This is a genomic window from Paenibacillus sp. FSL W8-0439, assembly GCF_038008995.1.
GTDB classification, from domain to species: domain Bacteria; phylum Bacillota; class Bacilli; order Paenibacillales; family Paenibacillaceae; genus Paenibacillus; species Paenibacillus polymyxa.
Genome location: NZ_JBBPAK010000001.1, coordinates 3,429,897 through 4,352,642 on the forward strand (window position 1 = coordinate 3,429,897; position 922,746 = coordinate 4,352,642).

The window sequence follows — 922,746 nt, forward strand, 5'->3', positions numbered from 1 at the left end:
TATTTTTGCTTCACAATTCAAGATGGTAGTAAAACGTAGCCGGTCCACCCAATAAGGCACCACAAACACCTTTGGGGTACATTCCATGCGCACAATGCTGGAGGCAAAACCGATCAAGGTCGTTTTTAATCCCCACAACATACCAGTTGAGGTCGCTGTATAAGCTGCGTCAGCCAGACTAATATTGGTAGACCACTCCATTTTCGACACTGTTACATGGGCCAATGTATGTCTCAGCCATCGCTGTAAGGATTGTGTACCCTTGAGCAAAACCCGTATATCATGTATAAATTGCTTGATTTTTTCGGTATCAATATTTCCGCTATCCACAGAAGCATCCGTTTTATGTATATTTTTATTGCGGTCAAGCCGATAGAGAAGCCCTTTTTTCAAACCTGTGATGAGAATGGCTGGAATATCGTAATCCATTTTGATCAACCCGTATAGAAATCTGATCTCTAGATGCGCCCGATCATCATTGTCATGCTTGGCAATTTCCAGCTTCAATCGAATACGAGAGAGCAGAATAGCCAGTACAATGAATATAACGATGATGATGGCGATACTGATCCATTTCCACACTGGCGAGTCCTCCCTACCCTTTTGCTATAGAATATCATGGCAAAAATAGTATGACCTTTCAGCGGAAAATCATGCATCTTAAAATGCTAAACAGCCAGCCCTCAATGACGTAAGGACTGGCTGGCTTTTGAATTTTTTTGTTTTTTTTGAATTTAAGATTCCGGATCCGAATCGTTCTCCGCAGGCTGGCTACTCTCCAGACGCTCGAACAATAGCTGTGTCTCTTCTTCTAAATTGTCTGAATCCTCGAACTGCTCCGGTTGCGGTAGATCTTCAAGAGATCCTAGACCGAAATAATCCAAAAATGATTTCGTTGTTCCGTACAATATTGGTCGTCCGATGGCCTCAGCTCGACCTTTCTCTTCAATGAGCTCCTTGTTGACCAGTGTATGTATGGCCCGCTCGGATTTGACACCTCGAATCTCTTCGATTTCAACTCTTGTAATGGGCTGGCGGTAGGCCACAATGGCCAGTGTCTCCAAAGCAGCTTGAGACAATGAGGCACGTGCCGGAGAGTAGGCGAGCTTTTCAAAATAAGGTGCATGTTCGGATAAAGTTGCAAGCTGATAATGACCAGCAATACGGACAAGCTGCAGGCCTCTTCCTCCTTGCTCCATATCCTGTTTCATATCCTCCAGACACTTTTCAACCAGCTCTTGCTGCTGTTCTACAATGTCGGCGATCTGCTTGGTGGACAACCCTTCCTCTCCCGCGAGAAACAGCAGCCCCTCAATAATTGATTTCAGCTTCAGATAATCCATTAACCCGTAAATCCCCTCTCCACTCCATTACAATATCATCGAAAAGCTTCTCCTGATAACAGAAGATTTGCTTCATTTTCATCAATTCAAGTATAGCCAAAAAGGTTACAACCACCTCATGCCGATACATATCCTCATGCATCAGCTTGGAGAACAGCAGCCGTCCTCCATTCCCCACCTTCTCTAACGCCCCGATAACTTGCCGGATACGGTCCTTGACTGAAATTTCGTCCCGATGAACACGGGTTACCGTCGTACGTCGTTCAGCTTTGCGCAATGCACGCTGAAAGGCCGCGACCAAATCGCTCGCATGCAGCCCATGCACCGGATTTGCGGGTTCGGTTGGCAGGAATGCGCTCAAATCTTCCGGCTCCTTGCCATAAATCAGACTACGTTCCCACTCCCGTTCGCTCAGATGGCGAGCAATCCCTTTGTATTTACGATACTCCACCAGCTTGCGAACCAGTTCCTCGCGTGGATCATAGTCTTCTTCTTCATAAAAATCCAAATCGTCATATTCCATCACAGGTGGCTTGGGAAGCAACAATTTACTCTTAATGGACAAGAGCGTCGCCGCCATCACTAGAAACTCGCTTGTAATGTCCAGCTCCAGCTCCTGCATACTGTGCAAAAAAGCCATGTACTGATCAGTAATATCGCTAATCGGGATATCCTGAATGTCGATCTCGGCTTTATCAATCAGATGCAACAGTAGATCCAGTGGACCCTCGAATGTTTCCAGCTTGTAATTTACGACTGTCAATGTGCTTCCCCCTGCCTTACTCCAATCATCATTCAACAATACCTTTCCCCATTAGCACTTATGCTCTACGTTATCAATCCCTCTTTCTGTAGTATATACGTCATCGCCTTGCTTAACAATCTAATCCCTTTTCCACTTTGCAGTTTATGCCGTTCTTTCAGCCATTTATATCATTAGAACTGCTTACCGAGATTGGCCATTTCAATCGCAGCCAGCGCAGAATCCCAACCTTTATTACCAGCCTTTGTACCTGCCCGTTCTATGGCCTGCTCAATATTTTCCGTAGTCACTACACCAAAAATAATAGGGATACCCGTTTTCAGACTGCTTGCCGCCACACCCTTGGCAACTTCATTGCAGACGATATCATAGTGTGAAGTAGAACCACGGATAACCGTGCCAAGCGTAATGACAGCATCATACTTTCCACTTGCGGCCATTTTTTGTGCAATAAGCGAAATTTCAAATGCACCCGGCACCCACGCTACATCAATTTCATCTTCCTGTGCACCATGTCGTTGAAGTGCATCAAGTGCACCGCTCAACAATTTGCTTGTAATAAATTCATTAAATCTGCCCACCACAATACCATACTTCAAACCATTCGATACGAGATTACCTTCCAGAAAACGTGCCATGCTTATCAACCTCTCTTTTTTAAAATTATTTACAATGACAAACGACGACGGTAGTCGATTAAATGCTGAATGCTAATCAGCTTCAATTGATGTCGCTTGGCGATCACGACCAAATCAGGTAAGCGGGCCATCGAACCATCTTCCTTTATAATTTCGCAAATGACCCCGGCAGGCTTAAAGCCGCTGAGTCGGGCCAGATCGACAGCCGCTTCAGTATGACCGGCACGCTGCAAGACCCCACCATCGCGAGCAATTAGCGGGAACATGTGACCAGGTTTGCGAAAATCGCTTCCCATGATTGCTTCGTCGGCTAAGGCACGAACAGTCAAAGAGCGCTCGGCCGCTGAAATCCCCGTTGTTGTCTTCATATGATCTACCGATACCGTAAAGGCGGTACCGTGAAAATCTGTGTTTTGCTCTACCATAGGATGCAATTCCAATGCCTTGGCTCGGTGCTGTGTGATCGGCACACAGACCAATCCGCGACCTTCTGTAATCATGAAATTGATCACCTCGGGCGATGCTTTTTCAGCCAAAGCGATAAAGTCGCCTTCATTTTCCCGCTGTTCATCATCCACTACAATAACGACTTTGCCGTTCTTTAAATCCTCCAATGCTTCTTCGATGGAATCCAATCGAATCTCTTCGTCGTGGTGCAACTCATCCTGCTCCATGATGTTTGTCGTTGCACTTGTTTGGATGCCTCTATCCATAACCCTCTCCTCCTTATGTCTTGTGTCACGAATGCTCCTGAACCAATTTTTCTATTATTCTGTAACAGGCTGTATCAGGCAAAGCCGTGTTTCGCCAAATAGTCCAAACTAAGTGGGGCTTGATCGGCTCTCTCCATCGACGCTGAACCTCTGTAATGTAAAAGTTGCTCCACATATTTGCCCAATATATCGCATTCAATATTCACGGTATCTCCCTCACGTTTGGCTTTTAAGGCCGTTTCGGCTAAGGTGTGGGGTATAATAGATACAGCAAAGCTATTTCTCGTCCGCTGCGCGACTGTGAGGCTGATACCATCAATTGTAATTGACCCTTTGAGAAGAACATATTTAAATAATGCTTGATCAGAAGGCTCAACTTCGAACACTACCGCATTCTGCTCTGATGTCACTCCGCGAATCGTACCCGTCCCGTCCACATGTCCCTGTACGATATGTCCTCCGAATCTTCCACTCGCCGCCATCGCCCGCTCCAAATTGACTCGACTGCCGGATCTGAGTTCCCTTAGATTACTGCTGCGAAAAGTCTCAGGCATCACATCAACCTTAAAATCTTTAGTACCAATCTGTATTGCCGTCAGGCAAACACCATTCACCGAGACACTGTCGCCTATTTTCAAATCGTCCAATACCACAGAACCCGAAATACCCAGCACCATCGCTTCACCACTTTTGGATATACTTTGAATGCGACCCACTTCCTCGACCAATCCGGTAAACATACTTTCACTCCTTTCCACTACATTTCAGTTTATCCCTAATTCATCAGCTGTAAGCGCAAATAACCCCCAGTCAGGATTCAATCCGTCATGGGGGTGATGAGAGTCACATATGTAGTATACAAGCGCAGTTCATACATGTATTAAAATGACATGAAATCATAGGTCTGCCAAAAGAAAGCATGATGACAATACAGCCAATTACGCTCAGAACACTATCGAAAAGAAAGCTTAATAAAAGCTGTCGTCCGATGCTGTCCTACAACGAAATAAGCCGTACTTACTTTTACGTATGCTAAAAATTGGCACATGTCACGTCATGCACATGCGCTTCGTATCCTTCTCCCATCCAGACTATACTGTCGGTCCCGGAATTGCACCAGGTCCACCTTCTGCTGATTGTTCAGCATCCGGGTCACGGACTAAGCCATGCTGTGTTCTCAGAAGCGATTCACAAACATGTCATCACCGCCGGTGGGGAATTTCGCCCCGCCCCGAAGGATCTTGCTCTTATTTAATTGAATTAACATTAAACTTGTTACGTATATTAGCACCGACTTCTAAAAAAAGCAAATTATCTAATCGAAGCTCCTGCTTTGCTTTTGACATATTGAGTGGAGAGTTCCTCAAACCAGGTTTTATCATTCATATGAAGCGCCAGGTCAATCAGATCGGCCAGTTCGTCGACTCCAAGCTGCGTATCATGATCAAAGGTAATGACAGCTGAAGCAACAGGTCCTCGCTCTCCCTCAGAACATGCTTCATAATCCAGTCTTACATCCACATGCCCATCAATAAACTCGCATTTTAGAAAATAAATAATTTCACACATTAAAATAGGGCGCACTTGTGTTTCTAACACGCAATCCATCACCTTGGCAGAATAATGCTGGTTCGTCAGCGTGAATTTGTGTTCTGTTGCCGCCAGCGATGCCCGTCCAAAATCATCCGTAAACTTGAGTTCCACTGGCGTGATGTTCATAACCTTGGGGATTTGCTTCTTTATAATTTCAATTATTTCAACTGTGTTCAGCTTAATCATTACCTGCACCTCATTGCATCTTAAAATTCAGAAGAAGACTTTATAACATACCTTCTATAGGCCTCCACTCCTATATCGGAAATCATTACCTGTTTTTTTATGCTTCAACCCATAAACGCAAAAAAAGATTCCTGGCGCAGCAAGCGCTAGGAATCTCAATCGAACCGGTGCCGAAACAGCGGCTAACAATGTTACACGATTATTATGCAAAAAACAGAATTATAACTCCGAAATTTCATGTTTCTTTTTCAGGATAGTCCAGCGACGCTCAATCTCCTGCTCAAAGGTAGCCAGCGTTGCTTCCTCTTTGAGAAGATGCTTCGTTTTACCCATTAATTTTAGCCATTCTGCGGCTGGAACCCGTTTTCCCTTGTCTTCCGGATTGTACGTAATCGTCGTGCTCCCTTGCTCGATTTCGTACAAAGGAAAGAAGCAAGACTCGACTGCGGCGCCCACGATGCTAGTACCCAATCTGTCTTCGGATTTCCAGTTGAGTGGGCAGGCGCACAGAATTTTACCATATGCCGTACCCACGTTGTTGGCGTACCATTGAGCCTTGGCGGCTTTGCGCAGCATATCCTGCGGATGACTTTCGGCTGCTGTAAAGGCATACGGGATGTTACAGGCGGCCATAATTTGCACAGTATCCTTATGATGCCCTTGTTTCCCTTTTTGCATTTTCCCTACACCCGACGTACTCGTCATATGCCCCATTGGAGTGGAGTACGATTGCTGAGAGCCTGTATTCATGTATCCCTCGTTATCATATTCCAGCATGATCAGTTTATGGTTACGCAGAGCCGCACCAATCGCAGAACCCATACCAATATCCATCCCGCCGTCACCACTGATCATGATAAAGGTCGGATCATCCGACATCTCAATTTCATTACGTCGCTTCATCTCCATGTAAGCTTCCAGCGCTCCTGAAAGGGTAGCGGCCCCGTTTTGAAAAAGATTATGGATCATCGGTTGCTTGTGTGATGTGTATGGGTACCCTGTCGTCACCACATATACGCAGCCAGTCTGGAACAGTACAACAATGTCGCCTTCAATCCCTTTAAAAAACAGTTCTAGTGCAGACAAGGCTCCACAACCAGGACAAGCCCCATGACCCGGAGTAAGACGGCGTGGTTTGGTTGTTAACGAACGCAGAGGTGGTACCTTGACTTTGAGCTTCCCGGTTGCCTCGTCCGGCGTAACCTGAATCAGACCCGTACGGTATGCATTGCCACGTGGTGGCTGCATGACTTGCGGCATCACCTTGTCCGCTGAACCCGGATTAATCCCGTAATAATCAAAGGGCTTCTCCGCTCGTCCAGCCTCTGCCGCCTCAATCGCAAGCTGGAAGAACGCCTCTGCATCTTCCGCATAAAAATCCTTTCCTCCCAAGCCAAAGATACGGCTCAATACGAGGGTTTGATTCAGTGGGTCCTCCTGCAACGCCGCCTTAATTTCGTGCGTCAAATTACCGCCATCTGATCCGTACGAATCTGCACGTTCACCCACCAACAACGCCTTGACATGGCGCAACGCCTCCCGCAGTTGTGCGGCTGGAAACGGCCGGATAATATTCGGACGAATCACACCAGCTTTAATGCCACGCGCACGGAGTTGATCCGCCACATCCTTGGCCGATTCAGCCGCCGAATTCAGCAGAAATACCGCAACCTCAGCATCCTCCATATGATACAGGTCCAAAATCGGATATTCCCGACCGGATAAAGCAGCATATTCTGCTGCTACCTGCTCATATACTCCTTCTGAAAGCCTCAACGCTTCGGACAGTTGAACGTGATTATTCGTCAGGTCATCACCGTTCATATGCGCACCCACAGTGACAGGATGATCAAAATCCGTAATATTCGGATAATTCAGGTTCGGATTGGGGCCTACAAAATCGCGCACGGTCTCTGCATCGGCAAAATATTGCACTTTACGTTTTTGATGAGATGTATAAAAACCGTCGTATGCGACCATTACAGGCAACCGTACATCGCTATGCTCTGCGATTTTCAGGGCTATGATGTTCATATCATACACAGCCTGCGGCGTACTTGCCGTCAAAATGACCCAGCCTGTATTCAAACCATAATACAGGTCCGAATGATCCCCCCGAATATCCAAGGGACCACTGACAGCTCTTGTCACCAGGTTCATAACCATAGGGAAACGGGTACCTGACTGAACAGGCAACTGCTCCAGCATGTACAGGAAACCTTGCGAACTGGTGGCGTTCACAACCCGCGCTCCAGCTGCCGCAGCTCCATAACAAATCCCTGCCGATCCGTGTTCTCCATCGGCTGCAACCAGTTTAATATTATGCTGACCACGCGTTTTCATTTGATCCAGATACTGCGCTACCTCGGTCGATGGAGTGATCGGGAAATATCCCATCATATGATAATTGATCTGCGCAGCCGCCGTAGCTGCCATTTCATTACCGGATTCGAACGTTGTCACTTGTGCGGCGCCCGTCTGTTTGAGTTCCTCCTCCAGTTTTGCCATTACGCACGCCCTCCTTCATATACCGGAAATTGGTGGGCAACACGATGCTGCTCCGCCCAGCCCCATTGCTCGCGACGCGAGCTTAACGCCCCCGATGGGCAAATATCTACACATTTCAGACATCCTTTGCAATACTGGTAATCAATCCCTTGCAAAAACGGCATCATTCTTCCGCGTTTGTCTGCTTGCTCTTCCCATACAAAACAGTAATCCGGGCAGATCGAATCACACTTGGCACAATGGGTACATTTATCAGCTTCATATTCAGGCACATAACCCTGACGTGAACCACTAACATCTCTCGTCATACTGTTTCCCTGAGTCGCAATAACGCCTCCCAGTAATTGCGTTTCGTACCCCAGCAAAGGCTGCGGACGTTCAAAAACCCGATCCTGCGCGTCATCCGTAACCGGATATACGTGTAGTTCCATTTCCTCAAATCCACGGTTAAACGTACGCAGATTAGGTTCTACCAACTGTGGATTTTTCTTTTCAAAGGTACTGCGTATAACCGATCTCATTGCTTCCGGATCTAAGAAATCACAGACACGGAACAAGGCCCCCAGCATGGACGTATTCAATTTGGTTCGCTCTTCCAGTGCGATCCCCATTGCATCGACCACTGCTAATGTACCGGATACCAGTCCCAAATCAGCCCGTATTTCTTCTGCCGGACGTGTGGAATTGACCACTACAATCCCATCCGCTGGCAGTCCGCTGATCACATTTACCGTTTTGTATAATGTTTCATGGAAAATGCCTACCACATGCGGTTGCTCAATCGGACTGTGATCCCGAATATCCACCTCCGGCTCACAAAAGCGAACAAAGCTTTTAACCGGACTTCCCTTCTTTTCCGAACCATAGGATGAGAAATTTGAAGCATTCAGCCCTAGACCAAGCACCCCGGTTTCGGCTAACATTTTGCCAGCCAGATTAGCGCCGAGTCCACCAATGGATTCCAGCCGGATTTCAAAAAATCCGAGTCGATTTGTGCGCGTTAAAATAGACAATGTGATAAGCCCCCTTCTTTTCCAACTCTTACTGAGCTTGAATACTCATATAAAATAAATGGAAAATGCATTCTTATGAAAAGGCTATCACAACACTTACTTTTCGAATGTGATCTTACGCACTGTAATACCTACGTGATTGTAAAAATCAGCAAACCGTCAAACAAAAGACAACAAAAGCCGCTCTGTCCAAAGACAGAACGGCTTAGATGCAACGCTATTTAAAGGAATTCATATCATACATGTAATCGTAAATTACACGTCAAATACTTTAACCTCTTTCATTTTGTCGCCTTGTTTTACAGCATCAATGAATTCCATACCTTTGGTTACTTTACCAAATACAGTATGTACTCCATCTAAATGCGGCTGTGGAGCGTAGCAAATAAAGAATTGGCTACCACCTGTGTTGCGACCTGCATGAGCCATGGACAGAACGCCTTTGGCATGCTTGGTTGTATTCGTAGCTGTTTCACAGTCAATGGTGTAGCCAGGACCGCCTGTACCATTACCGATCGGACAACCACCTTGAGCAACAAAGCCCGGGATGACGCGGTGGAAGCTCAATCCGTTATAGTAACCGCTGTTTGCCAGCTTTTCAAAGTTAGCAACGGTGTTTGGAGCTTCTTCTGGGAAAAAGTCAATTTCGACGATACCGCCGTTTTCAAGATCTATTCTACCTTTTTTCATTGTTTGTATCTCCTTTTCAACCTGTTTTGAGAACTAAATAACATCAAGTTCCAGTTTACTATGAATTGGCGCGCTTAGCAAAGCCTTGTCCAAAAAAAGGGGCCATTGTCCCCGGTCTATGATTACCGACGCAATGGCCTGCTTGATTTTAGAATTCCACAATCAGGACGAAACCGTAATCTTGGCATTGGGCTGAACCACTGAGCTGGCTTGATCACGAACCAAGCGCTGTGGCAAAACATCGTTGCGAACAATATCCTCGTAGGTTTCCCGACGCACTACCAGCTCAGCCTCACCGTTGTTGACAAATACAACTGCTGGTCGGCGTATCCGGTTATAATTGCTCGCCATGGAGTAATTATAAGCTCCGGTTGAGGCTACAGCGAGCAAGTCTCCGCTATTCGGGCGAGGCAGTTCTACATCCCAAATAAGCATATCGCCGCTCTCACAGCATTTGCCTGCAATAGACACTGTTTCTTCGTTCGCATCTTGTGCTCGATTAGCCAGCATCGCTTCATACTTGGCCTGATACAGTGCAGGACGTGGATTATCTGTCATTCCGCCGTCTACAGAAACATATTTACGAACCTGCGGAATATCCTTGATGCTTCCTACCGTATACAAGGTTGTACCTGAATCACCTACAATACTTCGTCCCGGCTCTATCCAAATTTCTGGAAGCTCATCGTAAAGTCCTGAAAAATGAGTTTTCACCGCTTCGCCGATAGCCTGTACATAGGTGGATAGTTTCAGCGGTGTGTCCTCCTCTGTATAACGGATGCCAAATCCACCACCAAGATTAATCACCTTGAAGGAAAACTGAAGCTGCTCCTTAATCTCTCTGCAAAAAGCTGCGACCCGCTCGGCAGCCATTTGGAAGCCATTGACTTCGAAGATTTGCGAACCGATATGAGAATGTACTCCCAGCAGATTAAGATGATCCAGCTTGATAGCCTGTTCCACCGCTTGACGGGCTGTACCATTCGCAATGTCAAAGCCAAATTTTGAATCTTCTTGACCTGTGGCCATATATTCATGCGTATGCGCTTCAACCCCCGGCGTAACCCGCAGTAAAATATTGACCTGTTGTCCTTTTTCAGAGGCGAGAGCCTGTAACAAATGCAATTCCATCTTGCTATCAACGACGAAGCACCCAATGTGCGCCTCTAACGCCATTTCAATTTCTTCCGGCGTCTTGTTATTGCCATGAAAATGGATTCGTTCTGCCGGGAATCCTGCTTGCAGCGCTGTGAACAGCTCTCCGCTGGAAACAACGTCAAGCGACATTCCTTCTTCAGCAGCTAAAGCGCACATGGCCATAACACAAAATGCTTTGCTTGCATAAGCCACTTGAAACTTTAAACCGGTCTCACGAAATGCTTCTATAAATTCCCGGCAACGCCGGCGGACTAACTGTTCGTCTACAATATATAGCGGCGTGCCAAAACGCTCTTTCAAAAGCGTGGTATCACATCCACCAATCTCCAAATGTCCATTGCTGTTAATTTTACTGCTTCCATGCAAATACATGTTCTGGCGCCTCTCTTTCTGGAACAAGCTAGTCATATTCCATCGAATGTTTACACCAGTATAGCAAAAAAAACATCAAGAACAATGGATTTTTATGCAGATCATTTATATTAATGCTCCTGTCCATTGCCTGAGTTCGAATCTGTGTTGGCATCCGTATGGGGCATACGCGTATTGTCCCTCGTTTTATTAAATGACGGGCGGTTAGGCGCATCAAGTACAGGCATACGGAACAAGATGGAAGCTAACGCTTTAGCATTAAAAGGAATAAACGGCCACAAATACGAAGAATTATATGACCGATGCAGCGTCAGCATCAAAATGATCAGTGTCGTGCCGGCGACAAAGCCTGGTACGTGAAAAATAGCAACAGCAACCAGCAGGAATAGTCGAATCAGTCTATTCGCCAGTCCCAACTCATAGCTCGGTGTTGCGAACATCCCTATGGCAGCAACAGCCATGTACAAGACGACCTCATTTACGAATAGTCCCGTTTGAACTGCTATATCGCCAACCAGAATGGCTGCGATCAAACCCATAGCGGAAGCCAGTGGTGTCGGGGTATGCACAGCTGCCATTCGCATAAGATCGACCCCTAGTTCCACAATGATAAATTGGGCAATCAGCGGAAGATGAGCTTCCTTCTGAGGACCAATAAAATCGAGAAACGCCGGTTTTAACTCGGGATTGATGACCATTAGCAGCCACATCGGAAGCAGAAACATTGAGGCGAATATGCCTAAAAAACGCACCCAGCGTAAATAGCTACCCATAAAAGCGGTTTGCCGATTCTCTTCTGCATGCTGGCACAGGTCAAAAAAAGTGGTAGGCAAAATCATTACGCTAGGTGAGGTATCAACGAAAATAACGAGCCTTCCTTCCATAATATGCGAAGCCACAACATCTGGTCGCTCTGAATATCGTACTAATGGATATGGATTCCAACCTTTATTGATAATTGTCTCCTCTAATTGCTTATCGGCCAGAGGAATACCATCCAGATTAACATTTTTAATTTTGTCTCGTACCGTATCCACCATGACCTTATCCACAATATCATCAATGTAGCCCAAGCATACATCTGTTCGGGTTCGGCGTCCGACCTGCATAGCCTCAAATTTAAGTCCGGGGTCTCGCAAACGCCGACGCACTAAACCTACATTCGTAAGCATCGTTTCCGTAAAACCATCGCGTGCACCGCGCACGACTCTCTCCAAGGAAGGTTCTTCTGGACTCCGTACCGGGTAATTACGAGTATCCAGAATAACAGAAAAACGCTCGCCTTCCATGAAGAGAGCACTCATTCCCGTCAACACCTTGTTTATGACGACGGACATCTTATCCGTCTTCTCCACCTGTATATGTGGAATAAAATTTTCAAAATACGCTTGGAGTCCAGCTGAAGTCATGTCATCCGGCGTCAGATAGGTAAGCCGCTTTAGCACCTCAAGCATGATCTGATCCTTGGCAAAGGTATTCAGGAACAGATACCCAATATGGCGGCCACCTGTTGTCATTTCCCTGAACACAACATCAAAGGTCTCTCCCAAACCCAATACCATTTTAAGAGTTTCACGATTTTCCTTCATCTTTGGCGAAATATCATCCTCAACCTGCCAATAACGAATGGATTCCTCTACATTATCAGAACGCTCGCTTTCTTTTTTGTGCTTAAGACGAGCGGCTTCCTGCTCCTGCTTTTGCTTCCAGGAGCCCGAACTTTCCCCATCAGTCTTATTTTCCCTTCCTATTGCTCCGTCTCCATGATAATGCTCCTGCTGATCCTGATCCGTTCTGTGATCCATATCTCTTGCCCCCTTCTTCTTCGCTATTAACGGTTGTATACAAACCAATCAAATAAGGAACCCGTTACCTTGCCAAGCACCATTGCCATTAACAGACCGAACATGTATACAGTCATATGGAGTCGCTTGGCCAGTATGGGCAGGAGATTCAGCACCTCTGTCAGAGCCGCGGCGAGCAAGCCAATAAACACTCCGCAAAATAGCCCGGGTATCCATGTAAACATGCCCGGTAATGGCAAGCAAATGTTCCAAAAATCGGCCACGGTTCCCACCACTGAACCTAAAATCATCGCCTTTTCGTATGCACGTGATTTTTTATACGTCCGGGTGAGTTGTGCTAATCGCGGCATGATATCCAGCACAATAAAAAAAGCAATCACACCGCTACCTACCGCCAGCCCCCCAGCGATACCCAAAATAATCTGAAGTGCAGCCTGTACAAATATCATGGTTTCTTATCCTTTGTCTGCAAACGAGCCATCTTTTCATACTCCTCTGCCACAACATACTGATCCACATTTTCCTGATACAGATACATTTCCACCTCCAGGGGGGTCGGCTCCTCATTCCATTTTTTCTTGAACAAGTGATTAAAAAATACGATCATGCCAAAGCCGATGCCGATCGAGTAAGCAATTTGGAACAAGTACGGATGCTCATCCTTTTGTCCCGTAATCATCTCCACAATCCGAACCTGTACCTCCATCATGCTAACGTCAGCATGAAAGTTCATAATCGTCAGCGCAGAGCCAAAAAACAGCAGCAACCATACTAACACGAACAGTATTTTGGATGGCTTACGGGGTCTTTCCACGAGTTCCACAAGTACATGCGGTTTCCCGAGAGATTCAACTACGACTCCCGGAATATGATCTCTAATTTTTGATATGATTTGTAGCATGTCCACCAGTATCAGGTTACCGTCCTGCTTCTGCGGCCGCTTGAGAACAAGCTCAAGCAGATCCTTTTCCCATTCGGGCTCCGTCAGCAGGTGGGCTACATCGCCCAAATGTAAATCCTGCCCTTGGATCATACGCACACGGCTGCGGAGCCGCAAGTAGACAATAGGAGCCGGACTATGATTCATCCGATTCCCTCCTTATCCTCGTAATTACCGATTAGTATGGGGCGAAGCAAGCAAACCTATTCTGTGTATTGTCTTTTGTCACACGCAAAAAAGAGTACTCCTGGCCATTAAAATGGCTTTGGAATACTCTTTAGAATGCGTAAGCATAAGGATTTGACTCACTAAAATCCTGTCTTCATTATTGGGCAATCTGATCGCGGATCAGTTGTAAAATCTTTTTTTCCAATCGTGATACCTGCACTTGAGAAATGCCAAGACGACTTGCAACCTCTGACTGAGTCTGATCCCGGTAATAACGCAGGTACACAATCAATCGCTCCCGTTCAGATAATCCGTCAATGGCCTCATTCAGCGCCAGCTTGTCGAACCATCTTTCCTGCGATTCGTCGGCAATCTGATCCATAAGTGTAATCGGGTCTCCGTCATTTTCAAACACTGTTTCGTGAATAGAGGTAGGTGGCTTATTGGCCTCCTGCGCAAAAACAACATCCTCCGGTGTCACTCCCAGCTCATCAGCAACCTCCTTGACTGTAGGCAGGCGATTGAGCCGTTTGGACAGCTCGTCCTTCATTTTGCGGACCTTATTGGCTGTTTCCTTCAAGGAACGGCTAACCTTGAGTGTACCATCGTCTCGAAGGAAGCGTTGAATCTCACCAATAATCATTGGTACTGCATATGTTGAAAATTTGACTTCGTAGCTGAGATCGAATTTATCCACCGATTTTAACAATCCGATGCAACCAATTTGAAAAAGATCGTCAGGTTCATACCCACGGTTCATAAAGCGCTGCACGACAGACCAGACGAGCCGGATATTACTATTGACCAGTGTCTCACGAGCATCATTATCACCAGATTGACTCAGTGCAATAAGCCGCTTGACTTCTGTATCCTCCAAATAGCTGTGCGAAGTTTTTTTTCCTCCTGCTTCCATAGGATCAACTCCTAATTATATAAAGCTTTCTTGGATTCAATCCTTTTCTTCATCCGGACCGACGTGCCTCCGCCCGGCTCACTGACTGCTTCGAACTCATCCATGAAATTTTCCATAATCGTAAAGCCCATGCCAGAACGTTCCAATTCAGGCTTGGACGTATAGAGAGGCTGCTTGGCCAGCTCCAGATCCTCAATTCCCCGTCCTGCGTCCTCAACGACCAACGTGATCACGTCCGCTTCAATTCCGACTTTAATCGTTACGACACCTGACGGATCACTGTCATAGCCGTGAATAATACTGTTTGTCACCGCTTCAGACACAACGGTCTTCAAATCGCTAAGCTCATCCATTGTGGGATCAAGCCTGGAAATGAAGGCTGCCACAGCCACGCGGGCAAATGCTTCATTTTCCGATTTTGCGGCAAACTGCAAGCTCATGAAATTGTTCCCCGTGCCTTCTCTCATGACACAACCTCCAGTTCCGTGAGCGCATTTACCTCGTTGTCATAAATGGGCATGATTTTAAACAAGCCTGACATATCCAGCAGTCGATGTACCGGCGGATTGACATCACAGACTGCCATTTTCCCGCCCTTTTGCTTGATCAGTTTGTATCGTCCCAAGATAACGCCAAGGCCGGAACTATCCATAAACTGAAGATTCTTCAGACTGAGCACGATATGCTCGCATTGCCGGCGCTGAATCGCCTCATCCATTTGCATACGGACCATATCCGACGTATGGTGATCAAGTTCACCAGACAGCCTTACAATAAGTACTCCCCGGTGATGCTCCATTTCAATTTGCAGGTTCATGCTTACTCACTCTCCTCCCGGTCTTGGACAAGGATTTCTACGTAGTCGCAGACGATTCCTGCCCTCCGACAAAACTAGAAGAAAACCCCGTTAAATCTACAAAGAAAATAGGTTCGACATGGTACGTTTAAACAATTTCCACCAGCCGGCCTTCTCGATAGCCACAGGCGAAGTGATATTAAACTCCTTAAGACGTTGTCCATTCTGATAGACGACCAGCTTACCAACGGGGTCACCCACCCGGACAGGAGCTTTAAGGCTTGGGGTCAACTGTAGCTCGTGACGCAGCGTTTGTTTGTTGCCGCCTTTTTTCACCAGCACACTGTAAGAACGGTCAGCCTGAATTTCCAGCTCTGGCAATACACCTTTTTCAACTTTTACACTGCCCAGCTTTTCGCCTGGCTTATATATGGATTTCATTGTATATTGAGAAAATGCATAGTCGAACATGGAAGAAACCTCATTATTGCGTATCTTCGTGTTCGGCTCACCAAGTACGACAGCTACGACACGTAAGCCATCACGCTTCGCCGTAGCGGAAAGACAGAACTTTGCTTCTGACGTATAGCCCGTTTTCAGACCATCTGCTCCGGTATAGAAGCGAACAAGCTTATTCGTATTCACCAGCCAAAAGGGCTTGACCGAGGATTTGCGCAAATAGTCCTGATAGGCTCCCGTATATTTCGTAATGTGCGGATATTTCAACAGTTCCCGGCTCATAACCGCAATATCATGCGCAGAGGAATAGTGATTTTCTACGGGTAAACCGTTACAATTGGCAAAATGCGTATCTTTGAGTCCAAGCTGCTGCACCTTGGCGTTCATCATCTCGACAAAAGCCTGTTCAGAACCTGCAATTTTCTCAGCCATCGCTACAGAGGCGTCGTTGCCCGAAGCCATCGCAATTCCCTTCAGCATCTCATCAACCGTCATTTCTTCTCCCGGCTCTAAGAAAATTTGCGAGCCTCCCATTGAAGACGCATACTCACTGGCCCGTACTTTATCGGTCAGCTTAAGCTTGCCATCATGAATGGCCTCCATTGTTAGCAGCATCGTCATGATCTTAGTGATGCTTGCTGGAGGAAGCTTTTCACGACTGTTTTTTTCATAGATGACTGTGCCTGTATCTGCATCCATCAAGATCGCCGAAAGGGCCTCGGGAGCCAGCTCAGCTGCTGATCCTACTTTGGTTTTGCTTTCAGGTCTGCTTTCTTCGGCCCAACCGCCGACAGGGACGGCAGTCAAGGCTACCAGACAAGCCAGGATGAACGCCACCACTTTTTTCTTCACAATCGGTCCCCTCCTCAACATATTGGCGTAAAGAGCCGGAGCCCATTTACTGATCTCTCCGGTCTATTCGCGTGCTGCTAACCATTGTCGTCAGAATGAAAGAAAAATATTCCATATGAATAAAAACATCAAATAGCACCAAGCTGAGTCAGCATGGTGCGTATTTCCCGATATATATACGACACAACATCTATCGTCTGTAAAAATGACCTATAAAAATCGTCTAAATCCGGCTAACGGTAAGATATGTAATACCCCCACCCGGTAAAATATCCACTGCATTTTGACTAAACACCCGTATATCAATAAAAGAATTCGCTTCGAGTCTAAGTTCCATTGCTCCACTCAATGCACCATAGTTCAGTCCGCCAATCACCCTGTCATCGAGATAAGCATAGGCAGAACTTCCGGTAAGCTGCTCATCATTCAAGTGAAGTGCCAGCCGTGTCCGGTTACCATCTACTTGGGGATCGGTCGAAATGTAGACTTGTATTCTGTATTTCCCAGCTCGCTTGGCTCGCCATCGGCTATTCGAACCATCGAATTCGGTCAACTCATCATGATTGATTTGATTAAACCTTACTTTCTGCCAGCTACCTGCAGGGATATTTTGCCTTGAACCAAGATAGGCTTTGACAAAGGTTTCATTCAAATGTTCTATACCGTTACTCGAATATTTTTCTACGAGCAACAAAGCTTGCCCTGTCCCATGATTCTCGTCATAACGATTATTGCTATAGCTAAAATCCAAATGTGAGCGAAGTGTCACCTGTTGTGTGGAGGAGCTGCCAGAGAAACAAATAAGCTGTTTGAGATTACGAGGATATCCGCCCACCTCGTCCACCAAAACTTTTTTGCCAATGACCACATCCACAAAATAATTGCACACCGATTGGGTGTCATCGTATTTGTCTGCTATCGCCAAAATAGAGTCGCGCAGGGCAACATTTTTGGTTTCTTTCGTAGCACCAATTTGAATAAAAGAAGGTACTGTCATCTTGTGTTCTCTGCTTAGTCCTTCGAACCAGCAGCCTAAAAATTCTGCATTCATAAAATCATTTATTAAAATGGGAATATCACTGGAGCTCCCATCCTTAATGTGCTGACTAGCCATGAATCTCGCCCCGTTAGAACTATTCAGATCCAGCGCCGTATCGTTCCCGAGCGTAAAAAGCGCAATGCTTGTAAACTGTGAACTTCTGTTCTGCAAGTGAATCCCTATTTTATTGTAATTTATCTCCGTGCATTTAAATAAGTTCACATCACTTTCATAGCCCCAAAAAGCCGTTTCAAAATGCTCAATCAACACGTTATCCAGGACAACGCCGCCGCCCTTCCAGTCCTGAATGCCCATAGTCCCTTTGCCATAATACCCGCGCTTCACTGACTGCGAAAACGGATTATTTAAGGTGGCTCTGTCGGTCCCTTCGTACCGGATCGATAAGTCATGGAACTGCACATTTTGAAAGCCACTAAACGATGGCAGACTTTCGTCTCCAATTTGGAAACAAGGACCCGTACCATAATATTCAATCGAAGTAACTCCCTTACCCTGTCGGTATCTGCCCTTATGAATCCCAAAAATGCGCACACCCTGCTTGCGAATCTGAAGGGTAGATGTTATTTTGTATCGACCACTGGGGATGTGAAGAATGGAGTAATCGGGAGTCTTGTTAATCAATTCTTGCAAAGCTGCCGTGTCGTCCTGAATACCATCACCAGCAGCTCCAAACCAGCTTACGTTTACACTGCGTTCCATGAATTCTTTTTCAATGGCTTTAAAATTGTCATTTAATTGCTGAGGCGTTAACTCTTTGCCCGTACCACTCAAATTCAACTTCAAACGGTCTGTAAAATCCGCCACCCAAACACCCCCATTGTTAAAAACGTGAAAATACTTTCAGACTATACCGAAGAATTCTTCATTTTCTTAGCATGGACTGAGTATATGCACAATAAGGCTTGCTCTAGGTCGCGAAAAATGAAAATAAATATTTTATTATGATTGTACAAGAAGATACATTTTGTATATTATAGATACATAACGTATCTAGGCGGTGAAACCGTGAAACACATACTCACAGTAGCCGGTTTACTGGCTTTCTCGATTCCCTTTGCCTGTCAGGGTTTGTCTCCCAGAGTGATCACGATTTCCCTGCTTATCTTGTTGTTCAGCTACACCATGCTTCTGCCTTCACTCAAGTCATTAATCGCAATCCTAGTTGATAATCCGTTGCTGACCTTACTTATGATGTACATCGCCGCTTCCTGTTTATGGGCTGAACAAGAGCAGACTTCTTCTGTACTAATGGTTGTTAAATTTCTTGCCTTCTCTACCTTTGGATTCTATCTGGTCACCCATTATACAGCACAGGGCTGCATACGCCTCTTAGTCGTTACATTAAGTATTCTGAGCGTACTCAATCTACTTGCCGTCGTACTCGTTCCTTCCTTTGCCATTCATGGCGGTGTAGAGCATACTGGACTGTGGAAGGGAATCTCCGGTCATAAAAATACACTTGGAACCCTCTCGCTGTTAAGTTTTGTTTCACATGTCATATATTTTTTCAGGGGCACACGCAAAGCCTTACATATTGGCTTCATCTTACTCAATGCCTTATTGCTCATCGAATGCCAGTCTACCACCTCATTGGTGCTGACATCTTCACTCTTCGTATTTATTTTATTTATATTGTTATTTAAAAGAATTCGAAGCATCGCGTTGCGGGGGTTCTTTGTTAGCTGTTCCTGCTTACTTGTTCTGTTGGGTTTGGCACTTACCTTTACCTATGGAGATGCGATTGCCTCGGAATTCGGAAAAACAACAACCTTAACCGGAAGAACGGAAATCTGGCAAGGAATTGATGGTGCTATTCAGAGCCACTACTGGTTCGGACATGGTTACGGCTCCTTCTGGGCAGCCCGGCCCAGCATTTATGCGAACGGCATCCGTTTTGATCTGACGAGCAGCCATAGCGGCTTTCGAGATCTATGGATCGACGTGGGCCTTATAGGACTACTTGCAACGGTTATACTCGTCGTAACTACCTTATTTAAAATCAGAATCGGCAAAACAGATATGTATACATGGCTGACGGCAGCTGTTTTTTTCCTGTTCATCGTATTGAACAATATAACGGATAGCCGTTTTCTAAACTCATTAGCCATTTACTGGATTATTTTCATGGTCATTGTGATCAAGGTGCAAGAGCGACATAGACTAACTGTAGCAGAAAAAGCGAATACAGCTACTTGGAGCACACGCCCTCTTCACTAGGCGATCATACTCAGTTCAACCGCAGAATGTAAAAAGAACCCCGTATCCCACGCCATTAAAAGGCGCTCGGATATGGGGTTCTTTGGAGATGCCCACCGTTTCGAATGGAAAATTATACTCCATCTACATTTGTGGAATAATCGCCAGTACCAATTTCAAAAATTGTTCACGTACCTTCTCTGCCGTCTCCATCACTTCACCATGAGACAAAGGCTGGTCGAGAATGCCTGCAGCCATATTGGTGATACAGGAGAAGCCTAGTACCTCAATCCCCGCATGACGAGCTACAATAACTTCAGACACGGTCGACATCCCTACTGCGTCTGCTCCCAGTGTACGCAGCATAACGATTTCAGCAGGCGTCTCATAGTTGGGTCCCAGCAATCCGGCATATACACCTTCCTGCAGGCTGAAGCCTTGTTGGGTAGCCGTTTGTTTGGCAATTTCACGTAAGCGGCGGCTGTACGCCTCCGACATATCTGGGAAACGAACACCCAGAGCAGCATCGTTCGGGCCAATCAACGGATTTTGTCCGGTTAAATTCAGATGATCCGAGATGACCATCAGATCGCCTGCTTTGTAGGAAGTATTTACACCACCTGCGGCATTCGTCACCAGCAGGCTTTGAATCCCCAACTGCTTCATTACCCGAACAGGGAAAGCTGTCAGCTGTGGACCATAGCCCTCATACATATGAAAGCGCCCCTTCATCATGACAACGGCGCGACCTTCAATTGTGCCTAACAGTAACTCCCCCTCGTGGCCTTCTACCGTTGATACGGGAAAATGGGGAATATCCTGATAAGGAATACTAACTCCATCTTGAATCAAATCGGCCAAAATACCGAGGCCCGATCCCAGAATAAGACCAATCTCTGGGCTTATTCCGCTCTTAGCACGGATATAGTCTGCTGCTTCCTGAATTGTAGCTTGGTTGGCTGTTGACATTCATATCTCTCCTGACTTGTACAATCGTAAAGTTATAGTCATTATCACATTTTCTATGACAGCAAAGCGACGTTACGTTTAATCATTGCTTTCATGAGAAGTGCGGTTACCGCCGTGCGGGTGATGCAATTCATATACTTCCTTCATGTTCCGTCTAGCTGTCTGCGCATATACCTGCGTCGTTGACAGATCAGCATGACCCAGCATTTCCTGTACAGAGCGTAAGTCCGCTCCGCCCTCCAGCATATGTACCGCAAAGGAGTGTCGCAGCGTATGGGGCGTGATATCCTTGCTTATGCCTGCTTCCTGAGCGTACTTCTTAATTATTTTCCAAAAGCCCTGTCTACTGAGCCGCTGACCCGATACATTCAAGAACAAGGCTTCCTGCTCTGCTTGAGCCTCTTCACCCTGCCCGGGTCGCAGCAACGCTGGACGCTGCTCGTCCAAGTAGGCTTGTGCCCACTGTGATGCCTCACGACTGATCGGTACAACACGCTCCTTGCCCGCCTCGCCGCCACAGTGCACAAAGCGCAAATCGATGCGCACATCACAGACGTTCAGGGCAATCAGTTCTGATACGCGGATGCCCGTCGCGTACAGCAACTCTAGCATCGCCTTATCTCGTCCCCCTTGCGGGGCACTCACATCCGGCGCTGCCAGCAAACGATCTATTTCATCCTGCGATAACACCGAGGGCTTCTTTTTAGCGGCTTTGGGCAGTTCCACCAGAACGGAAGGATCATGGATCGCGATTCCCTCCCGAATGAGAAAATGAAAAAAGGAGCGTATAGAGGCGACGCTACGTGAAATTGTCGCCGCGGCTTTTCCCTGTTCCTTCAGACGCCCCAAATACAGCACTAGATGTGACCGCTGTACATTATCCGGCTGCTCAAGACCACAGCTTTCTGCAAACTCAGTAAACTGCTGTACGTCCCGTTGATACGCTTCCAATGTGCTGCGCGACAAACCCTTTTCCTCTTCCATATATTGAACGAAAGGTTGAATATACATTTTCATGAGTTCCAAAACTCTCCTTGTCCTGCATACAGCGATTCCGTTGTTGCGCCTGCTTCTTCATGTGCGACCTTCATATCATCATCTCATTAAGATGATTACATAAACTACTCACCATACCAATAAAAGAAACGTAAACGTTCCAACACCGCTACTCGTTGCTCGGACCCATCATTCACTGTTTGTCCGCCAAATACCTTAACTGCATGTCCTTCCGGTATTCGGTAATGATCTACAGGTGATATCCAATCTGTAAACAGCCTGAGGCTATAAAAGAACATACATGCCAACACCCCAAACAAGATCAGCAAGCGCAGCCATTGTAGTCCTCTCCGCAATGATAGTACCATGTGGATCAGCCGCCTTTTCCCAAAATGTAGTCCCTATTTAGGGCTCTCTATGGAAGGGTATGACAAGCTATTCTGTTTTATACCACATGATCCCATACAGCAAATTCCGAACCAAAAAAGCTCTCCCGAACGCATCTTCGTCGGTGAGAGCTTGGGTAGTCAGCTTATTAATCCTGTGATTTGTTTTTCTTGGTTTTACCCAAGGATTTTTGGGCGGTCGTATCGTTCTTCGCCTTACAACGATAACAAATACCGTGGAAGTCCAAACGATGGTCCACTACAGTAAAATTATATTCCCGTTCCAAACGCTCCTCTAACGGTCCAAGCCAATCTTCCAGTATTTCATCTACACTGCCGCACTGCACACATATCAAATGGTGGTGGTGATGTTTGGCTGTATCGCCGCGCAAATCATACCGCGCAACGCCATCACCAAAATTAATTTTCTCCACGACATGCAGTTCACTTAGCAGTTCTAGGGTACGGTATACGGTTGCCAGACCGATTTCGGGAGCTTTCTCTTTGACGAGCATAAATACATCTTCCGCACTCAGATGATCATCTTCGTTCTCAAGTAAAACTCTGACGGTGGCTTCCCGCTGAGGCGTTAGTTTGTAGCCCTGGGATTGCAGCTGCTGCTTAATTTTTTCGATCCGTGCTTCCATGTGTCTCCCTCCCCCTGCAAAGCTACTGCCTACTGCACTTTTTTTCACTCCTATTATTATAGGGGGTCTATACAAATAAAGTCAAACATTTTGAAATGAGATCAAGATGTCACGGAAGCCGTCAGCATAGGAGTGACCCATTGCATCATAACCGGGGTGACCCAAGTTTCAAAGGACGCGCTGCCGATAAGCAGCACCATCATCACAGCAGTCAATCCTGCGTAAGAAAGCAACGGACGCAACATCCCGTCTGATGGCCGAGTAGCAAGTATTTTGGTTTTGATCATATGGATGGAAAAAGTCATCGCAGCCACACTACAGACGAGCAGTATCGGAATCACGAGCAGGTTATGTGGGGCAACGGAAACCAATGAGAATAATAGTCCTTTCCACGAATATTGCCCTACCATATAACCTACAGAAAATCCGATCAGCACACCCTTGAGAAAATTCAGCACAAGAATACCTGGGAGTCCAATGACCGAAAGCCCGCATACCCAAATGAGGCCCACCCATTTAAGATGTAGAGATACGCTGTCCCAAAAGGTTGAGGCCGCCTGCGAATCAGCAAAGCCCTGCTTGTTTTGGTTGACCGTCACAAAAAAATCCTTCAGGTAACGGGACAAATCCTGTAACTGTTCTAGGGAGAGTGCATTTACCATGAGTGCGCCAAAGACAACTCCTACAAGAAACAGCACAGCCAAGAAAACGTAATATGACGTCTGATCCTTTAACGTATGACGAAACCATTGCATCGAGTCCTGCCCCTTTCATCTGCTTGTTTGTCCAAAAAACAACCGTAATCCGACGGCTGATGGCTAGAATGGGGCAGCTTCCGCTGCAAATCTAACATCACGAATGATGCACCAAGCCAACGGCAGAGATATTTTATGGTTATGAACAAGCAGACGCTGATATGCCTTTTACGGAGACAAGACTTGACTAGGACACTTTACTAGGATTTTGCTATTTTTCCGTATGTTCCACCACCACCGGATACAAGCGCCAGGCGTCCTTCGCGTGAAAGCACAATCTGCTCTGCCAACACTTTACCGACGACCCCTGACAGTTCCTCCTGCGTAACCTCATGTAAAATATTCATTTCTGTTCCGAAGGCTGCTAACAGCTGGTTCAGCTTGGCTTTACCCAAGCCTGGAATAAATTCCAGCGGAATCTGGTAAATGTACGGAGGACGGTGGGAGGGAATTACGGGCTGTTCACGGTCGGCGATGCTCCAGATTCGATCAAGCACACCCCGCACCAGCTTGGTATGGCCACAGTTAGGGCAGCGTTCGTCCGCCATCTGTTGCTCATCAATAATCGTACCGCAGCTCTGACAGTAAGAGCGATGGTATTTTCCAAGTTTGGGATTCAAACCGTAGTTGGCACACACCCGTCGTCCTTCACGTCGCTCCAAAGCCATCCTGAATTCATCAAAACTCGGCTTCGCCAGTGATAATTTGTTGTATTCTCGTCCAATTTTCCCAAGTGAATGGGCATCTGAATTCGTTAGGAAGCTGAAGCGATCCAGTTCCGAAATCAAGCCTGCCATAGATGAATCTGCGCTCAGCCCCAGTTCCACCCCACTAATGAACTCCATATCCAGCAGTTCCTCCATACGGGCTGCAGAACTGCCATAAATGCCCTTATGCGGAGTGAACACGTGCGCAGGCACCATAATGCCTCCACGTCCGTAAATTTGCTGCTGCAACTCACGTGGCGGTGCGTAGATCCGTTGTGAGCTGAGATTGACATTTTTCATATGCTTCGTCAGCCATTGGGTAAAATCCTCCATCGCCGCCAGATCAGGAAAATAGGCCAGTACGTGTGCTTCGGGACGACCTTCAGCCCGTATTTCCAGCTCCGTGCCAAGTAGAATCACTGTATCCCTGTATGCGATACCACCACCGCTGATTTCTTCCATTTCACCTGTATGCAAATAGCGACGAATATCCTCCTGTACATTAGGCGCATGGCAGTCAATAATCCCAATGAGCCCAATCCCTTTGCGACCGGAGGCTTCCTTGGCTATATTGGCAAACGTTAGGTCACGGCTACCACTAATTTTGACTGGAGCTCCTTTCTCCGTTCTGCCAATATGAATATGCAGGTCTGCAAAGTAGTTGTTAAGTTCTATTATATTGGTGTCCATCCGCTTAGAAGCTCCCTGTTTGTTGGTGAAGTTGCCACGCATAGACGGCCAGAATCGTTTTGGCATCACTAATGCGCCCTTCACGAATAAGTGTGTGTGCTTCTTCCAGCGTCACCTCAAATAGCTCCAGAAATTCATCCTCATCTGGTTCCATCTCACCTCGCTCCAGTTCTTCGGCCACATACAAATGTATGATTTCATCCGCAAAGCCAGGAGAAGTATAAAAAGAGTGAAGCAACTTCAACGATTTGGCTGTATAGCCTGTTTCTTCTCTCAATTCACGTCCCGCTGCTTCCATCGGGTCTTCACCTCGCTCCAGCTTGCCTGCGGGGATTTCAACCTCACAGCGCCCCATAGCTTGTCTGTACTGGTCCACCACCAGCATTTTCCCCTCGTGCAGAGCCAAAATTGCCACTGCACCTGGATGCTTGACGATTTCACGCTTTCCAGTTGAGCCGTCGGGAAGCTCTACCGTGTCTACCTGTACCGTAATGACCTTTCCTTCAAAGATAGGCTGTGTGGATACGGTCTTTTCCTCCAGCGCAGGATTGGAATAAGGCTTGCGAAGTGCATGGCTTGTTGGATTGTTCACTTGTTCGTTCGTTTGGTCGTTCATCAGGCATGTTTCCTCCTTCGTCTTCTATCTTTCTTTCATTATTAATTATCTCCAACATTAGTCTAACTTGTCCACTTGGAACATATGCTGGGGGTAGTATATCAAAACTTCTGTTATAAGGAGATTTCAGAACATGAAAAGCTACCGGACTGAAACCACTCTCCATATCGTCGGCAAAGCCTGGCAGATTCAAGCCCTCCTGCGTCAATGGCAAAAGGAATATGGACCTACAGCTACTATTGCTTCGCTAATTGTTCCAAAAAAGGTTCAGATCTAAAGGAGGAACACCGTTCCTTTCTTTAGCCTGAACCCTTTTTCGTATATTGTAAATGTAAAAAGTAAGTCTTACTTTGTAGTTTCTTGGATCAGAGCTACGACTACTTCAGCAACCTTCACTAGATCATCGGCCTTGATTTTTTCCTCTGTTGTGTGGATGTTCTTGTAGCCCACCGCCAAATTCACAGTTGGAATTCCAAGCCCGTTGAATACATTGGCATCTGAGCCCCCACCGGAATGGAAGGTTGATGTTGCCAGTCCCAGCCCTTGAATAGCACGCTGAGCAACCTGTACAACTTCATCATGCTCCGTAAAGCTGAATGCTGGATAGATGACTTCACTACGGAACTCTCCCTGGGCACCAAATTCACGCGTAGTGGTTTCGAGCGCTTCACGCATATGCTGAATTTGATGATTAACCTTTTCCTGTACAATACTGCGAGCCTCCGCACGGATCAATACAAAATCGCAGACCACATTCGTCGCGCCGCCGCCTTCGAAACTGCCGATGTTAGCGGTCGTCTCCTTGTCAATGCGTCCCAATTTCATTTTAGAAATTGCTTTAGAAGCGACTTGAATGGCACTGATGCCGTCTTCAGGATTGACTCCCGCATGTGCAGACTTCCCAGTAATTCTCATCTCAATACGTGCCTGTGTGGGAGCAGCTATACAAATAGAACCCACCTCACCGTTCGAATCCAAAGCGTATCCGAAGTCAGAATCCAGCACTTCCGGCTTCATCGCCCGTGCACCCATCAAACCAGATTCCTCTCCAGCCGTAATCACGAACTGAATTTGACCATGGGGAATGTTCTGCTCGCGCACGACACGAATCGCCTCGAACAAAGCAGCAATCCCAGCCTTGTCGTCCGAACCCAAAATTGTTGAACCATCACTGCGAATCCAGCCATCCTCACCCAACTGCGGCTTGATACCCTTACCTGGAGTTACGGTATCCATGTGACAGGTAAAAAATATTTTGGGTGCTTGCTCCACACCTTCCGCTTTCCAGGTAACAATCAAATTACCCGAACCATGTCCCGTTCTTTCGCGGGAATCGTCTTCTACGACTTCCAGTCCAAGTGCATTAAACTTTTCTTTCAGAACACGTGATATTTCTTGTTCATGCTTTGTTTCACTGTCCACCTGTACGAGTTCCATAAATTCCTGTACGATTCGATCTTTTACTATCTCTACTGTCATTAAACTTTCCTCTCTTTCCCGATTACGTTACAATACGGATAGATGTTCTTATCTATGACTTAAACCTATCCTAAAGGAGTTACACATGTCTAACAAAAAATGGGTTCGTTTTTTCGTCTACGTTATGCTCGCAGCTATGATTGGTTCTACGCTGTTCATGGTGATTGAGCCGTTTATTATGCCACTATAACAACTACACCGCTCAAGTTTGGGCTACCCAAGATCCGTTACAAGCTATGTGTGGACGAGCTGCTGCACAAGCAAACAAACAGGCGGGCTCCCGTGTCAATCACACAATTGCCCGCCTGACCTTTTATTGGAAGGAATGCGTCTGCCATTGCGCAGCAAATGAAAATTGCTGTTCAAAGTACGGCACAATTTCCCTCGCAATCTGCTCTACCGAAAAAGACTGCTGTGTACAGTCCTCTAATGATGTCACACCGTATTCCTGAATTCCGCATGGAACAATGCCTTCAAAACCTTCATGCTGTATTCCTGACTTGATGTTAAAGGCAAAGCCATGGCTGGTTACGAAGCCCCGACGGTGCTTACACTTGTTAAATTTGACACCAATGGCCGCAATTTTAAGATTCCCGATCCATACCCCCGTATATTCAGGCTTACGACTCCCTTCAATCCCATAAGATGCCAGCAACTGAATGATCACTTCTTCCAAACTTCGAAGGTATCCGTGCAGATTTAACGCCTCTCGGTTGCCAAGCACAAGTAAGGGATATCCGACAAGTTGCCCTGGTCCATGATATGTAATGTCTCCCCCACGATCAATCTGAAAGACGCTGATGCCCTGCTCTTTCAGCTGCTCTGGTGTGAGGAGCAGATGCTCAGGATGCCTCTGGGAACCAATGGTGTAGGTTGGCGGATGCTGGAGAAGCATAAGCGTTTCTCTCGCCTCCCCCGCATCCAGCTTTCCCACAATCTCCTTCTGAACATCCCAAGCATGGGCATATTCCATCCTATTCGTATAGGTTACATCAAGCGGTCGTCTGTTCACGGCCTGTCACTTCCTCTCCGTCCATTTACCTAACTGTTCGGATGATTAGTACAGCTTCGTATCTAAGGTGTAGCCTTCTAGATTTTCTTTAACCCGTTGCAGGAATCGTCCGCAAATCACTCCGTCTAAAATACGATGATCCAGCGACAGACACAGATTAGCCATCGAGCGCACCGCAATCATATCATCAATAACCACTGGTCTTTTGACAATGGATTCAAAGGTAAGAATTGCAGCCTGCGGATAGTTAATCACCGGATAAGATAAAATGGAACCAAAGGAACCGGTGTTGTTGACGGTGAACGTTCCACCCTGCATGTCGTCCAGTTTGAGTGTACCTTCGCGAGTTTTACGTGCCAAATCGTCAATTTCACGAGCTAAACCAGCAATATTTTTTTGGTCGGCTTTTTTAATAACAGGAGTAAGAACGGAGTCTTCCGTGCCTACGGCCAACGAAATATTGATGTCTCTTTTGATGATAATTTTATCGACTGCCCACACCGAATTCATGATCGGATATTCTTTGATTGCATTCACGACTGCTTTCATGAGAAAAGCCAGATACGTAATATTGATGCCTTCTTTTTGCTTGAACTCGTTTTTGATCTTGTTGCGGAGCATCACCAGATTGGTCACATCCACTTCAATCGTCGTCCAGGCATGAGGAATCTCCGAAACACTTTGCCGCATATTACGGGCAATTGCACTACGAATAGGTGTAACATCAATAAAATACTCGGATCTGTTATTGTTCCCACCCTCAACTTCAATCATAGGAACTTTCGGTGCTTCCGTTAAATGAATGCCGCTGTTGCGCACCGGAATTGTAGGGTCCATATTTTGAACTGGTGCACTATGCTGAGCGGCGGACTGCTGTATTCCTGCAAAAGGAGATCCTTGACCTTGGGTCGTCCCAGTCGTTTGGTCAGTCACTCCAGTTGGAGCTGAGCCGCCCTGCTGAACAAAATTCAGCACGTCTTTGCGAGTAATTCTTCCCCCCATGCCTGTGCCTGGCACCCTGCTTAGGTCCACATTGTGCTCAGCAGCCAGAGTTTGAACTGCTGGAGAAAAACGTCCGCGCATGGACTGATCCGATCCAGCACTCTGCTGGGATTGTGCTTGTACGTTGCCTTGAGATGCTGATGCCGCTGGTGCCGCTCCTCCTGTTGATGCTGTAGGTGCAGCCGACTTCGTCTGGATACGGCAAATCAACTCGCCTACCGCTACCGTCTGACCTTCCTCCGCCAACAGGTCACCCATAATGCCATCCAATGTGGATGGGATTTCAGCGTTCACTTTATCTGTAATGACCTCGCAAATTGGCTCAAATTGCTCTACTGTGTCACCAGGTTGTTTGAGCCATTTGGCAATTGTTGCCGATACGAGTGATTCAGCCAATTGCGGCATGGTCACGTCGTTCCATTGTGTTTGGTCTGACATTTTTTTCAACTCCTTAACATCATAGAAGGGCGCGTTTTATCGCTGCCCCACTACTCTTTTGGAATACTTTCGCCCGAATCTGCTCTATATTAATACATGGCGAGACGGCGCATGGCTTCCTTCACTTTATCCTTGTTTAACATATAAAACTTCTCCATTGGTGGACTGATCGGCATGGCTGGCACATCAGGAGCGCACAGACGCTCAATCGGTGCATCCAGTTCGAACAGACACTCTTCATTAATAATAGCTGATACCTCGGCACCGATACCGCCCGTTTTGTTGTCCTCATGAACGATTAAGACCTTACCTGTATGTCGTGCAGCCTCGATAATGGCTTCGCGATCCAATGGCTGGAGTGTGCGCAAATCCACAACATGTGCGGTAATGCCCTCTTCCTTCTCCAATTCCTCAGCTGCCTGCATAACAAAATGCAATGGCTGGCTATAACCGATGACCGTAATATCGTCACCCTCACGCAGTAGATTAGCCTTGCCGATTGGAACGATATAATCATCCTCAGGCACTTCACCCTTAATCAGCTTGTAGGATTTTTTATTTTCAAAAAACAGCACTGGGTCAGGGTCACGAATGGCTGCTTTCAGCAATCCTTTGGCGTCATAAGGTGTAAATGGAGCAACAATTTTTAGACCCGGTGTACCAAAAAAGATAGATTCCGGACACTGAGAGTGATACAAACCACCAAAAATACCGCCACCGATAGGTGCGCGGATCACCACAGGGCAATTCCAATCGTTGTTGGAGCGGTAGCGGATTTTAGCCGCTTCACTAATAATCTGATTCGTCGCTGGCAGCATGAAGTCCGAATATTGCATTTCGGCAATCGGCTTCATTCCGTACATTGCTGCACCAATTGCAACCCCTGCAATCGCCGACTCTGCCAATGGTGTATCCATGACACGTTGCTCACCGAATTGGTCCATGAGCCCCTTAGTCGTTGTAAAAACACCGCCTTTTACGCCGACGTCCTCACCTAATACAAAAACCGTTTCATCCTGCTCCATTTCTTCCTTCATAGCAAGACGTATCGCATCAATATATTCCATCATCGCCATAATTACCGACCCTCCCCATCGCTATCAGCATACACATGCAGTAGCGTATCTTCGGGCTTAGGAAAAGGCGCATTATCTGCATATTCAATGGCTTCCTTGACTTCGAGCAGCAGTTCGGCCGACAGATCTGCATCTTTGGCCTCATCCCAAATGCCGCATTCAATCAAGTAACTCTTCATGCGGGCTACGCCGTCCTTGGCCCAGTTCTCATCCACTTCCTCCTTGGTCCGGTAAGCCAGATCATTATCCGAAGTGGAGTGAGGGGACAGACGGTACATCATGGCTTCGATTAGCGTAGGACCTTCACCGCGGACAGCACGTTCACGTGCTTCCTTCACTGCGGCATATACGGCTAGCGCATCATTACCATCGACACGAATACCAGGGAATCCGTAACCCAATGCTCGGTCACTTACCTTGCCTGCCAACTGCTTATGAATCGGAACCGATATCGCATATTGATTGTTCTCGCACATAATGATGACTGGCAGCTTCTGTACACCCGCAAAGTTACAGCCTTCGTGAAAATCCCCCTGATTGCTGGAGCCTTCCCCAAACGTAACAAACGATACAAAATCCTTTTTCTGCATCTTGGCGGCCAGCGCTACACCGACTGCATGTGGAACCTGTGTGGTCACTGGGCTGGAGCCTGTCACAATACGCAGTCGTTTACTACCAAAATGCCCCGGCATCTGGCGACCGCCGCTATTAGGGTCATCTGCCTTGGCAAATGCCGACAACATCAATTCGCGCGGTGTCATGCCGACTGCAAGCACGAATCCGTAATCCCGGTAATAGGGAAGGAAATAGTCCTTTTCCCGATCTAAAGCGAAAGCTGCACCAACTTGTGCCGCCTCCTGGCCAATGCCGGAAACGTGGAAGTTAATTTTTCCTGCCCGTTGCAGGAGCATGTTGCGCTCGTCAAATCTTCTTGCGAGCAACATATATCTGTACATATCAATTACTTGTCCGTGAGTAAGTCCCAGCTGTTCATGTCTGAAGCCAGCGTCTACAGCGCCTTTAGAACTCATTGAGGCACCTCCTTAAATGTCAAACATCCTACTTTCAGCACCTAGTACCATCTTGTCTTAAAACCTGGTACTAAACTCTGACTAACCCCATTATAATCCTTTTCGCCCCAAAAAGAAAAGTACCGATTTATTTGAAACGTTTATATGCCTATCGCTTGTCCATCAACAGCCAGCATCGCTTCTCCCAAAATCTCCGACAACGTTGGATGCGGATGAATAAGCTGTCCGACTTCCCACGGCGTAGCATCCAGCAATTGCGCAAGAGCGGCCTCGCTGATCAGATCCGTTACATGCGTACCGATCATATGTACACCGAGAATATCATTAGTTGTCTGGTCCGCCACCACTTTAACGAAGCCGTCCCGACTACCGTATACTAGCGATTTCCCGATCGCTTGGAAAGGGAACTTCCCTGTTTTCACCTGGTGTCCACGTTCACGGGCTTCTTGCTCCGTCAAGCCGACGTTTGCGGCTTCAGGACGTGTGTAAATACATCGCGGAATCATATAGTTGGGTACGCTGTGAAACTCTTCGCCCGCCAAATGATGAACTGCCTGCAAACCTTCATGACTTGCTGCATGGGCCAGTTGTAAGCCGCCGATGCAATCCCCGATGGCGTAGATATGTGGCTCATTTGTCTGCAAATGCTCATTAACCGAGATAAAGCCACGCTCCACGCGGATATCTGTATTTTCCAGCCCGATATTCTCCACATTCGCCTGACGACCTACAGAAATGAGCAGTTTGGAAGCACTGAGAGTTTCGGTTTCCTCTCCTTTTTGCACGTCAATCTGTACGCCTTCCTCATCCTTGCCATAGGTTTCGGCCAACACTTGTGCCCCCGTCAGCACCTTGACACCACGCTTGGTTAACAAGCGCTGCATTTCACGCGAAACGTCCTCGTCCTCCGTAGGAATAAGTCGATTTGCGGCCTCAACCACTGTAACCTCCACGCCAAAATCATTCAGCATGGAAGCCCATTCCACGCCAATGACACCACCACCTACGATAATCAGAGATGCTGGTAGCTTCTCCATAGTCAATGCTTCGTCACTGCTCAGAATAAATTCGCCATCTGGCTCCAATCCAGGCAGCACACGCGGACGTGATCCTGTTGCAATAATGAGATGTGTAGGAACAATCGTCTCCATCTCACCATCTTCTAGCTCCACAGCCACTGCTCCGCTTTTAGGAGAAAATATAGACGGTCCAATCACGCGTCCCTTACCGCTCAGCACCGTAATTTTATTTTTACGCATCAAAAATTGAACGCCCTGGTGTAGCTGCTCCACAACGGCTTCCTTACGTTCCTGAACCTTGGGAAATACAAGCTGTGCTCCCGATGTCTCGATACCATATTGCGCACTTTCTTTAATCGTTGCATATACTTCCGCACTGCGCAGCAAAGCCTTGCTTGGTATACAACCTCGGTGCAGACAGGTTCCGCCAAGCTTGTCCTTTTCGATGATAACCACTTCCTTGCCGAGCTGAGCTGCGCGAATTGCTGCTACATACCCTCCGGTTCCTCCACCCAAAATAGCGACATCACAATGTATAGTCATGTTTCTCCTCCATTAACATTGATTATATATAGCTTATTGTACTCTCTTTATTTCACTGTACAAAATATAGCGTTTAGGCATAGGCTGCAAATCATCTACCTAATCTAGATATCTCTCCATATCATTCATACAGCGCATCTCGTAATTTGGTAGACATTCTTGGACTTTGTGCTGATTTGGCTCGTAACGCCTTGCGGAACGATTCATTTTGCTTGTTCAGAAGATCTAGCTCTGTCTCCAGCTCAATGATTAGCTCCAGAGCTTGCGGGCTAATCAGTCCTTGTTCCAGTAATGCTCTTCTTTTGGCACTATAATCCGTGTTTTTTTCGTCCATGCCTTCCACTCTTCCCTTCATTCCACTACGCTTCACCATATCATGCCCGCGGCGGCAGAGCAATGACGACCACATTTACGTTTTAAGAATAGACATACAAAAACATGTCGAAAAACAATATATTTTCTCTAGTCTGTATGTGGCTCGTTATGGTAATCTATAATGGCGTTTTCTTTCGGAGATGAAGATTTACAGCATAATGTACATGTTAAGAGAGGGGAATTCGCTTTGCCTACAGGACGAATTACGATAATTACAGGCCCCATGTTCAGTGAAAAATCCGGCGAATTAATTCGCCGTTGTCAGAAACTAATCCAATACGGGCATCGCAAGGTGGTCGCTTACAAACCAGCTGAAGATAACCGTTATGCCGAGGACGAAATTGTAAGTCGGATCGGATATCGGCTACCCGCTATCTCTATTCCAAGAAAACTTACGGATGAGCTCGTTCAGCATATTTTGCAAGAAACGAAAGATGCCGATGTGGTTGCCTTTGACGAAGTCCAGTTTTTCAGTCGACATATTATGTCGCTCATACAAGAGTTAGCTTATTGCGGAAAGCATGTCATTGCCGATGGGCTGAATCTGGATTACCGAGGCAAGGAGTTTGGCTATGTCGGTGGTCTGCTCGCTATGGCGGATGACATCGAAAAGCTGACTTCCTTCTGCGCTGTATGCGGCAGTTCGGAAGCAGTATTTACACAGCGTATGGTCAATGGGAAACCTTCCACTGTAGGACCTATCGTGATGATCGGTGACTCTGAGGCTTATGAGCCTCGTTGTCGTAAATGTTTTATACCTCCCCATAAAGTGAACTGCGATTAGTAAGCTACATGGGTCAGCAAACTCTATGCGCCTACTTGTTTTCCATTACTTTTTTCTTGCATTTTTTTGGAACGGTTTAAGCTATTTCCCCGTATATCCGGTTAAGCTGTACAGGTTTTTAGTTTTCGTGTGTTTACCATAACCATAAGATTATCGGGGGGACGGAATGATGAGTTTCTTTAACAAGATCTTAGCAAGTGCAGGAATCGGTTCAGCCAAAGTCGATACGTTAGTGGATCAAACTGTATATGTGCCTGGAGAAGAACTTAGCGGCATCATACGTATCAAGGGCGGTAAAATTGATCAGGAAATCGGCAAAATTGATATTGAGCTCAAGACTGAATATATCGTAGAGCACGATGATAAAAAAACCGTCACCACCTGCTGCATTGCGCGGATCAAGGTATCTGATGGCTTTCATCTAAAGCAAGGACAGGAGCTTGAAATCCCCTTTTCCTTCAGATTGCCTTTGGAAACCCCTGTTACTCATGCCAAACAGCCTGTCTGGCTGGAAACAGCATTGGATATTGGCATGGCTTTGGACCCGACCGATCGTGATTCACTTAAAATCGAGCCGCATCCTTATATGAGTACGGTGTTTGAGGCGGTTCACCTGTTAGGCTTCCGATTCCGTTCCTCCACCTGCGAACGTCACCCCAAGCTTGGACGCGGTGTTCCATTTGTGCAGGAGTTTGAGTTTACGCCTGGCTCGGAGTATGCACGGGATATCGAGGAGCTAGAGCTGATTATGCAGTTGGAACCCGAGGGAGTACATGTGCTTGTAGAAGTAGATCGTAGAGGCAGAGGCTTGTCCGGTTGGCTTGAGACTGCCTTCGATATGGATGAGCGTCATGCCTGGTTGAGCTTAAGCAGGGAAGAACTATCCTATGGACCAGATCATATAGCTGATGCGCTAGAGGAATTGATTGACAGGCAACTTCGCTAACAATGTAGTAAATATAGCAAAATACTAACAAAAAACTCCTAACCAATTTATTTACATATGGTTGGGAGTTTTTATGAATTATAAGAATTCTTTAATGATGGTCCTCAATAGTTTGCATAGACTAAAGTGGCAGCATATCCTGTCTTTCCGCCTTATGCTTACACTCTTTACATACTCCATATAGCGAACCATTATCATCAGCATAAAAGGTTAATTTTTCTTCTTTTTTACAAAAGGAGCATTTTTGCTTGCCTGTGCTCTGGATTGAGTCAGACAGTCCAAACCCAGCTTGAGTCTTAATATCTGCCACTTTTGTATTTGTGCGTGTCCCAGAAGACATTTTAGACTTCATTTCATTTGTGGTGCGGGATTGTCGGGCAGGCTTACGAGGACGAAATTCAATGACATTATTGCCCCGATGTTCATTCGCTTGTTTATTGCTGCTACGTCCACGCCATGCCATAACAATCCAACCCAACGCCACTAACAACACGCCGACGATCACCCAAGTCAGACTATTCCACATGCTCTCATCCCCGCCTTTGCTTTAGAATCTTTTGCATCCATACCACTAGCCCGTTCAATACGATGACTTAGCCTATAACATATGATTGTATATATCCGTGTATACAGCCTCTATGTTGGTCATTCGATTGCTACCCATGTAAAAATCTACCCTCCAGTGAAACATCCGACTCGCCTCTTAACGAGACATTGATCATGTTAGGTAAAACATGTTATGCCGAGGAGTAGTTTGAGCCTTTTTACAAATTGTACATCATCCTTTTGAAAAACGATAATATCCACTCTATGGACATCGTGCTCCTTATCATAATGCTTATCTACTTCCCGATGATGAGCACAAAAATGTCTCAGATGGCTACATTACTCCCCTTGATAATAAAAATCAATGAATCTTTTCGTCAACGGATTAAATTTATCAAAACGTTTGCGATGTGGTAAAAAGCCTGACTTATGTACTTGTTCTGCTAGTGTTTCTACATGTTCAAATCGCTTGAAAAAGGGCAGCGCAAAAGTGTAGATATCTTCAGTAATCTCTTGGATCACTCGTTCTCTTTCTGCTTCTGTGGACACAAGGTAATCCCTGTTGCCCGTATATTTCTTGGTTAAAGCGATCAACTCACTGTGAAAACAAGCCCCTGTACTATACTTCTTTTTTATACTTTTAGATTCCACGTTAATGTAAACTTTTAATGCACTATATTTGGTCGCGCCAAAACAAATTTCAAATAAAAATTCCTTGTTTTCTTTTTTCAAAACTTTTCTGCTTTTCAGATATTTAAAATCATTCAAAAATGGTACAGCTATGATTTTGTCTATCGCTAACTGACGCAGGTCACTTGCTTTAAGTTCAGTCTTATTGTCCATGATATCACTCCAACTCAAAGAATTTCCCACCATTATATCATATCTTTCCAATTACAGACCCCGCATATCTCCACGGTAAAATCGCAATATATTAATTAAAAATGAATAGGAAAAAAGCCCCTCACAATAGAGCGGCTTTTTCCCCTGAAATATAGAAACGGTATACGATTTATACCTTGAATTTACCAATTTGTCCTTGTAGATCTTCTGCCATTTTGGACAGATTTCTTGCAGAGGAAGCAATTTCCTCCATCGATGCCAGTTGTTCTTGAGTCGCGGCAGATACGTGCTGTGTCCCGGCTGCAGCCTCTTCAGCAATCGCTGAAATTTGTTTAACAAAGCCAACAATCTCATCGGTACTTGCAGACATTTGCTCCGATCCAGCAGAGACCTCTTCAATTTCACTGGCCACTTTATTAACAGTTTCCTGAATAAGCTCAAAGGATGCACCTGCATTTTGCACGACTTCCCGACCTGTCATGACATCTCGCCCATTGGATGCTACCGCCTCAATAGCATGCGAGGTGTCCTTCTGTATCAATCCCACCAGCTCCGTAATTTGTTGAGCAGAATGAGCCGATTGTTCAGCCAGCTTACGCACTTCACCTGCAACTACAGCAAAGCCGCTACCGTGGTCTCCTGCGCGGGCTGCTTCAATGGCAGCGTTCAGGGCAAGAAGATTGGTCTGACTTGAAATATTGGTGATGACATCAATAATCTTCCCAATTTCATCTGAACGCTCTCCCAATCCAGCCATAAGATCAGCCAAGCTATTCATAGAGTCATTCACGCTATTCATCTGGACAACAGCCTGCTGGATCAACTGATTGCCTTCAGCTGATTTGTGAGCTGCATCCTGAGCTGATGCAAAAACATTTTGCGCACGGATTGCAATTTGTTCCACACCAATGGACATTTCCTCAATAGCCTGGGATGACTTGGTCACCATATCTACTTGATCGCCCGTCCCTGTAGCTACTTCTTGCACTGTTTCGGTGATTTGTGCAGTTGCTTGGCTATTTTGCTCTGCGCTGGCCGTCAATTCTTCCGAGGAAGTGGTAACCAACTCAGTCGTATTACTTACAGACTGAATCAGTTGACGAAGGTTTTCAACCATAGTATTAAAGGAATGCGTCAGCGTGCTAATCTCATCCTTGCCCTTCACGACAATAGCTTCCCCAGTAAGGTCACCGGACGCAATGCTTTCAGCAGCACGACTGATGCGCAAAATAGGCTTAGAAATAATTTGGGCTATAATGATCGCCATGATCAATGCTAGGATAACGGCTGCAATGCTCAAAACAATTACTAATTGTCTACCTAAAATAAAGTTATCAACAGCTTCTTTTGTAGTCAGTTTTGATCCATCTGCATTCAACTTAATAAGCTGAGCGATCATATCGTTTGAACTATACCATAACTTATAGGATTCCTGGTGAAGGATGCTTGACTGAGTGTAATCATTAGCTCTCCCGGCTGCAATCACTTCTGGCAACTTATCCAAATACTCTGTATACGCTTTGGAGAATTTTTCATACATTTCACGTTCCTTAGGGGTAGCAATTAATTTTTCGTAAGTTTTTCGGCCTTCTTCAACTTTTTTCAAAACCTTATCATATTCGGCCTGAACCTTCTCCATTTCCTCCGGGTCACGTTCTACAATAATATTTAATGAAAGCCGCTCTACATCAGATACATCACCATTTAGTGTTCCGAGGATGGTCACACTTGGCATCCAATGGCTATCAATTTCCATTGAAGTATCGCCTAATTTTTTCATTCTCGAGATCGATACTGTACTAATCACAACCAACAGGATTATTACCGCAAGGAAACCCAATAACAATTTTGTTCGAATGTTAAATTTCATATATTCGCTCCTTAGTTCTCTATATAATAGATATTATATCGACAAGAATCGACACATTGTTTATATCAAAATTAAAGAGAATTTCAGAACTGTTTACAAAAGGAAAACTTTTCTTCGTGATTGTTATATAACTGATTGAGGCATATTATAAGCCGCGTGAGAGTATTATTTTTCAACCATCTAATTCATCTGTTGAAGCATTGCAAGCAAAAAAGAGATACCCCAAAGCGGGTATCCCTTTATGTTTTACTTCCTAGCCACAATCATAAATCGCTCTGCATTTGTCCTAATTCCTTTTGGAGTTTGGTTGTCCAGAATGAATTGTTGGAGTATTTCAAAATCATTTTGTTTTTGTCCAAAGTCAGGAATAATGGGAGTGTATTTTAAAAGGAAAACTAAGTCTGCAGGAGTCTGATAATATTCGGTTGCATTAAATTCGAATGACTGAATGTCGTTAAAGCCCGCTTCATTTAGTTCTGTAATACATTGAGTTTTCAACGAATCTTTCTTATTACCCAATGCCTGCCCTCTTCCAAACGCTTCTTTAATGTTTAATTTGTCATTTTCGCTTACTTGCTGTGTTAAAAATATACCACCCTTAACTAACACCTTAACTATTTCTTTTGCACAGAAACACGAATGTCGAGAAGAGACTACATTAAAGAATTCCTTGGGAAAATTCAGATTTTCAGCATCCATCTGAAGAAAACGAACATTCGCTATATCAGATTTGATAGAGTTCTTTGTTGCCGTTTCAATCATTCCAGTAGATTGGTCAATCCCGACTAAAAGTAATGCAGAATTTGCTATTGCTAAAATAGCTTCCCCACCACCCGTGCCGATATCAAGCAATATGTCCGACTTCTCGCACGTCTTTGATACTTCATTGTAGAAGTCCCATTTTACTCCTTCCGAGATACATTTCACATTACTGAAATTCCATCCGTTAGTTTTTCCAACCTTATCATAAAACTCTTTATATTCAATTGATTTCATTTTTATCCACCTTCAAATAAGATAATAAACTACAGAATGGCAAACCGAATTTATTCAAAATTTTAGTTTTGTAGTCAACAGGGTAGACTCCCCCCTTAACAGCTGGTACGCGTTTTTTTCCAGCCCGGAAACTAAATACTTCGAACAATATGGAAAGACATCCGATTCACCTCATTTGAATGTTTGCTTTAATTATATTTCTAATCAGGCATACCAATCAAGAATGATTCGTCGCTAAACTTCTTTGCCCCTTCTCCTATATGGAGTAGCGTATATCCACTAGAATTAAAGCCCTGCTTAGTGTTAGAGATTTAGTTTAAGGGTAGCAGACAGCAGCACATGTAGAGGCAAAAGATTGTTAGGTTAAAATTCAAAATTGTTCGTAAAAAATACCGCTTATTTATCGGTCATGGATGAGCCAATAAATAAGCGGTATTTGCTGATTTTACAATTCAAAAGCTTATTCGTATAAGGACGGTTGTTGGGGACATTATTAGCCATCCCTTCATTCTAACACTGACAAATATCAAAGTCGGAATCCATTAATCATCCTGATCCTTTCAGGACACCTTATTCTCAATCCGCAATTTGTCTGCGACCATCGCTATAAATTCTGAGTTCGTTGGTTTGGACTTGCTGATATTAATAGTGTAGCCGAACAGGTGAGAGATGCTGTCGATATTTCCACGGGTCCATGCTACCTCAATAGCATGACGAATGGCGCGTTCTACGCGGGATGCCGTCGTTTTGAACTTTTCGGCAATTGCCGGATATAGAGTTTTAGTGATGGCTCCCAAAATTTCGATATTATTGTACACCATCGTAATGGCTTCACGTAGATATTGATAACCCTTGATGTGAGCTGGTACACCAATCTCATGGATGATAGCAGTGATGCTGGCATCCAGGTTTTTCGTCTTACCCATAGGCACAACGTTGGACCGCATAGATGAAACGGTTACCGGGCTGTTGCTGACTAATTGCGGTCCTACCAATTGGCGTATACGGTTCGCAAGCACTTCCATATCAAACGGCTTCAAAATATAATAAGATGCCCCGAGTTGAACGGCCCTTTGTGTAATATTTTCTTGACCGAATGCAGTCAGCATAATGATTTTCGGTTGTGGAGTCAGGTTCATTTCTCTCAAACGCTCCAATACACCGAGACCATCCAGATGAGGCATAATAATATCTAAAATAAGTACATCAGGTATGTTGCGGGATTCTGCGATGCGTTGGAGTACTTCTTCACCATTGAAGGCGATTCCTGTAACTTCCATATCCTCCTGATCGGAAATATATTCAGCAAGCAAATTCGTAAATTCCCGGTTGTCATCAGCCAACAATACCTCAATTTTTTGCAATGTACTTCCTCCTTAGTGAGTGTTATTCCATTGGGACATCTGTTTGCATTAAATAAATATTTCTTGTCGGAGTATATGATTTCGACATCGAATTATGAATTCCTTCTGTCGAAAATTATTTTTATTTATTTTTTTTATAAATTCAATTATAATTGAATTTTTATCTTGCAAATCTGAGTTATTCCTCTCCTTTTCGACAAAAAAATCTTAAGGCCACTAGCTCGCCTTAAGATTAGAGGATGACTTCAAGCTCAGTTTATTATGCATGATTCCTGCGTCACGCAACATCCATTCGATAAAACATCCGTAACCTGATTTAGGATCATTAACAAATACATGCGTTACAGCTCCGATCAGCTTACCATTTTGGATAATCGGACTACCACTCATTCCTTGCACGATTCCGCCGGTCTTATCTAATAGCTTTGGATCTACAACCCGAATCACAAGCCCTTTGGTTGCTGGTTTATCCTGCTGAGAAATGTGTACAATTTCTGCCTGAAAACGCTGAATTTGTTGACCTTCCAGTACAGTCAAAATTTCTGCTGGTCCTTCTTTTACTTCATTCGCAAGTCCCACCGGAATGGGCGTCGAATACAATCCATTTTGCGGCTCATCTGACATTTTCCCAAATATTCCAAAGCTCGTATTTCGTTCAATATTTCCTAAGATCCGATGATCCTTGAGAAAATGAGCACGTTTCTCTCCGGGTTCCCCACTCTGGCTTTTCGCAATTGACGTCACATTGGATTGCACAATCTCTCCGCTGCCCACGACAATGGGAGTTTGAGTATTCATATCAGTAATTACATGACCCAAGGCCCCGTAAACCCCCTGATCCGGTGCATAAAACGTTAATGTACCTACGCCTGCAGCCGAGTCTCTAATATATAACCCGAGCCGCCACGCTTTATCCTCTTGATCATATGCTGGGGTTAACTTGGTGGAGATCGTCTGTTCGCCTCGACAAAGCGTGATGTCAAGCGGCTTTTTGTTTTTACCTGCCTCGTCCACGGCTTCCGCTACCCTGGCGAGACTATTGAGGGGTTTGCCGTTCATGTGTGTAATACGGTCCCCTAGGCGAATACCAGCTGTCTCACCAGGTGACACCTTACGATCATTGCTTTCCTGAATGATATGGTGACCAACGACAAGCACTCCTGAAGATTTTACTTTGACCCCGATCGTCTGGCCCCCTGGGTATACTTTCAAATCGGGAACCACGCTCTCCTGGGTTGTTTTCATGCTTTTAGAGCCGAACAAATCCAAAGAAGCTTGTAGAGGCAGCGCTGCTTGCACATGCTGAGCGTTACCGAGAGAACACATAAGAAAAACAAGCAAAAGACCGAGCAATTTGATCCTGGAGAAAAAATTCAATGGCTGTCACGCTCCCTTTGCTTCTTTCGCTTGACGAGTAAAGGTGGTCGCCAATTGCGTACCTATAAGGTAACCTTGCCCCCAGGCTTTTATAACTGTTAATCATTACGCCAGCCGCTCTTTTCAGGCTTTCTTTCCTTCCGCCAAATTCAGCATTTCCTGTGCGTGATGCAATGTTTTTTCGGTAATTTCTACGCCGCCCAGCATCCGTGCCAATTCCTTAACCCGGCCTTCCTCCGTTAGTCCCTCAATTTGAGTCATGGTTCGTCCGTCATGCACATTTTTTTCAATCAGGTACTGATGATCTGCCATACACGCCACCTGCGGCAAATGAGTAATGGAAAACACCTGACAAACGGAAGACAAACGATACAGCTTCTCGGCTATAGACTGAGCTGCACGACCACTTACCCCGGTATCCACCTCGTCAAAAATGAGCACCGGTATTTGATCATGACGCGCAAAAATACTTTTCATTGCCAACATAATACGTGATAACTCACCACCAGAAGCGATTTTACCGAGTGGGCGAAGTGGCTCACCTGGATTGGGCGAAATCAGAAATTCCGCATTATCTATCCCTTGCTTGGTAGGTCGTACCTTTAGACCCTTATATTCATATCCCCGTGGATCTTCAATTGGATCAATGCGTACCTTGAGTGACGTTCTTTCCATTTGAAGATCTTTTAATTCCTGCTCTACTTGCTCTGCAAGCTCTTCGGCACAAATTTCACGCGCTTCTGTAAGCTCTTCAGCAATCTCCAGCAAATCCGAAAGCAACTCATCCCGCTTTGCAATGAGCTGCTCCAGCCGCTCATCTTTATTTTCCAACAGATCGGTTTCCTGCTCAATACGGCTATAGTATTCCAAAATCTGTTCTATACTATCACCATATTTTCGCTGTAGTCCGGTAATTTGATTCAAACGTTGCTCCACCTCATGCAGCTTGCCCGGATTAAATTCAATATCCTCACGATAAGAACGTAATTGAAACGCTGCATCTTCCAACTGATAGAAAGCAGACTGAATCTGCTCCGCAATGGGCTGAAGACTTTTACTATCATAGCTCTGAACATCATTTAATCTGGACAACACGTTATTGACCGTATCCAGCCCGCCTCTGCCACTTAACAGCTCATATGCTCCTGATATTCCATCCATCATTTTCTCACTATGGGATAGCTTGACCCGTTCCTCTGCCAATAATTCATCTTCACCCAATTTTAACTCTGCCGCAGCGATCTCTTCCAATTGGAAACGATACATGTCCAATAGCTGATAAGCCTTTTGACTGGAGCTTTGCAATTCCCTTACTTCTTTTTCCGCTTTGACAAAAGCATTGTAGCGCTCCCTGTAAAGCGCTTTGACTGGACCGATGACTGAATCACCGAACGTATCCAGCAGCGCCAGATGTCGATCTGCACGCAGCAAGCTTTGATGCTCATGCTGCCCATGAATATTAACGAGTTGCTCACCTACCTCACGCAACATCGTTAAATTAACCATCTGACCGTTAATTCGAGATGAACTTTTCCCTTGAACCGTAAGTTCTCGACGAATCAGTAAATGCTCTTCTGGGTTAGCCTTAATCCCTTGTTCCTCCAACGTATTCCAAACGGGATGTTTGATCGGCAATTCAAATAAGGCTTCCATTTCTGCTTTATCACAACCGTAACGCACAAGGTCAGCAGAGCCCCTGCCGCCCGCAATCAGCCCAAGTGCGTCAATAATAATGGATTTACCAGCACCAGTTTCCCCGCTCAATACATGAAATCCTTTATAAAAATGAACATCGACAGCCTCTACGACTGCCAAATTCCGTATAGACAAAGTGACCAGCATCGTTCTTTCACCTCTATGATGTACAAATTAAAACGCCTAATATGCGTAGCCTTTATAATTAGGAAATGTAGCCCATAAGACGATTCACGATAGTTTCACTGTTTTCTTCCGATCGGCAAATAATCAAAATGGTGTCATCCCCGCTAATCGTACCCATGACCTCAGACCATTCGATATTGTCTAATAAAGCAGCAATCGAGTTAGCTGTTCCTGGCAGGCACTTCATCACAATCAGATTGGTTGTGTAGTCAATATGCAAAAAGTTGTCAACCAATGTACGTTTCAGTTTCTGCGTCGGATTGTAACGCTGGTCTGAAGGCATCGAATATTTATATCTGCCGTCGTCCATTGGAACCTTTATGAGCAGCAGTTCTTTGATATCCCGGGATACAGTGGCCTGGGTGACCTGAAAACCAGCCTCACGCAATGCTTCAACTAGATCATCCTGCGTTTCAATCTCATGTTGTGAAATAATTTCCCTGATTTTAATATGTCGTTGACCCTTCATATAATCCTCCTATGGATTAACCTTCATATTCCTCTTCTTCGAGGTCTTCCACTATTGTAATAAGGCGAATACTTTTCTCGTCCGTATCAACGTACAATACCCCCGCACAGCCTGGATAGAGCAGCAAATAAGGCATAAGCCTGTCCCGTAAATCAGGACCGTTCCACTCCATAGGTTTCTTGCGGCGTGACGTTTTGACCATATATGTCGAACCGTTACGTACAGCTACGTAGTCAATAAACAAACGGCTATACACGGTATGTCCATTCACTTTAAAAGCAAGCGGTATTTTCATTTTCCCGCCCACCACCTCATATCCTGCTTCCTCCAGTTGGTCCACAGCAGGTCCTTCGTTCAAATCCTCATTAATCGGTATCGTTTTTAGCACAAGCGGTCCCGGCTCCTTTAACCAGGCACGCAGGCTATAAAAAGCCCATATCCCTAATATCACCCCGATCACAGTGATGATAACCGTATCGTATCGCGTGTCCATGAACCGATCACCTCATGGACATATTCTAGGACATGACGCAAAATTCCTTTTCATCTGTACATCCATTATAGGCGAACGTGAGTTCTACAAGCAATCCCTCACACCAAAAAGAGGTTCTCTTAAGTTCACAGAACTCATGGAGAACCCCTGAATGTCACTTACGCGATGGGCCATTATTAAAAGTCTGACCTGCTTCCTGAACAGTTCGTTCAATCAGTGGACTGTAATCCATCTTTTCCAGCTGCGATTCTGCGGCCGGGAGCCCATCCAAACGCCAATGCGCTAAAAATTCAATATTTCCTTCGCCGCCTGTAATCGGGGAAAAGGCCAAGCCTTGCAACGTAAGTCCAAGCTCATGTGCAAACATCAAGATGGTCTGCAACACTTCTTTATGCGTAGCAGGTTCTCGAACCACGCCAGATTTCCCAACCTTTTCGCGACCAGCTTCGAATTGAGGCTTGATTAGAGCTACAATATCAGCAGGTTGATGCAGCAATGCAAGCAATGGCGGCAAAATAATTCGTAACGAAATAAAAGAAACATCAATACTTGCGAAATTAGGCACAGGACCGCTCAAATCCGCAGGTGTCATATATCTGAAATTCGTTTTCTCCATAACGCATACACGCTCATCATTACGAAGTGACCAATCCAGCTGATTATACCCCACATCAATGGCATACACGTACTGAGCTCCATGTTGAAGCGCACAATCCGTAAAGCCTCCGGTTGATGAACCGATATCTAGCATCGTCCTGCCCTTCATGTCCAGCTCGAATTGACGGATGGCCTTTTCGAGCTTCAACCCTCCACGGCTTACATACGGATGCACCGAACCTTTAACTTTAAGCTCACTGGAACGGGGTACCTTCATTCCCGCTTTCTCGATCCGTTCACTGTCCGCCAACACTAAACCTGCCATGATCGCGGCTTTAGCTTTTTCGCGGCTTTCAAAAAAACCTTGTTCTACAAGCAATACATCAATGCGTTCCTTCGGAACAGACATATTAATCTCCCTTTAGGCAGCCAGGCTGCTCTTGTCATACTTTTTATAAAAACATGTTGTTTATTTTAATTACCTATACAGATTGCCCCATGCCATATGCTGGCTCAGCGGACCACTTACGCAGCTTTAAGCACACAGCTTCAACGGTAAGTCCCACTTCAGCACGCTGCTCTTTGATGGAGCCGTGCTCCACAAACAGATCGGGAATCCCCATTAAGCGCACCTGTGCATCTTGTATTTCTTCTTTGGCGTAAAATTCCAGTACAGCACTACCCAAACTTCCTGCTTCAGAAGCTTCTTCCAATACGATCAGCTTCGTATGCTGGCGGGCCAGCTCACGCAACATCTCCTCATCCAAAGGCTTGAGGAAGCGAGCATTCACAACGCCCACTTGCATACCCTCACGTTTCATCGCCTCCGCAGCCTCTGTCGCCACTTGGAGCATCGGTCCTGAAGCGATTACAGCGAAGCCCTCACCTTTACGCAGAAGCTCCCAACTGCCGATAGGAATAACCCGCAATTCTTTATCCAACGGCACGCCAACCACATTAACACGTGGGTAACGATAAGCAATTGGACCATCTTCGTAGTCAAGTGCTGTTTTCATCATATGGCGGAGCTCATTTTCATCCTTTGGCATCATAAGCACAAGATTCGGGATATGACGCAAGAATGCTACATCAAACACGCCATGATGAGTTTCACCGTCTGCACCAACAAAACCAGCACGATCAATCGCGAACATCACATTGGCATTATGACGACAAATATCGTGCACAATTTGGTCATATGCACGCTGCATAAAAGTGGAATACACCGCAAATACCGGCTTCATCCCTTCCATTGCTAACGCTGCACACATGGTTGCAGCATGCTGCTCAGCAATGCCGACGTCGATCATACGTGTAGGAAACTCTTTACTAAAAGGTACTAGTCCTGATCCACCAGGCATTGCAGGGGTGACCGCAATGATGCGCTCATCCTGTTCAGCCAGCTCAATCAGCGTTCTACCGAAAATTTCCGTATACATCGGATTGCCTACAGCTTTGAGTACCTGACCTGATTCAATTTTGTATGGACTGATGCCGTGCCACTTGTGTGAATCGGCCTCCGCAGGCTTATAGCCTTTACCCTTGGTGGTTACGACATGCACTAATACAGGGCCAGTCACGTTATCAGCCTGCTGAAAAGTCTCAATTAGCTTGGACAAATCATGTCCGTCCACCGGACCAAGATACGTAAATCCCAGCTCTTCAAACAGCACACCTGGAACCATCATATATTTAAGACTGTCCTTGACGCGGCCAGCCGATTTGGCAAGTTTACCGCCTATAGCGGGTATTTTTTTCAGCAAAACTTCCAGCTCATCCTTTGCCCGCAAATAGTGACGGTCCGAGCGAATTTTGCTCAAATAATTATGCATGGCCCCTACATTCGGGGCGATGGACATTTCATTATCATTCAGAATGACCATTAAATTTTTACGTTCATGACCAATATGGTTTAATGCTTCGAAGGCCATGCCCCCAGTCAACGCGCCGTCCCCGATCATTGCAATAACTTTATTGTCCTCGCCCTTCAAATCACGTGCCAAGGCCATCCCCATTGCAGCCGAAAGGGAAGTGCTGCTATGTCCAGCTTCCCAAACATCATGCTCGCTCTCGCTTCTTTTTACAAAACCACAAAGTCCATCACGCTGACGAAGTGTATCAAAACGATCCATTCGCCCTGTCAATATTTTGTGCACGTAGGCTTGGTGCCCAACGTCATAAATCATCTTGTCCTTTGGACTGTTATAGCAATAATGCAGGGCGATCGTGAGCTCAACCACTCCCAGATTCGATGCCAGATGCCCCCCAGTCACGGACAGCTTCTCAATCAAAAAGCTCCTGATTTCCTCGGCTAGAGAAGCCAACTCCTCAACCGACAGTGATTTCAGATCGCCTGGTTGCTTTATGTGTGGAAGCAGCACGCATATCTCCCCGCTTTCCTTCAAGTTTGTGTGTAAAGTTAACAAGTATTATATCACACTTTTGGACTGTGCTTAAACGCAGACAAGTCAAACCAGTTTTAACACTACTAATGATCACGCTTCATCAGGTAATCCGCTATCTCCAGTAAGCGTGAATAATCGGGAATACCACCTTCTGCAATCACTTTTTTGGCAGATGCTGTGAGCTCCTCCACTTGTCGTAGAGATGCGTCCATACCGATGAAATACGGATAGGTAACCTTCTCCTGTTCAACATCACTCTGCGTTTTTTTTCCCATTTTGCTTTCATCGCCTACAAGATCCAATATATCGTCCTGAATTTGAAAAGCCAGGCCCAAATCTCGTCCAAAACGACGAAGTGCTTCTAGTTGATCCTTGTCCGCTCCACCAATCCGTCCACCTGCTAAGAGTGAGAAAATGATCAAATCAGCCGTTTTATGAAGGTGGATATATTCCAATTCCTCGATCCCCGTCATTCCCTGCTCGCCCGACATATCTGCGACCTGTCCACCTACCATGCCTCTGGCACCGCTCATTTCGGATAAATCCTCAACTATGGACAATAGCGCATCGGAAGAAACCCCGTGACGACGACCCGCCTGCACGATGCTATAAAATGCATGGGTCAGCAAAGCATCGCCCGCAAGAACAGCAACCGCCTCGCCGTATACCTTATGATTCGTCAGCTTTCCTCGCCGATAATCATCATCATCCATCGCCGGCAAGTCGTCGTGAATGAGGGAATACGTATGTACCATTTCTACCGCACATGCTACTGGCAACGCCGCTTCCCTGCTTCCACCAAATGCTTCCGCAGCGGCGATCACAAGCAGAGGCCGCAGCCGTTTACCGCCTGCGGTCAGTGAATAGTTCATAGATTCTCGAAGAACATCTGGAATGTCCCAATGCGCCGGAAACTGCTCGGTCAATGCAGACGAAACTGCATCCGCCGTCACAGTCAAATATTCCTTGAACGACAGTCTATTCAAGCCCTTCACCGCCGTTTTCATCCAATCCGCCGCCGAAAGGCTTCTTGCGCAAATCTCCATCCTCTTCCACGATCATTTCAATTTTACGTTCGACCTGTTCCAGCTTCTGACTGCAAAGCTGAGACAGCTTCATCCCCCGCTGGAACAAATCAATGGCTTGCTCCAGAGGAACGTCTCCATGCTCCAGTTGTCCGACAATTTCTTCAAGAGCGGCCATGGCCGCTTCAAAATTCAATTCCGCTTCATTCGCCACCGTGCTTCGCGTCCTCCTTCATTCCCCATACTTGACAGTCTAACTGTCCGTCACTCACTTTTATCTTGATAGAATCTCCCGGTTGTACATCTTTGAGCGACTTGATTAGCCGTTTCTCCTGCTCATCGTATACCAAGCTGTAGCCTCGGGCCATGACTTTGAGCGGACTCAGCGCGTCCAGCTGACGAATTCCGGTATGCAGCTGCTGCCGCCCCGTTTTTGTGATCGCACGCATCGCAGACTCCAGCTGACGTTGTGCCATATCCGTCTGCTTGCGCGCCGAACGAATTTGTTCACGCGGATTAAACCGCTCTAGTACCTGACGCATACGCGCGTTTTTCTCTGCGTTTAAGCGTGAACGGTTAGCCGCTGCGCGGATCAGACGCTGATGCAGCATGTCCATCCGCTCTGCATGCTGGAGCATGTAGCGGCGCGGATGCAGCAACACTGGCGAACGCCGAAGCCTCATCAAGCGTTCACGACTGGCTTCCAACCGCTGCCTAAGGGCATTACGCAACCGCTGCTCCCGCTGAAGCAGCTGATCCCGAAGCTCTCCCTGATGAGGCACAGCCAGCTCAGCTGCTGCGGTCGGCGTCGCTGCGCGTAAGTCAGCCACAAAATCGGCAATGGTAAAATCCGTTTCGTGTCCAACGGCCGAAATCACAGGAATGACCGATGCGTAAATGGCACGCGCAACCGCTTCCTCATTAAACGCCCACAGTTCTTCTAAGGAGCCACCACCCCGTCCGACGATCATCACCTGAACCTCCTGCATACGATTCATGGCTTCAATTGCCTTAACGATCGAGGGGGCAGCACCTTTTCCTTGCACAAGAACTGGATACAACACGATTCCAGCCTGCGGGTATCGCCGTTGAAGTGTAGTGATAATATCACGCACAGCCGCTCCGGTCGGTGACGTAATTACGCCAATGGTCGCAGGGTGAGCAGGGAGATTCCGTTTGCGAGTGGTATCAAACAGCCCTTCTGCATCAAGCTTTTGTTTGAGTTGTTCATAAGCCAAATAAAGGCTGCCTATACCGTCAGGCTGCATTTGAGTCGCATAAAATTGATATTGACCATCCCGTTCATACACGGATACGTTTCCCCGGGCGATAACACGCGTACCTTCTTTCGGTACGAAAGGGAGCCGTCTATTATGAGTTGCAAACATAATCGAACGTATGCGGCTCCCCTCATCCTTGAGCGTAAAATACATGTGACCACTCGAATGATGCGTAAAGTTAGAAATTTCCCCGCGTATCCATACATCAGACAGCACCTGATCGGATTCCAGTTTCATCCGGATATAGCGATTCAGGTCCTGTATAGAATAAATACGTTGTTGTTCAGCCACAGGCAGCTGCCTTTATACCAAACCGTGCGACCGCTTGGCCGCTACGAGCGTATTTTGCATCAGCATTGTAATCGTCATTGGGCCTACTCCGCCGGGAACAGGCGTAATCGGACCGGACACTTGCTTTACGCTCTCAAAATCAACGTCACCCGCCAGCTTTCCGTTCTCCAGACGATTCATTCCCACATCGATAACTACTGCACCCGGCTTTACATACGAAGCATCGATGAAATTGGCTTTGCCGATGGCAACGACCAAAATATCCGCTTGTTTACTGAGCTCGGCAATATTCGCTGTACGAGAGTGACACATCGTAACCGTAGCATTTTCACGCTGCAGCAATAATGATACCGGCTTGCCAACGATATTACTGCGACCAATAACAACTGCATGTTTACCAGCTATTTCTACTCCAGCGCGTTTGATTAACTCAATGACTCCAGCGGGAGTGCAAGGCAATAGGCTATCATCGCCGATGACCAGATTCCCTACGTTTACCGGATGAAATCCGTCAACATCTTTCTCCACTGCAATCGCGTCAATGACAGCTTTTTCCTGAATATGCTTTGGTAATGGCAGTTGCACCAAAATCCCATGGATATTACTTTGATGATTCAGCTTATCCACCAGTTTCAGTAATGCTTCTTGCGAAGTATCTGCCGCCAATCGATGAACCTCAGAGTAATAGCCGAGATCATGACACGCCTTTTCCTTATTTTTAACATACACCTGAGAAGCAGGATCTTCGCCTACCAGTACAACAGCCAGTCCGGGTTGAAAGCTGTGTTCTTTCAAACGAATAACCTCTTGCTGAATGCTTGCCCGAATATCCTGAGAGATTTGTTTACCATCAATGATCGGTGCTGACATGTTTAACCACTCCCCAACCTGATTCAGTAGTCTCTAATTAAAAACGTGCTTTCAATTGCTCCAGCTCTTGTATCACTCGTCCCAGCACACCATTAACAAATTTACCCGATTCCTCGGTACCAAAGTGCTTCGACAACTCAATGGCTTCATTGACTGCTACCTTGGCTGGAACATCCTCGCGGAAAATCATTTCATATACCGCAAGCCTCAAAATTTGACGATCTACACGCGAAAGTCGGCTGATCTGCCAGCCTTTCAGGTAATCCGCCAACAGCCCGTCAATCGCTTCCTTGTGCTCCCATGTGCCACGCACATGCTCCAAAACATACGCTCTTAACACTGCCGCGTTTTTAATTACGACTTCGGCTTCGTTTTCCTCGGCCGCTTCCTGAAGCAGCATGTCCACAGCTGCCGCCGCTTCCACTTCATTCATTTCCATATGGTACATACTCTGTACCGCTAATTCCCTCGCCAGACGTCTTTTCATGCCCTGCCTCCTACGCTTGCCTATATCTATTTTTCATTCTAACCAATTTCCACAAAAAAACCTGTGAACGCATCCTCCAAAACCGTTGGGCGCAAATAAGCTACAGCTGTATTTTGGAGAACACGTATCACAGGGTTCATTTAAAAGGACGCCAACGCTGCGACAACCATTCGCTCCATTCTTTCCAAGGTAAGAATGGACCAAGCGCTGAATCGCTACGTCTTCCTAGCGTATATCCGATGAACACCATCAATGCAAAGAACAACATATTCCAAAAGCCTGCCCACAAGTAAATAAAACCGAAAAAAATACCAGCCGTGATCCCCATGATCCGGCCCTTGTAACTTCCCCATATTTCTTTCCAGGGCATCAGGGAAAATCACCTCTATTCCACACGACTCTTAAAGCTTGGTGACTGAGAAACATTAGCGATGTACACCGACACATTGGATACTGGAATTCCTGTAATCTCTTCCACATGGTCGTGTACCCCCTTTTGTACCTCGGAGGTTAACACCGGAATGGAGCTTTCCCCGTCAACAATCGCCCGAATCGTAATATCAAGTCCCGATTCCAACACACGAACGCGTGCTTTCAGATCCTGCATCCCGCGAAATCGGGAAGCCGCTTTGAGGCACAGATTTTCGATGGTATCCACCGAAATCTGAATATCACCGTATTCGGTTCGCTGATCAATAGAATGCTGTACGGTTTGGTTCCGTCGAATAGAGATATAAAAAAACCGAAGACTCAATAACAACAGAACTCCTGCAATAATCAAGCTGGTAAACCACACCACTCGCTCATCCTCAATACTTAAAACATACGGAATGGCCCCGCTCAGGAGGAGGATGGCGAGAATGGAGATAATTCCGATACTTAAGCTGTACAAAAACAGCAGAAGTCTGTCCATAACTTTAGCCACGAAACGCACAGCCTCCTTAAATTAGAGTAAACCCTCGACCCATAAGGGTCGGGGGTTTGTACAAAGTATCGCTCTATTTAACCCGTCCGGCGCCCAGCACTTCCGGCTCTTCTACTTTTTCAGCATTTTTGAATTGAACATCGTGAATTTGCACGTTCACTTCTACCACGTTAAGACCTGTCATGTTTTCAATGGAACGCTTAACATTATGCTGAATAGCAGCAGCCACCTCGGGCAGACGGTTACCATACTCAATAATGACGGAGACGTCTACAGCAGCTTCACGCTGTCCGACTTCCACTTTTACACCTTTAGATAAATTTTTGCGGCCTAGCAGTTCGGCAAATCCGCCAGCAAATCCGCCACTCATTCCCGCAACGCCCGGCACCTCAACGGTAGCCAGTCCGGCAATGACTTCAATAACTTCCGGGGCAATTTGAATCTCCCCAATTTCTGTACGTTCGAATTCGGTTGGCACTGTGCTCATACCTTCAACACCTTTCGGTCAAAATAAGTTTCATTCCAGCTTTGGATATCAAAGCAGACATGCTCACTTATTATCCATACTATATCATTTGGCGTTCATTATGACAAACTGAGGAAATATACCGATTAAACTTCGTTTTCCTCCAAAAATTTAATATCAAAATCGCCTTCAATAAAGGTCGGATGCTCTAGCAAGCGCTGGTGAAAAGAAATCGTTGTGGGTATGCCCTCAATAGCAAACTCAGCTAAAGCCCGCTTCATTTTGGCAATCGCCTCCTGCCGTGTAGGCGCCCATACAATCAGCTTGGCAATCATAGAGTCATAATAAGGAGGAATGCTATAACCTGGATAAGCAGCGCTGTCTACCCGCACTCCAGGACCGCCTGGAGGCAGATAAAATCCGATTTTACCCGGTGCAGGCATAAAATTACGATCCGGGTCCTCAGCGTTAATGCGGCATTCGATTGCCCAGCCATTAATCGTGACTTCTTCCTGCGTAAAGGAAAGCGGATGCCCTTCAGCGACCGAAATCATTTCTTTAATCAGGTCTACACCGGTAATCATTTCTGTTACTGGATGTTCCACCTGAATACGTGTGTTCATTTCCATGAAATAGAATTTATTGTCCGGACCAAGCAAAAATTCAAGCGTACCTGCGCCAGAGTATTGAACGGCCAAAGCTGCACGAACAGCTGCCTGTCCCATTTCTTCACGAACATCCTGCGAAAGTACTGGACATGGTGCTTCCTCCAACAACTTCTGACGACGACGCTGAACAGAGCAGTCCCGTTCACCCAAGTAGGCAACATTACCATGCTTGTCCGCTATGATCTGTATTTCCACGTGTTTCATACCAGTCAGATATTTTTCCAGATACACGCCCGCATTACCAAAGGCCTTCTGCGCTTCCTGCTGAGCAGTCGTGATTTGCTGGATAAGATTATCCTCATCTTCAGCGATACGAATACCTTTACCACCACCACCTGCTGTGGCCTTGATAATGACCGGATATCCGATATCACGTGCGATACTGATTGCATCCTGTACATCCTCAACCAGTCCGTCTGAACCTGGAATAACCGGAACCCCGGCATCCTTCATGGTCTGCTTGGCTACAGCCTTATCTCCCATTTTGTTAATTGCTTCAGGAGAAGGTCCAATAAACGTAATATTGCATGATTCGCAAATTTCAGCGAAGTCTGCATTTTCCGCCAAAAATCCGTAACCTGGATGAATGGCATCACATTCAGTCAATGTAGCAACACTCATCAGGTTCGTAAAATTAAGATAGCTGTCCTTAGACAACGTCGGTCCGATACAGTAAGCCTCATCTGCGAGACGCACATGTAACGAATCCTTGTCAGCTTCCGAATAGACGGCAACTGTCGAAATATTCATTTCGCGGCAAGCGCGAATGATACGAACTGCAATTTCTCCACGGTTCGCGATTAATACTTTTTGAAATGTCATGACTTTATCCTCCCTGGGAGCAGTCTTGCCGAACCCTCAAAAAGGGGTCAAACAAGCTTTTTACTCCGGTTTCACAAGGAACAATGGCTGGCCATACTCAACCAACTGTCCGTTTTCGGCCAAAATTTCCACAATTTCGCCCTTCACTTCAGCTTCCAACTCGTTCATCAACTTCATCGCTTCAATGATACATACCGTTGTTTTATCGCCTACTTTACTGCCGATACTCACATACGGAGCCGTATCCGGGGATGAAGAACTATAGAAAGTGCCTACCATCGGAGATACGATTTTATGTAGATTGCTTGCATATTCCTTCGGTTCCCCAGCAGTTGCATGTCCAACATCGGACTGTACTTGTGGATTCGGAATTGCAGCTTGTGGCGCCACTGTATAAGCAGGTGCTGTTACAGGAGCCTGTACCGTAACGATCTCGCTTTTACCCGGTTTACGGATCATGAGGCGAGTTCCTTCATTTTCAATTTCAAGCTCATGCACAGACGTTTCATCCACCAGCTTGATCAATTCCTTAATCTCGCTTAATTTAAACATCTCTATTAATCACTCCTTCAGCATTTTGCCGGTTGCTGATAACATTTTTGAAACAGCTTTATGTATTATATCACAATCATTAAAAATAGAAAGAGCCCGGGATTGTGCAGAAATCCGGGCTTTTTCGCGTTTTTTGTCTTATTGTGTAACATACTGGACACTGATCTTGTCCTGCGTTACGTTTAATTCCTTCATGACTTTATCGACAATCGTTACCGCTTGCTTAGCATCCAATTTTTCACTCAGAACCACTACTTTGTATTTATCAGCATCTTCCTCGCGGACAACTGCATTGGCGAATTGCTGCTGCAGTTCTTCTTCGATGCCAGTAATTTTGGCCTGTTTATCTTCAAGTACATGCAATTCCTTTTGTGCCTCTGCAGCTTTCTGCGGTGTACTATCATTCATTGCCGTAGTCAGCTCGTCATTTTTCTTTTGATTTTCCACATCCCGCTCCAGTAAATAGTTGTCAATCACAGCTGCCGCTGTTGGTTGGGCTGCTTGTTCGTTTGCTACTTGATCAAGTACCTGCTTGTCGGTTTTGGCGCTAGAAGCTGCTTTGTCATCACTTTTAGCTGTCGTGCCTGTCTTAGCTGTAGTTGTGTTTTGATTGGATGCAGTCGATTCAGTAGCAGGGGCGGCGGCTGTGTCTTTATCACCTTTTGATGGTTCTGTTGCTGGTTCAGTTGTAGAAGCTGTGTCCTTTGTGGAAGTCTCTGCCGTTCCGTCAGTTACTTCTCCATTGGTTACTACTTCATTTACTTTCAGTTCGTTCATTTGTTCTTCTGCCTTTGTCGTTGCTTCCTGTGCAGCATCCTGTTTAACCTTGCTCACCTGCTCGCTGTCCGCTACTGGCGGATTCGCCGGACTTGAGTCCTCCGTAAACAAATAATATGCAGACAGTACCACCATTAAACTCAGCATGGACACCAGCCAAACGGTTTGTCTTTTATTATTCATGTTCTGTCCTCCATATTCATAAGTGGTTTGCAATATTAACTTCTTTGTTCCCCAATTCCATATTATCCCTGCTTACGCGGAACGACTGATATTTTGTATGAAGGTACGTTTAGTCCCTTCTGCACAGCATCCACAATGAGCTGCTTCACCGTAGGGTTTTCTGCCCCCATAGCCACAACAAGCACTCCCCTTACCTGTGGTTTTACTTTTTTGGTAACAATCGGGGTGTGCTGACCGCCCGATGATTCATAGGTGACAATCTCACCATCGCGTGTATATTGAGTAGTGTGCCTTTGTCCACCATTGGCGTCCGACTCGTTATTTTCTTCCTGCATGTCTTTCACATTCCGTTGAACGATCACTTCTTCGGTAGAATCTACCGTAACCATGACATCGACGGTTCCTACGCCAACAATCTGCTCCAGCATCTGTTTCATATTGTCCTCAAAAGCCTTCTCGATTCCGGCAAAGGAACTGTCCTCACCTACCGTTGTTTCTAACGCAGGCTCATTTTTCATTACGCCAGGCGGTTCTCTCCCTACGTTTTCCGGGTCGACTTTTTTCACATTAACGAATGAATTAAAGAGCATAATCGCTACACCGATAAGGCCAAGAATAAGTAGCCAACGAAATGAATTGAACCTTTTCGCTCCGTCCCCCCCTCCACCCATCCATTGCTCCAGCTTTTTCCTCCATTTGCCCATTTCGGTTCACCTCCTGTTACCATTCATGTGTTCCATCCTGCGAATTAATCACCTGAACATGTGTGCTGTCGATCCCCCATTTTTCACGTAGAATTCCTGTGATTAAATCAAAAGCTTTCTGATCCGCAGGTTTGCCATCCTCTGGGGTTTCGTCAGGACTACGATCATCTTCTCGCGTTCCTTCATTATGATTAGAGGGTTTTGACTGTGTCGGCTCCACACGAATATTCACTGTCTTTTCAGCTACAGGCTCCACCATAATCGGCTTGACATCTGTACCCAGCGGGACGTTTGTGTTTTTTTCTTTTTCTGCCTTCTGCTCCGCCAATTTGACCACTACTGACTGAACGCCCGTTCCTGCCTCTAGCCCCGATTCTTTCTGCTGAATCTGCGCAAGGGTCACCTGGACCGACTGAATTGCTAACCCAGTGTACTGCTCCAATTGCCCTTTCATTTCCTTAGCTACCTCTTTGCCTGCCCATTGCATGGAGCTTTGTTCCTGCTGTTGCTTTAGCTGTTTGCCTTTGGCTAAGATCTCTTCCAATGTCGGTTCCCTATTACCTGTCTCTGCCTGGCGTTGCAGATCCAATGCTCGCCCCAGAACCTCTGAGGGACTACTGCTCAGCAAGCGCACAATCGGAGACAGCAATGTCAGCAAAACAAGCAGGCTGAGTACGAGTTTGACATACCTTTCCATAGATCGGCTCGGTAAGATCATATCGACAAAAGAAGCCAGCAGCACGATTAGCACTAGTTCCTTGAGCCAGCCTCCCAGCCAGGTCACGTCACTCGCCTCCCTCTCGTTGGATTATGTGCATGTATTCACCTCATCATGACTGTCATGTTGCCTGCTGCGAGCATGACGGTAATCGCAAGGAAGGACATTAATCCCACTGCCGCCAGTGCCGCAAAAACATAAATCATACTCTTGCCGATGGCATCCAAACATTCCACAATAGGCGTATCTCCCAAAGGCTGCATGATTGCTGCGGTCACTTTATAAATGAGGGCTAGTGTCAGAATTTTGAGAGCAGGAAAAGCACACAGGAACAAAATAATGATGACTCCCACAAGGCCGATGGCATTTTTAACGAGCAGTGATGCCGAAATGACCGTATCCGTCGCATCTGCCAGCGCCTTGCCTACCACCGGAACAAAGCTACCTGTAATATATTTAGCTGTACGGATTGTTAATCCGTCAGTAACCGAAGAGGTTAATCCCTGTACCGAAATGACTCCTAGAAAAATAGTCAGAAGCACTCCCAGCACGGCAACACCCGCGTTCCGCAGTAGATCAGCTAACTGGGTCAGCTTGTATTTGCCCGTGAGCGAGTTGACCAAGTACAGCACAGCCGAGAAGAACAGCAGCGGGAAAACAAGCGTATGAATGACTGTTCCGACCGTGTTGATCATAAATACAATCAGCGGGTGGGTCACCGAAACGGTGACAACGTTACCCATCGAGGCCAACATGGTAAACAGCAAGGGCAACATCGCCATCATGAAATGAATCATGCTGTCAATTGCTTCTTTGGCATAACCAATCGCTACACTAAAGCTATTAATCGCCAAAATGATAATGACCATGTACACGATAGCGTAGGCAACTTTGCTGACCTGCTTGCTTTCAAAAGCGCTTTGCAGCGTTTCCAGCACCATACTCATAATGCTGAGCATGACGATGGTGACGAGCAGCTTGGCATTCACCCGGATTTCATGGATGAAAAAATCAGCTATGGCCATCAACACACCTTTTATACTGAATCCTTCACCACCCGGAAGCAGCATGTCCATGAAAGAAGGCTTTTTCTGGTCAGGGAAAAATCCGCCGTATTGCTTCATGAGTCCGTCCCAATAATGTTCAACATCATCTTTGGGCATTTGCTCCGCCTGTTGTCTGATCCATTCGTTTGTAGGTGTATCTGCGAAGAGGACCGCAGCCGAGGCGCACCAGAGACATAGCAGCAAAATCACAATAACTTTGAGATTCGGCATGCCCCCCAGCCTTTTCATGGCATCACCCCCTCAGGCGGGCATCAGCTTCAGAATGGTATCAATAATAATGCTGATAATCGGGATTGCGAGTACCATGATGAGTACCTTTCCAGTAAGCTCTATTTTGGAAGCTATGCCGTCTTGTCCCGCATCCCGTACGATCTGTGCTCCAAATTCAGCAATATAAGCGATACCGATTATTTTTAATACGGTTTTAAAATAAATCATGTCCATCCCTGAAGACCTGGCCAGTCGCTCCAGCACGGCAACCACAGATCCGATCTTGCCAATCAGCAGCAAAAAAATGACGATTCCCGCAGCTGTTGCAATCAAAAAGGCAAACATCGGCTTCTGTTCCTTGATAACTAAGATGAGGACTGTGGCAACGAGGGCGAAGCCCACCACTTGAATGATTTCCATGTGTTCACCTACTGAAAAAGAAAAATAGATTTGATCTCTTGCAGAAGGTTATCCAGCATTCGTACCACCATGAACAGCACGACAACGAAACCGATGACCGTCACCCAGTGTGCCATGTCTTCCTTGCCCATTTGCTTTAGTACGGTATGAATCATAGCGATAATAATGCCAATTCCGGCAATCTGAAAAATTGCGTTCACTTCTAAATTCATTCGAGCACCCCGCTAATAGATCAAAATGACGATCAATGCTCCGATCAGCAGTCCCAGGCTTCTGCTCATACGCTCGTATCTCACCTGATCTGCCTGCGCCTGCGCTTCTTCATGGGATAACTGCTGGATGGTCAGCGCAATGTGCTTGATCTGGTCTTCACGGTCGCTGGTTCCAAGGCTGTAAGCAAGCTGACGCATCGCTTCCTTCTCGGCCTGCTTCATAGAGGAACGGCTCCACGAGACTTCAATCGCTTTATGCAAGCTTTCTCTGGCGGTCAGGCCAAAAGAGGGGTGCATCCAGCGTGAGGCTTGCTGAAACAGAGAGCGCAGCGGCTCTCGCAAGGGCTCTCCAGTCTTGGCGAAAGCATCTGGTAACGGAGACACCCCGTAAGAAACCTCGGTGGTCAGTCTTTGCAGTGCGAGAATTAACTCTCTGATTTGCCGCGGCCTCATGGCAAATTGTCTTGCCCGCTGCCAGCCTGCCAGTGTGGTGGCTAGTATAACCAAGACAGCTCCCAGCAGCTTAAGCATAGGAGATGCCCCCGTTCTGCCCTTCCCCAGGCAGTGTCAGCCTGCGCTGCTTGGCATCTGCCAGCCGAAAAGAGACGCCCCGGCTCGTCCGCTCCAGCATGACATAGAGCTGGAACAGCTCCTGTCCTGTAGCTAATCCGGCAAAGGCAGATCGGCTCGCCATTTCAGCCACATCACGACCATGTGCGGAAGCAATGACTGCGATGCCTGCATGAAGCGCTTCACGTACCGCTTCCGCATCTTCTGGCCGCCCGATTTCATCCACAATCAGGACATCCGGTGACATCGAGCGAATCATCATCATCATACCCTCCGCTTTCGGACATCCGTCCAATACATCGGTGCGAGGTCCGACATCAAAGCCGGGGATGCCCTTATGACTACCGGCGATCTCAGAACGTTCATCTATAATGCCCACCTTAAGTCCATTTCGTCGCCCTCCGTTGCTTTGCGTCCCTCCGTAACTCAGTTGTCGAGCCAAGTCCCTAAGCAACGTCGTCTTGCCATGCTGAGGCGGTGACAAGATGAGCGTATGCCGTATCGTCCCGGATTTTCGATCCGCTACATAAGGTAATATCCGATCAGCTATGCCAGGAATGGCCCGAGCAATTCGTACATTAAAGCTGCTTATATCCCTCAAATGCTCTACTCGCCCTCGGTTAAGCACAGTTCTCCCTGCCAAGCCAACACGATGACCGCCAGGGATGGTAATAAACCCTTTGCGAAGCTCCTCTTCCATGGTGTACAGAGAATGATTACTGATAAAATCCAGCAATCGGTGGGCATCCTCGCGGTTAGGCTTATAGGCTTCAACAGGATTCAAAGTCAGCCGACCAGCAGTCGTTACAAAATGATGATCACCATTCGCATTAACTTCCAGCGGCCTTCCTTCCCGAACCCGAATTTCTTCCAGTTGCTTAAATACCTTTTCTGGAAGCCTTCCGAGTATACCGTGCAACGGTTCCGGAAATAACTCCAGCCATTCCATACCAATGCCGCCTCCTCACAGTTGTCCTTTTCTTTAAGACAAGTCTATGGCTGACTCTCGCTTTTTATGCCGAAAATATATTGAAAATCCAGTCGAACCTTTGATCACTCCTATCCATGCTCAGCGGACCTTTCCCCGCTCATTCAAGCACCTTTCCCTGCTTTGTATAATAAAAAAAGGCTCCCTCGAAGCCTTGGTGGCTAAGGGATACCCTTAAATAAAAAAGCTAGATTTACAGCAAAAAGAGGCTGTTCCACAGTCTGTCTCTCACTGATGGAACAACCTCTTAACCTACTGCTGTATTCTATGATTTATCAATCTATAAATAGGGAACGTATAATTTATCGACCCTTCCCCGTCATAGCATTTCTCTATATCAATTGATGTTATTAACGACGGTCTTTAGGGCCGCCTACAAACGCTTGCTCCTCGGTATCCAGATTATAAGCTGTATGCAACGCTTGGATAACCTCATGAAGCTTTCCAGCTTCAATTACACACGATACCTTGATTTCGGATGTGCTTACCATTTTAATGCTAACGCCTTGCTCGGCCAGCACGGCAAACATTTGTGCTGCAACACCCGGGTGGCTAACCATTCCTGCACCTACAATGGAGACCTTCACCAAATTTTCCTCAGACGTTACTTCACGGTATGGAAGCTCTCCGCGAATACCTTCCAGCGTCTTAAGTGCAGCTTCACGATCCGTTAGAGCTACCGTAAAGGAGAAATCTGCTTTTCCTGCCTCAACCCCGCTCTGTACAATAATGTCTACATCAATTTTGGCTGCTGCCAGTGTTCCGAAAACTTTCGCCAGTACACCAGGGATATCTGCAACGCCCAAAATACTGATTCTTGCTACATTTTTATCATATGCAATTCCACTGACTACAACGCCTTGCTCCATTACTGCATCCTCCTTTACGACTGTTCCTTCATTATGGTTAAAACTAGACCGTACAATCAACGGTACCCGGTTATGTTTGGCATACTCTACCGCACGGGGATGTAAAACAGCCGCACCTAAATTGGCTAATTCCAGCATCTCATCATAAGAAATTTCTTTTAGCTTACGTGCCACTTTCACAATCCGTGGATCTGTTGAATATATGCCGTCCACATCCGTGTAAATTTCACAGGCATCCGCTTGAATTGCCGCCGCCAGCGCAACGGCCGTCGTATCAGAACCACCACGTCCCAGCGTCGTAATATCTCCATCTGCAGACATCCCCTGGAAACCTGCTACAACAACAATCTTGTTACTACTCAGTGCATCCAGCACACGCTGAGGTTGAATATCCGTAATCCGAGCCCGACCAAAGTCAGATTCAGTACGGAAGCCTGCCTGCCATCCCGTAAACGATACCGCTTCATGACCCAGCTGCTGAATAGCCATCGACAACAATGCGATTGAAATTTGCTCGCCTGTCGTCATCAACATATCCAACTCACGTGCAGGCAACTGCTCATTTAATAATTTGGCCTGGTCAATCAATTCGTCTGTCGTGTCTCCCATTGCGGAAACGACCACTACACATTGATGCCCTTCACTCTGTTTCTCAACGACGCGTTTTGCCACGCGTTTCATGCGCTCCGTGTCACCGACGGAACTGCCTCCGAATTTCATGACATACAAAGACAACGATATTCACTCCCTCAGACTCGACAGTATGTAACCTTGAGATGGCACCAAACGATTTGAACGTGACATCCTGCGGCATAACTTTAGTACAGTATAATACGAAAGTGCTGTGTGGAGCCAATGTTTTTTAATATTCGTACATATAAAAATATCCTCTGCCCTTAATAAGGACAGAGGATACCGGAAAATGTAAATTCTATGCGCGAGACATGTATTTGCCGTCACGAGTATCAATTAACAATACGTCATCTTGGTTAATAAACAGAGGAACTTGAACATTCAAGCCTGTTTCCAGTTTGGCATTTTTGGTTGCACCTGTAGCTGTATTCCCTTTAATACCTGGTTCTGTTTCAATTACTTTGAGTTCCACGCTAGTAGGCAGGTTGATACCCAGGATTTCTCCGTTGTAGCTTATGATATTTACATTCATGTTTTCTTTCAGGAAGTTAAGCTCCCATTTCAGCTGATCGCTGGACAATGTAAATTGATCATATGTTTCGTTGTCCATGAATGTATGATCGTCTGCACTAGCATACAGATAAGATACACCACGATTTTCGATTTGCGCCCGGCCGATTGTTTCACCCGCACGGAATGTACGTTCAACCGTATTACCATTACGCAGGTTTTTCAACTTGGAGCGTACGAATGCTGCGCCTTTACCTGGTTTTACGTGTTGAAAATCCAGAACTGTAAAAATATCTCCGTCTACCTCGACGGTCAAACCTGTTTTAAAATCATTAACGTTAATCACTAAAATACCCCTCCTACAGGACTGTTATCGTTATTAAACGACTGTAAATTCTTTGCTCGAATGCGTTAATACTTTGATGCCGCTATCTGTAATAACGATATCATCCTCGATCCGTACACCGCCCAATCCAGGCACATAGATACCTGGTTCGACCGTTACAACCATACCCGGCTCCAGAATATCATCACTTGCCTTCGACAGACGTGTAGATTCATGCACTTCAAGACCCAGACCATGACCTGTACTGTGTCCGAAATTGTCTCCATACCCATGGCTAGCAATAATATCCCGGGTCAGCGCATCCGCTTCACGGCCTGTCATGCCCGGCTTAATATGTTCGAGTGCGTGAAGCTGCGCCTTAAGTACAATATCGTAGATCTCGCGCAACTGAGGCGCCAAATCCCCTTGTGTAGCCACTGTACGGGTCAAATCGGAGCAGTAGCCATCCAGCAACGCACCAAAATCAAACGTAATCAGCTCACCTGCTTGTACTAACTTTGCACTAGCTACTCCATGAGGCAATGCCGAACGAACTCCGGATGCCACAATCGTGTCAAATGAAGAAGAAGTAGCTCCCTGCTTGCGCATGAAGAATTCCATTTCCAGATCCAGCTCACGCTCGCTGACTCCTGGTTTGATGTAAGGTAAAATGTGTGCAAATGTAGCATCTGCCAAATCCGCTGCCCGTTGCATCACTTCGAGCTCTTCCGCATCCTTGTACACCCGCAGCTTTTCCACAATGCCCGATACCGGAACCAGCTTAATAGGTGACAGATCTTCGCTATAAGCTTTATGTGTCGCAACAGTTACATCATCCTGCTCAAAGCCTGTTTCGCTAATCTGATGGGAAGACAGCAATTCTCTTACTGTTTCCATGACCTGCGCAGCGTGCTGCACTACCGTAAAGCCTTGGGCTTGTTCGGTCGCTTGTGTCATATAACGAAAGTCAGTCAGCAAATAGCTATGGGATTCTGTAATCAGCACATAGCCCGCTGAACCTGTGAAGCCTGTCAAATATCGACGATTGACAGGGCTGGTAATCAGCATAGCCCGCAGGTTATGCTCGCCCAGCGCCTGCCGCAACTTTAGCACCCGGTCATTCTTCATCTTCATTCCGCTCCCCTCTGTCAAATAACCAAATGCTATTTTAACACAGGGGATAGGCGCTTGAGAAGTTTTTGTTACGTTCTGTCCCCAGCCTTCTCAGGCTCGCGCATTCTTTCATCCGTATACTCGACAGCAACGGTATATCCGATAAATAGTCCCCACAGTATAAATACGCAAACTTCCGTATATATGGAATTCCATGTTAATCGATAAGGAGGGTTCATCATCCCTAACTTAGGGCCTGTTAACACAAATAAAATAACCCACCAAATCAGACCGTATATAATACCGGGGATTGGGCCATTAAACCTGCGCAAAATCAGGGTGTACACCAATGACGCTACCACGGACAATCCAATAAAAAACAGCAACCCCACCAAATGCCCTGCCATGGTGTTCATGAACGAATGCTTGAAAAACGGCTCTGCCAGAAAGCCAGGCGCCACTACTGTAAAGTGCAGCGTATAAAACAGCCAGCGCAGCAACCCCCAGAGCAAACCCGCAAAAAAACCCAGCTCAAGTGCAAAGGGAATGAGCGGTGTATGTAATTTGCCTGACTGTTGTCTGCCTCTGTTACTGTTGTCATTATGATTACGTTGATTTTGAGATTCACGGGACTGTTCCTGATCACGACCTATTTTCGGTATAGAGTAAGTTTCACTCATGTGCTTGGATCTCCTTTCAAAATGAATAAATTTTCTCATGGTGAGGACTCATTGTTATAAGGAAAAGCATGTGTACTTCCACCAAATTCGTGCCTATCCATTTTGAGAGGTAGTATGCTCCAATGGGGAGCAGTTTAACAATGAAATCGAAGAGTGGATTTAATAATCTTTGCATTGACAAAATTTCAATCCTGTTTCATAATATATTGATGAAAATGATAATCATTATCATTTTATAATACGTTTATACAGGAGAACGCAATCTATGAAAAAGGGATTTATCGGATTCTTATTGTTACTGACTTTTATGCTCACACTGGCAGGTTGTGGAGCAACTGACAATGCAGCAGATAAAGGTCAGACAACTACGTCGGGCAGCAAACCCACTGAAGCAGCGACCGGTCCTGTGACAGTAAAGCATAATCGTGGTGAACTCACGCTTGACAAGCCCGCGCAGCGTGTCGTGGTGCTTGAATGGACATTTACGGAGGATTTGATTGCATTGGGCGTTCAGCCAGTTGGTAATGCGGACAATGCCAACTATAAGGTGTATGTGACTCCAGAGGCGGCTCTGGACAGTAACGTGGTCGATGTCGGTACACGCAACGAGCCTAATTTGGAGGCGATTGCTTCATTAAAGCCGGATCTCATCATATCCAATTTTGATGGGAATGAAGCAATCTATGAGCAGCTCAAGGCCATCGCACCGACGATTGAATATAATCTGAACGATGGTAACGGCTACGACTATGATAAGATGGTGAAGATTTTTAATAGTATCGCAGTCGCTCTTGGAAAAGAGGATAAAGCTAAGCAGGTGCTTGCCGATCTGGACCAGCATTATGCCGAAGCCAAACAAAAGCTCGCCGCTGCAAACAAATCGGATTTCCATTTTATACTGACACAGGCTTTTACTTCGCAAAATGCAGCCAGTCTGCGTATGTTTTCAGATAATTCAGTCGTTGTGGGAACACTGGCGAAGATCGGTTTGGTTAACGATTGGAAACCGAGCAAGGTTGAATCGTATGGCTTTTCAACGGTTGGCATTGAAGCTCTGTCAGCCGTTCAGGATAGTAACTTTATCTATATTGTACAGCCAGACGATAATGTTTTCGGCTCATCTATGAAAAATAATTCTGTTTGGAACGGTTTGAAATTCGTCAAAGAAAAACGTACTTATCCGTTGGCCAGTACAACATGGACGTTTGGCGGCCCGGTCTCGTCAAAGGGACTGGTGGATGAGACTGTCGGGGCAATTACGCAATGAATTTGATCCGGCGATTCCGTCTGATTTTATAACTGGCGATAATAAGCATTTATGGGGGCAGTCTGACCGCTCTCATAAATGCTTTTTTAAACCTATGGCATGATATCTCCCCACACTACAAGGATTTCCATCTTCTCCGTTATGATTAAATTTCCTTTTCGGATGATAAAATTAGCAGGTCACTACATCCCATTTTCGTCTAACTAGATATTCCCTTCCAAATTCGATACAATATACAAAAAAGCATGTATTAAGAGAGGTGAGACGGTTGTCACAAGCATCCAAGCCTGTGAGCTACGGCGGTCAGGCAGTCATTGAAGGTGTCATGTTCGGCGGCAAGCGTGTCAATGTCACGGCAGTTCGCCGCAAATCTGGCGAAATCACATATTTGGAAGTACCACGTAAGGAGCAATCTTGGGTGTCCAAATTCCGCAGAATTCCGTTATTGCGGGGGATTGTCAGCATCATCGACTCCAGTGCCAAGGGTACCAAGCATTTGAACTATTCAGCCGATGCGTATGCTGATGATGAAGTAGATCCGGAAGAACGCGCTGAACATAAGAAAAAAGAGGAATCCCGTTGGAGCCTGAGCATGATGATCGGCGTGGCTGCGGTCGGTATATTGTCCTTCCTCTTTGGCAAAATTGTATTAACCCTCGTTCCGGTTGTTGTGGAGAGTTTCCTGTTTGGCGGCTTGTTTCACAACCAGATTTTGCATAATCTCGCTGAAGGAGCTATTAAGCTGATTTTGCTGCTGGCTTATTTATGGGGTATTTCCCAAACTCCGTTAATTAAGCGACTGTTTCAATATCACGGCGCGGAGCATAAAGTGATTACTGCATTTGAAGCAGGGGAAGAACTAACTCCAGCCAACGTACAAAAATATAGCCGACTGCATTATCGCTGCGGTAGCAGCTTTATTATGCTCACCGTGATTATCGGGGTACTCGTCTATTCCCTGTTTACCTACGATAATCTGTGGGAGCGCATGGGGCAACGTCTTTTACTACTTCCGATCGTATTGGGTCTTTCTTTTGAATTTCTCAAGCTGACCAATGCACTTCGGGAAATTCCAGTGCTTCGTTATCTAGGTTACCCCGGCCTATGGCTGCAGTTGCTTACCACCAAAGAACCGACCGACGATCAAGTGGAGGTATCGATTGCCTCATTTAAGCGTATGCTTGAATTGGATGCTGAGTTAGAAAATGTACCTGTAAAGGAGACTCTCAACAGTCCGGTCCTTGATCCTGTGAAAGGATGAGTGAATGATGTACAGACATGCCGTTATTTTCTGGCTTACCCTTGCTTTGGGCGCATATGGTATTGTAGATATGCTATGGAAAGGTAGCTGGGGCTTTCTCATTAGTTTACTAATCCCCGTCTTTATTTTTGCAGTTATATTTCTGCTGTACAAATACCAGCCAGGACAACGCAAGCGAACTCCCAAAGTTAAGCCCTCTGTGCGCACCATGGCCAAAACAGCCAGTGTACGTAAACAGCAGACTACAAGCAAACGCAAAACGTATCCTTTTCATGTCATTGAGGGTTCCAAGGGCAAAAATGAAGAGGAACAACCTAAATATCATTAATCATTATCAACCTTTAAAATGTAACACAAAGGAGCCATCACCCGTGTTTTGCAATATGACCGGGAAGAGGCTCCTTTTTTACTTTCTTTAAAATTACTTCAGCTGCCAGTAAGTGGTGCTTATTTCATGGCGTACATGGTATCTTTCATCAATTGATACTTACTATACTGCTGCTGGTAAGAAGTGATGCTCCATTTGTGGAAAAAAGCTTCTCCTGCCTGCACACCGGAAGCATACAACAAATCACTTTGCTCTGGTGAAATGCTGAATTGGGCAGTGCGGATACCCAAAGTTGGAATTTTAATGGTCCGATACCGATTCTCCTGCTCAATATACCGTTCATCATGTGCCGATAGCATGGTATCAAAAATAGCCTGCAGCATGGTCAATGGGCCTCGTATATAAGAAACCTTGGTCTCCGTCCCTGTTTTGCCCACCATTTGAAATCCTACCGTTGGAATCGTTTTGGCCTCACGTTCATTGACAGGCTCATCAAAAAGCCATAGAGGCAGATTGCTGAGTAAGGCTCCATCAACAACAAATACAAATTGCTGGGAAAAGGTTTTTCCCTTGGCAAGTGCAGAATCAAGTCTTAACATAACAGGATCAAAAAAATAAGGGATACTCGTGCTCATCCGAATGGCCTTAGCTACCTCTAGTGAAGAGGGGTTTATACCAAAACGTTTGATATCCTCAGGAAGCACCAAAATGCGTCCATTCGTAATATCTGATGCAATAATGCGCAGCTTGCCAGGAGGTAGATCCGCGAATGTACGCACTCCTTTAGCTAGTAACAGCTCGCGTACCCAATGCTCCAGTGCCTCCCCTGAGTAGAGCCCTTTTTTAAGAAAGATACGTGCTGCTGGCCCAACCCACTTAATATTGAACACTGGAGAACGTCTTAACAACTTGACCAAGGGAGTTTTCTCAATTACGGCTTTCATTTCATCCGCCGTATATCCCGCAGCCAATAAAGCAGCTACAATAGCCCCTGATGATGTACCAGCCAAACGATTGAATACAATATCATGCTCCTCCGCAGCCTTAACTGCACCCGCCAGCGATATTCCCTTAACCCCTCCACCCTGGAACACAGCATTGATCAGCATAGATCAAAAAACCTCCGTTCTCTTGGGAGTAAGCAGTTCTACTGCTTATGTATGAGAACGGAGGTCCATATAGAACCTAAATGATCCAATTTATATCATAATTGATAATAATTTTGAAGAAGTTGAATGAGTCCGTATGGATTTTTCCGCAAATGCTGTGCACTAAAATAAATATCCCCTTTGACCTGCTTATAATTCTCGTTCAGTTCAAGCTGCTTAATTAACTCTTGAGCGGATTGCCATCCTTTTTCAGGGGTGCCGATTTTATAAGGGGAATGGCCAATATACAGCTTAACATCTGAATTTTTGACCTCATTGGACCACCATGCGACAAGCTTGTCATATCCAGCCGCTGGGAAACCGATACTCCAGTAAATTTGTGGAGCTACATAATCAATCCATTCTTTGTTAATCCAGGTTCTTACATCTGCAAATGTCGTGTCATACGCAGTAACGCCTGCCTTGGTGTCTGAACCCGTTAAGTCCTGAGACTTGTTGCGCCACACGCCAAAAGGACTAATCCCGAATTGAACTTTCGACTTGCTGGCATGAATGCTTTTGCCCAAATCGCGAACAAAACTATTTACATTATCTCTCCGCCAGTCACCTTTGTTAGAGATTTTGTTGGCGTTATATGCTTTGAATGTCGCGTCATCATCAAAAGTCCCGCTGTAAGGATAAAAATAATCATCCAAATGGACACCGTCAATATCGTATCCGTTTACGACCTCCATAATCGCAGCAATGACATGCTGACGTGCAGCTGGAATTCCTGGATTGATGTACAACTGGCTACCATTCTTAACAATCCAATCCGGATGTTGATTAGCCACATGGTTTGCTGCCAAACCGCTAGTTGTTCCTGTAGAATTAGCACGGAACGGATTAAACCAGGCATGGAATTCCATCCCCCGCTTATGTGATTCACTAATCATAAATTTCAACGGATCATAGCCTGGATTTTTACCCTGGGTATTCGTTAAATACTTGCTCCATGGCACAAGATCAGACGGATAAAGCGCATCTCCGCTGGCACGAACCTGAACAAATACCGCGTTAATGCCCATACCCTGCAAATCATCGAGCATTTTTGTAAACTCCTGCTTTTGCTTCTCGGAACTGCTTCGTGCAGATGAAGAAGGCCAGTCTCCATTAATGGTGGAAATCCATGCTCCACGCATAGAGGTTGTAGCCTTCACCTGAGCCACATTTCCCTGTGAGGAACCTGAACCTTCCTCATTAGTAGAGGTTGACGGTGAGGTAACAGCGTCCTGTCCATCCTCCTTGGCTCCCTGATCGGTACTAACACTCTCCTGATTGCCAGATGCTGAGTTATTTGATGTTGAGCTGCTGTCTCCCACAGAAGTACTCCCAGCAGTAGAGGTACCTTCTTTACCACTGCTTAACGTAATGACCCGCTCTGAGGCTTGCCAGTCTACTTTTAACCCCAACTCTTCCCCAACAAAACGCAGTGGTACCATGACTCTCCCACTTGACATACGCGCAGATGCGTCCAATCGAACCGACTTGCCATTCACAGTAGCGCTTTGTGCACCATTATCCATAGATATATTTTTGTTCTGTGCTGTAATCGTTACCGTACCAGACGATGCCGACCAGTTGACCTGTGCGCCTAATCCCTCACTAATCACTCGCAAAGGAACCATCGTGACATTCGCGCCCTGTACAATGTACGGTGACGCATCACTTTGCAGGGACTGTCCGTCCAATATAATCTCAATCTCAACAGTTGATGCCGCTTGAACTCCAGGCACAATGGCAGTCTGTACTGCTAAGAGTAGACCCGCAGCCATGAGCCCTATTTTCTTCCAATTCATATCTTTATAATCCTCCGCTACCCCTGTTAATTTTAACCCCTATCTTGTCCTGCTATATAATGGATAGACGCTAATAACCAGATATTTGTTGCGGTCAGGAAAATAAAAAAAAGCATTGTCCGTAAGGACAGATGCTTTTAGGAATCCCCACTCAATTCCTTGTGTATGTCATGAAGCTGGCGCAAGCGATCTTCATCTCGGCGGAAATATTCAACCAATGTCTCGATACGTGTGATGGAATCCCAGCTCAAATGGTGTTCAATACCTTCCACATCTTTATATATTAGGTCCTTGTCAACCCCAATCATATCCAGAAATTGCTCTAGTAACTGGTGGCGGTCAACCAACCGTTTGCCGACCTTTTTCCCTTTCGGTGTCAAAATCAGTCCCCGATACTTCTCATATACAAGATAATCGTCCTTATCCAACTTCTGAATCATCTTGGTGACGGACGAAGGATGCACCTCCAAACCCTCTGCGATATCCGAGACACGAGCATATCCCTTCTCATCGATCAGTTGGTAAATGCGCTCCAAATAATCTTCCATGCTTGGCGTTGGCACTTGTTTCCCTCTTTTCTGTTATTGAACGGGCGCTTACCGCCTTCATTTCCTGCATTAAACCTACTATGTAATGATACATGTTATCATCGCTCATTGGCAAGTCTCGTCCCTCCACTCACATCTATTGCCACGATTTGTTCAATTTAAGCAGGGTACACTAATGTTGTCGCCCCTGTATCGTTACTTTCTGCGGAGATGCTTTAGAGTTGGACACCAGAGCACAGAGGATTTATTTCGAAAGGAGCGTTAGCCATGTCTACGCTTGAGCGTACTCCTGTCCAAATCAGAGGAACCAAGCCATTCATGCCTGATCTGGTGTTTTTTGAACCAGACGCACTAAATTATCCCAAAGGCCAGCGTATTATGGATTGGGTCAAAGCCAAGGATATTCCGTATCGTATGACGACCTCTCACAACCGAATTACCAATTTACCAGGTGAAACTGAAGTTGAAAAATACCGAATGGCAAAAAAGACACTGGTTGTCGGCATCCGTAAAACATTAACTTTTGACCAATCCAAGCCCTCTGCCGAATATGCCATCCCTATTTCGACTGGTTGCATGGGGCACTGTCACTACTGTTATTTACAAACAACCTTAGGAGCAAAGCCGTATATTCGGATCTATGTCAATACTGACGATATCATATCAGCAGCTAAAGCCTATATCGAGGAGCGGGCGCCTGAAATTACTCGTTTTGAAGCAGCTTGTACCTCTGATCCGGTTGGTTTGGAGCATATCACTGGATCACTTGGAGACTTGATTCGTTTCATGGCAGATGAGGAATTTGGCCGACTTCGTTTTGTTACAAAATATCATCATGTTGATCCATTGCTGGATATTAAACATAATGGCCATACTCGCATCCGCTTTAGCATTAATTCCGATTATGTTATTAAACAGTTTGAACCTGCAACTTCGCGCTTTGAGGAACGTATTGAAGCAGCGGGCAAAATCGCACGGGCCGGTTATCCGCTGGGGTTCATCATCGCACCCATCATTTGGTATGACGGCTGGGAAGAAGGATACGGAGAGCTGCTGCGTAGATTGGGAGAAACCTTGCCCCAGCATGCTACGAAGGATCTGACATTCGAATTAATTCAGCATCGCTTTACCAAAACATCCAAAGCTGTTATCGAGAAACGTTACCCGAAAACCAAACTGGAAATGGACATAGAAAAACGTAAGAAAAAATGGGGCCGCTGGGGCCAGAATAAATATGTTTATCCCGATGAACAGCAAAATGCACTACGGGAGTTTATCACAGAACGCATTTTTGAACATTTTCCTTTAAGTCGTATCGAATATTTCACATAACCAGCATCCAATCCGGGGTAATCCGTTGTAAAAAAAGCGTAACATCTGTCATATGATCCGTTACCAGCAGACCGCCAGTGATCACAAGCAGCATGCCACCTATTTGGATAAGGATGGAAGTATAACGGGACGATAACTTAACAGAGCCTGCCAGCAAAGCCAATACAAAAAACGGAATCGCAAAACCAAGTGCGTAGCCAGTAATCAGCTTGAACCAAATGTGATGCTCTACTGCCGCCAAAGCGATAATAGCTGTTAGCATAGGACCGATACAGGGTGACCAGCCTGCCGCAAACCCAATTCCGATTACAAAGGAACCGGCGTAACCGGCAGGCTTCCATGTCCAGCGCAGCTTATGCTCTCTCATTAGAAATAATGGACGCACGAAACCAAGAGATACCAGACCCATGAGTATAATAAGTAGCCCCGCTACGACTCTTAGCGTATCCCCATAATTGGCAAACCATTCTCCAAGCAACCCGACACTTGCCCCCAGTGAATAAAAAACAACCGAAAAGCCTAATACAAAAGCAAGCGTGTGTCCCATCGTACGATAGCGAACCTCTGCCCTGTGCCGTCCTTCAGCCAGTTCACGTGCCGACATTCCTGTTATATACGATAAATAGGATGGATATAGTGGCAAGCAGCACGGTGAAAAAAAAGAAACCAGTCCAGCAACGATGGCCAACCCGGCGTTGACATCTGACATCATCATTTCCTCCCACCTGTCTTAGTGAACACGCAGAGCAAATACAAGCCCTACCTACTAAAACATACGTATAGACAGAGAAAAATATGATGCAAGCCAAAAAGCGTATGCCTGGGAGAATAATATCCAAGCATACGCTTTTTACGTTCTTTTATTTTATATAGCCTCTTATTTTACAATCGCACCATTTGGCATACCATCCGGTACAGTGGCCAATGTAAGCTGATCCCCATGTGATGCTGCCAAAATCATACCCTGCGACAGCTCACCCCGAAGTTTTACTGGCTTAAGATTGGTCACACAGATCACCTTACGCCCAATGATATCCTCAGGTGTATAAAACTTCGCAATTCCTGATACCACCTGTCGCTGCTCATAACCAAGATCGAGCTGAAGCTTCAATAGTTTATCGGCCTTCTTCACAGGCTCACAGGCGACAACCTGAGCAACGCGCAGTTCTACCTTGGCAAAATCCTCAATGCCAATCTCTTCTTTCGACTCTGGTGCTTCCTGGCTCGCCTCAGATGCATTCTGCGGTTGAGCTTGTGTCGCAGCTTTCTCCGGTTTCTTACCTCCAGTCATTGCTTCTACGATAAAAGCAACCTCTTGCTCAGAGTCCAGACGAGGGAAGATCGGATTACCTTTGACCAACTGCGTTCCTTCTGGAATACGTCCAAATTGCTTGCCGCTATCCCATGTAGTCAGCTCCCCTTGACGAATACCGAGTTGTTCCCAAATTTGATGAGGTGCACGCGTCAAGAAAGGCTGAAGTAAAATGGAAGCAATACGTAAGCTTTCTACCAAATGCACCATAACAGATGCCAATTCGCGACGTTTTGCCTCATCCTTAGCCAGATTCCAAGGTTGCGTCTCGTCAATATACTTGTTGCTACGGCTAATAAATTGGCTAATCGCCGTTAAAGCCACGGAAAATTCCATGTTTTCCATAGCTTCTTCAACTTTACTATAAGTCGATGTTGCCATATCTACCAAAGCTGCGTCGAATGAGGTTACATTGGCTTCATAAGCGGGAACTTTGCCGTCAAAATATTTGTCTACCATCGCTACCGTACGATTCAACAAGTTGCCCAGATCATTGGCTAAATCCGAATTTACACGATCTACAAAACTTTCAGGTGTGAATGTTCCATCCGCTCCAAATGGCACCTCGCGCAGCAAGTAGTATCGAAGTTGATCCAGACCATAACGGTCAATCAACGTTACCGGGTCTACCACATTGCCTTTAGATTTCGACATTTTGCCATCTTTCATGAGTAACCAACCATGTGCAAATACTTTTTTAGGCAACGGAAGGTCCAGTGCCATCAGCATGATTGGCCAATATATCGTGTGGAATCGTACAATCTCTTTACCTACGATATGCACATTTGCTGGCCAAAATTTATCGTACAGCTCAGTATTAGAAGAGCCATACCCCAAGGCAGTGATGTAGTTAGAAAGTGCGTCAATCCACACGTATACGACATGCTTCGGGTCCCCCTTGACCTTAACACCCCAGTCAAAAGTTGTACGGGAAACAGCCAGATCTTCTAACCCCGGCTTGATGAAGTTGTTAATCATTTCTTTTTTCCGGGATTCCGGTTGGATAAACTGCGGGTTCTCTTCATAAAATTGCAGCAACCGATCAGCATACTTGCTCATGCGGAAAAAGTAACTCTCTTCCTTGACCAGTTCTACAGGGTGTCCACTATCCGGGCTCTTACCTCCAGTTACATTACCTTCAGCGTCCTTCACGACATCAACGAGCTGAGTTTCTGTGTAGTAAGTCTCGTCAGGAATGCTGTACCAACCTTCGTATTCTCCCTTATAAATATCGCCTTGTTTTAATAAACGATCAAAGATTTCCTGTACGACAGCCTTATGACGTTCCTCCGTAGTACGGATAAAATCGTCATTGGAAATGTCGAGCTTCCGCCACAGGTCTTGAATACCTGCCACAATGTCATCTACGAAACGTTGCGGCGTTTTGCCAGCTGCACTTGCCTTTTGCTCAATCTTCTGGCCATGCTCATCCGTTCCTGTCAAATAACGAACCTCATAGCCCCGTAGCCTCTTGTAGCGAGCCATCGCATCACCCGCTACCGTCGTGTAGGCATGTCCTATATGGAGCTTGTCACTGGGATAATAGATCGGTGTTGTAATGTAAAATGTGTTCTCACTAGACATGTATGTTCCTCCTGTTTTGTTCACGACAGCAAAAGATTTGCTACCATGATAGGTACTCCAATTCATGAATTCGACACAAATTGGGCACAAAAAAGACCCCCGTCCCTATGGGACGAGAGTCACCTCACGCGTTACCACCCAAATTCCCTGTACCCTCGCAGAATACAGGCTTCACCGGTCACATCTGACCGCCCATTAACGCTGGATCACGCCTCCTCCTTACGATTGCCTCTTGAACATAGCTTCTTCACTGTGGCAAATACGCTCGAAAAAGGTTCCTCCAGGACCATATTCAGGCTTCACTCCAGACCGGTTTTCAGCTAACTCCGGCTCTCTGTACTGGACGACTTACCTTACTCATCCCTTCACAGGAAAACAATATTAACCAAAATATAACCAAATCGGCATGGCGCTGTCAAGTCAGACCCTTCTCAGTATGGGTAGCCAAACGATCTTTGTCAGACTGATCTAACCCCTTTTTTGCAGGAGGGACCAAATCTACACCGCCGGGATGAAATGGATGGCATTTAGCTATACGCTTTGCAGCTAGCCATGAGCCTCTGAGCGCACCATGCACTTCTACCGCTTCCAGCGCATACGCCGAACACGTCGGATAGAACCTGCAGGTAGCCGGCTTTAATGGTGAAATGTAAGCACGATAAAACTGAATCGGAGCCTGTACCACTCTGCGTGTGGTGATTTTCATTTCAGTAGCCCCCGTGGCTGTGAGTGTGACTGCTCGTCTGTTTGAAACCCCCATCCGAATTACTCTCAGTATGCCCATTCTTCTGCTGACAGTCTTTGCAATAACCAAAAATTTCAAACTTATGCTCGACGATTTGGAATTGATCTGTTGTATCTGTCATTTGCATTGGACAAAAAGAAATCGGCAATGTTTTCTGACAGCTCAAGCAAATCATATGGTGGTGGTGATGATGTTCATTACAGCTCACCTTGAACTTCATCCCATCCTCAAAAGATACCTGCTCCAGTACACCCAATTCCTGCATTACACGCAGATTGCGATATACTGTATCAAAGCTAAGTCCGCTGTACTTCTTACCCATATATTCATAAACGTCTTTAGGGGACAGATACCCTTCATTCTCGGAAAATAACGTGGCCAACGTCTTGCGTTGATCTGTAATACGCAGCCCCTGAGCGGACATCGTTGCGATAATCTCATCCTTTGTCAGCATGCGTTTCACCCTCCCCTGTCTATAGTTTCAGGTTTTCTGATGCAGGCTTAGGCTTGCATCTATTCATTATACCACGATTAAAGTCAATATTATAAGAGATATTCGCGCTACTCATAAGAAAAAGACGTTCTCCAGTGCTGCAACCAAGTTCGCAACGGGAGAACGCCTATATCCTGCAAGTAACATCGACTTTTAAAACGGTGAATGATGAGACTCAAGTGGTCTATACCGGTAAACAGCACCGATTATTTAAATTAGTTTTTAATAGCTGGTAAAGGCATAACTACTACGGAAACCGGCAGATTACTACCAGCAGCTGCAGTGAAATACATCTCTACACTTTCTTCGATATGACCTGTGCGATACAGCACACTCATCTCATTCGGAGCTTGCACAGAACCATTTGTTGGTATACCCACAACCTGATTGTTCACCATCGCATAGCCGGCGTATTCGCCTCCACGTGGGTTAAACGTAATCAGTGAATACGGCGCTACATGATCCAACTTAACCTTATATACAACACCAAAGTTGCCGGCATTGGAAGCAGAAGAGCCATCCAGACCGTCGGTACCAATCAGATTCGGGTCCACCTTATTATCACCAAGAACGATACGTTGAGCTGTTTTACCAACCTCTTCGGTATAATTGAGTGAAATATCCGAATTTGCGTACGTTCCACGGTTATGAATGCCGTCCTTAGGCAGTTTTGCCAGAGTAGGCAACGCAGTCAACGGATCTACATTAGCATCTAGCACAACTACCGTGTATTGAATAGGTTGATCCGTGTACAGATCGGATAACAAAGAAATAACTTGTTTTTGCTTGATTTTTTGCGCGTTCAAATCTTGTAAAATAACACGGCTCTCACCCGGATTTAGAACTGTGCTGGAATGCTTGCTTCCATCCAACATAGATTGAAAGTACCTTTGAATCGAAACTTTACCCGCAGCTGTGGCAAATTCAGATGGTCCAGCAAAACCGGAATTTTCGACATTTATATTGGTTGGAGTGATATTGTTGTTGGTCGCAATCACGTACATCTTCACATCTCGACCCGTTTCATTGACATGATGGACAAGAATACGCGTACTGCCTGATCCGGTTTCCTGATACACGATACCATCCTGGAACACACGCTCTGGGCTGTTAGCACGGATCAATAGACGTGGGGAAGAAGTACTTGTCACTGGAATAGTAGCCATAGCAGGCACCTGACTGCCATCTACACTGTATTTATCACCATATGGCGTGAAAATTTTATTGAAATCATCTTCGTTGTACAGCAGTTCATTCGTAATTTTAATCGTTTCACTTTTGGTACCTGTTGCGCCATGCTTATCAGTCACGGTCAGGGTAATGGTTACATCACCTGGCTGGAAGAAGGCAAGTTTCTTGTTCTCCCAATCACGCTTAGTGATAGCATTTTCGTCGTCAGTACTCAGGTCGGTAATGGTAATTTTTTCACCCATCTTGTACTCTTTTTTATCCGTTGTAAACAGAGCTACCGGCGGCTGGTTTGGCGGTCTTACTGTAATTGTTACTGAGTAAGGATCACTCCAGTTCCCAGCAGAGTCAAGAACGGAATAGGTAACTACATATGTACCCGGCTCCTGAAATACGTCCTGCTTACCTTCCCAACGTTGGTTCACAATCGGAAGACCTGTAGGAGAAGATTCCTTGGTCAAATACGTAACTTGAGTTTCACCCGCATAGATATCCTTTTGTTGAACCGTGAAAGAAGCTTTTGGCTTCTGATTCAAATCCATGATAACTTGTTTAGTTGTATTATTCACAGTATAAGGAATATTTAGGGCCTGTGTAATCGAAGTCAACGGTACCATAAATACGTTCTTTTGTTGGAAAGCCGGTCCCTTCATTTGTCTAGCTTCACCGTTAACCGTATAAACTTTGCTGTCTGTTTTGAAGCGCAGGACATTTGTTCCTTGGGTGATTACGGTTTCTTTGGTGGTAGTGTCATAACTAAACTGCAATCCGACACGGCTGACAAGAGAACGGATAGCTACATAGGAAACTCCGTCTTTGACTGTCATCGGCTGAGTTGCCGTATATACCTGTCCGTTTTGTTCCATTTTAGCACTGTTCAAATACAAAATCAGTTGATTCGCATTCATGGATGTTGGAGCTCCACCAGGATTGGTGATCGTTCCGTCTCCACCGTATACATCATTGGTTACGTTCGATCCGTTAGTGGTATCTGTAGGCAGCCCAGTCAATGGATCATTGGATACACCCGTGTTATCAGGTGTTACCGTATTAGCTGGTGTGCTTGTTCCATTTTGATCTCCGATACTATTCTGAACGCCGGAATCAGCAACATTGGTCGTCTGCTGGGCGCTAACCGAATCGGTGGATTGAACGCTTGTTGATGCTGCTTCTGCTCCTACAGGGGCTACTGCAGCCACCTGAGCTACCGCCAAGGCGGTGAGCATGGTCCATTTCTTGAAATTCATTGTCTGTCTCCTTCTATCCCCAAATTATTATCATTCCCGTGAAAAGTCATACTATTAGACGCGACAGTTGTCAAAAAGTTTCTGGAAATTTTGACGATCATGAAAAAAAGGTAACTTTCTCCTGTGACTGCAAAAATTCAACAACAAAAAAACCGCCGTCCATCTGATCTGATGTGACGGCGGCTTTATAACCTGAAAGTAGTTCTGATCCATTTACATTATGATGGACGGCAAGCAGTATTCGTTCCTGCAGTCTCCAGACGACCCTCTTCAATGAGTCGGTAAGCACGTTGAACTTCTTCATCTGTAGGAGACGGAACTCCCTCCAGCGGATATGCCTTACCGAGCATTTCCCATTTGTAAACACCCATTTGATGGTAAGGTAAAATTTCGAATTTCTCGACTCCGTTCAACGTTCCAATGAACCGTCCCAAATTGAGTAGATCTTGCTCGTCGTCATGGATACCCGGTACAAATACGTGTCTAATCCACATTTTTCGCCCTTGCTCAGACAACCAGCGGGCCGTACTTAGCATACGATCGTTGGATTTGCCTGTAAGCTTAATATGCTTGTCGTTATCAATGTGTTTAATATCTAGTAGTACCAAATCCGTTACGTCCAGTAGATCATGGATACGACCTGCATCATTAAAGCCGTTACTGTCCAATGTCGTGTGCAAATTCCAGCGACGTTTCACTTCTTTAAACAGCTCTGCTACAAAATGAGCTTGTAATGTCGGTTCTCCACCGGAAACTGTTAATCCGCCTCCCGAAGAACGGTAATAGGCTAAATATGGTTCAATCTCAGCCAATACTTCTTCTAACGTCATCGGATTACCTTCATTCAAGGCCCAAGTGTCCGGATTATGGCAATATTGACATTTCAACAAGCATCCTTGCATAAAGAGCACGAAGCGGATGCCGGGACCATCGACGGTCCCGAAGGTTTCCAATGAGTGTATGTGACCTTTCAACATGTTGCATCATCCTTCCCGCATCCGCTATGCGTGCGTCAGTGTATTATTTGATACGTAAAACTTATTTACATTGTACCGTGGAAAGTACGGTTAATAACATCCAATTGTTGCTCACGAGTCAGCTTGATAAAGTTAACGGCATAACCGGAAACACGAATCGTAAGTTGTGGATAGTTTTCTGGGTGTTCCATTGCATCCAACAGTTGTTCACGAGCAAACACATTGACATTCAGATGATGTGCGTGGCTTCCAAAGTAGCCATCCATCATCGAAACAAGGTTTGTTTTGCGTGTTTCTTCTTCTTTACCCAGTGCTTTAGGCACGATGGAGAAGGTGTTCGAGATACCATCTAAGCTGTGTTCATAAGGCAATTTGGCTACAGAACTCAGAGATGCCAGAGCACCTTTTTTATCACGACCATGCATTGGGTTTGCACCTGGTGCGAACGGTTCGCCTGCTTTACGTCCATCAGGTGTTGTACCTGTTTTCTTACCGTATACCACGTTGGAAGTAATGGTCAGTACAGATTGAGTAGGAACCGCATTACGATAAGCTTTATGTTTGCGGATCATGCTCATGAAGCTTTCTACCAGTTCTACAGCGATAGTATCTACGCGGTCATCATTGTTACCGTAGCAAGGATATTCGCCTTCGATTTCAAAGTCAACAGCAATTCCTTTTTCGTTGCGAATTGGTTTAACTTTTGCATATTTAATGGCGCTCAAGGAGTCGGTAGCAACTGACAGACCCGCAATACCACAAGCCATGGTACGAAGAATATCACGGTCATGCAACGCCATTTCAATGCGTTCGTAGCTATATTTATCATGCATATAGTGAATAACATTCAAAGTGTTCATGTACAGTTTTGCCAGCCATTCCATCATAGGTTTGAAACGGCTTAACACTTCTTCGTAATCCAGCACTTCACTTGTAATAGCTGGGAACTCAGGTCCTACTTGAACGCCGGATTTTTCATCCTTACCGCCGTTAATGGCATACAGTAGAGCTTTTGCCAAGTTGGCACGAGCGCCAAAGAATTGCATTTGTTTACCGATTCTCATAGCGGATACACAACAAGCAATACCATAATCATCGCCGTAGATTGGACGCATCAAATCGTCATTTTCATATTGAATGGAGCTAGTTTCAATAGAAACTTTTGCACAATATTTTTTAAAGCCCTCAGGCAGTTTTTCTGACCACAGTACAGTCAAGTTAGGTTCTGGAGCAGGTCCTAAGTTGTACAGTGTGTGCAAGAAGCGGAAGCTGTTTTTGGTAACACGAGTTTCTCCAGTGACAGACATACCACCAATGGATTCTGTTACCCAAGTTGGGTCACCACTGAACAGTTCGTTGTAGTCAGGTGTACGCAGGAACTTAACAATACGCAGTTTCATAACAAAATGATCGACCAGTTCCTGAGCTTGTTCTTCGTTCATCGCACCTTCCTCAAGGTCACGTTGAGTATAAATATCAAGGAATGAAGATACACGTCCCAAGGACATTGCTGCACCATTTTGTTCTTTAATCGCTGCAAGATATCCAAAATATACCCATTGGAAAGCTTCTTTTGCATTGTTAGCTGGTTTAGAAATATCAAAACCGTGCTCAGCAGCCATTTGTTTCAATTCATTCAAAGCACGAATTTGTTCAGAAATTTCTTCACGCAGACGGATTACGTCTTCTTCCATGGAATCAACTTCAAGGCTTTTCAATTGAAGTTTTTTATCTTGGATCAAGAAGTCTGCACCATACAGAGCTACGCGACGATAGTCACCGATTATACGACCACGACCGTATGCATCTGGCAGACCAGTAATGATCCCAGCTTTACGAGCTGCTCTCATTTCATCTGTATAAGCATCAAATACACCTTGGTTGTGTGTTTTACGAATATGAGTGAAAATGTCAACAATGCTTTGTGGCACTTCAAAACCATAGGCTTTACAAGCATCGATCATCATTCGAATTCCACCAAACGGCTGCAAAGAACGTTTGAATGGAGCATCTGTTTGTACGCCGACAACTTGTTCTTTGTCCTTGTCCAAATAGCCTGGTTTATGTGAAATAATGGTGGATGGCGTATTTACGTCTACATCAAGAACGCCGCCGTTTGCCAACTCTTTTTTAGTAAGATCAGATACAATTTCCCACAATGCAGTTGTATTGGCGGTAGGACCAACCAAAAATTCTTCATTGCCAACATAAGGTGAGATATTTGTTTCAATAAAATCGTTGACGTTAACTTCTTTAGTCCATTTTCCTTTTTTAAAACCTCTCCAGCCAGATTGTTGCTCTTGTAATTCTCTCTCAATCACCGACATGTAAATCCCTCCAAATTGTTTGGTCTTCCGGACTTGTGATTTTTTTCACGTTTAAACTATTTCTTGAGCCCGGCCTTTTCACCGATGCCTTACGCTCAGTGTCGGGACCTTTCTTACACTCTTATTGTAGAATAATGATAGAGTGTAGTATGTGACAAAAATCACAATATGAGTGATTTTTGTCACTTTATTTTCCCTAGCTTCACGCGTATACCTCTAGCCTTGCCGTTCACCTCCCTTCCCAAACCAAGAGGCCCTCTATATAGAGAGCCTGCATTGGTATTGTATAGGAAAATGCTTAGTTACAAGCCTCTTCATACTATTATATTATTGATCAAAGCGTCCGTAGAAGGCATTACGGTATACATCAGCCAATTCAGTAACCAGCGGCAGCTTTGGATTTGCAGTTGTACATTGATCCTCAAAAGCGCGGTCAGCCAAATAATCTACACGTGATTCAAAGTCTTTTGGATCGAAACCAAGTTGTTGGAACGATTCCTCGATACCGAGTGTTTTGTTCAACTTACGGATCGCGTCAATTAAGCTGTTAACCCCTTCTTCAGTGGTACGTGCAGGCAGTCCCAGTATGCGTGCGATTTCTGCATAGCGCTCATCTGCAACAAAGTGCGAATATTTAGGGAACGATGCAAATTTTGTCGGTTTTTTCGCATTGTAGCGAATAACGTGCGGCAGCAAGATAGCATTCGTGCGGCCATGCGCTGTATGGTATTGTCCGCCCCATTTATGTGCGAGACTATGGTTAATCCCCAAGAATGCATTAGCAAACGCCATACCTGCAAGTGTAGAAGCATTATGCATTTTTTCGCGAGCCAGCTTATCACCAGTCAGAGCCGATTGCTCCAGGTATTGGAATACCAGTTGAATAGCTTTAATTGCCAGACCATCTGTATAATCATTGGCCATTACAGACACATAAGCCTCGATAGCATGGGTCAGAACGTCCATACCTGTATCGGCTACAGCAGTTTTAGGCAGCGAATATACAAACACAGGGTCAATAATTGCCACATCAGGAGTCAACTCATAGTCAGCCAGCGGGTACTTCGTGTTGCCCAGGTTTTTGTCCGTAATAACTGCAAACGATGTAACTTCCGAACCTGTACCCGAAGTTGTAGGGATAGCCACAAATTGTGCTTTTTGACCCAGACGTGGGTACTTGTAAATCCGTTTACGGATATCCATGAATTTTTGTTTCAAGTTATTGAAATCAGTATCCGGATATTCATAGAACATCCACATGCCTTTAGCAGCATCCATTGGCGAACCGCCGCCGAGTGCGATGATGCAATCCGGTTGGAAACGTCTCATCATTTCAGTACCGCGCTCTACCGTAACTGTCGATGGATCTGGCTCTACTTCGGAGAACACTTCAATAGCAACCGGTGTTTGACGCTGGTGTAAATAATGGATGACACGGTCCACATATCCGAGTTTCACCATCATAGGGTCAGTGATAATGGCTACACGTGTGATATCAGGCATTTTAGCAAGATACTGTGTCGAATTTTTTTCAAAATAGATTTTGGAAGGTACTTTGAACCATTGCATATTCACCGTCCGTTTCGCCACCCTTTTCACATTAATCAAGTTAACTGCAGATACGTTCGACGAAGTCGAGTTACGACCGTACGAACCGCAACCAAGTGTCAACGAAGGAAGGTTGGTATTGTAAATATCACCGATTGCGCCATGTGTGGAAGGTGCATTTACAATGATACGTCCTGTTTGCAAACGGTCTGCGAAGCGAGCAATAACATCCTCATCTTGCGAATGGATAGCTGACGAGTGACCCATACCGCCGAACTCTACGACTTCAGCAGCACGTTGGATACCTTGCTCTGCATTTTTTACTTTGTAGCAAGCCAATACCGGACTCAATTTTTCCGCAGATAATGGGAATTTGGTTCCTACTCCTTCAATTTCAGCGACCAAAATTTTGGTTCCTGCTGGTACTGTAATACCGCTCATTTCAGCGATTTTTACAGCAGACTGGCCGACAATGGCCGGGTTCACTGCACATTTTTCTACATTCATAGCTCCTTGAGTGAGCTTAGCTGCCTCTTCTTTATTTACAAAGTAGCAACCATTAGCAATCATCAATTTCTTCACTTGCTCGAAGATAGGCTCTTCAATAATTACAGCTTGTTCCGAAGCACAAATCATACCGTTATCAAAAGATTTAGAAAGGATAAGGTCGTTCACGGCCTGTTTGATATCGGCTGTTTTCTCAATAAAGCAAGGTACGTTACCAGGACCTACGCCAAGTGCAGGTTTACCACAGCTATAAGCTGCCTTAACCATGCCTGATCCACCAGTTGCCAAAATCAACGCTACATCAGAGTGGTTCATCAGTACATTTGTTTTATCCATCGAAGGTGCTTCAATCCATTGAATACAATCCGCTGGAGCACCATGTTTAACAGCTGCTTCAAGCAAGACGCGGGCTGCTTCCGCACTACACGATTGAGCAGATGGATGGAAGCCGAAAATGATTGGGTTACGTGTTTTAATGGCAATTAACGCTTTGAACATCGTAGTCGAAGTTGGGTTTGTTACTGGAGTAATCCCCATGATAATACCGACTGGTTCAGCTATCTTTTGAAAACTATCAAAGTCATTGTCTTCAATGACACCGACGGTTTTCTCATTTTTGATGCTATGGTAGACATATTCTGTTGCAAACATGTTTTTGGTGATTTTGTCCTCGTACACACCGCGTCCTGTTTCTTCAACAGCCAACTTCGCGAGGTGCATGTGCTTATCCATCCCTGCGAGTGCCATAGCTTGTACGATTTCGTCAATCTGCTCCTGATTCATACTCATGAAAGCTTGCTGTGCCCGGTTCGCCCGGTCAATCAGCGTTTGAATATACTGCTCTGCGCTTTGCTCTTTTTGGATAACCTCGTTTTTAACAGCCATTTCCCTCATCCTCCTGTTATCTCGTGTACTATCTCTTGTTCACGCACTGATCGTAACACAGCTTTCTAAGATATTTTGTGATTTTTTTCACAATCTATTTAAAATTTTATTTTATGAAGTGAATTAAATCACAAAGTTTGGAATTCTGCCACTTTTACCCCCTCATCTTGCCCCAAAAACGCATTGCACAGGTATATAATGAATTTGAATTGATCAAGTTGCAGATAAAATAACATAGGATACAAAGGGGAAATGGACGATGAGAAACCCTACAAATGTAATGGAAGCCCGCGGCAACACCTGTTGCTTCTCGGAGGCCAGCTTCAACCGGCTGCAAGTGATGATGAAAGATCGAGTTATGCCAGAAAGTTCGCATCTGTTCTGGGAAGGAGATACAGCGGATAAGCTGTTTTATATTAAGCGCGGACGCGTAAAAGTGACCAAAACAACGGATGAGGGTAAGGAACTTATTCTATATATGTATCAAAGCGGCGATCTTGTTGGTCAAGCTGATCCTTTCTTCGGCACTAAGCATTCCTTTTCTGCTGAGGTTCTGGAGGACAGTGATATTGGCGTAATCGATCATACAGATTTGGAGTTGCTTATTTGTCAGCATTGTGATTTTGCGATTGACTTTATGAAATGGATGGGATCGCATCACCGCATTACCCAGACCAAGTTCCGCGATTTGATGATGTACGGCAAGCCTGGCGCTCTATGTTCCACACTCATCCGACTATGCAACACCTATGGTGAGCCTCACGGCGACTATATTCTGATTCATAAAAAAATTACTCATACTGACTTATCAAATATGATCGGTGCTACCCGGGAAAGTGTAAATCGGATGCTCAGTGATCTGCGTAAGAAAAATGCAGTCGAATACGATAATGGTATGATTGTTGTCAAGGATTTGGAAATGCTGCAAGGTGTATGTCATTGTGAATTGTGCCCACGTGAGATTTGCCGGATATAATAAATTTTTTTAATGTAAAAGGGAGTGCTGTAAGCCATTATTAGCTTATAACACTCCCTAATTTTATTCCACTCCCCATTTTTTAGAGAACGGATGGGACATTAACAAAGCACATAACTCGACCTTCTTCTGCCTACCCACTTTAAAACTGCAAACATAGATAACTTAAATTTCCCATCTCATAGCTTCTATGGATGACCTTAGCTTTGTTTGCAGGGTCGCCACTACCCATTGCAATAAACAACGGTACAAAGTGTTCTGCTCTAGGTACAGCCTGACGAGCATACGGCGCTTCGCTTTCATAGTGATCTAAAGCTTCTATATCTCCGCTTTGCACTTTTTCGATAATCCAGTCATCAAAATCAATTGCCCAACGTTCCGTTTTCGTTTCTCCCCATTTGACAATACGTAGATTATGGACAGTCACGCCACTGCCAATGACCAGAATATCTTGTTCTCCCAACTCACGCAGCACTTCACCAATGGCAAATTGTGCTTTGGGCAAGAGGTACGGATTTACGGAAATCTGAACTACCGGAATGTCTGCCTCAGGATACATACGATGCAACAATGTCCAGGAACCATGATCCAGTCCTCTCACATGATCAGTTTGTACCTCGATGCCGTTTTGTTCATATAACTTTTTCAACTTATTAGCTAGTTCAACAGAACCATGTGCTGGATATTTCACTTCGTACAGTTCCGGTGGGAAACCTCCAAAATCATAAATTGTATCGTATATGTCATCCATTGAACTAATCGTTAACATTTGTGTCTCCCAGTGAGCTGTAAAGATAACAATCGCCTTAGGATGAATGCTTTTCCCCAACTCCTCTAAAAATGCAGTATAGTCCGTCTGTTCAATAGCAAGCATAGGTGATCCGTGAGCTAAAAATAAAGATGGTATCATTAAAATCTCCTTATCGTATACAGTTTATTTTATTCATATAGTAACTTTATGTAAGTTATAATACATAAGTAATAGAGTAATGTCAATCTCGATGCCAGCATATACTCAAAGATCAGCAATTTCTTTAAATAAAGATTGATATAGGTATAAAGTCATAGTAATATGTAACTAATAAATTTTAAAATACTACTATATTCCGATACAAAGGACTGGTTTCTATGGAGATACATACTTCGAATTGCCCAAAATGCGGTTCCATTTTCCGTCAAAATCTTAGAAACCTGTGTAGCACTTGTATTCAAGAAGAAAATATATTCTTTGACCGCTGTTCTAACTATCTATGGAGGCATCCTTCTACTCATACCCGCCAACTCAGTGATGTGACTGGCACACCTATGGATTTGCTCACAGATTGGGTAAGAGCAGGCAAATTTCCCTCCACATACAGTCAGCTTGATTATCCTTGCGAGTCCTGCCGTTCTCCCATTTATGCAGGAAGACTTTGCCACTCGTGCTTAGGCACATTTCGTACAGCCGCACTGGATATTCAATCCCGTGTCCCCCGCCGTACAACAGCCGGAGTATTCTCAGTAGCAGGCCGTGCTAAAAGCTATTAAGCCGTACTGCCTATCACAAAATAAAAAAACAGCCTTTTTCCTAGGAAAAGGCTGTTTTGCTATGAAAAACACTTAATGAGTTTGGTGATCATCTAATCCATTCCTCAGCCCAAAATTGAATCTGCTCCATAACCGGCTGAAGTGCACGACCTTTGGTGGTTAGCTCATATTCAATGCGGACAGGAGTTTCCGGATATACATGGCGTGTAAGAATCCCTTCATTTTCCAGATCCTTCATCCGCTCTGATAACATTTTGTCACTCATTGTGGGAATCAGATTGGAAATATCCTTAAACCGCTTGGGACCGCTCATCATGGATTGAATAATCAATCCATTCCAGCGCTTACCCAGACATGAAAAGGCGGTTTCAAAACGCGGACACATTTTTGTAAATTGCGGTTGACTCTCCAAATTTTTCACCTTCTTTTGCATTTCGGTTTGATAAAGCTTTCCTTTTGTTAGTATATATCATTTTAGCATACTTTATCCCGAAAGAAAACACTTTCTTAAATTTAATTACCTGTGATGATAAAGTTGCCATGACCAAAACTGATTATACAACAAACCAATGCGGCAGGTATATGTCTAATTCGTTAAATACAAAAAGGCGGAATCCCAGAGGTTCCGCCTGTAAATCTGTTCTTTATAGAATTTATCATAATGTGATAATTGTAACTATACCAACACTCCACCAAGAGGCCTTACTGGTTCACTCCTACCATATATTGGTTTTTTATTACTTGTCAGAGAAGCCCAACGGATGCTGTTAGCAATGACCTTCAAAATATCAGGTTGGTAATAAGTTGGATAGGTTTCATGCCCTGGTCTGAAATAAAATATTTTACCACTGCCTCGATGGAAGGTGCATCCAGTTCTAAATACTTCGCCGCCTTCAAAGTTACTGATAAAGACCAGTTCATCCGGCGCAGGAATATCAAAGAACTCTCCATACATCTCTTCCTGCTCTAAGAGAATTTTGGCGTCTATCCCTTCTGCAATGGGATGTGACGGATTTACTGACCAAATAATCTCCTGCTCTCCTGCAACTCTCCATTTTAAATCACAACTGGTGCCCATCAGAGCTTTAAATGGCTTAGAAAAATGGCCTGAGTGCAGTACGATGAGGCCCATCCCTTCCTGCACACGCTTGATGACACGCGCTGTAACTTCATCGCTCACCTGATCGTGGGCTTTATGTCCCCACCACAGCAGCACATCTGTGGAATTGAGGATTTCTTCTCCCAAACCATGCTCGGCATTATCACACAGAGTAGCTGTTCGAATGGCAAAACCTTCATCTGCCAAGCCGTCAGCCAATGCTTGGTGTATGCCGTTAGGATAAATCCGTTTGGCTTCTTCATTTAACTTCTCGTTCAGAAATTCATTCCAAATGGTGACGTTAATCATCACAGTTCCCCCTATTAGGTTAGACCCACCACATCTCGCTAAGCGGTTCTTCAATCAGGACCTGGCGAAGATTATGGACAGCCTTAGTAAAGCCTTCTTCTACAGACATCAGACCGTCTTCATGCTCAATACTCACTACATAATCGTATCCCACCAGACGCAGAGCACTGATAATGTCTGCCCAGGTTTTTACATCATGACCATAGCCCACAGTACGGAACTGCCATGCACGATCTAACATATTCGTATACTCCTGCATATCAGTAAGTCCGTATTTATTAACATTGATCGGATCAATCGTCGTATCCTTGGCATGGAAATGGTGGATGGCTCCCTCTCGGCCCAAAATTTGAACCGCCTGTACGGGATCAATTCCCTGCCACCACATATGGCTCGGGTCCAAATTAGCACCAATGACCTCTCCTGCCGCTTCACGCAAACGAAGTAAGGTTGCTGGTGTATGCACGGAGAAGCCCCCGTGTAACTCCAGCCCTATTTTAACATGGTGATCTGCTGCAAATTTACCTGTCTCGGTCCAGTAAGGAATAATTTTATTTTCCCATTGCCACTTCAATACTTCTTGAAAATCATTAGGCCACGGAGCCACGGGCCAGTTTGGATACTTCGCGTCCTCGTGATCCCCCGGACAGCCTGAGAAAGTGTTCACAACAGGAACTTCCAGCTTTTCCGCCAAGCGGACTGTTTTCAAAAATGCATCATGATCTGCCTGTGCCAAATGCTTTTGCGGGTGAAGAGGATTGCCATGACAGCTAAGCGCGCTAATCGTTAGTCCGCGAGATTCTACTGCCTTTTTAAAATTTTTGAGCGCCGTATCGTTCTCCAGCAGCTCATCAGGCTTGCAATGCTTATCTCCCGGGTTGCCACCTGTTCCAATTTCTACAGCATCCAATCCCTGAGAAGCCACATAATCCAGCGCCTCCTCCAGCGAACGTCCACCAAACAGCACCATAAATACTCCAAGTTTCAAAAGAAATCCCTCCCTGTATCATATGTGAAAAAAGCTGCTTTCATTATAGTGATTGTCTATTCGGGATAATTACAGGCTTAGTCAAAGTAAACTGCTTTTCCCGTGCGGGCCGATTCATAGATGGCTTCCAAAATTTCAGTAACAACCAGTGCCTGCTCCGGCTTCACAAGAAGTTCTTTGTCGTCCAGAATAGATTCGATCCACAGACGGGCTTCACGGTCTGCTTCATTTTCCGTTTCACCGGAGTAAAAGGCAACTCCTCCTGCATTCAGATCTATTTTTGTATCAAACAAACGGCTATTTTTTTCTCCGTTAATGCGCAATCCATCCTGCATATCTGCTCCGCCTTCGGTACCGCATAACAACGTCTTGGCTTCACCAAACTCTACAACATTTAATGCCCAGCTGGATTCCAATACAATTGTAGCTCCATTTTGCATGGTGATGAATCCAAAAGCTGAGTCCTCTACTTTAAATTCATCAGGATTCCACGGTCCAAAAGCGTTTGCTGCATTTTTTCGGTCTCCCAGCTTATGGAAGGTTGAACCTAGTACGCTTTTAGGCTTGTAATTATCCATCAGCCAAAGTGTCAGGTCGAGTGCGTGTGTGCCGATATCAATAAGCGGGCCACCCCCCTGTTTCTCTTCATCCAAGAACACTCCCCAGGTTGGAACCGCACGGCGGCGTAGAGCAATGGCTTTACCCAGATAAATCTCACCAAGCTCTCCTTGCTCGACCAATTGCTTCAGATACAGACTGTCATCACGATAACGATTTTGATAAGCAATGGACAGCTTTTTGCCTGTACGGTTGGCCGCATCAAGCATTTCCCGTGCCTGCTCAGCAGTTTTAGCCATCGGCTTTTCACATAGCACATGCTTACCTGCCTCCAGCGCCGCTACTGTAATTTCTGAGTGCGAGTCGTTAGGGGTACATACATGTACAACTTCAATGTCTTTATTTTCTAGCAACTGACGGTAATCACTATAAACTTGCGATCCTTCTGCACCATACTTTTCAGCTGCCTCTTCAGCACGTTCTGGTATAATGTCACAGAAAGCAATGATTTCTGCTCTCTTTTGCTTGGCAAGACTCGGCAAGTGTTTGCCGTTGGCAATGCCCCCACAACCGATAATCCCGATCTTGAGTGTTTTAGACATGAATATTTCCCCCTTGAGCTGCGTATTGTTGGAGCCACTTCATACTGGTTTCAATGCTTTCGATTGGAGGATTTGAGCTGAAATCCTGTTCCACGACAACCCAATCCACACCTGCTTCAATAGCGGCGTCTGTAATAGCCTGAAGCTGCACTTCTCCTTTGCCTAACTCTACAGTAATTGCTTTCTGCTGCTCGTCACGTGCCATATCCTTTAAGTGAATGATAGGTAGGCGTCCACGATATCGTCCGATGTATTCCACTGGATCATAGCCTCCATAGTATACCCAACAAGTATCCATTTCGACCTGTAACAAATCATCGGGAACCGCATCATATAGAGCATCGAATACCGGGCGATCATTGATTTTCTCTGTTAGTTCAAAATCATGATTGTGATAGGCGAGTATCAACCCATGCTCCTTTACTTTTTCACCAATACGATTCAGATTAACAAAAAGGTCATCCCACTCCCGCTCTTCTTCGGTTAAATAAGGAACAATGAGGTATTTATTGCCCAATTCTTTGTGATATGCACTTTCCTCATCCAAATGATGCAGCAAGCGGCTGTATTGTATATGGGTTCCGACAACCTCCAGATTCAGCTCATCCAAAAGCGCTCTGACATCCTTGGCACTACGTCCGAAAAAGTTATGAAACTCAACCCCTTTGTAGCCCAGCTCAGCTACCTTGCGCAATGTACCTTCAAAATCCTGTTCAAGCTCTTCCCTAACTGTGTATAATTGCAATCCTACTTTAGTCATTCTCCTTCACCTCTTTGTCAGGATGAATTTCCGTTATATCTGTTCCATTACACCTGCTTGCCCGCCTCTGGTATCGCACATCTGCAGTGCCTGGCAGCCAGGTACCGGCAGTAAATGCAAGCTCCATCTCAGGTCGAAGCATCAATCCATTCGTTTTGTATACGTTTTCAACACTCAATTTATCGACCTCTCCTTGGCCCTTCCATTCAATAGATCACCAAAGGTCACTACTTCAAAGGGCGGGTTGGTTTGGAGAATTTTAAGATATACCGAGCTAGTGTTACCACAGCTGATAATCCCGGCCTTGATTCGTTTTACGTCTTCACACTCCTTGGCCTCTAACATGTACTTTCTCATCTAACATGTAAGCTTTACAGTTCACATGGTATTCTATTTTGCTTTCGTTTAAAATGAATAATATGATTAAAACATGAACAATCTGGTCAATATTTGAAACAGCCATATGCCCAAAGGAGTCATCATCATGTCTATCATTGAGCCTTGCCAGGTTCTTACCGCAGGCTATTCCTTCCACCGTAAGCCCTTTTATTCGAACCAGCCTGATGGAATCAAAAATTATTTATTCCGTCTGCAAACAGATGGACGCTGTCAAGCACGCATTGACGGGAAAATGACACGGATTGAGGCAGGTGATCTGCTGCTGTTCAATCCAACCGAGCCTTATGAACTGGATATTCACAGTGAGTTGAATCCCATGGGAGAACAGGTTGTTGAAAGTGGGGATTATCACATTTTTTTCGGTGGTCCGTGGGTAGATGAGTGGTGGAATCATCACAAACGTCCCAACCGAATTAAGGTTCAACTCACAGAAGCCCTGCTTGGTCTATTTCGTCAGCTCGTGTTGGAGCAGCGACGTATTTCTAATCCTTACCCGGAAATATCAAGCTATTACATACGCATTTTATGTTTGGAGTTTGACCGTATACTATCCGAGCAACCCATTGCTACTCATCATAACTATCTTGCTTATCAGATAAAAAATTATATTGAAGAAAATGCATCATCTAATTTTAAGCTGGATGATGTCTCTTCACACGTCGGGATCAGTGTATCCCGAGCGGTACACCTGTTTAAGGAAACGTTCGATACGAGCATTATGCAGTACACACTGGATATCAGGCTCAACATGGCAAGGGAGCGTATCATTTTCAGTCCCATGTCACTGGAACAAGCCGCCGAATCATCAGGATTTGCGAACTACACATACTTTCACCGTGTATTTCGTTCCCGCTTTGGCATGTCACCCAAGGAATTCAGATTGATTCACCGCGAGCAATTGTAGGAAAAAGAGAGCGTTCCGGAGGACGCTCTCTTTTTTTATAACAATATACCGATACTACTCACATACCACAATCTGTTTTTACGGAGCAATTGTCAGCATCACTACCGACATCGGCGGCAGCGTAACATCCAAATGCTGATCTTGCAGCTGATAAGATGTAAAAGCTTCCTTTTTCACCCGCTCTGGCTGATCAAATGTATTATGTGCCTGCATATCGTCACTGGCTAAGACAACACCATTGATCTCCTTAACCTCTTCGAGCCCTCTTAGCTCAAGGCTCAAATTTGCTGATTCACCTGGATGGACGTTGCATAAGCTTATATGAATAAAGCCATCTTGTGCCTTAGAGGCGGACACACTTACTTGTGGGATGGAATCTCCATCATACTCATAATTGCCTACCTTCGCATAAATTGCCAGTGCTTGTGCATCCTGATGCACTTTGAACATTTCAAATACATGGTATGTCGGGGTCAACAGCATAGCAGGGCCTTCTGTCAAAACCATCGCTTGCAAAACGTTGACCATTTGAGCAATGTTGGTCATTTGCACACGATCATGATGATTATGGAATATGTGCAGGTGTAGTCCGGCTACCAGCGCATCCCGCATCGTATTTTGCTGATAAAGGAAGCCAGGATTGGTACCCGGCTCGGTCAGGAACCAAGTTCCCCATTCATCGACGATCAGCCCGACCCGTTTGTCAGGATCATATTGGTCCATAATGGCAGAGTGACGAGTAATCAGTTCATCCATATGCAGTGATTTTTTCATCGTCTCAAACCATTCCGCTTCATCAAAACCAACTGCGTGCCGTTTCCCTTCCCAGCTCCCCGGGATTGTATAGTTATGCAGACTCAAACCGTCCATAAGGTGTCCGGCTTCGCGCATCAGCACTTCGGTCCAACGGTAATCATCCACATTCGCCCCGCCTGCTATACGATAAATGCGATTCTCTCCATAGTTACGTACATATGTCTGATAGCGGCGATACAAGTCGGCATAATATTCAGGGCGCATGTTACCGCCACAGCCCCAGTTTTCGTTACCTACTCCAAAATATTTGAGCTTCCAAGGTTTTTCACGACCGTTTTCCTGACGCCATGCAGCCATAGGGGACTCCCCGTCAAAGGTCATGTACTCTACCCACTCCGACATTTCCTGCACTGTACCACTGCCTACATTCCCACAAATATACGGCTCTGCATTCAATAGTTCACACAGCTGGAAAAACTCATGTGTACCAAAATGGTTATTTTCAACCACACCGCCCCAGTGCGTATTTACCATTCTTTTGCGGTTTTCTTTCGGTCCAATCCCATCTTTCCAATGATATTCATCCGCAAAACAGCCCCCAGGCCAGCGCAGCACAGGAATGTTCAGCTGTTTCAGCGCTTCCACCACATCATTTCGAATTCCGTCAGTGTTAGGGATTGGAGAGTCCTGTCCCACCCATAAGCCTTCATAAATGCATCGTCCAAGATGCTCAGCAAATTGCCCATAAATATTTTTATTAATAACACCCTGTTCCCAATCGGTATTTACAATAACAGAACCCTTCACAACAAACCCTCCCAGAACATTAAGATTGTTGGAACATCACACAAATGATTACGCTTTCATAATTGCGTGAACTTCACTTACACTTCTGTTCTTTTTCGAACTCTACTGTACACATTGTCACATCTAGTAATCCTTTAATTAATATAAATATTAATAATTAAACAAAAACATTTTACGTGTTTAATATATTTTATTGTCTACAATTTGTCAATTGCTAACAGCAAAGTCCAAGCAAACTAAAAAGGTCTGCCATTAAGGCAGACCAGGGGATGACTACTTTAGCCTGTAATCTCAGGTTTAACTGAGTCTGGGCTTTACATTTCAAGCTGTTCCCTGCCAACGTGAACCATGGTAGCTGGGACAATTTTGAGCTGCTGCCAAGGCACGTATACGAACAATACTTCCGCTAATGCCACATGTATGCCCCGACATTAACTCCTCGCATTGTGCGCAGGCCAACAGTCTGGCTTCGTACACTTCATCGTTTACACATTCCATTTTGGGTCTCATATTGTTTAGAATTCTGGCAATTTGCTCTTCCGATAAAGCGATATCTCTTTCACAGCCTTTACAAGTACTTGGCATAGGTATATCTTCCATTATCAGCGCATCCTCCCGATCAACAATATACTCTAATAAAAACGGTTATTTCCACGATGCCCTAAATGATTTTACCAGATGCTTGGACTTATTTCCGTTCCGACGGGAGCTGAGCGGCCGCCTCGGATACAACCATTGCCAAGTCCTCATTTCCGAACATAGACAGCACTCCTAATACTGTATCCAGCGGAATATCACCTGCTTCTTCGCGTGATACAGTCAGCTTGCGTATTCGTAGCAGACGCTCGTTGCTATCCTGCTGTGGATACGCTACACGATATAATTCCTCTGGCTCCAAGCCGTTATTAATGCACCATTGAGCAAACACAAGGATCATCATATCTTCTTCTTGCTTATAATTTTCAATGATGGCTTCTTCTAACTGTTTTCCGCGGTTGTCTTCCATTGATACATTTCTCCTTCAACCTATAACTCTTGATGTCTCGATCGTCATGGTTCCTTATTAATTACGCAAACGACTAATCAGTTCTTCTGCCAGCATATGGCTTTCCAGGACTTTTCCAGCTTGTATAGCGCATTCCTCCGGACGATGAATATGCTCCAGAAAATGATTCACCACCCCGGTAAATCCCCGTCTTTCTAATATTGTATCCCAACTTCCAAAAGTTTGAGTTTGTGATAAATTATTTTTTTGCATGAAAACAGCCTGTTCCATATTCGTTACCTCAACAGACCGTCCTGCCCCGTGAAGCTCCAGCTTCTCTATGTCAGCCCCTGCCTGTCTGCTCATACTGTATGTACCGGCAGCATCCCCCAAACGCAAAGTCCCAAATGCAGCGTCCATGTAACCTTCACTCGTTGTATGCAGACTACTATGCAGTAGCTCATAATTATCACCACCCAGCCACAATAGCAAATCAAGCATATGAATTAAATCATCATAAACCGTCTGTGCCGCCGGTCTACGATCATATCCAGTTCGGTGTTTAATCGCCGCACATTGACTGAAACCGCCCACTTCCTCTAGCCAAGCTTTTGCAGCCACATAGTGCGGAGCAAAACGTCGATTAAAACCTACCGCCAGCAGTACAGCCTGTGCCTCCGCGAAAGCAGTCATTTCCAGATTCTGACGAACATCATAGGACAATGGTTTATCCACGTACACCGCTATCCCTTTTTCAATACACGCCATGACTAGGTCAAAATGAGCTTCGGTGGCCGCATGTATAAATACAGCTTCCGGCTCCCATGCCAGCATTTCCTTCACATCCGTCGTTCCTCTAGGTAGTCTATACTGCTCCATAGTAGAACTAACCGGCTCCTGTGAACGGTTCATGACACCTACGATGTCTACGCCTTGGTGTGCAGACAGTAACGGCAGGTACACTTTACGAGCGATTCCACCCAATCCTGCAATCGCTACTCTTGTCTTAATTTGCTTGCCCATATCGTTCCACCTCTAATCACTCATTTCATCTGTTGTCTAGTTTACATGGAAGTCCGCTGACAAGCAAAGAAAAGAGGCTACTCCCGATCCAGATGGACCTGACGGAACAGCCTCTAAGACTTGAGTATCCAGCTTCAACCAGATTACTTCAATATAAGTCAGCTTATGCGTGCAATGCTTCCTTTTTTGTTTTCTCACTTTTTATTTTTTTAACACGCATCCCAATGGCTACAACCAAAACTACAACCAAGGCTTCGAAACCATATTTAACGACTCCATTTGCGAACCAGTGTGCAATTAATGGCTCAGCCACCACCATTTTAGCAGCGGTATACGCTAATACTGCGGCTCCAATCGTAATCACTACCGGGTAACGTTCTGTCAGTTTCAGAATAATCGTGCTTCCCCACACCATGATCGGAACGGAAATTGCCAGACCGAGAATAACAAGTAGCATATCTCCATGAGCGGCTCCCGCAACAGCAAGCACATTATCGAGTCCCATCATTGTATCCGCAATAATAATGGTGCGAATCGCTGCCCACATCTGATTTGTAGCTGAAATTTCATGTTTTTTCTCTTCGACCAACAACTTATAGGCGATATAGATAAGGGCGAGACCCCCAACCAAACGCAATCCATATATTTGCAGTAAGTATGTGACCAGCACGGTAGCAATCACACGAATGATGACTGCTCCCACCGTCCCCCAGATAATGACCTTCTTTTGATTGGCCTTATCAACATTCCGCGCTGCCAAGCCGATTACGATCGCATTATCACCAGCTAGTACCAGATCAATGATAATGATGGACAATAATGCGGTTAAAAACTCAATTGACAAAAAATCCATACGTTTCTCCCACCTTCTTTATTTATTTGTTATACTGTACATAGTTCAGCGCTTTATACTAAAAAAGCGCCATTTCGCAGAATCCGGAAACGGCGCTTGACCCCATTTTGGCATCAAAAAAAGACCATTTACCCGGATTCCTAAAATCCTGGCAAAGGTCTCGCTTACAACATTACGTTGCCAATAAAGCCGGGGATTAAGAATCCCGTAATGACGACTTTACTCGCTGAGCTACTCCCCTTTGGGAACTATTCTGTTAGTGGCAGTATAGCATACATTTTTGGGAATGTGAACCCTATTTTTTTCTGTATAAGCAATAAGCCGAACAGGGATATTGAAAGAGGTATGTAAATGAAAAAATGGTTACTCCCCGCAGCTTATGTTTCGCTGCTCTGCATCGCGTTTATCTACAGATATGATTGGCTCGCATGGGCAGACAAGCAAACCTCCTTTCCAGTTCTGCTGCTGCTCGCATTTTTATTCGCGTTAATTCCGTTTATCCCTTACAAGCTGATTATCGCTTCCATTGCTTATGCAGCAGGCGCCTGGCAAGGTGCTCTGATTTGCTGGCTTGGCACTACTTTCGCTGCGTTGGTCGTTTACAGTGCCGTATGTACCCTGTTCCGTGACAAAGGACGTGCCTATTTGGAGCGTGTTCCCGCACTGGAGCGTTTCAATCAGGTCATGGAGAAAGAGCCTTTTACTGCTGTGCTACTGGCTCGCCTGATTCCAGTCATTCCTCAGGCAGCTGTAAATGTATATGCCGGAGTAGCAGGGTTTCCGTTCTGGAGCTTTATGCTAGGCACAGCGATCGGCAAGCTTCCCGCAATTGCAGTGTATGCTTATGCAGGCGGTACCTTTGCGGAACATCCAATCACGGGTTTACTTATTTTGCTGCTATATACTGCACTGGTAGGTGGCGGATTTGTACTTTACCGAAAAAGAGTTAGGCGCGGCAATAAAACATGATGGCAATGAGTTTGTACCGGTTCTGTAGTATGTTTGATTGCTTTTTTTGGGACACACTACAGCTACGCAGCTGAGTACTTTCTGATGTTTCGTTGGATTTTGCAAAAATCCCGTATATAATTTAATTGTAAGCTATTTAAATAACAACTAATTAAACATTCTCAGATTGGAGTGATAAAATATGAGCACCAACAATCCAAACACGGTAGAAAAGGCAACTTTTGCGGGCGGCTGCTTCTGGTGCATGGTCTCCCCTTTTGAGGAAATGCCCGGTATTTTGAAGGTTAGATCTGGATATACAGGGGGACATACCGAAAATCCTACCTATGAAGAGGTATGCTCTGAAACAACGGGACATGTGGAAGCCGTGCAGATTACATTCGACCCCCAAGTGTTCCCGTATGAAAAACTGTTGGAGTTATTTTGGCAACAGATTGATCCAACGGATGAAGGTGGACAATTTCACGATAGAGGTTCATCCTACCAAACGGCTATTTTCTATCATAATGATGAACAACGCATCAAGGCAGAGGCTTCCAAAGAAGCTCTCGCTCAAAGTGGCCGTTTTGACAAGCCCATTGCAACATCTATTCTGCCTGCCGCAACTTTTTATGAAGCAGAAGAATATCATCAGGACTATCATAAGAAAAACCCCGCTCACTACAAACGCTACCGCAAAGGGTCGGGACGTGAAGATTTTATTGAGCAAAATTGGGCTGCCAAGATTGATAAGTCCGGGCTCAAAGATCGGCTGACGCCTATTCAATACGAAGTAACACAAAAAAACGCGACCGAGCGCCCATTTCAAAATGAGTTTTGGGATCATGAAGCTGAAGGCATTTACGTGGATATCGTATCAGGAGAGCCTTTGTTTAGTTCACTGGACAAATATGATGCGGGTTGCGGCTGGCCTAGCTTTACCCGTCCGTTGCGCAGTTACAATGTCAAAGAAAAGACCGATCTCAGCCATTTCATGATTCGTACCGAGGTGCGAAGTCGCGAAGCAGACTCCCATTTAGGGCACGTATTCGATGATGGTCCAGGTCCAGAGGGTTTGCGTTATTGTATCAATTCTGCCGCGCTCCGCTTTGTGCCTCAGGAAGACTTGGAGCGTGAAGGATATGGAGCATATAAGTCATTATTTGAAAAGTAAGCAGCCGTAAAATCATTAAGGCTGACCCGGAATCATCTTTATTAGATGGTCACGGGTCAGCCTTTTTTGGATATGGCAGCACATCTTTACGATCTAGCTCATCACCCACCCAAGCCAAATGGCTAGCGGTACCAGCAATAGCTGAGCTAATAAAGTTCCTGCCAAACGCGAGATGATCATCCAACCGTACACACTATTCATCCGAATTAGGGGTAGCTCCCCTCGTAGCGTTTTTTCTGACAACACCGCCAATCTTGGATCAATTAACAAGGTCAACAATACCGTTGCGACGCCATTGATTAAGCCTGACGACATTGACATTGCCGTACCTTGGGCGGGCCATAGAAATGACGCATACAAGGCAGATACCACTCCAGTTGTATAAATTGCGGTAACGGCAATATTTAAAATAATTAGACGCTTGGGGATCACTCCACTGATCAGGGAGGTAAGCATGGACCAGCTAGGGCGCTTTATGTAGTAGCCTGCATGCTTCCAGCGATTTCGACTCATTAAATGACGTATTAAAGCTGGAATAGATCCAGTATGCTCCAAATGCACAATCCATCTGGCTGACATGCGCACCACTGTTGGATACAGTAATATAGCAAACATAGTTCCAACGGTGGCGGCCAGCAGTACCCCGTGCATATACAGTTCCAGTCTCGTATCCGTTCCGCCCAATTGTGCTGACTCTTTAGCCTGATCGACCATCCCTCCAAGTAAAGGCCCCTGCGCCATATTGGAGGTGCGTGAAACCAACAGCAGCATTCCGGCCACGGTTAAGGCCAATCCAATCCGACGTGCTCGCAAACCACCAAGCCGAAGAGCATAAGACAAGCTATCGGTAGTATGAATGATGATGGTTAGTAAAAAAACGAAACCCCAGGCAAGCAAATGTTCCACTCCTTTTTCTGGTATTCTGCACACCATTATACGCCTTTTCTCAAGATATATTTTACAATACATTCATTACTTTAATTTTTGTTTGTCTAAGCCAACAACGGGTAATACATAGTACAACACCTGCTAAAAAGGAGTGTGCAACAATGCCTTGGAACAAACATGATTACCCGCCATCCATGAAAAATCTGGAACCCCGGGTGCGAGAAAAAGCCGTTGATATCGCTAACGCTCTACTCCGCGAGGGCTATGAAGAAGGGCGTGCTATTGCGATTGCCACTGCTCAAGCTGAGGAATGGAACGATAATCATCCTGTAGAAGAAAATAAGAAGCAGTAGAAAAAATACAAAAACAGCATTCAAGTTACAATGGGTATGACCAAAATTTTGCTTTTTCTAATTCTAAAGAGTCCTTCATGTGTTGCTGAACGTGAATTGCCGAGCGATCAAAGAAGAGGGAGATGAAGCTGAATACAGCGAAAGGGTGTTACGTAAGAAGATTTCTCTCCTGACGTAACACCCTTTCCTTATTGACGAAGGCTGTGGACGACCGGCACTGTTTTGGTAACTACCTTTTTAGCGGGAATAGCCGCTGGCAGTACCTTTTTCACAGGTCGGTGCAATTGGAACGTGGTCGTCCATGTAATTATTTTTCCGGCAAGCCACACAGCCAGTATTGTAAACATTGTTTCCTTTACAGGCAGATACAACAGCGATAATCCTAGCACGATGATGTCACTGACAATAAACACGTTGCCGATTTTCCATCCGCGCCACTCGCTCACCAGCAGAGACAAAATATCATCGCCCCCGGTTGCTCCACCGAATCGCAGTACGATTCCGGCTCCTAAACCTGTGAGCACCCCACAAAGTAGAGCTGCTATTAGCAGATTTCCATGCAGGTCTATAACCAGAGTCGAGTATTTCTCAAATCCTGCATAAAACAGTGAAAAGGCGACGGCTCCGATTAATGCTAGCATCATAAATCTTTTGCCCTTCAGTACCCATGCCAGCAATATGACAGGAACATCAAGCATCAGCATACTCCATGCTGGAGATATGCCAAACGCATAATGCCCCAGCAGAGCTAAGCCTGCAAATCCGCCCTCTGACAAATGATTCTGGGCGTTAATGTGATAGTACGTAAAAGCTAAAATGCATGTTCCGAGCAACATGACAGCAATCTGTCTCAGTGCTCCATTGTTCACGATAGATTCGTAAGTTTTCCTCATACAGGCTCCCTCGGTTTCTCGTAAGTTTGATGTGGATGAACCCACTCTTACGGAAGCAACCTGGTAAGATGTGCCTGGAGGACTTGGTCCTTCGCATGTACAATCCCCTCTTCCGCAGAGTTGGCTTTCGCAACTTGACGTTACTCCGCGGAAAAGCTAAGTATAAGACAGATCAAATCGTTTCCAAATCGTCCTTTGGGGAAGTATCCTTCGGGGACACATGGTATCCTGATCCTTTCTTTTGTGGAATAAAACTCCGACATTTCTGTGGTGCATATAATTCTATAATTTATTATACCACACCTTGTCACCTGCTAAACAGCTTGCTTTTTTGCTGCACCATATTTTATTTTATGTGTGAGCATGCTTTATTGTATGTGCGAGTTGACGCATTATACCAAAGGTTTGGCGAGTACACATTCAATGACCTGAGTGTGTTTTATTTTCACTTGGAGTTATTACCCTTAGTTTGGCTGTTCTGCGCTGATTGGCCATAAATACGCCCCCGAGTATAAGAACCAGACCGGTCAGCACGTTCCAGCCGATATGCTCATTCAGAAGTAAAAAGCCCCATACGATGGCACTCACGGGTACAAAATACGTTACCGAAGAAGCGAATTCCGCACTCCCCCGCAAAATCATATAGTTGAACAAGATATATGCTACCCCTGAACCCAAAACTCCTAGTCCTATTAGGGAACCTAATACTCCTGGAACAGAAACGATCGACAAATCTGGTCTCTCTACAATTACCATCATAATACCACCCCCTGCTGCCGCACCAAACAGTGTCGCAAAAGTAGCCTGATACATGGAAAGATTGGAGAGAAAACGTTTGGAGAGCTGTGTTCCAAATCCGTAGCAGAGAGTCGCAAGCAGCATACATCCAAAACCTACCGGATCAACAGAAATAATAGAGGCAGGATTAATACCCAATAAAATAATAATTCCTATAAAAGCGAGCCCCATTCCTAACCACTGCAGGCGATGAAATATAGCTCCGAAGAAGACAAGACCCACCAACATAGTCCATATTGGCGTGGTGGCATTCAATACAGAAGCCATGCTGCTAGCTATTCTGGTCTCACTAAAACCAATCAATGTCCATGGTAAAACCATGTTGACGCATGCTACCAGAATAACCGATTTCCACGGGATGCTTTTGATTTTAAACGGCTTGCGTATAAGAAGCATTAATAAGATGATAAAAATAAGACCAAAACTGGATCGCAGAAATACAATAGTCCACGGTCCTACTTGATGTAGCAATAACACCTTAATAAACATAAAGGAACCGCCCCAAATAAGGCTCAACAATAATAAAGCTGCATATAACGAACGTGACAATATGTAAACCTTCTTTCTTGACTCTCTTATGTTAAATAGTAAAAAACGTCGCTATCAGAACGCTATCCCCTTCTATGTAAGTTTTTTATCCATTAGCTTAACATAAACTCTGTTTGGCTGTCATCGGCCCTATACGCAAGAATCTTTACACAATGGCACATGGAAGTAGCTCTCCCCGCACTTTTCCAATAATTGATGATTGCTTTAGCAACAGAAAAATTCCTATGATGAAGTATATTCAGAACATATGTTCTATATACTTATTATATATTGTTATTTCACTCCGCGTAAAGGAGATATTTATGACAAACAGAAAGGTACTTGATAACAAGCATAAAGCTCCTTTGCCTTCTGAAGAAGACGCAGGACTGATCAAGATGTGTGTACTTCTAACACTTGTACTGGATGTGCTGGAACGAGACATTCGCATTATGAATATCTCTCCTCTAAAAATGCCCGATTTGTATATTCGTAGCCTGACTGGAGTACAACAGCGCGTAACTGTTCAATTAGCAGACACAAAAGCACGAATGAAAAGACAGGGAGTGAAAATATACAGCGAAATCCGAAATCATGAAGGCGTAGAGGTTTTGTATGTATGCCGCGGTTACCAAAGACGATTTTTCATGCTTTCATCCTTTGCCCGCAGTGAGGTTCGGCGTAAACTCGGATACTACCTGGGAATTGATCTGACCCAAGACTATGCCCCCTTATAATCTCGCCTTGCCTACTTGCCTGAACAAAGAGAAAATTTTAAAGCCCATTGGTTACATGCAAATAATTTGGCTCGTATTTTCAAAAAGGAGAAATCTAAAATATGAAAAAAGAGCAGAGCCGCATAAAATGCTGGCTCTACTCATAATTACAACAGGCTGCTGGGATCAGGACAGCTTAAAGGATGCCAGATTGGCAAATGCATCGATTTATGATCTTACTCCTAAGGGCCTACTCCAGCAAACACTAGAAGTTGTAGATGAATCTCAAACCAATGAAGGTAAAGTACCAATGAAGTTTATTCAGGCACCGAGAATTCTGTCCGACAGATGTACCGGAGCCTGACTATCCAACTTCCCATTCAAGGTAGCCATTGTAATGGAATAGCGTTGGAATGAGGAGTATCCTAATGTCCGTTTTCATCCGCAGGTCACTGTCAATATTGTTGGAAACGGTGTTCTAAACTAGATCGTCCAGGTTGCTTAGTTGTTGGATTGATCAGTCGTTGGTTCAGGATAGATAACCTCATCAGGCTGAGTTTTTGGAGCACCATTCTGGTTTTCTGATTCAGGTGGTGTCTGCGGCTCGTTTTCAACAGAAGGTTGCGAAGTATCCGTTGATGGCACATCGTTATTCTCATCAGGCGGTTCGATCTCTGCGTCTGTGTCAGGAACAGAAGGAACTGTTTCCTCTGGTGGAACCTCCTCTTGATCTGTTGCTGGTACCTTGATCTCAGGGACATCTTCTTTCTTGATATCTGGTTTGGACGGAACTACTGGCCTAGCAGAACGTGGAAGCTGTTCTCTTCCGACTTCAGTCGGCACGTACTTTTGGTTAAACCAGTCAGTCACGAGATGACCCGATTGGCGGGAATAGCGCCCTGGCAGCTTACCTGTAAGACTAGATACCGTAACTTTCACAACGCCTTCCGGCTGTATAAAATGCTTATTCTTAAAAAGCTCAGGCTGGTCTTTGACCGCCTCATTCATGATCAACGCCCACACCGACTGTGCTCTGGTGTGACCTTCTTGAGATAATGTATTAACTTGTTGACGATAACCAGCCCATACGCCTAGCGTAATGTCAGGCGTGTATCCCATAAACCACACATCACCAAAGTTCTGTGTCGTACCCGTTTTACCCGCAATATCAATGGTACCGTAGTTTTTAAATGCTTTTTGTAGGCGTTTGCCAGTTCCTCTCGGATCTGATATAACGGTTCTGAGCATATCCGTCATCAAAAATGCGGTTTGCTGCGAATACACACGCTTCGTCTGTGGTTTAAATTCATATACAATCTTACCGTTGGCATCTGTAATTTTACTGATCAAGTGAGGGGCATTATACACGCCCATATTGGGAATTGTTCCGTATGCTGCGGTCAGTTCCTCGACAGATATCCCCTTACTAAGTCCACCTAGAACTCCTGTTTGAGCATGTTCATCCTGCGGCTGAATCGTCGTAATTCCAAGGGAACGCACAAAATTCCAAGCGTTTGGAATTTTAACTTCATATAAAAACAGCCTCAGTGCAGGGATGTTAATTGACCGATTGAGTGCTTCACGGGCTGTCATAAGCCCCTCATATCTTCTGTTATAATTTTTAGGAATATGATAACCCTTTCGTCCGTCTTTCAATATGATTTGTGAATCATCAATAAGACCGGCGGGCTGAGTGTAGCCCTTCTCCAAAGCAGGTAAGTAAGCAGCAATAGGCTTCATGGCAGAACCGGGCTGACGTGTCATTTGAGTTGCATAGTTCATTTGCTCGGTATTAAAATCCCGGCCCTCGATCATACCGAGGATAGCCCCTGTTTTATGATCAATCATGATTGCCGCAATCTGTTCTAGTCCCTTCTTCTTACTGTATGGAGAAAAATTTTGTGGATTAGCTGCAATCTGTCGCATATTGCTATAAATTTTTTTATTTATCGTTGTATAAATTCGATAGCCGGACCGTTGCAACTCTTCTCGCGTATTTTGAAGAAGTTCAGCATGCTCAGGCTTAGAAATCTCAGCTGCTGTGAGATTCGGATTTTGCTGGAGTGCTAACAGCTGTGCGGCCTCCCGCTCTGTTTCCAGCATCAAATAAGGGAATGTGTTATAGCTTTTTTCGCGATGGGGTGCAAGAGTCGCTCTCACATCAAATTGAAGCGCATCATTATATTCGGACAGTGTGAGCTTGCCTGTTTCCAGCATTCTTCCCAACACAACACGTTGGCGCTCCATCGCTTTGTTGAAACCTTCTTCATCAAAATTCCCTTTACCATCAAAAGCGGAATAAACAGATGGCAGCTGTGGAAGACCTGCCAAATAAGCCGCTTGAGCAATATGAAGCTTATGTAGATCACTTACATTAAAAATTCCTAACGAAGCAGACTTGATTCCATACAAATTGTAACCAGCGGAACCATTACCAAAAGGCATTTTATTTAAGTAAGCCGTTAATATTTTGTCTTTGCCCATAAAACGCTCCATACGTAGTGCCAGCAGCATTTCCTTCACCTTTCGGCTGTCCGTTTTATCCAGACTGAGGAAAACTCTTCGGGCTACCTGCTGCGTCAGTGTACTGCCGCCAGTTTGGCGGTTTTCATTCAAAAGTTTCTGTTTGACAGCACGAGCCGTCCCCTTTAAATCTACACCATGGTGCTCATAAAATTGGCTATCTTCTGTTGAAATGAGGGCATCCACAATGGACTGAGGGACATCCTTCAAGTCAACGAGCTGTCGGTCCTCTTCCATGCGCATTCTTCCAACCGGAGTTACCTGATCATTAAAAAATACAAAACTGGTCAGAGCATTCTCATTTACCTTTTCATATATCAATTGACGTGATCGTACAGGTTCATCATGAACCAGTGCCGCCACATAACCGGATATAAGACCTCCGGCAAACAGCACTCCAAGTACACCCGCAAGCGAGAACCACTTGATATTAATCAGCAAAACTCTGCCAAAAATGCGCCACCTACTGCGTTTTTGAGATGATGGTCGACGTTTTGGGTTCATAAAAATGGTTTTCTCCCCTCAATATTCATTCATTTCCACTTGTTTTTGTTCAAGATAATATGATACGCCATGCTAGGTTTCCCGTAAACTGTAATGTTCCAAAAAATACATTTGTATTAGGAACACTTGTTCTATATATAATACTACTATAAGGGTATATGTTCAAGAATATTCTGGAATATGATTAATCACATGCCAGGAGAGGAGGTCAACATTGTGAAGGAGCGTGGAAGTAGAACCATATTTCTAGCGGACTGCCAAAGCTTTTACACCAGCGTCGAAAAAGCGGATAATCCCGCATACCAACATAAGTCGCTCGTTGTGGCCGGTGACCCTGCACTTCGTTCAGGCATTATTTTAGCCACGTGTCCGCTGGCCAAAAAACATGGTATATCCACTGCAGTACGTCTGGGGGAAGCTGTAAAAAATGTCCTGACCTTATCATTGTACGCCTGCGCATGCAGCATTATATCGATGTCTCATTAAAAATAACAGAAATCTATAATGAGTATACGGATTTGGTTGAGGTTTTCAGCATTGATGAACAATTTCTGGATATGAGCGGAAGTCTCTCCCTGTTCGGAGATCCGTTGAGTATTGCAAGTGAAATTCAGCGGAAAGTGCTGGGACAAACAGGAGTATGGATTCGAACCGAAGGAAAAGTATAAAACACAGCTAAAATACCAAATAGCATTGTAGTATTAACAAAGTCCAGCAATAATTTTCTAGACTTTAATTCAAAGATTAACAGTCTTTAGTTTTACCTGTTTCCCAAGAACCCTTCAGACCAATATGTAGTGGGATCTGACCTTGCTCTAGTAATTCTAAATTACATCAGTATATCCCTTCATTTATTTATAATGCCCCCCGATTTTTAGGGATCTCTCCAGTGCCTGACCAGCTTGGGTCAAAGAGGACGCTCTTACGATAGCTGCGCTACCATAGCGTTCTTTAATTTTATCTGTTGCTTCTTCCAAGGAGCGGATACGCTCATGATCCTCAAAGAAGGAAAGTTGATAAGTTTGGTCGTCAACCAACCCACTTAAAGTGACACCTAAGCGTCGTATCGGCATACCGTTCCAAAAATTATAAAATATTTTTTTTGCTGCGTTGTACACTTTATTCGTATTGTTAGTCGGATCTGTAAGCTTCATTTGCCTGGAAAATCCGGTGGGAGCCTCATATGGGCTACATGTACAACTAACGGTCACGACAGAGCCCATGCACCCCTTACGACGACTGTCTCGACAAACTTCTTCCGAGAGTTCAAGCAGGATGGTCTCTACTTCATTTGGTTCCAGATAATCTTGGGGTAGGGTCATCATATGGCTTACCGACTTTTGTGGAGAACTGAAGGTATACGGAGCTACAGGACTCTCATCTAGACCATTGGCTGTTTTCCACATGACCTCCGCCTGTATATCCGACTGTTTTCCCAAACGAGCGCGAAATTTAGACTTAAGATCTGGTAGAGACGTTCTAGCGATATCTCCAATGGTTGTCATACCAAGCCGCTCAAAATGGGACGACATCCGCGAACCTACCCCAAACATTTTATTAACTGGCTGTGGCCAGAGCAGCTGCTCTAATTCTGTCTTGGGCAACGTGAATATACCGCTTTTAATTTTTTTAGCCCAAATATCGGTTGCGCTTTTGGCAAGAACCTTATTGGAACTGATTCCTATTCGTACCCAAACCCCGGTTTGTAAAAGAACCTTCTTTTGAATTTCTCTTGCAACGGTTAAAGAATCTCCAAAAATTTTAAAACTACCCGAAATGTCCAGAAACTGCTCATCGATACTAAACACCTCTACCAGGTCGGTGTATTCCTTGTATATATCCGTAATTGCTAAAGAGACATCGATATAGTGTTTCATACGGGGACGGACGATCACAAGCTCAGGACACTTCTTGAGGGCTTCACCGAGCCGTTCTGCTGTAGACACCCCGAAACTTTTGGCCATAGGACATGCTGCTAAAATAATTCCAGACCTGCGTGCAGGATCGCCTGCTACCGCAAGCGGTTTATTTTTATACTCTGGGTAGGAAGCTTTTTCTACACTCGCATAAAAACTCTGGCAATCCGCCAAAAGAATTGTCCGCTCAGTTGTTTTAGTCATGCTGCACCCTCCAAAAAAACGATCATATACGTACGAACATGTATTCTTATTTATTATAATACCAAACATTAGTTCTGTATTCAGGTAATTTATAGGATTATGTAAATCAATCATCAAAGATTGGGTATCTGGTACGAGCGTGGATCATCACATTATTTCTGTGATCATAAAGGCCAAGAAAGCTTAATGTGCTCGTGGGGGATGAGGATCGGAACGGAATTCTGGTTGGCTGGGCTTCATCTTTTAAATGTCAACAAAAATAAAGAACCAATGTATAACATTTTATCTTGTCTTGAAAAAGCGGAAACTTGGTATACACATTTGAATTCAATTAAAAAAAGGCTTTCTTCAACGATGTCGTAGGTACATTTCCGCTGTATGGACTGAATTCCATGACATTTATAGTTCCCAATGTACTTTTAATTTCTTGAAAAGCTCTAGTAAGCTGTGCTTTGTTAGTAATATCCACAGCAAAACCTTGAGCCTCAATTTAGTTAATTGCTCAGTATACTGTCTAGTTTCTCTTATGTTCTTGAAATCATAGCGATACGAAATCCGTGTTTACCAAACGTCTTAGCCAGTGAAAAGTCCAATCCGGGATCTGCTCCAACTATGACCAATGTTATCAATGCAAATTCACTTCTTCTCTTTTTAAATTCTTATGAGTTAATTTACTAGCGTATTTATAAATTAGAAAAGCGGACGAGCAGCAATTCGTCCGCTCTATTGTAAGTCCTGTCTTTCAGATAAGTGCTTTTGATGATGTTTGTGTCTATTGAGTTATCCTCGAAAATACGACTTAAAAGGTAAATGTATCAATAACAAATCGATATCGTACATCATTTCGGATAAGTCGCTCAAAAGCTTCGTTGATTTGATTGGTGTGAATTACCTCAATTTCAGGGACGATACCATGCTCTGCGGAGAAATCAAGCATTTCTTGGGTTTCAAGAAGATCGCCTCCAGGCGTTGCTGCAATTCTGCGACGACCCATAAGCAAACTGAGCGTATTAAATTGGTTCGGCTTACCGGAATCACCGATGATAACAAACGTACCATTTATATTAAGCATGGATACGTAAGCATCTAAATTAAGACTTGCAGAGGTCGTGTTGAAAATCACATCAAATTGACTAGCTAGCGTCGAGAATGTGTCAGGATCGTTCGTTGCATAGTAATGATCGGCGCCAAAACTTAGCGCATCGCTTTTCTTATCCATTGTCTGACTCAAGGCCGTAACTTCAGCTCCTAATGCATGGGCATATTTGATAGCTAGGTGGCCGATACCTCCAATACCGACGATAGCGACTTTTTTGCCTGGACCTACTCCCCAATGTTTCAAAGGATAGTAAGCCGTAGCTCCTGCACAGAGTAGTGGACTGGCAACATCTAAGCCCAAACTATCTGGGATCTGAAGTACGTAATTTTGCTTCACTACAATTTTTTGACTGTAACTACCGTAAGTAATATTTCCATCGTAGTCTACGGAATTATACATCATGACCATGCCCTTTTTACAGAACATATTCTCACCACGTAGGCAATTCTCGCACTCTCCACAAGAGTTCACGAGAGGCCCTACTCCAACCCGGTCACCCACTACAAACTTAGTTACTTCCGTTCCAACCGCTTCTACAATTCCTGTCATTTCATGACCGGGAACCATTGGGAATTGAGAGTAACCTCCATCATTATGGACCATATGAACATCGGTGTGGCATACACCACTATACTTAATATCGATTAGAACATCATCTGGGCGCAATTCCCTCCGTTCAATCATCGTCCGTTCAAATGGCGCATTCGCACTGGGAACACTCAATGCATGAACTTTACACATACTTGTTATACCCCTTTCATTTTTCATATTATATATTTCAGATATCAGCTAAATTGTTGTATTTGAATTGTATTCGTATCCCTATCTCATCCCCCTTCATACACTATTTACAGCCTACACTTAGGTACAGCGTGATAACGCATCTAAGGTTGTCTTAATGGATACTTATAGTTTAAAACTCCAGATCTATGGTTAACATAGCCTGATTACAGACAAAGTTGTCCCTATTACTGATTATTAGGAAAGAAAATGAATACAAAAAGCCCCTCAACTTCAGGAAAGCAGAGGGGCCATCGTAAACCTTATTATTGCTCCGTACTTATTTATTCATATAAGGGCTAATAACCTTTTGGCAGTAATCCCAAACTTTTATTTCGTTTTCTACAGAATAATATCGATCCCGTGGTTTTTCCTCCCTCATGTTACCAAAGAATTTCCCATTGACCTTTTCTACTTCTTGTGATGTGGCCAAATATACGGTTGTAGCAGCTCCTTTTTCTGGCGTATTCATGAATGGAAGTGCCAACTTAAACACTATATTATTAATAAAACCTTTATCGTTGTCTTGTCCAAATCTAGTCGCAACAGCACCAGGATGTAACACGTTCGCAGTTATATTTTTCAGTCCCCTTCTCATTAGTTCAGCTGACCAGTGTCTTGTGATCCAAATCGTATACAATTTGGAGGATGCATACGCACCGGACGAGGTGTAGTCCTTTTCCAACTGTAAATCGCTGAAATCTGGTTTTTTGGCAATCCTATGTGTTGCGGAAGAGGTATTAATGATCCTTGCTGAGGGGCTTTTTGAAAGAACATCTAATAATAACTCTGTTAAGAGCAATGGTGAAAATACATTAAGGGTCTCTGTGCTTTGTTTTGATTCCGTCCATGAATGATCACAGTGTGTCCCTGCTTTGCCATGGTTTTCGCCGCAACTTTTCCGATTCCATCAGTAGCTCCAGTAATAAGGATGATTTTTGTAATCATCGTAATTCTCCTTTTCATTTAAGTAATATATTTATACTGCAACCCATTCGATTAGGTACATATCCAGGTTACTGATGATATTGTCCAGATTACTGATAAATAGTTCTGTAATTCAAACAAGTTTATCGTGGATTAGACTATGTCTTACTTGAAATTCAAAGGATATGATAAGAAGAGCTTTCTATTTGCGAGGAATTGTTTTGTTCATAAGGAGGGCAAATCATGTTAACGGTTGAATCAATATCTGACTTACATGAATTACTCGGATACAATAAACCTAAACATCCATTAATTACTGCGATGAATTTTGAAAATGCTAATCCATCGGAAACCATGTTTAACACTGACGTCATGTTGAATTTTTATGTGATATCTCTAAAAAGTGGTACTCAATGTGATTTTAAATACGGCAGAAAAAACTATGATTTTCGTGAAGGCAGCCTTGTTTTCACAGCTCCTGGTCAAATCATGATTTCTGAGGGCAATTATACACCTGAATATTCGGATGGCTGGATGCTTTGTGTTCATCCTGACATGATCAGAGGAACCACACTATGGTCAAAAATATCCGAGTACAGCTTTTTTGAATACGAAGCAAATGAAGCCTTGCAGCTCTCTGAACAAGAAAGAGAGACGATTGAACGTATAGTGAAGAACATTGAGAATGAATACAGTAAAAATATAGACCTTTACACGAAAGAACTCGTTGTGTCCAATTTGGAATTACTCTTAAACTACGCTAAACGCTTTTATGGCAGGCAATTTATCACTAGAGCAGTGGTTTATAAAGACGCCGTCACCAAGTTCGAAGAGCTTTTAAATGAACTGTGTACTGTGGATATTATTGAAAGATCAGGTACACCAAGTGTAAAAGGTCTTGCTCAAGCAATGGGGTATTCACCTAATTATCTTTCGGACATGCTAAAAAAAGAAACCGGTAGAACAGCTCAGGATTTTATCAAATCCAGGGTGCTGGAACTTGCAGAAAACTTGCTTTTAACGACTAAAGAGCCTATTCATCAAATTGCTGAGAAGCTTGGATTTGAACAGCCTTCTAGCTTCACAAAATTTATAAAAACGCACTTAGGTTTGAGTCCAATGGATTTCAGAAGGCAGCATTTGGTATGAATAAAATTAAAAAAAGGTTTGTCTCTATGTTTATTTTGAGACAAGCCTTTTTCCTAATGTTCATCCTATCCATCGAAATAGAATAAAAACATTATATTGACACTTTTTGAGCCTCTCAAAACTGTAAAACATCATTGCATTTATTAATTATTATAAAATACAACTAAATAAGCTTGTCCGAATAACACACCTATCTTAAACACCTGTAATCAGGAAGTATGCGCAACGAAATTTCTGCCATGTACAAAGCTGGTCTGTCACATATATTAATGCACCACATTTATGACTGTAGTAAAGTACAGCAAACGGATAATCTTTCTATTATTTATAAAAATACTTTTACAGCGGGAGATGTTATTTCAATCTCAATAGCTACTCACCTGAAAACTACTTCCTTTAACAGTGATTGCGCGTCCTATGACCGCTGTTAAACACAAAATTCCAAAAAAACCCTATGCAATGGTTAAACCATTCACATAGAGTTTTCTCATTATCCGTTTACTTGCGAAAGCTAATATTTTTAATATTTCTCAATATTTCCGCCTCGGTCAGCCGCAATCTGTAGCTTGCAGCGCTGGACGAGAACGGGTACGCTACAGCTATCTCAAAAGGTACGGGTGTGTAATCAGCGCATTCCGCTAAATTCAATTGCTAAATCTCAGAGCTTGACCAGACTAATCAATCCCACTCCGACCATGATTACCGTAATGCCGGCCAGTAGACGAAGCCATTCCCCGGGACTCTTCTTTTCCCTGAAAATCAGAATACTGCCAACGCAGGAGATGGCGATACTCGCCTGAGAGATCGGAAAACTGGCAGCGACTCCAATAAGCCCATTCGAAATGAATAGCGCCAAATTTGCCACGCTCCACGACAAACCCGTAGACAAATTGCGCAGCACCTGAACCAGATGAAGCTTCTGCCCTCCCTTACAGTTCATTAAAAGCGCAGAACACAGCATGCCAAGTGATTGCGGTAAGATGACCGACAGACCGGAAACATGAAAGATTTGATTAATAATAACATACAAGGTTAAGGCTATACCCGAACAAACCAACATGACAAGAATTTGAAGGGGTAAAGGCTTGGACAAACCACTTGATTTGCCCTGATAGCTCGTCAGCAAGATGCCAGACAAAATAAATATAAGCGCTGCTAATCCAATACCAAATTGGTACCCAGTCGTCCATTCGCCCAAGATTAGTGCTGCAAAAAGCGTCGTTCCCATAAGTTGTAGCCCACAAATGATGGGAATGGCCGTTGAAACGCTTACTTTCTGGAAAGCTTGAAATTGAATCAACTGTCCTACGGACCAAAACACACCTGAGACAAAGCTCACAATAAATGGTGTGATTTGAAAGTTAACAGGTGAGTACGAATACAGGCACAGTGCGAACAATACGGCACCGATGACCGTCCCCGTCAGTTGCTCGCGAGGACTGGCTTTTGTCATTTGCGCCAGTATGGGCATGAATCCCCAGCCTATGGCTGGAATAAAGGCAATGAGTGTATCCACATGCAGTTCCCCTCTCGTAAAGTGAGTTCTTCCGTGCAATCCTTTAAAATACCATGCAGGAAAAACCAACAGCTTTACGATATCAAAATACACCCACCTCAATCACCAGTATTTTTAGAAGATATATATAGCAAAATCAAAGAATATTTTCACGATAAGCGCTGGGAGAAATGCCCATCATTTTTTTAAACGCCCGTGAAAAGGTCAGTTGATCCGAGTAACCGACCGAATTGGAGATTACTTGAATAGAGTAACTGGTATCCTGTAACAGCTCGCATGCCTTTTTAATCCGAATGTTCATTAAATATTGCTTTGGTGTTTCGCCTATTTCCTGCTTAAAAACAGAGGTTAAGTAATTTGGGTGAAGGCCGAGATACTCTGCCACCTCATTGATTTGAATGCCACCGTTGTAGTTTTTCTCCATATAGTTGATAGCTTGAACTGAATAGGGAAGCTCTTGTTTCACAGGCATCGTTTCACCCGATTCATGCACCAGCTTGGCGAGAATATGGCACAAATACCCCTGAATAGCCAAGGATGAAGAAAGCGTATTATTCCCTATACGAAGCATTTCAAGAATGGTCGAATGAAAAAAAGTGATGTCTCCGATACTTACCACATACGGATTATCCTGAACAAGAGAGATGTTCTGCAAGTACATTTCGGATTTGATCCCCATAAACCCCACCCAGCTGTACTCCCATGGCTCGTACTCATCAGCTTGATAATAAGCGGCCTTATTGGCAGGGATTAAAAAAGCCTGTCCTTTCTCTATGTTATATGTTTCCTTATCTAATACCAGTTTGCCTCTCCCCTTTAATACGAAGTGGATAAGATTGAAATCCCTGGCGATAGGCCCAAAGTCCTGGTTGGGAGAACAAGGCTCGGAACCACAATTATATAGGATTAAATCTGTAATATTTTTATGTTTTGAACTGGTACGTGTATCTACAAATTGAATCATATTCTCACTCATTCCTAACCTCCACGTTTCAGAATTTAAAAGTTAACCAAGGGCGGTGTTCCCGTAACAAATATAGCATAAATTAAGAATTATGTTATAAGAGCTAAAAAGAAACCTCAACCTGTGAATGTTTGCGACAATCTTTGTTTTTGCTATCATCTGCTTTAGAAAAATCATGTACTCCTCCTGCAGCTTTTGTTATTCTGTAATTCAAGATAACGCTTACAAGTTTGCGTTAAACGTATCATTACAGTCTGTTATGATCGTCAATTTTTGAAAGGGGTTAAAACATGCTTACTTCTGCATCTGCAAAAAATAATGACAAAGTCAGTTTAAAAACACTGATCTCTTACTCACTGAGTAGTTATGGGATGAATGTTATTTACAATTTAACCGCCGTTTATCTTATGTTCTTCTATACTGACAGCTTTGGATTGAATGCGCTTGCAGTCGGGACATTACTGATGGTGGCACGGGTGATTGACGCGGTAGTTGATATCTTTATCGGCATTGCAGTCGACAACACGAATACGCGTTGGGGGAAGTTTAGGCCTTACATGTTCATCGGGGCTTTCTTGGTAACACTCACCACCTTCGCACTCTTCCTCAGTCCGGACCTTTCTTCCGCCGGGAAGCTGGTTTATGCCTATGTTACCTATATCGCTTGGAGCATTAGCTATTCCATATTGGATATTCCGTATTGGTCACTGTCCGCCGCTATAACCAAAGATGCTGCAGAACGAACCAAGGTCGTGACTGTTCCTCGTACGGTTGCAAGTGCCGGCTTGTGGACGGTCAATGTCGTAGCGCTTCCCCTCGTCCATTTCTTCAACGGCTGGGCTGGAGCGGTTGCTGTACTTTGTGGCCTGTTCTTCGTCTGCATGATGTTTACGGTGTTTGGCGTAAAAGAAAAACACGTAGTGCCTCGCCATGAAAAACAAACGTTAAAAGGAGTACTCCGCCTATTCTTCATTGAAAACCGACCTTTACGGCTGTTGATCATCTCGTTTTTTATTATCGAAATGACTGCCAACATTCGTAATGCCTTTACTTTGTATTATTTCAAATACAACCTAGGTGCCGAAGCATTCATTCCACTGTTTATGGGACTAACCGTGGGATTTCAAATCGCAGGTAACGTCGCAGTTCCGTTCATTGCCAAGTGGATCGGCAAAAAAGGCACTAGCATAGCAGGGGTGCTAATCACCTCCATATCCATGATAGCTCTTTTCTTCTGCGGCAACTCTATTGTACTTGTCTTTATTCTCAGCTGTATCATTTCTTTCGGTGTGGGGCTGAACTATGTTGTCATGTCCACAATGCTAGCAGATTGCGTCGATTATGGAGAGTGGAAAACTGGAAACAGATCAGAGGGGATGGTTTTCTCAGCTAACGTTTTCCGGGCCAAATTGGCGGCCGCAATCGGCAGCGCCGTGGGTGGTTATGCGCTGGCGTTAGCGGGTTATCAGCCTAATATCGTCCAAACAAATACAACCCTTATTTGGCTCACACTACTATTTACAATTATTCCGGGGGTTCTGACATTTCTCTCCGTATTTCCAATGAAGAATTATGAGCTGACGGAAACAATGAACAGAAAAATTGTCCAGGAGGTTCGGGCAAGACGGGAACAAGGTGAACCATCCGTACAGTAACCGGATTCTGGTCCTTCGCGTGATGCGCTTACTGGAGCAGTCACCGTGCTAACCTTTACAATTTTCTGGGCTAGGGAGCGTTCTCTGCACCGAACAACGGTACGTCCAGGTGTACAGGCCATGGAACGGTCTATCAAGATTGGTGGTTATTACGAATAGAATTTCACACTAAAAGACTACTGCCTATTGCCCGGGGAATGAAATACAAAAGCCTTAAATAAAGCCAAAAAGGATCGCCTAACATCAGGCAATCCTTTTTTTATCTATGCTTCACATAAAACATGGAAAGTGCTTTGAAGCACCCGTTCGAACAGCATCAACGGAACATTCCCCATAGCTTGATCAGATGGAACGTATTAGACGGATCAATTTTTTGTGCCAATACGAAGGCAGTCAGTTGCTCCTCCTGTGTAGCCGTCAATCGCTCGTTTAAAATAGCAGAAGTGGTCTTCACAAGATGACGCACCTTAGCTTTGTTTTGCAGATCTGCTTTGGTCACGCCCTCGATCTGCTGCTTGACCCGCTCCTTGAGCGCACGATTTTTCATTTTTAACTTAATCCGCTCCACCAATTGCGGACTAATTCCATATTGCTGATAGCTCAATGTTGCCACACCTCCCATATCATTCGGTCATTCCCAAATATATGACGGTCAGCCTGTCCATTGTACCTATCTGTTAGAAACGTTTAGAACATCCTCATCATTCATGGTGGGTCAGTCGATAAGATCCCCTTGGAAAATCTGCTCTTTTTGCAAATAACCGCGAAGTGCTTCATACTGCGGAGATGTCCAAAAAGAGGAGTCCTTGATTAGATCAGTTGCATCCTCACGTGCCTTTTCCAGCACCTCAAAGTCCGCTACCATATCTGCTAACCGAAACTCGGGCAACCCGCTCTGCTTGGTGCCAAAGAAATCCCCCGGCCCTCTCAAATCCAGATCGCGTCTAGCAACCTCAAAACCATCGTCCGTATCGGTCATTACCTTCATCCGCTCTTGACCAACCTCCGACTTAGGATCCGCGATCAGTACACAGTATGAGGCATGTGCGCCCCTTCCAACACGTCCACGTAACTGATGTAGCTGGGACAATCCAAAGCGATCTGCATCCATAATAATCATTAGCGTCGCATTGGGCACATCTACCCCCACCTCTACAACCGTGGTTGAAACGAGTAGCTGAACCTCATTTGCATAGAAGGAACGCATAACTTCTTCCTTTTCTGCAGGAGTCATTCGTCCGTGCAACAGCCCAACGCGATAATGTGGAAAAGCCTGCTGCATTTGGATATGCAGATCGATGGCATTCTGTACATCCAGCTTCTCTGACTCTTCAATCAACGGGCAGATTAGATAAGCCTGCCGTCCCTGATCTACCTCACGAGAAATAAAACCGAGCACTCGATCCATCAGTTCGTGCTTCACCCAATACGTAGAAATTGGAATCCGTCCCTTTGGCCGCTCTGATATTGTAGAAACATCCATATCACCAAAAGCAGTAATCGCCAGCGTACGCGGGATCGGTGTGGCGGTCATGGTCAGCACATCGGGGTTGTAGCCCTTGCGGCGCAGTACACTACGCTGGTTGACTCCGAACCTGTGCTGCTCATCCGTTACAACTAGTCCAAGCTGGCGGAAATACACATCCTCCTGAATAAGGGCATGCGTGCCCACCACAATATCCAGCAGACCCATTTGAAGAGCGGCAAGCAAATCCTTTCGCTTCTTCCCAGTTGTACTTCCTGTCAGTAACCCCACACTGATTCCAAAGGGTTCAAACAGCTTGTGAAGCGACCGCATATGCTGCTCGGCCAATATTTCGGTTGGCACCATCAGTGCTCCCTGAAAACCGGAACGTACTGTTGCGAATAAACCGATGGCGGCAACCACAGTTTTCCCCGACCCAACATCCCCTTGGAGCAGACGGTTCATACAATAAGGTGAGCGTAGATCATGCAGTATTTCAAGCTCAACCTTCTTCTGTGCATCCGTTAATTCAAAAGGCAAAGCCCTCACAAATTCACGGATCGTGGCGTTATCCACCGTATGCACCACCCCGTCCGCTCGACCACGATTTAACGCTCGGAATGCCTGCATTTTCAGCTGGAATAAAAAGAGTTCCTCATACACCATCCGTCGCCGAGCCTCTTGTCCCTCTCGATTGTCCTGAGGTTGGTGTATACCTGCAATGGCCTGCTTGCGCGGCATCATACTATACTTGCGTACCAGCAGATCTGGCAATATCTCGGGAATCATTTCACCAAACTGCTGGAGCGTCTGATTCATTATTTTTCGCATCCAGCTCTGCGTAATCTTGCCACCTATAGAGTACACCGGTTGAAGTGTCCCCGAACGAGCCACTCCTTTATCAGGGAACTCAGAGTCTGCAACAGTCATCTGCATTCGCTTAAGATCCCATTTCCCAGTCACCACAATTTCACGACCTGATGTTAGCTGATCCTTCAAAAAATGCCGATTAAACCATGTTGCAGTAAACATCCAATCCTCAGCCATCAATTTACAAGTTAACCTTGATTTGCGTCCGTAACGCTGAAGCACCGGAATGCCCATAATTTTCGCCTGTACTGTAATCTTATCTCCGTCCTTCACTTCGCTTAGCGATCGCAGTCGGTAATCTTCATACCGAAACGGATAATATTCCAGCATATCTTGCACGTTAGAAATGCCAAAAGCGTGAAGCTCTCCTTCTTTGAGAGCACTCACGCCGTGTATTTGTTTTAATGGTATTTGATCCAATTGCAGCATATTACCTCTCATCTCCGCCCGGCCATGCAAAAATACCAATCGTTCCTGGTCCCACATGAGTTCCGATCACAGCGCCAAGTTCAGTATATATTTGATCGCCCAGTTCAAAATGCTCTGCCAGCTGAGCCACAAACGCTTCTGCCGCCGAGCGATCTGCCGTATGACCCACAGCAATATTAATTTTTTGGCCTTTTAAATCCCGCTCCAGCAGTTCAATAATTCGTGCTGTCGCTTTTTTATGCCCTCTCGCCTTATCAGCCGAATAAATAATACCTTCTTTGTCAATCGAAAGAATTGGCTTAATGTTAAGCAACGTACCAACCATAGCCGCTGCCTTGCCAATTCGTCCGCCTTTTTGCAAGTATTCCAGTGTATCCACCAGGAAATACAAACAACGACGTTCTCCAAGACGTTCCACACCCTGAATAATTTCAGCCGGGGATTGCCCGGCAGCTGCCAGCTCTGCGGCGTAAACCACGAGCATACCGTATCCGTACGAGGCCGACTTGGAATCCATAACGGTCACTCTATCTTCATGCTTCTCCAACATGGATTTACCCAGCAGAGCGGACTGGTACGTTCCGCTCACACCGGAGGATAAATGGATAGAGATAACCTGGCTCTCGGGGTATTGCTCCAACAGCTCCGTGTACGTCTCCAAAAAACGGGCTGGTGATGGCTGTGACGTTGTAGGTAGTTCATCAGCCCGTACCAGTTCGCTGTAAAACTGAGCAGCTGACATCTCAATACCGTCCAGGTAAGCTGTGCTGCCGAACATCACCGTCAATGGTACAATGACTATGCCGAGACGATCTGCTATTTCCTGTGGAATATCAGCCGTGCTATCTGTCAAAATGATAGTTCTCATCAGTCAGACCTCCTTTGTAGTGGACTACCATGGGTGTGCCAAAGCACATCAGGTTTCCACTGAGAACAGATAAGGATAAATCGGCTGACCACCTTCATGAACTTCCACTTCAACATCCGAATAATTTTCTTCAAGCCACGCAACAAGCTGATCTGTCTCTTCTTGTTTTGCGTCCGAACCTGTAAGAATCGTAACAATTTCATCGCCATTCACCAGCATTTTCGCCAGCAAAAGACGGGATGTTGCCATTAATTGCTCCTCAGTCGCCACGATCTTAGAATCCTGAATACCAATGTAGTGGCCCGCTGTAATATGCAGATCATCAAGTGTCGTATCCCGAACCGCATAGGTCACTTGTCCAGACTTCACACGGGTAACTGCGTCCCGCATATTATCTTGGTTTACCTCAAAGGCTTCTTCCTCTTGGTAAGCAAATGCTGCTGCAATGCCCTGAGGAATTGTTTTGCTTGGAATCACCGACACCAAACGTTCCACCTCTAGCAATTCACGCGCTTGTTCAGCAGCCAAGATTATATTGGAATTATTCGGCAGAATAAAAATATGTTGAGCCGCAATCGAGCGAGCCGCATTCACGAAGTCTTCTGTGCTCGGATTCATCGTCTGACCACCCGAAAGGACAACATCAACACCCAAGCTTCTGAAAATATCAGCAATCCCTTCACCAGAAGCCACAGCTATAAAGCCAAAAGGTGCTAGCTCATGAGCTGGAGGCTCAGATGGCTCCTCCTCACGTGCAGGCTCTGTTGGTATTTCTGCAAACCATTCAGGCTCAGGAGCACCATCCATACCTGCTGACAGCAAATCACGATGCTGCTCGCGCATATTCAAAATTCGAATCTGTGTAATTTCCCCGTAACGCAGCGCAAGATTCAAGACTTCACCTGGAGCCTTCGAATGCACATGAACCTTGATGACATCATCATCCGAAATAACGATAATCGAATCACCATCTACTGACAACGCTTTCCGGAAAGCTTCCTCATCAAAATTTGTACCTTGCGCTTCGCCCAATTGTCGATTAATAAAAAACTCCATATCATACAAAAATTCAATATTCTCCGTTTCGAGCTTCGCCTGCGCAGAAATCGGCGCATCTGGGGAAGGAGCAACAGGCGCAGCTGTAGGTCTCTCCGATACATAAGGAGCAAAAACCGGGCGTACACTATCGCCTTTTGAAGTTGGAGATGTCACCAATCCGCTTCCAAGATGCTGCATAAATCCTTCATAAATATACACAAGTCCTTGTCCACCCGAGTCTACAACCCCTACTTGCTTCAGTACAGGGAGCATGTCCTGCGTCATGGCAAGCGTTTCCTTTGCTTTGGCAAGCACTTCTTCCATCAGTTCTGTGATGTCGTTCGTCCGGCGCGAGAAAAACACAGCATGTCTGGCCGCTTCCTTCGCCACGGTAAGAATTGTACCCTCCACCGGCTTAACCACCGCCTTGTAGGCCGCATCCACCCCGCTCTGCAATGCCGATGCGAACTGAAGGGTATTCAATTCCTCGTATGGGGCAGCGTAACGGCTGAAGCCACGGAACAACTGAGACAGGATAACCCCTGAATTGCCGCGGGCCCCCATCAGCAAGCCTTTGGATAAGATGCCGGACATGACACCGATGGAGGAAGAATCTCCCCTCTTCAATTCCGTTACGCCCGCGCTCATCGTCAGATTCATATTGGTTCCCGTATCACCATCTGGCACCGGGAATACATTTAGTGAATTGACATGCTCCGCATGCTGCTGTAATTGTTCCGCCCCGGCTAAAACCATCGCGGTAAAGTCTGTTCCATTCAAAGAACGATTACTCAAGAGAATTCCCCTTCCTAGCTTAATACAATTGTTTTACAATCCATCTTCACAACACATGTTCAAGGTTCAATTGAATTATACTAAAGCCAGACGACGAATACGAATGTCACCCTTTCGTAAGCTTCCGTAACCATCCTCTGGTTTCTTTCCACAGCTCATATAATATGAAAAACCAGTCAACTGCCCAACAAAAAATCATTGGCCGGAATGATGATTATGGTCCCGCCTCTGAACTGCCCGGCATGACTGGAATAAGAATTCACATTCCATTAAAAAACAAAATAGTCGCAGCAATAGCTATCCCATATTGTACTATAATGCGAAAGAGAAATAAATAAAGTTTTTGAATCAGTTGACGGAGCTTTTTTGACTATGATATTATATTTAAGTATTGTTTTGTTCAGGTTAGTGACTTATAAAGTCCGGCTGACCCAGTCGGCCTGAAGAGCGACCCATTCCATATGGAGTTTGGTTATTTTCAGAATAGGAGGTGGAATCATGTCTCGTAAATGTTCTGTAACAGGCAAAAAGCCTGGCAGCGGTAACCACGTATCTCACGCTAACAACCGTAATCGCCGTACTTGGGGCGTCAACGTACAAAAAGTTCGCATTCTCGTTAACGGTAAACCGAAACGCGTTTATGTCAGCACTCGTGCATTGAAAGCCGGTAAAGTGACTCGCGTGTAGTCGTAAAAAAATATCGTTATAAACAAAAGGCACCTCGTTTTAAACGGGTGCTTTTTTGATTATTCGAATAATATCCCACTGATTCAGGAGGACAAAATGTCAGGCAACTTCCCGCGCATTCTTGTCTTTTATTGCCGAGCTATCAATCTGCTGTGCCCGGGAAGCGTGCCTCCTGTGTACCTTTCGCCTTCATCCTACATCCTGTGTCAACGTTACTTTGATTTCAGTTCTTCTGGAATGTATTCAAAATGGCTTTGACGAATCCACCCAGAAATTTTGGCAGCTTGATTGTGTAAAACTTCATGCCTCACCCTCCCCATCATCCTCCTGCATCCGTTCTCTGTAGTTTATGCAACCTGTCAAGGGTTGTTGCCCCACAAAAAAAGGCTACATGAGAATCCCGCTCATGTAACCATATTTATGCACAACCATCCCAGGCTATACCATCAGACAAGTCCGCGAACATAGAGATATGCTGAGAGTATAAAAATAAACAGAATATAATAAAGCACACTGCTCACCACAAAACCGATACGCAAACCACGCCGTTCATTTTTACGAAAATAAAACAGGACAATAAGAACAGCCAAAAGTGAAAGTATAGCATTCCAAGGCGTCTTCACTAGCGAGAAACAACTGAGTGTCAAACCGGTCAGCATGCTCGCTAAGGTCATCCACAGTGCTTCAGTTAGCTTCACTTGGACAAATGAACGACACTATCCCGAATAGCAGCAATAGCCGCTGCACGGTCTGCTCTGCCGTACACTGCACTGCCTGCCACTAACACGTTAGCACCCGCTTCAAATACGGCTGGTGCCGTCTCCTCCGCAATACCTCCGTCCACCTCGATATGTACGTCTGAACGACCCAATTCGTTCAACCAAGCACGGATTTGTCTGATCTTATTCAACGTCTCTGGAATGAAGGACTGGCCCCCAAAACCAGGGTTAACCGTCATCACAAGAATCATATCTACATTGGGCAGCACTTCCTTGATCGCGTATGGTGAAGTCCCCGGATTGAGAGCCACTCCCGCCAGAGCGCCTTGCTGCTTGATCATGTGAAGGACACCATGCAAATGAACACAGGCCTCCGCATGGACCGTGATGATATTAGCTCCTGCCTTTACAAAATCACTAATATAACGTTCAGGCTGCTCAATCATCAGATGAACGTCCAGTGGGAGAGTTGTATGCGGCCGAATAGCCTGAACGATAGGGGGGCCTAGTGTAATATTGGATACAAAATGACCATCCATAACATCCACATGAATCCAGTCTGCTCCTGCTGCTTGGGCTTCCGCAACTTCACTGCCCAGACGAGCAAAATCAGCGGATAAAATCGACGGTGCTATTTTTAACATATGCTCAATACCTCCGCTTTTTTTCTTTTAATTCCTGATAAAATTGCAGATAGCTATTATATCGTCCCTGTGAGATATGTGCTTCTTCCAAGGCCTCTCTTACTTTACAGCCAGGTTCGTGAATATGCGTGCACCCCCGAAATTTGCATCCTTCCGCATATTGTTGGAATTCTCGAAAACAAGGCGATAACTCATCCACACCCAGCTCTAAAAAATCTAGTTGGCTAAACCCCGGTGTATCTGCTACAAACCCGCCGTTGTCTAAAGGAATTAGCTCCACATGGCGAGTCGTATGTCTTCCTCGTCCCAGCTTATTGCTTATAGCGCTCGTCTCCAGCGTTAAGCCAGGCTCCAAAGCATTAAGCATGGAGGACTTCCCTACACCTGACTGACCGGAAAACACGCTGATTTGGCCGGCCAGCAGCTTCTTGAGCTCAGCCGTACCCTCTCCAGTACGGGCGCTGGTTACCAACACCTCATAACCGATCTTCCGATACATTTCCTGCACCATCTGCACCGTATCATCCTCTGAAGGGCTACCTTCATACAAATCGCGCTTGGTCAGACAGATAATCGTATCCAGTCCGGCGTGCTCTATATGGACTAAAAATTTGTCCAGTAAAGGCAGGTTTAAATCCGGCTCACGCAGGGAAAACAGAAGCACGGCCAGCGTGGTATTAGCCACTGGAGGGCGAATTAGCTCTGTCGTACGCTGTCTAATCTCCTTGACCATACCTTCCCCGTTTTCAGTCAGTTCGTAAACGACCCGATCACCGACAAGGGGCGTAATCTCTTTTTTCTTGAAAAGGCCACGTGCTCTGCATTGTACCGTAGCTTCGCCGGATACCGGACGCCCATCCTGATCCAGGCTGGAGACATAATAATATCCGCTAAGCGCCTTGACGATCAGACCTTCAGGCATGTGTAAGATGTCCTCCTTCATAATGTTCAAGTTTCATTGTGTGGAACAGGTTAAGCTTCTTTTTCTAGTAAGTTTACTGATGCTGCACAGCCTCGATCACTTTGTCCTTCTTTTTATAGGAACCGTGACCGGGGTTGTTTTTTTTGCTGACCGCTAACTCACTACGCGTAACTCCTGCGGAATCAGTTCCTGGGGCAAAGGCAGAAGGATCACCATCACCTTCTGTGCCCTCCTGGTTGTTAGAGTCGCCTCCACCATTACCGCTATCATTAGAAGATTCCCCGTTGTTTCCTTCCTCACCGTTTCCACTTCCATTCTGCGAGGAAGTACCACCAGATGTATCAGTCGATGATGTTCCCGCAGGTGGAGCAATTTGAGGCATCGTCACCGTTCCATTTTTTGCATCAATATAAGAAACAGGATACGTGTCAACAAAAGCACCATCTCTAAATACAGAGACGACACTGTCTTTGTTAGGGGCCATCAGCAGGTTGATCGTAAACACCTGTGTCGTATTAATCGTACGGCTGCCCCACTCCTGATTTTCTCCACGTGCATCTGTATAAGTGATACGAATTTTACTGTTTTTGCCCTCTTCCTTCGGCGCCACAGGTACATTAAACGGTAACGTAATCGCTTCTGGCGGGTAACCCGTACTTACATAAAACGTAATTTCCGTATTTGGGGGCAGATCACTGCCCGCCTCTGAAGGCCATTGTTTGGTTACTTTTCCTTTATCCTGCTCATAGCTAAATTCCTCTTTAATTGAGCCAACCTTCAGCCCCGCCTTTTTGACCTCATTTTCCGCCTGGCTCTGCGTCATCCCTACAAGATTCGGCATTTTAACAGTGGCAGCGCCTTTGCTGACGGTGAGCACTACCTGAACCGAATCCTTATCAAATGGCTCATTTGCAGCAGGTGTCTGACTAATGACGGTTCCTTCAGCCTGATCACTGAACTGCTCATTTTGCTGAATCTGTGTTTCCTTAATCTGCTGGGCGGTCAGTAGCTTGACAGCATTCTCGTAGCTTTGTCCTTTGACATCTGGCATCGGGGTGAGCGGCTTGGCAATCCCGACTTTCAGACTAATCTCCGTTCCTTCCTTGACTAAAGAACCTTCAGGGTAGCTTTGATAAAAAACAACTCCCGGTGCAATCCCCTCTTTATATTCATGCTGGATTGGATCATTAATGACTAGTCCTGCTTTACTTAGAGTGACCTTCGCTTGGTCTTCTGTTTGTGTCAGTACACTTGGTACTTTCACCTCAGGTACGACAAGCACACTTTGCACATAGTACACCACGCCGCCCATGCACAAAAGTAGTACCAACACTAGTGTTACCCAGAAGATCGTTTTTTTTCTATTTTTCTTGGACGTTTGCTTGTTCGGAAGCTGTTCAGACTCCCGAGGTTGGACAGGCACATCGTCACCACTGGAAGACACACCTAATTGTTGAGGCTTAATAGCTGGGATAACCCGCGTTTGGTCCTCATCATCCAAATGTGTAAACTCCAGCTTGGATTCATTGCGCCGCCCCGGTAGCAGACAAGTCTCCAAATCCCTTAGCATTTCGTCTGCTGATTGGTAACGTTCCTCCGGATTTTTACGCATCGATTTTAGAATGACATTTTCTACACTTTGCGGAATCAACGGATTAATTTTACGCGGTTCCTCAAATTCCTCTTGCAAATGCTTGAGTGCCACACTAATTGGGCTTTCTCCCAGAAAAGGAAGCTGTGCCGTTAGCATTTGATATAAGACAATACCTAAAGAATATAAGTCCGATTTTTCGCCGGTAATGACACCCTTTGCATGCTCAGGTGAAAAATAATGAACAGAACCCACAACAGAACCTGTCTGAGTAATTGTCGTTGACGTAACAGCTCGAGCAATCCCAAAATCGGTTACCTTAACCCGTCCATTACGTCCAATTAAGATATTATGAGGCTTAATGTCCCGGTGAATAATCTGATTTTGGTGGGCATGTTCCAGCGCATCACAAATCTGGGAAGCAATCCGCACTGCTTCATCCACTTGTAATGGCGCACGTTCTTTAATAATCTCATTCAAATTTTTGCCTTCAACGCACTCCATTACAATATAATGGATTTCATCCTCTTGGCCGACATCATAAATACTGACCACGTTCGAATGAGAAAGCGAGGCCGCTGACTGTGCCTCACGCCGAAACCGGCGAATAAATTCCTCATCATGAACAAATTGCTGACGCAACACTTTTACCGCGACATTGCGATTCAGCAAAATGTCTTGAGCCTTATACACCAGCGCCATACCGCCGCCACCGATGCGCTCAATAATTTCGTACCTTCCCCCAAGCAGGTGCCCGATCATGCTTCACACCCCTTTTCACTCAATGAAACCGTGTTGTCGGGCAATTCAAACAAAGCTACAGTAATGTTATCGTCTCCACCGGCAAGCAGCGCCAGATGTAGCAAACGATCCGCACGTTCCTCCAAAGGATTTTCTGCGGCACCTACTACCTTACTGATCTGTTCTTCTGTTACCAAATTGCTTAATCCGTCACTGCATAGTAATAGTACATCGCCTTTTTCCAGCGTAATGGTGTCAATGTCTACCTTTACCTCGGAATCAGTGCCCAATGCCCGTGTCAGCACATTGCGACGGGGATGGTTCTCCCGCTCTTCCTTACTGATCTGACCGTTTTTGAACAACTCATTAACCAAAGTATGGTCTTCTGTAAGCTGACGTACCGTTCCTTTGGATATGACATAGGCGCGACTGTCACCAATATGTCCGATAATTCCAGATGCATCATTGAGCAACACGGCAACAACCGTCGTTCCCATATTATGATACTGGTCATCGCGCGCAGCCGTTTGGAAGATGACTTCATTGGCATGCAAAATAGCGTCGCTGAGCGCCGCCGTCAAAGAATGTGCGGATAATCCGCTCTCCAGCGTCGCCAAATCAGCGGCAAGTGTCTCTACCGCAAGGCGGCTGGCCGTATCACCGGCCAGATGCCCTCCCATACCATCGGCAACAATTCCAAGAATATAGCCTTGCTCCAAGTGCCTGATCCAGGCAGAATCCTCATTTACCGAACGCACACGTCCGACATGGCTGACATGAACTGTTTTGATCAAATGGTTTCACCCCAACTCCATATGCTTTGCACGCAACTGACCGCAGGCAGCGGCAATATCGTGACCCTGTTCACGCCGGATCGTCACATTGACGCCTTTTTCGGCAAGAATACGTTGAAAATTAAAAATATCGCTGCGCGATGTACGCACATACTTGCGCTCAGGCACATGGTTGACTGGAATCAAATTGACGTGACACAGCATGTCCTTCAACACATCCGCAAGCTCTTCAGCATGTTCTGCCTGGTCGTTTACTCCGCCGATCAAGGCATATTCGAACGAAATTCTCCGCCCCGTCTTAGCAAGATAATAACGAAGAGAATCCATAACATCCTTAAAAGGATAACGTCGATTTACAGGCATCAGCTTCGAACGCAGCGCATCATTGGGCGCATGGATAGATATTGCCAGATTAATCTGTGTATCCTCGTCAGCAAATTTATAAATATTGGGCACAATGCCGCTGGTTGACACCGTAATATGACGTTGACCAATATTCAGGCCCTTTTCATGAATCATTGTACGCAAAAACGTCATTGTCGCTTCATAGTTCTCAAAAGGCTCACCCGAGCCCATAATCACGATACTGCTCACTCGTTCATTCGTTTTATCCAGAATTTTCTGAGCCTGCACCACCTGTGCCGTAATTTCGCCAGCCGTCAGGTTTCTTTTGAGACCCCCAAGCGTCGAGGCACAAAAAGTACAGCCAATCCGGCAACCCACTTGAGTCGTTACACAAATACTGTTTCCGTAATTATGTCTCATGATAACCGTCTCAATAGCATGGTCATCGTGTAAACCAAACAGAAATTTAACAGTCCCATCTTTCGATTCCAACTTTGTAATTTCGTGAAGCGTCACAAAACTGAATTGCTCCTCCAGCTTTTCTCTCAGCCCCTTGGACAAATTCGTCATCTCACTGAAATTATTGACCCGCTTTACATACAGCCAGTCAAAAATTTGTCCTCCCCGAAAGGCAGGCTCACCATTGTTTTTGGCCCAGTCCTGAAGCTCTTCCAGTGTTAAATCATATATAAAAGGTTTCATCAATATTTGCACCCGTTCCTTCTTCATTAAGTTCTGTTTAATCGCAGACAGTGTTTTTCATTCTTCCTATTTTAGCACAAATCCCTGAGGGGGTAAAAATTTTTCATCTTCATGCAAAAAACCGCCGGAAGTGTCCGGCGGATTGTGGAAATACTGGTGGGCAGCTACCTGGAATTCCCTTCCGATCTACTTTACCCGGCGCAGACGCGCAATATAAAATCCGTCACTGTGAAAATGCTGCGGTAACAGCTGTACCGAGCCTTTCTGTATACCGTCCATTTCATGACTCACGGCTGGAAAAGAATGATCCTTTGCCAACTCATACTCTGGATGTTCGCTTAAAAACCGGGCCAATTGTCCTTCATTTTCGTCAGGCTCAATCGTGCAAGTGCTGTATACCAGAATACCACCCGGCTTCAACAGTCCGGCCACGCTATCCAGCAACTCGTGCTGCAGTTGAGTAATGTCGCGAACATCCTGCGCAGTTTTGCTCCAACGCAGATCAGGTTTACGGCGAATCACCCCAAAGCCCGAGCATGGCGCATCCAGCAAAATACGGTCAAAAGAAGCCGGAGCATATCGTTCTTTTAAGTCCAACGCATCACCAGTAACCGTCTCAACAGCATCCAGACCAAGCCGATTCGCTTGCTCACGGATTAGTTGATGCTTATGGGCATGCAGATCGTTTGCAACGATCCTGCCGCGATCCTTCATCAACTCAGCCATATGAGCTGTTTTGCCGCCTGGAGCTGCGCAGCAATCCAGCACCGCCATGCCAGGCTCAGGAGCGACCGCTTCAGCAACAAGCATGGAGCTTTCATCCTGTACAGACAACAATCCGTCCGTATACCACGAGGTAAGCGCCATATTTCCGCCGCTACGAACAACAATCCCATAGGGGCTAACGGCCGAAGGAACGGCATCAATCCCTTTTGCAATCATCTCGTCCAGCAGCTGATCACGACTGGTCATCGTCGTATTCACTCGCACGCTGACTGCAGGGGGCTCGTTATTAGCCTTGCAGATAGCCTCAGCTGTATCGGTACCGTATTGCTTGATCCAGCGCTTAACTAGCCACTGTGGATGGGAATGTTCTAACGAAATCCGTTCCTCTGCTGACAAACCGTCAGGAATACGCAGCTTGTCCGACTCACGCAGCATGCTGCGAAGCACGCCATTGACCATACCGGAAATCCCCTGATGCCCGCGCCGCTTGGCAATGGTCACTGCTTCACTAACAACTGCATGATCCGGAACTCGATCCAGATACACCAGCTGATATACGCTCATCCGCAGCAACGAACGTACCCAAGGCTGAAGCTTGGCCGTTCCTTTTTGAACAAATTTATTCAAAAAATAATCCAGTGTATTTCGGCGTGCCACTGTACCGTATACAAGTTCCGTCGTCAAACCAACATCACTTGCAGATAAACCTGCCTGCTGAAGCCGGCGATTGAGCTCAAGATTGCTATACGCGCCCTCTTGCTCCACACCGGTCAGCACGTCAAGTGCAACTTCCCGCGCCGTCTGTTTGCGAGTTTTGTCGGATCTGGTCCCCACTCCCTTGCGTTGGTCTCCCTGACGGGAGTGTCCCCCGCTCATCCGAGCACCGTGCCGGGCTTCATCTGTCCGCCGCGTGCAAAGGTTCCGGCTTCCATAACCTTCTTGCCTGCCGGTTGAACCTGGGTCAGCCAGAGAGTGCCTTCGCCTGTCTGCACCTCAATGCCACGGGCGGTTAATTGAAGAACCGTGCCGGGTGCTGGAGCATTTGAGCCACTCGCTTCATTATTTATGGAAGGCTGCTCCGCAGCCCATATTTTAAAAACATTGTTCTCCCAAAGTGTAAACGCGCCAGAAAAAGGAACCAGACCGCGAATCCGGTTGTATATTTGCTCTGCATTATCACTCCATGTAATGCGCTCATCATCACGGTTCAGGTTCGGGGCATAGGTCGCCTCGTCCTCATTTTGCGGCGTACGGTCTGATTGCCCTGCCAGCAACTTGGGCAGCTCGTCCTGCAAAAGTCTAGCTCCGGCTACACTTAGCTTTTCAAAAATTGTGCCCGATGTATCCTCCGGCTCTATAGCCACCTCAACCCGCGATATCATATCGCCGGTGTCCAGCCCTTCCGCCATATACATTAGCGTCACACCTGTCACAGTTTCACCGTTAATAATCGCACGCTGGATCGGTGCACCTCCCCGATATCGGGGAAGTAACGAACCATGCACATTCAGACAGCCGAAACGAGGCAGGTCTAATACGGACTTAGGCAAAATTTGGCCATAAGCTGCGGTTACAATCAGGTCGGGACGCAACTCTGCCACCTGAGCCACTGCTTCCGGCTGCCGTAGGCGGGTCGGTTGCAGCACAGGTAATCCGCGCTTTTCAGCCGCTTCCTTGACTGGTGTTGGCGTCAATATTTTTTTTCGTCCCTGTGGTTTATCTGGCTGAGTAATTACACCGACCACGTTATATCCGTTGTCCAGCAACATGTTCAGCGATGGGACTGCAAATTCAGGTGTACCCATAAAGATAATACGAATGTCTTGGCTCATCGAACCTCACTCCCCTGTCTGACGGTTCGGTCCTGGCTGTTCCAGAGCAACCTCATATACTTTTTCTGCAATATCCGTGAACAATACTCCATTTAGATGATCAATTTCATGCTGAAAAGCACGAGAAAGCAACCCTGTCGCTGTAACGGTAATAGCCTTGCCCTCGCGATCCAGTCCCTTGACTGTAACCTTCTCGGCACGACGTACATCCCCGTTCAACCCTGGAATACTTAGGCAGCCTTCAGGTCCCAATTGCTCTCCTTCTTCGGCCACAATTTCTGGATTGATCATTTTTATCAAGCCATGCTCATCTCCAGCATCTACGACGATGAGCCGCTTCAAAATACCTACTTGTGGAGCAGCTAGACCTACTCCTTCCGCTTCATACATCGTATCTGCCATATCGTCCAGCAGCTTTTGCACATTAGGCGTAACTTTAGTAACTTCCTTTGCTACTTTGTGCAATACGTCATCCGGCTCCAACACTATAATTCTAATTGACATGACAACAGAACACCTTCCTCTTTTTCCTTCATTTAGGCTTTACTGTATTCATCACAAAAGCGACTGCTACATTATCCTATGTACGGACGGCTTGTCCGCATCAATTGTGCGAATAACTTTAGTGTTAACACTCTACATCAGCATCTGCGGATCAACATCCAGACTAATCAGCAACTTTTGTGCCTGCGCAGATTCGGCCATTTCATCAGCCACTTGCTGAGCCAAACCAATCGCGTCAATATTTCCACGCCATTTTATCATACATTGAAATCGGTATCTATTCTTGATTCTCGAAATGGGTGAAGCTACTGGCCCCAAAATGTCCAATACATCCGATGTAAGCCGGTCCATATTCCCGAACCAGCCCCGTTGTCTGGCTCGTCCCTGTAGTGTCGCTGAATAATTTTCAGCCAATCGGACTAGCACTGGAAGCTGTTCATGAGAAAAGGTCACCAAAATAAGTCGGCAATATGGCGGGTAGTGCAAATTACGGCGGTGTTTCAACTCTTCCCTCACAAAAGATGAATAATCATGACGGCTTGCATGAACCACCGAATAATGCTCTGGAGTGTAGGATTGTACGAATACTTCCCCCGGCAATTGATGCCTTCCAGCACGCCCGGCTACTTGTGTTAACAGCTGAAAGGTCTTTTCCGCAGCCCGAAAATCCGGTAAATTAAGAGCAGAATCCGCAGTAATGACACCTACCAGCGTTACATCGGGAAAATCCAGCCCTTTGGCTACCATTTGAGTACCCAGTAGTACGTCTGCTTTTTTATCACGAAATTGCTTAAGCAGCTTTTCATGAGCGTTTTTTTCAGTCGTTGTATCAACATCCATTCGGACAACACGTATACCAGGGAATAGCTTAGCCAACTCTTCTTCCACTCGCTGAGTACCTGTACCGAAGTAACGAATATGCTCACTACCGCATTCCGGGCAAGTCTGAGGTACAGGCTCGGAATATCCGCAATAATGACAACGTAAATTGTTCGACCGCTGATGATAGGTAAGCGAAATATCACAATCCGGACATCCCGCCACATAACCGCAGCTCCGGCACATGACGAACGTGGAGTGACCACGCCGGTTCAACAGTAATACCGTCTGCTCGTTACGCTCTAATCGCTCTGCGATTCCATTATGCAACGCACGGCTGAACATGGAGCGGTTGCCGGCCCGTAGCTCCTCACGCATGTCCATGATATGGACTTCGGGTAACGTGTTCCCCAATGCGCGGGTCGGCATTTCAAGCAGTAGCGGCGCAAACTCGTCGTTGCTTTGGGAGCGAGCAGCGTAATAGCTTTCCAGTGATGGTGTAGCTGAACCGAGTATAACGACAGCCCCGTGCTGGTGCGCTCTGCGAATGGCTACATCACGCGCATGGTATTTGGGCGTCTCTTCCTGCTTATAGGACGTTTCGTGCTCCTCATCCATAATAATGAGCCCTAGCTCACGAAAAGGGGCAAATACCGCTGAACGAGCGCCAATCGCTACTTTTACACGGCCTTCGCGTATTTTGCGCCACTCATCGTACCGTTCTCCCCCGGACAATCTACTGTGCATCACTGCGACCTGGTCGCCAAAACGTCCTTTGAAACGTTCGACCATTTGTGGAGTTAATGATATTTCAGGTACGAGCACAATCGCCTGGCGATTCTGCTCGATACAGCGCTGAATGGTCTGCAGATAGATTTCCGTCTTACCGCTTCCTGTGACTCCATGCAGCAAATAAGCTCCTTGCTCACGCATGTCCAGCTGACGAACAATCCGTTCATACACCGACTGCTGCTCTGCCGTAAGAGGGAGTGGGTCTGTAGGCTTGAAGTTTCTGCCCCGGTAGGGATCGCGGAACACTTCAACATCTTCCTGTAACACATAGCCCTTATCTTCCAGTGCCTTAACCGTCGCAGCTGATACACCTAACGAGGTCATAACTTCCTTCAGCGGCAGAGGCAGAAACTCGCTACGTTCCAGCAAAAAAGCAAGTACCTCCCGCTGACGCTGCGCCTTGGCAGAAAATTGCTCCAGTGCCATGGATGCTTCATCTATGCTGATAGCCAGATCAACAGCTTTCATCGTCTTTTTGCCAAGCTTGTCTTTAATAACCTGGCTTTCCTGAAGCACTCCGCGGCGTAACAGCGATTTAATAACCTCCGCCTCCTCGGGGAAACGTCTACTAAGTTGCTGCAACGGGACTTGCTCCTTATTCTGAATGAAGCTGACAATCTGACGCTCCGCCGGGTCGCTCATACCGTCGTCAGTCAGAAGGGCCCATTCGATCTCATCCCCCTGATTAGACAGCATAGACCGCTGTGGATTCGTAGACTCTTGCTGTTCGGCAATGGAGATATAACGTTCCGCCTTGCCCTTAAGCGCGGTAGGAATCATCACTTGCAGTGCCATAATTTGATTACAAGCATAACGCTCGCTCATCCATTTGCCCAGTTCAACCAAATCGGGAGATAAGGGCGGTACCAGATCCAGCAACTCCTGAATCGCCCTCATCCTATATTTCGGCGGCTCTTCAGCTGGAACTACCGAGATAACAAAAGCCTGCACCGTCCGTTTGCCAAATGGCACAGCTACCCGACTACCTGGCTCAATCCAAGGTCTCATGGAATCTGGTATCAGATAATCGAAGGTACGATCTGTATCCTTGGCAGGTACATCGACAATGACCTTGGCAACTAAATTGCCTGTCTCCATTAATGCAGCACCCCACCCATGCGTCCCGCGGCTAGAGTAAGCAATTTACGCGCAACCTCTTCCTTTGACTGTACAGGAATCTGCTCCACCATCCCGCTTCGGTCATATATTTGAACAGCATTTGTATCGACGCCAAAACCTGCACCATCCACAGTTACATCGTTTGCCGCAAGCAAATCACAATTTTTACGTTCTAATTTACCTATTGCATACGTCTCCAAATTTCCCGTTTCTGCTGCAAAGCCAATTAAAAATTGATGTTTCTTGCTGCGTCCGAGTGATTCCAGAATATCAACGTTCTTCACTAACTCCAGTGTAAATACACTATCATTTTTCTTAATCTTGGTCTGTGCCACCTCACGTGGTCGATAATCTGCAACGGCAGCAGCCATAACGACCATATCACTCGTTTCCCATTGTTTTAGCACAGCCTGGTACATGTCTTCAGCTGACTGGACTCTTTCAAGCGAAATACCTGAAGGCGGTTCCGCACTGGTATTGGCAGCAATCAAATGCACCTCTGCCCCCATCTCCTGAGCGACTTTCGCAATGGCAAAGCCCATTTTACCAGATGAATCATTCGTAATATAACGGACAGGATCAATTCGCTCAATCGTGCCTCCAGCCGTGACAATGACTTTTTTTCCCGAAAGCGCTAATTCATTCTTATCTACAAGTCGCTCGGTTACTTGTTTCTCCGTAGATTCTTCTCCAAACCACCGTGCTTCAGACTTGATTGTGGCTTCAGGCTCCTGAGCTTGCTGATCAAAAAAGCGCTCTATCGTTTGCACAATAGTTTCTGGCTCTTCCAAACGTCCTTTGCCAACATAACCACAAGCCAGTAATCCTTCACCAGGCTCAATCATCCTCACACCACGGGATACCAGTGTCTCCATATTTTGCATGACTGCAGGATGAGTGTACATATGTACATTCATCGCAGGGGCCAACATAATAGGCGCTGTCGTAGCCAGCAACGTTGTCGATAACATATCATCAGCAAGACCATGCGCCATTTTCCCGATGATATTCGCCGTTGCAGGAGCAACTAGCACCAGATCAGCCGCATCCGCCAGATGAATATGGGATACGATAGACGGCTCTCTTTCATCAAATGTATCACTGTACACCGGATTGCGAGAGAGTGACTGCAGCGTAAGTTCGGTAATAAACTCCTTGGCAGAAGCCGTCATAATCACATGTACATCGGCTCCCTTTTGCGTCAACTTACTGCAGAGCGCAGCCCCTTTATAGGCAGCAATTCCGCCGGTTATACCAAGAATAATAACTTTCCCCTTCAACATCGTTAACTCCCCCTGACCGAAAAAAATAACAACCTTGCGGTTGTCAAAGGAATTGGCATTGCGCCTGGTTATAATGATTGTCTATAATTCTTATTCTTCTTCGCCGCTTTCAAGCAAAAGATGATCTGCATAGATCTCTTCCAGAGCTACTCCAACCTGTTTGTGAGATTTAGGACTCTTCAAGCTCGTCTTCTCGCCCTCACGCAACTGTCTAGCACGGCGTGATGCCGCTACAACCAGCGAATATTTACTATCTACCTTTTTCATCATTTCATCAATGGAAGGATACAGCACGAATAGACACCTCTTCATGTAGTTTTAAGCTGTATAAGCTGAACTCCAGTGTACACCTTCAAGCTCAGCTTATACAGTATTATTTCTCTTTTGGTACGCTTGGCATATGTAAAGCCCTCGCTTAAGGTCGAACCTTACAATGTTCGGCGATAATAATGGATTCTATTCGTTTACAAGCGAAATCAATCTCATCATTGACAACCGCATAATCATAGTGACGCAACAGGTTCATCTCGTCCAAAGCTACCGACATACGGTGATCAATGGTTGCTTGAGTTTCTGTGCCACGTCCCCGAATTCTATCCTTCAACTCATCCAGCGAAGGTGGAAGCAAGAATATAAATATGCCTTCTGGAAATTTTTCTTTAACCTTTAGCGCGCCCTGAACTTCAATTTCCAAAAAGATATCTTTACCCTGCGCAAGCGTCTGGTCTACAAAATCACGTGGAGTGCCATAGTAGTTACCTACATACTCTGCGTACTCCAGCAATTCATCCCGTTCAATCATCCCTAAAAATTCTTCACGCGTTTTGAAAAAATAGGTCACTCCATCTTGCTCGCCCGAACGAGGTGTTCGAGTTGTAGCAGAAACAGAATACGTTATCTCAGGTAGCTTTTCGCGCAATGCATTGCCTACCGTTCCTTTACCGACCCCCGAAGGTCCGGATATTACAAATAATAATCCCTTAGCCATAGTACACTCCATTTTTATTCGTCATTGTCATCATCTTTAGTGGATAGGCGATGAGCGACCGTCTCCGGCTGCACCGCAGACAGGATTACATGATCACTGTCTGTAATAATAACAGCCCGTGTCCGGCGGCCATAGGTAGCATCAATTAGCATATGACGGTCCCTGGCTTCCTGTATAATCCGCTTGATCGGAGCAGACTCCGGACTGACGATGGAGATTATTCGGTTGGCCGACACGATATTGCCAAAGCCAATATTGATCAATTTGATTGCCATATTCAGGTCTTTCCCCCTATACATGTGACTATTGCAGCCGTGCCGCTACCAGGTAGCTACTCAATATTTGCAGCCTGCTCACGAATTTTTTCGAGCTCTGCTTTCATCTCAACGACCAAGTTAACTAATGTGAGATGATTAGCCTTAGAGCCGATCGTGTTGACTTCCCTGTTCATTTCCTGGATTAAAAAATCTAATTTGCGACCGGCCGGCTCGTCCGACAGCAGCAATCTTTTGCACTGTCCAAAATGACTTTGAAGCCGGGTAAGCTCCTCATCAATATTGCTGCGATCCGCGAATAACGCAATCTCCATTCCGAACTTATGTTCATCAAGCGTAAATGAACCGTCCTGAAGCTCTTTAAGCCTGTTCTTCAGCCTGTTACGGTAGTCGCTCACAACATGAGGAGCCAACACCGCCATTTCATGATGAAAGGATTCCAAACGTAAAATGCGGGATTCCACATCTTGTACCAAATGCCCGCCTTCTCGCCTTCTCATCTCCAGCAAACCTTGCAAAGCTTCGTTCAAAGCTCGCTGTAGCTGCTCTTCCCAGTCATCTTCGTCTCCATTGCAAGCCTCTCCAGGCTCACCCAGAACATCAGGCAAAGCAAGGATATCACTTATACCTAACGTTCCTTTCACGCCATAACGATCCGCCAGCTGCTCCGCTGCACGCAGGTAAGCCTGCACCACAGTGTCATTCAACCGTGCGGCGGGTATCTGTTCTTCATCACGTTCCCTGTGGATGAAAACATCGATACGACCGCGTTTAATCTGCTGTTGAACCGTTCTTCTCAAGCCATCTTCATAACGAGTCCATTCACGTGGAATTCTCATCATCACTTCGCAATAGCGGTGATTGACCGATTTCAATTCCAAGCGCACTTTATACCCCTCATGATGAAGGATGGCTTGACCGTATCCGGTCATACTCAATGACATCGGCATCACATCCATTATACTATTGTAATTGATTATTATAGTCGAAACAAGGGGGCCTGTACTCGGCCTGATTTTTCCCATACATATGAAGTCAGCTCAGCTGTCATTTCATAGAACATAAAAGGAGTCATGAAATAGATCCCATTAAAATGTTCCATGGCCGTATCAAGCAGCTCCTTGGCAATAGACACGCCCATTGCTCGTCCTTCCGGGCCCTCTAGTCCCGACATACGTGCACGCACCTCATCGGATAACTGAATGCCTGGCACTTCATTGTGCAAGTATTCTGCATTGCGGCCACTAGCCAGCGGCATAATACCGATAAAAATCGGTATTTCCAAATGCCGTGTCTCTTCTGCAATGGCTATAATCAGCTCAGGATCGTAAACAGGCTGGGTCATAATATAATCGGCCCCGGAGGCAATTTTCTTTTCCAACCGCTGTACGGCTTTACCCAAATGCTTAACATTCGGATTAAAAGCAGCTCCCACCACAAAATTAGCTTTCTGCTTGAGTGGTTTACCGGAAAATGCGACGCCATCATTTAGCTGCTTGATCATGCGTATGATTTCAAAAGATGTCATATCATACACCGAACTGGCGCCTGGTAAATCACCAAACCGCGCCGGATCACCAGTAACCGCCAGTACATGGTCAATACCCAGTGCGTCAAAACCCATCATGTGGGATTGAGTACCAATCAGATTACGGTCACGACATGCGATATGAATTAATGGACGCAAGCCTGTTTCAATACTAACCAGATGCCCAAGCGCCATGTTGCTCATACGAGTGACTGCGAGCGAATTGTCAGCAAGTGTAAGTGCATCGGCTCCGGCTTTCTTCAAGGCATGCGCACCTTGCATAAACCGGGTAATGTCCAGATCTCGCGGAGGATCCAGTTCTACAATGACAGTATGCCGTTCCTTAACCAGATCCACAATGTTGGGTTCGCCGGCATGTCTGCCATTGCCTCGTCCCCCTTCATTTGCTGTCTGCTCCACCACATGAATGGACTCTGTCGACAAAGCTTCTTTTGGAGCCAACGGGGGCGGTTGCAAATTTTTTAAAGCTTTGGAAATAGCAGCAATATGGTCTGGCGTAGTTCCGCAACAACCACCAATCAGCCTGGTCCCGAGATCTACAAAGGACGTGGCACATTCTCCGAAATATTCAGGTGATGCACCGTATACATAGTGACCGTCCACATAATCTGCCAGTCCCGCATTTGGATATACAGACAGCGGTACAGACAAAGGACCATCCAGCTGCTCCATTACACTCATAATTCCCTGCGGACCGGAGTGACAGTTAAACCCGAGGATGTCAGCTCCTTCACTACGCAGTGTTGAAAAAGCTTCTGACACTAGAAAACCATCTTGGGTACGACCAACCTGATCGACTGCAAATTGACAAATTACCGGAATGTCACTGTATTTACGTACACTGTGAAGCGCAATGCGCATTTCGTCCAGTGAATAAAACGTTTCGCATAAAATGCCGTCAACCCCTTCGGAAAGAAGGGCATCGATCTGCTGCTCGTAGTTTCTTGACAGCTCCAGCTTGGATATGTTAAGACGTTTGCCTCCGCATATGGAACCGACCGCACCTACTACATAATGTTCAGGTCCGGCAGCAGCCTTGGCAATTCGCACACCAGCACGATTAATCTCTTCCACCTTAGATTCCAGTCCAAAGCGGGCTAACTTATAATCATTTGCAGAGAATGTATTCGTCTCCAGCAATCGTGCTCCTGCATTTAAATACTGACCATGTACGTCTGATATAACATCAGGCGAAGTAATGTTCAGTTCTTCGTAAGACGTATTTACTGGAAATCCTAGCTGGTACAAAAAAGTCCCCATAGCGCCGTCTCCGACAATAATTTCACGATTCAGCACAGTACGCAAATCCGGTTTCATGTCCTCTGCTCCACCCCGCTCTTTATTTTCATACTAATGTAACATAAAGAGACTACAAACATAAGCCAAAAACAAAAAAAGCCGCCTCACGTCCCGACAAAATGATACCAGGAGTAAGGCAGCTTAATTGATCATTTTCTATTTACCACTACATTTTCATAGCATTTTCCCATCAGAAGAATGGAGAGAAAACTCGTAAAAAGTCCCTTTTTTATTTACTTTAGCCACAATAGAATCCGTCCCCTTTTGCTGCTTGGAGAACGTATATTGATTTCCTTGAACATTCACTTTATAGCCGGACACATTGATATTGAACAATAGTTGAACCTTAGGCTTGACCAGCTTCAATGCTTCGGCGGCGGTATATTTTGGACTTGCAAAAGATTTTTTGAAATCTGCGTTATCATTCCAGTCCATCCCAGAGGTGGATACAGCCAGCACTTTTCCAGTTACCGCTCCAATTTTGACCTCATTCGCCTCGCTTGCATCCTCGAACGACCAATAAGAAAGCCCATTTTTCTCATCCTTGTAGCGTGAGGCATGCTGCACTGTGATTCGCTGTCCACTCACTCGCTTAAATGTGTTCATTGCACGGTTCAATAATACTGGGTCCACCTGTCTCAGCGCATAGTCCGCATTGACGGTAATAGCATTACCTTGATCCACATCAACATACAATGAGGAAGCTTTTTCTCCTGCCCCCCAGAATACCCAGTAATTCGAAGGCTTGTTGGACTGATAGGGGGATTTGACCCGCCAGAATGCTTCAAATTGTAAGGGACGCTTGCTGTCAAACGCTTTGGCGCTGTTTAATACTTTTGCCTTGAGTGGCGCGTTCATCGCCTTTCCCAAACTACTTATTTTATATCGTATAGTTGTAGAATCTACTCTGTTTTTCTCTTTATTATATTCTGTCTGCAACGTAGCTGTTCCGTCTTCCAATTCACCCTCGACAATCCAGGTTTTCCCCATATCCGTTACATCGTCAAATTGAAATGCAGCTTTTGAACCGATAAGTTCTTGTACTGCTTTTTCTAAACGGCTTACGACTGTCGGAGTTAGCGAGCCCACCTGCTTGTCCGTCGTTCCCGTGGCAGCAGGAATAGTCGCCGCTTGAACCGGAAGCGCGGTGGCTACAAGTATGAGGACTGCAACTGCTGAAATCCAACGAAATTTCCGCACTATGAACGGCCTCCTTATCGTTTTCTCATTTTCTATATTATACATTGTTCAGACGTCAAAAAAAGACAGAATATCGCTTGGTTCACCATTTCCCCAGTAAACAGCGGCATAAAAGGACAAAAAAAGAAGACCTACTCAGGTCTTCTTCCCCTTCACTTCTATATATTCTTAGGTCATTTACGGGCTATTCTTATCATTCACATCAATTCAGAATAGACGACCTTCGAATACAATCTCAGCCGGACCTGTCATATAAATGTGGTTATCATCCTCGCTCCATTCAATATCCAGATCGCCGCCCTCTAGGCTTACCATGGCGCGGCGGTCGCTGTATCCATTTAGTACAGAAGCAACAAGCGTAGCACAGGCTCCGGTTCCACAGGCTAGCGTAGGTCCTGCTCCCCTCTCCCATACCCTCATATCTATACGCTTCCGACTCCGTACCGTGGCGAACTCAACATTTGTTTTTTTAGGGAACAATGGATGACACTCCAGCTTTGGCCCCCAGGCCTCCAGATCAAAGCTAGGCGCATCCTCAACATAAATGACACAGTGCGGATTTCCCATAGAAACAGCCGTAAAGCGAAAACCACTTCCTCCAGCTTCAATGGGCTCATCTATTACGTTAGTCAAATCGAGTGTAGTTGGAATTTTCAATCCTTCCAGAATCGGCTCTCCCATATCTACCTTTACCATTCGTACAGTTCCGTTTTCCACAGTCAGTTCAACCTGTTGCACACCTGCACCCAGCGTCTCAATCGTGATCTGTTCACGGTTGATATGCTTACGGTCATACACATATTTGGCAGCACAACGAATAGCGTTACCGCATTGCTCGGCCTCCGAGCCGTCTGAGTTAATGATGCGCATGCGAAAATCTGCTTTTTCAGACGGCAATATATATACCAATCCATCGGCGCCAATACCAAAATGTCGATCACATAGCCGAACAGCTAATTCCGAGGCGTCAGACGGCAATTCCTGATGCCCGTACCAAACGATAAAATCATTACCCAGACCATTCATTTTAGTGAATTCCATAGCTTCCCCCCGCCGTTGCTGCTGATGTCATGCTCCTCTTGAAGCTTTGATCCCATAATATCATACAGGGCAAAAGCGGGAAAGCGATGCGATATGCAAGACCCGAATTCTAGGCTGAGAACTTTGTACGTCCCGCTGAAAATCGTGTATTTCCGCCGTGACGACGGTTACGTCGACCGCCCCATACACTTCCCGCTCCCATCAGGAACGTAGGAATTCCAGCTGCGACAATAGATAGTGCCCATTCACGTAAACCAAGGGGTACCGTTTTGAAAATAGGTTGCAGCACAGGCACATACATTACAACCAGCATCAGTACAATGGAGGACAGTACGGCAAGCACGAGATAACTATTTTGAAACGGATTACGATGGAAAACGGAGCGGGAGCTACGGCAATCAAATACATGAATTAACTGCGCCAGCACTAACGTAGCAAATGCAACCGACTGCGCTTTGATCAATTGCCCTGCATCATTCGGAGCAATCCGTAATGTCAACCAAAAGGCCGCAAGTGTACATAAGCCAATCAACAGACCGCGACTAATAATTTTCCAGCCAAGTCGACGTGCAAAAATATTTTCCTTTGCGCCACGAGGCCTATGTTCCATAAGATCCTTTTCCGGCTGATCCACACCCAGAGCCATCGCTGGCAAACCGTCAGTTACCAGGTTCACCCACAAAATCTGAATGGGTAACAAAGGTAGCGGCAGCCCAGCCATCATGGCAAAGAACATCGTCAAAATTTCGCCAACATTGGAGGCGAGTAGATAACGAATGAATTTACGGATGTTCTCGTAAATATTTCGTCCTTCCTCAATTGCCGCTACAATCGTTGAGAAATTATCGTCACTCAGTACAAGTGCAGCTGCTTCTTTGGTCACGTCTGTTCCTGTAATGCCCATGGCAATACCGATATCCGATGCCTTGATCGCAGGTGCGTCATTGACGCCATCTCCGGTCATAGCTACGACATGTCCGCGTCTTTGCAGCGACTTGACAATTCTCAGCTTGTGTTCCGGCGACACCCGCGCATACACAGAGACGGTATCAACAACGTTATCCAACGCCGCATCATCCATGAGAGACAGTTGCTGTCCTGTCAATACATTTGAGCCGCGTTGGAGAATGCCCAGCTGCTGTGCAATGGCCTCCGCAGTTGTACCATGATCGCCCGTAATCATCACCGTGCGAATGCCGGCACGACGGCACTTGCCAATGGCCTCGCGAACCTCGCGGCGTGGCGGATCAATCATGCCGGTCAGGCCGATAAAAATCAGCTGTGTTTCAGCCTCCTCAACCGTAGAGACACGCTCATGCGAGCGGATATCACGGTAAGCGACGCCAAGTACACGCAGCGCCTCCGATGCCATACCTTCATTGGCTGCCAATACCTTTTGGCGCAGCGTACCCGTTAACGGAACGACATTCCCTTCCCATAAAATGTAAGAGCACTGACCCAGTAGCACGTCTGGCGCTCCTTTGGCAAATACAATATGTCCTCCCTGGTGGCGTACGAGTACCGACATCCGCTTCCGATCTGAGTCAAAAGGAAATTCTCGCTCCCGTGTGTACAGTTCGTATAGCCCTTGTCGCGTGACTCCGCCTTTGGCAGCTAACGTGACCAGCGCTCCTTCTGTCGGATCACCTTTCAGCTCCCAAACAGCGGAAGGCATCGGCTCTTTGGTTTTCTTTTTTGAACGCAGCTCATCTATGTCAGCTTGAACAATCTCCGCATTATTACAAAGTACACTAGCTTGCAGCAATCTACGCAAGGATTGTCCGTTTTTTAGGTCGGCCGGAAGATCCCTGTCCATAATATGACCGTGTGGATCATAACCTTCCCCGGTAACTCCCCAGAAACGACCATCCAGCCACAGCTTGGTGACTGTCATTTTATTTTGGGTCAGTGTGCCCGTTTTGTCAGAGCAAATGACAGACGCACAGCCGAGCGTCTCAACGGAAGGCAGCTTGCGCACAATGGCCTTGCGTTTGATCATACGCTGTACACCCAAAGCGAGTGCAATGGTTACAATCGCGGGCAATCCTTCTGGTATGGCTGCCACAGCCAAGCTCACGCCGGCCAAAAACATGCTCATGGCTGGCTGACCATGCAAAATACCCGCTATGACCACGAGCACGGTTAGCGCTAACGCCACAATAATCAAAATTTTGCCCAATTGTTCCAGTCTGTGCTGTAACGGTGTCTCCTGCGACTCCGTATTTTCGATCAAGTCTGCGATCTTTCCCATTTCGGTACTCATGCCTGTGCGAATGACCACGCCTTGTGCGGTGCCTCTGGTCATCATGGTGCCCATAAAACCGATGTTCTTTTGGTCCCCAAGAGGTACTTCGGCGGCATGAATAGGACGGGAATGCTTACTCACAGGAACCGATTCACCTGTCAGGGCAGACTCCTCAACATCACAGCCATTTGTACTCAACCACCTTACATCTGCAGGGATACGATCACCACTTTCCAGCAGCACGATATCGCCCGGCACCAGCTCTCTGGCCTGAACATGTATTCGTTTTCCGCCTCGCAGCACCTTGGCGGTTGGAGCCGAAAGCTGTCTTAAAGCTCGCAATGAACGTTCAGCTCTGAATTCCTGCACAAAGCCGAGAATTCCATTTAGCACAACGATAGCAATAATGGTAATCGCATCCAGATACTCGCCGAGTAGGCCAGAGATCAGGGTCGCTCCCATCAATACAAGCATCATAAAATCCTTGAACTGGTTGAGCAGCAGCAAAATTGCCGAAACACGCTTGCCCTCGCTCAGCTCATTCCAACCCGTCCTTTCTCTTCGTTCCGCAATCTGTTCCTCCGAAAGACCCTGCTTCGGGTCGACTTCCAGACTAGTTGAAAGCTGTTCATTGCTTAATTGGTGCCAGTGTGCTTGTTCCATTCTCCCCAATTCCCTCCCGGTCAGATAGTCCGTTTCCGTCGGTTGTGCGTAGGATGGCTGCCCGTTATTCTATTTTTGTGCCACGATTGCTGATATGCTGGACAGACTTTCTTGATTCAATCTATTCGGACAGGACTCGAAATATCACAAAGCCGCTTAAGTTTTGTCCCAAAGTTATGTATCATAGAAGGAAGGCGAAAATACATTTGCTTCAAAGGAGAACATACATTATGGCATTGGACGGAATCGTAACCCGCGCTATCGTACACGAACTGCAAGCCATCCGGGGCGGGCGCATTAATAAAATACATCAGCCAAACGAACGCGATATCGTGCTGAACCTGCGGGCACAAGGCGGGAGTGTAAAGCTGTTGCTGTCGGCTAATCCGACATTTCCGCGCGTACATTTTACAGAGCAAAGCTTTCTCAATCCGACAGAAGCTCCCATGTTTTGTATGCTTCTTCGCAAACATTGCGAAGGAGGCATTATTGAGAACATCACGCAGGTGGGCATGGAGCGCATTATTCATATGGATATACGTCAGCGTGATGAGCTGGGGGATATTTCATTGAAGCGCATTATTATTGAAGTGATGGGTAGACATAGCAATATTATTTTGCTTGACCCGGAAACAGGTATGATGCTGGATGGCATTCATCATGTCACACCCTCTATCAGCAGCTATCGGGTCGTTATGCCAGGCTTTCAATACACAGAGCCTCCTGAACAAAATAAGCTGAATCCACTAGAAGTCGAAGAAGCAGCCTTCATCTCCTCGTATCAAGCAGCCCTTGAGGCCGAAGAAGCTCCCAAACGCTGGCTCGTGAACACTTTTACCGGACTTAGTCCCCTTATTGCTGAAGAGATACTAATCCGAGCATCTAACGAAGAAGCATCTGGTGACAAGGATCGTCGACTGTGGAGGACATTCAGTGACATTATGGATGACGTGCGGAATCATCGTTTTCAGCCAGTATCTGGACTGAACGCACAAGATAAAGTAATATTTTCAGCCATTCCACTGACGCTGATCGAAGGAGAACGTAAGGAATACGCTACCATCAGTGAGTGTATGGAGGACTTTTTCGGTGAAAAAGCAGAAAGGGACACGGTTAAGCAAAAGGTTAGCGACCTACTGCGGTTTCTACAAAACGAGCGGAGCAAAAACGTAAAAAAACTCGATCATCTCCATCAAGATTTGGCCGAAGCGGAAGATGCCGATCAATTTCGGATTTACGGAGAGCTCCTGTTCGCTTCACTGCATGAGGTAAAAAAGGGAGACAAGGAAGTAACACTCACTAACTTTTATGACGAGGAACAGGGTGCGATCAGCATTCCATTGGACCCGCTACTCAACCCTTCAGATAATGCACAACGTTATTTTAAAAAGTACAACAAATATAAAAACAGCCTGGCTGTCATTGACGAACAACTAGCAAAAACACACGAAGAAATTCGTTATATGGACAATCTTCTTCAGCAGCTAGCCCATGCCTCTATTAACGACATTGAGGAAATACGTGAAGAGCTGGTTCAGCAGGGCTATCTCAGAGATCGGGTTAAAAAAGGAAAGAAAAAGAAGAAAAATGACCGCCCGACCTTGCACGTATATACATCATCCGAAGGCATCGAGCTGCTGGTCGGCAAAAATAACTTGCAGAATGAATATGTGACCAACCGACTGGCCGGACCCAATGACACGTGGCTGCATACAAAGGATATTCCAGGGTCACACGTCGTTATTCGTGCCGAGAAATTCGGAGACGCAACGTTGGAGGAAGCCGCTCAACTGGCTGCCTATTTCAGCCAAGCCAAGCAGTCTAGCAGCGTACCCGTAGATGCCACCTTGATTCGGCATGTACGCAAACCAAGCGGTGCGAAGCCCGGCTTTGTCATCTACGATCATCAGCGTACGCTCTTTATCACACCTAATGAGGAACTGGTCAAAAAGCTGCCGAACCGCATCAAAAACGGCTAGGTTCCACCAGCATATGGAATCAACAAAAAAAGCCCTTTGCCCGTTGCACGTACACTTCTAGTGTTCCATGCGGTAGGCAAGGGGCTTTTTCTCATTTACTTTTGTCCAACAGCAGCCTTTCTCAATTCCTCGACAACCTGACCTTCCACACTACGGCTACCCAGATCACCGTGGAAAATCACACCTTGGCGTGCACCGTGAAAATCCGAGCCGCCTGTTGCGATAAGCCCATAGTGCAGCGCCATTGCAGTATATCGGCTCTCAGCCTCAGCATCATGGTCTGAATGGCTCACCTCCAACCCTACAGGCTTCGCTGCCTCTATAATGGAGCGCACCAGTTCATCATTTCCATACAAGCCAGGGTGGGCCACTACAGGCACTCCTCCTGCTTCACGAATCCAGCTTATAGCCTCCGCAGGCTCTACACGGGGTACAGATACGTATCCGGGCGCACCTTCTGCCAAGTAACGGTCAAACGCATCACGCATGTCCTTCGCGTAACCTTTTTGAACCAGGGTATCTGCCATATGCGGACGTCCAATGCTTTCATCTGGCGCTAGTGGTCTGCCCATTGTAGCCACCACCTCATCTAGCGTGATTTCCACGCCCAAGCTACGCAATCGACTCAAAATCAAATCATTACGGGTATCCCGCGCCTGTCTCAGCTTTTCCAACCGTTCCAAAAATATTTTATTACGGTAATCCATAAAATAACCTAGTATATGAATATCTTTGCCACCAGCACGTGTACTGATTTCCACACCCGGCACCACGGTCATTCCAATGCGTCTTCCCTCCTCCAAGGCTTCCTCCAAACCGGCCACCGTATCATGATCTGTAATAGCCACACCGGCCAACCCTTTTTCCTTCGCCCAGCGCACATTATCAGCAGGTGATTGCATACCGTCAGATGCTTGGGTGTGTGTATGTAGATCATATCGTTGTGAATTAATCTGTTCCTTCATTACGCAATTGCTCCTCCTCTTTCATCACTACAAGTTTGTCCTGCGAGTCCTCGAATACGTCCAATCCCTGATCATGACGACGCAAGTAAGATAAAAAAGTTACTACCGGGATTGGCAACAAAGCTGATTTCAGATGAATCGCATAAAACTCTCGTTTGAAGGTAATATCTGAAATATTTACAATTTTCAACAACCCGAGCGCAACCTCATGTTTGACTGAAGAAGGTGACAGCATAGTAATCCCCAGTCCTGCCTCTACCGCTGATTTGACCGCTCCAGTGCTGCCCATCTCCATTACAATATCAAGTCGAGAGGCATCCGCACCACGATTTTTGAGCCCGTCTTCTATGACTTGTCGTGTACCAGAACCTTTTTCTCTAGCTACAAAAGGATGCTTGAATACATCTTCTAAAACTACTTTTTTGGCCTTGGCTAACACATGCCCCGAAGGAACAATCAGCTTCAGTTCGTCCTGCATCACAGATTCCACCACAATATCCGGGTGTTGTACCGGGGCCTCAATCAGCCCTAAATTCAACTGATGCTTTAGTATATCATCCATAATTTGAGTCGTATTCATTACATTCATTGCCATGCGTATGTGAGGGTACTCCTGACCAAACGGGCCCAACATTCTTGGCACAATATATTCACCAATCGTTAGGCTAGCGCCAATATGCAATCTTCCCTCCAGCATGTGAGTAAAAGCAGACATTGCCTCGTCAGCTTCCCTGATCAGTTGCATACTTCTTTTTGCAAAAGGAAGTAATGTCGCTCCTGCCTCCGAAAGCTCAATTTTTTTAGTCGATCGGTGCAGTAGCTTCGTGCCAAAGTAATCTTCCAAAGATTGAATTTGCATCGTCACCGCAGGTTGCGTCATATGCAGCGCTTGCGCCGCCGCCGAGAAGCTTCCGCGCTCCGCTACGGTATAAAAAATGTGCAGCTGATGAAAGTTCATATTGACAGCCCTCTCCCCTCTGATCTCCTTATTTTAGCATAAGAAAAACGTCTGCGAACAATTTCCGAGTAAACTTACCGAAATGAGGAGTATATGCTTGCAAAATAAAAAAGCATGCAGCTGATAACTGCATACTTCTACTCAAACTCGACGGTGTCAATGAGCGCGGTTTTAATGGAACCGTTCGCCAAATCACCGTCTATTTTTGCTTACGAGTGCTTTTCATCAGTGTCATGCGCCGCGAATGGCGCAGCCATGAATAGTAAGATTTTAAGTCCCTCAATTCGATAGTCTCTGACATCCGACCCAAAAAGGTAATGATAATCATCTTATGAAGCGGATTTCCCGCAATGTCCATCTCACCTGGCAACTCACCAAATTCGGCGACAACGACCAGATCACCATCAATTAAATATACATCCTCTTCATTATGATAGTAGGACTCCATCCTGTTTTGCTTCAGGCACTCCCAAAGCCAGGCGGCGATATGATTCGTCTCGGACTGTTTCTGCTCTACCCGATCTAAATAACGTGTTTTCGCATGATTTGTAATCACGATATCGGCGACTTTCTTATCGCCCATCTCCACGTAGAACGGTTCGTATGTACTCCATCGCTGCATTGCCTTGTCACGCACGGGATCACTCTCCCCACCAGATAGGTCTTTATATCTACCAATATATTCATATGTTACCTCAACAGACCCGGGACTACAAGTTACAAAATTGAAGTTTATGGGTGTTTTTTAAAGATTTTTTAGGTCTAACAGCATTAAGATTAGTATGCAAAAGTCCTGGCTTCACAAAAAAAAGCCAGCCCGTAGGCTGACCTTTTTTTAAGAATGCTGAATGTATAGACAATCAAAGCTTATATTTCATATTCTTTCATCTTTTCCTTATCGTCGTTGTACTCCGTCCTAATCTCATTTCGGAAAGAGCGCTCAACCTTACGTACATAGGAAAGTCTGCGAATATTTTTAACGGTGTCCTCTGCCCGATCCGCATTCATATAAATAACTACATAATGCATACGCTTTGAAATATAGTGGACATTTCCGTATTTCTCCAGATTGCGGGCAGCCTTGATATCGCTTACCCAAATGATGTACCCTGTCCGCTCGGCAAACATTCGCTTCATCTCCCCTCCGTATCATTCCTATGGCCTATCCGCAGGAGCATTTTCCTCCGCTGCCGCATCCGCCCTTTTTCACATTCGGATCGTTGCTCGGCACCTTAATGGTCTCGGACACGGAATATGCAATCGTTTCAGACATGGCATGAAGCATATCATCCAGCGCCTTTTCGGCCCGTTTGAACTCCTTAACAGCCTCAAATTGTTCTAGCTCCAGTTCAACGACCTGCACTGCGTCCTTCGCTTCATGATAGTTGGGATGAAAATGCCCAAAACGCTCCGTTTCAGCGAAAAGCTCCTTTTTGGCATCCAGCTTGCGTACACACGCCTGAATAGACGGATTCAATTCCACACGCTGCTTCCAATATAAATAATCCGATACCTCAAAGGACCGGTTGACCATATCGCCCAATTCATAGGCGTTAATAAGCACTTCTGCCATATTGACCGTGTTCAATTCGGCTACGCTCATGAATGTCATCTCACTTTATATAAAGTTCTACCCAATAAAAGTAGACTCATTTATCATACCACATCCTTCTTTTGAGAAGAAGGAGTTTCATGCACTTCCTGACACGACTATGTAAAAGGAACCAACAACCTCATCTCGGACCAATCCCTTGGCTGCAAGGTTGCATGAGAAGATGTTTTCTCATCCATTCCTGAGGCGTACCAGCCTGTGACACTCCAGGGATCGCCCGAAACCACCGATTCCGGTATCCATTTAACCTCTTTCCCACTAATGCGCAATCCCACCGCCGCCTGCCAACGGATCGCTTGCTCCATCAACTGCCTGGAAGTGGACGTATGGTAACTCCTCCATTCTTTTGTCCATGAAGAGGGTACTGTAGATCTTTCTGGAAAATAGTCAGACGGATCAGGCAGGGTGTGCTCTTGTTCATAAAAATGCAACGTACGCCCTGTGTAAACCAGACCAGCTCTTCCCTCTTGTGAAAATAGGGGACGGCCTGCTTCTAGGTTCTCTGTCTCCGTCAAAAGTGGATAATGATGAGCTGGCTCATCCGCACCTTTTGGCTCAAGACGCGGACTTAATCCAATTGCAGCGAGCGCTTTTCTTATTTTGTCAGCAGAGCGCACCGGGATAATAAAATCTTTGTCGCCGAGTCGCTCCAGTAATCCTTCTAATGCAGGATGACGCGCAACCATGTCCGCATCCTCCTGAGTACCGCATCGCAAAAGTGTTACCGTCGCAAAAGTTGTTCGTCCGACATCGCCTGCCCACTGCTCTACTGCCAGCCGTACATGTTCTGGCACCCCTGTCCGACTGTACTTGTCCAAAAGAGCAGGAATCGTCTTAGCCTCCATGCCCAGCTCGATTGCCTCTGTAATACTCTCTCTGGTAATCCGATATACTACCATCCGGTCTCCTGTCACACGTTCACAGCAGCATTCCAATCGCCAGCGCACATCATATGCGACATCTGGCGGCACTAATATTTCAAAATCAGGCTGCACATAAAAGGCACCTTGCTCTTGATGTATATCCTCGTCATGATAGGGACGAAGCAGATCTGTCACAGAGACATTCCAGCGAAAACACAATTCACCTGATGTGGTCTGACCCCAATCCCCCATTCCAAAAGCCGTCAGGGCCTTCAACCAACCCTTTATATCTTCCATAAAAGGTCCATTGAAATTACAATCAGATACCGTTTCCTCCGCAGGCCCTTCGAGATTTGCGATTGTAGGAACAATGTCTATAAGGGTACCGTTCGTAGAATCATTTCCCTTTAGACGATTCTGCGGCATTAAGCCTACCTGAAGCATCCATTGCAGCAGACATTGAATAGATACCCATCCATCCGTACCTACATACTGCGAGACGGCACACAGCATATAGCGAAAATGCTGTATGGGCGCTTCAGCCTTGCCGTACCTTTCCATGAGGGTGGCAAAAATATGCTTGCGCATTTGCCCAGCAGACAAGCGAATCCATGTCGCCAGTTCCGCTTCCTGAATGCGGAAAGACACAGTTTCTTTCACTAGCAGGCCCAAACTAAGTAGTAAATCGATCATGACCACCGTTTGTACTGGATACAGCTCGGCATGTGCATAATGCAACCCAAGTCCTTCCAGGTCCTCTGGACGAAAGGGGGTCAGTTCATTTAATTTTTGCAATGACCGCTTATGTATGGTTCCTTTGGCCGTCAAAGGAACCCCCTGTATTGCAATACGTGACAACACATGCAGCAACTCCGACTCCAGTCCTGTCATTGCTTCATGTACTGTTATCGGATGATCCGTATGTATCCCGTTCATTGGAGTTTGCTTTAACAGCATATCGTACAGAGCGGGTAGTCGATCAATCGGAATATATAAAATCCGCTCACCCCACGATTTGGTGACTGCCTCCAGCCACCCCCGGGTGCGAAGCCCATGCAGTGCCAGTTTTGTTTCGACTCCGCTTAAAGCACCTTGGGTAAGCTGCACAGGCTCCTCTTCCCTCATAGGTTGTGCAGCATGCCGGATAAAGCATCGTTTAAGCACCAGCAGTTCATCCGCTGAAAGCTCATTCCAGCTGCCTTGCGTATTCGTTACGCCCATCCTTGATTAGGCCTCCTTTTTCTTTCCGCCATCTTCTGTCTCATCCTCCTGGCTTCTGCTAGCCATTGTCCTATCAAACCTGCGAACCGCATATTCATAGCCCTGCTCAATCAGAAACAGCTGACGACGTGCTGCAAAATCCGTCTCCTTACTGTTCTCTGTCACTAATGCATAAAAATAAGCTTTATTCTCGCCTGGCTTTGGTCGTAAAATGCGGCCAAGTCGCTGCGCTTCTTCCTGACGTGAGCCAAAGCTACCCGATACTTCTATGGCCACCGCTGCATCCGGCAAATCCACCGCAAAGTTCGCCACCTTGGATACCAACAGGGTTTGAATACTGCTCTTTCGAAACGCATCGAACCAACGCACCCGCTCACTCTGAGTCATGGATCCCGTAATCAGTGGAACGTCCAGCTCCTGAGCTAATTTACGTAACTGGTCTAAATATTGACCAATAATAAGCGTGGGTAGACCCTTGTGTTTCTCCATTAGACTGCGTACTGCCTCCAGCTTAGCTGGATTTTCGGCTGCAATTCGGTATTGCTGTCTGCCTTCAGCGCGCATACTTCGCTCCAAAAGGTCAGCGGTCATGGGCAAACGCAGCTCTACACAATCGACCTGAGCAATCCAGCCCTGTCGTTCCAGTTCCTTCCACGGCATATCGTACCGTTTGGGTCCAATTAAAGAGAACACATCCCGCTCACACCCGTCCTCTCGAACTAACGTAGCTGTTAATCCCAAACGACGGGTAGCCTGAATATCAGCCGTCGCTCGAAATACTGGCGCAGGCAGCAAATGTACCTCATCATATATAATGAGTCCCCACTTCCGCTCACTCAGTAGCTTCATATGTTCAAACTCTCCGTCTTTGGTGCGACGATGCGTCAAAATCTGGTAGGTTGCCACCGTTATCGGTCGGACCTCCTTTTTCTGACCACTGTATTCCCCGATAGAATCGACAGGAATATTCGTCTTTTGCTTCAATTCTTCGATCCATTGCCGCACGGAGATAGTATTAGAAGTTAAAATGAGCACCTCACACTGAAGGCGATTCATCACTGCCATACCGATCACTGTTTTTCCGGCTCCACATGGGAGCACTAGTACACCACTCCCCCCTAAGCCGTCTGCACCTTCAAATGCATCAGCGGCTTTCACCTGGTAATCACGAAGCTGCAACTCCGTTTGTCCCTTTCCCAAGGTAAAACGAAGCAGATTACCCTCAAGATAACCTGCCGTATCCACAACAGGATATCCCAAGCGAGTTAATTCCTGCTTGAGCAAGCCACGATTTTCGGGCGGTACGGATGCACTTGTCTCATTGGTGCGAAGCAAACCAAGCTGTTTTAGCTCTTTCTTGTTTAATAGCTCATCCAGTAAAGCTGGGGTCTCTGCCGTCAAGATCAAGTGATCCCCTATTGTGTATGTGTTGGTTTTACTCGCCTTTGTATCTCTGTCTGACTCTTGCTCATCACGATTCGCGTCAATCGTATCAGTGCCGTAAATTTGTTCTTCTTTTGCACTTGCCCGTGACAGCGTCAACGTCCCGTAACGAGATACAAGCTGTTCAATATCTCTCAACAAATCACGCGGAATATCCCAACGAGACATAGAGTGCAAACTATTTTGAATGTCCTCAGCACTCCACCCGAGAGCGGCCGCATTCCAGAGCGACAATGGAGTGATGTGATATGTATGAAAAGCGGACGGACTTTTTACCAGCTCTGCATAAACCTGCAACTGTGAACGGGCCCATTCCGAATCGGGCAAACCCATTTCCAGCAGAACGGTAAAATCACGTTGTACAATACAAGGATGATCTGGGTTCATGACTACCTCCTGACACTCAAAAGTTCTATAATAAATAGCTTATCCGTTTATTCGCATATCAACCGGAATAGCAAGGAGTCCAACCCACATTCGGGTTGAACTCCTGATCAGAAGCTCGGGATAATGACCGTCCCAAACTGGTACCTGCTATATTATCCTTCTAGTGAACCTGCTCGGAAATTTGGCTAAGCGCCTCTCCAGCGTTGTCTGCAAAAATATTACGAACCGCTAAATCCCCAATCGAAACAATCCCGATCAGACGGTCTCCTTCTGTCACGGGCAAACGACGAATTTGCTGCTCTGCCATCAGTTCAGCTGCCTGATCCACCGACATGTCCACACTAGCTGTACGAATACCTGTCGTCATTACCGCATCAACTGAGCTGGAACCGGAATGCTTGTCCGCATAACCACGAACGACAAGGTCACGGTCCGTTATTACACCGATCAACTTGTCACTGCCTTCTCTTTCCACAACTGGGATAAAACCAGTATCATTGTCCTTCATTTTGACTGCAACCTCATAAATATTGTCTTGTGGGGTCACCGTTACACATTTTTTAGTCATAACTTCCTGAACCTTTTTCATGGGTACTCCCTCCTTTTCAAGAGTAGGTTACCCCATTTCATTCAGCTCATACTCCAGATTGGACCCTTCCCAATTTAGCTCGTATTAGCCGTTAATTGCCCCTTCTTTTCGTCCAGCAACATATCCGGTAGACATAGCAATAAACAGACGAACTGCGTTGATCATGGCATCCTCATCAAAATCAAATTTTGGATGGTGATGCGGATAAATTGCTCCTTTGGCCGGATTACCCGCCCCGACGAACATAAAACAACCTGGCACACGTTCCAAATAATACGCAAAATCTTCGGCAGGCATCAACTTTGGCGCTTCCTGTACATTCCCCTCGCCGAACACAGGCTTTGCTTCCTTAAAAAAGCGGGATGCTTCCTGGGCATCGTTAACAACTGGCGGGTATCCCATAATGTAACGAATTTTTGCTGATGTCCCATATGTTGCTGCTGTAAGCTCAGTTACCTCATGCAATCGCTCTTTCATGACCGTCCGGGTCTGCTCATCAAACGTACGAATGGTTCCACTCAAGCGGCAGGTTTCTGCAATTATATTTTGCGCAGAGCCCCCTTGGATCGTTCCCACCGTCAACACAGCAGGCTTTAACGGGTCGACTGAACGGCTTACGATACTCTGCAGTTGCATAACAAGAGCTGAGCCTGCCACCACACTATCATTAGTGGACTGGGGCATACCGCCATGCCCCCCCTTACCTACAATTTCAATATAAAAATCGTCGGCAGCCGCCATCAACGGCCCTGCACAACTCGCAGCGGTCCCGACCGAGAAGGGTGTCCATAAATGGATGCCATAAATCACATCCACACCTTCCAGTACGCCATCTTTGATGACATTAACCGCACCCCCAGGCAGCAATTCCTCCGCAGGCTGGAACAAAAACCGGATTTCTCCCTCCAGCTCATCACGGTTCAGACTGTAATAGTATGCTGTTCCAAGCAAAACAGACGTATGTCCGTCATGTCCGCAAGCATGCATGGCCCCATCCACACTGGAGCGATATTCACATTCCTTTTCATCCTGAATAGGAAGAGCGTCCATATCGGCGCGTAACATAACCACAGGTCCAGGTTTGGCACCACGAATGGTACCTACAACACCGTGTCCCCCTACCTGTCGGCGAACATCTAATCCCCAGCTCTCTAGCTTATCCGCTACAAAAGCGGCAGTTTTACTTTCCTGAAAAGAAATTTCGGGATTCTTATGTAAATGTCTACGCCACTCCACCATGTTTTGTTGTAATTGATTAAACCAGGTTTGGTCCATCGCCTGTTGTGTCATTATGTTCCACCTCTCCTTTTAAAACATCGGGACAGCTTCCGATAAATCATGCAGCTTTACCCCATACGCGCCGTTTCTCTCAAGTCTTTATTTTTATCCTATTGTAGCAGATATGGAATTGTTGTGATATCTGTTGCTCCAGATGGTTGCAGAAGCCTATCAAACATACTATGATAAAATGGATAAACGATAAAATGATAAACGTCTGCGAGGAATATACCTTGCGGCGAATACCGGGGGAAGCTGATATGAGAAATACGAAGCCGGAGACTCGAAGAAGAGGGACACCGGATTTCCAATTGCTGATCCTCACTTTGTTGCTGGTTGGATTCGGTGTAATCATGGTATTTAGCTCCAGCTCCAGCGTAGCTCTGCTGAATAAAGAATACAATTTTGACTCTTTATATTTTGTAAAGCGCCAGTCCGCATTTGCTATACTTGGACTTTTTATTATGCTGGTAGCTATGAATATTAAGATGGAAAAATATAAAAAACTTTTTGTACCTTTATTTTTCATAACCATATTACTGCTAATCATCGTACTTTTTACAGGCTCTCTGAATGGTGCAAAAAGCTGGCTCAGATTTGGTAGTATTGGCTTCCAGCCAACAGAACTCGCAAAGATATCCATCATCCTTTACTTATCCGCACTGATTGTCAAAAAAGGAGATCGATTTAGAGATTTACGGACTGGCTACATACCTGTAACTGTCATTGTAGGCTCTGTCGCAGGACTCATCATGCTTCAACCGGATTTAGGCTCCTGCTTTATTTTGGTAGCCACCAGCGGCCTGATCATTTATGCCGGGGGAGCCAGCGTCAAACACATTACAGCATCAATCATCCTGCTCGTGCTAGGCGCTTCCATCGTATTTGGTATTGGATCGTTGTTTGGAGGAGATTCCGACAGCGCAAATGGACAAGCTACTGCTGCCAAGCAAGATTATAAAATCGGACGCTTTCAAGCCTTTCTTAATCCCGAGAAGTATAGACAAGGCACAGGATACAATCTGGTGCAGTCCCTCCAAGCAATTGGCGAAGGCGGCTTAAACGGATCGGGATTTGGTAAAGGCATTATCAAGCTTCATTATCTGCCCAATTCGTTTAATGATTTTATCTTTTCAGTTATTGGTGAAGAATTCGGATTTATCGGAACAGCCATTTTCCTAATGCTATATTTGTATTTCATTTGGCGAGGCATGATCATTGCTCTGCGTTGCCATGATCCGTTCGGAACGTTGGTGGGCACTGGCATCATGGGTTTGATCGCCATTCAGGCCTTCATTAATATCGGCGGGGTAACCCAAACGATTCCAATCACTGGCGTAACTCTTCCGTTTATTAGCTTTGGTGGTTCCTCCCTGCTTGTCATGATGTTTTCTATGGGCATCATGCTCAGTATTTCTCGTGAGAACACCAAACAAGCAGTGCAAGAACGCACCACAGGGGTGACGGTCCGTAATGAAGTTCCCACTCGCTTTCAAACTCGTAGAACCAACCGTTACCGCTAAAAAAAGAACTTCCATATGACCACTAATCACGGTGGCATTGGAAGTTCTTTTTTTGTATATGTATATAACTACAGGTCCGTCTGCAAAATGTTAACAGCAGATTCACAAAACGAAAACTGGCGTTTTATAACCACCAGTTTTCGTGTTCTTATGCGGATTATCGCACGGAATTCCCGGCATCTATACCATTGGTGAAAAAATGTCCATTAGCATGCAGTGGTTCTATTACACTGCGTCGTCCTTGAACGCGACACCTTCCACTTTTACGTTCACTTCCACGACCCGCAACCCCGTCATGCTTTCGACGGCTTCTCGCACATTTTGCTGAAGAATTCGGGACACCTCATGAATAGGTGTTTCGTAGAGCACGATAATACGTAGATCAATGGCAGCTTCCAGTTGTCCAACCTCCACTGATACGCCCTTTTGCACATTTTTACCGCTCAGCCTTTTGGCCCAGCCTTCCGATAAGCCGCCTGACATTGCAGCAATGCCTGGTGTCTCTAATGCGGCCATCCCGGCAATTTTTCCTACGACATCGTTGGAAATCTTGATGTTTCCTGCTTCCAGTTGTTGAATTTGCTCTGCCATGACCTATGTCCCCCTTCATCCATCCTTTATTTGTATTGTAAAGCCTCAGCCACTCCAAATGCAAACCTTACGTATAAAAACATCGTTCGTTTACAACCTATATCATTTTGGGTATATTAATTTAGAAAAATCCATACAAGTGACAGTATTCACCAAACTTGTACACATCTATTGATATCGAGGTGCTCTTCATTGAAAAAATGGTTATCTCCCGCTTTGCTTATAGCGACATTTGCTCTTAGTGCAGTCGCTCATTACACACATTGGAATGCCATAGCCCAATTTGTCATTTGTGCGATTTCTGTTGTATTCGTAGCCGGTTTTCTCGGTAGGGCGACTGAAAGTGTTGCTCATTATGCTGGTCAACGTTTAGGTGGATTCTTAAATGCCACCTTTGGTAACGCAGCCGAGCTGATCATCGCCATTTTTCTCGTCAAAGAAGGTCTTTACGATATGGTAAAGGCCAGTCTTACGGGTTCGATCATCGGCAATCTGCTGCTGGTGCTCGGAGCGAGTCTGTTCGCTGGCGGATTGAAATATAAAGTGCAAAATTTCAATATATCGCTGGCTGGATTAAGCGGCTCCCTGATGATTGTGGCTGTTATTGCCTTGTTCGTTCCAGCTGTCTTTCTGAACACACATGTGATCACGGATAGCGAGTCAGATACACTCAGTCTCATTGTTGCAGGCACGCTCATTGTCGCGTATATTGCGTGGCTTATTTTTTCTATGATTACGCATAAGGACTATTTAGCTGACGTGACCGAACAAAAAGATGAAGAATTGCCGCATGAGCATGCCCCTGTATGGTCTAGAAATAAATCCATTGCCTATTTGGTACTCGCTACCGTTATGGTCGCTTTTGTCAGCGAATGGCTGGTAGGTACACTGGAAGTATTTACGACTCAATTTGGACTCAGCGAATTGTTTGTGGGTGCATTTCTTGTCGCTATTATTGGTAATGCGGCCGAACATAGCGCTGCCATTTTACTAGCCATGAAGAACAAAATCGGTGCATCTGTTGAAATTGCTGTCGGCAGCAGTTTGCAAATTGCCCTATTCGTTGCCCCTGTGCTGATTTTTGTCAGTTACTTTATGGGAAACACGATGAATATCGTTTTCACCACCATTGAATTGGTAGCCATTGCCGTCGCTGTATTTATCGCCAAATCCATCACTCAGGACGGCTCAACCAACTGGTATGAGGGACTCATGCTACTGGTAGTGTATGTATTGTTGGGTGTATCCTTCTTCCTGGTGTAGCTTCCAAAGTTTAAAATGTAGATTACATTGTAGTGACTTCTTCGTGTTTCATTTATTCTTCTGATCACTAATGCCCTTGAATTTTTAAGACGATATAACCCCTTAAACTGTAAAATTCAAGGGCAAAGGTGAACGCTATAAGCAACCTCTCGTCCCCTTTTTAAAAAATGGCATCAAAAAAAGCATGCTCTCAAACTTCGCATGCTCTCATCAATTCAACCGTCTTCCTAATTAGCCTTATTATTCATGGCCTCATATAGAATAGCCAGATTGCGTTCCAGCTCACTGACCAGCTGTTTACCTACCATTTCCGGAAGAAGTCCGGCGCGAACCGCAAAATCCACTTCCTTGGAAAATCCGTACATCTGAGTATCCAGCACTTCCTCATAGAGAGGGCAATAACGGGTTGCCAGATTCTCCATCTGTACTTCAATAAGCTTCTTTATTTTATCTGCATCTTCCTGAAGCAGATTAATGGCCTTGATATTCAATTGTTCCTGCAAATCAGATGAAGTCATGGATTCTTCCCCCCTATGTCTCAATGTCGCACAAGACGTCCTAACCTTAATATTAGACCAAATTGCAGGCTAATACAAGAACCTGACAAAAAAAGCATCCCTACAGTTACAGGTAGGGATGCTTTTGCTTCCTCAATAAGTTAGGTGGCTACTGAAATGTGCAGCCCGTGCTTCTGGAACACCTCAATAATCGCTTTTTTGGCTTCCTCGGCGTCAGGTCCGTGAACATGCAGCTCATAACTGTGACTGCTGACCAACGTCGTAAACAAGCCCAGTATACTTTTCACATCAATATACTTATTTTCGGAATGAAGGACGATGGAAGAAGTGAATTTGCTCGCCGTCTGTGCAATTTCAACAACCGCCGCATTATTGTTGGACATAGTAAGATCCCTCGCTTTACTGGATTGTCGTGTATCAATGCTCATTCATTATGATACATTGAAATCGCTTTCTCAGCAAGAACAGATATCGTTATTTCAAGTTTTCAGGATTTAAAGGCTCCAGCTCAGGTAGCACAAATATGCCGTCCTTACGGATTAAAACATCATCAAAATAAATTTCACCGCCACCATATTCCGGACGCTGAATCAATACCAAATCCCAATGAATCGAAGAACGGTTACCATTATCCGCCGTTTCATAAGCTTGACCTGGTGTAAAGTGCAAGCTGCCTGCAATCTTCTCGTCAAACAGAATATCCTTCATTGGGTGTAAAATGTGTGGGTTAAACCCGATGGCAAACTCGCCAATATAGCGTGCTCCCTCATCGGAATCGAGAATATCATTTAACCGCTTTGTATCGTTGCTTGTCGCTTCCACGATTTTACCATTTTCAAAACGGAATTTAACATTCTCAAAGGTAATTCCATTATACAGGGTTTGTGCATTATAGCTAATAGTTCCGTTAACTGAATCACGTACAGGCGCGCTGTATACTTCGCCATCAGGAATATTGCATTGACCCGAACACTTAATGGCTCCGATTTGCTTGATAGAGAAGCTCAAGTCAGTACCTGGACCGCTGATCCGTACTTTGTCTGTCCGGTTCATCAAGTCTGCCAATGCATCTTGAGCCTTGTCCATTTTCGCGTAATCCAGGTTACATACATCGAAATAAAAATCTTCGAATGCTTCGGTGCTGATATTGGCCAATTGAGCCATGCTGTCATTCGGATAACGCAGCACTACCCATTTTGTGTGTTTCACTCGTTGTTCGCTATGTACCGCATGCTGATAAATTGAATTATACATTTTCATTTTATCTTCCGGTACATCTGACAGATCATTTACATTTTCGCCTGCACGAATTCCGATGTAACAGTGCATTTGTTTCATCCGGTTGAGGTCAATTTCAGCCCAAGTTTCCAGCATTTCCTTTGTCGCATTGCGAAGCATAGCGCTCTGCACCTTACGATCTGTAAGCTGAACAAAAACATTTCCGCCTTTTTTACCAACTTCATGAATGATGGCGTTAAGCAAGTCACGCTCTGTACCAATCATTTCGATCAATACATTTTCTCCAGGCTGCACTTCAACAGAGTAACCTACCAGATTTTCCGCCAGCTTAAGTATTCTAGGATCTTTCATGTAGTGTCTCTCCTTCTTTATTTCACTCTTTTTGAACAACGGTTAATTCAAATTCCATTGTATCATGCCCGCTCCGTTACTTGTAGTCCTCAAAAGCAACTCGGGTGATCAGAACCTCTTGATGCAGCTCTTCATTCGCAACCTGTCGGGAAATTCGGCATTCTGATGACAGCTTTAAGGGTAAACCCGTTTGGCGATCTATAGTTAAATGGTACACAGTCTGCACACTGGAATGCTCCAGCTGGTTGTTCATATCCTCACAACTCTGCTTCCATACTTGGCTCAGCTTTTGTTGCAGCTCTTGGTTCGTTTCTGTATGCTGCGTTTTTAATATCCTGATTTGAGGATTTAACGTATTCATCTCTTCCATTAAACGTTCTTTTAACCAACGCTTTGCCGAGGCAGGCTCTGGTTCAATCCTCACCACCCAAGTTCCCCGGGCAGCTCCCTTTTCCATACGAATGCTCTTATTCAGTGTATTTAATTCCTCGAGCTCCTGAATCGGATTGAAGCGATTTAACATGCCATTTTGAACCATAGAAGTATCCCCAGATGTCAGCGCAATCCATCTCCCATTTTGACGAAGAAATCGTTCATGTGTAACACCAGGCTCGGACTTATCTTCTTTTAGTGCTACATAGTCGCCTTGCTTACGGAAAGCCTCTGTAGATCCCCAGTGCATGATTAATTCATCGTGATTTCTTAGCTTCCCGCGATATTCAAACTGTTTAGCCGTAGGCAGACCGCCGTCAGTTCTGATTCCAGTCTGTCCGCTAAATGTTATCCTCTCTCTGCCAGCCATTCCTGCAACAGCTCTTCTAAAAATCTGCTCAGGAGTATATTGTCGATCCAGTACACAACCGCTTAACACACATATAATTAGAAACACACAGCCCCGCATTACCCATTGCTTTCTCCAATGCATACCATCATCCGTCCTATCCTAAACATGACTATAAATCATGATAAAAATTCTGTTTCAGAACATTCATGTTATAGCTACGCTTAGGATTACCTGTCTACAAATGGTTATGCAAAACAAAAAGAGAACATTCCCTAAGGAATATTCTCTACACATCGCCTATATGATCAATAACTATACGATTACGGCCTTCATTTTTTGCTTCATACAAGGCCATATCAGCCCTATAAAATAAAGATTCGATACTGATCTGCTCGTCCAGCCAGTTCCATTCAGCAATCCCGCAAGAAACAGTCACCTGAGGATTAGTTTCATATTGTACACGGCTACGTATTTTTTCTGCATACCCCAGTGCCTGCTGCACCCCCAGCTGCGGCAAATAAATGGCAAGCTCCTCTCCGCCCCATCTGGCACATACATCCTCATCACGGGTCGCCGAGCGAACAATATTGCTGACGCTTTTCAGAATTTCGTCCCCCGTCTGGTGGCCATACGTATCATTCACCTGCTTGAATTGGTCAATATCGACCAAAATAAGAGAGCCACAGAAATCCTTTTCCTGATGCTCCTGAATGATTCGGTCTACATAATGACGCACATATAAACCTGTTAGCATGTCCATATTAGCGAGACGCCGCACCTCGGCATGCAGCATAGCATTAGTTACGGCCAGTCCGATATGAGGAGCCAGCATTTGCAGCATCTTGTAATTATCGTAAGAAAAAAAGTGTGGAAGCTTGCTCGATAATAATATAACCCCTCTAGGAGTCCCCCTGTTCTTCATAGGCACAGCCATCAAAGACTGAGAGTCCGTCGCATCCATAAACCGAGAGGATATCTTTCCATCCTTCCTATAGTCAGACACAATCACAGGCTCTCCTGTTTTGCATATCAGTCCAGCAAATCCGCCTTCACGAGGGTAACTCTCCAGCTTTAAACTTTCCACATTGCTTGACATCACCCTAAAGCAACTTCCATCCTGATCCAGCTGCACAATACAACAAAAGTCGGCCATGAACATTTTTAATAACTCCTGCACGGCAAACTCAAATATTTCATTTAATTTCAGGCTCTGATTCAAACGCTGAACCAACTCATTAATGAGCCGCAATTCATGGATAAGTACATTTGATTGCTCCAGCAGCTTCGCATTTTCAAATGCGGTGCCAGCTGTATCTGCCATCATCGCAATCAGCTCTACGTCCACTTTTTCCATACTATCCGCACCTGCCGGAAGAATCATATGGAAAACACCATATACGCCCTGCTTACCACGTAACGGGATACCGATTTCAGTTATTTCATCTTGTGGACCAGCAGGCTCATTCACAGCCATTTGCCCTTTCATAAATGCACGGACACATACATCCTCGTCCCGTTCATGCAGCAACAAAGGCTTGACCTGAGGATTTCGACTGTGCCGATCCTGACTCATATACAACGTGATATCCACATGGGGAAACAAATAGGCGATACTTCCAAATACTTCATCCAGCACGCCTTCCACATCAATCTTGTCATGCATCCGTTTTACAATCTGAAATAAAATAGAGCGGCGTCTGCCCTCACGTTCGCTCCGATTCTGCATCCCTAGGATATCTTCCATAAATATATACTCAAACTTCGAGTAAAAGCAGGATCTAAAATGCAAAGAAGCCACTAACAATGCGTCCTGATTCGAGACAGAATGTTGAGCAGGCCGTGTAAAACGAAGAGCGGCGAAAGGCTCTCTCTTGTAATTGCGGCATAATATGGGGACCATGTATACAAATGCAAGGCTCCCATCTCGAAGTTTACGCTGGCTCACTTCCATCTCTCTAGATATGCAACAACGCTCGACCAACTCTAAATCCTCGTCATCATCCTCTTCCCTACCAGCAACCCGAACACCTGTAAAATTAAAGACAGCAGTATACTCTTCACTGATCCAGGATATACCATTGCTCTGCTGTAACCAATTCCGATATCCTTGGACGAGAAGCTGATTAATATAGGGGTAATCATAGGGTGTCATATCCATGTTCTGGAGCCAGGCAAAAGACGTATATCCTTTATCATCAAACAGCGGAGCACCGCTAGCCTGCACTGTTTTACTGTCAAGCGTTTGCTGATCCGTTGTTGAAAATTCCGACATATTAAGGCGCTCCTTCACAGCAAAATTAGCTGTACCAAGACAGCGGCTATACACCACTATAGCTCATAATATGATCTATTTTACTCTCAACTTTAGAAATTTGCATCCATTTTTCAGAAATTCGTCCCATTTTTTTAGTTCTAAAGCCCTATCGACAAATTTTGACGTTTTCATTCTTTTTCTCTTCTTGACATTGACCCACTATACCATATAATATATATTATTGAAAAAGACTGTACGGCAGAACTATCTACTGTGCGGATCTTAAATTTTGGGCGTAACAGTTTGTGTCACCCTCATCTTATTTGTTGCTGACAGGACAGCGGCTGAACTTTTCTGTCAGTAGTGCGTCTCACCTTACTAGGTAACGCCGAACAAATTGGAGCGCAAAGAGAGCCCCAACTCAAATTTTAATTATGAAGGAGTTAACTCTATAATGGCACGTTACACTGGTCCTAAATTTAAATTGAGCCGTCGTCTCGGTATTTCCCTGAGCGGCACAGGTAAAGAATTGAAACGCCCTTTCCCTCCGGGACAACATGGTGCAAACCAACGGAGAAAAATCAGTAACTACGGTATGCAGCTTCAAGAAAAACAAAAGCTGCGCCACATGTACGGTTTGGGTGAAAAACAATTCCGTACCCTGTTCAACAAAGCTCAACACATGCACGGTATCGCTGGTGAGAACTTCATGTTCTTGCTGGAAAGCCGCCTGGACAACCTTGTATTCCGTCTTGGCTTTGCTAATTCCCGTGCAGGCGCACGTCAATTGGTAGCTCATGGTCACGTTACTGTGAACGGCAAAAAAGTTGACATCGCTTCTTACCAAGTAAGCCTTGGCGACGTGATCGGTCTTCGTGAAAGAAGTCGTTCCCTGTCTTCCATCAAAGAAGCTTTGGAAAACCGTAACCACTTGGCAGCTTACCTGGAGTACAATGACGCAGCTCTGGAAGGTAAATACATTCGTTTGCCTGAACGTGCTGAATTGTCCCAAGATATCGATGAAAAACAAATCGTCGAATTCTACAACCGCTAATCCTTGCATTAGCACCAAAAAGCACCCGAATTCATTCGGGTGCTTTTTATATTCCCCACACATTAAGCCTGAGAGTTTTATTCAATGGGGATGTACACTTTCATATTCAAATGATCAGGATAGGAATTCATCACGTCCGTAATTTCAAAATCAGGTCCCTCCCTCCGTTCAAAATTAGAATTAGGAAGCCATGTGCCGTAGATAAAATCTCGTATACTCTGAACTCGTCCATTTGAACCTGAAGCGTCAAACTCAGCATACTTGCCTGCTGGAATCTCCATATATATGAAACCCTCAGCCAGTTCTTTTGATTCTTCTTCAACGGCCTCACCCACCACAAATGAAAATGCACCGTTGTCTTCAAATCGACAGGCAATGCCATATGACATTCCCGGTGCGATTTTATTTGGAATACACATAAAATATTCATGTGCGCCAAAGTGTTCATAAAATCCTGGGATTTCTTTATAATGCTGCTCATTATTGAGATTTGTTTTATATTCATATCCTACAATTTTGGTCGTTTCGAGTTTCAGTATCACAGGCTTGTTCACCTCTAATTCCTCCGTTGCGTTTTTTTTGTAATCCAGAAAATTGATTTTACTTTGATCAGAAAGCTCAATATCACAGTTACGATATTTCCCAGGGGTGATCCCAAAACTTTTTTCAAAAGCGCGAGTAAAAGCTTCTTGCGAGTTGTACTGATACTCAATAGCTATGTCCAATACCTTTTGGTTGGATTGCTTTAGCCGTTTTGCCGCCTCGGACAATCTTCTCCTTCTTATATATTGTTGAACTGTAAAACCCGAAATGGCCTGAAAAACCCGCTGGAAATGAAAAGCTGAAAAGTATGCCTGTGAAGCAATCTCGGCAATTTTTAAATCTTCCCGGAGATTCAATTCAATAAACTCAATCGCACACTGAATTCGTTTAAAGTAGTCCATATAATCCTTCCCCACACTTGTTATTTATCTAGACTTCACCCACATTGGGCAACCCACGTATTCATTATGTAAAACTCTGTATCTATTTGTTTGATTATTTGTGCTAAGTTTACCACGGCTTTTCGCTTGGTAGAAATAAAAAAAGCAGCACTGAGATACGAGATCAATCTCAACGCTGCTTTTAAATGTATTTTAATTATCCAAGCTTGATTTTAGCAAATTTCCGTTTACCTACCTGTACAATGTCGCCTTCCTGCGGCTTGTATGCTTCGTTCACATCGGTCCACTTCTCTTCATTAATTTTGACCGACCCCTGCTGAATACTACGCTTGGCCTCACCGTTAGATGCTGCAAAGCCTAGATGAGTCAGCAACTGGATCACACGAATGCCACCTTCTTCTAACTGATCTGCTGTTAAGGTGAATTCTTCAATGTCATCAGGAAGCGCGCGTTGTTGGAATACAGTCACAAAATGCTGCTTGGCCGCTTCTGCCGCCTCTTCACCGTGGTACATGCGCACTAATGTTCCGGCCAGTTTCATTTTGGCATCACGTGGATGCACCGAACCCTCCTTAACGCCTTTCGCCAGCTCTGCCAGCTCCTCATTGGTAATATCCGTTGCAAGCTCAAAATATTTCAGCATCAACTCATCAGGAACGGACATCGATTTACCATAAATTTCATTTGGCTCCTCATCCACACCAATGTAGTTACCCAAACTTTTACTCATCTTTTGAACGCCATCAAGCCCCTCAAGCAGTGGCAATGTAATGGTTGCCTGCGGTTCTACTCCGTATTCCTTTTGCAGGGTTCTGCCCATCAGCAGATTAAACTTTTGATCTGTTCCTCCCAATTCTATATCGCTTTGGAGAGCCACAGAGTCCATGCCCTGCATCAGCGGATAAAAGAACTCATGGATGCTAATCGGCAAGCCGTTTTGGTACCTTTTTGTAAAATCATCCCGCTCCAACATACGGGCAACCGTTACTTTGGCAGACAGAGTTACCACATCTGCAAAAGACATCGGTCCTAACCATTCGGAATTGTAGTATACCTTTGTCTTTTCAGGATCGAGAATCTTAAAAATTTGTTCCTTGTATGTTTGTGCATTACGCTGTACATCTTCCTCAGTCAGTTGCTTGCGGGTCTCCGATTTACCTGTCGGATCACCAATTCTGCCTGTAAAATCTCCGATAATCAGTTGCACTTGATGCCCTAATTCCTGGAACTGGCGCAGTTTGTGCATAACAACCGTATGTCCGATATGAATATCGGGTGCAGACGGATCTAGACCCAGCTTAATTTTAAGTGGCTCGCCGCTAACAACCGATTTAATAACCTTACGCTTCAGCTCATCCTCAGGTACAATTTCCGCTACTCCACGACGGATCACTTCTAGTTGTCGTTCTACCTCTGCCTGTTGCTCAGGCTTCAATTCTTCCCACTTCATCCTGAATCCCTCCTATTTTCCATCCAATAATTACCATTTAAACAAACCAAAAAGCCCCTTTCATCCCAAGGGACGAGAAGGAGCTACTCGCGTTACCACCCTAATTAAAGAAACGTATGCAAAAAACCAACGTTTCTTTCACTTCATTCCTATAACGAGTTTACACCCGGTACCGGATTACTATGGAGAGCTTCGCAAACCTGCAAAAGCTTCCATTCATCCAGACAGCTCCAGACGGTAATTCAAAGGAGGGACGCTACCGATTCACACCACCCATCGGCTCTCTGCACAACGTGATTCCGCCTTCTACTGAAGTCTTTCTCCGCTTTTCACGATATTTACTTTGACCTATTTATAACACACTGTTTTTATGTAGTCAACGACACCAAAAGACAGGCTTTTTAGCATATGGGTTCATTTTGTAATTTTATGCTATAATAATGGCTGTTATAAAGGAGGAAGACTTAATGGTTGAAGAAAAAAACAATGTATCAGAGCCTAAGCCTTCCCGCTTACGGAGAACCATGCGAAGGCTCGGCCGTGTCATAAAGTGGGTCGTCATCATCGGTTTTATGGGGGCACTATTCGCAGGGGGAACCGCCGCTGGCTATGTTGCTTCTATTGTAAAAAACGAGCCCGTGCGTTCCAGATCTACGATTCTACAGGAAGTGGATAAGAATGCAATTACAGGCTTCGCTTATTTCAATGATGGCTCTCCCATTGGGCAGCTTCGGACCGAGGAAGATCGAAGACCTGTTACGTTTAAGGAGATTCCTCAGCTCGTCATTGACGCAGTTATTGCCATTGAAGATAATCATTTTTACGAGCATAAAGGTGTCGATTTGTCGGGAACGCTGCGTGCTGTGAAGCAAAAGGCACTACATGAATCCGTACAAACTGGAGGGAGTACGCTTACCCAGCAGCTTGCACGTCGTGTCTTTTTAAATCTTGATCGTACGGATGACCGCAAGGTCAAAGAAATTTTGCTATCTCTGCGCCTTGAGCGCTTCCTGAGCAAGCAACAAATAATTACAGCCTATCTCAATAAGGTACCTTTCGGTAACGGATCAAGCGGTTACAACGTCTTTGGTATTAAAGCAGCAGCCAAAGGTATTTTTAATGAAAATGATTTGGGCAAGCTTAATGTAGCCCAAGCTGCCTATCTGGCAGGTCTGCCGCAACTCCCTTCTTCTTATTCTGCTTACAACGGTAAAGGTGAGTTTAATGAAGCCGGATTTAAAAGAGCGATTAACCGCCAGCACCTGGTGCTCAGCCGAATGCTGGAGGAGAACAAAATCAATACAGCACAATATGATGAAGCGATGGCTTTTGATATCAAAAAATCTCTAGCACCACGCACTGTTAAGGCTTATAACACCTATCCATATCTTATGATGGAAACAGAGCGGCAAGCTGCTCAGGCACTCATGTCTGTCACCAATCCGAGTCAAGCAGCTAATGCCAGTGCAGATACCAAAACCAAGGATGATAACGACATGCTCAAAGAAGCTGAACAGCAGCTTCGCACAGGCGGCTATATGGTATATACCACCATTGATAAGAGCGTGTACAAATCCATGCGTCAAATTGCAGAAAATAATGACAACTTCTCTGCTACAAGTAAAACCAAGGGTGACGAGCAAGCGGCGGCCATTCTGATTCAGCATAAAACCGGCGCCATTCTCGGTATGATGGAAGGTCGGGACTTCCAAAAAGAGCAAATGAACTATGCTACCCAGATGGTACGCCAGCCGGGTTCAGCCATGAAACCGATTGCTGCTTATCTGCCTGCTTTGGACAGCGGTCTTGTACAACCTGGCACGATTGTGGATGATGCTCCTATTATTTTGAAAGATGGCAGTAATGGATATCACATCCCGAAAAATGCCAACAACCGCTACCAAGGATTAGTCACAGCGCGTTATGCACTGAATCAATCGCTAAATACGATAGCACTCAAGCTGTTTAACGAAAAGGTAGGGATCAATAAGGCTTGGGCTTTTGCTAAAAAACTGGGTATTACCACCTTGGAACCAAGTGATAACAACGCCCAAACTGGTGTACTCGGCGGCTTGGCCCACGGGGTAACCGTTGAGGAACTAACCAATGCATATGGAGCCATCCCAAATGGCGGTGTGTTTAATGATGCCTACATGATCGAAAAGATCGTGGATTCGCAAGGCAATATTGTATACAAGCATCAGCCTAATCCTGTACAGGCCTTCACACCACAAACCGCCTACCTGATGACAGATATGTTACGTACAGCCGTATCGGAAGGCACAGGCAGACTGGTGAAGCGTAACTTTAATCAATCCGGCAAGATTCCGATCGCCGGCAAGACAGGTACTACGCAATCCTACACCGATGTGTGGTTTGAGGGTTTTACGCCTGACGTGACGCTGGGAGTGTGGGTTGGTTACAAGCAACCTGTCAATAAGCTTGAAACGAAAGCACAAAAAGAGCGGGCTCGTCGTCTATGGGCTCTAATCATGAATGAAGTAACGGCTAAAGATTCTCAGTTATTCCAAACGGACAGTTTCAAGAGACCTGACGGTATTGTAAGCCGGACAGCGTCCGCCTATGGTTCAGATATTTATAACAGTAAATATTTACCCAAAAACAGTGAAAATGGTGTTACCCGTGCGAAATACATTACCTATCAGGGTGTAAATTACATTCCACGTGATGGTACGCCAGATGATATGTTGTATGAACGGACCGTTAGAAAACGGGAAAAGCCAATCTCAGAATTGATTAAAGAGCTTCAGCAAGCCTTTAGAGTGATGAGACGGCATAATTCGTTGTCCTACTATCTGCCTCAAGATGCAGATAAAGAAGCACCTACTCAGATTGATCCACGCAAGGACGATGGGGCAGCTCCTAACGCTCCATCTAGCGTCAGCGTAAGCTATAGTGATGGCAAAGCCATAATTAGCTTTAGCCCAAGCGGAAACAGTGATGTTGTAGGTTACCGTCTATATCGTTCTACAGATGGAGGCAGCTTCCAACGGCTTGGTAAGGTTGTCATGGCTGATGGCTCCAAGGTATTCTCTGATAGCCCTGGTGGAAGCAGCGCAAGTTACTATGTGACCGCCGTTGATGTGGGAGGACATGAATCTGGGCCAAGTACCCAAGCAAGTGCAGCGCCTGTAGTGCCACCTGCAGATTCTGAGTCACCAGATATTCCGGGCGAGGGAGATGGAACAGGTGCACAGCCTACAGAAGTTCCTACTGCTCCTGGGCAGCCCCAAGCTAAAGCTGCAGGCACGTCCGTAGTCCTCCAATGGAGTGCAGGAAAGCCTGCGGACGCTATAACAGCCTATAACGTATATTACAGTGAAAGCGGTGCGGAGCCTTTTAAAAACATAGGCTCTACCGCAAACACCAGCTTTGAGTATAAACCAGGCCGCAAGCCCAAAGGCTGGTTCCGTGTTACTTCCATGAATACCATGGGGGAATCAGCTCCTTCTGGAGCCGTTCGTCCATAGTTCAAAACAAAAACAAGAAGCGATAGTTTGGGTGAGATGCATGAGTTCACCCTAATAAAAAAGGGAGTCTCCATAGCTATAATAGCTATGGAGACTCCCTTTTTGGTGCAAACATACATCAATTCAATCCTCAATAGTAGACAAGTCACCTGTAGGAAGGTTAAGCTCCCAAGCTTTCAGCACACGTCTCATAATTTTGCCGGAACGGGTTTTGGGTAACCTTTCCTTAAATTCAATTTCACGCGGAGCAGCATGAGCAGACAGCCCTTCCTTGACGAAGCGGTAAATGTCCTGTTGTAACGCTTCCGACGCGGTATAGCCATCACGCAGGGCGACAAAAGCTTTAATGATCTCTCCTCGTACAGTATCTGGTTTGCCAATGACTCCTGCTTCCGCTACGGCAGGATGCTCCAGAAGCTTGCTCTCCACCTCAAAAGGACCGATGCGCTCTCCAGAGGAGTTAATAACATCATCAATTCTTCCCTGAAACCAGAAATATCCGTCCTCATCCATGTAAGCTGAATCACCGGATACATACCAACCGGAAAAGCGGAAATATTCCTGAAACTTATTGGGATTGTTCCATATGCGGCTCATCATGGATGGCCATGGTGTACGAATCGCCAAATGTCCCATCCTATTAGGAGGCAACACCTGGCCTCTGTCGTCCAAAATAGCAGCCCGAATACCTGGAAGTGGCTTTCCCATCGAACCCGGCTTAATCGGTAGCTCTGGGTAATTACAGATCAACTGTCCTCCTGTTTCCGTCATCCACCAAGTATCATGAATACGCTGTGTGTATACTTGCCAACCCCATCTCACTACCTCGGGATTCAGTGGCTCCCCAACGGATAATACATGCCGCAAGCTGCTTAGATCATAATTGGCAACTACCTGCTCCCCTGCGCTCATCAACATCCGAAACGCCGTAGGAGCACTATACCAAATAGTCACTTCGTGACGTTCAATCGTGCGGTACCAATCCTCTGGGCTGAAACGTCCTCCACGGATGACATTCGTGGCTCCATTTAGCCAAGGAGCAAAAATACCATATGATGTTCCCGTAACCCAACCAGGGTCCGCAGTACACCAATACACATCATCTTCCCGCAGATCCAGTACCACTTTCCCCGTATAGTAATGCTGAATCATTGCATTTTGCACATGATACACGCCTTTGGGCTTGCCCGTTGAGCCTGACGTATAGTGAATAATTAATCCATCTTCACGCCCCAGCCATTCGGGCTCAAGATCTTCTGAGGACGTGAGCATTTCCGTTTCGAAATCAATAATTCCCTGCTCCCGTTCGTCCATATCACCAACCACAAAAATATGACGCAACGCAGGAAGCTCCTCACGTTTCACCCGTGAAAGAAGCGCAGGTGTGGTTACTAGTGCCACCGCCCCGCTATCCTCCAAGCGATCTTTAACCGCCGTTTCCATAAACGCCTCAAATAGTGGACCGACAACAGCCCCTACCTTTAAAACCCCAAGCATGCTAATGACCAGTTCAGGTGAACGCGGCATGAATATAAACACCCGCTCCCCTTTACCAATACCGTATTTGCGCAGCACATTTCCGAACCTGTTGGAGCTGGCACGGAGCTGAGAAAAAGTGTAGGTTTCATGACGGTTTGCGTCGCAATACAAAAGTGCTGCTTTCTCCCCCCGGCCTTCCTCTACATGTCGATCAATCGCCTCATGTGCCATATTCACTTTGCCTGTTTCATACCACGTAAAATGACGTTCTACATCTTCCCACTGAAAGTTGTTGTAAGCTTGTTCATAAGGGCCCATGTTGGATGTGGGAACTACAGCTTGGAGTTCTTCAATCTTCATGCGTTCAGCCTCCTCACAATGGAATAATGAGAATTACACAGAACAAAATAGCGCTTACAAAATTAATGATGCAAATCAAGTCTTTTGATTTGTGGTTTGATTTAAAGCATTTAATTGTGAACAATTCGTGTCTAAATCAGTATATCATAGGTGAGGATGTGACGACCATCCTTTTCATTTATTTGTTTTTTTGTTATAAGTAGGGGATATGAAGAGGTACTGATGGCAAACAAGGAGGTCGCACCCATGCAGCATTTAAAATTGTACCACTTGGACACACTGGATCATAACGGACAAACCATCCATGTAGAAGGACCGGTATCCGCTGATCGATTGCGTTCATTTCAAATGCATACGCAATTGGACGCCTTTCGTAAACCAAAGGAGCAATTCGACGCGCTGGTGGAAATTTCAGAACTGCCTGAAGGCAGAATCATCATTGCCCATGATGGAGAAACCCTTCTGGGATATGTCACTTTTCACTATCCAGATGAGATGGAACGCTGGTCGGAAGCTGGCATGAAGGATTTACTGGAACTCGGAGCTGTCGAGGTAGCCGATGACTATCGCGGACTGGGCCTGGGTAGCCGAATGATTCGGATTGCCTTTGAAGACGGACAGCTCGAATCCTATATTATTTTTACAACTGAATATTACTGGCACTGGGATTTAAAAGGCAGCGGTCTTTCCGTATGGGAATACCGCCGCATGATGGAACGTCTGATGAAAACCGTAAATATGGTATGGTACGCCACGGATGATCCTGAAATATGCTCACACCCTGCGAACTGTCTGATGGTACGAATGGGAGATGATGTGCCCCTCGAATCACGAGAACAGTTTGACCGTATCCGGTTTGTTCGAAGATTCATGTATTAAAAATATTACACTCTTATCCCAAATGCTTGAGCATGAACTCCACAATACGGTGCGAACGATGTGAGGCTTCTACCGTAAACTCAGCATAATTCACGTGAGCCGATCCATCAGCCTTATCTGACATAGATCGTAGGACAACATAAGGCACAGCGTTCATATGAGCTGTCTGAGCCACTGCGGCGCCTTCCATCTCGGTACAAGCACCGTCCATTTCTTGATGCAATGCTGTCACTATCTCACGATTTGCGACAAATTGATCGCCGGAAAGTACTTTCCCGACAATGTATCGATCGCCAAACGATTTGCAGGCTTGTTCAGCCAGACGGACAAGCTCGGGATCGGCCGCGAACTCTGAGGTGTCCTGATAAGGAATGACCCCTCTGGCATAACCCAAAGGCGTTACATCCATGTCATGCTGCATACATGTTGATGAGATGACAATGTCCCCAATGTTTAAATCCGGGTGTACCGCCCCTGCCACTCCCGTGAATATAATTTGTTCGACGCCAAAATGATCAATCAAGATTTGTGTTGTTACCGCAGCATTGACTTTGCCTACACCGGACTTGCAGACGACTACCCTTTGCCCGTGAATCATTCCGGTAGTGTATGTGATTCCCGTCTTGGTCGTCTTGCTTGCTTCCGTCATTGCCGAGAGCAGCAATTCAATTTCTTCATCCATCGCACCCATTAATCCATAAAGTCGGCTCATTACGCATCCCTCGTTTCTTAGTTTGATGATGATGTCACAAGAAGCTATGTATCTACGAAAAAAGCTCCGTCAAAGGAGCTTTCATCGAAGGTGTATCCTATTCGGCACTGTGCCTAGTCTAAATAATTAACTGATAACCGCAAAATAGTCTCATGCGGCAAAATAACGCGAGAGTTCTCCACGTTTTCCTTCTTCATCAGCTTGGTCAGCAAACGCATGGCTACCGCACCCAAATCGTACATTGGTTGTGCGACGGTTGTCAGCTGAGGACGAACCATGGAGGCCATACGAATGTTGTCAACACTGATTACCGAAAAATCATCAGGTACTTTCAATCCCTCATCCTGAATACTATGAATCGCACCAATTGCCATTTCATCCGTAGCGGCAAAAATAGCACTTGGTTTCTTCTTCAGACCAAGGAAGTATTTCATGGCTTCAACACCGGATTCATAGCGGTAGTTCCCGATTCTCACGAGATCCTCCTGATAATCAATTCCAGCTGTTTCCAATGCTCTCTTGTAACCTTGGAAACGTGCATAGCCGTTTGCAGGGTCTTGAAGCGTACCACTGATCATTGCGATTTGACGGTGTCCATGACGGATCAACGTGTTAACTGCATCAAAAGCAGCGGCTTCATGGTCAATATCAACTGAAGGATAGCTACCTTTTTCATCACTCGTTGCACATAAAACAATAGGAACTGCAGCTGTATGGAAGGCCTGAATATGCTCGTCCGTTACTGTGCCGCCCATGAACAGCAGTCCATCCACTTGCTTTTCAAGTAATGTGTTGATAACGCGGATCTCTTTTTCTTTACGCTTGTCGGCATTACATAAAATGATGTTATAGTGATACATATTTGCAATATCCTCAATACCGCGTGCAATTTCTGCAAAAATTGAGTTCGATATATCCGGAATAACCACGCCAACAGTCGTTGTCTTCTTGCTGGCCAGACCTCTAGCTACCGCATTCGGGCGATATCCCAATTGTTCAATCGCTTCGTACACCTTCTTGCGGGTCTGAGGTTTTACATTAGGATTATTGTTAACTACGCGGGACACCGTGGCCATTGAGACACCAGCTTCGCGAGCTACATCATAGATCGTTACCGTCACATTCCTTCTCTCCATTGCCAATAAATTTTCAACCGAATCCTAGATCAACTAATTAGAACCATGATACGACAAAATACTACTTTATGCAACGACAGCACTCATTCTATCTATGTGAGATGATCGTGAAGCGCACGGGCTGTAATATTCGAATGGGATGTATGCCAGACAGCCTCCCCGTCCTTGATTAAAATGGCCTGCGGCGATTCATGTTTCACCTGAAGCATGTCCGCAGCCGCATTGGACACCGGCCGATCCTCTACTACATAAATGATACCGTATTCAATATTTTCGTCGGGAGCACCTTCCAAATAAGACTCCACTTCCTGATATGCACCTGCACTTATCGGACAACGTGTACTGTGCTTAAAGAGGAGTAACGGCTTGTCTGATGACGCTTCCAGAGCCGTATTTAATTGTTGAATAGTAGTCATTTTCGTCATCGTCGCCATTGGATATACATTCCTTTCTGTGTCTTGTCGTATGGCCTATTCTCATCGTAACAAAAAGAACATGTAAAATCCAATGGTGACCATGAAAATTTTCATATTTTTTAGTTTTTTGTATTCGTAAACACCGATTTACTGGTAAAACCGGATAATTGAACCAATCTTTTCTCTACATCATTCATCCAATCTTCATCTCCTAGGCTTCTCGCATAGCGATAAAGATCCAGTAAGAGATTAATTCGAAGCTCCATTCGCTCCTCCAAAGCGGATTGCCAATCCACATTGGGATTATCCGCTTCCTCCAGTACAAGCTTACGAATAATTTCTGCCAGTTCATTGTTGCGTGCAAAAGATATTCGCCGGGGTGCAGGTTTGCTCCCTAGACTTTGTAATAGTTCCTTAATGTCCTTCGTCACATGCTGCAAAACCTCACTGGAAAAGCATGACGGACATGAGAATACAGGGACATGCAAAATTTCAACCTTACTCGCGTATATTACCTTTCGCAATTCCAGCCCCATCGGTTCACCACATTGGCATTGCTTATGCATTTTACCACCTCATTACGTAGGATCAAACTTATATGAGGATCTCATCAGAATCCAGATATATCTATTTACTAGTCTATAAAATATTTGTTAACTCAATAAAATCTATCATACCTTTTTTTATTTCGACTTTGGGGCCTCAAATCCTTCCACAGATTGCAGCAATGAACAAATTACCAAAGCTTTGGGGGTCAAAAAATGACGACGATTGTTGTTAAAGAGCGACTCCTAACCCGAGAATCTGCGGAGGAATGGACTTCGGGCGTACTTTTTCTTAAGATGTAAAAGTACAGATTACAAAACAAAGGTGTCATCATGTGACGCACGAAAGGATGGTTGGATGTCAAGACTTACCGGAAAAAAGGTAATTGCCCTGGTAGATGAGGAATTCGAGGATCTGGAATTATGGTACCCGGTGTATCGCGTTCGTGAAGAAGGCGCGGAAGTACATTTAGCCGGTGCTGAAAAGGGTAAAAAGTATATTGGAAAATACGGCGTACCTGCTGAAGCAGAATATGCCTTTGAAGAACTGAATAGCAGCGATTATGACGGAATTCTCGTTCCTGGCGGATGGGCGCCCGATAAACTGCGCCGCTATCCCAAGGTCATTCAACTCGTACAGGAATTTCATGCCGCACATAAACCCATCGGACAAATCTGCCATGCAGGCTGGGTACTGATTTCTGCAAAAATATTGGATGGTGTTACGGTCACCTCCACACCAGGTATTCGTGATGATATGGAAAACGCAGGAGCCATCTGGAAGGATGAAGCTGTGGTGACAGACGGACATATTGTATCCGCTCGTCGACCGCCTGATCTTCCCCCTTACGGAAAAGCGTTCTGCGATGTATTAGCTAATAACGCTCAGAAATAAGATATCCAGTCCGCACATTCAGGACTTGAGTAACCCTTATTTATAGCTATATCGAAAAAGCACCTTCAAAACCACTTTATTCATGGTTTTGAAGGTGCTTTTTTGTACGAGCCAAGGTAAGCTTTCAGATTTTAAAGCATTACTGCCGCCCAGGTCCGGCCGGGGTGCAGCTGATACTAGCTGCAGTCAGCTTGTCTTCGATCGCTGCACCAGTAGACATGCCAAAGCAAGCACGAGCAACTGTCATTGCTTCAGATGCGGTCGTATTCAGCACACGATGCTTGACCCGCAATAAAGATTGGGGGGACATACTGAGCTGATGTATTCCCAGTTCCAGCCAAAGTGGAACCGATCGTTCATCTCCAGCCATCTCACCGCAGACACTCACATCAATTCCGGCTTGATGTGCCGCCTGTGCAGTCATGCGCAGCATTCGAAGTACAGCCGGGTGGTATGGATGGTACATATGCGCAATCTGCTCATTCATACGGTCCACAGCCAGCACATACTGAACTAGATCATTTGTTCCGATACTAAAAAAATCGGTTTCAGCTGCTAATAGATCCGCAATCATCGCTGCGGCCGGAACCTCAATCATAATTCCTCGCTGTATTTTGGGATTATAGGCAAGCCCTCTTGCATCCAGATCCGCCATAGCCTCCTTCAAAAGAACATCTGCCTGACGGACTTCCTCCACGGATGAGATCATCGGGTACATGACCTTGATATTCCCCGTTGCACTGGCTCGCAAAATTGCAGTCAACTGAGTTTTAAACATTTCCTTCCAATCCAAACTAATCCGTATAGCACGATAACCTAGAAAAGGATTTTCTTCCTCTGGGAGTTCAAGATAATCCAACGGCTTGTCGCCGCCGATATCCAATGTACGGATGACTACGGAGTGATTGCCTGCCTTTTCCGCTATTAGCCGATATACTTCATACTGTTCCTCTTCATCAGGAGCAGATTTGCGATCCATATATAAAAATTCCGTGCGGAACAGCCCCACACCTTGAGCTCCATGCTTCAAAGCGGCCTCCAGCTCTTTAACGGAGCTAATATTGGCCGCCAGCCTCAGCGTGGTTCCATCCTTGGTCACAGCTTCTACCGAAGCGAGTACCTGAAGCTGCTCTTTTCTGCGTCGCTGCTCGTCACGCAAAACGATATAGTGGTCTGTTACTGATTTTTCCGGATTTACATACACCCTGCCCAGGTCTCCGTCCACAACCATCATATCTCCGGTTTGAACGGGCAAATTCAAATTGCTCTCCAATCCTGAAACGAGTGGGATACCAAGCGCACGGGCCATAATCGCGGAATGCGATGTTTTACCACCATTCATAGTCACAATCCCCAACACGTAGCTGGGATTCAGGTGTGCCGATTGGGATGGCGAAAGCTCCTTGGCTACCAGAATATAAGGCTGTGTGTCGTTGGGAAGAGTCACTTCCGGTGCGCCCAGCAAATGCTTGAGCAGTCGGTTCCCCACATCCTTAATGTCGATTGCCCGCTCCTTCATATATTCATCATCCAGCAAATCAAACATGGTCACAAAATGATCAATAGCTTCCTTCACAGCCACCTCGGCCGCCTTATACTGACGCTGAATAATTCCGCTAATTTCATTCATGAATTCCGGATCTTCTAATATCGCAAGATGAGCATCAAAAATGCTGGATTCCTCCGGTCCCACCATCTCTCGAAACTCATCCTTAATAAACTGGATTTCACTTTTGGATGTACGTATCCCTTCATACAATCGTTCAAATTCCTTCGCTAGATCTACCGTATCCATTTTTTGATCTGGTAAATCCCATTCCCAGCTCGGCAGGACAAATGCCTTCCCGATGGCCACACCTGCTGCGGCGCCGATGCCTTCTATCATGTTTCTACCCCTCCAACATTCCTGTCATGCAGCACAACGGACATTACCGAGGCCTGACCTTTTTTCACTGTTTTAAACGGAGCAAAGCTCCACGACTTGACGCGATCCGGATTCGTGATGACCATAGGAGTCACCAGCGATGGAGCTTGCTCTCGTAGCGCCTGCAAATCAAATTTGATCAGCAATTGCCCCGGTTCCACCGTATCGCCTGCTTCTACCATAGCAGTAAAATTCCCTTTTAGCTGTGAAGTATCAATCCCGATGTGAAGCAGAACCTCAAGTCCTTCTCGTGTGGAGATGCCTAAAGCGTGCATGGTCGGATACAAATGCATCACAGTACCATACACCGGAGACACAAGTTCACCGCGTTCAGGAACAAAAGCAACACCGTCCCCAACCAGCTTCGTTGCAAAAATTTTGTCAGGCACTTCATGAATCGGTAGCATTTTTCCATGTACAGGAGCATTGAACAAAATTTGAGGAAGATCACGTTCCATCAACTTCGCAATTTCCTCACGGATCAGTTCTGAATATGTTCCAAATACGACTTGTAAATTACCCCCGCCCAGATTAATAAGCCCGGCCGATCCCAAAGCCTTCATTGCTCCGGTATCAATCAGCCTGTCATTGTGAACGGTCAGCCGTAAACGGGTAATGCAGGCCTCTACCTGCACAATATTCTCCTTCCCACCGAGTGCTTCCAAAATAAGTGGAGCACTGTAAGGAATATTACCGGCCCAATCCTCCAGAACCGAGCCTTCCTCACGGCCAGGAGTTGGAATCCGGAACCGACGGATCGCCCATCGAAACAGTACATAATACACAAGCCCATATGCCACTCCGACTGGAATTAACAACCAGGCGTTATGTGACAGGTGGAAATTAAGGACATAATCTATAAAACCCGCCGAATATGAAAAGCCATGATGAATGTCCAGCTCAAAGGTAAGCCACATGGCCAGACCGGACATAACCGCATGAACGAGGAACAAATAAGGAGCAGCAAACAAAAAGGCAAACTCAATCTGTTCCGACACTCCGGTAAAAAAGCAGACCAATGCGGCCGTCAGAAACGTTTTCTGCACCTTTGGTTTCAAATCTTCACGAGCTTCCTGAATGATCGCTAACGCAATCGCAGGGATCGCAAACATCATAATGGGAAACAACCCGGACATGAAATAGCCCGCTGTCGGATCGCCAGCAAAAAAACGGGGTAAATCCCCCTGCACAACGTTGCCAGACGGCGTTTTATATGTACCCAGTTGAAACCAAAATATATTATTAAGCAGATGATGAAGACCAAAAGCTGCCAATAATCGGTATAGAATACCGTAAATAAGCAGTCCAAAACCGCCCAAGCTCGATTCCAGGCCTACTATAAATTCCAGGCCTCGCTGGATCAGCGGAGCAATAATCAACATAAGACCTGCAAATACAGCAGAGAACAGGCCAATAAGCAGCAGAACAAATCGGGTTCCCCCAAAAAACTGAAGCACTTCGGGCAACTTAATGCTTTTGAAGCGATTATAAGCCAACCCTGAAATAATCCCCAAAATGATACCTATGAGCGTCGCTGGCTGAATGAGTCCGTTTCCAAATCTCAATGTGACCTGATCATATATAGCCATACCAGCCAATGCAGCCAGTCCCGCCTGACCTGCTTGATTCGACATACCCAGTGCAACACCCACCGCAAACAAATACGGCAAAAAATAAAAAATCCCGTGTCCCGCCGCATTTGCCATATCAGACACCATAGGAAATCCCCACGTGGCCCAAGGAAGGCTGCCGAGACTTAGCAATATTGCAGCTGCTGGTAGCACCATCGTCGGGAGCATGACAGCACGACCAAGCTGTTGTAAGGATCCGAGCCAATTCATGGCATTCCTCTCCCTTCTATCCCTGATGGTAAGCCGAATAAATACTTTTGTCAAAGCAATGGTTCCGTCAGCCAAAAATATTTATTTACGCTTTTACAGGTCATATAACTTATTACTCAGCGATAACCCTATGAATTTAACTAGACCCTATCATATTCCAAGCATACATACATTATATGGATTCCTGAAAGTATAATATACTGTATCATAGTTCTGATTTCACACCAAAAACCTTCAACCCTATGAAATAAGGGAAGAAGGTTTTTTTCATGCTCATATAGCATGATTCAGCGATGTGATTATCCTTTACGTACAGCTTGGGTCACTGAATCCTCCACCTTAATGCAACGATCCATAATAACCGTCATTCCATGCTCCTGCGCAATGTCAGCGGCTTCCTGGCTTATAATTCCCTGTTGCAGCCACAATATCTTAGCTCCAATAGCAGCGGCTTCACGCGCAACCTCTGCGCAGTATTCGCTACGCCGGAATACATTAACCAATTCAACGGGCTCTGGTACTTCAGCAAGACTGGCATAGCAAGTCTCTCCAAGAATCGTTTGTCCTGCGGCCGCAGGATTTACCGGAATAATCCGGTATCCCCGCTGTTGCATAGCATAAGAAACCATGTATGAGGTGCGGTCTGATTTATCAGACAAACCAACAACCGCAATATTGCCTACTTGTTCCAAAATATTCTTAATCTCTTCTCTGGACGGATTTTCAAAAGCCATTTTTTCTCCTCCTGTCTGCATCTTAACTTACCTTTATTTTACCCATTCTACAGAAGCACCAAGCGTCGTCAGATGGTCGAAATACTGTGGATACGATTTGGCGACATGATGCGCATCCTTGATCACTAGCGGCTTCTGCGCACGCAAACCTACAACCGTCAATGCCATAATGACACGGTGATCAAAATGCGCGTTGATTTCCACACCACCTTCGACACCCTCCGGTCTACCATGCACAATGATTTCCGCTTGACGTTCTTCTACCCGAGCTCCAGCCTTGCTCAATTCATTCAAATAATCGGTAATACGGTCACATTCCTTATACCGTAAATTTTCCACGTTATAGAAACGGGACGTACCTTCGGCAAATACAGCCGCAGCTACCATGGCAAGCACAGCGTCTGTCGCAGCATCACCGTCAAACTCGATGGCTTTCAATCGACCGTTCCCCTTTACGACAACGGTATCGTTCTCATGTGTCAGTGGCACTTCCATCATACGCAGCACGTCTACAATAGCACGTTCTCCCTGTTTGCTCTGTTCTTTAAGACGATGGATGGTTACATCGGAATTCGTTACTGCAGCCGCCGCCAGCACCGCAGCACTCCCTGGATAATCCCCCTGTACAGTATACGTACGTGGCTGATAGGATTGCCGACCCGGTACACGGAAAGACATGTAGTCATCACTTGCATGAATGGTAATACCAGCCTCTTGCAATACCTCCAGCGTCTGCCCAATGACCACTTTGGATTTCAAATCATGCAGCACTTCAATTTCACTGTCTTTCTCCAGAAGAGGTGTAAGGAACAACAGAGCGCTTAAATACTGTGAGCTAACCGAGCCGGACACCTGGATTTTACCGCCCTTCGCCTGACCACCCTGAATACGTATTGGCAACTTGCCTTCACGATGCTCTACTTTAATCCCCAGTTGGCCCAGTGCATCAATTAGATCATCATGGGGTCTTTTCCCCAAGGAGTCGGGATATGTATTCACAAATGTAACATCCGGACATAGGGACGCAATTCCCATCAAAAAACGGAGCACCGCTCCTGCATTGCCCACGTTCAGCTCCTTCACAGCTTGAGGATGGCTACCAAAACCTGTAATCACGATTTTTTCATCATCCTCTTCCAGCACTGCTCCCAGATCGGTGATACAACGACGCATAGCATCACTGTCTTCACTATGAGCTGGATAGTAAATAGTACTTTGCCCATCAGCTAGTGCAGCCGTTAGCAGATAACGAGTAGTGTAGTTTTTGGAGGACAAAGCCCCAATCTCTCCTTGCAGGGAAGGGGTAGGTCTAACGATAACATCCATATTATACATGCTCCTTTTCGATTCAAACCATCCTAGTTTACGTTAATTATACAAGTTGTAACGTTCATTTCTCCACCTAAAAAATAAGGAATATTCATCTAGGTCTGTCGAGGTTTAGCAACCTGGTTGACCAATCTTTATTTGATTTTTAGATTCAGGCTAATTGACAGCTTAGAGATCGCTTCGCTATCATACATAGAGAGTGTGACGTTTCTCACACGTCAACAATACAAATAGTACCCATTTACATTAGAAAAGAGGTCCAGCCATGACGCAAATCGCTCTGATTGAACCTTCTGAGCTTCGCGCACGCCTGCAAGCAGGAGAGCAATTGCAATTGATCGACGTCCGTGAAGCGGAAGAAGTAGCGGAAGGTATGATTGAAGGTGCCAAGCACATTCCGCTCGGACAGATTCCGGGCCGCCTTGAGGAAATTGAACGCACCGGTGAAATCATCTTTATTTGCCGGAGCGGTTATCGCAGTGAACGTGCCTGCGAATATTTGCAGCAGTTAGGTTACGAGGGTTGCACCAATATGATTGGTGGCATGCTGCAATGGTCACAGGAGCAGTAAAACAGCTAGTCTATAAAAGAGACGGGAATCTTCCGTCTCTTTTATTTAAGCTCAAAGCTTAGACGCGGTAAAGCATTAAAATTTTGTGTTTCTATCATACCATAGCGTCAAAAGATTATACAATCCTTTAGCGAATTCAACATTGTATCTAAAATACCAAATCAAAAACGGAAGCTTTTTCTACCCAGAGGGCAAAAAAGCTTCCGTTGTGTTACATACTGCATTCTTACATATTCGTCAGTTCATTAAAACCATTGATGATGGAATACGCCTTCTTTGTCCACACGCTTGAACGTGTGTGCACCAAAGTAGTCACGTTGCGCTTGCAGCAGGTTTGCTGGCAAACGCTCCGTGCGATAGCTGTCATAGTAAGCAAGCGCGCTGGAGAAGCCAGGCACTGGAATACCTTGAGATACAGCCACGGAAATCACTTGACGCCATGCATCTTGATACGTTTCTACTACATTTTTGAAATAAGAGTCCAGCAATAGGTTTTTCAGAGCAGGATCACGGTCATACGCATCCTTGATGTTTTGCAGGAATTGCGAACGGATAATGCAACCACCGCGGAAGATCATTGCAATTTTTCCGTATTTCAAATCCCAATCATATTCATCGGAAGCTGCACGCATTTGAGCGAAACCTTGAGCATAAGACACAATTTTACTTGCGAACAGGGCTTTACGTACACTTTCGATAAATTCTTTTTTGTCGCCGCTGAAGGATTCAGCTTTAGGACCGCTCAGCACTTTGCTTGCCGCAATACGCTCATCTTTCATAGCAGACAAGAAACGGGAGAATACGGACTCGGTAATCATGGACAATGGCACACCCAGATCCAGCGCGCTTTGGCTTGTCCATTTACCAGTACCTTTTTGACCTGCAGCATCCAAGATCACATCTACCATAGGCTTGCCTGTTTCAGCATCATACTGGGAGAAGATGTCAGCTGTAATTTCGATCAGATAGCTGTCCAGTTCACCTTTATTCCATTCTGTAAAGATTTCATGAAGTTCTTCCGCACTCACATTCAGGACTGATTTCAGCAAGTGATATGCTTCACCAATCAATTGCATGTCGCCGTACTCGATACCATTATGCACCATTTTTACATAGTGACCAGCACCGTCGGGACCGATATATGTACAGCATGGGTCGCCGTCCACTTTTGCAGAGATTGCAGTCAGAATCGGCTCTACGAGTTTGTAGGCACTTTCTTGTCCACCCGGCATAATGGCAGGACCATTCAAGGCACCTTCTTCACCACCGGATACGCCTGTACCAATAAAGCGAAGTCCTTTTTCCTCCAGCTCCTTGCTGCGGCGCTGTGTATCAGGGAAGTAGGCATTGCCTCCGTCTATAATAATGTCGCCCTTGTCCAGATGAGGCACAAGCTGTTCAATCGTGGCATCTGTAGCTTTACCAGCTTGAACCATGATCAGGATTTTACGGGGTGATTCCAGTGAGTTCACAAATTCTTCAATGGAGAAAGTACCCGTCAGTTTCTTACCTTCTGCTTCTTTGATAAGATCGTGCGTTTTTTCTGGAGAGCGGTTAAAAACCGAAACGGTGAAGCCTCTGCTCTCAATATTAAGGGCCAAGTTTTTACCCATTACCGCCAGGCCGATCACACCAATTTGCTGTTTTGCCATCTGGTTCCTCATCCTTTGCAACATATTTTGTATTCTATATCGCCGCTTTACCGCATTACACTTTATGTGAATCGGAACACGTGCACTTCTATTTTAACGTTTTTAGTGTCAGAAGTGAACCCCTGTCTAATCACAGATCAAAACACCCCATTTGCATGAGGTGTTCCGATGTACTACGCTTCCATCATCAGCAGTTGGTGAGATAGCGTTTGCAGGCGTTTGTGGCAATTCTCGATTTTAATCGTATCTTCCTCGGTCATGGCTGTGAACAGCTTCTCCAATTCATCATCCACTTCCATTTTGAGCAGCAGCAGCCGGGTTTCCCCTTCATTGGAAGCGTACATATCTTCCATTTCCTGAGCGGACAGCACGGGTCCTTTCTGATAAATAACACGCTGCTTAAAGCCAGTAACCTCGACCAGACGAATGACCTCGCCGAACAAAATATTTTCTACCAAGATATGATGATCCTTGACTCTTTTGACAATGGCATGACCTCGAGTACTTCCAATTAGCTTCTCCAACCACTCAGCCAGCTTGGCATCGCGGATTACATAATCTCCAGCCAGCTTATAGTGTCCTGTGCGCAATTGCTGAAAACGGAGCTTCACCAGCTTGCGCCCGGTTCTCACCGACAAAACCAGATACGACTCATCCTCGCTCCAGTACAGCGAATACCCTTCCGATATCAAATCCTTGATCAGATTATGGATATGCCGACGGCTAAACCGGAGCTCTAGATTGCAATATTCTACCTCACAGCCCTTGTTCACGGCATTCCCTCCTTTTTCAAGTCCGATTCAAGAAGTCCGGCTACAGCAAGCCTGCGGCTTTCCCGCTTGATCTTCCCTTGCTCTATTTTATACTTCATTTTATGTAAGGGTACTTGGTTATTTGACCTATTTTTATGAGTAACAGCGCACAATCCTACTTTTGCCTTATGTGCTTGTACCGAGCCTGGTCTAAAGACGGTCAAGCCCGCTGACATTATGCTATAATCGGACATAATACGCCACACGATATGGCTTAGCCTAGTTACAGGAGGAATAGGAATGACATTTAGTGGATTTACTGCAAAGGACTTTGATGTTTTTGAGATACCAGGATTGGAACCTCGCATGGAGGTGCTGATTCAACAGGTTCGGCCCAAGTTGGAGGCGATTGGCGAGGAGTTAGCCCCCTTCCTGACGGACTTATGCGGGGAGCCTATGCACGTTCACGTTGCCAAGCATGCACGACGCAAGGTCAACCCCCCGATCGATACATGGGTAGCCTGGGCGGCAAATAAACGCGGGTATAAGGCGTTGCCGCATTTTGAGGTAGGTATGTTCGCTTCCCATATATTCGTCATATTCGCAGTCATTTATGAAAGTCCGAATAAAATCACATTTGCCCAGGCGCTTGAAACCAACCTGAGCGATGTGCGATCTAACATACCAGGTCACTTTTACTGGTCCATGGATCATATGGCTCCACAAGGTACAGAACAGCAGCAAATGGACACTGAAGAGTTTCAAACCATCATTAACAAGCTGCAGCAGGTGAAAAAAGCCGAGGTCATGTGCGGGCTCCGCATTGATCGTAATGATCCTCTCGCTAGTGACGGAGCTGCGCTACTGCAGACAGTGCGTTCCACTTTTGAGCATTTGCTGCCACTGTACCGGATGTCTTTTCCAAAGGAATAGCTTCAGAATAAATGCGGCCCTGACCCGCTTCTAAAAGCACCGTTCAAGCCTTAACAACGGTTTTTCTCCGTGGATTGCGCGCCAAAGCCAGATGGCAGCCAAACATGAGCAGCATCACGATCCCACTGATGATAAATGGAGCTGTGTGTCCAGCGCGGTCCCATAGCACTCCTGAAACGAGCGGACCGATAACCATGCCAGAGCCTTGGAGTGTTAAAAAAAAGCCCCATACTGTTGCACGCTCGCTTTCCGGAATCAGTTGGGCAAGAAACGTGTTCCATGCAGGCAAAATGAGCGCATATCCCAAGCCAATAATTGCTACGGATACAAACACAAGCGGGATGGTCTGTACTGTTGAAAAGAAAAATAGCGTGGTCCCGGCAAGCAAAAATCCGATGTGCAAAAAGTACTTGGTTCCAAGGCGATCCACCAGCTTGCCACAAGGGATCAATGCCAGCACAGTCACCCCACCGCCGGCAATCAGAAGCACGCTATACAAGTTCGGTGAAATTCCGAGATCCGTCCGCGCGTACAGCGTTAGCACAGGGCTGATCAAACCGATGACAAAGGACTGCAAAAACAGCGCAGGGTAAATTAACGGATTCACATTAAGCTTGGTTTTGAGCGTGTTGATCGTCTCCTGGATACCACTCAGCACTTGCCGCTTCTGCTTGGACTTCCCATCAGAAGATATGAGAGCGCTCTGTTCGAGGTCACCTTTGCCAGCAGACCTGTTCGTTCCAGGCAGCATAAGAGCAACCAGTAGTAATACAATACTGCATCCTATCAAAATCATGAACACCATACCGTAAGAGTGTCCGTAGTGGGATATGGCGAAGTTCATAACGAGTGGACCCAAGCCCGTTCCGCCCATGGACGCAATTTCCAGTGTTCCCATCGCTGCACCATTATTGTTATTAGGTCCGGACATTTCGGTCGTTCCAGTCATCACACAAGGCCAGAGCGGAGATGTCCCCAGTCCTAGTAACAGACACGCGATGACGAGCCACACAGGTTCCGTCAGTGCGCTTAGCATAATGATCGCTACAAGTGTAAACAACAACGCGGTTGACATCGTGCCACGGTAACCGAGCCGTTCAGCCATCCAGCCCGCCGGTGCCCGGAATGCATTGTCTCCGAAATACTGAAGCGAAAAGGCTAAACCGATAATTCCGGCCGACAGCCCCAACGTTTCTCCCATATATACCGGCAGGATCGATACCAGAAGAGATCCCTTCATAAATTCGACCAGAAACACCAGTATCCATAATTTGGCGAAAAAAGGAGTCCACAGCCGCTGCGAAGCTTTTTTTCGTCTAATTTGCTTCATCTATCCCACATCCTCCGCCTTTGTTTTTTGTCTATACTTTCGGGGTTCTCCGCCTACTCCACTCTTTCGCAAATAAATGCGCCCTCAATCGCTTGCATTCCTACTTCAAACTGCTATACTCAATTTTGTTCTATTATCAATTGCACAGGATTGTCGAAATCCTGCATGAAAGGTTGTGACAACACTAATGAATCAAAGCAACACCCCGCTTTTTACTGCTTTGAAAAAGCATGCTCAGAGCAACCCGGTTCAATTTCACATCCCAGGTCATAAAAAGGGAGTGGGGGCAGATCGGGAATTTCGCGAATTTATGGGGGATAATGCTTTTTCCATAGATATGATCAATATCGCTCCATTGGACGATCTGCATCAGCCATCAGGCGTCATTGAAGAAGCTCAAAAGCTTGCAGCAGAAGCCTTCGGAGCTGATTATACTTATTACAGTGTACAGGGGACAAGCGGAGCCATTATCACCATGATTATGTCCATTTGTATGCCAGGTGATAAAATTATTGTACCCCGAAATATACACAAATCCATAATGTCAGCCATCATCTTCGCTGGTGCGAAGCCGGTATTCATTTCTCCGGTCAGTGATGAGAATCTCGGTATTCACCACGGGGTTACAACCAAGTCCGTACGCCGGGCATTGGAACGTCACCCTGACGCCAAGGGCGTCCTTGTCATCAACCCGACATATTACGGTGTGTGCGCCGATTTGAAGGAAATTGTAGATCTCGCTCACAGCTATAATGTGCCGGTCCTGGTCGATGAGGCTCACGGAGTACTGATTCATTTTCACGCTGATTTGCCGATGTCCGCCATGGAGGCGGGGGCAGACATGTCAGCTACAAGCGTTCACAAGCTGGGTGGTTCTTTGACTCAAAGCTCGATACTAAATGTAAATACAAAAAACGGATTCGTTAATCCGCAGCGTGTACAAACTATTTTCAGTATGCTGACAACGACGTCCACTTCGTATATTCTGCTGGCTTCGTTGGACACATCCCGACGCAATTTGGCCCTTAATGGCCATGAAATCGCACAACGTGCTCTGGAATTAGCTGAATATTGCCGCGCAGAGGTCAACAAAATCGAAGGGCTATATTGCTTTGGCAGTGAAATTCTTGGCACGGAAGCTACCTATGATTATGATCCGACCAAAGTGACGGTTCATATTCGCCATTTAGGCCTTACCGGATATGATGTGGAAAATTGGCTGAGAGATCACTACAATATCGAAGTTGAGCTTAGCGATATGTATAATATTCTCTGTTTGGTGACTCCTGGTGATACCAAAGAGGAAATTGACATTTTATTAAAAGCTTTGCGCGAGCTGGCTTCACTGCACTATTCCACAGGTCAGCAGCATGAGCTGGTTGTAAAGATACCGGATATACCGCAGCTCTCCCTCATTCCGAGAGACGCTTTTTACGGAGATACGGAAATCGTACCCTTCAAGGAATCTGCTGGCCGTATCATTGCAGAATTCATTTATGTATATCCACCAGGCATCCCAATCCTATTGCCGGGCGAAGTTATTTCGCAGGACAATATTGATTATATTGTAGATCATGTGGAAGTAGGCCTGCCTGTTAAAGGACCTGAGGATCGAACGGTACATCAGGTGAAGGTTATCGTTGAAACTGACGCTATTTCTTAAACAATGATCTGTTAGCATCTGCATGCAAAAAAATGTTGATGGTCAACAAAAAAAGCCCCCATTCGGGGGCTTTTCTAGTGTTTTGAAGAGCAAGAGCAGTTGCTGTATCCAATCTTATTCGTATTGGGCAACAAGCTCGCTATAAGCTGCTTCTACACGCTTCCACTCATCTTCGTCCTCAATATTGTAAAGCACCATTTCTTCGTTTTCTTCTTCCATACGAAGAATGATACCATCCGCTTCGGGATTGCCACGCTCAAGCAACAGAGCATACACGTGATCTTCTACGTCAAAGGTCTCTACCAGCACCATTTCTACATCTTTGCCATTTTCATCAGTTAGCGTAAGAACCATTTCTTCATGTTCGTGGTCATGATCGTGGTTGCAGGCTTCACCGTGTTCATGTTTGTGATCACTCATGGAAATACCTACCTTCAAATTGTTTTATTTTCCCTCGTATCGTAACATGATCAAGAGTGCAGGTCAATTTGTGGTATGCCTAATTTATCGCTGTAATGACTTTTTCGGATACCAGTGTATAACTACCGTCTTTACTTTCTTTAATGTAGAAACCGACTCGATAGTTCCCTGCTGTTTTGAAATCATACGTAAAGTCGTTCGTACGGAACCAGAAGTTATCCTTTTGCGCTCCTTTGATATCTTGGGACTGAATATCCTTTACATTGCCCGAAGGGTCGGTAATCGCTACTTTCACTCCGGAGATATCTGTTTTCAGGGTATCAATTTGGCTGAAAACATTAAACTTCACTTTGTTACCTTTATTCACGTTACCAAACACAGTATCTCCCTTGAACAGGAACATATGCACGTTTGGCTGGTCGAAGACAACTTTTCCACCAGAGGGATCAAAATTTACAAGCCCGTTAAAGTCACGGATAGGCACATAAGTTTTCCCATCAATGACAACTGCGCCATCTTTTGACACTTCTCCGTTAATAATCAACTGCACTTGGTCCTTGGCGGACTCCGCCGAAATGACGGTCCCTCCCATTATTGAAAAGGCCATCACTAGGGCCATCACTTTTCTCCATTTCATACTACATATCCCTCCATCGTTATCTGTTAAAAACCATCTGTCGTACATTTATACCTAGCTCAGCCGCACAAGTTGCGCTGTGTTTCACAAATTGTCCAAAGTTTTTACATAAGGAGCCAAATCTTTAGTTCCTGCAGCCTAGATGTTAAAATACGATTGTAGAGTGTCTTATAACACATCGTCTGGAGGGTGAATCCATAATGGGCCTAACGATACAGATGCTTGGTACAGGTAGCGCCTTTGCCAAGCATTATTACAACAACAACGCGCTGCTGGATAGCGGGGAAGGCAAGCTGCTGATCGATTGCGGTACAACCGCATCTCTAGCATTACACCAGATGGGTGTCCCTTTGCCTGATATTGACGCTATTTTAATCACACATATTCACGCAGATCATGTCGGAGGCCTAGAGGAATTTGGTTTTCAAATGAATATCCTCCATCGTCGCAAACCTCTGCTTTATATCGCCGAACCATTAATCCACCCTTTATGGGAGCATACGCTCAAGGGCGGCATGTCACAGCAAGGTATGATTGACAAGCTTGAGGATGTATTCGAGGTAAATGTCATAACCCCTGGCGTACCCACCACCTTAGTACCGGGTATCCAGGTAGAGCTGATCCCTACACGGCATATTCCTGGTAAAAACAGTTACTCTTTGTTCATTAATGATCGTCTTTTTTATAGTGCGGACATGGTTTTTGATCCCGATTTACTTCATCATCTGGTGCATGAACGGGGATGTCGAAGCATTTTACATGAGGTTCAATTACAAGGTGCCGGAGAAGTCCATACAACGTTAGATGAGCTGCTAAGCTTGCCAACACCTCTTCAAGAGCAAATTCATCTGATGCACTATAGTGACGATATGGAACAATTTAGAGATAAGGCAGGGATTATGTCCTTTCTGGAGCAGCAACGAGTATATCCGCTAGTAGAATTGGAACGTGCAGAGTAACCGAGCTAAAGGGAGTATTAACAATTAACAAAAAGCCGCCCGACTTTCCTACAAAGGATAGCTAGGCGGCTTGCTGCATATTTTTTGTATACAATGATAAGCTTGGACGTTAATGTTGCGAGTCAAGGTCAGAACAACGGCAGTTGATCCAGGTTATTAGAAGGATCTCCATCGGCATCCCCTCGAATTCGTTTGCTTCCATCCTTGGCCTTGAACACGTTGACGCCTGCAATTGAACCTGCTTCAATCTCGTTCAACGCTTGGCTATAATCCAAAATCCGTCCAGTAGACGTCTGAAATGACGCAAGATCGCCATCCCCGTTTTTACGTACTGCCGTAATTTGTTCTCGTTCTGTATTAGCCATGCTGCATCGCTCCTTATCCATAGTATAGTGGAGGAACTTTTACTAGCATGCGCATTGTACAGCTTTGTATACACCCTGTGCCTCGACTACAACTTTTTACGCATACGTACATGCGGTATTCCCGCATCGTCAAAAGGTTCATCGGAGATCGTTTCATAGCCAAGCTTTTCGTAAAACTTCTCAGCTTGACATTGAGCATCTAACAACGAGTATCTCAGCCCAAGTTCACGTGCACGTTCCTCCAGTGCTAGCAGTAATACACGTCCATAACCTGCTGCACGATGCTCCTTGAGAACGGCAATACGTTGCATTTTAGCTGTCTCTTCATCGTAATATGTCAGCCGACCAGTAGCCACCATTTCCCCATGCTCACAAATTAGCAAATGATGGGCGGTATCTCCCAGCTTGTCATAATGATCAATTTCAAGATCCAGAGGAACCTTCTGCTCATCGACAAACACTTTGGTACGGATCAATATTGCCTTCTGCAGTTGCTCTTCTGTTGTTACAGTTATAATTTCTGCGGCCATCATCTGTTCCTCCTATCCTTAATTTCAAATGTAAACTCACTAAATTTGAATTATATATATAAATAGTCATGAAGTACAGGCTGATTTCTATTTTTTCACTTTACATATATGGTTAATACATGATATTATCTAGTAACTACAGGACGGTAGCTCAGCGGGAGAGCATTATCTTGACAGGGTAAGGGTCATGGGTTCGATCCCCATCCGTCCTATTCGTCAGAAGCCTTGATTTTCAAGGCTTTTTTTGTTTGTTTGAAGATAAAGCAAATGGTGCCGAGACGAGAAACTGGCCGTCGTTCAAGATTTAGGCGAAAAAAAAGCCAACCAGAAGTAAGGTTGACTTTTTATATACACCACGCTTAAGCAGCAATGTCTCTTTTTTCAGCAAGATTGAATTCTAGAGAATTGTTCGGCAATACGTATCTCTTCTATTATATAGAAGAACAACTAAGCCCAGCACCCCAAGCAAATAAACCTAATGCCCCTAGATTACGATGTAAACTGCTCCACTCTCACTGTCAATCTCCGTCGGGTAAGTGGTCACACATCCAGTATCCGGCTCTTGCACCTGACCAGTGGACAGGTCGACTTTCCAATCATGAAGCGGACAATGGACCACCGATCCGCATATCATTCCTTCAGATAGCCGTCCCCCTTTGTGTGGACAACGGTTCTCAAGCGCACGCACGCTGCCGTCACTAAGGCGAAATACGGCTATCTCTGCATTATGAATGTGAACTGTTCTTGCTCCACGTCGGTCAATTTCGTTCAGATCTGCTATCCTGATTCTACTGGTTGTCGTATTGCTCTCCATTTAGTCCGCCCCCTATTCCATTACTGCCTTAAGCTCAGGCAACTGTACAAAGTTTTTGCGCAGCTCTTCGTCATGAATGATTTCGTGCCAAGGATCAGTCGTTGTGCTTAACGTCTCCTCAATTCTGCTTACCAGTTGCTGCCTCGTCTCCGCATTTACCAATACCTGTTTGATCGACTCTACGCCTACCCGCTCTACCCAATGAGCTGTTCGCTCGTTCCAATTCGCCTGCTCACGGTAATACTGTAAATAGGCACCAGTCCATTCCATCACTTCATCCTCGGTTTTTACAGTACACAGCAGTTCTGCTGCCCGCACTTTAATCCCGCCGTTACCTCCAATATAGATCCCCCAGCCACCGTCAATAGCGACAACACCCAAGTCCTTGATCGTTGCTTCTGCGCAGTTACGCGGACAGCCCGACACAGCCAGTTTGACTTTGGATGGCGCATTCAGACGTTCGAATGCCTTTTCCAACCGGATGCCCATGCCCATAGCGTCCTGTGTGCCGAAGCGACAAAAAGTGTTACCGACACACGTCTTGACGGTTCGCAATGTCTTTCCATATGCATATCCCGATGGCATATCTAATTCGGACCAGATTCCCGGTAGATCTTCTTTTTTTACACCAAGCAGGTCAAGACGTTGGCCACCCGTAAATTTAACCAAAGGCACATTGTATTTCTCCGCGACAGCAGCAATCTTCTTCAGGTCGGCAGGTGAAGTAACTCCTCCATAAATGCGGGGCACCACAGAGTAGGTGCCATCTTTCTGAATATTGGCATGGTACCTTTCATTCGTAAATCTGGATTCCTTCTCATCCTCATAATCCAGTGGCCACAGCATACCTAGATAATAATTGAGGGCCGGCCGACATTTGGTGCATCCTTCAGCTTCGTTCCAGCCCAGCACGTTCATCACTTCTTTGACGCTCTTCAACCCCATTTCTCGGATACCATCAATAATCGCTTCCCGATCAAGTGTCGTACAGCCACATATCCCCTCTTTAATCGCTTCTCCGGCTTCTGCACCTGCGTACAGCTGTAAGAGCCCCTCCACTAATGGCTTGCAGCCGCCGCATGATGCCGATGCCTTCGTGCAGGCCTTAATTTCCCCAAGACTCTTACAGCCAGCCGCAACCGCCTCTCCAATGTCACCCTTGGATACACCATTACATCCGCATACAATTTCGTCTTCAGGCATCTGCTCCAGCATCATGGTGCCACTACCTTCTGATTGACCAGGGTTAAAGCCAAGTAACAACTCTTTCTCTCGACCAACCACCGACTCCCCACTTTTAATCAGAGAAAACAACTTGGCTCCATCAGACGTATCCCCAAACAGAACGGCACCGATCAGTTTTTCTTCCTTAATGACGATTTTTTTGTAGACGCCACCAATATCATCCTGATACCGCAGTGATCGCGTTCCCGGCTCATCCTTGTAATTTCCTGCTGAAAATACATCGACGCCCGATACCTTCAATCTTGTAGAAGTAACGGAACCACTGTAGCCGGGAGTCTCCATTCCCGCGAGTCGCTGAGCCAGGACGCCCCCCTGCTCATATAATGGGGCAACCAGACCGTAAGTGATTCCCCGGTGTTCTGCACATTCTCCAACGGCATATATGCCAGGAATATTCGTTTCCATGTGATCATTTACGATGACACCGCGGTTTACGGGGATTCCCGCTGACACCGCCAGTTCAATGTCTGGTTTGATACCTACCGCCATAACGATCAAATCCGCTTCCAGTTCGCTGCCATCAGCAAACTTTAGCCCTTCCACGCGACGACGCCCGGTGATAGCCGCCGTCCGCTTATTGACCAGAAAAGTCATTCCCTGTTCCTCCAGCTCGCGCCGTAACATAAGGGAAGCAGCCTCATCCAGCTGCCGATCCATAATATAACCGTTAATATGAATAACTGTAACGTCCATCCCCAAATTGAGCAGCCCCCTGGCTGCCTCTAGCCCAAGCAATCCGCCGCCGATAACAGCCGCTTTTTTGTGCGTCTTCGCCGTCTCCATCATCGTCTCGCAGTCACGAATATCCCGGAATCCAATCACACCATCCTTGTCGGCTCCTGGAAGCGGCAAGATGAAGGCTTTAGAACCTGTTGCCAACAACAGTAAATCATAAGAGACGCATACACCGGATCGTGAAGTCACCTGCCGCTTTTCCGTATCGATCTCTGTGACAGGATCATCGGTATACAATCGGATATTATTGTCTTCATACCAATTCCAATCGTTGATGATAATATCCTGCAAACCTGCTCCACCGGCCAGAACAGAGGACAGCATGATCCGATTATAGTTTGGATGGGGCTCGGCCCCAAATACCGTAATCTCATAGGCACCTGGTGCGATCTTCAGCAAATGTTCGAGAGTGCGTATCCCCGCCATTCCGTTGCCGACCAGCACTAATTTTTGGATGTAGTTCATTAGGTCACTCCCTCTCCATTTCTATCCTTAAAACATAAAAAGCCTGCTTCACATACGGGGATGCAAAACATCCCTCCACATGTGAAAACAGGCTCCATTGCCGTTTCATCGAATACGCCGTTGTATCCATCAGAGTATGAATTTAAAGTACTGTAGCCAATATATAACGATTCAAATCACATGTCAATATTCCTTACGCAAAATCTCGTAAAAATAATATTTTATCACTAAGTAACATATTGATGACGTATAAAATATCACTCTTCTACAAAATTAGGATTGATTTTCAGTCCAAAACACGCCAAAATGGTTTAAAAGTCCGTTTCCACTTCATTATGATGGAAAAGCAAACCCATCTCATCAAGTTATATGTCACATTTCTTATCAAGACATACAATCCTCATGCTTATTTACCCTTCATGTTAAAGAGAGGAGGAGCCCGCTTGCGTTCCTTGTTGGTAATTCACTCACATGCTGACCCTGCATCCGAGCAGGCAGACACCATTCCCTCATGGCAGGCAGAACCTGAGCACCTTTTAGAATCCAATGGATACCTGCCTTTGCCCTGCCGCCATGAATCTGAAATCAAACAGCTCATCCATAATGCAGATGCGGCCGTACTAAACATACCTGTCGGCACAATCAGTATGTGGAGTAGCAGGTTGGAGCAAACCAAAGCAATTCCGTTGCTCTGGTGGTGCAGCGCGACATCAGCGCTGTCATCGACGGAGGCTTGTGAAGCAGACGTGACTGTCGACGGTATTCTAACCCCTTCCATGGCAGCCCATGAGCTGAATTGGGCCCTTCATTTTAGCGCCAAACGCTTTTTTGAACGCCAGCATTGGCAAAGTGAACGCAAACAACTGACCGCTCGGCTGGAAGAACGCAAATGGATTGATATGGCGAAGGGGATACTTGGCGAAGTAAACGGCATCCCGGAAGCGGAGGCATATGACCTACTGCGTAAAAAAGCGATGAATGAGCGCAAACGAATCGTTGATGTGGCCATCTCCATTGTGAAAGCACAGCAAATGCTAAAAGCATAAATCTGAAAGGGGCCTTGAACATGAATATCATTGAAATATTAAAAGAAGTTGGGCGCGGCAAAAGAGGCGCTCGTGATCTGAACTATGCCGAAGCCGAAGCTGCCGCCGAACTGATTATGACCCGGTCAGCAACCCCAGCTCAAATCGGTGCCTTCTTTGCCGCGGAACGCATCAAAATGGAGAGTGTTGCCGAGCTGGAAGCATTCGTTAATGTCTGTCGCAAATATTCCCACCGTTTTCCCATGCAGGAAGGCATTGATTTCGCCGGTCCGTACGACGGTAGGAAGTCATCATTTATTGCTACCTTCGCAACTGCCTTTCTACTTGCCTCATACGGATTACCTGTAACGATGCATGGGAGTGCACCCCTCCCTCCCAAATGGGGGGTTACACTCCCACTTTTGTTGCAGGAGATGGGGGTAGCGACTGCGGACATGTCACACGAAACCGTCATTCATGCTGCGAAGCAGACAGGCGTGCTTTTCGTTGTTTCCGAACAATGGTGCACGCCCCTGCGGGATCTGCGGTCTATTCGCGAAGAGTTGGGGCTTCGCACAGTACTGAACACAGCCGAGAAACTGGTTGATTACGGTTCCTCCCCGTACATTGTATTTGGTGTTTTCCACAACACCGTATTCGACAAGACGGCGAAGGTCATGCAAAATCTGAGTTATCGCAGGGCTTTGATCGTCCAGGGGAGCGAAGGATCGGAGGACCTATTCATCGATCGACCGACCCGGACTTACCTGTTTGCTAATGGTAAGGTGTCCCTCCAGGTTATAGATCCCGAAATGTACGGGCTGGATTCGGTAGTACCAGAACACCACTGGACCCCTGCTGAACAGCTGCTCATATCAGAGGAAGTGCTGCAAGGCACAGCTCCTACTGCCTTCTCGAATCAAGTGTTGCTCAACGGCGCGGTACGACTGTTCATTGCAGGGCGGGTCGACTCCATTGAGGAAGGCTTGTACACCTGCAAGCCGCTGCTTGAAAACGGGAACGCTTGGGAGTTGTACTGCCGCTGGCGTGAAGCTATGTTGAGAAAAGAAATAAAAACGGGTGCCAACACATCCGAACCCCATTTTCATTTATAAAACTCGTCTCCTACAGTCCAGCATTTATCGGGACATAAACTGAACTACTCAAAAAGGTCCGCCCCCATGCTCATGCAAAGGGGGCGGGCCTTTTATGCAAGGAAAAAGAAATGCACTCACACCTTCCTGTTCTAGAACTGTGACCACTCCCAGTTATGTCCACTGGTTGCAGCTACAGCTAGGCGGAGGGGACGGATGCATACAGCTGCCGTCTTGAAGCCGGGCATCCGGCAGAACGGATCAAGGTCTGGTCGGGTCGCCCGATTTACATTTTGCGTCCCGCCCCAATGCATGGGCACGAAAAGCGTGTCTTCGCGAATATGTGGCCTGATCCGGCTGCGGACGGTGAAGCTGCCGCGCTGGGATGTTATTTCCACCCACTCCCCGTCCCTGATATACCAGCGCTGCGCAGTACGCGGATGAATTTCTACATAATTCTCAATCTCACGCGCGGCCAGCGAAGGACTTCTGCGTGTTTGCGCGCCAGTCAAATAGTGAACCAGCACGCGGCCATTCGTCAAAGTAAGCGGATATTCCTCGGATATTTCCTCTCCTGCTCCACAGCTTTCAACCACTGTAAAAACAGCCCTTCGGTCGGAAAGAGCAAAGCTTTCCCGAAACATCGTATCCGTACCAGCTTCATCCATAGATGGGCATGGCCAATACACCCCTTCCTCGCGACGCAGCCTATCATAAGTGATACCGTAATAATCAGCAAGTCCCCCTCGGCTAGCGAGACGCAGTTCTTCAAAGATATCCTCTGCATCCTTATATGCGAAGTACCTCCCCTTGTTCAACCTTGCAGCTATTTGGCATAAAATGCTCCAGTCATCTCTAGCTTCGCCCGGTGCAAGGCGCACCGCTTCCCGCAGCAAAACGCGGCCTTCCAGATTAGTCATCGTTCCCGTATTCTCCAAATAAGACGTCACAGGCAAAACAACGTCGGCCATTCGTGCCGTTTCAGTGAGAAACATATCCGCCACAATCAACAAATCCAGCTTTTCCAGCGCGTCCTCGACCAACCGTGCATTCGGGTTAGACACAACAGGATTAGAGCCCATCACGAACAGCGCTTGAATTTCTCCCTGATTCACAAGCTCCATCATTTCATAGGCCGATACTCCTTTTCCCGGCAAGCTGCTTGGTTCAACTCCCCACACGGACGCAACATAGGCTCGGTCTGCTTCATTCTCAATCGATCTGTAACCAGGAAGCTGATCAGCCTTTTGACCGTGCTCTCGCCCCCCTTGCCCGTTCCCCTGACCTGTGATGGCACCATACCCACACCCTTCTCTTCCAATCTTTCCGGTGGCCAGCACGAGATTAAGAAATGCACGCACCGCCATATGCCCATCTGTCTGCTGTTCGACACCCCTGGCTGTAAAAACGATGCCAGTCTCCACGCCACCGAAGGCACGTGCTGCCTGCCGGATCATTTCTGCCTCAATTCCGCACAACGCAGCCGATTCGTTCAGATCCACCCCATTCAAATGAGTCAACAACTGGTCATACCCGTTGGTCCGCTTGCGGATAAATTCTTCATTTATCAATCCCTCATCCACGACGACCTTTAGCATGGCATTGGCCAGCACAGCATCCGTACCTGGTCTGATTTGCAGGTGCAGATCGGCTATTGCCGCTGTGGGAGTCGTGCGCGGGTCAATTACGATGATAAACGCGCCATTTTCCTTCGCTTGGTGAAAATAAGGCATTAACGTCGGCTGACACTCAGCGATATTCGTGCCTGCAAGCACAATACAACGAGCCAACGGAATATCAGCCAGCCTACAGGTCAGTCCGCGGTCAACACCAAACACTTTGCTGCCAGCAGATGCTGCCGCCGACATGCAGAAGCGCCCGTTATAATCAATATAGCGCGTACCTATAGCCACTCTGGCAAATTTCCCAAGTAAATAAGCCGTTTCATTCGATAACGAGCCTCCGCCGTAAATGCCGATTCCATCAGGACCCTGCGTGGACAGTAGCAAAGAGAAACTGCTAGTTACAGCATCCATCGCCTCTCCCCATGGGACAGGAACGAGCCTGCCCTCTTTGCGCAGGAGAGGCTGTGTCAGCCTTTCTGCATGAGTTGCATGCTGATGCGCATTCATTCCCTTGATGCACAACCTGCCTTGTGAGGCTGCATTAGGTTTCCCTTCCGCTTTATACACAGTTCGAACGATACCCGCGAGTGCTTCCGTTTCCGTACTAACAGTCATCTTACACTGCACGCTGCAAAATGGGCACTGTGTCTCCACCACAGGGAGGACGTATTGACCGGCTTCCAGTTTGTTTTCTCCTGACTGACACATAAAAGTCACCTTCCCTCTCCATTCACTACAACTCCCACAATCTGTTAACCTGTCAGCATGGTGGACCGCAGGCTACCGGTCAGCTCACTTCGCAGAGTAACGTCGAGCACACTTTCCCGCAGCGCTAGAACGCCAGTCCGTTCAATCCATTCCCACATTTTCTCCCCATACCTAGCACTATGCCTGTATATTTGCAAGCAGGTTACAACCATCAGCACCACTTCTTCCGGATTCTCCTCCAATCCAAGCAGCAACCCCTGACGAACCGGATGTCCTGCATGGCCACCAGCATAAACCTCCCAACCTGCTGGAGATCGGGAGATTCCAATGTCATGGACAAGCACGCCATCGGGATACTCTGAACCCGGACTAACAGCAACCGCAACTGGTGACGGTAATGAAAGACTGCCCCATACTGCTGCCAGCCGCTCTCTCAACCAGATCACTCCACCAGAAGCCTGATCGATCGGGGCAGGATCAACAAAATCCCTACGTTCAACATCCAAATTTGTAAAACTCAGGCCCACAGAACCCGCTTCCCCTTCGTATGGTACGGTGGGCTGAAGCGCAACGCCTATTCCCAGTTGATTTGTTGCAGATCCGTTCCGCAAACCTAGAGATTCCAGATAATAAAGTACAGCAGGACGACATAATTCACAGCCCTGCTGCCTGGTCCAACCGAGACGAGATACCACTTCCTCTAGAGTTCGACAAACTGCCTCCACCATCGCTGTCTTAAGCGAATCATGATCATAATGCGTACAACCACACACAGGAACAACTTCTTGAGCAGTCGGAGTAACCACAGGTCCAGAAGCTGTCGCTCGGGACAAACCATTTTTGACCAGTGCAGCCACTAGCGGCCGGCAACCACCGCAGGAACCGGACGCTTTGGTCCGGCTCTTCACCTCTTCGACTGTTTTCAGCTTATCTGTGGCAATCACTCGCAAGATATCCCCCTTGCTCACACCGTTACATGCGCATACCGTCTCTCCTTCGGGCAATGCTTCCGCAGCATCCTCTGCTTTGCTTTTGCTGTTATTCTGAGGTGTAAGCTCTGTAGTTGGCGCGCCGCGCCGTACCATTCCAAGCAGCGAGGTGCTTTCCGCCGTATCGCCGAATAAAATCGCTCCAGTAATAGCTCCAGCGCGCATCATCACTTTTTTGTACATCTCCTGCATACCGTTATATTCCATGATCGCAATCTCGTTTCCCTCTTCACGAATGTCTCCTGCCGAAAACACATGAATTCCCGCAACCTTGAGCTGCGCATAGGGAACCGTCCCTTCATAAGGAGCCGTTTCACGACCACAAATCACCTTTGCCAGCACTTTGCCCTGCTCATATAGCGGCGCCACCAGCCCATATGAAATTCCACGGTGCTCAGCACATTCGCCAACTGCGTAAATACCAGGAATACTCGTGCGCATATAATCATCCACGACAATGGCACGGTTTACTGTCAGACCACTGTCCTGAGCCAAAGCGATATTGGGCCGGATACCAACCGCCAGCACGACCAAGTCTGTTTCCAATCTGTTCCCGTCCGCAAACATCAATCCTTGTGCCCGGTTGCGGCCTATAATATTGACCGTATCCTTCGCCAAATGAAACCGCATGCCCTGCTGCTCCAACCGCCGTTGTAAAAGCACAGCCGCAGTACGGTCAAGCTGACGATTCATCAGATACTGCGCATTATGAACAACGTCAGTTTCCATCCCTAGATTCAGCAAGCCTTGAGCAGCCTCAAGCCCCAATAGCCCTCCTCCGATGACGGTGGCCTTGCGATACGTTTTGGCATATCTGGCCATGGTTTCACAGTCATTTACATCACGAAAAGCGATTACTCCCTCTTTTCGGACTCCGGGAATGGGAGGTATGAAAGGCAAAGAGCCAGTTGCCAGTATGAGAATGTCATAGGGCTCTTGAATGCCGGATTCCGTTTCCACCATACCGGTTGCTACATCAATACGACACACACGTTCACCGGCTTGCAACTTTACCCCATTTTCTTCGTACCAGTCCCAGCTATGGGTAACAATATGTTGGAACGTGCTCTCCTCCTGAAGCATTTTGGACAGGAGCACACGATTGTACCCGGGACGTGGCTCTGCACCAAATATTGTGATTTGGAACCGCTCCGGCTCCAGACTGAGAATTTCCTCCACACATTTGATGCCTGCCATACCATTACCGATGACGACCAGTCTTTTTATCATAATTAATCCAGCCCCATTCTCTGAACCTAAAATAAGACAGAAAAAGCCCTTCTCCATTCGATGGAAAAGGGCACCGTTGCCGTAAATGTCGGCACATCGTTGTACCGATATGTACTTAAGATTACTGAATTGTGAGTATGATGTCAATATTCAATACATGAAACCTGTATTTAAACCTATTTTTTTAATTTATTATAATTTTAATGTTATGTATATTGACACAAGTAGAATGTCTTTTTATAATTTGAATTAAAATCACTACCATGTGATCATACCAAAGCGATGCACAATGAAGTGTGTCAAACACGGCAATGAAGCCGCAAAACGTTCCCAATATCAATGACGGGACGATTTGCGGCTTTTTATGTTCAGCAGAGGGCTGAAGTCTAAGGCCTGAGCTCTACAAACCCCAATAAGAACAGGAGAGATGGAGAATGAAGAAAAAAAGTTTCTGGCACAGCGGACACAAGCCCACCCTTTTTGGCTCTTTTTTGTATTTTGATATTAGCTTTATGATATGGGGGATGATTGGACCGTTGGTCGTTGTCATTGCTAATGATTATCCAATGGACCCTGTACAAAAAGCCAACCTTGTCGCTCTCCCGATACTCAGCGGCTCTCTGTTGCGACTTGTGCTTGGATTCATGTCAGATTATATCGGTCCGAAGCTCACAGGACAGATCGGTATGCTTGTCACGATCATTCCTCTCCTGCTCGGCTGGCTGTGGGTTGATTCGCTGGAGCAGTTGTACACTGTCGCCCTGCTTCTGGGTGTGGCCGGCGCCTCATTTGCAGCTGCACTACCATTGGCTGGCCAATGGTACCCCAAAGAGCATCAAGGTCTGGCCATGGGAATTGCCGGTGCCGGCAACAGCGGGACCGTCCTCGCAACTTTGTTTGCTAACCGTATTGCCCAACATTTTGGCAGTTGGGAGGTCGTGTTTGGATTGGCCATTATCCCAATTTTCATCGTCTTTGTTCTGTTCAGTATTTTTGCCCGCAACAGCCCTCATCGCCCAGCACCAAAAAGTCTGGCGCAATATGCTTCAGTGCTCAAACAGAGGGATGCCTGGGTGTTCTGTGCCTTTTATTGCGTGACGTTCGGTGGGTTCGTCGGCCTTTCTAATTATTTGACCATTTTCTTCAATACCCAATACGGCCTCTCTGCGGTGCATGCCGCTGATTTTGCAACCGTTTGTGTGATTGCCGGAAGCTTCTTTCGTCCTGTAGGCGGCTTTTTGTCTGACCGGATTGGTGGTTCTCGCATGTTAATGTATTTGTATGCCGGGGCCGGGATGATGCTCGCCAGCATTGCATTTTTGCCACCACTTGCCGTAGTCGTAGTTCTGCTGTTCGTAGGCATGATGTGCCTTGGGGCTGGCAACGGCTCCGTATTCCAGCTTGTGCCGCAGCGATTCGGCAACGAAATCGGGCTTATGACCGGCATCGTCGGGGCTGCTGGTGGCATAGGCGGATACTGTCTTCCTCTTATTCTGGGCCATCTGTACAAATTAACGGGTTCTTACATGCCTGGCTTCATCTGTCTAAGTCTGATCACATTCTGTGCTTTTGTCCTCGTCATTATCATGCAATTGAAATGGCGCAACAGCTGGATGCAACGCTCTGCTCCAGGCGCTAATGAAGCCGTTAACCGAATCGGAGAATTAAATATCTGACTATCCACTAAATAGACAGCCACCAAACGTTTAGATTTTAAGCCTCAATTATCCCTTATAATAAAAAATAGCTTAACTTCATTTATAGAAAAATGAAGTTAAGCTATTCCTCTATACATATTCAATCAAATTATAAGAGCTATGAAAAAAGTCACATTTATTGAATATTTACCGAAAATATTATGAAAATTCAATGAATTTTTCATTTGAAAATCATTGAAAACCGCTTTCATTTTCATATTTTTTCTTATGTAAACACTTATATAACCATTTTTCACACAACATACTTGTTCACTTGGTTTAAAATAAGGCGTATACTTGTTCACGAATTGTTCAAGGATTAACCGAATGTATTTTTTTAGAAAGAAGGAATTGGAAATGCGTGCTTTTCATGTTACGGAAAATGGAACTATCGAAACCAAATTAACCGGAAAAGATCTTCTTGCCAACCCACTGCTGAACAAAGGAGTGGCTTTTACGCTAGAAGAACGTCAGCAACTTGGACTTGACGGCCTCCTTCCTCCTACCATATTAACGATTGAGGAACAGGTTCAACGGGTGTATGAGCAATTTCAAAGCCAACCGGATAATTTACGTAAAAACGTTGCATTAAATGATCTTTTTAATCGGAATACTGTCCTTTATTATCGTTTGCTTTCCGAGCACTTGAGCGAGATGCTTCCGATTGTCTATACACCAACAGTCGGTCAGGCTATTCAGGAATACAGTCATGAATATCATAAACCGGGCGGTATGTATCTATCTATTGATAATCTTGCTGGCATCAAAGAAGCTTTTAAAAATTTGAACTTGGGTCCTGATGATATCGATCTGATCGTAGCCACAGATTCCGAAAGTATTTTGGGAATTGGGGACTGGGGAGTTGGCGGTATTAACATCTCTATTGGTAAGCTTGCTGTATATACAGCCGCTGCTGGTATTGATCCTAGCCGGGTACTAGCCGTTGTGCTGGATGCAGGTACAAACAATGAAAAGCTGTTAGAAGATCCTTTATACATGGGGAATCGTCATAAGCGTGTACGTGGAGAACAATATGATCAATTTATTGATACTTATGTTCAAGCGGCACTTTCTTCCTTCCCGAACGCACTGCTGCACTGGGAAGATCTAGGTAACGTCAATGCTCGGAATATTATTAATAAGTACGGAAATAATATCTTAACGTTTAATGATGACATTCAAGGTACCGGTGCAGTTACACTTGCAGGTGTGATGTCTGGTGTCCAATTGTCCGGAATCCCTCTGAGCAAGCATCGTGTTCTAGTGTTTGGTCCAGGAGCTGCCGGAATCGGCAATGCCGACCAAATTAGTGCGGCCATGATGCTGGAAGGATTGTCAGAAGCTGAAGCAAGACGTAACTTCTGGGCATATGATTACCGTGGCCTGCTTACCAATGAAACGGAAGGACTTTTGCCATTCCAGGTTCCTTATGTGCGTGATGCTGCCGAATGCCGTGACTGGGAGCATGCTGAAGATGGCAAAATCCCTCTGCTTGAAGTTATTCGCCGCGTGAAACCGACGATTATGATCGGAACTTCCGGTGTTGCTGGAGCATTTGGTGAGGAAATCGTGAAAGAGATGGCTAAGCATACAGAACGTCCTATTATTATGCCAATGTCCAATCCGACTCCTCTGGCGGAGGCAACTCCTGAAGACCTGATCCACTGGACGGATGGAAAAGCCCTTATTGCAACAGGAAGCCCTTTTGAGCCAGTAATCTACAACAATATTACGTTTGAAATTGGACAATCCAACAATGCTTTTGTATTCCCGGGTCTTGGTCTTGGAGCAATCGTAGTAAAATCCAAAATTATAACAGATAGTATGTTTGCAGCAGCTGCCCATGCAGTAGCTCAAATGGTTGATTTGTCACAGCCTGGTGCTTCCCTGCTGCCAAAAATCAACGAACTGCGAGAAGTATCTGAAGCTGTAGCAGTGGCTGTCGCCAAGGCAGCCGTTCAAGATGGAGTAGCGCGTCATCAGCCGGATGATATCGTACAAGCGGTTCGGGAATCCATGTGGGAATGCAAATATAAACCCATCAAACAGTATGGACAGGAAGCCGTTCTGGTTTAAAAATAGCGAACAACATCAAAATTTATACTTGCTGTAAGCAAAGTGATTATTTAACTGATGTCCGCCATTTTTGGCGGACATCTTTATTGGAGGCGACATCATGGCTACAGGTCATATCTTTATTATTTTAATTCCTATTTTCTTTGTCATTTTAATTGGTTATTTTGCAGGTTTTTTTAAGGCCTTTAACCCAGCTTCTTCTAAGGGACTAAATACACTGGTAACCAAATTTGCTTTACCTGCACACTTGTTTATTGGTATTACGACGACACCAAGAGAGACATTAATCCAAAAGTGGCCCTTTCTTGTTGCTTTGCTGCTTGGCGTGATTGGCTTTTATATTGTATTGCTCATCTTATATCGCTTAATCGCAAAAAAAGGTCTGACAGAATCCTCCATGTTCGCATTGAATTCGACACAGCCCTCTTTTGCATTCATGGGGATTCCCGTTTTGGGAAGCTTGTTCGGAAGTGCGGCAGTCGCCATTCCTATTGCGATTACCGGCATCGTTGTTAATGCGATTCTTGATCCGCTTGCAAGTATTTTGGGAACGGTCGGCCAGCGCAAATCAACACAATCTGACGACACAAAAGGCAATTTATTTAAAGTCACTATAAAATCAGTCCTTCATGGACTCAGTGAACCGCTGGCTTGCGTACCCTTGATTGGTGTTGTATTGACTTTATGCGGATTCCAAGCTCCAAAACTTTTGCAATCTATGTTTGACCAAATCGGCAATATTACTGCGGGTACGGCTCTATTTGCTATTGGGGTAACTATTGGGATTAAAAAGATTACGTTCAGTCCAAAAGCACTTAGTATCGCTGTGCTGAAAGCGATCGTAATGCCTATGGTTATGCTCGGTATTGCTGTTCTGATCGGACTGTCCCCTGAGGATGTAACCAAAGCCGTACTGCTTGTCGCATTTCCCGGCTCTGCTGTAGCCGCTATGATCGCGACCCGCTATGAATCACTGGAAACAGAAGCGGCATCTGCATTTGTTATAAGCTCAGTATTATCGCTTATTTCGCTCCCTCTGCTCATTTCACTACTTGTATAATGACAGAAAGCTTTCAACGTTCAGCGAAAGACTGTTATATATAATGATGAAGGGCATTCGTTCGCCCGCATTTATCTTATTTTTAAAATATTGTTCAAACAATAAAGTAATTTAGTTGTATTTGAGTTGAAACCAGCTATCCTGTCTTGCTAGCAAGCGGCGACCTACATTTATTGCATGTGGGTTGCCGCTTTTTATTTTTGGTAAGCTTCCATACAATTTGTTGGTTCTCATCATTATTTTCATTATCCATCAGTAAGTATATCCCAATTGTAATAATTCGCTAACATTTATAAAGGAAATTGACGAAATATATAAGGGATAGCTGTACTGTAGCATTAAATTAAAATTTAAAGGAGAAGAAACTTGTGAAAAACTTGAAGTGGAGCACTATGTCCTTTTTTGGTAAAAATCTATTAATATCTTTTCTTAACATCGTATTAATAGGTGCTATTCTTATCACATCTAGCTATATACTTCAAAAGAACATTCTCACCACGCAGCTGCAAGATCAGGTTAAAGTGCTGACCAAAAAATGGGCAGAAGATGTTGACAAAACAAAAGTACAACAAGCATTAAGCGAAAAAGATTATAACGGTTCTGTTCAACAGGAATTACGTAAATTTCTAGATTCTATTCACACATTTTATCCTAATGTCGCCCAAGCTTACATATTTGGGACAGAACTAAAAGAAGGAAATCAAACCTCCATTATTGGCGTTCCCACTAATTTGGTGCAAGCTTTCCAAGACTCGAAGATGAATATTGGGGATATGTACACTCTGCCTGACGAAAATGCAGAAGCCGTAAATAAGGTGCTTCAATCCAATGAATCAGCATTGAGCAGCTTTTATACGGACGAATATGGCACATGGACTACGATTGTTTACCCGATTACAGACGCAAGTGGTAAAGTCACAAGTGCAATTTACTTTGACGTAGATGCGAGCTCTGTACCTACGGGTCTTCATAAGCTGCTTGTATATGGTGTTTCACTACTCATTCTGTTTCTTGCTATCTTCTTGACGATTCAATACTTGCTGGTAAAACGCACGCTCTCCCCAATTCGTTCCTTGATGAAGGGAATTGAAGAAGTCAGCGAGGGTAATCTGAATGTGAAAATTAAGACAGGACTAGACGACCTTGGTATTATCAATCAAAAATTTAATTCTATGATCAAGCGCCTTAACGATACAATGGTGAAAGTACAGGATACGACGCAAGAAGTAACGGGATCAGCCCAGGAATTGTTAAGCATCAGCGAGAAAAACAGTACGAATACAAACGTCATTAACAGCAATATCCGGGAAATAACCCAGGGGCTTGAGGCTCAGGATCACGCAGCACTTGAAAGCTCCAGGGCTATGAATGAAATGTCTACAGTGATCCAAACCATCGCTGAAAGCTCCTCTTCTGTTGCGGATCAAGCTTATTCCATGGAAAAGCGCTCCGTTGAAGGCAATCAGGTAGCTCAAAAGCTATCCACTCAGATGGACTCTATCTCCACTACAATGGAAAGTACAGTTGATTCCGTTAATGCATTGCAGAACCGTTCTAACGAAATCAGTAATATTGTAAGCATCATTACCGGTATTGCCAGCCAAACGAATCTGCTTGCCCTCAACGCTTCGATTGAAGCTGCCAGAGTCGGCGAAGAAGGCAAAGGTTTTGCAGTAGTAGCTGGAGAAGTGCGTAATTTGGCTGAACAGTCTCAAGAATCCGCCAAACAAATTGCAGAGCTTATTGAAGAAATTCAAAAAGAGATTGAACAAACTGTAAAAGGCATTAGCCTGGGTACAAAAGAAGTTCACGTCGGACTGGAAGTTACGAAGCAGACAGGCGAAATGTTCTCTGAAATTTTAAAAGCGTCCAACAAAGTGTCGTCACAAATCCAGGAGGTATCCAGTGCAACTGAGCAAATCTCGGCCAGCACGCAGGAAATGTCAGCTACCTCTGACGAGCTGTCTTCCACAGTTAGCAAAACAGTCAATAGCAGCAAACAAATTGAACAAACCATTGGGGAACAGGCTGAGTCTATGGCTTCGATTGTCCAAGCTTCAGACAAGCTTACATTGATGTCTGGGGAGCTGGAAGAGCTTATTTCATTCTTCAAGGTAAACCGGGAAGTCTAAACATTATAACTACCCAATCATCATAAAACAAAGAACCTCTAATCTGCATAGAATGCGCATTAGAGGTTCTTTGATATGCTCTTACATCGTTCTTTAGTTTAAAAAGCCTTCCAACGCTGAGGTTGGCTTACCATCAGCTTGCCAAGCACCTTTGTTATAGCCTTGATTATAACCTGGGGTTGCAGCTGGCTCCCAATAAAATACGCCCACGCCTTTACCGCCTCCGATACTCCGAACCTTCGTTTTGATTGCAGAAATAAATGCCTTGGAAGCAACAGGTTCATTATATTCCATCCCGATTTCACTGATAACAATGCCTTTACCATATTTCGCAATGAGGCTATTGGCATTGGTAATCGTCTGATCCACCTTACCCTGCCAGTCAGAGGAAGACGGATATAGAGACAGTCCAATAAGGTCAAACTGAGCTCCATTATCAATCAGTCCACCAATGTTCCAGTTTAAAACGGAACTGTTATCCCCGTTAGCTAAATGTACGATCGTCTTGGTGCTGCTGCTTACGGATTTAACAGCGTTATTCCCTGTATTGACGAGCCACGCATAGTTTTTCATATTCACTGAGGCTTTGCCGTCATCCCAGAGCATGCCATTGTTCGTTTCATTGCCGATTTGCACCCAATCCGGTGTCACACCCTTGCTCTTCATCGTGTTCATAACATAGACGGTATGGGACCAGACCGCATCCATAAGTTGTGTAAATGTAAAATTGCGCCATGCGTAAGGCTTATTCTGCTGTCCTGGGTCAGCCCATGAATCGCTATAATGCAGGGTCAGCATAACGCTCATGCCTAACTTTTGAGCTCGCTGCGCAAGTTCTGCTGCCTTCTCGGCATTCATGTATCCGCTTGCATAATCCTTCATGTCAGGATTTACCCACACTCGAATACGAACCGAATTGATCTGATAATCGTCCCGTAAAATTTGCAGCACATCCCGGCGAACCCCTTTTTTATCCTTCCAGGTCATACCTTGGGCTTCCATCCCTGCGACCCAGCTTATATCTGCTCCTTTGGCGAAAGCAGGGGCGGCCGAAGCCGCACCCACTCCCACAGAGCCCAATGGGTACAAAAAGCTGGATAACAAGATCAACATCGCAAATACCATAGTACGTTTACCTGTTTTCATAAGTCATCCCCAATCTAAATTGTATACTCACATTGCCTCTGGCCAATCCACCTGCTCCCTCACTCGGGAATCGGCGGCGATCACATGTATAACGTGTTCTAATTATTGCGCTCTGTCTTTAGAACCTTAACAGCATAGGCACCCAATTGAACGCTGGTGTCTGCTATCACAAGATTTTCAAGCATATCCGTATAAGTTCGTCCATCCAGTGTAATCTCTTGCGGCTCATACGTAAAATTCATTACAAAAATATAATCATGAACTCCATCGGTACGAATTGCTGTGTTCACTCCATGTGGCAACTGCACATCGAGTGCTTTACTGAGACCTGCCTCATCAATTAAACTCTTGTAAAAATGACTATGGAATAGTCCGGTGTTGCGTGATGCGATGTAATAAGCTTTTCCCTGTCCCAAACGATTCACCGTCAAAGCCGGACGTCCTGCATAAAAGTCTGTCCCATACTCAGCCAGTACCTCTGCACCCTCCGTATGAATGAGATCACACAATTCAACAGCTTCATATTCCCCTTGTAGATCCAGCTCATTGCCTTCAATCGGTATAATGTAGTTACGATCGTGATCATGTAATCCATCAATTTCTTCCGACCAGATGCCCAGCGTCTTACGAAGCGGTCCTGGAAAGCCTCCAAGGAAGCACAAATCATGTTCATCCACAATGCCGGACCAATAGGTTGCTACGAATGTGCCCCCGTTTTCAACAAACTTCTGTATGCGCTCCCCTACACCGCTGCGGACCATATACAACATCGGAGCGACCAAAAGTTTATATTTGGAGAAATCTGCATCCATATGAATGACATCTACTGGCACTCCCTGCTCCCACAATGCCAAATAATGTGCTTCAGCTGTCTCCTCATATTTCACCCCTTTGTTCCGCGGTCCCTGTGAATCGTTGATTCCCCAACGGTTCTCCCAGTCAAAAATGACTGCGGCCTCAGCCGGTACGGATGTACCGACCACCTCTTCCAGTTTTTCCAGCGCATGACCGACATCTGTCACATCCCCGAATACCCGAGTATGCTCGTGTCCTACATGATCGACGACTGCACCATGCAGCTTTTCACTCGAACCGCGACTTTTCCGCCACTGAAAATATTGAACGGTGTCTGAGCCGTGCGCCACAGCCTGTAAAGACGATAGCAGATGCATACCCGGTCGCTTCAGCTTGCTAACGTCTTGCCAGTTCGTCAAACTTGGCGTACTTTCCATGAGCATCCAAGGTTTCCCACCTTTAATGGAGCGAATAATATCGTGCATCATAGCCACTCTCGCAGCCTGCCGGCTATCATCTCCTTCACGGTCATGCCAGGTCGGATAACTATCCCAGGATATAATATCGAGCAGATCAGCAAACTTCCAGTAATTCAATCCTTCAAAGAACTCCATCAAATTGGTTGTAACTGGAATGTCTGGATTCGCAGCCTTGAGCGGCACAATCTCATGTTTGATAAAATCTGCGGTCTGTTCGGTTACAAACCGTCTCCAGTCCAAATTCATGGCATGAACCTGCGTTTCACCATGAGGTGCTGGAGATTCGACTTGGCTCCAATCTGTAACTGTATGACTCCAAAATGTTGTCCACCATGAATGATTAAGCTGATCCAGCGTACCATATTTATCCTGCACCCAAGTGCGAAACGCCTCCTGACAATAATCACAGTGACAGTCTCCACCAAATTCATTGGAAATGTGCCAGCCAATAACAGCAGGATGATTAGCATATCGCTCAGCCAGCTTCGTATTCATGATACGTACTTTTTCCCGGTATACAGGCGACGTATAACAGTGGTTATGTCGAAACCCGTGCAAGTTACGGACACGGTTAACCCCTACACGCAGCACCTCGGGATATTTTTGGGACATCCAGGCTGGTCTTGCTCCGCTCGGAGTGGCCAAAAACGCATAGATTCCGTTCTCAGCAAACGAATCCAGAATACGATCCAGCCATTCAAACGTAAATACACCTTCCTCAGGCTCCAAGGATACCCATGAGAAAATGCCGACAGACATTACGTTGCATTTGGCTAGTTTCATCAAGCGGATATCCTCCGCTAACACCTCGGGATATTGCTGCCATTGCTCCGGGTTATAGTCTGCTCCATGCAGCATACGCGGAACTCGCTCACTAATGGGAGGGTACTTGGTTATGTTTGGATATGTCACTGTAAATCATCTCCTTGTATTAGTTCTGTTACTCTTTGACGGAACCTAACGTCATACCTTTAACAAAATACTTTTGTAAAAATGGATATACAATAAGAATAGGCGCTGCACCAATGAAAATTTGTGCTGCATTAACCGTCGTCTGAGACAGTAATTCCATCTCTTTGGGACTCATGCTCATGGAACTCATATCCTTCTGTATAATTACAGTTTGCAGGAACGTCGCCAGCGGATAATCCTTTGCATTGCTCAAATAGAGCAGACCATCAAACCATGAGTTCCAATGAAATACCATACTGAACAGCGCAATCGTCGCAATGGAAGGCATGGATATCGGTAAGAAAATACTAAACAATGTCCGAAAATGCCCTGCTCCGTCGATCAATGCCGCCTCTTCCATCTCTTTGGGGATACCTCTGAAAAAGTTCAGCATAAGAATGACCAGAAATGTATTGACCGCTCCTGGCAATACAAGTACCCAGAAGCTGTCCATAAGATGGATCTTTTGAATAACCATATAGAATGGAACCAGACCACCGTTAAAAATCATACTAAATACAAACAGCCATGAATAAATGTTGCGACTGCGGAACACCGTTGTTTCCTTCGAAAGCGGATAAGCAGCTAAAAAGGTAATCAGCAGCATCAAGCCGGTTCCCAAGACAGTTCGGCAGACGGAAATCCAGATGGAGTGCAGAAAAATTGGGTTATTCATCGTCTTCTTATAGGCTTCTAAAGAAAATTGCACTGGCCACAGTCCAACCAGATTAGCATCTGCTGCTGATTTAGCACTAAACGATACCGCCAATACATGAATCAGTGGAACAATACACATGATAGACAATATCACAAGCAAGCAAATGTTGAACACATTAAAAATGCGGTATGGCGTTGTTTTATGATACATGACTCTCCCTCTTTCAGCCTCGTGGAATCAGAATATGCGGTAACCTGCCCATTTGTAAGCAAGCCGATAAGATATCAGAATGAGAATCATACTGATAACGGATTTGAACAATCCAATGGCGGTAGCAAAGCCCATCTCCCCATTGATCAATGCTGTCCGGTAGACGAATGTGTCAATAATATCGCCTTTTTGGTATACCAGCGGATTATAAAGGTTGAAAATCTGGTCAAAACCAGCATTCAGAACATTACCAAGGGCAAGCGTCCCAACAACGACCACCATCGGAATCAATGATGGTACAGTAATGTGCAGCGTCTGTCTCCATCGGCTCGCTCCATCCATTTCAGAAGCCTCATACAACGAAGGATTGATACCCGCCAGTGCAGCGAGGAATACGATGGTATTGTAGCCAAACTCTTTCCATATGTCCGATACAATGACGGTAAAACGAAACCAGTTGTTATCTCCCAGAAAGAAGATAGGCTGGATTCCTATACTTCCAAGAATCCGGTTCATAAATCCGTCAGTAGCCAACAGATCAATCAGTATTCCACCCAAGATTACCCAGGACAGAAAGTGTGGCAGATACACCAATGTCTGAATGGAACGCTGAAGTCCGACCTTGCGAATTTCATTCAGCAGGATAGCAAAAACAAACGGAACCAGCAGATTGAAAAACATCTTTAACACAGCAATAATCAGCGTATTCCATACGACCTGAAGACTGTCCTCCCGTTGGAACAAAAAGCGGAAATTATCCAGTCCAACCCATTCAGAACCAGTTATGCCTAGCCAAGGTTTGTAATTTTGAAAGGCCATCACGATGCCGCCCATTGGAATGTAGCTGAATACAATTAAGAAAATGATGGCTGGCAGCAGCATGATATGAAATGGCCACGTACGTTGCAGACTTCTCATTGCAGTTCCTCCTGTAACTCTCATGGTATACCTCAATTATAAAAGCGTTTTCGCAGTCCCAACAGTTCAAAAAACCAACATACATGGCACAAAAGCAATCATTTTTATTTAATCCATATGAAGCTGAAGTAAAAAGGCTGTCCACCTTGGGACAGCCTTTTTCAATCTGTTTTACACCATCGAAAACTTTTACTTTTCGACGCTCTTATACCATTCGTTTACTTCCTTTGTAATTTGTTCGCCACCAGCGGCTTTCCACGTCTGTACAAAGGTATCAAAAGCGGAAATCGGCTGTTTGCCATAAATAATTTCATTGAACGTCTGGCTTTCAATCTTATCCAGATAATCCTTTTTAGCCTTCATCGTTGGCGTAGTTGGTCCCGTGAACTGATCCTTCATGGAGATATCTTTCTGTTCCATAAGCACTTTGGCCGCTGCAGGAGTGTCTTTCCCGTAATTCACCATCACATCTTTCTCCAGTCTGGTTTTCGGTTCTGCACCGTCAGCCAAGCTTAACAAAGCCTTCATTTGGGCATCAGGGATACGTGCACCATCACGAACCAGCAAATAACGAATAGAGTTTACATAACCACCCGGTATTTTATCAATAGACACCAGCTTTCCATTGGCATCTAAATCATAATCGTAGCCCTTAAACAGCCCATTCGACAAATCACCGTCCGGTTTGGCATTTGCATAATGATCAAACAAGTAATTTTGATATGTGAAGAAGGCTTCAGGATGCTGCATTTGTTTGTTGATGAGTACAACACCATTGGTGTACTGCGTTCCATGGCGCATAGCTTTGTTGTCAGGTCCAGCTGGAATCTTGATCGGCTTCCATACAGCACTCGGCGCATTTTTAACCGTATCTTGAAGCGGCCAGCCGCTCATCCAATATGGCCCAGGAATCATCCCGGCTGTCCCTGCAACTGTAGGTTCTGTCGTTTTATTTTCATCCCATAATGCTGCTTCCTGAGGGATATATCCTTTTTTGAGCCACTCGCTCAGTTTTTGCAGACCCGGCTTCATGCCAGGCTGGACAGAGCCATATTCCAAGCTGCCGTTTGCACCTTTGTTCCACTGCTGGGGTAGTGTGCCATAAGCGCCGAAAATCCAGGATGGGTCACCCATCCAAGTGTTCATGGATGTTTTGAAACCGATGCTGAGCGGGGTCACTTTGTCCGGAGCCAATCCGTCCGGATTTTTATTTTTAAAGGCATCCATCACTTTTTCCAGATCATCCATCGTCTCAGGAGCCTTCATCCCCAGCTTATCCAACCAATCTTGTCGTACCCACAATACATAATCATGGTTATAGGCGAAATCAAGCACAGGGATACCCATTTTTTTACCATCCCGGCTATACTGATTCCATACATTCGTATCCTGACTCATGGCCTGCTTCCAAGAATCCGAAGCATATTTATCAAACAACGGGCCAACTTCAGCGAACATACCGGAATCGATCATATCCTGGGCCAGCTGCTCATTCTCCGTTCCCAGTACAACGACATCAGGCATCTCCTGACCAGAGGACATCGCCAACCGCAGCTTGGTAGCAAACGCACCGTTAGTATCCGTAACAGACCAAAGTGATTTTATATTAATACCAAATTTCTCTTTGGCCCATTTCGTCGCAACGTTATTTTCGATAGATTCGCCATTTTTAAATTTTAAGGCGGGATCTACCCCCCATACCGTGGATATTGTAACTTCTGGGTTGTATTTTTCTTTGTATACGTTTTCAGTTTTAGCTGTGCTGTCCGCATTCCCATCATTTCCTGCACCTGAGCAGCCCACAAGGCCAACCCCTAATACCATAGTTGCGGCGAGCAACGACAATAGCTTTTTCTTTGAATGAACTCGCATCTTGTTCCCCCTCTAAAAATCATTTTCTACTCTTTTATTATAAGAGGGCTTTTCTTAGCAGCCTATGTCACAAAATAAATATTTCTGCACCTTTCCCAACTGATCTTTATTCATTCGTCTTTACTGGTCCCGAAATTCATGCGGAGTCATTCCATAATGTTTTTTGAACATCTTGCTGAAATATTGGGGATTCTGATAGCCGAGTTCAGTTGTTATTTCATATATTTTTTTGTTGGAATATTTGAGCAAATAAAGAGCCCGTTCCATTCTCATTCGGATAATATAATCTCCCAGGCCTTCCCCAGTTTCGGCTTTATAGATTTTGGACAAATAGACGGGATGAAGATAGACCTGATCGGCAATCGTCTTAACAGACAGCTCCTGTCCTTTATCTTGAGCGATCAACTCCTGAACCTGCTTGACCACATAGCTTTTGGCGCTTTGCTCGCTTGCGGACCACTCCGCTTTAAGCTTGTTCATCATGGAAAATATCCACTCTTTGAGGTGGGGAAACGAATGAACCAATTTCTGCGCATGTAACGGATCGAAGCCTACTTGGTCCATCTGTGTAATAAAGCGTCCTTGTTTGTGAGCTGTATACATAAAGGCGCTCGTTACTGAAATAAACAGTTCATACAAATGCTCGCGTGTATAACCTGCCTCTTCCATTTTGCCAAATACACGGCTTACTTTTGCTTCGGCCTCTTCCCATTGCCTGGACTCTAGCAGATGAGTAAGCGTTGGATGCGTATAAAGACCCTCCAGCGACTTCACTGAGCTATGTGACTGTTCTGTCTGCTCTTCTATGAATAGCAGTGGATTCGTTTCCTCCTGTTGGTTCCAATATAAGGATCTGATTGCTGTCTGATATAGCTTAGGCAGCTCATCCGGGAAATGAAACCAATTCGTTAATGTGACGTAAATTTCACCTTTCAAGTAATTGCTCACATTTTTTCGAAAGGTCTCAATCGCTGCACGCAAAAAATGATTCTGTTCATCCACAGTCCTTTCAGCAAATAAATCCCAATTTCCTTCTATTAACACGATTAGGCAATCATGTGGCGCTTTGCAATGCCAAACATGAAAATCAGGAGCAAACACTTCTTCTGCAATATTTCCAATCGCATACTCAATTAAGGACACTGAGTGATAATCCATATCGGAAAAATGCTTGCCCAGCTGAATAAGCAGCATACTGGCAGGATGTTCTGTACGTAGCTTGATTTCATATTCGGACATTTTGTCCGTTATTTTCTGTACAGTCAAATCACGCCCGAGTAACAAATCGTGCATCAAATGAGTGCGCAGCACACCGAAATCGTTCCTGCGACTGTATTGTAATTGATGAACCTTGTCGAATGCTTCCCATTCTTCCTTTAGCGAATCCATAGCAGCTGACACACATTTGATAAACTCATCATCATCCACCGGCTTTAATATGTAATCAAAAGCCTTAAGCTGGAGCGCTTTTTTAGCGTATTCAAAATCAGCATAGCCTGTCAGTAATAAACTTCGGATGTGCGGCCAACGTTCGTTTACTTCAACAATCAGCTCTAATCCCGTCATGCCAGGCATACGAATGTCCGTAACCAGAATATCAATATCATGCGCTTCCAGCACATCTACTGCTGCCAAGGCTGAAGCTGCTTGATGTACCCTCTCAATTCCCAATGACTCCCACGGTATGGTAGCCGCCAGGCTTTCAGTAACATAACTCTCATCATCGACTAGTAATATCTGAACCATCAGTATCCTCCAATTTAACTATTTCTCGAATTTGATGAAGAATGGATCAACCCGTCTTCCTGCCCTTCTTCAATTGACAGTGGCCATTTTAAAATCACTCTCAATCCTCCCAACGGAGACAACGAGAATTCCAGCCCGGCGTTTTCGCCAAAATGTAATCGCATTCGTTGATGCACATTCCATAAACCATAGCCACTTTTCTCCTCTACAGGCTTCTCAAGTGCTAATGTCAGGGATGTTATATCCTCTTCACTCAAACCGAGTCCGTTATCGTCTACAATCAAGTACATGGATGAGCCGATGCACTCAGTCATAATACGGATGATCCCCTCCTCCGCCTGAGGTTCTATTCCGTGCAGCACTGCATTTTCCACCAGGGGTTGCAATACAAGCGGTGGAACCAGCAGACTATGGGCCTGTGAAGAAATGTCAATAGTGAACGTTAACCGTGGCATACGCATCTGCTGAATTTTCAAATAATATTGCACAAACTCGACTTCATCCGATAAAGGAACCAAATCTCTTTCCTGTCTTGTCGTATAGCGATAATATTTGGACAAATTATGAGCCATAGCCACGACCGCCTCATGATTGCGCAGCTTTGCCATACTCGTAATAAAGGAAAAACAATTATAAAAAAAATGGGGATTGATTTGAGACTGGAGCTGCTTTAGACGAGCTTCCTTTACATGCAGCTTCTCAACGTAAACCTTCTCAAACAGCTCTTGAATCTGTTCGACCATCAGGTTGAATTGACGTGACAGAAATGCAAATTCATGACTACCCTTAGGACTCAACCGAACAGCATAGTCTCCATCCTTTAATCTCCTAAACGCCCGCACAAGCTGGAGAATCGGAACTTGTACCTGTGAGTGAAGAAGATAAGCACCAATGATCCCCACCAGTAGCGAGCCAACAACGGTTAGATAAAATAGTCGGTTAGATGAATAAATCGGAGACATCATATCGGACAAAGGCATGTAGTCAATCAAATACCAACCTGTTGTTTGCGAAAGAACGGCGTGAACAAGGTAACTCTCTTCTCCAATTTTCACGGTCAAATTATCAACTTCATGTAATCCCAATTTCTCCAGTTTCGCAATCAGCTGGCTTGACAATTCTTCGTTTGCAGAGCGATTGTAAATCACGCCTACACCTTTTTTATAATAAAAAGGCTCCTTTCGCCCATCGCCTTTAAAGCGGTCAAGCATGTCCTGAATGTTGCTGCTATCGAATTCCACTTTAATAATTGTGTTAGCGGTTTCCGGATTGGCTAGTGAGGAAAACGGGGATAAGGTATACAATGAAAATATAAATTGATCCTTACCGTACACTCTTTTTTTAGATACCTGCCAGCCGTTTGTAATCGATTGTCTTAATTTCTTCTGATCATAATAACTGGCTCCATTCTCCGATACAACTCGTCCAAGCGAAGGAGAATATATACTCAGCCCTGTTCTCCAGTTCGAAGAGCTTTCCTGAAGCCCAAGCTTGGTTTGAATCCGCTTGACAAGGTTAATTCCATCCAGGTTGAGAGTCTTATCCTTTAAAAAAATTGCTTGGAAACTGGCTACATCAGGATCATGAATCAGCAGATGCGGCCAGGAGGAAATCATTTCAATATTCGTATTCACCTGGTTTTGAAAAAAAGTCAGCTGGTTATAATTGGATTGATTCAGTTCTTCACGTAATACGCCTGTCGTTGTCTGATTAGAGTAGACATACAGAAGCAGCACAGGTATCAGCAATACGATAACGATGGAAACGATTTTAGTATAAAAATTAAATTTAAACATGAGTTTTACACATCCTCTGCACAAAAAACAGGCATACTTAAAAGGTATGCCAGAGCCCTGACCTTCGTTGCCGCCACTACATACTATACATTATTAAGGGTTGGCGGTGATAATATGTTTGACGCTAAGCAAATGGAATGGTTAGATCAACTATCTGCTGAAGACCTGGCCATATTAGGTGCCGGCTTCAATACACTAGGTGATTTTTTTGATTTTTTGGCGCTGATTAAAGCCAAACAGGAAACATCTAAGGAGCTAAAAGGTAAAAACACTAAATCAAAAACTATTTAATAACGAATTTTACACGAGTCCCATCCTCGTACTGATCTAGCTGGTGACTGACCCATGATCCTGCCCCACGATTATCCTTAGGAGCTATGTATTTGATATTTGCACCCTTACCCCCTTCTGAGCACATAGCCATCGGCCATTCATCACGATCAAACCCTTTACGAGTAGGAACACCCGCAAGTGAATGCTGACGATTTTGCTCGGCTCCTTCCCGGTCAATTGTGCATACTGGTGATTTTCCCGCTTGAATGGCTTCCTTAATATGCTGCGCCGTTTCAGGATAACGACCTGACGGAAATTGCAGCGTTACCTGAGCTGATGAAGGCGGGTTCTCTCCTGTTATTTTCGTAAAAAGATTGTCTCCTTCAAACCAGTACGCTCCCACAGCTAGCAACACTAAGGCTATAAAACTTAGCAACTTTTTCTTCAATTTCCCTCTTCCTTTCAAGCTATTCCAGTAAATGACCTTCAGCTAAGGTAATCCCCAGATTTTATTTTTTGTAACCCCTTACTGACTATAAAAAAAGGTTAAATATCCGACGACAAATAGTATAGAGAGGAGGTTGTACGAATGAACGATGAGATCAAACTGGCCGTGAGCCAAATGCAAGCTGTTGTAATCCGGTTACTGAATGGAAATACCGTAATTGGCTGGCCTAAGCTCCTATCTGACCAAGAAACTCAGCAATTCAAGCTCTACGATGACGAACACGTATATACGATTTCCGTTAATGACGTGGATACAGTCGCAAGAGTTATTGTATAAGATACAGAGAACGACTTAATGAGTCATCCAGCGGACAAGCCCAAACAAGGCGCACCACAGGAGAAGACTAATCAGAATTCCCCAAAATAAACCTTTAAAAAGCTTCATACCATACTGACAACCTTTCCGACTGGGCTTTTTCCCCATTATAGCATGTCAGAAAGACAGCTGTCGCAGCTTGCTCTTACATTGTCTTTGTATCATATATTTTAAATTTTGAAATCACGATACCAAGAAAAAGGCACAAAATTCCGAGATTAGGACTGCTCACCATTGAAAATGCAATCATGACATAATAAAAGTCACAATTTAACCGAAATTTAATGAAATTTTTCCGAAAATGATGTATAATTATTGACATAACAAAACGCACGAGGTGATCATCATGGCATTATTAAACAGAGTTAAGGAATTAAAATTACAACTGCCTAACGAGCATCATAGCATTTCACAATACGTGGAGCATGCATTGCATTCGATTGACAGTTTTGTAGAACAACATCGTCAATTTGTAGCTGCTCAAGCTTTATATGGTGAAAAAATCAACGGTACGGAAGAAAGATTATTTCGTGACACAATCGCTGAGATTAAAGCCCAACTAGTAGCTACTCTGGAGAAAACAGTTGAAGATTTCGCGCACAAAGGCGATAAGCACTGGAAAAATCATTATCAGGACGGCGTAGAATAAGCTGAAAATAAAACCCCCGGTCTTTGGACCGGGGGTTTATTTGTTTGGTATACGCCAGATTTGACAATGTACGTAGACTATTTTAACACTTTGGCAGACGTCGTTACCTTCTTACCACCATAGACTACTTTAATACTGGAGCTTCCGCTATCCAAGGCCTTCACCTGACCAGCTGTAACCTGTACGATCGACGGTTTGGAGGATGTCCATACCGCTGAATTGGTCACATTCGCAGTCGCGCCTGAATCATAAACTGCACTCACGCTAAGCACTTGAGATGAGCCCTTAGGCAGCTTCAGGTTTTTATTGCTCAATACCAGCTTAAGCAACTTAGGCGTAACCTTAATCTCCACGTTAAACGACTTATCCTGGTACGTACCCGTAATGGTTGCTGTTCCAATTCCAACAGCTTTAATGGAAGACCCCTTTACGACCACTACAGAAGCATTCGATGTTGTCCATTTCACTTTACTGCTCAGGGTAACTTTTTTACCATCTGTATAATTGCCGACGACTTTGATGGACTTACTTCCCTTCAAATTCATCTCAGCATTCGAAAAACTTGGTGTCAATGTAGAAATGGCTCCCTCCACAATGACAGGCACTTTCACGTATTTATTCATATACATTGCCTTGATTCCCGAGTTTCCACCACTCACCGCTTTTACTTTGCCATTTCCCACTGTAACTGCGGCTGTTGTAGCTACCCAGCTTACCTGGTTGGTCACATCCAGTACTCCGCCACCAGCCATGTGTGCTTTTACAGTCGGAATACTCGTTTCTTGGCCTGCAACCAATACATATTTTTTCTCAGAAGCCGTCAGCTTAAGAACCTTATATTGTACGGTCACTGGAATATCCAGCTTGAGCGCACCTACTGTCGCTGTCAATGTTGCACTACCTGGGTTTACTGCTACCAGTTTACCATTTGCAATTTTGACTGCACTCTCACTGCTTAAGCTCCATTTTACATCGGATTGAACTGCTTTTTTGGCTCCATTGACCAAATAAGCAGATATACTCGGAAGAGATGTTTTGCTGCCAGTTTCAAGAGCCAGACTGGCTTTGCTTGAGACCAGTTTTTCGACAGTTGGAAGTACATTAATCTTCAGAGTCTTACTCAAACCATGATAGGAAGCTGTAATCGTCGAATTCCCTACATCCATCGGTGTGATTTTCCCTTGCTCTACAGTGGCAACCAGCGAATTAGAGGAAGTCCATTCTGCTGTGTTGGTCACATCTGTTTTGCCGCCAGTCAGGTTCACATCGGTTGCAGTAACCTGAATGGGGGAGCTACCCATATAGACCGATTTGGAGCCAGTCTCACTCAGTACCAGTGCCTGGGATGAAGAACGAACATACACGATCAATTGTGCATTCAGTCCATCTTTGGCGGCTTTAATGTAAGTCACGCCTTTGGCAAGAGGACGTACAAGTCCATTCTCTACGGTAGCCACAGCCTCATTCGTGGATGTCCATTCCACACCGGACACATTTTCCGTGCCGCCTCCGCTAAGCACACCTTGAGCAGTCAGCTGCTTCGATTCTCCGCCAATAGTCAGATTCAGAGGACCCGTCGGATTGAATTGCAGCTTGCTGTAAGGCGATTTTACCGTAATCGTCGTACTTACTGTTTTCTGATCATATGTGGCAACAATCTTAATCTGCCCTTTGGACACTGGAGTAATGAGTCCCTTTTCTACCTTTAAAATACTTGAATCTCCGGAGATCCATTCAGCTCTTTCGGTTACATCCGTTTTACCAGTCTGTGTCACAGACCACACTTTTAATTGAGCGGGGCTCCCACCCAGATTAACTGTGGTTGGATTTTGACTGTCCCACTGTACTGTGGAGGTCGTTTTCTCCTCAGCCCGGATCAAACCTGCTGGCCATGCTGCGAATACAAACATCAGCAAAGCAAGTAAGAAGGTACTCCGTTTGCTCATACGTTTCATACGCTCCATTCGTTTCTCTCCCTTGGTTTCATTCTATAAAACAGGATATTATTAACAATCCCATTATCTTTTATCGGTAAGCAGCTAACTAAATTGAACCCTTCATCAAAAAAAGGTGAATTATAACAGTTAAAGTTCGCCACGCAGTGATCTCACTACAAATAAATGCTCTGCCTTGGATAAGGTTTGTCCATCCTCAAGAGTCACATGGTCTGCCGAGTGACTAACCAGCTTTACATTATAAGCAATCAGTTGATCATCTCTCCAAATCGTCACCGCCGACTGAAAATGAATGGCATTATCAAACTGTAACGGAACATTCATTACATAACCGAAAGCGTTCAGCCTCGCTGGCTGGCGGCTTTTACGCTCACGTCCCGGAGGAAGCATGGTAATATGCGTAATATTTTCAAAAGGAATAGCCAGCATTTTCGGGCCCAAAATAACGCATTTTCGTATATCATCCCATTTTTCAAGTGTGCCGCGCACCTTCTGGGTATGACCGTTGTTGCCGTGATATAAAATGACCTGACGTCCCTTCCATTGACGCATGTCCTCACCTCCCGTGCTAGCGGTTAGGAATCTCCCACCGAATCGGTTCCATTCCATGCTCTTGCAAAAATGCATTGGTACGTGAAAAAGGCTTGCTACCAAAAAAACCTCTATGAGCCGCCAATGGACTCGGATGAGCAGATTTCAGCACCAAGTGCTTACTGGTATTCACGAAGCTTGCTTTTTTCTGAGCATGGCTCCCCCACAAAATGAACACTGCCGGCTGTTCACGTTCATTAATCGCTTCAATGACAGCATCCGTGAAACGTTCCCAACCTATTCCCTGATGAGATTGAGGTTGTCCTTCGCGCACGGTCAGCACGTTGTTCAGCAGCAGCACACCTTGCTCAGCCCAAGGAACGAGGTATCCCTGATTCGGAATGGGAGTGCCGACATCATCGCGCAGCTCCTTGTATATATTTTGTAGAGACGGCGGTGTACGCACACCGGGTCTAACCGAAAAGCTCAAGCCGTGAGCTTGTCCCTCTCCATGGTATGGGTCCTGCCCTAATATAACCGCTTTGGTCAGATGATATGGCGTTAATTTGAGTGCTGAAAACAAATCTTCCTTTGGAGGATATACCTTATGTAACTTGTACTCTCGAGCTAACGTATACCTTAATTCATTAAAGTAAGGCTTTTCGACCTCTTCCCGTAGTACATCATCCCAGTCATTCCCAAACATACCGCTGTCTCCTCTCAATATGTAAATCTGTGAAAGCTGTTAACTTTTGTACAAACAAATAAAGCTGACCCCTCATCCGGAGCCAGCTTATTTATTCGTTACTTGTGTTTCTATGCCGAAGGACCAGAAAAGTATTCTTACGATAGTCAACTACCGCGGGGTCTAAATTCGATTTCCTTATTATAGCATTCACGGTATTGATGTCAAGTAACTGAATGCTTAAATTCCTCAGAAGTAAAGCTCTTTATTGCTGTATTGGTTACGACTTTGGATGAGCATTCAGGTATTCCAATGCATTGTATAACATAACAGCAGCTTCGGCACGTGTAATCGCACTTTTGGGATGAAAATTTCCCTTCCCATCCAGGACATTGACCTTGTACACTAGCGAGCGTTGAATGCTGCCTTGGTAAGAAGGCTCCAGCTCGCTGTCATCCGCAATATTTGCAGGTGCGATTTTAATCATGGGAAGAGCACCTGCTTTTTCCATGCCCTGAATCAACATGTGAGTGAACTCTTCTTCGGTTAGTGCTTTGGCAGGATTGATTTCTTTTGGAATGTCTACACCGTTATAATACGCGTTAATAAAAGCTTCGGCGTACCAGGCGGTATCCCTAACCTGGGTAAACAGTCCACTCGCCTGCGGCGCCTGATTCAAATCAATGGCGGCCAAACTAAGCTGAAGTCCGCCCGAGATCAACTGAATGCCTTGGGCAGCGGTTACTTTAGATGAGGGGAGAAACTGCGTGTCAGAGGCACCTTTAAGTAACCCCCGCTCTTTAAGGGATATGATTTTTTCTTTGCCATTTACATGGCCCAAATCCTTGAATTGACTGTCTGCCGCAGACAAATGACCTCCAATCGAGAAGGACAGCAGAGCTATAGTCGTAAGGGCTGCGATTGCACTATTTCTCATGCTCATGTTAAGTTCCACCTTGAGTTGAATTAGGCCGCTTGGCCGTTAACAACTTCTTGACGTGGTTCACGATAGAAAGGTTGCAGCAGTTGCTACTAACCTAAATTGAACAATCTAAGCTACATAAAAAAACTCTCCTCTGCTTCTAGCAGGGAGAGTTTTTAGCTCACTCAATCGGATTTAATTGCGTGCTGGATTCAGCTTTGCTTGCAGTATCTTGTTGAATCCGTTCATTCTGTTTGTGGCTTGGCATTTGCCAATTTTATATGAACATCTCTCAATTGTTTGTCAGTAACCTCTGAAGGGGCTCCCATTAATACATCCTGTGCTTTACTGTTCATTGGAAAAGCAATAACCTCTCGAATATTCGATTCATTTGCAAGGATCATTACAATCCTATCAATTCCAGGTGCTATACCTGCGTGAGGGGGTGCCCCAAATTGAAAAGCATTAAAGAGTGCAGGAAATTTACTCTTGATCTCTTCATATGTATAACCTGCAATCTCAAAGGCTTTTACCATAATCTCTGTATCGTGGTTACGGACAGCCCCCGAGGACAATTCAATTCCATTACATACAATATCATATTGGTACGCCAGGATATCCAGAGGGTTCATATTTAGCAGCGCCTCCATACCGCCTTGCGGCATCGAAAACGGATTATGGCTAAACTCTATTTTTTGAGTATCAGGGTCCAATTCAAACATGGGGAAATCAACGATCCAGCAAAACCTAAACGTATCCTTTTCCAATAAATCCAGCCTTTTGCCTAATTGATTTCGGACAGCACCGGCTATTTTTTCGACATTTTTAAGCTCATCAGCAGCAAAAAACAGTGCATATCCCGGACCAGCTTGCGTTACATTGATTAATTCGTTTTTTATCTTCTCCGATATAAATTTTGCAATCGAGCCGCCAATAGACATATCATTATTGAACTTAATCCATGAAAGGCCTTTCGCTCCAGCTTCAGCAGCAAAGTTTACCATGTCGTCGTAAAAGCTTCTTGGCTGCCCTCCACAATCAGGAACAGCAATAACCCTTATCGTCTTATTGTTAAACACTTTAAAATCACTCTCTGCAAAAAGCTCTGTAACATCATGGACAATTAATGGATTCCTTAAATCAGGTTTATCGCTCCCATATTTAAGCATAGCTTCTTGATATGGAATTCTACTAAAAGGCTTTGAGATTTTATTATTTGTAAATTCAGAAAAAACTTCATACAGCATGTTTTCAACGACATTAAAAACATCTTCCTGTGTTGCAAAAGCCATTTCCAAATCCAACTGATAAAATTCGCCGGGTGATCTGTCTGCCCTTGCATCCTCATCTCTAAAGCACGGGGCTATTTGAAAATATTTATCAAAGCCGGAAACCATTAATAGCTGTTTAAATTGTTGAGGTGCCTGGGGCAAGGCATAAAATTGGCCTGGATGCACTCTACTAGGAACCAAATAGTCTCTGGCACCCTCTGGAGATGAACTTGTCAGAATCGGTGTCTGAATCTCTAAAAAATCCAGGCCGATCATCTTTTTTCGTATACTTTGGATTACTTTAGAGCGTAGTACAATATTATCATGCAGTTTTTCATTACGCAGATCCAGGAAACGATACTTTAATCTTAAATCTTCCCGGGCTTCATGTGCTGAAGATACTTCAAAAGGCAACGGATTCATGACTTTCCCTAGCACTTCTATCTCATTGGCAATGACCTCAATATAACCAGTTTTCATATGAGGACTGATCGTACTTTCGGACCTGTGACATACAGCTCCTATAACAGAGATGGTTGATTCCCTATTGATCTTGGATACAAAATCCTTTAATTCATTAGGATCAGAGACAACGATTTGCGTAACCCCATAATGATCCCTAAGATCAATAAAAACAATCCCACCGAGGTTACGAATATTTTTAACCCAGCCTGCAATTCTCACGATTTCCCCGACATGCGTCTGATTCAGCTCTCCACAGTTATGAGTTCTATATCTATGCACGAAAACACCCTCTTTCTTTTACCCTAATATCTAAATGGTTTCAATGATGTAACCCATGGTCTGTTGCAGGTATTGTCATTCAATTTTGTATGAATCCCGCCATGGGCTTATTCGGTTAGAACATGCTAACTTTATTATTAGCTTCCCGCCATTACTTGATTTCAACTAGACTGTAAGGAGACTAGCAGTTAATGCTGTAAATCTTTCATTCAGGTGCTCTGCAGTCCCAGTCATTATTTTTTGTCCTATATCGTCAACATGTCTATTCTTCCAATCCTCCAGGGCTGTCCCCTTAACCCATTGATTAAAAGCACCAAGGGCTGGCCCGCAGTGTACTTGATAATCGACCCTATTATTTTTGTCCCCATTCAGGGCAAGTCGGGTAGAATAAGTAAAGTACCATCTAAATATCAAAGCCATTTTACGTTTTGGAATTCTTTCAGCTTTTTCAATGACTTCAGGCGGGTAATAAGCTTTAATATCTTCGTAGACTTGTTCAATACTCTTCTTAAAATACTTTTCTTCAATATAGTGTTTTGTTTCTCTATCCATTTCATCTATGGAATTATAATTACGGTAAAGGTCATATAATTTATTCGCCCTGGCCGGGAAAAACACTCCTTTTTTCATAACCTGAACCTTTGCACCCATTTCAAACATATCCCCTGCTGGAGCGTAGTCTGTATCCTGAATGTTTAACTGCTGAAGCAAATCCTTTACTTCATCACTCGTCCCTGCTTCAACTGTGCACTGATTGATTGAACCCGTCATGATAAAATCAGCACCCAGTATAAACGCCGCCGCTGCAGCTTGTGGAGTCCCTATTCCCCCGGCTGCCCCTACCCTTATACTTTTATTGTATTTATACTTTCGAATCGCTTCATCCCTCATCTGAAGCATCAGCGGGACCAATACATAAGCAACTGCATGGTCAGTATGCCCACCTGAGTCAGCCTCGACGCACAAATCATCTACCATGGGAATTTCCATCCCCATCATCGCTTCTTCCCGGCTGATCCTATTTTCCGCCAGCAGCTTATTGATAATATTCTGAGGCGCAGGACTCAGGAAGGCTTCAACAACCTCTGGCCTGGATACTTTCGCAATAATTCTGTTCTGTGGCGTAACATTTCCCTGTGCATTCCGTCTCAGCCCCTTCAGCCTGTACCTAACCAAAGAAGGCGTGATACTCATAAACGCAGAGGCTTCAATATTTCTAACACCGTATTTTATGTACAAATCAACGATGTTATTTTCTATGTCTGGGTGGTCCGGCACATGAATCAGATTCATTCCATAGGCTTCGCCATGGTTTAATTGCTTCTGAATATACTTTATGGTTTCCTCCAGAGCATCCATCTTCACTCCCCCAGCTCCAAAAAATGCCATCATTCCTGCCTTTCCTGCTGTTACGACCATCTCTTTTGAAGAGATTCCCTTGTACATTGAGCCTATAAGATACGCATACTTAATTCCGTAATCTTGTTTAAATTCGCTATGCCCAAGAGACTCTGCCGTAAATCGTTTGCTGGATTCCAGTACGTCATGACCGGATTTTGTTCTGGGAGCCTGTCGCTTTTCGAATATCGATTCATCATTTCTCAACGTATCCTTCGACATCCTCTTCTGTACCTGTTCGTTTCGGTCTTCAACCTCTGTCACGATCAATGGCTCGGCTTCTCGTTGTATGGCATTAACCAATCCTGCCACGACATTACCAGGCCCGATTTGGATAAACTGGGTTACACTTTTACCCATCAGATACCGTATACTCTCCGACCACTTGACCGGGCTTACAATCTGGTTGATCAGCGTGCTTCTTAAGTCCTGCTGCTTGTAGGGTCTGGCATGGACATTGGAAATAACGGGTATTTTGATGTTCGAGAATTCAAATGGCGCCGCATAGGCCTCAAATTTCTGTTTGGCATTTTCCATATACCTGGAGTGAAATGCTCCACTTACATTCAAAACCACATAATTTCTGGCTCCTGCATCTTCAAAAATCGGTTTCGCCCGCTCAATCAGTTCCTTTGGCCCTGAAATGACAATCTGGCTGGGCGAATTATAGTTGGCAACATCGAGCTCTATTAATTTATTTTTCTCCATTACTTCCCGAAACACTTCTTCTTTCAAGTCTAAAACTGCCGCCATTCCGCCACCAGTAGCCCGAGCCATCAGCTCTCCTCTTTTTTGGACCAGCTTCAAGCCGGTTTCAAAATCAAACGCTTCCGCGGCAAATAAAGCATTATATTCACCCAAGCTATGTCCTGCAACATAATCGGGTTTTCTTCCGGTCTCTCTTATTTTTTTCAGATAGCTTAAAGCGTTTACGACGAATAGGGCTGGCTGGGTAAAATCCGTTTGCCCGAGCTGGTTGGCAGGGTCTTCAAGGCACAGCTTCTGAATAGAATAACCAAGAACTGCATCCGCTTTGGCAACCAATTCTGGAAATTCATCAAACAGTCCTTCGCCCATACCTTTTACTTGAGCTCCTTGTCCAGGGAACAGATATGCGATCATTGATTTCCTCCTTGTTAGTAATGGATGCATATTAGGCAAATATTTCGAACAGACGATCCAAATTTTTTATGTCCTGTTGAAAAGGGGAGAGAATAGAACAGACGCTTGCCTTTTTCTTGGGGCCAAAATTATACTTTACAAAATTAGCAAGCGTGCCCGAGGGACCGAGATCAATATAGACAACCCCGTCCCTGTCTCCCAGACACTTTAGAGCGCTCTGAAATTGCATAGGCTTTCTAGTAACATCCCAAAGAAAACGGTTGTCAAGCCATGTCATCTTCCCGCCGTACATAGATGAAACCATATTTATTTTAGGGCTTCTTATGGTCTTAAGCTTCAAGAACGCCATATATTCCAATGCAATTGGATCCATTAAAGAAGCGTGAAAAGCATAGTGAACTGGCAACCTTTGATAGATCGTTCCATTTGCTTTCAAATAATGTTCAATCTCTGTCAGACCCTCGCAACTGCCTGAAATAACAAAATGCGAGTCAAAGTTGATGGCTGCCAGTTCTGAGTTGGTATTCAATACGGGCGCTTCGTCATACAGACCGGGATCGCCAATGACGGCCATCATGCCCCCTTTCGGACAGTACGCCTCCACCAGCTGTGCTTGCTTGATAATGCATTGAAGTGTGTCCTCATAGCTCATGCAGTCAGCCACAGCAACAGAAACAGACTCACCCAGGCTAGAGCCTAAAACATAATCAGGATAAATTCCCTTTTCCAATAACACCTGTGTGAGCGCATATTCAACCATGAAAATTGCAGGATGAGTATCTAGCAGGGTGTCAAACTCTTCTCCCCTGCGACGCGTGTCATCGTACAGCGTTTTTAATACAGACCTGCCTGTAATATCCGTATGAATCTCATCCAACCTGGTCATCCATGTTCGGAAAACCGGGTTGGACATATATAATTCCTTTCCCATGCCGTAGTATTGCGAACCTTGACCTGAAAACATAAAAACCACTGATCTGTCCATCCGAGTAACCCCCACAACGTATTGATCAGACTCGCCTAAGCAGTTCCTCTATCATTCACAGTTCATAACAAATTGCGCACTAATTGCATTTGGGATGCCGTAGGATTACTTTCATTAAGGACATTCTCCATATGCTGCCTGATTGCAGGTTTGAATTTCGGTTCTGTGATGATATATAGCTGCCCTTTTCGGATGCCCTCAAAAATTTGATGGGCCACATCCTCTGGAAGTATGCCATTTTGGACAGCCTTGCGAGCCAATTCGGTAATGACTTGTCTTTCGGGCGGAAGATTTCCACTCCCATCTGGCTTACGCAGCTCTGTCGGACGGTTTCGCTCTGCATCCATAATTTGAGTACGGACGAATCCCGGACACACAACCGACACTCCCACATTAGAACCGATCAATCTGAGCTCTTGATATAGCGTTTCAGACAGGCTTAAAACGGCATGCTTTGACGCGCTGTATATTCCATTTCCAGGACCGGACAGCAGACCAGCAATCGATGCTGTATTTACAATATGGCATGGAGTTTTTTGTTTCACCATAATAGGAACAAAAATTTCGGTAGCAAACAGAATTCCCCAAATGTTTACGTTAATTACCCACTGCCAATCTGCCACAGTATTCTCCCACAATAAGCGGCCTGTGCCGGCATCCACACCTGCATTATTGAACAAAAGATGCACAGCACCAAAGGTCTGAACTGTTTTTTGCGCTAATAAACGAATATCAGCTTCTTTGGAAATATCGGTCACAACAGATAGTGTAGCTGCGCCCATTTCTTGCAATTCTCGTTCAGTCCTTAGAAGAGCCCCCTCCTCAATATCCGCCAGAACAACCTTCATCCCTTCATTGACACATCGGTCTGCAATAGCTCGGCCAATTCCGCTGGCAGCTCCCGTAATCACAGCTACCTTATCTTTAAACTCCCTCATGTTTACCTCCGGAATATTCGTATTTTTCGTTAGACAGGGTTTTGTTCCCCAATGTGTGCTCAGAAAGGAGAAGTCGGTAAGGGAATTCTACGAACAGTGTGTCCCTCATGGAGCGCCTCCCACGTAATCCTGCCTCCCTGGGTCCAATACATCGCAATATTTTCCAGATTTCTCTCCTCTAGAAGTATTTGAGAAACTTTCTCGCCTACTTTTCCTGACAGAAGTGCACTTTTATTTGAATCTTCTCCGCCTTCTCCGATAAATACTGGAATAGATGCTCTCTCCGGCTCGTTGCCCTGGCCGACTGACTCGATAAGCTCTCTAAGACCAGTTCGCAATTCCTCCCGTGAGCTCGCTACGATTGCCGCCCGGCACTTCATCGCTTCACGGCCTGTCTGAAGGGTGAAAGCAATATCATGTAAGGAAAGCTCGTGCTGCTGCTCTACATATTCAAGTAATTGACTCGCAAGCGCATTTAGTCGCTCCCAGTTTATGTCTGAGAGAATCACTACTTCTGTCTGATCTGCCCCTTGCAACTGGACAGCTTCTTTTGGCGAAGGGATGTATTCTTCCAGAATAAAATGAACATTCGATCCCCCGGCACCGAAGGAGCTTACTGTTGCCCGTAGCGGAAATTCCCGCTCTTCTCCCTCCAGCTCTATTACAGGTCGCTTCCATTCCTGAAGCTCCCGCTGCAAATAAAATGGAGTATTGCTGAACGTAAGATTGGGATTCAGCTTTTCCGCTTTAATGGTGGGAACCAGCTTTCGATGCCACAATTGCAATATGGTCTTGGTAAGCTGCGATATTCCCGAGGCTGCTTCTGCATGGCCTATATTGGATTTAACCGAACCCATGGCACAAAAGTGCTGCTCATCCGTAAATTTCTGGAAAGATTTTTTCAAGGCGACTAGCTCAATCGGGTCTCCTAATGTAGATCCATTGGCTGCTGCCTCTACATAGCTGACTGTCCGAGGGTGAATGCCGGCTTTCAAAAAGTTCTCTTCAACAAGTTGTGCCTGTGCATTGGGATTGGGGACCGTGTACCCGTTACTGTGTCCTCCATGATTAGTGGCCGTAGATTTGATGACTGCTAAAATGCAGTCTCCATCCTCCTCTGCCTTATGAAGGGGCTTTAAGAGAACTGCCCCAACACCTTCAGCAGGAAGATATCCGTCTCCATCCGCAAAGCTTCGACTTTCTTCATGGCTTCCGATCAATTGGTTCTGGCTGGATTCAATATACTTTTTGGGGCTTGTCAACAGATTCCCACCGCCAGCTACTGCGATTTGACACTCACCTCTGATCAGGCTTTCACATGCCATATGGACAGCCACAGCAGAGGAAGAGCTCATCGTATCAATGGATATGCTCGGTCCCTGGAAATTGAAATAATGCGACATGGGGTTGGCGACGGCAACAGAACCAAAGGATGTGATCCGAGGGGCATCCGTATTTGTATCACAGGTGCAGTATTTATGATACGTAGCACCAACGTAGACCCCAACCTTGGATTGGTGTTTTTTCTGTAGCATCTCTCGCGTATATCCCGCACTTTCCAGCAGGCTCCATATCATTTCCAGGAAAAGCTGTTCCATAGGGTCCATCAAACTCACCTCATAAGGAGTGAGGTGAAAGAAAGAAGAATCCAACGGATTTATTCTGTTTAGGAAGCCCCCCCACTTGCAGTAGGTTTTTCCCGGTTTATTTCTTTCTTTATCAAAGTAAAGATCGTGATCCCAGCGATCTTTGGGAACTTCGGTAATGCAGTCCTTGCCCTCTTGGAGATTTCTCCAGAATTCTTGAATATTTTCCGCTCCAGGATATTTTCCAGACATCCCGATGACAGCAATGTCCATCGCTCCTGTTTCTGTTTTTGTTTCTGTTTTTGTTTCTATTTTTGTCTTCGTTTCTTTTGCCTCCTCCTTAGGCTCTACTCGCACTGACGAAATAGGTGAGTGCCGAAATAAAGGAGAGGGCGCTTTTGCATGCTCTACGATGCCCATGGATTTCGTGCTGGCTGCCGCGACTAGCTCTTGTTCAGCACCAAACAAAGCGTTCAATTCGTCCCGATGAGATTCCAGGAAGTAATCCGTTAAACTCTGGATATTCGGATATTCAAACAGTAAGGTTCTGGACAGTGATCCAAACGTTTCTTCCAACTGATCGGTTATTTCCATAGACTTTATGGAGTCAACCCCATAGTTTTCTAAGTTTTTATCCTCTTCAATGCGCTGTTCCGGCAGTCCAGTGGATGAGGAAAGTAAGCCCTTTAGATAACCCGTTATCTGATCACGCAACCGCTCTTCTCCAGCCAGGGATTTTGTCTCATTGGCTACGGAAGCCGTGTCAGCTATTGCACTTACAGTCGCTACCTGATCCAGACCAAACAAAGTGCTTAATTCGTCTCGGTGAGATTCCAGAAAATATTCGGTTAAGCTTCGGATATTCGGATATTCAAACAGTAAGGTTCTGGACAGCGATCCAAACGTTTCTTCCAGCTGATCGGTTATTTCCATAGACTTTATGGAGTCAACTCCATAGTTCTCCAGGTTTTTATCCTCTTCAATGCGCTGTTCCGGCAGTCCGGTAGACGAAGAAAGCAAGCCTTTTAGATAACTTGTCACCTGATCACGCAACTGTTCTTCTCCTGGTCGAAGTTCTGTATCCATTGCTGTCGTAGCGGTGGTGGCTTTTACACCTACAGTTACTGCCTGCTCCAGACCAAACAGAGCGATTAATTCGTCTCGATGAAATTCCAGAAAATACTCGGTTAAGCTCCGGATATTCGGATATTCAAAAAATATCGTCTTCGACACCTGATCGAACGTTTTCTCCAACTGGTCAGTCAGTTCCATGGACTTGATAGAATCCACCCCGTAATTTTCCAACGGCGCATCCTCTTCAATTCGATATGCAGGCAGTTCGATTGACGAAGACAACAAAGTCTTCAAGTAATGGGCCGTCTTTTCACGCAGCAGATGTTCATCTTGGACGGACACTGTCTTATTTTCTGAGAAAGGAGCGATGTTGTCTTCTGATCCGAGTCTCTGATCCCCGGCTGCTTCTCCGCTGTCTTCAAGCTGTCCTTCCATAATCATCATTCTGCTGATCAGCTCAATGTCTCCTTCTACCACCATCGCTTGATTCGATATGCAGGCTATACTTTGATACAACGCACGAATACCAGTCTCTGTCCTCATCGCATACATGCCTACATTCTGCAAAGCTTTTTCCGTCTCCTGGTCAGGTCGCATTCCGCCGTCTTTCCATAACGGCCAATTGATCGACAGCGTTTTGCCCATACGCTCCCAGGAGGATACCAAAGTATTACGATACCAAGCATAGGCATCCATGAACGCATTCGCGGTGGCATAGTCAGACTGACCCGCATTTCCGCCCACTCCGGCAGCTGATGAGAAAAGAATAAAGAAATCTAGGGGCATGTCCTTACTGGCCTGATCCAAATTGGCTAGTCCGACCACCTTCGGTGCCAGAACTTCCCTGAATTCTGCGCTCGTCTTTTTGATAATATAGTTATCTTTAATGATTCCAGCACTGTGCAGAATGCCGTTAATTCCGCCGTATGCCATTTGGATGTCCTCAATCAGGCCAACCACCGCTGCCCTCTGCGTGACATCCACCTGTCTGTATTCCACCTTGGCGCCCAAAGCCTTCAATTCTTCCAATTGGGCCAGCTTGTCCTCGGTCAGCAGGGACCGCCCAGTCAGAATCAAGGTTGCTTCCCTGGTCTGGCGCGCAATTTCTTTGGCAAAAATTAGACCCAGGCCCTTGGCACCTCCAGTAAGCAGGTAAACCCCATGATCTTTCCATGGAATTTGTGGTGTCGCTGGCATTTCAACCTTGTTCCAGGCAGGAATCCAACGTTTACCTTCTACAAAACGGATGCGGCTGTCCTCTGGACGCTGACTGCTCGACCTTAATATTTCAATGAGTCCTTCATTTTTTTCCGTTTCCCCTACTTCAATTAGTTGCCCGTAGAACTTTGGATTTTCCTTATGAGCCGTTTTGAGTATGCCACACAGCCCGGAGAAAAGTAGTTTCTCATTTCCAGACATCGTTACCATTTGTACCAGCACTTTGCCTTTAGGCTTGTCAATTAGGATGCCTTGTATTTTCTCAAAAACCTGAACGGCATATGTTTCAAAGCGTCGGTCGACCTCTTCCATGCGGGCTTGTAGGGTGATGCATTCCACGCCTGTCAAGGAGGCCTCGACATGTACTGCAGCTATGGCATCTGTCTCACAAAGTATGACCACATGCCGTTCGTAGTCGGTTGCTATGGTTTCCTTATTAGCCGCCTGTTCTTTCCAGAATGGCTGTAGCATCATTGCACCGAGCGGTTGCTCACAAGTCTCCGCTTCCTTATAGGAGACCCCTTTTATGCGCACACAGATTCTGCCTGCCTCGTCGCACAAATCAATATCATACTTGTGCATCTTATGATTAATCTGATTTCCTCTTCCATGCCGTACTAACGCCCACATTTTGCTCGGACATTCCTGAAATATTTGAAGCTTATCTATCGCAGTCGGCAGTATTTTTTCCCGAGAATCAATGCCATTGAACTGCATAACATTTTCATTATTCGAAAGCAGGTATAACGGCAATTGCAGGGCAGCACTTGTCATGAAGGGATGCACAACAAATAGGCCCCCAGTATTCGCAATACCGGAAGGCAGTGATAGCTTGGCCAACACCAAACCCTGACCTATATAAACTTGCTCAGCGGACTGGAATTCCGAATCGTAGTTGGCTCCAGTCGTGCGCAGTGCTTCATCGTCTCCCCTAGGTAAAATATGATCAATGCACTCCATCTGCAAAGCCTGAATATCTAATGTTTCCGTTCTATTTAAAGCCTCCAGCTCGGCACTTCCCTCGCTGTGTAAGACAGGATCTCCTGCTTCGGTTCGTGTGCTGTAAATTTTGAAGCCAATTCCACCTTGATCTTCCGGAAAGAGTCCTATATGTATTTCCGGCTGATCTCCTATGACAGGAGCATGTGTCCATACCATGTCTGTGAGTGTGATGCCTGCCTGACCCTTCTCCTGAACTGTTAACGATTGTTCAACCGCTGCCCGCGCCATTTCAAGACATGCTCCATCCGACAGGACAAGTCTTCCATCAACGACGGAGTTATTCAGATAAAACTCCTGACCGTTGAAGATTGAGCTGAATCTTTGCTCAGAAAGAACGGAGGTATTGTGATGCAGCAAGGGGTGCAGATATGCCGGAGTGACGCCAGCGGGCTTTTCTTCATCTACTGATATCCAGTAGCGTTCCCTAGCAAAGGGATAGGTAGGCAAACTGATGCGGAAAGGCTGGACATTACTGTAAAGTCTGTTCCAGTCAACGTGCATACCCTTGACCCACAATTCCGCTAGCCTACCGTATTTCTCTGCTAGATTCCAGACATCAGAGGATTCATCCAGCGCTTCCTCCCGCGAAACTATATCCAAGCTCTCCTGATTCCGCTTGACCTGTCCCCGATATAGCTGCGCAATATTCTGTCTTCCTCCAATAAATTCCCACAGCTTGTTCCCAAGTTCCTCCACTGTCTGAACGACCACGGCAAGGCGCTCTTCCATCGCCTCACGCCCTGTCTGCAAGGTGTAAGCCACATTTATCAGGTCATTATCCGAGAAGTCATTTTTATCCATTGCAGCAGTCAATTGAACAGCCTGCTCTTTCAATGCTTCATCACTTTTGGCCGACAATGCGATGACAACTGGCTTTTGCGGAGTAGAGGCAGCCTGTTCTGCTGGAATGTATTCTTCAAGAACGATATGGGCATTAGATCCTCCAGCTCCAAAGGAAGATATTCCTGCAATTCTCGGGTATTCCCGTTGCTCGCCATTTTCCTCCAGAATCGGACGTTTCCATTCAGCAAGTCCCTGCTGAACTGTAAATGGCGTTTTGGCAAAATTTATAATGGGATTCAATACTTTGGCATGCAGACTTGGGACAATTTTCTGGTTTTTCATTTGCAGTATAATCTTAGCGACACCCGCAATCCCTGCGGCCGCCTCCAAATGGCCTATGTTTGATTTTACCGAGCCAATCGCACAGAACCCTGTATCCTGTGTATCCTTCTTGAAAGCCTGGGTAAGTCCGGTAATTTCAATAGGATCACCGAGCTCTGTCCCTGTTCCGTGGGCTTCAATATAACTGACTGTTCGAGCATTGACGCCTGCTTTATCCAAAGCCTCTCGGATCAATTCTCCTTGTGCTACCGGATTAGGAACGGTATATCCGTTCGTTTTTCCACCATGATTGATACTAGTAGCCCGAATAACCGCATAAATGTGATCCTTGTCAGCAATGGCCTGAGATAAAGGTTTGAGCAGTACAACGCCCGCACCTTCACCAGGGACAAATCCATTCCCCCCTTCGCCAAAACTCTTGCAACGTCCCTCTGGCGATAGCATTCGCATTGTGCTTAGAAAAACATAGTTGGAAGGATGAAGATATAAGTTGACTCCACCTGCAATGGCAATCTCGCATTCTCCGTTATGAATATGCTCACAAGCCTCATGGATTGCAGTTAATGACGAAGAGCACATGGTATCGACCGAAAAGCTCGGCCCCTTCAAATTCAAGAGATACGATATTCGATTGGCTACCGAACTGAACGATGTGCGAGGAAAGATCGGTTTGCCTTGCTCCCACAGCTTGGGACCGTATAAATTGAAGCCTGTTGCGGTAATGCCTGCAAAGACGCCGATTCGCCCATTGTATTGCACTGCAAGCTGATCTCTGCTATATCCAGCATCCTCGAAGGCCTTCCAGCATTCCTCCAGAAATATCCGCTCCTGAGGGTCGATACTCATCGCTTCCCGGGGCGATATGTTGAAGAAAAGAGGATCAAAATCTGCAAAATCCTCCACAAATCCCCCAGATTGGCTATAGCTTTTGCCCTTCTCGATAGCTTCCTTTATGTTAGGAGAGTAGAATCCTTCCTTCTTCCAGCGATCCGCGGGAATTTCTGTAATACAATCTTTGCCCTCTTGTAAATTATTCCAGTATTCTTCCATATTTTTCGCTTGTGGAAATCGTCCGCTCATGCCTATAATAGCTATTTGCTCGTGTTTCACACTGCCTGTGTCTATAGCTGCGCTGCTGATACGTTGGTTTTCTTCCTTTGGCAGAGTCGGCAATGATAATTCGCGATCAACATGCAAAGATGCAGGGACGAAGTTTTCTTCCGGCTCCAGCCGTCTGCCAAGTCCTGTCCACTGTACGCATTCCTCATAGTAGTCAGCAATAAAATATTCCGCTACCGCTTCCAACGTCTGATATTCAAAAAACAGGGTCATCGAGATTTCACCAAAAACTCCCTGAAGCTTTTGATTGAGCCTTGTAATCATGATGGAGTCTATGCCGTAGCTCTCCAAAGGCTCACTGACATCAATCTTTTCAACGCTCAGCTTAGTCACTTCTCCAAACAACACTTTAAGCTGGTGCAAGGTTTTTTCCAGAAGCAGCTCAGGATTTATCGGTGAAGAAGCTGTCTCTTCAACGTACATGTTCTCCTGTGGCTTAGGCTCCAATAGATGCTTCCGCAACCTGGACAAATCCCCCTCTATCACCAGCACCTGCTTCTGGCCAGAGGCCAGGCTATCATATAAAGCCTTAACGCCGTTTGAAGTTTGCATGGCCACCATGCCAATACTTTGCCAAACCCTCTCCGTTTCAGCATCCGCATGCATGCCTCCATCCTTCCAGAGAGGCCAATTGACAGACAGCGTCTGCCCTTTGCGCTCCTTGCAAGAGACGAGGCTGTTTCGATAAAAGGCATAGGCATCCATAAACGCATTCGCTGCGGCATAGTCGGCCTGACCAGGATTGCCCATAATCCCTGCGATGGAAGAGAAGAAAATGAAGAAATCAAGATCTAGCTCCTTCGTCGCCTGATCCAAGTTGACCACCCCGGCTACTTTGGGCGCCATTACTTCCTTGAACTCTTCCTGTGTCTTATGAATCATAAAACGATCCTGTATCACCCCTGCGCTATGGAGGATGCCATCAAGCCCCCCGTGCTCCTCTCGGATCTTTAGGACCAGTTGCGAGACCTCTTCCTTTCGGGATACATCCGCTCGTTTGTACTCTACGCGGGCTCCCAGCGCCTTCAACTCCTCCAGTATGACCTGCTTGCCTTCATCAAGCATGGAACGTCCTACAAGGACTAGCGTAGCTTCTCGGACTCGCCGGGCGATATCTCTCGCCAAAACAAGCCCTAAACCTCCTGCACCGCCCGTAATCAAATAAATCCCCTGATCCTTCCAGGGCACTCTTCCCGGAGTTTCAGGGGCTTTCATTTCATTCCAGCTGAGAATCAGACGTTTACCGTTCTCATACCGTATCCTTTTGTCTTTGGGGTATTGACTGTTCTCTTTCAATTTCTCAACGATCTCTTCCAAACCTGTAGCTTCCAATTCAACAAATTGCCCTACGATTTTTGGATTTTCTTTTTCGGCTGTTTGCAGCAATCCCAAAAGCCCAGCAAAGAGCTGCTGCCCGGTTTGTGAAGAAGCAGCAATCTGTACCAACACGCTGCCCCTCAAGTTCTCTTTGAGGAGCATTTGCACTTCTGCAAGCAGTTGAAGGGCATAGCGCTGAAAGCGTTCATCCATGCCGGTCAAACCGGCATGGAGCTTGATGCATCGGGTTCCTTTCATGAGCGCTTCAATACTTCGCTCTGAGATATGATCAAGTTCACAAAGCACCACCAGATGCTGGCTACATTCATGAAGAGTCGCTTTTTGGAGCGCAGCTTGCTCTTTCCATGAAGGCTCAAGCATAAGGACTCCTGTATCCGCCAGAGCCCCCTCCGTGTTCCCTGCTCTGCTGTGCAGAGTTCCATCTGAAGCCATTTGAGCTTGAATTTGGCGTATTCTGAGGAGAGCCTCCTCTTTCTGCATCCGTCCGCTTTTTACCTCACCCAGAATAGTTTGAAAAAAGTCCTTCATCTTAGATTGCCTCCCAGCATGTAGAAACTTCTCATTTACGTATGAATATATTGAAGATTTCATTGGCGGCCTCATCAACAGACATGGCGTCGTTCATCATTTCATCCAAGAGTCTGCCGCACAATTGATCATCAAAATCTACATTGCTTTCATTTTGCGACAGTAATGCGTGGGCTTTTAATTGATCCTTGCTATCCGAAGTCCAATAATGCTCTTTTGCAAATGGGTAGGTTGGCAGGCTGATACGGTGAGGTACCTTCCCCGTATAAACTTTTTCCCAATCCAAATTTAGCCCTTTGGCCCACAGCTCCAGAAGCTTTGTATATTTCCTTTTGGAAATCCAATGTTCAATCAGTTGTTGCAGGTCTTCGTCCCCCGTAAAAATGGACAACGCTTCTTTGTTGCGTTTTACTTGACCTCTATACAGGTTGAGCATGCTGTGGCGTCCGTCCACAAATTCCTTTAATTTCTCCTCAAGATCTGTGATCGAATCCACGAGCATGGCTAGACGCTCCTCCATCGGTTCGCGTCCCACCTGGAGCGTATAGGCAATATCCAATATGCTGGCCGAGGATAGCTGACCCTGAAGAGCCTCAAGCAGCTGTCGTCCTTTTTCCTTAAGCTGCTCCTCACTCTTGGCTGATAGCACGATCATCGCAGGTCCCTGAGAAGCAGGTTCTATTCCTGATGGCTCCTGAACCTCGGGAATATACTCTTCAATCACGATATGAGCGTTGGCCCCACCTGCACCGAAAGACGATATTCCAGCCCGTCTCGGACACTCCTGAGTGATTCCATCGGTTGTAATTACCGGTCTCTTCCATTCTTCTAGATTCTGCTGAACGACAAAAGGAGTATTGCTGAAATGAATTTCAGGATTCAACTTCCTAGAATGTAAGGACGGTACTAACTGGCGATGCTTAAGCTGCAGCAATATTTTAGTTACTCCTGCAATGCCTGCTGCGCTCTCGGTGTGACCAATATTGGATTTGACCGAACCTATGGCGCAGAACTGCTTGTCTTGTGTGAATTTCTCAAAAGCCCTGGTCAATCCGGCAATTTCAATAGGGTCTCCCAAAGCCGTGCCGGTTCCATGGGCTTCAATATAACTGATGGTTCTTGCATCAACATTCGAACGCCGTAGCGCATCCTCAATCAGTTGAGATTGAGCTTGAGGGCTAGGCACGGTATAACCACTGGTTTTACCTGAAGCATTGAGCATGCTCCCTTTGATGACACCATAAATATGGTCACCGTCTGCAATAGCCTTCTCCAGCGGCTTTAACACGATAGCGCCGACGCCTTCCCCATCAACGAATCCATCCGCTTGGTCTCCAAACGACTTACATTCGCCAGTTTTCGAAAGCATCGTCATCGCTGACAGCTTGATATAGTGGATTGGGTCTACGATCAAATTGACCCCTCCGACAATAGCGCACTCGCTGATACCGCTATACAGACTTTCCAAAGCTAGATGGATAGCCGTCAATGAGGAGGAACAAGCGGTATCGATGGTCATACTTGGACCTTGGAAATCCAAATGATAGGATATCCGATTGGAAATGGAATTGTATTGAGGTCCCAAACCGTAATTTCCATTCATCACGCCTGCGAATACGCCCACTTTACGACTCTCACAAAGATTGGCAGGGGTATATCCGGCATCCTCTATACTTGCGTATGCAGCTTCCAGAAAGAGCCGTTCCTGCGGGTCCATAGTTTCGGCTTCTGCAGGAGAAATCTTGAAAAATAGTGGATCAAATAAATCGATTCCCTCGATAAAGCCGCCTGATTTCGTATAGATGGTACCTCGTTTTCCTTTTTCTTCGTCAAAGTAGGTCTTCCAATCCCAACGATCTTTCGGAATTTCAGTGATGCAGTTTTTACCCTCTTTTAGGTTGTTCCAATATTCCTCTACATTACGAGCTCCTGGATAGCGCCCGGACAAGCCCACAATCGCAATATCTCTGATATTAGAGGAGTGCTCCTTCGGCTTCTCACCTTTGCTGACAGACGGCTTAAGGAAGCGTCCTTCCTGTGCAAATCTCATCGGGGCAATATCGACTACCTGTGGAGCAGGGACTTCTTCCACTCTGGAAGTTTCTTCGCTCATCTCTGTCTCCTTCATACCTACCAGCTTCTTCAACGAATCCTTTTGCGTTTGAAGCAGGTACGCTACCAGATCATCTATGGTGTTGTACTCAAAAAACAGGGTGCTGGCAAAATCCTCGATCACTTCACGCAGCACATTGGTGATTTGCACAACCAATATCGAGTCGATCCCGTACTCTTCCAGGGCAATCGTAGAGTCGATGCTTCCCGGTTCCATTTTTAGGGTTTCGCCAAGTAAATTTTTAAAGTAGGCCGTACTTTTGCTGCGCAGCACATTTTCTGATTCCGCTGATTCCGCCTGTACTGCCTCTCTTTTGGGCTGAGCTGATTGTTTTATTGATCCTGCTTCAACGGTTCTATTCTCTACCGATAGGGATTTTTGCTTTGGCTGTCGCTTTTGCCGAACCAAGCCATCGCTTTGGGCTGCAACGATCTGCTGGCCCCAATCATGCGCCTCCTGTGCCGGGAAAAACGCTGTGTGAAAGCCTTCTTTGGCCAATACGCTTTTCCATACGTGAGGATAAAGTCCAGGGCAGCCGGGAATACGTAATTCCGAATCCTCATAAGCCCACCAGCCATCCAGCAAGCCGAAGGTAAGATGGGTAAACACGCTGCTGCCCATGAGTTCATTTAATAGAAGCAGGCCGTTGCTTTTTAAAACCGCTTTCGCATTGCGCAATGCCTGGCGAATATCTTTGGCCGTATGAAGTACATTGGCAGCAATGACAATGTCATATTTACCCGCATCAATACCTTGTCCAGCAATAGGTTCTTCCACATTAAAGATTCGATAACTAAGATACGGATTGTCTGGCCCATACTCTTTCTCCGCATGCATCAAAAAAGCCTTCGAAATATCGGTATAACAATATTCCTGAATGTGTTTGCGGTATGGCCGTAATTTGAGGAATACGGTGTTGCTGGTTCCTCCGGTGCCTGCTCCGATTTCGAGAATTCTGATTTCTGCAGCAGAGTTGCTCATAATTCTCTGCTGAACATAGGCGGCGATCGTATCGGAAAGAACTTCATTAAAATAGTCAGCTACCAGACTGTCTTTATAAATCCCTTCCACTAATTCCATCGAGGAATTGGGGAACATGATTTCCGTTGCAGGACATTGGCCGGTAATAATTTCAGGCAAGGCCCGCAGCGTTGTCTCAGCCAAATGTACCCTCGCCCGCATCTGCGGATATTTTTGCCATGTATGCTTGTGCTCTTCCCATTCCTGCCAGACATCCTCTCGGTAAGCCGGGCTGGAAGCATTTCCATCTGTAAGAGCATCATTCAGCCGTGCCAAAATCTTTACACTCTCACCTAGCCATTTGCCGTATAACTCTGACAGTCCATGCTTATGTTTGAACTCGTCAACAGACTGACGATCTGTCCCTGACAACCCCATGGACCAAAGCTGCTCCTGCAACAGCTTGCCTAGGAGATGCTCCAATTCCCTTTCCTGCAGGCTGCCAGCATCCTCTGCCGCATATTCCTCGGCAAACTGGGCTTTTGATTTGATCACTGCAGCCATACTTTCTTGTATATCCCGAAGATCGGGATCCGTGTTGTGCGGGTATAGATTGATGGCTTCTGCCGGATTAGTCCCTTCCAACTCCAAATGTTTTGTTGTTTTCATCAGTCCCATTTGACCCAGCGGTGAGGCAAGCAACGTCTCAAGTGCCTCCATCCCCTCGTGAGGCTCAATAAGTCCGACGCCGATCTGCGCTAGTTTTGAGTAATTATCGACTTCTTGCTGCCTGTCTTGGGAGGTATTGTTTGCGTCGTTCCCCCAGTATCCCCAGTTCATGACTTTCACCGGGCAATGCCATTCCTGTGAAAGCCGCTGCGCAAACGCATCCTTAAAGGTACATCCGGCAGCATAGCTGCTTTGTCCCGGATTTTTTACATAGGCAATAATAGAAGAGAAAAACAACACGAAATCCAGCGGTTCATTTTGAAAAACCTGAGCCATACGCACACTGACATTGACCTTTGCTGAAAGCCCGGACCGGAGCCCTTCCTCCGTCAAATCTTCCAACCCCTTCTCCAAAAAGGCAATGGCAGAGTGGACTACGCCGTTGATCTTGGAGTACCGCTGCTTTATCTCCTCATATGCCCCCTGCAGCGACCTTTCATCTGCTGCATCTGCCGTAATATAGTATGGAACAGGTCCGTGGCCTTTAAATTCGTCCAATTTAGCCTGGATGGACGCGTCCTTTGGCCTTCTGCCTATCCACACCATCTGGGCCTGATAGGTCGAAGCCATATACTTGCTCCACGCCACTCCGATGTTGCCTGCACCACCGATAACCACATAGATGCCTCCGGTTTTGTACAGCGTCTGTCCTTTTGAGCCTGGAGTCTGCTTAAACGGAATCAGCTGCTGGCGATACCACTGACCGCCTCTGAAAACCCACATCCGTCCCTGACGGTCTGAAGGCAGCGTAAATAGTTCGGATAACGGCCAGTCATAATCGGATTGCAGGTCTATGATACGAACCTTCCAGTTCGGATATTCTTTGGCCATCGTGCCTACCAACCCATGCAAACTTGCGTGGGCCGGGTGGACTGTATCGTCCTGATCGATCGACTGAGCCTGGGTGGTTATGGTTGTCCAGCCTAGCTTTTTCGTCCCATACCCCAGCAGGAGCAGCGCCTTGACCATTCTAAAGAAGAGCAAGACTCCGGGCTCCTGTTCCTCAATCAAGGATTCAGCAGTGACCGATCCGACAGAAATCGTAGGTGCAATCCACAGTATATGGTCAACGGCTCCATATTCTTCAACCTTTGAGGCAACCGTTTCTATGGAATCCTGCGCCTGCATCTCCAAAAAATGCGCCTTCGGATAATATTCCCAGATGGCCTGTCTATCTTTGTCCGTACCACCTGCAATGACCATTCGGTCTGTCGACGATGGGAAAGCTGATTCTTTTTTAAGCGCAACGGGGTCCCATTTTGGGATGAGCATGACAGCTCCTACAAGCGGATCGGCGGCATGATCTCCTGCAACTACGCCTTGTGCATGCTCAGTGCGGATATCTCCGTCCAGCGCTCGGGTGGATAGTCCCGTTATTCTGACACAAACGTTCCCTTCCTCATCACATAAGTCGATATTGAGCTTTTGTACCTTGTCCTCTCTCTTGCTGCCCTCGCTGTATTGAATCAACGACCACATATTCTGGGTGCATGCCCCATGGATTTCGATCTCTTGAAGGGCGAATGGCATAGAAGGCGTATTGGGTACTGTGCTGTCCGGCAGCTCTCCATCTTGACCCATGATTAATCCAATGGATGCATGCAAGGCCGCATCCATTAGGCTAGGGTGAAGAACAAAGCTGTCAGCCGAATCGGAGAGCACGGAGGGCAATGCCAGCTTGGCCAGTACCTTGCCCGGATGTGTATACACTTTCTCCACACACCTGAAGGCTGGGCCGTAATCCATCCCGATTTTTTGGAAGATATCGTAGCAGCGCGCTCCCTCAAATCCATGTGGATCAAATTCTGCCTGTAATGCCTCTAGGTTAAGCACTGGCTTTTGTTCCACGTTAAACTGCACCGCATTGCCCTGGCTGTGCACGGTATGTCCGATATCGCTTCCTGCTTGCTTACTATATACCTCAAAGCTGATTTTTCCCGCGTCTTCCAAAAATAGGCCTGTGTGTACTGGGAATGGCTGATCTTCGACCACAATTGGCCGAATCCAGTTTACATTTTTTAACCGGATTCCTGTTGTGCAGTTGTCCTCATCTCCTATAGAGCGTTCCACAGCCGCCCGCACCATCTCAAGATAAGCGACGCCTGGTAGAATCCGTTGGCCTTTTACCGTATGATCTCTGAGGAAAAATTCCTCGCCTGTAAACGTTGAGCTGAACCGCTGCTTCAAGAAGTTTGAAGTGTTGTGGTGCAGTAAAGGCGACAAAAATGCAGACTGGCCTAGGGTGGCTGTCATACCATCGTTCTTTACCTGGTTTACGGGCACCCAATAGCTTTCTCTGGCAAAAGGATAGGTTGGCAAACTAATCCTGCGAGGCTTCTTTTCCCCATAAAGCCTATTCCAGTCCAACAGCAGTCCTGTCACCCAAAGCTCGGCGAGCTTTCCATGTCTACCTTTACTCACCCATGCACCCACCATTTTAGCCATATCCTCATCGATTTCCTGAGTGACCAATACTCCTTTGTTGCGCTTTACCTGTCCTCTATACAGTTCTTTTATACCTTCCTTCTCCAGCAGGAAGCTTTCCAATTTCCAATCCAGCTCTTGGATGGATGTGGCGATGATCGCAAGCCGTTCTTCCATCGCTTCTCGTCCGATCTGCAGCGTGTAGGCGATATCTGCGAGACCTATACGCGGGTCATTCAGCTCTCTAATGGCAGATAGCAATCTTTGCGCCTGCTCGTTCAGCCTTTCCCTGTTCTTGGCCGATAGCACAATCATGGCAGGATGAAGAGACGCAGGAGCAACTTGCAGCTGACCAGTCTCTGCTGGAATGTACTCTTCAATTACCACATGCGCGTTAGACCCACCTGCCCCGAAGGCCGAGACTCCTGCCAACCTTGGATACTCCTTGATTTCACCATCCATGGATACGACAGGTCTTTTCCATTCCTCTAATGTCTGCTGTACTTTAAAAGGACTATCACTAAAATCGATGTTGGTATTTAACTTGCTTGAATGCAGTGAAGGCACCAATTGTTTATATTTCAACTGCAACAGCACCTTTGTCACTGCGGCAATACCGGCTGCGCTCTCACAATGTCCGATATTAGACTTGGCAGACCCGATTGAACAGAACTGCTTGTCTCTGGTATATTCCCGGAACACCTTTTGTAAGCCCGCAATTTCAATCGGATCACCCAGAGGAGTTCCTGTCCCATGCGCCTCTATATAGCTAATGGTTCTAGGGTTGATTCCCGCCTCCTGAATAGCCTGCCCAATCACGCTAGCCTGTGCGTTGGGGTTGGGTACAGTATATCCATTGGTTTTTCCTCCGTGATTCACTGCAGTACCTTTTATGACGCCATATATGCGGTCTCCATCTGCTATAGCTTTGGCCAGCGGCTTGAGCAGCAAAGCCCCGACTCCTTCTCCTGGCACATATCCGTCACCCTGTCCGAAGCTTTCACACCGCCCATTGCTTGATGCAAAGCTTCCCTGTCCGAGTAATAGATATTTGTTAGGATGGACGGAAACGTTGACTCCCCCTGCAACCGCCAGTTCACATTCTCCATGCTGCAGTCCGTGACAGGCCATATGGATTGCTGTCAGTGACGAAGAGCACATCGTATCCACAGCGATACTTGGTCCATGAAAATTACAAAAATACGATACACGGTTGGCAACCGCCGAAGCATTCCCGAGAAGCCCGAGCATATTCCCTTTGGCTTGTTCCTGGGCTCCATAAAGCTGATATTCGTGATACATTACTCCGACATAAACGCCAACATTGCCTTCCATGCCGCCAAGTCCCCGGTCTGCACCAAGAGTTTCGCGCGTATAGCCCGCATCCTCTATGGTTTCATACACACATTCCAGGAAAAGGCGCTCTTGAGGGTCCATCGTTTCCGCTTCTCTTGGCGAAATGTTGAAAAACAACGGGTCAAACCAGTCCACCCCATCGATGAACCCTCCCCACTTGCTGTAGGTTTTCCCGGGCTTCCCTTTAGTTTCATTAAAGTACAGGCTGTGGTCCCAACGCTCCTTGGGAATCTCAGTGATGGAGTCCTTCCCATCCCTTAGATTTTTCCAGAACTCCTGGATACCTGCTGCCCCCGGATATCTTCCCGATATCCCTATAATGGCAATGTCCAAGCCCTTCTCTTCCTGATGGGGCTGCGTACCTGTCGGGAAAGGCCATGGACGTCTGCGACTCGCAGCGATCGGAGCCAAAGGCTCTATTGCTGCTTTTGCAGGTTCGTTCGCCACTTTATGAGGAGCCGCATTCTTCTCCTGCGCTTTTAAAACGTCTACCAGCCGGCCATGGTGCGATTCAAGGAAATATCCAGTTAATGAGCGGAGATTATGATATTCAAAAAATAATGTCTTCGGCAGTGAGCCAAACGTTTTTTCCAATTCATTTGTGAGCTGCATGACCAATATGGAATCAATCCCATACCTGTCCATAGGCGCATTTACATTTATACTTTCAGCTGGCAGCTTGATTACAGCCGAAAGCAATATTTTCAAATAGTCTTCAGCTTTTTCTCTTAGCCATTCTTCGCCGATAATCGAGGCTTCCCCATCTTCCATTCTGGAACGGCCTGAAATCTCTGTTCCTGAAGGCTGTCCCAGAATGGCCGTCTTAATCGTTTGAGGATACCCTTCGATAACCATAACCTGGCTTTTACCGGAAGATAAGCTTTGATACAAAGCCTTTATTCCACTCTCTGTTTCCATGGCAATCATGCCCAGACCTTGCATTGCCTTTTCCGTTTCCCCATCGACATGCATCCCACCGTCCTTCCACAACGGCCAGTTGATCGACAGCGTGTGCCCCTGGCGTTGCTTGCCTGCCGCCAAAGCATTTCGATAAGAAGCATAAGCATCCATAAAGCCATTGGCAGCAGAGTAGTCAACCTGTCCTACATTGCCAACACTTCCAGCGCCGGAAGAAAACAGGATAAAGAAATCCAGAGGCAGGGAGTTGCTGGCCTGATCCAGATGGATCAACCCTGAGACTTTGGGAGTCAGCACTTCTCTAACTTCTTCTATCGTCTTTTTGATGATGAAGTTGTCCCGTATCACTCCTGCTGTGTGTAAAATACCGTTAAGACCGCCATATTGCTCGACGATGCCATGAATTAACTCGGTGACCGCTTCCTTTTGACCCACGTCCACCTGTCTGTACTCTATATGACCTTCCAGCGCTTCCAATTCGCTTAACAAGGTCTGTTTATCCGCTGACAGAGGTGATCGTCCTACCAGTACGACGGTGGAGTTTTTCACATTGCACAGGATGTCTCTGGCAAAAATCAGTCCCAGGCCACCTAGACCGCCAGTGATGAGATAGGTCCCTCCATCTTTCCATGGCTGGGCTGCATCTTCATGCAAGGTTTCAATTTCTTGCCACTTTAAAGCCTGTCGCTTGTCGCCATGATATCGTATTCGTTCGCCGTACTGGCCGTAACGGTTCTCTTGTAATTTTGCAATAATCCCCTCAGGGCCATCCTTGGCATCAAGCTCTAGCAGTTGACCCATGACATTCGGGTTTTCTTTTTGGGCGGTTTGCAGCATGGCAAAGAACCCGGAATAAACCTGTTGGTCATTTCGGGCAGGGACTGCAATTTGCAGCAAAGTTTTTTGTTTGTGTATATCCAGCATTATATTTTGCAATTCTTCAAATATCTGAATAGTGTAGTCTTCAAACCGCGCATCCAAGTCATTACTCGATGACTGTAAAACAATGCAGCGAGTACCATCCATACGAGCTGCAATATCCTTTCTGGAAATACCTTCAAATTCGCACAGGATCACAATATGCCGTATATCGTTGAACGCGTTCTCTCCTGCAAGGACTGCCTCCTCCTCCCAGACCGGCTCCAGCATGAGTGTGCCCACATTCTCGACGAAATCTGCTTGCCCTGCTCCTTTTTCCAGTTCTCTGGATGAGAGCCCTTTGAGCTGCACACAAATCTTTCCGGTCTCGTCGCAGAGATCGATATGTACTATGCTCAATCCAATTAGTGTCTCCTCACTCGCTTGTCTGGAAATCCGTGCCCACATCACAGAAGTGCATTTTTCGAATATTTTCAGTTCCTGCAAGGCAAAGGGTACCGAGAGGTTGCCTTCAGACACATGTTCTTCTCGATCCATCACCAACCCGATTGTGGCCTGCAAGGCTGAATCCATTACAGCCGGATGCAATACAAATTCACTTTGGGTATGAGATACATTGGATGGAAGGGACAGCTTTGCCAGCACGAAATCCTTTCCCCGTAAGATGGTCTCGATCCCCCGGTGTCCCGGGCCATAGTCTATTCCCATAGCTCTGAAAGCTTCATAGCATTGGCTTGAAGATAGTGAACTGTGAATACATTCTGCCTGTAAAACATTCAGGTCCAGGTACTGCGGCTCACCGCTTCTCTCCAACACAGCTATCCCCTGGCTGTGTATAATATCTTCGGCGTTTTCTTCCACGCCGCTGTATATTTCAAACGCAATCGCTCCATCGTCCTGAGGATATAGGCTGGTGTGTACCCTGATCGGTTTGTTAGCTACAACGATGGGCTGAGCCCATACTACATTTCTCAGTTGAATACGGGTCTCACCCTCCATGACATCCCCTGCTGCTTCTTCGACGGCCGCTCGCACCATTTCAAGGTAAGCCACCCCAGGTAATGTCGGTTGGCCCATGACTCGGTGATCTGCTAGGAAAAATTCCCGGCCTGTAAAGGTGGAGTCGTAGCGCTGCCCGGAGAGATCGGAAGTATTTTGATGCAGCAAAGGGTGAATTTGGGCGGTCATAGCCGGGTTTATATTCTCCTGGCCCATGTCTGTCTCAGACAACCAATAGTGTTCCCTCTCGAAAGGATAGGTCGGCAGACTGATTCGCTGGGGCTTGGTTGCTCCATAAAGTGCATCCCATTCAATAGTTGCGCCATTAGTCCATAATTTGGCTATTTTATCAATTCTTTTATTCTGAAGCCAGGTCCGAACGAGGGTTCCAGTATCTTCGTCAGAATCAAAAAGTTCAATTTCGCCTCTAGCATCGTCCACTTGTCCAGTTAACACCTTGTCCGACGAGTTGCCATTCACAAAATGTTCCAGCTCATCGACCAGATTTTCTCTTGAATCCGCCAAAAACGCGAGGCGCCAGTTCATAGCCTCTCTGCCCACTTGCAGGGTATAAGTCAGGTCTGACAGCTTAGTGCTTTCGTGCAATTTAACAAATTCCATCATGTCGGCGGCATAGGATTTCAGGGCTTGTTCGCTTTTGGCAGAAAGTACAAATAGCACTGGGTTGTCTTGATCGACTGGGTTCAGCTGCACCTCAGAGGTTACAGGCACATATTCTTCAATAACCATATGCGCATTAGTACCGCTAAACCCGAAAGCACTGACGCTTGCACGTCGAGGTATCCCCGGTTTGGACTCCCACTTTTGTAGCCCAGTGTTAATGTAAAACGGGCTTTCCTCTAAAGAAATATGTTCATTTAGGGATTCAAAATTGATGGTTGGCGGCAATTGCCGATGTTTCATGGCGAGGAGCACTTTCATTATGCCAGCTACTCCGGCCGCTGTTAGCATATGTCCCATATTGCTTTTCAGCGATCCCAGCGCGCAATAGCCCTTTTTGTTCGTATAGGATCGGAAAGCTTCGGTAAGCCCTTCCACTTCGATCGGATCGCCCAGTTTGGTACCTGTCCCATGGGCCTCTACCATAGAGATCGTTTCAGGATTAATATTGAACCGCTGGTAAACCTCACTTTCAAGCGAAATCTGTGAATTTACACTTGGAGCAGTAATGCCGTTGGTTTTCCCATCCTGGTTCATTCCCCATCCCCGGATAACCCCATAGATGGAGTCCTTGTCCCTGATTGCATCAGAGAGCCGTTTTAATAAAATAACGCCAACCCCTTCTCCAGGGACAAACCCGTTTGCACGGGCGTCAAAAGTAAAGCATCGTCCATCCTTGGACAGCATTCCTGCTTTGCTGGTCATGACATGCATCCCTGGCCCTGCCATGATCATTACTCCGCCCGCCAAAGCAAGATCGCTTGTTTCTAAAACAAGGCTGTTGCAAGCTTCAGCTATAGCTACCAGAGAGGAAGAGCATGCGGTATCAATCGCCAGAGAAGGGCCCTTCAAATTCAGCAAATACGAAATCCGGGCCGATAAAATGGAAGGAGCTCCTCCCATAAGAACCTGCGCATTCAACCCCTGTCCGCTCATAGACCTTCCATAATCACTAGCTGCACAACCTACAAAAACACCGCAACGGCTCCCTGACAGTGAGGCTGGATTCAATCCGGCATCTTCAATGCATTTCCAGCTACTTTCCAGAAATAGACGCTGTTGAGGGTCCATCATCTCTGCTTCCGCAGGAGATATATTAAAGAACAACGGGTCAAATCGATCTATATCCTCTAGCACACCCATCCACTTGCTATAGGTTTTCCCCTCAGCCTTGGGATCAGTATCATAATATTCATCAATGGACCAGCGTGTTGAAGGAATTTCCGATATACAATCCCTGCCCTGAGCCAGGTTATCCCAGAACTCAGTCAATGTCTTGGATTTGGGGAACTGACCCGCCATGCCAATAATTGCGATAGAATCCTTCTCCTGACCATGCGGCATACTGGGCACAGATTTTTTCATATCCGCCTGCTTGAGCAGTTTATGCGTACCATCGCTATTCGGAAGTTGTCCATAGGCCGTCTGAATCCGTTCCTTGACCTCTTGCTGATTCACAAACGTTTTGTCCTGCATTTTTATTTCTTTCTCAATCGTTGCCGCCAGCTTTTCTCTAATCGGCTGAGCCATATGGTTTTTCAGCTCAATCAATGACTCTCTTGGCGACTCGGACAGTTTCCTTGCCAGCTGCATTGCGTACGGCACCACTTCATTTCTCGGCAGAACAGGAAAAGGAGTCCCTTTGGACTCCAGCTCTGAACCGCTATATCTAGTACCAGTGAATAAAATTTCCTGCGCCATGCTAACTCCGAATTTTTCAGGAAAAATGAGGGTTGAGCCCGCACCGGGAGTAAAGCCGTATTTCATAAAATTAGTGGTGTAGATGCTTTCTCTACTCATCACGATAAAATCGCAAAACATCCCCATGCACCAGCCTGCGCCAATTCCATGTCCCTGCATAGCAGCAATGACTGGCAGCTTGCAATCCAGTGCAATCTTGTAAACATTGGTATCGCTATATTTCGCCTTTCCCTCATGAATGGCTAGCAATCCCTCCTGCGTACCCCCTGTGGCAAAATAGGTGTCATATCCCGTCAGAATCACGACTTTATAGTTCTCGTTAGCCTGCACCGTAGCGAACGCCTGGTTCAGGCCCACAATCAGTTCATCGGAAAATGTATTTTTGTGCACGGTATCCTTCATTGTTAACAGGACAATGCCATGCTCAAATTCCTGCAATTGAACCACAGGCGGCACTTCCGTTTCGCCATTGCTCTCCTTCTCCGGTCCGTGAAAGCTGTCCAATGGCTGTAGCGAAAGAGACAATTCCTCTGAAGTTGATTCCTGTGACCGGACTTCCAATGATTCTTCCAAAGATTCATCCGAAAGCCCGCCCATCAATTGGCGCAATCGTGCTTCGGCATCTTCAGAATTTATTTCCCCTGTTTGTACCGCACGAAAAATATCTTTTGGATCCATAAAAATGCCCTCCTAGCCGTATGAAATAGGACGAATATCGTGTCGGCAATTTACGAGTGTAATTGCTTGAACAACTGATCAGCCTGCTCAACATTTAATTCACCTTGCAGCACCTTCTGGATCAACGCTTGCATGGGCTGCGTAGAAGTTGACTCTACAGGTACTTGGTTTGAGGCTCCCGCCGATTTGCTTAATTCCTTTGCTAAATATTTGGAAAATTCTTTGATGTTAGGATAGTCATATACTCTGGTTGCTGAAATAGCCGTTCCAAACCGTTTATTCACGTCCTGTACCCACTCTACGCCTATAATAGAATCCAGTCCCATATCGATAAATTTATCGTCCCGGCCAATATCCTTTTCATCCATACTCAAGGATTTAGCGAGACTTTTAATTAGTTCCTTCTCCAATGCATCCACCCGTACAGCCGTAGGCCCGTTAGCAGGTCGCTTGGCCTCATCCCTGACAGCGGGCTGCGGTGTAGAATTGATAGGTTTAGGCTGCGGGGGAGCAGGCTTCAATTCTGCAGGCTTAGCTGCCTTTTTGGGTGCGTCGGCTACCTTCTCGATATTAGAGACTGAGCGCAGCAAAATACCCTGCGGCTTTTCAGGTACCTTTGCCAATGTCTGTACCTGCACATTAGCGTTGGCAGTAGGAGGGCTGAAAACAACGGGCTCTTGCTTTTGTGCTGGAATATCAACTACAGGGAGCTCCGTCTTGACTTCCTTGGACTGGCTTCCAAACGTAGAGATCCAATAGCTTTCCTTGGCAAATGGATAGGTTGGCAGACTCATCCGATGAGGTCTAACCTTTCCGTAAAGCCTGTTCCAATCGAATAGTAGTCCCTGAACCCACAGCTCTGCCAGCTTTGTATACTTGCTCTTGCTTATCCAGATATCCACCAATTGTTCCATGTCCTCGTCTGCTTCAAGAACCGTCAGAATATCTTTATTTTTCTTTGCCTGACCCGAATAGAGTCCGTCGATTTCCTCATTCCCCGCTAGGAAGCTCTCCAGCTTTCCTTCAAGCTCCGTCGTAGACTTAGCTATGACTGCTAACCGTTCCTCCATAGCTTCCCGTCCCACCTGAAGGGTAAATGCTATATCCCCCAAACTGGCATCCGCGTATTCCGTCGCTCTGAGTGCAGAAAGCAATCTTTGCACCTGCTCGTACAATCGCTCCTGATTTTTGGCTGACAGCACGACTATGGCCGGACTTTGCAATATCATAGGAGCTTGTCTAGTCTCCTGCACCTCAGGGACATATTCTTCAATGAGCACATGTGCGTTGGAGCCTCCAGCACCGAAAGAAGAAATACCTGCAATTCTTGGGTATTCAGCGGTCTTCCCATTTATCGTGACGACCGGTCTTTTCCACTCTTCAAGCTCCTGCTGAACTATAAAAGGGCTATTGCTAAAGTCGATGTTCGGGTTGAGTATGCTGGAATGCAACGAAGGTGCGATCTGTCCGTATTTGAGCTGAAGGAGCACCTTAGTCACTCCTGCAATCCCTGCTGCACTCTCGCAATGCCCTATATTGGATTTTGCCGAACCAATGGCGCAGAACTGGGTGTCTTCCGTGTATTCCTGGAAAACCTTTTGCAATCCAGCGATTTCAATGGGATCACCTAAAGATGTCCCGGTGCCGTGTGCTTCAATGTAACTGATTGTTCTGGGGTTTATACCAGCTTTCTTAAAGACCCTTCTAATTACACTAGCCTGCGCCTTAGGATTTGGAACTGAAAAGCCATTGGTCTTCCCGCCGTGATTCACAGCGGTTCCCTTGATGACCCCGTATATGTGATCGCCGTCTGCTATTGCTTTGGTCAGCGGTTTGAGCAACACGGCCCCTACGCCTTCACCCGGCACATACCCATCTCCGCCTTCTCCGAAGCTTTCGCATCGTCCCTTGCTTGATACGAATCTTCCCTGCCCAAGCATCAGGTATTTGTTCGGATGAATGGAGACATTGACACCGCCAGCAACGGCAAGCTCACACTCGTCTTGCTGTAAGCTCTGGCAGGCAAGATGTATGGTCGTCAATGAGGATGAGCACATCGTATCCACAGCCATGCTTGGTCCGTGGAAATTACAGAAATAAGAAACACGGTTTGCAATGGAGGCCGGATTCCCCGGAACGGCAATCATTTTGCCTCTAGCCTGCTCCTGCGCCCCGTAAAGCTGATATTCTTCGTACATAACGCCGACAAAAACGCCTACATTCCTTTCCAGTCCAAGCCCTTCCCGTGTATAACCTGCATCCTCGATCGTTTCATAGACGCATTTCAGAAACAAGCGCTCCTGTGGATCGATGATTTCTGCTTCCCTAGGAGAAATGTTGAAAAACTTCGGATCAAATTGATCCACGCCTTTGATAAAGCCTCCCCACTTGCTGTAAGCTTTTCCAGACTTGTTCCCTTCCTCGTCAAAGTATATGCTGTGATCCCAGCGCTCTTTAGGAATTTCTGTAATACAATCCTTCCCATCACGCAAATTACTCCAGAATTCTCTAACATTCTCGGCCTCAGGATACATGCCCGACAAGCCGATAATGGCAATATCCCCCGTACCACCTGCTGCTTCCGGCTGCGGTTGGAGTTTTTTCTGATCCAGCAATTTTGCCTGAGCCGGCATTTCACGAGCTTGTCTTCGGCTGCTGGAAAGCGGCCTTTCCGGGTTCTCTTTCACAGTGGAAGACGTAAACGCTTGGACGGCGTTGACCTCTTCCTCCATTCCAAGCAGTTGAATCAGCTGCTTCTGGTGAACTTCAAGAAAATATTGGGTCAGCTCCCGGATACTCTGGTATTCAAAAAACAACGTTTTGGGTAATGTACCGAATGTTTTCTCCAATTCACGTGTCAGCTGTCTGATCATAATAGAGTCAATTCCATACTTCTCCATAGGGGCATCGGCTTCAATCTGCCTTGCTGGCAGTCTGATGGATGTTGCGAGCAATTGCTTTAAATAATTTGCTGCTTTTTCGACAAGCAGGTCTTGACCGATTCCAGGCTCCTTTCTGCTCTCCATGATCATAGAGGAGGCATCTTCAACCTGATTCAGGGATGGCTGCTGCAGGAGCGTTTCTCTGAGCTGGCTGGCATGCCCTTCTAATACCATGACTTGATCTTTTCCAGAAGCCAGACTCTGGTACAAAGCCCGCATTCCTGTGTCGGTCCCCATAGCGAACATCCCCATTTCCTCCATGATTTGTTCCGTTTCACTATCAATACGCATTCCGCCTTCCTTCCAGAGCGGCCAGTTGATTGAAAGCGTCTGCCCATAACGTTGTTTCTGTTCTACAAGTGTATTGCGATATCTGGCATAGGCATCCATAAAGGCATTGGCAGCAGCATAGTCAGCCTGTCCTATATTCCCAAGACTGCCTGCAACAGATGAAAATAGAATGAAAAAGTCCAGCGGAATATCCTTGCAGGCCTGGTCCAGATTCGTTAATCCTGTAACCTTTGGCGCCAATACTTTCTGCAATTCCTCTTCTGTTTTTTTAATCATAAAATTATCGCTGGTTACTCCTGCACCGTGAATAATCCCGTCCAGTTTCCCAAACTCTTCCCGAATATCCCGAACCAAATCCTCAACCGCTCTGTTATCGTCGACATCGGCCTGCCGAAATACGACTCTTGCTCCTAGAGCCTCTATTTCCTCAATCCTTGCTTTGATGTGACCACGGAGCATAGATCGTCCGACGAGAATTAACGCGACATCTTTAGCCTGTCGTGCCATTTCTTCAGCCAGAATCAAACCAAGGCTGCCGGTTCCGCCAGTAATCAAATAAACCCCTTTGTCCTTCCAAGGAATACGGTTCACTTCCTGCGAGGATTTGATTTCCGTCCATGCGGCAGCATATCGTCTGCCCCACTGGTAGCGGATATGTGAACTCATGAAGTTGCGGCTATTTTCTTGCAGGATATTTATAATACCTGCTGCATCTTCCTCCATATCCACTTCGATCAGTTGGCCCACTAGTGTGGGATTCTCAAGCTGTGCTGTTTGTAAGAGTCCGTAAAGTCCAGAGAATACCTGTCTGTGATCCTGTACCGGAATGATAAGTTGAATCAATGTTTTGTGTTTGGATTGGGTTTTAAGCACCTGTTGAATTTGCTCAAACACTTGTGCTGCATAAGTTCTAAAGCGTGCATCCATGCTTTCCTCGTCGGATTGCAGGATAAGACAATGCACCCCGTTCATCTGTGATTCAATCATTTCCCCGGAAATATGAGCTGGTTCACATAAAATGACCAAATGCTGCCGATATTCAGGTGCTGTTCCTCCCGGGACAAGGGCTTGTTCCTCCCATACAGGCTCAAGCATCAAAGTCTCAGGTATCGTCCATTCATCTGATCCCCCTGTTCCTCCTTCTGCAATTCGTGATGAGAAGCCCTTCATGCTTACACAAACATTCCCCTGCATGTCGCACAAATCAATATCCAGCTTTTGCACTGGACCATCCTGTCTGCTGCCTTCACGATTACGGACCCAAGCCCACATCTCTGATGTGCAGCCACTAAACACCTCAAGCTCTTCCACAGCAAACGGTAAAGCCGGCTTTGACTTTATAGAAGCTTTACCGTCAGACATGGCAGCGCCGTATGTGTCCATCATCAGGCCTATGGACGCCTGCAAAGCGGAATCCATCAAGCTAGGATGCATCACAAACTGTCCCATGGTCTGGTAAACAGAGGTAGGCAAGGACAATTTGGCAAGTACCTGATCCACGCCAGTGTAGATCTTTTCAATTCCTTGATGCCCTGGCCCATAGGAAACCTGCATGGCTGCAAACGCCTCATAACACTGCTGGGATGAATAGGTACCCAGATTGCACTGCTCCAGCAGAGCTTCAATATCTATGGCAGGAATCTCAGCCAACGGAGCAATTGCTGCGCTGCCTTCGCTATGCACAACTAACTCTGTATCCACTGATTCAGACTTGCTGTAGATTTCATAGGCAATTTCTCCGCCGTCTTGCAGGTAGAGCCCGATATTTATAGCAATCGGCCGCTCCCCAGCTACCACAGGCCGGAGCCATAATACATCTTTTAAACGAACACAAATCCCATTTACTTCCGAAGGTGTAGCGACTTCCTCTACTGCTGCTCGCGCCATTTCAAGATAGGCCACTCCAGGCAAAAGCTTCTGTCCCTTGATCACATGGTCAGCGAGGAAAAATTCTCTTCCCGTAAATGTGGAGCTGAACTGAAGTCCATAAATATCGGACGTATTGCGCTGAAGCAAAGGATGAATGATGGCTGACTTCTCCTGCTTTGGCCCAATATCGTTTGCTCCACTCAGGTTATTGGTATCGGTTACGCAATATCGTTCTTTGGCAAAAGGATAGGTAGGCAGGCTGATACGGATTGGTTTATGCTTTTCGTACAGCACGTCCCAGTCAAAAAATGCGCCTTTTACCCAAAGATGTGCGATTTGGGCGTAGTCGCTTTCACTAGCCAGCGACTCAATCGTCTCGGCCGCGCCCGCTCTTGTTTCCTGTTCTCTATAGCGTTTTGCCTGCCCTACATATAAGCTAGGGATGCCTTCTCGCCCTTCAACAAATCCCTTTAGCTTCTCCTCTAACTCAGAGAGAGACACCGCAGTGAAGGCCAAACGTTCTTCCATCGCTTCGCGCCCCATCTGCAGGGTATATGCTATATCTCCCAGACTGCCGTCTGTGAACTGGCGCTCCCGGATTGCAGCCAGCAATTGCCGTGCCTGATCTTGCAGCTGTCCTTCAGTCTTGGCTGACAGTACAACAATAGCCGGCTTTTGGGCACTGAAGGTAACTGGCTCTTTCTCCTGATTTTTCGGAACATATTCCTCGATGATCAAATGAGCATTGACGCCGCCGAATCCAAAAGAGCTGACACCTGCTCTCCGAGGAATATTGTGCCCAGAAGCATCTTGCTGCTGCTTCCATTCACTCGTCTCCTGGACGATATAGAAAGGACTGTCTTCAAGTTTGATATAGGGATTAATGGCATCGCAATGAAGGTTTTTAACAAGCTTTTTATGCTTCAACTGAAGCAGAACTTTGATGACACCAGCGATTCCGGCAGCCAGCTCCAGATGTCCAACATTGGTCTTCACCGAACCTAGGCCACAATGGGGCTCTTTGATCCCGGGTCCCTTTGTACTCTCATATAGCTCTTTAAAGGCTGCTTTCAGTCCGTTGATTTCAATAGGATCACCCAACTCGGTGCCTGTCCCATGGGCCTCAATGTAAGAGACTGTTCTTGGGTCGATACCAGCCTTTGTATATGCATTTACCAGTAAATCCGCCTGTGCCCTCGGATTAGGTGCTGTCAGGGAATTAGCCCGGCCACCATGATTGACAGCTGTGCCTCGGATTACGCCGTAAATATGGTCTCCAGCCTTTTCTGCGTCCTTCAGCTTTTTCAGGAAAACCATGCCTGCCCCTTCACCACGCACATAACCGTTGGCTTGATCAGAGAAGGTTTTGCACCGGCCATCCTCACACAGCATCCCTGCTTTATTGAAGCTGATATGAAGCTCAGGTGTGATAATTGCATTGACACCACCTGCAATTGCCATTTCACAGCTTCCATCCTCTATAGCCTTTACTGCCCGGTGAATGGCCACCAGCGAACTGGAGCAGGCAGTTTCGACAGGCTCGCTCGGACCATGAATATTAAGGAAATAGCTCATACGATTGGGTCCTACCGACGGCGCCATTCCGCTAGAGGAATACGCCTCCACACCCACATCTCCCTGATAGATCATTCCGCTGTAGCCGCTGTTCGCAGTTCCTGCAAAGATACCTGTACGACTTCCCGACAGTCCCGCTGCCTGAATGCCTGCATCTTCAATCGCCTTCCAAATATAGGTCATTAACAGACGCTGCTGCGGGTCCATGAGTGCAGCTTCCCTCGGTGAAATTCCAAAAAATAAAGGGTCAAACTCATAGATCCCGTCAATAAACCCGCCCCACTTGATGTTTGTTTTATTGGTCTCTTCCGCAGGGTCACCGTAATACGCCTTCCAATCCCAGCGATCTTCAGGTATTTCAGTGATACAATCCCTGCCTTCCTCAAGATTTTTCCAAAACTCATCTACATCCCGGGCCATGGGAAAGACACCGCTTATGCCTACGATTGCAATAGGTTCAGAACCAGCCTGGGTCTGTTGCGGCATAGCTAGCACATTCTCGTTTGCAAATCGGGAACGCTGGCGTCTACTGCGGATGCTGTCTTCCCTATCATCCTCTTCATTCTGCACGGCAGGCTCAGTCCGGGTCTGGACGACAAACTGCTCACCAAGCAAGGTGGCATATTCGTCCACTAAATACCTGCAGAAGTCATGAAGTGTAGTGTATTCAAAGAATACGGCAGGAGTCAGCTCAAGCCGATACAAGTGATTGATGTTGTTGGCAAATTGCGTGAGCAAGATCGAATCGAAGCCATACTCACTCAGTTCTACATAGGCATCAATATCTTCAAGCTTGACTTTCAGCAATTTCGATACCGCCTGCATCATGGCGATTTGCACCTTGTCCTGCAGGTCCGGCGCGGCATTTCCGTCAGTCGTGGAAATGGCTGAAATAATTGCTGAAGCACCCGTCGCCTTTTCAAACTGTCCGGTTTCCGGAATATCTAAGCCTATTGTTCTTTTCATTTTCTCGAGATTGCCTTCCAGCACCATAACCTGATCAGCACCCGTAAGCATGGCACGGTACAAGGCCTGAATGCCGGAAGAAGTTGAAATACTGCCCATGCCTGTGTGCTGCTTTACCAGCTTCTCTGTCTCCTCATCAATATGCATCCCGCCTTCTTTCCATAGTGGCCAATTGATAGATATCGTTTGCCCCTGGCGCTGTTGCGATCCTGTCAATGTGTTCCGGTATCTGGCGTAAGCATCCATAAACGCGTTAGCGGTAGAATAGTCCGCCTGTCCCTGATTGCCCAGCCCTCCAGCAACCGACGAAAACAGAATGAAGAAGTCAAGAGGCAGGTGCTTGCTCGCCTGATCCAAATTCACTACCCCTAGAACTTTGGGTGCAAGAACCTCCAGCATTTCCCCGCTATTTTTTTGAAGTATGCGGTTGTCACGAATGACTCCTGCACTATGAATGATGCCATTCAGGCTTCCGAATTCTGCCCCTATTTCCCGAATTAAATCAGCCACCGCCTGCTCCCGGGTCACATCGGCCTGCTTATATGCTATTCGTGCTCCTAATGACTCCAATTTCTTTATCTCTGCCCGCTTGCCCTCATCCAGCGCGGAACGGCCCGTTAAAATCAACGCGACATTTTGTACTTTATTTACAATCTCTTTGGCAAAAATAAGTCCCAAGCCACCGGCACCGCCGGTAATGAGATATACTCCGTTCTCCTTCCACGGAATGTCCACCGTTTCCGGAGAAAATGGAATCTCATTCCAGCTGAAAATCCACCGTTTACCTTTCCCATACCGGATCTGGATGTCTCCAGGACTCCAGCTGTTTTCTTTTAAAATATCTATGATTGTATTCGGGGCCTTATCCTGTTCAAGTTCTATCAACTGCCCCACCAGTTTTGGATGTTCTATTCTGGAGGTTTTTAAAAGACCTGAGAGCCCTGATACAAGCTGCTGCTCCTCCTGGTCGTTAGTAACAATCTGGATTAACACCTTGCCATGGTTTTTTTCTCTAAAAATTCTTTGTATTAGCTCAAGTATCTGAACGGCGTAATACTGAAACTGTTCCCCGATTCCGTTTTGATCAGGTTGCAATATTATGCACTTTACGCCGCTTATTTGAGCTTCTACTTGTTCACGAGAAATCTGGGACGGCTGGCAAAGGATCACGACATGGCGATCATATACAGGTAAATCGCCCTCTATGCTAACTCCCTGCTCTTTCCACACGGGTTCAAGCATCAAGGTACCAGAATTGGACTGCGCGTCTGTGGGAATAGAGTCTATATCCAGAATTCTTGATGAATAACCCTTTATCCTCACGCAGATCTCTCCGGTTTCGTCGCTCAGGTCAATATCTAGTTTCTGTGCCTTATCTCCTGCTGTACCATCTGCACTGTATCGAATCAGCGCCCACATGGTGGAGCTGCAATGTTTTATAATTTCAACTTCCTGAATGGCATACGGCAGAGCAGGCTTAATCTCGCGAGAGCCCAGCGTCAAGCCTATGGATGCCTGGAAAGCTGAATCAATCATGCTTGGATGCAGGACAAATTGACCGTGATTGTCAGAGACTGAGGAGGGCAAGGATAGCTTCGCCAGCACTTGACCCTCTCCGGCATATACCATCTCAATCCCCTGATGCCCAGGACCATAATCAATCCCCAGCTCTCTGAAAAGGTTATACAATGCTGCCGGATGGAAGCTTCTGCTGCATGTATCCTGCAAATCTTTAATATTCATTGCAGGAACCTCCACCGCTGATCTCCGAACCGCATTGCCGAAGCTATATACCATAAGTTCTGTATCATCGGCTCCGTTATTTCCATAAATCTCATATGAAATTTCTTGATCTTCATTCTGGAAAAGCCCGATATGCAGCTGTATTGGGCCATCCTCTACGGCAATAGGCCGTGCCCAAACCACGTTTTTAAGGCACATTCCGACCAGGTCGCCCTCATCCGTCCCTAGTGATTGCTCCACTGCCGCCCGCGCCATTTCAAGGGATGCGGCCCCAGACAGCACCTTGCGCCCATTCACCACATGATCCTTCAGGAAAAACTCCTGGCCTGTAAAGCTAGAACTGAATCGCTGCTCCGAAAAATCGGAAGTGTTTTGGTGCAGCAAAGGATGAAGCGTTGCAGCCATGACAGAAGTTGTACCTTTACCAGCCTTACTGTCTAGCTCGGGCGCCCAGCACCGTTCTTTTGCAAAAGGATAGGTGGGCAGACTAATCCGACGAGGCTTGATGTTCCCATACAGCTTGTTCCAGTCCATCGTTAGCCCCTGTACCCACAGCTCTGCAATTTTCCCCAATTTTCTCTTCTTGATCCAGGTTTCAAGCAAGGATTTGGCATCTTCATCTGCCTCAAAGAGCACGATCCCGTCCTTGCCCTTTTTCACCTGAGCCGTCAGGACTCCAGCTGGCCGTTGGTGATGAACCAAGCCATCCAGCGCTTGTAGTAGATTCTCTTTTGAATCTGCCACAAAAGCCAGACGGTGGTTCATCGGCTCACGGCTTACTTGCAGCGTATACCCCATATCTGTCAAGTTAAGGTTGGGCTGAGTGGCAATAAAGTTTCTCATGTTTTCGGCATAAGTTACTAGTTGCTGCTCATTTTTGGCAGACAATACGAAAAGAACGGGTCTATGTGACTCGTCGTCTGCTGGTGAAATTGCAGCCTCTGGACGATATTCTTCAATAATAAGATGGGCATTGGTACCGCTAAAACCAAAAGAGCTCACAGCGGCCCGCCTTTTGTTACCTTGAGAAGGTTGCCAGTCCTTTAATTGTGTATTTACATAAAATGGAGAATCATCGAAATCAAAATGTTCATTCGGGTTCTTGAAATTCAGTGTCGGTACCAGTTTCTTATGCTTCATGCATAACAGCACCTTTTGCATGCTTGCTACGCCTGCTGCTGCCGAAGTATGCCCGATATTACTCTTTACCGAGCCTATGGCACAGAACTTCTTCTGATCTGTTTTTTCTTTGAAAGCTGTGCATAAAGCCTCCAATTCAATAGGATCGCCCAGCTTGGTGCCTGTCCCATGCATTTCAACATAGCTAATACTTTCGGGTTCAATCTGATACTTATTGTATATCTCCTGCTCAAGCTCTATTTGGCTGTTCGTGCTTGGAGCGGTAATTCCGTTGGTTTTTCCATCCTGATTAATCCCAGTTCCGATAATAACCCCATAGATGTGATCCCGGTCAGCTTCCGCATCCTTTAGCCGCTTCAGAACCAGCACCCCTGCTCCTTCGCCTGGAACAAAGCCGTTGGCACTATTGTCAAATGTCTTACACTGACCATCTGGTGACAACATTCCGGATGCAGACATACCTATATAGGATTCAGGAGTCAGGTATAAGGACACACCGCCGACCAGCGCCATTTCAATCTCTTTATTTGATAAAGCCTGGCAAGCAAGGTGAGTTGCCACCAGCGATGAGGAGCATGCCGTATCTACGGATATGGCGGGTCCTTTCAAATTAAGGAAATAGGAAATACGAGCCGCTGCAATAGCGTTGCTGTTCCCGGTAGTATTGCTGAACTGTGCTTCATTTTTGTAGCGCATCATACTGTACTCATTATTTAAAATGCCAAGATAAACACCGCATTTTTTATTTCCCAACTGTGAGCCGCTATAACCTGCATCCTCAAAGGCTTTATAGGCTTCCTGCAAAAAGATGCGCTGCTGCGGGTCCATCCCTTCCGCCTCGGTAGGAGATATATTAAAAAATAACGGATCAAAATATTCTATATCCTTCAAGGCACCCAGCCACTTGCAATTTACTTTCCCCTCTTGTGCCGGACGCGGATCATACAACGGGTCTACGTCCCAGCGGTTCTTCGGGATTTCAACAATGGAGTTTTGACCTTGAGCGAGATTTTTCCAATATTGCTGTACATCTTCGGCACCAGGATATCTTCCCGAAATCCCAACAATTGCAATTGCATCTTGATTTTCCGAAGTTGCTGGCACTGATTCCTCTTCTGCTTTTACCCGACGCAATGGCACCGTTTCCTCCTTAGGGAGCTGCGCTGGAGAGCATTGGATCGTCTCTGGTCGCGGTAAATGGACTTCTGCTATAGGTTTGACCGTGTCCGAGACTGTGTTCAAGGGCTGCTGAACGAAGCTTTTCTTGCCCCCGTGCTTATTGATTTCTTGTGCCAAAAACTCGGTAAATTGCAGAATAGTCGGATAGTCGTAGACCTTGGTAGCTGCAATGGATGTGCCGTAGCGCTTATTCAAATTTCGAATCCATTCTACGCCTATAATCGAATCCAAACCGATATCTATAAAGTTTCTATCTGCCTCAATCTCGCTTTGCTCCATGTACAAGGCTTCAGCTAGGCTTGCCGTCAGTTCTTTCCTTAATTGCTCTGTAGAGACACCAGACGGAATCGTGCCGAATTGCGGCTGCTTTTCAGGCGATATCGGCATTAAATTAATCTGAAGTGAGGCCTCTGTCTGCTTATCCGTTTCCAATGATACGAGCGGCGGTAAATGCTTTGCAGGCGCCTGATCCAGAATAGACGCAGCAGAAGACGGCATGATTAATTGGGCTACACGATTGCCCAATTCCTTTTCTAAAAATTTGCTAAACTCCCGTATGGTTGGATAATCGTAGACTTTTGTCGCTGTTATGGATGTGTCGTAATGTTTATTAATGTTTCGAATCCACTCTACGCCTATTATGGAATCCAATCCAAGATCAACAAAGTTTTTATCCTCATCGATCTCGTCCCGATCTATATATAAAGCTTGCGCCAGACTTGTTGTCAGCTCCTCCTGCAATATTTCTGACGATATGGATAGGGCAGGAGCCACAGGCGTCTGTTCTTCCGTCTCGTTGTCATTATCTGACGTGTGCATTACCCCTTCCGGGGAAGTTAAAATAATCGGTGCTGTCTGCTGATTGGCAGACTTGCTAAGCTGCGACTGACTGTCTGACAAATTCCGTAAAGAAATCCCGCTTGGTTTTTCAGAACTACTCGAAAAACTGGATGGCATTAAAGCTTCAGGAAGAGCAGACTGCATTACTTGAGACTGAACAAGAACTGCTTTTTCCTGAGATTCCATTGGAATTTTTTCTACAGATGGGATCGTAATATCTGTGACCCAATACCGCTCCTTTGCAAAAGGATAGGCTGGCAGGCTCATTCGCTGCGGCTTGGCATCTCCGTAAAGCATGCTCCAGTCCATCGCCAGTCCCTTCACCCACAGATCCACTATCTTCGCGTATTTCCGTTTCCCGATCCAGGCAGCGATTGTTTTCCCCATGTCTTCATCTTCTACCAGTGCGGATAGCGCATCTTTGTTTCGCTTGACCTGTCCTCGATACAGCTCGGAGATCCCCGTCTGGTCTTTCATGAATCCTTCCAGCTTTTCCACCAGCGCTGGCATCGATTCGGCAATGACTGCCAGGCGTTCTTCCATCGCTTCGCGCCCAACCTGAAGCGTGTAGGCTGCATCCGCCAGATTGCTTTCTGTGACCTCTCCTTTCTCGATCACGGACAGCAATCTCTCGACCTGCTGCTTCAGCCGTTCCTCATTTTTGGCTGACAATACGATAATCACAGGATGGTGAGCTGTCACACAGATTGGCGACTGCTCTTCCGGAACGTACTCTTCGATGATGACATGAGCATTGGCGCCTCCTGCTCCAAACGATGAAATCCCCGCCATTCTTGGGTATTCCCGTGTCTCTCCATCGAGCTCAACCACTGGCCGCTTCCATTCCTCCAGCTCCTGCTGGACGACAAACGGCGTCTGCTCAAAAGGAATGTTCGGATTCAGTTCCTGGGCATGCAGACTGGGAACCAGCGTCCGGTTTTTCATCTGCAGGACAATTTTCCCAATCCCTGCGATGCCCGCTGCCGCCTCCAAATGTCCGATGTTGGACTTCACAGAGCCCACGGCGCAAAATCCCTTGTCTGCCGTGTCCTTTCTGAAGGCCTGGGTCAAACCGGTCACTTCAATGGGATCTCCCAATTCTGTGCCAGTTCCGTGAGCTTCGATATAGCTGATGGTCCGGGCATGTACCCCGGCTCGTTCCAGAGCCGACCGGATCAGCTCCCCTTGAGCAATCGGGTTAGGCACGGTATACCCGTTGGTCTTGCCTCCATGGTTGATGCTCGTTCCCCGGATGACCGCATGGATCGGGTCCCCATCTGCTATCGCCTTCGACAACGGCTTCAATAGCACGACCCCCACACCTTCTCCTGGGACAAAGCCGTTGCCTCCCTTTCCGAAGCTCTTGCACTGTCCGTCTACGGACAGCATCTGATTCGCACAAAGTCCGACATAACTCAGCGGATGCAGATACAGGTTCACTCCTCCTGCCATGGCCAACTCGCATTCTCCGCGGTACAGATGCTCACACGCTTCATGAATCGCGGTCAATGAGGATGAACACATCGTATCCACTGGCATGCTCGGCCCCTGCAAATTAAACAGGTACGAAATCCGGTTGGCTACTGAGCTAAAGGAAGTGTGAGGGAATATTTGCGCTCCCTTCCTCCACAGATCAAGACCATATAAATCAAATCCTGTTTTGGTAATTCCCGCAAACACACCTACACAGCTGTTATGTCGTACCGCAAGCTGTTCTCTGGTGTAGCCCGCGTCCTCCATCGCTTCCCAGCAGGCTTCAATAAACAGCCGTTCCTGAGGGTCCATGCTAAGTGCTTCCCGCGGTGCAATATTGAAAAACAATGGGTCGAATTCAGCAAATCCCTCGATAAAGCCACCCCACTTGCTATAGCTTTTGCCATGTGAAGCCGCTTCCTCTTTATCAGGATGGAAGAATCCTTCTAGTTTCCAGCGTTCCTGCGGGATTTCGCTGACACAATCCTTCCCTGCCTTGAGATTTTCCCAATATTCATTCATATCCCTCGAACCTGGATACTTTCCTGCCATACCAATGATGGCGATCGGCTCTCGTGTTTCCTCTGCGACAGACTCCGCGCAGCTTCGAACAGGCTTCACATAGCTACGGCTGGACTTCGTTGTCACCGTCTCCGCAATCGTTTGCTCCGCAACTGGCGTGCTTTCTTCTTCAGCGTACCGGCCTGTCGCAGCCGTTTCCTCTACCTGTTCCTTGTCCAGACTCATTCCAACCCACTGCATGCACTCCGGTGCGTATTCCGACACCAAATATTCCGCCAAGGCACGCAAGGTCTGATACTCATAAAACAGCGTCTTGGATAGCTCGCCAAAGGATTCTGCCAGCTTGGCATTGAGCTGGGTAATCATAATCGAATCAATCCCATAACGCTCTAGCGGTTCTTGGGCTTCAATGCTACCGACGCTCAGACGGGTCACCTCTCCCAATAGCGCCTTGAGATGATACAAGGTTTTATCGTACAGTAAACCCGCATCCAGCTTCGGCGCAGATGCCTGTATCGCACGGATACCGGCCTGCGAGACGGCTTTCGCCAGATAGGCCTCGATTTTCTCAGGCTCTCCTTCCAAGACCATCACCTGATCCTTGCTTGAGGTCAGGCATTGGTACAACGCCTGAATGCCCGACTCGGTCTGTAGAGGCGTAATGCCCATGTTCTGTCTCATGAGCTTTTCCGTATCCGCGTCAATCCTCATCCCGCCTTCTTTCCACAGCGGCCAGCGGATGGATAGCGTCCGGCCCCGCCGTTGCTGGGCTTCCACCAGGGTATTCCGGTATGCTGCGTACGCATCCATAAAGGCGTTGGCGGTGGCATAATCGGCCTGTCCCGGATTGCCCATACTGCCCGAGATGGAGGAAAAGAGCACGAAGAAGTCCAAATCCTGACCGCTGCTCGCCTCATCTAGATGAACCAGCCCTTTAACCTTCGGACCCAGCACCTCGATAAATTCTTCCCTGCTTTTCTTGAGAATGAAGTTATCGTGAATGACCCCAGCGCAGTGGATAATCCCATGAACACGCCCGAATTCTTCCTGAATGCTTTCCAACAAGCTGGTAACCGTGTTCCTGTCGGTGATATCCCCCTGCTTGTATACTACTCTGGCTCCTGAGGACTCCAGCTCCTTCAGCCGGGTTTGTCTGTTGCCGTCCAGTGGCGAGCGGCCTGTCAGGATTAAGGTTGCTGCTTGGGTGCGCCGAACCAGTTCTTCGGCAACAAGCAGCCCCAGGCCGCCAGAGCCGCCGGTAATGAGATACACGCCACCGTCTCTCCATGGCAGCTTCTCTTCTGACCGAGATGGCTCCAACCTGTTCCAGCAAGCGGTTTTGCGTTGACCGCCCTCATAGCGAATCCATCCATCCACCGGACTGCGGCTGTTTTCCTCCAGCTTCGCCAGCAGGAGTTCCGCAGATTCTCCCTGTTCCACTTCGATCAATTGGCCGATGAGTTTTGGATTTTCCAGTCGGGCGGTCTTCAGCAGACCCGAAAGTCCTGAAAAGAGCCGCCCTTCTCCAGCCGCCGTCACGACAAGCTGAACCAGCACCCTTCCAGCAGGCTTGTCTTTGAGCAGGCCCTGGATGCTCTCAAAGGCCTGAACGGCATAGGCCTGAAACCGCTCATCCACCCGGCTCTTCCCGGATGAGAAGGCCAAGATCTGCGCTGCTCCGTTCAATCGCGCTTCGAGCCGTTCAGGTAAAGCCTTGTCCGGCTCACACAGCAAGATGATACGGCGGTCGTAGGTAGGTGCTTCCACCTCTGGCGATACGTCCTGCTCCTTCCAAACTGGCTCCAGCAGCAGGGTATGGGTAGCTGTAGCCACAGGTTTTGCCTCTGCTCTGGAAATCGTTGATTTGGTTTCACTTTCTATACTTATGCTTTTAGCCATTTGGGTTTCATTCCCAGGCGCCCAATACCGCTCTTTTGCAAAAGGATAAGTCGGTAGTGGGATTCTGCAATACGGTTCATTTGAAAACAAACGTTCAAAGTCTAACGGATATCCCTGAACATATAAATCCGCAATCGTAGTTAAAAGCTCCAAATACTCGCGGGCTTCACCTGCATTTTGACAGTTTTGAATACATTCATTTCCATATCTCTTCAATGACGTTTGAATGCGTTGGTCTTTTTCGTGTAGTTCAGAATAATAAACTTGAGAAGAATTGCCTTTTTCCAGCCACCTTTTAAGGGACATGACAAGCTCACCTTGATTGCGGGCAACACATGCAAGCCGATGATTGCAGTGCTTTCTCCCAAGCAATAATGTATAGCTCATGTTACCGCAGTCTGCCTCAGGCTCCTGTTCGCAATAGGCAATCAGTTGCTCCACCTGACGGCGTAATTGTTGTGAAGTCCGGGCGGACAGCGGAATGAAATAAGCCGGCTTTTCGCAATGTCTTCGTTTCGTATGTGGAGCCTCTCCGATGACCAGGTGGGCATTAGTACCACTGGCACCAAAGGAGCTGACCGCAGCACAGCGTCTGGCTTCAGGCTCAATCAGCCAATTCTGCAACTGCGTATTGACATAAAAAGGGCTGTCCGCAAACTGAATATTAGAATTGCCTGATTGGAAATGAAGTGAAGGCGGAATCTGCTCATGCTTTAATGACAATAACAGCTTAATTACTCCTGTGATTCCTGCCGCAATTTGCGTATGACCGATATTCGTTTTAATGGACCCGATCGCGCAAAATCCCTTCTTGTCCGTATACTTTCTAAATGTTCGCGTCAATGCCTGATATTCAATTGGATCACCCAATTTGGTACCTGTCCCATGTGCTTCCACCAATTGGATTTGCTCTGGATGAATATGAAAAGTATCGTACACATATTGCTCCAGCCGCTCCTGAGACTTCTGGCTTGGTGCAGTAAGTCCATTCGTGGTACCGTCCTGATTGATTCCTGAGCCTAAAATTACCCCATAGATGTGGTCACCATCGGCAACTGCTTCCTCAAGCCGTTTGAGTACAACCGCGCCAACAGCCTCTCCTGGAACCATTCCGTCCGCCCTGTCATCAAAGGTATAACAGTGCCCTGTGTGAGACAGCATTCCTGCTCTGTCACCGTATAAATAGCAACGAGGGGTTGTATGAATATACACCCCGCCAGCTAAAGCCATATCCGTTTCTCCAGACCATAAGCTTTGGCAAGCAAGATGGGTGGCAACTAGCGAACTCGAACAAGCTGTATCTACAGCTATTGCCGGTCCGTGAAGATTCAAGTAGTAGGAAATTCTGGCGGGTATCACGGAGCCCATATGGCCCCACAGTGCTTGCGGAGGCAGGTCTTCACCCAGCAATCGCTGGTAATCGCCTTCGGCACAGCCTACATAAACTCCGCACCGACGCCCATCCATCCCTGCACCCGCATAGCCCGCATCCTCTAGAGCATGCCATGCTTCCTCGAGAAACAACCGCTGCTGCGGATCCATGTAAGTTGCTTCCAGTCCGGAAATATTGAAAAAAAGCGGATCGAACTTATCAATATCCTCCAAAAAGCTTCCATAATTGCAGTAACTCGTATTTTTTTCCTGGTATTTTGAAAGATCCCACCGAGTTACCTCTTTTACTAAATCGTCGCCATTCTTAAGGTGATTCCAAAGCTCATCTACATTGTCAGACCCGGCAAACCGCCCGCTCATTCCAATAATCGCAATCGGCTCTCTTTGCGCCAAGCTTTTTCCTGTATTCTCCTGTTTAGGTCTTTCTGGCTCAATCGATGCACTTGCCGTTTGAACCGGATTAAACATATATTCCTTTTCCTTAGGCGCTTGGGTTTCACGGCTTGTATCTTTCCCATCCTCTATTGGATCAGCATAGTGTCCCAAAACTGGTAAAACGATGTCGCCGAATTGGCCTAAAATGTATAACGTCAGTTGTTTGACCGAACTGTAATCAAAGATGTCTGTAGTCTGCAAATGAATGCCCAGCCCCTGATTAACATCCTGTACAAAGTTGACGCCAAGAATAGAGTCCAGGCCATAATCTGCGAATGACTCATGGACATCAATCATTGAAATGTCCACATTCAAGGCCTCTGCCAACTTCTCTACAATAAGTTCCCTGACATGCTCTTCAGCCATCTCATCGGTTACATCAGCAGCTGATTGAGTCCCTGTGTCACGCTGTTCTAATGGAGGCTTGCCCTGTTCAAGCTTCTGTTGGTCCCGAAGCATCCCATCGCTAAGCTTACCATCGCTTTCAGCCACAATAATTTGCTGGCCTATTTCATGCGCTTCCTGAGCGGGGAAGAAGACCGACCGGAACCCCTCGCTTTCCAATACCTCCTGCCAACGTTCAGGGTATAAACCGGGAGAGCCTGGAATACGCAGCTCGGGGTCATTATAAAGCCACCATCCCTCCAGCAGGCCAAAGGTTAGGTGGTTTAACAGCGAGTTTCCACTGATTTCATTGATAAGAATCAGGCCGTTTTTTCGCAGCGATGCTTTGACATTGCCTAATGTCTGCCGAATGTTCCTCGTAGCGTGCAGGACATTGGTGGCAATTGCAATATCATATCCGCCCGTGTCGATATCTTGTCCCACAGCCGACTCTTCCACATTAAAAATTTTATAAGTCAAGTAAGGATTTTGCGGGCCGTACTCTTTTTGCGCATGCAATAAAAATGCTCTGGATTTATCGGTATAACAGTATTCACGAATATGCTCCTGATAAGGTCGAAGCTTCCGGAAGAGCATAGCGCTGGTTCCTCCAGTGCCTGCACCAATTTCAATAATTCGAATCGACCCTGACGGGTCATGCTTAAGCCGTTCATTCAAGTAGGAAACTACAATATCCCCCAGCACTTCATTAAAGTAATCTGCTGCAGGACTATTTTTATATATACCTTCTACCAGCTTCATAGAGGACTGAGGAAAAACAATGTCAGTGGCAGGTATGTTTCCGGTTAAAATTTCCGGCAGCTTGCGCAATGTTGATTCTACGAGTACAACCCAGGCCGAGAGATCCGGATTTTTCAGCCATTCCCCTTTCTTCAATTCCCATTCCTTCCATACAGCCTGCAGATCAACCAAAGCTGTATCCGTTACGCTATAAGAGTCTCCTTTACGGTAAAAATAATGATTCCGCGCCAATACCTCTATGCTTTCTTCAAGCCAGCGATCATATAAATTCAGCAATGCTGTTTTGGTTTTAAAATCATTAATCATAGCTTTCTTGTCCATATGTGCATAGGGGCATAATCCCATCAATTGCAAATAACCCCATAGCAATTTGCATAAGACATCATTCATTTCCTTCATCTGTAAGCCTCCTCATCCGATTAGTCCCTCGCGTCGTCCCATCCTGTTCCGAGTAAGCTTGGTTGTCGACCATAGTCGAAGGAATTCTTTCGTATTCAGCCGCTAGATAAGAAATATCTGGCATCTTCTTCATTTTGACACTGGTGGAAATATGGCTCTGAATATTCTGGATATACGAAGGAATAGCTTCGGAATTTGGATCTTCGCTTTCTTTTTCATACTTTTGCGAAATATTTGCCGCTGTCTCAGGTGTTTTTTGATCAACAAATATATCTGTTGGCTGTACAGATTTGGTAGATTCAATGGAAGCCTGCTTGGTTTTAATATCCGTGATCCAATACCGCTCCTTTGCAAAAGGATAGGCTGGCAGACTTATTCGCTGCGGCTTGGCATCTCCATAAAGCATGCTCCAGTCCATCGCCAGTCCCTTTACCCAAAGATTCACTATCTTCGCGTATTTCCGTTTCCCGATCCAGGCAGCGATTGTTTTTTCCATATCTTCATCTTCTAACAGTGCGGACAGTGCCTCTTTGTTTCGCTTGACCTGTCCTCGATACAGCTCGGAAATCCCGTCGTGGCCTTCCAAGAATCTTTGCAGCTTTTCCACCAGTTTCGGTAGCGATTCAGCAATGACCGCCAGGCGTTCTTCCATCGCTTCACGTCCTACCTGGAGCGTGTAGGCTGCATCCGCCAGATTGCCCTCTGTGACCTCTCCTTTCCCGATCACGGACAGCAATCTCTCGACCTGCTGCTTCAGCCGTTCCTCATTTTTGGCCGACAATACGATAATCACAGGATGGTGAGCTGTTACACGAATGGGCATCTTCTCTTCTGGAACGTACTCCTCGATGATGACATGGGCATTGGCGCCTCCTGCTCCAAACGATGAAATCCCTGCCATTCTCGGGTATTCCCGTGTCTCTCCATCGAGCTCAACCACCGGCCGCTTCCATTCTTCCAGCTCCTGCTGGACGACAAACGGCGTCTGCTCAAAAGCAATGTTCGGATTTAATTCCTGGGCATGCAGGCTGGGAACCAGCGTCCGGTTTTTCATCTGCAGGACAATTTTCCCAATCCCTGCGATGCCCGCCGCCGCCTCCAAATGTCCGATGTTGGACTTCACAGAACCCACAGCACAAAATCCCTTATCTGCCGTATCCTTTCTGAAGGCTTGGGTCAGACCGGTCACTTCAATCGGATCTCCCAGTTCTGTGCCAGTTCCGTGAGCTTCGATATAGCTGATGGTCCGGGCATGTACCCCGGCTCGTTCCAGGGCCGACCGGATCAGCTCCCCTTGAGCAGTCGGGTTAGGCACGGTATACCCGTTGGTCTTGCCTCCATGGTTGATGCTCGTTCCCCGGATGACCGCATGGATCGGGTCTCCATCTGCTATCGCCTTCGACAGCGGCTTCAATAGCACGACCCCCACGCCTTCTCCTGGGACAAAGCCGTTGCCTCCCTTTCCGAAGCTCTTGCACTGTCCGTCTACGGACAGCATCTGATTCGCACAAAGTCCGACATAGCTCAGCGGATGCAGATACAGGTTCACTCCTCCTGCCATAGCCAGCTCGCATTCTCCGCGGTACAGATGCTCACACGCTTCATGAATCGCAGTCAACGAGGACGAACACATCGTATCCACCGGCATGCTCGGCCCTTGCAAATTAAACAGGTACGAAATCCGGTTGGCTACCGAGCTAAAGGATATTTGGGGAAATATTTTGGCCCCCATCTTCCATAATTCCGGCCCATAAAGCTCGTAGCCCGTTTTGGTAATTCCCGCAAACACACCTACACGGCTGTTATGTCGTACCGCAAGCTGTTCTCTGGTGTAGCCTGCGTCCTCCATCGCTTCCCAGCAAGCTTCAATAAACAGCCTTTCCTGAGGATCCATGCTGAGGGCTTCTCGCGGTGCAATATTGAAAAACAATGGGTCGAATTCCGCAAAGCCTTCGATAAAGCCGCCCCACTTGCTGTAGCTTTTGCCATCAGCTACCGCTTCCTGTTTGTCAGGCTGGAAGAATCCTTCCAGTTTCCAGCGTTCCTGCGGGATTTCGCTGACACAATCCTTTCCTGCCTTGAGATTTTCCCAATATTCGTTCATGTCCCTCGAACCTGGATACTTTCCTGCCATGCCAATGATGGCGATCGGTTCTCGTGTTTCCTCTGCGCCAAGTTCCGCGTAACTTCGAATCGGCTCCACGTAGCTTCTGGACTTCGCTGCCGCCTCTTCCGCTATCGTCTGCCCCGCAATTTGCGTGCTTTCTTCTTCAGCGTACCGGGCTGTCGCAGCCGTTTCCTCTACCCGTTCCTTGTCCGTGCTCATTCCAACCCATTGCATGCACTCCGGTGCATATTCCGCCACTAAATGTTCTGCCAGGGCACGCAGGGTCTGGTACTCATAAAATAGCGTCTTGGATAGCTCCCCAAAAGACTCTGCCAGCTTGGCATTGAGCTGGGTAATCATAATCGAATCGATGCCATAGCGCTCTAGCGGTTCTTGGGCTTCAATGCTACCGATGCTCAGCCGGGTCACCTCTCCCAATAGCGCCTTGAGATGATACAAGGTTTTATCGTACAGTAAACCCGCATCCAGCTTCGATCCAGCTGCCTCTACCGCACAGATGCCGGCCTGCGAGACGGCTTTCGCCAGATAGGCCTCGATTTTCTCTGGCTCTCCTTCCATGACCATCACCTGATCCTTGCTTGAGGTCAGGCATTGGTACAACGCCTGAATGCCCGACTCGGTCTGTAGAGGCGTAATGCCCATGTTCTGTCTCATGAGTTTTTCTGTGTCCGCGTCAATCCTCATCCCGCCTTCTTTCCACAGCGGCCAGCGGATGGATAGCGTCCGGCCCCGCCGTTGCTGGGCTTCCACCAGGGTATTCCGGTATGCTGCGTACGCATCCATAAAGGCGTTGGCGGTGGCATAATCGGCCTGTCCCGGATTGCCCATACTGCCCGAGATGGAGGAAAAGAGCACGAAGAAGTCCAAATCCTGACCGCTGCTCGCCTCATCTAGATGAACCAGCCCTTTAACCTTCGGACCCAGCACCTCGATAAATTCTTCCCTGCTTTTCTTGAGAATGAAGTTATCGTGAATGACCCCAGCGCAGTGAATAATCCCGTGAACACACCCGAATTCTTCCTGAATGCTTTCCAACAAGCTGGTAACCGTGTTCCTGTCGGTGATATCCCCCTGCTTGTACACTACTCTGGCTCCTAAGGACTCCAGCTCCTTCAGCCGGGTTTGTCTGTTGCCGTCCAGTGGCGAGCGGCCTGTCAGGATTAAGGTTGCTTTTCGGGCGTGCCGAACCAGTTCTTCGGCAACAAGCAGCCCCAGGCCGCCAGAGCCGCCGGTAATGAGATACACGCCACCGTCTCTCCATGGCAGCTTCTCTTCTGGCCGAGACGACTCGAACCTGCTCCAGCAAGCGGTTTTGCGTTGACCACCCTCATAGCGAATCCATCCATCCACCGGACTGCGGCTGTTTTCTTCCAGCTTCGCCAGCATGCTTTCCGCAGATTCTCCCTGTTCCACTTCGATCAATTGGCCGATGAGTTTTGGATTTTCCAGTCGGGCGGTCTTCAGCAGACCCGAAAGTCCTGAAAAGAGCCGCCCTTCTCCAGCCGCCATCACGACAAGCTGAACCAGCACCCTTCCGGCAGGCTTGTCTTTGAGCAGGCCCTGGATGCTCTCAAAGGCCTGAACTGCATAGGCCTGAAACCGCTCATCCACCCGGCTCTTCCCAGATGAGAAGGCCAAGACCTGTGCCGCTCCGTTCACTTGCGCTTCAAGCCGTTCAGGTAAAGCCTCGTCCGGCTCACACAGTAAGATGATACGGCGGTCGTAGGCAGGGGCTTCGACCTCTGGAGGTACGTCCTGCTCCTTCCAGACTGGCTCAAACATCAGAGTTTGGCTGGCTGCAGTCGCAGGTGCTTCCGCCACTGCTCTGACCCTTGCTGCTCCAGCCTCAACCTCAGGAGCCCAGCAGCGTTGCTGAGCAAAAGGATACGTAGGCAGACTGATTCTTTTCGGTCGCATATCGTAATATAGTGATTTCCAATCGATATGGAAGCCTTTGGCCCATAGCTCTGCCAGCTTGTTCATTTCACGATTTGAGATCCATTTGCTCACTAATTCCTTGAACACTTCTTCCTGTTCAAACCATTGCATTGAATCTTGCTGGTTATTTTCTCCCCTCCAGCAATTCTCGATATGTTCTTGTCCATTCGCGAACGAATCCAATTTTTGCACCAGCTCGCTCGTATTCTTGACGATAAACGCTACCCGACATTTCATTGCCATTCGTCCTGTTTGAAGCGTAAAAGATACATCCGACAAATTGATTTCTTGAGAAGCTGTCAAGAAAGCCGAGAGGTCCCCAGCATATGCCTTAAGGCGCTGATCATTTTTGGCAGACAAAGGAACAAGATACTTAGCAGCATCGTTCACCAAACTGGATTTAGAACGTTCGGGTTCATCATTAGCTACAAATTGTTCGAAAATGGCATGAGCATTCGTTCCGCCTATGCCAAAGGAGCTTAGCGCCGCTCGATGGGGAACTGACGCTTGTTCCCATTTCCGCAGTTTATCAACAACATAAAAAGGCGATTCAGACAAATGGATATCGGTATTGGGTGTATCATAATTAAGCGTAGGAGGAATCTCATTATGGTATAAGCTTAAAGCGACTTTAATACACCCCGCCAAACCTGCTGCAGTGTCCAAATGTCCGATATTGGTTTTGACCGATCCAATACCACAAAATTGTTTTTTGGCCGTGTACTGCCTGAATGTATCATTCAGGGCAGCAAATTCAACCGGATCGCCCAATTTGGTTCCGGTTCCATGTGTCTCAATATAACTGATCGTTTCGGGATGAATTCCGGTTGATTCGATCGTCTTCTGAATAACTTCAGACTGACCCTTAACACTTGGAGCATAAAACCCTAGTTTGTCAGTCCCATCGTTGTTCACGCTAACCCCTCGTAAAATCGTATAAATATGGTCACCGTCTCTAATGGCATCCAGCGTTTTTTTCAGTAGAACAACTCCAACCCCTTCTCCGCCAATCATTCCGTCTGCCGAATCGTCAAAAGCTCTAATATGGCCATCACTAGAAAAGTTCAAGCCAGGCTGATACACATAACCTAAGCTGTTGAAAGGAAAGATTGTTGACGCTCCAACCAAGGCGTATTTTGCTTCACCAGACAACAGGCTTTGCGAAGCTAGACGAAGTCCGACTAACGAAGAAGAACAGTTGGAATGCACAAATAAGCTGGGACCTTTAAATCCTAATTTATGAGAGATCATAGTAGGAATGGTCCCGCCTTGTGCCAAAATCCAGGTTACATATTCATCCGCATTCCTCAGGACATTAGGTGATTGCGATGCCAAATTAGGAATAAAGGCTTGATAAAAGCTGCTGCTCGCCGACATATACACGCTGGTTTCAGGAATCTCTTTGGAAACATAGCCAGCATCTTCAACGGCCTTCCATGCATGCTGTAGCAGCAATTTCATCTGAGGATCCATAAATTCTGCATTTTTCTGGGACAAATTAAAAAACTCAGGGTCGAAATACTCTTTTCCCTCAATCGTGCATTGTCCGGGCACATAGTTTGGATGCTCGACAATCTCTCTCTCCAGCCCTAACTGGGCTAGTTCTTCCTCAGAAAAGTACCGGACACTTTCCACCCCTGCCCTCAAATTGCTCCAAAACTCAATGTGGTTTTTTGCACCCGGGAAATGGGACGAAATTCCTATAATTGCGATACTATCCTCATAATAATCAGGGTAGGATGGTTTATGTTCATCTTCCTCCGAGTCTAATCCCTGTGAAATGGTATTTTTAGCGGTATCTGTTTGTTCTGTTGCAGAAGCTGGGGCCTCGCCTTTTACTTTCGTAATATAGGCACTAAGTTCCCTAACCGTTGGATACTTGAACAATGCTGTCACCGAAATATCACATTCCAGCTTGTCCTTGATCCTTCTAATCATCTCTGCGGCTGAAAAAGAATTTCCGCCCACGTCGAAAAAAGCATCATCCGTACTTAGATGATCGATATCCAGAAGCTTTTTCCATATTGTTAAAACTTGTTGTTCAACATCCGATTGCGGCAAATGGATTTTTCTTGTTGCTGTCGCCAGCTCGACCCTACGACCCATTAATTCCTTCCGATCTATTTTGCCATTCGGGGTCAATGGCAGCTTGTCCAGTTCGATAAAGAATGCTGGAATCATATAATAAGGCAAGAATGCTTTTAAATAATTTCGTACTTCTTTCGGATCAAGTGAGGATTCCCCGAACTGAGAGTTGTTGCGTAAATAGTAGGCGACAAGCTGCTTATCCCCTCCTTGTTCCTTGGCAATCACGACACATTCATCAATTCCCGGATATGTTCTGGCCTGACCTTCAACTTCACTTAGCTCAATTCGAAACCCGCGGATTTTCACTTGATAATCCATCCGACCCAAATATTCAATGGAACCGTCAGAAAGCCACTTGCATAAATCTCCGGTTCTATAGAGCTTAGTTCCGGGCTTGAATGGGTTGTCAATAAACTTTTCATCCGTAAGCACCGGCTGATTCAGATAGCCTCTGGCCAAGCCATTGCCCGAAATGAAAAGCTCACCCGGAAATCCGACAGGCACAGGTCGAAGGTGCTGATCCAAAATATAAATCTGGGTGTTGGCAATAGGCTTACCGATCGAAATCGGCTTGTCGGCGGTAATCGTTTGAATTGTAGACCAAATCGTCGTCTCAGTCGGACCGAACATATTCCATGCGTCACCGTTGTTATGCACAAAATAAGATTTCAATGTTTCCGAAAGTGCTTCTCCGCCACAGAGCATTTTCATGTTCTCTTCGTTCTTCCAGCCAGCTTGAAAAAGCATGGTCCAGGTCACAGGCGTTGCCTGCATCATTGTCGGTTTTATTTTTTGAATCTCCTGCTTGAGTCTTTCGGCATCCTTAGCCTTTTCAGAACTGCAAACATAGCATTGAGCGCCTTTAATCAAAGGCAGATATAATTCCAGGCCCGCGATGTCAAAGCAATACGTTGTCACTGCAAGCAATTTATCCTGCTCTGTTATGCCTGGCTTTTCTCCCATGGAAAGAAGAAAGTTGGTCAACGCTTTGTGCGGGATCATGACCCCTTTGGGTTTCCCTGTACTTCCAGAGGTATATATCACATATGCCAAATGGCTAGGCTGCACTTCCCGTTTGAGTGTCTTTCTCCCCTTTATACTACTTGTCAGAAGATCCCATTCGTTATCAAGAACAATGCAGTTCACACGACTCTCTGCCAGCCGAGATACTTTTTCCAGCAATCCCGATTGCGTAATGACAAGGGATGCATTGGAATCCTGCAGCATATACTCCAATCGATCCTCTGGATAGTCCGGATCAAGCGGCACATAGGCTCCTCCCGCCAGAAGGATTCCCAACAGCCCAATGACCATTTCTAAAGACCGTTCCATGCAAATTCCTACCAGCGTATCAGGGGTAACGCCCTGATTTTGCAAATATAGAGCGAGTAAAGTGCTCTTTTCTTTTAATTCCCGATAGGTAAGCGATTGTTCTTCATACACGACTGCAATAGCGTCAGGCGTTTTCCTTGCCTGTTTTATGAATAATTCAGGGAAGCATTTATCTGGATAACTTATTTCGGTTGCATTCCAGTCATAAAGGACGCTGTTCTTTTCCTCTTGCAAAAGTAATGAATAGTCCTGCAGGGCAGCCGTAGGATTGCTCATAAGTGCTTCTGCTAATGCGGTGTAACGCTCAGCCATCTGTACGATGGTTGATTCATCGAACAAACCGGAACGGTATTTGATATTTAATGTCAGCTCTTCTTCCTGCTCCAGCAGCTCCAATACCAGCTCATATTCACCTTCCTGGTGAATTTCCTCTACCAACTCAACGGTAAAGCTATCGCTATACGGCGCACAAAGCTGCTGCAAGCTTGAAGTTTGCAGAAAATTTTGGTAAGAAAAAACTGCCTGAAAAACAGGCGAGCTCGCCTGCAAACGTGGCACATTTAATGCTCGAACCAGAGCCGGAAAAGGATAAGGAGCATGATCCATCCCATTGACTACGGTGATTTGCAATTTTTTCATAAAATCCAGGAATGTCTCTGTTTCGGACACTTGGCTGCGTATTGGAAGCATATTGACAAAATATCCGATTAATTGGTCAAAACGCTCCTCTGGTCGTATCATAACTGGCATTCCAACGATGATGTCTTCCTGTTTCGAATACTGGTTAAGCAATATCACATACATACCTAACAAGACGGTAGACAAGCTCATATATTGCGTACGGGCGAAAGATTTTACCCGATTGACCCAATCAACTGGAAGCCGCTTGGTGTATGTTTGTCCTTCCATGCTCGGAGTCAGAAAACCTGAGCGGTTATATGGAAGCTCTAGAGTCGGTAAAGCATCCGACAGTTGTTGCTTCCAATAGGAAAAATGCTTTTCCCCTTCTGCACTCGCCAGCATCGTTTGTTCCCATTCCACAAAATCGCTATAGCTCGCGGCAGGTGGTAAAACGACTGGTCTCTTTCCTTGTCCCAAGTCCTTATATGCATCTAAAAAGCTTTGAATAAAAAGGATGAAAGAACTACCATCAAAAATAATATGATGGATGACCACCAGTATGAAATGTTCTTGTTCGGACCTGGACATCAGATAAACACGCATCAAAGGGTCCTGTTCCAGCGCGAATGGCTGCTTTGCCTTGCTCCGAATAAAGGGAATGATTTCATCCGCTTTCAAGCTTGAAATATCCTCTATCTGCATATTGAACGGCTGAGCAGACTCCAGCTTTTGATAAGGTGTCCCGTTATCCTCTTCAATCACACTTTTTAGAATAGGATATTGCTCTAAAACGGTGTGGAAAGCCTGTTTAACGTTCTCTATCTCAACTTTCGTATTAAATCGGAGACATATTGGTACATTGTAAGCATTTATTTCAGGAGACATTTTATGTAATAGCCACAACCCTTTTTGAACTTCAGAAAGTGGAGTCCGTTGCAAACCATGCAGGATTGTTTCGGTCTTGATCTCTACAACCGGTTTATCTTTTTCAATCTTTTTGGCTAAATAAGCCGATAGTAGTTGAATCGTTGGGTACTCTAGAATTTCTCTTGCATTAACCTTGATCGGATAAGATTTTTCAATGCCGCGTATGAGCTTCATGATAAGAATGGAATCGATGCCATAAACGTGAATATTTTTATTCAAATCCATTGCCTCGGACTCCAAATTCAGTTCCTGTTGCAAAAATTGCACCATATATTCCTGAATCTTCAGCTGTATCAACGAAACAGCGTCTACAGTAGCATCCGTTTCTCCAATACCCGAATGCGCTGTTGAGAGTGCACTCCGATATTGATAAAGTGCCCTAAGCTCTTGTTTGATATAAGCATTACGGCAAACCTTTCTTTGGATTTTCCCGCTCCCCGTTTTGGGAATACTACCTTTTGGCAGCAAATATATATCATAAATCTCAAGTTGATGTGTCCCAGATACGGCATTTAACATCTTTTCGACCAGTCGTTTATATTCCTGCTCATGAAGGGACGTTTCAATCTCTTGTACGACGATTACCTTTTCCTGGCCTTTGACTTCAGAGGCAAATACAGCGATAGGCAAGGTCAACTCCGGCATATTCTTTTGGATGGTCCATTCAATATCGACAGGATGATGATTTTTGCCGTGAACGATAATGACTTCCTTCTCTCTGCCGATGACATAAATATGATTGTCTGCAATAAAGCCAAGGTCACCTGTACGGAAAAAACCGCCTTCTTGTGTACTGGAAAGTACCGCCTCAAAAGTGCTGTCCGTTTCTTGCTTCCTATTTAAATAACCCTCTGCCATCCGATCGGATTTAATCCAAATCTCGCCGATTTCCTCTGGCAGGCATAGCATATGACTTTCAGGATGAACAATCCGTATTTCTGTCGGAGCTTCGATCTCCCCGCAACTGACAACGGACTTCGATGGGTTCTTCTCATCTGTGTATTGGACTCTTCTTTGCTCCAAGCTAGGAATATCCAAATTAAGAAATCTCATCGACTGGCCCGGTTTTACACTGGTAACAGGACACAGCTCAGATAAGCCAAGAAGAGGACAAAATATATCTTCTTTAAGCCCCAATGCCCGGAAATGATGGACAAAATTTTCGTAACTTTCCTTCCGAATGGGCTCACCTGCACATATAATAGCTTGAAGATGGTGCAAAGAATATTCCTGTAGTGAAGCTACGTCCAAGGTGGAGCAGCAGTAATCGAATGCAAAGTTTGGCGCAGCCGTATGGGTAGCTTGATACTTGTCAATCATCTGAATCCAGTGCTCCGGATTTTTAGCAAAGCTTTCTGGTGGGAGAATAATGCTTGAGGCGCCATTCAATAGCGGTACCAAAATATTGTTTTGCAGTCCAAAAGCATGGAATTGCGGCATCCAGGAAACGATACGGCTATTTTGGTCAATTCTCCATTGCTCAGCCTTAACCTGATTCATTAAACATCTATGGCTGAGAATTACGCCTTTAGGCAGAGATGTAGAGCCTGATGTGTACAGCAAAAGGGCCATATCTTCAGGTGCTGGCATTCTCATCTTTATATCTACGTGGGCGGCGCTCTCTTGAAGAATCTCATCAATATTTAGGATACGAAACGTTCTATACTCCGGTTGTGTTTGGAGAAAAGCTTTGAAGGCAGTATTTGTTATGATACATACAGCCCCGGAATCCGTTTGAATAGGCTTTATTTTCTCAAGTATTTTTTCATCTGGCTCTGCTGCTGTAATGGGTGTAGGGATGGCTACGATGTTTGCATAAAAACATGCCAGCATGCTGCTGATATATCCCAGACCCTGAGGAAATACAAGGAGCGCTCTTTCCTGCGCAGCCAGTTCTTTCATTAGAATGTTGCCCAAAGTTTGCACTTGCAGCAAAAGCGTGGTCCCCGTAAGCACGTGAGGATGCTCTCCTTCATTCTCAAAAGTAAACAACTCTGTTTCAGGAAATTGCCGGCAAGTTTCCATAAAAGAAAGGATCGGGATATTAAAGTCTGATCTTTGATCATGTTTACGTGTCATTCATCCACCAACTCCTCAAACACAAAATTTAAATACAACATGAGCCAAATGCTTATCACGATGTCTATTTTGAGCTGCTGTTTCACGCTTGAAGCGTTGCCTAATCGGAAGTAGCAAAGAAAAAACGAGTGATGAGAAAGGCTATGCGCCCCTTTCACACTCGTTTCCAGATTCCCATGAAAAACCGTAAAAGCGTCCAACAAATATAAATAAGGATGTGAAAAAGTTATTATTTTCCAAACAGGTTGATGATTCGTTCTTTAACCTCGGCTTGGTGAAAGGTCTTCTCATGCATAATCAGCTCTTGTTCTACGATTTTGGGAAGCTGAGCGCGGAGTGGAGCAACCAGATGATCCTTTAATGTGATTAATGAAAATCTGGGTTTCTCGGCCAGCTGTCTAGCAAGATCCAATCCATAGCTCATCACTTCTTTGCGAGGCAAAACTGGAAATGGCACTCCCCGCTTCTCCAGTTCTGCGCCTCGGTAATTCCCCCCATTTAACAATAATTCTTCTCCCAGGCTGAACCCGAGTTTTTGGGGAAGAATGAACGTCGCGCCCATTCCTGGTGTGAATCCATATCTCATAAAATTAGTCGTATACATACTTTCCTTACTCAGGATTACGAAATCAGAAAATAGCCCCATGACAAAGCCCCCACCAACCGCATGGCCCTGCATAGCAGCTATCACTGGAACTTTGCAGTTCAATGCTAGAGAGTAAATATTTTCATCAGTAAACTTTGATGTTCCTTCATGTATAGCCAATAGTCCTTCTTGCGTTCCACCAGTGGCGAAGTAGTTGTCATACCCTGTTAGAATTACGACTTTGCAGGTCGAGTCATCCTGGATCGTACGGAACGCTTCTCTAAGTCCATGAGTCATTTCAAGTGTAAATGTATTTTTATGAACTCTATCTTGCATTGTTACTTGAATAATCCCTCGCTCGATCTCAAGTAACTCAACCACAGATTGTGACATGATGATCTACTTCCCCCTCAGCATCCCGTCTTGTGGCAAACGCCCATCAGTCCATCCACGGAAATTGACCTGTTTCGACATATCGGAAAATGCCCTTCAGATTTTGAGCGTCTGAAAACACCTCTTGATTGGACGCCAGCGCCAGTGATTTATACTGACGCAAATCGCTGAGTTCGTCCATAAAGCGTTTGTAGCGTAAAATACCCGTTTTGGACAATCGTCTGAGGCGTAATAAATGCTTGCGCAGTACCGTATCACTCTGGGCATCATATGCATCGACTAATCCCCATGTAAGAGCCTGCTCAACCATAATCGGCTGTGTCATTAATGTCAAATAATTCGCTTTTTGGAATCCAATTCTGCGTACTAAAAAGGGCAGAACACAAGCAGGGAAAAGCCCAAATAACAATTCCGACAGACTGAACTGTGCTGTCTGATCTGCTATCACAATGTCGCTGGCAGCAATAAATCCAATGCCGCCAGCGTTTGCCTTTCCTCGCACATGAGAAATCGTGATATAGGGCCCTGTCGCCAGTTTTAACCACAGATCATATAGAGGTTCTGGATTCTGTGCATGCTCATGTTCATTTGCCATTTTTTCGTACATTCCTTGAAAATCCGCTCCAAGACAAAACACCTCCGGCAGGCCTTCCAAAACAACGATCGTAACCGACTCCTCACACAGTGCAAGCACATGCATGCATTCCTCAATGAGGGTGTTATTAATCGTGTTATTTGCCTCTGGTCGGTAAAACCGTAAATAACAAATCGATTCTTGAAACCGAACCTGAATTGTTTGATAATTCATGATTCCCACCGATATTTGCGGTGGAATTCATAGATTTCCTCCAGATATAATCGCTGTCTCCCTTTCCCGGAATCGATCACTCCAGGAACCAATTGAAAATCAAGTTTGGTGTTGCGGGTTCCAAAACGTACAGCGCCACTGCCTTTCAGCAGGGATTCATATTCATCCATGGATAATTGATACCGATCATTCAAATTACGCTCGATCTCAAAACGACGCAGATATTCCTGGCTTTGCGGCATCACTACCCCGCTATAAAATTCCGAGCAGCAGCCTGATCCATAGGAAAAGCAACCAATCCGCTTCGGAGAATCAAATGTGCCCTTATCAATCGTGCCTGCCAAGGACAGGTACAAGGTCGCACCCATAATATTGCCGACTCGTTGGCAATACTCCAATCCTGGCTTGACACGTTGTACATAATCCGCCTCAATCTCATTGGGCTTGGCCTGAGTAATCCTTCGCATCATCGTGCGATGCGCTCCTTTTACCATTCCACCGAATGGAGTATGGAAGGAAAGATACTGGAAGGTATCTTTATAGTCCACTCCTTGTACCCGTTTCTGGTATTCCAAAAATGCTTGCTCGCAGCAGTCCAGATAGGACATTAAAGACAAGTCCGCATCTCCGGCCTCGCTATCTGGTATCGGCCGGCAAGTATCCATCACCTCATAGCCATAATATCCATTAGCGCCCGCATCGACTTGGAATATATGAGGATTTTCACTAATGAGCATGGCCACAGCCCCTGCCCCTCCGCTTGGTTCAGCGTAAGACCAATCCTCACTCAAAACATCCCCGCCTTCAGCGGCAATAAATCGTGAGATATCACTGGCAATAACAAGCGCTTTGGCCCCTGGCGAGACTTGGGATAAAATAAAATTCACCGCCATTTGGAGTCCGGCAGTACCTGAATAGCAGGCTTGCTTGAGTTCAAATAGCCTGCAATTCCGATTCAGTCCCAAATAGTGGTGAATATATGTACTGATTGATTTTCCAAAATCAATTCCTGATTCTGTACAGGTGATGAGCATTTCGATGCGGTTTTTTTCCGCTTCAGAGAGGGCGTCCACCAGCGGTTTTGCCGCATTGACTCCAAAGGTAACCGGATCTTCATAGGGCAGGGCAACAGCCTTTTCTTTCATTAATAAATTTTCAAATCTCGCAGGGTCCAACTGTCTGTGCTGCGCTAATTGCATGACATCTAGATAGGCTGAGCCCCCAAAAACATTCATTGCTTCTATTCCTACCAATACCATAATGCTCCCCCTTTCTTAAATGCCCGACTCATACTTTTGCATACAGATGGCCGTATTGATCCCGCCAAATCCCATGCTCAAATTCATAGTATTGTGAATAACCGCTGGGATGGACTCATTTTTCACCCAGTTGCAATCCACTCTGATCGGCTCCTCCAAATTGCGGGTAGGATGAAGTTTCGACTCTTTCATTTGTAGAAGAGTAGCAATAATTTCAACCGTCCCAGCTGCGCTCAGACCATGCCCGATAATGGATTTGGTTGCATTGATGTAAGCATGTGATAATTGGCAATTCTGTATTGCCTTTATTTCGATCTCGTCCCCAATTACAGAGCCTGTCCCATGGGGATTAATATAATCAATTTTTTCCGGCGACAGTTTCGCTTTCTCCAAGGCCCTTTTAATCACTCGAACCTCGCCTTCATAAGAAGGATTGGGGTTCCGGTTCCGATCCATCCCCATATCCCAGCCTGAAAGCTTTCCATAAGGTTTCCCCTGCCGCTTCATTGCAAAATCCGACCGCTCTATGACGATAACTCCGCAAGATTCCCCGTATATAAATCCATCGTGCATCTTATCAAAGGGGCGACACGCCATTGCTGGTTGGTCGGCATATCGGTCGCTTCCCATGGCTCCCAAGGATCGCAATGCCTGGCATTCCAAATACGAAATATCCATCAACGCCCCCATCGCAATGCACACATCAACCCGATTTGCTTGAATTGCCTCAATCGCTTGAATGATGGCGACTTGTCCGCTCGCGGAAGCCCCGCCGACAGTATACGCTAACCCTTGAATACCGAATTGCTCAGTGCATAATCCGCACAAATCAGTATCCATAAAGGACAGCCCATAGGTCGGAGATACAAAGTGCATTTTTTCCCGATAAGCCTCATAGGTTTGAAATAATTCCCGTTGCTGAAAATTGGAGCCTCCAATCACCAATCCTATGCGGCTAGGGTCGACGTCATCCAATTGAGCATCATCCCAGGCCTCTTGAAGGGTAACCATTGCCACCTGTCCTGAAAATGATGCGGTTCGTAACATTCGTTTGGAAATGGTCTCCGGATAAGACAGAGATGGCAGCTCCGCACCTATAAATGAAGCTTCTCCCTTTCTGCCTGGACGTTGCATAACTCCAAATGCATGTTGCCCTTTGAACAGCGCCGAAGCAAAGGCAGTCTTCCCTTGCCCAATCGACGAAGTAACACCAACTCCCGTAATAACTAACTCAGGCTCTTTATAATTTGGCATAAAGCGCATCTGCCAACTCTCCTACATTTTTAACGCCAGATAACTCAACGCGCGGAATATTAAGAGATAATGCTTCCATAGACTTCATTACAATATCGGCTCGATCTACCGAATCCGCACCCAAATCTACCAAGCGATCGTCATACTGAAACTGGTGATCGTTTAATTCCGGTAGAACTTCACAAATACAACCTTTAACGATTTCGAATACTTCTTCTTTACGCATGTATATCCTCCTAAAATTGGGTTATTTACAAACAGCTTGGATGGAAAATCGGATTAAATTGCTCATACAATTGAGACATATTGATACTCCATTCCGTCTTCCTTGGCGCTGCAATAGTAAAGATGTAGTTACCCAACCGATACGACTGGGCGGCATATTGCGGAAAATGCGAAAATGTACTCCGAAAGCATCCACTATTAAATCTGATCTCGTTAATTTCAAGCACTTGCAATGATGCGGTAAAGCCTGTGCGCAATATTTTCGAAATCGCCTCCTTTACCGTCCAAGAAACCGTCAATAAAACAGAGTATTCCTCTACTCCTCGCACGGCTGCGATTCTTTCCCTTTCTTCCGTCGTCAATTGGCTTTCCATGGTCTTATTTCGGTTAGGACTTATCCTCTCAATATCAATCCCCATAGGATGCGCTTCTGGAAAAACAACAGCGGTCCCGATATCATCACAGTGGGCAATGCTCACTTGGTAACCAGGGACTCCGGTAGTTCGAAGCAAGGGCTGGCCGAAAACACCTGTCTCCACGCTTATGTTGCGTAGGTTCTGCTCCCTTAACAGCACGGATGCTGCTTGTTTTGCACTTAGCCTGCCAAGCAGAAAGTTGGATTTTCGGCGCTGGAATAGCAGGCTCTCAAAGTAGCTACACTCATCTGAATGAAAAATCTCCGGATCGAGAGCAGCATCGTCACGGCATACTGCATGTACAAAACTAACAGCCGCCTTCATCACGATATCTTCCCGCTTCAACATGAGCTGTTCCGTATACATGGTCACATGCATATCCCCCTATGAATAGGCAAGCACAAACCAAAAAAAACCTTCAAATGCCTTAAGGGCTCTGAAAGCTTCCAAATGGAGAAGATATCCCCACGATTATTCTATTTAAACTTTACTAATAATTTCTAAAGCTACGTTCACTAGTCTGATATCACCCATAAATTCTAGCTGAATAACCGCCTGTCTTTTATGTCTGTCTATCTTCTTAACTATGCTGCTTCTTCCTTTAAGCGGCCCTTCTATGATACGTATATTGTCTCCTTCAATAATTCCAGTTGAGCATTCTATACAATATCTATCATTGCATAAACTCTCTAAAACTTGTCTCTCGCAATCTCGCATAGAAGCTTCTAACTTCGAATATCTCAATAAACGAATGATATCGCTGGAAGTATAAATCATTGAATTTGTACTTGTTACGAACTGCAAGTCAGGTAAGTTGGACTCAATAAACACATAACTGGGGAACAAAGGCGCTAATTCTTTTTTGACTGTTCCTGCTACTTTAAAAAGCCTCTCTTGGAGCGGTATAAATGGTTTGTAAACTTCAGAATCAAACCACTTATTAAAAAGTTGTTTAACCCTTTCTTCCCTACCCGTTCGCACAAAAAGCACGTACCAATTCACTCCGCTCATCTCCTAACAAAACATACTGCCAAAATCAACCCCTATAATGTCTGCTGCCAGTGTATGCATAGCTTCGCCCTTTCACTTATCCTGCTTGATAAGCTACAATCTCTCACGATATGTCCCTCATCAGTGGTTAACGTGACCCGCCAGCGATTAACCGCAAACAAGTTCCTTTATTTTTCATATAATCATATAATTGGAATAGTATATTTCCATTATAATCCTCTGCTCAAACAGTGTCAATTGCCATTTTGGCAACAACCCGGTCTATATTTAAGGGGGTAGAGGCCCCATCACCCTTTAGAACTGCCCCCTTTTTACCAACTCATTTAAAATTGAATAAACCTTTTTGGTTGGGGCGCATTCTGAAATTAATAAACGGCTTCATGCTCGTAAATTGAAAATAAATATTTTCATCCATAAGGTGACTGAGTGGGAACCCAGGTGCTTTACCATATGAATGAGCAGGATAAATTTGAATGGAGCTATCAACCTCTCGCTTTATTTTTTGAACGCTATGATATAAGTCTTTCGGATCTCCTCCATTCGGATCACAAAAGCCACAACCTTCAATGAAAATGGTATCCCCCGTAAACAAGTGATTGGATAAAAGATAGCATACACTTCCCACGGTATGTCCTGGGGTCAAAAGACTTCTAATTTCTGTTTCTCCAAGTTTGATAATATCCCCATCTTTAACGGGATGTAAATTTTCACATCTAAAATGGTAATAATCGATTTCTTGTATTGACATGAATACGTGCGGTCTATACTTTTCCAGGAGCGGATTTACCAAATTAACATGATCTAAATGTGAATGGGTTAATAGTATGGCTCTGAGATTACCATTCAACTGTCGAAGATATGACTCTATTTTCGATAAATCCCATGACGGATCGACAATAGCAATGTCTCCTGTTTTCTTATCCATTACAATATATACATAGTTAATAAAATTCATAAAACAGACTCTTAACTGTTCCATATGGTATGTCAGACTCATATCAGCTTCACTGAACCCACCTTCCCATGGCCAAATCCAAATTTGTGCGTCAAATTCACAGTTCAAATGCGGCTGAATTGATCTACATCACTATGCGTTTGCTATGTTGTAGTCTTTGCTAAGAGTTCCTGAATAACAAGCATTTCTGCGCTTTTCGGGATAATTCTCGTCTCCGATGTCTTTCTGTCAAAAGTTGCTGTACCAATGATTATACCAACTTATGCAATAGAAAGGCTTCGGCCCTCTGTTACAAGATTTTGCTCTATAAAGTCGTAAAACTCTTTCTCGCTGTAATTACGTAACTAAAAAAAATACCGCCATACGGCGGTATTTTTGGTTTCTCTTAATATGAACACTATTATTCACACTTTCATAAACTACTAATACAAAATACATTTTTTACTGAAAGAGAGTTGGCTGAGATGAAACCTAAAAAAACTGGAAAAAGTACAGCTACTGTCCGTAGAGGGATGAATAGATCCCCTATACAATCTCAACCTCACGCATTGAAGAAGAAAAGAATATTGCCTACTCAGGCTGTTGTTAGAAACGGCGGCTTTGAAGATCAGGATTTGACACCTTGGATTGCAAACGTCAGCAACGTGACAGGTCAAATCTTTATTACCAGAACCAACCCGCACAGTGGCAATCAAGCCGTCAGAATCTCAGCTAACCCGGGGCACAGCGTCTCGCTTAGACAAACGATTTCCGATCTGAGAAGAGGAAGAAGATACCGTGTGACCTTCTGGGTACGTAATTTGATCAGTCCTTTCGGTGGTCGGCTTCAAATTAGTTTAGGAGAGCAAACCTACACGATCCAGCTTAACTCGCTACCTTCATCACAATATGAGAGAGTCTCCCGTACCTTCTCAATCTCAGGGAATTCGGGGACAGTCTCCAGAGATTTAGTGTTTCGCGTTACAGCACAGGATGCTTTTGCAACCATTCTTTTGGATGATGTATCTATATCCAGATTAAGATAATAAATCATTTGGTAGCAGAATTATCATTACAAAACACAAAACTAAACTGAATTTTATAGCATGTAATTTTCCCAAAATTAAAGCGCCTCCTCCGCATATTAACGGTGAGGCGCTTCGTTGGTCCTGTGTACCTGCAGATACTGTAATCTATATAAAATACCAGAGTCTGTCCCCAATTCGTCTTTGTTCTCCTAACTAAAAGTGAAAATCTTAAAAAGATAATTATACTTTCACGTCAAAAGTAAAATTCTCCACCTCTTCTTCGGCTTCACGCATTAAATCCAACAAACGATCGGCGTATTCTCCAAGGGATTTCCTGCTTGCGTGAAAATCAAGCCATTGAATTGTAAGTGGCATCGGGATGGAGCCAGTTAAGCAATCCCATAATGCATCCAAATTTCGACCGTAAGTTTGGTCTAATCCAAGCTGGGCTTGAAGTGTGTCATGTAATTCTTCTTTTCCATGAATGTTATTTCCATTTATAATTACAACCATCATAAAGCCTCCTTCATTCTTTTAGTTGCTCAAACGTACGGTAATGATCAGTTGTTTTATAGATTAAGCCATCATTGGAGTAGAGAATTCGATCGCTCCCCCTAGTTCCGCCTGAGTAATTAATGTCTGCTTCGTACCAAATTCTCCCTTTTTTCTCGGGCAACAAGCCTTCTCGATTTCGAAATACATCACCGCCTATGCTTTTGCCTGGGGCTACTTTTTCCAAATTTCCTTCACTAGGCTCCCAGCCTAATTTTCTGGCCTCTTTCTTGGTTATATAATTCCCGGGAAGATCAGTATGCTCCGAAATATATTTAGCGACTTCATCAAATTGCGTTAAAACAGAACTGCTGTGTGTCGAGTCCTTTAATGAGACCGTTTGGAGCGAACAGCCTGTAAACAGGATGGTCACTAAAATAAAAAGCAAGACACCTAAATATTTTTTAACATTCATTACATTTAATCTCCTTTGATAGTTACATCCTATGTTCAAAACTTATCAATCTCATTGATTTCTTTTATTCATTATTTTTTCTTTTGGTGTATAATAGTCACCTGTGAAAGTAAATCCAAATTGTTTATATAATTGAATTGCATGGATATTATTTTCATAAACACTTAAATAAATATGGTGGCCAGGGTACTCATTTTCTAAAAATGAAATAAGCTTTTCCATAAAATATTTGCCCAAGCCCATTCCCTGAAATCGCTCATCTATTAGAAACCGATCGAACCAGACTTCGTCTTCAAATTTACCGTACATAGCAAAACCCACTGGTATAGCATTTTTATACAGACCTACTGGTACAAAACGAGTATCCTCCCTAGCCTCTTGTAAACACTGTGAGATGGATTCTACAAACTGTCGCTGATCCTTAGCTATGCTTAAGGAAAGTACTTCTTTTTCATTCGAGCTCGTTACAACCCGAATTTCGCTAAACATAATAACAAAACCTTTCCATTTAGTTTGTCTACAAAACGATCATATGGTATATAGTAACTATATAGTCAAGGGAGGCACTCAAAAATGAATGAAAAATACTTTACTCCGAGGGAATTTTCCGATCTATGTAAAGTTAATAAGCAGACATTACTCTATTACGATCAAATTGGCCTTTTTTCTCCGATTTACAAAAACGATAAAGGATATCGTTTTTATTCTATTCGTCAATTAGAATGGTTCAACGTTATTGAATTGTTAAAAGATCTTGGAATGTCACTCAAAGAAATCCAGCAGTATATGAAACACAAATCACCTGCCAGCTTTTTATCTTTAATGCACCAACAGAAAGAGAACATTGTTAAAAAAAGAAAAGAAATTGAAATGACGGAAAGAATCATCGACGCAAAAATAGAACTCATGGAAGAGGCATCACGGTTAGATTTTCACCAGATTTCTCTTGAACAACACACAGAAGCAACACTTTATCTTAGTAAAAATATAAAAAATATTTCGGAAGAAGATTTTGTGAGAGTGGTTTCAGAATTTGTTGACGAATTATATGTATCATTTCTCGATACAGGATATCCTATTGGGGGTATTACAAAAAAAGAGCAAGTATTGAAGGGTGAATATACGAACTACAGTTATCTGTACATAAAGCAACCTAATCCTCGGGAGGACTATCCTTATTTGAAAACTAAGAAAGGATATTTTCTAACGGGCTACCATATTGGTGAAGAAAAGAGCATTCATGAAACCTATGATCGACTTTTTTCGGAAATGGATCGACTAAACTTATCTTTAGGAGATTATGTTTATGAAGAATATATATATGATGCCGTGGTAAAATACCGGGAAAAAGATTATATTACCAAAATTATGATGGAAGTCATATTAGAATAAGGGTAGGCTCCTACTTTACCTCAATCTCTCCTTCATCAGGCTACGAAAAATAATCCTCTAGCGGATATTAGTAACGAGGATAAGAAAGGCGTAAAGAGAACAGAAAAACTATTTTGAGGAAGAAGCAACCAAAGTTATTGATGCGTTAATCAAGAGCGACTCAGTCTGAAGACTTTACCTTTCCATAAAAAATGAAGCCTATGAGGTATGCAGATATGCATATAGAGGAAGTATCCACTCATGTCAAAGCTATGCGTAAATCCAAAAATTTGTCCCCAATCCGTCCCCAAAAGTGAAAATGGCACTCGCCCCTTATGATATGGGTTTTAGATCTCAACCCCTAAAAAAAGCAAAAAGCCCCTGATTATCAAGGGCTTCATGCAATAAACTAGGATGCCGAGGACCGGGATCGAACCGGTACGGTAGTCACCTACCGCAGGATTTTAAGTCCTGTGCGTCTGCCAATTCCGCCACCCCGGCAAGCATTTAGGAACGCTATTTTACACTTACTTGTTCTTGTCTTACAAGTATCTGAGAAGCTTACTTACTAAGAAGTGTTCTCGTTATGTAAATGTCGTTCATCTGGGCACCAACTTATAATACGATATTTTTATCAAATTGTAAAGTGTTTTTTTAAAAAATAATAAAATTTCTCTTTTTGTATAACTTGTGCACATTTGAACTACACTAATAAACGTCTTTCCAAACCACCAGAAGGGGTGTTACGAATGCGTGAAGGTATGATTCCAGCTGTTCTTGGGACGGTAGTATCGGCTTCAGGCGCTGTGTTGCTGAGCAGTAAGTACAAACTTGCAGCTACAGGCATTCTCGGTTTCGGACTGGCTCATGTTGTTCTGGGAGCGATTGATTTGATTGAGCATCGCTAGTTGTTTGGAAAGTACCGGGCGGGATTTATCCTTCCCGGTTTATTTTATAAGCGTTTAATATGGAGCATAAGCGTTTATGTAAAGTGTAGAACTGACCATGCCTAAGAAGGAGCGTGTAATGTGCTATGAAAAAACATAATTCAAAAAAAAAGAGTCTTACTGACGATCAAATCGAATATAAACAATCTCTGGATAAGCGTGAACCAGGATTTGATCGGATTCCTGACCCTGGTGCCGATTCACCTGCAGCTACCGATATGATTGATGAAGCCGTAGGCCGTGGAATAGACAAACTACGTAATGATTTTACAAAATAAAGCATGAATTATAAGTCACAGGTTTTTGTTAAGCATCACTTGAAGATAAGCATGATCCAACCAATAATTGAGATCCACAGCACAATGCTGATGGAGAGTCCACACAAGAGACCAAAAGAGAAATTACCTTCACTCTTCGGCATAGCACTGCCAAATTTCAATCTAAGCTTCATTTGATTCCAGTTCATAGAACCCCCTCCTTAAGTTCTATTTCGGAATATGAAGCTTATTTTTGTAGACCTATAGTCATGTTTTTAAAAATAAAAAAGGGGTTTTTGTCCTATCAACCTGAGCGCGGCAACAGAATTACAGCTATGCCTACTAAACAAATCAATCCACCAATGAAATCGTACAAGTCAGGTGTCTTTTTATCAATCCACCAGCCCCATGCAATGGAAAGAACAATAAAGACACCTCCGTATGCTGCATATACACGCCCAAAGGAGGAGAAAACCTGGAAGGTGGCAATGACTCCATAGACAGCTAAAATCACTCCGCCGCAAAGTCCGACATACCATGTCTTGCCTTCTCGCAGCCACTGCCAGATCAAATATCCACCTCCGATTTCGGCGATGCCAGCCAAAATAAAAAGTAAAGCTGCCTTTAACACTCCATTTCACATCCCTAATCTTTTTGACTTTTCAGTCATCTCATTAAAGTAATCGGCCTATAATAATAATCAATGCAATTACGCCAACCAGAATAAGCAGATTACTGACCTGACGCCAAAGGCTTGAAGCTCCCTCGGAGTGAAGCTTCCGCTGATTGGCATCAAAGTTTGCTTTGGTTCCCTCAGCATCTGCTGGACTAGAAAATGGTCTGTTTTCTTCATTCATATGAAAACCTCCTTTGCAATCCACTTTAATCATACCAAACTTTTCCGTCGATTTCGCGTTGCATTTATGCTTATACTTTACCGCCATTTCCAAACGGAGCTTCATATGTACGTAGTGTACAAACCATATGTCGATATTTCACTGAATATAAAGTATGATGGCGAATCAAGGTAGAGTGGGTATTTAGACGCCTTTCATTGCAGGACGGTAGTTATGGTATAATTTAGTCAACTTGTTCAAGATCATAACCAGAGCACAACAGTTACTCACCCTGTCCTAAAACTTGCATCTAAGAATCCACATCTGCGGTTACAACCTGCATATTCTGTTTGTAGACCTAGGAGGAGGATACGGATGTCCCCTATTTTTATAGCTAGTTTAATGATAATGGGTATATTTTTATTTCAGGCAGCCATCATTTTGGGCATCATACATTGGGTTTCTAAACGTACCAAGCGTCCAGCACAAACCAAAATGTACCTTATAGTGGGTTTGCTTGTTTTTATATCAGGCTTCCTTGTGTGGGACAATTGGATACAATCGCAGGAACTCAATGGGTGGACTATGATTAGTCTGATAATGATCATGATTAGCGCCTACATACAACTTAGAAAACACAAAGAAAAACACTAATCCCATTACCAGCATCAAAGGAGGAGCGCCATGAAATCTCACTCAACACGCTTTTGGTTACAGAGGGTGCTACTGCTAATGCTTGTTTTACTCTTTAGCGGCTCTCAACAATCGTTCATTGTTGCCGATGCCGCCCCGCCAATTAATGCTCATGCCTCTGCCAAAGCCAGGCAATTACTTGCCTATTTAACTAATGTACCGGATGGTATGCTAATTTCTGGACAGCATGATTATTTAGAGGCACCGGATGAACAAAATAACAAGCTGCAACAAATCAGCGGACAATTCGCAGGACTTCACGGCTATGAGTTTGGTGGGTTGGCTAATCAGTCCCGTACTGCTTTACGAGAGCAACGTCAGCGCGTTGTGAATAGTGCTATTGAATGGAGCCAGGACGGCGGAATCGTAGCTATCACCTTTCATCAGGCGTTACCGGGCAAGCCAAAAACGTGGAAAAACGTACAAGCAAAAATTACTCAAGCTGAATTTAATCGTTACATCACGCCGGGTACCCCGCAATATAAGCAGCTCATCGCTGATTTGGACGAGGCGGCTCTGTCCCTTAAGACCTTACGGGATGCGGATGTACCAGTTTTATGGAGACCCTATCATGAAATGAACGGCAACTGGTTTTGGTGGGGGAACAAACAAAATTACGCTAAGCTGTGGGATCTAATGTATGATCGGTTCGTACATGTCCATCATTTAGATAACCTATTGTGGGTCTGGAGTCCCAATGCCCCGAACGCATACAGCACGCCCTATAATCTGTCCTTTCCAGGCATTAACCGGGTAGATGTGCTTGCAGCCGATATCTATAATAATGATTACAAATCCTCCTACTACACTGAATTGCTAAAGCTTGCACAAGGCAAGCCTATGGGAATCGGAGAAAGCGATATTCTGCCAAGTGCGAAGGTGCTACAGAATCAGCCAGCCTGGGCTTATGCTATGACATGGGGAAAGGAACTGTCGGCAACTAATTCGCAGGCAACCATTAGACATTTTATGAACCAAAATAATATTATCACACGAGATCTTCTCCATGAGTCCCTCCGCTGAAAGAAAAAAGCTTGTACTTTGCTCCTAGAGCGAAATACAAGCTTTTTTCATACCCAGTCAAAAGAAACTCTCTAACTATTTCTGATTACCTCTTCAAGATCAAGATCGGCATACGCCTCTTCACCAAGATGTACGGATACAATGGTGTAGATCCGCTTGGTTAATCTAGACATCAGCCGATCACCTGGTGCTACGGAATATTCTTCCCGAAAATCCCCAATCTTGTGAAAACCGCTGGACATGTGGATGTACAAGTTGCCCCTACGTGTTTTACCATGTACCAACATCAAATCTCCTCCTGCTGTGTGACCAACCTAATTTCCCTGTTATATCTATATCGGTCAGAACAAGATAGGATATAAGTCCCTGGTCCCTTCTTTCGTTTCACTCGTTAGTGCACATAAACGAAACGGGCCTGTCAGTGTTATGACAGACCCGTCTTTGTAAAGTTCACTTTTCTAATTAGAAAGAAACTATTATTGATAGGATTCTGCAATCGCATTGGCTGCGATGATTGCATTATACACATCATCAGGACTAACCGGGAACGGCATGTTGATCATCGTATCATTTGCCGCACAAGCAGCTTCAGCCACCTGGCGCCATTCAGCCTCAACAAATTCCTCTACACCCAGGTCACGAAGAGTTAATGGAAGCCCTACATCCTTAACCAGCTTAATCACAGTCTCCAGCTCTTCTTTTGGCGCGTTTTCCAGCACCAGCTGAGTTAACAAGCCAAAAGTAACTTTCTCACCATGCTGTGCTTTGTGGAGCGAAGGAACAGCCGTCATACCATTATGAATAGCATGTGCCGCTGCCAATCCACCTGATTCTGCTCCCACACCACTCAGATAAATAGTCGCTTCAATCGTATCCTCAACCGCACGAGTATACACTTTACGATCCACTGCGCGTTTGGCCTTCACAGCATTTTCCAGCAATGTATCATAACAAAGGCGAGCAAGTCCCAGACCTGTAGTGGAAGGCTTGTTCAGCACCAGATTGTCCCCGTTGGCCTGATAGCAGGCACGAGCTTCAAAATAAGTTGCCAGTGCATCACCAATTCCTGCTGCAAAGAAACGTGCAGGCGCCGCTGCCAAAATACCTGTATCCGCAAGTACTACATCTGGATTCGTAGGCAGGAACAAATATTCATCAAAAGAGCCATCCTTCTTGTAAATAACCGCAAGCGCGGTACAAGGAGCATCTGTAGAAGCAATCGTTGGAAAAATAACAACAGGCAGCTTTTCATAATATGCTGTTGCCTTGGCGGTATCCAGCGTTTTTCCCCCGCCAATCCCTATAATGATGTTCGAACCATGTTTACGTACTAATTCACGGTTACGATCAATCTCTTCTTTTGTACATTCATATTGGAATTTCTCGAAGACCACTTGGTTACCAGCTGCTTCAATCGAAGCACCTGCCTCCTTTTGGGCTCTTTCAAGTATAAACTCATCGCAAATAACATAGGCTTTATCGCCATAATCCTTGATGTAGTCATTTAACGACGAGAGCAGATTTTGTCCAGAAATAAATTTCTTGGGTGAAGTGACGGACCTTACAACATTTGTCATGTAAATTCCTCCTCAGCTTTGACTCATACTCAAATTAATAATGATTTGGGCATGTGACCCCTTAACTATAAACCTCTTTCCACATTATTAAAAGGCTTATTATGGAATATTTTATGAACAAATTGTGTATCTATTATTCTTGAAGAGTCGAAATCCATTCAGAGTACAGGATGCCCATCATAATACGATCATAGCTGTTGCCATCACGGAGAACAGCGGAACGAACTCTACCCTCCAGCTGGAACCCTGCCTTTTCATAGGTACGGATCGCTTGTGTATTGTACTCAATCACATCCAAGCCGACCCGATTAAGATTCAGCTCATAAAACGCATAACGAAGAATGAGACGTATAGCTTCCGCTCCAAACCCCTTGCCACGGTAGTCTGTATTACCTATACCTACTGCCAGCTGCCCGCAGCGATTATTCCACTCAATCCCATGAATAGCAACAAATCCGATCAAGACATCGTCTGCCAATGTTCTTAACCGAAAATAGATCTCGTTAGAGCTAGGAGATCCTTCCGATTCCATCTGTTTCAACGTGTAGGGGAGTGCCAAATCCGTATCTACATTTCGCAAATACTTCGCATCCTCGCCCCATTTGAACATCAGTTCAGCATCTTCTTCCCTAACTGCCGCCAGTTTTATTCGTTCCCCGTAAAACAAATTTTCGATTTTAATAACCCTTCAGCTCCTATTATGAATTGTGTACGATGTTTTCCGTCATCATTGTCATGTTATCCAATGTCCGCAATATGAGCTCTCCCTTATGAATTCAATGTTTAAATTTTACAAAATAATCACCCCTAACACAACCAAATCATTACAATTATCATGGTGGGAAATACAAAAAGACCTTGCAGCTGCAAGGTCTTCGTATTCCTAATATTTGAACAACATAGCAACCAGTTGATATCCAGCTCCGATCGTCCAGAATAGCACATGATCGCCACGCCGGATACGACCTGATCCAATACCTTCATATAGAGCAATGAACGGGCTGCTGGTACCTGTATAACCATAACGATCACCCACATAAATCATCTGATCATCCTCTAGCTCCAAATGATCCTGGATCTTCAACACATTGGCCAATGAAAACTGCGACAGACAATAAGCCCGCACATCCTGAGGCGTCAGCCCATTCTTTTTTATAATGCGTTCAAGCAGCTCAAATGTTGGAGGCAGGGCCATATTGGCGTCGAACGGAAGCCATTGAATATATTTTCCGGGCGCGTTCCTTTGAAGTGTCGCCGCTAACCCCTGAGCTGGGTACAAAATTTTATCTATATTGACGGGGTCCGTAAAATACAGGGAATCTATGAATCCAGTTTCCTCTTCAGTACGCTCCAAAATAACTGCGCACGCAGCATCCCCATAGTTCGCATAAGTAATCTCATCCGCAGGATCGGAAATGAGCGAATTATAATCTGAGCCGATAATAAGCGCTGTCCGTACATCGGGATTAGATAACATCGACCGACTGGCTTGATCGACAGCTACTGTCATCCCTGCACAATTCGCATTGGAATCCATCACTGCCACATCATGTCTGGCCCCAATCGCCTGGTGAACAAACAAGGCATTCATCGGAAACAGCGACTCAGGAACTTGAGTGGAGAACACGATCATATCCACATCACGACCTGTCATACCAGCTTGCTCCAATGCTTTTTGCGCAGCTGCTATCCCCATAGTTAGACCGTTTTCGTTGGGGTCATCAATGATATAGCGGTGTTTTCTTCCCATATGCTCCATGAAGCGCCGGATATCTTTTCCCCGCTCGTCAAAATGGCGAATATAATATTCGTTATTCAACGAGTGGGACGGATGATACGCTCCCAGTGCTTTTATTCTGATATGGCTCATCAGGTTTCCCCCTTACTCATACGTCAGCGCATTATTGTACTACAATATCTACGTTGTTTAATCCTGCTTCACGTGCTACGCGACCAAGCTGCATTTTAATAATCGTTTGCTGGAGGCTGATAACAAAAATTATTTTGGCAAATCCAGTTTCTTTATAACGTGCAAAAGAACCCTTCAGTTTCTCTACTTCACCTGGTCCCAAAAGTGCCATTTGGGTGCAGTCTACCTTGAGTGTAAAGCTCGATGCCTGAATAGATGAAGTTTTGGCGATATAATCCTTTACAAAGCTGTCGTACTCCTCTTGGCTAAAAACTCCATTCACTGCCATATGTACCGTTTTAATGACTTGATCCACTTCGATGGTATAAGGATGTTGACTCATTTTAGAAAGACTCCTTTGATTTCATTTTTTGTCTATTAAGAGTATCGGAATAATAGGTAGAATTTTTAATATAAAACGAGATACATCACCCCTAATATATTACAAAATTGTGAATACACAAAAAGCCGTCACCACTTCTAGAAGAAGCTACTGACGGCTGAAAAAATTACAAATGCTCATATGGAATTAATTCGTAAATGTATGACGACCAAGTGAGATGACAGCCGGACGGCTTTTACTCCATTTGGCTGTGGCAATCGCTGGGTTGTAATAAAACAAGGACCCATTGGTCGGATCAGCCCCATTAAGTGCCTGTCTGGCTGCTCGGTACGCAGTCTTGTTGGGCTTCAGGCGGTATTGACCATCCTGTACAGCGGTGAATTGACCCGGCTGTAAAATAACGTCGGGAATCGAGCTTGGAAACTCGCCGGACTGCACACGGTTTAATACGACAGCGCCAACAGCTACTTGTCCTTCAAACGATTCCCCACGCGCCTCGGAATAAATGATCCGTGCCAGTTGATCCAACGCGGTTACGCGGACCTTTCCGAACGAATCCAGCTTGGCCTGTGTTGCCGCTCCCGCTATACCATCAGGCGTCAGACCGTTATCCCGCTGAAAACGAGCCACCGCTTTGCTGGTCAAAGAGCCATAGTATCCCGTAAAACCAGCTTTGAAGTAACCGAGTGAATGAAGCTGCTGTTGAAGCTCCAGCACCCGTTCGCTTTGAATCCCTTTCTTTAAAGCTGACGATTGTGCCTGTGCTTGTCCTGGTGCGACTGATAATACTGTACCTAACATGCATGCGCAGGACAGGATTAAAATAGATAATTTTTTCATATTCCAGACAACCTCCTCTTTCATGTTCTGTCCGGTGCAACCATTCCGGCCTGTACAACTCAGGGACGTTTATCCGATGATGCTTCTTTTGCCATAACTTATGACTAGCTGCGGAAATGACGCGTGGCTATATATGGAATCGGATATTGATGCATTCACACGTCCGTTGCAGTATACCACAAGCCGCATTTACGTATCATCCGGCTCTGGTCCTAAGAATAACTAAGCTAATAAAACACCATTCCTAAGGGGCTGACGTGTATGAGAGGGCAATAGACCACATTTCGACTACACTTGAATACGTGACTTTTTTCGCTATTTTTCGATTCAATCTACCCAGGACCTGAATCTGACATTTGCTTTTTCAAACCACATTTTGTGCACATAAATATAGGCGAATGCATAGGGTAGCGTACGATCATTCATTTCGAGTAACAGAAAGGCAGGAAAGGACACGTGAATTCATATATGGATTACACCTCTCCCACTGTACAGTTCACCTATGATTTAAGCGACAATATTTTGTTTCAGAAAGATGCTCAGAACTCAATCAACGAGCTGTCGATCCAGCAGCTGAATACATTAGCAAATGTATCGCTACTGGATATCCGTCTCAGCACTGCTAATGTTGTAGAGCCTCACTACCATCAAAATGCCACAGAACTAATATACTGTATTTCTGGAGCAGTGACCGTGTCACTGATTAATCCCTTTACTCGCGAGTTACGACATTTTCCGATTACACCTGGACAGGTGGCTAACGTCCCTCAGGGATGGTGGCATTATCTAGTCGCCACGGTGGACAACACTCACTTGTTGGCGATTTTTAACGCTCCAGTCCCTGAATTCATTTTAGGCTCCGATGTTTTGCGGCTAACGCCGAGTAACATTATGGCTCATACTTACTGCCTGGATGAGAAAAAGGTTCAGGAAGCGCTCGCCCCTATTAAAAAACCTGTCATCATCGGTCCTCCCAATGACTGCAAGCAGCAGCCACCTCGAAAACCAGGGATTCATGTAAGGCTAAACGATACTTCATCACATCGTCAGATCGCCCCCCAAAGAGGTTACACCTATACTCATGGATACCCTGGCTTTTCCTTTAATCCCTATCAAGAGCAAGATTAACCCTAGTCAGACCTGAAGTACGCCGGAATCCCCCTTCCCTGTATGTTCGCCGTTACCATAAGACTTTCCCTCTCATAAAATGCCAATGTGTATAAGAGGGGGTGATTGAATGGACGCTTACTACAACTGTTTGAACTGTATGAATAAAAAGGTGCGTATTCTCACCATTGACGGAAAACAGTACGAAGGAACCATTACGGATGTGGATCGTAAAAATGTGTACTTAAAAACCGAGCGGAACGGACGTGTACAAACGTCTGCCTTTTATCCTTACGGGTATGGTGATCAAATCTTAACTTTGAGCCTATTTACCCTATTAGCGATTGCTTTAATTTAATCCTCATCCATCTCCCGTTTCGGCTTATTGATGCCAAAACACCCCATTTGACAGCTCCCCAGCCCTGCACAGTTGTGTTGGGCTTGTGCGCTGTTATTTGGGGTGTTTTATCATACAATCCATTCTCTAAAGCACTTAACCCCCCACCGGTAATATACCAATGAGGGGTTAAGCTACTCAATTGAATTTAGATCCAGAAAGACTTTGTAATGATAACGAGCAGAATGAACAATACCAGAATAGCTCCTGTCGATGTCCAAACGCCTGGGTAGCCCCCTACCGAACCGCCACCGCAACCTCTTTCACATTCACTCATGGATCATTGCCTCCTTTAATTCAAGGTACAACATAGCTTATGTATGGAGCTTTCCTATGGACCGGGCTTTTTGGCAATGTTATGAATATTTTCACGGATGGGCATTAGCCTACACCTTTCCTAGGCAGGAGCATAGGATATCACAACTAATCCTGAAGGAGTGAAGCAATTGAATTCAAATCAAATGTTTAATTATAACGTTAACCAACCTTTTCCTCACCATCCTACCTCCCACCATGTCGTGGTACACCCCGTAGATCCATATGTCGTAGAGACATTAAAATCAATGATCGGCAAGTACGTTGTACTTGAAACAACACGTGGCAGAATTGATGGATGTGTAGTAGATAGTAAGCCTGACCATGTCATCTTGGATGTATACGGAAAAAAATTCTTTGTTCGAATCAGCGAAATCGTATGGATCATGCCCAGCTAAACAAATCAGACATTAAAAATCCTCGCAGATCCTATCCGGATTCGCGAGGATTAATCATGACATGAACCTTCTAATCAAGCGAGCCTGCCAATGAAGCACGAAGTTCATCTATCGTTCCATTGTACTCATCTAGATCGACTTGGCCGCTAATACCTGGAACACTGCCTGTGCTACTGTATTGCCAAGCCCACCAGCTATTCCAAGCTGGAACTGCGGTCGGCTTTTGCGTAGTGCTGTATCGCGCTACCCACAATTTATACATAGAAAACGTAGGATCAAACTTGGAAGCAAAGACATTTCCCGTGTATACGATCGGCTCACGTCCGGTAAGCTTCTCCATTTCATCCAAAAATGCATGAGCCACTTCACTGATCTGTGCGGAAGTAAGACCTTTAGGATTATTTTCGTAATCCATCACAGGGGGCAGATCCAGCCTTCCTCCTGCTGAATCTAGAGCCCTGGCGAAATTAGCTGCTTCCTGGCGAGCTCCATCTACGGTAGTTGCGTTTAAAAAGTGATAAGCGCCAACCAGGATGTTAGCATCTCTGGCCCCCTGAACATTTGCTAAAAATTGATTATCTTGATACTTGGTGCCCTCTGTAGCTTTAATAAAAGCAAATGTCTTGCCTGCTGCCGCCACCTGCTGCCAATCAATATTGCCATTATGGTGCGAGACGTCAATCCCCTGCGCGTGTCCGTCAGAAGAAATCGTAGGCTCAACAGGTATAGTAGATATAACAGTATCGGTAGATGCTGACTCCTCCGAAGCCTGATCCAACGCTATGACAACTTTACCATCATCTGCATTAATAAGATGAAAGGGTGTGCTGTGATCAAGATCAACCACAATACGTGCCGAGGCTGGGTTTGTGCTAAACATGGAGTATCTTACCTTGGAAGCATCTAGATCTTCTGTGACTAGAAAGCTTCCTTGTCCACCATTGTTAATAGATTGCGAAGCTGGAAATTCCTCGCCAAACTTCGAATCAGGTATATCTATAACAATACGATCTGGTTGAGTCAATGTGGTTACTTTGGGGCTTACCTTTCCATCCACCGTTATCATCAATTCGTGATTGTTGAAGTTAATTTGGTGTATAGCTGTACGCTCACTCTCTGTAGCATCACTTGCAGCTTGAGTAGCAGAGTGATCATGGGTGGTCACGCTGTTTTCGCTTGAAGCAGACGGAGTCGTCAAAAATACGGTTTTAAGTTCGTTGTTCCATACCACTTCAACTCCTGTCTGTTCAGATACAAAACGAAGTGGAACATAAGTCGTCCCCCCGTTCAGCAAAGGAGCTACAGCCAGCCCCATCGGTTGATCATTAACTGAGGCAATGGGATTGTTGACCTGAAGGCTCAGGTTGAGATTTTGTTTATGTATAGTTATGGTACCTGTCTTGGATTCCCAATTCACACGATAACCCAATTCCTCTACAATAAGACGGAGTGGAACCAGCACATTGCCCTTTACTTCCTGAATCTGCGCACCCTTGCTGACACTTATATCTTTACCGTCCAGCTGAATATGTGAATTTGAAGACGCAGCGTGACTTTCTCCTGGAAATGCTAATAGAAACAGAAACAAAAAAGCAAATAAACTAATTTTCTTCATATGTACCCTACCAATCTCTAATTTTTCACTATGTAAATTTTACATTCTATGCACCTCTGAAGCCTCCATTTTGATAGACGCGACTCCTATGTAAAAAGTTACGATTCATTCATTATATATTTCAGCCTTGTAATACGAAAGCACTAAAAAGCTCCGCCAGCTATACGCAAGCAGAGCTCTTTCCAGTTTTACTAATCTCATTTGCTACAATCTCATCACAAGCACATACTTCCAATTTATACAGTTACAAACGTTAGCCCTACAAGAATAATCGAAGTAACAGACAGTACAAGTAAGGGCAGCATTGCTTTCTCTCTTAAAGTCTTAAAGCTCACATTCAGCCCCATGCCTACCATAGCCATCGTTAACATAAAGGTAGTAAGCTGAGAAAGTTCGTTCATTAGATTAGGTGGAACTACAATATATTTTCCAAAAACATAACTTCCCAAAATACTTGCCGCAATAAAGCCAATGAGGAACCAGGGGAACTCCACTTTAGTACCTGTACGAATCTTTCCGGTTCGTTTCATCCAATACATTAAAATAAAGCTAAGCGGTATGAGTAAGAAGACACGCCCCAGTTTGGCTAATAAACCCATGGCAAGAGCATCCTGTCCGGCAGGCGCTGCTGCTAAGGCCACATGTGCAATTTCATGTAAGCTGATGCCCGACCAGATTCCATATTGCATATCCGTCAGAGGAAGCCAAGGTCGAAGCACTGTAAACAAAATAGCAAATACCGTTCCGACCAAGGCAATGAGTCCAACTCCTATGGCTGTATCCTCATCGTCCGACTTTAACAAGGGAGATACAGCTGCTATTGCTGCTGCACCGCAAACTCCTGTTCCAATCCCTAGAAGTAGAGAAAGCGAAGCATCTGCCTTACATCGTTTGGCCAGCCAAACCGTAAAAAAAATGGCGAACACCACAGTGCCTACATCACGTAAAAGCAACCCCAGCCCCTGATGAATAACAACATCCATATTCAGCTTCAGTCCATACAACACAATAGCTCCGCGCAGTATTTTCTTAGCTGAAAATTCAATTCCTGAGCGTACAGCTTCAGGATATCCCCACAACTGTCGGTATAGTATAGCGAGAAACATCGCACATGCCAATGGACCTACATAATGAAAGCCTGGTACTTCATTCAGGACGTATCCCGCCAGTGCGAAGATCATCGTTAGCACAATGCCGAATAAAAACCGAAACAATCGACCTTTGTTCAATAAAAGTTTGCTGTGTTGAATATGACTTTTCATGCTGATTCCCTCCAATTCTACATGCATACAGCTTAATATGTATTTTGTCATAAGAAAAATAAATCATTACAATAATGATAATAAGTAAATAGCATGATTAAATTGGAGGAATAAGCTTTGGATCAATCTTTAGTCGTTTTTGTTAGGGTTGCGGAAAAACAAAACTTCACACGAGCTGCTGAGGCACTACATATGACCCAACCTGCGGTAAGTCAATATATTCAAACATTGGAACGCAGTGTAGGAACCCGGCTTTTGGAGCGAAGTAATAAATATGTGCGCTTAACTAAAGCAGGTGAAATTGTGTATCATCATGCCCAGGAGATTATCCGACTCCATACACGTATGCAGTACTTGGTGGATGAGCTAATGCATACGGCAAAGGGTAACCTGTCTATTGGTGCAAGCTACACGTATGGTGAATATGTATTACCACATGTAATTGCGCAAATGAGAATTCAGTACCCACTCATTCAGCCCTCCATTACCATCGGCAATACATTGGAAATTGAAAAGCTCGTGATCCATAATCAACTGGATGTGGGCATTATCGAAGGAGAATTTCAGCATGACCATTTGCACATTGAATCCTTCGCCGATGATGAAATGGTTATTGTCGTTCCGCAAAATCATCGTTTGGCCGGTAAATCTCAAGTGGATATAAATGAGCTGCATGAGGACATCTGGATTCTGCGGGAAGAAGGCTCTGGAACCCGGGAGGCGGCTGAAAAGATGTTTGCACAGCTTCGATTTTATCCTTCTCATATGATGAATTTTGGCAGTACACAGATCATCAAAGAGTCGGTAGAAGCAGGCTTGGGGATTTCTTTGCTGTCCCAATGGGTAATTCAAAAGGAACTTGCTTTGGGAACATTAGAAGTATTGGATATTCTCAATCTCCCGTTCATTCGGAAATTTTCTTTTCTGACCCCTTCTGCGATATTTGAGACGAAAGCAACCACTGCTTTTTTGGAGATTTTGCGAGATTATAATGTGAAAAGGTAATCTGCGAAAGAAAAAAAGCACCCATTAAGGTGCTTGCAGTATAGTCAGTATTATATTTTTATGAGGAGAGATGGTCCTTACCATGGTATAAGAAGTGGGAGAAATCAGCATGGCTTCCTTGGAATTGTTGCATATCATGAGCTGCAATACCTACAAAATTCCCTGTAAATCCTCCAGACAAAAAGCTGATATCCTGTATTTCAAAAAGTCGCGTCCAGGAAGGTTCATCTCCGACTCCATAATAAAATTGTGCATGGGATGCATGAACCTCTACAGCCAAATGTACAGGAAGATCATTCTGAAGGGCAATCACTTGCGGAATTAGCGTAAATGAATTAGCTTCACAGCGCATCATGCGCAGCACTTTTCCCACTCCCTCTTCATAGCTAACATACGCATACAAATAGTCTTCTTCATTGAGATACAGCAAAAGTCCCGCCATTTGCAAATAGCTGGTTGGCTGATACTCCAGTGCTGTTTCTACCCGGAAATGATGATCCGTTTGCCGAATGGCAAGCACGTGATGCTGGAACAGACTTTGTATGGATTCTCCAGCATGGATTCGAAGATAGCCTGGGCGTTGACTTAATGAACACCAGCTATCGTCCGCCAGGATACGCAATGTGTTCCACGTTTTGTCAAGTGTGGGGCCCTCGAAAAAGTCTTCGAAAATATACTTCTGCTGCTCTTGCTGACCCAAGATTGTCCCTTGAGGCGCAGGCACCTCCAATTGGGGTGTATGGCCCCCGGCGGTTAATCGCAGCCAGCCTTCATCATTCCAATATACTTGCTGCAACGCTGTCTCGCGCCCTAAAATAGCGTATTTCCCCTCCACTGGACGTGTACATAAATGAGCCATATACCATTCTCCGTCCGGTGTTTCCACAAGACTGCCATGTCCTGCGCATTGTAAAGGGAAATTCAGCAGATCACGAGACGTAAGCATCGGGTTATGCGGGTCTACTTCATACGGGCCGGTTATCTGCTTGGAGCGTGCTACGGTAACTGCATGCCCCGTACCCGTTCCACCTTCCGCTGTAACAAGATAATAATAACCGTTCTGCCTGTAGATGTGGGGCGCTTCTGTCTTCTTCAATGGAGTGCAATCAAAAATTTTAATAGGCTCACCAACAAGCCGCTGTTGACTGCTGTCATACTCCTGCATGACAATACCCGATGACTTATTGCTTTCCAACATGCGGTAATCCCACAACGCGTTCAGCAGCCATTTGCGTCCATCCTCATCATGAAATAAAGATGGATCAAATCCACTACTATTCAGATAAACGGGTTCCGACCACGGTCCGTTGATCGTGGGTGCCGTTATCACAAAATTATGAACGTCCTTGAACGGACGCTTGGTGCTTTTCACATCCGTATAGAGCAGATAAAAAAGGTTATCCGCATAGCTTAATTGCGGTGCCCAAATGCTGCAATTTTTCGGGTTCCCTCTCAAATCAACCTGGTCAGTCAAAATATCCGTGCAGTGCTCCCAATGAGCCAAATCTTTGGACTGATACACCCGTACTCCAGGCAGCCACTCAAATGATGACACTACAATATAGTAAGTATCTTCGACTCGCGTAATACACGGATCGGGATTAAAGCCTTTTAATATAGGGTTTTGGATCAACATGAGACATCACTTCTCCTTACTTTCCAAAATGTGACTCCCTCAAAAACCTGCTCCTTGCTCCATGCTTTTGTCCTCGCTTCAAAGCAATCCGCCCACGGAACACGCTGCTTACGTAATAAAGCTATTTCATCAGATCCGCCATATTCCTGATAGCAGACGGTTTTCTCATTCGCGACATTGTCCCAATTGTCCCAGCCGCGCGGGTCGATATGGTCGCCCATTTTACAATCGACAAATACGGTTTTGGCATATTCCCGCCATGGACGGCCCAAAAAAACAGGAGTAATATCAGGCTCTGCGGTTAAATAGCAATGATCGAATACATAGCCGTACGTTTGTCCTTGCGGTGTAGAGGCGGCTGTAACGTAGCTTGTATGGTTCTTATGATGACGCAAACTACGAATCTCGCAATCTTCAAAGTAAGCGGTAGCCCCGCCAAAAATGAAATCTATCGTACCCTCGATGTAACAATGCTGATAAAGCTGGCGATAGTGTGCATGGTGTTCTTTCAAAGGAATTCCACCAAACTTTAATCGTTCTTTGGGTGCAGGAGGCAGAGGGCCTGTAAATAACGTGTCCTGGTACCCTTTAAAGGTGCAGTTTCTAAAGACGGTTTGATCACAATGAGCGTATACCGCAACGGCCTGCCCAATGTGTTCTCCCTGTCCGGCCGTGTTGGAAATGAAGAGATTTTCCAAGATCAGATGGCTGCCGCCTATAAATAAAGTCGGTGTCGCAAAGGTTCCTATTTCCTCACCTGCTTCATTCCGCTCCTTGGCATACCGGTCCATACGAATCTCTACCTGCCCGATGCCTATGATATGTAGATTTGAACGGTAAATCCGCACTTCTTCCTCATAGGTACCCGATAAAATAGTTAACGTTTCCATTTCGTTGGAAGGCGATTGCTCCAATACATGAATCGCCTCCTGAATGGTGTGGAAATCACAAAAGGATTCTTTTCCGACTAGCATGGTTACCCCAATCCTTTCATTTGATTTACAAGTGTTCAGCTAAAAATGACTGCCAAGCCGTTCGCATTTCCAATGTCTCCATATGGCCACCGCCCGCAATCACAGGCTGCCAATGCTCAGGGTGACCTGCTTTCTGATAAGCTTCCAACAACCCCTTGGCCAAATGCTCGACTCCTTCTATAGGACACATCCGATCATTTTGACCTGTTATACTCATCCGTGGACGAGGTGCGATCCGCTTTTGAATATCCAGCGTGGTGAAATGCTTCAACAAGCCGGGGACATAGGAATAGAAGCCATGATGATCCAATCCCCTTTTAGCGATCAGCGTATGGGCATCTACCTGTCCGCAGATATCCACCGTGACCTGTATTCGTTCATCTAAAGCAGCCATCCACCATGCCATAAGTCCACCCATCGACATACCGATCGTTGCGATACGGGAAGCATCAATGTCCTCACGCTGACACATATAATCTACCAAACGACGGTTATCATACAGCATCATGCCCCACAGCACCTGACCCTGCCAGAGCATTTCTTTTACCAGCTCGCTCTCGGTTTTGCCTCCACGCTCATTGAAGCCCCACATGTCGATACAGCACACGCAATACCCCATGTCTGTCAGAGCTGTAGCAAACGAGGGCTGCTGTAGGTAAGAACTGCTATGAAGCAGTTCCTTACGTCCATTCGTATAGTTGCCTCCATGCGAATGGTTAAATACGACCAATGGGAACGGACCGCCCCCTTGTAAGGGTGTAGCTACATAAGCGGGTACAGACTCAATCCCATTCAAGTCCAGCAGGAGACACTCCAGTCGATAACCCTCCCGCTCTTCTTGATTGAGTAGAGTCGCCGTTATAGGGCGATCTGCCGGAAGGTCTCCCAACAATGCTTGCAACTTATCCACGTTTTATGCTCCTTTCATCCCCTCCTATTTCACAACATTTTGTTCAGAAGGTTGTATCGTTACTTGTTCTATCAGCTTTTCAGGCTGAGCTGTATTCTTCGAATGACAACGATTGATTTCAACATCTTCCCCATTTTCAATGTAAAAGGCAGGACCTTCATGATTTTCAATCGTAACCTGTTGAAAACGAATATCCCTCACATTACCTAGATAAAAACCACGGTTATTCATATCTTCAATCCCTGTCATCATGGCCGGACGACCGGGGATCGCATTTTTAGCCATAGATATATCAATATTGGAAAATGTAATTTCAGCAATATATTGTTCTGCAAGTCCGTATAAGAAACCAGCCGCCGCATGAACCTGACGTGCCGTGATATTGGAAAAATGGATTCTTCTAAAGCACGGAGTTTCATCAGTAATTGGATAGGGATTTTTATCCCACACATATTTGTCCTTGCCCCGAGGTCCGCAGAAATAATACAGGTTTAGAATAAATGGACAAATGACCTCCTCCATCACAATGTTGCTGATACGAATATCCTCGATGATTCCACCGCGTCCCCGTCTTGATTTCAGACGTATGCCCCGATCCGTTTGCTTGAACACGCAATTGCTGATCGTAACATTACGAATATCTCCGCTCATTTCGCTTCCCAGTACGACAGCACCATGACCATGCACCATTGTACAGTTGGTAATCGTAATATTTTCACAAGGAATCCGCTCATGGGTATCTTCGGTTCCTGCTTTGATCGCAATACAATCATCGCCTACATCAATATTGCAGTTGCTAATACGAACATTGGAACAGGATTCGGGATTAATACCATCCGTATTGGGAGAGTCGGCCGGGTTAAGAATGGACAAATTGTCAATCGTAACGTTATAGCAAGCAATGGGGTTTACAGTCCAACTGGGGGAATTTTTTAACATGAGATCTTTAATGGTCACCCGTTGACAGCGGTCAAAGCTGATTAATTTGGGTCTTGGATACTGCAGCTCTTCAGGGTGATTCCGATGCTTTTCCCACCACGGTTGACCATTTCCGTCCAGTGTTCCGCTGCCTGTAATCGAAATATTCTCAAGATTCTCTCCATAAATGCACGATGCATGTACTTCCCGCTGAACGCCTTCCCATCTGGATTCTACTACAGGGTAATCTGCCAGTTCCGTACTGAAGGAAAGAATTGCGCCGGGGCTTAAATGTAGCTCAATGTTACTTTTCAGAATAATAGCACCCGTCAGGTATGTTCCAGACGGAACAAAAACGGTGCCTCCACCAGCATTACTTGCTGCTTCAATGGCAGCTGCAATCGCCTCTGTCGCCATCGTCGTACCATCCTGAACTGCTCCATAATCTACAATGTTATACAATTGCATTTCGTTCTCTCCTGTCTTTATTTTTTGTGAATAAAACGCAGTAGGCGGAATGGTGCTGGACAAGTGTCAGCGATGTTAAGCACCATCCGCCTGCGTAGTGACAATTCATGTACACTAATGTTCAGCCTATATCTTTATTTTTTCGTTTTCTTATACGCTTCTTCATACTCAGTGGTAATTCGTGCTCCGCCTGACTTTTTCCAGTTTTCTACAGCTGCTTTAAATCCGGCTTCATCAATTTCACCCATAATAAATTTGAAGGAGGCGTCGGTAATGATTTTCTCCAGCTCTGTTCCTTGTTCATTAGCGGTGGCTGAATCCAGTGGCACTGTCGGGTCCAGAACAGCAAATTTATTATTTTCTCGCACTAATTCATTAGCCATTTCCTTTTCCGGATTGGCATCCTTTAAGTTATAGGTCACTTCACTTGGTCTGGAGCTTGAAAATGGCTGAACGTCTGCTTGCCACAAATCTGTATTCGTAATTTTAAAGGAACCATCCTTTTCGATTTTATAATGAGTACCTTCAATACCACCGGTCATGTACATATATACATCTTTGTCAATTAAATCATCTACAAATTGCAGCAGTCTCTTCAACTCAGCTTCTGTCTTTACTTCAGATTTCGGAAATGCCAGCAAGCCTCCTACCCCGCTTCCTTCAGACCATACGTGATATTGGCCATCTCCATTCGAAATCTTGTTAACAGGTACCAGCTTCAGCCCTTTTTGTAAGCCTTGAGACAAGGTTCTAAGGTTAGAGATATCAATCATGCCTGTATAAATCCCTGCTTTACCTTGTGCAAATTGTTGTTGCTGGTCCGTTTTAGCGGTTACGGCAAAGTCTTTGGAGAGGTATCCGTTTTTGTATAATTTATTGGAATACTTTAAGGTCTCCAAATATTGAGGAGTATCAAATTCCGGCGTAAACTTGCCGTTTTCATCTACTTTCCAGCCATTAGGTGTCCCAAAGTAGGAGCTTAATGTTTTGAAGCTGCTGTAACGCAGATCCGATCTGTCAACAAACCCAGTCGTATCATTTTTTCCATTGCCATCTGGATCATCTTCTGTAAACGCTCTTGCAACTTCATACAACTCATCCAGTGTGGTCGGCACTTTCAGTCCTAAGCGATCGAGCCAATCCTGACGAATGACCAGACCCGCCCGAGCCAGATTTTTCTGGAACGGAACACCATACAGTACCCCTTCAATAGAAGCAGCTTCGCGCACTTCAGGCGGGATCTTCTTCAAATTTTCATAATCATCCAAGTATTTGCCTACATCCCAGAATAGTCCTGATTTCAATGAACTACGCACTGATGAATTTGTCATCATCGTCAAAGTCACCATGTCTGCCAATTCACCAGAAGCCAGTGCGGTGGTAATTCTCTCTTCCTTGGAAGCATCCGGCACCCAGTTGAACGTAATTTTGGAATTGGTGTATTCTTCGATTTTGCTTTTAATCGTTTCTGTAGGCGGAGAGGCTGTATGCAATACGTTTAGCCAGGTAAATTCCAGTTTGGATTTGGGATCATAGGTTTGGCTGGCTTGATCCTCAGTCCCCTTGTCACCACAAGCAGTTAGAAAAACACTCATGACCATAAGTCCGGCAAGAAGACCCGATACTCCCTTTTTCATCGCGGTTCTTTTTTTCATCGTGTTTGCTCCTTTTTCGTTTGTATATTCATGCCATATCTTCCTCTTTCACCAGAACATCTCGCTCTATTTTGCTGAATACCTGATGCGTCATCCACATCACGAGATAACCGATGATGCTCGCTCCGGCAAAAGTTAGAATTCCTGGGTACAAGCCTAGAATCAATGCATAAAGCACGACAATAGCTACAAAAAGAACAAGCGTATATTGTAAATACGAAAATCCAATGACGATCGACATCTTGATCTTCAGCTTGATGCCTTTCCAATCATAGTGAGCCAGTAACGGAAAAATGTATGCCAAAGAGATCAGATACAAAAAGGCACCCATCAGTGTCACCACACGAACATACCAGGATGAGACGTTGACGATATCCACGTAGAGCACGTAACCCACAAGGCTGTATAGCCCGCCAATGATGGCTGCTTCCTTAAAGCTTTCTTTAAAGTAACGTACAAACGTCGAGAAAATGGCGACTTCCTCATTGCCCCGAATCCACTGCCTTAAAATACTAAGCATAGCAACGGTTGCAGGCCCTACACCTATAAAACCCAAGCCCAGGATTGTCGCAAACGTCCACAGCAAGTTAAGATAGACCAGGCGTAGCAGGCGCATGCACCATTTGTTCATGTTTTCTACAAACCGTACCATTTTGCATCCTTCCCGTCGTCATTAGTAAACGCCGTCCTCACCAAATTTCTTAGCGAGTCGATTGGAGAACATAATCAGAATTAAACCTACTACACCTTTGAAAAGTCCTACCGTCGTACTGAAACTTAATTGTCCATTCTTTAAGCCCGCAGTATAAATATAGGTGTCAAAGATTTCGGCAACCTCGCGGTTTAATGAGTTCAATAGCAGATACATATGTTCAAAGCCCAAATCCAGCGTGCTACCGATTTTCAAAATTAACAAAGTAATAATAACCGGGCGGATCGCTGGCAACGTCACGTGCCATGTCTTTCTCAAACGTCCAGCACCGTCCATTTCTGCTGCCTCATACAATTGTGTATCCACCACTGTAATTGCAGATAAATAAATGATGGTAGACCAGCCAAGTTCCTTCCAAATCACTTGCCCGATATAGACCGTTCGCAGCCACTGCGGTGATGTTAAGAAGCTGATCTTCTCACCACCCAGCGCGGCAATCAGTTCATTCAGCACACCGCCGTCCACCGTCAGGAATACATAAGAAATCGAAACGATGATAACCCATGACATAAAGTGCGGAATGTAGATGATGGTTTGAATTATATTTTTGAAAAACATCTTCCTAACCTCGTTCAGCATGAGCGCCAATATAATGGGCAATGGAAAAAAGATTACAATATTCAGTGCAAATAAAACCAGCGTATTGCGAAGCAACATAAAAAACGTAGGCTCTGTAAACAAACGAATAAAATGCTTCATTCCTACCCATGGACTGCCTGTAATTCCCTGAAAGGCTTGATAATCCTGAAATGCAATTACCAATCCTCCCATAGGGAAGTACTTGAAAATAATGAAGTACACCAACCCGGGTAAAACCATCAGATAGAGCAGCTTGTGTTTCTGCATTCGTAAAAGGCTTTCCGTCGTTCTTTTGTTCTTTTTCATTTTCATCTTCATGTTTGGTGCGGGGACACTTGAAACTTTCATTAGTTCGACCTCCTTCAAACGTTCCTGTATACGCTTTCAAGAGTACGTTATTTTCGTCATTCCGCATATAATCATCAAATGATAGCGTTTACAAAAGTAGGCGAACAGCCTACTTTACAGCCTTTTCACCTTAGCTAATGATTACTACACAACTTAATGATCATCCTCTTTTTTCCACGCTTAGAGAACACCTCAAGATTTGATTATATACGGAATTCTTTCCTCTTGATAAGGTTTACATGTAAACGATTACAAGGAGGTCACCCACATTGGAACAACCATTAATCAGACCAAAATCACGAAAAAAAGAATCACTGGGCAGTCGTATTTTCAACATTGTAAACAGTACACTTTTGATTCTCATTGCCCTCACTTGTCTCTTACCTTTTTTGAATATCATCGCCAGCTCATTTGCTTCAACTGAGGAAGTAGTGGCCAAGAAGTTCATTTTATTCCCTGTAACTTTTTCACTGGATGCTTATCGCTATATCCTATCCACTCCAACGATTTTTAGAGGACTTGGGGTTTCGGTCGGAGTAACGATCGTGGGTACAGTTGTAAGTATGATTTTTACCGCTTTTATGGCTTATGGATTATCCCGAAAATATCTGCTTGGCCGCAATACGATTAACTTCATTGTCGTGTTTTCTATGTTGTTTAGCGGGGGGATGATTCCGACATTCCTCGTTGTCAAAAGCATGGGACTGATCAATTCGTATTGGTCCTTGATTCTGCCCGTAGCTATTAATGCATTTAACCTGATTATCATGCGTAACTTTTTTCAGGCATTGCCGGATGATTTGGAGGAATCGGCCAAGATGGACGGGTGCAACGATTTTGGTATCTTCTTTAAAATTATGTTGCCATTAGCCCTGCCTTCTATTGCAACCATTTCTTTATTCTACGCTGTTGCCTACTGGAATACGTATATGCACGCCATTCTCTATATCAATGACTCTGCCAAATGGCCAATTCAAGTCTTACTTCGCCAAATTGTTATCGTCTCCAGCGGTATGCAGGCAGAAGGAACTGCGGTAGATGTCATCCCGCCTGCGCAGACGATTAAGATGGCGGTCATTGTTATAGCGACCGTTCCGATGTTAATCGTGTATCCATTTGTGCAAAAGCACTTTGTCAAAGGAGCCTTGCTGGGGGCGGTTAAAGGTTAATTGGCTTGCTTCATCTTTCGATAAGCCCCTGGTGTAACCTGTTCTTTTTTTCGAAAAGAGCGGATAAAGTTTTGCGAATTATGATATTGAAGCCGCTCGGCGATTTCTTTAATCGTCATATCTGTCTCAACGAGCCATTTCTTGCTCATTTGCAGGCGATAGCCCATCAGATATTCACTAAACGTCGTTCCGTATTCTTTTTTGAAAATACTGCTTAAATAATTTGGATTGTAATGCAGTCGATCTCCAATGAGTTCTAATGATAATTCCTGGTCATATTCAGCACGGATAATCGCGGCAATTTTCTCAGAGAGACAGCGGAATTGCTGGTTGGTCTTCTCCTTCATGCTTTTTACCATGGGGAAAATAACCTGTTCCAGCAGCATGCGTTCTATCTCCTCCGGGTTACGGATATCCAGCAAACGGTGATACAAGGCATGATTGTCTTGCGTTAGCAGTACTTCAATCCCTAATAGCTGCTCTAATTGGATGAGGTTATTGACAAAGCGTACCAGCAGCACTTCAAAGTTCATGGAATGGTTGTTCTTTGTCATCATTTCCGCCAACAAAGAGTGCACGGTATGATATACCTGCTCTTCATCTCCTATGCGGATGGCATCAAACAGTTTGGATTCCAATTCCGCAGGATAATGCAGCAGCACCGGACCTGAAATGACCATGGAAATATCCTCATAAAAAATAATCGACTCTTTACCTAGGTTTAAACGGTGATGCAATGCTTGCTTGCTCATCTCACAAGCTTCTTTACTTTCTAATAAGTTATCATACGCTGTGCTAATACCGATGCTGATGGATACATTCAAATACTCTTTTACATTCTGAATCAAAAGGGTCGCATGATCCAGCACTTGCTTTCTCATTTCCTGTGCACTCTTACCTGCCAAAATTAATATGGTAGCCTGGGTGTTATCGTTCAAAATGATGGGAAGCATACGCTGCTGCTCAGGAATCGTTTCTTCTACGATTTTGTTAATAGCCAGCAGTAAAACATCTTTATCCGAAGGTTCTCGATCTCCCAGATTATCCAGTTGAACCAGCAAGGTAATATACATTTGATTCTCGATCTGCGGGTAGCCCAAGCGTGGCATTTTTCGTGCCAATTCCTCTGCGGAAACACGTTTGCGAAACAGGTTGAGAATCAATTGCGTTTCCAACTGTGGCATTTCGGACTGAATGAGACTTTCCAAGCTTTCCTTCTCTGTTACAATGTTGTCGATGGAATTAATAATCCACTCAATTTCATTTTTAGAAGGTTCATTTTTGAAAGCGAAGTTAGGATTTTTCGGTAAGCTGCGTTTTATTTGCTGGAATGGCTTGGTAAAGTAAATGGCAATGATGTATGCCACCACCACCATTAAAAGCGTTAATACAAGGCCCATCATGATAATCCCAAATTTGGTCGTTTGAAACGCGTTTGCAATCTCTTTTTTATCTAATACCGTTAAGTAAGTCCAATTGTTGTAGGCAGATTTAGCATAAATGATTTGCCGTGCTGGTTGATGCTCCGTCTTCTCCAATGTCAGCATGCCCGTGTTGTTTGACTTAGCAGTAACCTCTGAAATGTGCTGAAGCTGCTGAGTAGACAATAAGGGAGTAGCAGGCTCAGTTTCGTACATTAAGTCGCCTTTGTTATTCAAAATAAACACAGGCATATGATCCTCTGTTTGAATGGTATGACTTAACGTCTGCGATGAAATATCAGACAGTGCAATGGCCTGCTTCTTTTTGGAAAACACAGGCAAGGTATTCACAAAACGGATTCCTTTATCTGTTTTAATCCAGAATAGTCCCTTATCCTGGTGGTCGATATAGGTACTAATCAGCTTTTCTCGTTCCGATTTCGTTAAATAAGACAAGCTTCCATTGGAAATTCTCCAATTCTGATTTAGACTGATCAGTGAATATTCCGTTCCTTCTAATCCCATCGTAGCAATATAGTTGAGCTGGGTATTCACATTCCGATACGCTACAAAATCTTTTTCTGTAATGGGATTTTTGACAACTTCATTAAAGGAACTGGTCGTGCTATACGTATTAAAAGCGTATTCAATCGTTTGGATTTTCTGTTCCAGGCTATTTCTGATCTGCGCCATGTAGCTTTGCTTGGTATTGGAAACTCTCTCCACAACGGAGCTAATTGTTGTAAAATAGATATAGCTGCCAAAGCTGGCCACCAATCCTATTCCCAAAACCAGAATCGTAATAAAAATAGTGTAGAACATTCTTCCTTTTTTCATTGCGCTCCCCCTTTGGTTCTTGGTATCACACCAAATTATAGCGCTTTCATAACAAGGTTTAAATCATTTTTTTCACGTGTGCATTATTTTTTACATCCGTATCATTCCAATTTAAGTTGATTTTATTGGGTTTGCGGCAGTTAAAAAGAAATTTGGAGGTCTCTTATGTTACATGTCGTTAGTTCTAAAGAACAGATTGTAAAAGAAGAATTTCCGTTAGACACTTCCTTTCTCTCCCTCTATCCCATAGCGGTCCGAGAAGCTCGTCCTTTTGTATTGGTGTTACCTGGCGGTGGCTACGAGCATTTGGCCTCACATGAAGGAGAGCCGATCGCCCGGTGGTTAAATGATCTAGGTATTCATGCGGGTGTGCTGGAGTATCAGGTCGGGGATTTCGAGATTACCTCCTTGCTGGAGGATGTAGAACATGCCCTGCAATGGATTCGCCAAACACCGCATGACTGGCTAGTGATCCCTGATCAAGTGGGTCTCATCGGTTTTTCAGCAGGCGGTCACCTGGCCTCCATTGTCTCCACGATCGGAGCGGAAAAACCAAATCTTCTAATGTTGGGATACCCTGTCATTTCATTTCATGATCCTTATACGCATCTTGGAAGCCGTACGCACTTTTTAGGGGAACAGCCGACCCTGGAGCAGCTTCAAGCCTTTTCATCCGATCGGCAAGTGACTGCACAGACACCTCCGACTTTTATGTGGACAACAGCCAATGATGGCGCTGTACCGGTAGAAAATAGCCTGTTGTTCGCTTTCTCATTATCCAGAGAGCGTATTCCGTTTGAACTGCATGTATTTGAGGAAGGACGACACGGCTTGGGACTATCCGAGGACAACCTTGAATGCAGACAATGGCTTGACCTGGCGGAAAAATGGCTACAAAAACATGGATATGCGCAGGCAAGACAACAGATGACAACTCGACTGTTTATCGCAGGGGACTCTACTGCAGCTCAAAAAGGAGCAACCGAAAAACCGATGACAGGCTGGGGCGAACATTTGCAAGCTCATTTGGACTCTACTGTTCATGTGGACAATCGTGCCGTCAATGGACGAAGCACCAAATCTTTTATAGCAGAAGGGCGATTAACTGATATTGAAAAAGATATTCAAGCTGGCGATTATCTGTTTATTCAATTTGGACACAATGATGAGAAAAAAGAAGACCCTGCACGCTACACCGATCCTGATGGAGAGTACCGTCTAAACTTAATTCAATACATTCAGTCCGCTCGGGAACGTGGCGGCATTCCAGTGCTGTTAACCTCTGTAAGCCGCCGTCGCTTTACTGCAAACGGTGAACCTGACCCGCTGGCTGTAGGGGCTTATCCCGCTGCCATGAGGCAAGTAGCCAAGGAAACCCAGACACCGCTGCTCGATATTTTCGAAGCATCACAGCAGCTTTATCGTTCCATGGGTGAAAAAGAGTCCGAACTTCTATTTATGCATTTGCCCGAAAAAGTACACCCTAATTACCCAGCTGGTGTAGCAGATAATACCCATTTTTCTGACGAAGGAGCAAGGCAAATTGCCCAGCTGGTAGCAGAAGCGATTCGTCAAAATACGGAGCTGTCTGCATTAAAACAACGCATGGTCGAAAGAAATCTAGATAGTAGCAAGAAGCTTGCACATCAACTTGTCAACTGATATCAAGTGCCATACATGCACATACGAAAAACGGATCTCGGACGAATCACTCCGACGTCCGTTTTTAATTTGTTATGCAAAGATGGCCCAGCTATAGAGAATAGCTCAAAAATACAGTATATTAAATGAGTTTCTTTAATTGTCATATTTTAATTATTTTGTATCTTATAAGACTATAGAATCGTTTCATTGTATTATTTTTACAATATTTATCGAATGAAGTGAAAGCAACCATTTTACACGGTATATTTTAGGAGTTCATATCATACATAAGGAGGATTTTTTTATGAATACTAAGAAAATATTATTATCAACAGCTATGTCTTTGGGACTCATTGGGGGTATTATTATCCCTAGCGCGTCCGCAGCAGTAGGCCCTTCTCCAGAAATTACACCTGTTGTACAAGTAAACGGAGTATACTATAGAACGGCTACGTTGCCACGTAATTATTCTTATGCGTTGTCAAATTACCCTGGAGATACTTATAAGTGGCGAGCGGAAATGTCACCGTCTCCTCTTCCGGCGTAGTAACCACCACTACTGCAACGAATGCAAGAGTTGAAATTTACGCCGGTAACGGTAAATTGAGAATGGTATATACCGTTAAGGTAAACTAACTATTTAGCTGACAAAGGCCTTGGCACACTTGGTCAATGATTAGCAAGAATATCATTGCATTTTCTGAAAAATCCCCTGCCATTATTGCAGGGGATTTCAATTTATTTAGAGTATTCACTTACTTCAAATGTGAGAATCTTATCAAAGATTACATAATCCTTTCGACTGCTGAATGGACCTTTGTTGTTATTGTGTTTATCGATTTTATAATATGATTGACCACGGCCGGCATCTTTTGCATCATACCACGCTATAAAGTTGTTAACTTCTTTCATACTTAAATCAAATTCCTTCTCAAAGCCATTGGTCATAGTTACTACAAGAATTGCTCGATCACCTGTCGGTTGAGCTGGCTCAGATGGTTCAGGATTAGGTTGAGATGGATTTTCGGTATCGGAATCTGTTTGCTTTTCTCCTTGTGGAGTAGCTGAAACCTCTTTAGAAAATTCACTTTCGCCATTATTACTTACTGCTGTAACTACGTAATAGTATGTTGTTCCATTGACCACAGATGTATCAGAATACGATGGAGTTTTGACGTTGGAAGCAATTGTATCATACGGTCCTGCAGAAGTAGTGCTTCGTTTTATAGTATATTCTGTTTTATCGGGGCTTGCTGTCCAGCTTAAATCTACCTTGGCGTCTCCTGCCTTTGCAGATAGATTTGAAGGAGCACTGATTTTAGGATTTACTAAATATCCAGTCTCGTTGATATCTAAAGCATCAAATTCGAACAGATTATAAACGTTTGAGTTGCTTGCACTTACTTCTACGGAATGTAATTTATTTTCTAAGTTCCTTTTTTCAAATAAAAGGGTAGTCACTTGTGCTTGACCATTTGCTGAGTAACTATAATTCACACCATCAATATTTACTTGAATAGATGTTTGTCTATCTCCGCCTCTATAACTAATTAATCTTAGATCCGTACCCCAAAATTGAAATTTAACAGTATGTAGAGATGAATTAAGTGTAAACTTTTCACTTCCTCCAGAATAGCTTCCCGCAGTTGGCGTTTGCCATCCATTTCCTTCAAAGATGAAACCAGGTGCAAGTTCTTCATATCGTTGCCACCCACTCTCTGGAGTAGGTAATGCCTGACCAACTGATGCTGCTGCATACGTTCTTAAATTTGAAAATACGATTAGTAAAAACAATGATGCGCCGAACAATATAAAAGTTTTCTTAATGAGATTCTTTTTCATAAATATTCCCCCAGTAATCTATCTCTTGTACAGACACTAAGGTAACATGTTCTTCAAAAATTATCTAAACATAAACTTACTGACTTATAAATATTATCTATATATTAGAATAAATATTTTTTATTGGATACTAATAACGATAAGACTCAGTAAAATAGGAAACAGTTTTAATAACCTACATAAGCTAGAACGAGGTTACATAAGGTCTAGGTCCCATTAAAGAAAGGTGTAAATTTTTAGAGTACTTATCTATTTAAAATGACAGAATCCGATAAAGAAAGCACCATGACCAAAAGGTAAGCAATTAAGTTTAAGCAACTACTCTCCATTCTCTTATAGCACAGAAAAAAAGACGACAAAAAAACCCTTGCTAAGCAAGGGTTTTTGAGGAAATGGGCCCTGAGGGACTCGAACCCCCGACCAATCGGTTATGAGCCGACCGCTCTAACCAACTGAGCTAAGGGCCCTCAAAAAAATATGTATATTCACGCTACATATTCGTAACAGCAACGTTAATTAATATACAACATTTTCTTGTGTTTCGTCAATAGTTTTTAGAAATTTTCTTTTTAAAAATTATTTTTGTAAACCTATGGAATAAATCGGACACCATAACGACCTTTGCGCGAGCGGTACACCTCCACTGCGCGGGGATCATTGTAGCCATACATCCAGCCATCATGCTCCAGCCTTTTTGCCAAACATCCTGCCTGAAATTTAGTCGTGTACAGTCTGCCATAGTAAACCCAATACATCCGAACTCCCTCTTTTCACATGTATAGTAGGAGTTAGTGTAACCGGATCGAATTCGATTTACACAGCTTGATTACTAACAATCTGCACTGGATGGCAATGAGTCTGTGGCGCACTACTTATTAGCTCCGTTGTCTCTCTAATACTCAGCCTTATTTGCCAAAAGAAGCCGGATCCTGACGCCAGGAACGCAGCAGTTCCATCTCTTCCTGCTGAATGGTTCCTTCACGCAAGGCAACCTCCATCAAGGCGGTGTAATTGGACAAGGTTTGCAGCTTCACACCTGCTTCTTCAAAAGCTTGAGTGGCTTTGTCCAGCTGGTAGCTGAAAATAGCCAATACAGCTAACGGCTGAGCTCCTGCTTGCTCTACGGCCTGTGCTGCTTTAATGGAGCTTCCCCCGGTAGAGATGAGGTCTTCGATAACCACAACCTTTTGTCCGGCGCTGATGCGGCCTTCGATTTGATTCTCTTTCCCGTGTCCTTTAGCTTTGTCTCTGACATAAGCCATTGGCAGATTTAGCTTTTGTGCCACCCAGGCGGCATGAGGAATTCCTGCTGTGGCTGTACCAGCAATGACCTCGGTTTCAGGGTATTGTTCACGGATGAGAGCCGCAAAAGAATCTGCGATTAGTTCACGCACCTCTGGGTAAGACATGGTCAGGCGATTGTCACAGTAGATAGGGGATTTAATACCGGATGTCCATGTGAAAGGCTGCTGTGGACGCAATGCCACTGCCTGAATGCGTAACAGATGGGATGCAATTTGCTCTGGGATATTGTTTAATGTAGTCATACTTGTATCATCTCCTCAATAATATGTTTCGCTGCGGCGCGTGGGTCTGGTGCCGCCGTGATCGGCCGTCCAACGACGATATAGCTGCTGCCCTGGGCAATGGCTTGTCCGGGTGTAAGCACACGCGACTGATCACCTGTAGCACTGCCTGCCGGGCGTATGCCAGGGGTTATGGTTTTAAAGTCCGCTCCGCATACCGCACGAATTGCAGGCACTTCTAATGGGGATGCGACCACACCGTCCAGCCCAGCCTCACGTGTCAATTGTGCATAACGAACGACAGCATCCTGCACCGTGCCCGGAATGCCCAACTCTGTATTCATGGTCGTCTGATCCGTGCTGGTCAGCTGTGTGACTGCAATAATGAGCGGCATGGTAAGTGAGCTGTCTGCGGAAATCGCTGCTTCGGCTCCGGATCTGGCGGCCGACATCATACTGCGGCCTCCAGCAGCGTGTACGTTAAACATATCCACCCCTAGACGGGTAATACTCTCTGCCCCTCCCCGTACCGTGTTAGGGATATCATGCATTTTCAAATCCAGAAATACGGAGTATCCTCTTGATTTTAATTGTTCTACAAAAGCTGGCCCTGCGCTATAAAACAGCTGCATACCCACTTTTATATAACAAGGAATTCCCTCCAGCTGCCGAATTAACTGCTCTGCTTGTTGTGCATCCGGGTAATCTAGCGCAACCATCAGCCGTCCTGCCATCTGCTGAAATGCTTCGTTCACCGTTCTACCGCCCCTTTTCACATCAATTCGGGTATATTTGCCCGTGATAAAGGACATCCGTCAGCAAATGCTGATGAATGTCCTTCCCATTACCACTTATTTTGCTTATCTATTCATAACGCGTTAGTTGCTCAGAACTGGCATCGATTCGGATGTGAAGTTAATCGTCTCCAGCATTTTTAACAGAGCGCGCACTGTATCCAGCGAGGTCATGCAGACAATGCCGTTTTCAACTGCTTCACGGCGGATGCGGAATCCATCACGCTCTGGCGTTTTGCCTTTGGTGAGCGTGTTGAAGACAAAGTTGGCTTCACCTGTACGGATCATATCCAGAATATTCGGATTGCCCTCACTTAGCTTGTTAACAGTGTTCACTGGAATGTGGGCCTGTTCCAAGGCTGCTGCCGTTCCACCTGTAGCAATAATTTTGTAGCCCAGTCTATAAAAGCCCTGCATCAGCTCGACCGCTTCTTCCTTATCCTTATCCGCCACTGTGATGATAATCGCCCCAGTAGATGGAATTTTCATACCTGCGCCTACGAGTCCTTTGTACAATGCTTTCGCATACTGGATATCGCGTCCCATAACTTCACCTGTAGATTTCATTTCAGGCCCCAGTGTCGGCTCTACACGACGCAGCTTGGCAAAGGAGAATACAGGAACCTTAACCGAGACATAATTACTTTCAGGCCATATCCCTTCTGTGTAGCCTGCATCTTTGAGCTTCCCGCCCAAAATGGCCTGTGTCGCCAGGTTAGCCATCGGAATATTCGTTACTTTGCTTAGGAAAGGAACCGTCCGTGAGGAACGAGGGTTAACCTCGATGACATACACCTCATCCTGATGAATGACGAACTGAATGTTTACCAGACCAATCGTTTTCAATTCCTTGGCGATGCTGATCGTAATGTCCACGACTTTTTGCTTCAGCTCGTCAGACAAGTGTTGTGGCGGATACACTGCGATCGAGTCACCCGAGTGAACCCCTGCCCGTTCCACATGTTCCATAATCCCAGGTACCAAGACCGTTTCACCGTCACAGATGGCGTCAACCTCAACTTCTTTGCCCAGCATATAACGGTCGATGAGCACAGGGTGTTCTGGATTGATTTTAACCGCTTCTTCCATGTACCGCAGCAATTCCGTATCTGAGTACACAATTTCCATAGCGCGTCCGCCCAGGACGTAGGATGGGCGTACCAGAACCGGATACCCCAATGCTTGGGCAGTTCCTACCGCTTCATCTACCGACGTGACCGTATTGCCTTTAGGCTGGGCGATAGCAAGGCGAGACAGCAGCTGTTCGAACTTTTTCCGGTCTTCTGCTTCATCGATACTTTCCAAACTCGTACCCAAAATATTCACGCCTGCCGCACTAAGTGGAGCTGCGAGGTTAATCGCCGTTTGACCGCCGAACTGGACGATGACACCAATCGGTTTTTCCTGCTCGATGACATTCATTACATCTTCGAAGAAAAGTGGCTCAAAGTAGAGACGGTCAGATGTGTTGAAGTCTGTAGAGACGGTCTCCGGATTGTTATTAATAATTACCGCTTCGTAACCTGCTTTTTGAATAGCCCACACCGCATGCACAGTGGAGTAGTCAAATTCAATCCCTTGCCCGATCCGAATCGGTCCTGAGCCGAGTACGATGACTTTCTCTTTGTTGGATGGAATCACTTCGTTTTCCACCTCATAAGAGGAGTAGTAGTACGGAGTTGTGGCTTCAAACTCGGCCGCACACGTATCTACCATTTTGTAGACAGGGCGCAGGTTTTGATTTAGACGGAATTCACGGACCGCGGGTTCGGTTGTCATACTCTTGCGTTGACCCATACTGCGAATCTCAGCAATGGAGCGGTCAGTAAATCCTTTTCGTTTGGCCTGATAGAGTGTTTCATAAGTCAACTCAGACTCTTCTGCGATAGTGGATTCAAATTTGACAATTCCCTCTACCTTGTCGAGGAACCACCAATCAATTTTAGTTATATCCTGAATATCTTGTTGCTTCCAGCCGCGACGGAATGCCTCGGCTACCAAGAACAAGCGTTCATCATCTGCTTTACTCAGACGATCCTTAAGCACCTCATCAGATAGTTGATCGGCACCCTTTAGATGCAAGCGATGTACACCAATTTCCAGAGAACGAACCGCTTTATGGATTGACTCTTCAAATGTACGTCCGATGGCCATGACTTCACCGGTTGCTTTCATTTGTGTGCCAAGTTTGCGGTTGGCAGAAATGAACTTGTCAAATGGCCAGCGTGGTATTTTACTCACGATGTAATCCAATGTCGGCTCAAAGCAAGCATACGTTTGTCCCGTTACCGGATTCACAATTTCATCCAGTGTGTAGCCTAGTGCAATTTTGGCCGCCATTTTGGCAATCGGATATCCGGTCGCCTTGGAAGCCAGTGCCGAGGAACGACTCACCCGTGGGTTGACCTCAATCACGTAGTATTGATAGCTGTGCGGATCCAGTGCAAACTGTACATTACAGCCGCCTTCGATATTGAGGGCGCGGATAATTTTGAGAGAAGCGGAGCGCAGCATCTGATACTCACGATCCGAGAGCGTCTGGCTCGGCGCTACGACGATACTGTCACCAGTGTGCACGCCGACCGGATCGAAGTTTTCCATATTGCAGACCACGATACAGTTGTCATTACCGTCGCGCATAACTTCATACTCAACTTCCTTCATACCTGCGATACTTTTTTCAACCAAGCATTGTCCGATTGGACTGTAACGCAAGCCAGAGCTTACGGTTTCACGCAATTCTTCTTCTGTGGCGCAGATCCCACCGCCTGTACCTCCCAGCGTATAAGCCGGGCGAACGATAATGGGATAACCGATTTCGTTAGCAAATTCCAGCGATTCTTCCAATGTCGTTACAATTACACTCTCCGGCACGGGCTGTTCCAACTCACGCATCAGGTCGCGGAACAAGTCCCGGTCTTCGGCTTTTTCAATTGAATTCAGTTGAGTTCCCAGCAGCTTAACGTTTTCGCGCTCCAACACCCCTGCGCGAGCCAGTTCCACTGCCATATTCAGACCTGTCTGTCCTCCCAGTGTAGGAAGTAGACCATCTGGACGCTCCTGACGGATAATCTGTGTTACAAAATCCAGTGTAATCGGCTCGATATATACTTTGTCTGCCATATTGGTGTCTGTCATGATGGTTGCCGGGTTACTGTTAATCAGTACTACCTCGACGCCTTCTTCTTTGAGCGCTTGACAAGCTTGTGTACCAGCGTAATCGAATTCTGCTGCCTGACCAATAACGATAGGACCGGAACCGATCACGAGTATTTTTTTAAGTTCTGTATTTTTCGGCATATTAGCGCTCTCCTCTCACTGCGGCGGCGATAGCAGCCTGACGCGGTTGCTTTGGTTGATTTCTTTTGTGTTCACGAATCATATCCAGAAAGCGGTCAAACAGGTAGCCATTGTCGTAAGGGCCAGGTGCAGCCTCTGGGTGATATTGCACCGAAAACGCAGGATATTTAGTATGTTTAAGACCCTCGATCGTTTTATCGTTGTTATTAATATGCGTCACTTCAAGCTCAGTTCCTTGGATCGAATCCTCATTCACTGTGTACCCGTGATTTTGTGATGTAATGAAGCAACGGCCGCTCTCCAGTTCTTTCACCGGATGGTTACCACCGCGATGTCCAAATTTCAGCTTTTCCGTATCTGCTCCCGAAGCTAAGGCAAACAACTGGTGTCCCAAGCAAATCCCGAAAATAGGGTATTCTCCTAGCAGTTCAGCCACCGTACGGACAGCATGTGGTACGTCTTTCGGATCTCCAGGACCGTTGGACAGCTGTATACCGTCTGGATCTAAGCGACGAATTTCTTCGGCCGTCGTATCATGCGGAACGACAACCACATCGCAGTCCCGTTTATTCAGTTCGCGCAGGATGCCGCTCTTGGCACCATAGTCAATCAATACAATCCGTTCTCCGTTGCCAGGGCTGCTGTACGGATGAGGTGTAGAAGTCAAAGGAACCTGATTGCGCAGTTCTTCTATGGTCATATCGGACATCATTTCTTTTAGTTCTTCCACCGGCTGGGAACCAGTCGTCAAAATGCCCTTCATTGTGCCGTGATGGCGAATAATCCGGGTGAGCATGCGGGTGTCGATGTCGCTAATGCCAATGATGCCATATTCCTTCAGCAAATCGCCCACGCTGTATTGAGCACGCCAGTTACTTGGCGCCGGCTCGTAATGTCGAACAGCAAAGCCATGAACATAAGGCCGTACCGATTCAAAATCATCACGAGTAATTCCATAATTACCAATCAGCGGGTAAGTCATGGTTACGATTTGTCCGCAATAAGAGGGATCCGTCAGCACCTCTTGATAGCCTGTAATCCCTGTGTTGAAAACGACCTCGCCTGTTTTTTCACCTTCTGCACCAAATGATGTGCCTGTAAACAGCGTGCCGTCCTGAAGTAACAATCTTGCCTGCATCCCGTCTCACTCCTCTATTTTGTTTCCTGCTATAAGGTTCTATTTTTTAAGTAGTTGTGTATTATTTTGCTTCGTCAGCAGACCATACCAGTTTGCCGTCTACCCAAGTTTTTACCGGCCAGCCTTTGAGCTTCCAGCCTGTAAAAGGAGTGTTGCGTCCTTTGCTGGCAAACGTTTGTGGATCAACTGCCTGCTCCTGCTCCAGATCAATCATGGTCAGGTCAGCGGGTGCTCCCTCTTCCAGACGTCCTGTATCAAGGCGGAAGACACGCGCTGGGTCAGTCGTCATACGGCGCACCAGAAAGTCCAGCGTCCATTTCCCGGTAGCTACGAATTTGGTGTACAGCAGTGGAAAGGCCGTTTCAAATCCGACGATTCCAAATGGCGCCAGCTCCAACCCTTTTGCCTTCTCTTCCTCACTGTGTGCTGCATGGTCAGTTACGATGATATCAATCGTTCCGTCCTCCAGCCCCTCGATGCATGCCTGTACATCACGCGGGGAACGTAGTGGAGGATTCATTTTCCAGTTGGCATCCAGCCCAGGAATGTCCTCATCGGACAGTACCAAGTGATGCGGGCATACCTCAGCAGTGACTTTGATGCCAAAAGATTTTGCATGGCGAATCAACCGCACCGATTGCTCTGTGCTGACATGGCATACATGATAATGTGCCCCGGTTGCCTCGGATAGCAGGATGTCACGCCCAACATGGATCGCCTCGGATTCATTGGGGATACCTTTAAGTCCGTGACGCTTGGCAAATTCACCGTCCGTCACCGCTGCTCCTACAACAAGTGTGTTATCTTCACAATGTGCAATGACTGGCATATCCAGCGCTTTGGCTCGTGACATGGCATCTTTCATCATTTGCGCACTCTGCACTCCGACTCCGTCATCAGTAAAGCCGATTGCACCTGCTGCTTTGAGCGCTTCAAAATCCGTCAGTTCTCGTCCCAGTTCGTTTTTCGTGATGGCTGCGTAAGGAAGTACCTTGGCCAGCCCAGCCTCTTGCCCCTTTTTCAGCACCAGCTGAACCGTGTCTACATTGTCAGTAACCGGACGTGTGTTCGGCATGCAGGCAATCGTGGTAAATCCACCTTTCACCGCAGCGCGGCTACCTGTTTCAATGGTTTCTTTATATTCAAAGCCAGGTTCTCTCAGATGCACATGCATGTCGATTAGACCGGGGATGACCAGTTTTCCCTGGGCGTCGATTTTTTCGACTTCGAGCTCTTCCCCAGATGCCCCTTCTTCCACAAGTAGGCTAACTCCGGCATCCGCATTGGCGATAGCTAAAATTTTTCCGTCGGCAATTAGGATGGATTTCAATTCAGCCTCGCCCTGCTCGTTCAATACGCTTGCATTCATAATTAATTGTTTCATCTGAAATATTCCTCCGCTCAGGTTTTTTGCAACTTTTTCCTACGATCCTGCTGACAGCTTCTACAGCTTCATTGCCCGTTCCATAACCGCCATGCGGATCGGAACCCCGTTGGCCATTTGCGGAAAAATTCGCGATTGCTCGCTTTCCACAACTGCACTGTCGATCTCCACGTTTCGATTCACTGGAGCCGGGTGCATGATAATTGTTCCGGACTTAAGGCTTGCTGCTCTTTCTTCTGTCAAACCGTACTGCTCTCGGTACTCATCCGCTGAGCGCAACATTCCTTCGGCATGCCGTTCCAGCTGGACCCGCAGCATCATGACTACGTCTCCCTGCAATGCTTCTTGCATCGGCACATAAGGCGCGTACGTTGCAAGATCAGATGCCTGCATATTGTCTGGTGCACAGAAGCTAACCTCGGCTCCGAATTTTTGCAAGGCCCACAGATTCGAGCGAGCTACACGGCTGTGCAAAATGTCTCCTATGATGGATACTCTCAAGCCTTTAAGCTCACCGAAAGTTTTGCGCATGGTGTAGAGGTCCAGCAAAGCCTGCGTTGGATGCTCATTGTTGCCGTCTCCCGCATTAACCAGCGGAACACTGACCTTCTCAGCAAGCTCTTGCAGCACTCCTGCTGGCTTTAAGCGAATGACTCCAGCATCAATGCCCATGGATTCAAGCGTACGCACAGTATCGTAAATGGACTCTCCTTTTTCCACACTGGAAGCCGCAGCGGAAAAGTTCAAAACCTGAGCGCCGAGCCGCTTCTCCGCCATTTCAAAAGAAAAGCGTGTGCGTGTACTATTTTCAAAAAACATGTTGGCCGCGAAGCGTGACTGTAGGACTGGAATCAGTTTTTGCGGCTGTGATTCCCAATACTGAGCACGATCCAGAATCGACTCAATTTCATTTCGGCTAAGTTCTTTTAATCCGAGCAGGCTACGTTCTCTAAGTTGACTGGCTGTTGTGATCATACCTATTCCCCCCGGTTCTGAATGATCGTCACTTCGTCCTTACCGTCCGTCTCCTGAAGTGCAACTACGATTTCCTCAGATTTGGAGGTCGGGATGTTCTTGCCGATGTAATCCGGACGAATCGGAAGCTCACGGTGTCCGCGATCTGCTAGCACAGCCAGCTGGATCATTTGCGGTCGTCCGCAGTCCATCAATGCATCCATCGCCGCGCGAATAGTACGGCCTGTGTACAGCACATCGTCAAAGAGAATGACTTTCTTATCATGAACCGATACGTCAGCGGGATTCATCAAAAGCTCTTTTCCATTTCCTTTAGCCTCGGCAACGCTGCTCCGGTCATCCCGGTAGGCTGTGACATCTAGCTCTCCCCATGGAATTGGTGCGCCTTCAATTTCAGCAATTTTTTCAGCCAAGCGCTGCGCCAGATGAACTCCGCGTGTTCGAATACCTACGAGTACGCAATCGTCAATACCCTTGTTTTTCTCCAAAATTTCATGTGCAATCCGCGTTAATGCCCGACGAATCGCAATTTCATCCATCAGTACATGTGTTTCAATACTCATGCTTCCAGCCTCCTCAGGTGATGTTCCCTTCAGACCTGGTCCCGTGTTCGGATACAAAAAAGACTCCTTGCCCAAGTTTGGCAAGGAGTCTCGTATGAACAGTCTTCCACTGTTCTCCGATCTGTCGGACACACTGAAGACATACCGCCGCAGCGGATGCACTGATCAGTGATCCATTCACGTTACCTTGCCAGCCTCACGGGACTGATTTAAAGGTGCTATTCAGGATTTCCTTTGTCCTGTTTCTCATAGTGTGAGATGGTTAACCATCTCTCGGACAAAGTCCATCGCAACTACAAGAAGTATGACAGATTGAAAATCTCGTGTCAACACCCGTTCAACCGGAACCACCGGAAGCACTTTAATAATTATACATCCTAATTGTATAATTATCCATAGTTGTTTTTACCCATTCCTATTCAGACAATAAAAAAAACCGCCATTTAGGCGGTTATACTTAATAATTTATTCAAGTTTTTGAATAGGAAAGCAGAGCAAATCATCATTATTTTAGCGACTACGCAAGGACGTTAATACGTCCTCCATATCAGGAGGGATCGGTCTGCTAAATTCTAAGTACTCTCCAGTAGTTGGATGCTTAAATCCCAGAACCGCTGCATGCAGCGCTTGGCCATCCATACGAACCCCTTTACTGCGTCCATACATAGGGTCGCCAACCAATGGATGTCCAATGAATTTCATGTGAACACGAATTTGGTGTGTCCGTCCTGTCTCCAATTGAAGTTCAAGCAGGGTATAATCACCTAACCGTTCAATGACGAGAAAATGGGTAACTGCATGCTTGCTGTTGCGTTCCGTAACCGTGAACAATTTACGGTCACCTGAATCACGACCAATCGGAGCATCTACGGTTCCCTGATCGTGACTCAAATGACCGTGGACCAATGCTATATATTTCCGAGTCACGCTATGATCCTTCAGCTGTGCTGCAAGTGATGCGTGGGCCTGATCATTTTTAGCTGCCATCAGCAGTCCTGATGTATCCTTATCAATACGGTGAACAATACCGGGACGTAATTCCCCGTTAATGCCGGAAAGGTCATGGCAGTGGTACATCAGTGCGTTGACCAGTGTTCCCGAGGAGTGTCCTGGTGCAGGATGCACAACTAGACCACGTTGCTTGTTAATGACAATAACGTCCGAATCCTCGTATACGACATCTAGCGGAATATTTTCCGGCAAAATATCTACACTTTCTGGTTCAGGTACTGATAGTACGATATGATCTTCTTCAGCCAGCTTGTAGTTCGCTTTGACCGCCGCACCGTTCACCAGTACGCGGCCATTCCCGATCCACAGCTGGATCTGGGAACGAGACACTTCCTTCATTTCTTCGGCGATGTATTTGTCTATACGTGTTTTGACATCCCCTGAATCCGCTGTCCATTCCAGAGATTCACCCTCCAGTTCGTCCTCATAAGACAGACCTATGGCTTCGCCGTTTTCATTCACTTCGTTCATGCTATGACTTCCCTTCAACGCTATCATTGCCATTCCCTTTTTCCCGACGCGATTCCAGCAATGTATCCAAAATAATCAGTGCAACACCGACGACAATTGCCGAGTCTGCCACATTAAAAATCGGGAATGTGTAGCTTCCAAAATTGAACTGTGCAAAATCAACTACTTCTCCAGAAATAGCTCGATCCAAAAAATTACCAACCGCTCCCCCAAGCACCAAACTTAGCGCAACAGGAAGTAGTTTTTGCCCAGCTCTGACCGTTTTTCTCAGGTACCATACGATACCGATCACAACTACAATTGTAATCACGATAAAAAGCCAGCGTTGCCCTTCCAAAATCCCAAAAGCGGCTCCGCGATTACGATGAGAGGTGATTAAAAAGAAATTGCCGATGACTGGTATTTGCTCGTACAATTCCATCCGCGTAGCCACCAAATATTTGACACCCTGATCAATCAAAAAAATAATTAGCGCAATACCAAAATAAATCACAGTCCTTCGTCACTCCGATCCGCTTATATCCGTTGTCGAACCCATTTATTGTAGCATAAGCCTTCTCAGATCGTCCACGAGTCCTGCAGGCTATCGAGCATAGTCCTTAAATGGAATGAACTCAATCACATTTGATTAGAATTTCCTATGTAAAAGAGGTCTTCCCGGTGCACACTACAAGGAGCATACCTGACACATTGCATGCATGTAAATCTAGAACAAGGAGAGGATTCCATGTCCCCATTGACGGAGCAACAATTGCAGGGCTTGCGTAACGAACTGCTGGAACGCAAAAAGGAAATTGAGCATCGTTTGCAAAACAACGACCATTATGGACTCGGCGATTCTCAACGCGACCAAACCGGTGAGCTTTCTCCCATCGATAACCATCCAGGCGATCTAGCTACCGAAACCTATGAGCGAGCCAAAGATATTTCCTTACTGGAGCATGACGAGTTTCAATTGGAACGTATCAAATCAGCCTTGATGGCTATGGATAAGGGAACCTATGGCATTTGCGCCGCCAGCGGCAAACCCATCCCCTATGAACGCCTGTTGGCTGTTCCCTATACCATTTATTGCAAAGAATACAGTCCTGAAACAGAAGTATCCAACAACCGTCCGGTGGAGGAAGAATTTCTCGCTCCCGCGTTCGGTAGAACAAGCCTGGATGAGCGTGAAGAACAAAACGGCTTTGACGGTGAAGATGCTTGGCAGATCGTTGAAAATTGGGGAACCTCTAACACCCCGGCCATGGCGGAAAGTGGTGAAATCCACCGCTATGATGATATGGAAATTGAAGCTGGCGATGATAATATGGGCTTCGTAGAGCCATATGAAAGCTTTGTCGCTACTGACATTTATGGCAGAAATGTATCCATTGTCCGCAGTTCTATTTATCAGCGTTATATAGAAGATGGCGAGGGTGAAGGTCTGCTGGAGCCAGATTTGCACGAGGACGAATCGTAAGAAGCTTTAAAGTGAAACACCTAGTAGGTAGTTAGCTCTAATTGTCGCTGTACGATCCGTACAATATCAGCGATATAATCACCGATAATCGGCAAATTCAACGCTCCGAGCACTTGCAGCACATAAATTATGGTAGCGGCAAAAAAAGTAAACCCTAGCGCAATGCCGATTCCACGGGAAACACCTGATATTAGATTTAGCCAAAGTAATCGCCAAGGCTTATTCAGCAGCAAAGCGTAATCTGCAATACGTGTTCGTTCCATCTGCTCTGATACAGCTTGCACCAGCTTTTCCACACGACTTAGTTTCTCTGCCTGGTCACCTGCTATTCCCTTATCTGAGGCTATGGCGGCCCCTTCTCCGTTCATCCCTCGGAGACTCCTTCCCAGTCTGCGCCTTGACCGTGCTGTCATATGCACAATCCCCCTTTTCCCATGGCTGCCCCGAAAGCAGCAAACGAGCCGAAGCACGTAACGGAGGAAACCCGTTTCCGATGCTTAGGCTCGTTTTTATATGCTGCCTGTTATTGTATTATGGGACAGGGGGCTTGTAATTATTCTCCAATATGAACGCCGATCGTTTTGCCATTCACTTCTACATGTTCCGCTGGTTCGGCTTGACCAAATGTCACCGTGGTTACCAATACGTTCTCACGCAACACAGAGTCGAAGCTTTCGATCGCCTGACGCAAATCGTTGTCTACATCCAATGTCAATGCTACATACTTTTCAATCGGCAGATCCAGCTTTTTGCGGTAGTCTTGTACCGCACGAACCACTTCACGTACCCAGCCCTCTTGCTCAAGCTCCGGTGTAATGTCTGTGTTCAACGCTACCGTTAAGCCATAGCCAGAAGCAGAAGCGAAGCCTTCTTTCGCTTTTTTCTCCACCAGCAATTCCTCAGCTGTAACTTGCAACTCTTCTCCTTCTGGAGAAGCCACGTTCAGTACCCCTTTTTCTACAACAGAACGAGTTTCTTCAGCAGACATTCCCTTGAAAAGATTTTGTAGGAATCCGACATTTTTGCCGTATTTCTTGCCTGCCACTTTCAAATTCAGCTTCAATGTAAAATCTACAAATCCGCTATCGTCCGTCTCAACATGAATATGCTTCACATTGATCTCATCTTTGATGATTTCCTCATAGCCACCCAGGTCAAAATCCTGATCCATAGACAGAATCAACTCAGACAACGGTTGACGTGTTTTCAAACCCGTTTCGTTACGGACATTACGTGCTAATTCAACGACACGACGTGCCGTTTCCATATCTCGCTCCAGTTCCAGATCAATTAAGGATTCATTGGCAGACGGATAGTCATCCAGATGAACACTTTCCCCATTGCTCAGGTTGAGGTAAATATCCTCAGCAAGCAGCGGTGTGAACGGTGCAAGCAGCTTCGCCGTCGTTAACAGCACCTCCGTCAGTGTGCGGTACGCATCCAGCTTATCTTCTGTAAGCCCGTTACCCCAGAATCGATCACGTGAACGACGGATATACCAGTTACTCAGTTCATCCACAAACGACTCAATCGCTTTGGCAGAGTTCAGGAAGTCATTGACAGACAATGCTTTGTCCACAACCAAAATTAAGCTGTTCAGACGGGACAAAATCCAGCGATCCAATTTGTGTGCCGATGGCTTGAACGGATGCTGTGCCGGATCAAATCCGTCAATATCTGCATACAAGGTCAGAAATGCGTGTGTATTGACAAGCGTATCTACCAGCTTCGATTTAGCTTCGCCTACGATGCCTTTGGAAAAACGTTTGCTATTCCATGGTGCGCTATCGGAGAGCAATGCCCAGCGGAAAGCGTCTGTACCGTACTCGTCAATTACTTCCCACGGATCGATAACATTGCCCTTCGATTTGGACATTTTCTGACCCTGCTCATCCAGTACATGGCCTGTTGCCATGACAGCTTTGTAAGGAGCTTTGCCAGTCAGCATAGTCGAAACCGCAAGCAAGCTATAGAACCAGCCACGAGTCTGGTCAATCCCTTCACAGATCATATCTGCTGGAAATTGCTGCTCGAACGTTTCATTATTCTCAAAAGGATAATGATGCTGTGCAAACGGCATAGAACCGCTATCGAACCATACGTCGATGACTTCCGGTGTGCGAGTCATTTCGTATTTACCGCATTGGCTACGAACCTTGATATCATCTACATATGGTTTGTGTAGCTCGATATCCGCCGGCACGTCCCCAATCGCACGTTCTCTCAACTCAGCAATACTGTGGGGTGCGAACTGTTCTCCAGTTTCCTCACAAACCCAGATATTAAGCGGTGTACCCCAATAGCGATCACGACTGATGTTCCAGTCCACCAGTTCCTCCAAAAACTTGCCAAAGCGTCCTTCGCGTACATGACCTGGGTACCATTCAACTTCGCTGTTGTTGGCAATCAGTTGATCCTTGATCGCAGTTGTTTTGATAAACCAGCTGTCCATAGCATAGTACAGTAATGGAGTATCGCAGCGCCAGCAGAACGGATAGCTATGCTCGTATTTTTCCTTGCTGTACAGCAAACCTTTTTCGGATAGCATTTTCACAATATCTACATCGCAATCTTTCACAAAACGGCCTGCAAAATCAGTGATTTCAGCTACATAGTTACCTTGAAGATCCACTACGTTGATAAACCCAACACCATTTTCACGACATACGCGATAGTCATCCTCACCATGTGCCGGAGCCATATGAACGATACCTGTACCGCTGGAGTCTGTTACGAACTTCGCACCCAGAATTTGGTTACCCTTTTCCACCTGAAAATAAGTAAATGGCGGGGTATAGGTTTGGCCTACCAGTTCAGAACCCGATAGTGTGCCAATCACTTCATGATCACCTTTAATTACGGTCTCAACCAGATTTTTAGCAACGATGTATACACCATCTTCTTGCTTCACACGTGCGTATTCCAGCTCAGGGTTGACAGCGAGCGCCACGTGGCTCGGCAAGGTCCAAGGTGTTGTCGTCCAGGCCAGTACATATTCACCACTGCTATGCAGCTTGAATTTGGCCGTGGCACTCAGATCCTTTACATCTTTGTAGCCCTGTGCTACTTCATGGGAACTTAGCGTCGTCTGACAATCCGGGCAATACGGACTCACACGATGACCACGATACAGCAGGTCTTTCTCATGAATCGTCGCCAAAATGTTCCATACGCTCTCGATATAGTTATTGTCCAAGGTAATGTACGGGTGATCAAGGTCTGTCCAGTATCCGATCGCTTCGGTTAAATCGCGCCATTGCTGCTCGTATTCAAACACGCTCGCTTTACATTTTTTAATAAATTTCTCAACACCATATTCTTCAATTTCAGGTTTGTGGGAGATCCCCAGTTGCTTTTGCACACCCAGTTCCACCGGCAGGCCATGCGTATCCCAACCCGCCTTTCGTACGACACGATATCCCTTCATAGTCTGATAGCGGCCGACGAAATCCTTAATTACGCGACCCAGCACATGACCGATGTGTGGTTTGCCGTTAGCTGTTGGTGGGCCCTCATAAAACACAAAATTGGGCTTTCCTTCACGATTGGTAATGGATTTACGGAATGTGTCCTCCTGTTTCCATTTGCTCAGGATGCGTAGGTCACGTGACCGTGCTTTTTCTTTAACATCCACTCTGTTCATAACGTTATACTTCCTCTCTGCTCATCATTGATTGTTCTAGCGCACTTAAAAAAGCAACAAAAAAAGCCCCATCCCTGTAAAAGGGACGAGACTGTGCTCGCGTTACCACCCTGATTCCGTAAATAGACCAATCTAAAAAGACGATCTTGTCACGACTCTCTGAGCCCTACTCTACTTCAGCAGGGCGCCATTATAACGCATGGCAAACGGTGATCGCTTACACACGCCCCAAGTTTAAGCGCTTCAGCTCACTTCTCCGGGAGGATCTTCAGTCATGTTCTGAACGTTGGCTTGCACCGGTAGGCCAACTCTCTGAGGGACAAATCATGACGTACTCGTTCCCATCAACGAATTAAACATGTTAAATTCATCGAAATCTTAAATCAGCAACATCATTGCCATGAATAACAACCATCAACCAATAGACGGATAATCGTTGAATTCAGTATAGTATTTACAGTTATAGCCTGTTTAAAGATAAAAGTCAACCCTAACAAGACCTAATAAAAGCTTGTCAGAAATCAAAATTAGTAAATTTCTTTCATTTCACGCTCGCGCTCCAGCACTTCGCGTTCCCGGTTTTCAAGTGCTTCCCAGCCATCTTGGCTTAACAAGTCGAGCTGCGCTTCCACCAATGTACGAAACCGTGCTCGGTAAATTGAAGCCTGTTTCTTCAGCTCTTCAACCTCCAACGCGATTTTACGGGATTTGGACAATGCTTCGTTCACAATACGATCCGCATTTTTTTCCGCTTCCTTCACGATCAGTTGAGATTCTTTCTTGGCGTTGTTGCGAACTTCATCAGCTGCTTCCTGCGCGACAATAATTGTCTTACTCAGTGTATCCTCAATCGTCGCGAAATGATCGAGCTTCTCCTGTACGTTCAACAACTGGGTGCTCAATTCTTTATTTTCACGGATAACGCCCTCGTAGTCCTTGATCACCTGATCCAAAAATTCATTAACCTGATCCTCGTCATAACCGCGAAGCCGGCGGGCAAATTCCTTATTATGTATATCCAATGGCGTTAATGGCATGCCGTCCACCTCCTATAAGATTGACAAAAAATTCATTTTCCGCGTCACGACGCTCAATATCATCTATCGGTCATCATACCCCGTTTTGTGAATACTGTACAGAGCAAAATCGTTCCAGTTCAACGCTATAGGTTAATTCTTTCGACAGAAATCTCATGAATCCTGCCTTCAGCTATACAAACTTACCAATTTTGACACGGAATCTACCCTTTTTTGTCATCCCGTCTGTTTCAAGCACTTTAAAACGCCCAAATCCCTGCATGGAAATAACATCTCCAACTTTAAGTGAAGTCGATGGATTCTCCTCCACCTTCCAGTTTACCCGACATCGTCCCGCTCGAATCGGTGTTAATATTTTACTGCGGCTCAATTTGTAGACGTCACTAGCAATCCCGTCCAGGCGCAAAGAAGCCACCGTCAGATCCATCGCCTCTAATGCGACTTCCTTCGTTCGGAGACTTGCTACTGGCAACAGTTCTGTCCATACATGAACACGATGTACCTGCTGCAAATGCATGGTCATAAAATCTCCGATCTCTGACGCCACCAATACATGACACCCATCATCCAGCACGTGAATGTCGCCGATTTTGCCACGCTTGATTCCAAGCCCCAAAATGGCACCTAGATAATCACCGTGCTCAAGGGTATTGATTTTATGATCATCAGAAGTGATGGAAAGGACCTGAATTCCCATTTCCTCATCGTCCAAATACGAATAATCGGGCGCAATCAGCGCCCGCTTTCGTTCCGAAGCCATGTATCCGCCATCTACCCTAATCGTGACCTTGTCTTCCTTCGAAGCAAGTGTCTCCAATATGTACTGTTGCCGCGGATCCAAAAAATCAGTCAGCTTCTGCTCATGATAAGCTCCCGCATGACTGATCCATTCGGAAGCACGATCCACATAATCCCGTTCATCCGGGTGAAAATGCTCATAAATCTCAGTCCGCATAAATCCTCCTAGACGAAATTGCCGATTAAAGAAATCAAACCGTACGATGCAAAACGCAGAGCAATCAACGCTACGATAGGTGAAATATCAATCATCCCGAAGATTGGCGGTATAAACCTGCGGAAAGGAGACAAATATGGCTCCACAAACCTGGCAAGTAAATCACCGATCACACTCTCTCTGGCATTAGGAAGCCATGACAGCAGGACATATGCAATGATCATGTACGAATAAATCTGAAATAGCCAGTAAATTACCTCGATCAAGAAAAGCTCACCTCATTCTGTTAAGTTCTTGTTCAGTGTCAGCCAGTATCTCCGTAATGGAGCCTTGAATTTCAACCGTATCCGGTGTGCACAGAAAAATATTGTTACCGACCTTCGAAATGCCGCCACTCAGTGCATACACAGTTCCACTCAAAAAATCAATGATGCGTAGCGCCTGATCCTTGCGAATTCGTTGCAAGTTAACCACGACGGTGCGGTGGGAACGGATATGGTCGGCGATTTCCTGTGCTTCATCGTAAGAACGCGGCTCATAGAGAACAACTTTCACATTTTTTTGTGAATGGATGCTGACAACATTCGTGCCCTTCTGGTTCTTACGTTTATCAAAGCTTGGGGTTTCAATTTCTTGATCTTCCGGCGTATTCATAACCTCTCGCTCTATAACTTCCTCTTCTTCCTGAAGGCCCAGAAAGTTCATGAACTTATTCATTACGCCCACTGAAAATCCTCCTCTCGTCCGACCAGTACGGAACCAAGCCGCAACCAAGTCGCTCCTTCTTCAACCGCCACTTCAAAATCATTGGACATCCCCATAGACAAGTGAACGATAGGTTCTCTAGTCAAAGCTTGTCCATTTAACCGATCACGCAGTTCACGTAATCCCCGAAACACAGGTCGAGTATGTTCTGGGTTTTCCTCATGAGGAGCCATGGTCATCAGGCCGATTACATCCACATGTTCCAACTCGCGAATTTGTTCTAGGAAAGGGGCAACTGCCTCGGAGGATAAGCCGTATTTTGAAATTTCCCCAGAAATATTGACTTGCACAAAAGCTTTGACTCGCAGTCCCAAAGCGGCTGCCTTCTTGTCCAATTCCTGAGCAAGCGATAAGCGATCAAGCGAATGTATAAATTTAAATTTTCCAATTACATCTTTAACCTTATTCGTTTGGAGATGACCAATAAAATGCCACGTTCCCCGATCACCCAACTTGCTCCATTTATCCGCAGCATCCTGCCAGCGATTTTCGCCCACATGCTCCAAGTCGTTATCCAATACGGATGCCATTGCCGCCGCCGAAACATATTTCGTGACAGCGATCACATTTACTTCATCACGCGAACGTCCGCTACGGGCACATGCCGCTTCGATACGGGCGTTAACTTCTTTAATTCGTTCCTCCAAAGACACGGGAGGACTCACCTCTCTTCCAGACCAATCCAACTCGCCATTCTTCCTGTAACGCCGCCTTCCTTGCGATATGAAAAAAATAAATCGCTGCGGCTACTCGTGCACAAGGTAGTACATTCGATATGGCTCGGCAATATTCCTGCTTTCATCATAATGTGTCGATTGCATTGTTTCAAGTCGAGTAGTGTTTTTCCACCAGTTAAGGGGAAATAAACAGAACCTTCCCATTTATCATTACCCGGGCAATCATGCTCTAAAACCCGGATTTGATTCATCACATGCTCATCTACCTCATAGGATTCAGGACCAATAGAAGGACCAATAGCTGCTAGTATATCGGACGGCTGAGATCCATATTCAGTTTGCATGGTCTGTACCATTTTCAACACAATCTCCGCAACTGTTCCCTTCCAGCCTGCATGCGCCAATCCAATCACACGATGCACGGGATCACAAAAATATAAGGGTACACAGTCCGCATAAAAGGACGTCAGCAAAATGCCTGGTATATTCGTCACAAGTCCATCTGTGTCCTGAAAAGCTGAGGCACGATCCATAAAGCCTCGCCCACGATCGGTAGCCTGGACAGCAGCAACATGATTACCGTGGACCTGCTCGCCGCACGTCCACGCTTCAGCAGCAAAACCAAGCTGCTCAGCAATCAGTCGGCGATTGCGAATGACTTTCACGGGGTCATCGCCTACATGAAACGCACAGTTCAAACTGTCGTATGGCGCTTCGCTGACACCGCCATGACGCCCTGTAAACCCCACTGTTAATCCCTGAACCTGCCGCTCCCAAGATTGGATATATAACAACTCTGGCACGGGACGTCCGCCATCTTGCATGGGCGTAGTCCCTCTAGCCTCGGTATTCACTATAAACGGTTCCATTTCGTTCTCACCTCTACTGCCCAGTGTACCAAAAAGCCGCCGCTGTGTCTTCACAACATACTAAATTACGTGTACCTGCTGTTCAAAAGCCCCGTCGGTCATTCCGCTCCTGACGTTCGATATAAGACTTTTCCTCCCTCTCATCCGGCGGCTCATGCAATCCCTCCAGTCGAACAAGCACAACATCCGAACCAATTTTCACAATGTTGCGCCACGGAATAACCAATTCGCTTCCCCCTCCAAACCAACCCATGAATCGGCTGCTGCCCGGAACCACAATAGCTTCAATTTTCCCTTGTCGTACGTCAATCTCCAGATCACTGATTTGTCCTAGACGTCGTCCATCTACAATGTTAATGACATCCTTGGTTTGAAACTCGGAAATTTTCATGGCTCTTACTGACGTTTCCGGTGCATTCACACGCATCACATCCTTTATTTCACTATATGAGTGGGAGAGCCCAAAAAATGTCCTGCAAACGCAAAAACGATCCGCACGGGATCGTTTTTATCACTGAATCATTCAAGCATTCATTTCATTAGGACTTTACATGTTTTTGCATTTGCTGTATAGCCGACTTCTCTAATCTCGAAACCTGGGCTTGAGAGATACCGATTTCGTCGGCAACCTCCATTTGCGTCTTTCCTTCATAAAAACGCATAGACAATATCATCTTTTCACGCTGGCCCAGGCGATGCATCGCTTCCCGGAGAGCGATTTCCTCAATCCATGAGACGTCTTTATTTCTGTCATCACTGATCTGATCCATCACATAGATTGGGTCGCCCCCGTCGTGATATATCGGCTCGAACAGCGAAACTGGATCCTGAATCGCATCCAATGCGAACACAACATCTTCTTTAGGCACGTTCAGCACCTCTGATATTTCAAAAATCGTTGGTTCCCGCGAGTTCAGATTTGTCAGACTGTCCCGCACCTGAAGCGCCTTATATGCAATATCCCGCAACGAACGGGACACACGGATCGGATTGTTATCCCGCAAATAACGGCGGATCTCTCCGATGATCATCGGCACCGCATAAGTGGAGAACTTTACGTTTTGCGAAAGGTCAAAATTATCAATCGCCTTCATCAGGCCGATGCATCCTACCTGGAACAAATCGTCCACAAACTCCCCCCGATTGTTAAAACGCTGAATCACACTCAGGACGAGCCGGAGATTGCCGTTGACCAATTTTTCTCTGGCTGATCGTTCATTATTTTGCTGAAGTGATGTGAACAGCTCGCGCATCTCTGCATTGGTTAATACCGGCAGTTTGGCGGTATCCACACCGCAAATTTCCACTTTGTTTCGGGTCATCGTGTCTTACCTCCCAAGGAGCAACATTAATGTACATTATCTCCTGAGGGCATTTTTTTATTCGCCGTTTCCATCGCTTCCGGATATCCCCAAGCATTATACCATTTTATTGAATTCTTTTCGTAAGCGCTTTATAATTCGTTTTTCCAGACGCGAAATATACGATTGCGATATACCCAGCAGGTCAGCAACATCCTTCTGTGTCTTTTCTTCTCCGTCTTGTAAGCCGAAGCGCAGTTCCATAATCAAACGCTCTCGATCCGTCAACTTATCCAGTGCCTTATGCAATAATTTACGATCTACTTGCTCCTCAATATTACGGTAAATGGTATCATTTTCCGTGCCCATCACATCGGAAAGCAACAACTCATTACCATCCCAATCGATATTCAGAGGCTCATCAAAAGAAACTTCCGTTCTCGTTTTGCTATTACGACGCAAATACATTAAAATCTCATTTTCAATGCATCGAGATGCATAGGTGGCAAGTTTGATTTTCTTCTCTGGATCAAAAGTGTTCACCGCTTTAATCAGCCCAATAGCACCGATGGATACGAGATCCTCAATGTTGATTCCCGTATTTTCAAATTTACGGGCGATATACACGACTAACCGCAAGTTTCTCTCAATTAGCATCGACCTTACTGCCGCATCTCCAGAAGAAAGCTTTCCAAGCAAATACTCTTCCTCGTCTCTTGTTAATGGAGGGGGGAGCGCCTCGCTACCGCCAATATAATAAATTTCTTCACTTTTCAGCCCGAATAAAAATAAAATACGATAATATTGCAGTTGCCATGCTAGCCTAAATTTCATCTTTAAATTCATTTGTTTCCTCATATCATTCTCCCCCTTTTGGAAATAGTACAAGTCTTACTGGCTCCGTCCAATTTCAGCATCGAATGTTTCTCCTCGTCTTTAAACCTTGTCCTGTACTCTTCTCCATTATCCTGATTCTGTAAAATGATCACTAGCATATGCTTCTCGTTTCAAGCTTGAATCAGCACCCCCCTCTTCGTGTGCCGTCACATCTGGATGGATGATGGCACGGTATTTGCCCTCTGCCGACAACTTTCCCCCGTCCAAGCCAATCAGCACTCGATGATGTACAAAATGAATCCCATTCATCACCACCTCTACTCGATCTGGTTTGAGTGCGAGCATAAAGGAATGACTTTTGTTAATTCCACGATAGGGAACGAGACGAACACGATCCTGCCAGTTGAACGGTTCCTCCCCCAGATCCATCACTAGTTGATCAGCATTACCCTCAGAACATTTTTGGAGCCAGGAAGCGGGTAAATACGATTCCCACAAAGCCGCCTCCATCACCATTACTGGGGTTCGGGTCAAAGGATCATGCAGTTGGTTACCTGTATCCAACAAGCCTGTACACTCAATATGATCCTGCCCAATCCACACCTGTACTTGCCCCAAAAAGCCACTCATCCTTTCTGTGCGCTGCTTCGAGGACTGCACAATACGAAAGAAAAGCATCACTCCGCCAAATGCGCATAAAATAAACCAGAATGCGATTTTCAATTCAAAAGACATTCCACCTGTTGCGGTATACCAGATGCCATTAAACAATTCCCCCGTATTTTGGAGAAAATAATGCATCCCCAAAATGCCACCTGCTGCTACAAAATTGATCATGTAAAAGGCACCCATTGTACGAAGATACTTTTGCATGCTGCCAAAACCAAAGGCCACCAGCAGCATGATGACCGATAAGGCCAGCTTAATTAGAAACGTAAATAAAAATGACAGTTCCGGCACAAACATCATGACTACGTACATTGCGCCAATTCCAGCTGAAGTCATCAATCGCCACCACACTGGACGAATCTTTCTCATCCAGGCGGTGGCCATTAGCAACACAGCATCAATGAACAAATTGGCCAAGAAAATTAAATCGATATAAACAACCAAGGATTCACCCGCCCAGCATTTTGCAGGATAGGCTTAAGTATAGTAGTCATATGGTTCAAAGTCTGTCTAACGGTGGGGACGGTGTCCGACTAATTTTGTCGGAAAGAGGAGAAGCACTGGCCGTGCGGGATGCGGAGAAAACAGAAAGAAGCCCGCATCTCCAAGGAGGATGCGGGCTGTCTAGATATAAACTAGTTATCGTTATTATTATTGCGTGAACGGTTACGTAAGAATGTCGGAATATCCAATTGGTCACTGCTTTGAGAGTTACCGAATGGACGCAAGTTAGGAGAGGACTTTTCCGTTGCTTCGGAAGCCGCTGGGTTAGCTGCTGGTCTACGTCCCGGTGCTGGTTGGCTCGGCTTACCTTCAAAACCAGTGGCGATCACGGTAACCTTAATCTCTTCTTTCAAGTCTTCATCAATGATAGCACCGAAAATCATGTTCACTTCCGGATCGGAAGCTGATGTTACAATTTCAGCCGCCTCATTGACTTCGTATAGAGACAAATTGGTGCCGCCAGTGATGTTCATAATGACACCACGCGCACCTTCTATGGATGTCTCTAGCAACGGACTCATGATAGCCTTGCGCGCTGCTTCAGCCGCACGATTTTCACCCGTCGCTTCGCCAATCCCCATCAACGCGGAACCACGCTCCGTCATGATCGTTTTTACGTCAGCGAAGTCAAGATTGATCAGACCCGGTACAGCGATCAAATCCGAAATACCTTGTACGGCCTGACGTAGAACATTATCTGCTTCACGGAATGCTTCCAGCATTGGGGTTTTCTTATCCACAATCTCAAGCAAGCGATCATTCGGGATTACAATCAAGGTATCTACTTTTTCTTTCAATCCCTCAATGCCAAGTTCAGCTTGATTGGAGCGTTTACGCCCTTCAAATGTGAATGGTCGGGTTACCACGCCTACAGTCAGCGCACCGCACTCCTTAGCAATTTCAGCAATGACAGGGGCCGCTCCGGTTCCTGTACCGCCACCCATTCCCGCAGTTACGAATACCATATCCGCGCCTTTGAGCGTATTCATAATGAGCTCACGCGACTCTTCAGCCGCTTTTTTACCCACGTCAGGGTTAGCCCCGGCACCCAAACCACGAGTCAGCTTATCGCCAATTTGAAGCTTATGCTCAGACTTCGCCAAGTGAAGCGCCTGGGCATCTGTATTGACAGTAATGAACTCTACACCCTGAACTCCATTTTCGATCATTCGGTTAACTGCATTGCTGCCGCCGCCTCCGACGCCGATCACTTTAATTTGAGCCAAGCTCTCCATTTCAAAATCAAATTCCAACATACTATTCCATCTCCCCCTCAATGTGCATGGATGGCCCGTCCATGATTGGCATAATTAGCAATGAACGTTATATAAATTCACTGAACATATTTTTTAAGCGTTCAATCAACCCCTGCTTCTGCTCGCCTTCCGCAACGGGACTGCTGCTCTTGGTTCGGTTAGTCGGCTTCTTGGTACTACCGCCACTGTTGCTAACACTAGTCGATCTCCCGCGATAGTAACGAATAGCATTATGCAAGATACCAACTCCGCTCGTGTATCCCGGATCCCTTACACCGATAAAATCAGGTACAGCGATCCTTACGGAAGCGGCCAGTTCGCTTTGTGCCACCTGAAGTACACCAGGCATGGAGACGGTGCCTCCGGTAAGTATATAACCCCCCGGAAGCTCTGTGTAACCCAAGCGCTTAACTTCCGCCTGAATGAGTTGAAAAATTTCCTGTACTCTCGGCTCAATAATAGCAGCCAAATCCTGTTGGTTGAACTCCTTATCTACATTACTGCCGATACGGGTCACTTTAAAGACGACATCGGCTGCTGCATCATCATACCAAGCGCAGCCGTATTTGAGTTTAACTTTTTCGGCTTGATCGGTAAGGGTTCTCAGTCCGTAGGCAATATCATTGGTTACAAATTCTCCGCCGATTGGGAGTGTTGATGTGGCAACAATCGTTCCTTCCTGGAAAATGGCCACATTCGTAGAACCTGCACCAATATCCACCAGCACGGAACCCATCACCTTTTCATCCTTCGAAAGAGACAACTGTCCAGCTCCGAGAGGCAACAAGACGAGATCTTTAATCCTCAGGCCAGCTTTCTCAACGCAGCGCAACAGATTATGTATTGGGGTTTTGCCTCCAGTAACAATCGTAGCCTCTACTTCGAGACGAACACCGATCATACCACGAGGGTCCTGAATTCCTTCAAGGCCATCCACGACATACTGCTTGGCTACCACGTCAATGATTTCTCTCTCCGGTGGTACGGCAATTACTTCTGCTGCCTTCAGTACACGTTCAATGTCCTCCTCACCGATTTCACGGTCCTCGTTGGACACGGCTACTACGCCATGACTATTTTGCAGACCAATATGGTTGCCTGAGATCCCCACATACACTTCTGTTATTTGAATACCAACCATGCGTTCTGCGTGATCCACGGCGTTACGGATTGATTGCACGGTTTGATCAATGTCTACAATTGCACCTTTGCGAATCCCTTCCGAGTCGGCAGATCCAACTCCAATAATATTAAAGGTTCCATTATTCATTTCCCCAATAATAGCCCGAACTTTGGATGTACCGATGTCCAAACTAACAATGATGTCATTGTTGCTCAAGTCTGTGGCACCTCCTGACTCCAAAATGAATTTCGTTCTTTAAACACACTCTGTACATATTCAACATACTCCATGCTTTCCCTCTTTTTTCTACAAATTTTTTAGAAGCCAATTTATGGTTGCAGTCACATAAAAATTTGAAGAAAAAAGAAGGAGGCAAGTCTATTACCCATAAAATCAATTCTAGCATTTTTTCACATCACTGAGTAGTATCTTTTTCTTGGCCCTCTTCGCTCGTATCGGGTTTGAATGGAACGTAGGAATCCGCCTCCAGCATTGTGATCACACCAGGCTCTTCTGTTTCTAGCACTTGGTTCAGATAGCTGATTTTAGAGTTCAACAGTGAAACAGTTGTAATAACCTCAAACTGGGAACGCGTGTACATTTTTATACGGTCTGGAAAAGAAGGAATCGGCGCCGGAATGATTTCCGAAATATCAGCTGTCCATTCTCCCGGAATGCGTGATAAAGCATCACACAGCTTCGCTTTGTAGGGATCATCTGATTTCCATTTAGTCAAAATAGGCTTTTCAACCGCTATCCCACTGCTTCCTACGCCCACGCTTGTCCCATTTGCTAGAATAGCACGCAGGCTACCGTCACTTTGCAACTCGTAAGCTACTGTAGCAAACTCCTTAATGTGAATCGTAATGATGCCCGGAAACTGCTTGTCCACTGTGACTTGCTGAATCGACTGAATTTCCCGCAGCTTCTCAGAGACGTCGGAAGCACTGACTCCGAAATATTGATCTCCGACAGCGAGACCACTTCGATTGAGAAGTTGCTCCCGGGTCGAAAATACATTACCATCAAAACGAATTTCAGAAACCTGACTCAACGAAGAACGGAAAAAGAGAACAGCGAGCAGTACAATAAACAACAAAATGAGAAGAATAGCAATCTTCCGGCTTGTTCTTTTTTTCGTTCTGTTCTTTTTAAGAACAGGTATTTGAGCATTTGGCATAGCTTCTCTCCACAAAAGCCCTTTGTCCCCCCGTTAACGGAGGGACATTATAGGCATTAATTTACGAAATCCAGCTGCTCGGGCACCGGAGACTGACGGCTCATTCGGGCACCCAATCCCTGGAAAAGACGTTCGATCCGGTCATACCCTCTGTCAATGTGATGAACCTGCTCGACAATGGTACGTCCTTGAGCGGCTAGACCGGCTATAACCAGTGCAGCTCCTGCCCGCAGATCGGTAGCCTCTACTGTAGCCCCGTACAGACGAGAAACCCCTCTTATAAAAGCAGCATTCGCATCGACCGTAATATCAGCACCCATTACATTCAGTTCATCAACATGCTTAAATCGGCTTTCGAAGACAGTCTCTTTCATCACACTGAAGCCGTCCGCCAAAGAAAGCAAAACCATGACCTGAGATTGCAAATCCGTCGGAAATGACGGATAAGGTGAGGTAACGATCCTCTCCACTGCTTTGGGACGACTCATACAACTTACGGTCATTATATCATTCAAGATGCCAATTTGAACACCAGCCCGCCTGAGGACGTGAATCAGAGCAGACAAGTGGGAAGGATTGCAGTGTGTCAACGACACACTACCTCGTGTAGCTGCCGCTGCAATCATAACCGTTCCAGCTACTATGCGGTCAGGAATGACCTCATACGTACAAGGATTGAGTTGACTGACCCCCGTGATTGTAATTGTGTCTGTTCCAGCACCGATAATATGGGCTCCCATGGCATTCAGAAAGTTTTGAAGATCCTGAATCTCTGGTTCCCTCGCTGCATTGGTAATCGTTGTTCGTCCTTCGGCCAGCGCGGCAGCCATCATAATATTTTCTGTTGCGCCTACGCTCGGAAAATCCATGTGGATGTCCGAGCCGATCAGCTTACGGGCTCGAAACGTAATTTGCTCGTCTTTCTCCTCGATCTCTGCGCCAAGAGCTTTTAAGCCCTCCAGGTGAAGATCAATTTTGCGCTCGCCTATGGCGCAGCCTCCGGGCTGATAAATGGAAACTTCTCCGTATCTAGCGAGCAACGGTCCCATTAGAAAGATAGATGACCGCATTTGCTTCATCAAATCCTCAGGAATTTGGAACGTTCGGACGGACGATGTATCCACATATACCGTTTCCTCTTCATGTCGGCATGTGCAACCAAGTCTTTCTAGGATGTGCAGCATGACCTTAATGTCTAAAAGATGGGGGACATTCCGAATTTCCACCTTACCTTGTGCAAGCAAACTTGCTGCAAGAATAGGTAGTGCCGCATTTTTTGCCCCATGGATACGTATGGTGCCTGACAGGGGACGGCCTCCCTCAATCACCAATTTGTCCAATGTATCACCTCCGAGTTTACCGCTCACCCACTACGAAAACCTCCGGAATTAGCTTGATGCCGGTTTGAGATGATATTGTACTTTGAATATGCTTCATTAGGGTAAGCACGTCCTCTGCTGTTGCTTGACCGGTATTTACAATGAAATTAGCATGCTGTACTGATACCTCAGCGCCTCCCGCCTTCAAACCTTTGAGACCTGCGCTTTCAATAAGCCGGGCAGCATAGTCTCCTGGTGGATTACGGAACACGCTTCCTGCACAAGCTAACTGTAGCGGCTGGGTCAACCTACGGCGGTCTTTAAAAGCCGCAAGCGCTGTTGAGATTTCCTCTCGGTCCCCCCGCTTCATCTGGAACACTGCCTCTGTCACCATTCCACGTTGCTCATGCAGCACGGAGTGACGATAGCTAAAGTGCATATCCTCGGCATTGTACACAGCCAATTCCCCTGTATCCAGCACAATCTCAGCGGACTGGAATATTCGTGACACATCAGACCCGTGGGCACCGGCGTTCATGTAGACAGCCCCACCGACCGATCCTGGAATACCACCAGCAAACTCAAGGCCTGACAGCCCCTGCTTGCTAGCCATAACACATAGTTTAACCAGTGAAACGCCTCCACCAGCAACGATCTGTTCATCCTCAAAACGAACATAATCAAATCCTGGTCCAAGCTTGATCACCAGTCCCCGAATCCCTTTGTCAGAGACGAGCATGTTGGAGCCCCGCCCCAACTGCATCCAGGGAATTCCGTGCTCGCTAGCCAGCTTCAAAATCCTTGCCAACTGCTCTTTGGTATCCGGGATCACAAGAGCATCGGCAGGGCCTCCGATCTTCCAGGTCGTATATTTGGACAGCGGCTCATGCTCCAGCACTTTTCCGATATCATGCTCCGCTAATAATGGCATCCATTGCTGCATTGTACTGAAACCTCCTTGTTGCTTGCCCCGCATCGTTATAAGGCTCTCACCTAACAACCGGCAGCCTGGGTGATGGTCACAATCTATAGGGTATCCTATGTAAATACCGTCCAGTGTGTGACAACCGCCCAAATCTGCGCTGCGGACTACCTATTATGGGCAAGACGCTCCATTTCTTTTACTAAAATATCTGCTGAGTCAGGCTTGCCAAGCGCAGATGCCAGCTCCGCCATTTGGCTCCGCCTTGCCTCATCCTTCATAATTTCTGCTATAGATTGAAACAGAGCCGGGCCACTTAATTCCTTTTCTGTGATCATGACAGAAGCCCCTGCCTTTTCAAGTGTACGAGCATTAGCCTCCTGATGGTTATTCGTCACATTCGGTGATGGAATCAGAATGGACGGAATGCCGAGCGATGTAATCTCTGCCAAGAAGGACGCACCTGCACGATTAACAATTAAAGAGGTACAAGCCAGCACCTCAGGCATATTGTGAATATAGGGAAGCACATGTAGATGATTGGGCAATGAGCCGATCTGATTTCGTATGCTGTCCAGCGTTTGCTCATAATAAGATTCGCCGGTTACATATACAAAATGGACGTCTTTCAGTTGCGAAAGTTGCGGAACCATTGCAATCATGGCATCGTTAATGGCCTTTGCCCCTCTGCTGCCGCCAACCACCAGGACCACAGAGCTGTTCATAGGAACCCCTATAGTTGCAAATCCCCGATCCCGGTTAGCCAGACGAACTGTTGTAGCACGCGGGTTCCCAGTGTATAGTACATTTTTAGCTTTGGGAAAAGCTCCTTCCGAGCCTTCAAAGCTAACAGCCACTGTATCCACATAGCGACTCAGAAATGCATTGGTCAATCCAGGAATTGCATTTTGTTCATGAATAATGCTGGGGATTCCCAACTTGGAAGCTGCATAAACGACAGGGCCGCATACATATCCTCCAGTGCCAATAACGATATCTGGCTTAAATTTCTTTAATAATGCTTTGGACCTACGAACTCCTTTGAAAAAGCGCATGATCGTCTTTATATTTTCCACAGACAAGCTGCGACGAAATCCTGTAATATCAATAGCCTCAAATGGAATTTTTTCCTGAGGAACCAATTTACTTTCAAGTCCTCGTTGACCGCCAATGTATAAAAATTCAGCGTCCGGATCTATTTCTTCGCACTGTCTGGCTACGGCCAGTGCTGGATATATATGTCCTCCAGTACCGCCGCCGCTCAACACGACGCGCATAAACGTTCACCTCGCATAACGTGATAAATTTAATAAAATACCCAGAGCAGTTAACATTAAGGTCAGTGAAGAACCTCCATAGCTGATTAAGGGCAGTGTTATTCCTGTCACTGGCATTAAACCGATAACAACACCAATATTAATAACGACCTGTACCGCCACCATTCCGACAATACCGACTGCAAGCAAACTGCCATAGGTATCCGGGATGGTAATAGCGACACGCATCCCTCTCCAAACAAGGACCAAAAAAAGCCCCAGTACCGTCATTCCACCGATAAAACCAAGCTCCTCCGCCAGTATAGAGAAGATAAAGTCCGTCTGTGGCTCAGGAACGTAGCTATATTTTTGCCGACTCATGCCAAGCCCCAAGCCCGCCAATCCGCCAGGACCAATCGCATATAGCGATTGAATAATTTGATAACCCGCACCAAGCGGATCAGACCATGGGTCCAGAAACGCGGTAATACGCTGGAGTCGATAGGGAGCAGCCGCAATGAGTGCAGCAAACCCCGCTGCCCCCGACAAGGCCAGTAGACCAAGATGCTTCATACGCGCGCCTGCCGTAAATACGATCAGCATGGATGCTCCCATCATTACCGTGCCTGTGCCCAAATCGGGCTGGAGCATGATGAGCCCAAAGGCCAGTCCCATGAGCCCAAGCGGAGGCAACAGCCCGCGCGTAAAAGAGCTAATATCATAGTCAGGACGACTGAGCCATTGAGAGAGAAAAAGAATCATGCCCAGCTTCATAAACTCGGAAGGCTGAATGCCAAAAGAGCTAATACCGAGCCAGCTTCGTGCTCCTCCTCTTACTACACCAATGCCAGGAATTAAAACGGCAACCAGTAGAGCCAGACAGATCAACAATACGACCTTGGCATATTTCCGCCAAATCCGATAGTCCGTTCTGGCCGTAAAGTACATGGCTACAAGGCCGAGCCCCGCAAACAGCAATTGTCGTTTAACAAAATAGTAGGAGTCCCCGTACTCGTGAAAAGCGAGGACGGCGCCCGCGCTGTATACCATAACCATGCCGATGGCTAACAAGCTTACAATACAGACGAAAAGCCATATATCTGGCGCCGGACGAGATTGCTTCATCAGGAGGCCACCCCTTGCATAAAAGTAGGGGCTTATCCAACCCCCCTACTTACAATTTATGCGCCGCCTCTTTAAAAATACGTCCACGCTCTTCATAGGATTGGAACATATCCCAACTTGCACAGGCGGGTGAGAGTAATACCACATCTCCCGTCTCAGCAAATTCAGCTGCCTTGTTTACAGCCTCCACGAGCGTAGCGGCGGCATCCTCCCCATTATCGACGACCTTGACATGCTCTATTCCAGCCTGACGAGCCCGATCTGCCAGCTTATGCCGTGTCTCACCCAAGAGCACAACGGCTTTCACACCATCCTGCAAGGACGGTACAAGCTCCGCATAATCAGAGCCACGATCCAATCCTCCGGCAATGAGTACGATGGGTTGCTTAAAGGAAGATAAGGCCATCATGGTCGCTTTGGAGTTGGTTGCTTTGGAATTGTTGTAATAAGCTACTCCACCGTGTTCTAAAACATATTCAAGCCGATGTTCTACACCGCGAAAAGAGCTTAATGGTTCCACCAATTTTGCTGGTTCTGCGCCTGCGGCTATGGCGATTGCGCAAGCAGCTAGAGCATTTTCTACGTTAAAACGACCTGGAAGCCCAATATCGGTCACGCCTATAATGGGTTGCAGTACCCCATTTCCATCACGGTATACGATGTTTCTTTCAATATCATCCGTTACATCCGGTATGTATGGCGGGTCAGCGAACACCCCTTCCTGCAAACGTTCCGTCATTGAGAAAGGAAGCAGCTTCGCTTGAATATAGGGCACAAGCTCCCGGCAGACGGGATCATCCCAGTTCACCACCGCGGTATCCGACGCTGTTTGATTGGCAAATAGACGTGCCTTGGATGCAACATAGTCCTCCATGCCTCCGTGGTAGTCCAAATGGGTCTCAGCTACATTGAGCAAGCAGGCTACAGCGGGCTTGAAATCCTTTGTTCCTTTTAACTGAAAGCTGCTCAGCTCCACAACCATCCACTCGTCCGACTTGGCGTCCACAGCCGCCTCGCATAACGGCGTACCGATATTACCAGCCACGATCGGATTCATGCCGGATGCCTCCAACAACTTGCCCACCCAAGTGGTCGTGGTCGTCTTTCCGTTGGAGCCAGTAATTCCGATAATCGGAGCTTTACATAGATGGTAGGCGACCTCAACCTCGGTCACGACCTCAATGCCGAGCTCGACAGCTTTCTGTACGGGAGGGGCCGCGTAAGGAATTCCTGGATTTTTGACAACCAGTTTCACTCCAGGATGAATCAGTCCTTCCGGGTGACCCCCGCATAAAACGGAAATTCCCAAAGCCTCTAATTCAGAAGCTTCGGGACATTGTTCCCTATCTTTTTTATCATTGACTGTGAGCTTTGCCCCGGCCTGATGTAGCACCTTGGCCACTTGTACGCCGCTTTTGGCCAGACCGATAATGACGACTTCCTGATCTCGGTATGCGTCTGGATGATTCATTTGTCTACAACCCCTTGTTGAGATAAAGTCCGAGTCCTGCCAACAGCAGTCCTACAGCCCAGAATGTGATAACTACGCGCCATTCGGACCAGCCGGACAGCTCGAAATGATGATGAATCGGGCTCATTTTGAAAATACGCTTGCCACGGGTTTTAAAGGAAGCTACCTGCAAGACCACGGACAGCATTTCAATCACGAATACACCACCGATGATGAGAAACAAAATTTCGCTTTTCGTAACAATGGCAATGGCACCAATGGCTCCGCCGATTCCCAGCGAGCCTGTGTCTCCCATAAATACCTTGGCAGGATGAGCATTATATACGAGAAAACCAAGTACAGCACCAATCATGGCCGCTGCGCAAACGGCAGCCGGAAGCGAGGTTGCTTGAATCGCCACAATGGCATAAGCAGCAAATGCAATCGCACTTGTACCGGACAGCAGCCCGTCCAGCCCATCTGTAAAATTGACAGCGTTGCTGATCGCCAACATCATGATAATAATGAACGGATAATAGAACCAGCCGCCCCAATCAAATGACCATGAGGTGCCTGGGATACCGATCGCCGTGCTGTGATCATTGCTAATCAGAAGCCAGCACATAATCGCGCCAAACAATAACTGCCCGAACAGCTTTTGACGCGCCGTCAGACCGAGCGAGCGTTTGAATACGATTTTAATATAGTCGTCCAAAAAGCCGATCAGCCCAAAACCGAGCGTAGCAACCAGTAGAACGTAAAAGTCCGTATTTTTGATAGCTGAAAACTTAAGAAAGGTCAGCGTAAAAGCCAGCAAGATTACGATACCGCCCATTGTAGGCGTACCAATCTTTTTAAGATGGCTTTGTGGCCCGTCATCCCGGACCTGCTGGCCGAATTTCATTCGCCGCAGCAGCGGAATGAGCAGTGGAGCGGCAATGACCGCCAGTATAAACGATACGACGATCGTCAGCAGCAATAATTGAATATCCATGGGAGTCTCCCTCTCGTCAACATCAGTTCTGTAGCGGACCGTTTTTCAGCGCATCCACAATTTCTTCTAATCGCATCCCTCTGGATGCCTTAACCAGCACAATATCATCGGCATGGAGATAAGACCTCAAATGCTGGATCAGCTTTTGCTTATCAGTATAAGCGTGTACGTTAGCAGTTGGCATTGTTCCTTGCGCACCCTGCGCAATCGAAGCGCCTAACGCACCATAGGTAAACAGTGCCTCTATGTTATGCTTTGCAGCAAAACGCCCAATTTCCTCATGAAATTGCTTTTCCTCAGCGCCCAGCTCCAGCATATCCCCAAGCACGGCAATTTTACGTCCACCCGTTTGATATGCAGACAACGTCTGAATAGCAGCCTTCATTGAAGCAGGACTGGCATTGTAAGCGTCATTTAGCACGGTAAGTCCATCCGAACACTTCACGACCTCAATGCGCATGCCCGTCAGCTTTAAAGACGACAATCCTTTACGTATATGGTCTGCATCCACATTGAAATGACGTGCTACCGCCAGCGCTGCCAATCCGTTTACAACATTGTGCTGTCCGAGCAAGGGAAGCCGGAAAGCCTCTTGGCCGGATTGGGCTGTTATGAATGAGCTACCTTCTTCATCCGAAGTGATTTCAATTGGATAATCATCATTGTCCGCAGCTAACCCGAACGTGAATAATTTTAATCCTTCAGGCTTGACCGTTTCAGGTTCTGCCAACACTTGTGGTAGTAGTGGTTCATCCCCATTATAAATAAGCAATCCACCAGGTTTAATCCCACTTGCAATTTCCAGCTTTGCACGAGCAATTTCAGCGCGAGAACCAAGCTGAAGTAAATGCGATTCGCCAATGTTAGTTATGACAGCTACATCTGGTTGGGCAATATTAGCCAACAGACGGATTTCCCCGCGTCCACTCATGCCCATCTCCAGAATCAGGATATCTGTATCCTGCGGCATGGACAGTACTGTTAAAGGCAACCCGATATGATTGTTATAATTTCCTTCGGTTTTGTGTACTTTAAAAGTCGTGCCCAATAGAGCATTTACAATATCTTTCGTCGTCGTCTTACCGTTGCTTCCCGTGATTCCGACGACAGAAACGTCAGTTTCGCGCAAGTATGCGGCCGCTAGATGCTGAAGGGCTTCTAACGTATCCTCGACCTCAATAGCATTTACGGACGGAGGTGTTCCATGATCCTTTTGCCATAAATATGCTGTTGCCCCTCCCTCGCTTACGATCTGCTGAACATAATGATGTCCATCAAATCGTTCACCCGCGAGTGGAACGAACAGTCCCAGACTCTGCGGCCTGCGTGAGTCTGTAAAAACGCCCTCAACCATCCGTTCAGCGTCCGCCTCTGCGTGAAGTGTTCCTCCACACATGGATGCAATCTGACCGATTGTTCTTTTCATCACTTGGATAAACCCCTTATCGCTTCTTTGGCTACGATGCGATCATCGAATTCATGCACCGTTTTTCCGATTAACTGGTAAGTCTCGTGACCTTTTCCCGCAATCAATACTACATCGTCAGGGCTTGCCATTTCAACAGCTTTATGAATTGCAGTTCTGCGATCCACGATCAGTTCGTAACGTTCGGCAGGCACACCTTCATCAATCAACCCTTGTTCGATGTCTTTCAAAATCAATATCGGGTCTTCTGTTCGCGGGTTGTCGGAAGTAATAAACGAATGATCGCTGTATCGTGCAGCAATTTTCCCCATCAACGGACGTTTCGTACGATCCCGATCTCCGCCGCATCCAAATACACACCATACTTTACCAATCGCAAATTCCTTTACGGTACGAAGGACATTTTCCAATCCGTCTGGCGTATGGGCATAATCAACGATTACAGCAAAGGGTTGACCCGCATCAACAGGCTCTACGCGCCCATCTACGCCTGCGATGGATTCCAGACTCCGCTTGATATCCACCAACGAGATTCCTTCCAGCAGAGCAGCTGAAATGGCTGCTAGTGCGTTGTACACATTAAACTTGCCTACCATCCGAAGCTCAATATCGGTATCTCCTTTAAAAGTGGAGACATGGAAGGAGGTTCCCTTGGCACTTATAGTGATACGAGACGCTTGCACATCCGAATCCTTTTCCACGCCGTAGGTAATCACTTGGGCCGCAGTTTGAGCCTGCAAATAGGAAGAGGCCGGATCGTCTGCATTCAGAACAGCATATTTACTATTGGATGCATCACGCGAGAAGGCATTTCCCAATCTGGAAAATAAAAGTCCCTTGGCAGCGCGGTACTCCTCCATCGTGTTGTGATAGTCCAAATGGTCCTGCGTTAGGTTTGTAAATATAGCGGTACGAAAATCTGTTCCTTTGACACGGCCCTGCTCCAAAGCATGTGAGGATACCTCCATGACACAGCATTGAACCCCTTGCTCTGCCATATTCCCGAGATAACGTTGCAGTTCTACTGCTTCAGGCGTAGTGCCGGACATAGGATAAGACTGGCCATTGTAACGCATTTGGATGGTACCAATCAGCCCGGTGTTCACCCCGGCGTCCTTCATAATTTTTTCAATCAGGTATGTTATCGTTGTTTTCCCGTTCGTTCCGGTTATGCCGATCATACGCATACGGCGGCTTGGCGAATCAAACATATAATCCGCCAAAACCGCCATGGCATGTCGCGCATCCTTAACGACAAGCTGCGGGACAGGCACATCCAGTTCTCTCTCTACGACCAAAGCCGCCGCCCCAGACGCAACGGCCTGCCCAGCATAATCATGTCCGTCCACTGTAAAACCAGGCAAGCATAGAAATAAGTCTCCTGGCTGGACACGACGTGAATCCGCCCCGATTCCTCGGCAATCCACTGTACCGTCACCCACCACTCGGGAAACGGCCAGCAGTGAAGCCAATTGTTGAAGCTGCATCTTACATTCCTCCATTGCTCTCTCGTTATTCATAGTATGGTATAAAAAGAACCTATCAATCCCCCATATATATACGGATCGTTGATCCTCGTTCCAATCGAGAGCCTGGCTTCGGTGCCTGACTTACGACCGTCTTGCCTGACCCAGATTTCACGAGCATAAAGTTCATATTCATATCTTCATATAAATCAGCTGCAGTGGCACCTACCAGATCAGGTACCGTTTCAATCGGATTTTCGCCATACTTGTACTCTTTGGCAATTTGATTGGTACGAGGTGGTATTTTCAAGGCAATCAGTGCATCCTTTAAAATATTTTGCACGATTGGAGCAGCAACCACACCGCCGAATTGAATCCCTTTCGGATTATCGACAGCAGTATAGACAACGATTTGCGGATCATCCGCCGGAGCAAAACCAATAAAGGATACAATATGCTCCGAGGAAGAATAACGTCCGTTAATTACCTTTTGTGCTGTCCCCGTTTTACCTCCAACCCGGTAACCCTCAATAAAGGCAGGGCGACCTGTACCTTTAGCGACGACACTTTCCAGCGCTTCCCTTACCTGTCGAGAGGTATCCTCTGAAACAACTCTACGTACCAGTTCCGGCTCCACTTTTTCGAGAACCTTTCCAGTTCCGGGCTGAATCCAGCCTTTTGTAATGTGAGGCTTATAAAGATTGCCACCATTGATTGCTGCCGATACAGCCGTAACCTGCTGAATCGGAGTGACAGATACCCCTTGACCAAAGGCCGTAGTAGCCAGCTCTACAGGTCCGACCTGAGGTAGCTTGAACAAAATGCCATTGCCCTCACCAATCATGTCAATTCCTGTTTTGCTGCCAAAGCCGAAATTGCGAATGTACTTGAACAGTGTTTCTTTGCCCAGACGTTGTCCCAATGTTACAAAACCGGGATTGCATGAATTTTCCACCACTTGAAGAAAGGTTTGGCTGCCATGCCCGCCTTTTTTCCAACAACGCAGACGTGCTCCACCAACTTCAATATATCCCGGATCAAAGAAACGGTCATTTTTGAGATTGACCTTCTTTTCTTCCAAGGCAGCGGCAAGTGTAATAATTTTAAAAGTAGACCCAGGTTCATATGTCATCCAAATCGGCAGATTGCGATTATAAATTTCAGGCGCATATTGCTTGTAAAGCGCTGGCTCATAGCTTGGCCGTCCAGCCATGCCTAATATTTCACCCGTTTTGGGGTTCATTGCAATAGACAACGCGGACTTCGCCTGAAATTTGACCATGGCTTGGTCAAGCTCTCGTTCCATAATGGATTGCACCGATTTATCAATGGTTAATTGTAAATTTAGTCCATCCTTCGGTTCAATGTACTTTTCAGAAGAACCAGGCATCAGACGGCCACCTGCGTCTGATAAATACGCGATGCTTCCATCGATTCCCCGAAGCTTACTGTTTTGCTGCTTCTCTACGCCTGTCAGCCCTTGATTATCAATTCCGGTAAATCCAAGAATATGAGCCGCGAGATCACCATAAGGATAATAACGTTTGTTGTCTTCAGCAACAACGATACCCGGCAGCTTCAAATCACGAATTTTCTGGGCTTTCTCCATCGTAATTTTTCGTCCACCGGGCTGAAGTTTTTGGCTTGCTGTTCGTTTGGTAATCAGCTTGAGCACTTTATCCTCACTCATATCTAGCAACGGCGCCAGCCTGCGAGCCGTTTCTTCCGGCTCCTTAATCTGTACTGGTATCGCCATGACAGTCGGCGAACTGACATTATAGGTCAGCGCAGTACCCTGTCGATCCAAAATTTCGCCACGCTTGGCGGCAAAAGGAATATTGCGGCGCCACGAATCCTCAGCCTTGGCTGAGAGCTCGCCTCCTTTACCCAATTGAACATAGGCGAGCCGGATCGACAAGGCCGCAAACAGTACAAACAATCCCAGTAGCCCCCATACCAGCCTACGCCGCATGGTCACGTTAGATTTTTTCAAACGCGCCCCCTCCGTTCCTCAAATACTCATGACATGTCTTACCTCATGAATATTCAAAAGAACGGACATTAGAACAAGCTATCAGTTATCTTCGCCTTTAATCGCGGCAGCACTTTTCTCATCTGCTACAGCAGATATTCCTCCCTTTGGAGTTCCCGCATTTGTTTCAGTATTCGCAGTAGTATCGGCTTTGGTTTTAGTATCGGCTTCCGTTTTCGTTGCATTGCCTGTCTCGTTAGCTGCAACTCCAGTAGTCGAGTCCTGTGTTTCCTCCGGCTTCACTCCGGTCACTGTTTCTTTGGCCGGCTGAAGCGTCACACTGACGACCCGCTTGCCATTTACCATTTGTGCCTTTTGAGAGACAACATACCCTTCCCCGCTTACCTGAACACCAACCTTCATAAGCGTCAGAACTTGAAGTGTGTCACGCAACGAGACACCTGTAAAATCGGGAATCGTCATGTTGGCACTATCCTCAGTCAGCAAATAGATGCGCTGTCCCGGTTTCATTTTGACGCCTGCTTCAGGATACTGACGAACAATTTTGGAGCCTTTACCTACCGTTTCGTAAGCAATCCCCTGTTTGAGCAATGCGTTTTGCGCATCCTTCTTCACTTGGCCTGTTAATTGTGGTACCGTTGGCAAATTCACCGTTTTCGCTGCAGCCCCACCTGATTTATTCGTTTTGGTTCCCGTTTTGGGAACCCCCATATATTGCAGCGATTGGGACACGATTTTTTTAAACACAGGTGCTGCTGCTGTACCGCCGCCTACCGATTTGTTAGGTTCATCCATAACTACCAAGACAGCTATTTTCGGATCATTTACTGGTGCAAAACCAATAAATGACACGACATCCTTCGAATGATCGTATACTTTTCCAACGACTTTCGTCGCTGTCCCTGTTTTACCAGCAACACGATATCCGTCGATGTAAGCTAGACGTCCCGTACCAATTTCCTGGTCAGACACGACCTGCTCCAGATAGCTGCTTGTCTGAGTTGCAGATTCCTGAGTAATCACTTGGCGGACTTCCTTCGGTTGAATCGTCTGCACTTCGCCTGTATCTGGGTTTATAATTTCCTTCACCAGATGAGGCTGCATCAACTTCCCACCGTTAGCAATCGCCGAGATCGCTGCCACCTGCTGAATTGGCGTTACCTGAACCCGTCCGTGTCCATATGAAGCCGTTGCGACTTCGGATTTGTACTGGGTATGGAATGTGATAGCACCGGTAGACTCACTCGGAAGATCAATGCCTGTTTTGACACCAAACCCAAAGTTATTGATATACTTCTTCAGCCTCTCGCCACCCAGCTTATCCAGCCCCAAATGGACAAAACCGACGTTACTTGAACGCTTGACCCCTTGAAGATAGGTTAATGTTCCCCAGCTACGGCTTACGTCACGAATATCCCAGCCTCCGACACGAATCATACCAGATTGGTAGGTCTCATTCGGATTAAATACCTTTTCTTGAACCGCAGCAGCCAAGGTTACTATCTTAAACGTGGAGCCTGGTTCGTAGATAGACTGAGTAGCATTATTACGGAAATTTTCCAAAGGAGTACTCCCATATGTATTGGGATTAAAATTCGGATAAGTCGCCAAACCGAGAACATCCATCGTTTTGGGATCAGCTGCTACGACAGTCATCGTTTTGGGATTATACTTTGCGATAGCTTCCTGCATGGCATCCTCTATATAATACTGAATCGTATCATCAATCGTCAGCTTTAAATTTTTACCATTTTGTGCCGGCTCATAGACACTTTCCGATCCCTGAAGAGGAACTCCCTTTCGGTCCCGCTGATATAGAAGCTTTCCAGCCGTGCCGGAGAGCTCTTTATTGTAATAAGCTTCCAACCCCATACCTGCTGTACCATCTTTTCGCAAATAGCCAAGGACATGAGAAGCCAGCTTATTTTCTGGATAATAGCGTTTGGATTCCTGAACAGTGTCCACAGCTCCAACTACCTCATACTTATCCTTCAAATACTCTTTGAATGTATCCACCTGTGCCTTCACCTCAGGGTCTACCTTCCAGCCTCCATTACGAATCTCACGGTTTTTTAAATAGTTACCCTTTTTATCCTTTGCAGATAGATGTCTTCTCAGTTCATCCTCAGGCGTTTTGAGAAGCTGATGCAGCTTGGCTACAACCTCATTCTCCAGATCATACTCCTGAATGATGCTAGGGTTGACAACCACCGTGTAAGCCGGTGCATCCGTAGCTAGTACATTCCCTTTACGGTCCATTATAGTTCCACGCTTGGGCTGAATCACCTGGTCTCTTTCTATCTGTGCAACTACCTGATTATGCCAGTATTCCCCACTCACAACTTGAATCCAAAATACTTTAAGTAGCAGAACAAGAAAAAAGAGGGTAATACATCCCCCTATCAGCAGTGTGCGAAGCTTTATTCTTTTGACCATAGCTCAAACCTCTCTGCAAAAAAATATACGTCAGAGCATAGCTTGATGCTATGCTCTTAACTATTTGGCAGCCTGCTTTTCCACACGAATGGGCTCTCTTGTTGGTTCGATATATCCCTGTTCCTTTGCAGTAGGCACAATCTGATTCTCCAGACGTTCCTTCTGAATCTTCAATTGGGCGATATTGGTCTGTAATTTGGAAATGTCCTTGCTGGCTGTATTAATCGCATAATTAATTTGATAAATGTGCGCATATCTGCCAGTCAACGTCCCCGCAATGACAATGCATGCTACAAGTGTCAATAGATACAGCAGCTTTTCTCGAATCGGCAGCTCTCTGCGGCGTGTAACGACTTTAGTGGTCTCACGATACCGTTGTTGCTGAACCTGTTCCTGACGGGCTCTTTCTTTTACAGCCAAATTACCGCGTGTATAAGCCATGTCGCCTCTCCTTCTCCATTAAATTTACAATTTTTCGGCAACTCTCAGCTTGGCTGACCGGGATCGTGGATTAAGCTCTAACTCTTCTTCTGATGCCACAATCGGCTTACGATTCACCAGCTTTAGATCGCCTACCATTTTGTCATCCAGAATCGGCAAGTCAGACGGATAGATGCTTTTCGCCAAATACTCCTTGAAAATATGCTTGCATATCCGATCCTCCAAGGAATGAAACGTAATAACCGAAATTCTGCCCCCTGGAGCCAGACATCTTACTGCCTGATGCAAAGTATCTTCCAGTGCACCCAACTCATCATTCACAGCAATCCGCAAAGCCTGAAAACTGCGTTTAGCCGGATGTCCCCCGGTTCTGCGTGCCGCAGCCGGAATTCCTTCTTTGATAATATCGACAAGTTCCCCCGTTGTGTGAATAGGCTTGTTCATTCTACGTTCAACCATGATCTTCGCGATCCGCCTGGAGAACTTCTCTTCTCCATATTGAAACAGGATACGCGCAATCTCCGCTTCCGGCCATTCATTAACAATTTCATATGCCGTAAGCGAACTGCTCTGATCCATCCGCATATCTAGCGGTGCATCATGATTGTAACTGAATCCCCGCTCCCCCTCATCGAACTGGGGCGAGGATACACCCAGGTCGAACAAAATACCCTGGACCTGCGGGACGCCGTCTTTTTCGGGCAATCCCAGTTCGGCCAGCTTGTCCTGCAAGTGGCGGAAGTTGGATTTCACTAATGAAATCTTTCCTTCATAGGCTGACAGCTTCTCTCGTGCATTGTTCAATGCCCAGTCGTCCTGATCAAAGGCAATAAGCCTCCCCTCAGGGCCAAGCTGTGATGCAATGACGGAACTGTGTCCTGCCCCTCCCAACGTGCAGTCCACATAAATCCCGTCCTGCCTGATGTTTAGTGCCTGTGTTGCTTCTTCCTTGAGTACGGTAATGTGGTGAAACAAACGGCTGACCTCCTAAATTACAATTCAAAGTTGAAATCAACCAATTTCTCAGCAATGTCGTTAAATGCTTCTTCTGATTGGTTGAAATATTGCTCCCAAGTGTGCTTACTCCAAATCTCTACCCGGGTGGACACTCCCAATACGACGCACTCTTTTGTAAGCTTGGCGTATTCGCACAAATTCCCCGGTAAATTTACCCTGCCCTGTTTGTCCAATTCGCATTCAGTCGCTCCCGAGAAAAAAAACCGGGTAAACGCACGCGCATCAGCCTTCATCAAAGGCAGTGCTTTAAGTTTTTTCTCCATGACAGCCCACTCATCCATAGGATACACGAAGAGGCATTGGTCCAGCCCGCGGGTAACCACGAACGAGGCACCGAGAAGTTCACGAAACTTGGCCGGGACAGTAAGCCGACCCTTCTCATCAATGCTATGTTGGAACTCCCCCATAAACATTGGTTTCGTCACCCCTTACCCCATTCTCCCACTTTGGCCCACTTTCCACCACCTAAGCATAATAGATTCGCTTTAAAAAATCAAAGACCTCTTTTTCATTACGAAAAAGTGATAAACCTAGAATTCGGGCATAATGTCTGTTATTGTTGCCCCGCGTCATAAGATGCCAAAAAGCCCCTTATCCCATGAAGTCGAACCCCCGACAATATGCATCAGGTTTCGAAACAACACGGAATAAAGGGCTTATTCTCTATCCATCATGTCAACCTATACAAGTACTTGCTTAAAAATGCAACATTTCTGCAGCGGACATCGTGACCGAAAATAGATTAGGCGTTCCAGCTGTCCAGATAGACCTTTTGGTCTTCAGTTAATGTATCAATCTTAATTCCCAGACTATCAAGCTTGAATCGAGCCACTTGCTCATCAATTTCATAAGGTACATTAATCACAGCTTTACCCAGCTCGTTGTAACGATCATTCACATATTTCAAGCCAAGTGCCTGAAGAGCAAATGTCGTATCCATAATCTCTGCTGGATGACCGTCAGCGGCAGCTAGATTCACGAGGCGCCCTTCTGCGAGCAAATACATTTTACGTCCATCTTTAAAGCGGTATTCTTCGATATTGCGACGCACTGTGCGAATGGATTCGGAGCGTTTAGCGAGCTCAGGCTTGCTAAACTCCACATCAAAATGCCCTGCGTTACACAGCACAGCTCCATCCTTCATAACATCAAAGTGTTCCCCTGTAATTACAGCTTTATTTCCAGTTACTGTAATGAAGAAGTCGCCCAGTTTGGCAGCTTCCACCATTGGCAATACATGAAAACCATCCATATGGGCTTCTACAGCCTTGATTGGATCAACTTCCGTTACAACCACGTTGGCTCCCAGCCCTTTCGCACGCATTGCAACCCCCTTGCCACACCATCCATAACCCACCACAACCACTGTACTTCCTGCCACAACCAGATTAGTCGTACGAATAATACCGTCGAAAGCTGACTGGCCTGTACCATAGCGATTGTCGAACAAATATTTACAGTAAGCATCATTTACAGCTACCATCGGAAAGTGAAGCTGCCCTTCTTTTTCCAAGGCCTTCAAACGAATAATCCCTGTAGTGGTCTCCTCTGCTCCTCCACGGATCGTAGAAATCAGATCAGGCCGTTCAGATTGCAACAGAGTAACCAGGTCACCACCGTCATCTATAATGAGATCTGGCTTAGTTTCCAGAGCCTTGATTTGCAAATCCTTGAATTCCTCTGGAGCTGGATTGTATTTAGCTAATACCGTAACGCCATCTTCTACTAATGCGGCGCAAACATCATCTTGTGTCGACAAAGGATTACTACCCGTAATGGTGACCTGTGCTCCACCTGCTTGTACCACTTTAGCCAGGTAAGCCGTTTTGGCCTCCAGATGTAAACAAATCGTTACCTTCAGACCAGCAAAAGGCTGCTCTTGCTCGAATTGTTGACGTATACGGTTCAATACCGGCATATGGGCTTCTACCCAATCAATTTTCAAATGACCTTCAGGGGCCAAGTTAAGATCGTGAATAATGCTATTTTGCAGGGAATGGGAAGTCATATGTTATTTCCTCCTAAATATTAGTTAAATTCGTTTATGATCATTATACATAAATCACACGATGCGTTCCCGACAAATCCAATGGTACGTTCATAATCATATTCATCAGGTCGAGACCATAACGATTCAGAAAATGATAGATCGTATATGCACGCTCCTGCGGCTGTCCAAATGGGAAAAGCGACCATTCGATATGATCCCAGTGGCGAAGTGCTGTTCCATTTTGCCGAAGCAGCGCTTCCTCCACCTTTGCCTCCAGATAGGCAATCTGCCCCAGAATTTTCTCGCAGTTGGTTTCTCCGAGCTGTAGTAAACCTTTCTCTATCATCCCTGTCTGCTGTATAAGCGGTTTATACATGCGGACAAAAGCATCCTTAGCCTCGGAAAACTGATCCTGCATTCCAAGCTGATCTTGAGTGGCAATCCATTGCTTTTTCCGTTCCTCAAGCCCGTCTCTAACTTGACCAAAAGTTAGCTCGTACTTAAGCATATGCTTCTCCACACCTGGCTCCATCAATGTAAAAGACATACGCGGCAGCAGTATTGGCATCTGCATCCCGAGCACTTCGAAAGCGTCCCGCGTAATTGCCCAGTAGGCAATTTCTCCTAGACCCAGCACAGATGCCAGTACGGGGAACAGTGAATCCTGCATGAGAGGACGGGTTAGTACATTGTTACTAAAACGTTCGGGGTGTCTATCTATCTCTTCAAGCAGTTCATCCGCTGTAAACGCCACTAAACCGCGTCGATCTGTGAATAATCCAGCTTTTTTAAAAAGCAGCAGGCGTTCCTCTTCATGAATGTAAAAAAGGTTCGCACCACCTTCATGCACATCCGCTTGTAAATGATAACCATAGTCCACGATCCGCGTAGCGGTTGTCCTATACGCTGTCTCCAACTCATCATTGTGCTGAACCAACTGTCTAAAAACGGATGTCTCTAGCTTGCGCAGCAAAGGATCTGCAGAATCCATGAGCACCAATCCATAGGTACCAAACAAACGACCCATCAGCTTGGCAAAGGCATCACTTAGTCCATATGACTCTGTCAAACCCTGCTCAATCATGTGCATAATATCGGTCTTATGTTCTGAATCTGGCAAGCATTGCTCTATATCCGCCATAGCTTGCTTCCACTCAACCGTATCGACTTTAATAGCACTAACTGAAGAACGACGTTCAGGCTGCTTATTCAGCTTGATTTTAACTGCTTGCGGGTCTTTTGCCATTACGTATGTATGATTGACCTCGTCCCAGTCATGATCTTCACCAGCAATCCAGAAAATTGGAATAACCGGACGTCCAAGCCGTTCTTCAGCTTCTCTAGCTGCTTTAATAATCGTAGCGGCTTTATAAATGACCAGCATCGGGCCTGTGAACAGTCCACTTTGCTGTCCGCCAACTACTACTAAAGCATCTGGGCTTTCCAAACGGTCCAATGAAGTATGAACCGCCTCATGCGAATTGTGTTGCTCATTGTATATACGAAGACATGCTACGACATCCTTACGGTTTAATCGCAGATGCTCCGTCTTATCCAGCCACTTCGCCCGTTGGGCATAAGCATCGGCGTGCAGAATATCATATTCATACAAATCGCTTGCGCGTCCTGTACCCTGTATATAGTCTTCTGCCAAAGCCGACCCTCCGCGAAGCGTTTCCGGAACTATTTTCATGGGTCTGCCTCCTGTCTCCACCAAAACCTTACTGCTTGATTGTACCGAAAGCCCATGTCCACGTCAAAGCTTCCTACAAAAAAAACCGCCGAATAACTCGGCGGTTGGTATATAGAACAAGATCAAGCGTAAGGTTCAGCTACAAAATGTCCTTTAGACACTTCGATAAGCGTGGCATTTTCCAGATTATAAGCCCCTGCCTTATTATCGGACGCGTTATGAATCGGTCCGCCTTGATCATCAGGCATAATAATTCGCTTTTTGTTGGCTTCAACTTCCGGATCAGGAAGTGGAATCGCCGACAAAAGCATTTTCGTATACGGATGAATCGGATTGGCATATAATTCAGAGCTTTCAGCAAGCTCCACCATTCTGCCTCTATACATTACAGCTACCCGATCACTGATGTGCTTGACCATCGACAGATCATGTGCAATGAACAGGTACGTCAGACCAAGACGTTCTTGAAGCTCTTTCAACAGGTTGACAACTTGAGCCTGAATAGATACGTCAAGCGCTGAAATCGGCTCATCACAAATGATGAACTTAGGATTAACAGCCAATGCACGGGCAATACCGATCCGCTGACGTTGACCACCAGAAAACTCATGCGGATAGCGTGTTGCATGGTCAGGGTTCAAACCAACCAGATCGAGTAATTCCTCAATCCGTTTCTTACGTTCTGCACGGCTACCTGCCATATTGTGAATATCCAGTGCCTCACCAATAATATCAGACACGGTAAAACGTGGGTTCAATGATGCATACGGATCTTGAAAGATCATCTGCATATCACGACGCATTGCTTTCATTTTCCCCGGTGATAATTTGTAAATATCTGTGCCGTTAAAACGTACGCTACCTGCTGTAGGCTCATACAAGCGCAAAATAGTACGACCCGCTGTAGACTTACCACAACCGGATTCGCCAACCATACCCAGCGTTTCACCCTCACGAATATAGAAATTCAGGTTATCCACCGCTTTGAGCACACGGTTTTTGCCAACATTAAAATACTTTTTAAGGCCTTCAACTTCAATTAAATTGTTGCTACTCACCATGATCTCACCTCCTATTTCTTCAACTTCGGATCAAGCGCATCACGCAAGCCGTCGCCAAAAAGGTTGAACGCAAGCATAATCAAACTGATCAAACCTGCTGGGAAAAGCATCCGCCAAGGGTAATACATCCACCCTGTCAGAGCTGATTCAATCATTGAACCCAGCGATGCCTGAGGAGCCTGTACCCCTAATCCAAGGAAGCTCAGGAATGCCTCGGAGAAAATAGCACTTGGAACCGTCAAGGTCAATGTGACAATGATTGGTCCTACCGCGTTAGGCAACAAGTGACGGAACAACAAACGACCTGCACCAGCACCCATTGAACGGGAAGCAAGTACGAATTCTCGGTTTTTAAGTTGCAGCATTTCACCACGTACAATCCACGACATGTTAATCCACCCTGTTACACAGAGCGCAATAATAATGGTGGTGATACTTGGCTCCAGTACAACCAGCAACAGAATTGTAACAAGCAAGTAAGGAATGGAATACAAGATTTCAGAAAATTTATTCATGATTTCATCAACGCGGCCACCAAAGTAACCCATAATTCCACCATAAATCACACCAATCATCAAGTCAATCATTGCAGCAGCCAAACCAATAATCAATGAAATCCGAGCGCCCATCCAAGTACGTACAAACATATCACGCCCCAGATCATCTGTTCCGAACCAATGTTCCGCCGATGGAGGAAGATTGGTGCTCAACAAATCATTCGTGCGGTCATCGTATGGCGACAGCATCGGACCAATAATTGAAGCAAGCACTATGAGAACCAAAACGCTTAAGCTCGTCATAGCCAATTTATTTTTACGAAGACGCTCCCAAGCATCTCGCCAAGCGGATAAGCTTTCACGCTGAATAACTTCAGACTGCTTTTCATCCGCTCCGACCCTCTGGAAATCTTCCGGTTTCACCTGAAGTTTATCCAAGTTCACAGCATTATCTTTAACAGACATAAAGTTATCCCTCCTTCCCGCCAGTAAGCTTAATCCGCGGATCAATAAATCCATATGCAATATCCGTAATAAAACGTGCCACCATCAACAAAATACCGTAAAAAATAGTAACTCCCATAATCATCGTATAATCACGGGTTGTAATACTATCTACGAACACCTTACCGATACCGCCAATCCCGAAGATTCGTTCAATAACAACCGAACCCGTAATAATATTGGCTGTCATTGGTCCTACATAGGTAACAACTGGAAGAATGGCATTACGTATAACGTGTTTGAACATAATTGTAATGGATTTCAAACCTTTAGCCTTGGCAGTCTTAATGTAATCTGCATGGAGTACTTCCAGCATGCTGGAACGCGTTAGTCGAGCGATAAACGCAATCGGTGAAGCAGATAGAGCCGCAACTGGCAAGAAGTAATCCATCGGGCCTTCAAAGCCCATAACATTAAACCAGCCTAACTGTTGAGCAAAGAAAAATTGAATTAACGATGCCAGAACGAAGCTGGGAACCGCAATCCCCATGATAGCTAATACCATAGCGACGTTATCTATGAGCCTACGATGATACAAAGCTGCTAGCATTCCTAGCAAGATACCGACAATTATCGACACGATTATGGCAACAAAACCGAGTTTGAGGGAAACCGTAAACGTTTGTCCGATAATGTCAGTTACACTTTGATTCAGCTTTTTCATAGAAATACCAAAATCACCTGAAGCAATATCACCTAAGTATTTAAAATATTGGACATATACAGGCTTATCCAGCCCATATTGCTCCATTAACCGGGCTTGAATCTCAGGAGAAGTCGCTTTTTCACTCATGAAGGGGTTACCCGGAATTGCTTTCATGAGAAAAAACGTCGCAGAGATCAGAATGAACAAAGACAGCAACATATAGAAAAATTTACTGATCAAATAACGCGTCATTGCCCGTTTACACCCCCCATAAATTATTTTCGACACCATTCGATTTTATCGAAATAGAATTGGACTGTCCAATCTACTTATTTGCATGGTTACATGATGATGGAAAAGACTAGGACACACAAAAAAAACGGGATATATATGGTTCAATCCACATATATATCCCGAAGTAACTATCAAACTTCAGAATTAAGCTTCAGTTACTGTGTAATATACGCTCTTGTGAAATCAATTGCTCCACTAAAGTCAAGTCCAATGTCTTTAACATTCGGTTTCGTTAAAGAAACATTTGAATAGTAATAGATCGGAAGCATTACCATATCATCTTGAACCAAAATTTTCTCTGCTTTCGCAAAATCTTCCATGCGTTTAGCTGGATCAGTTTCTGTTTTAGCAGCTTTAATCAATTCATCATACGCAGGGTTAGCATAACCTGAGTTGTTGTTACCATTGCCTGTTGTCCACATATCCAGGAATGTCATTGGATCATTATAGTCAGCAGACCAACCACCACGAGCGATTTGGAAATTCAGCTTGTTACGTGTTTGGATAAATACGCCCCACTCTTGGTTTTGAGTTTTAACATCTACACCAAGATTTTTCTTCCACATATCAGCTACTGCCAAAGCAATCTTTTGGTGACTTTCACTGGAGTTGTACAGCATAGTTATTGTAGGAAGCGTAGTCATGCCTTCTTCTTTCATACCTTCTTGAAGCAATTTTTTCGCTTCAGTGAAGTCTTCTTTGAAGAAATCGTCTTTATGCTCGCTACGGAATTCTTGAGAAACTCCTTTTATGCCTGGAGGTACAAAGCCGTAAGCAGGAATTTGACCGCCCATTGTTACACGTTCAACGATCGGTTGGCGTTGAATAGCCATCGCAAACGCTTTACGGATTTTAGCATTGTTAAATGGTTTTTCTGTTACATTAAACAGATAGTAGTACGTACTTGCAATTCCTTTAGCCTTAAATTCATTAGGCAATTCGTTTTTCACAGCCGTAATTTGGTCAGTAGGAATTTCACCTGTTGGCATACCTGAATAATCAAGTTGTCCACTTCTGTACGAAGCCAGTTCAGTTGCACCACTGTTTACAAGGGACATAGTGATTTTGCTCAACTTGATTTCGTCTTTACCCCAATAGTTTTCGTTCTTGGAAACTTCGATCTTTTGACCGCTATCCCAAGCCGTTAATGTGAAAGGTCCGTTAGTAATCATGCTATCTTTCTGAACTGCCCACTTATCATTACCTTTAATAGAAGGGTTTACAGGATAGAAAGTGTAGAAAGAAGTCAATCCCAAGAAGTAAGGAGTTGGGTGTTCCAGCTCTACTTGCAATGTATGGTCATCAACAGCTTTGACACCTACATCTTTAAAGTCTGTAACTTTTGTTCCTTTATAAGATTTCGAAGTGCTCAGGTTGTAGCCCTCAGCATTCTTGATATAGTACAATTGGTAAGCATATGGAGGTGCAGGAGCCGTTGAAGGATCCAATACCCGTTGCCAAGCGAATACGAAGTCGCTTGCTTTGACTGGGTCGCCATTACTCCATTTTGCAGTATCACGAAGTTTGAACGTGTAGGTTTTGCCGTCATCGGAGATTTTCCAAGATTCAGCAACGCCAGGGATTTCTTTGCCGTCAGGACCCATACGTACGAGACCTTCATACAAAGTTTTCAGAACCGCGTTGGTTTGACTATCCTGAGCTTGTGCCGGATCGAAGGTTGGCGGCTCGGAAGAAAGGTTAACGCGCAAAATTTGCTTGTCGGCCGGGGCCGGCGTAGTCGAGGTGTTTTCTTGTGCGCCCTTACCATTGGTATCATTCTTGCCGCCGCAACCTGCGAGCAGTGCGCCAACTGCAAGAACGAGTGTCAAAAGGACTAAAAAGCTTTTCCTTTTCATCTAGCGTTTTCCCCCTAGTTCTAAAGTGGTATATGTTTATAGATTATACAACCAGCGGTCAAAAAAATCTACATTACATTTCTTCAAATTGAGCTTTTTTTTCAAAAAAACATGATTAATTCATATTTTTTCATCATTTCATGTCATATTTCATCACATAGAGTTGAATATATTTTTAAATATACCAACAACAGTCAACAAAGTATACGCCAATGTCATCGCCATAAAAGTTAATCTCCAGACCGCTCTACATAATCTTTTACCATCAACCTTTCCTTTTATTCGGTTTTGAGCTCCTCCAATTAAACCCAATGCCAGTAACAAGAGCAGTAGAATCAAATAAAAACCGAATCGGGATGTAAATAGGACATTAAAGAGTGCTGCGACGGAAAATATCAGAAAAAAAGTGGTAATATCCATAGAAGTAAGCAATGATTTCTTCTTTTCCATTTTAAGAATGTAGCGACAAACCGCAAACACGATCAAAAACGGAAAAAAGGGAAGAATACTGAAAGTGATAATAGTACCTTGTATAAGACTCAACTGATCACCCCTCTTTTAGCCGCATTCCTTCAATTAATTGCCACAATACCTCATGAGTTGGCGCACTAATCCCAGCTCGCTTTGCCATCTGCACCAGTTGCCCGTTAATGGAAGCAACTTCGGTCATGGAATGTGCAAGTACATCAGCTAGCATAGACGAGTGATTCTCTGCCGTTGCCCGGCAAACATCCATAATTTGATCCCACCATGCGCTTTCCCAGCGGATACCATGAGCTTCATATACTTGAATGCCTTCATCATACAGCTTACGCATCATATGTATTCGAACAGGCTCCGATAGCAGCTCGCCATTCCGAACTCGCCATACGGCTGTCAGTGGATTGATCACAGCGTTAATCAACAACTTGCGATAAATCCCTTTCTCGATTTCTTTCGACAAGCAAACGTCAAATCCTGCTGCAAGCAGCCGATTTAGCACATATTGTTTGAAATCAGTGTTGTGCTCTCCCTCTACTTCCTCCGAATATCCAATTTCAGTCACGCCCGATCCTGCATGCACAATGGATGCTGCGCCTTGTTTCTTGGCTCCTTCGGTTGTCACAGCAGGATATACTACAGCTTTAGGCCACGCCTGCCTGATGCGTTCTATATGACCGATTCCATTCTGCAAACAAATAATCCCTGTACCTGTTTCCGTTTGAGCTACAGGCTGGATCTGCTCCAATACTTCTTCTATCGCCCCCTGTTTGGTCAAAAACATGATCCACCGTGCCGAAGTCTGTGAATTTAACCGTTGCCAATCTGCCAATGGCGCTACCTTTAATTGGTCCCCCGATACATGAACAGCCACCTGTCCCTCCTTATCAAGCACAGTAATCCCTTCACGAGCAATGATGTGTGCCTGTTCAAGTGTTCGTGTCCACAGCCTTACTGTAGCACCCGAGGCCGATAATCTCCCGGCAAACAGTAATCCCAGCGAACCCGCTCCAATAATATCAATCACTTTGTATCGTCTCGCTTCCATCTTTTTTTCTACTATATCATATGCACTCCAATGTAATAACAAAAAACGCCAACTACGGCCAAGCGATAGTTGACGTTTTATTTAGATAGCTATTGTAATCTTGCTACTCAATGCGCTCCAGATTCCCATTAGCGTCCATTTTGAACCTGGATTTAAGCTCTTCCTCATCTTCAGTGATTAAAGCCAATCGCCGGGCACGGTCCATAATCTGAATCAGAGCTTTATAATCATCATTTACAACACGATAGTCGGTCTGCACATCATTCACTTCTTTGGACAGCCGGTCATTAATGGAGCGAAGCTGATTTAATTCTTCTTCCTTTTCCCGCAAATCTTTCTCCAGCATCTTAATCTGCCGATTAGTCTCCTGCACAGATCCCTTCCATTGACGCAAGAAGCGAATTACGGCATCAATAGATAACGTATCTTCACTCGTGCCATCGGTTCTGTATCCCCCTTCGACTGTATCGAGCGTGGCAAAGGCTGCTACCTGCGATACACCTACTGGGCTCTGCTTGCGAATATAACTGCGCTTCTGGCGCTGCGCTTTGGCAATGCTAATCGCTTCATCGTAACGTTTGCGCACGCAGCTATTCCAACGAAAGCCGCATGCCGCAGAGGTTCTACCTATTTTTTGTCCAACCTCCTCAAACGCAGCGAGCTGTGTTCCACCTTCCCGGATATGCCGCAATGTCACCTCCGCCAATATCAAGTCATCTTCCGCACTCCATGCATCTTGTCTTATTGCAGTCATGCCTCTAGCCCTCCTAACAACATCCTGAAATAACCGTCTTCATGAACCGATCTTGCCGGTATTTGAATAGGGTATAAAAGCTGTTTATTCATTCCTATGCCTCTCGTAGAGTTCATAGAATCTATTTGATACTAAATTGTATTTCCATTTCTGCCAGAACTCATACGTGAAGTAAACAGTTTCGGGTTTCAAGCATGCTCTGACTGCTGTACAATAAAATGAATGGTTAAAGAATAAAAAAGGATCATATACATTACCATAAGTCTTTTTCTGGAATACATAAAAGGGGAAACTAAATGAATAAACGAATAAAAATCGCGATCTGCACCCTGCTGGTCCTCATGATGATGCTGACTTCCATATATGTACGTCCTACTTTGGCCGCTCCCTCTCCTGAAGAAAATCAGATTTTACAAGATAGCCTGTCTATCGTGGAGATCGACCATGAAATCGAGCGGATTAGTCAGGAACAGCAGGCTCTTTTACAGCGTCAGCAGGAACTGCGTAGTAGTCTAGCTGATCAACAGGAGCAAATAAACCTACAACGTAAGCGTGCAGGTTCTGTGCTGCGATCTTACTATATGGGAGAAAGGGACAAGCTGCTGAGTGTAGTGCTAGGGGCTAAAAGTATAAAGCAACTTCTCTCTTTGTACGATTATTACTTATTATTGATCAGTCACGATCAGGATGTGCTTCAGGAATACGAAGCCAATTATCAATTTATGCGAAAAACAGAGCAGCAAGTCGCCCAAGCCACGACGGAATTGGAGACGGTTAAAACAAACCTACTGGCACAACGTAAACGGATTCTCCAACTCCAGTCGCGTGTAGATGACGGCGTTAACGCCAGCGATAACCCTGATACTCTACGCAAGTTAATTGGCGAAATGACAGCTTATTGGGAGAATGTAGGGGTATACGAGGTAAATAAACACTTTAAAGCATTAGCTCAAGCAATGCAGGATTTACCCCAATTCATTCAACAACAGCAAGGTGCCATGATTACAAATGGAAAAATCATTACGATAAGCATTCGTGAAGAAGAATTTAATCGTTTTTTAAAATCAGAGAATGAATTGTTTAATCACTTCAACTTTTCCTTCGTGCAGGATCAGATTGTGGTAGAAGGTCAGCAAGGAACGATGAAATTGAGGGTAGAAGGTCACTATACAGTAGAGAATGAACCCAAAAATGCCATTCTATTTCATGTAGATCGACTGGTATTTAACGGACTGGAATTGCCGGACACGACTCGCAACAAACTGGAAGAAGATTTTGATCTTGGCTTCTATCCACAGCAGCTTATATCATACGTCAAAGCTACAGAAGTACATGCTTTAAAAGGTATTCTTGAAGTTAAGCTCGAATTAAGTTTTAAGTAAGTTTTTGCTCACCTACATTGTTCTGATTTTTGATATGAACAAAACAAAAGACCCCGGGATGTTCCCGAGGTCTTCATTATTTGTAATAACGATCAGGGGTTATAACAGATCAGCTGCCAACTGCGCGAGCTTGGAGCGTTCTCCTTTTTCCAACATAATATGTCCGCTAATCCCTTCTTGCTTAAACCGCTCCACCACATAGGTCAAGCCATTACTGGCTGCATCTAGGTAAGGATGATCAATTTGCTCCGGATCTCCCATCAGAATGATTTTACTTCCCTCACCTACCCGAGACACAATCGTTTTGATCTCATGTCGGGATAAATTTTGCGCCTCATCGATAATAATAAATTGCCCAGGTATCGAACGTCCGCGAATATAAGTGAGCGCCTCAACCTGAATACTGCCCAAGCCCATCAAAATTTTGTCGATATCCCCAGATTTTTTGGCATCAAACAGATACTCCAGATTGTCGTAGATTGGCTGCATCCAGGGGCGAAGCTTTTCTTCCTTTTCTCCCGGTAAATAACCGATATCCTTGCCCATAGGAACAACAGGCCGAGCAATTAACAGTTTCTTGAAGCGATGCTCATCCTCTACTTTAAGCAACCCCGCCGCCAGTGCCAGTAGCGTTTTGCCTGTACCTGCTTTTCCAGTAATCGTCACAAGAGGGATATCATCATTAAGCAAAAGCTCCAATGCCATCCGTTGTTGAGCATTACGCGCACTGATTCCCCACACCGATTCGTTACTTAAGTACAAAGGTTCTAATCGCTCTGCCTCCTGGTTTACTTTCAGCAATGCTGATTTTCCAGTGCCCATTTCATCTTTCAAAATAACAAATTCATGTGGATACAGTGTATAAGGTAGTTTCAGTGGTTTGATTGGTAAGAAACGGTTAGAGTAAAATTCATCTATGATGGACGGATGCACCTGTATCGCTGAGTATCCGGGGTACAACTCACTTGGATCGCCCGTTCTATCGGATAGGTAGTCTTCAGTCAGCAGCCCCAATACATCTGCCTTGATTCTGACTAATACGTCTTTACTAACCAACACCACCGAACGCGGATCAGATTGCTCCTGTTCTTCCAAATGATAATTTAAGGCAACTGCCAAAATCCGGTTATCGTTCGAAACCTCCCCGAACATCTCCTGAACTTTCAAAAAACTCCGGTGGTTTAACTCAACCTTAAGCCTTCCCCCTTGGGGAAGTGGAACTCCACTGTGAAGATGCCCCACTTCTCTCAACCCGTCCAACAATCGCGATACATTACGGGCATTCCGTCCAATCTCATCCGCGTTGCGTTTTTTGGAGTCGATTTCTTCCAGAACAACAGCTGGAATAACAACTTCATGTTCTTTGAAGGTAAAAATGGCTTTCGGATCATGCAGTAGCACATTCGTATCCAGCACAAAAATTTTCTTCATTAAATCCCCTCCAAAGCGGCGTGGACAATCTCATGTTTCATACCTATACCTATTCACTGGCTACCCAATACTTGCTGATTCCCTGAAAAAAGAACCCCAAAACAGCATAATGCAACGAAAAGTGTAGCTGAAGATAGCCTCAGAGCCTGTACATTTTTAAAATTAGACACAAAAGGCCCAGTGATTGCTCACTGGACCTAGACTGGGTTCACTTTAAATTTAGACATACCTCAACCCCCTTATGCTATATAAGAGCTTTACTCGCTGCGAGTATAACATAAGCGGGGAAAAAGATACATACTCAGGAATTGGAAGTAGCTTCAGTGCTGTCGCTTGCTTTTTTGGCTAATTCCTCTTGTAGCGCTTGTTTGGCCAAATCGAGCTGTTGCTCATCAATGTACACATAAGGGCTACGCCACGTTCCTGATACAGGATTGTATTTTACATTTTGCTTGGAAATATTCCAATAGGTTTGTACGATATTTTTCATTTGCTGTGACTCGATATCAGTCATCATATTCTTATCAACCGATTTAATAATTGCACTAAACTTGGTCAAAGCATTAAAGGATTGCATTTGGTCAATTAGGGAATGAAGCACCTGATTTTGTCGACGATTGCGATCAAAGTCGTCAGATTCAGCCGTTCTCGGACGACAATTCGACTTGCGGTAGCGAACAAAATCAAGAGCTTGGTCACCGTTCAAATGCTTGGCCCCAGCTGTCAAGTTAATATCGGTGCCATCAGCACGGTCTCGATAACACATATTTTTGTCAACCGTTACATCTACGCCACCTAGATTATCTACAACATCTCTAAAGCCCTGGAAGTTAATAACCGTTACATAATCAATATTAATGTTTAAATATTTGCCGATCATCTTCTTCATTTGCTCTTCAGCAACTTCACCAGAGTCTTTCTCTCTAGCCTTAAACACCGGATAATACTCATTCAGCTTGCGTGGTTTATACCCATCCATTTCTAGACGCGTATCACGAGGCAAGGACACAATGGTAGACGATTTTGTACTAGGGTTCAGTGTAGCTACCATAATAACATCTGACAAATACGTCGGATGGTCAGGGCGATAGTCGGTTCCAAGCAATAAAATAGTCAAAGGCTTAGCCTCAGCCAGTTGCGTTTTGGGCACTTCCTTGTTGATTCCAGTATCCAAAACTTCCTCTACCTGATTGTAAATATAGTAGGTATAACCACCTGCTGCCAAGATACCTATAATGAGTAGAAATAAGACAAACTTCATAAACGATCTGAAAAAGCTTTTTTTCTTTTTCGTTTTTTTCGGTTTGGCTGATTTTTTCCCGCTTTGTGTCCGGGGAGGCAATCCATTCGAAAGATTACTCATGCTTCAACACCTTTTCCTGCGTTTTGAGAAATATAGCTTTCTCCAAGTTTACAATCCTAAAACACATACAGCGGCGCATCCCATTTCCGGGCGTCGCCGCTGTGGCCAAAGACCAATCCTATGAATTAACTATTTGCTTGTGCTGTTTTACGTTGTTTCTCCGCACGCTCGCGCTCACCTTTGTTCAAGATCTTTTTACGCAAACGAATGGATTTAGGAGTGATTTCACAATACTCATCATCATTCAGGTATTCAAGCGCCTGCTCCAGAGAGAAGATAACAGGTGTTTTTAATTTAACTGTATCATCTTTTGTTGCGGAGCGAACGTTTGTCAATTGTTTTTCCTTACAGATGTTAACGACAATGTCGTTATCACGGGTGTGCTCACCAACAATCATACCCTCATAAATTTCAGTCCCTGGCTCCAAGAACAAAATACCACGATCTTCTACGCCCAGCATACCATAAAATGTAGAGGTGCCGTTTTCCGTGGATACGAGTACACCTTGATGACGTCCACCTACTTGACCGCCAACAAATGGTCCATAGCTGTCAAATGCATGGTTCATTACACCGTAGCCACGAGTCAAAGTCAGGAAGTTTGTAGTGTAACCGATCAAACCACGTGCAGGGATCAGGAATTCCAAGCGAACCTGTCCAGTACCATTATTAATCATGTTGACCATTTCGGCTTTACGGGAGCCCAGGCTTTCCATAACTGCACCCATGCTTTCTTCCGGAATATCAATGAGGAGACGTTCGATTGGCTCCATTTTTTTACCGTCAATTTCCTTAACGATAACTTCCGGTTTGGACACTTGCAGTTCGTAACCTTCACGACGCATGTTTTCAATCAGGATTCCCAAATGCAATTCACCACGTCCAGATACAATAAAGGCATCCGGGCTATCGGTTTCATCAACACGCAAGCTGACATCTGTTTCGAGTTCTTTCAGAAGACGCTCACGCAATTTACGAGATGTTACCCACTTACCATCGCGACCTGCGAATGGACTGTTGTTAACCAAGAAGGTCATTTGCAGTGTAGGTTCATCAATTTTCAGTACAGGCAACGCTTCAGGATGATTTGGATCGGCAATGGTTTCACCAATGTTGATGTCCTTAATCCCCGCGATCGCCACAATGTCACCAGCGCCTGCTTGATCGGTTTCAATCCGTTTCAGTCCTTGGAAGCCGAACAACTTCTCAATACGCGCTGATTTACTGCTGCCATCACGTTGGATAACTGTGACCGCTTGTCCCTGCTTGATGATACCGCGGTTCACCCGACCTACTGCAATTCGGCCCAGGTATTCGTTATAGTCCATCAGTGTTACGAGGAATTGAAGAGGCTCATCTACTTTCTCAGTTGGAGATGGAATATGCTCTACCACTGTTTCGTACAATGCTTGCATGTTGTCATCTTGCTTTTCAGCATCCAAGCTGGAGGTTCCGTTCAGTGCCGAAGCGTACACAACAGGGAATTCTAATTGATCATCATTTGCACCCAGCTCGATGAACAGATCCAGTACTTCGTCAATGACTTCTGCTGGACGAGCTGCCGGACGGTCAATTTTATTGACTACAACGATAGGCGTCAGATTTTGTTCCAGCGCTTTACGCAGTACGAATTTCGTTTGCGGCATGCAGCCTTCGTAAGCATCAACGACGAGCAAAACGCCGTCAACCATTTTCATGATCCGTTCCACTTCACCACCAAAGTCGGCGTGTCCCGGTGTATCTACAATGTTAATCAGGTAATCTTTGTAAGTGATAGCTGTATTTTTAGCCAAAATCGTAATACCGCGTTCACGTTCCAGATCGTTGGAGTCCATGGCGCGCTCCTGAACAGCCTCGTGTTCTCTAAATGTTCCAGACTGTTGAAGCAACTTATCGACAAGTGTCGTTTTTCCGTGGTCGACGTGGGCAATAATCGCAATATTGCGAATGTTCTCTCTTGCATGCATGGTTTGTATCCATATCCTTTCCGTATATCAAAATAGTGTCTCTATCCTGAAGCAATGCTCATTCAAGGCTAACAATCGTTCTTTAGGCCCACTCCCTGCCAGCCTTCTATAATGTTTCAGGCTTTATACAGACAGCTTCTCTCTCCGATTCGCGTGAAAACCTTAAAATAAGCGTCAGAAATCATTCCGACGCTCTTTTCATATCCATTATATTATAGTAGAAATATGTCATAAAGCAAGACATTATTGCCTGTTCCGTAATTTACCGCCATGAAATCTGCACAGCTTGTCGGTTTACCAGTTGCGTTTGCTACGGTTGTTTATGACCAACCAGATTCCAGCTCCAATCAGCAAAACGGCAATAATATACATGATGCCTGTACTTAGCAAGGTAATAATTAATAATAGCACCGATATCAAGCCTAATAGCACGCTCCCTGTGTATACATTGCGAGATAGCGAAATATCATTAATGGCATACTCCCATAATCCAATCGCCACACCTAGAAGGAACATAGGCCATAAGTAGACCATTAAATGCCATCCCCAAGTATTGCAGAGAAAAAAGAGGAAGCCGTATACCGACAAAATCCCTGCCGGCAGCAACATAAAGGGTGATACCTTGCGCATCATATACATTGCATGCAGCACGATTCCAGGTATTAAAATCAGCAAGGGCCAAAGGTTGCGTCCCAAGAAGGAGAACGTCCCCAATTTCCCCAACAAAATAATCAGTCCTACGGCAACAATGCCTACTCCGATCATACGCTCTTTTCCGGAATTCATCGTGGTCTCCTTTGTTTGCTGGATTTGTTTTTGAGTCATTAAATGTAGTTATTTTTAAGTACACTTTTATGAATATAGAGTTTTTACAAAAACCGAGCAAACTCCCCGGCATCTGCAAAACCCTATGTCTAGTTTAGCCGATGTTTTCCAAAAAAACCACGTTCAAATATGACGGGTCCGTAGCTGTCGATATATTCCTGCAATGACAACCGCTACGGCCAGCAAGAGCGGTAACCACGCATGTATAACCTCACCCATGACTGCTAACCATATGCCCAATTTGGGATCACGCAGTAGCATTTCTCCTGCCGTAAAGGCCAGAATGGCAGATCCCAGCAGAACAAGGATCGGGAATCGATGAAGCCAGATTGCTATCACATTGCTGCCCCAGACGACAATCGGAATACTAATTGCGATACCAATGACTATAATAGCAATGTCCCCATTGGCTAGAGCTGCAATAGCTAATACGTTATCTAGACTCATTACAAAGTCTGCTACTAATATCACTTGTATTGCCTTCCAAATGGTTGTTTCCGCTCTTACTCCTACATGATCATCATTCTCATACAGCAACTTGAATGCAATCCATAACAGAAGTAAGCCGCCCGCCGCCTGAATAAAAGGTATGCCCAGCAAAATAACAGCTACAAAAGTCAACACACAGCGCAGAAGGACCGCACCGACTGCCCCCCACCATATCGCTTGACTTCGCTGCCTTGCAGGCAAGTTTTTGCTCGCCATGGCTATAACAACTGCATTATCACCGCTTAGCACCAAATTAATCATTAATATTTTCAATAGCAAAATGATATGCTCCATATGTACAAACACCCCCATCCTACATGTATGCGAAATCGGACGAGGCTATGCTTGCAGGCATTTCAAATAAGTCATCATTTATTAATAACTGATATCCAATTTGTTGAGTATATACCTTGAATTCAATAACAAACAGCAATATAATGAATCGTATTTCCGAAAAACGGGTATTAACATAAACAACATGCAATGTTTTTGATGATGTTTAATCAGGGAGATGAGAACGATTGACATGTCTGTACTTCAGTTCTTTTGGCTATTGCTTAATGTAATATTTATTGACCTTCTACTCGCAGGAGATAATGCGATTGTAATTGGGCTTGCCGCCAGAAAGCTGCCTCCTGCAATGCAAAAAAAGGCGATTCTATACGGCACCGGGGGTGCCCTGCTCATCCGCATAGCAGCCACTATTGTGGTACTCTGGTTGCTCCAAGTACCGTGGTTGTTACTCATTGGGGGTATGATGCTAGTCTGGATCGCGTATAAGTTGCTCGTGGACCAAGAGGATCATGCTGAAGTTAAAGCAGGCACAACGCTATGGGGTGCTATCCGCACCATTATTATCGCCGATGCGGCAATGGGTCTGGACAACGTGATTGCTGTTGCTGGCGCGGCCCAGCAGCATTTGATACTTGTAGTGCTGGGCCTGTTAATCAGTGTGCCGATCGTTGTATGGGGAAGCACTCTTTTTATCAAGCTGATCAACAAATTCCCCTGGATCATCTATTTAGGATCGGCTGTGCTTGGTTATACGGCCTCTAATATGATCACTGAAGAACGTAAGCTGGCACCATACTTTACGGAGCATCCGGCACTGCGTATCTTGTTTATTGCCACCGTTATGGCTGGCATTTTGCTCACAGGGTATCTTCAAAATCGCAGAGCAGTAGCCCGTCGAGAAAAAGCCATCTGAAAGAGGTTCAAAAGGACCTCACCCAAATAAAAGCAGACCCCAACATTGTTGCGGGTCTGCCTTTTTTATTAAAACCAATCTTCCTGTATAACTTCCTCTTTACGCCCCTCTATAGCTCCGCCTGCCTCAAGGACAACCGTCTCCGTTGTAGCTACAGCCTGATCGATCAAAGCATTTAAATCCCGAATAGAAGCTTCAATCTTCTGCACTACCCACAAATTCGGATTGGTCGTGGGAGATTTGGGAACAAACAATGTACAGCAATCCTCATACGGGAGAATGGATAAATCGTAGGTGCCAATTTGCTTAGCGATTTCTGTGATCTCCTGCTTATCCATCATGACGAGAGGTCGCAGCAAGGGGAGTTCCGTCGAACGACCAATCACATTCATGCTGGATAGCGTTTGACTAGCAACTTGACCCAGACTGTCGCCTGTCACGAGTGCCAATGCTCCTTCACGCTCTGCCAGCATTGTTGCAATTCGCAGCATAGACCGCCTCATTAGCGTAATAATCAAATTATCCTGCCCAGTGCGAGTAAAGGCCGTCTGCACCTCTGTAAACGGCACAAGGTGGATTTTGATTCGGCCCGCGTATCCTGCTAATACTTTTGCCAAATCAATAACCTTTTCTTTCGCACGCTCACTTGTAAATGGATAGCTATAAAAATGTACACATTCGATTTCCAAGCCTCTACGCATGGATGACCATCCTGCTACCGGACTGTCAATTCCACCGGACAGCAGCAGCATAGCTTTGCCGTTCGTCCCTAACGGAAAGCCCCCTACAGCCATAATAACATCACTAAAAATATATGCCGCCTGCTCTCTTACCTCCACACGCAGCTCAATATTAGGTTGACGTACATCGACCCTCAGCGCCGGAAAATTCCGCAATATAGGAGAACCAATTAAATGATTCATCTCTTGTGAAGAATGGGGAAACTCCTTCCATACTCTGCGGGCATTTACCTTGAATGTCGTTCCCTCGTCTACGTTCAGCTCATGCATTAAAGCTACAGCCGTCTCAATGATAGCATCCAACTCAACAGGAGCCATTTTGACAGGACTAATCGTCGTGATGCCAAACACCTTTTGCAATACTTGAATGATCTGTTCATAAGGCTCTCCCCCGAGAACCACATAAATCCGTCCAAATTCCTTGCGCAAAGAGGCACCTGGAAAGGGCTTAAGCAGCAGTTTTACGTGTTTCAGTACAGCCTTTTCAAAACGAGCACGATTCTTCCCTTTTAATGTAAATTCACCGAAGCGAAGTAACAGCATATCATAGTGCATTTTAACGTTTCCACCTTTCAAGGGATTCCAGCTTGGCTACAGCCTGTCGAAGTGCGAGTATGAGCTCGTCGATATCCTGTTCCGTATGTTCATCACCAAAGCTGATACGAATGCCGCCGGCTGCTTCTGCCTCATTGCGGCCCATCGCCAGCAGTACCCGGCTGGGCTCGGCTAATTTTGAAGAGCAAGCCGATTTGGTGGACACTGCCACACCCAATTGCTCCAGCGTATGCAGCAGTACCTCGGCCTTCATGCCCGGATACGAAAAGTGGACAATATGCGGCGCTTCTTTCCCACTGTTCAGCCGCAGTTGTGGGATTGTTTTCAATTCTGCAGCCACTCGTTCTCTCCACTCAATCATGCGCTGTGCTGTCTCTGCTTGTCGTTCGCCCGCCAGCCGTACCGCCTTGGACATACCGACAAGCGATGGTACATTTTCGGTACCCGCACGAACCCCTTGCTCCTGAGAGCCGCCACTAAGCAGTGGGAAAAGCTCTACACCTTCTCGAACGAATAGCAACCCCACACCTTTGGGTCCACGTAGCTTATGCGCTGAAAGGCTATACAGATCAGCTTGCCACCCCCGGATATCAACCGGCAGCTTTCCAAACCCCTGTACACCGTCAATATGAAATAGGACACGAGGGAACTGTTTCTTCAGCGCAGCTCCGATATCATGCAACGGTTGCACTCTTCCCGTCTCATTATTGACATGCATGATACTAACTAAAATCGTATCTTTACGAACAGCTGCACAAACCTGTTCGGCAGTCACATGACCTTCCTCATCCACAGGTAAAAAAGTAACCTCAAAACCCAAATTTGTTAGCTGTTTGCATGCTTCATACACAGACGGATGCTCTGTCGATACAGTAACGATATGTTTGCCTCTAGTCTGATACTGCAAAGCTGCTCCCTTAACGGCAAGATTATTACTTTCCGTTGCCCCGGATGTGAAGACAATCTCTGAAGGAGATACTCCCAAAGCTGCAGCGCATACTTCGCGCGAGCGCTTAATCAACTTATCCGCGTCCTCTCCATACCGATGCATGGAAGATGGATTGCCATAATGGCGTCTCATTACCTCGGCAACGGTTGTAATCACCTCTTCAAAAGGCGGAGTTGTCGCGGCATAATCAAAATATTTCATCAAACTCCCCTTTCTGCCCCACAACTGCTACAACAAAAAAAGACCAAAACAGGGAAAGGCCGCTTCATTACAGCGACACCCTTTCCCCATATTGATCCTGTCTGCGGACCTAATCGAATTGAAATTACGCACTTTTATGCTATAAGCTATAGGGCTTAGATGGTATATTTTTCACGTGCATTCTGAATTTTGGAAATATATCTTTGCGTTTCTACCGGAAGCTTGTCCAGTACAGACATCAACTGCTCATCACTACTTACTCCAAGCCGCTGCACCCGTCCGGGACCTGCATTGTACGCAGCCAGCGCCATATTTTCCTGTCCGTTAAAACGTTTAATCTGGTAAGACAAATAGCGTACGCCAGCATCAATATTTTGTGCAGGATCATAGGGGTCACTAACTCCCAGACCTTGAGCTGTAGCATCCATCAACTGCATAAGTCCTTTGGCTCCGGCCGAAGAAGTAACCGATGGATTAAATGAAGATTCCGTATCAATAACTGCTTTAATCAAAGCTACCGGAACGCCGTATTTCTGACTTGCCTCATTAATCAAACTATCATACGCTGTAGCTTTTGTAGGTCCGTCCGTTGCCGCATTGGAAGAAGCCGGATAGACTGCCAATGGCGAAGCCGTTCCCCTCGAAGGTCCCAGTTGTAGCCAGAGCAAGCCGTTTTCATCTCTGGTAACATCGCCTGAATTTTCTTGGGTGACAGCATCATCTGTTTCCAGCTGACCTACTTGTTCCAGCAATCCAGAAAAAGCATCCGCTGTACCCGTCTGGGTCGTAGCACTCATATTATTTAACAGCTGCATGTCTAACATAGATTTGGACACGCGCGGATCAATTTGCATGTGGTGTTCCCAACTTTCTATAGTTGTTATATCCCAAATAGCTTGTCGTTATTGCTATGATACAACTTTTTACTATGTACTTCCATACTTTTTAATGAAAAAAAGCTCCGTTTCTGTCGAAAAGACAGCGGAGCTAAGATATCGGAACCTTTACCCAACAGGGTTAGCGCACAAACGGGATAAAAGCAAAATAACTCAAGGTTGCCAATGCGCCAAGACCAATCGACCAAATACCGGTTGTTTTACTGCCATTTACATAAGCAAAAAATCCTAAAACTGCCGCAATGGGTCCCAGCACAATAGACCACATAAACAATGATGCGATACCAGCAGCCAGCCCAATATAGCCGGAAATACGACCACTATTGTTTATAACCTGCTCTTCACCCTTGTTCTCATGTTTGGTCACAACTGGCGAGCCAGGAGCAACCTCTGCGGCATATTCCTCACGATGATGGCGGCGCTTGGCAGAGCGCTCCTGAACGTGACGAGGATAATCTACACGTTCACGGCTAACATGCTCTTCATTCTTATGCTTATCGTTTTCATGATCTTCCATAATTCCTGCACCTCCAAATGGAAATGAATCGCGTAATAAATCTAGAGAGACTTCGGCTTAAAGGTGTGGCAACAGGTTGCAGCAGACGTTGCAGCCTTATCACGTTCTTCTGAACTAAAGCTTTCCCCCGCATATTCTTCTTTAAATTTTTTCCCGGCATGACCATCTACTTCAATCATGATCAAATCTGCCTTGCAAAAGTTGTTTTCTCCCCAATAATGGCAATTGGCTACACTGCACTTTACGATTGGCTTGGCCTCTTGGCTCATGATCATCACCTCGGATTCATTGTCCCCCCGCTCGTCTGCACCTATGCGTTCATGGCATATGGCAGTTGGTGACATACGAAAAAAGCCGCTTCCCTTCGTCTCCTCCAAACTGGCAGGAAACAAGTAGAAAACGGCTTGCTTGTCTTGTTTTAGTTTTTGATTAGAAATGAATTTCTGGATTGAATGCTTTAGGCATGAGTACGACGAGTCTGCATCCGGCGCTGTGTCAAATAATCACTTTCATAATATGTCAGATCATCACGCAATTCTTCAAAGTTTTTCGTAATGTCCATGATCACTTCGCGTGCGGCTGGCACTGGCGTTTTACGGAAGCGGATAGCATCTTGTCCCGTATAAGCATAGCGTCCGTCCTCTGCGTAAGATTCATTTTTGGGATAAAAAAAGCTGTTCACGCAGTCATGGTATACGTTATACAATGCCTTTTCCGCAAAATCGACGTCAAAGTTGGCACGGCGCAAAGCCACACCCAACTTTTCATAGGATACTTCGGAAAAAACAAGGACATGGCGGAGATCCGACAAAAAACCTTTGTAAAAAAGTACGGACTCCTCATTGCCATCCACAGCCAGTTGCGGCAGAGCATGCTCATTGAGGAATGTTTCCACACGTTTTACGGCAGTTTTCAGTCTCTCCTGCGCCGACTCACATAATTTTTGTACGTTGACTGCTGACATCAAGGCAGCTCCCCCTTATTTGTTGCTTGTTCATCAATTTGGTTACCCGAAAATAGTCCCTTCTAACCGAAAGAGCTGTAATTTTCAGTATTTATCCTACCACAAATAAGCATTGAAAGGTATAAAAACATGCCAACCTCCTCACGCTAAACCATAAATTTATGAATACTTAAGGAGGACGGTTTCATGTCTCGGCGAAAATGGTTAAAACCCCTGCTCGGAGCAGCTGCCGGGGTGCTTCTGATCACACTGATGCTGCCTTCACGCGATCACCGCCACACACCACAACCCGAATATACGACCAAGATGGTACCACAGCAGGAGAAGCAGCTTAAAAAAGGAATGTTGGCTTTGGACCTGTCCGCTACAGATACCCTCACACGGATGGACGCAAGACAGGATATTCAATACGTAATGCGGGAGCTGAATGGTAAAACTGCCGATCAGAAAAGACAGTTCACCCACACATTGCAGCAATCACACAGTCATCTTCATACGCTCCAGTGGATTCACATTAGGGACGGAAAGACTAACACCTATACAGGTAGCAAAGCACAGACAAGTCTGCTGAGCCATCCTCAAATTCAAAGCAGCTTGGCTGCAGCTCGTCGTTCTGTCATGCAAAATAAATCCTATGAATCCGCTGCTTTTCAGGTGGAGGACGGTAAATATTTCGTCATGGCTGAACCATCGGCTGATGGAACATGCGGCGTTGCTGCTCTAGTCAGTCAGCAAGTATTGCGTGATGTGGAGAAGCATCAGCGCAAAAATTTGCGTTTGATTCCCTATCCAAAAGAAGGTAGCTACAAAATCGAATCCGTACACCCTGACACACTGCACGATATCACGGTCAAAACGGGACACGACAACGAAAATGCAAGCCATTATTTTGAAAACGAAATTGTCGTTCGCTTCCGTCACAATCCCGATTCACGACAACTGCAGGAAATTGCAGCAGACTTACACTGTGAGCCAGGTCGTAAGCTTGGTTATACTTATGTATTTCATTCGGATAAGATGAACTTTAAAGAGCTAAAGCAATACTTTTCACGAAAGTGGAATCCACTTTATGCTGAGCCTCACTATATGTATCTGACTAATGAGAAAGCACCTATCAAAGCGGACAGCTCTATTCCTAATGATCTGCTTTTTTCTCGCTATCAATGGAACCTGCCTGCTACCGAAACCAACAGAGGTTGGAAACTAAGCAAAGGCAGCAAGGATGTAATTGTCGCGGTTATAGATACAGGAGTGGATTTGGATCATCCTGATCTAAAAGGTCAAATTCTTTCAGGGCATAACGTGGTCAACCCGTCTGAAAAGCCTTATGATGACGTCGGTCATGGAACGCATGTCGCTGGCATCATTTCTGCGCTCGTAAATAACGGTGAGGGAGTCGCCGGTATGACGTGGTACAACAAGGTCATGCCGATCAAGGTACTTGACCAATCTGGCTCCGGTACGACTTACTCGGTTGCAGAAGGTATTATATGGGCAGCTGATCACGGGGCCAAGGTCATCAATTTGAGTCTCGGCAACTATGCACAAGCTTCATTTTTGCATGATGCAATCAAATACGCTTATGACAAAGATGTTGTATTAGTTGCAGCCACAGGCAATGATAATACGGAGCGACCTGGTTATCCAGCAGCATACCCTGAAGTATTTGCCGTTTCTGCTACAGATTCTTCTATGCACCGCGCATCCTTTTCTAACTACGGCGATTACGTGGACGTCATGGCTCCAGGTGCAAGTATTGCCAGTACGTATCCAGGGAATCAATATGCTGCGCTGTCGGGTACTTCAATGGCCAGTCCACATGTATCAGCGCTAGCTGCCCTGATTCGATCCATTAACCCTGATCTAACCAATAAAGAGGTAATGGATTTAATGAGAGACAGCGTAATTGATTTGGGCACACCAGGACATGACAAATATTTTGGGTATGGTCAAATCGACGTGTATAAAGCATTGAAAGCAGCACAACGTCCGTATGTTCCCCTGCAATTCTATCCACAGCATTTCAGTGACAAGTTAAAATCCCTATTGAGGAAACTGGAAGCCTAGGATACCCCAGAAAAAGCAGCCATGTTGCTCCATGGCTGCCTTTTTAGGCTTTCTTAACGCTTAGAACTGGTACGGACAGGCCGCTTTCCATGACTGCGAGTATGACAGCATGGGTCACCAGGATCCTTGACAACCACCGGAAATACGTGGTGGGGCACAGGTATAACATGCGCCTGATTGATAATTTCAATCGGATGAACAACAGGCACCACCTGTGGGTAAAATTGATGATTTACAAATTGGATAGGCGGGCACACAACCGGGTCGTAATGGCAATGACTCATAATGTGCAACTCCTTTCGGTGAATTAGTACAGCATATTAAGAAGGCGTATGCTGTGCTTGGATGTTTACCCCCTAATACATTTATCCCTTATAAAATAGGCTTTCGTTCCACAATGACCGAATGATTAAGAATTTCGCCTAACAAAGTACATAGCTTGCGCAGACCTGATTTAAGTGTTTCCTTGTCCGCATACGAAAAAGAAATACGGATATGATTACTATCCATACCACCTGCATAGCACACCGCACCAGGCAAAAAGGAAATGCCTTCACGGTCAGCTACCCGCTCCAATTCTGGAATATCCACCATAGAGGGAAGTTTAATCCATAGATTGAGACCACCTTCAGGAGCATACCAGGCAACCTCTGGCGGAGCATAGCGCTGGAGCGTATTCAATGCGACAGTTAGACGATCACGAATTTGTTCTCGCAATGAAACAAAATGCTGATCAAGTCGATTTCTGATAAAGGGTAGCAGTGCTTTTTGCGTTAATAGAGGGCTCCCCAAATCTGTAGTTGACTTGGCAGCCACCAAACGATCCATTACACTCCCAGTTGCCGCTACACAAGCTATGCGGCAGCCGGGAGCAACGGTTTTGCTGAAGCTTTTGATATAGACAACATGTCCGGACTGATCATGCGCCTTGATAGAAAGCGGTGGTTTTGCTTTGTAATACAGGTCGGAAAATGGATCATCCTCAACAATGAGGCAGTGATAACTTTGAGCCAGATCTAGTAATTGTGTGCGTCTGGCCATCGTCAAAGTTACACCGGTAGGATTATGAAAGGTAGGTATCGTATAGATCAATTTTGGGGGATGGGTATCACAGAGACGTGTCAAAATATCAATCCGCATCCCCTCCTCGTCCATCGGAATCATAATTACTTTAGCACCACGACTAGTGAACACATCAATGGCCCCAGTGTAGGTAGGAGCTTCCATGTAGACCACATCTCCCGGGCCAACAAACGTACGCGCCACCAGGTCAATCCCCTGTTGAGCTCCGCTGGTCACAAGCAGTTGCTCTGCCACTGTAGGTATACCACGTTCACTCAAGTGGTCTGCGAACACTTCTCTTAGTTCTAAATCACCTTCAAAAGTCCCATATGCAGCCATTACATCGGAATGTTCAGAGGATAAACGTTGAGTATCTGCGATGATTTCGCGCGTGGGAAGAAGCTCCGGTTGTATTGCGGCTATATGAAAAGAATAGGTAGCCTTTCGGCTATGATTAAAGTTTCTCCATAACTGCGCGCGCGGCAAATAATCGATGAGCGACATCTGCCAAGACAAATCCTGCGTCCGCTCACGATAAATCGGTACTGAAGCTTCCGCCACATAGCAACCTTTTCCCTGTGTACACGTAACCAGATTCATGGACTCCAGCTCGGCATACGCTTTGCTTACAGTTACAGGACTCACCGCAAGCAGACTGGACAGATGACGGATAGAGGGAAGCTTGGTACCTTGAGGTAGGAGCCCTGACTGAATGCGATCCGCTAATGTTTTGGTAATCTGTAAATATAATTTGACACTGCTGTTGCGGCTGAGATCAATATGCATCGGAACCCTTCCCTCCAAAAATCAACTGTTACATTTAGACGTTTACTGTTATACTTCATTATCGATATAATACAACAAATTTCTTAGCACAGTATAGAACACAGGAGATGATTGGATTGGAATACAAATTTTCGGGTATGGCTCGTACTCAGGGCTCGTCCATGGTAAGGGACATTTTGAAGCTGACACAGGGAACAGATGTATTATCTCTCGCAGGTGGCCTTCCGGCCGATGCCTTCTTTCCCGTCGAAGCGGTTGCTAAAGCCTATGAGCGGGTATTCCGCCTCGGCGGTACTACCGCACTTCAATACGGCCTAACCGAGGGATACATTCCTCTACGGGAACGTCTGGCAGCAATCATGTCATCCCAAGGCATCTCCGTCACCAGAGATAACATCCTCATGACAACAGGCTCGCAGCAGACCATTGATCTAGTTTCACGTGTGTTGCTTGATCCGCAGGATACTGTATTGGTGGAGTCCCCTACTTATTTGGCAGCTCTTCAGGTATTCAATTCCTATGGCGCTAACATTGTAAGTGTAAATACAGACGCTAACGGTATGCAATTAGATGATCTTGAGTCCAAAATCAAACTGCATCAGCCAAAATTTGTGTATGTCATCCCTACCTTCTCCAACCCAGCAGGAAGTGTATGGAGTATGGAACGCAGAACAGGCGTTGTTGAGCTATGCCGTAAATACGGAACTTTAATTTTTGAAGACGATCCTTACGGGCGACTCAAATTTGATGAGAACCTTAACTTCCCATCCCTATTTTCTATTGATCAACAGCTAGGTGGCGACGGTCATGTAATGTACACTTCTACATTCTCTAAAACTGTCGCTCCAGGTGTTCGCTCTGGATGGTTGGTAGCTGATCAAGCGATCGTCGTTAAGACCGCGAATGCCAAACAATCTGCTGATTTGCACTCCAGCAGTATTGACCAGCGTGCTTTGAATGAACTGTTGGACTTCTTTGATTTGGAGGGGCATATACGTACCGTGTCCGCTGAGTATCACACTCGTATGCTGCGTCTTACATCGTTAATGAAAGAACGCCAATGGGAAGGAATCACTTGGAATGATGCACTTGGTGGCATGTTTATGTGGGTTACCTTACCTGAAGGCTTCCGTTCTGAGCAGTTGCTGCAACTCGCGATTCAGGAAGGAGTCGCATTTGTGCCTGGACAAGTTTTCTATGCTGACCTGAGCGGCAGCAACCACATGCGAATCAACTTCACGCATACCGATCCAAGCCTGCTTCCAAAAGCAGTTGACCGATTGGATCGGGCGTTGAAGATGTATATGGAGGAAAATGTAGTAAGAAACGCGCGTTAATAGAGTGCTGATTGCACACCTCATCCTCGCACGTTTTTACGACAGAGAAATTATAAGTCAAAAAAAAACAGAATGAAGCCTCCAGTGCTATGCTGGGGGCTTCATTCTATAAATGTACGGATTTTGCGCAATCCGGCTGTACATTAAAAAGGGTGCTTCATCATTCCCACAGGAATATGACGCACCCTTTTTAATGCAATAAATACATTTGGATTAAAGATTTCTCATGCAAACAGGTCATTAATAAAATAGATTCATACATTTTAAGGTGTTGCAGTGGGGAAAGTTTTCCGTAAGCCGGGTTCTGTGCTATTCGTGGTACAGACGGGAACTACCCTCCCACTAAAAGCGACAATCATCTATCTAGGCCGAACATTGCTATCCAGCTCCAGCGACCAACCTAGACACACCTCGGGCTAAGGCTGCTTCGCGAAGAAGCTGTGTCCCTTTAGGTCTTGCTCCAGATGGGGTTTACCAGGAACGAAGTCACCAGCGTTCCTCGGGGTCTCTTACACCTCGGTTCCATCCTTGCCTGTGCCGCAAGCGGCCATCGGCGGTCCATTTCTGTGGCACTATCCTTCAACTCGCGCTGACTGGACGTTATCCAGCATCCTGCCCTATGGAGCCCGGACTTTCCTCTCGTGGCTTACGCCACCAGCGATTGTCTGTTAAACTTTCCGAACAACATTACATAGTATACAGGGAACGCGTGCATGATACAACCCTGAAAATATTGTAAATTATAGAGCACTCTTTTTACTTGCTCAAATAAAACGGATGTACCTTTCTCTGTAATGAATCATCTGCCACGTAATAAGCAGACCTTCCCACGTATAACGGAATTGAAAGCTTACTAAAATCAGGAACGTCCTCATCTAGGAATAGTTCATCATCCCGGTAGGTCTGCTGTATTTCGCCGACAATCCAGTCATGATCTCCGTAGGTATGAATATCCACTACTTTACACTCATAAGCGAGATACGCTTCCAGCAATATAGGCACATCCACTGAAATTCCGTCTTCATATGCAATCCCAAACTGCTGAAACTTATCTACATCTCTACCACTAAAGGTACCTACAGCCTGAATCCATTCCGATCTGTGCGCAGGCAGAAACTGAACACCAAAGCCTCCGCTTTTCTTAATCAGTCCGTAAGAATACGTTTCCTTCCTCAATGAAATGCCATACATGCCCGGTGATGATCCGATATATGTATGCCAGCCTGAGGCCATTACATTATTTACTCCCTCATAACGGGAAGTAACAATTGCAACCATGCCTGGATAGGCATGAATCGCAGAATCGGCTATCATCGTTCGCATACAACCTCTCCCTACGAAAAAATGTAATAGTACGCCTTTATTTTCTCATAGATGTGAAGGTTTTACAAAAATTGAAAAGGATCGGTGTCTACTTCAGATACATATACTTCCGTTGAGTATCGACCTTCTGCCAAGCGTTTGCGCATCCATTCTGCGGTTTTAGGCTTCATAATCTTTTCTGCGTTATGTCCAGGGTCAATAATAGCAATGCCGGCCATCAGGGCATCGTGAGCCGTGTGATAGTCGATATCCCCCGTCACTAATACGTCAGCGCCTTTAAAAAGCGACTTATTTACATAGCGACTGCCAGAGCCTCCAAGCACGGCTGCTTTTTTGATCCTACGGTCCAAGTCACCCACCACACGTACATGCTCAACGTTGAGACCGTTTTTCACAACATCTACAAACTCCCGCAACGTGCGGGCTTCCTTGAGCTTGCCCACTCGTCCCAATCCAAAGGTACGGCCTTTCAAATCCATAGAGTAAAGGTCATAAGCCACCTCTTCATAAGGATGAGCCTTCAGCATCGCTTGGACAACTTTATTGCGTACACCCTGCGGTACAATAGTCTCAATACGAACCTCTTCACTACGTTCCATTTTACCTGGTTCACCCAAAAACGGCTGTGTGCCTTTACCCGGTACAAAAGTTCCATAACCATCGATGTTAAAGCTGCAATGGCTGTAGTTACCGATATGTCCAGCTCCCGCATTCAGTACGGCATCCAGTACACGTTGATGATGTGTTTTGGGTACGAAAACGACAAGCTTAAATAATTGCTCGGTGTGAACATCCTCCAGCGTACCTTCACTTTGAATACCCAGTGCTTCTGCCATCCAATCATTCATGCCATCCTCTGCCGTATCCAGATTCGTATGACTGATGTAGACAGCAATATCATTCTTGATCAGCTTTTCATACAATCTGCCTGCAGGCTGGTCCGTGTTCAAAGCTTTAAGCGGGCGAAATATAATCGCATGATGCGCAATAATGAGGTCAGCTTTTATGCGGATCGCTTCTTCAACAACCTCATCATTGACATCCAGGGCTACTAATATGCTTTTGATTTCCTTTTGCAGGCTACCCAGTTGAAGACCAATTCTATCGTCTGGAACTGCCAAGTATTTCGGGGCCAGCTGCTCCATATAGCTAATTACTGTCTGTCCTTTGGCAAACATGCAAGTACCTCCTCCAGCTGCTCAATTTGCTTGCGCAATTGCTCCTGCTTATGCTGCGCGGATTCCTGATCTGACCGCGCCACTTGCGCCAGTACATCCTGAAGCTTGCGAATCTCCAATTGCCATTTCGAAAAAAAGGTTTCATTGGGTGCTTTGACCAATAACGGTCCGAGTTGCATTAACAAGTCCTCTGTCAGTACCAGCGAACTACCAGGAAGTTCCCATGCCCGATACAGCTCATCCTGTTTCAGTGAGCTTTCGGAAGCAGGTACTGCCGTCAGAACTTCATATATTTTACCGTCTTCCTCCATAATATGTTCATTTATTAATACCCATTGATGCTTAATTAGCCAGCGTCGTAAAATATCCTCGCCCACGTTGGGCTGTAAAACAAGCTGTTTCACTGAAGCAAGCTTGTCTTTCCCTTGTTCCAAAATGGAAGCAATCAAGGCACCACCCATACCCGCTATCGTAATAACATCTACCTCATTGACCTTAACTACAGCCAAGCCATCCCCTTTTCTAACCGCAATGCGATCTGTAAGGCCTGCTTCAGCCACCTGCTTTTGAGCCGCACGCAATGGTCCATCGTTGACCTCACCCGCTACGGCTTGTGATACTCTGCCAGAGCGCACTGCAGCCACAGGGAGTAATCCGTGATCCGAGCCAATATCAGCCAGTCTGCTACCGGCAGGAATTTGTTCCAAAATATATTGTAATCGCTGAGAAAGTTTCATGACGTCACCCACGTAATCCATTTTTTTCGAGTCCAAAATAAAATCCCTACGACAAAAGCCAACTTCAGTATGCTAAAAAACATCACTTCGCCTGCTGCTTGATGGCGCAGGACGACCGTGTCTGCTTCCGCCATAAACACAAGGGTCAGTCCTATAGTAAAATAAACCAACGCGAGACGGGGAAAGCGGCGATGTACCCACCAGCTTAATCCAATCAACAATACTGCGTGTAAAATCCAAAATACCTCAAGCATCACTAAAGTAGCTGTAGGCCAATAGCGGCCTATAAGCACCGCATACACTAAAAGCAGCCCAGCAAGACCACAGTAATGAAGCAAGCTGATGCGCAAAGTTAATCCTACGAGACACCATATCAAACCGCACAGGCCCACCAGCACTAGAAACCAAACCTTAGCTTCACCCTGATGAAGCTGAATGATCCATACACCTGAACCCAGCATAATTGCACTGCCTAAAGTGCTCAACATTGCACTCATACTCTTTTCGGAAGACCGCCAAACCGCGGCCATTCCATAGCAAATGGCAGTAACTGCACTTGCCGAGCATATTTGCATTGCCAACGGAAAAGCGGTAAAATAAAAACCGATCAAACAAATGCAGGAAATAATGACAAAACCAAGAAGCCAGGCGATCCCATGCCCGTGTCTAAGATATGTAAGCAGCCCAGTGTTGTTACGGTTTTGGCTTTGTGCCGGATTTTCATCGTCCCGATACAGGTTGGATAGAAAATCGCAATATTGCTCAGGGAGCAGTCGACTTTGCCGCCAATGCTCAATTTCATGTAACAGTATTGTCCGTTTTTTCTCCTGGTCCAAGCTTCTTCCCCTCCACCAAGGCTGCCATGAGATAAAAAAAGACCTTCTGCGCGCTTCAAGCCGCAGAAGGTCCGCAATGTTACGCTTCTATTCGAGGAAATCCTTCAGTCGCTTACTGCGGCTTGGATGGCGCAACTTACGCAGCGCTTTGGCCTCAATCTGACGAATACGTTCACGTGTAACACCGAACACTTTACCCACTTCTTCAAGAGTTCTGGTTCTTCCGTCGTCCAAACCAAAACGGAGACGCAAAACATTCTCTTCCCGTTCGGTCAACGTATCCAGTACATCCTCGAGTTGTTCCTTCAGAAGCTCATAGGCAGCTGCATCTGCAGGCGCCAATGCTTCCTGATCCTCAATGAAATCCCCCAGATGTGAGTCATCCTCTTCACCAATTGGTGTTTCCAATGAAACCGGTTCTTGGGCAATTTTCATAATTTCCCGTACTTTTTCCACGCTCAGCTCCATCTCGGCAGCCACTTCTTCCGGCGTAGGTTCACGCCCCAGCTCTTGCAACAGTTGACGCGATACGCGAATCAGCTTGTTGATCGTTTCCACCATATGCACTGGAATACGGATCGTTCTCGCCTGATCGGCAATTGCGCGTGTAATCGCCTGACGAATCCACCAGGTTGCATAGGTACTGAATTTAAACCCTTTTTCGTAATCAAATTTTTCTACTGCCTTAATCAAACCCATATTACCTTCTTGAATTAGATCGAGGAAAAGCATGCCACGACCAACATAACGTTTGGCAATACTTACAACCAGGCGCAAGTTAGCTTCAGCCAACCGACGCTTAGCTTCTTCATCGCCGTTATTGATCCGTTTGGCAAGCTCCACCTCATCATCAGCAGAAAGCAGCGGTACACGACCGATTTCCTTCAAGTACATCCGGACTGGGTCATTAATTTTAATACCGGGAGGCAGGCTCAGATCGTCATCGAAATTAAAATCATCCCCGTCATTGTTTTCCGGGTCGTCATTTTGACGCAATCTGGTAACTTCTTCGTCGTTGTCATTTACAACCTCAATCCCCAAGTCACCCAGCTGCTCATAAAACTCATCCATTTGCTCGGGGTCCTGATCAAACGGCGACAGTTTTTCCATGATATCTTTGTAGTTCAGAGAGGAACTTTTTTTACCCAACTCAATCAGTTGATCTTTGACCTGATCCAGTGTTAATTCCGTCTCCAGTTCAGTATGCTGATCATTCGCCATCTTTCGACTCCCTCCTCCTAGAAACATCCGACCTCTGTGTGTTCATTGTCTCTCTAGGGCTATAATCTCACTTGCAATTTGTGCTGCACGCAAAAAATCACCTAAGCGCTCAGCGGTTCTCATTTCTTCCCTTTTCAAATCCAGTTGCTCCTGCAATGGAAATTTTCGCACTTGACGAATATAATCATCCAAAATGTGCGGTGCCCATACGCCTGGAGCATCCATCATCATGATCGAACTTACGTTCTTCTCCAGTCGGTCGTCTTGCAAAGATGAAATAAAACGGCTTGTATCCGGTAACTTCCCTTGCGCGTAATAGGCATATAGATAAGCAGCAATTGCTGCATGATCCTCAATATTAAAGGCGTCCCCCAGATGCTTCTCTACATACTCTGCAGCTTCTAAATCCTGCATCATCCAGTGAAGCAGCCTACGTTCAGCCACATGGTAAGCCGGCAACAGATTGGGCGTAGAAACCTGCCCTTTTTTATGCCTACCATTATTCCACCCATTTTCGTTATTATCCCCAAAGTTCTGTTTTTTTTGCAGGGTTTGGCGGAGTAAATTGCATTCTTGCTTTAAGGTTTCAAAATCAACCTTGACTTCGGCTGAAACTTCGCGCAGATACACTTCCCGCTCAGTCGGGGATGACAGAGGTGCAATGACATTTAATGCTTCGCGGGAATACGCGATTCTTCCTTCTTCCTCTTGCAGTATATGGTTTTTTTTCAGATATATAAGCTTAAATTTCACCGTTGAAACAGCACTTTCGATAATTTGGCGCTGAAATCGTTCGGCGCCGTATTGCCGGATAAAATCATCCGGGTCCATACCGTCGCTGACCAACGCTACTTTTACGTGAAGTCCCGCATTTTCCAACAGCGGAAAATTTTTAAGCGCTGCCGCTTGTCCTGCCCGGTCACCATCATAACAAATAATAACCTCGTCGCACAGTCCCTTTAACATCGTAGCATGATGCTCCGTTAGAGCAGTCCCCATGGCGGCCACTCCATTTTGTACGCCAGCTTCCCATGCCGAGATGACATCGCCATAACCTTCAAAAAGAACACTTTGACGAAGCTTGCGAATTGAGGTTTTAGCATGATGGAGATTGTACAGCGTTCGGCTTTTGTTAAATAGCTTGGTCTCCGGTGAGTTCAAATACTTCGGCTGCCCCTCGCCAAGTATACGGCCCGCAAAGGCAATAACTTTTCCGTTTCGATTCCAAATGGGAAACATGATACGATCTCTGAATCGATCTACATATCCGTCACCCTCATGTCGGGGAGAAATAAGCCCTCCCTTCTCCATCTCGACAGGATCAAAAGAACGCTTCTCAAGAAACTGAACGATCGTATCCCATCGGTTGGGTGCATAGCCAATTTGGAATTGGTCAATGATCTTGTCACTGAATCCCCGTGAACGCAAATATTCCATGGCTGGTTTGCCGTGCTCCGTATTTTTAAGCAAAAAATGGTACATCTTAGATGTTAGTTCATACGCTTGCAACAGCCTGTCCAACTCAGGATGCTGATGCGATGAATCACGTCCCTGCCATTCGCCGAGCGGAATATGACTTTCTTCTGCCATTGTCCTGACAGCTTCGGGAAAGGATAGTCCTTCGATTTCCATCATGAACTTGATGGCATTGCCTCCCGCGCCGCAGCCGTAGCAGTAAAAAATCTGACGATCCGGTGTCACGGTGAATGAAGGGGTTTTTTCGGAATGAAAAGGACAGAGGCCTTTCATATATTTCCCCTGTTTGGTCAAATGCACGTACTTGCTTACCGTATCTACAATATCATGATGTTGTAAAACTGACTCGATGATATCGTCCGGTATGTTACCTTGTCCGGCACTCATATTAACCACCTTCATCTCTTTAGCACGTAAATATAATTCGATACCGTTATTCATTCTCCTGCAAGCGAAGTAAAAGTTTTGTCAGTTTATGTTGAAAAACTTCACGATCCTCTAATGTAAACGGTTTAGGACCTTTTCCATAACGTCCTTTTTTCCGTTCTTTGGCAGAAGTGTGGCGTCGGTCCAGCATGAAGTCTATCGAATCGTTTCGATACATCGTTCCGCGAAAAGACATCACTTCACACCCTTTTGCCAAGGCAAGTGCAGCAAGACCATAGTCGTTGGTTGTTACAATATCTCCGCAGCGGATATGATTGGCAATATAGAGATCGGCACTCTGGTCGCTTCGGTCTACTTTAACAACGCTTACGCCTTTGCTGCCCTGAATGAGATGATCATATGAAGATACCATAATAACGTCAATATGAAAACGGGAAGCTGTCTCTGCTATTTCACTTTTAACCGGACAAGCGTCCCCGTCAACAACGATCCGTATATCCGGGAAATTTCCGGACCCTCCCATGAACATCCCCCATCTCGCATCCGCATTCGAGTAAAATACGGAACGGCTGCAAGATCACTCTTACACCGTTCCGTATATTTATACCCATTTTTTCAAGTTGTTCATACTACCACAACCGACGTTTAAACTACAAGCTTGGAAAAATCAGCAAAACGCTTCAATTCTGAGTCAATAGCAGCCAGCAATGCCAAACGATTATTACGTACAGCATCATCCTCAGCCATAACCATAACGGAATCAAAGAACGCCGTCACCGCAGGAGTAATGGATGAAGCAAGCGTCAATGCTTGTGTCGCATCACCTTCCTGTAAAGCTGTACAATAAGACTCATAGGCGCCATACCATGCTTCATATAGGTTTTTCTCGCCCTGTTCCGTAAATTCACCCGTATTCACTGACTTATGAACTGCTTTAGCAGCCAAATTACCTACGCGATTAAAAGACTCGACTGTTGCCTTGAAGGCATCCCCTGTTTGTACAGCAGTCATTAACGCAGCTCCGCGGTTAACAACGGAAGCAACATCGTCATATCCAGCTGAAAGCACAGCATCCACAACGTCATAACGAAGTGTCTCGGACAATAGTTTCTTCACGCGTAATCCGAAAAACTCATGTAATTCTTTACGTATTTCATCTGCGGAACGTTTCATATTTCCAAAGTTGCTGTGCACATCAAGCGCGATATTGAACACATCAGACAACGTAGCCGAAAGCTTACGATCTAACAGGATCTGCACGATACCCGCTGCCTGGCGACGAAGCGCGTAAGGGTCCTGTGAACCTGTCGGAATAATGCCGATGGAGAAGCAGCCTGTAATGGTATCTATCTTGTCTGCGATACTTACAATCGCTCCAGCGTTCGTTGAAGGAACCGTTTCACCTGCGAATCGCGGCTGGTAATGCTCAAACACCGCTCTTGCCACTTCTTCCTTCTCTCCAGCCTTACGAGCATAATCTTCGCCCATAACCCCTTGCAGTTCCGGAAATTCATAGACCATTTGTGTTACAAGGTCAAATTTACAAATATCTGCTGCTCGGCTAACCGATTCCTGTGTATCTTGGGAAACACGTAGCTTCTCTGCCAGAGCATCGGCAATGCGGCGAATCCGGCGCACTTTGTCTCCAACCGTTCCCAGCTCTTCGTGGAAAACGATGCTTTCCAGCTTGGAGAGTGCATCCTTAATTTCCAGCTTCTGATCTTCTTCATAGAAGAATTTGGCATCAGACAGCCGCGCACGCAATACTTTTTCGTTTCCTTTTGCAATGACTTCCAGCGATTGACTGCCACCATTACGTACCGTAACAAAGTATGGCAGCAGCTTTCCTGTGCGATCCAGCACTGGGAAATAGCGTTGATGTTCACGCATGGAAGTAATCAATACATCCTTCGGAATGTTCAGGAACGCAGGGTCAAAGCCTCCGAACAGCACTGTTGGAGTTTCCACCAGATACAGCACTTCTTCCAGCAAATCGTCCTTGACCGCAATCGTCCAGTCTTTTTCGGCTGCAAGTGCTTCAATCTGCTTCACAATAAGCGACTGACGTTCCTCAATGTCCACAATGACATGCTGCTTGCGAAGTACTTCGACATAGTCCGCCGGGCTTTCTACAACGGCCTCCTGTCCAAGGAAACGATGTCCTCTTGTCACATTCCCTGACTGTACGCCAGCAATCTCCAAATTAACAATATCGTTGCCAAACAAGGCTACCAACCAGCGGATTGGACGAACAAATTTAAAGTCATAACTCGCCCAGCGCATAAATTTAGGGAATGTCATGGCATGTAAAATGTGTAGTAAACCTTCGGACAGCACATCTGCCGTTGGTACACCTATGCTGCTCTTGGTCGCGTAAATATATTCCACGCCTCCAAGTTCTTTGAACGTAAACTGTTCAGGATCAACACCTTGGCTACGAGCAAAGCCTAGAGCAGCCTTACTCCAGTTACCGGCTTCATCAAGTGCGATTTTGCGGGAAGGTCCTTTAACTTCTTCGTTAATATCTTCTTGCTTCTCTGCCACTTCCTTAACAAGTACTGCCAAACGACGAGGTGTAGCATAAGCCTCTACAGCACTGTAAGCAATACGCGAGCTGTCGAGCCACGCTGTCATACGTTCCTTCAACTGCTGAATCGCATTCGGGATAAACCGTGCAGGCACTTCTTCCAGCCCGATTTCAAACAATAAATCCTTAGACATTTGCCGCACCTCCTTTCTTCAACAGCGGGAAGCCCAGCTTCTCGCGCTCCTCTAGATAGGTCGCAGCGACCTGGCGCGCCAAATTGCGTACTCGTATAATAAAGCCAGTCCGTTCCGTTACACTGATTGCTCCGCGAGCGTCCAGCAAGTTGAACGTGTGAGAACATTTCAGCACATAATCATAGGCTGGGAATACAAGATGCTGCGCCATCGCTTTATTCGCCTCTTCTTCATACATATTAAAAAGAGTAAATAGCATTTTGACATCAGATACTTCAAACGTATACTTGGAATGTTCGAATTCTGGTTGATGGAAAACATCACCGTACGAGATTCCATTGACCCATTCCAAATCGAACACATTTTCCTTGTCCTGGATGTAGGAAGCAAGACGCTCCATACCGTAGGTAATTTCAACCGCAACCGGACTGGCATCAATACCACCCACTTGCTGGAAGTAGGTGAATTGGGTAATTTCCATACCGTCCAGCCATACTTCCCAACCTAACCCCCAGGCTCCCAGCGTCGGTGCTTCCCAGTTGTCTTCCACGAAACGAATATCATGCTCCAGTGGGTTAATCCCCAAACGGTTCAAACTCTCCAAATACAATTCCTGAATATTATCAGGTGAAGGCTTCAAAACCACTTGAAACTGATGATGCTGATACAGGCGGTTCGGGTTCTCACCATAACGTCCGTCAGACGGACGGCGAGAAGGCTCAACGTAAGCTACGTTCCACGGCTCAGGTCCAATTGAACGTAAATACGTCATCGGGTTCATCGTACCTGCCCCTTTTTCCGTATCATAAGGCTGTACAATAATACAGTTGTGTTCAGACCAAAATTGTTGCAGCGTTAAAATCATCTGCTGAAAATTCATGGGCACACGCTTCCTTTCCAATTCCCTAAAATGTTGGTGATTTCTAAACATTAAGCTCATATGTACAGGGCTAATTTATCCCATAAGCCTTGCTAGAGACAGCAAAAAGCCCCCGCCTCTACGCCTGTACAGACGTAGGGACGAGAGCTGACTCCCGCGGTTCCACCCTACTTGATTGCGATCCTACATCACCAGTCAGATCGTAATCCTCTTTTCCGTGTCCATTCAGACGCTCCAGAGTGCCATGTTCACGAACAATTCCCACTGGGCTTACACCGTCCCCAACTCGCTAACTACAGAGAATACGTCTCGTTACTTTCTCGTTCAATGCATCTGCTCCCAAAGGAGATATATAGTAGGATATTACACGTTTTCAGGGATACAGTCAAGAGAACACCGTATTTCACATATCGTACTTATCAAGCTGATCCAGGAAATTACGGGATTTCAGCTTAACCTCCAACTGCATATCCATGAACTGACGCATGACATGTTTGATCTCCAGCTTGGTGGAGTCCTTCACGTCGATATTGCCGAGTCGATTTAGATCCATTTGAGCGAACAAGCGCAGCAACTTCAACGTACGTGGAGCAACACTCAACGCAGCTGGATCAAAATGCTTGTAGCCCCGACACAAAACCCCACCTAACCTCGGACTGATAAACATATCCTCATCAGCACATTGTTGACCGCTTGAAATACAAGCATCAAGCTGAGGTGCATATCCGGCCGCCTGCAATATTTTAAATTCATAAATACTCATGACGATCAGCGGATCTTTGCCACTCTCCAGTGCCTCCAAACAGGCTTTAAGCTGCTTAAACCAAAATGCACCTGTTTCCTCATCCTGTAATACCCGATCAAGCAGTTCACAAGCATAGGAAGCGTAAGCAGCCTTTGTAATATCCTCGCGCAGTGTATGGTGGGATTGGATAATTTCACCGGCATTCAGTGTGCCTAAGCCTGTGTTACGAAAAAAAACAAATTCACCGTACGTAAACGGCTGCGTTAAAGCAGCATGACGGCTTTTGGATTTTTTCGCGCCTCTGACCAGCACACCTACTTTGCCTCCGCTTTCGGTGCAAAGCGTAATAATTTTGTTCCCCTCACCGTAATCCATGCTGCGGATGACGATTCCTTCCATCCTGTAAAGCATGCTTCTTCCCCCAAACATTCGCGAAGAAGCCAGTGGTTCGCTCTATTCACGGGCTTCTTCATGCTCGTCCGACTCTCCTTCATCCGTGTCTTGCTCCCTTGTCACGGCGCTCTCCCTGTATAACAGATACGCACCGACATCTCCAGTCATCGCAAAATACTTCCACGAAAAATCTCGCATTCGTATTCATCCTTTCTTCGGAAATGACGTCAGCATCTCAAAAATAGGATGATGCGAAGAGGGAAGAAGTATGCGATGAAATTAATGGATTACGTTGAAAAAGGCTACTGTGTACGGTCTGGACACCGCTTCGCGAATGATTTGATCTTACGAACGCTGACGCTTCTTCAGATTCAAATTCTTCGCTCCGCTACAACGTGCATACAGTTACAATAACTCTTTTAAAAAGCACTCCTTATTTCATCGCTGGAAGAAAGGGTAAGAGCAAGAAGTTAAGCGCCGCTTATGCGCGGCGCTCGTAGAGGTCGAGACGGCTTTTTTATGATACTTACAACAACTATACATATTATTTAACATCAATCTTAGCCTCAATAGACCTTTGATGACCAAAGTGATGGTAGATATCGATATCTGCTTTTAAGCGTCGCGATGGAAGCCCAGGTCACGAAGGACACGTTCCTGATTACGCCAGTCTTTTTTGACTTTAACCCAAAGTTCCAAGAAAATTTTGGAACCTAGCAAATTTTGGATATCTTGGCGAGCTTGTTTGCCCACCTCTTTGAGCATGGCTCCCTGTTTGCCGATAATGATCCCCTTCTGGGAATCACGCTCTACAAAAATAACCGCCATAATATGCACTACACCATTATCCTGTACTTTCATGTCTTCAATCATAACCGCAATAGAATGGGGTACTTCCTCACGTGTCATGTGCAAAATCTTTTCCCGAACCAGCTCGGCAATGACAAACTGCTCTGGATGGTCGGTAATTTGGTCATCAGGGTAATATTGCGGACCTTCTGGCAAATATTTTTGAATCTGATCCAATAGGGTGTTTACATTATTGCCCATTTTGGCCGAGATCGGCACAATTTCCGCAAAGTCATACAACTTGCGATACTGCTCAATCAGGGGCAACAATGCCTCCGGCTCAATGCGGTCAATTTTATTCAACACCAATATAACTGGTGTTTTGACTTGTTTAAGCTGTTCCGCAATAAAACGGTCGCCTCCGCCCAAACCTTCAGCAGCGTCAATCAAAAAAAGTACCGCTTCTACCTCACCCAATGTATTAAAAGCGGTCTGATTCATATAATCGCCCAGTTTTGACTGGCGCTTGTGAATCCCCGGTGTATCCAAAAATACAATTTGTGTGTCCTCTGTGGTGTATACACCGTGAATTTTATTCCGTGTCGTTTGGGGTTTGTCTGACATGATGGCAATCTTCTGCCCAATGACATGGTTCATCAATGTTGATTTTCCGACATTGGGTCTGCCAACAATTGCGACAAAGCCGGATTTAAACTGTTTCTTAGCCATTTTTTTTATTTCCTCCAGCGCGATTAAGCACCTAATTTTTATTTTTGTTTTTTTCATTAAAGCAGCTGACTCATTAACGTCAACAAAGGTCTATAAAATACAAATATGCCAATAATTACAGCAAAAACCGCTGCCAGGAGCACGGCTCCGGCGGCGGTGTCTTTAGCCGCTTTGGCCAGCGGATGAATATCAGGTGAGATCAGATCCACCGCTGCTTCAACAGCGGTGTTGATCAGTTCGGCTACCATGACTATGGCAATGGCCATGCACACGAATAACCAGTCCAGCCGGGAGATGCGCAGAGTTAACCCTGCCACAATGACAAGGAGCGCCACGACCGCATGTATCCGCATATTTATTTGCGTACGCAGAGCGTATATCACGCCTTCTGCGGCATAGCGAAAGGTCATTCTCCAAGGCTGACGTCTCATTACCGTGTCAACCCCACTTGAGCCAGCACAGCTTCCTGCTTACCCATCATTTCCGCTTCGCTTGCATCGTCTTGATGATCATAGCCTAACAGATGCAGAAAACCGTGAACAAACAAAAAACCGATTTCACGCTCAATCGAATGTCCATATTCTTCGCTTTGAGCTTGGGCTGTCTGTACAGAAATAATAATATCTCCTAGAACATCTGGTACATCGTTTAAAGGATTTTCTTCCGTCGGTTCGTAAATTATTTCAAGCTCTTCATCTAGTGTTTCCTTCATAGCAAAAGACAACACATCAGTAGGACGATCAATTCCGCGATAATCCCTGTTCAACTCATGTATTTGATCATCATTCACGAAAGTAAGGGCAACCTCACCGTCCATAACCCCTTCCGCTTTGCCAGCCTCCTCTAATAAGGTGTTCAGCAGCGTGATCAACGATTCGTTAATTACCATATCGTTTTGTTCATTATTCCAAGCTAATTGAAGGCCCATGCCAACCGCTCCTTTTAATTCTAATGCTTTAGCTGTGCTTCATGCACAAGTAATATTAAGCTTTTCCACTTTCGGGCTTAGGTCTTTCCTCTGGATATTCAATACGGGAATGAAAAATTCCCATTACTGTTTCCTTGAGCGTTTGGGCCACGATATCAAGCTCCCTCATGGTCAGTTCACAGTCGTTAAACTGGTGATCATCAAGACGGCTCTTAATTATTTTTTCAATCATGGATTCTACCTGCTCCACCGTAGGTTTTCGCAAGGATCGAACTGCTGCTTCCACACTATCAGCAATTCCTACTACAGCAGCCTCTTTCGACTGAGCCTTCGGTCCCGGATAACGGAAATCATCCTCTGTGAAGTCAGGCTCCACCCCCCGTTCTTCCGCCTCACGCAATGCCTTGTGGTAAAAATAGTGCAGGAATGTCGTTCCGTGGTGTTGTTCGGCTATATCACGAATCGGCTTGGGTAGCTTGTAATCCAATTGCATTTCCACACCATCACGGGCATGGGCTATAATGATGGATTTACTTAGCTTGGGCTCTATTGTATCATGCGGATTTTCCATCCCATTTTGATTTTCAATGAAGTACGAAGGCCTTTTGGTTTTACCAATGTCATGATAATACGAACCAACCCGGCACAACAATCCATTTGCTCCTATAGCCTCCGCTGCGGCCTCCGACAGATTACCTACCATTACACTATGATGATATGTTCCGGGAGTCTCGGTAAGTAGCTTGCGGAGCAATGGATGATTAGGATTTGACAATTCGACAAGCTTCAGTGCCGACAAGATGCCAAAGGTGGATTCAAAAAATGGCATTAGCCCTATAACAAGGATCGCTGTAACCAGACCGCCTGCAAAAGCAAAGGCTACCCCATAGAGTGTCGTTGTTTGAGTCCAGTTTCCTTGGTCAATCAGCGCCAAAGAAAAAACAGCCAGAGCCCCGAACAGGCATACCATAATAGATCCCTTGAACAGCGTTGAACGCTGGCTGGCCCGGTGGGTAGAAAAAATCGACGCCAGACAGACCACAAGGGCAAAAAAACCAAAATTAAAATCAAAAATTTGTCCCTGACGAACATTCAAAATAACACTTGCCAATATACTGAATATAACGGCACATACGAATGCCAGCGACATATCAAGCAACAGCGTTACAAGCATAGCTCCAAGTGCGATAGGTGCCAGATAGCCGAGGTAGGATCGTTCACTAGTCTGCAGTATAGAAATTAACAGCATAGCTCCCACTGTAATCACAAAGATTAACACCAGCATGAGCAACTGTGCATTATTATACTTGAAGTTTCGTGTTCGTGATTGAAATTGACGAATATACATAAACAGACCCAATGCCAGCATCATAGACAGCATCAGCAAGCCAAATTGTGGCCAATAGTTGATCTTATCCTTGAGCAGCTCATTCTCATCAAGCAGTGTATAGATTTCCTGGGTAATAATCTCACCCTTTTTAACAAGTACTTCACCCTGTTTAATGTAAACTGTCGGTGTATCTTCACGAGCCTGTACTTTAGCGTCCTTCGTAGCTGTATCATCATAAAACTTGTTGGCTGTAATCACAAGCCTTGCAAGTTCCTGAACAACCTCCCGGGAGGTACGTTTAGTAAGAGAGCTTGTACTCACCCGTTCAGCTACCTTGGCTCGAGCCGTCTGGGCATCCGTAATTTGATCATTCATCAATCCTGTTACAATCTCACGGGCTACGGGCCGCATTTCGGCAATATCCTCAGATGTAAGTCGCGGAATTTTGATGTATGTCTCCTCTGGAATTCGGTACGTTTGCTCTTTCGTTTTTTCCAGCACCTCATCCAGCAATTTATCTGGGTAGGCATCCGCATTACGGCTGTTGTTCACAAAATTTTGCACGAATTCCCGTGCACGTTGAGGAATCTCATCCTTATAAATCGAAATCTTGTCTGCTCTGGAGACCTGATCATCCTGATTGAGCCGTTCAATTCGATCCAAAATACCGGTAATCAGGTTATCGTTGCGGATCGGTACAATGGTATACATGGGCTGCACGCGCTCAGCAGATTCCTCTTGGGCCTTCAAAGTCGCCTTACTGTTAGGAAGCTGCATTGGAGCGACAATTTCCTTTTCACTCGGTTGATTCACCCGGATGTCATAGCGTTCGGGAAGCAGCTTGGACGCAAAACCCACATAAAAAAGAACCACCAAAAATAAAAACAGAAGATAGCGTGTCGCCACGCTATACTTCCATCCATTCATTCTATGCTGGAACGTTTTTCCTTTAGATAATTCCTTCGAGGTCATCTAAAACAATCCCTCTCCATCATCTTTTTCAAGGCAGCTATGCTGCTCATTTTGTTCGTTTTCTGATCATACCCACTATACTCGTGCTCAAGGGCTTATGCTTGATTTTCAGCAACACGGTCATAAGCGACGATGATTTTTTGAACCAGGGAATGACGGACAACATCCTCTTCCGCAAACTGGACAAAGCCTATTTCCTCAATCCCTTTTAAAATCGCATTTGCTTCAATTAGACCGGATTTTTTGCCACGAGGTAAATCAATTTGTGTAACATCGCCGGTAATAACCATTTTGGAACCGAAGCCAAGTCGAGTCAAAAACATTTTCATTTGTTCTGGTGTGGTATTTTGGGCTTCATCCAAAATAATAAATGAGTCATCCAGCGTACGACCCCGCATATAAGCCAGTGGCGCAATTTCTATCAACCCGCGCTCCAACGCTTTTGCCGTCTGCTCAGGACCCATCACATCGTATAGGGCATCATACAACGGGCGTAAATACGGATCAACCTTTTCCTGTAAATCCCCGGGCAAAAAGCCCAAGTTCTCACCAGCTTCTACCGCAGGACGAGTCAGTACAATACGCTTGACTGAACCTTCCTTTAGAGCAGCTACGGCCAGCACTACAGCCAGATAGGTTTTACCAGTACCCGCTGGGCCAATCCCAAATACAATATCGCGTTTTTTAATCGTGGTTACATAGTGCTTCTGTCCAATCGTTTTGACACGAATCGGTTTGCCCCGAAACGTTGTCGTAATTTCTCCCTTGAACAAATCAAGCAACTGATCGGCGCGCAGATCTTTTGCCAGCTCAATCGCATAATGGACATCCCTTTCGGTCAGTATATACCCATTACGAATTAACTGGAGCAAAACATCGAACAATTGTTCGAGCACTTCCACTTCGTGAGCATCTCCAAAAACATTAATTTCCGCCTCACGAGATGCTATTTTTGCAGGAATAGCTGCTTCGATCAATTTTAAAAAGGAATCCTGCGGGCCGAATAACGCCTGACCTTCTCCCGCACTGTTCAATGCAATTTGTATGCTGCGTTGTTGTTCTGCCAAATAGCCTCATTCTCCTTGGTTATGAACTAACGGAAGTTCTTCCGCAATATCCTGTTCCACTTCAAAAAGTACTTTCATATAAACTTTACCATTCTCTCTCTTCTCATGCAAAATTTTTTGGCTCATTATTTTCGTTCCTTTGCCGTATTTAGCTAAAATATCCGCGCGTGCGCCTTCTATTCCTGACATTTTGGCTTCTGTTTCCGTTAACTTCTGCTCTTGTATCTTGGTCTCCCTCACACTTTCATTCATCCAACCCATCGGAAGTTTGTAAGAACGCCATGTTAGCGGATCATGTTCAACGGTTGTTTTATGTGTAGAATAAGGTATTTTCCCATATCCCCACAATTGTATCGCACGGTTGCCTAGCACCAGATACAAGCGATCGTGGCTATTCCCCGTATATGTGCTGCTGCGTCGTACCATGGGACTACTAATTTCATATTCATGCCACACAAGCCCCTTAATCTCTCCTTTGGCTACGACCTGTTGCTGATTCTCCTCATCTCCAAGCGTTCCTGAAATGAGAATAGCTCCTTTTTTGACCCGTGTATTTTTATGCACAAGAGGACGTCCCTGCTCGGCAAAAATTTCAGTGACTACCGCGTCCGCCTTACTGATGAGATGACGTGGACTGTAGAGCGGCGGGGGAGTAGGCTGTGAAGCTTCAACGACCTGAATTGTCACCAAGGTTCCCTGCCTTTCCACACCGATCCAGGACGCCTCTGGAAGCTTCTGCATGAGTGCGCGCGAAAGCTTGTCCTGGCTGGAAAGGCGAAAACTCCATTGAAACGGATAAAGCCCCTCCTGTCGGGCTGCTTTGAGAACAGCTTCCGTTGGGAGCTTGTCATTCCCCTTCACTTGAATGTCCCAGATGAGCGATGACATCAGCAGGAGTCCTATCCAGAACAAGGCCAGTCCTGCGAGAAAAAATTTACGTTTGGCGAGTCGTACAGCAGTAAAGGGAAGTCCTTGACGTTTGAGAACATGCATTTTGCAGCCTGTCCTTCTCAAAAGCGGACGCAACAGGAAGACGTGCGGCAGCAGAAGGTTCATTTCTGCAAGTCTAGTACCCATCGGCCGCACGTTCCAAACAGGTATATGGTGATCAGTGAGTAAATTAATGAAAGCTTCCACACTTTCGCCCTCGACAGCTAGGGTAACCGTGCCACGCAGCTTTGCTAAAGCGGGATGTTTCACGAGCCTTCCTCCGTTCCTTCCAATTGAATATCCGTAATATGTCCCTCTACACTTACCTGGTCTGGCAGGATAGACGTAATGATTAGATCATGGCCTGACACTCTTAGCCTGCCTTGTGCAAGTGCAAGTACGAGCTGGTCTGGTGTAAAATCCACCACACCCCGGTGATTTTCTACATAAAGCTGGCGGCTGCCGATGAGGGTTAACCGCGGCAGATCAAATAGAATATCCTGCGGAAGCTCCAACGTCTCGCTGGCCCACTTTCGCAGTTTGCGGCTCATCCGGCTCATACGGCGAAATCTCCTTTCCTGTCATCAGAACAACTGTTATCCAACGGCTAATAGTTGTTTTGATGGCAGCTATGCTGCTTTTTTTATAATCTTCTGTTATTACCATTAGCACTCCATCGTTGTTACGACAGCAGCTATGCTGCTTTTTTAATCGCTTGTTATGACTATTCGGTTTATCCTATGTCTCGATCATCACTGGACGACGCTGTTACACCAGCGTCACAGATATCTGTACTGTACATTTTATGATCCAGTCATCGCATTTATGAGGCTAAACTTACAATTCGTAGCAACTGCAATATTAAAGAGAAAAAGACCATGCTCTATAAAAATTCACATAAAAAAAGACAACCTCGTTTTCATATCAAAACAAGGCTGTCTTTTTAGTTTCACAGTATGAAATGGTTAGTTTTCGGAATCCTGATTCAAAAGAGAGTTTTTTCGGGAGTATAAAAAGTAAATAACCATACCAATAACAAGCCAAATGATAAAACGAATAAACGTTTGACCATTCAGATTAAGAATAAGCACCCCACATGAAATGATAGCTAGGATGGGAATAAATGGAACACCAGGACATCGAAAGGCTCTTGGCAAATCAGGTTGTGTTTTTCTCATCACTATGACAGCGACTGAAATCAGAATAAATGCTGATAAGGTTCCAATGTTCACCAAGCTTGCTAACTCATCCAGCGGGATCAACCCACCCATTAATGCAGATAAAGTACCAAAAAACAACGTGTTAATATAGGGTGTTTTATATTTGGAATGAACCTTTGACAATACTTTAGGTACTAAGCCATCACGTGACATCGCAAACATAATACGGGTTTGACCATATAACATTACCAGCATGACCGTTGTCATCCCCAAGATGGCTCCGATATCCACAATACCCGCCACCCAATTCTGACCGGCAACCTGCAAAACTAATGACACCGGATGGGAGATACCTTCAAATTGCATAAACGGCACAATACCTGTCATAATCGCGCTAACGATCACATACAAAAGCGTACAAATAGCAAGCGAGAAAATAATGCCACGTGGTAAATCACGAGCTGGATTTTTGGTTTCTTCAGCAGCTGATGAAACAGCATCAAAGCCAATGAAAGCAAAAAACACAAGGGCTGCGGCTCCAAACACCCCACTGAACCCAAACGGCATAAATGGTGTCCAGTTGTCTGGCTTCACATATTTAATAGCAACAATAATAAACAATAAAACGACAACAATTTTTACAATAACCATGATGTTGTTAATTCGTTTGGATTCTTTTATTCCAAAATAAAGCAAGAATGTGATAGCCATCAAAATTAAAAAAGCTGGAAGGTTAAAATAAGTAGTTTGGTCTTTTAAAGCTCCTGGCGCAGCAGTGAATTCAACCGGGATATGAAGACCAATTCCTTTCAAAAAGGATACAAAATAACCCGACCAACCTGCTGAAACAGCGCTGGCAGCCAACATATATTCCAAAATTAAATCCCATCCGATAATAAAAGCCAATAGCTCTCCCATCGTAGCATATGTAAAAGTGTAAACAGAACCGGATACTGGAACGGTGGAAGCAAACTCAGCATAAGCCAATGCTGCGAACAAACAAGCGAGCCCCGCAATCACAAAAGACATTACCAAACCCGGACCAGCCGTAACTGCTCCCGTACCTGTCAAAACAAAAATTCCCGTTCCGATAATGGCTCCAATCCCAAGCATTGTTAAATCAAACGCACCCAATTCCCTTTTAAGTGCTTTTTCCCCACGTGTAGCAGCGATCAGTTGATCAATGTTCTTCTTTCTGAACAAGCTATTCCCCATCCATCCCATCCTCCTAAACATAAATTTTTACTTTTTGTATAACCCTGTGACATCACCTCGATATAAATCAAATTTTAGCTAAATATGGGGTAAATTTTCATAAGTTCTATCGTTGAGAACATTATATATAAAAAAGAAAAAATGAAAACGACTTTTGGAAGGCTTCGTTCATATTGTTACATTTGATCATTTTTTACATAAGTATTTTCACAAATGAGATTCTAAATTAGACAAAATGCCGTCTTTTTAGATGACGGTAAATGTGAGAAGAATGTAGCATATATGAGATCATCACATTCGTTGTTAGGTAATTTGAGCATTTGTCGTTAGGTCTTTTTTTATTCCAGCAAGTTTATGTATTGCTAAAAACATCGCAAAAAAAAAGATCCGCCACAGCCAAAGCCGTGACGGATCACTATCATTTTAACGTCTTCCTCCACCCATGTAACGCTTGGAACGCGGAGGGCCTAATATCTCTGCCCAAATTACACCTCTGCGTAGGTCAGCTGCATTCACGGTACCCCGCTCTTGAGAAGTTTGCTCTAGCCCATCTGTAATTTCCTCCGAATCACTCGCATTGGATATACGATCGAGTCGGGCTAAAACCATCCTTCGCTCTTCTTCCATAATACGAATCCGATCCTCTAAAGTCGTACCGTTATCTAATGAATCTTGGTCCATCTGTTCTTCCTTTTTCAGCCCGTCTCCCACTTCTTCTATACGACGAGCTTCCATCACCGCCCGTCGCTCATTAGGAAATTGACGTTGCAGCTCTCCAGTAACATCTTGCTGACGTCGCTCTATCTCAGGTTCCGTTGTGAAAGGTCTGGACGACGTCGAGGACCCGCGCGAACCATGATCACCACCAAAGGTAGGCATACCTTGCCGTGGGGGAGATTTCCGATCTCCACCTTGAATGCTTTTCCCCAAAAAGGACACCAGTGCAAAGCCAATCACGATCAAGATATACAAATGGTCAAAGATCCAACTGATAAAATTCATTACTCACCGCCTAACTGCTATAGTTCATCGGCCCGTCCGTTAGTTAATCCCGGTTCTTGTTATCATTCCCCGAGTTCTCATTCGGTTTGCCTAAGGAACTACGCATTTGCGTATCTGCCTCAATATTTTTTAAATTCATATAGTCCATGACGCCAAGTTTACCGCTACGTAGCGCTTCAGCCATTGCCAGAGGCACTTCGGATTCGGATTCCACCACGCGTGCTCTCATTTCTACAACACGCGCCTTCATTTCCTGCTCCTGCGCTACAGCCATCGCACGCCGCTCTTCGGCTTTTGCCTGCGCAATACGTTTGTCGGCTTCCGCCTGCTCTGTTTGCAGGAAGGCACCGATATTTTTACCTACATCAACGTCTGCAATATCAATCGATAGAATCTCAAATGCTGTCCCTGCATCCAAACCTTTGGATAATACGGTTCTCGAAATGGAATCTGGATTTTCCAGCACGTCTTTATGCGAGTTACTGGAACCAACCGTTGTTACGATACCTTCACCAACCCGAGCAATAATCGTTTCTTCTCCGGCACCGCCGACGAGTCGATCAATGTTGGCACGCACCGTAACACGAGCTTTAACCTTCACTTCGATACCATCCTTGGCGACCGCAGCAACAATAGGCGTCTCAATAACACGCGGATTAACGCTCATTTGGACCGCTTGCAGAACATCCCGTCCCGCAAGATCAATCGCAGCCGCACGTTCAAATTCAAGCGGAATGTTAGCGCGCTGCGCGGCAATCAACGCATTGATCACTCGGTCTACATTCCCCCCTGCGAGAAAATGACTTTCCAGCTGATTGATATTCAAGCCCAGACCAGCTTTGGTAGCCTTAATGAGGGGATTGACAATTCGGCTTGGCGTGACGCGCCGCAACCGCATAGCTACTAGCGTAATGATACCGATCCGCACACCCGAAGCCAGCGCCGAAATCCACAGCATCACCGGGAAGAAACTAAAAAACACACTCAATATAATAATCACTACTACGGCAATCAGCAAAATACTGACAATACCCGATTCGAACACTCGCATCATCCTCCATTAATCTAATTCTTCGTTGTTAGCTTGCTAGACGCTCGCGTCTGCCTTGACTACAATTCGCCCGCCTTCTACTTTGGATACGATAATCGGCATATTCGGGGCGATAAACTCCCCATTCGTTACGACATCCACTCGCTCGTCAGCGATTAGCACCGTTCCAGCTGGACGTAATGGGGTCAGACTGACCCCCCTCTGACCTAGTAACGTTTCCCGATTCACAACCGAAGAAAACCCTTGGTCAGCCGTTAAACGTTCCTGAAGTATAAAACGGTTCCATATCCCTCGGTCCTTAAAGACAACCGCGATAATCGCCACTACGGCAACAGCCGCTGCAAAAGCAATCCCCAACGATATAAACGCATGCTGCATGTTGTATGCAGCACGGACTACACCCGCGACAAGGCTGATGGAACCCAAAATACCCAGAATGCCAAAGCTTGGAATAAACATTTCAAGTATAAGCAGTGCCAGACCGATAATGAACAACAGCCACGTCTCCGAACCTGCAAAGCCAGCGATATAATTACCAAAGAAATACAAACCAAATCCAAGTACACCTAAAATTCCCGGTACACCAAAGCCAGGTACAAGCAGTTCAATAACTACACCCGCGATACCAACAAATAAAAGCAATGTCTGCACGATCGGGTTGGTCAATATCTCGGCTGCTTTTTCAGCCCATGTGCGCTCCACATGGATTACATCATCTGTACTGTAGCCCATCCACTGGATAACTTCTTGTTCCGAAGACGCGATGTAATCCGCGTACCCCAATTTCAGCGCTTCCTCACTGGTTAAAGAAATGATCTGGCCATTTTCCTTATTAAAGTTCATCTCCGGGATAGATACAGTCGATTTGGAGTCGACCATGCCTCTAGCAATATCGGGATTGCGCCCGCCAGCTTCTGCGGCAGATGCCATGCTGCTCTTCCACCAAGCTATCGTTTTTGGGTCTGTAATAGTATTCCCCCTGCCGTCTACTAACGCTGCTGCTCCGATAATACTCCCCGGTTTCATAGCAATCTTGTTAGCACTCAACGCAATATAGCTACCCGCTGAGGCCGCTTCGCCCTTTATATAGGCTACGGTCGGAATGGGACTGTCTTTAATCAGTTTGCCCAGCTTCTCCGCTGTATCTACCCGTCCGCCGGGAGTGTTAATATCCAGTAAAATCAGACCTGCTTTGGAATCAACTGCTTCTGAAAATCCACGCTCCATAAATTTGCCCAGACCCTGTTCAATTTCCTGATCAACTGGTATAACAAACACAGCTCCACCCTTTGTTTGAGCCGCCGCTGATCCAGAATGAACTAAGGGTAACAACAGAACGGATATCATAATCCACAACGTTAAAAAGACCAATTTGCGGCTGGAGTGGTGATGTTCTCTATGCATTTCTTTCCCCCCTTTCGATCTTTCCTTGTTACAGCATACCAAACTTTGTTAGACAAACTATACAGTTTTCAGGATTTAATGTGAAATTATTGGGTATATTGCTAATCCTGACGCCTGTCAAATACTTTACGCCCCTAATGGACATCACGTTTCACACAATTACAGGAAGCGCTTTCATGAAGGCGTTTTCCACCATTCTCTTTTATGGCAGGCATCACACATATAGAAATAACACCCTCTGTAAACAGAGGGTGTTGTGTTTTCCTGTTTGTCGCAGGGTTTATTGCAGAAATTGCTGAACCGCCTGGTTCACGAGCTTACCGTCAGCACGACCTTTTACCTTAGGCATTAAGGCCGTCATTACTTTCCCCATCTCGGCTTTCGAAGAAGCACCGGTTTCCTGGATGGTCTGCTGTACAATAACTTTAATTTCTTCTTCAGAAAGTTGTTCAGGAAGGTACTGAGCGATGATCTCTATTTCTGCTTTAGTGCTTGTCGCAAGTTCATCACGACCGGCTTTTTCAAACTCATGGAGGGCATCTTTTCGCTGTTTGATCTCACGACTCAGAATATCAAGCACTTCGTTGTCGTCCAAATTCCGTTTCAAATCTATTTCAAGATTTTTAATCGTAGAACGAACCATTCGAATGGTGGAGAGTTTGAACTTGTCCTTACTCTTCATTGCTTGCTTCATATCTTCGTTCAATCGTTCGCTCAAATTCATGATTACTTAGATCCTCCTAGAACTTTCTCTTACGAGCAGCCTCGGACTTTTTCTTGCGCTTTACGCTTGGCTTTTCATAATGCTTGCGTTTCTTCACCTCAGCCAATACGCCATCCTTAGCAATGGAGCGTTTAAAGCGACGAAGTGCAGCATCAATTGTCTCGTTTTTGCGAACTTTAGTTTCAGACACCAGTTTTCCCTCCCTCCGACCAGACCGTCCAAGAGCAATAACACGGTTCATCAAATTTTATTATAGGTGAAACGGAAACCAGGTGTCAACCTATAAGAAAAAATGAGTACATAGAAGGAACTTTTTTTCCCGTCACTTCCGCATTACTGAAAAGACTAGCTCTGTCATTTTTAAGAATGTGAGTCCGAAATACCTGTCAGGGCACCTAATTTGGCGCCGCCCAGCAAGTGATAATGCAGGTGCCCTACCGTTTGTCCACTATCCGGACCACAGTTGTTAATCAACCGATAACCAGACTCAGCGATTCCCAACTTTTTCGCAACCTCAACCGCAACACGATGAATCTCCGCGATAAGAGGAAGATCCTCCTCCGTTACAGCATTCATTGAAGGAATGTATTTTTTTGGAATAATGATCACGTGTACTGGCACCGCAGGCTGGATGTCATGAAATGCGAGCACATTGTCGGTTTCCAACACCTTTTTGCTGGGAATGCTTCCATCCACAATTTTCAAAAACAGATCGTCCATTCAAAACCCTCCTTTGGCAGTGAGCCGATCATAAGCAATTAAACATCAGCAGTCCTTGCTCTCGGCATTCAAAGTTATGTATTTTCCACACCAAACAGAAACATAACCAATCATGATTGGTTATGCCTATGTTTCTATATGTATCATAACGGAAAATGGGGCTTAATACCAGTTTCCCTTACTAACTTCCTCTATTATAGATTTAACTCCTTTATCAATTAGATCCGGCTGTGCACGCGAAATACTTATACGCAAAAATTTTTCTTGTTCCCTGTAGCTTGATAAATAAAAGCCTTTTCCAGCTACAACTTGGATGCTTCTCGCGTTAAGACTGTGTACCAAACGTTCCAAATTCACCGTCCTCGGCAGCTTAAACTGCGTATAAACACCTGAGGTTACAGCTGGAGTTTGAATGTACCCGGACTGATTGTATCGTTCCACCGCCTTGTTCAGAATACGAACGCGCTCCGAATACAGTTTGGATATCGTGTGTTTATGGCGTTCATACATTCCATTTTTAATATAGATATCAAGTGCTGCCTGAGACAAAATGGATGTGTCAACATATCTTTTATAGGTACTGAACGTCTTTAATAAGTTTTCTGGCAGTACCGCAACCCCTAATCGCAAGCCAGGGAAAATGATTTTTGAGAAGCTTTTCAAGTAAATAGTGTGTTCTGTCTGATCGTATGCATAAATGGGATCAACAAGATGATCAACTCCCAAATCAGCCATATAGTCATCTTCTACGATGTACACATCATATTTCGCAGCCAAGGCAGCTATCGTTTTTCGTTCCTCCGTGTTATATGAGATACCGAGAGGATTATGATGCCTTGACATGGTATAAAAAAATTTGATGTTACCCTGCTTAAATTGGTTCTCCAACTCATAAAAATCCAGACCTTCCGCTGTCCGCGCAATCGTATTGACGGGTATGCTCTCTTCCTCCAAAAAACGCAAATATATATCGTAGCTGGGCTGCTCGACCAAAATCTTTTCTTTGCCATTGGGAAACGGCATTTTCGCGAGTATTTCTAATGCTTGTTGAACACCTGAAGTAACGATAATCCGATCTGTTTTTGCAAACACCTGAGTATCAGCCAAATGAGAGACGAGCGTATGTCGCAATGTTTCCAATCCTTGCGAATCCCCATATGTGAACAGATGATATTTGTAAGTGTCAATAGCCTGATTTAGACAATGCTGAAAATCTAGATATGGAAATACATTCAAATCCGGGGATGCTGAAGCAAAATCAACGTAGTCGGAAATATGGCTATGGTGTACGTCACTGGGGTTTTCCACTACATAGTATCCGCTTTGCGGTATGGAATAAATGGTATGCTTCCTTTCAAGTTCAGCATAGGCTCGCAGAATTGTGCTTTTGCTGCACTTGTATAGCTCCGAAGCATCACGGACCGATGGCAGCTTGTAACCAGATCTATATTGTCCCTCGCGAATTTTAAGCTCTATATCTAATAAAACCGAAACATATTTTTTCACGATATCCTCCTGCCTGTTCAGTACATCCTCTTTATATGCTTATTCCTTCTTATGTTTCTGTACATGCTTGATGTTAACATGGTTTTTAGATAAACAGGATACCTCTTTTCACTAAACTGTACCCATACAGTTTCCATTCATAAATCATTGTAACCTCGCTAAAGGCTGTAAGCGTTATAGCTCATTAACATATTGAGACGGTAGATGTGAAAAAGAGGCTGTTTCTTCATGCTGGAAGAAACAGCCTTACTTAGTGATGATGTATGGATACACCTATATAGCCACTTGTACTGTACAAGGGCTGTAGGCGGGAGAGAGTAGAACGATGGTCAGGCAACGAAGAAGATCAGATTAGTAGTAAGGCAGTAAACTAATCGCTGTCAACGCAGCAAGTGGCAGAATCAAACGATTAAAGCGGCGACGTCCGTATGGGAATCCATACGCATAGGCGGGCACTGGGACCGGGTAAGGGTACGGATAAGGGTACGGAGGATAAGATGCATAGCCACCATAAGCACGGGAGCCGCATCCACAATTGTTGGGCGGATAGGGGAGATTAACATTCTCCATTTCTTCTCCACCCATAGGAACGGCTAAGTATATCTTTTCATCATCCACATGCTCTACAATTCCGTCATACATTGTCCCGTCCTTCACCCATACGCATACATAACGATGCATATGCTGTTGACATAGTGTTTTAGCATCCATCTGTTGCGATGCTGTAACATTTTCGGTTATCATGCTTTTTTCCATGGTTGTTTCCTCCTAGACTCTTGCATGTATACCGTATGTTATTCAAAAACGGGCTATGTGCTACATCAAATTGGGCGAATTCCGGCTACAAAAAAAAGAAGCACCCCGGGAGCTCTTGGCAGAGCCCCTCTGAACGGACGTATGACGGGAAGACTCCTTCCGCAGCATACGTCCGCCGGGGTGCTGTATGATTAACTTGTCGGCTTAGCTGTATTATAACAACAGTTTGAAACTGTATCTGTGATCCGTATCACATTGTTTCAAAATGTTTCCATAACTACACGAGAGCCTCCACCAGCCTGCTCTGCGGGAAGAACAACCAGCTTGCGTGGGAGCCGGGCCCGCAATTCAGGCACATGGCTAATCACACCAACAGATAATTGATCGTGATGCAGCTTTTCTAGCGAGGTAATTACTGTGTCAAGCAGTTCGGGGTCCAACGTTCCAAATCCTTCATCCAGAAAGAAAAATTGTAGAGGGTATTGGCCCCGCAATTGAATTTGAGCCGACAGCGCAAGCGCAAGCGACAAAGAGGTCAGGAACGTTTCGCCGCCGGACAAGGTCGATACCGGACGTTTGACCCCACCGTTGGCATCATCACTAATAACAAAACCACCGCTGGAATCTACTTCTAGCGCATAACGCTGCTTAGTCAGAAAACGCAGGCGGCGTGAAGCGGATTGGCTGACCTGCATGAGCTGCTCTTCGGCAATATATTCAACGAAAGCATTGCCTCGAAAAACAGACTGGAGCTTGGACATTTTTTCCGCCTCGCTACGCAGATGTAAACGATTGGACTCCAGCTCCATCCAGCGGACGTGCCGACGCTGCAAGTCCTCTAAATCACGTTCGGCCTTGGCGCGATTCTGAAGCGCCTCTTCGTCGCGTGCACGGCAATCACGCAGCCTCGCAGTGGTCGTTTCCCACTGTTCCTCTGTTACTGTTGCTCCATTCAACTGCTCTTCGACATGTTTTAAGCGGGAAGACAGCTCCTTCTCCCGTTCTCGGTGCAAATTCACTTCACGCTCATAGCGTGTGGCTTCTTCCGGTCCCAAGCAGCATTCCAAGACCTCTGCTTCCGTAGCAAAAGAGGAAGCTTCCAGACGGATGCCCCAACGGGATGCTGCCGTCTGCCGTCTTTCTTCTGCCGAGTCGGAGGCCTGCCGCGCTATCAGTGAAGCATGAACAGCCTGCTGCTTGCGTTCTTCCGCTTCGGTACGGCGGCGGGCAGCGGCTTCGGCTCCGTTTTTCAGTCCCAACAAGCGTGAGGTCGCTTCTTCCAGCAATGAGGCTGCTTGGCCTTCTCCAACCCACTTTCGGAGCTGTTCTTGCTTTTCACGCAGCAAATCATCTTTACTTTGCAGCCCTGTACGACGGGCAATAATGATTTTGTCCTCCTCGATGATGCTTTGCTGTATCTGCTGTACACGCGCTGCCTTTTCTTCGAGGAAAGTCACGCTCGTCTCCAGTCGGGATCGCAGCTCCTCCGCACGCCGGTCGCGCTCCTGCATGGCGCGATAACGCTCCGCAGCTTGGTCGGGGCCGACATCCGGCAGCTGCGCTGCCCATTCGGCGCGCAGCCCCTCGCTGCGCGTGGTACATGCCTCGCGCTTGCTCCGCGCCTGCGCCAGGGCTGCAACCGCCGCTTCCTGCTCGGCGGCTGCACGGATACGCCGCTGCTGTCCGGCGGCGTCCGCCTCACGCAGTGCCTGTGCCTCGGCAGGCAGCGTATGCGCACGCGCTGCCAGCTCAGCCGCTGTACGCTCCAGCGCTGCACAGCGCTCCGCCCATACGGCGACACCACGAGGCACAGCAGCCGCAGGCGTAAAAGGCTCGCCCGTGGCGGCAGCGCCGCTGTCTGCGGCGGGCTGCGCCAACAGGCTGCGCTGCTCGTGCAACTGCTGGCGCAGTGTGAGACGCAGCTCCTGCAAGCCGAGCCGCAGGCGGTGCAGCTCATCCGGCGCAGCGGAATCCGCGCCATGGGCCGCAACAGCGGCAGGCGCGGGATGATGCAGAGAGCCACACACTGCGCATGGCTCTCCTTCGCGCAGCTCGGTAGCGAGATGTTGCGCGAGACGCGCTAGCTCCTCGGCACGGAGCTCGTGACGCAGTTGCTCCTCCTCGGCAGCCAGTGCCGACACGTCGGCTGTAATTTCCGCCTCTAGCGCCAGCAATGCCTCGATGCCTTCAGCCGCCTGTGCAGCAAGGACAGAACGTCGTGTCTCGGTCTCCTGTGTCTCCTGCTCCATTAGCTTTAGACGTTCGTCTGCTAGTGCAAGCCGTTTCTCCTGAGCTAAATACTCCTGTTCAGCTTCACTCCATTGCTCATGCGCTGTCTCCAGCTGTTGTAGCCGCTGCACAGCCTCTTGCAGCATACGCCGCTCATCTGCCCGCACTTCATTTTGCTTCAACTCCTGCTGAAGCTCCTGCTGCCGCTTTAAACCTCGTGTCTGTAACTCTTGTTCCTTTGCGAGACCTGCGGCATGCTCTGCAAGGGTTTGTTCGCTATGCGCCAGTTCGGCCGCCAAACGTTCTCTTTCGGTCCACAGCACTTCCGTATCACGTTCCAGTTGAAGTGCCTGCTCCAGTTGGTCGATCCGAAGCAATAGCTTTGGTTCTTCGGCACTGAGTGCTTGCCGCGCCTGCTCATCTGCTTGCACAGATACAAGCGCCGCCTCCGCTGCGGAGGCAGCCTGGACTGCCATCTGTTCAGCATTCTTTTGCCGTTTTTCTGCTTCGGCAACGGCTTCCTTCCAATCTGTCAGTGCAGGCAGCAACGCCTCCGCTGCAGATGCTTGTCGCAGCTTGCGCTCCAGCAAAGCAATGCCTGGTTCCTGTCTTGCCATATCCTCCAGCTCACTCACTCTTTGGCTAAGCTCGATGACCAGTTCCCGTGTTTTGTTCAGCGCCTCCGTTTCCCGTGAAACACGCTCTAGTTCGCGGCGTGAAGCCTCTGCATGGTCCATCGCTTCTTTGAGGCGCAGCTTTACAAGCTCAAGCGCTTCAGCACTCGCATCCCCCAGCCCTTGCTGCTCCGCTTCCAACGACTTAAGGGCGATGTCGTTATCCTTCACACGACGGCTCAGCTTCTGAGCAAGTTGATCTCCGTACTTCTCCAGATGGAACAAACGCTGAAGCATCTGTCTACGTTCACTGCCCTTTAAGGATAAAAATTCCGCAAACTTCCCCTGCGGTAATACGACAGCGCGCGTAAAATCGTCCATTTTCAGGCCGATGTACTCCTCCACACAGCGTGTCACATCCTGTACTTTGTCAGCAAGTACTTCCTCGCCGTCTTCTGTATATGCAATAAAACGGCTAAGCGTATTATTAACCGATACGCTTCCTGCACGTTTGAAACGTCGTTCTACACGGTAACGGCGAGGTCCTTGAGCTGACATTAATTCAAATGTAAATGCTACAGACAGCGTATCCTCGGCATGATTCATGATGCCTTGTGTACCATTCACCGCCCGCTCCACTTTACCGTACATGGCCAACGTAATAGCATCTAGCAATGTTGATTTACCACTACCCGTTGGACCAAAAATTCCGAACAGCCCCGTTTCGGTCAAATCGTCAAAGCGAATTTCCTGCGACTCCCGGTAGCTTTGCAATCCCGCCAGTTTCAGAAGGATCGGCTTCATACCTCATCCTCCTCAGCGTGGTCTCTTGCATCATCCTGTTCTACCAATTCTAGAAACAACTGTACTAATCCTTCATCCGGCTGTGCTCCGCCCGTCTGTCGCTGGTAAAACGCCCGGAACAGCTCATGAACCGGCAGTTCTGAACGTTGCTGTTCCAACTGTGCCGCAGCCATTTCTGGGTACACGGGGCGAATATGAATGATGCCTTCACGGCTTTTGCGCAACCGTTGAATATCTCCCATTGACATTGCTTCATCCAGCGTAATTTCCAGGTCAATAAAGGCATCAGCATCCAGTCCTTCATCCAGCCAGCGATATACTTCCTCCAGACCTCCCCGTGCTCGCCACCTCACTAATGGGCGTCCACTGGTAATATACAGTTCCTCAACCTGTGCCGGCTTGCCGGCAATCACGTCAATTAACGTAACTGATTTGGCTTGTCCAGCTTCGGAAAAGCTATAAGCCAGCGGAGAACCACTATAACGCATCAGTCCATCGCCCTTCACATATTGGGGACGATGCAAATGCCCCAGAGCCGTATACTGCGCTCCAATGCTCAAAGCAGACGGATCTACGGTATAGGCTCCCCCGACCTGAATCGGACGTTCCGAATCCGACTCCAGCCCGCCAAGCACATAAATATGGCTCATCGACAAATTAACGGTGTCGGGTCGAAACGCTGTACCCAGCTGCGACATCAGCATCCCTACACGGCGGCTATATGCCTCACGTAATATGGTTTCGTCCCCGTCTTCAGACAATAACTCATTCAGACGAGACTCAGAGGGATATGGCAAGGCCGCAATACATGCCATTTCGCCCGTTCGCGGTGTATGGACGCGCACTGCTTCCCCATGAGGCAGTCCCAGCAATGTAATTCCACGCCCGCTCACCAGCGGGGTGACCGAGGATACTCTTTCCGGCTGATCATGGTTGCCAGCAATGACGACTAGCGGTCTTCCTCCAGCCGTAAGACGAGCAGATGCTTCATAAAACAATTGCTCTGCGGCGGCCGAAGGATTGACTGAGTCGTACACATCCCCAGCCATCATAATCAAATCAGCCTGCTGGTCGTCAGCCATTTTCACCAATTCTTCCAAAAACGCCTCCTGCTCCTTCAGACGGCTTCGACCTTCCAACGTGCGACCCAAATGCCAATCCCCTGTATGCAAAATCCGCATGCTTTTCCCCCTCTCCCTATCTATATCACTACAGCTGCACACTCTCTCCAGCTTCTATAAAATACAACCATTTCTCAGCTACCTTTTTGCCTGTAATCTCTTCAATCACACGGGCATACAGCTCCAATTGAAAACGATATTGGTCTGTTAAATGTGACAGCGTACGATATTCAGAGATCCGGTCTGTTTTATAATCCAGCAGCACAAGCCCTTCGGGAGTTTCAAACAAACAGTCAATGATCCCGTTCATCAGCACTTTATCGTCCTGCCCGCTTTCGGTAACTGTCTTCTGTTCTGGCAACACCGCAGGTAAACTGTGGTTCCAGTAATCGGTTGCCCGCATAGTATAAGTAAACGGAAGCTCACGCTGAATACGGGATGAACCCAGCATTCTCTTCCCTAGCTCACTAGAGAAAAACCGTAATATTTTATTCGTATCCAGCGCCTTTGCATGAACATCCAGTAAGATACGTTGATTCAGCAAACGAGCTTTGGTTTCCTCAATAACCTCAGCGCTCATGACTCCATCTAGGGGCACATGCAGCATCAACGTATGATAGATCGTCCCTCGTTCTGTAGGAGTCAGTCGCTGATTTCCCATAAACTTAGGTCTGCGCAAGTGTAATTGACTGCCCCTAGTGTCAGAATCTTCGCGATCCTCTGGTAAGTCTGCTTGTTGGGAGATAGAAGATAGATTCAGCCAATCATCAGATCCTATCTCCTGCATCTCCAGCCATCTTTTCATCTCTGTGACCGATGTATTGGCTGCTGTCTTGCCCGCCCGTTCATACGGATAGGTCCAGGAAAGAGCCGCAGCAATATCCGTTTCACTTTCTTCGTCTAATTCGATTAGCTCAACATTTCTCAGTGCTTCTGTTTTCTTTTGGCGTTCTTCGGCCGATACCTCTTCTCCACGATCCGAGTTCACACGAGAGCCAGAAAGTGTTTCTGAGGCTACGATTTTAAATAACCAGTCTGCCCCCGGCATGTGTTCCAGTCTGTGATAGTACCCCTCCTGATCCCCTGCCGCTTCCCTCAGCGAAGTTGCAGAAGGATGCCGAATCAATGCAGGACCTACCCAGTCCAGATAGCTGCGACCTGCCGCCAGCATATAGTCTGGCAGTACTGTTTCCGCATGTTCCTTGGCACGTGCCCAACCTGCTGCGCGGGAAGCGAGATCCTTCACGGTTCCGGTCATAATCAGCTTTTCACGCGGACGCGTAAGCGCTACGTATAGCACACGCATTTCTTCAGCCAAAAGCTCCAGCTGTGAGCGTCGACGGATCGCTAAATTAGGCAGCGTAGGGTAGCTAACGCGGTTTTGTTCCTCCACATATTTAGGACCAAATCCCAACTCCTTGTGCATAAGAAACGGCGCATTCAGATCCTGCTGATTGAACATTTTTGCCGTCCCGGCAATAAACACGACAGGAAATTCAAGTCCTTTACTTTTATGAATGGTCATAATGCGGACAGCTTGATCGGGTTCAGTCCCCCCGCTGATGGATCCTAAATCACCGCCTCGCTCCCGCAGACGGGAAATAAAGGTTAGGAATCGAAACAAGCCTCGGTTGGACGTAGAAGTCTCATACTGTCTCGCTCGGTCATATAAAGCCCGTAGGTTGCTTTGACGCTGTGAGCCGCCAGGGAGTCCACCCACCCAATCCAGATATCCTGTTTCCTCCAGCACATTCCAAATCAATACACTTAAGCTGCCTTGTCTGGCTTCCTGCCGCCATGCGTCCAAATTACGCAAAAATGAACGTAGTCGGGTAGACAACGTATTCCCGTCATTCCTATGGACTGGGTCAGGTGAAGATAGCGGGTCCTCAGTGAAAAGATCCATCTCCATAACATCAGCAGAGGTCTCTTTTAAACTCTCCTCAACTTGTTCAGTCTGTGCCGCCGCCAGCAATGCATCATAAAACATTCCATCCGGCTTCTCTAGACGAATTTGTGCCAGTTCATCTTCGGTCAAGCCGACAATTGGCGAACGAAGCACGGATGCAAGCGGGATGTCCTGCTGCGGATTATCAATAATGTGCAGCAGGGACAACATTACCTCAACTTCCGTTGCTTTAAAAAAGCCTGTCGTCTGCTCTCCAGAGGCTGGGATGCCCTCAAGCCGCAATTCTTCCACAATTAAGGGAGCCCATACGCTTGCTGAACGAAGCAATATGACAATATCACCGTAGACTGCTGGACGCATCGCTTTTAATCCCCTGTCATAAATCAACAGTGGCTGTCCAGTATCTCCAGTCAGCTCCTTAATCCGTTGAGCGATTGCACGAGCCTCCAACTGAGCCGTTTCAAGCTCCGCAAGCTCGGCCAGCTCACTTTCCTGTAAAGCCGATTCGTCCCCCGTTTCAGACAACTCCGAAACCTCAGAAAGACCACGCCCGCCTTTATCAACTAACAGCAGCTCAGGTGCGTATGCAGATGTAGCGTCCTGCTCTGTCTTTTCGGGATAGGACGCGCCATGTACAAGCCACGCTCGCTCATCGTACTCAATTTCCGCCACATCCACACTCATAATCTGGCGGAACACCAAATTAACCGCATCGACAACTTCCTCTCGACTGCGGAAATTACGCGCCAGATCAATCAAAAAGCCATCTTCCTGCTCCTGTATACCGTACCGTTGATACTTATTCAAAAACAGCCCTGGCTCTGCCAGCCGAAACCGATAAATACTCTGTTTCACGTCTCCCACCATAAAACGGTTACCCGGTTCCTCGCGCGATACCAGTCTAACGATATCTTCCTGTACGGTATTCGTATCTTGATACTCATCCAGCAGTACCTCGTCGAACTGCGCCTTGTATTCAAGTGCAGCATCGGAAGGTAACAGCTTGTACGGAGTAGATTCGGGGTGTCTTAATATTTTCAAACAATAATGCTCCAAATCCCCGAAATCCACCAGTCCTTTTGACTGCTTGTGCTGTTGAAATCGTTCCCCGAAAGCAATCACAGTCTCCACCAGTTCGTCCATCAGAGGAGCGGTCGCATGCAGTTCCTCCAAATAAGCTTCTGCTCTCCGACCGAACAGGGAAGCCTTCATATCTGTAATCATTTTTTTGGCAGCCTCGCGCAGCGTCTTAACCCGTTCCTGCAATGCAGGCTCGGTTTGATCTTTTTTAACTGGCTTGAGCTTGCCAAAGGATGCTGCTTGAAATTGATCATACAAGGATGCCCACGGCTGTGTCTCGAGCTCTTGCAGTAATTCCTTCACCATCGCCGTATCCTCTTGCAATGTCATGGCATAGGGTGCAGGACCGCCAGGCTGCATAGCTGTTTCATGCGCCTGTTCCAGCAAACTCGCTGCTCCGCGCAACGAAAGGGCAGCATCCGTCAAAATACTACGAACCCAAGGAGTCTCCCCCAAAGCTGCTACATCCTGTACACGAAATGCTGCTGCCGTCTCGCGCAGCCAATGCTCCGGCCAAGGATGACTTTGAGAAAAATCATACAAACGCTGAACAAGCACATACATGGCATCATCGGTGCGTTCTCCACTAAACCAGTCGACCAGTCTGCGGAATGTGCTGCCTTCATCATGAAGCTCATATTTCTCCTCAAACAGTTCTTCTAAAAGCTCTTGGCGCAGCAATTCTGTTTCATGCTCATTCATAATCCGAAAGCCGGGATCAAGAGGAATGGCCTGATAATGCCTGCGGATGACCTCCATACAAAAAGAGTGAAGCGTCGTAATCGAGGCTCGATTCAACAACGATAGCTGGCGACGTACATGTTCACTTTCCGGTTCCTGTTCCAGCACACGTTCCAGCGCTTCGCGTATCCGTTGACGCATTTCTGCGGCTGCAGCCTTCGTAAAGGTCGCCACCAGTAACCGATCTACACTGAAGCCGAGCTGAGGATCAACAATTTTGCGAATAATACGCTCTACGAGCACCGCTGTTTTACCAGACCCTGCCGCTGCCGCAACCAGCATGTTGTTACCGGATTCCGAAATGGCACGCCACTGATCATCGCTCCACATGCTTCCTTCCGGCTTCGGCAAGCCTTTAGCATTTGACGTGCTTATCATTGCTTCATTCCTCCTTTCCCTTCCTGTGTATGACTCAGCAGATCCCAGACCTGATCCTTACCCGGTTTCCCCCATTGGTTGTAACCACTGCCTTCCAGACTGTCGTCAAATTGACAAACAGGCTTAAAAGAACAGAAGGTACATGCCGTTTCTTGCTGGATGCGATAAGGTTCAATGGCAACATCGCCTTCCGTCATCCGTGTGCCAATCGTCCGAATATTGTTGCGCACCGACGCTAACAGGCTATCCCACTGTTCAGGCGAAGCAACGGAAGCACTGCTATAAAAACTGCCGTCTGCTTTCACTGCAACAGGTAAAATAGAGGAATATCCTTTGTCCAATGCTGTATCCATTTGCCCAACTACATCCCGATCCGCGAGCAATAATCCCTTCATCTTAAAACGTTTCAATAGCTCCTGACGCGCCTGTTCTGTGCTAAGACCGTTAGGCGATTGCAGCATCGGATTGTGGACGTGAAAATACAGTGTACCCGCCGGATAAGCAGTCTCGCCCAACCATTCCTCCGCCGCATTCAGCAGCACATCCAGGTAGGTGATCATTTGCAAAGACAAGCCATAATACACCTCATGCAGTTTAAGATCCTTTTGACTGGACTTATAATCAATGACACGCAAAAGTAATCCTTTTTCTCCTTCTGCCACATCGACACGGTCAATCCGTCCGACGATTTCCATCACCACGCCGTTATCTAACCGGAAGCTTAAGGGAGGAAGCGGCTGACCTGGTCCGAAGTCCAACTCCAGCCCAATCGGCTCAAAGCTACCTCTCCGTGCATGTTCACCCAAAATTAACGAAGCACGGCTCACAATGTCTTTTAACTTGCGCAAAATATAGCCATACCGCTTGGAGCTCATTAAAATCTCGCCTTGCAGGCGAGGAGCAAGACGCTCCACCGTACTTTCCGCCTCTTGGCGACATTCCTCGGTAGTGAGGCTTCCCCAACTGACATTACGTTCACGCAGATTGATCGCCATCTCACCAAGCGCTGCATGGAATAATTGTCCGATATCCGGAGCCTTCAGACGATACATTTGACGTTCCTTCAAACGAAGACCATGAGAGGCAAAGTGAGAAAATGGACATGCGACAAAACGTTCCATCCGAGATACGCTGGTACGCAGCTTGCTGCCATACAGACGGCGGCTCGTTTCCTTCTGCATTTCGGCATGATTCTCGTAAAAAAGTGAGGTCAACAGCTGACGCAACTTGTCCTTCTCACCTCCCTGCTGGCTGGCATACCAGTTATATACCTCCCACCAGGGAGATAAAATATCACCGCCACGCCGCCAATGCCGTAATTGCGCAATGAGCTGCGGCAATGCCTCAGACGGATGGGAAGCATACTCCCATTGCGTCGTCCAAGCGTCTTCAGGCAGAGGGTATCCAGCCAGTGGACGTTCGTTCAGGCCAGGAAACAGTTGCCGCACATGTCGCACTAACTCTGACGGCAGCAATGGCTTGCCTTCTTCATCAGTCACTGCATAGCTCATCCACAGGCTTTTACCAGCAGAGGTAAGGGCCGTATAAGCGAGAAATCGTTCGTCCAACAGACGTCTTGTCATATCTGGCGCCAGGTCTACGCCTTGTTCATTTAATGCCGTACGTTCCTGCTCATTGAGCACCCCATCCTCATGGAACACAGCCGGCATTACACCTTCGTTCATCCCTATCACAAAGGCATGTTGAATACCGGATACACGCGTACGGTCCGTGTTTCCGACCAGTACCTGATCCAGAGCCGGTGGAACAAGCCCCATACGGAACTCAGCTAATCCCGTTTCCAGCACTCCCGCAAACAAAGCAGTATCCAGTCTCTCATCACCCATCATTTCGACGATTTGATCCAGCAGTTCAAGCACCGCATCCCATACCTGACGGTGCTCCTTCGCCTGCTCGGGATTTCCAGCTTCTTCTGCCTGATGAATGAAGGCGTCCAGCTTGTGACCGATTTCTGCATCCTCCAGCAACAGATATATGGCTTCACACTTCTCAAGCGCCGTTCGTGCCTTACCTATACGCTTCTCAAACGCATGTAAAGGCGTCACAATCACATCTCGGCACAACTCCATCAAATCCAGCGTTTCATCCCGTTGACGGTTACGTTCCTGTTCCTCCAGCTCCAGCGACAAACTGGGCACAGCCTGCCACGCCCGGCCATCTGTCCAGCGACTGCCTTGTATTCCGCAGGCCAGCACATAGTTTTCCAGACGGTCCATCTGCTCGCGGCTCACTCGACCGTCCAGCGGCAATAGAAGGTCTGTTTTGACCGCACGAAATACATCCTCATATCGCCAGCGTCGCTGCACAATATCCAGTGAAGCCCGAATCAATTCCACCAAGGGATGATGAAGTATACTTCTCCGCTGATCCAAAAATACTGGAACCTGATATTGCTTGAATATCGGTTCCACCCATGGCTCATAATCTTCAATATGACGCACAAACAGGGCCATTTCCCGATAACGCGCACCTTCATCGCGGGCCAGGCGGCGCATTTCGCGTACGGCTCCTTCCAGCTCGGCACGACGACTTGCCGCAGCATGCAGTTTTATGCCCTCAGGTTGTGTACCTGTCCATTGCTCTCGTAGCTGCTGTAGCCGCAGCCGCTGTTCCTGATTCCGCAGCCCTGTACGATGTTCGAAACTAGCCTCCAAATACGCCAACGCTGGACGTTCCTTAAACCTCGGCATCAGATCGGGGCGTAATAACTGTGTCTGCGTTTCAATCATCAGCTCCTCTGCCATTCCTTTAAGCTTGACGTAGGTAGCCGCTGAAGGATGAAACAAATCCAGCTCATGCGGAAGCTGTCCACTTTCGTAGCTTCGGTTACAGGTCAGCGCCACTGTCAGCGAAGAGGCGTGCAGCATAAGCTGCTCCACCACCTTGTATTCATGTGGTGTAAACCTCCGGTAGCCATCCATCCAAATGTCTGCTCCGCGCACGAGGGAAGACTGTGCAATCTGTTCTGTCAGCATGCGAAGCGTATCTTCACCATCGATATATTTAAGCGTCAGCTCCCGTTCAAAATCCTCATAGATTAGACTGATATCCTTGAGCTTGCCTCTTAATATCGGAGTGGACTCCCCCGCAGCATGCATTCTATCCAGTTGCTCCGGTACAGACCGAGCATCATTTCCGTACTGCTTTAGCTCTGTGAACAACGTATTCAACCGATCCACAAAACCGAGTTGGTCTCCCGAATCTTTAAATAAACTCAGTTCATCCTTGCGACGACGAATAATTTTATATAAAAGCATCTTCTTGCCTTCTTCTGTTACAGGCACCAGTGCTGAACCCCCTGTTTCCTGCATGACTAAATAGGCAAGACGATGGAATCCCATCACTTGGGCGCGCACCGACCCCTGAATACCGTTTCCGACTTCGGTGAGCAACGCATGCTCTGAAGCAAATGACGATTGCTCAGGCACAAGTAACAGCATAGGCTTACCTAGCGGCTCCTCGCGTAACATAGAGGTCATTTCATTACGGATTAACGTGCTTTTACCACTACCAGAGCGGCCAATCAATAAGCGGACCGACATGATGCCGCCTCCTTTCTAACCAACAACATTCTATTAAACAGTATAGCATATCAGGCAAAGGAGAAAAGAACGTACGTTTGCCATGTTGTAGCAATTGGGCTCTTCTCAAAAACAAACAGTCCCGCAGGATGGCTTGGTGCAAGCCTTCTCTACAGGACTGATTTATACTAAAAATGAGTTTGTTTTCACCTATTTATCTTTATCGCCTAATAGTAGATTAACTTTGACAAGGGTATGAAATCTACAGCTGTGTCCGGCTGCGCACCTCAAAGATGGCAAATTTCAAATAATGACCTTCCTCCACACCTAAAATTTGGGGATGGTCCTTCCCTGCCGCTCTCCAATCTACCAGTCGGAGGATTTTGCCAGCATCTGCAGCCGCTTCCTTAATCGTGTCCAAAAACAGCTCCGGCCGCATATGGAACGAACAACTCGCCGTTACCAAATAACCGCCCTCATTGACGAGCTTCATTCCGTGAAGGTTGATATCTTTATATCCACGTGTAGCTCCTTTGACAGCACTCTTCGTTTTGGCAAAAGCCGGCGGATCCAGAATAACGACGTCAAAGGTACGTCCGCCACCCGCAGTCAGCGGCTTAGATGTATCTCCTTTGCCGCCCGCTCGCGCGGTGCGTTCCTCTACACCTTTAACCTGATTACGTAAATATTGAAAAGCATCGTCGACGACAAACTCGACGCGATCCTCAAAACCGTTCAGCTTCACATTATCCCGAGCACTTTCAATCGCATGTTCAGAAATATCAAGACAAGTTACTTTTTTCGCACCATGTTTACACGCATTGAGCGTAAAGCTACCTGTATGTGAAAAACATTCCAATACAGTTGCACCGTCCCAGAATGGGAATTCAACAACCTTACCACTTTTATTCACAGGCTTTATGACCGTTGTGCCGTCATCCCCTGGGTTTGCAGCTACTTCTTGCAACGTAATTCCGCTACGCGCTCCCCAACCTGTCATCAACGGCGCGATGGCCGCACGATTTTCACGCTGGTCAAAGAAATACCCCGTCTTTTGTCCCTCTTCGATATCGACCTTGATTTGTAAGCCATTTTCCGTCACCACCACATGGCGCGGGCAATCGCCGTACAAAGGACCCTTCGTCTGTTCCAACCCTTCCAGCTCACGGATGGATACATCACTACGCTCATATATACCAACTGGCCCCATTACTTCAACAAGTGCATCTCTGATTTCTTCCCTGCGCCGATCCATGCCAAGCGTTAACAGCTGAACGACCAATACATCACCAAAACGGTCTACAATCAGCCCAGGCAAAAAATCAGCCTCGCCGTACACCAAACGATAAGCGTTTCCTCCGGTCACAAAGCGTTCGCGGTGCTCCAAGCAATTGCGGAAACGTTGGGCAAAGAAGCTTTGGTCCATCACTTCTAGCGGCTCATAGGACATCACACGCACTGTAATTTGTGAAGCAGGATTATAGTAACCTGTCGCCAAATAACGCCCCTGATGGTTCAGGATGCTGACCAAATCACCGGCTTCTGGATCACCCTCAATCTTGGCTATTTCATTTTTAAACACCCAAGGGTGTGCTTGCTCCAGCCTTTTTTTACGGCTACGCTCTAATATTACTGAAGGCAAAATCCTTCACTCCTATTCTTGGATTACTCAAAGTGTTAAAACATTTTGTTCGATAGGGGCGCGGCTCCGCCGATTCATTTGGTCTTACGATCGCTGGCGCTTCTCCAGCTTCAAATGAGCCGCTTCGCTACTGCCCGCCTGTATGTCGACGTCACGCTTTAAAAGCTTGTGAAGATACTACAAAATGTTCGTTCCATAAAAAAACTGCTCGGCCATGCTTGTCATGGCTGTCCTAGGTAGATCATAGGCTGTTACATAAGTATTCTCATTTTCGCCTAGAAAAGGGGGGGCTAAAGCCGTGTTTATACATGTTATATTGCCGCTGTGCGGTGGGCTGCTTATTTTTTTAGGTGGAATGAAGCTGATGGAAGCTGCCCTCCGGCATTTGGCCGGCCCCTTCCTTACTCGCTGGCTAAACCGGGCTACGGTTTCCCCTTGGCGGGGTATGTTGTTTAGCTCAGGCATTACCGCCCTACTGCAAAGCAGCACCGCCGTAACGGTGCTGACGATCGGACTGGTCAATGCCGGGCTGTTGACCTACGGCCGCACGCTCGGCATCATTCTTGGTACCAATATTGGTACCTGCCTGACGACCGAGCTGATGGGCCTCCAGCTCGGCAAGCTGGCTGCTCCACTGCTATGTGGATCACTGCTATGCTGGGGCACTGCTGTTCTGCGGGGGGAAACGGTCACTGGCCGTCAGTATGCAGCTGCCGGAGCTTCAGCCACCTCCAATGGGCTTAGCCGCCCACAGGCTGTACAATTTATCAGCCTCGTCTTTGCCGGATTTTCGCTGATTCTCGCAGGTATCCGCGTGATGCAAGCCGTTGGCCCCTGGATTGAGCAGGCCGGACTATTCCGCTGGTTTCTTGATCATGCTGCAGCCAACATGTGGTGGGCCTTCGCTGCTGGAGCCTGCCTAACCGCGCTGGTTCACAGCAGCGCAGCTGTCATTGGTATGGCGATTAGCCTGGCTGCTGCGGGTGCCTTGCCAGTTGATGTAGGAATCGCCATCGTCATCGGCTCCAATGTGGGCACCTGCGTGACTGCCCTGATTGCCGCTGTTGGCGGCAGCGTGTCTGGCAAATTTGTGGCCTGGTCCCACGTGCTGCTGAACGTAGGCGGGGCATTGCTCTTTATGCCGTTAATCCCCGGGCTGGATATGGCCGCTTCTTGGATATCTACTGAGCCCGGAGCCAAGGTAGCGCATGCCCAAACCCTGTTTAACGTCATCAGTTCTCTGCTTGCCTTGCCCCTCTGCTATTTACCTGTATGGACTCGTATAGAGGAGCAAGTGTCTTCCCATAGGATTAAACGTTAATTCCTAGCATAGACAGCGCCTTGCTCAGAATGACATCATTGTTGTCATATCCACCCTGACGCTGGAGACGCCATGCTTCTTCGGGCGTATGCCACGCGACGCCTTTGATTTCTTCTATCTGTGCCTGCAAATTCCCATCCAGTGCCTCTACGAGATAATAATGAACTTCCTTGTCCACTTCCCCATATTCAGGGTGCTGGTACGTATAAGCAATCATATCCACATGCTGAATAATCCGCCCGTTCAGCCCTGTTTCCTCACGAATTTCACGTAGAGCGGTTTGTTCGATTGTTTCACCTGGCTCCATTTTGCCTTTAGCCAGAGATGTCTTGCCATATCGGTCGGTAATCAGCTGAATTTCAAGCTGCTCCCCCTGTTTGCGAAACACTACGCCACCTGCGGAAATTTCCTTTTTTGCTGCCATCCTGTAATCTCCTTTCCTTGCGCAACAAGGATTCCGTCCTCTCTGTAGGGAAAGGCGAAATCCTTGTTGGCCATCGCTATTGCCTGTTCAGGCTCTTTTTATTTTACAAAGCTGTTTGCAGCCCGTTCTCCAATACGCGGACCAATTGGCCTTCACTTTCATTAACGCCCGCCTTCGTCAGCTTCACGCGGCACACCTTGCCAACTAGATCCTTATTACCTTCAAACACCAGTTGAATGTAATTGTCACTATAACCATAAAGTATACCGCTATCTTCCGTCCCTTTAGGGGCTACTTCAGGAATAACCTCCAGCACCTGACCAACAAACTTTTCAGCATATGCCAGCTGCATTTGCTCTGACAATGCAATCAGGTCACGCACACGCGCATTTTTCACGTCCTCGTCCACCTGATCCTCCATACGTGCCGCAGGCGTGCCAGTACGCTTGGAATACGGAAACACGTGCATTTCCGAGAAGCCGATTTTTTTCATCAGCTCATAGCCATTACGGAACATTTCGTCCGTTTCTCCAGGGAAGCCGACAATTACGTCTGTTGTAATTGCTACATCTGGCATCGCTTTACGAATCATGAGCATTTTGTTATAAAACTCTTCTGTCGTGTACTTGCGGCGCATCCGTTTCAGCACGGTATCGTCCCCTGCTTGAAGCGGTATGTGGAAATGGCGAACCAGCTTATTGGAGCGTTTCAGTACATCCAGCATTTTTTCATCAATCTGACTGGCTTCAATCGAGCTGATACGGATACGTTCCAGCCCTTCCACTTTCTCCAGATCCCACAGCAGATCGGACAGGTCATAATTATCCATATCGTCGCCATAACCACCAGTATGGATACCCGTGAGTACGATTTCCTTGTAGCCTGCGTGCACCAGTTGACGCGCCTGTGTAATAATGCTCGCGGCATCACGGCTGCGGGATAAGCCCCGCGACCACGGGATAATGCAGAAGGTACAGAAGTTATTGCAGCCATCCTGAATTTTTAGAAACGCACGGGTATGATGAGCAAAATCAGGCACATCCATTTCCTCAAACACACGGGTCTTCATTATATTACGCACAGCGTTTACAGGTTGACGCGACTCTTGGATCTCCTTCACAAACGGAATAATCTTATCTCGATCCTGCGTACCAATAACAAGATCAACACCTGGAATATCCATAATTTCGGCCGGAGAAGTTTGAGCGTAACAGCCCGTCACTGCCACAATGGCATCTGGATTTCGGCGAATCGCACGACGAATGATCTGACGGCTCTTCTTATCACCGGTATTCGTAACCGTACATGTATTAATTAAATAGACATCAGCAGTCTGCTCGTCAAAATCCACCTGCTCATAACCTTCTTTTTTGAACAGCTGCCAGATCGCTTCTGTATCATAAAAGTTTACTTTACAACCTAATGTGTAAAATGCCACTGATGGCATATTAAACCCCTCCCATTTCTCCTGTCTCATATAAAATGCATGCCAATGCAACCATACCTGCGGTTTCCGCACGTAAAATACGTCTTCCCAGTCCTGTAGACTGTGCCCCGGCCTGCTCAGCCTCTAGGCTTTCCGCTTCAGTAAAGCCGCCTTCCGGGCCCACCACCACCAGCACACGCGGCTTGTCTGTGGACACCCATTGTCCTGCGAAAGGCTGGATTACATTCCGTAGCTGCCGCCCCTGCTCTTTTTCATAACAATAACATATCAAATCATACCCAGCAAAAGAAGCCAGAAGTTCTTTCCACGTCAGGGGTGCGCTAATTTCCGGAATCCGGTTACGATGGCTTTGCTCAGCCGCTTCCTTTACAATCTTGCGCCAACGCTCCAGTCGCTTGCCTTCCTTTTTGGCATCATACTGTACGACCGTACGCTCGGATAAAAACGGTACGAACCCGGTGGCTCCGATTTCCGTACATTTTTGCATCACCGTCTCCATCTTGTCCCCTTTAGGAAGACTCTGCGCGATGGTGATCTGAACATGCGGTTCAGAGGTCATCTCCAGCGGTTCGATAATCGTCGCCTTCACATGGTCCTGCTCAATCGTATCCAATGCAGCCAGCGCTTCCCTGGATGCCCCGTCACTGACTATAATTTTGTCACCACTACGACCTCGCATGACTTTGGCGATATGTCGCGCGTCCTCACCCGTAACAATTACGTGATCTTCTAGAAATTGCTCTGCCGGAATAAAATAACGCTGCATTCTCTCACACCTATTCTAAAAATAACTATTATCCACTAACGTTCCGTACAAAATCCGATGAAATCACCAAGCACCATCATATCATCTTTTGCGCCTGTATGACCAGTCTGTTCCCTTTTCCGTTTATGTTATACCAATTCTCGTAAAAAAAAGGAGCCCTTAGGCTCCGAACAATCCGGTAATGTAAAAAGAGAACTGTAAAAACTGTATATAAATCATCTGAGACAGCGTGTAAAGAGGTTCAATCGTTACAGCTCGTACCTGCGGAATAACCAGTATAAGCAGAAAAATAAAGATCGACCATTGCTCAAAGTGCTGAAGCTTGCGGCGCACAGGAGTAGGGGCCACATCCTCCACAATCCGATAGCCATCGAGTGGAGGCAGTGGGATCAGATTAAAGATAAACAAAAACAAATTTAAATTGATTAGCGCATTGATAAACAAATAGATTGCCTGAGCCACCCGCTGGTTCTCCATTCCCGGCAATACCTGAAAATGAAGAAGCACAGCATAGATCAGTGTAGTCACAAATGCAAGCAGCAGATTGCTCAGCGGACCAGCAGCCGATACAATAATGCCCATAAGGCGTGGGCGGCTAAAATTGTCACGATTGACCGGGACTGGCTTGGCCCAACCAAAGCCTCCGATCAACAGTAACAGCGTACCCAGCAGATCAATATGCACTGCCGGATTTAAAGTCACGCGCCCCAGTAGCTTGGCCGTAGGGTCGCCAAATTTATTGGCATAATACGCATGCGCAAATTCATGCACCGTAAACGATATGATCACAGCCAACAAGTAAAATGGAAGGACATTTAAATTTACACGAAAAATACTTTGTAAAAAATCCATGCTTACCTCTTTCTCGCCACAAACGCCAGCCAATCTTCATCCCGGTTGATTTCGGTAATCTCAAAGCCAGCAGCTTTCAATGCGGTTTCGACAGCCTCTTCTTTGTTCTTCCAAATTCCTGATGCAATATAAATACCGCCTGGCTGTAGGGCATTATATACATCATCAATGAACAACAAAATGATCTCGGCTAAAATATTAGCTACCACCAGCTTGACTGGCAGTTGAATACCCAGCGTTGGATCGCTTGCATTAAGCACGGAGAGCAAATCGCTTTCTTTAATGGTGATGCGCTCCTCCAGTTCGTTCAAACGCGTATTTTCACGCGCACTGGATACCGCTACCGGGTCAAGATCCAAGGCAAGTACATGCTTTGCTCCCAGCTTGACCGCTCCAATCGCTAAGATACCGGAGCCCGTACCAACATCAATCACTTCTTCTCCACCCTGAATCACGGATTCCAGCGTTCTCAGACAAAGGGACGTCGTCGGATGTGTTCCAGTGCCGAAGGCCATACCCGGATCAAGCTCAATAATTTTTTCATCTTCACTCGCAGGCTCATACTCTTCCCAAGTCGGTTTGATGGTCAAACGATCCGATACACGTAAAGGCTTAAAATATTGCTTCCAGGCATTAGCCCAGTCATCCTCGTGGACCGTTTTCAGCTCATACCGAACCTCGCCAGGGTCAATATCAAAAGTTCTCAATTGTTCAACCCGCGGCTCAATTTGTGCACGCACGCTGTCCATGTCTACTTCTTCGGCAAAATAGCCCTTGATGATCGCTTGTCCTTCAGGGATGTCGTTCAAAGGACGATCGTACCATTGTCCATAAGACGTGTCCCGGGGCTTATTAAGCGAACCGGATTCTTCAATGGAAACCCCTCCCGCACCTGCTTCGTGCAGAAAATTCGAAATCATTTCGACGGCTTCTTCACTTGTATGTATTGTAATTTCATTCCACAACATGGTTTACATTTCCTCCTCATTTCACATGCATACATTACATTGTACTATATACTCGCATAGGAGTTCAAAAAAGCCAGTATGACAAAGACAATATTAGATTATAATGCTAGTTATTGTTACGGCTATCATCTGGTATAAATCTACTAATGAATAGAACAAAGGAGAAACATAAATAAGACGGGCTATCCCACAAATCACCTTTTTAGGTGGGATACCCGCCTTATTGTATTCTACTCGTTGTCGTTTATGATCCGTTGCTGACGGCGGTCAGCTACTTCACTACGTCGGATCGCTTCCAGATCCTCAGCATCTGCCTGCTCTGCGGAGAACTCAACATCTTCGTTTTTGGCAGATTGCATGCGTTTGATTTTCTCGGTTTTGGTCAGCACTTTATCGAACCGTTTGTTTTTAGACATCGGCCACTGCTCCTTCCAAACTTGTCACAGCATTCCACCCGCTTGTTCCACAATCGACATCGCCTGATGATGAATGGATTCGTCCACCACCGCAGTCAACAAAATATCGCGGCCTGTCGGTCCACCTTGTCCTCCATCACTCATGCCACTGGCAGCAGGATCAGCCGCAGCCAATATCGCTGGAGAAGCATCTGTAAAATCCACGCCCTGTGTGAGTGAGGACAAGCTGCTAATCTGTCCCGAAAACACAGGCAATCCGGCGTTGCCTGTAGACTGCCGCGGATACCGGCTAAAACGATCTATCGACATATCCGTTACCCGGAGAGCCTCCAGTTTTCTCGCGGCTCCCTGTGCTTCCTCAGGACTTTTGAAATACGCCAAAATATTTTTTTCGCCCATCCCAAAATCTCCCTGTGTAGTATTGAGCGCAACTCGTGTTTGAGAACATAGATCGTTACGCTTTGTTATATCCTGCTCATTGGCAAGACTTTATATTCTCCACGAAAGCTTAACGGATACAGACATTGCATTGTCATGAACAGCAGGGCAAGACGGTGAACTAAAGTTTGTGAAGAACATAACTTTTACGGACGTAATTAGCAGCCGGAGCTTCACCTGACATGGCTACTCCTGTCTCCCAGGCTGCGTGAATAACAGCATCCCGTACCTTTTGCACCACCTTTGGATTAAAAACATCCGGTATGATATAAGTTTCACTTAGCTCCTCAGGGCAAATTGCATCAGCGATGGCAAGCCCGGCAGCCAGTTTCATCTCCTCGTTAATCGTCTTCGCATGGCAATCCAGAGCGCCCCGGAAAATTCCCGGAAAGCACAACACGTTATTAATCTGATTAGGAAAATCGGAGCGACCGGTAGCAAGCACACGAACATAAGGTGAAGCTATTGCCGGATCAATTTCTGGCTTCGGATTCGCCATGGCGAACACTATAGGATCAGTTGCCATGCTCTGTATGTCTTCCACAGTCAGTATATCTGGACCCGACACACCGATGAACACATCAGCTCCCACAATTACCTCAGATAAGCTTCCACTTAGATTATGCGGGTTAGTCATGTTCGCATACTCTGTCCAATGCGGGTTACTGTATTCCACATCGCGGTGAATGGCTCCTTGCCGATCGACCCCAATCAGATTGCGTACTCCTGCCTTGAGCAGCATGCGCGAGCAAGCCATACCCGCCGCACCGATACCAGCAAAAACTACTTTGACATCTTCCATTTTTTTGCCGCATACCTTTAATGCATTGACCAAACCCGCTAATACCACGACTGCCGTACCATGCTGATCATCATGAAATACTGGAATGTCGAGTTCCTGCTTCAACCGTCTCTCGATCTCAAAACAGCGTGGTGAAGATATATCTTCCAAGTTAATGCCGCCAAAGGCAGGAGCGATCATTTTGACAATTTGAACAATCTCATCAGGGTCCTTCGTATTGAGACAGATTGGGAATGCGTCGACACCTGCAAATTGTTTGAACAGTACTGCCTTCCCCTCCATCACAGGCATAGCTGCCTCCGGCCCGATATCTCCTAATCCAAGTACCGCTGTTCCATCTGAAACGACTGCTACTGTATTTTTTTTGATCGTTAATTGAAACGCTTTGGCTGGATCATTGGCAATTTCCATGCAAATTTGAGCCACACCTGGCGTATAAACTTTGGACAACCCCTCCATCGTTTCAATTCGCTTCTTGGGTAAGGTCTCCATTTTGCCACCTTCGTGTAATTCTCTGATTTCATCTCTTAAACTGCCCATATATTTCTCCATCCTTTCATGACTGTATATGATATGAATTTTATAGCTTGGTCTAAAACTCATCAGCTCCATAATTGTAGTAACAAGGTTGCTAAAATGACGGTGCCTGCTCCACCAATCCGTGTTGCAATTTGGGCAAAAGGCATCAGTTCCATCCGATTGGATGCAGACAGAATGGCTACATCGCCCGTGCCCCCCAATCCGCCGCGACAACTGGTCACCAAGGCAGCTTCTACGGGATACATATGAATCCATTTTCCTGTGAAGTATCCAGTAACAATCAATGCAACCACTACAGATGCACAGGTGATCGCATAAGGAACCGTTAGAATCCCAACTACACTATCTAATGGCACATACAAAATGCCTAACCCCACCATCAAGGGCCACGTCAAACTAGCGGTTATACATTTGTACAAATGAAAAGCTCCCTGCTCCAATGTGTTCGGCATGATCTGAATACACTTTATTAATGCGGCCGCCAGAATCATGAGAATCGGCCCTGGAATATGGAGGTACGGCTCTAGCAGCTTACCCACAATAAAGAAAGTACAGGCCAACAGCAGACCACCACCCATTAATGGAAAAGAAACGGATTGCCCCAAATTTACCGGAGCTAACTTGTCTTCGTCCTTTTCTAGTTTTAACAACCTTCCGTTACCAGAAGTTTTTGGTTTTTTCTCCGCTAATCTCTTCAAGACGCCTGCACCTATAATTGCAACAATGTTACCGATAATGGCAGCCGGGATAAACTGGGATACGAATTCCGCAGAATCCTTGCCCAGTACCATTCCATACGAAATGGACAACGGTAAAATACCTTCTCCAATCCCACCGGAAATAATCGGAATGATGATGAAAAAAAATGTATGATAAGCACTGTAGCCAAAAGCCATACCCACCACCATACCGACAGCAACAGCAGCAATAGATCCTATGATAATGGGGGCAAAAATTTTGACAATTCCATTCATCAGCATTTTGCGATCCATGCCAAGAATGCTTCCTGTTACTAGACATGCGATGTAAAAATAAAGGAAATTTGAGGTTTTCATAAGCGTGTGCACAGCCCCCATTGCAGATGGACTGAACATATTCCAAAATACCATTAACGATGGAACCATAAGGGATAAAATGGCTGGCCCGCCTATATGTTTGAGCAGTGGAAGTTTGGCCCCTAGATCACTGAGCAGTATACCTAAAATCATGATGACGGCAAACCCGCCCAATAGATCGTTCGGAAGTCTTTCTGTAATTGCAGCCGCATAAACAATTAGCGCAATCACGGCATATAGTGGAAGAGGAATAACTCCCACCTTTATCCTGCCCAGCATCCTAAACCCATCTACAGTATTTTTACTCCATCTTTGCCCCTTTTGAATGACAGGCTGGTTCGTAGCATTTTCCATAAATCTCCCTCCATAAAGTGAAGAATGATGATCATGTTCCCATTCTACACCTTGGAAAACGCTTTATTTGGTTTTAAAACTAAGAACTAACTTTAGTAACTAAAGTAATCAGAAATAGGGCTAAATATAACTATTCATGATTCCTTCTGCCTGCGGCAACACCCGGTATTGGTAAACAGGACGTCCAATGGTACCATATATAGTTTCCATAGAAAGCACTTCAATCTCTGTCATAAAAGCCAGATACTTGCGCATAGACACCCTGGAGATCCCTGCACTCTCCGCAATATCCTCGGTGGAAAACAGAACCTTATGATGCTGCTGGATACAATTCCATATCATAGCCAGCGTGGATTTCGTTATCCCCTTAGGCAACCGTGCCAAGTCTTTAGTCAAGCTTTTATGATAAATCAGTCGGTCCAGCTCCTCCTGCGACAGTAGACTACGCTCACGAACAATACTAATGTGTTCTCGGTACCCGGTAAGGGCCTCTAAAAAACGGTTAAAGTGGAAAGGCTTGATTAAATAATCCACCGCGCCAAAGTTCATCGCTTTTTTGATGCTACTCATGTCACTTGCAGCTGAGATGACAATAACGTCCACATTCACTCCAGCCTCCCGTATAAATGACAGTAAATCGAGGCCATTACTTTCTTGCATATACACATCCAGCAATATCAGATCAATGGCTTGTTCAGCTATATATTTCTTAGCCTCTTCCACCGAAGAAGCCCAACCACCACATTGGAAACCCTCTACCTGCTCCGTATATTTGCGGTTGAATTCCGCAACCATCGGATCATCTTCTACAATCAGGACATTAATCATGTTCATCATTCCCCGCTATAATGTATGGAATCTTAATCTGAAAACAGCACCCCTGCTCGACTGGGATCAACTTTACACTACCTTGTAGCCTTTTCACGCTTTGCGACACTAGGTAAAGTCCCATCCCTCGCGACTCTCCCTTGGTCGAAAAACCTTTTTCAAAAATGGCCTTCCCAAGGCCCTCCGGTATACCTGGACCATTGTCGCACATGATACAGGTCAGACAGCCATTTTTCTGGTTTTCTTCATAATAAAGTGAAAGGGTAATCCGCTTGTGCTCCAGAGATTCCATCGCCTCCACTGCATTATCAAACAGATTGCCAAGAATAGTAATCAGTTCATGAGTCGTTTGAGTTTGACTGGATTCAGGCAAGTAACTACCCGGAGTCAGTTCAAAATTTACCCCTGCCTCTCTGGCCCGGCTTAATTTCCCTAACACAAACCCCGCCATCACTGGGTCCTTAAGCTGCCGAGTAATGGAGCCAATCTCTACTTGATGATGCTCGACAGCATCCATAATATAGTGCTCCAGTTTATCATACATTCGCAAATGCACCATCCCCATAATGACATGCAACTTGTTCATAAATTCATGAGCCTGCGCGCGTAGTGCTTCCGTGTACAGAGAAACTCCTGTCAAACGTTCAGCAAGCTGTTTCATCTCCGTCTTATCCCGAAAGGTTACAATGGCTCCGACAATTTTTCCTTTGACCCGTATCGGAACACTGGTGGTCAGCAAGGTGATCCCACCCAGCTCCATTTCCTCATCCATCAGTGGAGTGCTTACTTCCAAGACCTCTTGTAATCGGAAAGCAGATAAATACACAGTAATTTCCTGTCCAGAGAATGAGAAATCTTCAATCCCCGCTTGCCTCAGTAGACGGATCGCTTCTGCATTCATCAGCATGATACGACCGCATTCATCCACCGCAATGACGCCTTCCTTGATGGACTGTAACATCGCGCTGCGTTCCTCCAGCAAACGTGCGATTTCCGGCGGCTCCAGACCGACCAGCATATTTTTGATTTTACGAGCCAGCACAACCGCTCCTCCTGTGCCAATCAACATTCCGATCCCAATGGCGATAGCAATAAGACGGGTGTTGCCTTCCTGGGCCCGCTGTACATCCTGCATGGATATACCGACAACAATCGCACCTACCTGTTTTCCCGTCACACTAAACACGGGGGAGAAGGCCCGCATGGACATGCCCAATGTCCCCTTTGCAACGGACACGCTCTCCTGACCATGAAGTGCAGTATACTCGTCCCCTCCGACAAAGGCTTTGCCGATCCTCCTAGCATCCGGGTGCGTTTTACGAATTCCCTTCATATCCATAACCACGACAAATTGGATATGATTCGCCGTTGAGACCTTCTTCACATACTCCTGCATGGAAGGAGAAGAACCTGTCTGTTGCAATTGCTCAATAATAAGCGGTGTATGGGCGAGTGTACGCGCAATGGACATTGCCTTTTCCTCGAGTCCCTTCTCCGTTTCATGCTCAACTCTCTCGGCAAATAACAGTGTTACTGGCAGGAGCACAAGTGCCATAACCAGACATACGAGCAGCGTTATTAGACCTCTAAGCTTTAATAGCGGCTTACCTCGACGCAGACTTGCCCGTATTTTTTCGATGGAACTCACCCCTTTCTAGTTGATAGAAGCTCAATTGTTAACTCTGGTTATACAAAAATGGCTATGTATGTGTTTACGTGAATATAAAAAAAGGGACTATCCCGCAATTGCGGAATAGTCCCTCGGATTCATAATTGAAGCTCCGCGATTTCGACTTTGGCTTAGTCGCCTCGGAAAGCCCGCTTCACACGGTCAAAAAAGGACTGCTCATTCTCATGTGTCTGCTCTCCACTAAGCGAAGAGAACTGACGCAGCAAATCCTTCTGTTCCTCACTCAGCTTGCTAGGCGTTACCACGACTACTTTAATATGCTGGTCACCTTGACCTACGCCGCGCAGTTTTGGCACACCCTTTCCTTTAAGACGGAAATAAGTCCCTGTTTGCGTGCCTGCTGGAACTTTCAGCTTCACTTTCTCGGTCAACGTCGGGATCTCCACCTCATCTCCCAACGCTGCCTGTGAGAACGTAAGCGGAATTTCACAGTAGATATCGTCTCCTTCACGCTCAAAGAAGTCGTGCGTCTTCACGCGGAATACGACGTACAGGTCACCTGCCGGTCCTCCGTTGACACCGCCTTCGCCTTCACCGTTGATACGCATTTGTGCACCGTCATCCACACCCGCCGGAATGCGAATATGAATTTTACGTTTCTTGCGGACACGGCCTGATCCGCTACAAGTCGTACATTTTTCTTTGATGATTTTACCGGAACCGCCGCAATTGGAGCAGGCGCGTCGATTAACCATGCGGCCAAACGGTGTATTCTGCACCACTTCTTCCTGTCCACTGCCGTGGCAGACGGAACAGGTCTGTGGTTGAGTGCCCGCTTTGGCTCCTGTACCATGACACGTATCACATGTTTCCGTACGTTCAATTTGAATGTCGGTTTCTTTACCAAACACCGCTTCTTTGAATTCAATCGTCATCGTATATTGAAGATCGTTCCCTCGTTGCGGTGCATTCGGGTCACGTCGACCATTACCGCCACCAAAGAACATATCAAAAATATCACCAAATCCGCCACCGAAGTCGGCACCACCGAAGCCGCCTCCCATGCCCTGATTCGGGTCTACATGACCGTATTGGTCATATCTTGCCCGCTTCTGACCATCACTGAGGACATCGTAAGCTTCTTTAACTTCTTTGAATTTAGTTTCTGCGTCCGCAGCCTTGTTCACGTCCGGATGATACTGACGCGCAAGCTTACGGTAAGCCTTTTTGACTTCTTCATCCGAAGCGCCTTTTGCGACACCCAGCACCTCATAATAATCACGCTTATCAGCCAATGTTCCACCCCCATGCCTACAACGTGTCTGCACTACATATAAAAGGAAAGCCAAAGGCGCGGGATGACCCGGCTTTGACCTTCCCATCATTTCAAGGCAGTACAACCCGTAATATGCTTATTTATCTTGGAAATAACAGTTACCCTTAGGCTAATTGTTATTTATCAAGGCAGCTACGCTGCTAATTATTGTTCAGTATATCATAACGTACCGGTATACCGTAAAGTTGCCACTATCCGATCCGTTGCTTAGTCTTTCTTCTGGTCTTCATCAACAACTTCATAGTCCGCATCAACTACATTGTCACGGCCTTTGCTGTCTGCTGCTCCGTCTTGAGCTTGTGCTGCTTGAGCAGCTTGCTCATACAATTTCACAGACAATTGCTGAACAATCTCAGTCAGCTCTTCAGTAGCTTTTTTGATGTCTTCCAGGTTATCGGATTCCAGTGTTTTTTGCAGATTTTCTTTAGCTGCATTTGCTTTTTCGACTTCACCTGCATCCGCTTTTTCGCCCAGATCTTTAATCGTTTTGTCTACGGAGTAGATCAGTTGGTCTGCAGCGTTTTTCGCTTCTACCAACTCTTTACGTTTCTTATCTTCTTCCGCATGCAACTCGGCATCCTTCATCATACGTTCTACTTCTTCGTCACTCAAGCCGCTAGAAGAAGTGATCGTAATTTTTTGGCTTTTACCTGTGCCTTTATCTGTAGCAGATACGTTCACGATACCGTTCGCATCCAGATCGAAAGTAACTTCGATTTGCGGTACACCACGTGGTGCTGGAGGGATATCTCCCAATTGGAAACGGCCCAGTGTTTTGTTGCCTGCTGCCATTTCGCGTTCACCTTGCAGCACGTGAATTTCTACGCTAGGCTGATTGTCGGCATACGTCGAGAATACCTGCGATTTGCTCGTAGGGATTGTCGTGTTACGATCAATCATTTTAGTGAATACGCCACCTGCGGTTTCAATACCGAGGGACAGTGGAGTTACGTCAAGGAGAACGACGTCTTTCACATCACCTGTCAATACACCTGCTTGAACTGCCGCGCCCAAAGCTACCACTTCATCAGGGTTTACGCCTTTGTGAGGCTCTTTACCTGTCAGTTTTTTGATTGCTTCTTGTACAGCTGGAATACGTGTGGAGCCGCCGACCAGAACGATTTTATCGATGTCGCTAGCACTCATGCCTGCATCTTTCATCGCTTGACGAGTAGGTCCCAAAGTACGTTCTACGAGACCTGCGGACAATTCTTCAAACTTCGCACGAGTCAGGTTCAACTCCAAATGCTGTGGAACGCCATCAGCTACTGTGATAAACGGCAAGGAAATTGTCGTTGTCAGCACGCCGGACAGTTCTTTTTTCGCTTTTTCTGCTGCATCTTTCAGACGTTGTACAGCTGCTTTATCTTTGCTCAGGTCAATACCTTGATCTTTCTTGAACTCATTTACGAGGTAATCAATAATCACTTGGTCAAAGTCATCGCCACCCAGCTTGTTGTCGCCGCTTGTTGCTTTAACTTCGAAGAAACCATCGCCCAGTTCCAAAATGGATACGTCGAATGTACCGCCGCCCAAGTCATATACGAGGATGGTTTGGTCTTCGGATTTTTCCATACCATATGCTAATGCAGCTGCTGTTGGCTCATTGACAATCCGCAGAACTTCCAGACCGGCAATTTTACCTGCGTCCTTAGTTGCTTGACGTTGACCATCATTGAAGTATGCTGGAACAGTGATAACCGCTTGAGAAACCGTTTGGCCCAGGTAAGCTTCAGCGTCAGCTTTCAGCTTTTGCAAAATCATAGCGGAAATTTCCTGTGCGGAATATTCCTTACCGTCAATGTTTTCTTTATGATTAGTACCCATGTGGCGCTTGATGGACATGATTGTACGATCCGGGTTCGTAATTGCTTGGCGTTTTGCCGTTTCCCCTACAGTACGCTCCCCATCTTTTTTGAAACCGACAACGGAAGGGGTTGTGCGCGCGCCTTCCGGATTTGGAATAACGACGGCTTCGCCGCCCTCCATAACAGCCACACAAGAGTTGGTTGTACCTAAGTCAATACCGATTACTTTGCTCATCGGACAATTCCTCCTTCTGTATATACGAGGCCCTCAGGCCAGAATGGTTGAATCAAAATGATGTAATTCTAATGTATATAGAAAAAGTTACATGCTAACTTTTACCATCGCTGGACGAAGCACCTTGTCCTTCAGCATGTATCCTTTTTGTACCTCTTCAACGACGATGCCTTCATCATGCTCTTCGCTCTCCACCTGCATAATAGCCTGATGGAAATCAGGATTAAACGGTTGTCCCACTGCATTCATGGCCGTCACTCCCTCTGCCTGAAGCACACTCTCAAACTGGCGGAAAATCATTTCCACGCCTTTGGTGAATGACTCAGACTCCGCTCCTTGCGATGCTGTTGCCAGCGCTCGCTCGAAGTTATCCAGAACAGGCACCAACTCGGTAACAAGCTTCATAGACGCATATTTAGCAAGGTCTTCCTTTTCTTTCAGCGTACGGCGGCGAAAATTATCAAAATCCGCCTGTGCGCGCAAAAACCGTTGCTGATGCTCCTCAGCCTCTGCACGAAGTTTTGCCACCTCTGTGTTTTCTTCCTCGGCTTCCAGTGCTGCCGCTTCATTCACCAGCTCGTCCTGCTGGCTCGTTTCGGCGGCTTCCTCTGTGCTTACATTTTGTTGTTTGTCATCTTGGAACGCTTGTTCTTCCTTCAAAATGTTTCACCTCCTTCAAGTTGTAACTCCCCTATAAAAGCACGCAACAATGCACCCGCGCAGGATACAAACCGTATCCCAGCGCGGAACATGTAGGACCGCAACCTATGCGATCTTATTTTATTTAAACCGTTGCGTTAGCATTGCGGTCAAATCCTTAGACAGGATACCCAAAATATTAATAACTCTCGCATACTCCATCCGCGTCGGACCCAATATACCTATAGTACCCAACGCTTCTCCGTCTACTGCATATGTAGCAGTAATCAGGCTGCAATTGGCAAATGCTTCATGATCATTTTCTGTGCCGATGCGGACTTGAATTTCAGGTGCTCCGGCTACAGGAGTCATCAGTTTAAGTAGCGTTGGTGTTTCCTCCAGCAGATCGAGAATATGTTTAACCTTTTCTACATCTTTAAATTCAGGCTGATTCAGCATGTTCGTCGCACCGCTTAAATATAGGCGCTGATCTGATTCATTATCGAGTGCTTTATCCAGCACCTTCATAGCGTCCTCAAAATGAGATACATGCTTCTCCATTTCCTGACCTAGCGCGGTGTAAAGGCGTGATTTAAGCTGATAAATCGGTACACCGACCAGCTTGCTGTTCAGTAAATTCACAACCTTTTCCATCTCGGAGATTGAAATTCCAGGCGGAATATCCACCGTTTTATTCTCCACCTGACCGGTATTGGTCACGATAATCGCCACAGCCGTCGTTTCGTTGAGCGGCAACAGCTGAAAATGACGCAACGAAGTATGAAAAACCTCCGGCCCAAGCAGGATGGAAGTATAATTGGTCATATGGGACAAAATGCCTGATGCATGCTGGATCACTTGCTCCATTACATTCAGCTTTTCGGCGTAAAAGGCTTTTAGTTCCCGCATTTCCATAGGCTTCAGTGTATTTAGCGGCACCAAATGGTCCACATAATAACGATAGCCTTTATGAGACGGGATGCGTCCCGCAGAAGTATGGGGTTGCTCCAGATAGCCCTGTTCCTCCAAATCCGACATTTCATTACGGATTGTGGCTGGGCTGAATCCGACATCCTGCCTTTTGGATATGCTGCGGGAACCCACTGGCTCAGCCGAACGAATGTAGTCATCAATAATCGCATTCAAAATGAGTCTCTGACGTTCGGTTAACAAGCGAATCCCCCCTTGTCATTTATCCATAATAGCATGATTGTTAAATGGAATCATTAGCACTCGTTCGCGATGAGTGCTAACTGATAATACAAAAATACCAAACCGACCTGATCATTGTCAAGTCAGATCAGTATTTTCAATAAACGATATTTATTATATCCATTTTAAATACTATGGCAAAACAGAGGGTTTGCATTTTTTCACGGAAAACCTCATTATTTACCATATCCAAACCATATTTATGTATAAGGATGCAGAAAACTGAAAAATTTGAGACTGTGTCTACAAACTGTATAACTTTATTGCCTTTAAGGAGGAATGGGATCTGAGAAGCAAGCGCCGCAACCTTTTATACGCATTAATCGCTCTTTTACCTACAATTTGTATGTTTTACATTTTAATCGAATTGTTTCCGTACACAGGACTAGGAAGAATACTTGCTTTGCCACTAGTTTTTATTCTGAACGCTGCCCTTATCATTTCGGTGATCCACTTAATTCATAAATTAAGCCCCCTATGGTGTGCCTTAATTTTGGTCCCTACAATTCTGTTAAGCATGTGGAATACCATTTTATTTTACCCACAAGAATTCAGTCCAAGCATTCCCAAGCAAATCAAATATAGTGTGGCAGCTATACTGCATTATGATGATGTAACACCAGCCGACTGGGAAGGGTACACATATCATCCAAGCCGAACCGGAGAGTCTGAAAAATATGTTGTCTCCTTGTATAAATACAAGCGTCAGGTCCCGTTAGATGGCACTACATACTTTTATAATGATACGGATTACCATAAGGACCATCCCATAAGAAGCTTGAGTGATATACCTTCGGAACTGGAGCCTCATCATCAATTCATTTGGTGGTTACTCCAAACATTTGAGAAATAAACAGGGGCACAATAATGTAAGCCGTAACACATACACACGGCTACGTCCTGATAAAAAAACACTGAACTGACCTCATTATTGACAGGTCAGTTCAGTACTTTCAACACTGCGATTTCATCACAATTGTTTTGCTTACTGCAGTGAATGCAGTCGGTCCATACCTTCTCGGGGAAAATCTCTTTGCTAACTACATCAAAACCGTTTTTTATAAAAAAGGATACCTCGTAGGTCAGTGCCATAATTTTAGGAATACGTTGCCGCCGTGCTTCTATAATAAGGCCTTCCACAAGCTTGGAGCCTATCCCCATTCCTTTATGCCCCTCAGAGATGCCAAGGGAGCGAATCTCTACCAAATCAGCCCCCAATTTGCATAAAGAACCACAGCCAACGACTTGGCCGTCCACCTCTGCAACAATAAACAGCTCCAGTTGGCGCGTAAGCACTTCCCTTGAACGTGGCAGCATAATCCCCCGCTCTGCATAGCCACTAATCATTTGATATAAAGGCTCCACATCCTCAGGAACCGCACTTCTGCACAATACATCTTTACACACTGAAGCCATCTTGCTCTCCTCCTGCCGCTTGCCGCATATAATGAATAAATATACAACATAACGCATAGAATCGCAATACTCCATTTACCCTGCTGTGGCAGAATGGTGTAATAAAATGATAGCCCAGCTTACGATGTCAAAATGTATTGTATTGAAACCTGCAACTTATGAATTTACCGTGATAGAACCGATGAACTCTGCAAATACGTCATTTCCGAATAAAATACCGCGTTCGCTCAAACGATAGCCATCCTCGATTGATTCAATTAATCCCGCATTCAGCATTTTTCTGAGAGGAACTGTAAACGTGTCTTCCAATGTCTGACCAAATTGAGCTTCAAAGCGGGATTTAGACACACCTTCCAGCATTCTCAAACCGACCATGAGGAAATCCTCCATGGCTTCCGCCGTCGGCACCTCAAAACTGTCCAAACGTGGTAAACCATTCCGAGTAGCCTCCACATAAGGGTTAATGCCCTTAATGTTCATATGACGCTCTCTGCCAACATAACCATGTGCCCCAGCGCCAAGACCGTAATAATCCTCATTACGCCAATAAGTCATATTGTGCTTACTTCCCAAACCTGGTTTTGCGAAATTGCTAATTTCATACTGTTCATAACCCGCTTCTTTCATGCGACGCATGAGGAGCAAATACATTTCCAGCTCGTCATCTTCATGTGGAAGCGGCAGCTGATTTTTCTGGTACAACGTGTGGAAGAGCGTATTCTCTTCAACCTTCAAACTGTAGATAGAGTAATGAGGAAGTCCCAACTCTAGGGCTCTACTGACGCTTTCATCCAGCATGTCCACCGTTTGGTTCGGCAAACCGAACATCAGGTCAATCGACAGATTGTCCAAGCCGGCCTTACGTGCGTTTTCCAAACTACGATAGACGTCATCTGTACTATGAATACGACCTATGCCTGTAAGCAGCTCATTCTGGAAAGCCTGCACACCAAAGCTGAGTCGATTGACGCCGCCTTCTTTCATCACAGAAAGTTTTTCAAAATCAGTTGTGCCTGGATTGGCTTCCATGGAAAACTCAATATCTTCCGCCCAATTTGGAAAATAGGTACGAACGCTCTTTAGAAAGTATTCCATTTCCTTCGGATTGAGGGTTGTTGGTGTTCCGCCCCCGACAAAAATGGTCTTTATCTGTCCTGGCGGGTGAAGTTTGACCGTATGTTCCATCTCCCGTTCCAAGGCATACAGATATTCCATAACAGGCTGATCCTTGAGCACATAAGAGTTAAAGTCACAGTAAAAGCATTTATTCGTGCAAAAAGGTATATGCAGATAAACCGCTTGAGGCGCGGATGAATATTCATGTTTTTGTATGGATGCGGTCATACCGATCCTCCTTGTCGATTCAGGGTTTAGTGAGAAAATGAGCCGAGGTCGAGACCAACCGCTTCGTGTTCCATTTGATCTTCTGATCGCTGTTACTCCCCAATTTCCCATTATATAAGCACTCTTAGGGATAAAATTGGGGAGTAAAGGCGAACGCTACGCTTCTCCAGATTCAAATGGCCCCCTCCGCTGCTGCCCACCACGAGTCGGCCCATTTTTGTGGTGTAGGTGTTGCAGTAAAAGAGACACTGCTTTAAGAATTACTCTAAAGTTTTAATGATACTATGCTTTGTTACGCTGATTGTAACTTGAACGAGCTCTCTGTCCTGAATAGCTTGCTCAAATAAAGAACGTCCATTCTCCATGCATGGCAAATGCCCCATGAAAGAATGGACGAATACTTCAAACTGCTTTACTCATCTATCTTCAGTACCGCCATAAATGCTTCCTGTGGTACTTCTACGTTACCGACCTGCTTCATACGCTTCTTGCCTTCTTTTTGCTTCTCAAGCAGCTTCCGTTTACGGGAAATATCGCCGCCATAACATTTGGCCAAGACGTTTTTACGCATAGCCTTAACGGTTTCACGCGCAACAACCTTTGTTCCTACAGATGCCTGGATTGGCACCTCGAACATTTGCCGCGGGATCAACTCGCGCAGCTTCTCACAAATGATACGGCCGCGGTGGTAAGCTCGATCTCTATGCACGATGAACGATAGCGCATCGACCTGCTCACCATTCAACAGAATATCCATCTTCACCAGATTAGATTGGCGATAGCCTGAAATCTCATAGTCAAAGGAAGCATAGCCTTTGGTGCTGGATTTTAGCTGATCAAAGAAATCATATACGATTTCAGACAAAGGAATCTGGTACGTAATTGTTACCCGTGTTGTATCTAGGTACTCCATGTTCACGTACTCACCACGCTTGTTCTGACAAAGCTCCATAACCGTACCTACGTAATCATTGGGCACGATGATGCCTGCCTTAACATATGGCTCTTGTACATGTTCAATACGTCCCACTTCCGGGTAGTTGGACGGGTTATCGATTTCGATCGTTTCCCCATTAGTCAATTGTACACGGTAAATTACGCTTGGTGCCGTTGTAATCAACGGAATATTGAATTCACGTTCAATACGTTCCTGAATAACGTCCATATGCAGCAGACCAAGGAAACCGCAACGGAAACCGAAGCCCAGCGCACTGGATGTTTCCGGTTCAAAGCTGAGCGAAGCATCGTTCAGCTGCAGCTTTTCAAGCGCCTCACGCAGATCGTTGTATTCCGATGTTTCAATCGGATACAGACCGCAATACACCATCGGATTAATTTTCCGATAGCCTGGCATCGGTTCTGGTGTTGGATTTTTGGCATCCGTTACCGTATCCCCGACACGAGTGTCGCCCACATGCTTGATTCCGGCCACGATAAAACCAACATCACCGATATTTAGCTCATCCACGATCGTCATACGTGGCATGAAAGCTCCAACCTCGATAACCTCAAACGTTTTGTCAGTCGCCATCATTTTAATTTTCGAACCCGCACGGATACTGCCGTCCACAACACGTACATATACGATTACGCCTTTATAAGGATCATAATGCGAATCGAAAATAAGCGCCTTAAGCGGATTATCCGGATTTCCTTGCGGAGCAGGCACACTTCTGACCACCTGTTCCAAAATTTCCTTGATACCGATTCCAGCTTTGGCTGAAGCATGTACAGTTTCACTCGTGTCCAAACCGATAACATCCTCGATTTCCTGCTTTACCCGTTCAGGATCAGCACTTGGCAAATCAATCTTGTTAAGCACTGGCAAAATCTCCAGATTGTTGTCGAGCGCCAAATAAACATTAGCCAATGTCTGCGCCTCAATCCCCTGCGCTGCGTCTACTACCAGCAAAGCACCTTCGCAGGCTGCCAAACTACGAGATACCTCATAGGTAAAATCGACGTGTCCCGGTGTATCAATCAAATTCAAAATGTACTCTTCGCCGTCATCGGCCTTATAGGTAAGTCGCACTGCCTGGAGCTTAATTGTAATCCCGCGCTCCCGCTCCAGTTCCATCTGGTCAAGCACTTGCTCCTGCATTTCGCGGGAAGTGAGTGCACCGGTGTACTCCAAGATCCGGTCAGCCAGCGTGGATTTACCATGGTCTATATGTGCAATGATACTAAAGTTCCGAATTTTACGTTGTCTTGCCAAAATGTCAGTCATGCCTTACCCCCACACAATGCCTAGTATCAATCAGCTTATTATAGCAGTTGTAAGGGGGGGCAGCAATATTTCTATTCTGTTACCCCGTCAAATACAGATACAACCCAGCGAATACCTTGTCTTGACAGGTTTTGAAGCAGCCCAGCCGTTTTATCGGCCATGGTATCCACCGAAGCCTGCTGCGCCTTTACGGCTAGCAGCTCACGAGGCGTCTCTAGGCCCTGCCGAATATTGTCATTCTGAGCAGTCTTCGTATCCCATTCATGTGTCCAGCGTGCGGTCTGCTCCTCACTTCGTTCGTTTGTTTTTCCTTCATTCGTGTCCGTTTGTGGCTCAAACTCGACCTTTCCACTTGTATTATACGTACGATTATACGCTCGGGCATTAGCTGCCGGGGTATCTTCAATCACCGTCTGCTCATAATCAACTTTCTGTTGATTCACCGATGAAACTGGATTCTCGTCCCATTCCGGGCCATAGACTGAGCGCAGGCCAGAGCCTGCCAGCTGCATGCCAAGTAATACGCCTGCTCCGATCAGAAGCACAAATCCAAGCGCTTTTTTACGAAAATGTCCGGTCATTATATCCCCCCCTAACTGCTACCTTATTTAATTACCGCTGTTGTTCTTTTTGGTGTCAGATACGTTGGTACCCGCCTTCTGTGCTTTCTGATCCTCCCAATACACTTCACTGATCATGTCCGCCAGAACGTCAGAAGTTCGTTTTAACTCCTCCTCGGTGTTGTCAATCCCTCCGATTTCGATCAAAATGCTATGAGAAGACAAGCTTTGATTGTATTCACCATTGTTTCCTTTGCCGCCATCTTTTCCCCATACACCGCGCGATACGCCGTGATATGATTTTTCCAGCTTTTCATGAATGCGAGCAGCAAAAGCTTCATTTTTGCGCCAATTTTTGTTGTCATGTCCGATAATAAAATACACTTTGGCATAAGAAAGTCCATTAATCGTGGCTGTTGTTTTTCCATGACGTTGGGAATCACGATGAATATCGAGCAGATAAGTTAAACCTTTATTTTGAGCCAAAGCCTCCTTGACTGTTGTGCGTGAATATTTATAGGAGTAGTTCCAATTGTAATTTTGAACTGTGGTGGCATAATCCTTGTTTACATGCAGTGTAGATATCCCTTGCTTTTCCAGTCTCTTCTTTACAAAGTCTCCTACCCTTGATACATTAGCTGACTTAGAGCCTGAATTGGGGTTGGAACTGGTTTTGCTCAGTAATGGATTATATGCTTCTCTGGGATGAGAATGGTAGATTAATATACGCTTCTCCCCTTTGGCGGCATCACCTGGATCATCCTCACGTGCAGGGTCTGTTTCCGGTGTTGTCGGAATATCCGGCGTAGTAGACGGCGGGTTCTCAGCTGCGTTTGAGCTCCCAGGGGTATCTGTCGTTCCCTGATCAGGCTGATAATCCGTAGGACCCTCTACCTTGATGTTCCCCGAACCCTTGCGCAGCAAGACAGGCGCTCCAGCAGCCATGCCAGGAATTTCACGAGAAATGAGACTTTTGGGATCTTGCGGATTAATACCTGTAAGCATCTGAAAAACAAATGGCGACCATTGTTCACCCGACAACGAAGAATGCTGTTTTTTTTGTGCCAAATGAGGTACCTCCATACCTAGCATATCCGCGAAAAAACCGCTGGACACCGAGCCTGCCAATCCTTTCATCGAAGAAACAGGAGAAGTTTGCAAACGATTTTCTGCCAGCCCTCCTAGTCCCAAAACGACAAATAAAAGCGCCGAGCCCATGATGAGCAGCACAAGCGTATGTCCCATTGCCAAAATTTCGATACCTTTTCTTCTCCATCTTCCGACGTTCCAGGTCTGAATTTTTTTCATGTGAGCCTTGTCCTCCTTCGTCCCGTCGAAACCCGCTTATTACATTCAGAACACAGGGTTCCTATCTGTTTCGGAAATCTCTTATACTTCAACTCTATGAACGGAGAACAATTACTAGAACACAAAAATCTCTATCTACAGGACAAGCCCATCCCTTTTTGAAAGAGATAGGCTACCTGTTAAATAGAGATTTTCTGTCGTGTCTTAGAAAGATGGTTTTGCTAGCCTTTCATTAATGCGTATAAGCGGCGACATTGTCGGGATCAACAGCCTCATGTAGAGCTGCGTTCAAACCGGTCGCAATGATATTCGCGATATCTTCAATAAATTCATCGATCTCTTTTGGAGTCACAATCAAATCATGCCCCAGCGGTTGAAGTACCTCTCTCACCAGCCCGAGTCTCTCAGGTTCTGAAATATCATCCAACATTCCCAGAATTACTTTGGTAGAAGCCTTTTCTTTGGTAAAATGCGTTTTCATCAGTTCGATTACATTATTGACGATGGTCGAAGCATAGCATACCGTTGGAACGCCGATAGCAATACACGGAACCCCCATAATATCCTTGGTGATACCGCGGCGCTTGTTGCCAATACCTGAACCCGGATGTATTCCGATATCCGCCACCTGGATGGTCGTATTGACACGCTCCAGTGAACGTGACGCCAAAGCATCAATAGCAATAATCAGCTCTGGTTTTGTGCGGTCCACAATACCTTGAACGATCTCACTGGATTCGATTCCCGTGATACCAAGAACACCCGGCGCAATCGCACTCACATCCCGATATCCAGGGTTGATCTGATCAGGTGTCAGTTCAAAATATTGACGGGTGACCATTAAATTTTCAACGACAAGCGGACCCAGCGAATCAGGAGTAACGTTCCAATTCCCCAGCCCTACCACCAGCACCCTTGCCACCTTAGAGATCCCTATTTTTTGTATAAAATGCTCCATTTCTTTTGCAAAGGCAATGGCTACCCGTTGTTGGAGTCCAGTGTCGCCTTCACGCAAGCCAGGTACTTCGAGCGTAACGTAATGCCCTTGTACCCGCCCAATACGGTTGGCTCCTTCCTCATTTAATACATCCAGCCGCGTAATTTTAATCCCGTTATCTTCCTCCACATTCTCATTTATACCCGTCAGCGGGACAGTCTGATTCCGTTCTGCCAGCTCTCTTGCCTCTAATGCCAAATCCGTGCGTACCGCATACTTCTGCAAATCCAGATCCATCTGTTAAACCTCCTTATATACCATCTCTGGCTATAGTGTGCGAGACACCCAACAGGTTTATGCACATCCATTTTCATCCTGTAATTTGCATCGTCTTAGAATGTTTTCTTATTGCAATTTGGGGTGTGGCATGCTAAAATATTTTAAGTTGTGAAACGTTTGTGTTCATAAGTAATGCCTTTACAGGAGGTGAATGTAATGCCAAACATCAAATCCGCTATCAAACGCGTTAAAACTAGCGACAAACGCCGTGCGTTGAACGCTTCCCAAAAATCCGCGCTTCGTACAGCAGTTAAAGCTGCCGATACAGCGTTGGTAGGTAACGAAGCTGAAGCTGCTGCTGCTGCTTTCAAAGTGGCTTCCCAAAAGCTGGACAAGGCTGTAACTAAAGGTCTGATCCACAAAAATGCAGCTGCTCGCAAGAAATCTCGCTTGGCGAAAAAACTTAACGCTCTTACAGCTCAAGCGTAAGCACGAGCTACTTTTATACGTTAATGAAAAAATCCTGACCAGCCTTGGCTGATCAGGATTTTTTAGTTTATAACTTTATGAGATTAGATTGAAGCGCCTGCCCCCATTTTCATTAAAAACAGTTCCAGTCCCAGCACCTTGTCAACGACACCTGTCTTCATATGATAGTCCAGTTCGCCCAGTTCATAGAGAAGCTGGCGCAGCTGCTCAGAACGGAAGCGTCGTGCTTGATCCCCTGCAACTTTCACCCCATAAGGATGCAAGCTGAGCTGACTCGCAATTTGTTGCTGAGAATAGCTTTGACCTGCCAGCTCTTTGACCTGCAACATAATACGAAACTGCCGTGTGATCAAAGCTGCTATCTTGATGGGTTCTTCTTTTTGCTTAAGCAATTCATAAAAAATACTGAGCGCCTTATCCAGCCGCAAATTAGCCAGATCCTCGACCATCGCAAATACGTTCTGCTCTGTATTACGAGGCACAAGGGATTCAATGTCAGCGGATGAGATCGTTCCCTGCGCTCCTGCGTACAAGCACAGCTTATCTATCTCGGCTGCCAAGGATTGAAGCCCGACACCCGTGTATTGAATGAGTCTCTCAGCCGCTCCTGCTGCCAACTGCACTTCTCTTTCTGCTGCACGCTTATGGACCCAACCCACAAGATCATCTCCACCCATAGGGGCGAAAGCAATAACTGAGGCATCACTTTTCAGTTTCTTGACGATCTTTTTCCGTTCATCCAACTTTTCAGCCTGAACCGTAAAAACGATGACGCTATAGTCAGTCGGGTTATCCATGTAAGTCAACAGCGTCTCAAGACGGTGCTCTATTTTGCCGTTATCTTTGCCTGCTGCAAATACACTGGTATCCCGTACAATAATTAGCTTCTTTGGCACCAGAAAAGGCGCTGTTTCTGCGTCCTCTACAACCACCTCAATTGGCGTCTCGGTTAAATCATAAGAACTAATGGCGAAGTCACGATGCTCCTCCTCCACCACCTTCTCTTTTAGCATCTCAACAAACTGCTTCATTTGATATTTTTCATTGCCATATAACAGATACACTGGCGAAATATCACCTTTACGAATAGCCTTAGAGGCTGTTTTTACATCCATTTTCCGTTCCCCCCACCCACTGATCGTACCTGACATCTGACCGGAAGGCAAGTCATGACACAAACAAAGGGATCCCACCTTTAGGCAGAATCCCTTCACCACCATCTATATCAACACGGCAGCAGAAAGCTCTAGAAACTTTCGGCCGTCGGGATACGACGTCGGTTCATATAGTTTATTCTCTGTTTCTAAAAAGTGTGCAACTTACGGAAACTATTTTCCAGTGCTACGCGGAACGGTGTACGTATATTTACTTGCAGTCCCATCCTGCTCTGTCTCATACATAAAGGTCTGGCTGTCATCTGACCAGCTTCCTTTGACCCAGGCACCCTTCAGAGTACGGACTTCCAGTGTTGTTCGGTCTACACCGTTATCGGAAAGCTTATACACTTTCAGCTTTTTGCCCTCAATAGCCACCGCATAGCTACCATCAGGCGAGTTGAACTGATCTGTAGAGGCCGACTGGGCACTATAGGTGGAAGTATTATTACTGTCCGGAGAGACCAGCGAATTAGATACAAAGCCTTCTCTACGAACCGGGTCTTGTGACACAGATGATTGCTGATCATTAGAATCGGCATTGCTGCTATCCGCCCCTAAAGAGTTCCCCGCATCCTTGGTGACACTTTTGGATGTCGCATCTTTCGAAGTTTCATTTGAGGCAATTCGACTCTGTACCTTTAATTCCTGACTAAGCGACGAAGATGCATCATTTGTACTTGTATCATCGCTATTATCCTCCTGAGCGGTACTCGTACCCGCTAAAGGTGCCTTTTCCATTTTCGGATCCAGCTGTTCATCAGGAGCAATCGTGGGTTGATCAGATTTTTTCTGTTTTAGCTGTTTGTCATCGGATGTAGGAGCATCTGCAGGCGAGTCATCCTTTGTCGCCTGACGATCGACGTTCGGCTGTCCCTGCTTTTCATCCTGATGGGATGAATGCTTAGTCGGTGCAGACTTTGTTGAAGGTTCCTCGCCAGCTTGCTGGTCATCAACCTTCCCAGCATCCTGTTTGGAAGGATTCTTTTCGCTATCTGAACTGTCTGTTCCCTGGTTGCCCAGGTCAGGTTCCTTATCTGCAGGTGTCAGTGAGGAATCAGCACCTTGTCCCTGTTCAGATGGCTGCTTGGTCGATTCCGCTCCAATGGCTGCATCACGTCCTCCACTCCCATTGGTCGTACCTGGAATTTCCGTCTGAGTCTGCTGGCTTGTCACCTCGGGTGACTGGGATGTAAGTATACCTTCCGCATCCTGCACGGTTTTAGGCTCGAAGTTGAATACTACAATCCCCAGTACAACAGCAGCGGCAGCCACGCCCATGGCAGCACGCCCTCCCACCCGGTTCCACCAAGGTACAGGCTTAGTACGTTGTCTAGGCCCTGCTCCAGACTCTGGATCAGCAGCCACAGGCTGCATTTCCTGAAGCGCGCTTCCCTGCTCTTCACGTGCGCGGTCAATGGCATCAAGCTGAGGCATGATGGAATCCACCAGGCTGAACGCCGGGGAAACCGCAGGCAATTCCTCCAGCTCGCGAGAGAGTGTCTGAAGAATATGAAATTTTTCCGCACAGTCCGGGCAAGTCGCAATATGGTTCATTAATTGGGACGTCTCTTCTTCGCCCAGTTCATGATCCACATAACGCTGCATCCAATCCATCACCTCTTCTCCACACTTCATCCTGATACACCACCTTTCTGATATTCCTGAAGTAGCCCTTGCAATTGCTGTCTTGCACGATACAAGTATGACTTGACCGTATTTAGCGGCAAATCCAGAGAATCGGCAATCTCGTTATAAGAGAAATCCTGCAAATATCTCAGGACAATTACCGTCCGGTGGTGTTCCGGGAGCTGTTGTATAGCCTCACGAACATCCTGTGCCATATAAGAGGTTAACACCTCAACCTCCACGTTTTGGGGGTCGTTAAATATCATGTCATGCTCGTCAATGGAAACCGAAGGCTTTGTTCTTCTGAATTTGTCGATGCATATGTTCGTTACAATGCGCTGGACCCAGGTTTTAAACTGTGCTTTTTCCTCATAAGAATTAATTTTGGAATATATTCGTATGAGGGCTTCTTGTGAAGCATCCATGGCGTCCTGCTCATTATTTAGAATGTAATATGCCGTACGGTACACATGCTGTTCTATCTCTCTTAATAGGGTAATGAGAGCGTCGCGATCGCCCGATTGAGCGGCTCGGATGAGTCCCTGCTCTACCACAAAGGATCCCCCTCTCCCTGCAATATTACAGACGTATCCCTTTTGCAAATTGTTGCAGGATAGACGTCTGACGCTAATTTTATTTTTTCAATAAAAAAAATTATAACAAAATGCCCAGAATCCCCATTGTATCCTCCCTTAGAATAACAGAAAAAGGGAAGGTAGTCACCTTCCCTCAGCCCCTACATACATCTAAATACTAGACCTATTAAACTGCATGAAACATTTTGTCACTTCTTAGAAATCAGAAAATCAGATATGAGTTGTAATCGATAAGATAGAGCAATCGGATCTTGAAAATAAAAATCGTCGATTAAGAATTGATATACCTTATCTGATTTAACGGCAGGCAGGTTCTTGGCTGTTACAAGCCTGCTTTTTTGTAGTTGAAGATGATTTTAACAAAATCATTTTGAATTCGTCTGTTCACGTCTGCGTTGATACCGAACACTCAGCTTCCCTTGCTGCGCACGAATCTGTACCTCTCCCATTGTATCTGTTCGATATATGGCAGAATCAACCTCCGCCAAACGTTCCAATACTGCTTGATTCGGATGTCCATAAGTGTTGCTTGCACCAACTGAAATGACGGATACTTTCGGCTGCCAATAGGACAACCACTCTTCCGAGGTGGAATACTTACTTCCGTGATGTGCCACTTTCATAACGTCTACAGCTTTCCTTGCAGCTCCTATTGCTCCCTGAGCTTTCACATGGGATGAAGAATGGGTTAATTCAGAAAGCAACAGCGACTCTGCGGCATCATCCATATCTCCTGTGAATAAAAACGAGACCCCCTCCATCTCTAAAATCATGGCAACGGAATAATGATTCTGTTCCTTCATAACAGGCAACTGCCCAGATTCGTTCTCCTCCAGCTTAAACGGATAGAGAAAGCGAATTGTCGTATCCCGGTCTGGTTCCCACTCCATACTATGATGTGCACCGTACAGCTTGATCTGCTTGTTCAAAGCCGTGTTTAACAACTTTCGAAATGGAGCTTTGTCTGTTAGGGTACCATTAAAAAACAAGGTGGTTACGGGAATCTGGTCAAATATAGCCTGTAGTCCTCCGGCATGATCATGGTCTCCATGCGTTAAAATGACAGCGTCCAGCCGATGCACCCCACGTTGCTTTAGCAAAGGGACAATCGTATCCGCGCCAACCTCGTAGGGATCTGTACGCTTGCGCCAAGCATTTTTCCCTGTTGCAAAGTCCATCGTACCCCCGCCATCTACCAAAATATGTTTTCCTCCCGGCGTTGTAATTAAAATGCTATCACCTTGACCCACATCCAGATATTGAACAACTCCCGTGTTTCTTTCACTAGGAGATTGGTACCCTATACATAGTATGCCAAGCCAGGCAATACCACTTAAAGCGAGTGCCGCATGACAATATCCATCCCACTGTCGATGCGCAAATTTCCCTGCACCCTTCGGTTCATGATCCGTTTGCAAAATAGCCGCCCACTCGGCAGAAGCCGCTAGTCCTGTATGCACAGGTGAAGCTATGGGATTAGATTTCACATCGGAAATGTCGCCTGTTTGCCTTCGAGATATCAACCATGTTTTGAGCCAGTACAGAACGCTGTACAAAGCTGCATAATACGCCAGAACCCACAGAATAGAAGAAGACGGCCAAATACTCACATAAGCATCATCCACATTCATCCATTTCACAAGCGAAAAGGTTAGATCGTTTAATTGCTCCGCTGGCCACGCAAGGATGCGAGCCCCCTCCCCCCATAAAAAGGCCATTCCCATTGCCACCGTACCTAGTGGAAGCACGATATATGTAATTAGGGGGACAAGTAAAAAATTAGCCGCAAATGATAATATCGAAAATTGATTAAAGTAGAACACCGTCATTGGAAACGAAACAAGCTGTGCCGTGATTGTGATCGCAACTTCACCACCGATCAGGAGGGGCCATTTGGCGAAAAACGGCTTCATAAGCGGCATATATATGAGCAACCCACCTGTCACCAAAAAGGAAAGCTGAAAGCTGACGCTAAGCAGGTAGTATGGATTCCATAGCAGCATAAGCAACGCAGATATACTTAAAATATTAAGTCCGTCTTTGAGCAACCCTCGCCGAGCTGCAAACAAGCCGATCATCGCCATAATCCCTGCTCTTACAACAGAGGGAGAAGCACCTGTCAGCAGCACATAATCCGGAATCAGTACCATCACAATCGTAAGGGAGGTTTCACGGCTAACTCGTAACAGCTTGAGTAAATATAATAATGTGGCCGCATATACCGCCACATGCATACCTGATATCGCCAAGATATGCGTTAAACCAAGCTGCGTAAATTCATTATACGTTGCTGGGTCCAGCTCATCTGTAACCCCAAGTATCAGACCTTTCATATATCCTGCGTGAAGAAGTGATGTAAAAGCAGATTCCATTTTTTGACCTAGCTGCTCTCTAAGCTGATCATTCCATCTCAATAATGTGTAGCGGTTCCACAGTGAAGCCTTCTGCCTCTGTAACGAGGCGACTCCAGCCCCCTTGATAAGCCAGTGAATTTCCTGCGTGTGCAGGTACTCACTGTAATCAAAGCTACCAAAGTTCCCCGCTTTTGCTGGTGCCTTTAAGCTGCCACGCAGCAGGATTGCATCCCCACGCTGCCATGCTGCCGCAAGTTGCTGTTCCTGCTTCGCAGCCAACTTGATATGAACAATGACCTGTTCAGAAATAGACCCCCGATGTTCATCCTTATTGGAATGACTAGCAAAGTGATGAATTGAAGTAACTCTCATCTCAAACTGCGCACGATCACCATCAATCTCAACTTCTGAAGCAATAAACCCTGCTGCTTGAACAGGCATGTCTTCTATGACAGAAGAAGATACATGAAGTGCACCAGGAATACTGCTCACGTTATGCGTATCATGCCAAAACCAATGAAATCCACCACCACTCAATGCAATCCATAGCAATACCATATGTCGGATAGGAATTTTCATCAATAAAGCTATAAGCGGGAAACCCAGAGTAATTCCCGCCCACAGCACCAAAAGTATACGTCCCGAATACAGACACGCTCCCGCACTTCCTATAATCCAACAAACAGTGAGGCTTAATATAGGCCTAGTAAACACAAGTTGGGCTTGAATACAATCACCTTCCCATTAGCAAACATTGCTTTCTGTCAACACACAAAACAAAAAAAGAACCCCTGACAAAATAACATTGTCAGAGGTTCTTCCTCGTTATTATTTAATCCTTAACATCCATCAGCGTTTCCTGCGGTGGATGATAAGTCTCCAGCATGCGAAAGGCGATTCCCTTTTCCTCCATCATAGCTCGAACCTTGTCGGCATCTTTTGGATAAGGTCGGTGATATACAATCTCCACAATGCCGCTGTTCGCCAGCATATTGGCACACGTCCAGCACGGCTGGTCGGTGACATATACTGAGGAGCCTTCACGGTCAATCCGGTCAGTAAACAGCAGCAGGTTCTGCTCCGCATGAATAGTGCGAATACAACGCTGCTTCTTAACCATTTCCTCCCGTCCATCACGGTGAACGACCTCATATTCCTCCGAGATCATACAGCCTGCCTCAGAACAGTCAGGTACCCCGGATGGTGCTCCATTATAGGCCGTCCCCAATAGCTTCTTACCTTGCACAAGTACGGCTCCAACATGACGCCGCGAGCAGCGCGAGCGGGTGGATACCATATAAGCGATATCCATGAAATAGGTGTCCCAGTCCTTGCGTACATCTGCACTCATTTCCATCTCTCCCGTATAAACAAGTTAAACGTAAAACATATCCGTTACAGCCACTCTCAAAGCCTACACCGTAAACTTAAATAAGTTATAAGCTAACATACGGCTTCATTTTCGCTAACATTTTAGCTCCGATTCCCTTTACATGATCCAAATCGTTCACACGTTTGAACAGCCCGTGCTGATTACGATAGTTCAAAATAGCCTCGGCCTTTTTAGCCCCAACTCCCGGCAGCTCCATTAACTCGGCAGCAGTCGCTGTGTTAATGTTCACCTTTTTTTCACCGGAAACGGATGGAGTAGCCGAATCATTCACCGTATTTGTCCTACTCGTCGTTGCAGCATTCGAACTGGCAACATCTGTGTCTGATCTCGAGTCCGCAACATCTGACTGCTTTACGGTACTTGAATTCCCCGCCATGGAGTGTTCAGAGTTTTCACTCATATCAGCAGATACACCCGTAGAACTCTGCTTAGTATTATGCTTCACATTGTCAACAGCTTCGTCATTCGCACTGCGTTCAGCTTGGTCTGAAGCCTCTTTTACAGCATGATTTCCTTGGGCATACTCACTGCTGCGCTGTGACTCAATTGGCTGCGACTCTATCGCCAAAGCCTGCTCCACCTTATGGTTAAGCAAACTCCACTTTTCTTGTGGCTCAGTTCGCTGCCCTCCAGCAAACAAAATAAGTCCACTCCCGATTACAGCAAGCGTTATTGCCGTTCCTGTCCATACGCGTTTCATTTTTCGTATCGTCCCCTACTCCACATGGATTTCGAGAATTTTGAGCCGACTGAAAACACCGTCTCAATTAAACAGAGCAAGTCTGTTCAATTCCCGTCAAACCGGAGGTTGTAAACACCTCCATACGGTATCGCTGTGAGTATTTATACACAAGGGTGGTACGACCCCAGGCACGATCTAATGTGCTCAGACATAAAATTCGTCATGTCGGCCAAGACCAAGTGCATACACTAAGAAGAATGACAGCACAGCGTCTATACCGCAAAGTATGAAAGGAGGACGTTGAACAATGAAAGTTGGATTTATCGGGACTGGCAGCATGGGAAGTCTGCTAATTGAATCTTTTATTCATTCGGACGCACTCAAACCGCAGCAAATATTAGCAAGCAACCGAACGTATTCCAAGGTAGCCGAGCTAGCCCGTCGTTATCCAGGTTTGCATGCAGCCCAAAGCAACCGTGAGACGGCAGCGGAAAGCGATATTCTATTTATCTGCGTGAAGCCGCTGGAATCAAAAACCGTAACGGATGAAATACGCAACGTCATTACAGAAGAGCAGATCGTCGTTTCTATCACAAGTCCAGTACAGATCCGTATTTTAGAGCATGCACTGAAAGCCAAGGTGTCCAAAATTATTCCGAGTATCACTCACCAGATTGGAAGCGGAGCCTCACTGTGCATCCATGGAAACCGGATTACAGAGGAGGATCGCTCCCTTCTGGAAGAGCTTATGTCCCACATCAGCAGGCCAATTCGGGTTAAAGAGTCTCATACACGGATCACATCGGATTTTTCGAGCTGCGGCCCTGCTTTCTTGGCCTTTTTTATGGACCAGTGGATTCAAGCCGCAGTTCAAGCTACGGGTATAGACCGTACAGAACTATGCGCATTGGCCGGTGAAATGATCATCGGCACTGGAAAGCTGCTCACGGAAGGCGGGATGACACCAGCCGAGTTACAAGCAAGAGTAGCGGTTCCCGGAGGTATAACCGCTGAAGCTCTTGCGTTGTTAGACATCAGCCTGCATAGTGTCTTCCCTGAGCTAATACGGGTCACGCACAACAAGTATGAAGAGGACATGCAAAAGATAGATGCCTCCTTCGGCTTAAAGCCGATTAACCGGCAACAATATTAACCAGCTTACCCGGAACAGCAATTACCTTGCGAACCGTTTTACCAGCCAGTGCTTCCTGAACGCTGTCCAGCGACAATGCAAAAGTTTCCATCGCTTTGGCATCAAGATCTTTGGCAATCGTTGCACGCTGTACGATTTTACCATTCATCTGAATGACAATTTCCACTTCAGCGTCTACCGTCCATGCTTCATCATAGGCAGGCCAAGCCGCGTAGGTAATGCTCTCGTTGTGTCCCAGCAGCTGCCACAGTTCCTCGGCTAGATGCGGTGCAAGCGGCGACAACATTTGCACGAAGTTTTCCATCGCTGCACGCGGCAGAAGGTCTGCTTTGTATGCATCATTGGTGAAGATCATCAGCTGGCTGATCGCTGTATTGAAACGCAATGCATCCAGGTCCTCGGTTACCTTTTTCAGCGTTTTATGCCAGGTCCGTTTGAACTCGTCGCTACCGCCGTCATTTTTAATTTTTTCGTTCAGGCTACCATCCTCGGAAACAAACAGGCGCCATACGCGGGACAGAAAACGATGCGCTCCCTCTACCCCATTCTCATTCCATGGCTTGGTCGCTTCCAGCGGCCCCATAAACATCTCATAAATACGCAGCGTATCGGCGCCAAACGTATTAACAATATCATCTGGATTGATGACATTACCGCGTGATTTACTCATTTTTTCATTATTGTTGCCTAGAATCATACCCTGGTTGACCAGCTTATAGAAAGGCTCTTTCGTTTCCACTACGCCGATATCATACAGCACCTTGTGCCAGAAACGGGCATACAGCAAGTGAAGAACCGCATGTTCCGCTCCGCCAATATACAGGTCAACAGGCATCCATTCGCGCTGTTTCTCTTTGGACACAAGCTCTTTATCATTTTTTGGATCAATAAAGCGCAGGTAGTACCAGCAGCTTCCTGCCCATTGCGGCATCGTATTTGTCTCGCGACGTGCTTTCATACCTGTTTCAGGATCAACGGTTTCTACCCAATCTGTCGCATTCGCCAGTGGGGATTCACCTGTACCTGAAGGCTTGATATTGTCCATCTCTGGCAGTACGAGCGGCAGTTGATCCTCAGGAACTGTTTTAATCGTTCCATCTTCTAGATGAATTACTGGAATCGGCTCGCCCCAATAGCGTTGGCGGCTGAACAGCCAGTCACGCAGACGATAGGTTACTTTGCCCTGCCCCTTACCCTCAGCTTCGAGCCATTCAATCATTTTCGGAATAGCTTCCTCATTGGTCAGTCCATTCAGCAGGCCTGAATTGACATGCGGACCATCCTCGGTGTATGGCTCTTTGTCCACGTCTCCACCTTGAACGACCTCAGTGATTTTCAATCCGAACTTCTTGGCAAATTCCCAGTCACGTGTATCATGGCCCGGTACTGCCATAATTGCACCTGTTCCATAGCCTGCCAGTACATAGTCGGCAATCCAGATTGGCAGCTTTTCGCCGTTCACCGGGTTCACTGCATAAGCTCCTGTGAATACGCCTGTTTTATCTTTGGCCAGATCCGTACGCTCCAGGTCACTTTTCCGAGCAGCTTGTTCACGATACTGTTGTACAGCGTCCTTTTGCTCAGGTGTAGTGATCATATCCACCAATTCCTGCTCTGGGGCCAGCACACAGTAGCTTGCACCGAACAATGTATCTGGACGGGTTGTAAATACTGTGAGTTGTTCGTCATAGCCTTCAATTGGAAAATGAACCTCTGCTCCGGTAGACTTACCAATCCAGTTCCGCTGCATATCCTTAATGCTTTCGGACCAGTCCAGTTCCTCCAGATCGTCAAGCAAACGATCGGCGTATTCCGTAATTTTCAGCATCCATTGACGCATGGGTTTGCGGATAACCGGATGGCCGCCACGCTCACTCTTACCATCAATTACTTCTTCATTCGCCAGTACCGTTCCCAGTGCTGGGCACCAGTTCACGGGCACTTCAGCTACATAAGCGAGGCCACGCTTGTACAGCTGGATGAAAATCCACTGTGTCCATTTGTAATAATCAGGATCAGTTGTGCTGATTTCACGATCCCAGTCATATGAAAAGCCAAGTGATTTGATTTGACGGCGGAAGTTATTTACGTTCTTCACCGTAATTTCGCGTGGGTGCTCGCCTGTATCCAGCGCATGCTGTTCGGCAGGCAGACCAAAGGCGTCCCAACCCATCGGATGCAGTACGTTGTAGCCACGCATTCTTTTATAACGTGAAACAATATCTGTAGCTGTATATCCCTCCGGGTGGCCTACATGCAGACCAGCTCCAGACGGATACGGAAACATATCCAAAGCATAAAACTTCGGTTTACCCGGTTCTTCCCCAGTGCGGAACGTTTTGTTCTCATCCCAATATTTCTGCCATTTTGGTTCAATACTTTGCGGTTGATAGCCGTGCTTCGGCTGTGTGTCTGTCATTGTCTTTTCCTCCTCAAACGGTATGCAACAAAAAAACCTCTGCATCCCGTAGCGTGTCAGCGCTAGGGACGAGAGGTTATATTCCCGTGGTACCACCCTAGTTAGCAGAAAGCGTTCTTCGCATTCTACTCCCTTTGCACCTGATAACGGAGGTGATCCGATACGTATTAATAACAGGATACTGACACCTATATAGGTGCTTTCCTGCGTTGGACGCATATCTCCGAGGTGAGTTCGCTTTGCACTGTCAACCGGCTTGCACCACCCGCCGGCTCTCTACATGTCCAGACAAAACTACTATTCCTCATCAGCGACTATTTAACCGTTAATAATGGCACTATTATATTGAAAACCGCGAAAAAAGTCAAATAAGGACTACATTTGATACGAAGCGCCATCTTCATACTAGTTGTCCATGACACATGAATACGAATGTTTTATAATAACTCCAAGTTGCAATGGTTCAAGTTGAGATGAGATAAGAAAGGTGAGTGGAGACATGGCACAGATTAAAATTTTCGGGACAAAAGAGAAGCTAAATCCGATCAAAAAGCAACTTTCAGAGGTGATTCACTCTGCCGTGGTGGATGCGTTCAATTATCCTCCAGACAAGAGGTTTCATCGTTTTTTCCCTATGAATCATGAAGATTTTATATATGCAGATTGTCGCTCCGACGCATACACCATTATTGAAATCAGTATCTTCGAAGGCAGAACGACAGAAGCTAAGAAGCAACTCATCAATCTGTTATTTCAAAGAATTAACGATCTTTTGGGTATTTCTCCACAGGATCTTGAAATTACTATATTTGAAACCCCGAAACAGAATTGGGGCATTCGGGGTGTACCGGGTGATGAACTTCAGCTGAACTATAAAGTGAATATATGAGAGCAAAAAGACGCCCTTCATGACTTCATGAAAAGCGTCTTTCTTTTTCTATATTAGCTCAATGAATCCTAGCTATTTTACAGCGACATAAAAAAGTCTCGCCGCGTCATCTGCTGCTTCTACCCATTCAAAATCTGCATATACCTTCACATCACGAAAACCCGCTTTGGACAATTCTGCCTTCATCCAGGCTGGATCATAAGCACGCTGTACATGAATTTCCTCAAAACGCTGGTACAGATCGCGTCCTTCATGTTCTGCTTTCGCAAAGATACTGAGATGATGCTCAATTTCACAACGGGGAGTGTCTAATGCGCATGTCCAGATATACGAAATAGAGCGTTCATCCAGTACGAATGGTTGTTCTTCATCATAACGCAAAAATGTCTGGGGATGATGTACATCAAACAGAAAGGTTCCACCAGGCTTCAGACCAGCATACGTTCTGCGAAAAGTAGAAATGATATCTTCTTCCTCAAGTAAATAATTCAGGCAATCGCAAAAAGAAATGACAGAATCCACGGGCTCCGGTAAAATCCATTCTCGCATATCCTGCTGTATCCAGCGAACGCTCCCCTCACGAAACAATCGCTGCCCTTGAGGAGTAGTTTCCATTTTGCGACGGGCTACTGCCAGCATGTCAGAGGACAAATCGATGCCAGCCACCTCGAAGCCTGAGTTAACCAGTGGAATCGTAATTGAGCCCGTTCCGCAGCCCAGCTCGGCCACTGTATGTGGCATACCGTATCGATCCCAAGCTTGCCGTGCAAAGCGCAACCAGTCCGGGTACGGCATGTCCTGCATTAGCTCATCATACACATAGGCAAACTTGCGGTAAGAAGCCATCTTTATTCCCCATTCCCGTCCTTCGGTTTAGGCATCTTCTCCACCAGGTAGGTCCAGTTTTCTTTTTGTGTAACCAGCCCTTCCTTCATCAGCTTGCCCATCGCACGCTTGAAGGCGGATTTACTGATACCAAACCGTTGCTTGATAATATCCGGCGGCGTTGCGTCAGAATATGGCATACCGCCACCCGGACGTTCCTTCAGAAATGCAATCAACCGATCCGCATCCTCATCACGGCCTACTTCCTTGCGTGGCGACATCGCCAGATTGACCCGACCGTCTTCACGAACAAGCGTGACCCGTACCTTAACCTCCTCGCCCAAGCGAAGCATGCGGTTACGTTCCGACGAATGAATCATTCCTATTGCACCAAAACCAAGCACCCCCCCGTCCACCAGGACGAATGTGCCCATCTGAAGCGGCTTGTACACCGTCGCCTGCACCCATGTATTAAGCCACGAACTAGGAGCATGGAAACACAATGGAGCCAGTTCCTGCTCCCCTGCCAGCTTAGCTCGCAGTCTGCCTTGTTTGTCATGCTCCATAATGGCATACACGTAGTCACCCACCCGAGGATGCAGATCACGGTTTTCTGGCAACTCACGAATCGGCAGCAAAAGTTGGCGCCCCAATCCCATCTCCAGGAAGCATCCCAACCGCGGATGCACATCGGCCACCTCAAGCTTGGCCATTTCTCCCAGAGACAAGAACGGCCTTTTCATAGTTGCAGCCAAACGGTCCTCTGTATCGTGGAAGATAAATACCTCCAGCCGTTCACCCACCTCGATTTCACGAGTCAGCTCCGTATAATGCAGCAGAACATCCTGCTCACCGACGGTAAGAAAGTAGCCGAAAGGAGATACCTCACGATCCACCATAATGGTGACATAAGTACCAGCGATCAAACTCATACCTTCTCCACAACCTTAGCATCCGACCAAAGCCGTTCAATGTTATAATATTCGCGTTCGTCGCGATGGAAGACATGCACTACAACATCTCCCAAATCCATTAGAACCCAGCGAGCAGAATCCATTCCTTCGATTCCTTTGATGGTTACACCTTCATCATGAGCGCGTTTGCGAATTTCTGTTACAATCGCCTGTACTTGTGTATCCGAATTACCGTGACAGATTACAAAATAATCCGCAACTAGCGATACTCCACGCAAATCCAGTGCGACAATATTCATTGCCTTTTTATCATTAGCGGCCTCAACCGCCGTTTGCATTAATTTCTCATTCGTTAGGGTCATTCATGAACCTCCGTTTTTTTCTGTTTTAGCTGTCGAATCAAGTCATTGCGCGACAAGACCGTCAGCGGAAAAATAACCTTTTGCTTTTCCAGCAACAAAGAAATCGTAGAATCAAATCCAGCGATAAGGCCCTGCTCCAAACTTTTCTTTGCCTGTTTACGAATATGTTCAACCCCGGGAAAATCCCGCCCCGGTTCGATGTAATCAGCCAGACACACGACTTTATCCAGCAGGCTCATACCTACGCGGCCTGACGTATGCCAGCGGATCGCATTCCTTATTTCCGGATCATCCACTCCGTAATCTCTTGCCGCAACGCAGTACCCTACCTCTGAATGCCAGAGCTGCTTGTCATGCTCCAATAGCGCCTGATCACATTCGGGATAGTTACGAATCACTTCCTCCATCTGCTGAACAGGCCAATATTTCGCTACATCATGCAAAATAGCCGCCAGTTCTGCCTTATCCGGGTCTGCTCCATAACGCTTCGCAAGCTCAACAGAGGTATGCATAACACCCAGCGTGTGCTTCCAGCGTTTTTCAGGCATCTGGCCAGATACGACTTCCATTAGCTGCTCACGGCTGTACTTCATACAAACCGCCCCTTGTAATATAGTCATGAACACGATCAGGCACAAGATAACGAATAGTGCGGCCTTCTGCCACACGCTCTCGTATATCCGTCGAAGAAATGTCCACCACTGGCATATCCGCCAGCAGTACCTTGTCCTGCAAATAATATGGCAACTCATCCAGCGCAAGCTCGAAGCCCGGTCGCCGCACCCCAATAAAACAAATCCGCTGCGCCAATTCCTCAATCCCCTGCCAATGAGGCAAGTAGTTCACCATATCTGCACCAATAATAAAATAAAAATCTACAGCAGGATGCAGTTCCTGAAGCTTCTTGATCGTGTCAATGGTATAGGATACCCCCCCGCGAAGCACTTCAATATCCAGCACTTCAAAAGCAGGATGACCCGCCACCGCTTCACTCGTCATCTCCAGACGCTCCTTGCCGCTTGCCCCCGCTTGATGCTTGTGCGGAGGAATATGAGAAGGCATAAACCATACTTGATCCAGCCCATAGGCATCTCTTGCCGCTTCTCCAGCCAGCAGATGTCCAATATGAATGGGATCAAATGTACCACCCATAATACCGATTTTCATAATTTTCTCCCCGCGTATTATCCTCTAGGCAACTCGATTTGCTTATGATCACGAGATTCCTTGTACAAAATAATGGTGCTCCCAATAAGCTGTACAAGCTCGGAACCCGTCTCTGCTGCCAGTTCTTCCGCAATTTCATGTTTGTCGTCTAAACAGTTGTTCAAAATTTGTACTTTCATCAGCTCACGCTTTTCAATCGCATCATTGATGTGACGCATAAGATGCTCATTCGTACCGTTTTTACCTACTTGAAAAACTGGGTCCAAATGATGCGCCATGGAGCGCAGATATCTTTTTTGTTTACCTGTTAACATGTATATTTAACCCCTTCGTCGCCACATATACAATGCGGCATTTCCATAATTTTAATGTATATCCGACTTACGTTAGGCTTCTCAGCACAGCCGCTCTCATTTGGTCTACTGCAGGGGCCACTCCCGTAAAATACTCAAAAGCCACTGCCCCTTGGTACACAAACATGCCTAAACCTCCATGTACAGTGCAGCCACGCTGTTCACGACTTTCGCGTAAAAGCCTCGTTTCCAGCGGGTTGTAGATCAAATCGCTCACAATGATTCCCTGCGGAATCAGATTCGTTTCCAGTGGAAGCTCATCAGATAAAGGAGACATTCCCACCGAGGTTGTATTAATCAATACATCCACTGTCGTGAGTACATTCTTGGCTTCCTCGTTGGAATAGCCCATTACTGGAATTGCTTCTGTCGTCCACTCCAATGCCAGTTGTTCAGCTTTGTCACGTGTTCGGTTCAGAATAATGACCGATTCAGGTCGCTCCTCCAACAAAGCATGAATCACGCCCCGAGCAGCCCCACCGGCTCCTAGAACAGCAATTCTTGCACCCTTTAACTCAACTGAAGTCTCTTCTTTAAGGGAACGCACATAGCCAATTCCGTCCGTATTATAGCCCTTGAGCCGTCCATTGTCATTCACTATCGTATTGACAGCGCCGATGAGCCGGGCCCCTTCATCAATCTCATCCAGATATTTCATAACCTCAACCTTATGGGGAATCGTCACATTGACTCCGCGGAAATGCAAAGCCCGAATCCCCTTCACAGCATCCTCCAGCTGATCCGGTGTGACATGAAGAGGTACAAAATCTCCCTCAATCCCCGCTGCCTGTAAAGCTATTTTATGCATAAGAGGCGATTTGGAGTGCTTGATCGGATCACCCAATACGCCCAATAGTACAAGATCTCGTTCGGTCGCTCCAGACTCCCCGCTGTTCATCGTTGCTCTCCCCCATATTGCAAAATATTAGGCCGCTCAAATACATGAATGGCGGCAGGAACCCGTATGTGTTCCTTGCCGCCCTTTAGCTTGGTTACAGCATTGTTAAATCAACGCAGGCCGCAAAAGCACACGGACTCCCCGAGGAGCATGAACCGCTACCAGAGCTCCGTTCTCACTATTCACCCTAATCCATCCCAAACCGGATATATAGATGTCCGATGGAGATTTGCGTGGAACACGGAACTCATGTCTGGTCCATTCTGGCATCTCTGCCAATTGATCGCGTGTTGGTGGAGACAATAGCTCCCCGGCATGATCAGCGAACAACTGATCAGCTCGCTCCAGCTTCGTGCGATGTATTTTAAGACCACCGTTAATGTAGCAGGTAAAAGATTGGTGCTGACCGTCTACAAAATCAAATCGGGCCATACCGCCGAAAAACAATGTTTGTCCGGCATCAAGCTGATATGCAGCAGGCTTCAGCGGCTTGTCCGGCATAATAGCACTCAAGTCCTGACGGGAGACAATTTCACTGAACCGCCAAGGGTACACAATACCCGGAGTATCAATAATGTGCTTGCCGTCGTCGAGTGGAATATTCACCATATCGAGTGTAGTTCCTGGGTAACGGGATGTTGTGAGTTCCTGCTCCATATCGCTATAATCACGAATCAAGCGGTTAATGAGCGTGGATTTACCCACATTTGTGGCTCCGACTACATATACATCACGGTTACCACGCAGTTCAGATACCACATCCAGCAGACGGTCAAAGCCCTGATTTTTTTTAGCAGAGCACAGTACGATTTCTTCCGTGCGTAGCCCTTGCTCCTTCGCTTGCTTTTGTACCCAGTTACGTACCTTGTTCCAGTTTGTGACCTTAGGCAACAAATCAGTCTTATTGACTGCCAGTACAACCGGATTCGAACCTACAAAACGCTGTAGGCCGGAAATCAAGCTACCTTCAAAATCAAAAATATCTACAATGTGGATGACGAGCGCATCCTTGTCCCCAATCTGACTAAGCAGCTTCAAGAATTCATCTTGATCTACCGTCACCGAAGAGGTTTCATTATAGTTTTTGATCCGGAAGCAACGCTGACAGATGACCGGTTCACGAGTTAATAATTTTTCCGGAATATATCCCGGAAGGTCCGGGCTAGTGGTCTGCATGGCGATACCGCAACCACTACATTTGACGGCAGTTCCACCGTCAGGTCTTTCAGTCATTCTTCTTTTCCTCCTCAAGCCATAAGCCTTTCTTACGTAACCTTGTGAGCGCGATTCGCTCCAACCGTCGATTAAATCGGGTCATGACTCCTTCATCATGAATGGATATCGGCAGCACCAAAACGGTATGCAAACCCATTCGGTTGCCTCCCAATACGTCCGTCAACATTTGATCCCCGACCATAATAGTCTCTTCCGGAGTAAGCCCCATCATACGAATGGCTCTACGAAAGGACGAGTTGGATGGCTTCCGGGCGGCATGTATAAATTCAATGTCCAAAGGCGTAGCAAACACGGATACACGGTCCATATTGTTATTAGACACGATGACAAGCTTAAAACCCGCCTGTTTGACCTTTTCAAACCAGGCCACCAGCTCGGGAGTTGCGTTCGGCGCTTTTGCACCGACCAGCGTGTTATCCAGATCCGTAATAATGCCGCGATATCCTTGAGCATACAAGCCTTCAAGATCAATATCAAAGACGGTATTCACCCGTAATTTGGGCATCAGCATTTCAAACAACGTCGGTCACCTCAGTTTCATACGACAAACTATACCATATTACTATGGCTTAGTAAAAAGCTATCCGCAACAAACGGACAGCTTTTTACTAAACATATTGATTAAGATTAAAAATTGCGACACCAAACCTAGTAAAAATGACTAGCCTTCATCCTTCTGGTCAGACTTGGCTCTTCGCCCAGCCCATCGTTTTATCCATGGTTCCTTTTGCAACAGGGAAGCTTGCTGGCGAACACTGCGCCAATCCTCGGCGGTTACCGACGAAGGACTATAACGCGCTTGTTCAAAGCGTCCTAGCAACTGATGTAAAATCACAGCGCGCTCCGGTGCTTCTTGTGACCATCTGTCGACTGATTCCCTCAGTGTCTCATGGCTTGCGCGGACAAAGCCTTTCCTTCGCATGTACCGTAACCAGTGTTCCGTTTCGACGACCACTTTTTCATCTGGGGTCAGCGGTTTACCTGTGCGTAAACGCAGCAGGTAAAAGTGAATATCTGCTCGGTTACGCCAGATGATATAAGCAGCCCACAATAGGATAATGGCAGCAGCAGAGCCTATAATTACAGGATGAATCTCTAAGCCTTCCCCTGAATCTATCTGCGGAGTCTGCTCAGGCTGCTCTGATTCTGGCTGATCCTTGACCTCTGGGGCGTCTGGAGTCTTTGAATCCTCCTGCTCTGTAAGTAACGGCATATCAAAGCCAGGCGTAGCTTCTACCGGAACCCAGCCATATTCGCCTAAATATACCTCTGCCCAGGAATGAGCGTCCGCGTTTGTCACGGAATAAGAGGACATGTTTTCGTCACCATCGCCCGTGGTTGCATCATCTGAAAACGTCTGCTGGCCAGGAGCATACCCTTTGACCCAACGGGCTGGAACCCCAACGGAGCGAGCCATCATGACTAATGAAGTGGAATAATAATCGCAATAGCCCTCCCGAATCTCAAACAGAAAGGCATCCACGAAATCCCTGCTTCTTTTCCGTGAGAGATCCGGATTGTTCGTATATGCATAATTTTGCTGTAGATACTGCTGTAGCAATCCGACTTTTTCATACGGCGTTTTGGCCTTCGCCGTTACATTGCGAGCCAAATCCCGAACCCGCTGCGGCAATTCCTTTGGAATTTGTAAGTAGGCTTCCTGTTTATTTTTTCCATACAACTCATTAAAACTTTTTCTACGCAGTTCTTTCTCAGGGATCACTGGAACATGCGATACCAAAGTATACGTTTTAGGATAAGCAGTTCTTCGAGAGGATGGATTCCAAAGCAGCTCTGCCTGTTCCGGATTCCAACGCAACCCGTTTGCCCGTGAATCTCTGTCCACCGATTGAACACGATGCACCGAATAGGCGCCAAACAGAACGGGATAGCTCTGATCATTTTGCATGGTAACGGTCTGCACGACCTGCTCTGTAGAGTGCCTCGTTTCTTGTGCGTTTTCAAGCTCTGCGGTCATCGACACCTCATTTGATGCTGGATCATCGTTGCCCACGTCAACCCAGCCTGTACCGGAATAGGTTCGTTTCGTTTCTCCTCGCCAATAGCTTCGCTGATTAGTTGTGATGGTCATGACAGGCGAATAATCAAAATTAAAACCTCCACCCAATCGATTATCCTGGCGACTATAACCAGATGCGGTGTTCATGCGCTGATTCAGTGCCCCAGATCCATTGGTGGTTCCAGCGGTGGTTGAGCTAATGCGCTGGGTCCACGCTGTATAGGGGTCCGTCAAAGCTGGCTGTACCTCGGGCATATTCACACCCGCCATAATAATAAGCGCAAAAATGACAGCAATATTGGCCGCAATTTTATACGGATAACGCCGAATATGCTTCCATCCTTGAGGATAATGCTGACGAAAATACTGCAGATGCTGTGTCACTAGCCATCCCATACCAGCAAAGACGATCCAGGCAACCTCCTCCCACAGCACAGTTGGTGTGAAGGAATCAAGCACCGCCAGAGCTGCAACGTTGATGCCCACAAAAACTAGAATCCGCTGCTTCGTGGTAACGATGAGCGGCACCATTTCAATGACTAGCCAAGCAATGAGGGAAAACCAAACATAAGGAGACATATTAGATATAAACTGATCCAGACGATTGGCTGCCCCGCCAAAGGGGATAATGATGGAGTAAGACACTAATGTCCGATACAAAATAAAGAACAGCGTTACCGCCTTAACGACAAATTCAATCCATGGACGGAATGGTAGTAAAATCTTCACCAGCGCCAGCATTGTAATGGTCATCAGTACAAGTGCCCTCGTCTCTTCCAGCCATAATTCAGAAGCAAAAGACACCCATTGCATAGCAATAATAATAATCCACAAGAACGTAAAGGCGGGAGCCCAGGAGCTCTTTAACGATTGTAACCAGCTTTTCATTGTGTCCCTCCCCCCATTACAGCCGGGAGCTCTTCGAGGCTCTCAACATCGTAGCCCTTAATTCCCCTTGCACGAAGCATACTCATCCACTTTTCAGCTTCTCCCTCGGCAGAGCCTTCGCCGATATAGACATGGCACGGAGTCATCCCCCGGGTATCGGCCCAGCGAAGAAGTTCCAGCGCCTGATGATCCTTCAGCGGACTAATCAGTATAAAATAACAGCCTTGCGGAAACTGGCGCACACAGCTTTCTACAGCAGTCATCAAGCTGCCTTGCGAAGTGGTGTGGATGTCTACCAAGTGATGCATCATTCGTTGTCGTTCCATCATCTGCTCACTTGGCTGAAAAACAGTCCCCTTCCCTCCAGCTGTACACAGTCCGACTCCCATCCGCTCCCGTCCACCATATTCCAGCAATGAAGCGGTAGAAGATACAGCTAGCTCAAACTGGTCGGCGTTTACATAATGCTTTGTTTGTACGTCGAGCACAAGCATCGTTTTGGGAACCGTCTCATGCTCAAATTCCTTGGATTTCCAACTACCTGTACGAGCCGTCGCATTCCAGTGGATGCGTGAAAACCGATCTCCATATACATAATCCCGTACACCGTTAATTTGTGTCGTTTCACGACGCGTTCGAGTTTGAACGGTCTGCGGTCCAGACATCCTTGAGCGGCGATCATTGATCTGCCAATATGGAATGAATGCCGTGCGAGGAAGCACCCGAAATTCACCGCGTGCATTCAACCTGCCCTTGTGCTCCAACAGGCCAAAGATGTCCTCACTCACACATTCGGTTTCCTCAAAATAGTAGCTTCCTCGTTCTAAAGCAGGGGTTTGAAATGTAAGCTGGCCGCCACCTTTCATACTAGGGATAACACTGTCTTCAAACGACCAGGATTCCCCCGTATGTCGCTTGAGCACCTCGCGAACAATGACATAGGGTAACGGAAGAAAGCCAGGAATGCTCAGACTGAGCTTTACGTGTACCTGATCTCCCGCATGCAGCAGCTCGCCAAACTCCGAGCCTTGCGAAAGCTGACGATGGCCCTGGACGCGACGAACTCCACTCAGACCAACCATCCATAAATAAACGATTAACAACGTAACCATAGAAAACAGCATGACCGATGTCTTTCCACCCTGAAACAACAAATAAAGCAGGCACACTACCCATATACATAGCATAAGCCAGATGCGACTTGATAGCCGGGGAAGCCTGCGCTTCCTTTTGACCATGTTCATTCCTTAAGAACGCTCCATTCGTACGGGTACATGAACCTGTCGGAGCACGGACTGCAGCACGGACTGGGCGTTGGAGCTATCGAGGCGTGCTTCGGGACGCAGCAGCAAACGGTGCGTCAGTACATAAGGTGCCAGCGCCTTCACATCATCAGGCAACACATAGTCACGGTTATCCTGAAAAGCGAATGCCTTGGCAGCCATGACAAAAGCAAGTGCGGCCCGTGGACTAGCTCCCAGTAGCACAGATGGATGTTCTCTTGTCGCACGCACGATATCGAGTAAATAGGACGTCACCGCTTCGTCCATATAGATATCTCTGATTTCCTGCTGGATGCCAGCAATCTGTTCCATATGCGCTACAGCCTCCAGACGATCTGCTGGCTGGCCCGTCTGATGATGAAGCAGCATGTTGCGCTCTGTCTCCAAATCAGGATAGCCCAGGCTGATTTTGAGCATAAAACGATCTAATTGTGCTTCCGGCAGCATATAAGTACCTTCAAAATCAATCGGGTTTTGAGTGGCACACAACATAAAAGGATGAGGCAACATATGAGTGTCCCCATCCACCGTCACACTTCGTTCCTCCATAACCTCCAGCAGAGCTGACTGGGTTTTCGTCGTCGCTCGGTTAATTTCGTCTGCCAGTAAAATGTTAGTCATAACCGGACCCGGACGGAAATAAAAACGCTCATCCCGTGGATGAAATATAGATACCCCTGTAATATCACTCGGTAGAATATCAGGATTACATTGAACACGGCGATAATCACCACGCATGGATTTTGCAAGAGCCTTGATCATTTGCGTTTTCCCCGTACCCGGAACGTCTTCGATCAGAATGTGTCCACCCGCCAGCATAGCCGTAAGCAATAATTTTATTTCAAAGGATTTCCCTAATATGCAGGATTCCAGATTAGAACGGATTGCAGATACAATCTGCACAGATTCTTGACGCACGGGCATAACTCTGTAAACCTCCTAGATAGCAACATGTTTCCTATTATTGTACATGAAGGTGGACATAGAGTACACTTAACTCCTTGCCCATATTATTCAAGCTCCATCTTCTCTTATAGGTACATGTTTTTCGGGACAGTCAAAAACCCTTCGGTTATCAAATCCGAAGGGTTCACGTATACAATTTATTTTACTTTTTATCCTATTTAAAGCACCCTGCTTTATATGCTTCCTTTTGGACGAACAAACAAGCATGCCAGAAAAGAGAAAATAATCGCCGAGGAAATCCCTGCGCTTGTCAGACTAAAGATCCCTGTAATAACACCAAGCCATCCGTCCTTTTCCAATTCGGTTAGTGCACCATGTACGAGTGAGTTACCAAAGCTGGTAATTGGAATCGTCGCACCCGCTCCAGCAAATTTGATAAGGGGATCATATATTCCGACAGCGTCGGCAATTGCACCTGCTACGACCAACGTACTCATTGTGTGTGCCGGGGTCAATTTGATTACATCCATCATCAACTGACCCACGACACAAATGGCACCGCCCACTAAAAAAGCCCATAGAAATATCATACTTTTCCTCCCGCTTCAAAAGCTACAGCATGTGCAACACATGGAATGCTTTCACCCTGCTGTGTAGTCAAAGGAGACAATAACGCCCCGGTCGCCACGACCAGCACCTTTTGTAGTTCTCCCTTTTCGATCCGCTTTAACAGATGTCCATAGGTTACAACAGCTGAGCATCCGCAACCACTTCCACCTGCAATGACCTTCTTTTGCTTATTGATGTCGTAAATCAGTAAACCGCAATCATTAAATTCCGTTTGATTCATATCGAATCCATCTTTTTTAAGCAGTTCCTTGGCAATCGGCAGCCCTACGGAGGCTAAATCCCCTGTTACAATAAGATCATAGTAGCCTGGGTCCCTGCCTGTATCTCGGAAATGAGATAAAAGCGTATCCGTCGCCGCTGGAGCCATGGCTCCGCCCATATTAAAGGGGTCTTTAATGCCCATATCCATTACACGCCCAATAGTAGCACAATCTACCACCGTCCCTGACTTCGCATGTCCCACAATGGCCGCACCGGAACCGGTAACCGTATACTGAGCTGTGGGGGGCTTCTGTGCTCCGTATTCATTAGGATAGCGGAATTGTTTTTCCACAGTACAGTTATGGCTGGTTGTACCCGCCATCACGTAGTCGCCCGCCTCTGAATCCACAATAAGTGCTGCTAAAGCCAAGCTTTCCATCGACGTTGAGCAGGCTCCGAAAACACCTAAATAGGGAATAGCAAGCTTGCTAGCCGAAAATGAGCTGCTGATAATCTGATTCATCAGATCACCACTTATGAAAAATTGCACTTCCTCTTTGTTTAAATTTGAATTAATTAACGCAAGCTCTGTAGAATGCTCAATTAATCTTCGTTCCGCTTTTTCCCATGTTTTCTCGTTTATTTCGATATTGTCATAAATATAATCGAAATCTGTGGACAACGGTCCCTCTCCTTCATCCGGGCCTACAACAGTTGCACTCCCAATGATGCGCGGTCTCGACTCGAACTTCCAGGTTTGTCCTCCCTGTCTTCTCATAAGTGATTGCCCCCCACACCGAGGATTGCGTATATAACGCCCACGATAAATGCGGCCACAACACCAAATACAACAACGGAGCCTGCCAGTTTGAACATATTTGCACCCACTCCAAGTACCAATCCCTCGGAACGATACTCCAATGCAGCTGAACACATTGAGTTCGCAAAACCTGTGATGGGTACAGCGGTTCCCGCTCCTGCCCATTGGGCAATCTTATCGTAGACCCCGATGCAGGTTAATATAACAGACAAGAGGATCATCATGGATGCAGTTGGTGCCGCAGCTTCTTTGGCTGGAATATGCATCCCTGCCATAAAGGCTTCCTGAATCGCCTGCCCAATCACACAGATGACGCCACCAACCAGAAAAGCACGCACACAATTGGCAAATACTTTTCTGGAAGGTTCATGCTTTTGGGAAACACTTTGATAGTCTTTCTCATTTATGGACAACGGCGACGAATTAGTACGAAAACCGCGCTGTCCTGACTTAGCTGGCATCATTCACCACCCCTTATTCAAAAGTTCCGCGCTTGGCGGTTCAGATTGCTTGGCTCCTTAACATTATGAGCTTTTTGGGGAAATGTTATGTCAGGAAAATGATATCGTGGACATTCCGTACAAATCCATTCATACTGAATACATGACGACCACTGGTTAATTAATAAGGAGTGAGGTATACATCATGGAAGCAAAAACATTGGAATTGTTTAAAACCTTAACAGAGTTCCCTTCCATTCCTGGACATGAGCGAGAGCTGCGGGCATGGGTTAAAGAACGAATATCCGGTTATACGGATGAAATCGTGCAGGACCGTTTGGGCAGTCTTTTTGGTGTACTGCGCGGGCAAGAAAGTGGCCCACGTGTAATGGTGGCAGGACATCTGGATGAAGTTGGTTTTATTGTGAATGGCATTACGGAAAATGGAATGATTCGTTTTCAGCCGGTTGGAGGCTGGTGGAGCCAAGCCATCATGTCACAACGTCTTCAAGTATTGACCCCAAATGGCCCAATCATTGGTGTAGTTGGCTCTGTCTCACCACATTTGCTCGATGAAGCGCAACGCAGCAAGCCGATGGACATCAAGCATATGTACCTGGATATCGGCGTAGACAGCAAACAGGAGGCGCAAGATCTGGGAATTGTACCCGGAACGGCTATCGCTCCGATCTGTGATTTCACTCCACTTGCGAATCCCAAAAAAATCATGGCTAAAGCATGGGACAATCGATATGGTGTAGGCCTGGCGCTTGAGCTGTTGGAGGCATTACATAAGGAAAAAGACCAGCTTCCAAATACATTGTATGCAGGAGCTACGGTCCAGGAGGAAGTGGGACTGCGCGGTGCACGCACAGCTGCCAATCTGATTCAGCCGGATATTTTCTTTGCACTGGATTGCAGTGCTGCCAACGATATGGGTGGAGATCCGAACGCATACGGACAGCTTGGTAAAGGCGCACTGTTGCGGGTTTTTGATCCAGGTATGATTACACACCGCGGAATTGTGGAGTATGTGCAGGACATGGCGGAAACTCACAAAATCAAGTACCAATATTTTATCTCCACTGGGGGAACGGATGCTGGTCAAGTGCACTTGAGCGGAATTGGTGTGCCATCTACCGTCATCGGCATATGTGGACGATACATCCACACTTCCTCGTCCATTATTCACACCGATGATTATGATGCGGCCAAGGAACTGATCATTAAGTTGGTTCAAAATCTGGATCGCACAACACTGAATACCATTATTGAACGAGCTTAAGAAGTAACAGAGAATAAGAATCTATAAAAAACAGTCAAGACACATACGTGTGCTTGACTGTTTTTTAATTTAATAGAAAAAAATAGAAGTTCTCAAATTAAATGCTTGTACCGAAGCAAAGCAATCACTACAAGTACAGCTGTTAAGGTAATACAGATATTTTCTACCTTTGCTCCCTTCCGGGTTCCGGTGCTCATTAATCTAAATCTTAGCTTCCATTTGAATGGCGGCAAAGGCTTAATTCCGTTATTCGTCAAGGAATCTGCCAATAAATGTAGCAAGTACGCTATACCTCCAGCCAGCCATATGCTGTCGCCATGCAAACGTGTCGTGCCGTAAAGCAGCGCGGTCCATGCTACTGTCCCATATACCGTATGCGTCAATCCTCGGTGCGGAACAAGCGTACATATGATCAGCAGACACCCGGCGATATAATTCCACGGTGCATATGATTCCCCATACCAGGCAAGGCCGATACCAATTAGAAAAATGATAACTTTACGCATAGACCGTGACGGCATAAAAGAAGCGCTGATCATCAGCAAAGCCAAAACAAGATTCCAGGGTGGCGGAGCCAAACGGGTGAAAAACACCCAACCCGCAGCCCCAATCATTAGAAGCTGTATGAGCCTAAGCATTTTGTTCGGTAACGCACGGCTCACAAGCATGGAGTTAGGCTCGTCAATATCCGGCAGCAATGAACCAACCACAGCGGCTGCCACGGCAGCCGGAGTCACTTCGAATCCACTTAAGGCTAATACCGATAGGGAGACCCCGGTTCCAATAATTAAATGGGCTCTTCCCATCATGATGCATAACATCCTTTCTTGCAGTATACACAGAGTCGACATTACTCTATTTGAATCAGCATGATTCGATTGTATACGACAATCAAAACGAGAACAATAGTTCGCTTATTCTATTTAAAAGACTTCATCCAAAAGTCCTAGTTTCGCCCCCCATTACTTGATCCTCCCCTTATTCTTTATCTGTACAGCCATTTCTCAAAAAACACGCCATATGACCTATGGGTATGTTGACAAATATCTTCAACATTTTCTTTTTGCCTCAAAGTCCTATTGTACAATTTGGAATATTAGGTAATATAGTGTTTATATTTACTATATAAATCTATTAAATGAACAAGGAGGAAATGATTATGCAAGAAAAATCTCTGTTCCGAAAGTTCAAAACGATTGGTCTGACGTCGTTGCTAAGTGTCGTATTGCTCGCACTTCCCGCTTCAGCTGCTTGGAATGATACATACACGGGGTACGCCACATATACAGGATCAGGTTACTCTGGAGGAGCATTACTGCTTGATCCTATCCCTTCTGATGCCAAAATTACAGCGCTTAACCCCACACAATTGAATTATAACGGAATTAAAGCCGCATTAGCTGGAGCCTATTTGGAGGTTCAAGGCCCCAAAGGAAAAACAACCGTCTATGTAACAGATTTATACCCTGAGGGTCCGAGTGGCGCACTTGATCTGTCTCCGAATGCCTTCAACCTGATTGGCAATCAAAAGGATGGAAAAATCAATATTTCATGGAAAGTTGTCAAAGCTCCGGTTAGTGGTAATGTCTCCTACCGCATTAAAGAAGGCAGCAGCCAATGGTGGGCAGCCATTCAAGTACGCAATCATAAATATCCAGTCTTAAAAATGGAGGTCCAACAAAACGGGCAATGGCTCAATCTCGAAAAACAGGATTACAACCATTTTCTGGGTACTAACTTAGGAAAACAGCCTCTGAAAATACGGATTACGGACATTCGCGGTGTCGTACTGAATGATACCATCCCAGCTCTAGCGGAAAATGGCACGGGCCAAGCCTATATCGTTAAAGGTAATGTTCAATTTCCTGACTAATTGAAATGCCGCCTCATCTTTGCTTCTTTCATTTGAACCAATAAAACAGGCCGGGAACCGACGCAATCTAGTTTGCGTATCCGTGTTCCCGGTCTTTTTACGAAAAGATCATTATTTTTCACAAAGAATCGGTTTGTTCACTGTCCTGTTCATAAAATCATACGTATAATGAATACATAAATAGGGTGTACTTTACAGCTACGTTCACACAGACAGGAGGCCTGTTCATATGAGCAATTTCAAAAAGCATCACAAGCTACACAGCAAATTGCTGGTCAGCATTACGTTATGTATAACACTAACGTTGCTGGTATCCACCACTGTATATTATTTCTACTATATTCGCGTGGAAAAGGAGCAGGCGTTCGAAGCCAATCACAATAGCTTAACGTTGAGAAGCAAAGAGGTCATCAACATGACATCTATTGCTCAATCGTTGGCATTTCAAATGTATCGCAGCAGTACCCTATCCAAGCTGTTGTATTATCCCAAGCCCAATGTATATGATGTAACCGCTGCCATGACCGAATTAAATAATTATCTTAACTCCATGCCTTATATTGAATCCATCTACGTGTATAACCCTAAAAGTGACACCTTCTACATTGCGTCCTCACAAGGCCAAAACGGGTTATTCAGCAAGCATGAACTGGCTGATACAGACATCATTCGCGTGCTGGATCATTATCAGGACTACAAACCCTTTACGCCTATTCCACGCACGTATCCGTTGCTGTCTGCCTCAGACCCCGAAGCTGGCGTAGAGCAAGCAAGCCCAGACATCGCAGCCTATACGTATTTATGTTATGACGCAATCAACTCGAACGAAGCGATAAATTCGGCTGTGATTGTGAACGTGTCAGCGGCCTGGATGAACAAGGAAATGGCGTCGACCCCCATCTCAGGTGGGACTGCTTATATTTTAGACGATCAAGGCAGATTGTTATCTGGTACAACGTTGACAGACGAAGCTTTGAACGAAAAAGAACAGCTATGGCTGCACACTAGAGTCAAAAAACAGGAAACAGGCTATTTTGTAGAAGACTTTCATGGTAAAAGATCACTGATTTCCTATACTTCCCCGGATGGACTAGGTTGGCAGTATATTAGTGTCACACCTTATGAAAGCGTTATCAAAATGGCGAGTGTTATTCGTAATGCCATGGTACTGATCGCGGCCATCATCGGAATGGCAGGATTTGTAGCTTCCTGGCTGCTGTCCAAAATGCTGTATACGCCTATTGGTCAAATTGTTGTGCATATGAATTCACTGGAATCGGAGAAACGCAACAGTATGTACACGATTCGGCAAAACATTTTACGGAATGTGATTCGGGGAATCCGAAATCTTCCTGCTGGTGAAGAACCGGAACGACTGCGCGAGCTTGGGATTACATTTCAGTTCGACAAAGACTATCGCCTTGTACTCCTGCGCATAGATGAATATGCCCGCTGGCAAAGCGAGCGTGGACCTGATCTGCTACCTTACAAGTTTGCCATCATGAATATCGCTTCTGAAATATGCGGGCAAACATATCGGGTGGAGACCGTTGATATGGATGAGGATAGCGTCCTGCTGATGCTCAACATTTTAGACCCTGCGGAACATACAGACACGGTACTACTGGAAACCCTATTACGCCAAATACGCGAAGCCTGTCTCGAATATTTGAAGCTAAGTGTATCACTAACCTACAGCGTAATTACAAGTCAACCAGAACAGTTGCATCTGCTATACCGCCAGGTAGAGAACGCATCTATGCACCGTTTTTTTCAGGGACATGGCTGTATTATTAATGCGCGAAACACTACAGATGAAGATGTCCAAAATACTTATGTATTTCCATCGGATAAAGAAAAAAAATTGCTGGATACGCTGCTATCTGGTCATACGGAGGATGCACACCGGATGTTCCAAGATCTGTTGATGCATATGGAGCAATATCCGTTTTCCTCTGTGCGGGTGGCAATATCTCGGCTTATCATGAGTGTGAATAATGCCGTTCGGCATATAAGTGAGCTCAATGGATTTGCTATCGAATCTAAATCTGAATTACCATCCGCAGATCGATTAGAGACCGCCGAGGATCTTATTGCTCATTACCAATTGGTCTTTGAACAGGTTCGCTCCAATCTGGCGGAAAAACGAAATACAAAGCAAGAACGATTGGTAAAACAAATCAACGAACGAATGGAGCAAGCTTATACGGACCCTAATTTCTGTCTCAATCAGATTGCGGAAGAGCTGGATATGTCGCCAATCTATGTCAGCAGGCTTTATAAGCAACAAACCATGTCCACCATCGTAGACGTCATCCAGCAGCTTCGTATTCGCAAGGCCTGTGAGCTACTGGAACAGACCGACTGGTCGGTGGCTGACGTGGCAGAACAAACCGGGTTTGCGAGTAGCTCTTATTTCCACCGTATGTTTAAACGCAGTTTGGGCGTGACACCCACAGATTTCCGCCGTTCTAAAGCGAATGCGCAATAGGAGATATCAAAAAAGCAAGCCTCCAACTTTCTGGAGACTTGCTTTTACTTTAGATCACAGCTCTTAACGTTTTACTTGATCCCCTTCTCCTTCACATAGGCTTCCCATTGTTTTGTATATTCGGTTTGAATCTTCTCCAAACCAGCTTGGTTCGCCTTTTGCATGAAAGTCTCAAGACCTTGATCAACGTTGTCGATCAGCCCAGCTTGAAGTGGATACAGATACTGCTTCTCGACCTGTTCTAATGCTGCTTTTTCTGCTTGGTAGATCGTATAGTCCTCTGCAAAGCCAGTAAACAGATCAGGCTTCTGGATTTTATCCAGCTCCGCAAAAATCTTCTTCACACGGTCGAAGCCTGAATCAAACAGCATGTATTCCGGGTTACGCCAAGCCCAGCTGTTCATGCCTTCCCGTGAAAATCCATTCGTACTACCGCTACCTATCATTTGATAGTAACCATCTTTGACTTCGTAGTTTTTGCCTTCGATACCATATTGCGTAAGCAGGTTATAGCGTTTGTCCGTTACAAGCTTTTCATAAAAGGCCAGCGCGCGGGCTGGGTTCGGGCTGCTTTTTGGAATTGCAAAGCCATTATGAATCGGATGCACCGGAGTTGCATAGCCCGTTGTCAGCGGGAATGGATAGTACTCAAGCTTCCAGTCCGGGTGGGATGCTTTGAGCTTAATGACCATATCATTAAACCGGGTTGGGTTGTCGCCAAAAATACTCGCTGCTTTACCAGAAGTGACTTGATCCTGAAGCGTATCTTTTACGTTTAATACGTTTTTGGGAATAAACCCTTTATCAGCCCAGCGTTTGTAAGTATTCAGCTCTTCTTTTTGTTCATCTGAGCCCCAATACTTATATACCTCTGTTGGTTTTTCATATTTGATGCCAATGCCATAAGGCAAAGCACCTACACTCTTCGTTACTAATTCGGTATAACGATCATGCAGATTTCCCTTGATATCACTGTTCAAAGATACCGTTTTCATACTAGGCTCATGCTGACGTATCCCGTCCATGTAAGCCTCGTAACTTTTGATGTCTGTCGGTTTAGGCAAATTGTACTTTTCGCGTAAATCCTCACGCCATACAAAACCGTTTGTGACATATTCTTTATACGTGCCAGGAACGGTATAAATTTTGCCTCCGATTTTAACCCCATCCCACATGTCCTGAGGCACGAATTTTTGCAAGGCAGGTGCGGCCTTAGGCAGCAGATCGTCTAGCGGCAGGAATGCCCCCTTCTTGGCATAGGCCTGATACTGCGTCCAATCTGCAGTGAAGATCAGGTCGATAGGCTGACCCGAAGACAATAACAGCTTATATTTTTGATCCCAGTCTGTCCACGTCGTATAGTTAAATTTGACGGTGGCATTCAGATCTTTTTCTGCCAACTTATTAATCTCTGCCTCAATGGTAGACAGATCCTTAGGAGCATCACCCAGCATATAAAATTGCAGCTGTACTTTCTGGGCTTTATCATCCTCTCCATTTGCTTTTTGTGCGCTGTTTCCGCTACCGCCCCCACATCCGGCTAAGAGCGCCATGATAACCATTACTGCAATCAGGATGGACATGCGTTGTTTTCTTTTCTTTGTGAATGTCATGTGAATCCTCCCTTTGAAATGGTAGTCCGTTTAAATAAAACGCTTACAAAAAGTGCTGCTTGGATGGCACAATGTCAGCACATCATGCCATCTCAGCCTTTAGTGCCGCTTATCCTTTTACCGCACCAATCGTCAGCCCCTTGACAAAGTAACGCTGAATGAACGGGTACAGTAGTAAAATGGGACCCGTAACCACGATCGCCATTGCCATTTTGGTCGACTCTGTCGGCATATCGTTGGAAAGGGACACGCCGGTGCCTGCACCCATTTGAGCAATAAATTGCATGGAGTTAATGACATTATACAGATAGTATTGCAACTGGTATTTATGCGGGTCATTAATAAAGAGTGAGGATGAAAACCAGTCATTCCAGTAAGCCAAAGCCAGAAATAGCCCCACAGTGGCAATACCCGGTGTAGATAAAGGCAGTACAATTCGATAGTAAATTTTAAAATCACCCGCACCGTCTATTTTAGCGGACTCGAACAGTTCTTCCGGCATGGAGGAACGAATGAAGTTTTTCATCAAAATGATTAGAAATGGAGTCATTAATCCCGGGAAAATAAGCACTGTATACGTATCTAGCAGCCCCAAATACTTCGTGAGCATAATGTACCAAGGTACTAATCCGCCTCCAAACAACGTCGTAAAGTAAATATAGAATGAAAACGCGTTGCGGTATTTAAAATCTTTGCGTGCCAGCACATATCCGGCCATCGTCATCAGGAACAGGCCCAGCGTCGTACCTACAACCGTGGTAAAAATCGTCACCCCATATGCCCGCAACACCTCTTCAGGAAAGGTGAACACCGTCCGGTATCCTTCCAGCGAGAATTGCTGTGGAATGAAGTGATAGCCATCCCTGATAATCGATTCATTACTGGTTAGTGAAGCTGAAATAATAAGTAGGAACGGGAGTAAACAAGCAATGGATGCCACAATGATAATCACATAAGAGATAATTTTAAAAAGTCGAGTGTATACATCCTCTTTGATCGCCATCCGTTTCGGTCCTCCTTTCTAGAATAAGGCATATTCGTCGTTCAGCTTGCGAATGATATAGTTCACGGTCATGATCAGTACAAATCCGAACAGGGATTGATACACGCCTGCGGCCGAAGCCATACCCACATCAAAAGTTACTTTCAAGGAACGATACACATAAGTGTCCAAAATATCCGTCGTATTGTACAGCACACCGTTGTTACCGATTAACTGATAGAACAGATCAAATTGTCCTTTCATAATACTACCCAGTGCAAATAACAGCAGCACAACGAATGTTGACTTGAGCATAGGAACGGTAATGTACCAAATTCGTTGAAAAATGTTGGCTCCGTCTATTTTAGCTGCCTCATAATACTCGTCACTGATCCCTGTGATCGCTGCCAGGTAGATCACCATACTGTAGCCGAGATTTTTCCACAAATAGAACAGGATAATCAGGAAAATCCACACCCATGGTTTGTTATACACATCCACGCGTTCACCACCGAATTGCACCAGCAACGTGTTCAGAAAACCATTATCATAATTAAATATGTTGTACACGATGACACTTAGAATAACGAAGGAAACAAAATATGGAAGAAACATCACAGATTGAGTGATCTTTTTAAAGTAGCGACCTCGCAACTCATTCAGCAAAATAGCGAGGACAATCGCTAACACGTTGCCGAGTAAAATAAACGCTGCATTATATCCAACTGTATTCAATGTCAATTTGGTCAGCGTGCCGGATTGCCATAGAAAGCGAAAATTCTGGAGTCCGACAAACTGGGCCTCAAATAGGCTGGTATTAAAGTCGAACTGGGTAAATGCGTAATAAATGCCAACCATAGGAATGTACGAATTTATGAAGAAAAAGATTAAAGTAGGTAACAACATCAGAAACAATACTCGATTGCGGATCAGTTCATAGAAAAAACCGTGTTTCTTGCCTGTTCCCAGCCTACCGTTCAAGCGGGAATCCGTCGTAAGCATTGCAGAATTTTTGGGCATAGGCTGATTCAATGTGAGTCACTCCCCCTCTATATACATTACCGACTGCAAGGTTTGTAGCATTGCCGCCGTATAACTATATATTATGTAAGCGCATTCAAAATGAAAAGTGAAGCCTCTCATGCTTCATGAACAAAGGAGTGTCCAGAGGAGTGAACAATTCTGATATTTGTGAAGTTTTATGTGATATGAGGCGCCTGATCGACGCCTTCAGCCCATTCGTCAAGCATATTTGGACGATCTGCTCTATTCCTTTTGCCCACCCTGAAAAATGGTTTCATCCTGTTTTACTCGAAATCCGTTTTTCTTGGCCTGCTCCAGCAGCTCAGCGGCATTATCCTGCGGCTTATATCCGATTAGTTCTTCCAAGTAACCAATGTCATAATAATTATCCGTATTGGCTGACGTACCGTACAAATTAAGATAACTCATCTCCGAAGGGGCCTCGATACAGCAGACGGTCAGATGAATCATATCGCGCTCGGAGATCCCTATATGAGCAGCACGCTCCGAATGCGGTCGATCATCCCCAGGAAAATTACCGATGCGGATATTCATTGAAGATATTTTGCCCTGATCGGCATACAGCCGTCCCAACAGTTCAATATAGCACTTACTCAATCCATAAAAGCTATCCGGTCGGTAGGGATCTTCTACATCTATGGTTTCGCCAACCTTATAAAACCCCGTGGCATGATTGGAACTGGCAAAAATAATGCGTTTCACCCCATTTTTAACCGCAGCTTCATACAGCTTATAAGCTCCGCTTACATTGCCAGACAGCACTTTGCCGAGAAAGTCCCCTTCATCCTTAATCCATGCAAAATGTAGTACCGTATCCACTCCGTGTGTAAGCTCAGCCAATCTTGCAGCATCATGTATATCCAGTTCGACAATCCCTGCTTCTTCATCCCTCCTTACATCGGCGGCGGTTATTTCATATTTCCCTTCCGCTTTTAGCCCTTCATAGAGTACTTTCCCAATTGTGCCCGCCGCTCCTGTAATCAACAATTTCCGTGCCATCGTCCGCATCTCCCTTCTTCTTTGACAGTGTACCGTCATCCATAGCTTAACCAACTACCTAGAGAGGGAACCTTGTTACTATCATTCACTGCATTCTGTCACCTATAAAAAAGGACCCTGCTACCTGAGCAGAGTCCTTACTTGTTGCTTTTTTAAGATATTAATTTCAAGCTTGCCGCACTACCCTCACTCTGCGATTAACCAGATAAATGCTAAAGCCGATTAATACCAGACCGATCAGCAGAAAAGCCGTAATCGATTCGTGAAGCAGCATAGAACTGACAAATACTGAAATCACAGGCACCAAAAACGTATAGGAAGCGACCTTACTGGCATCCCCCGAATTGACCAACGTGAAATACAGCAGCCAGGATAGTGAAATTCCCAGCACAGTTCCGAATACCAGCCCTGACACATACGGAACATTCCACACGATGTCCGACCAGCTTTCCGTAACCGATCCAGCTCCTGTTAACACGATGCCTCCAAGCGTACATTGAAATGCGACCAGCCACAACGAATCCACACGCTGGTTGACCTTTTTCACATATACGGTTCCCAACGCCCAGCTCACTGCTGTAATAATGGCGATGATTACACCTGCGATAGCCACATGTCCTGAAAAGCCTCCGATACTGACAGCTGCCACGCCCAGAAATCCAATGATCAATCCAATCACTTTGAGCTTGGACATTGCTTCCCCCAGCCACATCCATGCAAAAATGCCAACCAGCACAGGCTGAAGATATACCAGCACAGAGAACAGACCTGATGGAACGTACATGAGCCCCACGGTTTGCAAGCCATAAAACAGAACTACGTTAAAAATACCTGAAATAGCATACACCCGCCAATTTTCTTTCCAGCGAATGCGATTCCATCTCGGTGCTAAAATCGCTCCCAATAGCAGGCCACCCAACAGTGTGCGTAGTCCTGCAAACAAAAGGGGAGGCGTGAATTCCAGTGCAACTTTATAGATGGGCCAAGAAATGCCCCACAATACGACCAGTAGCGCGATCATCATTATCCGCTTGGCTGTCGTCAACTCTCCCATGATGCTCTCGCTCCTCTATGAAAAAAATCACTAGACTTTATATATTACGCCTATGGGACAACTTTATCAAACAAAAATATATAGGTAAAAGCTCCGCTTCTCCAGTGCGTTTGTTCATAGGATAGGTTTTCGAACAGAGGAATCCAGTCTTTGGCCTATGTTACAATGTACCCAATAGATAAAGCTTATTAGGATAGGAGGTTGTCTGCACTTGATTTATTTCATCAAATTTCTATACAGCTTTGTGCTTCCTCCCGGTTTGTTCATCCTCGTGATGGCAGGGCTTGTAATCTGGCTATGGAAACGGGCGCGTAAACCTGCTGTCGTACTGCTCCTTGTTACATTGCTGCTGTATGTTTCATCGACTAATTTGGCTGGAGATTTGTTAATCCGTAGTCTGGAAAAGCAGTACCCGCAGCCCCGTACTGTTCAAGGCGATGTTATTGTCGTACTTGGGGGCGGAGCTACAGAGGGAACTCCCGACATCAACGGGCAAGGTAATCTGCTAGGGTCTGCAGCCAACCGACTGCTCACTGCGGCCAGACTGCATGAAGCAACAGGTCTACCTATCCTTTTTTCCGGTGGACAAGTGTTTAGAGACAGCGGTAATGAAGCGAATATTGCGCAGAGGCAGCTAGTAGGACTCGGTATTCCGGCAAAGGACATCTTCATCGAAAACCGTTCCTTAAATACACAGCAAAATGCCGTATATACCTCCCAAATTTTAAAACAGCACCAGCTCACAAAACCTATTCTGGTGACCTCCGCATTCCATATGCCCCGTGCTGCACTGGAATTTCAGCGTGCAGGTATGCAAGCCACAGCTTATCCAACCGACTATCTGGCAAGTGAAAAGCTGTCACTATATGCTGCCAAGCTCTCACCATCGGCTGGGGCTATTTCTACAACCGGGACAGCCCTCAAGGAGTATTTGGGGATTTTGGCATTAAAGCTCAAATAATGTGATACACAGGTGTAAAACGAACACAGCACAAACAAGCGTCTTGCGCTTACCGCTATAAGCCAGTAAGCGATTAAGACGCTTGTTTTATCATTACATATTCTCATGCAAGAAAATTTCCGATATTTGTTCTTCTGATATGACCTTAAAGCCCTCCCTTTTTAACAAGGCTGAGGTTACCCCATTGCCTGCAATTTTACGGTTTTCGAATGCCCCACTATAGATCGCTGCCGATCCGCAGGACGGACTGTTTTCTTTTAAAACAATAAGTGACGCGTTAACCTCTCTGGCTATATGTAAAGCTTCGTGCGCACCTCTAATGTACATATCACTGACATCATTGCCTGAATACTCGATCACCTTGGCGGTGCCAGTCAGCACATCCTCCCCTGTCCCTCCAACAATCTCAGCAGGCTCTCTCGGCGTCATAAAGCCCCCCAGTAGCTCAGGACAGATCGTCATTGCCTTCTTTTCCTCTACCAACTTCTGAATATGTACATCCAGGCTATCCGTCCCGTTATATCGCACCTTCATGCCTGCCAAACATGAACTTACCAGAATCATTAGTTCACCTCATATCCATTGCTTTCATATTAAGTAATTAAAGTATAAACAAATTTTCTCGTAGAGTCATCGTACGAAAATTTAGACTCGCCACTACGTCCGCGCTCCGTCAGGATATTCGTCCAGCTGATGACATAATCATAATCCTGTATTCAAATCTCGTTGCCTTCCTTTCAGTCCCTATAGGATCATGGAGTGATACGTCTTTGCGTGTTTTTTTCAGAGATTGCAAATGCATCAGGATCTCATTTTCTATACAACGAACTGCAAATATTGCTAACTTGGTGCCTTTCCCATTCTGAAAGCTTTTAATGACCTTGATCAGTCCGATGGTACCGATGGATATAAGATCCTTCAAATCTTCGCCGGTGTTATCGAATTTAAGGAAGGCGGAACGTTTAACTCATCCAAAATAATCTGATAAAAACAAGCCTGAGGCGCATATTGGGCAGCACTCCGGCTTATTTTTATATGTTGAGGTTCATCCTGCTCGTAAGTAAAATAAATTAACTCTTGCTATAAGTCATAATTTTAGATATATTATTAATTAAATAATCAATCATTTAATTAATGAAAGTTTAGTTTAAAGAAAGGGGAATACATTTGGCAAGACCCATCAATGAAGAAAAAAGACTGGAGCGGCGTAAACGTATCCTAGAAGAAGCTGTTGTCCTGTTCGCAGAAAGTGGATATTCTAATACCACAATGGCTATCATTGCGCAGAGTGTGGGAGTGACTCCTGGAACCATTTTTCAATATTTTCCTAGCAAAGAAGCTTTATTCTACGCCGCAGTCCTTGAGCCGCTTGCTGATATTCAGGTGAAATCGCTTGCTTGTCTAAAAAAAGAAGGGACACCAGGCGTATTGATTAAGAGCATGGTGGCAGAACAATTCAACCATATCTACTCCTATATAAATGAATTGCGGCTTGTTCAATCTGTCTTAGGACAACGAATAAGATTCCCTGAACTTACACAGAAGGTCCTTGAAAGTGTAAAGGTAATGACAGATGCGATCGAATGCATCTATGCTAAGGGACAGTTAATGGGGGAATTCAACAAATGCTTTTCTCCAGCAATGATCTCTCGTGCCTATATCTCTTTCTTAAATGGAGTGGGCTTAACTCTTGGAGAAAGTATTATTCAGCATCCGGAGTGGGAAAATCTGAAGGAGCATGCCTTTTATTTGTTCGCACCCATACAACCTGAAGAAAACCGGAGGAGTCTGAATGAGTCAAACATCATTACAACCCGATCTGACATTTAACGTTCGTGTGAAAAAACGGAAGAAAATTTTATGGAGCCTAGGAATCGTGCTTCTGCTTGTAATGGCTCTTGTATTTTTTATATCTTATAAAGTAGTAGACACCTTGTTGCACCATCCTAGAGACACTAATGTCAGCTACGAATTGAATATCGATAAAACACCCTACGAAGAGATCGAGTTCAAGAGTTTGAAAAATGATAATACGATTAGAGGTACATTCTTTCCTGCAAGTGGTCTTTCTGGTAAACCAAGTGATAAGACGATTGTTGTCGTCCATGGATATACGAGCAATCGTTTAGTCAAAGGGCGGACCCAAAAGTTAGTAGAGCATTTCGTTCCGAAAGGCTACAATGTATTGGCATTTGACCTCAGCTCGCAAGGTAAATCCGATGGTGACTTGATTACACTGGGCCTCAATGAAAAATACGATTTGCTAGGAGCTGTAAGCTACTTAAAATCCAGAGACCATACGGGTGATAACATTGGAGTTATCGGCTTTTCAATGGGTGCTGCTACTTCTCTGCTAGCCGCAAGTGAAAGTGATGACATCAAAGCCGTAATTGCGGATAGTCCTTTTCGTAATGCTGGTCTATTTCTGAGAGAGGGTTTGCCCTACTTTTCAGGTCTACCTGCACTTCCATTCAGTTATACATCGACATGGATGGCAAATTGGGTCTTTAAGGTTGATCTTGATTCCATATCTCCTATGAATGCGGTAAAAAAGATGCAAGACAAGCCAGTTATGCTCATTCATGGTACTGGAGATCAGCAAATCAGTTATAAAAATACAGAAATTATTTACGAGTCCTTAAAAGATAACCCAAAAGCAGAAGTATGGTACCCGCAAAATACGGAGCACATCGATGCCATCAACCATTACCCCACTGAATATTTCAAAACAGTAGATCGCTTTTTGGATGAGTATGTAGGAAAATAAATTCACTCCAAGAGAGCCGACTAGCGAAAAAGCTTGTCCTGACGAAGTAAAAATACCCAATAATATCAAGCATTTTTAGCCTGTAGTGCAGAAAACCACTACAGGCTTTTATTTGCGTTTTAAATGAAAATACATAGCAAAATAGCTATTATTTAAGCGAAAAAAACGGTAGTACGAGTACAGAGCATGTTGATAAAGACAAAAGACAAGTGTATGCTGTTTGCTGGTCAGGAGAAGATCCTTTTTGGAGATCATTTGAATAAAGACTCGGAATTGAATAAATGAACTAGAAAACAACGCGTTCTCTACAAGAGCAACGCGGCTTCAAATATCTCCTTATCCATTATCCCTTCTGCTTGTAAAATTCATGGTACAACTTCATCAGCGCGCGCTTTTCAATTCGTGACACATACGAGCGTGAAATTCCCAGTTCTCGTGCAATTTCCCTCTGTGTTCGTTCTTCTCCTCCAGCTTCCAGACCAAATCGGCCAATCACCACTTCTTTTTCACGGTCATCTAAAATATCCAGATTGCGATAGATTTTGCTCTTCTCGATTTTGAGCTGTACCTTATCTACAATATCGTCCGCCTCGGAACCAAGGATATCAATTAAAGTAATCTCGTTTCCTTCCTTGTCAGTCCCTATAGGATCGTGGAGAGATACGTCTTTGCGTGTCTTTTTCAGGGACCTTAAATGCATCAGAATCTCATTTTCTATACAACGGGCTGCAAATGTTGCCAGTTTTGTTCCTTTTCCGGTCTGAAAGCTTTCAATAGCTTTGATCAGTCCAATGGTGCCGATGGATATAAGATCCTCCAAATCTTCGCCGGTGTTATCGAATTTTTTTACAATATGGGCCACCAGCCTTAGGTTATGTTCAATAAGTGTGTTACGGGAATGTGCGTTGCCTTCGGCAAACAGCTTTAGGTGTCGAGCTTCCTCTTTCTCAGTCAATGGCTGCGGAAAGGCGTTGTTTTTCACATAGGAAACGAGTAGCGTCAATTCCTTGATGAACAGAGCGATAGCACTAAATAGTCCGGGCACGGATGACACCTCCTGAGGTAGTTGCGAACTTACCGGCCTTTGTTACTTACCGGGCTTGCGGTCTGTTTATTGTATGTAGGCAGGTGCCCATCCGTGCCTGTACTCCGAAAACTGCTCCGTAACAATTTGCCGGATATCTTTCTGGAGCAATCTCCAATACTTAATTTGAAACTTAGAGATCTCTTCGACAAATCAACGCACTCCTATAGCCAGAGGGAAACACGGGATAGCTTTACATTATTCATCACTTGATTTCCCCATTTTCTTTCAGTAGAGTATTAACTTTTTTCTAAATATGACATCGGAAGTGGGGAATAGACTATCGTATCTCCATCTTCATCTCGTTTTAAAATAATAGCGAACTCAGCACCATTACTCTCATCGCCTCTTGGCAACGGGAAGATCATTGCGGGACAACGCAACTCATAATTATGAGGAAATTCTTTTTGAAAATCCTCTAAAGCATAATTCAGAATTGCATCTATTTTATCGGTAAGCACATGAAATCCACCTATTACAAAATCATTGGACTCTTGGGAAGCGGTATACTTCTCAAATAATTTGGTTTTGTATTCCTCAACAGTATTAAAACAAACTTCCCAATCCAAAGGGAATACGCCATCTGCTAAATAATAAGAGTATATTTTCATATTCCATACATTCTCCTTCTCGCACCTAAAATAGTTTTTATATTGTTTCTCTCAATCTTTTTCGATATAAATTAGCCTAGCCTTTAGAATGAGCTTGTTAAAGACCCGAAAATAGCACCCTTTTCTTATTTCCTCCTATATCGTTTGAATTTTTTAATTACGTAGGTTCTTATCCCGTCCATTGCTAGTATAGTCATGAAATAACTGGTTGCTATTATAATGCTTGGCCACTCATTTATGATTATGCCTTTTTTAATTAAGGAATACATTCATTGAGAGTTTCATATAGATCATATACAACAACATATTTAGCAAATTAGAAATAATAACTAAGGGAGGTAGTTCAACATGACAAAATTCAGTCAAAATCCAGATAGTTATTCGTTTTCCATGGAACCTGTCGTTATAGCTGAAGATAACGTTTCAACGAATGGAGATACCAAAAATACTTTTCCGAAAAATGTTTTGATCGATAATAATCTCTATTGGGAGAGCAGCTTAAGTGGTAAAGGTGGGGAAATCATCTTCAAATTAGATACGGGAAAAACGATCAATGATATCCTCTTAGCCCAGCCACCTTCTCGCGCTTTTATACTTTCGTTTTCGTTTCATGGCTCGAGTGACGGAGAAAACTGGTATAGGTTAGGACAAGTCGAGGCTGTACCAAGCACTGCAAAAATAACCTATCAGTTTAGTAATGAAATTCCTTTTTCATATTATAAAATAGCTGTACTTTCCTCTGGATTGAATAATACAACCACCTATTATGGTATCCGATACATTCAACTAAGAACCGCGCTAATCAATGGCGTTCCTGCCTACAGAGCGTCCAATATAAATCCCGCTATTGCGGAATAAGCCAGTACAAAATACAAAAAGGGGGCTGGACAACGCCTCTATGAGTAATGGCTATACTTGAGACAAAAGTTATTCTTACATTCCTAAAATTTCTAGTTATAAGTGATACTTTCTTGCTTTATAACTGAGACTTATCCTCCAACAATAACATAATCACACCCTAATATGATCACTCGTCATTCTATAACTGTGAAGAGAAATGAGAACCAGTAGATTCCTTTTAGCTACTGGTTCTACTGAACCGCAACAGCGACACAACATCCGTTTGAGTAAACTGTAGGCGATCTGCCCGGCTAATAAAGTCTCAGACATATACCAAAAAAAGTATAGCCAAATTCGTCTCATGTATTACCGTAACTCATACCTGCGTCAATATGCCGGAAGTGTATTCAATAAGATATCCTTTTTCACGAGCATATTTGATTGTGTTTCTAATCCGACGCTGAAACTCCATTGGTGATTTAACCTTTCCGATATGAATTTCTATCGTATTATCCCACCGAAAATAGCCGTAAATATTCGTCCCTTTACCAGGAACTCGTAGCCACCAGACTATTCGTGTTAAAGCCAAGCAATCCAAGAAGAATGCCATAATGTCGATTGACAACCATGAAACCGGTGCATGACCTAAATACAAGAATAATCCAACGAGAAAACTAAATATAAAACTTATGCAAACAGTTTCAAGCGAACGCCCTTGATAAAGCCTGAAGCAAAATTTGAATAAAATCCCCCTTTTCAAGTCCTCAATTATTGGCATACATATCGACCTGCACCCAGCTGCAGGCTGGCCACTTCTCCAATCGATCTGATTGACTCCGCAGCCGCTTCCAGGTCCTCAATCAATTGAACTCAATAGGTTTCAATATATTTGATTACTTGATCTACAGTCGAAAAAGGTTCTTTATCTAACTTTACCAATCGATCAAAAACCTTAATTTCAAATCCCGATTCATTTCTCCATACTTCAAACCGGATGTTCTCCTCTACCGCCGGCCCTCCAATTGTAACTTGATCTCCTATCAGCATACCTTCAAGATTAGCTTTTCGACTTAGGCTTAGTTTCATAAAACTCATCCTTTCCTTATTAATTAAGTCCAACTGATCGACTCCACAGCCCGTAGCAGTTATTCAATCAATCTTTACCTCTAAAAATTTTCTCCCGCTGGATTGATGGCTGAACCGAAACATTGTTATCTCCTGACTACAATCAATCATTTTAAGCCCATTATCTTCAAACAGGCATTCGCATAATCCTTGTTTTTATAGATTACAACAGTAATCTCCTGTCGTGCTCTCGTTAGCATTTGGTACAGCATTTTGTCCATACGATAGGGAGGTGCCCCCGCTTCTCTAGTAGACAAAAGCTGCCCAGAATCGTTGTAATAAAAACGCTCGTTTATTACAACGGCAACTTTATCAAATTCTTGTCCAATAACATGATGAGCGTTTCGATTTCCCACTGAGTACTTATCAATTGCGATCCCCATGGTTTTTGTACACTGCGGCTTTAACGCAGCCCCGTTGTTTATTTGCACTCCACCTAGGCGACATTCTTTAGCTTAGCGTATTGTTGCAGGTGTAAGGCTTTTGCCGAAGCCCAACCGCCGATGACAAATTGACATCGGACAATTTGTCCGATATAATCAAAACAAAACGGACAAACTGTCCGAATTTATAATATGAAGGGTGAAACTGGGATGTATATTGAAAAGTTGTATTTTTTACCTGTAGGTGAATGTTTCCTAGATCAATCGGCAGTTAATCGAACCCTTGCCCCCGGGAAATTAGTCGGAATGCCTGTGTGGTCTTTTCTATTGGAAACGACCAGCGGGCCGATACTCATCGATACGGGAATGCCCGACGCTTTTATCAACAATCCCGATTACTACAAGGGGACTAGACGTGAAGGGCGCGTCGTCCCCAGCATGTCTGACGGCGACTCGATCGTAAATGTGTTAAAGCGTGTCGGTTATCGACCTGACGATATTCAAATGGTCATTAGCTCCCATTTACACTTGGATCATTCTGGGGGAAACGGGCATTTCCGCAATACGCCGATCCTTATTCAAAGGGCAGAGTATGATGCGGCCATAAACAATGAGGATTACTCTCCATTAGAGTGCAGGCTGCCCGATTTACAATATCAAATCATTGAGGGTGACCATGAATTAATTCCGGGGGTTCAAATTTTATTCACTCCGGGTCATTCCCCTGGCCATCAATCAGTCCTTGTCACAACGGAAAAGTCGGGCCCAGTGCTACTGACAATTGATGTTGCTTATACTAGGGAGAACTTTGAGAATAGCGTACCGTTCTTGACATTCGATCAAGAGATGGCTGCTAAATCGATTACTCGCATGCAGGAGTTAATTCAGGATGTTCGGCCGTCCTATGTTTTCTTGGGACACGATAGAGATCAGGCGCAAAAATGCCGCACCTTTCCTGACTTCCTGTAATGGAGGGACAGGCTATGGATACTCAATCAATGGCTTTATCCGGCAATGAGCGGAAATTAATGGGGACACTTTGCTTGCTCATTATTTTCGGAAACATCAATATGACCATGTTTAATTTGTCTATACCTTCGATTTCCGCTGACTTTGCCCTGACCTCCTCGCAGGTGAGCTGGGTTATGGTCGGTTACAGCATTTTGATGGCTATCGGCGCCGGTACTTACGGCAAGTTAACGGAGTCCTTTTCCTTTCGCCAGCTGTATGTCATTGGTTTAATCCTTTTAGCTTTCGGCTCTATGATCGGCTTTTTTGCAGCTTCATACTTGCAAGTCATCATTGGAAGACTGCTGCAGGCAGCAGGGGCCTCATCCATCTCTCCCCTGTCTTATGCGGCAGTAACCCTGTATTTTAAGCCTACAGTCAAGGGACGGGTGCTGGGAACCTTATCCGCCACAATTGCCTTTGCTTCCGGCTTCGGGCCTGTGTTCGGCGGTTTCGTGGAGCAATACTTTGGCTGGCGTGCTTTGTTCATCGTGTCCAGTCTGAGCCTATTTGTTATCCCTTTGATATTCAAGTATGTTCCTGACAAGAAACACGACCTCGGTTCATTCGATTTTCTCGGAGCTGTTTTGTTCTCCGCGGGACTGGCGTTGGTGTTGCTAGGGGTTACGAACTATTGGTTTATGCTCATTGCAGGAGCAGCAGTTCTTCTATGGTTCGGTACTCATATTCAGAAAAAAGAACATCCATTTATCGATGCATCTTTCATGAAAAATGCTCCTTACCGACGAATTCTAGGGATTGGATTCCTTACCTTCGTATGCAACACGGGGTTAACCTTTACTCTTCCTGTCATGATGAAGAATTCCTTTCATTTACCAACTAGTAAAATCGGTCTGCTGATGCTTCCCGGTGCCGCCTGTGCAGCCTTGCTCGGATCCCGGATCGGAGGTTGGACAGATCGTTTCGGAAGCTCCCGCGTGCTTGTCATATCGCAAAGTCTCGTCATCAGCGGATTTATACTACTGGGGGTATCCGTACATTTGCCGCCATGGATCGACGCTATATTGATCATTATCCTTATGATTGGATTCAACGGTGTCCTCACCTCTAGCAGCAATTTAGTTTCGACGACACTCCGTTCGGCTGAGCTGGGTGTGGGGATGGGTATTTTCACACTGGCCTATCTCCTAGGCGGAGCATTCGGCCCTGCGCTGGTCGGCCGACTGATTGATCTAAAGATGCCTTTTTTTGTTGTTTATTTTACCATTTCCCTGTTGGCAATCCTGACATACTTATTCGCAAGAAAAGCAAATCCTAGCGGAAGCTATGGTAATTAGTTTGGTAGACTTACGACATGTCCGAAAGATATGGAGGATGAATAGATGAGTAAATTAAATTTCCAACTGTCCTTTGCTGCTATTCATGAGCTGGCCGAGGGGATCCGAACAAGGAAAATATCCCCGGTAGAGATTACAGAACATGCGCTTCACCGCATCGAACGTTTGAATCCGAAACTGAACGTTTTCGTTACCCAAACGTCCGAACTGGCGATTGAACAAGCGAAGCAATCGGAACGCAATATTATGCATGGTCGGTACAAAGGGCCCCTTCACGGGATCCCCATCGTTCATAAGGATCTATATTACACTAAAGGGATCCGAACAACTGCCGGTTCAAAAATATTGAACAGCTTCGTCCCCGATTACGATTCGACGGTTGCAGCTAAGCTACATGAGGCTGGAACAGTTCTGCTAGGCAAAGTACAGACTCACGAGTTCGCTGCGGGATTGACAACAACTAGCCCGCACTTCGGTCCTTGCCTCAATCCGTGGAACACTGAACTTGTAACGGGAGGTTCAAGCGGCGGTTCGGCTTCTGCTTTAGCGGCTGGACTTACTTATCTGGGCACAGGCTCGGATACCGGAGGTTCGATCCGCATACCCGCTGCTTTGTGCGGTGTCGTAGGGATGAAGCCGACGTACGGTCGGGTCAGTCGGTATGGTATCATTCCAATGGCTTGGTCATTGGACCACCCGGGTCCGTTGACCCGCTGTGTCATGGATGCGTCCCTGTGCTTGGATGTGATGTCTGGCTTCGATCCAAAGGATGAATCGACTGTCGATCTGCCTGCGCCAGGTATCAAGATGTATCCGAATGGTCTCAGGGGTGTGCGTATCGGATTGCCGACAAGCTACTATTACGAGGATTTGATGCCGGAAGTGGAAGCTGCGATGAAGGCCGCTATCAATAAATTCCGAGAACTGGGAGCAGAAATCATCGAAGTTAGCCTGCCCCTGATCAAACATGTTAGAAGTGCGACGATGGCCATTATGATGACGGAAATGTACTCGTACCACGAGAAGTGGCTTGAGACAGAATTGGAACAGTATGGACCGGACGTCCGAATGTTTCTTGAAAGCAGTAGAGATATTCCGGCTTCCATTTACCTTCAGTCTCAGCGGGCCCGGCAACTAATTGTCAATGATTTTTTGAATGCATTGTCCGGAATCGACATCTTGTTGACGCCGGCAACACCGATCACTGCGCCGCGTGCAGATGATGATGCTAGTGTATTCAGATTGAACTCATTTACGCTTCCGACCAATTTGACTGGCTTGCCTAGCCTGAGCATGCCTTGCGGCTTCTCACCTTCCGGTCTGCCGATTAATATGCAATTGATTGGCCGCCCCTTCGAAGAAGCGACAGTACTAGGTATCGGCAATACTTATGAAATGAATACAGACTGGCACAAGAGACATCCGGATTTGTAAGCCTGACTATATTTGATGGAGGGTAATCTATGGATCAAAAGCAACTTAACTCTGAAGTTAGCAGGAAAGCATCAACCGTAACCGGAACAGATACGACGAGCGACAAGAAAAAAGCATACGAGCAGTTTATTCATACGATCGCAAGTTTAAAGGAACTGGACCTATCGGGCATTGAACCGCATTTGCCTCCAATTTACAAAAAGCACTATACCAAGAAATTAAAAAAAGCTCATCGGTCACCCAAATGAATGTATTTTTAATTTTTCACGAAATGTATTATAATTATGAAGACGGACAACATGTCCTATACACGAAAAACGGACATATTGTCCGTTTTTCGTGTTAAATAACAGTTAAATTAATGATGAGGGGAGATATTTATGGTAAATTCAGAATCGCAATCTGTCTCTCTGAAAATTCCCAGAGAGGAGTTAAACCGAAGACGAATTTTGGCGGCGGCTAGAGAACTTTTCATCAAAAACGGTGTTTACAATGTCAATATGCATCAGATTGCGAAGACTGCTGGAGTAGGACAAGCAAGCCTATACCGCCGCTACTCGGATAAGGGCGACATATGTCAGGAGATCGCGTATGAAGAATACCAACCTTTGTTTGATGAAGTTCAAGCATTTCTTGATCAATCCCCAGAAACCGCTGCCTTGGACCGGCTTTACCATGTAATCGTAAGATATGTCTCTTTTTTAGAGGCGAAAGTTCCTTGGCTCTGTGAGGTCAGCCGGGCCTCAACCGGGCATCGTCCGTTACAATCTCCGTTATGTCAATGGATGCGCAATATAAGCAGAAATCTGCTAAATGAGGCCGTTGAACAGGGAGACGTATCCGGGGTGGACATTTCATATACTATTGAAGCCCTGCTGGCCGTGCTTCACAATATCGATTACCCTCTCCAAGATGAAGGCTTTACAAGCCAACGAGTTCTTGATGGATTACACCGCATATTTATTGAAGGTTTAAGAGCTAATAGACATTAATTGAGGGGCTGGCCACAAAGCCACATAACATGGATGAGGGATAGTCCTGCGTAACTCCTCTTTTTATCTCATAATGGTATATTGAATGTACAAAGAAACCATATCCTTTCAAATGGTCGGGTGGTACCTCCATTTTACCCAGGAACGGTTTCTTATTGTTTTACAATTGGAGAATAGGACGTCCCTAGTCATTTTTATGACTTATGGGACAACCCTTTTTTTCTGCCAATGGCTGCTATGCGAGTTGAAGAGATTTGTACAGCACTTGGGGATTTTATTAAAATTTAGTCTATCTTTCTCCTTACGGATATACAGTAATACTTCGTGCATAGATTTATATAAAGTATGGTAAGATACCCCCGTGTATTCTAATACTGTACAAACTGTTATCCGGCCGGCTTTTTGGAGCAAATCGGAAATCACGAAGTCTACATCAGCCTTATATTTATTGATTCTTTCCTGTCTTAGTTTCTCTTTAGTTTCTTCTATTTTTGAAGTTATTTTATTGTTTAATTCGTTATAATTCGTGATTATATTGCTATAAGACATCCCTAAAAATGTGACTACATCCCTTAATGTAATTTGTTCATGATCGTGTGTTTTGATGTACTCATTTGCAAGTGACCAAAGGTATTTTTCCTTTAACTTTTTCTTGTTGTGGTTTTGCTTTCTAATTGCTTTAGAGATTCTATTACCCAGTCCGTGCTCCCAAGGCAGAAAATGGAATTTTTAGATATCGAGCAATTGCCTTATGAGATATTTTAAGATTTTCATACACAAATGTTTGAAGAGCTTTCTCCAATTGATCTACAAGTTCAGCACTGTTATAATTCTGACGTTCTATTGTTTTCCTTTGATAATGTTCTTTATCAAATAGGGCATTAAATATAAAATACCGTTGCACAGCAGGATCAAATAAATAATAGTAGAACGTTAATATTCCAACCTAAAATCGCTCTTGAGTTCTGAAGTAATCCGAGTTTACCCTCCCAATTTAAAAGCCCTCTAAAAATCTGTACCAAATCACTACTACATGTTCTGGTTGGACCGAATTTTTTAGATAACTCCCTTGACAAAAGCTTATTTTTATTTAAATATCCCATGATCTTGTACACAGTATTATTGGACCTTTCTAGTCGACGTGCTATTTCACTCACCGATTGTGTATTCTTTAGAATCTCCCGTGTTCTCTCAATCATACCAACCCAGTCATTAATTGATTTCCACATGTTATCTGAGGTATCAATCCCGTATTCCATCCAACATACTGTACAGATGGAATGCCTATTATATTTCTGACCTTGTACCATATGTTAGCATATATAGAATATATATAGTAAATAGAAACACAAAAAAACCAATAGAAACAAGGGGTTTTGTTTCTATTGGTTTAAAAATGTCTCAAACATATACCCAAAAATGTCTCAGTTATCAACCATATCAGTCTCAATTATTACCGTTACTCACAGCCCCCCTCCCTAATTTTGGTTATTTCATTTGAAGCATATTATAAATCATCTCAGCAGCTTCCGCACGCGTAACTTTCTGTTTGGCACGGAAGCTGCCATCTGGATATCCTTGCACTAAATTAATCTCGGTTAGGCCAAGTACATCCTTTCTGGCCCACTCTACAATTTGAGAGGAATCTGAGTATACACTGCTTTCTTGCTGTGGTGTAGCCTTGATAATGTTATTCACCATTTTAGCGGCCTGCTCCCGATTTATGACCCGATCTGGACCGAAGGCTTTGCTACTAAAACCTCGAGCAACTTGATCCTTAATTGCTGTTTTGAGCAGATCAACATACCATGCAGATAGATCAATATCCTCGAAGTCTAGAGTCACATCTGTTTCGAGCGGTAATTTAAGAGAACGAACAAGCATCGAAGTAAATTCCATACGTGTTACGGGTCTATTCGGTTCAAAAAGTGTGCTGGATGTTCCTTTAACTATACCCAAATTAGCAAGCGTATTTATCTTCTCTCTATTAAATACCCGATCAATGTCACTAAAATGATTTGGCTTCGTCTCGATTGTTGAGCCTTGAAAGAACTCTGTTTTTGTTTCTATCGGTTCCTCGACAACAGGCTGAATCGGTTTTACACCCCCCGCGCCTCCTGCTCCAACACCTGTGTCCACAGCATTCCCTGTAGTTTTACCACTCGCTTCTTTTGCCTCTGTGCGTTTTCCTTGACTATTTTCTGCCCAAAGTTGAACGGTATACAATTGCTTTTCTCTCAGCTGTCTCCAGATAAAAGCTCGATCCTTACCACGATATAGGACTACTCCTTCACTAGCGAGAACAAAAATATCATTTTCATGCTCTGACTCCCAATGGATGATAAATTCACTATTGGTTGTTTCTGTCTTCGAAAACGCAAATGCTGAAGACGGTAACGTCTCGACCTGACCTTCTGATTGCTTACCTTCACCGCTTGTGTTCACTGGCTTAACAGTAATACGATACAATGTAGAACTATCTAATCCGTCTACTTTAAACTCTTGAGTAGTCGTATGGCCGATAAGCATCTCGTTTTTGTAGACATTGTAAGCATCCGTACCCGGAGCTTCTGGCCATGTAATAAGCAAATCGGTATCCGTTACGCTTTTCACAACCAACCTATGATTTGGTATTTGACCTGGCAATGTACGATACGTAAAGGGAGCAACGTCGCCTTCTCCCGTAGTATTCATCGCCTGTATACCAAACGAGTAAATTATACCAGGCTGGATATCTGAAAGTATGATGCAAGCTTCTCTAGTGTCAAAAACTTCCCCTGTATCTTTGCGGATTACTGCATATTGGGAAGCACTCTTGATTTCATTCCATGTCAGCGAAATCTGTCCATTCCCAAGTTCCGTAACTTTTACATTTTGTACTTGAGGCGGGAGTGTCAGCAGTTCACCCAACGCTGGCGGGCTGTAACCACTGCTGTTCCCACTACTCACTTGAAAAGTGTAGTTTTTCCCACCTGTTAAACCAGATACAACTACCCGTGGTTCCGTACTATAATAATTTTGACCGTTGATCGTTACCTTATATTGAGTTACCCCGTCAACCGGAGCCCATATCAATGTGGCATCGTGCTCGCGAACATCTACAGCTGCAAGTTGTAAGGCCGAATTAGGTAGCGTTAATGCATTGATAGAAGCATCCAAACCTGTACCACTTCGATTGTAAGCCCGAATTTTTATATTGGCAGATCTACCTGCTGGCAAACCTTCAAAAGTATAAGAATGGATACCACGCGGAATTTGCACCTTTGGTTCATCGTTAACATTCAAAATGTACCCTTCAGCCCCCTGCACATCTTGCCACGCTACACCAACAGAATATACATCCTTCGTTACACTTGAAAGTGTAGTTACCCGTTCTGGTAATGTCATAACGCCGAGATGAGCATAGTCTCCAAATCCTGTTTCATTTTCAGCAGATATACGATAGTTATACTCCGTTCCCGCCTGAAGCTCAGTATCGGTGAATTCTGTATACACATCGTTATAAACCGAGACCTTATCTCGCTCTAGAGCATAGTAGGTGGCAGTGATTACAGAATTCCACTTCAAGTCGATTCCATCTTCTCTTACGGTTACATTCCGGAATCCGCTTGGGCTGTCTGGTAGACTTAAAAAAGATACATGTTTTGCTGCCCCCTCTCCCATGGCGTTTATAGCGGATACAGAAACTTCATAATACTTACCTGGCTCCATCCCCTTAATCGGATTATACACATCCTGTGTAACCGTATCCTTAAATATGATTTCTCCCGTACTTGCGTCCGCTGCTGTAATAATATATTTATTAGCTGAAAAAACTGGCGTAAAGTCGGCCATGATTTCTGCTGAATGACGAGAGACCGGTCGCAACTGAACATGCTCAGGGGCATCAGGTAACGTTAATACACGGACTCGATTAGAATATGCATTGCCTCCTACATGATTACTGCAACGCAGTTCATACTCATATTCATGTCCTCCTAATAGCCCTGTATCTGTAAAAGAATTTGTCGGATGGTTAACATCCCAAACCTCATTTGTTGTTAGATTTCGGACTGTATAGACATAACCATCATCAAGACCGGAGGGGAGAGTCCATTGCAAATCAACCCCTGTGTTGCGTACAGATGTTGCCGAAAGCTCAACCGGCTGCGGTTGCTTTTGAATGCGAAGTGCACTGCTGACCGTTTCATACATGTTTCCTGCCTGGTCTTTCACCTTCGCATGGACATACCATTCGCCTTCATTTGAGAGATCCAACTGGACTATGGGATCGGCTGCAGCCTCCCAGTTTTCAGGTGAATCGGAGCTGTTCGTGACTTTGTACTGCCTTGACGATGGTTCAATCCCTGAGTACTGGTCAGCATATCGCATGTTCACATGAATATTAGTATCTTTCCATTCACGCATATTGGGTGTCAGTTGAATGCTCGGCGGCTCCAAATCGATATAAGACATTGCGTTCACCGGAACGCTTCGATTTCCAGCTGCATCTACAGCTTGAGCAGTCACTTTTACAATTCCCGAACTATTTAATATTCCCGATGAACCAGGCACATAAGCGCCAGAACCCAATTGATATTCATAATGCACTGCTGTAGTATCCGTTGCACCCGAGAGTGTAAACTGTACTGGTTTATTGATATATCGGTTAGGATTCGTTACCTCAGAAAACATAACTTTCGGAGGGGTGGGTTTGGTACGATCAATCATGACCGATTGAGTCACAATGGGACTAGACACATCAAGATTATTGATCGTCCGCGCTGATAGTTCGTAACTCCCTTCTGCATTTAATGTAAAAGTGCCGTTATATGTCAGCCACTCCCCAGTTGGACTCAAACGATACTGTGTCTTCTTAATTCCATTTGTAGAGTCACTTCCTGACTCAATGGCAATGTCCACATCACGGTTCGTTGGACCCGTTTCGCTAGCCCGTATAACAGGAGCCGTTGGCCCTTTTTTATCAACGGTGACTTCTTTGGTTACCTCCCGGCTTACATTACCGACGTTATCAATGGAACGAGCATAAATCGTGCTTTTGCCATCTTGATTGACATGAAATACTCCACCATAATCCTGCCAATCCTGATTCACAACGCCGGTCAACCGAAATTGAGTATGAGCTATTCCAGAATAATCGTCTGCACCCGGTTTTAATGAAATGGTATATTCATTACTGTTTCCTGTTGCATCTATAATGGGGGGAGTTGGTGGCATCCTGTCTATTCGGACATTGGCGGAAGAAAGACCACTATACTGGTTATTGACGTCCACTGTTCGGGCATAGATTGTATTTACACCATGATCATTGACAGTGAAGGGACCAATATATTGCTGAAATGCTCCTCCATTCAGGCTATATTCATAGTACTTTAATCCTTCAGGAGCCACATCCCCATCAATCCACACGGTTACAGGCTCTTTGGTCCACCCTGTAACAGCCTGTCCCTCTGCACCAGCATGAATCTGGGGTGGTTTAGGCATCAAGTCTGATTTGGGAATAATACGAATTCCAAACTTGGATATTTCATCACTTGTCTGTTGACTAGTTCCCATCGCTCTGAAATATCGTACATCCCTTAATGTAATAGAGTCGGTGATATCTATCCATTTTCCCTGGTAATCGCTATTGGCATAGAATTTCGTTACATTGGTCCATGTATATAAATTCGTTCCGTTGGGTCTCCAGCTGTCGCCTGCGGCGGCATTAGATGTATATATATCTGTATGATAAGACCCCTCAATGTAAACAAAAATCCTGTAATCCGAAGTCTTAATAGATCTTCCAATATCAATAAAACGATTTGTCGGCTGTTTAGTTCCATCACATGTATACCTTGCCGACCCCATGCCAGTGTATACTTCCGTTGCTCCTACTCCACTTCCTGACCAAGAGCCCCAACTGTCGCCACCACCTGGCAAATTATTTTGGCAAAAAGGACCTCCGATGATTTCCTGGGTAGCAGCTGATACCCTTTCCGGAAATATGGGAATGGCCATTAATAAGAGGAGTAAAGCCAGTACTCCATACACCCATTTATTGTGCTTCCTAACCTTTCGTTTATTTTTTCGATACATACACTTCTCCTTACTTTATTTTATTTTCAAAGAGTTCTACGTACTCGCTTTGGCTAAAATAGAAAAAGCACCTCAAACGAAGGCAGTAATGCCTAAGTTTGAGGTGCTTCCTCAATTTCACGAGTATGTTTTGAAGTTATTATACTTCGTTCCAAACAGGATGTAAACAGAACAGCAAAATGAACTGAAATAAATTTTCGAAACACTCATCCCAGAGACCCTTTTGAAACTTTAATTGGCCTGAACACCCAAGTTCCGAAAAAATCCCCGCATATTCTGCATGTAAGAATCCTCAGGAGCAGAAGATTCCTTAAGAAGATTTTGCATACTATTCATAAACGCGGAAGCTGAGGATGTATCCGCTTTGTCAAACCGATTCGTTAACTGTGGTTTATTTAACAGCTCTTCAGTCTGTTCTGTACGTTCCTTGTATTTATTAATCCAATCGGGGTTTTGAGGAACCTTTTGTGCAAAACTCAACAGCTGGCTTAATCCATTTCCTCCACCCTTAATGTCATTCATGAACGCAGTATATTTTTGAGGATCGACCTGTTTCATCACTTCCGACAGCTTGACGTAGTCCTCAGGGGCACCTATCGGACGATCTGTAGGAGTCGTGTAGCTAATATCTCCGGTCTCTGAATCAATGGTTCGTGTCAAGGCAATACCAGCTATCTGGTTCATGGTTTGCATAAATTCCTTGGCTTTATCGCCTTCCATGTAATGATCCGCAATATACTTGGACTGGGAAACTCCCATCTCCAGCAATACCGCGCGCTGCTTCTCATCCGTTACCGTTCCATCGACGATAAAATTGGATTGAATCATATTGTACACAGCATCGGATACTTCTTCCGGTTGGCCCTCCAAAACCCGGTTTAATGCATCGTTGATCTGAGTTGTGCCAAAATACTTGGCAGCATGTGACACGATATCCCCCTCAGCCAGCTTTCTGCCAGCTTCACTAATCTCCACGGTGTCCTGAACGACGAACCTGGACACTTTTTCTTCATGTAGCTGGGGGGACGGAACTTGCTTGCTTGTCGGATTGATCCGTAAGCTACCAGAGCTAAGAACCGCTTGTTGTGCTTTAAGAGGTTCAAAATTCATTCTACTTCCTCCTGTCATGTTTGTAACAGGCAATCTAAGGCGTATGTACGATGTAATGTAACCCTGTTGCTATATATATCGGACAAAGCATATATGGAATGAATATATGCTTTGTCCTAAAAATGAACAATTTTTGAAGCAAGATCCTGACTCTGAATATAAATTGTTAAAATAAACAATCTGACGTTGTCATTGCTTTATAGACAGTACATCAACCACCATAAATGCTATAAGCAAAGTGATATACAATATCTGTAGCTGTAAGTGAAGTACCTGACACCTGGGCAGCTACACCTGAAAGATCATAGTAATGTGTAAAGCTTATGGGACCAGACAAGTATTCTGCAATACTTCCCGTAGAATGCGGCAGGGAAAGGGTCACACTAAAGGCTCCATTTTGATCCGTATAACCAGTACCTGTACGAGTTCGATTCCCGCTGCTTTCAGTCCAGTTCTGGTTCAACCATGTCACATTAACTGGTGCATTTGCTACTGGATAATTATCCGTTGTAGTAACAACACCCTTTACAGTCAGGCTGGTGTTTCCATTAACCCGATAATGGCGACCGTAAGAGTAGGATGGATAGTCATTCGGACCGTTTTTAGAGTCATAACCGTTAATTACAATTTTTCCAGCCCGAAGTACTGGTTTAAGTGTGAGTGCATATAAATGGTCGGGTGAATACTGGTTTGTGGTGTACACTCGCACATAGTAGGTTCCCGTATTCAAAGTGACATTATGATTGGTTTGCGGCAGAAGCGCCATTTGGTTGCCACTAAGAGCCCCATAAACTTCCGCTTTGTAACCGTAGCTTTCCGAAGTGCTGTCCAGTTTGACATTCAAACCATCATAATTTCGATTCACAGGAATTGTGATTTGATACCAATCATTGTCAATCCCTGAATGAATGGAGCGTGAATTCAGGGTAGATCCCCCTGTACTAAATGTAAAGTTATAGGCATGAAAAGCACTCTCATCCGGTTCATAGGCATCATATTGGGAGTTTACATCCACGGTTAAATAGAAAGGATCATTTATGCTCGATCCCTTTTTGGAATGGACTGCAACTGCGTAAGCTTTCTCAGATCCGGTAGCATTGCGGCTTCCTACGTTTTCAGGAAGTGATGCCGATCCCTGTTCATACTTGTTAAAATAGGTTCCATAGGTGGAGGCGTCAATAGCATTGGGGTTGATATCCCCTGTTGTCATATCAAATTCGTACAAGTATAAGTCATAGTCAAGCTGCTCTGAAAATGGACCATCCAACTGTGCCTGCAACAATTCACCTGGCTTCACATAAATCGGATATAAAAACTGTGTGCCTCCCTCTTCCGTAATTGTACCTGAATACGTAGCAGAAGAAGCTGTGGCTGCCGTTGGACTAGCTTTCAGGGAAGGAAGGGTCTCCCTTTTCAAAGAGAATGTCTCTGGTGCTTTAAAATTGATATTTTCCTGCATGTTATAAACGGAGGATGTAATACCTTTAGGCTTGTCCACCCGGGTTAAATGCTCAATAACATCCTCGTTGTTCGTTGTTAGCTGAAAACTAGAATCAGCTTCAATAGCTTGTTTTTCCTTGTTCATCTCTGTGCCTTGACTCGCGTTTGCAGTCATCCCAAAAGCAAACAGGAGCATCATGCTTAGCATAACTGAAATAGCCTTTCTGAACCTCTTCATACTGAAATCCCCTCTCAAATGGTTTAAGGAATTCCCGCTATTCCCTGGAGAATCAGGGTATCTTCTAGGCTGTTGTCTCTATCATAAAACATTCTTGGTTCTAATGGAATATATTGTAGCAAATATTTTTAGTCGTCATTTCCTAAAATAGAAAGCTCTAGAATCCATAGATTAAATGATAATACTAGGATAATAGACTTACTTTAGACACCTTTTTACCATAAAAACCCTACCATTCTCTTATTCATACGATATAATAAACTGATATGGGTAGTTCTTTTAGACTAAGTAATATATCTAATTACCCATAAACATACATAGAAAAAGGGGAATACAGATGAAAAAACTTAGTATATTTATGTTAGTATTGTGTTGCTTTTCAATTTTGGCAGCTTGCTCTACCGATCCGGTAAAAAAAGATTTAATTACCTATGTGAATGATGGAATGCTTCCGTTAACACAAGATGAAAAAGCAGTAACTGAAAAATATGAATCTGTGACCGGGGATAACTTCACAGATGATGAAACACTATATAATACGTTACGAGATGATATTATCCCAGAATACACCAAATACCTCGATAAAGTTGAAGCAGTAAAGACGGAAACTCCTGAGGTACGGGCCGTCCACGAAACCTACATCAAGGCGGTTAGCACTCAAAAAGAAGCACTCATTACGATGATCGATGCGTTGGAAAAAGGAGATCTAAACTTAATTAATGAAAGTAACACCAAGCTTAGCGAGGGTAAAAAGCTCTTCAGAGATTTTGGTGAACAGGTTAACACACTGGCTAAAGAGCACGATGTGAAGATCAATAAGAAATAAATTTTAAAGCTCCCATCTCGGGAGCTTTTTCTATATCCTAGGAATACTCGAAGCAAATTATCGCTTTCCTTAATTCTCTATCATAAAATAAGTAAACCTTATCGGCTCCAAACGCTTGAAAATAATATCCGGTGAAAGAACCGATATAGGTAAATGTCTCACCATTGGCACGTTTAGGCACATGAAGCAGATTGGTTTGCTCGAACTGGAGCATCTCTTCCAAGGATTCGTCATATTCCTTGATGTAGCTTTGGGCCTCATCAGACTGAAATGCGATATCATCCAGAATACCGTTGACTTCGGGAAAGCTTAGCCCCCAGCCACTGGATTGTTTTTCCTCAAAATCGTGAGTGAGCTCTTCCACAGACTTTTTGGCCTCTCCAAAGGAGGAATATGGATAAATTTTATGGTTTTCCAGGAAAAATGCTTTGCGAGCTTCGTAGTCTTGTTCATTAGCTATGTACACCTGTTCCAGTCCGTCCAGTGCCATGACTTCTCTCTTCATACGTAGGTACGCTTTATCTCCGGTAGATTTCAGCGCTTCATAGGTAGCCTCCAACTGCGCTTTCTGATGAAGACTAAAATAATTCCAGTCTGCTTCGAATTTGTATTTGCCGTCAATTACATCGAATCCCAGCATATCTTCCTTGGTATATAAGGTATGAAATTGCTGAGTATTTTCACCCACACAGCCTTCGTGGATTTCTTTTACGGAAACAAAATGAAGCCACTCGTCCTGCTCTGGAAATAAAAATTGGAGATTAATCGAGCAAATTGGCAGAAAGTGCTTGCGGTGATGTTCAAGATCGCTGGCAAATACGTCCTCGTATGCTGGAAAACGTTTGATAAATCTCTCTGGTATGTTCATGGATGCTCCTCCTAAATTGTACGGTTCTATGGTTGCTTTTCGATCCGAAACGTCCCTTCACTCGAAATCACGCTGTAAATTTCATCAAATCCTTCTTCGTAACTTGGGACCTCTAGTTTACTCATTACACTTTTAATACCGATTTCAGGAATATACTCTTTGCCTGTGCGCTGCTCATTACGCTTAATAGATTCAGCATAATCAGGTTCAAAGTAGTAGCCAATGATTTTAAATCCCTTGTTTTTACAAGCATCTATATATTTCTTTCGTTCTTCGACTGTGGGATTGGTATTGTCCACTACAAAACGCTGCATCGTTTCGATGGAGGTCTGAAGGTACATATTTTCCCTATTCCGTGTTTTAAGCATATCAAGATTTATCCGCATATGTGTTTTGAAGAATCGTTCTTTATAAAAAGTCGACTTGCCCGAAGCCTGAATTCCTATAAAAATGACACACTCCAAACCTCACACATCCTTGTCCAGGTATACATATTGGTTAATATAATCTCTATTTTGTGAAAAGATTGGTGTGTCATGATCAACATCCCACTTGCTTCTGACGGCTTCTCCTTTGTTATACTGTTGTTTGGTAATGCAGACTCCCCGCTTTTGCCAGACCGGAAGGTCATTCCAGTTCAGCCCTTTTTCCACAAAAAGCTTGTCTTGAAGCTGATTTCCGTTCAATCCTTGTAGTTCTGAATGCCTGAAATGAGCTTGAGCTACCATAGAAATGCTGTTTTTAGTAGCGTCTTGTTGTCTCCATAGAAAGTAGTTTGCAACCTCATCGTGAGGCAAAACCCATGCTCTTGCATCAAAAGTGGCTAGAGGCTTATCCGGATAAACTTTCTGGATTTCCTCATTAAATTTGGCAGTAGCCAAAGAAGCAGATATAGACACCATCTTTTGAAGATTATTTTCAAACCATGATTGTGTCGTTAATTTGTCATAATTCGTAAGAAGCAGAGAGATTTCATCACTCTGATGGTACACCAGTTTACAGCCCATAATATTATAGGCCAAATATTTGCATGTCTCCCATAATGCAAAGATTAGCTTTTCATCAAAAGGTTTCGTCATCTCACGTGTAAAAGTATGAAAATGAGCACCATCGATTCTGATAATTACGGGTAAACGGCGGGGCAGATTTAATCTATAAGCATTTTCATATTCCTTCATTCTATTTCCAAAATCATCTTTTTTCATAAACTATGTAGCTCCTTCGCTTTTCATAGTATCTATTAATCAAAGGTGCTGCTGAACTCTCCAACAATCTACAATCCAATGTCGGTTTCACCTTCTCTTTTTATTTCACAGCAATATTATCCTCAAATACAAAAACGGAGATGGCTATATCTTCTTCCACTTTAATATCTGAAAATAAATGCAGTAAGCGGGAATCCATATAATCCTCCAGTTCTTTATTGAACTGTACAGGATAGATTTTTTGTACCATTTTGGTTCGAGCTGCATGCACCATCTCTCTTCCTGCATCCTCTTGTGCAAGAAACTTTTCGGATGGAGTTAAATTACCGTATAGCATTGTGATGGCCATATTATCTACAAAGGTTGTATGTATGCGTTCCGGGCCTTTTCCAAATAGCTCTTTACGTACTTTTCGAATAATTTCGTTAAAACCCGTTTCCTTTCTCATATCGCACCGCTCTCCTAAATCTACTAAAATCCTTGTTACTATTTCCATCATAACCGATTCCTATCATATAAAACAGAGATGAAGCGAAAGTGATTCTTGGAACATGCTTACCATTGAACGTCATAGAAAAGAAAACGCAGCCCGCCCGATCGGACAGACTGCGTATATTACTGAATCCAAACGGACTAGTCCTTCACCAGTCGATTCGATAGCATCAACATGATAAAAGAGAATAGGATAATGACGGCTACCCAGCTCCAGGAGAGTGTCATATTTCCGACCTCGGACGCGGTGTAAATCGCCGTAGGCAGGGTTTGAGTCTGTTCAGGAATATTACCCGCAAGCATCAGTGTAGCACCAAATTCCCCTAACCCTCGGGCAAATCCGAGAATGTACCCTGAAATGAGCGGTCGGTAGGCAAGGGGCATCGTAATATGGCGAAACACTTGCCATTCGTTGGCACCTTGCGCACGTGCAGCCTGCTCTACTTCGGGTTCTACAGCTTCAAAACCTGCTTTGATCGTCCGATAAGCCAGTGGAAAAGCAACAACTACCGCCGCCACCACTGCGGCTCCCCATGTAAATACAATCGTCTGCTGGAACAGGCTTTCAAAGGCAGCGCCAATCCAACTTTTCCTTCCCAGCAAGATGAGCAATATAAAGCCGACAACAGTAGGAGGCAAAACAAGTGGAAGAAGTAGAACGGTCTCAATCACACTGATTCCTCTCCGCAGCTTGCAGTTCGCCATCATCCGAGCTACCACAGTTGCTAATAAAAAGACAATGATACTGGCAACGACAGCGACTTTAACAGATACGATAACCGGAGGAAGAAAAGCCGACCAATCCAACGGGACCCCCTCCTTTATCTGTGAATTCTATTTCCCGGTTGTTTCTGCTGGAGCTGAAAATCCATCTTTACTAAATACGCTCATGGCTTCATCTGTACGCAGAAAATCAACAAACTCGCCTGCTTCCTTGCTGTGCTTGGTTGCCTTTACGATGCCTTCTGGATACAGGATAGGTGCGTGCAATTCCTCAGGTACTTCTAGCGCTACGACCGTTTTATCGGATGATTTGGCATCTGTCAAATAAACGAGTCCAGCATCGGCATTGCCTGTTTCAACATAATTTAATACCTGTCTTACGTCTTTGGCGAATACCATTTTCGGTTCCAGCTTGTCCCATAATCCGGCCTTTGTCAGCGATTCTTTGGAATACTGTCCGGCCGGAACGGTAGTAGGCTCCCCAACGGCAAGCTTCATATAAGAAGGACTTGTCAGATCATTGAGTGTAATACCCTTGTTGTCTGTGCTCTTGGCTTTATCTTGCGGAACAACCACAACCAGTTTATTTTGAAGCAGTACGCTATTTTTTTCCACTAATGATGCATCGGTTAAAGCCTTCATTTGCTTCATACCTGCCGAAATAAATACGTCAGCGGGTGCACCCTGCTCAATTTGTTTCTGTAAAGTACCGGATGACGCATAGTTAAAGGTAAGCTTGATATCTGGGTGCTGCTTTTCATACTGTTCCTTGAGCGTATTCAGACTATCTTGAAGACTCGCAGCGGCAGATACGATCAACTCTGTTTTAGGCGCAGACGCTGTCGACTGTACAGCAGCCGGAGACGAGCATCCAGCCAGAACCCATGCCAACAATCCAACGAATGTGAATATGTACCCGAATTTCTTTTTCAACTTGTTCTTCCCCTGTCCTCTAAATTCCGTAATGAGGTGACAGTGCGCAGCTCATTAAGGTCTGAATCTATTGGGTTAACCCAAATATTTGTGATAAATAGATCTCGCCTCGGCGATATCCTTGGTGCCATGGATCAGAACGCGTCCATCCTGAAAAAGAACCAACCGATGCGCTCCAATGACAACGGACACTAGATATGGATTATGCTCCACTTGGCCCCCCTGACGGGATAGCAGACGGGCCGCTTCGTTCAGATTGCGTACAGCGCCCGTGACCGGTCGGATCTGAACCGTATCACGTCCGCACAGTACAGCCGTTTTAGCCTGATGCTCCAATTGTAGAAATGGATACACCGGATGCTCTCCACACGTCGGGCAATCCGTTTTTTTCATGGCGCTGATTTGGATCGCCTGATGTTGATTATTCCATAGATCGAAGGAAATCAGCTTGCCCTGCAAGGCTGAATTGTCCCCAGTGAGCAGCTTCAATGCTTCGGCACTTTGGTAAGCTGCCACCATCTGTACAGCCGGGCTGATCACACCGACCGTATCACAGGTTGCGCCGCCGAGCGGTACGGTTCCGAGCAGGCAATGCAGACAGGGTGTCTGTCCTGGAACGATCGTAAAGGTTGTTCCGTAACTACCTACACACGCTCCATATATCCAGGGGATTTGGTGCTTGACGGCGTAATCGTTAATAAGCAGACGTGTATCGAAATTGTCAGTGGCATCTACGATGAGGTCCACTCCTGCTGCAATGTCGCCGATTTCCTCTAGTGATACGTCTTGGACTAGCGCACGGATGTCCACGTCCGAATTGATTTGCTGCAATCGCCTCTGGGCGGCCACTGCCTTGGGTATCTGTTCACGAGCATCTGCTTCGTCGTAGAGCTGCTGGCGTTGTAGGTTACTCCAGTCTACATAATCTCGATCTACCAGCGTCAACCGTCCGATGCCCGCTCGCACCAGCATGTCCGCGTTGGCCGTTCCTAGTGCTCCAGCACCTACCATTAACACATGCTTGCTGCGGATATTTTGTTGTCCTGTCAGCCCGATCTTTCCGAATAATTCTTGTCTTGAATATCTGGCGTGGGACGCCTGCATGTGTGCTTCTGCATCCGCATCCGTTGTTGGGTCCTTTTTCATTTCAGACATCGTTATTTACGCCCCCATACTTCTAATCCATTAATTGCTGCAAGTCGATCAGACAAGATAAAAGTTCAGATGTCCCGCCTAACTCAAAAGTTATGGGGTGTTATGAGGATTCCAGCCACCCAGCTGGTGCCCCTTCCACTCGGAGCCATCCTCCCACACTTCCTTTTTCCAAATTGGTACGATTTGCTTCAAGCGTTCAATAGCATGGCGACTGGCCTCGTAGCAAGTATCACGGTGTGCAGCAGAAACAGCAATCACGACACTGGTTTCTCCAATCCTTACCGTACCAAGCCGATGTGTAATGGCAGTGCGCGTTGACGGCCAGCGATCAGCAATTTCGTCACCAATTCGCTTCATCGTGTTCATCGCCATCGGCACATATGCTTCATATTCAAGCAGCACCGTTCGCTGACCTTGTGTAAATTCCCGGGTCGTACCCTTAAAGGTTAATGAAGCCCCATGCGAAGGGTCGTGTACCTTAGAGGTTACCTCATCGGCATCAATCGGGTCGTAGGTAATAGCATATAATCCGCATTTAGAAACGACCGTCTCCATTCCGGGAGCTGACTGATGAAGAGCAATTGCGTCTGTTGGAAGCACAAGTTCATCTGGAGAAGCCAACTTTTGATGATGGGTAAAAAAACAACTAGACAGTTGTGAAGCTATCTCCGGGTACAACTCATTCAGCCTTGTTCGAATGTCTGCAATGGTCACCGTTTCCTGTGAAAGTTCCACAGTGAGCACGTCACCAAATTGCTCCGCCATACCTGCGAATAATTGAATATGGTATTGCATATGCATCTGACCCCCTTTGTTCCCTTATCTATCGAATTCACCTAGCCTGTTACTGGAGCTTATCCTCCTGAAACCGGAGGAATAATCGCAATTTCATCATGTATACTAACCAGATCCTCAGGAGCGGCATAGGCTTGATTTCTGGCAACAAAAGCTCCCTGCAACTGGGCCGCTGCTTCAGGGAAATATTTGGACAGCAAGTCTTTTAATGCGTTGACGGTCATCGTCTCCTGATCAGCAGGCACCGTAATCATAGGCCTTCCCATCAGTTCTGCAAGTCCGGCAAATACTTGAATATGATAGTTCATTAAGTAGGTTCCCCCCTTTCAGTACAAGGACTAACCATCGCATATACACCAAGAAAAACCAACATGAACTAATACCTCGAAAGGTTTTATTCCATGCTGGTTAACTATGATGGTCTACATTGATATTTTTATATTATATTTTAGATTCAACCAGTTCATCAATCCGCTCCGTGTGCGTATACACATTCAAAGAACGACTTCGTATAAAACCGATGGTAGTAATCCCCAGATCCTCTGCCAATTCAAGTGCAAGCTCTGTGGGAGCTGACTTGGACAAAACAACCTCACAACCAATTTTCGCAACCTTCAACAAGATTTCAGACGAGATGCGCCCACTGAATACGATGATTTTATCTTGTAATATAATATCATGCTTTAGGCAGTGCCCATAGATTTTATCAAGCGCATTGTGGCGGCCGATATCCATTCTGGACAGGATTATTCCGTCTTTGTCACACAGCGCAGCATTGTGAACGCCACCCGTCTCCTGAAACGTATGTGCCGAGGTTTGCATCAAATTCATCAGGCGGAAACAGTCATCAAAAGACACCGTAACATGGGCATCATTCATTCTTTTTGCCACTTTAGCATCATTTATAAAGTAAAATCCCTGTCTACTTTTTCCGCAGCAGGAGGTAATGTATCGTTTGGAATGAAAGTTTTGATAAAACTCATTCATCCGACGGGTTTTAATATGAACAAAACCTTCTTTTTCCTGAACCCAAATATCTTCGATATCATCATACCGTTGAATGACGCCTTCAGAGGCCAAAAAGCCTACTACCATATCCTCTACATACTCTGGTGTACAAACCATGGTGGCAAATTCCTGCTGATTGATTTTAATGGTCACTGGATACTCCGTCACCACTGTGTCTTCAAAACGCTTGATCTGACCGTCCCGATAACGTAGGATCTCGCGTTTTACCTCAGCCGGCTTTTCCATGTGCTCAACTCCCTTGTTTCTGACAGGCTGGCTCTTCGGTCACCCGCCGATATGTGACATTTCAATTTTGGACGATGCTTGCTTCGTATGAGTCAATCGTTCCTCTGAATAGCGGTCGGTACGTCCTCTCCAAACACGCTCAATGTAAGATCTAATCTCATCATCGGATTGCTCGGACCGCAGCATCGTGCGAAGCTTGTACCCTTTAGACGCAAACAGGCATGTGTACAAGGAGCCCTCAGCAGAAATTCTCGCCCGTGTACATGTGGAGCAGAAAGCATCCGTAACGGATGAAATGATGCCGATTTCCCCGTCTCTGTCCAGATACCTGTAGCGCGTCGCCACCTCACCTTTGTATTGGGGTGGAACAGGTTCTAACGGCATGTGCTCATGGATGGTTTCGATGATTTGCTGCTTGGAAACAACCTGATCCAATTTCCAGCCATTGGTGTTACCTACATCCATAAACTCAACAAAGCGCAAAATATGCTTTTTCTTTTGAAAATAGTCGGCCATAGGCACAATATCCTGATCGTTAAAGCCCTTTTGCACGACCATATTTATTTTTACCTGCATTCCCGCTTGAGCTGCAGCTTCAATACCTTCCAGCACTGCCTTTACACTGCTTCTCCCCCCGTTCATGCGGCGGAATCGACCGTCATCCAGCGAATCCAGACTAACCGTCACTCTCTTCAGCCCCGCCTCCCGTAGTGACGCTGCATATTTAGGCAAAAATACACCGTTCGTCGTCATAGCAATATCTTCAACCCCATCGAGTTGAGTTAGCGAATGAATGAGCGAGGACAAATCTTTCCTCAGCAACGGCTCACCCCCAGTAATACGCAGCTTTGTAACGCCGAGCGAGACAAAGATACGAGAGAGGCGGGTAATTTCCGCAAAAGTCAATATTTTTTCTTTTGGCAAAAACGGATAGTCATGGCCAAATATTTCTTCAGGCATACAATATCGGCACCGAAAATTACATCGGTCTATGACGGATATTCTCAAGTCCCGTAACGGACGATTCCATTGATCGTCGCTGCGGTTCGCCATCCCGTTCACCTCAATCCGTCTTCATTAATAAATCTCTTTTAACTGTAAACTGAACCAAAAAACCGGCATCACAACAACTTCTTCGCTTATGAATATCGAAGAATCTGCTAAATGCCGGTTAATTTATCTACATCAGGATTTTACGAATCCTCACATCATGTGATATAGAAAAATCAAACTAACAAGCGCTGCGCCAAATAAAATATACGCGATTCCCACGTACACTCCATTCACGAATGCTCTCAAATAGATACATTCCTATTGTTAGCAATCCTGGAACGTTTGTCAATGATTTTTCGCTTTCTCAATTGATAATCATTATCGATTAAAAATTTTAATAAATCACCGTTGAACTATCTTAAATTTTACGCTATAGTTACACCAGATGACATGCAGAAAATGACATATTCAATTTATTGATATACAGGCGGTGCGTACTGTCTGATATTAATACATACTCCAATGGCGGATTGGCCTCCAGGACCTAGAGCTTGGTCACTACTCCACCATAAACACAAGTGCTTAAACACGAGCACTTGTGTTTATGGTGGAGTTTTTTTGTTCCCAATTTTAAAATTCAAAATCTGAAAGGAGCCTGAACCGTGGCGGATAATACGATCAAAATTACATTAAACGGACAGGAACTGAAAACGAATAGCAGCGCAACCATTCTTGAAGTGATCAACGAAAACAATATTGCCCACCCCCAACTGTGTTACGTTCCCGAAGTGGATCCAATCCGCACCTGTGACACATGTATTGTGGAAGTGGACGGAAAGCTTATGCGTTCCTGCTCAACGCTTGCTACAAATGGAATGGATATTCATTTACATTCAGATCGCGCAAAAGCGGCACAAACCGAGGCTATGGACCGTTTGCTGGAGAATCACCTCCTCTACTGCACGGTGTGCGATAACAACAACGGTAATTGTAAACTGCATAACACCGCAGAGCTTATGGAAATTGAACATCAAAAATATCCATATCGACCGAAGGTTGATCCCACAGAAGTGGATATGTCCCACCCTTTTTACCGCTATGACCCCAATCAATGTATTGCATGCGGCCAATGCGTAGAGGTATGTCAGAACCTGCAGGTCAATGAAACACTGTCCCTCGACTGGGAGGCTGAACGCCCTCGCGTGATCTGGGACGATGGAGTTGCAATTAACGATTCCTCCTGCGTCAGCTGCGGTCAGTGTGTAACGGTTTGCCCATGTAACGCCTTGATGGAAAAGTCCATGCTGGGAGAGGCCGGCTTCATGAGCGGCATAAATAAGGATTTATTAAATCCAATGGTTGATCTAATTAAGGAAGTGGAGCCAGGCTACAGCGGTATTTTTGCAATTTCGGAAGCTGAAGCAGCGATGCGTGAAACACGTACGAAAAAAACTAAAACCGTCTGCACGTTTTGCGGTGTAGGTTGCAGCTTTGAGGTTTGGACCAAAGGCCGCAAAATTTTGAAGGTACAGCCTACCTCTGAGGGGCCTGTTAACGGCATTTCGACATGCGTCAAAGGGAAATTCGGCTGGGATTTTGTGAATAGCGATCAACGTTTGACCTCGCCTTTAATTCGTCAAGGAGACGAATTCGTGGAAGCAACCTGGGAAGAAGCCTTGAGCCTGATGGCCAGCAAAATGGGAGCTATTAAAGAAACCTACGGAGGCGAGGCACTCGGTTTTATTTCTTCATCCAAATTTACCAACGAAGAAAATTATCTGATGCAAAAGCTGGCTCGTCAGGTGTTCCAAACGAATAACGTTGATAACTGCTCACGGTATTGCCAATCTCCTGCATCATGGGGGCTACAATATACCGGAGGCATCGGCGGCGACAGTGGCACGATTAAAGACATTGCCTCCGCAGGTTTGGTCATACTAGTCGGCTGTGCGCCGGGAGAAGGACATCCCGTGCTGGCTACCCGCATCAAACGTGCGCATAAGCTGCATGGTCAAAAGTTGATCTCCGTCGACCTGCGCAAGCATGAAATGGCAGAACGCGCAGATTTGTTCATGCGTCCGAAGCAAGGTACTGATTATGTATGGTTATCCGCTGTAGCCAAATACATCATTGAGCAAAACTGGCATGATGCTAAATTCATTGAGAAACATGTAAATTTCTATCCTGAATATTTGAAATTACTGGAGAACTTCACCCTGGAATTCGCTGAGCAGGAAACTGGTATTTCCCAAGAGACGCTCATTCAGGTAGCGACCATGATTCACGAAGCGGATGGCACGGCCATTTGCTGGGGCATGGGCGTGACGCAAAACATCGCAGGCTCTTACACTTCGATCGCGATTGCCAACCTGCTGCTGGTGACTGGCAACTTTATGCGTCCAGGTGCAGGCGCATATCCGCTTCGAGGACATAACAATGTTCAGGGTGCTGCCGATATGGGTACCATGCCAGATATTTTTCCTGGCTATCAGCCCGTAACGAACGATGCCATTCGGTCCAAGTTCGAAGCGGCCTACGGCGTACAAATTCCAAGCCAGCGCGGACTGGACAACATTCAAATGCTGGAAGCCATTGAGACGGGTAAGCTCAAAGGTATGTATATCGCTGGAGAAGAAATGGCATGGGTGGATGCAGACTCCAATCATACCCAAGAAATGCTGGCGAATTTGGATTTCCTTGTCGTTCAGGATGTATTTCTGAGCAAGACAGCTGAATTCGCTGATGTCATTTTGCCAGCTGTACCTTCACTCGAAAAGGACGGTACCTTTACGAACACCGAACGTCGTGTACAGCGTTTATATGAGGCCCTCCGCCCTGTAGGAGACAGCAAACCGGATTGGTGGATTTTCAGCCAATTTGCCAAGCACATGGGATTTGATTGGGATTACAGTCATCCGAGTGAAATTTTTGAGGAAATGGCGACGCTCACTCCATTTTTCTCCCAATGTAATTATGACGTATTGGAAGGCTGGAACAGCTTCCATTGGGGATCGCCGGATGGTAGCAACACTCCGCTTCTGCATACCAACGGCTTTAACTTTCCAGATAAAAAAGCACGCTTGGGACTCTTCGAATATGTACCACCAAAAGAGTATCCCGCTGAATTCGATCTGACCTTAAATAATGGCCGACTGCTCGAACAGTTTCACGAAGGGAATATGACGACAAAGTCAACAGGCCTTCAGCTCAAACTCCCAAAAGTATTTGTGGAAGTGTCCCCTGAGTTGGCAGAGGAGCGCGGAGTTACAGACGGATCGCTGGTTCGACTGGAATCTCCCTATGGGGCGGTCAAGCTGCATGTTCTGGTGACGGACCGGGTACAAGGAACAGAAATTTATGTACCGATGCACTCTACCAGTCATGAGGGTGCTGTCAATCTATTAACTGGTGGAGCATTTGATGTAGTCACCCGTACACCTGCCTATAAACAAACCAAAGTACGGATGCAGGTTTTGGAATTCGATGGTCAAAATCCACTCCCACATATCAATCCACGTTATAAAAAGCGGCATCCGCAAAATGGGGTTGAAGTGAACCGTAAGTGGAATCGTCCCGGTTACATCGATTTGGTAGATCAAAAATAAGGAGGTCGAACCATGGCTAAGCCTATTTCAATTGTGAGAAAACGTATATTGACAGCAGAAGAACGGCAAAAACAATCGCTGGATCAACTTACTGCCGACCTGGCAGACAATGGGGCAGCATTGCAGAAGACGCTTGAAATTGTACGTGAACTGCATAACAGTGGTCTTCTCGAAGCAGCTCAGTCTATGCTAAAAGCCAAAGAAACCATTGCCAAAATCGCTGTAGGACAAGCGACGCGCAAGCCTGTGACGAACATCATCAATAATCTAATGGGTGCAGCAGGGATGCTGTCCGAGGTAGACCCTGAGCTGATGAAAAAACTGGCAAGCAGCGTCACTACGGGCCTGAATGAAGCCGAAGAGCACCTAAAGCAGAATAAAAAGACGCGGCTGCGTGATCTTATGAAGGCAATGAATGATCCAGATGTAAACCGGGCAATGGGGTTCGGTATTCATTTTCTTAAGGGCGTGGGAAAAGGTTTGTCTGATAAATAGCTTAATAGATATGAAAGTGGAAGGCTACTAACCACAGATAATAAAAAGAGCTGGCTCCGAAAAAAACGGGGCAGCTCTTTTTATTTATTTTTTATCTACCTGCAACAAGGTCACTGTTTTAAGAGAAACGGCATCTTTTATTTGCTCCTCCGCGATAACCTTAAGTTTTAGCAAGCTGGAAATTTTTGAAGTGTCCGGCTTGGAAAACAAACGCCATAATTGAGGATCAGGCAATGAATCATACAATTTCGCATGATCGTATTCCTTGCGGTGCTGCTGTACAATCCTGACTCGGTAGTTGCCAATTTCCCAATCGGATACTTCCTGCTCTGCACAATGAGCGGTAATGTCATTGCGCAAATCAGCCAGTTCACCTTCAATTTCCTTTTGCTTTTGCTTTAACTGGTAATAGCGACGCACCTTGTCTTCCAATTCCATCACGCTCCTCTGCTTACATATGTATGTTGGCAGATGCGTTTTAGGACAAGTTTTATCATGTTAGGATGGAAGGTGTATCTATAACTGTAACAGCATTTCCCGGGTAATGGTAACGTCGACCAATTGAGTCCTCATTACTTAAATTTTATTTCAGGATTTTTGCAAAATCCTCATTTAGGTACATTCGCCCCTGGAGTTACAGGCCCCGCTCCTTTGGACTTCCCCTTGCGCTTCATATAATTGGCCCAGTATGCCGTCAAAATAGGCACCAAAATGGAGGTCACTATGACCGAAGCGGCTACTAATGCCGTTGCAGATTGGGCAACAGGTAAAAATTCAGGCTTGATATTGGCAACAATGACTGGATTCGCTACTGCTGCACCTGCGGTGCTGGAAGCTGCAATCCCTGCCGTACCGTTGCCACCCCCAATATATTTGTCCGCCAGAATCAATGGAATACCTGTAAAGATAATTACAAAAACACCCAACAAAATACCTAACACACCTGTCTGGACAATAACACTCAGGTCAATGGAACACCCCAACGCAAATCCAAAAAATGGAATAAGAGCTTGTGTCGCGTTTCCAAAATATTTACGGAAATCATGATCCAGATTGCCCAACATAAAGCCGACCAAAAACGGTAATACGGCCCCGACAAATGTTTGCGGTTCAAAAACGGCCAGCCCGGTACTCCCTAGAATAAGCATAGTCACCAGTGGACCTGATTCCAGTGACATCAGCACGAATGCTCCTGCCTCTTCCTTGGAGCCATACTGCTGCATAATGGAGGCGTAGAGACCGCCGTTCGTCATATCCATAGCCGAGATCAGCGCCAGCACCGACAAACCTGCAAATAGCCCACTTTCCACGCCGCCAACAGGCAGCAATCTAGACGCAATGATCGCCACGACCCAAGCGACCGCGATTTTAGTCAATACGAGCGTTCCTGATTTACGCAATACGGTGCCTGTCGCTCGCACATCTATGGAAGCACCCATACAAAAAAACCACACTGCCAAAATGGGCACCGTACCGGTCATCAATCCCTTGGTAAAAGATCCAAAATAGTCGCCTGCCCATGGAGTAAATGTATGAAAAAGTGCGCCGATAAACAGCGGCACCAGCATAATGCCCCCTGGAATTTTATCGATGTTTTGTTTGATTTTCATAACTTCATTCAACCCTTTCGTTTTTGCCAATGCAAAAACAAGGCCGTTTTACTTGCGGCTTAAGCCGAGCTCAGGAATCAGTTTTGCGAAAGTATCATGACTATCCTTCAGTAGACGCGCGAACGCCTCTGCATCCTGGACACGCAATCCCAATCCATGTTTTCGCATTTCCTCCCTGAATTCCTCGTCTTTCGTCCCCTTGATCAGTGCATCCGCCAGCGTTTGAGCCACTTCATTGGGTGTATCCTTAGGTACAGCCAGCCCTCTCCAGGTACCTATAAAATGGACACGCAGCCCAGTCGCCTGCTGAAGTGTCGGCACTTTTGGAAACGCTTCCGAAATGGTGTCTGCCTGGATCGCTAGTATGCGAAGTTTTCCTTCGTCCACGTATTTCTTCACCTCTGCGGGACTGACAGGTACAGCGTCCACGAATCCGCTCATTAAAGCAGAAACTGCTGGGCCTGCTCCCTCATAAGGGATATGGGTGAAGCGGACTCCGCTTTTCTGCTCCAGCATCGCGGCAGCGAGGTGCCATATACTTCCTGTGCCTGCATTCCCCATTTTCAGCTTGCCTGGATGGGCCCTAGCATCCTCTAGAAATGCCTCCGCTGTCTTCCACGGCGCATCCGCCCGAACCGTAATGGCAGAAGGGTCCATATTGGTTTGAAGTAGCGGCTTAAAACGCTCATAGGTGATGGGTAGCAGTCCCAAATGTGGTAATGTAGTCAGTTCAGCGACCAGATACGTTACGGTGTAACCGTCTGCCTGCGCCTCAGCTCCCTCCATCAGCCCGACAGAACCGCCGCCACCTGTTCGATTAACGACGATGATCGGCTGCCCGAGATGCTTTTCGGCGGCTTTTGCCAACGCTCTTGCGGTAATATCTGTACCGCCCCCCGCCGCATACGGAACGACAAGCGTTACTGGCTTCGCAGGAAATATACGACTGTGATCCTGCAGGGCGCGGTGATCCACATATTCACTGATACTCAAGGCAGAAAGCATAGCCACTCCTGCCGCAACCAGCACATATTTTTGCCATGGCTTTTTCTTCATTACGCTTCCTCTTCTCTACAAATAAACTGGGCCTATTACGCCCGCCGTCACCTCCAACGTTTTCGGTCATTTGTTCGCGCTTACATGAAGTCAATGTACCGCAACGTGGAGGCCCACATCTATCGTCTAATCTTCGTGTTTATCTTCTATTTCACCAAAGCGCCGATCTTTTGACCGATTTGCATATTCATTAGAAGATTTGTTGATTTGTCTGAATTTCCCTGGGGTCACTTGCTTATACTTGCGGAATACACGAATAAAACTGTTCTCGTTTCGGTACCCGACCTGCTCTGCAATTTCACCAATTTTCAAATGCGTTTCACACAGCAATATGCATGCCTTTTTGACACGTAATCCAGTCAAATAATCATATACGGTAGTCCCCGTTTCCTCTTTGAACATACTACTCACCGAAGACACGCTCATGTGAACATGATCCGCAATTTCCTGAAGCCCGATGTTCAAATGCAAGTGATGTTCCATATAGTCGATCATCTCTTGTACACGTACAAAATCTTTGGACTGTTGGCGTCCATGCCATTTCTCTTCAATATCAGTCAACATGATGGCCAGCAGCGCCTCAATGTCTTGAAGGTCTAGCGTCAGAATCTGATTCCAATGATAATCAGCGAGCTGATCTGGCGGAGTCACGCTTTGAGTGGTACACCATTTTAACAAATCTTCCAGTAGTTCATGAACAAATAGGTAGACCTGGTTTGGAGATGTCCTAAAGAGTCGAAGTTCTTCTACCCACTGGCTGACTAGCTTTGCACTTGCACCAGGTTCCTGTGACTCCACAGCACGAATCAGATCCACACGCCGATGGTCCAATAATCTTGCATCTTGAGACTGATCCTGTGGCTGCATATCCACTATGCAATCCTGTTTCACATTTATGTTGCTGCTCAAATTCATATGTGAACGTCCATACCCCTCATACAAACGCAAATTAAGCGCCTCTTTTCCTTTTATAAAAGACGCCCGTGCCTCTTGAATATCTGTGACCCTATGCCCAATCCCTACCGAAATCGTCATAGGAAGATATTCCCCAACAACCTGAATTAGCCTGTCAACGCTGTTGCGAAGCCATGCTCTCTCTTTAGCAGCTCCCTCCGCTTCAACTTCATATGTGCTTTCCCTGAACTGCAGCAGTACAACCAAACCACTCTCTTCCTCCGGCGCACTAACTGCTTTCCAACGAGGCTCAAGCATCTCCAGCAAAATATTGTTCAGCGCATATTTAAGTAGCATTTTATCCTCTTCCGGAAAGCTTGCGCTCCACGTAGAATACCGATCAATCGACACGATCATAACAACCAAAGAATTATGGTCCCAATCGGAAAAATACTGTTCCCATTTCGTACGCATTTCCTGTACACCCATTCTACGCTGGAAGACATCTTCTATATATTTGGAACGCAGCTCCGGCAAGCTTCGCTCTACCACCAATGATTTGCGGTGAAATTCTCCAACCAACTTGCTAATCACGGGTTCCAGATCATACAATCCTCCCTGACGCGTTCCCTTGTTGCCTGAATTCAAGAGACTATTAATTTTTTTCATAGGGCGAAAAGCGGCATAACTGTAATAGTATACCGCCGAGCACCCAGCCAGGATAGAGATCAAGGCCAGCCACAACATCATATTGCGCGCAAGTTTTACATTTTTCAGTAGCTTGTCCATCGGTACGAGGGAGACTAGACGCCAGCCTGTAACATCGGAGAAGGTCTGGTTCGCCATATATTCCATATCTCCAATTTCTACATAAGCATAAGGATTCACATCCAACTCTTTCAAAACCCTGCCCATATCATTTAAGGGTATGGACGATCTCAGTTTGGGATAGATCAGCTCGCCCTCCAGATCATAGACGTATTGCGAGTTGGATAAATGAATATACAGTTTGGAGAAAAAACGGTCGTAATCCAGATTGATTAACACCGCACCCCTGACCTGTCCATTCTCTACTATAGGTCTAGCCAGCGAGAGCAGCTCTATCGTGCCATGCTGTTGATCAGTACCATACCATCTCCGCTTAATCAATAGCGGCTTTTTTTGAATGTCCTGAATCCAGGGAACCCAGGTTGTATCCGGTGCTTGATTCCAATCGGGCAAATAACCATAATTGCTGGACACGAGAGCATGATTATCCAAAGAAATGACTTCAATTGAATAAATTTCTTCGTGTGAAGAAAGGGTTTTCAAATATTTCTGAAGTCGTTCGATAACGGAGGCTTTGTTGGATACCGATTTTCTATCCGCATAAATACGTATAAAAGACTCTACATCCGGATAATAAGCCGCATCCAGTGCCTTGTTATCCGACTCACGAAAAGCCCGATTAGTCACATCCAGATTGATTTGCAACAATTCTATATTAGGTGTATTCAGCTCGGTATCCAAACCTTCACGGTATCTTGAATACGATAGCAAGCCGATCACGCTGATCACGAGCGACACGCACAGCGTGAGCAGCAGAATCAGTCTTGTCTGCTTATTTTTCAGTATCAATCGAAGCTTAAGTCGCAACATTCCTGTAACTTCATCCTTCCGGACTAGGTTGTCCATCTTCCTCTTACTCAATATTAGATGACATATTACCTTTACATCTATTTGACACATGAAGTGGAATTTCCTGCCTTTACAAATCAAACTTAACAGGAGTCATATCATTAATAATAAAAAAGAAGAAGTCTCCCTGTACAAGGTAGAACTTCTTCTTACGTGCTGCTTGCATCCATTGTTCAGCAGCATAGATATTCGTATTACAGTGTTTGGCTCGTCTTTTCCACCTGAAAACGATTCAGTTCTCGCTGCATCTCCTCACGAATCTGGCGAAGCTCCTTTACCTTCTCAGCCGATTCCTCGAAGGAACGCTTCTGCTCCACCGTGGAAGCCGTAATCTCTTCACTGCCTGCGGCGGACTGCTGAGTGATTGCACTAATATTCTCAATAGCTTGCTGCACCTGTACACTCAGTTCTCGTGATACATTCATGTCTATGGATAACTTGCTGACTTGGCCGGCAATTTGCTGCACTTTGCCACTAATCTCTCTAAACGATTCTCCGGTGGAGGAGGTTGCCTTCTCCTGCTCGCGGAACAACTCCTGACTTTGCGCCACAGAAGTCTTCACCTTATCCATAGCCTGCGTGATCCCCTCAACAGCGGTATAAATTTTCTTTACAGCAGATTCAGATTGACTCGCCAGCTTTTTCACTTCATTGGCAACAACAGCAAAGCCTTTTCCCGCTTCACCCGCACGTGCAGCCTCAATCGAGGCATTCAAGGACAACAGCGACGTTTGGCTGGCAATTTCAGATACATAACCGGTCATAGTTGTGATCTCAGCTGCATTAGATTCCAGATCTCTAACGGTTTGTTCCACTTCGGACATTGCCGAACGGTTCTCTGCAACAATTCGCATTTGATCACTCATGACACCCGCACCCTGCTCAATGACACGCAAAGCATCCTCACTATACGTGGTTGATTGCGTAGTCTCCAGCAAATTAGATTCAAACTTCTGCTGCATATCATCCACCACGCTAACTGTCGATGACAGGTCCTCAGCAATTTTCTGACTGCCTATCGCAAGTTCCTCTGTTGATGTGCTGACTTGTGTCACAATTTCCTTCATGGCCTCATTGTGCTGATCAATATCCCGAGCCATCAGATCGACACGATTACCCGCCTGATCAATGGAAAGTACAATGCTGCGCAAGTTCCCGATCATAACACGGAAAGATTCATTGAGCTCGTCCAGCTCGTCTCGGCCCTTTGTTTGAGGAAGTTGAACAGTTAAATTCCCCTCGGCAATTTGCTTCGCTGCATCCGTTAACTTGCGGGTTCTAAGGGCAAGCTGCCTGGAGGTATATGTATTATATAGCCCAACCGCCACCAGAAGTAGAACTGCACCTGCCAAGGCTAATTGCCAAGTAAAACGAATACTTTTGGTCAAGTCTTCTGTGTATTGGTCGTAACGCGCCTTGGTCAGCAGATCCAGCATAAATACATCGTTCTGAATCCCCTGGGCACGCATGGCCTCTCGTTTGGATTCTGGGCTGTTCTGAGCACTCATCGCTTTTTCCGTTGCTACTTTCAATTGGCTGAATTTTATTTTAATCGAATCCAGTCGCTTTTGCTGTGCTTCGGTCTGCATCATGCCCTGTGAAAGTAAAGTAATCGTTTTTTCAGACTGAGTTAGCTGATTTTGCACATCGGCTTTGTTGCTCTCCGTCATGGAAGTAGAATAATTTTGCAGTGCCTGCCCCGACTGAATCAAATAGGCATTAAGCTGCTGTACATTCAACATAGCTGGAACAAGATTACTACTTTGAGCGTTAATACGTAACAATTCAAAAATGATATAAGCTACTAAAGCCAGGCAAGCGATCAGGGAAATCATCGCGTTAAGCACCAGTTTACCTTGCAGTTTCATCAGCATTCATCCTCCGTTTGCGAAAATTTATTGGGTGGGTACAGTAAGTGTGCCGGATTTGATTTTTTCCATTAAATCATCCATTACCTTTTGCTGATCCGGATTCAGTGTCACGACACGAATAGGCGCCAAACCTATACCTTCTTCCGCAAGTCCAAACACCATATCCTTCTCCGTAAATTTTCTTTGATGGTCTGCAAAGCCTTTGACTACTGTATAAATTGCACTGTCTACGTTTTTAATCATTGAGGTCACCACCGCTTTTTCTGCAATAAAAAACTGGTCGCTATCGACCCCGATGGCGAATTTGTGCTGCTTCTGCGCTTCCTGTAGCGCACCTACACCGGTTAGCCCTGCTGCTGCAAAAATGACATCAATCTGGTCCTGATTGATCATGTCATCCGCAATTTTCGTACCCAGCTCCGGTTTGCCAAAATCTCCTGCATACGTTGCCGTAACTTTGGCATTAGGCTTGACTGATTGCACCCCTGCACGATATCCAATTTCAAACTTTTTCAACAGAGGAGATTCCGCACCTCCGAGAAAACCCACCTGTTCCGTACGACTCGTCAAACCGGCAACAACCCCGGCCATAAAACTGCCCTCTTCTGCTTTGAAGGTAATGGAGGCCACATTCGGCAATTCCGATGTTTCATCCACGATTAAAAATTTACGGTCTGGATTCTTTTTGGCAACGGCCTCCAAACTGTCCTTCACCATGTAACCCAATCCAATGATTAAATCTGCTTTTTCTTGAACAAGCTGATTAAAAGCAGCATCATACGTCTTGGTCTCAGTTATTTCCCGGTATTCAAAAACAATCTTCCCCTCATCCCGTGCCTTGACCAAACCTCGAAAAGCCGCATCGCTGTAAGATTGATCACCCAGACCAATATCTGACAGCACGATTCCCACCTTAATGGGTTCGGCCTTGGTTTGTACGTCTGATTGCCCACATGCACTTAGCAATAATGCAAAGATCGTGACAATGGGAATCCACCTAAAAATTAATAATACAGCTCGTTTTTTCATGACATATCACCTCAACATAAAATGCAAATCCCCAACATCTTTATATCGGTTATAGAGGTGAATTTGTTCATAAATTTTTCTGTAAATTCATTGTAAATGGATAATGACAATGGGTTCATCTTCTTCTACATGTAATAAGCGTCTCTTTTCGTACTGCTTTTATTGTACGAACTGTCTAAAATTATTTATTTCGTTTATCCGGAAAGAATAAAGTGTAATTTTTATGGTAAACGTAGGAACCCCCTTCAAACCATCACTCTATGTTGAAACTGAAAGGAGCTACATTTATAATGACTTCAACAAATTCAATTCCGCAGCCTAAAACATACGGTCCCTTAGGAAATCTGCCCTTGATCGATACCCATGCCCCTGTCCAGTCGCTGGTTAAGCTTGCCAATGAGTACGGTCCCATCTTTCGCATGGATCTGCCTGAAGGAACGAACATTTATATTTCCGGTCATAAGCTGGTCGCAGATGCTTGTGATGAATCCCGTTTCGACAAACAGGTGTGGGCTCCCTTACAAAAAGTACGAGCTTTTGCCGGAGATGGACTATTCACAAGCTGGACTGAGGAGCCGAACTGGCGCAAGGCCCATCAAATATTGCTGCCAAGCTTTAGTCAGCGGGCCATGAAGGGTTACCACAATATGATGCTTGATCTTGCTGTTCAGCTGGTGCAGAAATGGTCTCGGCTCAATCCAGATGAAAGTGTAGAGGTACCAGAAGATATGACCCGCCTGACTTTAGATACTATCGGGTTATGCGGCTTTAATTATCGTTTTAACAGCTTTTACCGCGACCAGCCCCATCCGTTCGTGACCAGTATGACACGCGCTCTGGATGAAGCAATGGGTCAGTTGCAACGTCTCAATTTGCAAAACAAGCTGATGTTATCGAAGAAAAAACAGTTTAAACACGACATCGAAACGATGTTCTCTCTGGTGGACAGCATTATTCAAGAACGCAAAACCACGGGCAACCAAGGTGAAGAGGATTTACTGGCACGTATGCTGGAAGGCAAGGACCCGGAAACAGGTGAAACGCTGGATGATGAAAATATCCGCTATCAGATCATTACCTTTCTCATCGCCGGTCATGAAACGACCAGTGGGCTTTTATCCTTTGCCATTTACTATTTGCTTAAAAATCCACGAACACTAACCAAAGCCTATGAAGAAGTAGATCGCGTGCTCACCGATTCGCTGCCTTCCTATACTCAGGTGCGTGAACTCAAGTACATAAGGATGATACTGAATGAAGCCCTGCGGCTATGGCCGACAGCGCCCGCCTTCTCTCTCTTGGCCAAAGAAGATACGCTGCTCAACGGAACCTATCCGCTTAAAAAAGGCGACAGTGTCAATGTACTCATCCCGAAATTGCACCGTGATACCGAGGCTTGGGGTGAAGATGTTGAGGAATTTAGACCCGAACGCTTTGAGGACCCATCCGCCATTCCGCAAGATGCCTACAAACCGTTTGGCAACGGTCAACGGGCCTGTATCGGACAACAGTTTGCCTTACAGGAGGCCACCCTTGTGCTGGGTATGGTACTGAAACATTTTGAGCTGATTGACCATACTCATTATGAGTTGAAAGTCAAAGAAACGCTCACACTCAAGCCTGAGGGCTTCACCATTCAAGTACGTCCGCGCAGCACACAGACTACCGTCATGCTGCCAGGTGCCGCTCAAGAACTTCATGAAAAAGAGGAACAAAAAGTTGCAGCCCCCCATGCCGAAAAGCATGATACATCTTTGCTATCTTTGTACGGCTCGAATCTGGGTACAGCTGAGGGACTTGCAGGTGAACTAGCCGATTTAGGCCGGAGTTGGGGTTTCAACAGTAGCATTGCAACTCTAAATGATCGTGTGGACCATTTGCCTAAAGAAGGTGTGGTACTTATTACGACCGCATCTTATAACGGGCATCCGCCAGATAATGCAGATGCCTTCGTAGCCTGGTTGAAGCAGGTAGACGAGGGACAATTGGCAGGCATAAGGTACGCTGTCTTTGGTTGCGGTGACCGGAATTGGGCCAGCACGTATCAACGCATTCCAAGGATGATTGATGAGCTAATGGCTGCCAAAGGGGCAGAGCGACTGTATGACCGGGGTGAAGGCGACGCCAGTGGTGACTTCGAGAAGGATTGGGAAGACTGGAACCATGGCTTATGGCCGGAATTGCTAAATGCCTTCGGAATAGAGCACAGTGATACAGAACCGCAGGACACCAGCAGTCTGAGCATAGAGTTTGTAAGCGATGTACTAAGCGCTCCGCTGGCGGCCAACTATGAGGCAGCTACTGCCGTTGTTACCGCGAATCGTGAACTGCACGCTGCTGAAAGTGAACGCAGTACACGACATCTGGAGATCCAATTACCAACCGGATTGTCCTATCGCGAGGGTGATCATCTTGGTGTTTTGCCGCGTAACCCTGCTTCGCTGGTTAATAGGGTGATGCAACGCTTTAAGTTACAGGATCAGGACTACATTGTATTAAAAGGCAGTGACCGGGATGCGGCGCATCTCCCCTTGGATCGGCCTGTCAGCGTAGGAGATTTGCTCACTCTCAGTGTGGAACTGCAAGAATCGGCAACCAGAGCCCAGCTAAGGCAACTGGCATCCTTTACAGTGTGTCCACCGCATAAGAAAGAAATCGAAGCTTTGCTCGAGGATACTACTTTCGATCAAGAGATACGAAAGAAGCGCGTCACGATGCTGGATATTCTGGAGAAGTATCCAGCCTGCGAGCTGCCATTTGAAAACTTCATCTCGCTGTTACCACCACTCAAGCCTAGATACTACTCCATCTCCAGTTCTCCGCTTGAGTCGGAGAATTCAGCGAGTATAACCGTGAGCGTCGTGCGTGGACCAGCCCGTAGCGGAAAGGGCGAATATCTCGGTATCGCCTCCAATTATTTAGCACAGCTCCAACCAGATGATCCGGTTGTCATTTTTGTGCGAAAGCCTCAGTCTGGCTTCCGTTTGCCGGAAGACCCGACCGTGCCTGTGATCATGGTCGGTCCAGGGACTGGTATTGCCCCATTCCGCGGATTTCTCCAAACACGCCATGTGCTTAAGGAGAGAGGAGAACAGCTCGGCGAGGCGCATCTATACTACGGGTGCCGTGATCCAAAGCTCGATTATCTATACAAGCAAGAGCTGGAGGCCTGGGGGCAGGAAGGAATCGTTACGGTTCATACAGCCTTTTCACGTCTGCCTGGTCAACCCAAAAGGTATGTACAGCATGTCATGAATGAAGATGCAGACACTCTGATTCACTTGCTTGATGAAGGAGCGCATCTGTATGTATGCGGCGACGGTAGCCGGATGGCCCCCGACGTTGAAGACACGCTCTGTGCGGCCTATGCGGATGTACACCATACAAGTAAAGAAGAAGCGCAGCAATGGTTGGAGCAGCTCCAACAGGATAAACGCTATGCCAAGGATGTCTGGACAGGCATCTAATGATAACGGTATAAGAGCAGCATCATATTCAATAATAAAAGGGACTGATTACTAGGCTTCAAGCTTGCCGCCAGTAGTTCAGTCCCTTTTATAATTATTTTTTACTCCATTTGGAAGCGATCACCTCTGCCCTACTTTCTATTACATCCATAACCTCCTCGCGGCGCTTTGACTTGAACAAATCAATCATGTCTTCCAGATCATTGCGATCCAATAATTTAACCCCGTTGACAGCAGCAAGTGTTTTACAGGATTCTGTATAACGACCGGAGGTGATAACGATGGACTTGTCGGCCGCGTAATAACGCATAGAGGTGTAAATTTCCTGCACCGCGCCCAAGCCGACCGGATGTTGTATAGCATAACGCTTGGCCTGAATTACGACTCTGACGCCTTCACGATCTGTAAATACCAGGTCGGCTCCAAAATCCCGACTGCTGGTTGTTTTATAAATGTCCTTATAGCCTAATGCGGATAACAACCGCTGTAAGTAAAGCTCAAATTCCGAGCCATCTTCCATAAGATCTATATCCTGAATTCCAATTTTGCGTGGGTCTAGCTCACGTAAAATCCGATTGCGGCGACCACGCATCAGCCCCCTGATGATGAGCACAAGCAACAATAGTAATACAATAAGTCCTATTCCTAATTCCTTATATGCCGATAATTGCTCCAGCAGCATTCCTCTTCCCCTTTTCTACAGTAGGCTGCAAGCGGTATATTCCTTAGTAGGGTTACCGTTACCACCTATCACACTGACACGGTTTTACACAAAAGCAACCCCGCCGAATTCGACGGGGCTGCCTTCATTTTATCTCAAAGTTGCCTACATTCTAAACTCCGCAATATTATTCACGATTCAGCAAAGATTCTCCGGCAATACCAGGCTGAGTCATTTGGTACGGGTCCAATATAATGTCCAATTCTTCCTCAGTCAGTACATTATATAGCAGACACAGCTCACGTACCGATTTGCCAGTCGTAATTGCTTCGCGGGCAATGCGTGATACGACCTCATATCCGAGGTGCGGATTGAGCGCTGTAATAATACCTACACTGTTCTCCACATATTCACGGCACCGCTCCACATTTGCTTCAATTCCTTCCACACAATGAACACGGAAAACGTGGAAGCCCTGCTTCATAATTTCCAGCGATTGCAGCAAATTGTAGACAAGTACAGGCTCCATCACGTTCAGCTCCAGTTGGCCTGCCTCCGAAGCCAAGCAGATTGTATGATCATTACCAATGACCTGAAAGGCAATTTGATTAATGACTTCACACATCACTGGATTTACCTTGCCCGGCATAATGGATGATCCTGGCTGACGAGCAGGCAGACTCAGTTCTCCCAGACCAGCGCGTGGTCCAGAAGCCATCAAACGGATGTCATTGGCCACCTTGGACATATTCATCATACAAATTTTCAAGGCAGCGGACACTTCAGTATAGGCATCCGTATTTTGTGTGGCATCTACGAGGTTTTCGTCTGCTTCCACAGGAAAGCCACTAACCTCAGCCAGTACCTCAGCGACACGCTGAATATAACGACGGTCTGCATTCAGGCCGGTACCCACTGCAGTTGCACCCATATTAATGGTTAGCAGGTGATCTTTGGTTGCACGAACGCGTCCGATATCACGGCCCAGCACACGAGCATAAGCCTGAAACTCCTGCCCTAATCGGATCGGCACTGCATCCTGCAAGTGGGTTCTACCCATTTTGATCACACTATCAAACTCAGTGGCCTTGCGGGAAAAAGCTTCCTGAAGCTCACTCATGGTGACTAACAGCTTATCAATCATACTTAATACAGCCAAATGTACGGCCGTAGGAAAAGCATCGTTCGTCGATTGCGCCATATTAACGTGATTATTAGGACTGATCTCCTGATAGTCTCCTCGCTGCTTACCGATCAGCTCCAGCGCCCTGTTTGCAATCACTTCATTTGTATTCATATTAATGGACGTGCCTGCGCCGCCCTGAATCGGATCGACGATAAAATGATCATGCAACTGTCCTTGAATAATCTCGTCAGCAGCCTGAATAATGGCCTCTGCTTTGGGGCGATGTAAACGGGTTAGTTCCATGTTTACCGTCGCTGCTCCCTTTTTTACGATCGCCATGGCTTTAATCAACTCAGGATGCAATCGTTGGCCTGTAATTGGAAAATTTTCTTTTGCTCTTAGAGTTTGTACACCGTAATAAGCATCTGACGGCACTTCCTTGGTTCCTAAAAAATCATGCTCCAGCCTCATATTCTTTGATTCCTCCGCTGTGTTTGCTACGTTCTTCAATTCAGTACAGTCAAATGACATAAAAAGATCTTTTCTGATTTCCTCTTCATTATACGTTCCGATTCCCGTGCTTTACCAGTCGAATAAACGCGGAAAAAGGTTATGTAATCCTATGACAAGTTATGATTACCCGCAAATACCACGGTTATTCGGCAAATGCTCAGCTATGACTGGAATACGGATTTAATGGCTTATAATAATATCGAGTGGCGTGCAGCTGACCATCGGCTGATTGAGCGTAGTTCGGAATAACACCAGCTTCCACAAACCCGATCGACTCATATAATCTATTAGAAGGATCTCCCACCCGCGTATCCAGCACCAGTAGGGTTCTGTTATGACGCACTGCCTCTTCTTCGGCTGCCTTCATTAACTGTCGTGCGATCCCAAGCCTGCGTCCGGACGGATGCACCATAAGCTTTGCAATTTCTGCACGATGTGTAGCGTTCGCTTTTTGAGCCAACTGAAGCTGAACCGTCCCAACAGGTATTCCGTCCTTCTCGGCAATCCACAGAACTACACCGTCCTCAAGCACACTGTTCCAATAAGCTGCTGCCTCCTGATACCCCAGTGGCGGTAAGAAACCTATAGATGCACCATCAGCAACCACGTCGATCAACAGCCGGCTTAGTGAATCTGACAATACTTCGCTGAGCACTTGAACAGAGTATATTCTCACTTCGTTAGACATTGTAATTCCTCCTGATAAGTTCAATCACATGCAAGAAAGAAAGTAAACTATCCTTTTAGGATAGATTACTTTCCATGATACTTCGTTTGCTTAATCACCCTTACTTCTATGACTGCTCTGCCATATAAAAGAACTCCCATAGATGACCATCCAAATCCTGAAAACTCCAGCCATACATAAAACCATGATCTTGAGGCTCATTGGAGGGTTTGCCGCCTGCTTTCAAAGCTTTGTGGACGATCTCATCCACCTTTTCTCGGCTCTCCACCGATAGGGCAACAATCGCTTCTGTGCTTTTCGTGGCATCTGAAATTTCCTTGGAAGTGAACGCTTTAAAACGTTCTTCAACCAACAGCATGACAAAAATATGTTCACTAACAACCATGCAGGTTGCATGTTCATCCGTGAACTGAGCATTGAATTCAAATCCGATGGAAGTGAAAAAATCAATGGAGTGTTGCAGGTTTTTAACTGGTAAATTCACAAAAATTTGTTTAGCTGTTACTCCCACGACATCTCACCTCTTCATTCTATTATTCATTCTACTTTATCATACTACTTCCCCACAAAAGATAACTTAACTATCCTATAAAGTCAATCAATCTGACATTTATCTAGTTCTGTGATCGTTAAGTCAATTGGCTTTGATCACTCCCATTTCCCTTATGATTACGCTTACAAACATACCCTATATTTAAGATACCACAAATTAGCCAATTTAGTACCTGAATTATGTAAAATGAATTCTTCTTGCCGTAGCATAATCAGATCATATTATTGTAAACTTGTTCTAATACAGAAAAAGGTGGCATTACACACTATGGAGCATTTGCTTAACGATCAGGTTAAAAATATTCAAATCAGCGGCATCCGTAAAATCGCCAACAAAGTTGCCGCATTACCCGGAACGCTATCCTTAACGATTGGACAACCGGATTTCCCTACCCCTGCGCATATTATGGAAGCTGCCCATCGGGCGATTGATGAAGGTCGGACCACGTATACACCTAATCCGGGACTACCGGAATTACGCGAAGCCGCAGCAGCGTTTGTAGATCGCAAATACGGCCTGAATTACCGAGGACAGGATGAGGTTATCGTGACGAACGGAGCCAGTGAAGCGCTGGATATTACCCTGCGCACAATTTTGTCACCCGGAGACGAAGTCATTCTACCTGTGCCGATCTACCCAGGATATGAGCCATTGATCCGTTTGTCAGGTGGCATTCCCGTGTTGGCTGACACCCGCAACAGCGGCTTCAAGCTAACGGCCGAGGTACTAGAGCCTTATCTGACTGAGCGGACAAAAGCAGTCATTCTCGGGTATCCTTCGAATCCAACCGGACGAGTAATGAGCCGCGAAGAGCTGGAAGCAGTCGCAGATTTGCTCAAGGAACGCGATCTGTTTATCATTTCGGATGAAATATACAGCGAACTGATCTATGATACATCGCACGTATCTATTGCGACTCTTCCAGGTTTGCGGGAGCGCACCATCGTCATTAACGGACTGTCCAAATCACATTCCATGACAGGATGGCGCATTGGTTTTACACTTGCACCTGCTGAAATCACACAGCACATGGTCAAAGTGCATCAATACAACGTGACCTGTGCTAGCTCAATTAGCCAATATGCAGCACTAGAAGCCCTGACCGCTGGGGTGGATGATGCACTTCCGATGCGCGATGAGTACCGCAAACGTCGTGACTATGTACACGGAAGACTGGCTGATATGGGAATTCCACTGGAGAAGCCCGAAGGAGCCTTCTATCTCTTCCCTTCCATCGCCCATTTTGGATTAAGCTCGATGGACTTCACCTTGAAGCTGCTGGAAGAGCAAGGAGTGGCTGTCGTGCCGGGAGATGCCTTTTCTTCCTATGGGGAAGGCTACATTCGCTTATCTTACGCCTACGGACAGGATGTACTGGAGCAAGGGTTGAATAAAGTAGAGAGGTTTGTTAGAGGAATTGTGAGAGGTTAAGGTGGTTAGGGGCGCTACGCAGTCCATTTTATCTTCCAATCGCTGTTGCTGGGGGATTCTTTAATTGTATAAAGCATTTATAGGTAAGAATCCCTCAGCAAAGGCGAACGCTGCCGCTTCTCCAGATTCAATTGGCCCGCTTCGCGCGGTGAGTACACAAAAAAGGCCCTTGAACCACCTACGTTGGTGGTTCAAGGGCCTTTTCACTCTTCCCCTACTCCCTCACCGTCGGCGTGGGGGATTCATAGGTACGTGGCTTTAAGCACGGCGCAGCGGAGGGGGCGGAATGGTGCTGGACAAGCGAAGCGGTCGCCTTTAAATTCCGATTTTCACCTTTACATATTCAATCATAAAAATCGGAATTTAACAGCGATGGTAAGCACCATCCGCCTCCGCAGTGGCCTCTAAAGCACCATTCCCTGATCCACAACGCCACTCCCCTACTTTAAATGCATTTTGAATTGCAGGAACAATTCATTATAGTGAGCGAGCATTCGCTTACCCAGATTGTTGTATACTTCCAGCTTATCTGTAATTTCAGATGGAGGATAGAAACGCTCATCGCCAGAAATATCCTCAGGCAGCAATTTCTTTGCATCCTTGTTTGGCGTGGAGTAACCTACAAACTCGGCATTTTGAGCGGCTACATCGGGCTGCATCATAAAATTGATAAATTTATGAGCCGCGTCCACATGGGTGGCCGTTTTTGGAATAACTATATTATCGAACCACAGGTTGGACCCTTCATCTGGCACGACGTAATCCAGCTTATCATTCTGATCCATGATTTCGGAAGCATCACCGGACCATACAACTCCAGCAGCAGCTTCCTCGTTGGCCAGCAGCATTTTAATCTCATCGCCAACCACTGCCTTGACATTGGGTGCTAGCTTCTCCAGCTTCGTCAAAGCTTGCTGCAAATGCGCCTGGTTCGTATCATTCAAGGAATAGTGGAGACTGTTCAGCGACATGCCCATAATCTCCCTAGCTCCATCAACTAGCAACAGGTTATTACGCAGCTTCGGATCCCATAGGCCATCCCAGCTATGAAAATCAATGCCTTTCGTCAGCTCCGGGTTAAATACAATCCCGACTGTACCCCAAAAATACGGAACCGAATATTGGTTATTCGGATCAAACGAAAGGTTTAGATAATGAGCATCTACATGCTTCAAATTCGGCAGTTTGCTGTGGTCCAATGGGAGCAACAGATGCTCCTGCTTCATTTTAGCCAACGCATATTCCGAGGGAACCGCTACATCAAATGAAGTTCCCCCCTGCTCGATTTTCGTCAGCATCGCTTCATTGGAATCAAATGTTTGATAAATGACGGTAATGCCCGTCTCCTTCTGAAACCGTTCCAGCAGCTCAGGATCAATGTAGTCTCCCCAGTTGTACACCGTCAGTGTGTTACCACCGGAGTAGCCTTGGCTGGAGTTCAGCCACGCTGCCACGCCCATCAGGCCAAACGAGATAATGAAAATGGACAGAAACACGCGCACAAGCGACTTCATCTAGGCACCCCCATTTCCGCCGCAGGCTCTTTTTTACCATTACGATTCGCCTTGCGCATGATAAAGTAGTAGCCCACCACCAGCAGCACAGTAAACAGGAATATGAGCGTGGACAGCGCATTGATGGACAAGGAAACCCCTTGACGGGCACGTGAGTATATTTCCACTGATAAGGTCGAATAGCCACTGCCAGTCACAAAAAAGGTCACCGCAAAATCATCCAGCGAGTACGTTAACGCCATAAAAAAGCCTGCATAAATTCCTGGCTTAATAAAGGGCAAAATCACCTTGGTTAGCACATCCAGCCGGCTGGCACCCAAATCACGCGCGGCATCGACCAGAGATGGACTCATTTCCTGAAGCCGTGGCAAAATCATAATGACCGCAATCGGCACACTAAACGCAACATGGGATAACAAAACGGAGTAAAAACCCAGCTTAATTCCAACCATCGTGAACAAAATGAGAAAGGAAGCGCCAATAATGACGTCCGGGTTCACGATTAGTACATTGTTGAGCGACAGCAGCGTATTTTTGACTCGACGGTTCTGCATCTGATGAATAGCCAGCGCACCCATGATACCAATTATCGTAGCCAACGCAGACGACAGCAAAGCAATCACCAAAGTGTTAATGACAATAATGATCAACCGGGTGTCTGCGAACACCTCTTTGTAATATTGAAGTGTAAAGCCTTCAAACTCGTGCATGGTACCGCCGCTGTTGAAGGAATAGTACATCAAATACAAGATAGGTGCATACAACACGAGAAAAACAATCACCAAATAAATATTTCCGAATCGGTTTTTATTTGCCATGCCGCACCCTCCGTTTCGTTCGCGAGGTGAGCAGCATAATGATCGCCATCGCCAAAATCAGGAACACAGCAACTGTAGAGCCCATACCCCAGTCCTGAGTAACTAGAAAATGCTGCTCTATCGCCGTTCCCAGCGTAATCACACGGTTACCCGCAATCAGACGGGTAATCATAAACAGCGACAGCGCTGGAATAAACACAGCCATGCAACCGGATCGCACACCCGAAAGTGTTAACGGGAAAATAACCCTGCGAAACGCGGTCCATTTGGAGGCTCCCAAATCACGGGCTGCGTCCAGCAGTGAAGGATTCAAGCCTTCCAACGCATTATAGATGGGTAAAATCATAAAAGGCACAAAAATATAAACAGATACAAACACAAAGCTGGAGCTGGTAAACAATATTTGCTGACCACCCAACCCAACCATTCCTAGCACCGCATTCACCGGACCATAGGTTCCGAAAATGCCAATAAAAGCATACGTTTTGAGCAACAAGTTAATCCAGGTTGGCAAAATAATGAGCAACAGCCACAGCTGCTTATGCTTGGTGCGAGTAAGTAAATAGGCCGCCGGATACGCCACGAGCAGTGAACATACCGTAATCAGAAATGCATACCAAAACGAGCTAAGCGTCATGCTTAAGTAAACAGGTGTCAGAAACTGAGCGTAGTTGCTGAATGTGAGATGACCATCCACATCAAACAGTGAATAGTAAAATACAAGGACAACTGGCGCCGCCACGAACAGCACAATCCATAAATAGTAAGGCAGCAGATACGCTGCTCTTGTATTACCGGACATGCTGATCCACCTCTTCATAGGCTTCCAGACGTCGATCAAATTCTTCCTCTGTCTCCCCAAAGCGCATGACATGAATGGCTTCCGGGTCAAATTTCAGGCCGATTTCACTTCCCAGCTCCGCCTTTTTGGTAGAATGCACGAGCCATTCCTGTCCTGAATCATCATAGCAGCTTATTTCATAGTGAACACCACGGAACAATTGAGTATCCACCTTTACCCGCAGCTTGCCTTCAGCAACACTCGTAATCTCCAAATCCTCGGGCCGGATCACAATTTCAATCGGTTCGTTCGGACGCAATCCTCCGTCAACACATTCAAACTGTCGACCGTTAAATTCCACTTGATAATCCGCGATCATACGTCCAGGAACAATATTCGATTCGCCGATAAAGTCAGCCACAAATCGATTAATCGGCTCATCATAGATATCATTTGGCGTGCCGCTCTGCTCAATCTTGCCTTTGTTCATGACAAAAATTTCGTCTGACATGGCCAGCGCTTCCTCCTGATCATGCGTAACGAATATAAAAGTGATTCCCAGGCGCTGCTGCATTTCACGCAAAATATACTGCATTTCTGTCCGCAGCTTTAAATCCAGTGCCGACAAAGGTTCATCCAGTAAGAGAACATCAGGCTCATTGACGATAGCCCGTGCAATCGCTACACGCTGACGCTGCCCCCCGGACATCTCGGAAATTTCCCGTTCACCGTAGCCTTCCAGATTGACAAAGGACAACGCCTGTGTCACCTTTTCCTGAATGTCCTTTTTGTTCATCTTTTTGATTCGCAGACCAAAGGCGACATTTTCAAACACGTTCAGATGTGGAAATAGCGCATAATCCTGAAAAACCGTATTGACCTGCCGCTCATTGGCCGGAACACGATTAATGAGTTTATCATTCAAATAAATAGAGCCTTCTGTCGGCTCTGCAAAACCTGCAATCATACGCAAAATTGTCGTTTTACCACAACCGGAAGGGCCCAGCAGTGTATAAAACTTACCACGCTCAATCTCAAAGCTGACATCCGCCAGCACTGGGGGATCGTTGTCATATTGTTTGGTCACCCGCTCAAATCGGATGATGGTTTGCTCTCCCATAACACCCTCCTTCAAAAATTCGACTTCATTCCATTACATTCTCTTCATTAAACATAATTATTCAGACCGTATCATTCACCCTTGAGACTTCCATGTAAAATAGTCTGTCAGCACGCGGATGGCTACCTCAATGGCTTCCTCTGCAGGCTCCAGCTTGGCATGATGCAAGCCATAAGGCGTATCCACGCCAAGCCAGAACATCAGACCGGGAATTCGCTCCAGGAAATACCCGAAGTCCTCTCCCGTCATCGCTTCTCCGCATTCAACAAGCTGCACATCCTGCCGATTACTAACCCATTTCATGAATTCCTCAGTCACCTTGGCTTCATTGTACACTTGCAAATAATTGGAGCCATAATGAATCTCCGCTTGACATTCAAACCCAGCTTCCACACCGCGCACCAGCGCCTCAATCCGCGATTTAACCAGCGTCATCGTATCGGCAGACAGCGTACGGATTGTACCTTCCAAACGAGCGGTTTCCGCAATAATGTTCTGCTTCGTGCCTCCACTAACCTTGCCAACGGTAATGACTGCTGCATCCAGTGGGTTCACGTTACGGGCTACCACCGTCTGTAATTGCCCTACCAGCTGGCAAGCAGCTACTACCATATCATTCGCCTTGTGTGGATAAGCAGCATGTCCGCCCGTACCCTTGAGATCGATGAAAAGCTCTGATGTATTGGCAAACAGGATACCCGGGCGAGTAGCAATTGTGCCTACAGGATATTCTGGTGCAACATGCAATGCGACAATTTCATCCGGCATCCAGTCGGCCAGCTCCGTGCTGTCCCGCATAGGCAAGGCTCCACCAGGTCCTTCCTCCGCAGGTTGAAACAACACGACCAGATCATCCTTCATCGGATGACTCGCAAAGTGAGTCACAATTCCCAATCCAATCGTCATATGTAAGTCGTGTCCACAAGCATGCATGTAGCCGGGATGAGTCGAACGGAAATCGTAACCCGTCTCTTCCTCGATGGGTAAACCATCCATATCACAACGATATCCATAGCGGCGCTTAGGAGCCGTTCCATGAATGAATACTAACACGCCCGTACGCCATGTACGAATCTCCAGCCGCTCCTGAGGGAGCGTTTCCAAGTAGTTCAGCAAGTATCGTTGTGTTTTATATTCCTCAAATCCTGGTTCGGGAATTTGATGCAGATCCCTTCGTATTTGAACAAAAGAACGATAATCGGCCGTACTCATTTTACGCCTCCTCTTTATAGCTCATCAGCTCTTACCTGGCAAAAGAACAAAAGGACAAAAGCCCGGCGCAGCCGCCGAGCCTTGTCCGTTGTGCTTCGTCCCTAAGTTATGCTGTCAGTGCATCATGCTCCTGACAAGGAATCGTTCACCTTTGGTACATAAAAAACTTTGCCTTCTTACAGAACGCGCAGTTCTTTCAAAATCTCAGTTTTGGATTTGGTCTTGTCATCGACCTGTTTGATTACACGTGCAGGTGTACCCGCTACTACGGAGTATGGAGGCACATCTTCAGTTACAACCGCTCCGGCTGCGACAACTGCACCTTTACCAATGCGTACGCCTTCCAGTACAACCGAGTTCGCACCGATCAATACTTCGTCTTCTACGATTACAGGCTGTGCGGATGGTGGCTCAATGACACCTGCAAGGACAACGCCTGCACCGATGTGGCACATGTTGCCTACTTTAACACGACCGCCAAGTACAGCATTCATATCAATCATGGTGCCTTCACCAATCGTAACGCCAATGTTAATCACTGCACCCATCATAATGACTGCGTTGTTACCGATGCCTACCATATCGCGGATATAGGCGCCTGGCTCAATGCGTGCATTAATGCCTTTCAGATCCAGCATAGGAACAGCGGAGTTACGGCGGTCATTTTCCACCACATAATCTTCTTCTTTCGCGTTTGCGCTATCCAGTACCGGCTTGATATCGGCCCAATCACCAAATACCACACCGCTGTCTCCAGAAATAAAAGCTTGAACGTTCTCGCCAAAAGATGCGGAAGCCAAAACCCCTTTTACATATACTTTAACAGGCGTCTTTTTCTTGCTGTTTTTAATCACGTTGATGACTTCTTGTGTATTCATTTCGATGGACATATTAAATCTAACAACTCCTTCATCGCTTCATACGACTTCGCAAGCCGGAATGATCTTATTCTCTCATCCTTTATAGCACAAAAGTGCAGGTCTCGCAATTACAGATTAGACCCTCGAAGCGCTAACCTAGTACCTGAAACAACAAATTTCAGCAGTTTAACTGCCTTAAATTCATAATTATAGGCCAGCGTCCATCTGACTTTATATTAGGATTATTTATTAGCTTGCAGGCTCTCCAGCGATGTATAAATGAAGGATTCAAATCCTTCAGCAGGCTCCCCTTGTGGAATATTCACTTTCACGCTGAAAGCGCCCGTAGTATTTTCCACAACAATATACTGTTGTGTAATCTTCGAACCGTTCGCTTGCAAGAACAGACGGCTGCTGGTCAGCGCTTTAGGCACGTCTGCTTTGTCCAGCTTTTGCACCTTGCCAATGGAAGCCAACTCCTTCTCGCCTTCTTTTTGAAGCTCATCTAAATTAAAGTTGGAGGGCAACTTCGTAATTTCGGCGTAGTAGTTATCATCCACCGCTAAGGCGACACGGTTTTGATCTGGGAACAGGGACATCGGATCAAACACATACAGCGAATAGCCCTCTCCCTTTGCCAAGGTTGCTGTCTGCTTTTCCTTTTTCCCTTCAAGGGTAAGCTCAAAAGTTTGAGTTTTCGCGCGTTCCCCGCCTACTTGTTGACCAGAACTTCCGTTTTGATTGCCATCTGTTGCAGCCTCTGTCTTTTGTATTTTCGTTAAAGTCAGTTGCTTCGCTGTCGCGTCGCCCTCTACTGTTTTTTCGTTATATTCAAACGCTACTGGATCACCTTCTTTAAGTCCAGCTATTACCGTATCCATCCCCTCCCCTAATTGGAAGGATTGGGCTTCGCCGTTGGTTTCAATCTCTACCGTATGTGGGTCAGCAGCTCCGTTGTATACGCCTGTGCCTTTTTTAACCTGCGGTTCAGCAACCGGCTCTGGTGCGACTTGCGGCTGTTGCGTTTGCGGTTGGTCTGCCCCTGAAGGTGCATTGTTATTGGTTTGCGGTTTCGTACCACAGGCTGATAGAGCCAGCACTGCCACGACAGTCAGTAGTATGATTGAAAATGTGTTATGTTTCTTCATAAAATCCACCTCCACTATGTTAGACGAGCTTGTGCAGCAAAAGTTCTATGCAGCATCTCACTTAAAATCCTCCCTCTCGCTCCCGTTGATTATATTCTCAGTATTTTGCAAAATCCTAATACCATGGGAATGCCAGGTACGGTATAATGAGCTATATTAAACCTCATTTTCGAGATACCGTTAGAAAGAATTTTAACGTATTTATTTTCTTTCATACGGATGGAGCTGCCACATGAATCAAGCACACAAACCGTCGTTTTCCTTTGAATTATTGTACATCATAGGTATTATCGCTATTTCGTTCTCCTCGATATTCGTCAGATGGTCTGAAGCCGAGGTGTCCGTCATCGCTATGTACCGTCTGTACCTGACCAATCTTCTGATGCTGCCATTGGTCTGGAAATACCGCACCGAGCTATTCAGCCTCACTCGCAAGCAATGGATGCTGATCCTCTGGTCCGGAATCGCGCTAGGGCTGCATTTCTTGCTGTGGATGGGCTCGCTGCGACTGACCACCGTTGCAAGCTCTACTGTTATTATGACATTGGAACCGATCCTTGTCATGCTCGGTTCTTTTTTGTTTTTCCGGACAGGCACGAATCGCGCTATGCTCTTCGGAATGGGTATGGCCTTTGTCGGCTCACTGGCCATCGGCGCAGGGGATTTTCATGTCTCAGGACAAGCTCTGCTCGGAGATGCACTGTCCTTCTTGGGCATGATCGCCGTGTCCATCCACATGCTATTGGGCAAGCATCTACGCGAGCATTTGAGCGCTTTTGTCTATAACTTTTGGGTTTTTATCATCGCAGCCACATCGCTTGCGCTGTATAATGTGGTCAATGCTATACCTTTTACTGGATATGCGCCACGGGAATGGGGGCTGTTCCTGCTGCTTGCCATAGTGCCTACGCTGTTCGGACATTACCTGTTTAACTGGCTGCTCAAATACATAAACGCCACCGCGGTGTCGATGGCGGTACTCGGTGAGCCTGTTATTTCTTCCCTGCTGGCATGGGTGCTGCTCGGGGAAAGGCTGTCTGCCTTGCAGTTTGGTGCAGGCTTTTTCATTCTGTTTGGAGTATGGGTTTTCATCCGATACGGAACGGATTTTAAAAAGCAAGTTGTCCACCAAAGTGAAATGCCTGACAATGAGCACCCCCTGAAGGTTAGCTCTTAGCTTATTACCCCATTTTCATAAACCATACTCAATGGATTAAATTTGCTGTTAAAAAAAGGAAGGCGGAATCCTCTATGAAATCCATCGTATCTAAGCGCTGGCTGTTGGCCCGATTGTATGAACCCGACATAATCATTGCCGACTGCCGTTCCGTGCTCGGACAAGCCGGGGCTGGACGGACCAAATTTAATGAAGACCACATTCCTGGGGCGATTCACTTCGATTTGGAAGAAGACCTTACCGCTCCTCTAGGCGAGCATGGTGGTCGCCATCCACTACCTGATGTAGATACACTTGCTGCACGTCTGAGCCGTGCCGGGATCAATGCAGGTTCACGCATCGTCGCTTATGATGACCAAGGGGGGATGATGGCCTCCCGCTTCTGGTGGCTGCTGCGCTACCTTGGTCATGAGCAGGTATACGTGCTGGAAGAAAGCTACAGCGCTTGGAAGGAAGCAAAATTCCCCGTTACGGCAGACCAGCCGATTCGCATTCCCTCGACCTTTGTGGCAAATATTCAGCCACAAATGCTCACAAGTATGAAAGAAGTACAACGTATATCCGAAGCTTCTGTTCCTGTTGGCTCCTATATCGGGTTTTCACCTATATTGATCGACTCCAGAGAGCGGCCACGCTACCTGGGACTGGAAGAGCCTATAGATCAAGCAGCGGGGCATATCCCCGGTGCGGTGAATTTCTTCTGGAAAGAGGTCTTGGACGAAAAGGGTGCATTTAAAAATGCAGAGCAGTTGAAACAGCATTTTTCTGATCTTGATCAGGACGCTGAGATCATCGTATATTGCGGATCAGGCGTATCCGCCTGCCCGAATGTTCTGGCCTTGAATGAGGCAGGATTTAGTAATGTGAGACTCTATCCAGGAAGCTGGAGCGATTGGATCAGCTATGAGGAAAATCCGGTGGCGACCGGGGAGGAATAATCCGTTTTTAACGGATATAAAGGTTTTAAAGACAAACCCACTGCCTTAAGCGGTTAGACTCATGGCAGTGGGTTTGCTTTATTTATGTAAAGGATCTCTAGGTTTTTTTCGGAATATAGTTATCATTAGCTTTGCATACTAATTAAAATATAGGGTTTAATTCCAACCACTTTTGAAGCAGTTTAATATCTTCATCTACATTTCTGATGACAGCAGAGTCTCCCCAAGTATTTGGAAGATAAGAAATGTATAGAGTGCCAATATTAAAAATTCTTCTGAAGGGAATAAAGAGGGTAATAGAATCTACTTCACTTTGGCTCATAGCTCTAACCTTGTTATATCCATTTAAGAATTGATATTTTCGTTCTTCTCTCTTTTTTAATTTCGTTTCGTCACATCCCATGCCAAATGGGAAAGCATACATAGATATGTCATATGCTCTCCATCCATTTCCACAGAAATCAAAATCAAAAAGGATAGGATTGCTGTTAGCGTCAACTCGGATATTCCCACTATATATGTCGCCGTGACATATACCATATTGCGGTCTTTCAACAGTTAAATACTCTAGTTTATCGCTCACATTCTTTGCAACTTCCTCTAAAAAATGCAGGTCAAAATCATGAATGGTTGAGAACTGTCTGATAGCATCCATAGAATTATCTATAAATGAGGCAGCATCTAGATTCCATCGTTTTTTTCCAAGCTCACATTTGTCCCAAGCATTATGAATTGTAGCGATATAACTACCTAATCTCTCGTTTAATTCAGCCGTTTCCGCAATTTGATTAAACTCAAGTTTTCCAACAGACGTATATAGCACTCCATACCTTATCCCATTTGCAGTGTTGAACTGTGAAATAAATTTTCCATCATGTCTTGTAACTGGTGTAGTGATTTTAATGTCTGATAATTTTAGGTGATTGAGCAAATCTACCTCTGCTTGTATTTCTTCCATGCTTCTGATCCCTTGACGGTATACCTTAAAGAAATACTCTTTTTCGTCTGCATTAACTCTATATATGTCATGTATGCCTCTATAAAATAACCGGCATTTAAGTAAGCCATAAGAAAAATATTCTCTTGAAATGTACTCACGAAGTGCATCGGCAGATAGTACAGATACCTCCAACGGAAAAAAATCCAAATGAATATCTCCCTTCAATTTTATTTCTCATCGAATTTATCGATCATTTAATCCCTTTCCATTGAGAATGTCCTGCATACATTTTTCAACCCTCGACTCCCGAGTTTTAGATTGTTTGGGCGCAGAAAAATGCATAATGTATGCTCTTTGTCGTCCCGGCGTCAATGCAGCAAAAGCAGTTTTCAAAGCAGGATTTTCATCTAATTTAGCTTGGAATTCTTCAGGAAAAATAAGTTCTGTATTCTTTTTAAAATCCACTTTCAAACCGGCTTTTTCCACTTCAACGGCTTCAATAATATAGGCTTTCAAGATGGTTTCCATCTCAACAATTTCTTCAACATTCGTGAACCGAATCTGGCGCCCTGCCTGCGTATCCTCCCCAGGTTTGATTAGAATACCATTGGGGTCTTTTAACAAAGCACCTTTGAAAAACATAAGCGCACAGTGTTCTTTAAAGCCTTGTATTATAGCTATGTTACTATTCTGAAACATGTAACAAGGTTTACCCCACTTCAGTTCTTCAGTGAGCTGGCAGTCAAGCATGATTGCTCTCAACTTCTCCATTTCCGCCTTCCATTTGTTCACTTTTCCTAAATACACATCAACCTTAGGATTCATTTCTTCTCTATTTGTCATGTTAGCTCCCCATTTATTTGTTTTTGCTCATCATGTTTATGTATATATATTTACAGAAAATCGATTTTCGATACGAATACAGAAGAAATCACGATATCAAGGGCAAAGCCGTAGCGTATATTTTTTATTATACGAATTCAGTCAATCGAAGAATAGCCGTCACATTGCTATATTTATTATATGTTCACCTCATCCCACCTATAAATTACATAACCCAAACTTCTTCGTTCACTTCTCTTGTCTTTATTTTCTCACTCCAACTCATTATTCTTGAGAATTCTACCGCACCCAATACTCCCCATAGCAATGGAAAGACTAGAAATATGGCATTTACTAGAGACAACAATATTCCCATCCCTACATCATCCATTGTTCTTATTGATTTAAAACAAATGTGCACCACTAGTGTCAGACTAAATAATCCCAAGCCTATAATACTTACTATTGGTTTGTCTTGCATTCTCATTTTTTTATTCCCTTCGGTTCCAATTACATATAACGATCTGTATGCACGATGTCCTAGCGTTTAAGGACTAACAGTCCGGCTGCCACTTGCGGCAGTTAAGCGGTAGGGTGTGTCTGTTGAATTACTTCCCCGAAATGGCTAATCAATATTTTGAACAACTATATATCTTAATTTATATTCTTGTTGTTTTTCTGCATGTGTCAGATATTCTTTTATGGAACCAGTTTCTAATATATTCAAATCATTAAAATGTTCAATTAAATTTTTTTCAGTAAAGAAGTGAGCATATTTCCCTTTCTTGTATTCATATGTTCCTTCCTCAACTTTTCTACCCACGCCATTATTAAAATCGCGATCAGAAAAACACGTAAAAAACATCACCCCCTGTTCCTTCAAATGCATCACACAATTCTGTATCAGTTTTTTTCGGTCTTCCAACAAAAATAAATGTAATAAATCATAACAATATATGCCGTCATACCTTTTGCTTGTACGAAACTCTAACACCGATTCTCGAATAAAATTCGTTTTTAAATCCCATTCTTTTGCTAGATCTATAGCTGAACTAGATATCTCAATTCCATCAACCTGAAAACAAGAAGAGAGCATCTTAGTATTTCTCCCATATCCAGCACCAGGAACCAATATATGATGTGCATTATTCTTTTTGAACAAATCTATAGCTTGCGTTACAGTTTGACTTGGTTCACAACCCCAAATCATTCCTTCTTCAGCAAACCTTTTGTTCCAATAATCTCTCATATTATTCACCTGCCTATATACTCACATAGCTCTTCTTTTAAGCTCATCAATCTGTCTTATATGATGTTGATCATGCCAGATAAAATCTCTTAGATAAGATATTACAGTAAACTTCCCGTCAGCATATTCTTTAGTAAACTTATCATCTTCCAAACTCTCTATGCTCTGCAATATCATGTTACGGTACTGAATAGTCATTTCAATTAATTCTTCCTTCGTTTTTGTTTTCCCATATTCAACAGCATCCTGATTAAATTGATTAAAATCAATATGTGTTAATGTCAAAGGCGTATTGTTTAATATCGGATGTATGGCTGCTTCATAAAAGTATTTATCCCACAGCAGTATATGACTTACGATATCGTGAACTGACCATTTATCTTCGGCAATCTTTATTTGCCAATCCATTTCACGAATCTCAGAAACAAAACATATCCATTCCTTGAACTCCTCTAGTAACTGCGACTTTTCATTCATGGTTTCCACACCCCCTCTTTTCAGATTTGCGTTAGTTAGAATAACGTATTTGTATTCATGAACCCCAAAAGTGGGGTTTGCTAAAAATCTTTTTTATGAATTCTATAATGATTATATCTTCCAGCATCTATTTCTATCTCGCCTACAAACTTAAAATTACTTTTTTTGAATAACTCTATCGCCTTTTATGCCCGAAGGATAATAGGCTATACGTGTGCATAGCGCTTCACCTTTGATTGTATTGGTATTATAATGATTTGCACTAATTTCATTTAACTGTACCAAAAGAAATCTTCATATTAGGCGCATATACTAACCAAGATTTATCACTGAACTCTTTAGAAAAAGTTGCTTCTGCTTCATATTGTTTTTGAGCTTCCATTTCGTTTAATCCTCTGGCCAATAAATTTTTGAGTACCTCTGAAATATCATTAGGTTCTTGTCCCAAGCCTTCTTCTTTCAAAGAACTATAAAGCATGTTTTTACTTTCCGTGTCCATGTTCTGATCAAGAAAGTTCACCTTATCGCTAACCCTACACCCTACATTTCTTAAGCCTAGCTGGCTTAGCATGATCGGTATTTGGATGCCTATATTTCCGTCCTTAGCCGTACGCTTATGATCTCTCTCATATAACTCCTGTAGAATCCCTAACCGGATGACATCGCTTTGTTCAATTCCGTCTAGATAATAATTCGCCATATTACCAATCCAATGTGGTTCAAAACAGATAACCATTCCATTATCCTGAACACAATCAAGCATCTTTTGTAGAATACTCTTTGGATTTGGCATATGTAATAAAAAAGCATGACTGACTGCTATGTCATACTTCTTTTCTAATTCCACTTTTTCAATAGCACACTCTATAAATTCAGCATTATAAGAGAGTTTCGAAAATATTTCATTGGCTTGCTTTATTAATTCCATGCCTTTGTCAATGCCAGTATATGTTGATCCATTTGGTAGCAATGGAAGAAGCTTTAGTCCCAAATATCCAAATCCGCATCCATAATCTACGATCTTTACAGGTTTATTTATCTTCCACACCTTTTGTATAAGAAATTCCAAATAATCATCGTTATAGTACAACCAGCGGGTACTTCTTAGGTAATCAATTTTATTGTCCCAGTAGTATTCAGACATAAAAATCCCCCTTGTTATTTAATTACGTCGCTTCTCCCATAACTTGCTCTAATGACTAAATTCCTTTCTAATCATGTCCTTCTTCTCATCTATTATTTCCTTTAACTTAATAGCCTCTTTTTCTGTTATTTCTCCATTTATTCTTTCAGCTTCTATTTCTTCTTTAATATCCTCTAATAAGGCTCTTGTCTGATATAACCTCAATCCAGTCCATTCAGAAATAAAAAAATCATCCTCTACCGTACCATCTAGATTGAAGATCAGCCTGTAATAACCTATATGATTTGTTCGATACTCGATTCTAATTTTCACTTCAACATACTCAAGATCTCTATTAATTGGGTCTAAATATTCCAAGCTCTTGATATGTAAGGAAACATCCTCTATTAAGATCTTTAAATAATCTTTATCATAATCCCAAAATAACTCATCAAATTGCTCAGGCTCCTCGAGCCTATAGTTATTTAAATTAAGCCAAAAAGCCTCTAATGCCCGACTTCTTATATTGTGTTTGTCTACCCAATCTCTTAGCTTTTTTACATCCATAAGATCCATCACTCCATAAAGTATTTTGCTGTATTTCAGATAATGTTTCGTGGCCAAGGAAGCAAAAGCGACCACAGTGTGAATTACTTAATTCAATTTCCCTTTAGGCTCTACTCGAACTAGCACCTCTTCCATAGTCATCTCTAGGGTAATAATTATTGTTTTGTTTAGTTTCCGACTTAGGCTTTTTAGGAAGTTCATGAGTATATCTATTTTTTTCTCTGAGTCTATCTGTATTGGTGAAATATCAAATTCAATAACGTTTCCTTCATAAAAATGCCCACAAATATCAATTTCACTATATTCAATAGTTATCCCAATACTTGCTTCTTTTTTAATTCTTAACAATTCAGCAATATCCCTAATTCTTGTAATTAGCCCATCTATAGTCACTCGATAATTAATTTCGTTACTTTCCAAATACTCAAAAATTATAGCCCATATTTGGATGTCTGTATCCAATATATAAATGTCCCTTAGACTTCCATCTTTAAAGAATACTTCATTCGCTACTTCATCGTAATTCATGCAAACCTCCTAACACTCCGCGTTTCACCTAACGTGCTTATATTTCACGAGTCCTCACTATCTATTTGCTTCTAATCTTCGTTCATTCTATCTGCTCGTATCCAACTCATTTCCTCAATGTTTAATAATTCTTTAAACTCTTCTACTAATTCATGCTCAGATTCTAATTGTGTATAGTAACTATTATTTAAAATATCCTCTAATTGTTTTATTTGTTCATTATCCAGTTCAAAAAATCTAAATGTTTCTAAATTGCAATTTGTAAACTGTTTTGCTATTTTCTCATTGTATTCATTAGATCTCAGAACTTCTTCAATTAATTCAATTCTGATTTTGTCCCCTCTAGGGTCGACATATAAAAATTCAATGTGATCTTCCTCTGGATATCTTTCTTCTGCAAGCTTAATAATTGAAGTATCTAATAAAACATATGATATATGAAGACTTGCTATCTCTTGTGAATTGTAAACTACACGGTATCCCCAACAGTGATCTTCAAAATTATAAAAATATAACACTGGGATTTTTTCTGAAATTTGAAATAGGCTTTCCGGAATTTCTTCACTTTCTTCTGTGTCTTTGGTTATAAAAACAAACCATTTGTCATTTAAATCCTCCGCGTATACAGGATCATGCTTAAGAATTGCCTCTTTATATTTCAATAGTGATAAACTTCCTGAAGTCAATTCACTCATTGTTTTGGCTCCTTTTTAGTCATATTTCACTAATACTCTTCAAATTTATATTTTGTTAATTTATTTAATTCAAATACTTGTTCTTTATTAAAATAGCCCACTAGGCAACCTTGATCTAAAATTGAAATATACAATTTCATGGATTGTTCAGTCTGTGTTAACTCATTAAATTTCTTGAATATCTCCATATCAAACCAATCATCATCTACTTTCATTTCCCATCTTATAAGTTCATTCTTATACTCGAAAGAGACCCATGCAGTACTATTCTGAATATCTACGTAATCCGTTTCTTATTTAAATTAAGTTTTGTCATATTCTCTAATCGCAGTATTACTCTTACATAATCTCTATGATCCTCAATACATTCCGTATCCAGATACCAAATTTTATCAGATACATTTATAAATTCATCATTTACTACAACTTCTCCACCTAAAGTAAGTAGTAGCAAGTTGTAGGGATCTTCTTCATATTCACTTTTTGAAGTTTCTTCTAAAAGTAATTCTTTCTTTAAACCTGCCCTCATAAAAATACCCAATTCAGAAAGTTGGTTTAGTTGTTCTTCAAATATTGTCTTCTTTTTCTTAAATAAACCAAACAGCTTGAACACCTTCTTTTTATGGTTTGCGTCCCTTTTGTATAACGTTCTTGTATTCATGAATCTTGCTAGGGGTTGTTTGCTAAAATACCTCCTCGAAAGCCATCCCGCAGACCAAGGTATCATAGGAGATGCTGCTTGAATATGATGTTAAGTGATGTCTTTGCTTCTTCGAATCAATGTACATTATTGTGTATCTATTATTCCAAAAGTATCATGAATGACTCTTTCATAGTTTGCCCATTCAAAATAAAAGGGACCTATATTTATTGGTTTGTTCTCATGCTCCAATTTGAAATCCTTCCATATTACAATTTCTTCTTCCCTGTCAATTTTCACTGAAATATAACCACACTCTTCATCTCCACACCAAGGACACACAAGTATTGGATATCTATAGTACATATGCTCATGTGGTTTCTTTAGTAAAAAGTATTGAATCATTTCCTTTTGTTGATCTTCGCTTCCCCATCCTAAGGATGGAACCAGATCGTGTTTCTTGAGCATTTGGTAAAGTGATCTTCCATCAATAATTAAATCTGCAAATTTTGTGTTCTTATTTCCATCTTGTTCCGGGTCAAATTCATCATATCGGCTGGAAAGTTTAGTTTGTAGAGTATTTATCGTTGTCATTGGTTTCTCTCCTTGTTGATTATCTAGATTTCACTTAGCCTTCTTATATTCACGAACCCGCACCACTGGAGTAGTCGGCGCGATGTGGCAAGTTAGGACAAGGTTGTTCGTCTGAGCCGCACAGCAGCGTGCATATTATGTTCTGTGCTTTCATTACCATCTACAATTAAACTAATAAACCTTCAATTGTTGCTCATACTTATAATTATTAATTGAAATTTGCTTTGGATACATTGTCGGTGCACAAAGGTTATTCAAAATTCCCTGTCCTTCATGGTAATTAATAAAAATACTAGACTTATCATAAAGTTGTCTGAATAGTACTCTGATTTTATCAATATCATTTGAAGTAATTTGAACTCCAATTCTAATCAAATCTAATTGATCATATGGATCTTTAAATGTATCTATCAGTATAAAATGGCTTGAATCCTTTTTTGAATTAAATAAAAGCACATCACCAGTATTAACTGAATCATTAAAATATCTCTCGTAAATTTGTTTTATTGGAAAATCAATTTTCAAAATACTTACTATTTCTCTAATTAAAAAATGTTCTTCAAAATAGTCGTTATCATCATCAGGATAATTAATCATCTCTGTTATGGAAAGGCTAGCAAAAAAATGGTATTTCATTTCTGTCACTCCTTTTAGCAATAATTGTACATAGCGTTTTCATATTCATAAACATCACTAACTTAAAGGTAGAAAACTAGCGCGAGCACTTAATCGGTGCAGGAGTGTCCGACAGTCACTTCATCGCCTGATGCTCCCAAAACCAAGGATCGACTTGCCTTATCCTTAGCATAGAATATTTGTTAGACGAAGCATTGCAACTTCTTCGAACCTAATTTAATCATTGTTCTAATGTGCTCGCTCTTTTATCTCTTTAATTACTCTTCTATATTTTTCTACATCATATTGAAAATTCAAGCCATGCGTATTCATTATGCTCTTTAGACCATCAAATTTATGTATTAATTCTTCTAAAAAATCGATTATTTGTATCCAAGTGAAAGCAAATTTATTAGAAGTCTTAACGAATTGTTCCTGAAAAGGCGATTGCTCAGTTACCCAAAACAATCTATCATCCTCATGACTGACTTCAACATAGTATCCGCCACAACCAAATATACCGCAAGTACAAGTGAACATAGGATACTTTCCTAGACAAATTAATGATTTTAAAAATTCGTCTTCAACAAACACTTCATCTTCGTCCAATTTATTTCCGTTTATATATAAAGCTATCCTCCAATCAATAATATGGACCATTCGCCCAGAATGTCTTGTTATATTTTTGTATTCTTTTCTTATGTCAATTTCCATATCTACTAACAGTACATCAAGTCTATTTTCATCTGCTTTTTTTTAAGAAAATCGTCTTCATCGCTCTCCCCGAACTTCATTGTATGATCACAATATTTCGCCTAACGTTTCTATATTTCGCTGTCTGCTCTGGCTTCTTCAAAATCTCTCTGGCAGACAAGAGCTCTGCATGACCTGAAGCATAAATATTGTGTTATATGATTTTTCACCGTCTCTATAAAACACTTGCAATTCTTAATTCAGCCTCCATTATTGCAAAGTATACATCCATGGCAATTTAAATAGATATCATGTTTTTCGCATTTAGGGTATCCTCTTGGGATTGTAGGATTATCATCACACTCTTCAATTTCTGTCCATTCTATATAATTATTCATGTCAACATCTTCTTTATTAAATGCTTTAATCATTAAGCCAAATTGATTCAAACAATTAACAACCCAATCTTGTCGTGGTTTATAGCTTAATTTCTCCCACCCTAAGCCATCTGCTGCATTTGAAATGGTATCTAGTATAAAATCTTTCTCACTTTTAAAAGAGTCTATAGTCCAAGGCATTTCATCAATATCAAAACCAACTGTTCCTATTCCAACTGCAGGCTGATCCCTTTGTGCTAGCCAAATAATTAACTCTTTTTCTCGATTCGTTTTAGCTAGTACTGATCCGCTAATAGCTAGAACTTCAATAAAGACTGATGTTAATCCATTTGACATACCTATGGGTTCAACTAAATCATTTAATTCTTTTGGTAATGAAATGGTGTTCGCCATACTATCCTCCAACACTTTTCAACTTGCTTTATATGGTGATTTAACACCTCTGTATTCATGAACCCCAAAGGGGTTATCTGCGAAATTCCTCTTCGATATCCATCTCGCAGACCAAGGCTCCATTCGGGAGCCGCAACTTGAATATTATGTGATTCGATGTTTTTCCTTCGAAAACCTTATTGAACCGATATCTACAATTCTCTGTTTAAAATAAACTCAAAATCTTCATCAGATACTAAATGATTATCTTTTATAAATGTCTCTAACTCATTTAAATAATTATTACAGAGTTTGATATATCTATCTCCATATTGATCTTGAATCTTATTTGAATTGGTTTCTATATTAATGATTTCTTTACGTGCTCTTCTTAAAAACAAGATTGAACTTGTATAATTGTCACTTAGACATAAAGAAATTGAATTATTAATATAGCAAACCAAGCCATAGAATACAGAATTTCTTCTTAAGCCTGTCCATTGCTTGTGAATCTCTTCTGTATTTAGTTTTTTGGCTAACTCAAAGACATGAGAATTTAAAAACATCTGATATTCCTCCATCTTTAAGCAGTTTTGCATAACTTTTCTGTATTCATGAACCCTGTCAGGGGTTGTCTGCTGAAATTCCTCTTCGATATCCAGCTCGCAGACCAAGGTTCCATAGGAGCTAACGAAACATAACTTCTTCGATTCACTTACAAAATCAGCCCTTTATGATCCTCGCCTTGGAGCTGTTTAAAATTCTCAATCAACTATCTATAAGTAATTCTCTTAATCGTAGACAAAATTGCTTCGCATGAAAATGCCAACATTTATTTGTAATCATAATCCCTTAATGATAGTTCTTGAACAATTTTTCTACTGTCCTTTATTCTTAGAATTTGCTTCGGTTTATCATATATCCGACCAAGCTTTATACAATATTCAATTAATATGGATTTTATTAAAGGTCTATATAAGTTAATGTAATAACATTCTTTCCAGTCGAATGAAATTTCAATAAAAGAAGTTTTATACTTCCTTGAATAAGCTCTAAATAGTACCTCATAAGGTTTCTCGTCAACAATACAAATGAATTGATAATGTCTAACAATGATTAGGATTGCTTTTTTTCGAAATACTTTCATCATTCACCTCAACATTACTTTATCAGCAATTATGTCTAATAGCGTTCTTGTGTTGCTAAACTCGAGAAGCTTAAAGAAGCGTAGCGACTGGCTAGCTTCGGTTCTTAGCCTCGCAGGATTGTTCACCTGACTTTCACTTTCAGGAAAACGATGTTATGTGATACCTCTAGTTCTTATTTAATATATTCTTCAATCCTTGTTTAATACTATTTGATCTCGTCTATTCTGGATTACTCTATTAAAAAATTTCTGTAGTCTTTTAAAGTCAATGCCTTTTTTAGTTCTATATTGGAAGAAATACACCACATATATTAGCACTCTCTTCTTAAAATGCTTTTTACATTGATTTCCTCAACGTTAATTTTTGTTCAACTCCTTTGTCAGTATTATTTCCAGAGGCTCGTTCTCAAGCATTAAACATCCAGCATCTCTATATCCAAGCTTCCTATAAAAATGTTGAGCTCCTTCATTCGACTGTGTTGAGGTCATGACCATCTCAAATCCCTTTTGTTTCATTAATTCCTCCCAATACTGGACAACTTTTTTACCAATGCCTGTTCCTCTGTACTCCTCATCTATCCATATCATATTCATAAATGGTGTGTTGTCCCAAAAAAATCCGTATCTCATCCAACCTATTTCTTGATTGGATTCTCTAATTATTAGAATTTCATTTTCTTTTATTTTTGGTCTTATCAGTGTTTTATGTATGTGCTTGTCTCTTAACGAGATATACTCATAATCTGATTCAATGGCAAAATCAATCTTCATTGTAAATCCTCCCTTTCATGCTTTTCATTAAATATCTTCTTGGTAACACTTAGCACTGATGTATCATAACGTTTGTACATTACATAAGTTTATAAAGTCTTTTTAAAAATGTATAAGTCACCTTCTTCTCTAACCTTAGTAAACCCACACTTTGAATAAAAGTGATGATTCTTCACACTCCAGCTAGGAGTATCCAGCCACCATTCAGTGCTATATGGAAATTCACTTTCAATTTTCTCCATCACCTTCGTTCCGATTCCTTGATTTTTAAAATTTGGATCAATAAAGATTCTTCCTAGATTATGCACTCGATTACACTCTACAAATATCATAGCTCCCCCGATTATTTCTCCATTAAAGAGTACCTTGAAATATTCGCAATTCTGCATCATTTCTTCTTGCCAACTTATGGAATCATATCCTATGGGCCCAACGGTTCCATTAATATTAAAATGCTTTGATTCATCCTCAAAACTGGCCTTTTGTATTTCAACAAGTTTTTGTGCATCATTTTTTCTAGCTTTTTCTAATGTCAGCACCCAACATACCTCCATTATTTTCTATTTTTTATTTTTTCTTGCACAGGTTTCGTCTAACCTCCTCATATTCATGACCCCCAAAGGGGTTGTCTGCTGAAATCCTCCTCGAACTCCATCCCAGCAGGTCAAGGCTCTGTGAGAATTCTTAAGCTTGAATATTATGTTATCAGAAGTTACCGAACTTCTTCATTATGCATTCAAAATCAATCTGCAATTTTTTGACTCCAAACTGAAATCAGTGCTTAACGTAAAGGATAAGGATGAAAATGGAATAACTTCGTCAAATACTAACTTTTAAGTCGAGCTTTTTTATTTTAAAACTTTTACATATTGGAATTATCTCAAGAATATAATCGTATCGATTAGAACAATCAAAAGAGTGTAATTATGGCATATATGATTAGATATAGAAATTTTTCCTTTGAAACAGTAGCCTTTCGGTAGCAAAAAATTTAGTCCATGGTCGATTTTGTGGCAGGAAATAAGTCATAAGGAGATGTAGAAATGGCTGTGATGCTTGAAGTAACATTAATCGGAATTTCTTATGGGCACAACTTGGATGGAGGGTCATTAGAAATATCCGGTGATCTTTATGTGAAAACAATAAATCAAAACCAGACGGAAAAAGAATCTTTTGTTATGTTTTCTACAAATACACCTGTGACAATAGGCGTTGGAGAGATGTATAGAATTGGTACAGCGGTGAGAATTGCTATTTCTTATGATCAACCCACAATATTTGCTAGGTATATAAGACTTGGTGGTTTCTTAAGCATCGGAAGTCCTAAGTATATAGATATAGACTATGTTTATTCTGCAGCTACTCAATATTATAGGGTTATTTTTCCTAATCAAGATGTTAGTAAATCTGCTGTAGCTCAATATTCGATTAGATGGTTACATTATATTTGACACTATTGCTCTAATATTAGTATAAAATGGAAACATTCCTTTTTATTATCTTCATTATGGGTGTCAGTCTCAAACAAGCCTCTACATTAGAGGCTCATCTGGACGATATTCGTTCGTGTCCCTCGACACCACAGTTCAGCAAATTCCAAAATTGTTCAACCATGACCGCTGACGGATATGGCATTGAACGGGTAATCCACCATTCCAATACCCCCACTGCTGCTGAAATTAAAAATTGCACCGTAATGTCCCTGTTCATTTCCTGATCAAGGTTGATCGAATCCAGATGCGCGCTCAGACTTTGCCGAAACATTGTCTCCATTTGGTTCCGAAAAACCGTACTTCCCTTGTTCGTCAGCATTCTTGAATAGAATGAAGCATGCTGCTCCAAATATTCAAACGTGCGCAGTAGTGCGGTTTTGGAAGGGAGATGAAAGAAATTATCTTCAGATATACAATTGCGTAGTAACTCGTTAATTTGAGCTTCCATACATTGATCGCGCAGATCGTACTTGTCAGTGAAATGCAAATAAACCGTTCCACGATTGACATTCGCTTCCTCCGCAATTTGATTGATCGTAATTCTCTCGAATTCCTTTTCTGACATCAGCCTCATAAAAGCATCAATAATGGCTTGCCTCGATTTTTGAATACGCCTGTCCATATCCTTCTCCCCTTTGTTCCATCCAAAAAATGAACACTTCGAAGTTCTCTGTTGAAAAATCAACACCCAAGCTTGTTTTAACCATTGAACCCCATGTATCGCTCTGATACATTCACTTTATAAAATTTATGTTGATGATTCAACATATGTTCAATTTTAGAGGAGCTGTAATCATGAAATTCATTATTTTACAATCTTTGGAATGATTTAAATCATATTGAATTAGGAGGGTTTAAAAATTGAAACTTACAGGAAACACGATTTTTATTACAGGCGGTGGTTCAGGGATTGGACGTGCGTTAGCAATAGCTCTCCACAATCTTGGAAACAAAGTTATTATCTCCGGTCGACGTAAAGAGCGTCTGGAGGAGACGATCAAAGCGAATCATGGCATGTCCGCAGTAGAATTGAATGTACAAGATCCTGCCAGCATAAAGGCGGCCGCCAAGCAGTTAATCGAAGAATACCCGGATGTTAATGTCTTGATTAACAACGCCGGCATCATACAGTCTGATGACGCGGCGGGCGTGATTGATGAGGATGTTTTGATTTCGACTGTCACGACAAACTTGCTAGGTCCCATTCGGTTGACTTCTGCATTCATCGAGCATTTGAAGTCCAAAGAAGATGCGATTGTCATCAACACGACTTCAATACTTGGATTTGTACCATTAGCGACAACTGCTGTATATTCCGCGACGAAGGCAGCACTTCATACCTATACGCTGTCCCAAAGGTACATGCTTAAAGACACATCGGTAAAAGTAATAGAAATTGTACCCCCATGGGTTCAAAGCAACAACGATGAACCACGGGCGATGCCGCTTGCTTCATTCATTGATGCAACAATAAAGATACTCGGCACGGATACAGACGAAATTTTGGTGGATGAAGCGAAAATGTTTCGAAATAACCCTGGCCCGAACGAAAATGTTTTTGTGACCCAGCTTAACGATACGATGAATTCTGAACCTCCAAAGATCCATTGATCCATCTGTAATTTAATTTTCAAAAATTTAAGTGAACATGAAGTAAACACTCATCTCCGTCTACTTCATGTTCATTTTACTGCAACTTGTACGTGGAATAAGAAAAAGCGCCAAGCGGTCACACCCATGTTTATTTCTTAAATAATTTTGTTGATTTCACATAACGTTGGGTATTCCCGAAGTTCAAACAGCTTAAGGCACGTAATGCCGGGTGGCTCTGCCACTTAGCCGGTTGAATTTGTCCGGTGAGTTTGCTCTTCCGAAATGCCTCTTCTGGACCAAGGGTCGGGCTTGTCTCGGCCCAATGCTTGAATGTAATGTTATGCAAAGTACCATGACTTCATTGAATCTACTTAGAAATCCTGTTTAATTCAACATCACCATTCTCTCCATTCTTCTGTAATATCTTGATCCTCCTCAATTTCTAATCCAGCTAATCTTGCTGCCTTGTCTATAAATTCAGCCAATTCTTCACGTTCCATCGTTTCAATAAAATAATCGTTCGATTCATTCAATTCATTAAAAGAAATTACAATTTCTTCTACAGCCTTCATAATACTTTCAGGATATTTAGTTTCTTGTAATAATATTAATTGGTTTAGATAGTTATTCAGGACTTTATCAGACATTAATAATCTCTCTTCCGTAAAAAGGTCATCTCCGTATTCAACCTTTCTTTTGTTCCACAATTGAGTTGGTTTTTCATTAAATAGGTCCTGTAATGTCATTGGGTATATCCCTCATTTTCTTGTTTTTGTTTTAATAGATTTTTAAAATTGTTGCATAGTATTTCGCATATGAGTTTGCTTACTAACTTGCTTTTCACTTCACTTATCTAATTTTTTCTTTAATTCATCTTTTTTCATCTGTTAGCACACTTAAAGAAAGACCAATTACGGTCAACATCTGGTCATTACAATTGGCTTGGAGGGTTTATTCCCTTCTAAGTCTCAGGTAATAAAAACCCACCTTCGGCTCTCAACCTTTAGGTGGTTTTTTACTTTCTCTTGTTGTTATTGATGCATGTTAAAAGTGCAAGAATAGATGTTCAAAATAGTACATTTTTACATCCATGGTCTCACTTTTCGAAGGAAAACCATACCCACCCAAGAGCCAATTGTATCTATATTTTACCTGTGTTTACTTCTGCGAACCAAGTGTTCCCATCTATTTTCTTGCATTTTTCTTTTATTCTATTTGTTGTCCATCATTTCTAGCACATAACGTTTCTGTGTTCACGATGTCCCTCTGACTTATGCGAATGAAATGAGCGGCCGCGGTGCGTATGTGTCCGCCTGTCCCTCCCTGGCATTCCTTTTTTGCCGGACCAAGGAACCGCAGGCTCCGATGCGTGGATATGATGTTATCTGATGGATTGGCCATAAAAAAACAGTTCAATTTCCCTCTATGACATAAGGCAAAGATGAACTGTCTTTAGTTCCTGTTAAAATCTCTATGAGCACAAGTAGCAACTTCTTCCCCCATCAAGCCAACAAAGCCTGAGCGATCTGATCCACAATGCCATTGATACCTGTGGGTCCATAACAGCCGATCCATGTCGCGGCATCGACCGCGTGTATGTGCTGGCGCTCAACGGTATCAAGCATTCCCCAGACACGTTGCTCTGTCGCCGATATTTCCTCCTGCATGAGTTCATGGCTAAGCAAGAAGTAATGGCTAGCATGTACAGCCGGTAGTCTGTCCACTGAGATGTGATAGGCCGTGTCGGAGGTATCTGCCACAAATAACGGAACAGGCAGACCTAGATCATGGTACAGCACAGCCCCTGTACGATGAGAGGCAGAATGCACGCGAACCAGAGAATCCAGCGGACGGATCAGTGCCACGCTCTTGCCTGCCAGTACGGGAGCAAGTTCTTCGGACAGCAATGTGGTTCGTCGGTGATAATCCGCTATAATACGCTTTGCCTCTTCTCGTTTGTCTGTCAGTTCACCGAACAGAGTCAGAATAGTCTGCCAGTTTTCATTGCGCTTAAACATGAGAACTGGAGCGATCCGGCTTAACTGTTCATAGTGCTGATCATGCACCTCGGTGCAAATAATCAGATCTGGAGACAGTCGTTCCAATGCAAGCAGGTCGGGATACTCATATGTTCCGAGTAATTCGGTATTCTGAAGTCCTGCCCTGATCATTTGAGGGAAATGTAACACTGCACTTCCTAGTCCTACGCTACCTGCTGGAGAGAGCCCCAGCGCAAGCAAATGATCGGCATATTGCACATCGAGTACAGCGATACGCTTCGGAGATCCGATAACATAGTATTCCCCTCGCATATGGCATATCACCGAGCCTTGAGCCGACTCATATGAAGAAGCTGTGTGGTTCCGCTGCAAGGAATGGGCATAGTCTATATCTGCTTTCGAAGCGGCATCAAGCCTATAACGCAGCGGAGGGACGCCATAATATTTCTTAAACGCCCTACTGAAATAATACATGTCGCGATAGCCCATTCTGTCAGCAATTTCACCGATGGGAGCATCCGTATGACGCAGCATCCGCGATGCACTCTCCATGCGCAACTGAATGACATACTCAGTCAGTCCGAGCTGCTTCTCTTGTTTGAATCGTCGCTGCAGCTGTCTTAAGCTGCATCCAGCAAGGGCTGCCAGCTCTTTAAGCTTCAGATTCCGGCGATAATGCGACGCTATATATGAAGCGACAACATCCACCATGTCAGACGCTTCTCCTCCATGACCACGTTCGTAATCCATGATTAGTTCGTAGATCATACCCTGAAGCAACGCATTGGCATGAAAACGTTCCATCCCTTCGCCACGACGCCATTTGGCAACGATTTTTTCTGCATTCTCAATCCATACTGCTTGGGTTACCGAATTTTGCACAAATGAAGTGCGCAACGGGTGTTTGCGATATGAAGGCAAAACAAGAGAGGCTCCCTCCATGGAAGAAGCCTTGTACATGATCACGATATAATAAATGTCGTCTGATCTGGCCGTCAGCGTTAAGGATGTCCCCTTAACAACATGACCAGCAAAAGAAGCTCCAATGTGGCAAACCTCACCATTCATTGCAAGCTCCCCTTCCCCTCCGTATGCCAGCAACAACACATTCGAAGTTAATTCCGTTTCGCGAAGAACACTGCCTGTCTGCAAAGTACCGCTATACTCGTCAAGCATCTTGATCGTTGTATCACTCCATAGACTTGTCTGTTCTTGTAGCGGCATTTCTCTCATCTCCTGACAATAGCATCCTTTGCTAGAGTGACTCACATGACTAGGCTTAACCAATTAACTACAACCAGGCCTGTTAGCAAAAGTAAAATTGTTGCTGTTGTCATTTTAATTGAGATTTATTCTCATTGTCAATTTTCGGACATTTTCTGCAATATTCCCCTGACATCTGGTAATAAAAACAACAGGTGGTACGCTTGCTTTTCACGGCTGGAATGCTGTCCTTATTTTTTGTGAACCGAGTGAACGGATTTCTTTTTACACCGAACAAATGCCCGGGCGCTCCTTGCGTCAGATATGAAAAATCTGCCTGGATGTGCTGACTTTCTTGCTCAGCATTGTCTACTTCAGGAGTATATAATGGGACAATGCGTATCATGATATTCTCCCAAAGGATACTCATCGAAAGAGGAGCAATCGCAGCAAGCGTCTTTAACAGCGGTGCAAGGTGTAACGCAAACATCTCCTTTACCACCTTTTCCCGCCACAATTCCCTGTCTCCCGTTAGTGCTTCTGCCCGAAGCCCGTTCATAGCCAGAAAAGGAAAACGCGTCTCCCCCTCATTAGCTGTGAGCATCGGATGATAGAGAAAGCTGTTGTCTAGCCGAAAAGAAACATGCTGATGATGAACGCTCATCGCGGTCAGTAACGGAGCAATCCACAGGTAGCCGATTCGCTTAGCTAACATCGAAGCAGCTACCCTCATGTCAGGCGCACCAATATACTCTTGAAGCCAGCTTAAATACTCTCGGCATGCAGCTTCTTCATGTAGTTGACTCAAAGCAATAATACGGACATTATCTTCAGACGGCTCACCAAGCCGAATCGAGTGTTCATCCGCCGTTTGCTGCCATAAGTCAGTCGATAGATAATGGTCCATTTTAATTCGATCCCAACAGTGCTTCCGATGCCTGATCTACAATAATATTAATTGCAAGTGGGCCATAATAAGCGATCCAAAGTGTAGAATTAACATCATATGCACGGTTATTTTTGACTGCATCAAGGGATTTCCATACTGAACTGCTATCCAAAGCCTCTGCCTCTGCCGCAAACAACTCATCAGACAGAACAAAATAATGATTTGCTCCAATCTCAGGAACTTTCTCCATCGAGATTTCAACGGAGGTATCATCTTTGATCTTCTGGACTAATGCAGGCATTTTTAGGCCTAAATCCTCATACAGAATGCCGCCTGTTCGATGCTCAAGACCATGAACACGAATGCCTTCTTTTCTCGGACGAATAAGTGCTACCGTTTCCTCTCCCAATTTCTCCGACAGCTTCTCCTTCAGTCCTGCAATTTTGTCCTCATAAGCCTTACGCACAGTTTCTGCCTCTGCCTGCTTACCTGTGATCGCAGCCACCGTAGCTAACGTATCTCGCCAGTCCTCGTAGAAGTCAAGTACGATTGTGGGCGCTATTTTGCTTACTCTCTCATACTCTTTCTCTTGAAAATCAGTCATTAAAATAAGATCCGGGTCCAATGCTACAATCGCTTCCAGATTGGGCTTGTCCCGTGTACCTAAAACCTGTACGTCACCCGGCTTATCGCCTAAATATTCTGGAAATGTGGTATTGCCTTCAGCGATAACACTGCCTGCCGGCTGCTCGCCAATGGCTAGCAATTGATCCAGAAATTTGACATCAAGCACAGCAATTTTCTTTGGTTTCTCGTTAAGCGTATACTCACCCTTCATATGCGAGATCGTAACCGGGAAGGCTCCGGCAGTCTGAGACGCTCCATTCGAAGGCGTGTCCGTTGGAGTTGTAGCAGACTCATTGCCGCCATTTGTACCTGCTCCGGCACCGCAAGCCGTCAGTACAAGAACAAGGGCCAGCATCCAGCCCATTAAAAATCGTGATTTATGGTCACCATGTGCCATGCTTCCGGCAGCTTGCCTCTTTGTTCTTTTATTCATGGTGAAGCCTCCTTATGTATGATAATGATTTTCATTATCGAAATATAAGGCGAGTATAATATATCTCCACATCGCGTTACCATGTACTTTTGCGACATTTCAGCCGGACTAATGCGACATGTAAACCGCTTACCCAGCTTTTAATTATCGTCTAATGTATCAAGCCAACAAAACCAAGAATCTCCCATTTTTTCTTTTCATTGATTTCTACCTCTTGCATCAATGTACATTCCATATCCATTTGTTCCATTGAAACTACAACAGAGGTTTGTATGATAAATTTGTGGGTACTCTTCATTAAATTCTGAATGTGGAAACTCATAAAATGTTCCTTTGGATTCATAAGCCATATTCGGTGAAACATATATCTTTAATACCCTTTCGTCCGCAGATATTTCTAAAACATTTTGCTTTCTCCTTTTATCAAGTATCTCCTATAACGTTCTTGTATTTATGAACCCGTTAGGGGGTGTCTGCTGAAATTCCTCTCCGAAATTCATCCCGCAGACCAAGGTTCCATCGGAAACATAGTGTGAATATTATGTTAAGTGAAGTTCAACTTTTTTTGAATAACCTTTTTAAATTTAATGGCTTTATGAACGAGAGAGTTTAAAGTTCTCTAGATCTACATTGAATTTGCCTTTTACCAATATGTCTAATCCCAATAATCTGTTGATATTGTGATATTTAAATGAAGTAAAATCTATGAGTACATCTCTTAAAATAAAATCTCCTACCTGTATTCCCTTGATCCGTTTGGAAAATGCGTGTTCTTTCCCTCCAATTCCGTAACTTGTTATGATTTCGTCATCCATCCCGACCTGAATCCCAATATCATCTACTTCATCCTGTGAAATCAATGTATGGCTTGCTCCTGTGTCAATAACTATGTTATTTATGACTTTCTTTTCTCCATTAAAATGGACTGTTATTTCGGTGAACAACAGCCCATCCCTATACTCAATTTTCATTTATAGATTTCTCCTTAAACCAACATTCTTCCGAACCTTCACAATGACCTGGTCCTTAGAAGTATGATAAACCAAGGTTTTGTCTCGGCTATTCAACAACTCTCTTGTTGCTTCTTCGTCACTTACAGGACCAATCACAGCGACGTCATCTATGATTTCTTTATTTTCTGTCTCTTCGAAATGAAGAATTTCAAACTTTACAAATTGATTCGGGAAGATTTGTTGTACTTCTTGCCACTTCACATTAATCCCTCCTGTCCTTTTTATGGTTACATTATATCATTTAATTAGAATTTCACTTAACGTTCCTGTATTCACGACCCTAGCGAATGCTGGGATGTCTGGCCTCTGCCGGAACGAGGGTACATGCCCAGTGCGTGAGTATATTGTTTAAGTAAAGTCACTTATCTTCGAGTTATATTCGTCACGATTTAGAAAAATTCTCAATATAATGTTTCATAAAAATTATATAATTATCATGACTTGAATCAATATTAAATATCTGTCTATCTGTTACACCTTTCTCTCTTACTTCTATTTTTATGTTTCTTTGGTTACGTTTAAACTTGATATCTAGAAAAACTTCTTTTATTAAATCGTGTTCTATTTGACTATCTCCCGGGAAATTAAAAATATGTTTTTCTGTACTTGCATTGAATAGTGCAACAATATCTATAAAGTCTGACACTTGTTCTTTATTTGGAACAACAAATTCATGTTCAACTAAATTCCTTACAGAATTTATTTTATTTAATATTCTAGGAGCAATAATTCCTAAGTTTTTTAAAGTCTCTATCTTCTTAGGTACATTCCATTTTTTTGAATTTCCAAAAAAACCAAATGCAATCATCAAACAATCAATTTGGCAGTCAAGAGATCTCTTTGCATTTGAGAGAGCATTTATTAAACTGTGTTTTTCAGTTCCCGATTCTAAATCAAATTCAGCAAAGGACAAGTATTCTGAAGGCGTAACATCAAATGGTATATCTATTTCTTCATGTCCACGAGAACTCCAATAACTATTATCATTACTTAGAAAATCAATCACCTCAGAAAATTCCATAAGATCAACTCCAATTTAGTATTTAGGTGATTTCACTTAACGTTTTTGTATTCATGAACCCCGAAGGGGTTGTCTGCTGAAATGCCTCTCCGAAATCCTTCTCACAGACCTAGGCTCCAACGGGGCCGCAGCTTGAATATTATGTTATGTGTAGTTATCACTCCATTGATTGACATTTTAATTTACGCCTTCCAACCCATCTCTTTATACAATCTTCTAATCTGTTTTATAAAACTATCATCTTCTCTTCTCTTATTTATAATCTCTTCATCTGTGGTTACAGCCCATCTAAAAATTTGTTCAATGCTCCCGCAGCTACGTTTAAATCCTTTGGCCAACTTCAGTATGTTTTCTTTAGTTGGTGCAAATGATAATACTACCCTTAACTCTTCATCTGTCTAAGGTCTCCCCTTATTTTCTGCGCTATACGCTTGTTTTTTCTCATATTCAAAAATTAATAATTTCGTTTTTTGGATTACTTGGTCTGTTGTTAGTTCTTCAATTCCTTCATTAAGTAATTCAATTAATCTATCTTTATATTCTTTCTTTTTCATAGATTTCCCCTCCATGATCTTTTCAATAATTACACATAACGTTCTTGTATTCTCGAACCCGAGAACCTTAAGACCGGCTTGACCGGCCGGGTTCGCTTGCAGACTTAGGTTCGCAGGGTTATCTGCCTGACTTCACTTCCTCGAAATGCCTCGGACAGATCAAGGCTCCGCCAGGAGCCGCAGCGTGAATATGTTGTTATCTGATGGATCTGCCCCACATCTCCGAATTAAGACAGGACGTCGACCCACATTTAATTACTAATGTTATAATATATTTCAACTGAATATCTATTTACTCGTCAATTACATTTAATAATTCTTTTTAAATTTCCTTTTCAAGCAAAAAATATCTTCTAATTTCATCCCAGCAATCCGAAAAGATTTCTTGAATCTCTACTTCCTCTACATTGTAATCACTAGAATCTGTATATATTTTAAGTTCATCATTAGCAACGTCGAATTCAGAATTAAATATTGTATCACCCATTAGGTGTAGGCCTGAAATTTTCAAGGATAGCCCCAGAGAAACAGTTATTTCTCTCGTTTTGTCATCTTCGTAAAGAAATCCACTAATGTTGAATTTATCATCACTTCTCTCAAATATAACTTCTTCCTCCCACTCGTACTCCATTAGAAAATCCATAATTTCTTCTAATATCTTTCTTATTTCATTCTTAACCTTACTAATCCTTATACAATACGCCTCTACATCTATTTCTTTCAATCCTTCATAATCATACATTGGAAAATGTCTTCCATCATTCTCGAGACCTCTAAGATGAGCAATTATCAAGTCATTTTCAAAATCAATAATAAGCCTTTCAGGAATAAATATAAAATCAATATAATTATTACTTCCTTCAGAATTAGCTCCTGAAACTTCATAAATAATAAATGTATTTGAGCTAGAGACTTCGGCCCATGGTTTTTGAGTTCCTCTTATGTCTGTACTAGATTTAATATAATCCGGAACTATTTTGCCTAAATAATTCTGCAATGATGTACTAGTAATAAATCGTTCACGTTCAACTGCTTCGGGGGCTTCTCCATTTAATGCCTTTATCAGAAAATGTGTCCATATTCCATGTTCTAGTTCTGGACTACCGTATGATTTCTCTCCACGTGAACATGACAGAAACATAGCTCTATAATTGCTTGATCGCACAAAATCGCTAAACTCTTTGGTATTCATATCAGCAATAAAATCTCTGCTAACTAATTGCTCATCAATATAACTCGCACATGCATCTATAAATATCAAACATTGATTACATCTTGAGTTTCTTAGTGGCTCCATTAATATTCGGTTTAGTGAAACAGTAGTTTCTTGTATATTATTTGGGTGAGTGTCCCACGTTGTTATTTTGTTATATCCTCCATCATAAAATCCATGACCAGCATAATAGAAAATAAATCGATCACTTTCAGTAAGATTTGATATCTCATATTGAAGTTCTTCATTAAGCGCGGATTTTGTCGCATCAACATCAAGCCAAAGCTTAATATTTTCTTGAGGTACTTTAAGATTATTTATAAGCCATTGTTGAAATGCTATTGCATCATTCCTCGCATAATCAACTGTCTTGATTCTAAATTGATAATTTTCCACTGCTATTATTACTGCGAATGTATTCCCATGAAATCCTGAATTCATAAAACACCACCCATGAATCTGTATAATTTCTTCGAGCAACAGGACGTTGCGAATATAATACTTTCACTCTCTCTGGGGCAGATCTTTCAGATAACGTTCTTGTATTCACGAACCCTCACTGGCTTAAGGAGCGAACGCGCCGGGTCCGACGGACTTAGCCAGTGCAGGGTTGTCCGGCTGCTTCCACTCCCCCAAAATGTCTCTGCCGGACCGAGGGCCGAATGGCCCGATGCGTGAATATTTTGTTATCTGATGCCAATGCCTTCTTGATTAACTTTCAAATGTTGCTTTGACTCGTTTTGAGTTTTTAAAATACAAAATCCATATTGATCCAAAAATAATTGTAGAGATTAAACTTGGGAGTTCATCTATTTTGTTAATTGTGAGAATGAAGTTTAAAAATCCAAATATTATAGTGATTATTTCAATTTGAATTATTATATTTGGTCCTTTCCTTTTCTTCTTCAATATAAGCACTAGAGAAACAATAATTAAGACTTCAGAAAATAAATATATTCCGACAGAAATAGTTCTAGCAAGATTCCAACCAATTGTTCCAACTAACATATAAATATAAAATTCGAAATAAAGACCTATTAAATTACTTATAAGTAGATAAAAAGAATAGATCACAAAGAAAAGCAGCCAGCCTTTAATTCCACTCATACTATTCTGAGATAATTGCATTATTGGCTCCTTAATTTTTATCTTTTATTTGCATTGAGCATTGGTTTCAGATAACGTTGTTGTATTCACGACGCCCCACCACCTTAAAGGAACGAGGTGACTGGCCGCAGCGCGGTTTGGTGGTGGGGGTGTGTTCGCCTGAATCCACTTTCAGCTTTGCCTCATCGGGCGAACCGAGGGCCGAAGGGCCCGAAGCGTGAATATTTTGTTATCTGAAGGATCGGTCTGCTTGAACTATTATCAATAACTATTCAACCTTTACTTCAGCAATAAAGAAATTCTCTCCAGGTATTGAATCTCCAGCCATTCTTCTTATCATTGACAATTGACCAACATGTGTCATTGCATCTGATAATGGTCCTTGAATCAGTTTTTCGATAATTCTATCTTTGTTTGGTATTCCATTTGATTTCATTAAATTGTCTAAGTTATGCAGCTCATTAAAAAATGTCTGTACTTCGTCATTCCAGTTTCCTGATTCTTTCTTAAGTTGTACTTGGTTATCAAAAACGGATTGGGCATATCTTATGACATCAGACATGTGTGCCAAAATTTCAATTGGAGTTCTTACACCGTTACCGAGCTCATAATTCGGGTAATTACTTGGAGCATTTAGAATTGCTTTTGAACATCGATACCTGAGAGACGAGAGGTAATGTCTCAAAAAGTAAATTTCATCCATTTTTATTATCCCCCTTTTCTAATTCTTCTCTTTTTAAAGGTCTACCGATCTTTCATATAACGTTTCTGTATTCATGAACCCCGAAGGGGTTGTCTGCTGAAATGCTTCTCCGAATTCCTTCCCGCAGACCCAGGCTCCAACGGAGCCGCTGCTTGAACATAATGTTAGATGAAGTATCTGATTTCTTTGATTTGCTATAAAAACTTATAAAATGATGCTTTTGAAATTTCATTATTTATTAAATTGTCAGCGTCAATGATGGGAATTCCATTAGAATAGAACTTTAATTCTATTGCGGCTAATGATTGACCATTAATTTTAGCGATCAATGCTGGGTTGGCACCATTTCTTAGTAGTTCAAACAATGCTGAATCCATAATTATTTCTACAGGATATGTATCAACATTATCTGGAATTTCGATAACCTTTGTAGTTTTAAGAAACGAGCAAAAGTATTCATTTAGCCTTTCTACTTTAAAATTTTCATTATAGATAAACTCGAATAGATTATCATCTTTCGTTATTTTTTTATTTCGATTTTTTTCTGCGATAGATATCGAAAATATAATATCTCTTCTAAGTCCATTAGGAATATTAATTCTGGTTTCATTAATTTGAAGAACTCTATATTGCTCCATGAAATTCTCTATTGTCAATGAGCAAATTACAGACTTTTTAGTAGGTGCTATAAGAGTAAATTTTATAAACAATCTTAGAACTAGAAACTTGAAATATTTCTTTCTTGCATTTGCTTTTGTGATATCTGATAAGTCATTATTATCAAAGTAATCATCCAAAGCCTCAACTATATCGCTAAGTTCGCTATCTTCCCAATACCCTCTATTTCTAGGTTCATGTAGTTGATAGCGCTGAATAATCAATTCTTTAAAATCTTGATACGACGGAATATCATTAAAAATATTATTCGTTTTATTCCTAGCAAATAGATATTTATAAAATGATTTGATGGATTCAAGATGGCTCTCCATTGTACTAATGGTATTAATTTTCTTCATATTGTTATAATGCCCAACACAATTTACGATATCATCTTTATTAATACTAATAGGTTGATTTGACTTACCAATTGATACAATGTAATTTACAAATTTATTCACATGATTACGATAGGTATCATCTTGAGCTAGATATTCTTGTTTCCATATTTCTAGTAAATTGTCTTCCAACTATATTCAACTCCTTCGAACTTTGCAGATATTTCATCTAACGTTCCAGTATTCATGACGTCCGACAAAGTCGGATGTATCTGTCTGAAATGCCTCCTCGAAATCCATCCAGCAGACCAAGGCTCCGAAGGAGCCGTAGCTTGAATATTATGTTATAGGATGTCAGCGACTTCACTGAAATACTTGATTCATCACTTTATATCTTCTTTGTTTTAATCATCTTATATAAAATGTGAACTTTATTGGTTTCTACAGATAAAATTTCTAGATCCTCTTCTTTTCGATAATTAAAAAGTACAAAATTATTATATTTTCCTTCCTTTACACTTCTATATTTAACTCCATTGAAGCCAATATCAATACAGCATGCAGAAATATAATTCGTTAATAAATATTCAAATTTCAACAAATTCAAATCATTTGTAGTTTGTGACAAATATCTACCGAAATCGCCTAATAAGTCACTCAAATCAAGAATCTTCAACGGTTTCTTAACATTAAATAATGCAATATCTAATTCTTGATCACTTCTATAATTAACTTCATATGGTATTATTTCTTTATTATCAGTTAAGTATAGAACTGATGTTCCAACAATATTGTATCTACCATGAGAAGATACCCCAAACGGGGGTTCCCACATATTTGATGCTTTAAATTGCTCTCCTCCTATCTGCCTAGTTCTTCCTCTAAACAATTGAACTTTCGGAGCTAAGGTAATGTAGTCTCCTTCATTAAACATTTTTTCAAACAACTCATAAAATCTAGCACCAATAGAATGCTTGAATCCTAGCATAGGATTCTTCTTTAAAAAAGACACAAAACTCATTACTTCGACTTTTCGCAAGAATATACTATACTTTTCCGCATATTGTCCCCAATCATCTAGATCAATTTCTAAAAAGCTATGAATATCTTCATTCGTAAAAATTTTAGTAGAATAATCAAAGCGGCCTTTTGGATAAGTCTTTGTTTCAGTACTAATCCCAAATCCACAACAGCTACAATTTAAGAAAGGAGTTACATATTCAACATATTCACTAGGAACAAAATGCTCTTCTAAAAACTTATCTATCGGTACTCCTTCGTTGTACATTTTTTTTCCAATCTCAGAAACACTCATATCATTGGCTTGATATAACTCTCTAACTATTTCACACTCAGAACAATAGTGAATGAATCGAGATATTTGTTCACCGATGAATTCACTAACTTTTTTAGCGAGTTTTTCTTTGTTTTCTTCTGTAATGTAGTAATCCTGAAATGAAATTTTAGAGTTGCATCTTGAGCAATATAACTTCATATATAATTTATCTTCATCATATATTTCAACATATTGTTGTAATTCATCAACGTAAGATATGATACTAATTAATGGATTCATATCCAATTGAGTAAAAGTTGAAGAAAGTTCGAAGCAATCTATGCATGTTATTTTATTCATATAAATCCTTTCCACTCTAAATTTCTTTGCTCATTTTACTGATTTCCTATAACGTTCGCGCATTTCTAACGTTTCAAGCGGCTTAAGGCACGAAATGCCTGGTCGCCAGACTTAGCCGATTGGATGTGTTGCTTGAATAAACTTCTCTGATATCCCTCTTGGTAACCAAGGAGCGCCAGCGACGACACAGAAATGTAATGTTAACGACGTGTGCGTTTCTTCGAATCTGCTTACTGATCTCAACTAATTCTTATCATAATTCTATTTGCTCTACTTCTTTTGTGTTGCAATTTCCTTCGACACAATATATCCTTCAACTTCCACTACATGCTTATCATAGAAATCTAATGAATTGAAATACTTCGAAAAAATATTAGGCGTGATTGGACCCATCTTTAGAAATTGGTTAACCAAATCCTTTCTATTAAGTTTTAAAATATACCCCCATACAGCTACCCAATTAATACAAATAGTTTTATAAGTAGGATAGCCTTTGATTTTAACATCGTCATATACAAGAGTAGGAGGAACAAAGATAATTTCATTTAAATCCGTTTGTAATAAAGCAGAAGGAGTTAAAAATACACCTATAGTATCTGACATCTCATACCAAGAAGCCACTTCATCTACAGCTGGTCCAACCATAATATTATTACTTATTCTTAATTCACCGTACGATGTGGCTCCTCTTAATGGGATTTGTGCCTGTATAGATAGTGAAACAAGGTAGCTATTAATCAGGGATTGATAAGCTATGGCTTTGTTTATTTCTCCATATGTAACTAAAGCAATAGTATCTGAAATACTTCTAAATTCTACTTTTAATCCATCAACAGTTTTTAGGTGGTTTTCTTTACCTGAATTGAAATGTTCTTTTACTTTTGATTCGGCTTTGTTCAGTAGCCCCTCAAGAGCGTCAATTGCATCTATCCGGCGTTGCCATATTCCCTTCCATCCTAAAACATCAAGTAATGTGATAGCTCCAATATCCATTTGATTTGCCATAAGTGCACCGCTTTCAAGTTTAATTTAATATTTATATCCGTACCTCTCCGAAATCCATCCGCAGACCAAGGCTCCGAAGGAGCCCACTGCTTGAATATTATGTTATACGACGGATTCACTTCTTGAATCTGCCCTCACTATTGATTATCTCCAGGTAGATATTCAATCAAATCAGATAATTTACAGTTAAATGTATCGCAAAGCTTGAATAAAGTCTCCAGCTTTGTTGTTTCTATATTCGTTTCCCTATATAGCTTATTAATTGAATTCCGACTCAATCCCGATTTCGCCATCAATTCTGTTATATCATCTATTCGATGTTCTGCCATGAGTTCCCTTATATTGCACTTGATTACGGTCATCTTTTCCCCTCCATAATTCTATCTTATCTCCCATATCAGTAATCATCAACGAAAAGCAAAGATTTAACTCTACAAAGTTAAATATTCACCTTGCAATTAACTCTATAAGGTTATTTAATAACTCTACGAAGTTAATTAAAGGAGGAACAACATATGATTAATGCATTAGAATCATTGACAGAGCCACTTATAAGAATACGTTTAGAATTACTCTTTGCTGAGCTTCTGGAGTACCATACGGAGTACAATCAGCTTTCTTCGGAGACAGATCGATACTTTAGAACGCTTCGCGAAGCGTTACCCGATCAACTTCAACATACGGTTTTTCTGTACGAAGATGCTCAAATTTCTCTCCAATCCATCTTAGAAAGAAGCATCTACATACAAGGTTTCAAAGACGCTCTACAACTCTTTAGTGAATCGAAAAACTCTAGCATTTAGAGGATCATATGATCCTCTTTTTCTATTTCTATTACTTCTGACTCTGTCGTATAACGTTTCTTTATTCACGACCACAGCGTATGCTGAGGTGTCCGGCTCCTGCCGTACCAAGGACGAATGTCCGCAGCGTGAATATTATGTTAAGTGATGTTTCTCTGAATTACCTATCAAATACGTCTTGAAAATATTTATCCATTAATCCTTTATTCTTAAATCTGTCTTTAATATGTTCTTTTGCTCTTAAACAAGCATTTTTATAACCTTCACTTCTCATACTGTCCGCAAGAAAAACCATTTCAATTATTGGATCACTTGGTTCCAACTCGTATGCTTTTGACAGCATGTTTTTCCCTATGCTTTCCCAATGCTCATAGTCTCCAAAATGATGAGGAAACAAAGTGATCATATAACCGAAAATCAATAAAAACTGCGTCTCTTTCGAGAAATTATGTATCCCTTCTTCTGTAATTTCGTTTAATGTCAATTCAATCATTTCATAATCGTTATCATCAAGCCCCTGAGTAACAAACGTATTTCCAGATTCGACACTCAAATACCAGGATATAAAACCTAAATTCAAGCATATACTCAAGTCACGCTTCCCTTTGTCCCACTCTCTTTTCGTTGACAGAAAGGCTTCTTGATAATTTTTTGCAGTCTCAAATTGATTTAATTGATCTCCATTAATCATCCTCTAGCTTCCTTTCAATTTTGCCTCGGAATTTCACTTGACGTTTCTGTATTCATGAACCCCGTCAGGGGTTGTCTGCTGAATTCCCTCTTCGATATCCTTCCTGCAGACCTAGGCTCCATCAGGAGCCGCAGCTTGAATATTATGTTATCTGATTCCATTGTTTCTTTGCGCTTACTTTCATTATCCTCTGTAGTTTTCTTCCATCGCCTTCTTAAACACCTCGATGGGATACTCATATTTTATTGCTTTATAGATGAATCGGTTATTCCATTGATTTCTTTCTATTCCTTCAACAAATTCTCGCTCTATGATTTTCATCGTATAGATAATTTCATTTAATGTTCCTATCACACTTCGATTATTAGTAGTTGTGATAATCATACCTTCATTTTCTTCGATATACCTGCTGATTACTTTTTCCTCGATTTCCTCACTCATTAAATAATTTCTTAGTTCATTAACAAATAACTCTTCTACACTTTTTAATTGTGCCTTTTTAAATCCTACGATCGTTAAACTTAATCTTGATAAGTCATTCATAAATACGATTGTTTTTCTTCTATTCAAAGTGAACATATTGGCATGCCATGTATTTAACGGAACAGATATATCTGTTTTTTGTACTTTACAATCCATTTCTTTTAGCAGTTTTTGTGTCGCTCTTATAACGTACATTATTGTTCTCCTTGTTATTGATTTACAGGTTTGCAATGGTTTCAGATAACGTTTGTGTGTTCACGAACCTGGAGAGGCTTAAGACAGCTTGCTGTCGGGTGGCTCCGCCACTTAGTCTCGCAGGGTTGTCTGCTGATTATGCCTCCACGAAATCCCTCTAGCAGACTAGGGGCCTTAGACCCGTTACGTGAAAACGATGTTATATGATGGGATGACCTCTTTGAAATACAAACAAAAAAGATAAGAACCAGTATTAGAGCTGGTTCTTAATACTACTTAATTCAGTTCTTTTTTCCACCTTTCAATATCCTCTATACTGAAAGGTACCAACTCTATCATTAATAAATCATTTGAAATTGCAGGTTGGAAAGCTTCAATGATTCTTTCTGGTCGGAAAGGTTGACGAACAGAAGTACTATCTAACTCATTGGGAAATTCTACAATCAATACTATCAATTGTCCTTTTACGTGCTTTGCTTGATTGTAAAAATTTATTTTTGATAGCTGTACATATAAGCGATCTAAAGTCATTGGATTAATAGATAAAAGAACTTCGAAGAAATATTCTTTAAATTCAGTCTTGAGGTACGCATCAAAAATTATTCTCCGTTCCATTATTGGATCTAAACCCTGAAAAGCCGGAGTGAATTGTGCATCTCGGATAATGTTTCCTTCGGGAATCAGGTGCTTTTCTAGGTAATTGTCTATAGACTCTTTCTCAGCAAATCTAAAAAAATCACGTTTATTGTATTGTGGCATCTTTGGATCACTCACTGTTATCGAACTTAGCATATCAGTATTAGTAGGTGTTTCACTAATAGAGATGTTACCAATATCGATTTCGTCGTCTTTATTATCTTTTGCTTTTATTACTCCAAGCATATGTAATAGTTCAGGTGTTAGACCATTAATTGTAGTATTGGATTGATGTTGATTCTGATTAATAAGGGTTGTCATCTTTATAATATGTTCCCTGAGGTCAGTATTCTCCTGTTTGATTTCATTTACCTCTTCTTTCTTCTTCTTAATCTCTCTAGAAAGAGATAAGTATTTACCCATACTTAAATTATCAAATGACTCTGATAGGATCAAAATTGTAATTAATATAAACAAAGTAATATATTCAGGAGTCAAGCTATAGGAGGGATTCCCTATTAAAAATCCAGTTGTAATTATCCCTAATAGATATAAGATGAAGACAATAAGTAACCCTCTCACAAACCAATTAACTTTTCTTGCATTGCTTTCATCCATCTGTGTCATTCCTTTATTGAAATATTTTACTTTACAGAATAAAGTACTTTCTGGAAATTGTATAGTCCTCTTTGTTTTATAACACTTGCAGCCCTTCATATAACGTTCCCGTATTCACGACCCAGCGTATGCTGGGTGTCTGGCTCCTGCCGGACCGAGGACGAATGTCCGATGCGTGAATATTATGTTATTCGAAGGAGCTGGCGTCTTTGAGGCAGCTACAAATATTTGTGTTTAGGGTTTAAATCCAACTCTTGTCCAATGATGTTTTAAATGATCAACATTAATTGGTGTTTGTGCCTGCTTAATAGGATATCCGTTAAATTCCTTAATTCGTTTTATTGGATCACTGTAATTTGCTAAACGCTCATTATTTACTGACACTAACAAATTATTATCCAAAGTAAATAGACCGATCTCAAAAGCTTTATCATGCATTAAACAAAGACTTAAGCCATTATCTACTTCTCCTCTTAATTCTGGCCTATCTGACCATCGTGCTATATGTGCCCCTATCAAAAAACTTTTATCACTAACATCACAATTCGGAAAACAACACATGTATTTAAAGTTCTCTTTAACATTGCTCGAAAAATCACTTTGTCCAACTCGAATTGCTAAAGTTGCCTGACTTTCGTATGCTTTTATATGATTTCTGATATTATTTTCTTTAACAGCAGTATAGATTGTACTTTCATCAAATAGAATCTTACTTAATGTCTTATCTAGCTCTGATAGGTAAGCGCCATTTTGCCTACGTAAACTATCGTTTTGAACTACATAAAATAAAAGCTTCTTTTCAGGACCTTTCTTAATTTGATTTATACTGAAGTAATATCTAAGCTGACTTTCTTTTTCACTAAACATTTTGCTTAACAAAATTTCTTCATTGAATAACTCAAAGTTTTTTAAATTAACTCTGTTAAATTTTTGTGCATAATTCCATTTAGGTCCGGGATTCGGAGGTCTGAGATCTGTAACAAAACCATCAGTTTCAGCAATGGAATATCCTACGAGTCGAGGATTTGTGTTTCCTTTCAGATGTAAAACAACGTCTCCTTCTTTTACACGCATTAAGCTGCTCCAATAAGCCCAAGATCTTCTGGAATTATTCACTAATTTATACGCTGGAGACCAAAGACATCTTGTAAATTCCCATCCTTCTCCTCCATGCGTTTCATCCGTTGACATCTCAATCCACATCACAAATCTTCACTCCCTACTAAGAGTTACCTCAATTTTCGACTTTTATTTCTTTTTTAGTTTGTAGTATAGCATTCCAGTTCTTTCGGATAACGTTCCTGTATTCACGACCCAGCGCATGCTGGGTGTCCGACGACTGCCAGCGCAGTGTGAATATTATGTTAGGCGATGCTGTCCTATGACACCCTCAAAATCTTATTCTTCTTATTCGTCTTTTTCTTACTACTTCTTTTTGTAATTTTTCAGTCTCACTCTTCTCTTTTTTAAATTTTTCTACGTCTGAAACAATTTCTTTGAGTAATCTATCAACTGCTATATAAACAATCACAGCTGAATACACAAATAAATATTCGAAAGATAAAATATTTTTATTAGAGAGATACTGAGAAAACTTACTGTATGATTCCATTATTGAGTAACCAATTATTAGTGTGTAAATAATTAATCTTCTCATAAATAAAGTCTCATAGCTATTGAAATTAACTATGTACATCTTTTTACTAAATCTTAAATACACCCATGCGTTAGCGTAAATCGGTAAGAATAAAAGAGAATAAAAATAATCTTGATCACTCCATTTTAATTCGGACATGATTAGCAAAGATAAATAAAAAGGGATAAATAAATAAAAAGTATGAACCAATTGCTCGATAAAAAGTAATATACGTTTTGCAATATACGTTTTCCATACTGCTCTATGAACAATCCAACCAAGAATCCCACTCGTTTTGCTAATATTATTTCGATTTCTAAATTCAGTATAAGCGCTTGTTTCTATAACGATTAAGATTGTAAATATAATTAGAACGATAATAAATATTAAGGATTGATATTCTGAGAAAGAAACTAGATATAAACCAATAGTTGCAAATGAAACAATCAAAATCAAGAATGAAATCTCAAAAAAATAGATCCAATACTTCGAAAATAATTTCTTAGCCAACTTCTTACCTACAAATTCACAAAATGGAACAATACCCTTCATAAAAATCAAACCAGATATTATTGCTAAGATAATTAATACAACAATAAAAATTCCTATTATCAAAAAATTATTTAACACCCATGTTCCTCCCCTTATCTTCTATGACAGTTTCGCCTAACGTTTCTGTATTCATGAACCCGTCAGGGTTGTCTGCTGAAGTGCCTCTCCGAAACCCTTCCCGCAGACCAAGGCTCCAAAGAGCCGCTGCTTGAATATTATGTTATGCGTTGCAATTGCCATCCCTGAGAATACCATGAAGATTATCCTTGTATGTAATTCTTCTTATAGACTGCCTTTACAACATCCATTTGATGATTGTGTGATATTCCACTATTATTAGTAACCTTGTTCCATAGTTCTTTAATGTCTTCTAATAGATTTGGTTGTACCTTTATTAATTTAACAGCCTTAATTGCATAATCCTTGTTTTTTGATTTTCTTCTTGTGTTATAAAGACCTTTTGGAATCCCTTCAATACATCCCTCTTCGCATAATCCTAGAAAAGCGTTCTTTGGACACCCCTTCTTTTGCCCCCATGTTCCTTTACCAAACAATTCAGACGTAGCAATATCCCAGGCTTCGACTGGTGAATTAGTTACTCCTTGATAAATTAGCTCTACTGCTTTATTAGCTGCTTGGTCATACTTGCTCATTTAAATCCCCCTTGAGTTAACTTCAAATAATATGCAAGTGTTTCGCATAACGTTTCTGTATTCATGAACCCGTCAGGGTTGTCTGCTGAAATGCCTCTCCGAAATCCTTCTCACAGACCTAGGCTCCAACTGAGCCGCAGCTCGAATATTATGTTATGTGTAGTTATCACTCCATTGATTGACATTCTAATTTACGCCTTCCAACCCATCTCTTTATACAATCTTCTAATCTGTTTTATAAAACTATCATCTTTTCTTCCCTTATTTATAATCTCTTCATCTGTGGTCACAGCCCATCTAAAAATTTGTTCAATGCTCCCGTAGCTACGTTTAAATCCTTTGGCCAACTTCAGTATGTTTTCTTTAGTTGGTGCAAATGATAATACTACTCTTAACTCTTCATCTATCCAAGGTCTCCCCTTATTTTCTGTGCTATACACTTGTTTTTTCTCATATTCAAAAATCAATAATTTCGTTTTTTGGATTACTTGGTCTGCTGTTAGTTCTTCAATTCCTTCATTAAGTAATTCAATTAATCTATCTTTATATTCTTTCTTTTTCATAGATTTCCCCTCCATGATCTTTTCAATAATTACACATAACGTTCCTGTATTCACGACCCAGCGTAGGCTGGGTGGCCGGCGAATGCCGAACCCAGGGCGTATGCCCGCAGCGTGAATATTATGTTATATGAAGTTCGTTTAGTTGTTTAGCTTACCCAACAATGCTTTTACACTTGAAGTGTTATTTTCTTTGTCTTTTGTTGTCCATGCCACAGTCATATTAAATTTCTTGAGCAGTTGAATTAACTCGGCTATATCTTCAACAGCTCCATCAGTATAAACATATAATTTTCTTAAAGTTTTATCTTGAGGCTTTTTGTTTTCAGGAAGTTTCACTTCGTGCTTTAACACTGTTTTATCAGCTTCATCTACTACTTTTAACTCGCTTATTATGCTTCTATTTTTTCTTAATTCAGTAATTTTGTTGTTACGATTTATGCTTTGAGGAATGCTACTATTAAGCTGTTCAAGAAAGTTCTTAAAATCAAAAGAACCTGAACTTGAATTTAGCTGTAATTCCTTTATTAGAACTTCTTTCAATTCATCTTTTATATATACTTCAAACTGACCTTTACTATGGTTACCATATACCTTTACAGGCTTTATAAGGTTGGTGTTTCTCAGATATATAAATAATTTGTCTTTTGAATCTTTGTCTTCATCTGATAAAAACATCATAAATAAGAATCTTCCTTTTCCAACTTGGGTTTCAAAGATTAATGTTTTATCATCCGATGCGATAGCCTCTGCATAAATGTTATTCAATTTATTAAAATTAAATTGTGTTGTCATTTCTGTTCCTCTCATTTTTTAGGATTCCACATAACGTTTCTGTATTCATGAACCCCGAAGGGTTGTCTGCTGAAATGCTTCCCTGAAATCCTTCTCGCAGACCAAGGTTCCGAAAGGGAACCGCTGCTTGAATATTATGTTATACGATGGAATCACTTCTTCGATTAACCAACATTCATTCTTGATTCTAATCTGTCATTGTTCTGCTATATGCTCCAATAAATCTCCTGGCTGACAACTTAAAGCCGCACATAATTTATCAATCACTTCTAACGATACATACTCATTCGTATTGAGCTTCGCCATTGTAGCAGACGAGATACCTGTCATTTTCAATAAATCCTGCTTCTTAATCTCCCTGTCGATCAATAATTTTTGAAAAGGTTTATAACTTATCATCTGATATTCCTTTCACACATCAAGTGAATTTTTCTTTAATTATATGAAAGTATATTTTCTTTATCAAAAACAACTTCAGCTACAACCAGTTCTCATCCGAACGGAATCTTTACTTCAAGCAGTTACATGAAGGAGTACCGGAGAATATACAGAAGACCCTATTTCTTTACGATGATGCTGAGCTTTCTGTTCAAGCTATTTTAGAACGTGAAATTTATTTGCAAGGTTTTAAGGACGCTCTTCACCTGCATAACGAATTACATATACCTTTAGATTGAGAGCCTTCTGGCTCTTTTTCAATTTGATTCTGTCGTATAACGCCTTATTTACGAACTTCCGAAAGAATACTCTCTTCGTCATATTCACGAACTTCGTGAATCCTGCACTTTTCTCCTAATTTCCGCACTTTCTGCGTTTCAATCCTCCAGCCCGCTCATCCGATCCAACGGACTTTGAATCCGCCCAATGTCCCGTCTGTTCACATGTGTATACCGCTCCGTCGTTCGTACACTCTGATGCCCTAGCAGAGTTCCTGAATATAGCGAAGATCAATCCCATTCTCCAGCAAGTGGGTCGCAAAGGAATGCCTTAGCGAATGGATACTCACCTGTTTGCGAATGCCCGCTTCAGCCAGCGCTTTTTCAAACACTTTCTACGCTGAATGTTCCGTCAGGTGGCGGCCTTCCCTCTGCCCTGGAAACAGCCAGTCTGCTGGCTGCTCCACCCCTATATACTGCTCGACCACCGCAAAAGCCGCTTCGGATAGCAGCGTTTGCCGATCCTTCCTGCCCTTTCCCTGACGAACTTTCAGTACTTTCCGTTCACGGTCGCAGTCTTCAAGACGCAACCTCACCACTTCGCTTACCCGCAGCCCGGATGTATACGTCAGGTACAGAATAGCCTTATGCTTTAGATTTTTCACTGCTTTCAACAGACGCATAACCTCATTCAGGGACAGCACATCTGGCAGTTTACTCTCCTTTTTCGGACGAACATAGGCGGCGGATTTGGGCTGCTTTAGCACATGGCGAAAGTAAAATTTCAGCGCGCTGATCGCTTGGTTAACATAAGCGTGCGAAAGGCCTTTTTCGAGCAGCGCCAACGCATATTTTTGCACCGCCGCATCATTTATGCTTGCTTCGGTCCCTTGCAATCCGGCAAAAAAACGTTCCGTTTGCGATATGTATGCTTTAATCGTCTTGCTGCTGTAGCCCCTTGCCACCAATGCATCGCGCATTTCTTGCCGCTGATCCGAATTCCATTCACCTCGTTCCGAAGATGAGGGAACCACATTAGCCTGCGCGTCCCGACGATCCAGCCACTCCAGGATGTACGGCAGCTCTTTATTCAATCGCTCGTCGCACTCGAACTTACAACTCCGATACGCTTCCAACAGGCTTTCTACAGCCGAGATACTGTACGGAATCGCCCAGATTTTTTCGTCTGGAACCCATTTCCTGCCCGGTATGGATCGAATCCCTTCTCTTTCCTTGACTCCGTATCGCTCCAACCGTACGCCAATCGTTTTTTTATCCCGATAAAGTAGGTTTATCTTCATATCACTTGCCTCCTTAGTATATCAGCCGTTCAAAAAATTGGAAATCTAATTTTACACAAAAAAAGGGACTTAAGATGGATATTCATCTTAAGTCCCTGATTCTTTCAGAGTGAATTATTGATTCATTAAGTCCAATTTTCATTATCATAAAGTGTCTTGCCTTTACTTGTCCAGTTCCTCCGTCACATCATCCCATAGCATCGCCGCCACCTACCATGTTACTCGACCTTGAACTGTTTTAATTCGTCTTGCAGCTTAGTGGACAATTGGTTTAATTGTTTGGATAGTTCAGCAACCTGTTCGAAGCTCTCCAATTGTTCCTGCGTGCTGGCGCTAACCTCTTCGGTTGAAGCGGAATTCTCTTCGGTAGTGGAAGAGATGATCTCCAACGCCTGTAAAATCTCATCTTTGTGCTTGTGGACTTTGGAGGTGTTCGTGCTGATCTGGATCATTCGTAATTTCAAATCTTCCAAATCCTTGTTAATGCTAAAGAACACTTGCTTCGTGTCCTCCACCGATCTGGCATTTTCTTCTGCAATTTTCAGACCATGAACGGTATGCTCAACCGATACACTGGTTTTTTCTTCGATGACACGGACCTTCTTGTAGATTTCCTGTGTCGCCAGCGCCGTCTGCTCAGCCAGCTTGCGAACCTCTCCGGCAACCACAGCAAACCCTTTGCCCTGTTCTCCCGCACGTGCAGCTTCTATGGAAGCATTAAGCGCCAGCAGGTTGGTCTGTGTTGCAATTTGGTTGACCGTACCCACAATGCTCGAAATCTCATGACGGCTCAGATCGATATCCTGAATGATTGCCGACATCGCTTGGGTGGAATTATGATTTTCTTCCGCCCATTTGGATAGCTGGTCTACTACCGCAAGCCCTTGTCCGCTTTGTTCGACCGAGGTTTGCACCATAGATTCGATGGCTTTTGTATCATTGGCAATTTCGTCAATTTGTCCGGATAATGCTCCAGTTTTCTGCAAAATGTTATCTGTTTCAATGGACTGGTAGTTCGTCGCATTGGCAATTTCATTGATTGCTGTCGCCGTATCGTTCATCGTGATTGCAGTTCTGGAAGAAATGGATTGCAAATCATGAGAAGACTGATTCAAGACTTGGGCTGATCCACCCACCAATTGGAGCATACCTTGAATTTTTTGAACCATATTGTAAACTCCTTGATGAATTTGCCCGATTTCGTTGTTGGAATGCGTATCAAACTGAACGGTCATATCTCCATTCTCAATCATCTTGATTTTGGCGAGCAATTTCGGGATTGCTCTTAACTGATAGCGGAGCGTTATATAACAAATCACAACGAGCAGGATGGTGGCTGCCGAAAAACCGCCGATAATAATTTGGGTAAACGCTTTTAATTCTGCGAGCGCCTCTTGTTGAGAAATGGTTAAGCCTACAGACCACCCTGTATCTTTACTGGTTCCATACCCGATATAACGAGGTTCCCCATTATCATAAATCAACTGTACTCCGGACTCACCGGCAATCATTTTCTTGCCAATCTCGCCAAGATCTCCTGTGTTTTCGTTAATCTTTTCTTTCAGCACTTTATTTTGATCAGGGTGATACAAAATATCACCTGTTTTGGATGCAAGAATCGAATAGCCTGTGCTTCCAAGCGAATAGCTTTGCATAATGGCAGGGATGTCTTTTAAGGCAATATCAACAACTGCAAATCCGATTAATTGGTTACTTTTATCCTTGATTGGATAGAAAATGCCCATGATCATATTACCCGAATTGACGTCCTTATAGGGTTCTGAGTAGTATAAACCGTCTGCTTCAACAGCTGGCTTGAAGTATGGGCGTGTATGAATATCGAAGTCCGGCTTGGAAGTAATACCATCATTCTGTAAATAGAAACCTTTGCCAGCTATTCCCGCAATCCAAGCATCGGCAAAAGATGGCTCTGCCTTTACAATCGCTGCTAGGGTCGCTTCGGTTTCTGCAGCATATGGAGAAGTTTTCACCATCTCAGCCGATTCAGTAGTCTCTATATATTTCTTAAAGAGATTATTGGTTGACATTTGTTGGACAAGCGAGCCCTTTTCCTTAAATAACGCATCAAATTGACTGACTGTGGCCTGCGTCTTGGTCTGGAGCATGGCCTCTTGCTGCTTGACAAGCATGCTTTGCGTGCTTGAATACATGAACGTCCCCAAGGTTGCAAAAACGAGAACGATAATGACTAACAAGACCATGGCCAATGTGTTGGCCATGCTCAATGATTTGGATAGGCGATTCTTAATACTTTGTAACATGGTTTCATCTCCCAAAGAATAGTGAGCGAAAAGCTCTTAAATAATATGTCGGAAGTTTACAGTTGTATTAATATACTTTCCATTGAATTTTAATGAATTTTTAATAAACGCAATTTAAAGTTTCGTATCTTAGTCTTAAGCTATTGCTCCAAAGAAAAGCTTGGCTTAACAACTTTAGTTGCCAGTTGACCCCTCATAGACTCCCTCAAAATTTGTTCTACAACCTAACAAAAGCAGCACAAAGAGCCTCCGTCAGACGCAGGCTCTTTACTAAAAGCTATGTATGAGAACGCAGGGTTTTGCGGACTTAGAGCGTTTCAGCGATCCATAAGCTCAACCCTCATCCTCCGTCGTTAACCCAACTGCATCGTCGTGATACATGTATCGTCTTTCTCATATGTAGAGAATTCCGTTTGGGCCGTTTTACCTTCATGATTCACGCTAATGCGGTAGGTTTTGTCCCTTGGCAGCCATAGATCAATAAAACCATTGGGTTGTGATTTCATGGCAGCATTCTCCATGATGACATTCCCTTCGATGTCGTGAACGGTCACATTGAATTCTCCGTTTTTTATTTCGCCTTGGCAGCCCGTTAGACTATGAGTTGCGCAAGGGTGGGTCTGGTCTACATATGGCGCAATCGAAACAAAAAACTCGTTGTCAGGCAAATTATAAGTCATGGGTCGAGTATCGTTCCCGGTGACCATCAACTGACTGGAATTAATAGAAGCGGATTGGGCTGTTGCCTTGCCTGCACTGATATCATGCACCAATCGCTTGATATCTGTTGTCCCGAGCTTGTCCGCTCCTTCTTTCTGAAAATTTCCAGTAATCAGATACGTGCCCAATGCCGCAACAACCAAGCCTGAAGCGACCAAGATTCCCTTTTTCATCTGGAGTTCATCTCCTTGTCCGTCTTTAAATCATTATAATAGAGAACGCGCCGTAACGGATAAAATACGGTACTGAAGTCACCAGATATTCACATCTTTACTGTGATTGTTCAGAGGTATCTGCGTTACATTAGATGATCACCAAGGAGAAGAAAAGGAGCATGAGCAGCTCTCTGCTGGCTCAACGTACAAACACCCCACCACTCCTATGGAGCCACGGGGTATAATCCTTTTTACCGATCCCGGTCCACGATATAATTCATTAAGTGCTTCAAAAAAGAGATATTGCGTGGCACCTCTTTTAATGCTTCCATGGCAAGGCAATAGTGCTCCCACATCTCTTTACTAGCACCTTCATAGCCAAGGATGGACACGAAATTTGAATTATTGTTATCCGAATCCTGACCCACAGGTTTTCCAAGTAAGTGCGTATCTCCTTCCACATCAAGCAAATCATCTTTAATCTGAAACGCAATCCCCATATGATAGGCGAATTTCTGCAAAGCAGCAATCTCTGATTCCTCGGCCTGTGCGAGCATGGCTGGCATAACGAGACAAGCCTCAAACGCCACTCCTGTTTTGTAAAAGCACATCATATTCAGCTGCTCCAAGGTCAAAGCCTTTCCTTTGGAATCCAGATCCATCGCCTGACCCATACACATATCCTCTGCCTTACGGGCCGAGTATTGGATCAAGGCAAGCACCGTCTCAGCATTGAACTGGTTCAGTGACGATTGCTCCCCGATGGCCTTCTGGATCAGATACAGACCGGTTAATTCCGCAGTAGCGCTATTGTGCACCTGATGTAATGTCTGACGCCCTCTACGGGTAGAGGCGTTATCCTGGGAAGGCAAATCATCAAAAATCAGGGAGGCTGTATGCATATATTCCAATGATCGCAGAAGAGGTACGATTGCCGAAGCGTCTAAACCATATTCATTTACGCCCATGACCCAAGTCAAAATAGGACGTATCCTTTTCCCATCCCCCTCAAGACTATAATTGGCAGCATCAATAAGCTGTTCTTTCATGGCCTCGATCCCAGAAGGCTTGGTTATTTTCAATTGGTTGTTAATCTGGTCCCGGACGGTTTTGACCGTATTCATAAAGTCTTCCTTTTCCCTCGAATCGTTTTTCAAATGGGTAATCATCTGGTCACGAAGCAGCTTATCGAAGAAATCTACATCCTCTGCTTTGCCCACCATCTTCTGAATGAGACGATTGAATTCCGGATTTCCGGATGCAAAAATTTCCATTATTTCATTGTACTTTTCTGCACCTACCCGTTCTTTATAACGTTTGAGTCCATTTATTGCACGGTCCAGTATCACCTCGCGAGCCGTGGCATCGGAATGATACACGTTATGGATCAAATTAGAAATGACCGCCCAGTATAGTTCGAAGGGATTGATCAAATCCGATCTTTGCTGATGATATTTTAGATAATAGGTATAGGGTGTTACTGCACCGTCTCTCATATCGTCAGCCATATCCGCAAAATCATCAGCAAGCTGGTTGTAGATACCGTAATAGAATGTTCGTTGCTCAAACCCTTCATCCTCAGGAGCACTTATCACGGAACGGACAATCAAGCGGGAAGAAGCAGATTTTAAAATCACGGGTATATAAAGTTCTTCATTGGTGTAATTGGCTTTCGCTAGATCCTTATCCCGATCGATATCTTGAGAATGAAAGAAAACGTAGGACTGCTCGAAAAAGGTTTGCTGTGTGTCTGACCGCTGATGTGCCTTAATAAACTCAAAAGCATCCGAGAGCTCCGAATGGATATAGCAAATGAAATTCATATGCTCACCGGTCCAGTCGCCCAGCTCTGGCACAGATCCGGTAAGAAGCGCAGTACGTATCATATGGGAGTATTGTTCTTTCTCTTGAACGGTCAACAGCTGAGAATCGAGAAGATCATCAATAAAAGGATAGGTCAGCCCATAGGAATACCCAAGCCTAATCGCTTCATCCAGTCTGCGCGAACGTTCAACAGGTGACACGGCTTCGTCCATTTCTTCCATCACATGCAGAATAACCCCAATGATGATTTTAATCAGTTTGCGCTGGGCGTGCTCTGCATCCATTTCCTCGGGAATATGAGAAGATACAGAGTTAAGCTTGTTGATTAGCCAGATTACAGTGGCTTCGATCCCTTCCTTTTGAGACCACCGATACACCCCGGCTATATTCATAAACTCCGGTTGATTTCTTCTATTAGCACGGGTGGGTTGAAGCAAATATCTTTTCACGTCAGCAATAACGCGCTGAATCCGGGTCTGTGTGTTCGCAGAATCTAGAGCCTTGCCTAGATCCCTCATGTAAATATAAGAGACACTTCGCTTCAGATAATCATCCAATTTGCCTGTGTAACTCAGCCATTGAATGTATCTGTCATAATCCCGAGTATCCGGCTTTCTCTTATTCCGCGAAAAGAAGGATAACCATGAAGAAGGACGGATATGATTCCTTTTCCATATATGGATATCTTCTGTAAGAGAAGTCACATAAGTCTTATCCTTGACCTGATTATAGAGTGATGCAAAATACTGGAGCGCCTTCTGCTCAGCCAGCTGGTATCCTGTATCGGCTCGAAATTTTTCATTCATATGATGCATTACCTCAACTTCTCATTTTGTTTAAACATGGTTGCATTTCTCCCTAAGGGAACGAATTTGGATCATGTTTTTATCTTTATACGGAAAAAAATCTGTGAAGTTACGAATAGATTATATCCTTCTATATATATGCTACAATTTCAGAGTAGAACAAAAATAATGATAGGGAGGCATAACGTTGAGTATTAGTCTAGTTAAAGGGCAGAAGGTAGACCTGACCAAAAATAATCCACACTTATCCGTACTAAAAGTAGGGCTTGGATGGGACCCTATGAGGGGTAGATCCATGGATATTGATGCGTCAGCACTGCTTCTTAATGAGAACGGCAAGCTGACTCAGACGAAAAATCTAGTATATTTCGGAAACAAAAATAGCCCTTGCGGGGCCGTCGTACATAGTGGTGATAACTTGACAGGACATGGTGACGGTGATGATGAAGTCATTACTGTATCCCTTCAACAACTACCACCTGAAGTGCATAGAGTCGTATTTATTGTGAATATATTCCGTTTTTTCAGCTTTGGTAGACGTAAGGATTTCAGTATGGTGAACAATGCTTATATTCGAGTATTGGATGCGTCGCAAGATGAAGAGATTCTCCGATACAATTTGACAGAGGACTATAAAGGGATGTGTAGCATCCGTGTAGGTGAAGTCTACCGCTATGGAGGGGAGTGGAAATTCGGTGCTATTGGGGAAGGAAGCACCATTACCTCCCTGAATGAGCTTGTCAAAACGTATGAATAAGTATTTTTGGTGTTAAGGAAAAACCCACGTCTGACGTGGGTTTTTATACTATCTCTTCAACAGCCACCTGATACAGCAGAGAACCTTCACGGAGCAGCAGGCGATCTTTTCTGAAATCCTGTTCATGCGGTTGAAGGAACTTTTGATCGTCATTTAAAAAGCGAATGTGTTGTCCTTTGCTCAAGCTGCCTGGCTTCACATTCTTTTTCAGGACATATTGTCCATTCTTGCCATACCCGCCGTCGAACAAAAAGTGGTACCCATCTCTAGCCACCCCGGAGCAGCCGGAAATCCTCGGATTCATAAACGTAATATTCGTACGGTCGCTACCGGAAATATACCCTAATGAAAAGTCTGAATAGTAATAAAACCAGATTTCCTGTTCGCTAACCACGTTCAAAGCATAGCAATCATGAATGTCTGCCGCTTGGTTCTCATATATTTTGTGTCCCTCTTTATTCCAGGCGACAAGGCCGGAGGACCCCACAGGCTCATTCCAACCATAATTCCCGAATATACCTTCATCAAAATAACTGGTCCAGATCGTACCTTCTTTTGTAACCTGGACACTCTGGATACCGTCTCCGAGCAGTAGTTCATTCACGGTACGGCCTTCATAATCAATAACTTTACCATTTAGATCGTATTGATCAGGTCCATAATAATGACAACGAGCTCCGACGAGTAACAAATAATTTTGTAGAGGCTGTACATAATGATAGTTAAACTGCTGCCCCTCCAAACACACCTCTTGAATGTGATCGTCTATAATGAGTACCTTGTAAGTACGTTTCTCTTTAAGAGAGGCAGGCGTGAACATCCCCCGCACTCGTTCTGGGACTTTATCAATGAGCAAAATATACACGCGTCCATCAGGACCAAATTGGGTCGAAACGATCTCAAACCCTTCTATATTATTGGAAATATCGACAAATGAATGAAGCTGTTTATCTAGATGTAACAATGTAGTTCCTCCTCTAAAAGATCAGTAAAGTGAAGTATGATTTGTACTTGACTTCATTTTGTCATAAGGACATGTAGCTGAGGAGGGCAGAAGTATGGCGATATGGGTAGTTATCCCAAGAGATGAGTCGTCGTTAAAAAGATAGTGAACAAAAAAAGCCGAGCTCTGCTTCATAAAAAAGCAACCCAGCTTGATCTTTATAAATGCTCTGTTCCTCTTAAAGTGTCTGGCCCTTGTCGGCCTTCTGCCATAAAGCCTCAGTCAGCTCATCAATCGTCTCTTTCATTGCCAGCTTCTCGCGCCAGTGGATCGGGATACCGTTTAGCCCGTAATAAGCCCCTGCAATCTGGCCGTACACTGCTCCGGTCGTATCTGCGTCATCTCCCAGATTTACGGCCAGCAGTGCCCCCTCTTCAAATGAAGCCGAGTGGTGAAATGCCCACAGCGCAGCCTCAAGGGAACGAATAACATAACCGCTTCCTTGGATTTCGGGCGGCTCCTTATGCTTGTAAGATCCCTGAATAATTTCTTCAATGGCTGCCGAAAAAGCTGACTGTTCCTGCTGCTGCCACTTATAGCAGACATCAGCTGATAACATGGATTCCTTGTCCGCTCCCCGCAGACCTGCCACAAGGATTGAAGCAAGCACAGCACAGGCCTCCACACTTTCGACTGCTCCATGGGTGGTGCGCGAGCTCAGCTCGGCGTACATCACGGCTTCTTTCGGGCGGTTCGCATAGGCCATGGCGACAGGTGCAAGCCTCATAATCGAACCATTACCAGCAGTCATGGGGTCAACGGACCCGCTATATGGATCTCCAGTGGCTTCGAAGCGATGCAGTGCTGCTCTCGTCGCACCACCGATATCAAAGCACGTTCCCGTGCTGCTCATATATCCCAGGTGGTACCAATTGGTGTAGCGGCGCATTTGATCTGCTGGATCAAAGCTATCTTTTCGCACCATGCTCTCGGCCAAACAGAGTGCCATAGACGTATCATCTGTCCACTGCCCCGCCTTCAGTCCAAATACACCACCGCCTACGATATCCGTTACAGGTTCAAATGTGCCTGGACTGCTAAACTCTACTGTGGTTCCCAAAGCATCACCCACAGCCAGCCCAACCAGGCATCCCCAAAAACGACCCTTGATCAGTGCCATTTTGATGTACACTCCTTTGTAATTGTTATAGCTAATGCATATTTTTCCGTATGACCAGGATGGAAGAAAATCCGGTAACGCTAATTATTCGTAGCTCAAGGCTTTACAACCGCTATCTGGATGTAATTCAACGAAAATCCCTGCCTCTTGATGGTAAATGAGTGAAAATCGCTCCGTATCTACATGTTCCCGCGCACCGCTTGAAAGCCGCCATACCTGAAGCGGGACTTCTTTTCCCCATAAGAATAATCGGTCGCCGCAAACGGTCATATCCGCTTGGGGATATGGGTAAATCCGGTATTCATCAGGCTTGCAGTTTAGAGGGGGGATGGCAGAAAGCACACGTCGGTACCCAGGCTGAGTCATATCGAATAGGACAACCGCCGGTTCCACTCCTTCCTCTCCCCAATCTTCCTCCTCCAGTAAATCGGCATCCATCTGTCCCCATACCGCCAATGTATCAGGTCCTGTCCAGCATATTGGCCCATCCCAATCTATGGTTTGCCAAAGATGGCGAACTGACGGACCATTTTCCGATTCCCATGGGTTCAGTAGCCAATCAGATAATGACCAAGTTCGGACCACCCCCAAGGGAGCCCATACCCATCCCGTATCCGCAATCCACTTTCCCTCTGGAGAAGCCAGCAGCCTCCCATGAAAATAATCTAGATAATGCTCATCCTTGTTTTCATTGTTATAAACTGGGGTAGGTCTTGCAGTCAAAAGCCTCCCTGTTTCTATATCCGTCAGATCCAGCCGGTTCCATTCCGTTCCATGAACAAGGATACACATACCGTCTTGATGTACAAATGCCAGGGGAAACATACTTTTATCATAGTGGTATTCGTCCCGCGATAATTGCATTTTTTCTTGAGCATGGACTAAATCATACACTGCCGCATGCCGGCCAAAACGATTGGATATGGCTACGTACTTCTCGTCAGGACTGGTCACCATTTGGACAGGTTGCATGGGATTAAAATCAGGGATACAAATACGTGTACATAATTCTGCGTTACCAGAATACAGCTCTAGCCTCCACAGTTCTGCTTGTGTGTTTAGTGCTAGCAGGGTTATGCTGCCCTGAGAGCCACCTTTTACAGGATGAATGGCCGTAAGGCGTCCGATAGGCGATGGTAAATCAGGTAAAGAAACGTGAGAGAATGGCATCATTTAACCCCTTTTACTCTGGATAAATCATAATGTATACCCGCATTTGCGAAGATAGTATTATCGACAAAAAATCCGAGTTCAAGCAATGCAGTCAATACTTTCATAAAAACTCCCGGTTTTTTCTTGCAGAATAATTTAAAATATGTAATTTCGCTAGGATTACTTTTGAGAACAAAATAGGAGTAATTCATCAAGATCAAATGGGAGATGAACTGCTCTGTTGGAGATTGATGCTCATTGATACAGTCGATCAGCACCTCTAATGCCCTATTTTTATTAGAGTTATAGGCTTGTATAAATATCTTTGCTTCTGCAAACGACTTGTTGAAATCATCATACGGAAAATCATATACATCATGACTGCCCAAGATGAAGTTGACCAACTGGCCTTGCAAATTTTTTATTTTTCTCAGCGTTGCTCGGGTATCCATATCCATCTTATTTTTGTTAATATGCTCATGCAAAATATCGATTAGAATGTGCAAATCATACTGCTGTCCGTCTTCCATACTGTACAGTATCTTATTATTTTCAATCGTTAGACGATCATAAATGTCATCTCCTAAACCCAATTCAAATAAGAGAAGGTGAAGAAAAAATAGCCTATCCTGAGTAAGTGAGAATTCATTCCCTCTCTCTGCTAGATGTGAAACTTGATATTGATAATAAACACAACATAAGTTTTTTCTGCAATAAGCAACATCTTTATGTATATCAAACATGTTAAAAATAAGCGCAAGCAATCGAATCAGACGTTCAGCATCCGTTACGCTTAGAATGGGATGATCCATTTTGGTAAATAGCGACCTGTCAAATAAATCATGCCATCGCACTAAAGAAATATGATCCTGCTCATTTATATTCAGAGTTAATATTCTTAAATTTTGCTCTTGATCAGGATAGGAATAAAATAGATTTTCATGATCCAAATCAGAAATGCGCTCATTAAAGTAGGCTCTTAATTTGTAATCGTATATTTCAGAAAAAGACATTTCTCTCCTCCTTACACCTTATTTTCGAACTCCTATATTGTAAAATTATTCTGGATCGACTGGCAAGGTAGCATAATTACAGAAACATATGTTCTTCATTTCTATATTATGATATCTTAATGCTAAAAGTAAAACGTGATGTCGCAGGTCATAGCCTACGACTAGAAAGGAATACACACCTATGAAACAGTTAAATGAAGCGCTTACCCGGTTTGTACACCAGCAAAACTTGTATAATGAAGCCTACGGGCTGTTCCAAGACCACGATATCCAGCCCCGTTCAGAGAGTATAACAGATTGCTGGGACAGTCGGATTCCTCTATCTCCTGAGCTTGCATACATGTATAGCCACTATGAAATGATCGATGCCAAGGCAGCGGGAACACACAAATTAAAAAACGCGGCAGTTGAAGTTGGGGATGCCGCAGTTCTCTTTTTTGTCGCACCAGAACATTTATATCGCCAACAACTGGGGTATCGCTTCGTTACGTCTGGTGAGCTTGTCCAAGAGTCTTCTTCGTGGCCCTCCCATCATGTTGTAATTGCCACGTTTAATGACGATCCACTCATTGTCGATACTAGCGCACCCGATTCTCCTGTATATGCTGCAATTGAAGGTGGCGCAGCGCAGCAGGTTGCCGACTCTTTAGCTAACTTCTTTACGGCTCTTTCCATCCTGATTGAAGGTGCCTGTACCTTTAAGGGAGAATTGGTAGATGAAGATACATACGAAACCAAAGCAGCATATATCGAGCACGTAAAACCATTGCTGCATCACTTACTGGGCGAGAACCAAACCACGTATTTGCTGAAATACCTATCCTTCTGTTAGAAATCCTATTTGTTAAAGAGAGGTGGGGCTTTTTATGATCTATATCGCATTACTGCGGGGCATCAATGTCGGCGGCAACAACAAGATCGAGATGAAGAAGCTCAAGCAAACGTTTGAACATGCAGGTATGGGGCATGTGACGACTTACATCAATTCTGGAAATATCATATTTTCCAGTCAGGAGCGGTCCAACCAGGAGCTATCGCTCGTATTGGAACAGGCGATTCTGGAGGATTTTAGCTTACCCATCCGTGTCATCGTCCGTAATATGAAGGAGATTCAGAGCATTATGGAAGCACTACCGAATGAATGGTCTAATGATACACAGATGAAAAGTGATGTAATGTTTCTGTGGGATGAAATTAACGATATTTCCGTTCTGGACAAGCTTCCTTTGAAACCGGGAATTGGGCATGTCATATATACGACCGGGGCCGTTCTGTTTTCTGTTAGCAAGGAACAAGTCACCAAAAGCGGGTTAACGAAATTAGTCGGCACCAAGCTGTATCAGCAAATGACGGTGCGGAATGTGAACACAACCCGGCAGATTTATAAGCTAATGCAAATGGCTGAACAGGAAGAGTTACGAGATTTGGACTCCTGACTGGATGACGAAAGCAATCTAGTAGAGTCTGCTCAAAAAGGGAGCCTTCTTACGGCTCCCAACTGTTTTTCTTCGTCCTTCATTTAAATACCCATCACCGTATGGTCCTCGTTAAATTTTAAAGCCTTCGACCAGCTCATTCAGTCGAGCTGCGCTTTCCTTCACCTGATCAGACTGGTGTGCCACTTCACGAGATTTTTCCGTTGATGACACCATATTCTCAGCAATGTGCTGGGTAGATATAGCAGACTGTTCGCTGGCGGTTGCAATCTCATGGATCGCTCTCACCATGGTTTGGATGGTTTCATTTACCTGCTTAGAGGTAGCGTTCAAATCATTGACTGTGTTCGTGTGCTCAACAGCATCAGTGTAATATTGTCCCGCTGTGTCCTCAAGCAGCTGATAATCCTTGCCCACCTGTGTTTGCAGGAAGTGCAGTAATTCTTCGGCATTAGTAGTCAGATTTTCTACAGACTGCACAACCTCTTGAGTAACACTCTGAATTTGGTCTACCGCGTGTTTGGAGCCGTCTGCCAACTTACGAATCTCGTTAGCTACAACCGCAAACCCTCGACCTGACTCACCGGCACGAGCCGCTTCAATAGATGCATTTAGGGCCAGCAAATTGGTTTGTGCCGTAATTTCCAAGATAGACTGAGAAAGTATACGAATTTGATCTACTGCCTTGGCTCGTTCTAATGCTTCTGTCATCTTTGCATTAGCCTTCTGGTAAATTTCCTTGGCCGCTTTATTGGATTGACTAGCCGCCTGCTTCAACGTTTCGGCCTTTACACTTGTATCATAGGCAGACTGAGCTCTTTCTTGAGTTTTGACCGAGATGTACTCTGCTGCCCGCTGCATTTCATCCGCAGAATGATTCATATTTTCGGTGTATGCTGAAGTCTCCTCCATAGCTGCTGACAGCTGTTCGACCGTGGCGGATACATCGCGAATCCGTTCATTGAGATCTGTCATATTCAGATTCGTCTTATCGCTAAGCTGGTTAATTTGGCGCGACTCATTGATCACTCCCGTAATGACCATTGAGGTTGAATCTGTCATTTGCTGAATAGCACGAGCAATGACAGCGATCTCATTATTTCCTTTGAGCAAGGCTGGATCAAGTGCTGCCGTTAAATTGCCTTGGGTAATCTCTTCACAGTATTTCGTAATGGTGCTCATCCGGGAACGAATGTTTTGAATGGCCACAAAGGAGATTGTGATCAGAACAGCCAGCACGAGAGCCAGAACCGTGATCAACACAATTGTGCGCATTTTTATCTCATTTTGCGTATTTTGATATAGGTTGGCGGATTGCTCATTGTTATAATCTGAAATGGTAGTCAGCATCGTAACTATGGCCGTACTAGATTTATTAATCCGACCTCTCTCTTCTGTGTCATAGGTTCCAGTATTTTTTTTGACGGCCATGATCTGTTCAATATCCTGAAAATACGTGTCTATACTGCCTCTTAGTTCCTCATACAATTTCTGTTCCTTTGCATCCAATGTCCTTTGTGAAAATTCATTTAGCCCGGTTGTAACACTATCCTTTCCTTTCTGTACCTGCTTATACTGTTTATCTGTATACTCTTTATTGTCGAGTATTTTTGTATAATTGGCCCGCATATTGTAGAAATCACTTTTGACTTCAAGAATATTGGTTTGGTGTTGAAAGCGATCCACATACAAAATACCTTGACCCTCTTTAGCTTGATACATACCGATAACCCCTACCAACGATACAATGAGCAAACCCACCAAGCTGATCACAATCATGGAGATCATCGTTGTTGTGACCTTTAAATCTCTAAGCCCTTTTCCTTTTTTCGTCCTGTCCGATAGCTTGTTACTCATCCAAACCCCTCCAGCTCGTCTATGGATAATAGTTCACGCTGCTCTCAACTTTCACGAGTACTCCGATCCCCCCTTGATGCTGCCCTCCAAACAACAATATGAAGTAGATTACAAAACGTGATGCTATATATATCGGTAGAAAGCGCTTAAATTTATAAGTCAAATTACAGTACTGCAAAAATAATGAATATTATAACAGGCAAATTTATACATGGACTTGCTACGTAAATGCACAATTTTAGTACTTATAAGCATGGGGAGTTTGGTAAACTAGAGGGGAATGCCTGCATGAAGTGAGGCACATATGCAAATTAAGTTCTAAACACTGGATGATGGGAGAGAACGTATTGTGACAAACATACAAAATCAAAAGCAAGTATATATAATCCATGGATACACCGCTTCGCCAGCAGATCATTGGTTTCCTTGGTTACAAGACAAATTACAGGAAGATGGGGTTTCGGTAGATATACTAGAAATGCCCACCTCGCAAGCGCCCAAGCTTAATGAGTGGATTGAGTATCTATTGCAAAATATTAAAGTTTTACATAAAGACACCTATTTTATTGGTCATAGCTTGGGATGTGTATCCATATTAAGGTACCTGCAGCAAGTAAATATCTCGGAACCGCTGGGGGGCGCCGTGTTCGTTTCCGGTTTTACTGACCCAGTGCCAAGCCTACCATCATTAGATGAGTTTACAATTGACCATTTGGATGATCAGCAAATTATGGATTCACTAAAGGCACGTGCAGCTATAGCTTCAAAGGACGATACGATTGTCCCCTTTGCACTTAGTAAGAAACTAGCGGAAGATATGCAGGCTGATTTTCACGAAGTAGATCATGGGGGGCACTTTTTGCAAAGTGACGGTTTTACCACCTTACCGGTGGTATATCAAGTGTTACTTGAGATGATGAATGCAAATGAGTAGCATGTCAGGAGAGCCTTGTGTCAAAAAAGCAACGCGGATTGAATCCGTAAACCTAGCTACTATTTACTTTTAGCAAACGATAACAAGCCCCGATGATAAGCTATTCCATCGGGGCTTGTTAATTTGCTATGGCCTTCTTTACTTTATTGTTAGGTCTTCAATTTAAAACCCAGTGTGATAATTTCATGCGGCTTTACAGACTGAAGCAACTCATTAGAAGAATCCACTACGATGTCTTCTCCTGGTTCTTCGAGGATATTACTTTTATAAAAATCGCACTGGTGCGGCCCGGGCTTGATAATTAATTCGGCTATACTATTGCTCATATTGTACCAGCGTAGCAGCACATCCCCCGACAGCTCATTCATTTTCATAGAGGAAAAGGCAAGCTCCGTGCTTTGCCAATCAAACGGCGCATAATCTGAAGCAACTGTACCCGCATGAATCCCCGTTTGTTTTACAATCCAAGGAATTTGGTATTGATAGGCTTCTGTATACGCGCCGGACTGAATACCGTCGCCATCATGTGGAATGATTTCCAGACGAGCGGTGCGCTCACCTGGGCACTGCGCTTCCGGCGTCGGGAACCATCCCCAATCCCCCAGCTCGCCAACTGAGCGAAGCAGCGTTATTGCAATCGTGTTACGACCATCACGCATGATTTCATATTCATTCAACCCGAGATTGGCTACGGTTAGACCCGCCTGTTCCCCGCTTACATCCACAAACGCCTGCTGATGCTGTGTGTTGCTTGGGTTTTCCCACTCAGGTGCAGGTTCATTGTCCCGGATTGCAATTTCAAACATCGAGTCCACCCGATGCTCACCAGAAACTATATCTGTCGGAAACAGAGCACGAAGACGGTGATCCTTGCCCTGGTTGTTAAAGGTGGTTTCAATGGAAACCCCTCTGCTGTCCCTAGATAAAGAAATGACGGTCCGTATCGTCAGCGGAACGGTCTGCCAGGAGCGCTGAGCCTTGCGGTACGGATAATAAACTAGTTCTCGCTGCTCCTGCTCCAGCGTTTCATCCGCAGAGGCCGGGATTTCCCAATGATGGATAATCTCGATGGATGCCAGAAAAGGTGTATCTTCAAGCACACGAATGTCAGCAATCAAATCTTTGGTAGTCAGTGCCTGCTCTCCCTCGGGCTGTCTGAACATATACTCGTTGCCGATATCACCCACATTTTCATATACGCCAAGGTCTTTGTAGCTGCGGCCTGTACGCTTATCTGTCAGGGTAAAAGAGCCGTTATCCGCAATTTCGACGTGAAGTAAATCATTTTCCATACTGCGACTGCCATGAAAAAGGGAAGAGGAGTCCGTCTCGACACTACTTCTCAGCCAAGCATAGGTTTTTAAGCCTAGCAGGGGCACACGTTCAACCTCAAAGGTAAGGCGAACCCGACGAGACATGTAAGGCTGGCGGAATCGATCATCCGGCAAATCATAACCGAACTGTAGCCCGAGGTCCTCCATCTTGCATGCCACCGGACTCCCTTCACTGTCCACCAGTACGCGCCCGGAAAGATCAACGTTCTTCGCTTGATGAGCAGCCTCCTCAGGCGTGTATCCTTCACGGAAGTACAGACGCACCACTTCCAGTTCTGCCGACACTATACCACTGCGCTCCCAGCCTGACGTATTAAAAATCGCGAGTGGCAATGCATCTTCTCCAAAGCGGCTAAAGCCCGTCGTATCCACTGCTTGCACAATGACCTCTATGCTTTCATCCACAATGCTCTCGGCTACATGACGGCTCTTATCAAACCGGGTCACCATCTCACGGTGCACCTCGTCCACACTACAACCGCAAATACTGTCATGCGGATGGTTCTGCATCAGTGTTTTCCAGGCATAGGTGAACAAATGGTGAGGATAAGCCTGCCCCAGCAGATGCGCGACGGTCGCAAGCGGCTCTGCCACTTTTTCCAGCATCACTTGTCCCAACTGGTTCATCTGTTTCAAATACACCCGAGCAGAAGCCGTATTCACCAGCGTTCCCCAGCCGTCCGTGCGCTGACTGCGAAGCTCTCCCTTCACGGACGAGAGTTGCCTTTGGGAAGTCCGTTTCAGAGAAGTCAGATAATCGTTGAAATTGGAATGAACAAACTCGATATCCGGATAAAGCTTCTGTGCCGTACGGATTGCTTCCGGTAAATCAAGCTGTAAAGGCTGATGGTCGCAACCGTTCATGAACAGCAGCTCACCCGTTGAAGCATATTTTTGCACATCATCCAGTTTACGCTTCCAATACATTTTGGCTTCCGCCTCATCTACAGGAACCTCATTGCCGTTGGAATACCAGTTGGCAAATAAAATACCGAGTACCTCCGATCCGTCTGACCCCGTCCATAACAGTTCCGAAAAGGAGGACTCGTAGCCTCTATCCGACACTGTATTGTTAAACCCTGTCGGCTTTACGCCCCTTCCGAAGAAAACATTCGTTATCCCCGACTGTTGCATGAACTGCGGAGTCTGCCCAACCAGACCAAACGTATCGGGGAAGTATCCGATCTTGGACGGACTGCCGTAACGCTCACAATCGCGGTGCCCAATCTGCATATTGCGTATATTGGCTTCGCCGCTGGTCAGAAAAGCATCCTGCAAAATGTACCAGGGTCCGATAAAAATACGACCATTGCGAATGTGCTGCTCCAAACGTTCCTTATGCTCGGGCCGAACCTGTAGATAATCCTCCAGAATGATCGTCTGCCCGTCCAGATAAAAGCTTTTATAATCCGGGTCCTGCTCCAGCTTATCCAGCAGAGAATCTATCAGGCTAATCAGGCGCATATGGTGCTTCTCATAAGGCAAATACCACTCCCGATCCCAGTGGGTATGCGAAATAATATGTGCTGTCGTCTTGCTGCCCGTGTATGTGTCTACTTCCCTGCTTATCGCTTGATTGTTGATTGATTCATCCCTTTGCTCGCTCATCGCATATCTCCTCACCGTATGTCTTGACCTGCCATTGTTCACTGTATCACTTCAATCGTCACGTCCTCAGGACGATATACTGCTAGCAACTGACCTTCTCGATCCACAGCAAACAAGACAGAGCGGCTCCTTGGCAACAGAAAAGCGTAGGATAATCCAGTCTCCTTATCCCGAACACGCACTTGGGTATCCCGGGAATACTCCGATACGAAAATATATAGGCCCCCATTCTCGAAATTCAGCTTACGCCCATATAGTCCCGGCTGATCGCCACCGTCTATCCATTCCAGCTCTCGCTCCACCCCGGCAGCAGTGAGGGCGTAGCGATATAGCTCAGCAATCGGCTCATCCCTACCATTCAACTCGAGTGGAAGCGGACTCCAGATCAAGCGCCCCTTGCCAAGCGGCAGGTTCACGACTTCATCCCCCATCCTTCCATCTGCTGTTGGTGATAGTAGTTCCTCTTTAGCGACCTCAGCAATTCGCCGCTGTCCAAATGAGACAGGAAAGGTTTGACCCTCCAGACTCAGTGCTTCCTCCCGTTGGACGTTCCCCAGTGTACGCTGCCCAGTAATGGCATCAACCCGTTCGGTCATTTTCCAGTAAGGATCAAGCCCCAGTGGTCCGGTGACTAGTAGCGTCACACCGAAGGCTCGCACCATGTCCAGAAGATGCTCCAGCGATGTACTATCGAAATTGTGCGCGCTGGGGACCATAATCAGTTTCGGTAACTGCAGCTTGAGCGAGTCCAGATGATACTCGGAGACGGCACGGAACGGCTGCTTAAGATTATAGGACATCACCCGGGTAAGCCGTGTCGTGGCATCAAAGGCAAGTGACCGGTTGGAGAAATCATTGGAATACGGGAATACAACAGCCGTTTCCTCCAGCTTCCGGTCTGTAAACAGATCGCGAATATCACTCATAAAACGCCCAAAATCGTAAGATACCTCTGCTTCTGGCTTCTCGGTCCCATCCGCACGTAACGCACCGATGTGCGATTCATTGGCATTATCCATATAAAAGTTCGTATTCCAGATCCAATGAATCGCACCCGCTCCGCCAGTCGAAAAGGCATACGCATACTTGCGCTCCAGCATGTCGCGCAGCTCCTCCTCCGAACGCTTGGCTCGACCATCCGGCGTCTCAACATACATGATCCCGGTTTCCTGCACGAGATTCGGTTTGTCTGGTGTTTTGGCAAAAATACCGTCCCACACCAAATGATCATTCAGCCACCATGAATGCACCGTCGTATAATCCACCACAGCCTCATAAAAAAACGGAGACGGCCGTTGCGCGCCCAGTGCCTCGTCCTGACCTACAGTTACCAAATGTCCGGGACAAAGCTCCCGAATCGTAGTCGCCAATTGCTCGGCCCACAGATTGTGCATTTCCATCGAAAATAGACAGTAATCCAGCCATTTGGCTCCCTTTTTGGCCTGATGCATATCCTGAACGCCGAAGTTGATCTCCTCCGGCTCGGGGATTGTGGCAGAAGCAAAACAGGAAAGCTGCTGTGGCGTCATATTCCAGGCTTCCTGCAAAGCTTCAATGCTGCCATGGCGTTGCTCCAGCCATGTGCTGAACGCCGCCTGTTCCCATGAGTCCCTCGCAGAGCGTGGACCGTCTGCGAAAATACGCGACGGATCAAACATGGAAGGCTCGTTTATCAGATCCCAATCCACATGGGTTGTAGCCGTGTGCCGACTGACAATACTGCGAATGAATCGCTTTTGTGCTTCCACGCTTTGCGGATCAAGATAAGGGTTAACCCCTTCCCACGTTTCCGGTGTAAAAGAAAAGAACGTGAACGTCACCTGCAAGCCATGCCTTTTGGCTGTCAGCAGAAAAGCATCAATCGCGCGAAGTACCTCTTCCGAGGCGTGCCCGTCTATCTGCATCATGTTGCGATAAGCCGTCCATACCCCTGTACGAATCCAGTTGATGCCCGCTTTGGCCATCTGGGCCATATCCCGATCCCAAATTGCTGCATTGGGCAAAAACAAAAATTTCCGTGCCACATCTGAGGTCATATAGGTCATGCCAACAACAGGTAACGGACGCCCGTCCTTTATAAAATAATCCCGACTACGCATGATGATCTGTCCTTCAGCCAGCAGTTCGGCATCCTGCCCCCAAAAGCCCTGTCGCAATATACGTACTTCACCATCCGATGATTCAGCTCGGCAAATGACCCGATATAAACCGCTTAGAATGGAAAAGCCAAGGGGAATACGTACAAAGTTCTGTTCTTTGCTAACCTCAATCTGCAAGCGATTGCTCCATACCTGCTGATTGTACTCATCCAATGTTTGCTCCACCGTCAGGTCAAAGCTCCATACCTCGTGATTTCTGGGCGTGACTCCTTCTCGCTGCAATCTCTGGGTTTGAAGTGTCAGTATGGCTCGTTCCCCGGACTCATAAGCAGCATAGTTCGGCTTGATAGATAGCTCCGTCATCCCCTTGGCGCAAAAACGTGCCCATTGGGCAAGCAGTTGCTCACCATCCTGTTCCCAAAAGGAAGCTATCAACGGCACATGGATAAACATCCAGCGTGCGCCAGCAAACAAACCTCGGGCATGCTCCCATAGCACCACCGGGGCAGCGATATCCCGTCCGTCTGCACCGACACCTTTTAGCAAAGGATAAATTTGCGTATTCATCGGCCCGGCAGAGCCCATCTGGTGTGGCAGATCGCTGCTTTTGGTCGTATGTGGAACGAGATTCCACGTGTCAGTCACCTGAAACTGAGACTCCTGACCACACAGTACAGGAATATCCTCTGATGCGACCAGCGAAGCTACCTTCGACGCATCCACTCGCAGCACCTCATGAATATGCAGCTCCTGATGATATGCAGTCTGCTCAGTCTCAATTATCCAGTCTCCATGCTCATCAGCAGGATTGCGTACCGGCTGCTTAAAGGGTGCTCCCCCGACGTTAAGCAGCCCTCCTCCCCTATGGAGAAATGCCACGATTTCAGTCCAAGCGGATTTGGGGAAGTACGGTGCATGCAGATTGACAAAGCAACCGTTGTCCATATGTTTTAGCGTTTCAGCCAGTTCATCGGCTCCTACGACCACCACCTCTGCAACTCCCTGAAATGCCTCATCTGGCAACAGGCTCCCTATAGTGGGAAAGCCTTGCTCACTGAAAACAACGATGGATGGGTTTACTATGGTTTCATTCATAACAAGCCATCCTTCATAGCCTTATACACAAGCTGGGCAAACAGACTGTTGGACCAGGCAAACCATTTTCGCGTATAAACCGTAGGATCATCGGCATGAAAGCCTTCATGCATGTAGCCGGTGTCCCCATCTGTCGCTTCCAGCATCTGGATCATCTCCAGCTTTTCTTCTGCGGTCTGGGCCGTTAATCCTTGCATAGACAGGGCCATATGCCAGATGTAACCTGGCAGCGTGTGCGGACTTCCGATGCCTTTAGCCGCCTTGCCCTCAAAGTAAAACGGATTCTCCTGACTTAAAGCAAAGCGCCTCGTATTTTGATAGATAGGATCGTCCGCCGTCGTATAGCCCAAATACGGAATGGACATCAATCCCGGTGTACCCGCATCATCCATCAGGCAGTAGTTGCCAAATCCGTCTGTTTCATAAGCATATATAGGTCCAAATACCGGATGGCGGTAAATGCCGTACAAGCGGATACCGTGCTCCACCTCAGCCTCCAGCTCCTTCAGCCCGTTCAGAAAGTCCATATCACGGAATACCCACTCCGCAAACTCCTGCATCTGCCGCAAAGCAACCACTGCAAACATATTGCCGGGTATATTGTAGTGAAAATCGCAAGCATCATCACTGGAACGGAAGCCCGACCAAATCATCCCTGTATAATTTACAGGCATACCGAGTCCCTGATTGCGCAAGGAATCTGTGGGAATGCCGTTATTACGCGTAAACCGATATGCAGACTGCTCTTGGTGACGCTGCTCCGTTTTGAACACATCCACTATTTTGCGCAGAGCCGACTTGAATTTTGAATCAAAAATATCGGTAAGCTCCGTTTCCTTCCAGTACATATAAGCTAGCCGAATGACAAAGCACAGCGAGTCGATTTCAAATTTTCTTTCCCACACCCATGGTGACATCTCCGTCTCATCAGTCGCATTCCAGTGCCAGTCATTCGCTGTCTCATTGAACGCATTCGCATACGGGTCTATGAGGACATAATGAATATGGCGCTTGATCAGCCCCCCAATGATGCGCTGTAAATCAGCATCCTCCCTGGCTAACGGCACATAATGAATGACCTGCTCTACAGAATCCCGCAACCAAAGAGCTGGAATATCCCCTGTAATGAGAAACGTTGTCCCATCATCCATTAGCTTGGTCGTCGTCTCCAGTGAATTTGGAAAACAGTTTTTAAACAGCTTCAGCAGCTTCGGCCTGTGAGCCAGTGCTTGCTCCGCTTCCTTGAGTACGTCCTGAACAGCCTGCGGCATGTCAAGTTCGGGCATCGGTATTTGGGGAAGTCTGAATTGTTCCAATAGCTTTTTCGCTCCTTAATCTGACGGGAAACACCCGTGCGGTTATAGTCATTCCAATCCTGCATATCTATTGCAAACGTATCGTTTTAATTTCATAAGGTGTAAAAGACAATGTGAGACAGCTACCTTCCAGCTCAAGCAGCTGCACAGGTTCCTCCAGCGCATTCGACACGTAGGCTGCGTTGAACGTGTAAGGCCAGGTCAGCTTGATCGTTTCCCGTCCCCCGGAAGATTCGTACAAACGAAGAATCGACCCCAGTCCATCTTCGGCCGGCTTGATCGTATCCAGCACAACGTGACGGCTATCAAAGTTAATGAACGATCCACTGCTCGGCAGCACTCCGCTATTGTGCTTTTGCTGCTGCACAACAGGCATATCTTGATTCAGCTCAGCCGCATGACGCAAAGTATGGGCGCTGCGCCAATCTCCAACATGCGGATAAAGCGAATACGTAAAATCGTGCTCGCCCAGATCGGCATCTTTATCCGGCCATTTGGGTGCTCGTAGCAGAGACAGACGGATGGTACTGTCTTGAATGTCGTAGCCATATTTGCAATCATTGAGCAGACTCACGCCATACCCGTGCTCGGAAATATCCGCAAATCGGTGTCCACATACTTCGTACTGCGCCTGCTCCCAGCTCGTATTCCGATGGGTCGGCCGTTCCAAGGCACCGAACGGAATTTCATAAGTCGCCTTGTCCGTAACCACATCTATAGGAAAGCCTACCTTTAGCAGCTTGTGCGCTTCATTCCAGCTCACATGCGTCTTGAAATCAATTCGCCGCTCATGATGATAAAAGATTACATCCTGTGTCATTTCAGATTGATGGATTCGCCATCGGAAGCGCAGCACATCCTTCGTTTTTCCCTGAAGCACTACTTGTTTTTCCAGCAACTCGGCTTCTCCTGCTACCTGTTCCTCATAGCGGTCATCCAAATCCCAGGCATCCCACAGCGTCGGACGGTCATGGAAAAAATAAAAACGGTTTGCCCGTTCCCCTTGCTTCAAAATTTCACGGTTTGCCGCTTTATCCAGCAGGCGAATCATTTCGCCCCGCTCGTTAAATTGCACCTTATAAAATGCCGTCTCCCAGATGTCCCCCAGCGGTCCGGATATCATAGCGATCCCGGGCTTCTCACCTGCTTGAGCCTGTTCTCGCTCCAACCAAATCGTTTTGTAGCCCAGCGCAGGAATATCCGGAATACGCACTGAAATGCCGCCTTCCTCCACATCGGTGTCCAGCCGCTCGGCTTCATCATTAGCGTAGTGATAGGCATACCATCCCTGTGCCGATTCCGTAGCAATATGAATCACAGCATTACGGCTCCAGCCCAGGCTGTTAAACACCAGGTACGGTGTTCCTGTTCTCGATCCTTCCGTGTTCACTTGAGCCGCCAGCGTCGTAATCCCCTGTTGAAGCCCGACATGTCCCCATTCGAAAATTTGCTGATACTCCTTATCCGAAGTGCCGTACACCTCGGTAATCGCCGAGCCAGGGATAATATCGTGGAACTGATTCAACAAAATCAGCTTCCAGCCCTCATGCAATGCCGAACAGATATCCTCCACCTGCTCCGGCTCCAGCTGTGGTAATGCCAGCGTGCTCCACAGTTCTGCCTCGCGGTAGACTCCCTCCGCTTTCCGGTTATTGCGTTTGTTGCGGGCGTGGGTCGTGTAGGTTCCTCGGTGCAACTCAAGGTACAAATCACCATGCCATTTGGGAAACTTCGGATGTGCCTGATCTATGCCTGCGAAAAACTGTCCCGCCGTGCTGAACTGACTCGCAGGCAATCCCACCATTAGCGAAGAACGCTCTATATATTCCAGCATTTCACGCGTAACTCCGCCCCCGCCGTCTCCATGCCCGTAAAGCAACATGTGCTCAGGATGCGCTGATTTTTCACGATAAGACTGCCAATGGTCATGAATGTCCTGGGGCCGTGTATTTTCATTCACGCCATGATTGAGGTAGGACAACATCGAAGTCCCATCGATGCCCACCCAGTGGAACAAATCATAAGGAAACACATTCGTATCATTCCAGCCAAGCTTAGTCGTCATAAAATAATCTATCTTCCCATGCTTTAAAATCTGCGGCAGGGACGCACAGTAGCCAAACGTATCCGGCAGCCACTCGATATGAGAGATTTTGCCAAATTCCTGTTGGTAAAAGCGCTGACCATACAGCATTTGGCGGATGAGCGATTCGCCACTGGGCAGGTTCAAATCAGGCTCTACCCACATGCCCCCGACCAGCTCCCACCGTCCTTCAGCGACTCTCGCTTTGACTCGTTCATACAGCTCTGGATCATTTTCCTTTACAAAGGAGAACAGCAGCGGCTGGCTCTGTGCATATTGATAGGCCGGGTATTCATCCATCAGCGCATCCACCGTTGAGAAGGTTCGGCTTGTTTTCCGTACGGTCTCGCGCATCGGCCACAGCCAGGCAATATCGATGTGCGACTGTCCTACCATATGCTCCAAAGCTTGCGCATTTCCGCCGATCTCCTGAACCTGACGAATCAGCTCCTTTTCTATGGCTGAGATCGCTCCTCCTGCTCGAATGGCGTCTTCCTCCAGATTCGCAAAGCAATCCATCACCTCATACAGGGCTTTCAGCAAGCGTATGCTACGGATGTCGCCCTCCGGCAGCAGTACAGCGGCTTCGCTAACAACGGTAACGGTATACATCAGGCTTTGCACAGGCTTATTGGGCCGTACAAGATAGCTTGTAACAGAAGAAATCGGAGGTTGAATGACAGCCTGCCGATTGAGCGGATCTACGGGCTCAGGTACCGGATCAAACAGCTCAATCTCCAGCTCAGGGGAAGACCCGATGAGCTCTGGATTTAGCGTGACATAGGTATGATTGCGATCAAGCCCGTGATAGGAAGCACCATTGACTCGCAGCAATCCTTCTCCCCCGGACTCAAACACCAATCCAAAAGGCTCTCTCAACCACGCTGTCGGGACATCCAGCTGCGTTCGAAAAAAATAAGTCGTCCCCTGACTGCTGGGGAATCGCTTGAGGTCCAGTCCTTCCGTTAAAGGCTCGGCGCCTTCGTATTGACCTGGTGCCAGGTAAGTGGAGCGTGTGATGTTCCAGCTCCGCAAATCCAGCTTCTCCAGCCATTGGCATTCCGACAATTCCCGAATCAGGCGTTTGATACGCTCCATTATTCATCCTCCCGTACGATCAACTCGGCACACAGGGTATCTTTGGAGTGCCTACCTACTTGAATTGAAAATCGCCCAGCCTCAACGACTGGCTGTAGATCACGCCCTATATATTGCAGCTGGTCGGAGCCTACTACAAACACCACCGTCCGTGTTTCTCCCGGCTGTAATACAAGCTTGCAAAAGCCCTTAAGTTCCCTGATTGGACGGGTCACCGAACTCACCGTGTCCGAGATATATAACTGAACTACTTCAGCCCCTTCCCGGTCGCCCGTATTGGTTACATCGACTGTAACCGTAACGGATTCGCCCGCTCGGATCGAATTGGCGCTTAATGTAAGCCTTTCATAGCTAAACGTCGTGTAGCTAAGACCATAGCCAAACGGATAGCGCGGCTCGGCATCGTCTTCCAGATACCGCTTGCCCCGGGAACGCTTGCCGTTGTAATATACCGGCAATTGCCCCACATGTTTAGGGATGGAAAGAGTCAAACGTCCCGAAGGGTTCACATCCCCAAATAAAATATCCGCGATTGCATGCCCTCCCTCCTGACCGGGATACCATGCTTCCACAATGGCATGTGCGTGCTCCTCCACCCATGGCTCAGCAATCGGTCGCCCGTTCATATAAACGACGACAAGCTCCTTCCCCAGCCTGTAGACTTCCTGCATGAGTTGAAGCTGTACGCCTGCAAGCCCCAACGTCATCCGGTCGATGCCTTCGCCGCATTCCATGTCGTTCCAATCGTGATCCGATACCTTCGAGGCGCCGGTTTTCAGGTCAATCGTCCCTTCCCCGAAATCGCGGGCGCTGGACCCTCCAACCACCATCACCACGGTATCAGCCTCAGCCGCACATGCCAGTGCATTATGAAAGCCTTCCCGGGACTCTCCCTTAATCTGGCAGCCAGGTGCATACAGAACGCCTGAATGATCCTTGCCCAGTTTGTCACGGATACCATCAAGCACAGTGACCACACGGGATCTCTGCTGCGGTGATGTATAATCGCCCAGTTGGTTGTAGATCTGATCTGCATTCGGGCCGATGACCGCAATACGCTTGGAGGTTTTCGGCAGGGGAAGCGTGCTATTGACGTTTTTAAGTAGCACGATCCCTTCGGTCCCAAGCTGACGAGCCAACCGAATATGCTCCGCCTGACCAATTACCTGCTCCGCTCGTTCTGCATTCACATACGGTTTGTCAAACAGACCGAGCCTGTATTTTAACGTGAGCACCCTGCGAACCGCCCGATCCAGCACGCTCGTCTCCAGCTTGCCAGCCTGAACCGCCTCGACCAGATGACTGCCGAACATTTCCCCGGACATTTCCATATCAATTCCTGCGCGAATTGCCTGCACAGCGGCATCCAATCCATTTTCGGCCACATCATGTCCGCTCGCTAACATTTCAATCGCGCCACAATCTGTGATGATCAGACCGTCAAATCCCCACGCCTGACGAAGAGTATCGTCCAATAGCTCAGTATTCACTGTACACGGGACCCCGTCGATTTCGTTATAGGCTGGCATAACAGATTGCGCCCCTGCTTCCACCGCTTTTTGGAATGGATACAGATCGACCTCCAAAAGCTCGCGCCAGCCCATATGCACAGGTCCGGCATTACGTCCGCCTTCCGAGCTGCCATAGCCTGCAAAATGCTTTAATGTGGTAGCTACGCTATGTTCGCTGAATAAGCTTTCCCCCTGAAGCCCCTCCACTGCGGCAACAGCAAATTCGCCGATGAGATAAGGGTCTTCGCCAAAGCATTCCTCCGTGCGTCCCCAGCGCGGATCACGCACAACATCAAGCACGGGCGAATACGTGACAGCCCCGCCCTGAGCACGGGTTTCACTCGCAACCGCACGGCACATATCGCGGTATAGATCGACATTCCATGTGCTGCCAATGGACAGCGGAACCGGAAACACAGTGCCGTCAATCGCCATATGCCCATGAGAGCATTCCTCACCGATCAGTATCGGGATACCCAGCCGGGAATGCTCTATCGCATAGCGTTGGATCATATTCACAGCCTCCGCCCCTTGTTTGGCAGATAAGCCATTCTCCAAGGTCACTCCGGTCCACGGATCAGCGCGAAGTACCCCGTATAAGGAGCCGACTCCTCCATTTTGTACCTGCTGCTTGAAATCATGATGTAGGGACAATTCCCCGTCTATGTGCTCATACACTTGCCAGCCAAAGGGCTGCACAAGCTGCCCCACCTTTTCTTCTAACGTCATCAAACCGATTAAGTGCTTAACCCGTTCTTCGATCGGTTTGCTTTTGTCTTTATAAATCAACACGTTCATGTCACTCCTTCCCTGTTATTCCTTCACAGCCCCAACCGTAAGTCCCTGCACAAAGTAACGCTGGAAAAAAGGATAAGCGAATATAATAGGCAGCGTCGCCAGCACCACCATCGCCATCCGCGAGGTATCCTGCGGAATGGATTGAAGTGCAGCCAGGCTCATAGAGCTGTTTTGCGAATTTTGCTGGATGAACTGAATGCTGGATTCAATCCGCATCAACATAGACTGAAGCGGTACCAGATTGGGATTGTCAATATACAACAGGGCATTAAACCAGTCATTCCAGTAACCAAGCGTGCTAAATAAGCCAATGGTGGCAAGTCCAGGCAGAGAGAGTGGAAGCACGATTTTTAAAAAGGTGTAAAACTCGCCTGCCCCATCTATTTTGGCTGATTCGACAATGGCATCAGGCACGCTGGTGCTATAAAATGTGCGCAGGATCATAATATAAAAGGCATTCATGGCAAGCGGCAAAATCAAAGCCCAAATCGTATCCTTAAGCCCGAGCAATTGGGAAACGACCATATAGGTCGGGATCATTCCACCATTAAAGAGCATGGTTAAAATCGCAAAAATGGAAAAGAATCTCCGGTAACGGAAGCTCTTTCGTGAAATGGCGTACGCATATAACGAAATAAGGATGAGACTGATCACCGTACCGATGACCGTTACAGCAATCGTCACCCCATAGGAGCGCAGTAGCGTATCACTGGTACGAAATATGAAGCGGTAGGCTTCCAGACTCCATTGAGCCGGGAGCAAACGATATCCGTCCCGCGCCAGCGTTTTCTCATCGGTTAGGGAAATAATGACGACAAACAAAAACGGAAACACACATAGGAACGCGAACATCCCTGCTATCCCATTCAGAACAACATTCCAGCCCCGTGAAATATGATGGAAATCTCGTTTTTTTCTTTTTTTTCCAGAAGCCATAGTCCACACCCCTCTCCTCTTTTTTAGAACAAAGCGCTGTCTTTATCTATTTTTCGCACAACATAATTGGATAGGATGACGAGAACGAAGCCAACCACCGACTGATACAAACCTGCCGCCGTGCTCATCCCGATTTCGCCTGTCGTTTTCAAACCGCGATATACATAGGTGTCGATGACGTTCGTTACTGAGTATAAGGTGCCCGAATCCCTCGGAACCTGATAGAACAAACCAAAATCCGCATAAAAAATCCGTCCGACTGCAAGCAGCGTCATAATGATAATGATCGGCGAGAGCAAAGGGAGCGTCACATTACGAATTTGCTGCCACTTGCTGGCTCCATCTATCATGGCTGCTTCATACAATGATTTGTCGATACCCAAAATCGAAGCCAGATATACGACACTGTTATAGCCGATCGCCTTCCATAGACTGACTAGAATCAAGATATAAGGCCAATAGGCTGCCTCTGAATACCACTGAATCGGCTCGATGCCAAACCCTGCGAGAATTTGATTCAGCATCCCCCGATCCATGCTCAGAAAGCTGAAGGCAAAGTAGCCCACGATGACCCATGATAGAAAATATGGGAGAAACATGCCTGTCTGGTACAGCTTCGCCAACCGTTTATTAATCAGCTCGGAGAGCAGAATAGCCATAGCGACTGAAAACACAAGTCCAAGAATAATAAAGACCAGGTTATACAAAAGAGTATTTCGCGTGATGACATAGGCATCATTGTTATTGAACAGAAACTTGAAGTTATCCCAGCCCACCCATTTGCTCGTATAAATACTGGCCCAGAATCCTTCCCTGTTAAAACGATATTGCTTGAAGGCAGCCACAGTACCAACCAACGGCAGATATGAAAAGAAAAAGAACCAGATAGCGCCAGGCAGCACCATGAATAGCATAACTTTGTTTCGAATCACATTTCTGAAAAATGCGGCCATAGGTATCCCCTCCCAATCTGTAATGAGAAAATCAGCTAAAATAGCTATTGGAAAAAGACCGGGCGTAACTTACACCCGCCCGATCTCGCTTCTATTTCACAACCTAAAGGATTATTTGCTGTTTTGTGCCTTCCAGGCATCAAGCTGGGATTGCGCTTCCGCCATCACCTTATCCAGCCCAGCCTGCTTGAATTTCTCAATTACTTTCGGGAGATTCGTTTCCGGTTCCAGCGTGCCTGTCATCAGCGAAGCCCAAAATTGCTCTTTGACGTTCTGCACCGCTGCCATCTCCGTGGATACTTTACTGCTGTCAAAGTTGAAGCTCAGGATGGGAGAGTTTTTTCCTTCCGAGTTGAACTTCTTGAATTGCTCCCATTTGTCAGCAGGATCATTCGGATTCAGATACAGCAGCATATTGTTGCCGAGTGAATACGAAGGCATGTCATAGTTTTTGGAATCAGCCAGATTTTCGATATACTGGCCATTTGTTTTTTTGTAATGCACTCCTTCAATCCCAGAGTCAACCATATTACGTAATACTGGATCTGTATTCAGCAGGTTCAGGAACTGCATCGCCTTTTCAGGGTTTGCCGAGTTAGCAGAGATCGCCATAATGGAGCCCTGTACAGACGTATTGGTCACAATTGGATCACTGGCAGGTGTCGATATCACCGGATAGCCGTAGCTGGCAGACCATAGATTATCGGCTAGTGGTTGAGTTTGCGCACGATCCAGAAACCAGTTTCCGGACGTAGTTAAATCATTAGTCGAGCCTGTAGTTGCAGCTTCCGGTGATACATATCCGGCCTTGTAATACTTATGCATCGTCGTCAGCGCCTGCTTCATTTCAGGTGTTTCCAAGATGTTTACGATTTTATAGTCCGTAGTATCCAGTTTGACAGCCATCGGCAGGTTTTGAATGATATAGTCATATGGAACATAGGGAACATAGTTTTTGTCCATACCGAATGCCGTTACGCCGGGCTCGTTTTCTTTAATCGTTTTGAGTAGAGGCTCCAGGCTATCCAGCGAGCGGACATTGGAAAGGTCCAGCTTGTATTGGGTTAGCAATTTTTTATTGAACCGCCATACCTCTTGCTGTGGAAGCTCCTTGTTGGCAGGAATGCCATAATGATGACCATCCACCTTGGAGCCTTCCAGAAACGCAGGATTAATCGTCTTTTTAATATCCTGACCGTACTTGTCAAGCAAGTCGTCCAGCTCCATGAATGCGCCCTTTCTGGCATTTTGTACATAATCAAAACCACCGGAAGCCGTAAATACAATATCCATGGGCTCTCCCGAAGCCACATTCACCTGCATTTTTTGCGGGTAGTCGCCCCAATCGACCATTTTCATTTTGATCGTGGCGTTGATTTTCTTTTGGGTGTACTTGCTAACCTCTTCCATCACCCGATCTACATCTTTTTGAGGTGTACCAATGGTATACCAGATCAGCTCTACCGGCTTTTCCGCTCCCTCATTCGTCGTTTCCCCGCCACCGCTGCTTCCTCCACATGCACTGAGAATGAGCGTCAAAACCATACACATCACTAGAACAAACGAGTAGCTTCTTTTGCTTTTACCCATGTATGATCCTCCCTTATGAAATGGAATCTGACCCTGTCGTTTCATTCATTTCTGTTTCAGGATTTTTGCGAAATCCTCATTGATGAAGCAACTACGTTAACCTTAACTAATGTAAGCACTTTCATAAAGAAGATAAACTTAATAAACCAAGGTACAAATTAAAGAAATCCATGTACACCTGGTATTTATCCCAATCCTTTATAGTCTGTCGGGGAAATGCCCACATATTTTCTGAACTGCTTATAAAAATATCCCGTCTCCCAATACCCTACGTTCCGCGCAATTTCGTTTACCTTGAGATTTGTGCTTTTAAGCTGCTCCTTGGCTTTTTCAATCCGGTATTGATTGATATATTCAGCAAAGGTTTCGCCCGTTTCCTTATGAAATAACTGACCGAGATAAACGGGATGAAGGTTGTACTGGTATCCTAATATTTTTAATGATAGCTCCTTGGCATAATGAACATGGATATAGGACAGCACCTGACTTACAATAGGGTTTTTCATATCTTGCAGTAGTGAATTGACCGTCTCTGTCGCCACATGCTGAAGCGCGCTCACCAGCTCTGCCCATGTCGTACAGCATTTTATCTGGTAAAGCCCCTGCTGAAACCGTTCCGACTCATTGGAATGCTTGATGCTTTCTAGCTCCATCTTGAACCGGATCACCAGTTCCAGCGCCATATTCCGCAATTCATCCGGGGTAACCCTTTCAAGATGCTGGATTTGCTCAAAATCACTCTGAATCCGTGCGGTAAGCGCATCTAGGTCTCTTGCTATAATCAGCTTCGCATAATCCTTCCATTCGATGGAACAAGTCTCGCCAGCATTTCTCCCGCCCTCCTCTAGCAACGTATAGTCAATGATCCGGCGGTCATCATACAGCATAAAATATTCCAGTGATTTTTTAGCTTCATTATAGCTGCGTGGAGCAGCAACAAGCGAACCGGCGCTGCCTATCCCGATATAAACTGTTTCTTCCCCGTCCGTTGACCACTGAACAGAAAAATCCTCCAACTGCATAATCAAGTCCTGTCTGCCCTCATCATAATTCGGTAGTGCGGCAATGATTACACTATCCGCATCAACATCGAGAAACAATGTTAAGTTGGGCTGATGCTGAATGTACTGCCTTAACTGTTGATGCATTCCTACCGAATCCCCCTCCGTCCGTAACACGGCTACCGCCATAAAGGGGATATTTAACGAAAAACCTATCAATTCAGCACGTTCCTGAAATTCGGTAGGCGCAATCTGCCCTGTCAACCAACGGTACAACGTATTTTCCTTAAGCACCTGCACCCCGAACGTCTCATGTCGTTGATCCATCCGGAAACTGTCCAGCTTCTCCGTTGTATTGCATAAAGTGGATTCCAGTTCATCCACATTAATCGGCTTCAGAAGATAATTTTCGATGCCCAGCTTCATGCCTTCCTTCAAGTAATCAAATTCATTAAATCCACTCAAAATAATCACCTTCAAGTCAGCATGCAGCTTTCTCGCCTCACGAATCAGCCTGAGACCATTCATCGTTGGCATGGAAATGTCCGTAATAAGTATGTCCACGGGCCTGGAGGCCAGCGCTTCCAGCGCCAAAGAGCCATTTTCCGCATGTCCGACAATTTCTAGCCCAAAAGAGGTCCAATCCACAATATCGTATAATCCTTCAATGATAAAAGGCTCATCGTCTACAATAAATACTTTATACATATATGGCATCCATCCCTTCCCTGTTGGGGCATCGTACCCGAATCGTCGTTCCCTCACCGCTGCGGCTCTCCAGTTCAATCCCGTAATCGGCTCCGTGTAGAAACCGAAGTCGGGTGTGCACACTGCGTAGTCCAAACATTTGTCCGTTTTCCTCCTGGCGTTCCAGTTCCTCCAAAATCTCTTTCAAACGCTTCTCTTTAATGCCCTTCCCATTGTCACGGATCTCAACCAGCAGAATCTCCCCCGTTTCCCGTACATCAATGGTCAGCACATTATCATTCCGGTCGCTTTGGATACCATGAACAATATAATTCTCAATGATGGGTTGAAGCATCAGCTTCATGACAGAGCGGGTATACAACTCGGGGTCGACCGTAATCGTGTAATTGAACCTTTCCTTGTAGCGTATTCTGAACAACTCAAGATATAATCTGCAAGCCTCCAATTCATCTTTAAGCGTGTATATTTTTTTCTGCTGAACCAGGCTTTTGAACAACACGGATAAGCTGTAGATCATTTCTCCTACATCCTTGGCTCCCTGGGAAATCGCCCTCATACGTATCACTTCAAGCGTGTTATACAAAAAATGTGGATGAATACGTGCCTGCAACGCCACAAGCTCCGTTTGCTTTTGTTTGATCTCTGCTTTATACACCCGTTCAATATATAGATTAAGTTCGTCCAGCATATCGTTGAAGCTTCGAGAGATTTGTCCCAACTCGTCCTCTCGGAGGTCCTGAATGCGAGCTGTGAGGTCACCATTTTTTACTTGACGAGTGAATTTAATAATCCGATTCGTTCGTTTAGCAAAGTTAATGACGAAGAATGCAGGGAACAGCACAGCAAACAGAATACAGATGACACTGATGGTCAAAATCGTATTACGAATGCTCCGGTACGATTGAGCCATTTCCTCATGGGGGACTGCCCCAATCACGACATATCCTTCGTCCGGAGAAATCAGCTTATTAATATACATATTTTTCTTCGTCTGAATGATCCCGGCATCGGAATCCACATCGTCATATAATGATCGGGTCACTTCGACATAAGGGTACGTTTTTCCGTAATAGTTATTCCTTGAATCGAACAGAACGGTTCCATGAGTGGACAGAACGATAATTTCTCCCTTCAGGTTGTTCCCGTAGCTGGCAAGTGCATTGGAGATACTTTTGGAATTTAGAAATACTAGAAGCTGACCGGTATTTTTGAGTGTTTGCTTATTTTTAATGGGGACTTGTAACGAATATAACGAGGGGCTCCACTGATCGACCGCCTTCCGAATCCAGTAATTCGGAGTAGAGACGCTTTTGCTTTCTGCAGCCATCACATCCGGTACAAAGGAACGCGCCGCATGCACCGGGAATTGCTTGAATTGCTTGTTCTCATTGAAAGTAGACAGATATTGCTGGTCGGCACTGTACAAAATCAAATTGCTGATATCGCTATTCTCGTCTAACCAATTTTTAAAATAGGTGAGTACATCTGTTGAATAATCATGACTCTCCATGTACATTTCGTCCATGCGGTGCTGTACATATTCGGAATACGCGTGGTCCATAAAAAAGGAAACATTCATTGAGAGAACCTCATTCCGGTACATATCTCGCACCATGTTCTGGACGGATTCATGCCGGAGATGGATATAACGGTCAACACTTTCCATAGCTGCTTTCTGGGTATCCAGTTCCCGCCGAACAATGGATTGCGAAATGGAAACATACGTGACATATGCAATTGTAATGATGGACAAAATCGCAATACAGGAGAACAACACTAGTATCCTCAGGAACATGTTGTTTTTAAAATAAGCAGTGTATCTAGTACCCCTTTTCATGGTATAAGCCCTCCAGAATCGTGATGCGTGAATAAAGTATACCATGTCCTTCGCAGGAGATAAGTAAGCGCATTCATGAAAAACGCGATTTTCTTTAATTTAAACGCTATATCTTTAATTTATCCTCTATGTAAAAACCGTTTTATTGATTATCTTTAGGGGGATAAATACTCGTTAGGGGGATGAGCTATGAAACGTAACAAGGTTCACAAGTTCGCTTTAAAATGGACTGCTCTGGTTTTGACTTCTGTCCTGTTCAGTCAAACCCTCTCTCCATCCGTGTATGCAGGCGATACCCTCCCGTATAAAGGAGAAAGCGCCAAAGGACCGAATCAGCCTTATCAGCATGGATACGCCAGCTCACATATTTTGGACTGGACTCCCACCCAAGATGTCTATGGAGATATGCTTCGCGCCCGTGTCCCACTGCAACAACGAAACAGCCCCTTTGCAGCCACACAGGCTCAGCCTGCTTTAAGCCCTGACACGCAAATGTTTACACTCAGCGGGGATTATGGTAACGCTTTCTTCGATAGCTATCCCTATACCAATAAATTCAGCCAATATTTGTTCAATTACTGGCAGTATACCGACTATTACGGCTACTGGCATGGCATGCCTACCGCCCATGTCCCTGAAGAGCTATACGATCCCCAAAAGGATTGGACGGAAAAGTGGTTTGAGTTCGGCATTCTGAACATTCCAAATCCGGGTTATACGAATGCGGCGCACAAAAACGGCGTTCTCTCCATCGCCTGTATCTTTTTCTCGGATAATGACCGTGGACCGCAAACGTATAAGCAAATGCTCCTACAGGATGCTCAGGGAGAATTTCCGGTAGCCAAAAAATTGGTCGAAATGGCGAAATATTATGGCTATGACGGCTACTTCATCAACCAGGAGGAAGCTTCAAAAGGCGTAGCTACAGAGGACATTCCCCGGTACAAACAGTTTATGAAATACTTACGGGATCAGGGTATGTATGTGCAATGGTACGACTCCACTGTAAACGAAACCGGTAAAATTGCTTATCAAAATGAGTTTAATACCGTGAACAGCCCGTTTGTCAAAGACAAGCAATATGGACAGGTGTCCGATTCTATTTTTCTGAATTATTGGTGGGACAAATCGAAGCTGAAAAGCTCCCGCGACCATGCCAAGCAATTGGGTCTGAACCCTCTTAAAACTGTTTTTGCCGGGATTGAGGGCGGGAATGGTGACTTTGGCAGATGGAAGCAAAAATACGACCTTCGTCTGAACATTGGTGATAACGGGCAGCCGATGAACAGTATCGCAACGTTGGGAGCCGATTTCACACATAATGCGCTGGATGAAGAGCTTGGCGGGCAGGACACCAATCGCAGAGCTGACAATGCCTATCAATGGATGACCTTTATCCGCGACCGTGTCTGGTGGTCCGGTCCGAATCAGAATCCCGTTCGTGCACAAAGAAACCCAAGTGTAGATTTGTCTGATGTAAAAGCTTCAGGTGCAAACTGGGACGGTATCGCGGCATATATCGCCGAACGTTCTGTCATCCGTGGCTCCCATTTTAACACCAGCTTCAATACCGGCCATGGCTTGCAGTATGTAGTGAATGGAGTTGTTTCCAATCCCAAGGAATGGTCCAACATTAATATTCAGGATATCCCGGTGACCTGGCAATGGTGGCTCGATACCAAAGGTAAACCGCTCTCGGTTGACTACGACTATGGCCCGAATTATACCAAAGGCACTCGGTTTACCTATCAGCCTATCGGTGCTTATCAGGGCGGCAGTTCCCTCGTCGTGAACGGAGAGCTGAATTCAGATAACTTTTTACGACTGTATAAAACGGATCTGTCGGTTAATCAGAATTCAAACTTGTCCATCACGTACAATAAGCCTTCCTCTGATGACAGCTCAGTACTGAGCATCGGACTTATGTTCAAGGATAACCCCGGCCAAGTCGTAAAAGTCAGCATCCCTAACTCTGGTAAACAAACCACGGGCTGGGTTAGCCGCAATTTGGACTTGAGTCCCTATCAAGGAAAAACAATTGCAGCTTTCGGTTTATCTTTTGATAAGGCGAATAAAACAATCAAAAACTATCAGATGAATATCGGCCAAATCAAGATAACAGACGGTTCTGCCCGGAAACCAGCCGCGCCGACAGGATTTAAAATCACCAAGGCCCTGACCGATACGAACGAAATGCTCGTAGCCTGGGACCTTGAGGATTACTCCAAAGTTAAACAATACAATCTGTATGAGAACGGCTCCTATATCGGCGGAATTTATGACTCAACCTATTATATTAAATCCCTAAACCATAAATCTGGTGAATTAATGCTTACCGCAGTTGGGGCTGATGGAACGGAAAGCGAACCGGCTCGATTAAGCTACGATCTGAATGCTGCCGTCAGTCACATTAAGGTGGAGACGAAAAAAAACGGGGATGCCACAGTAACGTGGAAAAATCCATCTAAAGCAGACGGAACGGTTAAATTGACCTTAATCACCGACTATACGGACACCGTATTCCAGAAAACCATTACGGCGGACAATGGCGCTGAAACGGCTACGTTTACCGATCTGCCCACAAATGGTGATCGCTACACCCTACGTATCGCCATCGGCAATCATGAACCTGTAGCCTATACCGGGCAGCTCGCAGACACGATGATAGAGCCTTATGCAAAAGAGAATGTGACAGTCACCGGATCAACCTATACGCTTGCTCTACCCACCTTGAAGGACTGGCATTATTTATATGTATACGAAAACGATGTGCCCAAACTATTTGGTGTAACTTATGTATCAAAAAAGTTTCCTTACATTGTCCGGGGAAGAACAAAATTAAGTGAACTCACTTTTACCCCTACTTCTCGTACCAGCTCGCTAAAGATCGTGCTTGAAGATTACGCTGGCAATCAGGCCACCACATATGTAAGATAGCTTGGTGCAAGAATTCCGAGACCGTCGATTCGTTGTTCAAACAACTAGCTCAAATTCAGCTATAGGGACATGAGCATACGACATAATAGCGAGAAGTCTCCAATTCAATGGACTTCTCGCTATTGCTATATATTGGGCAGAATCATGCAGATATCAATATAATGCCCATTTTTCCGTACACAGCTCTATAAATGAATGGGCAACCTGTTCACATTCGTCATACCCCAAGCTACCAGAATGAGCAAAAAGAATGGGGTATTCGTTGTTTCTTTTTTCCTCTCTCATATCAAACATATAGTGGTTTCCGCACCCATCCATCGCAAACGACACGGCACCCGGCATATACTCTGGCAGCTCGTAGGCGAGGTTCATTTCTCTCAAATCCTCGGTATTGAAAAATTGAAAATAACGTTCTCCATTTTGAAATTCCCCGCCATTAGAGTATTTCAGCAATTCTATGTAACTATCAGGAAATTGTTCTTGGGGCAGATGCCAGCCCACAGGATCTAGCGGTTTATATTGATCATAAAATGGAGACGATTTCGGGAAAGGGTTCACTTGTCTTTGTTGGATTTCGTGAATTTCCTGCTCCGATAGCTTGATGTTCCATGTGCTCAAAAAATCCCCGATTTGTTCACCAGTTGCTTCCGGGCATTTTACAAACTGTTGCTCAAAATGAATACTCCACATAATAACCAACCACCCTGCCTTGACGTCTCTAAAAGTTGTTGTTGCTACCTTTTTCAACCTTCTCCATCTTTTTCAACCCATTCAGCCACACTTTCATGAGGTTGAAGGTTCTCACGTTTATAGTAAAAAACGGTCTTGAGCTCGTAATCCAAGCTTTCAGCAGCAATAAAAAATCGAGTGCCGAACGTTTTATCCTCCATACAAATCACAGGCCCCTCATGAAATCCGTAAGAGACGGTTTTTAACATTTCCAATTCCTTGTCATTAGCCAGTCTAAAGCACTCAATTGAAAATACACCGCCCGGACAGGAAAGAAATGAGACCTCGTAAAAAGTGATCTCTATGTTGTGATAATAGCTAAAGTCAAAGCTCCCTGCTAGTACCAGCTTGGGGCGACTTGTATAATCATAAATGTAGTAATAGTCAATGTTATTTTGAGAAAGTATTTCATTCAGCTGCATCAGTTTGGATTGAATGGAATGATTCATGATCTTATGTCCCCCTCCCCACTCGCGGCTATTCCCGATCCGTCACCGCCTGCCACGCTTCTGTTATTGCTATAGGTGATTTGTGGCTGGTCTCTCCGCCACCTTCCTGAGTCCATAGCGGCGGATAATAAGCAAATACCTCTCCTGGCTGAAGTTGCTCCATATCCGACTGCCAACCATTCCAACGGAATGTCTGGTAGAACAAGCCCAAATCTCCCTCAGCCAACCAGCTCAAGAAACCGGAATAAGCCAGCTCAGTGGATTCCCACTCCAATGCATCCGGTGCAAAATAGTAGATGTGGCCGCTACGTCCAAACTTCCCTGTATCCAATCCAAAGAAGCCACCTGCTGCATCATAGGCCACAATCAGCATTCCCCCAAGTGCAGGGACGCTTGCTGGCTCTTGCAGCCCGTTCCACGAAGCCAAACTACCGTAAATTTCAGGCCCACCTGCACCCAGTAAGGTGATCCATCCGTGGTCAAATATGATCCCTCCTGTTTCATAGGCAACCGTTCCCAAGTACGATTTTGTGCTCACTTGCAAACGGTAGAGCGAATCTCCCCTAGCAGATTCCGATTCTGCCGGTACAATGCGAAATGGATTATTTCCTTCTTGCAGAATGTTTCTGACCTCTTCCCATGCATGGTTGTCCTGATCCACCAGCTCATCAACCGTTAACGTATGCATATCCATTCTCCTTCCTGTATTCCGATATCTATCTTTCAACCTTTGAACTGATTTTCGAAAACCTGCGTTTGCTCTAAAATCACCCACTGATTCAGCTCGTCGTAGCCTTGGACAATCGCCGTGATCTCATGCCTCGGATACATCCACTCAGATGGGGTCTTTTCCGCATATGAATGGGTGTCTGCCAATCCGACTGCATTGTGCTGGAAAATATGAATAAGTGTTCCGTGTGGGAAAAATGCTTCAATATAACCCTTTACCTTAGTCCCAACGGGCAGTACGGTTTTGACTTGATGCCATTCCTTGTTAAAGGTGTGAAGATTGCTAGACCAGATTTCTTCAAACTCTTTTTTTGTAATTTTCGTATAATAGGGCTCTGTATCATCAATTGCTTTCTCGGCTAACAAGAAATGATATTGCTCGTGCTTACGATTAGAAGCAATAAAAGTACCGTCATCTTGGATCACAATTTGCCGATAGGCTACGCCGTCTGAGTCTATTTCAAAATACCAGGTTCCCATGCCTGGTTCCGGACAATCTTTAAGATATTTCATTGGCCCCTCCTAAAAGGATGTATAACCGTGTCATTTCTTCTTTCTTTTTCCGCTATAGATTCTTGTCAAGTATGCGAGATATTCCGAACGCGTCAGTCCTCCTGTTTGGCGGTTGAACTCATCGTACGAAATGTCTTCCGGAAATCCGAATTCGGCCAGTGCTTTTCGACGCTCCTCCCGATACAACGGATTATCCAGCGTTTTGTGCCACTCCCGCTCTTCCCAAGGACCAAAACAGTCCGTAATAATACCTGAATACACACCGTTATTTAAAAATTCCCGCGAAGACTTGAACACTGTCTCCCCTTCCGGTTTGGAAATTGTGCCCGTTCCCCAGGACAGTCTATATATTCTTTCATTACTGCTATCCGTGCTAATGCCGTAACCCATCGGAAACACAATGTCCTCTTCCGCCAACGGTTTATGCCCTACCCGCTCGTAGGCCCCACGCATAAAGGAATCATCCATAACAATCCAGGTTGTATCCGATAACGGGGCGGCTGTGATGGATTCCAAAGTTATTGAACGGTCACGACTTGTGCACAAATACGGACGTACGAATAAAGGCATCGTCATGACACTGTTCCATATGCTCTCCTTTGCAAACAACTGATCCTTTTGCATTTGGCGCAAATCACCGACGACCAGTACATACCCATCTGTAAAAAGGTCTATTTCCACACGAAAGATGTCTCCCGGGATGGTTTTATAACGCTGGTTTTTCATATGCTTTAATCGATCCAGCTTTCGATCATAGTCGTTAGGCACAAGTGACGGGTAACGTTGAAGCCAATCCATGATCTCTTCTTTACTATGTAAATGCTCACATCCAGTGATGGGCAATCTCACGCCAGTTTTGCTATTCACAGCAGTAACATAACTAATAGGACGATCTCTTCGAATGCCTGCTGAAAAGGACACACCTTCTGCTGAGATGCTCGAAACACTTGTAAAATTCAGTTTTTTCTCTTTGCCACGAGCCGTTTTAGGCAGAACAAATGCCCGATCACGGGTAAAAATCTCTACATCAGCTTCTCCATAAGCATCCTCTTTAGAAGAAATTCGCTTGCGAATAACATCTCCATCCATACAAATAAAATATCCTTCTTTAATTTCTACCACGTCCCAATGTTCTTCCAGCGTCTCCAGCCCAAAATAGGGTCGTAACGCGTTCGTTAACCAACTATTCATCTGCTCCTCCTGTTCCGAGTTTAATTCAATAGACTTCATTTCTGTTATTCCAGAAATTATAACATAACACGGCATGTAGCTCGTTTATTCATACATTGTTCCAGCTTGGGCCAACTCCTCCTGAATCCAGCTACTGCTGGTAGACAGTTGGAGCAAGTCGGCCGCAATCTGTTGGATCTGTTCTTGCAATACGTGTGGCTGATCTGTTCCTTCCAGAAAGCGACTCACAAAATGAAGAAATACGTCTACCTTTCTAAGCAGCATCAACACAGGCAAAGCGTCGATCTCGGGTTGGCTTAAACGGATCTGGCGGCTGAAGCCCTGACAAAAATCACGAACAGCCGTTGTCTCCTCCGGTTGCCCCAAAAATCCTGATAAGATGACCGCCGGTTCCATCACCCGAACGTCTAACGTGCAAAATTCAAAATCAAGCAGTGCAGCCACCTGGCTATGATCAGAATCCTTTACTAATAAATTAGAAGCGTTCAAATCTCCATGTACAAGCTGATGCGGCAACTCTTCCAATGCTTGAAGTGAATCTGTAATCTCTTCATATACTTTTCCTATCAGGCGCAGCTCTTCATGTAAATTCTTGAGAGGCTCCGGCGGGTTTAAACAAAAGCCTTGGATTACTTCCGGGCTACATAATGGATAGGATTGCTGCAAAGCATAATACGGCCGATAGACTGGGGTCATATCAAGATTAAGTGTTGCAAGCACGGCAGACAATTCACCAGCTGCCTCGCCAAAAGAATGGGCAAAGCTAGGGTCCTGCTCCAAGGGTGATATACCTTCTATGTATTCGAATAGACACACATATTTGCCACTATCCTTCTCAACCTGTGCAAGTGTCTCTCCTGTAATCGTTCGAATTGGCATTGGAACCCTGAAGGATAGAGATTGCTTGCTCAGCGCTTGCAAAACCGCATGCTCAAATTCAATTTTGTCCCGATCCCTGTGTGTATCGTAGACGCGCAGCACCCCGCTTCGCCCACCACTCTTAACAAAATACGTCGTATTATTCCAGCCCCCGGTTCGTCTTTGCAATGTTCCATACCACTCCGGCCAGTTCCGTATTAGTACCGCTTCCAAGGATATCCCCCTTTACATTACTAGCTTATGAATTTGCCGATATTATAACATATAGACGCCCAATTCAAATTGGACGTCCTTGTGTATTCTTCATTTTCTCATTTGTTTGTTTCGGATATTTTGCGGGGTGGCACCATACGCGGTCTTAAATTTTTTATAGAAAAAACTCATGCTGTTATATCCAACCTGCTTAAATATCATTTCAAACGGCAGGTTGGTATTCACTACCAAAGAATAGGCGGCATTAAGCTTAATGTTGGCAATCAGCTCAGTGTAAGTAAGACCGGTTACTTTTTTCAACTTATTACTTAAATACGTACTATTGTAATTAAAATGGTTAGCTAATTGCTGAAGGCTTAAATGCTGATAATGCTCTTCCATATAATTCAGAATAGAGGTAATATGATTTTCCTGCTGGTTTACATGAATATTATGCTCGCTTTCCAATACACGAACCAATTCTCCAAATACAATTGGCAAATAAGCCTTGACCAACTCCATAGAGTCCTCTTGCCTGGAAAAATATTCGATTAAGATTCTACGCAATATATACTGAAGGTTCTCATTATGCTGTGACTCAAAAATAATAAAGTGATTATGGTGCTGATGCTGAAGGACTGAATTGGCGAGAAATTCGCCGATCAAACTTTTTTTCTTGGATAGCCGCTGTAGAAAGAGGGACGAGATCGTTTCTCTTTGCAGCAGGATATTAATCAGTATATCGTTTTCTCCCAAAGGAGAGATGCTGTGCGGCACATCCTTATCCAGAACACACACTTGACCTTCACAAAGCTGAATCTCTTTGCCTGCTATAATTTGGTTGCATTTACCTGAGTAAACATAGTTTAATTCAATAAATTCATGCATGTGCTCTAGCATCGGAGCAAACCTGTTGTGCTTGCTAATATAAATATCATGTTCTCCGAAAAAGAATAAAGCGGGCATTCGATACATATTCAGATTCATATCAAAAAATCGCTCATTCTCCGATTCTTTGGAGAGATCATTAATCACCTGATTGCTTTGTTGTTGCAGAAGCTCAATTTCAGTTTTACTTCTCAGCAACTGATCCAACTCATGCAGGTTCATAAACACAGACTCCTCCTTCAGACTCCCATTAACTGTGAACTGCCGTCTGTGTTTTGCTTTCCTTTCCTCTAATAGTGATTCCCAGACAGAGGAGCGCAGCAATCATAAATACAATCGCTGAAACGAGAAAGGAAAATGAGGCAGTTTCATTTCCAGACAACACCCCAACTAACTTGATGACATAAGGCGAAGCAAACGCTCCCAAATTGGAGCCCACCATTGCAATCGAAATAGATATCGTCCCACTACCCTTAGGTACGATTTTAGTTAGTATGGTAAAAATATAGGGAATAAACAGTGCAAAGCTAAAGCCAATAATCAGCATGGCGACCGTAACCATCGTCACACTCTGAGCAAACCACAGCAGGACAAAGCCTGTTGCTGTTAATAGACTGGAGATAAAGGGTGCGTAATTTCTGAACCATTTATATATTCTACCAAACAAGAAGCCTGCAATCATGGTTGATAAGGAGAACAGCGTTAAAGCGGTCCCTAAAAATCCTGCATTAGGCATACTCTTCTCAGCAATCATAATGCCTGTTTTGGTATACACAATCATAATAAAAGTCATAAACAGAAAAAGTGCAGCTCCTAAGCCAAGTACAGGTAGGGATACTCCCCTACTCTTGTTACCCGTTCCTGTCGTGCACACTGTAGGCTCCCCACGCTCTGGTTCAGGGATGATAAAAAAGAATAACAGTGCGATCGGAATCGTGATCGCATAGCACAAAAAGGCAAACGGCCAGTCGATTAGGGCAAGCTGTCCTGCCACAAAGGTAGCCAAGCTGCTTCCGAGCCCTTGTACAGCGCTTTGAAAGCCTACCAATTGAGCACGTTCGTCCCCTTCAAAAAAATCACTAATTAAACTGACAGCCAGTGAATTGAACATCCCCAGACCTGCTCCTAGCACCAAACGCAACGCGAGAATCCATGTAATATTCGTAGTGAGCATAGGAAGTATTCCGCCGATGACCACGAGCAAAAGTCCTAGCAGGACTGTATTTTTTTTACCCATGCGGGAAGAGATCGGGCCACTCAACAATACAAACAGCATCATCGAGAAAGACGGGATCGTAACTACGCTTTCAATCAGCGAACTGGAGACTCCCGGGAATTGGTTCAGCATCATCGGGATGACAGCTGAAATAGCACTCGCTGATGTCAGGACTAAGGAAATAGACAGCAACGCCGTTTTAAACCATATTTTGTTTTTGATATTCATCAAGCTTCTCACCTCTAGTCTATGTTATTTAGCCCTGGTTGTATTTGTACTGGAACGTATACTGTCCAGATCCGACGATAAACGTCAATTCATGATCTCCGTTCTTTTGAAAAACCGCCTGTTCCCCGGTAGAACCTAATTCCCCGGCCAGCTCTTGTGGCACATTACCAGGCGGATACTGAATGGACGGGTATTGTGTGGTAATGGTCTGTTGTAGCGTATCCAGCTCCATAACGCCTGGAAGCGTAATCTCAGCCGTCGTATTATGTGGTACGTGAACCGTCATCTGCATTTCTTCATTCACGATTTTCCAATGGACAGCAAGCGCACCATATGGTGTCTCCAGCTTGCCATGGGCCGAAGTAAGATTAATAGGCGGTTTGGGTGCTAACCGTGACTTTTTGTAGCCCGCTTCAAGCACATCGATTCCGGCAATATTTTGGTACATAAAGTCTCCAACTGAACCGTACGAATAGTGATTGAACGAATTCATATCAGTGCTCCAGAAGGAGCCGTCCACTTTGATGCTGTCCCAATGCTCCCACATGGTCGTGGCCCCACGTTCAACCTGATAGAGCCAGGAAGGATAATCATTCTGGAATAAAATTTTATAAGCTACATCTGTATAGCCATTGTCGGATAAAACTAGGCATAGATAGGGCGTGCCCACAAAGCCGGTATCCAGATGCATATCATTTTTTTCTATCAGCCGTACGAGCTCCTGGATCACTTGCTTTTTATAGCTTTCTGGTACCAATCCGAAGTGCAAAGCCACAACCTGTGCAGTTTGGGTATTCGAAGTCAGCTTGCCAGCGTCATCAAAATAACGGTTCGCAAAAGCGGCTTTAATCCCTTCATGCAGGCTTTGATAGGTGTTGTAATCGGTATAGCGATTCAGCAGTTTGGCCGTCTGCGCCAAAATATGAGTCGAATACGCAAAGTATGCAGTCGCTACCAGCGTTCCATCGGTCGCTCCAAAATAGCTTCCTTCCTCGCTGTCCAGCGCCAACCAATCTCCCAGTTGCAAACCACTATCCCACAGATGCTCCTCAGTCCCCTGGGCACGGATATAATCGACCCATGCTTTCATACTGTCATACTGCTGAGCCAAAATCTGCTTATCCCCATAACATTGATAGATAGTCCACGGACATATAACCGCCGCGTCCCCCCATGCTGCCGTCGTTTTGTCCATATTATCTGCAAAGGTTCCTTTGAGGACGTCCGGCACGACAAAAGGCACAGCCCCATTCTCCAGCTGGTTGTAAGCCAAATCTTTCAGCCACTTTCGGAAGAAGGAAGCACTATTCATATTGAAGCTGGCCGTTCTGGCAAAAATCTGTGCATCGCCGGTCCAGCCTAATCGCTCATCACGCTGCGGGCAATCGGTCGGCACATCCAGGAAGTTCCCCTTTTGCCCCCATACAATATTGTGCTGGAGTTGATTGAGCTTTGGATCGGATGTCTCGAACAAGCCAATTGTCTCCATATCTGAATGCAAAACAACGCCCGTAAAATCTTCAATGTCTACGCCAGCCGGAAAGCCCTCAAGTTTCACATATTGGAAGCCTTGAAAAGTGAAATGCGGCCTAAATATCTCCGTCCCCTTGCCGCTGCAAATGTACGTAATCTGCTGCGCTGCATCCCGAATGTTATCTCGGTAAAAGTTCCCTTGCTGATCCAGCACTTCACCATGTATCAAATTCAGAACCGTACCCTCAGGAGCTTCAACTTTAAATTCCAGCCAGCCTACCATATTTTGCCCCAAGTTAAGGACCAGCTCGCCTTTAGGCGTTTGAATCAGTTCAACAGGCTTTAATCGGTTCATTACACGGACAGGCTCGTTCTCCTGAGCAACCAGATGACTTAACGGAAACGGGACGACCTGCATCATTTTCCGTTCATTCAAGGAGCGATGCTCGCCTGCCTGCTGCTCCAATCGGGCATCATAGATTTCGCCGTTATAAATGTCCGACATCAAAATGGCACAGCTCGTTTCCTCCCAGGAAGAATCTGAGCAAATGAGTTCTGAACGGCCATCTTCATAGCTAATCTTCATTTGAAATAACAAAGCATTCGTGTTCCCATAGGTATCCTTGCGCTTTTGCCAGCCTAGATAGCCGCTGTACCAGCCTTCTCCTACCGTGGCTGTGATGCGATTATGTTGTTCTCGAATGGTAGAAGTCACATCATAGGCTTGCACCTGGACACGATCGTTATAATCTGTCCATCCCGGGGTAAAATAGGCATCGCCTACTCTTTGTCCATTTAGCTCCAGCTCATATAGACCAAGGCTTGTGGCATAAATGACTGCTTTTTTTACTTTTCCCTCAACTGAAAAACACTTGGAGGAAGCAAAAGGGGCTCTCGTCTGAAACTTTTCATGGAGGCTTCGCTCCTTCACTGTAATCCATTCTGCCTTCCAGTCCTGCTCAGAAAGCAGCCCCATTTCCCAAAAGCCAAACTCACTCCATTCCGATTCCTCCGGTTCGGTGTCACCTGCTCCCTGAGCCCATACTTTTACCCGGTAATAATATCGTTGTCCGGATTCCAGTGGAGGACCTCCATAGGGAAACAAAATAGATTGCTCCGAATAGGAAAAATGATTCCAAATCAGCGGTTCAAAAGTAGGATGTATGGATACTTGCAATTGGAAGCGTTTTTGGAAAACGTATATGTTGTCAGATTCAATTTGCCAGCTTAGTCGCGGCTTTAGGCAGCCCAGTCCAATCGGATTGTTTAAATGTTCACATCTAAGCGCTTTCACTTTTAGCATTCTTATGTCCTCCCTGAGATCTTCTTTTGTGTTTCTATACTCAAATTAAAACGCTTCCAATAGTTGTGCGCAATGTTGTATCCCTGCATGTTGTATGCTTGATTTACAGGTGTTGAATGTCCAACCCTTATATTGAATCTTAAAATGGGTCTATTAGAAAAATATGTACGTGTATACATCGCTGCTACACTAAGCGATCCCGTCTCAAAAGGAAATCGCTTGTTTTATATACATATGGATTGTAGTATTAAGCCGATCAAGAAAGGAGAATCACAGTATTGGAAACGAACTACAAAAGGCTGCTGGATCAGATGATGGCACCCTATGATGAAATGCTGCAGAGTCTAATAAGTGATCACGCCGATTTTTCGAAGGTTGACTATTTGGAGCAACACAATGAGGAATATGGAAAAAGTGATGCCAATTATACCAATCGCTTAAAGGTGCTTTTGGCTATGTATAATCGTGAGGATCGAGATGCCCCGCATTACGAACCGATTGTGAGAAGGCTGCTCGTGAATGAGATTATAGACAGGGAAACGAACAGTTTTCAGGGGATTGGCGATGCTCTGTATTACGCCATTTTTTTACTGCAAAAGTATGAGCGTGAGCAGGACCAAATTTTGTTCCAGCAGGCCAAGAAGGCCAATTTCGATACATATGCCGGGTTTGACCCTGAGTTGATTTTGGAAACATATTTGTTCAGCAAAGATACAGCTGATCTTGAGGATTGCATCAATATCGCAAGTGAGCTCGGGGAAGATATGTATCTATCATTATTTATCGATTTGTGGATCAGAGAGCAGACGGATTGGAACAAAGAAAATTTACAGGCACTCGTTTATCATGAGAGATGGCGCAACCATCCAGAAGGTGAAATTGAAGCCCTTAAAAAGCTGGCCGAAATAGAAAAAACAGAAGGAAATCATCATAATTACTGTTCTACTGCATCTAACTTGGCAGAGAAGTTCATTGAAACAGGTCGATTGGATGAAGCGTGGGAAACGATGGTAACCATTATTCCGCTTATTACGAAGGAAAAAGAATGGTTCCTGTACGGACTTGGTCGCAATATTATTACCTCCTGTATCCATATCATCTTGCATTTTGGGGCAGAAAGCCTGCAGGCCTCTTCATTATGGCAAACAATAAAAGGGATTCTTCAACCTGCCGCTAACAATATGGGGACCAATCAATATCAGCTTGCTGTATCTGCCAGCAAATTTATGGCAGATACCGAATTGGAGCAAACATTAATCAGAAACCAAAAGCACCGTTAATAATCCAGTTGCAACAAGGAGACTGTCGCGTGTACTGCAAAGAACCAGGCACTCGACTCAGTGGCTCGCCGTCCGGTCGCCCCTCGAAGCGAGGGGCAGCAAAAATACGGATTGCAGTGCATGGCCTTCTCTACAGATTTCCGGTCACGATAATACCATCTGCTTGCTTCAGATGCGCTCTGACCCACGCTGTAAAGGAATCGATAAATAGGCGCAATTCCGGCTCCTTGGCAGGCCAAGCATCCAATTCTGTTAATATTTCATGCCATACCGACTCCTGTATCGGATTATCCCAGCAGGGGTCAAAAGCCTCATACGTTTCTCCTGTATCAGGATCGACAAGTGGATATTTGGACTTTAACGCAGACAGCACGATATCAAAGTCATCTGCGTAGATGAATATCATCTCCTCCAGCTTCGGTTCATCAGTATCCCCATAACGCAGCGGTTCAAAAGTATATCCAATATTGGCTCGTGGACCGCTATAGCGATAGATTAGTGTCTGAATCTCTTTTTTGTCCTTCTTACTCAATCTCACCCACTCCTTTCTTCGGCTATAACTCGAACCAATCCGCAGCGCATTTCTCTTCTTCCAGCACCCTGCACATTCCTTCCCTCAACCTCATCGCATCTCCGCCGCCGATATGAAATAGACAATAGATATAAGGTTCATCATCTTCTAAATCTTCAATATTTCTTGCCTCTTCCAATGAAATCTGGAGCGCTTCAGGCCAATCAGAATTATTCTGAAGCAGGACAAAGCCATCCTCATCCCTTTGCATCCGATATCCGTCAATCCTAGGCAATGCTTCAGCTAAGCGTTCCATTAGCGCTTTAATATCCTTAACATTTGCGACCTTAATTCCATACTCCCAACCCATCTACATTCCTCCAACACGTTTTCAAAAAACCTGACTTAAAGACCTGAGTGCGTACAAGCTGTATTTTTTGTTTAATGCCACCCATTTTTGCCGGATTTCCATAAGCTCTTCACTCCCTTCTGATTTTCCTGAAATTTCTTATAACTTATTATAATAGATATAGGCTTCCGATGAGTATACTCCGGAAGCCTATGGATTCATCTAATCACTCTTTTATTTATTATGCCTTGTCAGGCACAGGCTTACTATTCCCGTCTCCCTTTTTTACCCCCAGCATAACGATAGCCATACAAGCAACCAGAACCGCTATAAGAATAAAGGGAATATATTTGTCTACTCGATATAAAGTGGTCGTCAAAATAGGAGCAATGATCGCGGAAATTCCCTGTATCGCAGCTACCAGCCCTGCTGCTCCCCCTTGCTGTTCTTGACTGACCGAAAGCGAAGCACCTGCCATAAATCCGGGCATCAGTAAGCCCGTGCCTATGCCAAACATAAAGAACGCTGCATAGTAAAGGACCAAGCTGGCTGAAATCAGAAATAATGCCATTCCAGCAATCAGGAATAGAGAACCGAGCAAAATCATCGGCTTAGGCTGCCATTTAAGCCATTTCATTTGGATGATCTGCACGATCAGCATCGCTGCTCCGGAGAACATAAGTCCAAAGGAAACAACTCTTGCTGTTTCTTCGGATGTAAGACCTAACTGATCTTGAAAATAAAAACCACCTATAACCTGAATAGTCACAATACTAATCATCGTAACCAAGCCTGCAAACAAATACATTCTTAGACCTGGCTGGAGGGGATTAATTCGAGCAGGTTTTTGCTGAATAACAGGCTGGGCGGCCGGAATCGCCAGTAGAGACACCACGAATGCAACAGCGGCAATGCCAATTCCAAAATATAAGGGCCATAACAGTCCTATTAAAGTAAAGGCACCTGCAATCGCGGGGCCAAATACCAGCCCAAGCCCATTCGCCGCACTAATAATAGCCATACCACTTCCACGCTCTTCACCCTCCGTTACATCCCCCATATAAGCTTGGGAAGATGACAACACCGCCGGGATAAAGCCGCCAATTAAGCCGCGTGTAACAATCAGCAGGACTAACAGCAGTCCCCCACTGAGCCAACCCTTTAATCCTGCAAAAAGAGTAAGCGTAAACAACAGACAGCTTACACACATCCCTATAAACCCAAGCAAAATCACAGGCTTGCGGCCCTTTGCATCACTCAGATTTCCCCATACTGGAGCCATTAAGGCCATCGTTATAGAACCAAGCGATATAATTATTCCGGAATGGCTTTCTCTTAAGCCTAATTCACGAATAAGGGGCGGCATAATTGGAGCAATGAGCATGAGCCCTAGCATAGCCACAAAAACACTGAAAAAGATGCTCCCTTTTATTCTATTCATCCTCGCACACTCCTCTGTTATAGATTCTCTCTATGCAGAAGTATACGGAGCATACCAAAAAGCTACTGCCTATAGACGGATAAATTTGCGGTTAAACGGATTTAATTTAGCCTATAAAATAGCAGCCAGGCTGAAAGGGCTTAATTTCCTGACGAGTTTTTACGATATATGATGTACAGTCTTTTTACCTTTAGTAACAAAATGCAGTTGTGGGTTGAGTCTGTATATCGATCTCTAAGGGGGAAATCACAGTGAAAACAAAGATAGGATCAATCATGAAGGTGAGATCGTTAAGGGCGAAGTTAACCATAATGTGCTTGATTATTTTAATTGTACCTACTTTTGTGATTGGAAGCAGTTCTTATGTTGTTTCCAAGAATGAAATGAATGAATCAGGCAAAGTGGCACTTAAGAATAGTGTGCAAATGGTAATTGGTATGATTAGTTTCCTCAATGGGCAAGTCGAAGCCGGTAATTTAACATTGGAGGAAGCACAGGAAAAACTGCGCATCGAACTGCTCGGTGTAAAAGATGCTAATAACAAAAGACCGGTAAAGATTAAATATACTGTAGGTAAAACAGGTTATCCGTGGGCAGTCAACCAAGATGCCGTTTCAGTGATGAACCCTTCAAATGAAGGCCAGGATTTAATAAATGCCGTATCCGAAGACGGTGTGCATGTGGGAAAAGAGTTTGTAAAAGCCGGTACAAACGGCGGGGGATTCGTCACTTATAAATGGGCTTTACCTGGTACAGATCAAGTAGAGACGAAAATCTCGTACGTTGAAAAGGATCCTTATTGGGGGTGGATCATCGGTTCTGGAGCATATTTTAACGAATTTAACAGCGGAGCGACCAAAGTCCTTTATATTGTCCTGATTATTACAGCTGTTGCGGTTATTCTGGGAGCAGTTATCGTAAGCTTTGTTTCGGGACGTTTTACGAAACCTATTATCACGATTGCAAAGCGGCTTAACTCAGTTGCGGACGGTGATTTAACAGTCCAAGAAGTCAAAATGAATTCAAAAGATGAGATCGGTGAGCTTGCACAGGACTTCAATCATATGATTAAAAATATTCGATTTCTGATCGGTGAGGTAAACCTGTCCACCAAGCAGGTCGCTGCTTCCTCGAAAGAATTGACCCTTGGAGCAGAGCACACTGGACAGGCAACCGAGCATATCACCGTCGCAATTCAGGAATCGGCGGCCGGTGCGAAGGAGCAGCAACTGATGCTTCAGAAGACAACCAGCTCGCTTGAGGAAATTTCAATAGGTATGCAACGGATCACGGATAGCTCCTTGACTATTGCTGAATCGTCTGCAGACGCGATGGAAATGGCGAGCCTTGGCGGTACTGCTGTACAACATACAGTGAAGCAAATGGACTTGATTAACCATTCTGTCAATGAAACCGATGCGGTTATGAGAATGTTGGATGAACGCACTCAACAGATCGACACGATGCTACATGCCATTACGGATATCGCACAGCAGACCAATCTGCTTGCCTTAAATGCTTCGATTGAGGCTGCCCGTGCAGGCGAAGAAGGCCGCGGTTTCTCCGTAGTTGCTTCAGAGGTAAGAAAACTGGCCGAACAATCGAATCAGTCTTCCGGGCAGATTTCTGAGTTGATTCAGAATATGCGCAAAGATATGGAGCATTCGCTTCAGACCATGGAACGCGTAAAACAGGATGTCGACTCCGGCATTAAAATTGCCAATGAGACGGAGCAGCAGTTTAACAAAATTGTGGCGTCCACCAATCATATCGCACAGCAAACGGAAGAGCTTGCAAGCATCACGGAGCAAATAACCGCAAGTGTCCAGGAAATTTCAGCAAGTGGAGAAAACGTATCGAGTCTGGCGCTCCAAGCGGCGGACAACTCGCAGAATATTGCAGCGTCTGCAGAAGAACAGCTAGCTTCGATGCAGCAGATCACCAGCCTGGCAACGACCTTGTCGGATATGTCACAGAAATTACAGGATCTAACGGTCAAATTTAAATACTAACGGAATAAGTCTTTCCAAAATATCACGCTAAACTGTCATTCATATTATGAGGTCAACCATTTCTTTCTGGTTGACCCTTTTTGCATTTGCTCTGAGAAATTACGGAAAAGGCTCGCAAATCGTGATCCCCTTCTAGCGATGTGAATTGGGCACGGTTTTTATCGATTTGGTTCAGAATTGGTTCAGAGGCATTTAGTATAGTAAATCAGTAGTGTAAGAAAGAAAAATTATATTAGTAGGTTAGTCATCATGGAGGATCCTAGTAAGTTCATCGTGACACCGGAATTTTATGGAGGAAATTTATGCGTAAAATCAAGTCTTTTTGTTTATCTTATCTTGCTATTATCGTTTTATTTGGAACCTGGACATGGAGTTTTTCCGAGAGTGCTGTGTATGCAACCTCCCCACCAGTACCTAGTGTAACGGATGCTGTGTATGCTACTGAAACCACAGTAACGAGTTGGACAAATCCTTCTAAACAAGGTCAATCCGTAACGTTTAGCATCAAAACCATCTCAACTCCACAAATTACGAAGGATTTAACCGGCACGGTGGTCCTTATGGATGGTACGGATATATTAGATACGCTGACGATGAGGCCAAATGGCATTGCGAATGGATATGCCACTGCCACTTACACCACAAGTAATCTAAGTGTGGGAAGTCACCCGATTACGGCTATATATAGTGGGGATGCTCGATTTATTCCCAGTACATCTGAGCCATACATTCAGGTCGTAAATGCATCTGCACCTGCGCCTACACCTTCACTGAGACCTACAGTAACTACAGTATTGAGTTCGACGAATCCGTCTAGTCAAGGTCAAGAAGTAAAGTTTAGCGTGAGGACAACTTCAAACCCACAAACGTCGGGCGATTTAACTGGAACGGTCATTCTTATGGACGGCACGAATGTATTAGATACGCTGACGATGGAGCCGGTGGGCATTTCGAACGGCTATGCCAATGGGTACTACACTACAAGAGACTTAAGTGTGGGAAGCCACGCTATCACTGCTATATACAGCGGGGATGCTCGATTTGCCCCGAGTACATCTGAAGCGTATATACAGGTTGTAAATGGAAATGCAAGCACTGGTGGTACTGAAAACACTGGCGGAACTGGTGATACTAGCAATAACGACAGCAGCAGTAGCAATAAAAAAGATAAGAAGGATAACACGGATAGCAGTGATTCATCTTCTTCCAGTGAAACAACCACACCTTCATCACCATCGGTTTCTTCAACGGTTTTACCGACTCCAGAAATCATGCCAGTAGAGCAATCCGAGGTTGCGCATGAAAAATATATAACGGGTTATCAGGATGGTACTTTCCGACCGGACCAGTCGATTACACGGGCTGAAACCGCTGCAATGATGGCTAGGATTATGAAGTTGGAGACAAAAGAAGGCTCAACGACATACAAAGATGTACCTAGCACGTATTGGGCAAAGGATTCGATTATAGCACTTACGACACAGCACCTCATGAATGGGTATGCAGATGGAACATTTCGACCAGAGCAACCCATTACCCGTGCAGAAATGGCAGCAATACTCGCATCCTGGAAGCAGCTTAAAGGAACACAAACCACAGCTTCTCCTTATACCGATATCGAAAAACATTGGGCAAGAGATTCCATTGTAGCGTTAGCTAATGCAGGATGGATTACCGGCTATAATGATGGAAGCTTCCAACCCAATAAATATATAACACGCGTAGAAACCGTTACAATTTTGAACACAATCTTAAAACGAGGACCCCTGGAAGGAACCATTCAGGCTACATGGAAGGATGTACCAACAGATTACTGGGCATTCAAAAATATTGAAGAAGCGTCTCGTACCCATACTTCAACCATCAATACAGATGGCATTGAAACTTTCGTGAAATAAGCACCAAATAAAAAGGCTGGAGTCCTATCTATACAGGGTTCCAGCTTTTTTGTTTACTTAATATTTTTAACATGGTCAAAACAGAATTTTTAAAATAATTTCTTTAAAGATGATGGCTTCACTCCGTATTCCCGGAAAAATTGCTCTGAAAATGCACTCACATTACTGTATCCTACAGCCATCGCAGCTTCTGTTACATTGCTTTCCTGGCTTCGAAGCAGCTTCATCGCATATTCAAGACGAATTTGGCGCAAATGTTCAAATACAGTTGTTCCAAAACATGCTTTGAATCCTTTTTTTAATTTAAAATCATTTAATCCAACCTTTTTTGATAATGCGATCAGTGAAGGAGGATCAATCATGCTGGATTCAAGGATTTGCCGAGCCATATGCAACTTTCTGACATCTTCTTTAGATAGGCCTTCGGGCATGGGAGTTAAATCAAATAATTGAATCATAAACCTATTCAAAATCTCTAGTGCCGCTGCTTCCATTAATAAAGGCGATCTATGCACACTTTTCAAGTCTTTGATCAAATGTTCAATCATCACTATACTTCTGTGATCCAGTTCAAAACTAAGATGATGGAACGCAGCACCCTTCAGAATTTGATTAAATTCAATAGCTACCTGTCGACGAGCTGCCAACTGTGAAGCTGCATAATTAAACAACGAGACAGGAATGCCAAGCGCAAAGGATTGGTATTGTTCGTTAACGGGAGGATGGAAATATGCTTTGAAATCCTGTAAAAAAATAAGAGCACCCCGCCCTATCGGGAGCGTATAGTCCAGACCAGCTATATTTACATGACGTTGACCCGAAAGTGCAAATTGAAGTTCAATCATTTGTCCTCTGGAGGCAAAGTTCGTCGGATAAGGCTCGTGATATTGAATATGCGAATACACAATCTCGATTCCGCTGTAAGTCGTAACTCGGTAAATATGTCCGTCGCCCGCTTCCGGTAACATCATATACGTATGCTCGTTTTGTTTTCTAAACGGAGTTTTTTCTAAATAATGCTGATATATTAATGATAACGAATTTGAATTCACAGGCGTTCACCTCAAAGGTTTTCATTCATTCTGATACCACAAATGAGAATCGTTATCATTAATATTAGCTGAATTTGACTGGTTTGACCAGGCTTATTGGAGTATGCTGTGGAGATATTCGGGGAATCTATTAATCCCAATCCATATAAAACGTTGCCTTCAATTTACCCTTCTCACATGCTGGGCAGCTCAAATGAACCGGCACATTGTTTTCAATGAGTTCCTGCTGCATAACACTCGCGCATCTAGGACAAGCATAAGAAATTTTATACTGTGATGAGTCCGATTCCATCTCAATAAACAATTCATTGCGGATGGCCTGACAGACCGGGCACACATACAGAGCGTCATAAGCATCATATCTCGTCGAAGGGTTGCCTATGAATTCCTCAATACGCCGTTTAAGGGCAGCATCCTGTACAAACGAAGCAATGGATTCCAAACGCATATATAATAAACCAAACCCCACAAATATGTTCTCAGTATACGCACAGATATCACAGTCCAGCTTGTACGCTTCCCCCATTTTTATCCTCCCCAGCTCTTCTGCGGTTATTGAAGCCTCTACCTATTTCTTTACAAGACTTGCTGCATGCGTGACCCGGTTTCTCCCGCCACTCTTGGAAGCATACAGTGCCAAATCTGCTTGATGAACTATCGATTGTTCCGTATCCGCTTGCGTAACCGTTGCCACGCCAATACTCACAGTAATGCTGTAATCTCCCCAATCCCTTGAGGCCGTCGTGGAGCGATATCTTTCTGCTGTACGAATGGCTTCCTCTGCGTCGTTGCCCGGAAGAATAATGACAAACTCCTCTCCACCATAACGAGCGACAATATCCATCTCCCGTGACATGGATTGTAGTAATTCAGCCAGATTAGTGAGCACCAGGTCGCCCACCGGATGACCATAAGTGTCATTAATGCTTTTGAAACGATCAATATCAATGATCAGCAACGAGAAAGGTATTCCGGTCTCTTGAAAGGAGGCTAGGCTGATTTGTAATTGATCTTGAAAATATCTTCTATTTTTAAGCCCAGTTAACGGGTCGGTTGACGCCATCGTTTCTAGCTGGTGATTAATCCGCACTAGTTCCTGCTGTTTGATTTCATATTCTTCGTGCAACCGTTCAAGCTTCTGGTTTGCTTCATTCGTCGCCTGATATAATTCCTGAAGCTTGGTTTTGGTCTGTAGTATATCTTTCTCATGTTCAATCCGCTTACGCATCATAAGCACTACACAATCAATAACAGCTTCTCCATTGCGTTCCTGCCGAACTCCGTTTAGAAGTACAGGCACATCCTGTCGATCACTTGTGCGAAACGAGAAGTACATCTCATCAACATGCCCGTACAACTGGATGTAGGGATAAAAATAAGTATGAAAAAATAGCTTGTTCGTAACAGACATTGTCGTTTCAATCGGCCGTCCGAGCAATTGATCACGTTCATAAAGAAGCATGTCCAATAAAGTTTGATTTACCGATTGAATGATCCCAGCGTCCGAAATTGAAAAGTATCCACAGGGAGCTTTATCTAATTGAATATCCATTGCACGACTGCCTTTCTTTCAATATTACACACTGGCTAAATATTCTTTGATTAAATCGCTCGTTTCTCCTGGTTGGCTTAAATGAGGATAATGCCCCTTTGCTCTCATCTGCTGAAGTCTGCTATTTCTAAGATGGGTATGCAAATAATCCCCTACCTCAATTGGAGCAATACTATCATCAGAGCACTGGAGAATAAGCGTAGGAACCGAAGCATGCTGAAGATCGACACGGCAATCTGAAAAAAATGTAACCTCTGCGAATTGCCGTGCAATATGAGGATCTCTGGAGCAAAATGCCTTTTCCAACTCTTCGGTTAAGTCCCCTCGCTCGGGATTTTGCATAGCAATGGGCGCCATGTAACTAGCCCAGCCAATAAAGTTCATTTGCATCATATCCAGTAATTCATCAATATCACTCTTATCGAAACCTCCATAATAAGAAGGCAGGTCATTCACATAGCGTGGAGAAGGACCGAGCATGACAATGCGTTCAAAATATTGAGGGCTTCGGATGGATGCGAGCATTCCGATCATGCTGCTAACGGAGTGTCCGACGAATATGGTATTCCGTAATTCTAACGCTTCCATAATATCCAGCACATCTTGGGCATACCCTTGCAAGTCACTGTATTTTTGGGAATCATAGTATTTTATTTGGGAATCTCCAGAACCAACGTAATCAAATAAGACGATTTGGTAGTTGTCGATAAAGCTAGGGACGATATAACGCCACATATCCTGATCGCATCCAAAGCCGTGAGCAAATACAATCGTCTGGCTGCCTGTACCCAACACTTTTACATTATTACGTCGGAGAATATCAACGGTCATTGTAAATCACCTCTCTGAGGTAGTATCTGTTCTATGGCTTCTCTTCCCTATTATATCGGAAAAGATTTGATTATGGATAATGGATCTCATTCATAAATCCAGCGTTTAATGATCCCCTTTACCTTTTGCACATGTTGCTGTGATGGGGAACAAATAATAACTAATTCGTTTTTCCCATTCGTATCTAACCAATAGTGAACGTCATCCCCCTCATTAACCGTTTCATGAATGATTCTGATGGATTTATGACTTATTTTCGATTTAGCCGAAAAAATGGGGTTCATATCCATAACTTTCTGACCATTAGAAAAGGATGTGTTGTAATAAGGAATCACCCAGTTCTCTTTATCCTGATCTTGTACTAAATTTAGAAATACACGCACCCAATAATCCTCTAGTTCTGTGTAACTCTGTTCATTCAACCCATTCAAATTCATATATGTATCCACTCCAAATGATTTAATAAACTTAAAAAAGTCTCGCCCTGTGATCACATTTCCATGACGGAATGCACAATTCACAGACCGAGACTTCTTCCAATCTTTATTTTACATCCACATCATTCGTGATTTTCTCTATTAAACCTCTCAAGCCTTGGTTGGTATCATTTAATTGATCAATAATATTCATAAACTCCGACACAAGCTTGGCCTGCTCTTGGGAAGATACAGTAATCTGCGTAATCTCTTGTTCCATACTATAAACCGATTGTCTGACAGCTTGCAAGGATTGCTCGATTCGCCCAGTGGCTTCCTTGGTGCCCGTAGACATCTTGCGGATTTCTGCGGCAACAACCCCAAATCCTGCTCCTGCCTCACCCACCCGAGCAGCTTCAATGGCTGCATTTAGTCCAAGCAAGTTTGTCTGCTCTGAAATTTCCTTGATGTAGCCAGCCACCTCAGTCACATTACCAGAGTCCTCAACCGCCTTTTTCGTATTGCTTAAAATTTCCTCGGCTGTCGCACTAAGCTCCTCCGAATGGGCTGCTACATGCTGAATCCCTTCCACTAGCTTGCTTGTAACATCCTCTGCTTGGCTCATCAACTTCTTCAGTTGATCCTGATTATCCATACTATAGGTGATGCACATTACTGCCTCAATCTCATTCTGTTCATTCTTTATCGGATGAAAGTATGAATCAGCAGCAAACCCGAAAACTTCGGCATCATAGCGAACTCGGGTCTTTTCTCCGCCTACTAGCATTTTGAAGTTCTTGTGTACACCAGGGAGAGGGTCGCCTGCCTTGAAGTCATAGACTAAACTTTTCCCCGACTGAAAGAATAGAAATTTTTCTTTATCCATTACAGATATTAAAACATCATGTCGTGCAGCTTCTCTAATAAACGGCATGGCAGACAAAACAGCTTCTACTTGATTCATAATATGTATCCACTTCCTTATATTTTGTTATCCACCCTACCCTTTATTTCGACATTTTCACCCCATGTGTTTAGTAAAATTAACATACTATTGACTATGGTGATCTCCTAATCTGTATACATTCACCGTAGTTTCCTGAAGGGAAACTGGTTTTAAATCCAAACAGCGCATGCCTACTGAATAGGCATGCGCTGACTGTATCACTTTTTGAAGACACACACTAATATTTAGTCCAGCTGTTCCCCATTAGTTTCGATCACACTCTTATACCAATAGAAGCTCTTCTTTCTGGATCTGGCAAGTGTTCCTTTACCTTCATTATCCTTATCGACGTATATGAATCCATAGCGTTTTTTCATTTCACCGGTTCCCGCACTTACTAGATCAATACATCCCCAAGGTGTATAACCTATTAAATCTACTCCATCAGCAATGGCTTCTTTCATTTGCTCAATATGCTGCTTTAGATAATCAATTCGATAAGCATCTTGAATGGAGCCGTCTTCTTCCACTGTATCCACAGCGCCCAGACCATTTTCCACAACCATTAACGGGATTTCATATCGATTATAAATGTTATTGAGGGACCATCTCAATCCCTGCGGATCGATTTGCCAGTCCCATGCGCTTGCTTTTAAATAGGGATTCTTTAATCCCATGGATAAATTCCCACCCACCTTCTCCTGATTGGGGTCTGCACTGACACAAGTGGATGAATAATAACTGAAAGTATAAAAATCTACGCATCCTTCTTTTAAGACGTCCTCATCATTGTCCTGCATCGTAATTTGGATATTATGTTCTTTAAAATATCGTTTGGCAAATCCGGGATAAGCACCTCTTACTTGAACATCTGAACACAGGAAATTATTCAAGTTATCCTTTTGTTGAGCGAGCAAAACATCATCGGGGTTACAGGTAAGTGGGTATGAACACATATAAGCAATCATACAGCCAATTTTAAAATCCTTATTGATTTCATGCCCCAGCTTTACTGCCTTTGCACTGGCTACAAATTGATGATGCAAAGCTTGATACAGGATCTGCTCATCCTTCACTGTAGCATGGGCAAGCTCTCCATTCCCCTCTGGCATCATCGCTCCAGCCATGAACGCCCCAAAAGACAAGGTTAAGATATTGATTTCATTAAAGGTGAGCCAGTATTTTACGACATCTTTGTATCTGTTAAAAAGAACTTCACAATATCTTACATAAAAATCGACCACTCTGCGATCTGACCAGCCGTTATATTTTTGGGTTAAATGAAACGGTGCTTCATAATGTGAGATCGTAACCAACGGCTCAATGTTGTACTTTTTTAATTCTGCGAACACACGATCATAGAACTGCAAGCCTTGCTCATTCGGCTCGATATCATCTCCGTTAGGAAATATTCTGGACCAAGCGATGGACATTCTAAAAACCTTGAAACCCATTTCAGCAAATAATCGGATATCCTCTTTATAATGATGGTAGAAATCAATAGCCTCGTGACTTGGATAGTTCATTCCTTCTTCCAATACAGGCGTAATTCTTCGGGAAATAGTATGCGTCCCGGCTGTTATTACATCAGCAGTGCTTAGTCCCTTACCATCCACGTTATACCCACCTTCAAATTGGTTAGCAGCCGTGGCCCCTCCCCATAAAAATCCTTGTGGAAACTCCTTGGTTATATTATTGTTCATAGTTCATTCCTCCTAAAATATGGGTAGCTTAGACCATGACCGTCAACAAATCCTCTTTATAACCAATCGTCTTCTTCTCCGTTTCAATAACATCCAAGTAACTAGCAGTGTTGGCAACAATTACAGGAGTAGTCAGAACATAACCAGCCTCTTGGATAGCCTCCAGATCAAACTCCATGAGCAATTGTCCCTTTTTGACGGCTTCCCCTTGTTTTACTTTGGGATAAAAATGTTTACCTTTTAATTTGACTGTATCCTTACCTACATGGATGAGAATTTCCACGCCCTGATCACTGGTAATTCCGATCGCATGACCTGACGAAAATAAGGATGTTAATACACCATCTACAGGTGAAACGACCTTGCCTTCGGAAGGCTCAATGGCAATCCCTTTACCCAGAGCACCTGTCGAAAAGGCTTCATCAGTTACCTCAGATAAAGGTTTTACATCACCCTTTAACGGACTAATTACCGTCTCCTGTCTTATTAAGACTTCTCCTCCTTTTGCTGCTCCCGTTGAACTAACTTCTTTTTTCGTTTCTTTCACCTCATCATCTTTAAATCCACCAAAAAACATAAGCAAGAAGCCTAATACGAAACTTACCAGGATACCAATAACAGCCCCATAAAATCCGCTGTCTATTCCTGACGGATTAATATAGCTCGGAATCGCGAAAATGCCTAAGCCGCCAATGATATAGCCTTTCGTTCCCATCATTCCGATAATACCGCCACCTACTGCAGACGCTATACAGCTTAAAATGAATGGTTTCTTACGTGGTAATGTAATCCCGTAAATCGCGGGTTCTGTTACACCAAAGATCCCGGAGATGACAGCTGGAATGGAAAGGGATCTCAGCTTTACATTTTTGGTTTTGAACAAAATCGCCAGTACGACACCTGTTTGAGCAAAGGAGGCTCCCAGCGTTGCAGCAAGGATCGGATCGAATTTGAGCACCGCCAAGTTGTTCATAGCGATAGGAACAAGACCCCAATGTAACCCGAAAATAACAAATACTTGCCAGAAAGCGCCCATGATTATGCCTTCAATCATCGGGCTTAAGTTATACACAAAGAGGGTGGCTGCGCCAAGCAGTTGACCTGCCCAAGTCGAGAGTGGTCCAATCACAATCAGCGCTAAGGGTACAATAACTAACAAAGTGAAAAACGGAACCAAGAATGTTCTCACTACGCTAGGGATGACCTTTTTAAAGAAATTTTCTATTTTTGAGCCTACATAGGTGGATACGATAATCGGAAGAACCGTTGATGCATAGCTCATCAGAATGACCGGAATACCTAAGAAGGTGATATATACCGGTGACTCAAATATAGTGCCGCTAAATAAAGTGTATAGCGGTTTACCCGAGGCTGTTATCGTGCTAAAGGTTGGATAAACAAGTGACGCCCCGATCGCCATACCTATAAAAATGTTGGCATTGAATTTTTTAGCTGACGTATACCCCAGGAAAATAGGGAAGAAGTAGAACAAGCAGTCTCCTAAAGCATTGAGAATTTGATAGGTACCCGATGTAACAGTCAGCCAGCCTATAGCTACAAACAAGGCCGTAAAACCCTTAATCATACCCGTGGCACTCAAGACACCCAGCGTGGGTGTAAATACACCTGAAATGGTATCAATAAACCTATTGAACAAACTGACTTTTTCACCTGATGTTTCTTCTGAATCGCCTGCCTGGAAGCCGCCTATCGCAGCAACATCCGCATAAACCTCGGGCACATGATTACCGATCACCACTTGGTATTGTCCCCCGCTTTTTACCACAGTGACGACACCATCCATATTTTTCAGAACCTCTGTATTGGCCTTATTTTCATCCTTTAGCTTGAAGCGCAAGCGTGTAATACAATGAGTTAGACTATTTACATTTTCTTTGCCGCCGACATTTCTGATGATGTCTTTTGCTAATGTCTCATACTTCATTGTAACTGCCCCTTTATTTGTATTTATAAAAAAAGGCAAAACCAAAATAGATCAAATTCGATCTAGGTTGGTTTCGCCTGCATTACCAGTAACAATCCAAGGAGTTATTCAATTGGTCATTGAGTTACGCGCTGAATATGAATCGTTATATACAGTTTTTCTTCATCTGACAATACCGTGTCCAAGTATTTCTCAATTTTCAGCATACAACTGTAAGCTTTTTTGTACTTTGCTTTCACTTGCCTTAATAGAAAATCATCTTCCAGTGCTAATTTTTCTTTTTGAATTAACCGCTGAAAGAAAAACCTTAAATGTGTAATAAATCGTTCATAGCTAGTCGATTGTTCATCCAGGGTAATATTGTAAGAGTACTTAATAATATTTAGGATATCCTGTATTTTTTGAGTTTGCTGAGCGACATCCGCTACTTTATGGTAGGAGCTGTTGACTTGAGCATTGATTAAATGAAGAGCTATATTACCTGCTTCATCTTCAGACAATCGTTTACCTGTTTCGTCTTCAATAAACTCCAGCGCTTTTAAGCCAACTCCAAACTCTTTAGGATAAAATTTTTTAATTTCCCAGATGAGCGGATTTGCATTTTTAAACCCTTCATCAAACATTTTAAATGCATTGTTCATGTGATCTGTAAGCGAAACATATACATAGTCGCTCAGCTGTGCTTCCAATATGCTCTTTCCATATTCAATGATGTCATAGCATAACGAAACATATTCTGTAGGGACATCCTCTAACAGTAATTTAAATTTCTCTGAAGCATCTTTTTGTTTAAGTACAAACACCTTTTCAATTAAATGCTCTTCTACTTGTTCTCCTGCATTCTTTTTGAATGCAATTCCACGACCCATAACAACAAATTCATGCCTTTTTGAATCTTTGGCTATTATGGCGTTATTATTAAATATCTTTGTTATGATCATTCTGGCTGCCCCCCTGATCCCGCAATAATCTAAAAAAGGATTTAGATGCTGGGCGATATTTCAGATAGGTCACAAGACGGTAATAGCCGATCAAGCTTTCGCTGTAAACCAAACTATAATGTGTAGATTTATAAACCTATTAAAATGAAAGCGCATTCATAAAGAGGAATAAGCCCTACACTATCACTCACCTTTCTACGTTATTGCAAATCTGTATACAAAAGAAAAGGCAAAACCCAACACATGGAAGTCCAGTTCCATGTCCCGGGTTTTGCCTTTTCAGTAACAATCCCAAGATCATAATAACATCGAATTTAAGTTTTGCCAACAAAAATGTTTGCGCTTTCTTTTTGGGAATATCCACATCGAATACGGCACATTACCCGTATAAAAATGTCAGCCGCCAATGTAGGACATGTTAATTTTTTTTCTGTTGTTTGCAGTCTGTTCTGTACGTTCATCGGAATACCGATCTATGCGTTGTTCCCATACTGAAGTAATCGCATCAAGTAATTCCTGATTATTCGCCCCGTTACGAAGCATCTGGCGCAAATCAAATCCGTCTGAAGCAAACAAACACGTATAAAACTTACCATCAGAAGATAAACGGGCACGCGTGCAGGATGAGCAAAACGAATCCGAAACCGAAGTAATAAAGCCAACTTGCGCGTCGCTGTCTTTATAACGGTAACGTTTTGCCACTTCTCCAAAGTAATTCTGATCTACCGGCTCCAACTCGTACTCATTCTTAAGTCGCTCCATAATTTCTTCTTTTGTTACTACCTTTTTGAAGCTCCATCCGGTATCGTTACCTACATCCATAAATTCAATAAAACGAAGAGTTATTCCCTGGTCCTTAAAATAAGCAGCCATCGGCAAAATCTCAGAATCATTAACACCTTTTTGAACCACCATATTGACCTTAATCTCAAAACCGATTTCTCTTGCAAAATCGATCTGCTTCAAAATAAACGCAGGCTTAATGCCCCGTCCATTCATCTGCCCAAATAGCTCGGGGTTCAGAGCGTCTACACTGACATTAAGCCGTCGCAGTCCCGCGCCATAGAGGCGTTGCGCCTGTTGCCCTAGTAGCAAACCATTTGTGGTCAACCCTATATCCTCAACTCCACTGATAGACAAAATACTAGAGACAAGGTCGGGAAGGTTCGGTCGCATTAACGGCTCACCACCTGTGAGTCGTATTTTTTTGACCCCAAGGCCTACAAAGAGCTCCGTAAGCCGATGAATCTCTTCAAACGATAGGCATTCGCTTTTGGGAAGAAAGGCAAAATCGTCGCCGAAAATTTCTTTTGGCATACAGTAGGAACAGCGAAAATTGCAGCGATCCGTAACAGATATACGTAAATCACGAATCGGACGCCGCAATGGGTCCTTCAGCGGATGTGAACTCATGTGACCACCTTCTTTTTTTCATTAGCTGTATTTGACGTTGCGGACATGGACACATGACGAGCACTTTCACTAGCCGCCGCTGACAGGCGGAATAAAAGCTGCGATATCTCCATCCTGCAGTACATCTGTAAGCAACGCATACTCCTCGTTTACTGCAATTCGTGTAGAATTGATCGGCATATCCGGGTATTTATCTGTGATCCAACTGTATAATTCCCCTACAGTTTGGCCTGCCAAATCTGCCATTTCTTCGAATTTTCCCGTTACTTCACGGAGTCCCGCAAAATAGTACAGCTTAATCATGACTGATTTCCTCCGGCTTTTTCTTTTGTTGTCCGATCCATTGTGTTCCGTTTTCCCATATCTCTCGCTTCCAGATCGGAACGATTTCCTTGATTCGTTCGATTGCGTATTCATTCGCCTTATACGCATCCGAGCGGTGTGGTGAAGAAACAGCGATGACAACGGCAATATCACCGATCTGAAGCTCACCAATCCGATGTGCAATTGCTACTCTTGTCCCTTCCCATTTCTGTTCAATTTCGTGGCCAATCTCTGCAAGCTTTTTCTCAGCCATAGGCACATAGGCCTCGTAAGCAAGATATAATGTCCGTACGCCTTGGGTCCACTCTCTTACGTGCCCTGTAAACACGGTCACCGCTCCCGCTTCTGGTCTTAAGACATAATTTGCATAAATCTGCGGAAGAATGGGTTCCGTCACGATTTCAAATACACTCATCTTTTCCACCTTCCAGCCACCTGGCAAGCTACTCTGCTATGAAAACTCTGCTCACTATTTATATTTCCTGGATCTATATCCCTTGTTTAACCGAACAACTGATGGTATAGCTTTTGACCTCTGGCAATACTTCCAATACCGTGAATGAGGAGCCTTCCGTTTTTAAATAAAATCATTCGGTGCTCAAAGGCATAAAATTCAACGAAATAAGGGGTCCTTTTTACACGTTCCGCCATAAGCCTGCCCATTTTCTCTGCATCGTCCAACGTAATCGGACGATGAGGGTCTGGAAGAACCTGCACTACATCCCGTCCGCACAGCGAAGCATACGCCGAGCGACGGGATGCGGTCAGTGCAGGAAACACAGGATGTTCTCCACAGGTCGGACAATTCTGATTGCGGATGCGGGAAATCCCTATGTCCATCTGCGTATTTTCCCATAGATCAAATAAATGAACCTTGCTGCGCATTTTATCACGTTTACCGCTCAGCCACTTCATGGCTTCTGCACTTTGGAGAGCAGCCGTCACTTGAACTGCGGGCGAGATGATTCCAGCCGTATCGCAGGTCTGATTGATTGCCGGCAGCGATGGCAGTAGGCAACGAAAACAAGCTGACTTGCCCGGCACGAACGGAAAAACAACGCCTGTGCTTCCAACACAGGCGCCGTAAATCCATGGAATTTCAGCCTTTCGTGCAGCATCGTTTATAAGCAGCCGGGTTTCAAAATTATCCGTTGCATCCATCAGCAATGTGCTTTTACCAGCAAGCTCTTGAGCAAGCCCGGTATCCAAGCTGTCGAGATAGGTATACAAGCGTACGTCTTCTCGTATCGCCTTTAACCTTTTTTCAGCAGCCGTTACCTTGGGGAGCATTTGTGCAGCATCCTGCTCCGTGAATAACTGCTGGCGTTGCAGATTCGACGTCTCCACATAATCACGGTCAACCAGGTGAATCTCTCCGACGCCCGCTCTTACTAATGTTTCAGCGATGGCGGAGCCTAGTGCCCCGCAGCCGATAATGGTAACAACAGCTTCAGACAGATTACGTTGTCCTTCACTGCCGATGGGTCTAAATAAGATCTGTCTTGAATAACGTTCCTTCATCACAATGTCCCCCTAACGTTGAAGAGCGATCGTTAACTTTGTGCTTTTTCCTGTGGCTCTCGCTAGAAACGTTAAAGGTGTCTTTATAATTTCTCCACTCTTAATGCTTTACTGCTGAAGTTCCTTTTGTTTCTCAAAGCGGTTCTGCTCGGCAGTTACAGGGAAACGCCCTTGATAATATAGCCATATGACGAGAATCAGGCTAGCCAGTGCCACTTGGGAGAGTAACATGAACCCGATGGAATATTGGCCAGTAGCCGCATGAATCGTCGATAACAAGATCGGAGGGAAAAAGCCACCCAGGCCACCCATCATGGATACAATTCCGTTCACTATGCCTGCCTGTTTATTAAAATAAAAGGGAACTAGCTTGAAAATGACACCGTTCCCGATTCCCGCACTCACAGCGATAGCCAAGCACCCTACGGTATACAGGGTGATGTCTGGGGAAAAAGCCAAAAGAATCGCAGCGACCGTATATACAGCAAACGTACCTACCAGCAGGAACAAGGGCTGAAAACGATCCGCCAGCCAGCCACCGATCGGGCGGAAGAATGTAGCAATTGCGATAAAGCCTGCTGTACGCATCCCTGCATCCACTTTATCCAGTTCGAAATTCGATACGAGGAAATTCGGTAGATACACCGTAAACGCTACAAATGAGCCAAACGTAATAAAATAAAAGAGCGAGAAAAACCAAAGCTTTTCATTTTTGTAAACCCCTTTGATTTGCTCCATAATGGGGGTCTTGACTTTAGCTTCATGACGGTCCCCAAAGAAGAAATTCAAAACGATAAAAACAAGCAATAGGATAAGATACAGCTTGACTGTAAGTGCCCATCCTACCTGTGTCGCTACAATCGGAGCGGAGAAGGTCGTTACTGCTGTCCCCAGGTTGCCCACACCATACATCCCGTTGACAAAGCCATGTCTTTCTTTCGGATAGTACTTGGGCAGTGAAGTTACTCCAACCGAGAACACCGCTCCCCCAATCCCAAGGAACAAGCCACCGATAATTAAATCCGTCATCGTCGAAGCTTCACTGATATAGTAGACCGGAAACAAAAGCAAAACAAAGCTAACGAGGAAAACGATTCTCGCCCCGAAAATATTGGCATAATAACCAAGCGGAATGCGCAGAATCGATCCAAGCACGACCGGAATCGCCGTAACCATGGCCAGTTTTCCGGGTGGAATCACGATATCCTCCGTAATGAACGGCATGAGGGAAGAAATGATGACCCACACCATGAATCCAAGAATCAGGTTCAATGTTTGTAGCGGCAACTGCATTTTTCTAATCATTTAACTCACCTTTTCAACTTTATTCTGTCGAATGTTTGATTTGTATTTTTCTGTTCCCATTGTAGCCGCTAGCCGTTCCTTTCGAATATAGGGGACTCCCCTTTCCCGGTCAGGGGAGTCCCTGAAAATAAAAAAGCCGCTTCTCGTAAGAAGCTGCTTGATTCATTGTAGATATATTATTGGATTAAAAATAATCTTCTTCATAAACTAGAAATCCAGCATTTTTTTCTTTAAAGCATATTGGACCAGCTCAGGCCGGCTTTTTAAGTTCAACTTCTCCATGATTTTAGCTTTATTCGCTTCCACGGTTTTGACAGAAATGAACAGCTTTTCGGCAACTTCCTTGTTACCGTATCCCTTTGCAACCAAAGGGAGAATCTCCAGCTCGCGCTTGGACAGAATCTCATACGGATCTTCGGTTTGTGATGTTGTGTCTTTCTTAATGAACTCACGCACGAGAGAAGTGGCCATTTTAGGATGGATATAAGTCCCGCCCCCATGAATGGTACGTATGGCAAGCAATAACTCCTCATCTGGCGCATTTTTCAAAACGTACCCTGAAGCACCATTCTTCAAAATATGAAATAGATATTCTTCGTCGTCATGCATGGTCAAAATCAGAATTTTAGTATCAGGGTGGTCCTCTTTAATCTTGCCTGTGGCGATCAAACCACTTTCGCCTGGAGGCATGCTGAGGTCCATAATTAGAATATCCGGCTGATGTTTGGCTACCATAGTATACGCTTCAATCCCGTCCGCAGCCGTTCCGACAACCTCCATATCCGATTGGAAGTTGAGAATCATGGAAAATCCGCTTCTTACAATGGCATGATCATCCGCTAATACAATTTTGATCAAGTTTCTATTCCTCCTCGTATCCAATCGGAATTTGTAAAAAGACTTTGGTTCCTTGGCCAACATTCGAAAGGACGCCAAAACTTCCACCTACCAGCTCTGCTCGCTCCTGCATACCATACAAGCCAAGTCCTGTTCCAATAGGCTTGCCCCCCTTATCAAAGCCAATCCCATTATCCTCTACAGTCAAACGAAGCGCGTGTTCGTGCTCCGACAAAGTAACTTTAACGGTATCCACCTGGGCATACTTCAACGCATTGAGCACAGCCTCCTGACAGACGCGATAAATGACTGTTTCTTTTTCGCTTCCATACCGCTTCTGGGGAAGATCAGATACGAACTCAACCACTAGACCAAAACTTTGCTCGACCCGCTTAAAGTGGGAACGGAATGCCGCCTCAAGTCCAAAATCATCAAGGGTAGCAGGACGAAGATCCACAGACAGGTTGCGGATATCATCCAGCAAGCGTGTCATGGATGCTTCTGTTTGTTTCATGTTTTTAATGAGCTGCTCATCATTCGTCATGTATTTTAATACCCGTAGTTCAACAACCGCGCTCATCAATTCCTGGGCGACGCTGTCGTGCAGCTCTCTGGAAAGCCGTTTACGCTCGTTTTCCTGTGCTTCAATAACATGTTTCATCATTTTGTTCTGATACAATTTCTCCTGCGTCTGAAATTGCGGGGTCAAATCTCTCAGCATCAGCACCCGGATTCCATTTGTAGAATCAATCGTATGAAAAGAAGCTGCATAGGGAACCATTCCGTTGCTTTTCGTCTCCAGATAAACCTGAAAAGAAGCAAAATTGTTGGATTCAGGCACATTGAAATAACAGTCAAGGCAGGTACGGGGCTCTGTGTCGCTTGTATAGCCTCTGCATGTTCCACATAAGGCCCTGTCCTGTCCTTCATAGAGTTGAATGAGAACGTCATCGTCTACAATCTCCTCAGCCGCCGGGTTCATGGCTAGGGTTTTCCCTTCCCTATCAAAAAAGAAGATAGCTTCTGTACTGTTCTCAAACATCTTCACCATTAGCGTACTCAAAGAGTCTGTCCCTATAGACAATGTCAATTCAGATCACTTCCTTCCCGTTCAACTCTCCAATTCCCCTATGTGCCAAGGTTTCCAAATCACGCATCATAGCTTCGGTCATCAGCTGTTCTTCTCGAAATCCACCCAGCAGTACACCCGCGACGCGAGCATCATTCCACAGGGGCACAGCGCCGAGACTCTTGAGCTTCTCGGATTGAACGATTGGATAGTTAAACAGGTTGTCTGCCCCAACAAATTGATGAACAGATGGAATAAAGATAGATTTCCCGGTTTTAAACACGACTCCTGCTATGCCCTTTCCAGATTGCAGTACAATCCGCTTAAATCGATCATTCAAATTGCCAGCGGCGTTTTTCCATTTAATGACGTATTGATATTCGGCCGGTTCAACCAGAGCAAGTGCCATAAAATCATAACCGAAATGTTCGCGTATTCGCTCAAGCTCCCTTTGATAATCCATCTTATTATTCATCACTCTCTCCTAATAAAACTAGGAAAGAAGGCAGAGCCCGCTTTCCTAGTTTGATTTATGTCTTCTGTAAAGGATATAACTTCTGCGCACATAATTCAACGGAACACTCCACACATGTACAAGCCGGGTAAACGGCCAGAATGCAAAAATCGCAAAACCCATAAGTACATGAAGCTTGAAAGAAATCGGTACATCTCTCATCAGTGTAGGGTCAACACGGAATATGAACAAACCGCGGAACCAGATCGAGATTGTCTCCCGATAATCAAATTCCGGCTGAACCGCATTCGTTACGAGTGTGGCAAACATCCCCATGCACACAAGCGCCAACAGCAATACGTTTACGATCAAATCAGAAGCTGTACTTAAACGGCGCACATTACGAATTGTAAAACGTCGAGAGGTAAGTATCAACATCCCAAGGAACGTCATGGCTCCAAATATTCCACCAATATAGACCGCTCCAATGTGATATAGATGATCGTTTACCCCCAGTGCATGCATCCAGGTTTTGGGTATACCCAGACCAGACACATGACCGAAAATAACTGGAATGATCCCCAGGTGGAATAAGAGGCTTCCGATCATCAATTGTTTCTTTTCAATAAATTCGCTCGATTTTGCCGTCCAATTGAATTGGTCCGTTCTATAGCGGAAGATATGGCCTACGATAAAAATGACCACACACATATAAGGGAAAATGACCCATAAAAACTGCTCCATCATCATAGCGTGGCTGCCTCCTGTTCTACGCAAGCTTTAAGCGTTTCGCGCAGTCCCTTGACCAGATGAAAATACGGGCTTTCCATTTTTTCCAGCGCTTTAAGCAAATGATAAGTGCCGTCTTCCAAAATCGCGATCGGCATGCGGAAATTTTCTGTCGTCTTTGCATCCTGTACCCATTCGGCGGCATACAGGAATTCACACATGAGCGGTAGGTAATCCGGCAGCTCACCATCTGGCATTTCAAGACCATACATTTCATAGAGAACCTTTAACTTGACCAGCATTTGTCCTCTTTCTTTTGCATCTTCAAACTTGAAGTAAGTCATATATAGTGCGCAATTTTTTTGAAAATCGAAGGTTTCTGTATACAGTTCCTGGATCTCTTCCATACTAAACTCTTGCATAAGAGACCAGTACTTATGAGCATACGTATACGCAGGATGATCCGGATCAAATGATGCTTCCAGAAAAGCCGGATGAAAATCCAGCTTTTCCGGGTACATGAGTTGTTGGGCGAAAAACCCGAATGAAGGCTTGAATTCATACAGTTTCGCTACATTAATCACGCCAAATACCCCCGTAGAAGTTTTCTTCATACATTTGCTTGCCTGATTTCGAAGGCTCTTCCATTCCCGTGGAGCTTGCCAGGCTACAACCGCTACAGCCAGCTCCTGCAACTCCACAACCTTCCATATTCCCTAAGGTATCACCGTAACCAGCAGCTCCTTGGGCGCGATATGGATTAGAATAACCCTCTTTATGCGATGTTGGAATAACGAAACGGTCCTCGTATTTGGCAATGGCCAGAAGCCGGTACATCTGCTCGGCCTGACGTGCTGTCATGCCGGTGCGTTCCAGACGGCTTTCATCGAAAGATTGTCCTGTGGACTGGGCACGCATATAGGAGCGCATCATAGCCATCCGCTGCAGCGATTCTTTCACCGTCTGGGTGTCGCCCGCCGTCAACATATTGGCAAGATACTGAATAGGCGTGCGCATTTCTTCGATAGCTGGAAAGATCATATCTGGATTCTCGATGGAGTCTTTCCCTTCAAAGTAATTCATGATCGGACTAAGTGGTGGTACATACCAGACCATCGGCAGCGTGCGGTATTCCGGATGAAGCGGAAATGCCAGCTTATACTCAATAGCAAGCTTGTAGACCGGTGAGTTCTGCGCAGCCTCAATCCAATCTTGCGAGATCCCATCTTTTTTTGCCTGCGCAATTACCGCTGGATCACTTGGGTCCAAGAACAAATCACACTGTGCTTTATACAGATCTTTCTCATCCTCTTTAGAAGCAGCCTCCTGCACCTTATCCGCGTCATACAACAGAACGCCAAGGTAACGAATTCGTCCGGTACACGTCTCGGAGCAGACGGTTGGCAACCCGGCTTCTACGCGCGGGAAGCAGAAGGTGCATTTCTCTGCTTTGTTCGTCTGCCAGTTGAAGTACACTTTCTTATATGGACAACCCGTCATGCAATATCTCCAGCCGCGACATGCTTCCTGATCCACAAGCACGATGCCATCCTCGTCCCGTTTGTACATGGCACCTGAAGGGCAGGATGCGACACAGCTTGGATTCAGACAGTGTTCGCAAAGCCGAGGAAGATACAGCATGAACGACTTCTCGAAATTGAATTTAATCTCTTCTTCAATTTTCTGAATATTGGGATCGAGAGGTCCTGTCACATGCGTACCTGCCAAATCATCCTCCCAGTTTGGCCCCCAATTCAGATCCATTTTTTCGCCTGTTACAGCAGATTGTGCACGCGCGACCGGAGAATGCTTCTGCTCTTTGGCGTTGGTCAAATGTTCATAATTGTAAGTCCAGGGTTCATAATAATCCTTCATTTCAGGCATATCGGGATTGTAGAAAATTTTACCGAGCGCTATCTTGGACAGCTTGTTCCCTGACTTCAGTTCAAGTTTCCCTTTGCGAAGCTGCCAGCCCCCCTTATACTGTTCCTGGTCTTCCCAGCGTTTTGGATAACCAATACCGGGCTTCGTTTCCACGTTGTTGAACCACATATATTCCGCACCTTTGCGGTTTGTCCAAGTTGTTTTGCACGTCACGCTGCACGTATGGCAGCCAATACATTTATCCAGGTTCATGACCATGGCAATTTGAGCTTTAATCTTCAAGCCAGTTAACCTCCTTCATTTTACGTACCGCTACGTACACATCGCGCTGGTTGCCGATTGGACCGTAATAGTTGAACCCGTAGCTAAGCTGAGCGTATCCGCCAACCATCTGGGTCGGTTTGAGATGAATTCTTGTTGGCGCATTATGACTGCCCCCGCGTGTATCCGTGATTTCGGAGCCTGGCACTTGAATGTGCTTATCTTGTGCATGGTACATAAACATCGTTCCTCTTGGCATCCGGTGGCTGACAACTGCCCGGGCGGTGACGACACCGTTACGGTTGTACACTTCTACCCAGTCATTGTCGGCCAGATCGTGGGCTGCTGCGTCTTCGTTATTGATCCATACCGTTGGGCCTCCACGGAACAGCGTAAGCATATGCTGGTTATCCTGATAAGTGGAGTGAATATTCCATTTCCCATGTGGAGTCAGATAACGAAGCACAAGTGAATCCTGGCCACCCTTGATTTCCCGATCACGTGTACCGAATACCATCGGTGGCAAAGTCGGTTTATAGATAGGCAGCGACTCCCCAAACTGCTGGAAGATTTCATGATCGATATAGAAATGCTGTCTTCCTGTCAAAGTCCGGAACGGAACGAGACGCTCAATATTCGTGGTAAATGGCGAGTAGCGACGTCCCTGTTTGTTAGAGCCACTGAATACCGGTGTCGGTATAACTTCACGCGGCTGCGCTGTAATGCTTTGGAACGTGATCTTCTCGGCGGCGCGATCGGCTGAGATGTCCATTAGCTTCACACCGTGATCCTTTTCCGCCTCTGCGTAGGCTTTTTGGGAGACACGACCATTCGTTGCAGACGAAAGATGAAGAATCGTATCAGCCACTTGACGGGCTGTCTGGATCTTCGGCAGTCCATCTTTAATGGACTCATCATAATAAACCCCGTTCAGCTTCTTCAATTCCTCATATTCATCCGCTACCGAGAAGCTAACGCCATGCGCGCCCGTTTTTCCAGTAGCCAAATTTGGACCGAGCGAGACATATTTATCGTAAATTTTGGTGTAATCGCGTTCTACGATGCTGAAATTAGGCATGGTTTTACCCGGCACAGCTTCGGCCTCGCCTTTCGTCCAGTCCTTTATAAGACCCATCGGTTGCGCAATTTCGCCTATGGAATCATGCCCAAGCGGTGCAGTTACAAGGTCTTTATATATTCCCGGTAGATGCTCTTTGGCCATGTTCGAGAAGGTTTCAGACAGCTGACGGTAAATATCCCAGTCCGAGCGGGATTCCCAAAGCGGATTCACTGCAGGATTAAATGGATGCACGAACGGATGCATGTCTGTCGAGGACAAATCCGTCTTCTCATACCAGGTTGCCGCCGGAAGTACGACATCCGCGTACAATGGCGTTGTGGTCATCCGGAAATCAAGTGCGACCATCAAATCAAGCTTTCCTTCCACATCTTCCCGCCAGACGATTTCCTCAGGCTTCTGATCTTCGTTCGGCCGGGCAAGCAGCGCGTCGGAGGCTCCAAGCAAATGCTTCATGAAATATTCCTGTCCCTTGGCCGAGCTGGAAATGAGGTTGGACCGCCAAATAAAGAGCGAACGCGGGAAGTTCTCCGCTGCCCCTGGATCTTCAATAGCAAAACGGGTCTTACGCGATTTAATCTCTTCCACAGTGTGGTTAATGATTTCCTCGTTTGACTTCTTGCCTAATTGCGCCGCCTCTTCGGCGAATAGCAGGCTGTTTTTATTAAACTGCGGGTAAGAAGGCATCCAGCCCAACCGTGCAGCAAGTACATTGTAGTCAGCCGGATGTTGGTAACTGACCTCTCCCCCAGTCGGCGATTTCAATGTGTCGGTGCCGCTTTCTTCATACCGCCACTGTTCTGTTGCAAAATAGAAAAACGAAGTAGCATTTTGCAACCGAGCCGGTCCCTGCCAGTCTTTGGCAAAGGCAATCGTTGACCAGCCTTCAATAGGACGGCACTTCTCTTGACCTACATAATGCGCCCAGCCTCCACCGTTAACACCTTGGGAAGCCGTCAGCACGACCAGGTTCAAGATGGAGCGATAAATGGTGTCACTGTTAAACCAGTGATTGATCCCCGCCCCCATAATGATCATGGAACGTCCTTGAGTGTCGATGGCGTTCTGAGCAAATTCGCGAGCAACTTGCACTACGACCGATGCCTTGACTCCCGTGATCTTCTCCTGCCAGGCAGGAGTGTAATGAGAAGCTGCATCGTAATAATCCTTTGCATTATGAGGGCTATCATTGCGAGCGACACCATACTGACTCATCATCAAGTCATATACGGTGGCTACGAAGCGCTCTGAGCCATCAGCCAGACGTACTTTTTTCGCCGGAATGACACGTTTGAATGTTCCGTTACCTGTGTTATCAAAATAAGGGAATACGATTTCTTCCCATTGCTCGTCATGACCTTCCACCGTGAGCGCAGGCTCAACCTTGGTTCCATCTTCCCGCTCCAAGATCAGATTCCATTTCTTATCCTGCTCCCAGCGCTGTCCCATTGTTCCGTTCGGGACCATCATTTCCCCTGCTACTTCATCGAAAATGACCGGTTTCCAATCTGCATGCTGTGAAGCATCCCCCAGATCACTCGCCCGCAGAAAACGTCCGCCTTTCCAGGCTCCTTCGTAGGGATCAAGCAGAATCATGAATGGCATATCTGTATATTGCTTGGCATAGTTAATGAACATGGATTCCTGGCGTTTCTGGTAGAACTCATCCAGAATGACATGTGTCATCGCCTGTGCCACAGCGGCGTCTGTACCCGGATTGGGTGCAAGCCAGTTATCAGCGAACTTTACGTTTTCCGCCAAATCCGGAGCCACGGATACGACCTTCGTTCCTTTATAGCGTACTTCCGTCATAAAGTGGGCATCCGGCGTCCGGGTAAGCGGCACATTCGATCCCCACATGATCAGGTAACCCGCGTTGTACCAATCTGAGGATTCAGGTACGTCCGTTTGCTCACCCCAAATTTGAGGAGAAGCAGGCGGAAGATCGGCATACCAATCGTAAAAGCTCAACATCTCCCCACCAAGCAATGAAATAAACCGCGCTCCTGAGGCATAGCTTATCATTGACATTGCTGGAATAGGGGTGAAGCCTGCAATCCGGTCAGGACCGTATTTGCGAATGGTGTAAATTAATTGCGCCGAAATCAGATGCAGAACATCATCCCAAGCCACACGAACATGCCCGCCTTTGCCGCGAGCCGATTTGTAGAGCTTGGCTTTCTCCGGGTCTTCCACAATGCTGGCCCATGCGTCTACCGGATTGCTATGCTCCTTGAGGGCAGCTTGCCAGAGTCGCAATAACTTACCGCGCATATATGGGTATTTCACACGTAACGGACTGTATTCATACCAGGAAAATGAAGCACCACGCGGGCATCCACGCGGCTCAAATTCCGGCATGTCTGGACCGCAGGAGGGATAATCGATTTGCTGATTTTCCCAAGTGATGATGCCATTCTTAACAAAAACCTTCCAGCTACAGGAGCCGGTACAGTTAACACCATGCGTCGTACGAATCACTTTGTCATGAGACCAACGCTGGCGGTACACGTTTTCCCATTCTCTATTTTTTTCTTCAAGGATTGACCAATTTCCGGAATAGCTCTCGATTGGTTTGAAGAAGTTGAGACTGTATTTCTTTTTCATCGGTGATCAACGCTCCTTTTCAGAATGAATCAGTCCGTCGCAAGCCCATGGGAAAGATTCATTCGCTTACTCTCATTATGAAATTCATTCCTCTCCGTTCCCATTAGGGAATGTCCTATAGCGCTATAGAAAATCCCTCGTTCTAAGGAAAGATACAAAAAAAACCCCCCTCTACCAGAGGGAAGCTTGTATGAATAGATTAATTGTTCTTTTGGCCTGTTAACAGGAGCATTATAAAGGAAATGAATATGATAGAGCATGTCCAAGCCCAGGCCATAGGAAGATGACCAGAATCCACTGCAATATAGATGGCTGTAGGGATCGTTTGTGTTTTACCCGGAATATTTCCGGCAATCATCAGCGTAGCACCGAATTCTCCCAGCCCACGGGCAAAACCAAGTATAAAGGCCGCTTTAAAAGAAGGGAAAATCAAAGGAAAGGTGATATATCGGAAGACCTGCCATTCATTTGCCCCCATCGAGCGCCCCGCGTTTTCCAAGTCCCGATCCACTGCAGCGAATCCCATTCTCAGTGTCCGATAGACTAGAGGAAAAGCCACAACCACCGCGGCCACAACCCCAGCCCACCATGAGAATACAATAGGCTCGCCAAACCAATGCTCCACCAAACGTCCAAACCCACTTTTTCGTCCGAGTAAGATTAGCAGTAAAAATCCAACTACCGTCGGCGGGAGCACCAAAGGCAGCATAAGCACGGTTTCAACGAGTGTTTTCCCTTTAAATAATCCTAACCGCGACATGGACCATGCCGCAAACAAGCCTAATAGGATCACCAAAACGCTGGATAACAGTGCAATCTGTAACGATAATCGAATCGGAGGCCAATATTCGCTCCAATCTATAGCCTGCATGCTCACTTCGGTATGGTAAATCCATACTTAGCCATAATGTTCAGAGATTCTTGCGATTGAAGGTATTTATAGAAGCTTTCGGCTTCTTGGATGTGTTTGGAAGCTTTGATGATCCCGATAGGGTACTCAACCGTTGAATAAGTTTTAGAGTCCACCTCAAAAGCAATTTTCGCCTTTTGCGAAGTTAACGCATCTGTCTTATACACAAATCCGACATCTGCGTTACCCGTTTCTACATATTGCAGCACTTGTCTAACATCTTTTGCCTGAACAAGCTTGTCTTGTAACACATCCCAAAGCTTAACGTTCGTCAGTGCTTCCTGTGCATATTTGCCTGCAGGAACACTCTCAGGAATACCAATTGCTACCTTTTTCACTTCTTTTTGCATTAAATCCTTTACACTCGTGATGCTCGTCGTCCCGTCAGCAGGGATCACCGCTACCAACTCGTTCGTCAGCCATGTTTTTTGTTTATTGCTCTCGATTAACTGCTGATCTACGAGAGACTTCATGTTTTTCTTCGAAGCAGACAAAAACAAGTCCGATGGAGCTCCTTGCTCAATCTGCTTTTCCAGTGCACCAGAACCACCAAAGTTGAAATTCAATTGAATACCTTTATGGGATGATTCGTACAATGTCTGGATTTCTTTAAGTGCATCTGTTAAGCTCGCAGCCGCGGAAATGGTCAGTTCTACAGTTTCAGTCTTTTTCGATGAATCCTGGCCGGAGACCTCGTTCTGGACCGCGCTGCTACCGCTTGAAGCTGATTGTTGCCCCGCACCGCACCCTGCTAGTAATAACACAACACAAAAAGCAAAAAAGAGTGCCTGGCTATGTTTAATAATTTTTTTCATTTTTGTTTGACTCCTTACGTCTAGCCTGTCATGAAGTGATAGGTTTCATTATGAATGGGGTTGTGCCTGTCTGGTACGTTCAACTAGTGTACAATTCTCAAGAAGAATATGATTATAAATGTCCGCTTCCAGATCCTCCAAACGCTTCAATACAAGTCGATGTGTGCCACAAGCTTCCTGTAACGGCTCAAAGCCATTGGTAATCAAACGCAGCTCCTGCAGTAAATCCACAACCGCTTGGTGCTCGTCTTGCAACTCGGATAAGTGAAAAAGAAGTGCGTCCACACGCTCAAACGTCGAGTCCTGAAAAAACGCTTGAATCAACGGAAACAGAAGACTTTCCTTGAATTGAATATGTACCGTTAACTTCTGTTTAAGCAAGGTATAAAGTTCATTCACTCGCTTCAGGTGCGAATAGCGTTCGCCATGAACCCGTGTTAGCTTGGTAATATACGGTGTGAGCGCCGCTAGTTCTTCACACAACTTTGTATGATACTCATCCTGAATATAGGCGATCAGTTCTTTGGGTTCTAGTGAGGAGGGGTGCATTTGCTTATGCTGTGCCTGATTTTCCTCCACTTCATGCACCCGCGCCAGCAGTTCACCAGCGTGCAGCCCCCGGCTGACAGCCGCTTCACGGAGCGATATTTTTCCGCCACAGCAGAAGTCAATCCGTAGTTTACGGAACAAGTCACTTGTTTTGGGCACTTCCTTCACAATGTCCGCTACCCATGTTTCTACCGTTAACTGGCTCATTTTTCATTCCCCCATTTTAATTAAGTTTTATACTTAATTCTTATTCTATGTTTCTCTCAAATCTGAGCCAATAAGGGGGTTCCCTCTTTAACTCATGGAAAGCGCCTGCTTATAACAAAACTGAGACCAGCTGTTCAGCCGCTTCTTTGCCTTGAGCGATACAATCCGGAATGCCAACGCCTCCATAACCAGCACCGCATAGAAACACATTCGGAAAATCCTGTGACAAATCATGTCTCACCTTCGCCATCTGCTCTTTGTGTCCTATCGGATATTGTGGCATGGATTGATTACACCGACTGACTTCAGTTAATTCAGGTTCAGCATCGATTCCCATTAAATCCTTCAGGTCTTTGCGCGCCGCAGCTACAAGTTCATCGTCTGTCATCTGAACCCATCCCTGTGCGCCTGCATGCCCAATGTAAGTCCGTAAGAGTGTATATCCTTCAGGTGCGGTATGGCTCCACTTTGTCGATGACCAAGTACAGGCCGTAATCATTTTTCCTTCTTTGCGGGGAACTAAAAATCCAGTTCCCTCATAGGCAAGATCAAGGTCTGAATTTTTATACGCAAGGGAAATATTCGCTACCGAAACGTAGTTAATCTTATGGAGCCAGCTCACACTTGCGATATCGGAAAATAATGTGGCCGCTTCAAAGGCTGGAACAGCGCAGATCACTGCATCTGCATCTATGATTTGCCCATGGTCTAGTACTACTTGATAACCGTCCTCTTTTCTCACCTCAGCCACACGCTGTCCCATCACAAAATGGACGGTGTCGAGCTTTTCCTTTAACCGCTCCACGATGGTCGATAATCCATGTTGATAGGAAAGAAACATGCTCTTCTTGGCGATTTCTGGGTATTTGTTAGGTGCACCCGATCTTCTCCCTGCCCCTTTAGCCATACCTATAATCAGACTTCGATGCTTTTGTTCCATCTGCTTAAATTGAGGGAAGGTTGACTTGAGGCTAAGAGAATACGTATCGCCAGCGTAAATACCAGATAGCAAAGGCTCAGTAATCTGCTCCAACACCTCTTTACCTAGACGTCGCTTGATAAAATCCCCCAGAGATTCATCCATATCGCCTTGCTTGGCTGGAATAATTAAATCCAGAGCTGCGCGCGCTTTTCCCAGTGGAGAGATTAGCCCTGTTCGAATGAAGGGAGTTAACTTTGTTGGAATGCCTAAAATAAAGCCTATCGGCATGGTATGCAGCTTGCCTTTATGCAAAATGGAGGCCGACTTGGCCTTCGGGTTTGTTGCCACTAAATCGGCTTCCAGCCCCAATTCCATAGTCAGATCCAATATAGCCGTCTTTCTGGCCAGAAAAGCATCCGGTCCTTTTTCGATCATAAAATGGTTTTGGCGAACCGTTTGCAGCTTTCCTCCCAGACGGTCGCTTTTCTCCACCAGTGTAATCTCCACTTCAAGCTGCCTGTCCTCCGCCAGCTTTTTCACATAAAAGGCAGCACTTAAACCGCTTATTCCTCCACCAAGGATAACAACTCTTTTAGCATTTTTATTCATGAGCACACGTTTCCTTCCCCACTTCAGGCATATATGCACAATAAGGGTCACTCTCCAAATAGTCTCCTGTGATTGCAAAAGCCCTTGCTCTGGAGCCTCCACAGACTGTATTGAATTCGCAAACTCCACATTTGCCTTTAAGCAGAGATTTATCCCGAAGATGGTTCATAATCGGAGATTCCCGATAAATATGTGCCAAACTATCCTTTCGTACATTTCCGCATGTTAACGGCAGGAACCCACTCGGGTACACTTCGCCAATATGACTGATAAAAACAAATCCATCTCCATCATTTACGCCTTTAGGCGCGCGTCCCAAAACATCTGCCCGTTTAGGTTCGAACATTGCACCGTTCTTCACTGCTTTACGCTTTTCCTGTAGGACAACCCTTCGATAATGAGGTGCTTCGGTAGCCTTTACACCGTAGGGCATCTGTTGCTGTATCTGATACAACCACTTCATTACAGCCTCATGCTCATCAGGAGTAATCATATCTTTTTCCATCCCACGCCCGGTTGGAACCAGAAAAAACAAGCTCCATAACACCGCCTGCATTTCCTTTACCTTTTCTGCAATTCGCTCCAGATCATGAAGATTGTATCGGGACACGGTGGTGTTCACTTGGATAGGGATGTTCAATTCCTTCAAATATCCAATTCCCCGCATGGTCGTATTGTAAGAACCCACAGTCCCGCGAAAATGATCATGAATGTCCGCGCATGAACCGTCCAGGCTAAAAGCCCATCGTGATAAGCCAACCTGCTTTGCTTTTTCGACCGCTGCTCTTGTCACTTTTGGGGTAGCACTGGGAGTCATGGAAACCGATAGCTTTTTCTCCTCAATTGCATATTGAGCCAACTCAAATAAATCAGGACGCGATAACGGATCTCCACCTGTGAAAACCACCAGTGGTTGATTCATTTCAGCGATTTGATCGAGCAGCTTTTTGCCCTCTTCAAATGTCAACTGACGAGGGTCAGGCTTATATTGGGCTTCCGCTCTACAGTGAAGGCATTTTAATGCGCAAGCTCTCGTTACCTCCCAAATGACGATAAAAGGGTCTACGCGATAATCTCGTGGCGTTTGCAAAGATATCATTGATGTCTCTCCTTTTTAAAAATATAAAAACAGCACAGATACATAGAGCATCAATGAAAATCCAATTTCAGCCATGCCTACATGCTTTGCCTTTAACTCGAATTTAGGAAGCCATATAGCTCGTATGAACAAAATTAAAAATGGAATAACCAAAAACACCTTGATCCAGGCGGCCAACAGCACAATGATCAGATGATAGATAATAGACGCATAATAGTAACGTGGATTTTTTCTTTCACGGATGATCGTTTTAACATAAAGAGCCGTTCCTATGAAATAACATACCAACAGCAAAAATAGCTCTGTGGTTAATGTCCAATCTCCACCTTCTCCAATATGAACAACAGGATATATAAAAGAACAGAAAAGCAGGATCGCGGTAATGTCATTTAACAAAGCACGCTCATTCTTCATTTTGGCGTAATACATATTAGCCATAAAAAAGAACAGGAGCAGAACTCCGTACCAGATCAACGCAGGTTTAACCCATACTAGAGAAGCCAAAAGAGGAAGGAGTATTGCTCCGTATATAACAACAGGTTTACGGTATCTTTTACTGTTTCCCGTTTTGATCCATTGGAGAACAGGAAAACTAAATAAATAGATAAAAAACCAGCATACGAATAGAGGTATATGAATGAATTGTTTTGGAGAAGCAGCTAAGCCAAACAAAAATGGAAGAATGAGCATTGCCCAGGCTCCATGCTGATTGGGGATGTATCTACTAATCCCTTTCAAAGTCTTGATCCTTTTTTCACAATGTGTAACATCTTTATAGCTTCGGTTAATCGACTCATCATCCATTCCCCCAAAATTCAATTTTTCACCCTACTTTAATTCTAAGTATTCTGTCCAATTGAACCAATCAGGGAGTTCCCTTTTTTGTTTGGGGGAATAGCCTAACCTGAAGATAAACCTTCACTTTCTTTATAAAAACGTACCAAAATAATAGTCCAGCGCTTCCTGGGAGTATCCGTCATCTCCTTGCCAGGCTGCTACCGAATAAAAATCATCATTGCCGCCGCGGCGTCTACGAGGTGTGTCCCGTGGTGCCAGCAAGCCAGCATATCCCCATACCTCCATAACCACGTCGCGTTCATTTTTGCTGGATGGGAACACATCTTTCCAGCGCTTCTCCAATTGCCGCGCACCATTCTGAGCCTCACAGTCCTGAACGGCTTCCAGCATGTTATGAAGGATAGCCAGATCCTCATCCGAAACCTGGAACTCCTCTTCTTGACTAAATAATTCAAGGTCCATCCAGCAGTAAAGAAGGTGATTCAGCCGAATACCGCCCCATTTGATCCGTTCAAAATTCAGCACATTCAAATCCTTATTGACGTATTCCTTATCGGACATTAGTTTATGAAAATTACAATCCCCACAGCTGCTGTAATTGGGCAGGACAACAGGTCGCTCCCCATAGGTATGCATAGGCAGTTTTGCGGTTAATGCCCAGCTCGATAAGGCGCTTCGCAAATGAACCTTTTTCGTGGAAAGACTGTGCAGAAACGCCGCTGCCACTCGCTCTTTTGTAGCCTTTTGCTGGTGCAACTCATGTAACCTATTTATCATCTCATCATGTGTAATGGTGATCGGATCGAACATCAAGCCCTTACTTTTGGCATATTCAAAATCCTCACCCGAAAAGGGTCCTCGCTCCTGCTTCCAGCCGCTGGACCAGAAAGTGTTCATGAGTATTTTCTTTGCTTTTTTATCCATCACACTTCTCCTTACTTATCCCAACAGTCTCACCTACAAGATCGCTATTCACCTTTATACTTAAAAGCAACGGCCGTATTTCCCGACCGCGGGTCAAAATAAGAAGAGATTTTCCCCCAGTCAAGTTCATATTCCATATAGGGGTAAGGCTTGGTTTGACGATAGCTTGGCTTTACGGACAAATGTCGTTGTAACAAACGATCATGCTCCCTTTGACGCTTTCTTTCCCCTTCTTCAGACCAATTATCCCATGAAGTTGGAAATTCATTGCCTTGGAGCGAAATCTCCACAACCACTAGACTTGTATCCTTAAAGCATACAGACACAAAAAAATACCGGTGCAGCAAAGGAACCTGATCAAAATGATACCAAATGTAATCATTCCCTAGCTTTCTTACAGAATGAAAATATTTCGTGTACAAATCGGTCTCTAACAACTGCTCTTCTGTTAAAGAAGAATAAATCGCGTGCTCATTATCAACTTGAATGATGCCCGATTCCCAGTCATTCATTGCTGCCACTCCTTAAACTGATATGCCAATCTTCTACAGCTACTCTTTATCCTCGTTTGTCCACATGATGGAAAATGGCCTGCCAGGACCGATCCAGCACACGCGTATGTAATCGTCTGGCATAAACATTTCTCACGATGGCAAGAACGATCACACCCACAAATACAACACTAAGTATCGTAATAGAGGGAACCCAGTGGTCAAACATGGCATTCGCCAACACTTGCAGCAGATGCCGCTCCGGCTGCAAATATTCCACCACTGCAACGATAACTGCTACCAGCAATATAATCACAGATAGGATCATAAGCATTGCATTGATTACTTTGTATCTGGCAAGCCCTTGCTGAAAAATGCGAGTGCCAGCATATTGCTCCAGCAAGATAATTTGCTTGTGAAAATCATCTTCCACCTGCTCTACAGGCAGGTCGTGCTTTTGAATCAATGCATGTGCTTTCTTCAGTTCGGATTGAATAAATAGGCTGCTCTGGATAGCAGATCCTAACTGACCTAAAACATTCATATCTTTTTACCTCATTTCAATAGTTTCTAAATTACGAGTATATCGTTTCATACTGAACATGACAATGTATGGAAAATTATAAACAAATGATAAGATAGGATAGTCTAATATAAAACAGAAGGGAGATTGGTCATGCAGTCTGTTGATCACCAACTCTATCTGGCTGAAAGCCATCGTATTCCCAAATTATCCATGTCACGGTACATTCAATATTTTAATATAAATGTCAAACCATTTTTGGAACAATGTATGGTTGAGCATACGATCCAAGGCTATGAAGTCTACAGATTCAGATTGACGGCAGAAAAGCGCGGAGAATTCGATTCATGGAACTTCCTGCTGCTTCTACAAGTTGAAAGCAAATCGGTCGCCGAGCAATATGTGAAGTTAAAGCAACAGCTGACAGGCTTCCCAAAAGAAATAGAGGTACGCAGCGAATTGATGATCAGCACGCCCCAATCGAATTACCCCACACCACCACCGCAACATGTACAGCGGCGTGCATTCAAGCCCTTTTTTGCTGTTGAATATGTAGATGTGCAAGCCCCATATTTGGATGAATTTCGGCACATTATGATTCACAATAACGGCCCTGCCATGCGAAACATTCTTGAGCATAAAAAGTGGTGCTACATGATGATTGCCCTTGAAACATTGGAAGTGTGGCACCATCATGACGCCTTTCCGACATGGAATCAAATTCATATCATTGGCCTTTACCCAGAAGCTATGCTCCATTATAAAAAAGATTTCGAAGAAGGCTTGCAACAACATGCCGGAGTTACTTTTCAGGAAAACTTCGATAGACTCAAAAGTATTCGAACCATGCTGTACAAAACGATCGCTTCCAGGCTCTTCCCTACATGAGCTTATTAATAAAAATCAAAGTACCCTCGCCAGGTTCCCTCATTCTGGTGCTTGGCAAAATAAAAGCTACCCCCATCGACAATATTCAATTCGGCTTTGGCATCTGACGCAATCTGAAACACAAATTCATAGCCTTCGCCAAAGTCGATGCCTGGTTGAATAAAGCTGGGATAGCCACCCATTTTGTGAACCGCATATATGTCCTCTACGATGTCCTCAAAATAGTCGGGCTCCTCCTCGTCCATATCATTGAGGGCATCGCCGTATTCCTCAGGAATATCTTCCCCGTCCCAGACTGGATAATCATTCTCTTTGAGCTCGGGGAACAGCGGAAATGCTTTGATTTGCATAAATGCCGGACCAAAATCTTTTTCAACCAAACCCTCTACCGACGTATACTCACGAATACATATATATCCTTCCATATCCTCATGATCCAGTACATCGGGAGACAGGAAGACTGTCAACAGCTTGATGCTACGCATAGCTTCAGGGACAAAGGGCAAGGCAGGCAAATACAATTGCATGATCGGAGCCATAACATTTCCCTGTACATCAATCGGTTGTTCCTCTGTCGGTAAAGCTACTGTGACTCTACCGATCCAGCTCTGATCAAGGGAACCCGACGGTCTGCGTCCCCCTGTATGAAAAATAGTAGCTTTACGTCTTAGAATCGTTCTTAGCTTCTCAATGGAGTTGCTGGACAACGAAATCACTCCTTTCTAACCTAGAATAGAAACATCACAACATCCTCGCCTGCTCTACAACCAAACTCACTTAAGCGGTCTTCCATCTCTTGAATCTGGCGCAGATAGTCTTCCTGTACAGTTGGCAGCTCCTGTTCATTCACTAATGTCCCACCGAGTCTGGCGCGCGCATATTCGGCACCTTTCCACATCGCCTCAAACACAGCTTGCGGCTGCACCGTTCGTACCGCATCCATACTGAAAATCAAATCTGCAAAGCGATCCTCTGCGAGTGTACTCAACCAAAAGAAGCCGGGATCGGTTCCCGTATGTACGCTAAATAGTTCATCATAGCCTCCCGGACCGTGATGGTGTGCATGGAAAATATCCATATCTCCCCACTCCATTCCAAGGCTGAGCATGACATCCCAGATGTCCACTCCACGATAAGATTGACCTTGATCCGCTACCAGCCTAAGCATGACAGTGTGTTCCCTCTCACCTTCCTGATCTACAAATGCTTGAAGTTTTTCCGCTTTTGCACGTGCATGGGCAGCATCCTCCCGAGGAAGCACACGAACGATACCCTTCTCCTCAAATCGCGCTGGCAGTGTGTTCATAAAGTCAGTAACCTTGGCTTCTTCCAATCGAATCTGCATCTCTACATTATCGAATATATCCATACAAATACAGATTTTATCATAATGGCATTCGCCTGCCGGTCTGCGTCCCACACTAGTCCATATCTGCAAATCATGGACATGCCCATACACAATATACCCCTTAAGCAATTGCAAAATATCTTCATCTGACAACGTAAAACCACTGAATTCCACATCAATCAGCCAATAGATATTAGCATCTGGCTCCACTTGATGGATTCCTTTTATGGTCTTCACAGGCTTCTGTACCAACTCTACGGCAAGAATGCTAGATACATCCTCACTCCCATGTTCTGGTAAATTCAAGAATTCCCCTCCTTATTACCTGTTTTCACTTAACAGTTTCCTATAATTCTCAATCTATATTAAACTATAAATCACCAAGCACAAAATAGTATAAAAACGGTGCTGGGTCGTTGAACATGATTCGTAGAAACTCAAAGCTTCGAAAGGGGAGAACTCATGATGCAAAAACTTTGGCAAAAAGGAAAGGCTTTGTCCCTGCCTATTATGGTGTCTGCATCGCTGATTTCTGGAGCGCTGTTGGTAAATATACCTGCAGCGAATGCAGCTGCAACCAAGGAATTGCTTCAGTTATCCGGGCAGGCTACTTACTATGGAGAGGTTGAGAATGGTCAGCCACACGGGCGCGGTACGATCAAATGGAGCGAATATAAGCAGTATTCGGGTGATTTTGTGAATGGCAAGCGATCAGGTACTGGGAAATATATAAATCAATACACGGATGCAGATGGACAACATCATAAAGTCGTATATAGCGGAACGTGGAGCAATGACACCATAAGTGGCAAGGGTACGCAGACTGATAAAGTGACGCAAACGGACGGAACGATACGTTCGAATGAAATCCAAGTCGGTACTTTTCAGAACAATGGATTACAGAACGGCTACCAAGTGATCCATGCTGTAGCCGATCCAGACTACAGCTTTACTTATAAAAATGGCAAAGAAGTGCTAAATATTTTGCACAGTAATCAGGATCTGGTCCAAAGGTGGCAGCAAGGAGAGCTTTTCTCCGTAAATTATAAAAATGGCTCCGTTCAAAAGGAATACTCCATGTTCCCTGAAGAGGTCGCAACCAAAGAACGTCAAAGACAAGCGGCCATCAAATATCTCAAAGGGATTACCGCCAAGATCACCCCTCACTTGCAGCAGTTTGAAAAGCTGTCCAAGCAGGTTCCTTTAAAATAAGCTAGAGTGTCGCACATTATATAGTAGCTTCTATGCATGATGGCCTCTCATTCTTATGGAAAGCTCCATTTGAACAGAGAGGCTTTTTTTCATCTTCTTCATGAGTAACATGTAAGAATTTCGAATCATAACAACTCCTACTATTTTCCCTTATACCCCCTCATGAACTCATACAAATGACTTATTTTTAACAAAAACCCCCTCCTTTTTTTGCTAACCACCGCTAGAATCACTAAAATATTAAGTAATTATTTTAATCATCCGAGGTGGACATCATGGCTAAAATTATGGTTCCTCCTGAGAAACTAGAGGCGGTTTCCAGGCAGTTCGCACAGGCACGTGAACTGGGAGCACAAATTTGCGGACAACTGTCACAGCAAATCCAAATGCTAGAGAATAGCTGGGCAGGAACGACACAGCAGCGCTTTTATCAGGATTTTCATAAAGCACGTGGACAAATGGATGCTTTTACTCAAACTGTCGGTTCTGTCAGCACAGAGCTGCGTTCCATTGCAGTAAAATTCAAGGAAACAGATACCCAAGCAGACACAGGGATTAACCAAGGAGATCAGAGCGGACAGATTAAGAGCAATGAAGGAGCAACTTCTGGGAAAAAAGGGAACGACCCAGCAGATATAGCCATTAACAGCCTGTCAGAAGCCAATAAATGGCGGGGACAATTGGGCTTTGCCGGGACAGCGATCTATAGCGGTCTGGCTTCCACACTTGTGCTCACCAAAACAGTAGAATTCAAGAAAAGTCTGAAAAATCCTACTCGAGCGGTTATACATAATGCGGCATGGGTGAAAGGCAAGGGTAACAATGCTTTTATGCGTAATTTGGGCAAAAGCCTAAACCGCCAATTCGCTAAACCAGGTATTGTCATGAAAGGCTTGAAGGGCTTTGACCGCTTAGCTGGAAAGCTTCAAATGGGTAAGCTCGGTCTTGGATTTAACAAAGCTAATAGTTTTCCTCAATGGACGCGAAACGTCATCGCCGGGGTGGAAAAAGGACGTTATGGCATAGCCACTCGCCAAATTCCCGGCATGATTGCCAAAAAGCTGTACCCTATTAATGCCACCATGAATATTGTGGGCGAGGGCATCAGTCTGGCCGGAAAATGGAAAAGTGGGAAGCTTACCGGAACGGATGTCGCTGTATCTGCTTCTAACGTAGCGATTAAAACCGCTGCAACTTATGGCGGTGCTGTCGTTTTGGGGTCCGTAGGCGGTGCTATCGGCGGTCCGGTTGGTGCAGCCGTCGGTGCATACGTTGGCGGTACAGTGGGAAGCTGGGCAGGTGGAAAAGTCGCCAATTTCGCCGAAAAAGGGATACGCTGGGCCAGCAAACTATTTAAATAACATACACTTAACAGAGAGAGAAGGAGCCTGACTATGGACAAACAAACGGTAATTTTAACGCTTGAGGAACTAGGGTTTGCCTTGACTGCACTGGGTGCAGAGGATATGGCTTCGGGTCTGCTCCAATCCTATTACGGGGAACTAACGGAGGATCGCTGGGAACTGCTTTTTCATGCTGCAACACATAGCCTGGTATCCAAGGGCTTGTTGGAACAGCAGGATGACGGGCAACAGCAGCTTGAATTTGATACGTTCATTGTTGACATGCTGGCTCATCTGGTACAAAGCCGCCAAATGCTGCGTGGATACAAGGAGCAACAGGACAAGCAAAATACATTAACGATACACCATGGAAATGGCCGTTTTTTGTATCACCTCTCCAGCCACAATGAACTCCATTTCTTTCGCTGGTCTTCCCCAGAAGACTGGCATCACGACATTGATCAATTATTCGACCTGTTTTCCCCAAACTTCAATGCACACTGCCGATACGTCGATCTGACAGAAGAACAGTGGAATGAGTTAACCTCATCCAACTTCACGATGCAGCAAATGGCAACGTGGAAGCTTCAAGAGTCGGCTGAGCAAATGATACAAGACTGGCGAGAGGATTTTAATCGTAATAACTGCAACCTCGATAATTTGAGCCAGATGGTATACACGGACACGGATGAAGAGGGGCCTTCCGTTACAAATCTGCTATTTGTTCTTAAAGGAACGAATGATGTGTGGATCGTAAGAAATACAGCACTGGATATGCAGGCCACCCCATGTCTGCGCATTGAAAGTGTGACTGAATCAGACTGGAGAGAACGGATCACTCAGTTCATTCAGGCGTTTGTACTCGACGAGGCGGTATTCCGTGGATAAAATTGTATATCGCAGATCTCTGGCATTTTGGAAAGCCCTTGGTAGCTTGATGTTTGTGCTGATTTGTCTGTTTTTACTGTTGCTCATTTTTATCGACGAAGATATCTCTGCTCTGCAAATCTTCTTCTTTATTACGTCCGCTATGATTGGACTTCCTTTTTTTGGTAGTTATTTGGTGGTCTGTTTGAACAGAACGCTTCGTAAGGATACCTTCCTGTTCATCTTTGATGAACACAGTATTTCCGACGGTATTCGAACTGTCCCGTGGTCTGCAATCACTAAAGTTGAATTCGAGGGAGCCTCCATCCGCAAATGGTTGCGCCCTCGTTTCCCCACCTTTATTTTTCATCTGAATGACCGCAGCACCTGGGAAGTCAGCACCGATTATGTGTTGAACGATATGGAACTGAATCAAGCCGGGAAACAACTGCGAACTCTCATTAACCAGTATGGCAAGCTGAAGAAAAAACGTTTTTGATTTGCGCTCTCATTCCATGAATTTCTTTTATTCCAGCTTATTCTTTATGCTTGAAAGACACCCGTTGCTGCGATGCGCTGTACCGCCTCTAGCAGTCTTTCTTCACTGTTCACCAGGCTGACCCTCACATAAGAAGCTCCTGCACGACCAAACCCTTCTCCAGGGGCAACCGCAACATGCGCCTCGTCCAATAAAAAGTTTGCAAAGGAAGCCGATGTATACCCCTCCGGCACCTTGAACCAGGCAAAAAAAGACCCTTGGGGAGCGGCAACATCCCAGCCAATATTTCGTAACGCTGCAATGAGAACATCACGTCGCCGCTCATATAACGCCGCGAGCTTCCGTACTGGCTCCTGGGTGCCCAGCAATGCGACAGCTCCCGCATCTTGTACCGCGCCAAAAACAGTACTGTAGGCATGCGTATGATAATGCTTGAGCGCACCAATAACGGACGCATTTCCAACCGCAAAGCCAAAGCGCCATCCAGCCATGTTATACGTTTTGGAAGCTGTATACGTCTCGACACCATATTCCTTGCCGCCAGGGATTTGCAATAGACTAATCGGCTTATGCCCGCCAAATCCAAGAGCACCATATGCAAAGTCATTCATAACCGGAAACTGGTGCCGAGCAGCATAATCCAGTGTCTTCGTCAGGAAATCTACGGAAGCTACCGCTCCTGTCGGATTGTTCGGATAATTAATCATGAGCAGTTTGACCTGCTTTGCGATTTCTTCAGGTACGGTTGTATAGTCCGGCAAGAATCCATGTTTTTCATCCAGAGGAATCGTATGAATACGAGCTCTTGCCAGCGCAGCAACGGAATAATATTGGGGATATGCCGGATCGGTGGTCAACAACCAATCACCGGGATTCAGCAATGCCTGCGGAATCCCCATTACACCTATGGCTGAGCCATTGAATACAGCAACTTCCCGGTCAGGGTCCAGCTCCACCTGATACTCCCGTTGATAGAACGCAGCGACAGCCTCCAGCGTGCTTCTTTTCCCATGAAAAGGCGGGTAGCCCTGATTGATCGGTTGATCGACCGCTTTCTTCAAAGCGTTGATGATATGCGGTGGTGTTGGCTGATCTGGGTTGCCGGCTGCCAAATTAATTACATCTATTCCTTTGCTTTTATACAGATTCACTTTGTCATCAATTGCGCTAAAATAGTTGTCAGGCAGAGCCTTGACGAGATCAGAGGATGAAAAAATCACGTTTATCTCCACCTTCTATCCATAAGATACAGACTAGGTAAGTCAGCCCACATAAGATAATACCTCAGTTATTTAAAATAGCTTGGCAGCTTGTAGCCTTCATACACAGGATTCGATTGGATGTACTTTTGAAATTCATCGGAATGATATCCCTCAATAATGTCTTTGACGAAGGGCTTGTCCTTATTCTTGCTGTCCACAGCTACCACATTTGTGAATGGATCTGTCAGTTTTTCAAGCTTTAATGCTGAGGTTAACTTCATTCCATTCGATACAGCAAAATTCCCTTGTATAGCCGCAAAATCAACATCCTCCAATGCACGTGGCCCTTGTGCCGGGTCGGTAGCAACAAATTGTAGATGATGCGGATTAGAGGTGATGTCGTTCACCGAGGTTTGCAATGGATCAATATTGTCCTTTAACGTAATCCAACCTACTTCCTTCAAAATGTTCAGCGCCCGCAGCATATTGACTGGCTCGCTGGGCAGGTTGATTTGGGCTCCAGCGCTGACTTCCTCAAGGCTGGTATGCTTGCTGGAGTATAATCCCATTGGAGGTGTCGGGACCTGCACAGCACCAACCAGATCAATCTTCTCCCGCTTATTGATGGAGTCCAGATAGAGCGAATGCTGGAACACATTGGCATCAATATCTCCATTAGCTACGGCTACATTAGGCTGAACCCCGTCTGTAAACTCTTTATATGTAATCTTATATCCCTTCTTCTCCAAATATGGAGCCACACCATTCTTAAACTGATCGCTATATGGGCCAGGATTAAAGCTGATATGCAGTGTTTTCTTTTCTTCGTCCGCAGCGCTGTTCGACGTATTCTTGCTGCCACAACCTGAAATAAAAAGCACAACTACGCCCAGCAGCAATATAAATGAAATCCATTGTTTCTTCATTTTGATGTCTCCCCCTGCTCCGATATGGTCTAGTTTTGGTGAGTTAAAATATTTAAAACTTTTAAAACATAGTAATTTGATATGTTTTGTAGATATTACAATGATTTTTTATTCACTGTCAACAACATTTAAATTACGTATCTTTCGCAAAACTAAAAAGGGGGTCGCTTCGGGCGCTCCACTTGAAAACAAAGCACTTCACAAGTTTGTAAAATAATTCCGTTTCAAATATACCCCCTATGGGTATATTTGAATGTGAGAATATAACCCTAAAGGAGCTATTGAATATGAGAATACAATGGGCTTTGCTCGCTGGTACAATTATGATTATTTTGAGTGGGTGCGGGAACAGTAACACGCCGACCCAGGAGCACACGACAAGCAGCAGTCAACAGCATGACGCATCAGATATGAACCATTCCACCTCCAGTGAGCTTCCTGCTGGACTAAAAGAAGCTGAAAACCCAGCCTTCAAAATTGGCAGCCAAGCGACCATTCAAGCCGATCATATGGCAGGCATGAAGGGCGCTACGGCCACGGTTGTAGGTGCTTATACGACTACTGCTTATACAGTCTCCTATACACCAACCACTGGAGGAGAAAAAGTGAATAATCATAAGTGGGTTATTCATGAAGAGATTAAGGATGCGGGCAGCGAGCCCTATGCACCTGGCACAGAAGTTATTCTGGCGGCAGACCACATGAAGGGGATGGATGGGGCTAAGGCTATCATAGATTCCGCCGAGCCAACGACCGTATATATGGTAGACTATACGCCGACTACAGGAGGAGAGCCTGTCAAAAATCATAAATGGGTGACGGAGAGTGAGCTTTCAACCAATTAGGACTCTTTTATCATAGGTTGCTTGTGATCGCCAAAGGGAGCCCGGCAACGGCTCCCTTTGAACGGCTTTATGGGATTTGGACAAACCTAGTTGGCTTTACTTCTAGCCAATGTTCAATGTTCATATGTATCTGCTAGAGTCAGTTGATTTAACGCGGCATACGCAGAATGGCTGCCTTCAGTGCCTTGGTCCCTTCTTCGCTTTTTAAATAATCCGACGGTGTTTCGTGACCAAGTGCGGGAATCTTTCGAACCATCCAAGTCAGCAAATACTCGCCCATGTCGGGCAGCAGCACGATCTGAAGTTCCTTTGGAATTTTACTTTTGGCCACCTTTGCCCTTATCACCGGATCTACCTGATCATATCGCTCTTGATAGATCTGAACCATGTTGGCCCAGCTTTCCGGCTTAAACTCTTTTAAATATGTCTCTCTCATCCATGAACCCTCCTTATGATCTCAGACAACGCTTCTAATGCTGGAGCAACCATTCTTTTCTCCATAGGCCCCCTGCATAGCCAGTTAGTTTCTGATTTGATCCGACAATTCGGTGACATGGAATCACAATGCTCAGCTTATTTTTGCCATTCGCACTGCCAACGGCTCGGATTGCTTTTTCGTTTCCAATAGCGAGAGCAATATCTTTATAAGCTGTCGTTGTACCGTAACCCACGGTCACCAGCGCATTCCATACTTTTTGCTGGAAGTCCGTACCTTCAAAAGCATAAGGAAACGAAAATTCAAAGCGCTCACCTTTAAAATACTCGTCAAGCTGGCTGGCGCATTCCTCTAATACTTGGATTGGAGCTTCTTCTGTAAGCATCGTTAAAGGCTCATTCCGATTAGAGAACATAATGGAATAGACAGCCTCATTGGTGCCCCGTATCTCTATCTCTCCAATCGGCGATACATAATTTAATACGTATAACTTGCTCATTAAGGATATCCACCTTCCTTTTCTAATCCTTATTCAAATTTCTATACTCACTAGGAGAACATTGGTTCAAGCTGCGAAACGACTTATAGAAATTGGAGGGACTTTGGAAGCCTGTCTCATAGCAAATTTCAAGATTCGTAAAATCTGTATTTTTAAGAAGATAAGCTGCCTTATCTACTCTTATTTTTTCCAAATACATACGCGGGGTTTCCGAGGTTTCTTGTTTAAAGATCCGATCCAAATAAAAAGTGCTTATTCCAACATGATCCGCAATATCCTGCAATACTAGTTTTTCTTTATAATGATTGATTAAAAAAGCTATCACATTCTGGACAAGCCTGATATACGGCGAATGATCTGTATGAGGCTGGCATCTTTTGCAAGCGCGAAAACCCGCTTTTTCCACGGTGTCCACATCAAAGTAAAACTCGACATTGATTTTTTTCGGCTTTCGGGATCGACAGGAAGGTCGGCAATATATACGGGTTGTTTTCACAGCGGTAAAAAACACCCCGTCATATTTACGATCACATGCTATAATTTTCTCCCACATTTCTTCAAAAGAAAGACTAGGTTTAGCCATGATCAAAGAATCCGTCCTTTCTCTAGTTCATACTCATATAGTTCAGGATTTTGTAAAATTCGATTCCAGTCGCTCCGAAGTGCAATATATAGACGAACTAAACCATTTCGATCTATATATTGTTCATTGGAAGTCGCTTATGGGATTTTTGCAAAATCCTCATATAAAACTGAAGTATCTTGAAGGTTGATCAACTGTTCCGCATTCTTTTGCAAAGCAACTATTATCTTATCAGAAAACGCATTTCCAAAGCTAAACCGTTTGACTCCTAACTGCTGAAGCTGGCGGACATTCGTCAGACCTGGCAAAGATAAAACATTAAGCGGAGCATGTATATGAAATACAACCTCTCTGATCTCTTCATCACTCTTTAAACCTGGAACAAAAATTCCGTCCGCACCACTATCCACATACGCTTTGGCCCTTTCTATGGTCTCCGAAAGTGGAGTCTCCATCTGCAAAAATGTATCCGTTCTTGCATTTATAAAAAACTCTTTAAACCCATGAACATCCAAGGCAGCTCTTATTTTGGACAGCAGGTCACTGTGCGCCCTCACTTCTCGAAGTCCCTTTTGCTGTTTTAATGAATCCTCAATATTAATCCCCGCCACTCCGACATCGGCTGTCCTTAATACATGCTCGACAATCGTTGCCGCATCCTCCCCATATCCTGCTTCAATATCTGCCGACACAGGAACTTGAACATGCTCTGCAATAGTGCGAATGATGCTTATATGCTGGTCAAAATCAATAAGCTCTCCATCTGCAAACCCAAGTGTATTGGCAATCCCCCAACTCGTTGTACCTATCGCCTTAAAGCCTGCCTTCTCCAGAGCCACGGCAGATAGCAAATCCCAAGCATTCCCCAAAAATAAAGGTTCCTTTGAAGTATGAAGTGCATGAAATTGCTGGATTTTGTTCATAAATATAGCCTCCTAATAGGTGATGTTTCTCATTCTATCAAGAGGCTGTATTTGTTTCGTCCTCATTCTTGCACTTATGGTCTGCGAAATTGTTTTTTATGTTAACGAAGCTATTGAAAAACAGGATACTTTTTAAACCAATTCATAGACAAGCCTTCCCTTCATTCCATACTATATTTAAAATTTAAATTTCATTTTAAAGAAGTATGCCATACGCTTAAAATGTATTATTTCACATTATAAGTAAAATGCGATTGTTTTCATCGCCGACATGAGTGTACATCGTTGACTTGTCCATGATTTTGTTTTACTTTTAAAGTATTACTCATATTTTCCAGTTCCATCATACAAAGACCGTTCCAGAAGCCCCAAACCTGCAAGCTTCTGAAACAGTCTAGTAAAATAGCGTATTTATAAACTAAAGACCGTTAGATGATCCGATAGCCGGATGGCAGTCTGCCAGTACTGCGGATATTACGGATTTGCTGCAACGTCAAACGTTGATTGGTAGAGATAATAGATTCCACATCATTCCCGCGAATCAGATCATCCAGGTCGGCGATGCTGCGATTGCCTCTATACACACGGAAGTTACCTCTAAACCGCGTGCCAGTAAAGAGTACAAGTGTAGCATTGCTGCTGGTAGAAAAGAAACGCAGACTTTCGATGCCGTCGAGAATATTATCGGTGTTGCGGATACCTAGGTTTCCTCTGAATACTCTGCTAGAACCCCGAAAATTTTCTTCATTGTAGACTGTAAGGCGTGGATACGTTTGAGATACGTATGCTTTAGTAGTCATGTTGTAAATTCCTCCTTTCAACTTTAGCATATGCTTCCCTATTCAATTGGCGCGGGCCTCACAGCATTCATCTAAAAATGGTTATGTGTTGAATAGAGTAGACGCAGACTTGAAAAAGGAACATACGTTCTGTATAATTTATCTTAGTAATTTGGAAAATCCTGAACTAACGGAGATGCAGACATGGACGATAAATTTATTGAGGAACTACGTGAAATTAGCAGGAACGACAAGCGAAGATCCGAATTTCTCATTAAAGGGATGAAGGAAACGCTTCAGGAAAGAAAAGAAAAAAACTTTATCGAAAGATGGATTTGGCGACAAAAGAATAAGAAGCTTATAGCGCGGAAGTTTAAATCCTAGTAGATATAACAACAGCTCTTCGTAGCAGTTTATTTTCATAGCATATACAAGTACATTAGATCAAACCTCATTTTTTAGGGAGGCAAAGCCATGATTGAGCAGCTTGTCCCATTCGATGATCTATTAAATCACAATCCATTTTTGATTGATGAGGTTCGATATAATTTGCTTCATCGAATATGTGAGTCAGAAGAATCAACATGCCTTAAAACGTCTGATGGAAATATGATTTTCGCTCAATCACCCGGACATAAGGCTTGGCTATGGATTTCGCAGCAAATCATCGGCAACCATAAGTTAACCTATATCGAAGAACTCTTACATTATTTAGAAGGAACCAACCTATCAGGTGTATGTGGTGATGTCGAAACAGCCGAGAATTTCGCACATGCTTACGCCGAGCGGCATACTGCTCAGGTACATACTCATATGGTTATGGAATCTTATTTCTGTCCTGAATACAACAAACCTTCCGGCGTTGAGGGGATCATACGACAAGCCACTTCAGAGGACGTACAGGTAGTTGCCCAGCTTCTAGCTGGTTTTTCAAAAGATGCTTTAGACCGTTCAGTTGATCCGACTAGTCAAATATCAGCTGCGAAGGCAGCGATCGAGACAGGGAATTTATATCTTTGGATTGTAAATAGTATGCCCGTGTCCATGGCTAACATTGCTCATCGTTCTCCGAGGCATGGCCGTATTAATGCTGTTTATACTCCCCCTACCTGGCGAAAAAAAGGTTTTGCCAGCGCAATAGTATCGGGGTTATGTTCCATTTTGAAAAATGAGCAGCTAACCCCCATGCTTTACGCAGATGTAAAAAATTCAGTTTCCAATCAAGTTTATAAAAATATCGGTTTTAAAGAAGGCGGCAAAATTACTGATATTGCGTTTGGATAGACCCTCCTGCTGTCAGAGAGCATATGATTGCTCATTCAAAACAAACAAGCCCAGCGATGCCATCTACCGCTGAGCTCATTTTTCTATAATTCTTTATTCTGTTACACCCAATTCCGTGTGAACCGAAGATCTTCGTGAAAGTAAATATACAGCTACCATGGCGATAGCGACACCAGCTGCTCCAAACCAAGGGATGGAGGCCAGCGTAACCTGACCAACAACTACACCGCCAATTCCGGCTCCCGCTGCCATAGCAAGCTGCATGGTAGACTGGTTGAGACTCAGCATCACACCGGAAGATTCCGGTACGAGAGTGACCAAGTTATATTGTTGAGTAGGTCCGGTTGTCCAGGCTGCGAACGACCATAGAATCAAGAAAGCAAATACTGCCATCAAAGAATGAGCGGCAAAAGGAAGTAAGAGTAAGGAAATACCGTGCAACATCATGCCCCCTAATAATGTAAAGGGTATGCCCTTTTTATCCGCACTGTATCCACCAATTTTTGACCCGATTAGACTGGCAATTCCGAAGGCGAGTAATACTGAGCTTAGCATATCCTCTCCTACATCTGATACATTCAGCAAGTACGGTGAGATGTAAGTATACGCGAGTGAATAACCTCCTAGCCAAAAAAAGGTAATGCCTAATCCCAAGGCAACTTCAGGCTTTTTCAGAAGTGCAAACTGCTGCAGTAAAGGGATCGGTTGATCTCCTTTCAAGCGAGGGATTGTCATAGCGATAACGATCAAGGCAATAATCCCCGCTAAAGCGATGCCGAGAAATACGGTTTTCCAGCCATATGCAGAAGAGATCATTCTCCCAAGCGGCACACCTATAATCAGCGAGGCTGTAAAACCCATAGTGACTGTAGCAATAGAACTGGCCTGCTTGCCAACTGGGGCTATTTTTGCAGCAATGCTCAGTGCAGTAACCACGACCATCCCCGCCCCGAGGGCCATCAGAATACGTGCGGCAATAAACATCCCAAAACCTGGCAAGACAAAGGAGAGCATATTGGCTACTGCAAATAATCCTAAGGAACTCAAGAGCAGGTTGCGTCTGTCCCATTTAGCGGTTACTGCCATCAGAATCGGCGTGCCTATCGCGTAAGCAAGAGAAAAGACGGTAATCAACTGGCCCGCTGCGGACACCGTAATCCCCATGGTTGTCGCAATCTGATCCAAAATACCTGAGATAATGTACTCAGATGTACCTACCAAAAAACTGACAATGGCCAAAATGTACACCTTCCACGTGCTCTGCATTTTAAAAAACGCCTCTTTTCTTTTAGTATTTTTATATTTTTGTATTTTTACAAATATCGAAATTAAGACTAAAAAAAATTATGTCAACAGGAACGGGGCATATTTCTGTGCTGCTTCCACATCCAAGCTGTAATAAATAAACGTCCCCTCTTTGCGGTATGTGAGCAGTCCCGATTCTGCCATTTGCTTCAAATGGTGTGATAGCGTTGAAATCGCTACACTGTTCAGCTTCTCGCCCAGTACAGAGCAGCATTGATCACTTTCCTCTTTTAGCAGAAGTGCTATCTTGAGACGAGTCGGTTCTCCAAGTGCTTTATATATTTTTACAGCTTGCTGCATCTCTGTTGTCTCCTTCACCCTGTTCGTCTCCCTTCGGTTCCAGTCTTAATTTCGATGTTTGTCGAAATTAACTTAACACAAACATTGGTAAAAGTAAACCCGATTATGTTAAAGTCGCATCTTTTTTGGACTCTATAGTGTGAATAATGGCCTTCCTCATCTTATAATAAAAATAATCCCCCATCGGCAAAGAAGGATAGGGGACAAAACAATCTGAATGCAGAGATGGAACCACGGATTTTATTGCATGGAGTTAATTTGTGCTTGCCGTGGGTCTGACAATGATTTCATTCACATCTACATCCGCAGGCTGCTCCATGGCATACACAATGGAACGAGCAATGGCATCCGGCGAAATCGAAATACGGCGGTATTCTTTCATTCCCTGCCGAGCCTCTTCATCTGAAATACTGTCGGCAAGCTCGGATTCGGTTACTCCCGGTGATACCAGCGTTACACGAATATCCCCACCAACCTCCATACGCAACCCCTCAGAAATCGCCCGAACTGCATACTTCGTTGCGCAGTATACTGCTGCAGTCGGCGTTACACTATACGCGCCAATAGAAGCAATATTGATAAACTGACCAAATCCTTGTTTTTTCATGATGGGAAGCCCTGCCGCGATCCCATGCAAAACGCCTCGTATATTAACATCAATCATGCGGTCCCATTCTTCTACTTTCAGGGCTTCCAATTTTGAAAGAGGCATCACTCCTGCATTGTTCACAATGACATCCACACGTCCAAACCGTTTTTCAGCGTACTTAATGAACGCTTCCATCTGCTCCCTTTGGGTCACATCCAGTTGCATATAATCAGCCGATCCCCCTTTTGAACGAATTTCGGAGGTAAGAGCCTCCAGTCGTTCTGTGCGTCTGGCTCCTAATACAACATGAGCCCCATGTTGAGCAAGTAAACGAGCAGTAGCTTCACCGATTCCACTGCTTGCTCCTGTAATAGCTGCAACTTTCCCTTTAATATCTAACATGCTTATTCCTCCTTTAGTTAAGAAATTATTGAAGTAGATGCTTTCCCTTTTCACATGTTTATTGAGCATTGTTTCTACATCTTTATTATGAGACGATGGTGATTGGAGATGGTAGAAGAATCAGAGCAAATTATTGCCTAATCCTCCAAAGACACTTAATATGAATTCAAATCCATATCGAAAAACAAAGCGCATCTCAAAGTAAATTTGTCCACTGAAGAGTGAAGATTACTACGGTGTAAAAAAGGGAGGGGCATAGTGAAAGCAACCGAAATTGAGAGTTCTACCACGGAAAAGCAAGCCGAATTGACCAGTCTCATAGAACAATTTACAAGTCACGACGGAGTTCACGCTACAGATATCCCTTCACTTCACTTCGTCCGAAGTTCGACTACCACCGTTCCAATTTATCAGGTCCATGAACCCGCCTTATGCATTGTGGCTCAGGGAAAAAAAGTCGTGATGCTCGCAGATGAAAGTTATTATTACGGCACATCCGACTACCTTGTGGTTTCGGTGGATTTGCCAATTTCCGGGCAGGTCATACAAGCCTCAGCAGAAGCTCCGTATTTGTGCTTCCGGCTCAATTTTGATCCGTATCAGGTTTTGGATCTCATCAAGGAGTCTACTTTTCCTACTACCTCAATACCTGATTCCAGACGAGGCTTGTATGTAAGCCAGACCAACTCCCTACTGCTGGATGCCGTAGTAAGGCTCGTACGGCTTTTGGAAAGACCGCAGGATATTCCAGTGCTGGCTCCATTAGTTATACGTGAGATATTGTATAGGATTTTACAGGGGAAGCAGGGAGAGTCCTTAAAACAACTGGTCATGACCGGTAGCCATTCAAACCGGATCGCAGAAGTCATAAAGCGAATTAAACAAGATTATGATAAGCCGTTGCGAATTGAGGAATTGTCCCAACTGGCTAATATGAGTCCTTCGTCGCTACATCGTCATTTTAAAGAGGTTACAGCTATGAGCCCAATGCAATATCAAAAACAATTACGTCTGCAAGAAGCCCGTCGCCTGTTGTTATCTGAATCAGCAGATGCGGCAGGTGTCGGTTTTCAGGTAGGCTACGAGAGTCCCTCTCAATTCAGTCGTGAATACGCTCGTTTGTTCGGCCTCCCTCCAATTCGTGATATCAAGCGCTTGCGTGTAGATCAGGATCACCTCCAATCATAATCGCAGGATGTACAAACAGCACAAAAAAGCTGCCTCGGGTAGAGAAGCAGCTTTTCATTTTATATACTTCGAGGCAAAGCTCATCACTCATTCAGCATCAGTACGGATTATCCAGCTTGGCGAACAGAGCACGAATAACATCCTTCTCTGCCGTAGTAAGCTGTTGTCCTGCCTGCCATTGTTGAATCTCTTTCTTGACTTCCTTCGGGTCTCTATAGCTGAGAGCATACCCGATGCCCCCTATACCTTGTACGCGGTTGGTTTTGTCCATATTTGCCAATGCTCGGATCATCGTAGTTTTGTCCCTTGTAAACAAATCTTCCATAAGATTATCGTATTCTTCAGTTAGCGCTCCATCCAAGCCAGCAGTGCCCTTGATCACATTCGGGAAACTTTCCGAAGGAACCAAAGCGCGCTGTTTATAGAGATAATCAATGATTTCCATGCTTTGATGTTCACTAATTTCGTTCATCTTCCCCCAATGGATACCTGCCAAATGGTCCGTAATATGACGTACTTTTGCTTCATCACTGAGGGATGAATCCTTATAAAAGGACAGTACAAGTTCCTCTTTACTTTGCTGGGTATGCTGCGTACTGGTTGCACTGGCCGCACTTTGCTTGGGCTCCTCATTGCTTGCTCCAGACGGCGACGCAGGGTCAGCATGGGGAGTACATCCTAGGATTACAGCCAGCAATAATGTAGTACAAGCTCCAGAAACGAACACGCTACCTTTTGACATGAATCCACTCTCCTATCCATATCTATTACGCCTGCAGCCATTCATCCATGGTTATAACGGAATAGGGTTCAGAGCTAGACTTACTTTACTCGTCATGCCCAACCGTAGGCTTACGGATCACGGAGACGCTGGATTCCCTGACAATCAGGCGAGGCTCAAACTGTATACGCTCATAATCCCCCACGGTCTGTTCCTGAATTCGCTTAAGCAGCAGTTCCGCAGCCAGGCGTGCCACCTCTTCCCCCATGATAGAAACTGAGCTGATCTGCGGGGTCGTTACCGTAGCCCACAAATTGTTATCAATACCGACCACTGCAACCTCTTGCGGTACTTTTACACCCAAATCCTTAAAGCGGTTTACGATTCCTATGGCCACCATATCATTAACTGCATAAATCGCATCCGGCATATTTTTCAAGCTGTAAAAATAATCGGCTGCCCGTAGCCCGGTCTCGAAGGAAAAGTCATCGCCAAAATACACCAGTGAAGGGTCCACATGCTGGAGAGACTGCTCATAAGCAAAGTATCTCTCTTCGATTTTGTCCTTCGCCGCACCTGCATAAGCAATTCTCGTTCTTCCAATTTTAAGCAAATGCTCCATCACAAGTCTTCCCTCTTGCCGGGCCAGACTGACGATATCCGCTTTGACGTCTTCACCCAGCTTCTTGCCATAGTTAATAATAGACACGGGAACGTTCGCTTTGTTAATCAGATCAACCAACATTTTGGGATACGCCAGCGGCATAATGATGAGCCCGTCTACATGCAGCTTCTTAACCTCACGCACCGTTTCAAGCTCCATCCTGGCATTCCCGGCCGTATTGATCTGCACGACACGATAACCGTGCTGCTTGGCGGCCTGTTCTACGGACCAAGCAATCTCTGGAATGATTGCGTTACGGATATCTGGTACAGCCAGCGCAATTTGGCGTGTCTGCCGCACCTTTAGACTCTGAGCTGAAGTGTTAGGCGTAAAGCCCATTTCTTCAATCACTTGCAAAATAAATGCCTTTGTTTTGGGGCTGATGCCCTCGCTATCGTTAATAGCCCTGGAGACAGTTGCAATACCGACCCCTGCCCGCTTGGCTACATCCTCTATGGTTACTTTCTTTTGCTCTGACACACCCAAAATCCTTTCACGCTCGGAATCGTTTTCTCTCTATGAACATAAACTCTCTAATATAGATATTATACCACAGAATGGGTCTCTAAAAATTGAATTCGTTTTCTTCTAGTCTCTTCCTCGCCTGAATAATTCGTAAAAACTCTTTTGTACAGAGCAGTAAGTCAAATATAGCGCCATAGTCACAAGTGATTATATTCACAAAAAAATCAAGTGCTTTTTGCATTAATTTGGTTTGACAATGTGTAAAAATTGTGACATATTATTTTTCGGAAACGTTTCCTTATTCATTCACTTTTATAGCGGCAATGATCATATATTCATCAAGGAGATGACAAGACATGCAAGCATTGAGATGGCATGGAGTAAAAGATTTACGTTTGGAAAACATTGAGCAACCCGCTGCTCTTCCGGGAAAAGTAAAAATTAAAGTGGAATGGTGTGGCATTTGCGGAAGTGATCTTCACGAATATGTAGCAGGACCGATCTTCATTCCTGAAAACGCTCAGCATCCACTGACTGGCGAAAAAGCTCCGATTGTGATGGGACATGAATTTTCTGGACAAGTCGTTGAAATTGGTGAAGGTGTAACCAAGATTCAGGTTGGCGACCGTGTAGTCGTAGAACCGGTTTTTGCATGTGGAGAATGTGATGCATGTAGACAAGGCAAATATAACCTTTGCGATAAAATGGGCTTCCTCGGTTTGGCAGGCGGCGGCGGTGGATTTTCTGAATATGTCGCAGCTGACGAGCACATGGTTCACAAAATTCCAGAAAGCGTATCCTTCGAGCAAGGCGCTTTGGTAGAGCCTTCGGCCGTTGCTTTGTATGCTGTACGTCAAAGCCAACTGAAAGTCGGCGACAAAGCTGTCGTATTTGGCGCTGGTCCTATCGGATTGCTGGTTATTGAAGCGTTGAAAGCTTCGGGCGCCTCTGAGATTTATGCAGTAGAACTTTCCGAAGAGCGTAAAGCTAAAGCTGAAGAGCTGGGTGCTATTGTGCTTGATCCTAAGACTTACGATGTTGTGGAAGAGCTGCACAAACGGACTAACGGTGGCGTAGATGTAGCCTATGAAGTCACTGGAGTACCTCCTGTGCTGACTCAAGCGATTGAATCCACTAAAATTAGCGGACAAATCATGATCGTCAGCATTTTTGAAAAAGAAGCTCCAATCAAACCGAACAATATCGTTATGAAGGAACGCAATCTGACTGGTATTATCGGCTACCGCGATGTATTCCCGGCTGTCATCAGCTTGATGGAAAAAGGGTATTTCCCTGCTGACAAGCTTGTGACCAAACGTATTAAGCTCGAAGAAGTGATCGAGCAAGGTTTTGAAGGTCTCCTGAAAGAGAAAAATCAGGTTAAAATCCTGGTATCTCCGAAAGCCTAATATCGAAAAAAACAGATGTCTGCCCTGTGCAGGCATCTTTTATTATAAAACCAGGTTGCACGGCAAGCGTCCATGTAAATGAAAAGACAAAACAGCGCTCTCCTACTATGGTCTCTGCCGTGAAGTAAGAATAGCGCTGTTTTATTATAATCTAGATGATTGAGTTGCATTATTTCATTACATTTTTCAGAACATCATCAATCATCTGACTGTTTGCGATTGTACCTGTATACAGCCAGCTGGAATCCTTGCCAAAGTCGTATACATGGCCTTCTTTGACTGCCGGAATTCCTGCCCAGACTGGATCTTTAATAATCTCATCCTTGCTCACATTTTTGCTGTTCACGATAAAGATATAATCAGCGTTCAGCTCAGCCAATTTTTCCAGCGATAAGTTGCTCCAGTTCGCCTTGGCCGTTTTGGAAATTTCCTGTACGACCTGTGGAATCTTGAATCCCAAATCCTTGTACAATACATCACCGCTGGATAAATTCTGGTTCACCACATATACGTTTTTATCCGTTACCCACAATGCCGCAGCCGTTTTTTGTCCTACCGTCTGACTTAGCTTGGCTTTCGCCTCTGCTGCTTTTTTGTCGTAATTGCTTAATGCCTGCTTCGCTTCACTGCTCTTATTCAGCACCTCACCCACGGTCAGCAGCTCTTGGCGCCAATCATTATTCATATTACTGCCTACAACATAGGTTGGAGCAATTTTGGAGTATTGATCATATTTGTCGCCTTCCACCATGCTCGCACTGTCCATAATGATCAAGTCAGGCTTGAAATTCAGAACCGCCTCGAACGGAAGATCTGAAGCGATGGCAGGAACATCTTTCAGTTCTTTTTGCAGGTAAGCTTGAACTGAATTTTTACCCACCGACCATTGGGCTACCGGTTTAACATCCAACGCCACCAGATGATCCTCCAGATAAGAAGCGAGCACACGCTGAGGCTGAGCCGGAACCTTCACCTCATGCCCAAGTGCATCCTTCAGTACCCTTTCCTGTGATGCTGGTTCTGCTGATGTATTATTGTTCCCTTGCGAAGCGCCATCGGTTGCCGTAGGACTGGATGTGCCTGAGCACGCGCTCAGCAGCAAGGTAAAACTAAGCAATACAATAAATGCCATGGAATGCTTTGTGTTTCTATTCATTTGTAAAATCCCTTCGTCATGGTTTTGATAATGATTATTATCCTCAATACCAGTATGCAGGGCACCACCTGTTGAATCAATGGAACATTCAGACAGGCTTGATGGATTATCCAGACGCATATCACTAACAAAAGCAGATGAATATAAGCTGTCCCGATAATGAACCGGGGATACGCCAGTATATTTTTTGAATGCCCGGCTAAAGAAATAGACATCTGAATACCCCACACTCGCAGCAATATCCTGCAAAGTAGCATCCGTCTTCCGCAAAAGCTCCTTCGCCTTGTCCATCCGTAATTGAATCAAGTACGTAATCGGGCTACTATCCGTTTGTTTTTTAAATAACCGGGTCAGGTGTCGCGGACTACATTCCAATAATCCGGCCAAACGTTCCAGCGTGATGGACTCCGCATAATGAGCCTGCATAAATCGAATTGCCTGTGCCACGACATCCCGCGTGGAGGTCCGAGCCTGCGGTTCCTGCGATTGGCGCATACATTCATATGCAAAATCATAGAACCGACCCTGCGCCTGAACTTTGGATAACGCCTCTTGATCCTGCCATGTGTTCGCCAGTAGCTGCAGCTTTTGATATAGTATAGCCGGATAGGGCGGTATGAAACCATAAGCTGCCGAAGGTTGATGATAAACTGTGCGTCCTGATAAAGAAGTTGCTTTATATAGTACAAGAATATATTCGATCCCGCATGATGAAGGCTTGATATTCAGGTCAAAACCTTTGCTGCCATGCAGTACATAGCCTGAATGGGATGCATCCTTCCAATCATCAGCCAAGCGCACGCTACCCTGTAGCATAAACACAAAAGCATGCGCTGGGAGACGATATAATTGAACCAGCTCTTCCGCTTCCAATCGAATGTGCCGGACATCCATGACACGGATCGACGAATGAAGCCATACGGACAGCAGCTTGTTCAGTTCATCAGCTTCATGCCCCTTGCTCATCCCGGATTGAGAATCTGTCTGCTTTTGCCGATCCTGCTTCACGTATCAAAGCCTCCGCTTCATAAATTCATACTTTTTTCCAAACCAACCTCATTATATATCATCCTTTACTTTGGCTACCATGAAACAATTATTCCCGCGCGAAACAAGGTGAATATAACATAAAGACAGAATGATATCGATATTACAACAATCGTCAACAATATCATTCTGCCTCTGTTTCTACATTTTTTCCTCTATCTATTTTAATCTCCCTACCAGATCCTATTTCTTTCATTTCCTAATTGGATATTTTCATGTAGTATAAGTCTAATTGAAGTAACCCTGCTTGGGCTATGCTGAAGCTGTACACTATGATGAAGGAGGATTTCATATTGAAATCAAATGAAGCAACTTTACACAAAAAGCTTCGACCACGGCATATTACCTTTATGGCTATGGGTGGAGTCATCGGGACGGGTATTTTTAAGGGTAGCACCGAAACGATTAGCTTGGCAGGACCTGGAGTTATTTTATCCTATGTCTTCGCAGGACTGCTGCTCTTGGTCGTTATGGGTGCGATTGCCGAGATGGCTACCGTCTACCCCAACATGAATATGAAGGATTTTATTCGCAAGGCTTTTGGAGAACGACTTTCTTTTATTATCGGCTGGTTGTATTGCTTCATGTGGCTGGCTGTTTGTGTCATTGAGGTCATTGCCGCGGGAAGCTTCCTGCAATATTGGCTGCCAGATGTCCCTCTATGGCTCCTCAGTTTAGCGAGTGCGGCTTTCATTATTGTCGTCAACATGCTGAGTGTCGGCGGTTTAGGGGAGCTGGAGTTTTGGCTGGCAGGCATTAAAATTGCCATGATTATTATCTTCATTGCCTTGGGTGGCTGTATACTGTTTGGGATTATCCCCACTGAAACTCCACCTTATTTAAGCAACTACGCTCAGCACGGCGGGTTTTTCCCCAATGGCTGGCTGGCAATCTTTTCGGCATTGCTGGTCGTTACCTTTTCTTACGGAGGTTCTGAGCTGATCGGATTGACGTTGACGGAGACTGAAAATCCAGAAAAGGTACTGCCTAAAGTGGTTAAAAGCTTTATTCTTCGCGTTGTTTTGTTCTATACGCTGCCTATTCTCATTATTTGTGGCTTGATTCCCTGGAACCAACTGGATGCAAGTACCAGCCCGTTTGTACAGGTATTGTCTTCTGTAGGGCTTCAAGGCTCAGCTCATGTCATGAACTTTATTCTGATCACTGCTGTACTGTCAGCCGCCAATTCGGGAATTTACGGGGCTACACGCATGCTCCATTCGCTGGCGATTAATGGAGAAGGTCCCAAGTCACTCGCTCGCCTGTCTTCAAATGGAGTTCCGGTGAACAGTCTCAAACTGTGCGCGGTCATCCTGATTGTTGGCTCCATGGTCGCATACGTCGCTCAGGACGGGCTGTTCCGTATTTTAATGGCTGTACCTGGCTTTGTCGTGCTGCTCGTCTGGAGCTGCATCTGCCTGTCCCAATTGAAACTGCGCAAATCTTATCCAGTGGAGCCTACCTTCAAGATATGGGGATTCCCTTATGTGACGGCGGTTACGGTCGGATGCCTATGGGTCATTGCCTTCCTGTTCTTGATTGACCCGCAAAATCGGATTAGCATCAGCGTATGCGTGGCTTTCATGGCATTTTTGGTCATCTGGTCTTTGGTGAAGTTCCGGAGAAAGCAGGCTTAAACAGCTCATGATTCAATCTTATCTGTTTCCCGTTTCATATGCTTTTCTGGCCTTCCCTGTTGCTGCGTTATTGTTTACACTTCCGTTCCTTATCGTGCAATATCGCAGACATGGCTATATTCACAAGGCTAGAGCGTGGCTGCTTTACTTGATGCTTTTATACTTGATGAACGCCTTCTTTTTAGTCATACTACCGCTTCCGGCATCGCGTCATAATGCAGCTTTGGCCGGGGGAGCTTTGCAGTGGATGCCCTTGCAGTTCGTGCAAGACATCATAAGAGAAACATCCGTTTCACCTGCTCATCCTTCCAGTTATTTGCATCTGCTGAAGGAGCGTGCTTTTCTGCAAGTGGTTTTTAACGTAATGATGACCATGCCTTTCGGTATGTTCTTACGTTATTACTTCCGTGCACGATGGGGCTGGTGCCTGATTCTGTCCTTCGCCTTGTCTCTCTTCTTTGAGGTGACACAGCTGACAGGATTGTATGGATTTTTTGACCATGCGTATCGTGTATTTGACGTGGACGATCTGATGGCCAATACTTTGGGCGGTATGCTGGGCTTTCTGCTCGGCGAATGGTTTTCACGCTTTCTTCCCCGCTTGGAGCATCTGGACAAGCATGTGGACATTACAACCAAACGGGTGTCCTATACGAGACGAGGAGTAGCCTTCTTAGTGGATTCTATCCTTTGGACAGGGTTACTCGGCATGATGGAGTCCCTGCATGTATCTGCTGCTTTCTGGATTTCCAGCGGGATATACTTTATGGTGGTTCCTTACCTGACGAATGGACGGACTCCAGGGAAATGGCTGGTACGTATTCATCTTACAGGGAGAGGAAAACGAGTTTCCCTGTGGGAGCTCATCAAGCGGTACAGTCTCTTGTACTGGTTGTATTTTGGACTGAATTACGTACTGGGTGGACCTGTGCTGCGGTCTCAAGTGTCCCCTTGGGTAAGTGTGCTGATCGGTCTTGTGCTATTGGTGTTGAACGGATGGTTCTTTCTCCATCTGGTCATACGCCTGTTCAAGAAAGCACCGTTATTTTATGAGGAGCTTAGCCATACTTCTCACCAGATTATATGGCCCAAGCGCGATCATCCACCTCAGAATGACACTGCTGACTATGGACAGACGTCGGGAGCGAATATAGGTCAAGGATCACCCGAAGACTAAAGGACGTCATCAATTCCCGAATCAGCGTTACATCCGGCAAACTAAAAACAGGCGGAGCAAAGGAATGTCCTTTGCTCCGCCTGTTTTTTATGTTGCGTATAGATATAACTCAACTTATTTCCACTGTGCAATTTGATCAATCGGCAAACGTGTGGACGGGTGCCCCTCGTTGATTCCTTTACCCATCGAAATGAGCATAACAGGAACATAACGATCTTTGTCCATACCAAAGGCCTCGGCAATTTGATCCTTTTCATAACCACCGATAGCGTTGGTATCGTAGCCATGAGCGCGTGCCACCAGCATAAGCTGCATAGATACCAAACCACCGTCGATCAGAACTGTTTCTCTGTTCACAACGGGATCAAGGGCAGCAAAATGGGCTGTTACTTTTTCCTGTTGCATTTCTTTAATGTCTTGTGGCATATAGCCCAGTTCTACTGCTTCTCCGAAGATTTGTTCGAAATTATCAAAGTTGTTCAGATCCCCAAACACAGCGATCACGGCCGAAGAGGTCTCCACTTGACGTTGGTTGAAACGAGCCAATGGTGCCAGGGTTGCTTTACCTTCCGGGCTGTCAATCACAAGGAAACGCCAAGGTTGCAGATTAATGGATGATGGTGCACGTGTAGCTTCCGTCAAAATCTCAGTCATTTCCTCGCGGCTGATCTTCACGGACGGATCGTATACTTTTACCGAACGGCGTCCCAATGCGATTTCTTTAAAATCATTCGTTTTTACAATATTGGATGTATTCGTATTACTCATTCCAATCTCTCCTTTGTTCCTCTGTGGGTAAATGTAAAATTACAATGTTGTCAGTCCATACTGGATATATGACTATTCATCACTTGCAGCATATCAGCTAGCTGCTGCCGCTGGGTCTCGTCGAAGCTCTGTAGCAGCTGAGCTACAAACTGCGAGCGCTCCTGCTTAAAGATGACAATACGCGCACGCCCATAATCGGTTAGGCTTACCAAGGTAACCCTGTTGTCCTCTGGCTTCGTGCGTCGTGTGACCATTCCTGTCGCTTCCAGTTGCTTCAAATGACGCGTAACGGCTGCAGCGTCAATGCCAACCTCTTTTTGCAGCAGCGTTTGACTAATCTCCTCCACTTGATACAGCTTGCATAATAGCTGCAATCTGGATGCGCTGACTCCTGCACACCGCTCGAACTTGGAGCTAATCTGCTTGTTCAGTAGCAGCAGCATATCAAAAATATACTCAGCCTCGGATGGTGTCTGGGTGATATCAATCTCTCCTCCCTTTAGCATATCGCTGGGCCTCGTGATCCAACCTTTGATCCATCAATTATTGATCTATCAAGTAATATACATCCTCTTTAGCAATAAATCAAGTCCCTGAGAAAAATAAAGTGCCTCATGCCAAATAAAAGCTGAGCGACTCACACGGAGCCGCTCAGCTTCAATTTTGCTTTTATTAGCTAGGTTGTTTAATCATTGTACAATAGAGATAAGGAATTGTGGCGTTGAGTTAGATAATCCCGTGAGACAGCATAGCATCAGCCACACGCACAAATCCGGCGATGTTCGCTCCGACCACCAGATTGCCTGGCACGCCGTATTCCTCAGCCGCCTTCACGCTGTTAGCATAGATATTTTTCATAATATCATGCAGCTTGGCATCCACTTCCTCAAAGGTCCATGACAGGCGCATGCTGTTCTGCGACATTTCGAGCGCCGAAACCGCTACTCCACCTGCATTGGCAGCTTTGGCTGGTCCAAACAGAACTCCGTTCTCCAAAAATACTTCAATGGCCTGTAGCGAGGACGGCATATTGGCACCTTCACCGATCGCTTTTACGCCATTGCTTACCAGCAACTGTGCTGCTTGCTCGTCGATTTCATTCTGTGTCGCACATGGCAGTGCGATGTCGCATGGGATTGACCATATTCCCGAGCAGCCTTCTGTATAGATTGCGCCTGGACGCTCTTTCGTATACTCGCTAATTCGCAGACGATTCACTTCTTTAAGCTGCTTCACCAGCTTGAGATCAATACCGTCTGGATCATAGACATAACCATTCGAGTCACTACATGCCACGACTGTAGCACCGAGTTGCTGTGCTTTTTCAATCGCATAAATGGATACGTTGCCCGAGCCCGACACAACAACACGTTGTCCTTCAAAGGACAAACCTTGAGCTTGCAGCATCTCGTTTACAAAATACACACAACCGTATCCAGTCGCTTCTGTTCGTGTGAGACTACCTCCGTAATGAATCCCTTTACCCGTCAGGACGCCACCTTCATGTCCTCCGCGAATCCGCTTGTATTGCCCGAACATGTATCCGATCTCACGGCCACCTACACCAATATCCCCTGCCGGAACGTCGGCATCTGGGCCGATATATTTATACAGCTCCGTCATGAAGCTTTGTGTAAAACGCATCACTTCGTTATCTGATTTACCTTTGGGGTCAAAATCCGAACCGCCTTTGCCACCACCGATTGGAAGACCCGTCAACGCATTTTTGAAAATTTGCTCAAAGCCCAAAAATTTGACGATACCCAGGTACACAGATGGATGGAAGCGAAGTCCACCTTTATAAGGACCAATCGCACTGTTAAACTGTACGCGGAAGCCACGGTTGACCTGTACATTGCCTGCATCGTCTACCCAAGGTACACGGAAGGTAATGACACGTTCTGGCTCCACCAGCCGTTCCAAAAGCCCCTGCTGCATATACTTAGGATGCTTAGCCAATACCGGAATTAGCGAATCCAAAATTTCTTTGACGGCCTGATGGAATTCATTCTCATGAGGATTGCGCGCGATAACCTTCTCAAAAACGGACTGCACATATTCGGCTGCTGCTTGTTGACTCTGCTCTGGACGGATCATGGTCATTATTTAATACACCCCTTTTATAATTAGCCCCTCTGTTAAATGACGGAATGACTTTTATTCTGCACCTTCGAGAGTGGAACTTTATGTATTCATAAAATTTAGTTAACTATACATGATTTTTTATATAAATACATCCAATTTCCCTATAAAAGATTTTTGTATCCTTCATTAAATAACTCTATGAACCTACCACTGCCTGTTATATTCCTAAAGCCAAATCCCTTGATTTACGGGCTTTTTTCACGATTTCTAAGGCCCTAACACCTTACTCTATGTGGCATTATAATGTGAACAAATTGAAACTAAAACATACATCATATCTGGAAAATATGGATATAAAAAAGGAGGCTAGCGCCCAGGGCGCAGCCTCTTTCCCATCCGTAAGAATGTAACAACTCACCATTACGGAAATATTCTGTTACACATAAAAGGCTTCAAGCTGACGCACAATTTCGGCCTCGTCATGCTCTACCACCTGCTGGTGTTGCGGCTTGGAGAACAATTCTTCAATTTGCGTCGGGAACTCTTGCTTAATGTCCACCAGACGGATCGCCTCATCGAATTTGGCCGGATGTGCTGTCGCAAAGGTCACACAGACTTCGTCCGCGCCATTACACGCCTCATACGCGGCAATACCGCAAGCCGTATGCGGATCGAGCAAATAATCGTATTCGGCTTTGTATTTTTTGATCAGCTCCAGACACTGCTCATTCGAAGCACCCAGCGCTTCGAAATCCTGCTGCACGCGCTGCAAGTCCTCTGCCCCGATCACAATCCGTCCCTCGGTTTTGAGGTTATCCATGTATTCAGATACCTTGGCCGCATCCTCCCCGAGGAAGTAGTATAGGTATCTTTCGAAATTACTTGCCACCTGAATGTCCATGGAAGGACTGTATGTGCTTTTGAAATCACCCGGCTGGTATTCGCCAGTCTTCACGAAGCGCTCTAAAATATTATTTTCGTTCGTGGCAATGATCAGCTTGTGGATGGGCAGACCCATTTTCTTCGCAAGAAAGCCGGAAAAGATATTGCCAAAGTTGCCGGATGGCACGCTGACATTGATTTTCTTCGTACCCGCAGACTCCTGCGCCCGGAAATAAGCATAGAAGTAATATACCGTCTGCGCCAAAATACGCACAAAGTTAATCGAGTTAATCGCCCGCAGATGATGTGTGGCTTTGAAATCCAGATCGGCAAACAGGTCCTTAATTACTTTTTGACAATCGTCAAAGTTCCCTTTTACTGATAGATTCAGCACGTTCTCATCGTCTACTGTCGTCATTTGCAGCTCTTGTACCTTGCTCACCTTTTGGTGCGGATGCAAAATACAGATTTTGATGCCTTCCTTGCCACGCACGCCTTGAATGGCTGCTGCTCCCGTATCGCCCGAGGTTGCACCCAAAATATGAATAATCTCATTCTGCTTTTTGGACACGTAGGAATAAAATTCACCCATAAATTGCAGCGCCACATCCTTGAACGCGAACGTAGGCCCATGGAACAGCTCCAAAATAGACAGGGAATCGTTGATCTTCTTCACTGGCGTAACTTCCGGATGACGGAAGCTTGCATAACTGCGCTCCACCAACTGCTCCAAATCCTCACGAGGAATCTCATCATTGATATACAGCGCAAAAACTTCCAGCAGCAGCTCTCTGTAGCTCAATGTAGCCCACTGCTCCAGCGTAGCTGCCGACACGGTCGGAATCTGCTCTGGCACCATTAGTCCTCCATCGTCAGCTAACCCCATGAGCACAGTATCAATAAATCCCTTGGCTTCTACGCGACCTCTAGTGCTTATATATCTCATATACATCCCCCAATAAAAATTCAATTCGAACCTTTTTTCGAATATATTATTGTCTATAATACCCTGTCGCGGTGCTGTAACCAAGCCTTTTTTTCATATTTTAAAGACTTTCTCCTACTTTACCATACCCCGATGCATCAGGCATCTGTCATTGCTAGACAATCAGAACGTCAGGAACAGGCCCTAAGTCTGAAAAAAGAAGGATGATCCAGCCATTAGGAGCCTGAAATCGAGAGTGCAGCCAGCTTCAGCGAAGGAGATGTGCAGCTTCCCGTAAAACGCAAATCGTTGCCAACTTCCTCTACCTGCTGTAAGACGTCAAAGAAGTTACCTGATACGGTAATCTGATTGACCGCTCTGACCACTTGCCCTTGCTCAATCCAGTAGCCCAGACAAGCCAGCGAAAAGTTACCAGACGCCGTATTCGTACCTGCATGCAGCCCCTGCAGTTCAACAATCATCAACCCGCGATCTGTCTTGCGAATCATGTCTTCCAATGTAGACGTGCCTGGAGACACGTACAGATTATGATACGACACTCCAATTTTACCGTTATAGCTGCCTTTGGAAGCATGAGAGGTACTCTGTACCCCGGCCTTGCGGGCCGTCTTGCGGTTATGGAAATACGTCCGCAGTTCTCCATCCTTGATAATCTCATTGCGGCGTGTCGCACTGCCTTCCGCATCAAACGTACTGCCTGCCGGAACGTTCTCCATTAGCGGATCGTCAATCAGCGTAATACGCTCGCTTGCCACCTTTTGCCCCAGTTTCCCAGCCAAGCGTGAAAAGCCTTTATCCACCGACTCCGCAGAAAATACCGACGTATAGGCAGCCAGCAATTGCGCGGCTGCATCATGACGGAAAATGACTGGATAGTTATCCGATTGGATCGTGTGCGCCCCCAGCTTGGAAACAGCCTCTTTCACGGCTCTATGCGCCACATTCGCAATATCGATCTCTTCCACGCTCCGCAGGGAGTAATCATGCCAGCCCCCGGTAACGGTCTCGCCATGATCTGCTGCAATCACATACACATAAGCGGTCGCCAGACTTTTGCGACGATGGCAATGCAGTCCTTTGGTATTTACAATCAGGACCTCATTCTCACGAACGCTGACCGAGCAATGCCGAGCCATCACAATCCGTGGGTCTGCGGCAAGCGCTGTACGCTCCATTTCCAGCGCCGCTTCGATCAGAATTTCAGGAACTGTGTCAGCCAACGCTACGGCATAGGCAGGCTGCTCAGGGTAGCTCTCAGAGCCTGCAAACAGCTCATCCTGCTCCTCGCTCTCCAATATGTCCGCGTTACTGCGTGCTTCTTCCAATAAAAAGTCGATCACATCCGGTTCCAGCTTCTCCGTAGAGGCATAGCCCATTTTCCCGTTAATAACACCACGGAAGGAAAGTCCGCCATTTTCAACGATGGTATATTGGTCAATTTCTCCCTTCAGTACCTTTACCGAGGTAGAACGTCCATTTACATAGTAGATTTCCATATCCGCATAGCCGATTTCCCGACCTTTGGCGAACAACGCTTCCTGAAATTGCTGAATATTCATCGCCTATTCCCCCTTTCGTCCGCCGACGGTCATTTCGGACACACGAATCGTCGGCTGTCCGCAGTTGACCGGAAGACTTCCACTAACCGAGCCGCACATCCCCTGACCATGATCCAGATTGTTGCCGACCATATCAATATTTTGCAGGGTTTCAATCCCTTTGCCGATTAGCGTTGCGCCTTTGACTGGCTCGGCAATTTTACCGTTGCGAATCATATACGCCTCTTCGACTGCAAAATTAAACTCGCTTGTCGAGGTATTCACCGAACCCCCGCCCAGCGATTTGGCATAGATCCCGTACTCTGTATTGGCAATGATCTCTTCACGGGTAGACTCACCATTCGCAATGAACGTATTGTTCATACGGGATGCAGGCGCGAATTTATAGGACTGTCTTCGTCCTGACCCTGTCGCAGGTACACCCATCTGGCGCGAGCCCATGCGGTCGATTAGATATCCTTTTAAAATACCGTTCTCGATCAGTACGTTGCGCTGTGCCGGCGCCCCTTCGTCATCGATATTGAGCGAGCCCCACGCATTCGGAATTGTTCCATCATCTATAGCCGTGACGAGCGGTGAAGCCACCTGCTGCCCGATTTTATTCGCAAACACGGAAGTTCCATGCGCCACCGCCGTAGATTCCAGCCCATGCCCACACGCCTCGTGGAAAAGAACGCCGCCAAAGCCATTCTCAATCACGACAGGCAGTCTGCCACTAGGCGCATATCCCGCTTTGACCATCGTGGATGCTATACGAGCAGCGTGTCTCGCATTTTCTTCGATATTCAGATTCTCCAGGAATTCAGTCCCTGCATACGCTCCCGGCCCACGGAACCCGGATTGTCTATGCTCCCCGTGAGTCGCAATCGCGCTTATTCTCATACGTGTATACGTACGGGTATCCTCCACCAGCAGCCCGTTGCTATTGGCGATTAAGACGTTCTGGACCGAGTTGCTAATCCCAACAGAGGTTTGCGTAATGGAAGGATCGTATTGGCTTGCCGCCTCATGCGCCCGTCTCATCATGTCAATCTTGGCACGTTTCTGTGAACCGTCAGGTATGATCGCAATCGGATGTTGGTTAGGGATCGCATGGGGATGAAGGGTAATGGTGTGTGTACCTGGCGCTCCACCGCCACGAATGGCCTTGGCAGCCGATTTGGCCAGTCTGATCAGACTCTGTTCGCTCATATCGCTGGTGTAGGCATACACCGAAAAATGTTCCTTCATGATCCGAATACCAATCCCAAAATCCCGGCCTGACAGCGCCGTATCCACGACGCCCCCGGTCATACCCAGTTGTCCATTGGTGCGGTCCTCGACGAACACCTCCGCAAAATCTCCGCCCGTCTCCAGCGCGGCTTGCAGCATATCCTGAATCTGTGTTGGATGTATCATCACGTTCCTCCTCGTTTTTGCCATGTTTCATATTGTACGTCTAAGCGATCAAGAACATATGCGGGTTCATGTTTATTTCCCATAACTTTACTATACATGATGTTGGGAGTGGGTGTAACTATCTGGGCAGCGGTTTGTTTTTGGGGGGTGTGAAGACTTATGCGCGGGGATGGAGGGATTGAAATGAGAAAACCCGATTAGACCGTGAAGGGTCATGTCGGGTTATTTGGGCGTTTTGATTACTGGGCGGATTGAGCAAGTACGTGCATGTAAGGCCGCTACGTGCACGGATCATTCTTCCGATCGCTGTTGCCCCCAGATTTTTTTTGATTATATTTTAGCGGTTAAAATCCGGGTTCAAAGGCAAACGCTCCGCTTCTTCAGAACGATTCCGTCCCCTCCGCTGCTACGCTTGTGTTTGCTTCATTTTGTTTGCTAAAATACTTTTTTTCAAACGGACCTTAAACAGTTCTCTTCGTAAATCCAGTTCCATGATATGAAGATGATTTGCTGCTTCTTTGACGGTTTCCATGTGCAGTACACTTGCCTTTTGAGAAATAATAGCTAGCGCATCCCAAATGAGCTTTGTGCATGTTTTAAGTCTCTCTATGTGTTCATCTTCTTGCTGTACCAAACTTTCATATTGCTCAGCCGTATTTTCAGATGGGTTTGTATGTTCCACGTTCTTTGGTATCTTGGGCTGGGTATCCAAAGTTATCATCTCCTTTTTATTCAAAGTGTAGCAAAGGATGATAACGGATGTGGTACGTAGATACGTAGCACTTGGAAGAATCAAATATTATTCTAGCTTCACAGACGATTGTGTTTATCCCCCCCACTGAAAGTCTTAAGTCTTTTGGATCTGGAATAGACTTTGTACGACCATTCTGTTTGGTATACGATCTAATTTATGTAATTGTTCCTTAGATGGCTTCAATTCATTCTTCGCTTTGAAATATTCTCGTTGCTTCGTCTTTCCATCGTATACCAGTGCTCCAAATCTTCAGCACACTTTTCCACTTTCCATACATCCTCGATGATCGTATCCTTTTCATAATCTGGAATAACGACGATACGTGGAATATAAGGGACTGGTTGTGCTGCAGAACGACTGACACCCAAGGCTACTTCCCACTTATGGATATTGGTGGCATTTTATCGAGTGTAATGTGTTTATACAGATCAACAACATACTTTTCTTGGATAAATTCTGTCCTCTGTGTACGTCCCATTGTAGGTGACTTAATCGAACGAGCATATTTCCTTCCATAAAACGAAATCAATCCAACGAAAAAATAGACACTAAAATAGAGATGTGTTTCCTGCTTATCCCCAAATTCCCCTACACTCATCCAGGCGGGCTTCATCCAATCCGGTAAAGGCTGCTGGGGCAACAAAATCCCCTTCAAGGTAGATTGTTGTTAGTGATACCTTGGGAGAGGATGATTGGCAATATGCAGTGATGCCGTTAGTTCACGATTCAAACTCGACTTTTTTGCTCTGCTCGCCATTCCGCAGGAAGATCATCGCGCATCGAACGTAAACTCTTAATTTCTTCACGGATTTGCTGCCGACGCTCCGAGTCATTCTCGCTTGGCTATGTTCGAAGGTAAGCTTGCAATGCTTTCGAGCGATGGATAGTAGCATTTGCGTCTGAGTATCGTCCAGTTCGATACCGACCAGAGAAGTTCGGTACACTTCACGTGCATCATTACAGCTATGATCAACAGCGGTCATGTAAAAACCTCCCAAGGAACAACTTTGTTGCATGTTACCTTGGGAGGCACAATTTCTCAAGTTTAAAGTTGAGTGGGATAAGAGCGGCTAGTAGATAAAAAAGAACCAAAATGTCAAATTTTTAATCTCTGACTGAAATTCCTGCGGTCTGCAAATATTCATCATATCTGTCGATAACTTGACATTCTATCAGGTTGACTATTCTTCCAATATTATATTGCTGGCTAGAAATTGTCATGTCATCAAGTTGGTGGATATGGAATATTCATTCTTGCTTCATCAACTGACGCTGTGTGAAAAATATCAATTGTTGTTCCCATATAACGAAGATAAACCATTTGTCTTGTAGCTGTTGGATGATGTATAAATCTTTCAACCCATTCTTCTTCAAAGTCAGTCTGATCTTCCCTATCACGTTGCATTGTAATTGCAATGTCATTTTTGTATACGTACCTACCGTCAGAATCATCATAAATCCAATCTCTAACATCAGATTCAGCGATAATACTCATAAATTCATCATAAGTCATTTCTTCTCCCCCCTTTCCGCATCATTCTACCAATATTTTCTTCCGAAAGAAAGTAATTGAATAGACAACTCAAACTTTGGATACTCTTACAAAGCTCATGCGTAGACAATGTGAACAAATATATATGATGTGCCCTTCACCAAGCTACTAATAGTGGCTTATTTGTTTTCTTAATTATGCAGGTAAAAATGATGAACATTCTTGTTCTATTAGCGATGCAATTTCACTGATTTGTAAATCAAAAATGCTATCACCCTTATTCCGCGACTTTTCAATCACAGAATCAATAATACGATTTTCGGAAACATGAGAATAATAATCAAGAAATGTGATGGAGGAAAAATCATAATTCCCGTACATCTTTTGAAATATATAAGCTATGGTAGTCTGTTCTAAGAGGGTAACAGCTACTTTATCTTCCGATATCATAGGATACGTAATTAATAAATAATTAAATACTACATCTGATCTAACAAAAGGTATTAATTTGTATGAAATAGCTATTAGAATAATATCCATGATTTGCATGAAAAACTGCCCTATTGCCATTAAAAAAATCTTTGCATCCCCCATCCTTTGTCTTAAAACATCAAGAGACAGAGTATCATTTAAATTCTTTTCAATTCGTTCTTGCAGAGAAATAGAGATATCACTCTTATCATTGAGGATTAATTTATCAAGTAAATCTGCTCTGATATCTTGTTCTATCTCCTTAAGGGAATGATATTTATCTAAAAATTCTTCCTCTGTTGCACAGGGGTTAACAAAAAGGCTTGAGATAAACGAGTAAGAGCTTTTCTTTAAAAAGGCCATTCGATCTTCTTGATCTTCTGAAAAGATATCATCCAAAGGTAGAACTATGAAATAGTTCAAGTACTCTGATAGGACATTTATGCAATCATTTACAACTTTGACTAAGTAATCCCTTACTCTCTTTTGTTTAATTGCACTGCTTTCGGTTAAAAAGAAAGTTCTCATTTTCGAGACAGGATCTGCAAATATACGATATTGCCCACAAGGTGTGAATTCATAGTGCCCATCATTTTTCAGATCAATATACATTGCTCCTGCAAGAAAACTACACTTATCATCTGTACGTATCTTCTTTAGAAAAAAGTCAATTATCTCATGTTTTCTACGCCAAAAAAGTGATACTTCCTCAAAGAAATACGCCAGTTCATTGTTTGTGGTTTCTTCATTCGTTAAGCAATCGACATATTTACTTATCAGGTCTAAATATTCCTTTTGAATCTTAATGACCGGCTTCAATTCAATCATCTAGACCACCATACTTATCTATAAAGAAGTCTGGAAATTCATAAAATGAAGATAACTGATTAAATAGTTTCTTCAGAACATACTCACAGTCATGTTCCACGCTTCTAAGTTTCTGCTCAAAAGTAATGTCGGGGACAGTATGATATTTATGAGAAGGATTATCGCAAAAAATCATCGCACTTTCTCTAATAGCCCCCCACAATCCATGAGTGAAGTTAGTATCATATTCATAATAAAGATCGTAAAGATCATTTTCACCAATGGCTTCAAATTTCTTTCTTACATTTTGATTATCAAATAGCCTTGTGTCCATATTAGTGAATTCTTCACCTTTATCTTCGTTAAGCAATGCTTCTAGTACAGGAAGTGCAAAGTGGTGTTTTTCGAGGTCTGGTTCAACTTCTCTAGCTTTGAGAATTACATATTTATACTTTCCTATTCCGTATTCCTTAAAAGCCTTCCAAATGTCTGGTTGGTCTTGTTCTTTTAACGACATGTATTTCAAAGTCACATACACTTCTGTAATAGTCCTTAACGCATTCCTACCTAAGATTCCATCTCCAATCTGACTTTCAATCACTTCTTTATAAATTTTCAGCGCATAAGTTGCTATACCCAAGCAGACAGAAAATTTCTCGTCCGTAAGTAGCGATTCTTTGTTATTGGCCATTAAGTAATCGATAGTATTAACGGCATCCTCTAAAAAAGACATACTTCCACCTACCTGTTCACCATAATCAATAATAAAAGTTCTACACTTTGTTAATAACCCAAGACTATGCCAAAATTGTTTTGCAAAATCTCCGTTATCTTCTCTAAACCTGAAAGCCATTTCAGATGATCTAATTAGCGGGCGATACAATCTCATTTCTGGATGGTCATGAGACAGTTTAGGATACTCAACTAATGCCTTTGTTATTTCCATCCCTCTAGAAAAATGAATACGATCAGCGAAAACGTTAAACCATAAAATTAGAAACCTAATATCTGTAGCTTCATTTGTTTGATGGAATAGATTTTTTTTAATTACATTTTGTAGGGTAATAGTTTTTTCATCTATTGATGTTTCGAAGTCTGAAAAATACTCATAAAAGAGAGCATATTTATCTGTACGGTATATTATTGTTAGAGGGGATAATACGTCTCTAGTAGCCCATTTACATATTACATCGTAGTAAGTCCTCTGTTTTTTAGGTTCTAGCTCAAAATTCTTCGATAGAACAGGAATACTCAATTCCTTATCAATCTTCGATAATTCCCCTGCAATCCTGCCAACTAAATTTAGTCCATCTTCCCTGCCGTAATGCTCTAGAATCAATGCCAACCATAAATATTCTGGTAACCACTCAATAGCCCATGGAGATAAAGAAAGCTGATCTCCTAAACTGCTATTAAATGGTGTATATAATACGCCTTTTTTGAATGAATGATCAGAGAGTTTGCTGAATTGCTTCCCCATACCTATCACATCACAATCGTATTAATTAAGTAACTTTCAACTAAATCTCTTGAATGCCATTTCAACACCCCACGACATAATATTTCGACATATAATTCCAATATCCTCCACGATAATAGGATATCTAAACCAAGCCCAGATTGAAATGTTATGTTTGCTAATACATCTTATTATAAAACGAAAAGCCCTCTCACAAAGGATTGGGCTTTTAATATAGGTAAATGTGGCTCTAAATCTAAATCACTGTGTTCTTACGAGCAACACACAGCACTCCACATGCCTTATGTATGTAAATAAAATATGTTCCCGCACTCAACCCTAAAGCTTTTTTTCGAATGCAGGAACATATACAAGTTGCTCTTAAACCCTCGTTCATCACTGCTTCCTATCTCGATATAATACTACCACGCACTCCACGTGCCTTGAGTGTACAAAAATGATGACCCTAAGGCCTGGTCGCCCCTTGGCGGAAAATCTATCGTTTTTAGATCAGAGTCTTTATGTCTTTCTTTTTTTATTTTCTACTGAAAGTGTCCCTCCTGATCCATCTGCCCCAAGGCAGTCTTGGTTTTTCTGACTTTCTGACAATCCTGTCAAACATAAAACCAGTAAAATAATTTATTGCTCAACTACCCCAAAATCATCCACATAAACATATGCTGTACCAGGATTCTTGTAAGCATACACTGTTGCCCTGGTAGCGCCTGCTCCGGTTGTAAAAGGAATGTTTACCATTGTCCAGGATGTACTGTCAGATGTAGCGGATGCATCCGTTCCTTCAAAGCCATTAACGCCAATCTGAATCCGCTCTCCTATGTCTGCCTTAACCCAGGCGGTACACATATAGCTGGTATTAGGACTTAGCCCCGTAAGTACCTGCTCGATACCATCTTCTCCGGGTCCCAATCTAACACTCTTAGAGCCGCTTCTTGGTACCGATACACTTGCAGCAGTATCTGAATATGTTGCTGCCCATGGTGAGATTATCCCTTTCTCGAAATCAGATTGCCTTACGTTATTAACATAAAGTAAGCTGACACTCTCAAAAACCGGGTCCGGAGGTGAAGAAAAATCATGCCCGGCAGTCCAGTCAGTTCCACCGAACTCATATGCTCCAATATCCGGTGCCGAACCAACATAATCATTCGTGATTCCAGATATTACAACCCCTGCATTAATAGCTGGAGAAGTAGACTGCAACCTGAAATCATATGCTGTGGGATTCACAAATAACGGATTGGTTTCTGAGGTAATATTATTTCCCTCTATATGAGTACCAGGCAGTGTAAAGGCTGTAGTAAAGATATTGTTGAAAATTCTGTCGCCGTACATATCCGACTGAAAATTACTTCCCCAATATCCTACATTTCCGTTACTGTAGGTGGTATTGTTATAAATCAGGTTAAAATTACTGGGTGTATTCAATCTTATCCCTGTATAGTTTCCCCATACAACATTATGATGCACAGTATAGCCCTTGCTACCGTTATCCAGATAGATACCAGTGCCGGAATAGTTCTTTGCCAGATTATCATGGATGTAATTATGATGAATTACCGTCCCTTGCCCATCCCAGGCAAATTCATAGAGTATTCCGCAGTCTTTTGTCAGCTTTCCTGCATTGTACAGATTATTATATTGTATCTGGCTGTTTTGGGTAGGCATAAATATCAGATAACGCCCAGCGTTATATACCGTATTATGACTGATTAGATGGTTTGCCCCCAATAGATAGATTGCCGGAATATCCGCTGCCGAATAATTTGCTTCATGAATAAGATTATTAATTACCTTATTTCCTGTTCCCTCTATACTCACCAGATTACCGGAACTGTAGGTCAAAGTACTGTCTCTAAGCTCATTATTGGTACCGGACATAAATATCCCTGTACTGTATTGTCTGGTAACATCCGAATCATGACTGACATATTCCGCAATCATACTAGAAACTTTACAGTAATTAGAATTAGACATTTTAATGCTGGAGGCAAAGATATTAATTCCGGTAATATTTATGTAAGAGCGGGAACTTAAATCAAATGCATAAGTCCGCTTCTTTGCTTCTACTGTCAAAGTATTCGGATCAACTCCACCAGGTGCCCATAAATAAAGTCTGCCAGTAATGCTGTCATAATACCATTCTCCCGCACTGTCAAGATCTTCAAGATTACCAGTAATATAATAGCTGTTACCGCCTGTCGCTGCAGTATCTATTTGATCAAAGGTAATGGAGCCGTCACTTGAGCTGGTAATGGTACTTTTATAAGATTTGTAGCCTGTTCCCGGAACACTCCAAACCGTTTTGCCAACCCAGTATCCAGGTGCCTGAGTTAAGTTTCCATCCTTGATGGTTGTAGTGGAACCGGAATCAACTGTTGCATATGTTGAATTTAAGGGATCAAGTGTTGATGAATTGGGCCATCTAGCTTCAAATTGCATTTGCTTATTAACAAATATCTGATTTTTTGTTCCAAGGGAACCCCTCATTTCCGCATAATAGATGGATCCGGAGTAATTTTTCCAGCCAGTAACCGGATCGGCACCGGATACCGTTACGTTCTCTCCTGTATAAGCCTCAAAGTTTATGGGTTTTGCAGAAGTTCCGGAAGTATGAAGTGTTACTGTTTCCCGGTATGTACCACCTCGTATGATGCAGGTATCTCCGGCTTTCATGGTATCTGCTGCCTTTTGTATGGTTTTCCATGGATTTGATAGTGTACCGGTCCCAGTGATGTCATTCCCCGTTGTAGAAACATAATATACGGAATTTGCCTTTACAGTTTCCACACCCAGATTAAAAGTAAATACATAAATCATCATAATTACAACTAAAAATCTAAAGCCTGTTCTCTTATTCATAGCTTACCTCCTGGAATGAATTCTATTTTTAGATACGGCTTCTACGCCTGGGCTTAAGTTCACTGCTAGATATGTTCTAATATAGAAATTTGTGTATATATAAGCCCTTAATTATTTAATCGACTTATACCGACTTAAAGTTTATGATTCTTTCGGCGAAGCTTCTCCGATACTGAACCCATCCAGCCATTTCATTGACCATGCATGGTATTATTTTCTTTCCGAAATGGGTGCATGAGCATCCAGAGATTAAAGTACGCTATCAAAATGATTTCATCCCTCTGATGGAAGAATCGCGTGAAAAGTATGAGACTTATCCGAAGCATGTAGTTCCTGAATTCGCATATATTACTTTCATTGAAAATGCAGGTGTGAACAACGAGAAGTTGATTGCCCAGGCACCTTACGCGGGCATGACAGATGATATTCGTGCGGGTAAGTTGCAAGCATAGTCAATCAAGACGAATTGAACTGAAAAGAGCCTGAGCCTGAGCCTGTGCCTCATAACGTAAGACAAATTAAAACACCTACCAACCTGGTCATACCCTGTCTACTTGACAGGGGTATGACCAGATTGGTAGGTGCCCAGCATCTTTTTTAAAGTTCTCTATAACCATCTAATCTCCATTGGCTATTCTTCCTTCTCTTTTTCATCATGAAGCATCATCTCTAATACAACATATACAAACTGTGCTCCGTCCTTCATGCCCTGCCAGTACAAAGCTTCATTCTCCAATGCTTGCTTGTAATGATGCTTATCCTCCCATTCCGAGAATTCAGGTCTGTTCACAATATCCATCTCAGAAAGTCTCTTCGGTTCCTCTGGGCAGGGCATTAGGATCAATATTTACGCTAATTCCCAGTCAGGTCAACAACCAGGTTCTCAATCGTACTTTTATCGCTTCCATTATTCCCCGCAAATACATACATCATTGGTATATGTTGACCTTCCCTGCATCTGTTTTATTAAAGTAATTGAACCACAGCAAGTTGATTGCACGTCACAGAAGGGAATAACCTTATTTTGTTCAACTCCAAATCCTTACGTTCAAAAATGGTATCCGATCTCGGCACTTGCGTATTACCATATTCCTTTATTAACTCATGTCACACTTCCCTCTCATCCTCCTACTTCCAAAAATAAACATAGTAAATCCCCCAACCAATGGGTCATTCTGTAAACTAAATCTTTCTTTTAACCGATAAATACATATGCTGGGTTGTTTATTAAATATCACCTCTCGTCCCTTTATAGCGTACAAACCTTGTAATACATATCTATTTTGACTCACTGTTGTACTCATCTGTAGCTTCGATAATTCAGAAGCAAATGCAAGATGACGTGCTTCACTTGGAAATACCCATCGCATCTAGAAAGGAGTCATGAACTCACTTGAGCGTATTATCAGATGGGATCGGATATGAAAGCCTACGCTTTTATGGTCCCTTTCAGCCATTACACATCGAACAACTTCAAATAACACGCACCATTAACGATCATGCCTATTTATATATCAGTGGCATGCTCTCCGAAGAACAGGGAGCAGCTTGTATCAGTCATAATATAGAGCAAGAGCCGATTGCGATTCGTCAGTTGAATGATCAGGGACAATCGCTGAGAAGGCTGTTCCATGGGATTGTCACGCGTATGTCCGTACATTGTGTGCGAGGAGTATATACGTTTGAACTGGAGGCTGCTTCCCATTCATACCAGATGGATATTAAGCGTAAAAGGCGCTCCTATCAAGATATTCACCGCACCTATGATGGTCTGGTCACTGCGCTGGTTCGAAAATATCAGTACGGAGATGCCATTGATACGATAAGCAACCATGCCAAATTGGAGACATTTGTTTTACAATATGAGGAGACGGATTGGGCATTTTTAAAACGTCTTGCTTCTCGCTTTGGTTCCGTCCTTGTGCCAGAGGTAACCGCAGCTTCGCCCAAGGTTTTCTTCGGAATGCCTGAGGGCAAGCAACATAAGGTGGAGCGGGACGTATTTTATCGAGTACGGAAAACATTTCATGAGCTGGATGCGGAAAAGCTGGGAGAACGTGCTGGCTCATATATCACCTATATGATCGAAAGCTTGCAATTTTATGCACTAGGCGACCTTATCACGTTACCTATTGGACAAGGCAAAGAACTGGTCGTGGTTCGATCCATGACAACCTTAGCAGATGGCTTACTGCACACCCGTTATGATCTTCAAGCCGAACAAGATATCCGCTATGCCCGTTATGAAAACGATCAGGCTACTGGAATTTCGCTGACAGGAACGGTGCTCAAGGTACAGCAGGATTTTGTACAGCTTCAACTGGACATTGACCCGAAGCAAGATCCTGCCAAAGCGTGCTGGTTTCCCATCGCCACCCGTTATGTCGCGGAAGAACATAGTGGCTGGTACGATATGCCTGAGATCGGGGAACAGGTAGAGTTGTATCTGCCTACCCACCACGAACAAGATGCCTATGTCACGGATTCACTGCGACAACAACGCCACACCAATGGACAGCCAAATGTGAAGGTATGGCAACATGTGCAAGGTAGCTCCGTCGAAATGTCTGAGCACGAGCTGACCCTATCCACCTCCGGTGAATTTTACATTACACTGCATGAAGGTAACGGAATTGCCATCGACAGTCCGGGGAATGTGCAGATTCAGGGTGGTCACGTGAAGCTTGATGCTGGGCAGGAACTTTCGCTCGAAGCTGGAACGGCGCTGTATCTAAAAGGCGGAGCCAGCAGTATGGTACTGGATGGTGAGACGGATACCAAGGCTCCAGTGATTTATCAGGAAGGTACGGTGAAGGCACCTGTTTTCGTAGCTGACCTCCCTCCTGTTCCAGAACCGCCTTTGATGAGTATCAAAGCCTATGAAGCAGCCCAGTCAGCAGCTAGGGATTCATCTAGCAGCCAAGCCTCTACCCCTAAAGCAAAAGTCACAAGTCCAGCAGAGCTTAAACAGGCGAATGCCTTGATGGGTACGGTGTCCAAGCTATTAGGCTCCATTCCAGTGATGGGAAAAGTGGTTGGCGTTGTTGCAGGAGCGCTAAGTGGACCTACGGCGATTGTTGCAGGCTCGGTGCTGCTAGCAACCGCAGCTATTCCCGTTCGTAGCAAAGGAACCCCTACTGTTGGAGGCGGTAAGGGGAACGGCATTCATCCGTTGAAACACTTGGCTGGTCTAGCACTCCAAGGGCTAATAAGCCAATACGAGCATGAACGGGCTAAGGAAGCCTATTATAGCAAGTGGATTTTAGGCAAAGTGTATACGAGTGCACGTCACATAGCGCTTTCGGGTGGTCCACTGGAACTTGTCCAAAACCTGTTAAAAGAGTCAAATGCCATGGCTCATGCATATCAGCAGGTTCCTAAAAATATTCAGGAGAAATGGCTCCGAGATTATGAGGAAAAACAACGCCTTCAAGCAGCACAAACGCAGAAACACGAGAATCCAAAACTTGCATTATGGAGAGAAAGAAAAACTAATGAATATACTGCATATTGGAATCAAACTGATTATTTTACAGCCAACTGGTGGCAGGATGAAAATAAGCTAAAACAAGCAGAGCAAGCACTGCGCACTGAAATTACAATGAAGCGCAAACTATCACTGTATGATATTAAAGACCCTAATAAATTGGCCGCCATCCAGCGTATCGTCAATGCAAAACGAACACACGTATGGGATGAAGGAACTCTCAATGCCATTGAAGATGGTTTGGTAGCGATGGGTGTGGACTCTACAAATGCTATTGAGTTGGACAAAGAGAAAATGGATGCACTCATTTCTCGATACAATCAAGGCTTTATCGGACAAAAATCTGGAGATTACATGGAAAGGACAGGCTTAAGCGATTTAGTCGAAGACACGACTTATGGGATTGTAACAGCTCGTATAGGTATGGGGAGTGCAGGAAGTTCTCCTGCTAAGTCCAGCCAGCCACCTATTGCAGAAAATCCGCCTGCAAAACCCAATCCAAAGGGTGGTCCAGGTGTAAACAGGCCCATTGATGAGTTCAATGATTCGGCGATTTATAATGGGGCAAATTCAAGTAGACCTAAGGAGTCGCCTAAACTACCGAATTCGGGCAAGCCCGCTGAGGGTACCGGTAAAGTTTCAAACAAATATTTAGATAAACCTGCAGAGGAAAATGGAACACTAAATATTGGGGCACGAGGTAAACCTACAGAAGGCGCATATAATATTGATATAGACCCCAAGGCTCCTGGTGTTCATTATGGAGATGCAACAAAATTAACTAATGTTAAGACAGGGAGCCAGAGTAAAATCATTATTGAAAACCCATATGGCTATGACCCATTGAATCCTGAAGTAATAAGGGGGTTATCAAGAGACGGGGAAATTATTGTTACTGGGTCGCGCTCTAATATGAACAAGCTGGTGAGAACATTAGAGGATAGAGGATTGAAGATAAAGGGTGAAAGACGAGAGATCCCCAATGATGGCAGCTATTTGACTACAGATGGTGAAAATATAAAATCACCAATGCTAGATCAGTACACCTTTATAAGAAAGTGAGGTTATAGTGAAATGATACTTACTCTTGATATAAGTAATGAAGAATTTGATGGAATTATAGATGGTGATGGAGAATTTACACCGACTATTTTTTTGAATTTCCCAAGTGATATTAGAGGAATATACGAATTTGAACTCATAAATACAGTGATAGATATTTATAATTTTAAAGATCAAATACAAAATCAGGGACTTCATGTAAAAGATGATTCACTTTTTGTATTTGGAAAAATGAAAGTTCGAATTGAGGGGGTCAAGGGTGCTGATTTCAAACTAATTGAAGGTAACCTCCTTGCAGGACGTGAGCAATATTATAGTTGGCCATATACAATTGATAGCGGTGATATTGTATGTAAATGCGGGGGAAAGTTATCTTTCTTAGAGGATTGCTACGTAGCATTAATGATTGTTACTGAAAGTAAGCCTAAAATAACATTAACATTTGATATTAAAGAAACAGTTCCTTTTGATTTTATGAATAGCAGTAGCATAGAGCAAGCAAATTTAAAAAAAGTAGAGTCTAAACAAATGAAATCTCATGGGAAGTTGTTTGATTTCGACTTTTTCCACGAGTATTTTGGATCTGGGAGAAGAGCTATTAAGAGTGAGTAGTTCAAATGTTAAATAAAAGGATCATCTAATGGCTTATTCTTATCTGAAACGTTGAGGAGGAATGAGCCCTTTTTCCACAAAAAAAATAATTTTTCATCCCTCCCTATCATTAACCTACCAAAAGAACAAATTAAAAGATTAAGAAAACTTTTAATCTGAGAGGAAGAAATTTGTGATTAAAAAAAATATAAACCTAATAACAAACGCTACTTTAGATAAAGATGATCGTGTTATAGTAGCTGCTCTAAAGTTATTAAAAAATGATTGAAATTTAGAAAATTAGAGGGTAACTATTTTGATCAACTTGTTAATACGATTCCTCTGATTAAAGAAAGAATCAAAGGCACTTTTAATCGAAACAATTGTGGAATCTCCAGAATTCGTTTCCGACGATACGATACTGGACGAATATGTGAAACTTATATCCGAAGGACGACTAACGTTCAGGAAGCTACAAGATGTTTAGGTGCATTTACCGCTTCCGGCTCTACAAAAATCAAATATTCATACAATTGGCCAATAAATTAAATCATAAATTTGCCGCTGAAATACTAGTTTCAATGGGACGTTCTAATTGGGGAGAAATCCCTCATTACCTAGAATCATTCGCTCAAGAGGTTCAAACAGCACAAATGATAAGATATCGTTCAGGAATAATTGCGGCCTTATTATTAATTATTCATCCTCTATGTTCAGAGTACGCCCCTATCTTTCCCCTAAAACAGTGACTTGAGATCCCTCCCCATCTGAAGGCGTTTGACTTGAAAGAGAAAATGTTCGAAGAATACAGCGCTGGTAAAGCAGGGGCACCAAAGCAGATAAGTAATGTTCATACTGATAGTGGAGAGTAGGAGAATATTTAAATGCTTATAATAAAGGCTTTAACAAAGATCTATGAGGATTGGGGTGAAGGTATAGACGACTTCTATATTACTTATAGTATAGATATCGGACCCAGTGAAATAAACGGAGCATCAGACATGTTTTCATTTGAACTAGTAAGTCCTAAAAGGTTAGCTAGGATGACAGGCCAAGGTGATATTATTATCGGGCATGGTCATTTTATAGCAAGGGACTTTAATGAAAATATACTTGAAGCAACATTAAATCGTATCATTAATAAATGCGCAGATAATGATATTAATAAGGCATACAAAAACCTATCCGCATATTTTCGTTGGGAGATGGATAAATAATTAACAATATCCCTAGAAGCCAGATTTATATTTAGTATTTACTTTAAGGGACGTGAGTTTGCTTTGGTAAGCGACCAGTACACTGCTCAGACCAAACCATTGTTGAACAATTTAGATAAGCAATTTAGAAAACAAACGAAGGCTACAGATCGAAGCAGCATTGAAACGAACAGAAAAGCATATTTTCACTTTGAAGGTAAGCCCGATGATAGGGTTTTAAGACAACTTAAAGAATATGCCGAAAGATGTGGTGTAGAAATAATTATTGATACTAAGCCCCTAATACCTTGAGAGGATGAGTAGAAATGTTTGAGTATCACGAGTGGGTAACTATCAGAGAAAGTTCCTCATTTGAAGATGATGATGAAAAATTATCGTTAATTATTGAAGATATACAAAACTTTTTGAATGAATTGGATTGGTCTTCTGGTGTTCTCGATTTAAGAGCTGTAAATGGAGATTATCAACTCTGGATAGCAGGTCTTAACAATCATAAACCTGCTGTTAAGCACAATCCAATAGAAGTATTAAAAAAGGTAGGGGAGTTAGCCCCAGGATCGTATGGAGTTTTATATGTAAAGGATAGTGATGATATAAAATTATTTAATGAATTTAGGGTTCATGCGTTAATTCGAGGTGCAGTGACTGAACATACGGACCCCTTCTTGTCTCCATTCATACCTAAAGTAGAAGATGACTATGAGGATTGAAATGTTTTAAAACAGAACGATGGATTTCCCCCAGACAGTAAAACTAATCACTACAACCAACAAACTAAACAATAAAAAACGTAAAATTGGTAAAAAATTAAAAGCTTATTCCAACTTCAATCTATGAGTTGGGATAAGCTTTTTTCTAAAGATCTAGCTGATTTTATATACACACACAATTAGCCCTATAACAGATTTCACAAAAATATTGTCGTGATCACGATCACGGTTTAGACTGTAAATTTAAGTTAAAATACAAACAATTTAAAATTTATTTTACCTAAAACCAAAGATACCGTGATGGATCACAAAGAAAAAAACAAGGAAGTGTACAAAGATGAAAAGAACGGATTTACCTCTTGTCTATTCTTGTTCTGGATGTTCCTCCGCAGCACAAACCGCTAACATGATCGCTATACAAATGGATCGAGAAAAAGTCGCTGAAATGTCCTGCATAGCTGGTGTTGGTGGTGATGTCAAACCACTTGTCAGAACAGCAAAATCGGGACGTGACATCATTGCAATTGACGGCTGCCCCTTGTCCTGTTGCAAGAGTTGCTTAGCAAGACATGAAGTTCAACCCAAACACCATTTCCTGCTGTCTGACTTTCACGTACCCAAAATAATAGGAGAAGATCCTAACCCCGATCATTATAGGAATGCTTACACACAAATCTTAGAACAAATAGGGCAATAATTCCCCATCGAAGTTAAGATGTTGTGTATATATAGTAAAAGTATAGCTGGCTCTCATTATGTAACAATATCGTAAAATAGTTTGTACTGGTGGCTCCTAACACATCTTTAGGGGCCACCAGTATTTTTTTCTCCCAGTTGAATCATTGGATATAAAAATCCTAAAGAATTTGGAGCTCTAATTGGAGTCATTATTTAAATATTCAAGTAGCTCAGTTGCAACATCTGGCAAAGCGTTTCGAGCACTTTATTTACAAGTACTATACATTTATTCTCTTTTTTTAATTATTTTCAGATAACTAAGGTTTCCCCCTCCCCCCTCCTATATTACAAGCTCCCCCGTTTCCTTAGCTGTCTTGTAAAATTACTCGTCGTTACCATCCAAGCAACACAGCACTATATAGCTGCTTACCAGCCTTGAACTGGAGTACTATCTCATTCCCAGCATCACGTTTCCTGCATTTGCACTGAACGGAGATTTTATAGCCCTCTTTGCCTTTGAGAATTACTTTGCGTAATAGCGAAGAGCCTAAAAACAAACATAATGATGAAATCGGTGAATATCACAATATGACAACAGATGTTATATTATACTTTGGTTGAAGTTAAACAAAGGAGATGGAGATGCTTATGATGAATCAAGAACCAAATCAGCAATTAGGTGAAATTATTGAGCAGTTCATACATTCATACATGGCAGAAAATAACAATATCCGCTCTCAAAAAGTAATCAACACTGCAGATGAGGATACCATAGCTCATTTACGGGAAATTGGTTTTCCCAAAAAAGGAAGACCGATAAAAGAAGTTGTCAATGAAATGAGGAAAAACGTCTATCCTTATCAAACGTTTATGCAACACCCTCGCTTTTTCGCATTGGTTCCTAGTCCAATGTCTCTTTACTCTTGGCTAGGAGATATCATGACCAGCGCTTATAATACCCACGCCGGAAGCTGGATGCTGAGTTCGAGTGCAAGCCTTCTAGAGGGGGAAGTAATCCGGTGGATGTGTGACCAAGCAGGATATCCCGATACGGCTGGAGGCTTATTTCTGTCCGGCGGATCGTTGTCCAATTTGACCGCTTTGGCAGCTGCACGCAATGCAAAGTTATCCGAGCAGGAGTATGCCCTTGGAACTGCTTATGTTTCAGACCAAACTCATTCATCGGTCGCCAAAGGGTTACGCATTCTTGGATTCCGTGGTGATCAGATCAGAAAGATTCCAAGTGATACAAATTTTCGTATGGATGTTTCAGCCTTAGAAAAAAAAGTAATGGATGATCAGGCAGCTGGCATGAAGCCTTTTGCCATCATTGCCACGGCAGGCACAACCAATACAGGAAGCATTGACCCGCTAAACGAAATTGCTGACCTATGTGAAAAACAAAATATTTGGTTACACGTGGATGGAGCTTACGGGGCATCGATTTTGGCTTCTTCGAAATATAAGTCTCTTTTGAGCGGGATATCGCGTTCAGATAGCATTACCTGGGATGCACATAAATGGTTAATGCAGACCTATTCCTGTAGCGTAGTTTTAGCCAAAGAAAATCAACAGCTCAGAAACTGCTTCAGCACACATCCAGAATATTTGAAAGATGCCGAGACTAATGAAGAACATATTAATTATTGGGATCTGGGTCCTGAATTAACGCGGCCTGCTCGAAGTTTGAAATTATGGGTGACACTGCAAGCTTTGGGGACTGATGCTGTCGGTGAAGCCATAGAGCATGGAGTTCAACTCGCAGAATGGGCTGAAGATGAAATCAAAAAACATAATCATTGGGAAATTGTATCCCCCGCACAATTAGCGATTGTTAATTTTCGATATGCGCCGGCTGGATTATCTGAGCAAGAATTAGATTCGCTCAATAAAAAGATCTCCAAAGAAATGGTGACCAATGGATACGCCTCTGTGTTTACAACACAACTTAATGGAAAAACGGTTCTCCGAATCTGTGCAATTCACCCAGATACTACGGAACATGAAATCAGGAATACAATTCAGCTTTTATCGAATATAGCACGCTCATTGAATGAGAAAAAAGCTCTTTTGTGATGAAAAATTTTGAAATGAAATGCTACACTTTCTGTAAATGAATAAAAATGCTCAACATCACACAAATAAGAGGGGCACGCCGCCCCTCTTTGGTCCACTCTTTGAAGCAGGTCAAAATATATTTTTGAAATTTTATGTGTATGATGGCTAGTTTCTCAATCGCATTGTATTCGTTCTTCTTAGGCAAAGGAAAACTCCCCTTAAGTAGCGGTTTATTTATTAAACCTGTCTACTTGAAGGGGAGCATGTCAAAATCGGCAGCCTGTTCCGTAATTTATAATAGCGAGGTTACGAACTTCACCTCTGGAAAGCGGCTATCCGGTCCTTTCATTAAGATTCCGCCTTGATTTTTCAGATACATATCGAAGAAATCCAGCATATAGGCATTGATAACGGAGTTCGCTCTTTCGGGCGCAATCTGTCCTGTAATGCCCAGCATTTTAAAAATCGGAGAAATTAACTGTACGTCGGTAAAATTCAAATGCTCCGTATTTTCGATATAGAGGACTTGTCCCCCTTCGTCGACCGTTTCGCGCATCCGTTGAAGCTCCAACTTTTTATCTTCCGTTACTTGATCCTCCCACTCTCTTGTTGATCCCATACGGTTAAGCTCTGCATCCGTGTAGATCCGGTTATCCATCACCATTTTTAATTTTTCGAAATAGCTTTCCGAGTTGATGAACAAAAACGGCTTTCGCAGTCCCTCTCTGTCACGCAGTCGATAAAGCCCTCCATCAAAGTCTATTCCAACCGCGATTCGCGGATCGTAAGAAGCGTCATAGGCCGTCGCTCCGCCGATGGAATGGCCGAACACCCCGACATGACCGAGATCAATCTTCCCTTTTAGATGACTTGGAACCTGCCCCGATTGGATGAGCTCGAATTGGTCCAGCGTAAACGCCACATCACCGGTTAAAACTTTTCCCAACTTGTCACGATTTTCGCTTTCCGTCCGGTAATCATGATCGGGCGAGAATAAGTCGTCGGTTATGCTGGTCGTGATTCGACCGTCCGGAAACTCGGTTGCAAATGTATTGTAGGTGTGGTCGATCACTGCCACGATATATCCGTGACTCGCGAGATTTTCGGCTTGCGACGTGTGGAGAAACCTAGAAGAGCCGTTGCCGGGATTCCCAAGGATCAGCGGGTATGAAGTCTGTGCCGAAGAGACTTCGGCTCCCGAATAAGCATGACTGGATACGTACTTCAGGTGTTGAAACGTAAACCCGGGAAGCCCATAGTTCTCAGCCATATAACGTAAAATCTCGGGATCGGGAATAAATGGAGCGTACTTGCCGGTGCTAGCTTGAGTCGGATACCAGACCTGAACCATCAATTCCCTCTTGCCTGTCTCAGTTTTGCCAAATGTCTCCCCACGGCTTGGATCGATGAAATGAAAGACTTGTGTGCCTACCTTCAACTCGCCGGTTGGCGCCGGAAAGTTGAATACGGGAAACACATAGAGGAAGCACCCTGTTACGATTAGCCCAATCACGATAAAAAGGCGGCCTAGCATCCTACGGATTCGCGAGGCAGTCCGAACGACTTTCGGCGTTATGAAAACGTCTATGAGCGAAAGCGAAAGTATCAGGATCGTTAATCCGTATAAAAATAAAAGCTGAATCCTATATCCTTCGACAAGCAAATGTATCACTAAAAAAATGGAGCTTGCTCCACTTGTCAGGAGCAAAGCTGATCTTCGGATACGTTGATTGGTAATGAACAGGAGTGCCAACAAACAAGCGCTTGAAAAGAATAGCAGCATTTCAAAAAACCTCACGCCAACTCCCCCTTAAAAAATAATCCTATCAATGGATTAGTATAGAGGAGCAGCTAGGTTGATACCATTGATCTAGATGACAATTGCCTAACACTCTTGTAAGGTCGCGTGACGATGGCGCAGAAAACGGCATGTAATGTGCTGATTAATACGTTTTACCAAAAAGTGATCGCATGCATTTATTCTCCACTAAAGCTTTTGGCCCATTCAGCAACCCTACGACTGCTTTCTTCTTCGGACAAATCCTCGATCCTGGTCATAATAGACCATCTTACTCCACAAGGATCTAATATACTTGCGAATCGATCCCCTGAAACAAAGTTTGTAACGGGTTCCCTTACTTTCGCTCCTCTTGCTACCGCCTTTTCAATGACCTGATCCACATTCATAACGTAAATTCCGAAAGAATAACACGCATTATCTCCATCTGGAGGCAAGACCAATTGATATGTCGGATTCGCTGCTCCCAGCTGCAAAAAACCATTTCCAAAATCTAATTCCGCATGAACAATGATTGTATTGCCATTCTCATCAGGATATTCAGTAATGTCCTTAACCCTCGCATTGAAAACTGTTTTATAAAACTCTATCGCTTCCGAAGGATTCTTCACGGTAATAAACGGGGTAATAGATGTAAAGCCGTTGGGTATACCCTTACTTGTATATTTACCTGACACTCCCACATATTCTCTGCTTTCAGTCATTTTAACTCCTCCTTTAAATGATCTTAACAGTTCAATTTAATGCGCATACCTTCATTGGATGGAATTCATCAACTCATAGTAATATTTGGATGCACGTGTCTTATTTAGACTATACCAGGCTTCTAATGTTTTAGAAGAAAACACACCCAGAGCTTTCAAAACGTGTACGGTGAATTCCAACGGAGCTGTTCCAGATGCAGTGATTAGTTTTCCATCCGTTACAGCAGACTCCATTTTGTAATACTTTTCGCCCGTGTAGGTGGGACAGGTCATTTGGAGGTATTCCAGATCATTGCTTGTATGCGAACGTGAATTCAGCAGTCCTGCCTGAGCAAGTCCGATGGTAGCACCACAAATCGCAGCAACCCATATACCTTCCTCTAAGCACCTCTCAGCGATTTTTAAAATCGGTTGATGAATGGTTTCTGTCCATGTATTGCCACCAGGTAAAATCAATGCATCCGTGCTCTCAATGCTGCCCTCATCCAGTGTGATGTCAGGCAGGATTGTCAATCCACCCATGGTAGTGACAGGAGTCCTTTCCATTCCCACAGTAACTATTTTGGATGGGCCCAGCCCCTTTTTATAATATCTTCCTGAGTTCAGTTCGGCAGTTAAGTAACCGATTTCCCAGTCTGCCATGGTGTCAAATACATAAAGATATACCGTACTATTCATTCACAGGTTCTCCTTATTTTATAATTTATCAAGTGATACCAACCCTCAGTGATCCATGATTATTCTCATTATAAAAAAGCTTCACTGACATCTGCTGTCAGTGAAGCTTTTAACGTTGATAATATTCCATTAACTCCGACGCAACCGCAACAAGTTTTTCCTTCAAGCTCTGTGGTTCGATGATCTGAATGGATTTCCCGTAGGGTAGGAGTAAATGAGGGACATATGTATGAAGTGATTTTTCCTCAAGCAAAAAGATGGCTTGATTAGCAGTTCGCTCTTTCAGATGATGCCCCAAAAACCAATGTAGACATAAGTCATCCAATGCCTCTGACCTGCCTTCGATCATTAAAGAAATTAAACCGTCCTTGCCCACTAAATCAGGTAACAGATTTTGCATGAAAAATTCACGAGCTGAAAAAGCCTCAGGACGCTTAAATAGGCTTGGAGTGCGTTTGATCTGTAAAATCCGTTCTGCCCGAAAGCTACGGATCTCATTTCTTAGGTGACAAAATGCAATAGTATACCATTTGTTGTTCCAGTAAACCATTCCATAGGGGTCTATCACTCTATTCTTGGGTTGTTCTTCATGGCTCGTGCGATAATCCATTTCGACAGAGAATTGGTTGGCTACAGCCTGCTCCAATTCTGCCAATATCGGCTGAAGAGAAGGATCTCCTATGCGATTTATCACTTCAAATCCGGCTAAATGACGGCTAAGTATACTTTCTTGCTCTTGATTCGAATACATTTTCAATTTTGAGGTCGCACTGCTTAATGCCTCACTTAAAGGAGATCCAGCTTCTTTTGCAAAAACAGCAGCATGAAGGAGTGCCTTTTTTTCCTCCATATCAAATAGTAAGGGTGCTCTAATAAAATTATTCAGCAAGCTATACCCGCCATGATGACCCGTGTCGGATATTATTGGCACTCCACTGGCGCATAGAGCGTCAATATACCGATAAACTGTTCTTATATTTATTTCTAACTTTTCGGATATTTGTTTTGCCGTCATTTTTACACCCGAATTCAGCATCCATAGAATGGCCAGCATATTATCGTTTTTTGGCATAACCTAAACCCTCCTCTCTCATTAAAAGCTGATCTTTTATAGATAACTCTTTGTACTCTTCTTACCACCTATTATATGCTTTTTTCCATCTTATACTTCCCTCTCATATCTTCTAATTCCAGATTTACACATAGTAAATACCATAATGAATGGGTCATTCTGTAAACTAACTCTCTCTTTTAACCGATAAATACATATGCTGGGTTGTTTATTAAATATCACCTCTCGTTTCTTAATACCAAACAACCCCCGTAATACATTACATAGATGACGTGCTTTACTTGGAAATACCCATCGCATCTAGAAAGGAGTCATGAACTCACTTGAGCGTATTATTAGATGGGATTGGATATGAAAGCCTACGCTTTTATGGTCCCTTTCAGCCATTACACATCGAACAACTTCAAATAACACGTGCCATTAACGATCATGCCTATTTACATATCAGTGGGTTGCTCTCTGAAGAACAGGGAGCAGCTTGTATTGGTCAAAATATGGATCAAGAGCCGATTGTGATTCGTCAGTTGAATGATCAGGGACAATCGCTAAGAAGGCTGTTCCATGGGATTGTTACACGTATGTCCGTACACTGTGTGCGAGGCCTGTATACGTTTGAACTAGAGGCCGCTTCCCATTCATACCAAATGGATATTAAGCGTAAAAGGCGCTCCTATCAAGATACTCACCGTACCTATGATGATCTGGTCACTGCGCTGGTTCGAAAGTATCAGTATGGAGATGCCATTGACACGGTAAGCAACCATGCCAAATTGGAGACATTTGTTTTACAATATGAGGAGACGGATTGGGCGTTTTTAAAACGCCTCGCTTCTCGCTTTGGTTCCGTACTTGTGCCAGAGGTAACCGCAGCTTCGCCCAAGGTTTTCTTCGGAATGCCGGAAGGCAAGCAGCATAAGATCGAGCGGGATGTATTTTATCGAGTACGGAAAACATTTCATGAGCTGGATGCGGAAAAGCCGGGAGAACGTGCTGGCTCGTATATCACCTATATGATCGAAAGCCTACAATACTATGCGCTGGGCGACCTCATCACGTTACCCATTGGACAAGGCAAAGAACTGGTCGTGGTTCGAGCAGTGACCACACTAACGGATGGCTTACTGCGCACCTGTTACGATCTTCAATCCGAACAAGATATCCGCTATGCCCGCTATGAAAATGATCAGGCTACTGGAATTTCGCTGACAGGAACAGTACTGAAGGTACAGCAGGATTTCGTACAGCTTCAACTAGACATTGACCCGAAGCAAGATCCTGCCAAAGCCTGCTGGTTTCCCATCGCCACCCGTTATGTCGCCGAAGAACACAGTGGCTGGTACGATATGCCTGAGGTCGGGGAACAGGTGGAATTGTATTTGCCTACCCATCGCGAACAAGATGCCTATGTCACGGATTCACTGCGACAACAACGCCACACCAATGGTCAGCCGAATGTGAAGGTATGGCAACATGTGCAAGGTAGCGGCGTAGAAATGTCTGAGCATGAGCTGACCCTATCCACCTCCGGTGAATTTTCCATTACGCTGCATGAAAGTAACGGCATTACCATCGACAGTCCGGGGAATGTGCAGATACAGGGTGGTCATGTGAAGCTGGGTGCAGGCGAGGAACTTTCTCTCGAAGCTGGAATGGCGTTGTATTTAAAAGGCGGAGCCAGCAGCATGGTACTGGATGGTGAGACGGATACCAAAGCTCCGGTGATTTATCAGGAAGGTACGGTGAAGGCACCTGTTTTCGTAGCTGACCTCCCTCCTGTTCCAGAACCGCCACTCATGAGCATCAAAGCCTATGAAGCAGCTCAATCAGCAGCCAAGGATTCATCTAGCAGCCAAGCCTCTACCCCTAAAGCAAAAGTCACCAGTCCAGCAGAGCTTAAACAGGCGAATGCCTTGATGGGTACGGTGTCCAAGCTATTAGGCTCCATTCCAGTGATGGGAAAAGTGGCTGGCGTTGTTGCAGGAGCGCTAAGTGGACCTGCAGGAGGTGTGATTCTGAGAGCAACCGCAGCGATCCCAGTTCGGAGCAAAGGGACCCCTACCGTTGGAGGAGGCGGTAAGGGGAACGGCATTCATCCGTTGAAACACTTGGCTGGTCTAGCATTACAAGGGTTAATTACTGAGTATGAACATGAGCAAGCGAGACATGCCTACTATAGCAAATGGATTCTGGGGAAAGTGTATACAAGCGCACGTCAAATAGTACATTCCGGCAGCCGATTAGAGTTGATCCAAAACTTGTTGACAACATCGAAAACCATGGTTCATGCCTATCAACAGGTACCTAAAAGTGTTAAAGATAGAATGCTGAGGGAATATAAAGAACAAGAAAAAGCAAGGGCTGAAGCTGCTCTCAAAGCAGAAAAAGAAGCTAGAGCTAAAGCCCTTAAAGCGAAAAAAGAAGCTGCGCCACCAGAGCTTACAGATGAAGAGTATGAGAGAATTTATAGTGATTATGTCTATTGGGCTTCATTAGAAGGTGATCGCAGACCTGAAATTCCGCTAGGAAGCTACCGTGCTGAGGACGGGGTGGTTCGTGTAGCGAATGGAGATCCAGATTTTAAATACTACGATGACTGGAAACAAAACTATCCAGGAGATTTTTTGGTTCTATCTAATCAAGAGGGCATCACACCGGAAGAACAACGATGGATGAGCTATGCAAACCTAACAGCAGAGCCGTTTGCACTCGACGGTCGAGGTGGTGAAGGTAGAGCCTTTAAAAATGAATTCTCCAAAATGAGCAAAGAAGAGGCATCTGAGAACGCTAGGCTCGCAAGAGTAAATGTGAGGAGAATTCAACAGCGAATAGATCAAAAAAGCATTACTACAAAAAATGCGTCCGAGCCTATTGAGAATGCATCAGAAGTTATGCCTTCAAAAGCAGGCAAACCCAAGGAGAAACCTCCTAAAATGGAGGGGACCGGACAAGGTCTTGAAAACAGAGGCTATAAGCCGCAACCCGATGAAAGAACGACAACACGAGAAGATTGGAAAGCGCAGGATAGAGAAGCGAGAATACGCTCAAATCTCTCTCAATCTTCCCCAATAAGTATTCCTCCTACTGCATCAGTAAAAATACAGTCAAAGACTGGGTATGAGCAGATACAGTTTAAATGGTCAGACGGTTATTACAAGTATGAAGGACGTTGGCATACGCGAACACCTGGAGCGCCTCAAAATCAAGGAAATACTTGGGTTATTGAACGAACCACACCAGGAAATACTACTGGACAGCAGAGGACGTATCATATTTTAACTGGTGATAATCAATGGACTCCAAGACATGAATGGCAAACTGCTATTAACGCTAGAAAGAATGGTACTGCGACAGCAGAACAAAATAAGATGTTGGAAAATGGACACTGGCCAGCACCATAACAAGGAGATGGAGTCATGGAAATAATAAATAGTAAATACTATGAAGGTTATGAGGGCGAAGGAGAGATACAATTTATAAGGCATCTCTCTAATGGTGATAAGTATGTAATAAGAATCTGGGATGGTTACTTTGATGAAATAATGAGGGGAATAAAGCCAGAAGAAAGCGGTTGGACAGGTCTGGCATATTACTACAATGTTGAAGAGCCTTGGTGGGAAAGACCATGGCAGATCCCAGATATAGCAATTGCCTTAAAACAACTACAAGAAATAAAAACAGAGCAATTAAATGTGGAGACAAAGGAACTGCTTATAGAGCTTTGCAAATTATTGTCTGATTCTTGGAGATTAAACGAAACTGTGTGGATTGCTGATGAGTAGTACGCAATATAATTAGCTGTTGTAGTTTAACAAACCAAGAGCAGAATCATACAATACAACTAATAAATCAAACACTAGTAGTTCAATACTTGATAAACTTTCAATGCTCTTTACAACTTGACTGTAGGAATAAGCCTTTTTACACAGGTTAAATGATTTGCCATTCCTCCCCTCAGAGTTAATATACACCAACCACGGGAGGGAGATGTGTAATGTCAGATTGGTTTCTCGAAGTGTGGTGAAATGATTTTATCAAAGATTTTCCGGTGAACAAAAGGATACATTCTACCAAAAGATGAAGCATCTATTCGACAGTTGGGCAAAAATAAGTTTATAAAAACCGATAGGACATGGACTAACATTAATCTTTAAATGAAGTTCATATTCCATTAGAGGCGAAACAAAAGAATGAATCTTAAAGAAATTGAGAATTTACCTGATGTATTACCAACAGAAACATTAGCGTTGATGTTTCAAAACGTATTGAATGAATTTGATACGGGTAAAATTGAGAAAAAGGATTTTTTATTAATTCTTAGTCAATTAACAGATAGACAAGTTATGACCTACGAATTATTGGAAATCAAAGTAAGAAATAGTATAGATAAGGTGCTTCACAGGTTGTGGAATACTGACTCTTATGATGATGTAGATATCATTCTTTCAATTGCTGTAAACCTCGGACTAAAAAATTGCTTTCAAAAAATTAAAGATTCAATAAATCAAGATAAGGATATAGACGAATTAATTTTAAAAGAAATTATAGAAACAATTGATGAAGTTGGTGGAAATATTTCGAATCCATATCATAGTTTAGAAAGATTCAAATAAGCCATGTCAATAGTTTGTCGATAAATTCGGATAATTTTTCTGAAAAGGCTTAACATTATGGGTTTTCTACTTCATTTTCCTTCAACTCAACTAAACTCAACAAAAATGCACCCTCTAGCATTCATTGGACAAACCAAGAGGTTTGATCCAATGTCTACACTAGGGGGTGCTCTTCTAATCAGGGGAAATTTGATTTACCCCTTAACCGACCCGGCTGCGATTCCTTCCACAATCCGGTCACTCATAATGAGGAACACGAGCAAAATGGGCAAAATGCTGATCATCAACGTGGCTCCGATCGCTCCCCAGTCGGTCGTATATTGTCCGATAAAGTTTTGAACGCCGACGGTCAGTGTTTTATTTTCGTCCGAACTGATGAACGTATTGACGAAAATAAACTCGTTCCAGTTGTAGATCATATTAATAATAGACGTCGTTGCCATGACGGGGGTGGTCATGGGCAGCACAATCCGGAAGAACATCCGGTTGACGGAGCAGCCGTCCATAACGGCCGCTTCTTCCACTTCACGGGGCAGGGCGTAATAGAAGCCCAGCAAAATCATCATCGTGGTCGGTAGATTAAAAGCGACATACGACAGGATGATGGATACTGAAGTGTCTGTTAAGTGCAGTTTGAGAAACATACTGAATAGCGGGATCAAGGTCGAATGGACCGGAATCATGAGTCCGACCATAAAGAGCCCGAGGACCAGTTGGCTTCCTTTCCAACGCATCCGTGTAATGGCAAATGTAACAAAGCTGGCGAGCAGCACGGTCAGCGCCACAGATATGACCGTAATCCACACACTATTGAAGAAATACCGCCCGATATTGCCGCTGGTCCACACATTCATATAGTTTTCCCAATGCGGCTGGGACGGAAATGCAAACGGTGGAAGGTTAAACACTTCCTGATTATTTTTAAGCGAGAAAAGCATCAGCCATACCAGTGGTAAAAGCTGTGTCACCGCCAAGATGATCAAAAGTATATACAAAGCGGCATAACCGACCCGAGTTAACATTTTGCCGCGGGTAGCGACTCCAAGCGGATAGTTGGCGGCTGCCTGGGTTTTCATATCCGTTCCTCCCTCTTCCTGTCCTTTGTTACCCATGATCTAATTACATGAATGTCCTATGAATACTGGATGGTGTCACTAGTAGCGGTCACCTTGCGAATCACCCACGTAGCAACCAGACAGATGAGCAGCAAAGCAAAGGCTGTAGCGCTACCATATCCGAAATCGAAGCTGCGGAACGCCTGGTGGTACATGTACGAAGCCATCACTTCACTGGCTCCGTTTGGCCCACCGTCCGTCATGACGTAGATCAGGTCAAAATATTTGAGCGAGCCGACAATGGACAATATGATCGTCACGTTAATTACCTCGCGCAGCAGAGGCAATTTGATACGAGTCGCAATCTGCCAGGCACTGGCTCCGTCGATGCGGGCAGCCTCCATCAGCGTTTCGGGAATGTTTTTCAGTCCGGCATAATAGATCAGGATATAAAAGCCTGCATATTGCCAAATAATCGGAATGAACAAGGCAAGCAGCACCAGAGACGGATTAGCTAACCACTCGGGTGGGTTGTGAACTCCGACTGACGCCAGCAAGGAATTCAGCACTCCGTTGGTCGGATGATACATTTTGAGCCACAATTGAGCGATCGCTACAGAAGACAGCAGCATGGGAATCAGATAAATTTTCCGCAGCAGGTTCGCTCCCTTGATTTTTCCTGACAAAATCATCGCAACGACCAGATAACCGATCAGACTGATACCTGAAAACAAGGCCAGCAGCAGTGAATGCCAGGCACTTTGCCAAAACGCCGCGTCTGTGAACAAATGTTGATAGTTGTCCAGTCCTACGAAAGTCATAGCGCCGATTCCATTCCACTGATTCAGACCGTAATAGCCGGTCAGTACGATGGGCACATAAATCACGGCGAATAACAACAGCAGTGAAGGCAGCACATAGAGAGCAATGACGATCTTATTGGACATGACCTTATCCACGGTCAGACCTCCTTAGGTGGTCAATTTCAATTTCCTTTCTCAATGGCAGCCTTATGCTGGTCGGCAAATTGCTGCGGTGTCACCGCTTTACCAAACAACGCCTGAATCATATTCAAATGCACCTGTGCCGCATTCGGCTTCATCTGAACATCAGCGAATAATGTAATGTTGCTGGCTTCGTTCAGTCCATTCAGCAGATCGACATACAGCTTGGGCAATTTTTCTTTGGAGGTATCCACTTTTGTCGCTGGAATAACGCCTGCCTGTGTGACCGATTGCTCTCCCCATTTTTCTACGAAGTATTCAACGAATGCTTTGGCTTCTTCTTTCACTTTGGAATTTTCCGAAACGAACAAGCCTACTCCCGGACCTCCTACCCAACTGTTCTCGTCGCCCTTGCCGCCTGCAACCATCGGGAATTTAAAGAAGCCGATTTGATCTTTAAACGCTTGCGGGATATCAGGATTAGTCGTAAAATTCGGCAACTCCCAGGTAGCCATCAAATACATCGCCGCTTTGTCGTTCATAAACTCGGATTTTCCTTCATCATTGGACAAGCCGTTAAATCCTTTGTTAAAGGCATTCATATCCACCAGCGTCTGAATTTCGGAGGCCGCCTGTATTAAACCAGGGTCATCGAACGATCCTGAGCCGTCAATTGCTTTTTTCAGCGTTTCGCTACCTGCTATACGGTCTGCCAGATACATGTACCAAAGCGAACCCGTCCAGCGATCTTTATTGCCCAATGCAATCGGTGCAACTCCATGATCTACGAGTGTTTTCACCACCTGCTTAAATTCATCAAATGTCGCAGGTACCTTCAAGTTGTATTTTTGGAATATGGCTTTGTTGTAATAAATGGGTGTTATGTTCAATTCGATCGGAAGCGCATACGTTTTGCCATCCAGCGCATAGGCATCGGTCGTTCCCGGTACGAATTTGTCCTTCAGCTTGGAACCTTGCAGCAGGTCATCCATCGGCGTAAATAATCCGCCTTTAACGTAAGGCTCCATGAAGCCCGCCGCCCAGGTGATACCAATATCGGGCAATTCATTGGAAGCTGATAGCACTTTGAGTTTGTTTTTGTATTGTTCATTTTCCAGCACTTCCTGCTGAATGACGACATTCGGATGATCCTTTTGGTATTGATCTATAATCTGAGTTACAAGCTTGCTTTGCTGTGCCGAGCTTCCCTCTGGCCACAGGTGCATCATTTTGAGCGTAACCTTGCCCCCTGCTCCACTGGAACCGCCTTGACCATCCTTACCAACACCACAACCGGACAGCACTAGCATGAATGACAGCAGCAGGGTCAACCCAGCAACCCATTTTCGATGTGAGCGCTTACGAACTGAATACTTGTTGGACATCGTTAGACCTCCGTTATTGTAATTATATTTTTTGTAACCGTTATCATTTGTAAGTTTAGCACTCTATTCCTGCTTCCAACAGGGTACGCTCATTGGGTATAATTCCACTTTTATTGGGTTGTGAGCAGCCTATATGTCAGTCGATATTCTCCGGTCCTTTACGCATCTGCTGCCTATAGCGGCTGGGACTTACCCCCTCGGTCGCTTTGAATACTTTAATAAAATATTTATCTGTCCGGTAGCCTGAGCGCTCGCCGATCTGGGCAATCGTCAACTGGGTATGCAGCAGCAACTCCTTGGCCCGTTGAATCCGCAACCGGTGCAGATATTCGCTGAAGGACAAACCACTTTGCTCCTTAAATAAAACACTAAAATAGCTCGCATTCAGGTGTGAATGCGCCGCAGTCTGTGCCATCGTAATAGGTTCGTGAAGATGCTCCGCCATATAGGCGAAGGCTTGCCGTACCGGATCGCTAAGCGTAGCCGTTTGGAGGTCAAGCTCCAGCAGAACAGGGTCAGCCAGCTTGTCCAGCTTCTTGTATCGCTGCCGCTCCTCTTCCAGCTGAAGCGCCTCATTTACCGCATTCAGCAGCTCCTGCTTATCAATCGGCTTGAGCAAGTAATTAACGGCTCCGAGACGAAGCGCCTGCTGGACATAATCAAATTCCGCATATCCCGAGATCACAATGATCGCCGGACGATATGACTCCCGTTCCAGAGAGCGGATTAAATCCAGCCCGCTGAATTCCGGCAAACGGACATCTGTAATCAGCAGATGAACCCTTTCCGCTTGCAGCATATGTAATGCCTCCAGGCCATTACCCGATGTCATAATCCGGTATTTCCCGGCGGCCCACTGCTCCAGTGTCTGATGTATCCCCTGACGTGTTCTTTGTTCATCGTCCACAATAACAATGGTCTTGGATGAAAAACGCATTCCTACCGCCCCCCGTATTCATCAGGAATTTCAAAAGCGACCACAGTTCCTTCCTGCACAGCACTGTGGATCAGCACGCCGTCCGTTCGATAAGATGCGCTATCATAATAGAGAGCAAGCCTGCGCTGCACATTAACCAGTCCCATACCAGTTCCCTTGCTCTGACAAGCAGATCCCTCCATCAACGCTGTACGCACAGCTGCAAGTTCCTCCTGTGTCATTCCAGGTCCGTTATCTACTACCTCGATCTTAGTCCAGCCCAACCTCGCCGAAGGAGTGATTCGAATTTCAACACGGCCATTGCCGATGCGATTTTCGACACCATGTAAGATTGCATTTTCTAAAATGGGCTGGATCAGCAGCTTAGGAAGCGGAATTCTTGCTGCCTCTGGTGGCATATGAATTTGCCAGCTCAGGCGTTCGCCCAGGCGCATCTCCATCAGTTCCAGATAACGACGGACTTGTGCTATTTCTTCTCCAAGTGTCACCCAAGAGTCATGGTGAGCCGGTTCGATCACATAACGAAACAGCCGTGACATGGACACCATCAGCCCGGCAAGTTCTTCCTCTCCCTTCTCCTGTAGCAACCAGTTAAAAGCATCCAGCGTGTTAAAAAGAAAATGCGGGTTGATCTGCGCTTGCAGTGCTTTAAGCTCGGTCTGGCTTTGTAAAGCCTCCTTCTCGCAAATGACATGGATCAATTCATTGATATCGACAATCATCGTGTTGTACTCTGCATTTAATTCCCGTAGTTCAACCGCTGCTGCCGGTTCTGGATTCAGGGCCAATGCCCCTTCCCGTGAACGACGCATGGCCTGAATCAATTGACCTATCGGTCTGGTAATCAATGTTGACAGCATAAAAGACATGAACAGGAACAATACAGCACCAAGAGACGCCGAAATAATAAGTGTCGTCCGTAAAACCGTAATTCCGTCTGTGACGACGCTAACTGGAATGAGGATCAGCAACGACCATCCTGTCCGTTCCGATTGCTGAACTGCCTTCACATACTCGCGCTCTCCAATATGAACCGTCTGTGTCTTGCTGTGCAATACATCTAACAAATTAGTCTGATTCATAGGCTCACCCGATAGCAGCTCGCCTCCACGATCTACAAGCAGCATGGTTTCATTTGCTTCTTCATTGGTCGCTGACGTACCATTTAGCCCAAAATAACTTCGGTCCATGCGGGTAATCAGATATCCTCCGCGTGAAAACCAGCGATCCACCAGGCTCACCTGCCGAATCGCCAGCAGCGACTGGGGGTTTTCAGGATCTATGCCGATCCAGACCAGCCTGCCTTTCATCTCATTTGCTTCCCGAATGTCCGCCTGTCCGATACGGTCCTCCAGACTGCCTTCTCTAATTGGAAACAACATCTTCCCTTCGGCGGTATACAGCTCCAGCGAGCCGACGCTCGGCATATAGGCCTGATAGCTATGCATCACTTGCAGTAGCGATTGACGCTGTCCGAAAGTCACCTTGCCTCCATTGCGCTCTTCCAGCAAAATATGCTGAACAGATGGATGATTCGCCACTTGTTCTGTCAGGCTGTCCATCTGGCCGATTAATGCATCCAGTCTGCCACTTGCTTGCACTGCGGTCTGACCAATATGCCGCTCGGCGCTGTCTTTTAACAGGTCAGAGACATTGAGGTAAATGAACGCCCCCGCCACACTCATCATAATGAGCATCACCAATATAAAGCCGATAAAAATCTGATTACGCAATGTGTTTAATGGTTGGAACCTTGAACGCATAAGCCTTCTCCCCCTGAATCATTGCAGAAAAGTTGATAATGATAGCGCTTTCTATTTTCTATTCTAGCGCATCGTTCCCCTTTGTTGGCATCTTTTTAGCAGAGATTAATGAAAACGGCCAGCACTCTTTGGATTCATTACGTTTGATAATAACACGTAATAACGATGTATATTAAAAAAGCCTTAACAAAGATAACACCTTATCCTTGTTAAGACTTCGTTTGCATAACCAATAATAATCCTCAGCATTACATTCAATGACAGGGTTCAGACATTATCTTGTGGATAACGAAGCCCATTTTTGCTCCAGCCACTGATCAAATTCAGCACCCTTGTCGCCTTCATATGCGTCATAAATATCAACTCTCATCTTGTGCAGCTTCTCGCGAAAATCGTTATAGGTATGGTCGGCTGGCAGGCTTTTTTTAATCCGCACCAGAATCTTCGTCAGCCCCTTAACAAGCTCACCCTCTTTGCGCACAGGCGGCTGTACGTTTTCTCCCCATTCCTGAAGCTTGTGGTAAGCGGCTTCCTGAACAGTATATACCATATCATTATTCATTCGGTGCGTCAGCAAGTCAATTGTCTGCTGGTTCTTCCATGCACCCAGATCATTCACCGCAGCTAGACGCGCTTTCCAATCGGAGGTTCGGTTTGCAGCCACCTTAAGCTGCTCATATACTTCTGCAAATTCCTGCTGAGTTTCGTTGTTTTCCAAAATAATCTCATCCTTTTCTAAAAATCACTACACTGCTGTTTATCACGATTGCCGTTTGTTAAATATAACATACTTGCAGGTCTTCTTCTAAAAAAGATCAGAATGAAAATGTAGCGGATTCCAATTTAATAAGAGCCGTGCTTAGTAAGGAGATTTATAAGAAGTCCGCACGTGCTGGTGTAAATGCATCTAGCAGAATTCCGTCATCCTCCAGCGGGATGCAGCCATGAAGAGTGTCAGATGGAAAATGAATGCTGTCTCCTTCTTTAACAATCTGCACATCCTTGGTTTCGCCATGATCGATCATGAACTTAAAGCTTCCCTTCAATACATAAGTGACCTGTTCATGAACATGCTTATGCAACAGGATCTCCCCAGTTTGAGCTTTAGCAAACATCACTTTGACATACATCAACTGGTCACTGTGGGCCAACACTTTCCGGGTCGTATTACTGTCTACTGTGTCCATTTGAATATCTTGATCGTAATAAAACATGAATCATTCCTCCTCATTTAGAACCCAATCTATTTAAGATGAGTTATTTTTAAAGATTCATAAATCGGTTTAGTTTAAAACCAGCGGAAAATAAGCCAAAGTAATCCGGAAAGGATAGTAAAGTCGGGATCGGCGAATGTCACTCCTTCGGCACCCAAAAAAGAAAAGAGCGGTAAGGTGAGAGCCGGCAGCAGACAGAGCAAAAATCCATTAAGACAACTGGAAATGACTGCTCCTCTAAAACCACCGCTGGAATTGCCAAATATCGCGGCTGCACCGCCAGCGAGAAAACAGGCCATGATCCCCGGTACAATAACAGGCAGTCCGATAAGCGGGAAAAGAAAGACGCAGGCAACACCTGTGAAAAAGCTGACCAAGAAGCCTACCAACGCGGAATTGGGTGATTTGTCGAACAGTACCAGAACATCTACCCCAGGGATTGCTCCAGGTGCAAACACTTGGGAGAAGCCTTTGAAAGCGGGTACAATTTCAGTCGTGAACAGCTTAACACCTGCTTTTGCGATATACAAGCCGGCAGCAAAAGTAGCTGATTGTTCGAGGATAAAGACGAGGTATTCTTTGCCATCAGATAATTTGCTGACATAATCAGAACCAGCAACCAGTCCAGATACCAACAAAAGCACCAGCATCGTCAAGGTCGTTGCCACATTGGGATCACGCAAAAAACTGATGCGGTCATTTATTTTTACATTTTCGGTGTCATGTTCACGATTGCCTAAAACTTTTCCTAGATAGGTACCGAGAATGTAAGAAGTCATGGAAGCATGAGCAATTGTATATTCATCCGATTTGATAATATTTTTGCTGGCATTCCGGAGCAGGTAAGGAAACACCGCCATGTAGCTCCCAATGACCAAAGAACCAACGATGATTGTAGTCAGCGAACTGAGACCCAGACCTTTCATAACGGCTGTAGCGGCAAAGCTCATGAACAGAATCAAGTGAAGAGACAAATAAATGTACTTGAACTTGGTCAGGCGCGCAAGCACGATGTTAAGGATCATGGAAAAGAGTAAAATGAGTGCAGCATCCGCCCCGATCTGATCAATGGTCAGTGCCATGATAGCTTCATTACTTGGTACGACACCTTTAAGGTTGAACGCAAAAGAAAATATTTGGCTGAAGTTTGTGAGCACGCCTCCTAAAATTCCGCCGCCGACCTTGATCATGGTGAAGCCCATGAAAGAAAGGGTGGTTCCCGTTATGATCTCGGATACTTTCTTCCTCTGGAATACGAGACCGAGTAATGTCACAATCGCAATAATGATGGATGGCTCCCTGATAATGCTCATAAACATTTCCATAGTGATCTCCGACCTTCTTTTATCATATTTTTCATTCTTACTAAATCGATTTAGTAATGCTTGAAAAAAATTTCCCTTCCGGGAATGTAAAAAGAAGTAGAACTGCCTTTTGTGAATTTTAGTACAAGTTAAATCATAAATTTCCGTTTAGGGTTCACTCCTCCCCTCTTTTAAGTTACAGTCATCACTACAGTCATCACTACACTCAGCAACATACATACATGAAAGGGTATTCATGACTCGAATCATAAGATCATTATAGCTCTTTATTTTCTTTTTACAATAGAATCCATAAAAACGTTTTCAAAAAGAAGAAATACTTATTCCAACTATTCAGTTTAACTTTTGGACAGATTCTCTGTGGTTAATGACCGGATTCAAACGGATGATTTCTGAGGGCTGCTCCTGCTCTTTTTGATCGATTTTATCGAGCAGTAGCCTCGCACTTCTTTTCCCCATTTCAAAACTCGGCTGGGAAACGGTAGTGATCGGCGGATTATAAAAAGATGCAAAGGATACATCATCTATCCCAATCAAGGAAAAATCGTTAGGTATGGTCAGATGATTATTTTTGGCATAGATCAGCACCTGCTCCAAAATCATGTCATTCGTAGCAAGGATTGCGGTAGGCGGGTTCTCCATATGAAATAGTTGTCTAATAAGATCAGGCATTTCATCCAGCCTGCCGCTTTTGATATAGTTTTCATGCACGGATATATCATGTTTGCCGAGTGTATTCCTATAGCCGGATAGCCGCTCACTTCGTGTAGTAATCGCTTTTTTGCCTAGAGGAAACGTGATGATGCCAATGTTTTTGTGACCATGCTCAATCAGTGCTTCAATCGCAAGCTCGCTAGCTTTTTCATTATTCAACAGCACCGTGTCTACGCTGATTTCATCAATTTTTCGGTCCACAAACACGAACGGATAGCCATTTTTGACAAGGGAAACATATAATTTTTTGTTCTCTTCTGTAGGAAAAATAATAAGTCCATCCACTTGCCGAGCAATCATCGACTGGACGTACTTTTTCTCTTTGAGGGAATCATCATCGGTATTGCAGACAATGACCTGGACATTTTCCAGTTGGCATTCATCTTCAATCGCGCGCACAATCTCTGTTGTAAATCTCGACAAAATAGTTGAAGAAATAACCCCCACAATAAAAGTCTTCTTTTGCTTGAGACTGCGCGCCACCTCATTGGGAATATAACTGAGCTCCTCAATCGCTTGCTCAATCTTCTTCTTGGTGCTTTCACTCATATAGTTGTATCTTTTATTCAGAAACTGCGAAACTGTGCTCTTCGACACCCCTGCACGTTCTGCGACTTCTTTCATCGTTGTTACCATGATTCCCCCCCTTTCTATATTTGCGTATTAGGCATGTGCTCATTTTCACTATATCTGTACTCTGCAACCTGTATGTAAGTGAATTTCCTTTATTATATACCTTCTTTTACAGGAGGAAAATATAATAAATATGAGTTGAAACGTGCCTTCACCCCATACCCCTACCCCATAAATGCTGGACTCCTAACCTAAATATACCTTGTTGCAAATCTAATAATTTCGAACAAAATCTTAAAAATATACGAATTTTATGAACTTGTTTGATGGAAGATTTGAACATAAAATGAAAATGTAATCGGTTACAATATCATTTATATAAAGGAGGAAGCAAGAATCATGAAGAAAAAAGGGTTCAAAAAAACATTTTTCGTCATTGCCTCCCTCGTCATGGGCCTTACACTGTATGGGTACACTCCACCTTCGGCAGATGCAGCCAGCGTGAAAGGATATTATCACACCCAAGGAAACAAGATTGTAGATGAATCCGGGAAAGAGGCCGCATTTAACGGTCTGAACTGGTTCGGCCTGGAAACCCCTAATTACACCTTGCATGGACTGTGGAGCCGCTCAATGGACGACATGCTGGATCAGGTGAAAAAGGAAGGCTATAATCTCATCCGTCTGCCTTACAGCAATCAGTTATTTGATTCCAGCTCCCGTGCTGACAGTATTGATTACTACAAAAATCCTGATCTGGTCGGATTGACTCCGATTCAAATTATGGACAAGCTGATCGAAAAAGCTGGACAACGCGGTATTCAGATTATCCTTGACCGTCACCGCCCAGGCTCAGGTGGACAATCCGAGCTATGGTATACCTCTCAGTATCCTGAGTCCCGCTGGATCAGCGACTGGAAGATGTTAGCTGAACGTTATAAAAACAATCCTACCGTCATCGGTGCAGATTTACACAACGAGCCACACGGTCAGGCAAGCTGGGGAACAGGCGATGTCTCCACAGACTGGCGTCTCGCGGCGCAGCGTGCAGGGAATGCCATTCTGTCCGTGAATCCAAATTGGCTGATTCTCGTAGAAGGTGTGGACCATAATGTACAAGGCAACAACAGCCAATATTGGTGGGGCGGCAACCTGACAGGTGTGGCTAATTATCCTGTCGTACTGGACGTGCCGAACCGTGTCGTATATTCACCACATGACTATGGTCCTGGTGTGTCTTCGCAGCCATGGTTCAACGACTCGACCTTCCCGTCCAACCTGCCAGCAATCTGGGATCAAACCTGGGGCTACATCAGTAAGCAAAACATAGCTCCAGTGCTGGTTGGTGAATTCGGCGGTCGCAATGTCGATTCGTCTTCCCCTGAGGGTAAATGGCAAAATGCACTCGTAGACTATATTGGTGCCAACAACCTGTACTTTACGTATTGGTCCCTGAATCCGAATAGCGGCGACACAGGCGGTCTGCTGCTGGATGACTGGGTTACCTGGAATCGTCCAAAGCAGGATATGCTGAGCCGGATTATGAAGCCTGTCGTTTTCGTAGTGGAGCAAGCTAAAGCAGCAGCCGAATAGGCACAGGACTTCAATCCGTTTATTAAAAAAGCTAATTTCCCTCCTTCAGTCCAGTTTGTGCTGGAACTACGAAAAGGTGGAGAAACGGATGAAAACAGGGCAACGCTATCGAATAGAAACCCAGCACAGTTTGTTTTTTATCCCTATGCATTATTGGGGCCCTGCTGGTCTAGTGATCGGAATTGTTTTAATCGTTGCATCTATATTTGTATAACGTGGATTGGAAGACACGAGCGATTCCAAACACCGCAATGCGAGCCAGTCACTCCCATTGCGGTGTTTTTTCTTTTTGAAGGTCAATCTAACCTTTTCGTTGCACTCGCCATTCGAGGATCAGCGAAGCGAGCTGATGCCGAGTTGTTAAGGGGAGAGGATCTAGCACTGTGTTTGATTATTTAGCCGAGTCATAGCCTGTTATGGTTTTCGTCTCCAAACATTCCTCCAGCCCATGTAATCCGTATTCTCTGCCGAGACCCGATTGCTTGAATCCCCCAAACGGTGCCTTCATTTCAAAACCTGCCCCGTTAATGAGTACAACACCAGCAGCAATTTGGGTTGCCACTTCATTGGCTTTCTCAATGTCCGAGGAACTCACGTAGGCACCGAGACCATAATCTGTATTGTTAGCCATTTCGATGGCTTCCTCTTCCGTCTCGTAAGTTAAAATGGATAAGACGGGACCGAAGATTTCTTCCTTGGCGATCGTCATGTCTTCTGTCACCTGAGCGAAAACCGTTGGTTTAACAAAATATCCTTGTTCCATCCCCTCTGGATGCCCCAGACCTCCGATGACCAGTTCAGCACCCTCATCAATACCAGACTGAATATATCGCTGAACTTGATTGTATTGCTTCTCTGTTATGATTGGGCCAAGTTCTGTGCCTTCTTCCCAGGGATTACCGACTTTGATGCGTTTCACAGTTTCTTTAGCTATCTGTTTCACTTCTTCCAGCCGTTGCTTGGGAACCAAAAGGCGGGTCCCTGCAACGCAAGCTTGCCCATTATTGTTATAACACTGTCTTACAGCGGTCGGAATTGCCGTGGAAAAATCGGCGTCATCTAAGATGATATTCGGCGATTTGCCGCCTAGTTCCAGCGTGACCCGCTTCATCGAATCTACAGCACCTCTCCGAATTTCTTTCCCTGTTCGAGTGGAACCAGTGAAGGTGATCATTGCAATATCCGGATTGCGGGTCAGTTCGAATCCAACCGTTTGGCCAAGACCATGAACTACATTAATAACACCAGTTGGAATATCAGCCTCATGGAAACATTCAGTGATCAGATGTGCCTGAATTGCGCTAAGTTCACTTGGCTTGATTACCACTGGACAGCCGGCAGCTATGGCAGAAGCAAGCTTTGCAGTAATCTGAGAGTAAGTTGCATTCCAGGGAGTAATAATTCCAATAACTCCAATTGGCTCTGCTACTACTTTCGCTTTCCCGATATACTTAACGAAATTGAATTCCTCAAGTGCTTCTTTCGTGTCCAAAAAATTCGTAGCCGCCAGTTTAACTCGGCCAATGGCAGCGGTCTTCGGAGCACCATATTCATTGATGTTAGCCTCCATCAGTACTTCTAATTTTCTCATAACTGCGTCATGTAGTCTTTGCAGTATTTGTCTGCGCTCTTCCACTGAAGTTCGTGAGAAAGTCTTAAAGGCTTTTTTTGCTGCCGCGATTGCTCGTTTGGCATCCTCTTCGTTCCCTAAAGTGACACGTCCGATGATTTCCCTAGTTGAAGGATTAATAAGTTCTTGTACCTCTGTGCCATAAGGCTTTACAAATTCCCCGTTGATATAAACTCGATTAATTGTTCTCATTTAAATAACTCCTTTTGAATTCATTTAGGAGATGTCCCCTTCGTGCTCTTGCTAAAAAGAATGATAGCACACAACAAAAACAAAGTAAACAAAATACATATAAATTGTCTATATTGTATAAATCGTTTATATCCTATTGGAAACGTGTATAATAGAAGGAACAGATAAGGGGGAGCGTAAATGTCAATGGAGAATCAGCAAGATAAAGCAAAAAACAAGCTGCTGAAAAAACTGATTCCGTCCCTCATGAAGGACGGGTTTCAACAAATGAGGATGGACGATATTGCTAAATTCATGGATGTTAGCAGAGCAACGATGTACAAGAATTTTTCTTCAAAAGAAGAAGTCATCGAAGGCGTCGTTCGCATTTTTGTTGACTATATAGAACAGCTAGAGGATCGTACCAATGAGGATGACGATCGATCATTCGGGGTTTGGTTTCAGCAATTGTTTGAACAATCGGTATCGTTAGTTGGCAAAATATCTGATGTGTTTCTGAAGGATTTACAAATGGTATTTCCAGAATTGTACGAAGTTTTGAAGACTGCATTGGATAAAAGGGAACAGCAGACCCTTAAATTTTATCAAGATGGGAAGGACAAAGGGGTTTTTAATCCGATTAATGAGAAGTTCATTTTACTTCAAGACGATATTTTGCTCCGGGAAATCATGAATGTGAAGTATTTGCTTTATAACCAAATAACCATTCAACAAGTCCTCAATGATTATTATTATTTTAAAAAAATTCAATTGTTCAAACCGGAAAAGATGTCCTTAGTGGACGACTCACGAATTCACCCCGTCATTGAACATTTTGTCGAGAAATTCAATCGTGCTTTATAAGTCAAGGGGCTGTCCCTAACTACTATGGCTTAACGGCCGCCACCATGAATGAAAATGAACTGGGCCTGTGAATCTGTATGTTCCATACTGGAACTGTAGGTCACAGGCCGTTACTTTTGGTTAGGACAAACACGCTGGTCCCAAACCGGCAACCTAGCTCATGCTTCGACCTAGTTGCTCGACCTTGCTCAGCCATTCGTTACGCTGTTGATCTGTCCTCTTATTCATAAGATCAATGGTCGTAGAACGCACTGGCTTGACACCGCATAAATGTAGTGTGGAATCCTTCATCATCCGATGCCCAGGCTGTCCCTGGAAAAATCGATAGTACCAGTACGGACCGTCCATCGTTGTAATGAGGCGGGCTGTTCTTCCTTTTAGAAGCTTGTCAGGCAGGGGTTTTCCTTTTTGATACTTAAACGCAAACCCCGGCATAAAGGTACGGTCAATGAATCCTTTCATTAATGCAGGCAAGCTGCCCCACCAGATTGGAAAGACAAAAACGAGATGTTCTGCCCATTTAATCGACTCCTGTGCTTGGATCAAATCAGGTTCCAACGGCAATTTATTACGATATCCACCTAATAGATTTAGATTAAAGTCCAACGCGGATAGCTGCAACAAACGAACCTCTGCTCCTGCAGCCTTCGCTCCTTTTACATAGGATTGAGCCAGCGCTTCACCATAACTGCCAGCGACCGGATTCCCTTGAATCACCAATATTTTTTTAGACATATAAGCCACTTCCTACCTTCATATTATGACTTTAGTTAGAAAACACTAACTTTATATTTAAAAAGAAAAGGTCACTACAGACCTTTTCTTAATAAAGCAGTTAAACGTTGTTTGACCTCTGCTGCCAATGGAGCCAGTTGCTGTGGAAGTTCCCCTTCCAGGCTGGACACGGACAAGCGTGTAATGGCTCCAATGATGAGCACACCGGATAGCTGAACATCCTGCTTCGGCAGTTCACCTTGTTGAATCCCCTGTTCGATGAATTCAGTCAACGCCTCCAGCGGCTGACGCACATTCTGGCTCTGGCTTGCTTCAACATACAGCTCATGATGCTGTGATAGTAGAAGCAATCCATACTGGTCCTCATCATGCATATTCAGCACTTCATCCACCAGTTGATGGAAACGGCTGACGAAGCTCCCACTCTGCTTGCGATAGAAGTCAATTAAGGTGGTGTAGCTATTACAATATTGCCCGAATACCTCCAAGGCCATTGCATCTTTACTCTTAAAATGCTTATAAATCGCGGCATCCGTCACACCGGCAGCCTCTCCAATTTCTTTGACTGAAATCCCGTCAATCCCTTTGGTTGCAAATAAGCACATCGCTGCCTGTAGAATATCTTTCTTTTTGCTGTCTACATGTGTTTTCTTGTTCATAAAATTATAGTAAGTGAAAACTAACTAAAACGCAAGTCATATTTATGCATGCTCATCCTGTCTATGTGCTTAATTTAAAATCCATCGTAATAAACCTAAAATACCATGTTTTTATAAGTGAATGTTCATGAATACGTTAAATGATACGTGTATCGCCTCATTTTATTCCCATAAAATACATATGTAACCGAAATAAGGCGAGCGTTCTGAACCGTTAATAAAAAGGAGTGAACCCAATAGAGCTTACTGTTTCAACCACTTCAAATACGCGATGTAGAGCTAAAAAATCGGATTATGATGTCTCCCATGGGTACCGTCTCAGCGGCAGAAGACGGAAAAGCAACCGATTGGCATACGCTGCATTACGGCGCTAGGACGTTAGGACAAGTGGGGCTAATCATGCTTGAAGTGCATGCAGTCACCCAGCAGGGAAATGATTCAGGCAGCCTTGGCATATGGAGCGACAAGCACATTTCCCCGCTGCAAAAAGTGGTGCAAGCCATTCATGACCAAGGCTCTAAAGTCGGTCTCCAGCTTTGGCATGTCGGACGCAAGGGCTCGTTGCCTCAAGAAACAGCTGTATCCGCCTCTGGTTTGCCTCACCGCGAACGGGCGACCTCCGCACTGTCTTTAGAAGAAATCCATAATCTTGTGCTTGCCTTCAGAGATGCCGCTGTACGGGCTTCGCAAGCTGGAATAGATGTCATTGAATTTCGTCAGACTGCTGGTATAGCTACCGCAGCCGTAGGCTTGATTACTCACGGTATTCAAGCCAAGGAAATTTTGCGTAATGGTCGGGCGAATCTGGTTGCGGTAGGCCGGGAACTGCTGCGTAATCCATTCTGGCCCAGACAGGCAGCCGAACAACTCGGTGTTCGTATTGAAGGACCTGCACCCTATAACCATTTTTGGTTTTAAAATAATGTCCATTACTTGAAGTATTCATCGCGAGCAATGTCATGCACTGTATCGCACACTAAATTGAACAATTTCCACAATAATAGGTGTGCCGGAGGAAATTGTCTCCCCTTCGCGGAGGTGAATCGTCAGCGATGAAGGTGTCAAGCTGAACAACGTTCTTTCTTGTAACATCCCGTTAATATACAGATTAGCATAACTATTGCTTCCGACATGAAACCTCTGAGAAGCTCCTTGCACACCATCTACAGAAAATTGATCCGCCATAATCGTGACTGAAGATTCAATCGGATCAGGACTAAAATAAAAATACCGCTCAGCCGTAGGGACAATTTCAATATTGGAGATGTCAGGTGCCGGACCGGTTGGACCCGTTATACCTTGGGCTCCAGTAGGACCGGTTACGCCCCGTGCCCCGGTTGGACCGGGTGCACCTGTTGCGCCTGCACTACCTTGAGCTCCAGCTGGACCGGGCACTCCCGGTGCTCCCTGTGTTCCTGCAGGGCCCTGTATTCCTGGTATTCCCGCAGTTCCCGGCACTCCCGGCACTCCTGGCGCTCCTGGCACCCCGGCTTCACCTGGAAGACCTGCTGAACAGGGCAGACCTTGCTTTCCTGTATGCTCCATCCTCTTCCGTTTAGCAGGAGTATTTCTGAAGCGCCGTTGTACAATAATTAGCTTTGGATGCTTTTGGGCATGCAATCCCGTTTTTGTTTTACCTTTGAATGGATACCTGGGCTTACACTTTTTTCGTTTGTTGATCTTGCAATGTACTGTTCTCTTTCCTTGCCTTCTTAGTGATGCATCACGTCTCCTCATACCAGCCGTACACACCTCCTCCTCTCATGCTTATGTATTGTATGCACATCTCCCATTAGGGTCTTAGGCATTTGTAGCATGCAGATTCCAAGTATTCGCTTTCATTTTTGTGCAGTAAAATAGGGCCTTCTCCATTTACCCTATTATTAATAGAAAGGTTCATATGCCGTTTCCGAATAGGTTGAAAAATCATTTATTGATTAAGAGCCAGCGAATGGCTCATACCACATATCAGTAAAGAAAGGAGATGAGAACTATGCCAATCATAAAACCTGTATTTACAGCAGTAGCCACGGCTCCAGTGTCAACGGGGGGTGCTATAACCACGACCATAACCCCAGCAACTACCCGTTTTTTTGCAACCATTACAGCCGGGATGATTGGAGCAACAGAAACAACTGTTCCTGCTGCCAGCTTCGTAGATGACGCCGATGCTCCCGTGGTTGCTTTACCGGCATTAACAGCCACAGATTCTTCTAATTATTATATTAACGGAGTCATTCAGCAGAGCTCCTTATTCACCCTCACCACAGCAAGTCTGGTCATTGCCTCCGTAGATATTACACCAGGTGTCCCGGTTGTTATAGAAATAGCAGATTTTAGCGGTACAACCTCTACTATCACCACTCAGCCTACCATCTCGGCCCCTACTGTAACGATTATCACATAAGGCGTTTCAATGATTTTGAACCAAGCCGGACTGAATGGTCATTCACGCTGTACACTACCCCGTATACGCTAGAAAAAGACCGATTCAGATGTCGATATCTGAATCGGTCTTTTAAACTCAAGATTAAGGCAAAATAGCAAAGGAGCGCACCGGAAAACCGGGTGAATCCTGAATGCTCGGAACGATATTATAAATGATTGCGCCCGTCGGAGGCAGCTTGTCCAAATTTGTCAGCACCTCAACTTGATATCGATCCTGCTCCAATATGTAATATTCCCCTACCAGTTTGCCCGCTTTTCGATAAGCTACAGAGGAGTCCGTATCCAGTGTTTCATGCCCGATAGCAGCAACATTCCGTTCTTCTACCAAAAAGCGCAGCGCATCCAGCGACCAGCCTGGGCAGTGTGCATCTCCGGCATTGTCCTTGTTCGAGAAGGCATCTGGATTAGGCCAGCGCTTGCTCCAATCACTGCGAAAGGCGGCAAAGGACTGTTCGGCAATACGTCCGTGCTCTTTTTCAAAATCCAGAATATCCGCGACCGTAAGCTCATAGTCGGAATTGGCTGCAACGGCTGCTGAACGGTCAATGACAACCAACGGTAAAACCAGCTCCTTCAACGAAAGCTCATGTAAATAACGTTTCCCCTTCACAAAATGAACGGGAGCGTCAATATGAGTTCCATACTGCCCTGGAAAGCAGTATTGTTTTACAAAAAAGCCATCGTCGTGGGTAAACAGGGTATCCACCTGAACGTTATCGAAAACCGGAAAATGGGGAATTTCAGGATAAAAGGCATGGGACAAGTCCACCCACTCTTTTTGCTTCAACAACTTCAATACATTTGCTAAATCCTCTGCCATGATGCCGATTCCTCCTCAGCTTTATTACAAGCATTGTACCTGAGGGTACTACAAAAATCCATAATTCTCCTGTCATTTTTCATCACTTTTTGACTTGGAATCGTTAACATTATCAGAAAAACTATTTTATCTTTATTCACTGAAATAACTCCATATAATCATATATACAATTCCCACTTCCTATGATTGTTAACGTTTTCATTTATATATATGCATTTTGATTGGAAAAAGAAGGTCTCTATTGAATTATTTAAAAATTCGACAAAAATTTTAGTATGTAACTTTTATTATATTAACAAATACTGGTACACAAAGTATGATAGAACATGTAGAAACTACAGGAGCACCCGGGACTCCCTCGTTCGTCTACTCCATTTATCCAATATACGGAGGTATTTTATGAAAAAGAGATGTTCACTCGGAATCGCAGCCGTGTTATTGTTCGCTACTCTGGCTCCTATGGGTGCACCTGCTCATGCAGCAAGCGATATTGGCAAGGAGACACTTGGCAGCAAAAACGGTTGGGCCGCCTTTTCTACAGGCACGACAGGTGGAGCTACTGCTACTTCCTCCAATACTTTCACCGTAACGAACCGCAAACAACTTGTCGATGCGTTAGGCAAAAGCAGCAACACTACACCTAAAATTATTTATGTCAAAGGTACAATCAATGCCAATGTCGATGACAATAATAAAACGCTAGGATTGAACGATTACAAAGACCCTAAGTATGATTTCAATGCGTATCTCAAGGCGTATGATCCGTCTACATGGGGTAAAAAGGTTCCTTCTGGTACATTGGAAGACGCACGTAAGGCATCACAGAAGAATCAAGCTAGTCGTATCGTTATTGAAATCCCATCCAATACAACGATTGTCGGTCTGGGCAACAATGCTATCATTAATGGTGCAAACTTCCAACTGAAAAAGGGTACAGACAACGTCATTATCCGTAATATTGAGTTTCAGGATGCCTACGATTATTTCCCGCAGTGGGACCCAACTGACGGCAGCACAGGCAACTGGAATTCAGAATATGACAGCATTACCATTAACGGAGCTACGCATGTATGGGTGGATCACAATACGTTCAATGACGGGGCTCACCCCGATAGCGGAAACGGCACCTTCTACGGTCAAGAATACCAACATCATGATGGACTGCTCGATGTGATTAACCAGGGTGATCTGGTTACCGTTTCATACAATCACTTTTACGATCATGACAAAACATCCATTATCGGCAACAGCGACAGCAAAACAGCAGATGAAGGGGCTTTACGTGTAACCCTGCATCACAATTATTATGAGAATACAGTACAACGCACACCGCGCGTACGTTATGGACAAGTCCATCTCTATAACAATTACTATACAGGTGATGTAAAACGCTCTGAATACCCTACGCTGTATATATGGGGCGCAGGCAAATCCTCCAAAATCTTTGCTGAAAACAATGTCATTGACGTTGCGGGACTGTCCGCAGCCAAAATTGTGACTGTTTTTGGTGGGACTGCCTTGTCAGATACTGGCACACTTCTGAATGGACAGGCCGTAAACGCAGGCTCCAGCGCGGGTCTTAGCTCCTCTGTAGGCTGGAAGCCATCCTTGAACGATAAAATTTCCCCATCCGCCAGCGTGAAGGCAGAGGTCACTTCCCAAGCCGGTTCCGGCAAGCTGTAAGCGCTACCGTATAATACAAATCACCACAGACTCATGCAACCTGTGGTGTGACACCAAAAAGGCTGTTTCCTCCGTAATATTATTCCATACGGAGGAAACAGCCTTTTTTTTATTTATCATCTGTTTATTTATAAATTATATATTGCTTTAACTGCCGTATTGTTCAACTAAAACCGGCTTTTCAAATGCGTTATCCAGCTTGCGAAGTTTAGCCTTCACCGCTTCTGGTGGCTCAACTGCAGGTGCATCTGGATGAAGCAACCATGATTTCACAAAGTGTGTGTCAGACAATTGATAGAGCGGAGGCTCTTTCTCAAAGTCAATTTTCATGGCATAAGAACTGCGGGCTGCAAACGCATCCCCTACAGGTGGGTGAAGCAGATCCGGTGGTGTTCCCGGGATCGCAGCCAGCTTCTGACCATGGCTGTCCAAACTAGGCATGGAAGCAAGGAGTCCCCATGTATATGGATGTTTTGGGTTATAGAAAATTTCATTAACCGTACCTGTTTCCACGATTTGCCCTGCATACATAACAGCAACGCGATCCGCCATCTTCGCCACAACACCGAGGTCATGAGTAATAAAGATGATAGAAGTATCAATCTTTTTCTGAAGATCCTTCATCAGTTCCAAAATTTGAGCTTGAATCGTTACGTCCAGCGCAGTCGTCGGCTCATCGGCAATCAGAAGTTTCGGATTAGCAGCCAATGCCATCGCAATGACGACACGTTGACGCATACCGCCACTAAATTCATGCGGATATTGGTTAAAACGCTGTTCAGGATGCGGAATACCTACCAGATTCAGCAATTCAATCCCCCGCTTGCGAGCAGCGTCCTTGGATATCTTTTCATGCTTGAAAAGCACTTCCGTGATCTGCTTACCGACTTTCATCGTCGGGTTAAGTGAAGTCATTGGGTCCTGAGAAATCAGGCCAATTTCCTTACCACGAATTTTTTGCATCTGCTTTTCCGTTTTATTAATCAGCTCTTGTCCGTCAAACATAATTTGACCCTTTTGATAAATGCCTGGAGGGGTCGGGATCAGCTTCATAACAGCTTGTGAGGTTACGCTTTTGCCTGAGCCGGATTCGCCGACAATCGCCAGCGTCTCTCCTTTATTGACATGAAAGTTTACGCCACGAATGGCCTGCACTAGTCCCTGACGGGTCTTGAAAGATATCGTTAAGTCCTTCACTTCCAAAAGGCGGTTCATCTCATCACTCTTTCATTTATTATTCATCACTATTATTGACCACTATCTAAAAAAACGACGTTCATGAGTCAAGGTATATACGAATAATTTTACTCATTTTAGTACCTGCCAGTCAAGCAATATCTAAAATATCACCAAAAACCTTTCATGATATGTCACGTTAGTGGTATATATAAGCGAAAAAGTGATCATTTTTAACCATTTTTGCCTCATTTATAACATGTGTTGAATGTAACTGAAGCGTGCACCACCTAATGGCGATCGTGTGCAAAGTAGTTCTCCATTCAGTCGGGAGGCTATTTGACGGCAGATGGCCAATCCTAGTCCCGTGACGCCATTTGATCCTGTATAGAATCTTCCAAACACCTCGGCTGCTTCAGACTCGGTTAGTCCTCTCCCATCATCATCTACATGCATAACCCACACAACCTCCGCCGTTGTCCCCGTCTCCAAATGAATGACAACCTCCGTAGAGGTGTGTCGAACTGCATTTTGCAGCAAATTCAATATCATGCGAAATAATTGCTCAGCCGGAACGGCCACATGCAGACCCTCTCCCTCCACTCGAAGCGAGATTGAGCGTTCACTGGCCATCGGCATCAATAGATGAACAGCGTCCTCCGCCATACTTCTCAGATCAATCAGAGAGACAGGCCATTCCTCATTCAACGCCTCCAGCCTCGATAGCTGAAGCAACTTTTCTACCATATCAATTAATCGCTGGGATTGCACTTTAATGATGCTCAGTCCCTCGTCCTGGGATACTACTTGATCCTGAATGGCATATACATAACCTTGAATGGACATTAACGGTGTCCTTAGCTCGTGTGATACATTTTGCAGAAATTCAATTTGGCTGTGGTGGTGCTGCTGAATGCGGGCGGACATGGAATGAAAGGTGCCTATTAGTTCGCCAATTTCGCTTTTGTCCGCCTGCGGAAACTCACTATCTTGTGGCTGATTCGGCTCATAGTTGCCTACCGCCTCTTTCAATCGTTTGAGTGGACGCACCAGACGTGAAACAATCATCAGACCAATAACGAGAATCACCAGAAAACTCGCTACGATCGATAGTAACGTAGTTCTCATTAACGGTACATATAGGGCTCTCAAAGAAGATAAGGGTGAGTATACAAAGATGCGGAAAGGTTGTCCGGGCAATTCTTCATTCGTAAACAACACCTTTTTACCTTGAAGCACCGCAACGCCTTCATGTGTAGTAACCAGATCGTGGGCAGAGGGATGAACCGATGCAAAAAATCCTTGGCGGGTCAAAAGCAAATGCTCGATCTTTTTGCCTTCCATCCCAGAGACGCTGGAGTCGATGATGCGGTTATCCGTGCTTAAAATAAAGTAATCGGCAGATAAAAGCACACCCTTGATAACATAGTTAAATTCGGCATTATCCAGTCGATCAAAGCCTCCGTCACTCATAATGTGGACGGCTTTGCGCGCCTGCTCATGAAGCTTGGATTTGGCCTGATTCACCAGAATGTCATCGATGAGCCTAATAAATAAGACCACCGTAATACAGACAGTAATCAGCATGGCAATGGACAGGGACAGCAGAATTTTGGCTCTCATCGTACGCATGGCTACATCTCCTGAACCGTTGCTTTATATCCAAATCCCCATACCGTGTTAATAACAAGCGTGGAGTGGTACTCTGCCAACTTTTTGCGAATACGTTTGACCAGATCATCTACGACTCTCACATCACCTATAAAGTCATAGCTCCACACCTGCTGAATCAAATGCTCTCTGCCAAAAGGCCGTTCCAGATGATTCGCAAGAAACAGCAACAGATCGAATTCACGTGAGGTCAAATTTAACGTTTGTCCGTCTACTGTAACTTTACGAAAGTCAGCAAAAATGCACAGATTGCCTGCATGGCAAAGATTTGTGCTCTCTGCTGCTTGCTTGTCATCGGATGCAGACGTACCCGCCTTGCTCAGTCTCAGCATCGCTTTGACCCTTCCCACCAGCTCTCTTGGATTAAAGGGCTTGGTCAAAAAATCACTGCATCCCAATTCCAGCCCGTGGATACGGTCACTTTCCTCTCCGCGGGCGGAGATCATAATGATCGGCATTTCTGTAAACTCACGAAGCTGAGTCAATAGAGAAAGCCCGTCAATGCCCGGCATCATAATATCAAGCACGAGGCAATCTGGACGGTTTGTTCGGATATGCTCTACCAATGTTTTCCCACTGGAAAAGGAAGTTACCTCGTAGGACTCTTTTTTCAAATATTCAGATATTAATTGCAAAATGAACACATCGTCATCCACTACTACTATTTTTGTCATGGCCTTAACCCCTTGCCGTTGTTCTGGATGCTAGCATCCTTTCTTTAAGCTTAACAGAAGCCCAGCAGAATAGACAAAAGACGGGTATACCGTTCCCGGTCCCGTCTTTTCTTATCATGAATCGCTGCTGTATATGCCAGGTGAACTGAAAGCTAACTACACTTCTACCTTATTTTCTACCTTATTTCTTAGTTGTTACTACTTTAGCTGCTGCCTTTGGAGCAGTTTTGGCTGGGACTGCTTTTTTTACTGGAACTTTATGGGTTACTTTTTTAGCTTCGACATGTTGTGCACGAGTTTTATGTGCTGCTATCTTGTGTTGAACAGCGTTATGTTTTTTCACATGATGTTTAACTGTGCGGTGTTTTGCTTTCACTGCTTTTGCTTTGTGGCTTGCCACTTTTTTCGCAATGGCTTTTTTGGCAGGAGCTTTTTTTGCTTTGGTTGTTGCTTTATGAGCTGTTGCAGCTTTTTTAACAGGTGCTTTCACCACAGGTGTTTTCGTTGCAGGCGCTTTTGACGGTGCTTTGCTAGCAGGAGTCGTAACCGCAGGAGTTTTGATGGCTGGTGCAGTGGTGGCTGGAGTTGTGGTTGCTGTAGCGGCGAATGCGCTGCTTGCTCCTCCCAGTACGCTTACTACGGTCAATACGGCTGCTGCATTTTTAGTCCATTTTTTCATGATTGAATCACCTCTCCTTTAAAGTATCTTTAGCTTATCAGGAGAATACGGGATAATTGTGGAGCAAATATGTGAAAAGTATATGAAAAAGCGTGCAGCTCTGTATCTGGAAAATACATGAGTCTGCACGCTATAAGTGTTGCAACCATCATCTCCACTAACCGATGGCAATCCAGGAAATAATACCGTAGTTATGCGCGGTTTCACTCCACTTGGTTACAACGATCACCGCTCCATTAGTCGTTTGGGATTTCAGTGTTGCATGAAAGAGAGGATGGTTCGTCATCGCTACCAACGTGTAGTCCGGGTTCACAAATGGCTCCCCAAATACAATGGTTACTTCCGTCTCTCCTTCGCTTCCTTTTAAAAGAAACGGCGCTCTGCCAAACTGCTGTAATGCAGGCTGGTTCGCACAAGTACGAACCGGGGTGATGCTCAAATGCTCCGGTGTCACTGCATTCAGTTCCAGCTCACGTGAGCCAACGGAACCTTCTGCCAGATGATGACCTTCGATGCTCTGCTCTGCCACATGATGACTTTGTACCGCAGCAGCCTGTAGATGCTCTGGACCTACAGCTTCTGGGCTTAGCACCTCACTGTTGACGACCTGATCCTGCAGATGGCCGCGGGATATACTGTTTGCCTGAAGTTTGTCGCCACTGATCCCTTCCTCAGGTAAAATCCCCGAGAGATGAATATCTGTGGATAATTGATCCAGTGTCACCGAGCCGGGCTTTATGTGGTGCGAATCAATGACTTCCTTTGCAATATGCTGACCTTCAATTGCCTCCTCAGCCACATGGCGGGACTCCACCGTTCCATCTGCGAGTTTGCCGGACGTCACTGCTCCATCCTGTATAGCTTGCTCTGACACCGCCTGCCAGCCGATATGCTGTGACTGAATAGCTCCTGCTTGCAAATGCTCAGATTGAACAGAATCCGGTGAAATGTGACGGGACTGCACAGCCCCCTCTGCCAGTGCTGACTCTTGAATCGCCCCATCGGACAAATGCTGGGAGTGCACAGCATGCTCTGTCAAATGTACGGAGCTTACGCTAGCTTCCGCCAGATTCGAAGCACGCACCGCGCGAAGCGCAAGCTTCTCAGCGTTCACGCTGCCTGCCTGGAGCGCGTGAACAGATACACTCCCTGGCGCAATATGCTGGATCGTCACTGCCGAAGGCTGCAAGTGGGCTGAGGTGATAGATTCCGGCGCCAGATGGCTCGACTGGATAGTCTCTTCTGCCAAATGATGGGCTTGCACGGCTTCGTCCGTAATGTGCCATGGCTGGACGGAATGTGGAGATATTTTGGCAGCTGTCACAACCTCATCTGCCAGTTTGTCGGATGTAACGGACTCATCCTGTAAGGCATCGGTCGATATCGACTGGGATGCCAGATGCTCGCCCTGAATGGTTCCAGTGTGCAGATGGTGCGACTGGATCGATTCCGGGGCAATATGCACGGACTTCACTGCACCTTTTGCCAGCGCTGTATCCTGTACTGCGCCAGTTGCCAAATGCAGGGTGTGTACCGAATGTGCGGACAAATGCGAAGGACCCACGCTGCCTTCCGCAAGATTCGCCCCTTGTACCGAGTGGACCGCCAACTTCTCCGAGGTGACGCTTTCCGCTTGTAGCGCACGACTAGACACACTATCCGAGGCCAGATGGCTCGCAAGCACAGTCGAAGACTGTAAGTGGGCTGAGGTGACGGACTCTGGCGCCAGATGGCTCGACTGAACGATCTCTTCTGCCAAATGATTGGCTTGCACGGCTTCATCCGTAATGTGCCATGGCTGGACGGAATGTGGAGATATTTTGGCAGCTGTCACGACCTCATCTGCCAATTTATCAGACGTAACGGACTCATCCTGTAAGGCATCGGTTGATATCGACTGAGATGCCAGATGCTCTCCCCGAATGGTTCCAGTAAGCAGATGGTGCGACTGGACCGATTCCGGGGCGATGTGTACCGACTTCACTGCCCCCTCGGCTAGCGCTGTATCCTGTACTGCACCGTCTGCCAGATGCTGGGTGTGTACCGAATGTGCAGACAGATGTGACGGGCCGACGCTGCCTTCCGCAAGATTCGTTCCTTGCACCGAGTGGGATGCCAGCTTCTCTGAGGTGACGCTTTCCGCTTGTAGCGCACGACTAGACACACTATCCGGAGCCAGATGGCTCGCAAGCACTGCCGAAGACTGCAAGTGGGCTGAGGTAACAGATTCCGGTGACAGATGGCTCGACTGGATGGTCTCTTGTGCCAAATGATTGGCTTGCACGGCTTCGTCCGCAATGTGCCACGGCTGTACCGAGTGAGCCGACAGCTTGGCGGCAGTCACACCCTCATCCGCCAATTTATCAGACGTAACGGACTCATCCTGTAAGGCATCGGTCGATATCGACTGGGATGCCAGATGCTCGCTCTGAATGGTTCCAGTTTGCAGATGATGCGGCTGGATCGATTCCGGGACAATGTGTACCGACTTCACTGCCCCCTCGGCTAGCGCTGTATCCTGGACTGCGCCGACTGCCAAATGCTGAGTGTGTACCGACTGTGCGGACAAATGCGAAGGACCGACGCTATCTTCCGCAAGATTCGTCCCTTGCACCGAGCGTGCTGCCAGCTTTTCCGAAGTGACGCTTTCCGCTTGTAGCGCAAGACCGGATACACTTTCTGGTGCCAAATGGCTCGCAAGTATCACCGAAGGTTGTAAGTGAGCTGAGGTGACAGATTCCGGCGCCAGATGGCTCGACTGAACAGCCTCTTCTGCCAAATGATTAGCTTGCACAGCTTCATCTGTAATGTGCCACGGCTGTACGGAGTGAGCCGACAGCTTGGCGGCAGTCACACCCTCATCCGCCAATTTATCAGACGTAACGGACTCATCCTGTAAAACATCAGTCGATATCGACTGGGATGCGATATGCTCGCCCTGAATGCTTCCAGTGTGCAAATGGTGCGACTGGATCGATTCTGGAGCGATATGCACAGATTTCACTGCTCCCTCTGCCAACGCTCTATCCTGTACCGCTCCGGCTACCAGATGCCGGCTGTGTACGGACTGTGCCGACAAATGTGACGGGCCGATGCTGCCTTCCGCAAGATTCGTCCCTTGTACCGAGCGTGCTGCCAGCTTTTCTGAGGTGACGCTTTCTGCCTGTAGTGCACGACCGGATACACTATCTGGCGCCAAATGGCTCGTAAGCACTGAGGAAGCCTGCAAATGGCGAGAGGTAACGGATTCCGAGGCCAGATGGCTTGACTGGATGGCTTCTGTCGCCAAATGATTTCCTTGCACCGCTTCATCTGTAATGTGCCACGGCTGTACCGAGTTGACCGACAACTTGGCGGCAGTCACACCCTCATCCGCCAATTTATCAGACGTAACGGACTCATCCTGCAAAGCATCGGTCGATATGGCCTGGGATGCGATATGCTCGCCCTGAATGCTTCCAGTGTGCAGGTGATGCGGCTGGATGGACCCCGCGGTAATGTGTACCGACTTCACTGCTCCCTTTGCCAGCGTTGTATCCTGTACTGCACCTGGTGCCAGGTGCCGGGCGTGTACCGACTGTGCAGACAAATGTGACGGGCCGACGCTGTCTTCCGCAAGATTCGTTCCTTGCACTGAGTGGGCTGCCAACTTATCCGAGGTGACGCTTTCCGCTTGTAGCGCACGGCCGGACACACTATCCGGGGCCAGATGGCTCGTGAGCACTGACGAAGACTGCAAGTGGGCTGAGGTTATACTTTCCGGCGCTAGATGGTTCGACTGGATGGACTCTTCTGCCAAATGATTTCCTTGCACCGCTTCGTCTGTAATGTGCCAAGACTGTACCGAGTGGGCCGACAGTTTGGCGGCAGTCACACCCTCATCCGCCAATTTATCAGACGTAACGGACTCATCCTGCAAAGCATCGGTCGATATGGCCTGGGATGCGATATGCTCGCCCTGAATGGCTTCAGTGTGCAGATGGTGCGGCTGGATCGATTCCGGGGCAATGTGCACGGACTTCACTGCTCCCTCTGCCAGCACTCTATCCTGTACCGCTCCAGCTGCCAAATGCCGCGTGTGTACGGACTGCACAGATAGATGTGAAGGGCCGATACTGCCTTCTGCAAGGTTCATTCCTTGTACCGAGCGGGCTGCCAGCTTTTCCGAGGTCACACTTTCCGCTTGAAGCGCACGACCGGACACACTATCCGGGGCCAAATGTCTCGTAAGCACCGAGGAGGCCTGTAGGTGCACCGAGGTGACCGCTCCAGATGCCAGGTGGGTCGAGTCCACAACTGCCACAGCCAAGTGGTTGCTTTGTACAGCTTCATCCATAATATGCCCGGACTGCACTGCATGGGCTGACAGCTTAGTGGAGGTTACACTTTCCTCTGACAGTTTGGCAGAGGTAACCGCTTCATCCTGTATGGCCGGAGTCGCTATAGCTTGCAATGCAATATGTTCTCCCTGAATGATCCCGCTTTGCAAGTGCTCGGATTGGATGGATTCTGCTGCAAGATGCTCAGACTTCACAGCATTCTGGGCTAATATCGTGTCCTCTACTGCTCCTGCGGCCAAATGTCTGGTGTGTACGGCCTGTGCAGCCAAATGTCCGGGTCCCACGCTGTTTTCCGCCAGGTTGGAAGCCTGCACAGCCCGAGCCGCTAACTTCTCGGAAGTGACGCTTTCCGACTGAAGGGCATGGCCGGACACACTATCCGGGGCGAGATGTTTGGTTTGGATCGAAGCAGACTGCAAATGGTTGGAGGTGACGGATTCCGGAGCAAGATGATTCGCCTCCACTGCCTCAACAGCCAGATGGTTGCTTAGCACTGCTTTATCTGTAATATGCCATGGCTGCACAGAACGAGCAGACAGCTTGGAGGAAGTGACACTGCCCTCAGCTAACTTAGGCGCAGTAATTGCCAAATCATTAATTTTATCCGTAGCCACACTTTCCGGCGATAGTTTCAACGAAGTAACGGCATGATCCTGCAAATGGTGGGAGTATACAGCACCGCTGGCCAAATGCGCGGTTTGAACAGCGCCTTCGCCTAGTATGTCTGCGGTAACGGACTGTTCTTGCAACGCCGCGGTTCCGACACTATCTTCCCCAAGATGCTTACTCTGTACAGAGCTCTGGGCCAAATGAGTTGAGTCCACCGCTTGAGCCTGTAACGCCTTTCCGCCCACACTATTGTCGGCAAGGTGGTTTTCACGGATGACTCCCGTTGCAATGTGTACGTGGGTAACGGCTTGAGACGCAATTTTATTTCCAGTTACCGCCCCTGTGCTAATTTTAGTTTCTATAACCGCCTCGTCAGCGATTTTGTCAGACTTAATAGCGCTCGAAGCAATGTGATTTTCCTTGATAGCCTGATTCGCCACATGGTGATCCAGAACTGCACCCTTCCCTATTTTCTCGCTTGTCACAGCCCCGGAATGCAAATGTTGCTCCGTAACCGCCTCTGATGCAATATGATCCTTCCGAATAATTTCGGATTGAAGATGCACGGAAGAAACTGCCTCTGGAGAAATCTGGGGTCCTTGTATGGCTGCTGTTGCGATATGTCTAGTAAGTACCGCCTCATCGGCAATTTTGTGTGGGAGAATGCTCTGATCCGATATTTTGGATGAAGTGACGGATTGATCGACAATTTGCAATGAGCCTACAGACTGATCTGCCAGTTTATTGGACTGAATACTCCGATCCGCGATATGCCGTGCTGTCACTTGGCCCGTTCCAAGCTGCTCTTCCCCGATGGAGCCAGGACTGAGATGCTTTCTTTCAATCGCTCCTGCCTGAATGTGCGTACTGGTGACTGCCTCAGACTCCAGATGACGTCCGCTGACAACTCCTTCCTCCAATTGTTCTCGGCCTACAATACCGTTGGATAGCTGCTTGCGATTAATCGAACCCGGAGCTAGATGCCGGGCAAGAACGGCATGCTCGGTCAGGTGTGCGCTCTCAATGCTGCCTGCCTGGATTTTAGCTCCATCCACAGCCCCATCCCGCAGTTTGGAGGTGGTCACAGACTGATCACCCAGCTTGGAGCTATCAACAGCTTCATTCGCCAAATTGTTCGATTGAATCGTACCACTGCGAATTTTATCTGAGGTAACCGACTGATCTTGAAGCATATCTGAAGACACGATCCATTGCTTGAAGTGACGACTCTCAATCGAGCCATTGGCAATATGATCGCCGCTAATAATTTTATCCGCCAGCTTTTCTGGAGTGATGCTGCCATCCCGAAGTTTTTCACCACTAATAGAGCGATCCTGCAATTTACTGCCTGCCACTGATGCGTCCGACAGATGCTCGACCGTAATGGAGTCGGGAGCAATCTTCGAAGCAGTCACAGCACCGTCAGCTATTTTAATGGTATGAACAGCATAATCTGCTAAAGATTCCGTTTGAATACTCTCTTGTTTCAGCTTGCTGGAATCTATGGAAGCGGGAGCGATCTTCTCACCCGTCACAGCGAGATCACTCAAATCGTCTGTATAGATGAAAGCATTGTTTACATGTGGAGCCTTCTTATTGTTCAAAATTTCTTCCACATCAATTGGATCTGGTTCTGGTTCTGGCTCTGGTTCAGGTTCAGGTTCAGGTTCCGGCTCCGGTTCTGGATCTAGTTCTAGCTCTGGCAGTGGAGGTTCTTCCATCAAAGCTGGAGTCTCCTCTACATCTGCAACCTCAATCTCTTTCTCTTGCAGAGCCTCGACTTCAGGCTCGACAACTGTCTGTAGCTCCGACTCCTCTGTAGTTGGGGGAGGCGGAGAAGCAACTTGATGAAGTCTTGCTTCTGTCTCCCTCTCCGCAGGCAGTGGCTTTGAGCGTTGTATCATACTTAACTCATTCATATCCGGGTCAATTACACGATAGAGCGGCTTTTTGTTTCTGTTGGTTTTGCGGCTCTTGTTCTTCAAGCAGCTCTCTCCCTTCTCATGTTTATCGTTACAGCATCATATGCAGACTCTTAGGCACTTGCCACCCTGTACAGGGATTCACTTTTGGGTAAAAAGGATACTTACTGAAATCCACGTTTGAAAAAAAATTGTTAAAAGTTAAAATAGTAAGGGTGAAGATTGCTACAAGAAGAGAGGAATTACAATAACATGATTATCAAACCAAGAACACGTGGCTTTATCTGCACCACTGCTCATCCGGTGGGCTGTGCCCAACATGTTCAGGAGCAAATTGACTATGTACAAGCCCGTCCTGCTATCCACGGACCTCGTAATGTGCTTGTGATCGGGGCATCTGCCGGATATGGGTTGGCTTCTCGAATTACGGCCGCTTTCGGTGCGCGTGCCAATACAATTGGTGTATATCGTCCTAGCAATGCTACGGCTACACGCACAGCATCAGCAGGCTGGTACAATTCTGCTGCATTTGAAAAAGCCGCTCAGGAAGCTGGGCTTAAATCTTTAAGCGTGACAGGAGACGCCTTCTCGGATGAAGTCAAAGCCAAAACGGTGGAAGCCATTCGTGAAGAACTGGGACAAGTCGATCTGGTGGTTTACAGTGTTGCTTCAGGTCGCCGTACCCATCCCCGCACAGGCGAAACGTCTAATTCCGTGCTCAAACCTATTGGTAAGCCCTATACGAATAAGACCGTTAACTTTCACACCGGTGAAGTCAGCAGCGTGACGCTCGAACCGGCTACAGAAGAAGAAGTACAGGGCACTGTAGAGGTTATGGGTGGTGAGGATTGGAAATTGTGGATTGACGCTTTGCGTGCAGGCGGTGTACTCGCTGATAACGCCACTACCTTCTCTTTTTCGTATATCGGTTCAGATATTACCCAAGCCATCTACAGAGAAGGCAGTATCGGAAGCGCAAAAGATCATCTGGAGGCGACAGCACGCCAACTGAACGACCAGCTGAAAACCACAGGTGGACGCGCCTTCGTCGCAGTCACCAAAGGACTCGTTACCCAATCCAGCTCGGCCATCCCTGTCGTTCCTCTGTATATTTCCGCTTTGTATAAGGTGATGAAGGAGAAAGGGCTGCATGAGGGGTGCATAAAACAGAGCTACCGCCTATTTGCCGAGCGTCTGTACGCCCCAGAAACTACTGTAGATGAAGAGGGTCGCATTCGCATTGATGATTGGGAATTGCGCGAAGATGTGCAGGCAGAAGTTGCGAACATATGGGAGGAACTGACGACCCAAAATATCTATGAATTATCCGATCTTGAAGGATATCGTCGCGAATTTTTCCAGCTGTTCGGCTTTGAATTCGAAGGTGTAGACTATGATGCTGATATTGATCCCATCGTAAATATTCCTAACGTGCGCTAAGCCTTTTAGTGCCGCCATTCGTTTAGAAAAACATAAAAAAGCTGTCTCCGGCAGAAGAACATTTCGTTCTGCATAGGGACAGCTTTTGTTTTTTAATTAAAAGGAACACTTGGGTCTGTTTTGATCTACAACATGGCGCAAACATTGCAATTTTAAAATTGTTTTGATATTGTACAAGTAGGCATAGCAAAATCCCTCTTCTTACCAAGAGGGTACACACAGCTGGACAAGTCCTACCTTGACTGACTGTGATTGTATTTGCTCAGCCCATCACATTCCTATAAGGAGGTGAACAATATGGCAAAAGACGTTCTGTGCGAAGTCAACTCATGCACGTACTGGGCTCAGGATAATAAATGTAGCGCAAGCTCCATTTATATTGTAAGCAACAAGCCTGCAAACACTCACACGTCCGAAGAAACAGACTGCAAAACCTTTGAAGCAAAGTAGACCTTAGTTTTCAAGCCAAACCATAGCTTTATCATGAAGGAGCCCCTGCCAGGGTTCCTTCTTTCTTATGATTCTAACAAGAATGATAATTATTATCAAGTTCTTTTTGAGCTATATTATAGAAAATACTACCCGCTCCTATACATTCACTTCCTTGAAGTTTTTCGACTTCGCTTAAGACAAAAAAAGAAGCGTCACCCTGAACGAGTCGCTTCTTGTGCTTGACCTTTTGTAATTGTTCCTGCTTGGTCGGCTTCATTCGCGTGTGCTGTGAAATCTCGCCATAATGATCATTCGTTTTGCGGCTCTGTGCCGCGCAATAGATCCCGGCGCGTTTCGCCTTGCTTAACGCTTTTTGTGTTTGAGTACGTGCCATACAGCTTCACTCTCCTTGATTGGACTCCCTCTATCATAGCATCCAATAGGCAAATCGTGAATGGTTAGTCTGACTCAAGCATTCTTTAATTCATTAAATGTCTGAAAAAATATCCGAGTCGCCACTGGAAGCCGCCACAACAAAAACAATAACCAAGAAAATGATAATCAATGCATAAATTAGTGTGCCGATAATACTACATACCAGTCCAGCAATAGCCATGCCTCTGCCTTGCTCACCATGACGATTAATTTCCTTCAGGGAAAGACTGGACAAAATAATACCTACAATTCCGATGATCAACCCAAGATAGGGAATGACAACAGATAAAATCCCGAGCACCATCGACGCAACAGCTTTACTATTTGTAGGTGGAACTACTGGGGGCTGGTTAAATGGGGCGTTATAATCGTTCGGCTCCTGAAAGGGATCGGAAGATCGAGGCTCCTTGTACAAGTCACTCATCTGTTTAATTCAACTCCAATAATTATAATAACAATATATAAGTTCTAGGGTACCACAATCTTACAAATCAGGACAGTACTTATTTCAATTTTTTAAATTAGAACGTTGAAAAGTAGCAGCATAGCATCTTAGCACTTTTTGAGATAACCGGGCATACAGTATTGTACCTATTACAGATAAATTGCGCTCCATGAGAGCATCCTGCCAAGGAGGACGGAGCTATGTTATATCGTGGAACATCCCGCAGAAAGGGCTCGCCTCACCAACGTTTACATGCAGAGACACTTCGGAAAATATCCGCCGCCATGCTGCCATTTTACAAAGCTATTGCAACCCGACGTGCTTTTGCCGTCCAATGGTCACGAGCTGTCGTTCAGGGTAATTTGGATCGGATGAAATCCCTTCTCTGCTCAGTAGCGCCATTTGCCGCCAAGCAAGGCTTAGGCACGAATGGGATCGGCTACTTTGTTTCCTTTTTAGCTCAGCCACCAATGCTTTATTATACGAACGGTACGACGATTCCACCCGGGATGGTGCAGTTTACATTTGAACCGAAGGTTCATCGCGCCATTGCCAAAGCCGTTTTTCCGCTGTATCGCGAATTGGCACGCAATGAATGCTTTGCTTCTGCCTTAGCCAAAGCGATCAACAGGCAAGACCAGCGTGCAGTTCAAGTAATGATCCGTAGTTTAATTCCATCCTCTGCGCTAAAATCTGTAGACATTGAGGATAATGGATTTGCATTGCTCTTTAAGTATCCCTTTAGTAAATATCCCTATCGCAATCTACTCTTTCAGGAGTTCACTTAAAAAGGTCCCTACAAGCGTACTTGCTTAAGTTCTTCAATGAGCTCTTTTCCCATTTGTATAGCCATGTCTGTCAACATTCGGATTTCGTCCTTGGTTGCATGATCCAAATGCGTCCCGCAGCAAATGGCGAAGTTACCCGCAAACTCTTTACGCAAGCGAACTGCAATTTCTTCAGTAATATAAAATTCCTTGTGGTTTTGCAATTGCACGGTTTGAATCGGCTCAAGCCTAGCCCCTGCTGTAATCGTCCCCAAGTGAGGCTGATCACCGCCTGATATGAGCACAACGATATCTTCTCCCATAAAATAGGCATCGAGTACAAGACGGATACGTCCGCTTTCTTTTTCCAAATGAATCATATGATCCTCTCCTGCTAAAAAATATTATTGTGAAACGATTCACTTTATAGAGTACTATTCATTGTATCGCTTCCTGAACTGTTGGACAAATTAAAAAAGGCCCACAGCAGCCTCTATTAACAGTGGCTTGCTGTGGGCCTGCATTGCATTCTAAAAAATCTTCTATCCCCTGCTCTTACTTGCTGTTAACGGATCGTGATGGTGTGCACTGCCTTACCGTTTGCGCCGTCATTATCCGTCACTGTTAGCTCCACGGTATACGTTCCGGCTGTGGTGAATTTATGCTTCACTTTCGAACCAACCGCCGTATCGCCATCGCCAAAATTCCAACTGTAGCTGACGATCTCACCATCTGCATCACGGGAGGCTTTGGCGTTAAATTGTACATTTTTGTTCTTCTTGGCTGAGTCATTCGCCTGGATAATAGCTACCGGCTTTTCATTCGATGTAGGTGGATTCGGACCAGGACCCTCTCCTCCACCATGGGTTACATACAATCTTCCCGGCGCCTCCGTTTCCACTTCATTCCCCGCTGCATCCCTTACCCGGATCACGATGACTCCGCCTTCCAGGTTCAGAGAAGATGAAGTGAGATAAATACCTTCATAGTGACCTGATGAAGTTTCATTTAATGGAATTTCATTACGGGCCAAAGTGGACAGGTTAAAGGGCAACTCCACATGGAAGGATGCCTCCAAACCAGATGCACTGTCAAAAGATACCCGTACCGGCTGCCCTGGAGTGATACGTACATCCTCAGCAGGACTAATATTTTCAAGTTTCGGCAGCGCTGTATCGACATACACCGAGCGTGTAACACTCGTTTCGTTTTCGGCAAGATCTTTGGCCGTTACCGTAATTTGGTTTTCACCTTCGTTGATAAGCAAACGTTTGTTAAAGCTGCCGTCGCTTCCGAATTCAGCAGGCTCGCCGTTAATCGTCAATTCACTAAGGAACTCGTCATACACCGTACCGGTTACACTGACCACACCTGCGTTCGTACGTGCTCCCTCACCAGGCGAAGTCAGGATCAGACCCGGTTTAGTCTGATCGAGCGTTACAACCACCGGCTCGGAACGATCCGTTACTTTGCCGTATACCGCTGCTTGAACACTTAGCGGATTAGCACCTGGCTGAAGATCGACCGCCAAACTGAATTGACGATCCTTCACTTTCGTTGTGCCAGCCAACTCTTTGCCGTTAAAGAGCTGAATATCAGCCCCTTCTGCCGGAGAAGTTCCTGTTACGGTAATCGTATCCTCCTGCGTATACGTTGCCTTCGTAGGAGTTGTAATCGTTGGAGCGTTGACCGGATATCTGACGATCGCCCGGATCATGTAGTTCCCTTCCTCTTCAGGGGATTGGCTCCATGTGCCGCTTACACCTTGCCAGCTACGAAGCGCATTGGGGCTGTTTTCATCTGTAGCAAGGCCCGGCGACTGTGTGCCTACCGCAGACTGTGTATATACAATATAGAAATCGCCTTGAACCGTCACCGGCTCTGGAAGCTGTACCGTCGTCCATTGTGTCTCATCCCGTACAGCTGTTCCGTCGAATGGACCAGCCAATAGACGTCCAGGTGCTCCTGCTGCACCGGAGGCGTCATAGACAGAATATTGGAATGCTGTTCCTCCCGGATTCGGGAAAGCAGAGTTCCAGAACAACAGTGATGCTCCTGTCACCTGTGCCACTTCCGACTCAGGTGTCATTCTCACTGCCCATGAATTGCCTGCCGCGTTAAAGGCTCTGGCATTTTCTCCTGTACCGTCATCATAGGCGATGCCTCCTTGAAAACCGATGAAAGGCTTCAACGTGACATTCGCTTCTACACTGCCGTTTGGAGGAGCCGTAACGGAAATACTGTCACTATAGTAATTTTCGGCTGCGATGGACAATGTGTATGTTCCTTCCAGCACGTCCAGCGTAAATTCTCCAGCCTCATTCGTCTCTACAGGAGCAATACGTGCATCCTCCAGCACCAATACTTTCGCTTTTTGGATCGGTTCACCAGATTGCTTGTCGGTGATGACCCCGTGAATCGTACCGTGTGGGACAGCCTGGAGACTAAAGTTTGCTCTGATGACTTTGTTATTTTCAATCGTAACTGCTTTCGTCTGAGGCACGTAACCGTAGGCTTCGGCCTTCAGCGTATAGTCACCCGCTACATGAGTGAAGCTGTATTTGCCCGTGGTTGGGTCTGTTTTCACCGAACGTCCGGTTTCCAGTACCGTAACCGTAGCACTAGCTGGAAGACTGTCGAGACCGACACGTCCACGATCCACTGATGCTTCTGCCGGCTTCACTTTTTCCTGAAATTCACTCTTTTCAGTGCTTGTAATTTTGTACAGTGGGAATTGTTCTTCTGCTTTTTCCAGCTTGATATTGGACTCAGGTACGATATCCTTGGTCACTGTCGAAGCTGGAACACCTAGCACACGGAAATCGTCAATATACCAGCCATTCTTGTTCACACTGTTATCCGATTTCAAGCGGAAGCGAACTTGAATCTCATTGCCGGTATAGTTGTCCAGATTATAATAAACAGGTGCCCATTTTTTACCACTTGTATTATGCGAGAACTTACCCAGCTCACTCCACGTGTCGCCATTGTTTTTGGACACTTCTACATATCCGTAATCATAGCCGCCTTCAATTTCAAACCAGTGGTTGAAGGTCAGTGTTGCGTTGCGTATACCATTCAAATTAATTTTTGGAGAAACCAGTGAAAAATCAGCACCGTTCTCATAGTTGCTATCGAGATCGGTGGCCCACACATTCGGTTTGGACACTGCGCTTTCCGGTCCTACTTCCTTAGGAATGCCGCGTTCCCACTCATCCTTGGTCCCGGAATGAGTCCAACCATTGTCTGAACTGCCATCAAAATGATCGCTATACAGCGTATCCGGCACGTCCACTCTTAGTGAAGCCTCGTTCGACTTGACACCTTCGTTACCGCTATAATCCTCGGCCGCCACTGCATAATGATAGGTCGCACCACCGACAGTGATCGTATCCGTGTAGGTCAGCCCAGAGGTTGTACCGATGGAAGTATAATTTTTACCGGACTGGGTTGAACGATACACCTTGTACTGCTTCACATCTTCATCAGAGGAAGCACCCCAGGCGAGTGTAACGTTGCCCACAGTATCTGCTTCAGCAGTCAAATGACCAGGGGCAGCAGGTGCAACGCTGTCTGGTTCCTGAATGGAGAGATCGTCAATATACCAGCCATCTTTCACGATTGTATTGTCACTAGTAAAGTTGAACAGGAGGTATACCTTTTGACCCGCAAACGCTCGCAAATCAAGATATTGTGTTTTCCAGCCATTGCTGGTGCCAGTAAACGATAATACCTGCTCAAACGCATTCTGATTGTTTGTGGTCGCTACATACACTTTGCCGAAATCAGAATTGTTTTCAAGATCGTACCAATGCTTGAAGCTGACCAGTGCCCCTTTGGAACTCTCAGTCAGATCAATTGGAGGGGCCACAAAATAACTGTTGGAGTTGGTCTGGTATTGGCCTTCGAGATTGGTCGCGATGACCTTTGTACCCGAATGTGCGCCTTTAGGGCCGCTTGTCGGGGTTCCCCATTTCCAAACACTACCCTGACCCCCGATATTAATACCGGCAATGTCTTTTTCAAAGTCTTGTGTGTAGCCTGGTTTAACACCTTTGGAGACATTCACCTTATATACTTCCGTTTCAAAACCATTATTACCGAAATCATTTACACGGATATAGTATTCCAAACCTTTGCTATCCACCAAAAAGGTTGGAATGGACGCTTGATATGTACCATCTTTGCTGTCTCCAGAGGTCCGCTCCAACGGAATGTATACATAGTTTGACGAACCCGCTGTTTTGGCAAAGGCCTCAACGGCTGTTACGCCGACATCGTCCGTTACATGTGCAGTCAAAGGGATATCAATACCCTCAAATGCAGCTGCAGGCGGTGTATGCTCAAGAACAGGCGCTTCCAGATCGTCGCCACCCGTTACGACTTTACCGGATACAGAGCCCAGACCCTGCATGACAGACCCGACTGCATCAAGCGCATTAATGACGCCATGTCCATATCCATTGTTTGGCGAAGTAGGATATGTACTATCTGTCCGAGGGGTAGCTGTGTTTTCCAGAATTTCCTCCAGCTGATCCACGGTAAGAGAATGATTCGCTTGCAGCAATAGAGCAGCAAGACCCGCTACATGAGGGCCCGCCATAGAAGTACCGTTATATCCACCTTTATAACCGCCACCAGCTACGGATGATCGGATATTTACTCCCGGTGCGGAGACTTCGGGCTTGATCTCACCGTAAGGTGAGGGTCCCAGCAATGAAAAGCTTCCCAGTTTATCATTGATATCGGTTGCCCCCGTGGCAAAGGATTCTGGGTAGTTGGCCGGATTGGCTACCGATCCAGGTCCGCCCGGATTGGAGAGGGAGGTATTCCCTGCGGAGAATTCGGGGAAGATTTGAGCATCCCGCCAGGCCTGAACTACAGGCCGGAACCATTCATCAAGACCCGGTCCGCCTCCCCACGAGTTGTTCACTACGTCTGGAGCAAGCTCGGGATGAAGATTACCTTGGGCATCTTTTGGCGCAAGCAGCCATTGACCACCGTCCAGTATAATCGCATCCGTCGTTTCCGGATTAAAAATCCGCACCGCAATCCACTTCGCACCGGGGGCAACGCCCACTCGGTTCGTTCCATTTTCCTCGGAGCCAACCATCGTGCCCATCGTATGCGTACCATGGGAATCGTCTTCCTGATCGACCGGAAGCGCCGCATGACTATGCGGATCATACCAGCTCAATTCTGGATTCACGACATTGCCTGCCGCATCCAGACCACGCCATTTGCGATGCAGGGCCGGATGCGTGTAGTCAACGCCTGTATCGAGGTTGGCGACCACGATTCCGGTTCCGTCGATTCCTTTTTCCCACACTTGTGGTGCGTTAATATGGGATATGTTCCATTCCACTGTGGACGGGTCCACAGCGTTCTTGCCTGTATTACCGGGCAATGCCGATGTTTTGCCATCGCCCTTTTCCGGTTCTACAGCTTTCTGGGCTGTGTCAGACTTTGCCGTTCCTGCTGTTGCTGCCGTTGCGGTTCCAGCCGCTTTGGTGCCTGTGTCCTCTGGCTGCTTATCAACCGTTACCTTTTGCAGATAACGTGTTTCATTCGGTACAATTTTATCGACCTCAGGCAGCTTCGAGATATGATCCAGCACCTCCTTGGTGCTCGTGACAGCCAAAGCATTGACTATAAAATAGCTTTTATATTCCTTTACTCCGCCGCTCTCCGATTCCTTATCCAAATAACTTTCAAGCCCGTATTGGGTTCTGGAAGCCGTTTCACGTAGAGAGCTGATCACATGGCTGCGCACAGCCATTTTGGCAGCGGAAGGTGTTATTTTCTCAAGTGAAGCCTTTTGAAGAGCATTTTTGGAAACCTTGTTCGTATCTACCTGTTCTTTTAATTTGACCAAATAGGTAACATAGTTGTTCTCCTCAAACTGTTTGGTCAGCTTCGCGGATACCTTCGCGGTCGTGACCTTGTGCGAGGCTGATTTCAGCTCCAGCTTAGAGCCATCCGGGGTGTTTTTCGCCAAAGCGGGTTGAACAAATGAAAAGGCCATAAGCAAAGAGAGTCCAATAGATAACGGTTTCTTGAAACGTCTAGGTTTAATCAATTACTTCTCCACTCCTTTTACTAGGTTTAATGATTCTGGAATAACCTGTACAAGAGTCAGACCTCATGCCTTGCACATCAAACACGCGGGTTGCGCAATACGATGTGTTAGCCACCACCTCCTTCATAGATTATAGAGAGGCTCAAAAAGATATTTGGCTGTTCATAGATGGCAGTACTTCATAGGTGAGTTTACAATCCCAATAGAGAAGCGATGAAATTCAGTAGATACCTAGGAGAAAAAGCAGAAGCATTTCGAAGGAAAAAAACATGTTATATCATTACATTTTATATTAAAAATTGATATATAATCATATATTATGGATAGTATAAAGTTATCAAAACAGATATACAAGTCATTTTTTTGCAATTTTCTTGAAATTCTATGACTTTTATATTCATTTATGTAGGAAAACCCCTTTTTAGCAGCTACGCCATAGTGCAACACACGGTTAGCAGGTGCATGCATCCTTGTACGAGCCGCCCAAAGGGATTTTCGGGGATCTTTCTTAAACCTGTATGATTATGATTATTTTTAGTTAAGTACGGAGTTCACTGCAGCAAGCGCATCGATCAGACCATTTCCATAGCCGTTGTTGGGTGAAGTCGGATACTGACTGTCTGTCAGCGGTGTTGCGGTTTTCGAAATAACATCCTCCAATTGATCCACAGTTAATGATGGTTTAGCCTGAAGCAGCAATGCCGCTAATCCAGCCGTATGCGGACCTGCCATAGAGGTACCGTTCCAGCCTCCCTCATAAACTCCTCCCGGTACAGAGGAACGAATGTTTACACCAGGAGCCGAAATTTCTGGCTTCACTTCGCCATAAGGAGAAGGACCACGCAACGAGAAGCTTGCCAGCTTGTTATTGATATCCGTGGCTCCTGTGGCATAGGCTTCTGGCAAGTTAGCCGGATTGGCCACAGACCCAGGTCCGCCGGGATTCGATAGTGTTGTATTGCCTGCGGAGAACTCAGGAAAAATTTGTGCTGCTCTCCACGCCTTGGTCACTGGGCGATACCATTCGTCCAGGCCAGGTCCACCGCCCCAAGAATTATTCACCACATCCGGTGCAAGCTCAGGGTGCTTTTTGCCGTTTTTATCTACAGGTGCAAGAATCCACTGCCCACCATCCAGCAAGATGGAATCTGTGGTATCTGGATTGAATACTCGTACGGCAATCCACTTGGCCCCTGGAGCAACACCGATTTGATTCGTACCGTTGCTGTCTGAGCCAACGCTTGTCCCCATCGTATGTGTACCATGTCCATGGGAATCTGTTGGCAGCGATGCTCCATTAACCGCATCATACCAGCTCAGCTCTGGATTGACGACTTGACCGGAAGCATTCAGCCCGCGCCATTTTCTTTTCAATGCCGGGTGAGTATATTCAACACCTGTATCCAAATTAGCAACGACAATGCCTTTGCCATCAATACCTTTGGCCCACACCTGTGGTGCTTTAATCTTAGAAATATTCCACTCCACACGACTTGGCGTTACTGCATCTTTATACACGGATTCTTGCACCGATTTTTGTGCATTTTCTTCCGTCACAGCCGGGTCAACAGCAGTTTGATCTGCCACTGCTTGGCCTGCTGTTGATTGCTCCCCTATCGGCTGGGTATCCTTATCGATTTCTACCTTTTGCAACTCGCGCTTTTCATCTGGTAAAATTTTGTCGATCTCAGGTAGGGTGGCGAGATTATCCATGACCTCTTTGGTACTGGTTACCGCAAATGCGTTTACGATAAAGTAACTCTTGTATTTTTTTACGTTTCCGTTATTGACTTCCTTCTTTAAGTATTCTTCCACGGATTGTTGAGTTTTTTCTGCGGTATCCATGAGAGAGTTTACAACCGTTGTACGTACAGATAGCTTAGCAGCAGCGGGGGAAATCTGCTCGGCAGAAGCCTTCTGAAAAGCGTGCTTGGCAACAGACTCCGTATCTACCTGATCTTTTAATTTAACCAGATAGGTGACATACTCGCTGGCGCTGAATTGCTGGTTCAGCTTGGCTGAAACCTTGGCGGAAATCGACGATGCTCCTGCTGAGGAGGTTGTGCTGGAATCTGCATACACCGGAGAAATCAGAGAAAAAGCAAGAATAGCGGTAAAACCGGCCGACAGTGTCTTTTTGATATTTTTCGACTTAATCAATACTTTTCATCTCCCTTTACTTGGTTTTTGTGATTCTCAAAGACAACCTTCCGACAGCAGCGTCAAAAGCTCACAAATAGCCTCTGGTACTCACCTCCTTTAAAAATATAGATTCTGGGGTGAAATCCATAGGTCATATTCTAAGGTGAATAACCTTTGGTGCAGACCGCAAGGAACGACATTCAATTCAGAGCTGTGGACAAGTCTGGAAGAAAGTAAGTGAAAAAAATGAAGAAAAGGGTAGGGTAAGATACTAGAAGTGATCGAGGAGGTTGATAAGCATATTATTAAAATACAATTTAAAACAAAAGAATGAATCATTTGGTATCTTTTGAATCTAGTATAGTGTCATAAAAACAGTATTCAAGCATTTTTTTGAATTTTATTCCTTTTTTTCTTGAAGAAGTGAAAAACCTCTTCTATAATCCGCAACCAAATGCACCGAGAAAACTCGCATTTGTTTCGAAAATAAAAGAGGTTTTAGGAGGCAATCAGCAGCAAATGTAGAAGAATGCTATCTGCCGCTATTTACAGGTATGGGAACCGAAACGGCTCCTTCTGGAAAGGAAGATTTGGTTTCCTGGGTTCTGCGACACAGGCTCGTACATTCTCTAAAGGCCATTTGCCTGCACCCCTTGCACCGATCCTGATCCACCATTGAAAGAGCTGCCGTAAGGGCCTCTCCTGTATGTTCGAAAAAATTCTTTTGTCCGATCATGTCGTAGCATCCGGTTTTCCGCAGTAACTCCAGCGGTTGGGGCTGGAGTCCGGACACAAGCACTGTCCCACCAGACTTCCGGTACTTGTGAATTAATGCGGTAAAGTTAGCTTCTCCCGTCATATCCATAAAAGGGACCTTTCCCATTCGCAATAACAAAATCCCTTGCAGGTGGCCAGTCTGTCCCCCTACACCTGAGTTCTCCAACGTCGAAGCTGCACCAAAAAATAAGGGGCCTTCCACATTGTAAATAGCCACCTGCGGACAATCGTGCTGCTCTGTAACCATATGTGCGCCTACTTTTTCATGCTTCACAGAAGGGTCAGGTAGCACCTTATCGACTGAAAGTGTACTGCTCATACGTTTGACGAACAATACTACTGCCAGAATCAGACCTACCTCCACAGCCGTTGTCAACGTCGTAAAGACCGTCAGCAAAAAGGTGACGACCAGCACAATAGAATCCGCTGTCCGTGTTTTGAGAATGTGCGCAAAATGCTTGCGCTCACTCATATTCCAGGCGACTACCATCAATACCGGTGCCATACTAGCCAACGGAATATTAGATGCATAAGGTGCAAAAAGCACCAGAATGAGGAGCACCACGATCCCATGCACAATGCCTGACATAGGAGAAACCGCGTTGTTGCGGATATTGGTGGCCGTACGGGCAATGGCACCTGTCGCAGGAATGCCGCCAAACATTGGTGTCAGCAAATTAGCAATCCCTTGTCCAACCAATTCGCGATTGCTGTTATGCCGGGTTCCCGTCATCCCGTCAGCTACTACCGCTGAGAGCAGCGATTCAATAGCACCCAACATCGCTATAACAAGTGCTGGCGGCAACAGCTTCACGATCAATTCCCACGTCATCACAGGAATATGCAGCTCAGGCAATGATGCCGGAATTGCGCCATAAGCAGAGCCAATCGTAGCCACCTGCCCTGGAAAAAGCAAAGCTGCCACCAACGTTGACAAGAGCAGGCCGACCAGTGATCCCGGTATCTTGGGCCATTTTTTAGGCACTAGAATAAGCGCAGCAAGACAGATACAAGCTGTCAGGATACTATACACATTGAGTGAAGGAAGTCGATGGACGAGCTCTGCCATCGAAGGCAGAAAAGTTTCATGTCGCTCTACCCCACGCAAACCGAGAAAGTTAGCAATCTGACCACTGAAGATCGTCACGGCAATCCCGGCTGTAAAGCCAATGGTTACGGGCTTGGGAATGAACTTGATCAATGCCCCCAGCCTTAAAACACCCATTAAAATGAGTATGATGCCTGCCATAAACCCTGCTATAAGCAAATTCTCATAGCCGTATTGCATGACAATAGCCAGCAAAATTGGAATAAACGCACCTGTAGGTCCTCCGATCTGAAATTTGGACCCACCCAGCAGTGAAATCAAAATCCCCGCTACAATGGTTGTGTACAGACCATATTCCGGCTTTACCCCCGATGCAATGGCGAACGCCATACCGAGCGGGATGGCCACAATCGCTACAATGCTTCCAGAAATTAGATCCTTTCGTAAAGCCCCTGCGTTATAGCCTTCGAACCTTCCTATCCACTTCATTCCTGTAACCCTTCTTTTCTGTAGTAGCATTACTTCTCGTTACGTATTCCCTCCAGCAACGAGATTGCTTCGACTAAATGATTGTCAAAAATCTGCCGCGCCACTGCTAGCAGCTCCGTTAAGAGCGGATCACGTAGTGAATACACGACCGTTGTGCCTTCCTTGAAGCTGTTCACCAAATTTTTAGCCCGTAAGACAGCCAATTGCTGCGATACGGCAGAACCTTCGGAACCGAGCGCAGTCTGCAACTCGTTCACATTCCGTTCCCCTTCACTCAGCACCTCCAAAATGCGGATGCGCAGAGGGTGAGCCAATGCTTTGAAAAAGTCAGCCTTAAACTTCTGGAGATCTCCTTCCATGCCTGCGCCGTCCTCCTCACAGATTGTTTTCATAACGATCAACAATATCTGAATATTTGAATATTCAGTACAATAACAGTTTTGGGTCAATTGAACTATGATGTTACTCACACTTCACCATGCGTATAGTCACATTTTTCCACACTTTTATCTTTCAGGGTTGACAGCTTCCACAGGTTTCCATTAACATAACAATTAACTTTAAGAAAAGGGGGCCGACAGACATGACCAAGCTTTACACGATAATGACAATCAGTCAGCATGATACAATCACATATTCGAAATTTCGTCTCATCGGCCCCGTTCGGGCGACATGATGGGTATGTCACGCTGTCTGACGGCGTGATGAACCAGGCTTTTTTATTTTTATATGCTATTGAAAGAACAGGTTATTTATGTTTTTATGATGTACTGATCATAAAATGTAATGACACTTTCGGTGCACGAAGCCGTAGACGACAAGTCTGCGGCTTTTTTGTTTTTTTCGAATCTTTTTATAGGATGTTATAAATTTACATGAAGAAGGGAACTACCCATTTATTATGAATATACGACCTACGACCAACTCATCTTTTCATGAAGGACCATACAGCCACCTGATGAAGCTTCCGGCAGGGGATCTGACCGTGTACGCTTCGCAGCAACTCTTCTCCTCACTGGATTACAAAGTGTTCGAGATGGCTAATAACAATTTACAAATTCCAGGTATCCGCTATATGGGATATACACCAGATGTACATGTAGGCGTCGGAACCTGCATCGGTACAACTGCGGTATGGGGAATGGAAGACGGCTATGTATCTCCCTCTATCGTTGGCAGCGATATTGGCTGCGGCATGCGCGTACACCTGACCAATCTGCACAAGGATGCTTTGAAGGAAATCAAGCTGCGCCGCAAGCTGGTTAAGACAATCGACAAATACTTGCCGATGGAAGCCCACCAACGCGGACATTATTCGGATATACGACTGGAGCATATTGTACGTAAGGGTTTGCATGGCTTACCTAATAAATATATTCCAGATAGCTACACTCCTAAGAAATCTACCTCACTGACTCATGTAGAGCACAGTAAGTTCTCCTTTGACGAGGAAGTGCTGAATCTCGTCGAAGACCGTACTTGGCACCGGGCTCATCGACAGCTCGGCACGTTGGGTGGAGGCAATCATTTTGTCGAAATTCAGGCGATTGAAATTGCGGAAGAAAATAGAGAAGTCGCTGAAGCTTGGGGGATGTTCGACGGTCAGGTGGCTGTGATGATTCATTCCGGATCACGTGCTTGGGGTGGAGCAGTCAGCCAGTCTAGTTCATCTGCCATCGCCAAAGCGATGAGCCGTCTCGGACTCGGCACCTCCGACCCGAGACTCGTATTCGCACCGCTGGATCATCCCGAGGCAGCACATTATGTGGATATGATGTATTCAGCGCTGAATTATGCTGTGGTGAACCGACATCTGATTGCATACTCCGTGCGAGAAGCCTTCCGCGATGTCTTTGGTACAAAGTGCGAGTTGCGTACGCTGTACGATCTGATGCACAATTATGCTTGGGAGGAATCACATCCGGATCACGGCAGCGTATTTGTGCATCGTAAGGGTGCGACGCGCGCTCTTCCAGCAGGACACCCTGACAATCCGCGGCCTTATGAGGCGACAGGGCATCCAGCCCTGATCCCCGGCTCAATGGGGACTGCCTCTTATATTATGGTAGGTTTACCGGGCGGTCAGGATAACTTTCACTCCATTTGTCATGGAGCGGGCCGTATTCGCTCGCGTTCTGCGACCAAGCGGCTTGTAAGTGTAGACGATTTTGCAGGTGCCCTGGGTGTAGGGACAGACGACGAAATTGTGGTCAACCAGGCATCTCTGGAAAGTATTATCGACGAATCTCCACAAGCCTACAAAAATGTAGATGATATTATTGAAAGTGTTACCGGGGCAGGACTCGCAGCCGTTGTAGCCAAATGTAGACCGCTGGCCGCCCTGAAAGGAGCAAAATAATGTTGAGTATAGACATCCCAGCTATTTATGAATTTGACGAACGAACAGATGGACGCATTACCGGTTATGCCGCTTATGCCCGTCTGATCGACGGTATTAGTGAAGCACTCTATAACCGCTATGGCGTAAAATATGAGCTGTATGCCAGTGATGATCCCAATATTGAATATTGGGATCTGCTGGAAGAGGATATTCGTTCAGGCAGCCCTGATCTGGAGCATGTGGCACGGGTCTTCGATCGTTTGGAGGAACGCACCATTCAATATGACGATGACGGGCCAACGCCTGAATATGGTGTGCATCTGTCGATGCGCAATAATGTATTTGCCTATCCCAAGTGGGGGATCGCACTGGCACGAGTCCCCTTTTTCCGTGAAAATGGCGTATACAATGAAGATTACGTATTTGCCATAGGCGATCAGGAGCTGCAAAGCTTCCTCGCAGGCGTACGCGGTCGTGAACGCAAGCAAAATATGAAGCGTGTCACTGTCTTTACCGATACAAGCCGTGGACTCTCTCGGCAAGCAGAACCGATAACCCGCGCCATTACACGGGATGACGTGATTTTGAAGGCGGAAATCAAGCGGGATATCTTCCGATCACTTGATCAGTTTTTTGAAGCAGATCGTACCTTCTATCAGACTTATAACATTCCTTACAAGCGTGGGATTCTGCTATACGGCCATCCGGGCAACGGTAAAACAACTCTAGTGAAATCAATTGCCAGCAGTGTACCGGGTCCGGCTGCTTACTGGCAAATTACAGAATATACAACCAGCGAATCGGTCAAAGAGGTGTTCGAGGCAGCTACTCGCCTGGCTCCGATGGTGCTGGTCATTGAGGACATTGATTCTATGCCTCAGGAGGTTCGTTCCTTTTTCCTGAATACGCTCGACGGCGCTACATCCAAGGAGGGCATCTTCCTGATCGGAACGACCAATTATCCCGAGAAAATCGATCCGGGTCTGATGAACCGGGCGGGCCGCTTCGATCGAGCTTATGAAATCAGTTTGCCTGATGAAGCGCTGCGACTGGCGTATCTTAAACTGCGTAACTTCCTTGTTTTTGCAGGTGAGACAGGTACACAGAAGGCGGCAGCGATGACGGACGGCTTCTCCCTGGCTCAGCTCGGAGAACTGTATGTCAGTACCGCTCTGGAATGGCATGAGCAAGGAAAAGCCGATATTGAGCTGATTATTAAAGGCATGCGAGGCGAGCTTGATAAAAGCCGCAAGCAGGACTGGCTAAAAAATGTCTCCGAAGGAAGAGTTGGGTTTTTCTAATCCATCCTTTTATTGCCTCATTATGAAATTTATGTTACGATGATAAACAATAAAGTACCGAAAGGGTGACCTTAAGCCAATGATCTACTAATCCTATTTTCAAAGAAAAAACGTAATTTTACGAATTTTCTGGATAGGATTAGTGTAGGCTTTTGGGTATTAACGATAAGAGCATTGCTTCTTTGACGGGAGCAGTGTATCTTCTTGTTCGTATGTCTGCCTCCTATCCAGAACTAATGGATAAGGAGGTTTTTTTGTATGAAAAGAATACTCATAATTCTCATGATTAATATATTCATTGTGATGGTCGGCGTTGGTTTGATTACCCCTATTCTTCCGGAATTGATCATTGAATTTGGTGCCAGTGGGCGAGCAATCGGTTTATTGGTAGCAGCCTATGGAATAACGCAATTCTTGCTCTCTCCCATAACTGGACAGCTGTCTGATCGATATGGGAGAAAAGTTTTTATCGTCGTAGGTGTTATTATTTTTGCTGTAGCTAAATTTATGTTTGCTATTGGGGATGAGCTGTGGATGCTGTACACCTCAAGACTTCTGGAAGGAGTTGCAGCAGCCCTGATTATTCCAACCATGATGGCATATGTAGCTGATATTACAACAACCGAAGAACGTGCCAAAGGAAATAGCCTGCTAGCGGCAGCGATGTCATTTGGATTTGTCATTGGTCCAGGACTTGGCGGCCTTCTTGCAGGATATGGAACGAGAGTGCCGCTGTATACAGCAACAGGTACAGCTTTGATTGCAGTTGTTTTTTCAATCGTTTATTTACCTGAAAGCTTATCGAAAGAACAAATGAAGGCAGCACGGGCAACAACTCATCGAAGGGAATCTATTTTCAAACAATATGCAAGATCATTAAAGTCAAAATATGCGATGTTCTTTGTCATTGTCCTGGTGATGACTTTTGGACTCGCTAACTTTGAATCCGTTCTTGGCTTATATGTAACGGATCGCTTCCAATTCTCACCGCAACATATTTCAATCCTTCTAACGGCAGGTGCTGTGATCGGTGTCGGTATGCAGGCATTAGTTGTTGCTAAAATGATCAAGCAGTTTGGTGAAAAAAGGTTGATCAAAGGCTCGCTTCTCTTCACCTCTGCTGCTTATATTTTATTTCTCTTCGCCAAAGACTTTTGGAGTATCTTTCTTGTGACTTCCCTTATTTTCTTTGCCACAGCTATGCTTCGTCCAGCTCTTAATACACAATTGTCGAAGATGGCAGGAAATGAGCAAGGATATGTAGCTGGTATGAATAATGCCTATATGAGTGTGGGGAATATTTTGGGTCCTACTCTAGCGGGATTTTTATTTGATGCGAATATGTTCGCTCCATTCCTAACAGGCTGTTGTATTCTTTTGATTACCTTCTTGATTACATTAAAAATGAGAGTGAAATAAAAGAGGACTACTGATGGATAAAAGGCAGCTACTGGCCTGGGCGTTATTTTTAACCCCCGGCTGTAGCTGCCTTTCTGTTCAGTTTATTCCGTTTCCCCACTCAGTCGATTCAAAAACTGGATGGCCCGTGGACTGGTCGGCTGCTCCAGCACCTGATGTGGCGTACCCTGTTCAATGATTACGCCCTGATCCATCAGGATTACATGATCCGCAACCTCTGCCGCAAATTTCATTTCATGGGTGACAATAACCATCGTCATTCCTTCGGCAGCCAATTGCTTTATGACCTTGAGCACCTCACCTACCAACTCGGGATCAAGAGCAGAGGTGGGCTCGTCGAACAAAAGCACCTCAGGTTCGACCGCCATTGCCCGGGCAATACCGACCCGTTGTTGCTGTCCTCCCGACAATTGATGCGGATAGGATTCCGCTTTATCAGCCAACCCTACCTTCTTCAGCAGCTCCAAAGCACGTTTGCGCGCTTCGTCCTTGCTTTTTTTCTGAACCGTGACTTGCCCCTCCATCACATTTTGTACGGCAGTCATATGCGGGAAGAGGTTGTAGGATTGAAATACCATCCCTGTCCGCTTACGCAGCGCCAAAATGTTTTCTTGTCGAGGCTTCGTTCCTTTCGCAAAATTCAGGGCAATATCACCTACCTGAATTTCTCCCTGATCGGGAACTTCCAGCAAATTCAAGCAGCGTAAAAGCGTTGTTTTACCAGAACCGGAAGGACCGATAATCACAAGCACTTTTCCCTTATCGAGCGTCACGCCAATCCCCTTAAGCACTTCCAGCGAGCCGAACGACTTGTGTATATTCCGAATTTGGATCACCGGTACAATCTCCTTTATCTAATGGAAAAACGGCTGAGACGCTTTTCCAAATCATTTTGTAGCACAGTCAATATCGTGCTAAATAGCAGGTAAATAACTCCAGCCTCGGTATAAACTAATAGCGGTTCGTAGGTGGTAGCTACAATCTGATTAGCCGTTCTGAACATTTCCACATAGGTGATGGTGGCAGCCAGTGAGGTATCCTTTACCAAGCTGATGAATGAGTTGGCAAGCGGGGGTACGGATACACGGGAAGCTTGAGGAAGCACGATCCGCCGCAGCACTTGCCAGCGTGTCATCCCCAAGGAATATCCCGCCTCCCATTGACCCTCTTGAATGGAAATAATAGCGGCACGCATAATTTCAGAACTGTAGGCCCCCACGCTAAGCGTAAAGCCGATCACTGAAGCAATAAACGGGTCCAGTGTAATACCAACAGAAGGTAAACCGTAGAAAATAATATACAATTGCACCAGCAAAGGAGTTCCTCGAATCACCCATACATAGAAGCCGAAGATCAGCTTGAGTATTCTCCATTTGGACAACCGGGCGAGTGCAGTGATTAGCGCCAGCACAAGTCCCAGAGCAAATGAGATCAGTGTGAGCGGAATCGTAAAAGAAACCCCTGCTTTTAGCAGAGGCAATAATGAATCCATAATAATTTGTATTTGGCGATCATCCATTGTACAGACATCCTTTATTATTTGGACACATCGGCTCCAAAATATTTTTCAGAAATTTTCAGATACGTACCGTCAGCCTTCATATCAGCCAACGCTTTGTTGACTTCCTTGATCAAATCTTCGCTACCTTTATTAAATACTGCTGCGCTGTGTGAAGCATCCGAAGATTCGTCCACCTTTTTGATTGGAGCATCAGGCTTTTGCTTTTTCAGATCCAGATAGGATAATCCGTCGTTGACGGTCGCATCTACCCGTTTGGAAGTGAGGAGGTCAATAGCTTGGTTGAATCCTTCGGTTGCTACAATTTCCGCCCCGTTGCTTTTTGCGATTTGAGTCAGGTTGCTAGTCAGGGATTGCCCTGCCTTTTTACCTTTTAAATCAGCAAATTTTTGGATGTCCGTATTATCATCACTCACGATCAGAACCGCCTTGGAGACAATATATGGATCGGAGAAATCATATTTTTGCTTACGCTCATCTGTAATGGACACTTCATTGAATACTGCGTCAAACCGCTTGGAGTTCAAGCCTGCAAATATTCCGTCCCATTGTGTCTCGATAAATTCCGGTTGCACACCCAGCCGCTTACTTACTTCGGTTGCAATATCGACGTCAAAGCCTGTTAATTTGCCAGCAGCATCATGGTACGTAAACGGAGCATAGGTACCTTCCGTACCAATTCTCAGCTTGCCGCTCGCTTTTACAGATTCAAGGGTAGCTGCAGCCGTTGTATCTGCTTTTCCATTATTAGAACCGTTCCCTCCGGTAGATGCATCATTCGTGCTAGCGCCTTTATCATTGTTGCCGCAAGCCGAAACCAGCAATGCCATCACGATGAGTACAATCGGTAAAAAACTAAATTTTTTCATGTTATCCACACTCTTTCCCTTTTTCTTGATAACCTAGCACAGGCTGGTCATTGAATAGTACATCATTCATTTTCGCACGTCAATGCTTTTATCCAATAATCCCTATCCAAAAGGTAAGTTATATTTTTTTATCATCTAATGCTATTCTAGGTTGACTCCATCATAGGCTGGCTATTCATCTTCACTGCCCTCGCAGCAACTTTTTTGTGTACCATTACATAAGAGATTTCGTATAATAGGTTTTAATATACAGATTAGAAATATTTACCGGAGTGTGATCATGGATACCCAAAATACAACTTTATCCCCTGAAGGAAGGCACTCGGCCTGGGCTACCTTTACTTCACCTTTAAAACAATCCAAAGCGTTCACTCTCTTATGGCTTGGACATTGGATCGCGATGTTAGGAAGCTCCGTCACGACAGTCATTTTGCCACTGGTTATCTATTCTTTGACAGGCTCGACCACCATCATGGGATTGGCGATGACGGTTTATATGCTGCCAAATGTACTTATTCTTCCTTTCGCAGGAATGATCGTGGACAGAATTGACCGAATTCGCCTCCTTCTGTTCACGAATGTCGCCCGCTTTGGTCTGATGTTCGTTGCTTCGGTGCTGATGTTTACGGACGGGATGAAGTTGCCGTTCCTATTCGTTGGGCTTGCGTTGTACGGATTGATGGATGGTATCTTTAATCCGGCTTATTCAGCCTTACGTGCACAAGTGTTTACACCGGACATCCGCAATGCTGCCAATGCGCTAAGTCAAATCAGCATACAAGCTGTTCGTCTACTCGGTCCTCCGCTAGGAGGCTTTATTGTATCCTTTTCCTCTCCCGGTGTCGGCTTTGGACTGGATTCTATCGCTTACCTGGTATCATTTGCCTGTTTTTGGATGCTAAGTGCTCATTTGGCCTCCATCATCGGCAAACGTCAGACCGGTTCAGAACAGGAAGATCAGGGTGGACAACATTTTCTCAAGGATTTTATAGCAGGTTTTGCTATTCTTAAAAGCCATCCTTGGCTATGGATTACGATACTCGCCTTTTCTTTCATTAATATCTGTTATTCAGGTATTATCGCTGTGCTCATCCCATGGCTGTTCAAGGTGCATCATGGCTATAATCCAGTCGTATACGGCATCGCAATGGCAAGTAGTGGCATTGGTGCCATGTTGGGAGCCTTTGTGTATGGATCGCGCAAGCATTGGAAGCACCGCGGTCTGCTCGCTTACTTAGGAGCTTTTGTCAGCGGTCTTGCCTTACTGCTGTTGTCCATAGTCACCTGGATGCCAGGATTGATTATGAGCATGATGCTCGAAGGATTTGGTATTATGATTTTTGCGATCATCTGGGAGACAAGCCTGCAGGAGTTAGTTCCCGCTGAATCCTTTGGACGTGTAGCCAGTCTGGATTTGATGTTTTCCTTCGCACTGCTTCCTGTCGGCTATCTGGCCGTAGGTGCCGTGGCGGACAAGCTTGGCGGTATCCTCACCATTGGTATGTTTGCAACCATCGGTATGTGTATCGTGCTGGGCGTGCTAATTGTTCCTCATATCAGACGATTTCAATAGAAACTATGTAACTTTATCTCAAAAAAAAGCTGCTCCCACAGGTTCATTTGTGAACCTTGCGGAAGCAGCTTTTTTCCATTTTTAACTCGCGCCCCATTGGGACGGGTCTATTCAATAATTCGTAAAGTTAGCCTCTGCTCCGTCCAACGGAACGGAAGATCAAGCTCACAATCACGACTAGCACAATCGCACCAATTAATGCAGGAACGATGTAGAACGATCCGATTTCAGGACCCCAGTCTCCCAGAATCAAGCTACCCAACCATCCACCGATAAAACCAGCGATGATGTTACCAATCACACCACCCGGAACATCACGACCTGCGATAATTCCTGCCAACCAACCAATAATACCACCAACAATCAATGCCCATAACCAACTCATTTTGCGTCACCTCGTTTTAGTTTTTATCGTTGTGTTCTATTATTAACCACTCGAACTCCTTTTGAACACACAGAGACCAAATGGTTAATATTACCACTCAATGGTACGCTGATTTGGGGGCTTGATACCATCCTACGTGCCTCCCAGATTATTTATGCTCTTTGTGTGAAAAGTGTGTCTCCTATCCGTTTATCCTTGTATTCCTGCTTTTTTTGTGCCATCCTCACATTATGGCTTCACTGAAGTCACTTCATGCATAGGTTACAAAAATAACAGATTATTAAGGAGTGACCCCCTCTGGAGTGTCGAGTAGGATGTGCTGCATGTTGCATTGCCATTACGATTTCTTCCCCTATTCCCGGCATGCCAGACGGAAAACCCGCTGGTGTTCCTTGCCCTCAACTCACGCCTGATTACCGCTGCCAATTATTTGGAAAACCTGAGCGTCCTGCTGTATGCAGTGGCTTTCATGCGGATAAGGATACATGCGGAGACACTAATGAAAGAGCATTTGAACTGCTGAGCGAGCTGGAGAAATCCACTTTACCGAGTAATGCCTAAGAGAACTCATTCTATATAAAGGAGAATTTTTGATTATGAATGTTATTGAAAAAAGAATTGCCGAATTGAAGCAGTACGTTCCCGATCTTACCACCCCTAAAGATATGAATTTATTTTGGGACAAAACACTGAAAGAAGTTCACGCCAAACCTGTACGTGCATTCAAAACGCCCGTAGAAACACCGTATCCTCATATGATGGCCTATCGGGTCACTTTTGAGGGGATCGATGATACGCCTCTGCATGCCTGGTATGTACGTCCCCGATTTGCAGGAGATCAGAAGCTGCCATGCATCGTTCTGTTTCATGGCTACACAGGCGGAAAGGGCTATCCTGAAGATTATTCATCTTGGCTAATGCTTGGTTTTGCTGTATTGGCGGTAGATGTTCGTGGTCAGGGAGGAGAAACGGGGGACCGTCGGAATGACCCTCACGGAACCGTTAAAGGCTGGGTCACGAAAGGAATATTGGACAAGGATACCTGCTACTACAAAACGATTACAACCGATGCCCTTAGAGCCGTAGACTGGGCTGCGGAGCAAGCCGACGTCGATTCGGCTAAAATCGCAATCAGTGGCGCCAGCCAGGGCGGTGGACTTGCATTAATGGTGGCTGCGCTCAGCGATAAAGTTGCTACGACGGTAGCGGATATTCCTAATATGTGTCATATGGATTTTGGCATGATGAATTCTACCAGTTCACTGACAGAAGCTGCCGAATTCGCAAACCGCTTCCCCGAGCATTTGGAGCAGGTACTACATACATTGAGTTATTTTGACGTGATGAATCTAGCTCATCGCATTCGTATCCCTGTCATGGTATCTGTAGGGTTGAAGGATACAGTGTGTATGCCAGAGACGATTTTCGCTGCTTACAACCGCATTGAATCACCAAAGACGATTGAAATTTATCCGTTCACGGGACATTGGGTTGAAGGTTTCCACAGACGCAAGACGGCTGAATTTTTAGTTCAAACCTTAGCATTACATTGAGTTAACGGTTTCCTCCGGTGCATAAAAAAAGAACACCACGCATCCATCTGCGTAATGTTCTTTCTACTGCATCGGAGCCAATCTCGCTTCCATAGACAAGCTCCTCGACAGTTCACAGCGAAGCACCTCTCCTGTAAAGTTTACGATGCAGTTCTCTGTTCTGCTGTCGAATCCCCTGTCCATTTTCGCACCCAAACAAAATCCATAATCATTAGACCAAACGGAATGAAGGATGCAAACATAATGAAAAGAGGCCGCCGTAAAGGCCAATGCAGTGCGGTTTTTCCATAGATTAAAGCGACGAGGAGCAACAGAAAGCTCACCCGGTATATGTTACCAATCACCATAACCGCCTGGGTCATGCCCGCAGCTTGCAGCGGCTGGTGGGTGAATAGTATCGCCAAATACGCTATAGCTTGAATCCAGAGCATGAGCCGGACACGCCCTAAAGGTGTTCTTAACACAAATGTAATCCCCTCTCCATGAGCAGAGATGTTCTCTCATCCCTTATGCATCCTTTATTATAACGAAAAGATGCCCAAACTCCAACCTATCCAGTTTTGAATTTTGACCAAATGGGTTGTGTTTGATACAGTTGTGTAAGAGGTGATTGTAAAATGCTTAAACTGGGTATACTGGACCAGTCTCATATTCCTGAAGGCGGTTCTGCTCAAGATGCATTGTCTAATACAACAGATTTAGCGCGTGAAGCTGATCAACTGGGGTACAGCCGTTATTGGGTATCCGAGCATCATGCGTCCAAAACACTAGCACACTCCAGTCCCGAGGTATTGATTGCCCATTTGGCTGCTCACACATCGCGGATTCGTGTGGGTTCAGGCGGCATTATGCTGCCACACTATAGCGCCTATAAAGTAGCTGAAAACTTCCGGTTACTGGAGGCGCTCCACCCTGGACGCATTGACTTGGGAATAGGACGTGCTCCAGGCGGCTTGCCGCTGGCTACTCGCGCATTGCAGGAAGGGAAATACCAAGCTGTCGAACAATATCCACAGCAGATTCTAGATTTAATCGACTATTTCAATGATTCGGTGCCTGACAATCATCGGTTTGCTGGCCTTCATGCCTCCCCGATGATATCAACCGTTCCTGAATTATGGTTGCTTGGCTCCAGCGGGGAGAGCGCCAGATTGGCCGCGATGATGGGTGCCTCCTACGCCTTTGCCCAATTTTTCGGTACTCCGGGCGGCGTAGAAGCTACCGCGCGTTACCACGAGCAATTCATGCCTTCGATTTTAGGAGATAAGCCTCACTCCATGGCGGCAGTTACGGTAGCCTGCGCTGAAACTGAAGAGGAAGCTGAGCAGCTGGCATCCAGTGCTAGTTTGTATTTCCTTTTACTCATGCAGGGTAAAGAAATGAATTCTCTTCCATCGGTGAAAACAGCCATGTCCTATCCCTATACAGAATTTGATCGTGAACGGCTGCGCCAGTCTGCAGCATGGCGTGTTGTTGGTACTCCTGAGCAGTGCAAGGAACAACTGCTAAGACTGGCTGAGCAGTATCGTACCGATGAATTACTGGTTGTTTCTTCCATTCATGACTTCAATAAACGTGTTCAGTCCTACCGTCTGCTGGCCAAAGCTTTTAATTTGGTATAAACACAGATGAACAGAGGCTCATTTTCATTAACATTAAAACCCCCGCCTGCCTATAAAGGCAACAGCGGGGGTTTGTTGTAATATAGATACCACAAAAGTCGAATGTCATATGGTACTTTAGTAGTATATCCATCGGAACTGAAGTATAAGTTGTTTACTTCTAAAGTTCCATCATCCATATACCAAAGGCGCATACGCTATACTTCATTTCTTCAAAAGAGTGCAACCAAAAGTCCCATCTCTTTATTCACTCCAGCCAAGTTTGTCATGGCTGAATTTCTAGGGTTCTATACCCCATACCAGCTTACCTTGCTGATATACGGTGCCATGGTCCCAGTCTGCGAATGCTGTTTGGGTAGCACCATAGGAGTAATCGTTGGTCTCATCAAAGTTGCTCCAATTTGCAGCATGAATACGGGATTGAATTTCCCCAGTTTCGCCGCCGGGCTGAATCGTTCCTGCTCCATCTGTGAAAGAAATTTCTACATATTTATCTGCCTTGACCTTCGGATTTGGCAATGTTACAAAAGTCGCTTTTACCTTTTCGTTGCCAATCTTGGCCCAGTCTACAAAAAACTGCTGAGCTTGTTTGCTCTCATCTGTATAATAGTAGCGAATTTTCAGATCACTCAGCTTCACAGCTGTTTTACCCGTATTTTTGATATTAAATTGAGGTCGGATCGCATTATCCTTGGCATTCGTATCATCGGTGCGATATTGAAGCACGATCCCTTCATTATTACCGCCTGGTGTACTTCCACTGTGATCGTTACCATTGTTTCCACCGCTATTTCCACCATCGTTACTACCACCATTGTTGCCGTCTCCGCCGTTATTCCCGCCGTTGCTTCCTCCACCATGACTGCTGGAGCCTTCCAGAATTGCCTGTTTTACGAATTTGCCGGAAGCTGTTAATTGTGAATCAGGCCATCCACCCTTGCGATCGGCACCAGGCAACAGCGCAGCCGAGGTCTCATTTTTGTCAGCAAGCGACCAATTGGCCCAACTGATTTTACGGCTAGCCAGAAAGTCAGTCCATACTTTGGATTCATTTAGGAAAGGGCCACCGTTACCCGAAGCGTCGCTTGTCCCCCACTCGGTAGCAAAAATGCCTACACCCTTGTTCAGTGCATAATCAACCCGATCGCGCAAATATTGTCCATGTGTTCCCGCATAGAAATGCACGGTATACATTGTATTTTTGTCTGGAAGTGGATGGTCTGCTGCATCATGTACATCCTGACTCCAGGTACCTGTTCCTACAATAATAATATTATCCGGGTCCTTAGCTCGAATAACCTGAGATACCTCGGATGCATAAGGTCGAATTTGATTGTTCCAGTTCACATTCCCATTCGGCTCATTAGCAAGTTCATAGATTACGTTAGGCAAATGACCATACTTAGTGGAAAATTCATTAAAGAAAGCTTTGGCTTCATTTTTATGAATGTTCGGATCGCCATCTGAGAGAATGTGCCAGTCAATAATGACGTACAAACCCAATTTCTGTGCTGCCTCAATGGCTTCCTTCACTTTATTTTTCAATGAAGGATTGGCAATATAACCGTTTTCTTCAGTGTACAACGCAACTCGAAACACGGAAATGCCCCAATCGTCCCGCAACCATTTCATAGTGTCCTGATTCACCAGATCTCCAAACCATTGGACGCCATGAGAACTAATGCCCTTGAGCTGTACAGGCTGTCCATTTTTATCCACCAGTTTACCGCTCTTTACTGAAAGTTGTCCGTAACGTTCCACAGGGGTCGTCCCGGCCGCCTCTGCTGTTGACGCATTCCAGTTAAACCCATTCGTTAACGTTAATAGCAACACTGCTGTTAGCAGTACTGCTACTCTTTTTGCGATCCTTGGCAGGATCCATTGCCTGTTCATCATTTACACATTCCTTCCTTTTAATAAAATAGATGAGACTTATCAGTACGTTGTTCTCCGCTTTTTCGCCCCTTCCTTCATACAATAAAAGGATCAGGTCCAACATTCGATGTCACTTACCTGTATATGGATGTTACTACTATTATAGTTAGTTACATGTTACATTTCGACTTTATGCTAGAAAATGAATAAGAAGTCACGGTTTTGGGATATGTACCCCTTAGTTGGCTACTGTAGAGTACTGAAAGGACAAAAGTCTCATTTAGCTATTGAAAAATTTGGCCAATTTGGGCTGGTTAACAGGTTAAAAAGAGTCTTAATTGCAACTCTTTAACTTAAAAAAAGACTGCTTCCCGATGCCTAGGCTCGGTACAGCAGTCTTATCATGATCTTGTATATGATCGGATAATGTTAACAATATCGTCTTAACGTATGATGTCCTTATTACCCCTTAGCGGCAGCTTGAGGTTCTTGGGTCGCCTGATCTTCGTTCATATCGCCGCCATCCGTCGCTTGATCTGTCAGTACAGTCTCAGATGAGTTACCCATTACCTTGTCTATAAGTTGTAGCCAAGGTTCTTCACTGCCTCCACAACTCTCAATATCACCGAGCAGGGACTCTAGCGTGGTTCCTTCTTCTGGCAAATCAATAACTAAACTGTCTTCGTCAACTTGGATGGTGCAGCAGGTTTTCATTGTAAATCCCTCGCTTAATTCTTATTTGAGCATGCAAGTATGCTTGCTCAGATGGGATGAACTCCCACGGATCCAGGGATAAGCCTTTTGAATCCGTCTGAAATTATAAACCTAATGCATCCCAATTGCAATGAACAAACCTTGAATTTTTAAGAATTAGCGAATTAGTTCAAACATTCAGCAAGCTCCGTAAAAATCACTCCAAGCGCATAAGCCCCCGCGTCTGGATAACCAAGGCTTCTCTCTCCGACCGCTCCGGCACGTCCCATACGCGCCACGATGTTTTCTGTCTTTTTGGCCCCTAGGACAGCGGCTTGAGCACCTCGCACAAAGGCTTCCTTCACGTCAACATTTGATTTCGCGCTCTCTACCCAGCTATCCGCACATGGCACTAATGCATCAATAAGCGTTTTATCACCCACGACGGCTCCTCTACCGAAAGAACGTTCACCTGTCGATTGTATGCCTTGCACCGCAGCCTGCATCATATCTGCGAATTCGGCAATGGTCAGTTCGCTTCGTTCACCCGCAGATCGTGCTGCCGCGCGAAATGCTGAGCCCCAGATCGGACCCGAAGCCCCACCGCAGTATTCCATGATGACGAGCGAGCATGAATGGAGAAAGCTTCCCATCGTCAAGGAATCTTGGTGTAGGATGTCGCTCCATTCCCGTTTCAGCTGACGGAACCCCTTGGCAACACTCATGCCAAAGTCGCCATCGCCTGCATGAGAATCAAGATCGCAGAAAGGCACCTCATTCTTGATGATAACCTCACTCATTTTGTCAACCAGGTATATCAGATTGTTCAACGTAATCTTGTTATCCTCAATAACTGCAAAAGCAGGGGCAGTTTCCACCTCGAAAGATACTTGTCGATTTTCGTCTGCTACAGTTGATAGATCTGTGAACACGACTTGATCAGCAGGTCCAGACACCTTGAACGCAGGCGTGTTACTTTCATGGGAAAGTAAGGTTTGCAGTTCGTCGTCCAGCTTCATGATTGAAACTGAGATGCCCGCCATATCGATACTTGTCATATAATTGTTGACGAAAGCTCGATTGATCTTGATTCCCTTCGCTGCTAGTTCGCGAGTGACCGCATAATTGAAAAGATACAGTTCTTGCAGAGGCGTACCGCCAAAACCATTGATTAGCAGTGCAATTTCTCCGCTGAATCCGTTTTCGATCTGCATGTCTCGAAGGAGGTCGGTTACCATTCTGCATGCCAGCGTATCCGCATCTGTCAGCTTCTCGCGTCTGATTCCAGGCTCGCCGTGAATACCAACGCCGTATTCGATTTCATCAGGCCCGAGCTCAAACGTTGGCGAGCCCTTCGCCGGCACGGTGCACGACGTCAATGCAAATCCGATACTGCGTACATTCGCAGCGGCTTTCTCCGCCACTGCTTTGACTTCTGCCAAACTACGCCCCTCTTCTGCCGCTGCACCCGCGATCTTATGCACAAGTACCGTGCCCGCTACACCGCGCCGTCCGACCGTATATAGACTGTCTTCTACAGCGATGTCGTCTTCGACCTTTACATAGTCCACTTCCAAACCATCTTCAGCAGCCAAATGGGCGCCGTTTCTAAAGTTCATGATATCGCCGCTGTAATTTTTGATAATCAGCAGTGTACCTTTTTTCCCAGCTGTTGCTCGGATGGCCTGATACACTTGAATTTGCGAAGGAGAGGCAAAAACATCACCGCAGACCGCCGCATCGAGCATCCCCTTGCCGACAAAGCCGGCGTGAGCGGGCTCGTGTCCGCTGCCACCACCGCTGATGAGCGTTACTTTCTCCCTGTTCAGTTCCTTTTTCTTGAGCACTTTATATTTTGGTAGAAATTCCAACTCGGGATGCGCGAGCGCGATACCACTGCACATCTCAAGAACCAAATTTTCCGTACGGTTGATGACCTTTTTCATGCTATTTTACCTCCGCTTTGTACTGGCTGCCGATCCGGTCGGCCGCAGCAATTGCCGCTGCAACCTGCTCTACCGTGATCGGAAACGGCATGGCATGAATCGATTCCTCCTCAATGCAGGCTTTAGCAGCTACTTCCATGAGTTCTTCCTGGCTGATATGATCGACACCGATATCGGCCAAGCAGACCGGCAAACCGATGGTTAAACAGAAATCCAGTACCTGATGCAATTCCTCCGTCGGTGCGTTTTCGAGCACCAGCTGTGCGATCGTACCGAACGCGACTTTTTCTCCATGGTAATAGTGGTGCGTGCCTTCCAAAATGGTGAGTCCATCATGAATCGCATGGGCCGCAGCAAGTCCGCCGCTTTCGAAGCCAAGACCTGAGAGTAGAATATTAGTTTCAATGATATTTTCGAGTGCTTGTGTAACATGATTTTCATCGCATGCCGCTTTTGCTTTGGCACCGTCTTTTAAGAGCATTTCATAGCATAACGTTGCAAGTGCCAACGCCGCATTCGTACCTACGGCTGGCGCACACTGTCCCTCGCGTACTCCATTAGGCAGTCCAGCGTTGACCCTGGAGTAAGAGCGAGAGGTCGCACGGGCTTCAAAGTATGTCGATAGTGCATCACCCATACCTGATACGAGGAATCGGGTTGGTGCATTGGCAATTACAGTGGTGTCAACTAATACGACACTCGGGCTTTGTTTAAAATAGGCGTAATCGTCGAATGCGCCTTCTGGAGTATAAAGAACGGCCGAGTGACTTGTCGGCGCATCCGTCGCAGCAATCGTCGGACAGATGATAAGCGCTTCCCCTTGTGCCACACATTTCGCCGCGTCAATCGCTTTGCCGCCGCCGAGACCAACGATGCAATCACATCCATTCGCAGTGGCGATTTCTTGGAGTCTAGACACTTCTTGTCTGGAGCACTCACCCATAAAACCGCTTTCAATAAAGGTTACGTTATACTTTTCCGTAGTGGAATCAAGCTTATCTTTCACCCGCTCCACATCGGCTGGATGCGCGATCAGTAAAGCAGATTTGCCAAAGGTACTCACATAGTAACCCAAATTCAACAATTCGTTTTCACCTTGTACATATTTGCTTGGGCTGATAAAAGCTTTTCTCATCTATAATTCCTCCCTTTAATGGTGTTGGTTTCGTTCTGATTAAAACTATAAACGAACCATGTGAACTTTACATTGGAGGAATCAAGGAATATATTATAATTTGCAATCGTATTTTTTTGCACTGAAGCATGTGAATTGTACTTTTTTGTTGTTGCCTACAGGATAATTTACTATTAAGGGATGAGAATCTTGATACGTGAACATTTGAGCATCCAGAAAATCTTTGATTTGAAAAAGTGGGAGCAGTTGCAGGATTCATTAGCATCCGTTACCAAATTAGCCATTCTCACCGTCGATTATAGAGGGAATCCCGTAACTAGTCACAGCCAATGTCAATCGTTCTGCAAGAAGGTTCGCCAAGATGAGAATCTCCTTCCCTACTGCCAGAAATGTGACTCTCGTGGTGGACTTGAAGCGGTGCGTTCCAACAAACCTTATATTTATCTCTGTCATTATGACATCGTTGACATCGCGGTACCAATCATTATCGACGATAAGTACATTGGCGCCGTCATGGCAGGTCAGGTTCGCCTAGCCGATCCTTCGAACGCTTTACAGCTGGAACAAATCCTCACATCAAAAAATGAAAAACTGTACAGCTCCAAATGGGAGGAACTTAAGGACTACTATGCCGATTTGCCGACGATGACCTATCAGGAAATTCAGATGATCTCCAACATGTTATCCTTATTGTGTAATTATATTGTTGAAGAAGCAATGAACAAAAATCTTCTCGCGGAAATGTTCGAAAAGGCTTCGGCCATACAGTCCAGTCCGCAATTGTCTGATATCCTTCCTGGCTACTCGCTGAAGCATATCGAAAGCCTTAAGAAAGAAATGAATAATTTCTTAGCAGATGCCTATCTGAACTCCTCAGGGGATGAGGATATTCCGTACGGAAATCCTGTACTCAAACCCGCCTTTGAATATATTTATGAGCACAAAGGTGAAACTTTCTCTCTAAAAGCCATGGCTGACTTGTGTCACATTAGTCCGAGTTATTTTAGTCGGCTGTTTGCGAAGGAAACGGGTGAGAACTTTTCCAGCTATCTTGCCCGCTTAAAGATGAAATGGGCGAAGCAGCTGCTCGAAGCTACAGATATCCCTGTATCCCAGATCAGTAGTGAGCTCGGCTTTAATGAGCCAGGGTATTTTATTAAAATATTCAAAAAATATGAAGGCACAACACCCGCGGTATACCGAAAGTATTACAAGGGATAAATAAACGAAAAAACAGATGATTCATGGGTCTATCATTACCATGATCATCTGTTCATAATGTTCTTGCCCATGCTACCTCTTCAGTGTGTACTGATCAGGCTGCCTGACCTTTTTGTTAGTAATTATATTATGGCGTGTTTCTTTAGAGCTACTGTAATGTTTCTGACTGATCCTGAGCATTCGTTTCATTGTGCATGGATTCTGACTTTTTCTTGCGAAATAATTTGGCAAAAAACTTGCCTATCACACCAAACACACCTACACAAGCAGCACCAATGAGGACAAGCACCTTAACTCCCGCGCCCTTAACAAAAGCAAGGATTAATGCCAACAAGCCTACCTTTTTAGCTACTGCCAAACCGGCTCCTCCCAAAATCAGTCCAGTCAGGCCATACTCAGAAATTTTGTCTGTTGAAGCATTAAAATCCTCGTACCGCTCCCCTGATTTGACGGTCAGCTTGGGTAATATTTTCTCATTCAAAAACTTCTTATCCGCGTCCAAATGTGCAGGATGGGACACTAATATGGCAGAGATATAACCCTGACGAGTGAGCACACGAACATTATAATTAATCAGCTTTTCCTTGTTCCCATCCTCCGCCAGCATAGACCAGGTTAAATTATGGGTCGTTTCATTATAAAAAGGCTCCACATCCCAGCCTGTAACATACAGACGATCACTTTCCGCTTTTTCCTTGTTACTCTCTTCCGTACCCTCTTTATAACTATCTAGAATGGCATCTGCATCGATGTCTTCTTTTTCATCATCCTTGATATGTCCAAGTTCATAGTATTCAAAAACAACTTCCCAATTTTGATTTTCATCCTTCGGAAATATACTCCCAATTTCCTTGCCAGATGGCTTTTCGTGATTCATCTCGCTTACCTTCGCAGTGTTAGCCGCATCCAAAAAAAGAAGAGATGAGTCTAAATCAACCGCAGCTACATTTCCCAGGTCTACCTTTCGGCCACCCTCAATCCATTTTAACTGTTCACTGGATGAAGCCCACGCATTTCCTCCACTGAGTAACACCAGACTAAGCGCCAACAGCGCTCCCAAAATCGTTTGGCCCCATCTCATTTTGTAGTTACATCTGTTATCTAGTCTCTTATTCAAAACTCATTGCCCCTTTATAAATTCCAATATCTCCCGTGTTCCCAACCATATTAGCCACTGCATTATATTTTGTCAATTCACCGTAGCAAAGGGCGTTTCCACGACTTAATACTCATTTTTATACATATGTATGCAAATTTTCTACTCTAATCGGACTGGTTTTACAAGGTATGGAGGAGCGATATAAAAAGACTCATCATGGACAAGCACAATTGCGCAATCGCTGCAACTTATCCGTTCAAGTCTCTCTCACTTATAATTTCTTAAAAGACGTATTCCTTGATATGACAACTTTGTTGACCTCAAGCTTAGTCTCAAGCACATCCATCTAGCCTATAAAATGTCGAATTTCAGCAGGTTAAGGAATGCATACTTCACCAAACAAGCGACTATAGTCTTAGTGACTTTATGCCTGTTTTTATACATATGTCATCTTTTTTATTTAAAAAAATGTATAGGCTTACACCGGATTGATTTAACAAATACTGGGGCATAGAAGTAAAGATAGAGGGGATGCATACTCCACTCCTCTATCTGATGTTCTAATCCACAATCATCCGTCCAGCTCCACCGCCCTGCCAGCGGCCTGTTGTGCGCTTCCCCCGTCCGGCTCCTTCCAAAATCAGCACCAGCTGCCTATGGAGCTGAGCATGTGAATATTCCTTATATTCCACACCACTTCGGTTTGCAATATAATGCTGGATAGATTCTCTGTCTACAGCCTCCAGGTTCAGGCACATCATAGCAAACATACAATCCATCGGATCGGTTGTACCGCTTTTGAGCAGCTCGGATGCAAAATAGCGCAGCGTTTCTGGGCGCAACGTACTTTGATACAACCCCGCAAACGGGACATGAATATCACTCCATGTATTGAACTCAGTAGCCATATCGGCAAAATCCTGATAATTGGAGCGAAGCACGGCTCCATCTTTGAGTTTGAATCGGCCCAACTCCAGTTCATCCAATCCGATCTCAGCCTCGGCCTCTAGCACAATATCTGCATGATGCACGGTGAAATCCGGGCGATCGGTTTGTTCCAAAAAGAGCAGCTTCAACACCGATAGCCGCCCCGTAGCCACATATGAAACTTCCTGCTCTTGCTCCAGCAGGTATAATCTATTTTTATGCTTTACAATGCCTCTGCCTACGGTCAGCGCATGTTCCCCGACGGTCACATTCATTCCGGTAATAATACCATCCGAATAATCCTGATACCGGATATCCAGAAAGCTACGGGGGTAATCCCGCAGATTTTCCAGCATCTCGGTTTTGAGAATGCGACCTTTTTCAAACTTTGGAACGATATGCGTTAACATGGGGTTTCCTCCTTTCTCTATTCTTCTTTATTTAAGGGAACAGATAGCCGATTCACACCAGGCGCAGGAGGCGGAACAATAACTCCATCATCGGTGGTGGGTGGAGCTTTACTTACTCCAAGTAATCCAATAAATAGGCGAAAATTCTTTTCTATACATCTGCGTATATCCATCGTGCTTCCCCCGATTGAAGACTGAGGTTTAATCTCAGAGTTTATTGATCTACCTTTACATCCCGGCTCCGCGCCCAGCCTGCTCGCGCAGTATATAATTCAGCTCGCGCTTGTCCACAACATAGGTACGTGCAATCAGATCGTGAAGAGCCTGTTTTCTAGCTGTAAAGCCTGCCATGATAAAACCGATCCACAAAATGATACTCGATACAATTTTACTCCAGTAGCGGGCACTCGCACGTCCAAAGCTCAGCTTTTGGTTAAATTCATCTACTACAACGATACCAAGAGCCAGCTTGCCCACCGTAGCTCTGCATTTGGACGATTCCATGATCGCAAAATACAACCATGAAGCCCCCAAATTCATCAAAGTTTGTCCTAATAATTGCATAGTAAAAATAGCAGTCGGCCCGTCTGTCAGCATAGAGGTTTCTGCCGGAGATGGCACCCAATCTCCAATGGCCTGAATGATGATCCAGACCAGTCCGATTATCATAAATACAAATCCTAAAATAAGGCTGTCAATGATATAGGCCAAAGTTCGTTTCCAAAAACCTGCATACAGCATGTTATTCCCTCCATGTGTTGTGTGCTTTTCTGATTTCTGCATTTTGCAAAATCCTTAATTTATTATTTCGTGCCGTCAAAGAAATCCAGCTCGGAGAGATCATTTTCGAAGGCATAAAAGCGCTTCGGACCCAGATACAGCAATTCATCACGGCGAGTAATCGGTACGACGTAAAAGCCCCAACGACTATCCCCGACAAAAACAAAATATTTCGTCTCCTCATTGCGAATGGAGTCCGTATCATCCTGTGGAATATCCTGCCCGTACAGCACAGCAATTTCCTCATACGGCATGGGTTCAAAGGCATCTGGCCGACTGCGGTACACATGACGCTGACGCAGCTTGCCCCCGTTGGCCGTCAGGAAGAATTCCACTTCAACCGCTTGAGACGGCCGGGAAATAGAACCGCGTACCCGATTGCTTTCCAAACTCGCAATCAGCTCCTTCTCACGCCCCGTATGCGTCCATGCGCTGACCGTATACGGAATCGCTGGAATATGATTGGTAATGACAGGCTCAATGGTTCCCATTTTTTTAGCGTTCAGGTAACGAATAGCCCCGCGCAGACAGGCCATTTTCAACTCAGGTACTCGGCTCAGGTCTTCTGCCTTTTGTCGAAACTCAATACCGCGCCCTGGTACAAATTCCTTGAGTGCTTCGCGGAACACGTCAATCCGGCAGGACTGCCCGGTTAGCTTGATAATCGAATAATCCTGCAAGCGTCCCTCCAAATAAAAATCATCCAGAAACTTGCGCACAATATTGTAGATATCTGCCTTAAGTAGCTGCTGTACTTCACGAATATTAAACACTACATCAGGTAGACCATATTCATCACGGAACCGTCCATTCTCAATGACCGAAACCAGCCAACGATCCATTACGGCAATGTTCAGGTCGCTTTCAGCAGATAATACCTGCTCGGATTCAAAGCGGCTGCGCAATATCCCCGTACGTAGAAAAAATTCCTTTTTCATATTTTCTGCCGCACTCCACAGCAGATGAAAATTACTCAGTACCCGTTGATATTCATCCCGTGTAGCATGCTCATACCGTTTGAACGCGGTAGGCAAGATCGCCTCTGCCTCACGATACCGTTCCTCCAGCCCTGCATATACAGCATCTACACCAAACTCATCCACATGACGGTACAAATCTCCCGAAGGAATGCCGATCAGAGCATCAATATCAGTGTCAGGCAAACGCGTCTCCGCAGCGTAATAACCTGCAAATACAATTTTCATAAACTGCATAATCCGATACGTCAGATTATTTCCACCAAAATTGGTATCCCCATTTTCATACGTTGTGTGAATATCCAGCTTGTAAGCAATACGTCCATCTTCAATCCGGAAGCGGCAGGAAGACAAATCTGTCGTGCCCCCACCACAATCAATGACAAGTGCCTGATACTCCTCACCGTCTGCAAAAGTTCCTCGTTCCATCTGGTCTGCCAACGTGTTGTACAGCACTGCCAGCCCTTCGTCCAGCGCATCCTCCGCTTCAATCCGATAATCAGGCAAAATATCGCTAAACATCTCAATAAACTGGGGCTGCAGCTTGACAGGAGCAGAAAAGTGTAAATTGCGAAACCGACACTTAAATTGCTGCTCGGCTGTAGCAATCACATAACGGATAAACGCCGCTAAAATATCGCTGCGGGATGCGGTTGCTGTATTCCCCTCAGAATCCATTAATTCTTCGATTCGCTTATAGTCATTGACCCAACGTTTAATCCCCCGCAATACCGTGGCACGGCTGCCTGCCACATCGCTTCCACGTAGTGCCTCCTCCCCAAATGCATAAACGATATGCTCGGGATTGGAGCAGTCCGCGACGCGAATGGCGGTCGGCAGCACTTCGATCCAGTCGCCTTCCGTACCTTCTGGACCAGGGAATGACACATAATTGATAGCGTCCAGCCTTACTGTGCTGCTCATCCCTGTATCAGGGGCCGTAACGTAGGAACTATCCAAATAAGCACCTGCCGTGGTGTTCGAGGTGCCAAAATCAATCGCCAGTACCGCATCGGTTGTTTCCGTGCCCCGAATGATCAGCTCTGCCACCGGGATTCGATGACCCTGAAGTTTCAGCGGTAGCATCGGCTTATCTCCATAGTAGAGGTTATAAAAATATTCTGACTCCTGTCTTCGCAGAAACAGCAAGCTATAGCTATGATTAGATGTCTCTCGCAGTTCAGCATCGCGGTGACGAGAAAGATAATATACGCCTGTTCGTCCCTCATCCTTCACCAAATTTAAAACACCACATAATTCCCCTGTCGCATTCACCAGCAGCACATTAGATGAGCTCAGCCAAGGCAAATCGGATTCGATCCGATAGTTGTCCATGCGACCTGTGCGCACACCCTGATACAGCGTGATTTTGGCGGGAACCCGAATACTGCCACTCTCCTGCGGGCGGTCATTCCAGTTGCGCTGTAGTGCCGATTGCATACGTTCAAAACCGTCAGGATTGGGTCTGGTAATGAGTAGATGCTCCTCCGCGCTTCGAAATCGCAAGATTACGCGAATCAATTCTTCACGTGCCAGACGATTCGCAAAGCCCTCGACCAGTCGCTCTTTATCACATATCCCGCGCAACTGAAAGGTCGTCATTTGCTCCAATTCCGCCTGCGTGTATTTAGTCGTGAAACGAGCGCTTTTTCGATCGGTGAGCGGGTCTAGCAACCTGTATGTATAGGGTCCGTTCATCGTTCACATGTCCTTTCTTAGCCATTTAGCCTTAATAGAGGGCGATAGCATCTATTTTCATCGTAGGGTCTTCCTCCAAAATGCCGAAATGACTGGTCCAATACAATTCCGTCGTAAACCGTGCTGGAAGAAACAAATCGAGAATCAGATCGACTTTGATTCGTGACAGCATCGTCTCCTCCTGGCCAATATATATGAGTAGTTCGTCTTTTTCCTCACAGTTGGTGTAAATGATCGAGCGATGGAAGACGCGACGCATCGTTTGTTTTAACAGATGTACGGCTTCCCCCGTCTCATACAGGCGCAGCAGGCCTTCAGCAATCGCGTCTTGTTCCTCACGGTTTAATTGTCCAAAGGCTTCCTTTACCTTCGGGCCAAAGATGCCATCCGCAATATCACGCTGAACAAACCGGATATGGTACTCTCGCCGATTCATGCCTTGATACAAATCGATCTCCGCCAGAAAATGCATCATAATATCAAATAGCGATTCTCTCAGTTCCAGATCCTCTGCTGCATCCGGTGGAAACAGATCCCGAAAAATAGAATAAAAGCGGTAGTACGGATTAATCTCCACTACCTGCTCCAAATGGGACGTATTCAGCTCAGCCAAGCTAAGCTCCATATACGGAGAATAGCTGACAGCGGGTACGAAGCGGAATTTATCTACATCCAGCCCCTGTTTCCTTGCGCGCATGAGCAAATCCCAAACGTAATTCACACCCATTCTCCTTCACACTTGTACTCTGGAAAATACATCTGCACTTCCGACACCAGAAAGCTCATTAAATCGGATAAAATGTAAGCAGGTGTGGTTGGCAACACATCCTCAGAACCACGTCTGAACCCCAATCGCATGATCTGCTTGCCATCCTCTGTCCGTACATTATCGCTGACAAACGGATTTAACGGATACGTCTGAGTTTTGGTTACAAGGTTGCTTATATCATTTCGCCCAGCACCTCCCCAGATGTCCACACGCTCTAGCTCTAGCCCCTGTGCCGCTTCAAACGAATTAACGATGCGCGTGATCTCTGCTTTAGCCCGGACAATCACGGCCTGTTTTCCTGCATAGCGACCCAAAAAGCTGTCCTGCCGCCGATTAGACAATACCGGAAAAGTCTGACGACTAAGCTTGGTTGTAAATGGTTTCGTAACCTTCAACACATTCCATTCGCCAGATTTATCACGTGGTGTGACAATCGTCAGTTCCTCTTCTGTCCGCTTGATATAGCGGATATCACTTTCAGTCCCGTCAATCAGGTAACCATGCTCTGATCCTGTTTTACGCAAAGGCAGCACATGCTCATAGTTCACACGATCCATAGCTGGTATAGGAAAACCGCTGTTCTTTAGAGCCAGTCTTTCAATGTTCCACAACGGAAAAACATCGACTTTCTTATAAACGTCGAATTCCTCCAACGAAATCGAGATTTCATGGATTTCTTCATGAGCGGCCGGCTCGCCGTCCCCACCAATCAATACACAGTCCACAAATTTATAAGCGTATGGATGATTAATCGTTTTCCACGGCATGCCATTTTGCATAAATGTATGATACAACTGCTCAATCTCCAACATATAAGAACGATTATGCTCCAGACGAAAACGAATCGGGTATTTTGCAGTTTCCGTGACCAGCATTCCTAAGAAAATTCGTTTGCTGCGTACCAGTGCCGAGATTTGTTCGGTCTCCATTCCGAGAAAAAGCGTAAATAGCGGCATCTCCCCGCCTTCGCGCACCACCTCTGCCACACGACTGATGTCTACCTGTTTTTCTACTGCATCGGTGGGCAACACAGGATATAAAAATTCATGAATCGGGTCATAGTCCTCACGCGATGTCAATGACACATACACATCAAACTTTTCTTCTGTATTCTCAATTTCCTCAAATACCCGCCGTTCTAGCTGGCGGGTCATTTCTTCCTGATATTCGACGAGGTTCATAAATACCCCCGCCATCATATTTTTCAGTAAACGTCTCTGCTCTAAATCGTCCATCTTGCTCAAACGATCTTGTACCAGCTCTTTCACGACGTCTCACTCCCTTCCGGCTCCAGCATTCAATGAACATAAAAACTTATTTCCCGTTCGCAGCAGCCTGATCTTGACTCTCTGAATTAGACGCCCCGGCTGCTTTAGAAGCAGAATCAGCAGTTCCTTGCTCTTTGCTGGTGTCCGCCTTGGTCGAAGCGGCATTGCCATCCCCCGTACCACCACTTTTTGCAGTCGGAGAGGCTTCCCTCTTCGCGGGCGTAGGACCCGCTGAAGCCGTCGGCGCAGCCTTCGCTTGCGATGCTGTGGCAGAGGTTGCCGCAGCGGAAGATGAAGCTTCACTCGCTGCGTCTCCAGCATCTGTGTCGTTCAACACTCCGTCAGACAATCCCAATCCAGCAGGAAGCTGTCCATTTTGCTGCTGCTCCGCGCTCTGCTTTTCCTCCGCCTTGGCTATGCTCCGCTCCAGCGCCAGAACACTTTCGAGCTTATCAATCTCCTGATAAATCTCCTGTGCCCCGCTATAAGCATCAATGGCCCCTTCATAATCGAGATCTTTCATCAGCCGATCCCCTTTGGCCTGAAGCTTGCCAGCTTGAATCTCCTTGAGCTGCTGCTGAATAGCTGTCAATTTATCATTGGTCTCTGTAATCTTCTTCTCCAGCTCTTTTTGCGCGGACGTATAGCCGGATTCCATCGCAGCCTTATTTGCTTTTTTGTAAAGCTTGAGTGCATTTGTGTAATCGCCACCCTGGAATTTTAAATCTCCGTCCTTCATCCAGCTCGCCGTCTCGGCATAGCTGTCCAGTTGGTCGATTTTATGCTCAATGTCCTTCACATTAAAGGGTGGATATAGCCCGGCGCTTTTCCGTGCTTTATCGTAGCTGGCTTCAGCTTTGGTAAAATCGGCCTTTTCCACATAGCCGTCTCCGTCGACCATCAATTGAGATACTTTCTGCTCTGCCGTGTACAACCGCTTGTGAATTTTATCATTAATCTTAACTGCCGCGTTTTTCGCTTCACTGTAGGATTTGAGCGCTTTTGTATAATCGCCAGCTCTTGCATAATCATCCGCGGCCTGAGCCGATTCGATCATCGTTTCCAGCGCAGCCGCTTTGTTCGCAGCCATACGCGCCAGTGTAATCCATGCTCCCCCGCCCACGATTACAAAGGCGAGCAACGCAATCAAAATCCGTTTGATCAGCTTACGACGGTTTTTAGGCTTTTCCTGGAAAACTTTGTTTACATAAATGGCGGTAGCCGTGTAATTATTCACCGTCCGGCGCTGTTTGCTCAGCAGGACCTCTTCCAACGTATCCGTCAGCATACCCGGGTCCTTCGCTTCCTCCAGCGCACCCAGCATTTCCGCCAGTTCAACGTCCTCCCACATCCCAGATGTAGCGAGCAGCATGACATCTCCATCTGCAAGCTGTGTCTTTTTGGCGTAATGGGCATGAACCCCATTCGGATTCCCCAAGTATTCCAGCAGATTCCCCCGTTCCTCGTGTGTACTGGTCGCTTCGTCTGGAATACGACCATCATCTGCCAGTGACTGAGCCAGGCTATGATCCTTACTGCGAAAATTAAGCCTTCCATTGCGAAAATGATATAGCCGCACATTACCGCACGAAACGTACACCATTTTGTTGTAGTTGGTCACTACCATCAGTAGACTGGCCTTAAGCCGGACACGACGGCTTTCAAATTGCAGCCATTCCTGCGCTTCACGCAGATCTCTCATCAAACGCCGCTTGGACATGGAAGGCTTCTCCATAAAGTTTTCCAGCACCGTTTTGACTACCATTTCTGCGCTGCGCAGCTCCTGATCCGAATCCAGACCATCTGCGAGGACATAACAGGCCATGTCGTCCGTCTCCATGAATGCAAAATAGTCCCGGTTATCTATATAAGAGCCCGCTTCCGACACAAAGGCGGTACTAAAATCGCTGTTGTCCTTGCGCATCGCTACCCCCGTCTTTCTTGTTTCATCCTATCGCCAAAATAAGCACTGTCGCATTATCCTGACTTTTAAACCCTTTATCGTTAATGGTGTCGATCATGGCATCCGCCATTTCCTGCGGTGTTCCGCCCTTGCGCATGATCTCTTCCTGCTCAATCTCAGTCAGCGCCTCCTGAATGCCATCACTGCACAGCAGCACATAATCACCCGAATACAGGCGAATCGGTGCATTCCCCAGTTCCATGCTCTCAAAGCCTTCATAACCTAAGTAGTTGACCAGTTGATTGCGTACAGGACTCGTTTTAGCTTCCTCTGAGGTCATTTGTCCAGCAAGCACTCGTTCCTCCAGCAGTGTTTCCGCTGTATGCTTGGAATTGACTGTCTGAAAGTGACCATTGCGGTAAATTGTAATCAAGCTGTCGCCCACCGCTCCGTAATACAGCTGATAGCCGCACACAATGACCGCCGCGAGCGTCGTTCCCCCGCCCTGCCCATTCAAATTTTGCAAAATACCGCGATTGCTTTGGGTTGCAGCCTCTGCAAAATATCCGTGCAAATTCGTTGCATCTTCTAACTTGGCAAATGCCTTCGTAAAAGTCGTCACAGCCAAGGTACTGGACATACGTCCATTAGCCAGCCCACTGATCCCGTCTGCAACAACAGCCAGCGTACCCACAGGAGTGGTCATACTGGAGAAATAATCATCCTGCTCGCTCCGGCTCCCGATCGTTTGACCATTTCCAATCTCAATTCCACTCACGGTACGGCTGCTGGAACTTCGCGTCAGTCGTATACGGATGATGAGAAGAACAGCGAACAGCACCGCAGCTCCACATACAACAAAATAAGGCTGCATCTCGTTACCTCCCTGCACCATTGCCCACTTCCGTTCTAATTTTCGTTATCCCACTCGAAATGAGCGCCGCACAGCGGAATAAAGATAAATTTGCTGCGTCCGAGCTGAATCACGTCATAAGCAGCCAGCTCCACTGGTGAATATACCGCCTCGTTATTGTGATACGCCAAGCCTGACGAATCGCCTGGCAGCAAGTAAAAGTTGCGTTTCTTCGGATCATACACAATGACCGCATGATTTCTGCGGGAAATCGTGTTGTCTCCGATAATACGGACATGCATTTCCTCTGCGCGCCCGATAAAGTTTTTTTCTGCCATAATGCGATAGTCCTGACCCACCTGTGCTCCTTCGATACATACCAGCCATCCGGTTACCGGGTGAATTCCTACCGTCTCGCCTAAATACGGCATGGTTTTGTCATCGTCTCCCGCAACGTTTGTTTTCGCTGCTGGTTCCGCGCTCTTGGGTGCGGCTATATTTACTACCGAATTACAATAAGGACACGTATTTCCGTGCTTTCGTGTACTGAACATGTGTCCGTTCGGGCATCTTGTCAAACTCATAGTCGGTTCCTTCCCCCATTGTCTTGATTGTCTTTACAGCGATCTACGTGTTGTGCAATTTCTTCTATTTAACGAGCAGCCTGGTATTGGCAATATATAATAAATCGCCTGAGTAAATTCGGTAAGGCTCGCCACTTTCCAGCTTTTTGGTGACACTTTCGTTCGCAGACCGTAGCCCGGTACCGTTGCCGGAATCCACATCCTCCACAAACCAGTCGCTGTTTACCCGGTTGAGTACCGCATGCTCCACACTTACCAAGGAAGCATAATCTGTACCTGCTAAATCAATATCCGCTTCAGAGCGTGATGTTGTTTTGCCGATTAACAATGAGGTTTCGCCTTCAATATACCATTCTTTAACAGACTCACCCTCTTCATCAATCAACACCAGCTTGGCAATCCGTTTATGCTCTGCCTTTGGCTTGGGCACAGGTACCACGGACACCAGATTGCGTAGTATGTATACAAGCACGCTAATCCCAATACCTATCGCGACCACAGTCTTCAAACCGCTGTAGCCTGTACGATTAAACACATAAAAGGCGATCGCCAGCATCAGCCCGAACATGGCAACATCTATGATGAAAACCCATCTGCTCTGCGCCGTTTTCACTGCTTGCTTCCCCCGTTTCTATCCTGAAATCATCACTTTTTACGAATACCAAAAAATTGGTTGAACATGGCTGAGGTATCCGTCGGATCACCGGATTTTTTTGTTTTTTTCCCTGGTGAGCCCTCCTTCGTTTTCGGATGAAAGCCGAAAAATTGCTCAAAATCAGTGCCTATGTCAGCCGGATTGAATCCTTTAGCTGTCCTACGCGTACCGCCTGAAGGTGCTGCCCCTCTCGCTTTATCTTGCTGTTCTCCGCTAGTTCCCGTAGCTTTTCGGATGAGCTCAGCATCGTATGCCTGCCGCAATGCTTCGTCACGCAAGGTATTGTAAGCCTCGTGAATCAGCTTGAACTTGCGCGTTGCTTCCTCGCTTCCCTGGTTGGTATCAGGATGATACTTTTTGGCCAGTTTACGGTAAGCTTGCTTAATCTCTGCCTCCGAAGCATCCCGGCTGACACCGAGCAGCTCATAGTAGTTGGTCATTGTCTGATGTTCCCCTCTCCGAAAAAAATAAATATTAAGAGACCCGTAGGCCTCTTAATATTTATCCACCCTTCACGTATGCGCCGGGTGAGTGTGTGTTTAAGCTGCGCTTAACATTAAGACGTTAAGCTTAAACTGGATATCCGCCGTCGATGGTAGCCAGCTCGGTTTTGTCTTTCTTTTGTTTGATGTAGAGTGTAAACGCACCTACACCTTCTGTGTCGCCGAAGTGCTCGTTGTAGTCTACAACAAAAGCATTCGGGAAGTAGATTTTACGCACTACTTGATCGGCTGCGATAACTTCCAGTGTTACTTTACGGTAGCTGTCTGCTTTTTCAGCAGGAACCAGAGACCACAAAGCCAGTTTCAGTGTGTCATCCGCGCTGTCACCATCTACTGCTGTGATGATTTTACCGCTGATGCGCAGCGTGGAGCCTACGTCAGTGGAGCGTGCATTGGAATCGTCCGGTGTATCGGTGTCATAAATAACCGTTTGGATGTTATCCAAGCCCAGCTCGATTGTTTCTTGTCCTTCTACTTTCAATCTGAATCCCATGTGTGTTGCCTCCTTGATATTAGGTAAAATGATGGCGGAAGAAGCAGGGCTTCTCCGCGATTTATGTATAAAGGCGGTTCTGGATAGAAACGCCTCTACCATCTTTCGTAGTGCTCGGATCATGATTTGACCGAGCTGGTTCCCTTAGTGATCATGACTTCCAGGTTCTTCACATTACCATTGAAGACCAGATCGATATGACACATATTGCTTTTCTCGTCAATAATGAAGCTCATATCATCTCCGTCCTGAATGATCGAGTTCACAGATCCTCTGCTGCTCAGCCACTTGCTCTTCTGGCTGCTCGGATTGTTACTAAAGAAGCGGACGATATTTTCGTGCTTGAAGTCACCTGTTTGGTAGCGCAAAATACGTTCAATGTACGTGCTGACCAGCGTTTTGTAGATAGAGTCAAAGCCGTCCTCGGACATCGCCATGCTTCTTGCCTTGTAGACAGTAATCCGGCGGATATCCTTATCCTGAATCTGAGCATTCTCGGACGAGAATACAAAGCCAAAGTTTTTACGGTTGATGGCATCCTTGATCGTGTTGGTGAACCCAGTGATTTCCTTGGCCATCGTCGTCACCGTGCGCAGACTGTTGTCTCCAGCTTCAATGTCGAAGCGTACACCCGGGAAGTTTTTATTGACCGTTTTGAACGTCTCACGCAGGTATTCAGGACATTGATAGGAAGCGACCAAGCCAGCGGCCACATAGGCAGCGCCCACATATACGCCCTCAATCCACAGCTTGAGAATATCTTCTTTTTCCTTGGAGAGCTGCACACCGTCTTCGGTCTGTAGCATTTTGCTATCAATAATGACACCCGATTTATCCTTCGGAATAATGGTAAAGTTTGGTACACAAGGAATCGCAAATTCGCTATATTCTCTGCGTACAAGACTGGCGCATTTATCGACATATTTATCGATGCCTGCTGTCGCCATACTGTTGAAGGTCGTCTCTTCACCGGATTCAAAGTTAAAGAACATTTGAATTTTGTAATCCTTCACGACTTGCAGCAGCATCGAAAGCGATTCCATCGAATTTCCGCCCTGCTTTACGACCTTCTCGTTGCCCTTAAAGCGTTCACGAGAAACTTTTACCTTACCGGCTGCTTCAAGCTCGATAGATGGAACGATCCCGAACCAGATGGTGTCGCTGAATTCATTTTTGGCATTTACGGTGTTCAGGTACGTTTCCAGACGCGGGATATTGCTACTTTTCACCAGCATGTCCAGCTTGTTATTCGCTACCAGCATTGTCGGCAGCATCCCTTTGCTCTTCGTCGCATATTGATCGAAGAACATTTTGACACCGAGGATTTTTTCTACCAGCGGCTTAACCGCCTTTACAAAATCATCCTTGGCATTTTTATAGAACTCCAGATACGTGTTGTAGTTCTGAACTTCAACCGCTGTGTCAACCTTGGTCTGAACAGCTGGCAGTGGCACAAACGTGCGAACCACCAAGTCCTTCACATAGTCAGAAGGCGTATCTGTGATAGAGTTGTAATCTTCTTCGAATACTTGGGAGAGATCGCCAGTGCTGTTCTCATCCAACAGCATCAGTTCAGTACTTTCGCTCTTCGGCGCTTCAATAATTTTCAGTTCGCCGCTTTCCCCAATGGAGAGCATACCCACCTGGATCAACTCACCGGCGTTTTCCTCTTGGGCCCCACCGAGCAGAAGTCGGGTTTTGATGTCCTCAATGGCCAGTGGCAGCATAGCCATAACGTTGTTATAGTTCTGGCTCGCTTCCTCGAACATGGCATTCAGTTTGTCACCCATGTCGAGTTTCTTCGGATCGCCATCATCCAGCTTGTCGTATTCACCGTACATATAGTGAATTTCTTTGCGGACTTGACGAATATCATCCATAACCTTTTTCGGTGAAATCATATCCAGCAGATTTTCAAATTTGAAATCTACATTGGTGATTCCTTGACTGCGCTTAGTATCAATAAGCGTAAACAACATTTTCAGAAAATCATTGCTTTGATTGATACGAATTTCAGAAATGCTATCCTCATCAATTCCCTCAGGCTTTTTAAGGGTGTAGACGACCTTTTGATTGGCCGCGTTAAAAAATGAATACACGGTCGGTGAAAACTTATCCAAAAATTCGTCAAAGCTGCGCACCAGAAGGTGCTGATTAATTTCCTTGATCTTCTCATCGCTCAAGCTGTCGATACCCTTCACATCACCTACAATGGTGATCAAGTCCAGCTTTTCCGGGTTAATCTCTTCAAAAAGCATTGTCCGGTTGGTTTGATAAATGATTTCCATCGCTGTCGACAAATGAATAAAGTTTGAGTATAGGTCCATTGCTCCATATTCGGACATGGGATGTCCAATTTGAAACGGACGAATATTCATTTTTAGTTCATTTGCCTCCTCCCCCCTACTTAACATTTAAATTCGTCAAAGGATTGAGCTTATACCACATTTACGGTACAGGCATATAACCTCGAAAATCGGTCCGAAGCGCTATTCGGCTTTTAACGGCAAGGCATTCAAATGAGATAAAATTCAAAATCAAAAGTCATATAACACAGAAACTTCAAATTTATGATTTCGTATTCCTAACTTCAATCCCAATTTTTGCCGTTGATACGAGAGCTATCATACAAAGCACCCTTTAGTTTTGTCAATTTCTGTAGTCTCAGATTGAAATAGGGCATTTTGGCTCATTTTATGCGTGAATACGTAATTTTTATGATATGTTAGACCTGTTTCTTCAGGGAAATATTCACAAATGGAATCCAATTGCCGATAGAAGTTCATTGGATATTTCTGATAAGCGTAAAAGTATCAAATTCATGGCTAATGTGAGGGTTTTCAGCTGTTTTGATCCTTTATCCCTTATATCCCAAGGATTAGGAGAGTTGGCACGCCCACATTGGTCTCGCCGATGGAGGAGCTTATGTTCAGAATAAGGAAACTAGGAATTATCATTTTCATGACTTTTGTACTATTTTTCCAAATGGGCTTAAACGGGGTCATTTGCACTGTAAATCAGGCTAATGCAGCATCTTTGGGGACTGCTCCGATCGAGGGTTACGATGCTGTTTTTGTACTGGATACCAGCTATTCCATGAGAGACACGGATCCCGAGGGTATTGCCGCCGAAGTTATTAGTATGTTTATGGACTTAAGTGATGCAGACCGTACACGCGTGGGTTTCGTCGCCTACAACCATCATGTTGTCGCCTCAAAACCACTTACCTCGATTGGCGTGGCAGCGCAAAAATCGCAAATCCAGCAGGAAATCAGAATGTTGAACCGTTCTGGCTATACAGATTTGGGACTTGGGCTGCGTAAAGGCTCAGAACTGCTAGCTGCCGGAGCATCCCAAGGGCGTCAGCCTTTTATGATTTTATTGTCAGATGGAGAGACTGATTTTGGTGCCTCTTCTGGTTCTCGGTCTAAGGGTGACTCGAATAACGATGTATCCTCTGTCATCAAATCTGCACAGACCAAGGGATACCCGGTGTATACGATTGGCCTGAACCATGATGGCACGGTAAACCGGCAAGAACTCGAACGGATCGCTTCTCAAACGGGAGGAACTTCTTTTATTACGAGTAGTGCTGAGGATCTGCCGGAAATTCTGAATCGTATTTTTGCCAGTCAAATTCGCTCCAAACTCGTTCCAGTTGCTGCAATTACGACCACTGGCGAGATGCAAGAATTAACGGTGACTCTACCGGACTCTAGTATGGAGGAAGCCAATCTGGTGCTTTTGTCGGAGCATCCCCTGCTGGAAACCCAGCTATACTCCAATTCAGAAAATGTCCGTAGGTACAAGTCGAGCCGATATGCAATTTTGAAAATTGAGCATCCACAAGCAGGTAAAGTGAAGTTGAAATTACGGGGCATACGCGGAGATTTGGTTAAAATCAATTTACTTGGCAGCTACCGACTGGAAGCTGAAGCTACTATAGGAGGAACGCAAACAACAGCAACTCATGGCGACAAGCCTATGCAATTGCTGAAGGGACAAGCGACACCATTTCAAGCTCAGCTCCTGTTACCGGATGGCCAAAATCTTACAGATGAGGCCATATATACTTCTCTTGAAGCCCATATTATAGTTACCCCTGTAAAAGGCGGTACAGCTAAAAAGGTGCCTATGACCTATAAGTCAGGAGCCTTTCATACCGAATATGCGTTCCCACAAACGGGTGATTATACATGGCAGCTATCTCTGGATAGTCCGCAGTGGTACCGTAAGGGAATTGTACATAAAGTTCACGCCACCAATGCAGCACCACAAGCTTTAAAAGACCTGACGATACATCTGGTAAAAGAAGACGGTGACTCCCGTCGAAGTTTAGAGGATTTTATTGTTGATCCCAATCATGACAAGCTGAATTATAAGCTGGATTCAGGAGCCTCTGAGGATACAATTAATGCCGAGATTAACGGTAATGATCTGCTGCTATCCAAGCTTCACACAGGTGACACGAAGCTAAAGATTACCGCTACCGATCCAGAAGGTGCATCCAGTAGCGCTATACTGACCGTTTCAGTCCAATCCCGGTATACAGCCATTAAATGGACGGTAGCCATCAGCATTGTGATAGCTGCTCTTCTGTATTGGTTCTTGCGACCGAAGCCGCAGTTTGCTGGAAGAATCGAAGGATATTTTCTCGCTACAGCGAGTGGACAGGAGATTCCGGTTAAATCTTGGCCGCTGACCTCCTTTCCGGGTCATAAGGTCAGCTTGCAGGAGTTATTCCGTACGCTTGACGTTCACGAACCGTTGCCAGAAGCGGAACGAATCCTATTTTCCGCAGGTAAAAAAGGGGCTCTGATCGTGAAACATGATACACGCTGTGCCCTGCAGCATGGAAAAATCAGATTGACTCGCAACAAAAAAGCGGTCATGGCGTATGGTGACAAACTGTACATCACATTTGAGGATGGCATCACTGAAATTGAGCTGCGCTACAAAGCGATTAAGCCGAACACTTCAGTCTACACCGACCACATTCAAGCTCCGACAGGATAACGTCCGTCGGAATAAAAAAGAGAAGCACCTACTCTTACGATTAACGAACCGTAAGAGTAGGGCGCTTCCCTTTTTTTATCCAATATTCCGCACGTAGTGCGGCTTTAAACCATCGAAGTGAGCGGCAACGCTTGTTAGCCTGTACCTCCAGGCCACGCCGAATCACGTACGGCAGTAGTGAAATCCCTGCATTTTCGATCCGAATCCGATCGGTCCGATCTGCAAATAATCTGCCTGGCACATCTGGTGGAGGTGATCCTTTTTGGCAATAATACAGCGTTGCGGCCAAGCTATAAATATCCGATACAGGTCCTTGCCGCGAACGGTTAGAGTAAAATTCCAGCGGAGAATAGCCTGCCGTCGTGAAGATCGGATGCTCCTTGCCTTCAAAATGCACAGCAGAGCCAAAATCAATCAGCTTGATGTTGCCATGTTCCCCAACCATAATATTGCCTGGCTTAATGTCCCGATGAATAATTCCTTTGTTGTGTATATACTCCAAGGCATCAATTAATGGTAGCAACGTTTGGTACAAAAAAGTAGGATCAGACGTTGGCACAGCTTCTTCTTTCATCATTCGATCCAGCGTCTTGCCTGCACAGTATTCCATGACCAGATAAGCAGTTCCATTTTCCTCAAAGTGATCTATATAACCGACAACCCCCGGATGATTTAATTCCTTCAACATTTGCCCTTCACGCAAGAAATAATGCATAAACTCTACATATTTGGATTGCATAGAAGCGCTACAAGTGACCGTTTTTCGATCCATCCCCCGCAAAGCCAGCGCATTCGGAAAAAATTCCTTTACAATCACCTTTTCTCGGTTATCCAACAGCCTTGCCGTATACACGATGGCCAGCTCACTGCGGGACAAGGCGCTTCGAATTTGATATGTATTTCGCAGCTTCGTATTGCGGGCAAGCAGATTCCCGCTTGTATCCACGATCATGACTCGTCCTCCTGTCAGGTTCTTAGCTTATGTCTTTTGTATATATCGGCTTATTACACGTCTTTTTATTATACCGTAAATCAGGTTATTGGAAAAACAAATAACCTGCCATAATCTCCCTTAGAGAAATGATGACAGGTCTTTTGGCATTCATCTGGTCCTATTTTCTCAAATCGTTTAACCTAATTTTGTGCCTGGCTTCATGCTGCGCACACCGTTGGTATTTTTCTTCTGTTCGCTGCGCAGTTTGCCTTTACCTTGTTCTGGAGTGCGAATGGTGAGGGCAATCAGGAACGATACGACGCACAGCACAGCAATTGTGGTAAAGGTCGGGATAAATCCGCCGAGCAAGGCAGCGATAAATGACCCCGCCAGCGCACCAAGGCCAAAGCCCTGATACACAATACCATAGTTTTTGCTTTGGTTCTTCAGACCGAAGAAATCAGCTACGATGGCAGGAAAGACGGTAATATTGCCACCGAAGCAAAAAGCAATTCCTGCTACACAGGCAAAGAACAAACCAAAATTCAGGGGTACCAGACTCAGTACTGTAACTGCAACTGCTGTTGTTAAAAGTGCACCTGCTACCACTTTCAGACGACCCACCTTGTCCGATAGCGCACCTAATATAATCCGACCCGCCGTGTTGAAAATAGCGACCATAGCGACCGCATTGGCGGCTGTTGCTACATCCAAGCCAGCCATCCGTACACCGATATCTTTGACCACTCCGATCAGGTAGAGACCACTCATACAAGCGGTAAAGAACATGACGAACAGCAGGTATGCCTGCTTGGTGCGCAGCATTTCTTTAACGGTATAGTCCCGCTGTACAGCCCCATTTTGTACCGAAGGTTTGTTTATGACTACTGCTTCTTTCACCAGGAAAGAACCACCGACAATCATGATCAGCACGATGATACCCCAATATAGAAATGCCTGCGATACACCAACAGACTGAATCAGCGAACCGTTAATATACTTAAATATCAGACTGCCTGTACCGTAGGCCCCAACTGAAATACCGGAAATGAGTCCTTTTTTCTCAGGAAACCATTTAATCAGATTTGACAGTGATGTAATATATGCCGTTCCATCCGCAAAACCTACGACAATACCTGCCAAAATGTACAGCAGGGATAACGAAGTTACCTGTGAACTGAGCATGAGCCCTGCCCCTAGTACGATACCTGCACACAAAATCAGACGACGAAGTCCCCATTTATCCTGTAGCTTGCCTGCGAATAACGTAGCAAACGCCAGTGCAAAACTGGTAATTGAAAAGGTAATAGCGACCGAACTGAGGTTCCAGCCAAAGCGGTCCACCAACGGTTGATTAAATAAGCTCCATGTGTAAATGGTACCTAAGCCCATCTGGACAATAATCGTTCCCAGTACGACCAGCAGGCGATTTCCGCTGTTTGATTTCATATTGATCTCCTCTTTTCATTCCGGCTCTACAGCATCCATTTGTTATGATGATAACCGTGAATCCAGTACGCTTTGCGCCTGTGAAAGAGCAATTCTGTAAGGATTCTGTTTACACGGTTATTATAACCCTGCATGTCAGCTAGAAATCGTTTGAGGAATGAAATGCACATATAGCGGAATGAAATGCCTTTAAAGTCGCATAATTTGCCGAAACTCCTTGGCCTTACTGCGACTCACCGGAATTTCTGCTTCTAGTCCACGCAAACGCAGGAGATACGTATGATTGAACCAGGGTACAATCTCACGGATTTGCGACAGATTAACCGTATACGATCGGTGGCAGCGAAAGAATTCCTGCTGCGGCAGCCGGGCATGAAATTCCGAAATGCTCATCGGCATCGTATATTCTTCATGCCTTGTAAAGACACGAGTTACCTTTTCCTGCGCACACGCATAGTAAATATCGTTCGCATCCGTTACGATAATTTTGTCATTTTTCAGCAGATTAATACGCCCCGGAGCAGCAACGGTACTGGTTTCAGCAGCTCGGGGTTGCCCAGCCTGGACAGGTTCCTGTATTTGAGCGTTTCGCTGCTCATAAGCATTTTCGAGCTTATGCAGCATGGATGCGATCCGTTTTTCATCATATGGCTTGAGAATGTAGTCGAACGCCTCCAGTTCAAAAGCCTGCGCCGCATGTTCTTTATAGGCGGTCGTAAAAATAATATAGGGCTTTTTAGCAAATTTGCTAATGTTCTGTGCCAATAGCATCCCGTCCAATGAAGGAATGTTAATGTCCAGAAAGATCGCATCCGTCTCCTGATCTTGCAGAAACCGGAATACATCCAGTCCATCCTCGAAACTATCGGTCACCTCAATGCTGCTATGAGTCTGAATAAGATACTCCAGCTCTTCACGTGCTGGAAGTTCGTCTTCTACAATTATGGCCTTCATGACTTCTCCTTTGGTATGTCAAAATATACTTCGGTGCCCGGATCATGTTTAAGAATAATGACTCCTTCACCGTACATAAGCTTGAGTCTTCTGTGCACATTGTACAAGCCGATCTGTTTAGCCGGAACTTGATCATGATATAGGTTATCCACTACATCGTCCCGTATACCCACCCCGGTATCAGCTACAGAAATACGTACCTTTTCGCCACGGTCTTTTACAGAAATGGTTACTGTACCTGACCCTTTTTTCTTGAGGATTCCATGATTAATCGCATTCTCAACTAGGGGCTGGATAATTAGGCTCGGAATACGCACGGACACCTCATCCATTACATACTCCACCTGAAGCCGATTGCCGAAGCGAGCTTTTTCAATTTCTACGTAATCCGACACCTGTTGAAGCTCCTTGTGAATTTCGATCAAATCATCATTCAGCTCCAAATTATAACGCAGATAGCCTGACAAATTGATAATCAGCTCTCGCGCCTTATCCGGTTTGGTGCGCGTCGTTGAGGCAATGGCATTCAACGCGTTGAACAGAAAATGAGGGTTGATCTTCGTCTGGAGTGCCTTTAACTCGGCCTTATTCGCCGCTTCCTTAATTTGCTCCACACGCGACACTTCCATTAACGTGGAAATGATCTGAGACAAGCCAATCGCCATCGTCTGCAACGGATACGTGATTTTATAAGCTTTTCGGTAGTAAATCTTTAGGGTTCCGGTTACTTCTCCCCGCTCCTCTAACGGGATAATGAGCAGAGACTGGATTTGGGGCGTTTTGTCGTCAGCAATATGGTTGCGGATCGTGATTTTACCACTGCGGATCGTCGATTTAGTCACATCGCTAATAATTTCATCCCCGATATGATAGCGTTCTTCGCCAAATCCGACGTAAGCCAGTACATCTCGGGTATCCGTAATCGCCACCGCGTCTGCCTTGATGTCTTCTTTTATAATCGAGCAAATCGTATGCAAGGATTCCGCATTAATCGAACGAAAATAAGGCAACGTCTTGTTGGCAATATCCAATGCCAGCTTGGCCTGTCTTGCTGCGATATTCTCCTTTTCCCCCTCTACACTTTGGATCAATAGAACGATTAAACCGATACTGACCTCTCCGATAATCATCGGTAGACCGATCTTGGAAACGATGTCCACACCAAGGCCGTGAGGTTCTGCCATCACCAGAATGAGCAGCATCGTCAACGCTTCACAGACCATACCTGCAGCGATGCCGACCAGCCATCTCTTGGAACGATTGACCCGGCGGCCGATATATCCTGACACCACACCTGCCAGAATACTTGTAATCAAACACGGAATCGAGGTCACTCCCCCGATATCAATTAGATAACGATGGATCCCCGATACAATACCTGTAATGATCCCAACCCAGGGTCCGAACAAAATACCGCCCGCCATAATTGCAATGATTCGAACGTTAACCAGCGAGCCTTCAACTTCAATCCCGGTGTAGGTACCAAACAGGGCAAACATACAGAAAATCAATGTTAGTAAAGTCAGCTCTGCCGGAGAATGACTGTTCTTCTGCAAGGTTTCCTTAAATCGGGGGATACGTGTAATAAAAAACAAACAAATCAGCAACAATGCTGCGCGCTCAAAGAGCTGCATCAGCATTTCCAGCAAGGCGTTCACATGCGTTCCTCCCAAATAAAAACGGATATGGCTACATAGTTGTGTTACTAAAAAACCACTACTCACATATTTCAATTCCTACCCTGCCATTACGGGCACGAATAAGCACCTTCCCGCCAATCGGATATGTAAACTGCGGCGTGGTATGACCAAAATCAGCATCTGCAATCACCGGTATAGAGGCCAATTCTCTTTTCGAACGAATAATTTGCCGCAGCAATTCTTCTGTCATATGCGACGCCTTCTGAAATCGTCCTATGATGATTCCTTTAACCTGATCAAATCCAGGCTGGTGCAACAATGATTGCAAATCCCGGTCAAATGTAGCGGGAGAACTTTCGTAATCATCCTCAACAAACACTATAGTTCCTTTTAGACTTGGCATGTAGGGGGTTCCCTGTAACAAATTCAGAGTACACAAGTTTCCGCCCACAATCGTACCCTCTGCTTCTCCTTCATGAATCGCATATGGACCTGCATTGCGGTGAAAGCTTCTTTGATCCTGATCCAGATACCAAGCATCGTCACTCCACTCTGGCGACGATTGGATTTGAATGCTCCCCTCTTCCAACATTAACCTTTGAAAATAAGTCGTCGTATATTCATTTCCTCGCAACATGGCGAACGTCAAAAAGTGAGGTCCTGCATACGTGATAAGCCCTGTTCTGGCATAAATCGCATGGCTTAACGCCGTTATATCCGAATAGCCACATAATCGTTTAGGATGAGCGCCGATCAGATCATAATCCAGATGGGCTAGAAGCTGATTGGCATTATAGCCCCCAATTGAGGTCAGAATGCCCTTTACCTTTGGATCGACAAAAGCTTCGTGCAAGTCAGCTACTCTAGACTCTATCGAAGAAGATGCAAAGTCATCGTTTTCCAGCACATGCTGTGAAAAGCTCACTTTAAACCCAAGCGCCTCCAGTCTACTCTGAGCAATCAGTCGATTTTCCTCAGAAACAATAGACAAGCTTCGGGATGGCGAAAGAATGCGTATCTCGTCTCCTGCTTTTAATTTAGGTGCTTGCTTTCCCATCATCATAGTCATTCTCCCTTGTTCCAAAGCATTTAAACTGCCACAAATTATACCATCAACTTCCATCTAATTATAGCTTCTAAAACTCCCCACTTCATTCCCTTCTTCCCAATAAGAAGTAAAAAACCGGGGATACCGCTTGTTAGCGATAAGCCCCGGATCTCTAGTCCGATGATGATGCTTTTCGGTTATTTACTTTTGCCGATTTCACTAGAGCTGTTGTTCTCATTCTGATCATGGACCAGCTCTTTCAACTGAATAATCAATGCCTCCAGCTCACTAAATCCCGCTACCATATTGGAGGTTATATTTTGCTGCTCTTCTACTCCAGCCAAAATTTGTTCAGACGCTGCACTTGCTTGTTCTGTCACACTGGAAAATTCCATCATCTCTTGAACGACCTGAGACGAAAATTGTTGCATACTATTCGTACTGGACTCTACCTCCACAGCCTGCACCAATACTTTATTGGCATTTTGCAGGATATCTTCCAGTACAATTTCGGTCGAATGTGCCGACTCCATGCTTTGCTGTAATCTTTCCTGTCCCATGTCAAATTGGCTTACGACGGAATCCATCTGAGTTCTCAGCTGCTCCAAAATACCCTCCATCGCCACTGAGGTGTTCCCAACCATCTCAGCCAAATTACGCACTTCTCCAGCCACGATCGCAAATCCTTTTCCATGCTCTCCCGCTCTGGCGGCCTCAATGGATGCATTCAAGGACAGCAAATTGGTTTGCTTTGAGATTTGAGTAATATCTTTAAGCATGGCAGACATATTGTCACTCTGCAATTTAAACTCATCCAATTCTTCTTTGGTACGACTCATCACCTGACCCAAATCTTTAATTTGAGATGTTAATGCAAGCAGTTGACTACTGCCTCTACCGCCGGCATTTTTCGTATCTTCAGAGAGCTGCTTCAGCTCCCGGGAATGATCGGCAACCTCGCGCACATGCCGGTCAGACTGAGCCAAGTTATCGGTTACCTCAGTGATATTCGAAGCCTGCATCTCTACCCCTTTGGCAACCTCCTGAAACCCGATGGCGACTTCATTCGTCACAATGCCTGTAGCATCCACTTGATTCCTGAATCGTTCTGTAAAGCTATGTAATCCCGCTACAGCTTGCCTCACTTGCTCAAACAGAAATTCAATACGTTGCCTTGTGGCATCCATATTTTTATTTTGTTCCTCCGTTATCTTAAACTGCTTTTGGTTTAACACCGATACCACTAGCAATAGTAACCCAATCAGCACTACAATAATAAATTCATGTACATAACGCAAAGAACCGGTAGCTGGCAGAGTTGCAGGCGTACCGATCGTAATTTGTATAAAAATATTACATAAATTTAAAGTCATAGCTACCAGAAAATATGGATAAGATGGGTAGAGTAGCAACAATGAACAAATAAAGATCGTAGTCACTACCTCCACATTAGATAAGTTCACAAATATACATATTAATGCACTATAAAATGTAATAATCCAAGGAATAAGCCGGATTCCTATCTTTTGTATATTCAGAATCGTCAAAACTGCCGCGACTACTAATCCTACACCGCTAGATATCCACATCGAGGGATTAGATATTGCCGGGAAGATGCTGCTCAAAGTCATAATCCAAAAAATAATGATCACCAATTTGTTTCTTTGCCACAACAATTCATTCGTTCTGTCCATGATTGTGTACGCGCTCCTTAGAGATATATTAGGTATTTATAAAATAAAAATGTAAATACCATACTATATATATCGTCATATCAGAACGCGTATTGAATGATGGTCGTACTTTAAAGACAAAAACCGTCCCCCTAACAGGGAACGGTTTTAATTCACGGTTTGATCATCTTCTTTAATTGGCAAACGTTTAATGTGCCTGCTGAATCCATTAAGATTCCTTGTTTTCGGAAGCCTCTTCAGCACCTTCAGTTGCCGCTGCATCACCTTCCACAGCAGCATTTTCTACTTCGACTGCACGCGGAACGATCACGGATGCCAGCAACTCCTCTTCAGAGACATGCAGCGTCACGCCTTTAGGAAGCTTCAAGTCGCTTGCGCTCAGCTTGTCGCCAATATCCAGTGCGGATACATCCACTTCAATAGTGGACGGCAAGTCAGAAGGCAAACCTTCAACCTCGACTTCTGTTTCTTGAACTTGCAGAATACCGCCTGATTTTGTACCTACAGGCGTACCCTGATAATCAATCGAAACACGCACGCGAAGCGGTTTGTTTTTGGAAATCTTCAAAAAGTCGGCATGCAACCATTGGTTGTCACGCTGTTGATAATCTTTAATAATGACTGGAATCGTTTCTCCGCCTTCTACTGTGAGATTAAAAACCTCTGAACGTCCGGTTCTGATTACTTTATTAAATTCCTTGGCATCGACATGTACAGGGGTTCCCTCGATTTCAGAGCCGTAAACCACAGCTGGAATCCGTCCTTTTAACCTCAATCCACGAATGGCCGAACCCTTCTTCTCTGTTCTCGGCTGGGCGGTTAGTTGAATACTTCCTCCATTAGAACTCATGATATACAACCTCCTTCAGGTTACCTTACAAATGATTTTCCTCCAAGAATCTTGCTTGTTTACCAGTCGTACTACAGAATATAAGCCAGCAAGCTGGCAAAACTAAACAAGTCCATAATTCTATTTTACCCCTTTTTTCTGAAACTGACGCACATTTGCATAAAAAAATAGCATTTCTCGAAATGATCGAAAAATGCTATTTCTCGTGTATATATGGCAACCAGGCATACAAGTCTATCCCGCCCGGTTATCGTTAACCAGTAATAAATATTCCTCTCTGCCACTATGAATCAATACCTGCATCACAGACTGGGTCGGATCTACATCAATATATCGATCTGCCTCCACATCCTTGGCATCCCAGTGATTCAGTCGGACAATGTAGCCAATTCGCTGTACATCAGGAGCCACCCGAATGCGGGCTACTGCCCGACCATCATCCCAATCGTGAAATTCAACATGTCCGTCCTGGTGTCCGGTTCCCCATACCCACACATTCCAGCCAGAGTATTGCCGGTCTGCACGCTCGTAGATCAGTTCAATCGTACGAAACGGAATAACCGCTCTATCGTTTCCTCGCTGGGCATCTGTCATTGCTGTACCTGCAATCTCTTGATTCGTCCCCTCATCTAAGCCCTTCGTTTCGTTATCCACTTGCTCGTTAGCTTGATCTTGCTCAGTCAAAAAGGAGGCTTGGGGAGGTCCAGCCTGATCATACAACACCATCATCGACCAGCGCGATACAGTCACACGATGGCCTACCACTTCATAGCGTGTCTCATTCCCGGCCCCGTGTGCATCCACGACCACATGCCAACGATCCGATTCCGCAGGCAATGATATTGTCTGCTCTGTATCCGAACCGTTATAAATCACCACAATATAATTCCAGGCATCGCCGTTAGCATGATGCCTCAATGCAAAAGCCACCACATGCCCACTGCTTTGCAGGACTTCCATATGCTGCTCCACCAGCTCGCGCTGATCCATACGGAATGCCGGATGACTGCGCCGCAAAGCAATTAAGCCCTGGTAGTAGTCAAACACGGATCGAAACCTCGGCTTGTTATTCCACCGGATAGCGTTTACCACATCAGAGCTTCGGTAGCTGTTATGGTCTCCATATTTGGAACGCAGCAGTTCATCTCCTGCATGGATAAAAGGAATACCTTGCGATGTCAGAATCATGCCGTTAGCCAACAGAGACTTACGTACAGTTTCGTTTTCAAGTAGGTTACTTTCATCCAGTTCCTGATACGGGTCTGCTTCAGCTACGGCTTGTTCGGCTGTCCTTCCATCTTTGGGGTTCCCCTGCTCCCATTGCGGAAAACGACAGTTCTCCCGCACATGTCTCACCGTCAAAATTTTATCCCACAAATTGAGATTATCGTGGGCCGTTACATAATTGACGGTCTCTGATGGATGAGCTGTAAAATCATAGATAGCTCCAAAAGCACCTTGAAGTACCCGTTCCTCCTGATTTTCCGCCCCCGTGGCAAACCCATTCCCGGTACCGTCGCTATCTCCCTTAATGGCAGAGCGGTAATTGTCGTTAAAAACGGCAAAGCCCTTATCCCGCTGCGTTCCTTTTAATGTAAGCAAAGGCTGCGGGGACTCCCCACCCGTCCAAGGCTCACCATAGATCAGCAGATCGGGACGTATTTCAGCGCGAAGCTCTCGGGTAAGCTGCTCTACAGTCGGTGTATCAATTAACGCCATCAAATCAAACCGGAAGCCATCTATGTGATATTCCTCTGCCCAATAGCGTAGTGAATCCTTGATATACTTGCGCACCATCGGACGTTCGGTTGCCAGTTCATTACCTACACCTGATCCATTGGTGAGCTTCCCTTGCTCATCCGTACGGTAATAATATCCTGGTACAATCGGCTCAAACGGACCCTTTTCCACCGAATACGTATGATTGTACACAACATCCATAATGACACCAATGCCAGCAGTATGCAGAGACTGTACCAGCCGTTTCAGCTCTCGTATACGCGTCTGCGGGTCAGCTGGATTGGAAGAGTAAGATCCCTCCGGCACATTATAATGCTGCGGATCATAGCCCCAGTTATATTCAGTTCCTAATTCCGAAAAGTCATTCACCGTATGAAAGTCAGCCACTGGAAGCAAATGAACATGGGTAATGCCCAGCTCCAGCAAATGATCCAGTCCGACACTGTTACCCTCGGAATCCATTAATCCCGTATACGTAAAGGCTGCAAACCGCCCCTGAGCAGTAGATAAATCTTTTATACCCGTATTAAAATCGGGGTCCATCGAAAAATCACGCACATGAAGCTCATAGATAATAGCATCTGTCGTACGCTCAAGTACGGGTCCCTCATCCTGTTCCCATCCATCCGGGTTCGTTCGATCCAAATCAATGATAGCCGTACGTTGCCCGTTGGCTGATACCGCTCTGGCATATGGATCGGTAGCATAATGAATGCTGTGGTCCGCCCACTCCAGCCTGTACATGTAATAATATCTGTTCCAGTCGCCTTCCAGCTCTATAGACCATACTCCGTGACCATCACGATTCATGAGAAATTCCTGACCACCGCCGTGCTCCTGAACGATTCCTTCCTGATCGTACACCCCTGCGTCGGTATACAACGCGATATGAACCTGCTGTGCAGTCGGTGCCCATACCTTAAATTTGCTGCCCGCAGGCGTATAAGTAAGACCCAAATCATAGCCTTCATATATGGGATACGCTGTGTGCTCAAGTCCCTTGAGCTGATTGAAATCAGACATTCCTGTTCACCACCCATTTCTATACATCGGCTTATAGCCTCTGTTCATCCATCATTTATGATGTTTATGACTTGTCAATATACCTCAGGATTTGCAAAATCCTCACCTCATAGGCTATCAAAATAAGACAAGCTTGAAAAGCTGGATGATTTAAATAAGGATGACGCTCCCATTTCAACACGCACACTCCATTTTATGACAAAACGATGAACAGGCTACAGCTTTCGCCTTCAAAGCATCACATTTATTTCCCAGCTTTCATCACGTTCAGGAGAGTCGGCGGTTATCCATTTGAAAAATTTCGTCAGCCATTCGCATAGTAGAGCTTCGATGCGAAACAAGGATAATCGTTTTGTCTTGTTGCTGTTCTTTTAACGATTTTAAAATAATCGCTTCGTTCAAACTGTCCAAATTGCTAGTTGGTTCGTCCAGCAGTAAGAGGGGCGCATCATGAACAAAGGCTCTGGCCAGCCCCAAGCGCTGGCGTTCTCCACCAGACAGCCTGTCCCCCAACTCTCCGACTCGGCTGTCATATCCTTGAGGCAATGTCATAATAAAATCGTGTACTGATGCCTTACGGGCTGCTTCCACAACCTGTTGATGTGTAGCATCCGGCTTTCCAATTTTGATATTAGCTGCAATGGAATCGTCAAACAGGAATGTATGCTGATCGACGTAGCTTTGCACGCTTCTCAAATGTCGGGTCTCAATGTCCTTCAAATCGTGGTCAGATAGTAAAATCCCACCCTTCTGCGGGTCCCTGAATCGCATCAGCAACTTCAGCAACGTTGACTTACCGGACCCACTTTTACCCTGAATACCTATAATTCGCTTGTGTGGTATCGTGAGACTTACATCATTCAGCACCGTTTGACCATCGTATGCAAAAGTCACCTTGTCTATCTGCGCTCCAGTAAAGCCAACGGTCATTCCATTCATATTTTCTTCTACCTCCGGGCTCTCCTCCAGCAGACTTAGCACTCGCTCCCCGCTTGCCAGCGTTTGAAGCAAATTGTTGGACAAATTGCTCAGTGCGACCACCGGACCAAATGAACTAAACAGGGCAATGACTGAAATCAGCATACTTGTAAAATCCATCTGTCCTTTAGACATGCCATACAATCCAGCTAGCAGCATCAAGAATGAAAATCCGACTACAGCTGTATCTGTGACTGCTCTTGTGATGCCTTCATGATGCTTCAAATCCTTCTGCTTGGCATCTAACTGATCCGTACGACGGTTAATTTCATTTAATCGTTGTTCCCCTTGCCCATATTGCACAATTTCCTTCATCCCACGTAAGCTGTCCAAAAAATAACTGCTCAGCTGGCCGAAGCTGCTCCGGTATTCCATCCCTTGGCGCTTGCCGATACGTGTCGTAAGTAGGGGAATAAACAAACCGACGGTTATGTAAGCAAGCGCAGCGATCCAGCCTAGTAAAGGCTCATAAGAGCCTATAAAAAATACCATGAGCAGTGAAGTGATGATGCCAATCATAACAGGCGCTATCGTATGCGCATAAAATACTTCCAGCAGCTCAATATCACTTGTAATCAGCGATATCAGATTCCCTTTGTCCTTGCCTTCAAGCTTGGCTGGAGCCAATCTGCGCAAAGCTTGAAGCACCTTGTCTCGCAGCACAGCCAACAGCTTGAAAGCGAGATAATGGCCACTCATTTGCTCGCCATAACGAAATACACCGCGCAATACAGCACATAGCACGATGGCAGTCAGCAAAAATGTCATGCTGTAGCCTGTCGTGATGCCCGTTGCTGTCAGTAGGGCAAGGGTCCCGTACACAATAATGCCAATAGCACAAGCAAAGCCAAGCACTCCTGTAACAATCGTGATAAGCAGCACAGGTAAAAGAGGTCCTGCCAAGACCAACAATTGACCCATGATTCGTAAACCGGGTCTACGCATATACTGCACCCCCTTTTACAAACTGTTCCATCCGATGCTGACTGAGATACATCTCCGCATAATGTCCCTGCTTGCTCAACAGTTCCTGATGCGTTCCGGATTCTGCCACCAAACCATTTTGCAGCACATAAATACAGTCAGATTGAATTACATTTTCGAGTCTGTGAGAGATGAGAATCACTGTTTTTTGACCTGCCAGTGCATGTATGACCTCCATGATTCCTTCCTCACTCTCAACGTCAATGTTAGAAGTAGCCTCATCAAAAATATATACATGACTGTCGTGCAGCAACGCTCTGGCCAGTGCTAGACGTTGACGCTGTCCTCCTGACAGATTCGCACCCTGCTCCTCTATCTCTGCTTCCAATCCCCCTTCGGAGAGAATAAAATCATACAGTTTCACTTGCCGCAACGCCTCCAGCATTTGTCGCTCATCCGCGTGCTCATTGCCCATTCTCAAATTTGCTTCTACGGTGCCTTTAAAAATATAGCTGTTAAAACCGATCCAGGTCATATGACGCATGCGGCTTTCTTCCGAAATGAAGGTCAGTTCGGTTCCTCCGATCGTTAGGCTTCCTTGATAACCCTCATGATGTCCAACGATCAATCCGGCTACCGTACTTTTACCTGAGCCTGATTCTCCAACAATGGAAACGAAGCTGCCTTGAGGAATGTCCATGGTTATATTACGCAAGGTATCTCTTTCGTCGTAAGCAAAATTTACCCGTTCCAATCGAATGTCTGTAGCTTCTATGCTTTGTTGTCCTTGTACAAGATCCTCTGTACTCAACATTTCGAATATTTTGTCACTTGCTGCCATTCCGTTCATGGCAATATGAAAGTAGGAACCGAGCAGACGCAGCGGGATGAAAAACTCTGCCGACAGCAACACAATGATGAGCGCTCCCGCCAAGCCAATGTGACCCGAAGAATATTCGCTAACAGCGACCAGCACACCTGCGGCGGCACCACCAAATGCGATAAGATCCATGACAGCTACGGAGTTTAACTGCATGGTCAGGACTTTCATTGTCATTTTGCGAAAATCCTCAGCCGCTATGTTCATTTCCTGATGTTTATTCTGGTCTGTCCCATAAATTTTGAGCGTAGTCAGACCTTGTACATTTTCCAAAAAGCTGTGGCCCAAATTGACGTAGCTGCCCCAATATTTCCGAAACAGCTTTTTAGCCATCCGCATAATAACAATAATGGACACTGGAATTAAGGGAACGCAGATCAATAGAATGATAGCCGCTTTGAAGCTGACAAAAGAGAGGGTGATGAACAACGTTACAGGTGCAAGCAGACTATAAAATAGCTGAGGCATGTATCTACCAAAATAGGTTTCAAGCTGCTCCACCCCTTCTACAGCAACCTGAATAACCCCTGAGGTGGAGGTATGATCCGTATAAGAGGGTCCCATCTTTAACAGCTTGCTGTAAATCTGCGAGCGCAGCGTTTTTTTAGCATTGATTGAAGCCCGATAGGACAACATACTGGCTGCGTAATTACTCAGGAAGCGAACGGCAATGGCAGCAATAACAATGACTGTCATGGATAGAATTAGCTGGCGAGTTACTTGTCCTTCCCATGCTTGCTGCATCACAAAGGCCATAGACAAAACGGCGGCTATACTCCCTAAAAGACCGATCCACTGTACGAGCACACCCAAGATGATATATTTGCGAGAATGCTCCACCAGGCCTAGTAGACGACTGTCGACCATTTTAGACCTTTTTTTCGGAGTAGGGACGGCTTCAGATGAAGACGGAGTTTCCGCCTTACCTTCCCTCACAGTTCCGACTCGGAATATAAAATAATAATATTTGAACAGGATGACCAAAACGATGAGCGCCTTGCCCCACACAATGGGGGTAAAGATAAAGCCTGTAATGAGCATAGCTGACGCTAAGCCCAATGACGTAATTTTTGTAGACAGCTTCAACGACCTGGTTTGTACAAAACTTTCCAGATACTTATGGTACAAAGATGTATTCGAAAACCACTGATGAATCCTTTCAGACCCCCGCATAAAGAAAAAGGTTGCCAGCAGCAGAAACGGTGTAGTCGGCAGCAACGGCACCACTACGCCAATCACTCCAAGCGCCAAAAATAAAAACCCTAAGGTAATATAAATCGGTTTCACTGTAATCCCCCTAATATATATACTGTTAATGATATTTTATAGATAATGATAATCATTATCAATATATATAATTTAGTCAGGTTGTTATGTGATGTAAATCACGCATATAAAAATCCTCTTGAAGTTCAACTCTACAGAACACTTTTGTGCTCATATAGATGTTTTGTCTTCAAGAGGATAATCGAAATAAGTGCGTGTTATTACGTTGTTTTATGAACTTATAATATCATATTGCTCCAATATCTGCCGATGTAACGGGTCATCTGCAGGTATGGACGTATAACGTGTCAGCGCTTCACTCACCCCTTGGCTGCGAATCACCTGCTGAAGCTCAACCGCTTCGGGGTCTTCTGTAATATCAAATTTACAGGCGGCAGCCATTCCCAACGCCAGATGATCGGTCGGGATACCATACTCCTGCGCTTGCAGCGCGGGACGTACAAGACGGTCATTGGGAGACAGCTTGCGCAGCGGTGAACGTCCGACCCGAGTAACCTCGTCTGTCAGATTAGGATTGCGGAAGCGATCCAAAATCTTATCGATGTACTTCTTATGCTCCCCTTGATTCAAACCGAAGCGCTTCACAAGCACCGCTCCTGTTTCCTCCAGCGCCCCGTGTATGGAGTCCACCACCTTGGTATCCTTCATGGCCTCCTGGATCGTGGCATAACCTGCGACATAACCAATATAGGCTGCCACGCAATGGCCCGTATTCACCGTGAACAGCTTGCGTTCAATGTAAGGCTCCAGATCCTGCACGTAAAGAATGCCTTCAATCTCTTGATGATCAGGAGCCATTTGCGAGCGATCCACAACCCACTCGTAAAAAGGCTCTACCTGCACATGCAACGGGTCCTCATGATGCTGAATCGGCACAATCCGGTCTACAGCGGCATTGGGAAAATAAACCGAAACCTCTGCCTTGGCACGAGTCGCCTCATCCAGTAGCGCAAAAACATGCTCTTTCAGTTGGGCGCTGCCTCCAATTGCATTTTCGCAAGCAATCACATGCAGCGGGCCTGCCCCTCGCTCTACCCGCCGCGCTATGCCCTCGGCAATACCTGCTGCAATATGCCTGAGGATGCTAACCCCTACCGCGGTCGTGACCAGATCAGCATGGTCTACCGCGTCCGCTACAGCCGATGCATCTCTACCGTCAATCGCGGTTACATTCGTAACTGTCTCCGTATCCTTCGTATCATTCGCCAACTCTACCGTATACTGCTTGCGGCGGCGTAACTCAGATACAAGGGTCTCGTTGACATCTGAAAAGACAACCTCATAGCCTGCACGCGACAAAATCAGCCCAATAAAGCCACGACCGATATTTCCTGCTCCAAAGTGAACGGCTCTCATAACTCCAGCTCACTTTCGAACAGATCTATAATTTCCTGTGGAGCCACTGCGTTGCGAAGTTTATCCATGTTCTCTTCCTCCGCACATACCACAGCGATACTCGTCAAAATCTCCATATGATCGCCGCCTTGGGCTGCAATGCCGATCACCATGTATGCTTTTTCTTTCCCGAAATCTACGCCTTGCGGGAACTGAACGATGGAGATGCCAGTGGATTGAACAAGCGTCTTGGATTCCTTGGTACCATGTGGAATAGCCAGCCCGTTCCCAATATAGGTGGATACGATCTCCTCGCGTTCAAGCATCTTGTCAATATACTCACTTGTAATATGTCCTGCATCCAGCAGAATTTGTCCTGCCATACGAATCGCCTCATATTTGTCTTTGGCGGTTGCGTTCATTTTTATTTTGTCTATCGTCATAATACTCACGTTAGATTCCTCCCTGTCCCTAATTTACTGTGGAAAAATTCAGCCAGCTCACTCGATATATAATTGGCAATCTGATCCCTGCTACCATGTTCCAGTAGCGTAATCATGTCTTCCTGCAACAGTAATGCACTAATCTCGCTCAATACCTCCAAGCTTTCTTTCGGCAACTCACGAGGTCCCAACATCAGCAGAACGCATTCTACCTGCTCATCTACATCCGCCAGCAGCGGCTCAGCCAGCCTATACAAGGTCAGCGAAGGCTGGCGAACATAGGGACTGCGCGTATGAATCAAAGCAACGGAGGTATCAGAAATCACCTGACTCCCTTGACGCTCTCTTTCTACAAGTTGTTCAGCAACAACAGAAGGCTCTGTGACATTTCCCCGCACTGCCTCCAACATGCAGATAGCCTCTATAGTGGCTGACATATCCATCCCTTGATTTTCCAGCGGGTATACTTGAAATTGCTGTACAATGTGTACAATCTCCTCAAGGCTTTTCCGTAGACCGGTAAGCCACTCCATGCCCTGGCCGGGCTGAACAGCCTGTTCCTGAGGATGGTCATTGAGTTGATTGAGTGTAATATGCTGGATAAAATGACGCAGACGGTCACTCTCCTCTTGCGTCAGCAGCGGACTGATTTTGAGATAACGATCCGGTTCAAGCGGCAGCTCCACTGTCGAAATGATTAGATCATAATCCTCCTTCGGAATCCGCGTTGCCTCGTACCATGAGGCCCTATCCACGATTTTGATCTGTGGTAGCTCCTTGGCCAGTCTGGTTGCCAGAAGTCTGGAGGACCCAATTCCGCTCGTACAGACTACGATGGCTCGAACCTCCCGCTGCAATTGTCGCAGTCGCTCCAACGAAGCGCCAAAATGCATGACCAGAAATCCGATCTCTTCATCTGGTACTTCCATTTCGGTCATATCCGCCGCAGCCTTTTTGACCGAGTCGAACAAGCTGCCGTAATCCTTGCGGATTTGCTGAAGGAGAGGGTTGCGGATGGACTTTCCTTCCCTCAAACGTTTGAGTACCGGAGCCATATGGGCTATCAGTCCTTCACGCAAAACGCGGTCCTCTGCAAGTGGTGTGCCTGTCTCTGTCTCCACACGACGAATCAACTCATGAACCAACTCCAGCAGTACAAGATCATCCAGTGGCAGCAACCGGGTGGAATGATCCTCAGCATCACGGAACAGCAACCTGAAATAACTTCGTTCCTGGTCTGGAAAGTCAATAGCCAGCGCCGCCGACAACTCTGCGCATATGCGTTCTACCATAGCTGTGCGCAGCATGATATTCTCCTCCGAATCTGTCTTCGAATACGGGAGGGAGGCACGATGATCTACAACGTACCCGAGTCGTAGACGTGCCAGTGACACGCAAATTTGAATCAGCAACTCCATATATTTGCTTTCCACCATGTTTTTCAGCCATTGATCATGAGGCTGCCAGAGGGCGTTCTCCACGGTTAGCAAGTTCTCCCTGCCAATCATCTCCAGCAACTTTTCAGTGACACGTGTCACTGAACGAAGCTCCTCTCGACCGGAAAACAGATCCGATTCATCCAAATATTCGAGAGCCAGCTCAGAAATCGCCCGTCTTTTGTCTATCTCCCGTCCTGTAATCTTGACACCGTATCCTCGTCTGCGCACAAGCACGAGCCCTCGATCTCCGATCCATCCTTGTAATTCGTCCAGATCATGACTGACCGTAGTTACTGTGACTTTCAAATCCGATGCCAGCGCCAGTAGCTTGATCGGCTCCTGTGTATCCAGCAGCATGCACAGCACTACAATTTTTCTCTCCTCAGCGGAGTATTCGTCTGACTTCGTATGCAACAATTGCTCCCGCAGACTTGCAAGCTGAGTCGGGCCGGCATCCACATAGATACCGATCCCTGATTTTTTCTCCAGCTTTACCTCATGAGCCGCCAACCAACACTCGACTGCGCCAAGTTCCCGATGGACCGTCCTTGTGCTGACATTGATCTTCTCGGCAATTTCCCCGGCTGTAACCTCATGGGGCTGCTCCAAAAGATACTCCACGATGTCAGATTGTCGTTTCGTAATATTCATAAGCGCATACCGTTCCTTCCCAAGCTCTATTCCCTTTCAACAGGAAATACAAACTGTACACAGACGGCTGACTTTATAGGGATTAAGAGTCGGATTTCAGACGGTCAACCAGCGCTTCGTATTCAGGGCTTTTCAGAAAATTGTCAATGGAAATGTGCTCAGCATTCGGGGCTACCGTTTTAGCCCGGTCTGTTAATGTTTTTTGCGTAATGACAATGTCCGCATCCTGTGGAATTTCACTGATTGCCGTATTCGTTACCGTAACGCCCACGCCCGCCTGTTTCATTTTTTTGCGTAAAATTGAAGCTCCCATGGCACTTGAACCCATACCTGCATCACAGGAAAAGACAATTTTGTTCACTTCGGATTTATCCTTGAGCATTCGATCTGCGGCAATCTCAGCAGCACGATCAGATGCGTGGTTATCTTCCATTACAGTGGCGTTAGCACTTGCACCCTTGCTTTGATTTTTCATATCTTTCAGGCGGGATGCAGCTTCCTCCAGCCCCTCTTCCTTTTGCTTACCTGTCTTGAGCAATACTGCGGCAACAGCAAAGGATACGACTGCAGCAGCGATCACACCGCTCAGCATCGGCAAATATCCGCCTTTTGGTGTCATCAGGAAATAAGCAATGATACTGCCTGGTGAAGGAGCAGCAACCAGTCCGGCACCTGTCAACATAAAACAGAAGGTTCCCACAACGCCCCCTGCTATAGCAGCGAGAATTAGAATCGGCTTCATCAAAATGTAAGGGAAATAAATTTCATGAATCCCGCCGAAAAAATGAATGATAACTGCACCAGGAGCAGACGACTTCGCAGAGCCTTTACCGAACAGGCAATAGGCCAGCAAAATGCCGAGCCCCGGCCCAGGATTGGATTCAAGCATGAACAAAACGGATTTTCCTGTTCTTGCAGCTTCCTCTAGCGCAATCGGACTCAATACTCCGTGATTCAGTGCGTTGTTGAGAAATAATACTTTTCCGGGCTCAATAATGAGGTTGACAAGCGGCAAGAGCCCTGCATTTACGAGAAACTGTACCCCTGCCGACAATACTTGGCTGATGGTTTGAACGACCGGGCCAATCCCCACATGAGCGAGCAGTGCTAGAATGGCACCGATAATCCCGGCCGAGAAATTATTGACCAGCATTTCAAAACCTGATTTGACTTTGCCTTCAATGGCCTTATCGAACTTCTTCAAGATCCATGCAGCCAGCGGGCCAGCTACCATTGCGCCCAGGAACATCGGGATATCGGCCCCCACAATGACACCCATCGTCATAATGGCACCGATCACACCTCCACGCTGTCCGTGAATCATTGTGCCTCCTGTATAACCAATCAATAGCGGCAGCAAATAATTTTTCATCGGATCAACCAGTTGTGCAAAACCCTCGTTCGGAAACCACCCGGTCGGAATAAAAAGGGCCGTGATTAATCCCCATGCGATAAAGGCTCCCATATTGGGCATTACCATACCGCTGAGAAAACGGCCAAAACGCTGTACGGCGACACGAGCGCCACCGTTTGAACTGGACTTTGTGTCCACTGTGCTCATATTCATATCCTCCTTGTGAGTAAATAGCATCACTACCTTTTCTTAAAATTCATACTAAATGACAGCGCTATCTTCATCAACGAAATGAAAACGTACTTTCGTCATGAACGTTGATGACAACATTTAAATTTAAAATAACGGACAACGTATTATACCTGCATAATTCTTCTTAATATGACCGATAACAATAGAAATTAGTCGAAAAAACAGTGCTGTAAATCTGCACCTTATGTAGAGGAGCTCACCTCTAAATCTAATAAATCGACGTAATTACGTCTTCTAAAAGACAACAAAAAAATAGCCGCCATGTCAGATCATAGCGACTATTATATACACAAAACGAGCGGACTAACGATGCTTTTATTCAATTCAATATCCATATAAAAATTTAGAATAAAGCGCTAATATTCCATCTTATATTGCTCATTATTGTTCATCCGAAATCAACTGCTCGTACTGATCCGCAGACAGCAGCTTGCTCAGAGCTTCCTCGACATCATTGCCCATCTCTACTTCAATCATCCAACCCTTTTCATAGGGAGATTCATTCACCAGCTCAGGTGTGCTTTCCAGAGCTTCATTTACTTTCAATACGGTTCCCGCCACCGGAGCAAAAAGGTCGGATACGGTCTTCACCGATTCAATTGTACCAATCTCTGCCCCCTGTTCAATCGTTGCTCCCGCCCCAGGTAATTCCACAAAAACAATATCACCCAGTTGATGCTGTGCAAAGTCTGTAATGCCGATCCGCAACGTCCCGTCTGCTGTACGCTGAACCCACTCATGTTCGTCTGTATACCAAAGTTCCCGCTTCACTTCACTCATCCTGCTTTCGCCTCACTTCCACATGAATAAAATGCTTTTAATCACCTGTATTAGACAGGTTAAGATTATGACAACATGAACACTCATGTCAATAATACTAACAAAAATACTTCATGTTATCTCATATAGCATAGAATATTAAAAAATGATAACTTGTAACAAACGCTTACATATCCTTATTTATACATTAAATGTTTTTTGGATTGTTTTATATGACATTTTTATTGACATTTTGAATGAATTTGCGTATTAATGGGTTATAGCAAATGCTTTTGGAAATACCCCGACAACTGCAAACGCGGATGAACGCGGAGGGAGAGACTACCCAAAAGATTCGCATAGCTGTTGTCGTTTCTGAGACAGTTGTGCACGCGAACTCGGATCAAGTTGTTACCTGCAAAACCGGGTAACCTACCGTTGATCCAAAAGGTAGCGCCGAAGGAGTAAACTTGCATTGCAGGTGAATCTCTCAGGCAAAAGGACCTCTGCCGGACGCATCTCTGGAGAGCATTCGCGATTAGAGCGGATCACCCAAGGGGAAACCTGGTTCACACCGGGGTAACTTTCTGGTATCAAGGACAGAGCTGAAAGAAGAGTATGGACTGCCGTCTATACGTTTCTTTCAGCCTGTCTTTTTTGTTTAGCCGATTACATTGGATAGGAGTGAAAAAATGTCTAATTTGCGAAGAACACCATTATTTTCGTCCTACGGGACGCAGCCCGGGGTTCGTTGTATTGACTTTGGCGGGTGGGAGCTTCCCGTTCAGTTTAGCGGCATCCAAAAAGAGCATGAGGCCGTCCGGCAATGCGCGGGTTTATTCGATGTCTCGCACATGGGCGAGTTTTTGGTTGAGGGCAAAGAAGCCGAGGCTTTTTTGCAATGGGTAACCACGAATGATGTCAGCCAGTTGGAACCGGGCCAGGCACAATATTCACTCCTGTGTTACCCCGATGGAGGCGTAGTGGATGACTTGCTTGTATACTGCAAAGGACCAGAGCGCTACATGCTCGTTGTGAATGCCTCCAACATCGACAAAGATTGGGATTGGCTCATGCGCCACGTACCTGCATCGGTTCATCTGGAGAATGTGTCTGATGCGATCGCATTGCTGGCATTACAAGGACCGGAAGCAGCACATATTGCCGCAGCCGTGACAGATGCAGATATTACGAATCTGGCATCTTTCCGATTCCATGAGAACGTGCAATTGTTCGGAGCAAAAGCACTCGTCTCCCGAACCGGATATACCGGGGAAGACGGTTTTGAATTTTATATACCTGCTGAGGAAGCACCCGCCGTGTGGAATGGTTTGCTTCGTTGCGGTGAATCGTATGGGCTAATTCCCGCTGGGCTTGGTGCTCGCGATACACTGCGGTTTGAGGCACGGCTGCCGCTGTACGGACAGGAGTTATCTGCCACCATTTCACCGCTTGAGGCTGGTTTAGGTTTCTTCGTCAAGCTGAATAAAGGAGATTTTATCGGCAGAGAAGCACTGCAACACCAGAAAGAACAAGGAATTCCTCGCAAGTTGATCGGGCTGGAAATGATTGACCGCGGTATCCCGCGCGCTCATTATCCAGTCTTCGCGGAAGGCCAACACATTGGTGAGGTCACAACGGGGACTCAATCGCCCACCTTGAAGCGTAATTTGGGGCTAGCCTTGGTGGACAGTCGTTTTAGCACCCTATCTACACCGTTAGAGGTCGAAATTCGAGGTAAACGCCTGCGTGCGGAAGTGGTCCCAGCCCCCTTTTATAAACGGTCACGCTGATCTTAATCCTCTTCACTCTAAAAAAGCGATCATGTCAGATACGAAATTCTGGATTTTCCAACTACGATTATGTATTAGCTAATTTACTATCTAAATTTTGCTTTTCGAAAGGAGCCAGAACTTATGAAGCAGCATCGCTATCTCCCCATGACCGAACAAGATCAAACCGAAATGCTGCGTGTGGTGGGCGTATCATCCATTGATGATCTATTCAGTGACATTCCAGAGGCAATTCGATACCAAGGGGAACTCCCTCTTTCCTCTCGGCTCGACGAAAGAGCCCTAACTCGCCACATGGCCGAGCTGGCCGGGCACAATGCCAATACAGATACACATGCCAGCTTTCTTGGTGCAGGTATTTATGATCATCATATTCCGTCCGTCATTCAGCACATCACCTCACGTTCCGAATTTTACACAGCCTACACCCCCTATCAGCCAGAAGTAAGCCAGGGCGAGCTGCAAGCCATTTTTGAATTCCAGTCATATATTTGCGAATTGACAGGCATGGCAGTAGCGAATGCCAGTATGTACGATGGAGCGACAGCTCTGGCGGAAGCGGGCTCACTGGCCGCCGCAGCCACGCGCCGTAAACAGCTTATTGTATCAAGGTCTGTCCATCCAGAGGCACGCCAGGTATTGGCAGCCTATGCGCGCGGATTGGACTTGGACATCGTGGAGATCGGCTGTTCGGACGGCGTAACGGATGTCGATGCGCTTGCCGCGGCCGTATCGGAACAGACGGCGGCTGTCTTGATCCAAAGCCCCAACTTTTTTGGAGCCGTGGAAAATCTGAAGCCGATGGCTGACCTGATCCATGCACACAAGGGGCTAATGGTCGTCAGTGCCAACCCATTGGCACTTGGCTTGCTGGAGGCGCCCGGTAAGCAGGGCGCGGATATTGTTGTAGGGGACGCGCAGCCACTTGGGATCTCGTCCTCCCTCGGCGGTCCGACCTGCGGTTACTTTGCCGTCTCCCAGGCGCATATCCGCCGTATCCCTGGGCGTATCGTAGGCCAAACCACAGACCGTAACGGCAAACGCGGCTTCGTGCTGACCTTGCAAGCGCGGGAACAGCATATCCGCCGCGAAAAGGCCACGTCTAACATTTGCTCCAATCAAGCGTTGCTTGCATTATCTGCATCTGTGTACTTGTCCGTCATGGGGAGACAGGGCATCCAGGAAGTAGCCGAGCTGAATTTGCATAAAAGCCGCTATGCGTTAGAACAATTGCTGAGCTTGAAAGGCGTAACTGCCTCATTTCACGCACCGACCTTTAACGAGTTTGCCCTTAGGCTGCCTGAAGGTACGGATGTGAGCAAACTTCAGGACAATCTGCTAGCTGCTGGATTTATCGCAGGCTATGATTTGGGCCGGGACTATCCGGAACTTGCGGGTCACATGCTGATTGCCGTGACGGAGCAAAGAACCAAAGAAGAGATCGACCAATTTGTACACACCTTGGAGGGATTGCTATGACACACACCGGACCGGACCAGAAACAAGAGCTGTTGAAGGAACACGATCAAGCGCTCATTTTTGAATTGAGCCGTCCGGGTCGCATCGCTTATTCCCTTCCCGAGTGCGACGTTCCTCGTCGCCCGGTGGCAGAGCTTTTGCCGGATTATGCGCTGCGCAGCGAACCTGCGGCATTACCCGAGGTATACGAAGTAGATGTTATTCGCCATTATACCGCCCTGTCCCAGCGCAACTTCGGCGTCGACAACGGGTTTTATCCGCTTGGCTCGTGTACGATGAAATACAATCCAAAAGTGAATGAGGATGTCGCCCGTTACGCAGGCTTTGCTAAAATTCATCCATATCAGCCGGAGAATAGCATCCAGGGGGCTATGGAGCTGCTGCATACGCTCCAAAACGATCTGGCTGCGTTGACCGGCATGGATGCCGTCACGCTCCAGCCCGCTGCTGGCGCCCATGGCGAATGGACCGGGCTGATGATGATTCGCTCGTACCACGAGGCACGTGGTGAGCGACGTACCAAGGTGCTCGTGCCGGATTCCTCGCACGGTACGAACCCCGCCAGTGCAACCGTCGCGGGCTTCGAAACAATCACCCTTCCCTCCACCCCTGAGGGGCTGGTGGATCTGGACGCGCTCCGCCAAGCGGTAGGCAACGACACCGCTGCGCTCATGCTGACCAATCCGAACACGCTGGGCTTGTTCGAGAAGCAAATTACTGACATTGCCGCGATTGTGCATGACGCAGGTGGTCTGCTCTACTATGACGGGGCAAACTCCAACGCCATCATGGGGATTACCCGCCCCGGGGACATGGGCTTCGATGTGGTGCATCTCAATTTGCACAAAACGATGAGTACCCCGCACGGTGGAGGCGGCCCCGGCGCTGGACCCGTGGGCGTGAAGCAGCGGCTGATTCCCTATTTGCCCAAGCCGATTGTCGTACGTGATCCGCAGGGTGTGTACCGCTGGGATCGGGAGCAGGGAGATTCTATTGGACGGGTCAAAGCCTTTTACGGTAACTTCGGCATTCTCGTCCGTGCCTATGCCTATATTCGCAGCTACGGTCCTGATGGCTTGAAGCGAGTGTCCGAATGTGCTGTACTTAATGCCAACTACATGATGCATCGGCTAGCCCCGCATTTTGACCTGCCTTATCCAGGGCATTGCAAACACGAATTTGTCATGTCAGGGCGAGGTTTGAAGAAATTTGGAGTACGCACGCTGGATGTAGCCAAACGATTGCTTGATTTCGGTTACCATCCGCCTACCATTTATTTTCCGCTAAATGTAGAGGAATGCATCATGATCGAGCCGACGGAAACAGAAAGCAAAGAGACGCTGGATGCTTTTGTCGACACTATGATTCATATTGCGCGCGAAGCCGAGGAGAACCCTGAGCTGGTGCTCAATGCACCCTATACCACTCCAGTCACACGCCTGGATGAAACCACTGCAGCCCGTAAGCCTGTGCTGAATTGCGCATGTAGTTAAGGTTAAATTTAAACACAACCATCCAAAGCATACAAAAAAGCCGGTATCTGTTGAGATACCGGCTGCTGTATGTATACAGCAATTTTTGTTGGAAAAAGATATAACCTTTGAAAATGTGATACCCTTCCTTATGCTTCGATGCTTTGAACCAATTCAACAACCTGCTCGGCTGTTTGCATATCCAGAGCTTTTGCAGCCAATTTCTCCATGTCCGCACGGGACAACTTGGAGATTTGACTACGTGCTGGCAGAATGGAAGTTGCGCTCATGCTGAACTCATCCAGTCCCAGACCCAGCAGCAACGGAATTGCTGTTGTGTCTCCTGCCATTTCACCACACATACCAACCCAACGTCCTTCACGGTGAGCGGCATCAATAACCATTTTCACCAGACGCAAAATGGATGGATTATATGGTTGATACAGGTAAGAAACCCGCTCGTTCATACGATCCGCTGCCATTGTGTATTGAATCAGATCGTTAGTACCGATACTGAAGAAATCCACTTCTTTTGCGAATTGGTCAGCCAATACCGCTGTGGAAGGAATTTCTACCATGATGCCCAGCTGAATTTCTTCAGATACGGATACACCCTCGGCTACCAACTTTTCTTTTTCCTCCAACAAAACAGCTTTAGCTTCACGGAATTCGTTCAGCGTAGCAATCATTGGGAACATAATGCGCAGGTTACCGTGCACGCTTGCACGCAACAAAGCACGCAATTGAGTGCGGAAAATATCCTGGCGATCCAGACACAGACGAATAGCACGGAATCCGAGGAATGGATTCATTTCTTTCGGCAGATCCAGATAAGGAAGTTCTTTATCTCCACCGATGTCCAAAGTACGGACTACAACCGGTTTGCCTTCCATTCTTTCCAGAACCGTTTTGTAAGCTGTATATTGTACTTCTTCGGATGGGAGCTTGTCGCGTCCCATGTACAAGAACTCCGTACGATACAAGCCAACGCCTTCACCACCGTTGTCTAGAACACCAGCTACATCGTTAGGCGTACCAATATTGGCTGCCAGTTCGACATGGACACCATCGACGGAAACCGTAGCTTCGCCGCGCAGCTTACGCCACTCTTCGCGTTGCTTGTCATATGCCACTTGTTTAGCGCGGTATTCTGCAACGATTTCTTCGGTAGGATTCACGAACACGTGACCATCCAGACCATCGACGATAATCAAATCGCCGCTTTTAGCTTGAGACAATATATTTTTTGTTCCTACAACAGCAGGAATTTCTAATGAACGAGCCATAATAGCCGAGTGCGAAGTGCGTCCGCCGATATTCGTTGCAAAACCCTTAACAAATTCACGGTTCAGCTGAGCTGTGTCGGAAGGTGTCAAATCTTCTGCAAGTACAATCGTTTCTTCGGCAATTTCTGCAGGGCTGACAAAATGAACACCAAGCAGGTGATTAAGCACCCGTTTGGTTACATCACGCATGTCCGATGCGCGTTCTTGCAAATATGCACTTTTCATGTTCTCAAACATGGAAATAAACTGTGTAGCTACTTCATTCAAAGCATAGTCAGCATTAAGCTGCTCGTCTCTGATTTTAGCTTTAACCGGATCGATCAATTCAGGATCATTCAGGATGAGCAGGTGAGATGCAAAAATTTCTGCTTTTTTCTCACCCAGCTCACGAAGCGTTTTCTCCTTAATCGATTCCAATTCGGTTTGAGATTGTGCCAAAGCCGCATCCAATCTTGCGATTTCAGCTTCAACATCACCAACCGCGCGTCTCTCTACAGCGTAATTCGGATGCTCCAAGATAAACGCCCGGGCAATGGCTATGCCTGCCGAAGCGGCAATCCCGGAAATTTTAAGCATGAATTTCGCCCAGCCCTTCGTTAACGATTACATTTTCAAGAGCTTTCAATGCTTCAGCAGCTTCAGCGCCTTCGCAGATAATGTTAATAGTATCCCCTTGTTCCAGACCAAGAGACAATACACCCAGAATGGATTTCAAAGTTACTTTTTTACCGTTAGCTTCGGCGAAAGATTCAGCACCGCTGAATTTGTTAGCTGTATTTACCAGCGCAGTTGCAGGACGTGCATGAATACCGTCTTCATCCGTAATTCTAAAAGTTGTTTGCATAATTTGTTCCTCCCACTTTCCTAAAAATAATATTTGTTTACACGCAGCATACCGGATAATTGATCAGACGGCCTAAGCCGCCTAATCAACTAATCCGAAACACATAGAGTTTATTTTATCGTAATTATACCATCTTCGCCAGCCTTCAATACTCCAGTTTTGTTTAAAGTTACCGAAGATCCTTCTGGAAGGTTGGTAAAAATGACAGGTGAGATGATGGATTTAGCGTTTGCCTTCACGTATTCCACGTCTACTTTCATAATAGGCTGGCCGGCTGACACAAGATCGCCTTCGTTCACCAAAACGTCAAATCCTTGACCTTTAAGCTTCACTGTATTCACCCCGATATGAACAAGCACTTCTTTACCACCATCGGATTGAATACCAACCGCATGCTTGCTTGGGAATACATTGAATACTTTACCATAAACAGGAGAAACAATGGTTCCATCATTTGGCACAACTGCAAAGCCATCACCTGTCATGCGTTCTGCAAAGACCGGATCGGGAACGGTCGAGATGTCCACCAATTCACCGTTTACTGGCATCACGATATCTTCCACAACGATTGTTTGCTTTTGTTCTCCGGCTTCCTTTTCCTCTTGTGGAGCTGGTTCTGAAGGAGCAGGTGCAGGTGTACGTCCTGCCATGATATCAGCCATTTGGGTTTTAATCGTATCGGAACGGGTACCAAAGATCGCCTGTACATTGTTACCAACTTCAAGGACACCTGAAGCGCCAAGTTGTTTCAGACGAGCTTTATCCACGTTTGATTTCTCATTAACCTCGATCCGAAGACGTGTAATACATGCATCCAGATGCTTGATATTCGATGAACCACCGAAAGCAGCCAAAATGTTATGTGGAAGCTCGTCACTGCTACCGCTTGCTGCACCCTCCACATTATCTGTAGCTTCTTCACGTCCTGGTGTCTTCAAGTTGAATTTCCGTATGATGAATCGGAATCCGAAGTAGTAAATAACCGCCAAAATCAGACCGACGATAATTACATACCACCATGGCGTACGGGTTGGAATAATCCCGAATATCAGGAAGTCAATAAATCCACCTGAGAACGTCATACCGATTTTAACATTCAAAATTTGCATAGTCATAAATGACAAACCTGCAAATACACAGTGTACTGCAAACAGCAATGGAGCTACGAACAGGAAAGAAAATTCCAGTGGCTCCGTAATACCTGTCAGGAACGAAGTCAAGGCAGCTGAACCCATGATACCTGCTACATATTTTTTGTGTTCCGGTCTTGCTTCATGATACATCGCAAGTGCTGCTGCCGGTAATCCGAACATCATGAATGGGAACTTACCTACTTGGAACGTACTTGCTGTCAGTGCCACGCCGTCGCGAAGCTGATTGAAGAAGATCTGCTGGTCACCGTGAATGGTTTGACCTGCTTTGTTCACATATTCACCAAACTCAAACCAGAACGGTGAGTACCAGATGTGATGCAAACCAAACGGAATGAGCGCACGTTCGATAACCCCGAACAGGAACGCCGACAAAGTCGGGTTGGAATACACCATAAAGTGAGATACTGCGTTAAGCCCTTGTTGAACTGGGGGCCAGATCAGCACCAATGCCAGTCCGACAATCAGTGAAGATACTGCCGTTGCAATTGGAACGAAGCGCTTACCCGCAAAAAAGCCCAGGTACGAAGGAAGCTCGATTTTGAAAAATCGATTGTACATAGCAGCGGCCAGTATACCGATGATAATCCCGCCGAACACCCCGGTTTGAAGTGTAGGAATACCCAACACATTCGCATAACCCGGTACTTTTTGAGCAATCAGACCAGGTGTAACACCTACAGCTGTACCCAGCGTAATGTTCATTACGAGGTAACCGATGATCGCAGCCAAACCTGCTACACCTTCGCCGCCCGCCAGACCGACGGCTACGCCGACTGCAAACAACAGCGCCAGATTATCAAAAACAATTTGTCCGGCGTTCATCATGATTGTCGCTACCGATTGAACCCAGCCCGCATTTAACGCAGGGATGTACTGGAGAAAATCAGGATTGACCAGCATGTTGCCGATACCCAATAAAAGCCCCGCAGCTGGCAAAATCGCTACTGGAAGCATTAACGCTTTACCGACACGCTGTAAAACGCCGAAAAGCTTTTTGAACATACCTTCCACATCCTTCTCTGAAATTTAGAACAGAGGCAAAACAACAAAAAAGGCATGAGCCGATTTAAGTATGTTTGAACACAACCTTGGGATATAGCATACCCCAGTAGGCTGTAAACAATCATAACTTAAAACAACTCATGCCTGATCGAATCAGTAACACGTTAAAATGTTTAGTTGTTGTCTTCCTCATTGCAAAATTGATTATAGCACCACGCTAAATGCGAGGCAATACTTTTTTATTCGGGCTTTATCACAGTTTGTTGCTCTCCCTGCTCCTTGCGTTGGGACAAACGCTGCAGATGCATCGTCAAATAGCTAACTTCAGCTGGATACACCGGTTTACGTAGCCTTTTCTCCATAATCTTCGTAAGTTTCCAGGCCAGCATATACATTTCTGGATATTCTTCATTCAAAAGCTTGTCCAATCGGTAAATCTCCTGCACAATTTCTCCTCGTCGTACACGTTCAATCGCAAATCTCAGATGAGTCAGCAGACGAGAATAATCAAGGGATTGGAGAGGAATTCGGTAATCCAGTGTCGTCTCGACGACCTGAACCATGTCAGCAATCAGACGAGAATCCTTCCTAACCTCGGAGATATGTTGGTTTGTCATAGCACTATAAATATGCAGAGCTACGAATCCGATTTCATCTTCTCCCAGATCTACATTCATCTTATCCCTGATTAAAGCAACAGCCTGCTCAGCCATCTTGTATTCCTGAGGATATATTTCCCTAGTCTCATACAAAAACGGATTATGAATCGTAATTCCCTGTTTATGACGGTTGATGGAAAAAGCGATATGGTCAGTTAAAGCAATCAAAATATGCTCATTTAGAGGCTTCTTTGCTTGAAGTTGAACAAGATGAAGTACCTCACCGATGACCTCGATGAGCTTTTCATCCAGCTCAGGAAGCAACCGTTTGTATTGCTCCTGCTCTTCATGGCTTTTTAATATAAATAATTTTTCAACTGAATCCAACGAGATCAGATCGCCAGCTCTGCGATTGAAACCGATTCCTTTTCCAATCACGACAACCTCATCATGCTCGGGATGCATCCCTATAATCACATTGTTATTCAGCGCTTTGGCCACTTTTAGGCTGCTCACATCCGCACCTCTTTTATCAGAACCTTGATCCTAAGAATTATAGCATGAAGCTCAGAGGAATCCACGTTAAAGTACCAAATATTCCGCTAAAGGTCAATAAAAAGAAAACGCTTTTCATCACAATTCCCAGGAAATGCTGTGATGAAAAGCGGTCTTTTGAAGGCTGAGAATCTACTCCCCAAAGGCTTATCGTTATTCTTTATCCGTTAGTGCCACCTCAACCAAGGGTGGATTGTGCAGCTTGTTCGCATCATCGGAGGAAGGTACGGAATGAAGACCATTTTTTCCAGTGGTTAGTCCCTTGATCAACTGCTCTACATCAATACCGGATACACTCTTAAGCATCTCGGGAGCCGTCGCCATCAGTTCGGTGACATAATTGCTGACACGCGTTGCTCCTTCCCCTTTACCCGTATCCACAACAGTCAGTTTATCAATGGATGCAATCGGTTCGGCAATGCGTCCGGCCAGATCCGGCAACATTTTCACGATAATATCGAGCACGGCGGCCTCTCCAAACTTCTGGAACGCCTCCGCCAGTTTTTCCTTGGCCTCAGCTTCCGCGAGACCACGCAAACGGATGACATCTGCATCGGCTGTACCTTTGGCCCGTTCTGCATCCGCTTCTGCTTGCCCGTTTAGACGTTTTTGTTCAGCTGACGCTTTAGCCTGTGTTTCAATCGAGTATTGCAGCGATTCCGCCTCACGCATTTTACGCGATTTGTCAGCTTCCGCCGCTTGTTCTACTGCGTACCGATCGGCTTCCGCCTTCTTTTTCACTTCCGCATCATATTGCTTTTCACGTACCTGTATTTCCTTGGCTTGAATATCAATCTCCCGTTCCTTACGTACCAACTCGACTTTCATCTGTTCTTCGACGGCAGTCTGCTTGGCACGGGCCTCCTGAATGTGATAAGCCTGATCGGCTTCTGCTCTGGCAGTATCCTGTTCTTTCTTAAACGAAGCCACCTTCAGTTCCTTCTCCTTGGCTGCCTCGGCAATATTCGTATCCCGCAACAGCTCGGCCTTCTGTCCTTCCTGTTCTGCTTGCGCCTTCTGAATTCGGGCATCCCGCACTGCCTCGGCTTCTGCAATCTCTGCATCCCTTTTCACAGCAGCAATTCTCGGCTTACCAAGCGCATCCAGATACCCATGTTTATCGCGCACATCTTTGATGGTGAATGAAACGATCTGCAAGCCCATCTTTTTCAGATCGCGCGCAGCCACGCCCTGTACTTCCTGCGCAAACCGATCCCGATTACGATATACTTCCTCTACTGTCATGGAGCCGAGGATTGCCCGCAAATGTCCCTCCAGCACTTCTTGAGCCTCTCCTCTAAGCGCTTCCAGCGGCTTTCCGATGAACTGCTCGGCTGCTGTGGCTACATCCTCAATGGAACTGCCAACCTTGATGATCGCCACACCATCCGCAATCACGGGTACTCCTTGCTCTGTATATACTTCCGGTGTAGTTACGTCCAATTTGTGAGACAACAGAGAGATAAATTCGGACTGCTGGAAAATAGGCCAAATGAAAGCGCCCCCACCACGTACAATTTTAATCTTGCGACCAGAATCATCCTCGGAAATATTTTTATTTCCCAGAAAAGAACCTGTCACAATCATTCCTTCATCCGGTCCTACCGTTTTGTAACGGGCCCAAAAAGCAATCCCTAATATGACGATAACAATGACAACAATTCCAGGGATCAACACAATATCTTGCAAACTTGACACTCCCGATCACGCTCCCTTCAAGTTAAGCGAATGCGCCGTCTATGTGTCCAGGTACGCTACGCGGACGACGCCCTCTGCGACCTCAACCACGACAATACGGGTTCCCGCAGCTAGCGGTTTGTGATCAAAGCTAGATGCTGTATGTATGGTGTTGCCTGCACCCAAGCGGATCATAACTTCCCCGTAACCAACCTCAGGTACAGGAATGGTGACCTCACCGATTCTGCCAGTTAGTTCACGCATTGAGAAGCCACTGGATACCTCTGAATTCGCCATAGGCTTGATAAACGCAAAAAACACTAGCACTCCAATAACAAGTGCAATCCCTAAAGCAAGCACAACGACCCAGCCCATGGCCAGCCCAGTATACTTTGTCAGTAGTACTCCAGCCCCGCCAAAAGCAGTCATAGCCCCAAGTAGAACGACAGGTCTGAACCAATCAAGGCCCGGCAGTTCTAAGGCCCCATCCAGCCAGCTACCGAGTACATCCCCGATCAACACGCTAACCACGGTAAAGATTGCTCCTCCTGCCAATAACCACCAAAATAAGGTTTCCATGCGACTCCTCCTTCCATGTACCTTTTCAGTCTGGTTTCCAGTCTATAACTATGTTTACGTATTCAACCTTAAAAAGTTTCAAAATTTACCTCCTATATTCCAAATTAAACCCAAAAAAGCACGTTCGTACGTCTAATGACGCACAAACGTGCCTATTATGCTCCAACCGCTGTTTACAGGGATGCTTTGTAAATTTCGACTACATCTTCGCGATTGAGCTTGTTAAAGCCACCGAAAGGTCCGAATTTCACAGCTTTATCAGCCATTACATCAATTTGGGACGCATCAATATCGTAATCAGCCAGACGGCTTGGTGCACCAATCGAGCTCCAGAAATCACGCAACGCTTGAATACCTTCCAACGCTACTTCTTCATCACTCTTACCTTCTGGGTTCACATGGAACACATTCACAGCCAGCTGTTTGAAGCGTTCAGGCTTCACATGCAAGTTATGTTTCATCCAGTTCGGGAACAGAATAGCCAGTCCTCCACCATGCGGAATATCATAAACAGCAGACACAGCATGCTCAATATTGTGAGTAGCCCAGTCACCTGTCAGCCCCATGTTCAGAAAGCCGTTCAGTGCCATCGTACCACAATACATAATGGTTTCACGCAGCTCGTAGTTTTCCAGATCGTTAACCAGTCCCGGCGCCGCATCTATGACCGTACGCAAAATCGTTTCACACCAGCCCAATTGAACCGGAGTATTGGATTCCAAATGGAAATAATGCTCGAGCGTATGTGACATCATATCCACAATTCCGTAAACCGTTTGATTTTGTGGCAGAGAGTATGTGTTCACCGGATCAAGAATGGAAAACGCAGGAAACGCATGTACGCTACCCCAGCCCAATTTTTCCTGAGTTTTTTCGTTTGTAATAACAGAACCTGCGTTCATTTCAGAGCCGGTTGCAGCCATGGTCAGAACCGTACCTAATGGCAAGGCTGCTTTGGGAGCCGCTTTACGCTCTGCAAAATCCCACATGTCCCCATCATATTTTGCACCGACAGCAATAGCTTTGGAGCAATCCAGTACACTACCACCGCCCACAGCCAGTACAAGGTCGATTTGATTTGTTTTACACAATTCAACACCCTTATGTACCGTAGACAAGCGAGGATTTGGTTCTACACCCGCCAGTTCTGTTACCTCTGCACCAATTTCACCAAGCAATTTTATTACATTATCGTACAAACCGCTGCGCTTAATGCTGCCGCCGCCATATACAAGCAATACACGTTTTCCATATTTAGGAACTTCACGCTTGAGAGCCTCCAATTGTCCTTTACCGAAGATCAATTGTGTAGGATTATAAAATTCGAATGCTTTCATCGCAAACGTTCGCCTCCAATATTTCTAAAGTTTAATGTTAAGAAACTACTCTATTATAACCTTTATGGTTACAGGAAACAAATTGCTTTATTTTCAGAAAAAAAACCATACTCCTTAAGGAGTATGGTTACATTTCACATCTTGGGAGGGTTCTCGTATTGTATTATGTGGAAACATAAGCAACTTTATTCTCCCAAGGTATAGCCCAATTGTTTCATAAAACGGCCAAACGCTTGCTGACCGGATGGATTCCGTTTATACACTCCTGCGTGCTCTAAAATTTCACTGAATTTCAGTCCAACCTCATTTTGTACGGTACGAACAGCCGTCTCCTTATCAGACAGACGACCGAACCGGGTATTCAACTGGTAAATCCAGTCTGCATGCTTAAACAGTGGATGTCCTTCCTGCTGCATAGCCACGGCCAATTCGTCGTCCCCACACAAGATATCAGCAATTCCATCCAGCTCATCCTTGAGTCGACCTGGTAAGATGGCAAGCCCCATCACCTCGATCAGACCGATATTTTCCTTTTTGATATGATGCATCTCGCGATGGGGATGGAAAATACCTTCCGGATATTCTTCACTCGTTCGATTGTTCCGCAGTACGAGATCCATCTGATATCTTCCTTCAGAATCCCGGCGCACAATCGGCGTTACTGTATTATGCGGAATCGTTTCCCCCTCCAGCTCGGTATGAGAGAGAACGTCTACCGATGGATCACTATAACCCTTCCAGGCTTCAAAAGCAGCATTCCCCGCCTCCAACAGTGCGTCGGGATCTGTTGACGTAAAACGAATGACCGACATCGGCCAGTTTACAATACCTGCCGTAACCTGCGGAAACTCTTCATTATGGTATACGCCGTCCACATCCGCTTTTTCAATTGGGAATGTATGACGACCACCCTGAAAATGATCATGAGTTAGGATCGACCCTCCGACAATAGGCAGATCCGCATTAGAGCCAATGAAATAATGCGGAAACGCTTTCGTAAAGGCCAGCAACCGCCGCAGCGTATCCTTTGTAAGCTTCATAGGTACATGATCATGATGGAACACAATGCAATGCTCGTTGTAATACACATAAGGTGAATATTGAAAAAACCACGGTTCCCCATTCAATTCGACCGGAATAATACGCAAATTTTGGCGGGACGGATGGTTTACCCTCCCGGCATATCCAACGTTTTCACGGCACAGTTGACATTTGGGGTAAACAGGCGGCGGTAAAAGCTTCGCCATTGCAATTTCCTTGGGACTTTTTTCTGGCTTGGACAAATTAATCGTAATTTCCATATCTCCGTAAGGCGTTGACTGATTCCAATACACATTGCTGGCGACCCGATCCATTCGAATGTAGTTCGAATCGATGGATAATTGATAAAAAGCATTTGTAGCCGCTTCTATACCACGTTCAGCCTCCGTTTGATGAAAGTCACGGATGACTTCAGACGGTCTCGCCATTAGCTGACCCATGATTTTGGAATCCAGCAAATCACGATACGTATCCGTGTTTTCAGGGATAAGCCCTATGGCAAAACCATAATCTATCAATACATTAAGCACAGGCTGGAGAGCTTCGGGGGCAATAATGCCCCCTGCTTCCCCACCGGAATAAGGCTCCGAAAACCCGAACTGCTCCAATAGCAGATTACGACTGTAATCCGTATCTTGCAGACCAATCAAGCCCTTCTTATGTGCGAATGCAACCAGTTGCTCCACCGCATATAGAGCCGATTGCTGTACAGTTTCGTCGATGTCATGGGCCAGGTGCCGGGAAAGTTCCCGGTCTTGGCCTTTATCTACAGATTGGCGCTCGCTCATATGTCATCGTCTCCCGTCTATTCGTCGCCGTAGCCTTGAGGGTGCGACTGATGCCATCCCCATGCTCCGCTAATAATATCCTCCAGCTGGGTACGTTTTGGACTCCAGCCCAGCACCGAACGGGCCTTGTCAGAAGATGCAACCAATATTGCTGGATCGCCTGCACGGCGGGGTTCTGTCACAACTGGAATGTCGAGTCCAGTAACCTTGCGTGCCGTTTCAATAACTTCCTTCACAGAGAAGCCCTGCCCGTTGCCCAGATTGAATATGTTGCTGTCATTACCTTCACGCAAGTAATTCACTGCGCGCACATGAGCATCCGCCAAATCACTTACATGAATGTAATCACGGACACACGTACCATCAGGTGTCGCATAATCCTCACCAAACACAGCGATATGTGGACGCTGTTTTAATGCTGTCTGGAGCACCAATGGGATCAGATGGCTTTCTGGTCGGTGATCTTCACCGATTTTGCCGCTCTCATGGGCACCAGCCGCATTAAAATACCGTAAAGACACGTATTTGATGCCTAATACTTTATCAAACCAGGACATCATGCGCTCCATCATCAGCTTTGTTTCACCATACACGTTAGTTGGCTCAGTACGGTCACCTTCTTCAATCGGCACCTTTTCCGGTTCGCCATAAGTAGCGGCAGTCGAGGAAAATACGATCTTGCTTACGCCAGCATCTTTCATCGCCTCCAGCAAGCTCAACGTACCAAATACATTGTTGTCATAATACTTCCCAGGATTTTGCATGCTTTCCCCAACCAGCGAGTTGGCTGCAAAATGAATAACAGCGTCGATTTTATTTTCAGAGAACAGTTTGGACAGAAGTTCTTTATCTCTCAAATCACCTTCATACAACTTGCCTCCAAGTAATGCTCCTTTGTGTCCGGTTTGCAAGTTATCCAGCACAACAACTTCTTCTCCCAGATCCAACAGTTCTGCTACGGTATGTGAACCGATATATCCAGCTCCACCTGTGACTAAAATGGCCATGTTATTCGTCCTCCTTCAGTTCTTTAACTCCGTCTCCTGCCTTGCATACATAAAAGCTGGCTTCCAGCCCTGTACGGGTCTGATAAGCTTCGCCGACTTCCTTCACAAAACGTTCCACATCGTCCTCATGAACCAATGAAACCGTACAACCTCCAAACCCAGCCCCTGTCATGCGAGCACCCAGCGTGCCAGGAATGCGTCGTGCTTCTTCCACCATAACATCCAGCTCGGTGCAGCTGACCTCATACAGGTCACGTAATGAATCGTGAGAAGCGTTCATTAGCTGACCGAAAGCTGCAAGTTCATTCGCCGCAAGAGCTTCGACAGAGGCCAGCACACGAGCGTTTTCCTCCACCACATGCTGTGCCCGGCGGCGAACTGTTTCATCTGCAATATGATGCTGAAGCTCTCCAAAGCGAGCCTCATCCAGCTGTGCAAGGTATTCCAATGACGACTCCTGCTGCTGCAAAATGGACAGTGCTTCCGCACATTGACTGCGACGCTCGTTATAGGCTGAATCCACCAAACCGCGGCGCTTATTTGTATTGCCGATCACAAGCTTATAAGCTCCCGTGCGGAATGGCACTTTACGGTACTCCAGCGTATCGCACATCAGCAGAATTGCATGATCAGCCGCTCCGTTCGCTACAGCGAACTGGTCCATAATGCCGCAATTGACACCCACGTAATTGTTTTCTGCGCGCTGGGATAACAAAGCAATTTCGACTGTGTCGGTTTTCTGCTTTTCTGTAGTCAGGAATGCATATCCTGTCACGACCTCAATCGAGGCTGAGGAGGATAACCCAGCTCCGTTCGGTATTTCTCCATGATAGAGCAGATCGTATCCGTTAGAAGGATACACTCCCTTTTGAGCCAACTCCACCAGCACACCCACCGGATAATCCACCCACTCATCCGTTTTGCTTTTACCTATCTCTCCGCGGGGGATAGACACTTCGTACGACAGGTTTGTCGAAGCAAAATGAATTTGGTCATCATTGCGCGCACGAAGGATCAGCGTCGTACCAAATTCCAGCGCAGCCGGGAGTACATAACCACCATTATAGTCGATATGCTCTCCAATCAGATTGACGCGCCCAGGTGCATGAAATATCAGCAGTTCATTGCTGCTTTCACCATATTTTTCAATAAAATGTTTCTTTAATTCAGTAGAGTTCATATCCGCATCCACCTCATTCACCGTTAGTAAAAGTCTCCCTGATTTCCCTGTAATATCTTAATCAGGTTGACATCTCTTATGATTTCAGTATAAATGAAAGCGTCACACAATGTAATGCATCCATGTGTTTAAGCTATGGATAAATGTGACTTGGACATGTACAATGTAAGTATACCGCATCCGCTAAACTATTCACAAATGCAGGAAGGATGACTCTATTTTGCAAGCGCATTCATATAGTTATGCTGTCGCCTCTAATCCGGTGTTTTACGAAAATAGCCCGCTGCATGTGCTTTTTGCAGGAGAGAGCCAGACCAAATCCGGTCATGCCGTTGGGCCGAAAATCTATGATTACTATCTGCTCCACTTTGTAGAGTCGGGCAAAGGCATCTTTCGAACAGAACAGCACACATATCAGCTTAAAAAAAACGATTTTTTCCTTATTCATCCCGGTCAGCTGGTGAGCTATACCTCTGATGATGAGGAACCGTGGCGCTATCGTTGGTCTGCCTTTACCGGACACCATACGGAGCAGGTGGTGCAAGAGGCAGGACTGCGTGTTCATCAGCCTGTTTTCCATGCTGTTGATCAAAGTCCTATTCCCGGTTATCTGGAACAAATGCAATTGGCCTTTTACAGCAGAAAATCTAGCTCTCATCTCTCAGCCTTGGGCTACTTGTACCTAATTATGGGGGAAGCAAGTAATTACCTGAGTGACTGGACTGATCCGTCTGGGGCGGATTCGCAAATTCGACGAACAGTCAAACAAATGGTTCAATATATGTCCACTCAGTACGCACATCCCGTATCCATTGAGCAAATGTCTGAAGGGCTTGGTTATAACCGTGCATACTTATCACGAATATTCAAAAAGGAAACGGGCGCCTCCCCCGTCACCTATCTGCTTAAGCTACGGATCGACAAATCACGTCAACTGCTACGTGAACGTCCTGAGCTGTCGGTCGAGCAAGTGGCTGCATCTGTAGGTTTAACCGATGCTTTATACTTCTCACGTCAATTCAAACGTTTCTGTGGTCAGTCTCCAACCGAGTACCGGAGCAAGGTTAAGCAGTATCCTCAGTTGTAAAGTAAGCTTTAGCAGGTTTCCCTAGCTCTCTGCCAATAACAAACAGCCCGCATCCTTCAAGCGAATGCGGGCTGTTAAGTATATATCGTATAAGAGAATGTGAAATTAGGTCAATGACTCCGAAATGCCTTTAATCATTAGGCTGTGCCGCCGTCTTGTCCGTTCCCAGCATTTAGAATCGAATCAATCCGGTCCAGCTCTTCCTGTGAAAACTCCAGATTGGATAAGGCTTCAACATTTTCTTCGATTTGGCTTACACGGCTAGCCCCAATCAGGACAGAGGTCAGACGTTCACCGCGTAGAGCCCATGCCAGTGAGAATTGAGCCAAACTTTGTCCACGTGCAGCAGCCATCTGGTTCAAGGCGCGCACCTTGCGAAGAGTTTCAGGCGTCACATGGTTCTCATTCAGGAAAACCGATGTGCTTGCTGCACGTGAATCCTCGGGAATTCCGTTCAAATATTTATTGGTCAGCAGTCCCTGAGCCAGTGGACAAAAGGCAATGCTGCCTATCCCGTTTTCGTCCAGTACATCTTGTAATCCATTTTCAATCCAGCGGTCAAGCAGAGAGTATCTCGGCTGATGGATCAACATCGGTGTGCCAAGCTCCTTCAAAATACGAGCTGCTTCTGCCGTTTGCTCTGCACTATAATTAGACACACCCACATACAGCGCTTTACCGGAACGTACGATATGATCCAGTGCTCCCATCGTTTCTTCCAGCGGCGTATTCGGATCGAAGCGGTGAGAGTAGAATATATCGACATAGTCCAGCCCCATTCGCTTCAGACTCTGATCCAGACTGGATATCATATACTTACGAGATCCCCAGTCACCATAAGGACCTGCCCACATATGGTAGCCTGCTTTGGTAGAGATGACCAATTCATCCCGGTACGGTTTCATATCACTGGCTAACACTTGTCCGAAAAATTCCTCAGCTGAACCTGCAGGAGGACCATAGTTATTAGCTAAATCAAAATGCGTAATGCCCAGATCAAAGGAGCGAGTAATCATGCTGCGACCATTCTCCGCGTTGTTAATCCCGCCAAAATTGTGCCACAAGCCCAGCGAAATAGCGGGCAATTTAAGACCCGATCTCCCTGTACGGTTATATTTCATACTTTCATAACGATCTTCGCCAGCTAAATAAACCATGCTATCACAGCCTCTCTCGAAACATTGTTATGTTCATCACAACATCATCATAGCGCTTTTATCCGGGCGTTGACAAGAAAACGATTACAAGCCCAATTGATGAGCAAGTTTTTCCATAAGCTTACCGATCGGTTCGGTGATCAAAAGATCCGCCTTGTGATCATATGAGGTGGGGTCTGTATTCAGCAGCACTGTATGTTTTCCGCGAAAATAAGTAATCAAGCCTGCCGCAGGATGGACTGTTAGTGACGTTCCTCCAATTAACAGCAGATCTGCTTGAGAAATGGCCTGAATGGATTGCATAAGGGTATCTTGATTCAACTCTTCCTCATATAAAACGACATCCGGTTTAATCATTCCTCCATCTAACGGACATTTAGGTACAATCTCGGAACTGTTCATCACTTCATTTAGACCGTAAAAGCGGCCGCATTCCATACAGTAGTTGCGATGTATCGAGCCGTGAAGCTCCATTACATTCATACTCCCTGCAGCCTGGTGTAATCCGTCAATATTTTGCGTCACAACCGCTTTAAGACGGTCTTGCTTTTCCAAAGACGCGAGGAAATGATGACAGCCGTTCGGCTTCGCATCGGGATGCAGCATTTTGCTGCGATAGAAACCGAAGAATACTTCAGGATGCTTCACAAAAAAAGAGCGGCTAAGCATAACCTCGGGAGAATAAGGTAATTTTTCCTCGCTCTGATACAAGCCTGCTGCTGAACGAAAATCTGGAATACCACTTTCCGTCGATGTCCCTGCTCCGCCGAAAAAAACAATATTCTGCGATTGCTGTATCCAATCCGCCAACGTATTAACTTTCATGCTCTACGCACCTCCAGCTCTTTATATCCACGAACCACCTTATCCGCATCCAGCAAATGACCGGAACGCTCCGGTTCCGGAGCAAATCCAATGGCTAGCCGTACTCCGGCACGCTTGCCCATCTGCATATCCCCATTACTGTCTCCGATCACTACCACGTCCGCTGGCGACAGTCCTAGTAACGCGCAAGCTTTTTCAGCCATTTCCGGGTCAGGCTTGCCGTATGTAACCCTATCATGTCCGATGATCTCGTCAAAATAGGATGTCAGCCCCATCCACTCCAGATGCTCTTGTGCAGCCTCTGTACTGTCAGAGGTCACAACCGCCAGCTTCAATCCGGCACGGCGACTCTGCTCCAATAAGGTCCGCAACCCCGGAAACACCTTCGCTGCCCGATGTCGGCGGACGTCAGCCATCGCTGTTTTATTAAATTCGCGGACAAGCCGCACAGCTTCATTCCACGGGACACCGGCAGTATAAAGCTGCCAAGCCAGCACACCTGTACTTTCATCCACCGTCCCCATTGCCAGCGGACCAGAAGGATCGTAACCGATCACACGTCCCTCCTGATCGTGAACAGTGCCTAGAATGTTCCCTTTTTCCATCGTAAAACCGGCTCCCGCCACGACAAGATGCTGCTCCATCATATCCAGTATAGAACGAGCCCAAGGGCCCCATAACTGAATAAAATCCAGTAGTGTGCCATCTTTATCGAATAAGATGCCACGGCATGAGTATCGCTTCCCCTGCACGATCAGCTCAGACATGCATCACACCTCCTTTACGGGTTCTTAGAAGCTGAATCTACACTCTCTTTCATCCAGTCCTGTAAAGCCGTTACCGTCTGATTCCATTGCTCAACGGCGCTAATTTTCGCAGGGTTATCCCCTTTCTGGGCACCGTAACTGCCAAATTGGGCATGGTTCCCCCCTTCGACTGTAAAATACAGCGTGTTGGCAGGTAAATAAGTTCTCCCACTTTGGACATTTTTCATCTGGATGACTCCATCATCACTTCCTAGTAGAGAAATCACTGGCAGATTTTTATCCTTTAAATTACCCTTGTTATCCGGGTAGGAAGCAAGGAAAAATACACCTTTAACCTGATCAGGATGTGCAGCTGCATATCGGGCCGCCATCACACCACCTAACGAATGTCCGCCAATAACAAAGACTTCCTTCGGGTACGCCTTTAGCACTTCATTCGCCAAATCCGGTGAGATCAATGCAAGGTTCAGTGGCATTTTTACAATAATCACATGATGACCCTTTTCTGCCAGACGGCGTGCCAAGGGCGCATAGCTTTCGGGTTTAACCAACGCTCCTGGGTACAAAATGACTCCTGATCCACTTCTTTTGGCAGGCTCAAAACTTAACCAATGCTCTTGCTCATTTACTTTCACAGTATCCGCTATTTCGGCTAATGCAGCAGCAGCCGTCTCGTCAGGCTGATAAGGCGTAAATACCTTCCATGCTCCCCAACCCACGATTAGCACGATGACAATTAGGATGCCTAAAAGAATTTTCCATATTTTCCGAGATCCGCGTGTTCCATAGGAGTTGTATGATCTTCTTGTTCTTCTTCTCATCGTATAAGTTCCTTTCGACTTTCGTACCTCGTGATTCGTAACTTGAATCTAAATGGTGTCGCTGTATTTGTTAGCATAACTATAACCTTGTTAGGGTAACATCGTTGCCTGTACAGGGTCAAATTAGCACACGTTTCCAGACATAAGCCCATCTTTATTCCGTGTTCAAGCTTTCGCCACATAAAAAGGACATGATAACGCTTACTATTGTGAATAAAATCACAATGTTACAATCCAGAGTATCGTACCTTGTTCCATGTAAAGAATTATTTTTTAAATAGTTTAGTCGGCAGAAGCCGTTCGGAGGGAAACACATGACGACAAGCCATGATGTACAAGGGGAAAGCTTTTTTCTCAATTTGCGATTTCTGTTGATTATATGCGTATTTGCAGGAAACGCCCTGGAGCCATTAGTCGGTTCACTTCATCTTGCCCAACAATGGTTCAGCTGGATATTCATGTTTCATATGCCGTTGTTTGTACTCGTTACAGGCTACTTTGCCAAAACCACTTTGACGGGTCTCGCAGGACAAAAGGTTCTGCTTCAGATCGGTATGCAATATCTGATTTTCCAATCCCTTTATTCAATTTTGGATGTCGTAATCTTTCACGTTCCCCATATCCATCATTCTTTTTTTGCTCCTTATCTGCTGCTTTGGTTCCTTGCCAGCCACATCTGCTGGAGACTGCTGTTGCTATCTTTTCAGAAAATACCACCAGTCTTCCAACTGGGCATATCCGTGCTACTGGGTATCCTTGTCGGATATCTCCCCGTAGACGGTATATGGCTAAGCGTATGCAGAACCTTTGTTTATTTGCCTTACTTTGTAGCAGGTTATCATTTGAATTATGCCGACGTTCGACGCTTCTTCACAACACCTGTCCGTATCATCGCTGGTATTGTATCTCTTTTACTTATGGTACTGGCGGGAACGTCGTATTTTGGCATCCCGGCAGGCTGGCTATATGGCAACATGACTTATGGTGAACTGGGCCATACCGAATGGTACGCAGGGATTTACCGTATCGGCATTTATGGAGTTCAATGGATAGCATCTATGGCGTTTCTAAGCTTTGTTCCAGCCGTCACAGGACGTATAACCGAGATGGGACGACGTACATTATATGTCTTTTTGCTGCATGGCTTAATCGTCCGTTCCGTTGTTGCAAAGGGGGTCTACGAGTATATAGATACTCCTGTGGAAGTCATGTTGATTCTAGTGTGCGCCACAGGTCTGTGCTGTCTGTTGACCATGCCTTGGGTTCGAACTGCAACACGGCCTCTGATTGAGCCACAGGTAGAGTGGATGTTGAAGCCCGCTCCTTATCTTTTTAGACGGTCTGCGTAACTTTTTATCCATTTATATTTCACATCAGCACGCGACAACCCACTTACAGACGAGAATGGAAGTGGGTTTCCCCCTCTTTACTTCGCGCATAGTGCCTGTTTCATACAGGCAAGATGTGGTAAGTAAATGATACGCGCAACAAAAAACAACTTTTTAATAAGGAGTGATTTGTAATGGCACGTAATCAAAATCAGGGTAAAATGAGTCGCGAAGAAGCAGGCCGTATGGGTGGGGAAGCTACCTCCAAGAAGCACAATAAGGAATTTTATCAGGAGATTGGCAAGAAAGGCGGACAAGCAACCGCAAACTCACATGATAAAGAGTTTTATCAGGAAATCGGCAAAAAGGGCGGCGATGCTACAGCTGAGTCGCATGACAAAAATTTCTATAGAGACATCGGTCGTAAAGGTGGCAGAAATTAAAATATAGTTTTATATTCCACCCCCCTTTAACATAAAAACAAGCCTGAGCCCTTCCGTTTATTACGGAATGGGCTTTTCCTATTTATCCGATAGGCTAATATATCAGGATATCAGAGTTTTGAAGAATCCAATTCAAATCCTTACAGATGCAATATATAGATAAATAAAACTGTTCCTATCTATATATTGTTGCTTACAGAACACTTCTATACTTTTTTCAAAATCCTCATATATGTAGAAATATGCGCACAACTATGATAGACTCTTTAGAAAACATCTGCGCTATTACGGCGTTCATTGAACGCCATACCATTTTTATACTTTGGGGGGAAACCAGCATCATGACAGCTAAGACGAAAATGCGTTCCGATATGATTAAAAAAGGCTTTGACCGCGCTCCTCACCGCAGCTTGCTGCGCGCAGCGGGCGTCAAAGAAGAAGATTTTGACAAACCGTTTATTGCGGTATGCAACTCGTATATTGACATCGTACCGGGCCACGTCCATTTGCAGGAATTTGGCAAAATTGTCAAGCAGGCCATTCGTGAAGCAGGCGGTGTACCTTTCGAATTTAACACTATTGGTGTAGATGACGGCATTGCCATGGGACACATCGGTATGCGTTATTCTCTGCCAAGTCGTGAAATTATTGCAGACTCTTTGGAAACTGTCGTTTCCGCTCACTGGTTTGACGGCATGGTATGTATTCCTAACTGCGATAAAATTACCCCTGGTATGATGATGGGGGCATTGCGTGTTAACATTCCGACTATTTTCGTCAGCGGCGGTCCTATGAAAGCTGGTAAAGATAAGAACGGACGCTCTATTTCCCTGACTTCCGTCTTCGAAGGTGTAGGTGCATTCCAGGCGGGCAAAATCGATGATCAAAGTTTGCTTGAGCTAGAACAATACGGCTGTCCAACCTGCGGCTCCTGTTCAGGAATGTTCACAGCGAATTCTATGAACTGTCTCGCAGAAGCGATGGGACTTGCTATGCCAGGTAACGGCACCATTCTCGCCGTAGCAGAAGAACGCAAAGAATTCGTCAAACAATCTGCACGCCAATTGATGGAATTGATTAAGCTCGATCTCAAACCACGTGATATCGTGACTAAAGAAGCCATTGATAATGCATTTGCACTGGATATGGCAATGGGTGGTTCTACGAATACCGTATTGCATACATTGGCACTTGCCCATGAAGCTGAGGTTGACTACCCTATCGAACGCATCAATGAAGTCGCGAACCGTGTACCTCATTTGTCCAAATTGGCACCTGCTTCCGACTATCACATTGAGGATGTTCATAATGCAGGTGGCGTAAGCGCAGTGCTGAATGAGCTATTGAAGAAACCGGGCGCATTGCATGGTGACTGTATTACTGTAACTGGGAAAACCCTTCGTGAAAACGTAGAGGGTCAGGAAATTTTGGACACTAACGTCATCCACAAATTGGACAACCCTTATTCCGAGCGCGGCGGTCTAGCTGTATTATTCGGCAATTTGGCACCACAAGGCTCCATTATTAAAGTCGGTGCGGTTGATCCTTCTGTTGGCGGTTATCACAAAGGCCCTGCCATCTGCTTTGATTCACAGGAAGATGCACTGGCTGGCATCGCTAACGGTAAAATTGCCGAAGGACATGTTGTTGTTATTCGTTATGAAGGTCCTAAGGGCGGACCTGGTATGCCTGAAATGCTCGCTCCGACTTCACAAATCGTGGGCATGGGGCTTGGTGCCAAGGTTGGTCTGATTACAGACGGACGATTCTCAGGTGCTTCCCGTGGTATCTCCATCGGTCATATTTCCCCCGAAGCAGCAGAAGGCGGACCTATCGCTTTTGTTGAGGACGGCGATATCATTGAGCTAGACCTGAACAATCGTAAGATTGAGCTTCACATTACGGACGAAGAATTCGACCGTCGTCGTGCCAATTGGAAAGGCTTCGAGCCGAAAGTAAAGACAGGCTACCTGGCCCGTTATTCCAAGCTGGTGACGAACGCAAGTAACGGCGGAATTATGAAAATCTAAGTGCTTTGCCAATATAGATTATTATATGAACTACTAAAAAGCCACTCGACCCCTACAAAAGGATCGAGTGGCTTTTTTTATTAGGTCAACTGCTTGATCCTGTATCCGCTGTTTGTGAAGCCCTAATCGAAGCATACATAGGGTCACCTTCTTCTATCATTTCACTGTTGAGTGTATGAACAACATCCCTTTGATCAGTTGGATCAAAAGCCTGGTCTGCCCGGTGCGAATCTCCCGGTTGGAAACGATCAAACAAGGTATCAATGGGCATCACGATTAATTTCGGTATCATGACCTCTTTTTTTTCATTCAATTGTTCTGAACCCGAAGGATGGATAATACGAAATAACAGCTTTAAATATACAGTAGATACATGCTTAAACAGTCCTTGGGGAAGCTCCCGAACTTGAAAGCCTAATTTTTCAGGTCCTCGATGAATCATACTTACTGCATAGATCGCCTTTACACCCTTCATACCAGAATCATGTACAACCCGTTGAGTAAGATCAGGCAGTTGCCTTTTCACAACTCGAATCAATTGAATCGCTAGATGTACCAAGGACTTTGCCGACGATCCCAATTGAAACAACATTTTATTGTCAAAATGAAGCTCAATTATGGGATCCCCTTTTTCCAGCCACCTACCATTCTCCATGTTAATATTGGGTCCATGATAGATACGGCGACGATAATAAAAGATCGTGTTATCCTTGCTAACAGGACGAAGGCGGAACAAGGCGTGAAAAAGGCGCTCGTATTGTAGCCATCCGAATACCATCGTTTTTTTCATCCAATCTGTACTGGACAAGCAGGAGACAGTGGAATGATAGCCAGATTGACGGCAAAACAATGTATCCACGCGGACGCTGCGTAATTGCCGTTCCTGGGCGACCCTCAATAGCTTCTCTAGCGCAATGAGCATATTCTGTGGCGCTTCTACGTCTGCCCCCAATGTCGTACCACAGTCATGGAGCAGCATCACCTCGCCACCCCTCAGCTTTTTGAGCATTCTTTCTGCTAATTGTTTTGCTCCAATGCTGGCCTTCCAGTCACCAAACATAGAGGACCATAATACGATTCGACGACCATTGTTTTTGGAAATATCAAAAAAGTTCACAATCCCCCAAGGTGGACGATAAAAGGTCGTTCCTTCGCCAGTTACGCGACGAATGACTGACTCTGTCTGGGCAATTTGTCTTCTAACAGTAACAGGCCGCATAAGCCAATTCGATTTGTGCACATAATTGTGAATACCGATCAGATGACCTTCATCATGCATGCGCTTCAGAAGCTCAGGGTGTTTTTCGGCATTCAACCCTACAACAAAAAAAGTAGCCTTGGCATCAAAACGCTTGAGTAAATCGAGCAACTGTGGTGTATAGACTGGATCAGGACCATCATCAAAGGTTAGCGCATATTCTTGGTCACTTTTGCCACGCCTAAACACCCGGAAACCAAATATACGACTCACCAGCGCCGGAATAAAAGCATAAAAAGTTGAAATGTAAAACATCCATAACAGCAAAGTCTGCACGTTTTATCCCCACTTTTCTATTCTGAACTTCCAAGCAGGCCTCCTGAGGAAAACTCACTTACTTATATGTTATCACAATGATGTAAGCATGCCGAGATTTTGCCATTGCTACTGGTCAGCATTGAGATTCAATTTAGTGTACAATAAATAAAAATCTTAAAGGAGTCGTTGTATACATATGCTTCCATTGTACAAAAAATATTGGCGTACTGTTTTTGATATCGGTCTGATCGTATTAACTGTGTATTTAATTATGTTCGTATCCAGCAAACTGTATCAGCTAGCCGCACCTGTGTTCCTTTCATTCGTCGTGTTTTGGTGCATTGAACCTGCTGCCCGTTATTTTCATCGCAAAGGCATGAAAAAGCCTTTTGCCTCTGCACTCTCCGTATTGCTGTTTATCATCTTATTACTGGCTATTTTTTTCGGATTGGGCCTGATCCTGGTTACTCAATTTACAAAAGTCGCGCAAAACCTCCCACATTATACCCAGATTATCCAAACGGAATTCACGCGGATTCTTCATCTTTCTCAAGATAAAATTGCTGCCTTGCCTCCGGGTGTTACCGAACGTGTAAATGATTATTTTGCGACTGCTACCACCATTGCTACGAAATGGGCACAGCTAGGGTTATCTTTTTTCATTCAATTTCTCAGCTCTTTCACTGTTTTTATGGGCAACTTTGCGGTTGCCATCATTTTAGCGTTCTTTTTGAGTATGGAAATTAATCTCTGGAAAGGAATTGCCCGCAGTAAAACACCGAAGACACTAAAAACGGCGTACCTTTTTCTAAAAAATCATGTACTTAAAGCCATTTCCGCCTTTCTCAAGGCTCAAGCCTTACTGGTAGGAATTACCTTTGTGCTCGTATTTATAGGTTTACTCATTTTGCAAGTAGATAATGCCCTATCGTTGGCGCTCGTAGCAGCTTTGTTTGATATTCTGCCGTTGTTGGGTGTGCCTGTTATCTTTATTCCGTGGGCAGTGTATTTGTTCATCACGGGGAATACCGGCTTGGCCGTAGGCTTGCTTATTGTCATGGCTGTCACCGTGATTGTGCGCCAGTTGGCGGAGCCCAAAATTACTGGTAATTCCATCGGCGTCTCATCTGCCTATCTAATGCTTTCCTTTGCCATTATATCGTTATCCATCTTCGGATTGGCCGGATTAATCCTATCCCCCATTCTGATCATTTTGCTCAAGGAATTGTGGCAGCAAGGTTATTTGCAGCAATGGATTCGGTTTCCGACTGAGGAATTTGACGAACCTCCTTTTATCGTCAAAATTCAGGAGGAAGAGCGTGAAGCTACTCGCAGGACTCAAGAGGATTGAGCTAGCAGATCCATGACTTGGCCGAACAGTGCTGTGGCCTGATTTGCAGCATGCGTTGAAGCATTTTGCACAAGAACGGCAACCGCATAACGTGGCCGCTCTATCGGACCGTAACCAATAAACCACTGGTGATTTATGGGGCGACCGTTTTTTAAAGCTTGGGCCGTACCCGATTTACCGGCCAGCTTCCAGGTTTTGTTACGCAAGGAGGCACCTGTACCGTGTGTCACAACTTGTTCCATTGCTTCACGCAGCATATGAGCCGTGGATGTGCGAATCGAGCGGCTGCCTTGGGGTAAAGGAGCAGCGTGAGCAGGTAGCTCCAGCAAGGTGCTTCCGTCTGCGTAGCTGACGCGTTTTACGATGCGCGGTGCATGTACTTGACCATCGTGCAGCAAGGTGACGATGAGATTAGCTGCTTGGAGAGGCGTCACCAGCACATCACGCTGGCCGATAGCTGTCTGCACACGTACGCCTGGATCAGATGCATTCGTATGGGAGCCGAATACGGCTCCCTTTTCTTCGTGATCTAGCGGCCTGAATTGAGGTAGTCCTGCCAGATCCCGGTCCTGCCAGCCCACGGTTCGACTCAATCCTAGTGCAGAGGCTACGGCCTGAATTTGCTCGGCGTTAAGCCGTTCGCCGAGATGGCCGAACACACTATTACAGGATACGGCAAGCCCTTCCTCCAGGTTCAGGGTTCCGTGTCCTTCTTTTTTCCAGCATGACAAGCCGTACTTGCCATAGGCTCCATGACAATGAAATTGCTCCTGCGGTTGAACCACACCTGATTCAAGTGCAGCCGCAGCCGTAACCAACTTAAAAATTGAACCAGGCGTTACTGCTTTGAGAGCACGATTAGACCAGTCTGTTTTCTGCTGCGGATCAACATGAGCGGGATTATAGAAAGGACGAGACACCATCGCCATCACATCCGCGTTGCCTGCATCAAGCACAACGACTGCTCCTTCTGCCAAGTGGTTAGATTCTGTCAGCTTCTCAATCTGTTCCTGCAACGGGAGATCAATTGTAGTCTGCACCTGTAATGGATAGTGACTATTGGATGGAGCACTGACACGAAGCGGGACATGAGTCAATGGACGACGTTGGGCATCTACAAACCGAGAGACGAATGTCTCACCAACGCCGCTTAGCAGCGGCTCTAACGTTCTTTCCAGGCCAGCTGCCCCCATCGGCAGTTCACTTGCTCGTTCACCACGTTCATACATAAAACCAAGCCATTGTCTGCCATTGGGCAAGTCCCTATAACGTTGCGCATACGGTACAAGCTCTATGAGCGAAGGGGCTAACTTCAGCAGTCTGCCCGCTTCATTCGGATGGATTTGTACAGGCTCTCCACGTCCATCCCTCCATATGAGCGGAGATTGCAGTCCCTTCCATTGCGTCAACAGTTGCCCTTTACTCGTATGCAATAACTTGGCCAGTTCCTGTCCATGCGAAGCTGCTCGGCCATCTACATCGGGAAAAAGCACTGGCGTCCATACGACTCCTCCAGTCAAGGGCTGCCCGTGTCGGTCCGTAAACTGTCCACGCCCTGTATCAATAGCGATTCCTTCCTGTCGCTGACGTACTGACATTTCTTTAAGCGAATGCCCCCCATAAAATGACAAATGAATGCCTGCTGTTCCCTGAATCCAAGCCAGTCGGAAACATAAAATCAGTAGCGATACCATGATCCCCAGGGCTATATATGCAATTCGACGTTGACGAATGAAACTGCTATGACGCCTAGACACATTCATCCTTCTTTCATCATTTTTCCAGTAGTATGTCCGGTGATGGAAAAAGAAAACCCACTCAACATGTAATGTTGAATGGGTTACCAAATTTATTGGATATCTAGTGATGAATATGGGCTCCAACCTAATATTTCATCTAACGAATAATAGACCGTTATAAAAATAGTAATGGCTAGAACCACCCAGGCCCACTTTGTGTTTGTATTCATAATCTGCTTTCCTTCTCAAGAGATTTCCCTGATAACCTTGATTTTACAACACCTACACTGTAAACCTTGAAAGCTGTTCTTTCAAATTCACTGAAACTCCTTCCAGCTTATCAGACAAGCCTACCAGCTGATTACCGATATTGGCCTGCTCATTACTGAGAGAAGCGACTTCCTGCGAAGTAGCAGAGGATTGCTCGGCTACCGCACTAACATTGGTCATTGCCTCAGACAAAGTAGTCTGCGATTCACTCAGATGATGAATGGAGGCGGTGACTGTTCCCAACCGAAGCGCGAACTCGCCCATTTGCTGCTGCACCGATTGGAAAATGTCCGTCGTTTCTCGTACGGCTCCCATCTGCTCCCGGAACAGCGGGTACACTTCAGATAACGCTTGCACCGTTTCATTCATCTCATTGACGATATTATTCGTAATACCTGTAGCTGTACGAATGGCTTGACGTGATTGTTCTGCCAACTGACGGACCTCATTTGCAACCACCATAAAACCACGCCCGGCTGTCCCTGCTCGTGCCGCTTCAATCGTCGCATTCAGGGATAGAATGTTCGTTTGTTTAGCAATATCCTGCAATACGTCCAGCACCTTAAAGACATCGGAAGTTGTCTTCTTCAGTTCATCTACTTTGCCTACCAAAGCATGCGTAGTTTCTTCCGTAACCTTAGTCTTGCTCAATAGATTTTTCAGCTGAATTGTCCCTTTTTCACTGGACTGTTCAACTTCTTGTGCGACCAGACTCATTTCATAATTAGAAGTCATAACCGTATCCATTTGCTGGGATATATTCCCCGTTAATCCGCTACCACGTTCCGCCTCTGTTGCTAAACTGGTGGCACCATGAGCAATCTCTTCCGTCGCAGCTGCAATTTCTTTGGCTGAAACGGCTGTCTTCTTCGAGGCATCACTCAGTTCCGTCGCTGTATTCAGTACCTCCTGTGCTGATGCATTCGTCTGTTCTACCAGCAGTGTAATTTGCTCCATCATTGTATCAAAGCTAGCGGACAACTGCCCAATTTCATCCTGAGCCTTATAGTTGGTTCGGATTTGCAAGTTGCCTTTGGCGCCTTCAATCATTAAATCCTTCAGGTGTGTCAGTGGACGAGCCACGAGGCGCACGATCCACAGGCCGATGAACAATGCAATGAGTGCAGCCACCGCAGCAAATACCCATGTCGTAGTTAGAATCCCCTTAGCGTCTCTCACCAGCTCAGATACAGGTACTACACCCACGAGAATCCATTTGGAAGTTCCCAGTGTATTATGAACCGTAAGCACACTTTGCTCTTTGCCATCTGCTACCTGCTCCATAATTTGATTTCCTTCGATCCCTTCAAGCTTGGAAACGTAATCCAGCTTTGTCTTTCCCCCGGCCAAGCTCTCATTGTTAGAACCTACAAACTCCCCCTTGTCTGTCACAAGGCTAATCATACTGCCTGAGCCCAAATTAACACCTTTCAACTCGTCCTCCACCGCACTGGCCTTTAAATCCATAACCAGAACATAAGTCCCTCCCAACCCGGACATGCTGTTCATGGATCGTGCCAGACGAAAGGTCTTGCTGCCATTGTCATTCACCTGCGTAGGTAGCCAAACCATTCCCTTGTTTTTCAAAATATCCTTAAACCATGCTTCCTGCCGTACATCCTTTTGTGTTCCGGTACCCATTGCAGCTAAACTGGTTTCTTCCGGGTACAAATACAATGAATCAATCGCTTTATTTGTAAAAGCAATATTGGTTAATTTCTTGTTTACTTCTCCCATAGCAACAAAAGATGCAAAGGGATTTTTATCTTGCTTTACAGCCTTTTGCAACTGATCACTTAATTCAGTATCGAAAAATACCTGTGTCGATGTGTCTTGAAAGCGCTCTAAAATAATATCAAGCTTTTCCGAAGTTTGCTGAACCGTTTGCTGATACGCTGTAGCTGCATTTTGCTCAATCGTGCTTTTAGCTCTGTAGTACGAGAGCATTCCCAAGCTGACCACAAATAACATAATGGCCGCAAAAAAGATCAGAAACAACTTCATCCCAACCGAACGGATCGGATTATAGTTTTTGACTAAATGCATAAAATCCTTACTGTATCTTTCAGGCTTAAGTAAACGCTTTAAATTGTTTGTGCATTTACGTAAGACCTCAGCTACCCAGGGAGTACCCTTCGAAGACATCACAACCGTCTCCTCCCCTTTATCCGTTGTTACTTTTCTTCCTTTTAAACCTTTCATTTGATCCTTTTTCTTGGGTTGCCTTTTTGCTGTATTCCCCTCTTTTTTCCGAAAACCCATTCCTCTCACCTACCACTATATAATTAGTTTCTTGTTCCACGTCATCCATTATGTATCTATTATCTATATAGTCTCTATCGGAACTATTCGACAAGGAATGTAGCTTTCCTTTGAGTACCCACTAAATTTTGTGAAACTTTTTTCCTAGAAAACTATTCAAAAAAAAGCCTCTCCAACCGACAGGAGAGGCTTTTGAATCTTTTAACTTGTGACTTAAGACTTATTTACTTCTTTTTACGCATCATATCAAAATATGATACAGGCTGATCTACCTTCATTTTGATTCGTTGAAGCGGATGACGTGCAGCATCTAATTCGTTGCCTTCCTCATCCCAGATCGTTCCGACCGTTTGCTTGAAAAATGTTCCGTTCGGACCGAAAAATTCAATTTCATGACCTGGTTTAAAATGGTTGCGTTGTTGAATCGTTGCGATGCCACTTGCAGCATCGTAGTCCATGACCAGTCCGGCAAAATCATAAGGGACCGCTTTTTCTTCCGGCTCATAAATATGATCCTCATGATCCGGTGTATCATAGAAGAATCCTGTATTTAACGGACGATTGGCTGCCTTGTTAATTTCTTCAATCCATTCTGGTTTGAGTACATAATTTTCCGGATCAGCCATATAGGAATCAATCGCTTGACGGTAGACATTCACGACCGTAGCCACATAGTGGATGGACTTCATACGTCCCTCCACTTTAAAGCTGTCTACACCCACATCAATCAGATCAGGAATATTTTCAATCATACACAGATCCTTGGAACCCATAGAAAAAGCATTATCGCTCTCTTCAAACAATGGAAGCTGGTTAACGCCAAGCTGGAACTGTTTTAGTACATTGTTGTCCTGTGCCTCTTCCTCAGATATCCAAACCTCACCTGGACGGGCATCCTCAAACAAATCATATTTCCAGCGGCAAGACTGACAACATCCTCCACGATTAGAATCTCGGTCTGTAAAATGATTGGATAACACACAGCGGCCGGAAAATGAAGAGCACATTGCACCGTGGACAAAAGCTTCGATTTCGATGTCCACATGCTTTTTAATTTCTTCGATTTCCTCCAAGCTGGTTTCACGTCCAAGTACCACACGCGGCAGTCCCTCGTCTTTCCAGAACTTTACCGCTTGCCAATTCAGCGTGGACTGCTGTGTGCTCAAATGCACTTCCAATCCGGGAACTGCCCGCAATGCCACGGATACAATAGCCGGATCAGCGACGATAACAGCATGAATTCCTACTTCATACAGATTGCGCAAGTATTCCTCAATTCCGGCAATATCTTCATTGTGAGCATAGATATTAGTCGCCACAAGCACCTTAGCACCGTACTTGTTGGCGAATTCCACACCTTCACGCATTTCTTCAAAACTGAAATTATCGGCGTTAGAACGCAGACCGTATTTTTGCCCACCTATATATACAGCATCCGCGCCATAGTGAACGGCAAACTTCAGCTTTTCTAGATTTCCGGCAGGAGCCAACAACTCCGGCTTATCCAAACGATTTCGTTTACCTGTATATTTTCTCGTTTTGGTGATCGTTCCCATGACGTTCCCCCCTCTGTAAATTCATTTTGTAATTAATAAACCTGCTCTTTGTAGAAAAATCCGAAGGAAAGTTCCCGTTCAGGGTCTTGAAGGCGGCGAACCTCATCCAGCCAGCTTTCATCATAAACATAAGCATCCGGGTCGGCTGTATAACTGTCTATAGCTTTACGGTAAGCACGGACAACTGCCTCATTGTAAGCGGTGGGTTTCAACAAGCCCTCGATCTTAAAGCTGTGCACGCCCGCCTCCATCAGAATATGCAGATCCTCCATGATACAAAAATCATCCGAACTCATAATATGTGTCCCGTTGATATCTTCGTAAATGGGGAACTTCTCTTCCTTCCGCTCTGCTTCAATCAGAAACAAGCCACGGCCTCTGCCGAGATCACCTTCTACCGTGCGACCTTGGTGCAGCATATAGCTTTGAACAAGCTTACGCTTGGAGTGATAAATATTGGTCATTCCATGTACCTGAACCTGTGCTTCTATGTTCAACTTTGGAATCATTTCCGTAATTTCATCCATACTGAGCTCACGAGCCAAGATGACACGTGATGCCCCTTTTTCACCCCAGTAGTTGGCGGTTGCGAAGTTGGTAGAAATCATCTCTCCGTTCCAGAAGAGTTTCAGATGAGGGGCATATTCCTTCACAGCCATGAGTACTGCTGGATCATTAAACTCAATGGCGTCTACGCCGCATCCAGCTATGGTCTGCACATATTCGGGAAGAAGTGGCAATAGCTCATTCGTCATCAAATTCGTCATAGATACATATACCTGCGCCGCATGCTTCCTTGCCTCTTCCACAACCTCACGGATTTGATCCGGGGTAAAATGTCCTGGCAGTCGCATGCCAAAGCGGTCATCTCCAATCAGCAATGCAGTTGCTCCAGCCTCCAGCATATGGCGGGCATCCTCCGGAGAGCTGGCAGTTGCCAGCAGTTCGGGTTTGTAAGCCATAGGCTCACCTCCTAATTTGTCTTACGGTTACTTATCTGAATGTTATGCAAATGTTCTTTATACGTTTTGGCAAATAAATGTTTATGTGTCCCATCTTTTTTGGTCACATAAAATAAATAATCTGTAGATTTTGGCTGTAGAGCCGCCACTACTGATTTCAGACTGGGACTTGCAATCGGTCCTGGCGGAAGTCCCTGATGCATATACGTATTATAAGGACTTTCTACAGCCAAATCCTTGTAATACAGTCGTTCCTTTTGCTTGTCCAGCATATATTGAACTGTAGCATCAATTTCCAGCTTTTTATCCTGTTGAAGGCGGTTATAAATAACGCCAGCTACCATAGGCCGCTCATCGTCTACAACCACCTCGCGCTCTACCAGAGAAGCAACTGTCAGCAACTGATGCAGTGTTTCACCGCGTTGCTGCAACCCGGCATCCAGATCAGAAATGGTATCCAGACGTTTTTGCGTCTGCTCCAGCATCGTCTGAATGATATCCTTGGTTGTGCTTCCTTTTTTCAGTTCATAGGTTTCCGGGAAAAGATAGCCTTCCAGCGCATAGCGAAGCCCCGTCTGCTTTGGTATGTCCCGCACCAGCGCGACGTCAAAAGCGGACGGATCGTTGGCCAGCTGCAAAAATTGCTGCCGGTCCGCCAGTCCTTCCTTTTGGAGCTTATCAGCCATCTGTCTAATCGTAAAACCCTCCGGGATTGTAAAACGAATCATTTCCTCTTTGACTACATCCCCAGCCGATAGCTTGGCAATCAACTGATCAAAGGTTGCGCCAGGCTGCGCTTCATATTTTCCAGCCTGAAATGCGTTTCCTTGCTGTTTGAATTTTACATAAGCCTTAAACACGAGCGCATTACGTATAAGTCCCTTTTGCTCCAGCGTATCTGCAATAGCCGATGTTCCCGTACCTCTTACCACCGTAAAAGCAACGGGTTGTGTTTTCGGCTGAACAGGCTGCATGGCATTCCATATATAGAGGAGTGCACCTCCTGCTATACAAACAAGCACGAGAAGCAATGTAAGCATCCTTGTCCTTCGCTTCACATCCACCCAACTCCTTCACAGCCAAAAAGGGCGGACTGGTCCGCCCTTTCAGGTTTGATCTCCTCGTTATCCAGAATTACTGCTCTTCTGGCAACGTACATTCGTCGTACAGCTCAGAAATATCTTCCCACTCATCATCATCTTCAATGGTGGTGATGGAGATTTCGCCGTCTGTGGATGAGCTTACATGATATAATTCATGTTCGCCAGCAGCAGCGCCAGGTCTACGCAATACGGCGTACCGTTGCTCACCTACCTGGAACTCTGCTTCCAACTCCATGCGTATCGCATGACCCTGTTCATCCTGCAACTCTACGTCACCATCAAAAGCTTCTTTCAAATCAGAGGTCCAGCTCAGGTCTTCACGTGAATAGCTCGTCATTTCCCGTCTTCCTCTTCTTCTTCCTCTACAAATGTATTAAAGGTCTCTTCGACGATTTCCCATTCGGCATCGTCTTGGATCACAAACAATTTAATATCATCGCCTTCTTCCTCGTAACGGAAGGCGTACACATCGGACTCATCAGCTTCAGGGTCCACTGGCGCAACCATCATGTACTTCGCTTCGGAACCATCTACCTCAAACTTCATAATGACCTCGAACTCTTCCTCGTTGCCCTCGTCATCGGCAATATAAATAATTTCCGGCTCTTCTTCCATACCCAATTGATTTTCAGCCATTACGAAATCCCCCTCACCTTGTACTGTGTGCGTCCAAATAATTTTGCAAGATCAGGCTTGCGGCCAGTTTATCTACCACCTGCTTGCGTTTTTTGCGGCTGACGTCGGCCTCCAGAAGCGCACGCTCTGCCGAACGCGTCGTCAGCCGTTCATCCCAAAGGTGAACGGGTAAACCCAGTAACTCCTTGAGCCGGTTCGCAAACTCAATGCAAATCTCACCGCGTGGACCCACGGTTCCGTTCATATTTTTCGGCAAGCCTACAACAACCTCACCAATTTCATGTTCACGAACCAAATTTGCAATTTTACCGAACTCGCTGTCGTCACCGCGTCGTTCTATGACTTCCAATCCTTGGGCGGTCCAGCCGAAGGCATCACTTACGGCGACCCCAATTCGGCGATCCCCGTAATCCAATCCCATTACTTTCATGCCTGTCTCCTAACGATGCTTAGCGAGATAGAAACGAACCAGCTCTTCAATCAATTCATCGCGTTCTTTTTTGCGCACCAGGCTTCTAGCATTATTATGCCGCGGCACATAAGCCGGATCACCGGATAGCAAATACCCGACGATTTGATTGATCGGATTGTATTCTTTTTCTACCAACGCATCATATACGGTCAACAAAATCTCCTGAGCAGAAGCTTCCTTCTCATCCGCCTTGACATTAAATTTGACCGTTTTGTCCATGGAATCCATTGTTGACACCTCGCTTCCACAAAACATGTGTACATGTTTATGCCAGCTTATTCTTTTATATCATACCATAAGCAAAGCCCTTCAAGGAAATGTCTAAGTCCGTTTTTTTCCAAAAATCCGCAAAAATTATCGAACTTTATCCTTGTGAGGCTGCTGACACCAATTCATGCGCACGTTGAAGTGCTTCGTCCAGCTTGCTGGCATCCTTACCCCCGGCTTGCGCCATGTCAGGTCGTCCGCCGCCACCGCCGCCGCATACGGCCGCAATTTCTTTCACGAGCTTACCTGCATGAAGTCCCGTCTTGGTATGCTCAGCTGGGACAACAACGACAAAATTAACTTTGTCGTCCATTGCAGCGCCTAGCGCCAGCACAGCTGCAGGGAGCTTACTTTTCAGCTCATCAGCAATCGCACGCAGCGCATCCATGCTGGAGGCCTGCACGCGTGCAGCCAACAACTGCACTCCGCCAGCTTGCACGACTTGATCAGTCAGCTGACCCGCCTCAATAGCGCTCAGCTTGCTTTGCAGTGATTCATTTTCACGACTGAGGTCTTTAATTTGTTGCTGCAAAGATTCGATGCGTTTTGGCACCTCGGACAGCTTGGATTTAACAAGCCCAGCCGACACCTTCAACAGCTCTAATTGGCCTTCCATATACTCAAAACCAAAACGTCCGGTCACTGCTTCAATACGACGTACACCTGACCCGATGCCGCTCTCGCTGACAAGCTTGAACAAACCAATTTGCGAAGTATTGCTGACATGACATCCTCCGCACAGTTCGATGCTGTAATCGCCAACCTTAACGACCCGTACGATATCACCATATTTCTCACCAAACAGTGCCATCGCTCCAAGAGCTTTGGCTTCGTCAATCGGTTTCAGTTCAATCGTCACATTCAGTTGGCTCCAGATAGCACGGTTAACCCGCAGTTCAATATCCGCCAGTTCTTCTGGGGTAATGCTACCAAAATGGGAGAAGTCAAAACGCAGACGCCCAGGTTCTACCAAGGAACCCGCCTGATTGACATGGTCACCCAGCACTTCTTTAAGCGCTTTGTGAAGCAAATGCGTAGCCGTATGGTTTTTCTCAATTTCTCCACGTGAAGCTTGATCTACTTCAGCTTTTACCGTATCGCCTACGTTCAGCTCACCAGCCTCTACAACGACTTGATGCACATGCTGACCTTGCGGCGCCTTGAACAGCCCTTCAACCTTCGCGGTTACCGTTCCGCCACGCAGTAAGCCATGGTCACTGACTTGCCCGCCGCTTTCGGCATAGAAAGGAGTCACATCCAGCACGACCTGACAGGACTGTCCTTCACTAACACTCTCCACCAGCATATCATCATATACAATTGCCACAATTTTGGACTCAGTTACGAGGTCATTATATCCAACAAAATCACTTTTAACCGCCAGATCAGACAAAGCTCCGCCCTGAATCTTCATGCTGGCATTATCTTGATGAGCATCGCGCGCACGTTGACGCTGTTCCTGCATCGCTTCATCAAATCCTTCACGGTCTACTTTCAAGCCCTGCTCGTCCGCATAATCCTCTGTGAGGTCGAATGGGAACCCGTACGTATCATACAGCTTGAAAGCATCTGCTCCGCTAATGACGTTGCGGCCTTCGGCCTTTGCCTGAGCACTGATATCAGCCAAAATAGCTAATCCGTCAGTCAATGTTTCATGGAAACGCTCTTCTTCTGTTTTAATCACCTTGATGATGAAATCACGCTTGTCTACGACCTCAGGGTAGTATACGCCCATGATATCCCCAACGGTTTCCACCAGTTCAAACATAAATGGACGGTTCATACCCAGCATTTTTCCATAACGAACAGCCCGGCGCAGCAAACGGCGAATGACGTAACCCCGTCCTTCATTGGAAGGAAGTACACCGTCACCAATCGCGAAAGCAACAGTACGAACATGGTCAGCAATGACCTTGAGAGCCACATCACTGTCCACATTGTCGTTATATTTAACGCCTGCCATGGCAGCCGTTTTCTGGATTAGTGGCTGGAAGATATCCGTATCAAAGTTGGAATCCACATTTTGTAAAATGGATGCAAAACGTTCCAAGCCAGCCCCTGTATCAATATTTTTATTAGGAAGCGGCGTGTAGCTACCATCTTTGTTATGGTTGAATTGCGAGAATACCAGGTTCCACACTTCCAGATAGCGCTCATTTTCTCCGCCCGGATACATTTCAGGGTCCGTCATGTCGCTGCCGTAGGCTTCGCCACGATCATAAAAAATTTCCGTACAAGGTCCGCAAGGTCCTTCACCGATATCCCAGAAGTTATCTTCCAGTTTGATGATACGTTCAGCCGGAAGTCCAACTTTTTCGTTCCACAGCTTGTACGCTTCCTCATCCTCAGGATATACCGTTACAGCCAGACGCTCTGGATCAAAGCCGATCCATTTCGGGTCTGTCAGAAACTCCCATGCCCATGTGATGACTTCTTCCTTAAAATAGTCGCCAATGGAAAAGTTGCCGAGCATTTCGAAAAACGTGTGATGACGGCGGGTTTTACCGACATTTTCAATGTCGTTCGTCCGAATACATTTTTGCGAATTAGCGATACGTGGATTTTCTGGTTTTACACGTCCGTCAAAATAAGGCTTAAGCGGCGCCATACCCGCATTAATCCACAGCAGGGAAGGATCTTTATGTGGAACAAGCGGTGCGCTTGGTTCAATCACATGTCCTTTGCTTTCAAAAAACTCCAGCCATTTGGAGCGGATTTCACTAGCTTTCATATAAGTAGCCTCCTAATTATGGTGTCACTGGTTTCTGGCACAGGCCATAAAAAATAGAAAAACGCCCCTGAACGGATCAGGGACGATTGTATCGCGGTACCACCCTGGTTATCGCCGTCCCTTCTGTACGAAATGCTACATGTGCAAGCGCACACCAACATCTGCTAACGGACGATCGATCGCCTTGTTTTCACTGGTAACGGGAGCATCCCGGCGGGTTCAGCCCGCACTCCGAAATGAGCTTTCCCTACTGGATAAACACATTTAAACATACTCAATTCAGTATATCCGTGTCATTTAGCCGTGTCAACGCGATTTCAGACAGCACGCATCCGGGATATAGACGAAATCAGATCGTTTTTCGTTTCACGTAATATGCAAAAAAATGCTGAAGCCCTACCTTCAAAACCGCCATCACAGGAACTGCCAAGATCAAGCCAGCAATTCCCGCAATTTCCCCGCCGACTAGCAGAGCGAAAATAATGGCTAGCGGATGCAGATGCAGCGTTCGTCCCACCACCTGAGGAGAGATTACATTACTTTCCAACACTTGAATACAGGCATTAACGACTACGACTAAAAGTACCATTTTAAAGGAAACCGTAGAAGCCATAATTACCGCCGGTGCAGCGCCCAAAAAGGGGCCCAAATATGGAACAATATTAAAAAGAGCCACTACTCCGGCCAGCAACAGCGCATAAGGCATGCCAATCAGCATATATCCAATATACGCCATCACGCCAATAATGACGCACACCAGCAATTGGCCCCTGACATAGTTGCCAAGCGCCTGATCAATTTCCTTAAGTACTGATACAATCGCCTTACGACGAGAACGCGGGAGATAAGATACAATCGTCCGTTCAAACACGTCAAAATCCTTTAAAATATAAAAAATAAGAAAAGGGACAATAAACACATTGAACAGCATGTTGATCATCCCACCAATGTTGTCCATAAAGGTAGAAATCCCAGTAGCCATCCGATTCTCCAGTTGGAAAAACCATTGATTCATCCCCGTTCGCACCCCTTGGGGTAAAATACCGCTGTCCATATTCGTCATTAGTCCCTGTGCATGCATGGTCAGCTCAGGCAGATGCTCATTCAGCTCATCCAGTTGTTCAATGAACATTGGAATCAGATTCATCAGGATCACAATAAGACTGGCCAAAAACACAGCATAAATGAGCAGTACAGCTACACTACGAGGCACCTTTCGACCGCCCAGCATACTGACTACAGGATTAAGTACATAGGAGATGATCATCGCTACCGCAAACGGAGCAATGATTGTTTTCAGAAATTCATACAAATGCAAAAACAAAGGTCTCAGCAGCCAGATAAAATATAGAATGACAAGTCCCAGCAGCGTCCATATGCCGTACCGGAACAGTCTACTTTTCGTTAATTGGTCCATTTTGTGCCCCCTTACCGGACTAGCCTCCTTTAAGTATATGCCTGTAGCTGTACTTTAATCCTTCCCGCCAGTCTGAGATGTCCCATTAATAACCATTGTGAAAAATTGATGAAAATGGATGAAAACAATAAACAAAGTCATTCGATCTGACGATATAAGTACAAAGCACTATCCTAAGCTTTCACATTTCTGAAACATCGGGGGTCGTTACATGAACTTAAAAATGAAGCTTATTCTCCTTTTCACTTGCATTGTAATCGTTGCAGCTGGGCCTTTGTCCGTCATTAGCATGACAAGTGTTAAAAATCAGGCCAATCATGATATCCAAGAGCTTATGAACAGCAAAGCTTCCGAAACCGTCAATCAGCTCGACGGATGGACAGGCGGCAAAGCTGAAATTATTGAAACATTAGCTGCGAGTCTGGAATCCAGCGATATTTCATCAGATGCCAAAATAGCATCTCTGAAAGCAGCTTTCCAAAACTATAAGGATCAAAATATTTCCAACATTTATGCAGGGTATGAAGATGGATCTTACTGGGATGGATCTGGCTGGTTTGAAGAGGGTTACGATCCTCGCGCTCGTCCGTGGTACAAGGACGCCAAAACCAAGGGAGAAATGTACTATTCCTCACCTTATACTGATGCAGGCAGCAATGACTTCACCATTTCCATTGCTAAACCTCTCAAGGATGCCAACGGCTCGATCACCGGGGTAGTCAGCGAGGATATTATGCTCAACGATATGACAAAAATGATTAAAGGCATAGACTTGAACGGATTGGGCTACGCATTTCTGATTGACCAAAAGGGAGTCGTAATCGCGCATCCAGACAACAAGCTGGCTGGCAAAAACCTCAAGGAAACCCCCGAGTTAGGATCATCGACCGCGACCCTGCTCAGCACAGCTTCGGGAAAAACAGACTATAGCTACAATGGCAGTGACCGTCAACTTTATTTTAAAAGAATGCCTAGCACAGGCTGGATTGTAGGCCTGTCTATTTCTAAAGATATTGCTTTTCAGGAATATTACTCTACTCGTAATCAGTTGATTATTACTGTTGCTATCATTTTAGTCGTTGCTATGCTGCTGGCGATCTGGGCGGCAAACAACTTTATCAAGCCGATTCGCAGACTCCAAACAAATGTCAAACGGATAGCTGAAGGCGATATGACCGCTCGTGTGGATATTAAGGGTAAAGATGAAATTGCCAGTCTGGGGACAGATTTTAACCTCATGTCAGACAATCTCTCTCACCTGTTGCGCAAGGTATCAGATACAGCTAGCGATGTCAGTTCCGCTTCCCATGATATGCATCAACACGCCAAAGATACAGGAACCATTGCATCACAAATTTCTAGTGCAGTTCAGGAGCTAGCGCAAGGAGCCAGCGACCAAGCCGAGGCGGTATATTCCGGTTCTGAGAAGCTGACACACATGACAGGCTCCATCAACCAGATTGGCGAAAGTGTCAAACGGACCCAAACCGCTGTATTCGAAACTGATTCTGCTGTGCTGGCCGGCTATGAAACAGCAGAGCGTCAAGCGAAACTGGCAGCCGAGTCCAGACAAACAACCACTGCGGCAGGAGAAGCGGTAGATTCACTCACGCTGAAAACCCAGGATATTGGGCGGCTGGCCGGGGCCATCCACGATATCGCCGCACAAACAAACCTACTGGCCCTCAATGCATCCATTGAAGCGGCACGGGCCGGGGAACACGGACGAGGTTTTGCCGTCGTCGCGGGAGAAGTGAGAAAGCTGGCCGAACAAGCAGGTAGCTCCAGTGACAGTATCATGAGTAAGCTGGAAGAAATTAAAATTGCGGGAGTACAAAGCGCGGAAGAAATGAAGAAGGCTCTTGCTGTAACTGTAGAGCAGGAGCATGCTGCCATTGCAACGAGACAGGCGTTTGAATCCATACGTGGCGCTTCTCAGCACATGCTTGCCCAAATTGAAGATGTTTCTGCTGCAGCAGATCATCTGCGTGTGAATGCCGGACATATTTCTGATGTCATCTCCAGCGTTGTCGCTGTTTCTGAGCAAAGTGCAGCATCTACCGAGGAAGTAGCTTCCTCAGTACAAGAACAAGGTCATGCTATGAACAATATTGCCGACCTTTCTGCCAGACTTGATTCTCATGCAGATCTTCTATTGGAAGAGGTCAAACGCTTTAAATTGTAAAACTAGCCATCTTCACAAGAAAGGATATACAAAAGAGGGTGCCCCCAGGCCAATAGCCGTTCGGGACACCCTCTCCATTTTTTATTAAGCATGATCCAACCCACTTAGCTATATGTTAAGCAATAGGTGGAAGATCACACCTCTTCGTAAACAGCCTGTCCACTTCCCGAGTCAAGCTTAGGAAGAAGCGTGAATTTGCGGCAAGTCCTGTTGTGCCATCTCATCTCCAAAGAATAAGTCGTCCAGCGAACTGAGCGTTCCATCCTCTTCCACTTGGTAGACAGACATTTTTTCACCATTCACTTGAAGTTCGATAAAGCATCCCCAGCAATAAAATTGATGGGAGCCAATTTTTCCGATATCTTTGGAATTACAATTCGGACATCTCAATAAACTCACCCTATCCATTAACAGAATATATGGCTTTTTCCAGACGCTGCTCGCTTAACGGGGGGACCATAACAGCATTTTCCCCGATGGACATATCTTCGGTGCAGGGCAGCCATTTCCGCCCTTCAATAATATCCGATACAAAACCATCGCTGATTTCCAAGCCTATTATGTTATTGCCCATTTCCTGGTCAAAATAAACATCCGAGATGTGCCCGAGCATAAGCCCTTCCTCTGTTAGCACGGATAAATCCTTCAGTTTACCGGGTCCAAGCAAGTACGTATGTTGTATATCATGGGCCTCTGTTTTACGGACGGCCTGCTGATTGCGAATCATGATCGCATCTTCACCATAAGCAACGATGTCATCCCAGGCCACCATTTTGACATGAGATGAAAAAAGCCCTTTACCTTCTAGCTCAATCCCTGTAATTCGCCAATCAGCTGTCAACATAAAGTCATGTATTTTACCAATCTGCTTCCCGTCCTCGACATCGAAAACAGCAAGTCCGATCATGTCTTGAAGCCTCATATATAGGGTCCCTCCTTACTATGCAGTCCGAACGAAGGTGCGGTGTTTTTCCTACATGCCTGTCAATACCTTGCTTCCGTTCATGCAATGAAATGGAAACCGCTCCTCCCTTCTTACTAAAATGCGGAGAAATCCCTAGTACCTAGTACGCAGCCGCTTCCATATAGTTTCAATTTTCTTGGCCGTGTATTCCATTTCTTCCGTAGTATTACCCAAACCGAAGCTAAATCGAATCGCTGAATTCAAAACATCTTCAGGAAGATCCATCGCCTGCAACACATGTGATAGCTCTAGAGACCCTGAAGTGCAGGCTGAGCCGCTGGCCGCTGCGATTCCTTCCATATCGAGATTCATCAGCATGGTCTCTGTACCAATGGCTGGAAAGCTAATATTTAGCACATTAGGCACAAAATGTTCAGGATCGCCATTAATTATAAACTCATGGCTGCCCAGAGAGCTTTCCAACGCTTTTAGCAGCGTTTGGCGAAGAGCCATATCGTGTGCTCCTCGCTCTTCAATGGAAGCCTTGGCAAGAGTTGCGGCTTTAGCAAGCCCAGCAATGCCGGCGATGTTTTCTGTTCCTGCACGGCGTTTCTTCTCCTGAAGTCCCCCATGCATTAGCGGCTGAATGCGTGTACCCTGACGGATATACAATGCACCCACTCCTTGCGGTCCGTTAATCTTATGGCCAGACACACTAAGTAAGTCAATCGGGAGGTTCCCGCAGTCGATGGATATATGCCCGAAAGCTTGAACTGCATCTACATGAAATATAATTCCATGCTCTCTCGCAATCTGTCCTACTTCTTGGATCGGCTGAATGACGCCCACTTCATTGTTGGCATACATCATGCTGATCAAAAAAGTATCCGGGCGAATAGCTGCCTCAATGTCCGCAGGATTCACACGCCCAAAGCCATTGACTGGGACATAGGTCACCTGGTATCCCGCTTTTTCCAGCTCATCGCAAGCATGAAGCACGGCGTGATGTTCAATCGCGGTTGTAATAATATGGCCGGAAGTACGACCATCTGCCGTAGCCGTCCCAAACAGGGCCAGATTATCACTCTCTGTCCCTCCGCTCGTAAATATAATTTCTTCAGGCTTGCAGCCCAAAGAGGCCGCAACGGCATCCCGCGCTGCGCTGACGGTGCGCTTGGCATCGCGGCCAAAGGCATGAACGCTCGAAGCGTTGCCGAATTGACCGGTCATGATATCCATCATAGTCTGCGCAACCTCAGGATGCATAGGAGTCGATGCGGCATGATCCAGATAAATTCTGTTCATGTTATCCACCTCAAATATAGAACATCTTGTTTTTAGTATTGCCGAAGTTCCATTATATACTTCTTTATTGATATAATGCACTTTAAAAGTTTTTGTAAGAGCATTTCAACTGCAAGTATTCACGGAGACCCCCTTGATCCGATTATCGGTGTAAGAAGACAGATACCTCGCAGAGGTCGTACTATAAAAAGCTTTGGCCAAAGCTCAAGCTGCTTATGACGAAATCAAAAAAGGGATTGGTCCGTAAAAAATAACTCTCAGACATGCTCAAGCTTGGTAATTTACAGGATAGACAATTTTAATGTATTTTATATAGAATTAAAGCCCCATATAATGGGGCTAAAACGTTTGATAAACCAAGATCTTTCTCGTTATATACATAATTGGAAATCAAATATAAAACATGTAGTTATCCAATTCATCATGTTCTTGGTATGTGATCAAGTCCTTGAGTGTAGTTGAATCCAGCACTTCAGCAATGCTGTCACGAATTCGCAGCCAGAGCTGGCGTTTTGCCGGATCGTCTTCTTCCGTAAAATCAACTGGAGAAATCGGGCCTTCCAGCACACGAATGATGTCTCCTGCTGTTACGCCTGACGGTTCATTCGCCAAAATATAACCGCCATAAGCACCACGGATACTTTTTACCAAACCTGCATTACGCAAAGGCGCAATGAGCTGCTCCAGATAATGCTCTGATAGCTGATTTTTTTCGGCAATACTTTTTAAAGAAGTTGGACCTTCGCCAAACCTGGCCGCAAGCTCCATCATAATGGTCAGGCCGTAACGGCCTTTCGTTGATATTTTCAATTGTGGCACCTCGCTTATATTAACAATTCCGTTAAACACGCGGAATAATTGGAGTTGTAAACCTCTCTATTCCGATCCTAACCCTCAGCTTATGTTAACATATTAGGGCAGGTAAAGGGAAACATTACGGTAACAATCTTAAAAAAAGTTGCTTTCGAGCGATTAGCAACAGATTTAGCCCGTTTTATGTAGCTTTCTTGCATCGTTCGCCGTGTCGTTTGTTCATCCAAACATCGTAACTTATTATCGTTTATGTTACAATAGGTGGGTTCTACAACAATATTGAAAGAATTGGGTGATGACCATGGCTAAAGCCAATCATGAAACCCGTGTCGTCGTCGGCATGTCCGGTGGCGTCGACTCATCCGTTACCGCGCTGCTGCTAAAGGAGCAGGGCTATGACGTAATCGGCATCTTCATGAAAAATTGGGATGACACGGATGAATTTGGCCGTTGTACGGCTGAAGAGGATGCGGAGGATGTGCGCCGCGTCTGTGAACAGATCGACATTCCTTACTATACAGTCAATTTTGAAAAAGAATACTTCGATAAAGTATTCTCCTATTTTCTTGATGAATATAAAGCTGGACGCACACCCAATCCAGATGTCATGTGCAACCGTGAAATTAAGTTCGGCGAGTTTCTGAACAAAGCGCTGGATTTGGGAGCAGATTATGTTGCTACTGGACATTATGCACGGATTGTGGAGGAAGACGGCCGCTTTACTTTGCTGCGAGGTGTGGACAGCAACAAGGATCAGACTTATTTCCTGAATGCATTAAGCCAAACACAGTTGTCGCGAGCCATGTTCCCGATCGGTCATCTGCCGAAACCAGAAGTGCGTAAAATCGCAGAAGCTGCGGGACTTTATACAGCCAAGAAAAAAGATAGCACGGGCGTATGCTTTATCGGCGAACGCAATTTTAAGGAGTTTCTGAGTGGATATCTGCCTGCAAAAGGTGGAGATATGGTGGATATTGCTACGGGTGAAGTCAAAGGACGCCACGATGGTCTGATGTACTATACACTGGGTCAACGACAAGGCTTGGGCATTGGCGGCTCAGGTTCAGGCGAACCATGGTTCGTAGCAGATAAGGATTTGGAGAAGAATATCCTGTATGTGGTACAAGGTGATCGTCACCACAGCCTGTATTCTACCAGCCTGATTGCCACGGATGTAAACTGGATTGAAGGCGCAGATGCACGTCCATCTGGCGAATTCCGCTGCACAGCCAAGTTCCGTTACCGTCAGCCTGACCAGCAAGTCACTTTACAATGGCTTGCGGATGGGACCGTGCATGTCGTATTTGATGTACATCAAAAGGCCATTACCCCTGGACAAGCTGTTGTATTTTATGACGGGGAACGGTGTCTGGGTGGGGGAACCATTGATAAGGTTGAAAAACTTCAGCCTGAAACGGTTTGAATGAATGACAATTAACATTGAATAGCCGTAATAAAAAAGTCGTCTCTCCTGATTTGGGAGGAGCGACTTTTTTCTGTTACATGTTTTTAGCCATAAGTCGAAGGAAATTGGTGATCTGCTCTTTATGATGTCTGTCATGCTGGACAAACATTTCTTGTAAAAAGGTTTCCAAAGTATACAGGCTATTAGGAGTTTAATAATTAGTTTATTGGACAATGATAGCCCATCGAAAAAGACCTTAGAGGCACAAAGCTAATCAAGCAGTAAAACTATTCTTGGACTATTAAGCCCTTTATTTTTTCACAAATTTTTTCGGCGTCACTTTTGTTCTTAGAATTCAATAGAAGATTATCCAAGAAATCTTCAACAAAATTCCTTACAGTAGAATCAAATATACCAATGGGAATATATTCAACTCCAATTGGATTCATGAAAGTGATCCCTTCCGAAGAGTACGTAGACTCATTATCCCATGCAATCTCTATTTTATCGTTAACTCTCCTGAAGAATACATCAGGCAAAAATGAGCCTGCTCTATTTGAAAACCATGAGTGTTTAAACTCCCATTCTTGCTTTGTATCGAACCATTGATCAAATTCAGCGTCATTGTCGGAATCAAACAACAAACAATTATCTATAAGTTCAAGAGAGTTTTGTCCTTCAACTGGAAGAGGAAATGCTTCATCACTCAATATATGCATATGATTTTCACTAAACCATTCAACAATATAAATTAAGTTCCATTGAAAAGGTGTTACAACATTCTCTTTCTTATACTCAAAAATATTTCTTCCTCGAACAAAAATTTCAATTTCTCCCCATGATTCACCAGCTAAACTCTTTTCATTAAAAGGATTATTTACAAGTTCATATTGGATAGCAAAAGTACTTTTATCTCCAAATGTTCTCAGAATAACGCACCTCACTTATTTCTTAATAGCTTATTGTACTCCACTTTCGTAATTTTACCATCCCTTAGGAACTGCCTCAATACATCGGCAGGTACTTCCCTAGCAGGGTTCGTAACCTCATATGGATGCCAACCCGTTTCACCATCTGGTTGAAATTTAACAAGCTTCCCCTCATAAATATTATATAATTGCTTATTTTTTGAAGATGAATAGGCTGCATCCAATAACTTTTGCCCTGTCTCAGCGTCTGGAATGGGGTTAGGACTCCCCCACCCACTTTGAGGATCATGTTTGGGGCTAGGCTCATATGTTCTCTTTTGAATTTCACCCGTTCCTTCAAAACCATCAGGTACCTTTTCTACCTTAACTTCTGGGGAGTTAGACGAACCTCTACCTTCTCCTTTGGCCATCTGCCACAATTCCGCTGAGCTTTCCCCTACTCCACTTGCACTTTTAACCGCAGTTGTAGCTCCATGCGCCGCCAAAGCTGCCGATCCAATTAATGCGGGCACTCCGATTATACTCCCTACGCCTGTAGATGATATAGCAACTGATAATCCTTCTCCACCCAATCCAGCTACTACCTCACCAGCCCCCTGCAATGTTGTAGCTACATTCCCGAGGATTTCTCCTACTTTAGCTGCCATGGGATGATCATAATCTCGTTCTTTATCTGGCAGCATCCCCAATGTCAAATTTCCCTGAATAGCTCCTTTTGCTCCCTGTGCAGTATCCCAAAGGATTTCTCCTTGAAGTTTGCTAGCTTCCAATTGAGCTTCTGCCTTGGTAATCTCAGCTTGTCCAATCTGTTCAAAGATTTTATGTAACCAACCTTCACCTGTGGATGCCGTTTTAACAGGGGCACCAAGCCAGGGCACATTCAATACGACTTTTTCTCCATCTACCTGTGTAAAGTTTTTTGAAATAAAAATAAGTTCTTGTGCTACTGTCGATAGTCGGTCAATTGTTACACTCATGGATTGTCGAGAAACCTGAAATTCCTGAAAAAATCTCTCTTGGGTGGCACCATACCAGCCTTGTTGGACAAAATCAATTCGTCCATTCAAGAAATTCAGCATACGTTCCAATTCATGCTTTCCTTGTAAAAACTGATCAGCAACTTCCATCAGTTTGTCAGGTGGAACTAATATTCTCCCCATTTTAACCACGCCCACTTTAATTTTGATGGAAATAATCTTATCAGAAGGGGATGTTTAGGGACATCCATCTATTATCCTGATATTTCCTTTTATATTATGTGACCAATGGACTGAAATAAACAGATTACTATGTCAAAAGTATTATAATCCCTTGTTATGAGTTACATGGATCAAAGTAGAGTTAAATTTCAAGCTGCGTCTAGGAGTGGAAGTGTAACCGTTTCTGTTGATATCGTCTTTCTGCATGACTGTGAGTAATGACAACTTGCTCATTGTGGGCAACTTACGTGAAGAGGTTCATTCATGCGCTCATCGGTTGTTAAACGGATTGCGACACTAAGAAATTTTTGATAACGCCCCCATTTGGGTATATGATGTAGACAAGATCATTACTTCAATTGAAAAGGAGCGTGCCTTTATGTCTGATTCATTAGGAATGCTGACACCGGGTAAGAAAGTTTCTTTGAAAGAATGGGACCCCAAGGATACGAAGAATATTAAAAATAAAGAAGAAATCCGACAGGAAACAGATCAATTGAAGGAACGCTTTGCCGAATTACAAAGTAAATTATTTACAGAGAAAAAACAAGCCGTTTTGTTTGTATTCCAGGGTATGGATTGCAGCGGAAAAGATGGCGTGATCAAGCAGGTATTTTCTAATCTTAACCCTGCCGGGGTGACTGTACACAGCTTCAAATCACCTACGACTGAGGAATTAAGCCATGATTTCTTGTGGCGCGCCCATAGCGTAACTCCAGGACGCGGATATATTGCGGCGTTCAATCGTTCTTACTACGAGGATGTGCTGATTACACGTGTTCACGGACAGGTATCCGATAAGCAGGCCAAGCAGAATATGAAGCATATCAAGCATTTTGAACAGTTGTTGCTGGATAGTGGTGTAAAGGTGGTTAAAATCTTTTTACATATTTCAAAGCAATTTCAGTTGGAAAAGCTGATTGACCGGATTGAGAAGCCTCGCAAAAACTGGAAGCTTGATCCGAGTGATTTGCAGGAACGGAAATTTTGGAAGCAATATACCCAATACTATGAGGAGGTACTAGAGCTAAGTGCAACCAAGCAAGCACCTTGGTATGTTGTTCCTTCAGACAATCGTTGGTACAGAGATTATACTGTACTGCGGATTGCCGTCCAAACGCTAGAGGAAATGAAGCTATCTGACCCTGATCCACGACCTGAACTCAAAGCCCTTTTACCTGAATTATACAAAGAACGAGATAAAAAATAATTAAATAAGCACAGCACTAAGCTTCCGCCCTCCTATTCACGGCTGATACGCCTTGAGTGAGGGTTTGGAAGCTTTTATGGTGTGCTCACATGTCATTTTGAAAATTTATAAGGTATAACTGACCCTGTACCCGATTGCTGCAGCTATAACTCCTACTATTACAGAAGATAATACATACATAGCCATACGTCGGTATTTTTTGTGTTCCATCAGTTGAAGAGATTCATAGCCGAATGTGGAAAAGGTGGTGTAGCCGCCACAAAAACCGGTTCCCAGTAGCATCCAGAGTGCAGGAGACAAATTGTGTTGCGCAAACTCGCCATACAGCCAGCCGAGCAGCAATGAACCGCTAATATTAATGATCCACGTCCCCCACGGGAATACAGTACCCAACCTTTTTCCGGCCCACATGCCAAGCCCGTATCTCGCTAGTGTACCCACCATTCCACCTGCTGCCGCCCACCAAATCATAAATGTTCCTCCTTGGGGGCAACCTGTGTCATTTTTGTGCCTAAACGGATACCTGCCCACGTCAAAAACAAGCCCCCGCCTACGCTAAGCAGCAAGTACAATATAGCCGTCAGCATACGATCGTGAACCGTGAGGCGTACAGCATCCACTGTAAAGGTGGAAAAGGTGGTAAATCCCCCTGTAAAGCCTGTTCCGATGGCAAGTCGCCAGCGGGGGTTGATCCGCCACGATCGCAAGGTCACCGTAAAAAACCAGCCGAGAAACAGGCAGCCAAGCCAATTCATTAACAGGACGCCAAATGGAAAGTCTGCCCCAGCCGCAGGCAATAATAATTGTATACTGTAGCGAGCAGAGGTTCCGAGCGCTCCACCTGCTGCGACGAATAGTACGTCTTTCATTTCTTTTATTCCCTTCTTCACTCTTGCAAGATCATCGTGTAACCTGACAATGTTGTACACACTTCGTATATTAAAGTCACATATATTAAGACTGCGACTCCCGCCAACGTTGGTTTTGCCTGATTTTAGACTCATTTCCCTGCTCAGTGGCCTGGTAAAAGGTCTGGTCTGCTATCGAATCGGGCAAGTATTGCTGCCTTACATAGTGATTCGGATAATTATGCGGATATTGATAGCCAACATGGCCGAGTTTTTCCGAGCCTTTGTAATGTGCGTCGCGCAGATGTAGCGGCACCTCGGCCGATTTTATATCGTCCATGGCCGACATGGCCCGTGAAATCGCCGTGTATACGGCATTCGACTTGGGACTTTCCACGGCGAACAAAATGGCCTGTGCAATGTTCAGTTTGGCCTCAGGCCAGCCGTTATTGCGGTAGGCCTCAAGCGCACTCACCGCTTGCACCATCGCCTGCGGGTTCGCCAGACCAATGTCCTCGCTGCTCGCTGCAATGAGGCGGCGAATAAAAGTCATCGGGTCCATGCCGAGCTTCTCTACGGCATACAGGAACCAGAACAGCGCCGCGTCGCTGGAACCGCGAATGCTTTTGTGAAAGGCAGACAGCACGTCATATTGTGTGGACTCGTCTGCCTTGACAATCGGGCGGCGGATGGATTCCTCTGCCACTTCCAGCGTCACATGAATCGTGCCGTCTGCCAGCGGAGGGGTCGTGAGCGCCGCTAGCTCCAGTGCGTTCAATGCACGGCGGATATCGCCGTTCGCCATGGACGCGATGTGGTCCAGTGCAGCTTCATCTACCTGAAGCTGCATATAACCGAGCCCCTTGTCCGCATCGCTCAAGGCACGGCGCATAGCAGCCAGCGAATGCTCCCGGGTTAGCGCTTCAAGCTGAAATAACGTAGAACGGCTCATTAAAGCGCCGTTGACGTAGTGAAAGGGGTTTTCCGTCGTGGCGCCGATAAATACGATCGTTCCCTTTTCCACCGCAGGCAGCAATGCATCCTGACGCGAACTGTTAAAACGATGGACCTCGTCAAGAAACAGAATAGTCTTTTTGCCATACATCGATTTATTTGTCTGTGCACGGTCAATGACTTCTCTTACATCCTTTACAGATGCTTCTACTGCATTTAGACGGACGAAATCACCTTGCGTGTGTTGAGAAATGATATGTGCCAGTGTCGTTTTGCCGCATCCCGGTGGCCCGTACAGCAATATAGAAGAAACCTGATCGGCCTCTATAGCTCTCCGCAGTAGCTTGCCTGGACCCACAACATGCTCCTGTCCAATATATTCATCCAGCGATGTCGGACGCAGGCGGTCTGCAAGCAACCGATTGTTTGGCGTTGACTCCTGGGAATATGAAAATAAGTCCATTTCATTCACTTCCTTATCATTTATGAACGAACACTTTCTTTTTTCATTGAAAACAAGTTCGCCCATACAGCTAAAAGACATGAAAATTCAATCGATCTACTGTATTAAAACGATTATAAACCGCCTCTTATTCTACCATATCGGTTAACAAGTTGCAGATAGCCTGGTCACGGTATAACTGTAGCCTTACATGTGATTCAACTAAAAAGAAAGAACAGCCTAGGACGAAAAATGAATTTCGTGGCTGTTCTTTGGTTGACATGACCTTCAGCGTTCTAATTACTCCGTTTGCGCCTGTACGTAACTTGGAAGTGGACCGTCATGCAATAGCCACAGCTCATGCAGCGCACGGGTACATCCCACATACAACAGCTTGGCATCCCAAGTCCGTTCTCCATAATGATCCTGGTCGGCATCGGCCACAATAACTGCATCAAACTCCAGGCCTTTGGACAGATATACAGGCAGTACAGACAAGCCGCCTTCATATTGCTTTTTACCACCATCAATCAAATGGACATCCAACCCCGCACTGGTGAAAACCTCATGCAGCTCTACAGCTTCTTTTAAGGTACGTGTCAGTACGGAAACCGTACGATAATCCTTGGAGGAAAGCTCTTTTAGAGCGGTAAGTAAACTCTGTTCACGCATGGACGAGTCGTAAGACACAGTACGCACCGGATCACCGCTACGAAATACCGGAACCGCTGTAATGCCGCCACGTACTCCCTGCTCCAAAATTGTATTTGCAAATTCTATAATTTCCAAAGTTGATCTATAACTCCGTGTAAGTGCAAAATACCCCGTTTGTTCAGGCACAAATAGTGAACTCATTTCCTCCCATGCATGTACACCACGATATTCATGAATTCCCTGCGATAAATCGCCCAGTATTGTAAAGGAATGCCCTTTTACGAACAAATCCAGGAGAGCGATATGAAAAGGTGAAAAATCCTGCGCTTCATCAATGACCACATGGTCAAAACGTTGAGATGATTCTACCTCATGAATCAGCACGTGAAGATACACCAACGCAGTCAGATCCTCTTCACGGATGATCTGATTTCGCAGGTCTGACTGTGTGGCCTTAAAGATGGGAGCCGGCAAAGAAGCCTTCATTTCCGCAGCGGTCTCTGCAGGTAATCCTTTAGTTGCCTGAAAAAGCTGCTTATAAAGCGTCAGTGCGTCATATTGTGGCCATTTTTTAGCATACGCCTTTTCCCGAGATCCGGCTTTTTTCTTTCGTTCCTTGAGCGCAGCCGCCGAAGGTGACTTTTTCAGTTCCATTTCAATCCAGCGATGGACTCTTGCCAGCACACGCTCCTTCCGCTTCGCGAGCGGATAGGGCTTATATTCCTCATTGAACCAATTCAAAATCTCCGTTCGCGGCAGCACCGCCCCATCCCAAGGTGAAAAGTCGCCCTCAGGCACCGAGATAGGCTCCAGTCGTCCCACAAAATCCTGAAGCAGCTTCATAAAATGAACCGATCCTTTAAATCTACCCGGTGCCTCATCCATAGATTCCGTTCTCAAGCTGCCACTTTCAAACCAATAAGATAACGTTTCGGTAGGATCTGCCAGAGGTAAATCCAGCCCCAGCAAGCCTAGCGCCCAGTCTGCAAATGTACTTTGCTGAATATTTCCAACCCCCAGCTCTGGAAGTACATCTGAAATATAATCGAGAAACATATGGTTTGGTGCGAAAATAACCATTTTGTCCGCCGACACCTGATCCTTGTATTGATACAGCAAAAATGCGAGTCGATGGAGCGCTACGGTCGTCTTGCCACTACCGGCTACCCCTTGAATAACGAGGGCTGTATTTTTAGCCGCGCGGATGATCTGATCCTGCTCCGCTTGAATGGTAGATACGATATCCCGTAAACGGTTATCCTTGTTCTCTCCCAAACGATAAACGAGAAACTCATCAGAAACGGCAGGCTCATCACTTTCACGATTGTACGTATCAGCTACCCGTTCCAGAATTCTTTTCCGAATGACAACGTTGCGTTTCAGATACACCAAGCCCTCGACAGTTCCCTCAGGAGCTTCGTAGGACGCCGTTTCTTCACCACCTGTAAACGAATAAAACAAACTGGCAATCGGTGCACGCCAATCAATCACCAGCGGATATCCTGACGTTTCTTCACGGTCCACCCCGATCTTACCGATATAAAGTGGCTTGCGCTGACCTCTACCGCGCTCGTCAAAATCCATACGCCCAAAATAAGGCTCCTGCGAGCTTTTGGCTAAAGCCTGGCGTTTTTCCTCCCGTGCAGATTCCAGTACTTGCTCCGTAAAGTCATGCCCGGTGTACACTGGCGTATTGCGAAGCCGTTCCAATCTCCGATCAATTTCCTCCATAGCAAGCGACAGCCTATGCTGTTCTTCTTGATAGGCACTTTGAAACTTATTCTCCATTTCAGTTACCTCCTAAGAATATCAAGTCTCGATTTCTGCATCTCATTCACTTGCTCCGATACAAAAAAAGGAAAGTAAGCGTAACACATTTGAACACAAAAATCCAACCTTATTTCCTAATACGCCCAATTCCCTACTCTTTCACAAAAGTATGAAGCTTTGCGGCACCAGTGGAGCGGGTGATTTGAATCCGAAGAAGCGGAGTGATCGGTGGATCAAATCACACGCGAAGCGACCTTTAATACTCCATACTTCTCTCCCCCATCTCCACAAACTGCTTTTGAGCCAGCTCGCGGTACACCTGATGGGTTTCTAATAACTCGGCATGGGTTCCTGCACCAGTCACATTGCCTTTGTCCAACACGATAATTTGATCGGAGTGGACCACCGTAGACAATCGGTGTGCAATGACAATCGTCGTGCGTCCTTCCATCAAATTCGCTAAGGCCTTCTGCACCTCATGCTCGGATGAGCTGTCCAGGCTAGAAGTAGCCTCGTCCAGCATGAGGATATCAGGACTGCGAAGAAGCGCACGCGCAATGGCGATCCGTTGTCGCTGCCCGCCGGACAGCTTCATTCCCCGCTCCCCTACCTCCGTATCGTAGCCTTGAGGTAGATCCATAATAAATGTATCCGCATACGCCATCATGGCAGCTCGTCTGATTTCTTCCAAATCAGCTTCGCGCCCCAAGCCATACGTAATATTATCTCTAACCGTTCCGGTCATCATCGAGCTCTCCTGTGATACATAACCAATTTTCGAGCGCCAGGAGGACAGTGTATATGACGATATCGATTCGTCTCCATAACGAATTTCCCCTGTATCTGGCACATAAAAGCGCTCCAACAATGAAAACAAGGTGGACTTCCCACTCCCGCTCGGTCCCACGAATGCTGTCGTTCGGTTAGCCGGAATGACCAGGTTTGCACGATGAAGAACCTCTTCACCTTCGGTATAGGAAAAAGCGACATCACGAAATACAATATCTCTGCTCTCTTTTGCCGCTTCCTGCTTCAATTCAAGTGGTTCCTCTTCATGGTCTAAAATAGTCTGAATCCGTTCAGTGGCCCCAACCACCTTTTGCAGACGTGAATACAAGGTCGTGAATTGGGCCATCGGTGTAATCACCTGAAACAGTAGCAAAATAAAAGCCACCAAATCACCCGCGGTCAGTACACCCGATGCAACGCGAACACCACCAACACCCAGTATAATAACGAGCACCGCAGTCAGCAAAAAGGTAGAAATGGGACCTACAAGGGCCAATATACGCGACTCCTGCAACCCGAAGCGGAACATACGGTAAATGCGATCCTCCCCGGCCTGTGCCTCTCTGCTTTCCGTTCCGTAGGCCTTCACCAGCCTGATTTCGCCGATAACCTGACTCAGCACTGAGGTCAGATCTGCCATCTCATCCTGCTGTTTTTTGGAGATACGATACATTTTTCTGCCTACCGGAAATAAAATCAGGGCTGTTAGCGGAACAATGGTCAGAATAATGAGCGTCATCACCCAATCCAGATAAAATAACAATGCAATACCACCAATAATCGCAATCACATTAGAGATCAGATTCACGAGATACTCGGTAATTAAGTTCATAATCAGGCTTGTATCATTAGTGACACGACTCATCGTATCTCCTGACCGATTCCGGTCAAAGTATGGAATGGGTAGAGATAAAATTTTATGCCATAAGCGTTTGCGCAAATTAGCCACTATTTTGTGCCCGGCGTAGTTCAACATATAGATCGAAACTGCCGAAGCTACCGCTTGAAGCACAAAAGCGCCAAGCAAACCAATAATGACCATACGGTTCAGTGAAGAAAAGGTTAAGCCATCGATCAACCCTTTGGTCATCATCGGTACAATTAAACCAGCAATCGTCTGAACCAGGGTCAGTATCAGGGCGATGATCAGAATGGCCTTGGGTGGATGCGCACTCGCAATCAGTTTGATAAACCGACCCATACCAGCCTTGTCCGGCCTTTTACCCGGCTTTTCCTTCATCCGATCTTCCTGCTCATCTTGTCGCCCATGTTGTTCTTTTTCCATAAACCATCAACCTCGCTTCCTGTCTGACCATTCTTGTTCAAACAACAACACCCGCGCTCTGCGCGGGTATGAACAGTACAACCTATCTTCGAGTTTACTACACCAGAGAATGAAGCACAAAGTTAGCCACAAACAGTACAGAAATGATATATAATGCGACAGGCACTTCCTTGCCCCGTCCTGCTGCCAGCTTGGCTACGGGATATGCAATAAAACCAAATGCCATCCCGTCTACAATACTGTAAGTAAAGGGCATCATCACCATGATCAGAAATGCAGGAAAGGATTCAGTAAAATCACTGAAATCCATCTCTCGCACATTTTGTACCATTAGGCCTCCGATAATGATTAATACAGGCGCAATGGCACTGTCAGGAATATAAGCCAATAGTGGAATAAAGAAAAATGTCGCTCCGAATAAAATTGCAGTTACCAGCGGGGTCATTCCTGAACGTCCGCCTGCCGCAATACCAGCCGTCGACTCCGCAGCGGCTACCGCGGGACTGCTGCCCAGAATACCAGCAAAAATATTGGTCACAGCCAATACACGCAAGCTATTCTTAAAAGAATCCGGTCTTCCAATCATGTTGGTCTGTGCAGTAATCATTCCAACATTCTCAAACAACACAATCAGTAACAGCAAAAAAACAGCGATCCAGAAGGCTACCGAAGCGATACCTGAAAAGGAAAGCTCCCCAAACAATTGCCCATACTGTCGCACCGTTTCAGAGGTTTTTACCGTGCTTGTTGGTTCTACAGCTCCCAGTACGTATGCAAGCCCAGTTCCTGCCAAAATGCTGATAAGCAAACCGCCCTGAACGTTACGTACAAATAATACAATCGCGAGTAGCAACGTTACACAGGCCGTAATCACCTTGGGATCATTGAAATGACCAATAGCCACAAAAGTCGTTTGATGTGCAATTACGATCCCACTTTTTTGCAGACCGATAAAGGTCAAAAACAGACCAATACCCACCGTAATTCCATGCTGCAAATTATGGGGAATCGCCTGACTGATCAGCTTGTACAATGATGTAAACGCCACAACGGCAAATATCACTCCTGTGACGGCAACCACCATCAACGCTTCCTGCCAGCTCAGCTTCATGGAATGTACGAGTGTGTAAGTGAAAAAGGCATTAATCCCCATCCCTGGTACAACGACCATGGGAGACTTTCCGCCAAAAGCCATCAGCAGACAGCCGATCATCGAGGTCAGCAGCGTCCCGAGCATTGCCCCTTGAAGAGGGATCCCGGCATCTGCCAAAATGGTTGCATTAACCATAATAATATATACAACGGAAAAATAAGAAATGGCACCCGCGGCTAATTCCTTTTTCCAATGATGCTCGGGCTTGAAACCGAGACTTCTGGACCATAGCCCATCCTTCATACCAAAACCCTCCAGCAAGTTGTTCAATCTGTTTGCAGTAAGCTGCTTTTTTCAAAACAAAAAGAGCTGTAGCCTACTGTGACACCAAGAAGTGATGCACAGAACTACAGGTCTTAGGTTGAAACATACTACTGTAAATCTAACGAATGTACTGTCATGCTACATTTCAAGCTTATACACCAGCGTGCTCTAACAGGTCCTTGACAGCTACGCTGACCATAATCAATCCTGCTACCGGAGGTACAAAAGCATTGCTTGCAGGTGGTTGCTTCGCTTTCCGGATTTCAGGTGCGTTGGCAGGTACAATTTTTTTGGTAATTTCTTCACGCGGCTTCATTGGCTCCTCATCAGAGAATACAACCTTGACGCCTTTGGTAATACCTTCTTTGCGCAGCTTGGTGCGGATGACACGGGCAATCGGGTCCATTCTTGTCTTGGAAATATCGGCAACTTGAAAACGGCTTGGGTCCATTTTATTCGCAGCACCCATACTGGAGATCATCGGAATTCCCCGTTTCAAGCATTCTTTAATCAAATGAACTTTGTAAATAATCGTATCCGAAGCATCCAGCACATAATCCAGATCATACTTGAATAGCTCCTCATATGTTTCTTCCGTATAAAACATGTTCAGTGCAATTGCCTCACATTCAGGATTAATCAGCTTCACACGTTCTACCATCAGATCAGCCTTTTTTTGACCTACTGTTGTCGTCAGCGCATGAATTTGGCGATTAATATTGGTAATATCTACGACATCCTTATCAATCAAAATAATGCGTCCAACACCCGTCCGCGCCAGCGCTTCCACTGCAATCGAACCGACACCGCCGATACCCAATACAGCTACCGTGCTATTTTTCATAACCTCCAGACCTTCCGTCCCGATGGCCAGTTCCGTGCGTGAAAATTGATGCAGCATATGGTAATCCTCCCTCACTGGTTTAAACTCTATGCTTGAACTCCAGCATACAAACCACGAACCCATTATCCATAAAAGGGTAACGGGTTCAAGGCATTTTATAATCTATTTACATGCCAACAGATGGCAACTTGCACTTGCAAAATCCAACGCTTGTTTTAAGCTTTAGGTGCAACAGGCTTCGGAGCAAGACGAATATGAAGCTGATCCAATTGAGCTTGATCCACTTCGGCTGGTGCATCCATAAGCAGGTCTGTCGCGCTGGCCGTTTTCGGGAATGCAATGGTTTCACGCAGATTTGTACGACCTGCAAGCAACATAACAAGACGGTCAAAACCGAAGGCAATACCACCATGTGGAGGCGTACCGTATTCAAATGCATCCAGCAGGTAACCGAATTTATCCTTCACTTCTTCAGGCGGCAGATTGAGCGCTTTGAACATTTTCTCCTGAACTTCACGTTTGAAAATACGCATCGAGCCGCCACCCACTTCGTAGCCATTCAGCACGATGTCGTAGGCCTGAGCACGAACTTGACCTGGATCTGTGTCCATGAGGGCCAGATCTTCTTCCTTCGGACGAGTGAACGGATGGTGCTCCGCTACATAACGTTTTTGTTCTTCGTCATAGCCCAGAAGCGGGAAGTCTACGACCCAGGCAAATTTGAATTTGTTATCGTCGATGAGCCCCAAATGACGGCCAATTTTCAGACGAAGCGCGCCCAAAACATCAGCAACTACTTTTTTATTATCCGCAGAGAACAGCAACAGGTCGCCTTCTTCGGCTCCCGTACGCTCTTTCAAGGCTTCGATTTCTTCCGGTGTGAAGAATTTAACGATAGGCCCCTTGAATTCGCCTTCTTTCACTTGGATCCAAGCCAAGCCCTTTGCTCCATAACGTGCTGCAAAAGGACCCAGGTCATCAATGTCCTTACGGCTCCACGTGCCACATCCTTTGGCATTAAGGACTTTAACTTCGCCACCCTTTTCAATTACGGAAGCAAATACTTTTACCCCACTGGTTGCCACGATATCATTGACATTTATCAACTCAAGACCAAAACGCAGGTCAGGCTTGTCAGAACCATACTTGTCCATTGCCTCTGCATGTGTAATCCGTTGGAACGGGGTTTCCAGTTCTACCCCAACTGTTTCTTTGAACAATTTCACCATCAGACGCTCCATCATAGGCAGCAAGTCATCCTGTTGCATGAAGGAAGTCTCAATGTCGATCTGCGTAAATTCAGGCTGGCGGTCAGCACGCAAATCTTCATCACGGAAACAACGTGCCACTTGGTAGTAGCGCTCCAGGCCGCCTACCATCAGCAATTGCTTGTACAATTGTGGCGATTGCGGCAAGGCAAAAAATTCGCCTTCATGCACTCGGCTAGGCACCAGATAGTCACGTGCACCCTCTGGGGAGCTTTTCGTTAAAATTGGTGTTTCTACCTCAATGAAATCTTCACCGTCCAGGAAGTCGCGGAATACTTTTGCTGCTTTGGAACGCAGTTTCAACGTCTGATGCATTTCCGGACGACGCAGGTCCAGATAACGGTACTTCAAACGCAGCGACTCGTCTACTTCTACGCCGTCTTCAATGAAGAACGGAGGTGTTTTGGATGCATTCAATACTTCGATTTCAGTGACACGCACTTCAATTTCACCTGTAGGCAGGTTCGTATTGATCGTTTCTGCATCACGTTTGACAACAGTACCAGTAACCTCAAGTACATATTCACTGCGAACACGATCCGCAATTTGCAGTGCTTCACCCGAATAGGCCGGATTAAACACGATTTGTACAATTCCGCTACGGTCACGCAAATCTATAAAAAGTACGCCCCCTAAGTCACGACGGGTCTGTACCCAACCGTTCAATGTAACTGTTTCTCCGATATGCGCATGAGTCAATGCGCCGCATTGATGACTCCTTTTCATAATACACACTCCTGTTAGGTTTAGTAGTTAATGCTATATGACAGCCAGAGGGAAGCTCCCCCTGACTGATGTTACATCATGTTGTTTAGCCTAATTCTTCCACCAGCTGATCCAGCTTAACGGTACGTTGCTCACCGGTTTCCATGTTTTTCAGTGCAATTTCACCTTTAACCAGCTCATCATCACCCAGAATCGCCGTATATCTTGCTTTAAAGCGATCTGCCGATTTCATCTGAGCCTTCATTTTACGCCCCAGATAATCTCGCTCTGCGGAAAATCCAGCTTGACGCAGCTTGAACAGTTGTTTGGTCACTTCCGTTTCTGCCGCCTCACCCAAAGCCACCATATAGATATCCAGCGGCTTGGCTTCGTTCAATTTGACACCCTGATGCTCCAAAATCAGCTGAATTCGCTCAAGCCCAATGCCAAAACCAATCCCTGGCTGATCCGGTCCGCCCAGATCTCCAACCAATCCGTTGTAGCGACCGCCTCCACCAATCGTGTCAATAGCACCAATGCCTTCGGCTTTGAACTCGAATGCTGTCAGCGTATAATAATCCAGTCCTCGTACCAGGCGTGGGTTCACTGTATATTCCACACCCATCGCATCCAAATTTTGTTTCACTTTTTCAAAGTGAGTGCTGGATTCCTCATCCAAACTATCCAAAATCGAAGGTGCACCGCCAAATTTGTCCTGATCATCTTTGCTATCCAGCACACGCAGCGGATTACGCTCGATGCGCGCTTGGCTCTCCTTGGTCAACGTATCCTTAATGGGCATCAGGAAGTCCACCAAATGCTGCCGATAAGCAGCACGACTGGCAGCATTACCAACAGAGTTGATTTCTACCTGTACCCCTTTCAGGCCCAGCTCACGACAGAACTGATACCCGAAAGCAATAACTTCTGCATCCAGCGCCGGGTCCATCGCCCCGAATGCTTCAATGCCAAATTGGTGAAACTGGCGCTGACGCCCAGCTTGTGGACGCTCATACCGGAACATTGGGCCGATATAGTACAGCTTAGTTACGTCCGGTTCACCATACAGTTTGTTCTCCACATAAGAGCGGACAACCCCAGCCGTTCCTTCCGGACGCAGCGTCATGCTCCGTTTGCCTTTATCCTCAAAAGTGTACATTTCCTTTTCCACCACATCGGTCGTTTCACCCACACCCCGAACGAACAAATTCGTTTGTTCGAACATTGGTGTACGAATCTCTCGGTAATTAAAGCGGCGGCTAATCTCACGAGCTTTTTCCTCGACCACTTGCCATTTTTCTACACTGCCTGGCAGCAAATCCTGTGTTCCCGTCGGTTTTTGAAAGGCCATTTACGTATCCCCCCGTCATTGTATTTCTTATAAAAACAAAAAATCCCTCGCCCTGTTATCATTAACAGGGACGAGGGATTGTCGTTTACAAATCACCCGTGGTACCACCCACATTCCGGAGTTTACCCAGACCACTAGCATACAAATGACTCAGTGTCCGTCAGCATTACACTGACTCCGCTCATACGTATAACGCCCGTAACGCGCAGTACGGCTATTATGCAGGATGGTCCGCTGTTTGGCATATGCCATGCATGACTCAGCAGAGATTCCTCATTGTTCGCCGCCTGTTCTCGGGGAGGTCATTCGTCCGCTCATCAAGGGAATTTTTACAGCCTGGAAATTCCTCTCTGCGCTTGTGGGTTCGGAGTACTTGGTCCCGTCATCAAATCATTTTTCATTATTTTATGATTTTAATGAACTGCTTCGACAAAGTCAAGACATTCCCCCTAGAATCAGACAAATAAGTCTTATAAAAAGAAAATAACCTGCAGAAACGGTCCGCAGGTTTAAAAAGATATATCAAAAGGGGGTCATGCTGTTATTATAAACAACGAATATTAAGGAATGATGTTTCGAATATTACAATTGTATTACAGCCACTCTAGTGTGACTAATTTCCTCGTATATCGACATTTTTGTGACATTCGCTCCCTTTTTAATCCAGCTGCGCCACATATGCACGATTGGAACGAAGCTTATAAATGATCTCATCATAATCGGCATCATTCACCTTGGCGGACAATACATACCGTAATTCATCATGATCACCGTTAATATACACATCTGTCGCACGGAGCAAACCTCCGTCATGATTCGTTGTTCCGCTCCGATCCTCATTCAGATCCCTTTGGGCTGCACCAGAGTTAACCTCGTCATTCTTTGCATCGGGTAGAATATTCTCGCCATAAGCCCCTGCGGCTGGAATCGCCGCACCCGCAGAACCTCCTGTGCTCACAGAGCCAGTATTGTTATAAGGGACCAACGGAATTAAAACCCTCGTCTCCCGACCGAGCGTCTCATCCAGAGCACCTACTTCCAAATGTTCAGTTCTATAAGCCTGAAGCGAAGCTCTGGCGCCCTCAGCTTCATCTTCTGTGCGAAAATAAGCCTGAATCTGTTTAGCCATATCAAATCCTCCTCGTTTGGGAATTGTACTGGCAAAAATCTAGGAAGCATTCACGGAAATTACAATGCCTTTAACAACTCACGCACAAAAGCGGGCTCATCCTTAGGGGTCCGAGACGTAATAAAGTTACCGTCCACGACTGCCTCTCGATCCTCAAAATGAGCACCTGCATTAATCAAGTCATCTTTCAATGGAGGGTAAGCTGTAATCGTCCGGCCTTGTAACAAATCGGCACTCGCCAAAATTTGCGGCCCGTGACAGATAGCTCCGATCGTTTTTTTGGACTCATTTATTTCAGTTACAAACTTCAGAACATTTGC

768 protein-coding genes, 3 tRNA genes, 1 other RNA gene, 5 pseudogenes, 3 riboswitches and 3 other annotated features (2 of these 783 running past the window's edge) are annotated in these 922,746 nt (G+C 45.3%); of the genes and pseudogenes, 143 read left to right on the top strand and 634 right to left on the bottom strand.

Translation table 11 applies throughout. The annotated features are described in order from the left end of the window. From MKX36_RS14735 to MKX36_RS14825, 19 genes are all read right to left on the bottom strand, one after another. Window positions 1–582, bottom strand: partial view of a DUF2953 domain-containing protein gene (locus MKX36_RS14735; RefSeq protein WP_340864952.1) — the 5' portion only. It extends 132 nt beyond the left edge of the window; the window shows 582 of its 714 coding nt (coding positions 1–582); it begins with the start codon at window positions 580–582; its stop codon lies off the left edge, out of view. Between the two features lie 152 nt (window positions 583–734). After that, window positions 735–1,343: an SMC-Scp complex subunit ScpB gene (gene scpB, locus MKX36_RS14740; RefSeq protein WP_016822240.1), complete on the bottom strand. Its 609-nt coding sequence runs from the start codon at window positions 1,341–1,343 to the stop codon at window positions 735–737. Next, window positions 1,312–2,106: a segregation and condensation protein A gene (locus tag MKX36_RS14745; RefSeq protein WP_017427525.1), complete on the bottom strand. Its 795-nt coding sequence runs from the start codon at window positions 2,104–2,106 to the stop codon at window positions 1,312–1,314. Before MKX36_RS14745 ends, scpB begins: the two co-directional genes overlap by 32 nt. A 173-nt stretch (window positions 2,107–2,279) precedes the next feature. Continuing rightward, a complete protein-coding gene (gene ribH / locus MKX36_RS14750; protein WP_044785220.1) occupies window positions 2,280–2,744 on the bottom strand; it encodes a 6,7-dimethyl-8-ribityllumazine synthase in 465 nt (154 codons plus the stop codon). Between the two features lie 29 nt (window positions 2,745–2,773). Next, complete coding sequence (gene ribB / locus MKX36_RS14755) at window positions 2,774–3,457, bottom strand: 3,4-dihydroxy-2-butanone-4-phosphate synthase (protein WP_340864953.1); 684 nt, start codon at window positions 3,455–3,457, stop codon at window positions 2,774–2,776. Between the two features lie 74 nt (window positions 3,458–3,531). Beyond that, window positions 3,532–4,197, bottom strand: a complete 666-nt coding sequence (ribE, locus tag MKX36_RS14760; protein ID WP_340864954.1) for a riboflavin synthase — start codon at window positions 4,195–4,197, stop codon at window positions 3,532–3,534. Window positions 4,198–4,527: 330 nt separating this feature from the next. Then, a riboswitch (FMN riboswitch) is annotated at window positions 4,528–4,700 on the bottom strand. A 68-nt stretch (window positions 4,701–4,768) separates the two neighbouring features. Further along, window positions 4,769–5,236 carry an IDEAL domain-containing protein gene (locus MKX36_RS14765; protein ID WP_016822245.1) on the bottom strand — a complete coding sequence of 156 codons (468 nt, stop codon included), beginning with the start codon at window positions 5,234–5,236 and terminating at the stop codon, window positions 4,769–4,771. A gap of 219 nt (window positions 5,237–5,455) precedes the next feature. Continuing rightward, on the bottom strand, window positions 5,456–7,744 hold the full coding sequence (locus MKX36_RS14770) for a thiamine pyrophosphate-dependent enzyme (protein ID WP_340864955.1): 2,289 nt from the start codon (window positions 7,742–7,744) through the stop codon (window positions 5,456–5,458). Continuing rightward, entirely contained in the window at window positions 7,744–8,757 is a 1,014-nt protein-coding gene (locus MKX36_RS14775; RefSeq protein ID WP_017427522.1) for a 2-oxoacid:acceptor oxidoreductase family protein, read from the bottom strand. The genes MKX36_RS14770 and MKX36_RS14775 overlap by 1 nt, the downstream gene beginning before the upstream one ends. A 255-nt stretch (window positions 8,758–9,012) precedes the next feature. Further along, complete coding sequence (locus MKX36_RS14780; protein ID WP_013310775.1) at window positions 9,013–9,447, bottom strand: peptidylprolyl isomerase; 435 nt, start codon at window positions 9,445–9,447, stop codon at window positions 9,013–9,015. 162 nt (window positions 9,448–9,609) lie between these two features. Continuing rightward, window positions 9,610–10,977 carry a diaminopimelate decarboxylase gene (lysA, locus tag MKX36_RS14785; protein WP_016822250.1) on the bottom strand — a complete coding sequence of 456 codons (1,368 nt, stop codon included), beginning with the start codon at window positions 10,975–10,977 and terminating at the stop codon, window positions 9,610–9,612. A gap of 110 nt (window positions 10,978–11,087) precedes the next feature. Further along, on the bottom strand, window positions 11,088–12,782 hold the full coding sequence (locus MKX36_RS14790; protein ID WP_340864956.1) for a spore germination protein: 1,695 nt from the start codon (window positions 12,780–12,782) through the stop codon (window positions 11,088–11,090). A 26-nt stretch (window positions 12,783–12,808) separates the two neighbouring features. After that, window positions 12,809–13,231, bottom strand: coding sequence for a stage V sporulation protein AB (locus MKX36_RS14795; protein WP_016822252.1), 423 nt, complete (start codon window positions 13,229–13,231; stop codon window positions 12,809–12,811). Then, complete coding sequence (locus MKX36_RS14800) at window positions 13,228–13,869, bottom strand: stage V sporulation protein AA (protein WP_016822253.1); 642 nt, start codon at window positions 13,867–13,869, stop codon at window positions 13,228–13,230. Before MKX36_RS14800 ends, MKX36_RS14795 begins: the two co-directional genes overlap by 4 nt. Before the next feature lie 178 nt (window positions 13,870–14,047). Continuing rightward, complete coding sequence (gene sigF / locus MKX36_RS14805; protein ID WP_013371734.1) at window positions 14,048–14,803, bottom strand: RNA polymerase sporulation sigma factor SigF; 756 nt, start codon at window positions 14,801–14,803, stop codon at window positions 14,048–14,050. A gap of 11 nt (window positions 14,804–14,814) precedes the next feature. Further along, window positions 14,815–15,270 (bottom strand): anti-sigma F factor, encoded by a 456-nt coding sequence (gene spoIIAB, locus MKX36_RS14810; RefSeq protein ID WP_013310781.1) that lies wholly within the window; start codon window positions 15,268–15,270, stop codon window positions 14,815–14,817. Continuing rightward, on the bottom strand, window positions 15,267–15,620 hold the full coding sequence (gene spoIIAA / locus MKX36_RS14815) for an anti-sigma F factor antagonist (protein WP_016822255.1): 354 nt from the start codon (window positions 15,618–15,620) through the stop codon (window positions 15,267–15,269). The genes spoIIAB and spoIIAA overlap by 4 nt, the downstream gene beginning before the upstream one ends. Window positions 15,621–15,716: 96 nt before the next feature. Beyond that, window positions 15,717–16,910 carry a D-alanyl-D-alanine carboxypeptidase family protein gene (locus MKX36_RS14820; protein WP_016822256.1) on the bottom strand — a complete coding sequence of 398 codons (1,194 nt, stop codon included), beginning with the start codon at window positions 16,908–16,910 and terminating at the stop codon, window positions 15,717–15,719. Between the two features lie 223 nt (window positions 16,911–17,133). After that, entirely contained in the window at window positions 17,134–18,774 is a 1,641-nt protein-coding gene (locus MKX36_RS14825; protein ID WP_290409560.1) for a glycosyl hydrolase family 28-related protein, read from the bottom strand. Between the two features lie 201 nt (window positions 18,775–18,975). On the opposite strand from MKX36_RS14825, the gene MKX36_RS14830 reads away from it, so the two are divergent. Further along, window positions 18,976–20,187 (top strand): O-antigen ligase family protein, encoded by a 1,212-nt coding sequence (locus MKX36_RS14830; RefSeq protein WP_017427517.1) that lies wholly within the window; start codon window positions 18,976–18,978, stop codon window positions 20,185–20,187. 123 nt (window positions 20,188–20,310) lie between these two features. Here the strand turns inward: MKX36_RS14830 and MKX36_RS14835 are convergent, their stop codons facing one another. The 7 genes from MKX36_RS14835 to MKX36_RS14865 all read right to left on the bottom strand — a co-directional run bounded on the left by MKX36_RS14835 (window position 20,311) and on the right by MKX36_RS14865 (window position 25,932). Further along, window positions 20,311–21,135, bottom strand: a complete 825-nt coding sequence (locus tag MKX36_RS14835) for a purine-nucleoside phosphorylase (protein ID WP_016822259.1) — start codon at window positions 21,133–21,135, stop codon at window positions 20,311–20,313. Window positions 21,136–21,213: 78 nt separating this feature from the next. Continuing rightward, window positions 21,214–22,152, bottom strand: a complete 939-nt coding sequence (gene xerD / locus MKX36_RS14840) for a site-specific tyrosine recombinase XerD (RefSeq protein ID WP_107733405.1) — start codon at window positions 22,150–22,152, stop codon at window positions 21,214–21,216. A 104-nt stretch (window positions 22,153–22,256) separates the two neighbouring features. After that, the gene (locus tag MKX36_RS14845) at window positions 22,257–22,499 is read right to left on the bottom strand and encodes a YqzK family protein (protein WP_017427515.1); all 243 of its coding nucleotides are present in this window, start codon (window positions 22,497–22,499) and stop codon (window positions 22,257–22,259) included. A gap of 167 nt (window positions 22,500–22,666) precedes the next feature. Continuing rightward, on the bottom strand, window positions 22,667–23,164 hold the full coding sequence (fur, locus tag MKX36_RS14850; RefSeq protein ID WP_126666168.1) for a ferric iron uptake transcriptional regulator: 498 nt from the start codon (window positions 23,162–23,164) through the stop codon (window positions 22,667–22,669). Window positions 23,165–23,265: 101 nt separating this feature from the next. After that, window positions 23,266–23,919, bottom strand: coding sequence for a stage II sporulation protein M (gene spoIIM, locus MKX36_RS14855; RefSeq protein WP_016822263.1), 654 nt, complete (start codon window positions 23,917–23,919; stop codon window positions 23,266–23,268). A 200-nt stretch (window positions 23,920–24,119) separates the two neighbouring features. Continuing rightward, on the bottom strand, window positions 24,120–25,316 hold the full coding sequence (locus MKX36_RS14860) for an endonuclease Q family protein (RefSeq protein ID WP_031461684.1): 1,197 nt from the start codon (window positions 25,314–25,316) through the stop codon (window positions 24,120–24,122). Window positions 25,317–25,320: 4 nt separating this feature from the next. Next, window positions 25,321–25,932, bottom strand: coding sequence for an NUDIX hydrolase (locus MKX36_RS14865; protein WP_340864957.1), 612 nt, complete (start codon window positions 25,930–25,932; stop codon window positions 25,321–25,323). A gap of 133 nt (window positions 25,933–26,065) precedes the next feature. Here MKX36_RS14865 and mciZ point away from each other — a divergent pair, with 133 nt between their 5' ends. Continuing rightward, window positions 26,066–26,209: a Z-ring formation inhibitor MciZ gene (gene mciZ / locus MKX36_RS14870; protein WP_016822266.1), complete on the top strand. Its 144-nt coding sequence runs from the start codon at window positions 26,066–26,068 to the stop codon at window positions 26,207–26,209. 68 nt (window positions 26,210–26,277) lie between these two features. On the opposite strand, the gene MKX36_RS14875 is transcribed toward mciZ, so the two are convergent. Next, a complete protein-coding gene (locus MKX36_RS14875) occupies window positions 26,278–27,411 on the bottom strand; it encodes a tripeptidase T (protein WP_017427513.1) in 1,134 nt (377 codons plus the stop codon). Window positions 27,412–27,496: 85 nt separating this feature from the next. Here MKX36_RS14875 and prli42 point away from each other — a divergent pair, with 85 nt between their 5' ends. Next, the gene (gene prli42, locus MKX36_RS14880; RefSeq protein WP_016822268.1) at window positions 27,497–27,601 is read left to right on the top strand and encodes a stressosome-associated protein Prli42; all 105 of its coding nucleotides are present in this window, start codon (window positions 27,497–27,499) and stop codon (window positions 27,599–27,601) included. Window positions 27,602–27,724: 123 nt separating this feature from the next. Here prli42 and lipB read toward each other — a convergent pair whose 3' ends face one another. The 6 genes from lipB to MKX36_RS14910 form a co-directional block, all read right to left on the bottom strand. Beyond that, the gene (gene lipB, locus MKX36_RS14885; RefSeq protein WP_016822269.1) at window positions 27,725–28,423 is read right to left on the bottom strand and encodes a lipoyl(octanoyl) transferase LipB; all 699 of its coding nucleotides are present in this window, start codon (window positions 28,421–28,423) and stop codon (window positions 27,725–27,727) included. Between the two features lie 45 nt (window positions 28,424–28,468). After that, on the bottom strand, window positions 28,469–29,863 hold the full coding sequence (locus MKX36_RS14890; RefSeq protein ID WP_025365153.1) for a dihydrolipoamide acetyltransferase family protein: 1,395 nt from the start codon (window positions 29,861–29,863) through the stop codon (window positions 28,469–28,471). 89 nt (window positions 29,864–29,952) lie between these two features. Continuing rightward, window positions 29,953–30,939, bottom strand: a complete 987-nt coding sequence (locus MKX36_RS14895; RefSeq protein ID WP_016822271.1) for an alpha-ketoacid dehydrogenase subunit beta — start codon at window positions 30,937–30,939, stop codon at window positions 29,953–29,955. Window positions 30,940–30,941: 2 nt separating this feature from the next. Then, on the bottom strand, window positions 30,942–31,970 hold the full coding sequence (locus tag MKX36_RS14900; RefSeq protein ID WP_013371751.1) for a thiamine pyrophosphate-dependent dehydrogenase E1 component subunit alpha: 1,029 nt from the start codon (window positions 31,968–31,970) through the stop codon (window positions 30,942–30,944). A 140-nt stretch (window positions 31,971–32,110) separates the two neighbouring features. Continuing rightward, the gene (gene lpdA / locus MKX36_RS14905) at window positions 32,111–33,532 is read right to left on the bottom strand and encodes a dihydrolipoyl dehydrogenase (RefSeq protein ID WP_340864958.1); all 1,422 of its coding nucleotides are present in this window, start codon (window positions 33,530–33,532) and stop codon (window positions 32,111–32,113) included. Between the two features lie 121 nt (window positions 33,533–33,653). After that, the gene (locus MKX36_RS14910; protein WP_017427510.1) at window positions 33,654–33,887 is read right to left on the bottom strand and encodes a hypothetical protein; all 234 of its coding nucleotides are present in this window, start codon (window positions 33,885–33,887) and stop codon (window positions 33,654–33,656) included. Between the two features lie 207 nt (window positions 33,888–34,094). Here MKX36_RS14910 and MKX36_RS14915 point away from each other — a divergent pair, with 207 nt between their 5' ends. Both MKX36_RS14915 and MKX36_RS14920 read left to right on the top strand, forming a co-directional pair. After that, window positions 34,095–34,691: a thymidine kinase gene (locus MKX36_RS14915; protein WP_026065459.1), complete on the top strand. Its 597-nt coding sequence runs from the start codon at window positions 34,095–34,097 to the stop codon at window positions 34,689–34,691. Window positions 34,692–34,860: 169 nt separating this feature from the next. After that, window positions 34,861–35,637, top strand: a complete 777-nt coding sequence (locus MKX36_RS14920; RefSeq protein WP_031461691.1) for a sporulation protein — start codon at window positions 34,861–34,863, stop codon at window positions 35,635–35,637. 121 nt (window positions 35,638–35,758) lie between these two features. Here MKX36_RS14920 and MKX36_RS14925 read toward each other — a convergent pair whose 3' ends face one another. From MKX36_RS14925 to MKX36_RS15085, 33 genes are all read right to left on the bottom strand, one after another. Further along, window positions 35,759–36,163 carry a hypothetical protein gene (locus tag MKX36_RS14925; protein WP_031461692.1) on the bottom strand — a complete coding sequence of 135 codons (405 nt, stop codon included), beginning with the start codon at window positions 36,161–36,163 and terminating at the stop codon, window positions 35,759–35,761. Between the two features lie 359 nt (window positions 36,164–36,522). Further along, on the bottom strand, window positions 36,523–37,026 hold the full coding sequence (locus tag MKX36_RS14930) for a hypothetical protein (protein WP_290402720.1): 504 nt from the start codon (window positions 37,024–37,026) through the stop codon (window positions 36,523–36,525). Between the two features lie 169 nt (window positions 37,027–37,195). Beyond that, complete coding sequence (locus tag MKX36_RS14935) at window positions 37,196–38,896, bottom strand: methyl-accepting chemotaxis protein (RefSeq protein WP_016822278.1); 1,701 nt, start codon at window positions 38,894–38,896, stop codon at window positions 37,196–37,198. A gap of 246 nt (window positions 38,897–39,142) precedes the next feature. Next, window positions 39,143–39,892, bottom strand: coding sequence for a class I SAM-dependent methyltransferase (locus tag MKX36_RS14940; protein ID WP_340864959.1), 750 nt, complete (start codon window positions 39,890–39,892; stop codon window positions 39,143–39,145). Window positions 39,893–40,452: 560 nt separating this feature from the next. After that, window positions 40,453–41,256: a sporulation transcription factor Spo0A gene (gene spo0A, locus MKX36_RS14945; protein ID WP_013371763.1), complete on the bottom strand. Its 804-nt coding sequence runs from the start codon at window positions 41,254–41,256 to the stop codon at window positions 40,453–40,455. Between the two features lie 216 nt (window positions 41,257–41,472). Beyond that, entirely contained in the window at window positions 41,473–42,633 is a 1,161-nt protein-coding gene (spoIVB, locus tag MKX36_RS14950) for a SpoIVB peptidase (RefSeq protein WP_016822280.1), read from the bottom strand. Window positions 42,634–42,756: 123 nt separating this feature from the next. Beyond that, on the bottom strand, window positions 42,757–44,475 hold the full coding sequence (gene recN, locus MKX36_RS14955; RefSeq protein ID WP_016822281.1) for a DNA repair protein RecN: 1,719 nt from the start codon (window positions 44,473–44,475) through the stop codon (window positions 42,757–42,759). 58 nt (window positions 44,476–44,533) lie between these two features. Continuing rightward, window positions 44,534–44,983 carry a transcriptional regulator AhrC/ArgR gene (ahrC, locus tag MKX36_RS14960; RefSeq protein WP_013371768.1) on the bottom strand — a complete coding sequence of 150 codons (450 nt, stop codon included), beginning with the start codon at window positions 44,981–44,983 and terminating at the stop codon, window positions 44,534–44,536. Between the two features lie 16 nt (window positions 44,984–44,999). Then, the gene (locus tag MKX36_RS14965; RefSeq protein ID WP_340864960.1) at window positions 45,000–45,476 is read right to left on the bottom strand and encodes a hypothetical protein; all 477 of its coding nucleotides are present in this window, start codon (window positions 45,474–45,476) and stop codon (window positions 45,000–45,002) included. A 154-nt stretch (window positions 45,477–45,630) separates the two neighbouring features. After that, window positions 45,631–46,482, bottom strand: coding sequence for a TlyA family RNA methyltransferase (locus MKX36_RS14970; protein WP_016822283.1), 852 nt, complete (start codon window positions 46,480–46,482; stop codon window positions 45,631–45,633). A 73-nt stretch (window positions 46,483–46,555) separates the two neighbouring features. Further along, on the bottom strand, window positions 46,556–48,454 hold the full coding sequence (gene dxs / locus MKX36_RS14975) for a 1-deoxy-D-xylulose-5-phosphate synthase (protein WP_016822284.1): 1,899 nt from the start codon (window positions 48,452–48,454) through the stop codon (window positions 46,556–46,558). A gap of 107 nt (window positions 48,455–48,561) precedes the next feature. Next, window positions 48,562–49,485, bottom strand: coding sequence for a polyprenyl synthetase family protein (locus tag MKX36_RS14980; protein WP_340864961.1), 924 nt, complete (start codon window positions 49,483–49,485; stop codon window positions 48,562–48,564). Continuing rightward, the gene (gene xseB / locus MKX36_RS14985; protein WP_013371773.1) at window positions 49,457–49,717 is read right to left on the bottom strand and encodes an exodeoxyribonuclease VII small subunit; all 261 of its coding nucleotides are present in this window, start codon (window positions 49,715–49,717) and stop codon (window positions 49,457–49,459) included. Before xseB ends, MKX36_RS14980 begins: the two co-directional genes overlap by 29 nt. Then, window positions 49,707–51,020 carry an exodeoxyribonuclease VII large subunit gene (xseA, locus tag MKX36_RS14990; protein ID WP_049800037.1) on the bottom strand — a complete coding sequence of 438 codons (1,314 nt, stop codon included), beginning with the start codon at window positions 51,018–51,020 and terminating at the stop codon, window positions 49,707–49,709. The genes xseB and xseA overlap by 11 nt, the downstream gene beginning before the upstream one ends. A gap of 66 nt (window positions 51,021–51,086) precedes the next feature. Then, window positions 51,087–51,944, bottom strand: a complete 858-nt coding sequence (folD, locus tag MKX36_RS14995) for a bifunctional methylenetetrahydrofolate dehydrogenase/methenyltetrahydrofolate cyclohydrolase FolD (protein ID WP_340864962.1) — start codon at window positions 51,942–51,944, stop codon at window positions 51,087–51,089. Between the two features lie 37 nt (window positions 51,945–51,981). Then, on the bottom strand, window positions 51,982–52,431 hold the full coding sequence (gene nusB / locus MKX36_RS15000; protein WP_019687905.1) for a transcription antitermination factor NusB: 450 nt from the start codon (window positions 52,429–52,431) through the stop codon (window positions 51,982–51,984). A gap of 136 nt (window positions 52,432–52,567) precedes the next feature. Beyond that, a complete protein-coding gene (locus MKX36_RS15005; protein ID WP_340864963.1) occupies window positions 52,568–52,801 on the bottom strand; it encodes a DUF2273 domain-containing protein in 234 nt (77 codons plus the stop codon). 15 nt (window positions 52,802–52,816) lie between these two features. Beyond that, window positions 52,817–53,356: an alkaline shock response membrane anchor protein AmaP gene (amaP, locus tag MKX36_RS15010; RefSeq protein ID WP_040103448.1), complete on the bottom strand. Its 540-nt coding sequence runs from the start codon at window positions 53,354–53,356 to the stop codon at window positions 52,817–52,819. 73 nt (window positions 53,357–53,429) lie between these two features. Continuing rightward, window positions 53,430–53,843: an Asp23/Gls24 family envelope stress response protein gene (locus MKX36_RS15015; RefSeq protein ID WP_013310820.1), complete on the bottom strand. Its 414-nt coding sequence runs from the start codon at window positions 53,841–53,843 to the stop codon at window positions 53,430–53,432. Between the two features lie 125 nt (window positions 53,844–53,968). Continuing rightward, window positions 53,969–55,312: an acetyl-CoA carboxylase biotin carboxylase subunit gene (accC, locus tag MKX36_RS15020; protein WP_013371779.1), complete on the bottom strand. Its 1,344-nt coding sequence runs from the start codon at window positions 55,310–55,312 to the stop codon at window positions 53,969–53,971. A 60-nt stretch (window positions 55,313–55,372) separates the two neighbouring features. After that, window positions 55,373–55,864 (bottom strand): acetyl-CoA carboxylase biotin carboxyl carrier protein, encoded by a 492-nt coding sequence (gene accB, locus MKX36_RS15025; RefSeq protein ID WP_016822291.1) that lies wholly within the window; start codon window positions 55,862–55,864, stop codon window positions 55,373–55,375. A 138-nt stretch (window positions 55,865–56,002) separates the two neighbouring features. Beyond that, entirely contained in the window at window positions 56,003–56,824 is an 822-nt protein-coding gene (locus MKX36_RS15030; RefSeq protein WP_340864964.1) for a SpoIIIAH-like family protein, read from the bottom strand. A 62-nt stretch (window positions 56,825–56,886) separates the two neighbouring features. Then, window positions 56,887–57,528 (bottom strand): stage III sporulation protein AG, encoded by a 642-nt coding sequence (gene spoIIIAG / locus MKX36_RS15035; RefSeq protein WP_016822293.1) that lies wholly within the window; start codon window positions 57,526–57,528, stop codon window positions 56,887–56,889. A 16-nt stretch (window positions 57,529–57,544) separates the two neighbouring features. Beyond that, the gene (gene spoIIIAF / locus MKX36_RS15040) at window positions 57,545–58,312 is read right to left on the bottom strand and encodes a stage III sporulation protein AF (RefSeq protein ID WP_263560532.1); all 768 of its coding nucleotides are present in this window, start codon (window positions 58,310–58,312) and stop codon (window positions 57,545–57,547) included. 38 nt (window positions 58,313–58,350) lie between these two features. Further along, complete coding sequence (gene spoIIIAE, locus MKX36_RS15045; protein WP_340864965.1) at window positions 58,351–59,541, bottom strand: stage III sporulation protein AE; 1,191 nt, start codon at window positions 59,539–59,541, stop codon at window positions 58,351–58,353. Window positions 59,542–59,553: 12 nt separating this feature from the next. Further along, window positions 59,554–59,943 carry a stage III sporulation protein AD gene (gene spoIIIAD / locus MKX36_RS15050; RefSeq protein ID WP_013371785.1) on the bottom strand — a complete coding sequence of 130 codons (390 nt, stop codon included), beginning with the start codon at window positions 59,941–59,943 and terminating at the stop codon, window positions 59,554–59,556. Window positions 59,944–59,951: 8 nt separating this feature from the next. After that, complete coding sequence (spoIIIAC, locus tag MKX36_RS15055; protein ID WP_010345636.1) at window positions 59,952–60,155, bottom strand: stage III sporulation protein AC; 204 nt, start codon at window positions 60,153–60,155, stop codon at window positions 59,952–59,954. A 12-nt stretch (window positions 60,156–60,167) separates the two neighbouring features. Continuing rightward, window positions 60,168–60,686 carry a stage III sporulation protein SpoIIIAB gene (spoIIIAB, locus tag MKX36_RS15060; RefSeq protein WP_013371786.1) on the bottom strand — a complete coding sequence of 173 codons (519 nt, stop codon included), beginning with the start codon at window positions 60,684–60,686 and terminating at the stop codon, window positions 60,168–60,170. Then, window positions 60,679–61,674: a stage III sporulation protein AA gene (gene spoIIIAA, locus MKX36_RS15065; protein ID WP_340864966.1), complete on the bottom strand. Its 996-nt coding sequence runs from the start codon at window positions 61,672–61,674 to the stop codon at window positions 60,679–60,681. Before spoIIIAA ends, spoIIIAB begins: the two co-directional genes overlap by 8 nt. 389 nt (window positions 61,675–62,063) lie before the next feature. Beyond that, a complete protein-coding gene (locus MKX36_RS15070) occupies window positions 62,064–63,317 on the bottom strand; it encodes an aspartate kinase (RefSeq protein WP_013371788.1) in 1,254 nt (417 codons plus the stop codon). Between the two features lie 196 nt (window positions 63,318–63,513). Next, entirely contained in the window at window positions 63,514–64,071 is a 558-nt protein-coding gene (gene efp / locus MKX36_RS15075; protein WP_013371789.1) for an elongation factor P, read from the bottom strand. A gap of 33 nt (window positions 64,072–64,104) precedes the next feature. After that, window positions 64,105–65,178 (bottom strand): M24 family metallopeptidase, encoded by a 1,074-nt coding sequence (locus tag MKX36_RS15080; protein ID WP_340866109.1) that lies wholly within the window; start codon window positions 65,176–65,178, stop codon window positions 64,105–64,107. Between the two features lie 74 nt (window positions 65,179–65,252). Then, window positions 65,253–65,843 carry a YqhR family membrane protein gene (locus MKX36_RS15085; protein ID WP_045244446.1) on the bottom strand — a complete coding sequence of 197 codons (591 nt, stop codon included), beginning with the start codon at window positions 65,841–65,843 and terminating at the stop codon, window positions 65,253–65,255. A 265-nt stretch (window positions 65,844–66,108) separates the two neighbouring features. Between MKX36_RS15085 and MKX36_RS15090 the strand changes: the two genes are divergently transcribed. The 3 genes from MKX36_RS15090 (at window position 66,109) to MKX36_RS15100 (ending at window position 68,699) form a co-directional block, all read left to right on the top strand. Continuing rightward, entirely contained in the window at window positions 66,109–67,110 is a 1,002-nt protein-coding gene (locus MKX36_RS15090) for an ABC transporter substrate-binding protein (RefSeq protein ID WP_016822300.1), read from the top strand. A 268-nt stretch (window positions 67,111–67,378) separates the two neighbouring features. After that, window positions 67,379–68,371, top strand: coding sequence for a DUF1385 domain-containing protein (locus tag MKX36_RS15095; protein WP_263560994.1), 993 nt, complete (start codon window positions 67,379–67,381; stop codon window positions 68,369–68,371). 7 nt (window positions 68,372–68,378) lie between these two features. Then, window positions 68,379–68,699: a hypothetical protein gene (locus MKX36_RS15100; RefSeq protein ID WP_290402767.1), complete on the top strand. Its 321-nt coding sequence runs from the start codon at window positions 68,379–68,381 to the stop codon at window positions 68,697–68,699. Between the two features lie 119 nt (window positions 68,700–68,818). Here the strand turns inward: MKX36_RS15100 and MKX36_RS15105 are convergent, their stop codons facing one another. The 3 genes from MKX36_RS15105 to mntR form a co-directional block, all read right to left on the bottom strand. After that, window positions 68,819–69,808, bottom strand: a complete 990-nt coding sequence (locus MKX36_RS15105) for a patatin-like phospholipase family protein (protein WP_016822303.1) — start codon at window positions 69,806–69,808, stop codon at window positions 68,819–68,821. Between the two features lie 95 nt (window positions 69,809–69,903). Continuing rightward, window positions 69,904–71,646 (bottom strand): family 10 glycosylhydrolase, encoded by a 1,743-nt coding sequence (locus tag MKX36_RS15110; protein WP_340864967.1) that lies wholly within the window; start codon window positions 71,644–71,646, stop codon window positions 69,904–69,906. Window positions 71,647–71,783: 137 nt separating this feature from the next. Beyond that, window positions 71,784–72,209: a transcriptional regulator MntR gene (mntR, locus tag MKX36_RS15115; RefSeq protein WP_007430946.1), complete on the bottom strand. Its 426-nt coding sequence runs from the start codon at window positions 72,207–72,209 to the stop codon at window positions 71,784–71,786. A gap of 252 nt (window positions 72,210–72,461) precedes the next feature. Here mntR and splB point away from each other — a divergent pair, with 252 nt between their 5' ends. Beyond that, window positions 72,462–73,526, top strand: a complete 1,065-nt coding sequence (splB, locus tag MKX36_RS15120) for a spore photoproduct lyase (protein WP_017427491.1) — start codon at window positions 72,462–72,464, stop codon at window positions 73,524–73,526. On the opposite strand, the gene MKX36_RS15125 is transcribed toward splB, so the two are convergent. The 8 genes from MKX36_RS15125 to adhE all read right to left on the bottom strand — a co-directional run bounded on the left by MKX36_RS15125 (window position 73,519) and on the right by adhE (window position 86,339). Continuing rightward, window positions 73,519–74,235, bottom strand: coding sequence for a cytochrome c biogenesis CcdA family protein (locus tag MKX36_RS15125; RefSeq protein WP_025365168.1), 717 nt, complete (start codon window positions 74,233–74,235; stop codon window positions 73,519–73,521). The genes splB and MKX36_RS15125 overlap by 8 nt on opposite strands. A 168-nt stretch (window positions 74,236–74,403) precedes the next feature. After that, window positions 74,404–76,422, bottom strand: a complete 2,019-nt coding sequence (gene metG, locus MKX36_RS15130; RefSeq protein ID WP_340864968.1) for a methionine--tRNA ligase — start codon at window positions 76,420–76,422, stop codon at window positions 74,404–74,406. Window positions 76,423–76,837: 415 nt separating this feature from the next. Then, window positions 76,838–77,128, bottom strand: a complete 291-nt coding sequence (gene yidD, locus MKX36_RS15135) for a membrane protein insertion efficiency factor YidD (protein ID WP_045244441.1) — start codon at window positions 77,126–77,128, stop codon at window positions 76,838–76,840. Window position 77,129: 1 nt separating this feature from the next. Next, complete coding sequence (locus tag MKX36_RS15140; RefSeq protein WP_016822309.1) at window positions 77,130–77,621, bottom strand: Fur family transcriptional regulator; 492 nt, start codon at window positions 77,619–77,621, stop codon at window positions 77,130–77,132. A 254-nt stretch (window positions 77,622–77,875) separates the two neighbouring features. Further along, window positions 77,876–80,095, bottom strand: a complete 2,220-nt coding sequence (locus tag MKX36_RS15145) for a copper amine oxidase N-terminal domain-containing protein (RefSeq protein WP_016822310.1) — start codon at window positions 80,093–80,095, stop codon at window positions 77,876–77,878. 218 nt (window positions 80,096–80,313) lie between these two features. After that, entirely contained in the window at window positions 80,314–81,072 is a 759-nt protein-coding gene (gene pflA, locus MKX36_RS15150) for a pyruvate formate-lyase-activating protein (RefSeq protein ID WP_013371803.1), read from the bottom strand. A gap of 65 nt (window positions 81,073–81,137) precedes the next feature. Continuing rightward, window positions 81,138–83,399 (bottom strand): formate C-acetyltransferase, encoded by a 2,262-nt coding sequence (gene pflB, locus MKX36_RS15155; RefSeq protein WP_016822312.1) that lies wholly within the window; start codon window positions 83,397–83,399, stop codon window positions 81,138–81,140. A 327-nt stretch (window positions 83,400–83,726) separates the two neighbouring features. Continuing rightward, a complete protein-coding gene (gene adhE / locus MKX36_RS15160) occupies window positions 83,727–86,339 on the bottom strand; it encodes a bifunctional acetaldehyde-CoA/alcohol dehydrogenase (RefSeq protein ID WP_016822313.1) in 2,613 nt (870 codons plus the stop codon). Window positions 86,340–86,598: 259 nt separating this feature from the next. On the opposite strand from adhE, the gene MKX36_RS15165 reads away from it, so the two are divergent. Then, a complete protein-coding gene (locus tag MKX36_RS15165; protein ID WP_014599995.1) occupies window positions 86,599–87,315 on the top strand; it encodes a Crp/Fnr family transcriptional regulator in 717 nt (238 codons plus the stop codon). Between the two features lie 142 nt (window positions 87,316–87,457). On the opposite strand, the gene MKX36_RS15170 is transcribed toward MKX36_RS15165, so the two are convergent. The 7 genes from MKX36_RS15170 to MKX36_RS15200 form a co-directional block, all read right to left on the bottom strand. Then, window positions 87,458–88,225 carry a dioxygenase family protein gene (locus MKX36_RS15170; RefSeq protein ID WP_340864969.1) on the bottom strand — a complete coding sequence of 256 codons (768 nt, stop codon included), beginning with the start codon at window positions 88,223–88,225 and terminating at the stop codon, window positions 87,458–87,460. A 705-nt stretch (window positions 88,226–88,930) separates the two neighbouring features. Then, window positions 88,931–89,275 (bottom strand): winged helix-turn-helix transcriptional regulator, encoded by a 345-nt coding sequence (locus MKX36_RS15175; protein ID WP_013371810.1) that lies wholly within the window; start codon window positions 89,273–89,275, stop codon window positions 88,931–88,933. A 243-nt stretch (window positions 89,276–89,518) separates the two neighbouring features. Next, window positions 89,519–90,250: a ThuA domain-containing protein gene (locus MKX36_RS15180; protein ID WP_340864970.1), complete on the bottom strand. Its 732-nt coding sequence runs from the start codon at window positions 90,248–90,250 to the stop codon at window positions 89,519–89,521. Window positions 90,251–90,269: 19 nt separating this feature from the next. Further along, window positions 90,270–91,238 (bottom strand): sugar phosphate isomerase/epimerase family protein, encoded by a 969-nt coding sequence (locus tag MKX36_RS15185; protein ID WP_016822316.1) that lies wholly within the window; start codon window positions 91,236–91,238, stop codon window positions 90,270–90,272. A gap of 77 nt (window positions 91,239–91,315) precedes the next feature. Then, a complete protein-coding gene (locus tag MKX36_RS15190) occupies window positions 91,316–92,398 on the bottom strand; it encodes a Gfo/Idh/MocA family protein (protein WP_016822317.1) in 1,083 nt (360 codons plus the stop codon). Then, window positions 92,391–93,158, bottom strand: coding sequence for a sugar phosphate isomerase/epimerase family protein (locus MKX36_RS15195; protein ID WP_290409539.1), 768 nt, complete (start codon window positions 93,156–93,158; stop codon window positions 92,391–92,393). Before MKX36_RS15195 ends, MKX36_RS15190 begins: the two co-directional genes overlap by 8 nt. Further along, window positions 93,151–93,336 (bottom strand): hypothetical protein, encoded by a 186-nt coding sequence (locus MKX36_RS15200; protein WP_290409538.1) that lies wholly within the window; start codon window positions 93,334–93,336, stop codon window positions 93,151–93,153. The genes MKX36_RS15195 and MKX36_RS15200 overlap by 8 nt, the downstream gene beginning before the upstream one ends. Window positions 93,337–93,642: 306 nt before the next feature. Here MKX36_RS15200 and MKX36_RS15205 point away from each other — a divergent pair, with 306 nt between their 5' ends. Further along, window positions 93,643–94,461 (top strand): AraC family transcriptional regulator, encoded by an 819-nt coding sequence (locus tag MKX36_RS15205; RefSeq protein ID WP_013371816.1) that lies wholly within the window; start codon window positions 93,643–93,645, stop codon window positions 94,459–94,461. 78 nt (window positions 94,462–94,539) lie between these two features. Here the strand turns inward: MKX36_RS15205 and MKX36_RS15210 are convergent, their stop codons facing one another. From MKX36_RS15210 to MKX36_RS15230, 5 genes are all read right to left on the bottom strand, one after another. After that, entirely contained in the window at window positions 94,540–96,024 is a 1,485-nt protein-coding gene (locus MKX36_RS15210; protein ID WP_290409537.1) for an alpha-N-arabinofuranosidase, read from the bottom strand. Window positions 96,025–96,345: 321 nt separating this feature from the next. Then, window positions 96,346–96,624, bottom strand: a complete 279-nt coding sequence (locus MKX36_RS15215; RefSeq protein ID WP_017427479.1) for a hypothetical protein — start codon at window positions 96,622–96,624, stop codon at window positions 96,346–96,348. An 88-nt stretch (window positions 96,625–96,712) separates the two neighbouring features. After that, window positions 96,713–97,030 (bottom strand): hypothetical protein, encoded by a 318-nt coding sequence (locus tag MKX36_RS15220; RefSeq protein WP_016822322.1) that lies wholly within the window; start codon window positions 97,028–97,030, stop codon window positions 96,713–96,715. 57 nt (window positions 97,031–97,087) lie between these two features. Then, a complete protein-coding gene (locus MKX36_RS15225; RefSeq protein ID WP_290409536.1) occupies window positions 97,088–98,032 on the bottom strand; it encodes a Gfo/Idh/MocA family protein in 945 nt (314 codons plus the stop codon). Window positions 98,033–98,195: 163 nt separating this feature from the next. Next, window positions 98,196–98,885, bottom strand: coding sequence for a TerC family protein (locus MKX36_RS15230; protein ID WP_025365176.1), 690 nt, complete (start codon window positions 98,883–98,885; stop codon window positions 98,196–98,198). Window positions 98,886–99,236: 351 nt separating this feature from the next. Between MKX36_RS15230 and MKX36_RS15235 the strand changes: the two genes are divergently transcribed. Together MKX36_RS15235 and msrA are read left to right on the top strand one after the other, a co-directional pair. Beyond that, complete coding sequence (locus MKX36_RS15235; RefSeq protein ID WP_340864971.1) at window positions 99,237–99,854, top strand: TVP38/TMEM64 family protein; 618 nt, start codon at window positions 99,237–99,239, stop codon at window positions 99,852–99,854. A 181-nt stretch (window positions 99,855–100,035) separates the two neighbouring features. Continuing rightward, window positions 100,036–101,007, top strand: coding sequence for a peptide-methionine (S)-S-oxide reductase MsrA (gene msrA, locus MKX36_RS15240; RefSeq protein WP_016822326.1), 972 nt, complete (start codon window positions 100,036–100,038; stop codon window positions 101,005–101,007). 93 nt (window positions 101,008–101,100) lie between these two features. Here the strand turns inward: msrA and MKX36_RS15245 are convergent, their stop codons facing one another. Beyond that, entirely contained in the window at window positions 101,101–101,904 is an 804-nt protein-coding gene (locus MKX36_RS15245) for a lipid II flippase Amj family protein (RefSeq protein WP_017427474.1), read from the bottom strand. Between the two features lie 152 nt (window positions 101,905–102,056). On the opposite strand from MKX36_RS15245, the gene MKX36_RS15250 reads away from it, so the two are divergent. Beyond that, on the top strand, window positions 102,057–102,248 hold the full coding sequence (locus tag MKX36_RS15250) for a hypothetical protein (protein ID WP_090890085.1): 192 nt from the start codon (window positions 102,057–102,059) through the stop codon (window positions 102,246–102,248). A gap of 188 nt (window positions 102,249–102,436) precedes the next feature. Here MKX36_RS15250 and MKX36_RS15255 read toward each other — a convergent pair whose 3' ends face one another. Both MKX36_RS15255 and MKX36_RS15260 read right to left on the bottom strand, forming a co-directional pair. Further along, entirely contained in the window at window positions 102,437–103,141 is a 705-nt protein-coding gene (locus MKX36_RS15255) for a YitT family protein (RefSeq protein WP_044785253.1), read from the bottom strand. 420 nt (window positions 103,142–103,561) lie between these two features. Further along, window positions 103,562–104,488 carry a DMT family transporter gene (locus MKX36_RS15260; protein WP_031461708.1) on the bottom strand — a complete coding sequence of 309 codons (927 nt, stop codon included), beginning with the start codon at window positions 104,486–104,488 and terminating at the stop codon, window positions 103,562–103,564. A 302-nt stretch (window positions 104,489–104,790) separates the two neighbouring features. On the opposite strand from MKX36_RS15260, the gene MKX36_RS15265 reads away from it, so the two are divergent. Continuing rightward, window positions 104,791–105,204, top strand: coding sequence for a hypothetical protein (locus MKX36_RS15265; RefSeq protein ID WP_102999144.1), 414 nt, complete (start codon window positions 104,791–104,793; stop codon window positions 105,202–105,204). A 480-nt stretch (window positions 105,205–105,684) separates the two neighbouring features. Here the strand turns inward: MKX36_RS15265 and MKX36_RS15270 are convergent, their stop codons facing one another. Continuing rightward, window positions 105,685–108,210 (bottom strand): transglycosylase domain-containing protein, encoded by a 2,526-nt coding sequence (locus tag MKX36_RS15270; protein ID WP_340864972.1) that lies wholly within the window; start codon window positions 108,208–108,210, stop codon window positions 105,685–105,687. Window positions 108,211–108,402: 192 nt separating this feature from the next. On the opposite strand from MKX36_RS15270, the pseudogene MKX36_RS15275 reads away from it, so the two are divergent. Continuing rightward, window positions 108,403–108,860: pseudogene (locus tag MKX36_RS15275) on the top strand (Y-family DNA polymerase); the annotation flags it as partial. A gap of 201 nt (window positions 108,861–109,061) precedes the next feature. On the opposite strand, the gene MKX36_RS15280 reads toward MKX36_RS15275, so the two are convergent. The 4 genes from MKX36_RS15280 to MKX36_RS15295 form a co-directional block, all read right to left on the bottom strand. Next, window positions 109,062–110,330, bottom strand: coding sequence for a DNA polymerase IV (locus MKX36_RS15280; RefSeq protein ID WP_290409531.1), 1,269 nt, complete (start codon window positions 110,328–110,330; stop codon window positions 109,062–109,064). A 799-nt stretch (window positions 110,331–111,129) separates the two neighbouring features. Next, the gene (locus tag MKX36_RS15285) at window positions 111,130–112,170 is read right to left on the bottom strand and encodes an NAD(P)-dependent alcohol dehydrogenase (RefSeq protein ID WP_290409530.1); all 1,041 of its coding nucleotides are present in this window, start codon (window positions 112,168–112,170) and stop codon (window positions 111,130–111,132) included. A gap of 319 nt (window positions 112,171–112,489) precedes the next feature. Further along, window positions 112,490–113,011: a hypothetical protein gene (locus tag MKX36_RS15290; protein WP_090890065.1), complete on the bottom strand. Its 522-nt coding sequence runs from the start codon at window positions 113,009–113,011 to the stop codon at window positions 112,490–112,492. Further along, window positions 113,002–113,157, bottom strand: a complete 156-nt coding sequence (locus tag MKX36_RS15295) for an SDR family NAD(P)-dependent oxidoreductase (protein WP_019687935.1) — start codon at window positions 113,155–113,157, stop codon at window positions 113,002–113,004. The genes MKX36_RS15290 and MKX36_RS15295 overlap by 10 nt, the downstream gene beginning before the upstream one ends. Window positions 113,158–113,379: 222 nt before the next feature. Here MKX36_RS15295 and MKX36_RS15300 point away from each other — a divergent pair, with 222 nt between their 5' ends. Beyond that, a complete protein-coding gene (locus MKX36_RS15300) occupies window positions 113,380–114,285 on the top strand; it encodes a helix-turn-helix domain-containing protein (protein WP_016822335.1) in 906 nt (301 codons plus the stop codon). A 658-nt stretch (window positions 114,286–114,943) separates the two neighbouring features. Here MKX36_RS15300 and MKX36_RS15305 read toward each other — a convergent pair. Both MKX36_RS15305 and MKX36_RS15310 read right to left on the bottom strand, forming a co-directional pair. Beyond that, complete coding sequence (locus MKX36_RS15305) at window positions 114,944–115,801, bottom strand: GRP family sugar transporter (protein ID WP_090890261.1); 858 nt, start codon at window positions 115,799–115,801, stop codon at window positions 114,944–114,946. A gap of 136 nt (window positions 115,802–115,937) precedes the next feature. Beyond that, on the bottom strand, window positions 115,938–116,777 hold the full coding sequence (locus MKX36_RS15310) for an AraC family transcriptional regulator (RefSeq protein ID WP_016822338.1): 840 nt from the start codon (window positions 116,775–116,777) through the stop codon (window positions 115,938–115,940). Window positions 116,778–117,055: 278 nt separating this feature from the next. On the opposite strand from MKX36_RS15310, the gene MKX36_RS15315 reads away from it, so the two are divergent. Next, window positions 117,056–118,420 (top strand): MFS transporter, encoded by a 1,365-nt coding sequence (locus MKX36_RS15315; protein WP_031461716.1) that lies wholly within the window; start codon window positions 117,056–117,058, stop codon window positions 118,418–118,420. Between the two features lie 316 nt (window positions 118,421–118,736). Here the strand turns inward: MKX36_RS15315 and MKX36_RS15320 are convergent, their stop codons facing one another. The 4 genes from MKX36_RS15320 to MKX36_RS15335 form a co-directional block, all read right to left on the bottom strand. After that, window positions 118,737–119,024 carry a stage VI sporulation protein F gene (locus MKX36_RS15320; protein ID WP_016822341.1) on the bottom strand — a complete coding sequence of 96 codons (288 nt, stop codon included), beginning with the start codon at window positions 119,022–119,024 and terminating at the stop codon, window positions 118,737–118,739. 111 nt (window positions 119,025–119,135) lie between these two features. Further along, window positions 119,136–121,184 carry an ATP-dependent DNA helicase RecG gene (gene recG / locus MKX36_RS15325; protein WP_290409529.1) on the bottom strand — a complete coding sequence of 683 codons (2,049 nt, stop codon included), beginning with the start codon at window positions 121,182–121,184 and terminating at the stop codon, window positions 119,136–119,138. Between the two features lies 1 nt (window position 121,185). Beyond that, complete coding sequence (locus tag MKX36_RS15330) at window positions 121,186–122,052, bottom strand: DegV family protein (protein WP_340864973.1); 867 nt, start codon at window positions 122,050–122,052, stop codon at window positions 121,186–121,188. Between the two features lie 48 nt (window positions 122,053–122,100). Further along, window positions 122,101–123,885 carry a DAK2 domain-containing protein gene (locus MKX36_RS15335; protein ID WP_044785261.1) on the bottom strand — a complete coding sequence of 595 codons (1,785 nt, stop codon included), beginning with the start codon at window positions 123,883–123,885 and terminating at the stop codon, window positions 122,101–122,103. Window positions 123,886–124,383: 498 nt separating this feature from the next. Between MKX36_RS15335 and rpmB the strand changes: the two genes are divergently transcribed. After that, window positions 124,384–124,572, top strand: coding sequence for a 50S ribosomal protein L28 (gene rpmB, locus MKX36_RS15340; RefSeq protein WP_013310881.1), 189 nt, complete (start codon window positions 124,384–124,386; stop codon window positions 124,570–124,572). 223 nt (window positions 124,573–124,795) lie between these two features. On the opposite strand, the gene spoVM is transcribed toward rpmB, so the two are convergent. The 19 genes from spoVM to MKX36_RS15435 form a co-directional block, all read right to left on the bottom strand. Next, window positions 124,796–124,876, bottom strand: a complete 81-nt coding sequence (spoVM, locus tag MKX36_RS15345) for a stage V sporulation protein SpoVM (RefSeq protein WP_010345573.1) — start codon at window positions 124,874–124,876, stop codon at window positions 124,796–124,798. A gap of 390 nt (window positions 124,877–125,266) precedes the next feature. Continuing rightward, the gene (gene rpe, locus MKX36_RS15350) at window positions 125,267–125,935 is read right to left on the bottom strand and encodes a ribulose-phosphate 3-epimerase (RefSeq protein ID WP_340864974.1); all 669 of its coding nucleotides are present in this window, start codon (window positions 125,933–125,935) and stop codon (window positions 125,267–125,269) included. A gap of 4 nt (window positions 125,936–125,939) precedes the next feature. Continuing rightward, complete coding sequence (rsgA, locus tag MKX36_RS15355; protein WP_025365195.1) at window positions 125,940–126,857, bottom strand: ribosome small subunit-dependent GTPase A; 918 nt, start codon at window positions 126,855–126,857, stop codon at window positions 125,940–125,942. Between the two features lie 73 nt (window positions 126,858–126,930). After that, window positions 126,931–129,210 (bottom strand): Stk1 family PASTA domain-containing Ser/Thr kinase, encoded by a 2,280-nt coding sequence (gene pknB / locus MKX36_RS15360; protein WP_340864975.1) that lies wholly within the window; start codon window positions 129,208–129,210, stop codon window positions 126,931–126,933. Beyond that, a complete protein-coding gene (locus MKX36_RS15365; RefSeq protein WP_016822348.1) occupies window positions 129,207–129,983 on the bottom strand; it encodes a Stp1/IreP family PP2C-type Ser/Thr phosphatase in 777 nt (258 codons plus the stop codon). The genes pknB and MKX36_RS15365 overlap by 4 nt, the downstream gene beginning before the upstream one ends. Before the next feature lie 6 nt (window positions 129,984–129,989). Next, complete coding sequence (gene rlmN, locus MKX36_RS15370; protein ID WP_025365198.1) at window positions 129,990–131,030, bottom strand: 23S rRNA (adenine(2503)-C(2))-methyltransferase RlmN; 1,041 nt, start codon at window positions 131,028–131,030, stop codon at window positions 129,990–129,992. Between the two features lie 186 nt (window positions 131,031–131,216). Next, a complete protein-coding gene (gene rsmB / locus MKX36_RS15375; RefSeq protein ID WP_026065454.1) occupies window positions 131,217–132,632 on the bottom strand; it encodes a 16S rRNA (cytosine(967)-C(5))-methyltransferase RsmB in 1,416 nt (471 codons plus the stop codon). Next, entirely contained in the window at window positions 132,629–133,588 is a 960-nt protein-coding gene (gene fmt / locus MKX36_RS15380; RefSeq protein ID WP_290402739.1) for a methionyl-tRNA formyltransferase, read from the bottom strand. Before fmt ends, rsmB begins: the two co-directional genes overlap by 4 nt. A gap of 6 nt (window positions 133,589–133,594) precedes the next feature. Beyond that, a complete protein-coding gene (def, locus tag MKX36_RS15385) occupies window positions 133,595–134,092 on the bottom strand; it encodes a peptide deformylase (protein ID WP_016822352.1) in 498 nt (165 codons plus the stop codon). Window positions 134,093–134,224: 132 nt separating this feature from the next. Beyond that, the gene (gene priA / locus MKX36_RS15390; RefSeq protein WP_340864976.1) at window positions 134,225–136,801 is read right to left on the bottom strand and encodes a primosomal protein N'; all 2,577 of its coding nucleotides are present in this window, start codon (window positions 136,799–136,801) and stop codon (window positions 134,225–134,227) included. Continuing rightward, on the bottom strand, window positions 136,801–138,105 hold the full coding sequence (gene coaBC / locus MKX36_RS15395) for a bifunctional phosphopantothenoylcysteine decarboxylase/phosphopantothenate--cysteine ligase CoaBC (protein WP_340864977.1): 1,305 nt from the start codon (window positions 138,103–138,105) through the stop codon (window positions 136,801–136,803). Before coaBC ends, priA begins: the two co-directional genes overlap by 1 nt. Window positions 138,106–138,195: 90 nt before the next feature. Next, window positions 138,196–138,399 carry a DNA-directed RNA polymerase subunit omega gene (gene rpoZ, locus MKX36_RS15400; RefSeq protein WP_013371850.1) on the bottom strand — a complete coding sequence of 68 codons (204 nt, stop codon included), beginning with the start codon at window positions 138,397–138,399 and terminating at the stop codon, window positions 138,196–138,198. 121 nt (window positions 138,400–138,520) lie between these two features. Next, window positions 138,521–139,093, bottom strand: coding sequence for a guanylate kinase (gmk, locus tag MKX36_RS15405; protein WP_090890044.1), 573 nt, complete (start codon window positions 139,091–139,093; stop codon window positions 138,521–138,523). A gap of 14 nt (window positions 139,094–139,107) precedes the next feature. Next, complete coding sequence (gene remA / locus MKX36_RS15410; protein ID WP_005548256.1) at window positions 139,108–139,368, bottom strand: extracellular matrix/biofilm regulator RemA; 261 nt, start codon at window positions 139,366–139,368, stop codon at window positions 139,108–139,110. Window positions 139,369–139,424: 56 nt separating this feature from the next. After that, entirely contained in the window at window positions 139,425–140,312 is an 888-nt protein-coding gene (locus MKX36_RS15415; protein ID WP_090890041.1) for a YicC/YloC family endoribonuclease, read from the bottom strand. 35 nt (window positions 140,313–140,347) lie between these two features. Beyond that, window positions 140,348–142,234: a bifunctional homocysteine S-methyltransferase/methylenetetrahydrofolate reductase gene (locus tag MKX36_RS15420; RefSeq protein ID WP_340864978.1), complete on the bottom strand. Its 1,887-nt coding sequence runs from the start codon at window positions 142,232–142,234 to the stop codon at window positions 140,348–140,350. A gap of 156 nt (window positions 142,235–142,390) precedes the next feature. Further along, window positions 142,391–143,416, bottom strand: a complete 1,026-nt coding sequence (locus MKX36_RS15425; RefSeq protein ID WP_025365204.1) for a hypothetical protein — start codon at window positions 143,414–143,416, stop codon at window positions 142,391–142,393. Window positions 143,417–143,623: 207 nt separating this feature from the next. Further along, complete coding sequence (gene dapF / locus MKX36_RS15430) at window positions 143,624–144,457, bottom strand: diaminopimelate epimerase (protein WP_290404797.1); 834 nt, start codon at window positions 144,455–144,457, stop codon at window positions 143,624–143,626. Window positions 144,458–144,566: 109 nt separating this feature from the next. Further along, window positions 144,567–147,365 carry a calcium-translocating P-type ATPase, SERCA-type gene (locus tag MKX36_RS15435; RefSeq protein ID WP_340864979.1) on the bottom strand — a complete coding sequence of 933 codons (2,799 nt, stop codon included), beginning with the start codon at window positions 147,363–147,365 and terminating at the stop codon, window positions 144,567–144,569. A gap of 230 nt (window positions 147,366–147,595) precedes the next feature. On the opposite strand from MKX36_RS15435, the gene MKX36_RS15440 reads away from it, so the two are divergent. Beyond that, window positions 147,596–149,344, top strand: coding sequence for an Rqc2 family fibronectin-binding protein (locus tag MKX36_RS15440; RefSeq protein ID WP_340864980.1), 1,749 nt, complete (start codon window positions 147,596–147,598; stop codon window positions 149,342–149,344). Window positions 149,345–149,439: 95 nt separating this feature from the next. Here MKX36_RS15440 and MKX36_RS15445 read toward each other — a convergent pair whose 3' ends face one another. The 9 genes from MKX36_RS15445 to MKX36_RS15485 form a co-directional block, all read right to left on the bottom strand. After that, window positions 149,440–150,309, bottom strand: coding sequence for a PHP domain-containing protein (locus MKX36_RS15445; protein ID WP_031461723.1), 870 nt, complete (start codon window positions 150,307–150,309; stop codon window positions 149,440–149,442). Further along, complete coding sequence (locus MKX36_RS15450; protein ID WP_016822363.1) at window positions 150,293–151,267, bottom strand: selenium metabolism-associated LysR family transcriptional regulator; 975 nt, start codon at window positions 151,265–151,267, stop codon at window positions 150,293–150,295. The genes MKX36_RS15445 and MKX36_RS15450 overlap by 17 nt, the downstream gene beginning before the upstream one ends. Before the next feature lie 199 nt (window positions 151,268–151,466). Further along, a complete protein-coding gene (locus MKX36_RS15455; RefSeq protein ID WP_013371860.1) occupies window positions 151,467–151,904 on the bottom strand; it encodes a hypothetical protein in 438 nt (145 codons plus the stop codon). Window positions 151,905–152,134: 230 nt separating this feature from the next. Further along, on the bottom strand, window positions 152,135–152,395 hold the full coding sequence (locus MKX36_RS15460; protein ID WP_017427798.1) for a YlbG family protein: 261 nt from the start codon (window positions 152,393–152,395) through the stop codon (window positions 152,135–152,137). 34 nt (window positions 152,396–152,429) lie between these two features. Then, window positions 152,430–152,870: a YlbF family regulator gene (locus MKX36_RS15465; RefSeq protein WP_016822365.1), complete on the bottom strand. Its 441-nt coding sequence runs from the start codon at window positions 152,868–152,870 to the stop codon at window positions 152,430–152,432. 107 nt (window positions 152,871–152,977) lie between these two features. Then, window positions 152,978–154,963: a helicase-associated domain-containing protein gene (locus MKX36_RS15470; protein ID WP_340864981.1), complete on the bottom strand. Its 1,986-nt coding sequence runs from the start codon at window positions 154,961–154,963 to the stop codon at window positions 152,978–152,980. A gap of 6 nt (window positions 154,964–154,969) precedes the next feature. Then, on the bottom strand, window positions 154,970–156,793 hold the full coding sequence (locus tag MKX36_RS15475) for a DNA repair helicase XPB (RefSeq protein WP_016822367.1): 1,824 nt from the start codon (window positions 156,791–156,793) through the stop codon (window positions 154,970–154,972). A 160-nt stretch (window positions 156,794–156,953) separates the two neighbouring features. Beyond that, window positions 156,954–157,382: a CBS domain-containing protein gene (locus tag MKX36_RS15480; RefSeq protein WP_025365208.1), complete on the bottom strand. Its 429-nt coding sequence runs from the start codon at window positions 157,380–157,382 to the stop codon at window positions 156,954–156,956. Between the two features lie 84 nt (window positions 157,383–157,466). Next, window positions 157,467–158,672 (bottom strand): M20 family metallopeptidase, encoded by a 1,206-nt coding sequence (locus MKX36_RS15485; protein ID WP_340864982.1) that lies wholly within the window; start codon window positions 158,670–158,672, stop codon window positions 157,467–157,469. A 248-nt stretch (window positions 158,673–158,920) separates the two neighbouring features. On the opposite strand from MKX36_RS15485, the gene ftsW reads away from it, so the two are divergent. Beyond that, window positions 158,921–160,183 (top strand): putative lipid II flippase FtsW, encoded by a 1,263-nt coding sequence (ftsW, locus tag MKX36_RS15490; protein ID WP_016822369.1) that lies wholly within the window; start codon window positions 158,921–158,923, stop codon window positions 160,181–160,183. A gap of 225 nt (window positions 160,184–160,408) precedes the next feature. Here ftsW and MKX36_RS15495 read toward each other — a convergent pair whose 3' ends face one another. Further along, complete coding sequence (locus MKX36_RS15495) at window positions 160,409–160,774, bottom strand: Asp23/Gls24 family envelope stress response protein (RefSeq protein WP_013310912.1); 366 nt, start codon at window positions 160,772–160,774, stop codon at window positions 160,409–160,411. A gap of 192 nt (window positions 160,775–160,966) precedes the next feature. Here MKX36_RS15495 and cax point away from each other — a divergent pair, with 192 nt between their 5' ends. Next, window positions 160,967–162,037 carry a calcium/proton exchanger gene (gene cax, locus MKX36_RS15500; protein WP_013371868.1) on the top strand — a complete coding sequence of 357 codons (1,071 nt, stop codon included), beginning with the start codon at window positions 160,967–160,969 and terminating at the stop codon, window positions 162,035–162,037. 227 nt (window positions 162,038–162,264) lie between these two features. On the opposite strand, the gene MKX36_RS15505 is transcribed toward cax, so the two are convergent. The 5 genes from MKX36_RS15505 to MKX36_RS15525 all read right to left on the bottom strand — a co-directional run bounded on the left by MKX36_RS15505 (window position 162,265) and on the right by MKX36_RS15525 (window position 167,201). Beyond that, entirely contained in the window at window positions 162,265–162,555 is a 291-nt protein-coding gene (locus MKX36_RS15505) for a YlaN family protein (RefSeq protein ID WP_007431028.1), read from the bottom strand. 140 nt (window positions 162,556–162,695) lie between these two features. Further along, on the bottom strand, window positions 162,696–162,938 hold the full coding sequence (locus MKX36_RS15510; protein ID WP_013371869.1) for an HPr family phosphocarrier protein: 243 nt from the start codon (window positions 162,936–162,938) through the stop codon (window positions 162,696–162,698). 91 nt (window positions 162,939–163,029) lie between these two features. Beyond that, window positions 163,030–164,145: an aminopeptidase gene (locus MKX36_RS15515; protein ID WP_013371870.1), complete on the bottom strand. Its 1,116-nt coding sequence runs from the start codon at window positions 164,143–164,145 to the stop codon at window positions 163,030–163,032. Window positions 164,146–164,221: 76 nt separating this feature from the next. After that, window positions 164,222–165,046, bottom strand: a complete 825-nt coding sequence (locus MKX36_RS15520; RefSeq protein WP_340866111.1) for a hypothetical protein — start codon at window positions 165,044–165,046, stop codon at window positions 164,222–164,224. A gap of 169 nt (window positions 165,047–165,215) precedes the next feature. Next, window positions 165,216–167,201 (bottom strand): sensor domain-containing diguanylate cyclase, encoded by a 1,986-nt coding sequence (locus MKX36_RS15525; RefSeq protein ID WP_263560548.1) that lies wholly within the window; start codon window positions 167,199–167,201, stop codon window positions 165,216–165,218. A 436-nt stretch (window positions 167,202–167,637) separates the two neighbouring features. On the opposite strand from MKX36_RS15525, the gene rpsD reads away from it, so the two are divergent. After that, complete coding sequence (rpsD, locus tag MKX36_RS15530) at window positions 167,638–168,237, top strand: 30S ribosomal protein S4 (RefSeq protein ID WP_016822373.1); 600 nt, start codon at window positions 167,638–167,640, stop codon at window positions 168,235–168,237. Window positions 168,238–168,314: 77 nt separating this feature from the next. Here the strand turns inward: rpsD and MKX36_RS15535 are convergent, their stop codons facing one another. Then, the gene (locus MKX36_RS15535) at window positions 168,315–169,181 is read right to left on the bottom strand and encodes an AraC family transcriptional regulator (protein ID WP_340864983.1); all 867 of its coding nucleotides are present in this window, start codon (window positions 169,179–169,181) and stop codon (window positions 168,315–168,317) included. Window positions 169,182–169,377: 196 nt separating this feature from the next. Then, entirely contained in the window at window positions 169,378–170,631 is a 1,254-nt protein-coding gene (gene tyrS, locus MKX36_RS15540) for a tyrosine--tRNA ligase (protein WP_016822375.1), read from the bottom strand. A gap of 65 nt (window positions 170,632–170,696) precedes the next feature. Then, window positions 170,697–170,963: a binding site (T-box leader), on the bottom strand. Window positions 170,964–171,098: 135 nt separating this feature from the next. On the opposite strand from tyrS, the gene MKX36_RS15545 reads away from it, so the two are divergent. Continuing rightward, window positions 171,099–174,122 carry a transglycosylase domain-containing protein gene (locus MKX36_RS15545; protein WP_290404801.1) on the top strand — a complete coding sequence of 1,008 codons (3,024 nt, stop codon included), beginning with the start codon at window positions 171,099–171,101 and terminating at the stop codon, window positions 174,120–174,122. Between the two features lie 123 nt (window positions 174,123–174,245). On the opposite strand, the gene acsA is transcribed toward MKX36_RS15545, so the two are convergent. Next, window positions 174,246–175,961, bottom strand: a complete 1,716-nt coding sequence (gene acsA, locus MKX36_RS15550; protein WP_340864984.1) for an acetate--CoA ligase — start codon at window positions 175,959–175,961, stop codon at window positions 174,246–174,248. A 246-nt stretch (window positions 175,962–176,207) separates the two neighbouring features. On the opposite strand from acsA, the gene MKX36_RS15555 reads away from it, so the two are divergent. Further along, window positions 176,208–176,840 (top strand): GNAT family N-acetyltransferase, encoded by a 633-nt coding sequence (locus MKX36_RS15555; protein ID WP_016822378.1) that lies wholly within the window; start codon window positions 176,208–176,210, stop codon window positions 176,838–176,840. Window positions 176,841–176,853: 13 nt separating this feature from the next. On the opposite strand, the gene MKX36_RS15560 is transcribed toward MKX36_RS15555, so the two are convergent. From MKX36_RS15560 to MKX36_RS15575, 4 genes are all read right to left on the bottom strand, one after another. Next, window positions 176,854–177,552, bottom strand: a complete 699-nt coding sequence (locus MKX36_RS15560) for a 5'-methylthioadenosine/adenosylhomocysteine nucleosidase (protein ID WP_016822379.1) — start codon at window positions 177,550–177,552, stop codon at window positions 176,854–176,856. 113 nt (window positions 177,553–177,665) lie between these two features. After that, window positions 177,666–178,673, bottom strand: coding sequence for a catabolite control protein A (gene ccpA / locus MKX36_RS15565; protein ID WP_013371881.1), 1,008 nt, complete (start codon window positions 178,671–178,673; stop codon window positions 177,666–177,668). Window positions 178,674–178,780: 107 nt separating this feature from the next. Further along, entirely contained in the window at window positions 178,781–179,122 is a 342-nt protein-coding gene (gene ytxJ, locus MKX36_RS15570; protein WP_017427808.1) for a bacillithiol system redox-active protein YtxJ, read from the bottom strand. A gap of 101 nt (window positions 179,123–179,223) precedes the next feature. Continuing rightward, on the bottom strand, window positions 179,224–179,670 hold the full coding sequence (locus MKX36_RS15575) for a hypothetical protein (RefSeq protein WP_016822381.1): 447 nt from the start codon (window positions 179,668–179,670) through the stop codon (window positions 179,224–179,226). A gap of 337 nt (window positions 179,671–180,007) precedes the next feature. Here MKX36_RS15575 and MKX36_RS15580 point away from each other — a divergent pair, with 337 nt between their 5' ends. Continuing rightward, a complete protein-coding gene (locus MKX36_RS15580) occupies window positions 180,008–180,544 on the top strand; it encodes a type 1 glutamine amidotransferase domain-containing protein (protein WP_164964842.1) in 537 nt (178 codons plus the stop codon). A 139-nt stretch (window positions 180,545–180,683) separates the two neighbouring features. Here the strand turns inward: MKX36_RS15580 and ptsP (MKX36_RS15585) are convergent, their stop codons facing one another. The 4 genes from ptsP (MKX36_RS15585) to aroA form a co-directional block, all read right to left on the bottom strand. Next, on the bottom strand, window positions 180,684–182,429 hold the full coding sequence (ptsP, locus tag MKX36_RS15585; RefSeq protein ID WP_340864985.1) for a phosphoenolpyruvate--protein phosphotransferase: 1,746 nt from the start codon (window positions 182,427–182,429) through the stop codon (window positions 180,684–180,686). Then, window positions 182,426–184,309: a glucose PTS transporter subunit IIA gene (locus tag MKX36_RS15590; protein WP_013371886.1), complete on the bottom strand. Its 1,884-nt coding sequence runs from the start codon at window positions 184,307–184,309 to the stop codon at window positions 182,426–182,428. The genes ptsP (MKX36_RS15585) and MKX36_RS15590 overlap by 4 nt, the downstream gene beginning before the upstream one ends. Before the next feature lie 299 nt (window positions 184,310–184,608). After that, window positions 184,609–185,043 (bottom strand): CoA-binding protein, encoded by a 435-nt coding sequence (locus tag MKX36_RS15595; protein WP_019687968.1) that lies wholly within the window; start codon window positions 185,041–185,043, stop codon window positions 184,609–184,611. 33 nt (window positions 185,044–185,076) lie between these two features. After that, window positions 185,077–186,369 carry a 3-phosphoshikimate 1-carboxyvinyltransferase gene (gene aroA, locus MKX36_RS15600; protein ID WP_090889998.1) on the bottom strand — a complete coding sequence of 431 codons (1,293 nt, stop codon included), beginning with the start codon at window positions 186,367–186,369 and terminating at the stop codon, window positions 185,077–185,079. 268 nt (window positions 186,370–186,637) lie between these two features. On the opposite strand from aroA, the gene MKX36_RS15605 reads away from it, so the two are divergent. Next, window positions 186,638–186,943, top strand: coding sequence for a rhodanese-like domain-containing protein (locus tag MKX36_RS15605; protein ID WP_153795008.1), 306 nt, complete (start codon window positions 186,638–186,640; stop codon window positions 186,941–186,943). Between the two features lie 245 nt (window positions 186,944–187,188). On the opposite strand, the gene gndA is transcribed toward MKX36_RS15605, so the two are convergent. Together gndA and MKX36_RS15615 are read right to left on the bottom strand one after the other, a co-directional pair. Next, the gene (gene gndA, locus MKX36_RS15610) at window positions 187,189–188,595 is read right to left on the bottom strand and encodes an NADP-dependent phosphogluconate dehydrogenase (protein ID WP_013371891.1); all 1,407 of its coding nucleotides are present in this window, start codon (window positions 188,593–188,595) and stop codon (window positions 187,189–187,191) included. A gap of 173 nt (window positions 188,596–188,768) precedes the next feature. Further along, window positions 188,769–189,368, bottom strand: coding sequence for a hypothetical protein (locus tag MKX36_RS15615; RefSeq protein ID WP_016822387.1), 600 nt, complete (start codon window positions 189,366–189,368; stop codon window positions 188,769–188,771). A gap of 279 nt (window positions 189,369–189,647) precedes the next feature. On the opposite strand from MKX36_RS15615, the gene MKX36_RS15620 reads away from it, so the two are divergent. Further along, on the top strand, window positions 189,648–190,280 hold the full coding sequence (locus MKX36_RS15620; protein ID WP_017427814.1) for a YktB family protein: 633 nt from the start codon (window positions 189,648–189,650) through the stop codon (window positions 190,278–190,280). 43 nt (window positions 190,281–190,323) lie between these two features. Here the strand turns inward: MKX36_RS15620 and MKX36_RS15625 are convergent, their stop codons facing one another. Beyond that, complete coding sequence (locus MKX36_RS15625; RefSeq protein ID WP_340864986.1) at window positions 190,324–191,610, bottom strand: MFS transporter; 1,287 nt, start codon at window positions 191,608–191,610, stop codon at window positions 190,324–190,326. A gap of 187 nt (window positions 191,611–191,797) precedes the next feature. Between MKX36_RS15625 and MKX36_RS15630 the strand changes: the two genes are divergently transcribed. Next, on the top strand, window positions 191,798–193,273 hold the full coding sequence (locus tag MKX36_RS15630; protein ID WP_016822391.1) for an aminotransferase class I/II-fold pyridoxal phosphate-dependent enzyme: 1,476 nt from the start codon (window positions 191,798–191,800) through the stop codon (window positions 193,271–193,273). A 114-nt stretch (window positions 193,274–193,387) separates the two neighbouring features. On the opposite strand, the gene MKX36_RS15635 is transcribed toward MKX36_RS15630, so the two are convergent. Then, on the bottom strand, window positions 193,388–193,693 hold the full coding sequence (locus MKX36_RS15635) for a DUF1292 domain-containing protein (RefSeq protein ID WP_007431055.1): 306 nt from the start codon (window positions 193,691–193,693) through the stop codon (window positions 193,388–193,390). A 79-nt stretch (window positions 193,694–193,772) separates the two neighbouring features. Further along, window positions 193,773–194,330, bottom strand: coding sequence for a hypothetical protein (locus tag MKX36_RS15640; RefSeq protein WP_013371897.1), 558 nt, complete (start codon window positions 194,328–194,330; stop codon window positions 193,773–193,775). A gap of 200 nt (window positions 194,331–194,530) precedes the next feature. On the opposite strand from MKX36_RS15640, the gene MKX36_RS15645 reads away from it, so the two are divergent. Next, a complete protein-coding gene (locus MKX36_RS15645; RefSeq protein ID WP_017427816.1) occupies window positions 194,531–195,289 on the top strand; it encodes an MBL fold metallo-hydrolase in 759 nt (252 codons plus the stop codon). A gap of 128 nt (window positions 195,290–195,417) precedes the next feature. Here the strand turns inward: MKX36_RS15645 and MKX36_RS15650 are convergent, their stop codons facing one another. Both MKX36_RS15650 and MKX36_RS15655 read right to left on the bottom strand, forming a co-directional pair. Next, a complete protein-coding gene (locus MKX36_RS15650) occupies window positions 195,418–195,654 on the bottom strand; it encodes a DUF3892 domain-containing protein (RefSeq protein WP_016822393.1) in 237 nt (78 codons plus the stop codon). 86 nt (window positions 195,655–195,740) lie between these two features. Further along, on the bottom strand, window positions 195,741–196,184 hold the full coding sequence (locus tag MKX36_RS15655; protein WP_123797379.1) for a GNAT family N-acetyltransferase: 444 nt from the start codon (window positions 196,182–196,184) through the stop codon (window positions 195,741–195,743). 140 nt (window positions 196,185–196,324) lie between these two features. On the opposite strand from MKX36_RS15655, the gene MKX36_RS15660 reads away from it, so the two are divergent. Next, window positions 196,325–196,396: transfer RNA gene (locus tag MKX36_RS15660), tRNA-Val, on the top strand. A 272-nt stretch (window positions 196,397–196,668) separates the two neighbouring features. Here MKX36_RS15660 and nirD read toward each other — a convergent pair. Together nirD and nirB (MKX36_RS15670) are read right to left on the bottom strand one after the other, a co-directional pair. Further along, complete coding sequence (nirD, locus tag MKX36_RS15665) at window positions 196,669–196,998, bottom strand: nitrite reductase small subunit NirD (RefSeq protein WP_290402752.1); 330 nt, start codon at window positions 196,996–196,998, stop codon at window positions 196,669–196,671. Between the two features lie 12 nt (window positions 196,999–197,010). Continuing rightward, window positions 197,011–199,443 (bottom strand): nitrite reductase large subunit NirB, encoded by a 2,433-nt coding sequence (nirB, locus tag MKX36_RS15670; protein ID WP_340864987.1) that lies wholly within the window; start codon window positions 199,441–199,443, stop codon window positions 197,011–197,013. A gap of 443 nt (window positions 199,444–199,886) precedes the next feature. Here nirB (MKX36_RS15670) and MKX36_RS15675 point away from each other — a divergent pair, with 443 nt between their 5' ends. Together MKX36_RS15675 and MKX36_RS15680 are read left to right on the top strand one after the other, a co-directional pair. Continuing rightward, a complete protein-coding gene (locus MKX36_RS15675) occupies window positions 199,887–200,489 on the top strand; it encodes an ANTAR domain-containing response regulator (protein WP_016822405.1) in 603 nt (200 codons plus the stop codon). A 20-nt stretch (window positions 200,490–200,509) separates the two neighbouring features. Then, window positions 200,510–201,583, top strand: a complete 1,074-nt coding sequence (locus MKX36_RS15680) for an anthranilate phosphoribosyltransferase (protein ID WP_340864988.1) — start codon at window positions 200,510–200,512, stop codon at window positions 201,581–201,583. A 131-nt stretch (window positions 201,584–201,714) separates the two neighbouring features. On the opposite strand, the gene nasC is transcribed toward MKX36_RS15680, so the two are convergent. Together nasC and nirB (MKX36_RS15690) are read right to left on the bottom strand one after the other, a co-directional pair. Next, window positions 201,715–203,895: an assimilatory nitrate reductase catalytic subunit NasC gene (nasC, locus tag MKX36_RS15685; RefSeq protein WP_340864989.1), complete on the bottom strand. Its 2,181-nt coding sequence runs from the start codon at window positions 203,893–203,895 to the stop codon at window positions 201,715–201,717. A gap of 44 nt (window positions 203,896–203,939) precedes the next feature. Continuing rightward, window positions 203,940–206,114, bottom strand: coding sequence for a nitrite reductase large subunit NirB (gene nirB, locus MKX36_RS15690; protein ID WP_019687979.1), 2,175 nt, complete (start codon window positions 206,112–206,114; stop codon window positions 203,940–203,942). 434 nt (window positions 206,115–206,548) lie between these two features. Between nirB (MKX36_RS15690) and MKX36_RS15695 the strand changes: the two genes are divergently transcribed. From MKX36_RS15695 to MKX36_RS15710, 4 genes are all read left to right on the top strand, one after another. After that, entirely contained in the window at window positions 206,549–207,790 is a 1,242-nt protein-coding gene (locus tag MKX36_RS15695; RefSeq protein WP_290402756.1) for a nitrate/nitrite transporter, read from the top strand. A 378-nt stretch (window positions 207,791–208,168) separates the two neighbouring features. After that, window positions 208,169–209,887: an NAD-dependent malic enzyme gene (locus tag MKX36_RS15700; RefSeq protein ID WP_340864990.1), complete on the top strand. Its 1,719-nt coding sequence runs from the start codon at window positions 208,169–208,171 to the stop codon at window positions 209,885–209,887. 100 nt (window positions 209,888–209,987) lie between these two features. After that, entirely contained in the window at window positions 209,988–210,947 is a 960-nt protein-coding gene (locus tag MKX36_RS15705) for an AEC family transporter (protein WP_016822411.1), read from the top strand. Between the two features lie 368 nt (window positions 210,948–211,315). Continuing rightward, a complete protein-coding gene (locus MKX36_RS15710) occupies window positions 211,316–213,079 on the top strand; it encodes a methyl-accepting chemotaxis protein (RefSeq protein WP_340864991.1) in 1,764 nt (587 codons plus the stop codon). 93 nt (window positions 213,080–213,172) lie between these two features. Here MKX36_RS15710 and MKX36_RS15715 read toward each other — a convergent pair whose 3' ends face one another. The 7 genes and pseudogenes from MKX36_RS15715 to MKX36_RS15745 all read right to left on the bottom strand — a co-directional run bounded on the left by MKX36_RS15715 (window position 213,173) and on the right by MKX36_RS15745 (window position 223,650). Next, complete coding sequence (locus tag MKX36_RS15715; protein WP_330719942.1) at window positions 213,173–214,225, bottom strand: glycoside hydrolase family 53 protein; 1,053 nt, start codon at window positions 214,223–214,225, stop codon at window positions 213,173–213,175. A gap of 98 nt (window positions 214,226–214,323) precedes the next feature. Then, window positions 214,324–216,411, bottom strand: coding sequence for a beta-galactosidase (locus MKX36_RS15720; protein WP_340864992.1), 2,088 nt, complete (start codon window positions 216,409–216,411; stop codon window positions 214,324–214,326). 28 nt (window positions 216,412–216,439) lie between these two features. Continuing rightward, window positions 216,440–217,318: a carbohydrate ABC transporter permease gene (locus MKX36_RS15725; protein WP_340864993.1), complete on the bottom strand. Its 879-nt coding sequence runs from the start codon at window positions 217,316–217,318 to the stop codon at window positions 216,440–216,442. A gap of 27 nt (window positions 217,319–217,345) precedes the next feature. Next, window positions 217,346–218,236, bottom strand: coding sequence for an ABC transporter permease (locus tag MKX36_RS15730; RefSeq protein ID WP_016822416.1), 891 nt, complete (start codon window positions 218,234–218,236; stop codon window positions 217,346–217,348). A 189-nt stretch (window positions 218,237–218,425) separates the two neighbouring features. Further along, window positions 218,426–220,108: an extracellular solute-binding protein gene (locus MKX36_RS15735; RefSeq protein WP_017427838.1), complete on the bottom strand. Its 1,683-nt coding sequence runs from the start codon at window positions 220,106–220,108 to the stop codon at window positions 218,426–218,428. Between the two features lie 120 nt (window positions 220,109–220,228). After that, a complete protein-coding gene (locus MKX36_RS15740; RefSeq protein ID WP_039276118.1) occupies window positions 220,229–221,854 on the bottom strand; it encodes a response regulator transcription factor in 1,626 nt (541 codons plus the stop codon). Next, window positions 221,829–223,650: pseudogene (locus tag MKX36_RS15745) on the bottom strand (sensor histidine kinase). Before MKX36_RS15745 ends, MKX36_RS15740 begins: the two are co-directional and overlap by 26 nt. Before the next feature lie 114 nt (window positions 223,651–223,764). On the opposite strand from MKX36_RS15745, the gene MKX36_RS15750 reads away from it, so the two are divergent. Then, the gene (locus tag MKX36_RS15750) at window positions 223,765–223,941 is read left to right on the top strand and encodes a hypothetical protein (RefSeq protein ID WP_016822419.1); all 177 of its coding nucleotides are present in this window, start codon (window positions 223,765–223,767) and stop codon (window positions 223,939–223,941) included. Here the strand turns inward: MKX36_RS15750 and MKX36_RS15755 are convergent. Further along, the gene (locus MKX36_RS15755; RefSeq protein WP_016822420.1) at window positions 223,934–224,371 is read right to left on the bottom strand and encodes a NucA/NucB deoxyribonuclease domain-containing protein; all 438 of its coding nucleotides are present in this window, start codon (window positions 224,369–224,371) and stop codon (window positions 223,934–223,936) included. The two genes, MKX36_RS15750 and MKX36_RS15755, sit on opposite strands and share 8 nt — an antisense overlap. 141 nt (window positions 224,372–224,512) lie before the next feature. On the opposite strand from MKX36_RS15755, the gene MKX36_RS15760 reads away from it, so the two are divergent. Then, window positions 224,513–224,707 (top strand): hypothetical protein, encoded by a 195-nt coding sequence (locus MKX36_RS15760; RefSeq protein ID WP_016822421.1) that lies wholly within the window; start codon window positions 224,513–224,515, stop codon window positions 224,705–224,707. A 385-nt stretch (window positions 224,708–225,092) separates the two neighbouring features. Continuing rightward, entirely contained in the window at window positions 225,093–225,395 is a 303-nt protein-coding gene (locus tag MKX36_RS15765; protein WP_013371923.1) for a hypothetical protein, read from the top strand. Window positions 225,396–225,472: 77 nt separating this feature from the next. On the opposite strand, the gene MKX36_RS15770 is transcribed toward MKX36_RS15765, so the two are convergent. The 20 genes from MKX36_RS15770 to MKX36_RS15865 form a co-directional block, all read right to left on the bottom strand. Then, window positions 225,473–227,359 carry an Ig-like domain-containing protein gene (locus MKX36_RS15770; RefSeq protein ID WP_250251091.1) on the bottom strand — a complete coding sequence of 629 codons (1,887 nt, stop codon included), beginning with the start codon at window positions 227,357–227,359 and terminating at the stop codon, window positions 225,473–225,475. 120 nt (window positions 227,360–227,479) lie between these two features. Beyond that, entirely contained in the window at window positions 227,480–227,902 is a 423-nt protein-coding gene (locus tag MKX36_RS15775) for a hypothetical protein (protein ID WP_016822423.1), read from the bottom strand. 16 nt (window positions 227,903–227,918) lie between these two features. Further along, complete coding sequence (locus tag MKX36_RS15780; RefSeq protein ID WP_016822424.1) at window positions 227,919–228,587, bottom strand: uracil-DNA glycosylase; 669 nt, start codon at window positions 228,585–228,587, stop codon at window positions 227,919–227,921. 259 nt (window positions 228,588–228,846) lie between these two features. Beyond that, window positions 228,847–229,509, bottom strand: coding sequence for an S-layer homology domain-containing protein (locus tag MKX36_RS15785; protein ID WP_340864996.1), 663 nt, complete (start codon window positions 229,507–229,509; stop codon window positions 228,847–228,849). 224 nt (window positions 229,510–229,733) lie between these two features. Beyond that, on the bottom strand, window positions 229,734–231,503 hold the full coding sequence (gene aspS, locus MKX36_RS15790) for an aspartate--tRNA ligase (protein WP_340864997.1): 1,770 nt from the start codon (window positions 231,501–231,503) through the stop codon (window positions 229,734–229,736). A 165-nt stretch (window positions 231,504–231,668) separates the two neighbouring features. Next, window positions 231,669–234,023 (bottom strand): ACP S-malonyltransferase, encoded by a 2,355-nt coding sequence (fabD, locus tag MKX36_RS15795; protein WP_340864998.1) that lies wholly within the window; start codon window positions 234,021–234,023, stop codon window positions 231,669–231,671. 31 nt (window positions 234,024–234,054) lie between these two features. Beyond that, window positions 234,055–235,008: an acyltransferase domain-containing protein gene (locus tag MKX36_RS15800; protein WP_151255407.1), complete on the bottom strand. Its 954-nt coding sequence runs from the start codon at window positions 235,006–235,008 to the stop codon at window positions 234,055–234,057. A 62-nt stretch (window positions 235,009–235,070) separates the two neighbouring features. Then, window positions 235,071–235,946 (bottom strand): SDR family NAD(P)-dependent oxidoreductase, encoded by an 876-nt coding sequence (locus MKX36_RS15805; RefSeq protein WP_016822429.1) that lies wholly within the window; start codon window positions 235,944–235,946, stop codon window positions 235,071–235,073. Between the two features lie 59 nt (window positions 235,947–236,005). Further along, window positions 236,006–244,936, bottom strand: a complete 8,931-nt coding sequence (locus MKX36_RS15810; RefSeq protein WP_340864999.1) for a type I polyketide synthase — start codon at window positions 244,934–244,936, stop codon at window positions 236,006–236,008. 31 nt (window positions 244,937–244,967) lie between these two features. Then, window positions 244,968–258,374, bottom strand: coding sequence for an SDR family NAD(P)-dependent oxidoreductase (locus MKX36_RS15815; RefSeq protein WP_340865000.1), 13,407 nt, complete (start codon window positions 258,372–258,374; stop codon window positions 244,968–244,970). A gap of 50 nt (window positions 258,375–258,424) precedes the next feature. Then, window positions 258,425–278,185 carry an SDR family NAD(P)-dependent oxidoreductase gene (locus tag MKX36_RS15820; protein WP_340865001.1) on the bottom strand — a complete coding sequence of 6,587 codons (19,761 nt, stop codon included), beginning with the start codon at window positions 278,183–278,185 and terminating at the stop codon, window positions 258,425–258,427. Continuing rightward, window positions 278,169–289,298, bottom strand: coding sequence for an amino acid adenylation domain-containing protein (locus MKX36_RS15825; RefSeq protein WP_340865003.1), 11,130 nt, complete (start codon window positions 289,296–289,298; stop codon window positions 278,169–278,171). Before MKX36_RS15825 ends, MKX36_RS15820 begins: the two co-directional genes overlap by 17 nt. A gap of 229 nt (window positions 289,299–289,527) precedes the next feature. Further along, a complete protein-coding gene (locus MKX36_RS15830) occupies window positions 289,528–290,277 on the bottom strand; it encodes a polyketide synthase (protein ID WP_193190924.1) in 750 nt (249 codons plus the stop codon). A gap of 46 nt (window positions 290,278–290,323) precedes the next feature. Then, the gene (locus MKX36_RS15835; RefSeq protein ID WP_016821482.1) at window positions 290,324–291,085 is read right to left on the bottom strand and encodes an enoyl-CoA hydratase/isomerase; all 762 of its coding nucleotides are present in this window, start codon (window positions 291,083–291,085) and stop codon (window positions 290,324–290,326) included. After that, window positions 291,082–292,344, bottom strand: coding sequence for a hydroxymethylglutaryl-CoA synthase family protein (locus MKX36_RS15840; RefSeq protein WP_016821483.1), 1,263 nt, complete (start codon window positions 292,342–292,344; stop codon window positions 291,082–291,084). The genes MKX36_RS15835 and MKX36_RS15840 overlap by 4 nt, the downstream gene beginning before the upstream one ends. A 15-nt stretch (window positions 292,345–292,359) precedes the next feature. Continuing rightward, a complete protein-coding gene (locus tag MKX36_RS15845; RefSeq protein WP_340865004.1) occupies window positions 292,360–293,607 on the bottom strand; it encodes a beta-ketoacyl synthase N-terminal-like domain-containing protein in 1,248 nt (415 codons plus the stop codon). Beyond that, the gene (locus tag MKX36_RS15850; RefSeq protein WP_016821485.1) at window positions 293,585–293,824 is read right to left on the bottom strand and encodes an acyl carrier protein; all 240 of its coding nucleotides are present in this window, start codon (window positions 293,822–293,824) and stop codon (window positions 293,585–293,587) included. Before MKX36_RS15850 ends, MKX36_RS15845 begins: the two co-directional genes overlap by 23 nt. Window positions 293,825–293,849: 25 nt before the next feature. After that, entirely contained in the window at window positions 293,850–294,605 is a 756-nt protein-coding gene (locus tag MKX36_RS15855) for a 4'-phosphopantetheinyl transferase family protein (RefSeq protein WP_228552566.1), read from the bottom strand. 114 nt (window positions 294,606–294,719) lie between these two features. Next, the gene (gene loaP / locus MKX36_RS15860) at window positions 294,720–295,241 is read right to left on the bottom strand and encodes an antiterminator LoaP (RefSeq protein ID WP_016821487.1); all 522 of its coding nucleotides are present in this window, start codon (window positions 295,239–295,241) and stop codon (window positions 294,720–294,722) included. A 328-nt stretch (window positions 295,242–295,569) separates the two neighbouring features. Beyond that, a complete protein-coding gene (locus MKX36_RS15865) occupies window positions 295,570–296,205 on the bottom strand; it encodes an MBL fold metallo-hydrolase (RefSeq protein ID WP_049828186.1) in 636 nt (211 codons plus the stop codon). A gap of 464 nt (window positions 296,206–296,669) precedes the next feature. Here MKX36_RS15865 and MKX36_RS15870 point away from each other — a divergent pair, with 464 nt between their 5' ends. Beyond that, window positions 296,670–297,230, top strand: a complete 561-nt coding sequence (locus MKX36_RS15870; RefSeq protein ID WP_340865005.1) for a carbohydrate binding domain-containing protein — start codon at window positions 296,670–296,672, stop codon at window positions 297,228–297,230. A gap of 222 nt (window positions 297,231–297,452) precedes the next feature. Here MKX36_RS15870 and MKX36_RS15875 read toward each other — a convergent pair whose 3' ends face one another. The 3 genes from MKX36_RS15875 to MKX36_RS15885 are packed head-to-tail and all read right to left on the bottom strand — an operon-like array spanning window position 297,453 to window position 298,668. After that, the gene (locus MKX36_RS15875; RefSeq protein ID WP_016821490.1) at window positions 297,453–297,725 is read right to left on the bottom strand and encodes a barstar family protein; all 273 of its coding nucleotides are present in this window, start codon (window positions 297,723–297,725) and stop codon (window positions 297,453–297,455) included. A 13-nt stretch (window positions 297,726–297,738) separates the two neighbouring features. Continuing rightward, a complete protein-coding gene (locus MKX36_RS15880; RefSeq protein ID WP_340865006.1) occupies window positions 297,739–298,179 on the bottom strand; it encodes a ribonuclease domain-containing protein in 441 nt (146 codons plus the stop codon). A gap of 51 nt (window positions 298,180–298,230) precedes the next feature. Then, the gene (locus MKX36_RS15885; protein WP_017428097.1) at window positions 298,231–298,668 is read right to left on the bottom strand and encodes a GNAT family N-acetyltransferase; all 438 of its coding nucleotides are present in this window, start codon (window positions 298,666–298,668) and stop codon (window positions 298,231–298,233) included. An 84-nt stretch (window positions 298,669–298,752) separates the two neighbouring features. On the opposite strand from MKX36_RS15885, the gene MKX36_RS15890 reads away from it, so the two are divergent. Next, window positions 298,753–299,571 carry a MerR family transcriptional regulator gene (locus tag MKX36_RS15890; RefSeq protein WP_016821493.1) on the top strand — a complete coding sequence of 273 codons (819 nt, stop codon included), beginning with the start codon at window positions 298,753–298,755 and terminating at the stop codon, window positions 299,569–299,571. 394 nt (window positions 299,572–299,965) lie between these two features. Here the strand turns inward: MKX36_RS15890 and MKX36_RS15895 are convergent. Further along, a tRNA-Leu gene (locus MKX36_RS15895) sits at window positions 299,966–300,051 on the bottom strand. Between the two features lie 248 nt (window positions 300,052–300,299). Here MKX36_RS15895 and MKX36_RS15900 point away from each other — a divergent pair. After that, the gene (locus tag MKX36_RS15900; protein WP_013311032.1) at window positions 300,300–300,458 is read left to right on the top strand and encodes a hypothetical protein; all 159 of its coding nucleotides are present in this window, start codon (window positions 300,300–300,302) and stop codon (window positions 300,456–300,458) included. Between the two features lie 125 nt (window positions 300,459–300,583). Then, on the top strand, window positions 300,584–300,775 hold the full coding sequence (locus MKX36_RS15905; RefSeq protein WP_025365320.1) for a hypothetical protein: 192 nt from the start codon (window positions 300,584–300,586) through the stop codon (window positions 300,773–300,775). Window positions 300,776–300,810: 35 nt separating this feature from the next. On the opposite strand, the gene MKX36_RS15910 is transcribed toward MKX36_RS15905, so the two are convergent. The 3 genes from MKX36_RS15910 to MKX36_RS15920 form a co-directional block, all read right to left on the bottom strand. Continuing rightward, on the bottom strand, window positions 300,811–300,963 hold the full coding sequence (locus MKX36_RS15910) for a hypothetical protein (RefSeq protein WP_164964474.1): 153 nt from the start codon (window positions 300,961–300,963) through the stop codon (window positions 300,811–300,813). 95 nt (window positions 300,964–301,058) lie between these two features. After that, entirely contained in the window at window positions 301,059–301,385 is a 327-nt protein-coding gene (locus MKX36_RS15915; protein WP_013371956.1) for a YnfA family protein, read from the bottom strand. A 43-nt stretch (window positions 301,386–301,428) separates the two neighbouring features. After that, a complete protein-coding gene (locus MKX36_RS15920) occupies window positions 301,429–301,611 on the bottom strand; it encodes a hypothetical protein (protein WP_016821496.1) in 183 nt (60 codons plus the stop codon). 663 nt (window positions 301,612–302,274) lie between these two features. Here MKX36_RS15920 and MKX36_RS15925 point away from each other — a divergent pair. Next, window positions 302,275–303,306, top strand: a complete 1,032-nt coding sequence (locus MKX36_RS15925; protein WP_044785305.1) for a glycosyl hydrolase — start codon at window positions 302,275–302,277, stop codon at window positions 303,304–303,306. A 71-nt stretch (window positions 303,307–303,377) separates the two neighbouring features. Here MKX36_RS15925 and MKX36_RS15930 read toward each other — a convergent pair whose 3' ends face one another. The 6 genes from MKX36_RS15930 to MKX36_RS15955 all read right to left on the bottom strand — a co-directional run bounded on the left by MKX36_RS15930 (window position 303,378) and on the right by MKX36_RS15955 (window position 307,975). Next, window positions 303,378–303,593, bottom strand: coding sequence for a hypothetical protein (locus MKX36_RS15930; RefSeq protein WP_013371960.1), 216 nt, complete (start codon window positions 303,591–303,593; stop codon window positions 303,378–303,380). A 189-nt stretch (window positions 303,594–303,782) separates the two neighbouring features. Continuing rightward, window positions 303,783–304,883, bottom strand: a complete 1,101-nt coding sequence (locus MKX36_RS15935; RefSeq protein ID WP_016821499.1) for a glycerol dehydrogenase — start codon at window positions 304,881–304,883, stop codon at window positions 303,783–303,785. A gap of 133 nt (window positions 304,884–305,016) precedes the next feature. After that, a complete protein-coding gene (locus MKX36_RS15940; RefSeq protein WP_016821500.1) occupies window positions 305,017–305,550 on the bottom strand; it encodes a GNAT family N-acetyltransferase in 534 nt (177 codons plus the stop codon). A gap of 216 nt (window positions 305,551–305,766) precedes the next feature. Then, on the bottom strand, window positions 305,767–306,753 hold the full coding sequence (locus MKX36_RS15945) for a ketoacyl-ACP synthase III (RefSeq protein WP_016821501.1): 987 nt from the start codon (window positions 306,751–306,753) through the stop codon (window positions 305,767–305,769). Between the two features lie 31 nt (window positions 306,754–306,784). Then, the gene (locus MKX36_RS15950; protein ID WP_016821502.1) at window positions 306,785–307,135 is read right to left on the bottom strand and encodes a hypothetical protein; all 351 of its coding nucleotides are present in this window, start codon (window positions 307,133–307,135) and stop codon (window positions 306,785–306,787) included. Window positions 307,136–307,321: 186 nt separating this feature from the next. Continuing rightward, the gene (locus MKX36_RS15955) at window positions 307,322–307,975 is read right to left on the bottom strand and encodes a cell wall hydrolase (RefSeq protein WP_016821503.1); all 654 of its coding nucleotides are present in this window, start codon (window positions 307,973–307,975) and stop codon (window positions 307,322–307,324) included. Window positions 307,976–308,431: 456 nt separating this feature from the next. Between MKX36_RS15955 and MKX36_RS15960 the strand changes: the two genes are divergently transcribed. Both MKX36_RS15960 and MKX36_RS15965 read left to right on the top strand, forming a co-directional pair. Further along, complete coding sequence (locus tag MKX36_RS15960; RefSeq protein WP_031461763.1) at window positions 308,432–309,103, top strand: cupin domain-containing protein; 672 nt, start codon at window positions 308,432–308,434, stop codon at window positions 309,101–309,103. Between the two features lie 109 nt (window positions 309,104–309,212). After that, window positions 309,213–309,440 (top strand): hypothetical protein, encoded by a 228-nt coding sequence (locus MKX36_RS15965; protein ID WP_016821505.1) that lies wholly within the window; start codon window positions 309,213–309,215, stop codon window positions 309,438–309,440. Between the two features lie 187 nt (window positions 309,441–309,627). Here MKX36_RS15965 and MKX36_RS15970 read toward each other — a convergent pair whose 3' ends face one another. Continuing rightward, on the bottom strand, window positions 309,628–309,756 hold the full coding sequence (locus MKX36_RS15970) for a hypothetical protein (protein ID WP_016821506.1): 129 nt from the start codon (window positions 309,754–309,756) through the stop codon (window positions 309,628–309,630). A 169-nt stretch (window positions 309,757–309,925) separates the two neighbouring features. Here MKX36_RS15970 and MKX36_RS15975 point away from each other — a divergent pair, with 169 nt between their 5' ends. Further along, window positions 309,926–310,192, top strand: a complete 267-nt coding sequence (locus MKX36_RS15975) for a DUF2642 domain-containing protein (protein ID WP_045244401.1) — start codon at window positions 309,926–309,928, stop codon at window positions 310,190–310,192. 70 nt (window positions 310,193–310,262) lie between these two features. Here the strand turns inward: MKX36_RS15975 and MKX36_RS15980 are convergent, their stop codons facing one another. Together MKX36_RS15980 and MKX36_RS15985 are read right to left on the bottom strand one after the other, a co-directional pair. Beyond that, window positions 310,263–311,807, bottom strand: coding sequence for a GH25 family lysozyme (locus MKX36_RS15980; protein ID WP_290403001.1), 1,545 nt, complete (start codon window positions 311,805–311,807; stop codon window positions 310,263–310,265). Between the two features lie 236 nt (window positions 311,808–312,043). Further along, window positions 312,044–313,069, bottom strand: coding sequence for a YeiH family protein (locus MKX36_RS15985; protein ID WP_117288984.1), 1,026 nt, complete (start codon window positions 313,067–313,069; stop codon window positions 312,044–312,046). Window positions 313,070–313,186: 117 nt separating this feature from the next. Between MKX36_RS15985 and MKX36_RS15990 the strand changes: the two genes are divergently transcribed. Beyond that, the gene (locus tag MKX36_RS15990; protein ID WP_025365328.1) at window positions 313,187–314,074 is read left to right on the top strand and encodes a LysR family transcriptional regulator; all 888 of its coding nucleotides are present in this window, start codon (window positions 313,187–313,189) and stop codon (window positions 314,072–314,074) included. A gap of 58 nt (window positions 314,075–314,132) precedes the next feature. On the opposite strand, the gene MKX36_RS15995 is transcribed toward MKX36_RS15990, so the two are convergent. From MKX36_RS15995 to MKX36_RS16025, 7 genes are all read right to left on the bottom strand, one after another. Then, window positions 314,133–315,710, bottom strand: a complete 1,578-nt coding sequence (locus tag MKX36_RS15995; RefSeq protein WP_340865009.1) for a glycoside hydrolase family 43 protein — start codon at window positions 315,708–315,710, stop codon at window positions 314,133–314,135. Beyond that, window positions 315,704–316,684 carry a pectinesterase family protein gene (locus MKX36_RS16000; RefSeq protein ID WP_340865010.1) on the bottom strand — a complete coding sequence of 327 codons (981 nt, stop codon included), beginning with the start codon at window positions 316,682–316,684 and terminating at the stop codon, window positions 315,704–315,706. The genes MKX36_RS15995 and MKX36_RS16000 overlap by 7 nt, the downstream gene beginning before the upstream one ends. A 25-nt stretch (window positions 316,685–316,709) precedes the next feature. Continuing rightward, complete coding sequence (locus MKX36_RS16005) at window positions 316,710–317,594, bottom strand: dienelactone hydrolase family protein (RefSeq protein ID WP_113049898.1); 885 nt, start codon at window positions 317,592–317,594, stop codon at window positions 316,710–316,712. Window positions 317,595–317,618: 24 nt separating this feature from the next. Beyond that, complete coding sequence (locus tag MKX36_RS16010) at window positions 317,619–318,980, bottom strand: glycoside hydrolase family 28 protein (protein WP_025365332.1); 1,362 nt, start codon at window positions 318,978–318,980, stop codon at window positions 317,619–317,621. Between the two features lie 134 nt (window positions 318,981–319,114). Beyond that, entirely contained in the window at window positions 319,115–320,635 is a 1,521-nt protein-coding gene (locus MKX36_RS16015; RefSeq protein WP_019688014.1) for an extracellular solute-binding protein, read from the bottom strand. A 28-nt stretch (window positions 320,636–320,663) separates the two neighbouring features. After that, window positions 320,664–321,287, bottom strand: a complete 624-nt coding sequence (locus MKX36_RS16020) for a YesL family protein (RefSeq protein ID WP_340865011.1) — start codon at window positions 321,285–321,287, stop codon at window positions 320,664–320,666. 21 nt (window positions 321,288–321,308) lie between these two features. Next, window positions 321,309–322,274: an ABC transporter permease gene (locus tag MKX36_RS16025; RefSeq protein ID WP_016821517.1), complete on the bottom strand. Its 966-nt coding sequence runs from the start codon at window positions 322,272–322,274 to the stop codon at window positions 321,309–321,311. A gap of 269 nt (window positions 322,275–322,543) precedes the next feature. Here MKX36_RS16025 and MKX36_RS16030 point away from each other — a divergent pair, with 269 nt between their 5' ends. Further along, window positions 322,544–323,443 (top strand): carbohydrate ABC transporter permease, encoded by a 900-nt coding sequence (locus MKX36_RS16030; RefSeq protein ID WP_290402996.1) that lies wholly within the window; start codon window positions 322,544–322,546, stop codon window positions 323,441–323,443. Here the strand turns inward: MKX36_RS16030 and MKX36_RS16035 are convergent. Beyond that, entirely contained in the window at window positions 323,440–325,701 is a 2,262-nt protein-coding gene (locus MKX36_RS16035) for a helix-turn-helix transcriptional regulator (RefSeq protein ID WP_340865012.1), read from the bottom strand. The two genes, MKX36_RS16030 and MKX36_RS16035, sit on opposite strands and share 4 nt — an antisense overlap. A gap of 165 nt (window positions 325,702–325,866) precedes the next feature. Here MKX36_RS16035 and MKX36_RS16040 point away from each other — a divergent pair, with 165 nt between their 5' ends. Together MKX36_RS16040 and MKX36_RS16045 are read left to right on the top strand one after the other, a co-directional pair. After that, window positions 325,867–327,363, top strand: a complete 1,497-nt coding sequence (locus MKX36_RS16040; protein ID WP_340865013.1) for a GDSL-type esterase/lipase family protein — start codon at window positions 325,867–325,869, stop codon at window positions 327,361–327,363. A gap of 286 nt (window positions 327,364–327,649) precedes the next feature. Next, entirely contained in the window at window positions 327,650–327,892 is a 243-nt protein-coding gene (locus MKX36_RS16045; protein WP_290409481.1) for a hypothetical protein, read from the top strand. A 191-nt stretch (window positions 327,893–328,083) separates the two neighbouring features. On the opposite strand, the gene MKX36_RS16050 is transcribed toward MKX36_RS16045, so the two are convergent. From MKX36_RS16050 to lspA, 12 genes are all read right to left on the bottom strand, one after another. Further along, window positions 328,084–329,187: a fibronectin type III domain-containing protein gene (locus MKX36_RS16050; RefSeq protein ID WP_290409480.1), complete on the bottom strand. Its 1,104-nt coding sequence runs from the start codon at window positions 329,185–329,187 to the stop codon at window positions 328,084–328,086. Between the two features lie 393 nt (window positions 329,188–329,580). Beyond that, window positions 329,581–329,654 (bottom strand) — tRNA-Ile (locus MKX36_RS16055). A 123-nt stretch (window positions 329,655–329,777) separates the two neighbouring features. Next, window positions 329,778–329,942, bottom strand: a complete 165-nt coding sequence (locus MKX36_RS16060) for a hypothetical protein (RefSeq protein WP_010345444.1) — start codon at window positions 329,940–329,942, stop codon at window positions 329,778–329,780. Window positions 329,943–330,092: 150 nt separating this feature from the next. Continuing rightward, window positions 330,093–330,734 carry an orotate phosphoribosyltransferase gene (pyrE, locus tag MKX36_RS16065; protein ID WP_025365335.1) on the bottom strand — a complete coding sequence of 214 codons (642 nt, stop codon included), beginning with the start codon at window positions 330,732–330,734 and terminating at the stop codon, window positions 330,093–330,095. Beyond that, window positions 330,731–331,525, bottom strand: coding sequence for an orotidine-5'-phosphate decarboxylase (pyrF, locus tag MKX36_RS16070; protein ID WP_016821524.1), 795 nt, complete (start codon window positions 331,523–331,525; stop codon window positions 330,731–330,733). Before pyrF ends, pyrE begins: the two co-directional genes overlap by 4 nt. A 66-nt stretch (window positions 331,526–331,591) precedes the next feature. After that, window positions 331,592–334,807: a carbamoyl-phosphate synthase large subunit gene (gene carB, locus MKX36_RS16075; protein WP_340865015.1), complete on the bottom strand. Its 3,216-nt coding sequence runs from the start codon at window positions 334,805–334,807 to the stop codon at window positions 331,592–331,594. Window position 334,808: 1 nt separating this feature from the next. Next, entirely contained in the window at window positions 334,809–335,945 is a 1,137-nt protein-coding gene (gene carA, locus MKX36_RS16080) for a glutamine-hydrolyzing carbamoyl-phosphate synthase small subunit (RefSeq protein WP_016821526.1), read from the bottom strand. 61 nt (window positions 335,946–336,006) lie between these two features. Beyond that, window positions 336,007–337,329 (bottom strand): dihydroorotase, encoded by a 1,323-nt coding sequence (locus tag MKX36_RS16085; RefSeq protein ID WP_123797389.1) that lies wholly within the window; start codon window positions 337,327–337,329, stop codon window positions 336,007–336,009. 60 nt (window positions 337,330–337,389) lie between these two features. Further along, window positions 337,390–338,304 carry an aspartate carbamoyltransferase catalytic subunit gene (locus MKX36_RS16090; RefSeq protein WP_025365338.1) on the bottom strand — a complete coding sequence of 305 codons (915 nt, stop codon included), beginning with the start codon at window positions 338,302–338,304 and terminating at the stop codon, window positions 337,390–337,392. A gap of 2 nt (window positions 338,305–338,306) precedes the next feature. After that, window positions 338,307–338,867: a bifunctional pyr operon transcriptional regulator/uracil phosphoribosyltransferase PyrR gene (gene pyrR, locus MKX36_RS16095; protein WP_016821529.1), complete on the bottom strand. Its 561-nt coding sequence runs from the start codon at window positions 338,865–338,867 to the stop codon at window positions 338,307–338,309. 510 nt (window positions 338,868–339,377) lie between these two features. Continuing rightward, window positions 339,378–340,349 (bottom strand): RluA family pseudouridine synthase, encoded by a 972-nt coding sequence (locus MKX36_RS16100; protein WP_123797391.1) that lies wholly within the window; start codon window positions 340,347–340,349, stop codon window positions 339,378–339,380. Between the two features lies 1 nt (window position 340,350). Further along, entirely contained in the window at window positions 340,351–340,842 is a 492-nt protein-coding gene (gene lspA, locus MKX36_RS16105; protein ID WP_123797392.1) for a signal peptidase II, read from the bottom strand. Between the two features lie 234 nt (window positions 340,843–341,076). On the opposite strand from lspA, the gene MKX36_RS16110 reads away from it, so the two are divergent. Further along, window positions 341,077–341,811 carry a TraR/DksA C4-type zinc finger protein gene (locus tag MKX36_RS16110; protein ID WP_290409430.1) on the top strand — a complete coding sequence of 245 codons (735 nt, stop codon included), beginning with the start codon at window positions 341,077–341,079 and terminating at the stop codon, window positions 341,809–341,811. A gap of 20 nt (window positions 341,812–341,831) precedes the next feature. Here the strand turns inward: MKX36_RS16110 and MKX36_RS16115 are convergent, their stop codons facing one another. The 37 genes from MKX36_RS16115 to MKX36_RS16295 all read right to left on the bottom strand — a co-directional run bounded on the left by MKX36_RS16115 (window position 341,832) and on the right by MKX36_RS16295 (window position 383,295). Next, complete coding sequence (locus MKX36_RS16115; RefSeq protein WP_026065489.1) at window positions 341,832–342,224, bottom strand: DUF5665 domain-containing protein; 393 nt, start codon at window positions 342,222–342,224, stop codon at window positions 341,832–341,834. 140 nt (window positions 342,225–342,364) lie between these two features. Then, the gene (gene ileS, locus MKX36_RS16120) at window positions 342,365–345,454 is read right to left on the bottom strand and encodes an isoleucine--tRNA ligase (RefSeq protein WP_016821534.1); all 3,090 of its coding nucleotides are present in this window, start codon (window positions 345,452–345,454) and stop codon (window positions 342,365–342,367) included. 78 nt (window positions 345,455–345,532) lie between these two features. After that, window positions 345,533–345,811, bottom strand: a binding site (T-box leader). Window positions 345,812–345,981: 170 nt separating this feature from the next. Then, window positions 345,982–346,491, bottom strand: coding sequence for a DivIVA domain-containing protein (locus MKX36_RS16125; RefSeq protein ID WP_013311075.1), 510 nt, complete (start codon window positions 346,489–346,491; stop codon window positions 345,982–345,984). Between the two features lie 172 nt (window positions 346,492–346,663). Further along, on the bottom strand, window positions 346,664–347,446 hold the full coding sequence (locus MKX36_RS16130) for a YlmH family RNA-binding protein (RefSeq protein ID WP_017428125.1): 783 nt from the start codon (window positions 347,444–347,446) through the stop codon (window positions 346,664–346,666). A gap of 8 nt (window positions 347,447–347,454) precedes the next feature. Then, the gene (locus tag MKX36_RS16135; protein WP_013372075.1) at window positions 347,455–347,712 is read right to left on the bottom strand and encodes a YggT family protein; all 258 of its coding nucleotides are present in this window, start codon (window positions 347,710–347,712) and stop codon (window positions 347,455–347,457) included. A gap of 7 nt (window positions 347,713–347,719) precedes the next feature. Then, a complete protein-coding gene (locus MKX36_RS16140) occupies window positions 347,720–348,172 on the bottom strand; it encodes a cell division protein SepF (RefSeq protein WP_013372076.1) in 453 nt (150 codons plus the stop codon). Then, window positions 348,163–348,864, bottom strand: coding sequence for a YggS family pyridoxal phosphate-dependent enzyme (locus tag MKX36_RS16145; RefSeq protein ID WP_017428126.1), 702 nt, complete (start codon window positions 348,862–348,864; stop codon window positions 348,163–348,165). The genes MKX36_RS16140 and MKX36_RS16145 overlap by 10 nt, the downstream gene beginning before the upstream one ends. A gap of 8 nt (window positions 348,865–348,872) precedes the next feature. Next, on the bottom strand, window positions 348,873–349,757 hold the full coding sequence (pgeF, locus tag MKX36_RS16150) for a peptidoglycan editing factor PgeF (RefSeq protein WP_318301148.1): 885 nt from the start codon (window positions 349,755–349,757) through the stop codon (window positions 348,873–348,875). A gap of 82 nt (window positions 349,758–349,839) precedes the next feature. After that, window positions 349,840–350,184 (bottom strand): YlmC/YmxH family sporulation protein, encoded by a 345-nt coding sequence (locus MKX36_RS16155; RefSeq protein ID WP_173426158.1) that lies wholly within the window; start codon window positions 350,182–350,184, stop codon window positions 349,840–349,842. Window positions 350,185–350,296: 112 nt separating this feature from the next. Then, entirely contained in the window at window positions 350,297–351,079 is a 783-nt protein-coding gene (sigG, locus tag MKX36_RS16160; RefSeq protein ID WP_013372080.1) for an RNA polymerase sporulation sigma factor SigG, read from the bottom strand. Between the two features lie 96 nt (window positions 351,080–351,175). After that, the gene (gene sigE / locus MKX36_RS16165; RefSeq protein ID WP_290409427.1) at window positions 351,176–351,916 is read right to left on the bottom strand and encodes an RNA polymerase sporulation sigma factor SigE; all 741 of its coding nucleotides are present in this window, start codon (window positions 351,914–351,916) and stop codon (window positions 351,176–351,178) included. Window positions 351,917–352,021: 105 nt separating this feature from the next. After that, on the bottom strand, window positions 352,022–353,008 hold the full coding sequence (spoIIGA, locus tag MKX36_RS16170) for a sigma-E processing peptidase SpoIIGA (RefSeq protein WP_090889359.1): 987 nt from the start codon (window positions 353,006–353,008) through the stop codon (window positions 352,022–352,024). Between the two features lie 191 nt (window positions 353,009–353,199). Beyond that, the gene (gene ftsZ, locus MKX36_RS16175) at window positions 353,200–354,324 is read right to left on the bottom strand and encodes a cell division protein FtsZ (protein WP_019688024.1); all 1,125 of its coding nucleotides are present in this window, start codon (window positions 354,322–354,324) and stop codon (window positions 353,200–353,202) included. Window positions 354,325–354,391: 67 nt separating this feature from the next. Further along, complete coding sequence (gene ftsA / locus MKX36_RS16180) at window positions 354,392–355,663, bottom strand: cell division protein FtsA (RefSeq protein ID WP_016821540.1); 1,272 nt, start codon at window positions 355,661–355,663, stop codon at window positions 354,392–354,394. Window positions 355,664–355,862: 199 nt separating this feature from the next. Then, window positions 355,863–356,627: a cell division protein FtsQ/DivIB gene (locus MKX36_RS16185; RefSeq protein WP_017428129.1), complete on the bottom strand. Its 765-nt coding sequence runs from the start codon at window positions 356,625–356,627 to the stop codon at window positions 355,863–355,865. 56 nt (window positions 356,628–356,683) lie between these two features. Then, window positions 356,684–357,994 carry a UDP-N-acetylglucosamine 1-carboxyvinyltransferase gene (murA, locus tag MKX36_RS16190; protein ID WP_013372087.1) on the bottom strand — a complete coding sequence of 437 codons (1,311 nt, stop codon included), beginning with the start codon at window positions 357,992–357,994 and terminating at the stop codon, window positions 356,684–356,686. Beyond that, window positions 357,984–358,889: a UDP-N-acetylmuramate dehydrogenase gene (gene murB / locus MKX36_RS16195; protein ID WP_016821542.1), complete on the bottom strand. Its 906-nt coding sequence runs from the start codon at window positions 358,887–358,889 to the stop codon at window positions 357,984–357,986. The genes murA and murB overlap by 11 nt, the downstream gene beginning before the upstream one ends. A 146-nt stretch (window positions 358,890–359,035) precedes the next feature. After that, the gene (murG, locus tag MKX36_RS16200; RefSeq protein WP_016821543.1) at window positions 359,036–360,145 is read right to left on the bottom strand and encodes an undecaprenyldiphospho-muramoylpentapeptide beta-N-acetylglucosaminyltransferase; all 1,110 of its coding nucleotides are present in this window, start codon (window positions 360,143–360,145) and stop codon (window positions 359,036–359,038) included. 6 nt (window positions 360,146–360,151) lie between these two features. Beyond that, the gene (gene spoVE / locus MKX36_RS16205) at window positions 360,152–361,249 is read right to left on the bottom strand and encodes a stage V sporulation protein E (protein WP_031461775.1); all 1,098 of its coding nucleotides are present in this window, start codon (window positions 361,247–361,249) and stop codon (window positions 360,152–360,154) included. A gap of 49 nt (window positions 361,250–361,298) precedes the next feature. After that, window positions 361,299–362,720, bottom strand: a complete 1,422-nt coding sequence (gene murD, locus MKX36_RS16210; protein WP_031461776.1) for a UDP-N-acetylmuramoyl-L-alanine--D-glutamate ligase — start codon at window positions 362,718–362,720, stop codon at window positions 361,299–361,301. Between the two features lie 4 nt (window positions 362,721–362,724). Beyond that, complete coding sequence (gene mraY, locus MKX36_RS16215) at window positions 362,725–363,693, bottom strand: phospho-N-acetylmuramoyl-pentapeptide-transferase (RefSeq protein ID WP_013372092.1); 969 nt, start codon at window positions 363,691–363,693, stop codon at window positions 362,725–362,727. 22 nt (window positions 363,694–363,715) lie between these two features. Further along, entirely contained in the window at window positions 363,716–365,119 is a 1,404-nt protein-coding gene (locus MKX36_RS16220) for a UDP-N-acetylmuramoyl-tripeptide--D-alanyl-D-alanine ligase (protein WP_340866115.1), read from the bottom strand. Then, window positions 365,119–366,606, bottom strand: a complete 1,488-nt coding sequence (locus MKX36_RS16225) for a UDP-N-acetylmuramoyl-L-alanyl-D-glutamate--2,6-diaminopimelate ligase (RefSeq protein ID WP_167438389.1) — start codon at window positions 366,604–366,606, stop codon at window positions 365,119–365,121. Before MKX36_RS16225 ends, MKX36_RS16220 begins: the two co-directional genes overlap by 1 nt. 55 nt (window positions 366,607–366,661) lie before the next feature. Continuing rightward, window positions 366,662–368,578: a stage V sporulation protein D gene (locus MKX36_RS16230; RefSeq protein WP_016821547.1), complete on the bottom strand. Its 1,917-nt coding sequence runs from the start codon at window positions 368,576–368,578 to the stop codon at window positions 366,662–366,664. An 81-nt stretch (window positions 368,579–368,659) separates the two neighbouring features. Then, a complete protein-coding gene (locus MKX36_RS16235) occupies window positions 368,660–371,014 on the bottom strand; it encodes a penicillin-binding transpeptidase domain-containing protein (protein WP_090889367.1) in 2,355 nt (784 codons plus the stop codon). A gap of 60 nt (window positions 371,015–371,074) precedes the next feature. Next, entirely contained in the window at window positions 371,075–371,455 is a 381-nt protein-coding gene (locus tag MKX36_RS16240; protein ID WP_340865018.1) for a hypothetical protein, read from the bottom strand. A gap of 24 nt (window positions 371,456–371,479) precedes the next feature. After that, window positions 371,480–372,430, bottom strand: a complete 951-nt coding sequence (rsmH, locus tag MKX36_RS16245; protein ID WP_025365345.1) for a 16S rRNA (cytosine(1402)-N(4))-methyltransferase RsmH — start codon at window positions 372,428–372,430, stop codon at window positions 371,480–371,482. Window positions 372,431–372,447: 17 nt separating this feature from the next. Continuing rightward, window positions 372,448–372,885 (bottom strand): division/cell wall cluster transcriptional repressor MraZ, encoded by a 438-nt coding sequence (gene mraZ / locus MKX36_RS16250; RefSeq protein ID WP_013311099.1) that lies wholly within the window; start codon window positions 372,883–372,885, stop codon window positions 372,448–372,450. 329 nt (window positions 372,886–373,214) lie between these two features. Further along, a complete protein-coding gene (locus MKX36_RS16255; RefSeq protein ID WP_340865019.1) occupies window positions 373,215–374,480 on the bottom strand; it encodes an adenosylhomocysteinase in 1,266 nt (421 codons plus the stop codon). A 43-nt stretch (window positions 374,481–374,523) separates the two neighbouring features. Continuing rightward, on the bottom strand, window positions 374,524–376,155 hold the full coding sequence (gene bshC / locus MKX36_RS16260; RefSeq protein WP_340865021.1) for a bacillithiol biosynthesis cysteine-adding enzyme BshC: 1,632 nt from the start codon (window positions 376,153–376,155) through the stop codon (window positions 374,524–374,526). Between the two features lie 122 nt (window positions 376,156–376,277). Continuing rightward, window positions 376,278–377,216, bottom strand: coding sequence for an ABC transporter ATP-binding protein (locus tag MKX36_RS16265; protein WP_016821552.1), 939 nt, complete (start codon window positions 377,214–377,216; stop codon window positions 376,278–376,280). Window positions 377,217–377,227: 11 nt separating this feature from the next. Beyond that, a complete protein-coding gene (locus MKX36_RS16270) occupies window positions 377,228–378,178 on the bottom strand; it encodes an ABC transporter permease (RefSeq protein WP_016821553.1) in 951 nt (316 codons plus the stop codon). Window positions 378,179–378,182: 4 nt separating this feature from the next. Beyond that, complete coding sequence (locus tag MKX36_RS16275; RefSeq protein ID WP_016821554.1) at window positions 378,183–379,115, bottom strand: ABC transporter permease; 933 nt, start codon at window positions 379,113–379,115, stop codon at window positions 378,183–378,185. Window positions 379,116–379,312: 197 nt separating this feature from the next. Continuing rightward, window positions 379,313–381,013, bottom strand: coding sequence for a peptide ABC transporter substrate-binding protein (locus tag MKX36_RS16280; protein WP_019688033.1), 1,701 nt, complete (start codon window positions 381,011–381,013; stop codon window positions 379,313–379,315). 153 nt (window positions 381,014–381,166) lie between these two features. Further along, window positions 381,167–381,556, bottom strand: a complete 390-nt coding sequence (locus tag MKX36_RS16285) for a DUF3397 domain-containing protein (protein ID WP_013372105.1) — start codon at window positions 381,554–381,556, stop codon at window positions 381,167–381,169. A gap of 4 nt (window positions 381,557–381,560) precedes the next feature. After that, on the bottom strand, window positions 381,561–382,541 hold the full coding sequence (locus MKX36_RS16290; protein ID WP_016821556.1) for a ketopantoate reductase family protein: 981 nt from the start codon (window positions 382,539–382,541) through the stop codon (window positions 381,561–381,563). A 103-nt stretch (window positions 382,542–382,644) separates the two neighbouring features. Beyond that, a complete protein-coding gene (locus MKX36_RS16295; RefSeq protein WP_016821557.1) occupies window positions 382,645–383,295 on the bottom strand; it encodes an RsfA family transcriptional regulator in 651 nt (216 codons plus the stop codon). Window positions 383,296–383,591: 296 nt separating this feature from the next. On the opposite strand from MKX36_RS16295, the gene MKX36_RS16300 reads away from it, so the two are divergent. Beyond that, complete coding sequence (locus MKX36_RS16300) at window positions 383,592–384,677, top strand: coiled-coil domain-containing protein (protein WP_090889371.1); 1,086 nt, start codon at window positions 383,592–383,594, stop codon at window positions 384,675–384,677. 99 nt (window positions 384,678–384,776) lie between these two features. On the opposite strand, the gene MKX36_RS16305 is transcribed toward MKX36_RS16300, so the two are convergent. From MKX36_RS16305 to MKX36_RS16325, 5 genes are all read right to left on the bottom strand, one after another. After that, window positions 384,777–386,108: a PhoH family protein gene (locus tag MKX36_RS16305; protein ID WP_019688036.1), complete on the bottom strand. Its 1,332-nt coding sequence runs from the start codon at window positions 386,106–386,108 to the stop codon at window positions 384,777–384,779. Between the two features lie 301 nt (window positions 386,109–386,409). Continuing rightward, window positions 386,410–387,471, bottom strand: a complete 1,062-nt coding sequence (locus MKX36_RS16310; RefSeq protein WP_340865024.1) for an LCP family protein — start codon at window positions 387,469–387,471, stop codon at window positions 386,410–386,412. Window positions 387,472–387,596: 125 nt separating this feature from the next. Beyond that, the gene (typA, locus tag MKX36_RS16315) at window positions 387,597–389,438 is read right to left on the bottom strand and encodes a translational GTPase TypA (protein ID WP_016821562.1); all 1,842 of its coding nucleotides are present in this window, start codon (window positions 389,436–389,438) and stop codon (window positions 387,597–387,599) included. 294 nt (window positions 389,439–389,732) lie between these two features. Further along, complete coding sequence (locus MKX36_RS16320; protein ID WP_016821563.1) at window positions 389,733–390,224, bottom strand: hypothetical protein; 492 nt, start codon at window positions 390,222–390,224, stop codon at window positions 389,733–389,735. Between the two features lie 162 nt (window positions 390,225–390,386). After that, window positions 390,387–391,046: a TerC family protein gene (locus tag MKX36_RS16325; RefSeq protein WP_025365349.1), complete on the bottom strand. Its 660-nt coding sequence runs from the start codon at window positions 391,044–391,046 to the stop codon at window positions 390,387–390,389. 217 nt (window positions 391,047–391,263) lie between these two features. Here MKX36_RS16325 and MKX36_RS16330 point away from each other — a divergent pair, with 217 nt between their 5' ends. Then, the gene (locus MKX36_RS16330) at window positions 391,264–391,959 is read left to right on the top strand and encodes a TerC family protein (protein WP_340865025.1); all 696 of its coding nucleotides are present in this window, start codon (window positions 391,264–391,266) and stop codon (window positions 391,957–391,959) included. 68 nt (window positions 391,960–392,027) lie between these two features. Here MKX36_RS16330 and thiI read toward each other — a convergent pair whose 3' ends face one another. From thiI to MKX36_RS16360, 6 genes are all read right to left on the bottom strand, one after another. Beyond that, window positions 392,028–393,254: a tRNA uracil 4-sulfurtransferase ThiI gene (gene thiI / locus MKX36_RS16335; protein WP_340865026.1), complete on the bottom strand. Its 1,227-nt coding sequence runs from the start codon at window positions 393,252–393,254 to the stop codon at window positions 392,028–392,030. Between the two features lies 1 nt (window position 393,255). Then, a complete protein-coding gene (locus tag MKX36_RS16340) occupies window positions 393,256–394,404 on the bottom strand; it encodes a cysteine desulfurase family protein (RefSeq protein ID WP_117289016.1) in 1,149 nt (382 codons plus the stop codon). A gap of 155 nt (window positions 394,405–394,559) precedes the next feature. Beyond that, window positions 394,560–395,258 (bottom strand): lytic transglycosylase domain-containing protein, encoded by a 699-nt coding sequence (locus tag MKX36_RS16345; RefSeq protein WP_016821568.1) that lies wholly within the window; start codon window positions 395,256–395,258, stop codon window positions 394,560–394,562. A 163-nt stretch (window positions 395,259–395,421) separates the two neighbouring features. Next, a complete protein-coding gene (locus tag MKX36_RS16350) occupies window positions 395,422–395,817 on the bottom strand; it encodes a hypothetical protein (protein WP_016821569.1) in 396 nt (131 codons plus the stop codon). Window positions 395,818–395,858: 41 nt separating this feature from the next. Further along, entirely contained in the window at window positions 395,859–396,086 is a 228-nt protein-coding gene (locus tag MKX36_RS16355) for a DUF1540 domain-containing protein (RefSeq protein ID WP_025365350.1), read from the bottom strand. A gap of 188 nt (window positions 396,087–396,274) precedes the next feature. Beyond that, window positions 396,275–396,781 (bottom strand): YpuI family protein, encoded by a 507-nt coding sequence (locus MKX36_RS16360; RefSeq protein ID WP_016821571.1) that lies wholly within the window; start codon window positions 396,779–396,781, stop codon window positions 396,275–396,277. Window positions 396,782–396,967: 186 nt separating this feature from the next. Between MKX36_RS16360 and MKX36_RS16365 the strand changes: the two genes are divergently transcribed. Beyond that, window positions 396,968–398,848 carry a S8 family peptidase gene (locus MKX36_RS16365; RefSeq protein WP_340865027.1) on the top strand — a complete coding sequence of 627 codons (1,881 nt, stop codon included), beginning with the start codon at window positions 396,968–396,970 and terminating at the stop codon, window positions 398,846–398,848. Between the two features lie 53 nt (window positions 398,849–398,901). Here the strand turns inward: MKX36_RS16365 and MKX36_RS16370 are convergent, their stop codons facing one another. After that, window positions 398,902–399,132, bottom strand: a complete 231-nt coding sequence (locus tag MKX36_RS16370; protein WP_013372124.1) for a hypothetical protein — start codon at window positions 399,130–399,132, stop codon at window positions 398,902–398,904. Window positions 399,133–399,220: 88 nt separating this feature from the next. Further along, window positions 399,221–400,696, bottom strand: coding sequence for a MocR-like pyridoxine biosynthesis transcription factor PdxR (gene pdxR / locus MKX36_RS16375; protein ID WP_340865028.1), 1,476 nt, complete (start codon window positions 400,694–400,696; stop codon window positions 399,221–399,223). Window positions 400,697–400,812: 116 nt separating this feature from the next. Between pdxR and MKX36_RS16380 the strand changes: the two genes are divergently transcribed. After that, complete coding sequence (locus MKX36_RS16380; RefSeq protein ID WP_017428148.1) at window positions 400,813–402,033, top strand: aminotransferase-like domain-containing protein; 1,221 nt, start codon at window positions 400,813–400,815, stop codon at window positions 402,031–402,033. Window positions 402,034–402,311: 278 nt separating this feature from the next. Here the strand turns inward: MKX36_RS16380 and rnpB are convergent. The 34 genes from rnpB to MKX36_RS16550 all read right to left on the bottom strand — a co-directional run bounded on the left by rnpB (window position 402,312) and on the right by MKX36_RS16550 (window position 444,273). Beyond that, an RNA gene (gene rnpB / locus MKX36_RS16385) (RNase P RNA component class A) lies at window positions 402,312–402,710 on the bottom strand. Window positions 402,711–402,789: 79 nt separating this feature from the next. Beyond that, entirely contained in the window at window positions 402,790–403,356 is a 567-nt protein-coding gene (locus MKX36_RS16390; RefSeq protein WP_016821575.1) for a flavin reductase family protein, read from the bottom strand. 62 nt (window positions 403,357–403,418) lie between these two features. Beyond that, window positions 403,419–404,534, bottom strand: a complete 1,116-nt coding sequence (locus MKX36_RS16395) for a Nif3-like dinuclear metal center hexameric protein (protein WP_340865030.1) — start codon at window positions 404,532–404,534, stop codon at window positions 403,419–403,421. Further along, window positions 404,510–405,271, bottom strand: coding sequence for a tRNA (adenine(22)-N(1))-methyltransferase (locus MKX36_RS16400; protein WP_031461794.1), 762 nt, complete (start codon window positions 405,269–405,271; stop codon window positions 404,510–404,512). Before MKX36_RS16400 ends, MKX36_RS16395 begins: the two co-directional genes overlap by 25 nt. Beyond that, window positions 405,268–406,107 (bottom strand): hypothetical protein, encoded by an 840-nt coding sequence (locus MKX36_RS16405; protein ID WP_016821578.1) that lies wholly within the window; start codon window positions 406,105–406,107, stop codon window positions 405,268–405,270. The genes MKX36_RS16400 and MKX36_RS16405 overlap by 4 nt, the downstream gene beginning before the upstream one ends. A gap of 87 nt (window positions 406,108–406,194) precedes the next feature. Then, the gene (gene rpoD, locus MKX36_RS16410; protein ID WP_007431230.1) at window positions 406,195–407,328 is read right to left on the bottom strand and encodes an RNA polymerase sigma factor RpoD; all 1,134 of its coding nucleotides are present in this window, start codon (window positions 407,326–407,328) and stop codon (window positions 406,195–406,197) included. 42 nt (window positions 407,329–407,370) lie between these two features. Further along, complete coding sequence (gene dnaG / locus MKX36_RS16415) at window positions 407,371–409,245, bottom strand: DNA primase (protein ID WP_017428152.1); 1,875 nt, start codon at window positions 409,243–409,245, stop codon at window positions 407,371–407,373. Continuing rightward, window positions 409,238–409,714, bottom strand: a complete 477-nt coding sequence (locus tag MKX36_RS16420) for a YaiI/YqxD family protein (protein WP_016821580.1) — start codon at window positions 409,712–409,714, stop codon at window positions 409,238–409,240. Before MKX36_RS16420 ends, dnaG begins: the two co-directional genes overlap by 8 nt. A gap of 122 nt (window positions 409,715–409,836) precedes the next feature. Beyond that, on the bottom strand, window positions 409,837–411,912 hold the full coding sequence (gene glyS / locus MKX36_RS16425; RefSeq protein ID WP_016821581.1) for a glycine--tRNA ligase subunit beta: 2,076 nt from the start codon (window positions 411,910–411,912) through the stop codon (window positions 409,837–409,839). After that, window positions 411,905–412,792, bottom strand: coding sequence for a glycine--tRNA ligase subunit alpha (gene glyQ, locus MKX36_RS16430; RefSeq protein WP_016821582.1), 888 nt, complete (start codon window positions 412,790–412,792; stop codon window positions 411,905–411,907). The genes glyS and glyQ overlap by 8 nt, the downstream gene beginning before the upstream one ends. 118 nt (window positions 412,793–412,910) lie before the next feature. After that, on the bottom strand, window positions 412,911–413,057 hold the full coding sequence (locus tag MKX36_RS16435; RefSeq protein WP_155399770.1) for a hypothetical protein: 147 nt from the start codon (window positions 413,055–413,057) through the stop codon (window positions 412,911–412,913). A 138-nt stretch (window positions 413,058–413,195) separates the two neighbouring features. Continuing rightward, window positions 413,196–413,948, bottom strand: coding sequence for a DNA repair protein RecO (gene recO / locus MKX36_RS16440; RefSeq protein WP_016821583.1), 753 nt, complete (start codon window positions 413,946–413,948; stop codon window positions 413,196–413,198). A 42-nt stretch (window positions 413,949–413,990) separates the two neighbouring features. Next, entirely contained in the window at window positions 413,991–414,128 is a 138-nt protein-coding gene (locus tag MKX36_RS16445; RefSeq protein ID WP_013372137.1) for a YqzL family protein, read from the bottom strand. A gap of 417 nt (window positions 414,129–414,545) precedes the next feature. Next, window positions 414,546–415,448, bottom strand: a complete 903-nt coding sequence (gene era, locus MKX36_RS16450; protein WP_016821584.1) for a GTPase Era — start codon at window positions 415,446–415,448, stop codon at window positions 414,546–414,548. A 56-nt stretch (window positions 415,449–415,504) separates the two neighbouring features. Beyond that, the gene (locus MKX36_RS16455) at window positions 415,505–415,879 is read right to left on the bottom strand and encodes a diacylglycerol kinase family protein (RefSeq protein WP_290409412.1); all 375 of its coding nucleotides are present in this window, start codon (window positions 415,877–415,879) and stop codon (window positions 415,505–415,507) included. Continuing rightward, window positions 415,879–416,376 (bottom strand): rRNA maturation RNase YbeY, encoded by a 498-nt coding sequence (ybeY, locus tag MKX36_RS16460; RefSeq protein ID WP_016821586.1) that lies wholly within the window; start codon window positions 416,374–416,376, stop codon window positions 415,879–415,881. Before ybeY ends, MKX36_RS16455 begins: the two co-directional genes overlap by 1 nt. Before the next feature lie 55 nt (window positions 416,377–416,431). Beyond that, a complete protein-coding gene (locus tag MKX36_RS16465) occupies window positions 416,432–418,678 on the bottom strand; it encodes an HD family phosphohydrolase (protein ID WP_123797407.1) in 2,247 nt (748 codons plus the stop codon). Between the two features lie 95 nt (window positions 418,679–418,773). Beyond that, window positions 418,774–419,745, bottom strand: coding sequence for a PhoH family protein (locus MKX36_RS16470; RefSeq protein ID WP_016821588.1), 972 nt, complete (start codon window positions 419,743–419,745; stop codon window positions 418,774–418,776). A 6-nt stretch (window positions 419,746–419,751) separates the two neighbouring features. Further along, complete coding sequence (gene yqfD, locus MKX36_RS16475; protein WP_340865031.1) at window positions 419,752–420,945, bottom strand: sporulation protein YqfD; 1,194 nt, start codon at window positions 420,943–420,945, stop codon at window positions 419,752–419,754. Continuing rightward, entirely contained in the window at window positions 420,942–421,235 is a 294-nt protein-coding gene (gene yqfC, locus MKX36_RS16480; protein WP_016821590.1) for a sporulation protein YqfC, read from the bottom strand. The genes yqfD and yqfC overlap by 4 nt, the downstream gene beginning before the upstream one ends. A gap of 405 nt (window positions 421,236–421,640) precedes the next feature. Then, window positions 421,641–423,050 (bottom strand): amino acid permease, encoded by a 1,410-nt coding sequence (locus tag MKX36_RS16485; RefSeq protein WP_016821591.1) that lies wholly within the window; start codon window positions 423,048–423,050, stop codon window positions 421,641–421,643. Window positions 423,051–423,473: 423 nt separating this feature from the next. Then, complete coding sequence (locus tag MKX36_RS16490) at window positions 423,474–424,052, bottom strand: hypothetical protein (protein ID WP_242211146.1); 579 nt, start codon at window positions 424,050–424,052, stop codon at window positions 423,474–423,476. 43 nt (window positions 424,053–424,095) lie between these two features. Continuing rightward, window positions 424,096–425,097 (bottom strand): flotillin-like protein FloA, encoded by a 1,002-nt coding sequence (gene floA / locus MKX36_RS16495; protein ID WP_279287923.1) that lies wholly within the window; start codon window positions 425,095–425,097, stop codon window positions 424,096–424,098. A 42-nt stretch (window positions 425,098–425,139) separates the two neighbouring features. Then, window positions 425,140–426,507, bottom strand: coding sequence for an NfeD family protein (locus MKX36_RS16500; protein WP_107733293.1), 1,368 nt, complete (start codon window positions 426,505–426,507; stop codon window positions 425,140–425,142). A gap of 280 nt (window positions 426,508–426,787) precedes the next feature. Next, the gene (locus tag MKX36_RS16505; protein ID WP_013372151.1) at window positions 426,788–427,231 is read right to left on the bottom strand and encodes a GatB/YqeY domain-containing protein; all 444 of its coding nucleotides are present in this window, start codon (window positions 427,229–427,231) and stop codon (window positions 426,788–426,790) included. Window positions 427,232–427,247: 16 nt separating this feature from the next. Further along, a complete protein-coding gene (gene rpsU, locus MKX36_RS16510; RefSeq protein ID WP_005547957.1) occupies window positions 427,248–427,421 on the bottom strand; it encodes a 30S ribosomal protein S21 in 174 nt (57 codons plus the stop codon). 170 nt (window positions 427,422–427,591) lie between these two features. After that, entirely contained in the window at window positions 427,592–427,951 is a 360-nt protein-coding gene (locus tag MKX36_RS16515) for a histidine triad nucleotide-binding protein (RefSeq protein WP_340865033.1), read from the bottom strand. A gap of 162 nt (window positions 427,952–428,113) precedes the next feature. Next, on the bottom strand, window positions 428,114–429,457 hold the full coding sequence (locus MKX36_RS16520; protein ID WP_107733292.1) for an aminotransferase-like domain-containing protein: 1,344 nt from the start codon (window positions 429,455–429,457) through the stop codon (window positions 428,114–428,116). A gap of 351 nt (window positions 429,458–429,808) precedes the next feature. Continuing rightward, window positions 429,809–430,213, bottom strand: coding sequence for a hypothetical protein (locus tag MKX36_RS16525; protein ID WP_017428162.1), 405 nt, complete (start codon window positions 430,211–430,213; stop codon window positions 429,809–429,811). Window positions 430,214–430,473: 260 nt separating this feature from the next. Next, window positions 430,474–433,860 (bottom strand): AAA family ATPase, encoded by a 3,387-nt coding sequence (locus MKX36_RS16530; RefSeq protein WP_107733291.1) that lies wholly within the window; start codon window positions 433,858–433,860, stop codon window positions 430,474–430,476. Further along, window positions 433,857–435,041 (bottom strand): exonuclease SbcCD subunit D, encoded by a 1,185-nt coding sequence (locus tag MKX36_RS16535; RefSeq protein ID WP_019688058.1) that lies wholly within the window; start codon window positions 435,039–435,041, stop codon window positions 433,857–433,859. Before MKX36_RS16535 ends, MKX36_RS16530 begins: the two co-directional genes overlap by 4 nt. Before the next feature lie 28 nt (window positions 435,042–435,069). Continuing rightward, complete coding sequence (gene addA, locus MKX36_RS16540; protein WP_340865037.1) at window positions 435,070–439,089, bottom strand: helicase-exonuclease AddAB subunit AddA; 4,020 nt, start codon at window positions 439,087–439,089, stop codon at window positions 435,070–435,072. Next, on the bottom strand, window positions 439,086–442,652 hold the full coding sequence (gene addB / locus MKX36_RS16545) for a helicase-exonuclease AddAB subunit AddB (protein ID WP_340865038.1): 3,567 nt from the start codon (window positions 442,650–442,652) through the stop codon (window positions 439,086–439,088). The genes addA and addB overlap by 4 nt, the downstream gene beginning before the upstream one ends. Window positions 442,653–442,893: 241 nt before the next feature. Further along, window positions 442,894–444,273 (bottom strand): class I SAM-dependent rRNA methyltransferase, encoded by a 1,380-nt coding sequence (locus MKX36_RS16550; RefSeq protein ID WP_016821602.1) that lies wholly within the window; start codon window positions 444,271–444,273, stop codon window positions 442,894–442,896. Between the two features lie 298 nt (window positions 444,274–444,571). Between MKX36_RS16550 and MKX36_RS16555 the strand changes: the two genes are divergently transcribed. Beyond that, window positions 444,572–445,594, top strand: coding sequence for a Na/Pi cotransporter family protein (locus tag MKX36_RS16555; RefSeq protein WP_340865039.1), 1,023 nt, complete (start codon window positions 444,572–444,574; stop codon window positions 445,592–445,594). Here MKX36_RS16555 and MKX36_RS16560 read toward each other — a convergent pair. The 15 genes from MKX36_RS16560 to hrcA all read right to left on the bottom strand — a co-directional run bounded on the left by MKX36_RS16560 (window position 445,584) and on the right by hrcA (window position 461,305). Further along, window positions 445,584–446,018, bottom strand: a complete 435-nt coding sequence (locus MKX36_RS16560) for an NUDIX hydrolase (RefSeq protein ID WP_016821604.1) — start codon at window positions 446,016–446,018, stop codon at window positions 445,584–445,586. The genes MKX36_RS16555 and MKX36_RS16560 overlap by 11 nt on opposite strands. 103 nt (window positions 446,019–446,121) lie before the next feature. Continuing rightward, the gene (gene mtaB / locus MKX36_RS16565; protein WP_016821605.1) at window positions 446,122–447,465 is read right to left on the bottom strand and encodes a tRNA (N(6)-L-threonylcarbamoyladenosine(37)-C(2))-methylthiotransferase MtaB; all 1,344 of its coding nucleotides are present in this window, start codon (window positions 447,463–447,465) and stop codon (window positions 446,122–446,124) included. 1 nt (window position 447,466) lies between these two features. Beyond that, on the bottom strand, window positions 447,467–448,231 hold the full coding sequence (locus MKX36_RS16570; protein ID WP_039276146.1) for a 16S rRNA (uracil(1498)-N(3))-methyltransferase: 765 nt from the start codon (window positions 448,229–448,231) through the stop codon (window positions 447,467–447,469). Window positions 448,232–448,390: 159 nt separating this feature from the next. After that, on the bottom strand, window positions 448,391–449,083 hold the full coding sequence (locus tag MKX36_RS16575; protein ID WP_016821607.1) for a site-2 protease family protein: 693 nt from the start codon (window positions 449,081–449,083) through the stop codon (window positions 448,391–448,393). Between the two features lie 2 nt (window positions 449,084–449,085). Then, window positions 449,086–450,051, bottom strand: a complete 966-nt coding sequence (gene prmA / locus MKX36_RS16580) for a 50S ribosomal protein L11 methyltransferase (RefSeq protein ID WP_113049923.1) — start codon at window positions 450,049–450,051, stop codon at window positions 449,086–449,088. A gap of 230 nt (window positions 450,052–450,281) precedes the next feature. Next, on the bottom strand, window positions 450,282–450,467 hold the full coding sequence (locus MKX36_RS16585) for a YfhD family protein (protein WP_016821609.1): 186 nt from the start codon (window positions 450,465–450,467) through the stop codon (window positions 450,282–450,284). 24 nt (window positions 450,468–450,491) lie between these two features. Further along, on the bottom strand, window positions 450,492–450,866 hold the full coding sequence (locus MKX36_RS16590) for a hypothetical protein (RefSeq protein WP_016821610.1): 375 nt from the start codon (window positions 450,864–450,866) through the stop codon (window positions 450,492–450,494). A 160-nt stretch (window positions 450,867–451,026) separates the two neighbouring features. Next, entirely contained in the window at window positions 451,027–452,247 is a 1,221-nt protein-coding gene (locus MKX36_RS16595; RefSeq protein WP_340865040.1) for an NAD(P)-dependent malic enzyme, read from the bottom strand. 62 nt (window positions 452,248–452,309) lie between these two features. Next, a complete protein-coding gene (locus tag MKX36_RS16600; protein ID WP_151255422.1) occupies window positions 452,310–453,656 on the bottom strand; it encodes a 2-hydroxycarboxylate transporter family protein in 1,347 nt (448 codons plus the stop codon). A 120-nt stretch (window positions 453,657–453,776) separates the two neighbouring features. After that, window positions 453,777–454,484: a two-component system response regulator DcuR gene (dcuR, locus tag MKX36_RS16605; protein ID WP_019688069.1), complete on the bottom strand. Its 708-nt coding sequence runs from the start codon at window positions 454,482–454,484 to the stop codon at window positions 453,777–453,779. Continuing rightward, complete coding sequence (gene dcuS, locus MKX36_RS16610) at window positions 454,477–456,132, bottom strand: DcuS/MalK family sensor histidine kinase (protein ID WP_080902254.1); 1,656 nt, start codon at window positions 456,130–456,132, stop codon at window positions 454,477–454,479. Before dcuS ends, dcuR begins: the two co-directional genes overlap by 8 nt. A gap of 152 nt (window positions 456,133–456,284) precedes the next feature. Next, window positions 456,285–457,409, bottom strand: a complete 1,125-nt coding sequence (dnaJ, locus tag MKX36_RS16615) for a molecular chaperone DnaJ (RefSeq protein ID WP_340865041.1) — start codon at window positions 457,407–457,409, stop codon at window positions 456,285–456,287. A gap of 248 nt (window positions 457,410–457,657) precedes the next feature. After that, window positions 457,658–459,493 (bottom strand): molecular chaperone DnaK, encoded by a 1,836-nt coding sequence (gene dnaK / locus MKX36_RS16620; protein ID WP_013372176.1) that lies wholly within the window; start codon window positions 459,491–459,493, stop codon window positions 457,658–457,660. 87 nt (window positions 459,494–459,580) lie between these two features. Further along, on the bottom strand, window positions 459,581–460,153 hold the full coding sequence (grpE, locus tag MKX36_RS16625) for a nucleotide exchange factor GrpE (RefSeq protein ID WP_019688072.1): 573 nt from the start codon (window positions 460,151–460,153) through the stop codon (window positions 459,581–459,583). Between the two features lie 120 nt (window positions 460,154–460,273). After that, window positions 460,274–461,305, bottom strand: coding sequence for a heat-inducible transcriptional repressor HrcA (gene hrcA, locus MKX36_RS16630; protein ID WP_013372178.1), 1,032 nt, complete (start codon window positions 461,303–461,305; stop codon window positions 460,274–460,276). 532 nt (window positions 461,306–461,837) lie between these two features. On the opposite strand from hrcA, the gene MKX36_RS16635 reads away from it, so the two are divergent. Next, window positions 461,838–462,197: a hypothetical protein gene (locus tag MKX36_RS16635; RefSeq protein ID WP_340865042.1), complete on the top strand. Its 360-nt coding sequence runs from the start codon at window positions 461,838–461,840 to the stop codon at window positions 462,195–462,197. A gap of 86 nt (window positions 462,198–462,283) precedes the next feature. On the opposite strand, the gene MKX36_RS16640 is transcribed toward MKX36_RS16635, so the two are convergent. The 6 genes from MKX36_RS16640 to gpr all read right to left on the bottom strand — a co-directional run bounded on the left by MKX36_RS16640 (window position 462,284) and on the right by gpr (window position 469,433). Then, window positions 462,284–462,760, bottom strand: coding sequence for an N-acetyltransferase (locus tag MKX36_RS16640; protein WP_017428176.1), 477 nt, complete (start codon window positions 462,758–462,760; stop codon window positions 462,284–462,286). A 156-nt stretch (window positions 462,761–462,916) separates the two neighbouring features. Then, window positions 462,917–464,104 (bottom strand): radical SAM family heme chaperone HemW, encoded by a 1,188-nt coding sequence (gene hemW / locus MKX36_RS16645; protein ID WP_016821619.1) that lies wholly within the window; start codon window positions 464,102–464,104, stop codon window positions 462,917–462,919. Window positions 464,105–464,516: 412 nt separating this feature from the next. After that, entirely contained in the window at window positions 464,517–466,331 is a 1,815-nt protein-coding gene (lepA, locus tag MKX36_RS16650) for a translation elongation factor 4 (RefSeq protein ID WP_016821621.1), read from the bottom strand. A 71-nt stretch (window positions 466,332–466,402) separates the two neighbouring features. After that, window positions 466,403–466,912, bottom strand: a complete 510-nt coding sequence (locus MKX36_RS16655; RefSeq protein WP_016821622.1) for a hypothetical protein — start codon at window positions 466,910–466,912, stop codon at window positions 466,403–466,405. Window positions 466,913–466,939: 27 nt separating this feature from the next. Next, the gene (locus tag MKX36_RS16660) at window positions 466,940–468,199 is read right to left on the bottom strand and encodes a stage II sporulation protein P (RefSeq protein ID WP_102998831.1); all 1,260 of its coding nucleotides are present in this window, start codon (window positions 468,197–468,199) and stop codon (window positions 466,940–466,942) included. 232 nt (window positions 468,200–468,431) lie between these two features. Further along, window positions 468,432–469,433, bottom strand: a complete 1,002-nt coding sequence (gene gpr, locus MKX36_RS16665; protein WP_031461814.1) for a GPR endopeptidase — start codon at window positions 469,431–469,433, stop codon at window positions 468,432–468,434. A gap of 198 nt (window positions 469,434–469,631) precedes the next feature. On the opposite strand from gpr, the gene rpsT reads away from it, so the two are divergent. Continuing rightward, on the top strand, window positions 469,632–469,904 hold the full coding sequence (gene rpsT / locus MKX36_RS16670) for a 30S ribosomal protein S20 (protein ID WP_013372187.1): 273 nt from the start codon (window positions 469,632–469,634) through the stop codon (window positions 469,902–469,904). Window positions 469,905–469,987: 83 nt separating this feature from the next. Here the strand turns inward: rpsT and holA are convergent, their stop codons facing one another. The 6 genes from holA to MKX36_RS16700 form a co-directional block, all read right to left on the bottom strand. Then, window positions 469,988–471,019 (bottom strand): DNA polymerase III subunit delta, encoded by a 1,032-nt coding sequence (gene holA, locus MKX36_RS16675; protein ID WP_193189783.1) that lies wholly within the window; start codon window positions 471,017–471,019, stop codon window positions 469,988–469,990. Window positions 471,020–471,232: 213 nt separating this feature from the next. Next, a complete protein-coding gene (locus MKX36_RS16680; protein WP_340865045.1) occupies window positions 471,233–472,696 on the bottom strand; it encodes a zf-HC2 domain-containing protein in 1,464 nt (487 codons plus the stop codon). Then, window positions 472,693–473,241, bottom strand: coding sequence for an RNA polymerase sigma factor (locus tag MKX36_RS16685; protein WP_013311184.1), 549 nt, complete (start codon window positions 473,239–473,241; stop codon window positions 472,693–472,695). Before MKX36_RS16685 ends, MKX36_RS16680 begins: the two co-directional genes overlap by 4 nt. 407 nt (window positions 473,242–473,648) lie before the next feature. Further along, window positions 473,649–476,267, bottom strand: coding sequence for a ComEC/Rec2 family competence protein (locus tag MKX36_RS16690; RefSeq protein ID WP_340865046.1), 2,619 nt, complete (start codon window positions 476,265–476,267; stop codon window positions 473,649–473,651). A 202-nt stretch (window positions 476,268–476,469) separates the two neighbouring features. After that, window positions 476,470–476,988, bottom strand: coding sequence for a deoxycytidylate deaminase (locus MKX36_RS16695; protein ID WP_016821629.1), 519 nt, complete (start codon window positions 476,986–476,988; stop codon window positions 476,470–476,472). 85 nt (window positions 476,989–477,073) lie between these two features. Beyond that, complete coding sequence (locus MKX36_RS16700) at window positions 477,074–477,730, bottom strand: ComEA family DNA-binding protein (protein ID WP_340865048.1); 657 nt, start codon at window positions 477,728–477,730, stop codon at window positions 477,074–477,076. Window positions 477,731–478,019: 289 nt separating this feature from the next. Between MKX36_RS16700 and comER the strand changes: the two genes are divergently transcribed. Next, the gene (gene comER, locus MKX36_RS16705) at window positions 478,020–478,865 is read left to right on the top strand and encodes a late competence protein ComER (protein ID WP_340865049.1); all 846 of its coding nucleotides are present in this window, start codon (window positions 478,020–478,022) and stop codon (window positions 478,863–478,865) included. Here comER and leuS read toward each other — a convergent pair. After that, complete coding sequence (gene leuS / locus MKX36_RS16710) at window positions 478,846–481,284, bottom strand: leucine--tRNA ligase (protein WP_016821632.1); 2,439 nt, start codon at window positions 481,282–481,284, stop codon at window positions 478,846–478,848. The two genes, comER and leuS, sit on opposite strands and share 20 nt — an antisense overlap. Before the next feature lie 61 nt (window positions 481,285–481,345). Further along, window positions 481,346–481,604 (bottom strand) — a binding site (T-box leader). Between the two features lie 179 nt (window positions 481,605–481,783). Between leuS and MKX36_RS16715 the strand changes: the two genes are divergently transcribed. Further along, window positions 481,784–482,173 (top strand): tautomerase family protein, encoded by a 390-nt coding sequence (locus tag MKX36_RS16715; protein ID WP_340865050.1) that lies wholly within the window; start codon window positions 481,784–481,786, stop codon window positions 482,171–482,173. A gap of 72 nt (window positions 482,174–482,245) precedes the next feature. Here the strand turns inward: MKX36_RS16715 and MKX36_RS16720 are convergent, their stop codons facing one another. From MKX36_RS16720 to spoVAC, 15 genes are all read right to left on the bottom strand, one after another. Next, window positions 482,246–483,019: a class I SAM-dependent DNA methyltransferase gene (locus MKX36_RS16720; protein WP_025365379.1), complete on the bottom strand. Its 774-nt coding sequence runs from the start codon at window positions 483,017–483,019 to the stop codon at window positions 482,246–482,248. 2 nt (window positions 483,020–483,021) lie between these two features. After that, window positions 483,022–483,930 carry a CvfB family protein gene (locus MKX36_RS16725; protein ID WP_017428186.1) on the bottom strand — a complete coding sequence of 303 codons (909 nt, stop codon included), beginning with the start codon at window positions 483,928–483,930 and terminating at the stop codon, window positions 483,022–483,024. Continuing rightward, window positions 483,927–484,274, bottom strand: a complete 348-nt coding sequence (rsfS, locus tag MKX36_RS16730) for a ribosome silencing factor (RefSeq protein WP_017428187.1) — start codon at window positions 484,272–484,274, stop codon at window positions 483,927–483,929. The genes MKX36_RS16725 and rsfS overlap by 4 nt, the downstream gene beginning before the upstream one ends. Further along, window positions 484,271–484,867 (bottom strand): bis(5'-nucleosyl)-tetraphosphatase (symmetrical) YqeK, encoded by a 597-nt coding sequence (gene yqeK, locus MKX36_RS16735; RefSeq protein WP_016821637.1) that lies wholly within the window; start codon window positions 484,865–484,867, stop codon window positions 484,271–484,273. Before yqeK ends, rsfS begins: the two co-directional genes overlap by 4 nt. Next, a complete protein-coding gene (nadD, locus tag MKX36_RS16740) occupies window positions 484,851–485,441 on the bottom strand; it encodes a nicotinate-nucleotide adenylyltransferase (protein WP_031461821.1) in 591 nt (196 codons plus the stop codon). Before nadD ends, yqeK begins: the two co-directional genes overlap by 17 nt. Window positions 485,442–485,458: 17 nt before the next feature. Continuing rightward, entirely contained in the window at window positions 485,459–485,755 is a 297-nt protein-coding gene (gene yhbY, locus MKX36_RS16745) for a ribosome assembly RNA-binding protein YhbY (RefSeq protein WP_013372202.1), read from the bottom strand. 67 nt (window positions 485,756–485,822) lie between these two features. Next, on the bottom strand, window positions 485,823–486,692 hold the full coding sequence (gene aroE / locus MKX36_RS16750) for a shikimate dehydrogenase (RefSeq protein WP_019688082.1): 870 nt from the start codon (window positions 486,690–486,692) through the stop codon (window positions 485,823–485,825). Between the two features lie 105 nt (window positions 486,693–486,797). Beyond that, window positions 486,798–487,925: a ribosome biogenesis GTPase YqeH gene (gene yqeH, locus MKX36_RS16755; RefSeq protein WP_019688083.1), complete on the bottom strand. Its 1,128-nt coding sequence runs from the start codon at window positions 487,923–487,925 to the stop codon at window positions 486,798–486,800. After that, entirely contained in the window at window positions 487,918–488,448 is a 531-nt protein-coding gene (locus tag MKX36_RS16760; protein WP_013372205.1) for a YqeG family HAD IIIA-type phosphatase, read from the bottom strand. Before MKX36_RS16760 ends, yqeH begins: the two co-directional genes overlap by 8 nt. Before the next feature lie 141 nt (window positions 488,449–488,589). Beyond that, window positions 488,590–490,836: a transglutaminase TgpA family protein gene (locus tag MKX36_RS16765; RefSeq protein ID WP_340865053.1), complete on the bottom strand. Its 2,247-nt coding sequence runs from the start codon at window positions 490,834–490,836 to the stop codon at window positions 488,590–488,592. After that, on the bottom strand, window positions 490,833–492,080 hold the full coding sequence (locus MKX36_RS16770) for a DUF58 domain-containing protein (protein ID WP_025365384.1): 1,248 nt from the start codon (window positions 492,078–492,080) through the stop codon (window positions 490,833–490,835). The genes MKX36_RS16765 and MKX36_RS16770 overlap by 4 nt, the downstream gene beginning before the upstream one ends. A gap of 3 nt (window positions 492,081–492,083) precedes the next feature. After that, window positions 492,084–493,043, bottom strand: coding sequence for an AAA family ATPase (locus MKX36_RS16775; protein ID WP_340865055.1), 960 nt, complete (start codon window positions 493,041–493,043; stop codon window positions 492,084–492,086). Between the two features lie 215 nt (window positions 493,044–493,258). Then, window positions 493,259–493,615 carry a stage V sporulation protein AE gene (gene spoVAE / locus MKX36_RS16780; RefSeq protein ID WP_016821644.1) on the bottom strand — a complete coding sequence of 119 codons (357 nt, stop codon included), beginning with the start codon at window positions 493,613–493,615 and terminating at the stop codon, window positions 493,259–493,261. Next, window positions 493,612–494,634: a stage V sporulation protein AD gene (spoVAD, locus tag MKX36_RS16785; protein WP_340865056.1), complete on the bottom strand. Its 1,023-nt coding sequence runs from the start codon at window positions 494,632–494,634 to the stop codon at window positions 493,612–493,614. The genes spoVAE and spoVAD overlap by 4 nt, the downstream gene beginning before the upstream one ends. After that, on the bottom strand, window positions 494,631–495,137 hold the full coding sequence (gene spoVAC, locus MKX36_RS16790) for a stage V sporulation protein AC (RefSeq protein WP_016821646.1): 507 nt from the start codon (window positions 495,135–495,137) through the stop codon (window positions 494,631–494,633). Before spoVAC ends, spoVAD begins: the two co-directional genes overlap by 4 nt. Before the next feature lie 184 nt (window positions 495,138–495,321). On the opposite strand from spoVAC, the gene MKX36_RS16795 reads away from it, so the two are divergent. Continuing rightward, complete coding sequence (locus tag MKX36_RS16795; protein ID WP_318300609.1) at window positions 495,322–496,401, top strand: M42 family metallopeptidase; 1,080 nt, start codon at window positions 495,322–495,324, stop codon at window positions 496,399–496,401. 92 nt (window positions 496,402–496,493) lie between these two features. On the opposite strand, the gene MKX36_RS16800 is transcribed toward MKX36_RS16795, so the two are convergent. After that, window positions 496,494–497,210 (bottom strand): metal-dependent hydrolase, encoded by a 717-nt coding sequence (locus MKX36_RS16800; RefSeq protein ID WP_016821648.1) that lies wholly within the window; start codon window positions 497,208–497,210, stop codon window positions 496,494–496,496. Between the two features lie 350 nt (window positions 497,211–497,560). On the opposite strand from MKX36_RS16800, the gene MKX36_RS16805 reads away from it, so the two are divergent. Together MKX36_RS16805 and MKX36_RS16810 are read left to right on the top strand one after the other, a co-directional pair. Beyond that, window positions 497,561–498,274, top strand: coding sequence for an expansin EXLX1 family cellulose-binding protein (locus tag MKX36_RS16805; protein ID WP_340865057.1), 714 nt, complete (start codon window positions 497,561–497,563; stop codon window positions 498,272–498,274). Between the two features lie 229 nt (window positions 498,275–498,503). Beyond that, window positions 498,504–500,765, top strand: coding sequence for an AraC family transcriptional regulator (locus MKX36_RS16810; RefSeq protein ID WP_340865058.1), 2,262 nt, complete (start codon window positions 498,504–498,506; stop codon window positions 500,763–500,765). Window positions 500,766–500,836: 71 nt separating this feature from the next. On the opposite strand, the gene MKX36_RS16815 is transcribed toward MKX36_RS16810, so the two are convergent. From MKX36_RS16815 to MKX36_RS16835, 5 genes are all read right to left on the bottom strand, one after another. Beyond that, window positions 500,837–502,378 carry an extracellular solute-binding protein gene (locus tag MKX36_RS16815; protein WP_340865059.1) on the bottom strand — a complete coding sequence of 514 codons (1,542 nt, stop codon included), beginning with the start codon at window positions 502,376–502,378 and terminating at the stop codon, window positions 500,837–500,839. Window positions 502,379–502,487: 109 nt separating this feature from the next. Then, window positions 502,488–503,381, bottom strand: a complete 894-nt coding sequence (locus MKX36_RS16820; RefSeq protein WP_016821652.1) for a carbohydrate ABC transporter permease — start codon at window positions 503,379–503,381, stop codon at window positions 502,488–502,490. 18 nt (window positions 503,382–503,399) lie between these two features. Further along, the gene (locus tag MKX36_RS16825; protein ID WP_016821653.1) at window positions 503,400–504,392 is read right to left on the bottom strand and encodes an ABC transporter permease; all 993 of its coding nucleotides are present in this window, start codon (window positions 504,390–504,392) and stop codon (window positions 503,400–503,402) included. A gap of 234 nt (window positions 504,393–504,626) precedes the next feature. Next, a complete protein-coding gene (locus MKX36_RS16830; protein WP_340865060.1) occupies window positions 504,627–505,403 on the bottom strand; it encodes an NAD-dependent epimerase/dehydratase family protein in 777 nt (258 codons plus the stop codon). Between the two features lie 166 nt (window positions 505,404–505,569). Next, window positions 505,570–506,457: a DMT family transporter gene (locus MKX36_RS16835; protein WP_340865061.1), complete on the bottom strand. Its 888-nt coding sequence runs from the start codon at window positions 506,455–506,457 to the stop codon at window positions 505,570–505,572. 211 nt (window positions 506,458–506,668) lie between these two features. Here MKX36_RS16835 and MKX36_RS16840 point away from each other — a divergent pair, with 211 nt between their 5' ends. After that, window positions 506,669–507,418 (top strand): YdcF family protein, encoded by a 750-nt coding sequence (locus MKX36_RS16840; protein ID WP_340865062.1) that lies wholly within the window; start codon window positions 506,669–506,671, stop codon window positions 507,416–507,418. Between the two features lie 93 nt (window positions 507,419–507,511). On the opposite strand, the gene MKX36_RS16845 is transcribed toward MKX36_RS16840, so the two are convergent. Further along, a complete protein-coding gene (locus MKX36_RS16845; RefSeq protein ID WP_017428199.1) occupies window positions 507,512–507,982 on the bottom strand; it encodes a DUF523 domain-containing protein in 471 nt (156 codons plus the stop codon). A gap of 155 nt (window positions 507,983–508,137) precedes the next feature. Beyond that, window positions 508,138–508,364, bottom strand: a pseudogene (locus MKX36_RS16850) (sigma factor); the annotation flags it as partial. Window positions 508,365–508,585: 221 nt separating this feature from the next. Here MKX36_RS16850 and MKX36_RS16855 point away from each other — a divergent pair. After that, window positions 508,586–509,248 (top strand): TetR/AcrR family transcriptional regulator, encoded by a 663-nt coding sequence (locus tag MKX36_RS16855; protein WP_340865063.1) that lies wholly within the window; start codon window positions 508,586–508,588, stop codon window positions 509,246–509,248. Continuing rightward, on the top strand, window positions 509,211–510,185 hold the full coding sequence (locus tag MKX36_RS16860; protein ID WP_340865064.1) for an alpha/beta hydrolase: 975 nt from the start codon (window positions 509,211–509,213) through the stop codon (window positions 510,183–510,185). Before MKX36_RS16855 ends, MKX36_RS16860 begins: the two co-directional genes overlap by 38 nt. Window positions 510,186–510,528: 343 nt before the next feature. Here the strand turns inward: MKX36_RS16860 and sigK are convergent, their stop codons facing one another. Further along, window positions 510,529–511,230 carry an RNA polymerase sporulation sigma factor SigK gene (gene sigK / locus MKX36_RS16865; protein WP_025365394.1) on the bottom strand — a complete coding sequence of 234 codons (702 nt, stop codon included), beginning with the start codon at window positions 511,228–511,230 and terminating at the stop codon, window positions 510,529–510,531. Between the two features lie 278 nt (window positions 511,231–511,508). After that, window positions 511,509–511,880, bottom strand: a complete 372-nt coding sequence (locus MKX36_RS16870) for a hypothetical protein (RefSeq protein WP_025365395.1) — start codon at window positions 511,878–511,880, stop codon at window positions 511,509–511,511. A gap of 348 nt (window positions 511,881–512,228) precedes the next feature. Here MKX36_RS16870 and MKX36_RS16875 point away from each other — a divergent pair, with 348 nt between their 5' ends. After that, window positions 512,229–512,738 (top strand): discoidin domain-containing protein, encoded by a 510-nt coding sequence (locus tag MKX36_RS16875; RefSeq protein ID WP_025365396.1) that lies wholly within the window; start codon window positions 512,229–512,231, stop codon window positions 512,736–512,738. Between the two features lie 852 nt (window positions 512,739–513,590). Here MKX36_RS16875 and MKX36_RS16880 read toward each other — a convergent pair. Continuing rightward, entirely contained in the window at window positions 513,591–513,806 is a 216-nt protein-coding gene (locus MKX36_RS16880; protein ID WP_025365398.1) for a hypothetical protein, read from the bottom strand. 632 nt (window positions 513,807–514,438) lie between these two features. Between MKX36_RS16880 and aiiA the strand changes: the two genes are divergently transcribed. From aiiA to MKX36_RS16905, 5 genes are all read left to right on the top strand, one after another. After that, entirely contained in the window at window positions 514,439–515,197 is a 759-nt protein-coding gene (aiiA, locus tag MKX36_RS16885; protein ID WP_340866117.1) for a quorum-quenching N-acyl homoserine lactonase AiiA, read from the top strand. 14 nt (window positions 515,198–515,211) lie between these two features. Beyond that, the gene (locus tag MKX36_RS16890; protein WP_340865065.1) at window positions 515,212–516,534 is read left to right on the top strand and encodes an MFS transporter; all 1,323 of its coding nucleotides are present in this window, start codon (window positions 515,212–515,214) and stop codon (window positions 516,532–516,534) included. Window positions 516,535–516,579: 45 nt separating this feature from the next. Next, window positions 516,580–517,968 carry an amidase gene (locus MKX36_RS16895; protein WP_340865066.1) on the top strand — a complete coding sequence of 463 codons (1,389 nt, stop codon included), beginning with the start codon at window positions 516,580–516,582 and terminating at the stop codon, window positions 517,966–517,968. A 29-nt stretch (window positions 517,969–517,997) separates the two neighbouring features. Further along, window positions 517,998–518,216 carry a hypothetical protein gene (locus MKX36_RS16900; RefSeq protein WP_039276151.1) on the top strand — a complete coding sequence of 73 codons (219 nt, stop codon included), beginning with the start codon at window positions 517,998–518,000 and terminating at the stop codon, window positions 518,214–518,216. Window positions 518,217–518,348: 132 nt separating this feature from the next. Further along, window positions 518,349–518,960, top strand: coding sequence for a TetR/AcrR family transcriptional regulator (locus MKX36_RS16905; protein ID WP_340865067.1), 612 nt, complete (start codon window positions 518,349–518,351; stop codon window positions 518,958–518,960). Between the two features lie 1,488 nt (window positions 518,961–520,448). Here MKX36_RS16905 and MKX36_RS16910 read toward each other — a convergent pair. The 3 genes from MKX36_RS16910 to MKX36_RS16920 all read right to left on the bottom strand — a co-directional run bounded on the left by MKX36_RS16910 (window position 520,449) and on the right by MKX36_RS16920 (window position 527,826). After that, window positions 520,449–525,038: a fibronectin type III domain-containing protein gene (locus MKX36_RS16910; RefSeq protein WP_340865068.1), complete on the bottom strand. Its 4,590-nt coding sequence runs from the start codon at window positions 525,036–525,038 to the stop codon at window positions 520,449–520,451. A 231-nt stretch (window positions 525,039–525,269) separates the two neighbouring features. Further along, window positions 525,270–526,148, bottom strand: coding sequence for a hypothetical protein (locus MKX36_RS16915; protein WP_044785397.1), 879 nt, complete (start codon window positions 526,146–526,148; stop codon window positions 525,270–525,272). A gap of 211 nt (window positions 526,149–526,359) precedes the next feature. After that, a complete protein-coding gene (locus MKX36_RS16920) occupies window positions 526,360–527,826 on the bottom strand; it encodes an Ig-like domain-containing protein (RefSeq protein ID WP_340865071.1) in 1,467 nt (488 codons plus the stop codon). A 337-nt stretch (window positions 527,827–528,163) separates the two neighbouring features. Here MKX36_RS16920 and MKX36_RS16925 point away from each other — a divergent pair, with 337 nt between their 5' ends. After that, window positions 528,164–528,652 (top strand): hypothetical protein, encoded by a 489-nt coding sequence (locus MKX36_RS16925; RefSeq protein ID WP_019688100.1) that lies wholly within the window; start codon window positions 528,164–528,166, stop codon window positions 528,650–528,652. Between the two features lie 37 nt (window positions 528,653–528,689). On the opposite strand, the gene MKX36_RS16930 is transcribed toward MKX36_RS16925, so the two are convergent. From MKX36_RS16930 to moaA (MKX36_RS16980), 11 genes are all read right to left on the bottom strand, one after another. Next, on the bottom strand, window positions 528,690–529,520 hold the full coding sequence (locus MKX36_RS16930) for a siderophore biosynthesis protein (protein ID WP_340865072.1): 831 nt from the start codon (window positions 529,518–529,520) through the stop codon (window positions 528,690–528,692). 26 nt (window positions 529,521–529,546) lie between these two features. Beyond that, a complete protein-coding gene (locus tag MKX36_RS16935; RefSeq protein ID WP_013372243.1) occupies window positions 529,547–529,984 on the bottom strand; it encodes an AAA family ATPase in 438 nt (145 codons plus the stop codon). A gap of 3 nt (window positions 529,985–529,987) precedes the next feature. Further along, window positions 529,988–530,725 carry a tRNA(His) guanylyltransferase Thg1 family protein gene (locus MKX36_RS16940; RefSeq protein ID WP_151256166.1) on the bottom strand — a complete coding sequence of 246 codons (738 nt, stop codon included), beginning with the start codon at window positions 530,723–530,725 and terminating at the stop codon, window positions 529,988–529,990. Window positions 530,726–530,825: 100 nt separating this feature from the next. Continuing rightward, window positions 530,826–531,173 (bottom strand): DUF2294 domain-containing protein, encoded by a 348-nt coding sequence (locus MKX36_RS16945; protein ID WP_016821668.1) that lies wholly within the window; start codon window positions 531,171–531,173, stop codon window positions 530,826–530,828. A gap of 185 nt (window positions 531,174–531,358) precedes the next feature. Continuing rightward, window positions 531,359–532,024 carry a molybdate ABC transporter permease subunit gene (modB, locus tag MKX36_RS16950; RefSeq protein ID WP_016821669.1) on the bottom strand — a complete coding sequence of 222 codons (666 nt, stop codon included), beginning with the start codon at window positions 532,022–532,024 and terminating at the stop codon, window positions 531,359–531,361. Window positions 532,025–532,051: 27 nt separating this feature from the next. Then, the gene (gene modA, locus MKX36_RS16955) at window positions 532,052–532,873 is read right to left on the bottom strand and encodes a molybdate ABC transporter substrate-binding protein (protein WP_340865073.1); all 822 of its coding nucleotides are present in this window, start codon (window positions 532,871–532,873) and stop codon (window positions 532,052–532,054) included. 75 nt (window positions 532,874–532,948) lie between these two features. Further along, window positions 532,949–534,028, bottom strand: a complete 1,080-nt coding sequence (locus MKX36_RS16960; RefSeq protein WP_375761843.1) for a thiazole biosynthesis adenylyltransferase ThiF — start codon at window positions 534,026–534,028, stop codon at window positions 532,949–532,951. A 90-nt stretch (window positions 534,029–534,118) separates the two neighbouring features. Then, on the bottom strand, window positions 534,119–534,823 hold the full coding sequence (locus MKX36_RS16965) for a molybdenum cofactor biosynthesis protein (RefSeq protein ID WP_340865074.1): 705 nt from the start codon (window positions 534,821–534,823) through the stop codon (window positions 534,119–534,121). Window positions 534,824–534,882: 59 nt separating this feature from the next. Further along, window positions 534,883–535,131, bottom strand: a complete 249-nt coding sequence (locus MKX36_RS16970; protein WP_123797433.1) for a MoaD/ThiS family protein — start codon at window positions 535,129–535,131, stop codon at window positions 534,883–534,885. A gap of 133 nt (window positions 535,132–535,264) precedes the next feature. Then, window positions 535,265–536,077, bottom strand: a complete 813-nt coding sequence (fdhD, locus tag MKX36_RS16975; RefSeq protein ID WP_016821674.1) for a formate dehydrogenase accessory sulfurtransferase FdhD — start codon at window positions 536,075–536,077, stop codon at window positions 535,265–535,267. Window positions 536,078–536,116: 39 nt separating this feature from the next. Further along, a complete protein-coding gene (moaA, locus tag MKX36_RS16980) occupies window positions 536,117–537,130 on the bottom strand; it encodes a GTP 3',8-cyclase MoaA (RefSeq protein ID WP_026065494.1) in 1,014 nt (337 codons plus the stop codon). A 602-nt stretch (window positions 537,131–537,732) separates the two neighbouring features. On the opposite strand from moaA (MKX36_RS16980), the gene fdhF reads away from it, so the two are divergent. Beyond that, a complete protein-coding gene (fdhF, locus tag MKX36_RS16985) occupies window positions 537,733–540,675 on the top strand; it encodes a formate dehydrogenase subunit alpha (RefSeq protein WP_290409381.1) in 2,943 nt (980 codons plus the stop codon). A gap of 12 nt (window positions 540,676–540,687) precedes the next feature. Next, window positions 540,688–541,170, top strand: coding sequence for a DUF1641 domain-containing protein (locus tag MKX36_RS16990; RefSeq protein WP_340865076.1), 483 nt, complete (start codon window positions 540,688–540,690; stop codon window positions 541,168–541,170). A gap of 84 nt (window positions 541,171–541,254) precedes the next feature. Here MKX36_RS16990 and MKX36_RS16995 read toward each other — a convergent pair whose 3' ends face one another. The 6 genes from MKX36_RS16995 to MKX36_RS17020 form a co-directional block, all read right to left on the bottom strand. Beyond that, a complete protein-coding gene (locus MKX36_RS16995; protein WP_016821678.1) occupies window positions 541,255–541,608 on the bottom strand; it encodes a hypothetical protein in 354 nt (117 codons plus the stop codon). Window positions 541,609–541,778: 170 nt separating this feature from the next. Next, entirely contained in the window at window positions 541,779–542,780 is a 1,002-nt protein-coding gene (kdgT, locus tag MKX36_RS17000) for a 2-keto-3-deoxygluconate transporter (RefSeq protein WP_017428226.1), read from the bottom strand. A gap of 48 nt (window positions 542,781–542,828) precedes the next feature. Continuing rightward, window positions 542,829–543,836: a tripartite tricarboxylate transporter substrate binding protein gene (locus tag MKX36_RS17005; RefSeq protein ID WP_340865077.1), complete on the bottom strand. Its 1,008-nt coding sequence runs from the start codon at window positions 543,834–543,836 to the stop codon at window positions 542,829–542,831. A gap of 126 nt (window positions 543,837–543,962) precedes the next feature. Next, a complete protein-coding gene (locus tag MKX36_RS17010) occupies window positions 543,963–546,404 on the bottom strand; it encodes an AraC family transcriptional regulator (RefSeq protein WP_340865078.1) in 2,442 nt (813 codons plus the stop codon). Between the two features lie 197 nt (window positions 546,405–546,601). Next, a complete protein-coding gene (locus MKX36_RS17015) occupies window positions 546,602–548,275 on the bottom strand; it encodes a methyl-accepting chemotaxis protein (RefSeq protein WP_090889511.1) in 1,674 nt (557 codons plus the stop codon). A gap of 27 nt (window positions 548,276–548,302) precedes the next feature. Further along, on the bottom strand, window positions 548,303–549,307 hold the full coding sequence (locus MKX36_RS17020; RefSeq protein ID WP_019688111.1) for a BMP family lipoprotein: 1,005 nt from the start codon (window positions 549,305–549,307) through the stop codon (window positions 548,303–548,305). Between the two features lie 290 nt (window positions 549,308–549,597). Between MKX36_RS17020 and MKX36_RS17025 the strand changes: the two genes are divergently transcribed. Then, window positions 549,598–552,774: a bifunctional cytochrome P450/NADPH--P450 reductase gene (locus MKX36_RS17025; RefSeq protein ID WP_340865079.1), complete on the top strand. Its 3,177-nt coding sequence runs from the start codon at window positions 549,598–549,600 to the stop codon at window positions 552,772–552,774. A 94-nt stretch (window positions 552,775–552,868) separates the two neighbouring features. On the opposite strand, the gene MKX36_RS17030 is transcribed toward MKX36_RS17025, so the two are convergent. The 4 genes from MKX36_RS17030 to MKX36_RS17045 form a co-directional block, all read right to left on the bottom strand. Beyond that, on the bottom strand, window positions 552,869–553,456 hold the full coding sequence (locus MKX36_RS17030) for a restriction endonuclease (protein WP_340865080.1): 588 nt from the start codon (window positions 553,454–553,456) through the stop codon (window positions 552,869–552,871). A gap of 166 nt (window positions 553,457–553,622) precedes the next feature. Next, window positions 553,623–555,032, bottom strand: a complete 1,410-nt coding sequence (gene aspA, locus MKX36_RS17035; RefSeq protein ID WP_016821686.1) for an aspartate ammonia-lyase — start codon at window positions 555,030–555,032, stop codon at window positions 553,623–553,625. A gap of 199 nt (window positions 555,033–555,231) precedes the next feature. Beyond that, window positions 555,232–555,762, bottom strand: coding sequence for a GNAT family N-acetyltransferase (locus MKX36_RS17040; protein ID WP_107733244.1), 531 nt, complete (start codon window positions 555,760–555,762; stop codon window positions 555,232–555,234). Window positions 555,763–555,868: 106 nt separating this feature from the next. After that, window positions 555,869–556,273: a VOC family protein gene (locus tag MKX36_RS17045; protein ID WP_017428234.1), complete on the bottom strand. Its 405-nt coding sequence runs from the start codon at window positions 556,271–556,273 to the stop codon at window positions 555,869–555,871. A gap of 309 nt (window positions 556,274–556,582) precedes the next feature. Between MKX36_RS17045 and MKX36_RS17050 the strand changes: the two genes are divergently transcribed. Then, the gene (locus tag MKX36_RS17050; protein ID WP_340865086.1) at window positions 556,583–557,746 is read left to right on the top strand and encodes an aminotransferase A; all 1,164 of its coding nucleotides are present in this window, start codon (window positions 556,583–556,585) and stop codon (window positions 557,744–557,746) included. Window positions 557,747–558,186: 440 nt separating this feature from the next. Here the strand turns inward: MKX36_RS17050 and MKX36_RS17055 are convergent, their stop codons facing one another. The 7 genes from MKX36_RS17055 to MKX36_RS17085 form a co-directional block, all read right to left on the bottom strand. Next, entirely contained in the window at window positions 558,187–559,260 is a 1,074-nt protein-coding gene (locus tag MKX36_RS17055; protein WP_016821690.1) for an ABC transporter substrate-binding protein, read from the bottom strand. After that, entirely contained in the window at window positions 559,257–560,078 is an 822-nt protein-coding gene (locus tag MKX36_RS17060; RefSeq protein WP_264216026.1) for an ABC transporter permease, read from the bottom strand. The genes MKX36_RS17055 and MKX36_RS17060 overlap by 4 nt, the downstream gene beginning before the upstream one ends. Further along, entirely contained in the window at window positions 560,068–560,880 is an 813-nt protein-coding gene (locus tag MKX36_RS17065) for an ABC transporter permease (RefSeq protein WP_016821692.1), read from the bottom strand. The genes MKX36_RS17060 and MKX36_RS17065 overlap by 11 nt, the downstream gene beginning before the upstream one ends. Next, window positions 560,870–561,979: an ABC transporter ATP-binding protein gene (locus tag MKX36_RS17070; protein ID WP_016821693.1), complete on the bottom strand. Its 1,110-nt coding sequence runs from the start codon at window positions 561,977–561,979 to the stop codon at window positions 560,870–560,872. Before MKX36_RS17070 ends, MKX36_RS17065 begins: the two co-directional genes overlap by 11 nt. A gap of 75 nt (window positions 561,980–562,054) precedes the next feature. Next, window positions 562,055–563,191 carry an N-acetyldiaminopimelate deacetylase gene (locus tag MKX36_RS17075; RefSeq protein WP_025365425.1) on the bottom strand — a complete coding sequence of 379 codons (1,137 nt, stop codon included), beginning with the start codon at window positions 563,189–563,191 and terminating at the stop codon, window positions 562,055–562,057. Window positions 563,192–563,367: 176 nt separating this feature from the next. Beyond that, window positions 563,368–564,081: a 2,3,4,5-tetrahydropyridine-2,6-dicarboxylate N-acetyltransferase gene (gene dapD, locus MKX36_RS17080; protein WP_340865096.1), complete on the bottom strand. Its 714-nt coding sequence runs from the start codon at window positions 564,079–564,081 to the stop codon at window positions 563,368–563,370. 212 nt (window positions 564,082–564,293) lie between these two features. Then, window positions 564,294–565,199 carry a hypothetical protein gene (locus tag MKX36_RS17085; RefSeq protein WP_242211169.1) on the bottom strand — a complete coding sequence of 302 codons (906 nt, stop codon included), beginning with the start codon at window positions 565,197–565,199 and terminating at the stop codon, window positions 564,294–564,296. 232 nt (window positions 565,200–565,431) lie between these two features. On the opposite strand from MKX36_RS17085, the gene MKX36_RS17090 reads away from it, so the two are divergent. Both MKX36_RS17090 and MKX36_RS17095 read left to right on the top strand, forming a co-directional pair. Continuing rightward, on the top strand, window positions 565,432–566,376 hold the full coding sequence (locus MKX36_RS17090) for a DMT family transporter (protein ID WP_340865098.1): 945 nt from the start codon (window positions 565,432–565,434) through the stop codon (window positions 566,374–566,376). Window positions 566,377–566,450: 74 nt separating this feature from the next. Next, window positions 566,451–567,314 carry a sulfurtransferase gene (locus tag MKX36_RS17095; RefSeq protein ID WP_340865100.1) on the top strand — a complete coding sequence of 288 codons (864 nt, stop codon included), beginning with the start codon at window positions 566,451–566,453 and terminating at the stop codon, window positions 567,312–567,314. 142 nt (window positions 567,315–567,456) lie between these two features. Here the strand turns inward: MKX36_RS17095 and MKX36_RS17100 are convergent, their stop codons facing one another. The 17 genes from MKX36_RS17100 to MKX36_RS17180 form a co-directional block, all read right to left on the bottom strand. Beyond that, window positions 567,457–568,461, bottom strand: coding sequence for a phosphotransferase enzyme family protein (locus tag MKX36_RS17100; RefSeq protein WP_340865102.1), 1,005 nt, complete (start codon window positions 568,459–568,461; stop codon window positions 567,457–567,459). A 36-nt stretch (window positions 568,462–568,497) separates the two neighbouring features. Beyond that, window positions 568,498–569,097, bottom strand: a complete 600-nt coding sequence (locus MKX36_RS17105) for a YdeI/OmpD-associated family protein (protein WP_340865103.1) — start codon at window positions 569,095–569,097, stop codon at window positions 568,498–568,500. Window positions 569,098–569,302: 205 nt separating this feature from the next. Beyond that, window positions 569,303–569,563, bottom strand: coding sequence for a hypothetical protein (locus MKX36_RS17110; protein WP_090889548.1), 261 nt, complete (start codon window positions 569,561–569,563; stop codon window positions 569,303–569,305). Between the two features lie 138 nt (window positions 569,564–569,701). Next, a complete protein-coding gene (locus MKX36_RS17115; RefSeq protein ID WP_340865106.1) occupies window positions 569,702–570,325 on the bottom strand; it encodes a class I SAM-dependent methyltransferase in 624 nt (207 codons plus the stop codon). 21 nt (window positions 570,326–570,346) lie between these two features. Next, window positions 570,347–570,802, bottom strand: coding sequence for a DinB family protein (locus tag MKX36_RS17120; RefSeq protein WP_330720678.1), 456 nt, complete (start codon window positions 570,800–570,802; stop codon window positions 570,347–570,349). A gap of 268 nt (window positions 570,803–571,070) precedes the next feature. Continuing rightward, window positions 571,071–571,946, bottom strand: a complete 876-nt coding sequence (locus tag MKX36_RS17125; RefSeq protein WP_340865112.1) for a class I SAM-dependent methyltransferase — start codon at window positions 571,944–571,946, stop codon at window positions 571,071–571,073. A 48-nt stretch (window positions 571,947–571,994) separates the two neighbouring features. Next, window positions 571,995–572,492: a hypothetical protein gene (locus MKX36_RS17130; protein ID WP_017428251.1), complete on the bottom strand. Its 498-nt coding sequence runs from the start codon at window positions 572,490–572,492 to the stop codon at window positions 571,995–571,997. 87 nt (window positions 572,493–572,579) lie between these two features. Beyond that, window positions 572,580–573,020, bottom strand: coding sequence for a protein export chaperone secb (locus MKX36_RS17135; protein WP_340865115.1), 441 nt, complete (start codon window positions 573,018–573,020; stop codon window positions 572,580–572,582). Window positions 573,021–573,091: 71 nt separating this feature from the next. Beyond that, entirely contained in the window at window positions 573,092–573,715 is a 624-nt protein-coding gene (locus MKX36_RS17140; protein WP_031461877.1) for a hypothetical protein, read from the bottom strand. A gap of 277 nt (window positions 573,716–573,992) precedes the next feature. Further along, window positions 573,993–574,442, bottom strand: coding sequence for a hypothetical protein (locus MKX36_RS17145; RefSeq protein WP_340865119.1), 450 nt, complete (start codon window positions 574,440–574,442; stop codon window positions 573,993–573,995). Window positions 574,443–574,502: 60 nt separating this feature from the next. Continuing rightward, window positions 574,503–574,949, bottom strand: coding sequence for a hypothetical protein (locus MKX36_RS17150; RefSeq protein WP_016821705.1), 447 nt, complete (start codon window positions 574,947–574,949; stop codon window positions 574,503–574,505). Window positions 574,950–575,120: 171 nt separating this feature from the next. Continuing rightward, window positions 575,121–575,585, bottom strand: a complete 465-nt coding sequence (locus MKX36_RS17155; RefSeq protein ID WP_340865120.1) for a hypothetical protein — start codon at window positions 575,583–575,585, stop codon at window positions 575,121–575,123. A 228-nt stretch (window positions 575,586–575,813) separates the two neighbouring features. After that, window positions 575,814–576,278, bottom strand: coding sequence for a hypothetical protein (locus tag MKX36_RS17160; protein ID WP_340865123.1), 465 nt, complete (start codon window positions 576,276–576,278; stop codon window positions 575,814–575,816). Between the two features lie 239 nt (window positions 576,279–576,517). Further along, window positions 576,518–577,048, bottom strand: coding sequence for a hypothetical protein (locus MKX36_RS17165; protein WP_107733231.1), 531 nt, complete (start codon window positions 577,046–577,048; stop codon window positions 576,518–576,520). 191 nt (window positions 577,049–577,239) lie between these two features. After that, on the bottom strand, window positions 577,240–577,593 hold the full coding sequence (locus MKX36_RS17170) for a hypothetical protein (protein WP_025365442.1): 354 nt from the start codon (window positions 577,591–577,593) through the stop codon (window positions 577,240–577,242). Window positions 577,594–578,531: 938 nt separating this feature from the next. Next, window positions 578,532–578,945, bottom strand: coding sequence for a GNAT family N-acetyltransferase (locus MKX36_RS17175; protein ID WP_076157288.1), 414 nt, complete (start codon window positions 578,943–578,945; stop codon window positions 578,532–578,534). A gap of 89 nt (window positions 578,946–579,034) precedes the next feature. Further along, window positions 579,035–579,484, bottom strand: a complete 450-nt coding sequence (locus tag MKX36_RS17180; protein WP_340865128.1) for a GNAT family N-acetyltransferase — start codon at window positions 579,482–579,484, stop codon at window positions 579,035–579,037. 504 nt (window positions 579,485–579,988) lie between these two features. On the opposite strand from MKX36_RS17180, the gene MKX36_RS17185 reads away from it, so the two are divergent. Next, window positions 579,989–580,396, top strand: coding sequence for a hypothetical protein (locus tag MKX36_RS17185; RefSeq protein ID WP_107733229.1), 408 nt, complete (start codon window positions 579,989–579,991; stop codon window positions 580,394–580,396). Between the two features lie 94 nt (window positions 580,397–580,490). Here the strand turns inward: MKX36_RS17185 and MKX36_RS17190 are convergent, their stop codons facing one another. Continuing rightward, a complete protein-coding gene (locus tag MKX36_RS17190) occupies window positions 580,491–581,060 on the bottom strand; it encodes a TetR/AcrR family transcriptional regulator (RefSeq protein ID WP_340865132.1) in 570 nt (189 codons plus the stop codon). 239 nt (window positions 581,061–581,299) lie between these two features. On the opposite strand from MKX36_RS17190, the gene MKX36_RS17195 reads away from it, so the two are divergent. Beyond that, on the top strand, window positions 581,300–582,049 hold the full coding sequence (locus MKX36_RS17195) for an SDR family oxidoreductase (RefSeq protein ID WP_340865134.1): 750 nt from the start codon (window positions 581,300–581,302) through the stop codon (window positions 582,047–582,049). Window positions 582,050–582,426: 377 nt separating this feature from the next. On the opposite strand, the gene MKX36_RS17200 is transcribed toward MKX36_RS17195, so the two are convergent. The 15 genes from MKX36_RS17200 to MKX36_RS17270 all read right to left on the bottom strand — a co-directional run bounded on the left by MKX36_RS17200 (window position 582,427) and on the right by MKX36_RS17270 (window position 596,792). Then, on the bottom strand, window positions 582,427–582,777 hold the full coding sequence (locus tag MKX36_RS17200) for a hypothetical protein (protein ID WP_340865136.1): 351 nt from the start codon (window positions 582,775–582,777) through the stop codon (window positions 582,427–582,429). Between the two features lie 756 nt (window positions 582,778–583,533). Further along, window positions 583,534–585,255, bottom strand: a complete 1,722-nt coding sequence (locus MKX36_RS17205; RefSeq protein ID WP_340865138.1) for a helix-turn-helix domain-containing protein — start codon at window positions 585,253–585,255, stop codon at window positions 583,534–583,536. 109 nt (window positions 585,256–585,364) lie between these two features. Continuing rightward, window positions 585,365–586,141, bottom strand: coding sequence for a (2Fe-2S)-binding protein (locus MKX36_RS17210; RefSeq protein ID WP_340865140.1), 777 nt, complete (start codon window positions 586,139–586,141; stop codon window positions 585,365–585,367). Between the two features lies 1 nt (window position 586,142). Further along, a complete protein-coding gene (locus tag MKX36_RS17215; protein ID WP_340865141.1) occupies window positions 586,143–587,183 on the bottom strand; it encodes an ABC transporter substrate-binding protein in 1,041 nt (346 codons plus the stop codon). A gap of 593 nt (window positions 587,184–587,776) precedes the next feature. Next, window positions 587,777–588,154 carry a retropepsin-like aspartic protease gene (locus MKX36_RS17220; RefSeq protein WP_340865143.1) on the bottom strand — a complete coding sequence of 126 codons (378 nt, stop codon included), beginning with the start codon at window positions 588,152–588,154 and terminating at the stop codon, window positions 587,777–587,779. Beyond that, on the bottom strand, window positions 588,155–588,397 hold the full coding sequence (locus MKX36_RS17225; RefSeq protein WP_013372314.1) for a hypothetical protein: 243 nt from the start codon (window positions 588,395–588,397) through the stop codon (window positions 588,155–588,157). A 181-nt stretch (window positions 588,398–588,578) separates the two neighbouring features. Beyond that, complete coding sequence (locus MKX36_RS17230; RefSeq protein ID WP_013372315.1) at window positions 588,579–589,217, bottom strand: hypothetical protein; 639 nt, start codon at window positions 589,215–589,217, stop codon at window positions 588,579–588,581. 398 nt (window positions 589,218–589,615) lie between these two features. Next, a complete protein-coding gene (locus tag MKX36_RS17235; protein WP_340865146.1) occupies window positions 589,616–589,771 on the bottom strand; it encodes a hypothetical protein in 156 nt (51 codons plus the stop codon). A 322-nt stretch (window positions 589,772–590,093) separates the two neighbouring features. Beyond that, window positions 590,094–591,425, bottom strand: coding sequence for a caspase family protein (locus tag MKX36_RS17240; RefSeq protein ID WP_340865149.1), 1,332 nt, complete (start codon window positions 591,423–591,425; stop codon window positions 590,094–590,096). Window positions 591,426–591,695: 270 nt separating this feature from the next. Continuing rightward, entirely contained in the window at window positions 591,696–592,112 is a 417-nt protein-coding gene (locus MKX36_RS17245) for a DUF2569 family protein (protein WP_058829979.1), read from the bottom strand. A gap of 247 nt (window positions 592,113–592,359) precedes the next feature. Beyond that, entirely contained in the window at window positions 592,360–592,794 is a 435-nt protein-coding gene (locus MKX36_RS17250) for a hypothetical protein (RefSeq protein WP_016324600.1), read from the bottom strand. A 194-nt stretch (window positions 592,795–592,988) separates the two neighbouring features. Further along, the gene (locus MKX36_RS17255; protein WP_340865155.1) at window positions 592,989–593,981 is read right to left on the bottom strand and encodes an integrase; all 993 of its coding nucleotides are present in this window, start codon (window positions 593,979–593,981) and stop codon (window positions 592,989–592,991) included. Between the two features lie 196 nt (window positions 593,982–594,177). Further along, window positions 594,178–595,425, bottom strand: a complete 1,248-nt coding sequence (locus MKX36_RS17260; protein ID WP_340865157.1) for an RES family NAD+ phosphorylase — start codon at window positions 595,423–595,425, stop codon at window positions 594,178–594,180. A gap of 270 nt (window positions 595,426–595,695) precedes the next feature. After that, window positions 595,696–596,430 carry a hypothetical protein gene (locus tag MKX36_RS17265; protein ID WP_340865159.1) on the bottom strand — a complete coding sequence of 245 codons (735 nt, stop codon included), beginning with the start codon at window positions 596,428–596,430 and terminating at the stop codon, window positions 595,696–595,698. A 137-nt stretch (window positions 596,431–596,567) separates the two neighbouring features. Then, window positions 596,568–596,792: a helix-turn-helix domain-containing protein gene (locus tag MKX36_RS17270; protein WP_069291285.1), complete on the bottom strand. Its 225-nt coding sequence runs from the start codon at window positions 596,790–596,792 to the stop codon at window positions 596,568–596,570. A gap of 153 nt (window positions 596,793–596,945) precedes the next feature. Here MKX36_RS17270 and MKX36_RS17275 point away from each other — a divergent pair, with 153 nt between their 5' ends. Continuing rightward, entirely contained in the window at window positions 596,946–597,233 is a 288-nt protein-coding gene (locus tag MKX36_RS17275; protein ID WP_340865162.1) for a DUF6809 family protein, read from the top strand. A 160-nt stretch (window positions 597,234–597,393) separates the two neighbouring features. Here MKX36_RS17275 and MKX36_RS17280 read toward each other — a convergent pair whose 3' ends face one another. From MKX36_RS17280 to MKX36_RS17340, 13 genes and pseudogenes are all read right to left on the bottom strand, one after another. Next, window positions 597,394–597,924, bottom strand: coding sequence for a hypothetical protein (locus MKX36_RS17280; RefSeq protein ID WP_069010393.1), 531 nt, complete (start codon window positions 597,922–597,924; stop codon window positions 597,394–597,396). A 183-nt stretch (window positions 597,925–598,107) separates the two neighbouring features. Continuing rightward, the gene (locus tag MKX36_RS17285; protein ID WP_340865163.1) at window positions 598,108–598,602 is read right to left on the bottom strand and encodes a DUF6933 domain-containing protein; all 495 of its coding nucleotides are present in this window, start codon (window positions 598,600–598,602) and stop codon (window positions 598,108–598,110) included. A gap of 276 nt (window positions 598,603–598,878) precedes the next feature. After that, window positions 598,879–599,856 carry a hypothetical protein gene (locus MKX36_RS17290; RefSeq protein ID WP_340865164.1) on the bottom strand — a complete coding sequence of 326 codons (978 nt, stop codon included), beginning with the start codon at window positions 599,854–599,856 and terminating at the stop codon, window positions 598,879–598,881. Between the two features lie 234 nt (window positions 599,857–600,090). After that, window positions 600,091–601,059, bottom strand: coding sequence for an HNH endonuclease signature motif containing protein (locus tag MKX36_RS17295; RefSeq protein ID WP_340866121.1), 969 nt, complete (start codon window positions 601,057–601,059; stop codon window positions 600,091–600,093). A 187-nt stretch (window positions 601,060–601,246) separates the two neighbouring features. Continuing rightward, window positions 601,247–602,122 carry a hypothetical protein gene (locus MKX36_RS17300; RefSeq protein WP_340865165.1) on the bottom strand — a complete coding sequence of 292 codons (876 nt, stop codon included), beginning with the start codon at window positions 602,120–602,122 and terminating at the stop codon, window positions 601,247–601,249. Between the two features lie 182 nt (window positions 602,123–602,304). After that, complete coding sequence (locus tag MKX36_RS17305; RefSeq protein ID WP_340865166.1) at window positions 602,305–602,697, bottom strand: DUF6979 family protein; 393 nt, start codon at window positions 602,695–602,697, stop codon at window positions 602,305–602,307. A gap of 191 nt (window positions 602,698–602,888) precedes the next feature. Continuing rightward, window positions 602,889–603,260 carry a hypothetical protein gene (locus MKX36_RS17310; protein ID WP_340865167.1) on the bottom strand — a complete coding sequence of 124 codons (372 nt, stop codon included), beginning with the start codon at window positions 603,258–603,260 and terminating at the stop codon, window positions 602,889–602,891. Window positions 603,261–603,398: 138 nt separating this feature from the next. Then, on the bottom strand, window positions 603,399–604,052 hold the full coding sequence (locus tag MKX36_RS17315; protein WP_340865168.1) for a hypothetical protein: 654 nt from the start codon (window positions 604,050–604,052) through the stop codon (window positions 603,399–603,401). 195 nt (window positions 604,053–604,247) lie between these two features. Further along, window positions 604,248–604,451 (bottom strand): helix-turn-helix domain-containing protein, encoded by a 204-nt coding sequence (locus MKX36_RS17320; protein ID WP_031461903.1) that lies wholly within the window; start codon window positions 604,449–604,451, stop codon window positions 604,248–604,250. Between the two features lie 520 nt (window positions 604,452–604,971). After that, a pseudogene (locus tag MKX36_RS17325) lies at window positions 604,972–606,009 on the bottom strand (tyrosine-type recombinase/integrase). A gap of 218 nt (window positions 606,010–606,227) precedes the next feature. Beyond that, window positions 606,228–608,291, bottom strand: a complete 2,064-nt coding sequence (locus MKX36_RS17330) for a methyl-accepting chemotaxis protein (RefSeq protein ID WP_107733213.1) — start codon at window positions 608,289–608,291, stop codon at window positions 606,228–606,230. 353 nt (window positions 608,292–608,644) lie between these two features. Then, on the bottom strand, window positions 608,645–609,184 hold the full coding sequence (locus tag MKX36_RS17335; protein ID WP_340865170.1) for a CueP family metal-binding protein: 540 nt from the start codon (window positions 609,182–609,184) through the stop codon (window positions 608,645–608,647). A gap of 233 nt (window positions 609,185–609,417) precedes the next feature. Beyond that, window positions 609,418–611,805 carry a polyprenyl synthetase family protein gene (locus tag MKX36_RS17340; RefSeq protein ID WP_340865172.1) on the bottom strand — a complete coding sequence of 796 codons (2,388 nt, stop codon included), beginning with the start codon at window positions 611,803–611,805 and terminating at the stop codon, window positions 609,418–609,420. Between the two features lie 178 nt (window positions 611,806–611,983). Here MKX36_RS17340 and MKX36_RS17345 point away from each other — a divergent pair, with 178 nt between their 5' ends. Then, the gene (locus MKX36_RS17345; RefSeq protein ID WP_040103221.1) at window positions 611,984–612,553 is read left to right on the top strand and encodes a TerD family protein; all 570 of its coding nucleotides are present in this window, start codon (window positions 611,984–611,986) and stop codon (window positions 612,551–612,553) included. A gap of 43 nt (window positions 612,554–612,596) precedes the next feature. On the opposite strand, the gene MKX36_RS17350 is transcribed toward MKX36_RS17345, so the two are convergent. From MKX36_RS17350 to MKX36_RS17365, 4 genes are all read right to left on the bottom strand, one after another. Continuing rightward, window positions 612,597–613,517 carry a hypothetical protein gene (locus MKX36_RS17350; protein WP_340865173.1) on the bottom strand — a complete coding sequence of 307 codons (921 nt, stop codon included), beginning with the start codon at window positions 613,515–613,517 and terminating at the stop codon, window positions 612,597–612,599. 217 nt (window positions 613,518–613,734) lie between these two features. Then, the gene (locus tag MKX36_RS17355) at window positions 613,735–614,676 is read right to left on the bottom strand and encodes an ADP-ribosylglycohydrolase family protein (protein WP_340865174.1); all 942 of its coding nucleotides are present in this window, start codon (window positions 614,674–614,676) and stop codon (window positions 613,735–613,737) included. A gap of 84 nt (window positions 614,677–614,760) precedes the next feature. Further along, on the bottom strand, window positions 614,761–615,846 hold the full coding sequence (locus MKX36_RS17360) for a hypothetical protein (protein ID WP_340865175.1): 1,086 nt from the start codon (window positions 615,844–615,846) through the stop codon (window positions 614,761–614,763). Continuing rightward, on the bottom strand, window positions 615,846–616,841 hold the full coding sequence (locus MKX36_RS17365; protein ID WP_340865177.1) for a hypothetical protein: 996 nt from the start codon (window positions 616,839–616,841) through the stop codon (window positions 615,846–615,848). The genes MKX36_RS17360 and MKX36_RS17365 overlap by 1 nt, the downstream gene beginning before the upstream one ends. A 181-nt stretch (window positions 616,842–617,022) precedes the next feature. On the opposite strand from MKX36_RS17365, the gene MKX36_RS17370 reads away from it, so the two are divergent. Next, window positions 617,023–617,673: a hypothetical protein gene (locus MKX36_RS17370; protein WP_025365472.1), complete on the top strand. Its 651-nt coding sequence runs from the start codon at window positions 617,023–617,025 to the stop codon at window positions 617,671–617,673. Between the two features lie 34 nt (window positions 617,674–617,707). Beyond that, a complete protein-coding gene (locus MKX36_RS17375) occupies window positions 617,708–618,277 on the top strand; it encodes a DUF1697 domain-containing protein (RefSeq protein WP_016821743.1) in 570 nt (189 codons plus the stop codon). A 111-nt stretch (window positions 618,278–618,388) separates the two neighbouring features. On the opposite strand, the gene MKX36_RS17380 is transcribed toward MKX36_RS17375, so the two are convergent. Continuing rightward, window positions 618,389–620,134, bottom strand: coding sequence for a methyl-accepting chemotaxis protein (locus tag MKX36_RS17380; protein WP_340865180.1), 1,746 nt, complete (start codon window positions 620,132–620,134; stop codon window positions 618,389–618,391). A gap of 349 nt (window positions 620,135–620,483) precedes the next feature. Here MKX36_RS17380 and MKX36_RS17385 point away from each other — a divergent pair, with 349 nt between their 5' ends. Next, window positions 620,484–621,068: an RBBP9/YdeN family alpha/beta hydrolase gene (locus tag MKX36_RS17385; RefSeq protein WP_340865182.1), complete on the top strand. Its 585-nt coding sequence runs from the start codon at window positions 620,484–620,486 to the stop codon at window positions 621,066–621,068. A gap of 149 nt (window positions 621,069–621,217) precedes the next feature. On the opposite strand, the gene MKX36_RS17390 is transcribed toward MKX36_RS17385, so the two are convergent. The 10 genes from MKX36_RS17390 to MKX36_RS17435 form a co-directional block, all read right to left on the bottom strand. Further along, window positions 621,218–624,010, bottom strand: a complete 2,793-nt coding sequence (locus tag MKX36_RS17390; protein WP_340865184.1) for an alpha-mannosidase — start codon at window positions 624,008–624,010, stop codon at window positions 621,218–621,220. A 38-nt stretch (window positions 624,011–624,048) separates the two neighbouring features. Then, window positions 624,049–627,204 carry a beta-galactosidase gene (locus MKX36_RS17395; RefSeq protein WP_340865185.1) on the bottom strand — a complete coding sequence of 1,052 codons (3,156 nt, stop codon included), beginning with the start codon at window positions 627,202–627,204 and terminating at the stop codon, window positions 624,049–624,051. Beyond that, window positions 627,201–628,520, bottom strand: a complete 1,320-nt coding sequence (locus MKX36_RS17400) for a glycoside hydrolase family 125 protein (protein WP_340865186.1) — start codon at window positions 628,518–628,520, stop codon at window positions 627,201–627,203. Before MKX36_RS17400 ends, MKX36_RS17395 begins: the two co-directional genes overlap by 4 nt. A gap of 67 nt (window positions 628,521–628,587) precedes the next feature. Next, entirely contained in the window at window positions 628,588–631,701 is a 3,114-nt protein-coding gene (locus MKX36_RS17405; protein WP_340865187.1) for an alpha-mannosidase, read from the bottom strand. Next, the gene (locus MKX36_RS17410) at window positions 631,701–634,010 is read right to left on the bottom strand and encodes a glycoside hydrolase family 3 N-terminal domain-containing protein (RefSeq protein ID WP_340865188.1); all 2,310 of its coding nucleotides are present in this window, start codon (window positions 634,008–634,010) and stop codon (window positions 631,701–631,703) included. Before MKX36_RS17410 ends, MKX36_RS17405 begins: the two co-directional genes overlap by 1 nt. Window positions 634,011–634,025: 15 nt before the next feature. Beyond that, complete coding sequence (locus MKX36_RS17415) at window positions 634,026–634,946, bottom strand: carbohydrate ABC transporter permease (RefSeq protein WP_016821751.1); 921 nt, start codon at window positions 634,944–634,946, stop codon at window positions 634,026–634,028. A 23-nt stretch (window positions 634,947–634,969) separates the two neighbouring features. Continuing rightward, window positions 634,970–635,899 carry an ABC transporter permease gene (locus tag MKX36_RS17420; protein WP_016821752.1) on the bottom strand — a complete coding sequence of 310 codons (930 nt, stop codon included), beginning with the start codon at window positions 635,897–635,899 and terminating at the stop codon, window positions 634,970–634,972. 111 nt (window positions 635,900–636,010) lie between these two features. Next, complete coding sequence (locus tag MKX36_RS17425) at window positions 636,011–637,489, bottom strand: ABC transporter substrate-binding protein (protein ID WP_107733198.1); 1,479 nt, start codon at window positions 637,487–637,489, stop codon at window positions 636,011–636,013. A gap of 185 nt (window positions 637,490–637,674) precedes the next feature. Next, window positions 637,675–639,198, bottom strand: coding sequence for a response regulator transcription factor (locus MKX36_RS17430; RefSeq protein WP_340865191.1), 1,524 nt, complete (start codon window positions 639,196–639,198; stop codon window positions 637,675–637,677). Continuing rightward, entirely contained in the window at window positions 639,191–641,035 is a 1,845-nt protein-coding gene (locus MKX36_RS17435) for a sensor histidine kinase (RefSeq protein WP_340865192.1), read from the bottom strand. The genes MKX36_RS17430 and MKX36_RS17435 overlap by 8 nt, the downstream gene beginning before the upstream one ends. Window positions 641,036–641,224: 189 nt before the next feature. Here MKX36_RS17435 and MKX36_RS17440 point away from each other — a divergent pair, with 189 nt between their 5' ends. After that, entirely contained in the window at window positions 641,225–643,972 is a 2,748-nt protein-coding gene (locus MKX36_RS17440) for an endo-beta-N-acetylglucosaminidase (protein WP_340865193.1), read from the top strand. A gap of 153 nt (window positions 643,973–644,125) precedes the next feature. Here the strand turns inward: MKX36_RS17440 and MKX36_RS17445 are convergent, their stop codons facing one another. The 9 genes from MKX36_RS17445 to MKX36_RS17485 form a co-directional block, all read right to left on the bottom strand. Next, window positions 644,126–644,662 carry an SMI1/KNR4 family protein gene (locus tag MKX36_RS17445; protein WP_017428303.1) on the bottom strand — a complete coding sequence of 179 codons (537 nt, stop codon included), beginning with the start codon at window positions 644,660–644,662 and terminating at the stop codon, window positions 644,126–644,128. A gap of 53 nt (window positions 644,663–644,715) precedes the next feature. Further along, on the bottom strand, window positions 644,716–645,150 hold the full coding sequence (locus MKX36_RS17450; RefSeq protein ID WP_290404861.1) for a hypothetical protein: 435 nt from the start codon (window positions 645,148–645,150) through the stop codon (window positions 644,716–644,718). A gap of 28 nt (window positions 645,151–645,178) precedes the next feature. Next, window positions 645,179–645,838: a DUF2625 domain-containing protein gene (locus MKX36_RS17455; RefSeq protein ID WP_340865195.1), complete on the bottom strand. Its 660-nt coding sequence runs from the start codon at window positions 645,836–645,838 to the stop codon at window positions 645,179–645,181. 35 nt (window positions 645,839–645,873) lie between these two features. Beyond that, window positions 645,874–646,392 carry a hypothetical protein gene (locus MKX36_RS17460; protein ID WP_340865196.1) on the bottom strand — a complete coding sequence of 173 codons (519 nt, stop codon included), beginning with the start codon at window positions 646,390–646,392 and terminating at the stop codon, window positions 645,874–645,876. 30 nt (window positions 646,393–646,422) lie between these two features. Further along, window positions 646,423–647,583 (bottom strand): immunity 26/phosphotriesterase HocA family protein, encoded by a 1,161-nt coding sequence (locus tag MKX36_RS17465; RefSeq protein ID WP_340865197.1) that lies wholly within the window; start codon window positions 647,581–647,583, stop codon window positions 646,423–646,425. Window positions 647,584–647,667: 84 nt separating this feature from the next. Continuing rightward, window positions 647,668–648,675 (bottom strand): phosphotransferase, encoded by a 1,008-nt coding sequence (locus MKX36_RS17470; protein WP_340865198.1) that lies wholly within the window; start codon window positions 648,673–648,675, stop codon window positions 647,668–647,670. 90 nt (window positions 648,676–648,765) lie between these two features. Next, on the bottom strand, window positions 648,766–649,764 hold the full coding sequence (locus tag MKX36_RS17475; protein ID WP_340866123.1) for an AraC family transcriptional regulator: 999 nt from the start codon (window positions 649,762–649,764) through the stop codon (window positions 648,766–648,768). Window positions 649,765–649,792: 28 nt separating this feature from the next. Then, complete coding sequence (locus MKX36_RS17480) at window positions 649,793–650,986, bottom strand: MFS transporter (RefSeq protein WP_340865199.1); 1,194 nt, start codon at window positions 650,984–650,986, stop codon at window positions 649,793–649,795. Between the two features lie 28 nt (window positions 650,987–651,014). Next, window positions 651,015–653,762: a family 78 glycoside hydrolase catalytic domain gene (locus MKX36_RS17485; protein WP_340865200.1), complete on the bottom strand. Its 2,748-nt coding sequence runs from the start codon at window positions 653,760–653,762 to the stop codon at window positions 651,015–651,017. Window positions 653,763–654,040: 278 nt separating this feature from the next. Here MKX36_RS17485 and MKX36_RS17490 point away from each other — a divergent pair, with 278 nt between their 5' ends. Next, window positions 654,041–655,042, top strand: coding sequence for a hypothetical protein (locus MKX36_RS17490; protein WP_340865201.1), 1,002 nt, complete (start codon window positions 654,041–654,043; stop codon window positions 655,040–655,042). A gap of 130 nt (window positions 655,043–655,172) precedes the next feature. Here the strand turns inward: MKX36_RS17490 and MKX36_RS17495 are convergent, their stop codons facing one another. From MKX36_RS17495 to MKX36_RS17505, 3 genes are all read right to left on the bottom strand, one after another. Then, the gene (locus tag MKX36_RS17495; RefSeq protein WP_165081933.1) at window positions 655,173–655,574 is read right to left on the bottom strand and encodes a hypothetical protein; all 402 of its coding nucleotides are present in this window, start codon (window positions 655,572–655,574) and stop codon (window positions 655,173–655,175) included. A gap of 22 nt (window positions 655,575–655,596) precedes the next feature. Beyond that, window positions 655,597–655,923 carry a hypothetical protein gene (locus MKX36_RS17500; RefSeq protein ID WP_016821768.1) on the bottom strand — a complete coding sequence of 109 codons (327 nt, stop codon included), beginning with the start codon at window positions 655,921–655,923 and terminating at the stop codon, window positions 655,597–655,599. A 220-nt stretch (window positions 655,924–656,143) separates the two neighbouring features. Beyond that, a complete protein-coding gene (locus MKX36_RS17505) occupies window positions 656,144–657,343 on the bottom strand; it encodes an MFS transporter (protein WP_340865203.1) in 1,200 nt (399 codons plus the stop codon). 251 nt (window positions 657,344–657,594) lie between these two features. On the opposite strand from MKX36_RS17505, the gene MKX36_RS17510 reads away from it, so the two are divergent. After that, the gene (locus MKX36_RS17510; protein ID WP_019688179.1) at window positions 657,595–659,355 is read left to right on the top strand and encodes a methyl-accepting chemotaxis protein; all 1,761 of its coding nucleotides are present in this window, start codon (window positions 657,595–657,597) and stop codon (window positions 659,353–659,355) included. A gap of 302 nt (window positions 659,356–659,657) precedes the next feature. Continuing rightward, entirely contained in the window at window positions 659,658–661,253 is a 1,596-nt protein-coding gene (locus tag MKX36_RS17515) for an S-layer homology domain-containing protein (protein WP_340865204.1), read from the top strand. 89 nt (window positions 661,254–661,342) lie between these two features. On the opposite strand, the gene MKX36_RS17520 is transcribed toward MKX36_RS17515, so the two are convergent. From MKX36_RS17520 to MKX36_RS17665, 30 genes are all read right to left on the bottom strand, one after another. Continuing rightward, window positions 661,343–662,305, bottom strand: coding sequence for a helix-turn-helix domain-containing protein (locus tag MKX36_RS17520; protein WP_016821772.1), 963 nt, complete (start codon window positions 662,303–662,305; stop codon window positions 661,343–661,345). Between the two features lie 130 nt (window positions 662,306–662,435). Continuing rightward, the gene (locus MKX36_RS17525; protein WP_016821773.1) at window positions 662,436–662,831 is read right to left on the bottom strand and encodes a hypothetical protein; all 396 of its coding nucleotides are present in this window, start codon (window positions 662,829–662,831) and stop codon (window positions 662,436–662,438) included. Window positions 662,832–662,873: 42 nt separating this feature from the next. Continuing rightward, entirely contained in the window at window positions 662,874–663,857 is a 984-nt protein-coding gene (locus tag MKX36_RS17530; RefSeq protein WP_340865205.1) for a sensor domain-containing diguanylate cyclase, read from the bottom strand. A 24-nt stretch (window positions 663,858–663,881) separates the two neighbouring features. Then, a complete protein-coding gene (locus MKX36_RS17535) occupies window positions 663,882–664,688 on the bottom strand; it encodes an alpha/beta fold hydrolase (RefSeq protein ID WP_019688184.1) in 807 nt (268 codons plus the stop codon). A gap of 86 nt (window positions 664,689–664,774) precedes the next feature. Continuing rightward, entirely contained in the window at window positions 664,775–665,125 is a 351-nt protein-coding gene (locus MKX36_RS17540; RefSeq protein WP_340865206.1) for a hypothetical protein, read from the bottom strand. Between the two features lie 106 nt (window positions 665,126–665,231). Continuing rightward, complete coding sequence (locus MKX36_RS17545; RefSeq protein WP_340865207.1) at window positions 665,232–666,068, bottom strand: methyl-accepting chemotaxis protein; 837 nt, start codon at window positions 666,066–666,068, stop codon at window positions 665,232–665,234. A 227-nt stretch (window positions 666,069–666,295) separates the two neighbouring features. Next, a complete protein-coding gene (locus MKX36_RS17550; RefSeq protein ID WP_340865208.1) occupies window positions 666,296–667,753 on the bottom strand; it encodes a glycoside hydrolase family 1 protein in 1,458 nt (485 codons plus the stop codon). A gap of 28 nt (window positions 667,754–667,781) precedes the next feature. Continuing rightward, complete coding sequence (locus MKX36_RS17555; protein ID WP_017426867.1) at window positions 667,782–669,698, bottom strand: beta-glucoside-specific PTS transporter subunit IIABC; 1,917 nt, start codon at window positions 669,696–669,698, stop codon at window positions 667,782–667,784. A gap of 116 nt (window positions 669,699–669,814) precedes the next feature. Beyond that, entirely contained in the window at window positions 669,815–670,639 is an 825-nt protein-coding gene (licT, locus tag MKX36_RS17560; RefSeq protein ID WP_340865209.1) for a BglG family transcription antiterminator LicT, read from the bottom strand. Between the two features lie 396 nt (window positions 670,640–671,035). Then, window positions 671,036–672,052, bottom strand: coding sequence for a GTP 3',8-cyclase MoaA (gene moaA / locus MKX36_RS17565; protein WP_340865210.1), 1,017 nt, complete (start codon window positions 672,050–672,052; stop codon window positions 671,036–671,038). Between the two features lie 69 nt (window positions 672,053–672,121). Continuing rightward, window positions 672,122–672,355: a MoaD/ThiS family protein gene (locus tag MKX36_RS17570; protein WP_016821782.1), complete on the bottom strand. Its 234-nt coding sequence runs from the start codon at window positions 672,353–672,355 to the stop codon at window positions 672,122–672,124. Then, the gene (locus tag MKX36_RS17575; RefSeq protein ID WP_340865211.1) at window positions 672,348–672,791 is read right to left on the bottom strand and encodes a molybdenum cofactor biosynthesis protein MoaE; all 444 of its coding nucleotides are present in this window, start codon (window positions 672,789–672,791) and stop codon (window positions 672,348–672,350) included. Before MKX36_RS17575 ends, MKX36_RS17570 begins: the two co-directional genes overlap by 8 nt. An 86-nt stretch (window positions 672,792–672,877) precedes the next feature. Further along, on the bottom strand, window positions 672,878–673,897 hold the full coding sequence (locus tag MKX36_RS17580) for a ThiF family adenylyltransferase (protein WP_017426865.1): 1,020 nt from the start codon (window positions 673,895–673,897) through the stop codon (window positions 672,878–672,880). A 108-nt stretch (window positions 673,898–674,005) separates the two neighbouring features. Next, complete coding sequence (locus MKX36_RS17585) at window positions 674,006–675,202, bottom strand: nitrate/nitrite transporter (protein ID WP_257126158.1); 1,197 nt, start codon at window positions 675,200–675,202, stop codon at window positions 674,006–674,008. A gap of 207 nt (window positions 675,203–675,409) precedes the next feature. After that, window positions 675,410–676,057, bottom strand: a complete 648-nt coding sequence (locus tag MKX36_RS17590) for a response regulator transcription factor (RefSeq protein ID WP_038978085.1) — start codon at window positions 676,055–676,057, stop codon at window positions 675,410–675,412. A 7-nt stretch (window positions 676,058–676,064) separates the two neighbouring features. Beyond that, a complete protein-coding gene (locus MKX36_RS17595) occupies window positions 676,065–677,129 on the bottom strand; it encodes a PAS domain-containing sensor histidine kinase (protein WP_340865212.1) in 1,065 nt (354 codons plus the stop codon). Between the two features lies 1 nt (window position 677,130). Next, window positions 677,131–677,583, bottom strand: a complete 453-nt coding sequence (locus MKX36_RS17600) for a GAF domain-containing protein (RefSeq protein WP_016821790.1) — start codon at window positions 677,581–677,583, stop codon at window positions 677,131–677,133. Between the two features lie 45 nt (window positions 677,584–677,628). Further along, window positions 677,629–678,312: a respiratory nitrate reductase subunit gamma gene (gene narI, locus MKX36_RS17605; RefSeq protein ID WP_013372381.1), complete on the bottom strand. Its 684-nt coding sequence runs from the start codon at window positions 678,310–678,312 to the stop codon at window positions 677,629–677,631. Then, window positions 678,309–678,875 carry a nitrate reductase molybdenum cofactor assembly chaperone gene (narJ, locus tag MKX36_RS17610; RefSeq protein ID WP_340865213.1) on the bottom strand — a complete coding sequence of 189 codons (567 nt, stop codon included), beginning with the start codon at window positions 678,873–678,875 and terminating at the stop codon, window positions 678,309–678,311. Before narJ ends, narI begins: the two co-directional genes overlap by 4 nt. Further along, on the bottom strand, window positions 678,868–680,457 hold the full coding sequence (gene narH, locus MKX36_RS17615; protein WP_017426862.1) for a nitrate reductase subunit beta: 1,590 nt from the start codon (window positions 680,455–680,457) through the stop codon (window positions 678,868–678,870). The genes narJ and narH overlap by 8 nt, the downstream gene beginning before the upstream one ends. Continuing rightward, window positions 680,447–684,121 (bottom strand): nitrate reductase subunit alpha, encoded by a 3,675-nt coding sequence (locus tag MKX36_RS17620; RefSeq protein ID WP_340865215.1) that lies wholly within the window; start codon window positions 684,119–684,121, stop codon window positions 680,447–680,449. The genes narH and MKX36_RS17620 overlap by 11 nt, the downstream gene beginning before the upstream one ends. Window positions 684,122–684,320: 199 nt before the next feature. Then, on the bottom strand, window positions 684,321–684,998 hold the full coding sequence (modB, locus tag MKX36_RS17625) for a molybdate ABC transporter permease subunit (RefSeq protein ID WP_016821794.1): 678 nt from the start codon (window positions 684,996–684,998) through the stop codon (window positions 684,321–684,323). After that, window positions 684,995–685,846: a molybdate ABC transporter substrate-binding protein gene (gene modA / locus MKX36_RS17630; protein ID WP_340865216.1), complete on the bottom strand. Its 852-nt coding sequence runs from the start codon at window positions 685,844–685,846 to the stop codon at window positions 684,995–684,997. The genes modB (MKX36_RS17625) and modA (MKX36_RS17630) overlap by 4 nt, the downstream gene beginning before the upstream one ends. Before the next feature lie 48 nt (window positions 685,847–685,894). Beyond that, on the bottom strand, window positions 685,895–686,602 hold the full coding sequence (locus tag MKX36_RS17635) for a DUF542 domain-containing protein (RefSeq protein ID WP_340865217.1): 708 nt from the start codon (window positions 686,600–686,602) through the stop codon (window positions 685,895–685,897). Between the two features lie 109 nt (window positions 686,603–686,711). Beyond that, on the bottom strand, window positions 686,712–688,133 hold the full coding sequence (gene hemY / locus MKX36_RS17640; RefSeq protein WP_340865218.1) for a protoporphyrinogen oxidase: 1,422 nt from the start codon (window positions 688,131–688,133) through the stop codon (window positions 686,712–686,714). Next, the gene (locus MKX36_RS17645; RefSeq protein WP_340865219.1) at window positions 688,126–689,232 is read right to left on the bottom strand and encodes a TIGR04053 family radical SAM/SPASM domain-containing protein; all 1,107 of its coding nucleotides are present in this window, start codon (window positions 689,230–689,232) and stop codon (window positions 688,126–688,128) included. The genes hemY and MKX36_RS17645 overlap by 8 nt, the downstream gene beginning before the upstream one ends. A 15-nt stretch (window positions 689,233–689,247) precedes the next feature. After that, the gene (locus tag MKX36_RS17650) at window positions 689,248–690,036 is read right to left on the bottom strand and encodes a YwiC-like family protein (RefSeq protein ID WP_044787712.1); all 789 of its coding nucleotides are present in this window, start codon (window positions 690,034–690,036) and stop codon (window positions 689,248–689,250) included. 123 nt (window positions 690,037–690,159) lie between these two features. Then, window positions 690,160–690,954: a hypothetical protein gene (locus MKX36_RS17655; protein WP_044787713.1), complete on the bottom strand. Its 795-nt coding sequence runs from the start codon at window positions 690,952–690,954 to the stop codon at window positions 690,160–690,162. Between the two features lie 44 nt (window positions 690,955–690,998). Next, the gene (locus MKX36_RS17660; RefSeq protein WP_017426854.1) at window positions 690,999–691,466 is read right to left on the bottom strand and encodes a hypothetical protein; all 468 of its coding nucleotides are present in this window, start codon (window positions 691,464–691,466) and stop codon (window positions 690,999–691,001) included. A 46-nt stretch (window positions 691,467–691,512) separates the two neighbouring features. Then, window positions 691,513–691,989, bottom strand: a complete 477-nt coding sequence (locus tag MKX36_RS17665; RefSeq protein ID WP_340865220.1) for a DUF6097 family protein — start codon at window positions 691,987–691,989, stop codon at window positions 691,513–691,515. A gap of 132 nt (window positions 691,990–692,121) precedes the next feature. On the opposite strand from MKX36_RS17665, the gene MKX36_RS17670 reads away from it, so the two are divergent. Continuing rightward, the gene (locus MKX36_RS17670; protein ID WP_090889680.1) at window positions 692,122–692,856 is read left to right on the top strand and encodes a hypothetical protein; all 735 of its coding nucleotides are present in this window, start codon (window positions 692,122–692,124) and stop codon (window positions 692,854–692,856) included. 5 nt (window positions 692,857–692,861) lie between these two features. On the opposite strand, the gene MKX36_RS17675 is transcribed toward MKX36_RS17670, so the two are convergent. Then, window positions 692,862–693,563: a DUF1963 domain-containing protein gene (locus tag MKX36_RS17675; RefSeq protein WP_257126166.1), complete on the bottom strand. Its 702-nt coding sequence runs from the start codon at window positions 693,561–693,563 to the stop codon at window positions 692,862–692,864. A 20-nt stretch (window positions 693,564–693,583) separates the two neighbouring features. Then, window positions 693,584–694,510 carry a cell division protein ZipA C-terminal FtsZ-binding domain-containing protein gene (locus tag MKX36_RS17680; RefSeq protein WP_340865221.1) on the bottom strand — a complete coding sequence of 309 codons (927 nt, stop codon included), beginning with the start codon at window positions 694,508–694,510 and terminating at the stop codon, window positions 693,584–693,586. Window positions 694,511–694,669: 159 nt separating this feature from the next. Here MKX36_RS17680 and MKX36_RS17685 point away from each other — a divergent pair, with 159 nt between their 5' ends. The 4 genes from MKX36_RS17685 (at window position 694,670) to MKX36_RS17700 (ending at window position 698,125) form a co-directional block, all read left to right on the top strand. Then, window positions 694,670–695,416 carry a hypothetical protein gene (locus MKX36_RS17685; RefSeq protein WP_019688199.1) on the top strand — a complete coding sequence of 249 codons (747 nt, stop codon included), beginning with the start codon at window positions 694,670–694,672 and terminating at the stop codon, window positions 695,414–695,416. A 275-nt stretch (window positions 695,417–695,691) separates the two neighbouring features. Continuing rightward, entirely contained in the window at window positions 695,692–696,777 is a 1,086-nt protein-coding gene (locus MKX36_RS17690) for a WXG100 family type VII secretion target (protein WP_340865222.1), read from the top strand. A gap of 33 nt (window positions 696,778–696,810) precedes the next feature. After that, complete coding sequence (locus tag MKX36_RS17695; protein WP_340865223.1) at window positions 696,811–697,647, top strand: hypothetical protein; 837 nt, start codon at window positions 696,811–696,813, stop codon at window positions 697,645–697,647. Then, window positions 697,640–698,125 carry a DUF5381 family protein gene (locus tag MKX36_RS17700; protein WP_340865225.1) on the top strand — a complete coding sequence of 162 codons (486 nt, stop codon included), beginning with the start codon at window positions 697,640–697,642 and terminating at the stop codon, window positions 698,123–698,125. Before MKX36_RS17695 ends, MKX36_RS17700 begins: the two co-directional genes overlap by 8 nt. Before the next feature lie 44 nt (window positions 698,126–698,169). Here the strand turns inward: MKX36_RS17700 and MKX36_RS17705 are convergent, their stop codons facing one another. Both MKX36_RS17705 and MKX36_RS17710 read right to left on the bottom strand, forming a co-directional pair. Beyond that, window positions 698,170–699,345 (bottom strand): aminotransferase class I/II-fold pyridoxal phosphate-dependent enzyme, encoded by a 1,176-nt coding sequence (locus MKX36_RS17705; protein WP_340865226.1) that lies wholly within the window; start codon window positions 699,343–699,345, stop codon window positions 698,170–698,172. A 68-nt stretch (window positions 699,346–699,413) separates the two neighbouring features. After that, entirely contained in the window at window positions 699,414–700,253 is an 840-nt protein-coding gene (locus tag MKX36_RS17710; RefSeq protein ID WP_340865227.1) for a MetQ/NlpA family ABC transporter substrate-binding protein, read from the bottom strand. Window positions 700,254–700,540: 287 nt separating this feature from the next. On the opposite strand from MKX36_RS17710, the gene MKX36_RS17715 reads away from it, so the two are divergent. After that, a complete protein-coding gene (locus MKX36_RS17715) occupies window positions 700,541–701,098 on the top strand; it encodes a YdhK family protein (RefSeq protein WP_340865228.1) in 558 nt (185 codons plus the stop codon). Window positions 701,099–701,246: 148 nt separating this feature from the next. Here MKX36_RS17715 and MKX36_RS17720 read toward each other — a convergent pair whose 3' ends face one another. From MKX36_RS17720 to MKX36_RS17740, 5 genes are all read right to left on the bottom strand, one after another. Then, window positions 701,247–701,534, bottom strand: coding sequence for an antitoxin Xre/MbcA/ParS toxin-binding domain-containing protein (locus MKX36_RS17720; RefSeq protein WP_285692277.1), 288 nt, complete (start codon window positions 701,532–701,534; stop codon window positions 701,247–701,249). 34 nt (window positions 701,535–701,568) lie between these two features. Continuing rightward, window positions 701,569–702,033 carry a methylated-DNA--[protein]-cysteine S-methyltransferase gene (locus MKX36_RS17725; RefSeq protein ID WP_340865229.1) on the bottom strand — a complete coding sequence of 155 codons (465 nt, stop codon included), beginning with the start codon at window positions 702,031–702,033 and terminating at the stop codon, window positions 701,569–701,571. 22 nt (window positions 702,034–702,055) lie between these two features. Further along, window positions 702,056–702,616, bottom strand: a complete 561-nt coding sequence (locus MKX36_RS17730) for a bifunctional transcriptional activator/DNA repair enzyme AdaA (protein WP_340866125.1) — start codon at window positions 702,614–702,616, stop codon at window positions 702,056–702,058. A gap of 137 nt (window positions 702,617–702,753) precedes the next feature. Beyond that, a complete protein-coding gene (locus MKX36_RS17735; RefSeq protein ID WP_044787737.1) occupies window positions 702,754–703,539 on the bottom strand; it encodes an isocitrate lyase/PEP mutase family protein in 786 nt (261 codons plus the stop codon). A gap of 428 nt (window positions 703,540–703,967) precedes the next feature. Next, complete coding sequence (locus MKX36_RS17740) at window positions 703,968–704,339, bottom strand: hypothetical protein (RefSeq protein WP_330720609.1); 372 nt, start codon at window positions 704,337–704,339, stop codon at window positions 703,968–703,970. A 183-nt stretch (window positions 704,340–704,522) separates the two neighbouring features. Here MKX36_RS17740 and MKX36_RS17745 point away from each other — a divergent pair, with 183 nt between their 5' ends. Next, entirely contained in the window at window positions 704,523–704,702 is a 180-nt protein-coding gene (locus tag MKX36_RS17745; RefSeq protein WP_013311365.1) for a hypothetical protein, read from the top strand. A gap of 90 nt (window positions 704,703–704,792) precedes the next feature. Beyond that, complete coding sequence (locus MKX36_RS17750; RefSeq protein ID WP_031461969.1) at window positions 704,793–705,602, top strand: GNAT family N-acetyltransferase; 810 nt, start codon at window positions 704,793–704,795, stop codon at window positions 705,600–705,602. 93 nt (window positions 705,603–705,695) lie between these two features. Here MKX36_RS17750 and MKX36_RS17755 read toward each other — a convergent pair whose 3' ends face one another. From MKX36_RS17755 to MKX36_RS17765, 3 genes are all read right to left on the bottom strand, one after another. After that, the gene (locus MKX36_RS17755) at window positions 705,696–706,868 is read right to left on the bottom strand and encodes an MFS transporter (RefSeq protein ID WP_340865230.1); all 1,173 of its coding nucleotides are present in this window, start codon (window positions 706,866–706,868) and stop codon (window positions 705,696–705,698) included. Window positions 706,869–706,946: 78 nt separating this feature from the next. Next, entirely contained in the window at window positions 706,947–707,225 is a 279-nt protein-coding gene (locus MKX36_RS17760) for an ArsR/SmtB family transcription factor (protein WP_016821820.1), read from the bottom strand. Between the two features lie 235 nt (window positions 707,226–707,460). Continuing rightward, on the bottom strand, window positions 707,461–708,198 hold the full coding sequence (locus tag MKX36_RS17765; RefSeq protein ID WP_016821821.1) for an SDR family oxidoreductase: 738 nt from the start codon (window positions 708,196–708,198) through the stop codon (window positions 707,461–707,463). Between the two features lie 258 nt (window positions 708,199–708,456). Here MKX36_RS17765 and MKX36_RS17770 point away from each other — a divergent pair, with 258 nt between their 5' ends. After that, window positions 708,457–709,386: an AraC family transcriptional regulator gene (locus MKX36_RS17770; RefSeq protein WP_340865231.1), complete on the top strand. Its 930-nt coding sequence runs from the start codon at window positions 708,457–708,459 to the stop codon at window positions 709,384–709,386. Window positions 709,387–709,483: 97 nt separating this feature from the next. Here the strand turns inward: MKX36_RS17770 and MKX36_RS17775 are convergent, their stop codons facing one another. Beyond that, a complete protein-coding gene (locus tag MKX36_RS17775; RefSeq protein WP_257126173.1) occupies window positions 709,484–710,128 on the bottom strand; it encodes a hypothetical protein in 645 nt (214 codons plus the stop codon). A gap of 85 nt (window positions 710,129–710,213) precedes the next feature. After that, window positions 710,214–711,251 carry a LacI family DNA-binding transcriptional regulator gene (locus MKX36_RS17780; RefSeq protein WP_016821824.1) on the bottom strand — a complete coding sequence of 346 codons (1,038 nt, stop codon included), beginning with the start codon at window positions 711,249–711,251 and terminating at the stop codon, window positions 710,214–710,216. 341 nt (window positions 711,252–711,592) lie between these two features. Here MKX36_RS17780 and MKX36_RS17785 point away from each other — a divergent pair, with 341 nt between their 5' ends. Next, window positions 711,593–712,645 carry a 2,3-butanediol dehydrogenase gene (locus tag MKX36_RS17785; protein WP_016821825.1) on the top strand — a complete coding sequence of 351 codons (1,053 nt, stop codon included), beginning with the start codon at window positions 711,593–711,595 and terminating at the stop codon, window positions 712,643–712,645. Window positions 712,646–712,814: 169 nt separating this feature from the next. Here the strand turns inward: MKX36_RS17785 and MKX36_RS17790 are convergent, their stop codons facing one another. Beyond that, complete coding sequence (locus MKX36_RS17790; RefSeq protein WP_340865232.1) at window positions 712,815–714,809, bottom strand: AraC family transcriptional regulator; 1,995 nt, start codon at window positions 714,807–714,809, stop codon at window positions 712,815–712,817. A 332-nt stretch (window positions 714,810–715,141) separates the two neighbouring features. Between MKX36_RS17790 and MKX36_RS17795 the strand changes: the two genes are divergently transcribed. After that, a complete protein-coding gene (locus MKX36_RS17795) occupies window positions 715,142–716,485 on the top strand; it encodes an amino acid permease (protein ID WP_016821827.1) in 1,344 nt (447 codons plus the stop codon). Between the two features lie 7 nt (window positions 716,486–716,492). Continuing rightward, entirely contained in the window at window positions 716,493–717,662 is a 1,170-nt protein-coding gene (locus tag MKX36_RS17800) for a VanZ family protein (protein ID WP_016821828.1), read from the top strand. Window positions 717,663–717,776: 114 nt separating this feature from the next. Here MKX36_RS17800 and MKX36_RS17805 read toward each other — a convergent pair whose 3' ends face one another. The 13 genes from MKX36_RS17805 to MKX36_RS17865 all read right to left on the bottom strand — a co-directional run bounded on the left by MKX36_RS17805 (window position 717,777) and on the right by MKX36_RS17865 (window position 733,163). After that, window positions 717,777–718,430 (bottom strand): nitroreductase family protein, encoded by a 654-nt coding sequence (locus MKX36_RS17805; protein WP_016821829.1) that lies wholly within the window; start codon window positions 718,428–718,430, stop codon window positions 717,777–717,779. A 50-nt stretch (window positions 718,431–718,480) separates the two neighbouring features. Beyond that, complete coding sequence (locus tag MKX36_RS17810) at window positions 718,481–718,873, bottom strand: MarR family winged helix-turn-helix transcriptional regulator (RefSeq protein WP_026065410.1); 393 nt, start codon at window positions 718,871–718,873, stop codon at window positions 718,481–718,483. Window positions 718,874–719,156: 283 nt separating this feature from the next. Continuing rightward, window positions 719,157–720,533: an NADP-specific glutamate dehydrogenase gene (gdhA, locus tag MKX36_RS17815; RefSeq protein ID WP_250247741.1), complete on the bottom strand. Its 1,377-nt coding sequence runs from the start codon at window positions 720,531–720,533 to the stop codon at window positions 719,157–719,159. Window positions 720,534–720,951: 418 nt separating this feature from the next. Continuing rightward, window positions 720,952–722,343, bottom strand: coding sequence for a threonine synthase (gene thrC, locus MKX36_RS17820; protein ID WP_340865234.1), 1,392 nt, complete (start codon window positions 722,341–722,343; stop codon window positions 720,952–720,954). Window positions 722,344–722,558: 215 nt separating this feature from the next. Next, window positions 722,559–723,902 (bottom strand): TldD/PmbA family protein, encoded by a 1,344-nt coding sequence (locus MKX36_RS17825; RefSeq protein ID WP_340865235.1) that lies wholly within the window; start codon window positions 723,900–723,902, stop codon window positions 722,559–722,561. A gap of 3 nt (window positions 723,903–723,905) precedes the next feature. Further along, the gene (locus MKX36_RS17830; RefSeq protein WP_340865236.1) at window positions 723,906–725,300 is read right to left on the bottom strand and encodes a TldD/PmbA family protein; all 1,395 of its coding nucleotides are present in this window, start codon (window positions 725,298–725,300) and stop codon (window positions 723,906–723,908) included. A gap of 406 nt (window positions 725,301–725,706) precedes the next feature. After that, the gene (locus MKX36_RS17835; protein WP_340865237.1) at window positions 725,707–726,012 is read right to left on the bottom strand and encodes a hypothetical protein; all 306 of its coding nucleotides are present in this window, start codon (window positions 726,010–726,012) and stop codon (window positions 725,707–725,709) included. Window positions 726,013–726,233: 221 nt separating this feature from the next. Next, a complete protein-coding gene (locus tag MKX36_RS17840) occupies window positions 726,234–726,422 on the bottom strand; it encodes a hypothetical protein (protein ID WP_340865238.1) in 189 nt (62 codons plus the stop codon). Between the two features lie 351 nt (window positions 726,423–726,773). Beyond that, a complete protein-coding gene (locus MKX36_RS17845) occupies window positions 726,774–727,037 on the bottom strand; it encodes a hypothetical protein (RefSeq protein ID WP_340865239.1) in 264 nt (87 codons plus the stop codon). Window positions 727,038–727,279: 242 nt separating this feature from the next. Next, complete coding sequence (locus tag MKX36_RS17850; RefSeq protein ID WP_340865240.1) at window positions 727,280–727,567, bottom strand: hypothetical protein; 288 nt, start codon at window positions 727,565–727,567, stop codon at window positions 727,280–727,282. 174 nt (window positions 727,568–727,741) lie between these two features. Continuing rightward, a complete protein-coding gene (locus tag MKX36_RS17855) occupies window positions 727,742–728,845 on the bottom strand; it encodes a hypothetical protein (RefSeq protein WP_340865241.1) in 1,104 nt (367 codons plus the stop codon). Then, window positions 728,838–730,304, bottom strand: a complete 1,467-nt coding sequence (locus MKX36_RS17860; RefSeq protein WP_340865242.1) for a DUF5677 domain-containing protein — start codon at window positions 730,302–730,304, stop codon at window positions 728,838–728,840. Before MKX36_RS17860 ends, MKX36_RS17855 begins: the two co-directional genes overlap by 8 nt. A 618-nt stretch (window positions 730,305–730,922) precedes the next feature. Continuing rightward, window positions 730,923–733,163: a carbohydrate binding domain-containing protein gene (locus tag MKX36_RS17865; protein WP_340865243.1), complete on the bottom strand. Its 2,241-nt coding sequence runs from the start codon at window positions 733,161–733,163 to the stop codon at window positions 730,923–730,925. A gap of 200 nt (window positions 733,164–733,363) precedes the next feature. Between MKX36_RS17865 and MKX36_RS17870 the strand changes: the two are divergent. Continuing rightward, window positions 733,364–733,615 (top strand): annotated as a pseudogene (locus MKX36_RS17870) (phenolic acid decarboxylase); the annotation flags it as partial. 179 nt (window positions 733,616–733,794) lie between these two features. On the opposite strand, the gene MKX36_RS17875 reads toward MKX36_RS17870, so the two are convergent. Further along, window positions 733,795–733,962, bottom strand: a complete 168-nt coding sequence (locus MKX36_RS17875) for a hypothetical protein (RefSeq protein ID WP_017426816.1) — start codon at window positions 733,960–733,962, stop codon at window positions 733,795–733,797. A gap of 594 nt (window positions 733,963–734,556) precedes the next feature. Between MKX36_RS17875 and MKX36_RS17880 the strand changes: the two genes are divergently transcribed. The 7 genes from MKX36_RS17880 to MKX36_RS17905 all read left to right on the top strand — a co-directional run bounded on the left by MKX36_RS17880 (window position 734,557) and on the right by MKX36_RS17905 (window position 742,984). Beyond that, window positions 734,557–737,712, top strand: a complete 3,156-nt coding sequence (locus MKX36_RS17880) for a contractile injection system protein, VgrG/Pvc8 family (protein WP_340865244.1) — start codon at window positions 734,557–734,559, stop codon at window positions 737,710–737,712. A 12-nt stretch (window positions 737,713–737,724) separates the two neighbouring features. Next, window positions 737,725–738,324 (top strand): hypothetical protein, encoded by a 600-nt coding sequence (locus MKX36_RS17885; RefSeq protein ID WP_340865245.1) that lies wholly within the window; start codon window positions 737,725–737,727, stop codon window positions 738,322–738,324. Window positions 738,325–739,187: 863 nt separating this feature from the next. Continuing rightward, entirely contained in the window at window positions 739,188–739,520 is a 333-nt protein-coding gene (locus MKX36_RS17890; protein WP_290409293.1) for an Imm8 family immunity protein, read from the top strand. A 36-nt stretch (window positions 739,521–739,556) separates the two neighbouring features. Next, the gene (locus MKX36_RS25420; protein WP_445671823.1) at window positions 739,557–739,811 is read left to right on the top strand and encodes a restriction endonuclease fold toxin; all 255 of its coding nucleotides are present in this window, start codon (window positions 739,557–739,559) and stop codon (window positions 739,809–739,811) included. Window positions 739,812–739,825: 14 nt separating this feature from the next. Beyond that, the gene (locus MKX36_RS17895) at window positions 739,826–740,230 is read left to right on the top strand and encodes an immunity 7 family protein (protein WP_263560673.1); all 405 of its coding nucleotides are present in this window, start codon (window positions 739,826–739,828) and stop codon (window positions 740,228–740,230) included. A 337-nt stretch (window positions 740,231–740,567) separates the two neighbouring features. Further along, complete coding sequence (locus tag MKX36_RS17900) at window positions 740,568–740,927, top strand: putative zinc-binding protein (protein WP_016821878.1); 360 nt, start codon at window positions 740,568–740,570, stop codon at window positions 740,925–740,927. Window positions 740,928–741,556: 629 nt separating this feature from the next. Continuing rightward, window positions 741,557–742,984 (top strand): pyridoxal phosphate-dependent decarboxylase family protein, encoded by a 1,428-nt coding sequence (locus MKX36_RS17905; protein WP_340865246.1) that lies wholly within the window; start codon window positions 741,557–741,559, stop codon window positions 742,982–742,984. 274 nt (window positions 742,985–743,258) lie between these two features. On the opposite strand, the gene MKX36_RS17910 is transcribed toward MKX36_RS17905, so the two are convergent. The 4 genes from MKX36_RS17910 to MKX36_RS17925 all read right to left on the bottom strand — a co-directional run bounded on the left by MKX36_RS17910 (window position 743,259) and on the right by MKX36_RS17925 (window position 747,218). After that, window positions 743,259–744,764 (bottom strand): alpha/beta hydrolase family protein, encoded by a 1,506-nt coding sequence (locus MKX36_RS17910; protein ID WP_340865247.1) that lies wholly within the window; start codon window positions 744,762–744,764, stop codon window positions 743,259–743,261. Window positions 744,765–744,943: 179 nt separating this feature from the next. After that, window positions 744,944–745,468, bottom strand: a complete 525-nt coding sequence (locus tag MKX36_RS17915) for a VOC family protein (protein ID WP_019688236.1) — start codon at window positions 745,466–745,468, stop codon at window positions 744,944–744,946. Window positions 745,469–745,519: 51 nt separating this feature from the next. Next, window positions 745,520–746,146 carry a type 1 glutamine amidotransferase family protein gene (locus MKX36_RS17920; protein WP_340865249.1) on the bottom strand — a complete coding sequence of 209 codons (627 nt, stop codon included), beginning with the start codon at window positions 746,144–746,146 and terminating at the stop codon, window positions 745,520–745,522. Window positions 746,147–746,255: 109 nt separating this feature from the next. Continuing rightward, the gene (locus tag MKX36_RS17925; RefSeq protein WP_340865250.1) at window positions 746,256–747,218 is read right to left on the bottom strand and encodes a helix-turn-helix transcriptional regulator; all 963 of its coding nucleotides are present in this window, start codon (window positions 747,216–747,218) and stop codon (window positions 746,256–746,258) included. Window positions 747,219–747,541: 323 nt separating this feature from the next. On the opposite strand from MKX36_RS17925, the gene MKX36_RS17930 reads away from it, so the two are divergent. From MKX36_RS17930 to MKX36_RS17940, 3 genes are all read left to right on the top strand, one after another. Then, window positions 747,542–750,616, top strand: a complete 3,075-nt coding sequence (locus tag MKX36_RS17930) for a contractile injection system protein, VgrG/Pvc8 family (protein ID WP_340865251.1) — start codon at window positions 747,542–747,544, stop codon at window positions 750,614–750,616. 15 nt (window positions 750,617–750,631) lie between these two features. After that, the gene (locus MKX36_RS17935; RefSeq protein ID WP_025365544.1) at window positions 750,632–750,997 is read left to right on the top strand and encodes a hypothetical protein; all 366 of its coding nucleotides are present in this window, start codon (window positions 750,632–750,634) and stop codon (window positions 750,995–750,997) included. Between the two features lie 408 nt (window positions 750,998–751,405). Further along, window positions 751,406–751,828, top strand: coding sequence for a hypothetical protein (locus MKX36_RS17940; RefSeq protein WP_025365545.1), 423 nt, complete (start codon window positions 751,406–751,408; stop codon window positions 751,826–751,828). A 194-nt stretch (window positions 751,829–752,022) separates the two neighbouring features. Here the strand turns inward: MKX36_RS17940 and MKX36_RS17945 are convergent, their stop codons facing one another. From MKX36_RS17945 to MKX36_RS17985, 9 genes are all read right to left on the bottom strand, one after another. Beyond that, window positions 752,023–752,904, bottom strand: coding sequence for a carbohydrate ABC transporter permease (locus MKX36_RS17945; RefSeq protein WP_016821887.1), 882 nt, complete (start codon window positions 752,902–752,904; stop codon window positions 752,023–752,025). A gap of 56 nt (window positions 752,905–752,960) precedes the next feature. Continuing rightward, window positions 752,961–753,842 (bottom strand): carbohydrate ABC transporter permease, encoded by an 882-nt coding sequence (locus MKX36_RS17950; protein ID WP_290404884.1) that lies wholly within the window; start codon window positions 753,840–753,842, stop codon window positions 752,961–752,963. Between the two features lie 26 nt (window positions 753,843–753,868). Continuing rightward, window positions 753,869–755,212, bottom strand: coding sequence for an extracellular solute-binding protein (locus MKX36_RS17955; RefSeq protein WP_045244275.1), 1,344 nt, complete (start codon window positions 755,210–755,212; stop codon window positions 753,869–753,871). Between the two features lie 136 nt (window positions 755,213–755,348). After that, window positions 755,349–756,149: a response regulator gene (locus tag MKX36_RS17960; protein ID WP_340865253.1), complete on the bottom strand. Its 801-nt coding sequence runs from the start codon at window positions 756,147–756,149 to the stop codon at window positions 755,349–755,351. A 2-nt stretch (window positions 756,150–756,151) separates the two neighbouring features. Next, window positions 756,152–757,912, bottom strand: a complete 1,761-nt coding sequence (locus MKX36_RS17965; protein WP_340865254.1) for a cache domain-containing sensor histidine kinase — start codon at window positions 757,910–757,912, stop codon at window positions 756,152–756,154. A gap of 274 nt (window positions 757,913–758,186) precedes the next feature. Next, a complete protein-coding gene (locus MKX36_RS17970; protein WP_340865255.1) occupies window positions 758,187–758,630 on the bottom strand; it encodes a HEAT repeat domain-containing protein in 444 nt (147 codons plus the stop codon). A 154-nt stretch (window positions 758,631–758,784) separates the two neighbouring features. Further along, complete coding sequence (locus MKX36_RS17975; protein WP_016821893.1) at window positions 758,785–759,126, bottom strand: cupin domain-containing protein; 342 nt, start codon at window positions 759,124–759,126, stop codon at window positions 758,785–758,787. Between the two features lie 74 nt (window positions 759,127–759,200). After that, complete coding sequence (locus MKX36_RS17980; protein ID WP_290403466.1) at window positions 759,201–760,445, bottom strand: PTS ascorbate transporter subunit IIC; 1,245 nt, start codon at window positions 760,443–760,445, stop codon at window positions 759,201–759,203. Window positions 760,446–760,784: 339 nt separating this feature from the next. After that, window positions 760,785–761,801, bottom strand: coding sequence for a substrate-binding domain-containing protein (locus tag MKX36_RS17985; RefSeq protein ID WP_257126198.1), 1,017 nt, complete (start codon window positions 761,799–761,801; stop codon window positions 760,785–760,787). A 336-nt stretch (window positions 761,802–762,137) separates the two neighbouring features. Between MKX36_RS17985 and MKX36_RS17990 the strand changes: the two genes are divergently transcribed. Continuing rightward, window positions 762,138–763,331 (top strand): glycoside hydrolase family 5 protein, encoded by a 1,194-nt coding sequence (locus MKX36_RS17990; protein WP_031462009.1) that lies wholly within the window; start codon window positions 762,138–762,140, stop codon window positions 763,329–763,331. Between the two features lie 391 nt (window positions 763,332–763,722). Here the strand turns inward: MKX36_RS17990 and MKX36_RS17995 are convergent, their stop codons facing one another. Next, on the bottom strand, window positions 763,723–765,153 hold the full coding sequence (locus tag MKX36_RS17995; protein WP_340865257.1) for an aldehyde dehydrogenase family protein: 1,431 nt from the start codon (window positions 765,151–765,153) through the stop codon (window positions 763,723–763,725). Window positions 765,154–765,333: 180 nt separating this feature from the next. On the opposite strand from MKX36_RS17995, the gene MKX36_RS18000 reads away from it, so the two are divergent. Beyond that, window positions 765,334–765,996 carry a TetR/AcrR family transcriptional regulator gene (locus MKX36_RS18000; protein WP_016821898.1) on the top strand — a complete coding sequence of 221 codons (663 nt, stop codon included), beginning with the start codon at window positions 765,334–765,336 and terminating at the stop codon, window positions 765,994–765,996. 153 nt (window positions 765,997–766,149) lie between these two features. Here MKX36_RS18000 and MKX36_RS18005 read toward each other — a convergent pair whose 3' ends face one another. Then, window positions 766,150–766,731 carry an NAD(P)H-dependent oxidoreductase gene (locus tag MKX36_RS18005; RefSeq protein WP_025365553.1) on the bottom strand — a complete coding sequence of 194 codons (582 nt, stop codon included), beginning with the start codon at window positions 766,729–766,731 and terminating at the stop codon, window positions 766,150–766,152. Between the two features lie 74 nt (window positions 766,732–766,805). After that, a complete protein-coding gene (locus MKX36_RS18010) occupies window positions 766,806–767,390 on the bottom strand; it encodes a TetR/AcrR family transcriptional regulator (RefSeq protein ID WP_016821900.1) in 585 nt (194 codons plus the stop codon). Window positions 767,391–767,636: 246 nt separating this feature from the next. Here MKX36_RS18010 and MKX36_RS18015 point away from each other — a divergent pair, with 246 nt between their 5' ends. Then, complete coding sequence (locus MKX36_RS18015; protein WP_340866127.1) at window positions 767,637–768,308, top strand: oxidoreductase; 672 nt, start codon at window positions 767,637–767,639, stop codon at window positions 768,306–768,308. Between the two features lie 39 nt (window positions 768,309–768,347). On the opposite strand, the gene MKX36_RS18020 is transcribed toward MKX36_RS18015, so the two are convergent. Then, window positions 768,348–768,935, bottom strand: a complete 588-nt coding sequence (locus MKX36_RS18020) for a DUF4183 domain-containing protein (RefSeq protein ID WP_340865259.1) — start codon at window positions 768,933–768,935, stop codon at window positions 768,348–768,350. A gap of 448 nt (window positions 768,936–769,383) precedes the next feature. Between MKX36_RS18020 and MKX36_RS18025 the strand changes: the two genes are divergently transcribed. Continuing rightward, on the top strand, window positions 769,384–769,797 hold the full coding sequence (locus tag MKX36_RS18025; RefSeq protein WP_016821903.1) for a DUF4183 domain-containing protein: 414 nt from the start codon (window positions 769,384–769,386) through the stop codon (window positions 769,795–769,797). A gap of 123 nt (window positions 769,798–769,920) precedes the next feature. On the opposite strand, the gene MKX36_RS18030 is transcribed toward MKX36_RS18025, so the two are convergent. After that, window positions 769,921–770,658: a cyclase family protein gene (locus MKX36_RS18030; protein WP_017426786.1), complete on the bottom strand. Its 738-nt coding sequence runs from the start codon at window positions 770,656–770,658 to the stop codon at window positions 769,921–769,923. Window positions 770,659–771,057: 399 nt separating this feature from the next. Between MKX36_RS18030 and MKX36_RS18035 the strand changes: the two genes are divergently transcribed. Beyond that, window positions 771,058–772,341 (top strand): pectate lyase family protein, encoded by a 1,284-nt coding sequence (locus MKX36_RS18035; protein ID WP_445671822.1) that lies wholly within the window; start codon window positions 771,058–771,060, stop codon window positions 772,339–772,341. 147 nt (window positions 772,342–772,488) lie between these two features. Here MKX36_RS18035 and MKX36_RS18040 read toward each other — a convergent pair whose 3' ends face one another. From MKX36_RS18040 to MKX36_RS18060, 5 genes are all read right to left on the bottom strand, one after another. Further along, entirely contained in the window at window positions 772,489–773,556 is a 1,068-nt protein-coding gene (locus tag MKX36_RS18040; RefSeq protein ID WP_016821906.1) for an ABC transporter ATP-binding protein, read from the bottom strand. Between the two features lie 213 nt (window positions 773,557–773,769). Next, window positions 773,770–775,149 carry a sensor histidine kinase gene (locus tag MKX36_RS18045; RefSeq protein WP_016821907.1) on the bottom strand — a complete coding sequence of 460 codons (1,380 nt, stop codon included), beginning with the start codon at window positions 775,147–775,149 and terminating at the stop codon, window positions 773,770–773,772. A 2-nt stretch (window positions 775,150–775,151) separates the two neighbouring features. Continuing rightward, window positions 775,152–775,862 carry a response regulator transcription factor gene (locus tag MKX36_RS18050; protein ID WP_016821908.1) on the bottom strand — a complete coding sequence of 237 codons (711 nt, stop codon included), beginning with the start codon at window positions 775,860–775,862 and terminating at the stop codon, window positions 775,152–775,154. A gap of 181 nt (window positions 775,863–776,043) precedes the next feature. Beyond that, complete coding sequence (locus MKX36_RS18055; RefSeq protein ID WP_340865260.1) at window positions 776,044–776,541, bottom strand: hypothetical protein; 498 nt, start codon at window positions 776,539–776,541, stop codon at window positions 776,044–776,046. 157 nt (window positions 776,542–776,698) lie between these two features. Continuing rightward, window positions 776,699–783,475, bottom strand: coding sequence for a WIAG-tail domain (locus MKX36_RS18060; RefSeq protein ID WP_340865262.1), 6,777 nt, complete (start codon window positions 783,473–783,475; stop codon window positions 776,699–776,701). Between the two features lie 189 nt (window positions 783,476–783,664). Here MKX36_RS18060 and fabV point away from each other — a divergent pair, with 189 nt between their 5' ends. Further along, window positions 783,665–784,852, top strand: coding sequence for an enoyl-ACP reductase FabV (fabV, locus tag MKX36_RS18065; RefSeq protein ID WP_340865263.1), 1,188 nt, complete (start codon window positions 783,665–783,667; stop codon window positions 784,850–784,852). 297 nt (window positions 784,853–785,149) lie between these two features. After that, the gene (locus MKX36_RS18070) at window positions 785,150–785,302 is read left to right on the top strand and encodes a DUF1540 domain-containing protein (RefSeq protein ID WP_017426780.1); all 153 of its coding nucleotides are present in this window, start codon (window positions 785,150–785,152) and stop codon (window positions 785,300–785,302) included. A gap of 73 nt (window positions 785,303–785,375) precedes the next feature. On the opposite strand, the gene MKX36_RS18075 is transcribed toward MKX36_RS18070, so the two are convergent. Together MKX36_RS18075 and MKX36_RS18080 are read right to left on the bottom strand one after the other, a co-directional pair. After that, window positions 785,376–785,678, bottom strand: a complete 303-nt coding sequence (locus tag MKX36_RS18075; RefSeq protein ID WP_016818701.1) for a hypothetical protein — start codon at window positions 785,676–785,678, stop codon at window positions 785,376–785,378. 93 nt (window positions 785,679–785,771) lie between these two features. After that, window positions 785,772–786,143, bottom strand: a complete 372-nt coding sequence (locus MKX36_RS18080; RefSeq protein ID WP_016818700.1) for a DUF4190 domain-containing protein — start codon at window positions 786,141–786,143, stop codon at window positions 785,772–785,774. A gap of 221 nt (window positions 786,144–786,364) precedes the next feature. Here MKX36_RS18080 and MKX36_RS18085 point away from each other — a divergent pair, with 221 nt between their 5' ends. After that, window positions 786,365–786,952 (top strand): hypothetical protein, encoded by a 588-nt coding sequence (locus MKX36_RS18085; protein ID WP_016818699.1) that lies wholly within the window; start codon window positions 786,365–786,367, stop codon window positions 786,950–786,952. 8 nt (window positions 786,953–786,960) lie between these two features. On the opposite strand, the gene lpdD is transcribed toward MKX36_RS18085, so the two are convergent. The 5 genes from lpdD to MKX36_RS18110 form a co-directional block, all read right to left on the bottom strand. Further along, complete coding sequence (lpdD, locus tag MKX36_RS18090; RefSeq protein ID WP_102998994.1) at window positions 786,961–787,311, bottom strand: prenylated flavin chaperone LpdD; 351 nt, start codon at window positions 787,309–787,311, stop codon at window positions 786,961–786,963. A gap of 185 nt (window positions 787,312–787,496) precedes the next feature. Further along, the gene (locus MKX36_RS18095; protein WP_340865266.1) at window positions 787,497–793,010 is read right to left on the bottom strand and encodes a S8 family serine peptidase; all 5,514 of its coding nucleotides are present in this window, start codon (window positions 793,008–793,010) and stop codon (window positions 787,497–787,499) included. A gap of 534 nt (window positions 793,011–793,544) precedes the next feature. Further along, the gene (locus MKX36_RS18100; RefSeq protein WP_090889794.1) at window positions 793,545–795,170 is read right to left on the bottom strand and encodes a S8 family serine peptidase; all 1,626 of its coding nucleotides are present in this window, start codon (window positions 795,168–795,170) and stop codon (window positions 793,545–793,547) included. A gap of 514 nt (window positions 795,171–795,684) precedes the next feature. After that, entirely contained in the window at window positions 795,685–797,466 is a 1,782-nt protein-coding gene (locus tag MKX36_RS18105) for a SulP family inorganic anion transporter (RefSeq protein WP_340865267.1), read from the bottom strand. A gap of 29 nt (window positions 797,467–797,495) precedes the next feature. Further along, the gene (locus tag MKX36_RS18110; protein WP_016818694.1) at window positions 797,496–797,825 is read right to left on the bottom strand and encodes an ArsR/SmtB family transcription factor; all 330 of its coding nucleotides are present in this window, start codon (window positions 797,823–797,825) and stop codon (window positions 797,496–797,498) included. Between the two features lie 542 nt (window positions 797,826–798,367). Here MKX36_RS18110 and MKX36_RS18115 point away from each other — a divergent pair. From MKX36_RS18115 to MKX36_RS18125, 3 genes are all read left to right on the top strand, one after another. Next, a complete protein-coding gene (locus tag MKX36_RS18115; protein WP_340865268.1) occupies window positions 798,368–799,825 on the top strand; it encodes an RtcB family protein in 1,458 nt (485 codons plus the stop codon). Next, window positions 799,825–801,108 carry an AAA family ATPase gene (locus MKX36_RS18120; protein WP_017426772.1) on the top strand — a complete coding sequence of 428 codons (1,284 nt, stop codon included), beginning with the start codon at window positions 799,825–799,827 and terminating at the stop codon, window positions 801,106–801,108. Before MKX36_RS18115 ends, MKX36_RS18120 begins: the two co-directional genes overlap by 1 nt. 258 nt (window positions 801,109–801,366) lie before the next feature. Further along, a complete protein-coding gene (locus tag MKX36_RS18125) occupies window positions 801,367–802,527 on the top strand; it encodes an MFS transporter (protein WP_340865269.1) in 1,161 nt (386 codons plus the stop codon). An 83-nt stretch (window positions 802,528–802,610) separates the two neighbouring features. On the opposite strand, the gene MKX36_RS18130 is transcribed toward MKX36_RS18125, so the two are convergent. Genes MKX36_RS18130 through MKX36_RS18140 form a run of 3 tightly spaced genes read right to left on the bottom strand, consistent with a single transcriptional unit; the run spans window position 802,611 to window position 804,915 of the window. Beyond that, window positions 802,611–803,363 (bottom strand): amino acid ABC transporter ATP-binding protein, encoded by a 753-nt coding sequence (locus MKX36_RS18130; protein ID WP_340865270.1) that lies wholly within the window; start codon window positions 803,361–803,363, stop codon window positions 802,611–802,613. A 14-nt stretch (window positions 803,364–803,377) separates the two neighbouring features. Next, entirely contained in the window at window positions 803,378–804,046 is a 669-nt protein-coding gene (locus tag MKX36_RS18135; RefSeq protein ID WP_016818689.1) for an amino acid ABC transporter permease, read from the bottom strand. Window positions 804,047–804,063: 17 nt separating this feature from the next. Then, the gene (locus MKX36_RS18140; protein ID WP_017426769.1) at window positions 804,064–804,915 is read right to left on the bottom strand and encodes an amino acid ABC transporter substrate-binding protein; all 852 of its coding nucleotides are present in this window, start codon (window positions 804,913–804,915) and stop codon (window positions 804,064–804,066) included. A 280-nt stretch (window positions 804,916–805,195) separates the two neighbouring features. On the opposite strand from MKX36_RS18140, the gene MKX36_RS18145 reads away from it, so the two are divergent. Further along, complete coding sequence (locus MKX36_RS18145; protein ID WP_025365568.1) at window positions 805,196–806,488, top strand: MFS transporter; 1,293 nt, start codon at window positions 805,196–805,198, stop codon at window positions 806,486–806,488. 127 nt (window positions 806,489–806,615) lie between these two features. On the opposite strand, the gene MKX36_RS18150 is transcribed toward MKX36_RS18145, so the two are convergent. After that, window positions 806,616–806,873, bottom strand: a complete 258-nt coding sequence (locus MKX36_RS18150; RefSeq protein WP_013372531.1) for a GlsB/YeaQ/YmgE family stress response membrane protein — start codon at window positions 806,871–806,873, stop codon at window positions 806,616–806,618. A 297-nt stretch (window positions 806,874–807,170) separates the two neighbouring features. Between MKX36_RS18150 and MKX36_RS18155 the strand changes: the two genes are divergently transcribed. After that, complete coding sequence (locus tag MKX36_RS18155; protein ID WP_174822001.1) at window positions 807,171–807,434, top strand: YkgJ family cysteine cluster protein; 264 nt, start codon at window positions 807,171–807,173, stop codon at window positions 807,432–807,434. A 35-nt stretch (window positions 807,435–807,469) separates the two neighbouring features. Continuing rightward, on the top strand, window positions 807,470–808,426 hold the full coding sequence (locus MKX36_RS18160) for an acetylxylan esterase (RefSeq protein ID WP_044787615.1): 957 nt from the start codon (window positions 807,470–807,472) through the stop codon (window positions 808,424–808,426). 140 nt (window positions 808,427–808,566) lie between these two features. Here MKX36_RS18160 and MKX36_RS18165 read toward each other — a convergent pair whose 3' ends face one another. Continuing rightward, entirely contained in the window at window positions 808,567–808,890 is a 324-nt protein-coding gene (locus MKX36_RS18165) for a DUF3817 domain-containing protein (protein WP_016818685.1), read from the bottom strand. A 153-nt stretch (window positions 808,891–809,043) separates the two neighbouring features. Between MKX36_RS18165 and MKX36_RS18170 the strand changes: the two genes are divergently transcribed. Further along, window positions 809,044–810,048 carry an LLM class flavin-dependent oxidoreductase gene (locus MKX36_RS18170; RefSeq protein WP_340865271.1) on the top strand — a complete coding sequence of 335 codons (1,005 nt, stop codon included), beginning with the start codon at window positions 809,044–809,046 and terminating at the stop codon, window positions 810,046–810,048. A gap of 279 nt (window positions 810,049–810,327) precedes the next feature. On the opposite strand, the gene MKX36_RS18175 is transcribed toward MKX36_RS18170, so the two are convergent. The 4 genes from MKX36_RS18175 to MKX36_RS18190 form a co-directional block, all read right to left on the bottom strand. Next, a complete protein-coding gene (locus MKX36_RS18175) occupies window positions 810,328–811,944 on the bottom strand; it encodes a cellulase family glycosylhydrolase (protein ID WP_240753109.1) in 1,617 nt (538 codons plus the stop codon). Window positions 811,945–812,385: 441 nt separating this feature from the next. Beyond that, window positions 812,386–812,637: a hypothetical protein gene (locus tag MKX36_RS18180; protein ID WP_013372537.1), complete on the bottom strand. Its 252-nt coding sequence runs from the start codon at window positions 812,635–812,637 to the stop codon at window positions 812,386–812,388. 164 nt (window positions 812,638–812,801) lie between these two features. Further along, the gene (gene dhaK / locus MKX36_RS18185; protein ID WP_340865272.1) at window positions 812,802–814,562 is read right to left on the bottom strand and encodes a dihydroxyacetone kinase subunit DhaK; all 1,761 of its coding nucleotides are present in this window, start codon (window positions 814,560–814,562) and stop codon (window positions 812,802–812,804) included. A gap of 1 nt (window position 814,563) precedes the next feature. Further along, on the bottom strand, window positions 814,564–815,697 hold the full coding sequence (locus tag MKX36_RS18190) for a glycerol dehydrogenase (RefSeq protein ID WP_016818681.1): 1,134 nt from the start codon (window positions 815,695–815,697) through the stop codon (window positions 814,564–814,566). A 189-nt stretch (window positions 815,698–815,886) separates the two neighbouring features. Between MKX36_RS18190 and MKX36_RS18195 the strand changes: the two genes are divergently transcribed. Beyond that, on the top strand, window positions 815,887–816,918 hold the full coding sequence (locus MKX36_RS18195) for a PocR ligand-binding domain-containing protein (RefSeq protein WP_340865273.1): 1,032 nt from the start codon (window positions 815,887–815,889) through the stop codon (window positions 816,916–816,918). Between the two features lie 148 nt (window positions 816,919–817,066). Here MKX36_RS18195 and MKX36_RS18200 read toward each other — a convergent pair whose 3' ends face one another. The 13 genes from MKX36_RS18200 to MKX36_RS18260 all read right to left on the bottom strand — a co-directional run bounded on the left by MKX36_RS18200 (window position 817,067) and on the right by MKX36_RS18260 (window position 832,125). Continuing rightward, a complete protein-coding gene (locus tag MKX36_RS18200) occupies window positions 817,067–817,999 on the bottom strand; it encodes a DUF2167 domain-containing protein (protein WP_340866129.1) in 933 nt (310 codons plus the stop codon). A 578-nt stretch (window positions 818,000–818,577) separates the two neighbouring features. Then, window positions 818,578–819,354 carry a hypothetical protein gene (locus MKX36_RS18205; RefSeq protein ID WP_016818678.1) on the bottom strand — a complete coding sequence of 259 codons (777 nt, stop codon included), beginning with the start codon at window positions 819,352–819,354 and terminating at the stop codon, window positions 818,578–818,580. Between the two features lie 228 nt (window positions 819,355–819,582). Next, entirely contained in the window at window positions 819,583–820,095 is a 513-nt protein-coding gene (locus tag MKX36_RS18210; RefSeq protein WP_016818677.1) for an RDD family protein, read from the bottom strand. 62 nt (window positions 820,096–820,157) lie between these two features. Further along, a complete protein-coding gene (locus tag MKX36_RS18215) occupies window positions 820,158–822,809 on the bottom strand; it encodes a molecular chaperone (protein ID WP_340865274.1) in 2,652 nt (883 codons plus the stop codon). 31 nt (window positions 822,810–822,840) lie between these two features. Then, complete coding sequence (locus MKX36_RS18220; protein WP_016818675.1) at window positions 822,841–823,530, bottom strand: hypothetical protein; 690 nt, start codon at window positions 823,528–823,530, stop codon at window positions 822,841–822,843. Beyond that, window positions 823,527–824,846, bottom strand: coding sequence for a normocyte-binding protein (locus MKX36_RS18225; protein ID WP_340865275.1), 1,320 nt, complete (start codon window positions 824,844–824,846; stop codon window positions 823,527–823,529). The genes MKX36_RS18220 and MKX36_RS18225 overlap by 4 nt, the downstream gene beginning before the upstream one ends. A 46-nt stretch (window positions 824,847–824,892) precedes the next feature. After that, window positions 824,893–826,770, bottom strand: coding sequence for a serine/threonine protein phosphatase (locus MKX36_RS18230; RefSeq protein ID WP_340865276.1), 1,878 nt, complete (start codon window positions 826,768–826,770; stop codon window positions 824,893–824,895). A 22-nt stretch (window positions 826,771–826,792) separates the two neighbouring features. Beyond that, window positions 826,793–827,623 (bottom strand): PP2C family protein-serine/threonine phosphatase, encoded by an 831-nt coding sequence (locus MKX36_RS18235; protein ID WP_290409263.1) that lies wholly within the window; start codon window positions 827,621–827,623, stop codon window positions 826,793–826,795. Between the two features lie 35 nt (window positions 827,624–827,658). Then, window positions 827,659–828,186, bottom strand: a complete 528-nt coding sequence (locus tag MKX36_RS18240) for an FHA domain-containing protein (RefSeq protein ID WP_025365579.1) — start codon at window positions 828,184–828,186, stop codon at window positions 827,659–827,661. A 64-nt stretch (window positions 828,187–828,250) separates the two neighbouring features. After that, window positions 828,251–828,799 (bottom strand): FHA domain-containing protein, encoded by a 549-nt coding sequence (locus MKX36_RS18245; RefSeq protein ID WP_103042553.1) that lies wholly within the window; start codon window positions 828,797–828,799, stop codon window positions 828,251–828,253. Between the two features lie 32 nt (window positions 828,800–828,831). Beyond that, window positions 828,832–829,281: a J domain-containing protein gene (locus tag MKX36_RS18250; protein WP_031462038.1), complete on the bottom strand. Its 450-nt coding sequence runs from the start codon at window positions 829,279–829,281 to the stop codon at window positions 828,832–828,834. Between the two features lie 130 nt (window positions 829,282–829,411). Further along, window positions 829,412–829,837 (bottom strand): hypothetical protein, encoded by a 426-nt coding sequence (locus MKX36_RS18255; protein ID WP_007431573.1) that lies wholly within the window; start codon window positions 829,835–829,837, stop codon window positions 829,412–829,414. A 119-nt stretch (window positions 829,838–829,956) separates the two neighbouring features. After that, entirely contained in the window at window positions 829,957–832,125 is a 2,169-nt protein-coding gene (locus MKX36_RS18260; RefSeq protein WP_025365581.1) for a hypothetical protein, read from the bottom strand. Between the two features lie 637 nt (window positions 832,126–832,762). On the opposite strand from MKX36_RS18260, the gene MKX36_RS18265 reads away from it, so the two are divergent. Further along, the gene (locus MKX36_RS18265) at window positions 832,763–834,853 is read left to right on the top strand and encodes a vWA domain-containing protein (RefSeq protein ID WP_340865277.1); all 2,091 of its coding nucleotides are present in this window, start codon (window positions 832,763–832,765) and stop codon (window positions 834,851–834,853) included. A gap of 40 nt (window positions 834,854–834,893) precedes the next feature. Here MKX36_RS18265 and MKX36_RS18270 read toward each other — a convergent pair whose 3' ends face one another. From MKX36_RS18270 to gcvH, 15 genes are all read right to left on the bottom strand, one after another. Beyond that, a complete protein-coding gene (locus MKX36_RS18270; RefSeq protein WP_340865278.1) occupies window positions 834,894–835,805 on the bottom strand; it encodes a serine/threonine protein kinase in 912 nt (303 codons plus the stop codon). 177 nt (window positions 835,806–835,982) lie between these two features. After that, a complete protein-coding gene (locus MKX36_RS18275) occupies window positions 835,983–837,236 on the bottom strand; it encodes an L-lactate MFS transporter (protein WP_340865279.1) in 1,254 nt (417 codons plus the stop codon). 189 nt (window positions 837,237–837,425) lie between these two features. Next, the gene (locus tag MKX36_RS18280) at window positions 837,426–838,190 is read right to left on the bottom strand and encodes a LytR/AlgR family response regulator transcription factor (RefSeq protein WP_113050079.1); all 765 of its coding nucleotides are present in this window, start codon (window positions 838,188–838,190) and stop codon (window positions 837,426–837,428) included. Continuing rightward, a complete protein-coding gene (locus MKX36_RS18285; protein ID WP_340865282.1) occupies window positions 838,187–839,848 on the bottom strand; it encodes a sensor histidine kinase in 1,662 nt (553 codons plus the stop codon). The genes MKX36_RS18280 and MKX36_RS18285 overlap by 4 nt, the downstream gene beginning before the upstream one ends. A 58-nt stretch (window positions 839,849–839,906) precedes the next feature. After that, window positions 839,907–840,893, bottom strand: coding sequence for a S66 family peptidase (locus MKX36_RS18290; RefSeq protein ID WP_340865283.1), 987 nt, complete (start codon window positions 840,891–840,893; stop codon window positions 839,907–839,909). Window positions 840,894–841,075: 182 nt separating this feature from the next. Beyond that, window positions 841,076–842,572 carry a methyl-accepting chemotaxis protein gene (locus MKX36_RS18295; RefSeq protein WP_031462043.1) on the bottom strand — a complete coding sequence of 499 codons (1,497 nt, stop codon included), beginning with the start codon at window positions 842,570–842,572 and terminating at the stop codon, window positions 841,076–841,078. Between the two features lie 208 nt (window positions 842,573–842,780). After that, entirely contained in the window at window positions 842,781–843,422 is a 642-nt protein-coding gene (locus MKX36_RS18300; protein ID WP_019688287.1) for a 50S ribosomal protein L25, read from the bottom strand. Window positions 843,423–843,656: 234 nt separating this feature from the next. Further along, on the bottom strand, window positions 843,657–846,185 hold the full coding sequence (gene pulA, locus MKX36_RS18305) for a type I pullulanase (RefSeq protein ID WP_340865284.1): 2,529 nt from the start codon (window positions 846,183–846,185) through the stop codon (window positions 843,657–843,659). 267 nt (window positions 846,186–846,452) lie between these two features. Continuing rightward, on the bottom strand, window positions 846,453–848,108 hold the full coding sequence (locus MKX36_RS18310; protein WP_340865285.1) for an amino acid ABC transporter ATP-binding/permease protein: 1,656 nt from the start codon (window positions 848,106–848,108) through the stop codon (window positions 846,453–846,455). Further along, window positions 848,101–850,254, bottom strand: coding sequence for a DUF454 family protein (locus MKX36_RS18315; protein WP_340865286.1), 2,154 nt, complete (start codon window positions 850,252–850,254; stop codon window positions 848,101–848,103). The genes MKX36_RS18310 and MKX36_RS18315 overlap by 8 nt, the downstream gene beginning before the upstream one ends. Window positions 850,255–850,464: 210 nt before the next feature. Then, window positions 850,465–851,610 carry a mannitol-1-phosphate 5-dehydrogenase gene (locus tag MKX36_RS18320; protein WP_340865287.1) on the bottom strand — a complete coding sequence of 382 codons (1,146 nt, stop codon included), beginning with the start codon at window positions 851,608–851,610 and terminating at the stop codon, window positions 850,465–850,467. After that, window positions 851,607–852,041, bottom strand: coding sequence for a PTS sugar transporter subunit IIA (locus MKX36_RS18325; RefSeq protein ID WP_340865288.1), 435 nt, complete (start codon window positions 852,039–852,041; stop codon window positions 851,607–851,609). Before MKX36_RS18325 ends, MKX36_RS18320 begins: the two co-directional genes overlap by 4 nt. Beyond that, window positions 852,038–854,122, bottom strand: a complete 2,085-nt coding sequence (locus MKX36_RS18330; protein ID WP_340865289.1) for a BglG family transcription antiterminator — start codon at window positions 854,120–854,122, stop codon at window positions 852,038–852,040. The genes MKX36_RS18325 and MKX36_RS18330 overlap by 4 nt, the downstream gene beginning before the upstream one ends. A gap of 82 nt (window positions 854,123–854,204) precedes the next feature. Beyond that, the gene (locus MKX36_RS18335) at window positions 854,205–855,683 is read right to left on the bottom strand and encodes a PTS mannitol transporter subunit IICB (RefSeq protein WP_017426746.1); all 1,479 of its coding nucleotides are present in this window, start codon (window positions 855,681–855,683) and stop codon (window positions 854,205–854,207) included. A 426-nt stretch (window positions 855,684–856,109) separates the two neighbouring features. Then, entirely contained in the window at window positions 856,110–856,508 is a 399-nt protein-coding gene (gene gcvH / locus MKX36_RS18340) for a glycine cleavage system protein GcvH (RefSeq protein WP_016819056.1), read from the bottom strand. A 408-nt stretch (window positions 856,509–856,916) separates the two neighbouring features. Then, window positions 856,917–856,990: riboswitch (glycine riboswitch) on the top strand. A gap of 13 nt (window positions 856,991–857,003) precedes the next feature. Then, a riboswitch (glycine riboswitch) is annotated at window positions 857,004–857,100 on the top strand. A 79-nt stretch (window positions 857,101–857,179) separates the two neighbouring features. Here gcvH and gcvT point away from each other — a divergent pair. The 3 genes from gcvT to gcvPB all read left to right on the top strand — a co-directional run bounded on the left by gcvT (window position 857,180) and on the right by gcvPB (window position 861,252). Further along, window positions 857,180–858,280, top strand: coding sequence for a glycine cleavage system aminomethyltransferase GcvT (gene gcvT / locus MKX36_RS18345; protein ID WP_126665973.1), 1,101 nt, complete (start codon window positions 857,180–857,182; stop codon window positions 858,278–858,280). A 123-nt stretch (window positions 858,281–858,403) separates the two neighbouring features. After that, entirely contained in the window at window positions 858,404–859,759 is a 1,356-nt protein-coding gene (gene gcvPA / locus MKX36_RS18350; protein WP_340865290.1) for an aminomethyl-transferring glycine dehydrogenase subunit GcvPA, read from the top strand. Beyond that, the gene (gcvPB, locus tag MKX36_RS18355) at window positions 859,756–861,252 is read left to right on the top strand and encodes an aminomethyl-transferring glycine dehydrogenase subunit GcvPB (protein WP_049828197.1); all 1,497 of its coding nucleotides are present in this window, start codon (window positions 859,756–859,758) and stop codon (window positions 861,250–861,252) included. Before gcvPA ends, gcvPB begins: the two co-directional genes overlap by 4 nt. Window positions 861,253–861,380: 128 nt before the next feature. On the opposite strand, the gene ptsP (MKX36_RS18360) is transcribed toward gcvPB, so the two are convergent. The 10 genes from ptsP (MKX36_RS18360) to MKX36_RS18405 form a co-directional block, all read right to left on the bottom strand. Then, window positions 861,381–863,093 carry a phosphoenolpyruvate--protein phosphotransferase gene (ptsP, locus tag MKX36_RS18360; RefSeq protein WP_016819060.1) on the bottom strand — a complete coding sequence of 571 codons (1,713 nt, stop codon included), beginning with the start codon at window positions 863,091–863,093 and terminating at the stop codon, window positions 861,381–861,383. After that, a complete protein-coding gene (locus tag MKX36_RS18365; RefSeq protein WP_007431597.1) occupies window positions 863,086–863,361 on the bottom strand; it encodes an HPr family phosphocarrier protein in 276 nt (91 codons plus the stop codon). Before MKX36_RS18365 ends, ptsP (MKX36_RS18360) begins: the two co-directional genes overlap by 8 nt. A gap of 110 nt (window positions 863,362–863,471) precedes the next feature. Next, entirely contained in the window at window positions 863,472–865,517 is a 2,046-nt protein-coding gene (gene ptsG / locus MKX36_RS18370; RefSeq protein ID WP_340865291.1) for a glucose-specific PTS transporter subunit IIBC, read from the bottom strand. Between the two features lie 239 nt (window positions 865,518–865,756). Then, entirely contained in the window at window positions 865,757–866,632 is an 876-nt protein-coding gene (glcT, locus tag MKX36_RS18375; protein ID WP_016819062.1) for a glucose PTS transporter transcription antiterminator GlcT, read from the bottom strand. A 192-nt stretch (window positions 866,633–866,824) separates the two neighbouring features. After that, window positions 866,825–868,360: a flotillin family protein gene (locus tag MKX36_RS18380; protein ID WP_340866130.1), complete on the bottom strand. Its 1,536-nt coding sequence runs from the start codon at window positions 868,358–868,360 to the stop codon at window positions 866,825–866,827. A gap of 48 nt (window positions 868,361–868,408) precedes the next feature. Then, window positions 868,409–868,927, bottom strand: coding sequence for a protease (locus MKX36_RS18385; RefSeq protein WP_090889856.1), 519 nt, complete (start codon window positions 868,925–868,927; stop codon window positions 868,409–868,411). Window positions 868,928–869,100: 173 nt separating this feature from the next. Continuing rightward, window positions 869,101–870,264 carry an iron-containing alcohol dehydrogenase gene (locus tag MKX36_RS18390; RefSeq protein ID WP_016819065.1) on the bottom strand — a complete coding sequence of 388 codons (1,164 nt, stop codon included), beginning with the start codon at window positions 870,262–870,264 and terminating at the stop codon, window positions 869,101–869,103. A gap of 185 nt (window positions 870,265–870,449) precedes the next feature. Continuing rightward, on the bottom strand, window positions 870,450–872,093 hold the full coding sequence (locus MKX36_RS18395) for a UDP-glucose--hexose-1-phosphate uridylyltransferase (protein WP_290409247.1): 1,644 nt from the start codon (window positions 872,091–872,093) through the stop codon (window positions 870,450–870,452). Between the two features lie 17 nt (window positions 872,094–872,110). After that, a complete protein-coding gene (galE, locus tag MKX36_RS18400) occupies window positions 872,111–873,100 on the bottom strand; it encodes a UDP-glucose 4-epimerase GalE (protein WP_016819067.1) in 990 nt (329 codons plus the stop codon). Between the two features lies 1 nt (window position 873,101). After that, window positions 873,102–874,280 (bottom strand): galactokinase, encoded by a 1,179-nt coding sequence (locus MKX36_RS18405; RefSeq protein ID WP_031462053.1) that lies wholly within the window; start codon window positions 874,278–874,280, stop codon window positions 873,102–873,104. 220 nt (window positions 874,281–874,500) lie between these two features. On the opposite strand from MKX36_RS18405, the gene MKX36_RS18410 reads away from it, so the two are divergent. After that, window positions 874,501–875,367 carry an AraC family transcriptional regulator gene (locus MKX36_RS18410; protein ID WP_164964631.1) on the top strand — a complete coding sequence of 289 codons (867 nt, stop codon included), beginning with the start codon at window positions 874,501–874,503 and terminating at the stop codon, window positions 875,365–875,367. Window positions 875,368–875,504: 137 nt separating this feature from the next. Here the strand turns inward: MKX36_RS18410 and mgrA are convergent, their stop codons facing one another. The 4 genes from mgrA to MKX36_RS18430 all read right to left on the bottom strand — a co-directional run bounded on the left by mgrA (window position 875,505) and on the right by MKX36_RS18430 (window position 878,937). Beyond that, window positions 875,505–876,524, bottom strand: coding sequence for an L-glyceraldehyde 3-phosphate reductase (gene mgrA / locus MKX36_RS18415; protein ID WP_013372590.1), 1,020 nt, complete (start codon window positions 876,522–876,524; stop codon window positions 875,505–875,507). Between the two features lie 84 nt (window positions 876,525–876,608). Next, window positions 876,609–877,349: an NAD-dependent protein deacylase gene (locus MKX36_RS18420; protein WP_340865292.1), complete on the bottom strand. Its 741-nt coding sequence runs from the start codon at window positions 877,347–877,349 to the stop codon at window positions 876,609–876,611. Next, window positions 877,346–878,116: an HAD family hydrolase gene (locus MKX36_RS18425; RefSeq protein ID WP_017426733.1), complete on the bottom strand. Its 771-nt coding sequence runs from the start codon at window positions 878,114–878,116 to the stop codon at window positions 877,346–877,348. The genes MKX36_RS18420 and MKX36_RS18425 overlap by 4 nt, the downstream gene beginning before the upstream one ends. Before the next feature lie 14 nt (window positions 878,117–878,130). Continuing rightward, window positions 878,131–878,937 carry an alpha/beta fold hydrolase gene (locus MKX36_RS18430; protein ID WP_017426732.1) on the bottom strand — a complete coding sequence of 269 codons (807 nt, stop codon included), beginning with the start codon at window positions 878,935–878,937 and terminating at the stop codon, window positions 878,131–878,133. A gap of 314 nt (window positions 878,938–879,251) precedes the next feature. On the opposite strand from MKX36_RS18430, the gene MKX36_RS18435 reads away from it, so the two are divergent. From MKX36_RS18435 to ilvD, 3 genes are all read left to right on the top strand, one after another. Then, entirely contained in the window at window positions 879,252–880,286 is a 1,035-nt protein-coding gene (locus MKX36_RS18435; protein ID WP_340865293.1) for an acyltransferase family protein, read from the top strand. A gap of 173 nt (window positions 880,287–880,459) precedes the next feature. Further along, window positions 880,460–880,708 carry a KGG domain-containing protein gene (locus MKX36_RS18440; RefSeq protein ID WP_013372595.1) on the top strand — a complete coding sequence of 83 codons (249 nt, stop codon included), beginning with the start codon at window positions 880,460–880,462 and terminating at the stop codon, window positions 880,706–880,708. A 341-nt stretch (window positions 880,709–881,049) separates the two neighbouring features. After that, a complete protein-coding gene (ilvD, locus tag MKX36_RS18445; RefSeq protein ID WP_016819075.1) occupies window positions 881,050–882,738 on the top strand; it encodes a dihydroxy-acid dehydratase in 1,689 nt (562 codons plus the stop codon). 85 nt (window positions 882,739–882,823) lie between these two features. Here the strand turns inward: ilvD and MKX36_RS18450 are convergent, their stop codons facing one another. Next, window positions 882,824–884,272 carry a polysaccharide deacetylase family protein gene (locus MKX36_RS18450; protein ID WP_045244254.1) on the bottom strand — a complete coding sequence of 483 codons (1,449 nt, stop codon included), beginning with the start codon at window positions 884,270–884,272 and terminating at the stop codon, window positions 882,824–882,826. Window positions 884,273–884,450: 178 nt separating this feature from the next. On the opposite strand from MKX36_RS18450, the gene MKX36_RS18455 reads away from it, so the two are divergent. Then, window positions 884,451–885,605 (top strand): AI-2E family transporter, encoded by a 1,155-nt coding sequence (locus tag MKX36_RS18455; RefSeq protein WP_044787255.1) that lies wholly within the window; start codon window positions 884,451–884,453, stop codon window positions 885,603–885,605. Here the strand turns inward: MKX36_RS18455 and MKX36_RS18460 are convergent. The 11 genes from MKX36_RS18460 to MKX36_RS18510 form a co-directional block, all read right to left on the bottom strand. Further along, the gene (locus tag MKX36_RS18460; RefSeq protein ID WP_340865294.1) at window positions 885,593–887,368 is read right to left on the bottom strand and encodes a peptidoglycan D,D-transpeptidase FtsI family protein; all 1,776 of its coding nucleotides are present in this window, start codon (window positions 887,366–887,368) and stop codon (window positions 885,593–885,595) included. The two genes, MKX36_RS18455 and MKX36_RS18460, sit on opposite strands and share 13 nt — an antisense overlap. A gap of 258 nt (window positions 887,369–887,626) precedes the next feature. Then, window positions 887,627–889,876, bottom strand: a complete 2,250-nt coding sequence (locus MKX36_RS18465; protein WP_039276182.1) for a methyl-accepting chemotaxis protein — start codon at window positions 889,874–889,876, stop codon at window positions 887,627–887,629. 224 nt (window positions 889,877–890,100) lie between these two features. Beyond that, the gene (locus MKX36_RS18470) at window positions 890,101–891,432 is read right to left on the bottom strand and encodes a peptidase U32 family protein (protein ID WP_013372602.1); all 1,332 of its coding nucleotides are present in this window, start codon (window positions 891,430–891,432) and stop codon (window positions 890,101–890,103) included. A 32-nt stretch (window positions 891,433–891,464) separates the two neighbouring features. Then, window positions 891,465–892,394 (bottom strand): peptidase U32 family protein, encoded by a 930-nt coding sequence (locus MKX36_RS18475; protein WP_016819081.1) that lies wholly within the window; start codon window positions 892,392–892,394, stop codon window positions 891,465–891,467. An 11-nt stretch (window positions 892,395–892,405) separates the two neighbouring features. After that, window positions 892,406–893,434: an endolytic transglycosylase MltG gene (mltG, locus tag MKX36_RS18480; protein ID WP_025365602.1), complete on the bottom strand. Its 1,029-nt coding sequence runs from the start codon at window positions 893,432–893,434 to the stop codon at window positions 892,406–892,408. A 94-nt stretch (window positions 893,435–893,528) separates the two neighbouring features. Continuing rightward, on the bottom strand, window positions 893,529–893,834 hold the full coding sequence (locus tag MKX36_RS18485) for a DUF1292 domain-containing protein (RefSeq protein ID WP_025365603.1): 306 nt from the start codon (window positions 893,832–893,834) through the stop codon (window positions 893,529–893,531). Further along, entirely contained in the window at window positions 893,831–894,133 is a 303-nt protein-coding gene (locus tag MKX36_RS18490; RefSeq protein WP_013372606.1) for a DUF1292 domain-containing protein, read from the bottom strand. The genes MKX36_RS18485 and MKX36_RS18490 overlap by 4 nt, the downstream gene beginning before the upstream one ends. Window positions 894,134–894,146: 13 nt before the next feature. After that, a complete protein-coding gene (ruvX, locus tag MKX36_RS18495) occupies window positions 894,147–894,563 on the bottom strand; it encodes a Holliday junction resolvase RuvX (RefSeq protein WP_016819084.1) in 417 nt (138 codons plus the stop codon). Between the two features lie 9 nt (window positions 894,564–894,572). Further along, window positions 894,573–894,833, bottom strand: coding sequence for an IreB family regulatory phosphoprotein (locus MKX36_RS18500; RefSeq protein ID WP_007431624.1), 261 nt, complete (start codon window positions 894,831–894,833; stop codon window positions 894,573–894,575). 136 nt (window positions 894,834–894,969) lie between these two features. Then, on the bottom strand, window positions 894,970–897,603 hold the full coding sequence (gene alaS / locus MKX36_RS18505) for an alanine--tRNA ligase (RefSeq protein WP_058710647.1): 2,634 nt from the start codon (window positions 897,601–897,603) through the stop codon (window positions 894,970–894,972). Between the two features lie 349 nt (window positions 897,604–897,952). Further along, window positions 897,953–899,020, bottom strand: coding sequence for an AI-2E family transporter (locus MKX36_RS18510; protein WP_340865295.1), 1,068 nt, complete (start codon window positions 899,018–899,020; stop codon window positions 897,953–897,955). A 211-nt stretch (window positions 899,021–899,231) separates the two neighbouring features. Here MKX36_RS18510 and MKX36_RS18515 point away from each other — a divergent pair, with 211 nt between their 5' ends. Next, window positions 899,232–901,205, top strand: a complete 1,974-nt coding sequence (locus MKX36_RS18515; protein ID WP_340865296.1) for a methyl-accepting chemotaxis protein — start codon at window positions 899,232–899,234, stop codon at window positions 901,203–901,205. Window positions 901,206–901,382: 177 nt separating this feature from the next. Here MKX36_RS18515 and MKX36_RS18520 read toward each other — a convergent pair whose 3' ends face one another. The 4 genes from MKX36_RS18520 to cymR form a co-directional block, all read right to left on the bottom strand. Then, window positions 901,383–901,595, bottom strand: coding sequence for a hypothetical protein (locus tag MKX36_RS18520; RefSeq protein ID WP_013311529.1), 213 nt, complete (start codon window positions 901,593–901,595; stop codon window positions 901,383–901,385). A 10-nt stretch (window positions 901,596–901,605) separates the two neighbouring features. After that, window positions 901,606–902,127, bottom strand: a complete 522-nt coding sequence (locus tag MKX36_RS18525) for a PRC-barrel domain-containing protein (protein WP_016819088.1) — start codon at window positions 902,125–902,127, stop codon at window positions 901,606–901,608. Between the two features lie 135 nt (window positions 902,128–902,262). Beyond that, a complete protein-coding gene (locus MKX36_RS18530) occupies window positions 902,263–903,414 on the bottom strand; it encodes a cysteine desulfurase family protein (RefSeq protein WP_193189961.1) in 1,152 nt (383 codons plus the stop codon). Between the two features lie 390 nt (window positions 903,415–903,804). Further along, window positions 903,805–904,224, bottom strand: a complete 420-nt coding sequence (gene cymR / locus MKX36_RS18535) for a cysteine metabolism transcriptional regulator CymR (protein ID WP_013372613.1) — start codon at window positions 904,222–904,224, stop codon at window positions 903,805–903,807. 304 nt (window positions 904,225–904,528) lie between these two features. On the opposite strand from cymR, the gene mnmA reads away from it, so the two are divergent. Further along, window positions 904,529–905,650, top strand: a complete 1,122-nt coding sequence (gene mnmA / locus MKX36_RS18540) for a tRNA 2-thiouridine(34) synthase MnmA (RefSeq protein WP_340865297.1) — start codon at window positions 904,529–904,531, stop codon at window positions 905,648–905,650. Between the two features lie 269 nt (window positions 905,651–905,919). Here the strand turns inward: mnmA and MKX36_RS18545 are convergent, their stop codons facing one another. Both MKX36_RS18545 and MKX36_RS18550 read right to left on the bottom strand, forming a co-directional pair. Further along, window positions 905,920–906,576, bottom strand: coding sequence for a DUF5984 family protein (locus MKX36_RS18545; RefSeq protein WP_025365608.1), 657 nt, complete (start codon window positions 906,574–906,576; stop codon window positions 905,920–905,922). Beyond that, complete coding sequence (locus MKX36_RS18550) at window positions 906,573–907,721, bottom strand: WXG100 family type VII secretion target (RefSeq protein WP_340865298.1); 1,149 nt, start codon at window positions 907,719–907,721, stop codon at window positions 906,573–906,575. Before MKX36_RS18550 ends, MKX36_RS18545 begins: the two co-directional genes overlap by 4 nt. 418 nt (window positions 907,722–908,139) lie before the next feature. Between MKX36_RS18550 and MKX36_RS18555 the strand changes: the two genes are divergently transcribed. Then, window positions 908,140–908,970, top strand: coding sequence for a PPK2 family polyphosphate kinase (locus tag MKX36_RS18555; protein WP_016819116.1), 831 nt, complete (start codon window positions 908,140–908,142; stop codon window positions 908,968–908,970). A 105-nt stretch (window positions 908,971–909,075) separates the two neighbouring features. Here the strand turns inward: MKX36_RS18555 and crcB (MKX36_RS18560) are convergent, their stop codons facing one another. From crcB (MKX36_RS18560) to MKX36_RS18610, 11 genes are all read right to left on the bottom strand, one after another. After that, on the bottom strand, window positions 909,076–909,441 hold the full coding sequence (gene crcB / locus MKX36_RS18560) for a fluoride efflux transporter CrcB (RefSeq protein WP_016819117.1): 366 nt from the start codon (window positions 909,439–909,441) through the stop codon (window positions 909,076–909,078). Beyond that, window positions 909,438–909,839, bottom strand: coding sequence for a fluoride efflux transporter CrcB (gene crcB, locus MKX36_RS18565; RefSeq protein ID WP_016819118.1), 402 nt, complete (start codon window positions 909,837–909,839; stop codon window positions 909,438–909,440). Before crcB (MKX36_RS18565) ends, crcB (MKX36_RS18560) begins: the two co-directional genes overlap by 4 nt. 85 nt (window positions 909,840–909,924) lie before the next feature. Next, the gene (locus tag MKX36_RS18570; protein ID WP_025365610.1) at window positions 909,925–911,235 is read right to left on the bottom strand and encodes a replication-associated recombination protein A; all 1,311 of its coding nucleotides are present in this window, start codon (window positions 911,233–911,235) and stop codon (window positions 909,925–909,927) included. A gap of 279 nt (window positions 911,236–911,514) precedes the next feature. Beyond that, window positions 911,515–913,656 carry a HelD family protein gene (locus MKX36_RS18575; RefSeq protein WP_340865299.1) on the bottom strand — a complete coding sequence of 714 codons (2,142 nt, stop codon included), beginning with the start codon at window positions 913,654–913,656 and terminating at the stop codon, window positions 911,515–911,517. Between the two features lie 238 nt (window positions 913,657–913,894). Then, window positions 913,895–915,712 carry an ABC transporter ATP-binding protein gene (locus tag MKX36_RS18580; protein WP_025365612.1) on the bottom strand — a complete coding sequence of 606 codons (1,818 nt, stop codon included), beginning with the start codon at window positions 915,710–915,712 and terminating at the stop codon, window positions 913,895–913,897. A 97-nt stretch (window positions 915,713–915,809) separates the two neighbouring features. Beyond that, on the bottom strand, window positions 915,810–917,108 hold the full coding sequence (locus MKX36_RS18585) for an NCS2 family permease (protein WP_016819122.1): 1,299 nt from the start codon (window positions 917,106–917,108) through the stop codon (window positions 915,810–915,812). Between the two features lie 172 nt (window positions 917,109–917,280). Next, entirely contained in the window at window positions 917,281–918,030 is a 750-nt protein-coding gene (locus tag MKX36_RS18590; RefSeq protein ID WP_016819123.1) for a tRNA threonylcarbamoyladenosine dehydratase, read from the bottom strand. 158 nt (window positions 918,031–918,188) lie between these two features. After that, window positions 918,189–919,967, bottom strand: coding sequence for an aspartate--tRNA ligase (gene aspS / locus MKX36_RS18595; protein WP_031462068.1), 1,779 nt, complete (start codon window positions 919,965–919,967; stop codon window positions 918,189–918,191). Window positions 919,968–920,052: 85 nt separating this feature from the next. After that, window positions 920,053–921,297, bottom strand: coding sequence for a histidine--tRNA ligase (gene hisS, locus MKX36_RS18600; protein WP_013372628.1), 1,245 nt, complete (start codon window positions 921,295–921,297; stop codon window positions 920,053–920,055). A gap of 658 nt (window positions 921,298–921,955) precedes the next feature. Next, complete coding sequence (locus tag MKX36_RS18605; RefSeq protein ID WP_017427782.1) at window positions 921,956–922,426, bottom strand: hypothetical protein; 471 nt, start codon at window positions 922,424–922,426, stop codon at window positions 921,956–921,958. Between the two features lie 59 nt (window positions 922,427–922,485). Next, a protein-coding gene (locus tag MKX36_RS18610) for a type 1 glutamine amidotransferase domain-containing protein (protein WP_044787278.1) crosses the window boundary here: on the bottom strand, window positions 922,486–922,746 show its 3' portion. 246 nt of this gene lie beyond the right edge of the window; 261 of the gene's 507 nt are visible here — the last part of the coding sequence; the start codon falls outside the window, past its right edge; the stop codon is at window positions 922,486–922,488.

Excerpts from the sequence above, each read along its gene's own strand:
- aiiA (WP_340866117.1), top strand. The coding sequence starts at position 514,439 with ATGTATATTGAAAAGTTGTATTTTTTACCTGTAGGTGAATGTTTCCTA.
- MKX36_RS17860 (WP_340865242.1), bottom strand. The coding sequence starts at position 730,304 with ATGGGGAAGCAATTCAGCAAACTCTCTGATCATTCATTCAAAAAAGGC.
- aspS (WP_031462068.1), bottom strand. The coding sequence starts at position 919,967 with ATGAAAAGGAGTCATCAATGCGGCGCATTGACTCATGCGCATATCGGA.
- MKX36_RS16225 (WP_167438389.1), bottom strand. The coding sequence starts at position 366,606 with ATGCAGCTTCAACAATTGGCTTCACTGCTGGCCGTTTCCCGAGTGGTG.
- MKX36_RS17465 (WP_340865197.1), bottom strand. The coding sequence starts at position 647,583 with ATGAATAGTTGGTTAACGAACGCGTTACGACCCTATTTTGGGCTGGAG.
- MKX36_RS17645 (WP_340865219.1), bottom strand. The coding sequence starts at position 689,232 with ATGATATCTTTGCAAACGCCACGAGATTATCGCGTAGACCCTTTTATC.
- pflB (WP_016822312.1), bottom strand. The coding sequence starts at position 83,399 with ATGTCGGTGATTGAGAGAGAATTACAAGAGCAACAATCTGGCTGGAGA.
- carB (WP_340865015.1), bottom strand. The coding sequence starts at position 334,807 with ATGCCGAAAAATACAGAACTTAAAAAAATACTCGTGATCGGTTCCGGT.
- carA (WP_016821526.1), bottom strand. The coding sequence starts at position 335,945 with ATGCAGGCAAGATTGTTACTTCAGGACGGCACGCTGTTTACAGGCACA.
- MKX36_RS15775 (WP_016822423.1), bottom strand. The coding sequence starts at position 227,902 with ATGCGTCAATGGAAGGGACGTCAGGTCATTTTATATCACGGCAACAAC.
- MKX36_RS16660 (WP_102998831.1), bottom strand. The coding sequence starts at position 468,199 with ATGAAAAAAATTCAGACCTGGAACGTCGGAAGATGGAGAAGAAAAGGT.
- MKX36_RS17190 (WP_340865132.1), bottom strand. The coding sequence starts at position 581,060 with ATGGACAGGCGTATTCAAAAATCGAGGCAAGCCATTATTGATGCTTTT.
- MKX36_RS18035 (WP_445671822.1), top strand. The coding sequence starts at position 771,058 with ATGAAAAAGAGATGTTCACTCGGAATCGCAGCCGTGTTATTGTTCGCT.
- MKX36_RS17525 (WP_016821773.1), bottom strand. The coding sequence starts at position 662,831 with ATGGGGGAAGCGTACAAGCTGGACTGTGATATCTGTGCGTATACTGAG.
- MKX36_RS15440 (WP_340864980.1), top strand. The coding sequence starts at position 147,596 with ATGGCATTGGACGGAATCGTAACCCGCGCTATCGTACACGAACTGCAA.
- MKX36_RS16560 (WP_016821604.1), bottom strand. The coding sequence starts at position 446,018 with ATGGCAGCAAAAAAGGAAATTTCCGCAGGTGGCGTAGTGTTTCGCAAA.
- MKX36_RS18000 (WP_016821898.1), top strand. The coding sequence starts at position 765,334 with ATGTCAATGGAGAATCAGCAAGATAAAGCAAAAAACAAGCTGCTGAAA.
- glyS (WP_016821581.1), bottom strand. The coding sequence starts at position 411,912 with ATGTCTAAGGATTTATTGTTTGAAATCGGGCTGGAAGAAGTGCCTGCA.
- MKX36_RS16125 (WP_013311075.1), bottom strand. The coding sequence starts at position 346,491 with ATGCCATTAACGCCATTGGATATACATAATAAGGAATTTGCCCGCCGG.
- ahrC (WP_013371768.1), bottom strand. The coding sequence starts at position 44,983 with ATGAAGGGTCAACGACATATTAAAATCAGGGAAATTATTTCACAACAT.
- mltG (WP_025365602.1), bottom strand. The coding sequence starts at position 893,434 with ATGCTTACATTGCTTCTCGTGCTTGTTTGTATAGCAGGAGGTGCACTC.
- MKX36_RS16390 (WP_016821575.1), bottom strand. The coding sequence starts at position 403,356 with ATGCGAACGATGATAGCCGATTCTGCGATTCATGCCTATCCAGGCATG.
- nasC (WP_340864989.1), bottom strand. The coding sequence starts at position 203,895 with ATGTGTCAGTCAGGAGAAAACAAACTGGAAGCCGGTCAATACGTCCTC.
- MKX36_RS17060 (WP_264216026.1), bottom strand. The coding sequence starts at position 560,078 with ATGGCAAATAAAAACCGATTCGGAAATATTTATTTGGTGATTGTTTTT.
- MKX36_RS14930 (WP_290402720.1), bottom strand. The coding sequence starts at position 37,026 with ATGGACAATAAGACTGAACTTAAAGCAAGTGACCTGCGTCAGTTAGCG.
- dnaK (WP_013372176.1), bottom strand. The coding sequence starts at position 459,493 with ATGAGCAAAGTAATCGGTATTGACTTAGGTACAACCAACTCTTGTGTG.
- narI (WP_013372381.1), bottom strand. The coding sequence starts at position 678,312 with ATGATGATGGAGCAGTTTTTATGGGTCATTTTCCCTTATATGTGTGTG.
- MKX36_RS16310 (WP_340865024.1), bottom strand. The coding sequence starts at position 387,471 with ATGAGTAATCTTTCGAATGGATTGCCTCCCCGGACACAAAGCGGGAAA.
- MKX36_RS14795 (WP_016822252.1), bottom strand. The coding sequence starts at position 13,231 with ATGATATTTGTACAGGCTGCACTTCAGATTATTTTGGGTATCGCTGGG.
- MKX36_RS16045 (WP_290409481.1), top strand. The coding sequence starts at position 327,650 with ATGAATACTAAGAAAATATTATTATCAACAGCTATGTCTTTGGGACTC.
- MKX36_RS18140 (WP_017426769.1), bottom strand. The coding sequence starts at position 804,915 with ATGAAAAAATTTAGTTTTTTACCGATTGTACTCATCGTGATGGCATTG.
- MKX36_RS14790 (WP_340864956.1), bottom strand. The coding sequence starts at position 12,782 with ATGGATCACAGAACGGATCAGGATCAGCAGGAGCATTATCATGGAGAC.
- crcB (WP_016819117.1), bottom strand. The coding sequence starts at position 909,441 with ATGATTTGGTGGGCGGCAGCAGGTGGAATGGTGGGTACACTAGCGAGA.
- MKX36_RS15250 (WP_090890085.1), top strand. The coding sequence starts at position 102,057 with ATGCCTTGGAACAAACATGATTACCCGCCATCCATGAAAAATCTGGAA.
- MKX36_RS17425 (WP_107733198.1), bottom strand. The coding sequence starts at position 637,489 with ATGGGTAAAAGCAAAAGAAGCTACTCGTTTGTTCTAGTGATGTGTATG.
- MKX36_RS18425 (WP_017426733.1), bottom strand. The coding sequence starts at position 878,116 with ATGTCTGAGCTGATCGTGCAGGGGAAGCGATACTCATGCCGTGGCATC.
- MKX36_RS16505 (WP_013372151.1), bottom strand. The coding sequence starts at position 427,231 with ATGAATTTGAGCGAACGATTGAACGAAGATATGAAGCAAGCAATGAAG.
- MKX36_RS16880 (WP_025365398.1), bottom strand. The coding sequence starts at position 513,806 with ATGAAACTAAGCCTAAGTCGAAAAGCTAATCTTGAAGGTATGCTGATA.
- MKX36_RS16810 (WP_340865058.1), top strand. The coding sequence starts at position 498,504 with ATGAGCAATTTCAAAAAGCATCACAAGCTACACAGCAAATTGCTGGTC.
- rpsD (WP_016822373.1), top strand. The coding sequence starts at position 167,638 with ATGGCACGTTACACTGGTCCTAAATTTAAATTGAGCCGTCGTCTCGGT.
- MKX36_RS15505 (WP_007431028.1), bottom strand. The coding sequence starts at position 162,555 with ATGACTTCATCTGATTTGCAGGAACAATTGAATATCAAGGCCATTAAT.
- MKX36_RS14970 (WP_016822283.1), bottom strand. The coding sequence starts at position 46,482 with ATGTCTGTTCCGAAGGAACGCATTGATGTATTGCTTGTAGAACAAGGT.
- MKX36_RS15575 (WP_016822381.1), bottom strand. The coding sequence starts at position 179,670 with ATGCATAAGCAATGCCAATGTGGTGAACCGATGGGGCTGGAATTGCGA.
- glyQ (WP_016821582.1), bottom strand. The coding sequence starts at position 412,792 with ATGAATTTTCAGCAGATGATTTTAACGCTGCAACAATTTTGGTCTGAA.
- MKX36_RS16060 (WP_010345444.1), bottom strand. The coding sequence starts at position 329,942 with ATGTATTGGGTTTACTATGGCAGACTGTACACGACTAAATTTCAGGCA.
- MKX36_RS18250 (WP_031462038.1), bottom strand. The coding sequence starts at position 829,281 with ATGACCAACTACTATGAGCTGCTCGGTGTCAGCCGGGATGCTTCGGAG.
- MKX36_RS15625 (WP_340864986.1), bottom strand. The coding sequence starts at position 191,610 with ATGAAGCAAATTAGACGAAAAAAAGCTTCGCAGCGGCTGTGGACTCCT.
- MKX36_RS16800 (WP_016821648.1), bottom strand. The coding sequence starts at position 497,210 with ATGATGGGAAGAGCCCATTTAATTATTGGAACCGGGGTCTCCCTATCG.
- MKX36_RS18605 (WP_017427782.1), bottom strand. The coding sequence starts at position 922,426 with ATGGCTAAACAGATTCAGGCTTATTTTCGCACAGAAGATGAAGCTGAG.
- MKX36_RS17730 (WP_340866125.1), bottom strand. The coding sequence starts at position 702,616 with ATGGCTAAACCTAGTCTTTCTTTTGAAGAAATGTGGGAGAAAATTATA.
- MKX36_RS17830 (WP_340865236.1), bottom strand. The coding sequence starts at position 725,300 with ATGATACATCCAACACAGATTCAGGATATGCTGCAAGCCGCGCTGGAG.
- nirD (WP_290402752.1), bottom strand. The coding sequence starts at position 196,998 with ATGGAGAGCAATACGACAACCAGTAGAATCAGGATAGCAGATCTGAAC.
- MKX36_RS17500 (WP_016821768.1), bottom strand. The coding sequence starts at position 655,923 with ATGGGTTGGGAGTATGGAATTAAGGTCGCAAATGTTAAGGATATTAAA.
- MKX36_RS14875 (WP_017427513.1), bottom strand. The coding sequence starts at position 27,411 with ATGACAGTAGAGATAGTAAAAGATCGAATCGTACAGGAATTTATGGAA.
- MKX36_RS17220 (WP_340865143.1), bottom strand. The coding sequence starts at position 588,154 with ATGAAAATTGAGTATAGGGATGGGCTGTTGTTCACCGAAATAACAGTC.
- xerD (WP_107733405.1), bottom strand. The coding sequence starts at position 22,152 with ATGAAAATGTATATTCAACCTTTCGTTCAATATATGGAAGAGGAAAAG.
- MKX36_RS18585 (WP_016819122.1), bottom strand. The coding sequence starts at position 917,108 with ATGAAGGATGGGCTATGGTCCAGAAGTCTCGGTTTCAAGCCCGAGCAT.
- MKX36_RS18550 (WP_340865298.1), bottom strand. The coding sequence starts at position 907,721 with ATGGGGAGAATATTAGTTCCACCTGACAAACTGATGGAAGTTGCTGAT.
- MKX36_RS17695 (WP_340865223.1), top strand. The coding sequence starts at position 696,811 with ATGGACAAACAAACGGTAATTTTAACGCTTGAGGAACTAGGGTTTGCC.
- gcvPA (WP_340865290.1), top strand. The coding sequence starts at position 858,404 with ATGAAGCAGCATCGCTATCTCCCCATGACCGAACAAGATCAAACCGAA.
- MKX36_RS18075 (WP_016818701.1), bottom strand. The coding sequence starts at position 785,678 with ATGGCACGTACTCAAACACAAAAAGCGTTAAGCAAGGCGAAACGCGCC.
- gcvH (WP_016819056.1), bottom strand. The coding sequence starts at position 856,508 with ATGAGTGAAGTGAAGCGGGAACTTTGGTATACAGACGAACATGAGTGG.
- MKX36_RS17335 (WP_340865170.1), bottom strand. The coding sequence starts at position 609,184 with ATGAAAAAGGGAATCTTGGTCGCTTCAGGCTTGGTTGTTGCGGCATTG.
- MKX36_RS17295 (WP_340866121.1), bottom strand. The coding sequence starts at position 601,059 with ATGTGGATTGAGATGTCAACGGATGAAACGCATGGAGGAGAAGGATGG.
- MKX36_RS16930 (WP_340865072.1), bottom strand. The coding sequence starts at position 529,520 with ATGAACATACCAGAGAGATTTATCAAACGTTTTCCAGCATACGAGGAC.
- rsfS (WP_017428187.1), bottom strand. The coding sequence starts at position 484,274 with ATGACCCTAACGAATGAGAAATTAATGCAAACGGCGGTTGAGGCCGCT.
- MKX36_RS17420 (WP_016821752.1), bottom strand. The coding sequence starts at position 635,899 with ATGGCCGCATTTTTCAGAAATGTGATTCGAAACAAAGTTATGCTATTC.
- spoIIIAE (WP_340864965.1), bottom strand. The coding sequence starts at position 59,541 with ATGAAAAGGCTGGGGGGCATGCCGAATCTCAAAGTTATTGTGATTTTG.
- MKX36_RS17940 (WP_025365545.1), top strand. The coding sequence starts at position 751,406 with ATGAATCTTAAAGAAATTGAGAATTTACCTGATGTATTACCAACAGAA.
- remA (WP_005548256.1), bottom strand. The coding sequence starts at position 139,368 with ATGGCAATCAAATTGATCAATATTGGCTTTGGCAATATCGTGTCGGCC.
- leuS (WP_016821632.1), bottom strand. The coding sequence starts at position 481,284 with ATGACAGACACACAGCCGAAGCACGGCTATCAACCGCAAAGTATTGAA.
- MKX36_RS16775 (WP_340865055.1), bottom strand. The coding sequence starts at position 493,043 with ATGCCCGTGCGTCAAGAATCTGTGCAGATTGTATCTGCAATCCGTTCT.
- MKX36_RS15215 (WP_017427479.1), bottom strand. The coding sequence starts at position 96,624 with ATGGAAGATATACCTATGCCAAGTACTTGTAAAGGCTGTGAAAGAGAT.
- MKX36_RS15645 (WP_017427816.1), top strand. The coding sequence starts at position 194,531 with ATGGGCCTAACGATACAGATGCTTGGTACAGGTAGCGCCTTTGCCAAG.
- MKX36_RS15140 (WP_016822309.1), bottom strand. The coding sequence starts at position 77,621 with ATGCTGACAAAGGATGAGATTATCGCAACGATGTCCGCTCAGGGGCTG.
- murG (WP_016821543.1), bottom strand. The coding sequence starts at position 360,145 with ATGCGCGTCGTGTTGAGCGGCGGCGGTACTGGAGGACATATATATCCA.
- spoIIIAB (WP_013371786.1), bottom strand. The coding sequence starts at position 60,686 with ATGCTTAAGCTGCTGGGAGCTGTCTTGGTTATACTAGCCACCACACTG.
- MKX36_RS16860 (WP_340865064.1), top strand. The coding sequence starts at position 509,211 with ATGAGTCAAACATCATTACAACCCGATCTGACATTTAACGTTCGTGTG.
- rpoD (WP_007431230.1), bottom strand. The coding sequence starts at position 407,328 with ATGGCGAATGATCAGCATACTGAACTGGAGACGGAATTAACACTGGAT.
- MKX36_RS16360 (WP_016821571.1), bottom strand. The coding sequence starts at position 396,781 with ATGTCAGCAGTCAACGTACAAAAATTATGTGAGTCGGCGCAGGAGAGA.
- MKX36_RS16455 (WP_290409412.1), bottom strand. The coding sequence starts at position 415,879 with ATGAGACGTCAGCCTTGGAGAATGACCTTTCGCTATGCCGCAGAAGGC.
- MKX36_RS17280 (WP_069010393.1), bottom strand. The coding sequence starts at position 597,924 with ATGATTAATGGAGATCAATTAAATCAATTTGAGACTGCAAAAAATTAT.
- MKX36_RS16940 (WP_151256166.1), bottom strand. The coding sequence starts at position 530,725 with ATGAAAAAAGATGATTTTGGAAATAGAATGAAGGAATATGAAAATGCT.
- folD (WP_340864962.1), bottom strand. The coding sequence starts at position 51,944 with ATGTCAGCACCGATCATTGATGGTAAACAAATCTCTCAGGATATTCGG.
- MKX36_RS17075 (WP_025365425.1), bottom strand. The coding sequence starts at position 563,191 with ATGAGTACGGCCGATTATCGTTCTTTTGTTCAAATACGAAGGGATCTG.
- MKX36_RS17775 (WP_257126173.1), bottom strand. The coding sequence starts at position 710,128 with ATGTCAAAAGGTAGCGTGTTCGTTTCTGGAGCTTGTACTACATTATTG.
- MKX36_RS18435 (WP_340865293.1), top strand. The coding sequence starts at position 879,252 with ATGACGACAAGCCATGATGTACAAGGGGAAAGCTTTTTTCTCAATTTG.
- MKX36_RS18050 (WP_016821908.1), bottom strand. The coding sequence starts at position 775,862 with ATGACAAAAATAGTAGTAGTGGATGACGATGTGTTCATTTTGCAATTA.
- MKX36_RS17715 (WP_340865228.1), top strand. The coding sequence starts at position 700,541 with ATGAGAATACAATGGGCTTTGCTCGCTGGTACAATTATGATTATTTTG.
- MKX36_RS16875 (WP_025365396.1), top strand. The coding sequence starts at position 512,229 with ATGACAAAATTCAGTCAAAATCCAGATAGTTATTCGTTTTCCATGGAA.
- dcuR (WP_019688069.1), bottom strand. The coding sequence starts at position 454,484 with ATGATTAATGTCCTGATTGTAGAAGATGATCCGATGGTTGCGGAATTC.
- spoVAD (WP_340865056.1), bottom strand. The coding sequence starts at position 494,634 with ATGAGAAGACAGGGAGGACAAACCTGGAAGTTCGAGTCGAGACCGCGC.
- MKX36_RS18255 (WP_007431573.1), bottom strand. The coding sequence starts at position 829,837 with ATGGGATTCAGATTGAAAGTAGAAGGACAAGAAACAATCGAGCTGGGC.
- MKX36_RS18170 (WP_340865271.1), top strand. The coding sequence starts at position 809,044 with ATGCTTAAACTGGGTATACTGGACCAGTCTCATATTCCTGAAGGCGGT.
- pdxR (WP_340865028.1), bottom strand. The coding sequence starts at position 400,696 with ATGCATATTGATCTCAGCCGCAACAGCAGTGTCAAATTATATTTACAG.
- MKX36_RS17265 (WP_340865159.1), bottom strand. The coding sequence starts at position 596,430 with ATGGCAAATCAAATGGATATTGGAGCTATCACATTACTTGATGTTTTA.
- MKX36_RS17275 (WP_340865162.1), top strand. The coding sequence starts at position 596,946 with ATGATTAATGCATTAGAATCATTGACAGAGCCACTTATAAGAATACGT.
- thrC (WP_340865234.1), bottom strand. The coding sequence starts at position 722,343 with ATGAGATATATAAGCACTAGAGGTCGCGTAGAAGCCAAGGGATTTATT.
- gmk (WP_090890044.1), bottom strand. The coding sequence starts at position 139,093 with ATGGCTAAGGGATTATTATTTGTAATATCCGGACCTTCGGGGGTCGGT.
- MKX36_RS14865 (WP_340864957.1), bottom strand. The coding sequence starts at position 25,932 with ATGAACGACCAAACGAACGAACAAGTGAACAATCCAACAAGCCATGCA.
- MKX36_RS17825 (WP_340865235.1), bottom strand. The coding sequence starts at position 723,902 with ATGAATATTCAGCAATTTCAGGAAGCGTTGTTCGCCAAAGGTCGGGAA.
- MKX36_RS18570 (WP_025365610.1), bottom strand. The coding sequence starts at position 911,235 with ATGGACTTATTTTCATATTCCCAGGAGTCAACGCCAAACAATCGGTTG.
- MKX36_RS15465 (WP_016822365.1), bottom strand. The coding sequence starts at position 152,870 with ATGAGCGTAGCCGAATTGAACACGGTCAATATGGCAGAAGTGCTTATT.
- MKX36_RS15785 (WP_340864996.1), bottom strand. The coding sequence starts at position 229,509 with ATGAGCATGAGAAATAGTGCAATCGCAGCCCTTACGACTATAGCTCTG.
- MKX36_RS17145 (WP_340865119.1), bottom strand. The coding sequence starts at position 574,442 with ATGATACCTTGGTCTGCGGGATGGCTTTCGAGGAGGTATTTTAGCAAA.
- MKX36_RS16945 (WP_016821668.1), bottom strand. The coding sequence starts at position 531,173 with ATGAGAAAGGAAACGGGTTTTAACGAAATTATTCGAAAAGTACGTAAA.
- MKX36_RS17415 (WP_016821751.1), bottom strand. The coding sequence starts at position 634,946 with ATGGCTTCTGGAAAAAAAAGAAAAAAACGAGATTTCCATCATATTTCA.
- MKX36_RS18575 (WP_340865299.1), bottom strand. The coding sequence starts at position 913,656 with ATGGAGAATAAGTTTCAAAGTGCCTATCAAGAAGAACAGCATAGGCTG.
- MKX36_RS15635 (WP_007431055.1), bottom strand. The coding sequence starts at position 193,693 with ATGAGTGATCACAAACATGAACACGGTGAAGCCTGCAACCACGATCAT.
- MKX36_RS15810 (WP_340864999.1), bottom strand. The coding sequence starts at position 244,936 with ATGAAGGACTTTTTTCAAACTATTCTGGGTGAGGTAAAAAGCGGACGG.
- aroA (WP_090889998.1), bottom strand. The coding sequence starts at position 186,369 with ATGGATGTTATCGTTAGACCTACCCCTTCCCTGCAAGGAGAGATTGGG.
- MKX36_RS15175 (WP_013371810.1), bottom strand. The coding sequence starts at position 89,275 with ATGCAAAAGAAGGTGAAAAATTTGGAGAGTCAACCGCAATTTACAAAA.
- MKX36_RS15590 (WP_013371886.1), bottom strand. The coding sequence starts at position 184,309 with ATGAATTGGCTCGGATCCTTACAACAGCTTGGTCGTGCTGTCATGCTC.
- recO (WP_016821583.1), bottom strand. The coding sequence starts at position 413,948 with ATGCTTTACAGGATGGAAGGAATCGTCATCCGCAGCATGGATTACGGT.
- MKX36_RS17535 (WP_019688184.1), bottom strand. The coding sequence starts at position 664,688 with ATGACCGTTGATATTCTCCGACGTAATAATGTAAAAGTGTTGGGTACA.
- MKX36_RS17105 (WP_340865103.1), bottom strand. The coding sequence starts at position 569,097 with ATGACAAATAGAGAAGAAATGAATCCTAAGGTTGATGTGTATTTAGGA.
- MKX36_RS17925 (WP_340865250.1), bottom strand. The coding sequence starts at position 747,218 with ATGCCAAAAAACGATAATATGCTGGCCATTCTATGGATGCTGAATTCG.
- MKX36_RS18040 (WP_016821906.1), bottom strand. The coding sequence starts at position 773,556 with ATGAACCGCCTTTTGGAAGTGAAGGACTTAACGATATCTTTCAAGACC.
- spoIIIAD (WP_013371785.1), bottom strand. The coding sequence starts at position 59,943 with ATGGAAATCATTCAAGTGGTGGGCTTCGCCCTCGTTGCCACAGTCCTC.
- MKX36_RS18465 (WP_039276182.1), bottom strand. The coding sequence starts at position 889,876 with ATGGGTTTTCGGAAAAAAGAGGGGAATACAGCAAAAAGGCAACCCAAG.
- MKX36_RS15770 (WP_250251091.1), bottom strand. The coding sequence starts at position 227,359 with ATGGAGCGTATGAAACGTATGAGCAAACGGAGTACCTTCTTACTTGCT.
- MKX36_RS15100 (WP_290402767.1), top strand. The coding sequence starts at position 68,379 with ATGTACAGACATGCCGTTATTTTCTGGCTTACCCTTGCTTTGGGCGCA.
- MKX36_RS17980 (WP_290403466.1), bottom strand. The coding sequence starts at position 760,445 with ATGTTTATGAGCATTATCAGGGAGCCATCCATCATTATTGCGATTGTG.
- lepA (WP_016821621.1), bottom strand. The coding sequence starts at position 466,331 with ATGACTGACATTTTGGCAAGACAACGTAAAATTCGGAACTTTAGTATC.
- MKX36_RS18580 (WP_025365612.1), bottom strand. The coding sequence starts at position 915,712 with ATGGAAAAAGAACAACATGGGCGACAAGATGAGCAGGAAGATCGGATG.
- MKX36_RS17005 (WP_340865077.1), bottom strand. The coding sequence starts at position 543,836 with ATGAAGAAAAAGCCATGGCAAAAATATGTGCTGGTTGCGGCAGGAGTG.
- rlmN (WP_025365198.1), bottom strand. The coding sequence starts at position 131,030 with ATGAAACCTTTTATATATGATTTAACACTGGAAGAGCTTCAGGACTGG.
- ruvX (WP_016819084.1), bottom strand. The coding sequence starts at position 894,563 with ATGAAAGTAATGGGATTGGATTACGGGGATCGCCGAATTGGGGTCGCC.
- MKX36_RS18420 (WP_340865292.1), bottom strand. The coding sequence starts at position 877,349 with ATGAAAGTTAATACGTTGGCGGATTGGATACAGCAATCGCAGAATATT.
- MKX36_RS17015 (WP_090889511.1), bottom strand. The coding sequence starts at position 548,275 with ATGAAACTGCAAGGTAAACTGGTGCTTAACGCGATGATTTCCCTGATC.
- MKX36_RS16925 (WP_019688100.1), top strand. The coding sequence starts at position 528,164 with ATGAAAAAACTTAGTATATTTATGTTAGTATTGTGTTGCTTTTCAATT.
- MKX36_RS16570 (WP_039276146.1), bottom strand. The coding sequence starts at position 448,231 with ATGCAGCGTTATTTTATTCCGGCAGAGCAATTTCTAGAAGATCACGTA.
- MKX36_RS15920 (WP_016821496.1), bottom strand. The coding sequence starts at position 301,611 with ATGAATGAAGAAAACAGACCATTTTCTAGTCCAGCAGATGCTGAGGGA.
- MKX36_RS18210 (WP_016818677.1), bottom strand. The coding sequence starts at position 820,095 with ATGCTGTATGCAGGTTTTTGGAAACGAACTTTGGCCTATATCATTGAC.
- MKX36_RS17290 (WP_340865164.1), bottom strand. The coding sequence starts at position 599,856 with ATGGATGAAAGCAATGCAAGAAAAGTTAATTGGTTTGTGAGAGGGTTA.
- modA (WP_340865216.1), bottom strand. The coding sequence starts at position 685,846 with ATGAAAAAAATTATTAAACATAGCCAGGCACTCTTTTTTGCTTTTTGT.
- MKX36_RS16655 (WP_016821622.1), bottom strand. The coding sequence starts at position 466,912 with ATGACCGGACATTTTCGTAAAAAAGCGCTTGGATTTGTGCTTCTGATC.
- MKX36_RS16305 (WP_019688036.1), bottom strand. The coding sequence starts at position 386,108 with ATGAAGAAAATTTTTGTGCTGGATACGAATGTGCTACTGCATGATCCG.
- MKX36_RS15300 (WP_016822335.1), top strand. The coding sequence starts at position 113,380 with ATGTTAACGGTTGAATCAATATCTGACTTACATGAATTACTCGGATAC.
- MKX36_RS15840 (WP_016821483.1), bottom strand. The coding sequence starts at position 292,344 with ATGGTATTGGTAGGAATAGAAGCAATGAATGTTTTTGGGGGCTCAGCC.
- MKX36_RS17445 (WP_017428303.1), bottom strand. The coding sequence starts at position 644,662 with ATGTGGAGTATTCATTTTGAGCAACAGTTTGTAAAATGCCCGGAAGCA.
- MKX36_RS15110 (WP_340864967.1), bottom strand. The coding sequence starts at position 71,646 with ATGAATTGGAAGAAAATAGGGCTCATGGCTGCGGGTCTACTCTTAGCA.
- MKX36_RS15740 (WP_039276118.1), bottom strand. The coding sequence starts at position 221,854 with ATGGTTCAGATATTACTAGTCGATGATGAGAGTTATGTTACTGAAAGC.
- MKX36_RS17935 (WP_025365544.1), top strand. The coding sequence starts at position 750,632 with ATGGAAATAATAAATAGTAAATACTATGAAGGTTATGAGGGCGAAGGA.
- spoVE (WP_031461775.1), bottom strand. The coding sequence starts at position 361,249 with ATGAAGCAATCTCGTCCGGCGCCAGATATATGGCTTTTCGTCTGTATT.
- MKX36_RS15205 (WP_013371816.1), top strand. The coding sequence starts at position 93,643 with ATGTCTATCATTGAGCCTTGCCAGGTTCTTACCGCAGGCTATTCCTTC.
- MKX36_RS18525 (WP_016819088.1), bottom strand. The coding sequence starts at position 902,127 with ATGAGGCTTCAAGACATGATCGGACTTGCTGTTTTCGATGTCGAGGAC.
- pyrR (WP_016821529.1), bottom strand. The coding sequence starts at position 338,867 with ATGAGTATTGAAACACATGTACTGATGGATGAAATTGCGATTCGTCGG.
- MKX36_RS17485 (WP_340865200.1), bottom strand. The coding sequence starts at position 653,762 with ATGCTAAAAGTGAAAGCGCTTAGATGTGAACATTTAAACAATCCGATT.
- MKX36_RS15005 (WP_340864963.1), bottom strand. The coding sequence starts at position 52,801 with ATGCCCTGGAAAGAAATATGGGGAAGTTACAAGGGCCGGATCATGGGG.
- MKX36_RS15595 (WP_019687968.1), bottom strand. The coding sequence starts at position 185,043 with ATGGCTTTTGAAAATCCGTCCAGAGAAGAGATTAAGAATATTTTGGAA.
- MKX36_RS15750 (WP_016822419.1), top strand. The coding sequence starts at position 223,765 with ATGTTTGACGCTAAGCAAATGGAATGGTTAGATCAACTATCTGCTGAA.
- MKX36_RS15470 (WP_340864981.1), bottom strand. The coding sequence starts at position 154,963 with ATGGGCGTAACGAATACGCAAGGCAGCTGGAATGAGCTTTCAGCGGAT.
- MKX36_RS14935 (WP_016822278.1), bottom strand. The coding sequence starts at position 38,896 with ATGAAATTTAACATTCGAACAAAATTGTTATTGGGTTTCCTTGCGGTA.
- prmA (WP_113049923.1), bottom strand. The coding sequence starts at position 450,051 with ATGTTGTGGAATGAAATTACAATACATACAAGTGAAGAAGCCGTCGAA.
- MKX36_RS15485 (WP_340864982.1), bottom strand. The coding sequence starts at position 158,672 with ATGACACAACAGGCGATGGACCAAACCTGGTTTAATCAATTACAACAA.
- MKX36_RS14895 (WP_016822271.1), bottom strand. The coding sequence starts at position 30,939 with ATGGCGATGATGGAATATATTGATGCGATACGTCTTGCTATGAAGGAA.
- yidD (WP_045244441.1), bottom strand. The coding sequence starts at position 77,128 with ATGAAAATCACCACACGCAGAGTGGTACAGGCTCCGATTCAGTTTTAT.
- MKX36_RS17805 (WP_016821829.1), bottom strand. The coding sequence starts at position 718,430 with ATGAGTAATACGAATACATCCAATATTGTAAAAACGAATGATTTTAAA.
- MKX36_RS17140 (WP_031461877.1), bottom strand. The coding sequence starts at position 573,715 with ATGAGTGAATTGACTTCAGGAAGTTTATCACTATTGAAATATAAAGAG.
- MKX36_RS16370 (WP_013372124.1), bottom strand. The coding sequence starts at position 399,132 with ATGAGTCATTGCCATTACGACCCGGTTGTGTGCCCGCCTATCCAATTT.
- MKX36_RS14780 (WP_013310775.1), bottom strand. The coding sequence starts at position 9,447 with ATGAAAAAAGGTAGAATAGATCTTGAAAACGGCGGTATCGTCGAAATT.
- MKX36_RS16465 (WP_123797407.1), bottom strand. The coding sequence starts at position 418,678 with ATGACCTCGAAGGAATTATCTAAAGGAAAAACGTTCCAGCATAGAATG.
- MKX36_RS16325 (WP_025365349.1), bottom strand. The coding sequence starts at position 391,046 with ATGGAGCATATCATTTTGCTATTGAAAATATTAATGATTAATTTGGTG.
- MKX36_RS18085 (WP_016818699.1), top strand. The coding sequence starts at position 786,365 with ATGTTATATCGTGGAACATCCCGCAGAAAGGGCTCGCCTCACCAACGT.
- MKX36_RS15420 (WP_340864978.1), bottom strand. The coding sequence starts at position 142,234 with ATGAAACCGGATTTGCGTACTGTGCTGAATCGTGAAATTATTGTCGGA.
- MKX36_RS16085 (WP_123797389.1), bottom strand. The coding sequence starts at position 337,329 with ATGAAACAATTAATTATGAATGCAAGCGTATTGAACGAGCAGGGCGAG.
- MKX36_RS16920 (WP_340865071.1), bottom strand. The coding sequence starts at position 527,826 with ATGAAGAGGTTCAGAAAGGCTATTTCAGTTATGCTAAGCATGATGCTC.
- MKX36_RS18455 (WP_044787255.1), top strand. The coding sequence starts at position 884,451 with ATGCTTCCATTGTACAAAAAATATTGGCGTACTGTTTTTGATATCGGT.
- MKX36_RS15650 (WP_016822393.1), bottom strand. The coding sequence starts at position 195,654 with ATGGCTAATACAGAACGAGAACAAATTACGGCAGTACGTAAAAACGGG.
- MKX36_RS16905 (WP_340865067.1), top strand. The coding sequence starts at position 518,349 with ATGGTAAATTCAGAATCGCAATCTGTCTCTCTGAAAATTCCCAGAGAG.
- MKX36_RS17915 (WP_019688236.1), bottom strand. The coding sequence starts at position 745,468 with ATGACTGAAAGCAGAGAATATGTGGGAGTGTCAGGTAAATATACAAGT.
- MKX36_RS15450 (WP_016822363.1), bottom strand. The coding sequence starts at position 151,267 with ATGAACTTTCATCAGCTGCACATTTTTTATACCGTAGCGGAGCGCGGA.
- MKX36_RS17955 (WP_045244275.1), bottom strand. The coding sequence starts at position 755,212 with ATGTCCAACAAGTATTCAGTTCGTAAGCGCTCACATCGAAAATGGGTT.
- MKX36_RS18430 (WP_017426732.1), bottom strand. The coding sequence starts at position 878,937 with ATGAGAAGAAGAACAAGAAGATCATACAACTCCTATGGAACACGCGGA.
- MKX36_RS17635 (WP_340865217.1), bottom strand. The coding sequence starts at position 686,602 with ATGAGCCAGTTAACGGTAGAAACATGGGTAGCGGACATTGTGAAGGAA.
- MKX36_RS17175 (WP_076157288.1), bottom strand. The coding sequence starts at position 578,945 with ATGAAGATTGATTTTGCCATTGAATCAGATTATGAGTATATCTCGTTA.
- MKX36_RS17685 (WP_019688199.1), top strand. The coding sequence starts at position 694,670 with ATGCAAAAACTTTGGCAAAAAGGAAAGGCTTTGTCCCTGCCTATTATG.
- MKX36_RS17320 (WP_031461903.1), bottom strand. The coding sequence starts at position 604,451 with ATGATAAGTTATAAACCTTTTCAAAAATTATTGATCGACAGGGAGATT.
- MKX36_RS17160 (WP_340865123.1), bottom strand. The coding sequence starts at position 576,278 with ATGGAAATTGACATAAGAAAAGAATACAAAAATATAACAAGACATTCT.
- MKX36_RS16365 (WP_340865027.1), top strand. The coding sequence starts at position 396,968 with ATGTCTCGGCGAAAATGGTTAAAACCCCTGCTCGGAGCAGCTGCCGGG.
- MKX36_RS16590 (WP_016821610.1), bottom strand. The coding sequence starts at position 450,866 with ATGGGCGAAAAAAATATTTTGGCGTATTTCAAAAGTCCTGAGGAAGCA.
- MKX36_RS18260 (WP_025365581.1), bottom strand. The coding sequence starts at position 832,125 with ATGGAAATCATTTATCAAACCAACCGGACAATGCTTTTTGAAGAGATT.
- MKX36_RS18055 (WP_340865260.1), bottom strand. The coding sequence starts at position 776,541 with ATGAAAAAATGGACTAAAAATGCAGCAGCCGTATTGACCGTAGTAAGC.
- MKX36_RS14940 (WP_340864959.1), bottom strand. The coding sequence starts at position 39,892 with ATGAAATCAATTGAATATAAAGAGTTTTATGATAAGGTTGGAAAAACT.
- MKX36_RS18440 (WP_013372595.1), top strand. The coding sequence starts at position 880,460 with ATGGCACGTAATCAAAATCAGGGTAAAATGAGTCGCGAAGAAGCAGGC.
- MKX36_RS16355 (WP_025365350.1), bottom strand. The coding sequence starts at position 396,086 with ATGAGCCAAGAGGCCAAGCCAATCGTAAAGTGCAGTGTAGCCAATTGC.
- spoIIIAC (WP_010345636.1), bottom strand. The coding sequence starts at position 60,155 with ATGAATTTAGAAGTGAACGCAATTTTTCAGATTGCCGGAATTGGCATT.
- accB (WP_016822291.1), bottom strand. The coding sequence starts at position 55,864 with ATGTTTAAATTAAGCGAGATTAAGGAATTGATCAAGCTGGTGGATGAA.
- yhbY (WP_013372202.1), bottom strand. The coding sequence starts at position 485,755 with ATGTTAACAGGTAAACAAAAAAGATATCTGCGCTCCATGGCGCATCAT.
- MKX36_RS17440 (WP_340865193.1), top strand. The coding sequence starts at position 641,225 with ATGAAACGTAACAAGGTTCACAAGTTCGCTTTAAAATGGACTGCTCTG.
- MKX36_RS15230 (WP_025365176.1), bottom strand. The coding sequence starts at position 98,885 with ATGGATTTTTTGTCAATTGAGTTTTTAACCGCATTATTGTCCATCATT.
- MKX36_RS18490 (WP_013372606.1), bottom strand. The coding sequence starts at position 894,133 with ATGGCTGAAAATCAATTGGGTATGGAAGAAGAGCCGGAAATTATTTAT.
- pulA (WP_340865284.1), bottom strand. The coding sequence starts at position 846,185 with ATGTCTGATTTCAATCAGCTCAAGGGACTTGAGCACACAGCGTATCCC.
- MKX36_RS18265 (WP_340865277.1), top strand. The coding sequence starts at position 832,763 with ATGTTCAGAATAAGGAAACTAGGAATTATCATTTTCATGACTTTTGTA.
- MKX36_RS16035 (WP_340865012.1), bottom strand. The coding sequence starts at position 325,701 with ATGAAAAAAGGAAGAATGTTCTACACTATTTTTATTACGATTCTGGTT.
- MKX36_RS16255 (WP_340865019.1), bottom strand. The coding sequence starts at position 374,480 with ATGACTTCCCATTCCCTGCAAAATAGCATTATTCACGATCTTAACTTG.
- MKX36_RS17430 (WP_340865191.1), bottom strand. The coding sequence starts at position 639,198 with ATGTATAAAGTATTTATTGTAGACGATGAGCCTTTTATCATTGAAGGA.
- MKX36_RS15560 (WP_016822379.1), bottom strand. The coding sequence starts at position 177,552 with ATGAGCCGACTTTATGGATTAATGGGTGCGATGGATGAAGAAATTGAA.
- MKX36_RS17460 (WP_340865196.1), bottom strand. The coding sequence starts at position 646,392 with ATGAAATATCTTAAAGATTGTCCGGAACCAGGCATGGGAACCTGGTAT.
- rpsT (WP_013372187.1), top strand. The coding sequence starts at position 469,632 with ATGCCAAACATCAAATCCGCTATCAAACGCGTTAAAACTAGCGACAAA.
- MKX36_RS16770 (WP_025365384.1), bottom strand. The coding sequence starts at position 492,080 with ATGAACATGGTCAAAAGGAAGCGCAGGCTTCCCCGGCTATCAAGTCGC.
- MKX36_RS15870 (WP_340865005.1), top strand. The coding sequence starts at position 296,670 with ATGAAACCTAAAAAAACTGGAAAAAGTACAGCTACTGTCCGTAGAGGG.
- MKX36_RS15580 (WP_164964842.1), top strand. The coding sequence starts at position 180,008 with ATGTCAAGACTTACCGGAAAAAAGGTAATTGCCCTGGTAGATGAGGAA.
- MKX36_RS16960 (WP_375761843.1), bottom strand. The coding sequence starts at position 534,028 with ATGTCTGAAATGAAAAAGGACCCAACAACGGATGCGGATGCAGAAGCA.
- MKX36_RS17660 (WP_017426854.1), bottom strand. The coding sequence starts at position 691,466 with ATGAATGACTGGGAATCGGGCATCATTCAAGTTGATAATGAGCACGCG.
- MKX36_RS16530 (WP_107733291.1), bottom strand. The coding sequence starts at position 433,860 with ATGAAGCCGATCCTTCTGAAACTGGCGGGATTGCAAAGCTACCGGGAG.
- splB (WP_017427491.1), top strand. The coding sequence starts at position 72,462 with ATGTCTACGCTTGAGCGTACTCCTGTCCAAATCAGAGGAACCAAGCCA.
- yqeH (WP_019688083.1), bottom strand. The coding sequence starts at position 487,925 with ATGACTGAAAGACCTGACGGTGGAACTGCCGTCAAATGTAGTGGTTGC.
- MKX36_RS17330 (WP_107733213.1), bottom strand. The coding sequence starts at position 608,291 with ATGTTACAAAGTATTAAGAATCGCCTATCCAAATCATTGAGCATGGCC.
- MKX36_RS17405 (WP_340865187.1), bottom strand. The coding sequence starts at position 631,701 with ATGGAGCGTATCAAACGCCTGATTCGGGAATTGTCGGAATGCCAATGG.
- MKX36_RS16050 (WP_290409480.1), bottom strand. The coding sequence starts at position 329,187 with ATGAAAAAGAATCTCATTAAGAAAACTTTTATATTGTTCGGCGCATCA.
- MKX36_RS17985 (WP_257126198.1), bottom strand. The coding sequence starts at position 761,801 with ATGGTAACAACGATGAAAGAAGTCGCAGAACGTGCAGGGGTGTCGAAG.
- mtaB (WP_016821605.1), bottom strand. The coding sequence starts at position 447,465 with ATGCCATCAGTGGCATTTTACACATTAGGTTGTAAAGTAAACTTTTAT.
- MKX36_RS14900 (WP_013371751.1), bottom strand. The coding sequence starts at position 31,970 with ATGAGTTCTAAAGGCGCTGTAGACGCTGGCTTCAGACATGAACAGCTG.
- MKX36_RS18160 (WP_044787615.1), top strand. The coding sequence starts at position 807,470 with ATGAATGTTATTGAAAAAAGAATTGCCGAATTGAAGCAGTACGTTCCC.
- MKX36_RS15965 (WP_016821505.1), top strand. The coding sequence starts at position 309,213 with ATGGACGCTTACTACAACTGTTTGAACTGTATGAATAAAAAGGTGCGT.
- MKX36_RS18460 (WP_340865294.1), bottom strand. The coding sequence starts at position 887,368 with ATGAATGTGTCTAGGCGTCATAGCAGTTTCATTCGTCAACGTCGAATT.
- MKX36_RS16595 (WP_340865040.1), bottom strand. The coding sequence starts at position 452,247 with ATGGGCAGTTTAAGAGATGAAATCAGAGAATTACACGAAGGTGGCAAA.
- MKX36_RS17475 (WP_340866123.1), bottom strand. The coding sequence starts at position 649,764 with ATGAACCTGCATGAGTTGGATCAGTTGCTGAGAAGTAAAACTGAAATT.
- MKX36_RS14845 (WP_017427515.1), bottom strand. The coding sequence starts at position 22,499 with ATGGTACTATCATTGCGGAGAGGACTACAATGGCTGCGCTTGCTGATC.
- MKX36_RS18120 (WP_017426772.1), top strand. The coding sequence starts at position 799,825 with ATGTTGAGTATAGACATCCCAGCTATTTATGAATTTGACGAACGAACA.
- MKX36_RS16995 (WP_016821678.1), bottom strand. The coding sequence starts at position 541,608 with ATGGAATTGGAAGACAAGGTGCGTCGCTATTACCAGTTAAAGCAAAAG.
- MKX36_RS16090 (WP_025365338.1), bottom strand. The coding sequence starts at position 338,304 with ATGATCACAACAGCCAGTCAACTTAGAGAACGTAGCCTGCTCGGATTA.
- MKX36_RS17995 (WP_340865257.1), bottom strand. The coding sequence starts at position 765,153 with ATGAGAACAATTAATCGAGTTTATATCAACGGGGAATTTGTAAAGCCT.
- gcvPB (WP_049828197.1), top strand. The coding sequence starts at position 859,756 with ATGACACACACCGGACCGGACCAGAAACAAGAGCTGTTGAAGGAACAC.
- MKX36_RS18205 (WP_016818678.1), bottom strand. The coding sequence starts at position 819,354 with ATGTTAACGCATATCGTTCCAAAGTTTGAAAAAGGTCGCATTCTCAAA.
- MKX36_RS17875 (WP_017426816.1), bottom strand. The coding sequence starts at position 733,962 with ATGGATATTGTGAACAGACCTGAATTCTCGGAATGGGAGGATAAGCAT.
- MKX36_RS15815 (WP_340865000.1), bottom strand. The coding sequence starts at position 258,374 with ATGGATCCAAAAGATATTTTTCGTGCGGTACAAACAGGGGAAATAAAT.
- MKX36_RS17765 (WP_016821821.1), bottom strand. The coding sequence starts at position 708,198 with ATGTTAGATATTAAAGGGAAAGTTGCAGCTATTACAGGAGCAAGCAGT.
- MKX36_RS17360 (WP_340865175.1), bottom strand. The coding sequence starts at position 615,846 with ATGCCATTCTCTCACGTTTCTTTACCTGATTTACCATCGCCTATCGGA.
- lpdD (WP_102998994.1), bottom strand. The coding sequence starts at position 787,311 with ATGATTCATTTGGAAAAAGAAAGCGGACGTATCCGTCTTGTACTCGAT.
- MKX36_RS15725 (WP_340864993.1), bottom strand. The coding sequence starts at position 217,318 with ATGTATCATAAAACAACGCCATACCGCATTTTTAATGTGTTCAACATT.
- aspA (WP_016821686.1), bottom strand. The coding sequence starts at position 555,032 with ATGAGGCTGGAGCATGATTTTTTAGGAACCAAGGAAGTGCCGTCAGAT.
- MKX36_RS16295 (WP_016821557.1), bottom strand. The coding sequence starts at position 383,295 with ATGACTGCAATAAGACAAGATGCATGGAGTGCGGAAGATGACTTGATA.
- MKX36_RS16100 (WP_123797391.1), bottom strand. The coding sequence starts at position 340,349 with ATGAACGAAGTGAATGAAAACGGCGAAGCCATAGGTCTGTCTTATGAG.
- nirB (WP_019687979.1), bottom strand. The coding sequence starts at position 206,114 with ATGATAAAAAGACTGGTCGTCATCGGTAATGGTATGGCAGGCATCAAA.
- MKX36_RS15555 (WP_016822378.1), top strand. The coding sequence starts at position 176,208 with ATGCAGCATTTAAAATTGTACCACTTGGACACACTGGATCATAACGGA.
- def (WP_016822352.1), bottom strand. The coding sequence starts at position 134,092 with ATGTCAATTAGAATTATAGTGTTGGAGCCGGATGACGTATTGCACAAA.
- MKX36_RS14860 (WP_031461684.1), bottom strand. The coding sequence starts at position 25,316 with ATGGACACCAATATAATAGAACTTAACAACTACTTTGCAGACCTGCAT.
- MKX36_RS16820 (WP_016821652.1), bottom strand. The coding sequence starts at position 503,381 with ATGGCGATCAAAGAGGATGTATACACTCGACTTTTTAAAATTATCTCT.
- MKX36_RS15195 (WP_290409539.1), bottom strand. The coding sequence starts at position 93,158 with ATGACTAAAGTAGGATTGCAATTATACACAGTTAGGGAAGAGCTTGAA.
- MKX36_RS16910 (WP_340865068.1), bottom strand. The coding sequence starts at position 525,038 with ATGTATCGAAAAAATAAACGAAAGGTTAGGAAGCACAATAAATGGGTG.
- MKX36_RS16040 (WP_340865013.1), top strand. The coding sequence starts at position 325,867 with ATGTTACATGTCGTTAGTTCTAAAGAACAGATTGTAAAAGAAGAATTT.
- MKX36_RS18115 (WP_340865268.1), top strand. The coding sequence starts at position 798,368 with ATGAATATACGACCTACGACCAACTCATCTTTTCATGAAGGACCATAC.
- MKX36_RS14980 (WP_340864961.1), bottom strand. The coding sequence starts at position 49,485 with ATGAAAACGGCGGTGAAGGGCTTGAATAGACTGTCGTTCAAGGAATAT.
- MKX36_RS16020 (WP_340865011.1), bottom strand. The coding sequence starts at position 321,287 with ATGGTACGGTTTGTAGAAAACATGAACAAATGGTGCATGCGCCTGCTA.
- MKX36_RS18510 (WP_340865295.1), bottom strand. The coding sequence starts at position 899,020 with ATGGACCAATTAACGAAAAGTAGACTGTTCCGGTACGGCATATGGACG.
- MKX36_RS18045 (WP_016821907.1), bottom strand. The coding sequence starts at position 775,149 with ATGCGTACGATGAGAGCCAAAATTCTGCTGTCCCTGTCCATTGCCATG.
- MKX36_RS17245 (WP_058829979.1), bottom strand. The coding sequence starts at position 592,112 with ATGCAATTATCTCAGAATAGTATGAGTGGAATTAAAGGCTGGCTGCTT.
- MKX36_RS15780 (WP_016822424.1), bottom strand. The coding sequence starts at position 228,587 with ATGTTTGGGAATGACTGGGATGATGTACTACGGGAAGAGGTCGAAAAG.
- MKX36_RS16340 (WP_117289016.1), bottom strand. The coding sequence starts at position 394,404 with ATGAAATATTTTGATTATGCCGCGACAACTCCGCCTTTTGAAGAGGTG.
- aroE (WP_019688082.1), bottom strand. The coding sequence starts at position 486,692 with ATGAACAGCGGGGAGTCTGGAGCGACCGAACGAGATCTTGTACTATTG.
- MKX36_RS15480 (WP_025365208.1), bottom strand. The coding sequence starts at position 157,382 with ATGAAAAAGGTTCAGGAAGTTATGACTAAAAAATGTGTAACGGTGACC.
- MKX36_RS18135 (WP_016818689.1), bottom strand. The coding sequence starts at position 804,046 with ATGGATGATCGCCAAATACAAATTATTATGGATTCATTATTGCCTCTG.
- MKX36_RS17050 (WP_340865086.1), top strand. The coding sequence starts at position 556,583 with ATGGAGCATTTGCTTAACGATCAGGTTAAAAATATTCAAATCAGCGGC.
- MKX36_RS17810 (WP_026065410.1), bottom strand. The coding sequence starts at position 718,873 with ATGCTGCTGCTACTGAACAAGCAGATTAGCTCCAAGTTCGAGCGGTGT.
- MKX36_RS17620 (WP_340865215.1), bottom strand. The coding sequence starts at position 684,121 with ATGAAAAAGAAATACAGTCTCAACTTCTTCAAACCAATCGAGAGCTAT.
- MKX36_RS15285 (WP_290409530.1), bottom strand. The coding sequence starts at position 112,170 with ATGTGTAAAGTTCATGCATTGAGTGTTCCCAGTGCGAATGCGCCATTT.
- MKX36_RS16525 (WP_017428162.1), bottom strand. The coding sequence starts at position 430,213 with ATGGAAAAAAGCATGATAACCGAAAATGTTACAGCATCGCAACAGATG.
- fur (WP_126666168.1), bottom strand. The coding sequence starts at position 23,164 with ATGGAAGCACGGATCGAAAAAATTAAGCAGCAGCTGCAATCCCAGGGC.
- MKX36_RS15415 (WP_090890041.1), bottom strand. The coding sequence starts at position 140,312 with ATGTCATTGAGTATGACCGGATACGGTCAAGCCATCCTTCATCATGAG.
- MKX36_RS18110 (WP_016818694.1), bottom strand. The coding sequence starts at position 797,825 with ATGGAAGGAGATCTCCAGAAGTTTAAGGCTGACTTTTTCAAAGCATTG.
- MKX36_RS16965 (WP_340865074.1), bottom strand. The coding sequence starts at position 534,823 with ATGCAATACCATATTCAATTATTCGCAGGTATGGCGGAGCAATTTGGT.
- ftsZ (WP_019688024.1), bottom strand. The coding sequence starts at position 354,324 with ATGTTGGAATTTGATTTTGAAATGGAGAGCTTGGCTCAAATTAAAGTG.
- MKX36_RS15270 (WP_340864972.1), bottom strand. The coding sequence starts at position 108,210 with ATGAACCCAAAACGTCGACCATCATCTCAAAAACGCAGTAGGTGGCGC.
- MKX36_RS17030 (WP_340865080.1), bottom strand. The coding sequence starts at position 553,456 with ATGCTGCTGGAGCAATTATCGGCATATAAGGAATTAGGAATAGGACTT.
- MKX36_RS16395 (WP_340865030.1), bottom strand. The coding sequence starts at position 404,534 with ATGTTTGCCAAAGGACAGACAGTAATTAGCTATATGGAGCAGCTGGCC.
- comER (WP_340865049.1), top strand. The coding sequence starts at position 478,020 with ATGAAAGTTGGATTTATCGGGACTGGCAGCATGGGAAGTCTGCTAATT.
- recG (WP_290409529.1), bottom strand. The coding sequence starts at position 121,184 with ATGCTGCAATTGGATCAAATACCATTAAAACAAATACACGGCGTGAGT.
- MKX36_RS15525 (WP_263560548.1), bottom strand. The coding sequence starts at position 167,201 with ATGTCGGAATTTTCAACAACGGATCAGCAAACGCTTGACAGTAAAACA.
- MKX36_RS18030 (WP_017426786.1), bottom strand. The coding sequence starts at position 770,658 with ATGGCAGAGGATTTAGCAAATGTATTGAAGTTGTTGAAGCAAAAAGAG.
- sigE (WP_290409427.1), bottom strand. The coding sequence starts at position 351,916 with ATGAGGAAACAAATGAATTTAAAGATGAAATTTAGGCTAGCATGGCAA.
- MKX36_RS16830 (WP_340865060.1), bottom strand. The coding sequence starts at position 505,403 with ATGGCACGGAAATTGTTGATTACAGGAGCGGCGGGCACAATTGGGAAA.
- ytxJ (WP_017427808.1), bottom strand. The coding sequence starts at position 179,122 with ATGGCGACGATGACGAAAATGACTACTATTCAACAATTAAATACGGCT.
- MKX36_RS16805 (WP_340865057.1), top strand. The coding sequence starts at position 497,561 with ATGCAAGAAAAATCTCTGTTCCGAAAGTTCAAAACGATTGGTCTGACG.
- MKX36_RS16715 (WP_340865050.1), top strand. The coding sequence starts at position 481,784 with ATGGCACAGATTAAAATTTTCGGGACAAAAGAGAAGCTAAATCCGATC.
- MKX36_RS17785 (WP_016821825.1), top strand. The coding sequence starts at position 711,593 with ATGCAAGCATTGAGATGGCATGGAGTAAAAGATTTACGTTTGGAAAAC.
- MKX36_RS15145 (WP_016822310.1), bottom strand. The coding sequence starts at position 80,095 with ATGAATTTCAAGAAATGGACCATGCTCACCGCCTTGGCGGTAGCTCAG.
- MKX36_RS15445 (WP_031461723.1), bottom strand. The coding sequence starts at position 150,309 with ATGAAGGAACAGATTAATTCACAACGATATGATCTACATACACACACC.
- MKX36_RS17435 (WP_340865192.1), bottom strand. The coding sequence starts at position 641,035 with ATGAAAAGGGGTACTAGATACACTGCTTATTTTAAAAACAACATGTTC.
- coaBC (WP_340864977.1), bottom strand. The coding sequence starts at position 138,105 with ATGTTGAAGGGGAAAGTTATTATTCTTGGTATAACCGGCGGAATTGCT.
- nirB (WP_340864987.1), bottom strand. The coding sequence starts at position 199,443 with ATGAACTACATCCAAAAATTAGTGCTGGTCGGCAACGGAATGGCGGGG.
- MKX36_RS14765 (WP_016822245.1), bottom strand. The coding sequence starts at position 5,236 with ATGATTAAGCTGAACACAGTTGAAATAATTGAAATTATAAAGAAGCAA.
- MKX36_RS18080 (WP_016818700.1), bottom strand. The coding sequence starts at position 786,143 with ATGAGTGACTTGTACAAGGAGCCTCGATCTTCCGATCCCTTTCAGGAG.
- MKX36_RS15605 (WP_153795008.1), top strand. The coding sequence starts at position 186,638 with ATGACGCAAATCGCTCTGATTGAACCTTCTGAGCTTCGCGCACGCCTG.
- MKX36_RS15765 (WP_013371923.1), top strand. The coding sequence starts at position 225,093 with ATGGCATTATTAAACAGAGTTAAGGAATTAAAATTACAACTGCCTAAC.
- ptsP (WP_016819060.1), bottom strand. The coding sequence starts at position 863,093 with ATGCTTAAAATTTCCGGGATTGCCGCTTCGGCAGGCATAGCCATTGCC.
- MKX36_RS16015 (WP_019688014.1), bottom strand. The coding sequence starts at position 320,635 with ATGAAAAAAAGAACCGCGATGAAAAAGGGAGTATCGGGTCTTCTTGCC.
- recN (WP_016822281.1), bottom strand. The coding sequence starts at position 44,475 with ATGCTGGTCACTTTGTCTATACGGAATTTGGCAGTCGTAGAGGCTGTC.
- fmt (WP_290402739.1), bottom strand. The coding sequence starts at position 133,588 with ATGAGCCAAGACATTCGTATTATCTTTATGGGTACACCTGAATTTGCA.
- MKX36_RS15850 (WP_016821485.1), bottom strand. The coding sequence starts at position 293,824 with ATGCGTAAAGAAGAAGTATTCGAAATCGTTAAAGGTTGTATTTGTGAA.
- MKX36_RS15165 (WP_014599995.1), top strand. The coding sequence starts at position 86,599 with ATGAGAAACCCTACAAATGTAATGGAAGCCCGCGGCAACACCTGTTGC.
- MKX36_RS17975 (WP_016821893.1), bottom strand. The coding sequence starts at position 759,126 with ATGTTTTATTACGATCAAGATATTCAAATGGACACAGTAGACAGTAAT.
- MKX36_RS18330 (WP_340865289.1), bottom strand. The coding sequence starts at position 854,122 with ATGAATATTACGAAACGACAATCTGACATCGTGGAGTATCTTTTGGAG.
- MKX36_RS16240 (WP_340865018.1), bottom strand. The coding sequence starts at position 371,455 with ATGGCTTATACACGCGGTAATTTGGCTGTAAAAGAAAGAGCCCGTCAG.
- MKX36_RS18180 (WP_013372537.1), bottom strand. The coding sequence starts at position 812,637 with ATGAAAACCTGCTGCACCATCCAAGTTGACGAAGACAGTTTAGTTATT.
- MKX36_RS17455 (WP_340865195.1), bottom strand. The coding sequence starts at position 645,838 with ATGCATACGTTAACGGTTGATGAGCTGGTGGATCAGGACAACCATGCA.
- sigG (WP_013372080.1), bottom strand. The coding sequence starts at position 351,079 with ATGACCCGAAACAAAGTGGAAATTTGCGGTGTGGATACCGCCAAACTG.
- MKX36_RS15880 (WP_340865006.1), bottom strand. The coding sequence starts at position 298,179 with ATGAATGTTAAAAAATATTTAGGTGTCTTGCTTTTTATTTTAGTGACC.
- MKX36_RS17070 (WP_016821693.1), bottom strand. The coding sequence starts at position 561,979 with ATGGGAGAGCAAACCATCATCCGATTTGAGCGGGTGACCAAACAATAT.
- MKX36_RS17965 (WP_340865254.1), bottom strand. The coding sequence starts at position 757,912 with ATGCGTTCAAGGTTCCAACCATTAAACACATTGCGTAATCAGATTTTT.
- MKX36_RS16345 (WP_016821568.1), bottom strand. The coding sequence starts at position 395,258 with ATGCAAATTGATCCGCGCGTGTCCAAATCTATGTTAGACATGCAGCTG.
- MKX36_RS18485 (WP_025365603.1), bottom strand. The coding sequence starts at position 893,834 with ATGACGAGCTATTCACGTGAAGACCTGAGCTGGACCTCTGATTTGAAA.
- MKX36_RS18215 (WP_340865274.1), bottom strand. The coding sequence starts at position 822,809 with ATGAACGGACCCTATACATACAGGTTGCTAGACCCGCTCACCGATCGA.
- MKX36_RS18240 (WP_025365579.1), bottom strand. The coding sequence starts at position 828,186 with ATGAGTTTGACAAGATGCCCGAACGGACACATGTTCAGTACACGAAAG.
- MKX36_RS17600 (WP_016821790.1), bottom strand. The coding sequence starts at position 677,583 with ATGAATAATAAGATGGATTATCAAAGGGAGCTTGAGCGAATACGCGAA.
- gpr (WP_031461814.1), bottom strand. The coding sequence starts at position 469,433 with ATGGATCTGGATTTGCAGAAGTATGCGGTACGCACGGATTTGGCATTA.
- MKX36_RS15825 (WP_340865003.1), bottom strand. The coding sequence starts at position 289,298 with ATGACACGTAAACATGATCAAAGATCAGACTTTAATATCCCGATCCTT.
- MKX36_RS18310 (WP_340865285.1), bottom strand. The coding sequence starts at position 848,108 with ATGCGTAGACCCGGTTTACGAATCATGGGTCAATTGTTGGTCTTGGCA.
- MKX36_RS18145 (WP_025365568.1), top strand. The coding sequence starts at position 805,196 with ATGGATACCCAAAATACAACTTTATCCCCTGAAGGAAGGCACTCGGCC.
- pgeF (WP_318301148.1), bottom strand. The coding sequence starts at position 349,757 with ATGGAACCGTTTATAGTGAATACCGAGGCTAGAGGGACTACGCCCATG.
- MKX36_RS15255 (WP_044785253.1), bottom strand. The coding sequence starts at position 103,141 with ATGAGGAAAACTTACGAATCTATCGTGAACAATGGAGCACTGAGACAG.
- MKX36_RS18290 (WP_340865283.1), bottom strand. The coding sequence starts at position 840,893 with ATGATGATGGGAAAGCAAGCACCTAAATTAAAAGCAGGAGACGAGATA.
- MKX36_RS16720 (WP_025365379.1), bottom strand. The coding sequence starts at position 483,019 with ATGGCTTCTTACCGCAAGTTTGCCTATGTGTATGATGAGCTAATGCAG.
- MKX36_RS15105 (WP_016822303.1), bottom strand. The coding sequence starts at position 69,808 with ATGCTGATCAATGCTGTGTTCCAGGGTGGAGGGGTTAAGGGAATATCG.
- MKX36_RS17115 (WP_340865106.1), bottom strand. The coding sequence starts at position 570,325 with ATGAGAGATTATTGGAACAAAAGGTTTGCTGAAGAAGGAATGATTTGG.
- alaS (WP_058710647.1), bottom strand. The coding sequence starts at position 897,603 with ATGAAAGCTAGTGAAATCCGCTCCAAATGGCTGGAGTTTTTTGAAAGC.
- MKX36_RS17920 (WP_340865249.1), bottom strand. The coding sequence starts at position 746,146 with ATGAATAGTACGGTATATCTTTATGTATTTGACACCATGGCAGACTGG.
- MKX36_RS18515 (WP_340865296.1), top strand. The coding sequence starts at position 899,232 with ATGAACTTAAAAATGAAGCTTATTCTCCTTTTCACTTGCATTGTAATC.
- MKX36_RS17390 (WP_340865184.1), bottom strand. The coding sequence starts at position 624,010 with ATGAGCGAGCAAAGGGATGAATCAATCAACAATCAAGCGATAAGCAGG.
- priA (WP_340864976.1), bottom strand. The coding sequence starts at position 136,801 with ATGGAGACAGGCAATTTAGTTGCCAAGGTCATTGTCGATGTACCTGCC.
- MKX36_RS17285 (WP_340865163.1), bottom strand. The coding sequence starts at position 598,602 with ATGTACGTTATAAGAGCGACACAAAAACTGCTAAAAGAAATGGATTGT.
- MKX36_RS17365 (WP_340865177.1), bottom strand. The coding sequence starts at position 616,841 with ATGTCTTTTTCTGAAATATACGATTACAAATTAAGAGCCTACTTTAAT.
- MKX36_RS15225 (WP_290409536.1), bottom strand. The coding sequence starts at position 98,032 with ATGGGCAAGCAAATTAAGACAAGAGTAGCGATTGCAGGATTGGGTGGA.
- MKX36_RS18070 (WP_017426780.1), top strand. The coding sequence starts at position 785,150 with ATGGCAAAAGACGTTCTGTGCGAAGTCAACTCATGCACGTACTGGGCT.
- MKX36_RS15620 (WP_017427814.1), top strand. The coding sequence starts at position 189,648 with ATGACATTTAGTGGATTTACTGCAAAGGACTTTGATGTTTTTGAGATA.
- MKX36_RS16445 (WP_013372137.1), bottom strand. The coding sequence starts at position 414,128 with ATGCGAGATTTTTCGTGGAAGTATTTTGCGATGACTGGAGATGTCGGT.
- MKX36_RS17850 (WP_340865240.1), bottom strand. The coding sequence starts at position 727,567 with ATGACTTATGATGAATTTATGAGTATTATCGCTGAATCTGATGTTAGA.
- MKX36_RS17205 (WP_340865138.1), bottom strand. The coding sequence starts at position 585,255 with ATGCCGCTACAAGAACAGACAAGTCTATGGAGTGATACAACGATCAAG.
- MKX36_RS16895 (WP_340865066.1), top strand. The coding sequence starts at position 516,580 with ATGAGTAAATTAAATTTCCAACTGTCCTTTGCTGCTATTCATGAGCTG.
- lpdA (WP_340864958.1), bottom strand. The coding sequence starts at position 33,532 with ATGACTATACATTGTGATGTCGCTATTTTGGGTGGAGGAACCGGAGGG.
- MKX36_RS15310 (WP_016822338.1), bottom strand. The coding sequence starts at position 116,777 with ATGAGTGAGAATATGATTCAATTTGTAGATACACGTACCAGTTCAAAA.
- MKX36_RS18025 (WP_016821903.1), top strand. The coding sequence starts at position 769,384 with ATGCCAATCATAAAACCTGTATTTACAGCAGTAGCCACGGCTCCAGTG.
- MKX36_RS15520 (WP_340866111.1), bottom strand. The coding sequence starts at position 165,046 with ATGCGGGGCTGTGTGTTTCTAATTATATGTGTGTTAAGCGGTTGTGTA.
- MKX36_RS18335 (WP_017426746.1), bottom strand. The coding sequence starts at position 855,683 with ATGAGCACAGTGGACACAAAGTCCAGTTCAAACGGTGGCGCTCGTGTC.
- MKX36_RS15885 (WP_017428097.1), bottom strand. The coding sequence starts at position 298,668 with ATGTTTAGCGAAATTCGGGTTGTAACGAGCTCGAATGAAAAAGAAGTA.
- MKX36_RS16350 (WP_016821569.1), bottom strand. The coding sequence starts at position 395,817 with ATGGAAGATCATGAAAACGATAAGCATAAGAATGAAGAGCATGTTAGC.
- MKX36_RS17150 (WP_016821705.1), bottom strand. The coding sequence starts at position 574,949 with ATGACAACGATAAATACTCTACAAACTAAACTTTCCAGCCGATATGAT.
- MKX36_RS14925 (WP_031461692.1), bottom strand. The coding sequence starts at position 36,163 with ATGTGGAATAGTCTGACTTGGGTGATCGTCGGCGTGTTGTTAGTGGCG.
- MKX36_RS16600 (WP_151255422.1), bottom strand. The coding sequence starts at position 453,656 with ATGGAAAATGCTACGAACCAGCCTGTCATTCAAAAGGGGCAAAGATGG.
- metG (WP_340864968.1), bottom strand. The coding sequence starts at position 76,422 with ATGTCTAGTGAGAACACATTTTACATTACAACACCGATCTATTATCCC.
- MKX36_RS16640 (WP_017428176.1), bottom strand. The coding sequence starts at position 462,760 with ATGGCTTCAGTGTGTAAAGATGTATTGTGCAGAAGTGCGGTTCCTGAG.
- MKX36_RS18590 (WP_016819123.1), bottom strand. The coding sequence starts at position 918,030 with ATGCTGCATCAATTTTCACGCACGGAACTGGCCATCGGGACGGAAGGT.
- MKX36_RS17240 (WP_340865149.1), bottom strand. The coding sequence starts at position 591,425 with ATGAATTCAGGATTTCATGGGAATACATTCGCAGTAATAATAGCAGTG.
- MKX36_RS17395 (WP_340865185.1), bottom strand. The coding sequence starts at position 627,204 with ATGAATGAAACCATAGTAAACCCATCCATCGTTGTTTTCAGTGAGCAA.
- MKX36_RS16815 (WP_340865059.1), bottom strand. The coding sequence starts at position 502,378 with ATGACATTCACAAAGAAAAGAAAACAACGCATGTCCATCCTGATTGCA.
- MKX36_RS18175 (WP_240753109.1), bottom strand. The coding sequence starts at position 811,944 with ATGATGAACAGGCAATGGATCCTGCCAAGGATCGCAAAAAGAGTAGCA.
- MKX36_RS15655 (WP_123797379.1), bottom strand. The coding sequence starts at position 196,184 with ATGGCCGCAGAAATTATAACTGTAACAACAGAAGAGCAACTGCAGAAG.
- MKX36_RS14770 (WP_340864955.1), bottom strand. The coding sequence starts at position 7,744 with ATGGCAAAACTGGAGGAGGAACTCAAACAGACGGGCGCCGCACAAGTG.
- MKX36_RS16795 (WP_318300609.1), top strand. The coding sequence starts at position 495,322 with ATGGAAGCAAAAACATTGGAATTGTTTAAAACCTTAACAGAGTTCCCT.
- MKX36_RS15535 (WP_340864983.1), bottom strand. The coding sequence starts at position 169,181 with ATGGACTACTTTAAACGAATTCAGTGTGCGATTGAGTTTATTGAATTG.
- spoIIAB (WP_013310781.1), bottom strand. The coding sequence starts at position 15,270 with ATGAGAGAAGGCACGGGGAACAATTTCATGAGCTTGCAGTTTGCCGCA.
- MKX36_RS18295 (WP_031462043.1), bottom strand. The coding sequence starts at position 842,572 with ATGGACAGAACGAATGAATTGTTGTGGCAAAGAAACAAATTGGTGATC.
- mraY (WP_013372092.1), bottom strand. The coding sequence starts at position 363,693 with ATGGATATTCAATTATTGCTGCTGACGATCGTCGTATCGTTTATACTG.
- MKX36_RS17125 (WP_340865112.1), bottom strand. The coding sequence starts at position 571,946 with ATGTCTGAATACTACTGGGACAATAAAATTGATTACCTAAGAAGTACC.
- MKX36_RS15090 (WP_016822300.1), top strand. The coding sequence starts at position 66,109 with ATGAAAAAGGGATTTATCGGATTCTTATTGTTACTGACTTTTATGCTC.
- MKX36_RS17040 (WP_107733244.1), bottom strand. The coding sequence starts at position 555,762 with ATGTCTAACGAAGTGAGAATATACTCTGTTCAAGTGCTCAGCGAAGTA.
- MKX36_RS17170 (WP_025365442.1), bottom strand. The coding sequence starts at position 577,593 with ATGTTTTTAAATTCTCATGTCTTTGAGTTAGCCAAAAAACTAAATACA.
- MKX36_RS17665 (WP_340865220.1), bottom strand. The coding sequence starts at position 691,989 with ATGAATGTTTTAGGTCAGTTAGGATCTGCTATCCAGAGCAGCCTATTT.
- MKX36_RS16765 (WP_340865053.1), bottom strand. The coding sequence starts at position 490,836 with ATGAAAAGCTGGTTACAATCGTTAAAGAGCTCCTGGGCTCCCGCCTTT.
- MKX36_RS16890 (WP_340865065.1), top strand. The coding sequence starts at position 515,212 with ATGGATACTCAATCAATGGCTTTATCCGGCAATGAGCGGAAATTAATG.
- xseA (WP_049800037.1), bottom strand. The coding sequence starts at position 51,020 with ATGAAACTGGAATCCGATCAGGTGCTGTCTGATGTATGGATACGCGGG.
- yqeK (WP_016821637.1), bottom strand. The coding sequence starts at position 484,867 with ATGAAGTACAGCCGTGAGCAGCTAATGGAAGTCGTATCTGGCCAGATG.
- MKX36_RS17945 (WP_016821887.1), bottom strand. The coding sequence starts at position 752,904 with ATGAAAACCCAGGCAGCCGCCAACTATCCGCTTGGAGTCGCTACCCGC.
- yqfC (WP_016821590.1), bottom strand. The coding sequence starts at position 421,235 with ATGAGCCGGATGAGCCGCAAACTGCGAAAGTGGGCCAGCGAGACGTTG.
- MKX36_RS16420 (WP_016821580.1), bottom strand. The coding sequence starts at position 409,714 with ATGGGAGGGTCCGGAAATTTCCCGGATATACGGATCGTTGTTGACGGG.
- galE (WP_016819067.1), bottom strand. The coding sequence starts at position 873,100 with ATGGCCATTTTAGTCACAGGTGGAGCTGGATATATCGGTTCACATACC.
- MKX36_RS14800 (WP_016822253.1), bottom strand. The coding sequence starts at position 13,869 with ATGAATCATAGTCCGGCTCCTATTGTCTACTTGCGGCTCCGCAGCCGT.
- murD (WP_031461776.1), bottom strand. The coding sequence starts at position 362,720 with ATGAATCATCCAGACGCATACCGAGATCAGGAAGTCGTCATTATCGGT.
- MKX36_RS16235 (WP_090889367.1), bottom strand. The coding sequence starts at position 371,014 with ATGGTCAAAAGAATAAAGCTTCGCACACTGCTGATAGGGGGATGTATT.
- MKX36_RS16535 (WP_019688058.1), bottom strand. The coding sequence starts at position 435,041 with ATGCGGATTTTGCATACAGGGGATTGGCATTTGGGTCGCACGTTGGAA.
- MKX36_RS15435 (WP_340864979.1), bottom strand. The coding sequence starts at position 147,365 with ATGGAACAAGCACACTGGCACCAATTAAGCAATGAACAGCTTTCAACT.
- pyrE (WP_025365335.1), bottom strand. The coding sequence starts at position 330,734 with ATGACTACATTAAACAATATCCCAGAGCAAATTGCATCCCATCTGTTA.
- MKX36_RS15510 (WP_013371869.1), bottom strand. The coding sequence starts at position 162,938 with ATGTCCAACAATAATGCGGCGGTTGTTGAAATTGCACAGACGGCGAGC.
- MKX36_RS18470 (WP_013372602.1), bottom strand. The coding sequence starts at position 891,432 with ATGGGAACGATCACCAAAACGAGAAAATATACAGGTAAACGAAATCGT.
- MKX36_RS15460 (WP_017427798.1), bottom strand. The coding sequence starts at position 152,395 with ATGTTTGCCGAGCGGACAGGGTACATCATTTGGGTAAGCGATATCAAG.
- MKX36_RS18395 (WP_290409247.1), bottom strand. The coding sequence starts at position 872,093 with ATGAGCGAGCGCCAATCTGTAGATAAAGGCCAAGACCGGGAACTTTCC.
- MKX36_RS14910 (WP_017427510.1), bottom strand. The coding sequence starts at position 33,887 with ATGAAGGGAAGAGTGGAAGGCATGGACGAAAAAAACACGGATTATAGT.
- MKX36_RS15545 (WP_290404801.1), top strand. The coding sequence starts at position 171,099 with ATGGTTGAAGAAAAAAACAATGTATCAGAGCCTAAGCCTTCCCGCTTA.
- MKX36_RS17670 (WP_090889680.1), top strand. The coding sequence starts at position 692,122 with ATGCAGTCTGTTGATCACCAACTCTATCTGGCTGAAAGCCATCGTATT.
- MKX36_RS14890 (WP_025365153.1), bottom strand. The coding sequence starts at position 29,863 with ATGTCAGACCAAACACAATGGAACGACGTGACCATGCCGCAATTGGCT.
- spoIIAA (WP_016822255.1), bottom strand. The coding sequence starts at position 15,620 with ATGAACCTGCAAATTGAAATGGAGCATCACCGGGGAGTACTTATTGTA.
- gndA (WP_013371891.1), bottom strand. The coding sequence starts at position 188,595 with ATGGCAAAACAGCAAATTGGTGTGATCGGCCTGGCGGTAATGGGTAAA.
- spoVAE (WP_016821644.1), bottom strand. The coding sequence starts at position 493,615 with ATGATATTTCTATGGGCTTTTTTAGTGGGCGGTGCCATTTGTGTCGTG.
- MKX36_RS15835 (WP_016821482.1), bottom strand. The coding sequence starts at position 291,085 with ATGAATTATCAAACAATTCAGGTTCGGTTTCAAGAATCGATTTGTTAT.
- MKX36_RS15220 (WP_016822322.1), bottom strand. The coding sequence starts at position 97,030 with ATGGAAGACAACCGCGGAAAACAGTTAGAAGAAGCCATCATTGAAAAT.
- MKX36_RS17725 (WP_340865229.1), bottom strand. The coding sequence starts at position 702,033 with ATGAGCAAGTTATACGTATTAAATTATGTATCGCCGATTGGAGAGATA.
- spoIIIAA (WP_340864966.1), bottom strand. The coding sequence starts at position 61,674 with ATGGAATGGCTGGAGTTATTTCCGGAACCGTTGCACGGTATACTCGGA.
- MKX36_RS16265 (WP_016821552.1), bottom strand. The coding sequence starts at position 377,216 with ATGGTGAGTAGCAACAATTTAATTGAAGTTGAAGGCCTTAAAAAGTAT.
- gcvT (WP_126665973.1), top strand. The coding sequence starts at position 857,180 with ATGTCTAATTTGCGAAGAACACCATTATTTTCGTCCTACGGGACGCAG.
- MKX36_RS16485 (WP_016821591.1), bottom strand. The coding sequence starts at position 423,050 with ATGGGGAATAGCTTGTTCAGAAAGAAGAACATTGATCAACTGATCGCT.
- MKX36_RS18390 (WP_016819065.1), bottom strand. The coding sequence starts at position 870,264 with ATGAAAGCATTCGAATTTTATAATCCTACACAATTGATCTTCGGTAAA.
- era (WP_016821584.1), bottom strand. The coding sequence starts at position 415,448 with ATGGCTAAGAAACAGTTTAAATCCGGCTTTGTCGCAATTGTTGGCAGA.
- MKX36_RS15700 (WP_340864990.1), top strand. The coding sequence starts at position 208,169 with ATGCGTGCTTTTCATGTTACGGAAAATGGAACTATCGAAACCAAATTA.
- MKX36_RS17085 (WP_242211169.1), bottom strand. The coding sequence starts at position 565,199 with ATGAAGAAACATAACACATTTTCAATCATACTACTGACTGTCGTGGCA.
- MKX36_RS14920 (WP_031461691.1), top strand. The coding sequence starts at position 34,861 with ATGAGTTTCTTTAACAAGATCTTAGCAAGTGCAGGAATCGGTTCAGCC.
- mnmA (WP_340865297.1), top strand. The coding sequence starts at position 904,529 with ATGGCTAAAGCCAATCATGAAACCCGTGTCGTCGTCGGCATGTCCGGT.
- MKX36_RS15085 (WP_045244446.1), bottom strand. The coding sequence starts at position 65,843 with ATGAGTGAAACTTACTCTATACCGAAAATAGGTCGTGATCAGGAACAG.
- MKX36_RS18230 (WP_340865276.1), bottom strand. The coding sequence starts at position 826,770 with ATGCGCAAGGACAACAGCGATTTTAGTACCGCCTTTGTGTCGGAAGCG.
- MKX36_RS15845 (WP_340865004.1), bottom strand. The coding sequence starts at position 293,607 with ATGCGCTTTATGCCAAATTATAAAGAGCCTGAGTTAGTTATTACGGGA.
- hisS (WP_013372628.1), bottom strand. The coding sequence starts at position 921,297 with ATGGCCTTTCAAAAACCGACGGGAACACAGGATTTGCTGCCAGGCAGT.
- MKX36_RS15515 (WP_013371870.1), bottom strand. The coding sequence starts at position 164,145 with ATGAAAGATCCTAGAATACTTAAGCTGGCGGAAAATCTGGTAGGTTAC.
- MKX36_RS16970 (WP_123797433.1), bottom strand. The coding sequence starts at position 535,131 with ATGAACTATCATATTCAAGTATTTGCCGGACTTGCAGAACTGATGGGA.
- MKX36_RS15125 (WP_025365168.1), bottom strand. The coding sequence starts at position 74,235 with ATGTCAGATGTCAACGCCGGGTTGGCCATCGTTGCTGGACTGGTTTCT.
- MKX36_RS15980 (WP_290403001.1), bottom strand. The coding sequence starts at position 311,807 with ATGAAGAAAATTAGTTTATTTGCTTTTTTGTTTCTGTTTCTATTAGCA.
- MKX36_RS18320 (WP_340865287.1), bottom strand. The coding sequence starts at position 851,610 with ATGAGAGCCGTTCACTTTGGAGCAGGAAATATCGGTCGTGGCTTTATT.
- MKX36_RS16275 (WP_016821554.1), bottom strand. The coding sequence starts at position 379,115 with ATGACGCGTTATTTGATCAGTAAATTTTTCTATATGTTGCTGTCTTTG.
- mciZ (WP_016822266.1), top strand. The coding sequence starts at position 26,066 with ATGAAAAGCTACCGGACTGAAACCACTCTCCATATCGTCGGCAAAGCC.
- addA (WP_340865037.1), bottom strand. The coding sequence starts at position 439,089 with ATGATAAGCACGTCAAATGCTAAAGGCTTGCCGAAGCCGGAAGGAAGC.
- MKX36_RS17555 (WP_017426867.1), bottom strand. The coding sequence starts at position 669,698 with ATGAAGTATGAGACATTAGCAAAAGACATCATCAGAAATGTCGGCGGC.
- MKX36_RS16835 (WP_340865061.1), bottom strand. The coding sequence starts at position 506,457 with ATGGGAGAGTTGACGACAGCCAAGCGGATAATGATGATCGCGCTACTG.
- MKX36_RS15630 (WP_016822391.1), top strand. The coding sequence starts at position 191,798 with ATGAATCAAAGCAACACCCCGCTTTTTACTGCTTTGAAAAAGCATGCT.
- nusB (WP_019687905.1), bottom strand. The coding sequence starts at position 52,431 with ATGAAAAGACGTCTGGCGAGGGAATTAGCGGTACAGAGTATGTACCAT.
- MKX36_RS17900 (WP_016821878.1), top strand. The coding sequence starts at position 740,568 with ATGAAAAGAACGGATTTACCTCTTGTCTATTCTTGTTCTGGATGTTCC.
- hemY (WP_340865218.1), bottom strand. The coding sequence starts at position 688,133 with ATGAATAAAAATGCTAAAAGAGTTGTTATCCTTGGTGGAGGAATAAGC.
- MKX36_RS16490 (WP_242211146.1), bottom strand. The coding sequence starts at position 424,052 with ATGAATTTTATCAGTTGGATCTTTGACCATTTGTATATCTTGATCGTG.
- MKX36_RS17370 (WP_025365472.1), top strand. The coding sequence starts at position 617,023 with ATGAAACAGTTAAATGAAGCGCTTACCCGGTTTGTACACCAGCAAAAC.
- nadD (WP_031461821.1), bottom strand. The coding sequence starts at position 485,441 with ATGAAAATCGGTATTATGGGTGGTACATTTGATCCCATTCATATTGGA.
- mraZ (WP_013311099.1), bottom strand. The coding sequence starts at position 372,885 with ATGTTTATGGGGGAGTTCCAACATAGCATTGATGAGAAGGGTCGGCTT.
- MKX36_RS17480 (WP_340865199.1), bottom strand. The coding sequence starts at position 650,986 with ATGAATATCAAAAACAAAATATGGTTTAAAACGGCGTTGCTGTCTATT.
- MKX36_RS17235 (WP_340865146.1), bottom strand. The coding sequence starts at position 589,771 with ATGAAAAAGAAAGAATATAAAGATAGATTAATTGAATTACTTAATGAA.
- MKX36_RS16025 (WP_016821517.1), bottom strand. The coding sequence starts at position 322,274 with ATGAAAGTTTCAAGTGTCCCCGCACCAAACATGAAGATGAAAATGAAA.
- MKX36_RS15015 (WP_013310820.1), bottom strand. The coding sequence starts at position 53,843 with ATGAGCACAGTGCCAACCGAATTCGAACGTACAGAAATTGGGGAGATT.
- licT (WP_340865209.1), bottom strand. The coding sequence starts at position 670,639 with ATGATCATAACAAAGATATTTAATAATAACGCCATAATAGCCAAAGAT.
- MKX36_RS17855 (WP_340865241.1), bottom strand. The coding sequence starts at position 728,845 with ATGATTGAATTGAAGCCGGTCATTAAGATTCAAAAGGAATATTTAGAC.
- MKX36_RS17010 (WP_340865078.1), bottom strand. The coding sequence starts at position 546,404 with ATGGACAACCTAGTCCGGAAGGATGAAGTTACAGGAATGTTGCGACTT.
- MKX36_RS15265 (WP_102999144.1), top strand. The coding sequence starts at position 104,791 with ATGACAAACAGAAAGGTACTTGATAACAAGCATAAAGCTCCTTTGCCT.
- thiI (WP_340865026.1), bottom strand. The coding sequence starts at position 393,254 with ATGCACTATGATATGCTGTTACTTCGCTTCGGTGAATTTACATTAAAA.
- MKX36_RS16680 (WP_340865045.1), bottom strand. The coding sequence starts at position 472,696 with ATGAAGTGTGGAGAAGAGGTGATGGATTGGATGCAGCGTTATGTGGAT.
- MKX36_RS18405 (WP_031462053.1), bottom strand. The coding sequence starts at position 874,280 with ATGAACTCTACTGAATTAAAGAAACATTTTATTGAAAAATATGGTGAA.
- bshC (WP_340865021.1), bottom strand. The coding sequence starts at position 376,155 with ATGAAAATAGTTCCGGAAACGCTTCGCGGAGGGTCGGCTTTGGCAGAA.
- moaA (WP_340865210.1), bottom strand. The coding sequence starts at position 672,052 with ATGAGTTCACATCCGCTGAAGGACCCATTGCGGCGTCCGATTCGTGAT.
- MKX36_RS17025 (WP_340865079.1), top strand. The coding sequence starts at position 549,598 with ATGACTTCAACAAATTCAATTCCGCAGCCTAAAACATACGGTCCCTTA.
- MKX36_RS18530 (WP_193189961.1), bottom strand. The coding sequence starts at position 903,414 with ATGAACAGAATTTATCTGGATCATGCCGCATCGACTCCTATGCATCCT.
- MKX36_RS17120 (WP_330720678.1), bottom strand. The coding sequence starts at position 570,802 with ATGAATGAAAAGTCGCAGTTACTAGAGGAGTTCAAGGAATGGATATGT.
- dapD (WP_340865096.1), bottom strand. The coding sequence starts at position 564,081 with ATGTCCATCGAAATGAATACACAAGAAGTCATCAACGTGATTAAAAAC.
- MKX36_RS16290 (WP_016821556.1), bottom strand. The coding sequence starts at position 382,541 with ATGGAAGCGAGACGATACAAAGTGATTGATATTATTGGAGCGGGTTCG.
- MKX36_RS17135 (WP_340865115.1), bottom strand. The coding sequence starts at position 573,020 with ATGAATTACGATGAAGTAGCGAATGAAGTATTCTTTAAAGATGGAAGT.
- MKX36_RS15950 (WP_016821502.1), bottom strand. The coding sequence starts at position 307,135 with ATGAGTCAACATCCTTATACCATCGAAGTGGATCAAGTCATTAAAACG.
- MKX36_RS17020 (WP_019688111.1), bottom strand. The coding sequence starts at position 549,307 with ATGAAAAAACGAGCTGTATTATTAATTTTTAGGTGGATTCCCATTGTC.
- MKX36_RS18105 (WP_340865267.1), bottom strand. The coding sequence starts at position 797,466 with ATGAAGTGGATAGGAAGGTTCGAAGGCTATAACGCAGGGGCTTTACGA.
- MKX36_RS17215 (WP_340865141.1), bottom strand. The coding sequence starts at position 587,183 with ATGAATAAAAGAACAAAGAGGCAAGCTGCCGGAAGCATGGCACATGGT.
- MKX36_RS15180 (WP_340864970.1), bottom strand. The coding sequence starts at position 90,250 with ATGATTAACGTCACCATTTGGAATGAATTTCTGAACGAGAAGTTAAAT.
- accC (WP_013371779.1), bottom strand. The coding sequence starts at position 55,312 with ATGACATTTCAAAAAGTATTAATCGCGAACCGTGGAGAAATTGCAGTT.
- MKX36_RS15800 (WP_151255407.1), bottom strand. The coding sequence starts at position 235,008 with ATGGACAGATCAGTGGTTTTTATGTTTTCAGGTCAAGGTTCGCAATAC.
- MKX36_RS16130 (WP_017428125.1), bottom strand. The coding sequence starts at position 347,446 with ATGCGGACTGAGATTTATGAGCATTTTCACCCGGATGAACGGGATTAT.
- MKX36_RS17270 (WP_069291285.1), bottom strand. The coding sequence starts at position 596,792 with ATGACCGTAATCAAGTGCAATATAAGGGAACTCATGGCAGAACATCGA.
- spoVM (WP_010345573.1), bottom strand. The coding sequence starts at position 124,876 with ATGAAGTTTTACACAATCAAGCTGCCAAAATTTCTGGGTGGATTCGTC.
- MKX36_RS16320 (WP_016821563.1), bottom strand. The coding sequence starts at position 390,224 with ATGAATTCCGGAAAAGAGCGTATGATCGGAGTAGGCATTGTTGCCGTA.
- scpB (WP_016822240.1), bottom strand. The coding sequence starts at position 1,343 with ATGGATTATCTGAAGCTGAAATCAATTATTGAGGGGCTGCTGTTTCTC.
- MKX36_RS18280 (WP_113050079.1), bottom strand. The coding sequence starts at position 838,190 with ATGAAGGCCATAATTGTAGAAGACGAACTTCCAGCACGTGAAGAGCTG.
- MKX36_RS17895 (WP_263560673.1), top strand. The coding sequence starts at position 739,826 with ATGTTTGAGTATCACGAGTGGGTAACTATCAGAGAAAGTTCCTCATTT.
- MKX36_RS18475 (WP_016819081.1), bottom strand. The coding sequence starts at position 892,394 with ATGGCTTACAAACCCGAACTGCTGGCAACTGCCAGCTCTCCGGAGGAT.
- MKX36_RS16330 (WP_340865025.1), top strand. The coding sequence starts at position 391,264 with ATGAGAACGATTGACATGTCTGTACTTCAGTTCTTTTGGCTATTGCTT.
- MKX36_RS17090 (WP_340865098.1), top strand. The coding sequence starts at position 565,432 with ATGAATCAAGCACACAAACCGTCGTTTTCCTTTGAATTATTGTACATC.
- MKX36_RS17740 (WP_330720609.1), bottom strand. The coding sequence starts at position 704,339 with ATGACTACTAAAGCATACGTATCTCAAACGTATCCACGCCTTACAGTC.
- prli42 (WP_016822268.1), top strand. The coding sequence starts at position 27,497 with ATGTCTAACAAAAAATGGGTTCGTTTTTTCGTCTACGTTATGCTCGCA.
- MKX36_RS16845 (WP_017428199.1), bottom strand. The coding sequence starts at position 507,982 with ATGATTCTGGTAAGTTCATGTTTGGCAGGCATGAAGGTGCGATATAAC.
- MKX36_RS16990 (WP_340865076.1), top strand. The coding sequence starts at position 540,688 with ATGGCTAAGCCTATTTCAATTGTGAGAAAACGTATATTGACAGCAGAA.
- MKX36_RS15475 (WP_016822367.1), bottom strand. The coding sequence starts at position 156,793 with ATGAACCCAGATCATCCTTGTATTGTACAACGTGATTTTACCGTTCTG.
- MKX36_RS16185 (WP_017428129.1), bottom strand. The coding sequence starts at position 356,627 with ATGCCAAATGCTCAAATACCTGTTCTTAAAAAGAACAGAACGAAAAAA.
- MKX36_RS18200 (WP_340866129.1), bottom strand. The coding sequence starts at position 817,999 with ATGAGATGGGGCCAAACGATTTTGGGAGCGCTGTTGGCGCTTAGTCTG.
- gdhA (WP_250247741.1), bottom strand. The coding sequence starts at position 720,533 with ATGACCATGATCCGTCCAGAGCAGAGTCAACAAGCAGCAGCCGAATAT.
- MKX36_RS16270 (WP_016821553.1), bottom strand. The coding sequence starts at position 378,178 with ATGTCTGTTAAAGATAATGCTGTGAACTTGGATAAACTTCAGGTGAAA.
- MKX36_RS15805 (WP_016822429.1), bottom strand. The coding sequence starts at position 235,946 with ATGAGGGAGTTTAAAGATAAGGTAGCTGTGATTACGGGAGCTGCCAGC.
- ptsP (WP_340864985.1), bottom strand. The coding sequence starts at position 182,429 with ATGATAGAAGGCATCGGCGCCGCAGCAGGTGTGGCCATCGGGAAGGCA.
- MKX36_RS15855 (WP_228552566.1), bottom strand. The coding sequence starts at position 294,605 with ATGTATACGGAACAGCTCATGTTGAAGCGGGAAGATATCGTGATGAAG.
- MKX36_RS16870 (WP_025365395.1), bottom strand. The coding sequence starts at position 511,880 with ATGAAAATATACTCTTATTATTTAGCAGATGGCGTATTCCCTTTGGAT.
- MKX36_RS17570 (WP_016821782.1), bottom strand. The coding sequence starts at position 672,355 with ATGATTAAGCTGTACTATTTTGCGGGACTCCGTGAAGTAACGGGAAAA.
- spoIIM (WP_016822263.1), bottom strand. The coding sequence starts at position 23,919 with ATGCAATGGTTTCGTCATACGTTAAAGGATCAGACGTCATATTACGTT.
- adhE (WP_016822313.1), bottom strand. The coding sequence starts at position 86,339 with ATGGCTGTTAAAAACGAGGTTATCCAAAAAGAGCAAAGCGCAGAGCAG.
- MKX36_RS15495 (WP_013310912.1), bottom strand. The coding sequence starts at position 160,774 with ATGGCAGAGCAAATTCAACAACTGGAAGCAGGAAACATCAAGATTTCC.
- MKX36_RS18275 (WP_340865279.1), bottom strand. The coding sequence starts at position 837,236 with ATGAAATCAAACAGCGGAAATCGCCTGCTGGTCGTACTGGGAACGATT.
- MKX36_RS15760 (WP_016822421.1), top strand. The coding sequence starts at position 224,513 with ATGAACGATGAGATCAAACTGGCCGTGAGCCAAATGCAAGCTGTTGTA.
- murB (WP_016821542.1), bottom strand. The coding sequence starts at position 358,889 with ATGCAGCAATGGATGCCATTATTAGCGGAGCATGATATCGGAAAAGTG.
- MKX36_RS18235 (WP_290409263.1), bottom strand. The coding sequence starts at position 827,623 with ATGCAGCCTTATTTTGTTGTATGTGGAGCTGCGGTGCTGTTCGCTGTT.
- MKX36_RS17650 (WP_044787712.1), bottom strand. The coding sequence starts at position 690,036 with ATGGATGATGAGTCGATTAACCGAAGCTATAAAGATGTTACACATTGT.
- MKX36_RS15080 (WP_340866109.1), bottom strand. The coding sequence starts at position 65,178 with ATGAAGAATGACCGGGTGCTAAAGTTGCGGCAGGCGCTGGGCGAGCAT.
- pflA (WP_013371803.1), bottom strand. The coding sequence starts at position 81,072 with ATGTTGAAAGGTCACATACACTCATTGGAAACCTTCGGGACCGTCGAT.
- MKX36_RS16915 (WP_044785397.1), bottom strand. The coding sequence starts at position 526,148 with ATGAATTTTGAACCTCTTAAAGCACAACAAGCGGTTCTTAGCTCTGGT.
- MKX36_RS16115 (WP_026065489.1), bottom strand. The coding sequence starts at position 342,224 with ATGACAGCACGGTCAAGGCGCAGACTGGGAAGGAGTCTCCGAGGGATG.
- MKX36_RS15890 (WP_016821493.1), top strand. The coding sequence starts at position 298,753 with ATGAATGAAAAATACTTTACTCCGAGGGAATTTTCCGATCTATGTAAA.
- MKX36_RS16400 (WP_031461794.1), bottom strand. The coding sequence starts at position 405,271 with ATGAAACTTTCTCAGCGATTACAATATATTTTGGAACAAATTCCTGCC.
- MKX36_RS17065 (WP_016821692.1), bottom strand. The coding sequence starts at position 560,880 with ATGTCCGGTAATACAAGAGCAGCGTATCTGCTGCCTTACTATTTATGG.
- MKX36_RS15930 (WP_013371960.1), bottom strand. The coding sequence starts at position 303,593 with ATGTTGGTACATGGTAAAACACGTAGGGGCAACTTGTACATCCACATG.
- rpmB (WP_013310881.1), top strand. The coding sequence starts at position 124,384 with ATGTCTCGTAAATGTTCTGTAACAGGCAAAAAGCCTGGCAGCGGTAAC.
- MKX36_RS16700 (WP_340865048.1), bottom strand. The coding sequence starts at position 477,730 with ATGAAACGCGTATGGACAGGAACGGCAATAACGCTTGCTGTAATCGGG.
- MKX36_RS17865 (WP_340865243.1), bottom strand. The coding sequence starts at position 733,163 with ATGAATAAGAGAACAGGCTTTAGATTTTTAGTTGTAATTATGATGATT.
- moaA (WP_026065494.1), bottom strand. The coding sequence starts at position 537,130 with ATGGCGAACCGCAGCGACGATCAATGGAATCGTCCGTTACGGGACTTG.
- MKX36_RS15955 (WP_016821503.1), bottom strand. The coding sequence starts at position 307,975 with ATGAAAAAATTATCTATTTTAATCCTGTCCTGCGCATGCATGTTAGGT.
- ileS (WP_016821534.1), bottom strand. The coding sequence starts at position 345,454 with ATGAACAGAGTGGATGTTAAAGAAAAAGCACGGTCACGTGACCTACGC.
- ribH (WP_044785220.1), bottom strand. The coding sequence starts at position 2,744 with ATGGCACGTTTTCTGGAAGGTAATCTCGTATCGAATGGTTTGAAGTAT.
- acsA (WP_340864984.1), bottom strand. The coding sequence starts at position 175,961 with ATGAAGATTGAAGAACTCCAAGCTGTAGTTCCCACATCCAACATGGGC.
- MKX36_RS15695 (WP_290402756.1), top strand. The coding sequence starts at position 206,549 with ATGAAGAAAAAAAGTTTCTGGCACAGCGGACACAAGCCCACCCTTTTT.
- MKX36_RS17800 (WP_016821828.1), top strand. The coding sequence starts at position 716,493 with ATGATTCAATCTTATCTGTTTCCCGTTTCATATGCTTTTCTGGCCTTC.
- MKX36_RS17260 (WP_340865157.1), bottom strand. The coding sequence starts at position 595,425 with ATGAATAAAATAACATGCATAGATTGCTTCGAACTTTCTTCAACTTTT.
- crcB (WP_016819118.1), bottom strand. The coding sequence starts at position 909,839 with ATGAAAGACGTACTATTCGTCGCAGCAGGTGGAGCGCTCGGAACCTCT.
- MKX36_RS15170 (WP_340864969.1), bottom strand. The coding sequence starts at position 88,225 with ATGATACCATCTTTATTTTTAGCTCACGGATCACCTATGCTTGCTATT.
- dapF (WP_290404797.1), bottom strand. The coding sequence starts at position 144,457 with ATGGAATTCACTAAAATGAATGGTCTGGGTAATGATTTTATCGTTTGG.
- MKX36_RS17530 (WP_340865205.1), bottom strand. The coding sequence starts at position 663,857 with ATGGATATTCAATTAGATAAAGCTCCCTGTGGATACTTTTCAATTTCG.
- MKX36_RS17410 (WP_340865188.1), bottom strand. The coding sequence starts at position 634,010 with ATGAACGTGTTGATTTATAAAGACAAAAGCAAACCGATCGAAGAACGG.
- rsgA (WP_025365195.1), bottom strand. The coding sequence starts at position 126,857 with ATGCCTGAAGGTCTGATCGTCAAGGCGCTTAGCGGATATTATTATGTC.
- MKX36_RS17155 (WP_340865120.1), bottom strand. The coding sequence starts at position 575,585 with ATGAAATACCATTTTTTTGCTAGCCTTTCCATAACAGAGATGATTAAT.
- MKX36_RS15280 (WP_290409531.1), bottom strand. The coding sequence starts at position 110,330 with ATGACTAAAACAACTGAGCGGACAATTCTTTTGGCGGATTGCCAGAGT.
- dnaG (WP_017428152.1), bottom strand. The coding sequence starts at position 409,245 with ATGAATAACGGTATCGAATTATATTTACGTGCTAAAGAGATGAAGGTG.
- MKX36_RS16220 (WP_340866115.1), bottom strand. The coding sequence starts at position 365,119 with ATGAAAAGAACAATCGGTCAGATTGCATCCATGTGTGGAGGAACACTT.
- MKX36_RS17735 (WP_044787737.1), bottom strand. The coding sequence starts at position 703,539 with ATGAACAAAATCCAGCAATTTCATGCACTTCATACTTCAAAGGAACCT.
- MKX36_RS18005 (WP_025365553.1), bottom strand. The coding sequence starts at position 766,731 with ATGTCTAAAAAAATATTGGTGATTCAAGGGAATCCGGTCGCTGGCAGT.
- MKX36_RS15820 (WP_340865001.1), bottom strand. The coding sequence starts at position 278,185 with ATGAAGGAAATGAATGATGTCTTATGCAAATTGCTATGGGGTTATTTG.
- MKX36_RS16575 (WP_016821607.1), bottom strand. The coding sequence starts at position 449,083 with ATGGATTTTTTACAAAGTATTTTTCGTGTAAATTTAAATGTCCTTCCA.
- MKX36_RS14965 (WP_340864960.1), bottom strand. The coding sequence starts at position 45,476 with ATGGACACGCGATACGATACGGTTATCATCACTGTGATCGGGGTGATA.
- msrA (WP_016822326.1), top strand. The coding sequence starts at position 100,036 with ATGAGCACCAACAATCCAAACACGGTAGAAAAGGCAACTTTTGCGGGC.
- spoIIIAG (WP_016822293.1), bottom strand. The coding sequence starts at position 57,528 with ATGGGCAAATGGAGGAAAAAGCTGGAGCAATGGATGGGTGGAGGGGGG.
- rpe (WP_340864974.1), bottom strand. The coding sequence starts at position 125,935 with ATGTTAAAAATAGCACCGTCGATTTTATCCGCTGATTTTGCTCGTCTG.
- MKX36_RS18385 (WP_090889856.1), bottom strand. The coding sequence starts at position 868,927 with ATGGAAACCTTATTTTGGTGGTTATTGGCAGGAGGAGCAATCTTTACC.
- MKX36_RS17515 (WP_340865204.1), top strand. The coding sequence starts at position 659,658 with ATGCGTAAAATCAAGTCTTTTTGTTTATCTTATCTTGCTATTATCGTT.
- MKX36_RS15190 (WP_016822317.1), bottom strand. The coding sequence starts at position 92,398 with ATGTCTAAAACACTCAAGATCGGGATTATCGGTTGTGGGGGCATTGCC.
- MKX36_RS17690 (WP_340865222.1), top strand. The coding sequence starts at position 695,692 with ATGGCTAAAATTATGGTTCCTCCTGAGAAACTAGAGGCGGTTTCCAGG.
- MKX36_RS16515 (WP_340865033.1), bottom strand. The coding sequence starts at position 427,951 with ATGGACGATCTGTTTTTGAAAATTGTGGATGGAAGCATTCCCAGCAAA.
- MKX36_RS17250 (WP_016324600.1), bottom strand. The coding sequence starts at position 592,794 with ATGGATGAAATTTACTTTTTGAGACATTACCTCTCGTCTCTCAGGTAT.
- MKX36_RS17355 (WP_340865174.1), bottom strand. The coding sequence starts at position 614,676 with ATGGCACTGATCAAGGGTCGTTTTTGGGGATGCCTGGTTGGGCTGGCT.
- spoVAC (WP_016821646.1), bottom strand. The coding sequence starts at position 495,137 with ATGCCAGCTAAGTCAGGACAGCGCGGTTTTCGTACTAATTCGTCGCCG.
- MKX36_RS15935 (WP_016821499.1), bottom strand. The coding sequence starts at position 304,883 with ATGACAAATGTTGTAAGGTCCGTCACTTCACCCAAGAAATTTATTTCT.
- holA (WP_193189783.1), bottom strand. The coding sequence starts at position 471,019 with ATGGATGTAAAAACAGCCTCTAAGGCTATTCGTAAAGGTGATATTTCG.
- MKX36_RS16110 (WP_290409430.1), top strand. The coding sequence starts at position 341,077 with ATGTCCCCATTGACGGAGCAACAATTGCAGGGCTTGCGTAACGAACTG.
- MKX36_RS17960 (WP_340865253.1), bottom strand. The coding sequence starts at position 756,149 with ATGCGTTTTTCATCCAAGACCATTGTTATTGTGGACGATGAACAAAGA.
- MKX36_RS17580 (WP_017426865.1), bottom strand. The coding sequence starts at position 673,897 with ATGAAGGAACGTTATTCAAGACAGATCTTATTTAGACCCATCGGCAGT.
- MKX36_RS15925 (WP_044785305.1), top strand. The coding sequence starts at position 302,275 with ATGAAATCTCACTCAACACGCTTTTGGTTACAGAGGGTGCTACTGCTA.
- MKX36_RS18300 (WP_019688287.1), bottom strand. The coding sequence starts at position 843,422 with ATGAGTTCTAATGGAGGAAGTATTCAACTAACCGCCCAGCCGAGAACA.
- MKX36_RS17505 (WP_340865203.1), bottom strand. The coding sequence starts at position 657,343 with ATGAATAGAATAAAAGGGAGCATCTTTTTCAGTGTTTTTGTGGCTATG.
- MKX36_RS18555 (WP_016819116.1), top strand. The coding sequence starts at position 908,140 with ATGTCTGATTCATTAGGAATGCTGACACCGGGTAAGAAAGTTTCTTTG.
- MKX36_RS15905 (WP_025365320.1), top strand. The coding sequence starts at position 300,584 with ATGAAAAAACATAATTCAAAAAAAAAGAGTCTTACTGACGATCAAATC.
- MKX36_RS16585 (WP_016821609.1), bottom strand. The coding sequence starts at position 450,467 with ATGTCTAAAAACAAACGGTTCGATAAAGTGCTGACCAAAACCGAGAAA.
- MKX36_RS18020 (WP_340865259.1), bottom strand. The coding sequence starts at position 768,935 with ATGGAGCATACAGGAAAGCAAGGTCTGCCCTGTTCAGCAGGTCTTCCA.
- MKX36_RS18125 (WP_340865269.1), top strand. The coding sequence starts at position 801,367 with ATGAAAAGAATACTCATAATTCTCATGATTAATATATTCATTGTGATG.
- typA (WP_016821562.1), bottom strand. The coding sequence starts at position 389,438 with ATGCATGCAAGAGAGAACATTCGCAATATTGCGATTATTGCCCACGTC.
- MKX36_RS18150 (WP_013372531.1), bottom strand. The coding sequence starts at position 806,873 with ATGAGTTGGTTATGGGCATTGATTGTTGGTGGTATTATTGGTTGGTTG.
- addB (WP_340865038.1), bottom strand. The coding sequence starts at position 442,652 with ATGTCGGTCCGCTTATTGATTGGCCGCTCTGGTAGTGGTAAAAGCACG.
- pyrF (WP_016821524.1), bottom strand. The coding sequence starts at position 331,525 with ATGTCCTTTATCACGGGCAAATATACCCGAATTGATGTGAAAAGGGGC.
- MKX36_RS16695 (WP_016821629.1), bottom strand. The coding sequence starts at position 476,988 with ATGAGTGCAGATGTACGCAAGGACTGGGACACCTATTTCATGGATATC.
- MKX36_RS18270 (WP_340865278.1), bottom strand. The coding sequence starts at position 835,805 with ATGATCGTGGATACAAGCGGGAATCTGCTTGCCCGCAATACGAAGCTG.
- fabV (WP_340865263.1), top strand. The coding sequence starts at position 783,665 with ATGATTATCAAACCAAGAACACGTGGCTTTATCTGCACCACTGCTCAT.
- MKX36_RS16155 (WP_173426158.1), bottom strand. The coding sequence starts at position 350,184 with ATGCGTGTGAATGCACCGGAAACGTCAGTAAGAGCCATGAAAATTTCC.
- MKX36_RS17575 (WP_340865211.1), bottom strand. The coding sequence starts at position 672,791 with ATGAGTGTATTTGAAATCGTGACGGAACCCATTCTTCCGCAGATTTAT.
- MKX36_RS17720 (WP_285692277.1), bottom strand. The coding sequence starts at position 701,534 with ATGAGAGAGACATATTTAAAAGAGTTTAAGCCGGAAAGCTGGGCCAAC.
- MKX36_RS18500 (WP_007431624.1), bottom strand. The coding sequence starts at position 894,833 with ATGGATTCCATGGACAAAACGGTCAAATTTAATGTCAAGGCGGATGAG.
- MKX36_RS17340 (WP_340865172.1), bottom strand. The coding sequence starts at position 611,805 with ATGCATCATATGAATGAAAAATTTCGAGCCGATACAGGATACCAGCTG.
- MKX36_RS17305 (WP_340865166.1), bottom strand. The coding sequence starts at position 602,697 with ATGAGCAAGTATGACCAAGCAGCTAATAAAGCAGTAGAGCTAATTTAT.
- MKX36_RS15680 (WP_340864988.1), top strand. The coding sequence starts at position 200,510 with ATGAATATCATTGAAATATTAAAAGAAGTTGGGCGCGGCAAAAGAGGC.
- MKX36_RS15875 (WP_016821490.1), bottom strand. The coding sequence starts at position 297,725 with ATGGTTGTAATTATAAATGGAAATAACATTCATGGAAAAGAAGAATTA.
- MKX36_RS17550 (WP_340865208.1), bottom strand. The coding sequence starts at position 667,753 with ATGAACAATAATATAACCAAGGAGTTTCCACAAGGATTTTTATGGGGA.
- MKX36_RS17200 (WP_340865136.1), bottom strand. The coding sequence starts at position 582,777 with ATGACATTACAGGACCTATTTAATGAAAAACCAACTCAATTGTGGAAC.
- MKX36_RS16010 (WP_025365332.1), bottom strand. The coding sequence starts at position 318,980 with ATGCAATTGTATAACATTGTAGATTATGGAGCAGTTCAGGATGGTACG.
- MKX36_RS17230 (WP_013372315.1), bottom strand. The coding sequence starts at position 589,217 with ATGGAATTTTCTGAGGTGATTGATTTTCTAAGTAATGATAATAGTTAT.
- MKX36_RS17540 (WP_340865206.1), bottom strand. The coding sequence starts at position 665,125 with ATGAATTTGAATGGGTTGAATGAACAGAGTTACACAGAACTAGAGGAT.
- MKX36_RS15945 (WP_016821501.1), bottom strand. The coding sequence starts at position 306,753 with ATGAGCCATATCAGAATAAAAGCACTGGGAGCGTATCATCCGTCCCAC.
- MKX36_RS15295 (WP_019687935.1), bottom strand. The coding sequence starts at position 113,157 with ATGATTACAAAAATCATCCTTATTACTGGAGCTACTGATGGAATCGGA.
- MKX36_RS16280 (WP_019688033.1), bottom strand. The coding sequence starts at position 381,013 with ATGAAAAGGAAAAGCTTTTTAGTCCTTTTGACACTCGTTCTTGCAGTT.
- MKX36_RS18365 (WP_007431597.1), bottom strand. The coding sequence starts at position 863,361 with ATGCAAACAACTTTTAGAATTACGGATGAAGACGGTATTCATGCACGT.
- ribE (WP_340864954.1), bottom strand. The coding sequence starts at position 4,197 with ATGTTTACCGGATTGGTCGAGGAAGTGGGTCGCATTCAAAGTATATCC.
- MKX36_RS16900 (WP_039276151.1), top strand. The coding sequence starts at position 517,998 with ATGGATCAAAAGCAACTTAACTCTGAAGTTAGCAGGAAAGCATCAACC.
- MKX36_RS17745 (WP_013311365.1), top strand. The coding sequence starts at position 704,523 with ATGGACGATAAATTTATTGAGGAACTACGTGAAATTAGCAGGAACGAC.
- MKX36_RS18190 (WP_016818681.1), bottom strand. The coding sequence starts at position 815,697 with ATGAGAAAAGCTTTTATCAGCCCAAGCAAATATGTACAAGGTGAAAAC.
- MKX36_RS15995 (WP_340865009.1), bottom strand. The coding sequence starts at position 315,710 with ATGTTGATCCAAAACCCTATATTAAAAGGCTTTAATCCCGATCCGTGT.
- ribB (WP_340864953.1), bottom strand. The coding sequence starts at position 3,457 with ATGGATAGAGGCATCCAAACAAGTGCAACGACAAACATCATGGAGCAG.
- MKX36_RS17585 (WP_257126158.1), bottom strand. The coding sequence starts at position 675,202 with ATGATTAGAAAAATGCAGTTGCCGCTACAAACATTGAACCTGATTCTT.
- MKX36_RS17755 (WP_340865230.1), bottom strand. The coding sequence starts at position 706,868 with ATGCAGAGCACGTGGAAGGTGTACATTTTGGCCATTGTCAGTTTTTTG.
- MKX36_RS17165 (WP_107733231.1), bottom strand. The coding sequence starts at position 577,048 with ATGGCGAACACCATTTCATTACCAAAAGAATTAAATGATTTAGTTGAA.
- pknB (WP_340864975.1), bottom strand. The coding sequence starts at position 129,210 with ATGATCGGGCACCTGCTTGGGGGAAGGTACGAAATTATTGAGCGCATC.
- MKX36_RS15970 (WP_016821506.1), bottom strand. The coding sequence starts at position 309,756 with ATGAGTGAATGTGAAAGAGGTTGCGGTGGCGGTTCGGTAGGGGGCTAC.
- MKX36_RS15705 (WP_016822411.1), top strand. The coding sequence starts at position 209,988 with ATGGCTACAGGTCATATCTTTATTATTTTAATTCCTATTTTCTTTGTC.
- kdgT (WP_017428226.1), bottom strand. The coding sequence starts at position 542,780 with ATGAAAATCAAACAAAACATCGATAAAATTCCAGGGGGCATTATGCTG.
- MKX36_RS15830 (WP_193190924.1), bottom strand. The coding sequence starts at position 290,277 with ATGTCACAATCTGTGGTTGAGTTACTTGAGATCGAGCGAGGGATTATT.
- MKX36_RS17990 (WP_031462009.1), top strand. The coding sequence starts at position 762,138 with ATGAAGAAAAAAGGGTTCAAAAAAACATTTTTCGTCATTGCCTCCCTC.
- MKX36_RS17655 (WP_044787713.1), bottom strand. The coding sequence starts at position 690,954 with ATGGATAAAAAAGCAAAGAAAATACTCATGAACACTTTCTGGTCCAGC.
- MKX36_RS16000 (WP_340865010.1), bottom strand. The coding sequence starts at position 316,684 with ATGCTAGTCGGAAAAGAATCCTTTTGTGATTTCCACACCATTCAGGAG.
- ptsG (WP_340865291.1), bottom strand. The coding sequence starts at position 865,517 with ATGTTCAAAAAGCTTTTCGGCGTTTTACAGCGTGTCGGTAAAGCGTTA.
- fabD (WP_340864998.1), bottom strand. The coding sequence starts at position 234,023 with ATGATCGCATATCTGTTCCCTGGACAAGGAGCTCAAGTAAAAGGTATG.
- MKX36_RS17110 (WP_090889548.1), bottom strand. The coding sequence starts at position 569,563 with ATGAGAATGCAAGACAAACCAATAGTAAGTATTATAGGCTTGGGATTA.
- MKX36_RS17885 (WP_340865245.1), top strand. The coding sequence starts at position 737,725 with ATGATACTTACTCTTGATATAAGTAATGAAGAATTTGATGGAATTATA.
- MKX36_RS17545 (WP_340865207.1), bottom strand. The coding sequence starts at position 666,068 with ATGAATCAAGTAGAAGCTGTTTTGTCTGCCATGCCGTTTATTAGAGAA.
- hemW (WP_016821619.1), bottom strand. The coding sequence starts at position 464,104 with ATGACCGCATCCATACAAAAACATGAATATTCATCCGCGCCTCAAGCG.
- MKX36_RS15900 (WP_013311032.1), top strand. The coding sequence starts at position 300,300 with ATGCGTGAAGGTATGATTCCAGCTGTTCTTGGGACGGTAGTATCGGCT.
- MKX36_RS15315 (WP_031461716.1), top strand. The coding sequence starts at position 117,056 with ATGCTTACTTCTGCATCTGCAAAAAATAATGACAAAGTCAGTTTAAAA.
- ftsW (WP_016822369.1), top strand. The coding sequence starts at position 158,921 with ATGAGAAATACGAAGCCGGAGACTCGAAGAAGAGGGACACCGGATTTC.
- MKX36_RS17310 (WP_340865167.1), bottom strand. The coding sequence starts at position 603,260 with ATGAAAAAGAAAGAATATAAAGATAGATTAATTGAATTACTTAATGAA.
- MKX36_RS17750 (WP_031461969.1), top strand. The coding sequence starts at position 704,793 with ATGATTGAGCAGCTTGTCCCATTCGATGATCTATTAAATCACAATCCA.
- MKX36_RS14835 (WP_016822259.1), bottom strand. The coding sequence starts at position 21,135 with ATGTCAACAGCCAACCAAGCTACAATTCAGGAAGCAGCAGACTATATC.
- MKX36_RS16500 (WP_107733293.1), bottom strand. The coding sequence starts at position 426,507 with ATGCATAGAGAACATCACCACTCCAGCCGCAAATTGGTCTTTTTAACG.
- MKX36_RS17375 (WP_016821743.1), top strand. The coding sequence starts at position 617,708 with ATGATCTATATCGCATTACTGCGGGGCATCAATGTCGGCGGCAACAAC.
- mgrA (WP_013372590.1), bottom strand. The coding sequence starts at position 876,524 with ATGGTTTATTTAGCTGGCGAAGATCGTTATGAAAGTATGAAATATAAC.
- MKX36_RS15235 (WP_340864971.1), top strand. The coding sequence starts at position 99,237 with ATGAAAAAATGGTTACTCCCCGCAGCTTATGTTTCGCTGCTCTGCATC.
- MKX36_RS16300 (WP_090889371.1), top strand. The coding sequence starts at position 383,592 with ATGAATAAACGAATAAAAATCGCGATCTGCACCCTGCTGGTCCTCATG.
- sigF (WP_013371734.1), bottom strand. The coding sequence starts at position 14,803 with ATGGAAGCAGGAGGAAAAAAAACTTCGCACAGCTATTTGGAGGATACA.
- MKX36_RS15910 (WP_164964474.1), bottom strand. The coding sequence starts at position 300,963 with ATGAACTGGAATCAAATGAAGCTTAGATTGAAATTTGGCAGTGCTATG.
- MKX36_RS17055 (WP_016821690.1), bottom strand. The coding sequence starts at position 559,260 with ATGAAGTCGCTTGTGCGCGTGTTTCTGTCCATTTTCATTATCTCGTTT.
- MKX36_RS15330 (WP_340864973.1), bottom strand. The coding sequence starts at position 122,052 with ATGAGAACTATCATTTTGACAGATAGCACGGCTGATATTCCACAGGAA.
- MKX36_RS17315 (WP_340865168.1), bottom strand. The coding sequence starts at position 604,052 with ATGACAACACAATTTAATTTTAATAAATTGAATAACATTTATGCAGAG.
- MKX36_RS17890 (WP_290409293.1), top strand. The coding sequence starts at position 739,188 with ATGCTTATAATAAAGGCTTTAACAAAGATCTATGAGGATTGGGGTGAA.
- MKX36_RS15985 (WP_117288984.1), bottom strand. The coding sequence starts at position 313,069 with ATGAAAAGTCATATTCAACACAGCAAACTTTTATTGAACAAAGGTCGA.
- tyrS (WP_016822375.1), bottom strand. The coding sequence starts at position 170,631 with ATGAAGTGGGAAGAATTGAAGCCTGAGCAACAGGCAGAGGTAGAACGA.
- fdhD (WP_016821674.1), bottom strand. The coding sequence starts at position 536,077 with ATGGAAAAGCCGGCTGAGGTAAAACGCGAGATCCTACGTTATCGGGAC.
- MKX36_RS17845 (WP_340865239.1), bottom strand. The coding sequence starts at position 727,037 with ATGACCGCTGTTGATCATAGCTGTAATGATGCACGTGAAGTGTACCGA.
- dhaK (WP_340865272.1), bottom strand. The coding sequence starts at position 814,562 with ATGAAAAAGGTCATCAACCGTACGGAAAATTTGGTTCTTGAGATGTGC.
- MKX36_RS18010 (WP_016821900.1), bottom strand. The coding sequence starts at position 767,390 with ATGAACAAGAAAACACATGTAGACAGCAAAAAGAAAGATATTCTACAG.
- lysA (WP_016822250.1), bottom strand. The coding sequence starts at position 10,977 with ATGTATTTGCATGGAAGCAGTAAAATTAACAGCAATGGACATTTGGAG.
- MKX36_RS15735 (WP_017427838.1), bottom strand. The coding sequence starts at position 220,108 with ATGCGAGTTCATTCAAAGAAAAAGCTATTGTCGTTGCTCGCCGCAACT.
- MKX36_RS17905 (WP_340865246.1), top strand. The coding sequence starts at position 741,557 with ATGATGAATCAAGAACCAAATCAGCAATTAGGTGAAATTATTGAGCAG.
- MKX36_RS17710 (WP_340865227.1), bottom strand. The coding sequence starts at position 700,253 with ATGAAGAAACAATGGATTTCATTTATATTGCTGCTGGGCGTAGTTGTG.
- MKX36_RS15715 (WP_330719942.1), bottom strand. The coding sequence starts at position 214,225 with ATGAAAACAGGTAAACGTACTATGGTATTTGCGATGTTGATCTTGTTA.
- MKX36_RS17380 (WP_340865180.1), bottom strand. The coding sequence starts at position 620,134 with ATGAGTAACAAGCTATCGGACAGGACGAAAAAAGGAAAAGGGCTTAGA.
- rsmB (WP_026065454.1), bottom strand. The coding sequence starts at position 132,632 with ATGAGCGGGGGACACTCCCGTCAGGGAGACCAACGCAAGGGAGTGGGG.
- MKX36_RS17450 (WP_290404861.1), bottom strand. The coding sequence starts at position 645,150 with ATGAATCATTCCATTCAATCCAAACTGATGCAGCTGAATGAAATACTT.
- MKX36_RS15865 (WP_049828186.1), bottom strand. The coding sequence starts at position 296,205 with ATGAATTTTATTAACTATGTATATATTGTAATGGATAAGAAAACAGGA.
- MKX36_RS17185 (WP_107733229.1), top strand. The coding sequence starts at position 579,989 with ATGGCTGTGATGCTTGAAGTAACATTAATCGGAATTTCTTATGGGCAC.
- MKX36_RS17210 (WP_340865140.1), bottom strand. The coding sequence starts at position 586,141 with ATGGACCATTATCTATCGACTGACTTATGGCAGCAAACGGCGGATGAA.
- MKX36_RS17095 (WP_340865100.1), top strand. The coding sequence starts at position 566,451 with ATGAAATCCATCGTATCTAAGCGCTGGCTGTTGGCCCGATTGTATGAA.
- MKX36_RS16725 (WP_017428186.1), bottom strand. The coding sequence starts at position 483,930 with ATGAGTTTGATCGCTGGTACTTATGTCACCATTATGGTGGATCGTGAG.
- MKX36_RS15730 (WP_016822416.1), bottom strand. The coding sequence starts at position 218,236 with ATGAGAAGTCTGCAACGTACGTGGCCATTTCATATCATGCTGCTGCCA.
- MKX36_RS15640 (WP_013371897.1), bottom strand. The coding sequence starts at position 194,330 with ATGAAATGGAGAAAAGTGATGGCCCTAGTGATGGCCTTTTCAATAATG.
- MKX36_RS15030 (WP_340864964.1), bottom strand. The coding sequence starts at position 56,824 with ATGAATAATAAAAGACAAACCGTTTGGCTGGTGTCCATGCTGAGTTTA.
- ybeY (WP_016821586.1), bottom strand. The coding sequence starts at position 416,376 with ATGGGCCTTCAATTAGCTTGGAATAATGAACAAAACGATATGGTAATT.
- MKX36_RS17130 (WP_017428251.1), bottom strand. The coding sequence starts at position 572,492 with ATGGATGTAAAAAAGCTAAGAGATTGGGTAGACAAACACAATATAAGA.
- ilvD (WP_016819075.1), top strand. The coding sequence starts at position 881,050 with ATGACAGCTAAGACGAAAATGCGTTCCGATATGATTAAAAAAGGCTTT.